817 protein-coding genes, 17 tRNA genes, 2 pseudogenes and 1 riboswitch (1 of these 837 only partly in view) are annotated in these 922,746 nt (G+C 34.4%); of the genes and pseudogenes, 477 read left to right on the forward strand and 359 right to left on the reverse strand.

Annotation, left to right across the window (positions count from 1 at the left end):
- From BC952_RS01505 to BC952_RS01515, 3 genes are all read right to left on the reverse strand, one after another.
- On the reverse strand, positions 1 to 52 hold the 5' portion of the coding sequence (locus tag BC952_RS01505; protein WP_121363951.1) for an aldo/keto reductase. 986 nt of this gene lie to the left of the window's left edge; 52 of the gene's 1,038 nt are visible here — the first part of the coding sequence; it begins with the start codon at positions 50 to 52; the stop codon falls past the left edge of the window.
- A gap of 185 nt (positions 53 to 237) precedes the next feature.
- Positions 238 to 1,179, reverse strand: coding sequence for an OmpA/MotB family protein (locus BC952_RS01510; RefSeq protein WP_121364903.1), 942 nt, complete (start codon positions 1,177 to 1,179; stop codon positions 238 to 240).
- A 165-nt stretch (positions 1,180 to 1,344) separates the two neighbouring features.
- Entirely contained in the window at positions 1,345 to 2,106 is a 762-nt protein-coding gene (locus tag BC952_RS01515) for an exodeoxyribonuclease III (protein ID WP_121363952.1), read from the reverse strand.
- Between the two features lie 115 nt (positions 2,107 to 2,221).
- On the opposite strand from BC952_RS01515, the gene BC952_RS01520 reads away from it, so the two are divergent.
- Positions 2,222 to 4,024 carry a GNAT family N-acyltransferase gene (locus tag BC952_RS01520; protein ID WP_121363953.1) on the forward strand — a complete coding sequence of 601 codons (1,803 nt, stop codon included), beginning with the start codon at positions 2,222 to 2,224 and terminating at the stop codon, positions 4,022 to 4,024.
- A 67-nt stretch (positions 4,025 to 4,091) separates the two neighbouring features.
- Here BC952_RS01520 and BC952_RS01525 read toward each other — a convergent pair whose 3' ends face one another.
- From BC952_RS01525 to BC952_RS01535, 4 genes and pseudogenes are all read right to left on the reverse strand, one after another.
- Positions 4,092 to 4,556 carry a DUF2752 domain-containing protein gene (locus BC952_RS01525; protein WP_121363954.1) on the reverse strand — a complete coding sequence of 155 codons (465 nt, stop codon included), beginning with the start codon at positions 4,554 to 4,556 and terminating at the stop codon, positions 4,092 to 4,094.
- Entirely contained in the window at positions 4,534 to 4,914 is a 381-nt protein-coding gene (locus BC952_RS01530; protein WP_121363955.1) for a DUF4234 domain-containing protein, read from the reverse strand. Before BC952_RS01530 ends, BC952_RS01525 begins: the two co-directional genes overlap by 23 nt.
- Positions 4,915 to 4,957: 43 nt before the next feature.
- Positions 4,958 to 5,395, reverse strand: a complete 438-nt coding sequence (locus BC952_RS15190; protein WP_425269343.1) for a VOC family protein — start codon at positions 5,393 to 5,395, stop codon at positions 4,958 to 4,960.
- A pseudogene (locus BC952_RS01535) lies at positions 5,369 to 6,307 on the reverse strand (2-hydroxyacid dehydrogenase); the annotation flags it as partial. The gene BC952_RS15190 and the pseudogene BC952_RS01535, both read right to left, overlap by 27 nt.
- A gap of 144 nt (positions 6,308 to 6,451) precedes the next feature.
- Between BC952_RS01535 and nhaA the strand changes: the two are divergent.
- Complete coding sequence (nhaA, locus tag BC952_RS01540; protein WP_121363956.1) at positions 6,452 to 7,606, forward strand: Na+/H+ antiporter NhaA; 1,155 nt, start codon at positions 6,452 to 6,454, stop codon at positions 7,604 to 7,606.
- A gap of 84 nt (positions 7,607 to 7,690) precedes the next feature.
- On the opposite strand, the gene BC952_RS01545 is transcribed toward nhaA, so the two are convergent.
- From BC952_RS01545 to BC952_RS01585, 10 genes are all read right to left on the reverse strand, one after another.
- The gene (locus BC952_RS01545; protein WP_121363957.1) at positions 7,691 to 8,107 is read right to left on the reverse strand and encodes a hypothetical protein; all 417 of its coding nucleotides are present in this window, start codon (positions 8,105 to 8,107) and stop codon (positions 7,691 to 7,693) included.
- A gap of 113 nt (positions 8,108 to 8,220) precedes the next feature.
- Positions 8,221 to 8,997 (reverse strand): pyrroline-5-carboxylate reductase, encoded by a 777-nt coding sequence (gene proC / locus BC952_RS01550; RefSeq protein WP_121363958.1) that lies wholly within the window; start codon positions 8,995 to 8,997, stop codon positions 8,221 to 8,223.
- A 139-nt stretch (positions 8,998 to 9,136) separates the two neighbouring features.
- On the reverse strand, positions 9,137 to 10,489 hold the full coding sequence (gene mgtE, locus BC952_RS01555) for a magnesium transporter (RefSeq protein ID WP_121363959.1): 1,353 nt from the start codon (positions 10,487 to 10,489) through the stop codon (positions 9,137 to 9,139).
- Positions 10,479 to 11,258: a 16S rRNA (adenine(1518)-N(6)/adenine(1519)-N(6))-dimethyltransferase RsmA gene (gene rsmA / locus BC952_RS01560; RefSeq protein WP_121363960.1), complete on the reverse strand. Its 780-nt coding sequence runs from the start codon at positions 11,256 to 11,258 to the stop codon at positions 10,479 to 10,481. Before rsmA ends, mgtE begins: the two co-directional genes overlap by 11 nt.
- A gap of 164 nt (positions 11,259 to 11,422) precedes the next feature.
- Positions 11,423 to 11,734 (reverse strand): DUF4286 family protein, encoded by a 312-nt coding sequence (locus BC952_RS01565; protein ID WP_121363961.1) that lies wholly within the window; start codon positions 11,732 to 11,734, stop codon positions 11,423 to 11,425.
- Positions 11,735 to 11,805: 71 nt separating this feature from the next.
- On the reverse strand, positions 11,806 to 13,581 hold the full coding sequence (locus tag BC952_RS01570; RefSeq protein WP_121363962.1) for a tetratricopeptide repeat protein: 1,776 nt from the start codon (positions 13,579 to 13,581) through the stop codon (positions 11,806 to 11,808).
- Positions 13,582 to 13,702: 121 nt separating this feature from the next.
- Positions 13,703 to 14,974, reverse strand: a complete 1,272-nt coding sequence (serS, locus tag BC952_RS01575; protein WP_121363963.1) for a serine--tRNA ligase — start codon at positions 14,972 to 14,974, stop codon at positions 13,703 to 13,705.
- A gap of 94 nt (positions 14,975 to 15,068) precedes the next feature.
- Positions 15,069 to 15,608, reverse strand: a complete 540-nt coding sequence (locus tag BC952_RS01580; RefSeq protein ID WP_121363964.1) for a DMP19 family protein — start codon at positions 15,606 to 15,608, stop codon at positions 15,069 to 15,071.
- Between the two features lie 113 nt (positions 15,609 to 15,721).
- Positions 15,722 to 15,892 (reverse strand): hypothetical protein, encoded by a 171-nt coding sequence (locus BC952_RS14795; protein WP_167445665.1) that lies wholly within the window; start codon positions 15,890 to 15,892, stop codon positions 15,722 to 15,724.
- 100 nt (positions 15,893 to 15,992) lie between these two features.
- The gene (locus BC952_RS01585; RefSeq protein ID WP_208639963.1) at positions 15,993 to 16,733 is read right to left on the reverse strand and encodes a DUF2971 domain-containing protein; all 741 of its coding nucleotides are present in this window, start codon (positions 16,731 to 16,733) and stop codon (positions 15,993 to 15,995) included.
- A 480-nt stretch (positions 16,734 to 17,213) separates the two neighbouring features.
- Here BC952_RS01585 and metG point away from each other — a divergent pair, with 480 nt between their 5' ends.
- From metG to BC952_RS01615, 6 genes are all read left to right on the forward strand, one after another.
- Positions 17,214 to 19,274 (forward strand): methionine--tRNA ligase, encoded by a 2,061-nt coding sequence (gene metG, locus BC952_RS01590; protein WP_121363966.1) that lies wholly within the window; start codon positions 17,214 to 17,216, stop codon positions 19,272 to 19,274.
- A 12-nt stretch (positions 19,275 to 19,286) separates the two neighbouring features.
- Entirely contained in the window at positions 19,287 to 20,183 is an 897-nt protein-coding gene (locus BC952_RS01595; protein WP_121363967.1) for a DMT family transporter, read from the forward strand.
- A 36-nt stretch (positions 20,184 to 20,219) separates the two neighbouring features.
- Positions 20,220 to 20,906, forward strand: a complete 687-nt coding sequence (locus BC952_RS01600) for an HAD family hydrolase (protein WP_121363968.1) — start codon at positions 20,220 to 20,222, stop codon at positions 20,904 to 20,906.
- A 232-nt stretch (positions 20,907 to 21,138) separates the two neighbouring features.
- Positions 21,139 to 22,395: an OmpA family protein gene (locus BC952_RS01605; protein ID WP_121363969.1), complete on the forward strand. Its 1,257-nt coding sequence runs from the start codon at positions 21,139 to 21,141 to the stop codon at positions 22,393 to 22,395.
- 141 nt (positions 22,396 to 22,536) lie between these two features.
- On the forward strand, positions 22,537 to 23,166 hold the full coding sequence (locus tag BC952_RS01610; protein ID WP_121363970.1) for a chloramphenicol acetyltransferase: 630 nt from the start codon (positions 22,537 to 22,539) through the stop codon (positions 23,164 to 23,166).
- Positions 23,167 to 23,205: 39 nt separating this feature from the next.
- Positions 23,206 to 23,712 carry a ferritin gene (locus BC952_RS01615; protein ID WP_121363971.1) on the forward strand — a complete coding sequence of 169 codons (507 nt, stop codon included), beginning with the start codon at positions 23,206 to 23,208 and terminating at the stop codon, positions 23,710 to 23,712.
- A 294-nt stretch (positions 23,713 to 24,006) separates the two neighbouring features.
- On the opposite strand, the gene BC952_RS01620 is transcribed toward BC952_RS01615, so the two are convergent.
- Positions 24,007 to 24,339, reverse strand: coding sequence for a single-stranded DNA-binding protein (locus BC952_RS01620; protein ID WP_121363972.1), 333 nt, complete (start codon positions 24,337 to 24,339; stop codon positions 24,007 to 24,009).
- Between the two features lie 186 nt (positions 24,340 to 24,525).
- Here BC952_RS01620 and BC952_RS01625 point away from each other — a divergent pair, with 186 nt between their 5' ends.
- The 6 genes from BC952_RS01625 (at position 24,526) to BC952_RS01650 (ending at position 31,298) form a co-directional block, all read left to right on the forward strand.
- On the forward strand, positions 24,526 to 26,055 hold the full coding sequence (locus BC952_RS01625) for a bifunctional GNAT family N-acetyltransferase/carbon-nitrogen hydrolase family protein (protein ID WP_121363973.1): 1,530 nt from the start codon (positions 24,526 to 24,528) through the stop codon (positions 26,053 to 26,055).
- Complete coding sequence (locus BC952_RS01630; protein WP_113635944.1) at positions 26,052 to 26,402, forward strand: hypothetical protein; 351 nt, start codon at positions 26,052 to 26,054, stop codon at positions 26,400 to 26,402. The genes BC952_RS01625 and BC952_RS01630 overlap by 4 nt, the downstream gene beginning before the upstream one ends.
- 104 nt (positions 26,403 to 26,506) lie before the next feature.
- Positions 26,507 to 28,825, forward strand: a complete 2,319-nt coding sequence (locus BC952_RS01635; RefSeq protein WP_121364904.1) for a M28 family peptidase — start codon at positions 26,507 to 26,509, stop codon at positions 28,823 to 28,825.
- Between the two features lie 11 nt (positions 28,826 to 28,836).
- Positions 28,837 to 29,640 carry a Rossmann-fold NAD(P)-binding domain-containing protein gene (locus BC952_RS01640; protein ID WP_121363974.1) on the forward strand — a complete coding sequence of 268 codons (804 nt, stop codon included), beginning with the start codon at positions 28,837 to 28,839 and terminating at the stop codon, positions 29,638 to 29,640.
- A 1-nt stretch (position 29,641) separates the two neighbouring features.
- Positions 29,642 to 30,565 carry a DMT family transporter gene (locus tag BC952_RS01645; protein WP_121363975.1) on the forward strand — a complete coding sequence of 308 codons (924 nt, stop codon included), beginning with the start codon at positions 29,642 to 29,644 and terminating at the stop codon, positions 30,563 to 30,565.
- A 76-nt stretch (positions 30,566 to 30,641) separates the two neighbouring features.
- The gene (locus tag BC952_RS01650) at positions 30,642 to 31,298 is read left to right on the forward strand and encodes a response regulator (protein ID WP_121363976.1); all 657 of its coding nucleotides are present in this window, start codon (positions 30,642 to 30,644) and stop codon (positions 31,296 to 31,298) included.
- Positions 31,299 to 31,392: 94 nt separating this feature from the next.
- Here the strand turns inward: BC952_RS01650 and BC952_RS01655 are convergent, their stop codons facing one another.
- Positions 31,393 to 33,456: a M13 family metallopeptidase gene (locus BC952_RS01655; protein ID WP_121363977.1), complete on the reverse strand. Its 2,064-nt coding sequence runs from the start codon at positions 33,454 to 33,456 to the stop codon at positions 31,393 to 31,395.
- Between the two features lie 172 nt (positions 33,457 to 33,628).
- Positions 33,629 to 35,692, reverse strand: coding sequence for a M13 family metallopeptidase (locus BC952_RS01660; RefSeq protein ID WP_121363978.1), 2,064 nt, complete (start codon positions 35,690 to 35,692; stop codon positions 33,629 to 33,631).
- 233 nt (positions 35,693 to 35,925) lie between these two features.
- Here BC952_RS01660 and BC952_RS01665 point away from each other — a divergent pair, with 233 nt between their 5' ends.
- From BC952_RS01665 to BC952_RS01685, 5 genes are all read left to right on the forward strand, one after another.
- Complete coding sequence (locus BC952_RS01665) at positions 35,926 to 36,591, forward strand: SCO family protein (RefSeq protein WP_121363979.1); 666 nt, start codon at positions 35,926 to 35,928, stop codon at positions 36,589 to 36,591.
- Between the two features lie 153 nt (positions 36,592 to 36,744).
- A complete protein-coding gene (locus tag BC952_RS01670) occupies positions 36,745 to 36,987 on the forward strand; it encodes a FeoA family protein (protein ID WP_121363980.1) in 243 nt (80 codons plus the stop codon).
- Entirely contained in the window at positions 36,981 to 39,083 is a 2,103-nt protein-coding gene (gene feoB, locus BC952_RS01675; protein ID WP_121363981.1) for a ferrous iron transport protein B, read from the forward strand. Before BC952_RS01670 ends, feoB begins: the two co-directional genes overlap by 7 nt.
- A gap of 111 nt (positions 39,084 to 39,194) precedes the next feature.
- Positions 39,195 to 41,423: a TonB-dependent receptor family protein gene (locus tag BC952_RS01680; RefSeq protein ID WP_121363982.1), complete on the forward strand. Its 2,229-nt coding sequence runs from the start codon at positions 39,195 to 39,197 to the stop codon at positions 41,421 to 41,423.
- A gap of 66 nt (positions 41,424 to 41,489) precedes the next feature.
- Entirely contained in the window at positions 41,490 to 41,618 is a 129-nt protein-coding gene (locus BC952_RS01685) for a FeoB-associated Cys-rich membrane protein (protein ID WP_121363983.1), read from the forward strand.
- Here BC952_RS01685 and BC952_RS01690 read toward each other — a convergent pair.
- Genes BC952_RS01690 through BC952_RS01700 form a run of 3 tightly spaced genes read right to left on the reverse strand, consistent with a single transcriptional unit; the run spans position 41,615 to position 43,553 of the window.
- Complete coding sequence (locus BC952_RS01690) at positions 41,615 to 42,037, reverse strand: hypothetical protein (RefSeq protein WP_147405258.1); 423 nt, start codon at positions 42,035 to 42,037, stop codon at positions 41,615 to 41,617. The two genes, BC952_RS01685 and BC952_RS01690, sit on opposite strands and share 4 nt — an antisense overlap.
- A gap of 47 nt (positions 42,038 to 42,084) precedes the next feature.
- On the reverse strand, positions 42,085 to 42,903 hold the full coding sequence (locus BC952_RS01695) for a ZIP family metal transporter (RefSeq protein WP_091172296.1): 819 nt from the start codon (positions 42,901 to 42,903) through the stop codon (positions 42,085 to 42,087).
- Positions 42,904 to 42,905: 2 nt separating this feature from the next.
- Positions 42,906 to 43,553 carry a metal-dependent transcriptional regulator gene (locus BC952_RS01700; RefSeq protein ID WP_121363985.1) on the reverse strand — a complete coding sequence of 216 codons (648 nt, stop codon included), beginning with the start codon at positions 43,551 to 43,553 and terminating at the stop codon, positions 42,906 to 42,908.
- A gap of 178 nt (positions 43,554 to 43,731) precedes the next feature.
- Here BC952_RS01700 and BC952_RS01705 point away from each other — a divergent pair, with 178 nt between their 5' ends.
- Both BC952_RS01705 and BC952_RS01710 read left to right on the forward strand, forming a co-directional pair.
- A complete protein-coding gene (locus BC952_RS01705; protein WP_121364905.1) occupies positions 43,732 to 45,975 on the forward strand; it encodes a TonB-dependent receptor in 2,244 nt (747 codons plus the stop codon).
- A complete protein-coding gene (locus BC952_RS01710) occupies positions 45,975 to 46,442 on the forward strand; it encodes a thioredoxin family protein (RefSeq protein ID WP_121363986.1) in 468 nt (155 codons plus the stop codon). Before BC952_RS01705 ends, BC952_RS01710 begins: the two co-directional genes overlap by 1 nt.
- Positions 46,443 to 46,492: 50 nt before the next feature.
- Here the strand turns inward: BC952_RS01710 and BC952_RS01715 are convergent, their stop codons facing one another.
- A complete protein-coding gene (locus BC952_RS01715) occupies positions 46,493 to 47,143 on the reverse strand; it encodes a hypothetical protein (RefSeq protein ID WP_121363987.1) in 651 nt (216 codons plus the stop codon).
- Between the two features lie 192 nt (positions 47,144 to 47,335).
- Here BC952_RS01715 and BC952_RS01720 point away from each other — a divergent pair, with 192 nt between their 5' ends.
- From BC952_RS01720 to BC952_RS01760, 9 genes are all read left to right on the forward strand, one after another.
- The gene (locus tag BC952_RS01720; protein ID WP_121363988.1) at positions 47,336 to 48,487 is read left to right on the forward strand and encodes a lycopene cyclase family protein; all 1,152 of its coding nucleotides are present in this window, start codon (positions 47,336 to 47,338) and stop codon (positions 48,485 to 48,487) included.
- 101 nt (positions 48,488 to 48,588) lie between these two features.
- A complete protein-coding gene (locus BC952_RS01725) occupies positions 48,589 to 48,999 on the forward strand; it encodes a BrxA/BrxB family bacilliredoxin (RefSeq protein ID WP_091172289.1) in 411 nt (136 codons plus the stop codon).
- Positions 49,000 to 49,199: 200 nt separating this feature from the next.
- Positions 49,200 to 50,555 carry an oxygen-dependent tRNA uridine(34) hydroxylase TrhO gene (gene trhO, locus BC952_RS01730; protein WP_121363989.1) on the forward strand — a complete coding sequence of 452 codons (1,356 nt, stop codon included), beginning with the start codon at positions 49,200 to 49,202 and terminating at the stop codon, positions 50,553 to 50,555.
- A 186-nt stretch (positions 50,556 to 50,741) separates the two neighbouring features.
- Positions 50,742 to 52,034, forward strand: a complete 1,293-nt coding sequence (locus BC952_RS01735; RefSeq protein WP_121363990.1) for a PSP1 domain-containing protein — start codon at positions 50,742 to 50,744, stop codon at positions 52,032 to 52,034.
- Positions 52,018 to 52,497, forward strand: a complete 480-nt coding sequence (locus BC952_RS01740) for a gliding motility lipoprotein GldH (protein WP_121363991.1) — start codon at positions 52,018 to 52,020, stop codon at positions 52,495 to 52,497. Before BC952_RS01735 ends, BC952_RS01740 begins: the two co-directional genes overlap by 17 nt.
- A gap of 9 nt (positions 52,498 to 52,506) precedes the next feature.
- Positions 52,507 to 54,816, forward strand: a complete 2,310-nt coding sequence (locus tag BC952_RS01745) for a penicillin-binding protein 1A (protein ID WP_121363992.1) — start codon at positions 52,507 to 52,509, stop codon at positions 54,814 to 54,816.
- A 188-nt stretch (positions 54,817 to 55,004) separates the two neighbouring features.
- A complete protein-coding gene (locus BC952_RS01750; RefSeq protein WP_121363993.1) occupies positions 55,005 to 55,706 on the forward strand; it encodes a CoA transferase subunit A in 702 nt (233 codons plus the stop codon).
- Positions 55,707 to 55,708: 2 nt separating this feature from the next.
- The gene (locus tag BC952_RS01755) at positions 55,709 to 56,368 is read left to right on the forward strand and encodes a CoA transferase subunit B (protein WP_121363994.1); all 660 of its coding nucleotides are present in this window, start codon (positions 55,709 to 55,711) and stop codon (positions 56,366 to 56,368) included.
- 192 nt (positions 56,369 to 56,560) lie between these two features.
- Positions 56,561 to 60,040 (forward strand): M4 family metallopeptidase, encoded by a 3,480-nt coding sequence (locus tag BC952_RS01760; RefSeq protein WP_121363995.1) that lies wholly within the window; start codon positions 56,561 to 56,563, stop codon positions 60,038 to 60,040.
- Positions 60,041 to 60,115: 75 nt separating this feature from the next.
- Here the strand turns inward: BC952_RS01760 and BC952_RS01765 are convergent, their stop codons facing one another.
- From BC952_RS01765 to hemA, 11 genes are all read right to left on the reverse strand, one after another.
- Positions 60,116 to 61,555, reverse strand: coding sequence for a nucleoside recognition domain-containing protein (locus tag BC952_RS01765; RefSeq protein ID WP_121363996.1), 1,440 nt, complete (start codon positions 61,553 to 61,555; stop codon positions 60,116 to 60,118).
- 61 nt (positions 61,556 to 61,616) lie between these two features.
- Entirely contained in the window at positions 61,617 to 62,330 is a 714-nt protein-coding gene (locus tag BC952_RS01770) for a 3'-5' exonuclease (protein WP_099713896.1), read from the reverse strand.
- Between the two features lie 81 nt (positions 62,331 to 62,411).
- Positions 62,412 to 62,882: a methylated-DNA--[protein]-cysteine S-methyltransferase gene (locus tag BC952_RS01775; protein ID WP_121363997.1), complete on the reverse strand. Its 471-nt coding sequence runs from the start codon at positions 62,880 to 62,882 to the stop codon at positions 62,412 to 62,414.
- A 249-nt stretch (positions 62,883 to 63,131) separates the two neighbouring features.
- The gene (locus BC952_RS01785) at positions 63,132 to 63,518 is read right to left on the reverse strand and encodes a c-type cytochrome (RefSeq protein WP_121363999.1); all 387 of its coding nucleotides are present in this window, start codon (positions 63,516 to 63,518) and stop codon (positions 63,132 to 63,134) included.
- A gap of 39 nt (positions 63,519 to 63,557) precedes the next feature.
- Positions 63,558 to 64,067, reverse strand: a complete 510-nt coding sequence (locus BC952_RS01790) for a DinB family protein (protein ID WP_121364000.1) — start codon at positions 64,065 to 64,067, stop codon at positions 63,558 to 63,560.
- A 2-nt stretch (positions 64,068 to 64,069) separates the two neighbouring features.
- Positions 64,070 to 65,062 (reverse strand): porphobilinogen synthase, encoded by a 993-nt coding sequence (gene hemB / locus BC952_RS01795; protein WP_121364001.1) that lies wholly within the window; start codon positions 65,060 to 65,062, stop codon positions 64,070 to 64,072.
- Positions 65,063 to 65,142: 80 nt separating this feature from the next.
- Entirely contained in the window at positions 65,143 to 66,045 is a 903-nt protein-coding gene (hemF, locus tag BC952_RS01800; protein ID WP_121364002.1) for an oxygen-dependent coproporphyrinogen oxidase, read from the reverse strand.
- Between the two features lie 68 nt (positions 66,046 to 66,113).
- A complete protein-coding gene (hemE, locus tag BC952_RS01805; RefSeq protein ID WP_121364003.1) occupies positions 66,114 to 67,139 on the reverse strand; it encodes a uroporphyrinogen decarboxylase in 1,026 nt (341 codons plus the stop codon).
- Positions 67,140 to 67,160: 21 nt separating this feature from the next.
- Positions 67,161 to 67,844, reverse strand: coding sequence for a uroporphyrinogen-III synthase (locus BC952_RS01810; RefSeq protein ID WP_121364004.1), 684 nt, complete (start codon positions 67,842 to 67,844; stop codon positions 67,161 to 67,163).
- Positions 67,844 to 68,761, reverse strand: coding sequence for a hydroxymethylbilane synthase (hemC, locus tag BC952_RS01815; protein ID WP_425269329.1), 918 nt, complete (start codon positions 68,759 to 68,761; stop codon positions 67,844 to 67,846). The genes BC952_RS01810 and hemC overlap by 1 nt, the downstream gene beginning before the upstream one ends.
- Positions 68,761 to 70,017, reverse strand: a complete 1,257-nt coding sequence (gene hemA / locus BC952_RS01820) for a glutamyl-tRNA reductase (protein ID WP_121364006.1) — start codon at positions 70,015 to 70,017, stop codon at positions 68,761 to 68,763. The genes hemC and hemA overlap by 1 nt, the downstream gene beginning before the upstream one ends.
- A 228-nt stretch (positions 70,018 to 70,245) precedes the next feature.
- Between hemA and BC952_RS01825 the strand changes: the two genes are divergently transcribed.
- The 7 genes from BC952_RS01825 to BC952_RS01855 all read left to right on the forward strand — a co-directional run bounded on the left by BC952_RS01825 (position 70,246) and on the right by BC952_RS01855 (position 76,988).
- Positions 70,246 to 71,121 (forward strand): helix-turn-helix domain-containing protein, encoded by an 876-nt coding sequence (locus BC952_RS01825; RefSeq protein WP_121364007.1) that lies wholly within the window; start codon positions 70,246 to 70,248, stop codon positions 71,119 to 71,121.
- A 100-nt stretch (positions 71,122 to 71,221) separates the two neighbouring features.
- Positions 71,222 to 72,277: a ferrochelatase gene (gene hemH, locus BC952_RS01830; RefSeq protein ID WP_121364008.1), complete on the forward strand. Its 1,056-nt coding sequence runs from the start codon at positions 71,222 to 71,224 to the stop codon at positions 72,275 to 72,277.
- The gene (locus BC952_RS01835; protein WP_121364009.1) at positions 72,278 to 73,633 is read left to right on the forward strand and encodes an MATE family efflux transporter; all 1,356 of its coding nucleotides are present in this window, start codon (positions 72,278 to 72,280) and stop codon (positions 73,631 to 73,633) included.
- Positions 73,620 to 74,174 (forward strand): CopD family protein, encoded by a 555-nt coding sequence (locus BC952_RS01840; RefSeq protein WP_121364010.1) that lies wholly within the window; start codon positions 73,620 to 73,622, stop codon positions 74,172 to 74,174. The genes BC952_RS01835 and BC952_RS01840 overlap by 14 nt, the downstream gene beginning before the upstream one ends.
- 2 nt (positions 74,175 to 74,176) lie before the next feature.
- Positions 74,177 to 75,649 (forward strand): ATP-binding protein, encoded by a 1,473-nt coding sequence (locus BC952_RS01845; RefSeq protein ID WP_425269330.1) that lies wholly within the window; start codon positions 74,177 to 74,179, stop codon positions 75,647 to 75,649.
- A gap of 10 nt (positions 75,650 to 75,659) precedes the next feature.
- Positions 75,660 to 76,442: an enoyl-CoA hydratase/isomerase family protein gene (locus tag BC952_RS01850; protein ID WP_121364011.1), complete on the forward strand. Its 783-nt coding sequence runs from the start codon at positions 75,660 to 75,662 to the stop codon at positions 76,440 to 76,442.
- Between the two features lie 147 nt (positions 76,443 to 76,589).
- Positions 76,590 to 76,988 carry a hypothetical protein gene (locus tag BC952_RS01855; RefSeq protein WP_121364012.1) on the forward strand — a complete coding sequence of 133 codons (399 nt, stop codon included), beginning with the start codon at positions 76,590 to 76,592 and terminating at the stop codon, positions 76,986 to 76,988.
- A gap of 136 nt (positions 76,989 to 77,124) precedes the next feature.
- On the opposite strand, the gene BC952_RS01860 is transcribed toward BC952_RS01855, so the two are convergent.
- The 3 genes from BC952_RS01860 to BC952_RS01870 all read right to left on the reverse strand — a co-directional run bounded on the left by BC952_RS01860 (position 77,125) and on the right by BC952_RS01870 (position 79,603).
- On the reverse strand, positions 77,125 to 77,778 hold the full coding sequence (locus tag BC952_RS01860) for an HD domain-containing protein (protein WP_121364013.1): 654 nt from the start codon (positions 77,776 to 77,778) through the stop codon (positions 77,125 to 77,127).
- A 90-nt stretch (positions 77,779 to 77,868) separates the two neighbouring features.
- Positions 77,869 to 78,858: an acyl-ACP desaturase gene (locus tag BC952_RS01865; protein ID WP_113635823.1), complete on the reverse strand. Its 990-nt coding sequence runs from the start codon at positions 78,856 to 78,858 to the stop codon at positions 77,869 to 77,871.
- A 10-nt stretch (positions 78,859 to 78,868) separates the two neighbouring features.
- Positions 78,869 to 79,603, reverse strand: a complete 735-nt coding sequence (locus tag BC952_RS01870) for a lysophospholipid acyltransferase family protein (RefSeq protein WP_113664671.1) — start codon at positions 79,601 to 79,603, stop codon at positions 78,869 to 78,871.
- Positions 79,604 to 79,728: 125 nt separating this feature from the next.
- On the opposite strand from BC952_RS01870, the gene rnpA reads away from it, so the two are divergent.
- Genes rnpA through BC952_RS01885 form a run of 3 tightly spaced genes read left to right on the forward strand, consistent with a single transcriptional unit; the run spans position 79,729 to position 82,627 of the window.
- Positions 79,729 to 80,109: a ribonuclease P protein component gene (gene rnpA / locus BC952_RS01875; protein WP_121364014.1), complete on the forward strand. Its 381-nt coding sequence runs from the start codon at positions 79,729 to 79,731 to the stop codon at positions 80,107 to 80,109.
- Between the two features lie 42 nt (positions 80,110 to 80,151).
- Complete coding sequence (locus BC952_RS01880) at positions 80,152 to 80,988, forward strand: DUF4349 domain-containing protein (RefSeq protein ID WP_121364908.1); 837 nt, start codon at positions 80,152 to 80,154, stop codon at positions 80,986 to 80,988.
- A gap of 4 nt (positions 80,989 to 80,992) precedes the next feature.
- Positions 80,993 to 82,627: a S41 family peptidase gene (locus BC952_RS01885; protein ID WP_121364907.1), complete on the forward strand. Its 1,635-nt coding sequence runs from the start codon at positions 80,993 to 80,995 to the stop codon at positions 82,625 to 82,627.
- Position 82,628: 1 nt separating this feature from the next.
- Here the strand turns inward: BC952_RS01885 and BC952_RS01890 are convergent, their stop codons facing one another.
- From BC952_RS01890 to BC952_RS01935, 9 genes are all read right to left on the reverse strand, one after another.
- Positions 82,629 to 83,075 (reverse strand): GNAT family N-acetyltransferase, encoded by a 447-nt coding sequence (locus BC952_RS01890; protein WP_121364015.1) that lies wholly within the window; start codon positions 83,073 to 83,075, stop codon positions 82,629 to 82,631.
- Positions 83,076 to 83,117: 42 nt separating this feature from the next.
- Positions 83,118 to 84,095: a DUF4837 family protein gene (locus BC952_RS01895; RefSeq protein ID WP_121364016.1), complete on the reverse strand. Its 978-nt coding sequence runs from the start codon at positions 84,093 to 84,095 to the stop codon at positions 83,118 to 83,120.
- Between the two features lie 347 nt (positions 84,096 to 84,442).
- Positions 84,443 to 85,630, reverse strand: coding sequence for a phosphoglycerate kinase (locus tag BC952_RS01905; protein WP_121364018.1), 1,188 nt, complete (start codon positions 85,628 to 85,630; stop codon positions 84,443 to 84,445).
- A gap of 346 nt (positions 85,631 to 85,976) precedes the next feature.
- Complete coding sequence (locus BC952_RS01910; protein ID WP_121364909.1) at positions 85,977 to 86,939, reverse strand: PorP/SprF family type IX secretion system membrane protein; 963 nt, start codon at positions 86,937 to 86,939, stop codon at positions 85,977 to 85,979.
- A 45-nt stretch (positions 86,940 to 86,984) separates the two neighbouring features.
- A complete protein-coding gene (locus tag BC952_RS01915) occupies positions 86,985 to 101,147 on the reverse strand; it encodes a T9SS type B sorting domain-containing protein (RefSeq protein WP_121364019.1) in 14,163 nt (4,720 codons plus the stop codon).
- 286 nt (positions 101,148 to 101,433) lie between these two features.
- Positions 101,434 to 104,586, reverse strand: coding sequence for a PorP/SprF family type IX secretion system membrane protein (locus BC952_RS01920; RefSeq protein ID WP_121364020.1), 3,153 nt, complete (start codon positions 104,584 to 104,586; stop codon positions 101,434 to 101,436).
- A gap of 1 nt (position 104,587) precedes the next feature.
- Positions 104,588 to 106,036 (reverse strand): T9SS type B sorting domain-containing protein, encoded by a 1,449-nt coding sequence (locus BC952_RS01925; RefSeq protein ID WP_121364021.1) that lies wholly within the window; start codon positions 106,034 to 106,036, stop codon positions 104,588 to 104,590.
- A 56-nt stretch (positions 106,037 to 106,092) separates the two neighbouring features.
- Entirely contained in the window at positions 106,093 to 107,376 is a 1,284-nt protein-coding gene (locus BC952_RS01930; protein ID WP_121364022.1) for a hypothetical protein, read from the reverse strand.
- A gap of 170 nt (positions 107,377 to 107,546) precedes the next feature.
- Positions 107,547 to 107,990: a hypothetical protein gene (locus tag BC952_RS01935; protein WP_121364023.1), complete on the reverse strand. Its 444-nt coding sequence runs from the start codon at positions 107,988 to 107,990 to the stop codon at positions 107,547 to 107,549.
- A 358-nt stretch (positions 107,991 to 108,348) separates the two neighbouring features.
- Between BC952_RS01935 and BC952_RS01940 the strand changes: the two genes are divergently transcribed.
- The 7 genes from BC952_RS01940 to BC952_RS01970 all read left to right on the forward strand — a co-directional run bounded on the left by BC952_RS01940 (position 108,349) and on the right by BC952_RS01970 (position 114,213).
- Positions 108,349 to 109,497, forward strand: a complete 1,149-nt coding sequence (locus BC952_RS01940) for a DNA polymerase III subunit (RefSeq protein ID WP_121364024.1) — start codon at positions 108,349 to 108,351, stop codon at positions 109,495 to 109,497.
- 4 nt (positions 109,498 to 109,501) lie between these two features.
- The gene (locus tag BC952_RS01945; RefSeq protein ID WP_113635803.1) at positions 109,502 to 109,885 is read left to right on the forward strand and encodes a DoxX family membrane protein; all 384 of its coding nucleotides are present in this window, start codon (positions 109,502 to 109,504) and stop codon (positions 109,883 to 109,885) included.
- Between the two features lie 49 nt (positions 109,886 to 109,934).
- On the forward strand, positions 109,935 to 110,444 hold the full coding sequence (locus BC952_RS01950; RefSeq protein ID WP_091166489.1) for an acyl-CoA thioesterase: 510 nt from the start codon (positions 109,935 to 109,937) through the stop codon (positions 110,442 to 110,444).
- A gap of 201 nt (positions 110,445 to 110,645) precedes the next feature.
- Positions 110,646 to 111,653 carry a recombinase RecA gene (gene recA / locus BC952_RS01955; protein ID WP_035674074.1) on the forward strand — a complete coding sequence of 336 codons (1,008 nt, stop codon included), beginning with the start codon at positions 110,646 to 110,648 and terminating at the stop codon, positions 111,651 to 111,653.
- A 144-nt stretch (positions 111,654 to 111,797) separates the two neighbouring features.
- The gene (locus tag BC952_RS01960) at positions 111,798 to 112,214 is read left to right on the forward strand and encodes a lipoprotein (RefSeq protein WP_121364025.1); all 417 of its coding nucleotides are present in this window, start codon (positions 111,798 to 111,800) and stop codon (positions 112,212 to 112,214) included.
- Between the two features lie 14 nt (positions 112,215 to 112,228).
- Positions 112,229 to 112,771, forward strand: coding sequence for an RNA polymerase sigma factor (locus tag BC952_RS01965; RefSeq protein ID WP_121364910.1), 543 nt, complete (start codon positions 112,229 to 112,231; stop codon positions 112,769 to 112,771).
- Positions 112,768 to 114,213 carry a hypothetical protein gene (locus tag BC952_RS01970; protein WP_121364026.1) on the forward strand — a complete coding sequence of 482 codons (1,446 nt, stop codon included), beginning with the start codon at positions 112,768 to 112,770 and terminating at the stop codon, positions 114,211 to 114,213. Before BC952_RS01965 ends, BC952_RS01970 begins: the two co-directional genes overlap by 4 nt.
- On the opposite strand, the gene BC952_RS01975 is transcribed toward BC952_RS01970, so the two are convergent.
- A complete protein-coding gene (locus BC952_RS01975; RefSeq protein ID WP_121364027.1) occupies positions 114,197 to 114,958 on the reverse strand; it encodes a lysophospholipid acyltransferase family protein in 762 nt (253 codons plus the stop codon). The genes BC952_RS01970 and BC952_RS01975 overlap by 17 nt on opposite strands.
- A 258-nt stretch (positions 114,959 to 115,216) precedes the next feature.
- Between BC952_RS01975 and trpS the strand changes: the two genes are divergently transcribed.
- On the forward strand, positions 115,217 to 116,191 hold the full coding sequence (trpS, locus tag BC952_RS01980) for a tryptophan--tRNA ligase (protein WP_121364028.1): 975 nt from the start codon (positions 115,217 to 115,219) through the stop codon (positions 116,189 to 116,191).
- 88 nt (positions 116,192 to 116,279) lie between these two features.
- Here the strand turns inward: trpS and dprA are convergent, their stop codons facing one another.
- Complete coding sequence (gene dprA, locus BC952_RS01985; RefSeq protein ID WP_121364029.1) at positions 116,280 to 117,380, reverse strand: DNA-processing protein DprA; 1,101 nt, start codon at positions 117,378 to 117,380, stop codon at positions 116,280 to 116,282.
- Between the two features lie 199 nt (positions 117,381 to 117,579).
- Here dprA and BC952_RS01990 point away from each other — a divergent pair, with 199 nt between their 5' ends.
- A complete protein-coding gene (locus BC952_RS01990; protein ID WP_121364030.1) occupies positions 117,580 to 118,527 on the forward strand; it encodes an HU domain-containing protein in 948 nt (315 codons plus the stop codon).
- A 56-nt stretch (positions 118,528 to 118,583) separates the two neighbouring features.
- On the opposite strand, the gene BC952_RS01995 is transcribed toward BC952_RS01990, so the two are convergent.
- The 6 genes from BC952_RS01995 to BC952_RS02020 all read right to left on the reverse strand — a co-directional run bounded on the left by BC952_RS01995 (position 118,584) and on the right by BC952_RS02020 (position 128,808).
- On the reverse strand, positions 118,584 to 120,851 hold the full coding sequence (locus tag BC952_RS01995; protein WP_121364031.1) for a helix-turn-helix domain-containing protein: 2,268 nt from the start codon (positions 120,849 to 120,851) through the stop codon (positions 118,584 to 118,586).
- A gap of 345 nt (positions 120,852 to 121,196) precedes the next feature.
- Positions 121,197 to 121,763 (reverse strand): OmpH/Skp family outer membrane protein, encoded by a 567-nt coding sequence (locus BC952_RS02000; protein ID WP_121364032.1) that lies wholly within the window; start codon positions 121,761 to 121,763, stop codon positions 121,197 to 121,199.
- Between the two features lie 244 nt (positions 121,764 to 122,007).
- Positions 122,008 to 122,856 carry a class I SAM-dependent methyltransferase gene (locus tag BC952_RS02005; protein ID WP_121364033.1) on the reverse strand — a complete coding sequence of 283 codons (849 nt, stop codon included), beginning with the start codon at positions 122,854 to 122,856 and terminating at the stop codon, positions 122,008 to 122,010.
- Between the two features lie 220 nt (positions 122,857 to 123,076).
- Entirely contained in the window at positions 123,077 to 124,948 is a 1,872-nt protein-coding gene (gene mnmG, locus BC952_RS02010; RefSeq protein WP_121364034.1) for a tRNA uridine-5-carboxymethylaminomethyl(34) synthesis enzyme MnmG, read from the reverse strand.
- Positions 124,949 to 125,089: 141 nt separating this feature from the next.
- Positions 125,090 to 125,509, reverse strand: a complete 420-nt coding sequence (gene ybeY, locus BC952_RS02015) for an rRNA maturation RNase YbeY (protein WP_121364035.1) — start codon at positions 125,507 to 125,509, stop codon at positions 125,090 to 125,092.
- Positions 125,506 to 128,808: a hypothetical protein gene (locus BC952_RS02020; RefSeq protein ID WP_121364036.1), complete on the reverse strand. Its 3,303-nt coding sequence runs from the start codon at positions 128,806 to 128,808 to the stop codon at positions 125,506 to 125,508. The genes ybeY and BC952_RS02020 overlap by 4 nt, the downstream gene beginning before the upstream one ends.
- Before the next feature lie 153 nt (positions 128,809 to 128,961).
- Between BC952_RS02020 and gltX the strand changes: the two genes are divergently transcribed.
- Together gltX and BC952_RS02030 are read left to right on the forward strand one after the other, a co-directional pair.
- Positions 128,962 to 130,467, forward strand: a complete 1,506-nt coding sequence (gene gltX / locus BC952_RS02025; RefSeq protein WP_121364037.1) for a glutamate--tRNA ligase — start codon at positions 128,962 to 128,964, stop codon at positions 130,465 to 130,467.
- A gap of 176 nt (positions 130,468 to 130,643) precedes the next feature.
- Entirely contained in the window at positions 130,644 to 131,624 is a 981-nt protein-coding gene (locus BC952_RS02030) for an SPFH domain-containing protein (RefSeq protein WP_121364038.1), read from the forward strand.
- 26 nt (positions 131,625 to 131,650) lie between these two features.
- On the opposite strand, the gene BC952_RS02035 is transcribed toward BC952_RS02030, so the two are convergent.
- The 4 genes from BC952_RS02035 to BC952_RS02050 form a co-directional block, all read right to left on the reverse strand.
- Positions 131,651 to 131,923, reverse strand: a complete 273-nt coding sequence (locus BC952_RS02035; RefSeq protein ID WP_113635775.1) for a DUF6327 family protein — start codon at positions 131,921 to 131,923, stop codon at positions 131,651 to 131,653.
- Between the two features lie 3 nt (positions 131,924 to 131,926).
- Positions 131,927 to 132,277, reverse strand: coding sequence for a phage holin family protein (locus tag BC952_RS02040; protein WP_121364039.1), 351 nt, complete (start codon positions 132,275 to 132,277; stop codon positions 131,927 to 131,929).
- Between the two features lie 36 nt (positions 132,278 to 132,313).
- Positions 132,314 to 132,643 carry a YtxH domain-containing protein gene (locus BC952_RS02045; protein WP_121364040.1) on the reverse strand — a complete coding sequence of 110 codons (330 nt, stop codon included), beginning with the start codon at positions 132,641 to 132,643 and terminating at the stop codon, positions 132,314 to 132,316.
- Between the two features lie 304 nt (positions 132,644 to 132,947).
- Positions 132,948 to 135,050: a glutamine--tRNA ligase/YqeY domain fusion protein gene (locus BC952_RS02050; RefSeq protein ID WP_121364041.1), complete on the reverse strand. Its 2,103-nt coding sequence runs from the start codon at positions 135,048 to 135,050 to the stop codon at positions 132,948 to 132,950.
- A gap of 124 nt (positions 135,051 to 135,174) precedes the next feature.
- Here BC952_RS02050 and folB point away from each other — a divergent pair, with 124 nt between their 5' ends.
- Positions 135,175 to 135,534 (forward strand): dihydroneopterin aldolase, encoded by a 360-nt coding sequence (gene folB, locus BC952_RS02055; RefSeq protein ID WP_121364042.1) that lies wholly within the window; start codon positions 135,175 to 135,177, stop codon positions 135,532 to 135,534.
- An 82-nt stretch (positions 135,535 to 135,616) separates the two neighbouring features.
- A tRNA-Cys gene (locus BC952_RS14800) sits at positions 135,617 to 135,687 on the forward strand.
- Between the two features lie 191 nt (positions 135,688 to 135,878).
- Here the strand turns inward: BC952_RS14800 and BC952_RS02060 are convergent.
- The 3 genes from BC952_RS02060 to rnr are packed head-to-tail and all read right to left on the reverse strand — an operon-like array spanning position 135,879 to position 139,461.
- A complete protein-coding gene (locus tag BC952_RS02060) occupies positions 135,879 to 136,556 on the reverse strand; it encodes a LysE family translocator (protein ID WP_113635764.1) in 678 nt (225 codons plus the stop codon).
- 41 nt (positions 136,557 to 136,597) lie between these two features.
- Positions 136,598 to 137,266, reverse strand: coding sequence for a head GIN domain-containing protein (locus tag BC952_RS02065; RefSeq protein WP_121364043.1), 669 nt, complete (start codon positions 137,264 to 137,266; stop codon positions 136,598 to 136,600).
- A 5-nt stretch (positions 137,267 to 137,271) separates the two neighbouring features.
- On the reverse strand, positions 137,272 to 139,461 hold the full coding sequence (gene rnr / locus BC952_RS02070; RefSeq protein ID WP_121364044.1) for a ribonuclease R: 2,190 nt from the start codon (positions 139,459 to 139,461) through the stop codon (positions 137,272 to 137,274).
- Positions 139,462 to 139,580: 119 nt separating this feature from the next.
- Here rnr and BC952_RS02075 point away from each other — a divergent pair, with 119 nt between their 5' ends.
- Positions 139,581 to 139,814 (forward strand): hypothetical protein, encoded by a 234-nt coding sequence (locus tag BC952_RS02075; protein WP_091166467.1) that lies wholly within the window; start codon positions 139,581 to 139,583, stop codon positions 139,812 to 139,814.
- Positions 139,815 to 140,555: 741 nt separating this feature from the next.
- Entirely contained in the window at positions 140,556 to 140,984 is a 429-nt protein-coding gene (gene rpiB / locus BC952_RS02080) for a ribose 5-phosphate isomerase B (RefSeq protein WP_121364045.1), read from the forward strand.
- Here the strand turns inward: rpiB and BC952_RS02085 are convergent.
- Positions 140,981 to 141,259: a DUF1294 domain-containing protein gene (locus BC952_RS02085; RefSeq protein WP_121364911.1), complete on the reverse strand. Its 279-nt coding sequence runs from the start codon at positions 141,257 to 141,259 to the stop codon at positions 140,981 to 140,983. The genes rpiB and BC952_RS02085 overlap by 4 nt on opposite strands.
- Before the next feature lie 231 nt (positions 141,260 to 141,490).
- Complete coding sequence (locus BC952_RS02090; protein WP_113635747.1) at positions 141,491 to 142,072, reverse strand: hypothetical protein; 582 nt, start codon at positions 142,070 to 142,072, stop codon at positions 141,491 to 141,493.
- Positions 142,073 to 142,277: 205 nt separating this feature from the next.
- Between BC952_RS02090 and BC952_RS02095 the strand changes: the two genes are divergently transcribed.
- Complete coding sequence (locus tag BC952_RS02095; RefSeq protein ID WP_121364046.1) at positions 142,278 to 144,401, forward strand: Tex family protein; 2,124 nt, start codon at positions 142,278 to 142,280, stop codon at positions 144,399 to 144,401.
- Positions 144,402 to 144,442: 41 nt separating this feature from the next.
- Here the strand turns inward: BC952_RS02095 and tatA are convergent, their stop codons facing one another.
- On the reverse strand, positions 144,443 to 144,616 hold the full coding sequence (tatA, locus tag BC952_RS02100) for a twin-arginine translocase TatA/TatE family subunit (RefSeq protein ID WP_066075957.1): 174 nt from the start codon (positions 144,614 to 144,616) through the stop codon (positions 144,443 to 144,445).
- A 212-nt stretch (positions 144,617 to 144,828) separates the two neighbouring features.
- Between tatA and BC952_RS02105 the strand changes: the two genes are divergently transcribed.
- The 9 genes from BC952_RS02105 to BC952_RS02145 all read left to right on the forward strand — a co-directional run bounded on the left by BC952_RS02105 (position 144,829) and on the right by BC952_RS02145 (position 154,622).
- On the forward strand, positions 144,829 to 145,299 hold the full coding sequence (locus tag BC952_RS02105) for a peptidase (RefSeq protein ID WP_121364047.1): 471 nt from the start codon (positions 144,829 to 144,831) through the stop codon (positions 145,297 to 145,299).
- Positions 145,300 to 145,369: 70 nt separating this feature from the next.
- On the forward strand, positions 145,370 to 145,603 hold the full coding sequence (locus BC952_RS15195) for an SdpI family protein (RefSeq protein ID WP_425269344.1): 234 nt from the start codon (positions 145,370 to 145,372) through the stop codon (positions 145,601 to 145,603).
- Positions 145,604 to 145,695: 92 nt separating this feature from the next.
- On the forward strand, positions 145,696 to 147,183 hold the full coding sequence (locus tag BC952_RS02115) for a GH3 auxin-responsive promoter family protein (RefSeq protein ID WP_121364049.1): 1,488 nt from the start codon (positions 145,696 to 145,698) through the stop codon (positions 147,181 to 147,183).
- Positions 147,184 to 147,219: 36 nt separating this feature from the next.
- Positions 147,220 to 148,899, forward strand: coding sequence for a DUF6909 family protein (locus BC952_RS02120; protein ID WP_121364050.1), 1,680 nt, complete (start codon positions 147,220 to 147,222; stop codon positions 148,897 to 148,899).
- Positions 148,900 to 148,908: 9 nt separating this feature from the next.
- Positions 148,909 to 149,895 (forward strand): hypothetical protein, encoded by a 987-nt coding sequence (locus tag BC952_RS02125; RefSeq protein WP_121364051.1) that lies wholly within the window; start codon positions 148,909 to 148,911, stop codon positions 149,893 to 149,895.
- A gap of 30 nt (positions 149,896 to 149,925) precedes the next feature.
- Positions 149,926 to 151,248, forward strand: a complete 1,323-nt coding sequence (locus BC952_RS02130; RefSeq protein WP_244200077.1) for an MATE family efflux transporter — start codon at positions 149,926 to 149,928, stop codon at positions 151,246 to 151,248.
- On the forward strand, positions 151,249 to 152,262 hold the full coding sequence (locus BC952_RS02135) for a glycosyltransferase family 2 protein (protein ID WP_121364053.1): 1,014 nt from the start codon (positions 151,249 to 151,251) through the stop codon (positions 152,260 to 152,262).
- Positions 152,263 to 152,284: 22 nt separating this feature from the next.
- Complete coding sequence (locus BC952_RS02140; protein ID WP_121364054.1) at positions 152,285 to 153,355, forward strand: hypothetical protein; 1,071 nt, start codon at positions 152,285 to 152,287, stop codon at positions 153,353 to 153,355.
- Between the two features lie 130 nt (positions 153,356 to 153,485).
- Entirely contained in the window at positions 153,486 to 154,622 is a 1,137-nt protein-coding gene (locus BC952_RS02145) for an O-antigen ligase family protein (protein WP_244200078.1), read from the forward strand.
- Positions 154,623 to 154,640: 18 nt separating this feature from the next.
- On the opposite strand, the gene BC952_RS02150 is transcribed toward BC952_RS02145, so the two are convergent.
- The gene (locus tag BC952_RS02150) at positions 154,641 to 155,027 is read right to left on the reverse strand and encodes a hypothetical protein (protein WP_121364056.1); all 387 of its coding nucleotides are present in this window, start codon (positions 155,025 to 155,027) and stop codon (positions 154,641 to 154,643) included.
- A gap of 228 nt (positions 155,028 to 155,255) precedes the next feature.
- On the opposite strand from BC952_RS02150, the gene BC952_RS02155 reads away from it, so the two are divergent.
- The 4 genes from BC952_RS02155 (at position 155,256) to BC952_RS02170 (ending at position 159,738) form a co-directional block, all read left to right on the forward strand.
- Positions 155,256 to 156,371 (forward strand): glycosyltransferase, encoded by a 1,116-nt coding sequence (locus tag BC952_RS02155; RefSeq protein ID WP_121364057.1) that lies wholly within the window; start codon positions 155,256 to 155,258, stop codon positions 156,369 to 156,371.
- A 16-nt stretch (positions 156,372 to 156,387) separates the two neighbouring features.
- The gene (locus tag BC952_RS02160) at positions 156,388 to 157,116 is read left to right on the forward strand and encodes a class I SAM-dependent methyltransferase (protein WP_121364058.1); all 729 of its coding nucleotides are present in this window, start codon (positions 156,388 to 156,390) and stop codon (positions 157,114 to 157,116) included.
- A 194-nt stretch (positions 157,117 to 157,310) separates the two neighbouring features.
- Positions 157,311 to 158,294, forward strand: a complete 984-nt coding sequence (locus BC952_RS02165; protein ID WP_121364059.1) for a UDP-glucuronic acid decarboxylase family protein — start codon at positions 157,311 to 157,313, stop codon at positions 158,292 to 158,294.
- A 76-nt stretch (positions 158,295 to 158,370) separates the two neighbouring features.
- The gene (locus BC952_RS02170; protein WP_121364060.1) at positions 158,371 to 159,738 is read left to right on the forward strand and encodes an undecaprenyl-phosphate glucose phosphotransferase; all 1,368 of its coding nucleotides are present in this window, start codon (positions 158,371 to 158,373) and stop codon (positions 159,736 to 159,738) included.
- Here BC952_RS02170 and BC952_RS02175 read toward each other — a convergent pair.
- Genes BC952_RS02175 through BC952_RS02185 form a run of 3 tightly spaced genes read right to left on the reverse strand, consistent with a single transcriptional unit; the run spans position 159,735 to position 163,325 of the window.
- On the reverse strand, positions 159,735 to 160,919 hold the full coding sequence (locus tag BC952_RS02175; RefSeq protein WP_121364061.1) for a glycosyltransferase family 4 protein: 1,185 nt from the start codon (positions 160,917 to 160,919) through the stop codon (positions 159,735 to 159,737). The genes BC952_RS02170 and BC952_RS02175 overlap by 4 nt on opposite strands.
- The gene (gene wecB, locus BC952_RS02180) at positions 160,919 to 162,007 is read right to left on the reverse strand and encodes a non-hydrolyzing UDP-N-acetylglucosamine 2-epimerase (RefSeq protein ID WP_121364062.1); all 1,089 of its coding nucleotides are present in this window, start codon (positions 162,005 to 162,007) and stop codon (positions 160,919 to 160,921) included. The genes BC952_RS02175 and wecB overlap by 1 nt, the downstream gene beginning before the upstream one ends.
- A gap of 4 nt (positions 162,008 to 162,011) precedes the next feature.
- Positions 162,012 to 163,325, reverse strand: a complete 1,314-nt coding sequence (locus BC952_RS02185) for a phenylacetate--CoA ligase family protein (RefSeq protein ID WP_121364063.1) — start codon at positions 163,323 to 163,325, stop codon at positions 162,012 to 162,014.
- 132 nt (positions 163,326 to 163,457) lie between these two features.
- On the opposite strand from BC952_RS02185, the gene purD reads away from it, so the two are divergent.
- Positions 163,458 to 164,732 (forward strand): phosphoribosylamine--glycine ligase, encoded by a 1,275-nt coding sequence (purD, locus tag BC952_RS02190; RefSeq protein WP_121364064.1) that lies wholly within the window; start codon positions 163,458 to 163,460, stop codon positions 164,730 to 164,732.
- 31 nt (positions 164,733 to 164,763) lie between these two features.
- On the opposite strand, the gene BC952_RS02195 is transcribed toward purD, so the two are convergent.
- Positions 164,764 to 164,994: a DUF6341 family protein gene (locus tag BC952_RS02195; protein ID WP_121364065.1), complete on the reverse strand. Its 231-nt coding sequence runs from the start codon at positions 164,992 to 164,994 to the stop codon at positions 164,764 to 164,766.
- Positions 164,995 to 165,126: 132 nt separating this feature from the next.
- On the opposite strand from BC952_RS02195, the gene BC952_RS02200 reads away from it, so the two are divergent.
- Positions 165,127 to 166,056 carry a DUF6427 family protein gene (locus tag BC952_RS02200; RefSeq protein WP_121364066.1) on the forward strand — a complete coding sequence of 310 codons (930 nt, stop codon included), beginning with the start codon at positions 165,127 to 165,129 and terminating at the stop codon, positions 166,054 to 166,056.
- On the opposite strand, the gene upp is transcribed toward BC952_RS02200, so the two are convergent.
- A complete protein-coding gene (upp, locus tag BC952_RS02205; RefSeq protein WP_121364067.1) occupies positions 166,051 to 166,704 on the reverse strand; it encodes a uracil phosphoribosyltransferase in 654 nt (217 codons plus the stop codon). The two genes, BC952_RS02200 and upp, sit on opposite strands and share 6 nt — an antisense overlap.
- An 86-nt stretch (positions 166,705 to 166,790) precedes the next feature.
- Between upp and BC952_RS02210 the strand changes: the two genes are divergently transcribed.
- The 4 genes from BC952_RS02210 (at position 166,791) to BC952_RS02230 (ending at position 172,538) form a co-directional block, all read left to right on the forward strand.
- Positions 166,791 to 167,396, forward strand: coding sequence for a DUF4254 domain-containing protein (locus BC952_RS02210; RefSeq protein WP_121364068.1), 606 nt, complete (start codon positions 166,791 to 166,793; stop codon positions 167,394 to 167,396).
- 231 nt (positions 167,397 to 167,627) lie between these two features.
- Complete coding sequence (locus BC952_RS02220) at positions 167,628 to 168,665, forward strand: glycosyltransferase family 9 protein (RefSeq protein ID WP_244200079.1); 1,038 nt, start codon at positions 167,628 to 167,630, stop codon at positions 168,663 to 168,665.
- A gap of 243 nt (positions 168,666 to 168,908) precedes the next feature.
- On the forward strand, positions 168,909 to 171,695 hold the full coding sequence (locus tag BC952_RS02225) for an outer membrane beta-barrel family protein (RefSeq protein ID WP_208639964.1): 2,787 nt from the start codon (positions 168,909 to 168,911) through the stop codon (positions 171,693 to 171,695).
- A gap of 81 nt (positions 171,696 to 171,776) precedes the next feature.
- On the forward strand, positions 171,777 to 172,538 hold the full coding sequence (locus tag BC952_RS02230) for a GLPGLI family protein (protein ID WP_121364071.1): 762 nt from the start codon (positions 171,777 to 171,779) through the stop codon (positions 172,536 to 172,538).
- A 91-nt stretch (positions 172,539 to 172,629) separates the two neighbouring features.
- On the opposite strand, the gene BC952_RS02235 is transcribed toward BC952_RS02230, so the two are convergent.
- Positions 172,630 to 173,682 (reverse strand): ferredoxin--NADP reductase, encoded by a 1,053-nt coding sequence (locus BC952_RS02235; RefSeq protein ID WP_121364072.1) that lies wholly within the window; start codon positions 173,680 to 173,682, stop codon positions 172,630 to 172,632.
- Positions 173,683 to 173,832: 150 nt separating this feature from the next.
- On the opposite strand from BC952_RS02235, the gene BC952_RS02240 reads away from it, so the two are divergent.
- The 24 genes from BC952_RS02240 (at position 173,833) to BC952_RS02355 (ending at position 195,355) form a co-directional block, all read left to right on the forward strand.
- On the forward strand, positions 173,833 to 174,174 hold the full coding sequence (locus BC952_RS02240; protein WP_121364912.1) for a PadR family transcriptional regulator: 342 nt from the start codon (positions 173,833 to 173,835) through the stop codon (positions 174,172 to 174,174).
- 10 nt (positions 174,175 to 174,184) lie between these two features.
- On the forward strand, positions 174,185 to 174,847 hold the full coding sequence (locus BC952_RS02245; protein ID WP_121364073.1) for a hypothetical protein: 663 nt from the start codon (positions 174,185 to 174,187) through the stop codon (positions 174,845 to 174,847).
- Positions 174,844 to 175,512 carry a hypothetical protein gene (locus BC952_RS02250; protein ID WP_121364074.1) on the forward strand — a complete coding sequence of 223 codons (669 nt, stop codon included), beginning with the start codon at positions 174,844 to 174,846 and terminating at the stop codon, positions 175,510 to 175,512. Before BC952_RS02245 ends, BC952_RS02250 begins: the two co-directional genes overlap by 4 nt.
- Positions 175,513 to 175,522: 10 nt before the next feature.
- Complete coding sequence (locus BC952_RS02255; protein ID WP_121364075.1) at positions 175,523 to 176,230, forward strand: hypothetical protein; 708 nt, start codon at positions 175,523 to 175,525, stop codon at positions 176,228 to 176,230.
- A gap of 47 nt (positions 176,231 to 176,277) precedes the next feature.
- Positions 176,278 to 177,747, forward strand: a complete 1,470-nt coding sequence (locus BC952_RS02260) for a DUF5687 family protein (RefSeq protein WP_121364076.1) — start codon at positions 176,278 to 176,280, stop codon at positions 177,745 to 177,747.
- A gap of 48 nt (positions 177,748 to 177,795) precedes the next feature.
- Entirely contained in the window at positions 177,796 to 178,491 is a 696-nt protein-coding gene (locus BC952_RS02265) for an ABC transporter ATP-binding protein (protein WP_121364077.1), read from the forward strand.
- A 326-nt stretch (positions 178,492 to 178,817) separates the two neighbouring features.
- Positions 178,818 to 181,445 carry a type IX secretion system periplasmic lipoprotein PorW/SprE gene (gene porW / locus BC952_RS02270; RefSeq protein ID WP_341866820.1) on the forward strand — a complete coding sequence of 876 codons (2,628 nt, stop codon included), beginning with the start codon at positions 178,818 to 178,820 and terminating at the stop codon, positions 181,443 to 181,445.
- A gap of 2 nt (positions 181,446 to 181,447) precedes the next feature.
- The gene (locus BC952_RS02275; RefSeq protein WP_121364079.1) at positions 181,448 to 181,846 is read left to right on the forward strand and encodes a bactofilin family protein; all 399 of its coding nucleotides are present in this window, start codon (positions 181,448 to 181,450) and stop codon (positions 181,844 to 181,846) included.
- Positions 181,824 to 182,060, forward strand: coding sequence for an AtpZ/AtpI family protein (locus tag BC952_RS02280; RefSeq protein ID WP_121364080.1), 237 nt, complete (start codon positions 181,824 to 181,826; stop codon positions 182,058 to 182,060). The genes BC952_RS02275 and BC952_RS02280 overlap by 23 nt, the downstream gene beginning before the upstream one ends.
- A complete protein-coding gene (locus BC952_RS02285) occupies positions 182,057 to 182,440 on the forward strand; it encodes a hypothetical protein (protein ID WP_121364081.1) in 384 nt (127 codons plus the stop codon). The genes BC952_RS02280 and BC952_RS02285 overlap by 4 nt, the downstream gene beginning before the upstream one ends.
- 131 nt (positions 182,441 to 182,571) lie before the next feature.
- Positions 182,572 to 183,723: a F0F1 ATP synthase subunit A gene (gene atpB / locus BC952_RS02290; RefSeq protein WP_121364082.1), complete on the forward strand. Its 1,152-nt coding sequence runs from the start codon at positions 182,572 to 182,574 to the stop codon at positions 183,721 to 183,723.
- A 41-nt stretch (positions 183,724 to 183,764) separates the two neighbouring features.
- Positions 183,765 to 183,965 carry an ATP synthase F0 subunit C gene (gene atpE / locus BC952_RS02295; RefSeq protein ID WP_031453874.1) on the forward strand — a complete coding sequence of 67 codons (201 nt, stop codon included), beginning with the start codon at positions 183,765 to 183,767 and terminating at the stop codon, positions 183,963 to 183,965.
- Between the two features lie 77 nt (positions 183,966 to 184,042).
- A complete protein-coding gene (locus BC952_RS02300) occupies positions 184,043 to 184,534 on the forward strand; it encodes a F0F1 ATP synthase subunit B (protein ID WP_091166431.1) in 492 nt (163 codons plus the stop codon).
- Positions 184,535 to 184,536: 2 nt separating this feature from the next.
- Complete coding sequence (gene atpH / locus BC952_RS02305; protein ID WP_121364083.1) at positions 184,537 to 185,070, forward strand: ATP synthase F1 subunit delta; 534 nt, start codon at positions 184,537 to 184,539, stop codon at positions 185,068 to 185,070.
- A gap of 38 nt (positions 185,071 to 185,108) precedes the next feature.
- The gene (gene atpA, locus BC952_RS02310) at positions 185,109 to 186,686 is read left to right on the forward strand and encodes a F0F1 ATP synthase subunit alpha (RefSeq protein ID WP_113636179.1); all 1,578 of its coding nucleotides are present in this window, start codon (positions 185,109 to 185,111) and stop codon (positions 186,684 to 186,686) included.
- 83 nt (positions 186,687 to 186,769) lie between these two features.
- A complete protein-coding gene (atpG, locus tag BC952_RS02315) occupies positions 186,770 to 187,630 on the forward strand; it encodes an ATP synthase F1 subunit gamma (RefSeq protein ID WP_121364084.1) in 861 nt (286 codons plus the stop codon).
- Between the two features lie 86 nt (positions 187,631 to 187,716).
- Positions 187,717 to 188,160 carry a GNAT family N-acetyltransferase gene (locus BC952_RS02320; RefSeq protein WP_121364085.1) on the forward strand — a complete coding sequence of 148 codons (444 nt, stop codon included), beginning with the start codon at positions 187,717 to 187,719 and terminating at the stop codon, positions 188,158 to 188,160.
- A 10-nt stretch (positions 188,161 to 188,170) separates the two neighbouring features.
- On the forward strand, positions 188,171 to 188,632 hold the full coding sequence (locus BC952_RS02325; protein ID WP_121364086.1) for a hypothetical protein: 462 nt from the start codon (positions 188,171 to 188,173) through the stop codon (positions 188,630 to 188,632).
- Positions 188,633 to 188,751: 119 nt separating this feature from the next.
- Positions 188,752 to 190,218 (forward strand): lipopolysaccharide biosynthesis protein, encoded by a 1,467-nt coding sequence (locus BC952_RS02330; RefSeq protein ID WP_121364087.1) that lies wholly within the window; start codon positions 188,752 to 188,754, stop codon positions 190,216 to 190,218.
- 154 nt (positions 190,219 to 190,372) lie between these two features.
- The gene (gene dut, locus BC952_RS02335; protein ID WP_091166424.1) at positions 190,373 to 190,807 is read left to right on the forward strand and encodes a dUTP diphosphatase; all 435 of its coding nucleotides are present in this window, start codon (positions 190,373 to 190,375) and stop codon (positions 190,805 to 190,807) included.
- A gap of 73 nt (positions 190,808 to 190,880) precedes the next feature.
- Positions 190,881 to 191,891: a sugar phosphate nucleotidyltransferase gene (locus tag BC952_RS02340; protein WP_121364088.1), complete on the forward strand. Its 1,011-nt coding sequence runs from the start codon at positions 190,881 to 190,883 to the stop codon at positions 191,889 to 191,891.
- Positions 191,892 to 191,943: 52 nt separating this feature from the next.
- The gene (locus BC952_RS02345; RefSeq protein WP_121364089.1) at positions 191,944 to 193,293 is read left to right on the forward strand and encodes a tetratricopeptide repeat protein; all 1,350 of its coding nucleotides are present in this window, start codon (positions 191,944 to 191,946) and stop codon (positions 193,291 to 193,293) included.
- Positions 193,293 to 194,078, forward strand: a complete 786-nt coding sequence (gene lolB1, locus BC952_RS02350) for a lipoprotein insertase outer membrane protein LolB1 (RefSeq protein ID WP_482788923.1) — start codon at positions 193,293 to 193,295, stop codon at positions 194,076 to 194,078. The genes BC952_RS02345 and lolB1 overlap by 1 nt, the downstream gene beginning before the upstream one ends.
- A 59-nt stretch (positions 194,079 to 194,137) precedes the next feature.
- Complete coding sequence (locus tag BC952_RS02355) at positions 194,138 to 195,355, forward strand: murein hydrolase activator EnvC family protein (RefSeq protein WP_244200080.1); 1,218 nt, start codon at positions 194,138 to 194,140, stop codon at positions 195,353 to 195,355.
- Positions 195,356 to 195,564: 209 nt separating this feature from the next.
- Here the strand turns inward: BC952_RS02355 and BC952_RS02360 are convergent, their stop codons facing one another.
- Positions 195,565 to 196,413, reverse strand: coding sequence for a polysaccharide deacetylase family protein (locus tag BC952_RS02360; protein ID WP_121364092.1), 849 nt, complete (start codon positions 196,411 to 196,413; stop codon positions 195,565 to 195,567).
- 15 nt (positions 196,414 to 196,428) lie between these two features.
- Positions 196,429 to 197,454, reverse strand: a complete 1,026-nt coding sequence (locus BC952_RS02365) for a hypothetical protein (protein ID WP_121364093.1) — start codon at positions 197,452 to 197,454, stop codon at positions 196,429 to 196,431.
- Between the two features lie 281 nt (positions 197,455 to 197,735).
- Here BC952_RS02365 and BC952_RS02370 point away from each other — a divergent pair, with 281 nt between their 5' ends.
- On the forward strand, positions 197,736 to 199,814 hold the full coding sequence (locus BC952_RS02370; protein ID WP_121364094.1) for a TonB-dependent receptor family protein: 2,079 nt from the start codon (positions 197,736 to 197,738) through the stop codon (positions 199,812 to 199,814).
- Positions 199,815 to 199,836: 22 nt separating this feature from the next.
- Here BC952_RS02370 and BC952_RS02375 read toward each other — a convergent pair whose 3' ends face one another.
- Both BC952_RS02375 and BC952_RS02380 read right to left on the reverse strand, forming a co-directional pair.
- Positions 199,837 to 200,283 (reverse strand): c-type cytochrome, encoded by a 447-nt coding sequence (locus BC952_RS02375; protein WP_244200081.1) that lies wholly within the window; start codon positions 200,281 to 200,283, stop codon positions 199,837 to 199,839.
- A complete protein-coding gene (locus BC952_RS02380) occupies positions 200,284 to 201,408 on the reverse strand; it encodes a PQQ-dependent sugar dehydrogenase (protein WP_121364914.1) in 1,125 nt (374 codons plus the stop codon).
- 414 nt (positions 201,409 to 201,822) lie between these two features.
- On the opposite strand from BC952_RS02380, the gene BC952_RS02385 reads away from it, so the two are divergent.
- From BC952_RS02385 to BC952_RS02395, 3 genes are all read left to right on the forward strand, one after another.
- Positions 201,823 to 202,242, forward strand: a complete 420-nt coding sequence (locus tag BC952_RS02385) for a DUF2452 domain-containing protein (protein WP_121364095.1) — start codon at positions 201,823 to 201,825, stop codon at positions 202,240 to 202,242.
- A gap of 111 nt (positions 202,243 to 202,353) precedes the next feature.
- Positions 202,354 to 202,917 carry a Crp/Fnr family transcriptional regulator gene (locus BC952_RS02390; RefSeq protein ID WP_121364096.1) on the forward strand — a complete coding sequence of 188 codons (564 nt, stop codon included), beginning with the start codon at positions 202,354 to 202,356 and terminating at the stop codon, positions 202,915 to 202,917.
- A 95-nt stretch (positions 202,918 to 203,012) separates the two neighbouring features.
- Positions 203,013 to 204,080: an SDR family oxidoreductase gene (locus BC952_RS02395; protein WP_121364097.1), complete on the forward strand. Its 1,068-nt coding sequence runs from the start codon at positions 203,013 to 203,015 to the stop codon at positions 204,078 to 204,080.
- A gap of 283 nt (positions 204,081 to 204,363) precedes the next feature.
- On the opposite strand, the gene BC952_RS02400 is transcribed toward BC952_RS02395, so the two are convergent.
- Both BC952_RS02400 and BC952_RS14990 read right to left on the reverse strand, forming a co-directional pair.
- Positions 204,364 to 205,272 carry a DUF5655 domain-containing protein gene (locus tag BC952_RS02400; RefSeq protein ID WP_121364098.1) on the reverse strand — a complete coding sequence of 303 codons (909 nt, stop codon included), beginning with the start codon at positions 205,270 to 205,272 and terminating at the stop codon, positions 204,364 to 204,366.
- A 524-nt stretch (positions 205,273 to 205,796) separates the two neighbouring features.
- Positions 205,797 to 206,453: pseudogene (locus BC952_RS14990) on the reverse strand (DNA-methyltransferase); the annotation flags it as partial.
- A gap of 56 nt (positions 206,454 to 206,509) precedes the next feature.
- On the opposite strand from BC952_RS14990, the gene BC952_RS02410 reads away from it, so the two are divergent.
- A complete protein-coding gene (locus BC952_RS02410; protein WP_121364100.1) occupies positions 206,510 to 206,992 on the forward strand; it encodes a DNA N-6-adenine-methyltransferase in 483 nt (160 codons plus the stop codon).
- On the opposite strand, the gene BC952_RS02415 is transcribed toward BC952_RS02410, so the two are convergent.
- The 5 genes from BC952_RS02415 to rseP all read right to left on the reverse strand — a co-directional run bounded on the left by BC952_RS02415 (position 206,987) and on the right by rseP (position 209,818).
- Positions 206,987 to 207,190 (reverse strand): hypothetical protein, encoded by a 204-nt coding sequence (locus BC952_RS02415; RefSeq protein ID WP_121364101.1) that lies wholly within the window; start codon positions 207,188 to 207,190, stop codon positions 206,987 to 206,989. The two genes, BC952_RS02410 and BC952_RS02415, sit on opposite strands and share 6 nt — an antisense overlap.
- Positions 207,187 to 207,393 (reverse strand): hypothetical protein, encoded by a 207-nt coding sequence (locus BC952_RS14995; RefSeq protein ID WP_341866834.1) that lies wholly within the window; start codon positions 207,391 to 207,393, stop codon positions 207,187 to 207,189. The genes BC952_RS02415 and BC952_RS14995 overlap by 4 nt, the downstream gene beginning before the upstream one ends.
- Positions 207,394 to 207,422: 29 nt before the next feature.
- Positions 207,423 to 207,953: a DpnI domain-containing protein gene (locus tag BC952_RS02420; RefSeq protein ID WP_244200082.1), complete on the reverse strand. Its 531-nt coding sequence runs from the start codon at positions 207,951 to 207,953 to the stop codon at positions 207,423 to 207,425.
- A gap of 310 nt (positions 207,954 to 208,263) precedes the next feature.
- Positions 208,264 to 208,337, reverse strand: a tRNA-Asn gene (locus tag BC952_RS02425).
- A gap of 137 nt (positions 208,338 to 208,474) precedes the next feature.
- Entirely contained in the window at positions 208,475 to 209,818 is a 1,344-nt protein-coding gene (rseP, locus tag BC952_RS02430; protein ID WP_121364102.1) for an RIP metalloprotease RseP, read from the reverse strand.
- Between the two features lie 224 nt (positions 209,819 to 210,042).
- Between rseP and BC952_RS02435 the strand changes: the two genes are divergently transcribed.
- The 7 genes from BC952_RS02435 (at position 210,043) to BC952_RS02465 (ending at position 220,209) form a co-directional block, all read left to right on the forward strand.
- Positions 210,043 to 211,110, forward strand: coding sequence for an NADH:flavin oxidoreductase/NADH oxidase (locus BC952_RS02435; RefSeq protein WP_121364915.1), 1,068 nt, complete (start codon positions 210,043 to 210,045; stop codon positions 211,108 to 211,110).
- 400 nt (positions 211,111 to 211,510) lie between these two features.
- Positions 211,511 to 212,551: a Gfo/Idh/MocA family oxidoreductase gene (locus BC952_RS02440; protein ID WP_121364103.1), complete on the forward strand. Its 1,041-nt coding sequence runs from the start codon at positions 211,511 to 211,513 to the stop codon at positions 212,549 to 212,551.
- 170 nt (positions 212,552 to 212,721) lie between these two features.
- Entirely contained in the window at positions 212,722 to 213,933 is a 1,212-nt protein-coding gene (locus tag BC952_RS02445) for an MFS transporter (RefSeq protein WP_121364104.1), read from the forward strand.
- A 447-nt stretch (positions 213,934 to 214,380) separates the two neighbouring features.
- On the forward strand, positions 214,381 to 217,218 hold the full coding sequence (locus tag BC952_RS02450; protein WP_121364105.1) for a carboxypeptidase-like regulatory domain-containing protein: 2,838 nt from the start codon (positions 214,381 to 214,383) through the stop codon (positions 217,216 to 217,218).
- 10 nt (positions 217,219 to 217,228) lie between these two features.
- On the forward strand, positions 217,229 to 218,584 hold the full coding sequence (locus BC952_RS02455; RefSeq protein ID WP_121364106.1) for a DUF5689 domain-containing protein: 1,356 nt from the start codon (positions 217,229 to 217,231) through the stop codon (positions 218,582 to 218,584).
- 90 nt (positions 218,585 to 218,674) lie between these two features.
- Entirely contained in the window at positions 218,675 to 219,124 is a 450-nt protein-coding gene (locus BC952_RS02460; RefSeq protein ID WP_121364107.1) for an FKBP-type peptidyl-prolyl cis-trans isomerase, read from the forward strand.
- A 215-nt stretch (positions 219,125 to 219,339) separates the two neighbouring features.
- Positions 219,340 to 220,209: a hypothetical protein gene (locus BC952_RS02465; RefSeq protein WP_121364108.1), complete on the forward strand. Its 870-nt coding sequence runs from the start codon at positions 219,340 to 219,342 to the stop codon at positions 220,207 to 220,209.
- Positions 220,210 to 220,320: 111 nt separating this feature from the next.
- On the opposite strand, the gene BC952_RS02470 is transcribed toward BC952_RS02465, so the two are convergent.
- On the reverse strand, positions 220,321 to 222,438 hold the full coding sequence (locus BC952_RS02470; RefSeq protein WP_121364109.1) for a glycoside hydrolase family 97 protein: 2,118 nt from the start codon (positions 222,436 to 222,438) through the stop codon (positions 220,321 to 220,323).
- 305 nt (positions 222,439 to 222,743) lie between these two features.
- A complete protein-coding gene (locus BC952_RS02475) occupies positions 222,744 to 224,390 on the reverse strand; it encodes a DUF6377 domain-containing protein (protein WP_121364110.1) in 1,647 nt (548 codons plus the stop codon).
- A gap of 240 nt (positions 224,391 to 224,630) precedes the next feature.
- Here BC952_RS02475 and hflX point away from each other — a divergent pair, with 240 nt between their 5' ends.
- From hflX to BC952_RS15005, 6 genes are all read left to right on the forward strand, one after another.
- Positions 224,631 to 225,881: a GTPase HflX gene (gene hflX / locus BC952_RS02480; RefSeq protein ID WP_121364111.1), complete on the forward strand. Its 1,251-nt coding sequence runs from the start codon at positions 224,631 to 224,633 to the stop codon at positions 225,879 to 225,881.
- A 391-nt stretch (positions 225,882 to 226,272) separates the two neighbouring features.
- The gene (locus BC952_RS02485; protein WP_167445670.1) at positions 226,273 to 226,866 is read left to right on the forward strand and encodes a transglycosylase domain-containing protein; all 594 of its coding nucleotides are present in this window, start codon (positions 226,273 to 226,275) and stop codon (positions 226,864 to 226,866) included.
- On the forward strand, positions 226,859 to 227,545 hold the full coding sequence (locus BC952_RS02490) for a hypothetical protein (protein WP_121364113.1): 687 nt from the start codon (positions 226,859 to 226,861) through the stop codon (positions 227,543 to 227,545). Before BC952_RS02485 ends, BC952_RS02490 begins: the two co-directional genes overlap by 8 nt.
- Before the next feature lie 164 nt (positions 227,546 to 227,709).
- Positions 227,710 to 228,594, forward strand: coding sequence for a TIR domain-containing protein (locus BC952_RS02495; RefSeq protein ID WP_208639965.1), 885 nt, complete (start codon positions 227,710 to 227,712; stop codon positions 228,592 to 228,594).
- A 255-nt stretch (positions 228,595 to 228,849) separates the two neighbouring features.
- Positions 228,850 to 229,152: a transposase gene (locus BC952_RS15000; protein WP_244200083.1), complete on the forward strand. Its 303-nt coding sequence runs from the start codon at positions 228,850 to 228,852 to the stop codon at positions 229,150 to 229,152.
- 96 nt (positions 229,153 to 229,248) lie between these two features.
- The gene (locus BC952_RS15005; RefSeq protein WP_244200084.1) at positions 229,249 to 229,404 is read left to right on the forward strand and encodes a hypothetical protein; all 156 of its coding nucleotides are present in this window, start codon (positions 229,249 to 229,251) and stop codon (positions 229,402 to 229,404) included.
- A gap of 157 nt (positions 229,405 to 229,561) precedes the next feature.
- Here BC952_RS15005 and BC952_RS02510 read toward each other — a convergent pair whose 3' ends face one another.
- From BC952_RS02510 to BC952_RS02545, 8 genes are all read right to left on the reverse strand, one after another.
- Positions 229,562 to 230,410 (reverse strand): DUF3078 domain-containing protein, encoded by an 849-nt coding sequence (locus tag BC952_RS02510; RefSeq protein WP_121364115.1) that lies wholly within the window; start codon positions 230,408 to 230,410, stop codon positions 229,562 to 229,564.
- A gap of 48 nt (positions 230,411 to 230,458) precedes the next feature.
- Complete coding sequence (locus BC952_RS02515) at positions 230,459 to 230,974, reverse strand: DUF2480 family protein (RefSeq protein ID WP_121364116.1); 516 nt, start codon at positions 230,972 to 230,974, stop codon at positions 230,459 to 230,461.
- A 9-nt stretch (positions 230,975 to 230,983) separates the two neighbouring features.
- A complete protein-coding gene (locus BC952_RS02520) occupies positions 230,984 to 232,816 on the reverse strand; it encodes an ABC transporter ATP-binding protein (protein WP_121364117.1) in 1,833 nt (610 codons plus the stop codon).
- A 1-nt stretch (position 232,817) separates the two neighbouring features.
- Positions 232,818 to 233,141: an SUF system Fe-S cluster assembly protein gene (locus tag BC952_RS02525; protein WP_113636249.1), complete on the reverse strand. Its 324-nt coding sequence runs from the start codon at positions 233,139 to 233,141 to the stop codon at positions 232,818 to 232,820.
- A gap of 189 nt (positions 233,142 to 233,330) precedes the next feature.
- Complete coding sequence (locus tag BC952_RS02530; RefSeq protein ID WP_207209793.1) at positions 233,331 to 233,750, reverse strand: GxxExxY protein; 420 nt, start codon at positions 233,748 to 233,750, stop codon at positions 233,331 to 233,333.
- A gap of 71 nt (positions 233,751 to 233,821) precedes the next feature.
- A complete protein-coding gene (locus BC952_RS02535; RefSeq protein ID WP_121364118.1) occupies positions 233,822 to 234,241 on the reverse strand; it encodes a SufE family protein in 420 nt (139 codons plus the stop codon).
- Between the two features lie 23 nt (positions 234,242 to 234,264).
- Positions 234,265 to 234,696, reverse strand: a complete 432-nt coding sequence (locus BC952_RS02540) for a hypothetical protein (RefSeq protein ID WP_121364119.1) — start codon at positions 234,694 to 234,696, stop codon at positions 234,265 to 234,267.
- Positions 234,697 to 234,710: 14 nt separating this feature from the next.
- Positions 234,711 to 235,925 carry an aminotransferase class V-fold PLP-dependent enzyme gene (locus tag BC952_RS02545; RefSeq protein ID WP_121364120.1) on the reverse strand — a complete coding sequence of 405 codons (1,215 nt, stop codon included), beginning with the start codon at positions 235,923 to 235,925 and terminating at the stop codon, positions 234,711 to 234,713.
- Positions 235,926 to 236,161: 236 nt separating this feature from the next.
- Here BC952_RS02545 and BC952_RS02550 point away from each other — a divergent pair, with 236 nt between their 5' ends.
- Positions 236,162 to 237,508, forward strand: coding sequence for a serine hydrolase domain-containing protein (locus BC952_RS02550; RefSeq protein WP_121364121.1), 1,347 nt, complete (start codon positions 236,162 to 236,164; stop codon positions 237,506 to 237,508).
- 88 nt (positions 237,509 to 237,596) lie between these two features.
- On the opposite strand, the gene sufD is transcribed toward BC952_RS02550, so the two are convergent.
- The 5 genes from sufD to BC952_RS02575 form a co-directional block, all read right to left on the reverse strand.
- Positions 237,597 to 238,913, reverse strand: coding sequence for a Fe-S cluster assembly protein SufD (gene sufD / locus BC952_RS02555; RefSeq protein WP_121364122.1), 1,317 nt, complete (start codon positions 238,911 to 238,913; stop codon positions 237,597 to 237,599).
- A gap of 81 nt (positions 238,914 to 238,994) precedes the next feature.
- A complete protein-coding gene (gene sufC, locus BC952_RS02560; protein ID WP_099714056.1) occupies positions 238,995 to 239,747 on the reverse strand; it encodes a Fe-S cluster assembly ATPase SufC in 753 nt (250 codons plus the stop codon).
- 40 nt (positions 239,748 to 239,787) lie between these two features.
- Positions 239,788 to 240,177, reverse strand: coding sequence for a four helix bundle protein (locus BC952_RS02565; RefSeq protein WP_121364123.1), 390 nt, complete (start codon positions 240,175 to 240,177; stop codon positions 239,788 to 239,790).
- 70 nt (positions 240,178 to 240,247) lie between these two features.
- Complete coding sequence (gene sufB, locus BC952_RS02570) at positions 240,248 to 241,696, reverse strand: Fe-S cluster assembly protein SufB (RefSeq protein ID WP_121364124.1); 1,449 nt, start codon at positions 241,694 to 241,696, stop codon at positions 240,248 to 240,250.
- 71 nt (positions 241,697 to 241,767) lie between these two features.
- Positions 241,768 to 242,097, reverse strand: a complete 330-nt coding sequence (locus BC952_RS02575; protein WP_113636269.1) for a HesB/IscA family protein — start codon at positions 242,095 to 242,097, stop codon at positions 241,768 to 241,770.
- A 168-nt stretch (positions 242,098 to 242,265) separates the two neighbouring features.
- On the opposite strand from BC952_RS02575, the gene BC952_RS02580 reads away from it, so the two are divergent.
- The 3 genes from BC952_RS02580 to BC952_RS02590 all read left to right on the forward strand — a co-directional run bounded on the left by BC952_RS02580 (position 242,266) and on the right by BC952_RS02590 (position 246,765).
- A complete protein-coding gene (locus BC952_RS02580; protein WP_091166385.1) occupies positions 242,266 to 243,126 on the forward strand; it encodes an MBL fold metallo-hydrolase in 861 nt (286 codons plus the stop codon).
- A gap of 74 nt (positions 243,127 to 243,200) precedes the next feature.
- Positions 243,201 to 244,829 carry a S8 family peptidase gene (locus BC952_RS02585; protein ID WP_121364125.1) on the forward strand — a complete coding sequence of 543 codons (1,629 nt, stop codon included), beginning with the start codon at positions 243,201 to 243,203 and terminating at the stop codon, positions 244,827 to 244,829.
- 61 nt (positions 244,830 to 244,890) lie between these two features.
- Positions 244,891 to 246,765, forward strand: coding sequence for a M1 family metallopeptidase (locus BC952_RS02590; protein ID WP_121364917.1), 1,875 nt, complete (start codon positions 244,891 to 244,893; stop codon positions 246,763 to 246,765).
- A 93-nt stretch (positions 246,766 to 246,858) separates the two neighbouring features.
- On the opposite strand, the gene BC952_RS02595 is transcribed toward BC952_RS02590, so the two are convergent.
- On the reverse strand, positions 246,859 to 248,064 hold the full coding sequence (locus tag BC952_RS02595; RefSeq protein WP_121364126.1) for an NAD(P)/FAD-dependent oxidoreductase: 1,206 nt from the start codon (positions 248,062 to 248,064) through the stop codon (positions 246,859 to 246,861).
- Positions 248,065 to 248,214: 150 nt separating this feature from the next.
- Positions 248,215 to 249,165: an L-threonine 3-dehydrogenase gene (locus BC952_RS02600; RefSeq protein ID WP_121364127.1), complete on the reverse strand. Its 951-nt coding sequence runs from the start codon at positions 249,163 to 249,165 to the stop codon at positions 248,215 to 248,217.
- A 224-nt stretch (positions 249,166 to 249,389) separates the two neighbouring features.
- On the opposite strand from BC952_RS02600, the gene BC952_RS02605 reads away from it, so the two are divergent.
- The 4 genes from BC952_RS02605 to BC952_RS02620 all read left to right on the forward strand — a co-directional run bounded on the left by BC952_RS02605 (position 249,390) and on the right by BC952_RS02620 (position 254,039).
- A complete protein-coding gene (locus tag BC952_RS02605; RefSeq protein ID WP_121364918.1) occupies positions 249,390 to 249,995 on the forward strand; it encodes a hypothetical protein in 606 nt (201 codons plus the stop codon).
- A complete protein-coding gene (mfd, locus tag BC952_RS02610; protein WP_121364128.1) occupies positions 249,988 to 253,356 on the forward strand; it encodes a transcription-repair coupling factor in 3,369 nt (1,122 codons plus the stop codon). Before BC952_RS02605 ends, mfd begins: the two co-directional genes overlap by 8 nt.
- A gap of 174 nt (positions 253,357 to 253,530) precedes the next feature.
- The gene (locus tag BC952_RS02615) at positions 253,531 to 253,755 is read left to right on the forward strand and encodes a hypothetical protein (RefSeq protein ID WP_121364129.1); all 225 of its coding nucleotides are present in this window, start codon (positions 253,531 to 253,533) and stop codon (positions 253,753 to 253,755) included.
- Positions 253,746 to 254,039 carry a type II toxin-antitoxin system RelE/ParE family toxin gene (locus tag BC952_RS02620; RefSeq protein WP_121364130.1) on the forward strand — a complete coding sequence of 98 codons (294 nt, stop codon included), beginning with the start codon at positions 253,746 to 253,748 and terminating at the stop codon, positions 254,037 to 254,039. Before BC952_RS02615 ends, BC952_RS02620 begins: the two co-directional genes overlap by 10 nt.
- 9 nt (positions 254,040 to 254,048) lie before the next feature.
- Here the strand turns inward: BC952_RS02620 and BC952_RS02625 are convergent, their stop codons facing one another.
- The 3 genes from BC952_RS02625 to BC952_RS02635 all read right to left on the reverse strand — a co-directional run bounded on the left by BC952_RS02625 (position 254,049) and on the right by BC952_RS02635 (position 256,147).
- A complete protein-coding gene (locus tag BC952_RS02625; protein ID WP_121364131.1) occupies positions 254,049 to 254,705 on the reverse strand; it encodes an aspartate kinase in 657 nt (218 codons plus the stop codon).
- A gap of 110 nt (positions 254,706 to 254,815) precedes the next feature.
- The gene (locus BC952_RS02630; protein WP_121364132.1) at positions 254,816 to 255,175 is read right to left on the reverse strand and encodes a YraN family protein; all 360 of its coding nucleotides are present in this window, start codon (positions 255,173 to 255,175) and stop codon (positions 254,816 to 254,818) included.
- 75 nt (positions 255,176 to 255,250) lie between these two features.
- Positions 255,251 to 256,147 (reverse strand): S66 peptidase family protein, encoded by an 897-nt coding sequence (locus BC952_RS02635; RefSeq protein WP_167445715.1) that lies wholly within the window; start codon positions 256,145 to 256,147, stop codon positions 255,251 to 255,253.
- A 268-nt stretch (positions 256,148 to 256,415) separates the two neighbouring features.
- Between BC952_RS02635 and BC952_RS02640 the strand changes: the two genes are divergently transcribed.
- The 3 genes from BC952_RS02640 to amaB all read left to right on the forward strand — a co-directional run bounded on the left by BC952_RS02640 (position 256,416) and on the right by amaB (position 259,840).
- Positions 256,416 to 257,525 (forward strand): endonuclease/exonuclease/phosphatase family protein, encoded by a 1,110-nt coding sequence (locus BC952_RS02640; protein WP_121364134.1) that lies wholly within the window; start codon positions 256,416 to 256,418, stop codon positions 257,523 to 257,525.
- A gap of 40 nt (positions 257,526 to 257,565) precedes the next feature.
- Positions 257,566 to 258,105, forward strand: a complete 540-nt coding sequence (locus BC952_RS02645; RefSeq protein ID WP_121364135.1) for a 3-hydroxyanthranilate 3,4-dioxygenase — start codon at positions 257,566 to 257,568, stop codon at positions 258,103 to 258,105.
- A gap of 181 nt (positions 258,106 to 258,286) precedes the next feature.
- Complete coding sequence (gene amaB / locus BC952_RS02650) at positions 258,287 to 259,840, forward strand: L-piperidine-6-carboxylate dehydrogenase (RefSeq protein WP_121364136.1); 1,554 nt, start codon at positions 258,287 to 258,289, stop codon at positions 259,838 to 259,840.
- 94 nt (positions 259,841 to 259,934) lie between these two features.
- On the opposite strand, the gene BC952_RS02655 is transcribed toward amaB, so the two are convergent.
- From BC952_RS02655 to BC952_RS02675, 5 genes are all read right to left on the reverse strand, one after another.
- Positions 259,935 to 260,432, reverse strand: coding sequence for a DUF6646 family protein (locus BC952_RS02655; RefSeq protein ID WP_121364919.1), 498 nt, complete (start codon positions 260,430 to 260,432; stop codon positions 259,935 to 259,937).
- Between the two features lie 132 nt (positions 260,433 to 260,564).
- The gene (locus BC952_RS02660) at positions 260,565 to 261,290 is read right to left on the reverse strand and encodes a metallophosphoesterase family protein (protein WP_121364137.1); all 726 of its coding nucleotides are present in this window, start codon (positions 261,288 to 261,290) and stop codon (positions 260,565 to 260,567) included.
- Between the two features lie 507 nt (positions 261,291 to 261,797).
- The gene (locus tag BC952_RS02665) at positions 261,798 to 262,937 is read right to left on the reverse strand and encodes an ATP-binding protein (RefSeq protein ID WP_121364138.1); all 1,140 of its coding nucleotides are present in this window, start codon (positions 262,935 to 262,937) and stop codon (positions 261,798 to 261,800) included.
- A gap of 77 nt (positions 262,938 to 263,014) precedes the next feature.
- Positions 263,015 to 263,770, reverse strand: a complete 756-nt coding sequence (locus tag BC952_RS02670) for an SDR family NAD(P)-dependent oxidoreductase (RefSeq protein WP_121364139.1) — start codon at positions 263,768 to 263,770, stop codon at positions 263,015 to 263,017.
- 48 nt (positions 263,771 to 263,818) lie between these two features.
- The gene (locus tag BC952_RS02675) at positions 263,819 to 264,691 is read right to left on the reverse strand and encodes an aldo/keto reductase (protein WP_121364140.1); all 873 of its coding nucleotides are present in this window, start codon (positions 264,689 to 264,691) and stop codon (positions 263,819 to 263,821) included.
- A gap of 212 nt (positions 264,692 to 264,903) precedes the next feature.
- Between BC952_RS02675 and BC952_RS02680 the strand changes: the two genes are divergently transcribed.
- The 8 genes from BC952_RS02680 to BC952_RS02715 all read left to right on the forward strand — a co-directional run bounded on the left by BC952_RS02680 (position 264,904) and on the right by BC952_RS02715 (position 273,977).
- Positions 264,904 to 265,908, forward strand: a complete 1,005-nt coding sequence (locus BC952_RS02680; RefSeq protein WP_091166367.1) for an AAA family ATPase — start codon at positions 264,904 to 264,906, stop codon at positions 265,906 to 265,908.
- An 80-nt stretch (positions 265,909 to 265,988) separates the two neighbouring features.
- A complete protein-coding gene (locus BC952_RS02685; RefSeq protein WP_121364141.1) occupies positions 265,989 to 266,852 on the forward strand; it encodes a DUF58 domain-containing protein in 864 nt (287 codons plus the stop codon).
- 17 nt (positions 266,853 to 266,869) lie between these two features.
- The gene (locus tag BC952_RS02690) at positions 266,870 to 268,501 is read left to right on the forward strand and encodes a hypothetical protein (protein ID WP_121364142.1); all 1,632 of its coding nucleotides are present in this window, start codon (positions 266,870 to 266,872) and stop codon (positions 268,499 to 268,501) included.
- A complete protein-coding gene (locus BC952_RS02695) occupies positions 268,501 to 269,502 on the forward strand; it encodes a vWA domain-containing protein (RefSeq protein ID WP_121364143.1) in 1,002 nt (333 codons plus the stop codon). Before BC952_RS02690 ends, BC952_RS02695 begins: the two co-directional genes overlap by 1 nt.
- Positions 269,503 to 269,555: 53 nt before the next feature.
- Complete coding sequence (locus BC952_RS02700) at positions 269,556 to 270,587, forward strand: VWA domain-containing protein (RefSeq protein WP_121364144.1); 1,032 nt, start codon at positions 269,556 to 269,558, stop codon at positions 270,585 to 270,587.
- Positions 270,588 to 270,634: 47 nt separating this feature from the next.
- Complete coding sequence (locus BC952_RS02705) at positions 270,635 to 271,402, forward strand: tetratricopeptide repeat protein (RefSeq protein ID WP_121364145.1); 768 nt, start codon at positions 270,635 to 270,637, stop codon at positions 271,400 to 271,402.
- Between the two features lie 20 nt (positions 271,403 to 271,422).
- Positions 271,423 to 273,168 (forward strand): BatD family protein, encoded by a 1,746-nt coding sequence (locus BC952_RS02710; RefSeq protein ID WP_121364146.1) that lies wholly within the window; start codon positions 271,423 to 271,425, stop codon positions 273,166 to 273,168.
- Positions 273,169 to 273,233: 65 nt separating this feature from the next.
- Positions 273,234 to 273,977, forward strand: coding sequence for a tetratricopeptide repeat protein (locus BC952_RS02715; RefSeq protein WP_121364147.1), 744 nt, complete (start codon positions 273,234 to 273,236; stop codon positions 273,975 to 273,977).
- A 22-nt stretch (positions 273,978 to 273,999) separates the two neighbouring features.
- Here BC952_RS02715 and BC952_RS02720 read toward each other — a convergent pair whose 3' ends face one another.
- Entirely contained in the window at positions 274,000 to 274,503 is a 504-nt protein-coding gene (locus BC952_RS02720) for a CvpA family protein (RefSeq protein WP_121364148.1), read from the reverse strand.
- 143 nt (positions 274,504 to 274,646) lie between these two features.
- Here BC952_RS02720 and BC952_RS02725 point away from each other — a divergent pair, with 143 nt between their 5' ends.
- The 3 genes from BC952_RS02725 to BC952_RS02735 all read left to right on the forward strand — a co-directional run bounded on the left by BC952_RS02725 (position 274,647) and on the right by BC952_RS02735 (position 276,641).
- Positions 274,647 to 275,003, forward strand: a complete 357-nt coding sequence (locus tag BC952_RS02725; protein WP_113636327.1) for a hypothetical protein — start codon at positions 274,647 to 274,649, stop codon at positions 275,001 to 275,003.
- A gap of 110 nt (positions 275,004 to 275,113) precedes the next feature.
- Complete coding sequence (gene pheS / locus BC952_RS02730; protein WP_121364149.1) at positions 275,114 to 276,145, forward strand: phenylalanine--tRNA ligase subunit alpha; 1,032 nt, start codon at positions 275,114 to 275,116, stop codon at positions 276,143 to 276,145.
- Positions 276,146 to 276,233: 88 nt separating this feature from the next.
- Positions 276,234 to 276,641: a hypothetical protein gene (locus BC952_RS02735; RefSeq protein WP_121364150.1), complete on the forward strand. Its 408-nt coding sequence runs from the start codon at positions 276,234 to 276,236 to the stop codon at positions 276,639 to 276,641.
- Between the two features lie 232 nt (positions 276,642 to 276,873).
- Here the strand turns inward: BC952_RS02735 and BC952_RS02740 are convergent, their stop codons facing one another.
- From BC952_RS02740 to BC952_RS02755, 4 genes are all read right to left on the reverse strand, one after another.
- Positions 276,874 to 277,089 carry a hypothetical protein gene (locus BC952_RS02740; RefSeq protein WP_121364151.1) on the reverse strand — a complete coding sequence of 72 codons (216 nt, stop codon included), beginning with the start codon at positions 277,087 to 277,089 and terminating at the stop codon, positions 276,874 to 276,876.
- 35 nt (positions 277,090 to 277,124) lie between these two features.
- Positions 277,125 to 278,120 (reverse strand): NAD(P)H-dependent glycerol-3-phosphate dehydrogenase, encoded by a 996-nt coding sequence (locus BC952_RS02745; protein WP_091166355.1) that lies wholly within the window; start codon positions 278,118 to 278,120, stop codon positions 277,125 to 277,127.
- 311 nt (positions 278,121 to 278,431) lie between these two features.
- Positions 278,432 to 279,595 (reverse strand): iron-containing alcohol dehydrogenase, encoded by a 1,164-nt coding sequence (locus BC952_RS02750; protein WP_121364152.1) that lies wholly within the window; start codon positions 279,593 to 279,595, stop codon positions 278,432 to 278,434.
- Between the two features lie 4 nt (positions 279,596 to 279,599).
- Complete coding sequence (locus BC952_RS02755) at positions 279,600 to 280,364, reverse strand: type 1 glutamine amidotransferase domain-containing protein (RefSeq protein WP_167445672.1); 765 nt, start codon at positions 280,362 to 280,364, stop codon at positions 279,600 to 279,602.
- Between the two features lie 86 nt (positions 280,365 to 280,450).
- Between BC952_RS02755 and BC952_RS02760 the strand changes: the two genes are divergently transcribed.
- Positions 280,451 to 281,347, forward strand: coding sequence for a LysR family transcriptional regulator (locus BC952_RS02760; protein ID WP_121364921.1), 897 nt, complete (start codon positions 280,451 to 280,453; stop codon positions 281,345 to 281,347).
- On the opposite strand, the gene nadD is transcribed toward BC952_RS02760, so the two are convergent.
- The 5 genes from nadD to BC952_RS02785 form a co-directional block, all read right to left on the reverse strand.
- Complete coding sequence (gene nadD / locus BC952_RS02765) at positions 281,348 to 281,971, reverse strand: nicotinate (nicotinamide) nucleotide adenylyltransferase (protein WP_121364153.1); 624 nt, start codon at positions 281,969 to 281,971, stop codon at positions 281,348 to 281,350.
- A 72-nt stretch (positions 281,972 to 282,043) separates the two neighbouring features.
- On the reverse strand, positions 282,044 to 282,619 hold the full coding sequence (gene gmk / locus BC952_RS02770; protein ID WP_121364154.1) for a guanylate kinase: 576 nt from the start codon (positions 282,617 to 282,619) through the stop codon (positions 282,044 to 282,046).
- Positions 282,620 to 282,736: 117 nt separating this feature from the next.
- Positions 282,737 to 283,597, reverse strand: coding sequence for a YicC/YloC family endoribonuclease (locus tag BC952_RS02775; RefSeq protein WP_121364155.1), 861 nt, complete (start codon positions 283,595 to 283,597; stop codon positions 282,737 to 282,739).
- Positions 283,598 to 283,736: 139 nt separating this feature from the next.
- The gene (locus tag BC952_RS02780; RefSeq protein WP_121364156.1) at positions 283,737 to 284,624 is read right to left on the reverse strand and encodes a DMT family transporter; all 888 of its coding nucleotides are present in this window, start codon (positions 284,622 to 284,624) and stop codon (positions 283,737 to 283,739) included.
- The gene (locus BC952_RS02785) at positions 284,624 to 284,974 is read right to left on the reverse strand and encodes an arsenate reductase family protein (protein WP_121364157.1); all 351 of its coding nucleotides are present in this window, start codon (positions 284,972 to 284,974) and stop codon (positions 284,624 to 284,626) included. The genes BC952_RS02780 and BC952_RS02785 overlap by 1 nt, the downstream gene beginning before the upstream one ends.
- Before the next feature lie 76 nt (positions 284,975 to 285,050).
- Here BC952_RS02785 and BC952_RS02790 point away from each other — a divergent pair, with 76 nt between their 5' ends.
- Positions 285,051 to 285,509 (forward strand): DinB family protein, encoded by a 459-nt coding sequence (locus BC952_RS02790; RefSeq protein WP_121364922.1) that lies wholly within the window; start codon positions 285,051 to 285,053, stop codon positions 285,507 to 285,509.
- 163 nt (positions 285,510 to 285,672) lie between these two features.
- On the opposite strand, the gene BC952_RS02795 is transcribed toward BC952_RS02790, so the two are convergent.
- Positions 285,673 to 286,416, reverse strand: a complete 744-nt coding sequence (locus tag BC952_RS02795) for a DUF3298 and DUF4163 domain-containing protein (RefSeq protein WP_121364158.1) — start codon at positions 286,414 to 286,416, stop codon at positions 285,673 to 285,675.
- A 93-nt stretch (positions 286,417 to 286,509) separates the two neighbouring features.
- On the opposite strand from BC952_RS02795, the gene BC952_RS02800 reads away from it, so the two are divergent.
- Entirely contained in the window at positions 286,510 to 287,664 is a 1,155-nt protein-coding gene (locus tag BC952_RS02800) for a cystathionine gamma-synthase (RefSeq protein ID WP_279629641.1), read from the forward strand.
- Positions 287,665 to 287,732: 68 nt separating this feature from the next.
- On the opposite strand, the gene BC952_RS02805 is transcribed toward BC952_RS02800, so the two are convergent.
- Positions 287,733 to 288,518 carry a THC0290_0291 family protein gene (locus tag BC952_RS02805; protein WP_121364923.1) on the reverse strand — a complete coding sequence of 262 codons (786 nt, stop codon included), beginning with the start codon at positions 288,516 to 288,518 and terminating at the stop codon, positions 287,733 to 287,735.
- A gap of 265 nt (positions 288,519 to 288,783) precedes the next feature.
- Between BC952_RS02805 and gdhA the strand changes: the two genes are divergently transcribed.
- The 6 genes from gdhA (at position 288,784) to BC952_RS02835 (ending at position 298,004) form a co-directional block, all read left to right on the forward strand.
- A complete protein-coding gene (gdhA, locus tag BC952_RS02810; RefSeq protein WP_121364159.1) occupies positions 288,784 to 290,127 on the forward strand; it encodes an NADP-specific glutamate dehydrogenase in 1,344 nt (447 codons plus the stop codon).
- A 125-nt stretch (positions 290,128 to 290,252) separates the two neighbouring features.
- Complete coding sequence (gene porZ / locus BC952_RS02815; protein ID WP_121364160.1) at positions 290,253 to 292,541, forward strand: type IX secretion system anionic LPS delivery protein PorZ; 2,289 nt, start codon at positions 290,253 to 290,255, stop codon at positions 292,539 to 292,541.
- Between the two features lie 88 nt (positions 292,542 to 292,629).
- The gene (recO, locus tag BC952_RS02820; RefSeq protein WP_121364161.1) at positions 292,630 to 293,343 is read left to right on the forward strand and encodes a DNA repair protein RecO; all 714 of its coding nucleotides are present in this window, start codon (positions 292,630 to 292,632) and stop codon (positions 293,341 to 293,343) included.
- A 129-nt stretch (positions 293,344 to 293,472) separates the two neighbouring features.
- On the forward strand, positions 293,473 to 296,931 hold the full coding sequence (gene ileS / locus BC952_RS02825; RefSeq protein WP_121364162.1) for an isoleucine--tRNA ligase: 3,459 nt from the start codon (positions 293,473 to 293,475) through the stop codon (positions 296,929 to 296,931).
- Between the two features lie 7 nt (positions 296,932 to 296,938).
- A complete protein-coding gene (locus BC952_RS02830; RefSeq protein WP_113634207.1) occupies positions 296,939 to 297,319 on the forward strand; it encodes a TraR/DksA family transcriptional regulator in 381 nt (126 codons plus the stop codon).
- An 85-nt stretch (positions 297,320 to 297,404) separates the two neighbouring features.
- A complete protein-coding gene (locus BC952_RS02835) occupies positions 297,405 to 298,004 on the forward strand; it encodes a lipoprotein signal peptidase (protein WP_121364163.1) in 600 nt (199 codons plus the stop codon).
- Positions 298,005 to 298,067: 63 nt separating this feature from the next.
- Here the strand turns inward: BC952_RS02835 and BC952_RS02840 are convergent, their stop codons facing one another.
- Genes BC952_RS02840 through BC952_RS02850 form a run of 3 tightly spaced genes read right to left on the reverse strand, consistent with a single transcriptional unit; the run spans position 298,068 to position 299,863 of the window.
- The gene (locus tag BC952_RS02840) at positions 298,068 to 298,265 is read right to left on the reverse strand and encodes a hypothetical protein (RefSeq protein ID WP_121364164.1); all 198 of its coding nucleotides are present in this window, start codon (positions 298,263 to 298,265) and stop codon (positions 298,068 to 298,070) included.
- A gap of 43 nt (positions 298,266 to 298,308) precedes the next feature.
- A complete protein-coding gene (locus BC952_RS02845) occupies positions 298,309 to 298,872 on the reverse strand; it encodes a 5-formyltetrahydrofolate cyclo-ligase (RefSeq protein WP_121364165.1) in 564 nt (187 codons plus the stop codon).
- 10 nt (positions 298,873 to 298,882) lie between these two features.
- Positions 298,883 to 299,863 (reverse strand): succinylglutamate desuccinylase/aspartoacylase family protein, encoded by a 981-nt coding sequence (locus tag BC952_RS02850; RefSeq protein WP_121364924.1) that lies wholly within the window; start codon positions 299,861 to 299,863, stop codon positions 298,883 to 298,885.
- Positions 299,864 to 299,993: 130 nt separating this feature from the next.
- Here BC952_RS02850 and uvrC point away from each other — a divergent pair, with 130 nt between their 5' ends.
- The 12 genes from uvrC (at position 299,994) to BC952_RS02910 (ending at position 317,774) form a co-directional block, all read left to right on the forward strand.
- Entirely contained in the window at positions 299,994 to 301,796 is a 1,803-nt protein-coding gene (gene uvrC / locus BC952_RS02855) for an excinuclease ABC subunit UvrC (protein ID WP_121364166.1), read from the forward strand.
- A 35-nt stretch (positions 301,797 to 301,831) separates the two neighbouring features.
- A complete protein-coding gene (locus tag BC952_RS02860; protein ID WP_121364167.1) occupies positions 301,832 to 304,030 on the forward strand; it encodes a patatin-like phospholipase family protein in 2,199 nt (732 codons plus the stop codon).
- 185 nt (positions 304,031 to 304,215) lie between these two features.
- Positions 304,216 to 305,373 carry a homogentisate 1,2-dioxygenase gene (locus tag BC952_RS02865; protein ID WP_091166334.1) on the forward strand — a complete coding sequence of 386 codons (1,158 nt, stop codon included), beginning with the start codon at positions 304,216 to 304,218 and terminating at the stop codon, positions 305,371 to 305,373.
- 204 nt (positions 305,374 to 305,577) lie between these two features.
- Positions 305,578 to 306,738: a 4-hydroxyphenylpyruvate dioxygenase gene (hppD, locus tag BC952_RS02870; protein WP_121364925.1), complete on the forward strand. Its 1,161-nt coding sequence runs from the start codon at positions 305,578 to 305,580 to the stop codon at positions 306,736 to 306,738.
- A gap of 294 nt (positions 306,739 to 307,032) precedes the next feature.
- Entirely contained in the window at positions 307,033 to 307,803 is a 771-nt protein-coding gene (locus BC952_RS02875) for a DUF3108 domain-containing protein (protein ID WP_121364168.1), read from the forward strand.
- Positions 307,803 to 308,738 (forward strand): tryptophan 2,3-dioxygenase family protein, encoded by a 936-nt coding sequence (locus BC952_RS02880; protein ID WP_121364169.1) that lies wholly within the window; start codon positions 307,803 to 307,805, stop codon positions 308,736 to 308,738. The genes BC952_RS02875 and BC952_RS02880 overlap by 1 nt, the downstream gene beginning before the upstream one ends.
- 20 nt (positions 308,739 to 308,758) lie before the next feature.
- The gene (locus BC952_RS02885) at positions 308,759 to 309,979 is read left to right on the forward strand and encodes a M23 family metallopeptidase (protein WP_121364170.1); all 1,221 of its coding nucleotides are present in this window, start codon (positions 308,759 to 308,761) and stop codon (positions 309,977 to 309,979) included.
- Between the two features lie 183 nt (positions 309,980 to 310,162).
- Positions 310,163 to 311,815 (forward strand): glucose-6-phosphate isomerase, encoded by a 1,653-nt coding sequence (pgi, locus tag BC952_RS02890; RefSeq protein ID WP_121364171.1) that lies wholly within the window; start codon positions 310,163 to 310,165, stop codon positions 311,813 to 311,815.
- 389 nt (positions 311,816 to 312,204) lie between these two features.
- A complete protein-coding gene (locus BC952_RS02895) occupies positions 312,205 to 315,561 on the forward strand; it encodes a TonB-dependent receptor (protein WP_121364926.1) in 3,357 nt (1,118 codons plus the stop codon).
- Positions 315,562 to 315,659: 98 nt separating this feature from the next.
- Positions 315,660 to 316,634, forward strand: a complete 975-nt coding sequence (locus BC952_RS02900; protein WP_167445674.1) for a fasciclin domain-containing protein — start codon at positions 315,660 to 315,662, stop codon at positions 316,632 to 316,634.
- 150 nt (positions 316,635 to 316,784) lie between these two features.
- Entirely contained in the window at positions 316,785 to 317,207 is a 423-nt protein-coding gene (locus BC952_RS02905) for a hypothetical protein (protein WP_121364927.1), read from the forward strand.
- An 81-nt stretch (positions 317,208 to 317,288) separates the two neighbouring features.
- Complete coding sequence (locus BC952_RS02910) at positions 317,289 to 317,774, forward strand: septal ring lytic transglycosylase RlpA family protein (RefSeq protein ID WP_121364928.1); 486 nt, start codon at positions 317,289 to 317,291, stop codon at positions 317,772 to 317,774.
- On the opposite strand, the gene BC952_RS02915 is transcribed toward BC952_RS02910, so the two are convergent.
- Positions 317,775 to 318,242, reverse strand: coding sequence for a CYTH domain-containing protein (locus tag BC952_RS02915; protein ID WP_121364929.1), 468 nt, complete (start codon positions 318,240 to 318,242; stop codon positions 317,775 to 317,777).
- 396 nt (positions 318,243 to 318,638) lie between these two features.
- Between BC952_RS02915 and BC952_RS02925 the strand changes: the two genes are divergently transcribed.
- From BC952_RS02925 to BC952_RS02935, 3 genes are all read left to right on the forward strand, one after another.
- Positions 318,639 to 320,720, forward strand: coding sequence for a recombinase (locus BC952_RS02925; protein WP_121364174.1), 2,082 nt, complete (start codon positions 318,639 to 318,641; stop codon positions 320,718 to 320,720).
- A gap of 52 nt (positions 320,721 to 320,772) precedes the next feature.
- The gene (gene dinB, locus BC952_RS02930; RefSeq protein ID WP_121364175.1) at positions 320,773 to 321,855 is read left to right on the forward strand and encodes a DNA polymerase IV; all 1,083 of its coding nucleotides are present in this window, start codon (positions 320,773 to 320,775) and stop codon (positions 321,853 to 321,855) included.
- A 96-nt stretch (positions 321,856 to 321,951) separates the two neighbouring features.
- Positions 321,952 to 322,467 (forward strand): PAS domain-containing protein, encoded by a 516-nt coding sequence (locus BC952_RS02935; RefSeq protein WP_121364176.1) that lies wholly within the window; start codon positions 321,952 to 321,954, stop codon positions 322,465 to 322,467.
- A gap of 55 nt (positions 322,468 to 322,522) precedes the next feature.
- Here the strand turns inward: BC952_RS02935 and BC952_RS02940 are convergent, their stop codons facing one another.
- The 6 genes from BC952_RS02940 to BC952_RS02965 all read right to left on the reverse strand — a co-directional run bounded on the left by BC952_RS02940 (position 322,523) and on the right by BC952_RS02965 (position 327,914).
- Positions 322,523 to 323,296 carry a Bax inhibitor-1/YccA family protein gene (locus BC952_RS02940; protein WP_121364177.1) on the reverse strand — a complete coding sequence of 258 codons (774 nt, stop codon included), beginning with the start codon at positions 323,294 to 323,296 and terminating at the stop codon, positions 322,523 to 322,525.
- Between the two features lie 167 nt (positions 323,297 to 323,463).
- Positions 323,464 to 324,894 (reverse strand): pyruvate kinase, encoded by a 1,431-nt coding sequence (gene pyk, locus BC952_RS02945; protein WP_091166321.1) that lies wholly within the window; start codon positions 324,892 to 324,894, stop codon positions 323,464 to 323,466.
- A gap of 5 nt (positions 324,895 to 324,899) precedes the next feature.
- Positions 324,900 to 325,388, reverse strand: a complete 489-nt coding sequence (locus BC952_RS02950; protein ID WP_121364178.1) for an IPExxxVDY family protein — start codon at positions 325,386 to 325,388, stop codon at positions 324,900 to 324,902.
- A gap of 113 nt (positions 325,389 to 325,501) precedes the next feature.
- Positions 325,502 to 326,242: a ribonuclease III family protein gene (locus tag BC952_RS02955; protein WP_121364179.1), complete on the reverse strand. Its 741-nt coding sequence runs from the start codon at positions 326,240 to 326,242 to the stop codon at positions 325,502 to 325,504.
- A 6-nt stretch (positions 326,243 to 326,248) separates the two neighbouring features.
- Entirely contained in the window at positions 326,249 to 327,502 is a 1,254-nt protein-coding gene (fabF, locus tag BC952_RS02960; protein WP_121364930.1) for a beta-ketoacyl-ACP synthase II, read from the reverse strand.
- Positions 327,503 to 327,677: 175 nt separating this feature from the next.
- The gene (locus BC952_RS02965; protein ID WP_007137004.1) at positions 327,678 to 327,914 is read right to left on the reverse strand and encodes an acyl carrier protein; all 237 of its coding nucleotides are present in this window, start codon (positions 327,912 to 327,914) and stop codon (positions 327,678 to 327,680) included.
- A gap of 176 nt (positions 327,915 to 328,090) precedes the next feature.
- Here BC952_RS02965 and purN point away from each other — a divergent pair, with 176 nt between their 5' ends.
- A complete protein-coding gene (gene purN / locus BC952_RS02970; RefSeq protein ID WP_121364180.1) occupies positions 328,091 to 328,654 on the forward strand; it encodes a phosphoribosylglycinamide formyltransferase in 564 nt (187 codons plus the stop codon).
- A gap of 128 nt (positions 328,655 to 328,782) precedes the next feature.
- Positions 328,783 to 329,265, forward strand: coding sequence for a ribonuclease HI (gene rnhA, locus BC952_RS02975; RefSeq protein WP_121364181.1), 483 nt, complete (start codon positions 328,783 to 328,785; stop codon positions 329,263 to 329,265).
- Between the two features lie 44 nt (positions 329,266 to 329,309).
- Here rnhA and BC952_RS02980 read toward each other — a convergent pair whose 3' ends face one another.
- Entirely contained in the window at positions 329,310 to 329,657 is a 348-nt protein-coding gene (locus tag BC952_RS02980) for a DUF6249 domain-containing protein (RefSeq protein ID WP_121364182.1), read from the reverse strand.
- A gap of 127 nt (positions 329,658 to 329,784) precedes the next feature.
- On the opposite strand from BC952_RS02980, the gene BC952_RS02985 reads away from it, so the two are divergent.
- From BC952_RS02985 to BC952_RS03000, 4 genes are all read left to right on the forward strand, one after another.
- The gene (locus BC952_RS02985) at positions 329,785 to 330,372 is read left to right on the forward strand and encodes an RNA polymerase sigma factor (protein WP_121364183.1); all 588 of its coding nucleotides are present in this window, start codon (positions 329,785 to 329,787) and stop codon (positions 330,370 to 330,372) included.
- The gene (locus BC952_RS02990; RefSeq protein ID WP_121364184.1) at positions 330,356 to 330,748 is read left to right on the forward strand and encodes a hypothetical protein; all 393 of its coding nucleotides are present in this window, start codon (positions 330,356 to 330,358) and stop codon (positions 330,746 to 330,748) included. Before BC952_RS02985 ends, BC952_RS02990 begins: the two co-directional genes overlap by 17 nt.
- A 206-nt stretch (positions 330,749 to 330,954) precedes the next feature.
- A complete protein-coding gene (locus BC952_RS02995) occupies positions 330,955 to 331,878 on the forward strand; it encodes a PfkB family carbohydrate kinase (protein ID WP_121364185.1) in 924 nt (307 codons plus the stop codon).
- 129 nt (positions 331,879 to 332,007) lie between these two features.
- Complete coding sequence (locus tag BC952_RS03000) at positions 332,008 to 333,906, forward strand: amidophosphoribosyltransferase (RefSeq protein WP_121364186.1); 1,899 nt, start codon at positions 332,008 to 332,010, stop codon at positions 333,904 to 333,906.
- A 289-nt stretch (positions 333,907 to 334,195) separates the two neighbouring features.
- Here the strand turns inward: BC952_RS03000 and BC952_RS03005 are convergent, their stop codons facing one another.
- Positions 334,196 to 334,804: a superoxide dismutase gene (locus BC952_RS03005; protein ID WP_121364187.1), complete on the reverse strand. Its 609-nt coding sequence runs from the start codon at positions 334,802 to 334,804 to the stop codon at positions 334,196 to 334,198.
- Positions 334,805 to 335,062: 258 nt separating this feature from the next.
- Entirely contained in the window at positions 335,063 to 335,746 is a 684-nt protein-coding gene (locus tag BC952_RS03010) for a ComF family protein (protein WP_121364188.1), read from the reverse strand.
- A gap of 97 nt (positions 335,747 to 335,843) precedes the next feature.
- Between BC952_RS03010 and BC952_RS03015 the strand changes: the two genes are divergently transcribed.
- From BC952_RS03015 to BC952_RS03035, 5 genes are all read left to right on the forward strand, one after another.
- Positions 335,844 to 337,385 (forward strand): glycine--tRNA ligase, encoded by a 1,542-nt coding sequence (locus BC952_RS03015; RefSeq protein ID WP_121364189.1) that lies wholly within the window; start codon positions 335,844 to 335,846, stop codon positions 337,383 to 337,385.
- Between the two features lie 224 nt (positions 337,386 to 337,609).
- On the forward strand, positions 337,610 to 338,422 hold the full coding sequence (locus BC952_RS03020; protein ID WP_121364190.1) for a LytR/AlgR family response regulator transcription factor: 813 nt from the start codon (positions 337,610 to 337,612) through the stop codon (positions 338,420 to 338,422).
- A gap of 176 nt (positions 338,423 to 338,598) precedes the next feature.
- Complete coding sequence (locus BC952_RS03025) at positions 338,599 to 338,784, forward strand: hypothetical protein (protein WP_121364191.1); 186 nt, start codon at positions 338,599 to 338,601, stop codon at positions 338,782 to 338,784.
- 104 nt (positions 338,785 to 338,888) lie between these two features.
- The gene (locus tag BC952_RS03030; RefSeq protein ID WP_244200085.1) at positions 338,889 to 340,913 is read left to right on the forward strand and encodes a tetratricopeptide repeat-containing sensor histidine kinase; all 2,025 of its coding nucleotides are present in this window, start codon (positions 338,889 to 338,891) and stop codon (positions 340,911 to 340,913) included.
- Positions 340,914 to 340,933: 20 nt separating this feature from the next.
- Entirely contained in the window at positions 340,934 to 341,629 is a 696-nt protein-coding gene (locus BC952_RS03035) for a response regulator (protein ID WP_121364192.1), read from the forward strand.
- A gap of 61 nt (positions 341,630 to 341,690) precedes the next feature.
- Here the strand turns inward: BC952_RS03035 and thiL are convergent, their stop codons facing one another.
- Positions 341,691 to 342,737, reverse strand: a complete 1,047-nt coding sequence (gene thiL, locus BC952_RS03040; protein ID WP_121364193.1) for a thiamine-phosphate kinase — start codon at positions 342,735 to 342,737, stop codon at positions 341,691 to 341,693.
- Positions 342,738 to 342,842: 105 nt separating this feature from the next.
- On the opposite strand from thiL, the gene BC952_RS03045 reads away from it, so the two are divergent.
- Positions 342,843 to 343,775 carry a 1-phosphofructokinase family hexose kinase gene (locus tag BC952_RS03045; RefSeq protein ID WP_121364194.1) on the forward strand — a complete coding sequence of 311 codons (933 nt, stop codon included), beginning with the start codon at positions 342,843 to 342,845 and terminating at the stop codon, positions 343,773 to 343,775.
- A 73-nt stretch (positions 343,776 to 343,848) separates the two neighbouring features.
- On the opposite strand, the gene lepA is transcribed toward BC952_RS03045, so the two are convergent.
- From lepA to BC952_RS03070, 6 genes are all read right to left on the reverse strand, one after another.
- Positions 343,849 to 345,645, reverse strand: coding sequence for a translation elongation factor 4 (gene lepA, locus BC952_RS03050; RefSeq protein ID WP_091166283.1), 1,797 nt, complete (start codon positions 345,643 to 345,645; stop codon positions 343,849 to 343,851).
- A 110-nt stretch (positions 345,646 to 345,755) separates the two neighbouring features.
- Complete coding sequence (locus tag BC952_RS03055) at positions 345,756 to 346,127, reverse strand: hypothetical protein (protein ID WP_121364195.1); 372 nt, start codon at positions 346,125 to 346,127, stop codon at positions 345,756 to 345,758.
- A gap of 8 nt (positions 346,128 to 346,135) precedes the next feature.
- Positions 346,136 to 346,612 (reverse strand): DoxX family protein, encoded by a 477-nt coding sequence (locus BC952_RS03060; RefSeq protein ID WP_121364196.1) that lies wholly within the window; start codon positions 346,610 to 346,612, stop codon positions 346,136 to 346,138.
- Positions 346,613 to 346,632: 20 nt separating this feature from the next.
- Positions 346,633 to 347,298, reverse strand: a complete 666-nt coding sequence (locus tag BC952_RS03065) for a GIN domain-containing protein (RefSeq protein WP_121364197.1) — start codon at positions 347,296 to 347,298, stop codon at positions 346,633 to 346,635.
- Positions 347,299 to 347,432: 134 nt separating this feature from the next.
- Positions 347,433 to 347,624: a helix-turn-helix domain-containing protein gene (locus BC952_RS14905; RefSeq protein WP_208639973.1), complete on the reverse strand. Its 192-nt coding sequence runs from the start codon at positions 347,622 to 347,624 to the stop codon at positions 347,433 to 347,435.
- 47 nt (positions 347,625 to 347,671) lie between these two features.
- Positions 347,672 to 348,637, reverse strand: a complete 966-nt coding sequence (locus tag BC952_RS03070) for an AraC family transcriptional regulator (protein WP_208639966.1) — start codon at positions 348,635 to 348,637, stop codon at positions 347,672 to 347,674.
- A 150-nt stretch (positions 348,638 to 348,787) separates the two neighbouring features.
- Between BC952_RS03070 and BC952_RS03075 the strand changes: the two genes are divergently transcribed.
- Genes BC952_RS03075 through dusB form a run of 3 tightly spaced genes read left to right on the forward strand, consistent with a single transcriptional unit; the run spans position 348,788 to position 351,844 of the window.
- Positions 348,788 to 350,068: a putative DNA modification/repair radical SAM protein gene (locus BC952_RS03075; protein ID WP_121364198.1), complete on the forward strand. Its 1,281-nt coding sequence runs from the start codon at positions 348,788 to 348,790 to the stop codon at positions 350,066 to 350,068.
- Positions 350,046 to 350,813 (forward strand): TIGR03915 family putative DNA repair protein, encoded by a 768-nt coding sequence (locus tag BC952_RS03080; RefSeq protein WP_121364199.1) that lies wholly within the window; start codon positions 350,046 to 350,048, stop codon positions 350,811 to 350,813. Before BC952_RS03075 ends, BC952_RS03080 begins: the two co-directional genes overlap by 23 nt.
- A gap of 38 nt (positions 350,814 to 350,851) precedes the next feature.
- Positions 350,852 to 351,844 carry a tRNA dihydrouridine synthase DusB gene (gene dusB, locus BC952_RS03085; protein WP_121364200.1) on the forward strand — a complete coding sequence of 331 codons (993 nt, stop codon included), beginning with the start codon at positions 350,852 to 350,854 and terminating at the stop codon, positions 351,842 to 351,844.
- A 36-nt stretch (positions 351,845 to 351,880) separates the two neighbouring features.
- Here the strand turns inward: dusB and BC952_RS03090 are convergent, their stop codons facing one another.
- From BC952_RS03090 to rbfA, 3 genes are all read right to left on the reverse strand, one after another.
- Positions 351,881 to 353,308 carry an MATE family efflux transporter gene (locus BC952_RS03090; protein ID WP_121364201.1) on the reverse strand — a complete coding sequence of 476 codons (1,428 nt, stop codon included), beginning with the start codon at positions 353,306 to 353,308 and terminating at the stop codon, positions 351,881 to 351,883.
- Positions 353,309 to 353,474: 166 nt separating this feature from the next.
- Complete coding sequence (locus tag BC952_RS03095; RefSeq protein WP_121364202.1) at positions 353,475 to 354,674, reverse strand: ABC transporter permease; 1,200 nt, start codon at positions 354,672 to 354,674, stop codon at positions 353,475 to 353,477.
- Positions 354,675 to 354,677: 3 nt separating this feature from the next.
- Complete coding sequence (gene rbfA / locus BC952_RS03100) at positions 354,678 to 355,070, reverse strand: 30S ribosome-binding factor RbfA (RefSeq protein WP_091166278.1); 393 nt, start codon at positions 355,068 to 355,070, stop codon at positions 354,678 to 354,680.
- 224 nt (positions 355,071 to 355,294) lie between these two features.
- Between rbfA and BC952_RS03105 the strand changes: the two genes are divergently transcribed.
- From BC952_RS03105 to BC952_RS03130, 6 genes are all read left to right on the forward strand, one after another.
- Positions 355,295 to 358,444: a UvrD-helicase domain-containing protein gene (locus BC952_RS03105; RefSeq protein WP_121364932.1), complete on the forward strand. Its 3,150-nt coding sequence runs from the start codon at positions 355,295 to 355,297 to the stop codon at positions 358,442 to 358,444.
- A 47-nt stretch (positions 358,445 to 358,491) separates the two neighbouring features.
- Positions 358,492 to 359,685, forward strand: coding sequence for a glycine C-acetyltransferase (kbl, locus tag BC952_RS03110; protein ID WP_121364203.1), 1,194 nt, complete (start codon positions 358,492 to 358,494; stop codon positions 359,683 to 359,685).
- Between the two features lie 112 nt (positions 359,686 to 359,797).
- Complete coding sequence (locus BC952_RS03115) at positions 359,798 to 361,231, forward strand: OmpA family protein (protein ID WP_121364204.1); 1,434 nt, start codon at positions 359,798 to 359,800, stop codon at positions 361,229 to 361,231.
- Between the two features lie 62 nt (positions 361,232 to 361,293).
- The gene (locus tag BC952_RS03120) at positions 361,294 to 364,059 is read left to right on the forward strand and encodes a PD-(D/E)XK nuclease family protein (protein WP_121364205.1); all 2,766 of its coding nucleotides are present in this window, start codon (positions 361,294 to 361,296) and stop codon (positions 364,057 to 364,059) included.
- A 66-nt stretch (positions 364,060 to 364,125) separates the two neighbouring features.
- Positions 364,126 to 364,365: a hypothetical protein gene (locus BC952_RS03125; RefSeq protein WP_121364206.1), complete on the forward strand. Its 240-nt coding sequence runs from the start codon at positions 364,126 to 364,128 to the stop codon at positions 364,363 to 364,365.
- Positions 364,362 to 365,033 carry an ATP-binding cassette domain-containing protein gene (locus BC952_RS03130; protein WP_121364207.1) on the forward strand — a complete coding sequence of 224 codons (672 nt, stop codon included), beginning with the start codon at positions 364,362 to 364,364 and terminating at the stop codon, positions 365,031 to 365,033. Before BC952_RS03125 ends, BC952_RS03130 begins: the two co-directional genes overlap by 4 nt.
- On the opposite strand, the gene BC952_RS03135 is transcribed toward BC952_RS03130, so the two are convergent.
- Positions 365,030 to 365,812, reverse strand: a complete 783-nt coding sequence (locus BC952_RS03135; RefSeq protein ID WP_121364208.1) for an alpha/beta fold hydrolase — start codon at positions 365,810 to 365,812, stop codon at positions 365,030 to 365,032. The genes BC952_RS03130 and BC952_RS03135 overlap by 4 nt on opposite strands.
- A 106-nt stretch (positions 365,813 to 365,918) precedes the next feature.
- Between BC952_RS03135 and BC952_RS03140 the strand changes: the two genes are divergently transcribed.
- Positions 365,919 to 367,139, forward strand: a complete 1,221-nt coding sequence (locus BC952_RS03140) for an AbiH family protein (protein ID WP_208639967.1) — start codon at positions 365,919 to 365,921, stop codon at positions 367,137 to 367,139.
- 48 nt (positions 367,140 to 367,187) lie between these two features.
- On the opposite strand, the gene BC952_RS03145 is transcribed toward BC952_RS03140, so the two are convergent.
- Together BC952_RS03145 and BC952_RS03150 are read right to left on the reverse strand one after the other, a co-directional pair.
- A complete protein-coding gene (locus tag BC952_RS03145) occupies positions 367,188 to 367,988 on the reverse strand; it encodes a TIGR00266 family protein (RefSeq protein WP_121364210.1) in 801 nt (266 codons plus the stop codon).
- A gap of 261 nt (positions 367,989 to 368,249) precedes the next feature.
- Positions 368,250 to 369,542 (reverse strand): aminopeptidase P family protein, encoded by a 1,293-nt coding sequence (locus tag BC952_RS03150; RefSeq protein WP_121364211.1) that lies wholly within the window; start codon positions 369,540 to 369,542, stop codon positions 368,250 to 368,252.
- A 202-nt stretch (positions 369,543 to 369,744) separates the two neighbouring features.
- Between BC952_RS03150 and BC952_RS03155 the strand changes: the two genes are divergently transcribed.
- A complete protein-coding gene (locus tag BC952_RS03155; RefSeq protein WP_121364212.1) occupies positions 369,745 to 372,582 on the forward strand; it encodes a WD40/YVTN/BNR-like repeat-containing protein in 2,838 nt (945 codons plus the stop codon).
- A 74-nt stretch (positions 372,583 to 372,656) separates the two neighbouring features.
- On the opposite strand, the gene aceA is transcribed toward BC952_RS03155, so the two are convergent.
- Positions 372,657 to 373,937: an isocitrate lyase gene (gene aceA / locus BC952_RS03160; protein ID WP_121364213.1), complete on the reverse strand. Its 1,281-nt coding sequence runs from the start codon at positions 373,935 to 373,937 to the stop codon at positions 372,657 to 372,659.
- 51 nt (positions 373,938 to 373,988) lie between these two features.
- The gene (aceB, locus tag BC952_RS03165) at positions 373,989 to 375,590 is read right to left on the reverse strand and encodes a malate synthase A (RefSeq protein ID WP_121364214.1); all 1,602 of its coding nucleotides are present in this window, start codon (positions 375,588 to 375,590) and stop codon (positions 373,989 to 373,991) included.
- 162 nt (positions 375,591 to 375,752) lie between these two features.
- Here aceB and BC952_RS03170 point away from each other — a divergent pair, with 162 nt between their 5' ends.
- From BC952_RS03170 to BC952_RS03185, 4 genes are all read left to right on the forward strand, one after another.
- Positions 375,753 to 377,234 (forward strand): helix-turn-helix domain-containing protein, encoded by a 1,482-nt coding sequence (locus BC952_RS03170; protein WP_121364215.1) that lies wholly within the window; start codon positions 375,753 to 375,755, stop codon positions 377,232 to 377,234.
- A 441-nt stretch (positions 377,235 to 377,675) separates the two neighbouring features.
- The gene (locus tag BC952_RS03175) at positions 377,676 to 378,341 is read left to right on the forward strand and encodes a succinate dehydrogenase cytochrome b subunit (protein ID WP_121364216.1); all 666 of its coding nucleotides are present in this window, start codon (positions 377,676 to 377,678) and stop codon (positions 378,339 to 378,341) included.
- Positions 378,342 to 378,354: 13 nt separating this feature from the next.
- Positions 378,355 to 380,355 (forward strand): fumarate reductase/succinate dehydrogenase flavoprotein subunit, encoded by a 2,001-nt coding sequence (locus tag BC952_RS03180; protein WP_121364217.1) that lies wholly within the window; start codon positions 378,355 to 378,357, stop codon positions 380,353 to 380,355.
- A gap of 53 nt (positions 380,356 to 380,408) precedes the next feature.
- A complete protein-coding gene (locus tag BC952_RS03185) occupies positions 380,409 to 381,155 on the forward strand; it encodes a succinate dehydrogenase/fumarate reductase iron-sulfur subunit (RefSeq protein ID WP_121364218.1) in 747 nt (248 codons plus the stop codon).
- Between the two features lie 80 nt (positions 381,156 to 381,235).
- On the opposite strand, the gene BC952_RS03190 is transcribed toward BC952_RS03185, so the two are convergent.
- On the reverse strand, positions 381,236 to 381,799 hold the full coding sequence (locus tag BC952_RS03190; RefSeq protein WP_121364219.1) for a hypothetical protein: 564 nt from the start codon (positions 381,797 to 381,799) through the stop codon (positions 381,236 to 381,238).
- Positions 381,800 to 381,870: 71 nt separating this feature from the next.
- Here BC952_RS03190 and BC952_RS03195 point away from each other — a divergent pair, with 71 nt between their 5' ends.
- The gene (locus BC952_RS03195; RefSeq protein ID WP_121364220.1) at positions 381,871 to 382,641 is read left to right on the forward strand and encodes an amidohydrolase; all 771 of its coding nucleotides are present in this window, start codon (positions 381,871 to 381,873) and stop codon (positions 382,639 to 382,641) included.
- Here the strand turns inward: BC952_RS03195 and BC952_RS03200 are convergent.
- Positions 382,638 to 384,296: an Ig-like domain-containing domain gene (locus BC952_RS03200; RefSeq protein ID WP_121364221.1), complete on the reverse strand. Its 1,659-nt coding sequence runs from the start codon at positions 384,294 to 384,296 to the stop codon at positions 382,638 to 382,640. The two genes, BC952_RS03195 and BC952_RS03200, sit on opposite strands and share 4 nt — an antisense overlap.
- 210 nt (positions 384,297 to 384,506) lie before the next feature.
- On the opposite strand from BC952_RS03200, the gene mce reads away from it, so the two are divergent.
- Both mce and BC952_RS03210 read left to right on the forward strand, forming a co-directional pair.
- A complete protein-coding gene (gene mce / locus BC952_RS03205; RefSeq protein WP_121364222.1) occupies positions 384,507 to 384,908 on the forward strand; it encodes a methylmalonyl-CoA epimerase in 402 nt (133 codons plus the stop codon).
- Positions 384,909 to 385,050: 142 nt separating this feature from the next.
- Positions 385,051 to 385,124 (forward strand) — tRNA-Ile (locus BC952_RS03210).
- A gap of 408 nt (positions 385,125 to 385,532) precedes the next feature.
- Here BC952_RS03210 and BC952_RS03220 read toward each other — a convergent pair.
- Positions 385,533 to 386,120 (reverse strand): riboflavin synthase, encoded by a 588-nt coding sequence (locus BC952_RS03220; protein ID WP_121364224.1) that lies wholly within the window; start codon positions 386,118 to 386,120, stop codon positions 385,533 to 385,535.
- A 58-nt stretch (positions 386,121 to 386,178) separates the two neighbouring features.
- On the opposite strand from BC952_RS03220, the gene pdxA reads away from it, so the two are divergent.
- The 9 genes from pdxA (at position 386,179) to BC952_RS03265 (ending at position 393,496) form a co-directional block, all read left to right on the forward strand.
- Positions 386,179 to 387,228 (forward strand): 4-hydroxythreonine-4-phosphate dehydrogenase PdxA, encoded by a 1,050-nt coding sequence (gene pdxA / locus BC952_RS03225; protein ID WP_121364225.1) that lies wholly within the window; start codon positions 386,179 to 386,181, stop codon positions 387,226 to 387,228.
- Between the two features lie 85 nt (positions 387,229 to 387,313).
- A complete protein-coding gene (locus BC952_RS03230; protein WP_121364226.1) occupies positions 387,314 to 387,856 on the forward strand; it encodes a YceD family protein in 543 nt (180 codons plus the stop codon).
- Positions 387,857 to 387,865: 9 nt separating this feature from the next.
- Positions 387,866 to 388,060: a 50S ribosomal protein L32 gene (gene rpmF, locus BC952_RS03235; RefSeq protein ID WP_007137315.1), complete on the forward strand. Its 195-nt coding sequence runs from the start codon at positions 387,866 to 387,868 to the stop codon at positions 388,058 to 388,060.
- Between the two features lie 173 nt (positions 388,061 to 388,233).
- Positions 388,234 to 389,232, forward strand: coding sequence for a beta-ketoacyl-ACP synthase III (locus tag BC952_RS03240; RefSeq protein WP_121364227.1), 999 nt, complete (start codon positions 388,234 to 388,236; stop codon positions 389,230 to 389,232).
- A 23-nt stretch (positions 389,233 to 389,255) separates the two neighbouring features.
- Complete coding sequence (accB, locus tag BC952_RS03245) at positions 389,256 to 389,735, forward strand: acetyl-CoA carboxylase biotin carboxyl carrier protein (protein ID WP_091166210.1); 480 nt, start codon at positions 389,256 to 389,258, stop codon at positions 389,733 to 389,735.
- Positions 389,736 to 389,819: 84 nt separating this feature from the next.
- Positions 389,820 to 391,166 carry an acetyl-CoA carboxylase biotin carboxylase subunit gene (gene accC / locus BC952_RS03250; protein ID WP_121364228.1) on the forward strand — a complete coding sequence of 449 codons (1,347 nt, stop codon included), beginning with the start codon at positions 389,820 to 389,822 and terminating at the stop codon, positions 391,164 to 391,166.
- A gap of 263 nt (positions 391,167 to 391,429) precedes the next feature.
- Positions 391,430 to 391,726, forward strand: coding sequence for a hypothetical protein (locus BC952_RS03255; RefSeq protein WP_121364933.1), 297 nt, complete (start codon positions 391,430 to 391,432; stop codon positions 391,724 to 391,726).
- Between the two features lie 21 nt (positions 391,727 to 391,747).
- Positions 391,748 to 392,044 carry a hypothetical protein gene (locus BC952_RS03260; protein ID WP_121364229.1) on the forward strand — a complete coding sequence of 99 codons (297 nt, stop codon included), beginning with the start codon at positions 391,748 to 391,750 and terminating at the stop codon, positions 392,042 to 392,044.
- A gap of 120 nt (positions 392,045 to 392,164) precedes the next feature.
- Positions 392,165 to 393,496, forward strand: a complete 1,332-nt coding sequence (locus tag BC952_RS03265; RefSeq protein ID WP_121364934.1) for a sigma-54-dependent transcriptional regulator — start codon at positions 392,165 to 392,167, stop codon at positions 393,494 to 393,496.
- Here BC952_RS03265 and BC952_RS03270 read toward each other — a convergent pair.
- Positions 393,493 to 395,925, reverse strand: coding sequence for an ATP-binding response regulator (locus BC952_RS03270; RefSeq protein ID WP_121364230.1), 2,433 nt, complete (start codon positions 395,923 to 395,925; stop codon positions 393,493 to 393,495). The genes BC952_RS03265 and BC952_RS03270 overlap by 4 nt on opposite strands.
- A 114-nt stretch (positions 395,926 to 396,039) precedes the next feature.
- Positions 396,040 to 397,941: a S9 family peptidase gene (locus BC952_RS03275; protein ID WP_121364231.1), complete on the reverse strand. Its 1,902-nt coding sequence runs from the start codon at positions 397,939 to 397,941 to the stop codon at positions 396,040 to 396,042.
- Positions 397,942 to 398,178: 237 nt separating this feature from the next.
- On the opposite strand from BC952_RS03275, the gene BC952_RS03280 reads away from it, so the two are divergent.
- Genes BC952_RS03280 through BC952_RS03290 form a run of 3 tightly spaced genes read left to right on the forward strand, consistent with a single transcriptional unit; the run spans position 398,179 to position 400,979 of the window.
- Positions 398,179 to 399,291 (forward strand): NAD(P)/FAD-dependent oxidoreductase, encoded by a 1,113-nt coding sequence (locus BC952_RS03280; RefSeq protein WP_121364232.1) that lies wholly within the window; start codon positions 398,179 to 398,181, stop codon positions 399,289 to 399,291.
- Positions 399,291 to 400,031: a monofunctional biosynthetic peptidoglycan transglycosylase gene (gene mtgA, locus BC952_RS03285; protein ID WP_121364233.1), complete on the forward strand. Its 741-nt coding sequence runs from the start codon at positions 399,291 to 399,293 to the stop codon at positions 400,029 to 400,031. The genes BC952_RS03280 and mtgA overlap by 1 nt, the downstream gene beginning before the upstream one ends.
- Positions 400,032 to 400,067: 36 nt before the next feature.
- Positions 400,068 to 400,979, forward strand: a complete 912-nt coding sequence (locus tag BC952_RS03290; RefSeq protein WP_341866835.1) for a lipid A deacylase LpxR family protein — start codon at positions 400,068 to 400,070, stop codon at positions 400,977 to 400,979.
- Positions 400,980 to 401,041: 62 nt separating this feature from the next.
- Here the strand turns inward: BC952_RS03290 and BC952_RS03295 are convergent.
- A tRNA-Ala gene (locus BC952_RS03295) sits at positions 401,042 to 401,115 on the reverse strand.
- A 126-nt stretch (positions 401,116 to 401,241) separates the two neighbouring features.
- On the opposite strand from BC952_RS03295, the gene BC952_RS03300 reads away from it, so the two are divergent.
- From BC952_RS03300 to BC952_RS03310, 3 genes are all read left to right on the forward strand, one after another.
- Positions 401,242 to 402,009 (forward strand): enoyl-CoA hydratase/isomerase family protein, encoded by a 768-nt coding sequence (locus BC952_RS03300; RefSeq protein ID WP_121364235.1) that lies wholly within the window; start codon positions 401,242 to 401,244, stop codon positions 402,007 to 402,009.
- Between the two features lie 201 nt (positions 402,010 to 402,210).
- Entirely contained in the window at positions 402,211 to 402,675 is a 465-nt protein-coding gene (locus BC952_RS03305; protein ID WP_121364236.1) for a 6-pyruvoyl trahydropterin synthase family protein, read from the forward strand.
- 4 nt (positions 402,676 to 402,679) lie between these two features.
- Positions 402,680 to 403,432, forward strand: a complete 753-nt coding sequence (locus BC952_RS03310; RefSeq protein ID WP_121364237.1) for a UDP-2,3-diacylglucosamine diphosphatase — start codon at positions 402,680 to 402,682, stop codon at positions 403,430 to 403,432.
- 3 nt (positions 403,433 to 403,435) lie between these two features.
- Here BC952_RS03310 and BC952_RS03315 read toward each other — a convergent pair whose 3' ends face one another.
- The 7 genes from BC952_RS03315 to BC952_RS03345 all read right to left on the reverse strand — a co-directional run bounded on the left by BC952_RS03315 (position 403,436) and on the right by BC952_RS03345 (position 410,287).
- Positions 403,436 to 403,792 (reverse strand): hypothetical protein, encoded by a 357-nt coding sequence (locus tag BC952_RS03315; RefSeq protein WP_121364238.1) that lies wholly within the window; start codon positions 403,790 to 403,792, stop codon positions 403,436 to 403,438.
- Positions 403,793 to 403,942: 150 nt separating this feature from the next.
- Positions 403,943 to 405,211 (reverse strand): MFS transporter, encoded by a 1,269-nt coding sequence (locus BC952_RS03320; RefSeq protein WP_121364935.1) that lies wholly within the window; start codon positions 405,209 to 405,211, stop codon positions 403,943 to 403,945.
- A 13-nt stretch (positions 405,212 to 405,224) separates the two neighbouring features.
- Positions 405,225 to 406,913: a single-stranded-DNA-specific exonuclease RecJ gene (recJ, locus tag BC952_RS03325; protein WP_121364239.1), complete on the reverse strand. Its 1,689-nt coding sequence runs from the start codon at positions 406,911 to 406,913 to the stop codon at positions 405,225 to 405,227.
- A 103-nt stretch (positions 406,914 to 407,016) separates the two neighbouring features.
- Positions 407,017 to 407,364: a HopJ type III effector protein gene (locus BC952_RS03330; RefSeq protein ID WP_121364936.1), complete on the reverse strand. Its 348-nt coding sequence runs from the start codon at positions 407,362 to 407,364 to the stop codon at positions 407,017 to 407,019.
- Between the two features lie 8 nt (positions 407,365 to 407,372).
- A complete protein-coding gene (locus tag BC952_RS03335; RefSeq protein WP_121364240.1) occupies positions 407,373 to 408,443 on the reverse strand; it encodes a flavin monoamine oxidase family protein in 1,071 nt (356 codons plus the stop codon).
- 2 nt (positions 408,444 to 408,445) lie between these two features.
- Complete coding sequence (gene rsmI, locus BC952_RS03340) at positions 408,446 to 409,159, reverse strand: 16S rRNA (cytidine(1402)-2'-O)-methyltransferase (protein WP_121364241.1); 714 nt, start codon at positions 409,157 to 409,159, stop codon at positions 408,446 to 408,448.
- 78 nt (positions 409,160 to 409,237) lie between these two features.
- Positions 409,238 to 410,287 carry a hypothetical protein gene (locus BC952_RS03345; RefSeq protein WP_121364242.1) on the reverse strand — a complete coding sequence of 350 codons (1,050 nt, stop codon included), beginning with the start codon at positions 410,285 to 410,287 and terminating at the stop codon, positions 409,238 to 409,240.
- A 246-nt stretch (positions 410,288 to 410,533) separates the two neighbouring features.
- On the opposite strand from BC952_RS03345, the gene BC952_RS03350 reads away from it, so the two are divergent.
- Complete coding sequence (locus BC952_RS03350) at positions 410,534 to 411,127, forward strand: thymidine kinase (RefSeq protein ID WP_121364243.1); 594 nt, start codon at positions 410,534 to 410,536, stop codon at positions 411,125 to 411,127.
- A 127-nt stretch (positions 411,128 to 411,254) separates the two neighbouring features.
- Here BC952_RS03350 and BC952_RS03355 read toward each other — a convergent pair whose 3' ends face one another.
- The 5 genes from BC952_RS03355 to BC952_RS03375 form a co-directional block, all read right to left on the reverse strand.
- Positions 411,255 to 411,545 (reverse strand): helix-turn-helix domain-containing protein, encoded by a 291-nt coding sequence (locus BC952_RS03355; RefSeq protein ID WP_121364937.1) that lies wholly within the window; start codon positions 411,543 to 411,545, stop codon positions 411,255 to 411,257.
- Positions 411,535 to 411,888 (reverse strand): type II toxin-antitoxin system RelE/ParE family toxin, encoded by a 354-nt coding sequence (locus BC952_RS03360; protein WP_121364244.1) that lies wholly within the window; start codon positions 411,886 to 411,888, stop codon positions 411,535 to 411,537. Before BC952_RS03360 ends, BC952_RS03355 begins: the two co-directional genes overlap by 11 nt.
- 241 nt (positions 411,889 to 412,129) lie before the next feature.
- Positions 412,130 to 413,596 (reverse strand): RNA polymerase factor sigma-54, encoded by a 1,467-nt coding sequence (gene rpoN, locus BC952_RS03365; protein WP_121364245.1) that lies wholly within the window; start codon positions 413,594 to 413,596, stop codon positions 412,130 to 412,132.
- An 83-nt stretch (positions 413,597 to 413,679) separates the two neighbouring features.
- A complete protein-coding gene (gene asnS / locus BC952_RS03370; RefSeq protein ID WP_121364246.1) occupies positions 413,680 to 415,116 on the reverse strand; it encodes an asparagine--tRNA ligase in 1,437 nt (478 codons plus the stop codon).
- Positions 415,117 to 415,389: 273 nt separating this feature from the next.
- Positions 415,390 to 419,217: a T9SS type B sorting domain-containing protein gene (locus BC952_RS03375; protein ID WP_121364247.1), complete on the reverse strand. Its 3,828-nt coding sequence runs from the start codon at positions 419,215 to 419,217 to the stop codon at positions 415,390 to 415,392.
- A 545-nt stretch (positions 419,218 to 419,762) separates the two neighbouring features.
- Here BC952_RS03375 and BC952_RS03380 point away from each other — a divergent pair.
- Entirely contained in the window at positions 419,763 to 420,221 is a 459-nt protein-coding gene (locus BC952_RS03380; protein WP_121364248.1) for an RNA methyltransferase, read from the forward strand.
- A gap of 81 nt (positions 420,222 to 420,302) precedes the next feature.
- Here the strand turns inward: BC952_RS03380 and BC952_RS03385 are convergent, their stop codons facing one another.
- On the reverse strand, positions 420,303 to 422,729 hold the full coding sequence (locus tag BC952_RS03385; RefSeq protein WP_121364249.1) for an efflux RND transporter permease subunit: 2,427 nt from the start codon (positions 422,727 to 422,729) through the stop codon (positions 420,303 to 420,305).
- 197 nt (positions 422,730 to 422,926) lie between these two features.
- On the opposite strand from BC952_RS03385, the gene BC952_RS03390 reads away from it, so the two are divergent.
- Positions 422,927 to 425,197, forward strand: a complete 2,271-nt coding sequence (locus BC952_RS03390) for a cation:proton antiporter (RefSeq protein ID WP_121364250.1) — start codon at positions 422,927 to 422,929, stop codon at positions 425,195 to 425,197.
- A 1-nt stretch (position 425,198) separates the two neighbouring features.
- The gene (locus BC952_RS03395) at positions 425,199 to 425,528 is read left to right on the forward strand and encodes a DMT family transporter (RefSeq protein ID WP_121364251.1); all 330 of its coding nucleotides are present in this window, start codon (positions 425,199 to 425,201) and stop codon (positions 425,526 to 425,528) included.
- On the opposite strand, the gene BC952_RS03400 is transcribed toward BC952_RS03395, so the two are convergent.
- The 9 genes from BC952_RS03400 to BC952_RS03440 all read right to left on the reverse strand — a co-directional run bounded on the left by BC952_RS03400 (position 425,525) and on the right by BC952_RS03440 (position 434,020).
- On the reverse strand, positions 425,525 to 428,023 hold the full coding sequence (locus tag BC952_RS03400; protein ID WP_121364252.1) for a DUF5686 family protein: 2,499 nt from the start codon (positions 428,021 to 428,023) through the stop codon (positions 425,525 to 425,527). The genes BC952_RS03395 and BC952_RS03400 overlap by 4 nt on opposite strands.
- 270 nt (positions 428,024 to 428,293) lie before the next feature.
- Positions 428,294 to 428,770 (reverse strand): hypothetical protein, encoded by a 477-nt coding sequence (locus BC952_RS03405; protein ID WP_121364253.1) that lies wholly within the window; start codon positions 428,768 to 428,770, stop codon positions 428,294 to 428,296.
- Between the two features lie 314 nt (positions 428,771 to 429,084).
- Positions 429,085 to 429,624 (reverse strand): hypothetical protein, encoded by a 540-nt coding sequence (locus BC952_RS03410; RefSeq protein ID WP_121364254.1) that lies wholly within the window; start codon positions 429,622 to 429,624, stop codon positions 429,085 to 429,087.
- 71 nt (positions 429,625 to 429,695) lie between these two features.
- A complete protein-coding gene (locus tag BC952_RS03415; RefSeq protein ID WP_121364255.1) occupies positions 429,696 to 430,799 on the reverse strand; it encodes a hypothetical protein in 1,104 nt (367 codons plus the stop codon).
- An 80-nt stretch (positions 430,800 to 430,879) separates the two neighbouring features.
- Positions 430,880 to 431,074 (reverse strand): hypothetical protein, encoded by a 195-nt coding sequence (locus tag BC952_RS03420; protein ID WP_121364256.1) that lies wholly within the window; start codon positions 431,072 to 431,074, stop codon positions 430,880 to 430,882.
- A 96-nt stretch (positions 431,075 to 431,170) separates the two neighbouring features.
- On the reverse strand, positions 431,171 to 431,614 hold the full coding sequence (locus tag BC952_RS03425; protein WP_121364257.1) for a hypothetical protein: 444 nt from the start codon (positions 431,612 to 431,614) through the stop codon (positions 431,171 to 431,173).
- A gap of 215 nt (positions 431,615 to 431,829) precedes the next feature.
- Positions 431,830 to 432,393: a ribosome recycling factor gene (gene frr / locus BC952_RS03430; RefSeq protein WP_121364938.1), complete on the reverse strand. Its 564-nt coding sequence runs from the start codon at positions 432,391 to 432,393 to the stop codon at positions 431,830 to 431,832.
- A 71-nt stretch (positions 432,394 to 432,464) separates the two neighbouring features.
- A complete protein-coding gene (gene pyrH / locus BC952_RS03435) occupies positions 432,465 to 433,172 on the reverse strand; it encodes a UMP kinase (RefSeq protein WP_091207021.1) in 708 nt (235 codons plus the stop codon).
- 68 nt (positions 433,173 to 433,240) lie between these two features.
- On the reverse strand, positions 433,241 to 434,020 hold the full coding sequence (locus tag BC952_RS03440) for a patatin-like phospholipase family protein (protein WP_121364258.1): 780 nt from the start codon (positions 434,018 to 434,020) through the stop codon (positions 433,241 to 433,243).
- 105 nt (positions 434,021 to 434,125) lie between these two features.
- Here BC952_RS03440 and BC952_RS03445 point away from each other — a divergent pair, with 105 nt between their 5' ends.
- Positions 434,126 to 434,725, forward strand: a complete 600-nt coding sequence (locus BC952_RS03445; protein WP_121364259.1) for a thioredoxin family protein — start codon at positions 434,126 to 434,128, stop codon at positions 434,723 to 434,725.
- A gap of 380 nt (positions 434,726 to 435,105) precedes the next feature.
- Here BC952_RS03445 and BC952_RS03450 read toward each other — a convergent pair whose 3' ends face one another.
- From BC952_RS03450 to BC952_RS03470, 5 genes are all read right to left on the reverse strand, one after another.
- Complete coding sequence (locus BC952_RS03450) at positions 435,106 to 435,648, reverse strand: hypothetical protein (RefSeq protein ID WP_121364260.1); 543 nt, start codon at positions 435,646 to 435,648, stop codon at positions 435,106 to 435,108.
- Positions 435,641 to 436,342, reverse strand: coding sequence for a tRNA pseudouridine(55) synthase TruB (gene truB, locus BC952_RS03455; RefSeq protein WP_121364261.1), 702 nt, complete (start codon positions 436,340 to 436,342; stop codon positions 435,641 to 435,643). Before truB ends, BC952_RS03450 begins: the two co-directional genes overlap by 8 nt.
- A 6-nt stretch (positions 436,343 to 436,348) precedes the next feature.
- On the reverse strand, positions 436,349 to 437,158 hold the full coding sequence (locus BC952_RS03460; protein WP_091166139.1) for an undecaprenyl-diphosphate phosphatase: 810 nt from the start codon (positions 437,156 to 437,158) through the stop codon (positions 436,349 to 436,351).
- Complete coding sequence (locus tag BC952_RS03465; protein ID WP_091166136.1) at positions 437,159 to 437,401, reverse strand: DUF3098 domain-containing protein; 243 nt, start codon at positions 437,399 to 437,401, stop codon at positions 437,159 to 437,161.
- 71 nt (positions 437,402 to 437,472) lie between these two features.
- Complete coding sequence (locus BC952_RS03470; RefSeq protein WP_121364262.1) at positions 437,473 to 438,348, reverse strand: cell division protein FtsX; 876 nt, start codon at positions 438,346 to 438,348, stop codon at positions 437,473 to 437,475.
- Positions 438,349 to 438,518: 170 nt separating this feature from the next.
- On the opposite strand from BC952_RS03470, the gene BC952_RS03475 reads away from it, so the two are divergent.
- From BC952_RS03475 to BC952_RS03495, 5 genes are all read left to right on the forward strand, one after another.
- On the forward strand, positions 438,519 to 441,590 hold the full coding sequence (locus tag BC952_RS03475; RefSeq protein ID WP_121364263.1) for a leucine--tRNA ligase: 3,072 nt from the start codon (positions 438,519 to 438,521) through the stop codon (positions 441,588 to 441,590).
- Positions 441,591 to 441,779: 189 nt separating this feature from the next.
- A complete protein-coding gene (locus BC952_RS03480) occupies positions 441,780 to 442,628 on the forward strand; it encodes an alpha/beta fold hydrolase (RefSeq protein ID WP_121364264.1) in 849 nt (282 codons plus the stop codon).
- 2 nt (positions 442,629 to 442,630) lie between these two features.
- Positions 442,631 to 443,101 carry an RNA polymerase sigma factor gene (locus BC952_RS03485; RefSeq protein WP_121364939.1) on the forward strand — a complete coding sequence of 157 codons (471 nt, stop codon included), beginning with the start codon at positions 442,631 to 442,633 and terminating at the stop codon, positions 443,099 to 443,101.
- Complete coding sequence (locus BC952_RS03490) at positions 443,091 to 443,687, forward strand: DUF485 domain-containing protein (protein ID WP_121364265.1); 597 nt, start codon at positions 443,091 to 443,093, stop codon at positions 443,685 to 443,687. The genes BC952_RS03485 and BC952_RS03490 overlap by 11 nt, the downstream gene beginning before the upstream one ends.
- 139 nt (positions 443,688 to 443,826) lie before the next feature.
- Positions 443,827 to 444,516, forward strand: coding sequence for a zinc metallopeptidase (locus BC952_RS03495; RefSeq protein WP_206531540.1), 690 nt, complete (start codon positions 443,827 to 443,829; stop codon positions 444,514 to 444,516).
- A gap of 88 nt (positions 444,517 to 444,604) precedes the next feature.
- Here BC952_RS03495 and BC952_RS03500 read toward each other — a convergent pair whose 3' ends face one another.
- The 3 genes from BC952_RS03500 to BC952_RS03510 all read right to left on the reverse strand — a co-directional run bounded on the left by BC952_RS03500 (position 444,605) and on the right by BC952_RS03510 (position 446,677).
- Positions 444,605 to 445,075 (reverse strand): Lrp/AsnC ligand binding domain-containing protein, encoded by a 471-nt coding sequence (locus BC952_RS03500; RefSeq protein ID WP_113634111.1) that lies wholly within the window; start codon positions 445,073 to 445,075, stop codon positions 444,605 to 444,607.
- Between the two features lie 167 nt (positions 445,076 to 445,242).
- On the reverse strand, positions 445,243 to 445,992 hold the full coding sequence (locus tag BC952_RS03505) for a uroporphyrinogen-III synthase (RefSeq protein ID WP_091166128.1): 750 nt from the start codon (positions 445,990 to 445,992) through the stop codon (positions 445,243 to 445,245).
- 13 nt (positions 445,993 to 446,005) lie between these two features.
- Positions 446,006 to 446,677 carry a DUF4271 domain-containing protein gene (locus BC952_RS03510; RefSeq protein ID WP_121364266.1) on the reverse strand — a complete coding sequence of 224 codons (672 nt, stop codon included), beginning with the start codon at positions 446,675 to 446,677 and terminating at the stop codon, positions 446,006 to 446,008.
- A 104-nt stretch (positions 446,678 to 446,781) separates the two neighbouring features.
- Here BC952_RS03510 and BC952_RS03515 point away from each other — a divergent pair, with 104 nt between their 5' ends.
- Genes BC952_RS03515 through BC952_RS03525 form a run of 3 tightly spaced genes read left to right on the forward strand, consistent with a single transcriptional unit; the run spans position 446,782 to position 449,296 of the window.
- Complete coding sequence (locus tag BC952_RS03515) at positions 446,782 to 447,507, forward strand: polyprenol monophosphomannose synthase (RefSeq protein ID WP_121364940.1); 726 nt, start codon at positions 446,782 to 446,784, stop codon at positions 447,505 to 447,507.
- A 12-nt stretch (positions 447,508 to 447,519) separates the two neighbouring features.
- Positions 447,520 to 448,860, forward strand: coding sequence for a dihydroorotase (locus BC952_RS03520; protein ID WP_121364267.1), 1,341 nt, complete (start codon positions 447,520 to 447,522; stop codon positions 448,858 to 448,860).
- Positions 448,861 to 448,870: 10 nt separating this feature from the next.
- The gene (locus BC952_RS03525; RefSeq protein ID WP_121364268.1) at positions 448,871 to 449,296 is read left to right on the forward strand and encodes a DUF4296 domain-containing protein; all 426 of its coding nucleotides are present in this window, start codon (positions 448,871 to 448,873) and stop codon (positions 449,294 to 449,296) included.
- Positions 449,297 to 449,307: 11 nt separating this feature from the next.
- On the opposite strand, the gene BC952_RS03530 is transcribed toward BC952_RS03525, so the two are convergent.
- Positions 449,308 to 450,309: an NAD-dependent epimerase/dehydratase family protein gene (locus BC952_RS03530; protein WP_121364269.1), complete on the reverse strand. Its 1,002-nt coding sequence runs from the start codon at positions 450,307 to 450,309 to the stop codon at positions 449,308 to 449,310.
- Between the two features lie 127 nt (positions 450,310 to 450,436).
- Between BC952_RS03530 and tyrS the strand changes: the two genes are divergently transcribed.
- The gene (gene tyrS, locus BC952_RS03535) at positions 450,437 to 451,729 is read left to right on the forward strand and encodes a tyrosine--tRNA ligase (protein WP_121364270.1); all 1,293 of its coding nucleotides are present in this window, start codon (positions 450,437 to 450,439) and stop codon (positions 451,727 to 451,729) included.
- Here the strand turns inward: tyrS and BC952_RS03540 are convergent.
- From BC952_RS03540 to BC952_RS03555, 4 genes are all read right to left on the reverse strand, one after another.
- On the reverse strand, positions 451,726 to 452,706 hold the full coding sequence (locus BC952_RS03540) for a LuxE/PaaK family acyltransferase (RefSeq protein ID WP_121364941.1): 981 nt from the start codon (positions 452,704 to 452,706) through the stop codon (positions 451,726 to 451,728). The genes tyrS and BC952_RS03540 overlap by 4 nt on opposite strands.
- A gap of 147 nt (positions 452,707 to 452,853) precedes the next feature.
- Entirely contained in the window at positions 452,854 to 453,192 is a 339-nt protein-coding gene (locus BC952_RS03545; protein ID WP_121364271.1) for a T9SS type A sorting domain-containing protein, read from the reverse strand.
- A gap of 106 nt (positions 453,193 to 453,298) precedes the next feature.
- Positions 453,299 to 454,507: a hypothetical protein gene (locus BC952_RS03550; RefSeq protein ID WP_121364272.1), complete on the reverse strand. Its 1,209-nt coding sequence runs from the start codon at positions 454,505 to 454,507 to the stop codon at positions 453,299 to 453,301.
- Positions 454,508 to 454,768: 261 nt separating this feature from the next.
- Positions 454,769 to 457,519 (reverse strand): TonB-dependent receptor, encoded by a 2,751-nt coding sequence (locus BC952_RS03555; RefSeq protein ID WP_121364273.1) that lies wholly within the window; start codon positions 457,517 to 457,519, stop codon positions 454,769 to 454,771.
- A 177-nt stretch (positions 457,520 to 457,696) separates the two neighbouring features.
- Here BC952_RS03555 and BC952_RS03560 point away from each other — a divergent pair, with 177 nt between their 5' ends.
- The 8 genes from BC952_RS03560 to phoU all read left to right on the forward strand — a co-directional run bounded on the left by BC952_RS03560 (position 457,697) and on the right by phoU (position 465,765).
- Positions 457,697 to 458,380, forward strand: a complete 684-nt coding sequence (locus BC952_RS03560; RefSeq protein WP_091166102.1) for a response regulator transcription factor — start codon at positions 457,697 to 457,699, stop codon at positions 458,378 to 458,380.
- The gene (locus BC952_RS03565) at positions 458,381 to 459,436 is read left to right on the forward strand and encodes a sensor histidine kinase (RefSeq protein ID WP_121364274.1); all 1,056 of its coding nucleotides are present in this window, start codon (positions 458,381 to 458,383) and stop codon (positions 459,434 to 459,436) included.
- Positions 459,437 to 459,716: 280 nt separating this feature from the next.
- A complete protein-coding gene (locus BC952_RS03570; RefSeq protein WP_425269345.1) occupies positions 459,717 to 460,973 on the forward strand; it encodes a porin in 1,257 nt (418 codons plus the stop codon).
- A 136-nt stretch (positions 460,974 to 461,109) separates the two neighbouring features.
- A complete protein-coding gene (locus tag BC952_RS03575) occupies positions 461,110 to 461,976 on the forward strand; it encodes a phosphate ABC transporter substrate-binding protein (RefSeq protein WP_121364275.1) in 867 nt (288 codons plus the stop codon).
- Between the two features lie 207 nt (positions 461,977 to 462,183).
- Positions 462,184 to 463,392: a phosphate ABC transporter permease subunit PstC gene (pstC, locus tag BC952_RS03580; protein WP_244200087.1), complete on the forward strand. Its 1,209-nt coding sequence runs from the start codon at positions 462,184 to 462,186 to the stop codon at positions 463,390 to 463,392.
- Positions 463,393 to 463,395: 3 nt separating this feature from the next.
- On the forward strand, positions 463,396 to 464,274 hold the full coding sequence (pstA, locus tag BC952_RS03585) for a phosphate ABC transporter permease PstA (protein WP_121364276.1): 879 nt from the start codon (positions 463,396 to 463,398) through the stop codon (positions 464,272 to 464,274).
- A 1-nt stretch (position 464,275) separates the two neighbouring features.
- Complete coding sequence (pstB, locus tag BC952_RS03590; protein WP_121364277.1) at positions 464,276 to 465,028, forward strand: phosphate ABC transporter ATP-binding protein PstB; 753 nt, start codon at positions 464,276 to 464,278, stop codon at positions 465,026 to 465,028.
- 59 nt (positions 465,029 to 465,087) lie between these two features.
- Entirely contained in the window at positions 465,088 to 465,765 is a 678-nt protein-coding gene (gene phoU / locus BC952_RS03595) for a phosphate signaling complex protein PhoU (RefSeq protein WP_091166532.1), read from the forward strand.
- Between the two features lie 150 nt (positions 465,766 to 465,915).
- Here phoU and BC952_RS03600 read toward each other — a convergent pair whose 3' ends face one another.
- The 4 genes from BC952_RS03600 to BC952_RS03615 all read right to left on the reverse strand — a co-directional run bounded on the left by BC952_RS03600 (position 465,916) and on the right by BC952_RS03615 (position 472,473).
- Entirely contained in the window at positions 465,916 to 466,989 is a 1,074-nt protein-coding gene (locus BC952_RS03600; RefSeq protein ID WP_121364278.1) for a glycosyltransferase, read from the reverse strand.
- 96 nt (positions 466,990 to 467,085) lie between these two features.
- Positions 467,086 to 470,517 (reverse strand): hypothetical protein, encoded by a 3,432-nt coding sequence (locus tag BC952_RS03605; RefSeq protein ID WP_121364279.1) that lies wholly within the window; start codon positions 470,515 to 470,517, stop codon positions 467,086 to 467,088.
- 193 nt (positions 470,518 to 470,710) lie between these two features.
- Complete coding sequence (locus tag BC952_RS03610; protein WP_121364280.1) at positions 470,711 to 471,967, reverse strand: aspartate kinase; 1,257 nt, start codon at positions 471,965 to 471,967, stop codon at positions 470,711 to 470,713.
- 26 nt (positions 471,968 to 471,993) lie between these two features.
- Positions 471,994 to 472,473, reverse strand: a complete 480-nt coding sequence (locus BC952_RS03615; protein ID WP_121364281.1) for a GNAT family N-acetyltransferase — start codon at positions 472,471 to 472,473, stop codon at positions 471,994 to 471,996.
- Between the two features lie 170 nt (positions 472,474 to 472,643).
- Here BC952_RS03615 and fbp point away from each other — a divergent pair, with 170 nt between their 5' ends.
- Positions 472,644 to 473,663, forward strand: coding sequence for a class 1 fructose-bisphosphatase (gene fbp, locus BC952_RS03620; protein WP_121364282.1), 1,020 nt, complete (start codon positions 472,644 to 472,646; stop codon positions 473,661 to 473,663).
- Positions 473,664 to 473,714: 51 nt separating this feature from the next.
- Here the strand turns inward: fbp and BC952_RS03625 are convergent, their stop codons facing one another.
- Positions 473,715 to 474,146, reverse strand: coding sequence for a tellurite resistance TerB family protein (locus tag BC952_RS03625; RefSeq protein WP_121364283.1), 432 nt, complete (start codon positions 474,144 to 474,146; stop codon positions 473,715 to 473,717).
- Positions 474,147 to 474,325: 179 nt separating this feature from the next.
- Between BC952_RS03625 and BC952_RS03630 the strand changes: the two genes are divergently transcribed.
- The 3 genes from BC952_RS03630 to BC952_RS03640 are packed head-to-tail and all read left to right on the forward strand — an operon-like array spanning position 474,326 to position 476,924.
- Complete coding sequence (locus BC952_RS03630; RefSeq protein ID WP_121364284.1) at positions 474,326 to 474,919, forward strand: HupE/UreJ family protein; 594 nt, start codon at positions 474,326 to 474,328, stop codon at positions 474,917 to 474,919.
- A gap of 1 nt (position 474,920) precedes the next feature.
- Entirely contained in the window at positions 474,921 to 475,352 is a 432-nt protein-coding gene (locus BC952_RS03635; protein WP_121364285.1) for a deoxycytidylate deaminase, read from the forward strand.
- Positions 475,353 to 476,924 (forward strand): S41 family peptidase, encoded by a 1,572-nt coding sequence (locus BC952_RS03640; RefSeq protein WP_121364286.1) that lies wholly within the window; start codon positions 475,353 to 475,355, stop codon positions 476,922 to 476,924.
- A 69-nt stretch (positions 476,925 to 476,993) separates the two neighbouring features.
- Here BC952_RS03640 and BC952_RS03645 read toward each other — a convergent pair whose 3' ends face one another.
- The 3 genes from BC952_RS03645 to BC952_RS03655 all read right to left on the reverse strand — a co-directional run bounded on the left by BC952_RS03645 (position 476,994) and on the right by BC952_RS03655 (position 478,504).
- Positions 476,994 to 477,599 carry an FAD-dependent oxidoreductase gene (locus tag BC952_RS03645; protein WP_121364287.1) on the reverse strand — a complete coding sequence of 202 codons (606 nt, stop codon included), beginning with the start codon at positions 477,597 to 477,599 and terminating at the stop codon, positions 476,994 to 476,996.
- Between the two features lie 2 nt (positions 477,600 to 477,601).
- Positions 477,602 to 477,805, reverse strand: a complete 204-nt coding sequence (locus BC952_RS03650) for a hypothetical protein (RefSeq protein WP_091166062.1) — start codon at positions 477,803 to 477,805, stop codon at positions 477,602 to 477,604.
- A 123-nt stretch (positions 477,806 to 477,928) separates the two neighbouring features.
- On the reverse strand, positions 477,929 to 478,504 hold the full coding sequence (locus tag BC952_RS03655; protein ID WP_396180358.1) for a MarC family protein: 576 nt from the start codon (positions 478,502 to 478,504) through the stop codon (positions 477,929 to 477,931).
- Positions 478,505 to 478,692: 188 nt separating this feature from the next.
- On the opposite strand from BC952_RS03655, the gene BC952_RS03660 reads away from it, so the two are divergent.
- The 9 genes from BC952_RS03660 (at position 478,693) to BC952_RS03695 (ending at position 490,618) form a co-directional block, all read left to right on the forward strand.
- The gene (locus BC952_RS03660) at positions 478,693 to 479,499 is read left to right on the forward strand and encodes a DUF4412 domain-containing protein (protein WP_147405259.1); all 807 of its coding nucleotides are present in this window, start codon (positions 478,693 to 478,695) and stop codon (positions 479,497 to 479,499) included.
- Between the two features lie 86 nt (positions 479,500 to 479,585).
- A complete protein-coding gene (locus BC952_RS03665; RefSeq protein WP_113634085.1) occupies positions 479,586 to 480,161 on the forward strand; it encodes a DUF3109 family protein in 576 nt (191 codons plus the stop codon).
- Positions 480,162 to 480,361: 200 nt separating this feature from the next.
- Positions 480,362 to 480,490, forward strand: a complete 129-nt coding sequence (locus BC952_RS15120) for a hypothetical protein (RefSeq protein ID WP_279629638.1) — start codon at positions 480,362 to 480,364, stop codon at positions 480,488 to 480,490.
- Between the two features lie 461 nt (positions 480,491 to 480,951).
- Positions 480,952 to 481,929 (forward strand): ribonucleotide-diphosphate reductase subunit beta, encoded by a 978-nt coding sequence (locus BC952_RS03670; RefSeq protein ID WP_091166051.1) that lies wholly within the window; start codon positions 480,952 to 480,954, stop codon positions 481,927 to 481,929.
- 176 nt (positions 481,930 to 482,105) lie between these two features.
- Positions 482,106 to 484,520: a ribonucleoside-diphosphate reductase subunit alpha gene (locus BC952_RS03675; protein ID WP_121364289.1), complete on the forward strand. Its 2,415-nt coding sequence runs from the start codon at positions 482,106 to 482,108 to the stop codon at positions 484,518 to 484,520.
- A gap of 317 nt (positions 484,521 to 484,837) precedes the next feature.
- A complete protein-coding gene (locus tag BC952_RS03680) occupies positions 484,838 to 485,776 on the forward strand; it encodes a hypothetical protein (RefSeq protein ID WP_121364290.1) in 939 nt (312 codons plus the stop codon).
- Between the two features lie 175 nt (positions 485,777 to 485,951).
- The gene (locus BC952_RS03685; RefSeq protein WP_121364291.1) at positions 485,952 to 486,428 is read left to right on the forward strand and encodes an RDD family protein; all 477 of its coding nucleotides are present in this window, start codon (positions 485,952 to 485,954) and stop codon (positions 486,426 to 486,428) included.
- Between the two features lie 104 nt (positions 486,429 to 486,532).
- A complete protein-coding gene (dgt, locus tag BC952_RS03690; protein ID WP_121364943.1) occupies positions 486,533 to 487,876 on the forward strand; it encodes a dGTP triphosphohydrolase in 1,344 nt (447 codons plus the stop codon).
- 81 nt (positions 487,877 to 487,957) lie between these two features.
- Positions 487,958 to 490,618: a T9SS-dependent M36 family metallopeptidase gene (locus tag BC952_RS03695; protein ID WP_121364292.1), complete on the forward strand. Its 2,661-nt coding sequence runs from the start codon at positions 487,958 to 487,960 to the stop codon at positions 490,616 to 490,618.
- A 59-nt stretch (positions 490,619 to 490,677) separates the two neighbouring features.
- Here BC952_RS03695 and BC952_RS03700 read toward each other — a convergent pair whose 3' ends face one another.
- Together BC952_RS03700 and BC952_RS03705 are read right to left on the reverse strand one after the other, a co-directional pair.
- Positions 490,678 to 491,712 (reverse strand): DUF3078 domain-containing protein, encoded by a 1,035-nt coding sequence (locus tag BC952_RS03700; RefSeq protein WP_121364293.1) that lies wholly within the window; start codon positions 491,710 to 491,712, stop codon positions 490,678 to 490,680.
- 38 nt (positions 491,713 to 491,750) lie between these two features.
- Positions 491,751 to 493,532, reverse strand: a complete 1,782-nt coding sequence (locus BC952_RS03705) for a 1-deoxy-D-xylulose-5-phosphate synthase (RefSeq protein ID WP_121364294.1) — start codon at positions 493,530 to 493,532, stop codon at positions 491,751 to 491,753.
- A 93-nt stretch (positions 493,533 to 493,625) separates the two neighbouring features.
- On the opposite strand from BC952_RS03705, the gene BC952_RS03710 reads away from it, so the two are divergent.
- A complete protein-coding gene (locus BC952_RS03710) occupies positions 493,626 to 494,069 on the forward strand; it encodes a nucleoside deaminase (RefSeq protein WP_121364295.1) in 444 nt (147 codons plus the stop codon).
- A 189-nt stretch (positions 494,070 to 494,258) separates the two neighbouring features.
- Here BC952_RS03710 and BC952_RS03715 read toward each other — a convergent pair whose 3' ends face one another.
- Entirely contained in the window at positions 494,259 to 495,803 is a 1,545-nt protein-coding gene (locus BC952_RS03715) for an Rne/Rng family ribonuclease (RefSeq protein ID WP_113634220.1), read from the reverse strand.
- A 324-nt stretch (positions 495,804 to 496,127) separates the two neighbouring features.
- Positions 496,128 to 496,418, reverse strand: a complete 291-nt coding sequence (locus BC952_RS03720; protein ID WP_066080765.1) for an HU family DNA-binding protein — start codon at positions 496,416 to 496,418, stop codon at positions 496,128 to 496,130.
- A gap of 132 nt (positions 496,419 to 496,550) precedes the next feature.
- On the opposite strand from BC952_RS03720, the gene mutY reads away from it, so the two are divergent.
- The 4 genes from mutY to gldD all read left to right on the forward strand — a co-directional run bounded on the left by mutY (position 496,551) and on the right by gldD (position 500,046).
- Positions 496,551 to 497,588 carry an A/G-specific adenine glycosylase gene (mutY, locus tag BC952_RS03725; RefSeq protein ID WP_121364296.1) on the forward strand — a complete coding sequence of 346 codons (1,038 nt, stop codon included), beginning with the start codon at positions 496,551 to 496,553 and terminating at the stop codon, positions 497,586 to 497,588.
- 44 nt (positions 497,589 to 497,632) lie between these two features.
- Entirely contained in the window at positions 497,633 to 498,073 is a 441-nt protein-coding gene (locus BC952_RS03730) for a single-stranded DNA-binding protein (RefSeq protein ID WP_121364297.1), read from the forward strand.
- A 23-nt stretch (positions 498,074 to 498,096) separates the two neighbouring features.
- A complete protein-coding gene (locus BC952_RS03735) occupies positions 498,097 to 499,392 on the forward strand; it encodes a gliding motility-associated protein GldE (RefSeq protein WP_121364298.1) in 1,296 nt (431 codons plus the stop codon).
- Between the two features lie 90 nt (positions 499,393 to 499,482).
- Positions 499,483 to 500,046 (forward strand): gliding motility lipoprotein GldD, encoded by a 564-nt coding sequence (gene gldD / locus BC952_RS03740; protein ID WP_121364299.1) that lies wholly within the window; start codon positions 499,483 to 499,485, stop codon positions 500,044 to 500,046.
- Positions 500,047 to 500,175: 129 nt separating this feature from the next.
- Here the strand turns inward: gldD and BC952_RS03745 are convergent, their stop codons facing one another.
- The gene (locus BC952_RS03745) at positions 500,176 to 500,553 is read right to left on the reverse strand and encodes a heavy-metal-associated domain-containing protein (RefSeq protein WP_121364300.1); all 378 of its coding nucleotides are present in this window, start codon (positions 500,551 to 500,553) and stop codon (positions 500,176 to 500,178) included.
- A 109-nt stretch (positions 500,554 to 500,662) separates the two neighbouring features.
- On the opposite strand from BC952_RS03745, the gene BC952_RS03750 reads away from it, so the two are divergent.
- Complete coding sequence (locus BC952_RS03750; protein WP_121364301.1) at positions 500,663 to 501,529, forward strand: DMT family transporter; 867 nt, start codon at positions 500,663 to 500,665, stop codon at positions 501,527 to 501,529.
- A 70-nt stretch (positions 501,530 to 501,599) separates the two neighbouring features.
- Here BC952_RS03750 and BC952_RS03755 read toward each other — a convergent pair whose 3' ends face one another.
- Positions 501,600 to 503,648 (reverse strand): insulinase family protein, encoded by a 2,049-nt coding sequence (locus BC952_RS03755; RefSeq protein ID WP_244200088.1) that lies wholly within the window; start codon positions 503,646 to 503,648, stop codon positions 501,600 to 501,602.
- Positions 503,649 to 503,659: 11 nt separating this feature from the next.
- Positions 503,660 to 504,985 carry a M16 family metallopeptidase gene (locus tag BC952_RS03760; protein ID WP_091165949.1) on the reverse strand — a complete coding sequence of 442 codons (1,326 nt, stop codon included), beginning with the start codon at positions 504,983 to 504,985 and terminating at the stop codon, positions 503,660 to 503,662.
- A gap of 237 nt (positions 504,986 to 505,222) precedes the next feature.
- Here BC952_RS03760 and rplU point away from each other — a divergent pair, with 237 nt between their 5' ends.
- Both rplU and rpmA read left to right on the forward strand, forming a co-directional pair.
- A complete protein-coding gene (rplU, locus tag BC952_RS03765) occupies positions 505,223 to 505,645 on the forward strand; it encodes a 50S ribosomal protein L21 (protein ID WP_121364303.1) in 423 nt (140 codons plus the stop codon).
- Positions 505,646 to 505,668: 23 nt separating this feature from the next.
- Positions 505,669 to 505,935: a 50S ribosomal protein L27 gene (gene rpmA, locus BC952_RS03770; protein ID WP_086453627.1), complete on the forward strand. Its 267-nt coding sequence runs from the start codon at positions 505,669 to 505,671 to the stop codon at positions 505,933 to 505,935.
- Positions 505,936 to 506,057: 122 nt separating this feature from the next.
- Here rpmA and BC952_RS03775 read toward each other — a convergent pair whose 3' ends face one another.
- The 3 genes from BC952_RS03775 to ahcY all read right to left on the reverse strand — a co-directional run bounded on the left by BC952_RS03775 (position 506,058) and on the right by ahcY (position 508,537).
- Complete coding sequence (locus BC952_RS03775; RefSeq protein ID WP_035669641.1) at positions 506,058 to 506,402, reverse strand: DoxX family protein; 345 nt, start codon at positions 506,400 to 506,402, stop codon at positions 506,058 to 506,060.
- 7 nt (positions 506,403 to 506,409) lie between these two features.
- Positions 506,410 to 506,748, reverse strand: coding sequence for a DoxX family protein (locus BC952_RS03780; protein WP_121364304.1), 339 nt, complete (start codon positions 506,746 to 506,748; stop codon positions 506,410 to 506,412).
- A 472-nt stretch (positions 506,749 to 507,220) separates the two neighbouring features.
- Complete coding sequence (gene ahcY / locus BC952_RS03785; protein WP_121364305.1) at positions 507,221 to 508,537, reverse strand: adenosylhomocysteinase; 1,317 nt, start codon at positions 508,535 to 508,537, stop codon at positions 507,221 to 507,223.
- 251 nt (positions 508,538 to 508,788) lie between these two features.
- Here ahcY and BC952_RS03790 point away from each other — a divergent pair, with 251 nt between their 5' ends.
- From BC952_RS03790 to BC952_RS03815, 6 genes are all read left to right on the forward strand, one after another.
- On the forward strand, positions 508,789 to 509,418 hold the full coding sequence (locus BC952_RS03790) for a 4'-phosphopantetheinyl transferase family protein (protein ID WP_121364306.1): 630 nt from the start codon (positions 508,789 to 508,791) through the stop codon (positions 509,416 to 509,418).
- Positions 509,419 to 509,445: 27 nt separating this feature from the next.
- Positions 509,446 to 510,162 carry a phosphoglycerol geranylgeranyltransferase gene (locus BC952_RS03795; protein ID WP_121364307.1) on the forward strand — a complete coding sequence of 239 codons (717 nt, stop codon included), beginning with the start codon at positions 509,446 to 509,448 and terminating at the stop codon, positions 510,160 to 510,162.
- A 4-nt stretch (positions 510,163 to 510,166) separates the two neighbouring features.
- On the forward strand, positions 510,167 to 510,796 hold the full coding sequence (gene pnuC, locus BC952_RS03800) for a nicotinamide riboside transporter PnuC (RefSeq protein ID WP_121364308.1): 630 nt from the start codon (positions 510,167 to 510,169) through the stop codon (positions 510,794 to 510,796).
- Positions 510,751 to 512,871 (forward strand): DUF4301 family protein, encoded by a 2,121-nt coding sequence (locus tag BC952_RS03805; protein WP_121364309.1) that lies wholly within the window; start codon positions 510,751 to 510,753, stop codon positions 512,869 to 512,871. The genes pnuC and BC952_RS03805 overlap by 46 nt, the downstream gene beginning before the upstream one ends.
- Positions 512,872 to 512,882: 11 nt before the next feature.
- Entirely contained in the window at positions 512,883 to 513,287 is a 405-nt protein-coding gene (gene arfB / locus BC952_RS03810) for an alternative ribosome rescue aminoacyl-tRNA hydrolase ArfB (RefSeq protein ID WP_121364310.1), read from the forward strand.
- Between the two features lie 243 nt (positions 513,288 to 513,530).
- The gene (locus tag BC952_RS03815; protein WP_121364311.1) at positions 513,531 to 515,681 is read left to right on the forward strand and encodes a TonB-dependent receptor; all 2,151 of its coding nucleotides are present in this window, start codon (positions 513,531 to 513,533) and stop codon (positions 515,679 to 515,681) included.
- Positions 515,682 to 515,740: 59 nt separating this feature from the next.
- Here BC952_RS03815 and BC952_RS03820 read toward each other — a convergent pair whose 3' ends face one another.
- On the reverse strand, positions 515,741 to 516,154 hold the full coding sequence (locus BC952_RS03820) for a Rieske (2Fe-2S) protein (RefSeq protein WP_121364312.1): 414 nt from the start codon (positions 516,152 to 516,154) through the stop codon (positions 515,741 to 515,743).
- A gap of 162 nt (positions 516,155 to 516,316) precedes the next feature.
- Between BC952_RS03820 and greA the strand changes: the two genes are divergently transcribed.
- The 3 genes from greA (at position 516,317) to BC952_RS03835 (ending at position 518,483) form a co-directional block, all read left to right on the forward strand.
- Positions 516,317 to 516,793, forward strand: coding sequence for a transcription elongation factor GreA (gene greA, locus BC952_RS03825; protein WP_121364313.1), 477 nt, complete (start codon positions 516,317 to 516,319; stop codon positions 516,791 to 516,793).
- A gap of 34 nt (positions 516,794 to 516,827) precedes the next feature.
- The gene (locus tag BC952_RS03830) at positions 516,828 to 517,217 is read left to right on the forward strand and encodes an HIT family protein (protein ID WP_113634058.1); all 390 of its coding nucleotides are present in this window, start codon (positions 516,828 to 516,830) and stop codon (positions 517,215 to 517,217) included.
- Between the two features lie 99 nt (positions 517,218 to 517,316).
- The gene (locus BC952_RS03835) at positions 517,317 to 518,483 is read left to right on the forward strand and encodes a transglutaminase domain-containing protein (RefSeq protein ID WP_167445678.1); all 1,167 of its coding nucleotides are present in this window, start codon (positions 517,317 to 517,319) and stop codon (positions 518,481 to 518,483) included.
- Here the strand turns inward: BC952_RS03835 and BC952_RS03840 are convergent.
- Both BC952_RS03840 and BC952_RS03845 read right to left on the reverse strand, forming a co-directional pair.
- A complete protein-coding gene (locus BC952_RS03840; protein WP_121364315.1) occupies positions 518,480 to 519,634 on the reverse strand; it encodes a sensor histidine kinase in 1,155 nt (384 codons plus the stop codon). The two genes, BC952_RS03835 and BC952_RS03840, sit on opposite strands and share 4 nt — an antisense overlap.
- Before the next feature lie 105 nt (positions 519,635 to 519,739).
- Entirely contained in the window at positions 519,740 to 520,570 is an 831-nt protein-coding gene (locus BC952_RS03845) for a CPBP family intramembrane glutamic endopeptidase (protein ID WP_121364316.1), read from the reverse strand.
- A gap of 272 nt (positions 520,571 to 520,842) precedes the next feature.
- Here BC952_RS03845 and BC952_RS03850 point away from each other — a divergent pair, with 272 nt between their 5' ends.
- The 3 genes from BC952_RS03850 to aat all read left to right on the forward strand — a co-directional run bounded on the left by BC952_RS03850 (position 520,843) and on the right by aat (position 522,870).
- Entirely contained in the window at positions 520,843 to 521,724 is an 882-nt protein-coding gene (locus BC952_RS03850) for a flavin reductase family protein (protein WP_121364317.1), read from the forward strand.
- A 24-nt stretch (positions 521,725 to 521,748) separates the two neighbouring features.
- Positions 521,749 to 522,129: a DUF3127 domain-containing protein gene (locus tag BC952_RS03855; RefSeq protein WP_113634053.1), complete on the forward strand. Its 381-nt coding sequence runs from the start codon at positions 521,749 to 521,751 to the stop codon at positions 522,127 to 522,129.
- A 102-nt stretch (positions 522,130 to 522,231) separates the two neighbouring features.
- The gene (aat, locus tag BC952_RS03860; protein ID WP_121364318.1) at positions 522,232 to 522,870 is read left to right on the forward strand and encodes a leucyl/phenylalanyl-tRNA--protein transferase; all 639 of its coding nucleotides are present in this window, start codon (positions 522,232 to 522,234) and stop codon (positions 522,868 to 522,870) included.
- A 3-nt stretch (positions 522,871 to 522,873) separates the two neighbouring features.
- Here the strand turns inward: aat and BC952_RS03865 are convergent, their stop codons facing one another.
- The 14 genes from BC952_RS03865 to rplM form a co-directional block, all read right to left on the reverse strand.
- Complete coding sequence (locus BC952_RS03865; protein WP_121364319.1) at positions 522,874 to 523,584, reverse strand: HesA/MoeB/ThiF family protein; 711 nt, start codon at positions 523,582 to 523,584, stop codon at positions 522,874 to 522,876.
- 19 nt (positions 523,585 to 523,603) lie between these two features.
- Entirely contained in the window at positions 523,604 to 524,725 is a 1,122-nt protein-coding gene (gene thiH, locus BC952_RS03870; protein ID WP_121364320.1) for a 2-iminoacetate synthase ThiH, read from the reverse strand.
- A gap of 82 nt (positions 524,726 to 524,807) precedes the next feature.
- Positions 524,808 to 525,578 carry a thiazole synthase gene (locus BC952_RS03875; protein WP_121364321.1) on the reverse strand — a complete coding sequence of 257 codons (771 nt, stop codon included), beginning with the start codon at positions 525,576 to 525,578 and terminating at the stop codon, positions 524,808 to 524,810.
- Positions 525,565 to 526,197 carry a thiamine phosphate synthase gene (locus BC952_RS03880; protein WP_121364322.1) on the reverse strand — a complete coding sequence of 211 codons (633 nt, stop codon included), beginning with the start codon at positions 526,195 to 526,197 and terminating at the stop codon, positions 525,565 to 525,567. The genes BC952_RS03875 and BC952_RS03880 overlap by 14 nt, the downstream gene beginning before the upstream one ends.
- Positions 526,190 to 526,945, reverse strand: a complete 756-nt coding sequence (locus tag BC952_RS03885; protein ID WP_121364323.1) for a hydroxymethylpyrimidine/phosphomethylpyrimidine kinase — start codon at positions 526,943 to 526,945, stop codon at positions 526,190 to 526,192. The genes BC952_RS03880 and BC952_RS03885 overlap by 8 nt, the downstream gene beginning before the upstream one ends.
- Positions 526,918 to 527,517, reverse strand: a complete 600-nt coding sequence (locus tag BC952_RS03890; protein WP_121364324.1) for a thiamine phosphate synthase — start codon at positions 527,515 to 527,517, stop codon at positions 526,918 to 526,920. The genes BC952_RS03885 and BC952_RS03890 overlap by 28 nt, the downstream gene beginning before the upstream one ends.
- A gap of 4 nt (positions 527,518 to 527,521) precedes the next feature.
- On the reverse strand, positions 527,522 to 529,345 hold the full coding sequence (thiC, locus tag BC952_RS03895) for a phosphomethylpyrimidine synthase ThiC (protein ID WP_121364325.1): 1,824 nt from the start codon (positions 529,343 to 529,345) through the stop codon (positions 527,522 to 527,524).
- Positions 529,346 to 529,449: 104 nt separating this feature from the next.
- A complete protein-coding gene (gene thiS / locus BC952_RS03900) occupies positions 529,450 to 529,656 on the reverse strand; it encodes a sulfur carrier protein ThiS (protein WP_121364326.1) in 207 nt (68 codons plus the stop codon).
- A gap of 63 nt (positions 529,657 to 529,719) precedes the next feature.
- Positions 529,720 to 529,816, reverse strand: a riboswitch (TPP riboswitch).
- An 83-nt stretch (positions 529,817 to 529,899) separates the two neighbouring features.
- Positions 529,900 to 530,460: a DNA-3-methyladenine glycosylase I gene (locus BC952_RS03905; RefSeq protein WP_121364327.1), complete on the reverse strand. Its 561-nt coding sequence runs from the start codon at positions 530,458 to 530,460 to the stop codon at positions 529,900 to 529,902.
- A gap of 3 nt (positions 530,461 to 530,463) precedes the next feature.
- Entirely contained in the window at positions 530,464 to 531,117 is a 654-nt protein-coding gene (locus BC952_RS03910; protein WP_121364328.1) for a queuosine precursor transporter, read from the reverse strand.
- A gap of 135 nt (positions 531,118 to 531,252) precedes the next feature.
- Positions 531,253 to 532,215 (reverse strand): translation elongation factor Ts, encoded by a 963-nt coding sequence (gene tsf, locus BC952_RS03915; protein WP_121364329.1) that lies wholly within the window; start codon positions 532,213 to 532,215, stop codon positions 531,253 to 531,255.
- A 111-nt stretch (positions 532,216 to 532,326) separates the two neighbouring features.
- Positions 532,327 to 533,124: a 30S ribosomal protein S2 gene (rpsB, locus tag BC952_RS03920; protein ID WP_121364330.1), complete on the reverse strand. Its 798-nt coding sequence runs from the start codon at positions 533,122 to 533,124 to the stop codon at positions 532,327 to 532,329.
- 174 nt (positions 533,125 to 533,298) lie between these two features.
- Positions 533,299 to 533,685 carry a 30S ribosomal protein S9 gene (gene rpsI / locus BC952_RS03925; protein WP_121364331.1) on the reverse strand — a complete coding sequence of 129 codons (387 nt, stop codon included), beginning with the start codon at positions 533,683 to 533,685 and terminating at the stop codon, positions 533,299 to 533,301.
- Positions 533,685 to 534,140, reverse strand: coding sequence for a 50S ribosomal protein L13 (rplM, locus tag BC952_RS03930; RefSeq protein WP_066080505.1), 456 nt, complete (start codon positions 534,138 to 534,140; stop codon positions 533,685 to 533,687). The genes rpsI and rplM overlap by 1 nt, the downstream gene beginning before the upstream one ends.
- 341 nt (positions 534,141 to 534,481) lie before the next feature.
- Between rplM and BC952_RS03935 the strand changes: the two genes are divergently transcribed.
- Entirely contained in the window at positions 534,482 to 535,504 is a 1,023-nt protein-coding gene (locus BC952_RS03935; RefSeq protein WP_121364332.1) for a LacI family DNA-binding transcriptional regulator, read from the forward strand.
- Between the two features lie 84 nt (positions 535,505 to 535,588).
- Here BC952_RS03935 and polA read toward each other — a convergent pair whose 3' ends face one another.
- Complete coding sequence (polA, locus tag BC952_RS03940; protein ID WP_121364333.1) at positions 535,589 to 538,432, reverse strand: DNA polymerase I; 2,844 nt, start codon at positions 538,430 to 538,432, stop codon at positions 535,589 to 535,591.
- 336 nt (positions 538,433 to 538,768) lie between these two features.
- On the opposite strand from polA, the gene BC952_RS03945 reads away from it, so the two are divergent.
- From BC952_RS03945 to BC952_RS03955, 3 genes are all read left to right on the forward strand, one after another.
- Entirely contained in the window at positions 538,769 to 540,265 is a 1,497-nt protein-coding gene (locus BC952_RS03945) for a hypothetical protein (RefSeq protein ID WP_121364334.1), read from the forward strand.
- A gap of 170 nt (positions 540,266 to 540,435) precedes the next feature.
- Positions 540,436 to 541,671 (forward strand): metallophosphoesterase, encoded by a 1,236-nt coding sequence (locus BC952_RS03950; protein ID WP_121364335.1) that lies wholly within the window; start codon positions 540,436 to 540,438, stop codon positions 541,669 to 541,671.
- A gap of 72 nt (positions 541,672 to 541,743) precedes the next feature.
- Entirely contained in the window at positions 541,744 to 542,040 is a 297-nt protein-coding gene (locus tag BC952_RS03955; protein WP_091165834.1) for a thioredoxin family protein, read from the forward strand.
- A 15-nt stretch (positions 542,041 to 542,055) separates the two neighbouring features.
- Here BC952_RS03955 and BC952_RS03960 read toward each other — a convergent pair whose 3' ends face one another.
- Together BC952_RS03960 and BC952_RS03965 are read right to left on the reverse strand one after the other, a co-directional pair.
- Positions 542,056 to 542,697 (reverse strand): polysaccharide deacetylase family protein, encoded by a 642-nt coding sequence (locus BC952_RS03960; RefSeq protein ID WP_121364336.1) that lies wholly within the window; start codon positions 542,695 to 542,697, stop codon positions 542,056 to 542,058.
- Between the two features lie 73 nt (positions 542,698 to 542,770).
- Positions 542,771 to 546,052: a glycosyltransferase family 117 protein gene (locus BC952_RS03965; protein WP_121364337.1), complete on the reverse strand. Its 3,282-nt coding sequence runs from the start codon at positions 546,050 to 546,052 to the stop codon at positions 542,771 to 542,773.
- A 255-nt stretch (positions 546,053 to 546,307) separates the two neighbouring features.
- On the opposite strand from BC952_RS03965, the gene BC952_RS03970 reads away from it, so the two are divergent.
- A tRNA-Gln gene (locus BC952_RS03970) sits at positions 546,308 to 546,378 on the forward strand.
- 140 nt (positions 546,379 to 546,518) lie between these two features.
- Here the strand turns inward: BC952_RS03970 and BC952_RS03975 are convergent.
- Positions 546,519 to 547,343, reverse strand: a complete 825-nt coding sequence (locus BC952_RS03975) for a universal stress protein (RefSeq protein WP_121364338.1) — start codon at positions 547,341 to 547,343, stop codon at positions 546,519 to 546,521.
- A 178-nt stretch (positions 547,344 to 547,521) separates the two neighbouring features.
- Here BC952_RS03975 and rimP point away from each other — a divergent pair, with 178 nt between their 5' ends.
- From rimP to infB, 3 genes are all read left to right on the forward strand, one after another.
- On the forward strand, positions 547,522 to 547,986 hold the full coding sequence (gene rimP / locus BC952_RS03980) for a ribosome assembly cofactor RimP (RefSeq protein WP_121364944.1): 465 nt from the start codon (positions 547,522 to 547,524) through the stop codon (positions 547,984 to 547,986).
- A gap of 13 nt (positions 547,987 to 547,999) precedes the next feature.
- A complete protein-coding gene (gene nusA, locus BC952_RS03985) occupies positions 548,000 to 549,253 on the forward strand; it encodes a transcription termination factor NusA (protein WP_039108733.1) in 1,254 nt (417 codons plus the stop codon).
- A 112-nt stretch (positions 549,254 to 549,365) separates the two neighbouring features.
- Entirely contained in the window at positions 549,366 to 552,263 is a 2,898-nt protein-coding gene (gene infB / locus BC952_RS03990) for a translation initiation factor IF-2 (protein WP_121364339.1), read from the forward strand.
- A gap of 698 nt (positions 552,264 to 552,961) precedes the next feature.
- On the opposite strand, the gene BC952_RS03995 is transcribed toward infB, so the two are convergent.
- Positions 552,962 to 553,351, reverse strand: a complete 390-nt coding sequence (locus BC952_RS03995) for an SPOR domain-containing protein (RefSeq protein ID WP_121364340.1) — start codon at positions 553,349 to 553,351, stop codon at positions 552,962 to 552,964.
- Between the two features lie 215 nt (positions 553,352 to 553,566).
- Here BC952_RS03995 and BC952_RS04000 point away from each other — a divergent pair, with 215 nt between their 5' ends.
- The 10 genes from BC952_RS04000 to queG all read left to right on the forward strand — a co-directional run bounded on the left by BC952_RS04000 (position 553,567) and on the right by queG (position 567,221).
- Positions 553,567 to 554,901, forward strand: coding sequence for a c-type cytochrome (locus BC952_RS04000; protein WP_121364341.1), 1,335 nt, complete (start codon positions 553,567 to 553,569; stop codon positions 554,899 to 554,901).
- Positions 554,902 to 554,930: 29 nt separating this feature from the next.
- Positions 554,931 to 557,987, forward strand: coding sequence for a TAT-variant-translocated molybdopterin oxidoreductase (locus tag BC952_RS04005; protein ID WP_121364342.1), 3,057 nt, complete (start codon positions 554,931 to 554,933; stop codon positions 557,985 to 557,987).
- A gap of 38 nt (positions 557,988 to 558,025) precedes the next feature.
- Positions 558,026 to 559,429 (forward strand): NrfD/PsrC family molybdoenzyme membrane anchor subunit, encoded by a 1,404-nt coding sequence (gene nrfD / locus BC952_RS04010; protein ID WP_121364343.1) that lies wholly within the window; start codon positions 558,026 to 558,028, stop codon positions 559,427 to 559,429.
- Entirely contained in the window at positions 559,422 to 559,946 is a 525-nt protein-coding gene (locus BC952_RS04015; RefSeq protein ID WP_091165797.1) for a DUF3341 domain-containing protein, read from the forward strand. Before nrfD ends, BC952_RS04015 begins: the two co-directional genes overlap by 8 nt.
- A gap of 8 nt (positions 559,947 to 559,954) precedes the next feature.
- Complete coding sequence (locus BC952_RS04020; RefSeq protein ID WP_121364344.1) at positions 559,955 to 560,500, forward strand: c-type cytochrome; 546 nt, start codon at positions 559,955 to 559,957, stop codon at positions 560,498 to 560,500.
- A 27-nt stretch (positions 560,501 to 560,527) separates the two neighbouring features.
- The gene (locus BC952_RS04025; protein ID WP_121364345.1) at positions 560,528 to 562,003 is read left to right on the forward strand and encodes a cation-translocating P-type ATPase; all 1,476 of its coding nucleotides are present in this window, start codon (positions 560,528 to 560,530) and stop codon (positions 562,001 to 562,003) included.
- Positions 562,004 to 562,022: 19 nt separating this feature from the next.
- Positions 562,023 to 563,180 (forward strand): cytochrome c oxidase subunit II, encoded by a 1,158-nt coding sequence (locus BC952_RS04030; protein WP_121364346.1) that lies wholly within the window; start codon positions 562,023 to 562,025, stop codon positions 563,178 to 563,180.
- A gap of 28 nt (positions 563,181 to 563,208) precedes the next feature.
- Positions 563,209 to 565,005 carry a cytochrome c oxidase subunit I gene (locus tag BC952_RS04035; protein ID WP_121364347.1) on the forward strand — a complete coding sequence of 599 codons (1,797 nt, stop codon included), beginning with the start codon at positions 563,209 to 563,211 and terminating at the stop codon, positions 565,003 to 565,005.
- A gap of 155 nt (positions 565,006 to 565,160) precedes the next feature.
- The gene (gene ruvB / locus BC952_RS04040) at positions 565,161 to 566,183 is read left to right on the forward strand and encodes a Holliday junction branch migration DNA helicase RuvB (RefSeq protein ID WP_121364945.1); all 1,023 of its coding nucleotides are present in this window, start codon (positions 565,161 to 565,163) and stop codon (positions 566,181 to 566,183) included.
- A gap of 117 nt (positions 566,184 to 566,300) precedes the next feature.
- Positions 566,301 to 567,221 carry a tRNA epoxyqueuosine(34) reductase QueG gene (gene queG / locus BC952_RS04045; protein ID WP_167445719.1) on the forward strand — a complete coding sequence of 307 codons (921 nt, stop codon included), beginning with the start codon at positions 566,301 to 566,303 and terminating at the stop codon, positions 567,219 to 567,221.
- A 3-nt stretch (positions 567,222 to 567,224) separates the two neighbouring features.
- On the opposite strand, the gene BC952_RS04050 is transcribed toward queG, so the two are convergent.
- Positions 567,225 to 568,253 carry a LacI family DNA-binding transcriptional regulator gene (locus tag BC952_RS04050; protein WP_121364349.1) on the reverse strand — a complete coding sequence of 343 codons (1,029 nt, stop codon included), beginning with the start codon at positions 568,251 to 568,253 and terminating at the stop codon, positions 567,225 to 567,227.
- A gap of 158 nt (positions 568,254 to 568,411) precedes the next feature.
- Between BC952_RS04050 and BC952_RS04055 the strand changes: the two genes are divergently transcribed.
- From BC952_RS04055 to BC952_RS04155, 20 genes are all read left to right on the forward strand, one after another.
- Complete coding sequence (locus BC952_RS04055; RefSeq protein WP_208639968.1) at positions 568,412 to 571,036, forward strand: TonB-dependent receptor domain-containing protein; 2,625 nt, start codon at positions 568,412 to 568,414, stop codon at positions 571,034 to 571,036.
- A 91-nt stretch (positions 571,037 to 571,127) separates the two neighbouring features.
- Positions 571,128 to 572,504 carry an MFS transporter gene (locus BC952_RS04060; protein WP_121364350.1) on the forward strand — a complete coding sequence of 459 codons (1,377 nt, stop codon included), beginning with the start codon at positions 571,128 to 571,130 and terminating at the stop codon, positions 572,502 to 572,504.
- Positions 572,501 to 573,679: a glycoside hydrolase 100 family protein gene (locus tag BC952_RS04065; protein WP_244200090.1), complete on the forward strand. Its 1,179-nt coding sequence runs from the start codon at positions 572,501 to 572,503 to the stop codon at positions 573,677 to 573,679. Before BC952_RS04060 ends, BC952_RS04065 begins: the two co-directional genes overlap by 4 nt.
- Before the next feature lie 5 nt (positions 573,680 to 573,684).
- Positions 573,685 to 574,611 carry a carbohydrate kinase family protein gene (locus tag BC952_RS04070; protein WP_121364351.1) on the forward strand — a complete coding sequence of 309 codons (927 nt, stop codon included), beginning with the start codon at positions 573,685 to 573,687 and terminating at the stop codon, positions 574,609 to 574,611.
- A 95-nt stretch (positions 574,612 to 574,706) separates the two neighbouring features.
- The gene (locus tag BC952_RS04075) at positions 574,707 to 575,132 is read left to right on the forward strand and encodes a CBS domain-containing protein (protein ID WP_121364352.1); all 426 of its coding nucleotides are present in this window, start codon (positions 574,707 to 574,709) and stop codon (positions 575,130 to 575,132) included.
- A gap of 159 nt (positions 575,133 to 575,291) precedes the next feature.
- Positions 575,292 to 577,574 (forward strand): NADP-dependent malic enzyme, encoded by a 2,283-nt coding sequence (locus BC952_RS04085; protein ID WP_121364354.1) that lies wholly within the window; start codon positions 575,292 to 575,294, stop codon positions 577,572 to 577,574.
- A 99-nt stretch (positions 577,575 to 577,673) separates the two neighbouring features.
- Positions 577,674 to 578,255 carry a Holliday junction branch migration protein RuvA gene (ruvA, locus tag BC952_RS04090; RefSeq protein ID WP_091165744.1) on the forward strand — a complete coding sequence of 194 codons (582 nt, stop codon included), beginning with the start codon at positions 577,674 to 577,676 and terminating at the stop codon, positions 578,253 to 578,255.
- 25 nt (positions 578,256 to 578,280) lie between these two features.
- The gene (gene sov, locus BC952_RS04095) at positions 578,281 to 585,429 is read left to right on the forward strand and encodes a T9SS outer membrane translocon Sov/SprA (protein ID WP_121364355.1); all 7,149 of its coding nucleotides are present in this window, start codon (positions 578,281 to 578,283) and stop codon (positions 585,427 to 585,429) included.
- Between the two features lie 94 nt (positions 585,430 to 585,523).
- Positions 585,524 to 585,904, forward strand: a complete 381-nt coding sequence (gene gcvH / locus BC952_RS04100; RefSeq protein WP_121364356.1) for a glycine cleavage system protein GcvH — start codon at positions 585,524 to 585,526, stop codon at positions 585,902 to 585,904.
- Positions 585,897 to 586,280: a VanZ family protein gene (locus BC952_RS04105; RefSeq protein ID WP_121364948.1), complete on the forward strand. Its 384-nt coding sequence runs from the start codon at positions 585,897 to 585,899 to the stop codon at positions 586,278 to 586,280. Before gcvH ends, BC952_RS04105 begins: the two co-directional genes overlap by 8 nt.
- A gap of 164 nt (positions 586,281 to 586,444) precedes the next feature.
- Complete coding sequence (gene deoC, locus BC952_RS04110; protein ID WP_121364357.1) at positions 586,445 to 587,188, forward strand: deoxyribose-phosphate aldolase; 744 nt, start codon at positions 586,445 to 586,447, stop codon at positions 587,186 to 587,188.
- 19 nt (positions 587,189 to 587,207) lie between these two features.
- Entirely contained in the window at positions 587,208 to 589,331 is a 2,124-nt protein-coding gene (locus tag BC952_RS04115; RefSeq protein ID WP_121364949.1) for a gliding motility protein RemB, read from the forward strand.
- A 104-nt stretch (positions 589,332 to 589,435) separates the two neighbouring features.
- Positions 589,436 to 590,338 carry a heme o synthase gene (cyoE, locus tag BC952_RS04120; RefSeq protein WP_121364358.1) on the forward strand — a complete coding sequence of 301 codons (903 nt, stop codon included), beginning with the start codon at positions 589,436 to 589,438 and terminating at the stop codon, positions 590,336 to 590,338.
- Positions 590,339 to 590,340: 2 nt separating this feature from the next.
- Complete coding sequence (locus tag BC952_RS04125; protein WP_121364359.1) at positions 590,341 to 590,928, forward strand: cytochrome c oxidase subunit 3; 588 nt, start codon at positions 590,341 to 590,343, stop codon at positions 590,926 to 590,928.
- A 42-nt stretch (positions 590,929 to 590,970) separates the two neighbouring features.
- The gene (locus tag BC952_RS04130) at positions 590,971 to 591,948 is read left to right on the forward strand and encodes a cytochrome c oxidase subunit 3 (RefSeq protein ID WP_121364360.1); all 978 of its coding nucleotides are present in this window, start codon (positions 590,971 to 590,973) and stop codon (positions 591,946 to 591,948) included.
- A gap of 20 nt (positions 591,949 to 591,968) precedes the next feature.
- Complete coding sequence (locus tag BC952_RS04135; RefSeq protein WP_121364361.1) at positions 591,969 to 592,319, forward strand: cytochrome C oxidase subunit IV family protein; 351 nt, start codon at positions 591,969 to 591,971, stop codon at positions 592,317 to 592,319.
- Between the two features lie 74 nt (positions 592,320 to 592,393).
- Positions 592,394 to 593,035, forward strand: coding sequence for a hypothetical protein (locus BC952_RS04140; protein WP_121364362.1), 642 nt, complete (start codon positions 592,394 to 592,396; stop codon positions 593,033 to 593,035).
- Positions 593,036 to 593,041: 6 nt separating this feature from the next.
- A complete protein-coding gene (locus BC952_RS04145) occupies positions 593,042 to 593,728 on the forward strand; it encodes an SCO family protein (protein ID WP_121364363.1) in 687 nt (228 codons plus the stop codon).
- A 2-nt stretch (positions 593,729 to 593,730) separates the two neighbouring features.
- Positions 593,731 to 594,273 carry a DUF420 domain-containing protein gene (locus tag BC952_RS04150; protein WP_113634001.1) on the forward strand — a complete coding sequence of 181 codons (543 nt, stop codon included), beginning with the start codon at positions 593,731 to 593,733 and terminating at the stop codon, positions 594,271 to 594,273.
- Positions 594,263 to 594,529 carry a hypothetical protein gene (locus BC952_RS04155; protein ID WP_121364364.1) on the forward strand — a complete coding sequence of 89 codons (267 nt, stop codon included), beginning with the start codon at positions 594,263 to 594,265 and terminating at the stop codon, positions 594,527 to 594,529. The genes BC952_RS04150 and BC952_RS04155 overlap by 11 nt, the downstream gene beginning before the upstream one ends.
- A 26-nt stretch (positions 594,530 to 594,555) precedes the next feature.
- Here the strand turns inward: BC952_RS04155 and BC952_RS04160 are convergent, their stop codons facing one another.
- Positions 594,556 to 595,956, reverse strand: a complete 1,401-nt coding sequence (locus BC952_RS04160; protein ID WP_121364365.1) for a DUF4403 family protein — start codon at positions 595,954 to 595,956, stop codon at positions 594,556 to 594,558.
- Between the two features lie 194 nt (positions 595,957 to 596,150).
- On the opposite strand from BC952_RS04160, the gene BC952_RS04165 reads away from it, so the two are divergent.
- The 3 genes from BC952_RS04165 to tsaB all read left to right on the forward strand — a co-directional run bounded on the left by BC952_RS04165 (position 596,151) and on the right by tsaB (position 599,649).
- Positions 596,151 to 597,587, forward strand: coding sequence for a TolC family protein (locus BC952_RS04165; RefSeq protein ID WP_121364366.1), 1,437 nt, complete (start codon positions 596,151 to 596,153; stop codon positions 597,585 to 597,587).
- A 6-nt stretch (positions 597,588 to 597,593) separates the two neighbouring features.
- Positions 597,594 to 598,898, forward strand: a complete 1,305-nt coding sequence (locus tag BC952_RS04170; protein ID WP_121364367.1) for an efflux RND transporter periplasmic adaptor subunit — start codon at positions 597,594 to 597,596, stop codon at positions 598,896 to 598,898.
- Positions 598,899 to 598,980: 82 nt separating this feature from the next.
- Positions 598,981 to 599,649 carry a tRNA (adenosine(37)-N6)-threonylcarbamoyltransferase complex dimerization subunit type 1 TsaB gene (gene tsaB / locus BC952_RS04175; RefSeq protein ID WP_121364368.1) on the forward strand — a complete coding sequence of 223 codons (669 nt, stop codon included), beginning with the start codon at positions 598,981 to 598,983 and terminating at the stop codon, positions 599,647 to 599,649.
- A 25-nt stretch (positions 599,650 to 599,674) separates the two neighbouring features.
- Here the strand turns inward: tsaB and BC952_RS04180 are convergent, their stop codons facing one another.
- The 4 genes from BC952_RS04180 to BC952_RS04200 all read right to left on the reverse strand — a co-directional run bounded on the left by BC952_RS04180 (position 599,675) and on the right by BC952_RS04200 (position 603,100).
- A complete protein-coding gene (locus tag BC952_RS04180) occupies positions 599,675 to 600,520 on the reverse strand; it encodes a mechanosensitive ion channel family protein (RefSeq protein WP_121364369.1) in 846 nt (281 codons plus the stop codon).
- 81 nt (positions 600,521 to 600,601) lie between these two features.
- Positions 600,602 to 601,120, reverse strand: a complete 519-nt coding sequence (locus tag BC952_RS14910; protein ID WP_208639969.1) for a YtxH domain-containing protein — start codon at positions 601,118 to 601,120, stop codon at positions 600,602 to 600,604.
- A 765-nt stretch (positions 601,121 to 601,885) separates the two neighbouring features.
- Positions 601,886 to 602,086 carry a dodecin family protein gene (locus BC952_RS04195; RefSeq protein WP_091165677.1) on the reverse strand — a complete coding sequence of 67 codons (201 nt, stop codon included), beginning with the start codon at positions 602,084 to 602,086 and terminating at the stop codon, positions 601,886 to 601,888.
- A gap of 114 nt (positions 602,087 to 602,200) precedes the next feature.
- Complete coding sequence (locus BC952_RS04200) at positions 602,201 to 603,100, reverse strand: NifU family protein (protein ID WP_113633994.1); 900 nt, start codon at positions 603,098 to 603,100, stop codon at positions 602,201 to 602,203.
- 162 nt (positions 603,101 to 603,262) lie between these two features.
- Between BC952_RS04200 and BC952_RS04205 the strand changes: the two genes are divergently transcribed.
- Together BC952_RS04205 and BC952_RS04210 are read left to right on the forward strand one after the other, a co-directional pair.
- Positions 603,263 to 604,261 carry a PorP/SprF family type IX secretion system membrane protein gene (locus BC952_RS04205; RefSeq protein ID WP_121364371.1) on the forward strand — a complete coding sequence of 333 codons (999 nt, stop codon included), beginning with the start codon at positions 603,263 to 603,265 and terminating at the stop codon, positions 604,259 to 604,261.
- A gap of 11 nt (positions 604,262 to 604,272) precedes the next feature.
- Complete coding sequence (locus BC952_RS04210; protein ID WP_121364372.1) at positions 604,273 to 604,788, forward strand: gamma carbonic anhydrase family protein; 516 nt, start codon at positions 604,273 to 604,275, stop codon at positions 604,786 to 604,788.
- A gap of 8 nt (positions 604,789 to 604,796) precedes the next feature.
- On the opposite strand, the gene murI is transcribed toward BC952_RS04210, so the two are convergent.
- From murI to BC952_RS04250, 8 genes are all read right to left on the reverse strand, one after another.
- A complete protein-coding gene (gene murI, locus BC952_RS04215; RefSeq protein ID WP_121364373.1) occupies positions 604,797 to 605,576 on the reverse strand; it encodes a glutamate racemase in 780 nt (259 codons plus the stop codon).
- 110 nt (positions 605,577 to 605,686) lie between these two features.
- Entirely contained in the window at positions 605,687 to 606,187 is a 501-nt protein-coding gene (locus BC952_RS04220) for an OmpH/Skp family outer membrane protein (protein WP_121364374.1), read from the reverse strand.
- A gap of 39 nt (positions 606,188 to 606,226) precedes the next feature.
- On the reverse strand, positions 606,227 to 607,231 hold the full coding sequence (locus BC952_RS04225) for an OmpH/Skp family outer membrane protein (RefSeq protein WP_121364375.1): 1,005 nt from the start codon (positions 607,229 to 607,231) through the stop codon (positions 606,227 to 606,229).
- A 36-nt stretch (positions 607,232 to 607,267) separates the two neighbouring features.
- Positions 607,268 to 609,997 (reverse strand): BamA/OMP85 family outer membrane protein, encoded by a 2,730-nt coding sequence (locus BC952_RS04230; protein ID WP_121364376.1) that lies wholly within the window; start codon positions 609,995 to 609,997, stop codon positions 607,268 to 607,270.
- A complete protein-coding gene (locus tag BC952_RS04235) occupies positions 609,930 to 610,670 on the reverse strand; it encodes an isoprenyl transferase (protein ID WP_091166525.1) in 741 nt (246 codons plus the stop codon). Before BC952_RS04235 ends, BC952_RS04230 begins: the two co-directional genes overlap by 68 nt.
- Before the next feature lie 4 nt (positions 610,671 to 610,674).
- A complete protein-coding gene (gene porG, locus BC952_RS04240; protein ID WP_121364377.1) occupies positions 610,675 to 611,358 on the reverse strand; it encodes a type IX secretion system protein PorG in 684 nt (227 codons plus the stop codon).
- Positions 611,359 to 611,527: 169 nt separating this feature from the next.
- On the reverse strand, positions 611,528 to 612,412 hold the full coding sequence (locus BC952_RS04245; RefSeq protein WP_091165642.1) for an NAD kinase: 885 nt from the start codon (positions 612,410 to 612,412) through the stop codon (positions 611,528 to 611,530).
- A 72-nt stretch (positions 612,413 to 612,484) separates the two neighbouring features.
- Complete coding sequence (locus tag BC952_RS04250; RefSeq protein WP_121364378.1) at positions 612,485 to 613,144, reverse strand: CBS domain-containing protein; 660 nt, start codon at positions 613,142 to 613,144, stop codon at positions 612,485 to 612,487.
- A gap of 113 nt (positions 613,145 to 613,257) precedes the next feature.
- Between BC952_RS04250 and BC952_RS04255 the strand changes: the two genes are divergently transcribed.
- The 14 genes from BC952_RS04255 to BC952_RS14805 all read left to right on the forward strand — a co-directional run bounded on the left by BC952_RS04255 (position 613,258) and on the right by BC952_RS14805 (position 626,238).
- Entirely contained in the window at positions 613,258 to 613,971 is a 714-nt protein-coding gene (locus BC952_RS04255) for a pyridoxine 5'-phosphate synthase (RefSeq protein WP_121364379.1), read from the forward strand.
- A gap of 105 nt (positions 613,972 to 614,076) precedes the next feature.
- On the forward strand, positions 614,077 to 614,835 hold the full coding sequence (locus BC952_RS04260) for an alpha/beta fold hydrolase (protein WP_121364380.1): 759 nt from the start codon (positions 614,077 to 614,079) through the stop codon (positions 614,833 to 614,835).
- 53 nt (positions 614,836 to 614,888) lie between these two features.
- Positions 614,889 to 615,233, forward strand: coding sequence for a phage holin family protein (locus tag BC952_RS04265; protein ID WP_091165627.1), 345 nt, complete (start codon positions 614,889 to 614,891; stop codon positions 615,231 to 615,233).
- An 86-nt stretch (positions 615,234 to 615,319) separates the two neighbouring features.
- A complete protein-coding gene (locus BC952_RS04270; protein ID WP_121364381.1) occupies positions 615,320 to 615,691 on the forward strand; it encodes a hypothetical protein in 372 nt (123 codons plus the stop codon).
- A gap of 154 nt (positions 615,692 to 615,845) precedes the next feature.
- Positions 615,846 to 616,721 (forward strand): DUF3347 domain-containing protein, encoded by an 876-nt coding sequence (locus tag BC952_RS04275; protein WP_121364382.1) that lies wholly within the window; start codon positions 615,846 to 615,848, stop codon positions 616,719 to 616,721.
- A gap of 20 nt (positions 616,722 to 616,741) precedes the next feature.
- Positions 616,742 to 617,212 carry a TlpA family protein disulfide reductase gene (locus BC952_RS04280; RefSeq protein WP_121364383.1) on the forward strand — a complete coding sequence of 157 codons (471 nt, stop codon included), beginning with the start codon at positions 616,742 to 616,744 and terminating at the stop codon, positions 617,210 to 617,212.
- Positions 617,213 to 617,218: 6 nt separating this feature from the next.
- On the forward strand, positions 617,219 to 617,749 hold the full coding sequence (locus BC952_RS04285) for a heavy-metal-associated domain-containing protein (RefSeq protein ID WP_121364384.1): 531 nt from the start codon (positions 617,219 to 617,221) through the stop codon (positions 617,747 to 617,749).
- Positions 617,749 to 618,558 (forward strand): hypothetical protein, encoded by an 810-nt coding sequence (locus tag BC952_RS04290; protein ID WP_121364385.1) that lies wholly within the window; start codon positions 617,749 to 617,751, stop codon positions 618,556 to 618,558. Before BC952_RS04285 ends, BC952_RS04290 begins: the two co-directional genes overlap by 1 nt.
- Positions 618,559 to 618,632: 74 nt before the next feature.
- Complete coding sequence (locus BC952_RS04295; protein ID WP_121364386.1) at positions 618,633 to 619,370, forward strand: DUF3347 domain-containing protein; 738 nt, start codon at positions 618,633 to 618,635, stop codon at positions 619,368 to 619,370.
- Positions 619,370 to 619,933 carry a helix-turn-helix domain-containing protein gene (locus BC952_RS04300; protein WP_121364387.1) on the forward strand — a complete coding sequence of 188 codons (564 nt, stop codon included), beginning with the start codon at positions 619,370 to 619,372 and terminating at the stop codon, positions 619,931 to 619,933. The genes BC952_RS04295 and BC952_RS04300 overlap by 1 nt, the downstream gene beginning before the upstream one ends.
- 80 nt (positions 619,934 to 620,013) lie before the next feature.
- The gene (locus BC952_RS04305) at positions 620,014 to 622,548 is read left to right on the forward strand and encodes a heavy metal translocating P-type ATPase (protein WP_121364388.1); all 2,535 of its coding nucleotides are present in this window, start codon (positions 620,014 to 620,016) and stop codon (positions 622,546 to 622,548) included.
- A 115-nt stretch (positions 622,549 to 622,663) separates the two neighbouring features.
- On the forward strand, positions 622,664 to 623,272 hold the full coding sequence (locus BC952_RS04310) for a membrane or secreted protein (RefSeq protein ID WP_121364389.1): 609 nt from the start codon (positions 622,664 to 622,666) through the stop codon (positions 623,270 to 623,272).
- Positions 623,273 to 623,342: 70 nt separating this feature from the next.
- Positions 623,343 to 625,916 (forward strand): multicopper oxidase domain-containing protein, encoded by a 2,574-nt coding sequence (locus BC952_RS04315; RefSeq protein WP_121364390.1) that lies wholly within the window; start codon positions 623,343 to 623,345, stop codon positions 625,914 to 625,916.
- A 148-nt stretch (positions 625,917 to 626,064) separates the two neighbouring features.
- Positions 626,065 to 626,238, forward strand: coding sequence for a hypothetical protein (locus BC952_RS14805; RefSeq protein WP_167445680.1), 174 nt, complete (start codon positions 626,065 to 626,067; stop codon positions 626,236 to 626,238).
- A 172-nt stretch (positions 626,239 to 626,410) separates the two neighbouring features.
- On the opposite strand, the gene BC952_RS04320 is transcribed toward BC952_RS14805, so the two are convergent.
- Entirely contained in the window at positions 626,411 to 626,593 is a 183-nt protein-coding gene (locus tag BC952_RS04320) for a hypothetical protein (protein ID WP_121364391.1), read from the reverse strand.
- 76 nt (positions 626,594 to 626,669) lie between these two features.
- Complete coding sequence (locus BC952_RS04325) at positions 626,670 to 627,041, reverse strand: hypothetical protein (RefSeq protein WP_121364392.1); 372 nt, start codon at positions 627,039 to 627,041, stop codon at positions 626,670 to 626,672.
- Between the two features lie 283 nt (positions 627,042 to 627,324).
- Between BC952_RS04325 and BC952_RS04330 the strand changes: the two genes are divergently transcribed.
- Positions 627,325 to 627,396 (forward strand) — tRNA-Glu (locus BC952_RS04330).
- 182 nt (positions 627,397 to 627,578) lie between these two features.
- On the opposite strand, the gene BC952_RS04335 is transcribed toward BC952_RS04330, so the two are convergent.
- Complete coding sequence (locus BC952_RS04335; protein WP_121364393.1) at positions 627,579 to 628,028, reverse strand: hypothetical protein; 450 nt, start codon at positions 628,026 to 628,028, stop codon at positions 627,579 to 627,581.
- Between the two features lie 244 nt (positions 628,029 to 628,272).
- On the opposite strand from BC952_RS04335, the gene BC952_RS15125 reads away from it, so the two are divergent.
- The 5 genes from BC952_RS15125 (at position 628,273) to serB (ending at position 633,624) form a co-directional block, all read left to right on the forward strand.
- A complete protein-coding gene (locus BC952_RS15125; protein WP_279629639.1) occupies positions 628,273 to 628,401 on the forward strand; it encodes a hypothetical protein in 129 nt (42 codons plus the stop codon).
- A gap of 105 nt (positions 628,402 to 628,506) precedes the next feature.
- The gene (locus BC952_RS04340) at positions 628,507 to 629,832 is read left to right on the forward strand and encodes a trigger factor (protein WP_121364394.1); all 1,326 of its coding nucleotides are present in this window, start codon (positions 628,507 to 628,509) and stop codon (positions 629,830 to 629,832) included.
- A gap of 397 nt (positions 629,833 to 630,229) precedes the next feature.
- Positions 630,230 to 630,904, forward strand: a complete 675-nt coding sequence (gene clpP, locus BC952_RS04345; protein WP_073351820.1) for an ATP-dependent Clp endopeptidase proteolytic subunit ClpP — start codon at positions 630,230 to 630,232, stop codon at positions 630,902 to 630,904.
- Between the two features lie 86 nt (positions 630,905 to 630,990).
- A complete protein-coding gene (gene clpX / locus BC952_RS04350; RefSeq protein WP_121364395.1) occupies positions 630,991 to 632,223 on the forward strand; it encodes an ATP-dependent Clp protease ATP-binding subunit ClpX in 1,233 nt (410 codons plus the stop codon).
- Between the two features lie 162 nt (positions 632,224 to 632,385).
- Entirely contained in the window at positions 632,386 to 633,624 is a 1,239-nt protein-coding gene (gene serB / locus BC952_RS04355) for a phosphoserine phosphatase SerB (RefSeq protein ID WP_121364396.1), read from the forward strand.
- Between the two features lie 59 nt (positions 633,625 to 633,683).
- On the opposite strand, the gene BC952_RS14815 is transcribed toward serB, so the two are convergent.
- Both BC952_RS14815 and BC952_RS04360 read right to left on the reverse strand, forming a co-directional pair.
- The gene (locus tag BC952_RS14815) at positions 633,684 to 633,833 is read right to left on the reverse strand and encodes a hypothetical protein (RefSeq protein WP_167445684.1); all 150 of its coding nucleotides are present in this window, start codon (positions 633,831 to 633,833) and stop codon (positions 633,684 to 633,686) included.
- Between the two features lie 14 nt (positions 633,834 to 633,847).
- A complete protein-coding gene (locus BC952_RS04360) occupies positions 633,848 to 635,371 on the reverse strand; it encodes a GH3 auxin-responsive promoter family protein (protein WP_121364397.1) in 1,524 nt (507 codons plus the stop codon).
- 95 nt (positions 635,372 to 635,466) lie between these two features.
- Between BC952_RS04360 and BC952_RS04365 the strand changes: the two genes are divergently transcribed.
- On the forward strand, positions 635,467 to 636,261 hold the full coding sequence (locus BC952_RS04365) for a DUF2797 domain-containing protein (RefSeq protein WP_121364398.1): 795 nt from the start codon (positions 635,467 to 635,469) through the stop codon (positions 636,259 to 636,261).
- Between the two features lie 79 nt (positions 636,262 to 636,340).
- Here BC952_RS04365 and BC952_RS04370 read toward each other — a convergent pair whose 3' ends face one another.
- The gene (locus BC952_RS04370; protein ID WP_121364399.1) at positions 636,341 to 638,956 is read right to left on the reverse strand and encodes an AsmA-like C-terminal region-containing protein; all 2,616 of its coding nucleotides are present in this window, start codon (positions 638,954 to 638,956) and stop codon (positions 636,341 to 636,343) included.
- Positions 638,957 to 639,145: 189 nt separating this feature from the next.
- Positions 639,146 to 640,906, reverse strand: a complete 1,761-nt coding sequence (sppA, locus tag BC952_RS04375) for a signal peptide peptidase SppA (protein WP_121364400.1) — start codon at positions 640,904 to 640,906, stop codon at positions 639,146 to 639,148.
- A gap of 138 nt (positions 640,907 to 641,044) precedes the next feature.
- Between sppA and folK the strand changes: the two genes are divergently transcribed.
- Positions 641,045 to 642,181 (forward strand): 2-amino-4-hydroxy-6-hydroxymethyldihydropteridine diphosphokinase, encoded by a 1,137-nt coding sequence (folK, locus tag BC952_RS04380; protein ID WP_121364401.1) that lies wholly within the window; start codon positions 641,045 to 641,047, stop codon positions 642,179 to 642,181.
- Positions 642,182 to 642,200: 19 nt separating this feature from the next.
- Here the strand turns inward: folK and BC952_RS04385 are convergent, their stop codons facing one another.
- A complete protein-coding gene (locus BC952_RS04385) occupies positions 642,201 to 642,731 on the reverse strand; it encodes an RNA methyltransferase (RefSeq protein ID WP_121364402.1) in 531 nt (176 codons plus the stop codon).
- 69 nt (positions 642,732 to 642,800) lie between these two features.
- On the reverse strand, positions 642,801 to 643,247 hold the full coding sequence (locus BC952_RS04390) for a DUF1573 domain-containing protein (RefSeq protein ID WP_121364403.1): 447 nt from the start codon (positions 643,245 to 643,247) through the stop codon (positions 642,801 to 642,803).
- A gap of 156 nt (positions 643,248 to 643,403) precedes the next feature.
- On the opposite strand from BC952_RS04390, the gene mutS reads away from it, so the two are divergent.
- From mutS to BC952_RS04410, 4 genes are all read left to right on the forward strand, one after another.
- Positions 643,404 to 646,010 (forward strand): DNA mismatch repair protein MutS, encoded by a 2,607-nt coding sequence (gene mutS, locus BC952_RS04395; protein WP_167445686.1) that lies wholly within the window; start codon positions 643,404 to 643,406, stop codon positions 646,008 to 646,010.
- A 146-nt stretch (positions 646,011 to 646,156) separates the two neighbouring features.
- Positions 646,157 to 646,232, forward strand: a tRNA-Gly gene (locus BC952_RS04400).
- Positions 646,233 to 646,244: 12 nt separating this feature from the next.
- A tRNA-Leu gene (locus BC952_RS04405) sits at positions 646,245 to 646,330 on the forward strand.
- A 519-nt stretch (positions 646,331 to 646,849) separates the two neighbouring features.
- Positions 646,850 to 647,197 (forward strand): DUF1508 domain-containing protein, encoded by a 348-nt coding sequence (locus tag BC952_RS04410; protein ID WP_121364404.1) that lies wholly within the window; start codon positions 646,850 to 646,852, stop codon positions 647,195 to 647,197.
- A 165-nt stretch (positions 647,198 to 647,362) separates the two neighbouring features.
- Here the strand turns inward: BC952_RS04410 and BC952_RS04415 are convergent, their stop codons facing one another.
- From BC952_RS04415 to BC952_RS04430, 4 genes are all read right to left on the reverse strand, one after another.
- Entirely contained in the window at positions 647,363 to 647,587 is a 225-nt protein-coding gene (locus BC952_RS04415) for a PG1828 family lipoprotein (protein ID WP_091165530.1), read from the reverse strand.
- 193 nt (positions 647,588 to 647,780) lie between these two features.
- A complete protein-coding gene (locus BC952_RS04420) occupies positions 647,781 to 649,955 on the reverse strand; it encodes a S46 family peptidase (protein WP_121364405.1) in 2,175 nt (724 codons plus the stop codon).
- Positions 649,956 to 649,978: 23 nt separating this feature from the next.
- Positions 649,979 to 650,425: a GNAT family N-acetyltransferase gene (locus BC952_RS04425; protein WP_121364406.1), complete on the reverse strand. Its 447-nt coding sequence runs from the start codon at positions 650,423 to 650,425 to the stop codon at positions 649,979 to 649,981.
- Positions 650,418 to 651,653: a 3-deoxy-D-manno-octulosonic acid transferase gene (locus tag BC952_RS04430; protein WP_121364407.1), complete on the reverse strand. Its 1,236-nt coding sequence runs from the start codon at positions 651,651 to 651,653 to the stop codon at positions 650,418 to 650,420. Before BC952_RS04430 ends, BC952_RS04425 begins: the two co-directional genes overlap by 8 nt.
- 228 nt (positions 651,654 to 651,881) lie before the next feature.
- Between BC952_RS04430 and BC952_RS04435 the strand changes: the two genes are divergently transcribed.
- Complete coding sequence (locus BC952_RS04435) at positions 651,882 to 653,012, forward strand: DegT/DnrJ/EryC1/StrS family aminotransferase (protein ID WP_121364408.1); 1,131 nt, start codon at positions 651,882 to 651,884, stop codon at positions 653,010 to 653,012.
- Between the two features lie 84 nt (positions 653,013 to 653,096).
- Positions 653,097 to 654,110: a UDP-glucose 4-epimerase GalE gene (galE, locus tag BC952_RS04440; RefSeq protein ID WP_121364409.1), complete on the forward strand. Its 1,014-nt coding sequence runs from the start codon at positions 653,097 to 653,099 to the stop codon at positions 654,108 to 654,110.
- A gap of 36 nt (positions 654,111 to 654,146) precedes the next feature.
- Here the strand turns inward: galE and BC952_RS04445 are convergent, their stop codons facing one another.
- The 6 genes from BC952_RS04445 to BC952_RS04470 all read right to left on the reverse strand — a co-directional run bounded on the left by BC952_RS04445 (position 654,147) and on the right by BC952_RS04470 (position 659,481).
- On the reverse strand, positions 654,147 to 654,398 hold the full coding sequence (locus BC952_RS04445; RefSeq protein WP_121364410.1) for a hypothetical protein: 252 nt from the start codon (positions 654,396 to 654,398) through the stop codon (positions 654,147 to 654,149).
- Positions 654,399 to 654,524: 126 nt separating this feature from the next.
- Entirely contained in the window at positions 654,525 to 655,400 is an 876-nt protein-coding gene (gene fabD, locus BC952_RS04450; protein WP_121364411.1) for an ACP S-malonyltransferase, read from the reverse strand.
- A gap of 237 nt (positions 655,401 to 655,637) precedes the next feature.
- The gene (locus BC952_RS04455) at positions 655,638 to 656,588 is read right to left on the reverse strand and encodes a bestrophin family protein (RefSeq protein WP_121364412.1); all 951 of its coding nucleotides are present in this window, start codon (positions 656,586 to 656,588) and stop codon (positions 655,638 to 655,640) included.
- Positions 656,589 to 656,627: 39 nt separating this feature from the next.
- Positions 656,628 to 657,335 (reverse strand): hypothetical protein, encoded by a 708-nt coding sequence (locus tag BC952_RS04460; protein ID WP_121364413.1) that lies wholly within the window; start codon positions 657,333 to 657,335, stop codon positions 656,628 to 656,630.
- Positions 657,336 to 657,415: 80 nt separating this feature from the next.
- A complete protein-coding gene (locus BC952_RS04465) occupies positions 657,416 to 658,690 on the reverse strand; it encodes a HAMP domain-containing sensor histidine kinase (protein WP_244200091.1) in 1,275 nt (424 codons plus the stop codon).
- A 116-nt stretch (positions 658,691 to 658,806) separates the two neighbouring features.
- Positions 658,807 to 659,481 (reverse strand): response regulator transcription factor, encoded by a 675-nt coding sequence (locus tag BC952_RS04470; RefSeq protein WP_121364415.1) that lies wholly within the window; start codon positions 659,479 to 659,481, stop codon positions 658,807 to 658,809.
- A 226-nt stretch (positions 659,482 to 659,707) separates the two neighbouring features.
- Here BC952_RS04470 and BC952_RS04475 point away from each other — a divergent pair, with 226 nt between their 5' ends.
- Positions 659,708 to 661,351, forward strand: a complete 1,644-nt coding sequence (locus BC952_RS04475) for a hypothetical protein (protein WP_121364416.1) — start codon at positions 659,708 to 659,710, stop codon at positions 661,349 to 661,351.
- A gap of 38 nt (positions 661,352 to 661,389) precedes the next feature.
- Here the strand turns inward: BC952_RS04475 and BC952_RS04480 are convergent, their stop codons facing one another.
- Together BC952_RS04480 and BC952_RS04485 are read right to left on the reverse strand one after the other, a co-directional pair.
- The gene (locus tag BC952_RS04480; protein ID WP_121364417.1) at positions 661,390 to 661,707 is read right to left on the reverse strand and encodes a DUF6370 family protein; all 318 of its coding nucleotides are present in this window, start codon (positions 661,705 to 661,707) and stop codon (positions 661,390 to 661,392) included.
- Positions 661,708 to 661,746: 39 nt separating this feature from the next.
- Positions 661,747 to 662,004 carry a DUF983 domain-containing protein gene (locus BC952_RS04485; protein WP_244200092.1) on the reverse strand — a complete coding sequence of 86 codons (258 nt, stop codon included), beginning with the start codon at positions 662,002 to 662,004 and terminating at the stop codon, positions 661,747 to 661,749.
- Between the two features lie 196 nt (positions 662,005 to 662,200).
- Here BC952_RS04485 and BC952_RS04490 point away from each other — a divergent pair, with 196 nt between their 5' ends.
- Positions 662,201 to 663,064: an AraC family transcriptional regulator gene (locus BC952_RS04490; RefSeq protein ID WP_121364419.1), complete on the forward strand. Its 864-nt coding sequence runs from the start codon at positions 662,201 to 662,203 to the stop codon at positions 663,062 to 663,064.
- A 106-nt stretch (positions 663,065 to 663,170) separates the two neighbouring features.
- Here the strand turns inward: BC952_RS04490 and purT are convergent, their stop codons facing one another.
- The 6 genes from purT to BC952_RS04520 form a co-directional block, all read right to left on the reverse strand.
- Positions 663,171 to 664,331: a formate-dependent phosphoribosylglycinamide formyltransferase gene (gene purT, locus BC952_RS04495; protein ID WP_121364420.1), complete on the reverse strand. Its 1,161-nt coding sequence runs from the start codon at positions 664,329 to 664,331 to the stop codon at positions 663,171 to 663,173.
- Positions 664,332 to 664,392: 61 nt separating this feature from the next.
- Positions 664,393 to 664,749: a bleomycin resistance protein gene (locus tag BC952_RS04500; RefSeq protein WP_121364421.1), complete on the reverse strand. Its 357-nt coding sequence runs from the start codon at positions 664,747 to 664,749 to the stop codon at positions 664,393 to 664,395.
- 115 nt (positions 664,750 to 664,864) lie between these two features.
- Positions 664,865 to 665,647: a DUF1828 domain-containing protein gene (locus BC952_RS04505; RefSeq protein WP_121364422.1), complete on the reverse strand. Its 783-nt coding sequence runs from the start codon at positions 665,645 to 665,647 to the stop codon at positions 664,865 to 664,867.
- Positions 665,644 to 666,144, reverse strand: coding sequence for a DUF6978 family protein (locus tag BC952_RS04510; RefSeq protein ID WP_091165453.1), 501 nt, complete (start codon positions 666,142 to 666,144; stop codon positions 665,644 to 665,646). Before BC952_RS04510 ends, BC952_RS04505 begins: the two co-directional genes overlap by 4 nt.
- A 345-nt stretch (positions 666,145 to 666,489) precedes the next feature.
- The gene (locus tag BC952_RS04515; protein WP_121364423.1) at positions 666,490 to 667,677 is read right to left on the reverse strand and encodes a pyridoxal phosphate-dependent aminotransferase; all 1,188 of its coding nucleotides are present in this window, start codon (positions 667,675 to 667,677) and stop codon (positions 666,490 to 666,492) included.
- Positions 667,678 to 667,746: 69 nt separating this feature from the next.
- Positions 667,747 to 668,841, reverse strand: a complete 1,095-nt coding sequence (locus BC952_RS04520) for a fatty acid desaturase family protein (RefSeq protein ID WP_121364424.1) — start codon at positions 668,839 to 668,841, stop codon at positions 667,747 to 667,749.
- A gap of 105 nt (positions 668,842 to 668,946) precedes the next feature.
- On the opposite strand from BC952_RS04520, the gene rsmG reads away from it, so the two are divergent.
- The gene (rsmG, locus tag BC952_RS04525) at positions 668,947 to 669,576 is read left to right on the forward strand and encodes a 16S rRNA (guanine(527)-N(7))-methyltransferase RsmG (RefSeq protein ID WP_121364425.1); all 630 of its coding nucleotides are present in this window, start codon (positions 668,947 to 668,949) and stop codon (positions 669,574 to 669,576) included.
- Positions 669,577 to 669,678: 102 nt separating this feature from the next.
- On the opposite strand, the gene pruA is transcribed toward rsmG, so the two are convergent.
- The 3 genes from pruA to BC952_RS04540 form a co-directional block, all read right to left on the reverse strand.
- A complete protein-coding gene (gene pruA / locus BC952_RS04530) occupies positions 669,679 to 671,304 on the reverse strand; it encodes an L-glutamate gamma-semialdehyde dehydrogenase (RefSeq protein ID WP_121364426.1) in 1,626 nt (541 codons plus the stop codon).
- Between the two features lie 107 nt (positions 671,305 to 671,411).
- Positions 671,412 to 671,798 carry a Co2+/Mg2+ efflux protein ApaG gene (apaG, locus tag BC952_RS04535; protein WP_121364427.1) on the reverse strand — a complete coding sequence of 129 codons (387 nt, stop codon included), beginning with the start codon at positions 671,796 to 671,798 and terminating at the stop codon, positions 671,412 to 671,414.
- 80 nt (positions 671,799 to 671,878) lie between these two features.
- Positions 671,879 to 673,144, reverse strand: a complete 1,266-nt coding sequence (locus BC952_RS04540; protein WP_121364428.1) for a type IX secretion system plug protein — start codon at positions 673,142 to 673,144, stop codon at positions 671,879 to 671,881.
- 162 nt (positions 673,145 to 673,306) lie between these two features.
- On the opposite strand from BC952_RS04540, the gene BC952_RS04545 reads away from it, so the two are divergent.
- A complete protein-coding gene (locus BC952_RS04545) occupies positions 673,307 to 676,117 on the forward strand; it encodes a M16 family metallopeptidase (RefSeq protein WP_121364429.1) in 2,811 nt (936 codons plus the stop codon).
- A gap of 78 nt (positions 676,118 to 676,195) precedes the next feature.
- Here BC952_RS04545 and BC952_RS04550 read toward each other — a convergent pair whose 3' ends face one another.
- From BC952_RS04550 to BC952_RS04590, 9 genes are all read right to left on the reverse strand, one after another.
- A complete protein-coding gene (locus tag BC952_RS04550; RefSeq protein ID WP_121364430.1) occupies positions 676,196 to 676,966 on the reverse strand; it encodes a class I SAM-dependent methyltransferase in 771 nt (256 codons plus the stop codon).
- Entirely contained in the window at positions 676,966 to 677,784 is an 819-nt protein-coding gene (gene map, locus BC952_RS04555) for a type I methionyl aminopeptidase (RefSeq protein WP_121364431.1), read from the reverse strand. The genes BC952_RS04550 and map overlap by 1 nt, the downstream gene beginning before the upstream one ends.
- 44 nt (positions 677,785 to 677,828) lie before the next feature.
- Complete coding sequence (locus BC952_RS04560; protein ID WP_121364432.1) at positions 677,829 to 679,217, reverse strand: TolC family protein; 1,389 nt, start codon at positions 679,215 to 679,217, stop codon at positions 677,829 to 677,831.
- Positions 679,217 to 680,563, reverse strand: coding sequence for an HlyD family secretion protein (locus tag BC952_RS04565; RefSeq protein WP_121364433.1), 1,347 nt, complete (start codon positions 680,561 to 680,563; stop codon positions 679,217 to 679,219). Before BC952_RS04565 ends, BC952_RS04560 begins: the two co-directional genes overlap by 1 nt.
- A 2-nt stretch (positions 680,564 to 680,565) precedes the next feature.
- The gene (locus BC952_RS04570; RefSeq protein ID WP_121364951.1) at positions 680,566 to 682,227 is read right to left on the reverse strand and encodes a peptidase domain-containing ABC transporter; all 1,662 of its coding nucleotides are present in this window, start codon (positions 682,225 to 682,227) and stop codon (positions 680,566 to 680,568) included.
- A 16-nt stretch (positions 682,228 to 682,243) separates the two neighbouring features.
- Positions 682,244 to 682,915, reverse strand: coding sequence for a TetR/AcrR family transcriptional regulator (locus tag BC952_RS04575; RefSeq protein ID WP_121364434.1), 672 nt, complete (start codon positions 682,913 to 682,915; stop codon positions 682,244 to 682,246).
- Positions 682,916 to 683,039: 124 nt separating this feature from the next.
- Positions 683,040 to 684,557 (reverse strand): 2,3-bisphosphoglycerate-independent phosphoglycerate mutase, encoded by a 1,518-nt coding sequence (gene gpmI, locus BC952_RS04580; protein WP_121364435.1) that lies wholly within the window; start codon positions 684,555 to 684,557, stop codon positions 683,040 to 683,042.
- Positions 684,558 to 684,698: 141 nt separating this feature from the next.
- Complete coding sequence (locus BC952_RS04585; RefSeq protein ID WP_121364436.1) at positions 684,699 to 687,104, reverse strand: DUF5916 domain-containing protein; 2,406 nt, start codon at positions 687,102 to 687,104, stop codon at positions 684,699 to 684,701.
- A 136-nt stretch (positions 687,105 to 687,240) separates the two neighbouring features.
- Positions 687,241 to 689,649 carry a DUF5916 domain-containing protein gene (locus BC952_RS04590; protein ID WP_121364437.1) on the reverse strand — a complete coding sequence of 803 codons (2,409 nt, stop codon included), beginning with the start codon at positions 689,647 to 689,649 and terminating at the stop codon, positions 687,241 to 687,243.
- A 188-nt stretch (positions 689,650 to 689,837) separates the two neighbouring features.
- Here BC952_RS04590 and BC952_RS04595 point away from each other — a divergent pair, with 188 nt between their 5' ends.
- Complete coding sequence (locus BC952_RS04595) at positions 689,838 to 690,560, forward strand: murein L,D-transpeptidase catalytic domain family protein (RefSeq protein ID WP_121364438.1); 723 nt, start codon at positions 689,838 to 689,840, stop codon at positions 690,558 to 690,560.
- On the opposite strand, the gene BC952_RS04600 is transcribed toward BC952_RS04595, so the two are convergent.
- A complete protein-coding gene (locus BC952_RS04600) occupies positions 690,549 to 692,135 on the reverse strand; it encodes a L,D-transpeptidase family protein (protein WP_121364439.1) in 1,587 nt (528 codons plus the stop codon). The genes BC952_RS04595 and BC952_RS04600 overlap by 12 nt on opposite strands.
- A gap of 505 nt (positions 692,136 to 692,640) precedes the next feature.
- Between BC952_RS04600 and BC952_RS04605 the strand changes: the two genes are divergently transcribed.
- Together BC952_RS04605 and BC952_RS04610 are read left to right on the forward strand one after the other, a co-directional pair.
- Positions 692,641 to 692,713: transfer RNA gene (locus tag BC952_RS04605), tRNA-Gly, on the forward strand.
- Between the two features lie 44 nt (positions 692,714 to 692,757).
- Positions 692,758 to 692,833 (forward strand) — tRNA-Gly (locus tag BC952_RS04610).
- Between the two features lie 53 nt (positions 692,834 to 692,886).
- On the opposite strand, the gene pepE is transcribed toward BC952_RS04610, so the two are convergent.
- Complete coding sequence (gene pepE, locus BC952_RS04615) at positions 692,887 to 693,594, reverse strand: dipeptidase PepE (protein WP_121364440.1); 708 nt, start codon at positions 693,592 to 693,594, stop codon at positions 692,887 to 692,889.
- A 131-nt stretch (positions 693,595 to 693,725) separates the two neighbouring features.
- Between pepE and BC952_RS04620 the strand changes: the two genes are divergently transcribed.
- The 8 genes from BC952_RS04620 to BC952_RS04655 all read left to right on the forward strand — a co-directional run bounded on the left by BC952_RS04620 (position 693,726) and on the right by BC952_RS04655 (position 700,637).
- Positions 693,726 to 694,496, forward strand: coding sequence for a hypothetical protein (locus BC952_RS04620; RefSeq protein ID WP_244200093.1), 771 nt, complete (start codon positions 693,726 to 693,728; stop codon positions 694,494 to 694,496).
- Positions 694,486 to 695,214: a carboxypeptidase-like regulatory domain-containing protein gene (locus tag BC952_RS04625; protein ID WP_244200094.1), complete on the forward strand. Its 729-nt coding sequence runs from the start codon at positions 694,486 to 694,488 to the stop codon at positions 695,212 to 695,214. Before BC952_RS04620 ends, BC952_RS04625 begins: the two co-directional genes overlap by 11 nt.
- Positions 695,201 to 695,956 (forward strand): hypothetical protein, encoded by a 756-nt coding sequence (locus BC952_RS04630; RefSeq protein ID WP_121364442.1) that lies wholly within the window; start codon positions 695,201 to 695,203, stop codon positions 695,954 to 695,956. The genes BC952_RS04625 and BC952_RS04630 overlap by 14 nt, the downstream gene beginning before the upstream one ends.
- A 41-nt stretch (positions 695,957 to 695,997) precedes the next feature.
- Positions 695,998 to 696,753, forward strand: a complete 756-nt coding sequence (gene bamP, locus BC952_RS04635) for a BamP family beta-barrel-assembly machinery protein (protein WP_244200095.1) — start codon at positions 695,998 to 696,000, stop codon at positions 696,751 to 696,753.
- On the forward strand, positions 696,750 to 697,253 hold the full coding sequence (locus BC952_RS04640) for a DUF6702 family protein (protein ID WP_121364443.1): 504 nt from the start codon (positions 696,750 to 696,752) through the stop codon (positions 697,251 to 697,253). Before bamP ends, BC952_RS04640 begins: the two co-directional genes overlap by 4 nt.
- 64 nt (positions 697,254 to 697,317) lie before the next feature.
- A complete protein-coding gene (locus BC952_RS04645) occupies positions 697,318 to 699,561 on the forward strand; it encodes a M1 family metallopeptidase (protein WP_121364444.1) in 2,244 nt (747 codons plus the stop codon).
- A 111-nt stretch (positions 699,562 to 699,672) separates the two neighbouring features.
- Positions 699,673 to 700,074, forward strand: coding sequence for a twin-arginine translocase TatA/TatE family subunit (locus BC952_RS04650; protein WP_121364445.1), 402 nt, complete (start codon positions 699,673 to 699,675; stop codon positions 700,072 to 700,074).
- Complete coding sequence (locus BC952_RS04655) at positions 700,074 to 700,637, forward strand: phosphatase PAP2 family protein (RefSeq protein ID WP_121364446.1); 564 nt, start codon at positions 700,074 to 700,076, stop codon at positions 700,635 to 700,637. The genes BC952_RS04650 and BC952_RS04655 overlap by 1 nt, the downstream gene beginning before the upstream one ends.
- 142 nt (positions 700,638 to 700,779) lie before the next feature.
- On the opposite strand, the gene BC952_RS04660 is transcribed toward BC952_RS04655, so the two are convergent.
- Positions 700,780 to 701,421, reverse strand: a complete 642-nt coding sequence (locus BC952_RS04660) for an O-methyltransferase (RefSeq protein WP_121364954.1) — start codon at positions 701,419 to 701,421, stop codon at positions 700,780 to 700,782.
- Between the two features lie 81 nt (positions 701,422 to 701,502).
- Between BC952_RS04660 and rlmN the strand changes: the two genes are divergently transcribed.
- Positions 701,503 to 702,546, forward strand: a complete 1,044-nt coding sequence (gene rlmN, locus BC952_RS04665; protein WP_121364447.1) for a dual-specificity RNA methyltransferase RlmN — start codon at positions 701,503 to 701,505, stop codon at positions 702,544 to 702,546.
- Between the two features lie 58 nt (positions 702,547 to 702,604).
- Here the strand turns inward: rlmN and BC952_RS04670 are convergent, their stop codons facing one another.
- Complete coding sequence (locus BC952_RS04670) at positions 702,605 to 703,471, reverse strand: hypothetical protein (protein WP_121364448.1); 867 nt, start codon at positions 703,469 to 703,471, stop codon at positions 702,605 to 702,607.
- A 311-nt stretch (positions 703,472 to 703,782) separates the two neighbouring features.
- Between BC952_RS04670 and BC952_RS04675 the strand changes: the two genes are divergently transcribed.
- The 5 genes from BC952_RS04675 to dnaG all read left to right on the forward strand — a co-directional run bounded on the left by BC952_RS04675 (position 703,783) and on the right by dnaG (position 709,337).
- Positions 703,783 to 704,760: a polyprenyl synthetase family protein gene (locus BC952_RS04675; RefSeq protein ID WP_121364449.1), complete on the forward strand. Its 978-nt coding sequence runs from the start codon at positions 703,783 to 703,785 to the stop codon at positions 704,758 to 704,760.
- Positions 704,761 to 704,910: 150 nt separating this feature from the next.
- Positions 704,911 to 705,471, forward strand: coding sequence for an RNA polymerase sigma factor (locus BC952_RS04680; protein ID WP_121364450.1), 561 nt, complete (start codon positions 704,911 to 704,913; stop codon positions 705,469 to 705,471).
- Positions 705,458 to 706,177 (forward strand): hypothetical protein, encoded by a 720-nt coding sequence (locus tag BC952_RS04685; RefSeq protein ID WP_121364451.1) that lies wholly within the window; start codon positions 705,458 to 705,460, stop codon positions 706,175 to 706,177. Before BC952_RS04680 ends, BC952_RS04685 begins: the two co-directional genes overlap by 14 nt.
- A gap of 32 nt (positions 706,178 to 706,209) precedes the next feature.
- Positions 706,210 to 707,250, forward strand: a complete 1,041-nt coding sequence (locus tag BC952_RS04690) for a hypothetical protein (RefSeq protein WP_121364452.1) — start codon at positions 706,210 to 706,212, stop codon at positions 707,248 to 707,250.
- Between the two features lie 113 nt (positions 707,251 to 707,363).
- Positions 707,364 to 709,337, forward strand: coding sequence for a DNA primase (dnaG, locus tag BC952_RS04695; RefSeq protein ID WP_121364453.1), 1,974 nt, complete (start codon positions 707,364 to 707,366; stop codon positions 709,335 to 709,337).
- Here the strand turns inward: dnaG and BC952_RS04700 are convergent.
- Positions 709,334 to 709,963 carry a response regulator transcription factor gene (locus tag BC952_RS04700; RefSeq protein WP_121364454.1) on the reverse strand — a complete coding sequence of 210 codons (630 nt, stop codon included), beginning with the start codon at positions 709,961 to 709,963 and terminating at the stop codon, positions 709,334 to 709,336. The genes dnaG and BC952_RS04700 overlap by 4 nt on opposite strands.
- Before the next feature lie 95 nt (positions 709,964 to 710,058).
- Entirely contained in the window at positions 710,059 to 710,859 is an 801-nt protein-coding gene (gene nadE / locus BC952_RS04705) for an NAD(+) synthase (RefSeq protein ID WP_121364455.1), read from the reverse strand.
- Positions 710,860 to 710,958: 99 nt separating this feature from the next.
- Here nadE and gldB point away from each other — a divergent pair, with 99 nt between their 5' ends.
- Both gldB and gldC read left to right on the forward strand, forming a co-directional pair.
- Complete coding sequence (gldB, locus tag BC952_RS04710; protein WP_121364456.1) at positions 710,959 to 711,915, forward strand: gliding motility lipoprotein GldB; 957 nt, start codon at positions 710,959 to 710,961, stop codon at positions 711,913 to 711,915.
- Complete coding sequence (gldC, locus tag BC952_RS04715; protein WP_091165314.1) at positions 711,915 to 712,250, forward strand: gliding motility protein GldC; 336 nt, start codon at positions 711,915 to 711,917, stop codon at positions 712,248 to 712,250. Before gldB ends, gldC begins: the two co-directional genes overlap by 1 nt.
- Before the next feature lie 75 nt (positions 712,251 to 712,325).
- On the opposite strand, the gene yihA is transcribed toward gldC, so the two are convergent.
- Positions 712,326 to 712,946 (reverse strand): ribosome biogenesis GTP-binding protein YihA/YsxC, encoded by a 621-nt coding sequence (yihA, locus tag BC952_RS04720; RefSeq protein ID WP_121364457.1) that lies wholly within the window; start codon positions 712,944 to 712,946, stop codon positions 712,326 to 712,328.
- 36 nt (positions 712,947 to 712,982) lie between these two features.
- Positions 712,983 to 713,747, reverse strand: a complete 765-nt coding sequence (locus BC952_RS04725; RefSeq protein WP_121364458.1) for an alpha/beta fold hydrolase — start codon at positions 713,745 to 713,747, stop codon at positions 712,983 to 712,985.
- 378 nt (positions 713,748 to 714,125) lie between these two features.
- Here BC952_RS04725 and mraZ point away from each other — a divergent pair, with 378 nt between their 5' ends.
- From mraZ to BC952_RS04805, 16 genes are all read left to right on the forward strand, one after another.
- Positions 714,126 to 714,599, forward strand: coding sequence for a division/cell wall cluster transcriptional repressor MraZ (gene mraZ / locus BC952_RS04730; protein WP_091165302.1), 474 nt, complete (start codon positions 714,126 to 714,128; stop codon positions 714,597 to 714,599).
- On the forward strand, positions 714,574 to 715,488 hold the full coding sequence (gene rsmH / locus BC952_RS04735; RefSeq protein WP_208639970.1) for a 16S rRNA (cytosine(1402)-N(4))-methyltransferase RsmH: 915 nt from the start codon (positions 714,574 to 714,576) through the stop codon (positions 715,486 to 715,488). Before mraZ ends, rsmH begins: the two co-directional genes overlap by 26 nt.
- 37 nt (positions 715,489 to 715,525) lie before the next feature.
- Positions 715,526 to 715,873, forward strand: coding sequence for an FtsL-like putative cell division protein (locus BC952_RS04740; RefSeq protein WP_121364459.1), 348 nt, complete (start codon positions 715,526 to 715,528; stop codon positions 715,871 to 715,873).
- Positions 715,864 to 717,867 carry a penicillin-binding protein gene (locus BC952_RS04745; RefSeq protein WP_121364460.1) on the forward strand — a complete coding sequence of 668 codons (2,004 nt, stop codon included), beginning with the start codon at positions 715,864 to 715,866 and terminating at the stop codon, positions 717,865 to 717,867. The genes BC952_RS04740 and BC952_RS04745 overlap by 10 nt, the downstream gene beginning before the upstream one ends.
- Positions 717,864 to 719,327 (forward strand): UDP-N-acetylmuramoyl-L-alanyl-D-glutamate--2,6-diaminopimelate ligase, encoded by a 1,464-nt coding sequence (locus BC952_RS04750; protein WP_121364461.1) that lies wholly within the window; start codon positions 717,864 to 717,866, stop codon positions 719,325 to 719,327. Before BC952_RS04745 ends, BC952_RS04750 begins: the two co-directional genes overlap by 4 nt.
- Before the next feature lie 6 nt (positions 719,328 to 719,333).
- Positions 719,334 to 720,563 carry a phospho-N-acetylmuramoyl-pentapeptide-transferase gene (gene mraY / locus BC952_RS04755; RefSeq protein ID WP_121364462.1) on the forward strand — a complete coding sequence of 410 codons (1,230 nt, stop codon included), beginning with the start codon at positions 719,334 to 719,336 and terminating at the stop codon, positions 720,561 to 720,563.
- Between the two features lies 1 nt (position 720,564).
- On the forward strand, positions 720,565 to 721,896 hold the full coding sequence (gene murD / locus BC952_RS04760) for a UDP-N-acetylmuramoyl-L-alanine--D-glutamate ligase (protein WP_121364463.1): 1,332 nt from the start codon (positions 720,565 to 720,567) through the stop codon (positions 721,894 to 721,896).
- Between the two features lie 62 nt (positions 721,897 to 721,958).
- The gene (locus BC952_RS04765) at positions 721,959 to 723,245 is read left to right on the forward strand and encodes an FtsW/RodA/SpoVE family cell cycle protein (protein WP_121364464.1); all 1,287 of its coding nucleotides are present in this window, start codon (positions 721,959 to 721,961) and stop codon (positions 723,243 to 723,245) included.
- A gap of 50 nt (positions 723,246 to 723,295) precedes the next feature.
- On the forward strand, positions 723,296 to 724,387 hold the full coding sequence (gene murG, locus BC952_RS04770; protein ID WP_121364465.1) for an undecaprenyldiphospho-muramoylpentapeptide beta-N-acetylglucosaminyltransferase: 1,092 nt from the start codon (positions 723,296 to 723,298) through the stop codon (positions 724,385 to 724,387).
- The gene (gene murC / locus BC952_RS04775) at positions 724,384 to 725,733 is read left to right on the forward strand and encodes a UDP-N-acetylmuramate--L-alanine ligase (RefSeq protein WP_121364466.1); all 1,350 of its coding nucleotides are present in this window, start codon (positions 724,384 to 724,386) and stop codon (positions 725,731 to 725,733) included. The genes murG and murC overlap by 4 nt, the downstream gene beginning before the upstream one ends.
- Positions 725,720 to 726,442 (forward strand): cell division protein FtsQ/DivIB, encoded by a 723-nt coding sequence (locus tag BC952_RS04780; protein WP_121364467.1) that lies wholly within the window; start codon positions 725,720 to 725,722, stop codon positions 726,440 to 726,442. Before murC ends, BC952_RS04780 begins: the two co-directional genes overlap by 14 nt.
- 6 nt (positions 726,443 to 726,448) lie before the next feature.
- Entirely contained in the window at positions 726,449 to 727,831 is a 1,383-nt protein-coding gene (ftsA, locus tag BC952_RS04785) for a cell division protein FtsA (RefSeq protein ID WP_121364468.1), read from the forward strand.
- Positions 727,832 to 727,878: 47 nt separating this feature from the next.
- Positions 727,879 to 729,819: a cell division protein FtsZ gene (gene ftsZ, locus BC952_RS04790; protein ID WP_121364469.1), complete on the forward strand. Its 1,941-nt coding sequence runs from the start codon at positions 727,879 to 727,881 to the stop codon at positions 729,817 to 729,819.
- 361 nt (positions 729,820 to 730,180) lie between these two features.
- Entirely contained in the window at positions 730,181 to 730,630 is a 450-nt protein-coding gene (locus BC952_RS04795) for a GatB/YqeY domain-containing protein (protein WP_121364470.1), read from the forward strand.
- Positions 730,631 to 730,696: 66 nt separating this feature from the next.
- Positions 730,697 to 730,770, forward strand: a tRNA-Arg gene (locus tag BC952_RS04800).
- Between the two features lie 84 nt (positions 730,771 to 730,854).
- A complete protein-coding gene (locus BC952_RS04805) occupies positions 730,855 to 731,655 on the forward strand; it encodes a zinc-dependent peptidase (protein ID WP_121364471.1) in 801 nt (266 codons plus the stop codon).
- 36 nt (positions 731,656 to 731,691) lie between these two features.
- On the opposite strand, the gene rpe is transcribed toward BC952_RS04805, so the two are convergent.
- From rpe to BC952_RS04830, 5 genes are all read right to left on the reverse strand, one after another.
- Entirely contained in the window at positions 731,692 to 732,354 is a 663-nt protein-coding gene (gene rpe, locus BC952_RS04810; RefSeq protein WP_121364472.1) for a ribulose-phosphate 3-epimerase, read from the reverse strand.
- 454 nt (positions 732,355 to 732,808) lie between these two features.
- Positions 732,809 to 733,672, reverse strand: a complete 864-nt coding sequence (locus tag BC952_RS04815; RefSeq protein ID WP_007137700.1) for a sigma-70 family RNA polymerase sigma factor — start codon at positions 733,670 to 733,672, stop codon at positions 732,809 to 732,811.
- A 163-nt stretch (positions 733,673 to 733,835) separates the two neighbouring features.
- Positions 733,836 to 735,977: a polyribonucleotide nucleotidyltransferase gene (locus BC952_RS04820; protein WP_121364473.1), complete on the reverse strand. Its 2,142-nt coding sequence runs from the start codon at positions 735,975 to 735,977 to the stop codon at positions 733,836 to 733,838.
- A gap of 237 nt (positions 735,978 to 736,214) precedes the next feature.
- Positions 736,215 to 736,481, reverse strand: coding sequence for a 30S ribosomal protein S15 (rpsO, locus tag BC952_RS04825; RefSeq protein ID WP_113634840.1), 267 nt, complete (start codon positions 736,479 to 736,481; stop codon positions 736,215 to 736,217).
- A 156-nt stretch (positions 736,482 to 736,637) separates the two neighbouring features.
- A complete protein-coding gene (locus BC952_RS04830) occupies positions 736,638 to 737,093 on the reverse strand; it encodes a GAF domain-containing protein (protein WP_121364474.1) in 456 nt (151 codons plus the stop codon).
- A 75-nt stretch (positions 737,094 to 737,168) separates the two neighbouring features.
- On the opposite strand from BC952_RS04830, the gene xrtF reads away from it, so the two are divergent.
- The 5 genes from xrtF to BC952_RS04855 all read left to right on the forward strand — a co-directional run bounded on the left by xrtF (position 737,169) and on the right by BC952_RS04855 (position 741,327).
- Positions 737,169 to 737,717, forward strand: a complete 549-nt coding sequence (gene xrtF / locus BC952_RS04835; protein ID WP_121364956.1) for an exosortase family protein XrtF — start codon at positions 737,169 to 737,171, stop codon at positions 737,715 to 737,717.
- The gene (locus BC952_RS04840; protein WP_121364475.1) at positions 737,695 to 738,138 is read left to right on the forward strand and encodes an exosortase F system-associated membrane protein; all 444 of its coding nucleotides are present in this window, start codon (positions 737,695 to 737,697) and stop codon (positions 738,136 to 738,138) included. The genes xrtF and BC952_RS04840 overlap by 23 nt, the downstream gene beginning before the upstream one ends.
- A gap of 58 nt (positions 738,139 to 738,196) precedes the next feature.
- Entirely contained in the window at positions 738,197 to 739,027 is an 831-nt protein-coding gene (locus BC952_RS04845) for an ATP cone domain-containing protein (protein WP_121364476.1), read from the forward strand.
- Between the two features lie 44 nt (positions 739,028 to 739,071).
- The gene (locus BC952_RS04850) at positions 739,072 to 740,427 is read left to right on the forward strand and encodes an MBL fold metallo-hydrolase RNA specificity domain-containing protein (protein WP_121364477.1); all 1,356 of its coding nucleotides are present in this window, start codon (positions 739,072 to 739,074) and stop codon (positions 740,425 to 740,427) included.
- Between the two features lie 219 nt (positions 740,428 to 740,646).
- A complete protein-coding gene (locus tag BC952_RS04855) occupies positions 740,647 to 741,327 on the forward strand; it encodes a DedA family protein (RefSeq protein ID WP_113634852.1) in 681 nt (226 codons plus the stop codon).
- A 74-nt stretch (positions 741,328 to 741,401) separates the two neighbouring features.
- Here the strand turns inward: BC952_RS04855 and groL are convergent, their stop codons facing one another.
- From groL to miaB, 7 genes are all read right to left on the reverse strand, one after another.
- Entirely contained in the window at positions 741,402 to 743,030 is a 1,629-nt protein-coding gene (groL, locus tag BC952_RS04860) for a chaperonin GroEL (protein WP_121364478.1), read from the reverse strand.
- Positions 743,031 to 743,110: 80 nt separating this feature from the next.
- Positions 743,111 to 743,386: a co-chaperone GroES gene (locus BC952_RS04865; protein WP_007137725.1), complete on the reverse strand. Its 276-nt coding sequence runs from the start codon at positions 743,384 to 743,386 to the stop codon at positions 743,111 to 743,113.
- A 136-nt stretch (positions 743,387 to 743,522) separates the two neighbouring features.
- Complete coding sequence (secG, locus tag BC952_RS04870; RefSeq protein WP_113634855.1) at positions 743,523 to 743,867, reverse strand: preprotein translocase subunit SecG; 345 nt, start codon at positions 743,865 to 743,867, stop codon at positions 743,523 to 743,525.
- A gap of 3 nt (positions 743,868 to 743,870) precedes the next feature.
- On the reverse strand, positions 743,871 to 744,722 hold the full coding sequence (locus BC952_RS04875) for a tetratricopeptide repeat protein (RefSeq protein WP_121364479.1): 852 nt from the start codon (positions 744,720 to 744,722) through the stop codon (positions 743,871 to 743,873).
- An 81-nt stretch (positions 744,723 to 744,803) separates the two neighbouring features.
- Positions 744,804 to 745,307, reverse strand: coding sequence for an LptE family protein (locus tag BC952_RS04880; RefSeq protein WP_121364480.1), 504 nt, complete (start codon positions 745,305 to 745,307; stop codon positions 744,804 to 744,806).
- 92 nt (positions 745,308 to 745,399) lie between these two features.
- Entirely contained in the window at positions 745,400 to 746,656 is a 1,257-nt protein-coding gene (locus tag BC952_RS04885) for a sigma-54 interaction domain-containing protein (protein WP_121364481.1), read from the reverse strand.
- 84 nt (positions 746,657 to 746,740) lie between these two features.
- Positions 746,741 to 748,186 (reverse strand): tRNA (N6-isopentenyl adenosine(37)-C2)-methylthiotransferase MiaB, encoded by a 1,446-nt coding sequence (gene miaB, locus BC952_RS04890; RefSeq protein WP_121364482.1) that lies wholly within the window; start codon positions 748,184 to 748,186, stop codon positions 746,741 to 746,743.
- A gap of 230 nt (positions 748,187 to 748,416) precedes the next feature.
- On the opposite strand from miaB, the gene topA reads away from it, so the two are divergent.
- The 7 genes from topA to BC952_RS04925 all read left to right on the forward strand — a co-directional run bounded on the left by topA (position 748,417) and on the right by BC952_RS04925 (position 757,986).
- A complete protein-coding gene (gene topA / locus BC952_RS04895) occupies positions 748,417 to 750,930 on the forward strand; it encodes a type I DNA topoisomerase (protein WP_121364483.1) in 2,514 nt (837 codons plus the stop codon).
- Between the two features lie 3 nt (positions 750,931 to 750,933).
- Positions 750,934 to 752,085 (forward strand): formimidoylglutamase, encoded by a 1,152-nt coding sequence (locus BC952_RS04900; RefSeq protein WP_121364484.1) that lies wholly within the window; start codon positions 750,934 to 750,936, stop codon positions 752,083 to 752,085.
- A gap of 131 nt (positions 752,086 to 752,216) precedes the next feature.
- Positions 752,217 to 753,623 (forward strand): T9SS ring complex lipoprotein PorK/GldK, encoded by a 1,407-nt coding sequence (gene porK / locus BC952_RS04905; RefSeq protein ID WP_091165173.1) that lies wholly within the window; start codon positions 752,217 to 752,219, stop codon positions 753,621 to 753,623.
- Positions 753,624 to 753,665: 42 nt separating this feature from the next.
- Positions 753,666 to 754,313, forward strand: coding sequence for a type IX secretion system motor protein PorL/GldL (gene porL / locus BC952_RS04910; protein ID WP_121364485.1), 648 nt, complete (start codon positions 753,666 to 753,668; stop codon positions 754,311 to 754,313).
- A gap of 44 nt (positions 754,314 to 754,357) precedes the next feature.
- On the forward strand, positions 754,358 to 755,899 hold the full coding sequence (gene porM, locus BC952_RS04915) for a type IX secretion system motor protein PorM/GldM (RefSeq protein ID WP_121364486.1): 1,542 nt from the start codon (positions 754,358 to 754,360) through the stop codon (positions 755,897 to 755,899).
- Between the two features lie 49 nt (positions 755,900 to 755,948).
- Positions 755,949 to 756,839, forward strand: coding sequence for a type IX secretion system ring subunit PorN/GldN (porN, locus tag BC952_RS04920; RefSeq protein ID WP_091166514.1), 891 nt, complete (start codon positions 755,949 to 755,951; stop codon positions 756,837 to 756,839).
- Between the two features lie 94 nt (positions 756,840 to 756,933).
- Complete coding sequence (locus BC952_RS04925) at positions 756,934 to 757,986, forward strand: NAD(P)/FAD-dependent oxidoreductase (RefSeq protein WP_121364487.1); 1,053 nt, start codon at positions 756,934 to 756,936, stop codon at positions 757,984 to 757,986.
- 2 nt (positions 757,987 to 757,988) lie between these two features.
- On the opposite strand, the gene BC952_RS04930 is transcribed toward BC952_RS04925, so the two are convergent.
- A complete protein-coding gene (locus BC952_RS04930) occupies positions 757,989 to 758,372 on the reverse strand; it encodes a DUF983 domain-containing protein (RefSeq protein ID WP_121364488.1) in 384 nt (127 codons plus the stop codon).
- Between the two features lie 73 nt (positions 758,373 to 758,445).
- Between BC952_RS04930 and BC952_RS04935 the strand changes: the two genes are divergently transcribed.
- Entirely contained in the window at positions 758,446 to 760,353 is a 1,908-nt protein-coding gene (locus BC952_RS04935) for an ABC transporter ATP-binding protein (protein ID WP_121364957.1), read from the forward strand.
- Between the two features lie 30 nt (positions 760,354 to 760,383).
- Here the strand turns inward: BC952_RS04935 and BC952_RS04940 are convergent, their stop codons facing one another.
- On the reverse strand, positions 760,384 to 761,352 hold the full coding sequence (locus BC952_RS04940) for an App1 family protein (RefSeq protein ID WP_121364489.1): 969 nt from the start codon (positions 761,350 to 761,352) through the stop codon (positions 760,384 to 760,386).
- A gap of 64 nt (positions 761,353 to 761,416) precedes the next feature.
- Here BC952_RS04940 and BC952_RS04945 point away from each other — a divergent pair, with 64 nt between their 5' ends.
- The gene (locus tag BC952_RS04945) at positions 761,417 to 762,307 is read left to right on the forward strand and encodes a diacylglycerol/lipid kinase family protein (RefSeq protein WP_121364490.1); all 891 of its coding nucleotides are present in this window, start codon (positions 761,417 to 761,419) and stop codon (positions 762,305 to 762,307) included.
- Here the strand turns inward: BC952_RS04945 and BC952_RS04950 are convergent.
- On the reverse strand, positions 762,300 to 763,448 hold the full coding sequence (locus tag BC952_RS04950) for a GNAT family N-acetyltransferase (protein WP_121364491.1): 1,149 nt from the start codon (positions 763,446 to 763,448) through the stop codon (positions 762,300 to 762,302). The two genes, BC952_RS04945 and BC952_RS04950, sit on opposite strands and share 8 nt — an antisense overlap.
- A gap of 99 nt (positions 763,449 to 763,547) precedes the next feature.
- Between BC952_RS04950 and BC952_RS04955 the strand changes: the two genes are divergently transcribed.
- On the forward strand, positions 763,548 to 763,826 hold the full coding sequence (locus BC952_RS04955; RefSeq protein ID WP_121364492.1) for a 4a-hydroxytetrahydrobiopterin dehydratase: 279 nt from the start codon (positions 763,548 to 763,550) through the stop codon (positions 763,824 to 763,826).
- A 59-nt stretch (positions 763,827 to 763,885) separates the two neighbouring features.
- Here the strand turns inward: BC952_RS04955 and BC952_RS04960 are convergent, their stop codons facing one another.
- Positions 763,886 to 764,368 carry a DUF1761 domain-containing protein gene (locus BC952_RS04960; protein ID WP_121364493.1) on the reverse strand — a complete coding sequence of 161 codons (483 nt, stop codon included), beginning with the start codon at positions 764,366 to 764,368 and terminating at the stop codon, positions 763,886 to 763,888.
- A 182-nt stretch (positions 764,369 to 764,550) separates the two neighbouring features.
- On the opposite strand from BC952_RS04960, the gene BC952_RS04965 reads away from it, so the two are divergent.
- Complete coding sequence (locus BC952_RS04965; RefSeq protein WP_121364494.1) at positions 764,551 to 765,405, forward strand: leucine-rich repeat domain-containing protein; 855 nt, start codon at positions 764,551 to 764,553, stop codon at positions 765,403 to 765,405.
- Positions 765,406 to 765,603: 198 nt separating this feature from the next.
- Here the strand turns inward: BC952_RS04965 and BC952_RS04970 are convergent, their stop codons facing one another.
- Together BC952_RS04970 and BC952_RS15200 are read right to left on the reverse strand one after the other, a co-directional pair.
- A complete protein-coding gene (locus tag BC952_RS04970; RefSeq protein WP_121364495.1) occupies positions 765,604 to 766,002 on the reverse strand; it encodes a hypothetical protein in 399 nt (132 codons plus the stop codon).
- A gap of 267 nt (positions 766,003 to 766,269) precedes the next feature.
- Complete coding sequence (locus tag BC952_RS15200; protein ID WP_121364496.1) at positions 766,270 to 766,452, reverse strand: hypothetical protein; 183 nt, start codon at positions 766,450 to 766,452, stop codon at positions 766,270 to 766,272.
- Positions 766,453 to 767,044: 592 nt separating this feature from the next.
- Here BC952_RS15200 and BC952_RS04980 point away from each other — a divergent pair.
- The 21 genes from BC952_RS04980 (at position 767,045) to BC952_RS05075 (ending at position 790,248) form a co-directional block, all read left to right on the forward strand.
- Positions 767,045 to 767,374 (forward strand): TOMM propeptide domain-containing protein, encoded by a 330-nt coding sequence (locus BC952_RS04980; RefSeq protein WP_147405260.1) that lies wholly within the window; start codon positions 767,045 to 767,047, stop codon positions 767,372 to 767,374.
- A gap of 92 nt (positions 767,375 to 767,466) precedes the next feature.
- The gene (locus BC952_RS04985; protein ID WP_121364498.1) at positions 767,467 to 769,431 is read left to right on the forward strand and encodes an adenylate/guanylate cyclase domain-containing protein; all 1,965 of its coding nucleotides are present in this window, start codon (positions 767,467 to 767,469) and stop codon (positions 769,429 to 769,431) included.
- A gap of 576 nt (positions 769,432 to 770,007) precedes the next feature.
- Positions 770,008 to 770,343 (forward strand): NHLP leader peptide family RiPP precursor, encoded by a 336-nt coding sequence (locus BC952_RS04990; RefSeq protein WP_121364499.1) that lies wholly within the window; start codon positions 770,008 to 770,010, stop codon positions 770,341 to 770,343.
- A gap of 28 nt (positions 770,344 to 770,371) precedes the next feature.
- Positions 770,372 to 770,689 (forward strand): NHLP leader peptide family RiPP precursor, encoded by a 318-nt coding sequence (locus BC952_RS04995; RefSeq protein ID WP_121364500.1) that lies wholly within the window; start codon positions 770,372 to 770,374, stop codon positions 770,687 to 770,689.
- Positions 770,690 to 770,714: 25 nt separating this feature from the next.
- On the forward strand, positions 770,715 to 771,074 hold the full coding sequence (locus BC952_RS05000; RefSeq protein ID WP_279629642.1) for an NHLP leader peptide family RiPP precursor: 360 nt from the start codon (positions 770,715 to 770,717) through the stop codon (positions 771,072 to 771,074).
- A gap of 29 nt (positions 771,075 to 771,103) precedes the next feature.
- Entirely contained in the window at positions 771,104 to 771,445 is a 342-nt protein-coding gene (locus BC952_RS05005) for an NHLP leader peptide family RiPP precursor (RefSeq protein ID WP_121364502.1), read from the forward strand.
- Positions 771,446 to 771,478: 33 nt separating this feature from the next.
- Positions 771,479 to 771,844: a TOMM propeptide domain-containing protein gene (locus BC952_RS05010; RefSeq protein ID WP_121364503.1), complete on the forward strand. Its 366-nt coding sequence runs from the start codon at positions 771,479 to 771,481 to the stop codon at positions 771,842 to 771,844.
- 11 nt (positions 771,845 to 771,855) lie between these two features.
- Positions 771,856 to 772,215 (forward strand): TOMM propeptide domain-containing protein, encoded by a 360-nt coding sequence (locus BC952_RS05015; protein ID WP_121364504.1) that lies wholly within the window; start codon positions 771,856 to 771,858, stop codon positions 772,213 to 772,215.
- An 8-nt stretch (positions 772,216 to 772,223) separates the two neighbouring features.
- Positions 772,224 to 772,409 carry a hypothetical protein gene (locus BC952_RS05020; protein WP_147405261.1) on the forward strand — a complete coding sequence of 62 codons (186 nt, stop codon included), beginning with the start codon at positions 772,224 to 772,226 and terminating at the stop codon, positions 772,407 to 772,409.
- Positions 772,410 to 772,657: 248 nt separating this feature from the next.
- Positions 772,658 to 773,872, forward strand: a complete 1,215-nt coding sequence (locus BC952_RS05025) for a cupin domain-containing protein (RefSeq protein WP_121364506.1) — start codon at positions 772,658 to 772,660, stop codon at positions 773,870 to 773,872.
- Positions 773,873 to 773,993: 121 nt separating this feature from the next.
- On the forward strand, positions 773,994 to 774,641 hold the full coding sequence (locus BC952_RS05030; protein ID WP_167445688.1) for a DUF3667 domain-containing protein: 648 nt from the start codon (positions 773,994 to 773,996) through the stop codon (positions 774,639 to 774,641).
- 1,102 nt (positions 774,642 to 775,743) lie between these two features.
- The gene (locus tag BC952_RS14820) at positions 775,744 to 775,908 is read left to right on the forward strand and encodes a hypothetical protein (RefSeq protein WP_167445690.1); all 165 of its coding nucleotides are present in this window, start codon (positions 775,744 to 775,746) and stop codon (positions 775,906 to 775,908) included.
- A gap of 111 nt (positions 775,909 to 776,019) precedes the next feature.
- Positions 776,020 to 778,074, forward strand: a complete 2,055-nt coding sequence (locus BC952_RS05035) for a tetratricopeptide repeat-containing sensor histidine kinase (protein WP_121364508.1) — start codon at positions 776,020 to 776,022, stop codon at positions 778,072 to 778,074.
- A gap of 6 nt (positions 778,075 to 778,080) precedes the next feature.
- Positions 778,081 to 778,743: a helix-turn-helix domain-containing protein gene (locus BC952_RS05040; protein WP_121364509.1), complete on the forward strand. Its 663-nt coding sequence runs from the start codon at positions 778,081 to 778,083 to the stop codon at positions 778,741 to 778,743.
- Between the two features lie 1,092 nt (positions 778,744 to 779,835).
- Complete coding sequence (locus BC952_RS05045; protein ID WP_121364510.1) at positions 779,836 to 780,489, forward strand: helix-turn-helix transcriptional regulator; 654 nt, start codon at positions 779,836 to 779,838, stop codon at positions 780,487 to 780,489.
- A 101-nt stretch (positions 780,490 to 780,590) separates the two neighbouring features.
- Positions 780,591 to 781,130 (forward strand): cyclic nucleotide-binding domain-containing protein, encoded by a 540-nt coding sequence (locus BC952_RS05050; RefSeq protein ID WP_121364511.1) that lies wholly within the window; start codon positions 780,591 to 780,593, stop codon positions 781,128 to 781,130.
- Between the two features lie 7 nt (positions 781,131 to 781,137).
- Positions 781,138 to 782,703, forward strand: a complete 1,566-nt coding sequence (locus BC952_RS05055) for a TolC family protein (RefSeq protein ID WP_121364512.1) — start codon at positions 781,138 to 781,140, stop codon at positions 782,701 to 782,703.
- A 13-nt stretch (positions 782,704 to 782,716) separates the two neighbouring features.
- Positions 782,717 to 783,979 (forward strand): NHLP bacteriocin system secretion protein, encoded by a 1,263-nt coding sequence (locus BC952_RS05060; protein ID WP_121364513.1) that lies wholly within the window; start codon positions 782,717 to 782,719, stop codon positions 783,977 to 783,979.
- Between the two features lie 9 nt (positions 783,980 to 783,988).
- On the forward strand, positions 783,989 to 786,187 hold the full coding sequence (locus BC952_RS05065; protein ID WP_121364514.1) for an NHLP family bacteriocin export ABC transporter peptidase/permease/ATPase subunit: 2,199 nt from the start codon (positions 783,989 to 783,991) through the stop codon (positions 786,185 to 786,187).
- A 10-nt stretch (positions 786,188 to 786,197) separates the two neighbouring features.
- Complete coding sequence (locus BC952_RS05070; protein ID WP_121364515.1) at positions 786,198 to 789,104, forward strand: NHLP bacteriocin export ABC transporter permease/ATPase subunit; 2,907 nt, start codon at positions 786,198 to 786,200, stop codon at positions 789,102 to 789,104.
- A 22-nt stretch (positions 789,105 to 789,126) separates the two neighbouring features.
- Positions 789,127 to 790,248: a DUF7005 family protein gene (locus BC952_RS05075; protein WP_121364516.1), complete on the forward strand. Its 1,122-nt coding sequence runs from the start codon at positions 789,127 to 789,129 to the stop codon at positions 790,246 to 790,248.
- 254 nt (positions 790,249 to 790,502) lie between these two features.
- Here BC952_RS05075 and BC952_RS05080 read toward each other — a convergent pair.
- Both BC952_RS05080 and BC952_RS05085 read right to left on the reverse strand, forming a co-directional pair.
- A tRNA-Met gene (locus BC952_RS05080) sits at positions 790,503 to 790,575 on the reverse strand.
- 35 nt (positions 790,576 to 790,610) lie between these two features.
- A tRNA-Met gene (locus BC952_RS05085) sits at positions 790,611 to 790,683 on the reverse strand.
- A 117-nt stretch (positions 790,684 to 790,800) separates the two neighbouring features.
- Here BC952_RS05085 and era point away from each other — a divergent pair.
- Positions 790,801 to 791,682, forward strand: coding sequence for a GTPase Era (gene era / locus BC952_RS05090; protein WP_113634912.1), 882 nt, complete (start codon positions 790,801 to 790,803; stop codon positions 791,680 to 791,682).
- Between the two features lie 159 nt (positions 791,683 to 791,841).
- Here the strand turns inward: era and BC952_RS05095 are convergent, their stop codons facing one another.
- The gene (locus BC952_RS05095) at positions 791,842 to 792,405 is read right to left on the reverse strand and encodes a hypothetical protein (RefSeq protein WP_121364517.1); all 564 of its coding nucleotides are present in this window, start codon (positions 792,403 to 792,405) and stop codon (positions 791,842 to 791,844) included.
- Between the two features lie 41 nt (positions 792,406 to 792,446).
- Here BC952_RS05095 and der point away from each other — a divergent pair, with 41 nt between their 5' ends.
- Positions 792,447 to 793,757, forward strand: a complete 1,311-nt coding sequence (der, locus tag BC952_RS05100; RefSeq protein ID WP_113635069.1) for a ribosome biogenesis GTPase Der — start codon at positions 792,447 to 792,449, stop codon at positions 793,755 to 793,757.
- Between the two features lie 79 nt (positions 793,758 to 793,836).
- A complete protein-coding gene (locus tag BC952_RS05105) occupies positions 793,837 to 794,628 on the forward strand; it encodes an SDR family oxidoreductase (RefSeq protein WP_121364958.1) in 792 nt (263 codons plus the stop codon).
- A 90-nt stretch (positions 794,629 to 794,718) separates the two neighbouring features.
- On the opposite strand, the gene BC952_RS05110 is transcribed toward BC952_RS05105, so the two are convergent.
- From BC952_RS05110 to BC952_RS05150, 9 genes are all read right to left on the reverse strand, one after another.
- Positions 794,719 to 794,958, reverse strand: a complete 240-nt coding sequence (locus BC952_RS05110) for a hypothetical protein (RefSeq protein ID WP_121364518.1) — start codon at positions 794,956 to 794,958, stop codon at positions 794,719 to 794,721.
- Positions 794,959 to 795,072: 114 nt separating this feature from the next.
- Positions 795,073 to 795,804, reverse strand: a complete 732-nt coding sequence (locus tag BC952_RS05115) for a DUF2490 domain-containing protein (protein WP_121364519.1) — start codon at positions 795,802 to 795,804, stop codon at positions 795,073 to 795,075.
- A 179-nt stretch (positions 795,805 to 795,983) separates the two neighbouring features.
- Positions 795,984 to 798,581 carry a TonB-dependent receptor gene (locus tag BC952_RS05120; RefSeq protein WP_244200096.1) on the reverse strand — a complete coding sequence of 866 codons (2,598 nt, stop codon included), beginning with the start codon at positions 798,579 to 798,581 and terminating at the stop codon, positions 795,984 to 795,986.
- A gap of 221 nt (positions 798,582 to 798,802) precedes the next feature.
- Positions 798,803 to 799,216 carry an RrF2 family transcriptional regulator gene (locus BC952_RS05125; protein WP_121364521.1) on the reverse strand — a complete coding sequence of 138 codons (414 nt, stop codon included), beginning with the start codon at positions 799,214 to 799,216 and terminating at the stop codon, positions 798,803 to 798,805.
- Between the two features lie 109 nt (positions 799,217 to 799,325).
- Positions 799,326 to 800,135: a TPM domain-containing protein gene (locus tag BC952_RS05130; protein ID WP_121364522.1), complete on the reverse strand. Its 810-nt coding sequence runs from the start codon at positions 800,133 to 800,135 to the stop codon at positions 799,326 to 799,328.
- Complete coding sequence (locus BC952_RS05135) at positions 800,135 to 800,572, reverse strand: TPM domain-containing protein (protein WP_121364523.1); 438 nt, start codon at positions 800,570 to 800,572, stop codon at positions 800,135 to 800,137. Before BC952_RS05135 ends, BC952_RS05130 begins: the two co-directional genes overlap by 1 nt.
- 150 nt (positions 800,573 to 800,722) lie before the next feature.
- Positions 800,723 to 801,310 (reverse strand): LemA family protein, encoded by a 588-nt coding sequence (locus tag BC952_RS05140; RefSeq protein WP_121364524.1) that lies wholly within the window; start codon positions 801,308 to 801,310, stop codon positions 800,723 to 800,725.
- Between the two features lie 65 nt (positions 801,311 to 801,375).
- The gene (locus tag BC952_RS05145; RefSeq protein WP_091165014.1) at positions 801,376 to 801,708 is read right to left on the reverse strand and encodes a MerR family transcriptional regulator; all 333 of its coding nucleotides are present in this window, start codon (positions 801,706 to 801,708) and stop codon (positions 801,376 to 801,378) included.
- 89 nt (positions 801,709 to 801,797) lie between these two features.
- Positions 801,798 to 802,775 carry a M23 family metallopeptidase gene (locus BC952_RS05150; protein ID WP_121364525.1) on the reverse strand — a complete coding sequence of 326 codons (978 nt, stop codon included), beginning with the start codon at positions 802,773 to 802,775 and terminating at the stop codon, positions 801,798 to 801,800.
- A gap of 320 nt (positions 802,776 to 803,095) precedes the next feature.
- On the opposite strand from BC952_RS05150, the gene alaS reads away from it, so the two are divergent.
- The 4 genes from alaS to BC952_RS05170 all read left to right on the forward strand — a co-directional run bounded on the left by alaS (position 803,096) and on the right by BC952_RS05170 (position 808,466).
- Positions 803,096 to 805,732, forward strand: coding sequence for an alanine--tRNA ligase (gene alaS, locus BC952_RS05155; protein ID WP_121364526.1), 2,637 nt, complete (start codon positions 803,096 to 803,098; stop codon positions 805,730 to 805,732).
- Positions 805,733 to 806,060: 328 nt separating this feature from the next.
- Positions 806,061 to 806,744, forward strand: a complete 684-nt coding sequence (locus BC952_RS05160; RefSeq protein ID WP_121364527.1) for a hypothetical protein — start codon at positions 806,061 to 806,063, stop codon at positions 806,742 to 806,744.
- Between the two features lie 148 nt (positions 806,745 to 806,892).
- Complete coding sequence (locus BC952_RS05165) at positions 806,893 to 807,843, forward strand: GSCFA domain-containing protein (RefSeq protein WP_121364528.1); 951 nt, start codon at positions 806,893 to 806,895, stop codon at positions 807,841 to 807,843.
- A 2-nt stretch (positions 807,844 to 807,845) separates the two neighbouring features.
- Positions 807,846 to 808,466: a DUF4230 domain-containing protein gene (locus BC952_RS05170; RefSeq protein ID WP_121364529.1), complete on the forward strand. Its 621-nt coding sequence runs from the start codon at positions 807,846 to 807,848 to the stop codon at positions 808,464 to 808,466.
- 70 nt (positions 808,467 to 808,536) lie between these two features.
- Here the strand turns inward: BC952_RS05170 and BC952_RS05175 are convergent, their stop codons facing one another.
- The 6 genes from BC952_RS05175 to BC952_RS14825 form a co-directional block, all read right to left on the reverse strand.
- A complete protein-coding gene (locus BC952_RS05175; RefSeq protein WP_121364530.1) occupies positions 808,537 to 810,294 on the reverse strand; it encodes an aromatic amino acid hydroxylase in 1,758 nt (585 codons plus the stop codon).
- A gap of 224 nt (positions 810,295 to 810,518) precedes the next feature.
- Positions 810,519 to 811,676, reverse strand: a complete 1,158-nt coding sequence (locus tag BC952_RS05180) for an esterase-like activity of phytase family protein (RefSeq protein ID WP_244200097.1) — start codon at positions 811,674 to 811,676, stop codon at positions 810,519 to 810,521.
- Between the two features lie 37 nt (positions 811,677 to 811,713).
- Positions 811,714 to 812,115 (reverse strand): group III truncated hemoglobin, encoded by a 402-nt coding sequence (locus BC952_RS05185; RefSeq protein ID WP_121364532.1) that lies wholly within the window; start codon positions 812,113 to 812,115, stop codon positions 811,714 to 811,716.
- A 60-nt stretch (positions 812,116 to 812,175) separates the two neighbouring features.
- The gene (locus tag BC952_RS05190) at positions 812,176 to 812,712 is read right to left on the reverse strand and encodes a DUF4136 domain-containing protein (protein WP_121364533.1); all 537 of its coding nucleotides are present in this window, start codon (positions 812,710 to 812,712) and stop codon (positions 812,176 to 812,178) included.
- A gap of 48 nt (positions 812,713 to 812,760) precedes the next feature.
- On the reverse strand, positions 812,761 to 814,743 hold the full coding sequence (locus BC952_RS05195) for a urocanate hydratase (RefSeq protein WP_121364534.1): 1,983 nt from the start codon (positions 814,741 to 814,743) through the stop codon (positions 812,761 to 812,763).
- Positions 814,744 to 814,820: 77 nt separating this feature from the next.
- Entirely contained in the window at positions 814,821 to 814,997 is a 177-nt protein-coding gene (locus tag BC952_RS14825; RefSeq protein ID WP_167400549.1) for a C1orf53 family protein, read from the reverse strand.
- A gap of 124 nt (positions 814,998 to 815,121) precedes the next feature.
- Here BC952_RS14825 and BC952_RS05200 point away from each other — a divergent pair, with 124 nt between their 5' ends.
- The 5 genes from BC952_RS05200 (at position 815,122) to hemL (ending at position 820,842) form a co-directional block, all read left to right on the forward strand.
- A complete protein-coding gene (locus tag BC952_RS05200; protein ID WP_121364535.1) occupies positions 815,122 to 815,460 on the forward strand; it encodes a hypothetical protein in 339 nt (112 codons plus the stop codon).
- Between the two features lie 308 nt (positions 815,461 to 815,768).
- Positions 815,769 to 817,625 (forward strand): T9SS type A sorting domain-containing protein, encoded by a 1,857-nt coding sequence (locus BC952_RS05205; protein ID WP_121364536.1) that lies wholly within the window; start codon positions 815,769 to 815,771, stop codon positions 817,623 to 817,625.
- 90 nt (positions 817,626 to 817,715) lie between these two features.
- The gene (locus BC952_RS05210; RefSeq protein ID WP_121364537.1) at positions 817,716 to 818,612 is read left to right on the forward strand and encodes a 1-aminocyclopropane-1-carboxylate deaminase/D-cysteine desulfhydrase; all 897 of its coding nucleotides are present in this window, start codon (positions 817,716 to 817,718) and stop codon (positions 818,610 to 818,612) included.
- Positions 818,605 to 819,525, forward strand: a complete 921-nt coding sequence (locus tag BC952_RS05215; protein WP_121364538.1) for a glucosaminidase domain-containing protein — start codon at positions 818,605 to 818,607, stop codon at positions 819,523 to 819,525. The genes BC952_RS05210 and BC952_RS05215 overlap by 8 nt, the downstream gene beginning before the upstream one ends.
- 30 nt (positions 819,526 to 819,555) lie before the next feature.
- Entirely contained in the window at positions 819,556 to 820,842 is a 1,287-nt protein-coding gene (gene hemL / locus BC952_RS05220) for a glutamate-1-semialdehyde 2,1-aminomutase (protein ID WP_121364539.1), read from the forward strand.
- A 65-nt stretch (positions 820,843 to 820,907) separates the two neighbouring features.
- Here hemL and BC952_RS05225 read toward each other — a convergent pair whose 3' ends face one another.
- Complete coding sequence (locus BC952_RS05225; protein WP_121364540.1) at positions 820,908 to 821,372, reverse strand: hypothetical protein; 465 nt, start codon at positions 821,370 to 821,372, stop codon at positions 820,908 to 820,910.
- Between the two features lie 232 nt (positions 821,373 to 821,604).
- Here BC952_RS05225 and BC952_RS05230 point away from each other — a divergent pair, with 232 nt between their 5' ends.
- The 6 genes from BC952_RS05230 (at position 821,605) to BC952_RS05255 (ending at position 828,755) form a co-directional block, all read left to right on the forward strand.
- A complete protein-coding gene (locus BC952_RS05230; protein WP_121364541.1) occupies positions 821,605 to 823,419 on the forward strand; it encodes a hypothetical protein in 1,815 nt (604 codons plus the stop codon).
- A 129-nt stretch (positions 823,420 to 823,548) separates the two neighbouring features.
- Positions 823,549 to 823,890 (forward strand): hypothetical protein, encoded by a 342-nt coding sequence (locus BC952_RS05235; protein WP_121364542.1) that lies wholly within the window; start codon positions 823,549 to 823,551, stop codon positions 823,888 to 823,890.
- Positions 823,891 to 824,023: 133 nt separating this feature from the next.
- On the forward strand, positions 824,024 to 824,806 hold the full coding sequence (locus tag BC952_RS05240) for an MbnP family protein (protein ID WP_121364543.1): 783 nt from the start codon (positions 824,024 to 824,026) through the stop codon (positions 824,804 to 824,806).
- 62 nt (positions 824,807 to 824,868) lie between these two features.
- Complete coding sequence (locus BC952_RS05245) at positions 824,869 to 825,909, forward strand: cytochrome-c peroxidase (protein WP_121364544.1); 1,041 nt, start codon at positions 824,869 to 824,871, stop codon at positions 825,907 to 825,909.
- Between the two features lie 160 nt (positions 825,910 to 826,069).
- Positions 826,070 to 827,029: a transporter family protein gene (locus BC952_RS05250; protein WP_121364545.1), complete on the forward strand. Its 960-nt coding sequence runs from the start codon at positions 826,070 to 826,072 to the stop codon at positions 827,027 to 827,029.
- A gap of 202 nt (positions 827,030 to 827,231) precedes the next feature.
- On the forward strand, positions 827,232 to 828,755 hold the full coding sequence (locus BC952_RS05255) for a DUF4394 domain-containing protein (protein WP_121364546.1): 1,524 nt from the start codon (positions 827,232 to 827,234) through the stop codon (positions 828,753 to 828,755).
- A 147-nt stretch (positions 828,756 to 828,902) separates the two neighbouring features.
- Here the strand turns inward: BC952_RS05255 and lysS are convergent, their stop codons facing one another.
- Positions 828,903 to 830,612 (reverse strand): lysine--tRNA ligase, encoded by a 1,710-nt coding sequence (lysS, locus tag BC952_RS05260; RefSeq protein WP_121364547.1) that lies wholly within the window; start codon positions 830,610 to 830,612, stop codon positions 828,903 to 828,905.
- 192 nt (positions 830,613 to 830,804) lie between these two features.
- Between lysS and BC952_RS05265 the strand changes: the two genes are divergently transcribed.
- Both BC952_RS05265 and lipB read left to right on the forward strand, forming a co-directional pair.
- On the forward strand, positions 830,805 to 831,587 hold the full coding sequence (locus BC952_RS05265) for a hypothetical protein (protein WP_244200098.1): 783 nt from the start codon (positions 830,805 to 830,807) through the stop codon (positions 831,585 to 831,587).
- Positions 831,588 to 831,669: 82 nt separating this feature from the next.
- Positions 831,670 to 832,389: a lipoyl(octanoyl) transferase LipB gene (lipB, locus tag BC952_RS05270; RefSeq protein WP_121364548.1), complete on the forward strand. Its 720-nt coding sequence runs from the start codon at positions 831,670 to 831,672 to the stop codon at positions 832,387 to 832,389.
- A 7-nt stretch (positions 832,390 to 832,396) separates the two neighbouring features.
- Here the strand turns inward: lipB and BC952_RS05275 are convergent, their stop codons facing one another.
- Entirely contained in the window at positions 832,397 to 833,056 is a 660-nt protein-coding gene (locus BC952_RS05275; protein WP_121364549.1) for a ribonuclease HII, read from the reverse strand.
- Positions 833,057 to 833,254: 198 nt separating this feature from the next.
- Here BC952_RS05275 and BC952_RS05280 point away from each other — a divergent pair, with 198 nt between their 5' ends.
- The 7 genes from BC952_RS05280 to BC952_RS05310 all read left to right on the forward strand — a co-directional run bounded on the left by BC952_RS05280 (position 833,255) and on the right by BC952_RS05310 (position 844,020).
- The gene (locus BC952_RS05280) at positions 833,255 to 836,323 is read left to right on the forward strand and encodes a SusC/RagA family TonB-linked outer membrane protein (RefSeq protein WP_121364550.1); all 3,069 of its coding nucleotides are present in this window, start codon (positions 833,255 to 833,257) and stop codon (positions 836,321 to 836,323) included.
- Positions 836,324 to 836,338: 15 nt separating this feature from the next.
- Positions 836,339 to 837,898 carry a RagB/SusD family nutrient uptake outer membrane protein gene (locus BC952_RS05285; protein ID WP_121364551.1) on the forward strand — a complete coding sequence of 520 codons (1,560 nt, stop codon included), beginning with the start codon at positions 836,339 to 836,341 and terminating at the stop codon, positions 837,896 to 837,898.
- A 221-nt stretch (positions 837,899 to 838,119) separates the two neighbouring features.
- Positions 838,120 to 840,072 carry a putative porin gene (locus BC952_RS05290; RefSeq protein ID WP_121364552.1) on the forward strand — a complete coding sequence of 651 codons (1,953 nt, stop codon included), beginning with the start codon at positions 838,120 to 838,122 and terminating at the stop codon, positions 840,070 to 840,072.
- A gap of 207 nt (positions 840,073 to 840,279) precedes the next feature.
- Entirely contained in the window at positions 840,280 to 841,641 is a 1,362-nt protein-coding gene (locus tag BC952_RS05295; RefSeq protein WP_121364553.1) for a pyridoxal-phosphate dependent enzyme, read from the forward strand.
- Positions 841,642 to 841,855: 214 nt separating this feature from the next.
- Positions 841,856 to 842,338 carry a 3'-5' exonuclease gene (locus tag BC952_RS05300; RefSeq protein WP_121364554.1) on the forward strand — a complete coding sequence of 161 codons (483 nt, stop codon included), beginning with the start codon at positions 841,856 to 841,858 and terminating at the stop codon, positions 842,336 to 842,338.
- 118 nt (positions 842,339 to 842,456) lie between these two features.
- A complete protein-coding gene (locus BC952_RS05305) occupies positions 842,457 to 843,737 on the forward strand; it encodes a DUF2851 family protein (RefSeq protein ID WP_121364960.1) in 1,281 nt (426 codons plus the stop codon).
- A 55-nt stretch (positions 843,738 to 843,792) separates the two neighbouring features.
- The gene (locus BC952_RS05310; protein WP_066082307.1) at positions 843,793 to 844,020 is read left to right on the forward strand and encodes a PspC family transcriptional regulator; all 228 of its coding nucleotides are present in this window, start codon (positions 843,793 to 843,795) and stop codon (positions 844,018 to 844,020) included.
- Positions 844,021 to 844,094: 74 nt separating this feature from the next.
- On the opposite strand, the gene BC952_RS05315 is transcribed toward BC952_RS05310, so the two are convergent.
- Positions 844,095 to 845,546 carry an amino acid permease gene (locus BC952_RS05315; RefSeq protein ID WP_121364555.1) on the reverse strand — a complete coding sequence of 484 codons (1,452 nt, stop codon included), beginning with the start codon at positions 845,544 to 845,546 and terminating at the stop codon, positions 844,095 to 844,097.
- A gap of 255 nt (positions 845,547 to 845,801) precedes the next feature.
- Here BC952_RS05315 and BC952_RS05320 point away from each other — a divergent pair, with 255 nt between their 5' ends.
- Both BC952_RS05320 and BC952_RS05325 read left to right on the forward strand, forming a co-directional pair.
- The gene (locus BC952_RS05320) at positions 845,802 to 846,698 is read left to right on the forward strand and encodes a ComEA family DNA-binding protein (RefSeq protein ID WP_121364556.1); all 897 of its coding nucleotides are present in this window, start codon (positions 845,802 to 845,804) and stop codon (positions 846,696 to 846,698) included.
- Positions 846,699 to 846,866: 168 nt separating this feature from the next.
- Positions 846,867 to 848,036 carry an acyl-CoA dehydrogenase family protein gene (locus BC952_RS05325; protein WP_121364557.1) on the forward strand — a complete coding sequence of 390 codons (1,170 nt, stop codon included), beginning with the start codon at positions 846,867 to 846,869 and terminating at the stop codon, positions 848,034 to 848,036.
- A gap of 156 nt (positions 848,037 to 848,192) precedes the next feature.
- Here BC952_RS05325 and BC952_RS05330 read toward each other — a convergent pair whose 3' ends face one another.
- Positions 848,193 to 849,260 carry an endonuclease/exonuclease/phosphatase family protein gene (locus tag BC952_RS05330; RefSeq protein WP_244200099.1) on the reverse strand — a complete coding sequence of 356 codons (1,068 nt, stop codon included), beginning with the start codon at positions 849,258 to 849,260 and terminating at the stop codon, positions 848,193 to 848,195.
- Between the two features lie 102 nt (positions 849,261 to 849,362).
- Here BC952_RS05330 and rpsU point away from each other — a divergent pair, with 102 nt between their 5' ends.
- From rpsU to BC952_RS05420, 18 genes are all read left to right on the forward strand, one after another.
- Positions 849,363 to 849,557 carry a 30S ribosomal protein S21 gene (rpsU, locus tag BC952_RS05335; RefSeq protein ID WP_035670421.1) on the forward strand — a complete coding sequence of 65 codons (195 nt, stop codon included), beginning with the start codon at positions 849,363 to 849,365 and terminating at the stop codon, positions 849,555 to 849,557.
- A gap of 67 nt (positions 849,558 to 849,624) precedes the next feature.
- Complete coding sequence (locus BC952_RS05340; RefSeq protein ID WP_121364558.1) at positions 849,625 to 850,521, forward strand: tyrosine-type recombinase/integrase; 897 nt, start codon at positions 849,625 to 849,627, stop codon at positions 850,519 to 850,521.
- Positions 850,522 to 850,551: 30 nt separating this feature from the next.
- Entirely contained in the window at positions 850,552 to 850,854 is a 303-nt protein-coding gene (hpf, locus tag BC952_RS05345; RefSeq protein ID WP_121364962.1) for a ribosome hibernation-promoting factor, HPF/YfiA family, read from the forward strand.
- A gap of 90 nt (positions 850,855 to 850,944) precedes the next feature.
- Positions 850,945 to 851,018, forward strand: a tRNA-Thr gene (locus BC952_RS05350).
- A gap of 33 nt (positions 851,019 to 851,051) precedes the next feature.
- A tRNA-Tyr gene (locus BC952_RS05355) sits at positions 851,052 to 851,132 on the forward strand.
- Between the two features lie 78 nt (positions 851,133 to 851,210).
- A tRNA-Thr gene (locus BC952_RS05360) sits at positions 851,211 to 851,282 on the forward strand.
- Between the two features lie 52 nt (positions 851,283 to 851,334).
- A complete protein-coding gene (gene tuf / locus BC952_RS05365) occupies positions 851,335 to 852,522 on the forward strand; it encodes an elongation factor Tu (RefSeq protein WP_113637849.1) in 1,188 nt (395 codons plus the stop codon).
- A 62-nt stretch (positions 852,523 to 852,584) separates the two neighbouring features.
- Positions 852,585 to 852,655, forward strand: a tRNA-Trp gene (locus BC952_RS05370).
- Positions 852,656 to 852,672: 17 nt separating this feature from the next.
- On the forward strand, positions 852,673 to 852,870 hold the full coding sequence (secE, locus tag BC952_RS05375; protein ID WP_066082297.1) for a preprotein translocase subunit SecE: 198 nt from the start codon (positions 852,673 to 852,675) through the stop codon (positions 852,868 to 852,870).
- Positions 852,871 to 852,880: 10 nt separating this feature from the next.
- The gene (nusG, locus tag BC952_RS05380; protein WP_121364559.1) at positions 852,881 to 853,432 is read left to right on the forward strand and encodes a transcription termination/antitermination protein NusG; all 552 of its coding nucleotides are present in this window, start codon (positions 852,881 to 852,883) and stop codon (positions 853,430 to 853,432) included.
- A 68-nt stretch (positions 853,433 to 853,500) separates the two neighbouring features.
- Positions 853,501 to 853,938 (forward strand): 50S ribosomal protein L11, encoded by a 438-nt coding sequence (gene rplK, locus BC952_RS05385; protein ID WP_035639405.1) that lies wholly within the window; start codon positions 853,501 to 853,503, stop codon positions 853,936 to 853,938.
- Between the two features lie 13 nt (positions 853,939 to 853,951).
- On the forward strand, positions 853,952 to 854,641 hold the full coding sequence (gene rplA / locus BC952_RS05390; protein WP_039109061.1) for a 50S ribosomal protein L1: 690 nt from the start codon (positions 853,952 to 853,954) through the stop codon (positions 854,639 to 854,641).
- 22 nt (positions 854,642 to 854,663) lie between these two features.
- Positions 854,664 to 855,176, forward strand: a complete 513-nt coding sequence (gene rplJ, locus BC952_RS05395) for a 50S ribosomal protein L10 (RefSeq protein ID WP_113637845.1) — start codon at positions 854,664 to 854,666, stop codon at positions 855,174 to 855,176.
- A gap of 90 nt (positions 855,177 to 855,266) precedes the next feature.
- The gene (gene rplL, locus BC952_RS05400) at positions 855,267 to 855,635 is read left to right on the forward strand and encodes a 50S ribosomal protein L7/L12 (RefSeq protein ID WP_091202326.1); all 369 of its coding nucleotides are present in this window, start codon (positions 855,267 to 855,269) and stop codon (positions 855,633 to 855,635) included.
- A 276-nt stretch (positions 855,636 to 855,911) separates the two neighbouring features.
- Positions 855,912 to 859,724 (forward strand): DNA-directed RNA polymerase subunit beta, encoded by a 3,813-nt coding sequence (rpoB, locus tag BC952_RS05405; RefSeq protein ID WP_121364560.1) that lies wholly within the window; start codon positions 855,912 to 855,914, stop codon positions 859,722 to 859,724.
- A 242-nt stretch (positions 859,725 to 859,966) separates the two neighbouring features.
- Positions 859,967 to 864,280 carry a DNA-directed RNA polymerase subunit beta' gene (gene rpoC / locus BC952_RS05410; protein ID WP_091164755.1) on the forward strand — a complete coding sequence of 1,438 codons (4,314 nt, stop codon included), beginning with the start codon at positions 859,967 to 859,969 and terminating at the stop codon, positions 864,278 to 864,280.
- Position 864,281: 1 nt separating this feature from the next.
- Complete coding sequence (locus BC952_RS05415; protein ID WP_073354716.1) at positions 864,282 to 864,593, forward strand: DUF3467 domain-containing protein; 312 nt, start codon at positions 864,282 to 864,284, stop codon at positions 864,591 to 864,593.
- Between the two features lie 450 nt (positions 864,594 to 865,043).
- Positions 865,044 to 865,403, forward strand: a complete 360-nt coding sequence (locus BC952_RS05420) for a hypothetical protein (RefSeq protein WP_121364561.1) — start codon at positions 865,044 to 865,046, stop codon at positions 865,401 to 865,403.
- Positions 865,404 to 865,517: 114 nt separating this feature from the next.
- Here BC952_RS05420 and BC952_RS05425 read toward each other — a convergent pair whose 3' ends face one another.
- Complete coding sequence (locus tag BC952_RS05425; RefSeq protein WP_121364562.1) at positions 865,518 to 867,107, reverse strand: peptide chain release factor 3; 1,590 nt, start codon at positions 867,105 to 867,107, stop codon at positions 865,518 to 865,520.
- A gap of 189 nt (positions 867,108 to 867,296) precedes the next feature.
- Complete coding sequence (locus tag BC952_RS05430; RefSeq protein WP_121364563.1) at positions 867,297 to 868,739, reverse strand: alpha-amylase; 1,443 nt, start codon at positions 868,737 to 868,739, stop codon at positions 867,297 to 867,299.
- A 766-nt stretch (positions 868,740 to 869,505) separates the two neighbouring features.
- Here BC952_RS05430 and BC952_RS05435 point away from each other — a divergent pair.
- The 4 genes from BC952_RS05435 to BC952_RS05450 all read left to right on the forward strand — a co-directional run bounded on the left by BC952_RS05435 (position 869,506) and on the right by BC952_RS05450 (position 877,565).
- Positions 869,506 to 870,933 (forward strand): peptidylprolyl isomerase, encoded by a 1,428-nt coding sequence (locus BC952_RS05435; RefSeq protein ID WP_121364564.1) that lies wholly within the window; start codon positions 869,506 to 869,508, stop codon positions 870,931 to 870,933.
- A gap of 118 nt (positions 870,934 to 871,051) precedes the next feature.
- A complete protein-coding gene (locus BC952_RS05440; RefSeq protein WP_121364565.1) occupies positions 871,052 to 872,005 on the forward strand; it encodes an AAA family ATPase in 954 nt (317 codons plus the stop codon).
- A 398-nt stretch (positions 872,006 to 872,403) separates the two neighbouring features.
- The gene (locus BC952_RS05445; protein WP_121364566.1) at positions 872,404 to 875,175 is read left to right on the forward strand and encodes a bifunctional aconitate hydratase 2/2-methylisocitrate dehydratase; all 2,772 of its coding nucleotides are present in this window, start codon (positions 872,404 to 872,406) and stop codon (positions 875,173 to 875,175) included.
- 122 nt (positions 875,176 to 875,297) lie between these two features.
- Positions 875,298 to 877,565, forward strand: a complete 2,268-nt coding sequence (locus tag BC952_RS05450) for an aconitate hydratase (protein ID WP_121364567.1) — start codon at positions 875,298 to 875,300, stop codon at positions 877,563 to 877,565.
- A gap of 59 nt (positions 877,566 to 877,624) precedes the next feature.
- Here the strand turns inward: BC952_RS05450 and BC952_RS14830 are convergent, their stop codons facing one another.
- Entirely contained in the window at positions 877,625 to 877,774 is a 150-nt protein-coding gene (locus BC952_RS14830) for a hypothetical protein (RefSeq protein WP_167445692.1), read from the reverse strand.
- Positions 877,775 to 878,290: 516 nt separating this feature from the next.
- Between BC952_RS14830 and BC952_RS05455 the strand changes: the two genes are divergently transcribed.
- Positions 878,291 to 879,784 (forward strand): C40 family peptidase, encoded by a 1,494-nt coding sequence (locus BC952_RS05455; protein WP_121364568.1) that lies wholly within the window; start codon positions 878,291 to 878,293, stop codon positions 879,782 to 879,784.
- A 62-nt stretch (positions 879,785 to 879,846) separates the two neighbouring features.
- Here BC952_RS05455 and BC952_RS05460 read toward each other — a convergent pair whose 3' ends face one another.
- The 3 genes from BC952_RS05460 to BC952_RS05470 all read right to left on the reverse strand — a co-directional run bounded on the left by BC952_RS05460 (position 879,847) and on the right by BC952_RS05470 (position 883,738).
- The gene (locus BC952_RS05460) at positions 879,847 to 880,356 is read right to left on the reverse strand and encodes a pyridoxamine 5'-phosphate oxidase family protein (protein WP_121364569.1); all 510 of its coding nucleotides are present in this window, start codon (positions 880,354 to 880,356) and stop codon (positions 879,847 to 879,849) included.
- A 736-nt stretch (positions 880,357 to 881,092) separates the two neighbouring features.
- Entirely contained in the window at positions 881,093 to 882,148 is a 1,056-nt protein-coding gene (locus BC952_RS05465) for a glycosyltransferase family 9 protein (RefSeq protein ID WP_121364570.1), read from the reverse strand.
- A 270-nt stretch (positions 882,149 to 882,418) separates the two neighbouring features.
- Complete coding sequence (locus BC952_RS05470; RefSeq protein ID WP_121364571.1) at positions 882,419 to 883,738, reverse strand: serine hydrolase domain-containing protein; 1,320 nt, start codon at positions 883,736 to 883,738, stop codon at positions 882,419 to 882,421.
- Positions 883,739 to 883,996: 258 nt separating this feature from the next.
- Between BC952_RS05470 and BC952_RS05475 the strand changes: the two genes are divergently transcribed.
- Positions 883,997 to 884,224, forward strand: coding sequence for a CDGSH iron-sulfur domain-containing protein (locus BC952_RS05475; RefSeq protein WP_121364572.1), 228 nt, complete (start codon positions 883,997 to 883,999; stop codon positions 884,222 to 884,224).
- 94 nt (positions 884,225 to 884,318) lie between these two features.
- On the opposite strand, the gene BC952_RS05480 is transcribed toward BC952_RS05475, so the two are convergent.
- The 6 genes from BC952_RS05480 to BC952_RS05505 form a co-directional block, all read right to left on the reverse strand.
- The gene (locus BC952_RS05480; protein WP_121364573.1) at positions 884,319 to 885,356 is read right to left on the reverse strand and encodes a S41 family peptidase; all 1,038 of its coding nucleotides are present in this window, start codon (positions 885,354 to 885,356) and stop codon (positions 884,319 to 884,321) included.
- A 727-nt stretch (positions 885,357 to 886,083) separates the two neighbouring features.
- Complete coding sequence (locus tag BC952_RS05485) at positions 886,084 to 886,944, reverse strand: NAD(P)-dependent oxidoreductase (RefSeq protein ID WP_121364574.1); 861 nt, start codon at positions 886,942 to 886,944, stop codon at positions 886,084 to 886,086.
- 71 nt (positions 886,945 to 887,015) lie between these two features.
- Complete coding sequence (locus BC952_RS05490; protein ID WP_121364575.1) at positions 887,016 to 887,441, reverse strand: hypothetical protein; 426 nt, start codon at positions 887,439 to 887,441, stop codon at positions 887,016 to 887,018.
- Between the two features lie 116 nt (positions 887,442 to 887,557).
- Entirely contained in the window at positions 887,558 to 887,908 is a 351-nt protein-coding gene (locus BC952_RS05495) for a hypothetical protein (protein ID WP_121364576.1), read from the reverse strand.
- A gap of 183 nt (positions 887,909 to 888,091) precedes the next feature.
- Complete coding sequence (locus tag BC952_RS05500) at positions 888,092 to 888,991, reverse strand: alpha/beta hydrolase family protein (protein ID WP_121364577.1); 900 nt, start codon at positions 888,989 to 888,991, stop codon at positions 888,092 to 888,094.
- A gap of 1,577 nt (positions 888,992 to 890,568) precedes the next feature.
- Positions 890,569 to 892,284, reverse strand: coding sequence for an AIPR family protein (locus tag BC952_RS05505; protein WP_121364578.1), 1,716 nt, complete (start codon positions 892,282 to 892,284; stop codon positions 890,569 to 890,571).
- Positions 892,285 to 892,760: 476 nt separating this feature from the next.
- On the opposite strand from BC952_RS05505, the gene BC952_RS05510 reads away from it, so the two are divergent.
- Entirely contained in the window at positions 892,761 to 894,167 is a 1,407-nt protein-coding gene (locus BC952_RS05510) for an APC family permease (protein WP_121364579.1), read from the forward strand.
- A 340-nt stretch (positions 894,168 to 894,507) separates the two neighbouring features.
- Here the strand turns inward: BC952_RS05510 and BC952_RS05515 are convergent, their stop codons facing one another.
- Together BC952_RS05515 and BC952_RS05520 are read right to left on the reverse strand one after the other, a co-directional pair.
- Positions 894,508 to 895,956, reverse strand: coding sequence for a glyceraldehyde-3-phosphate dehydrogenase (locus BC952_RS05515; protein WP_121364580.1), 1,449 nt, complete (start codon positions 895,954 to 895,956; stop codon positions 894,508 to 894,510).
- Between the two features lie 158 nt (positions 895,957 to 896,114).
- Positions 896,115 to 897,515 (reverse strand): S1C family serine protease, encoded by a 1,401-nt coding sequence (locus tag BC952_RS05520; RefSeq protein ID WP_121364581.1) that lies wholly within the window; start codon positions 897,513 to 897,515, stop codon positions 896,115 to 896,117.
- Between the two features lie 137 nt (positions 897,516 to 897,652).
- On the opposite strand from BC952_RS05520, the gene dapF reads away from it, so the two are divergent.
- The 5 genes from dapF (at position 897,653) to BC952_RS05545 (ending at position 902,003) form a co-directional block, all read left to right on the forward strand.
- Positions 897,653 to 898,456 (forward strand): diaminopimelate epimerase, encoded by an 804-nt coding sequence (gene dapF, locus BC952_RS05525; RefSeq protein ID WP_121364582.1) that lies wholly within the window; start codon positions 897,653 to 897,655, stop codon positions 898,454 to 898,456.
- Between the two features lie 225 nt (positions 898,457 to 898,681).
- On the forward strand, positions 898,682 to 899,215 hold the full coding sequence (locus tag BC952_RS05530) for a GNAT family N-acetyltransferase (protein ID WP_121364583.1): 534 nt from the start codon (positions 898,682 to 898,684) through the stop codon (positions 899,213 to 899,215).
- Positions 899,216 to 899,305: 90 nt separating this feature from the next.
- On the forward strand, positions 899,306 to 900,346 hold the full coding sequence (gene mltG / locus BC952_RS05535) for an endolytic transglycosylase MltG (RefSeq protein ID WP_121364584.1): 1,041 nt from the start codon (positions 899,306 to 899,308) through the stop codon (positions 900,344 to 900,346).
- Between the two features lie 2 nt (positions 900,347 to 900,348).
- Positions 900,349 to 901,263: a DUF2279 domain-containing protein gene (locus BC952_RS05540; RefSeq protein ID WP_121364585.1), complete on the forward strand. Its 915-nt coding sequence runs from the start codon at positions 900,349 to 900,351 to the stop codon at positions 901,261 to 901,263.
- 98 nt (positions 901,264 to 901,361) lie between these two features.
- Complete coding sequence (locus BC952_RS05545; protein ID WP_121364586.1) at positions 901,362 to 902,003, forward strand: lysozyme family protein; 642 nt, start codon at positions 901,362 to 901,364, stop codon at positions 902,001 to 902,003.
- Between the two features lie 77 nt (positions 902,004 to 902,080).
- On the opposite strand, the gene BC952_RS05550 is transcribed toward BC952_RS05545, so the two are convergent.
- The 5 genes from BC952_RS05550 to udk form a co-directional block, all read right to left on the reverse strand.
- On the reverse strand, positions 902,081 to 902,599 hold the full coding sequence (locus tag BC952_RS05550) for a hypothetical protein (protein ID WP_121364587.1): 519 nt from the start codon (positions 902,597 to 902,599) through the stop codon (positions 902,081 to 902,083).
- 328 nt (positions 902,600 to 902,927) lie between these two features.
- Positions 902,928 to 905,066, reverse strand: a complete 2,139-nt coding sequence (gene scpA, locus BC952_RS05555; protein WP_121364588.1) for a methylmalonyl-CoA mutase — start codon at positions 905,064 to 905,066, stop codon at positions 902,928 to 902,930.
- Positions 905,067 to 905,133: 67 nt separating this feature from the next.
- Positions 905,134 to 906,498, reverse strand: coding sequence for a methylmalonyl-CoA mutase subunit beta (locus tag BC952_RS05560; protein WP_121364589.1), 1,365 nt, complete (start codon positions 906,496 to 906,498; stop codon positions 905,134 to 905,136).
- 48 nt (positions 906,499 to 906,546) lie between these two features.
- On the reverse strand, positions 906,547 to 906,870 hold the full coding sequence (locus BC952_RS05565) for an FtsB family cell division protein (protein ID WP_121364590.1): 324 nt from the start codon (positions 906,868 to 906,870) through the stop codon (positions 906,547 to 906,549).
- 151 nt (positions 906,871 to 907,021) lie between these two features.
- Complete coding sequence (udk, locus tag BC952_RS05570) at positions 907,022 to 907,630, reverse strand: uridine kinase (RefSeq protein ID WP_121364591.1); 609 nt, start codon at positions 907,628 to 907,630, stop codon at positions 907,022 to 907,024.
- A gap of 149 nt (positions 907,631 to 907,779) precedes the next feature.
- Here udk and BC952_RS05575 point away from each other — a divergent pair, with 149 nt between their 5' ends.
- The 4 genes from BC952_RS05575 to BC952_RS05590 all read left to right on the forward strand — a co-directional run bounded on the left by BC952_RS05575 (position 907,780) and on the right by BC952_RS05590 (position 910,154).
- The gene (locus BC952_RS05575; protein WP_121364592.1) at positions 907,780 to 908,361 is read left to right on the forward strand and encodes a Crp/Fnr family transcriptional regulator; all 582 of its coding nucleotides are present in this window, start codon (positions 907,780 to 907,782) and stop codon (positions 908,359 to 908,361) included.
- Positions 908,362 to 908,450: 89 nt separating this feature from the next.
- A complete protein-coding gene (locus BC952_RS05580; RefSeq protein WP_121364593.1) occupies positions 908,451 to 909,203 on the forward strand; it encodes a pirin family protein in 753 nt (250 codons plus the stop codon).
- A 39-nt stretch (positions 909,204 to 909,242) separates the two neighbouring features.
- Entirely contained in the window at positions 909,243 to 909,773 is a 531-nt protein-coding gene (locus tag BC952_RS05585; protein ID WP_121364594.1) for a YceI family protein, read from the forward strand.
- 27 nt (positions 909,774 to 909,800) lie between these two features.
- Positions 909,801 to 910,154 (forward strand): response regulator, encoded by a 354-nt coding sequence (locus tag BC952_RS05590; protein WP_244200100.1) that lies wholly within the window; start codon positions 909,801 to 909,803, stop codon positions 910,152 to 910,154.
- A gap of 58 nt (positions 910,155 to 910,212) precedes the next feature.
- Here BC952_RS05590 and BC952_RS05595 read toward each other — a convergent pair whose 3' ends face one another.
- The 5 genes from BC952_RS05595 to dnaA all read right to left on the reverse strand — a co-directional run bounded on the left by BC952_RS05595 (position 910,213) and on the right by dnaA (position 915,208).
- On the reverse strand, positions 910,213 to 911,094 hold the full coding sequence (locus BC952_RS05595; protein WP_165151789.1) for an SDR family oxidoreductase: 882 nt from the start codon (positions 911,092 to 911,094) through the stop codon (positions 910,213 to 910,215).
- Positions 911,095 to 911,174: 80 nt separating this feature from the next.
- Entirely contained in the window at positions 911,175 to 912,302 is a 1,128-nt protein-coding gene (locus tag BC952_RS05600) for a methionine aminotransferase (protein WP_121364595.1), read from the reverse strand.
- 189 nt (positions 912,303 to 912,491) lie between these two features.
- On the reverse strand, positions 912,492 to 913,214 hold the full coding sequence (locus BC952_RS05605) for an SAM-dependent methyltransferase (RefSeq protein ID WP_121364596.1): 723 nt from the start codon (positions 913,212 to 913,214) through the stop codon (positions 912,492 to 912,494).
- A 91-nt stretch (positions 913,215 to 913,305) separates the two neighbouring features.
- Positions 913,306 to 913,773 carry a low molecular weight protein-tyrosine-phosphatase gene (locus tag BC952_RS05610; RefSeq protein ID WP_121364597.1) on the reverse strand — a complete coding sequence of 156 codons (468 nt, stop codon included), beginning with the start codon at positions 913,771 to 913,773 and terminating at the stop codon, positions 913,306 to 913,308.
- 7 nt (positions 913,774 to 913,780) lie between these two features.
- The gene (gene dnaA, locus BC952_RS05615; RefSeq protein ID WP_091164622.1) at positions 913,781 to 915,208 is read right to left on the reverse strand and encodes a chromosomal replication initiator protein DnaA; all 1,428 of its coding nucleotides are present in this window, start codon (positions 915,206 to 915,208) and stop codon (positions 913,781 to 913,783) included.
- A gap of 184 nt (positions 915,209 to 915,392) precedes the next feature.
- On the opposite strand from dnaA, the gene BC952_RS05620 reads away from it, so the two are divergent.
- Positions 915,393 to 915,797 carry an acyl-CoA thioesterase gene (locus tag BC952_RS05620; RefSeq protein WP_121364598.1) on the forward strand — a complete coding sequence of 135 codons (405 nt, stop codon included), beginning with the start codon at positions 915,393 to 915,395 and terminating at the stop codon, positions 915,795 to 915,797.
- 29 nt (positions 915,798 to 915,826) lie between these two features.
- On the opposite strand, the gene BC952_RS05625 is transcribed toward BC952_RS05620, so the two are convergent.
- The 3 genes from BC952_RS05625 to ribD are packed head-to-tail and all read right to left on the reverse strand — an operon-like array spanning position 915,827 to position 918,106.
- A complete protein-coding gene (locus BC952_RS05625) occupies positions 915,827 to 916,456 on the reverse strand; it encodes an IMPACT family protein (protein WP_121364599.1) in 630 nt (209 codons plus the stop codon).
- A gap of 11 nt (positions 916,457 to 916,467) precedes the next feature.
- Entirely contained in the window at positions 916,468 to 917,070 is a 603-nt protein-coding gene (locus tag BC952_RS05630) for an HAD family hydrolase (protein WP_121364600.1), read from the reverse strand.
- Complete coding sequence (gene ribD, locus BC952_RS05635; RefSeq protein ID WP_121364601.1) at positions 917,063 to 918,106, reverse strand: bifunctional diaminohydroxyphosphoribosylaminopyrimidine deaminase/5-amino-6-(5-phosphoribosylamino)uracil reductase RibD; 1,044 nt, start codon at positions 918,104 to 918,106, stop codon at positions 917,063 to 917,065. The genes BC952_RS05630 and ribD overlap by 8 nt, the downstream gene beginning before the upstream one ends.
- Positions 918,107 to 918,222: 116 nt before the next feature.
- On the opposite strand from ribD, the gene BC952_RS05640 reads away from it, so the two are divergent.
- A complete protein-coding gene (locus tag BC952_RS05640) occupies positions 918,223 to 918,708 on the forward strand; it encodes a GNAT family N-acetyltransferase (protein WP_121364602.1) in 486 nt (161 codons plus the stop codon).
- A gap of 94 nt (positions 918,709 to 918,802) precedes the next feature.
- Positions 918,803 to 919,663, forward strand: coding sequence for a peptide chain release factor N(5)-glutamine methyltransferase (prmC, locus tag BC952_RS05645; protein WP_121364603.1), 861 nt, complete (start codon positions 918,803 to 918,805; stop codon positions 919,661 to 919,663).
- A gap of 32 nt (positions 919,664 to 919,695) precedes the next feature.
- On the opposite strand, the gene BC952_RS05650 is transcribed toward prmC, so the two are convergent.
- The gene (locus tag BC952_RS05650) at positions 919,696 to 920,940 is read right to left on the reverse strand and encodes an ABC transporter permease (protein WP_167445721.1); all 1,245 of its coding nucleotides are present in this window, start codon (positions 920,938 to 920,940) and stop codon (positions 919,696 to 919,698) included.
- Positions 920,941 to 921,293: 353 nt separating this feature from the next.
- Here BC952_RS05650 and hisS point away from each other — a divergent pair, with 353 nt between their 5' ends.
- Positions 921,294 to 922,670, forward strand: a complete 1,377-nt coding sequence (gene hisS / locus BC952_RS05655; protein WP_121364965.1) for a histidine--tRNA ligase — start codon at positions 921,294 to 921,296, stop codon at positions 922,668 to 922,670.
- The last annotated feature ends 76 nt before the right edge of the window (positions 922,671 to 922,746 follow it).

A 922,746-nucleotide genomic window follows, 5' to 3' on the forward strand; every position in this document is an offset into this window, starting at 1 on the left:
GGCAAATTTTGCTGACTTTTACATCAGTATTTGGTAAAGTAGTGTATTTCATATCTAAGGAAATTGTATTTTATTTTCGAAAACAAAGATAAAATTAGTTTGTGGTTAGCATTTGCTGTTAACAGAAAATTGAGAAACGTTTACAGCATGTTAAAAAAAAAACGCGAATTAGCGGTAAAAGAAAAAGGTCCAAAGCATAAACTCTGAACCTTTGCATCTTTGAACCTTTGCTCCTTTTTAATTTATCTCATTCAACATTTCAGCGATTTCGTCTAATCTTGGTGTTAGAATAATTTCGATTCTACGATTTTTAGCTTTTCCTTCGGCTGTTGCATTGCTTGTTAACGGTGAAAACTCGCCTCGTCCTGCCGCAGTTAAGTTTTCCTTGTTGATTTTTTTGTTCTCGCTCAAAATAGCAACTATTGCAGTAGCTCTTTTAGTCGATAAATCCCAGTTATCTGCAATTGGTCCTGAAGCCGTGAAAGCATCATCATCCGTATGACCTTCAATAAGCACTGAGATATCCGGGTTATCACCCAAAACTTTACCTACTTCAATAACTGCTTTTTTTCCTTCGGAACCTACAGCCCAACTTCCGGAATTAAAAAGTAATTTGTTCTCCATAGAAACATACACTTTTCCATTTTTTTGTTCCACTGTCAACCCCTTTCCTTCAAAACTGTTCAAAGCTTTAGACAAGGTTTCTTTTAGTTTTTTCATGCTCGCTTCTTTGGCAGCAATCAAATCTTCCAGTTCTTGCAAACGTTGTGCATTTTTGCTCAATCGCTCTTGTTCTAATGCCAATGCTTTTCCTTTCTCTTCTAATTGCTCCAGTAAATCACGGTTTTTCTTCATGTTGCTTTGCAAAGCATCTCCGCTGTTTTTTTCTAAAGCGGCGTAGGAATCCTGCAGGACATTGAATTTATTTTGAGCCGCTGCATAATCTGCTTTCAATTTATCCAGCTCTGCTTTGGATTTACTCAAATCAGTTTTTAAGCCGTCACGGTCTAATTCTAATTGGTTTTTAGCTTTTAGCAAATCGGCATTTTCATCTGCTAAACTTCTGTTTTCTTTTTTTAAATCGGTGAACTTACTTTCTAAGTCATTGTATATTTTCTTAGATACACAAGAGGTTGAAAGCGCCAATACTAATAGTCCGATGGAAACTCTTTTAATCATTTTGTTGGTATTTATGTTGTTTCTAATGTTGTTTTGAATACAAAAATTCAAAATGTATTCGAATGAGCCCCAATATTGGTGAAAATCCTTTTCTCTAGTTTTTTAACGAGAGAAAAGATTGTAATCTCGTCTTTAGGACGAGACGGGAAATAGCTCCTGAAAATTTTACTCTAATTCCACTAAAATCGGGCAATGATCCGAATGCACGGCATCTGATAAAATAACGGCTCTTTTGAGTTTATGTTTTAAAGAATCGCTGACTAAATTGTAATCGATACGCCAACCCTTATTATTTCCTCTGGCTCCGGCGCGGTAACTCCACCAAGAATATTGGTGCGGTTCGTTATTGAAATGGCGAAAACTATCTACAAATCCAGACTTCATGAATCCATCAAGCCAAGCTCTTTCTTGTGGCAAAAATCCAGAAACATTTTTGTTTCTGATAGGATCATGAATATCGATTGCCTCGTGGCAAATGTTGTAATCCCCACAAATAATCAGGTTTGGCGTTTCTTTTTTGAGTTCGTTAATGTAGTTCTGAAAATCATCCATGAATGTGAATTTATGGTCCAATCGATCAATATTTGTCCCCGATGGCAGGTACAAACTCATCACTGAAAAGTCATCAAAATCAGCACGAAGGTTTCTTCCTTCGAAATCCATGTGATGAATTCCGGTTCCATGAACAACATTATTGGGTTTGATTTTAGAAAGAATAGCCACGCCGCTATATCCTTTTTTAGTCGCGGAATAGTAATATTGGTAAGGATAACCCGCTTTTGCAATATCCTCGACTGGGATTTGATCTTCGGTTGCCTTAATTTCCTGAAGACAAATAATATCCGGATTTGCGTGTTGCAACCAGTCAATAAAGCCTTTTGAAATGGCGGCTCTGATTCCGTTAACGTTGTATGAAATAATTCTCATTAATTTTTTTTTTAAATTTCAAATGTAACAAAAAAGTAGAAGTTTGATAGAGAAAAATAGAGAAAATGGAGTTTTTTGCTATCTTTGTTTCTTGCTCTAAAAAAACAAAAAATACATGGGTTTAGTAACCGCAAAAGAAGTTGCAAAAGCAATAAATGCAGACAAGTACGGAGTTCTGGGGACTTTTTCCGGCTGGATGCTGATGAAGGTGCTAAAAATATCGACGTTAAACAAAGTATACAACAGAAACAAACATTTGAAAGATGTTTCGTTTTTAAATGGAATATTGGATGATTTAAAAATAAAATTTGAAATTCCAGAGGAGGACTTAAAACGATTGCCAAAGGAAGGTGCTTATATCACTATTTCTAATCATCCGCTTGGAGGAATTGATGGTGTTTTATTATTGAAATTAATGCTTGAAAGGGAACCTAATTTCAAAATTATTGCCAATTTCCTTTTACATCGCATTGAACCACTTAAGAAATACATTATGCCAGTGAATCCTTTTGAAAATCATAAGGATGCTAAATCAAGCGTGGTGGGAATAAAAGAAACATTGCGTCATTTAAGTGATGGAAAACCATTAGGAATGTTTCCTGCCGGAGAAGTTTCCACGTATAAAGATGGAAAATTAATGGTGGACAAACCATGGGAAGAAGGGGCAATAAAAGTAATTAGAAAAGCACAAGTACCTGTTGTCCCTATTTATTTTCATGCTAAAAATAGTCGATTATTCTATTTGCTTTCTAAAATAAGCGGTACTTTCAGAACGGCAAAACTGCCTTCGGAAGTATTTAGCCAGAAACGTCGCGTGATCAAAGTGCGTATTGGAAAACCTATTTCAGTAAATGAGCAAAACGAACACACTACGATTGAGGAATACTCTGAGTTTTTGAGAAAGAAAACGTACATGCTTGCGAATCCTTTCGAAAAAGAAAGCAACTTTTTGCCGACACCTACTTTAAAAATTCCTAAAAGTCCAAAGACAATTGTTACTGCCGCAAATCAGGACAAAATGATCAAGGAAGTTGATGCGTTACGCAGCACCGATTACCGACTTTTACAAAGTAAAAACTATGAAGTATTTCTTGCAGGAGCAAAAAAAATACCTAATATTCTTCATGAAATAGGACGCCTTCGAGAAATTACTTTCAGGGAAGTAGGTGAAGGAACAAACGAATCCATTGATTTAGACAAGCACGATCAATATTACCATCACCTTTTTTTATGGGATAATGAAGCTAATAAAATTGCCGGTGCATACCGAATGGGATTGGGTTCCGAAATTTATCCGAAGTATGGAATAAATGGTTTCTACCTCAACGACTTGTTCCGATTTGAGCCTGAATTGCATGATATGATGCACAAATCCATAGAAATGGGCCGTGCTTTTATCATCAAAGAATACCAACAGAAACCGATGCCTCTTTTCTTACTTTGGAAAGGGATTATGCATACCACATTGCGTTACCCGGAACATAAATTTTTACTGGGTGGCGTAAGTATCAGCAATCAATTTTCAGATTTTTCGAAATCATTGATGATTGAATTCATGAAGTCCAATTATTATGATCCGTATATTGCGCAATACATTCACCCGAAGAAAGCGTATAAAGTAAAACTGAAAGATGCTGATAAGGATTTTATTTTTGATGAAGCCGAATCTGATTTGAATAAGTTTGATAAAATTATCGACGAACTGGAGCCAGGAAGTTTGCGTTTGCCGGTTTTGATTAAAAAATACATCAAACAAAATGCAAAAGTGGTAGCCTTTAATGTAGATCCGCTTTTTAACAATGCCGTTGACGGATTAATGTACATCCGAATTGCAGATATTCCGGAAAGCACCATGAAACCCGTAATGGAAGAGTTTCAGAAAGAACTGGAAAGAAAATTAGTAGATAAAGAAGATTAGTACCAGTGGATATAAAAAATCCCGTCTCGTCCTAAAAAGACGAGACGGGATTTTTTATGTTTTCTAATTACCTCCAAATTGATTCTTTCAAAATGGAATCTAAAGAATTGTTTTTTATAAAGAAAATCAACCTTATTATATGATATCCAACAAGGAAAAAACCTAAACTATACGCCAGTCTTTTATTATACATAACAGTATTAAAATACTCTTTTTTAGTACTTAGCTCCATGATCAGTACAACAATACTCACAACACTAAATGCAATTACAAAAGGACCCAATATATGATAGCTAATGCTCTTGTAAAAATCTCCATGATAAAAATAAACCAATGACTTTGTAATCCCACAACCCGGACATGGAAAACCAGTGAGCATTTTAAAAGGACACAAAGATTGATCGGTCTCAATATGATTGTCCCCATTAAAAAACATTAAAAAAAACGGAATCATCAGCGTTAGAACAGCGCCTATAATTCCGTAAATTTTACGTTTATCTTTAGTATTACTAATATAATTTATTGATTTCATTTTGAACTATCATTGCAGCAATCATTGGAAATAAAAGTCCTAAAATAAGCAACAAAACTGTATCGTCTTTTTGGACTGAACCAGATCTATGGTATACGTCCGGAAGTCCGTCTCTACCTGCTAAATAAAAGAAATAAATGTTTACAGGATAGCAACAACCTGCAAATATGGCTATGGGTTGTGAGATAACTTCTCGCTCAGAAACTGCATTAAAAACTTCTGCTACTTTAATGTTCCAATAGATTAAATACAATCCACAGGTTAAAAACCCAAAAATTAATACTAATACTGGATCTACTTTAAATACTGGAATAGGTTTCCTTGGAGTGTTCCAAGTTTCTTGTACGATTTCTTCCATTTTGGTTTGGTTTGGTTAAATTTAAGTTAGTGATTATTAAAAATTATTGAAATGCTTTATCGATTGGTTCCCAGAGTTCTATCTTATTTCCTTCGTTATCCAGAACCCATCCAAATTTTCCATACTCATAAGTCTGCACATCACCCACAATTGTTACACCTTCATCTGATAATTTTTGTAATAAAATTTCTAAATCATCAACTCTGAAGTTTTGCATGAATGGTTTCTGGCTTGGAGCAAAATAATTAGTATCATCAGAAAATGGCGACCACTGTGTGGAACAATCATTACCCTCTTTGTCTTTCCACCAAAAAGTGGAACCATAATCATCGGTTTTTAAACCCAAATGTTTCACGTACCAAGCCACCAGTTCTTTGGGATTTTTTGATTTAAAAAAGAAACCACCAATTCCCGTAACGCGTTTCTCTGGCTCTGCAACTTTGGCTTGACCAAAATACTTTGCTTTTATTTTATCAACGATTACTTGTGCCAATCGCTCATGGCTTTCGAAAGTCCAACCAGCAATATGCGGTGTCAAAATTACATTTCTTGCTTTCAACAAATATTGAAAAGCTTCCGGTGTGTGTTTGTCTTTAAACAGCGTTTCGAAAGATAATTTTTCATATTCCAGAACATCCAAGCCAGCGCCGAGAATTTTCCCGGATTGCATGGCCGCAACCAAATCAGCAGTGACAATATTCTTGCCGCGAGACGTATTGATAATCCAAAAGGGTTTGACAAATCCATTGATAAAATCACTGTCAACCATTTTATCGGTATCCGGAGTCCAAGGAATATGCAGGCTTACTACATCTACTTTTTGCTGAAATTTTGCTAATGAAACCTGCTTCGCATTGACATCGCCAACATTATCCTGAATATCATAACAAAGTACTTCCACATCAAAACCACGAAGTTTATTAGCAAATGATTTCCCCATGTTTCCGTAACCAATAATTCCTATTGTTTTTCCGTCGAGTTCATGGCCGCGGTTGCTTTCCCGGTTCCAATGTCCGGATCGTATCTCGCCATCAGCTTCATTCAATTTATTAAAAAGGGATAAAATCATTCCTAATGTATGTTCGGCAACGGCATTCCGATTTCCTTCGGGAGCAGCGATAAGGGTAATGTTTTTGGATATTGCGTAATCGCAATCAATACTTTCTAATCCGGCTCCAACACGCGCAATGAATTGCAAATTAGTGGCTTTGTCCAAAAATTCTTTATCAATCTTGAAACGGCTTCGAATAACAATTCCCTGATAGTCTTGAATTTTAGCTTCAATTTCTTCTTTTGACGAAGTGAAATCACTGTGATTTATAAATCCGGAATGCTGCAGCTGATCCCAAAGTAAGGAATGATTGCTGTCTATATGAAGGATTTTGATGTCCATAATAGTTCAATTTTTGATACTTCAAATTAACAAAAAAATTACGGTTTATTCTTTTAACAACCGAAATTAGAGTTGTAATTCGTAAATTAGCGATTAATAAATTTTGTTCTAAATTTTATTTTTAGAATAAATTAAAATCCAAAAATGAAATTGACAAAAACCTTCAAAGCTTTTTTTGAAAGCGAAAAATCAGGCGGACTCTTATTACTATTCGTTACCATAGTTTCCATGCTATTAGCTAATTCATCTTTTCAAACCGAATATATTGCTTTTTGGGGAACTGATATCGGTAGTCATTCCATAACACATTGGATCAATGATGGTTTAATGGCTATTTTCTTTCTTCTCATTGGTTTAGAATTAGAACGTGAAATGTATCAAGGCGAATTATCCAGTATAAAAAATGCAGCGTTACCTATTTTTGGAGCCTTAGGTGGCATGGTTATCCCAGCAGGAATCTTTTTACTGTTGAATTTTGGCACCATCACACAAAATGGAGCTGGAATCCCTATGGCTACAGATATTGCTTTTGCAATTGGAATTCTGTCACTTTTAGGAAATCGTGTTCCTACATCGCTCAAAGTATTTTTGACTGCACTTGCGGTGATTGATGATTTAGGTGCAATCATGGTAATTGCCATATTTTACACGGACACTATTGATTATATGAATTTGTTTATCGCTTTTGCCATTATGGGTGGATTGTTTATCCTGAACCGAAGAAAAGTACACAGTCTTATTCCTTACTTAATTGGTGGAGCGGCTATGTGGTATTTCATGCTAAATTCAGGTGTGCACGCGACGATAACCGGAGTATTATTAGCCTTTGTCATTCCCTTTGGAAATGGGGGCAAGAAGACATCTTCCTATCGATTACAGCATTTTTTACACTATCCGGTCGCGTTTTTTATCCTTCCCTTATTTGCCATAGCAAATACATGTATCGCCATCAACTCCGATTGGCATGAAGGATTAAATCATCCCAATACGATTGGAATTATGCTGGGTTTAGTGGTAGGAAAACCATTAGGGATCTGGTTGTTTTCATTCCTTGCTGTGAGTTTAGGAATTTGTACGCTGCCAAGAGATCTAAAATGGAACAGTATTCTAGGTGCAGGAATGCTGGGTGGAATAGGTTTTACAATGTCAATTTTCATAACATTACTTGCTTTTAAAAACGATGGAGAAGAAGTAATTACCTATTCAAAAATTGCGATTCTGGTTGCTTCTTTTATTGCGGGAACCATTGGTTTTTTATGGTTGAAATTTAATTTGAAACCCATTAGAGCAAAAAAATAGCACAACAGTATTTATTTACAATCAATTTAATCAAAAAGCCTCGTTTAAGTAATTAAACGAGGCTTTTTGATGTTAATATAAATTTTATTTTGAGTGACTTATTGCAAAACTATTAGAGAAATTTTTTTTTCTAATGAGTAAAAAAGAAAACAATGGAATTATCATTACAGGCGAAAATCTTTGAAGTACCGCAAATTGAATAATCAAACCAGTCACTACCATTCCTGTCATTATCCCTAATCCGAGATTGTACGTAAGACTGGGATTTATAGTCAGCACTTTAGTTTCTTCGGCTTTAAGGATAATTTGTTCTGTTTGAAAAAAAGTCCCATCAGTAATTTCAATACTATGCTTTCCTGGCAAAACACGATATTCTTTCCGGCTGTTGGTAAAGTTCATTTCACAATCAATTTCATCAGTAATTCGCACTACATAACGATTGGATTTATTATAAACTCCACTGCTTTTAGACATTCGAACTACAATTGTACTCTGATTCATACTATTCCTTTTTGTTATACTACAATGATTACGTAGCTGTTTTTTAGTTTCCGTTTCAAATCTAAAGGCTAGTGCGACCCTTATCCACTATAATTAACTCATCCTAATGCCGCTTATCCCTTGATTTGTTTCAATGACGTTTTGATTCCTCGTATTAAGGACGAACTGAATCCATGCATTTCCATTTCGTTCAATCCGGCAATCGTGCAGCCTTGTGGTGTGGTCACACGGTCAATTAATTGTTCCGGGTGTACTTTTTCTTCCAGTAGCATTTGAGCAGCACCTTTTACGGTTTGTGCAGAGATGGCTAAGGCGGTTTGCCAGTCAAATCCTATTTCGATTCCAGCTTGCATCGAAGCGCGAATGTAACGCAACGCAAAAGCAGTTCCGCTGGCCGCTAAAACGGTTGCTGCATCCATTAATTTTTCGTCAATTATTGGAGCGGTTCCCAAACTCTGAAAAAGGGAAACTATGTCTTCTGCTTTCTCTTTGTCTTTTTCATGGAACGCAATACAAGTGGCTGATGCGCCAAACTGTGCCGCAATATTGGGCATGATTCGGACAGCACTATTCGAACTACCAATTTTGTTTTGTAAATTTTCTATCGATAATCCACTCACCGCCGAAGCGATGATTTTATTAGAAATTACCGGAAGGATTTCGGCTAAAACAGTATCTACTTGGTATGGTTTGATAGTCAAAATAATGACATCGGCTTCCTGAATCTGATGGATATTATTTGTAGAAACTGTTGCGCCTAATTTTTCAAGATACAGAATGCTGGAGGTGTTTCTTCGGGTTATAGTGACTTGGTTTTCCGGAGAAAATTTTGATAGTCCTAATGCGATAGAAACACCTAGGTTTCCTCCGCCAATGATGTGTACTTTCATGCTAGTTGTGGTTTTCCTCTCCCCTCCCGAAGCTTCGGGAGCTCTCCAAAGGAAAATGAGCAGTTAGGGAAAAGTGTTTGTTGTATAGTTATAGTTGTATTAGTTGTTTTTGAATTCCCTCTTTTTGTTACCTTCCTTCTTAAAATCCTAAAATCATTTTTGCTATCGAAAAATAAATCAGAATTCCGCAAATATCATTGCTCGTTGTAATAAACGGTCCGGTTGCCAGCGCGGGGTCAATGCCAAATTTATCGAGCAATAATGGAATAAAAGTTCCAATAAGAGAGGCAATTATAATTACTGAAATTAACGCTATGGTGACAATCACACCAATGATGATTTCAACATTCAACAGAAGATGACTTCCTAAAAATAATATTGTCGCCAGAATCACTCCATTTAATAAACTCAGTGACACTTCTTTTACCAATCTATTAAATAAGGATCCGCTCAACGTATTGTTAGCCAAACCCTGCACAATAATTGCCGATGATTGCACCCCAACATTTCCTGCCATCGCGGCAATAAGTGGCGTGAAAAAGAATAAATTCCCATGTTCAAGCATCGCTCCTTCAAATAATCCGAGCACTTTCACGGAGATAAAACCACCCAAAAGAGCTAAAACTAGCCAAGGCAGTCGTGCTTTTGTATGTTCAAATATGCTGTCATCCGCTTCAACGTCCTGCGAGATACCTGCTGCCAACTGGTAATCCTCATCGGCTTCATCTTTGATTACATCCACAATGTCATCAATAGTGATTCGACCTACTAATCGTCCCATTTCATCTACGACAGGAATGGCTTCTAAATCGTATTTTTGCATGATTCGGGCCACCTCAACATCTTCGGTATCTACTTTTACGGAGTTCAATTTCCTGATGTAAACATCATTAATTGGTGTTCTGGAAGAAGTGGTCAATAAATCCTTGAGTGACAAACGTCCTTTCAGTCGGTCTTCATCATCTACCACATAAATCGAATGGACTCTGGAAATATTTTCGGCCTGAATGCGCATTTCTTTTACACAAGTAAGCACATTCCAATTTTCATTGACTTTGACTAATTCCTTGTGCATGATTCCACCTGCAGTATCTTCGTCATAACGCAATAAGTCAACAATATCTTTAGCATGCTCAACATCCTGAAGTTCTGATATTACTTCGGCTTTCAAATCTTTCGAAAGCTCCGCGATAATATCGGCGGCATCATTGGTTTCCAGCTCATCTAATTCTTCCGCGATCTCTTTTGCCGAAAGCCTGCTTAATATATTCTCCCGCAAATCATCTTCGAGTTCCAGAAGAATTTCGGCAGTTTTTTCACTGTCTAAAACTTTAAAAATATAGGTCGCTTCATTAAAATCAAGCTCATCGAGAATTTCAGCAATATCAGCATGGTGCATATCATTCAATAATACTTCCAGTTGCTGGTCGTTTTTATTTTGAATGAGTTGCTCTAATTCTTGTATTAATTCTTTGCTGATTTTAAACTCCATCGGCTTCTATTTTTTGGGTGAGTGCTATGAACTCTTCTACATTTAATTGTTCTGGTCGAAGGTTAAAGATTTCATCTTCTCTTAAACTATCGGACAAATTTAAGGTTTTCAAACTGTTTCGTAATGTTTTACGTCGTTGCTGAAAAGCAGTTTTCACTACCGTAAAAAACAATTTTTCGCCGCAAGGCAAACTGTAATCTTTCTTCCTGCGCAAACGTAAAACACCTGATTTTACCTTTGGTGGCGGAATAAATACATTTTCATCTACCGTGAATAAATATTCGGCATCATAAAAAGCCTGAACTAAAACCGATAGAATTCCATACGCTTTTGTCCCCTTTTTTTCACAAATACGTTGCGCCACTTCTTTCTGGAACATTCCTGCAAATTCCGGAATCTGATCGCGGTATTCCAAAGTTCTAAACACAATTTGAGTCGAAATATTATACGGGAAATTCCCAATTATAGCAAATTGTTTTCCTTCAAAAGTTTCATTAATATCATACCTCAAAAAATCTTTAGAAATGATTCTGTCTTTTAATTTTGGATAATTTTGGTCCAAATACGTCACTGATTCCGTATCGATTTCGATAACGTACGTGTTCACCGGCTTGTCCAACAAATATTTTGTCAAAACTCCCATTCCCGGACCTATCTCTAATACATCATCATATCCTTCTAAGTTCAACGTGTCGGCAATATCTTTTGCAATACTTTCGTCTTTCAAGAAGTGCTGTCCGAGGTGTTTTTTGGCTGTTACTTTTTCCATGTTATCATTGCGAGGCACGAAGCAATCTCGCTTTATTTTAAGTTTATTTTGGCACTAAGGCACAAAGTGTATTTTATTTCAAATTGGAGGTCGCAGATTGCGACTTCAAGATTGTGGTTCAAAACGACAATCTGAATGTGATTGGTTCGTTCCTTGCAATGACTCTAATAATCTGCAATCAATTCTAATTCCGTTCTAAAAGCCAGCATTTTATCTCCAAACAATTTCGCTCCTTCTTCGCGAAAACCAGGTGCGTCTTCCTGATAATATTTCTCCAAAGTTTCTTTGCTGTCCGTTGTGTATTGAACCGAATAGGTTACGCCGCCCATTTCCTCCTCAATTAAAACCCTCACCATTCTTGCGGAGGAGAATTTTCCCGTAGCCAAAATTTCAGGAATGTGCTTGTGTTGCATCCAAATCATCCATTGATCGTGAACGCTTTCGTGTATGTTTGTAGTGACGTTGTATAGTATCATTTTTATTTGATTGTTAGACTTTTAGATTACTAGACTTTTTCAAAAAAGTCAAGAATCTAAATAATCTGTTTTTATAAATTAGTATCTCCCCGCAATTGTCTAAATTTCTTTCTGGCTTCCACAAAATAAATACTGTCCTGATGATTGAACAACACCTTTTCATATAGTGGCTTCGCTTTTTCAGGCAACAATTGCTTATTATATATTTCTGCCGAAAAATACAACGCTTCATCTATGTAAATTCCGTCGCTGTGCTGGTCAATAATCGTCTGGTATTGGCTTAAAGCCAAAGCAAAATCACCTTTATTTTCATATATTTTTCCTAATCGCAACAAGGTCACAGCCTCTATTTCCTGTCCTTTATGGTTTTTCAAAATAGACTGAAACTGCGTTACCGCTTCCTGATTCCTGTTTTGATACAACAGATAATCTCCTTTTGCAAATTGTTTTAAAGCCGTTTGTGTCGAATCGGCTACTGTATTGTCATTTATTAACAGAAAATATTCCAAAGCATCATTTGCAATCAACTGCGTATTGGCTGATTTCAATTCCTTAAATTGTTTCAATGCCCAAGCAAAATCGGTTTTGAAATAACTCGTTTTGGCTGCTTTCAAACTCGCTTCATGCGCCATTACATCATTCTTCAAATCCAATTCTATCTGCGAATAATAGATCAAAGCCTGATTAAATTTTTCTTCGTACAGCAAAATATCTGCCAGTTCCATTTTGGCATTAGCCATTTCATAATCATTCAATTGCAATTCCAACGCTCTCTTGACAATTGCCTTTCCTTCCTCTGGTTTTTTTAAATTAAATGCCGTAAAATGTGCCTGAATCAGCTGCAAAGATAAGGTAAAAGGACTTATTTCAAATTGTTTCAACAAACCGTCTAATTCTGCACTGATGGCTACAAGGTCATTTTCGGATGCTTTTTCAATTCTCATGGCTATCAAATACGAATTCGCTTGAATAAGCAATTCTAAATCTTGTGTATTTTCCAATACAAATCCCAAAATTTCTTTAGCCCCTTCCTCATTTCCCTCGTCTATGGCCAATTGTCCTAAATTTACAATATTAGTAAGTGATTCCGGATTGCGTTTGTAAATAGCTTTTTCCTGAATAAATGCCTTTCCGAATTCTTTCTGCTGTACATAAAACCAACTCAAATAATGATTCCAAAAAAGATCTTGATTTTTCTGGGTTCTTATAATTAATGCCTTACGAAGCATTTCACTAAAGGCAGCATCGCCCTCGTCAACCATAAAACGAACCAGTTGATTTTGAATTAATATTGAATTTTGAGGATTCGCATACGCTTCGTCCAGAAAGGTGGAAATCATCATTTCCATATTAGATAATTGGCCGTAAAGTAATCCTATTTGATACTTGAAATTAAAATTCGGTTCCAATTCTGTAGCAGTTTGATAGGACTTTAGCGCATATTCCAATAGCACTTTCCTTTCAAAAGCGTTTGAAATACCATAGACATCATTTGGATTTTTTCTGATTCGGTCTAATGCCTGCTCGTAGTAAACCGTGGCTTTGGCATTATTCTTTTGCAACTGAAAATTATACCCCAATTCTACCAAAATATTCCCTTGATTGTATTTTTCAAGTCGTTGCTGAAGGGCTTTCTCGGCGCTATCAAATTGTTGCAATTGCTGGGAACAATCAATAGTTCTCAGAAAATATTGTGAGTTTTGAGGAATATCTTGCAGTAACTCTTCGTAGCTGATTTTTGCTTTTTCAAAATCACCTTTATCATAATAATACTGCGCTAACTGTTCGTTTTGAGAAAAACAAAGCAATGAAAAAAACAGGGTAATATGTAGAAAGAGTTTTTTCATTTTTAAGTGCAGTTTATTTCTTCAAACATCTATTTTTTTTAAACATATAAGTCATATAAGACTTGCATCGCTTTAAATTTAAAACTTTGCAAAAACTGACATGACTTATATGTTAAAATTTTTAGTTTATGATATCAAATCCGCAATACGGACGCAATACTTCTGGAATTACGATTCCTTCCGGAGTTTGATAATTTTCTAAAATTCCAGCCAAAACTCTTGGCAAAGCCAATGCACTTCCATTTAAAGTGTGTGCCAATTGGTTTTTTCCATCTTTGTCTTTGAAACGCAATTTCAAACGATTGGCTTGAAAAGTCTCAAAATTAGAAACCGAACTAATTTCTAACCAACGATCTTGCGCCGTAGAAAACACTTCGAAATCATACGTCAAAGCCGATGTGAAACCCATATCGCCACCACAAAGACGCAATATTCTGTATGGTAATTTCAATTCTTGTAAAATACTTTTCACGTGTTCCACCATTCCGTCCAAAGCTTCGTATGATTTATCAGGATGTTCTACACGAACGATTTCCACTTTGTCAAATTGATGCAAACGGTTCAATCCACGTACATGCGCACCATAAGAACCTGCTTCACGACGAAAACATGGTGTATAAGCCGTAGTTAAAATGGGCAATTCGCTCTCGTTAAGGATTACATCCCGAAACAAATTCGTCACAGGAACCTCAGCCGTTGGAATTAGGTATAAATCATCGGTTTTATCATGGTACATTTGTCCTTCTTTGTCTGGCAATTGTCCCGTTCCATAAGCCGATGCCTCGTTTACCATGTGCGGAACCTGAACTTCATTGTAACCGGCAGCCGTATTTTTGTCCAAGAAATAATTGATTAAGGCACGTTGTAATCGTGCTCCTTTTCCTTTATAAACCGGAAATCCTGCTCCCGTGATTTTTACTCCCAATTCAAAATCAATAATGTCGTATTTTTTCACCAATTCCCAATGCGGTTGCGCTCCTTCATGCAAAACTGGAATTTCTCCCTCTTCAAAAACGTTTAAGTTTTCCTCCGGCGTTTTTCCAACAGGAACAATATCAGCAGGAAGATTGGGTAATGTATATAATTTCTCTAAAAGTTCTGCGGCAAGTGCATCAGCCGTTTCCGCTAAAGCTTTACTTTTCTCTTTATTTAAAACGGTTTTTTCTTTTAGAATTGCGGCTTTTGATTTCTCACCCGATTTCATCAATTCGCCAATATCTTTGGATAATTTATTAGATTCTGATAAAATGCTGTCTAACTCCACTTGCGTAGCGCGACGTTTTTCATCCAGTTGGACCACTTCTTCAACAACACTTGTAGCATCGATATTTCTCTTTGCCAAAGCGGTGATTACTTTTTCTTGATTCTCTCTAATAAATGCGATTTGTAACATAGTTTGATTTTTATAACGCTAACTTATATATTAATGGTAGCAAATTTAAGGAAATGTTTGATAGAAATGAGGGAAAGTTTTGATGAAAAGTTATCTACTTTCTTTTAATCTCGTGCCCTACAAATTCTTCTAAGGCTGCAAACATATCGTCTACAGAAAGGACTTCGAAATCGGGGTGCGTTTTAAGAAAATTAGCATTCAAAGTAATCAGGTTTTCTTCTATTTCGAAAAAAGTGTCATTGTTGAGCAAATCTCGGATAGGATTTACGCCTTCCAACTTCCCTTTCAAGAATTTATTCAGCTTTACACTACTCATTAATTTTACTTTTTTGGATTGTTGTTGGAACAATTCCAAATGCTTTTCGGCGCCAATCAAAGCCAAACCTTCTTCTATTAATTCGTTTAACTCTTTATCCCAACCCGAATTGTATACAAATTGAGCAAAATTACCTTCAGTATATTGTGAAGTATAGTAATCTAAATAATAACTCATTATCGCATCTTCGTGAATCAAATCATCGTTTACGCCTTCCTCACGCATTAAGTTGATTACCGAAATATTTGAGTGAATTACATCTTGAAGGTTCTCACTGTTAAAGGCTGTTTCTGAAATAATTATTCTACCGAATTCCATTTGTTTTGTATTTGAATATGTGCTGCAAATTTCGGGTAAAATAGTGAAGAATCGAAAAGTTTTTTTTAGCCACGGATTGCACGGATTAACATAGATTGGATTTACGTTACCATTTAACTGACATCAGATTCATCACCTCTCTTTTTCTGATTCATTTTGGTAACCAAAGCTTTCAAACGTAAGGCTTTTTCTTTTTTTTCTTCTTGAAGTTTAGCCTTTTTCCGATTTAGCAATTTGGTGTGCAACGCCTTATTTTTGGTGTTTTTTTCGGGTCCTTTTGGCATGGTTTACAGTCTTCATTAATTACGGTTACAAAGATAAAAAAAGCATTTTTTTCCTGATGTGTTAAGTATAAAAAAAAACCTTTAATCCATTTTTATTAAATTATCGATAAGATGCTTTTGATCTTTTAATCTCAACATTTTTTATATTCAAGGTTTCTAAATAAACAGAAATTGCAGAAGATAAGACCGTATTTTTGGGACCTATTATCACTTCCTTTATGGGGAAATTTTTCTCTCCATTTGAAAAATCAATATCTAAATAAATTTTTGGAGCATTCTGAGACATTAAAAATTTAATTTCCTGTGGAGCAGAATCTTTTCCGAAAGCTGTCCCTCCTGGATCTACAATTTTGAGCGAATTGTTACTTTTTATAAAATTAACCAGATGTACTAATCTTACTTCTTTTTCTTCCGAAAAGGCAGGGTTTTTATAAGAAGTTAAGTCATATGCTATCTCAATACATGCATTCATGAAATATTCACCAAACGTTTCGTCTTCTGACTCTTCTGCTTCGTGAAGAGCTTTTACCATTGCCTTAATTTCTTTGATTTGTTTCTTTTCGTTATATTCTACTTTTAAACCTTTTACAGGTAATTTAAGTAAGTCTTTTGCACTAAAGCCTAGTACGTACCCATTACCATCATCTGAATATGCTCTCCATTGACTTAAAACATCTCCATCTAGTGAAAAACAAGAGGCAAGCACTAAAGCTTTAAGTCCAGAGATGTGGAAAATTCCATCAATTGCATCAAGAAAATCTTGTCCTAATTCAGGTAATAATTCTGATGCTGCTTTTTCCCATATTGAATATCCCCAATGCATTTCCATAAAATCGTTCATAGAAAAGACATCACAAAAACGTATAGTTTTATTTGTACAAATTGCGTGAAATGTATTTGCATCACAATAGTGGTAAATTAGTTCGTTCGATTTTGGTTTATATTGTCTTGGAATTAGCATCTTTTCTTTTTATATGGATTTTACGAAATGGTTCATAACTAATCATATGCGTTATAAAATCACACAAATCCACCCTATTTAATGAAAGTAAGTATGACAAATATCAAATTTAATTATTCTCTAAATATATAAAAATATCTTACAAAAAGATTGTTTTCCAAATCTTTCAGAAACCATTGAGGGTGGCTCTATAGCCCCGATAGCAGTAAAAATCCTTATTGTTTTTTCTTTAAAAACAATAAGATTGTAACGTATAGCGGGACATCGCAGATTCAGCGAAGCTAAATAGCTTCAAATAAAATTCTATTGCTTATTTTTGCAGCTCGTTCTGAATTAATTTCAGAATCTAAAAATAATTTTATGATACAGAATCCAAAAAGATATACGATTACAGCGGCATTGCCTTATACGAACGGACCGATTCACATTGGCCATTTGGCGGGTGTTTATGTGCCTTCGGACATATATTCCAGATATTTAAGATTGCAAGGAAGAGACGTTTTGTTTGTTTGCGGAAGTGATGAGCACGGCGTGGCGATTTCGATGAAAGCCAAAAAAGAAGGCATTACGCCACAGGAAGTAATCGATAAATATGATGGAATAATCCGTAAATCGTTCTCGGATTTTGGAATTTCGTTTGACAATTATTCCAGAACTTCGGCTAAAATTCATCATGATACGGCTTCGGAGTTTTTTAGAAAACTGTACGAACAAGGTGATTTTATCGAAGAAGTAACCGAGCAATTGTACGATGCAAAAGCAGATCAGTTCCTCGCAGATCGTTTTGTGGTGGGAACTTGCCCAAAATGCGGCAACGAAGAAGCTTACGGTGATCAATGTGAAAAATGTGGTTCAACGCTGAATGCTACGGATTTAATTAATCCAAAATCGACAATAACAGGAGAAACTCCCATTTTGAAATCGACGAAACACTGGTTTTTGCCTTTGGACCGTTATGAAGATTTCTTGAAAGAATGGATTCTCGTTGGACATAAAAATGACTGGAAACCGAATGTTTACGGGCAAGTAAAATCGTGGATTGATGGCGGATTAGAGCCTCGCGCGGTAACTCGTGACTTGGATTGGGGAATTGATGTTCCTGTTGAAGGTGCCGAAGGAAAAAAATTATACGTGTGGTTTGATGCGCCGATTGGCTATATTTCTTCCACCAAAGAATGGGCTTTGCGCGAAGGAAAAGATTGGGAACCATACTGGAAAGATCAGGACACGAAACTGGTTCACTTTATTGGGAAAGACAATATTGTTTTTCATTGCATCATTTTCCCAGCGATGTTGAAAGCCGAAGGAAGTTATATTTTACCGGACAATGTTCCTGCAAATGAGTTCTTGAACTTGGAAGGAAATAAATTATCTACGTCTAAAAACTGGGCAGTTTGGCTGCACGAATATTTAGAAGAATTCCCAAATCAACAAGATGTTTTGCGTTACGCTTTGACATCAAACGCTCCAGAAACCAAGGATAATGATTTTACCTGGAAAGATTTTCAGGCGAGAAACAATAATGAATTAGTAGCAATTTACGGGAATTTCATTAATCGCGTGGTGGTTTTAACCAATAAATATTACAATGGAATTGTTCCGCAACCAAATGAACTTTCGGAAGTGGATGAAGCGACTTTAACAGAATTGAAAGCGTATCCAGCTGTGATTTCGAGTTCTGTGGAACGTTATAGATTCCGTGAAGCGTTGAGTGAATTGATGAATGTGGCTCGTTTAGGAAATAAATATTTGGCTGACGAAGAGCCTTGGAAAGTCATCAAAGACAATCCGGAGCGCGTACAAACGCAAATGTATGTAGCGTTGCAAATTGCAGCTGCGTTGAGTTCACTTTGCGAACCGTTCCTACCATTTACAGCAAAAAAATTATCAAGAATTCTAAAAATAGAAAGTCCGTTGAACTGGAATACTATTGCTCAAAATTCTGATTTGATTCCGGCTGGACACCAAATTGGGGAAGCTGAATTGTTGTTTGCTAAAATTGAAGACGAAGAAATCCAAAAACAAATAGACAAACTGGAAGCGACTAAAACCGCTAATACTGCCGAAAACAAAAAAGCGGAACCACAGAAAGAAGCGATTCAATTTGAGGATTTTGCCAAAATGGATATTCGTGTGGGAACGATTCTGGAAGCCGAAAAAATGCCAAAAGCCAACAAACTTTTGATTTTGAAAGTAGACACCGGAATTGATGTTCGCACAATCGTTTCTGGAATTGCTGAGAGTTTTAAACCGGAAGACATTGTAGGGAAAAGAGTAACTGTTTTAGTGAACTTGGCTCCAAGAAACCTTCGTGGCGTAGAAAGTCAAGGAATGATTTTGATGACTACAAACGCTGAAGGAAAATTGGTTTTTGTGAATCCGGATACGGATGGCGTTGCTAATGGAGAGACAATCAATTAAGGAAATTATAAAATGAAAATAAAAAAGCCGCAATTAGCTTTAATTGTTGGGATACTCTGCATTTCGATTTTTCCAATATTAATAAAACTTCGGTTAACTCCCGGGCTAATTTCGGCTTTTTATAGAATGGCAATTGCAGCAACTTTGCTATTGCCTTATGTTATCCTCACAAAAAAATTCAAGCTTCCAACTTTCAAGGTATTAATTCCCGCTATAATTTGCGGAATTTTATTTGCCTCAGATGTTGCCGTTTGGAATATCGCCATACAAGAATCTAGCGCTACGCAGGCTTCACTGCTTACTAATTTATCACCGCTTTGGGTTGGGATTGGTTCGTTTTTATTTTTAAAAACAAAGCCCGCCACTAATTTCTGGATTGGAACTCTAGTCTCGTTATTCGGAATGATTATGCTGGTTGGTTTTCAGTTTTTTATCGAACTGAATTTTGATACCGCTTTTCTTTTAGCAGTATTATCGGGTATTTTATATGCTATTTACTTACTGGTCAGCAAAAAAGTGCTTTCTAAGGTGGATGTCCTTTCGTTTATGACCATAAGCCTAATTTCTTCAAGTATATATTTAGGAATTCTCTGTTTAATGTTAGACGAACCATTTTTCGGATTTTCTGATGCTGGCTGGCTGGTCTTGTTGATCCAAGCAGTAGTTTGCCAATTATTAGCATGGTTATCGCTCAGTTATGCCACACAACACATGCGGGCCACAAGAGTGTCTTTGAGTTTGCTCGGTCAAGCCGTTTTGACTTCTATTTTAGCCTGGTTGTTTTTAGATGAAATAATCACACTGCAAATGATTATCGGAGGAATTATTTTACTTTTGGGAATCCGAATTACCTTTTTTTCGAAAACAATTTCAATGAAGAAAGTCTTTTCCAAAGCAGGGGACAATTAAAAGGAAAACCTCAATTATTATCAAAATAAAATAAAAATGGAACTAAAAGTAATTGCTTTCGACGCCGATGATACCTTATGGATCAACGAAACGTATTTTGATGAAACCGAGAAGAAGTTCTGTGGTTTAATGGAAGATTATTTATCCCATCAAGGAATATCCAAAGAACTTTTTAAGGTCGAAATTGATAATTTAAAACTATACGGTTACGGAATCAAAGGCTACATTTTATCGATGATTGAGGCTGCGATGACTATTTCGAATAATACGCTTCCTATAGAAATAATCGAAAAAATCATCCAATATGGGAAAGAATTGCTGGAGAAACCAATTGTTTTATTGGAAGGTGTGGAAGAAACTTTAGACGCATTACACGGAAAATATAAATTGGTGGTTGCTACCAAAGGCGATTTATTAGACCAACGTCGAAAATTACACAATTCAGGCTTGGGTCATTATTTCCACCATATCGAAGTAATGTCAGACAAGCAAGAAATTGATTATTCTGATTTAATAAAACGATTAGAAATACAACCTTCCGAATTTTTTATGATTGGAAATTCTTTAAAATCGGATGTTTTACCCGTTTTAGCAATTGGCGGACATGCCGTACATATTCCGTTTCATACTACTTGGGCACACGAAAAAATCGATCATAAAGTGGAACATCAAAACTTCAGTTCTTTCGAAAAAATAGCAGAAGTTTTGAAAAAATTGGAGTAGAAAAGCCGGTTTCAAACCTTTTTAATCAATAATCGCAGTATTTTCAACAAAAAAAACCCACATTTAAAGTTAATATTTTTATTTAATCTAAAAAAAAAGTACAAAATATTGCCAAAAGTACCGTTCCATTCTTAGTTTATAGAATTAAAACTAATTCTTACATAATTAACTGTTTAAAATTTCTTATCCTTCATTATGTTGTACTTTTGCAGGGAATTTAAAAAAAACAATAATGAAAAAAATCGTTCTTACGTTAGTTTTTGCTTCTGCAATGACAACTTTAAGTGCTCAAACTGAGACTAAAAAAACTACAGAAAACGACTATAACAAATGGTCTATTGAATTAGCAGGTGGTGTTAACAAAACACAAAGACCTATGACTGCTGGTTACTTTACATCTACACCAAGTCCTTATGTTGCTGATTTAGGAGTTAGATATATGTTTAACAATAAATTCGGTTTGAAAGCGGATTTTGGATACAACAGTTTTGAAGGAAAAAATAATTCAGTTGATTTTGACACTAAATATTACAGAGCAGACATTCAAGCTGTGGCTAACTTAGGAAGAATCATGAATTTTGAAACTTGGACAAATACACTAGGTTTATTGGGTCATGCTGGTTTTGGTTTAGCTCAATTAGAAGATCAAAATTCTGCTTTGAAAGACAGAATGGGTAATTTCATGGCGGGTGTAACTGGTCAAATTAAATTATCAAACAGAATTGCTTTAACTGGAGATTTTACAACAATCTTAAATGCATCTCAAGATGCTGCTTTTGATGCTGCAAGTACTCCTGGTTCAAGAGGTTTTTCAGGAATTCTTTTTAATGGTACTGTAGGTTTAACAGTTTACTTAGGTAAAAACGAAAAACATGCTGACTGGGTAATTGATAATGGAAACGAAATCGATGCATTGAAAAAACAAATCGCTGATATCGAAACTTCAATGTTAGATACTGATAAAGATGGTGTTGCTGATTATTTAGATCAAGAACCAAACACTATTTCTGGTGTAATGGTTGACACTAAAGGAAAATCAATTGATTTAAATAACAATAATGTTCCTGACGAATTAGAAAGTTATTTATTGAAAACTTACGGAAGCAATACTGATAAATCAGCTGTTCTAAGTAACAATGAATTGATTAGAAACTTAATCAATGGTGGTTACGTAAGTACTTATTTTGATTTCAACAAATCAACTCCAACAAATGTATCTACAGAAGGTATTGATTTTATCTTAACGTATTTAAGAAATAATCCTACTGCTTCAGTTGAGATTATTGGTCATGCTGACGAATTAGGAAGATCAGAATACAATGATAAATTATCTACAGCTAGAGCAAACAGTGTTAAAAATGTATTAGTAAAAGCTAACATTGACGCTTCAAGATTAAATGTAGTTGCAGCAGGTGAAGATTCTTCAGTTGAAAAAGATTCAGATGCAGCAAGAAAATTAGTTAGAAGAGTTACTTTCAGAGTAAAATAATTCTTTCTCAATATTCTCTAAAAACCCTAAAGGAAATTTCTTTTAGGGTTTTTTTATGTCTTTTTTATTTCTGCATGAAAATTGAATTTACGATTTAAAAGATTAGTAGTACTTTTGAAAAATAATTAAAATTATACCACTTTGAGAACCCTTTTAAACATAGAGAACTGGTCCAGAAAAGAACATTTTCATTTTTTTAGACAATTCGAAGAACCTTTCTTTGGTGCCACTGTCGAGATTGATTGTACCAAAGCCTATGCTACTGCAAAAGCACTGAAAGCCACTTTTTTCAGTTACTATTTACACAAAACATTGGTAGCAGTAAATACGATTGAATCCTTTCGTTATCGAATTTCTGATGACCAAATATATATTTGTGACCAAATAAATGCTTCGGCTACTATTGGTCGTGAAGACGGCACGTTTGGATTCTCTTTGATTGAATACAATCCTGATTTTTCCGTTTTTAAAACAAACACTTCAAAAGAAATTGAGCGGATTCAAACCACAACCGGACTTTTTACCCGAGCATTTGACGATGATAATGTTATTCACTTTTCGGCTATTCCCTGGCTTGATTTCACCTCTTTATCGCATGCCAGAAGTTATACTTTTCCAGACAGTTGCCCGAAAATTTCCTTTGGGAAAATGAGGATTGCTGACAACGGCAAAAGTACCATGGCGATGTCAGTTCATGTCCATCACGGATTGATGGATGGTTTTCATGTGGGACAATTTGTAGATTGTTTCCAAGAGTTGATGAATCAGTAATCGATTATTTTTTTTTAACTTTACTAAAAACTCATTATTATGCTATCAAAAAATATTGAAATTGCCTTAAACAAACAGATTCGCATCGAAGCGGAATCTTCACAAACCTATCTTTCCATGGCTTGTTGGGCTGAAGTGAGCGGGCTGGAAGGAATTGCACAATTCATGTTTGCACAATCTGACGAAGAGCGCTTGCACATGCTCAAATTAATCAAATATGTAAATGAACGCGGCGGTCATGCACAAATTACAGATTTAAAAGCGCCAAAAACTACTTATGAAACCTTCAAAGGAATGTTTGAGGAACTTTATAAACATGAAATCTTTGTTTCGGATTCAATAAATGAATTGGTACACATCACTTTTTCAGAAAAGGATTATGCCACACACAACTTTTTACAATGGTATGTTGCCGAACAAATTGAAGAAGAAGCAACCGCAAAATCTATTTTAGACAAAATCAATTTGATTGGTGATGACAAAGGTGGTTTGTATTTATTTGACCGTGATTTACAACAAGTAGCATTAGTAAAACCTGCTATTTAAATGTTAAAATTTATTTAGAACAGATAAAAATAATATACATTTGCCTTAGTTTTTTATTCTTTAGAAAATTGGAAAAAAAAAAAAAGGAAAAGAAAAAGGATAAAAAAGAAATCCTTAAAACCATTAAGATTGCAGAAAACTGTAAATCTAAATGCTGTAAAAAATTTAAAAAAGGAGAAGATAAACGTTGCAAACGATGTCCTCTGTTTGATTTATTGAAAAAAACATCTTAATTCAAAATATAAATGCCCTCTATCTCAGAGGGCATTATTTTTATACTTTACTCCGGAATAATTATTTTCCTAAAAGCATTATTTCGTTTACCACAACTTCCGTAACATAGCGTTTTTCTCCGTTTTTATCATCATAACTTCTATGGGTCAATTTTCCTTCAACAGCAATTTCCTTGCCTTTGGTAACGTATTTTTCTATGATTTCAGCTGTTTTTCCCCAAGCTACTAATTTATGCCATTGGGTTTCTTCTACTTTTTCTCCTTTGTCGTTTTTATAGCTTTCATTTGTTGCTAATGTAAAATTGGCCAACTTTTTTCCTCCGTCAAATGATTTGATTTCCGGGTCATTCCCAACGTGTCCAATTAACTGTACTTTGTTTCTTAATGTGCTCATGGCGTGTAAAATTTAAATGTTAGTGTATATAAGTTATTTGTTGAATCGTTATTTGAAATCAACACTGCAAAGATGCGGTGACTGTCAAAAACTATTCGGTTACTAACTATTTACTTTCGGTTGTAACTATTTGTAAACGTTTGTAAATGGGAAAAATTCGCTATATTTGATAAAAATAAAATTTTTATGCAAACCAAAATAAACAAAGTAGAGTTACGAAATCTGAAATTTGATGACTACAAAGAGTTGAAAAACTCCATGGTAGAATCGTATCCGGAGATGGTAGGTTCCTACTGGAGAGAACATCATATTGAAAAATTATTAAGCCTTTTTCCTGAAGGTCAATTGGTAATTTTGGTAGATGGAAAAGTAGTTGGCTCTGCTTTGTCTCTAATTGTTGACGAAAGTTTAGTAGACAAAAACCATAATTACTCTGACATAACCGGAAAATACACCTTCTCTACCCACAACCCAAAAGGAGATGTTTTATACGGAATAGATGTATTTATTCATCCAAATTATAGAGGACTGCGCCTTGGAAGACGATTGTATGATGCCCGAAAAGAATTATGTGAACAATTAAATTTGAAAGCAATTGTGTTTGCCGGAAGAATTCCTAATTATGGACAACATGCAGCAACACTTACTCCAAAAATTTATATCGAGAAAGTAAAAAGAAAAGAATTACACGACTCCGTACTTTCATTCCAGTTGAGTAATGATTTTCACGTAATCCGAGTGATGAAAAACTACTTGGAAGGTGATACCGATTCAAAAGAATTTGCAGTTTTACTGGAATGGAACAATATTTATTACGACGAAAGTCCGAAATTAATAAACCTTAAGAAAAGCGTTATCCGCTTAGGACTTGTTCAATGGCAAATGCGTCAACTAAACAATCTGGAAGCTTTATTCGAACAATGCGAATTTTTTGTCGATGTCGTTTCAGGATACGGTAGTGATTTTGCGCTGTTTCCAGAACTATTCACAGCTCCTTTGATGGCGGATTACAATCATTTGTCAGAAGCCGATGCGATTAGGGAATTAGCAAAACATGCAGAACCTGTTCGCAAACGTTTCCAGGAATTGGCTATTTCTTACAATATCAACATCATTACAGGAAGCATGCCGTATTTAGAAAACGGCACATTATACAATGTGGGTTTTCTTTGCAAAAGAGATGGAACTTCTGAGATGTATGCCAAAATACATGTTACTCCAAACGAAGTGCAGCATTGGGGAATGACAGGCGGTTCACAAATTAAAACATTTGACACCGATTGTGGAAAAATTGGAATCGTGATATGTTACGATGTCGAATTTCCAGAACTTTCGAGATTACTGGCAGATGAGGGAATGAATATTTTATTTGTTCCGTTCTTGACAGATACTCAAAATGCGTATACCAGAGTCAAACACTGCGCACAAGCCAGAGCGATAGAAAACGAATGTTATGTGGCAATAGCCGGCTGCGTGGGTAATCTTCCAAAGGTAAACAACATGGACATTCAATATGCACAATCAGCAGTATTTACACCTTCTGATTTTGCTTTTCCAAGTAACGGAATAAAAGCCGAGGCAACTCCAAATACGGAAATGACACTGATAGTCGATGTAGATTTAGACTTACTGAAAGAACTTCACGAGCATGGAAGTGTTCGAATTCTAAAAGACCGCAGAACTGACTTATACGACATCAAAAAAATAAATCCATGAATAAAACCTGCTTAGAATGTGGAGAAAAAATTGTAGGCCGGGAAGACAAAAAGTTTTGTAGCGACGGTTGTCGTAATGCTTTCAACAATAAAATAAACAAGGACAGTACTAATTTTATGCGCAACATCAACAACAAGTTGCGCAAAAATTACCGCATTCTATCTGAGCTAAATACCGACGGAAAATCAAAAGCCACACGGGCAAAATTGTTAAGTAAAGGTTTTGATTTTGAATTTTTTACCAATATCCTCCAAACCAAAACAGGAAATACCTACTATTTCTTGTACGACCAAGGATACATGGTTTTAGAAAATGATTTTTATATGTTGGTCAAAAAAGACATTTAATACCGCAAATCCCCAAATCTACCTAACCTACCATGAAAAAAGACTATTTTTCAATTTTTGCCGGCTTATTTATCCTATTAATTCTAGGGTTAATTTACATTACAATGATGCCACAATGGACTTCGGATGATGAAGGTTCACTTGCTGAATTTTCAACCAAAAGAGCCTTAAATCAAGTAGAAGCCATTTCGAAACAACCACATTTTGTAGGTTCTGCAAATCATGAAGTAGTCGCAAATTATCTAATAAAAGAGCTGAATAAGTTAGGACTGGAAACTTCTATTCAGGAAGGATATACGCTCAGCGATTGGGGAAATCTGGTAAAGTCCAAAAACATCTTGGCCCGAATCAAAGGTTCCAATAGTTCCAAAGCATTGTTATTGCTTTCCCATTATGACAGCGCACCTCACTCCTACTCTCCTGGTGCCAGCGATGCGGGTTCTGGTGTAGCAACAATCCTGGAAAGTGTTCGTACTTTTTTGTACAATAAAACGCCGCATAAAAATGATATAATTATTCTGTTTTCAGATGCTGAGGAATTAGGACTGAATGGCGCTGCACTTTTTGTAACCCAACATCAATGGGCTAAAGAAGTCGGCTTAGTTTTAAATTTTGAAGCACGCGGCTCATCCGGTCCAAGCTATATGCTGATGGAAACTAACAAAGGAAATGCAGGATTAGTAAAAGAGTTTGCTGCCGCAAAAGCGACTTTTCCAGTTTCAAATTCCTTGATGTACAGCATCTATAAAATGTTACCCAATGATACTGATTTGACCGTTTTCAGGGAACAAGGCAACATTCAAGGTTATAATTTTGCTTTTATAGATGACCATTTTAACTATCACACCGCCCAAGATGACATCCATCATTTGAACAAAAACACATTAGCACATCAAGGTTCTTATTTGATGCCGCTATTAAATTATTTCTCAAACACAGATTTAAATACAACAAAAGCCAGCGAAGATTACGTCTATTTTACCATTCCTTATACATTTATAAGTTATCCTTTCAGTTGGGTTTTGCCTATGGTAATAATTGCATTGGCGCTGTTTATTTTTCTGCTGTTTTTAGGAAAAGCCAAACGCATTTTGTCGTTTAGGGAAATCGGTAAAGGATTTATACCGCTATTAGGTTCTTTATTTGCATCTGGATTAATCACTTTTTTCGGGTGGAAAGGCTTGTTAATGGCCTATCCGCAATACAATGATTTGCTGAACGGATTTACCTATAACGGACATGCTTATATTGCCGCTTTTGTGTTATTATCCTTAGCGATAAGTATGGTTTTTTATCATTTATTATCTGAGCGAAAAGTAACCATCAATCATTATGCAGCGCCATTATTTTTATGGATCATCATCAACGGAATTCTAGCTTTTGTTTTACCTGGAGCAGGATTTTTGATTATTCCGGTGTACTTTGGGCTATTGATTTTTGGGCTTTTTATCGTGACACAAAAATCGAACAAAACATTAAATCTCCTATTAAGCATTCCCGCTTTGCTAATAATAGCGCCTTTTATCCAAATGTTTCCGATAGGTTTAGGATTGAAAGTCCTGTTTGGAAGTGCCATCCTTACGGTGCTGACTTTTGGCTTATTGTTGCCAGTTTTTGGGGCTTTCGCCAAAAAGGGAATCTGGTCCATAATCCTTCTTTTGCTTTCCATTGGCTTTTTTGCGAAAGCGCATTCTGAATCCGGTTACGAAGCTGGTAAAGCAAAATCAAACAGTTTATTGTATGTGTACGATGCTGATACAGACCAAGCAAGTTGGGCAACATACGACAAAAATCTTGATTCTTGGACCAAAGGCTATTTGGGTGAAAACCCGAAAAACGCAACCAATTTGAACGAAATTCCTTTGTTCAGCAAATACAATTCTGGTTTTACATACGCGGCGAATGCGCCTAAAAAAGACCTTCAGAAACCAAGTATTGAATTTCTGGAAGACCGAATCGTAGGCAATCAAAGGTATTTGAGAATAAAAATTTCCCCGAATCGAAACGTTAATCGCTATGATATTTTTGCCAATGAAAAAATGGAAATTCATAATTTCAAAGCAAATGGCGTAACCACTTTAGGCCAAAAAAATTCACTTTATCAGCGAAAAGGCAAAAAGATATTGAGCTATTATGTGGTAGGAAATGCACCTTTAGAAATGCAGTTCAGCATGAATGTTTCAACAGTTTTAGATATGGAACTCTTAGAAAGTTCATTTGATTTGTTGTCAAACCCATTATTTGAAATCACAAAAAGAGAAAACTGGATGATGCCAACCCCGTTTGTTCTGAACGATGCAGTGGTCATTAGACAAAAAATAAAAGTGAGTCCGGTTGTTGTGAATACTTTGGATGCTGCTGTAACAAATCCTGTTGTAAAAGATAGTTTAACAGTTGCTAAAGACAGTTTGAAAGTCAATTAATTTTTCAAAAAATGACAAAAATTAGTATTCTAGGTTGCGGTTGGTTGGGTTTGCCTTTGGCGAAAGCCTTACTTACAAATGGGTTTTCAGTAAAAGGCTCAACAACTTCTGATGAGAAATTAGTAACATTAAAAAATGCAGGAATCGCTCCTTTCTTAATTGCGCTTTCAGAAAATAAAACCTCTGGAAACTTAACTGAATTTCTGGAAAATTCTGAAATTCTGATTATCGATGTTCCGCCGAAACTTCGCGGTTCAGGTACAGAAAATTTTGTATCCAAGATTAGAAATATAATTCCGTTTATAGAAAAATCATCTGTCGAAAAAGTGCTTTTCATTAGCTCAACATCGGTTTATAATGATGACGAGATTTTTGTTACTGAAGAAACAATCCCAAAACCAGACACTGAAAGCGGCAAACAATTACTAGAAACAGAACTGCTTTTGCAAAACAACAGCCATTTCAAGACAACAGTATTGCGTTTTGGTGGCTTAATTAGCGAAGACCGTCATCCTGTGAAGTTCCTGGCCGGTCGAGAAGATTTAGACAATCCTGACGCTCCGATTAATTTAATTCATCAGGAAGATTGTATTGGAATAATTCTAAAAATTATTGAAACGGATTCTTGGAATGAAACCTTCAATGCGGTGGCTCCATCTCATCCTTCCCGAGAAATGTACTATACTCAAAAGGCTATAGATTTGAATTTGGCTTTGCCAAAGTTTAATTCTGAACAAAATTCTGGTGGAAAAATAATTTTGAGCGCTCGCTTAGAAAAGGTTTTAAATTATACTTTTACGAAACCAAATTTGTAACGTGAGAACTAAAATTAAGAATGCTGTTTCGTCTAAAGTGAACACTATTGGGCTTCCTATTTTAGCTTTGTGCTGGGTCAGTTTTTTCTGGGGAACAACCTGGATTGCTTCCAAAGAAGGTGTAAAACACATGCCCGCCTTACAGCTTGTCGCCATCAGACAATTCTTAGGGGGTTTCCTTTATATTTCCTTTTTTTTGTTTAAAAAAGCACCTTGGCCAAAGGGAAAACAATGGAAAACAATTATCATTCTAAGCATTCTTAATTTTGTTCTAAGCAACGGATTAAGCACTTGGGGCGTAAAATACATCAGTAGCGGACTTGGCGCAATCATTGGGGCTATTGTACCTTTATGGATCGTTATTATTACTTTTTTTAGAGGAGAACGTTTGTCCAGATTATCGGTTATTGGTTTGATTATCAGCTTTAGTGGCGTTTGTGTTATTTTTTACGACCACCTGAGTGATTTCTTAATTCCAAATTTCAGATTCGGGATAATAATTTCCATAATTTCTACTTTAACCTGGGCTTTTGGGACTTTGTATACCAAGAAAAAAGCAGCGACTTTTAATCCATATTTTAGTTTGGGACTGCAAATGTTTATATCCAGTATTCTAATTTTTGCATACAATGGAGCAACTGGAACTTCCGTTAGTTTGAGTGCTATACCGGCGATTTCGTGGTGGTCGATTGCCTATTTAGTTATAGTGGGTTCTATTCTTACCTTCATTGCCTTTATTTATGCGCTTCAAAATCTTCCTGCAGAGATTAGTACTGTCTATTCATACATTAACCCCATTGTTGCTGTAATTTTAGGAGCGCTAATTTTTGGTGAAACCCTTAACGCTGCCATTGCAATAGGTGGAGGAGTTACATTAAGCGGATTGTATCTGGTCAATTATTCATTGAGAAAAACACGAAAATGAGACGATTCTCTCAGAACTGATAGCAATAAATAAAAAACTAAAATTCATTTTTATAAAGCCCCCTAAATCAAATTATATGTCTCTAGAAATTTTATTGGTAGATGACCACATTATGATTACTGACTGTTACAAAATGGCTTTAACAAATTTAGAAATAAGCACACGAATTACATCCGCTAATTCGTTAGAAAATGCCTATAAATTCATTTTTGATAATGGTCCAGATGTACGCATCGATTTAGTAATACTAGATTTAAGCATGCCAGAATACCCCGAAAAAAAAATAGAAAATGGAGAAGATTTAGCAAAATTAATTCGAGTAAGACACCCTAGAACTAAAATTATTTTTATCACAGGTTATTGCAACATTATAAGATTAAACAGTATTATACATGATATAAATCCAGAAGGTTTGATTGAAAAATCAGATCTTGATTTTAGTTCAATCAGTATTATTTGCAATAAAATTATTGCTGGAGAAATATATAAGAGTGAAAGAGTAAAAAAAACAATTGAAGATTTTTCAACCAAAGAAATGTTTTTAGATACTATTGACAGACAGATTATAATTCTGATCAGTCAAAATACCAAAACCGTAAATATGCCTGAGCTATTGAACTTGAGCTTGAGTGCTATTGAAAAAAGAAAAGCAAAAATAAAAATATATTTTGGTGTAGAAAAAGGAAGCGACGACGCTATTATTAAGAAAGCCAAAGAAATAGGATTTGTTTAAAGAATCTTTTTCCAAAACAATTTAGTCTTTAAATTGTAAAAAAAATATCCCATTCAACTGAACGAATGGGATATTTTTAGTTTTTTAAAACTGATTACCAGATTCTCACACGCTTTTCAGGTGCAATGTACATTCCGTCAGTTGCTTGAATATCGAAAGCTTTATAGAACGTATCTATATTTTGCAAAGGAACATAGGCACGGTACATTCCTGGAGAATGCGGGTCTGTTTTCACTTGATTTTTCAAGGCTTCATCACGCATTTTTGAACGCCAGATCGTCGACCAAGAAATAAAGAAACGTTGTTCTGGAGTGTATCCGTCAATTAATCCTGGGTTTCCGCTTTCTTTCAAATACAATTGTAAACCATCATAAGCGGCATTTACGCCTCCTAAATCTCCAATGTTCTCTCCCAATGTAAATTTACCATCTACGAAAGTTCCTGGAATTGGTTCCAAAGCGCTGTATTGAGCTGCAAGAGCTCCCGTTAAAGCAGAGAATTGTTTCAAATCTTCAGCCGTCCACCAGTCAACTAAATTTCCATCAGCGTTGTAACGGGAACCTGAATCATCAAAACCATGTGAGATTTCGTGTCCAATAACCCCACCGATTCCACCATAATTTACTGCTTCATCCGCTTGATAATTGTAAAAAGGCGGTTGCAAGATAGCTGCTGGGAATACAATTTCGTTATTTGAAGGATTGTAATAGGCATTTACCGTTTGTGGTGACATTCCCCATTTTTCTTTATCCACTGGTTTATTTAACTCGGCTAAGTTTTCCTCAAAACGCCATTTTGCCATGTTTTTTGAGTTTTCAAAATAAGTCCCACCTTCTTCCGGACTTTTAATCGTCAAGGCTGAATAGTCTTTCCATTTGTCAGGATAACCAATTTTAATTCTTGATTTATGCAATTTAGCAAGCGCGCTTACTTTTGTTTCTGCAGACATCCAAGATAAATTATTGATTCTGTTTTCGAAAGCCAAGAAGATGTTTTTAATCATTTTTTCCGCTTTTAATTTGGCTTCAGCCGGAAATTTTTTCTCAACATATAATTTCCCTAATGCTTCACCAACTGCTCCATTGATTGTTTGAAGTGCTCTTTCATCACGTGGTCTTTGGCTTACTGCACCAGTCAAAGTTTTTCCGTAAAACTCAAAGTTTGTATTTTCAATTTCAGTTGACAATTGGCTTGACGATCTGTTCAACAAACTCCAACGCATGTATGCTTTCCAGTCTTCCACTTTATTTTCTTTGAAAATAATTTCTAAAGCGGTCATGTATTTAGGTTGTGATACGATTACGGTATCTACTTTTGTCAATCCAATTTTTGTAAAATAATTATTCCAGTTGATAGATGGAGTCAATTTACTCAATTCAGCCAATGTCATTGGATTGTAAGACTTACGGCGGTCTCTACGCTCTACTCTGTCTAATCTTGGTTTAGACATGGCAATTTCAAGAGCCAGAATTTTATCAGCATTGGCTTTTGCAACAGCAGGCTTATCGCCCAAGTACTGTAACATTTTAGCAACGTGTAAAACATATTTCGCACGTTTCTCTTTAGAATCGGCATCTTCAGAAACATAATAATCTCTGTCTGGCAAACCTACGCCGCCTGGACCTAAGTTAATCACGTTTCTACTGCTGTTTTTCGCATCCGTTCCTACACCGGCACCCATGAATCCAATACCACCGATTGGTTCCATTTCAATCAATAAAGCCTCTAAATCTTTAGCATTTTTAACCGCATCAATTTTCTTCAAATACGGTTTCAAAGGAGCTATTCCTAACTTGTTTCTTCCTACAGTATCTAAAATAGATTTGTATAAATTAATCGCTTTTCCTTGATCCGTATTTGATTTATAGATCGGATTTGTCGTGGCTTCTTTTAAAATTGCCAAAGCATCCGCGTCAGTTCGTTGACGCAATTCGTCAAAACTACCCCAACGGGTTCTGTCAGCTGGAATCTCCGTATTGTTCAACCAAGTTCCATTCACATAGCGAAAGAAATCATTACTTGGCTTCACGTTTTTATCCATGTAATTCACATTAATTCCCGGTTCCTTAGCTGCAGGAGCGGTTTGTGCTTGACCCACCGCAAAACCCATGATTGCGGGAATCACAAAAAGCAATTGCTTATTGCTATTTTTTTTCATTTTTTTTAGTTTTTTAGTTATAATCACAAAGCTATTAATAAATTTTTAAATTTTCTGTTAAATTTTATTCTTCAAAAATACCCAAAGATGTTAACAAAAAAATCTCACTTGCTTAATCTAAAAGTATAGACTTTGGTCAAATGAGATTTTTAATTTATTTCTTTCGTTTAAACTACCAGATTTTCACTCTTTTTTCTGGTTGGATGTACATTCCATCGCCTGATTTAACTCCAAAAGCATCATAAAAAGCATCTACGTTTTGTACTGGAACATAAGCTCTGTACATTCCCGGAGAATGTGGATCTGTCTTTACCTGATTTTTAATTGCTTCATCACGCATTTTAGTACGCCAAACTGTAGCCCAAGAGATAAAAAAACGTTGCTCCGGAGTATATCCATCAATTAGTCCTGGTTTTCCATTGGCTTTTAAATACAGTTGTAAACCGTCATAAGCAGCGTTCACACCACCTAAATCACCAATGTTTTCTCCTAAAGTAAATTTCCCGTCAACGTGAATTCCCGGAAGTGGCTCCAAGGCGCTGTACTGGTCTGCCAAAGCAGTTCCTAAATCAGTAAATTGTTTTAAATCATTAGCGGTCCACCAGTCTACTAAGTTTCCATCAGCGTTGTAACGCGCTCCGGAATCATCGAATCCATGAGAAATTTCATGACCTATTACAGCTCCTATTCCACCATAATTCACGGCTTCATCAGCTTGGTAATTGTAAAAAGGAGGTTGCAAGATAGCTGCTGGAAACACAATTTCGTTATAAGAAGGATTGTAATAAGCGTTGACCGTTTGTGGTGACATTCCCCATTCCGTTTTATCTACTGGCTTGTATAATTTATCAACATCTTCATTAAATGACCAACGATTAAGATTTTTTACATTTTCAAAATAACTTCCACCTGCTTCTGTAGAGGAAATTTTCAATGCTGAATAATCCTTCCATTTATCTGGGTATCCAATTTTAATCGTAATCTTATTCAACTTTTCAATGGCTTTTACTTTGGTCTCAGCCGACATCCAAGTCAAATTATTAATTCTGTTTTGATAGGCCAGAACTACATTTTTAATCATTTTTTCGGCTTTTACTTTGGCTTCAGCCGGAAACATTTTCTCAACATATAACTTCCCTAATGCTTCGCCAATTGTTCCGTTAACGGTTTGCAGCGCTCTATCTTCTCTCGGTCTTTGCTTAATAGCACCAGTTAAAGTTTTACCGTAAAAATCAAAATTTGCAACCTCTATTTCCGATGATAATTGTCCCGAAGCGCTTCTGAGTATAGTCCATTTCATGTATGCTTTCCAATCCTCTATTTTATTTTGTGTCATAATAGCTTGTAATGCTTTCATATATCTTGGTTCAGTAACAATAACCGTTTCCAGTTTTGTAAAACCAAGGTCTGTAAAATAGTTTTGCCAATCTATTGCAGGAGTTATTTTTTGCAACTCTGCAACAGTCATTGGATTGTATTGCAATCGTCCGTCTCTTTGCTCAACTCTATCAAGTCTAGGTGCTGACATGACTGTTTCCAGCGCTACAATTTTCCTGGCACTCTCTTTAGCTTTAACAGGATTTTCACCAACGAATTGTAACATTCTTGCTACGTGCACCTCGTACTTTTCTCGTTTTTCTTTTGAATCCTTATCGGTTGCTGAATAATAATCTTTGTCCGGTAATCCTAAAGATCCCGTACCCACATAAAGGGAATTCTTACTGCTGTTCTTATCATCAGCGCTTACATAAAGCCCAAAAAAACCTATTCCTCCTATTGGTTCCATTTCAACTAACACTTTCTGTAAATCTTTAGTGTTTTTGATGGCATCAATTTTAACTAAATATGGCTTAAGTGGCGTAATTCCTTGCTTATCTCTCGCTACAGTATCTAAAATAGATTTAAAAAGATTGATTGCTTTTCCTTGATCAGTATCCGATTTATAGATTGGATTTCTTGAGGCTTCCTTCAAAATATCCATGGCATCTTTATCGGTTTTTTTCAATAATTCATTGAAACTCCCCCAAGAAGTTCTGTCGCTTGGAATTTCAGTTTTGTCCAGCCAAGTCCCATTTACATACCTGAAAAAGTCATCACTGGGTTTTACTTTCTTATCAATATTCATCACATTAATTCCAGGTTCTTTAGTTGCCGGAACATTCTGTGCTTGACCCACCGCAAAACCCATAATTGCGGGAATCACAAAAAGCAATTGCTTATTGCTGGTTTTTTTCATTTTTTTTAGTTTTTTAGTTATGTTAACAAAGCTATTGATAAATAATGTGATTTTTAGTTAAAATCTACTATTTACAAAAACATCACTATTTGACTTCAAACTTTCTAAAAGGTTTAATCAAAAAAGGTATTAATTTTAAATCCTTCATTTCCAAAGAATCTATCTAAAATAAGATTGTGTTAATTTGATTTAAAACAATTTCTCTTTTCGTATTTTTGCACCAAAATAGCACTATGTCTGAGTTTTTTAAAAAATACCGTCTCTTTTTTGGGGTTTTCATTGTTCTTTCGGCAATCATTTTAACCTTATTTTATTCGGCTTTAAAGCCAAAAAAAACACTTCCCATTTTTAATCCCGCAGATGTAAATCCGGAATTAGTAGACAGCACGGTTCAGTACAAAAGCAAATACCACACGATTGCTGATTTTTCATTCATCAACCAGAACGGAAAAACCATCACCCAAAAAGATTACGAAGGCAAAATATATGTGGCTGATTTTTTCTTTACCACTTGTGGCTCTATTTGTCCAAAAATGACCACCAACTTATCCGATATCCAAAAAGCTTTCGCCAATAATCCAAAGGTAAAATTGCTGTCACACACTGTTTTTCCCGAAACAGACAGCGTTCCCGTTTTGAAGGCTTACGCCAAAAAACATCATGTTGATAACAATAAATGGAACTTAGTTACCGGAGATAAAAAAGAAATCTATACCATGGCCAGAAAATCCTATTTGGCTGTGAAACTTGGAAAACCAAGTGAACTTTACGACATGGTTCACACCGAAAATTTTGTTTTGGTCGACACCAAAAAAAGAGTTCGTGGCTTTTATGACGGCACCAACAAAGAGGACATGAAACGATTAATTGAAGACATTACTTTTTTAGCTAATGAATAATAGGCATCCGAACGAACCCCAGTTTTTATAAAGATATTCGCTGTATTATCTGTTGGATTGATTTGTTTTAATTACCGTATAAATGTGATAATTATCATTTGTGTTTGTATTAAAATGTGTATTTTTGCAATCTTAATTCAATCTAAATAAGGTTTGCAAACAACGATACATTCTCTCAAAAAAGGCGAAAAAGCCATTATAAAAGACTTTGACATCGACACCGTTCCATTAAAATTATTGGAAATGGGTTGCTTACCCGGCAATATGGTTGAATTACTTCAAATTGCTCCTTTTGGAGATCCTTTATATTTGAATATTAATGGTTCACATGTTGCAATTCGGGTGGAAACTGCAAAAGAAATTGAGGTTGACATTATAAAAACCAACATATGGTAAGCAAACAAAACATCAATGTCGCTTTAATCGGGAATCCGAATGTGGGTAAAACTTCCGTTTTTAATCAACTTACGGGTTTGAATCAACAAGTGGGGAATTATCCCGGAATTACCGTTGAAAAAAAGATAGGCTTTTGTAAATTACCCAATAATATCAAGGCAAATATTCTGGATTTACCCGGAACATATAGCCTGAATGCCAGTTCCATTGATGAAAATGTGGTCATTGAATTATTACTGAACAAAAACGATAAATTATATCCTGATGTCGCGCTTGTCGTTACCGATGTGGAAAATTTAAAACGAAACTTACTTCTTTTTACCCAAATAAAAGACCTTGAAATTCCAACAATATTAGTCATCAACATGGCTGACAGAATGAAATTCAAAGGGATTACGCTGGATATTCCGTATCTTGAAGAGCACTTAAAAACTAAAATTGCATTAATCAGTTCCAGAAAAGGGTATGGAATTGACGAGTTAAAAAATTTGATTGTCAGTTACCGAACTATTTCAAGCGAACCTTGCCTGAATGCCTCAGTAATTGATCCGGATTATTTCAACAGTTTACGCAAAGCATTCCCCAATCAATTGCTTTATAAATTATGGTTGGTAATTACACAAGACGTAAATTTCCTTAATTTAGAACGAAATGAAATCCGAAGCTCGTTCACAAAATCGCACTCTGATTTAAAACGACTGCAACAAAAAGAAACTATAAAACGCTATCAATTCATCAATGATGTTTTGAAAGTGGGACTAAAAATTGATTCCTCAGTTGCACGAGATTACCGTAGCAAACTCGACCGCGTGCTGACACATAAAGTTTGGGGTTACGTCATTTTCTTTTTGATTTTATTTGTTATTTTCCAATCCATTTTCGAATGGTCTAAGATTCCTATGGACTTCATCGATGCTTCTTTTGCTTCGTTGAGCACGCTTGCTGCCGAAGAACTGCCAGCAGGAGTTTTAACCAATTTAATTTCGCAGGGAATCATCCCGGGAATTGGAGGGATTTTGATATTTATACCACAAATCGCCTTCTTATTTATGTTTATTTCTATACTAGAAGAAAGTGGTTATATGAGCCGTGTGGTTTTCCTGATGGATAAAATCATGCGTAAATTTGGTTTATCAGGCAAAAGCGTGGTACCGCTTATTTCTGGAACAGCTTGTGCGATTCCTGCGATTATGGCAACTAGAAATATAGAAAACTGGAAAGAAAGATTAATTACGATTCTGGTAACTCCATTCACAACTTGTTCTGCCAGATTACCTGTTTACGCTATCATTATTGCATTGGTAATTCCGGACAATCGTGTTTTTGGATTTCTGAACATGCAAGGAATGACTTTGATGTTGTTGTACCTTCTAGGTTTTGGAATGGCTATTTTCTCCGCTTACATTTTGAATAAAATCCTTAAAATTAAAGGAAAAACATACTTCGTGGTAGAAATGCCGAATTACAAATTACCTCTTTTCAAGAACGTGGGGATCAATGTAATCGAAAAAACAAAAGCTTTTATTTTTGGAGCCGGAAAAATCATTCTGGCGATTTCCATCGTATTGTGGTTTTTAGCTTCTTACGGTCCAGGAGAGAAATTTAACAACGCGAAAAAAATTGTTGTTGAAAACACGAAGCTGAATCCATTATCGGAAACCGAATTTGAAAATGCTGTGGCTTCTCAAAAACTGGAAAACTCCTATATTGGAATCATGGGAAAAGCCATTGAACCTGCCATTTCACCTTTGGGTTACGACTGGAAAATTGGAATTGCAATTATTAGTTCCTTTGCTGCCAGAGAAGTTTTTGTGGGAACATTAGCCACGATTTACAGCGTTGGCGGAAGCGACAATGAAGTTACCATAAAAAACAAAATGGCTGCCGAAATCAATCCCGTTACCGGAGAAAAAATCTTCAATTTTGCTTCTGGAATATCGCTGTTGTTGTTTTATGCTTTTGCCATGCAATGCGCCAGTACATTAGCGGTTACTAAAAAAGAAACCAATTCTTGGAAATGGCCAGCCGGACAATTGATCTTCATGTCTGGATTTGCTTATGTTGTGGCTTTAATTGCATACCAAATCTTGAAATAAAACCTCGCTTATTTAATCAACAAACGTTAAATTTTTTATTTTTATTATTTTTATCTTGTCTAAATAAGATTTGGGTTTTACCTTTGCAGCGTAGAATTAATCTAAATAAAAATGAGGAATAATATAATTGCAGCTTCACTATTAGTTACATCAGCTTTGTTTGCGCAAGAAAAGGAACTTTCGAAAACCCAAAAAGACAGTATTGAAAGTTTAAATGAAGTCATCATCACCACTGATGCAATCGTTGGAAGCAAATTTAAAGCTAAAAACAAAGCCGGTTCTACTTATTTTATTTCTCCAAAAGAATTAAAAACCTTCAACTACGACGATGTTTCTCGAATTCTGAGAACTGTTCCCGGAGTTACTATCCAGGAAGAAGACGGTTTTGGTTTACGTCCGAATATTGGAATGCGAGGAACCAGCCCAAATCGAAGTGAAAAAATCACCTTGATGGAAGATGGTATTCTTATTGCTCCGGCTCCTTACTCCGCTCCTGCCGCTTATTATTTCCCAACGGTAAACAGAATGCAATCTTTCGAGATATTGAAAGGCGGAAGCCAAATCCAGTACGGACCATACACAACTGGAGGCGCCATGAATATGGTTTCGACTCAAATACCAAATAAGTTTTCAGGTCGTATAATAGCTAGTATTGGAAGTTTTAACACCAAAAAAACATACGTGAATATTGGCGATGAACATAAAAATTTTGGTTATGTCTTAGAATACAACAACCGAAATTCTGATGGATTCAAAAAAATTGACAACAGCTCAAAAAACTCTGGTTTTCAAGGGAATGATTATGTGGCAAAATTCAGGATTAATACAAATGCTGATGCAAAAGTATATCAATCCTTAACCGCAAAAATCCAATATAGCGAAGATTTGGCAAACGAAACCTACCTTGGCTTGACCGATGCAGATTACGCTGAAAATCCGTACCGAAGATATGTGGGTTCCAATGAAGATTATATTGAAACGGAGCACAAACAAATTATGCTGACGCATTTGATAAAACCTTTTCAAAACTTCAGCATTACTACCAAAGCTTATAAAAATGAATTTGCCAGAAACTGGTACAAATTAGATGCCGTAAAAATCGGTGCATCAAGGGTAAGCATCAATAATATTTTGACAAATCCTGGCACTTACAATGTAGAATACCGAGCAATAACAGGTGTAGATAACACGATAAACAACGCTTTATTGGTGAAAGCGAACAACCGTATGTATGAAGCAAAAGGAATTCAAACCGTAGCGAACTACACTTTTGAAACCGGAAAAACAAAACACGATATTGATTTTGGCATCCGCTACCATGAAGATTTTGAAGATCGTTTCCAATGGGTTGACGGATATGCAATTCAAAACGGTGTGATGAACAGAACCAGCAACGGAACTCCCGGAACTGACGCCAACGCTATTGTAAAAGCCGAAGCCATTGCAGCGCATATTCTTTACAACCTGAATATAGATAAATTTACTTTCACACCGGGAATTCGTTACGAAGACATCAAACTGAATTCGTTGAATTATGGTACAAATGATGTGATTAGAGCGGGAACATCTTTGGCGAAAGCCAATAACAAAACAAATGTTTGGATTCCAGGAATGGGGATTTTGTATAAAATAAATGACGACTACAATATTTTTACAAGCGTTCACAAAGGGTTTTCACCTCCAGGTGTGAAAGCTGGCGAAGATGCGGAAAGCAGTTTGAACACCGAATTAGGTTTCCGTTTTCACAAAAATGCTTTGCAAGGGGAAATCATTGGATATTACAACAACTTTTCAAATCTTCAAGGCTCAGATTCGATGTCAGGCGGAGGAGCCGGGACTGGAGATTTATTCAATGCAGGAGAAGCTATCGTAAAAGGAATCGAATTACTGGCAACCTACGATGTTATCAATAACTCAGAAAAAGGGTTTAAAGTGCCGGTTACTGTTTCCTATACTTTGACAGATACTGAATTGAAAAATAATTTCAACAGCACGATTTGGGGAACTGTAGAAAGTGGAGATGAAATTCCATACATCGCCAAAAATCAGTTGGCTATCACAACAGCATTTGAAACAGAAAAATTCAATTTTGCCCTTAGCGGAAAATACGTAGATGCTTTCAGAACTGAAGCTGGTGTTGGAACTATTCCGGCGAATAACAGAGTCGCTTCGAATTTTATTATAGACTTCTCGGCTAAATACCACCTCAACCAACACATCAGTTTGATGGGAAATATTATTAATTTATTGGACAAAGAATACGCAGTTTCTAGAGTTCCTGCAGGTTTACGACCAGGTCAGCCTTTTGGAATTAACTTTGGAATCATGGCGCAGTTGTAAAAACTTTGTCATTAGTTTAACGCAAAAAAGCAACCTTTTCGGGTTGCTTTTTCTTATATTTACGATATGGATATTCAAGAAATTTTAGCTTTTTTAGCACTCGGAATAGCACTGGCTTTTTTGATTAAAAAATTCTTTTTCAAAAAGAAAAAATCCGATAAAGATTGCGGTAGCGGCGATTGTGGTTGTAGCTAATCTTGTTTTAAGTAACCAATTTTCAGATAATACTCTTCCGGATTAATCTTGCTTCCTTCTTTTGGATACGGCACCACACCAATGCTTTTTATCTTCTTTTGTTTTTCAGGCAGATATTTAGAGAACCACTTTTTATTGTCTTCTTCGTTTTTCATCGAAAACACCAAAGTCGTATCTTCTAACAATTTTGAATCTTTGTACACCGAAACAACAGCACTAACTTCTCCCGCCCAAATACAAGTCACACCTTCAGGGCAACGAGAATCAGAAACAATTGCTTTTAAAACCAACTGAAATCCTTTTTGATTGGGACAGACTTTTTGCTTTATAGTTGTGTATTTAACTTTTTGTGCTTTTGGGCTTTGCGCCAAAGCTACACTGCTGATCATCATAAAAAGGAATAGAATTGACTTTTTCATACGTTATGTTTAAAGGATTACTATATTCTTTTAAAACCACTAAATTTCTAACTTAAAGCCACATCCAAAACCATCATCACGATAAATCCTCCAACGAATCCAAGCGTGGCAATATCGGTATTTTTGTCCTGTTGTGTTTCCGGAATTACTTCCTCGACCACTACAAAAATCATCGCGCCTGCGGCAAAAGCCAAAGCGTACGGTAAAATTGGAGTAAAAAATGTAACAGCAAATGCACCTAAAACAGCGGCAACCGGCTCAACTAATGCTGAAGATTGTCCGTACATAAAACTTTTCCATCGGCTCATTCCCATTCTGCGCAACGGCATGGCAACAGCAATTCCTTCTGGAAAATTTTGAATTCCAATACCAATTGCTAACGTAACAGCACCCGCGATAGAAGCTTCTGGAATCCCGGCAGCAACACCACCAAAAAGAACTCCAACCGCCAATCCTTCCGGAATATTGTGCAGTGTAATTGCGGAAACCAACAATGTGGTACGTTGCCAAGGCGATTTGATTCCTTCGGTAACTTTAAAATTGATATGCAAATGCGGCAACACTTTATCAATTCCAAATATAAAAAGCGCACCAAGGAAAAAACCAAAAGCTGCAGGAATAACTTTCGCAAATCCTTCACCACCCGTCATTTCTATGGCTGGAGCCAATAAACTCCAAAAACTGGCTGCAACCATAACACCTCCCGTAAACCCGAGCATTCCGTCAAGAACAGTACGATTCATGGTTTTAAACATAAAAACAAACGAAGCTCCTAAAGCCGTTAGGAACCAAGTGAACAAACTCGCATACAAAGCGGCTAATATTGGATCGATACTCGTGAAATAATCTACTATAGATTGAAACATAATTATTTGATATATAAATTACTGGCTATTTTATTTGAAATGGTTATTTCTTTGCTTCCAACTCGAATTCGGAAAGAGGAATCGAAGCTTTCCTTTTCGATAATTTCAATTTGGGAACCCAAAGCAATTTCCTGTTTGTCTAAATATTTTAAAAAATCTGACGAAGTATCTTTAACACCCACACAAATCCCGATTTGGTTTTTCTCAAATTCAGAAAGCAGTTGTTTTTCTACTTTTATAATTCGTCCATTAGCATCCGGAATCGGGTCTCCATGTGGATCTTCGGTAGGATTTCCCAAAAAATCATCCAGTTTATTGATGAGCTTTTCGGATTTGATGTGTTCCAATTGCTCGGCGATATCGTGTACCTCATCCCAAGAAAAATCCAATTTCTCCACGAGAAAACATTCCCAAAGCCGATGTTTTCTAACGATCATTTTCGCCGCTAATTTTCCTTTATCCGTAAGGGAAACACCTTGGTACTTTACGTAGTTCACTAAGTCTTTTTCGGAGAGTTTTTTGAGCATATCAGTAACGGATGATGCTTTGGTTTCCATTTTTTCAGCAATGGCATTGGTACTGATATCAGTATCCGAAACGGAAGTAAGGTGGTAAATGGTCTTGAGATAATTTTCTTCTGAAAAGGTCATTTAATTTAAGATTGAAGATTAACGTTTTTTGATTTCATATTTCAGACTTCTCGCTAAATCAATTAAGTTATTGATACAAATGTAATTAAAAAATTTGTTTTGCAAAATATAATTTTTAGCTTTGCCTAAATTTAATTTAAGTACGGTGAAAAAAATATGTGCGTTATTTGTTTTTCTGATGTTTAACCTTGGCCATGCACAAGAAAAAACTAATCTTTCGGGATTTGTTTCATCAGAAAAAAAAGGAGTTTCGGAGGCTCGTGTTTTTTTAATAGGAACAAAATACGCCACTCAAACTGATAGTTTAGGAAAGTACAGCATCGAGAATATTGCTGAGGGAATTTATAAAATACAAATTGTAGCAGAAGGTTTTCAAACTTTAAAAAAGAATATAATTGTCAAAAGTAATGAAAACAACATTCAGGATTTTGAACTTTCTAGTACCGAAAACCAACTCAACGAAGTCGTGGTTTCGGGAACATTAAAAGCGGTAAAAAGATTAGAAAGCGCTGTTCCGGTCGAGGTTTATTCTCCAATATTTTTCAAGAAAAACCCAACGGCCAGTATTTATGAAGCCTTACAAAATGTAAATGGCGTAAGACCGCAGCTTAATTGTGGCGTTTGTAATACCGGTGATATTCATATTAATGGGCTGGAAGGTCCGTATACTTTGGTTTTAATCGACGGAATGCCTATTGTGAGTAGTTTATCTACGGTGTATGGATTATCCGGAATTCCAAATTCACTGGTGGAACGAATTGAAATCGTAAAAGGTCCCGCTTCGTCTTTATACGGCAGCGAAGCTGTGGGCGGTTTAATCAATATCATTACTAAAAACCCAACAAACGCTCCCCTATTTTCCGCTGATGTGTTTTCTACTTCTTGGTTGGAAACTAATGTTGATTTAGGAGTAAAACTCAATGTTGGTAAAAAAGCAACCGCACTTTTAGGATTAAATTATTTCAGCTACAATCAAAAAATTGACAACGATAACGACGGTTTTACTGATGTTTCCCTTTCGGACCGAATTTCCCTTTTTCAAAAATGGACTTTCGACAGAAAAGAAAATCGATTGTTTACCATTGCCGCGCGGGGAGTTTATGAAGACCGTTTTGGTGGCGATGTGCGTTGGGAGAAAAAACACCGTGGCGGTGACGAAATCTATGGCGAAAGCATTTATACCAAAAGAGCAGAATTAATAGGGAGTTACCAACTGCCTTTTCAGGAAAAACTGATGTTTTCGTTTTCAGGAAACGTACATTTTCAAGACAGTCGATACGGCACAACGAGTTATATTGCCAATCAAAAAATTGGTTTTTTACAATTGACTTGGGACAAAAAAATAGGAAATCATGACTTACTTACCGGAATCGCCACCCGATACAATTATTACGATGACAATACGCCGGCAACTTCAAAACTAGGAAATAACAATCCCGAGAAAACTTGGTTACCAGGGATTTTTATTCAAGACGAAATTACATTCACTGAAAAACACAAGCTATTACTGGGAATGCGTTACGATTACAATTCGTTTCACGGAAGTATCCTAACACCAAGAATCGCGTATAAATGGAAATTGAACGACAATAATATCATTCGTTTGAATGCTGGAACGGGTTTTAGAGTGGTGAATTTATTTACCGAAGATCATGCTGCTTTGACTGGTGCTCGTGAAATTATAATTGCCAATAACCTGAAGCCAGAACAATCCATAAATGCCAATTTGAATTATATCAAGAAGATAAATTTCGATAACGGAACTTTTATTGGTATCGAAACTTCGTTTTTTCATACGCGATTCAGCAATAAAATTGTGTCGGATTACGATACGAATCCAAACCAAATTATCTATGACAACATCAATGGCTATGCGATAAGCCAAGGAATCAGTACGAATATCGATTTCAATTTTCCAAATGGATTAAAGATTATCACTGGCGCTTCTTTGCTTGACAATAAAAACGTTCAAAATGGCCGAAAAGAAACGCCTTTTCTAACCGAAAAATTTACGGCAACCTGGAGTGTTTCGTATAAAATTCAAGCAATTGATTTGAATGTAGACTATACCGGAAATGTATACAGTCCGATGCAATTGCCTCTTTTAAGTGCTTTAGATCCTCGCGCTCCGGAATCACCTTGGTACAGTTTGCAAAACATTCAATTCACCTATTCTGGTTTGCAACACTTTGAATTCTATGCCGGAATTAAAAACCTATTGAACTTTTTACCCAAACAAAACAATCCATTTTTGATTGCCAGAACCAATGATCCGTTTGATAAAAATGTAACCTACGATACAAACGGACAAGTGCTGGCAACACCTGAAAATCCTTATGGATTAACGTTTGATACGACTTATGTCTATGGACCGAACCAAGGAATCAGAAGCTTTTTCGGACTTCGTTATACCTTAAAATAATGAAAAAGAATCTTTATTTACTGTTGTTATTATGCTGTGCGATTCCGGATGGATTTGCGCAGTTACATTCGGTTTCATTGGAACAAATAGACAGTTTACAACGTATCGAAAAGAGAAAAACGATTGTTTTTATTCAAACCTATTGGTGCCAATTTTGTCATGCGATGAAAAACACCACTTTCAAAAACGAGGAAATCATCAAGGAGCTTAACACTGCTTTTTATTTTGTTAATTTCAATGCCGAAGAAAAGCGAACGGTAGTCTTCAACAAAACCACTTTTCAATTCAAATCCACGGGAAATAACACTGGAACACATGAACTGGCCATCGCACTAGGAACAATAAATAAACAATTGAACTTTCCTGTATTGTGTGTTTTGAACAGTGAAAACGAGATTATTTTTCAGCACAGCGGGTACTTAAAACCAAAAGAATTAAAGCTGATTTTAGCCAAACTAAAAGAATAAAATTGCCTATTTTTGGGGAAATGTCAAACTTTACAATAAATTACTCTTTACTATAAACCTTCTTGCCTTGCTTTTAAATAATCTTTAAAATAATAATCTTTATATTTTGCTTGATAACGAATAAAGTTCTCTGTCCTATTATCTGAATTAGGAATCTGAAGGTCGTATTCAAAATCAAATTCAGAACTACAATTTATCAATACTTCTTTTATTATTGATAAATGAAAAAATGCATCTTCAAAATCTTTAGTCTGAAATCCCTTAATATTAAATGGAGAGTTTTTCTCGTGCGAATCTGAATGTGCAAATTTTTTATCTCTTAGAACTTTAATATGCTCAAAGAAAACAGTAGATTTTAGTCTAGTTAAATTCTCTTCATTTTCGATAAATTTTAATCGAAATGATTCGTCATCTTTTAAAATCGCTTCATTTAATCTGAATAAAGATGAAACATGCTCCTCTTTATTACTTCTTCCTCTTTCGAAAAGCTTAGTATATTCCATTATTAAGCAATATTGTAAAGTAACCTTATACAAACTGAAAGTATGGGAGTTTACAATTGAAAGTTCTTTTTCGCTATAATCATGATCTGAAATTATTTGTAACTCCGTTAAAGCGGAATTAAATAAGCAAATTGAACAATAAACATGATCAAATTTTTCTTTTAAATTTTTTGGGATTTTATTTGAAATGGGAGACATATTAAGTATCTATTACTTTTCAAATATAGCCAATTATATTTACCAATAAACGAATCGAAAAGCTGATGTTTTTATTACCAATTCATTATTTTTGGTAATAAAACATTCTTTCCTGAATACAAAAGCGCTTAATTGAATCCTTGAGAGAACAAAATAATTAGTTACTTTTGAAAAGAATTCCCTAACATCAAAATGAAACACTACGATTATATTTTTACCGGCGCAGGATTATCGGCTTTGATGACCGTATATAAAATGGTGCAATCCGGAAAATTTAAGAATACAAGTATTTTGTTATTGGATGAAAATACTAAAAAAACCAACGACAGAACGTGGTGTTTTTGGAAAACAAACAATTCACTTTGGGAACAATCAATCTCAAAGAAATGGGATTCGGCTTTGTTTGCCAATGAAAACTTTCGCAGGAATTTAGACTTGCAACCGTATCACTACAATATGGTAAAAGGGCTGGATTTTTATACCCAAGTATTTGATTTGCTTTCGAAACAAGAAAATATCACTTTTATACATGAAAAAGTCTTAGAAATCGAAGAATCCGAAACTATAATTCTGGTACAAACCGAAAGTGAATCCTTTTCGTGCTCAAAATTATTCAACAGTATTTACAACAGACAAAAAGCAGAAAGCCAGACGAAATATCCGGTTTTACAGCAGCATTTTATTGGTTGGTTTATCAAAAGCGAGCAGCCTGTTTTCAATCCGGAGCAAGCTACTTTCATGGATTTTTCGGTGGAACAAAGAGGGAATACCCGTTTCATGTACGTGTTGCCCACATCAAAAACTGAAGCTTTACTGGAATACACTTTGTTTTCGCACAAGCATTTAAAAAAGGAAGAATACGAAAACGAAATCCGGCAATACATCGAAAAACTTGGGATAACGAATTATGAAATTGTCGAAAAAGAGCAAGGCAGTATTCCTATGACGTGTTATCCTTTTTGGAAAGCAAATACTAAAAACGTACTAAACATAGGGACTTCCGGTGGTTGGACGAAAGCCAGTACGGGTTATACTTTTAAAAATTCTGATAAAAAATCAAGTGAATTAGTTGCCTTTCTTCAAAGGGAAACCGACTTCACGAAATTTCATAAAAAAACTAAATTCTGGTTTTATGATTTGCTTTTGCTAGATATTTTGGACCGAAAAAATGAATTGGGTTCCCACATCTTTTCTTCGATGTTTAAAAAAGGAAATCCAACCTTAATTTTCAAATTTCTGGACGAGGAAACTACTTTATACGAAGACATTCAGGTGATTTTAAAATGTCCAAAAATGCTATTTATAAAAGCTATTTTTCACGTGGCTTCCAAAGCAATAAAATAACAATCAAACTATAACAAAACTTTATAATTCAACTCCAATTCTTGATTGTAAACTTTGTAACTTTGCAACTCAAAATTAATATTGATTTAAAATAAAAAGATATGTATCCAGAAGAAATGGTAAAACCAATGCAAGCGGAATTAACAGCTGCAGGTTTTCAAGATTTACATAGTGCTGAAGCGGTAGAAAACGCAATGAAATTAGAAGGAACAACGCTTGTAGTTGTAAATTCGGTTTGTGGTTGTGCTGCTAGAAACGCACGTCCGGGAGCAAAAATGAGTTTAGATGGCGCTAAAAAACCAGACCATTTAATCACTGTTTTTGCAGGAGTTGACAAAGATGCAGTTGATGCTGCAAGACAACACATGTTCCCTTTTCCTCCATCATCGCCAAGTATGGCTTTGTTCAAAAACGGAGAATTAGTACACATGCTAGAGCGTCACCACATTGAAGGTCGCCCAGCGGAACTAATTGCTGAAAACTTAAAAGACGCTTTCAACGAGTATTGCTAGTTTTTTAAAAGGCACAAAGAAACAAAGGTGTTTAGGCACAAAGTTTACAAAAGCACTATTAATTTAGTGCTTTTTTATTTTTACCTCTAGCCTTTGCTTCTTCGTACTTTGCACCTTTGTACCTAAAGATTTTTGCTCCTCTGAACCTTTTTCCATACTTTTGCAAAAAATATATTTCTCAACTTAAAACTGTTTATAGCATGCAACTGTATAACACATTAAGCGCAGAGGAAAGAGCCATCATGATTGATGATGCAGGAAAACAACGTCTTACGCTGTCTTTCTATGCTTATGCGCAAATCTCAAATCCAACACAATTTCGTAACGAATTATTTCTGGCGTGGAACTCACTTGAAGTTTTGGGTCGAATTTATGTAGCCAGTGAGGGAATCAACGCCCAATTATCATTGCCTGCAGATAATTTCTACGCATTCAAAGATTCGATTGAGGTCTATGATTTCATGAAAGGAATCCGATTGAATATTGCCGTAGAACAAGACGATCACTCGTTCTTGAAACTGACGGTAAAAGTGCGCGACAAGATTGTAGCTGATGGTTTGGTTGATGAAACTTTTGATGTGACCAATATTGGGATTCACTTAAAAGCGGCGGAATTCAATGAACTTCTGGAAGATCCAAACACGATTGTGGTCGATATGCGAAATCATTACGAATCAGAAATTGGACATTTTACCAAAGCTATAAAACCTGATGTTGATACTTTTCGTGAAAGTTTACCAATCATCGAAGAACAACTTGCGGAACACAAACAAGACAAAAAACTATTGATGTATTGCACCGGAGGAATTCGTTGTGAGAAAGCCAGTGCTTATTTCAAACACAAAGGTTTTGAAAACGTATACCAACTAGAAGGCGGAATTATTGAATACACGCGCCAAGTAAAAGCTGAAGGTTTAGAAAGTAAATTCATTGGAAAAAACTTCGTGTTTGATCACCGCTTGGGCGAAAGAATAACGGACGATGTTGTTTCCCAATGCCATCAATGTGGCGAACCTTGTGATGTGCATACGAATTGCGTGAATGAAGGTTGTCATTTGCTTTTTATTCAATGTGATTCTTGCAAGGAAAAAATGGAAGGATGTTGTTCTGCTGAATGTGTAACTGTCATTCACATGCCGGAAGACGAACAAAAAGCCATCCGCAGAGGAATTAAAAACGGAAATAAGATTTTCAAAAAAGGAAAATCAGATGTTTTGACTTTCAAAAACAACGAAGAAACACATGGTGTTTTTGTTGCCGAAAAACCAAAAACAGTAGTCAAAAAAGAACCAAAAAGTAAGAAAGTCTATATTGGAAAAGGAACGCATTTTTTTCCAAAACCAAGTATTGGTCAATTTTTAATTGAAGAAAATGAAATCAAAATTGGCGATACTATTTTAATAAAAGGTGCCACAACAGGAGAACAAAAAGTAGTAATCGAAGAAATGCTTGTTAACGATTTGGCACAAGAAAAAGCAGTTTCTGGAGACACTTGCACGTTTAAACTACCATTCAGAATCCGATTATCTGATAAATTATATAAGATTTTAGATTAAATATTTAGGATAAAATCCTATGAAATTAACCCATTACAATCTGATTTGTAGTGGGTTTTTTTATTAAAAATTTATGATTTATTGGTGCTTTTATGCGTTGTTCCGTAAAATTAAAAAATACTATCTTTACACATTAAACGTTTTAAGAACTTAAGTTGTGCTCGTCGCAACACTACATATAAGATTATGGCATGTACAAGTTGTTCAACTTCTGATGGTGGCGCACCTAAGGGTTGTAAAAATAATGGGACTTGCGGCACCGATAGCTGCAATAAATTAACGGTTTTCGATTGGCTTTCTAATATGAGTTTGCCTAATGGCGACGCCCCTTTTGACTGTGTTGAAGTACGTTTCAAAAACGGAAGGAAAGAATTTTACCGCAATACCGAGAAACTAACGTTAAGCATGGGCGACATTGTTGCTACCGTAGCTTCGCCAGGTCATGATATTGGAATTGTAACTTTGACAGGAGAATTAGTTAAAATTCAAATGAAGAAAAAAGGAGCCAATCCTGCAAGCAATGAAATTCCGAAAATATATAGAAAAGCATCCCAAAAAGATATTGATATTTGGTCAGCAGCAAGAGATCGTGAAGAGCCTATGAAGGTTCGTGCACGTGAACTGGCGATTGCTCAAAAACTGGAAATGAAAATTTCGGATATTGAATTTCAAGGTGATGGATCAAAAGCTACGTTTTATTACACAGCAAATGACCGTATCGACTTTAGAGCTTTAATTAAGGATTTTGCTAAAGAATTCAGTACTCGTATCGAAATGAAACAAGTTGGTTTCCGTCAGGAAGCAGCTCGTTTAGGCGGAATTGGTTCTTGCGGAAGAGAATTGTGCTGTTCAACTTGGTTGACGGATTTTAGAAGTGTTAATACTTCTGCGGCACGTTACCAGCAATTGTCATTGAACCCGCAAAAACTGGCCGGACAATGCGGAAAGTTAAAATGCTGCTTGAACTATGAGTTAGATACGTACATGGATGCTTTGAAACATTTCCCTGATTTCGAAACAAAATTAGTTACCGAAAAAGGAGATGCTATTTGCCAGAAACAAGATATTTTCAAAGGTTTAATGTGGTTTGCTTATACCAATAACTTCGCAAATTGGCATGTATTGAAAATTGATCAGGTCAAAGAAATTGTTGCTGAAAACAAACTAAAAAACAAAGTTTCTTCGTTAGAAGATTATGCTATTGAGTTAATTGTTGAGCCAGAGAAAAATTTCAATAACGCGATGGGTCAGGAAAGTCTAACCCGTTTTGACCAACCAAAAACAAAGAAAAAACAGAATAAAAAACGTAAACCGGCTGGTGAAAATGCAATTGTAGCCAATAATAACAAGCCTGCAAGCAACAATAAAATTACAAACAACAACAAACCTGCAAACAATAACCGCCAAGCTCCTGCTGATAAAAAACCTGCAGAGCCGAGAAAACCAATAATTATTACCAAAAATGTGGATAAAAAATAGCGCTTTACTTCTTTTGATTGTAACCCTTTTTATTTCATGTGATGAAAAAAGGTTTTTTGATGAGTATAAATCTGTTGGAGACGCATGGCATAAAGACAGCATTGTAACGTTCAATTTACCGGAATTAGACTCTACAAAACGATATAATTTGTTTATCAATTTAAGAGACAACAATAAATATCAATACAACAATCTCTTTCTAATCGTTGCAATGGAATTGCCGAATGGTTTTACAAAGGTAGATACTCTTGAATACCAAATGGCAAATCCTGACGGGACATTGCTTGGTGATGGATTCTCGGATATAAAAGAAAGTAAATTATATTTTAAAGAAAACGTAAAATTCAGAGGAAAATACAAAGTACACATCAAACAAGCGGTTAGAGAAACTGGAAAGATTCCTGGCGTAGTCCTTTTAGATGGAATTACAGAAGTGGGCTTCAGAATAGAAAAAAAAGATTAAGAAAGTATTATGGCTATCAAAAAAAACAATAATCAGGCAAAGAACATTGATAAAGACATCAATTACTACAAAAATAAATTTTGGAAAATCTTCTTTATCGGCTTAGGTGGCATCGGTTTGTTTTTCTTATTTGCTTCATGGGGGCTTTTCGGCTCGATGCCTTCTTTTGAAGATTTAGAAAATCCTGATTCAAATTTAGCAACCGAAATTATTTCGGCTGACGGAGTAGTTTTGGGTAAATATTTTGAGAAAAACAGATCTCAATTAAAGTATTCTGACTTACCTAAAAATCTGATAGAAGCTTTAATCGCTACGGAAGACGCTCGTTTTTATGAGCATTCCGGTATTGATGGCAGAGGAACTTTGAGAGCGATTTCCAGTTTTGGAACCAGCGGTGGAGCGAGTACATTAACACAGCAATTAGCCAAACAATTGTTTCACGGGGAGGGTTCAAAATTTTTACCTTTTAGAATCGTTCAAAAAATCAAAGAATGGATTATCGCCATTCGATTAGAAAGACAATATACTAAAAATGAAATCATCGCCATGTATTGCAATGTATATGATTTTGGAAATAATTCTGTTGGGGTAAGTTCTGCAGCAAAAACCTATTTTTCTAAAGAACCGAAGGATTTAACCATCAGCGAATCGGCAATATTGGTTGGAATGTTCAAAAACTCTGGTTTATACAATCCTATAAGAAACCCTGAAGGAGTAACAAACCGCAGAAATGTTGTGCTTTCGCAAATGGAAAAAGGAAAAATTATTACAGAAGCTGAAAAGGAACGATTACAAAGTTTACCTATTAAGTTGAATTTCAAATTAGAAACTCATAAAGAAGGAACGGCTACTTATTTTAGAGAATATCTTCGAGATTACATGAAAAAATGGGCTGAAGAAAATAAAAAGCCGGATGGTTCTGATTACGATATTTACAAAGATGGTCTGAAAATTTACACCACAATCGATTCCAGAATGCAATTGCATGCCGAAGAAGCGGTTACGGCTCACATGGCAAACCTTCAAGAAGAGTTTTTTAATCAGTCCAAGGATAATAAAAACGCTCCTTTTGTAAATATTTCAACAGCAGAAACACAAAAAATATTGAATCAGGCCATGAAGTCATCTAACCGATGGGCTGTGATGAAATCCATGGATAAAAGCGATGAGGAAATTATAAAATCGTTCAGCAAAAAAACAGAAATGACCGTATTTTCTTGGAAAGGAGAAAAAGATACCATTATGACACCGTTAGATTCTATCCGGTATTACAAACACTTTTTACAATCCGGATTGATGGCAATGGAACCACAAACCGGTAATGTCAAAGCTTGGGTTGGCGGTATCAACTACAAATATTTCCAATACGATCACGTAGGACAAGGTGCAAGACAAGTCGGTTCAACTTTCAAACCTTTCGTTTACGCAACAGCTATCGAACAATTGAACATGTCTCCATGTGACTCGATTGTTGATGGACCATTTGTAATCAGAAAAGGACGCCATCATGTTACCGAAGATTGGGAACCTAGAAATTCAGACAACAAATACCGTGGAATGGTTACCTTAAAAAGAGGTTTGGCGAATTCCATAAATACGGTATCGGCAAAATTAATTGATAAAGTGGGCCCGGAAGCAGTAATTGATTTAACCCATAAATTAGGCGTAAAATCCGAAATTGTAAACCAACCTTCCATTGCGTTAGGAGCAGTTGAAATAACGGTTGAAGACATGGTTGCCGCATACAGTACTTTTGCCAATCAAGGTGTTTATATGAAACCTCAATTTATATCTAAAATTGAAGATAAAAGTGGTGTTATCATCTATGAACCAATCCCTGAATCACATGATGTTTTAAATAAAGACATCGCTTATGCAGTTATCAAATTACTGGAAGGTGTAACCGAAGGCGGTTCTGGAGACCGTTTGCGCACCACTGGCGGCGGTAACGGAGACAACCGCTGGACCGGTTATCCGTATTCGTTTAAAAATCCTATTGCAGGAAAAACAGGTACCACACAAAACCAATCCGATGGTTGGTTCATGGGAATGGTTCCTAATCTTGTAACTGGAGTTTGGGTAGGTTGTGAGGATCGTTCAGCACGTTTCAAAAGCATTACTTATGGCCAGGGAGCCACAGCCGCATTGCCGGTTTGGGGATATTTCATGAAATTGTGTTATGCTGATCCTGCCCTTAAAGTTTCTAAGGAAGCCTTTGAAAGACCCGCAAATCTCTCTATAAAAGTAGACTGCTACGTTCCTAAAAAGGTAATAGACACGACAGCCGTAGAGCAAGATACCGAAGAGTTTGAATTGTAAAATTTTCATCTGGAGCTAATCCAGCTAACCGCTATATCTTTCTGGTCCTGAAAAAAATCAAGAACAGAAAGGATGTCGCTTTTATCTAGGCTAGGCTTTGGTTCTCAAAATTAAATTCTGTTGTTCTTGTATTATAAACAGACTTACTTCTTCATTAAATAAAATTCGACAAATAGCAACTCATTTTTATGATTAACAAAAAAGTAAACAACGTTCAGGATGCCCTTCAAGGAATTGAAAACGGGATGACTATTATGCTAGGCGGTTTCGGATTATGTGGTATTCCAGAAAATTCCATCGCCGAATTAGTAAAAAAAGGAACTACGGATTTAACGTGTATTTCAAACAATGCAGGTGTTGATGATTTTGGTCTTGGATTGCTTTTGCAAAAGCGCCAAATCAAAAAAATGATTTCTTCTTATGTAGGCGAAAATGCCGAATTTGAACGCCAAATGCTTTCTGGAGAACTCGAAGTGGATCTTATTCCTCAAGGAACTTTAGCGGAGCGTTGTCGTGCAGCACAAGCCGGAATTCCCGCTTTTTTTACACCCGCCGGATATGGAACTGAAGTAGCCGAAGGTAAAGAAGTCCGCGAATTCAATGGAAAAATGCATGTTATGGAACACGCTTTCAAAGCTGATTTTGCCATCGTAAAAGCATGGAAAGGTGACGAAGCCGGAAATCTAGTTTTCAAAGGAACCGCAAGAAACTTCAACCCTTGCATGGCCGGAGCAGCAAAAATAACCATAGCCGAAGTAGAAGAATTATTGCCTGCAGGAAGTTTAGATCCAAACGAAATTCATATTCCTGGAATACTTGTAAATAGAATTTTTCAAGGTGTGAAATATGAGAAAAGAATTGAACAAAGAACCGTGAGAAAAATTTTCTAATTATGGCTTTAGATAAAAATCAAATTGCAAAACGCATTGCAAAAGAATTAAAACACAACTACTACGTGAATCTCGGAATCGGAATTCCAACATTAGTAGCTAATTATATTCCAGAAGGAATTGACGTTGAATTTCAAAGCGAAAACGGAATTCTTGGTATGGGTCCATTCCCTTTTGAAGGCGACGAAGACGCTGATTTAATCAACGCAGGAAAACAAACCATCACTACTTTGCCCGGAGCAAGTTTCTTTGACTCTGCATTCAGTTTTGGAATGATACGCGGACAACATGTTGACTTAACAATCCTTGGCGCTATGGAAGTGGCCGAAAATGGTGATATTGCCAACTGGAAAATCCCTGGTAAAATGGTCAAAGGAATGGGAGGCGCAATGGATTTAGTAGCTTCTGCAGAGAATATTATTGTTGCGATGATGCACGTTAATAAAGCCGGAGAATCTAAAATACTTAAAAGATGTACTTTACCATTGACTGGCGTGGGTTGCGTTAAAAAAGTAGTAACAGAATTAGCCGTATTAGAAATAACACCAAAAGGTTTCAAACTATTGGAACGCGCACCAGGTGTAACCGTAGAACATATCATCGCTTCTACTGAAGCTGATTTAATTATTGAAGGTGAAATTCCGGAGATGGTTATTGATTAAAAATCATGTATCAATAGTAAAGGCAACTCAAATGAGTTGCCTTTTTTTGTTTATTTTAATAATAAGAAAGAATATAGTAATCTATTTTAACAAAAAAAATAAACATTTTTAAAAAAAGTGTGGTAAAACCGTAAAATTAAACTCCAATAAATAAATAATTTTACAATCTGAAATTAACCAAAACTATACCACATGAAAACAAAATTACTCGGAAAGATTATGCTCTTCGCTTCCGTTTCTTTTCTCGCATTGGAAACAAATGCCCAAGAAACTGACAAAAATGTAAAGCAAAAAATCACAGATGAAAAAGGAGAACCTACTTTAATCCTTTTTAGCGAAAAGTCTATCTACAAGACTTCAGATTCTCAAAAAGTACTAAAAGAGCAATTAGGACTGAAAGAAAATTCAAATTTTTCAAAAGTTAAAACCGAAACAGATGACTTGGGTTTTCTGCATGAAAAATTTCAACTATTCCATAAAGGATTAAAAGTAGAATTTTCAACGTATTCATTGCATTCGAAAAAGTCAAAATTAGAATCGATGAATGGAGAATTTTACCAACTGGAAGACATTAACACCAATCCAGGTTTGACCTATGAACAAGCTCTTACTAAAGCAACTTCTCAAATTGGAGCAAAAGAATATCTTTGGGAAAAACCACTAGAAGCGGCTGCTATTGATTACACAAAACCTGCGGGTGAATTGGTTTTACTTCCAATGATGGATGACGACAAGTCTAGCAAAAAAAACAACGACATTCGATTAGTCTATAAATTTGATATTTATGCCACTAATCCGGTAAGTCGTGGCGATGTATATATTGACGCTTTAACTGGAGAAATAGTATTCTATAATGCAACCATTAAACACTTAGGCGAATACAGCCATGGAAAACATAACCTTGCTGAAAAATCACACGGAACAATAGAAAAGTCACTATTTGTTGCCGCAAATGCAGCAACTCGTTATAGTAGCACACAAACCATTCAAACGGTATTAAGCGGTTCGTCTTATATTCTATCTGACAATACGCGTGGTAACGGAATAAACACTTTCAACATGAAAAAAGGAACCAGCTACACAGCAGCGGTTAACTTTACAGATGCTGATAATAACTGGACTGCCGCTGAATTTAACAATACAAACAAAGACAATGGTGCTCTTGATGCGCATTGGGGTGCAGAAAAAACATACGACTACTTTTCTACCAAACATGCTAGAAACAGTTATGACAATGCAGGAGCCATCATAAAAAGTTATGTTCATTTTGATAATGCCTATGACAATGCATACTGGAATGGAAGTGTAATGACGTATGGCGACGGAAGCGGAACGTACTTTGACATTCTAACTTCTCTGGATGTCGCAGCCCATGAAATAGGACATGCAGTATGTGAAAAAACAGCAAATCTGGCTTATCAAAGAGAATCAGGAGCCATGAATGAAGGGTTTTCTGATATCTGGGGCGCTTGTGTTGAATATTTTGCAGCACCTACAAAATCTACCTGGTTAATTGGTGAAGATATTGAAAGAAGATCTGGTAAAACAGCTTTGCGTTCGATGAGTAATCCAAAATTAGAAGGACAACCTGACACCTATGGTGGAACAAACTGGAAAGTCATTAATTGTGGCACACCAACTCAAACAAATGATTATTGTGGTGTTCATACCAATAGCGGTGTTTTAAACCATTGGTTTTATATTTTATCTGTTGGGAAAACAGGAACAAATGACATTGGAAGTTCATACAATGTTACCGGAATTACTATCGATAAAGCAGCAAAAATTGCTTACAGACTAGAAAGCGTTTACCTATCGGCCAACTCCACTTTTGCGAATGCAAGAACATTTGGAATTCAATCAGCAGTAGAGCTATATGGAGCAGGTTCCGCCGAAGTAATTGCCACTACAAATGCATTTTATGCAGTAGGTGTTGGAGCCGCTTATTCTGGTTCCACCGATACAGTTGCACCAACAGCACCGGCTAGTTTAGCAGCTGCAGGAACAACCTCATCTTCTACAAATTTATCATGGACTGCTGCTACAGATAATGTTGCCGTTACTGGATATTCAATTTATAACGGAGCAACTTTGGTGACAACCGTAACAGGATTAACTTATTCTGTAGCAGGATTAACAGCCAGCACCGCTTATACTTTCACCGTAAAAGCAAAAGATGCTGCCGGAAATTTATCTGTTGCAAGTAATGCCGTTGCCGTAACTACCACTGCAGCTACAGCAACGTATTGTGCTTCAAAAGGGAATAGTGTGGCGGATGAATATATCAGCAGAGTACAATTGGGAACTATCAATAACGCTTCAACAGGAGGAACGGGCTATAGCGATTTCATAGCAATTACAACGAATCTAACTAAAGGAAGTGCTTCCACTATTACTATTACACCAACATGGACAGGAACCGCTTATGCAGAAGGATATGCCGTATGGATTGATTTAAACGGAGATAAAGATTTTGCAGATGCAGGCGAATTAGTTTGGAGCAAAACTGCTGCCACCACTACTCCAGCCACTGGTTCATTTACTGTTCCAACAACAGCTCTTACAGGTTCTACTAGAATGAGAGTTTCTATGAAATACAACGGAGTTCCTACTTCTTGTGAAGCGATATCTTATGGAGAAGTAGAAGATTACGCCGTTAATCTTATTACCGCAACTGCAGATACGCAAGCACCAACTGCGCCAACAAGCCTTGCTGCTTCTGGAACTTCATCTACAACAACGACTCTTTCTTGGACTGCTTCTACAGATAATGTAGGTGTAACAGGATACGATGTGTACCAAGGAGCTACATTAAAAGCATCTGTGACAGGGACGACTTACGCAGTTTCAGGATTAACAGCCAGTACAGCTTATACTTTTGCAGTAAAAGCGAAAGATGCAGCGGGAAACACCTCTGCTTCAAGTAATGTGGTAAATGTAAACACATCAGGAACTGCACTTACCTATTGCGCATCTAAAGGAAACAGCGTAGCTGATGAGTATATCGATTATGTTTCTATTGGAGGAATTGCAAATACAACAGCCGGGAATGCAGGATATGGCAACTTTACCTCACAAGTTGGCAATCTACCTTATGGATCGAATACAATCCTATTTAGTGCCGGATTCAGTGGTACCGCTTACACTGAATTCTGGAAAGTTTGGATTGATTACAACCAAAATGGTACTTTTGAAACTACTGAAGAAATGGTTTCTGGATCTTCTTCCAGCAGTACAAATCTATCGGGTACTTTTACAGTTCCAACATCAGCTTTGGCGGGACCAACTCGCATGAGAGTTTCAATGAAATACAATGCTGCACAAACAGCTTGTGAAACTTTCTCTTACGGTGAAGTAGAAGATTATACCGTGACTATTGGTGGAACAGCTATTACAAGTTTTACAACGACTAAAACTGCGAATGAATTAGGAAATGAAAATTCAATTTCTGATTTCTCAATGTATCCAAACCCTACCAACAATATTCTAAATGTTAGAATGGCTGACGGCAGAAATAGTTCTTATAAAGTGTATAACTTCCTTGGTCAGCAAGTTGATGCAGGTAAGCTTTCTGAAAACGGAATAAATGTTAGTCAATTAATATCAGGGGTTTATATTCTTGAAGTTAATGATGGTCAAAAAACTGAAGCGAAGAAATTCATTAAAAACTAATACGCTTCTAACCAAAATAAAAGCCTCACAACATTAAACATTGTGAGGCTTTTTCATATATCTTAATTCCTATTCCTAAAAGAACCAAGTCGCCACAAAAATTGCTGTAATCACACAAATTACATCTACAATAAGCATCGTTCCTAGTGCGTAACGTGTGTTTTTAATATTTACAGAACCAAAATAAACGGCTATCACATAAAAAGTACTTTCGGCACTACATTGAAAAATACTGCTCAATCTTGCCGTTAAAGAATCCGCTCCAAAAGTATTCATCGAATCAATCAAAAACCCTCTTGATCCTGCAGAACTAAAGGGACGAAGCAACGCAACCGGCAAAGCATCTGTGATTTCTTTACTAACTCCCATATTTGAAAAAATGAAAGCAATCCAATTGCTTATAATTTCAAATAAACCACTGTTTCTAAATAAAGAAATAGCAACTAACATTCCTAAAACATAAGGAAAAATAGTCACTCCGGTTTTCACACCATTATTGGCTCCCACTACAAAGCTTTCGAAAACGGTAGTTGATGCTTCTGTAAATTTTTTCTCATTTATAAAGGAAAAAATTAAAGTAAAAGCAATAATTCCAATTAATATTAAAGCGGAAAGATTAGAGGTAAAATAGTTTTTTCCAATTAAATCCAAATGATTTACATACATCAACAAACCAACAATAGCAGCTATTAAAACCATCAATACAATAACCAAAGAAGCACTTTTAAAATTGATTCTTTGTTTGATTCCAACAATTAAAAAGGCTGCAATAGTACCAATAAAAGAAGTGATAATACAAGGTAACATCACATCCGCAGGATTGCTAGCATTTGCCGCAGCACGATACCCTATAATAGATGTAGCGATTAAAGTAAGTCCCGAAGCATGCAAACACATAAACATAATTTGCGCATCACTGGCCTTGTCTTTCTCTGGATTTATTTCCTGTAAACTCTCCATGGCTTTTAGACCAAACGGAGTTGCAGCCGAATCCAATCCTAGAAAATTTGCAGCAAAGTTTAAGGTCATATAAGAAATAGAAGGATGATTTTCGGGTATACTTGGGAACACTTTTACAAATACAGGACTCAATGCTTTAGCTAACTTTCCAGAAGCTCCTGAAATGATTAAAAGCTCCATCAATCCGCAGAAAAAAGCCAAATAAGCCATTAAAGGAAGGATTAAATCCAATAAAGTACTTTTACATGTTGGCAATAATCCATCTGATTTTTGAACGCCACTGTAAATTTTTACCGTTTTGTTTTTAAAAACATAAGTCGTGTCCGCATTTAGCGTGTCCCGATTGATAATCATGGTTTGTTCTGGTGCTTTTTTGATGCTGTCTTTAATAAAAGCAGGAAGTTCTTCGGCAAATTTCTCCGAAACTAGAATCGGATCATCTTTCTTTCCGTTCAAAACGTGGTCAATGGTATAACTGTCTCCAGAAAACAAACTAAACACTACAAATACTATTGCTGAAATAAAAATGACCAACCAAAATCTACTCAATACCATAATCTATAATTTTTGTAAATGTAATAAATCAATATCAATTGCAATAACAATGATATAATGCTTACACATGAATAATCTCATCTTCAATCAACAATTCTTCCCTGCGTAATCTCAAGAAAATCTGTGCCACGGCGATGGTATCTTTCTCACAATAAGTAACAATGCGGTCAATGTCTTTGTCTACATAAAACACATGTCCTACTTGGCTTCCGTCGATATCGCCTTTTGGAGAAGGGATTCCAAGAACTTTACACATCAATTTTAAAGAAGTAAAATGTTTGTAATCGCCAAATTTCCATAATTCCAAAGTGTCTAAATGTGGGATTTCCCATGGTTTTTTTCCAAATAAATTCAGCTTGTTCGGAATGGCAATTTGGTTGATAATCATGCGTCGGGCAAGGAACGGAATATCAAATTCCTTAGCATTATGACCACACAAAACATGTTGAGGCTGATTGAAATGATTGTTCAGCAAATTATTAAAGTCCAACAATATTTTCTTTTCTTCTCCAAAGAAAGAAGTCACTCTAAAATTCCGAATATCGCCTTTGATAGTAAAATAACCCACCGAAATACAAACGATTTTCCCAAACTCGGCCCAAATTCCCGCACGGTCGTAAAAATCCTCCGGTGTGTATTCGTCTTTGCGCTGGTATTGGGTTTTATGCTCCCAAAGGTCTTTCATTTCAGCATCTAATGCATTGAAATCTTCGGCTTCCGGAACAGTTTCTATGTCGAGAAACAGAATGTTATTGAGGTTTATTTTTTCTATCATTTTATGGCACGCAGATGACGCGGATTTTAGATATTTGCACGGATTTTCTTAAACGAATATAGGGAATTTATTGACAAACAACTAAAAAAGAGTTTGTTGCGTTGTTGGGTTTTCATGTTCTAATAACCATTTCTTTCGCCATAATCCGCCTGCATATCCTGTTAATGAACCATCTGTCCCAATGACTCTGTGACAGGGAACGACAATCCAAAGCGGGTTTTTCCCGTTGGCATATGCAACGGCTCGAATGGCTTTGACATCACCCAGTTTTTTGGATAAATCCATATAGCTACAGGTTTTTCCAAATGGGATTTCCAGTAATCCTTTCCAGACTTTTTGTTGGAATTCAGTGCCTTTTGGATTCAGCGCAAAGTCAAAATCGGTTCGTTTTCCTTCAAAATAATCGTTGAGCTGATTCACCGCTTCTTGCAAAACAGCAGGAATTGCGTTAGAAATTTCACCTTCATCAGCAACTGAAATTACGGATATTCCGTTTTCATCACCGATTATTGTGGCAATTCCTAAAGGCGTTTTGATGTAGGCTGTTTCCATATTTTAAAGATAAAAAAATTAACCACATTGTTCCCAAAGAAGCAACAAAGTTCAGTAAAAAATAAAAATCAGAACGTTTTGAACATAAAAAAACCACTCGCAGGGACGAATGGTTCTTGTATTTTAGCCCTGATAGCAGCGGCATCTCCCGATTTAGAAAAACAAGGCTTTTTAGCCGTAGTTTTTATTTATCGGGAATACAGCGAATAGCAGGATTAGCTCCAGATACTGAAACAAGTTCAGTGTAAATTATTTCAAATGTGAGTAAACGTAAGCTTCTAATGCTTTTAATTCATCATCAGACATCGCTTTAGTAACCGCAAAGTTTGTTTTCATAACTTCGTACTGGCTTGGGTCAACAATAGGCTCGCCTTCCCCTTTAAGAAACACTACCATATCAGCATTTTTATCTTTGTAAATCTTAGCAATATCCTGCAGGCTTGGCCCTATCACTTTCTTATCAACTTGATGACAGGCCACGCAATTTCCTTTTCCTTTGAAAATTTCTTTCCCTAATTCCTCTGGAGTTTGGGCAACTTCTTCGGTAGTGGTTGGGTATAAAGATTCTTTTTTTACTTCTTCTTTTTTACAAGAAGCTAATGCTAAAACGGCAAATAAAAACAACGTCTTTCTCATGTTAATTTCTTTAATTATTGATGTCTAAAGCAGTAAAAATTACCAACCCACATATTTGGGTGGCTGAATTTGATTCAGGTTCAAATATACTAAAATTTGCGCTCTGTGATGAGTAACATGATCTTGCATCAAATTAAGTATCTGTAATTTTGATTTTGGACCTGCAAAAAAAGCTACTTTTTGGGACAGTTCAATATCATTGGTTTTTTGTACAAATGTCTTTGCTTTATCAAAAGAGGCTTTTATTTCTTGGATCATTTGCGCTTTCGAAAGTTCTTTTACAGCTTCTTTTTTCACATATTTCTCTTCCGAAAAATGCGTTGTACTCAACCAATTCATATTCTCTTGTATGTGAAATAACTGTTCTCTAAATGACATTTCACGGGCAGTTGGTTTGTAATCATATTTATCTTCCGGCATAGCTTCTGCAACGGCTACTAAATAATCTTTGGAATTATCCCATTTCTCGACAAAAGTGGAAACTACCTCAACTTGTGCAAAAATGCTATTGGAAAGCAATAAAACCGCTATTATTAAACATTTTTTCATGTTTATTTGTTTAAAAGTATTGCGGCTTCTTTGGCAAAATAAGTCGAAATCAAACTGGCTCCGGCGCGTTTGATACACATTAGTTGTTCCATCATAATTTTATCGTGGTCCAACCAACCTCTTTCGGCAGCGGCTTTAATCATAGCATATTCACCCGAAACGTGGTATACCGTTACCGGAACATTTACCGCGTTTTTAACTTCACGAACGATATCTAAATACGCAATTCCAGGTTTTACCATAACCATATCAGCGCCTTCTTCCACGTCCCACAACGCTTCTTTGATAGCTTCGATACGATTGGCATAATCCATTTGGTAAGTTTTTTTGTCTTTTGGAATTTCAGTGGCGTCAACAGGAGCGCTGTCTAATGCATCACGGAAAGGTCCGTAAAATGCAGAAGCATATTTAGCCGAATAACTCATGATTCCCACGTTATGAAAACCGGCAGCATCCAAACCTTCACGCAAGCGCAATACGCGTCCGTCCATCATGTCCGATGGCGCTACAAAATCAGCTCCGGCTTGCGCATGAGAAACAGCCATTTTAACTAATGCGGCGTTAGTGGCATCGTTGGCAACATCTCCTTTATCGATGATTCCGTCATGGCCATAAATAGAATAGGGATCCAAAGCTACGTCAGGCATTACAATCATTTCCGGACAAGCGGCTTTGATGGCACGAATGGCATTTTGCATTAATCCGTTTGGATTCCAAGCTTCATTTCCTTCGTTATCTTTTAAATTCTCACTTACTTTTACATAAATATTCACCGCACGAATTCCCAATGCAAATATTTCTTTGACTTCTTGTACCGTTAGATCTATAGAACGACGAAATATTCCTGGCATGGAGGAAATTTCTACTTGATAATTTTCTCCCTCAGCAATAAACATAGGAAACATAAAATCCGCTGGACTTAAACTGGTTTCACGAACTAAACTTCTAATGGATTCGTTCGTTCTTAATCTTCTGCCTCTGTGTAATGGGAACATATGTTTTTGTTTAAAGTTTCAGGTTTAAAAGTTTAAAGTTAAACCCATTTAAAATTTAAAATTCAGAATTTAAAATAAACCTAAAGCCAATCTCTTGGATTCTCTAATACGTTTACTAATTTTTCTTCTTCGCTTCCGGCTTCTGCATGATGGTCGTATACCCATTGCACATGTGGTGGTAAACTCATCAGAATACTTTCGATTCTTCCGTTAGTTTTTAGTCCAAATAAAGTGCCTTTGTCGTGCACCAAATTAAACTCCACATAACGACCACGACGGATTTCCTGCCACGTTCTTTGTTCTGGAGTATACGGTAAATTTTTTCTTTTTTCTACAATTGGAACGTAGGCTTCGAGGAAGCTATTGCCAACTTCGGTTACAAAGTTGAACCAATCTTGCATACTCATGTCATCTGTTGCTTTACAATAATCGAAAAACAATCCGCCAATTCCTCGCGCTTCATTTCGGTGCGCGTTCCAGAAATAGGCATCGCATTGTTTCTTGTATTTTGGATAAAACTCCGGATTATGTTTGTCGCAGGCCGTTTTACACGTTTGATGAAAATGGATTGCATCTTCTTCAAACAGATAATACGGTGTTAGATCTTGTCCGCCACCAAACCATTGCTGAATTACTTTTCCGTTTTCATCGTACATTTCGAAATAACGCCAGTTGGCATGAACAGTTGGAGTCATTGGGTTCTTTGGGTGCAAAACCAAACTCAGTCCACAGGCAAAAAAATCAGCTTCGCCTACATTGAACATCTTTTGCATGGCTTCCGGTAATTTCCCGTGAACTGCCGAAATATTAACTCCGCCTTTTTCGAAAACTGCTCCGTTTTCAATTACGCGGGTTCTTCCTCCTCCACCCTCCGGACGCTCCCAAAGGTCTTCACGGAATTTGGCTTGACCTTCAACCGTTTCCAATCCTTTACAGATTTGGTCTTGAAGGTTTTGTATGTAAGAATAAAATTGTTCTTTCATTATAAATTAGTTTTCAGTAATGGTTTTCAGCTACAAAAATGGAAACCAAAAACTGTGACTCTGACTGACTACTGATTGTATTCTTTCACTGCATCAATAAACGCTTTTGCGTGATCCACAGGAATATTTGGTAAAATTCCGTGACCTAAATTCACGATGTATTTGTCTTTTCCGAATTCATCAATCATTTCGTGCACCATTTTCTTGATAACCGGAATTGGAGACAACAATCTAGATGGATCAAAATTTCCTTGTAATGTGATGTTTCCACCTGACAAATATCTTGCATTTCTTGGAGAACAAGTCCAATCAACACCTAATGCTGATGCTCTACTTTTCCCCATTTCGCCTAATGCGAACCAACATCCTTTTCCAAAAACAATTACCGGTGCATCATCAGCCAATGCTTCAATGATTTGGTTAATGTATTTCCAGGAGAATTCCTGGTAATCTACTGGAGACAACATTCCGCCCCAAGAGTCAAAAATTTGAACGGCGTTTACTCCCGCTTTTACTTTTTCTTTCAAATATAAAATAGTGGTATCGGTTATTTTTTGCAATAAAACGTGCGCTGCTTCTGGATGTTGGAAACAAAATCCTTTAGCCATATCAAAACTTTTAGAACCTTTTCCTTCAACAGCGTAACACATAATTGTCCAAGGAGAACCTGCGAAACCAATTAACGGCACCTCATCATTCAACATTTCTTTGGTCAATTTGATAGCTTCAAAAACATACCCCAAAGTTTCGTGAACGTCTGGAACGATAACTTTTTCCACATCTTGAATTGTACGAATTGGATTTGGTAAATACGGACCAAAATTAGGTTTCATCTCCACTTCAATTCCCATTGCTTGTGGAATTACTAAAATGTCTGAGAACAAAATTGCAGCATCCGGAGCAATTCTTCTTATAGGTTGTACGGTGATTTCAGCAGCTAATTCTGGCGTTTGACAACGGGTAAAAAAATCATATTTATCACGCAAAGCGATGAATTCAGGCAAGTATCTTCCTGCTTGACGCATCATCCAAACCGGCGGACGTTGTACTGTTTCTCCTTTTAGTGCTCTTAAAAATAGGTCGTTCTTAATCATGTATTTAAATTTAGCAGATTGCTAGATGCTTTCCGTTTTATAATATTCAATAACTTCCTCAATCACATCTTCGATAGTTGGTGTTTCGGCAATTACAATGTTTTTAATTTTCTTTGTTTCTAATGCTGATGCTGTAGTTGTGCCTACGCAAAAGCAAACTTCATTCTTGATTTTATTGTTTGTCAAATAACTTTCAACCGCAGATGGACTAAAAAATAGAATCCCGTCAAACTTTTCCTGGTCTGATATTTTAAAAGGCGCAAGTTTTGTTTGATAAACTTCGATTTCGTTAAAAGTTATTCCTGCGCTTTTTAATGCTTCAGGCAACGTTTCTTTACGCAAATTTCCGCTTAAAAAAGTATAGCTTTCCTTATTGTAAATCAAAGTGATTATTTCGGCTAATTCAGAGGCGTAATCCAAATAAACATCAACTGTAAAGCCATGCGATTCAAGTAATTCCTTAGTTTTAATACCTACACAAAAAACAGGTTTGGTCTTTAAAACTTCCCAACCACTTTGTTCTATCAAACTTAAAACAGCATTTTGGCTGCTAAAAATCAAGTTGTTGTTGATTGTATTGAGGTCGAAAACATTGTTTTTAATTTCGATGAAATCTTGTTCCAAAAGATCAAAATTAGCATCAATAAATACTTGCCTTTGTTCTGCAGACAATGTTTTGGTGGATAAAATGCTTGTTTGGCTCATTATTTCTTCAAATTATTTTTAATTTCTGTCATCAATTCTGCTCCGCCATTTTCTAGAATTTCTTTGGCACAATAAAAACCTAATTTCTTCCATTCTTGCATCGGAACAGTTTTTTCGATTTCGATTTTTTGCTTTCCATCGATAGAAAATAAAACGCCTTTAAACAAAATATCATCTTCTACAAAAACTGCTAAAGCACCAATTGGTGCCGTACAACCGCCTTCGAGTGTTTTTAAAAACTGTCTTTCGATATGTGTACAAACTTCGGTATCAATATCATTGAGTTCGTTTAGCGCTTGTCTGCAAAATTCATCATTTGCCATTGCAACAACAACCATAGCACCTTGAGCCGGCGCCGGAATCATCCAATCCAAATCAATATAATTGGACGGTTTCAAGTTGATTCTCTCTAATCCTGCTGCCGCAAAAATGGCTCCGTTCCAATCGCTTTCCTGCAATTTCTGCATTCTGGTGTTCACGTTTCCACGCAAATCAACTACTTTATGATTCGGGTACTTGTTTAACCATTGTGCTTGACGGCGCAAACTTCCTGTGGCAATTATACCTTCTCCATTAAGAAAATCAAGGTTGCCTTTGTGTACCAAAATATCCAAAGTATTCGCTCTTTCCAGAACAGCGGCTTGAACAATTCCTATTGGCAAAGCCGTAGGAACATCTTTCATGGAATGCACCGCAATATCTACATGGCCATTTATCATAGCGATATCCAGTGTTTTAGTAAAAATTCCAGTGATTCCTAATTCGTAGAGTGGTTTGTCAAGGATGATATCTCCTTGTGATTTTACCGCTAAAATTTCGGTTTTATAACCTAAATCGTTTAGCTTTTTTTCGACGGTGTGGGCCTGCCAAAGTGCGAGTTCACTGTCGCGGGTTCCTATGCGTATAATTTTGCTCATTATTTTGTAGTCGCTCCTATTTTGAAAACTTTCTCAATCCATTCAATACTTTCGTCCACCATCGTGTCATCATCTTTCAAATGATTCGCGAAATGAGTCGTTATTTTTTGGATAATTCTGTTGCTGATTATTTCGGCTTGCTCTTCATTGAAATTTGAAATTTTCCTGCTTTGGAAATCCAATTCAGATATTTTTATCGCATTCAATTTGGCTTTCAAAGCATTAATTGTCGGTGCAAATTTTCTGCCTTTGGTCCACGTAATAAATTCTTCTTTTATTTCTTCAATAATCGCTTCAGCAGCAGGAATGTGTTTTTTTCTGTTTTCTAAAGTTTCGTCCGTCAGTTGTGACAAATAATCCATGTGAATCAGCGTCACATCAGCTAATTCCTCTACATTTTCATGCACGTTTTTCGGAATCGATAAATCCAAAATCAACATTGGTTTTTTCAAATTCAGAATTGCCTTATCAATTGTTGGATTTTGCGCTCCGGTAGCTACCACAACAACATCTGCTTTTTGTAGTTCCAAATGCAATTCAGAATAATCTTTTACAATTAGATTTAACTTTCCGGCTAATTTCTCTGCTTTTTCTTTGGTTCTATTAATTAAGGTAATATGTTCGTTTTTAGTATGTTTTACTAAATTTTCACACGTATTTCTACCAATTTTCCCTGTACCAAACAATAGAATGTTTTTGTTTCCAATGTCTTGCACATTGTTGATTATATAGCGAACTGCGGCAAAAGAAACCGAAGTGGCGCCCGAACTAATTTCTGTATCGGTTTTTATTTTTTTACTGGCTTGGATAACTGCATTCACCAATCTTTCCATAAAAGCATTGGCTAAACCCAACGATTTTGACTGTGAAAAACTAGATTTTATTTGAGCGATAATTTCAAAATCACCCAGAATCTGACTATCTAAACCTGTTCCTACACGAAACATGTGGCTGATGGCTTCTTGATTCTTATAAACAAAACCTACCTTTTGAAATGCTTCAACAGAGCCTTGACTATTCTCACAAATTAATTTGATTAATTGAAATGGATGTTCCGCGAAACCGTAAATTTCTGTACGATTGCAAGTTGAAGTGACTATCAAACTCTCAATTCCTTCCGTTTTAGCTTGTTCCAGCAAACGCGTTTTTGCAGCAGCATCCAAACTAAACTTACCTCTAATCTCCGCATCTGCTTTTTTATAACTCAACCCTACGGAGTAAAAATACTGATGCTTTGATGTGTTGTTGTTTTCCATATTTGCACTTTTCAAGAAAGTGGAACAAAATTATCACTATAGTATTTATAAAAGTAACGCTAGAAGTTCTTTTTGTATCGCTTAATGATTTTTTAATTCCAATTGCTTATTTAATTGTAAAAAACTCTATTTTTGTAGTGAAATCAAGTCGTTTGAAGTACTCTATTTAGAGTTGTTCTAAATAAAAAGGTTTCAGAAGTATGATTTTCATATTAAAAAAATATCGCTATGAGTTCTCAGGAAATTATAAAAATAGAAGATGATTTTACGCTTATCCGTTTTCAAAATGACGGTATCGACGCTTTCAATGCCCAACGGGAAGTCAGCAGCGGTCTGATTCAATTTCATTTTGGATTGAAAGGAAGCGCCAAATTTATCTTTAATCAAGGGAATTACGCTTTGGAACTGAAAGAGGAAAAATCACTCCTTTTATACAATCCGCAAAAGGAATTACCTTTGAATTTAGAATTAGCCCCAAATTCTTGGGTGATATCTGTGATTATTTCTATCAAAAAATTTCATGCTTTGTTTTCTACAGAAGCGGATTATATTACTTTTTTAAGCGCCGATAATAAAGACAAAAAATATTATAACGAAGGAAATATCAGTCCTTCGATGGCAATTGTTTTGTCGCAATTGTTTCATTACAGCTTACATCCTTCTATAAAAAACCTGTATTACAAAGGAAAAGGATATGAATTATTGAGTTTGTATTTCAATAGAACCGAAGACCCAAACGCAGAACAATGTCCTTTTTTGATAGACGAAGACAATGTAATAAAAATCAAAAAAGCCAAAGAAATCATCATTGCCAACATGGCTGAACCGCCCGGATTACAGGAATTAGCTGATGAAATAGGTTTGAATTTAAAGAAACTAAAAATGGGTTTCAAACAAATTTATGGCGATACGGTTTATGGTTTTCTATTTGACTACAAAATGGATTTTGCCCGAAAATTACTAGACAGCGGTTCCTATAATGTAAACGAAGTAGGACTGAAAATTGGGTACAGCACCGGAAGTCATTTTATAGCGGCCTTCAAAAAGAAATTTGCCACTACGCCCAAAAAATATTTGATGTCAATCAACCCAAATATGCCATAAACAATTGATTTCTTATATTAAACAATAAATAAAAAATAGTTAATCGCAATTTATAAAAAAGTAAGTTTTAATTACTTTTGTACCAACAAAAAAAGACAACATGAAAGGTGTATTATTAGTTAATTTAGGTTCTCCGGAAAGTCCAACTCCTAAAGATGTAAAACCATATTTAGATGAATTTTTAATGGATAAATACGTAATTGACGTTCCGTTTTTGTTGCGAGCATTATTAGTTCGTGGAATAATTTTACAAACAAGACCTAAAAAATCAGCTGCCGCTTACGCAAAAATATGGTGGGACGAAGGTTCTCCGCTTGTCGTGATTTCGAAAAGAATGCACGCCAAAGTAAAGCAATTAGTTGATGTTCCAGTTTCCTTAGCGATGCGTTATGGAAATCCATCTTTATTATCCGGTTTACAAGAATTGCATGATAAAGGTGTGAATGAAGTATTGCTTTTCCCTTTGTATCCGCAGCATGCTATGGCATCAACCACTACAATATTAGAATTAGCCGAAGAACACCGTAAAAAATATTTCCCAGAAATGAAATTTACGATTGTTCCTGCTTTTTATAACAAACCTGATTATTTACAAAACCTTGCTGATTCTATCAAAGGTCATTTAGAAGGTTTTGATTACGATCATTTATTATTCTCCTATCACGGAATTCCGGAGCGACACATTCGCAAGACAGATATCACCAAATCACATTGTAAAATTGATGGTTCTTGTTGTAACACGCCTTCACCGGCACATGAATTTTGCTACCGTCACCAGTGTTATGAAACCACCAAACAAGTGGTAAAATTACTGGGAATCCCAGAAGGAAAATACAGTCAGACTTTTCAATCGCGCTTAGCGGGAGACAAATGGCTGACTCCTTACACGGACGTCGAAGTGAACAAAATGCCTGAAAAAAGAATTAAAAAACTGGCCGTTGTAACACCAGCATTCGTTTCAGATTGTTTGGAAACTTTGGAAGAAATTGCCATGGAAGCCAATCATGAATTCAAAGTTCATGGTGGTGAGGAATTTTTAGCAATTCCGTGTTTGAATGACAGTGACGATTGGTGTAAAACCGTAAGCAATTGGATTACGAATTGGTCAAACGCCTCTTCAACTGTTAAAGTTGACTCTGAAAAAATAAACGCTTAAATGGCTGTTACCGCCGATGAGTTAGGAACACAGGACATCAAAAAACTCTTGATAAAACAAGCAGTTCCGTCTTCTATTGGGATTTTATTCATGTCGGTTAATATTTTAATTGACACGATTTTTGTCGGTCAATGGATTGGTTCTTTGGCCATTGCGGCGGTAACCGTAGTTTTGCCCATCACCTTTTTGATTTCTTCTTTGGGAATGGCAATTGGTGTGGGCGGAGGTTCTGTACTTTCCAGAGCATTGGGAGCGAATCACAAGGAAAAAGCATTGCAGACTTTTGGTAATCAAATCATGATGACTTTTTTATTGGCATCAGTATTTGTGCTATTTGGTCTTTTTTTTAGCGACGAAATGCTAATGCTTTTTGGTGCTAAAGGGGCTATAATGGAACCCGCCAAAGAGTTTTTTATTCCCATAATTATTAGTGTTCCATTTTTAGCACTTTGCATGATGGGCAATAATGTGATTCGTGCAGAGGGCAAGGCAAAATTTGCGATGGTCGCCATGATTATCCCTGCATTTGTAAACATTGCTTTGGACATTCTTTTTATCAAATACTTAGATTTAGGAATGTTTGGCGCTGCTTTGGCTACAGCCATATCCTATTTTACGTGTTTCTTGTTTGTGCTTTGGTTTTTTGTTTTCAAAAGCGAACTGCAATTAAAAACAAGACATTTCAAATTCAATATCCCTATTGTAAAAGAAATAACTGAATTGAGTTTTGTCACGTTTTCGAGACAAGGAGTTGTGAGTATTTTATCCATAATCCTGAATCACACTCTATATACTTACGGTGGCGAACATTCCGTTGCTATTTATGGGATTATAAGCCGAATGTTGATGTTTGCCTTGTTTCCAATTCTGGGAATTACACAAGGATTTCTGCCAATTGCCGGATTCAATTATGGCGCAGGAAATTATTCAAGAGTGAAAGAAAGTGTCCAACTTTCGATAAAATACGCTGCTATATTAGCCTCACTGATTTTTGTGGTTATTTTAATTTTTGCCAAACCTATTGTTGCTGTTTTTACGACTGATCCTATAGTAATTGACCAAACTCCGGAAGCGTTGCGCTGGGTTTTTGCGGCTTCGCCAATTATTGCTGTTCAACTCATTGGTGCAGCTTATTTTCAAGCAGCAGGAAAAGCAAAAAAAGCTTTGCTTTTGACGTTAAGCAAACAAGGATTTTTCCTAATTCCGTTAGTGCTGATTCTACCAAATTTTTTAGGTATTTTTGGAGTGTGGATTGCATTCCCAATCGCGGATGTTTTATCAACGATATTAACTGGCTATTTTCTAAAAAAAGAAATGAATACAAAACTGATTCAAACTAACGATGGAATATTATAATTACCTTAAATCCTTGCACCTCATCTTTGTAATCACATGGTTTGCAGGATTATTTTACATTGTGCGCTTATTCGTTTACCAAATTGAAGCGGCACAAAAACCATCTCCAGAAAAGGAAATTCTGCAAAAACAATATAAAATAATGACTTACCGTCTTTGGTACATTATCACTTGGCCTTCAGCAGTTTTAGCGAGTATTTTCGCATTTTGGATGCTGTTTTTCACAGATTTAGGACAAGCTTGGTTAAAAATGCCTTGGATGCACGTAAAACTTGGCTTTGTATTTGTGTTGTACTTATACCATGCAAAATGCCAGCAAATATTCAAGCAATTGCAAAATGACGAGGTGAAATACACAACAACTTTCATGCGTTTGTGGAATGAAGGCGCGACCATTATCCTTTTTGCAGTGGTTTTTTTAGTGGTTTTAAAAAATGCCGTTAACTGGATTTATGGCGTGATTGGGATTTTCTTATTTTCCATTTTGATAATGCTTGGTTTTAAATTTTACAAAAGAATTAGAGAAAGAAATCAATCATAAATATGTTCAAAAGTTTCAAAATAGCAATGCTTTCTTTACGAATCAGGATTTTCCTTTCGATGATTGTATTGATATTAATGGCTTCTGTAATACTAGCTTCCATTTCAATCATCCAATTCAAAAATGAAGCTAAGGAATATCATCAAGAGCGGTTAGAGCGCAATGAAAATGCAGTAAAACAACACATTAACTTTATCCTTTCAACAACCACCTATCCGTTGACTTCTGCGAATCTGGATTTAATTTTTAAAGATAAAATTCACGAATTAGCTCACATTCACAACATCGAAATCAATATTTACAGCTTAGACGGAAAGTTGTTGAAATCCTCTAAGGAATCCTTTTCTGTTGATAAAGTGGCCCCGCCAATTCCTAAATATATTTTAAAGTTGGTTCGTTCCTCTATCGAAAAAAGATACGTAGACATCAAAACTATTGATGGCAAAAAGAACCGTTCTGCTTTCAGCCAAATTAAAGATGACAAGTTTAAACCATTAGGAATCTTAAATCTGCCTTATGTAGAAGATGACGGCTATTATGAAAACGAACTCAAAAGTTTCTTGATACGTCTTGGACAAGTTTACACTTTCATGCTTCTGATAGCTTTTGCCCTTGCCTACTTCCTATCATCTTACATCACAAAATCATTAAAGACCATTTCGGATAAGCTGAGTGAAACAAGTTTGAACCAAAAAAACGAGAAAATTGTTTTAGAGGCCAGCAGTAAAGAGATTAATCTTTTGATAAAAGCATATAATGGAATGGTGGATGAACTCGAGAAAAGTGCCATTAAATTAGCGCAAAGCGAACGTGAAGAAGCTTGGCGCGAAATGGCGAAACAAGTGGCGCATGAGATCAAGAATCCGCTTACGCCAATGCGCTTAACAGTACAGAGTTTTCAGCGAAAATTTGACCCGACTGACCCCAATGTAAAACAGAAAATGAACGATTACTCAGAAACGTTGATTCAACAAATTGACACCATGAGTGCGGTGGCTTCGGCTTTTTCAAATTTTGCATCGATGCCAGCACAACAAAATGAAACTTTGAATGTGGTAGAAGTAGTTGAACTTGCAATGGATATTTTCAACGAAGAATACATTGAATTCCAAAGTGATTCTCCTGAGATTATTTCGAAAATTGACAGAACACAACTCATACGAATTATCACCAATTTAGCAAAGAATGCTATTCAATCGATACCTGAACAACAAGAGATTAAATCAGTCATTGTTCGCATCAAAAAGGAAGCAAACAATGTATTAATTACCGTTAACGATAACGGAATTGGAATTCAGCCTGAAGATATTGACCGCATATTTGAACCAAAATTCACCACCAAAAGCAGCGGAATGGGTCTTGGTCTTGGAATTATAAAAAACATTATCGAAAATTATAAAGGAACGATTACCTTTGAAACTGAATTTGGAAAAGGAACTACTTTCACGGTTTCACTTCCCATAATTAACTCTTAAAATTACAACTATGAATTACGAAAATATATTAATTGCAACAGAAAATAACATTGCAACGATTACCATTAATCGTCCTACAAAACTAAATGCGTTGAATGTTGCCACGATTTCTGATTTGAACAAAGCGTTTAAAAACTTAGGAAAAAATGCTGAAATTCGTGTTATTATTTTAACGGGAAGCGGTGAAAAAGCGTTTGTGGCCGGAGCCGATATTTCAGAATTTGCTCATTTCTCGATTGAAGAAGGAACGCAACTAGCCGCAGAAGGACAAGAAAAATTATTTGATTTCATAGAGAATTTAAAAACTCCGGTAATTGCAGCAGTCAATGGTTTTGCATTGGGTGGTGGATTAGAATTAGCGATGGCGTGTCATTTCAGAGTCGCTTCAGAAAATGCAAAAATGGGATTGCCAGAAGTTTCATTGGGCGTAATTCCAGGTTACGGAGGAACACAACGTTTGCCACAATTGATAGGAAAAGGACGCGCGATGGAAATGATTATGACCGCCGGTATGGTAACGGCACAAGACGCTTACAGGACTGGATTGGTAAATCACGTAGTTCCTGAAGCCGAACTTTTAGACTACTGTATGAGTGTTGCCAATAAAATAATCAAGAACTCTCCGTATGCTATTGGTAAAGCCATAAAAGCAGTCAATGCTAACTTCAAAGAAGGAAAAAATGGGTATGAAGCCGAAATAAAAGCCTTTGGAAAATGCTTTGGAACCGAAGATTTTAAAGAAGGAACAACGGCTTTCTTAGAGAAAAGAAAAGCAGTGTTTACTGGAAAATAATAACAAAAGAGAGCCTCATTGGTTCTCTTTTTAGTTACAAGTAGTATCCTTTAAAATAATCTTTCTTCAAAAACGGATTGTTTGATTTACAACACTTAATTTTGCAAACCCGTTTCGGAATATAACACATCATCTAAAAATCAACATATGTCCTTCCAACCTGTATTTGAACTTTTCTGGGAAAAGGTAAAAGAAAGTATCGAAAACCACACTTACGCCAAATTAACACTTGCCAAAACCATTGGTGATACCGAACTGAAAAACATCTATGTGCGTCCCGTTTTATTAGAAAATAACGTGTTTAGTCTTTCGGTTACGGCGCGCTACAAAACCGAAGAAATAGAAAGTTTTCATACACTTGATGAAGCTTTCATGATTTTAGCCCCTTTTATGAACAACCCCTTTCTGACCGCTTTGCTGTTTACAACAGAGAATGATATCACTTTTAAACTCAATAAAAAAAGAGTGGGAACCATTATCGAGCAAGTGCCAACTTTTAAAAACGCTTCGGATGTGATTTTGGAAATGAAAGAAAAAGGAATTTAAAATTAGTGGTCAGTAATTAGAATTTAGTGATCAGTTCATAGTTTATGTGTAAAACAAGACTGAAATCGATTTATTTGAATACAGCAGTTCTACTTAACTTCAATAAACTGTATACTAAAAACTGGACACTGTTAACTTATTTCTCCCCTTCCCATTCAGCATAAAACTGAGCAAGAAATCCTTCCATGTAACGATGTCTTTCTTGTGCAATTTGTTTTCCGGTCTGTGTATTCATCTTATCTTTCAAAAGCAATAACTTTTCGTAAAAATGATTAAGCGTTGGAGAATCGTTCTTCTTGTACTCCTCCTTGGTCATACTGGAATTTGGAGCAATTTTAGGGTCGTATAGCGCTCTATTTTTAAATCCGCCATAATTGAACGTTCTCGCGATTCCAATTGCGCCAATCGCGTCTAAACGATCCGCATCCTGAACCACATCTAATTCTATAGATGAGAATTTCTTTTCGAAATTACCGCCTTTGTATGAGATGTTTTCAATAATATTCACCACATGAGTGATTATCTCCTCATCAACATTTTCTGATTCTAAAAATTCACGGGCAATTCTTGGACCTACGGTTTCATCACCATCGTGAAATTTACTATCGGCAATATCATGAAGCAAAGAACCTAATTGAACTATAACAGGATTACAAACTTCATTTTTTGAAATCAGAACAGCATTTTTATAAACTCTTTCAATATGAAACCAGTCGTGGCCACCTTCGGCATTTTCTAATTTTTCTTTTACAAAAAGAATCGTTTTATCTATTAAATCAGGGTTTATCATTGTTTATTATATTTTAAAAAAAATGTTGAATTTCAAAGTTTTCCAACTTCAAAATCCAACATTTCAATTCTTTATTTAGAACTCAAAAATCTATCGTACTAAAGCTGGCTCAACCCATTTGAAGATATGTGATTCTTGTGGAATGACTAATCTTTCAGATATTTTCGCCATTCTTGCAGGTAGTTTCATCAAATAATCACGGGCTTTTTCTGCTTCATCTGTCAAACCGGAAATCTTGTCAATTTCCCATTTGTCAATTAATTTTTGCATAATATCCACATAATCTGCTGCGGTATAAACCCCAATTCGTTGTGCTGAATCAGAAAACTGTTCGAAAGCAGTGCTTATTTTTTCACCGGATTCTCTCAAGAAATGTGCCGGCATAACGATTTTTGCTTTCATCATATATTGGAAAGCAAGCATCATTTCACTTGGATCAACCTGAAAAATACGATTTACAAATTCGCTGTACGCATGATGATGACGCATCTCGTCACCAGCAATCATTTTGCACATTTTAGACAATTTGTTATCACCATATTTCTTAGCCATTTGCGCTACTCTATTATGAGAAACGTATGTTGCTAATTCTTGGAAACTAGTGTACACAAAGTTTTTGTAAGGATCTCTTCCGGTTCCAATATCAAAACCATCGTTGATAAGGTGTTGAGTTGTCATTTCTACTTCGCGCATGTTTACACGACCCGATAAATACAAATATTTGTTCAGTAAATCACCGTGACGATTTTCCTCACCAGTCCATTGTCTGATCCATTTAGACCAACCGTTTCTTTCTACATTATCAATTCCTTCTACGTCCATTAACCAGGATTCGTAAGTTGGCAAAGCTTCCTCGGTAATGGTATCCCCTACTAAAGTTACCCAGAAATCATACGGTAATTCTTTTGCAATTTCACGTAATTCTTTGACCTCATCAAAAAAAGTATCGCTTTGGGAATTAGGCAAAAAATCTGTTGGTTGCCATATTTTTTCCACTGGAATTAGATACTGATCGACAAAGCTGTCTACGTTTTTTTCCAAAAACTGCATTACTTCTAATCGAATGTTTTTTATTGACATTATATATAAATTAAATTTTTATTCCTTGAACTACTGCTGTTTCTGTTTTCTCCATTAAATCAGCAAAATCATAATCCTTAACCGCTAACGGTTTATGTACTACAAAGGTAAGGCGATTTCCTAAACCTAATGGGAAAAAACCGTATTTAACTATTTTCCAAGAATTGTTTATACTTACTGGAACCACATATGCCGAAGGTGCGTTCTTGCATAAAATTTTAAGACCAGTTTGCGAGAACTCTTTTGGTTTTCCCGTCTTGCTTCGTGTTCCTTCCGGAAAAATAACTGCCGAACGATTGTGTTTTTCAATATATTCTCCTAAACCTTTGATGGCCGGAATGGCTTGTTTGGGATCTTTTCGATCAATAAGAACAGAACCTCCATGACGTAAATTAAAAGACACACTTGGAATTCCTTTTCCTAATTCTATTTTACTTACAAATTTACAATGAAAACGGCGGAAAAACCAAATCATCGCAATAATATCATACATACTTTGATGATTTGACACAAAAATTAAAGGAACATTTTTTGGAATACTTTCTCTGTTTTCAAATTTGTATGTTGTCCCCAAAAGATTCGTGCATCTCAACAAGAAAAAATTCAAATAATCAACACTTATTTTATGGGCTTGATAGCCAAAAACATGGAAGCAAACCCATTGTATCGGGTGAAAAATAACCAAAGTAAGACCGAAACATAAATAATAAATTACGGAAATGGGATACGAAATCAGTTTTTGCATGCTTTAAAAATTTGCCGTAAAAGTAAGAAATATATTTTTAGCGGTATTTAAATCCGAAACAATATACAGGCTCAACGTTTAATCGTAACTTTGCCAGTCAAAATCTAAGAATTTTTTCTATTAAAATGAACTTCACTTACCCAAAAAACGAAAAGCTTAAAAGTAAAATCACCATTGGATTATTGTTTACCGAAGGGAAATCAGTATCTAAATATCCGTTGCGATTGGTTTATAAAGCCAGTTCTTTGAACGAAAGTGAAAAAATAAAAATGGGTGTTTCTGTTTCCAAAAAGAATTTTAAGAAAGCCGTCGACCGCAATTATTTCAAACGGGTACTGCGCGAAACCTATCGTCTAAACAAACACCTTTTGATTGACAATCTGGACCAACCATATTCCTTTATGTTTTTTTACCAAACTAAAGACCGCTTGACATACGAGGAAATTAACACTAAAACCATTCAGTTGTTTGAGAAGTTTTTACTCCAAATAAAAAAAGAAGAGTAGCAATTCTATTTTTTGTATTTTTAGCATTAAAATTTAATGTTTATGAAGTCAATAGCCTTGTTTTTTCTATTATTAGTTTTTTTTTCCGGTTGTAAAAAGGCCGAGGCTGATTTAGACATGAAAGTATCAGCTATCAAACTTCCTTCAAAAGAAGTTTCAGCCGGCAATGCACTTTATGGCAAAGGAGATCTAAATTCATCAACAAAGGGAACTCAACAAAACATTGAACAAAAAATCATCAAAGAAGGAAATCTTCGTTTTGAAACCAATGATTTATCGGCTACCTACACTCAAATACAAAATGCGGTAAAGAGCAATAATGCAATCATTCAAAATGATACTGAGGGCAAGGATTACGAATCTGTTTTTAGAAGATTAATCATCCGTGTTCCAAGCAAAAATTTCGATTCATTTTTAAAAGACATTTCAAAAGGAGTTGCTTATTTTGACAATAAAGAAATATCATCTCAGGATGTAACTGCAGAATATATTGATATTGATGCGCGATTAAAAGCTAAAAAAGTACTGGAAAATCGTTATCTCGAACTTTTGAAAAAAGCAAATAAGGTAACAGAAATGCTAGAAATCGAAAAACAGCTTTCGGCTATTCGAGAAGAAATCGAAGCAAAAGAAGGTCAGTTGAAATATATGCAAAACCAAGTTTCGTTCAGCACCGTTACTATAGAATTCTACAAATCTATCGCCGAAGAAAGTGGTGTAACTACCTCATACGGAATGAAAATATGGACCGCCATCAAATCAGGATTCAATAGCCTTTCTAGTTTAATTATAAATCTACTCAGCATTTGGCCGTTTATAATAATTCTGTTTGCTGCAGGTTACTTTATTAGAAAAAGATTTAAGTCAAAAAAAATATAAAACAATGTATTCTTTCTTCAAAAAAAAATTCATAATTCCCGTTGTCGCTTCGGCATTTCTCTTTGTTGGAACCAGTTTCAAAGATGATTTTTTCGAAATCGCCAAGCAAATCGAGATATTCACTACACTTTTCAAGGAATTGAACCGCAATTATGTTGATGAAACCAATCCTGGGGAACTAATGGACAAGGCCATCAAGGGAATGCTGGCTAATTTAGATCCCTATACCGTGTATTTCAACGAGCAGGATGTGGTGCGATTCAAGATAAACAACACTGGAGAATATACTGGAATAGGTGCTTTATTGACTCGAAAAGAAGACAAATTAATTGTCAAGGAACCATATAAAGATTTTCCTGCCGACAAAGCGGGTTTAAAGGCCGGAGACGAAATTATTCAGGTGGGCGATGTACTTTTATCTGATTTTAAAGATGAGGCTTCTCAGCTTTTCAAAGGCACCAAAAACACAAAGATTGACGTCAAATACATCCGTAAGGGAAAAGTAAATACAACACAGATTATTCTGGACGAAGTCGAAATCAAATCGGTTCCTTTTTTCGCAAAAATAGACGACAAAACGGGTTATATTGTATTGTCCCATTTTAACAAAAAAGCATCCTTGGAAACCAAAGAAGCTTTAGAACAACTCAAAAAAGAAGGTGCGGAACGCATTATTCTGGATGTACGAGATAATCCGGGCGGACTCTTGAATGAAGCAGTGAATATTTGTAATTTATTTGTTCCAAAAAACGAGATTATCGTTACTACAAAATCAAAAATAGAGAAACATAACAGCACCTACAAAACGACAAAAGATCCTGTAGATACTGAAATTCCTTTGATTATTCTTGTTAACGGCCGAAGTGCTTCGGCATCAGAAATTGTCGCTGGGGCACTTCAGGATTTAGATCGCGCTGTGGTGGTAGGAAGTCGCAGTTTTGGAAAAGGACTGGTACAAAGACCGGTAGATTTGACTTTTGGAACGCAGCTAAAAGTAACTATTTCCCGTTATTACACGCCATCCGGAAGATGCATTCAAGCTTTGGATTATTCTCGAAAAGACAAAAATGGAATGGCTATAAAAACAGAAGAGAAGAACTTCAATGCTTTTAAAACCAGAAAAGGAAGGACGGTTTATGATGGCGGTGGCATTCAGCCCGATGTGGAACTGGAAGAGGCAAAATCAAGTCCAATAACCGATGCTTTGATAAAAAATGATGGAATTTTTAATTACGTAACCAGTTATTATTATAAAAATCCCGATTTAGGAAACCGTATTCCTACCGTTACTGATGCAGATTATTCCGATTTTAAACAATTTTTGAAAGTGCAGAAATTCTCTTTCGATACAGAAACAGAATTGGCATTGAAAAACACTTTGGCTGTAGCCAAAAAAGAAAAACTGGATGAATCAATTCAGGCCGAATACCAACAATTGCTAGCCGCACTGCAGAAAAGTGAAAATGCATTATTGGATAAAAACCAAAAGGAAATTAAAAACCTGATGGTCGATGAAATCATAAAACGCTACCAATATCAGGAAGGATTGTATCAATATTACACCAAAAACAACTCAGAAATTAAGAGATCGGTAAGTATTTTTAACAACGCGGACTATAAAACAATTTTGAAAATGTAAACTAATTACGTTGCATTTCAATATGCGGAATATCATCTTCCAGATACATTTCGCTCGTTTGCACGAAACCATGACTTTCATAGAATTTCTTCAGATACAACTGTGCTCCGATAGTGATTTTGCTTTCGCCAAAATGATGCGCAATTCCGGCAATTGATTCCCGCATCAAGTCATGCCCCCATTTCCTGTCGCGGTAATTTGCATCAACCGTTACTCTGCCAATTGAGGCATTGTCAAAACTGATTCCCGGCTTGAAAAGTCTGGAATGCGCGACAATTTTACCTTCAAATTCTCCAATAAGATGCAAAGCCACTTTGTCCTTTCCATCAAGATCGAGGTAAACACAGTTTTGTTCGACCACGAAAATCTCGCTTCTCAAACGCAGTAAATCGTATAATTCGTGAACCGAAAGTGCGTCAAACGCCTTTATTTTCCATTGTATTCCCATGTTTTGAGTATTTTATAGAATGCAAATAAAAGAAAATAAAAATTATCTTTTTACAACAACAACAGATTTTATAATTGCTTCCAGTTCATGCATTAAATCCCGTTTATCTTTTGATGGAGCATAACAAAATCCTTCTAAAACCAAAATTCGATTATAATCCGCATCAATAATAGCATAATTGATAAAAGGTCCGGACATGAAATCATTATTTAGCTGCCATGTTCCCTTAGTTTCAAAGGTTTCTTTTCCATCCAGATTAATCTTAAAAAGGTACGGTGCATACGCCTCTTCAGTAATCATATTCGTCTCCGGTTCCTTACCGCTAATGTATAATTTCCCAATGGAATCCCGCATTTTTATGATATCAGTAATCAAATTGGCGCCTTTTTTGATGGTGTTTATAGGCACCTGATACAGTAAAATACTGGTATTCCCACCAATGATTTCCTTTTTTAGCCACAAAAAATTACTTTTTTGAAGTACATAGGCATAACCGGAAGGAATCTGTAATGAAACATGGAATTTATTTTCAATTACTTTTGGATTAATTAATGACTGGCTGTTGATTTTTTGACTCTCAGCGATTTCGGAATCTTTGATTATCTGAATCATTTTCGGAGCATTTTTCTCAATACAAGCTATAATATCAGCGGCAGTTTTGCCTGAAATATGAAATACGTTTTGAGGTGATGCGTATTGGTTCTTTTTGATTTCAAACCTGTTTTCTTCTGCTTTTTTGACCACTATGATTGCTCGGGTATCGGTCATAAATCCTTCTAAAAGCTTGACTGGATATTGATTGATGTTGAATAAAGGTTCTTCCTGTGGCAACCCAATTACTGGCGATGCAAACTTGCTTCGGATACTGTCTCCTATCTCCCCATTCCATAACTGGTCATCAATAATAACTGAAATCGTATTGATCTTACCGGTTGTCTTACGAGTTACATGATCATTCTCCTTTTTACAGGAAAACAACAGCAAAGAAACAAACAGAACTAAAAAATGGGCTTTATTCATTACTATTCAATTATAAAATGAAACCCAAATTTATAGAAGTTTATTGTATTATCCGTTTATTTTTAACTTCATTCCAGGTTTGATATGTTCACCGCGAATACCGTTCCATTTTTTCAAGTCCGAAATGGATACACCTAGATATTTTTTTGACAATGCTAAATAAAGAGTCTCCTTTTTTACATCATAATCGGCGCTTACATTTGTGATTGCTGAAGTAAAGTCTTGTTTTAAATAAAAAAACCTTGATTACAAAAAAATGTTACCAAGGTTTTACACTACAATAATTTATCACTTTCTTAAAAATAAATTTTTATAAAAAGTAACCTTCAATACACCCGCGCTTACATTTAATCTAAAATAGCTGCAATTCCAGGTAATATTCTGCCTTCAAGCATTTCCAACATAGCGCCACCGCCAGTAGAAACGTAACTCACTTTATCTTCTAATCCAAATTGTTTCACCGCAGCAACGGAATCACCTCCGCCTACAAGTGAAAATGCTCCGTTTGCAGTTGATGCAGCGATAGAATTTCCTAGAGTAATAGTTCCTTTTGCAAAATTTTCCATTTCAAAAACGCCTAATGGACCATTCCAAAGTATTGTTTTGGATTCCATGATTACTTTATGGAAGTTTTCCAATGATTTTGGACCTGCATCCAATCCTTGCCAACCGTCAGGAATTTTATTAACATCAACAATTTGAGTTTCAGCATCATTTGCAAAAGCATTTGCTGCCACAACATCAACCGGAATATGAATTTGAACTCCTTTTTCTTTAGCTAAACGCAAAATTTCCAATGCCAATTCTTGTTTATCATCTTCACAAATAGAATCCCCAATTTTACCTCCTAATGCTTTCACAAAAGTAAAAGTCATTCCGCCACCTATGATCATGTGGTCTACTTTATCCAAAATATTCTCGATAACGGTAATTTTAGAAGACACTTTAGATCCTCCAAGAACTGCTGTCACCGGTTTTTCACTATTTTTCAAAACCTTGTTTAAACTTTCAATTTCTTTAGCCAATAACAATCCAAAACATTTTTCAGCTGGGAAAAATTGTGCAATAATGGTAGTTGAAGCATGTGCTCTGTGTGCCGTTCCAAAAGCATCATTTACATAAACGTCTCCAAGTGACGCCAGTTCTTTTGCAAAAGCAAGATCTCCAGCCTCTTCTTCGCTATGAAAACGCAAGTTTTCTAACAATAAAACTTCCCCTGCTTGTAGCTTTTCAGCAGTATTTTTAGCTGTTAAACCAATACAATCTGTGGCGAACTGAACAGGAACTCCAAGAATAGCTGATGCCGTTTTCAAAATATGCTTCAAAGAATATTTTTCTTCTACTCCTTTTGGACGGCCCAAATGTGACATCAAAATTACGCTTCCACCTTGTGCTAAAATAGCATCAATAGTTGGTTTTGCTGCTTCTATACGTGTCGCATCTGTTACATTGAAATTCTCGTCCAAAGGAACATTAAAATCTACACGAATTAATGCTTTTTTATTTTTGAAATTAAAGTCTTTTAAGGTCTTCATTAGTTTATTGTTTTTAGAAAGAGTAACAAATATAGAACTTTTAAAGGAGTAACAAATTGGAAAAAAACCTATAAATTCATTTTTTACTAACGAAATCGTTGTAATCTAACAAAAAAGATGTCTAAAATTTTCTTAATATCTCCAATACGTTTCAACAGTCAAAAAACATTCCACAAACACTTTTAGATGCTTTGTAAGGAACCAAAAACGCAAAACAAAAGTAGTTTGAAGTTACACTTTCAATTTGGCTAAAATAACACCGAATATGCACTGAAAACGGTTTTAAATAACAAAACCGATACGCTGTAAAAACGTATCGGATTTGATGTTAAAAAAAAGAAGGTTCTTAGTCGTGAACCGGACTTTGTGTACAAGGGCAATTACTGATTCCCTGAAGGAAATCCAATCCTATTGTAACCACATGTGTTCCAGAATTGTATGCCGAAAGCTCGTTAAGAGTCACCTGATAGGAATACCCAAAATAAAAATTAGACTTCTTGAAACCAACCATTGGACCTAAATTTAATGGTTTTCCTATTTGATCATTCAAAAAACGATACGATATTCCACCCCAGTAGTAATCGTCATAGCGGTTGAATTTACGGTACTTGATGTTAATATCGGTACTGGAACGTCTGTCGCTGACAAACAATTGATAGTATACTGATGGTTCAATCTCTGCCCTGTTATTGCTGTTATTCTTAAAAACGTATCCGGAATACACTTGATAATTTCTCAAAAGACTGGGTTCTATCCCGCTAAAATTGTCAATGTCTTTATCCAGAATGTTACTGGCATTGAAACTCAAATAAAAACTTTTGTTTCTATAGAGTAATCCCACATCAAAGTTATTATTCGAAATAAACCTGTTGTTTGTAATTGCAGGGTCAAAATCAACAGGATCGAGTGCATTTGCATCAATCTTAAAGTTATTGATATTATATGAAATACCAAAAGACAAATACTGCTTGGAATAATAGTCTAAGATGATATGATGGGCAAATGAGGCCTTGGCACCCGTTTGTCTTGTATTTCCATTTTTATCATTATAAACTGACACACCCACCCCGGATCGATCTGCAATCCTAAAATCAGCATAAATAGATTGATTGTCTGGAGCGTCTTTGATACCTACCCATTGGGTCAATCCATTGGCTCTAATTCTAAGGTTATCTCCAATCCCGGCAAATGTGGGTGAAATAACAAAAGGATTGTCCGCTAAGTATTGTGTAAAAACGGGCAAATTTAGCTCCTGACTGTGGCTAGAAGCTACAGTCAAGAGAAAAAATGATACTATGATTTTTTTCATTTTATTAATTTTATTTTGAGATGACATAAGGCCTTGCCTTTACCATTATCTGTATAATGTGAAGTGTCCAACAAATTCACGTGCATCTTTTGCATCTCTGATTTTTATGACATACCAGTAATCCCCTGAAGGTAATTCGTTACCATTGTATTTACCATCCCAGAATTGACTTTCTCTATACGAACCTAATTTTCTACCGTATCTGTCATAGACATAGAATACTAAATCCTTATAGTTAATCGTATTGGTTGGTGCCCAAGTATCATTATTACCATCTCCGTTTGGCGTAAAGACATTTGGTATCTTGATGTCAATAAATTCAAAATATCGGGTAGCCGTTGCCGTACATCCATTTATATCAGTAACGGTAACCGTATAATCACCTGATTTGTAAATAATAAAATTACTTTGATTACCGTACGATTCACCGTCTAACGTGTATTGGTAATTTCCACCACCACCTGTGGCAGTAGCTACAATTTCGTTTAAGCCACCATCCGCAAGGGTCAATGTCAATGGATCTACTTGTAAAACATCAAATACAACTTGTTTGATACATCCATTAGAATGTCTTACGTCTATCGTGTGTCGTCCTGGCGTTAAATCAGTAAACACATTACTAGCTTGGAACACTGTTGAACCGTCTAATGCGTAATCCAAATCAGCTGGCATGTTGCTGGCATCTACCGTAACCGTTACGGAGTTGCTGGCACTATTACTTACACAATCGTAATTTAAAGTCGCCTGTGGGTTTAATGTCACCGCTTCTCCTAGAATTACGGTATGTTCCGTGGTACAATTATTAGCATCACGAACATAAACGATATGCTCACTTCCTGATAAACCAGTAAAATCAAATTGTGTTTGAACTAAAGTTCCCGGAGTATACGTTCCGTTTACATCATCAAGACTTACGCTGTAAGGAGCGTTTCCTCCTGTAACATTAATGCTGAATGCACCATCAGCATCACCAGCACATACTTCCGGAATCTCTGTACCCGGAATGGTAGTCACAAAAATAGAATTTGGCTCACTAATAATTACTCCAGTTGTGTATATAAAGCAACCGTTCTCATCCTGCACAATATAATCATACGTACCCGGTTTTAAATTATCAAAAACATTAGACTCAAAAAACTGGTTTAAATCCGGTGAAATGGCATATTTTATAATTCCTGTTCCACCAGAAGCCGTTATCACAATTTTTCCGTCGCCTTCACCTGCACATGTAATATTAGTCACTGCATTGCTTTCTGTTAGTGGGAAATCTGGTTCTGTAATGACCACTGGAACTACAGTTCGTGCCTCACAATCCATACTCACTACATTTACCAGATACGATCCTGCCGGAAGATTCGTAAAATTCCCTGGAGAAGTTTGCACCGGTGTAAATGACAATGCATTACCAGCCCCATCCAATAAAGTGTAAACATAGTTTCCTAAACCACCTTGTGCCGTAGCAACAATTACTCCTGAATCATCTCCTTTACAGTTGATGACTGCATTTTGAATATTTACATCAATCACTAAAGCAGGAACTGTATCAATCGTGATGTCATTAGATATAAAACTTTCGCATCCATTGATATCTCTAATGTAATAATTGTAAGTTCCTACCGGTACAGAGAATGTAGCAGTGTTACCTGTCATCGCTATAACCGTTCCAAACGTTGAAGTTGTACTGTACTCATATGGTGCAGTTCCTCCTGAAGCAGTTAACGTAAGTGTAGCATCAACATCACATGAAATGGCTGTGGCCAATGCTAAGCTTGCTGTTACTTTTGCAGGCTCAGTAATGAGAATAGCAGCTGATAATGCAGAACAAGTCCAAGAATCAGATACTTGTACCTGATAATTTCCTGCACCTAAATTTGTAAATGTATTAGACACTTGCGGGCCATCAGTAGTTACTGTACCGTTAGTGTAAGTAGTTACTAAACTATATAAATAATTGCCTGATCCACCTGTTGGCAATGTTGTAACGGTAATGCTTGCATTGGTATCACCAAAACAGCTTACCAATGTTGTACTAGGCGTTGCCGTGAAAACAATTGGAGCAGGATCTGCTAACGTAATCGTTACAAAATCCTCACAGCCTTTACTGTCTCTTACATTTATCGTGTAGGTTCCTGCTGTCAAACCTGTAAATTCTGTTTGAGCTGAATACGCAATATTTTGCGCAGGAGTTGGCCCCACTAACTCAAATTCATACGCACCTAGCCATCCGCCAGTAGCAGTTACCGAAATTGTTCCGTCATTATTACCGGTAACACATGTGATTTCAGTATGGGTTTCCGTAATATCCAGTGCCGCTGTAGGACCTGTAATGGTAAAGTTTTTAATTACTGGGCAAGAAGGCGATTGCGATAACGTTGCCGTAATCGTGTACGTTCCTGTAGCCAAACCTGAAATAGTGATTGGTCCAGCGTCCAGTGCTGTTCCTCCAGGTAATGTATTTCCTAAAGCATCTTGTAAAGTATACGTGAATGCTCCTGCATCATCTCCGTTAACCGGCGTAGTCGTAATCAAACGATCTACAAAAGTGACATTCACACTTCCATCAGTACCAGAGAAACAAGTCACATCCACAACGGTATCAATGGTTAGGTCGAAAGTGTTTGGCTCGTTTACATAGTGTACCCCTTGGATTTCACAATTCGTATCTAAGTTTTTCACCGTGATTAGATAATTTCCTACTGGCAATCCTGTGAATATTCCATTGTTATTAGGAATAGCAGGATAAATAGTACCTGTTGTAGACACCCCTGTAATTGGATCATAGATTACATCTACTAAAGTATATTCTAAATTGGGAGTTCCAACCCCTATAATAGTAGCTGAAACCGTAATATTCTCAAGGTTATTACACGTTATTGCTTGGTCTATCACCACATTTACTTTGTCTAAAGCAATATAAGGGTCAATTGTAATTGCAGCTGTAGTAGTACCAATACATCCTTTATCATCATACACATTCACAATATAAGAACCTCCGGTTAAGTCGGCTTCAGTGTACACATTGCTGGCACCAAATTGAACTTGTGTATTTGTTGTTGTTCCAACTTTGATAAACTCATAATTCATATATATATTTGAACCTCCTGTTACTAATGCTGGATCTACCGTAATAGTCGCTAAGTTACCAATGTTGTCTGTTGTACAACCGAATGGTACTATAGTTGGAGCTGGAACAAAAATTAGTCCAGGTTCAACTATTGTAATACTTGCGTTATCTGTACAACCTCTTTCAGAAGTGACTGTTACAGTATACGTTCCTGCCTCTAAACCGCTGAATAAAGGAGAGTCTTGTGGACCACGATTTACCGCTGTTGATGTAACTGTTGTTGTTCCACTCAATACATACGTATATATTGGATTATCATTTACACCATCTGCTGGCGTATCCATGCTAGCTGTAATAGTTCCATCAGTACCTCCGTTACAAGTAACCTCTGTTTTAGCTAATGCAAAACCAGTAATTGGAGTAGCTTCTTGCAAATCAATATCAACATAAACTTCACAACCCGTTGCGATATCTTGAACATAAACTCTATGAAGTCCAAATGCTAATCCAGCAAATGGAGTGGCCATAGGATACGTACCTGCATCAATTTTATATTGATAATTAGATAAACTATTTGACCCCCCAGTTGTACTTACGGTTATAATTCCATCGTTGTTTGCACAAGAAACTGGTGTGTCAACGATTGGGCTTAAAATAAGTGGTTCATAAATCGTTACTGCAACTCCAATAGAAGGACATCCATTAGCATCTTTTACCGTAATAGTATAGTTACCAGGTGCATTCACCGTGATAATATTTCCTGTTTGGTAATTGCTACCATCAGCACTGTATTGGAACGTTGTTGGACTAAATCCAGTTGCTGTAACCGTTATATCGTAAGTACCTGTAGAGCTCGGACACTGCGTAGCTACTGCAGATGCAATAGTAGGACTAGCATCTGTTTGAATGGTTACTGTTTCAACATCTACACAACCATTCGCATCCATAACATAAACATCCCAAACCATATCTAAACCGGAGCTGGTATCTACTGTCAACTGGTTGCTAGAAACATAAGTTGTAGGAGCTGTTGCCATATTAGCAACTACTGCATACTTATAATTTGATGTTCCACCTACTGGCGTCACAGTAATCGTTGCAGTGTCTACATTACAATTGATATTGGTAGCGACAGTTGTAAAATCAAGTGCTAATGTAGGTTCTGTAATTGTGAAACTTACATCATCTATACATCCTGTAGTACTATCCGTTACTTGTAAGGTGTAATTTCCTGGTGCTAATGAAATCAAACTTACTGTATTTCCAGCGATTACTGGTGTTCCACTTCCTAATGTAAGTATTGCAGTATAGCTTGTAAAATTAGTGACAGTAAAGGTTGCTGTTCCATTATTAGCAGCAAAACAAGTAACATCCGTGGTACCTGATGCTGCTACTGTAATATTGGTTACTGGATTTACGGTATACAATTCTTGATAGGTACAACCATTACTATCTGTTACTTCGAACATGTAATCACCTGGCGGTAAGCCTGTAAAACTAGCTGGAACTGTATTTCCTGCTGTAGTTTGTGAAGGATAAAGTATTGTAGGAGCGTTATTAAATTCAATAATTTCAAATACCAATGCTCCCACTCCATTTGTAGCCCTAACTTCTACCGTTTCTGAATTAGCTGGACAAGTTGGTAAAATTGTTGGGACAAAAGTTAAATTCGTTGGTGGAATCAGGGCTGGAGTTGTAACATCTGTCAAATTAACAATACAACCATTAGCATCTCTAACACTAATTGTTGTAGTTGTAGCTACTGGACCATTATTTACCGTAAAGGTATTGTCACTGGTATATCCTAAACCATTGAAGTTATAGGTGTAACCCGTTCCTACTCCTGTTTGAGTTCCTCCCGATGCAGTTACCGTAATTACAGTAGTGTTGCTACACGTGGTGTTAGGCGCTGCAGCTGCCGTAGCGGCAAGCAATGCTGGCTCTGAAACAGTTATTGGAACTGTTGTCTCCAAACAATCTCTATCATTACGAACAGTAACTGTATACGTTGTTCCTGCTGATAAGTTTGCAAAAGTATTAGCTGTTTGGAATGGAGTTGAAGTAACACCATCAAATAAGCTGTATTTATAAGGACCAACTCCTGAAGTTACGTTTATAGTAATTTCACCATCAGTACCAGCATTACAACTTACATTTTTAACAATTGGTGTGGCCAATACCGTTGCAGGAATTGGGTCTATTACAAATGTAGTACTAGCGGTACATGCGCCGTCATTTGTCTCAAAAATATAAGTACCTGCATCTAAACCAGTAAAAATACCAGAAGTAACTCCCGTAGTATTGACAACTGGACCAGACGTGATCATATAGGTATAACTACCAGCACCTGCACCACCAGTAGCGGTAACGGTAACTGTTGCATTTGGCGCAGGTAAATTACAATCCAAAACTTTGGTCAAAGCAGGTGTTAGCTGCAACTGAGGCAATACAATATAATCTACATCATCGGTACAACCATTTCCATCTTTTATCACTAGGTTGTAAGTTCCCGCTGCATTAAAAGTAAAGCTTGGCGAAGCTTGGAACGCACTTCCGTTTACGCTGTATGTAGCCGGTAAAATAGTAGCAGAAGCAGCAGCATCAGTAACTAGATTGATTGTAAATGGTGTACCATTATAACAAATAGTCGCAGGAAGTGCAATTGTTGGTGGCGCATCTTGTAGTAAGATAACATCATCGGATTGAATACAGCCATACGCATCTTTAGCATACACATAATACGTTATACCTGTTAATGAACCTGGTCTATTAAACGTGTTACCTAAAACCCAGTTAGTGTCTGCAGCTAATGGTGGAATAGCCGATGCAGTTACTTGATAGGTGTAAGGCCCTGTACCATTTTCAGCTAGTGCTGTAATAATACCATTATCTGTACAGTTAGAATTTTTTATAATTGTTCCAGTAACAGTAAGTATTACTGGTGACTCCAAAATATTAAAATTAATAGACGCTATACTACAACCTACATTTGGTCCTGCAGTTTCTCGAACCAAAATATAATAGCTACCAGCCGGAAGTAGTGAAACTCCAAAATTAGTGATTGGCAATGTTCCACCTGCAGGAATCGTTCCCGTACCATTAGCACCTGTAATTAATACGTTTGTAAAGGCTTCATATACTTGATACGATACAGTTACAGAAGAAGTGTAGGTATTGTTAATATTGAAATTTACACTACCGTTAGTATCACCTGTACATTTGATATTATTTCCTACAACATTATCAACGGTAAGTTGAGTATTAGTTGGAACAATTGTAGCAGCTGTTTCGTAGTAATAACATAAAGTAGCTTCATCATACACAATAAAAGTGTATGTTACTCCCGGAAGTAATCCTGTGAAAGTAGTTCCTTTGGAAGTTGGTGGTGCTTCACCTTGCCAACCATCAACACCATCAGCTGTCCAAATTTGTGGTGGGAATGCGCCTCTGTAAATATTAAAATGAAAAGGTCCTGAACTGGTTAGTGCACCCAATACTGCAACATTAGCTGTACCTCCAAGAGTACAATCCGCTGTTGTATTGATAACGATATCTAAATCATCTGGATCTGATGCGACTTTTACGTCATTTTCGATAACGGTACATCCATTTGCATCCACAACTCTTATCTGATAGAAACCAAAATCCACTACATCAAAAGATGTTGAAATATTTCCTGGATTAGTTTCAAATTGATTGTATCCATTTATTCCAGTAACATAATATGTATACGGTGCAGTACCACCAGAACCGCCAACTGTGCTCACACCATCTGTAATCATATCAATTATAATAGAACCTTTTGAAATACCAGAACCTGATACACATTGAATATCAATAACCCTGTAATCTATAACCATCGGGCGAGGTTCCGTAATAGTTATACCATCAGTATCAGTACAACCTTTGGCATCTCTAATCGTAATCGTGTAAGGTCCTGCAGAAAGTCCTGTAAACGTATTTGAACTTTGGTAATTAATGCCATCAATACTAAACTGGAATGGTGCTAAACCAAGTGAAACATCAAAATCAGCTCTAATAGCACCTGTATCGTCACCATTACAATTGATAAATGCTGTTTGCGTGATACCTGTAATATCAGGAATAATTGGTGCTGTAACTGTAATAGCTGTTGTTGTTGTATATGCACAACCTGTAGTATTATCGGTAACTGTAAAGGTATAATTACCAGCTGTGTTTGTTGTAAATATACCTGTAGTTGCACCTGTTACATTTGATGCTTCTGCTAATGGTGTTGTTATAGCATAGGTAAATGTTCCTGAACCACCTGTAGGTGTAACTGTGATTCTTGCAGGCTCGTCACCTACTACACACGTTATGTCTTTGTTTAAAACGGCGTTTAGCGTTAATTGTGGCGCAACGACTACTGATAATGCTGTTGCAATACAACCGTTTCCATCAATCATAGTAATGATGTATGTACCTGCTGTAGTCACAGTAAATACATTGCTTGTTTGGTAAGAAGCACCATTGTTAATACTGTAACGTATTGGAGTAATAATTCCAGCTAATGGTGTTGTAGTATTAGCAGCTGTAATGGTATATCCACCTGCAGTTCCTAAACATCCTGAACCAGTAGCGGTTACAGTTGGTATTGGGTCTGAAGTTATGGTAACTTGTACCATATCGGTACAACCATTTGCATCGCGTACGTATACATCCCAAACAGGCGTTGCTGGATTTAAGTTCCTTACAGGACTTGCTGTATAATCAGTTGCAGCAGGTATATTTCCAACAGGCACAAATGCATACGCATAAGCAGTAGTACCGCCTGAAGCAGCAACTGTAACTCTTGCAGTTGGTACATTACAATTTGCATTTATGTTTGAAACAAGAGTAATATCTAATGCTGCCGTAGGTTGATTAATAGTCACTATAGTAGTTGCAGTACAACTGGTAATATCATCTGTAAAGACAACCGTGTACGTTCCTGCAGGTCTGTTTGTCAAATCGAATGTTCCTAAAGTTTGTCCTGTTACTGGAGGTTCTGCATTAACAATATAGCTGTAGGTTCCTGTTCCAAAACCACTCACGCTATAACGAATAGAGCCTGTTGTGCCATTAAAACAGTTTACATCAGTCAATTTTGTTCCAGTAGCTACGATTGGGATTCCTGGCGCAATAGTATGCGACTCTGTATCGTAACAACCATTAGCATCCGTTGCTCTAAAAACATAGTTTCCAGCAGCTAATCCTGTGAATTCACCCGTTGAAGCACCGGAAATATTTGTTGTAGGTCCAGATACAATGGTGTAAGCCAATGGCGCCACTCCTGTTCCTGGCGTCATTGCAATTGTTGCTGTACTTGTTGTTGCCGATGGGGCACAATATATAAGAGTACTTGTAATTTTATCTATTACTGGTCGGTTTAATGGTGCTAAAACAATAGCTTGCATTGTTGACAAGCAACCGTTAGCGTCTTTTACAACAACATTAATAGTTTGTGTAAGTCCGTTATCATTAACTGTTAACGTAGCATTAGACCCGAAAGTAGCTCCGTTGTTATAACTATATGTATACGTTCCTGATCCACCTGTAGGCGCGACAGTTATTGTAGCTGACTGAGGTGCATTTGTAGGACTACAAGTAAAAGCAGTCGCTGTAGCGTTAGGAGCAATAGGTGTTGGGTTTGCAATAGTTACTGTAGTAGGTAGAGATGTACATCCTTTACTATCTGTTATACTTACCGTATAATCACCAGCTGGTAAATTTGTAAATTGATTAGTCGTTTGGGTTGTGGTAGGTATAGGCCCACTCAATACATAAGTGTACACACTTGTAAATCCTCCTGAGGCAGTTACCGTAATGGTTCCATTACTTAAACCATTACAGGTAATATCTGTTTTGACAGTACTATGTGAAGGCGTTGTTTTTGGTGTTACAGTTATTATGTTGCTAGTTGCAGGACAACCGCGACTGTCCGTTACGGTAAACACATAATTCCCAGCTTGTGTTGCAGTATACGGGAATGAAGTTACTGTAGCAGGTGTTCCTGAATTGTAAGATACGGTGTAGGTGTAGGAGCCACCATTGCCATTGGTCACAACTTCATTGCCAATTGAAGCGTCGTCAGAACACGTTAAATCATTAATTAAGGATACATTGAAGACGATTTGTGGCGCAATCACTATACTAGAAATGGTATCCGTACAATTATTGCTGTCGGTTACTACAATATCATGTGTTCCGGGTGCAACATTTGTAAATGAATATGAAGTCGATGCAGAACTAACGGCTGCATTACCATCCAGTTTATAAGTAAACGGTCCAGTCCCACCAGTAACGGTTACGCCTAAAGTTGCTGGATTGGCGGTCGTGTAGCAATAATCAGTTGTAGTAGCTAAAGAAGCTGTCAATGCCGGTGGAGCTGTTACATTTACCACAATTCCAACAGGATTTGTACAACCATTAGCATCACGAACAAAAACAGTATAACTTCCTGCCGGCACATTAGTGAAATTAGCATTATTATTGAAACCGGTAATTACTGTTGTTCCATCTGATTGATACAACGCATACTGATACGCAGGTGTTCCACCTCCGCCAACTGCGGTGATAGTAGCTCCGGTAGTACAAGTAGCAAGTGTTGTGATCGAGGCAGTAGCCGTTACTGCAGTAGGAGTTGAAATAGTAACATCAAATGGTTTAGAACAAGACGCCACTGAAGAACCTACAGGACGAACGATTACTTTATACAACGCTCCTGCCAAATTGGAGATCGTTACTGGTGACGTAAATAAGGCCACACTCCATGTAGTTCCGTTATCAATAGAATATTGAAATCCTTTCGTTGCATCAATATTAGTAGCGCTAATCGTGATTTCACCATTAGTTAAACCATTACATGTTACGTTTTTGGTGCCTGCAATTTGTGCAGTAAATGCTTTTCCCGTTGGAACTACTACCGTGAAATCTTTGGTTGTAATACATGATTTTGGAAGTTGAAAAACATTGATATCATCAATAACAACATCGTTTCCGCTAGTTGCAATACTTTTAGAACGTATAACAAAATTTAAATTGGTGTTATTTAATGGATTAAGTGTCAAAGAATAATTAATCCAGTCTGGATTTGTTTTTTTAACTGTTTTTGGAATCTTATTAGTAGACTGAGAAGCAATTACTACACCCGCTCCATTCACCAATTGAAAAAGCAATTCCGGATCTTCCTGACTATTCGCTAATTCTAATAAGTTCATAGCATAAACCGATACCGAAACGGGTTGGTTTTGTATAATATCTTTAATTGGTTTACTGTACAGTACACCATCGGCTCCTGCGAATCCACCAATATTAACCGCAAGAAATCTCCCTTTTGCAACAGTTGCATTTGAAGTATGATCTCTAGCAGCTACCCAAGGTCCAAAAGGAGATACAATTCGAGCTGTTACAGAATAATCCCCATCATTAATTTGTATACTTGACCTACATTGGGTAGCAGTAACTTGTCTTTCAAAACAATACGCACTATTCATTCCTGGAGAGGTTACATCCTCACCAATACCAAAATCCTCTTTTAATAAATTACTGAAAGTAGGTACAGTTCCCACCTTATATTCTACCCGGACTGCATGTGTACCAGGAGTAACGTTTATGAATACATTACTGGGTACATTCGTGTTTTTTACCCCGTCTAAGTAATAATCATACGTATAAGATGTGCCACCAGGATTGTTGATGGTCACTGTGCTGGTTGCAGTTCCATCGCAATTGAAATCTACAGGTGTATCTACATTTATAACTGGAGCAACTGGCTCTGGTTCAATTATAATATTTGGCATAGCGTAAATACATCCGTTGGCATCCCTGATATATAATGTATAGGTACCAGGAGCTTTGTAAGCATCATTGACATTGATCCAAGTCGCTTGATTATCAAAACTATATTCATACGGTGCAACTCCTCCTTGTGGGTTAGTAATACGTACTTTACCCTCACGAGCTGGTCCACAGCCGGCCAATTCCGAAACTCCCGCTGAAGCAGTCAATGCAGTTGCTGGTTGCGTGATGGTAATCACTTTCATGGTATCAAGACACTCTACACCATTCAAAGAATATTTTAATATAGTGTTGTACGTTCCCGCTGCAAGATTAGAAATAATTGCAGAAGATCCATACGTTGTTCCGTTATTGATACTATAGGCTAAAGTATACCCATTAGCATTAGTAACATTAAAATTGATAACTCCAGTGGAATCTCCATAACAATTTACGTTGGTACCGGTTGGGTTATAAACTGGTTTAGGGACTGCGGCAATTGTAATTGAAGTATTTGCTATACAACCATTATAATCCACAACTCTGATAGTATAATTACCCGCTGTTGGTGTATTAACTACAGCACTATACTGCGCAGTTGTCGAACCATTTACGTAGTACGCATAAGGAGCTGTTCCTCCGATAGGATACACTGTAATTTCGCCTGTTTCACAAGTTAGTGCTTTTGTTTGATTAACAGTAGCTTTTAAAACATCTGGTTCAATTAGTACTATTGTACCTGTTTTTAAACAACCATCATCTGTTTTTACTTCATAATCATAACTACCTGGAGACAAATTAGAAAATGTATGATCACTCGCTGCTATAGGCCCAACAGCATTTACTAATGAACCTGATTTGCTAATACTATAAAAATATTGCGCTCGTACATCGTTTGCTGCTAATTTTATTGATCCTTTGTCACCATTACACAAGGGCTGAGAAATGAATTCACTTACAGTAAAATTACGTTGTAGAATATCAATCCCGGGAACTGAAAATAAACAAGGATTGCTAACAATACCTTTTTGTCTAATGTAAACAGTATACGTACTAGCTGTAGTTATAGAAAAAACATTACTGTCCTGGAAAGGTCCTGAAGCACTCAAGCTAAATTCGTAACCGGATGTAGGAACGCCTCCTACAATGATTTCACCAGAAGTATTACAAATAATATCTCTGGAAGTAGCCGTTGGGTTTAATAAGTTTTTAAAAACATTAAAGTAGAAAATATTAAAACAACCACCAGCATAATTGAAAACCACTCTAAATTGTCCGGAAGTATTTGCCGTATAACTTGATCCAGTGGCTATGTTATCCCAAGTACAATCCACTTTTTCATTGGCACAATCATCCGTTCCTATGGCAGTACAACTGGCTTCATTCAGTTTTTGCCAAACAATAGAAATAGCATCTGTAACACCAGTATTTATTAATCTAGTCGCATTGGCACCGCATAAAAATATTTTAGGCAAGTCTTTTCCATTATTTGGACATTGCACCACTTGATCTGCAAATGGTATCACCGGATTTTGTACAGTAGTACCAGAGGGTGAAACCGTAACGACTTGTTTTATGGATCTACAAGGAGCATTCGCAATGTTATTAACATAATAGGTACCAGTTTGACTAACTGTTATTGATTGAGTAGTGCCAATAACAGGTGTACCTGTAGCACTTGTTGACCAAGAATACGAATTATATCCATTGGCAGCCGTCAAAACTACACTCGCACCACATAATTGGTAATCTTTAGTATAAATACAATTTTCAACTCCTACTAAAAAGTTGGTTGGAGATGCAGTACCTAAATAGCATTCTCCAAAAGTGGATAAACTAAGTTGATCATCTACCTTAATGTCACTAGTCACTCCTACATAAGTCGCAAAAGCCTGATTCTGGATTTTATCAGAGCAGGCATCACTAAGATCATTACATTCCGGAACAACCTGAACTTTGAATTTAATTATATAACGAGGGTCACTTTTTTCCACTAAATTACTAGGAATAGTAAATACAATAGTTCTTGTAGCAGCGTTGTACACATACGTAATCCCAGAACCATTTGGAACAATTATGTTATTAGGGTCAAAATTTATATTAATAGGTAATATATCTTTGATGGTAAAGTTTTCAGCATCATCATTTCCTATATTTTGAAAACCAATAGCATAAAATAATTCTTGACCTAAAGTTACATTAGCATTACCTATGTTAGTAGTTAAGGTAGCATCACTAAAAACTTGTTTTGTAAGTACGATTTTGGGTTCAATAATTTCTAAGGAAATCGCATTAAAATAATAAAAATAAACATCTTGATTGCTTCGTAAACCTATAACCGCACTTATGTCATTATTTTTAATGACAGCATTCCCATTGTTATTTATTTCTAAAATTCCGGCATCATACCCCAACGTATTTGTACTTGCTGGATTACGGTTGATAAAATTCTCTGTTTTACCGTTAGCCGGATCAATATAAGTAACAGAACTATTAAAGAAATTATTTGTCCCTCTAATTGTAGTTCCTGCATTATTTACGGCTGATAGTATAGAACCATTTATAGTCAAGTAATCTCCAGAAATTCCTTGGTCTCCTTCTAAGGCCGAAAAAGCAAATTTAGCTCTTACTGGTCCTGTAGGAATTGTTCTGAATCCAGTTACGGGAATATCTAAATTTACTGTAGAACTGATGGCACTAAAACCATCAAAGGAGGTAATTGATTTAGCCGCTAACTTTGGATCTTCATACACAATAAAAAGTGACCAACCTGCAGAAAGACCTGTTCCTCCATTTGTTCCCACTTTAGTAGACACATTAGCAACGGTATACGTTCCCTCTGGAGTTGGGTTTCCGGCTCCAGTTACTAAACTGGTTACATCAGCATAACAGGCATACGGATAACTTGTTCCTATCACATTAGTACCTGAATCATGAATTATTGTACCTACCACATCATTATACCCTCCAGTAGGCATTTTGAATTTAATATTGGTAATAGGAGTTGTACCCTTAGTCACTGCACCCCAATACAGAGCCGCATATAAAATTTTATAACATGGAGCTGCTGGAGCTGAAGCATTAGGAACGACTAGATTAGCACTACTAGAATTAAAAACACCTGCCGTAGCTCCATTATCGATATTGATAAACTGCATATCAAAATCAGAATTAAGCTTATTACCATTGTAAGCAGTATTAGGATCAGCTCTATTCAGAATGCTATTCCCAATCAATAACATATCTCCTTTAATATCCTTATCAAACCTTGGAGTAAAAGGTTTAAGAGTTTGTGAATAGGATATGAAACTTTGTAAAAAAATAAAAGCAAGTAGGATTACTTTTAAAAAAGTAGTTTTTTTCATGGTATTAGTTTATTTGGGTACTTGCTTGATCTTCATTCCAAAAACTGGAATTTATTCCAAGCAAATTATGTGGTATTTAAAAAATTTAGTATTGCTATTTAATTAAAAAATTAATTCCTTATTCCCTATTAAATTAGGAATAGTCGATGGCATCTTTAACGGGAAATACTATTCTAAAACAAGTTTAGAATAGGATCATCCCAATTCAAAATTTATGATAACCTATTGCATTTTTTGTTATTGTTTCTGTCTACTATATTCAATTTTCAGACGCACTATTTTGTTCTTAATTCTCTACGCGCACCATCACCATTTTTCCGTTATAGGGTTTATTGCCTCTAGATTCCAGCGTTCTTGTTGCTTCTTGCAGATTATCAAATTTCTCAGAATAAATGAAATAATTCGTTGATTTAACATCATAGAAAAAATTAATTTTTGACTCTCCCGCTGCTATCGTTTTAGTAACAAAAGAATCTCTTTTGGCAACATCAGCATGCACTGCAAGCACTAAATAATAACCTGTTTCCACGTTTTTAATATTCTTAATAATTTGCATATTCGATTGCTCATTACCATAATCAAAATCTTCCGGTTTGAGCTTTGTTGCGCTAAGTGTTGTTGTTGCTTTAATACGTTTCAACGTCTCTTGATCTTTCTGATACCTGCTATCCTCATTTTCAAAATTAGCCTTTTTTATCCTACGTTTTTTCTCTATTTCCGTTTCTATTTTAATTTTCTCTAATGAAGTAATTAAATTAGTATTGGATTGTTCCGCTTTTAATTGTTCCCCTTTCAACAAGTCTATCGTTTTCAAATAGCTTTGCGTAAGTGCATCATTTTTGTTTGGTACTTTTTTAATACGCTCTTCGTATAAATTTTTAAAAGTGCTTAGCAGCTGATTTTGGCTTTTGTTAACCTGATCTATTTCTGATTTTAAAGACTCCAAGGCGCTATTTTCTGCGGAAACACTCTTGAATTCTTTTGGAGCACTAGCAATTCCTTTATCACTTAAATCATTCTCTGTTTTTAAGTCTTTCAGTTCTTTTTCTTTTTGATTCACTTTTTCATTCAACTGATTCAATAACTGTAGCTGTGCTTTTCTGGCGTTATCTAATGTTTCAGCTATATTATCCATCGTTTTTGCATTCTCATCCTTCGGTTTTGCATTGGCTTTCGCTCTGGCATCGGCGTCAGCTTTGGCTTTAGCGTCAGCGGCCAATTTAGCAGCTTCTGCATCTAGTTTTGCTTTAGCATCGGCATTAGCTTTCACTTTAGCTTCAGCGGCCAATTTAGCAGTTTCTGCATCAAGTTTTGCTTTGGCATCGGCAGCTAATTTCGCATCGGCGTCAGCTTTGGCATCAGCGGCCAATTTAGCAGTTTCTGCATCTAGTTTTGCTTTAGCATCGGCAGCTAATTTCGCTCTGGCATCAGCGTCAGCTTTAGCTTTAGCGTCAGCGGCCAATTTAGCAGCTTCTGCATCTAGTTTTGCTTTAGCATCGGCAGCTAATTTCGCTCTGGCATCGGCGTCAGCTTTGGCTTTAGCGTCAGCGGCCAATTTAGCAGCTTCTGCATCTAGTTTCGCTTTAGCATCAGCGGCAAGTTTAGCAGCTTCTGCATCTAGTTTCGCTTTAGCATCGGCAGCTAATTTCGCTCTGGCATCGGCGTCTGCTTTGGCTTTAGCATCAGCGGCCAATTTAGCAGCTTCTGCATCTAGTTTCGCTCTGGCATCGGCGTCTGCTTTGGCTTTAGCGTCAGCGGCCAATTTAGCAGATTCTATATCTAATTTTGCTTTGGCATCGGCAGCTAATTTAGCATCGGCCTCAGCTTTGGTTTTAGCGTCAGCGGCCAATTTAGCAGTTTCTGCATCAAGTTTTGCTTTGGCATCGGCAGCTAATTTCGCATCGGCCTCAGCTTTGGCTTTAGCGTCAGCGGCCAATTTAGCAGTTTCTGCATCTAGTTTCGCCTTAGCATCGGAAGCTAATTTTGCTCTGGCATCGGAGTCAGCTTTGGCTTTAGCGTCAGCGGCCAATTTAGCAGCTTCTGCATCTAATTTTACTTTGGCATCGGAAGCTAATTTCGCTCTCGCATCGGCGTCTGCTTTGGCTTTAGCGTCAGCGGCTAATTTAGCAGCTTGTGCCTCTAGTTTTGCTTTGGCGTCAGCTTTGGCTTTAGCATCCGTTATGACCACTGGTTGTGTTTTTGGCACAATTGGTTTTGCGACTGTAGTTATTTTTGCATCAGCAATAGCTTTTGCTTTAGCGGCAGCATCGGCGGCGATTTTCTCTCTTTTTAATCGATTCGTTTCTAACAAGGCTTTTGCCCTAGCTGCACTCTCTAATCTGGTTTGTGCAATGGCATCGGAAGTAGCCTTTGCATCGGCAAGTACTTTTGCTTTAGCTGCATTGAGTTCATTTTCTTTTTGAATTTCAGCATCTGATTTAACTTTGGCTTGAACAACTGGTTTTGAAGTCGCGACTTTTCGAGATTCTAAAGCTGGTATAATAGCACCTTCTTCTTCGTCATCATCGCTATAACTTCCTTTAAATTTATAAGCCAAGACAATTTCATGGGAGGGTCCAAACTGTGTAAAACTCCCTAATGCTTTTTCATAATTATATTCTAGCGCTATTCTGGAAGTTAGATTGAGTCCTATTCCTGCGGAAACGCCATGAAAACTGTTATACCCAGCTTGTGCCCATATCCCTTTTGGAATGCTGAACATCATCAATCCGGAAACAATAGTCTGCTCTTTTTTACTTTCGGCTCTTACTAGTCCAGAAAATTTACTTTTGTCAAAAAAACCGTAGCTGTCTATAAAACCAGTATACATTATATGGGCTTGAATGCTTCGTTCTAGATCATCTTGTACCATTTCAGAACTTTGTAGATTATACAATACGGCATTCTTAACGGCTAAACCAAAATCAAAAAAAGCAGTCCCATAATTGATGCCCGGACTTAATGTGATCAAAGAATTTGAAGGTATTGTTTCTAAAGAAGGATCGGGATAGTTTGTTACCACCTTTCCAGTATTAATTCCACTTTTATAAAAACCTAAATTAACCCCAAAGGTCAAGTTACTGTCTTGGCCCAAATAAACATTTTGGGCAAAATTTGCTATTCCTCCAAATGTAGTCAACACACCATAATTTTGTTGGAATAGCCCAATTGAAATACCTTGATTTTCTCTAAATCGACCGGAATAGCTGATTAAATACGTTTGTGGGGCATCTTCAAATTGTACCCATTCGCGTTTGTTGAAAATACTGATATAAGAATTTTGTTCTCTGGCAAAACTAAAAGCTGGATTTATGATAAATTTGTTGAACTTAAGAGAATTCCTAACGGGAATATTAAACGAAGCCACTCCACCTTCTTGCGAATGGAGTACTTGTAGCAAACAGAAAAAAAACACAACGCTTAAAAAAATATTTTTCATGTTACTTGACTACCGTTATAGAACCTTTTTTAACTTTATTATCTTGCGTTGTAATTATGTAATAATAAATTGGATTAACTGATTTAAAATCTAGTGCATTCTCCGGCCAATTATTCTGATAATTATTGGTTTGTAAGGCTATTTCGCCTCTTGAATTTAATAAAAGTATTTCCGTATTTGTCCCACTTACATATTCTTGTGGTAATATCCAGGTATCATTGATTCCATCATTGTTAGGACTGATAAGATTTGGAATCTTAGTAACGTTTGGATCAACAAAAGGAAAGTTGATTACAAAAGGCAACTCTTTTTGGGATATGCATCCGGTGGTTTGTGTAATCGTAAGAGAATAAGTTCCTTCCGCTGTAACATCTAAGGTATTTGAAACTGCTGCTGCAATTAAGGTGTTATTAAAGTACCATTCAAACGTAGGATTATCAGCATCTGTTGTCGCAATGATAGTTTTAGTTTCTCCTTCATTAATTATTGTTGTACTCGATACATTTAAAGAACTAGTAAAGGGTACATCTTGTAAGTTTATGGAAGCAGTCGAAGCACAACCCCCAAAATCAACTTTTACAGAATATTTTCCTGCTATACTAGTTTGATATTGTTGACCTGTCGCCCCTGAAATTGCTACGTCATTATTGAACCACTGATACGAGTTACCAGCTTGTGTGCTAAGTGTTGTGGCTCCATCCGCAGGGCAAAAAGGGTTGCCTTTGCTAGAAGTTATTGTAGCAGACACACCTGATGCTTCTCCTACAGTTACTCTGTTTGAATAAGAATCTGACGTACAAGTACCATAATTAGTCTCTACATAATAGCGGCCTGGCTGGTTCACCGTTAAACTTGCTGTAGTAGCTATAGGAACTAAGCTTGGCTCTTTAAACCATTTATAGGTAAGTGAAGGATATTTCAAAGGAGAATCATTTGTCCCTGTTCCAGGATTGTCTATCGTTAATAAATACGAACCACCTGTACAGTAAGTAGCTGTGGCATTAAAATTATTAATAGAAAATTGTGAATCTTGAATTTTATAATACGCCGCAAAAACATTTGAAAAGGGACTAACCGATGCAGGTGAAGTACTCTTAACTCTTACTTTATAATTCTCTCCGCTAGTGCTGGTAGGAACTGAAAAAATCAAAGTCCTTGAAGTAGGTGTCGCTGTTAATGGTTTTTCAGTGGCACTAAGAGTAACTGGTGTAGCAAAATTACCTGCAGCATCCGAAAGTTCTAAAATAAACTGATTCGACGGATCTAAAACACCACTAAAAGAAAAGCTAACTTCAAATGCATTAAAGCCAGGATTAGCACATACTTGCGTAAAACCAAGGGATGGTTTATTAATAGCTACTTGTGCATATAAACAAGTAATTGCTGGTAAAACCAGCAATAAAAAAACAACAATATATTTATTAAAAATGGTAGTGGGGCTACATTTCATAATTAATTTTTAGTCTGTTTTCAGCTATTAAATTGCAGCATTTGTACATGTAATTTCTATTTAGAGGCTGTAATTTTTGATAATTGTAATCGGTAATCTGGTTTTTTATCGTTTGAAAAATCTATAAATGTCTCTGAGTTATTTCCTTTTGAATACACATTAAAAAACACACTTTGACCATACCAACTTTCTAAATCTTCGTTATTAGTGTTGTTTTCTGTAAAAATATTTCCGTTACAATTATTGAAATACATTGCTTCAAATTGCATTTTCTTCAAATTCTTATCATTAATTTCAATATTACTGTCTAATAAAACGGCTGGATTAAATCCTGAAATCACACTTCTCTTGAATAAAAGTGATGCATTCTCTCCGATATATACTGCTGATTTTATTAAACCAGCTTGTATATCCGCTCTTAAATTTTCACTGTCATTTACCATCGTTAAATTAGTAGCGGTAACGACTGTTAACTTTTTTGAAAAATCAGTCTCTTCTTTTCTTTCATAACCCAAAACCTCTACACATCTGGAATCAGAATCACTTGAAACATAGGATGATCTAATAGCTAATGAATTATCAATTCGGCATTGAGTACCTTGAGTAAACTTAAAATCATCTTTTTTAGATCGAAGAGAAACCATTTTATTTAAATTAAGTTCTCCACCAAAAATATCAAAAGAATTTCCTCCACAATAACTGACCATAACGTTTTCTACAATCGTTTTAGATCCTAAACCAGCTAATAACAATCCACTAAAATTATTATTTCCTTTAATTTTTTTACCGGCAAATTCTATTCGAACATATCTTATAATACCCGAAGAACTAACAGAATTAGTTCCCCCATAAGTATTAAAATTAGGGTCTAGTTCTAAATTTAATGAAGAGTAATTTCCAAATTTATTTATTGGAGCGTCGCCTAAAATAATAATTCCACCCCAATCTCCAGCTTTTTTTGTACTGGCATTTGAAGTAAAAACGATTGGATCCGTTTCTAAACCATCTGCAATCAATGAAGCTCCTTTTGTAATAATAAGTGCGCCTTTAGATTGAAAATCACCTATTATTTTTGTTCCGGGTTCAATTGTTAAAATAGCATTATTAGTAACATAAACATCTCCTTGGAGAACGTAGATATTTCTTTTCAATAACTTTGTGTTTACTGAAATGCTTCCGGCTAATATTTGATTGGCTTCGCCATAATCAACAATATTAGGTTTGAATTCTGTCCAGTTATTTAGCCAGTTACTTGAACCAATTATGCCTTTTTCTTGTTGTGCATTAACATCACAAACTATTAAAAGAACAATCCATATAATTTGGGTTATGTTTTTCATTGAAATAAGTTATAAATAATTCGTAACACATTGCTGTGTAACCAAATTAGGATTAAAAAACTAAATGGGTTTTAATTTTAAAATCATGTAGATTCAAATCTACATGATTTTAAAATTTGTTCCCTTAGAACTAAACATTGAAGAAATCAAGCTTTTTACAAACAAAAAAATTAAAGTTCATTAAATACATGAAGTTCTTTCAATGTATTTTGATAAAATAAAATTGAAGCTATTAAGTTATTTTTATCTGAATAAGGCATCATTTTCCTTTGAAAATCTACTGTCGTATTAAGAAAACTTGTTGTACTTTCAGATTGTAAATCTAGCGATTTTCTATGATCGGAATCATCCGGAATACCTAAATCAGCCATAGTTACTCCAGGTTTTGTAGCAAGTGCAACATAAGGCAAAATTTTAACTAAAACCTTGATACGCTCTATATACAACTCAAGCAACTCCCCTTTTCCCATTGATGTCAATTCTTTTTGATCATAATACTGCCTGATAGATGCGGTAGTACTAATGATACTTTTAGGTAAGTTTTTGTTTTGAGCAGATACAGTTCCCGCTACTAACAAAAAAAACAGACTGAAGAAAATAATTTTTCTTTTCATAGCTTTATTATAAAATTATTAATAAAACTCAAAAATATACAAATATTTTGAATTTACAACTTTTCAATACTATTTTTAAACTAAAAGCATTATAAAAAAAACATAAAAATTTATCCACAACAACTACTAACATTAAGAAATTAAGAAAAAAACGCTTTGAATATTTATTATTTATACCAAAGATGAATTCCTTTAACAGGACAAATAGTAGGGTTAAGGCATTTTTGTTCTTAGAAAAAAACCGAAACAAAAAACCGTAAACTCTAGACGACTACTTATTATTTCTATCAAATTCAGTTGAATATAAACTTTGCATCCTAAAATTTTAGACTAAACCATTTTCTGCTATCTTTGCTTTATGCAATTTTCAGAAATTTTAGGACAAGAACACATCAAAAGTCATTTGACAAAAAGTGCTGATTTGGGAAGAATTCCACATGCACAACTGTTTGTTGGTCCTGAAGGTAGCGGCACTTTACCCATGGCGATTGCTTATGCACAATACATCATTTGTAGCAATCAAAACGGAGAGAATTCCGGATCCAATGAAGCCTGCAACCTGAAATTCCAGAAAACCTCGCATCCGGATTTGCATTTTATTTACCCAACGGTCAGTACCGAAGATGTAAAAACCAAACCTAAAAGCATCGATTTTATTACGGAATGGAGTCAGTTTTTAGAGCTAAACCCGTACGGAAGTTTGTTTGATTGGTACCAAATGCTGGGTGTTAAAAACAAACAAGGCGAAATCAGGGTTGACGATGCGCAGGAAATCTTGAAATCGCTGGCTTTAAAATCCTACGAAGGCGGATACAAAGTGATGATTATTTGGATGGCCGATAAATTGAATATCGCCGCTTCCAACAAACTGCTGAAATTACTGGAAGAGCCTACAGACAAAACTGTTTTCATTCTGATTTCAGAAAATGAAGAAGATATCATTCAAACCATTCGTTCCCGATGCCAAGTGTTGCATTTTAATGGATTAAGCGAAAAAATAATCGCAGAAGCTTTAGTTTCAAAAGAAAATATAGAACCTAAAACTGCAATAAAAATAGCGCATCAGGCGCAAGGAAATTTCAATAAAGCATTACAATTACTGCAACCGGACAGCGAATCCGTTTTTTTTGAAAAGTGGTTTGTCGATTGGGTTCGGGCTGCTTTTAGAGCTAAAGGAAACGCAGCAGCCATTCAGGATTTGATTCAATGGAGCGAGCAAATTGCCGGTTTAGGAAGAGAAACTCAGAAGAAATTTTTACATTTTTGTATCGACATGTTCCGTCAGGCATTGCTGCTGAATTACCAAACACCAAGATTAGTTTACATGGAACCGCAAGTAGAAAAATTTAAATTGGAAAATTTTGCCCCTTTCGTAAATGGAAACAACATCAATGATATTTTCAAAGAACTTTCTGAAGCCATGTATCATATAGAACGCAACGGAAACGCCAAAATTATTCTCACCGATTTATCCATAAAACTAACCCGATTAATCCACAAAAAATAAAAACATGAACAACATTACTTCAATTTTAATTTTAATTTTCCTGGCAATCACTTTTCTTCAGTCCGGTTACGACAAACTGTTTTATTGGAAAGACAATGTGGACTGGTTGAAAGGCCATTTCGCTAAAACACCGTTAAAAAATCAAGTGCCGTTAGCATTACTGAACATTTTAATTTTAGAGTTAATCTCTGGTATTTTATGTGTGGTCGGTTGCATAGAATTATTCGTGAATAATGGTAGAATCTTCGGTTTTTACGGAGCCGTTTTCTCCTGCATCACGTTGTTGATGTTGCTTTTCGGACAACGATTGGCCAAAGATTATGATGGCGCCAGAACAATTGTCATCTATTTTATCCCTGCAATATTGGCCGTTTATTGGTTAAACTAGACTTTACAACTTATTAATTTTGAACAACAATTCCTTTTTACATAAAAAAATGACACCAAAACACCCTTCAGAATCCCTGACGATATTAACCGATTTGGTTTTGCCAAGCGAGACCAATCCTTTGAACAATCTTTTTGGTGGCGAATTATTAGCCCGTATGGATCGCGCAGCAAGTATCGCAGCACGAAGACATTCCCGTAGAATTGTAGTTACGGCTTCCGTCAATCATGTTGCTTTCAACAGAGCCATTCCGCTGGGAAGTGTTGTTACTGTGGAAGCTAAAGTTTCTCGCTCATTCAAAAGTTCGATGGAAATATACATTGACATATGGGTCGAAGACAGAGAATCTGGCAACAAAACCAAAGCCAATGAAGCCATTTATACTTTTGTGGCGGTTGACGATACGGGTAGACCAGTTGAAGTACCCCAAATTGTTCCGGAAACCGAACTGGAAAAACAACGTTTTGAAGCCGCATTACGACGCAAACAACTGAGTTTAGTTTTGGCTGGTAAAATGAATCCGCATGACGCAACCGAATTAAAAGCATTGTTCACTTAATACCCATAATTGACTTATAATTTTTTATTCAAAATAGATTTAAAATATTCTTGAAAGAGAAATTTTTAATTAAAAAAAGAAGTATTTTTACAAAACAAATGTTCAGTTTACAAATGAAATTTATAGGATAATTAGTCATCCTGTCAGTTTCTTACCGTTATAAAATAATACAAATAGATGAAAGAAAAGGTAAAAGAGAAGATGAGTACAGAGAAAGAATCAAAATTAAAAGCGCTGCAACTTACGCTTGACAAATTAGACAAAACCTACGGAAAAGGGACAGTAATGAAAATGGGTGACAAAGCCATTGAGGAAGTAGAAACCATTTCTTCAGGGTCTTTAGGAATCGATTTGGCATTAGGAGTTGGCGGATATCCAAGAGGTAGAATTATTGAAATATATGGTCCGGAATCGTCTGGAAAAACCACTTTGACGCTCCACGCTATTGCTGAAGCGCAAAAAGCAGGTGGAATTGCCGCTTTTATTGATGCAGAACACGCTTTCGATAGAAATTATGCTGAGAAATTGGGCGTAGATATCGAAAACTTAATCATATCACAACCGGACAATGGAGAACAAGCGTTAGAGATTGCTGAAAACTTGATTCGTTCTGGAGCAATTGACATTGTTGTAATTGACTCGGTTGCTGCCTTGACGCCAAAAAGTGAAATTGAAGGCGAAATGGGAGATTCTAAAATGGGATTACACGCTCGTTTGATGTCTCAAGCATTGCGTAAATTGACAGGGACGATCAGCAAAACACATTGTACGGTTTTCTTTATCAATCAATTGAGAGAGAAAATTGGAGTGATGTTTGGAAATCCAGAAACTACAACGGGTGGAAACGCATTAAAGTTTTACGCTTCGGTTCGTTTAGATATACGTCGTTCTACACAAATTAAAGATGGTGATAACGTACTTGGAAACAGAACCAAAGTAAAAGTGGTGAAAAACAAAGTGGCTCCACCATTTAAAATCGCTGAATTTGACATAATGTATGGTGAAGGAATTTCAAAAACAGGAGAGATTCTAGATCTTGCCGTTGAATTTGAAATCATCAAAAAAGCGGGATCTTGGTTCAGTTACGGTGAAACCAAACTAGGACAAGGTCGTGATGCTGTTAAGTCTTTAATCAAAGACAATCCGGAATTAGCAGATGAACTTGAAGAAAAAATAAAAGCTAGAATAAAAGAACTAGCAGAAGCATAAATACTAAAGCCCGTCTCGAACCTAAAAAACGAGACGGGTTTTTTTTTCTTTATAACGCAACCTTTTGTTGAAATTTTTATCTTTTAGAAAATAGCTTAAAATTCCATGAAGAAGCTGAATTCTATAAATTTAAAAAATTAAGAAATGAAAAAATTCGTCCTTTTTATTCTGTTCGTTACAACCCTCACTGGATGTACAATTGATAATGATAATCAAGAATCTTATAGCTTTGAAGTGCAGCCTGTAGATAGCTACACCTTACCAGAAAAATTTATTTTGGGAAACACCTATGAGATAAAATTAAAGTATACAAGACCTTCCGAATGTCATTTTTTCCAAGGGATATATTATGATAAAAATTTAAATGTAAGAACCATAGGAATTCAAACGGGAGTGAATACTAACCAAATTTGTACACAACAAATCCCAGCACCATCAGAGGTTTCTTTTAATTTTTATGTAACCAATACCGGTTCCTATATTTTCAAATTTTATAAAGGAAAAGATGCCGATGGCAAAAATATTTTTGAGGAAGTAGAAGTTCCAGTTACCACTAATTAATGCCTGATCATACTGTGGGATTAGATGAAATAATCAATCAATGTAAAAAAAACAACTCCAAAGCACAAGCACAGTTATATCAATTGTTTGCGAAAAAATTCTATGGGGTATGTTTAAAGTATTCTTCTAATTATGCAGATGCCGAGGACAATTTACAAGATGGGTTTTTGATTATTTTCGGAAAAATTGAACAGTATAATTTTAAAGGTTCTTTCGAAGGATGGGCAAAAAGAATCGTAATTAATAATGCGCTTCAAAAATTCAAAGGTGTTCGTTATATGGAGGTTATAAATGACAATATTCCTGATGAAGAAGTTGAAATTGATGTCGAGAATATTTCTATCGATTATTTAATGCAAATCATCCACGAGTTACCGGATCAATACCGGTTAGTATTCAGTCTCTATGTACTTGATGGCTATTCCCACAAAGAAGTTTCTGAAATGCTGAAAATTTCTACAGGAACCACAAAATCAAATCTTGCTAGAGCCAGAGCAATCTTAAAAGACAAAATTGATGCTTATTCAACAATTAAAATAAAGTCGTCTGCAAAATGAATGATAAAAAAAATATAGACCGATTTTTTCAAGAAAAATTCAAGGATTTTGAAATGAATCCGAATGAGCAAGTCTGGAAAAACATCCAAACTGCATTAGATGAAAAGAAGAAAAAAAGAAAAATAATTCCTTTCTGGATAAAATTTCCAGGAATTGCAGCGGCTTTTCTTTTGGGCATATTCGCATTGAATTCCATTTTTAAAACGGAAATAGAAATAAATAAAAGCATCGTTATAGAACCAAATGTTTTAAAAAATTCTTCTAAAAATAAGGACTCTGTGACACCTAAAACAGAAAACAACACCAATCTTTTAGAATTAAAAAAAGTTCCTCAAGTCGCTTTAAATAATACTTTTAAAACTGGGAAGACAAATGAAAAAAAATTCATACATGCTGATAAATCGAAAGTCTATTCTGAGAAAAAGAACAATCAAACTAATGCTCTTGTTAATTTACAAGAAAATTATACTGCGATAAAACAAGCCTCTCCGGATAACAATGTTGTAAAATCTGAGTACATCACTACAGAAAAAAATGGCATAACAACTGATAAAACGTTTGATGATTTTCAAAATAAAACATTGAAAAAAAGTGGTTTAGAAGAAGACGTGAACTCTAAAATTGCTGTAACAGATTCCAAAAAACAGTCATCGAGTAATACCGAAACGCCCAACGAATTAGAAGAAATCCTTAAAAAGAAAAAAGAAGAAGAAAAAGAAGTTGTAGTTCTTAATCAAAAAAACAGATGGCAAATTACGCCAAACATCGCGGCGGTGTATCTGAATTCGAATTCAGGCGGCTCTGCCATTGACCCTCAATTTTCAGAAAATCAAAAAACGGCCGATAACAGCTTAAGTTTTGGTATTGGGGTAAATTATGCTGTTTCTAAAAAAGTAGCCTTACGAAGCGGAATTAACAAGCTGTCGTTGGGATACAACACGGATAACGTATTCTACTCAACCGGTTTGGCTAACAATAATCTGGAAAATATAAATTATTCTTCAAATGCATTAATTGAGATCAAAAATGAAGCTGGCCTTAACACCCTATTGATTTTTGAAAAAGACTTGCAAAAAACAAATACGGGGGCTATCAATCAAAAAATGGGCTATTACGAAGTTCCTTTGGAAGTTTCCTATGCTGTTTTGGATAAAAAATTTGGAATCAACGTTATTGGAGGCATAAGTACTTTGTTTCTCAGCCAGAATAAAATATCGTTAGTTTCCTCTGAAACCAATGTAAAATTAGGAGAGGCAAAAAACCTGAATCAAGTCCATTTCAGTACTAATGTGGGTTTAGGATTTAAGTACCAGATTATAAAATCATTCCAAATTAATGTGGAACCAATGCTTAAATATCAATTGAATACATTTTCAAACAACTCGGGCAACTTTAAACCGCTATTTATCGGCTTGTATTCTGGTATTAGTTATAGCTTTTAATTGGTTCAGGATCGAAAGCTATCAGTTGATTGTATATTATTTCGCGCACTTCTTCACGTATTTCTTTGCGGTCAACGCCGGTTTTTCCTAAAGTCTCTACGTGTGAATGCATTTTTACACGCATAATTCCTGGGCTTCCGCTAAAAAAAGTATAGGAGAATCTCTTTTTGTTATCGGCAAAAGTAATGGGAACAATAGGAATCTCGTGTTCTATCGCCAAGCGAAAAGCACCGTCTTTGAAAGTATCTAACAAAACCGATTCGTCATCCGGAACTCCGCCTTCTGGAAAAATACAAATACTCAATCCTTGATTGATTCTTTTTTGAGCCCGATTAAAGACTTCCATTCTGCTTTTTGAAGAACTTCTGTCTACCAAAATACAGGTTCTTTTATAGAAAAATCCAAACAATGGAATTTTTGAAAGTTCTTTTTTACCTACAAAAACAAACGGATTTCTGGTCAGGGCAAGCATCAACATAATATCGGCCATAGAAGTATGATTGGCAACAATCATATAACTTTTTTGGTATTCCATTTCTTGACTTTTGTCTATTTTATAATAAAATCCCATCCCAAAAAGAATAAATTTTGCCCAAATACGAGCCATCTTAAAAAAATAATGATAGCCACCTTCCGTCAAAATAGATAATACCAGAAAAGGAAACATCACCAATATGGGAATGGTCATCAAAATATAAAACCAAATGCGCCACAATACCCAAAAAATAATTTTCAATCCTCTCATAGGTTCAAAAGTAAGAAATCAGATCTTATGATGCTCAAAAAATATTCGTGCGTTTTTTAACTTATATGTCATCAACGTTTTTATGTTACTGGTCAATTATAACTCGTTCTTTTAATCATCAACGTTTTACAGACTTAAATGAATTATATGGTTAAAAAAACTACTAACACCATTTAAAGTAAGTTGATTTTATAATTTGCGAATTTGAGGTAAAAAATAAAAAACTTTGCGAACTTTGCGCTTAAGAAAAAAGAAATAATGGCAAAAATACTTACAGGCGTTCAAAGTACCGGAACACCGCATTTAGGAAACTTACTTGGCGCAATCATTCCCGCAATAGCATTATCAAATAAACCTGAAAACGAATCCTTTCTTTTCATTGCCGATTTGCATTCGATAACTCAAATAAAAAACGGTGAAACCTTACGAACCAACACCTACAGTACCGCTGCAGCTTGGCTTGCCTGCGGTTTGAATGTGGACAAAGTTGTTTTCTACAGACAGTCAGATGTGCCTCAAACGGCGGAATTATCATGGTATTTGAGTTGTTTTTTTCCTTTTCAACGCTTGACATTAGCGCATTCTTTCAAAGACAAAGCTGATAGACTGGAAGATGTAAACGCTGGTTTGTTTACGTATCCAATGCTAATGGCTGCCGATATTTTATTATACGACGCAGAATTGGTTCCCGTAGGAAAAGACCAATTGCAACACGTTGAAATCACTCGCGATGTAGCATCCCGTTTCAACCACCAAATGGGAGAAACTTTCGTACTTCCCGAAGCCAAAATTCAGGAAGACAGCATGTTGATTCCGGGAACCAACGGTGGAAAAATGAGTAAATCAGCCAATAATATAATCAATATATTTTTGGATGATAAGTCCTTACGCAAACAAGTGATGAGTATTGAAACCGACAGCACGCCGCTGGAAGATCCTAAAAATCCAGATACGTGCAATGCTTTTGCTATTTATTCTTTACTGGCAAATGAAGAACAAATCGCGGCGATGAAAGCCAATTACCTTGGTGGAAATTATGGCTACGGCCACGCAAAACAAGCGTTGTTTGAATTGATTACAGAGACTTTCAAAACCGAAAGAGAAAAATACAATTACTACATCAATAATCTTAATGAAGTTGATGCTTTACTCAAAAAAGGAGCCGAAAAAGCTTCATCTGTTGCCAATGGAGTTCTGGCAAGAGTGAGAGAAAAACTAGGATTTGAGGTGTAAAATCCATTTTTAAAACATATAAGTCGTGTAAGTTTTTTTATAGTTTTATTACTATTTCACGAAAACTTACATGACTTATATTTTAAAATCAAATCGCCTCAAACAATTTCCCCGGCAGAGGTCGTATCACGCCTTTCAATTCCATATTCAATAGCATTCCAGAGATTTTATAAATAGGAAAATCACAGCGTAAAGCAATAATATCCATCAGTTCTTTACCTGTTTTAAGGAGGTAATCATATACTTTTTGCTCGTCATCGTCTAAGCTTACAAACAATTGTTTCTGTACGGGTTTGGATTCCTTCTGGATATCCCAATTTAAAATATAAATCAAATCTGCGGCACTGGTCAAGACATTTGCTTTTTGGGTTTTTATCAGGTTGTTGCAACCTTGGCTGTATTTATCCGTAACACGTCCCGGAACTGCAAAAACATCACGGTTGTAATCATTCGCCATATTTGCCGTAATCAATGAACCTCCCCTGTCTGCTGATTCAATTACGATGGTAGCTTCAGACATTCCTGCTACGATTCTGTTTCTTTTTACGAAATTTTCTTTATCAGGATTAGAGGAACTCCAAAACTCGGTCATAAAACCACCGTTTTGCTCGACTTTCGATACATATTTTTTATGGGTTTTCGGGTAAATTTGGTTTAAACCGTGCGCTACTACTCCTATCGTCTGTAAATTATATTCCATCGCTAATTGGTGTGCAACAATATCAACACCATAAGCAAAACCACTCACAATTATAGGATCTAGCGTAGCCAAATCTTCTATCAATTTTCGGCAAAATTCCGTTCCGTACGAGGTAATTTGGCGCGTTCCTACAATGCTGATTATTCTTCTGTTTTTTAAATTGATATTACCCGATGTGAATAATAAAAGTGGTCCGTCAATACAATGTTTCAACCGTTCCGGATAGTCTTCGTCCTGAAAATAAACCGCATTGATTTCATTCGTTTTTATAAACTCCAGTTCCTGAGTTGCTTTTTCGAAAACCGATTTGTCTCTTAAATTTTTCAGCAAAACAGAGCCTACTCCATCAATAGCAGCAAGTTGCGATGCCTTTGTATTAAAAACCGCTTCTGCAGTTCCAAAATGAGTAAGCAGTTTTTTGGCTATTATGTCGCCCACTCCTTCTATTCTTTGCAATGCCAATAAATAAAATAAATCCTGCTCTTTCATATGTAGATAATACTTGTTTTTTATTGGAATATGGAATACGCCAGTTTAAAAAAATCTTTATTTATGTTTGTATAACGATTAAACATGGCTATTTCATGCTAATTATTTGAGAGTGAAATGTATAAATTTTTATGCGGATTGTTAATAAAAATTGTGAATAAAATTTTGATAACTATTTTGGTTGTATAACTTTGTAAGTATGAAAATCGAACTATACCTCGCGCAGCTTTTATACCGTTATCAATGTGTTACCGTTCCCGGTTTCGGAGCTTTTTTAACCGAAATCCAATCGGCTAAACTAAACGAAAGTACAAATTCATTTTCTCCACCCAAAAAAATGATTGCTTTCAATGCAAATTTGAAAAATAATGATGGTTTATTAGCCAATCATATCGCTTTAGCAGAGAAAACGTCTTATGAATATGCCGTAAGCGCAATTCAATATGAGGTTTTTACTTGGAAAAAAGCATTAGAAGAAAACGAGCTTATTTCTATAAAAAATGTAGGTGATCTTCGTTTGAACGCAGATAAAAACATTGTTTTCACGCCTTACGATCAAACGAATTATTTAACCAGTTCTTTTGGGTTGGCTCCTTTTGTTTCACCACTTGTAAAAAGAGAAATCTTCGAAAAAGAAGTGGAAGCGATTGAAGAAAAAGCAACAATCACATTAATTCCTGAAGAAACTAGAACAGCGAATCCGTATTTAAAATACGCTGCTATTTTTGTGTTAGGATTAGGACTTGCAGGAAGTGTTGGTTATCCAATGTATCAAAACCAAATCGCCTCAGAAACGATTCTTGTTGAAACTGCCGTTCAAAAACAAGTTCAAAATAAAATTCAGCAAGCCACTTTCTTTATCGAAAGCCCAGTTCCAGCTGTTACACTATCCATAAAATCTGATAAGGAAATAAAAATGCCCTATCACATTATGGCCGGCGTGTACCGAGAAGAGAAAAATGCGAATAAAACATTGCGAATTTTGAGTCGTTTAGGATATGATGCGAAACGTATCGCTCCGAACAATAATGGTTATTTTCCAGTTTTATATGGCAGTTACGCCACTTTTGCCGAAGCAGAAAAAGCAAAAAAAGAAATCAATGAAAAGCACAATCCCGAAGCTTGGATATTAATTCAATCACTATAAAAACAAAAACCCTATTCTTATCGAATAGGGTTTTTTAGTTTTAGCGCTTTCTTGTTTTAATTCAAACTCGCTTTATACATTCTCGCTTCTTCCCAAGAGAATTTATGACCGTGTTTTTCCATCATAGTATTCAGTGATTCTTCTTTATATCCGGCAAAAGCAGTTGCTAAATCCTGCATTTTATCCTCCGGTAAAACTTCCGAAATAGATACCGCTTTGGTTTGTATCAACTTCACAAAATGGGAGTAAATCGTTTGTTTCGTCAACACTCTGATTGTAGCAATATCTTCAATTGATTTCTTTTCCACCCACAATTCGTAGGTTTCCTGAACTGTTGATTTTTTAGGCACTGCTGTTTTAGATTTCTTCGCAGTATAACGTTCCACGTCCCTATCGTCTTCAATCAGCGTAATATTTAATTCCTTGAACTGATTTTGTATGGCTTCCGTTTTACTGCTAATGTAATTTTTTATGTCTGAAGACGTCAATTTCTCTTTCGAAATGGTCTCTCCTGCAACAACTGTTTCAATCAATAATTTGGCCTTCATTAAGCGCAAAACGGCTTTGGTTTGCAACTCTTCCAGTACTATTAATTCATCATAAAATGCTTTTACTTTTTTTATGCGCTTAACTTCTTCAATTTTCCAAAGGACTTCAAAAACCAAATCGTCCATTGGTTTTAGGAAATAACTGAAAGCCGCTTGAATACGTTCCGAAACATGATTCAAATCGACAGTTTCCTGACCAAAAAGTTTATTCAATTGTGAAATGAATTTTTTGGATGGATCCAAAAGCTGTTCGATGACTTCCGTTTGTTTTTTGGCCCAAACCGCATGTTTGGATTTCTCCGATATTTCTGATTTTTCGTTATAACTGAATTTATGATTGCGCCATTCCTGAGCCAAATCATTCCAATCGAACGTGTTTATCAGATAGTTATGGATGAAATTTTTGGTTTCAAAATGCAAGGCATTCTCTAAAAACGAATCCGAAGCTTTGTTTAATGAATAATCCATCACATCCTGATCGTTTGAAATACCGTTCATGCGCAGCGGAGAAAGCAAAATAAGCCCTTCTAACGAGCGTAAACGCGACAATGCGACATAAGCCTGCCCAGGAAGAAAAACCTGCGAGACATCAAGCGCAGCTTTGTCAAATGTCAATCCCTGGCTTTTATGAACCGTAATTGCCCACGCTAATTTAATGGGATAATGCACAAAAGTTCCCAGAACTTCCTCCTCAATTTCCTTGGTGGTTTCGTCTACTTTGTAACGAATGTTTTGCCATTCGTATTTTTCGACTTCTATGGTTTTGTTTTCTTCGGCAAAATGAACCAGAATTTCCTGACTCGAAAGCGATTTGATAACACCCATTTTTCCATTGAAATAGTGCTTATCAAACGACAAATCATTTTTTACAAACATAATTTGCGCGCCCACTTTCAACTGCAGTTGTTGTTCCACGGGGAATATCTTGTCCGGAAAATCTCCTGTTATTTCGGGTTTGTAAACTACCAACTTTCCTTCCAGATCTTCCAAAGCCTGCGCATTCATCGTATCGGCTTTATTGTTGTGCGTGGTTAATGTGATGTATCCTTTGTTTGTTTTTAAATCAAAATCGGGTTTTACGTATTGGTTTAAAGTTTGAATGTCTTGCTGCGAAATCTGGTTGTTACGCAGGTTATTCAAAACCGAAATAAACGTATCATCGGTCTGGCGAAAAATCTTAGATAATTCAATGTATAAAGGCGGATGTTGCTGCACAACGTGCGAATGAAAAAAGAACTTTCCTTTGTAATAGGTTTTCAGCGTACGCCATTCTTCGTCCCGAATTACCGGTGGCAACTGCAATAAATCTCCAATATACAAGACTTGGACACCACCAAAAGCAGTGCTTTTCTTGCGTACCGTTTGCATCATATAATCCATAGCGTCCAATAAATCTGCTCGAAGCATACTCACTTCATCAATAATTAACAACTCCATATTGCGAATCACTGATTTCTTCAAACCGCTCATTTTGAAATGCCTGCGCAACGTAGCTTTGGTTTCAAATTTGGTGCTTTCGGAAAATTGAGGCGATGAATTATCCGGAATAAATCCTCCAAACGGCAACTGAAACATGGAATGAATGGTAACACCGCCAGCATTTAGCGCGGCAATTCCTGTTGGAGCCACAACCACTGTATTCTTGTGCGTGGTTTGGATAATTTCCCGTAAAAGGGTGGTTTTTCCCGTTCCTGCTTTCCCAGTAAGGAAAACGGATCGATGCGTTTGATTGATGAATCTTAAGGTATAAGCGGCGGCTTCTGAAATGGTTTGCATTAGGCGTGTATATATAAAGCTAAAGTATTGAAAATTAGGAATACTATTTTATTTTTTGGTAAACATTTTATGCTAATAATCCGAATATTTTTTAGCCCCGATAGTAGCGGAAATCCTCGAAATTTAGAAAGTGATTTTTTTTCTGGCCAGAAAAGAGCAACTAAAAGAAGCTCCTTTTATGGGTAAGAAAAAACACTTTCTAAACGAGAGATTACTTCACTATACTTTCATTTTAATTGGAGTTCAGTGAACTACGTTTACAGCGGATAGCGGGAAATAGCTTCAAAAAAAATGCCTTCAATCTAAAGCTAGACGAAGGCAATTTTTTGAATTAATATAAAAAAATTATTTTTTAGCTTCTGCTTTTTCTTCTGTTTTAACAGGTGCTTTGTATTTGTCGTTCAAGGCTTTGATAATTTCTTTTGTGATATCAAATTTATCTTCAGCATATAGAATTGAAGCCGCGTCACCTGTACCGTAGATGTACGCATATCCTTTTTCTTTACCGTATGCTTTGATGAATTTTTTCACGCCGCTTACTAAAGAATCCATTTCTTTTCCACTCTCCACTTGCAATTCCTGAGACAACGCTTGTTGTGCATAACTTAATTGTTGTTCTTTCTTTTGTAATTCAGCACCTTTTTGTTGTGCCCACGCTTGACCGTTTGCTTGTGCTTGAGTTTGAAAGCTCGCAGCTTCTTGCTTGAAACGATTAATTTCAGCTTCTAGTTGTCTTCCTTTTTCTTCTGCTTTTGTTTTATATTTTGCTTCAAGGTCTTTTGCCTCTGTATATTCTTTCATTAATTCAGAAGTGTCTACGTAAGCTGTTTTTACTTCTTTAGCTGCTTCGGCTGGTTTGTTACAAGCAACAATTGAAATTGATAACGCGATAATTAATAATGCTTTTTTCATTTTGATAAATTTCTAGTTTTGAGTATTGGTGACAAAAATATAAAAAAATAGATAGCATTGACATAAAGTTTAAAAAATGCTACTTTTTTATGATATAGTATTTTATTATTATGATTAATGAATGTATAATTTATGACTATTAAAAACGGGCTTCATATCTTTTAATTAAGAGAATTAGTTTTAAAATCCAACAACAACCCTCGATTTCATTAAAAACCACCCTTAAATGCGCTTAAAATGATTTTTAGTTGTTTTTTAGGATGTAAATGTGTGAAGAATACTCAAAATTCTTCTTCGCTTTCAAATTTGATTGCAATCCGACAAAAAAGGCTTTAACATAATTCATTTTACCGGTTTTGTATTTTTCAGAAAGTAAACTCACGTAAAAAGAATCAAATTTCATAGGAAGTACTTTTACCAATTTTATTTCTTCTTTTTCGAAAAGCATTTTTATTGCCGTTTTAGAGAAATGCCAAAAATGAATAGGCACATCATAAGCAGCCCAAAACTTACCGTAATGTTTTGCATCGAAAGATTTGAAATTTGGAACAGCAATAATTAAAGTTCCGTTCGGTTTTAATAATCGTTTCAATTCTTTGATTTGGTTTTCTAAATTTGGAACATGTTCCAAAACATGCCACATCGAAATCACATCAAAAGAATGATTATCTAATTCGCTGGTGTCCCCAACAAATGAAACACCTTTCTTTTTTGCAATCGCTTTTGCTTTTTCGCTTGGCTCTACTCCTATAGTATTCCAACCGTTTTCTTTGGCCACTGATAAAAAATCTCCTGTTCCGGCACCAATATCTAAAATGCTTCCTTTGTTTGGTTGCAATGAATTGATTAAATTCAATTTGTTTTTAAGTGCAATGTTTTTCACGAAATGATATGCTTTTTCAAACAAAGATCTTTTACTATCTGTGTGCGAAATATAATCAACGCTTTCGTAATACTTTCCTAAATTTTCTAAACTGGGTTGCGGAGTCGTAATCAGCATGTCCAATTTATCATCATGATACAAATCGAAAATTTCCTGAGAAACAGAATAATCTTTAACGGTTAAAAAAGGCTGTTGTTTTGAAATGTCCATTAATTAATAGTGCTTTTATATTTTAATTTTAAACTAAACCCTGAAAACACCAAAGGATGCTTTCAGGGTTGAAATATTTATTTTTGTGATTCTTCAATTACAGCAAGGCTTCACAGCGTAGTTTCACGTGGAACAAAATGATTGTAGATTTCAGATTAACGATTTTTGATTCCAGATTTAAATAAAAAAATCGTTAATCTGAAATCTGCAATCTTAAATCTTATCGTCCCATATAAATCAGCAACACCGAAACATCACTTGGCGAAACACCACTGATTCTTGATGCTTGCGAAATAGTTACCGGACGAATCTTGCTTAATTTTTGTTTTGCCTCAATCGACATTGATTTGATTTTTTCATAATCAAAATTCTCTGGGATTTTCACATCTTCTAGTCGAAGCAATTTATCAGCATTGTTTCTTTCCTTTTCTATGTAGCCAGAATACTTGACTTGGATTTCGGCTTGTTCCAAAATTTCTTGGTCTAAATCATTCTCTGCAACATAAGCTGCGACCTTTTCAAATTTCATGATATCTTCTAAATCAATTTGCGGACGAGAGAATACTTTGAACATTTTATCTCCTTGTGTTATCAACGCTGTATCTTTTGATTCTAAAATAGGATTTGCTTCCGCAACCGAAACGCTCGTTTCTTTGAAGAAAGCCACCATCTTTTCAGATTCGTTTAATTTATGTTCCATTCTGCGCAAACGCGCTTCTGATGCCAAACCTATTTCATGTGACATTGGCGTCAACCTGAAATCAGCATTATCCTGACGCAACAACGTTCTGTATTCTGCTCGAGACGTAAACATTCTATAAGGCTCCTCAGTTCCTTTCGTAATTAAATCATCAATCAAAACTCCGATGTACGCTTCGTCCCTTTTTAAAATTAACGGCGCTTTTTCATGTACTTTTAAATGCGCATTAATTCCTGCCATCAATCCTTGAGAAGCCGCTTCTTCATATCCTGTAGTTCCATTTATTTGTCCGGCAAAATACAAACCTTCTACAAGCTTTGTTTCCAAAGTATGTTTCAATTGTGTCGGTGGGAAATAATCATATTCGATTGCATAACCCGGTCGAAAAAATTTTACTTTTTCAAAACCTGCAACAGAACTTAATGCTTTAAATTGAATGTCTTCAGGAAGCGATGTCGAAAAACCATTAACATATACTTCACAAGTATTCCATCCTTCTGGTTCCACAAACAATTGGTGTCTTTCTTTATCGGCAAAACGATTAATTTTATCCTCAATAGACGGGCAATATCTTGGTCCAAGACTTTTTATTCTTCCGTTAAACATTGGCGAACGATCAAAACCTTCTCTCAAAATATCATGAACATCAAGAGACGTGTACGTCATATGACAAGACCTTTGATGAACCAACGGAGAAGTAACATCCGAATAGGAGAACTTATCCGGTTTAGCATCTCCTTTTTCTTCATTCATTTTCGAGTAATCTAACGAACGTCCATCTACTCTTGGAGGTGTTCCCGTTTTCATACGTCCCGATTCAAAACCTGCAGCAACTAAATCTTCGGTGATTCCATGCGCAGCGCTCTCGCCTGCTCTTCCTCCGCCAAATTGTTTTTCGCCAATATGAATCAAACCATTCAGAAAAGTACCATTAGTCAAGACAACCGATTTAGATCGAATTTCAACTCCAAGAGAAGTTCGGATTCCTTTTATTTTTCCATTTTCAATAATCAAACCTTTAACCATTTCTTGATAGAAATCAAGATTTGGAGTTCCTTCCAACATCATTCTCCACTCCTCAGCAAAACGCATACGGTCACTTTGAACACGCGGCGACCACATTGCAGGACCTTTGGATTTATTTAGCATCTTGAACTGGATTGCAGTTCTGTCCGAAACAATTCCCGAGTATCCTCCAAGCGCATCAATCTCACGCACAATTTGTCCTTTGGCTATGCCGCCCATCGCTGGGTTGCATGACATCTGGGCAATATTCTGCAAACTCATTGTTACCAATAAAGTTTTTGAACCCAAATTTGCAGCGGCGGCTGCAGCTTCTGAACCTGCATGCCCTGCACCCACAACGATAACATCATATTCATTTAGAAACATCTTCTTTTATAATTTAATCCTAGTTCAGGATTGTAATTTTGAAATCTATATTTTGTTCCACGTGAAACATTGCAAACCTATTTTCAAACCAACTCTATATGTTCCACGTGAAACACTTTTGATTTGAAAATTTGAAAGACACTATTGTTCCACGTGAAACATAGCGATTTTTTCATCTTCTTTAGAACGCATTAAAAGCTCTTCGGCTTCACCTTTGTCCTTATAACCGCAGTAGTGCAAAATTCCATGAACTAAAACGCGCTTTAATTCTTCTTCAAAAGAAACATTAAAATCAGTTGCATTATCTTTTACTCTTTCGACAGAAACAAAAATATCACCATGCAATTCATTACCCATAGAATAATCAAAGCTGATAATATCTGTTAATGTATCGTGATCAAGATACTCAACATTGATTTTATGTAAATACTCGTCGTCACAAAAGATATAATTTATCTCTCCTTCTTTCTTATTTTCCGAGGTAATAACATTTCCTAACCAAGCAGCTGTAGCTTCTTCGTTGTCTAAATTAAAGTCGGTTTCGTAATTAAAATTGATCATTTTTTATTAAAATATTCTTGAACCTTTTGATTAAAATTCGAGCGCAAAGGTAAGGATTGTCTATTTAATATTTCTATGCTATTTAAATAATCTAATAAAGCAGCTGGCAGCGCATTAGATTGATTATTAAACTCCTTTTTATTAGTTTCAGATTGGCGTTTATTTTCCTCTCCTTGTTGCTGAATGGCAGAATTCAATTTCAATAATTCCTGTTTTACATTAAGTATCTTTTGAAGTGTTTCGTTCTTGAAACCTTTATTCAACAATTGTTTTTCAATTTGCTTCATTTGTTCCAAAGTGCTTTGTCCATTGCCACCCAGTCCTTGTTTGTTCAATTCTTTTTGCAATGCTTCACGTAATTGTTTTTGCTCTTTATAAATTTCCATTATAGCTTGAGCGTCACTTTCGCCACCCTGACCCTCTTGACCTGATTCGCCAGGTTTAGCTTGCTTGCCGTTTTGTCCTTTTTGACCTTCGCCAGGCTTCTCGCCTTTCTTCATTCCGTCTTTCATTTTCTCGCCAAGACCTTCTTGCTTTTTAATAATATCCGGCAATTGCATTTCTTGTCCTTGACCCGGTTTAGGTTTACCAGACCCCATTCCTGACATTTGCATTTGCATATTGTTAAGCATATCACTTAGGAAATCTGCTAATTTGTTAGCCGCAGAAATGGTATATTGTTGATGCGACAAACCTTTTGAAACTTGAGCATCGATTAAACTGGACAAAGACTTATCTACGTTGTAAACTACATTGCCAATCTCTTTAGTAATATCCTCCGCAATTTTAGGATTGCGCAACGACATCCCAAACAAGCTATCATCAACATGCTTGAACTGTTGTTTTAAATCCTGTTGCACTTTGATGTTTTTATTGAACGCTGGAGATCCTGATTTATGCTTTTTAAATTGATTCATCAAGTCTTCTTGGGACAAAGAAAATGCTAATAGGTTGTCCAAGATTTGTCTTAACATGGCAACATCTTCTTGCAACTGTTCCATATCACCTTGCTCCAAAGTTTGTGCCATTTTTTGTGCCATCTCTTTCATCTTTTTGGACGCGCTTTTTTGATTAGGCTTTGCTTTATCCTTTTTGTCTTCCTTCAATTCCTCAGAAGCTTTCTTTAAATCCTCATCAATACTTTTTTCTTTAGCATCATCTTTAGGTAAATCCAAAGGTGATTTTAATTCCTTGTTTTCTTTATCCAAATCATTTAAATCTTCTTGGATTTTGTCAAACTCAGTATTAATATCTTCTTGCTTGTCTAGTTTGTTTTCCTTTTCATCATTAGATAACTTATCTTGTTTCTCAGAAAGCTTGTCCAATTTGTCTCCTAATTGTTCTGCTTTCTTTTCTACATAAAACCTCTTTGTCAACTCTACTAATTGTTCTAAATTCTTAGTTTGGTTTTTACTGTTTTGTTTAAATTTATCCAACTTAGTCAACAACTCTTCATTCTGAATTTTATCGTTTAGTTCTTTCAATTCATCTAAAAGTTTCTGGTTTTTTTCCAATTCCTTTTCCGCTTTGTCCATTCGTTTTTGAAGCTCTTCTTTCAATTCATCCTTTTTATCGGTTTTGAATTGCTCTAAATTATCGTTCATTTTTTTGGTAAATTCCTTCATCATCTCATCTTGTTTCATTTGACGCTTAATGAAATCATTTACTTTTTGCTGATCTTTGAAATCCAGATTTTCTTTTTCTTTTCCAGTTTTTTGCAACTTCTCCATTTCAGAGATTTGCTTATCCTGGTTTTTTAAAGACTTCTCTAAACTGTTAATGTTATCATTTTGCTGTTGCAAAATTTGATCTTCCTTTTCTTCATTTGTGGAAACACGATTCGAGAAAACGGAAGACTTTGTACTTTTGAAATTATGGATTGCATCGTTATCAAAAACTTCAAAGTAATAATCATAAGACACGCCTTGCTCTACAGGAAGATTACTTGGAAACGAAAATACGAATTGATCAAAAGCACTTTTCTTAATAGCAATTGTTCCACGTTTAGCAGTTTGTGGTTTCTCTCTTTCGTAATAAACAATCTGAAGTTTAGACAAACCATTATCATCTGAGATTTGACCTAAAACATAGTTCTTAGCCACCTTCAAACTGTCTGGTGCATTGTTCACATTGATTGTTGGGAACTGATCTTTGACAATTGTGAGCTGATAATTGAGTTTTTCGTAGTTTTTTACCTTCTCATTTGAAGTAAGAATTTGATAATCTGTGTTTTGAACTATATTTTTTGATAAAACAAAGGTGTTTTCTGTTTTTGAAAAAGTAGCTTTCGAGATTCCATCCATCCACACTACATTTTGTGTGGCTTGTGTGATCATTTTCCAAGTCACACGTGTTCCTTCCGGAATAACAGCATTTCCTGTTCCTTTGATAGTTTCTGATTTTTTATTCAAATACGAAGGAAAGTTCAACTGCATTTCAAAATTAGCAATCGATGGAACAGTTATCACTTTTAATTCATAATCCGGAGAAGAAATAGCATTTCCCTCCACGTGGAACAAAATATTTTCTGAAGGCTTTACCATCTTAAATTGAAACTCTCCCGCTTTAGTCGATTCCATAAAATAACTTTCATCATCAATAAAAATCATCGCATTCTCAGGAACTACTTTCCCTTCGGTTTTAATGCGAAGAATAAAATCCTTTCCTTGCTCCGTTTGTAAATTAGAATTAAGAACTACAAATTTAAATGGAGCAGGTGGCAAAAAAGTCGAATTGAAGTGCACTACTCTATTCAAACTTTGAGAAATCATATTGCTGTTTCCGGAGAAGTAAAAAAAAGCAAATAACAATATTGGAATCAAAGCCAAAGGGAAATATTTCCTGTTAACATTATAGTTTATAGCGTTACCAAAAGGAATTGGTTGCAACGCATTGGCTTTTTGTTCAATCGAAGCAGCTAATAATTCCGATTTTATTTGATGCTCGTTCGGATTTGATAATTGTAAAAAGTTAGTCAGCTTGTCACTCACTTCCGTAAAATGATTTCCAATAATTGACGAAGCCTGATTGTAATCGATTCCTTTTTGAAGTTTGAATAATTTAAAAATTGGAAACAAAATAAAACGGAACAACAGATACACTTCTACTCCAATGAAAGTCCAAAATAAAATGGTTCTTCCCACTGGCTTGAGCCAAAGAAAATATTCAACAAAAAGCGTAAATAGGAAATACAACAATCCTAAACCGATAAAGAAAATAGTTCCCCGAATCAATTCGTTAGTGTAAAACTTTCTGATGAAAGCTTCTAGTTTTTGATAAATAAATTGCTGAGTTTCCAAAATTTATGCTTTGTTTTTTGTAACCAATAAAAGTAACAATTTATATGAATAAAGAAATGTTAAAAATTATCAAACTCATTAATCTTACATTATCTCATTTTCAGATAATAACATGAGAAATCGAATTTGTATCTTCGCAAAAAATTTACAGCAATGTCTAAACAAGTTCGGGTGCGTTTTGCACCAAGTCCAACTGGACCTTTACATATTGGCGGCGTTCGTACCGCATTATTCAATTATTTGTTTGCCAAAAAAAACAATGGTGTTTTCTTCCTGAGAATTGAAGATACAGACCAAAACCGATTTGTTCCGGGTGCCGAAGAATATATCATGGAAGCACTGGAATGGTTAGGAATTGCACCAGATGAGACTATTGGTAAAAATGAAAAATTTGGTCCATACCGTCAAAGCGAAAGAAAAGATTTGTACCAACAATATGCTGCTGAATTAATCAATTCCGGAAATGCGTATTATGCTTTTGATACAGCAGAAGCTTTGGATGCAGCACGAAAATTAGAGGAAGAACAAGGAAAAACATTTATTTACAATCATACCAACAGAGAAAAACTGGACACTTCGTTAGTAATTCCTGCAAACGAAACTGCTAAAAGAATTGCTGCTGGCGAACATTATGTCATCCGTTTTAAAACTCCAGTGAATGAAACGTTGCATTTGCATGACATCATTCGTGGTGATGTGAAATTTGAAACGAATCTTTTAGACGATAAAGTATTGTTTAAAAGTGACGGAATGCCAACGTATCATTTGGCTAATATTGTGGATGATCATTTAATGGAAACATCTCACGTAATTCGTGGTGAAGAATGGTTGCCATCAATGCCTTTACACGTTTTATTGTACAGAGCATTTGGTTGGGAAGCACCGGAATTTGCACATTTACCATTGATTATGAAACCTGTTGGAAACGGAAAATTATCCAAACGTGACGGTGACAAAATGGGATTTCCTGTATTTCCATTGGATTGGAAAACCGCAGAAGGCGTTTCATCAGGTTACAGAGAAAAAGGATTTTTCCCGGAAGCCGTAATCAACTTTTTAGCATTATTAGGTTGGAACGACGGAACAGATAAAGAATTATTCTCGCTGGAAGAATTAGTGGAAGCATTTGACTTGAACAGAGTTCATAAATCCGGAGCTAAATTTGATCCGGAAAAAAACAAATGGTTTAATCACCAATATTTAATCAAGCAAGAAGATGCAACTTTGGCGAAAGCCTATGCTCCTATTTTGGCTGAAAAAGGGTTTTCTGTTGATGAAAGTGTCTTAACAAAAGTGGTTTCTTTAATCAAAGAACGCGCGCATTTTGTTTCGGAATTTTGGGAAATGAGTGATTTCTTTTTTGCGGCTCCCTCTTCGTATGATGAAAAAGCAAGCAAAAACTGGAAAGAAGAAACTCCCGCGTTAATGCAGGAATTAATTTCTGTAGTAGAAGAAATCACCGAATTCACTTCTATGAATATCGAAACGATTGTAAAAGACTGGATGACGAAAAATGAAATTGGAATGGGGAAAGTAATGCAACCATTTCGTTTGAGTTTGGTTGGTGCGCTGAAAGGTCCACACCTATTTGATATTGTTGAAGTAATTGGTAAAGAGGAAACGGTTAAGAGAATTCAAAAAGCAATAGCAAGTTTGTAAGCTAACAAAAATATTGTTTACCGGAAAGGCATCAAATTCATAAGTTCTAATTTATGAATTTGATGCCTTTCCTTTTACGTAAATTAGAATTTATCTATTAAAAAATAGTATTAGAAAGTAAATAAACATTTTAATTTGTAAATTGTGAGATAATTTTTAACTAAAATAAAAACATTATGAACATTGCTTTAATTATCCTACTGGTCTTTGGGTTTTTCATTTTACTTTCCTCCTTTTTTACTGTCAAACAACAAACAGCTGTTGTTGTAGAGCGATTCGGAAAATTTTTAAGTATCAGACAATCTGGCTTGCATTTGAAAATTCCTTTGATAGATAGAATTGCAGGACGTGTCAATCTAAAAATTCAACAATTAGACGTTATCATTGAAACAAAAACTAAAGACAACGTTTTTGTGAAGCTAAAAGTTTCGGTTCAGTTTATGGTTATCAAAGAAACCGTTTATGACGCATTTTACAAACTGGAATATCCACATGATCAAATCACTTCTTATGTATTTGATGTCGTTCGTGCCGAAGTTCCAAAACTAAAACTGGACGATGTATTTGAAAGAAAAGACGATATTGCCATTGCTGTAAAAAGAGAATTGAATGAAGCCATGACTACTTATGGATACACAATCATCAATACTTTAGTAACAGATATCGATCCGGATATTCAAGTTAAAAATGCCATGAACAGAATAAATGCTGCCGACAGAGAAAAAACGGTTGCTGAATTTGAAGCAGAAGCATCCAGAATTAGAATTGTAGCTAAAGCGGAAGCAGAAGCAGAAAGCAAGCGGTTACAAGGACAAGGTATTGCAAACCAACGAAGAGAAATTGCAAAAGGTTTAGTAGAAAGTGTTGATGTTTTGAACAGAGTTGGTATCAATTCTCAGGAAGCTTCAGCATTAATTGTAGTAACCCAACATTATGATACGTTGCAAGCTATTGGTGCTGATGCCAATTCAAATTTGATTTTATTACCAAATTCTCCACAAGCCGGAAGTGACATGCTTAATAACATGATTGCTTCGTTCAGCGCTTCCAATCAAGTAGGTGAATTAATGAAAAAGAGAAATGGAAAAGGGAATTCCAGAAGAGAAAATGCTATTGAATTACCTGAAGAACCAGAAACTCCCGAAACAGAAGAATAAACTACTTAAATCATAAAAAAAGAGGCTTAAACGCCTCTTTTTCTTTTTGCAAACCAATTTTTGATAAACGGTATTGCTTTATTAAGTATGAATGGTGCTGCCGTCGATACGATTGCTCCATAAGGAATAACGGAACTATACGAACCTATTAAGTCACTAACAATGTTTTGAGGTGTAAAGCTTTCTTTCGTTTTCTTTACACCAAAAACCAATTTTTGATAACTGAGTTCTTTTTCAATTTTTAAAATTTCTAGTTCTCTGTCAATTTGAGCATAAGAAGAATATTTTTTGGTTTCCATAATTTAGTCGTTAAAAAATATTTCTGAAAATTTCTCTAATATTGGTCCTTCTACAATTTTATCTTTTATTAAAAATAAAAGGCCCGTTATCAAAGTATACACTCCTCCTATTATTAAAAATCCCAACGGATAACTATCTAAATATTTACCAATTGCCATTGCTCCTGCAATTGAACAAAAAAGTAAAACCATACTGAAACACAAAAAAATCAATGTGAACTTAAGAATCATGGTCGTAGATTTCATTGCTACTTTAAAACCCCATAATTTATAATAAGCCACATTGCTCTGGATATACCCTTGTATTTGTTCCTGAATATCCTCCGTGTTTTCTTTTAATTCCTCAAAAGCCATAATTTTATTTTAAAATGTTTAGATAATCAAAAAAAATTATTTTTGAAATTTAGCGTTTTGTCTTTTTAACTCCGCTAATTTATCTTCTAAAAAAGAAATAACTTCTTCCGTTTTATGACTCATGTTTGAAATCAAATCTTCATAAGATTCTTCTAAGTCAAATTTAGCAGTTGTCAATTTATCATTTAACTGTGAAGATACCGTATCAAATTTATTTTGTAAATCATGTTTGGCATCATCAAAACCATCTTTGATTTTTCCTCTAGTTTTTGATCCTTTATCTGGTGCGTACAAAATTCCTATTCCAGCTCCAATAGCAACTCCTGTCAAAATAGCCAATAATGTATTTCCTGTTGAATTCGACATAATTTTAAATTTTAAAAGTTTGTTTTATAAAGATACGGATTTATTAACAACAAGCCGTTAACAACTCGTTAAAGTGCATTTTTACGGGGTAAAAAGCAAATATAAGTGAGCTGTTGCACGTTTATTTAAATTCTATATTCGTACTCAATTATTTTAAAAAACAGCCTTAAAATCAATTTATGAATGTTATTTTCGATTGAAAAAAAATATCAAAAAAAATATATTTATAAGAAATTACAATAATAAAAAAGCTCTCTAAGAAGAGAGCTTTTAATTGATAAAATCTATAATAAATATTTTAAAATTATATTTTAAGATCATTTAATAATTGTAACACTTTTTCGTTTTTCTCGTTTATTTTTAATTCTGAGAGCTGTGTTTCAAAAAGAGTAAAATTATTCAAATCATTTTGTAAATTTTCAATTGCCAAAATTCGAACGGCTGCCATTTGACTTTTCAATGACATCGTGTATAATTTAGTCAAAGCTTCTTCTTCGATATCTTTTACCTGTACTTTATCAGAATGATGTAAAATCAAATTAGAAAACAATAACGAGTTGTTATCATTCTTAATATTTTTGACAATAGTCTGAATAATTAAACTGTAATTATCGATACTTTTGATGTTTTCAACAATGCTGTTTAGAATCAAATTGGCATTATTCTCATCCTTTTCTTTTACATATTTATTGATTTCTTTTTGCGTATTCATCAATAAATTTTCTTCTTTTTTACCTTTTTCTTCCCAAGCATCTTTCAATCCAACGGTTTTATTAAAGACAATTTTACCTTCGATTGTATCGTTATCCACATTGAAATAACCCAAACGTTGAAATTGGAATTTTTCTCCAGATTGAACCGTTGCCAAGCTTGGTTCTACAAAACCTTTTACAATTTGCAATGAACTAGGATTCATAAATTCTAAGAAGTTTTTCTCTTTATGACTGTCTGGTGCTTCATCAATAAACAAGCGATCGTAGAGACGAACTTCTGTTTCTAAAGCATGTTGTATCGAAACCCAATGCAAGGTTCCGGCCACTTTCCTTTGACTGGCTTCGCTCCCACTTCCGCTTCTGCTATCTTCGTCATACGTTACATGAATCTCTGTAATATTTCCAGCAGCATCTTTTATAACACTTTCTCCTTTAACAATATAAGCATTTTTAAGACGTACTTCTCTTCCTAAACTCAATCGGAAAAACTTAGCCGGAGCATCTTCTAAAAAGTCTTCTCTTTCAATAAATAATTCTTTTGAAAAAGGAACTTTTCTAAATCCTGCGCTTTCGTCTTCCTGATTATTTTCGGCTTCTAACCATTCTTCTTTATCTTCCGGATAATTAGTGATTACCAATTTTATTGGATCTAAAACAGCCATAACTCTAGGAGCCGTTTTATTCAAATCTTCGCGTAAGCAAAATTCCAAAAGTGAAAAATCGATTATATTTTCTCTTTTGGCAACGCCAATAATATCACAAAACTTACGAATAGAATTCGCTGTATAACCTCTTCTTCTTAATCCTGAAATGGTAGGCATTCTTGGATCATCCCAACCATTTACTATATTTTCCTGTACTAATTGCAACAGTTTTCGCTTGCTCATTACGGTGTAATTCAAGTTCAAACGCGCAAATTCATATTGATGTGGTTTTACTTTTGAGTCATCATAAATTTGGTCCAAAAACCAGTTGTATAATTCTCTGTGCATTACAAATTCTAAAGTACAAATAGAATGTGAAATTTGCTCTATATAATCACTTTCTCCATGTGCAAAATCATACATGGGATATATTTTCCAATCGTTTCCAGTTCTGTGATGATGGCGGTGTAAAACACGATACATCAATGGATCACGCATCAACATATTAGTCGAAGTCATATCAATTTTGGCACGTAAAACATGGCTTCCTTCCTCAAAATCTCCATTTTTCATTCCTTCAAACAAGGTAAGGTTTTCTTCAATAGAACGGTTTCTATAAGGTCCATCAACTCCAGGTTGTGTTGGCGTACCTTTTTGCGCAGCCATATCTTCTGACGATTGACTGTCGATATAAGCCTTACCATTTTTAATCATTTTTACAGCCCAATCGTACAATTGTTGGAAGTAATCAGAAGCATATCGTTCTTCGGCCCAATTGAAACCCAACCATTGTAAATCTTCTTTTATAGCATCTACATATTCTTGCTCTTCTTTGGCAGGATTTGTATCGTCAAAACGCAAATTAACTGGCGCATTGTACTTTAAACCTAATCCAAAATTCAAGCAAATTGATTTGGCGTGGCCAATATGCAAATAACCATTAGGTTCTGGTGGAAAACGGAAACGTAATTTATCTTGAGGAAAACCGTTTGATAAACTGTCTTCAATGATTTGTTCTATAAAATGGAGTGATTTTTCTTCAGTTGACATTTTTTTGTTTTATTTTAGCAAAGGTAAAAAAGTTTAAGGTTTAATGTTTAATGTTTCCATAGAAACCTATGAAAAGTTAGCAATTCCAATTTAAACTTTACACTTTAAACAAAAAAATAAAAAAATGGGAATTATAAAACTTAAAAATATCAGAACCTACTCCTACCACGGTTGTTTAATCGAAGAAGGAAAAATTGGGTCTGACTATACCGTAAACTTAGAAGTGAAGACTGATTTGAGAAAATCCAGTATATCCGATGATTTGAAAGATACTGTGGATTATGTGCTTTTAAATCGCATTGTTGTCGAAGAAATGGCTATTCGTTCTGACTTATTAGAACATGTAGCACACCGTATTTTGACGAGAATATTTGAAGAAATTCCAGAAATATCCAGAATTATTGTAGCGGTTTCTAAACTAAATCCTCCTATTGGCGGTGATGTTGAAGCAGTTACTATTGAATTAGAAGAATACAGAAGTTAATTTAAAATATTTTTTAAAACTTTTAAACTTTAATCTTTTAAACATTAAACTTTTTAAGTACTTTTGCCATCCGTTTAACCATGGCGTCGTGGCCGAGCGGCTAGGCTGGGCTCTGCAAAAGCTCCTACTCCGGTTCGAATCCGGACGATGCCTCTAAAAGAGATACATAAATGTGTCTCTTTTTTTTGTTTTAATTTTTAAGAAAATTAAGTATCAAGTTTTAATGAAACTTAATTTCTTAATGGTTTAAAAAACTTATATGACTTATATGTTTAAATAAAAAAGCCCTGAATCTAAATCAATTAGAGTCAAGGCTTTTACTATTTTATAAAAATTATTATCTATTAATTATCGATTTTATCAAATGCTTTTTTAACCATTTCTTTTTCTTCCGGGAACCAACCTTGGGTGATTAAAACCATTCCGAAAACCATCATTACAATACTGATTCCTTTTTTAATTTTTAGAATATTTACTGGTGTTAGTTTTGTTTTTAATTGCTTCGCCAAAAGAATTTTGATACAATCAACAAACAAATAGGTTCCAATAACTGCAATAAAAAAAGTGATCATTCTGGGTGTTTGCATTTCTAGTTTTGGTCCAACAGAAATAATGATTGCCAGCCAAAAACCCAGTACACCAATATTGATAATATTCAACAAAAAACCTTTTATGAAAAGGCTTATATAATTTTTTTTTACAATTTCTTTGTCAATAATATCCGTATTGATTTTCTGTTCTTTTTTTAATTGTATGAAGGAAATTATACCATAAGCCAACATTAATACACCTCCAAAAATAAAAAGAGCCGGTTGATCTTTTAAACTTTGAATCAATCTGTAACTTCCTAAATATGCAATTCCAATAAAAACAATATCCCCTAAAATAACTCCTAAATCAAATACTAAAGCCGCTCTAAATCCTTTTATAATACTTGTTTCCAGTAAAATAAAAAAAACAGGACCAATCATAAAACTCAAGAAAATTCCCCAAGGAATACCAGCTAAAATGTCGTTTATCATTAAAAATTTAAATTTATTACGCTAAAATCTAAACCAAAGTACTAATTTTTTTCTAAAATCGTACCGCCAATGAATACTTCCTTGTTAATCTGTTTTGGTTTACCGTAGATAAATATAGAGCCACCAGCACGAACTTTTGCATCAACTAAGGTAGAAGCATGAATTTCTGATTTTCCGCCAGCAGCAACGCTTATTGTAGTTTGTGAAGTCTCTAAATCCTTAGCGTTTAAAATTCCGCCAGATGTAATTACAACATCTTGATTTTTCGCTTTTCCTGATAAAGTAACTATACCACCGGCATTCGCTTTGATGTTTACTTTATCAACATTTATATCTAAATTAATTTCTCCTCCAGATTTTGCATTCAAATCTAAGCTTGTTTGTTTGAAATCTTTTTCACTTGAAACATAACTTCCCTCACTAACTGCAATGCTTTCCAGGTTTTTAAAATATAATTTAACAATAATATCATCTCCGGATAATAATTGAGGAAATGGCATTCTGATTTTTAATTCTCCATTTTTATTCACCGTTTCCACTTCGTCAGCGCGTGCTCCGGTTACTACAATTTTGTTTTCTGAAGCTTCAATTAATTTAACATTGATTTTATCAAAAACTTTAACTTCATCAAAATCTCCTAAGTTTCTGGTTACTTGAGCGTTTGCAAATTGACTTAAAAATACAAAAGCAATAATTATTAATTTTTTCATTTTTTTTATTTTAACGGTTCTTCAATTCTTCTTAAAAAATTAAAATCCAGTTGTTTTTTAACTAAATCGGCATTTTTTACTTTAACGTAAATTTCGTCTCCTAATTGTAATAATTTTCCAGAAGTTGCGCCGGTTAGTGCATATTGTTTTTCGTCAAAGGTGTAATAATCATCTTTTATATCTCTGATTCTACACATTCCTTCACATTTATTCTCGATGATTTCAACATAAATTCCCCACTCTGTCACACCAGAAATTACTCCTAAAAATTCCTCATCCTGATGATCTTGCATGTATTTTACCTGCATGTATTTGATAGAATCACGTTCTGCATTGGTTGCCAAACCTTCCATTGTTGACGAATGCAAACATTTTGTTTCATATGTTTCTTCATCAACAGATTTTCCTCCGTCCAGATAATGTTGCAACAATCGATGCACCATTACATCGGGATAACGACGAATTGGTGAGGTAAAATGCGAATAATAATCAAAAGCTAAACCGTAATGTCCTATGTTATCCGTAGAATATTTGGCTTTACTCATACTTCTTATTGCAAGAGTATCAATTAAATTCTGCTCTTTCTTACCATTTACATCTTCCATTAATTTATTCAAAGCTTGTGAAATAGAACCTTGTTTAAAATCAATTTTATGTCCAAACTTGGCAATAACAGCTTGCATCGCAAAAAGTTTATCCTCATTTGGTTCATCGTGAATTCTATAAATGAACGTCTTTTTTTGTTTTCCAATATATTCTGCTACTTTTCTATTGGCCAAAAGCATGAACTCTTCAATCAGATGATTCGCATCTTTCGAAACTTTAAAATAAACGCCTTGAGGTTCGCCGGCTTCATCTAAATTGAACTTCACCTCTACTTTATCAAAAGAAATAGCTCCTTCAGCCATTCTTCTTTTTCTAAGAATTTTAGCTAATTCATCCATTTTTAGCGTTGCAGCAACAATTGCTGCTGAAACTTGATAGGAACTTCCTGTAATCGAAATTTCTTCCGGAATCACATCGTCCTTCGTTTCGATGATGTATTGCGCTTCCTCGTAAGCAAAACGCTGATCAGAATAAATTACTGTTCTTCCAAACCATTGATTCACTACTTGAGATGTTTCAGTGATTTCGAATATGGCCGAAAACGTATATTTTTCTTCATTTGGACGTAATGAACACGCAAAATTTGATAATACTTCGGGTAACATTGGCACTACTCTATCCACTAAGTAAACCGAAGTTGCTCTTTGATACGCTTCATCATCCAAGATTGTTCCTTCTTGAAGATAATGCGATACATCGGCAATGTGAATACCAATTTCGTAATTACCATTTTCTAGTTTCTTGAATGAAAGTGCATCATCAAAATCCTTCGCATCTTTTGGATCAATGGTAAAAGTCAGCGTATCACGCATATCGCGACGTTTGGCAATTTCACTTTCTTCTATCGAAGTATCAATTTTTTGTGCAAACGTTTCCACTTCAATAGGAAACTCTGACGGCAAACCGTATTCAGCAAGAATTGCATGGATTTCTGTATCGTGCTCTCCAGGTTTCCCTAAAACTTTTATTACAGAACCAAAAGGACTGTCCGCTCTGGCTGGCCAATCTTCGATGTGAACCAAAACTACATCTCCTTGCTCCGCCTCGCCTATTTTATCCTTTGGAATAAAAATATCAGTGTACATTTTTGGATTTGCTGTAGAAACAAAAGCAAAATTAGCTTGAATGTCAATAACACCTACAAAATCGGTTTTATGTCTTTCAAGGACTTCAATTACTTCACCTTCTGGTCTTTTTCCTTTTCTACGATTGTAAACATAGACTTTAACAATGTCTTTGTCTAAAGCGTGGTTTAAGTTATTTGTAGGAATAAAGACATCTTCTTCCATATCAGTACAAACAAAATAAGCTGTTTTACGTCCTGTCATGTCAATCTTACCTTCGTAATACTCTTTACTTTCAGCTTTCACTAAATATTTACCTGGTTCTGACTCTATAATTTTATTTTGCGAAGCCAGAATCTTCAAATCTTTGATAATTTGATTTCTGCTTTCGGTATCGTCAAGCTCTAGCTTTGCTCCTATTTGTTTGTAGTTGAATGCTTTATTAGCACTTTGCGATAATATTTTTATAATTTTTTCAGAGAAATCTTTCCCTTTTTTTATCGGCTTTCTTAATCTTTTACTCATAAATCTGTTCTTAAAAGTCTAAAATTACAAAATACTAAACTGTTATCAGTAAAGAGAGCACAGTTTTAAAGAAAATATAACTTTACAGAATAGTTGTATCTTTATAAAAAGTATCAAAAATGGAAGAATTTCAAACCATTGCAATTTTCAATTATTCCCATGAAATTGTAGTTATAAAGCATTTGCTGGAGCAGGAAGAGATTAACTATTTTTTTGAAAACGAAACGTTGGTTTCAATCGATCCGTTTGGAAGTTTCGCCTACGGCGGAATCAAACTCAAAATTCATTTCAACGATTTTGAAAAAGTTCAGGAACTGTTAGACAACTTGAACAACAATTTGAAAATCGTTTGAAACTGAAATCAATCTAAAATCAATTTTTTGACTTTGATTTTTTTGAAAGTTGTCAACATATATTTAAATAAACAAAAAGAAAATTTAAATTTAAAATCTTTCTTGGTTGTTATTATAGCTTGTTAATAGTGGCAATAAATTTATTTTAAAATGCATTGAAATCAAGTTTTAGGATGTTATTGGGAGTTATCAACATACTTATTTTAGGATAAAGTATTAGTTTTAAAGTGTTTTTAGATTTTAATTAACAATGGTTGATAACAGAAAAACTATTGGTTTTGTAAATAACTCACACAGCGGTTTTTTGTTGATAACCTACTTTTAAATATTGATAACTATTCTAAAAATTCCTCAAACTAAATTAGGATTTAAAAACTAGGTTTTGGATTACTTTTTTTTTCGATACAACCAAAAAATAGTTTTTATTTTCTATCCAAAGTTATTAACATAACATGTTAATTTAAAGTTAACTGAATATCAAGCAATTGCGTTTTGCTATTAACAATGCAATTTTTTAACATTTATAATATAAAGTTTTCATTGATTTACAGCTAATTATACATTTAAAAGAATTGTTGATAACTGTTAAATAAATCATAATCTGATAGTTACAAAACCAAATCTTGATTGTAGTTTTGATGCTGCATCTGAATTAAAATTATCAAATAAAGAAGCTTTAATTAATTCATTAGAATAGATTACTTTATTTAAATTTGCAGCACACACCTTAACACATATAATATGAAAATCTCCATAGGAAACGATCACGCAGGACCGGATTACAAAAAAGCAATTGTTGAAATGCTGCAAGCAAAAGGGCATGAAGTAACGAATTACGGAACCGATTCAGCAGAAAGTGTGGATTATCCTGATTTTGGACGTCCTGTTGCCACAGATGTTGCTGAAGGAAAAGCTGATTTTGGAATTATTATTTGCGGAAGCGGAAACGGAATTTCAATGACAGCTAATAAACAATCTAAAGTTCGTGCGGCTTTATGCTGGATGAAAGAAATTGCAGTTTTGGCGCGTCAGCATAATGATGCCAATATTATTAGTATTCCAGCTCGCTTTACCTCGATTCCACAAGCGGTAGAAATGGTAGAAGCTTTCTTAAACACCGAATTTGAAGGGGGAAGACACCAAAATAGAGTAGATAAAATTTCTTGTTAGTACTCTATTACTCCAGAATAAAAAAGTACAAAAAGGATTAAAATTTGGATTAATACAATTCCGTAAAACCTCAAAAGGAAGCTTTCTTTTGAGGTTTTATGTCTAAAGAAAAGCATGGCTAACCCGGAACCAATTGTTCCGCCCAGAATACTTGTAAACAATAAATTACGCTCTGAAATTCTCCATATTTGCTTTACGGCCAGCTGTTTGTCTATTCCTATTATTGAAAAAGCAACTAAATTAATAAGTGGAAAATACCAAAATAAAAAAGACATAAACAAAGGATTTTGACCCAAAGATAGTGCTTTAGCAACAATAAATGGGAACAAAATACAATGTTCTAAAATAGAATAATGTGCTTAAAAATATGAAGCATTGGGTGTAATTCAATTTTTTTAAAAGCATAAAAAAATAGTTTCATAAAACAGAAATTCCAATCTTAAAAACATAATTTTTAGAGATTGGAATTTCATTTTGTGACTAATCGGATTAAAAATTCAGAAGTACTATTCATCAAAATTTAAATTGGTAGGTTCTATAATTTTTTCTGATTTTTCAATTTTCTTTCCGGTTGTTTCCACGGAACTATCTACAATTTCGAAGCTCAAATTATCAAACCAGATTTTTCCTGTTCCTCGCACTAATGCACCGTATGAAATTTTTGAAGCAGTTGCAGGAACATCTACTACAATTTCATACTTTTTCCAGTCATTTGTGCCAATTATAGGGCGATCATTCATGTTATCAAACGAAAGTATTTGTTGGGAATTTGCTTTTTCAACTCGCAACCAAAAGCAAGCTTTACCGGCAACATCTTTTGTTTTTACATATCCTGAAAGTCGGATTCTTTTGCCTAGATATTTTTCGGCGGTAAAACTCTGCATAAGTGTACCAAATCCCGAAATATTAGGCATTATAGATTGAATTGTTGCGGCATTTTTCCCGTCGTAACCTGCTCCTTTTTCGACTCTCATGTCATAGCTGTTTGGATCACTTCCCGATTTAAACCAACCAGACGGTAATTCAAATGACAAAAATGTTAACGCTAATCCAATTAGCAAAAAACGTTTAATAGTAGTAGTTTCCATATTTGTGAGGTATTAATTGTTTACTTACTTTTCATAGTTAGTAGGATTTTAATATCTGTAAATCAAGGACTTATAAAATTAGTCAAAAATTTACGATTCACAACATTAAAATTTAATTATATTTTGAACAAGCTTAAAATTGGTTAAAAAACAATGTATTTTTGTTTTTTCATTAAAATCTATATCCGCCTAAATGGTCAGCATTATGACAAACATCGATTATATCAAAAAACATGTTGCTACAGCAGCTATAAACATTCAAAATACCGTTCAATTATTACAAGAGGATTGTACCATTCCATTTATTTCACGCTATCGGAAAGATAAAACCGGTAATTTGGACGAGGTTTTTATTGAGCAAATTGCCAAATTTCAGAAGGAATATGAAGTGATTGTAAAACGCAAAGAAGCGATTTTAAAATCGATTCAGGAACAAAATGCGCTTAGTCCAGAATTAGAGAAAAAAATCCAACAAAGTTTCGATTTACAGGAATTAGAAGATTTTTATCTGCCTTTTAAAAAGAAGAAAAAAACAAAAGCCGATACAGCCCGAGAAAATGGATTGGAGCCATTAGCCAAAATTATTATGGCGCAGGATAATGATGATGTCGATTTTATTTCGACAAAATATTTGAACGAAAATATCATCAATGAAGATGCGGCATTACAAGGCGCAAGAGATATTATAGCCGAATGGATTAATGAAAATATTTATGTTCGAAAGCAACTTCGAAGATTATACGAACGCAAAGCCACCATTACCACTAAAGTTGTAAAAACAAAAAAAGACGACGAAGCAGCACAGAAATTCAGTCAATATTTCGATTGGTCAGAACCGTTGACTAAAGCACCTTCGCACAGATTATTAGCCATGCTTCGTGCCGAAAATGAAGGTTTTATTAAGTTTAAAATAGAAGTTGATATCGATGAAGCCTATGATATTATTGATGCGTTAGTTTTAAAAGGCCAAAATAAAACTACGTCGCATGTTCAATTAGCAATCAAAGATTCGTATAAAAGATTACTGAATCCAGCCATTTCTAATGAAGCTTTGCAAGAAGCTAAATCCAAGGCTGATGCCAATTCGATTCAGGTTTTTGCGAATAATTTAGGGCAGTTATTGCTGGCTCCGCCTTTGGGTGAAAAAAGAATTCTGGCCATTGATCCAGGTTTTAGAAGTGGATGTAAAATTGTTTGCTTGGACGAAAAAGGAGATTTATTGTATAACGAAACCATTTATCCGCATGCGCCTCAAAAAGAGGAAGCGATGGCGATGAAAAAAATTCGTTCGATGGTGAATTCCTATAAAATTGATGCAATTTCAATAGGAAACGGAACGGCTTCACGCGAAACGGAATTCTTTATCAAGAAAATAGCTTTTGATAAGCCGGTTCAAGTCTTTATCGTTTCAGAAGCAGGAGCATCTGTGTATTCGGCTTCGAAAATTGCTAGAGACGAATTTCCTAATTATGATGTTACGGTTCGAGGTTCGGTTTCTATCGGAAGAAGATTATCAGATCCTTTGGCAGAGTTGGTAAAAATTGACCCGAAAGCCATTGGCGTAGGCCAATACCAACACGACGTAGATCAAAATAAATTAAAAGAAGAATTAGACAATACAGTAATTCGTTGCGTGAATTCAGTTGGGATAAACATTAATACTGCGAGTAAACATTTACTGAGTTATGTGAGTGGAATAGGAGAGAAGCTTGCTGAAAATATTGTGAATTATCGTTCAGAAAACGGTCCTTTTACTGATCGAAAACAACTTAAAAAAGTGCCTCGTTTGGGTGAAAAAGCGTATCAGCAAGGCGTGGCTTTTATCCGAATTTCGAATGCAAAAAATCCATTGGATAATTCAGCGGTTCATCCCGAAGCGTATGGAATTGTGGAAAAAATGGCAAAAGATTTGAAATTGACGGTGAATAATTTGATTGCCAATAAAGAAAAAACAGCTTTGATACAACCAGAAAATTACATTACACCAGAAATAGGTTTGTTGGGATTGAAAGACATTATCAAAGAACTCGAAAAACCTGGTTTAGATCCAAGAAAATCAGCTAAAGTATTTGAATTTGACCCGAATGTAAAAACGATTAAAGATGTAAAGACAGGAATGGTTTTATCCGGAATAGTTAATAATATTACCAATTTTGGTTGTTTTGTGGATATTGGAGTCAAGGAAAGTGGTTTGGTTCACATATCCCAACTCAAGGCAGGTTTTGTAAGCGATGTAAATGAAGTGGTAAAATTACACCAACATGTTCAGGTCAAAGTAACGGAAGTAGATGAGGATAGAAAGAGAATTCAGTTGACAATGGTTATTTAACCCATAAAAAAAGGCTTTTCAAATTATGAAAAGCCTTTTTTTTATTTTGTTTCTTCTTCTTTTTTATCAGCTGGCTGACCGTCTTTGGCTGCGTTTTTGAATTCTTTGATTCCGCTTCCTAAACCTTTCATAAGTTCCGGGATTTTTTTACCACCAAAAAGTAATAAAACAATCGCTAATATAACGAGGATTTCTGTAACACCTAATCTTCCCATGATAGAATAATTTATTGCCGAAGCAAATTTGTAATAAACCTAAAAGCAAAGGTATATAGAATTAGTTTACGGAAATTCATTTTGATGCATTTATTTGGTTTCAACTGCGTTAAAAATTTATTAAAACTTAATTTAGGTTTGTAATAATCAAGAAAAACAAGGAAATACAAGCAACGACAATAATTGTTATATTTGTTCAATAATCAATTTATATGTCCAAGAAAAGACAAAAACGAAAAAAAATTAAAGAAAAACTATTCAATAAACGACGTTTAATCATACTAAACGAAGATACATTTGAAGAAACTTTTTCATTGAAACTTACTTTAATGAACGTTTTTGTGGTAGCCTCTTTAGGAGCAATAATTATTACATTTGTTACCACTTTTATTATAGCTTTTACTCCTTTACGGGAATTTATACCAGGATATTCTTCGTCAAAATTAAAGAGAGATGCTATGGAACTGGCTTTAAAATCAGATTCTTTGTCAAAAGCCTTGAAAAGAAATGAAGCATATATCAAATCCATTCAGAAAGTGTTGACAGGAGAATTAGAATATGCAAAATTTAATAAAGACTCGATACTGGAAGCAGCAGATGAAATTAGTACACCGGTTGATTTATCTCCCTCCAAACAAGAAGTGGAATTGCGGGAACAAGTAGCAAAAGAAGAAAAAAAATAAAATTTAATTAATCGAATGAGGAGTCCAAATAATTTATAATCGTATGAATTGGGTTAATCAATTACTCGAAATGCCATTGCTTTGTGGAAGTATTTTTATAATAGTGGGCTTTATTTTATATGGCTATCCTCCCAAAAAAATCAATTATCTATATGGTTACAGGACATCAAGTTCTATGAAAAATAGTGAAGTTTGGACTTTTTCTCAAAAATACGCTTCCGTTAAAATGATACAATCCGGGTTTATATTGCTGGTAGTTAGTTTTGCTGGTCTGTTTTTGATTTTAATGAGAATCAAAATTTAATTTTGGGGATCTCTTCTTTACTTTTATGTACTATTTTTATTTTCTATTTCACCGAAAAGGCAATAAAAACTAAATTTCCAAATTTTTAAAAAATGTCAATAAAATCAATTGCAGCCAAAATATTTGCAAAAAAAATATACAAGAAAACACAACTTTGGGCCAATAATCCTATTGAAACGCAAAAGAAGGTTTTACAAAAATTAATCAAAGATGCAAAGCAAACACAATTTGGTATCGACCATCATTTTGACCAAATAAAAAACGAGAAAGATTTTGCTAAACAAGTTCCAGTTCGGGATTATGAAGCGTTAAAAACATATGTGGATAAGGTGGTTAAAGGGGAGAAAAACGTCCTTTGGAAAGGAAAACCGCTCTATTTTGCCAAGACTTCTGGAACGACTTCCGGGGCCAAATACATTCCGTTGACTAAGGAATCGATGCCGTATCATATTGAGGCTGCCCGGAATGCGATTCTACATTATATTCACGAAACAGGAAAAGCTGATTTTGTGGACGGAAAAATGATTTTTTTACAAGGAAGTCCCATTTTAGAAGAAAAAAATGGCGTTAAATTAGGTCGATTGTCTGGAATCGTGGCGCATTTTGTTCCAAAATACCTTCAAAAAAACAGAATTCCTTCTTGGGAAACCAATTGTATCGAAGATTGGGAAACCAAAGTAAATGCGATTGTCGAGGAAACATTCAACGAAAATATGGCTGTGATTTCCGGAATTCCTTCTTGGGTGCAAATGTATTTTGAGAAATTGTATCAAAAAGGAAGGAAGCCAGTGGGTGAAATCTTCAAAAATTTCAATTTGTTTATTTACGGCGGCGTAAATTATGAACCGTATCGTGCCAAATTTGAAAATCTTATTGGACGAAAAGTAGACAGTATTGAGTTGTTTCCGGCTTCGGAAGGGTTTTTTGCATATCAGGATTCACAAAAAGAAAAAGGAATGTTACTGCTTTTGAACTCCGGTATTTTTTATGAGTTTATAAAAAGTGACGAATTCTACACTGATAATCCAAAACGATATACGATTGGCGAAGTGGAATTGGGAGTGAATTATGTTTTGATAATTTCTACTAATGCGGGACTTTGGGGCTATAATATTGGTGATACGGTTCAGTTTACCAGTTTAAAACCGTACCGAATAATTGTCTCGGGAAGAATCAAACATTATATTTCGGCTTTTGGCGAACACGTGATTGGATTTGAAGTTGAGCAAGCTCTGAGTGAATCAATGGTTAATACCAATGTTAAAGTAAATGAATTTACGGTTGCCCCGCAGATTAATCCAAAAGAAGGCCTACCGTACCATGAATGGTTTATAGAATTTGAGAATGAACCTGAAAACCTAGAAGATTTTGCGCAACAATTGGACTATGAAATGCGAATACGTAATATATATTATGATGACTTAATAAAAGGAAGTGTTTTAAGAAGATTAGTTGTCACCAAAGTGGTTAAAAACGGTTTTCAGGACTATATGAAATCGATTGGTAAACTGGGAGGTCAAAATAAAATCCCCAGACTTTCGAATGATAGAAATATAGTGGATTTGTTAAAAAGTAAATAAATGTCTTACCTTTGAAGGTTAGAAAATAAGTAGAAAATGAAAGAGACAAAAAATATATCACGCTCCAGAGCGCAAGAATCATCGGCAGCAATTGAAAAAATGTACATCACGATGCGTCACCTTTTTAACAGGGGATTTTACAAACCTATGGGGATTTCAGGTGACACGTTGCGCGAAGCATTATTAGCATTGCGACCAGAAATTTATGGAAATATTGCTGAAGAAAAAGTAGAATTGAACGGACTTTTATATGTAATTGAACGTCTTCCGGTAGGAATTGAAGAATGTAGATTTATCAACTTAACTTCGGATGAAGGGTATTCTAAATCGCATTTTCAGGCGATTGTACCGCCAAAAAGACGTCGTAATTGTTACCGTATCGATGAGGAACAAATGAATGTGGAGATTACAAGAGGACGTTCGGATATTTATGATATTCTGACACATTTGACCTTTATTTTCATCGAATCACATAAAATTAGAAACAGGGTTTTACTGGATGATGCCGGTGAGGTTTCCCGCGACTGGTTTAAACTGGAACAAGCGGTTTCTCAAAAGAAAAAACTGATTTTGGTAGAAAAAGAGAAAGCTATTTCGCATGCTGCTAATATTCTGGGAAGAACATTTGAAGAAGTATTGGATATTTATGACGCTTTTGGTTCAGCTGCTGCACCAGATCGTTTCTTGCATGTTATCTTTTGGTTGGGGAAACTTGCCATTGAAGAAATTGTAGACGATAATAAGAGAACAATCACTTTCAGTCCTATTTTGAGAGAACGATTGGGACACCACATCCACGGTGAAATTTGGGCTACTAACATCAAGGAAGTTTTGAAAGAAAATCAACTTTTAGACCGTCCAATTCACGTAATCAGTGCCAACATGCACAGTGTGATGAACTCTATTTTTGCAACGGAAGTTTTGAAAACCAAGTTCAAAGACAAATCGGATTTCTTTATTTATGAGGAATTGAGTAAGTCCGGAGCTAATGCGGTTCGAAACCAAGTGGAAGAAGTTGCGTTGAAATGCGGAATGATTACGTTGCCGGATACTTCAGGAACAAATATCGATGTACAGATTTTTGATACCGCCAAAATTGATTGGGCAAAAACGTCTTTTCCTAAGGCGAATACTGGTGATAAAGAACCAGTATTGATTGTTATGGATTATGCGTTTGGAGAACAAGCGTATGAAACCATTGATGAGCTTTTGAAACCGTTTAAAAAAGATACTTTATTGAATGTGGAATCGGTTTCTATCATGGGAAAAGCTGGAATTTTGGAAGGTGGAAAAGGAGATATCATGATTCCGAATGCACACATTAATGAAGGAACGGCGGATAATTATTTTTTCGAAAATGAATTGACTGCTGATATGTTTGAAGGAAATGATATTGCTGTTTTTGCAGGTCCAATGGTTACCGTTTTGGGAACTTCATTGCAAAACCGAGATTTATTGAAGTTTTTCCATGAATCGACTTGGGGAATTATCGGATTGGAAATGGAAGGTTCTTATTACCAAAAAGCGATTCAATCTGCATCAAAAATCAGAAAAAGTGTTCCTCATGATGTGAAGGTGAGATATGCGTATTATGCCTCTGATAATCCTTTGGAAACTGGAAGCACATTAGCTTCAGGCGGATTGGGAACAACAGGAGTGAAGCCAACATATTTGATTACGATTAAGATATTGGAACAAATTTTCAACGTAAAATAAAAACATAGGATGAACAATAACCAACCCAATAACCAAGAGGATCAAGAAATTGATTTGTCACAAATTTTTCAAAAAATAGGAAAATTATTTGATTGGATTAATACTTTTTTATTTAAATGTATTCAGTTTTTTGTAAAAAATGCGATTCTAATTTTGATTTTGTTAGTAATTGGAGTTGGGTTAGGGTTTTATTTAGATGCGACAAAAAAAACCTATGATCATCAAATTATAGTTACTCCAAATTTTGAAAGCACCGATTATTTATATTCAAAAATTGGCTTGATTGAATCAAAAATTAAAGAGCGGGATACTATTTTTCTTAAAGAAATTGTAGGGATAAAAAAACCTAAAGAAATACTAAAAATTGCAATCAAATCCATAACAGACGTTTATAAATTCATTGAAGACAAGAAAGAGAACTTCGAATTAATCAAGTTGATGGCAGAAGGTGGAGACATAAAAAAAATCCTCGAAGATAATTTGACAAGTAAGAATTACACGTTACATACGATTACTTTTAAAACCAAAAAACAAACAAGCAATACCGAAATTGTAGAACCTATTTTAAATTATTTAAACGAAACAGATTACTATAAAAAAATCCAAAAAGAAACGGTAAATAATATCCAAGTAAAAATGATTCAAAATGACACTATTATTTCACAAATAAATGGTGTTTTGAATGGGTTTTCTAATATGGTAAATGGTGCTCAAAAAAGTGATAAATTGGTTTATTATAATGAGAACACGCAACTTAACGATATTATAAAAACAAAAGAAATTTTAATTAATGAACAAGGAGTTCATAGAGTAGAATTAGTTGGATTAGATAAAATTATAAAAGACAATAGTTCAACATTAAATATTGAAAATACGAACTCAGTCAATGGAAAGTTAAAATTGATTTTACCTATTTTATTTTTGCTTTCATTTATTTTAATTCGTTTATTTTTAGGGTATTATAAAAATCAAATGAGAAAATCAAAAATGATTTAATTAATTCTAAAAAAACAAATTCCTGAAATTTTGAAAAAAAAAATCAATATGGGTTTCAATAAAATAAAAAAAAATCCATTTGTTTTACAGAGTTTAAAAACGATGTTTTTAAGAATTATAGGTGTAGTTACTCTTTTTGGATTTTCATTGTTTTTAACGCATAATTACGACCCAAAAATCATTGGTCAATTTGACTTCATACAAAAAATCCTTTTGGTTTTAAGTAGTATATGTGTTTTGGGTACAGATCAGTCTATTTTATATTTTGCGGGTATTTTAAAAAGTACAAATGAAACGGAAAAATTAAAGGCAATTTATCAGAAAATTATTTCGCTTATTTTACTATTATCCTTGGTGGTATTTATTCTTTTTTTCTTTTTTGGAAAAAGTCTGATCCACTTTTTTTTTAATGATAATAACACTTACACATTAGTATTAAAAGCGGTTGTCATATTGTTCTTTTATTCCTTGACTCTACTTAATACAGAAACAATAAGGGCGTTAGGAAGAGATTATATGGCGGAATTGTTTAGAAACATCTTCAAGTATGTTACTGTCATTTTTGGCGCCATTGTTTTATTTTATTATCACCAGGAAGACTATTTGGTGGATACTTTTTTGATAGGATTTGTAGCACTTTCAATAATAACAACGATTATTATTTTTTGGCTTTTCAAAAAACAAAAAGGCGATTCAACATTGCCAAATGATACGAATCATTTTTCGTACTCCTTTATTGCCCATAAATCATACCCAATGGCTATAAGTAATGTAGCTATTTTTTTGATGATGACTTTAGATGTTGTTTTTTTAAAAAAATTCAAAGGAGACGAAATAGTTGCTTATTATTCAATTGCGATGAAGTTAGTCTCTATTTTATTTTTGATTAATAACGCTGTATTTATTTCTGTTTCTTTAAAAACTGCACAACAATTTACAGATAATAATAAGGTTGCTCTTTTGAACACAATGAAACAAAGTTCCAGACTAATTTTTGTTCTTACAGTGCCGATTGTAGCATTGGTTTGTTTTTATTCTGAAGGTATTCTGCATTTTTTTGGCCCTAATTATATACAAGCCAAACAAGCGCTTTTAATATTAATGGCAGGTCAGTTAGTAGCTTCCCTATTTGGAATTACCACCATCTATTTGAACATGACAGGAAGACAGCGTATTTTTCAAATGGTATTAATTTTGGCGGTATTTCTTAATTTCATTCTTAATTTTATATTAATTCCAAAATATTCTCTTACCGGAGCAGCAATTGCTTTTGTGTCTAGCTTACTTTTTTGGAATATTATCACTGCATTTATTATTTATAAAAAAGACAAACTATTAATTATTATGCATTAAATGGAAAAGGTAAATGGAAACATTCTTTTTAGCGTAATTGTACCCGTTTACAATGTTGAAGAGTATTTGAATCAATGTATAGATAGTATTTTAGAACAATCATTTTCTAATTTTGAATTAATTTTGGTTAATGACGGTTCGACGGATAGCTCATTGTCAATTTGTTCAGAATATAAAAACAGGGACGAGAGAGTTGTATTAATAAATAAAAAGAATGAAGGATTATCAGCTTCTCGAAATCAAGGGCTGTTAGAAGCCAAGGGCGAATATATAATATTTGTTGATAGCGATGATTTTTGGGTTGGACAAAATGCATTACAGGAGATTACGGACTTAATATACAAAACAAATGTTGATATTATTATTCATGAAGAAAGCAGGTATTTTTCTTCAAATAGAATAGAATGCAAATACAATCAAAACAAATTAAAGTATTTTTCTGGAAAATTTGAGGAGGATGCTTTAGATTTGGTTTATCATCATTTATATGCCGCTAGTGCTTGGAATAAAATAATTAAAAAAGCAATTCTAATAGATTACGATTTGTTTTTCACTTTAGATAAAATTGGTGAAGATATGGAATGGTGTGCTAAATTAATGAATCATCTGCAGACCTACTGTATTTATCCTAAATCATTTTATATGTATAGGCAATTAAGGCCAGGTTCGATAGTATTTAATATTAACGAAAAGGTAGTTTTGGATATTTTTATGTCAGTAAAAAAAGGAGTAATTGAAATTGAAAATAACAAAGAGATACTACAATTGGCTATAAAAAACTATTGGTCTTTTTATTATGTTGTAGTATTAATGCATTTTGATAAACTTTCCCCAACCAATAAAAAAGTTCTGATTAAGGATCTTGCTGCATGGAAAAATTTGATTTCTTCAGGAAGAAACCTCACGGTAAATAAAGTAAATAGATTTTATAAAATTTTACCATTTTCAGTGTTACCACAATTTATGAGTATATATGCGAAGGTTAATTTATTATATAAAAAAACAAAATTGTGATTAAAATTGACGTATCATTTACATGAAAACAAAAATAAAAAGAAATAAAGCAGTATTTATAGGATTATTTTTTTGCAATTTAATCATAGCCTTTTTGACGCCTTATATTTTACCAGAACGATATTTTAATGATACGATAACCATAATATTTGACAAAGGTCATGAAATAGGTTGGTTTGGCAGTTATCCGTTTGCCATTATGTTTTATAAAATTACTGGTATGCGACATTTCTCCTTTTTTGTTATTACCCTAATTCAATTTCCTATAGTAACCTACATCTTATATAAAATTGGAGTGCCTTCAAACTTCCATAAGTTAAATGTAAAGAATGGTTTGGTGTATGTTGCTCTTCTTCTCACGGGTATATACATGTCTATGCCAACTAAGGAATTTATAACTTTTGTAATGTTTTGCACCATTCCTTTTATATTTAAGTCTAATAAAAAACCAAGATTCAAAATTATTTTTTCATTGATTTTAATCGCTTGTTTTTCGTTTTTCAGACCTTATTACTTATTGATTCCAATATTTGCAATTGGGATGTATGTAATATCGTTTGTCAAATTTGAGAATAAAACATTTTCTACTATTTTTTATGGATTACTGATTGCCATTTTTTTATCGCTGAGTCATGGAGTTGTAAGAGGAGAGTATATTTCTAAACTAACAAGGGAAAATTATGTCATGAATAAGATTAATAAAAACAATATAAATACGGCTATTGTTTCGCCAATATCTCAAGATACTTGGTATGGTGAAGCGTTTGGTATTGTTTATGGTTTTATGGCGGTAAATGTACCTATAGTCGAAGCTATTAAGCATGTTTTATCTCCTCAAGTTCTAGCCTTTGTTGTATGGCAATTATTGATTTTTTATATTTTATTTGTAAGGTTTTCACGATGTTTAAAAAATAGAAAACAATATCAACTGGAGTTGTGGATATTACTAATTTTGTTCGCTTATTTTATAGTTCAAGGTATATTTGAACCCGATTTAGGTACTTCCATTAGACATAAAATAGGCCTTTTTCCTTTAATATATTTTGCATTGTATTATGAAAATTTCAGAAAAGAGATTCAACCAAGTATTTAATTTATTATTATTTTTAATTGCGATTACATTAATTTTCAGAAAACTATGTACAGTTTTCTTGATAGTTTTTGTAGTTTTCAATTTATTGTTTGTAAAAAAATTAAAGATTTCAAAAAGCCAACTACCAATTATGATAGTAATAGCAACTCCGTTTTTGATGGAAATGTTGTTTTTTGGAAATAATGATTCTTATGCTCTTGGTTTAAAATCACTCGAAAAAAGTCTTTCATTACTTTTTTTCCCAATATTTATAATTGGAAATTATCAACGGATCCAATTTCTTAAAATATTGAAAGCCTATTGTATTGGTACAACACTTATCATGATATTCTTTTTTGTGCGTTTTATAATGTTGTATCCGGAGCATTTCTTTAAATATCTTAATGGGATTCATCTTTGGGAAATGGGTTATGTATTTTCGGATAGTATTGGGATTCATGCACCGGCTCTTAATATGCACCTGGCTTTTGTAGCTTTTTCTAATCTTTATTTTTTGCTAGAAACTTCAAAAACAAATTATAATAAATGGTATAAAATAGGAGATTTAGTGCTTTTTATAACCTCTTTCTTTTTTGTTTTATATGTGAATACCAGAATGGCATTATTAGGTACTTTGTTCGGTTTTATGGTGGTGGGCTATTTCCAAATTTCCAAAAGGTATAGTTCTAAAATCATATTCAAAAGAGCAATTGTTATGTTGCTTTTGATTGGCTCCGTTTTATTTTTATTCATACAAAAGAATCCTTTCATGAAAGAGAAGTATTCTACCCAAATTTTTTCGAATATGGATAAAGTAGGGAAATTAGATGCCATAGATCATCCCGAAATAGCGGTTTACAGTTCTTTTGTAACCCGATTATCCATCTGGAAATCAGCATGGGAATTGTCCCTTAAAAACCTTCCTTTTGGAGTAGGAGCATCGGATGGAAAGATAGAATTAGTAAAGTATTTTAAAGAAACGAATCAAATATTTCTGGCAAAATATGAGTTCCCAACACACAATCAATTTTTAGATTATTTATTGAAATTTGGCATATTGGGACCAATTGTAGCCTTATTTTATATTGGATTTATTGCTTATTTGGGAATTAAGACAAAAAATGCAGTTGTACTTTCTTTCTTTTTTTTGTTTTTCATTTCAAACCTTACCGATGATTTCCTCCTTCGTTTTGATGGAATTGTTTTTAGCGGATTATGGATTTCTATATTTGCCAGTTATTGGCTTCAACAAAAAAGCAAGCGGGTTGCAGATAATATTTTTTTATAATAACACAAAAAAAACCGCTTATTTAGCGGTCTTAATTACATCTTTTTTAAATTCCAGTTTTGGAAGAATTTCTCCAACCTCAGGAAACTGTTTCAGTGTTTCTATTGGCACATTCTCCACTACATAGTCAGGACCTGGAGGCAGTGTTTTAAGATAGTCATCAGTCGCAGGAATTGAATTTGTTCTCCAACGTGCACCTTCTTTTATTAAATACCATTGCCCTGTTGAGGCGTGAACTATTTTCCCTTCATAACGGTCAAAGTCAGTTAGTTCAACTTTCACTTCATTAGACGCTTTTGGCGCAACCTCTTGAATGGAATCTTGCTGTGTCGTTTCCTCTTTCTTGTTTCCACAAGACAATGAAAATAAAGCAACTAGAGTCGCAATCATAAACGTTTTTTTCATTTGAATTTATTTTAAATGATAGAAATCAAAATTTCCGTAAATATCGTTATTTTTTTTAATCAAAGAAATTTAATAGAAGTTATATATAGTAGGAATATTTTTTAAAATAGATGCTAATGAGATAATTTACATCAATACTTTATAATTATTAAATTTGTGATACATTTGATTTATATTATTAAATGAGCCAAGAATAGCGAATCATTATTATTCTTTTACATCAAAAAAATGGCTAAAAAAAAGATAGTTCATTTATTGCATTCTATAGGAGGAGTCGATGTGTATTTAAGACTTGTTTTAGAAAATATGAATACTGATTCGTTTGAAAACATTGTTATTCATGGAACAAAAGACACGAAAAAACCTTTTTTTGATAAAAACGGGAATACAATAAAAGAATATAAAGTTTCTATTTTTAGAGATATTTCAATATTCTATGATATTAAATCATTATTTCAAACGTATAAAATTCTAAAAAAAGAAAAGCCAAATCTGATACACGCACACAGCGCTAAAGGTGGAATTGTAGGCCGAATTACAGGAAGATTATTAGGAATAAAAGTGATTTATACGCCACACGCTTTCTCTTATTTAAGCACGCAAAACAGTCTGAAAAGAAGCCTTTTTTTGAATATTGAAAAGCTTCTTGCCAATGAAAATAGTCTAATTCTTGCCACATCAGCATCCGAGAAAAAGCGTGCCATAGAAGAAGTTGGTTATAAACCAGGAAATGTGATAGTTTTCAATAATTGCATTGAACCTATAACTAAAATACAATCCTTAACCATTTCTAAAACGTGGCCTGAAGATTACATTTGTACCGTTGGTCGTCCATCATATCAAAAAAATATTGAACAAATGATACGGGTGATGCATGAAGTTAATAAAGAAGCTAAAATTCATTTAATAGTAATGGGAGTTGGTCCAGTATCAGGTCAGTTAGAATCCGTTAAAAAGTTGATTCAGGAGTTAGATATGGCCAATGACGTAACACTTTTAAATTGGACTGAAAGAACAGATGTTTTTCATATTATTAATCATTCTAAGTTTTATATTTCAACGTCCAGATATGAAGGAATGCCATATTCTATTATTGAAAGTTTAGCATTATCTAAAGCTTGTGTAGTTACTAATTGTGATGGAAATAAAGATTTGATTGTAAATAATTATAATGGATTTGTTGTTGATAATGAAGATATAAAGGGTTTTAAAAGTAAAATTTTGAAGTTATTGAGTGATAAAGAATTATTAGATAAGTTGTCAAAAAATGCGTTTAATTCGTATTCCGAAAACTATAATATTAAAGAAAATATTTCTGAACTGGAATCTATCTATTTAGAATAATATTGAAAAAAAGTTAATGTATAAAGAGCTCATCAAACAAAAGATTAAGAAAGAAAAATTTCATCCAGGGATTATTGGGTTTTTCATTAATTATAATTTTCTGATTCGGAAATCAATTCGAAGCGCCATAAAAAATAATGCTGATAAACTTAATGGTTCTTTGTTAGATTTTGGTTGTGGAACGAAGCCTTATAAAAAATTGTTTGTAAACGTGAAGGAATATATTGGTGTAGATTATAAAATTGAAGGAAGGGAACAAAATTACAATGAAGTAGATGAGTTTTATGATGGAAAAGTAATTCCATTTGAAAATGAACGGTTCGATTCTCTTTTGTGCACCGAAGTTTTAGAGCATGTTTTTAATATCGACGAATTATTAAAGGAATTTAATAGAGTTTTAAAGAAAAACGGAAAGGCTTTAATAACGACTCCTTTTATGTGGGAGGAACATGAAATGCCTTATGATTTTGCGAGGTATACAACACCTGCTTTAAAACATTTGTATCAAAAAAATGGTTTCAAAGTGATTGAAAACTTTAAAACAGGAAATTATATTGAAGTTATTTTTCAGTTCAATTTAAATTACATAAAGAATATACTCCCTGAAAATAAGTACTTAAGACAGGTTTTTCTAACTCCTTTTATCATCTTTTTTAATTTTCTTGGAGTGCTTTTCAGTTTAATATTGCCAATTGATAAAACAGCTTATTTCAATAATGTATTTGTTTTAGAAAAAATTGAATAATTTAAATTGCTTCACCAATAATTGAACATAAACGGTTATGAAATAAAAGATTTTGCTCATATTCCTTTCACAATCCTAACGATAAGTTTATTTTTGACAGAATCCTCTCTGTGAGGTTAAAGAGAGTGGTATTATAGAAGTAATTATTTGCTTTTAATAAATTACTTCTATGATATCCAAACTATAAAATCAATATGAAAAGAATACTCATCACCGGAGCCGCTGGATTTTTAGGATCACATCTTTGTGACCGTTTTATTAAAGAAGGTTATTTTGTTATTGGAATGGATAATCTCATTACGGGAGATTTAAAAAACATAGAGCATTTGTTCAAACTGGAGAATTTTGAATTTTATCATCATGATATCACCAAATTTGTTCATGTTCTGGGTCAACTAGATTATATTTTGCATTTTGCTTCGCCTGCAAGCCCAATAGATTATTTGAAAATTCCGATACAAACCTTAAAAGTGGGTTCTCTTGGAACGCATAATCTTTTAGGATTGGCACGTGTTAAAAAGGCGAGAATCCTTATTGCATCTACTTCTGAAGTCTACGGAGATCCATTGGTTCATCCACAAACGGAAGAATATTATGGAAATGTAAATACGATTGGACCACGAGGCGTTTATGATGAAGCAAAGCGTTTTCAGGAATCGATAACCATGGCGTATCATACGTTTCATGGTGTAGAAACTCGAATCGTTAGAATTTTCAATACTTATGGTCCAAGAATGCGTCTTAATGATGGCCGCGTAATTCCCGCTTTTATAGGTCAGGCAATTCGTGGAGAAGACTTAACTATTTTTGGGGACGGAATGCAAACCCGTTCGTTTTGTTATGTAGATGATCAGGTAGAAGGTATTTTTAGATTATTGCATTCTGATTATGTGTATCCGGTCAACATTGGAAATCCAGATGAAATCACCATCAAGGATTTTGCCGAAGAAATTATAAAACTCACGGGAACCAATCAAAAAGTAGTATATCATCCTTTACCTGTAAATGATCCTTTACAACGTCAGCCTGATATCACAAAGGCAAAAGAACTGCTTGGGTGGGAAGCCAAAATAGGTCGTGCCGAGGGAATGAAAATCACTTACGACTATTTCAAATCGTTGTCCAAAGAAGAACTTTCTAAAGAAGAACATAAAGATTTTTCAGGTTACATTAAATAGCAAAAGAATAACATAATTTTATATTCGTTTTTAAATCATTGGTAACGAGAGGAGTAATGGAATTCATTCATCAAATATGACGGCATCTCAAACAGGAAGATATTCAAAATACATTAGACCCATTAGTATTTCAGTAGACCTAATTGTTATTTTGACTCTTGGTTTTTTCTTTTTCAAAGACCTTAATTTTAACATTGAGCGCTTTCTTGTTTATCAGTTATTTGGGTGGATTACAGTTGCTTTTTTTATAAGGTTCTACGAGATATATCGCTTTACAACTCCACTTGAAATAATCTCAAAAATAGTCAAACAAGGTGTCATATTCCTTTTAATAACCATTGCTTTTTTCCCGTTTTCAAAACAAGTTGTTTTTAGCGGATTAATGGTTGCGATGTTTATATTCTCCGTCATGCTACTGATTACTATTTCAAAATTTTTATTGTTTTATTATTTAAAAAAATATCGAATATTAACAGGAAGTAATTATAGAAACGCTGTCATAATTGGTTATACTCCGGAGGCGATAGCATTAAAAAATCTTTTTGAAACAAGAAGTGATTATGGCTATCGTTTTTTAGGCTATTTTTCAGATAAGAAATCAAATCAAAATATTACAGGGAAATTGATAGATTTGAAACCTTTTGTTATTGAAAATTCTGTCGATGAAATTTATTGCTCTTTGAATGAAATTTCAAATGAAGATTTGAAAGATTTAATTGATTTTGCTGATGAAAATTATAAAAAGATAAAATTTATACCAGATACAAAAGAGATTTTTTCTAAAAATTTAAAAATTGACTATTACGAATTTTTCCCGGTACTATCGCTGAAAAAAACTATGCTCCATGAGCCTGCTACAATGATATTCAAAAGGGTTTTTGACATTATTTTTTCAATTACAATTATTATTGGTCTCTTGTCTTGGCTAATTCCTTTATTAGCGATTTTAATAAAATTAGAATCTAGAGGTCCGGTTTTTTTTAAACAAGGAAGACCAGGAATTGATGAAAATGAATTTTTATGTTATAAATTTCGTTCCATGAAAATCAATAAAACAACTGAAAAAGAAGCCTCTAAAAATGATCCTCGCGTTACTAAAATAGGAAGGTTTATGAGAAAAACAAGCTTAGATGAAATGCCTCAATTTCTAAATGTTTTATTGGGTGACATGTCAGTAGTAGGTCCAAGACCGCATCTTTGGGCTCAAAATAAAGTTTATGGAAATAAAGTTAAAAAATATATGGTGAGGCATTGTGTTAAACCAGGAATTACTGGATTAGCTCAGGTTAATGGTTTCCGTGGTGAAATTCAAACGGAAGACGATATGATTAATAGAATAAAATTCGATGTTTTCTATATTGAAAATTGGTCTTTAATTTTAGATTTAAAAATAATTTTCCAAACGGTTATCAATATTTTTAAAGGAGAAGAAAAAGCCTATTAGAAAATATTTTGTCGAATTAAATCTTCTATTTGTATATCAAGATTAAACGAAGTTTGAACATTATTAAAAATCTGTTTTTTCATTAAATCCAATTCTGGTTTTTGAATATTTGAAATGGTTTGCAGTTTCTCGTTCAAATCATCATAGTTTCCTACTTTGGCTACCCAGCCTAAATTATGCTTTTCAGTTATGGTTTCACCTTCACCACCACCAAAGTATAAAACTGGAAATCCCAATGCGCCATACTCAAAAATTTTTGAAGGAACAGAACCATAAATTCTGGTCTTCAAAGGAACTATTGTGACATCAAAAGATTTTAATTTTTCGTGTAAAGCTTTACGTTCTAACATTCCATAAAAGAAAATTTTATTATCTGCTCTGGACTGAATCAGCGCTTCTATTTGTTTTTTTTCAGCACCATCACCAAATAGGTGTAACTCGATATTTAAGTCTTCTAAATTGATTTTTTGACACATTTCTAAGACTCCCTGCGCCACACCAAAAAGACCGGCATAGAATATTTTAATAGGTTCGTTTTCTCGGGTTTCCAAATCCATTTCAACCGTTTTATGGTCTGGAAAATTGCGATATAAAAAACATTTTTTTTCAGGGGAAATGGATTGGATATGAATAATAATTTCGTTGGATTGGCCTAAAATTAAACTTGCTTTTTTGTAGATAAAACGTTCTAAAAATAAAGATACACGATGCGAAAATGAATTGGCTTTTAAAGCATTTAATTCAACGGCAGCCAATGGCCATAAATCAGAAACATTCAGGATAATTTTTTTTCGCTTCAGCGAAAGAACAAAAACTGAAATAAAAGAAAGCAATAACGGCGGTGATTGAACCACTACTTTTTGCGGTGTTTTTTGAAACAATAAGTAAAAAAATAAACCCAAAGAAAAGGATAAAACAGATAGTAGTCTTTTGATTATATTTTTGCTGTTGCTTGGATAAATCCAAAGACGTTTTACAATAATATTTTGTAGATTTTCAGTAACAAAAAATTTGCCTTTGTATTCCGGAAATAGTTCGCCTTTGGGATAATTACCCAAAGGACAAATTACAGAAACGGTATAATTATTTTGATGTAATTTTAAAGCCAGCTGCTCAATTCGATTCGCTGCCGCACCTTTCTCTGGTGGATAATAATTCGATATGATGAGGATTTGTTCCATTATTTTTTTGAAAGTAAAATATCAATTATTCGTTCAGAAGCGTTACCATCCCAAAGTTCAGGAATTCCTGTTTTTCGAGGACCATTTTTAAGAAATTCTCCAAACATTTTATTTAGATTCTCAATCGATGTGCCAACTAAAATATTCGTGCCTATGGTTTCTGTTTCAGGTCTTTCGGTATTGTTTCGCATGGTGAAACAAGGAATTCCTAAAACCGTTGTTTCTTCTGAAATTCCGCCAGAATCTGTAATGACAGCAAAACTGTTTTTAATTAAAAACATAAAATTCAAATAGCCTTGTGGTTCAACAAATACTATGTTTTTTAAGTTTAAATTAGTTTCACCTAAAATCGCTTTTGTTCTCGGATGGATAGGGAAAATTACTTTTTTATCACCAACCATTTTATCAATTCCTTGCAAAAGTTGAATCAATGATTGCTCTTCATCTACATTCGAAGGACGGTGTAAAGTCAAAATGATGTAATTCTTGGTTTCTAAATTGAATTCATTCCAAAAAATTGGAGCCGAAATTCGAGCTAGGTTTTGATATAAAGTGTCTATCATTACATTCCCAACAAAATGAATATTAGAAGAATCTGCCCCATATTTCAACAAATTTTCCCTTGCCCAAATTGAGGTTGTAAAAAAATAATCAGTTATACTATCCGTAACAATTCGATTGATTTCCTCCGGCATTGTCATATCACCTGAACGTATACCCGCCTCTACATGGGTTACTTTGATATTTAATTTTTTTGCAACAATCGCACAGGCCATAGTCGAGTTGACATCGCCAACCACCAAAACTAAATCACATGGATTTTGCAGTAATTCTTGTTCAAAAGCAACCATTATTGCGGCAGTTTGTACTGATTGTGAGCCACTTTTCACCTCTAAATTTACATTCGGCTCAGGAATATTTAATTCTTGAAAAAATGTATCGCTGAGGTTTTTATCATAATGTTGTCCAGTATGCACCAATCGATAGGAGATTTTCGCACCTTCGGCTTGTTTTTTCTCTATCGCTTTAATAATGGGGGCGATTTTTATAAAATTGGGTCTTGCACCTGCAACTATTGTGATTTTCATAATGTTATTTTACAAATGAAACAAATTGTTTTAATTTTCCGCTTTTGTTTCGTTCTAATTTTTCTTTTTTATTGAAGATGAACACCAAATCATTTTCTAAATAAAGTGCTATCGCTTTTTCAATTTTTTCAATTTGTGCCAAATTTAATTCGGTTTCGCTCACATATTCAATTTCAAATGTATCTATTTTGGTTTGTCTAATCACAAATTCTTTCACGTTTCCGTCATCTTCAATGATGCTTTTTGTCACATAATAAAAGGTAAGTCCAGGTGATTTTTTACCGCTGGGTAAAATGGCAACATCATTGGTTCGGCCTATTAATTTTTTGAGAATCGGTTTTTGTAAAGTGCTTTGTTCATCCAGAATTCCAATATCACCAATGTCATATCGTATGAACGGATGTGCTTTATTGAACAAAGAAGTTATGACGATACGACCAGAAGTACCATTAGGAACCGCTTTATTATTTTCGTCCAAAATTTCCACGAACAACGTTTCCGAATTGACTTGCCATTCGTCTTGAGGATTTTCAAAAGCAATCAAATCCAGTTCCGAAGCGCCGTATTCATTGACAATAGGAATACCAAATTGTTTTTCTAAAAGGATTTTGTCTTCTTCAAAAAGCATTTCAGAAGTTACCATACATACTTTCAAAGTGGGACAAATTGCGGTTAATACGATGTTTCTCTTTTGTAAAAATTTAGCAAATAAAACTATCGAACTCGTATATCCATTGATGTAATTGAATTTTTTAGTTCGAAAATGATTCAAAAATCCTTCTAAAACTTCATCCGATAAATCAAAAATGGAGAACCGAAACCGATGGCCCAAAAAATCCTTAAAGCGTTCTTTTTTGTTTCCAATAAAATCCATTAGAATACCATAAAAACGCGCTTGGTAGGAAGTATTAAAATCGATCCCATACCAACCAAAACGGTACATGTTTGAAGCCCAAGTCAACGCATGACAGTATTTATCTTTGGCAAAAATAAAGGGAGTTCCGCTGGAACCGGATGTTTTATTTATGTAACTGTTTTTTGTTGAATACTCTTTCGAGAGCCTATCCAATAATGGTTTTTGTAAGTTTTTCTTATTCAAAACGGGTAAATCTTCCCAGCTTGTAAAAGTTGTAGTACCGACTAAATCTTTGTAAAAAACATTGTTTTGCAAATGATAATCGACAATTTCCAATTTTTTATTTGCAACGAAAACTTCATGTTCTTTTTCAGAAAAGGCTACAATTTTCCGTAATTCGGCTTTAGCTTCCATCATTGGGAAGCCATTTATTTGTAGCGATAAGTCGAATAGTCGAAACATGTTAGAGGTATATTCCACCAAAAATAATATTTACCAACAACTAATAATGGAGAACCAACAACTTTTTGAGAATTAATTATTTTTTAAGTTCAAAAGCAATTATTTTTGCACGACAACTAAACACAACTACACATGACAATTTTACTACTGGGTTCGGGCGGAAGAGAGCATGCTTTTGCATGGAAAATGATTCAAAGTCCGCTTTGTGACACTCTTTTTGTAGCTCCGGGAAATGCGGGAACGGCTTCTATAGCTACTAATGTTGCCATCAGTCCAACTGATTTTGAAGCTATAAAAAAGTTTGTTATTCAGGAAAAAGTAGCAATGGTTGTGGTAGGACCAGAAGATCCTTTAGTAAAAGGGATTTATGATTTCTTTCTAAACGATGCTGCATTAACTCATATTCCGGTTATTGGTCCGTCAAAAATGGGTGCGCAACTGGAAGGAAGTAAAGAATTTGCCAAAGAATTTCTAATCAAACATAACATTCCAACTGCTGCTTACGATAGTTTTACTGCAGAAACAGTAGAAAAAGGATGTGAATTCTTGGAAACACTGCAACCGCCTTATGTTTTGAAAGCAGATGGTTTAGCTGCAGGAAAAGGAGTTTTGATTATTCAGGATTTGGCAGAAGCCAAAGAAGAATTAAGAAACATGTTGGTGCATCAAAAATTTGGTGACGCCAGTTCTAAAGTGGTTATCGAAGAATTCCTGGACGGAATAGAATTAAGCTGCTTCGTTCTTACCGATGGAAAAAATTACAAAATATTGCCAACAGCCAAAGATTACAAACGCATTGGCGAAGGCGATACAGGTTTAAATACAGGCGGAATGGGAGCGGTTTCTCCAGTTCCTTATGTTGATGCTGTTTTGATGGAAAAAATAGAAACACGCATTGTAAAACCTACGATTGACGGTTTCCAGAAAGATGGAATTCCGTACAAAGGATTTGTTTTCATTGGGTTAATCAATGTCAATAACGAACCAATCGTAATTGAATATAATGTGCGAATGGGTGATCCAGAAACCGAAGTGGTTATTCCAAGATTAAAAACGGATTTAGTAGAATTATTTTTGGCTGTTGCCAATGAAAAACTAGACGAAATTAATCTGGAAATTGATGAAAGAAGCGCCACTACAATTATGGTTGTTTCTGGAGGATATCCAGAGGAATTCGAAAAAGGAAAAGTAATTTCTGGAATAGATAACATTCAAGATTCCATTGTTTTTCACGCAGGAACAAAACTGGATAATGGAAACACAGTATCAAACGGAGGAAGAGTTTTAACCGTAACTTCTTATGGAAATAATTTTGAAGAGGCCATAAAAAAATCTTACCAAAACATAGATAAACTACATTTTGATAAGATGTATTTTAGAAAAGATATTGGAAACGACTTGAAATAGTTTCCAATTATTGTTCACTTTTTTTCAAATATTATTTTAAGAAAGAGTGAGCGGTAGTATCTTGCTTCTCAGTTCCGGCGTCTTCAAAAATTTTCAATTGTTTAATCCAGTATACCATTGCCAAAGCGCAAATAATCATGAAAATCCAATTGATTGTATTTGCCGCAAACCAAGATGACAGCTCTAATGAACGTAAAAAGTCTAGAGGAGCAAATAAAATATTTACAAATAAGTATTGTATTCCTTCGAAAAATGCTTTCATAATGTATAAAATTAATTTATTAATTGTCTTAAGGAACTTGGTATCTTAAAAAAGAGAATCTTTTTTGAACTTGGAGAGTTTCCTTTTTAAACAAGTACTATATTTACAACCACAAAAGTATAAAATATCCTTATGATAACAAGTGTTTTTAAAAAATCTACACCATTAAATTTTGCATTGGTCGTTATTTTAATGCTAGTTTTCTTTTTAATGTATCAAATTCAAGATTTATCTTGGGTAAGTTCTGGTTTTTTAATTTTTAAAAAAGCAACAACATTTATTATTTTGTTGGCATCAGTTTTCTTAATTGACTTTATTGCCCGCAGAAATGCACTTAGTAAAGACAGTAGTTATACGATTTTTTTCTACTTTTTATTTTTACTTTTTTTTCCTTCGGTACTGGATAATACAAATTTAATTATTTCTAATTTTTTTATTTTATTAGCGCTTCGCAGATTAATTTCGTTACAATCACTAAAAGAATCCAAAGAAAAAATATTTGATGCTTCCTTGTGGATTTTTATAGCCTCCATATTTCATTTTTGGAGTATTATCTTTATAGTGTTGGTTTTTATTTCTATAATTTTTCATGTTTCCAGAGATTATAGAAACTGGATATTGCCTTTTATTGCCTTTTTTACGGTTGGAATTTTCTATATGTTCGTAATCACGCTTTTTGATATAAACGGCTTTGAACAAATGTACTCCAACATTAAAATAAGTTTTGAACTCAACTATTTTACTAATAATTATCAAAATGGGGCCTTATCAATTTACTTGACTGTGGCTTTGTTTTTTATTATCGCAATGTTTATGTCTTTGTCTAATAGACCATTATTGTTGCATAGTTCATATAAAAAAATAATTGTATCATTTTTCATTGGCCTTTTAATTTTCATAATTTCTTCCAATAAAAGTAATGATTTACTGTTATTTACTTTTGCTCCATTAGCAGTTATGGCTACGGGTCACATTGAAATTCCTCAAGAAAAACTAAATCAGGAATTAGTTCTGTTTGTGTTAATCGCCTGCAGTTTATTTGCTTTTTTCAGCCAATTATAATTTTTCACCGTAGGCTAAATCACCCGCATCACCCAGTCCCGGAACAATATAACTGTGCTCGTTCAGCTTTTCATCTAAAGAAGCAACCCAAAGATGACAGTTTTCAGGCAAGTGTTCTTCTAAATGCGCAATGCCTTCCGGGGCAGCAATCACAACGGCAATATGTATTTCTTTTGGAGTTCCTCTTTCCATTAATTTATTGAATACGGCAACAATGGATTGACCAGTGGCAAGCATCGGATCAACTATGATTAGATTTTTCCCATTTATGTCAGCAATGGCTTGGTATTGCACTAAAATATCAAAGTAATCATCATTATTGGGATGGTGACGGTAAGCAGATACGAAACCATTTTCGGCGCTGTCAAAATAATTTAGAAAACCCAAATGCAATGGCAATCCGGCTCTCAGAATAGAACATAAAACCAATTGATCTTTGATTTCAGTCGTATTTTTAATGCCTAGCGGCGTTTGTATTTCAATGGGTGCGTAATGCAGTTCTTTACTTAGTTCATACGCCATTATTTCACCAATACGTTCAATATTTCTTCGGAAACGCATGCTGTCATTGTGAACATTCACATTCCGTATTTGTCCCAAAAAGTGATTTAGGACACTGTTCCCTTCCGATAAATAATGAATTTGCATGGTTGTATTTTTGTAATTAAACTTCTAGTTATTTTTTTATGGTATAAAAGTATAAAAAGTATCTTTGTCTTTTAATATATAAAGATATGTTTTCAAAACTAGCGTACTCCGTATTCGAACAAAGTATCAAAGATTATCATCAATTTGATAATGTTGATCAGCCTATAAACAATCCTTTTCCGAAGGATAAATTTGAACATTTGTTGTATCACAAAAACTGGATTGACACTGTTCAATGGCATTTTGAGGATATTATTCGTGATCCAAATATTAATCCAGTTGCTGCTTTGACTTTGAAAAGAAGAATTGATGCTTCTAATCAAGAACGTACCGATATGGTTGAATATATTGACAGTTATTTTCTTCAGAAATACAGTCATGTTGTGGTAAAAGACCACGCAAAAATCAATTCAGAAAGTCCTGCTTGGGCTTTTGACCGATTGTCAATTCTTGCTTTGAAAATTTATCACATGCAAGAAGAAGCTACTCGTGCTGAGGCTTCACAAGAGCATAGAGATAAATGTCAGGCGAAATTGAATATTTTGTTGGAACAAAGAACGGATTTGTCAACTGCTATTGATGATTTGTTGACCGATATTGCAAACGGAGATAAATTCATGAAAGTGTACAAACAAATGAAAATGTACAACGATGATGATTTGAATCCTGTTTTGTATCAAGCCAAAAAATAAGATGTTTAAAAAAACTTTTTTTGGATCAGAACCTTTGTTTTTTCAGCTGATATATAGCATAACTTTTTTAGGGTTTTTATATGTAATGTACGAAGTTATTTTTCTGGATTACATAGATCAAACGAAACACTTGAAAGGAGTAATTCTTATTCTCTTCGGAATTTTCTACTTTAGAATGTCTCGCAATCAAATAAAGAAGTAATAGGAAATAAAAATTATTCTGGTTAAAAAATGTCAAATACTATCAAGCATATAGCCGTCATGAGACTTTCCGCAATGGGAGATGTCGCCATGACGGTTCCTGTTTTACGGGCTTTTGTAAACCAGCATCCACAAGTTAAAATCACGGCAATTTCCAGACCGTTTTTCAAACCTTTTTTTGAAGAAATTCCTAATATTACTTTTTTTGCTTTCGATGAAAAAGAACGGCACAGAGGATTTCTGGGGTTGTTGCGTTTGTTCCAAGATTTAAAAGGTTTACAAATTGATGCTTTTGCCGACTTACACAACGTTCTTCGTTCTAAAATCATCCGAAATCTTTTTGCTGCAAGCGGAAAAAAAATAGCTTCGGTAGATAAGGGAAGAGCAGAGAAAAAAGCATTAATCCAACCCGAAAATAAAGTGTTCAAGCAACTCCCTACGATGTTTGAAAGACATGTCAAAGTATTTGAACAAATCGGTTTTAAGGTTGATTTATCCTCCCGAAGTGTCGGGACTTTATTTCCTAAAAAAGCAGTTTTGAGTCCGGAAATTTTAACGTTAATTGGAACAAATCATCAAAAACTAATTGGAATCGCTCCTTTTGCTCAATACGATTCTAAAGTGTATCCCTTCGATTTAATGCAACAAGTTATTGATCAATTGGCTTTGGACAAAACAAATACCATTTTACTTTTTGGCGGTGGAAAAAAGGAAATTGAAATCGTGGATTCGTTTTCTGCTAATAAAGAAAACGTCATCAATATGGCGGGCAAAATTAAATTCCAACAGGAATTGCAACTCATCGGTAATCTAGATGTTATGCTTTCGATGGATTCAGGGAATGCTCATATTGCGGCTATGTTGGGCGTTAAAGTCATTTCTCTTTGGGGTGCGACGCATCCGTATGCTGGATTTTCACCATTTAATCAACCAATGGAAAATGCATTAGTTTCTGATAGAAACCTATTTCCTAAACTACCAACTTCGGTGTATGGGAACAAAAAAGTCGCAGGTTATGAACATGCTATGCGAACGATTACCGTTGATGCAATTGTTAAGGCACTTTAACGGTAGATTATGCATTTAGAACTTATTATACATTTTTTATTTCTGATGTAATTTTCATATAATGAGAATTTTAACACATTTATAACATAAACCCATAATTGTGTAGTGAGAAAAATACTATTTTTGATTTTGATATGTTCAGCTTAAACCGTAAAGTAAAGACTAAATAAAAATGTTTATTTGTTGGTTCGACTTTTTGGAAATACGTTGAAATGTTCCACTAAAAAAAATATGAAACTACTTATGTCAAAAATTACGGTAACAATTGCAATTTTGTTGATTTTCTCCTTTTCTGCGTTTTCTCAAAAAAATAAACTTTCAGGTGTTTTGACCGCTGGAAGTGAAAAAACCCCCATTCACAATTCAGTTGTTGCTTTATTAACTCCGGTAGACTCCGTTTTATATCAATTTACGCGATCAGACAAAGCGGGTAAATTTATCCTTAATAATGTAAAACCCGGGAATTACATCGTAATGACATCTCACAGTCAATATGCCGATTATTTAGATGAAATAACCGTGAGTACAACTGATAAAGATTTAGGAGCCATTGCTTTGATGAGTAAAATGGAACTGTTGCGAGAGGTAGTGATAAAAACGGGATCAATCAAAATTAAAGGCGATACAACAAGTTATAGGGCCAGTGATTTTAAAGTTGATGCCAATGCCAATGTTGAAGAATTACTAAAAAAATTGCCGGGAATGCAAGTAGATAAAAATGGAACCATCAAAGCAATGGGAGAAACAGTAGAAAGGGTACTGGTTGATGGTGAAGAATTTTTTGGTGATGATCCTGGTATGGCTGTAAAAAACTTACGTGCCGATGCTATAAAGGAAGTACAGGTTTTTGATAAGAAAAGTGATCAAGCTGAGTTTACAGGAATAGATGATGGTGAAAGTAAAAAAACAATAAATCTGAGATTAAAGGAGGATAAAAAGAAAGGCTATTTTGGTAAAATTGATGGAGCAAACCAACCCGCTACCGACGCCGATTCCAGATACAATAGCAATATCATGGTGAGTAGTTTCAAAGGGAAAAGAAAGGTTTCGGCATTTTTATTAAATGGAAACACGGGTCAGGATGGATTAAGTTGGCAGGACAGTGACAAATTTGGAGGAGGAGACGGGAATGTGAGTATGAGCATGGATGATGATGGAAATGTAAATTACGAATGGACCGGCGGTAATAATGATGAAGAACCTTATGTTGATACTCAAAACGGTTTTATAAAAAACACCAATGCAGGATTGCAATACAGTAATAAATGGAACGACAAACATTCCTTAAATTTATCACCCAAATACAACAAACAAAGCTACCAAAACAATAGCAGCAGAAATACCCAAACGCAGGTAGGCGATACACAATTGAATGAAAATAGAGCAACTGCTAGTCATGTAAATAGAGATAATTTTAAGCTTAATGCGGTTTATGATGTAAAAATAGATTCAGTAAACACCCTTAAACTTACCGCTAAAACAAATTTTTACAATACTGAAAGTGATGAGTTTACGACCGGAAATACCACTGGAAGTGATGGATTATTAAGGAACAAACAGGAACGATTATTTACCACAAAATCAGATAAGCAATCCCTGTCAGCAAGTGCTTTGTTTAAACATAAATTTGTAAAGCCACGTAGAACCCTTTCTATCAACAGCAGTTGGAGTACATTGAATACGAATGCTAACAATTTTTTAAAATCGGCTAATGAGAGTTATGAAGGAGGCGATTTTGCTTTTAGTAATGAGGTAGATCAAAATAAAATTGGAGATAAAACCAATCAAAATCTTACTTTAAATGTGACCTATACAGAACCTATAGGAAAGAAATTTGCGGTGCAATTATCCCATCAAATTACGCATAATACGGGCAACAGTAACTTTGTGACTTATGATTTTTCAGATCTGACAGGAAAGTATGATGTTGTGGTCGATTCCCTTTCAAACCAATTCAAGCAAAACATAACAACAAATAAACCAGTTATTAAATTAAGTTATAATGCTAAAAAGATAAATTATAGTTTTGGTAGTGGTTTTGGTTTCACATCATTTAATTTACAAGATCAAACTTTAAATAAGGAATACAATCGCAGTTTTACAAATTTTTTTCCAACTGCAAATTTTTCTTACAAGTACAAAAGCAACAGCAATTTGCGAGTGAATTATCAAGGTGCTACAAAACAGCCTACTATTGACCAATTACAACCGCTACGAAACAATCAAGATTTTTTTAACCAAGTAGTAGGAAATCCAGATTTAAAGCAATCTTTTACAAACAGTATCAATGTTTCTAATAATAGTTACAGCATTTTGACCGAGACGAATTTTTATCAAAGCATTTCTTTTAGAACAACATCAAATTTGATTTCTTTCAATAGAGATATTGACCTAGAAAGCGCAAAAACAATTACAACACCTATAAATACTAATGGTAACTTTTCTGCCAATTTGTATATGGGTTACGGGTTTAAAGTCAAAAAAATAAACATGTACGTTAATCTTAGTCCTTCAATAAATTACAACAAATCGGTCAATAGCATCAATAAGCAAATCAATAATTCGAATATTTTAAGTTCTAATTTTTCTGTTTATTTGAATAAATCCAAAGAAAAGAAATACGATATCAATCTAAGTAATACTTTCTCAAACAGCCGTAACAGTACTTCTCAAAACAATGAAGTAAAATCATTTAACACCAATAACCTTGGTTTAGATCTTGCCGTTTATTTTAGAGAAAAATGGAAATTATCAACGGATTATAATTTATATTCTCGTCAAAAAACGGTTGATTTTCAAACCAATCTTACCAATCAATTATGGAATGCCAGGTTCCAACGGACCTTTAAGAACGATGAGTTTACGGCTTATGTAATGGTGCGCGACATTTTAAATCAAAACATAGGTATTAGCAGATTTGTTTATGAAAATACAATCGGGGAAGAGCGAAATGACAGACTCCGACGCTATGCTATGATAGGTTTTACATGGAATTTTAAAAATAAAAACGGCATTGAAAAAAATAAATAAGCCAGCAACCAATTATAATTTAACATCGAAAAATGTCAATATTTTTAAAATAAATAATCTCAATACTTTAAATACAAGCTCATGAAATCAATATATTTTTACCTCGCCATTTTATTATGTACGTCCAGCACTTTTGCCCAGCAATTTCTTGATAAGGCTGTAATTGAGTATGAAGTCAATACCAATCTCAAAAAAACAATGAGTAATGACAGTTGGGATGAAATGATGAAAGAGAACTTATCCGACTTAAAAATATCGTATTACACGTATACTTTTGAAGACAATAAAAGTGTGTATAAGTTCGATAGATGGAGTCCAAAAACTAGAATACCAAAACATGAGAAAGAAGCTGACGAAGAAAACACTTGGTTCTTTGATTTTACAGCGCAAAAAATGAACCTACAAAAACAAATTGTGGGTACTAATTTTGTTATTACAGATAGTATTCCCAACATTGAATGGAAAATCACAAACGAGCGCAGAGAAATAGCGGGCTACAATTGCCGAAAAGCGGTTGGAAAAATATTTGATGATGTTTATGTGTTTGCTTTTTATACAGACGACATAACCATTACTGGCGGTCCATGTAGTATAAATGGTTTACCAGGTATGATTTTAGGACTTTCAATACCTAGATTGTATACGTCATATATAGCAACTAAAATAGATTTAAAAATCAAAGATAGCACTGTAATTAAGCCTATTACAGCTAAAAAAACTTATGATTTTAAAGAACTAAAAACATTAATAGAAGAAAAAACAAAGGACTGGTATACGTACGGAGAGGACAAGGAAGAGAATAAAAGACAAAAAAATATGTTCTTGTGGAATGCTTTTTTGTAAATGAAATGACCGGATTTTAGAAATATTAAAAATCCCAAATTCCGACATTTAAGGCTGGGATTTGGAATTTTTAATATTGGATATTTATCTTTTAAACATCATCATAATCTACATAGATAGTTTCAGAGGTTGGATGTGCTTGACAGGTAAGAATAAGTCCATCGGCGATTTCTTTATCGGTAAGGATGGAGTTTTTAGTCATTTCGGCAGTTCCAGAGGTAACGCGAGCCAGACAGCTGCTGCAGATTCCACCTTGGCACGAATATGGAGCATCAATGCCTTGCTTTAAAGCGGCATCAAGAACGGTTTGTTTTTGTGACATTTCGAAAGTTGTTTCCTCGTCATCCACCATGATGGTAATTTTTGAATGGCCGCCTAACGATTTTTCTATTTTATTTTCTTTGGTTGAAGAAGCAAATAATTCGAATTTAATATTAGATTCTTTTACATTATGTTCTTTCAAAACTCCGGAGACGATATTGATCATTTCTTCTGGTCCACACAAATAGAACTTATCAAATTCCAATTCCTTGTGTTTGTTATTCAGAACAAAATTCACTGTCGATTTCTCAATTCGCCCAAACAAAGCAGGTTCCACTTTGGCTTGACTATAAACATAATGTACAAAAAGGCGTCCTACATATTGCAATTGCAAATCGTGCAATTCTTGGTGAAAAATGGTTTCTTCTGGCGTTTTGTTCCCGTAAACCAATACAAAAGAACTCTTCGGTTCGTTTTTCAATACTGATTTTAGGATAGACATCACAGGTGTGATTCCGCTTCCGGCAGCAAAAGCCGCGTAGTTTTTTTGTCGTTCCGTTTGTGGTTCAAAAGTGAATTTTCCTTCCGGTTTTCCCACTTCAAGAACATCGCCAGCTTTGAGTTTTGTATTAGCAAATTGAGAGAAAGCACCGTTTGCGACCGCTTTCACAGCAATGCGTAATTCCCCGCTGTCAGGAGCTGAGCATATAGAATACGCACGACGAATTTCTTCACCGTCCAAGGTTAATTTTAGATTGATATATTGACCGGCAATAAAAGTATAATTCGCTTTTAATTCCTCAGGTACGTTAAAAAGTATGGAAACAGCGTCTTTGGTTTCGCGTTTTACTTCTTTTATGATTAATTTCAAAAAGGATGACATGATATTTTTTTTGCAAATATAGTAAACAGAATAGGTTTTTTGAATTCAAAATATTTGAAAATTTTAATACCTAAAACTATTATGTATAAGAATCTTATGTATATTTGTTTTTCAAAATGAGACCGCTTCGTGTCTCGCAAGTACAAAAAAATGAAAAATTCACAATTATACAAAGGAAGTCTGAATACGATAATCATGAAATTGCTGGAGGAAAACGGCAAGATGTACGGCTATGAAATTACCCAAAAAGTAAAAGCGATTACCCAAGGTGAACTCAATATTACCGAAGGTGCTTTGTATCCGGCTTTGCACAAGCTTGAAGCCGAAGGATTACTGGATGTGGAAATTGAAAAAGTGGATAACCGCATGCGAAAATATTACAAGCTTACGGAAACCGGTCAGAAAGAAAACGTAAACCGACTCTCAGAACTCGAAGATTTCATTCGAAACATGCAGAGTTTAGTGAACCCAAGTCCAAAATTAGAATTTTAATTTTTTGAAGATGAAATTAACTAACCAACAAATAGCTCAAATAGAAGAAACCTTAGTTTTAAACGGTATAGTATACGATGACATTAAGCTGGAGGTTTTAGATCATATTGCCACGGAAGTACAAGTGTTGATGGATGAAAATACACTCTCTTTTAATGACAATTTTAAAATAGCAATAGATAAATGGTCACAAGAATTAAAACCTTCATATTCAATCTACACAGGACTAAACGTTAAATATCCCAAAATAGTTTTAGATAAGAAGGTAAGTGCAATAAAAAAACAATTGTTTATTAACTTTTCGATAAGTCTAATTTTTCTATCTACTTTTTTAGTTCTTTCAACATTTTATAATGCAAAGTTACTTACTTATTATTTTCAAGTTGGGGCTCGATTTGTATTCATTACAGGATATTTATTATTGATTATTAATACAATTAGAATTCGGAATTCAAAAATAAACACGTCTTTTTATTCTCAACATAAAAATAGAGTTGCTATATACATTTCTTGGATTTATCCCTTTTGTTTTATTAACACTCCAGCTGATTCAACAAACCAAATTATGTTAGTTTTTACGTGTTCTATAATGTTACTCCATCTTTTATTTAGCTCACGATTAGCGATGAAGCATTTTGAATTTGAAAAAAAATTATCATTTACCAAACCATGAAACTAACCACCGAACAAATAGAATATGTATCTAATTATGTCAAATCTTTTGATATCAAATGGTATGAATTACAAGTAGAATTGACGGATCACATGGTAAATAGTATGGAGGAAATTTGGGAGAAAGATCCGAAACTTACCTTTCATCAAGTGAAACAGTATGCTGAAAATCATTTTGGGCGGAATGGTTTTAAAGCTATTGAAAAAGAAAGAATGGCGATTCTTCGAAAAGAATACAATCGAAGTCAACGAAAAATGATAGCTGAGTATTTGAAGTTCCCTAAAATTTTTGGAAGCATTCTGTTGGGATTTCTAGCTTATCAAGTATCTTTTTACTTCGATAAGCCGCATGAATTTATTGTTCGGTTGAATATGTTACTTATGGCGTTATCTATTCCATTTATTTACAGTTGGATTAAAAATCAAAAAATAAATGGGAAACGTTTTTTAGCAATTAATGGTCAGAATTTTTATATCAGTGTGATAGTGTTTCCTCAATTTGGAACAAACTTGTCTGAAATATTTAAGGAGGAAATCCAACGGAATCACCTATTAGTGATACCATTTATTTGTTTTTGGGTTTTAGGCGTTTTATTCAGTATCACAGGTTTATATATTAACACTAAAATTGTAGCGAAGATCAAAAAACAATACCAATTGAATTAATTCTATGAAGATGAAACTAACCACCCGACAAATAGACCAACTCTACCTTTTTACCCGCCAGCATTATGTGGAATATTATGATTTGCAAACGGAACTAGTCGATCATTTGGCAAACGCCATTGAAACTGAATGGCAACAAAATCCTAAACTAACTTTTGACGAAGTTTTAAACAAAGAATTCAATAAATTTGGGGTTTTTGGTTTTATGGATGTGGTCGAAAGTCGTCAAGCTGCTTTAGGAAAAAAATACAATCGTATTGTATGGGAACATTTTAAAGATTTTTTTGGTATTCCTAAAATTGTCTTAACTCTAGCAGCCGCCCTTTTATTATTTATTATTTTAAAAGCAAGTACCTATCAAGAGTGGACTATAATTGGTTTATATCTTGCATTGTTTGGTTTTACGATTTATGAAATGATTAAATCTCAGAGGCAAAGAATTAATAAAAAGAAATTACAACAAAAAAGATGGTTGTTTGAAGACATCATCAATCAATATGGAGCTTTTTCTGGTGCTATACTTTTACCCTTTAATGTACTGTTACAAATATACAATCGTATTGATAGCTATGTAACTAATGATTATTTTTTACTAGCAATAAGTCTTGTTTTAGTATTATTATCTGTTATTCTTTTCATCATTTTTAAATTAATCCCATCTAAAACGCAAACCTATCTAAAACAAACCTACCCGGAATTTAAATTAGAAAATTTGTAACGTTTTCTTATTTTGACTACATATTACAAAACCAAAATAACCAAACTATGATTCAAAAATTCCTTTATCTCGAATGGAAAGCTTTTTTTAGGTCAGCTTCCTTCGCAACTAATTTGGCTTTGAAAATCCTGATGGGTTTTGTCGCCGTTTATTTCCTTTTAATTTTCTTAGCAGTAGGAGTCGGGGCCTTTTATATTCTAAAGAAAATGAATCTGGACCCAATTGTTACGGTGAATCAATTCATGATTTATTATGTATTGATGGATTTAATCATCCGATTACTGTTGCAAAAAATCCCGGTGATGAACATTCGTCCGATGTTGATTTTCCCCATAAAAAAATCGACAATTGTTCATTTCTCACTAGGAAAAACGGTTTTGTCCTTCTTTAATTTGGTACACGCTTTTTTCCTGATTCCGTTTTGTGTTGTTTTAATCATCGAAGGCTATGATGTGCTTTCCGTAGTGCTTTGGTACACTGCTATTTTTTCATTGCTATATCTCAACAATTTTCTCAATATTCTACTGAGTAATAAGGACAATTTATTTGCTATTTTCTTGGCAATAGCAGCTATTTTAGGAGGATTACACTACTACGGACTCTTTAATATCACGGAAATTACAGCGCCATTTTTCAATGCTATTTTCAATACGTATTGGGCTTTTGCCATTCCAGTTTTGGCACTAATCGCTTTATATTATGTCACGTTCCAGTATTTCAAAAAGAATTTATACCTCGATGCGGGATTGTCAAACAAACACGATGTTGCCAAAACAGAGGATTTGACTTGGTTGAACCAATTTGGAACCATCGGAACCTTCTTGAAAAACGACATTAAATTAATCAAAAGAAACAAACGTTCTAAAACCACTGTAGGATTGAGCGTCATGTTCCTTTTTTATGGTTTTCTTTTCTTTACCAATGCAATTGCAGTATACAACAATCCTACAATGCACATTTTTGCCGGGATTTTCGTTTCCGGTGGATTCCTTATCACTTTCGGGCAATTTGTGCCGAGTTGGGACAGCGCGTATTACCAGTTAATGATGACACAAAACATTCCGTACAAAGGCTATTTGAGTTCTAAATGGTGGCTTATGGTAATTGCTACAATTGTGACCACAACCATTGCATCATTCTATCTTTATTTTGGAGTTAATGTTTATTTAACCATAGTCGTGGGTGCGATTTATAATATCGGAGTCAATTCTCATTTGGTTTTATTGGGTGGTGCGTATACTAAAACACCAATCGATTTGAGTTCTGGGAAAGGTGCTTTTGGAGATAAAAAAGCATTCAATGTAAAAACGATGCTTATCTCAATTCCTCAATTAGGATTACCGGTTTTACTGTATTGGTTAGGCTCAAAATTTGGAAACCCAAATATAGGCTTAGCGCTTGTAGCAGGTACAGGAATAATTGGATTTGCCTTCAAAGAGAAAGCATTTTCCGTGATTGAAAAAATCTATAAATCAGAGAAATACGCGACCATTGCGGCGTACAAACAAAAAGGATAATCTAGCGATTAACGAAATCAACAAATAACCGAATAAACTTTTTCAAAAATGATACAAGTAAATAACCTTTCGAAAACATACAACGGAACAACCGTATTAAAAATAGATTCTTTAGAAATAAAAAAAGGCGAAAGCTTTGGATTAGTTGGAAATAATGGTGCTGGGAAAACCACTTTTTTCAGTCTTTTATTGGATTTAATCCAGCCCTCAACAGGAAATATTGTGAATAATGACATTCAGGTAAACACCAGTGAAAACTGGAAACCGTTCACTGCTTCTTTCTTGGACGAAAGTTTCTTAATTGGCTACTTAACGCCCGAAGAATATTTCTATTTCATTGGCGATTTACGCGGACAAAACAAAGCCGATGTCGATGCTTTATTGGCCACACACGAAGAATTTTTCAACGGAGAAATTCTTAAAAACAAGAAATATTTACGCGATTTATCTAAAGGGAATCAGAAAAAAGTGGGTATCATCGCCACTTTAATTGGGAATCCGGAGGTTATTATTCTGGATGAACCGTTTGCTAATTTAGACCCAACCACACAATTCCGATTAAAAAAAATCATCAAGGATTTAGCCGATAATCCGGAAGTAACCGTCCTGGTTTCCAGCCACGATTTGCTGCACACCGTTGAGGTGAGTGACAGAATTGTCGCGCTGCATAAAGGCGAAGTGGTCAAAGACATTCAAACTTCTCAAGAGACTTTACAGGAATTAGAACTGTTTTTTGCGGTTTAAAATTCACGCAACAGTCCTAGAAAAACCTTTTACCGCTAATTTGCGAATTGTATACTCCAATGCGTTTATATAATTTGTGAATTAGCGGTTTTCTTATGGCGTAACCCAAAGTCTCGTCCCAAAAGACGAGACTTTGGGTCGGGCTGTGCGCTGTATCTTTATTTTCTTAAAGAAAGAAAATAAAGGATGCCGCTTCCATCCCTTACGCAAGTACGTAATACCCAAATATAACGTCATAATTTTCACGATAGCAAAAAGAAATGTATTTTTACCAGTGCATATACTAAAAAGTATATTTAATAGTTAATTGATAAAAACGTTTTCCATTGAAAATCAATATATTTAAACCACTATCCTTCATGTTATTTTTTGCTTTTTTGGTAGCCTGTTCTACTAAAAAAGACACCTTTATGGCTAGGAATTCGCATGCCTTAAGCACCAAATATAATATTTTATACAACGGTCAAGTAGGATTGGATAAAGGAGTTATGGCGGTAAATGCCAGCAGAGATGATGATTTCTGGCAACTTCTGCCGGTAGAAAAAATGCAAATCGTAGAAGATGTCACTTCCACAACAAAACCTAAAAATACTGATTTTGAATTGGCAGAAACGAAAGCGACCAAAGCCATTCAAAAACATTCGATGAATATTGGTGGCAGAGAGAAAAACAGTCAAATTGATGAAGCGTATCTGATGCTTGGAAAAGCCAGATATTACGACCAACGATTTGTTCCTGCGCTAGATGCATTCAATTATATTCTATACAAATACCCAAACAGCAGCCGAATTTATGAAGCCAAAATTTGGCGAGAGAAAACCAACATGCGTTTGGGAAATGATGCTTTGGTCATAAAAAATATCAATAAATTATTAGAAGATCACGAAGTAAAAAAACAGGTTTTTGCAGATGCAAACGCACTTTTGGCCGCTTCTTTTTTAAACATGGAGGAGAAAGACAGCGCCGTTGCTAAGATAAAACTCGCCATCGAATTCACCAAAGTAAATCAGGAAAGAGCCCGATACCGTTTTGTTCTGGGACAATTGTATCAAGAATTGGGATACAAGGACAGTGCCGTTACTTCCTATCAAGCCGTGATTGACATGAACCGAAAAGCGGAGCGAAAATTTGTCATTCACGCACATGCCAAAAAAGCGGAGTTGTTTGATTATCAAACGGGAGATTCAGTTTCTTTTGTGAAAACATTCGATAAACTGATTAAAGATCGTGAAAACCGTCCGTACAAAGATTTGATTTTTCATCAAATGGCGGTGTTTCATGACAAGCAAAACAATCAGAAAACAGCATTGGATTTCTATAATGCATCGTTACGAACGAATTCAAAAGACACGTATTTAGTTGCTTCAAATTATAGAAATATAGGAAATATGTATTTTAGAAATGCGGAATATCCTGCGGCAGCAAAATACTATGACAGTACTTTGGTTAAACTGAATAACAAAACAAGAGAATTTGTAAAAATCCAAAAAATAAGAAGCAACCTCGATGAGGTGATTTTGTATGAAGCGCTGGCAAAGCGAAACGACAGTATTCTAAATGTTGTGGCAATGAACTCAACGGGTCGTATGGCTTATTTTGAAAAGTACATTGTTGCACTACAAGAAAAAGATGAAGTTAAGCGACTTTTAGAGGAGAAAAACAAAGCAAAACAGGAAAATATTGCGAGAAATAACACCGCTTCATCTGCAGCTCCCGCTTCTATTCAAGAATCCGGAAATCCGGCGCGAAAATCACCAATTACTCCACCTGCCATGACGAGTGTTTCTTCTCAACAAACGGTGAGTGCTTTTTATTTTTATAATCCTACAACTGTAGCTTTTGGGAAATTGGAATTCAAAAAAATATGGGGTGACAGGAATTTAAACGGGAATTGGAGGGTTACCGCAGGAAATGCAAACGTAACAACTATTGACTCTTTGGATGGGGATAAACAATCGTCTGAAAAGGAAGTGAACTCGAATAAAATAGTAGAGCAATACACCACGGATTATTACCTGAAACAACTTCCAACAGCGCAGATAGAATTGGACAGTATCCGTAAAGAACGGAATTTCGCATACTATCAACTGGGTATTATTTATAAGGAAAAATTCAAAGAAAACAATCTGGCAATCAATAAACTGGAACAATTATTACAGCAGGATCCTGAAGAAAAATTGATTCTTCCTGCAATGTATAATTTGTATAAATTATACCAGATAACTGATTTGAATAAAGCTGAGGCAATGCAAAAAAAGATCTCGGCTCAATTTCCGGATTCTCGTTATGCACAAATAATTAATAACACCAATCCAGATGCAATTTCTGAAAATGAAACACCGGAAAGTGTCTATAACAAATGGTATAAAGTATTCCAACAAGAACAATTTGTTATGGTTTTAGATAACGCAGACGTTTTGATTAATCAATTTTCGGGAGATGGAATTGTATCCAAATTTGAGTTGCTTAAAGCAAATACCATTGGTAAACTGAAAGGAGTAACGGCCTACAAAAACGCATTGCAATTTGTGGCGGATAATTATCCAAATAGCGAAGAAGGGAAAAACGCAGTGCAAATTTTGAGAGATCAAATTCCTTTTTTAGAGAAAATGGATTTTAATACAGTGGAGACCAATAATTGGAAAATTCTATATAAAGTAGGTAAAAAGGAAGATAATGATACAAAAGCTTTGGAAGAAAAAATAAAGAAGTTTTTCAAAGAAAACAACTTTCAGGAGTTATCGTACTCGTACGACTTTTATAATGAGAAAGAAAGTTTTATTACTATTCATGGTCTAAATTCAGCGGTCTTTGCAAATAATATTGTTGCAAAGATTCAAACAGATAAGTCTGCGGAAAGCAAACAGAGCTCAATAGTGGTATCTAATCAAAACTACAAAGTGATTCAGATCAAGAAAAACCTTGACGCATATTTAGCATTAAAAAGACAATAATTATGTTTGATAAAAAACAAAAATCATACACCGATCTTTTGGGGAAAACCAATAGAATCGTTGAAGGAACAATTATTAAAGGCGATATCATTTCACAAGCTGATTTCAGATTGGATGGGAATTTGATTGGAAATTTTCAGTCTGGCGGAAAAATTGTTATCGGACCTGCGGGAAGTGTCACCGGAGATATTATATGTAAGAATGCTGATATTGAAGGAAAGCTTGACGGTAAAATTCAAGTTGCAGAAGTCCTGAATGTAAAAGCAAAAGCTAGTATTCATGGGGAAGTTACTGTAGGAAAATTATCAGTGGAGCCAGGTGCTGATTTTAGCGCATCATGCATCATGAAGGCAAGTACAAAAAATCTAATGCTAAACGATGGACAACAAAAAACCAAATAAAAACAATTTCAATAAGTGGTTGGTATTTATGGGGATTCCTTTTCAAATGGGAATTGTCATTTTCGCATTTACTTATTTTGGGATGTGGCTGGATGAAAAATATTCTGATGAATCGTCATCACTTTACACCATTATTTTATCACTATTATCGGTTTTTATAGCACTCTATAACGTAATTCGCCAAGTTAAAAATATTAATAATAATAACGAATGATCAAAGTTTTATCGTTTCTGAAGTATTTAGTGCCCTTCACACTACTCTTATTTTTTGCTCAATATTATGGCACAGCGGCAATCAGTCAAGATCATGACTTCTTTTATGCTACTTGGAGTATTTATCTTTTCCTCTTTGTTTCCACACTTTTAATCTATTTGCTGTTGCTTTTTGTAAACTCAAATTTTCCGGATTTCACCGGTTTTGCTTTTCTGGGCACCACTTTTGTGAAAATGATGGCGGCTGTCGTTTTTTTGATTCCGTTGATACAATCAGAAGGTCGAGAAACTAATTTGGATATTGCAGCTTTTTTCATCCCTTATTTCCTATTTTTGCTTTTTGAAACAGTTTTTTCGATACGATTAATAAATAAAAGATAAGTTGCTTGAAAATAATGCAATACGATTGTAAAATTCATTTTTTAAAATCATCATTATAATTTTCAATTTTCAATTAAATATGTACCTTTGCAAAAAATTTTAAAAACGTAAAATCAGATACACAATTAATAATGGTAATTTCAAAAAAATCACTTCAATTCCTGTTAGTTACTTTTCTAGCGTGTATGCCGTTGGTTACTTTCGCAAATCCAACCGCGGATAGTCTTCAAAATCACACTGAAAACGCTGCTCCTGTTGCAGAAGCACACGGAGAAACAGGTCATTCTGCTGAAAAAGAATTCAATGCCACGGAATTGATTAATGATCACATTGGTGATTCTCATGAATTTCACATTGCGGATTATGATGGTCATCCTATAACTTTTTATCTTCCTGTAATTTTGTGGACGAACAATGGATTGGAAATTTTCTCTTCTGAAAAATTTCACCATGATAATGAAGGACACCATGTTGTTGATGTGAACGGTCAAAAATTAGTTCGTTTCAATGAAGTTATTTTTTATGCAGATAAATTTGAAAATTTAACTGAAGACCAAAGAGAAAACGGTGCTTTCGCGTTTGACGCCAGACCACTTGATTTTTCAATCACTAAGAATGTTTTTTCGATGTTGATGTCAGCTCTTGTATTGTTCTTTTTGTTCCTTGCAGTTGCACGTTCTTACAATAAAAATAAATTGGCGCCAAAAGGAATCGCTGGATTTCTAGAGCCGTTAGTGATTTTCGTTAGAGATGAAATCGCTATACCTAATATTGGAACAAAAAAATACGCGAAATACATGCCGTATTTATTGACTATATTTTTCTTTATCTGGATTAACAACCTTATTGGATTGATTCCTTTTTTCCCTTTCAGTTCAAACCTTACCGGAAATATCTTCTTTACATTTGTATTAGCATTGATTACTTTTATTGTAACTTCTTTCAGTGCTAACAAAGATTATTGGAAACATATTTTTATGCCTCCAGTTCCTAAAGCATTGTATCCTATTATGATTCCTGTAGAAATTATCGGAATGTTGACAAAACCTTTTGCATTAATGATTCGTTTATTCGCAAATATTACTGCAGGACATATTATCATCTTGAGTTTAGTCTCATTGATTTTTATATTCAAAACAGTAGCTGTGGCGCCTATTTCTGGAGCTTTCGTATTGTTCATGAGTGTACTTGAAATGTTGGTTGCGGCGTTGCAGGCTTATGTCTTCACGTTGTTGACAGCATTGTTTATTGGTCAGGCTGTAGCAGAGCATGATCATCATTAAAATGTGTTTTATTAATTATTAACTATATTAAATTTAGTATTATGGTATTAGCTGGAATCGGAGCTGGATTAGCTGTTATTGGTGCAGGTCTAGGTATTGGAAAAATTGGTGGTTCTGCAATGGACGCTATTGCTCGTCAACCTGAGGCTGCTGGAAAAATCCAGACTGCTATGATTATTGCTGCTGCACTTATTGAAGGTGTTGCACTTTTCGCAGTAGTTGTTGCGTTGATCGCAAAATAATTAAAGCTTAAAACTTCCTGATACGGTTGGTATCAGGGAGTTTTTATTTCTAAAACAAACTTTTTAAATATAAAAATATGAATTTAACAGCACCAGAGAGTTTAATTTTTTGGACCTCGATCATCTTTATAGTTTTCTTTATTCTTTTAAGAAAATTTGCTTGGAAACCAATTCTTGGCGCAGTAAAAGGTAGAGAAGATTCAATTAATGAAGCGTTATCTTCAGCAGAAACTGCTCGTAGAGAAATGCAAAATCTTACTGCAGAAAACGAACGTATTCTTCAAGAAGCAAGATTAGAACGTGACTCTTTATTGAAAGAAGCGCGTGAAATGAGAGAAAAAATGATCGCTGATTCTAAAGCTGATGCACAAGCAGAAGGCGCAAGAATGATTGAGCAAGCTAAAACAGCTATCTTAGCAGAAAAAAATGCGGCTATGGCTGAATTGAAATCACAAGTTTCTTCATTGTCATTAAGTATTGCTGAAAAAGTATTAAAAGATGAATTATCTAACAAAGAAGCTCAAACTAAATTGATTGAGAATATGTTAGGTGACGTTAAATTGAACTAATTATGGCAAGTACAAGAGCAGCAATTCGTTATGCAAAAGCAATTTTGGACTTAGCAAACTCAAAAAATGTTGCCGAAGCAGTAAGCAGTGATATGAAAACTATTGCTACCACTATTAATGGGAATTTAGAATTGAGTACTTTTATTCAGAACCCTACCATTAAAGTAGCGGTGAAAGAAAATGCATTGTTAGAAGTTTTTGCAGGTATCAATGGCGTAACTAAAGGGTTGTTTCATTTGTTATTTGAAAACAAAAGATTCGAAATATTAGGTGCAATTGCTACTGAATATGGTAAATTATCTGACTTAGAAAATGGTATTGAGTTGGCACAAGTGACTACTGCTATTCCTATGGATGCAGATTTAGAAGCACAAGTTTTAGCGAAAGTAGCAACACTTTCAGATAAGAAGATAACAATTGAGAACATAGTAGATCCTGCAATTATTGGAGGTTTTATTTTGAGAATAGGGGACAAGCAGTACAATGCTTCGGTTGCCAACAGATTACAAGTATTAAAAAGAGAGTTAAGTAATTAGTTTTATTGCACATTTAAGTGTTTAAATTATAAATTAAGATGGCGGAAATCAAACCTGCTGAAATTTCAGCAATATTAAGAAAGCAAGTAGAAGGTTTTGAATCTGGTGCTACACTAGAAGAAGTAGGAACCGTACTTCAAGTTGGAGATGGTATTGCTCGTATTTACGGGCTTTCTAATGTTCAATATGGAGAGTTAGTTGAATTTGACAATGGATTAGAAGCTATTGTTTTGAATCTTGAAGAAGACAATGTAGGTGTGGTACTTTTAGGACCATCTACAGGAATCAAAGAAGGTTCAACTGCAAAAAGAACACAACGTATTGCTTCTCTTAAAGTAGGAGAACAAATGGTAGGTCGTGTAGTAAACACACTTGGTTTTCCAATTGATGGAAAAGGACCAATCGGTGGAGATTTATACGAGATGCCTTTGGAAAGAAAAGCTCCTGGAGTTATCTTCCGTCAGCCCGTTACTGAGCCATTACAAACCGGTATCAAAGCAGTAGATGCAATGATTCCAGTAGGTCGTGGACAACGTGAGCTAGTTATTGGTGACCGTCAAACAGGTAAATCAACTGTTTGTATCGATACTATCTTAAATCAAAAAGAATTTTACGATGCTGGGAAACCAGTATTTTGTATCTACGTTGCTATTGGACAAAAAGCTTCTACTGTAGCAGGAATTGCTAAAATGTTAGAAGAAAAAGGTGCAATGGCGTATACTGTTATCGTTGCTGCAAACGCATCTGATCCAGCTCCTATGCAAGTATATGCTCCTTTCGCAGGTGCTGCAATTGGAGAATATTTTAGAGATTCAGGTCGTCCAGCTTTAATTGTTTATGATGATTTATCTAAGCAAGCTGTAGCATACCGTGAGGTTTCTCTTTTATTAAGAAGACCACCGGGACGTGAAGCATATCCTGGAGACGTTTTTTACTTACACAGCCGTTTATTAGAGCGTGCTTGTAAAGTAATTGCTGATGATGGAATTGCTAAAAACATGAATGACTTACCAGATTCATTGAAATCAATTGTTAAAGGTGGTGGTTCATTGACTGCTTTACCAATTATTGAAACTCAAGCTGGTGACGTTTCTGCATACATCCCAACAAACGTAATTTCGATTACTGATGGTCAAATTTTCTTGGATGGAGATTTGTTTAACTCTGGGGTTCGTCCTGCAATTAACGTAGGTATCTCGGTATCTCGTGTTGGAGGAAATGCACAAATTAAATCAATGAAAAAAGTAGCAGGTACATTAAAACTAGATCAAGCACAATTCCGTGAATTGGAAGCGTTTGCTAAATTTGGTTCTGATTTAGATGCAGTTACTTTAAACGTAATTGAAAAAGGAAAAAGAAACGTTGAAATCTTGAAACAAGGTTTGAACGATCCGTATACTGTTGAAGACCAAGTTGCAATTATCTATGCTGGTTCTAAAAACTTATTGAGAAATGTTCCTGTGAACAAAGTAAGAGAATTTGAGAAAGATTTCTTGGAATTCTTAAACAACAAACACAGAGCAACTCTTGATGCGTTGAAAGCAGGAAAATTAACAGACGAAATTACAGATGTAATCGAAACTGTAGCAAAAGAATTATCAGCAAAATATAACTAAAAAGTACTAAGTGATAAGTATTAAGTATCAAGATTTTCTGGGTACTTAATGCTTAATACTTAATTCTTCATACTTACAAAAAAATGGCAAATTTAAAGGAAATCCGTAATAGAATTACTTCCGTTTCATCGACGATGCAAATTACATCGGCAATGAAAATGGTTTCTGCAGCAAAGCTAAAGAAAGCACAAGATGCAATCACAGCAATGCGCCCTTATGCCGAAAAATTAACGGAATTATTGCAAAATCTTTCTGCTACACTGGAAGGTGACGCTGGCGGAGAGTTTACAACGCAACGCGAAATCAAGAAAGTATTACTTGTGGTAGTAACTTCGAACAGAGGTTTAGCAGGTGCTTTTAATACCAATGCAATCAAAGAAGCTAAAAGCCGTGCAGAATTTTACGCAGGGAAACAAGTTGATATTTTTGCTATTGGAAAAAAAGGAAATGATGTTTTAAGTAAAACATTACCGGTTGTAGACAATCAAAGTACTGTTTTTGATGATTTGACTTTTGATAATGTGGCTAAAATTGCTGATTCACTAATGGAGAAATTCGTTGCCGGTGAATACGATAAAATTGAGTTGATATACAACCAATTTAAAAATGCAGCTACACAAATAGTTCAAACAGAACAATTTTTGCCTTTAGCATCTTTAAAATCAGATCTTACGGTTACTCCGGGTGATTATATTTTTGAGCCATCTAAAGAGGAAATCGTGCTGACTTTGATTCCAAAATCATTGAAAACACAATTGTATAAAGGGATTCGTGATTCATTTGCTTCAGAGCACGGAGCGCGTATGACTGCAATGCACAAAGCAACGGATAATGCAACCGAATTGAGAAATCAATTGAAATTAACATACAACAAAGCACGTCAGGCTGCTATTACTAACGAAATCTTAGAGATTGTTGGTGGAGCAGAAGCGTTGAATGGATAATTTATTAATTCAAAATATTTAGAGAGCCACGCATAGCGTGGCTCTTTTTTTGTTTAATTTTATACTTTTAAACAATAGCATTAAGAATGAATTTACAACTTAGAGAACTCACCACAAAACAAGAAATGTTGGCTCAGTATGAAGTCATGCAACATTTATACACCAATTTCACTTTAGAAAAATACGATTCCTATCTTACGGAAATGATTCCGCATAATTACAAGCAAATCGCCGTTTTTGAAAATGAGCTTTGTGTTGGACTCTCAGGATTGTGGTCCGGTATCAAATTATGGTCTGGTAAATATCTGGAAATTGACAACTTTATTGTGCATCCGGAGCATCGCAAAAAAGGAATTGGTAAAATGATGACTGATTATGTTGATGCTAAAGCAAAAGAACTGGGCTGTACCATGATTGTATTAGATGCTTTTACCGGAAATTTCACCGCACATCGGTTTTATTATAACCAAGGTTATGTTCCTAAAGGATTTCATTTTCTTAAGATTTTAAACGAAGAAGGATTAAGCTAAATCGAGAATTATGAAAGGATATAAAATAATTAGTTTCTTATTGATTACGGCAATTAGCCTAACTTTTTGTGCTATGAAACAAGAATTTCAAACAGAATTTCCTCAAGAAATACAGTCGGTTTTTTATGAGAAAATGAAAAAAGGTACGGAAAGAAGCGTAATCAATTTTTATATCGAATTTAAAAATCCGCTGTCAGCAAATATAAAACTGGAAAAAATCTATTTTCACAATCAAGAATCTCCGGTTCAAGAAATTACTAAAAATGTATTTGTTGCGCATTTTTATCAAAGTAATAAAAAAGAAGATTTAATTCTGGATGTCAATCCTGCAAAAGAATATGGCAATAAAGCACCAGTCGTTTCAAAATCTAAATTCGATTTAAAACCTAACGAAGCAATTTTGGAATATTCGAAAGACAGTAAAACCCTTTTTTATAAAATATTGAATGTCCAAGAAAAGCCATTAAGATAGTTGCGCATTAGAAATGCTTTTGTAATTGATTTTTCTCTTTCAAAACAAACATTCACATCATCGGTTTAAACCAAAGAATTAGTTATTTTTGTTTCCTTAATTTTAATAAAGACTCCATTTTGGGATTATATAAAAATCTTTTTAAACAGACCGCCATTTACGGATTAGCAACGGTTGTGCCGAGAATGTTCAGTTTTTTATTGGTGCCATTATACACAGATTTACTTCCAAAAGCGGAATATGGGAAGCTTTCCATCATTTTTGCCGGAATGATTTTCTTCAATGTCATTCTTTCGTATGGAATGGAAACCGCTTTTTTTAGGTTTTATAACAAAGAAACCAATAAGAATTCAGTAGTTGAAACTACGTCCGTTTCTATTTTTTGGACTTCCATAGCGTTTTTATTCGTAGCCTTATTATTCCGAAATACGATATCGAGTTGGGCTAAAATAGACGAACAATACATAAGTTACACGATTTGGATTTTAGTACTCGATGCCTTGGTAATTGTTCCATTTTCTAAATTAAGAGTCAATCAGCAACCCGTAAAATATGCGATAATCAAAATAGGAAATGTAGCCGTTAATCTGTTTTTGAACCTTTTCTTTTTAAGTTATTTACCTGCGATAGCAGAATCAAATCCAGACAGTATTTTACGCTCTTTATACCTGGAAGATTTTCAGATTGGCTATATTTTTGTGTCCAATATTGTTGCCAGCTTACTTACATTTATAGTGTTGTCCCCCAATTATTTCAAACTTAAATGGCATTTTGATTATTCCCTTTGGAAAAGAATGATGCAATACGGCATGCCCATAATGGTTGCCGGAATTGCATTTGCCATCAACGAACAGTTCGACAAAATACTTTTAGGCTATTTATTGCCTCCTGATATTGCCGACGGAGAAGTAGGTATATATAACGCCTGTTATAAGCTTGGGTTGTTCATGGTTTTGTACCGTACGGCCTACACATTGGGAATCGAGCCTTTCTTTTTCAGTCACTCGGATAGTCAGGATGCACCACAAACGTATGCTACAATTACCAAATATTTTGTCATTTTTGGGTCTTTTATATTACTTTCAGTCATCGTTTTTGCGGATATTCTAAAACTTATTATGATTCGAGATGAGTCCTATTGGGAAGCCATGAAAGTAGTGCCCCTGATTATTCTGGCCAACTTCTTCTTAGGAATTTATACCAATCTTTCCGTATGGTACAAACTAATAGATAAAACCCATATTGGGGCCTATATTTCCATTGTGGGAGCAGTAATTACGCTTGTTTTAAACTTTTTACTAATACCTACAATGAGTTATTACGGTTCGGCAATTGCGACTATTGCGGCATATGGAAGCATGATGTCCATCTCTTATTATTTTGGAAATAAATATTATCCCATTCCGTATGATACCAATAAAATATTAATGTATCTATTGATTTCAGTAGGATTTTCGGCAGTATCATTTTACGGTTTCAGAGAAAATTATTACGTAGGAATCACGTTATTACTGGTGTTTATGTATTTTATATACCACAATGAAAAAGAATTATTAATCAAAATGTTGAACCGAAAAAAGAATTAGAATCTAGTTTTTAGGAGCTATTTCCTGCTATTCGTTGCAATCTTTTCCTTTTTAAAGAAAAAAGGAAAAGGATTTCCACTGCTATCAGGGCTATTACAAAAAAACAACAATATAAAAGGACAAGTGCAACTTGTCTTTTCTTAATAAAAAAACAATGACAATAAACATAATCAACAAATCACAACATGCTTTGCCCAACTATGAAACCATAGCCTCGGCAGGAATGGACTTACGAGCCAACTTATCTGAATCCATAACACTAAAACCACTGGAAAGAGCCATCGTAAAAACGGGTCTTTTTATAGAATTACCTATAGGTTACGAAGCACAAGTGCGTCCAAGGAGCGGTCTGGCTGCCAAAAACGGAATTACGGTCCTGAATGCTCCCGGAACAGTAGATGCGGATTATCGTGGTGAAATTGGAGTTATTTTAGTAAATTTATCCAATGAAGATTTCGTTATCCAAAACGGAGAACGCATTGCCCAGCTTATCATCGCAAAACATGAACGTGCGGAGTGGATCGAAGTTCAGGAATTGACAGAAACCTCCAGAGGAGAAGGTGGTTTTGGAAGTACTGGAGTGAAATAAATTTAATAATTCAAAGATTGAAAAATTCAAAAATTTTTAATTCTAATTTTTCAATCCTTTAATATAAAAGAACATGAAAATAATTGTGCCAATGGCCGGCCGTGGCTCACGCCTTCGCCCACATACATTAACTATTCCTAAACCTTTAATTCCTATCGCCGGTAAACCAATCGTGCATCGCTTGGTAGAGGATATTGCGGGTGTTTTGAATCAAGAAATTGAAGAAGTAGCTTTTATCATCCACGAAAGTTTTGGCAAAAAAGTAGAAGAAGAACTACTTGCTATTGCACAAAAACTAGGTGCCAAAGGAACAATTTATTACCAAAACGAAGCTTTAGGGACTGGTCACGCCATTATGTGTGCCAAAGATTCTTTGAGCGGACCCACAGTTATTGCTTACGCGGATACGTTGATTCGTGCTGATTTCGATTTAGACAAAAATGCAGATAGCGTAATTTGGGTAAAACAAGTAGACGAACCGGAAGCTTTTGGTGTTGTAAAACTGAATGAAGCGAATGAAATAGTTGAATTGGTAGAGAAACCAGCAACTTTTGTATCCGATCTTGCCGTAATTGGAATCTATTATTTTAAAGATGTTGCCGTGTTGAAAAACGAATTACAATTAGTATTAGACAATAATATTATTCACGGCGGCGAATACCAGATAAATGACGGTATCAAACAAATGATGGCCAAAGGCATGAAATTTGTTCCCGGTAAAGTAGACGAATGGATGGATTGCGGTAACAAAAATGTAACGGTGGAAACGAATTCCAGAATGTTAGGATTCTTGCATAACGATGGCGAACATTTAGTAGATTTTGATGTCAAATTAGAAAATTCGACGATTATTCCGCCTTGTTATATTGGTAAAGATGTGGTTCTTAAAAATGCAACTGTTGGTCCTAATGTATCTTTAGGCGATGGATGTCATGTTTCAAACAGTACGATACAAAACAGTTTGGTACAAACGCATTCTCATATCAAAAATGCGAATTTAGACAATGCAATGATCGGAAATCACGCGAGTTTCGATGGGAATTTCACCAGCATCAGTATCGGGGATTATTCGGTATTGGAATAAATAAAATACAATTCCTGCATCTTTTTTAAAATGGTGCAGGATTAAATTTGAAATGAAAAAAAGCGCTTTCATAATTTTATTTCTCGTTTTGCAATGCAATTCGGCTTTGCTGTGCGCACAAACGGAACCCGGAGAGATCAAGCTCGATACCGATCAGTTTCAGGAACTTTTTTATGAATCGTTGCTTCAAAAAGGGATTGAGAATTATGATAAAGCGATAGTAGCTTTGGATAAAGCCAATAAATTAAAACCTAATGATGCAGCCGTTTATTATGAATTAGGGAAGAATTATTTAGCATTAAAAGAGTATAAAAGTGCTTATAATTACTTTGAAAACGCGACCAAGATTGATCCTAAAAACAAATGGTTTTGGATAGGAATGTATGATGTGAGTTATGAAACTAAAAATTTCACTCAGGGAATTTCCGTTATCAATAAGTTGATTGAATTTGATCCAAAATACAAAGAAGATTTGACTTCATTGTATATGGGAACCAATCAGTATGAGAAAGCTTTGGCGCTGATTCAGGAACTTGATGAAGCCTATGGAAAAACAGATCGAAGGGAATTATACAAAAGCCAAATCTTGTCCGAAGGGAAGTTTCAAAACAATGAGATTTCGAATCTGGAAGGATTGATTGTGAAAAATCCGCAAGAAGAGTCTAATTATATCAGTTTAATCTTTTTGTATTCTAAAAATAATGAAGAGACAAAAGCTTTTGAAACAGTAAAAAAACTAGAAAAAGCAATCCCAAATTCGGAGTGGGCGCAAGTGAGTTTATTCAAGAATTATTTAGATTCAAATGACGCACCAAAAGCGATAAAAGCAATGAATATTGTTTTGGCTAGTGCCAAAATAGATTCGAAAATTAAACACCGGATTCTTAATGAGTTTCTGATTTTTACCGATAAGAATCCTCAATATTCGCCTGATTTAGAAAAAGCAGTTGGTTATTTCGAAAATGACAAATCTGTCGATGTTGCGAAAGAAATTGGAAAATTTTTTCACGCTAAAAAACAATGGGAAAAAGCCATTATGTATTATGAAAAATCGGTAAGCAATGCAGTAAGCGATGTTGTTGAGACGCATTTGCTTTTGCTTCAAGCGCATACAGAGCAGAAACAATTTGATGCAGTAGCCAATAAAGCTCTGGAGCTTGTAGAGACTTTTCCAACGCAGCCTCAGTTTTATTATTATGCTGGTTTGGCTAACAATGAGCTTCAGCAATTTAAAAAAGCGAAGGATTTTTTAGAAATGGGCATGGATTATGTAGTGGACAATAAGGAATTGGAAATAAATTTCAATATCCAACTTGGAGAAGCGTATAATGGTTTGGGAGATTTCAAGAAAAAAGACTTGTTTTTTGCTAAAGCCAATCAATTATTAAAAGAAAAAAAATGATCAAAAAAATTTCAATACTAGTACTACTTACCGTTTTTATGGTTTCGTGCAAATCCAAAGCTATTGCTATCGCAGCGGGTAATGAACCAGTCGCAGCGGCAGAAAAAATGTCGGCCAAAAAAATAATAGAAAATCATTATAACAATAAAAATGAATTTTCTACATTATATATTAAGTCAAGTGCCCGTTATGCCGATGATAAACAAACACAAAATGTTACAGCTGAAATCAAAATCAAGAAAGACGAACAAATTTTGGTAAGCATTCGTTTTCTGGGAATTACAATGGCAAAAGCATTGATCACTCCTAAAACAGTGAGCTATTACGAAAAGATAAATGGAAAATATTTTGAAGGTGATTTCAGTAGTTTAAGCCAATGGTTAGGAACGGATTTAGATTACAATAAAATCCAGAACATGTTGTTAGGTCAGGCCATTGATGATTTGACCAAAGGCAAATATTTAGAAACGTTATTGGAACAAACGTATCGATTGGATGATACATCGAATAAAAATACAAAAAAATCATTCTTTTTAGATGCGGATAAATTTTTAGTTCAGAAACAAGAAATCACGCAAACTGCTGAGGAACGAATGATCAAAGTGGCTTACGCTGACAACAAAGTATATAATGAGGCAATTTTGCCTACGAGCGTTTTAATCAATACGTTTCAGAAGAAAGGAAACACCGAAATTAATCTGGAATACAACTCGGTAACTTTCAATGAAGAACTTTCTTTTCCATATAGTGTTCCAAATGGGTACAAAAGAATTATAATTAAGTAAATTAGCAAAAATATTTTTTCGATATGCCAAAATTTCTCCTAAGCCTGATTTTTATCTGTATGACTTCATTACTGTGGAGTCAGGAATCACAACAAGAAAAATTAGAAGAACGTAAAGCTCAAATTCAAAAAGAAATTAGAGAAAATGAAAAGTTATTACAATCTGTAAAGAAAAAAGAAAAATCTGCTGTTAACGTAGTAATTATTCAAAGCACTAAAATAAAGCTTAAAGAAAAATTAATAAACACGACTGAAAAGCAAACCAAATTGCTGAGTAATGACATGTATATTAATCAAGTTCAGATTAATAAATTGAAGAAAGAATTGGCTGAACTTAAGGAGGATTATGCCGAAATGATTGTGAAATCCTATAAAAGTCGTTCAGCTGAAAGTAGAGCGATGTTTTTATTATCATCTGAAAATTTTTTACAGGCTTACAAAAGAGCCCAGTATATGAAGCAATACACGAGCTATAGAAAAATGCAGGGTGAAGAAATAAAAACAAAGTCGAATAAGCTTACGGATTTTAATCAAAAACTGAACGTACAAAAAACAGCAAAACAAAAACTGATTGCTGAAAATGAAAAAGAACGATTGTCACTCGAAAAAGAGAAAAAAGAGCAATTGAAGTTGGTAAGTGTTATAAAAAAGGACAAGAATAAGATTGCCCAAGAAATCAAAAAAAGACAGCAGGAATATAGAACGATTGACAGACAAATTAATAAATTGATTCGGGAAGCAATTGCTGCAGCCAACAGGAAAGCAGCCTTAGAAAAGGCAAAAGCCAATCCGAATGCTCCGGTTTCTAAAGTTGCGGTGTCATCATCCAAAATTGAACTGACTCCGGAAGCTAAAATTGTTGCAGATAATTTTAGAGCCAACAGAGGAAGATTACCTTATCCTGTTGAAAAAGGATATGTGTCATTAGGATATGGAAACCAAACGCATCCATTGTTTAATACGATAACCGTACACAATAGCGGTGTAGAAATCACCACTGACAAAGGTGCAAGTGCAAGAGCTGTTTTTGGAGGTGAAGTAACCAGCGTAATCGTTTTGTCACCAGTAAATAAAGCGGTAATGATACAACACGGAGATTACTTCACAGTGTATCAAAATTTGAGTTCAGTGAATGTGAGTAAAGGAGATAAAGTAAGTATCAAACAAAGTATTGGTAAGGTAAGAACCAATGGAGAAACAGGGAAAACAATCATTAAATTCCTAATCCTACAAAATACGACATATAACAATCCTGAAGGGTGGCTGTCACCAAGATAAGAAAGGGTTGTACACAAAAAAAAGCACTATCGTATTCCTTGGAATACGATAGTGCTTTTTTTATGAAAGGTATTTTAGCTAACAAACTCATTAGAACTAAAATCATCGAAGGTTTTATATAAACCTTTTCTTCGGTAGTATTGCTAATTAATAGTTCGTGCTATTGATTTAATTGGATAAAAAATCAAAATTAGAACCTTTTTAATGTGCTATTCTATTTTATTAAAAGAAGAGTTTATGGACTTCATCATCCCTTCAGTAGACCAAGTTCCAGAAACAATAATACGCCTAATGGTATATAATGGATCCACAGGATCTCTTTTGGTAGACAAGATATAAGCCATTTCATAACCACTTTTCTTAATTTCTGGAATTGCAGCTGTATTCCATAATCCAAAAGGATAAGCAAAATCCTTAACCGGTTTTCCTATGATTTCCTCCAGTTTTGCTTTTGGTTTCACTAATTGTGTATTCCAGTCGTCGCCAGTATATTTTGTAACCATATGATGATCCCAAGTATGTGCACCTACCACATGTTCGTCATCAGACAAGCTTTTGATTTGCTCTTTGCTCATATAACCGGGGCGGTTAATAGAAACTGTCATTATAAAAAACACCCCTTTGAAACCGTATTTTTTCATCTCGGCTGCGCCAATGCTAAATTGTTCTTCACGGGTGTCATCAAAGGTAATCATTACTGGATTTGAAGGCAACGGTACGTCATATACGAGATAGTCGTATAATTGATTGGGTAAAATACTATGATAACCGGCATCAGATAAGGCTTTCATTTGCTGTGCAAAATTTGCTGGTGAAACCGTATATGTTTTTGTCATTTCACCATCACCCGCTTTCAATTCTTTAATATTATGATAACATAAAATGGGAACTTCTTTTTTAGAAAGAATAGTCGCGGCATCAGCAGCTACTTTTTTTGGTGCTATAACCTTCGCGGGTGCAACAACAAGTGGAACTTCCGGAACTATTTTACGTGGTTCAGACTGACAGCTAACCATTAAAAATAGTCCAGCGAAAACGGAATAAAGAATATTTTTCATGAATTCAATGGTAAATTATTGGTACTGAATGTAAATCGGTTTCGGAGTAAATTTTACTAATTCTTCAGGACTATACATTTTCCAGTCGTTTTTATTGTCATTTTTATAAAATAATTTAAAACCGGCAAATTGTACAGGTTCTCTATAAATATAACTTACGTAAGAATCTTTTTTTAATACTTTACTTCCAAAACCATCCATATCCATAACGATTTGAACTTCGGGAACGGTTTTGATTTCTTTATAATTTTTTACCATTCCTTGTGTGAAACGGTGTATTACTAACACTTTTGGAGTCAGTTTGTTTTTGCGCACAATATTTGCTAATATGTCAATCGCATCGTTAATATCCGCTGCCGTAAAATGCCCAATTTTAGAACCTGGACGTTCTCCGTTTTTCATCGAAAATTCAGGGTCAATTCCAAGATGTACATTAGGCATGGAAAGATATTTTTCTAATTCCGCCACTTCAGCTTTCACCGTACTGTGACCTACCTGAATATCTAAAAACACTAATGCATTGATGGGTTTTGCCCAACTAATAACTGTGTCAATTTGTTTAAAAGGCATTCGCAAGCGGTGCATATTATTTTTCCCCGGAGCACCTTGAGCCGTAACAGCAATGTAATGCAAAGCAGGAATTGCTTTTACAGTAGAATCAGCTGCCTGCCATTTAGCTACTTCGCCTTGCAGTTTTGCTAACATTTCTTTTCTAGGGATTTCACCCAATATTCCCATTCGTGTAGAATATAAATTTCCGTAAAATGCAATAATTCTATTATACGGTAATAATGCGCCAGGCAAAGGATAAGGCGCTTTTACTGGCCATCTTCCAGTTGTGTCATTGTTGCTTAAAGCGATCATTCTTTTGTTAAAATCAACAGTGTCAATTGTCAGAGTTGGCGTTTTTTCTGTAGTATCCGTTTTTACAGTATCTGATTTTTCTGTAGCGGTTACACCATCTGACGCTTTTCCTTTTTCACAGGAAATGGTCATAAGCAGTAATGGAAGTGCAATTAATGCAATAGCTGATTTTTTCATATATTAATTCTAATTTTTTTATGTAAAGATAAAGTATTTTAGAAGCGAGAAATCATTTGTAATTGTGTTTCAACGCCTATTTATTACATAATTTACGGGTTATAGTTTAAAATTTCTTCTAATTCAATATTCAAACGAAATCTATTTCAGATAATTGTAAGGTTGTGATTATAATTAAGAAAAAACAGTTTGCATTGATCACAATCTCAGAATAGTTTTTAAGAATACAAAGAAAAAGGCTAACTTTATAAACGTTTTTACTCATCCAAATACGCAAACAATTGTTGAAAAATTCCGTTACTTTTCTTCTTTTTCTATGTTGTGCAACTGCTGTTTTTGGCCAAGTAAAAAAAGACACTATTGCCCTTTCAGAAGTCACGTTGAAAGGTTCACCGATCAAAAGTGCACTTCAAAATATTGCGGCATCTGTTTCAGTAATTACTACTTCCGACATTAATAAAAGTGACGGAATTATATTGACTCCGGTTCTAAACAAAATTCCCGGTGTGACCATGCAACAAGGTGCTTTGAACACCAATAGGATTACGATTCGTGGTATTGGTGCGCGATCTCAGTATGGAACCAATAAAATAAAAGCCTATTTTGACGGGATTCCGCTAACTTCTGGTGAAGGCGAAACTACGATTGATGACATTGATTTGGCAGCAATCGAAAAAATAGAAATCATAAAAGGACCAAATTCCACTAGTTTTGGATCCGGTTTAGGCGGTGTAATTCAGCTGTTTTCAAGAGAAACTCCATTATTTGAATCTTTTGGGAAGTCAACAGTCACTTTTGGGAGTTTTGGTTTGTTGCAAAACCGACTTTCGGCAGGATACAGCGATTCTAAAACGAATGTATTCACAAGTTATACGGATTTACAAAGCGATGGATTTAGAGCCAATAGTTCCTACAACAGAAAATCATTTAACCTGCACGGCAAACAAAAAATTAGTTCCAACGGAAGTTTGTCATTTTTAGGAACATTCACCCGATTGAAAGCTTTTATTCCGAGTTCTATAAATGAGACGGATTTAAAAAATAATCCGGAGAAAGCAGCCGCTACTTGGGCAGCCGCAGAAGGTTTTGAGTCGTATGATAAATTCATGTTCGGATTAGGATACAATCATCAATTTTCTGAAAAATGGTCCATTCAAACTAGTGTTTTTTCTAATTTTAAAGACGCTTACGAACCCAGACCGTTTGATATCTTGGATGAAAATATAAGTTCGGTGGGTTTTCGTTCCAATGTGAATTATAAAGACCAATTGTTTTCGTTGCCCTTTGAAATGAGTTTTGGCACCGAATTATTAACGGAAAAGTACGAGTATTCTCTTTTTGAAAATTTGTACCAATCGCAACCGGGAGAGGGAAGTATAAAAGGTGACGAATTTAGCGCCATCAAACAAAATCGAAAGTACACCAACTACTTTTTGCAAATGGAACTTTGGATTTCCGAAAAGCTGCATCTGGAAACTGGTATGGCATTAAACACAACTAAATATTCGTTAGAAGATATTTTTGAAAATAATTCTGAGGGCCAAAAAATGCCCTTTACTTTTGGAAATGTTTGGTCTCCAAGAGTTGGTTTGTCGTATAAAGTTAGCAAAGGAAAAAACATATTCGCATCAATCAGCAAAGGATTTTCGGTTCCTTCAGTTGTAGAAACATTGACTCCAGAAGGTCAAATAAACACCAATTTGAAACCAGAAAGAGGTTGGAATTATGAATTGGGTTTCAAAGGAAACTGGCTTAAAAATAAAGTATATACCGAAGTAACTTTTTATACCACACAAATTAAAAATTTATTAGTGGCACGACGCACCGCCAATGACCAATTTGTAGGGATTAATGCAGGCAGCAGCTCGCATACGGGATTGGAATTCTTGGTTAATTACAAACTTTTAAATTTTGCGCAACTTCAAATTACACCTTATTTTTCAGGTGCGGTGAATAACTTCAAATTCAAAGAATTCTTGGATGGTGATGCTGATTATTCGGGAAACCAATTGACTGGCGTTCCTGAAAAGCAATTTAATTTTGGAGTAGATTTAAACACAAAAAGCGGATTTAGTGTCAACACTTCTTTCCGGACGATGAGTGAAATCCCATTGAACGATTCCAATACAAAATACAGTGCACGGTATTCGTTGCTAGATATTAAAACCACCTATGTTTTTACGATTCTTAAAATCTTGAAAACAGAGCTGAATGCTGGAATTAATAACGCTTTGGATACCAAATATGCGGCTAATATTTTGCCTAACGCAGTTGGTTTTGGAACTGCAGCTCCGCGTTATTTTTATCCTGGAAATCCTGTCAATTATTATGGAGGTTTTTCATTAGCGTATGTTTTTTAGATAGAAATCATAAGTCCACATTTTATTTTTTAATAGCAGCGACTTCTTTCTCGGTTACAACTTTCGTTTGTTTATTGCTCCAAGAAGTCATAATGTAATTCATCACATCAGCCACTTCCTGATCCGTAAGTCCCATGGCAGGCATGCTGCTATTGTACTTTATTTTATTGACAACAATTTCGCCACTTTGTCCAAATTTCAAAGCAGCAATACTTTGATTTCTCTTGTTTTTCAACCAGTCAGAACCATCAAGAGGAGGGAAGTTCTTAGTGTCTCCTTTGCCATTTGCGCCATGACATTGCATGCAAAAATCAGCATATATTTCTTTTCCGGGTGACTGAAGTTTTGAAACAACGGCGGTTTCGGTATTCAATTTAATATAGTTGTCTTGGGAAAATGGGTTTTCGAAAGAGAAGCTTCCCAATACAAACACTCCAAATCCTAAAAATAATTTCGTTATCAACATCATTTAGTTTGGTATAATTTTTACGATTCCTTTTCCTTCAACGCCCATATAAATATAGCCATCCGGGCCTTGCACAACATTACGTACGCGACCAATATCAGTAGCAATTTTTTGTCTGCCAATAACTTCATTGCCTTTCAACTTTAACAATTCAAGGTATTGGAATTTTAAAGAACCTACCAGTAAATGTCCTTTCCAGTCTGGATATTTATCGCTGGTTACAAAAGTCATTCCGCTTGGTGCGATGGACGGCAACCAATAATAAATAGGTTTTTCAATGCCTAGTTTGTCGTTTTCTTTACTAATTGTTGTTCCGTCATAATCAATTCCATAGGTAACTACTGGCCATCCGTAATTTGCTCCTTTTTTTATGATATTGATTTCATCTCCGCCTTGAGGACCGTGTTCATGTGCCCAAATTTCCCCTGTTAATGGGTTTTTTGCAATTCCTTGCGGGTTGCGATTTCCATAGGTGTAAATGGCTTCCTTTGCACCGATTTGACCAATAAAAGGATTGTCTTTAGGAATTGTTCCATCATCATTTAATCGGTATATTTTCCCGCCATCGCGTTTAATATCTTGCGGATTTACAAAATGTTCGCCACGTTCTCCAACGGAGAAATACAAATAGCCGTCGTTGTCAAATACTATTCGAGAACCAAAATGCTGTCCTTTTGTAGTATTTGGAGTGGCTTTGTAAAGCGATTCAATTTGTGTCAGACTTCCGTCTAATAATTTTGCTCGAATGAGTTTTGTGTTGCCGCCGGTTCCTTCCCCTTCATCTGAAGCAAAAGTCATATAAATCCACCCATTTTTAGCATAATCAGGATGTAGAACGATATCTAACAATCCGCCTTGTCCTCGAGAATATACTTTAGGAACATTTTTGATTTCGGTTTTTGCTCCGTTTTTGACATGATATAAAACACCACTTTTTTCGGTAACTAACATGCTGCCGTCTGGTAACCAAGTCATACCCCAGGGAATAGTAATATCTGAAACTACAGTTTCGAGCGTGTAGTTTTTTACTTCGTCTTTAATAGGTATGTCATTGGATTTTACCTGCGCATCACAACTGAAAGAAAGAAAGGATATAATTGAAAATGAAACTAATGTGATTTTTTTCATGAGTTTGGTTTTTGAATCTTTGTAAGACATAAATCTTTTTTAAAGGTAGTAAAAGAGTAATAAAAAAGGTAATGAAACATTTTAAATTTGCTTAGAATTAACAGATTACAAATTCTGTCTCAGTGAATTGTTAGTGTAAAGCAGTTGAATTTACTTTTTTGAGATATTTTTAGATTACGGGTTAAAAATATTCAGACTGTCCTTTACTGGTTTAATTGTGATGGGATTTTTATATTTTTTGTTTAACTTTGCAATGAAATATTTAAACAAAAAAGCTGTTTTAAAATGTAGGTTTTAAATTTGTAAGCTGATTTTTTGCCGCTGATTAACATTTTAAACTCATTTTATAAACTATAAATGAAACTTTACTGATTGGTTTCTTGTAATTAATTGGAAAAAATAAATTAAAATTTGATGAAAAATAAAAAACCAGATAATGTTGTTTACACAGTCGAAGCAGGATATAATGCCAATATTTTGCCTTACGGAACAGGAGTTGGAGCACCGGTGATTAGAGTTGATGACGTGGTTTCCTGGAAAAGCAGAGGAATTGATAATGTGAATAAAGAGCTAGGGAATAAATTTAATGAACTGAAACTGCAATATGAAAAACTGATGCAGGAATACGAATGGAATGAATTAGTATATAGCGCTAAATTTTCATTTGAACCCGTTATTGGCGAAATCTATCATTTGTACAGAGATGCTGAAGGCGTACACTTTCTTTCGTTAATAGGTCCTAATGAATGGAATAAAGAACATATTGGCACCTTTAAATTAAATAGTGATAAAAAATGGATTCTCCTGAATTCACAAAATTCGGATCTCTACTAAAATAAAATAACCGAGATGATTTGGAGGTAAAGCGTTTTTTTGAATTTCCCGAACGAGTTTTAATTTTATAATTCAATCGTATTTTTATCCAAGTACTAACAAAAAGAACCTGTGGAAAATATTTTAAGACAACAAATTGAGAAAATTGTACCATTAACAGATAGTGAATTTCTATTCGTACTGTCTCACTTTTCGGTTGGTAACTATAAAAAACATCAATATATTGTTCAGCAGGAAAATCCTGTTCCATATGTTCATTTTGTTGTAAAAGGACTGTTGAAATCTTTCTACGTAGATAAATCGGGTAAGAGCCATATTCTGCAATTCGCTATGAAAGACTGGTGGATTACTGACAATCAAGGTTTCTATAATGAACAAAATGCTACGCTCAATATTGACTGCATAGAAGATGCACAAACCTATTACATTACTCTTGACAATAGAGAAAAATTGTGTGCCGAATTACAGAAAATGGAATTCTTCTTTTTGCAAAAAATGACCGCCGGTAATATTGCGCTTCAAAACCGAATTTTATCGCTGATGAGCAAAAATTCAGAGGAAAGATACATGCAATTTCTCCAATTATATCCGGATTTGATTCATCGCATTCCAAAAACCTTAATCGCATCGTATCTTGGTATTTCAAGAGAAACATTGAGTCGATTATCGCATTAACGTGATATATATCACAAATTATCGGTGACCTATGTCCTTTATAATCCATAAAATATTTTAGAATTTTGTATTTCATAAAATTTTAAAACAGAAACATGGAAAATATAGCACTTGTAGTTGGAGCGACCGGAATAACGGGTAGCAATCTCGCAGAAAAACTTATTGACAGAGGCTGGATTACTTATGGTTTAGCCAGAAACCCACGAAAAGACATAGAAAAACTTCAGCCAGTTGTTGCAGATCTTTTGGATTTGGAGAATTTAAAAACAGCTTTAAAAAACATTTCTCCCACACACATTTACATTACAACTTGGATGCGTCAAGATACTGAAGCCGAAAATATTCGGGTGAATAGCTTGATGATCAGGAACCTTCTCGAGGCATTATCTCCTAAAAAATCAGTGCAACACGTAGCGCTTGTTACCGGATTGAAACATTATCTTGGGCCGTTTGAGGCTTACGCCAAAGAAGGATTTTTGCCTGAAACACCACTTAGGGAAGAGCAACCGCGTCTTGATTTAGAAAATTTTTATTATGCCCAAGAAGATGAAGTTTATGCCGCTGCAGCGCGAGATGGTTTTACATGGAGCATCCACCGACCGCATACGGTTATAGGAAAAGCGGTAGGCAACTTAATGAATCTTGGTACAACACTCGCTGTATTCGCCAGCATTTGTAAAGAAACTGGAAAGCCATTTCAGTGGCCGGGTTCAGCAGCACAATGGAATGGACTTTCGGATGTTACAGATGCCAGAGTATTGGCAGAACATCTAATATGGGCTTCGACTACTAAAGCGGCTCGTAACGAAGCATTCAATGTGGTCAATGGAGATTTTTTTCGTTGGAAATGGCTTTGGAAAAAATTAGCGCAATCGTTTGGAATTGAAGCAATAGGTTTTGATGGTACGATTCATACTCTTGAAGAACAAATGAAAAATGAAGCTCCAGTTTGGAAAAACATTGCTACGCAATGTGATCTTGAAGAGTCTGATTTAAACAAGTTGGCTTCTCCGTGGCATACGGATCTTGACTTGGGACGCCCGATAGAAGTGATGACGGATATGTCTAAAAGTTGCAAACTCGGTTTCCCTGTTTTTCAAACAACGGAAGATTCCTTTTATGATCTTTTTGAACAGCTTCGCACGGACCGATTGATTCCTTAGTTTAAGTAGTCTGAAAGAAATAAGAAGAGGATTAAAACGTACTGTTTTGAATCCTCTTTTTTTATTTCTTGTAATCGGGAATGTGCAAAGTTGGTATTATGACTTCCTAACAATTATATTGCTTTCACTAACGCCTTAAAACAAAAAAGACCTTACATTGCTGTAAAGTCTTTTTAAAAAGCTCCCTCTCTTGAGCTTAAGGGAAGAATATATAAAGTTTACTTTTTTGTTTTAAATTTTATGCCTCAAGTAATATTTTATCGTGTTCAAAATATTTAAAAAACTATGCTATAGCTTGTTTAATTAAACTCATTATGTACTCCAAATTCATTGTGCTGTTTACAATGGTTTCATAATCGCCATTCCCCCAATGTCCAGTTTTTGATACATCTTTCATTAACTCTTTTGGGTCGTCCAATTGCCCTTTTTTTAGATTAATAAAAATCTTGAGCCTTTTTTTCAGGATAACAATATCGGCAATATTTTTATTTTTTTTAAAAGCGATATATAGTTTTTTGGGAACAATTTCAATATCATCGGATAAGTTTAAAATGGCATTTTTGTACCATTCATACAATTCTGCAACTTCCTCCAAAGAACCGTTTAAATGATCTTCTTCAGTATACACCTTGATTTCAGCTGTGACTGCTTGTATAAGACTATTTTGTTTAGTCAAGGGTTTGATACTCTCAGCTGATTTAGTTTTCTTGATTGGGTTGATGCTGATTAAATCATTTTCATATCGTTTTATTTCCCAAAGTTCAATGGCGATATCTTTAAAGTTTGTTGCTAGTCGTTGATTTTCAGTGAAACTTGGCGAGACAAATACGACTCTTGTTTGTGACCAGTCTACAGCTGAACTATGAATGGTTTTATGAAGTGTTTCGTTATATGACAAAACAAAATCAGCTTTATTTTCAAGCATTAAACTCAAATAGGTAAAACCTTGGTCAACAACACTTGCGTTTTTATCTCGTTTGTATTCAATAATTACAAAAGCTTTTGATTGCATGTCATAGCCCAAAGTGTCAATACGCTTGCCTTTGATAACAAATTCAGACTTTACCATTTCCAAGCCCATCAATTCTGGAAGATTATTTTCAACTAACTGTTGAATTTCTTTTTCTAGTTTAAAAGGTTTTTCTTTTATTAGATTAAGATTATTCGTTTTTGTGATTTGGAAAAGATTCATTTTTTTGAATTGAATTTATTTTTTAAAGTAAAGACTTATCATTCTTTTAAAAAAATATTTTCTAAAAAAGTTACTACCGGTAAATAATCAACTGATTTTAAATTGTATTCCTCACTATATTCCTTCATCCATTTTTTGAGATTAGATTTTACGTTTATAGTACTTTCTTCCTTAAAATTATCTTTTAATTTTATTTCAAAATAATAGTCAGTTTTAGAGTTTTCTTTTCCTTCAATTTTAGATTTGTGTTTGTGAGCAATGGATGCAATATCTCCACAAAAAGAGGTCAAATAAAATGCCTTTGTTCTACCGCCAGAGTAGATTACTAATTTTTTGGCATTGTGTAAATCATATGGAAATTCTAAAAAATTATTTTGCTTGTCAGTTGAGTGAAAATAAAAGGTGTTCATTTTAGTAAGAGTAGCTAAATCTTTACTTCTGGTATATCCTAAAACAACTTTCTCCTTAGGTTTAGGTTCAACTTGTAAGTAGGTTTGAAATTGTTTTTTATCTTCAAAGCCATTAATTTTTTTGCAGTATGTTTCTGCAATTTCGGGATTTTCAATTTCTAATTTACGGGCTTTACTAATTTCTAAAAATTCCGTTTCCATATCAATACCTAAATAACGTCGATTAGCTAGGTTGGCAGCAATTCCAGTTGTAGAGCTTCCTGCAAAAGGGTCAAGTATCCAAGCATTAGGTTGTGTGGAAGCCAGAATAATACGAGTCAAAACAGCAAGTGGTTTTTGAGTAGGGTGTTTGCCACATGATTTTTCCCAACCTGCAATGGCTGGCAATTTCCAAACATCTTTCATTTGTTTATTGCCGTTGAGTTTTTTCATTAACTCATAATTGTAATAATGTGGTACTTTCTCTTTTTTACGAGCCCAAATGATTAATTCGGCAGAATGAGTAAAAAAACGACACGAAAAATTAGGTGGTGGATTGTTCTTTTCCCAAGTAATAACATTAAGAATTTTAAAATCCAATTCTTGTAAGATTTGCCCAATAGAGAAAATGTTATGATAGGTGCCACTTATCCAAATAGTACCCTTGTCTTTTAGTTTTTCACGCACCTTAGTAAGCCAGTTGCGATTGAAGTCATTGATGAAATCAAAACCCTCTGATTTGTCCCAATTGCCTTTTTTATAGATTAGAAAAAAGATCAGAATCACACTTATTGTGGGTTGTGTAGCATTTTTTTAATCTATTTCTTTGAACAAATTAAATAAATGATATGGATACTTCTTTTGAACGCTCAGAAAACACTACTATAGAATGGTTGACACCGCCTGAATTAGTAATTAAATTAGGTAAATTTGATTTAGACCCTTGTAGTCCAATTAACGCTCCTTTTTTACATGCAAAAACAAATTATACTATTTCTGATGATGGTTTGTCAAAAGATTGGTTTGGTAGAGTTTATCTAAATCCACCCTATGGTAGAGGAATGGATTTATGGATGGAAAAATTAAAAAATCATGGAAATGGAATAGCATTAATATACGCAAGGACTGAAACCATATATTTCTTTGAGCATATTTGGAATGATGCGAATGCGATTTTATTTGTAAGGGGAAGAATCAGATTCTATGACATTTTTGGAATACAAAGTGGCAGACCAGTTGCTCCAAGTGTTTTCATTGCTTATGGAAGAGAGAATGCATTAGCTTTAAAAAATTCTGGTATTGAAGGGAGATTTTTGAATTTGAAATTATAAGATTTCATAAACTATAAATTCTGCAATATTGAATTCTGCATCAATTATCCATAAGTTTTCAATTAGAAGTTTTTTTAATGCTTCGTCTTCATTGGTAACATCTTCAACAATACCTATTACTTGCATATTGTTTACTTCGTATGAACTATTTGGAGCTTCAGTGGCGCCTTCGGGTGAAATAAATATAAATTTTTTCATATTTCAATTTTTTTATAATTTCCTCTTCCGTTAAATTCTATTAATCCTTTATCTCTTAAAAATTGTAGTTGTTGACGAATTTTATCCTTGATATGATTATTGTTTGGGTATTTGATTTTTAATTTATTTTCGAAAGTGTATAATTCATCTAATGTAAATGATTGCTTTTTAATTTGTTCAATACAATTTAAAATATCTAATATCCAACCTCTTGATTCTAAACTTTTAGATTTTAAAAATCAGTACTTTTTAATTTTAAATGTACTTTTTCTTGTTCAATAATTCTTGAATTTTCAACTATAAAAATTCTTCCATTTTCAGGAACTTTTGAAATATCAATGTTACAACCAACCCAACCAGCTCTTTTAGCAGTAATTGATAGTGGTTTTCGTTTAATAATAATTTCTGGAGTGAAAAATTGTTTTGGAATCACTAAAAAATTATTGACTTTATTGTTGTCATAAGTCAGAAAGAAGAAATTAGGATTTGTATCAGAAGTAATCCTTTTTATCATACTTTCATAAGCTCCATCATTAATTATGGTGCTTAATTTTCCGTTTTTACTTTTTAATTCAAATTCTTCCTTACATTCTAAACAATAAAAATCTGCAACTGGCATATTGTTTTCAAAATCGTTTAAGGGTAGTTGACCGCAGTTTGGACAATATGAATTTACTTTTACCCAATTTTCAGTTAACACTCTTGTAATCTGTGAATTGCTTTTATATCCTTCAGCTAGATCTAAATTAAAATTTAAGTTCATTAAAATGGAATTTGTTTTAAACAATAAGCCTTTGAAGTCAGAAAATGAGTTGGTTTATAATTCGGCTAATTTCAAAAAAAGTTTTGCTTTCATTTTTATTCGATTAGTCAAAAATACTGTTTTATTATAATTTATTTAGTTTTTCTTTTCGCTAGGGATATTGTTTTGCGCTGCAACTTTGTTTTGGAGTAATAGGAGATTGTGATAAGGGAATGCAACATCATTTTTTAGTTTTTATTTGCAAGCCTCGCTTTCACTACCGATTTAAAACAAAAAAGACCTTACATTGCTGTAAAGTCTTTTTAAAAAGCTCCCTCTCTTGGGCTCGAACCAAGGACCCTCTGATTAACAGTCAGATGCTCTAACCAACTGAGCTAAGAAGGAAACTGTATATTTTTATTCTGGTGTGAATGAACGTTTTTAATTGCTTTATTGTGATGTTTGTTTCAGTGGTAAAGCGGTGCAAAGATAGGCTATCATTTGGTTTGTGCAAATAAAAATCAAACTTTTTTTAATTTTTTTTACTTCCCTACAATTGCCTTGTAAATGTCATTTCCGTTAGCAAATAGTAACAGTGTTATAAGTAATACGAAACCAACCATTTGCGCATTCTCTAGGAATTTGTCACTAGGCTTTTTACCACTGATGATTTCATATAATAAAAACATTACGTGCCCACCATCAAGTGCAGGAATAGGTAATAAGTTCATTACACCAAGCATTATGGATAATAAAGCAGTGATGTTCCAGAAAACTTCCCAGCTCCATGTTTTAGGGAAAATGTCAAATATTGCTTTAAAACCACCTACTTGTTTGTATGCACCCGTACTTGGACTGAAAATCATTTTCAATTGTTTTCCGTATCCTACTAATTGATCTTTTCCTCTTGTAATCCCAACCGGAATAGATTCTAAGAAACCAAATTCCTGTTTGCTTACTTTGTAATAGCCCAGTTTTTCTAACGATTCCATTCCTAAACGACCGATACTAATTCCTAATTTTCCATCATTAGTGACCATAACTGGGACTTTTATTTCTTTCTCGTCTCTTAAAATAGTTGCCTCAATCGTTTTGTTTTTGTTGCTTTCCAGAACCGCTTTAGCTTGGTCAAAATATTTTGTTGGTTGCCCGTTAAGCGCTATTATAATGTCTTTTGGTTGCAAGGCAGTGTTTTTAGAGTCAGGGGCAACAGCTCCCACTACATATGGCATTCTGATATCCAGCAACACACTTTTTTCTTGTTGTGACAATTGATCCACAAAATCATTTGGCATTTTGATAGCTTGTTCTGTTCCATTTCTTACAATAAGCACTTCTTTTGCCATGATAACTTTCATCGTAAGATCATTGTCAAATTTGACGATTTTTTCACCATCAACTGAAACTATATGGTCTCCGGTTTGGAAACCCACTTTTTGCATAGCCTTGTTTTCTACTAGCAAGCCATCTTTCAAATCTTCATTAGCAATATAAGTATCGCCGTATGCAAATGCCATTCCGATATAAATGATAAAAGCCAAAATGAAATTCACCGTAACACCACCTAACATAATAATCAAACGTTGCCAAGCCGGTTTAGAACGAAATTCCCATGGTTGAGGTGGCAAAGCCATTTGTTCTTTGTCCATACTTTCGTCAATCATTCCGGAAATTTTCACATAACCGCCCAAAGGCAACCAACCGATACCGTATTCAGTTTCGCCAATTTTCTTTTTGATAAGGGAATATTTAACATCAAAAAATAAGTAGAATTTTTCGACTCTGGTTTTAAACAGTTTTGCAGGAATGAAATGTCCTAATTCGTGAAGTATAATCAGTAATGATAAGCTCAATAAAAATTGAGAAAGCTTGATAACTATGTCCATTTATTTGTCATTGCGAGGAACGAAGCAATCTAATCCTCTTATTAATTTAATTTTATAACTCACAAAAGTAAGGTTTTCTATTTGTTTATTTTACAATAATTGTTCCATACCATTTTAAAAGTTTGTTAATTAATAGAAATTGAATTCTTACTTTGGTCTGTGAATCTTAACTTTACTTTTTTGAAATGAGTATTTCTTGTTTCTTTCACTTTAAAAATAAAGATATGTCTTCAAAATTATTTTCTCCTCTCACAATAAAAAGCATCACGCTAAAAAATAGAATTGCTATTTCACCAATGTGCCAATATTCAGCCCAAGATGGCTTTGCCAATGATTGGCATCTCGTACATCTTGGAAGTCGTGCTAGTGGTGGTGCAGGATTAATCATTCAGGAAGCAACTTCAGTTTCTCCCGAAGGCCGAATTTCTCCCGAGGATTTGGGACTTTGGAAAGACGAGCAAATCGAAAAAATGCAGCAGATTAATCAATTTATTATTGGTCAGAAATCGGTTCCCGGAATCCAATTGGCTCATGCCGGAAGAAAAGCAAGTTCCGCATCACCTTGGAACGGAGGCCGAAAACTAAAAGCAACACAAGGAGGCTGGGATACCGTGGCGCCAAGTGCCGTTGCGTATCATCATACTGAAAATGCTCCTGTTGCATTAGACGAAGAGGGAATTCAAAAAGTAGTTTCCGACTTTAAATCAGCTACAAAAAGAGCCGTTCAAGCAGGTTTTCAGGTAATGGAAATTCATGCCGCACACGGGTATTTGTTGCATCAGTTTCTTTCGCCTTTGTCTAATTTTAGAACCGATGCTTATGGCGGAAGTTTTGAAAACCGAATCCGTTTAACACTCGATGTCGTGGATGCAGTTCAATCAGAATGGCCGGAAAACCTGCCTTTATTCGTTAGAATTTCCGCTACAGACTGGGCAGAAGGAGGATGGAATGCTGAAGAATCTGTACAGCTTTCGAAAATATTAAAAGAAAAAGGCGTGGATTTAATCGATGTTTCTTCGGGAGGATTAGTGTCACATCAACAAATTCCATTGGGTCCAAATTACCAAGTGCCTTTTGCGGAAAGAATAAAAAATGAAACCGGAATCCTGACAGGCGCCGTAGGTTTAATTACTGATGCCGCTCAAGCCGAGGAAATAGTGGCTTCAGGAAAAGCAGATTTAGTGTTGTTTGCCAGAGAATCCCTTAGAAATCCGAATCTGGGATTAACATTCGCTCATGATTTACAAGCGGATATCGAATGGCCAAAACAATACGAAAGAGCTAAAAAGTAAGTTTTTGATTTTGAAACATGTAAGTCATGTAAGTTTTTTTAAGATTTCTTACATGACTTATATGTTTAAATTTTGAAACATATAAGTCATGTAAGTTTTACTTTTAAAAATTATAAAACAACTATATAAAAACATTCCAATTCTTATATGAACTTATATGCCTTATATGTTAAAAAAATAGGTTTCAGTCTATATTTTAAAAGAAAAAGAAATCACAAGAACTTCGTTATTTATCTAAATTTCAAAAGCTTATATGGCTTATATGTTTAAAAAAACAAGTATGATTCTCTATTTTTGAAAGAAAATAAATGACAAAAACTTCACTACTTATTTAATTTTTAAAAACTTATGTGGCTTATATGTTTAAAAAACACACGCCAATAATTTGAAAAATAATACCATGCAAAAAATAAAAACAGCTTTACTTTCCTACGGAATGTCCGGAAAAGTATTTCATGCTCCTTTTTTAAACTTTCATCCGGGATTTGAACTGCTTGGTTCTTGGGAGCGAAGCAAAAAATTAATCCACCAGGATTTTCCTGCGGTGGAAAGTTACGCCACCATGGAAGAGTTGTTAGATGATGATGTAGATTTAGTTATCGTAAATACGCCGGTGGAAACGCATTATGAATATGCAAAAAAAGTGCTTCTTGCCGGAAAACATGCCATTGTCGAAAAAGCTTTTACCACAACGGTTGCCCAAGCGCAGGAATTAGCGGCTTTGGCCAAAGAAAAAGGATTGAAACTGGCCGTTTTCCAAAACAGAAGATGGGATAGTGATTTCAAAACTGTCCAAAAAATTATTTCGGAGAATAGTCTTGGTGAAATTGTGGAAGCCGAATTCCATTTTGACCGATACAATCCTATTTTAAGTCCGAAACAACACAAAGAAACCGTTAATTCCGGTGCTGGAATTCTGAAGGATTTGGGACCGCATTTAATAGATCAAGCCTTGTTTTTGTTTGGAATGCCACAATCCGTTTTTGCGGATATTCGCATCACACGGGAACATTCTTTGGTAGATGATTATATTGATGTTTTACTGTATTATTCCAATTTCCGTGTCCGACTCAAAGCTGGATTTTTTGTTCGGGAAGCAATTCCGGCGTACGTCATTCATGGGAAAAAAGGCTCATTCCTAAAACCACGCGGCGATGTTCAGGAAGACGAATTGAAATTAGGAAATAAACCAAATTTAGAAACGTGGGGAACGGAATCCATCGAAAGACGAGGACTGTTGCACACTGAAATTAATGGCGAAATTATTCAGGAAATTATTCCTACACTTCAAGGCAATTATTATGACTTTTTTGACGGAGTTTATCAATCGATTGTAAATGACACGACCGAACCGGTAACGGCACAAGAAGGTGTTCAGGTAATGCAAATTATTGAAGCTGCGATTCAAAGCAATGTGCAGAAAAAAGTAATTGACCTATAAAATCTATTATGAATTCGCAAATTTTAAAAAAAAATCTAAAAAATTAGCGAATTCGCGGTAACTACTTTTTATAAACAATAACGTTGTATTTTTTCCTAAAGGTGTTGTTTTGAAACAACCAATGAAAGCTTTTTGTAAATTTGACGCCTTAAATGCTAAAATAAATCACTTTGATAGATTTAAACTTTTTAGGAAGGTCAAAAACGAAAGCCAAATTCAAAAAAACTTACAAAGACGCAAAGGTTTCCTATTTAAACCGAATCCGTTGGGCAGTTTCGATGTTCTACTTTGGGATGGGATTGTGTTTTGCCACTTGGGCCAGCCGAATCCCAGATATCAAAACGGCATTGGATTTGAGTGAAGGTGATTTAGGAAGTATTTTATTCGCTTTGCCATTAGGACAACTAGTAGTAATGCCTTTTTCTGGAAAATTGGTCACTCGTTTTGGCAGCCACAGAATCTTGATATTCGCCCTTTCACTATATGTTTTTAGCATGACAAATTTAGGTTTGGCTGTTGCGGCTTGGCAATTGTCATTGGGATTATTCGTGTTTGGAATCTTTGGAAATCTATCTAATATAGCCGTAAACACACAAGGCGTTTACACCGAAGTGCTTTTCAAAAAAACTATCATGTCCTCCTTTCACGGGATGTGGAGTTTTGCCGGATTCATGGGAGCTTTAGTAGGATTAGGAATGCTGGCTTTTGAGTTAACACCGTACATTCACTTTCTCATTGTGGCCGGAATCGTATTTTTGATTATGGCATTCAACTATAAATTTTTAATAAAAGCCAAAGAAACTGTACAAATTGAAAAGAAAAAATTATTCTCAAAACCGGACAGTGTTCTGATTTGGTTGGGAATAATCGGGTTTTGTTGCATGGCCAGTGAAGGCGTCATGTTCGACTGGAGCGGCGTTTATTTCAAAGATGTCATTAAAGCACCTGGACCATTAGTGATTTTGGGATACACTTCTTTTATGATTATGATGGCCGGCGGACGTTTCTTGGGTGACGGTCTGATAGGTAAATTTGGTCGAAAAACCGTCTTGCAAATCAGTGGCATCATGATATCAGCCGGACTTTTCACAGCAGTATTCTTCCCATTTGTCATTTCCTCAACCATCGCATTTATGTTCGTAGGTTTGGGAGTTTCCACCATAGTTCCTACCGTTTACAGTGTGGCCGGAAAAACTCCAAATGTATCACCCAGCGTAGCGTTGACAACCGTTTCCAGCGTCAGTTTTCTGGGTTTTCTTATGGGTCCGCCAATCATTGGTTACATAGCGGAGCTGTCAAGTCTCAGATTTTCATTCGCATTCATCGGCGTTTTTGGGATTCTTATCGCCATAATGGTGTCCCGAATTAAGGCAATAGAATAACTATAAATTTTTAGGAGCACTACATTTCGTTTCCATAAAAACAAACTCTCCCGCTGTTCGCAGTATCCACGCCCAAAAGTGTGGGATACTTGCTGCCATCGGGGCTACTGAATTCGTTCCGATTATCTAAGAACTTCCCCCGAAAACAGATTTGGTAAAAATATTTTCATTGAAAATCAATATGTTAGTATTTTTTTTATACATTTAACATTATAATTCTTTCATAGATTATTTTCATTTGATACTGCATGCAAAATACCACTTAGTCAGGAGTATCGTATTTAAGGTTTATACCACTTTTTCCAAAATTCATTTTTAATTATTTAACGTTATCCCATTTCGGATAACGTTTTCAATTTTTGTAGTTCAACCGTTGCAATTCATTGTAGCGCTTGAACTTATTATTGCAATTCCCACTTTTATACTGTAACCTCATCATCTAAATTTATGAATAAATTTTACGTTGCGTTCTTTTTTATGGTTCATATTGGATGTAGTATTGCACAAAATAGTACGGGTTTTTTTGGAAAAATCGTGGACTCAAAAACCCAAAATCCATTAGGTTTTGTCGTCGTCAGTATTCAAAATACGACTTTAATGCAACTCACTAAAGAGGATGGTAATTTCAGTTTTGATTCCGTTCCCACAGGAAATATATTGCTTCTGGTACACAGTCAGGGTTTCAAAGATGGCTTATATCCGGTCGAAATTACCGAAGGACAAATGCTGGATTTAGGAACTATAACTTTAGAGGAAGATCAATCCACGGAACAGCAAAACAGCATCATCACACTTATCGAAAGCGATTTTGGCGAAGACAACAGCAGTTCCGAAAGTACTTCCGGACTCCTCCAATCCTCCAGAGATGCTTTCTTGCAAGCTGCTGCGTTCAACTGGGGACAAGCTCGTTTTAGAGTTCGCGGATTAGACAGCGAACATTCCACGATGATGATTAATGGCGTTTCCATGAACAAAATTTATGATGGAAGACCGCAATGGGGAGAATGGGGCGGATTGAATGATGCGCTCCGCAATCAGGAATTCACTCTTGGAACTGCTCCTTCGGATTATACCTTTGGCGGGATTTTAGGAACACAGGAAATTAACACGCGGGCTTCCATTTACAGACCCGGTTCCCGAATCTCCTTTTCATCAACCAATACCAATTACAGTTGGCGCACCATGGCAACGCATGCTTCCGGCATGAATTCCCGTGGCTGGGCTTTTGTAGTTTCGGCAGGAAAGCGTTGGGCGGAGGAAGGATATTTTGAAGGGACCAATTATGATGCGAATTCCTTTTTTATAAGCCTCGAAAAAAAATTAAGTGAGAAACATTCGTTAAATCTGACGGCATTGTACACGCCCAATTCCAGAGCCAAAAATTCACCAAACACTGCCGAAGTTACGCAGCTGACAAACGTAAAATATAATTCCTATTGGGGTTTTCAAGACGGTGAAAAGAGAAATGCCCGCATAAAAACCATTGAAGAACCCACGATAATACTGAATCATTATTTTAAAATCAACGATAAAATCAATTTGAATTCGAGTGTGATGTATCAATTTGGAACAATTGCCAACAGCAATATCGATTATCAAAATGCGAATAGTCCGGACCCAACGTATTACAGAAAAATGCCTAGTTATTACAGCTCGCTTTATGCACCGGATAACGGAGAATTTTCGGGAGCATTTACTCCAGATTATGAAAATGCGGAGAAAAGCAAAGCGGAATTTTTAGCCAATTCTCAAATTGATTGGACAGCCTTGTACCAAGCCAATCAAAATCCAGTTTTGGATGCTAATGGAACAATTACGGGCTACGAACCCACAAAAAGCAAGTATGTTTTATACGAAGATCAAGTTGAAGATGAAACGGCGGTGGCCACAACAAATTTGAGTGCGCAACTCTCAGAAAATATTTTTTTGAATGCTGGAGCATCTTTAAAAAAACTAAAATCGCATAACTCACAAAAATTGTTGGATTTGCTAGGCGGTTCTTATTTTGAGGATATTGATGCTTTTTATAGCGGAAATCAATCGCAATCTGATTTGAATAATCCAGACCGTCAAGTAGTCGTTGGCGATACATACGGATACAATTATAATTATTTTGCCAATACGGTAGAAGCATTTACCCAATTTAAATTCACTTATAGCAAAGTGGATTTCTATCTGGCACAAAATTTTTCCAGAGCAGATTATCAACGGGAGGGTTTGTACAAAAATGGGATTTATGAAACCAATTCCTTTGGGAAAAGTGAGAAAGTTGCGTTTGAAAACTTTGGCTTCAAAGCCGGATTCAATTTGAAAATCTCCGGCAAACAGTTGGTGACTTTTAATGCGGCACATTTGACAAAAGCGCCTTCTTTGAAAAATACTTTTGCAAATTCCCGTTTGAATAATGCAATTGTAGACGGAATCGAAAGTGAGAACATCAGCAGTTTGGATGCGAGTTATGTCTACCGTTCACCAAAACTGAAAGCCCGACTGACAGCTTATTATTCCCTGATTAAAAACGCAACTCAAATTTCCTTTTTTTATGCTGAAGGAATTTTTGATGATGGCGCAGGATATTTAAACACCGATGCTTTTGTGAGCCAAACATTAACGCAATTGAACAAGAAGAATTTGGGTGCAGAATTTAGTTTGGAATACCAATTAAGCCAAACTTTTAAAACGACTTTTTCAGCGGCTTTTGGTGAATATACGTATGACAGTAATCCACAGGTGACATTGACAAACGATGCCGAAGCAACTCCAGAGAATACCAGTCCGGTTTTTGATTTTGGAACGGCTTCCCTCAAAAATTACAAACAAGCGGGAATGCCACAACGCGCGTATTCCTTGGGAATTGAATATCGAGATCCAAAATATTGGTGGATTAGCGCCAATGTAAATTACCTCACGAATAGTTATATTGATATTTCACCCATTTCCAGAACCGAAATTTTTTATAGAAATCCCGCAAGCGGTTTCAATTTTCCAGAAGCGACGGAGGAAAGAGCCGCAGTATTATTAAAACAAGAAGAATTTGACCCTACGATGTTGCTCAATCTCGTGGGTGGAAAATCATGGCGCATTTATGGAAAGAATGTTGGCGTTTTTGCCAGCATCAATAATGTGCTTGATGTTACCTATAAAACGGGTGGTTACGAACAAGCCCGAAATGCGAATTTCAGACAAATTAATCAGGATGTTTCCAGCGGTACGCCTTCTTTTGGACCAAAATATTTCTACGGATACGGAAGAACGTATTTCGTAAACCTTTATATCAATCTATAAATTAAAGCATATGAAATCAACATTTTACAAATCGGTTCTATTTTTACTAATGACAATCACATTTGGTAGTTGCGTGACAGATGAAGTTGTGGCTCCAAAACTAGTTTGTACGCAGCCGGATTTAGTTATAAATAAAACAGTGAGCGAAGTTCATGCGGTTGCAAATGCGATTGTAACGCAATACAAATACGATGATGTCATCGAGGCATATGTGGTCTCCAGCGATGAATCGGGGAATTTTTTCAAGTCGATTTCCTTTCAGACTTTGGCAACAGGCACAACGCCAGCCATAGGATTTAGCGTTCCTGTGGATGCTACAAATTTGTATATTGACTATAGATTGGGTAATAAAGTATACATAAAGTTGAAAAACCAATACACGGATATTTCATTCGGTGGCATGCGTATTGGAAGCATTTTTGTGAATTCTTACAATGAAGGCGGAGTAGGGCGACTTTCGCAAAATGAGTATAAAAAAGTGTTAAATGCGTCGTGTAAGAATGTAAAAGAGGACGTTTTGGTTCGCTCGTTAACCATGTCGGAACTGTTGAATGATTCTAATTTGAATACGTTGGTCGAACTGTCTGATGTTCAGTTTTCAGCATTGGCAATTGGCCGTCATTATTTTGAAGAAACCAATAATGTGGGCGGTGCGACAAATTGGGGGTTGGTGGATAAATTAGGGAATCAAGTCTATTTTAGAACGAGTAGTTTTTCTGATTTTTCAAGTAAATTAGTTCCCGATGGAAGCGGAAAAGTAAGGGGAATTTTGACGAAATACGGAACAGATTACCAATTATTGCCCCGCTCCGAAAAAGACGTCGTTATGACTGGAACAAGAGCAGTTCCTTTCTTCTCTGAAGATTTTGAAAAAGTAGTGGATAACTCGAAATTGAGTCTTCCCAGTTGGTTAAATATGGTTCAATCGGGAACACTTTTCTGGAAAGGGACAGTGTATTCCGGAAATGGTTATGCCGAGTTTAGTATTTCAGGAACTAAAGTCGTATCCAATATTGCTTGGTTGATTTCGCCAAAAATAGATATGGATGTTTATACTAAAGAAGTCTTGACTTTTAGGACGGCTCAGCATCATTTAGATGTTGATTCACCATTGAATTCTTTGGAAGTTTATGTTTCCTCTGATTTTGACGGACTTAATGTGGCTTCCGCAACGTGGACTCCGTTAGTGGTAAATTTGCCTAAACAAGCTACAGCATGGTATCAATTTGTGGGAAGTGGCGCAGTAGATTTATCTTCTTATAAAGGTAAAATTAACATTGCTTTCAAATATATCGGCTCCGGGAAAAATCTGGCTTTGGATGGCGCTTTTCAGTTAGATGATGTTCAGGTTTTTGGGGACAAATGATTTTTATTCAAAAGAAAAGGAAGGGGTTAATTTTTAGCATCGCTACAGTCACATTTTCATTATATTTGCCTTCTTTAAATAAAATTTATTATGAAAAAAATCCTTTTTGTACTTACTTTAGTACTCAGTATGTCTTGTTCAAAAGACAAAGAAGTTGACTATGTTGCCCAAAATGAACAAGATATTATTGCATATATCGCAAAAAATAATTTAACAGCCCAAAGAAGCGATTCAGGTTTGTATTATATAGTTAATGAAGTGGGAACTGGCGCTCAACCAACAGCAACCTCTAATGTAACAGTGGCATACAAAGGCTATTTTACTAATGGAAATGTTTTTGATCAAAGTAAACCAGAAGGAATTTCATTTGGTTTAAACCAAGTAATAAAAGGCTGGACAGAAGGAATCCCTTATTTTAAAGAAGGCGGAAGCGGAATTCTTTTAGTTCCTGCTCACCTTGGATATGGGAATGACGATAGAGGTCCAATTCCCGGAGGTTCTGTACTTATTTTTGAGGTTAAATTGATTACAGTAAATTAATATTCATTGCTCAGATATTCTTAAAAACCGAAGAGTTATCATATAAAAAACAGGAGTTATCTATTTTTGGAGATAACTCCTGTTTTTTTGATAAAAACACAATAGATACACTTAAGTGGATGGCATTCAAGCTGAAAAATATAAATTTGGGATAAAAATTTTATACTTTGATTGGTTTTTGTATTTTGGTCATTCCAAATCAATATAAATACCTAATGAAAACCTACTTTATTGCCCTATTTATGGTGGCCTTCCCGTGTTTGATACAAAGCCAAATTCCAGAAAATTCAATCAAGTTAAAGCAAATTAATATTGTAAAGACTAATTTTCGTAATTTAAAAAGTGGTGAGATTATAAATAAAACCATCTTATTTAAGGACGGAAAATTACAGTCCATTAAAACGTCTGACGTCATTCAAAGTTTTTTTTATAATCCAAAAGAATTATTGGACATGACAGTCAAAGAACGACAAGGAAGTAACTGGAAAGAGGTTGTAAATTACACTTATAATAAAGAGGACCAATTGGTAAAGTTTGCCAAGAAATACGAAGAAGGTGGAGAGCTTGTTACTAAAACAGTTACTATTACTTACGAAGGATCAAGAGTAAAAGCAGTAACTAAAAAAAGTAACAGTCATCAAACCCTGATTGAAGATATTGAATATGTTGTTGAAAATGGCCTTGTAGCCAGACGTTCTTCCAGAGATCGAAATCAACAAATAGTTAATAAAATAGAGTATGTGTATTTCAAAGACAATATAATCAGACATAAAGGATTGATTGGTGACAAATCAATAAAGAACTATACTTTTGATGATAAAAATTCTGTTGATCTGTTAATAGTGAAAAATATTTTTGGTCAAAATTATAAAACGATTGTGCCATTAGTTTCTTTTCATGAAGATGAATTTGATTTTGAATCAATATCTAATAATAATGAGTTAAGTTTTGCCTCTACTGCAGTAAATGCTATTGGTAAAAGCAGAAAATACAAATACAATAATTTAAACTATCCAGTATCCTGTTCCCTTGTAGAAGAAAATGGGATAGTAAAAACGGAGTTTAATTATTTATACGAATACTAGAAAGTCAATGTATGATCCTGTTTTCTTTCTGTATTTTTTTATGATATAATGTAATTTCTGATTTTTTAGAAAATAAAACGGCTGTCTATTTAGACAGCCGTTTGTAGTTATTTACTTTTTGATTTCAACGATGCTTATCGCATAACCTCCACCCGGAGCACTGAGTTGTGACAGTTTCGATTGGTTCGTTACTTTCATTTTACGAATCGTATACGCTTGCGGATTGGTTTTATAATGCGCGTCTTTTGCATCAGCATAAATCGTTGCCTCATATTTTTTTCCTTTTTCCAAGAAATCAAATTTGATTGTTGAGGTACGAGAAGTATCGCCATTTACATTACCGATAAACCAATTGTTAGTCACTTTTGCTTTACGCGCAACGGTAACATATTGACCAGGTTCTGCTTCAAGGTATTTACTGTCCGACCAATCTACCGCTACATCTTTGATAAACTGAAAAGCATCTGGAAAGCGGTCATAATTTTCTGGAGTATCAGCTGCCATTTGCAGTGGGCTGTACATCGTTACATACAATGCCAGTTGATTTGCAATCGTACTGTTTACATGGGAATTGTTGTCCTTGTTCATTTTACTCAAATCCATTTCAAAAATTCCAGGAGTATAATCCATCGGTCCACCCACTAAACGTGTAAAAGGCAACACCGTCACGTGATTTGGTTTAGAACCTCCAAAAGATTGATATTCTGTTCCGCGTGCCGCTTCGTTACCTATTAAGTTAGGGTAGGTTCTTGCAATTCCTGTTGGACGAACTGCCTCGTGCGCATTCAACATGATTTTATAATCAGCAGCTTTTTCTATTGCGAATTGATAATGGTTATTCATAAACTGGTTGTAATGATTTCCACCGTTTTCAATGATTGAACCTACGTAACCACTTTTTACGGCATCATATCCATTGTCTTTCATAAACTGATACGCTTTATCCAAATGACGCTCGTAGTTACGTACCGAACCCGAAGTTTCATGGTGCATCATCATTTTAACGCCTTTTGATTTGGCATATTCATGTAATCCTTTGACATCAAAATCCGGGTAAGGAGTCAGAAAATCAAAAACATAATCTTTGGAATGACCAAACCAGTCTTCCCAACCTTCATTCCAACCTTCGACTAAAACCGCATCAAAACCATGTTTCGCTGCAAAATCAATGTATTTTTTCACATTGGCGTTATTAGCACCGTGTTTTCCATTTGGTTTTGCTTTTGAAAAATCAGTTACGCCAAGTTGTACCGTAGGAAATTCATCCGTATACGCCCAAGAGCTTTTTCCCGTGATCATTTCCCACCAAACACCTACGTATTTAACGGGTTTTATCCATGATGTATCTTCAATTTTGTTAGGGTCGTTCAAGTTCAACGTCATTTTTGAAGCCAAAATTTCTCTAGCATCGTCACTAACAATTATAGTACGCCAAGGTGAATGATTAGGCGCCTGCATGTATCCTTTGTCTCCTTTAGCATCTGGTGTCAACCAAGATTCGAAAACCATAGTTTTATCATCCAGATTCAAATGCATGCAAGAATAATCGATTAATGCTGCTTCGTGTAAATTGATATACAATCCATCCGCTGTTTTTAGCATTAGCGAAGTTTGAACTCCTGTCGTAGAAAAAGAAGTTTGTGAAACATTTTCAGTAGTGGCTTTCTCTGATAAACCTCTGATTTCAGATAATTTTGAGGTCGTGTAATCATATTCTTGTGTGTCATAATCGCCTGGAATCCAAAACGCGGTATGATCGCCTGTCATGGCAAACTGTGTTCTTTCTTCTTTGATTACAAAATAAGTAAGGTTTTTTTGCGAAGGGAATTCATAACGAAATCCAAGACCATCGTCAAACAAACGGAAACGAATAACGATTTGTCTATCGGTTTCTTTTTGGTTTAAAGTAACTGCCAATTCGTTATAATGATTGCGAATTGAGGCTACTTCTCCCCAAACTGGTTTCCAGTTTTCATCAAAAGTTGTTGCTTTTGTATCAACAACAGTAAAATCATTTAACAACGATTTTTTGTCGTTTTTCAACTCAAGACCCAATTTACTTGGTTTTACAACTGCTTTGCTTTTGTAATTTAAACTGTAACTTGGAGTTCCGTCATTTTGTAAGGAGAACTCCATTACAAATTTTCCATTTGGTGATTTTAACTGCTGCGATTGTGCAGGGCTAAAAAACGCGAGCCACATTAGGGCTGTGAAAAGAAATTGCTTCATTTTTTAAATAGAATTTGATAAATTAATTTTTCAGGTTTGGTAATAGATTCTGATTTTTACGAAATCGATTTATTGAAAAATTCAAAGTTTTCCATATTTCGAAAAGGTAAAAGTAAACGCTTTACACACTACATATTTTTGTCATCATAAAAAAGTAGATTGCGTTTCTCATTTTTAAATGCAAGATACTGAATAACTGTATATTATGTAAATTTAGTGTTTAAAAAAAGTGGAAGATTTATAATAAAAAAGTGGTTTTTGAGATTGTTTTAATCCCGAAGACCTTCTTGAAAAACAGCATTTTTCTATTTTAGATTGGTTCCAATCCGCATTACGTTAGCTTCAAAATCTTCTCGTGGACCCGCTGCTTTATTTTTGAGTTGTGAACGGTAATTGTAAATTGTGGATACCGAATACCGAAGAAAAGTCGAAATTTTTGCGCTGTCCTTGATACCCAAACGAATCAGTGCAAAAATCCGTAGTTCCGTATTCAACAGTTCGCCTTCTTTCAATTGTATGGCTTCTTCATCAATTAACAAAGCGCTGAATTCTGGAATGAAATTAGGAAAGAGTTGCAGGAATGTCTTGTCGAAATTCGTGAGAAATGCTGCGAGTTCATTTTCGATAAATTGTTTTGACTTTACGGCACTAATCAGGTCGTTCATTTTTCCAGTTGTTGCCATCACATTCAATTTTCGGCGGTATTCGTCTAATTTTCCGATGTAGTCAGAACACTGATCCATGTAACGGCCAATGTATATTTCTTTCAAAAGATTGGCTTCGGTCAGCGTATAATTGGTTTCATTCAATTTTTCATTGAAAGTATTTAGTTCGGTATTCAACTCCGAAAGCTTGCTGTTGGCCAAACTTAAATCCTGCTTTGCTTTGGACAATTTTTTCATTTGCTTGAAAAGTAAAAAAAGCACCGCCAACAAGAACACGGATAATATACTCACACTTATTAAAAACAGTACCAACTGAAATCGATTGGTTTCATTTTGTTTTTGATATGCCTCGTTGATGATAGGCAGCATCTTAGAGATTTCATAGGTTCGTAAACGCGCATTACAAAAAAGGGCGTCTTCAAGCGAGCGTTTTATGTATTTGTAAGCGCGGTCAATATCTTCGTTTTCATACATTAGAAAAGCCAACGAACGCAACGAAATGTATTCTTTCTTGGCCAATTGCAAATCGGAAATAGCCGAAATAGTCAACCATTTTTTCTCCTGCTCAGCATCTTTTTTTTGGCGATATGCCTGCGAAATAATGTAGGCAATAACTGCTCGATCATCACTGTTGTGAGCAATTTTCGGGAAATAGTTCAGTAACAAATCCAGTGTTTCTTTGTGTTTTCCGGCATCAAGAAGCGTACTGGATTTCGCCATAATATAGGCGCTTGATTGCGGTTTGTAATAATTTAGAGAAGAATCACGGTACTTTTTTGTTAAAACAATATACTTCTTTTTTTCCTGAAGAGAGGCCGCATAATCAGACATATAACCATAAACGACGCTATTTACGGTAAAATAATAGCCTTTTAATTCGGGTGAAGTAGTGATGTTCATTCGATTAAGAATATCGGTTGCTTCCTTGTACATTCCTAATGTTCCCATAATGGAAGCTAGATTTAATCGGGCATGATTTAGCTTTTCAATGTCATTTAGTTTTTCGGCTATTTGAAAACTCTTTCGAGCATAAATCAAAGCAGAATCCGATTGATACGATTTATATTCCGCATACAACTTTCCGTAAACATCATATTTTTGAATATCGGTAGTAGTAGAAAGCAGCAGTTCTTTGAGTTTGTTGATTTGAATCTCTTTTTTATCCGAATACAATTGGTAATCAGCAACTGTTCGATCCAATTCCTGCAATAATTGTTCAGAATTATTTTGGGCAAAAAGAAAAAGGGGAAACAAAAATGCAAGAAGTACTGTTAAAAAGCGATTCATTCAAATGGTATTAAATTGCTGTAAAAATAATTAAAAATCCAATGGAACTTCAAAAGTAAGGTTTGCAAAAGCAAGAGTTTTTAAAATAACCGCAAATTCGCTAATTTCTATTGGTGCTTCTTTGGTCTAATATGTCGTTCGACTAAAATACTATCATTATTCACACGTTATGATTTTTTTATAAACCCAGAACTCAATAAGTCCCTTACAAATCATTAAATTTGTAACTTATTCAAAAATATGTTAGAAAAAGAAGTAATAAATTTCGAAAAAACGGCTATAGTTGGTATTGTGACTCAAAACCAAAGTGAAGAGAAACTAAACGAATATCTTGACGAATTGGAGTTTTTGACTTTTACCGCAGGAGGCCAAGTGGTGAAACGTTTTTCGCAAAAAATGGAACGTCCTAATCCTAAGACTTTTGTAGGGACTGGAAAAATTGAAGAGATTCATCTTTTTGTAAAAGAAAATGATATATCTACTTTGGTATTTGATGATGAATTATCGCCTTCACAGCAAAAAAATATATCTAAAATCATAACAGAATGTAAAATTCTGGATAGAACGCACCTTATCCTTGATATTTTTGCGCAACGTGCTGAAACTTCGTATGCAAGAACGCAGGTAGAATTAGCACAATGCATCTATATGTTGCCGAGATTATCGGGATTGTGGACACACCTTGAACGTCAAAAAGGGGGAATTGGAATGCGTGGACCTGGAGAGACAGAGATTGAAACTGACAGACGTATTGTTCGTGACCGAATCGCTTTATTGAAAGATAAAATTAAAGCAATCGACAAACAAATGGGAACTCAAAGAGGCAATCGCGGTTCCATGGTACGCGTGGCTTTGGTTGGGTATACTAATGTGGGGAAATCGACTTTGATGAATGCCGTTGGGAAAAGTGACGTTTTTGTAGAGAACAAACTTTTTGCAACATTGGACACTACCGTTCGAAAAGTAGTCATCAAAAACCTGCCTTTCCTGCTTTCGGATACCGTAGGATTTATCAGGAAACTGCCAACGCAACTGGTTGATTCTTTCAAAAGTACGCTGGATGAGGTTCGCGAAGCTGATTTGTTATTGCACGTTGTTGATATTTCGCATCCGGAATTTGAAGATCATATTGCATCCGTAAACCAAACGTTATTGGACATCAAGGCAAATGATAAACCCGTTATTATGGTTTTCAACAAAATCGATGCGTATAAGCATTTGACTATTGATGAAGATGATTTAATGACCGAAAAAACGCCAAGACATTACACGCTGGAAGAATGGAAAGCAACTTGGATGAGTAGAGTAGGCGAGCAAAATGCCTTGTTTATTTCGGCTACCAACAAAGAAAATTTCGAGGAATTCAGAGAACGCGTTTACGAAGCCGTAAGACACATTCACATCACCCGTTTTCCGTACAATAAGTTTTTATATCCGGATTATAAAGACGCGGTGGAAAAAGAAGACAAAGACGAAGAAGAAAACGAATAATTTTCAATTTATAGAATACACAGCTGTCAGTTCGAGCGCAGTCCAGAACAGCGCTAGTGGAGCAACAGAATCCCTTTTGATATTTTCAAGAGGGATTTTTTTTGGGCATGTCCCAGCTTCCTCTGCGTTACAGCTGCGTCAGGCTGTACACTGCAATCTTTTATTTCGCTGCGCTGCATAAAAGGATTTCCGCTGCCATCCTTCATGCGGGCTTTAGTTTTATTAAGTACTATTCATGTTTTTTAGACTATTTGTAAGAAAAAATCAATATATTTGAAAATGAATGTTATGTGATAATTATTATACCGATCTACCCAATTTTGTGTGGTTTAGTATGATTTTGTCACATTTATAAACCAGTAGGGCAATATTATAAGAAATGAGTAAATTGATGCATTCATATAGAAAAGATTGGAATAAGTTAAAAGAGATTATATCTAATGAGACTATAAAAATCGAAATTATTAAGGATGATGTTTCAATAAATAAACTTATAGATTATTTAATATCAGCAGAGGACCATCGCTACAAATATCATGTTGGTTTTGACATAATAGCAATAATTAGAGCCTTTAGAAATCGAATTTTATATAAAAAACAGGAAGGTGCAAGCACTATAGAACAGCAACTTGTTAGAACTATTATAGGAAAGTATGAAAAATCACTATCCAGAAAATTAAGAGAGATTTGCCTTGCTTTTGCCTTAAAGTTGTTTATTAACAAAAAAACAACTGCTCTTATCTATTTAAACATAGCTTATTATGGTACAGACTTTAAAGGACTAGATAAAGTTTTAAAAAAATTCAATCTAAAAAAAGGTGATTATATAAATGATAATATTTGTGCTGAAATAGTATCACGCCTTAAATACCCAGAGTCTACGAAAAAGAGTACTAGGTTAAAACTGATTGAAAATAGAAAAAAGTATCTTTTAAAATTATATGAAAAACATTCAAATTATAAATTATTAAAAATCCATGGGTAATATCAGATCATATTTGCAACTTTCAGAGAAAGCACTAAAAATTGATGAAGTCTATTTGTCGCCAGATAGTTTTTTATCAACATATTTTGAACTTGAACCTTTAGAAAAAAAATCGTTTTTAAGTCATTTTATCATTAATAACAACCCATATATTTTTAAGAGTGTTCCTATATTGTATCAACAAATAATTCAATATCTGGCACAAGAACTTGAGCTAGAAAATGCAGATATAAAACTAATTGGAAGTGCAAAGACTGGTTTTTCAATAAGTCCCAACCCTGATTATGGAAAACCATTTTCTGGCAAAAGTGATTTAGATTTTACAATATTTAATGAAGCTCTATTTAATAAATTAAAAATTGAATTCAATTTGTGGGCTAATCAATATGAAAATCAAAATCTTGTCCCTAAAGAAAGTGAAAAAAAATATTGGAATGATAATCTAACAATTGTTCGAAAGAACTTGGATAGAGGATTTATTGACACATATAAGATACCCAATAGAAGCATATTCCCATTGACAATGAAAATTAATAATTGTCTTTTTTTAATTTCATTTAAGTTGAACGAAATTCATGGGATTAATAGCTCTAAAGCATCGTTGAGAGTTTACAAGAATGAACAATTATTTTTAAATCAATTAAAACTGAATACAGAATATATATTGAAAAGTCTATAAAGAACATTATCGCAACTGGGACTGGTCTACAATGAGTAAGTACCTACTTAAACGAAAACAAAAATTATTGCTCCACTCTAAATGAGACGTATATGCGTTATTTTGTAGCGTCTATATACAAGTTGGCGGTAATTATCCAGAAAAATCAGATTTAATAACAACATATGGCAACACCTCGAAAAAAAACTGAACCGACAAAACAACAGTTAGCAGATGCATTAATAATAGATAAAGCTAGTTTTAAAATGAAACTTGGTGAAATTCTAAAATCAGGAAAAGAATTATTAAATCGTTCAATAACAAATGTTGATGAGTTAGAAAGAAACCAAAAAGATTTCTATGGTTGGGAAGATTATAATTCTGAATATTTAAAGCAAGCTTTTAATAATGAAAATAATCAATATAAAAGAACATACGATGATACAAACAAGTTCTATGGACTATTTGGCAACAGCGATAATTCTCCTAATGAAAAACTAAAACAACTAAAAGAAAAAATATCAAATAAAGTAACATTTTTAGAAAGGTTATTTGACAAAGTTGACTTATTAAAATCTGATGTAGAGGAAGCTTTAATAGTTAAATCTACCAAAACAGTTCATAGTAGCAATAAAAATATTTTTATTGTACACGGACATAACATGGCAGTTCAACAAAGCGTTGCAAGAAATTTAGAAAAATTGGGGTTAAATCCAATAATTTTAAGTGAACAACCAAATGCTGGAAATACTGTAATTGAAAAATTTGAAGCTAACTCTGATGTCGGTTTTGCCGTAATTTTGTTAACTGATGATGATGAAGGTAAATCCAAAACTGAAATTGATTTAAAAAGTAGAGCACGTCAAAATGTTGTACTTGAACTTGGATATTTTATTGGTCGATTAGGCAGAAAACGAGTTTTACCTCTTTATACAGAAAATGTAGAATTGCCAAGTGATATACACGGTCTTTTATATATTCCAATTGATAAAGCTGATACCTGGAAATTTGCGCTAGTTAGAGAACTAAAGAAAGCTGGCTACGATGTGGATGCTAATTCAATATTATAACTGCCGCCAACACACGCTACAAGCAATTTGGGTATTAGGCTTAATGGAAAGTTGGTTTCGTATTTGGGATGATTTGGCAAAACCACTAGCGCTCGTTTGTCCTCGTTCTCTGGTGCTCGTTTGCAACGAGTACCTACTTAAATTAAGAAACAAATTATAGCGTTTGCAACGCGGATCGCTAAAACCGGAGTAGCTTTAAATAACTATACGACTGTTTTATAGTAGCGTTTCTTAAAATCAATATTTTCAAAAAACATGTCTGAGAAATATAAAGTTATCGATAGTACAGTGCCTACTTTTATTACAATAACAGTTGTAGACTGGGTAGATTTATTGGTACGACCTAATTATTGTAGTATTTTAGACGAATCCTTAAATTATTGTATCAAGGAAAAAGGATTGAGTGTGCATGCTTATGTATACATGACTAGTCATATTCATTTAATTGTAACAGCATTTGATGGAGAGTTGCAAAATGTTATTCGGGATTTTAAAAAATTCACCTCAAAAAAACTGGTACAAGCAATAAAAGAACACCCTGAAAGCAGGCGAGAATGACTGTTACGGAAATTTAGTTTCGAAGCTCAAAAATCAGGAAGAGCTAAAAATTATAAAGTATGGCAAGATGGTTTTCATCCCGTTATATTGGATACTTTGGAAAAAATAGAACAGTGTCTAAACTATATTCATTATAATCCTGTTGAAGCCGAAATTGTTTTTCATGAAAGAGATTATGTAAACAGTAGTTATAGAAATTATGAAGAAGACAATACTGTTTTTTGTAATGTAAATGTCGAACCTTTATGGTAATCTGTTTATATTAGCCGCGTTGCAAACGCTTTATTTAGTTCACACAAGTAAGTAGGTACTCGTTGCAAACGAGCACCAGAGTACAGAGACACTACAGAACATAAAAAAAGACCTTTAGAAATTTTCTAAAGGTCTTTTTTTATAAAAATGTATTTTCTTAAAAACCGTAATTAACGCCTAATCCAAATACTTCTCTAACCTGAACGGCTTGAATCGAATTGTCGTCATAAATGGCTTGTACCGCTACATTAGCCGACAAGTATTTATTGATTTTCATGATGACATTCATTTGGTAATCAACATCCACGTTTTGAGGATTATCTAAATAATTGGAATATAAATTCAGTCGGTTTTCTACAGATACATTCGTCATGATATTGAATTTATAGTATGCCGTAATACTGGCTCCAAACTCAAATCGAGTAGAGTCGCCTTGCAATACTCCAAAAGAAGGACCAAATTCAGTAAAATGAGGATGAACAACAATCAGTTTTGCTGTCGCCGGAGAAAAATTGACACTCAAATTATTACTTTTTTTCCAAAGCATTCCTGGTCCCAACTGGAAGTAAGCCGGAGAGAAAAAATGCGATATTTTATCATCATTTTTGTCTAATCCAGTGTCCATTTGAGTCTTGAAATTAAAAAACATCGAATAGTACCATTGTCCTTTGGCTTTCTTTCCCCAAAGAGAATTCAGTTCCAAACGATCGTCCGTTTTTGCGGTTTTTTCGTCTCCTTTTATTTTGGTTAAACCGTACGCTAAAATAAATTTGTTATCCCAAACGATATCTTCTTTTTTATAATTGAAGTCATAATTCAGTCCAAAATTCCCCGCAATATTCGAAGTTCCACCACCCAGCCATTGTTTATTATAAGCCGATTGATTAAAAAGCAGTGAGATGTTTCCTTTTTTGGTCCAATACTTTATCGTGTCTGTTGCCGTTTCTTGTGCAGCAGCAGAAAGCATTGCAAAAAGAAACACTACAGAAAAAGCTATTTTTTTCATGTTTTTTATTTTAAATACACTGTGTACGTATTCCTAAACGTAAATATATTATCCCTTTTTAGGTGCTTTGTATAATGGAACGGCAGAGCATGCTTCGCCATACATTATACTTCGTGCAAAAGGTTGCAAGTAATGCGCTGCTAATACATAAGCCCGCATCGGAACCGGTTTTTTGGAGCATCCTTTTATGATAACCGGCTTGTTTTCATAAACCGAATAATCAATTTTAGGCAACAATTCTTCATACAAAGAAGCATCTAAATCTTCCAAAGTTCCATTGATGATTTTCTTTGCAAATGGCGCTAATTGAATCGCCACCAAAATTGAAGCCCAAGCCGGAACAATAGCATCGGTGCTGCAATGAATGGCGACATATTGATCTTGGTATTGTGACCAATCGTGATTTTTCAACTCCTCTCTAAAGTCTTTTTCTTTCAATAAAAAACCTTCCAAAAGCCATTGCGAAATATCGATTTGCGCACGAATCCCCATTGGATAATAATCTTCGAGATCGAAAACTTCCAAAACACTATTCGCAACTTTATTTATAATTTCATCTTCCATACCATTTTTTTATAGATAGCCTTCAGCCTGCAGTGTGAACAGTTGGGCATATAATTTTTTATTTTCCATTAACTCATTATGCGTTCCTGATTCTAAGATCTTACCTTCTTGTAAGACTAAAATACGGTCTGCCTGTCTCACAGTGCTAAATCTATGAGAGATTATTACACTGGTTTTATCTTTTATTAATCCTATAAATCGTTCAAAAACTTCGCTTTCAGCTTTGGCATCTAGTGCCGATGTGGGCTCGTCTAGAATCATAACCTCAGCGTTTTTCATGTAAGCCCGCGCCAACGCAATTTTTTGCCATTGTCCTCCGGATAGTTCCTGACCTTTGGCAAATCGTTTTCCTAGTTGTTGATCATAGCCATACTTTAATTCAGAGACAACTTCGTTGGCCAAACTCAATTCAGCCGCTTTTTGTATTCGTTCGTAATCATTAATTTCATCAATTTTGCCAATGGCGATATTTTCTTTCACTGAAAATTCATACTTGAAAAAATCCTGAAAAAGGACTCCAAAATATTCCTGGTAATTGGCCTTATTATATCGATTTATGTTGATGCCATCAAGCAAAATTTCACCCGATGTTGGCTCGTAAAACCGAAGCAGTAATTTAGTAAGTGTTGTTTTTCCAGCACCATTCTGCCCAACGAATGCTATTTTTTCTCCAGCTTTTATAACAAAACTAATGTCTTTTACTATTTGATTATCAGATTCCGGATAAGCAAAATAGACGTTTTTAAATTCAAATCCAATTTTGATTTTTTCTGGCAACGGAACCTCCTTTTCATTTTTATATTCGGACGGAATGTCAAGAAAATCAAAATAATCTTTCAGATATAAAGAGCTTTCGGATATCCGAGTAAATTTCGAAAAAAAATCTCGCAGACTACTCATTAAGCGATTGAAACTCCCTGATAAAAAAGTTAATTCACCAAGCGTAATTCCGCCCGAAAGAACTCTGTAAATTATAAAAACATATGCTGCATAATAACTAATTGATCCTAAAACATTAAATAAAAACCCATAACTGGAACGTTTTACAACGAGCGATTTGTTTAATTTAAAATAGCGCGTTGCAAGGGTTTCAAATCTTTCGACCAGAAAGCTAGTTAATCCAAAAAGCTTAATTTCCTTTGCCGTTTTATCATTAGCGCCAATAAATCTAAGGTAATCCAATTCCCTTCTTTCGGAAGTCCAGCTTCTAGCCAGCGAATATTGTTGTTGACTGAAACGTACTTCGTTAATAAAAGATGGAAAAATGCTTAAAACTAATAAGACAATTAAATAAGGTTCAAAATAAATCAATCCTATTACAAGCGAAAAGATAGAAATAGTAGTTTGCGCCTGACCTAAAACATTCGACATTAAATCGACACGACCTGCCGTTTGCGTTCTTGCTCGGTCAAGCTTGTCGTAAAATTCAGAATTTTCCAGCAGACTAATATCGATTTCATTAGTCTTTTTGATAATTTTAATCGAACTATTGATATTGTACTGATCTCCAAGAATTCCATCGGTAAGTGAAATTGCCCGACCTACCAAATCAGATAACACGACGAGTATAAACTCTATTGCTACAGAATGCCATAGCGCAGAATAATCCTTTTCGCCGTGTGTTGTAATTTGGATGATGGCATCAAAAATGAGTTTTCCAACCCATAAAATTGCAACGGGCAACAAAGCCGCAACGATTCTGCAAAAAGCTGATGTCAAGAATAACGTTTTGTTAGTACGCCAAATTTCTTTGAAAAAGCGGGGTATAAAAAAAAGCGAATCAAAAGAAGATTTTAGTCCAATTTTTTGATCGTTTAAAGATTTGGGTTGAGTCCGCGCCATTTTAAAGCATACCCAATTCTAGTTTTGCTTCCTCGCTCATTAAATCTTTGCTCCAAGGCGGATCAAAAGTAATTTCTACTTCAGCATCTTTTACATTCTCTAATGATTTTACTTTTTCTTCTACTTCTCTTGGTAAACTTTCTGCAACTGGGCAGTTAGGAGAGGTAAGCGTCATCAGGATTTTTACTTCATAATCCGTATTAACCATCACGTCATAAATCAATCCTAATTCGTAAATATCTACAGGAATCTCCGGATCGTAAATAGTCTTTAATATTTTTACGATTGATTCTCCTAATTCAGTGGTGTCTATTTCTTGTGTCATAATTTTGTCTGTTTTTTAAACACATAAGTCATATAAGTTTCTCTTTTTAAAGAAGATATAAGTATGTGTAAGTTTTTATTTTAGTTTTTAATATTTTTAAAACATATAAGTCATGTAAGTTTCTTTGTTCAAAGTAAAACATTCATCTAATTTGCTTATATGCTTATATGCTTATATGTTTAATTTTTTTTAGTCTTCAAGCCGCCTATATAATTCATTCACCATTGTTTTTTGACCTTCGTAGAAAATATTTTTCACATTAAAATTAATCAATAAACCAATTGGCGCATTTAATAAATTCATATAAGTAAGTAATTGTGCTTCATAAATCGGGTTTATTTCACTTACCGATTTTAATTCAACAACAAGAGCATTTTCTATAAATAAATCACATCGCAATTTAGATTCTAACTCATGTCCTTTATATTTTAAAGGGACCAGTAATTCAGAAGAATAATTTATTTTCCGTAATTCTAATTCTTTTTTTAGGCATTGATGATAAACACATTCCAATAGACCCGGACCTATACTTTTATGAACTTCAATTGCTGCTCCATTAACCTGATACACTAAATCTTTGAGATAACTCCTCGTTATATTTATAGTCATCAGCTTACGTTGGTAAAGTTAGTGTATGTTAATTTGAATTAAAAAAACTGATATGACTTATATGTTTGAAATCAATTCTTTGCATTGAACGCCAAAGCATACATTTTAATATTTTTTATCATCGATACCAATCCATTGGCGCGCGTTGGCGATAAATGTTCTTTCAAGCCTATTTCGTCAATAAAATCCATGTCGGCTTCGAGAATATCAGACGCTTTTTGATTGGAAAAAGTCCGAATTAATATCGCAATAATTCCTTTGGTCAAAATGGCATCGCTATCGGCAGTGAAAACAATTTTGTCATCCGTTTGTTCTCCTTGCAACCACACTTTTGACTGGCAGCCTTTAATCAGATTGTTTTCGGTTTTGAATTCTTCTTTTATCAAAGGAAGTTTTTTTCCTAATTCGATGATGTATTCATAACGCTCCATCCAGTCGTCAAACATGGAGAACTCATCAACAATTTCCTCTTGTATCTCTTTAATTTTCATACTATGCTGAATTTATTTCAGTTTTATTCTTTAGCTAATGACGTTATGGTGTTCACTAATTTCTTAATTTCTTTTGGTGGAAAACCATGATCAAAACTATCCGTTTCATAGGTTTTATCTTTGAAGGTGATTTTCAAATTGGCAATAGCAGCACCGTCATAAAAACGTTTTTCGGTTGGCGCTTTTAATTTGGATAAACTATCCAATTCCACCTTTTTAAAACAATCCAATAATTCTTTCCAGTCGGCATCCGAAATTTTCGTTGGTACCGGTTTATCATTTCCGTCTCTGTCTTTTGAAACCGTCAGCATCTGATTTTTTACCGTGATTTTTTGATAAAAACCTCTCGTGTTGGCTGTGTATTCAATAACAGCGGTTTCAATATCTTGCGCTTTGGCGCTATCGCAACCGTTGCCCAGAAAAATAGTCAGAAATAATAAGGATAGAATTTTCATAATTTTAATTTTATTTAGGACAACATGAGTTGCGCTTTTTTAATAGCTTCAACCATAACATCAATTTCTTCTTTGGTATTATAAAAAGCAAATGATGCTCGTATAGTTCCCGGAATATTAAAGAAATTCATAATGGGTTGGGCGCAATGATGGCCTGTTCGTACTGCTATTCCTAATTTGTCAATTATGGTGCCAATGTCGTAGGGATGAATTCCTTCAATGTTAAACGAAATTACGGAAGTTTTTTCTTTGGCGGTGCCAAAAATCTTCAAACCTTCAATTTCCAATAATCGTTTCGTCCCGTATTCCAGCAATTCTTTTTCTTGTTGTTGAATGTTGTCAAAACCAACTTCATTCATATAATCAATGGCAGTTCCCAGAACAATTCCACCAGCAATATTTGGTGTTCCGGCTTCAAATTTATGAGGCAACTCCGCATAAGTAGTTTTCTCGAAAGTCACTTCCTTAATCATTTCGCCTCCACCTTGGTAGGGCGGCAATTTATTCAGCCAAGCTTCTTTTCCGTACAAAATACCGGTACCTGTTGGTCCACATATTTTATGTCCTGAAAAAACATAAAAATCACAATCCAATTCCTGAACATCTGGTTTCAAATGCGGAACCGCTTGCGCTCCGTCAATCAAAATCGCTGCGCCAACTTCATGCGCTTTGTCAATCATGTATTTAATTGGATTGACTGTTCCAAGAGCATTCGAAATGTGATTTACGGTAACAATCTTAGTTTTATCCGAAAGTAATTTGTCATACTCTGACATAATCAGTTCGCCATCAAGATTCATTGGAATCACGCGCAAAGTCGCTCCCGTTTTCTCGCACAACATTTGCCAAGGCACAATATTGCTGTGGTGTTCCAATGCCGAAACTAAAACTTCATCACCTGGTTTCAAAATAGAAGCAAATCCATTAGTAACTAAATTGATTCCATGCGTTGTTCCCGAAGTAAAAAGTACTTCATGAGCAAATTTTGCATTGATGTGATTTTGAAGTTTACCGCGTGAAATCTCGTAAGCATCAGTTGCTAATTGACTTAACGTGTGAACGCCGCGATGAATATTAGCGTTGATTTCCTGATAATATTTTGAAATCGCATCAATTACCACTTGTGGTTTTTGCGAAGTAGCTCCATTGTCAAAATAAACCAATGGTTTTCCGTTTACTTTTTGTGAAAGAATAGGGAAGTCGGCTCTAATTTTATTAATGTCTAACATTTTGTCTGCTTTTTTTTAATGTTTTATTGGTCTGAAATAAAGCCAATAGTAAACATTTTTTTAGAGAAACTAATTTGGAATTAGTCTTTCATTATTTAGAATTTTTCTAAATACAAAAGTAGTGAAATTGGAATTAATTTTTAGCAAACACTTGTTAATAAAACTTGATTTTCTCAATTTGGTATCCGTTCAAAAATGTGGTTCTTTTTTATTAAATTGCTTCAAATTAATTCTCTATGAAAAAATTCTTCAAGTTCGTTGGTTTTGCTTCTTTTATCGGAATCTTTTATTTGGGTTTCACAACCTATCCAAAATTGGATTTAATTTCTGGCTTTTCAGCTAAAAGTATCGCCTCGGGTCATTTTATTGATAATCGTTCGCAGGAAATGATTGAGAAAGGCGACAATGATATCGACATGATTGATTTGGCCAAAAACAAAATTGAAGATGCCGGAAAGTTTGCCGTGGCTTCGGTTTATGGTTTGAAAGAACGAAAAGCAATTTACCGAGAAGGTTTAGGAGTGACTTTAATCAACGATGATTTTGATGTATCAAAACCGTATTTGGTTCCCAAAAGAACAAAGTTGAACAACAATTTGCCTTTTCCGTATGGAAATAATGAACCTAAAGACACCATTTTTGCTAATGTTGATTATATTAAATTGAATGCGGCTGTCGCCAATGCTTTTGATGCGAAAGGAGAATTGAAAAAGAGAACGCGTTCTCTTTTAGTAATTTATAAAGACAAAATCATAGCCGAGAAATACGATACTGGATTTAATAAAAACAGCAAAATTTTGGGTTGGTCTATGACCAAAAGTGTCACGAGCGCTATGTTTGGAATTTTGGAAAAACAAAGAAAATTTGACATTGATGATCCTGCGCCAATTCCAGAATGGGCAAATGACAGCCGAAAATTGATCACAACAAGTGACTTGCTGCACATGAATTCCGGTTTACAATGGGTAGAGGATTACACTACTATTTCTGATGTTTCCAAAATGCTTTTTCAGGCCCCAGATATGACTCGCTCGCAATTAGAAAAACCGGCTGAATATAAACCTAATATGCGGTGGAATTATTCTTCGGGAACCACGAATTTACTTTCAGGGATTTTGCGCAAGCAGTTCAAAACGCATCAGGAATATCTAGATTTTTGGTACAGTGCTTTGATTGATAAAATAGGAATGAACTCTATGGTTATCGAAACCGATATGGCTGGAAATTATGTCGGTTCATCCTACGGTTGGGCTACAACGAGAGATTGGTCAAAATTTGGGTTGTTGTATTTACATAACGGTAATTGGAACGGTGAACAAATTTTCAATGAAGGTTGGGCGAAATATACCGCAACTCCTACCAATAGATCTGAGGGAAGATATGGCGGACATTTTTGGCTTAATGCCGGCGGATCATTCCGTGATGTCCCAAGAGATATGTACTATTGCAGCGGTTTTCAGGGGCAAATGGTGGCAATTATTCCGTCACTTGATTTAGTGATTGTTCGAATGGGTTTAAAAGAAGATCCTAATTTTGATTTTAATGGGATGTTGAAAGGAATAATTGAAAGTGTGAAGAAATAATCATATTAATAAAAAACCTTGTCATATTAAAAAACCCTGTCAGAGTTCAAAACTCTGACAGGGTTGCTATTTAACTTCTTGAATTGGATTACAAATCAAATCCCAATTTTACGCCTAATTTTGTGGCGATAATTTTGGTGATACGCTGTTTTAATTCTGGTATTTTGATGTTTTCGATAACGGCATTCGAGAATGCATACATCAATAACGCTTTGGCTTCTTTTTTAGGAATTCCACGTTGTTGCATATAGAACATTGCGGTTTCGTCTAATTGTCCAACGGTACAACCGTGAGAACATTTTACGTCATCGGCAAAAATCTCCAATTGCGGTTTTGCATTTATTGTCGCTTTGTCACTCAATAAAATATTGTTGCTTTTTTGGAACGCATTCGTTTTTTGAGCGTCTTTCTCTACGTACACTTTTCCGTTAAAAACTCCTGTAGAACGATCAGCATAGATTCCTTTATAATCTTGGAAACTTTCGCAATTTGGAGCCGAATGTTTCACTAGAGTATAATGATCTACGTGTTGTTTTTCACCAATAATCGTGATTCCGTTTAACGTACTTGTCAATCGTTCCCCAAAGTGATAAAAATTCAAGTTGTTTCTCGTTAAGTTTCCTCCAAAAGAGAATGTGTGAACAGAAACGTGGCTTTCTTTTTGTTGCGAAACGTAAGTATTATCAATTAGATTCGCTTCAAGCGTATCGTTTTGAATTTTGTAATAATCAACGATAGCACGTTTTTGAGCAAAAATCTCGGTAACAGAATTCGTTAAAACCGGATTTTCGTTTAAACTTTGATGACGCTCGATAATTTGAACATGTGAATTTTCACCTACAATCACTAAGTTTCTTGGCTGAACCAAAAGAGCCGCTTCATTTCCGGTAGAGAAATACATGATTTCAATAGGTTTATCAGCTACTTTACTTTTTGGAATGTTGATGTACGCTCCTTCAATAGCAAAAGCTGTATTCAACGAAGTCAGACTTTCGTCTTTGTTGGCAATTTGGTTAAAATAAGTATCAATAACCATTTTGTATTTTGGTTTCGTCAATGCCGATGACATCAAGCAAACATCAATTCCTTCGTGTGTTGTTGACGATAAATGCGAACTGAAGACACCATCAATAAACACTACTTTATAGGTGTCTATTTCGTGTAAAAAGTATTTTTTTACGTGGTTGAATTCAACTGCATTTTCTTGTTTTGGAAAAACGGTAAAGTCATTTTTTAAGATGGCATTTAGCGAAGTGTATTTCCAAGCTTCGTCTTTTTTGGTTGGGAAACCTTTATTTTCAAAGTTTTTTATGGCGGCAGTTCTTACGTCATGAAGTTCGGAGTGAACATCGACGCGCTCTTCAAAAGCCATAAAAGACGATAGTAATTTTTCTTTTAATTCCATTTTTATATTGTTTAAAGTTTAAGGTTTAAAAGTTTAAAGTTATCTCGAGGCAACTTTAAACTTTAAACTTCAAACAAAATTTTAAGCTTCTTGTTCTTGTTTAATCCAGTCGTATCCTTTTTCTTCCAGTTCGTGTGCTAGTTCTTTTCCACCGGATTTTACAATTTTTCCGTTGTATAATACGTGAACGAAATCAGGAACGATGTAGTCTAATAAACGTTGGTAGTGTGTGATTACTACGATGGCATTTTTGTCGCTTTTTAGTTTGTTAACACCATTGGCAACAATCCGCAAGGCATCAATATCAAGACCAGAATCGGTTTCATCAAGAATAGCCAATTTTGGTTCTAGCATTGCCATTTGGAAAATTTCGTTACGTTTTTTCTCTCCACCAGAAAAACCTTCGTTTAGAGAACGAGACAAAAATTTACGGTCGATTTCAAGTAATTCTGATTTTTCACGAATAACTTTTAGCATTTCATTTGCAGGCATTTCTTCCTGACCGTTTGCTTTACGTGTTTCGTTAATGGCAGTTCTCATGAAGTTGGTAACTGAAACTCCCGGAATTTCCACTGGATATTGGAACGAAAGAAAAACGCCTTTATGCGCTCTTTCTTCTGGTGCCAATTCGGATAGGTCTTCTCCATCTAAAGAAATTTCTCCTTCGGTTACTTCGTAGTTTTCGTTTCCTGCAATGATTGACGCAAGTGTACTTTTTCCAGCACCGTTTGGCCCCATTATCGCGTGAATTTCTCCCGCTTTTACTTCAAGGTTAATCCCTTTTAATATTTCTTTGTCACCTATCGAGGCGTGTAAATTTTTTATACTTAACATGTTTTCTTTGTTTAAAGTTTAAAGTTTAAAGTTCTCGTAGTTACTGAAACTTGGTGCCTTTAAAATCTTTCTTGTTTAAATATGATATAAAATTGTTTATTTTTCCACTTAAATTTTCGAAGTCAGTTTTTAAAATTTCAAACTTTTCTTCATTGATATATTTGTAATCTAAAATGCGGTATAATTGCGACCTTGTTTCTCCAGCGGATCCTTTTGCGATAGACAAAAACTGCCTAAATTCTAAATTTCCGTTTCTCTCAAAACCTTCAGCAATATTATCCATTACTGAGCCTGATGATGCTTTTATTTGATCTTTAAATCTGAAATCATTTTTTAAATCTGATTCTACAGAAATAATATGAATTTCTTTAGCCAGTCGTCTAGCCTCTTTCCAAATTTCTAAATCTTCAAACTTAGTTATTGTCGCCATTCATTTTTGTTTAAGGTTTAAAGTTAATCATAAGTTGCTCAACTTTAAACCTTAAACTTTAAACAAATTTTTATCCTACCGAACCTTCTAACGAAATTTCTAATAATTTTTGTGCTTCTACGGCGAATTCCATTGGTAACTTATTCAAAACATCTTTACTGAAACCGTTTACGATTAAGGCAATTGCTTTTTCAGTTGGAATTCCACGTTGATTGCAATAGAAAACTTGGTCTTCGCCAATTTTACTTGTCGTAGCTTCATGTTCTATTTTTGCCGATGGATTTTTACTTTCGATGTAAGGGAAAGTATGCGCGCCACAATTATTTCCCATTAATAGCGAGTCACATTGCGAAAAGTTTCTGGCGTTATCTGCGTTTGGTGAAATTCGGACCAAACCACGGTAACTATTTTGTGATTTTCCAGCAGAAATTCCTTTAGAAATAATAGTCGATTTAGTGTTTTTACCTAAATGAATCATTTTTGTTCCAGTATCGGCTTGTTGGAAATTATTGGTTACAGCAATCGAATAAAATTCTCCAGTTGAATTGTCTCCTTTTAAAATAACAGAAGGATATTTCCAAGTAATGGCAGAACCTGTTTCTACTTGTGTCCAAGAAATTTTTGCGTTTTTCTCGCAGATTCCTCTTTTAGTCACAAAATTGTAAACGCCACCTTTTCCTTCTTTGTTTCCAGGATACCAGTTTTGTACTGTCGAATATTTGATTTCGGCATCGTCCAAAGCGATTAGTTCCACTACAGCAGCGTGCAATTGATTTTCATCACGGCTTGGAGCGGTACAACCTTCAAGGTAAGAAACATAACTACCTTCATCAGCAACTAATAATGTTCTTTCGAATTGTCCTGTTCCCGCCTGATTGATTCTAAAATAAGTTGAAAGTTCCATTGGGCAACGAACGCCTTTTGGAATATAACAGAAAGATCCATCAGAGAAAACTGCTGAGTTTAGCGCCGCATAAAAGTTGTCTTTTTGCGGTACGACTGTTCCTAAATATTTACGAACTAATTCTGGATGCTCTTTGATGGCTTCAGAAATACTCATGAAGATAATTCCTTTTTCGCCTAATGTTTTTTTGAATGTAGTCGCTACTGAAACCGAATCCACAACGATATCCATAGCCACATTATTCATCATCTTTTGCTCATCGACAGAGATTCCTAACTTTTTGTACATTTCTAACAGTTCCGGATCTACATCGTCCAATGTTTTATTGGGGTCTACCGCTTTTGGAGCTGAATAATAGGAAATGGCCTGAAAATCAGGTTTGGTATAATGTACATTTGCCCATTCTGGCTCCGTCATTTGCTCCCAAGCACGAAAAGCCTCCAGACGCCAGTCGGTCATCCATTGTGGCTCTCCTTTTTTGTGTGAAATAGCGCGAACGATATCTTCATTTAAACCAATTGGAAACGTTTCTGATTCTAATTCGGTGTAAAATCCGTATTCGTATTCTTTAGTTTCGAGTTCGATTTTTAAATCGTCTTCTGTATATTTGCTCATTCTGATTTAAAGATTTAAAGATTTAAAAATTCAAAAATTGAATATTAAACTTTATTATTGATGTCTAAATATTAAAGAGAGAAACTCTCTCCACAACCACATGTTCTATTGGCATTAGGATTATTGAAAACAAACCCTTTCCCATTAATTCCTCCTGAGAATTCTAATATTGTCCCGGCTAAGTACAGAAAAGATTTTTTTTCAACAGCGATAGTGATATCGTTGTCTACAAAAATTTTATCGTCGTCGCTTTTTGTTTTATCAAATTTTAAATCATAAGACAATCCAGAACATCCGCCGCTTTTTACACCCACTCTTACGTAGTCGATTGCAGCGTCAAAACCATCATCTTGCATTAAATCGATGATTTTTTTTCTTGCTGTGTCAGAAACTTTTATCATAGCTTATATTGATTTTGTCTAAATTAAGGACAAAGATAGTGTATAAAATGCTTTTTCCATAATTGATAACATTTTTATAACCAATGTAAAAATAGAAAAAAGCTATTTGAAACATTAAAAAGCATTTGAATTCCCTAACTTTGAATCCTCTCAAAAAACAGAAAAACCATGAAACTATATCCCATAGAAACCGGAAATTTTAAACTCGATGGCGGCGCTATGTTCGGCGTGGTGCCAAAAACCATTTGGAATAAAACCAATCCAGCCGATGAAAATAACCTAATTGATATTGCGGCACGTTGTTTACTGATTGAAGACGGCAACCGATTGATTCTGATTGATACCGGAATGGGGAATAAGCAATCCGAGAAATTTTTTGGGTATTACTCGCTTTGGGGAACACATTCCATGGATAAATCGTTGGCTAAATACGGTTTTCATCGTGATGATGTTACCGATGTTTTTATGACACATTTGCATTTTGACCATTGTGGTGGAAGCGTGCAATGGAACGCTGACAAAACAGGTTACGAACCTGCGTTTAAAAATGCTAAATTCTGGTCTAATGAAAATCACTGGGAATGGGCAACAAAACCTAATGCGAGAGAGAAAGCATCTTTTTTATCCGAAAATATTTTGCCGATGCAGGAAAGCGGGCAACTGAATTTCATTCAAAGACCAGAAGGAGATTTTCTTTCAACATCAGAACTGGGTTTTGGCATCTTCTTTGCTGATGGACATACAGAAAAGCAAATGATTCCGCACATACAATATAAGGATAAGACTATCGTTTTTTGCGCTGATTTATTGGCAACAGCCGGACATATTCCTATTCCGTATGTTATGGGATATGATACCAGACCTTTATTGACAATGCCGGAAAAAGAAAAATTCATGAATGCGGCTGCTGATAACAATTATTATTTGTTTTTAGAACATGATGCACATAACGAGATTATCACCGTACAAAAAACCGAAAAGGGAGTTCGCTTAGCAGAAGTTTTTACTTGCGAACAAATCTTAACATAGTGTTAATCATAATGCCTTTTGTAACAAAAAAAATTATTTTAGACAAATATTTCAAAACTTAATAAAAATCCGAAATGAATACCATTAAACCTATTTACATTTCTGCTTTTGCACTTTTAGCATTAGTAGGATGTGGCGCTTCAAAACAAGTTTCAAATACTTCTACTACAGGGCTCGTTGCCATAAGCGCACCTTTAAACATTGCAAAAAAGGCACCAATAACTGAAAATGACTTGAAGCGTTGGAGTCATTTAGATATTGTGTCAGATACCATTCCTGGAATGAGTGTTGATAAGGCATATGCTGAATTATTGAAAGGTAAAAAAGGCGTGCCAGTTATAGTTGGAATTGTAGATTCTGGAGTGGATATCGAACACGAAGATTTAAAATCGGTACTTTGGACCAATACAAAAGAAATTGCCGGAAACGGAATTGACGATGACAAAAACGGATATATCGATGATATTCATGGATGGAATTTTCTTGGAGACAGTACCAAAGAGAATCTGGAATACGAAAGAATCATCAAAGATAAAACTTTAGTTGATGACGCTACATATCAAGCGGCGAAAGCATTAAATGATAAAAAAGTGGCTGATGCTGCCGCAGGAAAAACGCGTTCAGAGCAAATGCTAGAAACTATTGCTGCAGGTGATGCTGTTTTAGTAAAACATTTTGGCAAACCTGTTTATACAATCGAAGAGGTAAATGCAATTGTTTCGCAAGAGCCGACAACACAAAAAAGTAAAGCGGCTATGCAACAAATGCTTTCTTATGGATTGCCAGTAGCGGAACTAAAAGTTGCTGTTCAAAAACAATTAGACGATCAGGTTGCACTTATAAACGGAGACAATCTGAAAACAGATTACCGTAAAGTGGTAGGAGATAATCCAAATGATATTACCGATACTAAATACGGAAATAACAATGTGATGGGACCAGATAAGAACGAAATTCTTCATGGAACACACGTTGCCGGAATTGTTGCTCAAAGTAGAAACAACGTATTAGGTGGCGACGGTGTTGCTAATAATGTTCAAATTCTTACCGTTCGTGCAGTGCCAGACGGTGATGAGTATGATAAAGATATTGCACTTGGAATCCGTTACGCTGTTGATAATGGTGCCAAAGTTATCAACGGAAGTTTTGGAAAAAGTTTTTCTCCACACAAGCAATGGGTTTATGATGCTATAAAATATGCTGAGAAAAAAGATGTGCTAATTGTTCACGCAGCGGGTAATGATGCTAAGGATATTGATTATGCAGAGAATTTTCCTAACGATTCTGAAGATAAAGTAACCGAGTTTGCTGATAATTTAATCACAATTGGTGCTTTAAATTTTGAATACGGAAATAAAGTTGTGGCTCGTTTTTCTAATATTGGAAAAATTAATGTGGACGTTTTTGCTCCTGGAGTAAAAATTTACGCAACAACTCCAAACAATACTTATAAATATTTACAAGGAACTTCAATGGCTGCACCAAATGCTGCCGGAGTTGCCGCATTAATTCGTTCGTACTATCCAAAATTATCTGCTAAACAAGTGAAGCATATCTTGATGGATTCAGGAATTGCTATTTCAACAGATGTTATTGTGGGTGGAAAAGCAAATGATACGCGTTCTTTTACTACTCTGTCTAAATCAGGAAAAATAGTAAATGCCTACAATGCTTTGCTGATGGCAGAAAAAATGTCTAAATAATATTTAAACAATTCATTATATGGAAGGGCAATTTGTCCTTCCATTTTTATTTAAATCAAATATGAAAAAACTACTTTTATTCTCTTTTGTCACTTTGAGTTTCGGAACTGTTTTTGCCCAAAATAATGCGTATTGGCAGCAACACGTTGATTACAAAATGGATGTTTCCATGGATGTAAAAACATACCAATACAAAGGAAAACAAGAATTGGTTTATACCAATAATTCTCCTGATACTTTGAGAAAAGTATATTACCATTTATTCAATAATGCTTTTCAGCCCGGAAGCGAAATGGATGCAAGAATCCAAAGCATCAAAGATCCAGATGGCAGAATGGTCACCAAAGTAAAAGTTGGTGATAAAGAAGTCAAAGAAAGCCGCATTAAAAATTTGAAACCAAATGAAATTGGTTACCTACGAATTTCTAATTTCAAACAAGACGGAGCAGTTGCTAATGCAAAAGAGATTGGGACTATTCTTGAAGTAACTTTGGTTAAGCCAATATTACCCAAATCCAAAACTACATTTACATTAGATTTTGATGGTCAGGTTCCTATTCAGATTCGTCGTTCTGGAAGAAATAATGCCGAAGGCGTAGAATTATCAATGGCACAATGGTATCCAAAACTAGCCGAATTTGATTTTGAAGGTTGGCATGCTGATCCGTATATTGCCAGAGAATTTCATGGCGTTTGGGGGAATTTTGATGTGAATATTACTATTGATAAAGATTACGTTTTAGGTGGTACCGGTTATTTGCAAAACAAAAACGAAATAGGTCACGGGTATCAAGATTCAGGCGTTGTTGTGTCTGTTCCAAAAAAAGCAAAAACATTGACTTGGCATTTTAATGCACCAATGGTTCATGATTTTACTTGGGCTGCTGATAAGAATTACATTCATGATATTGCAAAAGGACCAAATGGGGTTGATATTCATTTCTTGTACAAAAACAATCCAAAATTTGTACAAAACTGGAAAGATTTACAGTCAAAAACAGTGCGGTTAATGGAGTTTTACAATAAAACCGTTGGCGATTATCCGTACAAACAATACTCTGTGATTCAGGGTGGCGATGGTGGAATGGAATATGCCATGTGTACGTTGATTTTAGGGCAAGGAAGTTTTGAAGGATTATTAGGAGTAACCGCTCACGAAATGGCGCACTCTTGGTTCCAGCATGTATTGGCTTCCAATGAATCAAAACACGGATGGATGGATGAAGGTTTTACTTCATTCCTAGAAGATTTGGGACTGAATGAAATTGCCGATAAAAAAGTAGAAAACCCATTTACTGGAGCGTATGCAGGTTATTTTTCGATGGTAAATTCAGGTAAAGAATTACCACAAGGAACGCATGCGGATCGTTTTGACGAAAATAGAGTGTACAGCATTTCTTCATATAGTAAAGGAGAACTTTTCCTGACACAATTGATGTATTTGATAGGCAAGGAAAATCTGATGAAAACTTTAAAAAAGTATTATAGCGATTTCAAATTCAAACATCCTACGCCAAATGATATCAAAAGATCTGCCGAGAGAATTACGGGAGCAAATCTGGATTGGTATTTGACAGATTGGACACAAACCACAAATACTATTGATTATGCAATCAATGATGTAAAAGAAAATACAGATAAAACAACCGTTACTTTAGGCAGAATAGGCAGAATGCCTATGCCAATTGATTTGTTAGTGGAATATACCGATGGAACAATGGAGAGTTTTTACATTCCATTGCGTATGATGAGTTTCGAAAAGGAAAATCCGAATCTTGCTATAAAAAGAACGGTTTTGGGTGATTGGGCTTGGGCTTATCCAACCTATGAATTCAATATTTCTAAATCAAAAGCTTCCATCAAGAAAATCACTATTGATCCAAGTGGATTAATGGCTGACATCAAGAAGGAAAACAATACCTACGAATTGAAGTAATAATTTAAAGCCCTGAAATGAAGATGCTCCAAAAAGTTAGACACTATTTGGGGCATTTTTTATGTAATTTAATGAAGTATTGGTGCTTAAAAATTACCTTCTGAATTTAAAATATTCTTCTAAAGTATGTTTCTTATTTTTCAACATTTCAGAAACAAGTTCCATTCCAATAACTGAAAATGTGATACCGTTTCCGCCAAAGCCCAAAACAAAATAAGCGCTTGGAAAATTGGGATGTTTGCCAATGTAAGGCAAGCCGTCTTTGGTCTCTCCAAAAGTACCTGCCCATACAAAATCCATTCTGAAATCATAATCAGGTAAAATTTTCTTAAGATATTTAGTCAATTTATCGGACTTTTCGTTGAGTAAGGAATCTCTTTTTGCAGCGTCTACAAAATCTTCATCCTCGCCGCCAATAAGCAATCGATTATCATCCGTGGTTCGCATATACATGTAAGGCTCCGCCGTATTCCAAAAAAGAGTGTCGTTAAGGTGCGATTGATCGTCTTCAAAACATTCGCCCACAATGGCATAAGTAGAAAGTAATTTTACAAACTTGTCTTTAATGATTTCGGTGCTTTCAAAACCGTTGCAGTAAATTATTTTTTTGGCAGTGATGGTAGTTCCATGTTCTGTTAGAACGGTGACGCCATTTTGTTTGTAAGTAACTTTTTTGATATCGGTTTTATCAAAAATCTGCAATCCTTTTTCGTGATTGTACGCTAGAATATCATGGGCTAATTGGAAAGCATCTATACTGCCGCCTTGTTCTGATAAGATTCCGCCATGCGAATGTTTGATGTGAAACTTTTCTTCAATTTCATCCGATTCGAGCCATTTTACAGGCATTCCAATTTTTTTTCGAGCTTCGAATTCTTTTTTTAACCATCCAACATCTTTCTTTAATGCGGCAAAATAAAGCGATTCTTTTTTCTTGAAACCACAATCAGATTTTACTTGTTGTACTATTTTTTTTAAATCATCAATTGATTTATAACACGCCCAATAACTGTCAACGGCAGCTTTTTCGCCAATCAAATCAATAAGTTGGTGCAAAGGCACGTCAATTTCATATTGTAACATGGATGTCGTAGCCGATGTACTTCCATGACCTATTTCTCTGCGATCGATCAGCATGGTTTTGTAACCATCCGCCATAGATTGATGCGCTATAAGACTGCCGGTTATTCCACCGCCTACAATTAGAATTTCTGTGTCCAGATTTTCTCTTAATGACGGATACGAGTTAATGATCCCGTTTTTTACTAACCAAAAAGGTTCACTTGATTTTAGTTTCATGTTGCTGCCGTTTTTATCAAATTTAGTTAAAATATTTTTTTTATATGATGCTAAAGAAAAATACAAAACACAATTAAAAAAAATCGGGTTTCAAAAAACAAGATTTTCACCCTAATTTTCTAAAACCCGAAATCTATATGAATAAAAGTATTATGCTTTCTCTGCACTCAAATTTTTCAACATATCCACTGTCATTGATTCTAAATCAAACTCATGTTTCCATCCCCAGTCCTTTCTAGCTTCAGCATCATCAATACTTGCTGGCCAACTGTCGGCTATTTTTTGACGGAAGTCCGGCTCATAAGTGATGGTAAATTCAGGAATGTGTTTCTTGATTTCGGCAGCAATCTCCGTTGGCGTAAAGCTCATTGCGGCTAGATTATACGAAGAATGAATTTTTATTTGGTCTGCCGGCGCTTGCATTATTTGGATGGTCGCAGCAATGGCATCGTCCATATACATCATTGGCATTTTAGTTTCCGAGGATAAAAAACATTCGTATGTTTTATCGGAAAGTGCTTTGTGAAAAATATCCACCGCATAATCCGTAGTTCCGCCACCAGGAGGCGATGACCAGCTGATTAAACCCGGATAACGGATGCTTCTTACATCTACACCAAAAATATTATGGTAGTATTCACACCATCTTTCGCCGGCTTGTTTGCTGATTCCGTACACCGTTGAAGGTTCCATAATCGTGTATTGTGGCGTGTTTTCTTTCGGAGTTGTTGGTCCAAAAACGGCAATACTCGAAGGCCAGAATATTTTTTTTATTTTTCCGGCTTTCGCCAAATTCAAAACGTGAAACAACGAATTCATGTTCAAATCCCAAGCAAATGCAGGGTTTTTTTCCGCTGTTGCCGATAATAATGCTGCCATCAAATACACTTCGTCAATTTGGTGTACTTCGACCAAATGTTCAATTTGATTAAAATCCAAAGCATTCACTACTTCAAATGGACCGGAATTCACCACATCAATATTTAACTTTCGGATATCCGAAGCAATTACATTTTCGGTTCCGTATATTTTTCGCAACTTTTGCGTAAGCTCCGTTCCTATTTGGCCGCACGCGCCAATAATCAATATTTTTGTACTCATTTTTGTCTGTTTTGAAAAACAAAGATAACGTTTTCGCAAATAACATAACTTTGATGAAAATGATTATAAAAATCTTAAAATATCTTTAATAAACATATTAAGTTTCTTAATTTATGATGTTTTTAAACATAAAAATTAGTGAAGCAATATTAGATTGTTATTCCAATACTGGAATTCATTATTGTAAATTTACTTTGTAACTTTGTACTTTAATGAAATTAAAAATGAAATACAATTTAGCCGTGTTCTTTTCGCTGATTTTCCTTTTGTTATCCTGTAAAAATGACAATGAAAAACGCATTGTGGAAAACAAAAAAGAGATTCAAAAAAGAGAAGTCATTTTCGCAAACATACAGAAAGGTTGGGTTTTGTACGATGAGCCAGTAACCGAAGCGGGTGAAAAAAGCATTGCGTCTTGGAACGAATGGCGTATGTTTTTGGCTGAATTAGCACAAAAGCCTAAAAAAAGTATTGGAGCTTTTCAGCAAAAATCAAAAGCGCTTTCGAAAAAAGCAATGGCTTTAAACGATAATATTCCTTACGAATACAACAAACCTCAAATAAAAAGCAGGATTTCCACGTTGATTACTAAAGTTAGATTGCTGGATTTATTCATTCATTTGGATAATATTCCTGATAAAAAAGTGACGTTGTTAGTTTCAGAAATCAACTTGGAATTAGTCTCGCTACAAAGACAAATGGATAAAATTGTGGAGAAAAGTAAAATTCCCATTGAAGAGGGAGAATCTGATTTATTGAAAATGATGGACACCACAAGAGCCATTCCTAACACACCAGTCATCGATCCAAATATACCACGCGTTGAGTAAAAAAATCTTATACAACACCTACGATAATTCGCCAAAAACCCAGCAAATAGTTGCGCGGTTATCAGAAAATAATCAAGTAAAAATGCAGCTTTCGGGACTTTTGGGTTCTGCAGTTTCGTTTGTAATTCGTTCTGTATTTAAACAATCGGAGCTTCCTTTTTTAGTTATTTTAAACAATAAAGAAGAAGCGGCGTATTACTTGAACGATTTGGAACAGATGATTGGGGAGCAAGATGTGCTATTTTATCCCGGTTCATTTCGTCGCCCGTACGAAATAGAAGATACGGATAACGCGAATGTTTTGCTTCGCGCCGAGGTGTTAAACCGAATCAATTCCCGCAAGAAACCCGCCGTTATTGTCACGTATCCAGAAGCGCTTTTCGAGAAAGTGGTGACTCGAAAAGAATTGGATAAAAACACGTTGAAAGTTGCTGTTGGGGATAAGATTTCCATCGACTTTATCAATGAAGTTTTGTTCGAATACGAATTTAAAAGAGTTGATTTCATTACAGAACCCGGAGAGTTTTCGGTTCGTGGAGGAATTGTCGATGTATTTTCATTTTCGAATGATAATCCGTACCGAATTGAGTTTTTTGGAGATGAAGTTGAGAGTATCCGTACGTTTGATGTAGCGACGCAATTGTCTATTGAAACGCAAAAAAAGATTACAATAATCCCAAATGTGGAAAACAAAGTTTTTCAGGAAAACCGAGAAAGTTTCTTGGATTATATCTCGGAGAAAACAGTAATTTTCATTCAGAATACTGAAGATTTTTTATTGCAATTGGATAAACAATTTGGCAAAGCCGAAGAAGCTTTCGCAAAATTGTCGCAGGAAATAAAGCGGTCTTCGCCAGAACAATTGTTTTTGAATCAAGCGGAATTTATAAAAAGAGCGTTGGATTTTTCGATTGTGGAATTGAGTTCAAAACCTATTTTTAGAACCACAAAAAAATTCGAATTTCACATTCAGCCACAACCGTCTTTCAACAAACAATTTGATTTGTTGCTGAATAATCTGAATGAAAATCATTTTAACGGCTACAAAAATTATTTGTTTTGTTCGAATGAAGCTCAGGCGAAACGATTTCATGATATTTTTGAAACCTTGGATGAAGCGAATTCTGAGAATATCCGCAAGCAATACAACACCATTGTTTTGCCTTTGTACCAAGGATTTATTGACGAGGAAAACCAAATAACCTGTTACACTGACCATCAGATTTTTGAACGCTATCATAAATTCAGCATCAAAAATGGCTATTCGAAAAAACAAAATATCACTTTAAAAGAACTCACAACACTTTCGGTTGGGGATTATGTGACGCACATTGATCACGGAATTGGACGTTTTGGAGGGTTACAAAAAATACAAGTCGAAGGCAAAACGCAAGAAGCCATCAAGCTCGGTTATGCCGATAATGATATTGTGTATGTGAGTATTCATTCGCTGCACAAAATTTCAAAATACAACGGAAAAGACGGTACGCCGCCCAAAATTTACAAATTGGGTTCGAATGCCTGGAAGATTTTAAAACAAAAAACTAAGGCACGCGTCAAACATATTGCATTCAATTTGATTCAATTGTATGCCAAAAGAAGACTCGAAAAAGGTTTTCAGTTTGCGCCCGACAGTTATTTGCAAAACGAACTGGAAAGCTCGTTTATTTATGAAGATACACCGGACCAAACCAAATCGACAGCAGAAGTTAAAGCCGATATGGAGAGCGACCGACCAATGGATCGCTTGGTTTGTGGAGATGTAGGTTTCGGTAAAACTGAAGTGGCTATTCGTGCGGCTTTCAAAGCTGTGGATAATAGTAAACAAGTGGCAATTTTGGTTCCTACGACGATTTTGGCCTACCAGCATTACAGAACTTTTACAGAACGATTGAAAGATATGCCGGTTTCTATTGGGTATTTGAACCGTTTTAGAACCGCCAAACAAAAAGCAGAAACGCTAAAACAATTAGCCGAAGGAAAGCTTGATATTGTGATTGGAACACACCAATTAGTCAACAAAAATGTCGTTTTTAAAGATTTGGGCTTGTTGATTGTAGATGAGGAACAAAAATTTGGAGTGAATGTAAAAGATAAACTCAAAACCATTGCGGCTAATGTGGATACGCTGACTTTGACCGCAACGCCAATACCTCGAACGTTGCAGTTTTCATTGATGGCCGCGCGTGATTTATCCGTAATTACAACGCCTCCGCCCAATCGTTATCCTATTGAAACGAATGTTGTTGGTTTTAGTGAAGAGGTGATTCGGGATGCGATTTCGTATGAAATTCAACGTAACGGTCAGGTTTTTTTCATTAATAATCGAATAGAAAATATCAAGGAAGTTGCCGGAATGATTCAGCGTTTGGTGCCCAATGCCAGAGTTGGAATTGGTCATGGGCAAATGGACGGAAAAAAACTTGAGGAATTGATGTTGGCTTTCATGAACGGCGAATTTGACGTTTTGGTAGCAACCACAATTATCGAAAGCGGATTAGACGTTCCCAATGCCAATACGATTTTTATCAATAACGCCAATAATTTCGGATTGTCTGATTTGCATCAAATGCGCGGTAGAGTAGGGCGTAGCAACAAGAAAGCGTTTTGTTATTTTATTTGTCCACCATATTCTGCGATGACCGATGATGCCAGAAAACGAATTCAGGCATTGGAACAGTTCAGCGAATTGGGAAGCGGATTTAATATTGCGATGAAGGATTTAGAGATTCGTGGTGCCGGAGATTTATTGGGTGGCGAGCAAAGTGGTTTCATCAACGAAATCGGTTTTGATACGTACCAAAAAATCATGAACGAAGCCATTGACGAATTGAAAGAAAACGAATTCAAGGATTTGTATCCAGAGGAAAATAATTTAGAAACCAAAGAATACGTCAAAGACTTACAAATCGATACTGATTTTGAGTTATTGTTTTCTGATGAATACATCAATAATGTTTCGGAGCGATTGAGTTTGTACAATGAATTAGGCGCAGTCAAAAACGAAGAAGAACTGATTGTTTTCCAAAATAAATTGATTGACCGTTTTGGTCCAATGCCGCCACGAGCCAAAGCATTAATGAACAGTATTCGTATCAAATGGATTGCGACTCGCATTGGAATCGAGAAATTAGTGATGAAACAAGGCAAGATGATTGGGTATTTTATTTCAGATCAACAATCAGATTATTATCAATCGAATCGTTTTCATAAGGTGTTACAATTTGTCCAAAAACATCCTAATTTATGCAAAATGAAAGAAAAGCAAACGCCGGCTGGATTACGATTGCTATTGACTTTTGATAATGTGAAAAATACCAGAACAGCATTGGAATTGATGGAAATGTTGGGTGGGGAATAAGAAATTTTTAAATGGGATTCTTTTTGCATTTAATTCAATTTTTTTTATCAAAAACGAAATATTTTTAAGATTAATTTTTTTAATATTTGAAAATGAATCACTTAGTTAAATTTTAGGATTTGTTTTTTTAACACAATCAAAAGAGATAACTTTGTTAAACTAAAATTTTAAGTTATGAATTTAGCCACCAGAAAATATAATTTTATTCAAGAGTTGACTACAATAGACGAAAGTTTATTGGAAAAACTTGAAATTATTTTAAAAACCAGCAAAAAAGATTGGTTTGCTGATTTGAATTCAGATGAAAAACTTGAAATTGAAAACGGTTTAAAGCAAGCAGAAAATGACGAATTTATTAGTCACGAAACTGTAATGAATAGATTTTCTAAATGGCGTTAAAGATCAAATGGACGCCACAAGCCGATAACGGTTTAGCAATTGTTATTGAATATTTAGAAGCAGAATGGACTTTTAGAGAAATTTTGCAATTGGAAGAAAATATCAACCAAGTTACCAATCAGATTAGTCTTTTCCCTAACTTATATCCAAAATCTGAAACCTATAAAAATCTTCACAAAGCAATAATAGATAAAAATAACTACTTGGTTTACCGAGTAAATTATAAAAAATCAAGTATTGAAATAATTAATTTTAGAGGAACTAAACAAAAACCGAAATATTAGAAAACTAATCTAATTCTTCAAATCTTTAATCACTTTAAAAGCCACATCTACTTGTTCTTCGCTCACTAAGATAGTAAATTCATTAGAAGTCGAAATTACTTCGTTTATGATAATTCCTTCCCAGGCCAAACGCTGAAAAATGAAATAGTAAATCCCAGGAACGACAATATTTTCTTTAGGTAATTTTACTGTAATTGAAGCCAGATTATCCAATTTTTGGATTAGTTTTTCAGTAGCAAAATGCTTGTCTACTAAGTGATTAATACTGTTACTAACCACAATATTCGTTTCATTCACTCCTCTGGATGAAGTGTAAAAAATATCCGGTAGTGTATTGATATCCGTAATTAAATCGGCTTGTTTATTTAAAATGGTGTCGGACGCAGCAAAAGTATAATCGGTCAAAGCCGAACGAACGGTGATTTCTCCGATATTTTTGATGACTTTGTTAATCTTATGGTTCAACCTGAAATCCAGTTCTTCTGTTAGTCTTTTTAAAGCCATAACAACTGCACCTTGTTTTACTTCCTTGCCAAATTCACTTTCTAATTCAGTCATTATGTTTCGTGATAATGAGGTCAGATTAATGATACCTAATGATAATGCATTTAGTAAAAAAGGCTTTGTTTTGATGTAGTTTTCTACAATGGAAGAAACAGTTTTCATGATGTAATTTTTTTTAGTTGGTTGTTATTATACGCGTAGTTAGTGTGTAAATATGACGCAAATATAAATAAAAAACAATTTGTTACAAATATAACATCAAGAAAAAACGTTTAAAAGTGATAAAAAGCATCGATAAGGTGCTCAATTACAAAAGATTTCCCTTCTTTATGGATGGCTATTATGTCAAAACGAACTTCAATATCTAAATCTCTTTCGTTGACAAAAGCGTCCACGGCCTTTACAAGAAGCTGGATTTTTTTGGGTTTTACAAAATCCTGAGGCAAGCCGAATTCTAATGAAGAACGTGTTTTGACTTCAATAACTGCAAGTATATTTTCTTTTTGGGCGAGAATGTCTATTTCGGCTTTTTGGAAGGTCCAGTTGGTTTCTAAAATAGTGTAACCGTCTTTTTGTAGAAATTCGACCGCCATTTCTTCTCCAAGTTTCCCGAGTTCGTTGTGTTCCGCCATTCAAAAATTTTGTTTTAAGTTTTCAAACTTCTGCATTCAAAAATTGATAATCAACAGTCTGAAATCAAATTGTCTTTATTCAAAAACCAGCGTACTGCATTTTATATTGACATCGATAGTCACATTATTCCCTAAAATCAATGCTCTATTGTCTTGAATATGTCCGGCAGGGAAATTGTAGAGGACAGGAATATTGTATTTTTTGGTAACATCTTCAATAATTTCTATGGCATTTTTCCCCCACGGAATGTCATTATCTTTCATTTTTGTCATGGAACCCACAACAATTCCTTTGATACTTTCCAAACAGCCATTTCGTTTCAAGTTCATCATCATGCGGTCAATATGATACAAATATTCGTCTAAATCTTCTATAAACAATATTTTATCAGTACAATCAATCGCGGATGGGGAACCGAACAAACTGTATAGAATCGATAAATTTCCGCCCACTAATTCTCCGGTAGCTTTTCCGGGTCTGTTCATCAGGAATGGATCTATTTCATAAGACAATTTTTCACCAAATAACGCAATTCGCAGTGTTTCTATCGCTTGAGGAGTTGCTTTAGGAGCGGTTATCGGCATGATTCCGTGAATGGATTTGTAACCCATTGTATTCAAATGATTGTGTAAAACAGTCACATCACTGAAACCAACAATCCATTTTGGATTTTTTTTGAAGGCAGTAAAATCCAGTAAATCAATCATTCGTACGGTTCCGTATCCACCTTTTACACACCAGATGGCTTTGATGTTTGGATTATCTAGTTGTTTCTGAAAATCGGCGGCGCGTTCTTCATCGGTTCCGGCTAATTGGTCGTTGTCTAAACCTATTGTGTTTCCAATGACTACTTCTAAACCCCAACTTTTCAATAAAGCAATAGCGGGTTTCAGGTTGTCATCAGTATTTTTTCTGGCTGTTGCCAAAATTGCTACGGTATCTCCTTTTTGTAAACTAGGCGGTGTAATCATGTTGTATTGGGCTTGACAGTTGAAAGATTGTAAAACAAAAATAAGCAATAGAAATTGATATAATATAGGACTTCGTGGTGTAAAAATTAATCGGTATTTGTTCATGCTTGAATGCTTTTCTGAAAAAATTCTGGTGGTAAAGTTTTAAATGATAAAAACAAAGATAGACAATTAGAAAATAATTCTAAGTTCAGGTTCAAATGACTATTTTTACAATAGCCAGATTCAAAAAAGGAATCTAATCAATAATTGGAAATAAATAAGACCTATGAGAATTACGCACTGGATCCCTATTCTTTTTTTATTTTTTCCAATAATAAAATCTACTGCACAACAGAAAAAATACGTCATTCATACTGTAGCGTTTTATAATTTCGAAAACCTTTTTGACACCATAAATGATCCTGATACTTTTGATGAAGAGTGGACGCCAATGGGTTTGCAGCGATGGACCTACGATAAATATGAAAAGAAATTAGGGAATTTAGCCCGCGTTTTATCTGAAATAGGTTCTGCGGAAAATACGGATTCACCTACATTTATTGGTGGATGCGAAATAGAAAACCGAGGCGTTTTGGAAGATTTGGTCAAACAACCCAAACTAATCGAGAAAGATTTCGGAATTATCCATTTTGATTCGCCGGACAAAAGAGGAATCGATGTGGCGCTGTTGTATCAAAAAAAGAAATTTCAGCCCACGAGTTATAGCAATATTCCGTTGTACATTTATAAAGAAAGCGGAAATACGAATGAAAATTCTAAACCCAGTTCTGAAGAAAAAACAGATGATGAATTGCAAATAAGCACCAAAAATTATCGGGTTTATACACGAGATCAACTTTTGGTAACGGGATTTCTCGATGGTGAGGAAATCAATATCATCGTCAATCACTGGCCGTCACGTTCAGGTGGTGAAAAAAAATCAAGTCCGTTTCGTGAAGCCGCCGGCGCATTAAACCGAAAAATAATAGACTCTTTACAAAGTATAAATCCAAACGCAAAAGTGATTACTTTGGGTGATTTGAATGATGGACCGTATAATAAAAGCGTCAGAATTGGGCTTGGCGCCAAAGCAAAAAAGGCAGATGTGCTTCCGTTTGGAATTTACAATCCATTCGAAGAAATGGCCAAAAAGGGATTTGGAACCATCGCATTTCGGGATGCATGGGATATTTTTGACCAAATAATGGTTTCGGAAACCTTACTACAAACGGATTATTCGAGCTTTCGATATTGGAAAGCAGGAATTTACAACAAGTCATTTTTGATACAAAATAGCGGACAATACAAAGGCTATCCGTTGCGGCATTCCACCACCGAAATAGGATTTAGCGACCATTTTCCTGTCTATATTTATTTGATTAAGGAAAAAAAATAACGTTTTAATATTTCATAACTTTACAATTAAAATAAAAATCATGGCAATAGCAAAACCTTTCAACCTTAATAAATGGATTGACGAAAACCGTCATCTGCTCAAACCGCCCGTTGGTAACAAGAACTTATATACAGAATCCGGAGATTACATAGTTATGATTGTTGCGGGTCCAAATGCCCGAAAAGACTACCATTACAACGAAACCGAAGAGTTATTTTACCAACTCGAAGGCTCGATAAAAGTGATTGTTCAGGAAGACGGCGAGCGGAAAGAAATGGAATTGCATCCGGGCGATATGTACCTTAATCCCTCTAAAATTCCGCATTCTCCAGTTCGTTCCGAAGGTTCTATTGGGCTTGTCATCGAACGAAAAAGAGCAGGACAAGGATTTACAGATGGCTTGCTTTGGTTTTGCGATACTTGTAATCATAAGCTTCACGAAGTCTATTTTGAACTGCATAATATCGAGAAAGATTTTTTGCCTCATTTCGAGCATTTCTATAATTCAGAACACTTGAGAACTTGCGAAAAATGCGGAACTGTAATGGAAACGGATCCTCGATTTGTTGCCAAAAAATAATTTTCAGGAGCTCATCCTGCTATACGCTGTATCTTTATAGGTCTCGTAAAAAACGAGACCTATAAAGGATGCCGCTTCTATCAGGGCTAAAAAATGAAAATATAAGTAGTAACGTTTACTATTTAACCTTAAATCAATATATTTGTAAAAAAATATAACAATTTTTAATAAAAAAGTTACAATGATAACAATAGCAGATCAATTCGGAATGAAGGAAGCATTGGCGCAATTGGGTGTAAAAGCCATAAATGAAGGAACGTCAACCGGGATAAACCATTTTTCAAACGGGGAAATTCTTGAAAGTTATTCACCAGTTGACGGTCAGCTAATAGGTACTGTAAAAACAACTACGGCTGCTGATTATGAAAAAGTAATGCAAACCGCTACCGAAGCTTTTAAAACTTTCAAAGTGATGCCTGCGCCACAACGTGGTGAAATCGTGCGTCAGTTTGGTGAAAAATTACGTAAAAATAAAGAAGCTTTAGGCAAGTTAGTTTCCTATGAAATGGGGAAATCATTGCAAGAAGGATATGGCGAAGTTCAAGAAATGATTGATATCTGTGATTTTGCAGTGGGATTGTCGCGTCAATTACACGGATTAACGATGCACTCCGAACGTCCAGGTCACAGAATGTATGAGCAATACCACCCAATGGGAGTTGTTGGAATCATTTCGGCTTTCAATTTTCCAGTTGCTGTTTGGGCTTGGAACACAGCATTAGCCTGGATTTGTGGCGATGTTTGTGTTTGGAAACCATCTGAAAAAACACCACTTTGCGGGATTGCCTGTCAAAATATTATTGCCGAAGTAATCAAGGAAAATAACCTTCCGGAAGGAATTTCCTGTTTGATAAATGGAGATTACAAAGTGGGTGAAATGATGACTAACGACAAGCGTGTGCCATTGATTTCTGCAACTGGTTCTACTCGTATGGGGAAAATTGTTGCGCAAGCAGTTGCAGGTCGTCTTGGAAAATCATTATTGGAATTAGGCGGAAACAACGCCATCATTGTAACTCCGGATGCTGATATCAAAATGACGGTTATTGGTGCTGTTTTTGGTGCGGTAGGAACGGCAGGACAACGTTGTACATCAACACGTCGTTTAATTATTCACGAAAGTATTTATGATAAAGTTAAAGATGCAATTGTATCGGCTTACAAACAATTACGTATTGGAAATCCTTTGGATGAAAACAACCATGTAGGTCCTGTAATTGATAAGCATGCAGTGGAAATGTACAATAAAGCATTAGAAAAAGTTGTTGCCGAAGGTGGGAAAATCCTAGTGGAAGGTGGCGTGCTTTCTGGTGAAGGATTTGAAAGTGGTTGCTACGTAAAACCAGCAATTGCAGAAGCAGAGAATTCTTTCGAAATCGTACAACATGAAACTTTTGCGCCTGTTTTATATTTATTGAAATATTCAGGAACTGTGGAGAATGCTATCGCAATTCAAAACGGAGTGGCGCAAGGATTATCATCCGCTATTATGACAAATAATTTGCGTGAAGCAGAACTTTTCCTATCCGTTGTAGGTTCTGATTGTGGAATTGCAAATGTAAACATAGGAACTTCCGGTGCAGAAATTGGAGGCGCTTTTGGTGGTGAAAAAGAAACTGGTGGCGGAAGAGAATCAGGTTCTGATGCTTGGAAAGTCTATATGAGAAGACAAACGAATACGATTAATTACACTACAAGTTTGCCATTGGCACAAGGAATCAAATTCGATTTGTAGCAACAAAATATAATAAACTAAAAAAGGCAATTTGAATAGTTCAAATTGCCTTTTTTTATTTCAAATTGCTTCGAGAATTGTTGTGAAAAGTATTCTACAAATTGAAAGAAGCACCAATATTAAACGTAAATTGGTTGTTCAATTTATCAAAACCTATTGGATTTGTTTTGTAACTGGCAATTGGAATTCCAGCTTCGGTAAATACACCAAAACCTTCTGTAAAGAAATAACGGAAACCTAAATGTGCACCAAAATTTCTTAAACCTAAATTTAATCCTGGATAAATATCCATTTTTGGATCTAATTCAAAAACATTTCCCAAGTTTGCATTGAAACGTGCCTTAACATCTACTCTGTCTCCAAAATCAGGTTTGTTTCCTAAATCATCTTTAGAAACAGACAACAAATAAGAGGTAACAAATCCGAATGACATGTTTTCTCCAACACCAAAATCAGAAGAAACACGAATTCCAGAACCTCCGTTTTGAAAGTTCGCTCCAACATCAAATTTAACGTCTCCATTTCCTTTGAAAGCTTGTGCATGCAGCAGTCCAACAGTCAATAACAATACTAATGTGGTAATTTTTTTCATATGAAGATAATATTTGTTTTTTATTGGAATATGGAATTCGCAGATCTTAATTGGTGTTTGTGACCAATTTTCGGTGATGCTCATTTCATACTCTTAATTTTTAAAGTGGGTGCAAAAGTAGTTCAATAAAATCTAATTTCTTCCTTTCTCGTCAAAATACAATTGGTCCAAAGGTTCGCTTTGCCAGAATTCTTTGGTGTCAACATCCATAATGGTCAATGGACCTTTGAATGCTGCTCCGGTATCTACGTTCCAAACATTAGCTTTTTGTACGGGAGTTGTTTCACTAATTCGGGTTACGGGCGTGTGACCAATATAAATTTCATTGTATAAAGTAAACCGTTTTGGATAAAACGGGTGATTGGATTTCATTGTTGTATCCAATGCCAATGCGGTTTCCCAAAGGGTTCTATCCCAATAGAAAAGTCCAGGAAAATATTCGAAATCAACACCGTTCATATTAGTAAAACCAGCATGAACAAACAGACGACGTTGCTCATCCAGATAAAAATTATCCAACGATTTTAGGAATTCAATATGTTTTTGTTTCGTTTCTGTGCTAACGGATTCGTAGGCCAAAACCGTCGCTTCCCCGCCATGTTTGTACCACAACAGATTGTCTTTGCTCTCGTCAAGCCATTCCAGTAATAAATCATCATGGTTACCGCGAATGCAAATGCAGTTTTGTTTCGTTTTTAAATAAATGATAAAATCAAGTACCTGAGGGGATTGGCTCCAGCCGTCAACGTAATCTCCCAAAAAAATCAGGGTATCGTTTTTAGTAACTTTGGCTCTTTCCATAATTTGGTGCAGCGCTCGCAAACCACCGTGGATGTCGCCTATAACAAGTGTTCTCATGTACTGGTTGTTCTTTTATGACTTGAAAAATAGCAGAAAATACAGGCTATTTTTCAAGTCATAAAATTAAGTAAAAGTGTGATGAAGTACTACTTTTTAACTTATTTTTTTAACTAAATTAAAAGGAGCTGTATTTTAAAAAAAAATCTAATTTTTATAGCAAATAACGGTACCAAATTCCTCAAATCTCATTTTAATATAAAGTTGAAATATCACTAATTTAGGTGATTGTTTTATTTATTTTTTCGGATTAGTTTTACAAAAAATTAAACTTTTTTCAAATGAGTACACTTGTTAAGTTATCGTTGCTGTTGGCTAAAATTATCTGTCAATTTTTAAAAGAAATATTGGCTTTTATTTAGGAGTTAAGAAAATTAAAAGAGTTTTATTGCTGCTGATTTTTAATTTGCATCCTGCAATTATTTTTTTCAATTGAAGTCTGATATTAATTTGACTAAATTATTAGAAAAAGATATTGGTTCAAATCCAATATAAAAATCCTAAGAATCACTGCACATCATATTTCATCTTTCTCAAAATCCGCAACGCCTCTTTGAACGATAAATACACTTGGTTGAAAGGTTTTAAAAGCACTTTTGCATCAATTAGTTTTTGCTTGGCATCTTCAAAACCGTTGAGGTAACAAATCATAAAAGTGGAAGGTAAATTCTCTAAATCTTTATGCTCTCTTTCGGTTAACGAAAGTCCTTTTTGGAGTTTTTTCAGCAAAGCAATATTGGCATTATAAATATGAAACAACATTTTCTTGTTGAATTCCGGTGGCTGAAACAGCATCTCTCTTTCAATTTTGTAATAGCCATTATCATGAAAATGAATCGTTTGCTTTTCTAAAGGATAATAGCTCGTTTTGTCGTTCAAGCCCAAAGGAACATATTCAATAATGGTAAAAGTATCTTCGTCAAAAGTAATTTCGACCACATCTTGAGCCGAATAAAACAGCTTAATTTGTTCATTGATCAATTCAATATCAACACGTGACAAATAAGTTTTCTCACGGGATTTTTTGGCTACACCTGCCCAGCAAATCACAAATAATTCTTTGAAAACTTTATATTTAGGCGCCATATCCTTATGGCGAAAATTCATGAAATCAATCACGCCATCGAGTGTGTTTTCAATGCTGTTTCTAGAATTGTTTTCGATACCGATTACGGTTTCCGTATTCTGATAATTTTTTTCAATTTCACCTTCGACTGGCATTGTGTTACTGCCTCGCCGTATGAAAATACTGTTGGCAGGAATCGTGTGAATTCCTTTTTTGAAATGGGAAGTTTTGCTTTTTGGCTTGACCGTTACCAGTCCGATAACTTTATCTTTTGGCAAATTTGGGAAAGGAACATTTTCATACTGAATTTTCGGAGGATTTTCCAAGTATGCATTCACTAAATTCTGAATCCGACTGTCGTCAAAAAAATCATCGCCCACAATAAGATTATCATGATCTTCCACACCTACCACAATATAGGAATTGTTTGTAGGATTCGAATTGGAGAGTGCGCAAATATGTTTTAAAAATTTAGCTTTTCCTTCCCGTGTATGCAAATTCAACTGTCGCTTTTTATCATAAAAACTACTCTCATCATTGTGAGCAAGGAGGTTCTTGATAAGAATGCGTTTGTTGATCATACAATTAGATTTTTTAGATTTCTTAGACCGTTGGATTCTTAGACTCTCTAAATAATCCAACAATCTAAAAATCAATTTTAAATATCTCTTTTTAAAATAGTAGCTGCAGCTTGCGCTGTTGGCAACACCATTAAATCGGCAATATTTACATGATACGGTCTGGAGACTACAAAGTGAATAATATCTGCGATATCTTCAGGATGTAATGGCTCAAAACCTTTGTAAACATTGGTAGCTCTGTCTGTATCACCTTTAAAACGCACTTCGCTAAATTCTGTTTCTACAGCACCGGGATGAATGGCACCGACGCGAATTCCATACGGATTCAAATCCATGCGCATGGCTTGGTTCAATGCGTCAACGGCATGTTTGGAGGCACAATAGACGTTTCCGTTTGGATAAACTTCTTTTCCTGCGATGGAACCAATGTTGATGATATGGCCTGATTTTCGTTCGATCATTTGTGGGATAATTGCTTTCGAAACATACAAAAGCCCTTTTACATTGATGTCAATCATGGCGTCCCAATCATCTAAATCCCCGTTTTGAATGGGATCTAAACCATGCGCATTTCCGGCATTATTAATCAAAACATCAATTTTAGAAAAAGCTTCCGGAATGGAATTGATACTCTCAAAAACCGCTTTTTTGTCCCGAACATCAAAGGACAAAGTATGCACTTCAGTAAATTCCGAAAGTTCTTTTTCAAGAGCCACTAATCGGTCTTCACGGCGTCCGCAAAGAATAATTTTATAGTTATTTTTAGCTAATATTTGTGCTGTTGCTTTACCAATTCCGCTGGTTGCTCCAGTCACTAAGGCTGTTTTAGTCATGATTTTTTTTCTGTTTTTGATTCTAAAGTTGCTGAACTGAACACTATTTTAGGCTACATCATCGCCCATGCTGGCGGTCCAGATGGCAAACCAATCTTCTTTGTCTAATGCTAGTTCGACGGCTTTCATCAGCGATTGAATTCGGGCGACATTTACGGTTCCTGCAATAGGAATTACTTGAGCCGGATGTTTTAAAATCCAAGAAAGTAAAATCGAATCTGATCCCAAATGGTATTTTGAAACTAAGGTTGCCAGTAACTTTTTTAATCGTCTGGTTTGTGGAATGTCTTCTCTAAAAACGGATCCCAGCGGATTCCATGACATAGGTCGAATGTTGTTGGCTTGCATATAATCAAAACTTCCGTCCACCATTGGCTCAAAATTCGTTGCAGAAAATTGCACTTGATTGTATAAAACTTCTGTTTTTTGACTGATTAATTCTGTTTGTGAAGATGTAAAATTAGAAAGTCCAAAATCGATGATTTTCCCGTCTGATTTTAGTTTTAAAACCGCCTCGGCAATTTCATCGGCCTGCATCAAAGGACTAGGTCTGTGGAGTAAAAGGACGTCTAAATAATCCGTCTGTAAATTTTTTAAAGAGTTCTCAACGGACCAGATAATATAATCTTTAGAATACTCGTAATGTTTAATGGTATTGTCTCGGTTTCCGGTTACCATTTGGATGCCACACTTCGAAATCAACTGTAATTTTTCTCGTGCAATTTTACTGGAAGCGAAGGCTTTTCCAAAGTCGGTTTCAGTGGTGTAATCTCCGTATATATCGGCATGGTCAAAAGTGCTGATTTTGTTTTCTAAGCACACATTAATCATGTTTTCCATTTCTTTGGTATTGAGATTTTTATCCCAAATCCCCCAATTCATTACACCCGCTACAATAGGTGATAATTTTGTTTTGCTCATGGTTTTTATTTTTTATTGAAATGTGTAAATCCTGTAATTCAAAGTATATTTTTCAAAGTTCTTAAAAATATAAAAATTGTATCACAATTAGTCCTTAAAATTAAGGCTTTTATTGAAGTTTTAACCATTTTTTAACATCTTACTTCTAAAAAAAAATTCAATTTGCACCTTCAAAACGAAGGCATTAAATTCAAGGTTTTAAAAATAATAAAATGGAAGAAAATACGGCGACTTTAGACATCAGAGCAATCAATGAAAAAATCGAAAGAGAGAGTGCATTTATAGACCTTCTCACAATGGAAATGAACAAGGTTATTGTGGGTCAAAAGCACATGGTGGAGCGTTTGTTAATTGGACTTTTGGGTCAAGGGCATATTTTATTGGAAGGTGTTCCCGGATTAGCAAAAACTTTAGCGATAAACACCCTTTCGCAAGCCGTTCAGGGATCTTTCAGCAGAATTCAATTTACACCGGATTTATTGCCAGCCGATGTTGTGGGAACAATGATTTACAACATTAAGGCTAATGAATTTTCGATAAAAAAAGGACCAATTTTCGCTAATTTCGTCCTTGCCGATGAGATTAACCGTGCGCCAGCCAAAGTGCAGTCGGCATTGCTAGAGGCGATGCAGGAAAAGCAAGTAACTATTGGTGACACTACTTTCAAACTGGACAGACCATTCTTGGTTTTGGCTACTCAAAATCCAATTGAACAAGAAGGAACGTATCAATTACCTGAAGCTCAGGTCGATCGTTTCATGTTGAAAACGGTTATTGATTATCCAAAAATGGAAGACGAACGTTTAGTAATTCGTCAAAACTTAAAAGGAAGTTACGAAAAAGTAAATGCTGTAGTTTCTGTGGAACAAATTTTACGCGCTCAGGAAGCGGTTCGTGAGGTTTACATGGATGAAAAAATAGAAAAATACATACTTGATATCATTTTTGCCACGCGTTACCCAGAGAAATATAAATTGGCTGATTTGAAACCATTAATCAGTTTTGGAGCATCGCCACGTGGAAGTATCAATTTGGCGACTGCCGCAAAATGCTACGCTTTTATCAAACGTCGCGGTTATGTAATTCCAGAGGATGTTCGTGCGGTTGTTCATGATGTGTTGCGTCACAGAATTGGAGTTACCTACGAAGCCGAAGCCGAAAATATTACTTCAGTAGACATCATCAACAAAATCGTAAACGAAGTAGAAGTACCTTAAAGTTTGTTTAATGTTTAGAGTTTTAAGTTGTTGGATTACGACTTGGAACGTTAAGCTTTTAAACTTTAAACAAATTAAAAATGGATACAAAAGACCTCTTAAAAAAAGTCCGAAAAATAGAAATCAAAACCCGAAGATTGAGCGATCACATCTTTTCGGGAGAGTATCATACTTCTTTCAAAGGACGAGGAATGACGTTCAGCGAAGTGCGTCAATACCAGTACGGAGATGATATTCGTGCGATTGATTGGAATGTAACCGCACGTTACAACGAAGCGCACGTAAAGGTTTTTGAGGAAGAGCGCGAATTGACCATGATGTTAATGGTTGATATTTCGGGTTCAGAAAGTTTTGGTTCGAAAAATCAATTTAAGAAAGACATTGTTACAGAAATTGCTGCAACGATGGCTTTTTCGGCAACTCAAAACAATGATAAAATAGGTTTGATTTTGTTTTCGGATGAAATCGAATTGTATATTCCTCCAAAAAAAGGAAGATCACACGTACTTCGAATCATTCGGGAATTAATAGAATTTCAGCCTAAAAGCCGTAAAACAGATATTGCTCAAGCCTTAAAATTTTTATCAGGAACTCAAAAAAAGAAAGCGATTGTGTTTGTGATTTCTGATTTCATGTCGGAAAATTACGAGCAAACTTTAAAAATTGCTGCAAAAAAACACGATATAACGGGGATTCGCGTATATGACATTCGAGAAGAAAAAATGCCGGATTTAGGTATGGTTTCTATGCTTGACGCTGAAACCGGAGCAGTCGAATTGATAAATACCGGTTCTAAAGCAGTGCGAATGAATTATGAAAAACAGTACCGCGACAAAGTCAATTATTTTAAAGAAACATTCAGTAAATCAGGTTCTGGTGTTGTAAACACTAGAGTTGATGAAAGTTATGTGACGAAATTATTAAGTTATTTCAAATCGAGATAAGGGTTCAATAATAAAAGATGAAAAAACAATTATACCTACTACTATTGCTGCTTTCGACTGCGGTTTTTGCACAACAAAAGCAAGTAGTCACAAGTATCGACACTACTAAAAATAAAATTGGTGCGGAATTTAAACTGTCCATAAAAACTACTGTTGATACTTCGTCTAAAGTCATTTTTCCAAAATTGAAAAACTTTGGCGCTTTAGAGGTGATTCAGTCGTATCCTATTGATACTGTCAAAATGGACGGCCGTTATGAATTAATCAAAAAATACGGTTTAACCCAATTTGATTCGGGTAGATACGTGGTTCCAAGTATTAGGATTTTTATCAACAGCAAACCGTTTCTTACGGATTCGCTTTTGGTAGAAGTGGCAAATGTTCAAGTGGATACTTTGAAACAAAAAATGTTCGACATCAAGGATATTGCTCCAGCGGATAACCCAATTGGAGACTGGTGGAAATACCTGTTGATTATTGCTTTGATTGTAGGTATTGGAGCGTTTATTTATTGGTTCATTAAAAAACGCCAAGAAAAGAAATTACAGGAAGAAATTTATAAAACTCCAATCGAGAAAGCGACTACTTTGCTGGATACTTTAGAGAAAAAGGAACTTTGGCAAAAAGGAGAAGTCAAAGCCTATTATAGTGAATTGACTGATATCGCAAGAAATTATATCGAAGAAGCAATTGAAATTCCGGCTATGGAAAGCACGACTTCGGAATTGATTCAGGGTCTTAGAGCAGCTTCTGTAAAAAAGAAAATGACGCTTTCGCAGGAAATAATTGAAAATTTGGAACGCGTTTTGAAACAAGCCGATTTAGTGAAATTTGCCAAGTCAAAACCACTGGATTTCGAAATCACAGAAGACCGAAATAAGATTCAAAAAGCAATTCTGACATTAGACAATTCAATTCCTGTGGAAATTCCGGTAGAGGAAGACATGTTGTTGAATGAAGCGCAAAGACAAAAACAAATCCAAATTCAATTGCGCAAACAAAGGAACAAACGCATCGTTACTGCGGTAGCTTCGGTTGTTTTTTTATTGGCAGCGACCACGACTTTTTTCATCGTTACTAAGGGGTTTGATTATGTAAAAGACAATATTATTGGTCATCCTACAAAAGAATTATTGGAAGGTGAATGGGTAAAAAGTGAGTACGGAAATCCTGGAATTATCATAGAAACACCAAAAGTGCTTAAGAGAGTAGATTTGACAAAAACACTCCCTAAAAACGGAATGGCTTTGATCAAAGAAATGCAGTCTTTTGCTTACGGAAGTGTTTTGGACCGTTTTTATGTGATGGTTTCTACACTAAAATTCAAAGCAGAAACTCAAATTGATTTGGCAAAATCTATGGATGGTGCGCTGCAATCACTTGAAGCGCAAGGAGCTCAAAACATGATTGTAAAACAGGAAGATTTTGAAACCAATGAAGGAGTAAAAGGATTGAAAGCCTATGGAACTTTCTCTCAAATTGATAGCGACAATAAGACTACTGCAAAAATGTATTATGAAGCAATATTGTTCACCCAAGAAGGCGGATTGCAACAGATTTTAATTTTTCATGAAGAAGGAGATAAGTATGGCAACGAAATATCAGAACGCGTTTTAAATGCTGTCGAATTAAAACAAGCAAGTAAATAATGGACAAAATAACATTTTTAAACCCAGAATTTTTTTGGTTGTTTCTGCTGATTCCAGTTGTAATTGTCTGGTTCATGCGAAAAAAGAACCATCAATCAGCCACGTTAAAAATAAGCTCGTTAGAAGGATTTAAAGGAACAGGATCGTATTTGACCAAGTTAAAACCGATGTTGAATGTGCTTCGGGTTTTGGCTTTATGCTCTTTAATTGTAGCTATGGCAAGGCCAAGGACGGTCGATGTGAGTAATAAGACTAAAACAACGAAAGGGATTGATATCGTCATGGCGATAGACGTTTCCGGGAGTATGCTGGCCAAAGATTTGAAACCGAACAGAATGGAAGCTCTGAAACGAGTAGCCGCTGATTTTGTTGAAGAACGACCGAATGACAGGATTGGACTTGTGGTTTATGCCTCTGAAGCGTACACAAAAACGCCGGTCACTAGTGATAAAGCCGTAATTCTGGATGCTATCAACAGTATTAAATATGATAATGTTTTGCAGGACGGAACCGGAATAGGAATGGGATTAGCGACCGCTGTGAATAGATTGAAAGATAGTCAGGCAAAAAGTAAGGTGATTATTCTTTTGACTGATGGGGTGAATAATGCTGGATTTATCGAGCCTGAAACAGCATCGGATATTGCCAAACAATACGGAATCAAAGTGTATACCGTCGGAATTGGAACTAATGGAATGGCCATGTTTCCTTATGCTATCGCGCCAAATGGAAAGTTTTTGTTCCAAATGATGAAAGTAGAAATTGACGAGCAGTTGATGAAAAATATTGCAAGAAAAACAGACGGTAAATATTTCAGAGCAACAAGCAACAGCAAATTAGCGGAGATTTATGCTTCCATCAATAAACTGGAAACCACTGAAATCGAAGAATTAAAATTCTATGATTACGATGAAAAATTCAGACCTTTTATATGGTTCGCCGGTTTTTTATTATTGCTGGAAGTAGGATTAAGGAATACGGTTTTTAAAAGCTTTATATAATGACAGTCGCAAACTGAAAACTGTAACTGAAAACTGCGACTAAAATTAAAAAAATGGAATTAGACGAAAAAAAATATTTATATCTTCTCTTTATACTGCCTTTGGTGGTGTTGGTTTTTCTGTTCAATTTATATTGGAAAAGAAAAAAACAACGCGAGTTTGGCGATTTAGAAATGGTGAAAAAACTGAGTCCGGAAAGTTCAGTTTTTAAACCCGTTTTGAAAGTATCAGTTTTGATTTTGGCTTTACTTGGACTCATTCTTGGTTTGGTAAATCCAAAGATTGGAACCAAAATGGAAACCGTAAAACGAGAAGGAATCGACATTGTTTTTGCTATTGATGTCTCCAAAAGTATGCTGGCCGAAGACGTAGCGCCAAACCGATTGGATAAAAGCAAGCAAATTGTTTCGCAAATTATCAATCAGTTAGGTAGTGACAGAATAGGAATTGTGGCCTATGCAGGAAGTGCTTTCCCAGTATTGCCGATTACTACGGATTATAGTGTTGCAAAAATGTTTCTGCAAAGCATGAATACTGATATGGTTTCCTCCGTAGGAACATCATTCAACGAGGCTATCAAATTATCGTCAACGTATTTTGATGATAAAAAAACGAGTAAGCTATTGATTATGATTTCGGATGGTGAAGACCATAATGAAGGTGCTGATGAAGCCGCCGAAGAAGCGAATAAACTTGGAATTAAAATTATTACAATTGGTGTTGGAACTGAAAAAGGAGGTACGATTCCATTAAAAAGAAATGGAATTATCGAAGGTTTCAAGAAAGACAATAACAACGAAGTAGTTATAACAAAATTGGTTCCAGAAAGTCTGACAGCCATTGCAAAAGCCACAAAAGGAGGTTATGTAAATGGTAATAACACCAAAGAAGTTTTGGAATATGTTAAGAATGCTTTGAATAATATTCAAAAAACAGAGTTTGAGGCTACCGAAATGGCAGATTTTCAATCGCAATTTCAATGGTTCTTGGGTTTTGCCTTTTTGCTATTATTTGTTGATGTATTTCTATTGGAAAGAAAAACGAGTTGGGTTAAAAAGTTGGATTTATTTAACGAGAATAAATAATTATTTCTAAAAGGTTTCAAAGCCTTCTGGATTTATAGATACAATAAATGAAAAGATTTAAAATTATCATAATTGCCTTTTTAATCGTTGCTTTCTCCGGGACAGCCGGATTGCATGCGCAACAAAAAGATCGAATTTTGCCCAAAGCAAACCAAGATTATGCAGACAACAAATTTGTAGATGCGGAGGCTAATTACCGAATTTCGGATTCGAAATTTCCTAATAAAGCAACTGCGCCTTTTAATCTTGGAAATAGTATTTACAAGCAAAAACAATCTTCCGAAGCGAAGTTTGCTTATGCAAAAGCGTTAAAAAATTCGAAAACAAGACCTCAGAAACACCGTGCTTTTCATAATCTTGGGAATGTATTCATGAATGAAAAAGATTACACACAAGCAGTAGAAGCGTATAAAAATGCCTTGCGTAATGATCCAACTGATGAAGAAACCCGTTATAATTATGCTTTGGCCAAAAAAATGCTGAAAGACAATCCGTCAAAGGACGATAAGAAAAAAGACGAGAAGAAAGATCAGGAAAAGAAAGACGATAAAAAGGACGACAAGAAAGACGGCGAAAAAGACAAAAAGGACGATAAAGAAAAAGATAAAAAAGACGATAAAGGCGATCAGGACAAACAAAACAAAGATCCAAAACCAAAAGACAAAGGAGAGCCAAAACCTGCTCCTGGAGGAATCTCTAAGGAACGATTAGAAAATCTTTTAGATGCCGTAAATAAAGAAGAAAAGAAGATTCAGGACAAAGTGAATGCCCAAAAAGTAAAAGGAAAACCAGTTAAAACGGAGAAGGATTGGTAATTCAATTAGAGAGTTTGAAAATGAAAAAATATATAGCGGCGATTGTTTTATTGGTATGCAGCACACTCAGCGCTCAGGTTCAGTTTGAGGCCAGAGTGAGCAAAACTACGCTGGGCTTGAATGAAAGACTGCGTATTGATTTTATGATGAATGTAGATGGCGATAATTTTGTTCAGCCGTCTTTTGATGGTTTCCGAATTATAGCCGGACCAAGTCAGCAAGTGAGTCAATCCTGGGTAAACGGAAGAAGTTCTTTTGAAAAAGCATATTCTTATTTTCTGACACCCAATCAAAAAGGGACATTCATAATCAAGCCGGCGGCTATTGAGTACAACGGTCAAATTTATAAAACGGCACCAATCAAGATTATTGTGACTGCCGCCACGGAACAGCCAAGAGACCCAAACGATACTCAAATGTCTGTGGATGAAAACCTATACCTGGTTGCTGATGTTTCTAAAACAAATCCATACATCAACGAACCCATTACAGTTGTTTATAAATTATATTTTGGTAACATTGGAATTTCAAACCTTGGAGAATCAAGTAAGCCTAAGTACAATGATTTTTGGAGCCAAAATATCGAGATCAAACAACCTGTGGCCGAAGAAGGAATTTTCAAGGGCCAGAATTTCAGGTTTATTGTACTTAAAAAAGTAGTGCTGTATCCGCAAAAATCGGGCAGACTTAAAATTGAGCCATTGTCATTATCGGTAGATGTGCAATTACCAACCAATCGTAGGGATATGTTTGGTCGTATGATGCTTACAGAAACCACTAAACGTGTTTCGGCTGGAGCCAAAACCATCAACGTTAAGCCATTACCCGAGGCAGGAAAACCAGATGATTTCAGCGGTGCGGTTGGAGATTTTGATTTTAAAGTTACTCCATCAAAGACTAATTTGAAACATGGAGAGAGCCTTGATTTGGTTGTAAGCGTATCCGGAAAAGGAAATTTGAAACTATTCAGTTTGCCAAAACCAGTAGTGCCAAATGCACTGGAAATGTACGATGCCGTTCACAGCGAAGATATCAGTACACCACTTTCTGGAATGGCTGGAAAATCGTCGGACAGTTATGCAATAATTCCGCAATACAGAGGAAATTATCCGGTCAAGCCAATGCAGTTTTCTTATTTTGATTTGAGTTCCGGAACCTATAAAACGTTGCGTTCTCCGCAGATTATGATTAATGTTTTGGATGGTCCTACACCAGCTGATTCAACAGCGACAGGCGGAAATAAGAATAAAATTGCAGCGGTAGAGGAATTTAAGAATATCAAGTCAAAAACCAATCTTGTTACCATTGACAAACAGGATTTCTTTGGGTCGAATTTGTTTATTGGATTGTTATTGCTTCCTTTTTTATTGGTACCAATAATTGTGTTATTCAAAAAGAAGAAAGAAGCTATGGATGGTGATATTTCCGGAAACAGAATCCGAATGAATAACAAATTGGCCAAGAAATATTTATCAGAAGCGAAGAAACAAATCAATAACAAAGAACTGTTTTACATTGCTCTGGAAAAAGCGATGCATAATTTCCTCAAAGCGAAATTACACATTGAAACTTCAGAAATGAGTAAGAATAATATTCAGGAATTATTGTTGTCCCGAAATGCAAAACCAGAAGCTGTAAATGATTTTATTGCGCTTACTGAAAATTGTGAAGTGGCTCGTTATGCACCTTCGTCAAGTGTTACGATACAACAGGATTTTGATAAAGCGGTATTTATAATCTCTGAATTAGAAAAACAAATTGCTTAATAAAATTAATTTTTGAGTAAATAGACTTTGCGCCTTTGTGACTTCATCGCAAAAAAAACATAATAATGAAAAACATACTATACATATTATTACTTTCAACTCAGATTTTCTTTGCCCAAAACGGTTTCGAAAAAGGGAATGCCTACTATGCAAAAGGAAAGTATACTGAAGCTGTGGCAGCTTATGAAAGTGTTTTAAAAGACAATAATCAGTCCTCGGAATTGTATTTTAATTTAGGAAATGCGTATTATAAATTGAATGAGGTAGCGCCTTCGATTTACTATTATGAAAAAGCATTGGTGCTAAATCCAAACGATAAGGAAAGCATAAACAACCTGAAATTCGCTCAAAAAAGAACTATTGATGAGATTAAAGTAATTCCAAAAGTAGGTTTTGGAAAGTTACTTCGGGATTTTACCGGAATTTATAATTACAATACTTGGGGATGGATTTCTGTAGGACTGGCGACATTTTTTTTATTGTTTTTTATCGGGTATTATTTTTCACAAAGAACACTTTCTAAACGTATTTTCTTCTTTGGAATGTTTGCAGTATTTATTTTGATGGTCATTACTTTATCTGCTGCAATGATGGAGAAAAGTCATTTTGATACTGAAAAACCAGCCATAATTTTTGCCGAAAGAACGAATATGAAGTCGGAACCCAGAGATAGTGGTAAGCCATTATTAGTATTGCATGAAGGAACAAAAGTGTTTGTTTTTGAAACCATTGGAAAATGGAAAAAAATACAACTGACTGATGGAACCGAAGGCTGGATTGAAACTAGTGCGATTAAGGAAGTGAAATAATAATATTCACTGTGAATATTGCTTACTTTTTCTTCAAACTACTGTACCATTCCTTTAGTGACGGATACATATATCCCGCTGTTTTTTGGATTGGATTGTAAAAAAGTGAATTGTCTAAAGTTTCTTTTTTGGCTAAAATATGATTGTAATTTATTTTTTCGAAAACCGCAAAGACAATACTGATAATCAAAATTGTTTTGAGCACTCGGAAAAAACCGCCGCCCAATTTATTCAACCAGCCTAAAAAAGCAAAATCGGCAATTCCTGTGAGGAACTTTCCTAAAATTGTGACTACCACAACCACAGCGATAAACGTCAGTATAAAGGCAACAACCTGGATTGTATTGGGATTCCACTTCACATATCCTACTAAAATATCCCGCATAAAGGAAGAAAATTTGACAGCAAAATAAATTCCAGCCAATAGCGAAACCAACGAAGCTAGTTCGACAAAAAGACCATTTCTGATTCCTTTATAAAAAGCGAAAGCGAGTAGTACACCCAAAATAATATCTAAAAACCCCATAACGCTTAATTAAGAAAATTATATCCGCAAATATAAAAGAATTGTTCTTTACCATTGTCAGTTTTCAAGTTCTTATCTTTGCCAAAATAATTTTATGAGCGCGGATTTCATAATTCATAATTCATAATTCATAATTCAAAAAAATGTCAAGAGACACACAACTTAAAGAACGCTGGGAACAGCTTGTCAATATACTTTCCAATCAATTTTCGCAAGGTGAAGATTTAGATTTAGACGCCATAATTTATTTAATTGGTGTTCAGGAACTCGGAAAAGTACACAGAGAGTTTAAAAAAGACGAAAAATTAAACCTGATGCACATCGCAATATGTCGTTTATTAGAACCGTATGGTTTTTATGAATTCGAATTTTTTGATGAAGACGGATGGCCACATTACAAAGTAAAAGAGGAATTACCACCGCTAAAAGCTGGAGAACAATCGGTTTTGATGAAAGAAGCCATTGTAAATTATTTCTTGGAAAGAGAAGTAATAGAATAGCTAATTTAAGTAACATCTTTAGTTTTAAATGTAATGCAACAAACTTGAAACTTTAAACTTGAAACTTGGAACAAATTTCTTAAATTTGCACTCTCAATTATGCAATGAAAATGATAGATAAGATAAAAGAATATATTGGCGAAGCACAGGCTTTTTCAACGCAAAATACAGCAGAATTAGAAACTTTTCGAATTAAATTTTTAGGAAGCAAAGGACTTTTGAAAGAGCTTTTCGCTGAATTTAAAAATGTTCCTAACGACCAAAAAAAGGAATTTGGACAGGTAATTAACCTGCTTAAAACTTCTGCCGAAGAAAAAGTAAAATCCATTCAGGAAGCTTTGGAAAGCAAAGAAGAAAGCAAAGAAGAAAGCAAAGGGTTTTATGGGGATTTGACCCGTTCACCTGAACCAGTTATTATTGGCTCTCGTCACCCTATTTCATTGGTTAAAAACCAAATTATAGACATCTTTTCAACCATAGGTTTTAACGTTTCCGAAGGTCCGGAAATTGAGGACGACTGGCATAATTTTACCGCATTGAACTTACCGGAATACCATCCAGCACGTGATATGCAAGACACGTTTTTTATTCAGACCAATCCTGATATTTTATTGCGTACGCACACTTCATCGGTGCAAGTGCGCTACATGGAAAATAATAAACCGCCCATTCGTACCATTTCTCCGGGAAGGGTTTTTCGTAATGAGGCTGTTTCGTCCCGTTCACACTGTATTTTCCACCAAGTAGAAGGATTATACATTGACAAAGACGTTTCATTTGCCGACTTAAAACAAACGCTTTTGTATTTCACCAAAGAGATGTTTGGAAAATCAAAAATCCGTTTGCGTCCGTCTTATTTCCCGTTTACAGAGCCAAGTGCTGAAATCGATATTTATTGGGGTTTGAAAACCGAAACCGATTATCGTATCACCAAAGGGACCGGTTGGTTAGAAATTGGTGGTTGTGGAATGGTAGATCCTAATGTATTAAAAAACTGTAACATCAGTCCGGAAGAATATACTGGTTTCGCGTTTGGAATGGGAATCGAAAGAATTGCCATGTTGTTGTATCAAATCGGAGACATCCGTATGTTTTACGAAAATGACGTTCGTTTCTTGGAGCAATTCAAATCAAGTATATAAAAATTAAAATTTTTGATCAGCGATTTTTGATTTTAGAAGTTTAAATCTACAATCAAAAATCGTTAATCATCAATCAACAATCAAATAAATGAAAGCCGACATCATCATTCCCGAAGTAGAAAATGTTTTCCTTGCAGCGGTCCAAGAATGGAGCGACGATTTTATGGAAAAAGTATGGTATGCTTACTTAATAAACGACAGTGATTTTCTAATCGAAAGCGTTATGGTTGTTTCCAAAGCATTTGGAACCATAGACGGTGAAATGAAAAAAACCTCACTTTTGCGTCATGCTTTTGTAGAAGTGCCTGCAGTTTCTGTGGTAAAAATTGAAATGATCGAAAAGAGTGTTTTGACACTTAACAATGAGTTCATGCTCACCTTTTTTATTGGGGACAAATTATACGATAAAAAGTTTACTTTCAAAGCAAATTTCATCAATGAAACGGAAGTCGAAGAAGTGCCTATCTTATTTGTTGACGGCGTTATCGTGAGATAGTTCAGCACTATCGTCATCACGTATGACTTTTTTCTTCCAATTCAAATAGCCCACTATAAATAACTCCGACTAAAACGAAATAAAGTGCTCGGAGTAGATTTTTTTTGGACAAAAAAACATCTTCAAAAGACATTTCGAACAGGTCAAAAACGGATAGACATAAGGCAAAAATAAATCCCCAAATCCCACCATTTTTAATCTAAAATTTCCAACTTTCGCTCATAGAAATGATTTAGCGGTTCTGTTGTTTAACTTTGGATTTCCAGGTAAAATAACCTAAAACAAATATCCCTACAGCGATATAGGCAGCTGCTCGAATATAAAAATTAGGCATAGCAACCTGTTCCGAAAAAGGGATTTCTTTAATGTCGAATAATACATTGAATACCGTCATAAATACACCCCAAATTCCGCCAGTTTTAATTTGATATTTCCATCTTTCGCTCATGAAGTAATTGTGTTTGGTTGTTATTTGAAGCTGAATTAATCGAGTTTGTCGGTCAGTTTTTTGAATACGGCTTTAGCATCCTGACCTTCGTATAATATACTGTACACTGCATCTATAATTGGTGTTTTGGCACCATAAGCCTGATTGAGTTTATACGCGCTTTTTACTGCGTAATATCCTTCAGCAACCATACTCATTTCCATCATTGCTGATTTAACGGTGTAGCCTTTACCAATCATATTCCCGAACATTCTGTTTCTGGAGAATATAGAATAACCGGTAACCAATAAATCGCCTAAATAAGCAGAGTCATTGATGTTTCGTTTCATCTTATGAACTTTCTTGATAAATTTTTTCATCTCGCGTATCCCATTACTCATCAATACCGACTGGAAATTATCGCCATAACCTAAACCATGAGCCATTCCTGCTGCAATTGCATAAATGTTCTTTAACATCGCTGCATATTCCGTTCCTATAATATCGTCTGTAATTTTGGTTTTGATGTAATTTCCAGATAAATTTTTTGCAACGACTTTGGCTTTATCAGGATCGCCGCAAGCAATCGTAAGATAGGAAAGACGCTCCATGGCAACTTCTTCAGCGTGACAAGGACCTGTAATTACACCAATGTTGTAATAAGGAATGTCATATTTTACATGAAAATGTTCTCCTACAATTAAACTTGTTTCAGGGACAATTCCTTTAATCGCCGAGAAAATGATTTTATCTTTTAGAGAAACGGTTAATTTTGCTAATTCACCATCCAAAAAAGCAGATGGAATAGCAAAAATTATGTAATCTGCATACGCTACAGCTTCATTGATGTCACTGGTTAGTTTCAGTTTTTTAGTATCAAATTCAACCGAACTTAAATAATTTGGATTATGTTTGTAGGTTTTAATATGCTCTATAGCAGCTTCATTGCGCATGTACCACGAAATCTCGGTAAGATTTACGCATAACATTTTTGCTATCGCTGTCGCCCAACTTCCACCACCTATTACTGCGAATTTTATATTTTCAGCCATTTTTTTATTGAATTTAATCAAAAGTACTTAAAAAAGGACTGATTATACAAATAAAATTAGAACAAGAAGGTTGATTTTTAAACGTGTTGGAAATACTGCAATTATTGAGAATGAAAAATAATTTCAATTTTTTTTAAATTTTAACACAATATAAGTATAGCTATTTCGTTCTTGTTATTTATTGTTTAATAATTTAACAGGATAATGAGAATTGAGTTAGTTAGTTATAATTTAGAATTTTAAAAGGCGTTCCCAAAAAATGAGAACGCCTTTTTATTTAAACCAAGGTAATTGGTATTAAGTTGTTTTAATTAATAACTCATTTCAACAATAGATTTAACCTTTTCTAAAGTGATATTTTGTTTTTCGCCTAATCCTAACCAACCTCTTTCTTTAAAACGATCCACTATAAAATCTGCCGTTTTATCAAAATCTTTTGTATAATCAGATAATTTAGTGTCCATTCCCATCGTGTGGAAAAATTCAACGGTTTTGTTGATGGCTTCGTTTGCGATTTCATCTTCAGTTCCCGTTAAATTGAAAATACGTTTTCCATATTGTGCCAATTTTCCTTTTTTAGTTTCAAACATTACTCGGTATAAATTTGGACCCACAACTGCCAATGTTCTGGCGTGATCTATTCCGTACAAAGCCGTTAATTCGTGCCCAATCATGTGCGTTGCCCAATCCGAAGGAACTCCTTTTTGGATTAATCCATTCAAAGCCATCGTACAACTCCACATAAAGTTGGAAGCCAAAGCATAATCTTTAGGATTTTCAACTACTTCTGGCCCCACTTGAATCAAAGTTTGTAAAATGCTTTCTGCAATTCTATCTTGAAGATATCCTTCGTGCGGATATGTTAAGTATTGTTCCAAGACATGGGTGTAGGCGTCAACAACTCCGTTTTGCAATTGTCTTTTTGGCAAAGATTCAATTACGGTTGGATCACATATAGAAAATTTTGGAAATAATGCAGAGCCACCAAAAGCTAATTTTTCCTGCGTAGCTTCAATAGTTACTACAGCTCCTGAATTCATCTCGCTTCCAGTTGCCGGTAAAGTCAATACAGTTCCAAAAGGAACCACTTTAGACAAATCTTTAATCAATAATCTCTTTTGAAGAATATCCATTGGATTTCCGTCAAAGTTCACAGCGGCCGAAATGAATTTTACGCCATCAATTACAGAACCTCCACCAACGGCAAGGATAAAATCTATGTTTTGTTCCTTGATAACGTCAACTGCTTTCATCAATGTTTCAAAATGTGGATTTGGTTCAATTCCTCCAAATTCTACGATTTCAAAACCCTTCAGATTGTTGATTACTTGCTCATGAATTCCATTTTTGAAAATACTTCCACCGCCATACGCCAAAAGTATTTTTGCTCCTTTTGGTACTAAAGTGGATAATTTTTCTATTTGTCCTTTTCCAAAAACTAAATTGGTAGGATTGTATAATTCGAAATTTAACATCTTCTTATTTTTTTGAATTCAATTGGTTCAATAATTTTTCTGCAACTAGTTTAGACGAAGCCGGGTTTTGACCTGTAATCAAAAGACCATCTTCTACAGCATAAGGCTGCCAATCTCCTATTTTTGAATAAGTAGCACCGTTAGCTTTCAAGGCATCTTCTAATAAAAATGGAACAACATTAGTTAATCCCACGGCTTCTTCTTCTGTATTTGAAAATCCAGTTACTTTTTTACCTTTAACTAAAAATTCTCCATTTACTTTTACGTTTTTCAACACTGCTGGTGAATGACATACAAAAGCAACAGGCTTGTTATTCGTGTAAAAAGATTCAATTAAAGCACTTGAATTTGCATCGGTTGCCAAATCCCATAATGGACCATGACCTCCAGGATAAAAAACAGCATCATAGTCAGCTTGTTTAACATCGGCTAGCTTGTGTGTTTTGCTTAGTTTAGCTTGTAGCTCAGTATCTTTGTCAAATCTTTTAGTGTCTTCAGTTGCCGAAGATGGATCTGAACTTTTTGGGTCAATTGGTGGCTGTCCTCCTAAGGGCGATGCAATATCAATAATCACTCCTTTATCTGCTAACTCATAATAAGGAGCAGCAAATTCTTCAATCCAAAATCCTGTTTTTTCTCCTGTGTTCCCTAATTCACTATGACTAGTTAGAACGAATAATACTTTTTTCATACCTTTTTTATTTTGTGCAGTTGCTGTAATACAACTTGCGGTTAATATTATAATGGCAAATAATGCGATTTTCTTCATCTTTAATTTTCTTTGTACAAATTTACGGCGAATATGCTATTAGTAAAAATAATTTAAATTATGTTTGTGATAAATATATTTATATCATGGTCAATCTAGAATGGTATCGAACGTTTAAATCCGTTTATAAAAACGGTAATTTTTCTTTGGCTGCCAAAGAATTATTTATTAGTCAACCTGCTGTTAGTCAGCAAATATCCATGTTGGAAGCGCATGTTGGATATAAACTTTTTAATCGAAAGTCTAAAGGCGTGGAACCAACGGAATACGCTAAGTTACTCAATAATTTAATCATTGAAGCACTGGATCGACTGGAAAATGTGGAGAATGGTTTTCGTGCCAAAGCGTTCAATGCCAATCGATTAATTTCTATTGGGATTTCAAAGCATTTGATGCGAAGTTTGGGAAGTGCTTTGGTTTCCAAATTCGAATTCATTGATTTTAGCTTCCATGAAAACGATGCGCTTTTTGAATTGGTCGATTCTAAAAAATTAGATTTTGCGGTTGTAACAAAACAATATGACACGTTTGATACCATTCAGAAAAAGGTTGGAGAAATTAAACAAGTGATTGTAGGTTCCAATACTATCGATGCTTCCGAGTTGAAATCTAGTATTAAAACAAAGGATTTTTCTGCAACGGAACAGTGGTTAAACGACCAAAAATGGTTCAGTCACAATGCGCAAATTCCGCATATCAAATTATTTTGGTTGCATGTTTTTAATAAAAAAAGACCTTCGATGATTCCTAATTATATCATTCCATCCGAATATGAAATGCTCGAAATCATTTCGAAAAATACCGGAATAGCGGTCGTATGGGATTGCAATGCGAGAAGTTTAATCGAAGAAAATAAAATCCAATTGTTGTGGAACAGCAAGCAAATGCCAAGTACAGAAGTGTTTGTATTATCCGGTAAAAACGATAATTTGAGTACGATTTTCGAAAATATTCAACAGGAATTGAAAAGGGTTTTGGGATAATTATTTCTTATAAAAATTGTTATGATCAATGTATTCCCAAACTTTTGCTGGTAATAAAGGCTGTACATTTTTCCCTTTCTTGATATTATCTCGAATAAATGTCGATGATATTTCAACAACCGGAGCGTCAATCATGTGAATTTTTGTACCGAATTTTTGTAAAATTTTTAAATCCAAATTTTCCACGTCGGCAGAAATTGCTTCTTCAACAGAACCTTTGGTCTCGAGTCTTGGATAAACATAAATATCATGGTTTTCGAGAATCACTTCGTAGTTTTTCCATTTGTGCAAAGATTTTAAATTGTCTTCGCCCATGATTAAGGAGAACTCGTAATTTGGATATTTTTCTTCTAAATGAACCAAAGTATTTACCGTATAATTAGGCTGTGACAATTTAAACTCAATATCCGAAGGTTTTATTTTAGGAAAATCCTCGGTGGCAAGATGTACCATTTGCAAGCGATGGTAATCATCGAGCAACGTGCTTTTTTTCTTCAAAGGATTGTGCGGCGTAACTACCATCCAAATTTGGTCTAAATCAGAATGTTCCGCCATGTGATTGGCGATGATGAGATGTCCAACATGAATGGGATTAAACGTTCCGAAATAAAGTCCTACTTTCATTAATTTAAAAATTAAATGATTTAAAGATTAGAAATAACTTTGAATTTTTCAATTCTTTAATTTTTTAATCTTCTAATCCTTAACAAAATTCTTTACCAATTGATATGCTTCTTCAAGAGCTATAGGCAAATCGTAGTTTTTTATAATCACATCAAATTGCGGCGCTGTTGCCAACTCAACAGATGCTTTGGCGATACGCATATTGATTTTGTCATCACTCTCGGTAGAGCGTTCTTTCAGTCTTCTTTTCAGTTCATCCACACTTGGAGGTTTCACAAAAACGGCTAAAGTTTCTTCTGGGAATTTATGTTTGATGCGCAATCCGCCGGATACGTCAATATCAAAAATCACATTTTTTCCTTTGGCCCAAATACGTTCTACTTCGCTTTTCAGAGTTCCGTAAAAATTATCGCGGTACACTTCTTCCCATTCCAGAAAGTCTTCGTTTTTGATGTGTTTTTTGAATTCTTCGGTAGACATGAAATAATAATCTTTTCCATTTACTTCTTCGCCTCTTGGTGCGCGGGAAGCTGCCGAAATCGAAAATTCAAGATTCAAATCTTCTTTGCTTAATAAATGTCTAACGATAGTAGTTTTTCCCGATCCTGATGGTGCCGAAAAAACGATTAATTTTCCTCCTGTGCTCATTTTATGCTGAATTTATTTCAGTATCTGTTTATGTTTTCCTGCAAGGTTTAATAAACCTTGTAGGTATCTTATAAAATTAATTAACCTGCAAGGTTATATAACTTTGCAGGTTAATAATTACAATACGTTTAATACTTGTTCCTTGATTTTTTCCAATTCGTCTTTCATCTGAACGACTAATTTTTGCATTTGTGCGTGATTGGATTTAGAGCCCATCGTGTTGATTTCACGTCCCATTTCCTGGGTAATAAAACCTAATTTTCTACCGTTAGCTTCGGTTCCGTTGATGGTTTCCAAGAAATAATCCAAGTGATTCGTTAAACGCACTTTTTCTTCGGTGATGTCTAATTTCTCTAAATAATAAATCAATTCCTGTTCGAAACGATTTTCATCTACATTCACTTTCAATTCTGAGATTGCAGTTTGCAAACGGTCTTTTATGGCTTGAACGCGCTCTGGATCAAGTGCTAAAGCTTCGGTCATGTATTGACGAATATTGCCAATTCGCAATTGAAATTCTTTTTCAAGAGACATTCCTTCATCTTTTCTAAAGTTCAGGATGTTTTGCAACGCTTCTTCGATAACGGTTTGGATTTGTACCCAGTCGTTTTCCTCGATTTCATCACGTTCTATTTTCATGGTGTCCGGCATGCGAACTGCCATTTTCATTAGTTCGGTTTCATCAGCATCAGCATAAACTTCTCTTAACTGATTGATATATGCTTTTACAATCGGCACGTTCACTTTCGTAGAAGTTTGTTCCGCGGTACTTTCGATAAAAATAGAAAAATCTACTTTTCCTCTTTCCAGTTTCAGTGCAATTTGGTTGCGTAAACCCAATTCCATTTCGCGGTACAGCGAAGGCATTCTCACATTCAAATCCAAACCTTTACTGTTTAAAGATTTTACTTCTACCGTGATTTTTTTGGTTGGTAATTGCAAAGTCGCTTTACCAAAACCCGTCATTGATTGTATCATATAATTTTCTAAAAGAGGTCAAAGATAATAAAAAAGTGGTCAGTGGTCCGTTTTTAGTATTCAGTGCTTTTTTATAAATAAGTTTAGACATGTAAATGGATTGAAATTAGAAGATTCTAAATCAACGTCAGAACACTGATTACTGAACACTCTTCTTCTGTGTAACCAAATAAACACCCACAAATATCAAAACTGCCGAACCAATTTTCACCAAACTCAATTCGTCTTTGCCCAAGCTTATCGCAAAAATAGTGGCGAATAGCGGTTGTAAATAAATAAAAACGGCAACCGTGGTTGGTTTTAATTCTTTCATCGAAAGCAAATTTAGTAAATATGTCAGGAAGGTAGAAAAAACAACTACAAACCCTATTTTCCAGCAAATATCCATTGGAACCAAATTCCAGTTCACAGTTTGAAATTGGCTCCAGCCAAAAGGCAAAACCATAATAAATCCAAACAAATAAATCCATTTTACAAACGTAAACGCATTGTATTTGTCCATTAATTTCTTGACGATAATCAGGTAAAATCCATAGGAAATGGCGTTGACCAAAACCAGAAAATTTCCCAAACCGGCGTTTGTGGCGCTGCCAATGGATTTTCCATACAGAATGAGAAAAGCAGTCCCGATTAATCCAAGGATAATCCCAGAAACCATTCGTTTTTGCATACGTTCCTTCATAATCAATGCCGAAAGCGTCAAAACAATCATTGGTGTTGAAACCATTATTACCGCAGCACTAATAGGCGAAGTAAGGCTTAATCCTTTGAAAAACGTAAGCATATTAAACGCCACGCCAAAGAAAGCTGCCGCAATAATTCGAGGGAAATCAGTGAGTGCAATTTTCTCCTTTGGCATTAAAAACCAAACCAGCCAAAACAATAGCACTGAACCGCCTACGCGCAACAAGATGAAACCATAGGCATCAATATACAACGGCATGACATCTTTGGCAATGGTAAACGTGACGCCGTAAATTATAGAGACAATTGTGGCGCCAATAAGTGCAAGATTTCTTTTGGACATTATACCAAAGCTTTCATTACCTGCAACATATTTTGTTGGGTATTGCCAATGTAAATTTTGTCTTTGATGATAAAAACAGGACGACTCAAAAACGTGTAATGTTCCAAAATGTACTTTTTGTAATCTTCTTCGGTCAATGATTTGTTCTTCAAATCCATCGATTTGTACAACTGTGCTTTTTTGCTGAAAAGCGCCTCGTAACTGCCGGAAAGCTCACGCATTTTTTCTAATTCGGCAACAGTAATTGGATCTTGTTTGATGTCGTGAAATTTAAAATCATGTTCTTTCGGTAATGATTTTATAATTTTTCTGCAGGTGTCGCAAGAAGCGAGGTAGTATATTATGTCCATGTAAATAGCGATTTCTTTGTGCAAAGAAAATTCATTTGACACGGAAAATGATTATTTTTATCAAAAAAATAAAAAAATGAATCAATTATTCGACGTCAGCACTACAAGCAGAAATATGGTTTCAAAATTTCTATCGGGATACAATCTTGACCAACTCAACACGATTCCGGAAGGATTCAGCAATAATTTGATTTGGAATATCGGTCACATTATCGTCTCACAACAACTTTTAGTATACAAGCTTTCTGGTTTGCCGATGATGGTTTCTGATGAATTAGTCGAGAAATACAAAAAGGGAACCAAGCCGGAACACATCGCAACCCAAGCCGAAGTAGACGAAATCAAATCGTTATTGTTTGAAACTATTCAGCAAACTAAAGTGGATTATGACAATAAAATTTTTAAAAACTATATGGAATATACCACTTCAACTGGCGATCACGTTCTAAGAAATGCCGAAGATGCCATGGCTTTCAGTAATTTCCATGAAGGGCTTCACATTGGGATTATGATGAGTATTAGAAAGTTTATTTAGGATTATTTCTAAGAATATTGGGAGCTTAATCCCGCTATTCGCTTATATCTTTTCCTTTTTAAAGAAAAAAGTAAAAGGATATCCGCTTCTATCGGGGCTAGCGAATCGTTAAAAAACACTATTTGGTCTTTAAAAAAACATTTCATTTTTTAAAGACCATTTATTATTTAACCGCCAAATAATCATTCACTTCAGTGTACGGCAATAATAATTCTTTTGGTCCGTCAGCATACGATGCGGCTTCGTAGGAATTGTAATAAAGCAACAATCCTTTATCGGTATAAAATATATTTTGTGGCAATTGGAATTTTTCTTTCTCAAACATCAATCCGGTTGCATTGATGGATTTGTTTGCAGGGATTTTATATTTTGCCCTGAATTTTTTTTCGGCGAAAGCCTTGAAAGCTGCTTTATCATTAAATAATTCCTCATTCGAGATTGATTTTCCGGTATTTGGGTCAAAAAGCAGGGAGCGCAAACCTTGGTATCCGTGAGCGCCACCAGTATAGGTGTAATGTTTGATTTCAATATTCAATACAGCATCGGATTGGTATTTTACATTTCCTTCAATATCAGCTTCCCACCCAAATTTATCATTGGGAAATTCTTTCTGAAGTTTCTCGTAGGAATCAATAAAAGAAGCCAATAAGCTATCATAATTAGTTGCTGAATAGGGCTTTTCTCCAAAATAAATAATCTCTTTCATTACTGAAAACACTTTTTTATTGATGCTGTCCGCAACAACTGGGACGGCATTTGCAACGGGTATTTTCACACTAATAGACGGACAGTTTTCTTTACAGGGCATCGTCGTTTTTTTCTGAAAAGATTCCTCTTCAAAAACCAATTCTTTAGAACATTGCGCAGCCGAAAAAAGCAGTAAAGTGTAAATAATAAAGTGTTTCATCTCAAAATTGTTAATTAAATACAAAGGTATCAACTTGTGGCTTGGTTAAAATAAATTAAAGGGTAAATTTGTGAAACATTTTTGCATCAAAAAATTCAACTTATGAAATTCAATACTAAAGTCATTCACGGTGGACAGCACCACGACCCAAGCACAGGAGCAGTTATGCCTCCAGTTTATCAAACATCAACTTTTGTACAAACGAGTCCGGGGCAACCTATAAATCCAGATTATGAGTACAGCAGGGCTGCAAATCCTACCAGAAGCGCGCTTGAAAACGCTTTGGCAAGTATCGAAAACGGAACTCGAGGATTGGCTTTTTCATCAGGGTTAGCAGCAACGGATTGTGTTTTACGTTCTTTTAAATCTGGGGATGAAATCATTGCAATGGACGATTTATATGGTGGTACGTACAGAATGTTTACTCGTATTTACAAAGATTCCGGTATAAAATTCCATTTTGTGGATATGAATGACATCGAGAAATTCAAGTCATTAATCAATGAAAATACAAAACTGGTTTGGGTAGAAACACCAACAAACCCTTTGATGAAACTAGCCGATATTCAGGAAATCGCAAAAATCACCAAGGAAAAGAAAATTCTTTTTGCGGTTGATAATACTTTTGCAACGCCTTATTTGCAAAAACCATTGGATTTAGGTGCTGATATTGTAATGCATTCGGCGACTAAATATTTGGGAGGCCATTCTGATGTTATTGCCGGCGCTTTAATTGTAAAAGACGAAGCACTTGGAGAACAATTGCATTTTCAACAATTTGCTACAGGAGCAACATTGGGGCCAATGGATAGTTTCTTAGTGCTTAGAGGAATTAAAACCTTGCATTTGCGTGTGGAAAGACATTGTGAAAATGGTGGAAAAGTAGTGGAGTTTTTAAACAATCATCCAAAAGTAAAAACAGTATATTATCCGGGATTACCGAGCCATCCGTATCATGAAATTGCCAAAAAACAAATGAGTGGTTTTGGTGGAATGGTATCGTTTACTTTTGTTTCGGGCAAAAAAGAAGATGCAATTGACTTTTTGGAAAAACTAAAAGTTTTCACACTGGCTGAATCTTTAGGCGGAGTAGAGTCATTAGCAAATCATCCGGCTTTAATGACGCATGCATCGATTCCGGAAGACAAACGTAAGGAAGTTGGAATTACTGATGATTTGGTTCGATTAAGCGTAGGTATTGAAGATGCTGAGGATTTAATCGAAGATTTGAAACAAGCATTAGCGTAACTAAATATCTTAAATAAAAAAGCTCCAATTCTAAAATTTAGAATTGGAGCTTTTTTTTACGACGTTGTTTATAGATAATAAATATACCCTAGATTCACCCAAACTAACCAGTCATTAGCTTTGTTTTCTTTATAGATTGCAGGATTTGGATTTAAGCCATCCACCCAATCAGAATTGAAATACTGAAATCTAAAATCGATAATTAAATCTTGTAAAGGGCTTAATTTGTATCGTGTTCCAATACTTGAAATGATAGAGAAAACAGCTTTACTTTCATTTGAAAACCCGAAAGGATGACCGTCTGAAGGAGTTAGGTATTTTGGAAAAGTAATTGATGGAATTCCCAATTCTCCAAGTGTAGAATTTGCTTTGGCTGAATAATAACTCAATTGGGCACCAATACTGGCGTAAGGTCCAAAACTGCCGATTGTTTTTTCAAAGTCATGAATTTTTATCGGAGAATATTCAAGTTGTGTTCCTAAATTGAAAATTCCTGAAGAACCTCGCATGGCCCTAAGTTGCTGGACTCCTGTGGAATTACTGTTTTTTTCGACATATTCCCCATAATGTTTGAATTCACTCTTATTATATGAAATATCAGAACGTACTTTAAAGTGTTCAGAAAAAAAAGTCTCATTATTGGTGTTGTATGAAAAATTCAAATAATGAACTAGTCCTATTCCAAATCCATTATTATTTATGTTTGTTCCTAAATCGTTGCGGGCACCATAGTCGGATTTAAACATAACCGGACCAAACACAACTCCTATTTCGTGGGCGATACCAATTTGAGCGTTTATTGCACCTGAAAATCCAAATAGAATAAATAAAACAATAATTTTATAATTAAGCATTTTCATTTCAAATTTCGAATCGTTGCAAATATATGTAAACATCAATTATTAAAAAAATTAAAAATAAGCAGACAAATTCTTATTTACTTACGAAAGTGGTAGTCATTTGGTTTAAATGGGCATATCTTAAACGTAATTGTTTGTGAATGTCTAATAAAAAGATAATTCTATTGATAAATTAAGAAAACAGAGTCTGAATATTTTTATAAAATGTATATTTGTAAATTACAACGAAATCGTTTTCATAATTAAAATATTATAGTCTATGTTACTAAAAATAAATGATTTTATGGCTCAAGTTGAAGCCAAAAATCCAAATGAACCTGAATTTATTCAAGCTGTTAGGGAATTTGCAGAAACTGTAATTCCATTTATTGCAGAGCAAAAAAAATACGATGGAAAAAATTTGCTTCTCAGAATGTCGGAGCCTGAGCGTTCAATTATATTTCGTGTCCCTTGGGTAGATGATAGTGGTGAAATTCAGGTAAACAGAGGTTTCAGAATTCAAATGAACTCTGCAATCGGGCCATACAAAGGTGGGATACGCTTTCATCATACTGTAAACTTATCCGTGCTTAAATTTTTAGCATTCGAACAAGTTTTTAAAAATAGCTTGACTACTTTGCCAATGGGTGGAGGAAAAGGAGGATCTGATTTTGATCCACAAGGAAAATCTGATGGTGAAGTAATGCGTTTCTGTCAGTCTTTCATGACTGAATTGTGCAGACACATAGGGCCACAATTAGACGTTCCTGCAGGAGATATTGGTGTTGGTGCAAGAGAAATTGGTTATTTGTTTGGTCAATACAAAAGAATCAAAAACGAATTTACTGGAGTCCTAACTGGAAAAGGATTGGCTTACGGAGGATCATTGATCAGACCAGAAGCTACGGGTTACGGAGTAGTTTATTTTGCGGAACAGATGTTGAAAACTATTGGTCAAAGCATTAATGGTAAAACAGTTTCTATTTCTGGATTTGGTAATGTTGCTTGGGGAGTTGCTTTGAAAGTAAATGATCTTGGTGGAAAAGTAGTTACTATTTCAGGTCCTGATGGTTATATTTATGACGAAGAAGGAATTTCTGGAGACAAAATTGACTTCATGCTTGAAATGAGAGCAAGAGGTGATAATAGAGCCGAAGCTTATTTAGAAAAATATCCAAAAGCTCAATTCCACAGAGGGAAAAGTGTTTGGGAAGTAAAAGTCGATGTGGCAATACCTTGTGCTACTCAAAATGAGTTGAACGAGGAGGATGCTAAAAAATTAATTGCAAACGGTGTTATTTGTGTAACAGAAGCAGCAAATATGCCATGTACTTTAGAAGCAATCAAACAATTCTTGAAAGCTAAAGTTCTTTTTGCGCCAGGAAAAGCAGCAAATGCTGGTGGTGTAGCAGCGTCAGGATTAGAGATGACTCAAAACTCTATTCGTTTAAACTGGACCAGTGAAGAAGTAGATACAAGACTTAAGGAGATTATGGTTGGAATTCATAATCAATGTAAAAAATATGGTACAGACGAGGAAGGTTATGTGAACTACGTAAAAGGAGCAAACATTGCCGGATTTGTTAAAGTTGCTGATGCTATGCTCGCTCAAGGAGTGGTGTAAATCAGGTTTAATTATAATTTAAAATGCCTTCTGCCGATGTTATTGGTCGAAGGTATTTTTTTTATGTAACAAAATGCTAAGACTTCCGTTTGTTCTATATTTGTAAACCAATAGTCATACAAATAATGAAAAAGAGCGTTTTATATTTTTTGCTTCTGCTTTGTGTACAAATGGGTTTTGCCCAAAGCGATTTGTCATGGCAGGGTTATTTCTCTTACAACGAAATTAAAGATGTATCAGAATCTGGAACGGCTGTTTTTGCTGCTTCCGAAAATGCTTTGTTTTCAAAAAATTTAGTGACAAACGTAATTAAAACAACCAATACCATAGACGGACTTTCCGGACAAACAATTTCGGCGCTATACTTCAGTGCAACATTCAATAAGACAATTGTAGGATACGAAAACGGACTGATATTGGTAATTAATCAGGCAGATGGAACCATATTGAATGTGGTCGATATCATCAATAAACAACTGCCCGCAAATTTAAAAAAAATCAATCACTTCATGGAATTTGAAGGAATTGCTTATATATCGTGTGATTTTGGGATTGTCCAATTTAATTTGACTACCATGCAGTTTGGGGATACTTATTTTATTGGAGATAATGGAGCTGAAATCAATGTGAATCAAACGGCATTGTTCAATGGATTTATTTATGCTGCTACAACTAGTGGAATAAGGAGGGCTGCTGTTTCCAATGAAAACTTAATCGATTTTAATCAATGGGAAACAATTGCTACTGGAAGCTGGTCCAGTGCAACAACTTTTGGGACTGATTTGTATGCTGTTGATACTTCTGGGAATGTTCAAAAATTTTCTGCCGCATCAAATTCTTTTACAGGATTTGTCCAGCTTTCTCAACCTTCATTAGATATGAGAGTATCTGCCGATTATTTAATAGTAACGACTTCAAGCAGTATTTATATTTACAACAGTCAAATGGCTTTAGTGCGCCAAATAAATACCAATCAAATCCCGGAAAGCAATATTCGTTTTGCCTGTGCTACTGTAATAGGGACAACTATTTTTATTGGAACAAAAGAAAATGGATTGTTTGCGACTGCCTTATCTTCATCGGTGAATTTTGAAAATATAACGCCAATAGGCCCTGCAAGAAATAATATATTCTCGCTTCATGTTACACCAAATGCACTCTGGACAGTTTATGGAGATTACTCCGCGGATTATAATCCGTATCCATTAGATAGTTACGGTGTAAGTAAGTTTACTGCAACAGGATGGTTGAACATTCCTTATGAACAAGTTTTAGGTGCACAATCGATGACCAGAATTACAGTTAATCCGAGCAATGAAAACGAAGTATATGCGAGTTCTTTTTTCTCGGGATTATTGAAAATTGAAAATGACGTACCTACAATTTTATACAATCAAACCAATAGTGGTTTGGAATCTTTGACCTTTGTGGGTCCTGATTATGTAGATATAAGGGTTAACGGAACGGCATTTGACAAATCAGGAAATCTTTGGGTTACCACCAGCCGGATAAAAAATGGATTGAAAGTGTTTAAATCTACTGGACAATGGCAAAGTTATGCTATGGATAATATCTTAGATTCGGCTATTGACAATAATTTTGGAACAATAGCCATCGATAAAAATGGAACCAAATGGCTTTCTACCAGTGAAGATGGAGTGATTGGTTTTAATGAGAGTTCCGGGAAATTTAAGAAAATAACAATAGGACCAGATACTGGGAATTTGCCTGTTTCAAATGTAAGAACAGTTGCAGTAGATACCAGAAACCAACTTTGGATAGGAACCACAAAAGGATTGCGGGTTTTGCCTAATGTAGGTAATTTTCAATCGGAGGAACAGATGACGGCGAATCCAATAATAATTGTAGAAGATAACTTGGCCCAGGAATTGTTGTTTGAACAATTCATTACGGACATTGCTGTGGATGGTGCGAATAATAAATGGATTGGAACGGCTGATTCCGGTTTGTTTTTGGTGTCGCCAAACGGTAAGGAAACCAAATATCACTTTACAATAAACAACTCACCGTTGCCTAGCAATGTTATAAATGATATTGGTATCAATAGCGTTTCAGGCGAAGTTTTTATCGCTACTGCCAAAGGGTTGGTTTCTTTCAAAGGAGTTTCGACTGCTGCCAATGATGATTTAAGTAATGCTTATGTGTATCCAAATCCCGTGCGTCCTGAATATCAAGGAACCGTTAAGATTGTCGGATTACTGGATAAAGCCACTATTAAAATCACCGATATTGAGGGAAATCTAGTTTATGAAACCACTTCTGAAGGCGGAACAATAGAATGGGATACCACCGCTTTTGGTAAATACAAAGTTGCTTCTGGTGTGTATATGATTTTTATTTCTGCACAAGACGGAGTAGAAACCAAAGTTAAAAAAGTAATGATAATCAGATAATTTGTTTTTGGTTTTGAGTTTGGTTTGTCTTTACAATCTGAAACTTTAAACTTTAAACTTTAAACTTTAAACTTTAAACAAAAAAATTGTGCAAGTCAAAACCAAAGCCATCGTCCTTTCGTCATTAAAGTTTCAGGAAAAAAGCTTGATTGTCAAATGCTTCACGTTGTCGCATGGTTTGAAATCGTACTTCGTTCGGGATGCTTTTTCAAGCCGAAAAGCGAATCAGAAAATCGCTTATTTTCAACCGTTGACGATTCTCGAAATTGAATCGGTTCATAAAAATAAAGGCACTTTAGAAAATTTCAAGGAAATAAAAATTGCAACTCCTTTTCATTCGATTCATTCAGATATTTATAAGAGTACGATTGTGATGTTTATTTCAGAAATGTTGCATCATTCCATTCACGAAGAAGAAACGAATGAGCATCTTTTTACCTTTCTGGAAACCGCTTTGCATTGGTTGGACAATCACGATGAAATTGCTAATTTTCACTTGATTTTATTATTGGAAACTACAAAATATTTGGGTTTTTATCCTGATACTTCCGACATGGATATGCCTTTTTTCGAAATGAACGAAGGTATTTTTACGCCTTTTCATGCCGTCAGCTCACTTACGGAACATGAAAGTAATTTGTTTAAAAAACTGATTGACTTGAGATTCGACAACAATCAAAAAACATTTCATGTCATTGAAAGACAAATCGTTTTGAGGATACTGATCGATTACTACAGTTTTCATTTGGACGGCTTTAAAAAACCAAAATCATTAGACGTTTTAAAAGAAGTCTTCTCATAGAAAGTTCTGTTGTCGGACTTATGATGAATTTTATCGAATTCTCTAATCAAATTTGTCTATTTTCTCTCATCTTTTCTTTCTTTTATTCAAAATTCCTTACTTTCGCACCTCGATTTAGAAAAGGATAAAATGAGTACAAAATTTACTGAATACAAAGGACTTGACTTACCAACTGTGGCGTCAGAAGTTCTGGATTTTTGGAAGAAAGAAAATATATTCGAGAAAAGCGTAACCACTCGTGAAGGAAACCCACCATTCGTGTTTTTTGAAGGGCCGCCTTCGGCAAATGGATTACCGGGAATTCACCACGTAATGGCGCGTGCTATTAAAGATATTTTTTGCAGATATAAAACTCAAAAAGGGTTCCAAGTAAAGCGTAAAGCAGGCTGGGACACCCATGGTTTGCCTGTGGAATTAGGTACCGAAAAAGAATTAGGAATCACCAAAGAAGATATTGGAAAAACCATTTCCATCGAAGAATACAACGAAGCGTGTAAAAAAACCGTGATGCGTTATACGGATGTATGGAATGATTTGACCGAAAAAATGGGCTATTGGGTTGATATGGAAGATCCCTATGTTACCTACAAATCCAAATATATGGAAACGGTTTGGTGGATTTTGAAACAAATCTACAACAAGGACTTGATGTACAAAGGCTACACCATTCAGCCGTATTCTCCAAAAGCAGGAACAGGATTATCTTCTCACGAAGTGAACCAACCTGGAAGTTATCGTGATGTAACGGATACTACAGTTGTAGCACAATTTAAAGTGATTGACGCGCACAAAGAGTTGTTATTCTCAAAGTTTTACGATTACATCAGTTCTAATAATTTACTGCATTATAAGTTAGAAGCGTTGGATTTAGACGAAATCTTTATTCTAGCTTGGACTACTACACCTTGGACATTGCCAAGTAATACCGCTTTGACTGTAGGTCCAAAAATTGAATATGCTTTAGTAAAAACATTCAATCAATATACGTTTCGTCCGGCAACATTGATTTTGGCTAAGAATTTAGTTGGAAAACAATTCGGAAAAGGATTCTTTGAAAGTAATGAACCTGCTGATTTTGAAAATTTCAAAGAAGGCGACAAGAAAATCCCATATCAGGTTTTGGCGGAATGCAAAGGAGCTGATTTAGTTGACATTCGTTACGAACAATTAATGCCTTTAGTACTTCCGTATCAAAATTCGGAAAATGCTTTTAGAGTAATTTCAGGGGATTTTGTAACTACCGAAGATGGTACCGGAATTGTACATACATCGCCTACTTTTGGTGCTGATGATGCAAAAGTAGCCAAAGAAGCTACGCCTGAAGTTCCGCCAATGTTAGTTCTTGACGAATATGGAACTCCGGTTCCGTTAGTAGATTTGCAAGGAAAATTCACTTCGCACGTGGGAGAATATGCCGGTAAATATGTAAAAAATGAATATTATAACGAAGGTGAAGCGCCGGAACGTTCGGTAGACGTTGAAATCGCCATCCGATTAAAAGAAGAAAACAGAGCATTTAAAGTAGAAAAATATGTCCACAGTTATCCACATTGTTGGAGAACGGATAAACCTATTTTATATTATCCTTTGGATTCTTGGTTTATAAAAATTTCTGAAGTTAAAGACAGAATGTTTGACTTGAACGAAACCATCAACTGGAAGCCAAAAGCAACCGGAGAAGGACGTTTTGGGAATTGGTTGAAAAATGCCAATGACTGGAATTTATCCCGTTCAAGATTCTGGGGAATTCCATTGCCAATTTGGAGAACCGAAGACAAACAAGAAGAAATCTTAATAGGTTCTGTTGAAGAATTATACAACGAAATCGAAAAATCTATCGCTGCCGGTTTCCAAAAAGAAAATCCTTTCAAAGGTTTCGAAATTGGAAATATGGCCGAATCCAATTACGATTTAGTTGATTTACATAAAAATGTAGTCGATGAAATCACCTTGGTTTCTGCTTCTGGCAAACCAATGACGCGTGAAGCAGACTTGATTGACGTTTGGTTTGATTCAGGTTCCATGCCGTATGCGCAATGGCATTATCCTTTTGAAAACAAAGATAAAATAGATGAAAACAAAGATTTTCCTGCTGATTTCATTGCAGAAGGAGTAGATCAAACACGTGGTTGGTTTTATACCTTGCACGCCATTGGAACATTAGTTTTTGACAAAGTAGCGTATAAAAATGTAGTTTCTAATGGATTGGTTTTAGACAAAAACGGACAAAAAATGTCCAAACGTTTAGGAAATGCCGCAGATCCATTTGAAACATTAAAAGAATACGGTCCAGATGCGACGCGTTGGTACATGATATCGAATGCGAATCCTTGGGACAACTTGAAATTTGACTTAGAAGGAATCGCTGAGGTACGCAGAAAATTCTTTGGAACTTTATACAATACGTATTCTTTCTTTAGTTTATATGCGAATATTGATGGTTTCAAATTCGAAGAAGCAGAGATTCCGTTAAACGAAAGACCGGAAATTGACCAATGGATCATGTCAGAACTGAACACTTTGATCAAAGAAGTGGACGGTTTTTATGCGGATTATGAACCAACGAAAGCAGCTCGTGCAATCTCTGAATTTGTACAGGAAAACTTAAGTAACTGGTACGTTCGTTTGTGCAGAAGACGCTTCTGGAAAGGGGAATATGCGCAGGATAAAATAGCGGCTTATCAAACCTTATATACCTGTTTGTTAACCATAAGTAAACTGGGAGCGCCAATCGCTCCGTTCTTTATGGACAAACTTTACAGAGACTTAACTCTAGCGACACAGTCGGAAAAGTATGACAGCGTACATTTGGCGGAGTTTCCAATTTCGGTTGAAAACTATGTTAATAAAATGTTAGAGAGCAAAATGCAGAAAGCACAGACCATTTCATCATTGGTATTATCACTCCGAAAGAAGGAAATGATAAAGGTACGTCAACCGTTGCAAAAGGTAATGATTCCAGTACTTGACGACAATCAAAGAGCTGAAATTGAAGCTGTTTCCGACCTTATAAAAGCAGAGGTAAACGTGAAAGAAATCGTACTTTTGGACGATGCTTCCGGTGTTTTGGTTAAACAAATTAAGCCTAATTTCAAGGCGCTTGGACCCCGTTTTGGAAAGGATATGGGATTGATTTCTAAAGAGATACAAGGATTTTCGAAAGAGCAGATTGCTCAATTAGACAAGGAAGGAAGTCTTGGTATTGTTATTGCAGGAAATAACGTAATTTTAACTCTAGAAGATGTAGAAATTACATCTCAAGATATTGAGGGTTGGTTAGTAGCGAACTCAAACGGAATAACGGTTGCGCTGGATATTACAATTTCACCAGCTTTAAAACAAGAAGGAATTGCAAGAGAATTAGTAAACAGAATCCAGAATATCCGTAAAGATTCCGGATTTGAAGTTACTGATAAAATTAAAGTTCAATTGAAGAGAAATGGACTTTTAGAAGAGGCAATTCTTGAAAATGAAGCGTATATAAAATCAGAAACATTAACTAGTGATTTGGTTTTTGTAGATGAATTAGAAAACGGGACAGAAATTGAATTTGACGATATAAAAACAATGATTTTAATTTCAAAATAATACAACAATGGTAGATGAAATTGCAAGATACTCTGACGCTGATTTAGCAGAGTTCAAAGAGATAATCCTTAACAAAATTCAAAAAGCACAAGCTGATTTAGATCTGATAAAAAGTGCATACATGAATGATTTGAATAATGGGACTGATGATACTTCGCCTACCTTTAAAGCCTTTGAAGAAGGAAGTGAAACGATGTCTAAAGAAGCGAATTCTCAACTGGCAATCCGTCAGGAAAAGTTTATTCGTGATTTGAAAAATGCACTTTTCCGTGTAGAAAATAAAACATACGGTGTGTGTAAAGTTACAGGTAAACTAATTGGGAAAGAAAGATTAAAAATCGTTCCTCATGCAACAATGAGTATTGAGGCAAAGAATTTGCAAAGATAAACTACTTGTTGTGTAATATTTAACGCTCCTAATGGAGCGTTTTTTTTGATTAAATTGTTATTTTTGCGCCATTAAAATTTATAAAATGTCATTACGAAAAGCGTATCTCCTTATTTTTATCTTATTGCTTGTTGATCAAGTTTCCAAAATATATATTAAAACTAATTTTATTTTAGGAGAAGAAGTTGAAGTATTCAAATGGTTCAAAATTCTTTTTATCGAAAATGAAGGAATGGCTTGGGGAACTGAAATTCCTGGTGAATACGGAAAATTATTCCTGACGCTTTTTAGATTGGTGGCTGTAGGTGGAATTGGGTATTGGTTGTGGGATTCTGTGGAAAGAAAACACAGTTCTAATTATTTAATTGTAGCTATATCATTGATTTTGGCCGGAGCTTTCGGAAATATTATTGATTCTGTTTTTTATGGGGTTATATTTGACGACAGTCAACAACAATTAGCTACTTTGTTTTCAGATCAACCCTATGGAACCTGGTTTCACGGAAAAGTAGTAGATATGTTTTACTTTCCTTTTTGGCATGGAAATCTACCGAGTTGGTTGCCAATTTGGGGAGGAAAAGAATTTACTTTTTTCAATGCAATTTTCAATATTGCCGATATGGCGATTTCTACCGGAGTTGGAATCTTGATTTTCTTTAATAAAAAAGCATTTCATCACAATTAGATTCAGCGTTTTTACCCTATACAAAAAGACCTGTTCATGATTTGAACAGGTCTTTTTGCTTAATTAGTTTTTGTTATGTCCGGGTGCGTAACGTTTCGCACTTTTTCCGCCATATATTTTTTTAGCTTGTCCAGGAGGAAGTTTTTTAGCTTTATAACTTGATCTGCTAGTTCCGGTTTGAATGCTGCAATTTGAAAATGAAACTGCGAATAAAATAACCATAACGCTTACTGCAAATCTTGAATTTTTGAATGTTTTCATAAATTATTTTTATTGTATCTGCTGCGAAAGTACGCATTCCAAATTAAAACGAGTGAATTGAATTTGGCGTCACGCAATAATTCAGTTGTATATCGCCTTCAAAAACATCTTCAATAATTTCTTCAGGTTCGAAGAAAGACAGTCCAATTTTGATCGAATCCGGTTTGCATTCCGATAAAAATTTATCATAAAACCCTTTGCCGTAACCTACACGATGCCCTTTTTTATCGAAAGCCAAGAGCGGAACAAAAACTACCTCAATTTTAGCCGAAGGAACTTCAATACCATCTGCAGGTTCTGGAATGTTATATTCGTTTTTCTTGATTTTAGTGTTATCCGTCAATAAGAAATGGGTCATATTTCGGGTAGCGAAATCAGCTTTGGATACGATAATCTCTTTATCTTTTCCGGATAATAAGTGTAAAATAAATTCGGTATTAACCTCTTTTTGTTCTGTTATGGGAAGGAAAATATGAAAATAGGTCTTTTCCCAAAGCGGGAGTGTCAGTATTTTATTGGCTACAGCCAAACTCATTTCTTCCACTTCATTTTCGGAAAGTGAATTTCGTAAGGCTTTGTATTTTTGTCGTAACTCTGTTTTGTTCATTTCAAATATTTTATTCGCCTTCTTCTCCAAGAGCATTCGACAAATGATAAATGGCATCGCCTTCATACACAATTGGGGAATGATTAGCATTGATGATGTAACCGTCGTTTGGAGCTTTTACTTTACGCTCAAATTTTCCGTACGGATCCGTTATGGTGGCAAGAATAGTTCCTTTTTTTACAAATTTCCCTATGGTATTAAAATCGTGTAATAATCCTGAGCACTTGGCACGTATCCAGCCAGATTTTTCAATATATATCGTATTGAAATTTTGTTGTACCGTTGTATGTTTTAAATCCAGCATATCAAGATGTTTGAGCAGGCGCTTTGCTCCATTTATACCTTCCTCGGCGATATCATTATTAATATCTAATGATTTTCCTCCTTCAAAAAGTAACATTTTGACGTCCATTCTTTCGCTGGAACTCCTAAAAGATCCCATTATATTTCTGGAATATAAGGTGAAAGGTGCATTAAAAACATCAGCAAGAATTTTTAAATCAGCATTATTATGTGCTATTCTAATTTGCGGCGCGTTGAAACGACTCGCACCACCGGCATGAAAATCGACAGCATATTGTACCAAAGGCATGATTTCAGCTAAAATATGAAACGCAAATCGACTGGCCAAAGAACCTGTTTTACTTCCGGGAAAAACGCGATTTAAATCCCGACCGTCTGGAAATTCTCTGGATTTATTGACAAATCCGTATACGTTTATTATTGGAATACAAATGATTGTACCTCTTTTTGGCTTGTTTATTTTTTTGTAAATGAGTTGGCGGACGATTTCGACTCCATTGATTTCGTCACCATGAATCCCTGCCGAGAAAAGAACTACGGGGCCTTCAAACTTGGAGCGTCGCACGATAATGGGAATGTTCAATTTTGTAGTAGTGTGAAGTCTGGCAATTTCGACATTGATAGTTTTGCTGTCGCCCGGATTTATGCTTTCGCCAAAAAGAACGATAGGTGTGGTATTAATTTTCATCATAGATTCTTGAAAGCATAAAAATAAGGATAATAACGAATTAGAAACTAAAATTTCGATAAAATTTTCCTCTGTAAGATTTCAAGAACATTGATTTGTATTTGGGGATTTTTGAGATTAACTTTGTTACATGAATCCAACAACTTTAGCCCTACAAATCCAAACCTTGCCTGATAATCCCGGCGTATACCAATATTACGACAAAGAAGGGAAAATTTTGTATGTGGGCAAAGCCAAAAATTTAAAAAAAAGAGTTTCTTCCTATTTTAATAAAATTCACGATACGGCCAAAACTAATGTGCTCGTAAAGAAAATTGTTACGATAAAACATATTGTGGTTCCTACGGAAACCGATGCGCTTTTGTTAGAAAATAATCTAATAAAAACCCTGCAGCCGCGTTATAATGTATTGTTGCGGGATGATAAAAGTTATCCGTGGTTGTGTATCAAGAAAGAGCCTTTTTCGCGCATTTTTGCAACCCGCAGAATGGTCAAAGATGGGTCGGAATATTTTGGTCCTTACACCAGTTTTAAGACCGTAAGTACTATTTTAGAGCTGATCAAAGAACTGTATCCGCTTCGAACGTGTAATTATGATTTGAGTAAAAGCAATATCGAAAGCGGAAAATTCAAGGTTTGTCTCGAATATCATATTGGTAATTGCATGGGTCCTTGTGAAGGCTATGAAACGTTAGAAAATTATCAAAAACAAGTCGATGCGATTCGGGAAATCCTGAAAGGAAATTTCAAAGAGAGCATGAAAGATTTCAAACGAGTTATGACCGGTTTGGCTGCTGACATGCATTTTGAAGAAGCGCAGAAAATAAAAGAAAAAATAGAAATTTTAGAGAATTACCAATCGCGTTCTACGATTGTAAATCCAAAAATCACCAATATCGACGTGTTCTCGATTGTTTCCGATGAAAGTGCGGCCTATGTGAATTTCCTGCAAATTTCTCACGGTTCGATTATTCGTTCGCACACGATGGAAATCAAAAAGAAACTTGACGAAACCGATGAAGAATTATTAGAATTGGCGATTGTTGAATTGAGAGAACGTTTTCATTTGTTGTCCAGAGAAGTTATCGTTCCGTTTCACGTTGACTTGGGTGAAAATATAAAAATTACCGTTCCACAATTGGGAGATAAAAAGCAGATTTTAGATTTGTCGATTAGAAACGCTAAGTTTTACCGAATCGAACAACTCAAACAATTGCAAATTGTAGATCCGGATCGCCATACGAAACGAATTATGGCGCAAATGCAAAAAGATTTGCGATTGCCGGTTGAGCCAAGACACATCGAATGTTTTGACAACTCGAATATTCAAGGAACGAATCCTGTGGCAGCTTGTGTAGTTTTTAAAGATGGAAAACCAAGCAAAAAGGACTACCGCCATTTTAATATAAAAACAGTAGAAGGACCGGATGATTTTGCTTCGATGACAGAAGTGGTTTATAGAAGATACAAACGATTGCTGGATGAAAATCAACCATTGCCCAATTTAATCATTATTGACGGTGGCAAAGGACAATTATCCTCGGCATTAAAGAGTATTGATGAATTAGGATTGCGAGGAAAAATAGCTATAATTGGTATTGCGAAAAGGCTGGAAGAATTGTTTTATCCGGGAGATTCTATTCCGCTGTATTTGGATAAAAAATCAGAGACACTGAAAATAATTCAACAATTGCGAAACGAAGCACACCGTTTTGGGATTACGCATCACCGTGATAAAAGGAGTAAAGCAGCACTGAATTCTTCGATAGAATCCATTCCCGGCATTGGAGAAAAAACAATGTTGGCTTTGATTCAACACTTTAAAAGTGTTAAAAGATTAAAATTAGCATCAGAAAAAGAAATTTCTGATGTTATAGGTGTATCAAAAGCCAAAAAAATTACCGAATTTTACAAGGCAACAAATGAAAGTTAATATTTCTCATTCTATCACGGAACAAATGGCTGCTTATGAAGAAAATCGCACTATTATTAATTGTTTTCACTAATCTGGCTGTGTTTTCGCAAGAACAAAAAAGACCCAAAATAGGTTTGGTTTTGAGTGGTGGTGGTGCAAAAGGATTTGCTCATATTGGAGTTTTGAAAGTGTTGGAAGAAGCAGGTGTCAAGATTGATTATATTGGCGGAACCAGTATGGGCGCGGTTATTGGCGGTCTTTATGCTTCTGGATATAATGCAAGCCAAATTGATTCTATTTTTCAGGCGACAGATTTCAATGAGTTAATCAACGATTTTATTCCCAGATCTTCCAAAAATTTTTACGAAAGAAGAAACGACGAATTGTATGCGCTCGTTTTGCCGTTTAATAAAATGAAGATTGGAATTCCGGAAGCTTTGTCTAAAGGAATGTATAATTATAATTTATTGAGCAGAATTACCAGAAACGTAAGGCACATTAAGGATTTTAACCAACTTCCCATTCCTTTTTTATGTATTGGTACCAATATTGAAACCGGAGAAGAAGTGCTATTAAACAAAGGAAATTTGGCGCAGGCCATGATTGCCAGTTCCGCATTTCCCTCTTTATTTTCTCCTGTGGAAATTGATGGGAAAATTTTGGTAGATGGTGGAGTTGTAAATAACTATCCGATTGAAGAAGTACGAAAATTAGGTGCTGATATCATTATTGGTGTTGATGTTCAAAATGATTTATTGGACCGGACACAGCTTAAAGATGCGACTAAAATTTTGGTACAAATCACCAATCTACAATCGATAGAGCGAATGAAGAAAAATGTAACCAACACGGATATTTATATTAAACCAGATATTACGCAATACGGAGTGATCTCTTTTGATAAAGGAAAAGAAATTATAAGAAAAGGGGAAGAAGCTGCTTTTGCAGTTTACGAACAAATAAAAAAAATTGTTGATGAATCCAGTCCTTACCGGAAACCAAAGTTAGAATTGAGTTCTGATAGTATACAAGTTAGAGCCATAAAAAGTAATGAATTAGATAATTATACGAAAGAATATGTCATTGGAAAATTAAGATTTAAGCCAGGTGCAAAAACATGTTATGATGATTTGCTGAAGGGGATTAATAATATCAATGCGACCAAAAACTTCAGTGCCATATCTTATTCTTTAGAGCCAAACAAAGAAGATGTTGACTTACATATTAGCTTGAAAGAAAATCCCACAAAGACCTATTTGAAATTCGGATTACATTATGATAATTTGTTCAAAAGTGGCGTGTTAGTGAATTTGACACGTAAAAAAACACTTTTTAAAAATGATATAGCATCGCTGGATATTATTTTAGGCGATAATATTAGATACAATTTAGATTATTACATTGAAAATGGATTTAATCTGAGTTTTGGTTTCAAATCCCATTACAACCAATTTAATCGAAATGTAGCCAAGGAAATAAGTAGTACAACTTTAAATAATCCAGATATAAATTCTATTAATGTTGATTTTACTGACATGACGAATCAAGCGTATTTCCAGTCTTTATTTGTTCAAAAATTTTTAATTGGAGGCGGAGTCGAACTCAAATATTTAAAGATAAAATCAGAAACACTCGCCAATGTAGATCCAATAATTGACAACAGTAATTATTTAAGTCTTTTTGGTTACTTGAAATTCGATTCTTTCGATAATAAATATTTCCCTAAAAAAGGATGGTATTTTTCAGGTGATATTCAATCGTATTTACTGTCGTCTAATTATACCGGTAATTTTCAGCCGTTTTCCATTGCTAAGGGTGATTTTGGTGTAGCGGCAACTTTGTTTAAAAACACCACGGTAAAATTCCAGACTGATGCGGGGTTTTCTTTTGGTCAGGAAAGCGTTGCCTTTTTTAATTTTATTTTAGGAGGTTATGGGTATAATCCGCTTAATAATTTCAAATATTTATATGGGTACGATTATTTGAGCGTAGCAGCCAATAGTTATATAAAATCAACTGCAACAGTAGATTATGAATTTTTGAAGAAGAACCATTTTAATTTCTCAGCAAATTTCGCTAATATTGGGGATCGCATTTTTGAAACGGTCGATTGGATTTCCATACCCAAATACTCTGGTTATGCCGTTGGATATGGATTAGAAACGGTCATTGGACCCATAGAAATAAAATATTCCTGGTCTCCGGAACAGCCAAAAGGATTTACGTGGTTCAGTATTGGGTTTTTGTTTTAATTGTAATTTATTTCAATAATAATTCCGATATTTGTTATAATGAAAACAAAATGGCTAGGTTTATTAGAGTATCTTCAATTCCTTATCAAGAGAAATCCTGAGTAAGTATTCTTTTTTTTGATTTATCATAGCACATTATAAAGTAATCTCAACTTTAATTTGTTACACTTTTAAACAAAAAAATCATGCCTTTATACCACAAATTGGGGAGTTTTCCTCAAAAAAGACACACACAATTCGAAAAACCAAATGGGGGTTTGTATTACGAACAACTCTTTGGAACAGAAGGTTTTCACGGTCATTCGTCATTATTATATCACGTTCACAGACCTACGCAAGTCAAGGAAATTCTAAAATCCTATTCAGTAGAGCCTAAAATTGCCATTGGAAAAAACATCAAATCATTATTGTTAAAAGGTTTCGAGCTAAAGCCTGAAGATGATTTTCTGGACAGTCGCAAAGCGATGCTAGTCAATAAAGATTGTACCATAGGATTAGCCGCACCAAGACAATCATTGCGCAACTATTTCTACAAAAATGCCGATGCCGATGAAATGATTTTCATCCATAAAGGAAAAGGAAAATTGCGAACTATGATGGGGAATATTCCTTTCGAATATGGCGATTACTTGATTATTCCTCGCGGAATGATTTACCAAATTGACTTTGAAACTTCGGAAAACAGACTTTTCTATGTCGAATCATTTGCGCCTTTTTACACGCCAAAACGCTATAAAAACGAATCAGGGCAACATTTAGAACATTCTCCTTTTTGCGAACGCGACTTTATTCTGCCAAACGAGTTAGAAACGCACGATGAAAAAGGTGATTTCCTAATCAAAATCAAGAAAGAAGGAATGATGCATGAAGTCGTTTATGCCACGCATCCCTTTGATGTTGTGGGTTGGGACGGTTATAATTTCCCTTACGGATTCAGCATTCATAATTTTGAACCTATAACGGGTCGCGTACATCAGCCGCCACCGGTCCATCAAACCTTCGAAACGGCAACATTCGTCGTTTGTTCGTTCTGTCCGCGACTGTACGATTACCACCCAAAAGCCATTCCAGCGCCTTACAATCATAGTAATATTGATAGTGATGAGGTTTTGTATTATGTAGATGGGGATTTCATGAGTCGTAATAATATTGAGCAAGGTCACATTACATTACACCCAAAAGGCATTCCACACGGACCCGCACCGGGAGCTATGGAACGCAGTATAGGTCATACAGAAACCCATGAATTGGCGGTAATGGTCGATACGTTTCGCCCGCTAATGGTCACTGAAGAAGCCATGGGATTAGATGATGGTCAGTACTATAAATCTTGGGTAGAGTAATAAGGAGCTATTTCCTGCTGTACGCTTTATCTTTTCCTGGTCTCGTTAAAAAAACGAGACCAGGAAAAGGATGCCTCTTCCATCAGGGCTAGGGCTTTAGAATAAATAACAACATAATTTTAAATTAATAAATCCGTGTACATCAGTTTTATCCGCGTTATCCGCGTTCCAAAACTAGAACTACCGAATCAAAAAATAAATACCATGTCAAAAGAAGTAAAATCAGTAGAATACGGACTAGAAAAAATATTCGAAGGAGCGCAAGATTTCCTTCCATTATTAGGAACCGATTATGTAGAATTCTACGTAGGAAATGCAAAACAATCTGCACATTATTACAAAACGGCTTTCGGTTACCAATCATTGGCGTATGCTGGACTAGAAACCGGAGTGCGAGACAGAACATCTTATGTGCTAAAGCAAGATAAAATTCGTATCGTATTGACCACGCCATTAACTCAGGATTCTCCAATTCATGAACATTTGAGAAAACATGGTGATGGGGTAAAAGTAGCTGCGCTTTGGGTTGAAGATGCAAAAAGTGCATACGAAGAAACAATGAAACGTGGCGCGCGTTCTTTTATGGAGCCAACCGTAGAGAAAGATGAATTTGGAGAAGTAATTCGTTCTGGAATATATACCTACGGGGAAACCGTTCACATTTTTGTAGAACGAAAAAATTACACTGGTGTTTTCCTTCCGGGTTATAAGGAATGGAAATCCGATTACAATCCAGAGCCAACAGGATTAAAATACATTGATCACATGGTGGGAAATGTGGGTTGGAACGAAATGAATACTTGGGTCAAATTTTATGAAGAAGTGATGGGATTTGTAAATTTCCTTTCTTTTGATGACAAACAAATCAATACGGAATACTCGGCGTTGATGAGTAAAGTAATGTCTAATGGAAACGGAAGAATCAAATTTCCAATCAACGAACCTGCCGAAGGAAAGAAAAAATCGCAAATCGAGGAATATTTAGATTTTTACGGTGGACCTGGAATTCAGCATATCGCCATTGCAACGGATGATATTATCAAAACGGTATCGCAATTGAAAGCTAGAGGAATCGAATTCTTATCCGCTCCTCCGCATACATATTATGAGGCCATTCCGGAACGATTGGGCGATCACATGAAAATGATGAAAGAAGATTTAAATGAAATCGAGAAATTAGCCATTATGGTCGATGCCGATGAAGAAGGGTATTTATTGCAAATTTTTACAAAACCGGTGCAAGACAGACCAACCTTGTTTTTTGAAATTATACAAAGAATGGGAGCTAAAGGTTTTGGAGCGGGGAACTTTAAAGCGCTATTTGAATCAATTGAGCGAGAACAGCAATTGCGAGGAACGTTGTAAAAAAGCGTTATTTTTATATATTGTGAAAAAATAACCGATTAGCAGCGTGTTTTTTTGTAAATGTTGTGTTAAACTTTATTTTTCACAAAAATAACTGAATTTGTTAGCTACCTTTGCACTCGCAAAAAGGGAAGGGGTGGTTTCCTTCCTAATTTCATATAAATTTCATAGTTTATAGTTTTTTGGTTAGTTAATAGCATAAAAACTCAGTCATTATTTGACTGAGTTTTTTTGTTTTGATATATTTGGAATAAAATTTGCTATTATTGAGAAATAAATAGAAAACATAACATCATGAAAAACATAATTCTACTCCTCGTACTCTTTGTAACGGTAAGTTTCGACGCTCCAAGAGAGGATGCTTATGATGTTGGGGAATGGTTCAAATTCAGAATACACTACGGCATAGTGAATGCAGGATATGCAACATTAGAAGTAAAAGATGCCACGATAAATAATAAAAAAACTTTTCATGTCGTTGGGAAAGGGTACACTACAGGAATGTCTCGTTTTTTCTTTAAAGTAGATGATTTATACGAAAGTTATATTGACAAAGAGACTGGAAATCCATACCAGTTTGTTCGAAAAATTGATGAAGGCGGGTATACTAAAAATCAAGAAGGTTTTTTTAATCAATCCACAAACAGAGTTCTTATTAAGGATTACAAACATAAGACCGAAAAAACACTTTACGTTCCTAAAAACACACAAGACATTTTATCTACGTTTTATTATTTAAGAAATTATCCCACAATTGATAAATTGAAAGTAGGAGAATCAGTGGCGATTGATATGTTTTTTGATGATGAAACTACTAAATTCAAGCTAAAGTTTATTGGGCGAGAAAGTATAACCACTAAATTTGGCGTTGTCCCAGCTATGATTTTTAGGCCTTTGGTACAATCAGGACGTGTTTTTAAAGAGCAGGAGAGTCTTACAGTTTGGATTTCGGATGATGATAATAAATTACCCCTTAGAATAAAAGCCAGTTTGGCCGTAGGTTCAATAAAGGCAGATATAGAAGCATATAAAGGTTTGAAAAATCCTTTTAAAACAAAAAAATAATGAGCAATAACGACAATTCAGAAGCTATTTTAAAAGAAATTGAGCTTAAATATGAAGCAATAAATCAAAAAACGGAGACGCAGCTAGAAGGGTTATTGTGGTCAAAACCGATCACGTATTGGGATTATATTCAAACAGATGCTTTATTGAATCTGCAAATTCAAAGAACCACGCTTCCTGACGAAATGGTTTTTATCATGTATCATCAGGTTAACGAATTGATATTTAAAATGATACTTTGGGAGATGAGACAAATTTCCTATTGTGAGAACATTGATACAGTATTTTTCACGGAGCGATTAATGCGAATCAGTCGTTATTTTGATATGTTGACTACCTCTTTCAGTATAATGGGAGATGGAATGGAAGTGGATCAATACATGAAATTTAGAAATACACTGACACCTGCCAGTGGTTTTCAAAGTGCGCAATACCGCCTGATAGAATTCGCTTCTACTGACCTAATAAATCTGATTCACCACCGTTATAGAGATACAATAGACAGAAATACACCATATGAATTTGCATTGGAACATCTATATTGGCAAGCAGCCGGGAAAGATTATCATACCGGAAAAAAATCTTTTTTACTGGAGGAATTTGAAAAAAAATACAAGAAGGAATTCCTAGCACACATGGAGGAATACAACACCATAAATATTTGGCAAAAATTTAAGCAACTGCCGGAATTAGATCAAAAAAATCCCGAATTAGTTCAAGCGATGCGTCATTACGACCATACGGTGAATATTACTTGGGTAATGCAACATTTAAATACAGCAAAAAAATACATTGATCAAAGCGGTAAAGGCGATGGCGAAGCTACTGGTGGAAGTGACTGGAAAAAATACATGCATCCTAAATACCAAAGAAGAATTTTCTTCCCGGAATTGTGGAGTAGCCATGAATTAGAAAATTGGGGAGTAGAAATGTAAGTTGAATTAAAAAACACGGTTTGAAAAAAATATTTATAGTTATAATAGCATTATTTTCTTTAGTATCATGTAAAAAAACGGAGGAAATAGTTCCGGAAAAAGTAGTAAAACTTGTTCCTAAAAAAAGTGAATTTGGATTTGTTCTCGCTGATTTTAATATAGTTAATGACACTATAGAAAGAGGAGATACTTTTGGGACTTTATTAGAAGAACAAAATATAGGAGATCGCGAAGTATATGATATTATTGCAAAAGTCAGAGATTCTTTTGATGTGAGAACTATTAGAATTAACAGACCTTTTACGTTGTTGAGATCCAAAGACAAAAAACATAACTTAGACGTTTTTATCTATCAGCCCGATAATTTAAGTTATTACGTAGTTGATTTTCGAGATACAGCTGTAACTGTTTTCAAAAAGACAAAACCCATTACAATTAAAAGACGCACTATTGGTGGCGTTTTAAAAGAATCATTATCAGAAACTTTGGGCAATGCTAAGATTGAAGGTGTTTTGGCTAGTAAAATATCTAAAATTTACGCCTATTCCATTGACTTTATGAAACTCAAAAAAGGAGATCGTTTTGCGATAACTTTTACTGAGCGTTTTATAAATGACTCAATTTATGATGGAGTAGAAGAACTCGAAGCTTCTTTTTTTGAGTACCGAGGAAAAATTATTTACGCATTTCCTTTTGCTCAAAATCCCAATTCGGATAAAGTAGAATACTACGATGAGCAAGGAAAAACACTTAAAAATTTCTTTCTAAAGTCGCCTATAAAATTCAGCAGAATATCTTCTCGGTTTTCATCAAGTCGTTTTCATCCGGTTCAACATAGATGGAAAGCGCATAAGGGAACGGATTATGCAGCGCCACGCGGAACGCCTATTACTGTTACCGCTGGAGGCGTTGTGGAGCAAAGTGGTTTTACGGCTGGAAACGGAAATTTTGTAAAGGTAAAGCACAACGGAACTTATTCTACACAATACCTGCACATGTCAAAAATATTGGTAAGACGAGGACAGCGCGTCAATCAAGGACAAGTTATTGGTTTGGTTGGGAGTACTGGTCTTGCAACAGGACCACACGTGTGTTATCGATTTTGGAAAAACGGGAAGCAAGTGGACGCTCTAAGGCTTAAATTGCCTACCGGTGAGCCTATGACCGGAAATAATAAAACCCGATTTCTTGCACAAATAACGCCTCTGAAATTTGAATTAGATAGTGTCGCTAATCTATAATTTAAAGGATGTAGATTGTCTACGGTTTTTTTAATGCAAAAGCAGAATCCCATGAAGTAAATTTAGAATTATGCTATTTAGCGGTTTTGTTGCTAAATTGTGATATAAATCAAAACCCATTTTCCATTAAAACAAATTTGAGTATTTTTGTCCCAATTTTAACAATACTACAAATCCTTTATAATGGCTTTAAATACTATAAACCCAACAGAAACAAATGCTTGGAAGAAACTTGAATTGCATTACAACGAAATGCAAAAAGCTTCGATGCAAGAATTATTTCAATTGGACTCTTCGAGAGCGAACACATTTAACTTACAGTGGAATGATTTTTTAATAGATTATTCTAAAAACATTATCAATTCGGAGACGATTCAGCTATTGTTAGAATTGGCTGATGAAGTTGGGCTTAAAAGTGCTATTGCTGATTATTTTGACGGTGCAATAATTAATCAAACAGAACATAGAGCGGTACTTCATACTGCCTTACGTGCCAATGAATCTGCAGTTGTAAAAGTGGATGGAATTGATGTAATTCCTGAAATTTATGAAGTAAAAAATAAAATAAAAGCATTCACGAACGAAGTTACTTCTGGGGAACGAACAGGTTTTAACGGCAAAGCATTTACGGATGTAGTTAATATTGGTATTGGAGGTTCTGATTTAGGTCCCGCGATGGCAGTTGAGGCGTTGCAATTCTATAAAAATCACATTAACGTTCATTTCGTTTCTAATGTTGATGGTGATCATGTTAATGAGATTATAAAAAAGCTAAATCCAGAAACGACGCTTTTTGTAATTGTTTCTAAAACCTTTACTACACAAGAAACACTGACTAATTCTGAAACAATCAGAAAATGGTTTTTATCAAAAGACTTTGGAACAACGCAAGAAGATGTTGCTAAACATTTTGTTGCGGTTTCGACTAATATTCAAAAAGTAACTGAATTTGGAATTAATCCAGACAATGTTTTTCCAATGTGGGATTGGGTTGGCGGAAGATTCTCTTTGTGGAGTGCTGTTGGACTTACGATAAGTTTAGCTGTTGGATACGATAATTTTGATGAATTGCTAAAAGGAGCTAGTGAAATGGATGAGCATTTCAAAACGGAAGATTTTGATAAAAATATGCCCGTTATATTAGCATTACTGAGCATCTGGTATAATAATTTTTTTGGTGCCGAAAGCGAAGCCTTGATTCCGTACACACAATATTTGCAAAAATTAGCTCCATACTTACAGCAAGGAACGATGGAAAGTAATGGAAAAAGTGTTGGACGAGATGGGAAGCCAGTAAATTATCAAACGGGAACTATTATTTGGGGAGAACCGGGAACGAATGCGCAACACGCTTTTTTCCAGTTAATTCATCAGGGTACAAAATTGATTCCTGCAGATTTTATAGGTTTTATAACTCCTTTATATGGAGACAATGATCATCATGATAAATTGATGTCTAATTTTTTTGCTCAGACAGAAGCGTTAATGCATGGAAAATCAGCAAAGCAAGTTCAAGTAGAATTTGATAAACAAGGTGTTTCAGAGGAAAAAGCTAAATTTCTTTTACCGTTTAAAGTTTTCTCAGGGAACAAGCCAACGAATACAATTTTAATTCAGAAGTTGTCGCCAAAAACGTTAGGTTCTTTGATTGCTTTGTACGAGCATAAGATTTTTGTACAAGGAATTATTTGGAATATTTTTAGTTTTGATCAGTGGGGAGTTGAGTTAGGAAAACAATTAGCAAACTCAATTTTAGAGGCAATTAATACAAAAACTGTCAAAAATCATGACAGTTCCACAACTTTTTTATTGAATCATTTTTTAAGGAGTAAGTAGTGTGAATAATGCGACTAATTTTTATAGTTTTATGAACTTTGCTATAATTTAGGTGTTTGCTTGGATTTTTAAGGATTAGATACTGGTTTAAAAGCCCTGATTTTAATTAAATCAGGGCTTTTTTATGGGTAAGTGACTCTGTTGTAGTGTTTTTTTTAAATTAACTTCATTTTTTTAAAACATTACTAATTAAAATATAGATGTGAATAATTTAAAAAAAAGCATTTTTTATTGTAAAAAATGCTTTTTTTTAATAAAAAAGCAAGAAGAACTATTTTAAGCTAAATTCTCTGCTTTAAAAAAATATTATTCTTAACGTTGTGTTAACTTTTTAAAACAAAAATGTTATATTTTTGCCAAATATTTTTAAACTAAACAAAAAAGCAAAAATGAAAAGAATTATTTTTATTTTGATTATTTTTTTATCAGTTTTAGGTCATTCGCAGGTCACTAATTCCGCGATGTCTGGTACTGTTAAATCTAACACTGGAGAAACTCTTCCGGGAGCTTCGGTTGAGGTCCGACACAACCCAACTGGTACTAAATATTTTTCAACTACAGATTACAATGGAGGATATGCTGTTCAGGGACTTAGACCAGGGGGGCCTTATACTGTAAAAGTAACTTACGTAGGTTACAAAACAACCGAAATTACAGAAATTAATGCTCCCTTAGGAAGTAATTTAACTGTTAATATTGTTATAGCAGAAGAATCAAATGCACTAGAAGAGGTAGTTGTTGTTTCAACGAAATCGAATGGTGCTTTCAATAAAGGAAAAACAGGTGCGTCGCAACAATTTTCTAATAGAGAACTTACAGCTATTCCTGTTACAGGATCAAGATCAATTAATTCAATCACAAAGTATAATGCTAATGCTGGTGGTGGAGGTTCTTTTGGAGGACAAGATTCAAGATTAAATAATTTTACAATTGACGGATCGGTTTTTAACAATGGTTTTGGACTTGGATCTGATGCTCAAGCAGGAGGAAGAACAGGGTCTACTGCAATTTCATTAGATGCAATTGAGCAGTTACAAGTAAGTATAGCTCCTTTTGACGTTCGTCAATCAGGCTTTACGGGTACTGGTATTAATGGTGTGACTAGAAGTGGTACCAATGAAATCGAAGGTTCTGTTTATGCTTCAACTAGAAGTAATAAAAAAGAATTTGTTGGAACAAAAGCAGGACAAATCAGAATTGTTCCAGCAACGTTTGAAGAAAACATATTAGGTGCTAGAATTGGTGCACCAATTATCAAAGATAAATTGTTTTTCTTTGGAAACTTTGAAACAGTTAATAACACTAGTCCAGCATCTAATTGGACTTCTACAGGTTCTCCTCAACCAGGAGCTCAGATATCTGCTCCTACATTTCAACAAATGCAAGATCTTTCTACTTTTATGAAAGATAAATTCAATTACACAACTGGACCTTGGGAAAATTTTGATTCAGAAAGAGTGTCTAAAAAGTTTCTTGCTAAAATTGATTGGAACATAAATGATAATAATAAATTTTCTGTGCGTTATGTGCATCATGATTCTTCTTCTGATGAATTAACATCTAATTCAAATTCATTAGGATTTGGTAACAGAAGAACGAATGTAAATTCAATGTCATTCAAAAATAGTGGTTACACAATTCTTGATAATACGAGATCTATCGTTGTGCAATTGGATAGTAAATTGTCGGAATCTTGGAGTAATAATTTCATAGGAGGTTATGACAAACAAATTGAAGACAGAGGATTGCAAGGTGGCGGTTTGTTTCCGACAATTGATATTAAAAATGGTGTGGCAAACACAGCCCCTTTGACAGGATTTACAACCGGTAATACGAATTTTATCTCTGTGGGATTAGATCCTTTTACACAAGGAAATAAGCTTAGTTATTCAACGCTACACTTCACAAATAATCTTACTAAAACAATAGGTAAGCATTCGTTGCTATTTGGAGCAAATTATGAGCATTTTAAATCAAGTAATTTATTTTTCTCTGGTTCTAATGGAGTTTTCATTTTTAATTCATTGGATGAGTTTTACAGCGCAGCAAATGAATCACTAGCGTTAAATGGAGCGCCATCAGTTAATAATTTACCTGTTAGGACTCAATTTAGATATTCTGCTTTACCTGGTGGTGTTGAGCCATTACAAATATTAAAATCTGATAAAATTGATCTTTATTTTCAAGATGATTTTAAAGTGAACGATCAATTAAAAGTTACTATTGGTTTGAGAGGAACTAGAGTTTCTTTTGTAGATACAGCTCTTGAAAATCCTGTAGTTAATGATCTAACATTTGCGAATGGTCAGAAATTCAATACTGGAGAAATGCCAAATTCACAGTATCTTTTTGAGCCTAGAGTTGGTTTCAATTTAGATGTTACTGGAAATGCTAAAACAGTAGTAAGAGGGGGTTCTGGGATATTTTCAGGAAGACCGCCATTGGTGTTTTTATCAAATGCAATTGGTAACAACGGAGTTCTTACTGGCTTAGTAGATGTCAGTGATGCTAATGTTGGTGCAGGAAATTATGGTTTTACAGCAAATCCAAGCCAATACTTTACGCCTTCTACTCCAACTTTGCCTTCATCAATTGATTTGGCTTTTACAGATAAAAAGTATAAATTTCCTCAAGTTTGGAAAACTACAATTGCAGTAGATCAGAAATTACCATTTGGTTTTGTAGGTACGATTGAAGGAATCTTCAGTAAAAATATTAATGAAACAGCTTATAGCAATGCCAATTTTGAAAATCCAGTAGGAACACTTAATGGTCCTGATAATAGGCCTTTGTTTGCTGGAAATGATAATGGTGTGCGTATTAATAACAACGTTATTAATGCTATCGTACTATCAAATACAGATAAAGGTTATTTTTATTCTACAACAGTGAAATTAGAGTATCCTTACCGTAAAGGTCTTTGGGGTTCATTTGCTTACACCCATTCAGAAGCTAATGATTTATTATCTCCTGGATCAACAGCATCAGGAAGTTGGAATGGTGTACGCTCAGTTAACGGAAATAATGATCAGGTTTTAGGATTGTCAAACAACAATACTCCACACAGAATGGTAGGTATTCTTGGGTATAAAATTGAATACGGTAACAAAACAGGAGCTGCAACGTCTATTAACTTAGGGTACATTGGTGAGCAGTCTAGTTCATTCACTTATTTATATAATGGTGATGTAAATGGTGATCGTATAAATGGTAATGATTTATTATTTGTACCTAATAAAGCAAGTGATCTTCGTTTCGTACCAATAACTCAAAATTTAGGAGGATCTTTAATGGTGTTGTATACTGTAGCTCAGCAAGAAGAGGCTTTTGATAAATTTATTGATCAAGACCCATATTTGTCTACTAAAAGAGGTCAATACGTAGATAGAAATGAGAACGTATTGCCGATGTTACACAGAGTTGATTTGTCAGTAACGCAAGACTTCTTTATTAAAATTGCAGGTAAAAAGAATAGCTTTCAGTTTAGAGCTGATATCTTAAACTTTACAAATTTAATAAATCGTGAATGGGGAGTTTCACAAAGATCTACTGTATCTAATGGAGCGATTTTAGCAGTTAATCAAGCAGCAACTGCTACAAACAATTATATTCCAGGATATACATTAGCTTTGCAAACAGATAACCAAGGTAAAAGATTCTTAGTAAAAGATACTTTCCAAAAAAATGCATCTATCTCTGATGTTTGGCAAGCTCAATTTACTTTAAGATATACTTTCGGAAATTAAAAAAATAATAAAATAATAGATCACATTAATAAAAAATAAAAACCATGAAAATAAAAAATCAAATCCTGTCTTTTGTAACAATCTTAGCTGTTGCTCTTATGACATTTTCTTGCACTAATGATGAACCAAAAGAGGTAACTCCTTTAAAATCTATTGTTGATATAGCAAAAGCGGACCCAGCAAATTTTAGTATTTTAATTGATGCATTGAAAAAAACAGGTTTAGAAGCTACTTTGGCTAATTCTGGATCTTACACAGTGTTTGCTCCAACTAATGCTGCATTTACAGCGGCAGGTGTAACAAGTGCAAGCATTAATGCTTTAACTGCACCAGCAGATGCTACTGCAATATCTAACTTAAGATTATTATTGCAAAACCACGTAATTACTTTAGGTACTAGAGCTGATGATTTATTAGCAGCTGGTTACACAAGAACATTTGCAGCTGTAAGAGTACCTGCTTCGGCATCTTCAAATGTTAACATCAATATATTTGTAAACAAAGTAGGTGATGACGTATTAATTAATGGAGGTGTTGCTAATGGTGGAGCAAAAGTTACTACTGCTAATATAGAAGCTAGTAATGGTATTTTGCATGTTGTTGACGGCGTTATTTTCTTGCCAACAATTGTTAACCATATTAAAGCAAATCCAAGTTTATCTTCTTTATTAAGTGTAGTTACTTCAGCTCCTCAAGCTTCAGTATTGACTACTCTTAACGGTGCAACTGCCGCAGCACCTTTAACTGTTTACGCTCCTGAAAATGCTGCATTTACTGCTGCAACTGCAACAAATGGTTATTTGGTTGGTAAGTCTGATGCACAAGTTACAAGTATCCTAAGATATCACTTAGAGAATGGAAATAGAGCGCCAAGTTCTACTAGTTCATATTCTACATCTGCTGACGTAGCAGTAACAACGCTTTTTACACCAAACAGATTTACAATTTTGCAAGGTACTGTTAAAATTAAAGATGTTGTAGGTACTACTAATGGTACTGTTAAAACTTTTAATATTCAAGGGACTAATGGTGTGGTTCAGGTAATTGACAAAGTATTACAACCATTTTTGTAAGATTATGATCTAAATTTTATAAACTGTTCACAATTTATTGTAAACAGTTTATTTTATAAAATCATTTTTAAAAACCACTTTAGCTTTTAGTTATAAGTGGTTTTTTTTATGCCTTTTTTTCTTATATTTGTTAAAACAAAAACAGTATTTATGTACGATTTCATTCAAAAATTTCATTCTGGTTGGGCTTATTTAGCACTTTTAGTATTAGTGGTAGCAGTGGTTAATTCCTTTATTGGGATGTTTTCAAAAAAAGAGTTTACTTCCAAAGACAGGAAAATTGCCTTGTTTGCCTTAATAGCAATTCACATACAATTATTAGTAGGTATCATTTTATATTTTGTATCTCCATTAGGATTCGATTCTTTTGGACAGATGTCGGATAGGGCGTTACGTCTTACTTCATTGGAGCACCCGTTAATAAATATAATTGCTATTATTTTAATCACAATAGGATGGTCAAAACATAAAAAATTAGTTGTAAGTGAATCAAAATTCAAAACATTTTCTATTTTTTATGGTCTAGGATTGCTTCTTATTTTGAGCAGAATTCCATGGAATATGTGGTTCTAAAAACCTAAAAAAGCTCTAGAAATAGGGCTTTTTTTATCTAGGTATGGTTTTTGTAAAATGGATTTAACTAATACAGTATATATGAAAAAATCAATTACATTATTCTTTTTGCTGACTATTATTAACGTAGTTAGTGGTCAAAGTTCAATTTTGAGTAAACAAAAATCTACAATACAAAAAGACTCTATCAAAAAGGGTAAAGCTGTAGCTGAAGTACAAGAAAGTAAATTAGATTCATTAATTACTACATTAAGTAAATTCAAAACCTATAAAGAGGAGGCACATGCATCGTATTATGCCGATAAATTCAACGGAAAAAAGACTGCAAGCGGAACAAGATTTGACAACAAGAGATATACCGCAGCGCACAAAAAACTTCCTTTCGGTACAAAAGTGAAAGTCACTAACGAAAAAAATGGAAAGTGGGTAATTGTTGAAATTACAGATAGAGGGCCATTTGTTAAATCCAGAGAGATTGATCTTTCAAAACGGGCATTTATGGATATTACATCAAATAAAGGCAGCGGAGGAATGCTAGTGACAATTGCAGTATTGGATAATCAATAATCACCAGTTTTTATAAGGATGGGTGCTTAAATACGAATTGTAGTATCGGTTGTTTCCGGTTACTTCGTTCCCCAGCCAAGTTGGTTTTTCAAAAGTTTCCGTTTCAGAGTTAATTTCAATTTCTGCAACAATTAATCCTTCATTTTCACCATAAAATTCATCCACTTCAAAGACATGATCGCCTTGTTTTATTTCAAAACGGGTTTTGTCAATGACGCCTTTTTCACATAAAAGTAGCAATGCTTCTGCTTCAGCAACAGGAATTTCCTTTTCCCATTCAAATCGGGATAATCCCGCTTCGTTTGAAGCGCCTTTTATAGTTAGAAATCCTTTGTCTCCTTTTATACGAACGCGAACCGTACGTTCTGGAACGGAACTCAAATAACCCTGTGCAATGTGGTTATTTGCAAAAGCAGCTGTCTTGAATGAATCATCTTTAACCAAAAATTTTCTTTCTATTTCAATCATTTTTGTTTTTTTTAAATAATGGGAGCTATTTCCAGTTATTCGTTCCAATTTCTCTCTCACAAAACTTTTTTCAATTTTTAAAAAAGGAGCTTCTTGGGTCGCTCTTTTTTAAAAGAAAAAATAATTTTATTCAGTCGAAGATTTTCACTTCTATCTGGACTATTCCAGCATTCAAAGGTATCAAAATTTTCCTCTAATGGATTTGTATCTTTTAAGTCCATTTTGAAATCTATTTTTTCACCTTGGTTTATTTGCATTTCGATAAGCGAAATAGACGATTGGAAAACCAGAATATGATGTAGTTATCATTTTTAGCTTTTGGATACCATAATTTAATGAATAAGTTATAGTAATTTGTTTTCCGATTTGTATTTTTACAAAAATTGAACGTAAATAATGAAGGCATTTTTTAAAGCAACCTCTAAGCCTACAATAGCTGGACTTTTAACTGAGTTTTTTGGTGAAGCGCAATCTTGGCGTGAAACAAATGATAACTTAGAGCCTTTAGTAGAATTAGTTAGGTTAATTCGACCTTTGAAAATCAAAAACGTAAAAACAGTAGATTTACAAGAAATCATTACTTTTTTAAAAGAAAACTATTCGTGTCGGAAACAATTTTCCATTTATCTAAAAGAAATTTTAAAAGAAAGGAAGTTCAATAAAATTCTTTCTGATGCAGCAATTTTGCAGGATGTAGATTTTATTTTTGAAGTCAAAAAAAGAATTTTCGCTAAGTTTTTACCCTATCAGCCTCAAAAAGACACTTTAGAATACATTCTCAATCAGGTTTTTTATCTGGCAAATGACGGGATTTGGATTAACAGAATTCCATTAAATCAACTGGCTGAATTATATGATCTTTTGAAATTTAAATCCATTTATGACAGTACGGAGCCTAATTCGGTCTTATCTGAATTACTAGTTGCCATGCATTTGATTACCCAACGGATCAGCGGTCGTGCCATGGAAACGGATGTAATCAAAATGGTCCCCGAATTTGACGATCTTGAAAGTCCCTTTTCAGCTTTTGAAAAGGAATTATTCTTAATTGAAGAACGCATTAGAAGTTCAGATAGGCATTATATCTCTTCAGACGATTTATCCTATGGGCAGTTGTTGGTTCTGCATAAACAATGCGTAGAATTTGTTGATAAAGCATTTCATAATAGTTCAAAATATGGAATTTCACTTCGGGTGAATCAAAATTTATTGAAAATTAGACAGCAATTAGAACGGTTGAAGTTTTTGATTTCGTTGCTTACAGTAGATAAGGAAAAATGCAAAAAAATAAATGGAATTGTATTGGCTTTGCGTTTAATAAAATTCAATTGTTATAAAAATAATGTTCGCAAATTTATTGGTGAAAGTACACAATTGATTTCGTATGAGATAACACAACACACAGCAAAAACAGGAGAACAATATATCACAGAAAGCCAAAAAGAATATTACAAAATGTTCAAAACGGCTATAGGCGGGGGCTTTATTGTAGGGATTTTGTGTGTTATAAAAGTGTTGCTCTCTAAAGTGGAAACTAGTTTTTTTGGACATGCTTTTTTGTATAGTATGAATTATGCATTTGGTTTTATTGCCATTTATCTTCTTGGATTCACTTTGGCAACAAAACAACCCGCAATGACAGCTTCTGCATTGATTAAAGCTTTAGAGGAAGGAGTTTTGAAAAAAGGCAAGGATACTGAAAAATATAAAGCTTTTGCCATTCTTTTTGCACGTGTTTTCCGCTCACAGTTTATTGCCTTTGTAGGGAATGTTATTATGGCTTTTCCGGTTTCACTACTTGGAATCTGGCTGATTGACCATTTTTTGCATTATAATATTGCTGCTACTAAATGGGAATCTTTACTGATTGATTTAAGTCCGATACACTCGTTGGCAATTTTTCATGCTGCTATTGCTGGAGTATTTCTGTTTTTATCAGGAATTATTTCAGGTAGTGTTGCGAACAGAGACAAACACAATCAGGTTTATTTTAGGATTACAGAACACCCTTTCCTGAAAAGGAATTTAGGAAAAATAAAAACGTTAAAACTGGCAAAACTATATGAAAAAAGATGGGCTGGTATTATTTCAAATTTTTGGTTTGGAATATTTATGGGTAGTACGGCATCTATTGGGCTGTTTTTAGGGTTAAACCTTGATATTCGACACATCACTTTTGGTAGTGGTAATCTAGCTTTGGCCTTATATGGGGCAAATTATGAAGTGAGTGATGCCATGTTATTTTGGGGCATTTTTGGAATAGGCATTATAGGATTAGTTAACTTTATGGTAAGTTTTAGTCTTTCAATGGGACTAGCCTTTCGATCAAGAGCAATTTCATTATTTGAATTGCGTTTTGTTACAGTTTCCATCTGGAATCATTTCAAATCAAGTCCTATAAGTTTCTTTTTTCCAACAGAAAAAAAAGGCAAATCTGTTGTGGTTGAAAATTATTTACACGTTGAGGATTCAAAATAATTGGAGGATAGTAAACCATTCAGAATAGGAACGGGCATTCAATTCTTATAACATGCAAGAATTAATTCCAAATAGGAAAATCATACACGTTGACATGGATGCTTTTTATGCATCTGTAGAGCAAATGGACAATCCATTGTTGCGTGGAAAGCCCATTGCGGTAGGTGGCTCAGAAAATCGAGGTGTAGTGGCAGCGGCAAGTTATGAGGCGAGGACATTTGGAGTGAGGAGTGCTATAAGCGGAGTTATGGCAAAAAAAAACTGCCCAGAACTTATTTTTGTCAAACCACGATTTGACCGCTATAAAGAAATTTCAAATAAAATTCAAAAAATTTTTCGGGAGTATACAGATTTGGTCGAGCCATTGTCACTTGACGAGGCCTATTTAGATGTAACCATAAATAAAAAAGGAAATCCAAGCGCTACAGTATTGGCTCAGGAAATAAGACAACGCATATTCAATGAAGTTGGTTTGACCGCTTCTGCAGGAATATCAGTCAATAAGTTTGTAGCCAAAATTGCAAGTGATTACAATAAACCCAACGGACAAAAAACGGTGAATCCAGATGAAGTTATTTCGTTTTTGGAAGAGCTTCCCATTCGGAAATTTCATGGTGTTGGTAAAGTAACTACTGAAAAAATGTACCAACTTGGAATTTTTACTGGTCTGGAATTAAAAAGCAAATCGTTGGAGTTTCTGGAGAAACATTTCGGAAAGTCAGGAAATTTTTATTATCATGTCGTCCGAGGTATTCATAATAGTGAAGTGAAATCTGATCGGATTACAAAATCAGTTGCTGCAGAACATACTTTTGATGTCAATCTTTCTTCTGAAATTTTTATGATAGAAAAATTGGAAATCATCGCGGCTGCATTGGAGAAAAGATTAAAAAGATATAATGTAGCGGGGAAAACAGTCACTTTAAAAATAAAATACAGTGATTTTTTACAGCAAACTCGCAGTAAAACATTGCCTTATTTTATATCTGATAAAGCTTTAATAATTGAAGTCGTAAAAGAACTATTGTATCAGGAACGAATGAAAGATTCCGTCCGATTGCTTGGAATTTCGTTAAGTAATTTAAACACGGAGGAAAAGAAGTTTGTTGTTGTACAGTTAAAATTCGATTTCTAATTGGTTCTTTAATGCATTCAACAATGGTTAAAGTCGGGGAATTGTTATTTTATTGTTATAAATAAAATTACATTTGGCTTTTTAAATCAAGAAATCATGAATAATTTTAGACAGTACGAGGATGCTATTGCATTGCATCACAATAGCTTAAGTGTGAAGACTGCTCCTGTTTTGTGCTGGGATTTTCACAATGAATTTTTGACTGCAGTAAAGAGCTTTTTTTTGGATTTGAAAAAATTAAATTCAATTGCTTACCAAAATAAATGGGTTCAGGACAACTGGGATTTAAAAAATAGTCTCAAAGAAGAAGTAGTAATTGTTACTGATTCTAAATTAAAGATTGTTTTTGCGTCACACAACATCGTAAAAATGAATGGGTATGTAGAAGCAGAGGTTTTGGGTAGAAGTCCAAAAATGTTTCAAGGAGAGGCCACTAATCTAATTACTTCAAATGAAATTCGTTGCGCAATTATTGCGCAGCAACCTTTTGAAAAAATAGTAATGAATTATAAAAAGAATGGAGAAGTTTATGCTTGTTTGATAAAAGGGTTTCCTGTCTTTAATATAAAAGGTGATTTAAGTCATTATATTGCTTTTGAAAAAGCCGCATAAAAGAGAAAACCTTTCCAGAATGGAAAGGTTTTCTCTTTTAGATGAAGTTATGGAATTAGTTTTTACTGTTTAATTTAGAAAGCAATCTTAAAAATTCAATATACAACCAAACCAGTGTAATCATCAATCCCATGGCGCCATACCATTCCATGTATTTTGGCATTTTTTGTTCGGCTCCTTTTTCAATGCGATCAAAATCTAAAAACAGATTTAAGGCTGCAATTACAATCACAAAAATGCTGATGCCTATGCTCATCATTGAGCTGCCATAATGTACAGGAACAAAACTGGTAAACATGGAGAATACCCAAGATAGAATATAATATGTTGCAATTGCCAATGTAGCAGCTACAACTACCGATTTAAATTGTTCGGTTACTTTTACAATTTTGTATTTATACAATCCTAGACAAACCATAAACGTTACAAAAGTTGCCCCTACCGCCTGCATTACGATTCCAGGATACATTGCTTCAAATATCGCCGAAATCCCACCAATAAATAATCCTTCAAACAGCGCATATCCAGGAGCCAGATAAGGAGAATATTGTGGTTTGAAAGCTGAGATGAGTACTAAAACTAATCCAACAATAGCACCGCCAATAGCAGGAACTAAAGGGTTCATTCCGTTAAAAGTCAACCACCAGATTACGGTTGCAGAGGCGGTAAGAAGTAAAAATAATATTAAACTTTTATTGATAGTGCCGGACAAAGTCATCTCGTCATTATAATCAATGAAGGTAGCTTGATGCACTTCCTCTTTTTTTGAAACTGCTGTTGACGAGAAAGTTTTATTATTTAAAAATGGATTTTTAGAATTTAAACTCATAGTTTATAGGGTTATTTGTTGTTCAAATATAAATTTAATTTTGTAAAGGCATGTTTAAATGCTCTTAATTTTTTTTGAGTAAATATAAATCATGTTCTTTAGAAACAAAAAAATCCGTCTCATTTTCTTAACGAGACGGATTTTTAATAGTTTTAAAATAGTTTTTATTATTCTATTTCGGAAACTCTCAAGGTGTTCACCATTCCTTTATCCTTAATTGGCATCGCTGCTAAATTGATAAGAAAATCACCTTTTTGTACAAAACCTTTTTGTTTTACGATTTCGTTGATGTCCGTTACCGTATCATCAGTACTTACTGTTTTTTCATAGAAGAAAGATTTTACACCCCATAATAAATTAAGTTGTGTAAGGATTCTTTTGTTTGAGGTAAATACCAAAATATGTGCATTTGGTCTCCAAGCAGATATTTGAAAAGCTGTATAGCCACTATTGGTCAATGTACAAATTGCTTTTGCTTTGATTACATTGGCCATGCTTGCTGCGTGGTGACAAATGGTTTTAGTGATAAAACGTTTAGTTTTTATCTGTGGGGTATTTTGCGGAACCTGAATCAGCGGAGAATCTTCTACCGCCTCAATGATTTGAGTCATTTTTTGAATTACCTGAACTGGATAATTACCAGTAGCAGTTTCTCCAGAAAGCATTACTGCATCAGCACCATCCATGACAGAGTTTGCTACGTCATTTACCTCAGCACGGGTTGGTGTAAGGCTTGTAATCATTGTTTCCATCATCTGAGTAGCAACAATTACAGGAATTCGAGCTGTTTTTGCTTTGCGAATCAATTCTTTTTGAACAAGCGGAACTTCATGTGCTGGAAGCTCTACTCCTAAGTCTCCTCGGGCAACCATTAATCCATCACAGTAGGCAACAATCTTGTCGATATTTTCTAATGCTTCCGGCATTTCTATTTTTGCAATAATTGGGATTTTATAATCCGAATGTTTTGCGATTAATTCCTGTAAGTCTTGTAAGTCTTGCGGTGTTTTTACAAATGACAATGCAATCCAGTCTACATTTTGGCTAATAGCAAATATAGCATCTGCAATATCTTTCTCGGTCATTGCAGGAAGCGATATCTTTGTATTTGGTAAATTAACCCCTTTTTTAGATTTTAATTCCCCACCTTGAATTACTCTTGCAATAACTTCTGTTTTCTTATCAGTCTCCACGATTTCGAAAATAAGCTTTCCATCATCAAGTAGAATTCTTTCTCCTGGATTAACGTCGTTCGGGAATTCTTTGTATTTCATGAATACTTTTTTAGCCGTTCCAAGAACTTCTTCAGCAGTAGTAAAGGTAATTAAATCTCCATCACGCACTACAACGCCTTCTTCCATTACTCCCACACGAAGTTTTGGGCCTTGTAAGTCACCAAGAATTGCAGTGGTATAGCCAAACTCTTCATTAAGACCTCGTATAAGGTTTATCTTTTCTTTTACATCATTGTAGTCAGCATGCGAAAAATTCACTCTAAACACATTTACACCTGCTTCAATCATATCTTTTATGATTTCTCTAGTACTGCAAGCTGGCCCAAGTGTGGCTACAATTTTAGTTTTTTTGTTTGTAAGCATTTGTATTAAAAAATTAAATTGTTTTTTGATTTTATTTTATTTGTATCCACTATATAAACAGTTGATACACTATCTATGGTATTTAATAGGATTTGTATTTTTGATACATTCATTGCATCGTCGTTATTTTCTATTTTCAGAAAATAATCTACTTTTTTAAATTCAGGAAGCAAAAAAACTTTTGTTGAAACTTCCATTGTTACATTTGAAAATAAATTTTGAGTATTTCCTTTTTTGTACTGTATTACTTCATTTTTATTTTGGATCAAATTCCAGGCAATAGCACTTTCTTCGTCATTGTAATAAAATCTGGAAAAATTTGTTTCTCCCTCTTTTATATTAATTTGAATTTCGCTCTTGCTTTTACTTAAATTTATAGGCAGTATTTGATTAATAAAAAATGCCAATCGATAGTCTTCTAATGAAGTATGAATAGCAATGAGATAATAATCTATTTCGTCAAATTCGCCAAGATCCAATTTATGAATAGCCATTTCATGAAAAAATAAGTTGTAAATATAGTACTTCTATTGAAGTATTTACCTCCTAAAATGGGATGTTTTTGTGAATTTATGAACGATAACGTTGTAGTTTTTTAAAATGGATATTATTTTCTATCCATTTTTTCTTGAAATGCAAAATAAGCGCGTTGGGATGCTTTTTCTTCTGCTTTCTTTTTAGAAGTTGCTCTGGCTTTTGCAATTACTTTATCATCAATGCTGAGTTTTACACCAAACAAACGTTGCCCGTCAATGGCATTGTCCTCAAAAATATCATAATTAAATATTTTCTTTTCTTTTTGACACCATTCAATGACCAAACTTTTGTAGCTGATTACTTTACCTTCTAGCCTTGCAATATCTACGTATGGAATTATTACTCTTTTTTGAATGAATTTTTCACAATAAACGTAACCTCGATCTAGGTAGATTGCTCCGACTAATGATTCAAAAATATTACCATGAATGTTTTCGCCAAAATGCTGAAGTGGCACTTTGCTTTCTATATATTGTACTAAATTTAGGTCTTTGCCTAATTCGTTCAAGTGTTCTCGGCTTACAATTTTGGACCGCATTTTAGTTAAATAACCCTCATCACCAGCTGGAGCTTTGTTGAATAAATGGGCAGCAATTACAGAGCTTAACATAGCGTCACCCAGAAATTCCAAACGTTCGTAATTGATCGGATTTCCTAAGATATCTAGGCGATTTGAGGAGCGATGGGTGAATGCTTTTTTATAAAAATCAAGATTTACGGGAGCAAACCCTAAAATTTTCTGAATAGAATCAAAAAAAATCCCGTCTTCTGGAGAACGGGATTTTGAAAATATTTTTCTGATTATACGCATATATAATTAGATTTCTAATTTTTTTACTAATACACAAGCATTGTGACCTCCAAAACCGAAAGTATTACTCATAACAACATTCATGTCTCTTTTCTGAGCTTTATTAAACGTAAAGTTCAGTTTAGAATCAATGTTTTCATCATCTGTAAAATGATTGATTGTAGGTGGTACTATTCCGTGTTTCAAGGAAAGAATCGAAGAAATTGTTTCAACTGCTCCAGCCGCTCCAAGTAAATGGCCGGTCATGGATTTAGTCGAATTTAAATTCATAGTATAAGCATGTTCACCGAAAACATGTAAAATTGCCTTAGATTCTGCCAAGTCACCAAGTGGTGTTGAAGTTCCGTGCATATTTACACCATCAACATCAGTTGCCTGTAAACCAGCATCTCTCAAACAATTTAACATTACATTTTTAGCGCCTAATCCTTCAGGATGTGGTGCGGTAATGTGATATGCATCAGCGGACATTCCGCCACCGCCTACTTCGCAATAAATTTTTGCTCCACGTGCTATAGCGTGTTCGTACTCTTCAAGTACTAATGCACCAGCTCCTTCGCCTAAAATAAAGCCATCTCGGTCTTTATCCATTGGTCTTGAAGCAGTTTTAGGGTCGTCATTTCTGGTTGATAAAGCATGCATAGCATTAAAACCTCCCATTCCGGCTATTGTTACAGCAGCTTCTGAGCCACCGGTTACCATGGCATCAGCATGACCTAATCTTATATAGTTAAAAGCATCAATAATAGCATTTGTAGAAGATGCACAAGCTGAAACAGTAGTGAAGTTTGGACCTCTGAATCCGTATTTTATAGAAATATGACCACCGGCAATATCCGAAATCATTTTTGGTATAAAGAAAGGATTAAATTTTGGAGTACCGTCACCAGCTGCATAGTTCAACATTTCGATTTGAAATGTTTCTAATCCGCCAATTCCTGAACCCCAAATAACACCCACTCTGTCTTTGTCTAATTTTTCGAAATTAAAACCAGCATCAAGTACCGCTTCATCAGATGAAACCATTGCATATTGTGCATAACGGTCCATTTTTCGAGCTTCTTTTCTGTCTAAGAAATCTTCAGCATTAAAATTTTTCAATTCGCAGGCAAATTGCGTTTTAAATTTTGAAGCGTCAAAATAGGTAATTGGAGCAGCACCACTAACGCCGTTAATAAGTCCGTTCCAATATTCTTCAATGTTATTTCCAATGGGTGTAAGAGCGCCTAAACCTGTTACAACAACTCGTCTTAATACCATAAATTCTTTATTTTTGTTATCTTTAAACAAATAAAACCCACGCTTTCTTTACTGTAGTATTACAAAAGAGCCATGGGTATTACAATAAATATATTTTGATTGAAATTCAATCTTGAATTTAATTTAAAAAAATAATAACACCCGTTTACAAGATTGCAAACGGGTGTGTACTTTATTATTTTTTAGCTTCCTCGATATAAGAGATTGCTTGACCTACAGTAGCGATGTTTTCTGCTTGATCGTCTGGAATTTGAATATCAAATTCTTTTTCGAATTCCATAATAAGCTCAACAGTGTCTAATGAGTCAGCTCCTAAATCATTAGTGAAGCTTGCTTCTGTTACAACTTCGTTTTCGTCAACACCTAATTTGTCTACGATAATCGCTTTTACTCTTGATGCAATGTCTGACATAATCTTTAATTTTAGAATTTAATTTGTTGGCAAAAATAAAAAACTTTATTTTAAAACAACTATTTAGTTAATAAATGTGAGAACGAATTTATAAAATATATTTGACAAAGGTTTATGAATGTTATTTAATTTCGTTTTTTATTCCTTTTTTTGTGCAATTAAAAATTGTTAGAATTATGAAAAAAATAGTGATTTTTGCTTCTGGATCGGGTACTAATGCTGAAAACATCATAAAGTATTTTGTGAAAACCAAAATTGGAACTGTTGCGGCGGTGTTTACAAACAACCCAAGTGCCAAGGTGATTGATAGAGCAAAAAACTATTATGTAGCAACAGAAATTTTCTCAAAAGCAGAGTTAATTGAAGGAGAAGTATTGCAAAAAATAAACAATATCCAACCTGATTGGATTGTTTTGGCCGGATTTTTATTGAAATTCCCCGAAAATATCATCGCTGCTTATCCAAATAAGATCATAAATATTCATCCTGCATTGTTGCCTAAGTATGGCGGAAAAGGAATGTATGGGATGAATATTCACAAAGCAATTGTAGGTAATAAAGAGAAAGAAACCGGAATTACCATTCATTATGTAAATGAAAATTACGATGAGGGAAACATTATTTTTCAACAAAGTGTTATTTTAACGGGTGATGAAACTCCGGAAGAAGTGGCTGCAAAAATACATGAATTAGAACAAAAATATTTTCCGGAAGTGATAGAGAAATTGTTGGCAAATTAATTTTTTAGACTTTTCTGTGGGACATAAAACTAAAACATGTTCAATCCTTAAAATTTGGGAAAGATCTAAATCAATTATAATTTATCTTTCTAACCAATCTATACATCCAAAAATCTAAGAAGTCTAAAATGGAACACGACGTACATATATATACTGATGGCGCAGCCAAGGGTAATCCCGGAAATGGCGGTTACGGAGTGGTCATGGAATGGGTAGGAAAGCCCTATAAAAAGGAGTTCTACGAGGGTTTTCGTCTTACTACTAATAATAGAATGGAATTATTAGCTGTAATTGTAGGTTTAGAAAAACTTAAAAATCCAAACACTAGAGTTTTAGTAGTTTCAGATTCTAAATATGTGGTGGATTCAGTAGAGAAAAAGTGGGTTTTGGGATGGGAAAAAAAGGGCTTTGTTGACAGGAAAAATTCTGATTTGTGGAAACGTTTTTTAATAGTCTACAGAAAACACAAAGTCGATTTCAAATGGATAAAAGGGCATAACAATCATGTTCAAAACGAAAGGTGCGATGAATTAGCTGTTATGGCTTCGATGCAAAAACAACTTTCAGTCGATACTTTTTATGAAGCAATTGAATCGAAACAAAAAAAATAATAACGTATCAAAATATTTTTTGATACGTTATAAAGAAGAATTATTTATTCTTTGTCTAATTCTTTAGCCTTGTTAAATCCAGCAAGTAAACCAATTCCTGCCATTGTGATAATAATTGATGGATAAACAGCACCATCATTCAACCTGGTGTAAGTTGTAATTAGCAAAGCAATAAAAATTCCAACTCCACTTCCTATTAATAAAAAAGCTAGATTTAGAATAAAAACTTTCCACATGGGAACGCCTTTGTCTTTTCCTTGCAAAAAAATACTGGCATCTATGCCTTTTTCAATAAGAGCTAAGCGCTCTCGGTTTCTTGTAGAATAAACAAGATAAACAATTCCAAAGATCATAAGGAAAAAACTCAAGGGGATTAAAATTTCTGGACCCATAATTTCATAATTTAAATGATTGATATTCCATATGACGAAACAGATTTGATTTAGGTTACAGATCTTTCAAATAAAATAAAATAAATTATTTGTAACCTTAATTAAGTTATCGTCGTCTTATTAGTATATGGATAAGCTAAGTGATCAACATTATATCAATCAAATTATACAAGGGAACACAAATGTGTTTGGCGTATTGGTTGATCGATATAAGGAAATGATTTTTACTTTGGCTTTAAAGATGATTAAAAACAGAGAAGAGGCCGAAGAGATTTCTCAAGATACGTTTATCAAAATTTACAATTCTTTGAATAAGTTTAAAGGGGATTCTAAATTTTCGACATGGATCTATAAAATTGCTTATAATACTTGTTTGGATCGTTTAAAAAAGAATAAAACGGAAGAGAACACTATTTCAATTGACGAGTTTTCGGATCATCTAGTTAAGACGCTTGATAACGCTTTGAGTGCTTTGGAAGATAAAGAGCGGAAGCAAACGATCCAAAATTGCCTGAATTTATTGTCAAGGGAAGAAAGTTTTTTATTAACGTTGTATTATTTTGACGATCAGAATTTAGATGAGATTGCAGAAATAATGGATATTAATTCCAATAACGCTAAAGTAAAGTTGTTTAGAAGCAGAAAAAAATTAGCAGTCATTTTAAAAAAGCAATTGGAACCGGAAATATTGGATTATTATGAAAGAGAGCGATAAAAACATTAAAAAACTTATAGGTGATATATTTGCGGAAAGCAATTTGGAGTCGCCGTCAATTGACTTTACTTCAAAAGTAATGTCTCAAATTTTAGTTGTCGAAAAAATTAAAATTCAACATTATACACCTTTGATTTCTAAAACTATTTGGATTGTTATTATAGGGAGTTTAATTTCTTTGATTCTCTATTTTGCCTTTTGGAATGAGTCAAATAATTCGGAAATAGGTTATTCTTATGTTGTAAATATTTCAAACATATTTTCAGAGTTCCATTTTTCAATAAACACAATTTATGCGATTTTAATTGTTCCTTTAATGATTTTGGTACAAATACCATTGTTGAAAAATTATTATGACAAGAAGTATCAATTGTAAATTTTTTTTTTTTCAATTTTTATGGAGAGTTTCTAATCGTTCGACGATAAAATGTTTTTGGGTCTATTCAAAGTAGCCAAAAGTCCAAAACACATACTTAATTACATGAAAATCAAATTAATAAATTGGCAAAACTTTACGCTTTAGACTCTTTGCAACTTTACAACTTATAAACTATCTTTGCGCCTTAATTCGAAACGTATATAATGAATAAATTATTGATTGTTGGAACAGTAGCTTTCGACGCAATTGAAACTCCATTTGGAAAAACGGATAAAATCTTAGGTGGCGCAGCAACTTATATCGGTTTATCCGCTTCTTTTTTTAATGTTCAATCGGCTATAGTTTCTGTAGTTGGGGATGATTTTCCTCAAGAATATTTAGATTTATTGACTTCAAGAAACATTGATATTTCTGGTCTTGAAGTGGTTAAAGGAGGGAAAACTTTCTTTTGGAGTGGTCGTTATCACAATGACTTGAATTCAAGAGATACACTGGATACTCAATTAAATGTTTTGGCTGATTTTCAACCAAAAGTTCCTCAAGACTATAAAAATGCTGACATAGTAATGTTAGGAAACTTACATCCATTAGTACAAAGCAGTGTTTTGGACCAAATGGAAACACAACCTAAATTGACAGTATTGGATACTATGAATTTTTGGATGGATTGTGCTTTGCCGGAATTATTGGACGTGATAAAACGTGTAGATGTAATTACTATCAATGATGAGGAAGCAAGACAACTTTCTGGAGAATATTCTTTAGTGAAAGCGGCTGCAAAAATTCACACCATGGGACCTAAATATGTAGTGATTAAAAAAGGAGAACACGGTGCACTTATCTTTCATAATAAAGAAGTTTTCTTCGCACCAGCTTTACCACTTGAAGAAGTTTTTGATCCAACTGGAGCAGGAGATACTTTTGCAGGAGGATTTGCAGGATATTTAACGCAGACCGAAAACATTTCATTCGAAAACATGAAAAATGGAATTATTCATGGATCTAATTTGGCTTCCTTTTGTGTGGAGAAATTTGGAACCGAAAGAATGGTTGATTTAGAGAAAGAGGAAGTTGTTTCAAGATTACAACAATTCAAATCACTGACACAATTCGACATAGAATTATAATGCACTGAAACCTCGGAAACGAGGTTTTTTTTGTTAAATAAAATTAGCAGGGAATTACATCTGATTTATCTTTTTTTAAATCAGTTTAATTTATTTTTAGAATAACACAACAACACAAACAACCTTACAATGAGCGATGCTTTAAAACACGAGTGTGGTATAGCCTTAATTAGACTACTCAAACCGCTTGAATTTTACAAAGAAAAATACGGAACGGCTTTTTACGGAATCCAGAAAATGTATCTTTTGATGGAAAAGCAGCACAATCGCGGACAAGATGGTGCTGGTTTTGCAAGTATAAAATTAGACGTGGAGCCAGGAGAGCGTTACATAAGTCGTGTTCGTTCCAATCATGCACAACCAATTCAGGATGTTTTTGCGCAGATCAATGACAGAATCAATGAGGAAATGGCTGCTCATCCGGAATATGCGGATAATGTTGCTTTACAAAAACAGAAGATTCCATATTTAGGAGAATTGTTTTTAGGACACGTTCGTTATGGAACTTTTGGTAAAAATAGCATTGAAAGTGTTCATCCTTTTTTGCGTCAGAACAATTGGATGCACAGAAACTTGATTTTGGCTGGAAATTTTAACATGACAAATGTTAAAGAACTTTTTCAAAGTTTAGTGGAACTGGGTCAGCATCCAAAAGAAATGGCCGATACGGTTACGGTAATGGAAAAAATAGGTCATTTTCTGGATGATGAAGTAACTGATTTGTACCAAGAATGTAAAAATAATGGCTTAACAAAAAGAGAAGCTTCGCCAGTAATTGCTGAGAAACTGGACGTTGCCAAGATTTTGGCCCGAGCTTCGAAAAACTTAGATGGGGGTTATGCGATGGCAGGACTTTTAGGTCATGGGGATTCATTTGTGTTTAGAGATCCGGCAGGAATTCGTCCCGCTTATTTTTATCAAGATGATGAAATCGTTGTTGTAGCTTCAGAAAGACCGGTAATCCAGACTGTTTTTAATGTTCCTTTTGAAAAAGTTCAAGAAATTGAACCAGGAAACGCATTAATCATCAAGAAAAACGGAACGGTTTCTATGCAGGAAATTCTTCCGCCAACGGTTAAAAAAGCGTGTTCTTTTGAACGAATTTATTTCTCCAGAGGAAGTGATGCCGAAATATATCAAGAAAGAAAAACATTGGGAAGACTTATTCTTCCGGCTGTTTTGAAATCAATTGATCAAGATACAGATAATACGGTTTTCTCTTATATTCCAAATACGGCTGAAACTTCTTTCTACGGATTGGTTGAAGCGGCACAGGATTTCTTGAATCAAAGAAAGAACAATTACATTCTTCAAAATAGAAATACCTTAACAAAGGAATCGTTACAAGAATTATTGGCAGTAAAAATACGTACCGAAAAAGTAGCCATCAAAGATGCTAAACTTAGAACCTTTATTACAGAGGATAGCAGTCGCGACGATTTAGTAGCACACGTTTATGATGTTACATATGGTGTCATAAAGCCAACGGATAATTTGGTAATAATAGATGATAGTATTGTTCGGGGAACTACCTTGAAAATGAGTATTATCAAAATGATGGATCGTTTGAATCCAAAGCGAATTGTTGTTGTGTCATCGGCACCACAAATACGCTACCCGGATTGTTACGGAATTGATATGGCTAAACTTGAAGGTTTAGTAGCGTTCAAAGCAGCTTTAGAACTGCTTAAAGAAAGAAACTTATACCATATCGTTGATGAAGTATATGTAAAATGTAAAGCGCAGGAAAATTATAAAGATCATGACGTGGTAAATTATGTAACGGCAATATATGCACCTTTTCAACCTCAAGAGGTTTCAGATAAAATTGCTGAAATGTTGAGTTCGCCAGAAATTAAAGCCGAAGTGAAAATTATTTTCCAAACCGTAGAAGATTTGCATATTGCTTGTCCAAAAAATTTAGGAGATTGGTATTTTACCGGAGACTATCCTACACCAGGAGGAAATCGTGTAGTAAACCGAGCATTCATGAACTTTTATGAAGGAAAAGATGCCAGAGCGTACTAATAATTGATTCTTTGAGTTTTTAATCGGTTTTCTAAGTTGTTCATCTAATTTATTTGGTGGCAACGAAGAACTATTATAAATTTGAATCACCATAACATTAGTAGGTTAAGTTTATGGTAGATTTGGGGCAAAAAAGGTGGAAGCAATTCCACCTTTTTTATTGGAATAAACTCAAGAAATGATAAAACAAAAAGCGCTGCTTTCAAATTTTGAAAGCAGCGCTTTTTGTTTTTAGAAACAAGAAAAAAGACAACAGTAATTTTTGAAATCTTTAATCTTGATGTTCTTTTTATTTCTCTAAAGCATATCTTCTAGCCACTTCCGTCCAGTTAATTACATTGAAAAAAGCTTCGATATAATCTGGTCTTCTGTTTTGATAATGCAAATAGTAAGCATGTTCCCAAACATCCATTCCTAAAATTGGAGTTCCGCCACAACCTACACCTGGCATTAATGGATTGTCTTGGTTTGGAGTACCGCAAACATCTACTTTTCCACCTTTATGAACACAAAGCCAAGCCCATCCAGAACCAAATTGTGTTGCTCCAGCTTTGCTGAAACTAGCTTTAAATTCTTCAAAAGTTCCAAAAGCAGCTTCAATCGCAGCCAATAAATCTCCAGTTGGAAGTCCGCCACCGTTTGGTGTCATTACAGTCCAGTACAAATTATGATTGTAAAACCCACCACCATTGTTACGAACTGGCATGTTTTTCATATCAAGATTAATCAAAATATTTTCAATAGTCTTACCTTCCATATCTGTACCTGCAATTGCAGCATTCACGTTGGTAATGTAAGCGTTGTGATGTTTCGTATGATGAATTTCCATCGTGCGCGCATCAATATAAGGTTCTAATGCGTCGTACGCATAAGGTAATTGTGGTAATTCAAAAGCCATAATATGATTGTTTAATGATTTATAAATATTTATTCAAATTTAAACATTAAACTTTGGAAACGGAAATTCTATTTCGTTATAATTTCATTAAATTAATTGATAGTGTGCTCTTTGGAGTTGTAACAGACTTATTTTCAGGAGCTATTTCCTGCTTTGCGCTACAATCTTTTAATTCGCCGAAAAGGCTCATAAAAGGATTTTCACTTCAATCAGGGCTAAAAAATGACTGTGCTGTTAAAATTACTATTCTGTTTTAAATTATGATTGCGCCATTGCCATACAAACAATACTGATTTTTGCGCCGGGAATTTTTAGTAACGCTCTGGAACAAGCTTCCAGTGTTGATCCTGTTGTAATTACATCATCAATTAAAAGGAAATGTTTGTCATGGTCTTTTTCAGTAAAAGCAACATCAAAAATATTTTCGATTCCTTCTGTTCTTCCTATTAAGTTTTTCTTGGATTGCGTTTTTGAGTACACATTTCGAACCAAAATAGAACCATTATAATCGATATTTAAACCCGATGAAAGCGCTTTGCCAAAAGCCGTTACTTGATTGTAACCTCTTTCTTTTAGTTTTCTTCGATGCAATGGAACCGGAATAATTTCATCCACAGATTGTAATAAATCGATAGATTTTAAATCTTCGGCGTACCATTCGCCAAGAATTGTACCTATTTCCTCGTGTCCTTTGTATTTTAAATTATGGATGAGTTCTTGAACAATTCCCTTTTTATGAAAATAAAATATTGCCGAAGTATGAATTACAGGAATTCGTCCATAAAACTTTTTGAAAGCATCATTCTCTGGATTCAAATGATGATTGGTTAGCGGAATATCGTGTCGGCAAACCGTGCAAATCACATTTTCATTAGACAATAAAAAAGAGCTGCAACCGGAACAGACTTTTGGAAAAAAGAGATTAATAATGCTTTCAAACATGTAATCAGGGATTTATTTATAAAAATAGACAAATCAAGGCTTCAATCTTTAACAATTTTCTTTTTTTTAAGTTCACTTTTTATATTTTTGCAGTATTATGGCAAAACAAGAAGATTTATTTAAGAATGTAGTTTCGCACGCAAAAGAATACGGATTTATTTTTCCGTCAAGCGAAATATACGATGGTTTAAGTGCGGTCTATGATTATGCACAAAACGGAGTAGAATTAAAGAAGAACATACGCGAATATTGGTGGAAAGCAATGGTTCAAATGAATGATAACATTGTAGGTCTTGACGCGGCAATTTTGATGCATCCAACGACTTGGAAAGCATCTGGTCACGTTGACGCTTTTAACGATCCATTGATTGACAACAAAGATTCAAAAAGAAGATATAGAGCAGATGTTTTGATTGAAGATTATGCTGAAAAGCTAAATCAAAAAGCAATCAAAGAAATCGAAAAAGCACGTGCTCGTTTTGGTGATGCTTTCAACGAACAGGAATTTGTGACTACAAATGCCCGTGTCATGGAGTACAAAGCTAAAGAAAGAGAAATTCTGGAAAGAATGGCGCGTTCTCTTGGTAACGAAGATTTGGAAGATGTAAAAGCATTAATCGAAGAATTAGAAATTGCTTGTCCGGAATCAGGCTCAAGAAACTGGACAGAAGTACGTCAATTCAACTTGATGTTTGGTACAAAACTTGGCGCTTCTGCGGATTCAGCTATGGATTTATATTTGCGTCCGGAAACGGCTCAAGGTATTTTTGTGAACTTCTTGAACGTACAAAAATCAGGAAGAATGAAAGTTCCTTTTGGAATTGCACAAACAGGAAAAGCATTTAGAAATGAAATCGTTGCAAGACAGTTCATTTTCCGTATGCGGGAGTTTGAACAAATGGAAATGCAATTTTTTGTTCGTCCAGGCGAAGAAATGAAGCATTATGAATTCTGGAAAGAAGCTCGATTAAAATGGCATTTATCACTTGGTTTAGGAAGAGAAAATTATCGTTTCCACGATCACGAAAAATTAGCGCATTATGCGAATGCTGCTGCTGATATTGAGTTTAATTTTCCTTTTGGATTCAAAGAATTAGAAGGAATTCACTCTCGTACGGATTTTGACTTGAAAGCGCACGAACAATTCTCCGGTAGAAAATTACAGTATTTTGATGCTGAATTGAACCAGAATTATGTTCCTTATGTAGTGGAAACTTCAGTAGGATTGGACAGAATGTTTTTAGCTGTTTTTGCAACTTCATTAAAAGAAGAAACATTAGAAGATGGTTCCACAAGAACAGTACTGAAATTACCTTCGGTTCTGGCTCCAACAAAAGCAGCCATTTTACCATTGGTAAAGAAAGACGGATTACCAGAAATCGCACACAAAATCATTGAAGATTTACGCTGGGATTTCAATGTTTCTTATGATGAAAAAGATGCGGTAGGAAGACGTTACAGAAGACAAGATGCTTTGGGAACTCCTTTCTGTATTACTGTTGATCATCAAACTATCGAAGATCAAACAGTTACGATTCGTCACAGAGATACAATGAAACAAGACCGTGTAGCTATCGCCGACTTGAAATCCATTATAGAAAATGAAGTTTCAATGAAAAACTGGTTGATGAAAATGTAATTATTTTTAGTCTATATTCAAAAAAGCTTCTCGATTGAGAAGCTTTTTTGGTTTAGATTCACAATAGTCTACTAACTTCTTAAATTGATTTATGGAATTTTTAATAGCAGTAGCGTCTAAATTGTTATTTAACTAATTGTAGTACATTTGTCTGAAATAATAGGTTAAGTTACTTATAAAACAGTTTCTTTTATGTAGTAATTAATCAAATATAAAGGTGATCGATGAATTATTCGTACGTTATTATTGACGATGATCAAGAAAGTATTTTGAAAACTAAAGCAATTGCAGATGGTTTTTCAGAACTTTCCTTTATTGGATCCGTACAAAATGCTGCGGATGGTTTAAACCTTATTTTAGAAAAAAAACCGGAAATAATTTTTCTCGAAATTGATCCAGTACATGTGGGTTCTAATTTATCACTTAGTTTTATTGATACTTTACACAAATATTTAACGATACTTCCTAAGATTATTGTGACTACGCAAGAAAAGAATTTGGCTTTTGATTCTTTTAAATATGAAGTGAAAGACTATTTATTGAAGCCGGTAACTCAATCGGATATTATAAAATTGTTGTTGAGGTTAAATAAATCAAAAAGGGAGGAAGAAATAGGGATTGTCGAACGAGCAAAACATACTGACAATTTTCCATTTTCATGGGAGCAAAAAATGCCAAATGAATTACATCCTTTACGATTGTGTATAAAATCCTATGGAGATCATAGGTATATTGATGCTAAAGACATTTGTTTCTTGCAAGCAGATAATAATTCTACAGATATCCATTTGAATAACGGTGAAATGATAACTGCTTTCAAAACGCTAAAATATTTTGAAGCGGTATTATCCTATCCTTTTATCAGGATTCATAAAAGTTATATTGTAAATCGCAATTATATTTCTCGAATCCACAATGGAAACTCAGTTTGCTATATAAAAAACACCAATTCAAGATTGCCTTTTTCTAAGTTATATAAAGGTAACGTTGATCGCGTTATTTCTGATTTTGCTAATGGAAATTACCTGGAAATTTAAAATAATGCAGTTTACCCTAATTTGATACCTGTACACTACCAATTGAATATGTTCTACCACTAACCCTTTTTCAGGTGTTGTTTTTTGGGATATGCGAAGTAGTTTTACATCATGATGCAGTGATAATCACCATCATAACAAATGTAAAAACAACAAAAACATAAAATCCCCAAATTATGAAAAAAGCAATAGTAACAATCGGATTATTTTCTTTAGTGATGGTATTAACTTCTTTTAATTCAAATGAAGAAATCACTTCAGTAACAAAAAAAGACAATAAAGCAGAGGTTTTTAAAATCGAAAATGTAAAATTTGAGCTTACAGGTAGTGGTTCAGCAGGTGGAAATAAAAAAAATGATTAAATAAAATAGATTTATTCTTATTTATAAAAGCTGCTAATTATTTAGTAGCTTTTTTTATACCAATAGTTTAATTTATTATTTTTGATGGAATAATATCAGAACTATTGAGACATCCTTTTTATTTAATTACTTTTTTTGTTTTTTTTGTGTTAAGTTGCACGCAAAAAAAAATAGTACCTAAAACAATTTCAAGTTCTCAAGACAGTTTACAGACCTATTTTTCCTTAGCAAATGATTTTGATTTGCCTTCTGGCGAGCGAGAAAAATACATCCTAAAAGCATTAGATGTCATTTCTTCGCAAGAAAATGATTCTATATATCGTGTAAATCTATTCAAGATTGCCAATCGCTACTTTAATTTAGAAAACTGGAAAGAATATAATAAAGTTGTACACCTGATATTAAAAAAATCAGAAATGAAACAGGATGCCTTCAGTACAGCAAAAGGGAATACGTATTTGGGAGATTATTATGATTCTCAATCGATGCCAGATAGTTCCTTTTTATACTATGATAATGCAGAAAAAAAATATATTGGGTTAAATGACAATTATAATTTAGCAAAAACAATTATTAAAAAAGCAATCTTACAATTTAATCAAAGCGACTTATTAGGCTCTGAAAAAGGTGTTTTTAAGGTTTTAAAAATTATAAGGGATACTGAAAACAATGATGTTTTTTATGATGCTTACAATCTTTTGGGATTAATCTATAATGAATTAGAGGATTATAACAATGCAATGGTTTATCATAACAAAGCTTTAGCAAGTATTGATGATGAGCTAATGGCTTCTTTCTCTCAGCCAAAAGCTACTTCTTACAATAATATTGGCTTAGTTTATCAAAACAAAAAAGACTTTAAGAAAGCAAAATCTTTTTTTCAAAAAGGATTAGAAGAAGAAAATGTAGCTAAAGACAAACCCTCATTGTATGCCATGCTGTTAGATAATTTAGGCCACGCTAAATTTAAGCTAAATGAAAAGGATAGTCTGCCAGATTTGTTTTTTCAATCATTAAAAATTAAAGATAGTTTACAACTCACAACGGGTATCATTGCAAGTAAACTTAATTTGTCAGAGTATTTTATGTCTGGGAGTGATACTATAAAAGCAACGCAGTTCGCGAAAGAAGCACTTGAATTATCACAAAAAACCAACAATTATCGGAATATTTTAATCTCATTAAAACAATTGTCTATCATTGAGCCTCAAAATGCTGCAGTTTATTCGAAAGAATACATTCTTGTCAATGAAAAACTCCAAAAATCAGACCGAAAAATAGGGAATAAATTCTCCCGTATTGAATTTGAAACAGAAGAGGTAAAGGAAAAAAACTCTAATTTGACGGCTAAAAACAGGAATCTGTTGTATGCTTTACTTTCTTTTGTAGTGTTTGGATTATTTCTTTATGTCGTAAAGACACAAAAAAATAAGAATAAAGTCCTTATTTATAAACAGAGGCAACAAAAAGCCAATGAAGATATTTATAATTTAATGATTTCCCAGCAAAGTACTATTGAAACCGGAAGAGTTAAAGAGAAAAAAAGAGTCGCCCAGGAATTGCATGACGGTGTTTTAGGCAGGATGTTTGGTTTGCGTATTAATTTGGACAGTCTAAATAAATTTGATGATACCATTGCCGTTGAAAAAAGAAATAATTACCTGCTGGAATTAAAGAATATTGAACAAGATATACGTGAGATTTCCCATGATTTGAGTAGGGAAAAATCAGAATTAATTAATAACTTTGTAGCCATTCTAAACGACTTATTTGAGGACCAAAAGAAAACCTTTGAATCTAAGTTGATTTTAAGTATTGATCCAGCTATTAAGTGGGATTTAATGAGTAACTCGACTAAAATTAATTTATATCGAATTATCCAGGAGTGTTTGCAAAATATTAATAAATATGCCAATGCAGATACCATTAACATAAAATTTAAGAAAGCCGAAAATAATCTTGTTCTGGAAATTATCGATGATGGAATAGGTTTTAATGTTAACAGATCAAAAAAAGGAATAGGTTTACAAAACATCCGTTCTAGAACCCATGAATGTAACGGAACCGTTGAGATAAATTCTAAAATGGGAGAAGGCACAATTATTGCAGTCAAAATTGCGTTAGAATAAATATAAATACTTACAAATAAATGACAATTGATTCAACTGCAGACATCATAATCAAAAATAACATATTGATTGTTGATGACCATCCTTTTATAATTGAAGGGTATAAAAATGCAATAACACGCTACCATCCAGAGCAATATCATTTTTATATTGATCAGGCTAAAGATTGTCAATCTGCATATAACATTATTACTAATCCGGATACTCCGGTATTTGATATCGCTTTTTTGGATATTAGTATGCCCCCGTATGCAGAAAAAAATATTTATTCTGGTGAGGATTTAGCAAAATTATTATCGCAATATATGCCGAATTGCAAAGTTATTCTGCTAACCATGTTCACGGAACTATTAAATATAAAAACCATTATAAATACTATAAATCCGAGTGGGCTGGTTATAAAAAATGATTTAACGTTTGATGAATTACTTTTTGCATTCGATAAAGTTTTAAAAAATAACAAATATTATAGTGAGTCGGTTTTGAAAATGCTGAATCAATCTGAAGAAAATACGATACAAATTGATCAATTTGATAAACAAATTTTATTTCATTTATCAAAAGGTACTAAGTTAAACGATATTACGCAATACATCCCGATTTCATTAGTCGCAATTGAAAGAAGAAAACTTAACCTAAAAGAGTTATTAAAGATAGAAGGCGGTAGCGATATCGACTTAGTCCGTGAGGCAAAAAATAAAGGATTGCTTTTCTAAATTTTCTTAAATAAAAAACGACACCTAGTAAGTGTCGTTTTTTGTGTTGTTTAATGAATTTTTATTCAGTTAGAGCATCCCAACCACGTGCTTTTAAAGCAATTTTGGTATTGGCACGAGTTACTAAATGAATGCCTTCGCTTTCTTGTGTCATGTGCCCAATAATAGTGAAATTTGGATTTGCTTTGATTTTTTCAAAATCTTCCATGGCAATGGTGAAAAGCAATTCATAATCCTCGCCTCCGTTTATGGCAACTGTTGTACTGTCGATATTGAATTCTTCACAAACATTAATAAATGTTGGATCGATAGGTAATTTGTCCTCATATAAATTACAACCCACTTTGGACTGTTTGCACAAATGCATGATTTCAGATGACAATCCATCCGATATGTCAATCATTGAAGTTGGTTTTATTTCTAAAGCATGCAATAAAGTACGGACATCTTTACGTGCTTCCGGTTTCAATTGACGTTCTATAAGATATGTATACGCATCTAAATCAGGTTGTGAATTTGGATTCACCTGAAAAACTTGCTTTTCTCTTTCTAAAACTTGCAATCCCATATACGCAGCACCAATATCACCGGTAACTACTAATAAATCAGTTTCTTTAGCACCGTTTCTATAAACAATCTCCTCTACATCTGCTTCGCCAATAGCAGTTATACTGATGATTAATCCTTTTTGTGATGAGGTTGTATCTCCCCCTATAACATCAACATTATATTCACGTGCTGCATGCGTAATTCCTGCAAATAATTCATCTAAAGCTTCCAAAGGAAAACGATTGGATACCGCAACAGAAACCGTAATTTGTGTTGGTTTGGCGTTCATCGCGCAAATGTCTGAAACATTGACTACAACTGCTTTATAGCCCAAATGTTTTAAGGGCATGTAAGCCAAGTCAAAATGTACTCCTTCAATCAGTAAATCCGTAGAGATAACGACCTTTTTATCTTTGAAATCCAAAACGGCAGCATCATCGCCAATCCCTTTTAGAGTAGAAGGCTGGTTGATTTCAAAGTTTTTTGTCAAATGGTCTATCAATCCAAATTCTCCTAATTGGGCAATACTTGTACGTTGTGGGCTTTTATCTTCGATCATTATTTTTATTGTTTTGAAGTTGCAAATATACAAAGAAATATTTGCCTCGAATTGCATCAATTTTCGCCATTTTTTCGCATCTTTAAGTAATTAAAATCATCAACAATGGAATCATTTGATATTGTTACTATAACAGTTAACTCGGCTTTAGATAAAAGCACCCATTTTAAAGGCTTAGTTCCAGAACAAAAAATACGTTGTGAGGAACCGCGGTTTGATGCTGGTGGAGGCGGAATCAACGTATCTAAGGCAATCTCCCGTTTGGGCGGAACTTCGTTGGCGGTTTTTACATCTGGCGGACCTACAGGTAAAATGCTGGAAGAATTGGTTAGTAAAGAATCGATAGCCTATGAAGCAGTTGCCGTGGAAAGTTGGACCAGAGAAAGTTTTGTAGCTGTGGATGATAATACGAATTCTCAATACCGTTTTGGATTTACCGGAGGAAAAATTTCCGAAGAAGAAAGCGAAAGAATTTTAGAAACCATAGCAGCTTTAAAATCAAAATTCCTAGTAGCCAGCGGTAGTTTGAATGAAGGTTTGTCAGCCGATTTTTATTCAAAAATCGCAGAAATTGCAAAAAAAACAAATGCTAAATTAATTGTGGATACTTCAGGCGAAGCATTAAAAAAAGCCTTAGAAGTGGGTGTTTATATGATCAAACCAAATGTTGGTGAACTTGCAAAACTAATTGGCGTAGAGCGATTGGAGCTAGAAGAAGTAAACGAAGCCGCAAAACAAATAATTGCTAAAGGTGGCGCTGAAATCGTAGTCGTTTCTCTAGGTCCACAAGGTGCAGTTTTGGTAACGAAAGATTCTTACGAATTTGTTCCAGCTCCCAATGTGGCTAAAAAAAGCACAGTAGGTGCCGGTGACAGTATGGTGGGTGGAATGGTTTGGGCGCTTTCGCAAAATAAAAGCCTGAAAGAAGTAATCCGTTGGGGAGTCGCTTGCGGTTCAGCAGCAACGATGAATGAAGGAAGCCAATTATTTAAATTCGAAGATGCAAAACGATTGTTTGAATGGTTAAAAGATAAATAAAAACAAAAAAACCTGACAATTTTAACATCGTCAGGTTTCCTCTATTCTCTTTATTCTTTCTTCTAAAAAAAATCTAATCATTCAGCTTCAAAACAGCCATAAATGCTTCTTGTGGAATTTCAACATTTCCAACCAGTCTCATACGTTTTTTACCTTTTTTCTGTTTTTCCAAAAGTTTACGTTTACGAGAAATATCTCCACCATAACATTTGGCAGTTACATCTTTACGTAATGCTTTTATCGTTTCACGCGAAATAACTTTCACACCAATTGCAGCTTGAACAGGAATGTCAAATTGCTGACGTGGAATTAATTCTTTTAGTTTCTCACACATTTTTTTACCAATAGAATATGCATTATCGGCATGCATCAAAGAGGATAAAGCATCAACAATGGTAGCGTTCAATAAGATATCTACTTTAACCAAATTAGAGGTTCGCATCCCAATTGGCGTGTAATCAAAAGAAGCATATCCTTTAGAAACTGTTTTCAAACGGTCATAAAAGTCAAATACAATCTCTGCCAAAGGCATGTCAAAAGTCAACTCGACACGTTCGGTAGTCAAATACGTCTGATTGGTAATCAACCCACGTTTTTCGATACACAAACTCATTACATTTCCAACATAATCGGATTTGGTAATGATAGTTGCTTTTATAAAAGGCTCTTCAACATGATCCAAACGAGAAGGCTCCGGCAAGTCCGAAGGATTATTTACGATAAGCGGTGTTGTAGGGTCTTTTTTTGTGTAAGCTAAATATGAAACGTTGGGAACGGTAGTAATCACAGTCATGTTAAACTCTCTCTCCAAACGCTCCTGAATAATTTCCATGTGCAACATTCCCAAAAATCCACAACGGAAACCAAACCCCAAAGCTGCTGAACTTTCCGGCAAAAATACCAACGAAGCATCATTCAACTGCAGTTTTTCCATAGAGTTTCTCAACTCTTCATAATCTTCAGTATCTACAGGATAAATTCCCGCAAAAACCATTGGTTTTACATCTTCAAAACCAGTAATTATATTGGTAGTCGGGTTTTTCGCATCTGTTAGCGTATCACCCACTTTTACTTCTTTTGCTTCTTTGATCCCAGAAATTAAATATCCAACATCACCTGCAGAAATTACTTGTTTCGGAACTTGGTTTAGTTTCAAGGTACCAATTTCGTCTGCAAAATATTCATTTCCAGTAGCCATGAATTTTATCTTTTGGCCTTTTTTTATTTGTCCGTTTTTCACACGGAAAATAACTTCGATTCCGCGAAACGGATTGTAATGTGAGTCAAAAATCAATGCTTGTAACGGCTCATCTACATTTCCTGATGGAGGCGGAATTTTTTCGATAATTGCTGCCAATATATTTTCTACACCAAAACCAGTTTTACCCGATGCGTGAATTATGTCTTCTAATTTACATCCAAGTAAATCAATAATATCATCGCTTACTTCCTCAGGATTGGCACTTGGTAAATCGACTTTATTCAAAACTGGAATTATTTCTAAATCATTTTCTAAAGCCAAATATAAATTCGAAATCGTTTGTGCTTGGATACTTTGCGCTGCATCTACAATCAAAAGTGCACCTTCGCAAGCTGCAATCGAACGAGAAACTTCATATGAAAAATCGACGTGTCCTGGAGTATCAATCAAATTCAGAATGTATTCTTGCCCTTTGTAGGTGTATTCCATCTGAATCGCATGACTTTTTATGGTAATACCACGTTCGCGCTCCAAGTCCATATTGTCTAGTAATTGCGCTTTTTCCTCACGAGCAGTAACGGTTTGTGTTGCGCCTAATAATCGGTCAGCAAGCGTACTTTTTCCGTGGTCAATATGTGCAATTATGCAAAAATTCCTTATGTGTTTCATTTTCTGTATCTGTCAATTTTACTGATGCTCTCGCATTTAATTTGCAAATATAAGGTAAAAGTTTGACAGTTGAATTCGATTTAATTATGTGGGGTTTGAAAAATTAAGAATTAAGGATTTGTTTGCTTGTAATTGAATTTTGCTTTGTAAAAAGTAGTGTCTGTTGTGGAGAAATTGACTCTTCGGTTGTCTTGGTTTTCAAATTCTAAACTCTCATTTACCATAAATTTTATTTCAGTAAACGTATAACCAGTTTCAAAAGTAATGGTTAACTGGTATAGACTGTCTTTTTTAATGGCCCTCATTTCACTGCTTTTGCTCCATGATAAGGGTTTGTCATTCCCTTTTATACCCACAGTTTTAATGTTTTTTATTTCGGATGCATCCAATGTAAAAACAACTATTTTGTGATACGTTTTTTGAACGCAACTTGTCAAAATTAAAGAAAGTAATAGTGTTATTATTGCTAGTTTAGTTTTCATAATACGCGTTATTTTTTAGATAATAAATAATCAATTCCAAATTTTCCTGAACCAAGGATTAAATAGAACATTGTTATCCAAAGAAATCCCATTGCGGCAAGACAATTCCATAGTCCGTTGTTGATTTGTTGCATGAAAATAGCAACCAGCATCGTGCAGATAATAAGGAATGATGTTACTCTTGTTTGCAGTCCCAGTAGTAAAAATATGCCGCCAACTGCTTCTGCAAAGGCACCCATCCAAGCAAAGAACGCTGGAGCAATAGCAAAAATTCCTCCATAACTAGCAACATCATTGGGGAACCAAAAAGCGACTTCAAATAATCCTAAATTATTGTCAATTGGTGACCAGGGCATTCCGAATTTTGCTGCTCCAAAATCGAAAGCGAGTAAATATCCACATACAATTCGCGGAATTGTTAAAAATAAATCTTGTGACCAATTTGGTAATAGTATAGGTTTTGTAATTCTAGTGAGTAGTTTCATATTTTTTAGATTTGAATTTGTTAGAGTTTAAGAATTAAATCTCCATTGCCTGATTTTTTTGAGCCCGAATCAAAATTTGCTTTGCCTGTATTTATGATATCGCCATTTCCGGTCAATCTAGCTGAAAGTGTTTCAGAAACATTTACAATTAAATCTCCGTTTCCAGTGCTTTTTAATTCCGCTTTTTTAACGTTAAGATTAGAAGCATCAACATCGCCATTTCCAATTTTAATAATGTCCAAAACATCAACTGTACCACTAATATTGCTATCACCATTTCCAGTATTTTCCAGTTTAAAGTAATGGCCTGAAATATTCTGAACACTCAAATTACTGTTTCCGGAATTTTTAATGACACTCGCTTCTGGCATTGTAATTTTGATTTTTGAATTGTTATTTTCAACATACATTTGATTGTCTTTGTTTCCTTTGAATTGAATTTTTAATTCATTCTCTGAAACATTTTCCGATAGATGTAAAAGACTTTCTAGGTTGTCATCAATTGTAATTAAAATACTCCAAGGTTTACCAATTTCGACTTCGATTTTTCCATCTAAATCTTCAAAATAGACTTTGTCAAAGTTTTTGTAATCGAAGGTTTTTGTAATTATTTTTCCGGAACCCTTTAGTTGCGCATTTGCAAACGACGTAATTGTTAGTACGATTGCGAAGAAGATTTTTTTCATAATTTATGCTTTAGGTTTTGATGCTGTTAGTAATTAACAACAGGGCAAAGTTGGAGCATAAAAAACTGTTGAGCGCTTCAAGTTATAATTTGATACTCATTTTTAAAGTGTGTAAATCGTTAAATAAGTGTATTTTATAGAAAATCTAGATATTCTTTGGGTGTTTTTCCGGTATTTTTTTTGAATGCGCGGTTAAAAGTTGCTTTGGAGTTAAATCCACAATCGAAAGCAATTCCTAGTAAGGTCGATTTTTTATGTTCGCCATTTGCAAAACTATTTTTTACAGCTTCAATTCGGTAAGTGTTGATGCAGTCGTTAAAGTTCATTTGAAAACCTTGATTGATGGTTTTAGAAATTATTGAAGCGTTGGTTTCTAATTTTTTGCTAAATCCGTAAGTGTTAATTCAGGATTTTGATATAGTTTTTGTTCTTGAATCAGCATTTCAATTTTAGATTTCCAATGCTCGATTTCCGGCGAAATAGTTTCTTCAAAAGTTTCATGCTGAATATCAATAATCGTTTCTGTTTCGTTGGGTTGATTTTCACCCAATAAAAGAACAGGTTTTTTATCAAATAATGACATTTTATACGGAATGGACGACAGCACAGGATTAGAATATCCCATGACAGCAATGTAATACATGACAATCGAAAAGAACAAATAAAACCACCAGCTACCTTTGTAAGATTTCATTTCTGGATAAATATATTCAATGATGTCAAAAATAATTGGCAAAACGAGCATTACCAAAAAGGCAATCAAGTACGTTTTTATCCATTTAAACAAAATGGAATCAGCGTAGCTTACCACCTGAAACATTAGTTTTTTGTAGACATTATAATATCGAATACTTAAAATAAAATAAAAAATCATCGAGGCTAAACCTAGTTTTTGATACAATGCATCAAAATCCTTGTCCATTCCGTCTTTATAAAAGTAGTAATCACCATAGATGAACTTATCGTAAATAAAAATGGAGATGATATAAATAAAATAGATACATCCAGGAAGCAAATGACCAATGTCTTTTTTTGAAAATTTAAAAGAAGGATTCAACAAACTTTGCGTGTAAAAAAAGATTACGGGTCCAATAAAAAAGAGATGCTGAAACGGTGTGTAAAACAAAATATCCCGGTACGGTTGATTGTCATACCAGCCACCAAAACCAAGTAGCCAAGGTGCAATGTAGAGACTACATAGAAAAATAAAAAGACTCAGCCAATAATTAGATTTGTTTTCGGTTTTAATAGCTTTAGCAAGTAATAGACAACTGTAAATAATGCCTTGGGTAAAAGAAATAAGTAAAACAGAACTGTAAAATCCAAAGTCAAAGTGCATCTGTGTGTTTTTGTAAAAATAGTATTAATTTATAATCGATTGTTATACTTGGTATTACTTTTTTTTGAGTGTTAATTAACTCAAAATAAAACTATAACAAGTATTTTTATAACTAACTTTGCCTTCCTTTAAAATTAAAAAATACTTCATTTGAACTTCGATAAAATTAAAGAAAAATTAGAAATTCTCGCAGATGCGGCTAAATATGATGTGTCATGTTCTTCTAGTGGCGGCAATCGAAAAAACACTAATAAAGGACTTGGTGATTCGTCAAGTTCGGGAATTTGTCATACTTATACAGAGGATGGGCGTTGTGTTTCGTTATTAAAAATTCTGTTGACAAATTTTTGTATTTACGATTGTGCCTATTGCGTTACTCGAAAAAGTAATGACATTCAGCGCGCTGCTTTTACCGTAGACGAAGTCGTTGATTTGACCATCAATTTTTACCGAAGAAATTATATCGAAGGACTTTTTTTAAGTTCGGGAATTTTCAAGAATGCCGATTATACCATGGAACGTTTGGTTCGTGTGGCCAAAAAATTACGTTTAGAACACAATTTTAACGGATACATTCACTTGAAAAGTATTCCTGGCGCTAGTGATGAATTAATGCGCGAAGCCGGATTATATGCAGATAGGTTGAGTATGAATCTCGAAATTCCCACTGAATCCGGATTGAAATTATTGGCTCCGGATAAAAACCATCAGGACATGATTAAGCCGATGCGTTTCGTGAAAAATGAGTTGATTCAATACAAAGAAGAAAAGAAAAAATTCAAAAGCACACCCAAGTTTGCTCCAGCTGGTCAAAGTACCCAAGTAATTATAGGCGCAACGCAGGAAAACGATTTTCAAATCATTCAGGTTGCGGACCATTTTTATAATAATTTTAATCTGAAACGAGTGTATTATTCCGGTTATGTTCCTGTTTCTAACGATGCTAGATTACCGGCAATTGGCGCTCAGGTGCCGTTGGTTCGCGAAAACAGACTCTATCAAGCCGATTGGCTCATGCGTTTTTATGGCTTTAAAGCCAATGAAATTTTAGAAAAAAACAATCCGTTTCTTGATTTAGAAGTGGATCCTAAGATGGGTTGGGCGTTGCGAAACATCACACAATTTCCGGTAATTATCCAGAATGCTCCACTAGAAATGATTTTGCGTGTTCCAGGAATCGGAGTAAAATCGGCACATAAAATTGTATATGCAAGACGATTCCAAAACTTGACAATGGAACATCTAAAAAAAATTGGCGTATCGGTAAACAGAGCCAAATATTTTATATCAGTAAGCAACGAGAATACCCATTTAAAATTCTTGAACGCCTTGAATTTAAAGGAAATTATTTTGGGTGATATGAAATCCAAGTTTGAGAAACCGTTTGATAATCAATTATCATTACTCAATGACACAACTTTCTTACGATAATACTTTTGAAGGCTTATTGACTGCGGTTTTCGAAATTTATGAATATAAATATCTAGAACCTAAAATCAGTAAAAAAGACGATCTTCAGCAGAATTTATTTGCCGAAAAAATAGAAATCGCTACTGATGTTTCTAAATCGGACAGGGTGATAAAAAAACTCAACGTACAAATTGGAAGTGATGGTGTTCGTTGCATTATTTGGGCTTTTCTCTCCGAAAAACCAGCTGTCGAAGATGTGATTTTCGATGTAATTAATTACGCGGTTCTAAATCCTACTATTAATGTCATGAAGGATTTTTCGAATGAAAGTGTCTTGCAAATTTCTCAACTTACTAAAAATGTTGGTCGTGAGAAGCATCGAATGGAAGCCTTTATTAGGTTCGAACAGTTGAAAGACGGTATTTATTTTGCTAAAATTGACCCTGATTTTGATGTGTTGACTTTGATAATTAGACATTTTAAAAATCGATACCAAGATCAAAAATGGATTATTTATGATTTACGGCGCAAATACGGTGTGTATTACGATTTGAATGATGCCGAAATTGTGATGATGGATTTAGACATCAAATCATTGGACGATAAAAACAATCAAGTTTTCTCAGATACTGAAATCAACTATCAAAAACTATGGTGGGAATATTTTGATCATACCAATATAAAAGAACGAAAAAACACCAAGTTGCACGTTCAACACGTTCCCAAACGCTACTGGAAATACCTAACCGAAAAGAAAATGTTTTAGACTTACAAACATTTACGTATTTTTGCAAAAAAATTCCCTTGATAAAAATAGGCAACATAGAATTACCAGATTTTCCTTTACTTCTTGCACCCATGGAAGATGTGAGTGATCCGCCGTTTCGTAGATTGTGCAAAATGCATGGTGCCGATATGATGTATTCTGAATTTATTTCATCCGAAGGTTTAATTCGTGACGCCATCAAAAGCCGAATGAAATTAGACATTTTTGATTATGAAAGACCCGTAGGAATCCAGATTTTTGGCGGAGACGAAGAAGCTATGGCGTTGTCTTCAAAAATTGTTTCCACGGTAAACCCAGATATAATCGATATTAATTTTGGATGTCCTGTCAAAAAAGTGGTTTGCAAAGGAGCCGGAGCCGGAGTTTTGAAAGATGTAGATTTAATGATTCGCTTAACACAAGCCGTTATTGATAGTACGCATTTGCCAGTTACGGTAAAAACCCGTTTGGGTTGGGATGATAATTCCATTAATATTGATGAGGTTGCGGAGCGTTTGCAAGACATTGGTGTTGCCGCTTTGAGCATACACGCCAGAACTCGTGCCCAAATGTACAAAGGTCATTCTGACTGGTCTCACATCGCCCGTGTAAAAAATAATCCTAGAATCACGATGCCTATTTTTGGTAACGGTGATATCGATTCTCCTGAAAAAGCATTACAGTATAAAAATGAATATGGCATCGACGGAATTATGATTGGTCGCGCTGCCATTGGTTATCCTTGGATTTTTGACGAAATCAAACATTTCTTTAAAACGGGAGAACATTTAGCAAAACCAACTGTTATAGACAGAGTAGAAGCTGTTAGGAATCACCTCACTTGGGCCATGGAATGGAAAGGGGAACGATTAGGAATTGTTGAAACGCGTCCTCATTATACGAATTATTTCAAAGGAATTCATTCTTTTAAAACCCACAAACAAAAATTAGTAACGCTAGATAGACCTGAAGAATTATTCGCTGCTTTAAATGAAATCGAAGAAGCGTATGTGGGATACGAGGTTGTTTAAAATAAAAAAGGCCTAACAATTGTTAAGCCTTTTTTATTATACTTTAATACGTTTCCATTTTCCTCTTTTATAAAGAACGATACTTGCCAAAGTAATTGCGGTTTCGGCTATAGGAATCGCCATAAAAACACCTGTTGGTCCCATTTTATAATATTTGGATAATAAATAAGCCAATGGAATTTGGAATAACCAGAATCCGAAAAAATTAACCATTGTTGGAGTCCAGGTATCGCCAGCTCCATTAAATGTATTAATTAACACCATCCCAATTCCGTAAAAAACATATCCTAAACAAATGGTTTGTAATGCTTCAACGGCAATCCTTTGAATAATAAGATCATCTGTAAAAAATGAAATTAAGGATCTGGAAAAAACTAGGGTAATAACCGTAATAATTGCCATAAAAATAACATTATATTTTGCGGTTGTAAAAACTGATTTTTCGGCACGTTCAATTTTTTTTGCGCCTAAGTTTTGACCTACCAAAGTTGCGGCTGCATTACTTAATCCCCAAGCTGGAAGAATAAAAAACATCATGATGCGCAATGCCGTTTGATATCCCGCTGAGCCATAATCTCCACCGGTTGTGGCCACTAATTGAGCCAGAAATATCCAACTGCAGGAAGCAATTACAAATTGTAATACTCCAGGAGCAGCGATTTTTATCAATGCTTTAATTTGTTCCAAATCTGGGTAAAAATAAGAAGGGATAATTTTTAGAATTCCTCGACCATTAAATAAATGATACAATTGGTAGAAAACACCAATACTTCTTCCGATAGTTGTTGCCATTGCAGCACCCATCAACCCAAAAGCGGTAATTGGGCCAAATCCATTAATTAATATGGGACATAAAATAATGTTACAAATATTAGCCAGCCATAGACTTTTCATGGCAATGGCAGCATTTCCAGCGCCACGGAATATTCCGTTAATAAGAAATAAAAGCATTATACATAAACTCCCGCCCATCATAATGCGAGTGAAGTCTACTCCGTATTCAGCAGCTTCGACGGAGGCTCCCATCAATAACAAAATATCTTTGGCATAAATAAAACCAAAAATGCTAATTATAGTATTAATAACAAAAGCAATGATGATGGCTTGCATTCCCGCTTTTGCAGCAGCAACAGGATCTTTTTCACCAATCCGACGAGCAACAACGGCAGTGGCGGCCATGCTAATTCCGATAGCAAGAGAATATACAATAGTGATTACTGATTCGGTCAAACCAACCGCTTGAATAGCATAACTGCTTTGTTCTAAATGACCGACAAAATATAAATCGACAAGAGCGAAAACCGATTCCATAAGCATTTCCAATACCATCGGAATGGCTAGAAGAATTACTCCTTTTTTGATGCTTCCAGAAGTGTAATCAAAAGATTCGTCTCCTTTGATAGCTTGTTTTAATGTTGTGAAAATTCGAGAAAATAAGTTTTTTTCTAATGTTGTTTCTGTCATGATAAATTAGGATTAATGAGAAAATCAGTCCAGACTTATTAGCTGAACTTAAAAGTAAATAAAGTGGTCCTAATTATTTTAAAATTAAAGAAGGACTAGACAGAAACTATCATAGCGTTTAGATTTTTTGAAAGGTAAATGTAAATATTCTTTTTAATAAAAAAAATTATTCCAACAACTTCTTACTCACGCGACTGCTTGCAATCAGCGAAGCGACAAAGCCAAGCGTAACAATCGTTCCCATGACAATTAGAACATTTTCGAGAGAGAAAATCACTGGATATGCAAGTGTAGGAGTAATCATAATCAGTTGAAAATGTTGTTGTAATAACACGATTATAATCCCTAAAACGAGTCCGATAATTCCGCCGAAAACGCTCAATAAAGTGCCTTGAAGCAGGAATATTTTTCGTAAATCTTTGATTTCGGTTCCTAGGTTAAAAAGGGTTTTAAGATTTCCTTTTTTATCTAAAATCATCATAATCAACGCGCCAATCAAATTAAAAAGCGCCACAACAATTACCAAAGTAAATATTAAATACACCGCAATATTTTCGGTATTCAACATTTTATAGAGCGATTCGTTAAGTTGTGCCCTGTTTTTTACGGTGATTTTATTGTTGAAAATGGTTTGAAGTTTGTTGATGATTGAATTTTCATCAGCACTAGGTTTTACTTTGATTTCAATTCCAGAAACCTGATTGGTTTTGTATTCTAATAATTCCTGCGCTAAACCTAAATCAGCAAAAACATATTTCGAATCTAAATCTTCACTTATGGCGTAAATGCCAACAGGGATAATGTCGGTTTTGTTAAACGCTTGTTCTTCATTCTCAATGCTGCCTTTTCCTGCCTTTGGAACCATTACTTCCAATTGGTTATTAAAATCGAGTAAACCCATCGAAAATTTCTGGGCAATTCCATAACCCACAACCACTTGATACGTATCAGGTTTCAACCATTGTCCGTTGAAAAGCTTTTTTTCGATTGCGTTAACCTTGCTGAAATTAGCATCAACACCTTTTAGATAGGTAACTTCCTGTTTTCCGTTAAAAGTGAATAAGACCCGCTCTTCAATTATTTTGGTATACGAAGCAAGACCGTCAATTTTCTTGATTTGGCTTTCCTGAACGGGAGAAATAAGAAATGATTTCCCTAAAGTGCTGCTTATTTTAAGGTCGGGATCAATGTCATTGGTAAACGAAAGACTAAAAACTTTCAGTCCGCTAAAAACAGACAAGACTACAAATAAAGCCATCGCGCCAACAATAATTCCCATACTGGCAATGCGATTGATGATATTTATAGCGTTGTTTTTACTGTTACTAAGAATATACCGTTTGGCTATATAAAGAGGGAAATTCAAATTTTATTGAAATCTGCGTTTGTCCAAAAGATCTCTGTTTTCAATAGGATTATCTCTATTTGCTAACGCATTGTCAATCTTTTCGATGTAATCCAAAGAGTCGTCTATAAAGAAAACCAAATTAGGAACTTTACGCAATTGCAAACGAACACGTTGTGATAAATCATGTTTTATGTTTTTAGCATTGGACTTAACCGCCTCTAAAATTTCTTTTGCTTTCTCCTGAGGGAAAACACTTAAATGCACTGTAGCTACTGATAAATCTGTAGTTACAGTAACCTTGGATACCGAAATGATTAAATTAGCCAATCCGTTTTTTCTCACTTCACCTTGCAGAATATCAACCAAATCTTTTTGGATAACCCCACCTATTTTTTTCTGTCTATTTGTTTCCATGCTGCAAAAATACTACTTTTAAGTTTTATCCCGAAGTTTCGGGACAATTTTTAAAAACAACCTAGCAATAGTTGTGTTTTTAGGAGCTATTTCCTGCTGTTTACTATATCTTTCCTGCCGAACACCGGCAAGAAAGGATGCCGTTTCCATCAGGGCTATGGGGAATTAGAATGCTAATTCTCAATCAGAAATCCAAAACCGTTAATCAGAAATCTAAAATCGTAATGCAAAGACCTTCCTTCTCCATATATGACGCATCGGCTGGTTCCGGAAAAACGTATGCTTTGGTCAAAGAGTATTTAAAAATTATTCTTGTTGCCAAAAAAAATGATGCCTATCGCAATATTCTGGCCATTACGTTTACCAACAAAGCGGTGCACGAAATGAAAAGCCGAATTGTAGGCAGTTTGTCTGAATTTGCCAAAGAAGATCCAAGTGGGAAAGCGCAAGATTTAATGCAGGACCTGGCCATAGATACGGAATTATCCATCATTCAAATCAAAACCAAATCGCAACAAATAATCAAGCATATCATTCACAATTATGCTGCTTTTGATATTTCGACCATAGATAAGTTCACGCATAAAGTGATTCGTGCTTTTGCACATGATTTGGGTTTGCCGATGACTTTTGAAGTGACTTTGGATACCGAAAATCTTCTCGTTGAAGCCGTCGATGCCATAATCGCACAGGCTGGTGAAGATGAAACACTTACGGAATTATTGATTAATTTCACGATAGAAAAAACCGACGATGATAAATCTTGGGATATTTCGCGAGAAATTCTCGATACCGGTCGTTTGGTTCTCAATGAAAATAACAGAAATGAAATCACGCATTTTCAAGATAAATCCATCGCTGAATTTGTTGAGATAAAAAAGAAACTAGCCGAAGCTTGTAGAGTTTTAGAAAAAGAAACTGTGGTTTTTGCAGAAGAAACATTGTCGTTAATAGACAAAAATGGAATTGACACTAAATCATTTTCAGCGGGACATTTTCCAAAACATTTGTTGAGTATTCAAGAAGGAAAATTCAATCCAAAAAACAAAACCTATCACGAATTTGATGATATAAAAATCAATAAAACGGCAAAAGACCGAGCGATTATTGAAAACATAATCCCAGATTTATTGCAGATTTTGGACCGGATTTATAAAACTTTCGAAAAAAGAGATTTCTACAAAGCTTTTCTTAAAAACATTACGCCTTTGTCATTGCTAAATACAGTCAGCAATGAATTAGCAAAAATTCAAAGTGAACAAAATATACTTTCCATTTCCGAATTTAATGCGATTATTCACAGGGAGATTCAAAACCAGCCGGCACCTTTTATCTACGAAAGGTTAGGAGAAAGATATCGACATTTTTTTATTGATGAATTTCAGGACACTTCCGAAATGCAATGGCAGAATTTAATTCCACTGATTGATAACGCGACTTCCAGCGAAATTGATGGCGAAAAAGGAACATTGATGATTGTGGGCGATCCAAAACAATCTATTTACAGATGGCGTGGCGGAAAAGCCGAGCAATTTATCGACTTGAGTAAAGAACAAAATCCATTTAATAATCCAGAGAAAGTTCTGGAACATTTAGATAAAAACTATAGAAGTTATTCGCAGGTAATTGAATTCAACAATGATTTTTTTCAATTAGTATCGAATGAATTTGAACATTTAGATTATAAAGATTTATATGAAAATCACAGTCATCAAAAGACAAATGATAAAACGGGCGGTTATGTAAATATTTCTTTTATTCCAAAAATAGAAGCTGCAGAAGACGATGAAGAAACTTTGGATAAAACCGAATTATATGTTTTAGCCACATTGAATACGATTCAAAAAGTGATTCGGGAAGGTTTTGAATACAAGGACATCGTGATTCTCACCAGAAAACGAAGTCAGGGAATTGCGATTGCCAATTATTTAACAGAACAAAAAATTCCGCTTTTGTCATCAGAAACCTTGATGATACAAAACGCTACTGAAGTTCGACTGATTATTCATCTGTTGAAATATTTGAAAAATAGTTCTGATTTAGAAGCCAAAGCTAATTTTCTTCAATATTTAGCTCAAAATAGCCAAGATCAATTACCAGTTCATGATTTTATTGCTAAAGGAATGTCTTTGTTTCAAGAAAGTGAATTTGAAAACTGGTTAATGAGTTTTGATGTTTCTCTTTCGTTTCAAAATATTCGAAAAAAATCATTGTATGAGGCTGTTGAGGTTATTATTTCAAAATTCCTAAATCCAAAAATAAGTAATGCTTATGTTCAATATTTCTTGGACATTGTTTTGGAACGAGACATTCGTAATCAAGCGGGAATTTCGGACTTTTTGAATTTTTGGGATAAAAATGCCGAGAAATTCAGCATTCCTTCTCCTGAAGGGAACAATGCAGTTAGGATTATGACCATTCACAAATCGAAAGGTTTGGAGTTTCCGGTTGTGATTTTTCCTTTCGCTGAAGAAGATTACAACAGAAAACCAAAAGATAAACTATGGCTTAACGCCGAAGAGGAAGCTATAGGTTTGCCTAAAGTTTTAATTGATAACAGTATTGCCGTGGAAGGTTTTGGAGAAGAAGCTTCAATGGTTTACAACCAAAAAAAGCAGGAAGAATTATTGGATAATATCAATGTTTTGTATGTGGCTTTAACGCGTGCTGAAGAACAATTGTATGTTATTTCCAATATGAATTTGTCAAGAAAGGGCGAAATTCCAAAAAATAACATGTGTGCTTTTTTTATTAATTATTTGATTAATAAAGGAGAATTTGATGAAGGTAAATTGGAATACGAATTTGGTAATTCAAGCAAATTATCTGAAGAAAAGAAACATGTAGATACTTCTAAAACAATTCCTTTGGTTACAGAAATTCTCAACCCAAAAAACATAAAAATTGCACAACGGGAAGCTCTTATGTGGGGAACGCACCAACAGGAAGCTATAGAATATGGAAATTTGGTTCACGAAATTTTATCTTTTGTAAAAACAAAAGCCGACGTGGATTTAGCGATTACAAAATCTATTGAAAGTGGATTGATAACTTTTGCTCAGAAAGAAATAGTTTTTAATACAATTCAGGAAATTGTCAATCACAGTGAATTAGAAATTTGTTTTGCCGAAGGAAATGAAGTTTTAAACGAACAAACCATAATCCAAAAGCAAGGAAAAACCATCAAGCCGGATAGAATGGCTATCAATAAAGATAAGGAGGTCTTTTTATTGGATTATAAAACTGGAACACACAATCCAAAATACCAATTACAATTGGAGAATTATCAACAGGCAATTGAATTAATGGGATATAAAGTGGTAAAAAAAGCACTTATTTACATCGGAAAAGAAATCGATGTAGTAAATTTGTAGCCTAAAAAGTGAATAATTCGCAAAATTGAACTTTAAAAACATAAAAAATGTACGGAAAAATAAAAGAACATCTTCAAGCAGAATTACAAACTATTGAGGATAACGGAATTTTCAAAAAAGAAAGAATTATAACTTCGCCTCAAGGAGCAGAAATCACTATTTCTACAGGAGAAACTGTTCTGAATTTTTGTGCCAATAATTATCTTGGATTATCATCGCACCCAGAAGTGATTCAGGCTGCTAAAGACGCTTTGGATACGCATGGTTTCGGAATGTCATCAGTTCGTTTTATATGCGGAACTCAGGATATTCACAAAACATTGGAAAGAAAAATTTCTGAATTTTATGGTACTGAAGACACCATTCTTTACGCTGCAGCTTTTGATGCTAATGGTGGAGTTTTCGAACCTTTATTAGGAGAAAACGATGCGATAATTTCAGACAGTTTGAATCATGCTTCTATTATAGACGGTGTTCGTTTGTGTAAGGCGGCTCGTTATCGTTATGAAAATAGCAATATGGAAGATTTGGAACAACAATTAATCAAAGCTACTGAGGCAGGAACTCGTTTCAAATTGATTGTTACCGATGGCGTTTTCTCAATGGATGGTGTTGTGGCTCCTTTGGATAAAATTTGTGATTTGGCCGATAAATATGATGCGATGGTTATGGTAGATGAATGTCATGCTGCCGGATTTATTGGAGCAACCGGAAAAGGGACGCTAGAGGCAAAAGGGGTAATGGGAAGAGTTGATATCATTACTGGTACATTAGGGAAAGCACTTGGAGGTGCAATGGGAGGTTATACTACGGCAAAAAAAGAAATTATTGAAATATTGCGTCAGCGTTCCAGACCTTATTTATTCTCTAATTCTCTTGCTCCTGCAATTGTTGGTGCGTCTATCAAAGTTTTTGAATTATTAGAAAAGGATACTACTTTAAGAGATAAACTGGAATGGAACACTAATTATTTCAAAGCAGGAATGAAAAAAGCTGGTTTTGATATTATTGATGGAGATTCAGCTATTGTTCCCGTAATGCTTTATGATGCAAAATTGTCACAAAAAATGGCAGATGAACTGTTAAAAAAAGGAATTTATGTTATTGGATTCTTTTTCCCAGTGGTGCCTAAAGACAAAGCAAGAATTAGAGTACAACTTTCTGCGGCTCACTCTATAGAGCACTTAGACAAGGCAATTAAAGCATTTATTGAGGTCGGAAAAATGTTAAATGTTGTATAATTCCCACTTTTAATCATGTTTGTAGGTTTTTTTTAACATATTATTTTGTATTTTAAAATTTACGTACTACTTTTGCTTATAATTAACTAAATTGTAATTAAAAAAATTAAGTATGAAACATCTTAACAAACTTTTTGTTGCTGTAATGATGGTGATGGGCTTAAGCTCTCACGCACAAGACAGTAATAATCCTTGGGCTATCTCTTTTGGAGTTAATGCCGTAGACACTAAAACTAGTGCTGGTGGAGGAAATAACTGGCTTGATCGTCATTTCTCTCAACCATTTGCAGTTAAAGACAATTGGAATATTCTTCCTTCAGTATCATACCTTAGTGTATCGAAATACGTAGGTGATAATTTCTCATTTGGACTTTCTGGTTCTGTGAACAAAATCGATAAATATGTGAAATTTGCTCCAACTGCACTTGGTCATGATTCTCGTGGATATGTTGTATCTGATCCAGGAGACTTAATGTACTACGGTATTGATGCAACTATCAAATATAGTATGATGAACTTGATCAATTCTAAAGTGATTGATCCGTCTTTATCTGTTGGTGGAGGTTATACATTTTTTGGTGATAGCAGCTACGGAACTTTAAATCCAGGTGCTGGCTTAACTTTTTGGTTTACTGAAAATGTTGGTTTAGAACTTGCTACAAAATATAAAAAATCTTTTGGTGATAGAGAAGATGCAGCTGGTGTTCCAGATGCTCCATCACATTTTCAACATTCAGCTGGTCTTATTTTCAAATTTGGAGGAAAAGATACAGATGGAGATGGAATATATGACAAAGATGATGCTTGTCCAGAAGTTGCTGGTTTGAAAGAATTCAACGGATGTCCTGACACTGACGGTGACGGTATTCAAGATAGTGCTGATGCATGTCCTGAGGTTGCTGGTTTAGCTGCATTGAATGGTTGTCCTGATACTGACGGAGACGGAATTGCTGATAAAGATGATGCTTGTCCAGAAGTTGCTGGTTTAGCTGCATTGAACGGTTGTCCTGATGCTGACGGAGATGGTGTTGCAGATAAAGATGACAAATGTCCTTCTGTTGCAGGTCCTAAAGAAAATGCAGGTTGTCCTTGGCCAGATACTGATGGAGACGGAGTATTAGACAAAGATGACAAATGTCCTGAAGTTAAAGGTACTGTTGCTAACCAAGGTTGTCCAGAAATTACTGAAGAAGCAATTAAACAATTAAACAATTATGGTAAAACTATCTTGTTTAATTCTGGTAAATCTACTTTTAAACCACAAACTTTCCCAGTTTTACAATCAATGGTTTCTATTCTAAAAGAATACCCATATTCTAAATTCATGGTTGAAGGTCACACAGACAGCGATGGAAGTAATGAATTAAACCAAACTTTATCTGAAAACAGAGCTGCAGCGGTTAAAAATTACTTAATTGAAAATGGTATCGCTACTGATAGATTAAGATCTACAGGTTTTGGTGAAACTAAACCAATTGATACTAATAAAACTGCTAAAGGAAAAGCTAACAACAGAAGAGTTGAAGTATCTTTAATTAAAGAATAATTTTTCCAAAATATTTTTAGAAAACGCCCCGATTTATCGGGGCGTTTTTTTATTTTTATAGAATGACAAATACTTCTTTTTTAGATAAAATAGCCACAATTTTAATTGAAAATTATTTAGGCAATCTTTCCAATACGATTGTAGTTTTACCAAACAAAAGAGCTAAAATATTCCTGATTGAAGCGTTAAAAAATCAAGTCACCACCAATATACTTTCTCCCGAGATAATAAGTATTGAAGATTTTGTGCAAAATATTGCTGGTATTCGTACCATAGATCCTATTGAGCTATTATTTGAATTCTACGAAGTTTACTTATCAATTACTGATAAAGCAAACCAACAATCCTTTGAGTTATTTGCCAATTGGGCGAAAACACTCCTGCAGGACTTCAATGAAATTGATCGATATTTATTAGAACCATCGCATGTTCTTTCGTATCTGAAAGATATTGAAGACATTAAAAAATGGGGAATTGAAGTCGAGAATAAAACGGCATTATTAGAGAAATATATTGATTTTTGGAAATTACTTCCCAATTACTATCAATCCCTTTATACACATTTACTAAACAAAGGAATCGGTTATCAAGGCTTGATTTATAGAGAAGCAGTAAATAACTTAAATCATTTTTCGAATTCGGTAAAAGAAAAACAATTTGTCTTTGCTGGTTTTAATGCGTTGAATGCCGCCGAAGAAAAAATAATCCAACACCTTATCGCTTCTGATCAGGCGAAAATTTATTGGGACGCAGACCAAACCTTTCTAAATGATCCGTATCACGATGCAGGACTCTTTGTAAGACGTTTCAAAGAAAGTTGGAAACATTATAAACAGCATCCGTTTGAATGGATTGTGAATGACTTTTCGAAGACAAAAAACATTCAGGTGATTGGAACACCAAAAACTATTGGTCAGGCCAAAATAGCCGGAAGTATTATCGAGAATGTCATCAATAAAAATTCTGAAGGCAAGTTGGATAAAGTGGCTGTGGTTTTGGGTGAGGAAAATCTTCTAGTCCCGCTTTTATATTCTTTACCGTCAAGCGTTGGTGCTTTGAATATTACAATGGGATATTCGAGTAAGAACAATCCAGCGCAGATTTTGATTGCCAAATTATTCAAAATGCACACGAATGCATTATCCAGAAATGCCAAAAGTTATGTGTTGTATTATAAAGATGTATTGGATATTTTGACGCATCCTTTGGTGGAACCGTATGCAAAAACCAGCTCGCTTGTACATACCATCAATCAAAACAATTATACTTTTATTACGCATCATAAATTGATGGAATTGAATGCAATTCCCAGTGAATTGTTTCTTCTATTATTCCAAAAATGGGAAAAGGGTTCGATTCCGGTATTAGAGACTATTTCTAAATTATTGCAAACCATAAAAGAAAATTTAAGTAACGATAGCGAGGAAGAAAAAATCACCAAGTCTTTTGTATTTGCCATTTTCAAAGTCATCAATAAACTGATTAATTATTATTCGAAACACGAACATATCGATAAAATAGAAACGCTTTATGCCATTTACAAACAAGTAATTGATTTAGCCGAAGTTTCTTTTGAAGGAGAACCGTTGAATGGTTTACAGATTATGGGAGTCTTAGAAAGCCGTGTTTTGGATTTTGACACCGTTATTGTCACTTCGATGAATGAAGGAAAATTTCCTGCGGGGAAATCACAAAATTCGTTTATTCCGTATGATGTGAAACGCGAATTAGGTTTGCCTACATTCAAAGAAAAAGATGCTATTTATACGTATCATTTTTATCATTTATTGCAACGCGCCAAAAATATTTACTTGCTTTATAATACCGAAAGTGAAGGTTTGGATGCGGGTGAAAAAAGTCGATTCATAACCCAACTGGAAGTCGAAAAGCAAAAAAATCATACGTTAACGCACGAAATTTATAATGCAGTTTTACCAGAAACAGCCTATCAACCGATGGTAATTCCTAAATCGGAAAGTGTGATGGTACGATTGAAAGAAATTGCCGAAAAAGGTTTTTCTCCATCGGCATTGACGAGTTATATTAGGAATCCGATTCAGTTTTATTTCCAGAAGATTTTACGCATTAGTGAAGTCGAAGAAGTCGAGGAAAATATTGCCTTGAATACGTTGGGAACTATTATCCACGAAACCCTAAAAGTTTTGTACGAGCCTTTCATTGGTAAATTTATTTCGGAAAGTGATATTCTAAATTGTTTCAAACAAATTGACGCTGAGGTTTTGAAACAGTTTAAATTGGTTTATAAAGAAGGCGAAATCAAAAAAGGCCGAAATTTATTGGCGTTTGAAGTTGCCAAACGAAATGTTTCGAATTTCCTGAAAGTGGAATTGGAAAGTATTAAGAACGGCGATGCAATAAAAATTCTGGCGTTAGAACAAACTTTCGAGCGACCATTAAATCATCCTAATTTGCCTTTTCCGGTATTGATAAAAGGAAATGTGGACCGAATTGAAGAACGCAACGGAATTATTCGAATCATTGATTATAAAACCGGAAAAGTAGAAAAAGCAAGCGTCACTTTGAAATCTTGGAAAGGATTAACCGAAGACATTAAAAGCGACAAAATCATTCAGGTGCTCGCGTATGCTTATATGTATGAACATGAGGCAAAAGGAAAGCCAATTGAAGCAGGAATTATCTCTTTTAAGAATTTAAAAGCAGGTTTTCTTCCATTTAATTTTAAAGAAGACAAAGAAATAAATTCAATTATAAATGAAGAAATTTTGAGTAATTATTTAGAACAAATGGTTCTTTTATTAAGCGAAATTTTAGACGAAAATATACCTTTCGAAGAGAAAATAATTTAAATAGAATTCACAATTAGAAAATTAACCAACATCTTCGAGTTTTACAAAAGTACATTGACGATAAACGTGTCAATAAGTGTTTTGGCATGGGTTTTTGGAGGGTTTGAAACCTTCAAATACGTGCTTATTATTTTTGGTTTCTTCATCAGTATTTTGATAAAAGAAGTAAATGCCAAAAATGAATACCTGTTTTATTACAACAACGGAATTTCAAAAATGCAATTGTTTGTGTATGGTTTTCTGATGAATTTTGTTTTTTCAATGGTGCTGATTTTATTCATTAATGTAGTACTGAAACTCGTATGACTAAAAATATTTTAGAAGTAGACAGTGTTCAAAAACAATATGATGGAAAAATCATAGTTTCCGATGTGTATTTGAAATGTGAAACCACAGATATCATTGGTGTTTTAGGAAGAAATGGTTCCGGAAAATCTACTTTGTTGAAAATCATTTTCGGAATTGTAACTGCCGACTTTAAATTTGTTCGGTTGGATGGTATCGTGAAATCAAAAAACAGCGAGTTGCTAAATGAAATTAGTTATTTGCCTCAAGATAATTTTATTCCAAATTCATTCTCGATAAAAAAGACCATTCAATTGTCTATAGCCAAAGATAAATTGCAGGAATTTTATGCTGATGAAATGATTCAATCAATGCTGAACAAAAAAATAAAACATTTATCCGGCGGAGAATTACGGTATTTAGAGATTAAATTAATTCTGAATAATGCGTCAAAATTTGTTTTGCTGGACGAGCCTTATAATGGTTTGTCGCCCATAATGATTGAAAAAATTAATGAATTAATTACAGAAATGTCCAGTGTAAAAGGTATTATTATCACGGATCATAATTATGAAAATGTGATTAAGGTTTCCACAAAACTGGCGTTGATGAAAGAAGGAAAAATGCACCACTTGAAAGACAAAAGCGAATTGGTTGAAAAAGGGTATTTGAAATCAGGAATGATTTAGATGCTTTTAAAAAATGCCAACAATACAATCAATAACTGGTCTTGGTTCTCAATATGACTCATGTGTCCGTCCGGAAAAGTCACTAATTTTACTGTTGTGTTTTCTATCTGTTCTTTGGTTTCTTCGTAATTTAAAACAGGATCTTTTTCGCCAAGAATTAATAATTTAGGATAGGGTGTAAGATGCAACAACACTTCCCGATCTTGTCGTATTTTCATTCCTTCCAGTGACGCAACGATTCCTTGAAGCGGGGTTTTTAAAGCTTCTTTTTTTACGCTTTCAATTTCGGATGAAAGTCGTTCTCTGTTGGCTTCGCTGAATAAGTTTGCAATAGAAAGTGAAACAAAATTCATAAAAGATTGTTTTACCGCTTTAATAGCTCGATCCCGATTTGTTTTTCGTTCCGCGCTGTCGGCTCTTGCGGTCGAGTTTAACAAAACCAATCCTTTTATGGTGTCAGGATATAATTCGGCGAAAGCCAAAGCGACATAACCACCCATAGAATGCCCGACAAAAATGGCTTTCCTAATTCGCAATTCCGATAAAACAGCGTGAACCGCATCAGCATTATCCTCCATTGTTTGTACGTAACTCAAACATTCCGTTTCGCCATGTCCCAATAAATCAATGGTAATGACGCGGTTCTTTTTAGCAAACTCCGGAATATAAAAATCCCACATGCCTTTGTTTTCCAAGAAACCATGAAGCAAGACAATAGCGGTTCCTTTCCCGGTATCGGAATAGGAGATGTTGGTATTTTTAAAGAGAATTTGTTTCAAAATGGAAATTTAGTCTACAAAAGTAACATTTTATTTTTTTAACCATTTAAGAAATATAAGAGCATGGAAGCAATTGATGGATGAGCTTGTATTAAAAATAGTATATTTGAGAAAAGGATTTTTATTTATGGGGAAGATTTTAATTACAGGAAACGGATTTGATTTATTTCATCATTTACCTACCAAATACGGACATTTTATGTCAATAATGAAAACTATTGAGGATAATAATTTTTCAAAAGATATTTCATTTGAAGATTTATTTGGACTCGAATTTAAAATAGATTCTAAATATGATTATAATGCGATTATAGATAATTATAATGTTGAAAACATTCTATTTAATCATGAAAAATTAAATGGAATAAAGGAAATGTTGAAAGATAATTTATGGTATAAATATTTCTCTAAAATTTTAGAGATTGATACTTGGATAGATTTTGAGGTTGAAGTTGAAAATGTTTTGAAGCAATTTGAAATATTCAATAAACATAAAGATAAGAGAATAATTAAAAAAAATGCATTTGATGATTATTTATTTGACTATACCGATTTTAAATTGTTTCAAATAATTAATGATAAAATGGTTGGTCAAATTCCCTTCACTTTAAATGAAAAATACATCAATAAAAGAAGTAATTCAATTGATATAAGGAAAATGTTGGATGATTTAGCAAAATCATTTGAAGATTTCATTAAGATTTTTAATCGTTATTTAATTGATGTAGTAAGTGTTTTTTATCCGGAAATAATCCAAAAACCTTTAATCCCATTTCAATTAATGGATGAGATTTATACATTTAATTATACACCTACTTTACAACAGATATATAAGGTGGATAAATCAAAAGTGGTTTATTTGCATGGAGAAATAAATGATGATTGTGATAAACAAAATATAGTTTTAGGAATTAGTGAAATGCCAAAAACAATTGAGACAAATAAAGTGATTGATTTTACTAAATATTATCAAAAAATAATAAAGAATTCTAATAAAAAATTCATTCAAATTCCTTCAAAAAATCAAGCATATTCTGAAGAAACCTTTTTTTATATTATTGGTCATTCTTTGGATAATTCAGATAAAGAGTATGTTTTAGATTTATTCGAATTTTTAAAACAGGATACTTTAAATAAATCTAGAATCTGTGTTTTCTATTATGATGATAAAGATCGTGATAGTAAAATTAGAAACTTATTAAATGTTGTTGAAGAGAAACTTATTTCGAAAATGAATAGAGAGGATCGGCTTTCTTTTGTTAAGTTAAATGAAACTAACCTTGAGTTGGAATTTAATAAAATATTGTATAAACATTACGTTTGGTGAATAATAAAACGGCTTCCATTTCTGAAAGCCGTTTGTAATTATTAAAATTTAAAATCGTCTATCCCCATCGAGCAAACTACCTAATCCACCTAATAAACTTCCTTCGTCACGACTGTTTCCGCCAGCTCTTGGAGCAGATGCTATGATTCTGTCCGCAAGTCGGCTGAAAGGCAAGGATTGTACATAAACTGTTCCCGGACCGCGAAGTGTGGCGTAAAACAGACCTTCACCACCAAAAATAGAATTCTTGATGCCGCCAATAAACTCAATGTCATAATCAACATCTTTTGTAAAGCCTACGATACAACCGGTGTCCACTTTTAGGATTTCGCCTGCGGCTAATTCTTTTTTGGCCAATGTTCCTCCGGTATGTACAAACGCCATTCCGTCGCCTTCTATTTTTTGCATGATGAAACCTTCGCCACCAAACAATCCACGACCGAGTTTTTTAGAGAATTCGATTCCCACAGAAACACCTTTGGCAGCGCAAAGGAAAGCGTCTTTCTGGCAAATGAATTTTCCGCCAAATTGTGTTAAGTCAATTGGGATAATTTTTCCTGGATAAGGCGATGCAAATGAAACTTTGCTTTTGGTATTGTTTTGATTGATAAATGCTGTCATAAAAAGACTTTCTCCAGTAAGTACTCGTTTTCCGGCGCTTAATAGTTTACCGAACAATCCGTTTTCCTGCCCAGAGCCGTCTCCAAAAATGGTTTCCATTTGGATATTATTGTCCATCATCATAAAACTTCCCGCTTCGGCAATTACAATTTCCTGTGGGTCCAGTTCTATTTCCACATATTGCATTTCCTCGCCGTAAATGTGGTAGTCTATTTCGTGTGCTTGCATGATTTCAGTGTTTTAAGTTTTTTAAATATGTCGGAAGGGTGATTATAAAGTTACAGCTTTAAGATGAATTTTGGAATTACAGATATTCTCGTTGAAGCGCAAGGGATAAAAGCGGAAAGCCCACAGTCTTGTCTTTTTAGACGAGACGAGGACTTATAGCGGATAGCCCGACGCAGCTGGAGTTTATGGAAGCTGGGTTGCGCCCAAAAAAAAATCGGTTCACATTGCTGTAAACCGATTTGATTGTATGTATTTAAGAAATTAACTATTCATTAATTCTTCTATTTCGTCCACTTCAATTGGGATGTTGCGCATCATATTGAAAGGTTCGCCGCTTTCCTGAACGATAATGTTGTCCTCCAGACGGATTCCGAAACCTTCAGCAGGAATGTAAATCCCTGGTTCTACGGTGAACACCATATTGGCTTGCATTGGCTCGGTCAGGATTCCGTAATCGTGCGTGTCCAATCCCATGTGGTGGGAAGTTCCGTGCATGAAATATTTTTTATAGGCAGGCCATTCTGGGTTTTCGTTTTGCACATCGGCTTTGTCAATAAGACCCAAACCTAGTAGTTCTGAAGTCATTAATTTCCCTACTTCGATATGGTATTGTTTCCAAAGTGTTCCTGTAGTCAGCATTTTTGTCGCTTCGTTTTTTACACGCAATACTGCATTGTAGACTTCTTTTTGTCTTTTGGTATATTTTCCTGAAACCGGAATGGTACGCGTCATATCACTGGAATAATTCGCATATTCAGCTGCAACATCCAGTAAAATCAAATCACCGGCTTTGCATTGTTGGTTGTTTTCGATGTAGTGCAACACATTGGCATTGTTTCCGGAAGCGATAATTGGCGTGTAAGCGAAACCTCTGGAACGGTTGCGAATGAATTCATGAATCAACTCGGCTTCGATTTCGTATTCGGTCACGTTTGGTTTCACGAAAGGCAATAATCGTCTAAAACCAAGTTCAGTAATATTACAGGCTTTTTGGATTAAATCCAATTCTTCGGTTTCCTTTACAGAACGAAGGCGTTGCAATATCGGGTTACTTTTTGCAACAGTATGTGCCGGATATTTCTCTTTCCACCATTTTACAAAACGGGCTTCGCGTGTTTCAGTTTCTACGGTAGCACGGTAATGCTCATTTGTATTGATGTAAATTGTTTCAGCATGCGTCATCATTTCGAACAAAACTTTCTCAAATTCCTGTAACCAATATACGGTTCTGATTCCTGTTACTTCAAAAGCACGCTCCTTTGTCAGTTTTTCACCTTCCCAAATTGCAATATGTTCGCTGGTTTCTTTCAAAAATACCATTTCTCTTTGGTGCTCATAAGGCGCATCCGGGAAAAGCAATAAAATGCTTTCTTCCTGATCTACTCCGCTTAAATAAAAGATATCGCGGTGTTGTGCAAACGGCAAAGTACTATCGGCGGAAACGGGGTAAATATCATTAGAGTTGAAAATGGCAACGCTTTTTGGCTTCATCTGAGCCATGAACTTTGCTCTATTTTTTATAAATAAATCTCGGTCAATTTGGTGGTATTTCATATGTTGATTTTTTTATTTAATTGTAGTAAAATGCAATCTTAATGGGCGTTTTTATGGATAAACATAAATAACATTATACAATTCTTATTTTTTATATTGATTATTCAAAAATACTAACTTTGAGAGAAACGGATGTTAATTACACTATAAAATTTTTAGATAACTATTTTTATGATTAATTTTCCAATTCAAATCAGATTTTATGAAAAAAATAGTACTCTTCTCTGCCTTCATAGTCCAAAGTGTCTCTTGGGGACAGGTTTCTGCTGAAGCGATTCAGCAATCATTGGAAGCCAAAAAAATAATGGAAAATCAATCGCTTTTTCAGCAGGTTACTTTCGAAAATGTTGGGCCAACGGTGATGAGCGGAAGAGTGGTGGATGTGGATGTAAATCCGGAAAATCCAACCGAATTTTATGTGGGGTACGCTTCAGGCGGACTTTGGTACACGAATAATAACGGAATGAGTTTTTCGCCGGTTATGGATGCGGCGCCTACGCAAAATGTGGGTGATATTGCGATAGACTGGAAACGAGGAACGATTTGGGTAGGAACTGGCGAAGTGAATTCGTCCCGATCGTCTTACGCCGGAATTGGAATTTTAAAATCCGAAGATAAAGGGAAGACTTGGCAAAATATGGGATTGCACGATAGCCATCATATTAGTAGAATCTTGATAAATCCATCTAATCCAGATGAAGTTGTTGTGGGCGCAGTGGGACATTTGTATTCGAAAAATGAAGAAAGAGGAATTTATAAAACGACTAATGGCGGAAAAACGTGGAATAAAACCCTTTATATCGACGATGAAACCGGGATTATTGACGTGGCTGTTTCGCCAAAAAACTTTAAGATTCAATTTGCGGCTTCTTGGAGCAAAGACAGAAAAGCATGGGATTTTATAGGAAGCGGAGCTACTTCAGGAATTTATAAAAGTGAAGATGCAGGAATGACATGGAAACTTTTTACGAATGCTGAAAGTGGGTTTCCTGTTGGAGAAGGCGTTGGGAGAATTGGTTTAGCGGTATATGACGATAATAACGTGTATGCTGTTTTGGATAATCAATTCAAAAGACCGTTGCAATCCAAAAAAAGCAATTCATTACCAATTGCATTTTCTATGCCGGGAGACGAATTCCTTAAATTACCCAATAAAAGCTTGAATTCTATTCTAAAGAATTACGGTTTAACTGAAAAATATAGAGCTGAAAACATCAAACACTGGGTTCAAAACGGGTATTTGCAACCTAACGAAGCGGCAAAAGTGGTTTTGGATGCGATAAATAGTTTGGCCGAAACAGAGGTTATTGGTGCCGAAGTGTATAAATCAAGTAACGGAGGAAAAAATTGGACGAAGACCCACCAAGATTTTATCGATGATTTCTTTTATTCGTACGGGTATTATTTTAGCGTGATTTCTGTTGATCCAAACGATGTAAATAAAATTTATTTATCAGGTGTACCCATTATAAAATCAAATGATGGCGGAAAAACATTCACTTCCATAAGCGAAGAAAATGTTCACGCAGATCATCATGTAGTTTGGGTGAACCCAAATAAATCCGGACATTTAATTAATGGAAATGACGGTGGTTTGAACATTTCGTATGATGATGGAGCGCATTGGGTAAAAAGTAATTCGTACTCCGTAAGTCAGTTTTATGCAGTGAATGTAGATGAGCAAGAACCATATAATATTTATGGCGGGATGCAGGATAATGGCGTTTGGGTTGGACCAAGTACGTATAAATATTCCTCAGAATGGTACCAAACCGGAAAATATCCTTATGAAAATTTGATGGGAGGCGATGGAATGCAAACTCAAATTGATAAAAGAAATCCAAATATTGTTTTTACGGGTTTTCAATTTGGAAATTATTATAGAATTGATCGTGCAACTAACAAGCGAGAGTATGTTTCGCCAAAGCCAAAAAAGGACGAAAAACCGTTCCGATTCAATTGGCAGACGCCTATTTTATTGTCTTCGCACAACCAAGATATTTTATACATGGGATCTAATTTCTTGCATCGCTCTATGAATCAAGGGCAAACTTGGACGGCTATTTCCCCTGATTTGACGCAAGGAGTGAAAGAAGGAAATGTAGCTTTTGGTACCATCGCTACGATCAGCGAAAGTACTTTACAGTTCGGATTACTTTACGCAGGAAGTGATGATGGATTGATTCATGTTTCGAAAGATGGCGGTGCAACTTGGAACAAAATTTCGGGAAATTTACCTCAGAATCGTTGGGTTTCCAGAGTCGTGGCTTCGGCGCATAAGAAAGAAAGAGTCTATGCAACTTTAAATGGATATCGAAATGATGATTTCACGAGTTATGTGTATGTGTCAGATGATTTTGGGCAAACCTGGAAAAATATCGCCAATAATTTGCCTGCAAATCCAGTGAATGTAGTTGTTGAGGATAATGTAAATGAGAATGTTTTATATCTGGGAACGGACAACGGACTGTACGTTTCGTTAAATAAAGGAACAACTTGGGATGATTTTTCGAACGGAATTCCGAACGTTGCGGTTCACGATTTAGTGATTCAAAAGGTAGCGAAAGATTTAGTGGTGGGAACTCATGGACGTTCGATTTATAAAGTTAACTTGGATCAAGTGCAACAACTGAATGATAAAGTGGTAGCGGAAAATCTTCATATTTTTGAGCTTAAAAAGATAAAAAAATCAAGAGAATGGGGTAACAGTTGGAGTTCTTGGGCTAAAGCTTCAGAGCCAAAAGCAGAGATTTGGTTTTATTCGAATGGGGATTCAGAAGTACTTTTGCAAATTGAAAACAGTTTTAAAGAAGTCGTTTATTCTCAGAAAGTGAAAGCGTCAAAAGGATTGAATAAACACGTTTACGATCTTTCAATGACTAAAACGGCAGCGGATAATTGGAAAAATAAAGACAAAAAACTAAAATTGGAGCAAGCTAAAAACGGCAACTATTATCTTCCAATTTCAGTGAATAAAATAAGCATTCAAAAAGGAAAAGACAAAGTGGTTACTGATATTGAGATTATTGAATCAAAATAGAAAGTCTTTTTATTTAAAAAACAAAAAACACGATTTCAGATGAAATCGTGTTTTTTTTATGATAACTATTTTGTTTAGAACTGCGCCGCTTCAGTTGAATCTTTCATTGCTGTTGTAGAAGATTTTCCAATTGTCACGGTGTTTTGTACCGCATCAAAATAGGAAGTTCCTACGAAACCTTGGTGTTTAACCGCTTTGAAACCGTGTTTTTGCAAAGCAAATTCTCTTTCCTGCAATTCAGAATAGCCTGCCATTCCTCTTTCTTTGTAAGCTTTAGACAATTCGAACATACTCGTATTCAAAGCGTGGAATCCTGCCAATGTGATGAATTGGAATTTGTATCCCATTGCAGCAAGATCTTCGCGGAATGTTTCCATTTCAGCAACGGATAATTTTGCAGCCCAGTTGAAAGAAGGCGAACAATTGTAAGCCAACATTTTTCCTGGGAATTTTGCGTGAATTCCTTCAGCAAATTGTCTTGCGTAATCAAGATCTGGATTACTGGTTTCCATCCAAATTAAATCAGCGTAAGGCGCATAACTCAATCCTCTGTCAATTCCTTGCTCCACACCACAATTTACATAGAAAAAACCTTCTCCAGTTTTTTCACCCGTAATAAATTTAGCATCTCTTGGGTCAATATCGCTAGTCAATAAGTTAGCTGCATCAGCATCTGTACGGGCAACAACAATTGTTGGTGTTCCCATAACGTCAGCTGCTAATCGAGCCGCAATCAATTTATTGATGGCTTCTTGCGTAGGAACCAATACTTTTCCACCTAAGTGGCCGCATTTTTTAGCAGAACTCAATTGATCTTCAAAGTGAACTCCCGCAGCTCCCGCTTCAATCATCGATTTCATTAATTCGAAAGCATTCAGGTTTCCACCAAAACCAGCTTCGGCGTCAGCAACAATAGGAACTAAGTATTCTTTTTTGTCAGCAGTTCCGTTTACTACTTGTATTTGGTCTGCTCTCAAAAGCGCATTATTGATTCGTTTTACCACTAACGGTACGCTGTTAGCAGGATATAAAGATTGGTCAGGATACATTTCTCCAGCTACATTTGCATCAGCAGCAACCTGCCACCCGCTCAAATAAATAGCATCTAATCCTGCCTCTACTTCTTGAATGGCTTGGTTTCCGGTAAGCGCGCCAAGTCCGGCTACAAAATCCTGAGCATTTAGTTTGTTCCATAAATTATTGGCTCCAATTCTGGCTACACTATGTTCTATTTGATAAGAACCTTGCAATTTCACCACTTCTTCAGCAGAGTATGGTCTCTCAATACCATTCCATCTTGGGTTAGTAATCCAGTCAGTAACTAATTCTTGAATTCTTGTTTCTGTAGTTTTCATTTTTTTTCTTTTTTTTGGGTTGTTTGTTAACTAGAAATTGTAGTTAGTTTTTTAAATGTATTTATATCCTGGAATAGTCAAAAATTCTATAAAATTGTCGTTGACCACCAGAATGTCTAATAATTGTTCGGCTAGTCTGTATTTTTGGTTTTCATGATTTTCGTCACCAACGAGCTTTCTAATTTTTTCAAATTCTTCCATGGCTAGTCGATGATAGTATTTTTCATTCAATACTTTTTGATTGTCCAAAATCACTTCGTTTTGTAGCCATTGCCACAATTGTGATCTCGAAATTTCAGCAGTAGCGGCATCTTCCATTAAATTGTGTAATGCGGCAGCGCCTTGTCCGTTGAGCCATGAAGCGATATATAAAACTGAAATACTGATGTTTTTTCGAACACCTTCCTCAGTAATTGTCCCTTTTGGAGTTTCCAATAAATCACTTTCGGTCACGTGTACGTCTTCTCTTTTTACATGAATCTGATTTTTAGTCGGCATGTATTTATCGAATACCGTCATGGCCAGTGAAACCAAATCCGGATGTGCCACCCAAGTTCCGTCATGTCCATTTTTTGCCTCACGTTCTTTGTCGGCAATTACTTTGTCGAAAGCTGTTTTATTAGCTTCTTCGTTATTTTTTATCGGAATTTGTGCTGCCATTCCACCTATTGCATGAATGTTTCGTTTGTGGCATCTTTGAATAACTAATTGGGAATATGCACTCATGAATGGTGCGGTCATAGTCACTTGATCTCTGTTTGGAACGATGAAAGCCGAGTTCTTTCTTAATTTTTTGATGTATGAAAAGATGTAATCCCATCTTCCGCAGTTAAGACCTACAATGTGATCTTTCAGTTCAAAAATGATTTCGTCCAATTGAAAACTGGCAGTTATCGTTTCGATTAAAACTGTTGCTTTAAATGTTCCGTTTTTTACGCCCAAATATTCCTGTGTGAATTCAAAAACTTCGTTCCACCACCTGGCTTCTAAATAATGTTCTAATTTTGGAATGTAAAAATATGGAGCAGTTCCATCTTCAATAAGTTGCTTGTAATTATGAAAAGCATACAAACCAAAGTCAACTAATGAACCAGAAGTTTGTTTACCATCTACCAAAAAATGTTTTTCCGGCAGATGTAATCCTCTTGGTCTAACAAGCAGAATGGCGGTTTTGTCGTTCAGACTGTATTTTTTATTTTTTATGGTGTCTTCAAGAGTAATGGTTTTATTGACCGCGTCTTTTAAGTTTTGTTGACCAGTTATCAAGTTGCTCCATGTTGGGGAAGTACTGTCTTCAAAATCAGCCATGAAGGTTTTTGCTCCTGAATTCAATGCGTTGATAACCATTTTTCGGTCTACTGGTCCAGTTATTTCGACTCTTCGGTCTAATAAATCTTCAGGAGTTTTAGCGGCTTCCCAATTACTTTCTCTGATGCTTTTTGTTTCAGTAGGAAAAGTGGGTAATGCGCCTTGATCAAATAAAACTTGTTGCTTTTTTCGTTCCTCTAAAAGCGCTAGTCTTCTTTCATTAAAATTTTCATGAAGTAAAGACAAAAAAGTCATTGCTTCGTCAGTTAAGATTTCCGGGTAATGCTCGGTGGTTTCTTCTGAAAAATTTAACAAATTTTTCGAATATACTTCTTTTAAATTCATTTTAAAACGTATTTAATTTAACAATAATGAAGTTTTGTTAATAATTTATGATTGTTTAACAGTGCAATGATACAAAAAGTTTTTTACAAAACAAGCGAACGTACGCTAAAAATGAAAAATATTTTTTTTGAAGGATTTATTTTTTAGCGTACCTTTGAATTTATGAATATAGAAAAGGATTATATCAAGTTGATTTTTGGGCTTAAACTAAAGCAGGTTAGGACTAGTAGGAATTTATCGTTATTTGGTTTGGCAAAGATTACGGACCTCTCAAAATCGTATTTGAACGAAATTGAAAAAGGGAAGAAATACCCCAAAACGGATAAAATTATTCTTCTGGCCGAAAAATTAGAAGTTTCCTATGACAGTATGGTTTCTTTAAAACTGGATAATAATTTAGCGCCTATTGGTGAAATTTTAAAATCAGGTATTTTAAAAGAAATTCCTTTGGAAATTTTCGGTATTCAGGAAAATGACCTTATTGATATTATTGCAAATGCGCCTGCAAAAGTGAATGCGTTCATAAGTACAATTATTGAAATTGCACAACATTATAACTTGACACGAGAAAGTTTTTTTCTGGCTGCATTGCGTTCGTATCAAGAAGCACACAATAATTATTTTGAAGACTTGGAGCAAAAGGTATTGGATTTCTCGAATGCATTTCATGTTAATATTAACACTAAGATTTCTGTCGAAGAATTAACGGCTATTCTTATTGAAGAATATGGCTATACAATCAATGAAATTGTTTTTTCGGAACACGAGCAATTGGGAGATTTAAGGTCCATATTTGTGCCTAAGAGTAAAACTTTATTGCTTTCACTAGATATTGATGAGCCTCAAAAAGCCTTTATTTTGGCAAAAGAAATCGCTTATAATTATTTAGAAATAAGCGAGAGATTGTATACTTTCAGTTGGATTAAATTCGATAATTTTGATCAGGTTTTAAATAATTTTTATGCCTCCTACTTTGCTGGAGCTTTGCTTATTCCAAGACAGTTATTGATCGATAAACTGAATGTATTTTTGTCGAAAACAAATCCTAAGGCTGAGGAAATGATTGAGCTCATGGGTAGATTCAATGTATCACCGGAATCTTTCTACCAGAGATTAACGAATATTTTGCCAAAGGATTTTCAATTGAAAAACCTATTTTTCCTTCGATTGTCTCATCAAATCGGTTCAGATACGTATCAAATTAAAAAGGAATTGCATATAACGAATCAGCAGGAGCCGCACGCAAACGAAATGAATGAGCATTATTGTAGAAGATGGGTTTCTATAAAAACCATTGTCGAGGCAATAAAGCAAAATAAAAGGCATTATTTCAGTGCTCAGATTTCTCGTTATGACAACAGCAGTAATGAATACCTTGTTTTTTCATCGGCTACACTGGATCCTTTCAAAAAAGATTGTTTGAGAAGTATTTCTGTAGGTATATTGATTACGCCTGGAATGAAAAAGAAATTTAAATTCATGGAAAATCAAACCATTCCCAAACAACTTGTTGGAGTTACCTGCGAAACCTGTGCGGTTAAAAACTGTCAGGAAAGAGCTTCGCCTCCAATACAATTAGAGCAGAAAACCCGTAACGAAAATACGGATTTAATTGTGCAGCAATACATGGCAAAATTCAGTTAGACTCAATTCAATTTCTTGATAAAATGAACTGAATTCTTTAGTTTTTGTCCTTTAGATTTTTATTAATTATAGCACTTGTTTTTATTTTTTGTTTTAAAGCATAAAAATTTGAAGAAGATTTGAATGTGCTTATTTTTGGGATGTAAAAAGGAAATTTTTGTTCTTTTTGATGATTTAGAAATAAATAACACTAAAAATTAGTGAATTGGTATTTTTTGACGGTTTTAAAGTTGGTTTTAATCATTTTCTTAGCCACATATTCTGTACTATTTTGTTTAACCGTTTTCTTCCTGTTTTTACATTTATGTTTGATATTTAAGGATTTCTTGATATTTTGTGTAAAACACTTTAAAATGATTATAAATAACAGCGAAAAGGTTGTAGTTACTGTCTAATTGCTCTATTTTTGTATAATTTTTTAAAACAAATTATATAAATCTTATGGCAAAATCTGCATTATTGAAATCGTCAATAGCAAAAAAAGTAGCTATGGCGCTTTCTGGACTTTTCTTAATTTTATTTTTAGCACAACATTTTTTTATAAACAGTACCTCAGTTTTTAGTCCTGATACTTTTAACTCTATTTCTCATTTTATGGGGAATAATCCATTGGTTCAGTTTGTAATTCAGCCAATTCTTATTATCGGTGTTGTTTTTCACTTTACAATGGGTATTGTTTTGGAAATCAAAAATAACAGTGCCAGACCAATTTCTTATGCAAAGAATAACGGAGCTGCTAATTCTTCTTGGGCTTCAAGAAATATGATAGTAAGCGGTTTAGTAGTTCTAGCATTTATTTTACTGCATTTTTACGATTTTTGGGTTCCTGAAATGGTTTATAAATACGTAGATGGAAGTCCGTTAAACGAAACAAGATACTTCGCTGAGTTGACGCACAAATTTGTAAGTCCGGTTCGTACCGCTATTTATTGTGTTTCATTTGTTTTGTTATCGCTTCACTTATGGCATGGTTTCAATTCTTCGTTCCAATCGGTAGGATTCAATAATAAATATTCAAGATCATTACATAAATTAGGATATGCTTTTGCAATTGTAGTTCCTTTTGGTTTCATTTTCATTGCATTATTTCATCATTTTAATCATTAATATTAAATTATAAATGGCATTAGATTCAAAAATTCCAGGAGGTTCAATTTCGGACAAATGGACAAATTATAAAGATCATATTAATTTAGTAAACCCTGCTAACAAACGTAATTTAGATGTAATTATAGTTGGTACAGGTTTAGCTGGAGGTTCTGCTGCTGCAACTTTAGCAGAATTAGGATATAACGTAAAAGCATTTTGTTTTCAAGATTCACCACGTCGTGCGCACTCTATTGCTGCACAAGGGGGAATTAACGCTGCAAAAAACTATCAAGGAGATGGAGATTCAACTTTCCGTTTGTTTTACGATACTGTAAAAGGAGGAGATTACCGCGCCCGTGAAGCAAACGTTCACCGTTTAGCTGAGGTTTCTACAAATATTATTGACCAGTGTGTGGCTCAAGGAGTTCCTTTTGCTCGTGAATATGGTGGATTATTAGACAACCGTTCTTTTGGAGGTACATTAGTTTCTAGAACTTTTTATGCTAAAGGACAAACAGGACAACAATTACTGTTAGGGGCTTATTCAGCAATGAATCGCCAGATAGGTCGTGGAAAAATAAAAATGCACAACCGTCACGAGATGCTGGATTTAGTTATCGTAAACGGAAAAGCAAGAGGGATTATCGCTCGTAACTTGGTTACAGGAGAAATCGAAAGACATTCTGCTCATGCCGTAGTTATTGCTTCAGGAGGATACGGAAACGTGTTTTTCCTTTCGACTAACGCGATGGGAAGCAATGTTACAGCAGCTTGGAAAATTCACAAAAGAGGAGCTTATTTTGCAAATCCTTGTTATACGCAAATTCACCCAACTTGTATTCCAGTATCCGGAGATCATCAGGCAAAATTGACATTAATGTCAGAATCATTGCGTAATGATGGACGTATTTGGGTTCCAGCAAAATTAGAAGATGCTAAGGCGATTAGAGAAGGCAAGTTAAAACCAACTCAAATTGCAGAAGCGGACAGAGATTATTATTTAGAAAGAAGATATCCTGCTTTCGGGAATTTAGTACCTAGAGATATTGCTTCTCGTGCTGCTAAAGAAAGATGTGATGCAGGTTTTGGTGTTAATAAAACTGGAGAAGCTGTTTACCTTGATTTTGCTGCGGCAATTGAAAGATATGGAGTGGATCAAGCGAGATTAAAGCATTTAGACGAGAATGATAAAGCTTTAGTCATTAAATTAGGAACTGAAGTTGTTGCTAATAAGTATGGTAACTTGTTCCAAATGTATGAGAAAATTGTGGATGAGAATCCATATTCAACTCCTATGATGATTTACCCAGCTGTACATTACACGATGGGAGGAACTTGGGTTGATTATAACTTACAGACTACAATTCCGGGTTGTTTCTCTATTGGAGAGTCTAACTTTTCAGATCACGGAGCAAATAGATTAGGAGCTTCTGCATTAATGCAAGGTTTAGCTGATGGATATTTCGTTCTTCCGTATACAATTGGAGATTATTTAGCGCCAGACATTAAAATGGGGACTATTTCTACTGATTTGCCGGAATTTGAGCAAGCAGAAAATAATGTTAAGCAACAGATTGAAGCTTTAATGAATAACGGTGGTTCTAAACCAGCAGATTACTTCCATAAGAAATTAGGAAAAATCATGTGGGACAAAGTTGGGATGGCTCGTAATGCTAAAGGTTTGACTGAGGCACAAAGTGAAATTGCCGCAATTAGAGAAGAATTTTATAAAGAGGTAAAAATTCCTGGAACAGCTAATAGTTTCAATACTGAACTGGCTAAAGCACTTCGTATTGCAGATTTCCTTGAATTGGGAGAGTTGTTTGCTAAAGATGCTTTACATAGAAATGAATCTTGTGGAGGTCACTTCCGTGAAGAGTATCAAACACCAGAAGGAGAAGCACAACGTGACGACGAAAACTTTGCATACGTTGCAGCATGGGAATACAAAGGTAATCCTAGCGATGCAGTGTTGCACAAAGAAGAGTTGAAATTCGAAAATGTTAAACTAGTTCAAAGAAGTTATAAATAGTATTTAGAAAAGTCTCGATACTTAATTCTTAATACTTAATACTTACAAAAAAAATGAAACTTACATTAAAAATATGGCGTCAGAAAAATGCCGCTGCAGAAGGAAAAATAGTTGAATATCCAATAGATGGAATTGAGCCAGATATGTCTTTTCTTGAAATGCTTGACATTTTGAACGATAAATTAATCGTGAAAGGCGAAGATACTGTTGCTTTTGACCATGATTGCCGCGAAGGAATTTGCGGAATGTGTTCTTTGTTTATTAATGGTGAAGCACATGGACCTGACCGTTTAGTTACTACTTGTCAATTACACATGCGTAAATTTAAAGATGGAGATACTATATTTATCGAGCCGTTTAGAGCGAAAGCTTTTCCGGTAATTAAAGATTTAGTAGTTGATAGAGGTGCATTCGACAGAATCCAGCAATCTGGTGGGTTTATTTCTGTAAACACATCTGGAAACACTATCGATGCCAATACAATTCCTATTCCTAAACACGATGCTGACAGAGCTTTTGATGCAGCTACATGCATTGGTTGTGGAGCTTGTGTAGCAAGTTGTAAAAACTCATCTGCTATGCTATTTGTCTCTGCAAAAGTGTCTCAGTTTGCTTTATTACCACAAGGTAAAATTGAAGCTGCTGACCGTGTAATGAATATGGTTGCTCAAATGGATGCAGAAGGTTTTGGTAACTGTACCAATACTGGAGCTTGTGAAGTAGAATGTCCAAAAGGAATTTCTCTTGAAAACATTGCCAGAATGAATAGAGAATATTTATCTGCAAGTTTAAAAGGATAAAAATTCAAAGTATATAATTAAAAAACGCATTCAATGTTAAAGTTGAATGCGTTTTTTTATGCAAAATAATCAGTCTTAAATTAATCTTTCCATCCCCAAGGTGCGGAAGGTGTTGCTACTGTTTTTGTTAAGTCAAACTTCACGGTAAACAGTCGGTCTGAACCGATGCGTCTTAAGTTGTAGGTAAAAGATGTTTCGTCTAAAGTAATCCACCATACATTTGCGGAAGCATTTGGAATCAAATCACAGGTTTGTTGATCTGCCGGAAAAAACTGAAGCGTCGATGAGCCAGAATTTGAGGCTATTCCGCCGTATTGGGTCACCTTATCTTCGGAACCGTCTTCGTGACGGTGATCGTGTTTCAATTGGATTCGGTCATTTTTATAGGTTAACACCCAAGTTCTTGATTTGTCCTCTCCTACAAAAAACGGAATCCGAATCGTATTTTCGTCACAGTTGCGAACGTGCATTACTAGTTTTTTATCTCGAAATGTGTCATTTGCAGCGCCTTCTTTGATTTCTCCTTCAAAGGATTTTCCGCATTGTTTTTGTAAGTTTTCCCAAAATTGTTTTGCCCCTGATTTTTCTTGTCCAAAAATTAAAATAGAGAATAACATGGTGCATGCAAGAAGTATCTTTTTCATAAAATTGTTTTTTGCTAATATAATGAACTTCTGGTATTGTGATATTTCTTATTTTTATAAAAAATAAAATCATGCAAGTCACCCTGATCCAAGCTCCTTTAATTTGGGAAAATCCAAAGTCAAATCGCAATTACTTTGAAGTAAGAATCAAATCAATTACTGAAAATGTTGATTTAATTGTTTTACCGGAAATGTTTACGAGCGGCTTTACAATGAATCCCGAACACGTGGCTGAAACTATGGATGGTAAAACAGTAACGTGGCTTAAAGTGTTGGCGAAAGCCAGAAACTGCGCTATCACGGGAAGTTTAGTTATTGCGGAAAATGGGAATTTATACAATCGATTAGTGTTTGTGTTTCCTTCCGGAGCAATTCAATTTTATGATAAAAGGCATTTGTTTACTTTGGCTGGAGAAGACAAAGTTTATACGAGTGGTGACCAAAAAATAGTGGTGGATTATTTGGGTTGGAAAATTTGTCCGTTGATTTGTTATGATTTGCGATTTCCTGCTTTTTCCAGAAATTCAGATGATTATGACTTGCTGATTTATGTGGCAAGTTGGCCAAAAATAAGAACCAATGCTTGGGATGCTTTATTAAAAGCTAGAGCAATAGAAAACATGTGTTATGCCATTGGCGTCAATAGAATCGGGACTGATGCAAATGGTTATGAATATATTGGGCACTCGCAAGCTGTCGATTTTTTGGGGAATTATGTATTGGAACCAGAAGAATCTGAAGGTTTTTTTACGGTAGAATTAGACCAAGAAAAAATGTTGGAAACGAGACAGAAATTAGGTTTTTTGAACGACAGAGATTTTTTTGAAATAAAAAATAGCTAGTTCTGATTTTTCTTATCGGTTTTCTCTTTAGGTTTAGGGATGTAGGGAAGACTCAAATCAAAAGCTATGGTAACGTCCCAATTTTCCCGAACAGGAATTTCTTCGGAAAAGTAAATCACTTCTTCTGCCTGACGCTTTTCTAAATAATTTCCTGGATCCCACTCCTTATTTTTGTTGGTGTCATAAATAGCGCGCAAGGTATAAATAGCTGGCTCGATTAAATTAAAGTCTATGGTGGTGTTCTTATCAGTGTATTCAGTTGCTAAAACATCGCCTTTTAGATTCGTGAGTTCAACTATAACAGGAAATTGTTTGACGTTTTCTAATGATACAGTAAGATTCCCGTACACATCAGTGCTATTAGTTTTTAATTTATACGTTAAAGTATCATTTGTTTGTTCAAAAAAATCAGTCAGCGCTCCGGGTAAGAGTTCAAAAGTGTAGTTTTCCGAAGGTTCATTTTTGAAGTCAAAATACAATTTTTGATTAAACTCATCGTATTCTGATGTAAAAACTACTGGAGCCTTTGCATTGTTGATTACGCTTATTTTCGAATTTTCAATGCGGATTAATGGAGTTGAACTTTCTAATGTAAAACGCTCACGGAATTTCAAATTGCCGGTTTGGATCGCTGAAATCTTTAAAGTATCTTTTTTCTGGTCTTTGATTTTAAAATTGAAGTTTGTTTCGTATTTGTCTTTGGCTACAGCCAAATTCAGCGAATCAACTTTGATGGGTTTGTACCAGACTTGTAGGGAATCCTTTTTTGGAAATTTAGTAATGATCGTAGACAAGATATCATTGTTGTTTTTTAGTACTATTTTTGGACTTGCAGCCGCAGAATTCACATTGCCTTCGTATCCTAGGAACAGTCTGTTTCCGGATGCTTGGGTTGGTTTAAAAGTTTTGAAAGGAAGCGTTTCCTTGAATAATTCTAACTCGTAAAGCGTATCATTCGGAATAGTAATAAAGTCTTTGCTAAACCCAATTTTGTCTGTTTTTGGATTGTATTTGTTATTGCTATTGTAGTCTTTCATGGCTACAAGCAGATATTTCCCGGCTTTTAAATTCTCAAAACGAAAAGTCTTAAGGCTGTCTAATGTGTTGGTCACATATCTTGGGGTCTCATTATAAACTACTGAATCTTTGAAAGTGTCATTCACGTCATAAAGCATAACCGAAACGAATGACTCAACTTCCTTGTCATAAGCGCTTTTTACTGTTCCGCCAAGGCTTAAAGAGTCAATATAATTGCCGGTAGAAAATACGTATTTGAATTGATTGAATGGATTTCCTTCATTATTATCAGCGATGCTTTGGCCAAAATTAAAGCTGTAAGTGGTGTTGGGTTGTAGCGTGTCTTTGATTTTTATTGTAATCGTTTTGCTTGCCGTTGTTGGTAAAATCAACGGTTCATTTTTCATTGGGGGTGAAATGATTAATTGTTTGTTCAAATTTTTCAATTTGATATTCTCGTCAAAGACCAACTTAATTTCATTTCCTTTGAAGTTGGTATTGAAATTTTCAGGGAAACTCATTTTCAAAACAGGGGCTATGGTGTCTTTTAAACCACCAGTGATGGAGCCTCTTTTAGCACAGCCAACAGTAATTAAAAGCAATAGAAAGAAGGTATATTTTAAATTGTTTTTCAACATATCAAATCATAATTAGAATCTACAAAATAACAATTATAATTCATGCAATCGAAATTTTTTATAGAATTATTATGAGCGGTCAAATTCAGATTACTTTTTAGAATGTAACTCTATTTTTTGTTTTTAATGTTTAATTTTACATCCATCAAGTTGTGAAGCATATGTATACTTCTTGAATTTAAAATGAATGTTGAATTGATAGTATAAGTGATGAGAAAAATAGAACATATAGGAATTGCTGTTAAAGATTTAAAAGTGTCGAATTTAGTTTTCGAAAAACTCTTTGGTGCTCCGGCTTATAAATTTGAAGATGTCGAAACCGAAGGTGTGACAACTTCTTTTTTTATGAATGGACCTAATAAAATTGAGCTTCTAGCTGCAACTAATCCAGACAGTCCTATTGCTAAATTCATAGAAAAAAAGGGAGAAGGAATTCATCATATCGCTTTTGATGTAGAAGATATTGTTTCGGAAATAGCACGTTTGAAAAACGAAGGGTTTATAGTCTTGAATGAAATCCCTAAAAAAGGTGCTGATAATAAAATTGTTGCGTTTTTGCATCCAAAAAGCACGAATGGTGTTTTGATTGAATTGTGTCAGGAAATAAAATAATTTCATTATTGTTGCATGGGTAGTATTCTAATATTCAGTTGGTTTCTGTTTGAACAAAACTAATAATGAAACTATATTTAAATCTAAGTCAAAAATATTTGGAGCAAATGAAAAATAGTGGTAATATTGCAAACTCTAAACCGGTCCTATAGCTCAGCTGGTTAGAGCACCTGACTCATAATCAGGTGGTCCCTGGTTCGAGCCCAGGTGGGACCACAGAAAACCTTGTTTTTTAGCAAGGTTTTTTTTATTTATAAAAGTTTTGTTTGAACAAGTTTGTCTTGCATTTTGTGAAAAAGATGTTTATTAGTTGGATTAGCATTGAAGAAGATTTGTTTTTAAACAATAGATTTTTATATTTGACATTATGAAAATAGTTCAGAAAAACGCATTATGTTTTGTTATCTTTTTTTTTAGCATTTTTAGTGTAATTGCTAAGGAAAGTCCTCCTTCGCCTACTTACAGAACGCCTCCGACTCCTCCTCTTTTGCCTATAGATGAGAATATATATATAGTAATGATAATAGGTTTTTTATTTGGAATTTATATCATTTACAGTAATAGGTTAAAAACAAAAACCACAATTTAATTGGGGTTTTTGTTTTTTAACGAAGAATATAGTTTTTATTTGTTTGCGTACAATCTGGAAATGTATTTACCGATCACATCAAATTCAAGATTTACTTTTGTCCCTACCACGAAATTTTTGAAATTAGTATGTTCATAAGTGTAAGGAATGATAGCTACGCTAAACTGATTTTTTTGGGAGTTTACTACCGTTAAGCTTACTCCATTTACGGTGATTGATCCTTTTTCGATAGTAATGTTGTTTAATTTTTCATCATATTCAAAAGTGTAAAGCCAGCTTCCGTCAGTTTGTTCGGCAATGATGCAGGTTCCGGTTTGGTCTACATGACCTTGAACAATATGGCCGTCAAGTCTGTCGCCAAGTTTCATTGCTCTTTCTAAGTTGACGCTGTTGCCAACTTTCCAATCGGCTAAATTTGTTTTTTTTATAGTTTCATCTATAGCGGTAACGGTATAAAAATCGTCTCCAATTGCAACAACGGTAAGGCATATTCCGTTATGGGCTACACTTTGGTCTATTTGAAGTTCGCCGGTGATAGATGCGTTTATTGTGACATGAATGTTGTTCATGTCTTTTTTTATTTCTTGGATGGTGCCAAGGGTTTCTATGATTCCTGTAAACATTTCTTGTTTTATTTTACTAAATTTGCACTTCAAAATTAGCAATAAATAACGTTAGATTATTATGAAAAAGGCAGAAAATATAATCGTCGGAATTTCTATAGGAGATTTAAACGGTATTGGAAGCGAGGTTATCTTAAAAACATTCGAGGATTCTCGTATGCTAGAGTTGTGTACTCCTGTTATCTTTGCTAATGTAAAGTTGCTTTCTTTTGTGAAAAAAGGTTTTCAATCGACTTCTTTATTGCATGGGATTGATAAGTTGGATCAAATTGTTCCGGGGAAGATTAATGTTTTAAATCTTTGGAAGGAAGGAGTGGATTTGAATTTTGGTGTAAGTGATTCGAAGGCCGGAGAGTATGCTATACGGTCATTTGTTGCGGCAACCAAGGCCTTGAAAGATGGTCTTGTAGATGTCCTGGTGACTGCGCCAATAAATAAATACAACATACAATCGGATGAATTTAAATTCCCCGGGCATACAGATTATTTAGATCAGGAATTAGCTGGAAATGCCTTAATGTTAATGGTTCAGGATAATTTAAGAGTTGGATTATTGACCGATCATATACCTTTAAACGAAGTGGCTGCTCATCTTACTGAGGAATTAATCAGGAAGAAGATTGAAACAGTGAAGCAATCATTGATTCAGGATTTTAGTATCAATAAGCCTAAAATTGCGGTTTTGGGATTGAATCCACATTGTGGCGACGGTGGGGTTATCGGGACTGAAGATGATTTAATAATAAAGCCAGCATTGAAAAAGATATTTGATAAAGGAACTTTAGTTTTTGGGCCTTTTGCTGCCGATGGTTTTTTTGGAAGTAACCAATATGAAAAATATGATGCGATTATAGCTACTTATCACGATCAGGGATTAATTCCTTTTAAAACACTTTCTTTTGGAAATGGCGTGAATTATACGGCTGGTCTGAATAAAATAAGAACGTCGCCGGATCATGGTACTGCTTATGATATTGCAGGAAAGGGGATAGCGGATTTCAACTCTTTTAAAGAGGCTGTTTATCTTGCAATTGACATTTATCATTCGAGAAATCAATATGCGGAAATCAGTGAGAAACCATTGAAAACAAAAGAAAAACAGTTGTGAACAAAAAAAAGTGAATAACATTATTAGATTTAGAATAATTTTATATCTTTGCACTCCCGAAGTTTAGGGGCAAATTGTTGTTGAAATGAAGAATAGAAAAGAATATTTAATTCCTTTCGTAGGATTAAAGCAAGGCAAACATCATTTTGAGTATCAAATAAGTAATGCGTTCTTTGAAATCTTTGATTATAATGAATATCAAGATTCAAATATCAAAGTAAATGTAGTTTTAGAGAAAAAAAGCACGCTGCTAGAGTTGAGTTTTAAGCATAAAGGTATTGTAAATGTGCCTTGTGATCTCACAAGTGAAGATTTTGATTTGCCTATTAAAGGTCAAATGAAGTTAATCGTTCGTTTTGGGGAGGAATTTAATAATGAAAATGAGGAATTGTTAATTTTACCTCATGGAGAGTTTGAAATAGATATTGCACAATACATCTATGAAATGATAGTGTTGTCAGTTCCTCTAAGACGAGTTCATCCAGGCGTGAAAGACGGAAGTTTAAAGACGGAAGCCTTAACTAAATTAAATGAACTCATAGTAAAGGAAGAAAAAGAAGAAATTAAAGAAGAAGAAAATATTGACCCGCGTTGGGACAAATTAAAGCAACTATTAACGGATAAATAATATAGTAAAATGGCACATCCTAAGAGAAAAATCTCCAAAACAAGAAGAGATAAAAGAAGAACACATTATAAAGCTACTGTAGCTCAAATCGCTACTTGTCCAATCACTGGAGAAGCGCATTTATACCATAGAGCGTATTGGCATGAAGGTAAAATGTACTACAGAGGGCAAGTTGTTATAGATAAATCTGTAGCGGTTGCTTAATACATTTTAGTAAATGATATTCGAACTCTCACATCGTGAGAGTTTTTTTGTTGTTTATCATTTTCGTTAAATAAGAAGCTCTTAATCAATGGAAATGAATTTTTTTTTTGTAATTTTCAAGTCTTTTAAAAAATTTTCAAATGGTACCATTTGACAAGAAATAATCGCATACAATGAATACAATTACAGCCGCAATAACCGCTGTTGGAGCTTATGTTCCGGACTTTGTACTAACGAACAAAGCTCTTGAAGCAATGGTTGATACCAATGATGAGTGGATAACTTCTCGTACAGGAATAAAAGAAAGAAGAATTCTTAAAGAAGAAGGCAAAGGGACTTCTTTTTTGGCCATTAAAGCTGCACAAAATTTATTAGCAAAAGCTAATATTGATCCTTTTGAAATAGATTTGTTGATAATGGCAACTGCTACTCCAGATATGCCTGTGGCTTCAACGGGTGTGTATGTTGCAACTGAAATAGGTGCTACTAATGCTTTTGCATATGATTTGCAAGCAGCTTGTTCCAGTTTCTTATTTGGAATGTCAACTGCCGCTGCTTACATAGAATCAGGAAGATATAAGAAAGTACTGTTGATCGGTGCTGATAAAATGTCTTCAATCGTGGATTATACAGACAGATCAACTTGTATTATTTTTGGAGATGGTGCTGGTGCAGTATTATTTGAACCTAATTACGAAGGATTGGGACTGCAGGATGAGTACTTGCGTAGTGATGGTATCGGTAGAGATTTTTTGAAAATTGATGCTGGTGGATCCATTAATCCTACATCTTTAGAAACCGTAAAAGAAAATAGACATAATATTATTCAAGACGGAAAAACAGTGTTTAAATATGCAGTGACCAACATGGCAGATTCAAGCGAATTAATTTTGAAAAGAAATAATTTGACGAATGAAGATGTAGATTGGTTGGTTCCTCATCAAGCCAATAAACGTATTATTGATGCTACTGCTAATAGAATGAATTTAGAAGATTCTAAAGTATTAATGAATATCGAAAAATACGGAAACACAACTTCTGCTACTTTACCATTAGTACTTAGTGATTTTGAACATTTATTCAAAAAAGGAGATACGATAATTTTGGCTGCTTTTGGAGGTGGATTCACTTGGGGATCTATTTATCTAAAATGGGCATACGATAAAAAATAAATTTAAACTAAAAACAAATAATTATGGATTTAAAAGAAATTCAAAATCTAATCAAGTTTGTAGCAAATTCAGGAGTTGCAGAAGTTAAATTAGAGATGGATGATGTGAAAATCACCATCAGAACAACACTGGAAGGGAATGTGACAGAAACCACGTATGTACAACAAATGCCTGCTCAAGGTGCACTTCAACAAGCAGTAGCTCCGCAACAAATTGCCCCGGCCGTAGTTGCTCCAGAAGTTCCAGCAGTAGAAAACGCTCATTATATCACTATAAAATCTCCAATTATTGGAACTTTTTATAGAAAACCATCTCCAGATAAACCGATGTTTGTTGAAGTAGGTAAAACAATTTCTAAGGGGGATGTTCTTTGTGTAATCGAAGCCATGAAATTATTTAATGAAATTGAATCTGAAGTTTCTGGTAAAATTGTGAAAGTACTGGTTGATGACATGTCACCAGTTGAATTTGACCAACCTTTATTCTTAGTAGATCCGTCATAATATTTTTGAGATTCCAATAGTCAAAATTCCAATTCCAAATTGAGTTTTGACTATTGGAATTTTAAATTTAAAATATAAAATAAGATGTTTAAAAAAATATTAATTGCAAATAGAGGGGAAATTGCGTTACGCGTAATTAGAACGTGCAAGGAAATGGGCATAAAAACAGTAGCTGTTTATTCTACTGCTGATGCCGAAAGTCTTCATGTAAAGTTTGCTGACGAAGCGGTTTGTATAGGACCTCCTCCAAGCAACTTATCCTATTTAAAAATGTCAAATATTATTGCCGCTGCCGAAATTACAAACGCAGATGCAATACATCCAGGATACGGATTCCTTTCTGAAAATTCTAAATTTTCAAAAATTTGTCAGGAACATGGAATCAAATTTATTGGAGCATCTCCAGAGATGATTGATAGAATGGGAGACAAAGCCTCTGCAAAATCAACCATGATTGAAGCAGGAGTTCCTTGTGTTCCGGGTTCAGTAGGTATCTTAGAATCATATGATCAAGCCTTGCAATTATCAAGAGATTTTGGTTATCCAGTAATGCTAAAAGCAACTGCTGGTGGTGGTGGAAAAGGGATGCGTGCCGTTTGGAAAGAAGATGAATTGTTAAAAGCATGGGAAGGTGCACGTCAGGAATCCGCAGCTGCTTTTGGGAATGACGGTATGTACTTGGAGAAATTAATTGAAGAGCCTCGTCATATTGAAATTCAGGTTATAGGCGATTCTTATGGAAAAGCGTGTCATCTTTCTGAAAGAGACTGCTCCGTACAAAGACGTCATCAAAAATTGACTGAAGAAACGCCTTCACCATTTATGACAGATGAATTGCGTACTAAAATGGGTGAAGCAGCTGTAAAAGCAGCTGAATATATTAAATATGAAGGTGCTGGAACTGTGGAATTTTTGGTGGATAAACACCGTAATTTCTATTTCATGGAAATGAATACTCGTATTCAAGTAGAGCATCCTATTACAGAACAAGTAATTGATTATGATTTAATTCGTGAGCAAATTCTTGTAGCCGCGGGGGTTGCTATTTCAGGGAAAAATTATTTACCTCAATTGCATGCTATTGAATGCCGTATTAATGCGGAAGATCCTTATAATGATTTCCGTCCGTCTCCAGGAAAAATCACAACATTGCATATGCCGGGTGGACATGGAGTTCGTTTAGATACTCATGTATATTCAGGGTACACTATTCCGCCAAATTATGATTCAATGATTGCAAAACTTATTACTACAGCTCAATCTCGCGAGGAAGCAATTAGTAAAATGAGAAGAGCCTTAGATGAATTTGTAATCGAAGGTATAAAAACAACTATTCCTTTCCATAGACAATTAATGGATGATCCTCGTTATATTGCGGGTGATTATACTACCGCATTCATGGATACTTTCAAAATGAACGATCCGGAATAAAAAATACTTTATTTAAGTAAAAACCTTGCAGCGATGCAAGGTTTTTTTGTTTATTCTAATTTTGATACTGGGGTAAAGTGTGTAAAAATTACCCGTTTTTCTCGAAATATTACCCACTTTTCCCATCTTAAAACAAAGTGATAAAAAACTAATACTCTATTTTTTAGTCTATTACAGGTCTTTTAGGTTCTCGTAAAAAACTGGTACAATTATTCCTTTATCTTAAACAACAATAACAAATGAATAATTTAAAAATAAATATTATGAAAAAGTTAATCTTATCAGCAGCAATCGTTTTAGGAAGTTTTTCAACATACGCAACTACCCTTCCTACAACTAACTCCGCTACCACATCACAATCTATTCAAGAAGAATATACAGAGGTGAAATTAGAAGAAGTACCAGAGGCTGTAAAAGCTGCGTTAAAAACAGCCTATCCAGATGCAATACTTGATAAAGCGTATATTAATGCTAACAAAGAGTATAAATTAGATATCACTGTTGGCGATAAAAAAGGAAATCTTTTTGCAGATGCAAATGGAAAATGGATTCAAAAATAATAATAAACTAAAGTAAATAAGATGAAAAAGTTAATGGTATCAGCGGCAATCGTTTTAGGAAGTTTATCAACTTATGCAACTATTATTCCGGTAAGCAATATAGTTACTCAATCTGTCTTAATGCAAGAAGAATATACCGAAGTCCAGGCAGAAGCAATTCCTGAAGCGGTGAAAGCAGCATTGAAAACCGCTAAACCGGACGCTATACTTGTAAAAGCCTCTGTTAATGCAAAGAAAGAATATAAATTAGAAATCACAGTTGGAGACCAGAAAGCTACTGTTTATGCAGATGCTGAAGGGAACTGGATAAATAAATAATTTAGGGAAATTTTTTATTTTTTAAAAGAGATTGTTTTTTAACAGTCTCTTTTTTTTGCAAAAAATTATGAGAATACAAATTTAATAACTTTATTTTAGCCCTAAAGTTAAACAATGTTAATGGCTAAGATTTTATTGATTGAAGACGATGTCGCTTTTTGTAGGTTATTAGAAAAATTTCTAATAAAAAAATCCTATGATGTAACGGCAACATTTTCAGCCGCAGAAGCAAAATCCAAGATTAAAAGTAACGAATTCGATTTAATTATCACGGATTTAAGGCTTCCCGATTCTGATGGGATTGTACTCATGTCAGAAATAAAATTAACTCACCCAAATGTTCCTGTAGTACTAATGACAGGATATTCGGATGTGAGTACAGCTGTAAAAGCTATAAAAAACGGTGCTGCGGATTACATTTCAAAACCATTTAATCCTGAGGAAGTTTTATTGGTTATTACGTGTGCACTACAAATATCTAACAAGATAGTTTCAACGTCTAAAAATAAAAAACAAGAAGTTAAAAAAACTACTGATGAATTCGTTAAAGGTATTTCTCAAGCGTCCCAAAAGCTTGCTGAATACATTCAATTAGTCAGCCCAACAAACATGTCTGTTTTAATTATTGGCGAAAGCGGAACTGGAAAAGAAGTCATTGCAAAAAGTATTCATGAAAACAGTTCCAGAAAAAACACTAATTTCATTGCAGTTGACTGTGGTTCCATTCCAAAAGAATTAGCAGCGAGTGAATTTTTTGGGCATCTAAAAGGATCTTTTACGGGAGCAATCCAAGATAAAATCGGTTTTTTTGAAGCGGCAAATGGTGGAACTATCTTTCTGGATGAAATAGGGAATCTTTCTTATGAAAATCAAATCCAGCTTTTACGTGCTTTACAAGAAAGAAAAATAAAACCCGTTGGCAGTAATAAAGAAATTGATGTTGATATAAGGATTATTACCGCAACAAATGAAGATTTGCGCGAAGCAGTAAAAAGAGGAGATTTCAGAGAAGATTTATACCACCGAATCAATGAGTTCTCCATTCATTCTCCTTCATTAGTAGAGCGAAATGAGGATTTAATGCTTTTTTCAGCTTTTTTTCTTGAAAAATCAAATCAAGAATTGAACAAAAATGTCATCGGATTTTCTTCTGAAGTTATGACTATTTTTCAAAACTACAGATGGCCGGGAAATCTCAGGGAACTTCAAAATTGTATCAAAAGAGCCACGCTTTTGTCACAAGGAGATTTTATTGAAAAAGCAACACTTCCAGTAGAATTTTTTCGAAATGAACCTACAACAACAAATGATTTTTCATTGTCTGAAAATGAAAAAGACACTATTCTTGAGGCTTTAAATAAAACGAATAATAATAAAACTGAAGCAGCAAAATTGCTTAAAATCAACAGAAAAACATTGTATAATAAATTAAAATTATACGATATCAATTAGTTTATTTCCTTTTCCAGAAGTGTAAAAAGAATCGCAATCTTGTTTTTTAAATCCGTAAAAATAATATTTATGTTTTGGATTATATGTTCTTCTAACTCTAATTGATCTAGAATTGTACTAATATGAGAAGCCTTGATTTGCTTAAACATTGGATTCATTTTGTGAGCACTATTTTTAATTTCAAGAAAGTTGTCCTCTAAGATTGCTTGTTCTAAAAATTGTAAACTCTCCTTTGTGCTTGTCATAAAGGTTAGTAAAACCTCTTTTAAAGCCTCATCTTCATCGGATAAAAATGATTTCAACGCTTTTAGCGAATATGGTTTGTTTGTTTGTTTAGAGTCAGTTTTCAAGTCTGATTCAACAGGGATTTCCGTATTATTCATAATTGCTTTGATGGTTTTAAGCAATCCTTTTGGAGAAAATGGTTTTCTGACCACCGTTGTGAAACCCGCTTTTTTGTAATTTTCTATATCTAAATCATTTCTTCCCGTTACTGCAATAATTGGCTCGTTTTTATAATTTATTTCTGTTGATTTTTTTAGTTTTTTTAAAAATAAGAAACCATCCACAACAGGCATTTGAATATCAGTAATTATGAAATCAAAATCAATATTTGGGAGTGCAGTAATCGCATCAGAGGCATTATTAAACGGAAAAACAGTATAATGATGCTGTTTTAAAACTTCGGTTGTTAACTTCAACAAACTCTCATCATCATCAATGATTACTGCTGTGAATTTCTCTTTTGAAGGATTGATAAAAATTTCTTTTTTGGATAGTGTATCGTCAAAAATTAACGGAATTTGGATTTCAAAAATGCTTCCTTTGCCTAATTCACTTTTTAAACTCAATTCACCGCCTAGAATAGCCGTCATTTTTTTAGAGATGGTAAGTCCTAAACCCGTTCCTCCATATTTTTTTTCAATATTTTCGTCGGCTTGTGTGAATTCTTCAAAAATTAAGTGCTGATTTTTTTCTGCAATTCCAATGCCAGAATCCTCAATACGGATGCATATTCTATCGGTTTCAGGATTAACCGTAACTTCAATTTTTATGAATCCTTTATCTGTAAATTTGAACGCATTTCCTATGATATTAGACAATATTTGTTTCAGCCTGAACGGGTCGCCTATGATTTTTTGTTTTAGATTAGGATCAATTTTGATGTCAAGTTGTATTGGTTTTTGAATATAAACCGATTGTATGCTGTTTCCTATTTCATGAATAATATCATATAAAGAAAAAGGGATTTTTTCAACAACTATTTTTCCAGCCTCAATTTGAGTAAAATCAAGTAAATCCTGAACTAATTTCGAGATATATTCTGAAGAATTTTTGATGTTTTTTGTGAAATGTTCTTGCTTTGGATTTAAGATTGAATTGCCCAAAAGTTCGGTGTAGCCTAAGATTGTACTTAAAGGGGTTTTTAAGTCGTGGCTTACTGTGGAAATAAGTTGCTCTCTATTTTTAAGAAGTGTTTTGGTTTTGGTGTTCGCTGCCTCAAGTTGTCTTTTATAGGATTGAGTTTTTGAAAAATCATTTAAAATTAACACTAAAAATAATAATGTCGACAATGATCCTATCGCCGCAGCTATAGTTACGATTCGGTTTGTTTTTTTTAATGAATTTTCTCGGTCTAGATTATTTTTGGTTGTATTTCTAATAATCTCACTTTCTACGATATTTAAGATTTTTCTTAATTGTTCCGATATGGAAATTTCATTTTTAAGCAATTTATTTTCTTCAAAATTCAATAATATTTTCTTTTTTTCGGTCTCTTTCTTCACTTCATTCAACAATGTTTTGGAAGCCATTAAAATTGAATCAGTAGCTTTTTTACTTAACGTATTAGTACTGTCATCAGGAATGTTTTGATTTAAGTAGGAGACGTATTTTTTAAGTACATTTCGTTGATATTCTCCCATTTCTGAGGGATATTTTACAAAATCTTCCAATTGGAGCTTTCGTAACGAAGATTCTATCTTTGTTAAATCCTCAATTGCATTTTTTACTGCAGCTTCATCATTGGTCTTGTTTTTTATGGCTTTAAGTTGCTTTATATTTTGAGTTTTTTTAGATAATAAAAACTTTACACTATCCAATAAAGTAATCTGATAGGGAGTTGTGACCAATAATTTTAAAGAATCAATATCTAATTTTAAGGAGTCTGTTTTAGAAATATAATTCTTGAAATCTTTTTCAGAATTAGACTGAACGGTTATTCGGGCTAAACTTTCTGTTTTATATATTTTAGAAAGTAAATTACTTACTTTTAAAATCTTGCTATTTTCTTTAACAGCCTTACTTTCAGTTTCTGAAAAAACGTTGCTTTCGGAGTATAAAAACCAGCCCACACTTGCAAAAAGTAAAGCTAGCACCAGATAACTAATGAAAACTTTTATCGGAATATAACTTTTTTTATTGTCCATTTTTCAAAGATAAAAATTAGATAAGGCTTTAAAGTTAAGATATTCAAAATATTTTGAAGGGAACAAAAAAACCTCACGGAAAAGTGAGGTTTAATTTCTTTTATAAGTTCAAATCTACAAGGTTTCTTTCAGCCATTTGAAAAATTCACCTTGCCAAACCTGAGCATTTTGTGGTTTCAACACCCAGTGGTTTTCTTCTGGAAAATACAAGAATCTGCTTTTTATGCCACGCAATTGAGCTGCTTGGAACGCTTCTTGACCTTGTCCTATTGGTACACGGAAATCTTTTCCGCCTTGAATAATTAAAATAGGTTTGTTCCATTTTTCCACTAAAGTCATTGGGTTGAATGTCGTGTACGTTTTTTGAGCTACAGCATTATCTTTCTCCCAATACGCACCACCAAAATCCCAGTTGCTGAAGAAAACTTCCTCAGTAGTTCCAAACATGCTTTGGGTATTAAAAACGCCATCGTGGGCAATGAACGTTTTGAATCGGTTGTTGTGTATTCCCGCTAAATAGAAAACGGAATATCCGCCGTAACTGGCGCCAACGCATCCTAAACGGCTTGTATCAACATATTTTTCCTTCGCCACATCATCAATCGCTGATAGGTAATCGTCAATCACTTGTCCGCCCCAGTCTTTGCTGATTTGCTCATTCCATTCTACACCGTGACCCGGCATTCCGCGACGGTTTGGAGCCACAACAATATAGCCGTTTGCAGCCATCAACTGCAAATTCCATCGGTAGGAATAAAATTGTGTCAATGCAGATTGTGGTCCGCCCTGGCAATATAATAGCGTTGGGTATTTTTTTGAAGCATCAAAATTAGGCGGCAGAACTACCCAAACTAACATTTTTTTGCCATCCGTTGTCGTTACATATCTTCTTTCGGTTTTGCTTAACGCCAAAGAATTATAGGTTGCCGAATTGACATTGGAAAGTTGTTTCCAAGTATTTTTGTTTAAATTATATGAAAAAATTTCCGCCGCATGATTCATGTCGGTTTTCGTTACGATGATGTTATCGCCTGAGAAACCAACTAAATCATTGACATCAAAATCGCCAGTTGTGATTTGGCGAACAGTGATCGCTATTTTGGTTAGACCCGGAAAATTAACTTCAAACAATTGTTTTGTTCCGTCTATCGGCGCCACAAAAAAGATTTTTTTCCCGTCAGGACTCCAAATGAAATGATCAACTGTTCCGTCCCAATTAGCCGTTAAGTTCATCTTCATTCCTTTGAAACTCACCATCAGGTCGTTTTTATCGGCTTCATAACCGTCACGTTTCATTTGCAACCAAGTCAAATTGCCTGTTGGAGAAAATTGTGGAGCAGTATCATATCCTAGGTTTTCCTCAGTTTTATTGATCGTTTTTCCTGTTTCCAGATTGTATTCGAAAATATTGGTGTTGGTAGAAATAGCATAATCGGTTCCTGCTTTTTTCTTACTAACGTACAAGATGCTTTTGCTGTCTGGCGACCAAATGTAATCTTCGTCTCCACCAAAAGGTTTTTGTGGACTGTCAAAATTTTCGCCTTTCATAATGTCAATTCCCGCTGCGCTTTCTTTGTTTTCTTTGTAAAAAACATGGTTGTATTTTCCTTCGTTCCAAGTGTCCCAATGGCGGTAATTCAAGCCATCATAGATTTGAGCGTCTGATTTTTCCAGTTCCGGATAAAAATCTTTTCCGTGAATTTTTTCGATTTTTACTTCCTCATTATAAACGATATATTTCCCATCCGGAGAAGTATTTTTGTCTTTTAATAAGTCTTTGGTATCTTTTACTTCAGTTGGATTTCCTCCATTTACAGGTAAAATGTAGAATTTAGAGTCCGATTTGTTTTCTTCCACCGAAGGAGTGGTCACTTTATAAACTATATTTTTTCCATCTTTGGAAATACCTAAAGGAGTTACTCTTCCTAGTTTCCAGAGCAGTTCCGGAGTCATTACATTTTGTGCCATAGCAGTTAAACTCATCATTAATAAGGGTATAAACAGTATTTTTTTCATTGTAATTATTGATTTTTTCGAATGCTAAAATTAGCCAATTTTAATTGATGTTTTTTCGTTTTTAACACTTGCTTTTTAGCCCCGATAAAAGTGGAAATCCTTTCTAATCCTGAACTTGTTTCAGGATTCTGAAACAAGTTCAGGATTAGAAAGATTGAAACGGATAGGGGGATTAGCTCCTGAAATAAATTGAGAATAAATCCAAAAAATTATTAATTTTATAAAAAATATTTGGACATGGATTTGAGCTATTGGGAGTTGAAAAACTGGTTTACTGATGTCCATTATACCATCGTAGGAAGTGGTATTGTGGGCTTGCATGCTGCATTGCGCATGCGCGAAAGGTTCCCGGAAAGCAAAATTCTGGTATTGGAAAAAGGAATGTTGCCGCAAGGCGCAAGTACTAAAAATGCCGGTTTTGCGTGTTTCGGAAGCCTTTCAGAAATCATAGACGATTTAAAATCCCACTCGGAAGAAGAAGTGATTCATCTAATCCAAAAACGTTGGAAAGGATTGCAATTGTTACGAAAAAGACTCGGTGATGACACGATAGATTTCAAACCGTATGGCGGATATGAGTTATTTTTAAAAGACGATGAGAGTTGTTACAGTGAGTGTGTCGGGAAATTACCGTTCATCAATGAAATCTTAAGACCACTTTTCAAAGCGGATGTTTTTGCCAAAGAAGTAGATCGTTTTGGATTTGGCGGGATACAGGAATATTTAGTTTTTAATCCATTTGAAGCACAGATTGATACCGGAAATATGATGCAGGCGTTATTGAAAGAAGCGGTTTCTAAAAATATTTTAATTTTAAACCAACAAACTGTTACCTCTTATTTCGACAAAGGTAATGGAGTGGAAGTGGCGCTTGGCGATTTCAGTTTCACGACTAAAAAAATATTGTTTGCGACGAACGGTTTTGCTAACGGAATTACTAATGGAGCTGTTAAGCCAGCCAGAGCACAGGTTTTAATCACGGAACCTATTAAAAATTTAGACATAAAAGGGACTTTTCACTTAGATCGAGGGTATTATTATTTCAGGAATATTGGCGACAGAATACTATTAGGCGGAGGAAGAAACCTGGATTTTGAGACGGAAAACACAACCGAATTTGGACAAACAGAAATCGTCCAAAAAAAATTGGAACAATTATTAAAAGAAGTAATTTTGCCGAATCAGGATTTCCAGGTTGCACACCGTTGGAGCGGGATTATGGGTATTGGCAATAGTAAGAATCCCATCGTTTCACAATTGTCCGATAATGTCTATTGTGGCGTACGATTGGGTGGAATGGGAGTGGCAATAGGAAGTTTAATTGGAACAGAATTAGCAGATTTAATATAATGGCAACGAAAATAACACCAAGAAAATCAAGACAACCCGTTAAAAAAGAACCGACCTCTTTTATGAGCAAACTAACCCGTTTTTTATTCAAAGTATTGTTATGGTTCTTCGGACTTTCTTTATTTTTTGTGGTGCTTTTTAAATTTGTTCCGGTACCGTTTACACCATTAATGGTGATTCGGGCGATTGAAAACAAAGCTGCTGGAAAAGAAGTTTTTTTTAGCCACGACTGGGAACCAATTGAGAATATCTCGATGAATCTTCAAAAAGCCGTAATTGCCAGTGAAGACGGAACGTTCCTGAAACACAACGGTTTTGATTTTGTCGCCATGCAAAAAGCGTATAAAAGCAATGAAAGAGGTCGAAGAATAAAAGGGGGAAGCACCATATCACAACAAACCGCCAAAAATGTTTTTCTTTGGCAAGGCCGAAGTTATTTGAGAAAAGGACTTGAAGCTTATTTTACGGTTCTGATTGAAATTATTTGGGGTAAGGAACGCATCATGGAAGTGTACTTGAATAGTATCGAAATGGGAAATGGTGTTTATGGGGCACAAGCGGCCGCAGAACATTGGTATCGAAAAGATGCATCGAGTCTTACACCGATGCAGGCAGCTGGAATTGCTGCGATATTACCCAATCCTAGAAAATATTCGGCAACAAGTTCTTCCTCGTATATCAACAGACGAAAAGCTAAAATTGTGCGCGTGATGCGAACTGTTGGAAAAATTAATTATTAGATGCTATTTAGGAAAATCCTTTGTAGTATTCTGATTATGTTCTTCGCTTTTGCTTTTGCTCAAAATAAAATGAATGAGATAGGTCTCATTACGGATAATGATCTATATACCTCTTCCAAGAATGACAAGTATTATACCAATGGGTTAGAGTTTTTTTATAGGTTTCTAGTAAAAAATGATAAGGAAGCAATAAATAAAAAAATATTGGAATTTCGAATTGGCCAATATATTTATAATCCCAGAACTATTAAAGCAAATGATGCAAGATTAAATGATCGGCCGTTTGCTGGTTATCTTTTTGTTGAAGCGGGGAGAACCAGTTTTTATCAAAATGAATCGGTATTGAAGGTTGCGGTTCAGCTCGGTTTCATTGGTGTTAATTCATTTGCTGAAGAAATGCAAAAGGAATTTCACGCAATTTTTAATTATAAATCAGTTCAGGGCTGGCAGTACCAAATTAAAAATGCGGTAGCCCTTCAAACTAATTTTTTATTTTCTAATAAGTTGTTTGTCAAACAAAACAAACAGAATATAGATTTTCATTTTCAATCAAAAGCAGATTTAGGAACTATTTTTACGGGAGTTTCTGCAGGGTTTTTGACTAGAATCAGTATAAAAAAAGTACTGCCTGTTTATGATTCTAATCTTTATGGAGGTTCTGTTCATGCTAATTCTCAGCAAAATGATAGTGAGTTGTATTTTTACATCGTTCCCGGTATAAATTATAAATTGTATGATGCTACAATACAGGGAAGTCTTTTTAATGATACCAGCCCGATAACGTATGATTTAATTCCATTTCGTTTTAATGCGGAATCAGGAATAAAATACCGAAAAAACAATCTTAATTTGTCGTATGCCTTTATTTACAGAGGAAAAGAGTTGAAGAATGATTTGGTCACAGGTTATTTTTATGGTTCAATAGCTATTGCTTATTTGTTTAAATAGAATTGTGAATAGCGTAATAAAAAAACCGTAAACTCTTACTTAAAAGATTTTACGGTTTTTTGTGGAGAATATCGGATTCGAACCGATCACCTCTTGCCTGCCAGGCAAGCACTCTAGCCAAATGAGCTAATCCCCCAAACTTAGTCGCAAATATAACATATAAATTTTCCAAAAAGCAAATTTCAAAAATACAAATTCATTCTATTTTAAAAAAGGTCAAATCCTCCTTTACTTTTTTTAACTTTACATCAAAATCACTACTATGCCATCAGAAAACCCAACAGGTTCGCTCGTTACAACTATCGATAATAAAATCGCAACCGTTATATTTGGTCACCCTTCAAGTAATTCTTTTCCCAGAGAATTATTAGACCGACTCACTACTGAATTCAATAATTTAAGTGCCAATCCAACTGTTTCGGTGATTGTTATACAAAGTGAAGGCTCAGGTGCTTTTTGTGCAGGTGCTTCATTTGATGAACTTTTGGCTGTTTCCAATGAATCAGAAGGAACCGAGTTTTTTTCTGGATTTGCTCATTTAATTAACGCCATGCGTTTGTGTTCCAAGCTTATCGTGGGTCGCATTCACGGAAAAGCAGTTGGTGGTGGCGTAGGAATTGCTTCCGCTTGTGATTACACCTTGGCTACAAAAAATGCTTCCATAAAATTGTCAGAATTAGCTATTGGAATTGGCCCCTTTGTAATAGAACCAGTCGTTTCAAAGAAAATTGGAAAAACGGCAATGGCCGAAATGACGCTCGCAGCCCACGAATGGAAAACTGCTGATTGGGCAGCAGCCAAAGGATTGTATGCCAATACATTTGAAACCGTCGAAGAATTGGATGCCGCAATAGCTGATTTCAGCGCTAAATTATCCAGTTATAATCCCGAAGCTTTAATGGAAATGAAAAAAGTTTTGTGGGAAGGAACACAACATTGGGACACATTATTGCTGGAACGCGCCGCGATTTCGGGTAAATTGGTGTTGTCTGATTTTACCAGAAAAGCATTATCTCAATTCAAAAAGTAATTTTTTTCAGGATTTATTCTGAATTTATTTCAGGAGCTATTTCCTGCTGTACACTATATCTTTTTATAAGGTGAAGAAAAATCACCTTATAAAAAGGATGCCGTTTCCATCAGGGCTAGACCTCAGTGGAATCCAAATACCAAGATTTACATCTCATTTCTCATATCAATTTGCTAAATTTGCATCAAAAATTAAACTCCGATGAGCAATATCAGAATTACAAAACAATTTAGTTTCGAAACCGGTCACGCCTTATACGGTTATGACGGGAAATGTAAAAATGTTCACGGACATAGTTATAAATTGTCAGTAACAGTAATTGGAACTCCAATTACAGATCGTTCCAATGTGAAATTTGGAATGGTGATTGACTTCACGGATTTAAAGAAAATTGTAAAAGAAGAAATTGTAGATCAGTTTGACCATGCGACTGTTTTCAACGGAACAACGCCGCATATCGAATTGGCAAACGAATTGATGAGCCGCGGACATCATGTTATATTGGTTGATTACCAACCAACAAGCGAAAATATGGTAGTTGATTTTTCTCAAAGAATCATCAATAGATTACCACAAGGAATCACTCTTTTCTCCTTAAAATTACAAGAAACCGAATCTTCTTTTGCAGAATGGTTTGCCAGTGATAATATGAAATCCATACTGTAACTTCATGCAATTACCCCATAACAAAAAAATATATTTCGCCTCCGATCAGCACTTTGGCGCACCAACACCTAAATTGAGTTTTCCGAGAGAACAAAAATTTGTAGCTTGGCTCGACGAAGTAAAAGGCGATGCAGAAGCTATTTTTCTGTTGGGTGATTTATTTGATTTTTGGTTCGAATACAAAACCGTAGTCCCAAAAGGATTCATTCGTGTTTTAGGCAAACTTGCCGAAATCAGAGATTCTGGAATCCCTATTTATTTCTTCGTGGGAAACCATGATTTATGGATGAAAGATTATTTCCAGATAGAACTCAATATTCCTGTGTTTCATGATAATCAAGAATATACTTTTGGAGATAAAACATTCCTTATTGGCCACGGCGACGGAAAAGGTCCGGGCGATTTAGGATACAAACGCATGAAAAAGATATTTACAAATCCGTTTTTCAAATGGCTTTTTAGATGGCTTCATCCGGATATTGGCGTGAAACTGGCGCAATATCTTTCCGTAAAAAATAAGCTGATTTCTGGTGATGAAGATGTAACTTTTCTTGGCGAAGACAACGAATGGCTAATTCTCTATTCCAAAAGAAAACTGGAAACCAAACACTACAATTACCTTATTTTTGGACACCGCCATTTGCCTATGAAAGTTACCGTAGGAGAAAATGCCGAGTATGTGAATCTAGGTGACTGGATTACGTATTTTACCTATGGTGTTTTTGATGGCGAGAATTTTGAGATTAAAAAGTATTAATCCCTAATTCATTCCCTCGCCATACAAATAATCATCCAAATTTATTTTAAACAAAGTGCCTTCCACCAAGTCTTTTACGGCATCTAATTCTTCTATGGAAACGGCCAAATCAATTTGGGAACAAGGCGTTTTTAGTAAAAATTTATGGCATTTGTTTTTCAGTTCACAATTGTCGCAACATTTGTTTTGGATATAGCTGTCTTCAATACAGCGCTTAAATAGTTGCAGTTCCTGTTGAGTAAAATAAAAACCCATTTCTCTAAAAACCAGTTGGACTTTGTCCAATACTACATCATTGTCTTTTCTCCAGTAAAAAGCAGTGCCTAAATGGTTATGATATATTTGTTTTATTTCTTGCATGTGTCATCAATTTGAAACAAATATAAGTATTATTTATATTTATTCTAAATAATAAAACATAAAAAAGACATAAAAAAAGTCGGTAAGTAATCTTGAGATTAATTTACCGAAAGATAATAAGAAGTGTTTTTTCTAAAAAGAATCTATTTATTACTCGCTCTTTTCGTGTTCCTCAACATCTTTTTGCAAGTCCAGTTTTCTAAAAGTAGGCGATACGGCTCCGGTAAGAAATACGGTAATCAATGTCATGCTTCCGCCAAAGACCACAGCACTAACGGTTCCCATCAGTTTTGCGGTTAATCCGCTTTCAAAAGCTCCTAATTCATTTGAGGAACCCACAAATATAGAATTCACAGCTGCAACTCGGCCTCGCATGTGATCGGGAGTTTTCAATTGCAAAATAGTTTGACGTATCACCACCGAAATCCCATCGAAAACACCGCTTAAAAATAAAGCCACGACAGACAACCAAAAAATAGAAGAAAGTCCAAAAACGATAATGCAAATCCCGAACGCAAAAATAGCCGACAACAATTTCATACCCGCATTTTTAGTAAAAGGAATATACGCTGAGATTATTAACATCAAAAAAGCGCCAACAGCCGGAGCGGCTCTCAAAACACCAAATCCCTGCGGACCTACTTTCAAAATATCCTGTGCAAAAATGGGCAACAGCGCAACGGCCCCACCGAAAAGAACGGCAATCATATCCAGCGATAAAGCGCCTAAAATAGTCTTATTATTGAAAACAAATTTTACACCTTCTTTCAAACTCTCCATAATAGGTTCACCAATTTTTGGATTTAAAATAGGCTTAGTTGCAATTTGGGTTAAAGCAATCAACGCTAAAATTGAACATCCTAAAACGATGGACATTGACCAGTGAACACCAATCCAATTAATAGAAAAACCAGCTACTGCAGGACCTAAAACCGAACTTATTTGCCAAACGGAACTGCTCCAGGTGGCAGCATTGGGATATAATTTTTTAGGAACAATTAACGCTAAAAGAGAAAATATCGTCGGGCCAAGAAAAGCACGTACCAATCCTCCTAAAAACACGAAAAAGTAAATGGAATATAAAATAGTTTGGGTAGAAAAATCTTTTATGAATGGTGGCCACGTAAATAAGAACAAGCCCAAACTAATGATTGAAAACCCTAAAATGCATTTGAAAAGCAATCCTTTTTTCTCCTTTTGATCAACAATGTGTCCGGCAAATAAAGCCATCGAAATCGCCGGAATAACTTCCATTAATCCTATGATTCCTAATGATAACGGATTTTTGGTCAAACTGTATACTTCCCATTCAATGACAATAAACTGCATTGACCAACCAAAAACCATGGCAAAACGTAATAATAAAAAAATATTGAATTCTTTATAACGCAGAGCTGAGTATGGGTCGTTTTTTTTCATAGTATCACAATCATTATTTAATATCTCGCAATCGCAATTGCAAACTGAATTTGCCTTTCCATTCGTTTTCATCAATGCAATACACAGCTTGAAAAGGTTTTTGATGCGTAGTCAGTTCGATTTTGTTTCCCAAATTAAATCCAATTGCAGCGATGCCTTCGGAGTTATTTTGTTTGACAAAAAGTTTTAGATGTTCCTCTTCTTGCCCCATAGGTTTTCCATAACCGGTGTCTTTAATATTTTTAGTCAGGAAAATTGGAGTCATATTTTGTGGTCCGTACGGTTCAAATTGTTTCAGGATTCGGATTAATTTTGGAGTAATATCTGCAAAATCGATTTCGGCATCAACGGCAATTTCTGGAGTCAACATATCGGGATGAATGGTTCTTCCGACTTCTTTTTCGAAAGCATCTTTGAAGATTTGATAATTTTCTTCCTTCAACGTCATTCCCGCAGCATACATGTGACCACCAAATTGTTCCAAATGTTCGGTACAGGCTTCGAGCGCATTATACACATCGAACCCTTTTACGGAACGTGCCGAAGCGGCATATTTATCGCCACTTTTGGTAAAAACAAGTGTCGGACGATAATAGGTTTCAATCAATCGGGAAGCGACAATTCCAATCACTCCTTTGTGCCAATCTTCTTGAAAAACTACGGAAGTAAAACGCTTTTTTTCATTGTTTTCCTCAATTTGTTGTAATGCTTCTTTGGTGATTAATTTGTCTAAATCTTTTCGCTCCGAATTATACGCCTCGATTTCAGAAGCAAATTGTTGGGCTTGCTCAAAATCAAATTCGGTTAATAATTCCACCGCATGATTCCCATGTTTGATGCGTCCGGCAGCGTTTATTCTGGGCGCGATGATGAAAACAACATCGGTAATATCTAAGGTTTGTTTTTTTATTTGGTGAATAATGGCTTTTATTCCTGGTCTTGGATTAGTATTGATGACTTGCAATCCAAAATAAGCCAGCACCCGATTTTCTCCGGTCATAGGGACAATATCAGCAGCAATCGCAGCTGAAACCAAATCCAAATACGGAATCAAATCATCGATTGTTTCATTTCGGTTTTGGCCCAAAGCCTGAATCAATTTGAAACCTATTCCGCAACCGCATAATTCATCGTAGGGATAGGAACAATCGTCTCTTTTTGGATCGAGAATGGCAACAGCTTCGGGTAAGAATTCTCCTGGTCTGTGGTGGTCACAAATGATAAAATCGATGTTTTTTGCTTTGGCGTATCCCACATGATCGATGGATTTTATACCACAATCCAAAGCAATTATAAGCGAAAACCCATTGTCATCAGCAAAGTCAATTCCTTTAAATGAAATTCCATAGCCTTCATCATAACGATCCGGAATATAGGTCGCCACGTTCGGATAATAGGTTTTTACATAGGAAGAAACGAGTGAAACTGCCGTGGTTCCATCGACATCATAATCACCAAAAACGAGAATATTTTCTTCACTTTCAATTGCTTTTTCAATTCGGGCAACTGCTTTTTCCATATCTTTCATCAAATATGGATCGTGCAAATCCTCTAAACTCGGACGAAAAAACCTTCTGGCATCTTCAAATGTTTCAATACCGCGTTGCACTAATAAAGTGGCCACAAAATCTTCTACATTCAACGCTTTCGCCAAATGTTGTACAGTCTCCTCGGAAGGTTTTGGTTTTAAGGTCCAACGCATAGTGATTTGGTATTATAGAATTTAGGAATTCGAAAAGGGAACCACCGCTAATTCGCTAATTATGTCTGTCGATTTATAATAGGAATTAGCATTTTAACAATTTTTATTTTTTCAACACTAAAGCACTTCCGTAAAAGGCAATTCCATCCCAACCGGTTTTCATGAAATTGCGGATGTTTTGATGATCAGTTCCGTTTGGATTTTGTAAAACATCTTCGTAATAATAGGCTCCAAAACAGGCTAATGTTTCTGCTTCTGATAAGTTTTGAATTTCGGCGAACGAAAATAATTTGCAAGATCCTGAATTTTCTCCTGCTGCATTGTGTTGCAAACCATTCTCGAATGCTGTAGGTGTAAAGTCGTAGTTTTCTTCGATAGTAGCAATGGTTTCCGAAAATACTATTGTTTCAGGTGTTTGTTTTAATTTCTCTAAGAAAGCGGCTATAGTCATATTGATTTTCATTGTTTAGAATTGTGAGGCAATTGTGAGGCAATTGTTTTCGCGGCAAAAATAGCGCCATCCATATAACCAGGGTTTTGAGTGGCAGTTTCTGCTCCGGAAACATATAATTTATCGTTTAGCAATGGTGTTTTGAAAAGGGAATGTCCGTTGTTTTGGTGCGCTAATACGAGTTGTTCATACGGCTGAAATGTAAGCGGTTCTTCCCTCCAAACGTTCTCGTAATAGGCTACATAATCCGAAGCTTCTGGTCCAAAGAAAGCCGTTAGTTGCGCTATTACTTTTTCTTTGCGCTCTTCAAAAGACAGGACTGCGGTTCCTCCGTTTAGGAAACCTTTTAATGCAAAACCGGAATTATTAGCAGTGCTGTGATCATACATTTCCTGAATAATACTGGCTTGGCTGAATAAGGTTCCAGAATAATTATTCTGTTTCCAAAAAGGAGTTTTATATTCCACAGCGAATTTTATAGATTCGCCCATCCAAGTATGCGTTTTCGTGGCTAGTTGTGTGAAATTATCGGGTAATTTGGGTTCAAAAATCACCGAGTTTACAAACAAATTGGGTGGGATAGTGCTGATTACTTTATCGGCTGAATAAGTGTTTCCGCTTGAATCCGTTACTATTAATTGATTATTTTGCTCTTTTATTGCGACTATTTTGGTTTGTGTTTTAATATTTTGCATCCCAATTTCAGAAGTTAATTTCTCAATTAGTGTTGCTGTTCCGCCCTCAATGCGAAAAGAAGGTTCTTCAGAATCTGATATTTCAAATTTCTGTGGCGGCACAAAAGACATCGTTTCAAATAATGAAATGCCTTTTGTATGTTGTCTAAAATAAGGGAGTTCTAAAGTTTGAAGTACCTCCAGAAGATGGCGGTGTTGGTTTCCAAACCAAGTCGCACCCATTTCCATCGTGACAGCTGTTGCCCCTGTTATGGTTTTTATGCGGCCTCCAATTCTGGTATTAGCCTCCAATATCAGAACTTCTATTCCTTTTTTTTGAAGTAAAAAAGCAGTGTAGAGTCCACAAAGTCCCGCACCGATTACAATAATTTTTTCCTTTTTCATGATTATTCTTCAGCTGCGAATTTAGATTTTTTAGGCTCTTTTGTTACCGGTTTTCCACCTACAACCACAACAATTTCTCCTCTTGGAGCTATTTTTTCAAAATGAGTCAAAACTTCTCGTACTGTTCCTCGAACATTTTCTTCATGTAGTTTGGATAATTCTCTACAAACACAAATCGGTCTGTCTTCACCAAAATAAGTAATGAATTCTGCTAAAGTTTTTAGTAATTTGTGCGGTGAAACATACAAAATCATTGTTCTTGTTTCTTCGGCTAAGGCCAAATAACGGGTTTGTTTTCCTTTTTTGTCAGGCAAAAAACCTTCGAATACAAATTTATCATTGGGCAAGCCACTGTTTACTAATGCAGGTACAAATGCTGTTGCTCCAGGCAAACATTCTACTTCAACTCCATTTTCAACACAAGCGCGGGTTAATAAAAAGCCTGGGTCCGAAATAGCAGGTGTCCCTGCATCCGAGATTAATGCGATATTTTCTCCAGCTTTTAAACGAGAAATTAAATTCTCAACGGTTTTGTGTTCGTTGTGCATGTGATGGCTGTACATGTGGGTGCCAATTTCGAAATGCTTTAACAATTTTCCACTCGTACGCGTATCTTCAGCGAGAATCAAATCGACTTCCTTAAGAATCCGAATGGCTCGAAAAGTCATGTCTTCAAGATTGCCAATAGGCGTAGGAACGATGTATAATTTTGACATAGATAAAATAATTAAATACAAATTTTATAGAAAATCTGTATTTGTTCAAATGTATATTCAGAAAAAGTTACAAGAAAGTTACAAGAATTTTTTCTCTATAATATCCATGAAACGTTCCTCATAATCTTGTTTTCCTTCCCAATTGTTGTAATCTGGTTTTACCATTTCCTGTACAAAATCGCGTGTTTCATAGAAGGTGTCAAACGTGATAAGTTGGCTTAAAACACGGTTGTAATCCTCGCTGCTGTTTCCAAAAAGATGTTTTATAAAGGCCAAACGATCATTCAAATCGATGTTGATTCCTTTGGCTAATTTATCGTTCAAAGAAACTGTTTTTGGCTCCGCTTTTTCAGCAGATTCTGCTGAAACATTATCTAATTTTGGCTCTTCAGCAGGTAACACTTCTTTTGGAGTTTCAATAACTATTGCAGTGGGAATATTATCGACTTGCTGTTTTTTTACAAAAAGTGTATCGTGGTAATTGCCACCTAATAAATCTTCAAAAGAGATTTGTACGGCTTCTGTTTTCTTTGGTATTTCCAGCTCGGCCTGCACTTCTTTTTCCTGTGATAATTCGAAAGCAGGTTCAAAAGGCGCTTCAGGCTCAACTGTTTCTTCTTCTATTTCCATTTCTGTGCTCGCAACTATTTCTCGTTCTACCACAGTTTCTTCCTCTTCCTCGCTCGCGTCAATTACCTCTTCTGTTTGTTCCAAAGGCATTTCACTTGCATCTTCATCTACAGATTCCTCAGTTGCCGTTTCTTCTTCATCGACAGCACTTTCTTCTTCTGTTGTAATAGCTTCTTCTTCCGGTGAAGCAGTTGTTTCTTCGGTTTTTTTCAAAGTCGTTTCAGTAACTTCTTCTACAACAGTTTCTTCAATTAAAGCTTCTGCTTCCTGTTGAGCCGACTCACTTGTATCAAAAATAGATTCTATTTCTTTGCTGATTTCCGTTATACCAATAGTTGGTTTTGCTTCACTAAAATGTTCGTCCACAAATCGTAAGACAGAAAGTTTTTCATATAACTTCTGCGTTTCCAGATATAATTGATTGATATCAGATTTATTTTTTAGCTGTAATATTCTGTGTGCAATGCTGATTAAATCGGCTTCCAGTTTTTTTTTCATGACTGTTGAAATTATAGGGTGTTAGGCGGGGCTTTTTTGATGCGTTTTTATCATATCTTTTTATCCTCCCCAGAAAAGGGATTCTTTGTATCGCGATTTTTATTTTTTTAAATAAGTGCTCGCGAATCTCCGATTTGATATAAATTTTATACTTTTGAAACGACGTAAAAGTATAAAATTTTTAAGTCGGTTTGTCTATTACAAAGTAATAAAAACTATTCATTTTTTAAGTCAGAAAAATACAAAATGTTTCTCGAAAATACAGTAAATCATAAAGAACAATTTGGTTGGATTGAAGTCATTTGTGGCTCCATGTTTTCGGGTAAAACCGAAGAATTGATCCGTCGTTTGAAAAGAGCGCAGTTTGCCAAGCAAAAAGTCGAAATTTTTAAACCGGCAATAGATACGCGCTATGATGATGAAATGGTGGTGTCACATGATGCTAACGAAATCCGTTCCACGCCTGTTCCTGCTGCCGCAAATATTGCTATTTTGGCGCAAGGTTGTGATGTTGTAGGCATTGACGAAGCACAGTTTTTTGATGACGAAATTGTCAAAATTTGTAATGATTTGGCGAATCAGGGAATTCGGGTAATTGTTGCCGGATTAGATATGGATTTCAAGGGAAATCCTTTTGGTCCCATGCCCGCATTAATGGCAACTGCCGAATATGTGACCAAAGTGCACGCTGTATGCACCCGCACCGGAAATCTTGCCAATTACAGTTTCCGAAAAACCGACAATGACAAACTCGTTATGTTAGGAGAAACAGAAGAATACGAACCGTTGAGTCGTGCCGCGTATTATCATGCGATGAAAAAAGATCAGGAGGGAAAATAAATCCTCTCCCTAAGCCCTCTCCAAAGGAGAGGGAGCCGGAACTGGATTGAAATACAAAGTTTTGAAAAAGAAAAACCCTTTCAGAGTTCTAAACTTCGAAAGGGTTTTTCTTTTTCTTTTGAAATGGTTATAGTTCAATCTGAATTTTTACTTTTCCACCGAATCCTTTTTCTACAATATCGTACAAGGTTTTTAGCGTGAGGTTACTTCCGTTATTCTCGATTTTTGAAATATATTCTCTTTTTTTATCCACAAGTTCTGCAAGTTCTGTTTGCGTTAAGTTTTTTTCTAAACGTGCTTTTTTTAATAGTAAACCAATTTTAAATCCTTCAAAGTCTCTTTCAAGTTCATCACGTCTTTCTGTTCCTTTTTCTCCGTAAACACTATCTTTAATTTCTTTCCAGCTTTTAGTTTCCATTTTCATTTGATTTTTCTTGATAATATTGTTTCATTAAACGCAGGGCTTTATCAATCTCAATTTTAGGCGTTTTCTGCGTTTTCTTTTGAAAGCCGTTTAGCAAAATAACAAGCCTTCCATTGTCAAAAAAACAAAAAACTCTCCAAATGTTTGAAGCCAATTGTATTCTTGCTTCATAAAGTCCATTTGTTCCTTCCATTGATTTTAAATAATTGGATGGAACTCTTTCAAGGGTTTCTATGGCTTCAATAATCTTAAAGATTTTATCCTGAACTTTTTTTGGTTGTTCAAGAAGAAAATCTTCAAAGTAATTTTTATACGCAATGACTTCCCGTAAATTCATTTCAAAGGTAATTTAAAAGTTACTAAAAACCAATTTTTTCAATGTGATTTAGTTAGTATAACGTTAATGACTTGTCTTTTTTCAAACTTCCAATCTGCAAGGTCAATCTATTTAACTCCTTATACAATACCCACATTTAGTGATATTTAATTTGATATAAGAATAAAATTTACTCCATAAAAAAAGGAGGAATTTGTTTCAAAACAAATTCCCCCTTTTTAATATTTCTAAATCAACAATCTTACATCTTCTTTCTCATTCTCGCTACCGGAATATCAAGTTGTTCCCTGTATTTTGCAATCGTTCTTCTGGCGATTGGATAGCCTTTTTCTTTAAGGATTTCGGCCAGTTGATCGTCCGGAAGTGGTTTTTTCTTGTCTTCTTCCTCAATGGTGTTCTGAAGGATTTTTTTAATTTCCAGTGTAGAAACATCTTCGCCTTGGTCATTTTTCATTGATTCCGAGAAGAATTCTTTAATCAGTTTCGTGCCATAAGGCGTTTCTACATACTTGCTGTTCGCAACACGTGAAATTGTAGAAATATCAAGACCTACCATATCAGCAATATCTTTCAGAATCATCGGTTTCAACTTGGTTTCATCACCGTCCAGAAAATATTCTTCTTGATAATGCATAATCGCATTCATAGTTACAAAAAGCGTTTCCTGACGTTGGCGTATCGCATCGATAAACCATTTAGCCGAATCTAATTTTTGTTTGATAAACTGCACTGCATCTTTTTGCTGCGCTGATTTATCACGAGAATCCTTATATGTTTGCATCATTTCCTGATAATCTTTGGAAACATGTAGGGAAGGAGCATTTCGTCCGTTTAAGGTCAATTCCAGTTCACCGTCCACAATTCTGATGGCGAAATCAGGAACCACATTTTCAGTTACTTTGTTGTTTCCAGTAAAAGATCCGCCTGGTTTTGGATTCAGTTTTTCTATTTCGTGAATGGCTTTTTTCAGTTGCTCATTCGAAACATTGTATTTTTGTAACAGTTTATCGTAATGTTTTTTGGTAAAAGCATCAAACTGATTTTCGATAATATCAGTAGCTAATTCCACATATTCTGTTGGTGTTTTGTGTTTCAATTGCAACAATAAACATTCCTGTAAATCACGTGCTCCTACACCGGATGGTTCGAGTTCATGAATCACGTGCAACATTTTCTCCACCATCTTTTCATCAGTGTAAATACCTTGTGTAAACGCCATGTCATCTACCATATCTGGAACGCTTCTTCGGATATAACCCATGTCATCAATACTTCCCACTAGAAATTCTGCAATTTCACGCTCCTCATCATTTAAAATAAAGGTGTTCAACTGATTTATTAAATCTTGGTGGAAACTTACTGGCGCTGCAAAAGGCGTTTCGCGATCATCGTCATCATCGCTGTAATTATTGGCCTGTGTTTTATAATCCGGTGTTTCGTCGTTGCTTAAATATTCGTCAATGTTGATGTCTTCTGCGTCAATGCGCTCCGATTCGGCATCGTCATAATCGTCATAATCTTCGTTTTCGAACTCGTCCTTTTCATACTCATCTTCTTCTTTTCCGGCTTCCAAAGCTGGATTTTCGTTCATTTCTTCCAATAAACGTTGTTCGAAAGCTTGCGTAGGCAATTGAATTAACTTCATCAGCTGAATTTGCTGTGGAGATAATTTCTGTGATAACTTTAAATTTAAGAATTGCTTTAGCATTTTTATTGTTTAAAAGTTTAAGGTTTAAAGTTTAAGGTTGCTGAACTTTCAACAACCTTAAACTTTAAACTTGAAACAAATTTTTAGAATTCCGCATTCATTGGCGTTCTTGGGAAAGGAATTACGTCACGAATGTTTGTCATTCCTGTTACAAATAATACCAATCTTTCGAATCCAAGTCCAAAACCAGAGTGAACAGCTGAACCGAATCTTCGGGTATCAAGATACCACCATAATTCCTCTTCATCGATTCCTAAGGCTTTCATTTTTTCAACCAAAACATCAAAACGTTCTTCTCTTTGAGAACCTCCCACGATTTCTCCAATTCCAGGGAAAAGGATATCCATCGCGCGAACTGTTTTTCCGTCTTCGTTCAAACGCATGTAAAATGCTTTAATATTTGCCGGGTAATCAAACAAGATTACCGGACATTTAAAGTGTTTTTCTACCAAGTAACGTTCGTGTTCCGATTGTAAATCAGCACCCCATTCGTTGATGATATAGTTGAATTTTTTCTTTTTATTTGGCGTACAATCTCTCAAAATGTCAATTGCTTCGGTGTATGAAACACGTTTGAAATTGTTTTCTAAAACAAAGTTTAATTTGTCAAGCAAAGCCATTTCGCTTCTTTCCGCAACTGGTTTTGATTTCTCTTCGTCCAATAATCGTGTTTCCAAGAATTTCAAATCCTCCGGACATTTGTCCATTGTATATTTGATTACATATTGAATAAAATCTTCAGCCAAGTCCATATTGTCATTCAAATCATTGAAAGCCACTTCTGGCTCAATCATCCAAAATTCTGCAAGGTGACGCGAAGTGTTCGAGTTTTCAGCTCTAAATGTTGGTCCAAAAGTATAAATTTGGCCCAAAGCCATCGCAAAAGTTTCTCCTTCTAATTGTCCCGAAACCGTTAAGTTCGTTTCTTTCCCGAAGAAATCTTCTTTGTAATTCACTTTTCCGTCTTCAGTTCTTGGTGTTCCGTCAAATGGCAAAGCGGTAACTTTAAACATTTCACCGGCACCTTCAGCATCCGATCCCGTAATGATTGGCGTATTTACATACACAAAACCTTTCTCTTGAAAATAGCTGTGAACGGCATACGACAATACCGAACGTACTCTCATAATAGCTCCAAACATATTGGTACGAACTCTTAAATGCGCATTTTCACGCAAGAAATCCAAGCTCGGTTTGTTTTTTGGTTGTATCGGAAATTTCTCTGCATCTGAATCTCCAAGGATTTCCAGTTTAGCCACCTGAATTTCAAATTTTTGTCCGGCACCTTTACTTTCCACCAAAGTCCCTGTTACAGATATTGCTGCTCCGGTAGTAATTCTCTTCAAAGTCTCGTCTGGCGTGTTCTCAAAATCGACAACACATTGTATATTATCAATGGTCGAACCATCATTTAAGGCAATAAATTGATTGTTTCTAAAAGTTCTCACCCATCCTTTTGCATTTACTTCATGAAGCGTTTTTGTGCTGTTTAGTAAGTCTTTAACTTTTGTATGTCTCATTTTATGTATATAATTGATATTAAAAATTGTCTCGTGACTGAACTGCAAATATAAATGATTTGTTTGAAAAGTCATTGTAAGAAATAGGGTAATCAGGAGCTATTTCCCGCTATTCGCTATATCTTTTACTTTTTAAAGAAAAAAGTAAAAGGATGCCGCTGTTATCAGGGCTATGTTATGGTGGAATTGAGAAATCTCTAATTAATTAAAAATTGGACTTACTAAAGGTAATGGAAATTAAAGTTTAATTTTTAGCCTATTGTGCTTGTTGTTTTATCTTTTCAAGGTAAAATGTCCTTTCAAAATTCTGCCATCCTCTAGTGCAATGGTATACCAATAGTCGTCAGAAGGCAAAGGTCGCCCGTTAAAGTTTCCATCCCAACCTTGATTTAAAGGATTTAACTTGCTTATTAATTTACCATATCGATCAAAAACATGAATAATTGTTTTAGCATTAAAGGCATTGTTGACACCTTTTATATTCCAATAATCATTAAACCCATCTTGATTTGGAGTAAAGAAATTAGGTATTCCAAGTATTGCTACTTCTTGTAAGCTAATACCACAGCCATTCAAGTCTTTTACATAAACCGTATGCATTCCAGCAGTAACATTAGTAAAAAGATTTTCTGATTGATAGCTGTTTTCGTCATCCAAGGCATAAACATAGTCACCTGTACCAGTTGCGGAAACCTGAATACTATTAGTAGAAGTAAGATCTTCAATTTTTATGTTTTCTATTTTAGCAATATTAGATGCAGAAACTGTAATTACTCTAGTTCTAGAACATCCCTCATCAGTAGTTACTTTTACTGTATAGGTTCCCGTTTTGTCAATTGTTAAGGTGTATTCTGTTTCGCCACTAATTAGATTTCCGTTATAAGTCCACTCATATGTGTAATTATCTATTAATAATTCATAAACAATGGCTGCATTGATTACTTTGGTAAAATTACTAATATTACTACAAAGTCGTTCCTTACCGGTCAAGGTTAGTGGTGGTAATGGATGAACTACGAATGGTATAGACATTATTGCTTTACAGTTAGCATTATTTGAATTAATTACCTCCACTCTTATATTTTGTGAGATGGTTATAAACGGGTTGGGCAATGGACTTGAAAGTAAATTGTTAGTAGCATCATAATACTTGACTATCATTCCGGTTTGACCTCCCAAGATGGTATTTTGAAAGGTAGAAGTGTCAAAAGCATATTTTCCATCTTGCTCAGTAGGATCGATTTCATCATCACAAACAATTAATAAATTGGACGGAATAGGAGAGGCTTCTGGTAAATCAGAAACCACGAATTCTAATGTTGTTTCATAGGAACAAGCAGTCATTGAAGTGTTGGTTGCCTCTACTTTTATTATTTGCGAACGAGTTACAAAAGGATTAGGCAGCGGACTTGATAAAGAATTATTATTTTCATCAAAATATTTCAAAGTGACGCTAGTTGAACCATTCAATAATCGTGTTTGAATTGTAGAGGTATCAAAAGCGAAAAATCCTTCGTGGTTGTCATCACATCGTATTTCCTTAATAGGTTGCATAACCGGTATTGATTCAACATTTAACTGAATAGGAGAACCTATTCCCAAACAATCATTGTTAAGTTTACTATCAATACGAACATAAATTTTTTGTGAATTTGGATACCCTATATTTCTATAATTTACAATATCTAAAATTGTATTTTTTTCTGTTAAAGCATCATTAAGATTGCGATAGTAGGTAATGTCTAATTGTTGTCCTGTGGGAAAAAGATCTTTTATTTCCTTGTTTATACTACTAAAATCAAAACTAGAAATACCGTCTGTATTGGTGCCCAAAACAGCATCATCGCAAACTGTGAAATTTCTAACGAAATTAATCGGAATTTGCGTTGTAGAAATTATTAGGTTTATTGTAGCAATTTTAAAACAGTCATTCGAGTTTGTAATTCTCGCATAAACAATATCGTTACTGATCATTTGATTGCTATAACTAGTGGGATTAGTTATTGGGTTACGATTATTTTGTGCATCAATTTGTGTAGTATAAAAAGTGATGCTTTCGTTTGTAGCATTAGCTGTTATTTTTGGGATTGCTTCCTCTAAGTTAAAAATAGTAAATCCATTAATATCATCGTCACATTGTTTTAGATCAACATTTTGATTTATTACGGATAAGGCACTCACTTGAATTTTGAACGATGTTGTTGCAAAACAAATGGGATTATCTTTGTTATACATTTTTACATAAATCGTTTCCGTTGTATTGGTATTTGCATAAGCTGATGGACTTGCAATATTTTGCGTCAAAGCGATGTCTTTGTAATAAGTAAGTAAAAACTGAGTCGCTGACTGTCCCTTTAAAATTGTTGAAGATTTTTGAGTTAAATCAAATAAAACACGACCATCAGTATCATTGCCAATGCTCGTATTATCGCAAATTAAGTAGTTTGGTATAGCAGTGGAAATTTCTGGAATAGGTCTTTCATTAACAGAAATTGAAAATGAAGTACTGATTTTACAAGACGAATTAGCTTTGTTTGCTACTGAAGCAATTATTGTTTGTGGTAAGTAGGCTGTCGTGTTTGTGTATGTAGTTGGGCTATTTATCGCTAAATTATCATTGTAGTCAGCAGAGCTAACATAATAGTCAACCTTATATAAAGTGGGATCTTGACCGTTAAGTATTGCAGCATTTTGAGATGTCAAATCAAAAGCATGAAAACCATCATTATTGTTATCACAAACTAGAATGTTTCGTGGCTGAGAGGCTGTAGGGACTTCGTAAATAATAATGCCTTTAGTTTCTGTTGTTGCACCTGTATTCGATATTGCTTTTACGGAAACTGTGTAATTTCCTGTTGAAGAATAAAAATGATTAGGAGTGAGATCAGTAGAAGAATTGCCATCACCAAAATCCCATTGCGCAGCAATAATTTCTCGATTGCTATCTAATGAAAAAGAAGTCATTTCTCCCAAACAGTTATTTTGTATTTTTATGGTGACTTGAAGATTAGATGGTGTAAATTGAGGTAGCCCCGCCAAAGATAGTCTTCCGTTAAGGCTAACAGTATTTAATTCAAAAGTACAGTCTAAACCCAGTACATTAGGTTTAGCTATGGCGCTTAAATAAGGTGTGATAAAATTGGCTATGTAGATCTTTCCATCAGGAGCTAACTGCAAGGTATATGACCTAGACATGTCATCGATTGTTGTTATTAAATTGATTTCAGAATCGGGGATATTAGTAGCTGTTAAATCATATTGATTCACTTCATATTTCTTAAGAATATTACTACCGGTTGTTAGATATGCAATTTTTCCAGATTGTGAAAATTCTACACCATAAGTAATTGGTTTATCCGTAATCAATAGAGGATTACTTACGACACCAGTTTCGTTATTAAAATTAAATAGTTCAGTTAAACTTGAGTTATTAGCACAAATTAATTTATCTCCTGTTGGAGCCACTTTCAGGTAACCAATGGCATCTTTAACCCCTCCTACTTCTACACCAGCACTGCTAATAACTGGGATAGAATTTACACCTGAGTTATCTACAAAAAATGAGTAGAAATTATTATTTCCATATCCATGAGTAATGACCCACACTCCCTCTCCTGTTCTATTTAAAGTGGCTGTTAATTTTTCAGCAGTTGGCGTAATTAATAAAATATTTTTAATGGATGTAACCGCTCCTAAACCTCCATCTAGAGATAAATCTACTTCAGAGTAGCATATTCCTTCGTTAGATCCTTCAACGTCAGAGGTAAAAATATAATAAATTGATGCGGAATTTGGTTTTTTTACTATAATAGCAGATTGTGAACTAGAGAAATGACCTTTGAGATTACTGCCGTTAATCATAATAGTATGATTTTTATTATAGACAGTTACACCATCAGTATAAAATAATAATTGTCCACTACTGTTTGATATTGTTGCACAGCCTTCGGTAGTACTTAATTTTCCATTAGTTAAAGCAACTGGAGAGCCACTGTTAAAGTCCAATCCTGCACGTTCACCAAAATACCAAATATTAGCCTCGCCCTGAGCATATATTGATAGAGAAAACGAGAATAGCAAAAATGTAAAAAATTTATTCATACCATAAACCTAAAAAAGTAATTAAAAGTACATTTAATTTATGAGTTAGTATAAAATTTGTAGGAATATTTACTTTTTAATTTGCAATAATGCTGAAATACGTATATCAGGTATTACTTTAAAATTAGTTTTTTTTATGTTTTAAGAGTTTAGGCTACTATTTTACTTTAAAGGATTTTCGCTGGTAAGGAATTATAGAGTACAGTTGTTCTATGAATACTTAAAGCATTGACCAGTTAATTTTTAAAATATAATTAAGTTAATCAGAAGTTATTTCCCGCTATCCACTCTATCTTTTATCTCGAAAAACATCGGTAAAAAAGTATGTCGCTTCTATCTGGGCTAGGTATTAGCTGCTAAAAGAATATTTTGCTCTAATTTTGTCTTTCTAAGGAATGATGGATCTTTGTTTATTGAGCAACGTCTGATGATTCTTCCTTTGTCAGAATGACAAATTGCGGTTGAAAAAAATTGTGCGATTGTATGTTTAACAGCGACGAAAATCAAAACTTGGCAAGCTATTTATTAGTTCGTACTTTTACACCATGAATGATAACTTTATTACAGAGTATTTTGGAATTGGGATTCAAAACGGTAAAACTCCTGAGAACTTGGGTGTGTTATGGCGCACAGCACAAAATCTTGGTGCAAGTTATATTTTTACAATTGGTAATCGCTACGCCAAGCAGGCTTGCGATACGCATAATGCTGTAAAGTCAATTCCTTATTTTCATTATGAAACTTTTGAAGATTTCTATAAAAATTTACCCAAAGGCGCTCGCCTAGTAGGTGTCGAATTAGATGAAAACGCAACTGATTTAGAAACTTTTGAACATCCAAGGCGTTGTGTATATTTATTAGGTGCTGAGGATAACGGACTATCAAAAGCTGCCATTTCAAAATGTCATTATCTCGTAAAATTTAAATCTGAAAAAAGTTTGAATGTTTCAGTTGCTGGAAGTATTGTTCTTTATGATCGAGGACTTAATAAACTCAGATCCTAAAAAAAACTTTTTTATTTTAAAGCTAATCCTGTCAGGGTACAAAAACCTGACAGGATTGGAAAGATTGCAGTATTATAGCGACTAATTATCCGATTTTTTCTTTTCTAAATCATCAATTTCGGCATCACTTGGTTCGATGATGTCAATTTTAGGTTCGATAAAATCCTGTTCGTTAGCCAATGTTTTATTCAAGGTCAGTACCAAAGCCGGCAACAACATTAAATTCGACAGCATTCCAAACAATAATGTCAGTGAAATCAATCCGCCAAGTGCAATTGTTCCTCCAAAACTGGACAACATAAATACCGAAAATCCAAAGAACAATACGATAGAAGTATAGAACATGCTCAAACCGGCATCCGTAAATGTGGCGTAAACAGATTTGCGGATTTTCCAGTTGTTTTTCTTTAATTCCTCGCGGTATTGAGACAAGAATCTCACAGTGTCATCCACCGAAAGTCCAAACGCAATTCCAAAAACTAATATCGTCGATGGTTTCAGAGGAATATCCAGAAATCCCATGATTCCTGCGGTTAACATTAACGGCAGTAAATTTGGAATAATAGAAACCAAAACCATTTTGAACGAACGAAACATAAAACCAATCAAAAGCGCAGTCAGGAAAAAAGCAAATGCCAGTGACGAAAGTAAATTGTCCAGCAAGTATCCAGTTCCTTTCTGGAAAACCAACGCTTTTCCGGTGATAGTGACTTTATATTGGTCTGGCGGGAAAATTTTGTCGGCTTTCTTGCGAATCTCAGCTTCAATTTTTGCAATATTATCGCCGTTTTCATCACGCATGAAAGTGGTGATTCGAGCAAATTGTCCCGTCGAATCTACGTAACTTTTCATCAGATTGTCTTTCGAGTTTTTCGTGGCATTTTTAGCGTACGACAAAATAAACGACTGTTCTTGTGAACTTGGCAAATCGTAATAATCGGGGTTCCCATTGTAATACGCTTGTTTGGAATATTTTACTAAATTCACAATGGAGATAGGTTTTGATAATTCCGGAATTTCGTCAATGGTTTTTTCCAACTCGTCCATTCGCCTCAGCGTAGACAATTTCATGACTCCTTTTTTGCGTTTGGTGTCAATCATAATTTCGAGTGGCATAACACCATCAAATTCTTTTTCGAAGAAAACAATGTCCTCAAAAAACGCTTCTTTTTTAGGCATGTCTTCAATCAAACTACCGGAAATACGCATTTCATAGATTCCTACAATGCTTATGACAAGCAAAACAATGGAAACGACATAAATTGAAAATCGATTGTATTTTACGTTTCTCAGAATCCAATCCATGAAAACCTTCACATAATTGCGGTCTAAATGCTCAATGTGACGCTCTTTTGGTGCCGGAATGTAACTGTGAAAAATAGGGATGACAATAATACACAAAAAGAAAAGTGCCATGATATTGATAGAAGTCACGACCCCAAATTCTAATAACAATTGGTTGTTTGAAGCGACAAATGTAGCAAAACCAATGGCTGTGGTTAGGTTTGTCATCAAGGTTGCCATTCCTACTTTGGTAGTGACACGCTGTAATGCTTTGGCTTTATTGTGGTGAATTTTGTACTCCTGGTGGTATTTATTGGTTAGGAAAATACAATTCGGAATTCCGATAACGATGATTAATGAAGGAACTAAAGCCGTTAAAACTGTGATTTCGTAATTCAATAAGCCTAAAAATCCAAAAGACCACATCACGCCAATAATAACAATTATCATTGATATTAACGTCGCCCTAAAGCTTCTAAAAAAGAAGAAGAAAAGGAGTGAAGTAACTAATAATGATGCTCCAATAAAGATGCTGATTTCATCGGTGATGGTTTTTGCATTCAGCGTTCGGATGTAAGGCATTCCTGAAACTCGCAGGTCGATTCCAGTTTCTTTTTCGAATGTTTCGACTGCGGGAACCAATTTATCAAGTACAAAATCTTTTCTGGCTGCCGTGTTTACAATTTTCTTATCCATGTAAACAGCAGAGCGAATGCTTCCAGATCTTTTGTTGAAAAGCAATCCTTCATAAAAAGGCAAATCATTGAAAAGTTCTTTTTTTATTTTTTGAAGATAAGCCGGGTCAACAGTTTTGCTTTGGTCCACAAAAGGAACCAATTCAAAGGTTTCCAGCGAATCATTTTTTTGTAATTTCTTTAAATCATTGAGAGAAACAACTAAATCAACAGCTTTGTCACCTTTCAGCGTATTCATCATTTTACTCCAGGAAGCGTATGCTTTTGGGGTAAATATGGCGTCGTCTTTTACACCGATAATAACCAGATTTCCTTCTTCACCAAATTTATTCAAAAAGGCGTTGTACTCAATATTTACAATATTATCATCCGGCAATAAATTAGCTTCAGTAAATGTAAAATGTATATTTTTCCATTGAAGAGCTAAAAGCGCTGTTATCACAACAATAATGGATAACATTAAAATTCTATTTCTAAGGACAATTCGGGCTATTAACTCCCAAAATCCTAAACTGAACCACTTGATCATATTTCCTATTTAACGGCGGTAAAGGTAGTTAAAACCGCTATAAATCATTTGTTTTAACGGAAACTTTTTAAATGTGAATGCCAATATTAACGCAACTTTATTTTATTTGCAATTAAATATTTTTTTGAGATATAATTGATACATTTGAATTCTCATCGTCATGGTTCACAGTTGAGAATGCTGACATAAAATAGTATATGAAGAATTATAAAAACACAGTTTTTTATTTGGTGATAACGGGCGGTTTTACTGCTTTGATGTATTGGATTATAACCAAAGGGAAACGTTTAGAAGTGGCAGAAACAATAGTGACACCTGAAAGTGGAAAGGGTTCTTGGTGCGATTTTCTAGCTTCGATGCAACATAATTTTCAGGATCCTTTGGCTATTCTTTTGGCACAAATTATAACGATTATTCTTGTCGCCCGTGTTTTTGGTTGGATTTTCAAGAAAATAGGACAGCCCTCCGTAATTGGGGAAATTATCGCGGGAATTGTACTTGGGCCGTCTTTATTGGGACTGTATTTTCCGGAATTTTCTCTAGCTTTATTTCCTGTTGAATCCTTGGGTAATTTGAAGTTTTTGAGTCAGATAGGATTAATCCTTTTTATGTTTGTCATCGGAATGGAACTCGATTTGAAAGTATTGAAAAATAAAGCCAATGAAGCGGTGGTCATCAGTCATGCCAGTATCGTTATTCCGTTTGCTCTTGGAATAGGATTAGCATATTTTGTGTACAATCGATTTGCTCCTGAAGGTGTTAAATTCCTTTCCTTTAGTTTGTTTATGGGAATTGCGTTGAGTATCACCGCTTTTCCGGTTTTGGCCAGAATCGTGCAGGAACGAGGAATTCATAAAACGAAATTGGGTGCCATAGTAATTACGTGTGCTGCTGCCGATGATATTACGGCTTGGTGTATTTTGGCGGTGGTAATTGCCATTGTCAAAGCGGGAACTTTTGTGAGTTCGCTATACATTATTATGTTGGCAGTACTTTATGTTGTAGCCATGATATATATTGTAAAGCCATTTCTAAAACGAATCGGAGATTTATATGGATCAAAAGATACTATTATCAAACCGGTTGTGGCCATCTTTTTTCTGGTGCTTATTATCTCGTCTTATGCTACTGAAGTGATTGGGATTCATGCCTTATTTGGAGCGTTTATGGCGGGAGCAATTATGCCTGATGTTCCAAAATTTAGAACCATATTCATAGAAAAAGTAGAGGATGTGGCGTTAATTCTTTTGCTGCCTTTGTTCTTTGTATTCACGGGTTTGAAAACAGAAATCGGTCTTCTTAATGATCCGTATCTATGGAAAGTTACCGGTTTTATTATTCTGGTGGCAGTAGTGGGGAAATTTTTAGGAAGTGCCTTGGCAGCCAAATTCGTAGGGCAGACATGGCGAGACAGTTTAACAATCGGCGCATTGATGAATACCAGAGGTTTAATGGAGTTGATTGTTTTAAATATCGGATTAGAGCTTAAAGTTCTGACTCCCGAAGTGTTTACCATGATGGTGATTATGGCGCTTGTTACTACTTTTATGACGGGACCGGCTTTGGATTTAATCAATTATATCTTTAAAACTAAAGACGGCGTTGAAATACTGGAACCAACAAACCACAATAAATACCGAATTCTAATTTCATTTGGAAACAATGAAAAAGGAAAATCGTTATTGAGACTGGCAAACAGTTTGATAAAAAAACAAAAAAGTACCTCGAGTATTACCGTGATGCATTTGTCTTTGAGTGATGAGGTGCATACTTTTAATTTGGAAGACAAAGAAAAAAATAGTTTTTATCCCATTGTTGAAGAATCCCAAGTGCTCAAACAAGATATTACCACCATTTTTAAAGCAACGATGGATATTGAAACCGAAATCGCTGATGTAGCTAATCAAGGCGATTATGATTTGCTGTTGATAGGTTTGGGGAAATCAATATTTGAAGGTACCATTCTTGGAAAAGTAATTGGTTTTACAACCAGAATAATCAATCCGGATCGTTTGATTGATAAGTTTACCGGGAAAGAAGGCCTGTTCGAAAATTCTCCTTTTGACGAAAGAACGAGACAAATTATTTCTAAAACCAAAATGCCAATCGGGATTTTGATTGATAAAGATTTGCAGCATGTAAACCATGTTTTTATTCCAATTTTCAGTCCCGAAGATTCGTTTGTGATTGATTATATTCAGAAATTAGTGTACAATAATAACGCTAAAATTGTTATTTTGGATGTGAACGGACATCTTACAACTAATTTTGTGATGAACAGTGCTATTGATTCTTTGGAACAAAAATACCCAAACAATATAAGTCTGATAACTGATAAAATAATCAAAGAGGAGTTTTTGGCGCAGCAGGATTTAATGCTGATTAGTCTCGAAAGTTGGAAAGCGCTCGTAGATTCAAGAAGTGATTGGTTGAGCGGCGTTCCTTCGGTATTAATTTTAAAACAATAAGATGAACTGGATATTATTGATTATCGGAGGCCTTTTTGAAGTGGGTTTTGCCACTTGTTTAGGCAAAGCCAAAGAAACTTCAGGAACGACATCAACATTATGGTTGGGCGGATTTTTAATTTGTTTGACAATAAGTATGGTGTTGCTTTACAAAGCCACTCAGACATTGCCTATAGGGACGGCTTATGCAGTTTGGACCGGAATTGGAGCAGTGGGAACTGTTCTTGTTGGGATTTTTGTTTTTAAAGAGCCGGCTGATTTTTGGCGAATCTTTTTCATCACCACATTAATCAGTTCTATTATTGGACTGAAAATTGTTTCTAGTCATTAAAGCCCTAGATTAAGAACGAAACTTATTTTTACCGCTATGTTATCTTGAAATTTACTCAACTGATTCGGACCATAACGGTAAAACCCGCCTAATCCTAATCCTTTGTAAATTTGGTTCAATTCTATTCCAGATTCGAAATAACCTTTGTCCAAGGTTTTGTAATCCAATCCAACATGTTGTTCTGGGTTTTGTAAATTCCCCCAAGCCATTCTTGAAACAAGAACTAAGGAAGGTTTTACTTTTTTGAATAGTGTTACGCGGCTAAAGCCATGTTTGAATTGAAAATAAGCATATTCACTGGAGAAAAATTCATTAAAAAACATGGTTTCAAAACTGTTTTTCCCTGCAAAAGTGATTCTCTGCATGATGGTTTCCTTGGTGATATTATTAGGAGACGTATTGTACAAATGTGTCAGCGGTACATCGCCAAGAGCATAACCGGCTTCAAAAAGCAGACTTGTTTTTTGACCGTTTAAATATTTTTTTTCATACTCTGTTTTAAAATCTAATTTGCTGAATTCAAAATCATTTTGCAGAACCTTAGGCAGGGACTGTGTGTATTGAAAAGTGAATTTCGGGAAACGTTTCTCTACTTCAATTCGTCCCGTAGGCGTTTGCATGTAATCACTGAATGGACTCCAGCGCAAAGAAACCATCGCGGTGGTCATAACATAACTTGTATATAATTTCTCGTTTAAGTTGTATATATAATTGAATTTAGGTTCTATTGCGGCACGGGAAAGTTCCCAGAAGCTTTCGGTTTTTGGAATAATTTTCGTTTCTATAAATGTTTTCCAACTTACATAATTGTAAAATGTACTGATGTTTATTGGTCTTGGATCATAGATTTTGAATGCTTTTTTCTCAATTGTAAACACGCTGCTTGCAATTTCCCGAACATCATCAGTATAGGAAACGCCAATCCAGGAATTCGAAAATTTACCTACACGAGTCGCCATTCCCAAATTGTATTTGAAATTGCCATCCTTTGTTCCATAAGCGGTGTAGCCTTCGATTCTGAATTTTTTTGAAAACCGTTCATTGGTCACTCCGCCAATTCCCAATCTAAATCCTTCGTAATTATTATAACTGAACAATTTGCGTAAGTCTAAATCAAATTTTCCTATTGGCAAATACCCGTTGATGATTTTTCGTCCAAAACGGATGCGACTTTCAATTCGTTTTTTGGAAGAAATACTGTCTAATGCCAAATACGTTTTTTGGTTTCGGCTGTCCAAGCTGTCTTTTCTGTAGGTGTTCCAAAAATTTTCCGGTTTGTTAATCGCATCGTCTTTGATTTCGATATAAATAGCCGATTTTTTAATTTGTATTGGAGTATTATACTGAATTTCAAAATTATTCGTGTGTGAAAGTAAATAGGTAAAATCTGAAGCGACTTTTTTTCTTTCTTTAAAATCTTGTTCTACATCGCCATCAAATTGAATCGTTCCGCCAAGGATTTTTATATCGTCATCATTCTTGCCTTTTACAATTTTAAAGGTTTTGTCTGTTGGGAACCATAATTTTTCATTGGGAATGTACTTAAAATCATGTATTCCACTAATGTCAAGAACGCCTTTTATGCGCATTACCGCTTTGGCGACAGCAAAATTATTTTGGTCAATATAGAGTACGCCTTCCAATCCTGACGCTCTTCTTTTTTTCTTGTTCTTGAAGTAAATCATGTAGGTATTTCTACCGTCAATGAGGAGTGAATCCAAGAGTTTGTAGTTGTAATCGTTTAGCGCATCATTGGCAATAGGACTGTTGTATTTGGTTTCAAAAAGCTCGTAGCTGGAATCGTAAATAGAGAAAGACTGCAAGTTAAAAGCAATAATTTCATAAACAGGTTGCTTGAAACCCGCCATTTTGGTACCTAATATTGTTTCTTTTAATCGAGCATTGGCAAATTGATATTGGGATACTTTTTCGGTTTGAAACAGATGTTGTTTACTAATGACGTCTTTAAATTTATAATCGGAGGAGTCAATTTTTGAGAATTGTTTTCCATTAGACTTTTGGACAAAAACAGAATCGATTCTTCCATCAATAGAATCAGGATTTGCAGTTACAATGAGTTTATTGTAGGATTTGAACTCAAAACTACGAAGTTTTTTTTGGGGATTATTATTGTTTTTATTTTCGATTACTTTCTTTATAATCGCCAAAGCCGGGTTTTCGCTTGGAACGACCACTTCATTCAAATCATCCGTTTTTTGGGAAAGAACGACAACATAATAATTTTTGTTTTTTTCGAGGGCAATTCTAGTTTTGGTGAAACCAATATAAGAAATGTCAAAAGCTGTAAAGGGAATTGCGGTTACAATGCTAAACTTTCCGTCGACATCAGAGATGGTATTTAGGCCATTATTTGTGGTAATCGTGGCAAACGGCAACGGTTTGTTGCTTGTAGATTCTTTCACAATTCCATTGACCTGAAATTGCGCCTGTAGCGTAAGCGTTAAAAAAAAGAATAACAAACACAATTGCTTCATAAATAGGGTTTACTGCAAAACGGGTATAATTTCATTTTGGTATCGCAAAAATAGCAATAAAAAAATCCGTCTCGTTGAACTGCCTCCAAATAGTGTCTAACTTTTTGGAGGCAGTTCAACGAGACGGATTTTAAATATATTTTGAAAGGTAATTACACTTTCATAATTTCAGCTTCTTTCACAACCAAAAGTTCATCTATTTTACGGATTAAAGCGTTGGTTAAGTTTTACATTAGATCTTTTGAGTCTATGCTAAATCCGTTATATGATTTATTTTATTTGACCTTTTGTATATTCTTTGTATGCTCTCTTTGCAATAGAATCTAGTTCTCTGCTCGCAAAATAGCATAAACACGTTTGTGAAATATGTTTTTTGTTTTTGGTAAGCTCATCATCATAATATTCAGCAGCTGGTAAGCCTTGTATTATTTTTTTACTATCTGATTTAATTTTAGACCACAATGTCATGGGAATATTATCTGCATTAATGAAAGAGTCTTCTTTCTGAATTAATTTGAAAATAGAATCATTTTTATAGCCTTGAAATAAACAATCAAAAAAGGCATTTTCTTTATATTCTATTACCCAACCGTTTTTAGGGCTCGGTTTATTTTTTGAATATCCTGGATAAAAAAAAGCGTCTCCATAATAAGTATTGAGGTCTGTGCTGCCTTTAATGCTTGAACAGGAAAATATGGTTAAAATAACCCCCGTTGCTAATGCTGTTTTTACTAGTCTAATATCCATATATCTATTCTTTGTATTGGTAAATTGAAAAAGCAGTAAAATGGACAATCACCGAAACCCTTACTATTTGTGAATAAAAGATCTGAATGACCTGATGCGCTAGTTTTATCATATTCTTCGGTTTTAAGCCCCTTCTGGCGAGAGCGTCCCGCTCGTGAACACAATTTATACTGCAACATACTTCAAAAGAAAGCTAATTACTAGCACAAACCTCAATACTATTATTCATTAAGAATTATCACGAGCGGGACGCTCATGCCAGCAGGGGAATTTAAGATTTTAAAGCGTCACAGTAAAAACATATTGAACTCACATTAATAAATAATATTAGGGTCATCGTAAATTTCTTTTATCCTCCAACTCCCCTCTTTGTTTTGCATTAATATGGCTTTTTGCATTGGATGGTTAGAATACTTACCTAAAGTAAATGTTTTAAAAAATATGAGTACAAATTCCTTATCTGACGTGATTATCGGCTTAGAGATCGCAATACCTTCATCTCCAAAGTATCTTTTGGAAAGATGACTTTTAAAGTTTTTGATGGCTCTTGCATTTGCTAATTTTAATTTCAATCCCTGAAAATTATTTTTCCTCCACAATTGACTTATGGTATCTTTTTTATGTTTTTCTTTTAATTTTGTGATTTCCAAGGAGTCAATAGGCCATGTAAAAGGAGGATTGGACTCTGGTCTAATTCTTATCATGTCACCTAAACGAATATTTTTATCTTGATACGCTTTTTCGTAATACTCTAATGATACCAATGTTTGTAAAGACTCCTTCATTACAACCTTAATATAAGGTAATTTAATAAGTTGATTCTTTAAAAGTTCGTTTACTACGTTTTTTTCCATTTTGGAAGTAGAGCAAGATATTAGTAATATGCTACAAATTAAACTTATTATAGTTTTCATAATTTATAATTTTAGTTACAAGGACTTCCTTTGGGAGTTGCTGCTCCTCTAGGAGCATTGGAGTCTTCTGCATTTCGATTATTTTCTATTCTATTTCTGTCTGGGGAATTTTTAGGATATTTGTCATTAAAATATTGTAGACCATACATCGTTGACATTGCAATGTCTTCATAAAATTGTAAAGACAAACCGGGTTTAAATTCTTGTAAAATTGCAGCTATTTTCGGAACATAATTGTCAAACATTTGTGCATGTTGTGCATCGATTGTGCCAATATATGTTTTTGTAACGTATTTTTCATATAAACAATCATAATTATCATACGCACAATTATTTCCATTATTGTGAAAATCATCAAATAAAGCGAAGAAATGAGCATGAATTAACTCATGTATTATGATTGCAGCTACTGCTATATCTGTAGGAGGTTTTTGATTGTTATCTGTGCCTTTTATATATGTTTCTCTAATAGTTATGAGATAATTATTTTTGCTTAGCCACTTAGTATCCGCAATTGCTGCTGAATTATTTGGTGTTCCCATTACCATTTGTATTTTATATGTTCCATTTTCAGGGATGCCAAATTTTTCAAAGATACTTGCAATGTCATTTTGATTTAATTTTTTTAATTTATCCAGAACTCCCTTCGTACAAGGATCAAGTTTACTATCATCAATTTCATCTTCTATTGCTTCGGCAATTAATTTATTTTTTGTGTTTTCAAATGTTGCACTAGGATTTTCATTCATAAAATTAACCGCATTATTGATTAGTTCAATTTTTTCCAAACTAGTTATTTCATCCAAAATACTTTTCTGTGTCAAAGGATCAAGTTTTGACAAAAATTCACCATGAAAAAGTAAAAATTGAAAACTACTGAACTTAAAATTATTAATTGCATCAGGTTCATAAGAAGTCCCATTATATTGGTTGAATAACAATGGTATGTTACTAAAAGCATACGTTAGCGCGATTTGATTAGATTGGGTTAAGCCTCCATTTGTTCCTATCCAATAATTTGTGTAAGCTAAAAGCCATTCAGTACCGTCTACGACTCCTTTAATCTCATTATTTGAAATGTATAGGCTACTAATGAATTGATTGATCTGCAACATGTTTTGTACTGCGGGATCACTTAAATCGCCACTCTCATAATAATTAGGTGCAAAAATATTTAAACCAGTACTTTCGCTAGTTACACCACCGCCAGTTGTTGCTCCTGTATTACCTGAATAAGAATCACTAGGCGCAGTATTGTATTGATTCCATTGAGATGCTTGAGGCGTAAAATCTGATACTCCACCGGTTGAGCAAGCACTATCAATAACTTTAAAAACCTTAATTGTGGCTCTTGTTCTACCGTCGCTTTCATAACAACTTGGTCTGCCATCTAGATTGTTTTGGCATACTTCAACATCATCGTAATACCCTATTTGTAAGCAACCACCATTAGTTGTCCTGTGTGTTTTTAATGGATCTTCTATTTTTATAATTGATGTACTTTTATGGCACGAATAAAATCATCACTATTGTTAATTTGGTTTACTTGTTTATTTAAATAATAGGTCACCAAATAACTTTGAGGTTTTTCATTTTCTTTACATTCAACTACAATGTTCTGTTGAAAGGTTGCAGTAGGAACTTGAAAAATACGAAAAGAGAACGTTTCGTCATTGTTTTTTCTTTTAATGTATCGAATACTTTTTAAATCTATATCGTAATTAGATGCTGAGTTTATATCTTTATTTTTAGAAGTTGCTATGACTTTTTTAAGCTTAGCGGACTCAATAAAAGCTTTATTATTTATCTTTTTTAAGTCTTGAAAAGTAATCTCTTCATAGCTATAATCCCTTACATTACGGTTTGAGTCACTTTCTATAAGGAGCTCTTCCGTACTGCAAGACTGCAAAACACACAAAATTAATCCCATAATAAGTACAGGGACGAGCCACTTTAAATTAAGAGTTTGTTTGTTTGTTTGTTTGTTTGTTTGTTTTCATATTTTTTGGTTAGTTAATATTCTATAAAAATAAGAAATATTTTATAAATTATAATACCCACTTTTAATGATATTTACAAAAAACAAAAAACCCATCCAATTATACTAACTGGACGGGTTTCAAATGGGTAGGATTTGAGATTGTTTTAGACTTTCATGATTTCAGCTTCTTTCACCACTAAAAGTTCATCTATTTTACGGATATAACTATTGGTTAAGTTTTGAACTTCTTCTTCGGCAGTTTTGCAAATGTCCTCGGATGTTCCGTCTTTTTCAAGTTTTTTAATTTCTGTATTGGCATCTTTCCTTGCATTTCGAATCCCAACTTTAGCATCTTCGGCTTCTACTTTGGCTTGTTTGGCAAGATCGCGTCTTCTTTCCTCCGTTAATGCGGGAACGCTAATGATGATTACATCGCCGTTATTCATTGGATTAAAACCAATATTAGCCACCATAATTGCTTTTTCAATTACTTGCAGCATATTTTTTTCAAAAGGTTGCAACGTAATTGTTCTGGCATCAGGTACACTAATTTTTGATACTTGAGAAAGTGGTGTTGCTGATCCGTAATAATCTACAAAAACACTTCCAAGCATTGCCGGAGATGCTTTTCCAGCACGAATATTCAAAAATTCTTTTTCTAAATGCGCAATAGAACCTGTCATAGATTCCTTGGTACTGTCTAATATAAATTCAATTTCTTCAGTCATTTTTTTAGGTTTTGGGTTTTGGTTTTTAGATGTTTGGAGCAATCCAAGCACCTAAAACCAAGAACCATTAACTATATATTTACTACGGTTCCTATATTTTCTCCTTCACATATTTTCAGTAGATTCCCTACTTTATTCATGTCAAAAACTACAATTGGTAATTTGTTTTCCTGACTTAATGTAAATGCGGTGGTATCCATTACATTCAATCCTTTTTTAAGAACATCGTCAAAGGAAATGAAATCGAATTTCACCGCCGATGCATTTTTTTCAGGATCACAATCATACACACCATCTACACGAGTTCCTTTCAGGATAACATTGGCATTTATTTCAATACCACGTAAAACTGCTGCAGTGTCAGTTGTGAAATATGGATTTCCGGTTCCGGCTCCAAAAATTACAATTCTTCCTTTTTCAAGGTGACGATCCGCTCTTCTTTTGATATAAGGTTCTGCTATGGATTCCATTTTTAATGCCGTTTGCAAGCGGGTTTTCATACCTTTTTCTTCCAGTGCGCCTTGCAAAGCCATTCCGTTGATCACCGTGGCTAACATTCCCATATAATCTCCTTGCACTCTGTCCATTCCTGCACTTGCGCCAGCAACTCCTCTAAAAATATTCCCACCACCTATTACAATAGCGATTTCTACTCCTTTATCATGAATTTGCTTGATTTCGTCAGCATATTCAGCAAGTCTTTTTGGGTCAATTCCGTATTGCAAGTCGCCCATTAAAGCTTCGCCACTTAGTTTTAGAAGAATTCTTTTGTATTTCATGTGTGTGTTGAGTTGATTGGTGCAAATATAGAATATTCTTTTTTTTTTAATATAATGTTGCTTAAATTTTATAAACTAAGTTTTTCGTACGATTTTTTTGCGGCTTCATAGCCAATGTTAAAAACCGCATTCATCTTTACTTTGCTAGTTTCAAAGGTGCTATAAAGACACAAATCCTTTGGTTCTATCACCCAGTCGCAAATATTAAATTTATGCATATTTGAATTTGCCGAAAGTATATCAAAAGCTCTCGTGGTCACCGCTTTGATAGAACGTAAATCTTTAGCTTCTATTTTCTGAATCGGACTCACATAAACTCCTATTACGGTATCACATTGTCCTTGTAAAATATCGGTAGGAAAATGGTTTAAAATCCCGCCATCACTGTATATACTTCCATCTATTTCATACGGCGACAAAATTCCTGGGAAGGCAGAAGAGGCTAAAATAGCATCAACGATTTTTATTTTGGGACCAAATACTTTTAATTTGCCCCGAACCATATCAGTTGCTGTAATTTGAATCGGAATTTTTAAATCGCTTAAAACAGCATCGCCAAAAATACTATGAAAATAAATGCGGAAAGATTCGGAATCAATTAGTCCTGCTTTTTTAAAAGTGAGGTGTTTCCAATGAAAAAGATATATGGATTTGAAAAATTCTAAAATCTCTTCGGGTGTTTTTCCCCAAGCATACAATGCGCCAACAATTGAACCGGCGCTTGTTCCCGCAATTTGACACGGTTTGATATCTAGTTCTTCCAGAAATTTGATGACGCCAGCATGTGCTAAACCCTTAGAGCCTCCTCCAGATAGCACTAATCCTATTGATTTTGTTTTTAAATCCATCTTAACTATTTGTTATAAAATTACTCTTTTTGCGGAATTGAAAGTGATAGATATCATATTAATGCTTCTTTTTTATGGTAACTTTGTGAAAACAAATTATTCATTATGAAAATTCCAGTAGCCAAAGCATTGTTTAATAGCCATTCGTATTCTGAATACAGAAAACTTATTACAGATTTATTACTTGAAAAAAAATCAACCGGTGAAGAACAATCAGAAGATTTAACACATTATAGTGAACTAAACGAAACCAGAATGCACCGTCTTGATAAAACGATTCAAATATCGGAAGACATTATTCAGAAATTAAAATCCTTGAAAAGTGAATATATTTGGTTAGTGATTTCTGAAGGTTGGTGTGGGGATGCCGCACAACTATTGCCAATTATCAATAAGATGGCACTAGAATCAGGTAAAATTGATTTGAGGATTGTGTTGCGCGATGAAAACGAAGAGTTGATGAAGTTGTTTTTGACCAATAAAAATAAAGCAATTCCAATATTGATAATAGTAGATAAAGAAACGGGAAGTGTCCTCGGAAAATGGGGTCCAAGGCCTAAAGGAGCGGCCGATTTGATCATTGATTATAAGAAAGAATTTGGAGTTATTGATGAGACAGCAAAAACCAACTTACAACTGTGGTATTTGCATGACAAAGGATTAAGTACTCAAGAAGAAATAATTAATTTGATGCAAAATCTTTAATAGATTAAGTATATTTAGCTATAAGTTTCTCTATATCAAATAATTAATTTTTTTTGTATTAAAAAAAATTGTAAATTAGTGACCTACAACCAAGTCTGCTATTTGATTTACTTTTTTTATTGGTGTTTAAATATATTGTTTCACAATTTAAATAACATCGCTATGAAAAAGCTATTTGAAAAGGTTTATGATTATTTGTCTAATTTACTTTTTGGAGGTAAGAACATACCTCATTATTAAATTAATTTGGCGTAGCCAAGTAGAAAAAAGAGTATGGATTAACAGTACTTTAATTTTAGAAAAAACACATAATAAATCCAATTTTGTATTTATCATGTGTTTTTGCTTTTTATTCGAATGGAGGATTTAGGAAGTATTCTTTAAAAAGTGATTAAACAAAGTCCTAAACTGATGCTTCCAGTATCTTTTTGATTATTAATAGGAATCGCGTAATGGCTTAGTTCAATAAATATAATCAGATCGTTAGGTGTTTGAATACCCAAACTTATTTTTTTATAATCTCCCATTAAATCCCCGCGACCTAGCGCCATTGCTTTTCCTAAACCTAGTTGTAATGCAATTCGAGTATCCTCACTAATTTTTGGACTTAATTTTAAATTTCCAAATATAGGAACGACAACTAGTTTGTCTGTCCATCTCCAGTCTACACCGGAATGAATTCCTAAACTAATCCATTTGTTATGATGAATTCCATATCCTATTTTGCTGCTCAATCCATCGGGTAAAAACCATAAATTGTTAGTGTTCCCATTTAGATCAGTTTCGCCTCGATCCGGATTTCCTTTAATAGGAATGGCTACATCAAATTGAATGTAGGTAAATTTTTTATTTTGGGAAAAAGCAGAAAAAGTAAAAAACAAGAAAATGACTAAAGTTCGAAAAAGTCTAAAAACACTAATCATTTGATGCTAAACTATCTTCGAAAGCGATAACATCTATACCGTCTTTTACATCGTAATCTCCAATTTTTGTTCGGCGCAAAGCCGTTAAATGCGAACCGGAATTCATTGCTTTTCCAAAATCAAAAGCCAGTGAACGAATGTAAGTTCCTTTGCTGCAAACGACTCTGAAATCAACTTCAGGAAGTGCTATTCTGGTAATTTCAAATTCGTGAATGGTTGTTTTTCTAGTGGCAATTTCAATGATTTCTCCTGCTCTGGCATGTTCGTATAAGCGAACACCATCTTTTTTTATAGCCGAATAAATAGGTGGTTTTTGGTCTATTTCGCCTAGAAATTGTTTGACAGTTTCATGGATTAAAGCTTCGTCAATATGTTCCGTTGGGAAATTTTGGTCAATTTCCGTTTCTAAATCATACGAAGGCGTTGTGGCTCCAATGTGAAAAGTTCCGGTGTATTCTTTGGCTTGACCCTGAAGTTCAGTGATTCTTTTGGTGAATTTTCCAGTACAAACTAATAACAATCCAGTTGCCAAAGGGTCCAAAGTTCCGGCGTGACCAATCTTGAATTTTTTTGGCAGATTGAGTTTGGTGATTAATGCCCATTTCAATTTATTCACCGCCTGAAATGAAGTCCAATTCAAGGGTTTGTCAATGAGTAAAATTTGTCCATTTAAGTAATCTTCGGCTGTCTTCAAAGAAATTTATTTAAAGTATGAAAAGTAAATCAATAAAAAAATTCCTACGATTATTCGGTACCAACCCCAAGGTTTAAAACCGTATTTTTTGATGATTTCAATGAAGAATTTAATTGCTATAATGGCAACGATGAAAGCAACAACATTTCCTATCAAGAATAATTGTATGTTTTCGTTTGACTTTAAAATCAATTCGTAACCCTTCATTTGTGAAGACTCATAGGTTTTCAAGAATACAGAATAACAGGTAACGGCCATCATGGTGGGGACTGCCAAGAAGAAAGAGAATTCCGCTGCGGCATGACGCGTTAATCCTTGTTGCATTCCTCCAATGATTGAGGCAGCAGAACGACTTGTTCCCGGCATCATCGCTAAACATTGCCAAAAACCAATAATCACGGCTTTCTTTACCGTAATATCTTCTTCTTTGATAACAGTTGGACTTTGAAAACGACTGTCGATAAAAAGCAAAATTACGCCACCTAAAATTAATACAATCGCAATGGGAATTGGATCCCCAAGAACTGCTTCAATTTTATCATCGAATAATTTTCCTAAAACCAATGCTGGAATTACGGCACAAATCAGTTTAATGTAAAAGTTGAATTTGGAGAAATCGAAAAATTTCTTCCAATATAAAGCGACAACCGCCAAAATGGCTCCAAATTGGATGGAAACCTGAAAAAGTTTCACGAAATCATCCTCTTGAATTCCGAAATAAGAACTTAGAAAAACCATGTGAGCAGTCGAGGAAACAGGAAGATATTCTGTTAATCCTTCTATAACAGCAATCAAAAATGCTTGTAATGTATTCATTTATGCGTTTTTGGGATTCTTAAGAATGGCATAAATGGTAATTCCAAAACCGATTAAAACAGTTGTTGGCGCCAATCTAATTCTTCTGAAATTGAAAATGTCTTCGCTAAATACATTTGGATCGTCACTTCCGCCGCCTGACATTAGAATAAATCCCAAGGCAATAACTCCAATCCCAATTAATAAGATTTTGTAATTTATTTTATCAAAAAGAAATTCTGGTTTCTGTTCGTTGTTTTTCATTTATGCTGAATTTAGTTCAGCATCTAAAAATGCCGAATGATAATGAGTTTATATTAATCAACTAATAAATATTAGTATAAATCGTCTGTTCTCAAGTTCAAGAAACGTTGTGTAGCAAAGTACGTGCTTAACCAAGTAATTAAAACGCCAATTCCTAAAACGGCCAATAATACCAAGCCAATCATAGCTTTATCTTCTAAAATACCAAGATTTGGAAAACTGGTTTCAACATAAATTAAAACACCAATTAATGCTAAAACTGCCAAAACTGCTCCAATCATTCCCAGTTTTATGCTTCGCATCACAAATGGTTTTCTGATAAAGGCTTTTGTAGCGCCTACCATTTGCATGGTTTTGATGATAAATCGGTTCGAATGTATCGATAAACGCAACGAGCTATTAATCAGTAATACGGCAATAACAGCAAGGAATCCGCTGATTATTAAAATCCACATACTTACTTTTTTGATGTTGTCGTTTACTAAATTCACTAATTGTTTGTCATAAACAATGTCTGAAATCATTGTGTTTTTGCGCAAGCCACTTTCAATTTTTGCAATACTGTCCTTAACAACGTAATCTCCTTTTAAGTGAATGTCGTAGGAGTTTTGCAAAGGGTTTTCACCAAGAAATTCCATAAAATCCTCGCCAATAATATCGGTATGTTCTTTAGCAGCAGCTTCTTTGGTGACGTAAGTATATGATTTTACGAATGGACTAGTTTTTATTTGGGTTCCAAAAGCTTTCACAATGCTGTCATTGGCTTCATTCTTGAAAAAAACCGTCATGGCAATATTTTCTTTGAAATCGTTGGCTAATTTTTTAGAATTTATAATAAAAAGTCCCAATATTCCCAATAGAAACAAAACTAAGAATACACTTAGCACTACTGAAAAATAAGAGGAAATTAACCGGCGTTTTTGAAAATTATCAAAGGAAGAACTCATAGTTTATTGAAATTATTGGGTAAAAATAATAAAGAATTTCTTTATTTAAAGTTAATAACGTTCAAAGTTTCAACTTTCGTACAATAAACGTAAATTTGGCACCTAAAAATAGTCATCGTGAGAAAGCTTTCGCAGCTTTGTCCCTTTGCAACTTTGCAACTTTTATAGAAATGAAATACAATCCGAACGAAATAGAGGCCAAATGGCAGAAATATTGGTTAGAAAACCAAACGTTTAAAGCCGAAAACAATTCAGAAAAACCTAAATATTACGTGCTTGACATGTTTCCTTATCCATCTGGAGCGGGATTACACGTAGGGCATCCACTGGGATATATCGCCTCTGATGTGTATTCCAGATACAAAAGACACCAAGGTTTTAATGTTTTGCACCCCATGGGCTACGACAGTTTTGGGTTGCCTGCGGAACAATATGCGATACAAACGGGACAACGTCCGGAAGATACGACTTCAGTAAATATTGACGGTGGAACGGATAAAGAAGGAAATAAAATTGCGGGATACAGAAAGCAATTGGACAAAATTGGATTTTCGTTCGATTGGAGCAGAGAAGTACGTACTTCAAATCCAGATTATTACAAGCATACACAATGGATTTTTATCCAATTATTCAATTCTTGGTACAATAAAAACAGTGATAAAGCCGAAGATATTTCGACTTTAGTTTCCATTTTTTCAACAGAAGGAAATGCGAATGTCAATGCGGTTTGCGATGAAAATATTGAGGTATTTTTAGCAAATGAATGGAACGCTTTTGCAAAAGAACAGCAGGAGAGAATTTTGTTGCAATACAGATTGACTTATTTAGCCGAGACTGAGGTGAACTGGTGTCCGGGATTAGGAACGGTTTTGGCGAATGACGAAATTGTTAATGGCGTTTCAGAACGTGGCGGTTTTACCGTTGTTCGAAAGAAAATGACACAATGGAGCATGCGAATTTCGGCTTATGCAGAACGTTTGTTACAAGGTTTAAATGATATCGATTGGAGTGAAAGCATCAAAGAAAGTCAAAGAAACTGGATTGGAAAATCCGTTGGAGCAACTGTAGAATTCAATGTTCAGAATTCAGAAGCTAAAATTGCGGTTTTCACGACAAGACCTGATACTATTTTTGGAGTTACGTTCATGACATTGGCTCCGGAACACGAATTAGTTTCTCAAATTACAACTGCAGAACAAAAAGCGGAAGTGGATGCCTATATAGAAAAAACCTCAAAACGTTCCGAAAGAGAACGTATGGCTGATGTGAAAACTATTTCTGGAGTATTTACAGGAGCGTATGCGGAACATCCGTTTACGAAAGAGCCTATTCCGGTTTGGATAGGCGATTATGTTTTGGCTGGTTACGGAACAGGCGCGGTTATGGCGGTTCCTTGTGGTGACGAAAGAGATTATGCTTTTGCGAATTTCTTCAAAGGTCAAAACGGAATGCAGGAAATCAAGAATATTTTTGATAAAGACATATCGGAAGCTGCTTTTGGAGCCAAAGAAGGTTTTCAATTAGTAGATTCTGATTTTCTAAATGGATTAGATTATAAGAAAGGAACTCAAAAAGTAATTGAAGAATTAGAAAAATTAAACCAAGGAAAAGGAAAAACGAATTACCGTTTGCGTGATGCTGTTTTCTCTCGCCAGCGTTATTGGGGAGAACCGTTTCCCGTATATTATGTAAATGGCTTGCCGCAAATGATTGATGCGCAACATTTGCCAATTATCTTGCCGGAAGTTGAGAAATATTTGCCAACCGAAGAAGGTTTACCACCTTTAGGAAATGCTACGGTTTGGGCTTGGAATACCGAAACGAATGAAGTAGTTAATACTGATTTAGTCGACAATAAAACGATATTTCCTTTAGAATTGAACACGATGCCAGGTTGGGCGGGAAGTTCTTGGTATTGGATGCGTTATATGGATGCGCACAATGAGAATGAATTTGCAAGCAAAGATGCTTTGGCATATTGGGAAAGTGTGGATTTATACATTGGCGGAAGCGAACACGCAACCGGACATTTATTGTATTCCCGTTTTTGGAACAAATTCTTAAAAGACAAAGGTTTTGCGCCAACGGAAGAACCATTCAAAAAACTGATCAATCAGGGAATGATTTTGGGAATGAGTGCGTTTGTTTATGGTGTTTGGGTGGAAATTATCCATTCTTATTCTGCAAAAGATACTTTTAATGATGAGATTGATCTTATTGATGTTGAATGCCCACGTCCTTTCTTTGTAGGTATTTCGAAAAATATTTTCGAATCAAGTCAGTTTAAAGCTGATGAATATGGTATTATAGATAACGCTGTTTTAAGTGATTTAATTAGGAATAAGTTTTCTGAACTGAAGTTTAGAGATTTGGAGGTAAATGCAGATGAGGAATTCTACGACTATAGATGTTCTTTAGTAAAACTACACACAGATGTTAATTTAATAAATTCTTCTGATGAATTAGATGTCGAAAAGTTTAAAGTTTGGAGAGAAGATTATGCAGATGCTGAATTTATTTACGAAGAAAACGGAAAATACATAGTAGGTCGCGAAATCGAAAAAATGTCGAAATCCAAATACAATGTAGTTACTCCTGATGATATTTGTAATGAATACGGTGCTGATACGTTGCGTTTATATGAAATGTTTTTAGGACCATTGGAACAAGCGAAACCTTGGAATACAGCTGGAATTTCTGGAGTTTTTGGATTCTTGAAAAAACTGTGTCGTTTGTATTTTGATGATAATGGTTTGATTGTGACCAACGACGAACCAACAAAAGACAACTTAAAATCATTGCACAAAACCATCAAGAAAGTGGCGGAAGATATTGAAGGCTTCTCTTTCAATACGTCAGTTTCTCAGTTTATGATTTGTGTGAATGAATTGTCCGCTCAAAACTGTCATTCTCGCGCAATTTTGGAACCATTAGCAATTGTGATTTCGCCTTATGCACCTCACATCGCGGAAGAATTATGGTCGTTATTAGGAAATACGGGTTCGATTGCAACCGTTGATTTCCCTGTTTTTGAAGCTAAATATTTAGTAGAGAGCGAAAAGGAATATCCAGTTTCTTTCAACGGAAAAATGCGTTTCACGATGGTTTTACCTTTGGATTTAACCAAGGAACAAATCGAAGAAATTGTTATGAAAGACGAAAGAACCATAAAACAATTAGAAGGCAGAACGCCAAATAAGGTGATTATTGTTCCGGGGAAAATCATCAATTTGGTGGGGTAATTTCTAGGATTTTATTATTTTTAAATTCCAAATTCCAATTTTACTATTGGGATTTGGAATTTTTTTTGCCCTATTTTATAAGCATTAAGGAGTTTAAATTTATTTTTTTTTGAAAACTTTTGTAACATTTTAATAGTTGCCGTATCCAAAGGACGGATCCGATTAATTAACAATTTAAAACTATTAAAAATGAAAAAGTATATTCTAATTATTGTTGCAATTGTGTTTTCTGTTATGTGTTCTAATGCATTTGGACAAAAAAAATCATATCCGTTTGAAGTCGTAAAATCAGGAAAAGGAGAACGATCCATTGTATTTATTCCTGGATTTGCAAGCTCAGGTGATGTTTGGAATGAAACAAAAGCGAATTTTGAAAAAGAGTTTACCTGTTATACTTTTACGATGGCTGGTTTTGCCGGAGTTCAACCACAACCAAATCCTTCATTTATAAATTGGGAAAAAGAAATTGTGAACTATATTCAAGAGAATAAAATCGAAAAATCAATTATCGTTGGTCATAGTATGGGCGGAGGACTTGCATTAGCTATCGCTTCTGATTATCCAGACTTAATTGCTAAAATTGTAGTTGTTGATGCGCTTCCTTGTTTGTCGGCTTTAAGAGACCCTTCTTTTAAGTCACAGGAAAACAATGATTGTACTTCAATGAATAATCAAATATCGGCTATGTCAGAAGACGAATTTTATCAAATGCAAAAAAGAAATATGGCGATGCTTGTGGCTGATGCCTCAAAGCAAGACAAAGCAATTAGCTGGAGCATGAAATCAGACAGAAAAACGTTTAGCGAAATGTATTGTGATTTTTCCAATACTGATTTGAGAGATAAAATAGTGGCAATAAAATGTCCTTCGTTAATATTATTAGAATATGGTTTTGCTAATTATAAAACGCCTATCGAAGCACAGTTTGTAAATTTAAAAACGGCCAGTTTTCAGTATGCTACTAAAGGTTTACATTTTATAATGTATGATGACAAAGAATGGTATCTGGCACAGCTTACCAATTTTATAAAATCGTAATGATGGAGTTCGAAAACATCTATAAAACCTATTGGAACAGAATATTCAGGCTTTGTATGGGTTTTGTCAACGATTATGATATTGCGCAGGACTTGGCTCAGGAAACGTTCATTATTGTCTGGCAAAAGCTAAATACCTTTAGAAACGAATCAGGCATTGGTACCTGGATTTTTAGAATTGCTTCTAATAATTGTTTGCGGCAGATTGAGAAAGAGAAACGATTCCTTAAATCAGAATTGCCTCTTCATATCACCGAAGAAAAACAGTATTCTATAGAACCTCAGATTCAGTTTTTGTATAAATGCATTGCAGAATTACCAGAAACGGAACGTATCATCATTTCACTGGAGCTGGAAGATGTTAAACAAGCAGAAATAGCTAAAATCGTCGGGCTTTCTGAAGCTAATGTTAGAGTAAAAATTCATAGAATAAAAGATAAACTGACTCAAAAATTTCAAGATCATGGAAAATAATATAGATTTTAAAGATTTATGGAAAAAACAGTCGATAAGTCAACCCAGTATTAATGAGTTACTTGCTAAGCTAAAACATTTTAAAAAAACAAGTTTGCGAAGATTAATACTTACAAATGCTATGCTGATTGCAACTTGCGTTTTAATACTTTTAATTTGGTATTACTACCAACCGCAATTTCTTTCAACCAAAATAGGAATTGTTTTGAACGTTGCCATAATGGCTATCTATCTATTGGTTTATAATAGATTATTTGATGCGTATAAAGAACTGGACAACACCGATAGTAATGCGGAATATTTACAAAAATTAATAGCAATTAAAACAAAACAAAAGTTCTTGCAGTCCAAAATGTTAAGTATTTACTTTGTAGTTCTCGGGCTGGGAACATGCTTGTACATGTATGAATACGCATCAATGATGTCTTTTTTGTGGGGATTTTTTGTGTACGCTGTTTTATTATTTTGGATGGGATTTGTTTGGTTTTACTTGCGTCCAAGACAAATAGTTAAGGAGAATTCGAAAATCGATACGCTAATTGATACCTTTCAAAGAATTAATAATCAATTAGAAGCAGATGTATAGCTCCACTGCCGAAAATTAATTTGTTGGCATTTGCTGCTAGGTTTTTTATTTAACAAATGCCAAATTGACATTGTGAAAATTTGGTTCAGATTTTGATGACTCTTTATTAACTTTAACAATACAATTAAAAAACAAAAATATGGGAATGGGTTATTTGATTCTTGCCGGAGCAATTATGCTTTTTAGCTGGTTAGTTAGTTCAAGACTAAAAAGCAAATTTGAACATTATTCTAAATTACAATTACAAAACGGAATGTCCGGCGCAGAAATTGCCGAAAAAATGCTTGCCGATAACGGAATTCGCGATGTTCGAGTAATCTCGACACCAGGACGTTTGACAGATCATTACAATCCAGCAGATAAAACCGTGAATCTAAGTGAGGCGGTTTACAACCAACGCAATGCGGCTGCGGCTGCTGTTGCGGCGCACGAATGTGGTCATGCCGTGCAACACGCTGTGGGATATCAATGGCTTACGATGCGTTCTAAATTAGTTCCTGTGGTGAATGTGGCATCAACGTATATGCAATGGATTTTGCTTGCTGGAATCTTAATGATGAAAACTTTTCCACAATTATTATTGGTAGGAATTATCATTTTTGCCGCAACCACTTTATTTTCGATTGTTACTTTGCCAGTCGAATATGACGCGAGTAATCGTGCCTTGGCTTGGTTAGAGAATAAAAGAATGCTGACGCAACAAGAACAAGCAGGAGCCAAAGATTCACTGAAATGGGCTGCCAGAACGTATGTAGTAGCTGCTTTGGGATCAATCGCAACGTTATTGTATTACGTTTCGATTTATATGGGAGGAAGTAGAAGAGATTAACATTTTTTGAAGGAAATATAAAATCCGTCTTGTGAAAACAAGGCGGATTTTTTTTATCAAATAACCAAATCAATGATTAACCAAAAGACTATAGTTGAATCTGTCTGTCGATTTGCTGGTCTAAGGAAATGAAGGTTTCTGTTCTGGAAACGCCTTCTATCGCTTGGATTTTGGTGTTGAGTAATTGCATCAAATGTTCATTATCCCGACAAATAATTTTTATCAAAATCGACCAGTTTCCTGTGGTGTAATGGCATTCCAATACTTCAGGAATTTTCTTTAAATCCCTTACGGCTTCTGGGTTTCGGGCGGCTTTGTCCAGATAAATCCCAACAAAAGCCATCGTATTGTAACCTAGAATTTTATTGTTTACGGTGAATTTTGATCCCGAAATAACGCCGGACTGCTCCAGTTTTCGCAACCGTTGATGAATTGCCGCTCCTGAAATTCCTATTTTATTGGCGATTTGAAGAATTGGTTTTCGGGCATCTTCCATCAGGTCGCGTAAAATTTCTTTATCGATGCCGTCAATTTCTACTACTAGGGAATTGATTTTCATGAGTTGTTATTTTAAACTAAAATATGGAATTTAGTTTGGATTGGAAATCAAATTTAAGTAAAAAACGATTAGTAAAAAGGGTATAGTGTTGTTTTTATGATTTGTCACATAAAAAAAGCCATTCGGATTGCGAATGGCTTTTGTAATTGTATCTGAAAAGTAATCTTTTATTTTCCTTTATTGGCTTCAATAATGTATTTTTCCAAAGCCATTGTCATAGAAGGCGTTGCTGGGGTTGGTGCAAGAATATCCACTCTTAAACCGTGGTCCAACGCTTCTTTTTGAGTAGTGCTCCCAAAAACTGCAATTCGAGTGTCGTTTTGTTCGAAATCCGGGAAATTCATAAACAATGATTTTATTCCGGTTGGGCTAAAGAAAGCCAAAACATCATAATATACATCGGCTAAATCGGATAAATCACTCATTACAGTTCTGTAAAAAACAGCTGGTGTCCAATCTACTTTTAGTGCGTTTAGCGTTATTGGCGCATCGGCATTCAATTGGTCTGAAGCAGGTAATAAGAATTTTTCGTCTTTGTATTTTTTTATCAGTGGAGATAAATCAGCAAAATCTTTCGGTCCAACATAGATTTTACGTTTTCTATACACAACGTATTTTTGCAAGTAAAAAGCAATGGCCTCTGATTGGCAGAAGTATTTTAATCCTTCCGGAACTTTATAACGCATTTCATCAGCCACTCTAAAAAAATGATCTACGGCATTTTTACTCGTTAAAATAATCGCGGTGTAATGATTAAGATCGATTTTTTGAAGTCTAATCTCTTTTGCATTAACTCCTTCTACGTGAATAAAAGGTCTGAAATCAATTTTTACTTTATGCTTTTGTTGAAGTTCAAAGTAAGGGGAATTTTCCACCTTAGGCTCGGGTTGTGACACCAAAATTGTTTTCACTTTCATATCTAAACGTTTTCTAAGCACTCCCTTTTGTAAACCAATAATACATAAAATAATAGGGTGCTATTTCAAGAGTGCAAAGATATAAAATAAAATAAAACAACTTACCGAATATTAAATTTTGATAATTTTTTATTGAAATAGAATAAGTTAATACATTGATTGCTAAAATTATAGCTATAATTAATGCTGGTATATTTCTTGAAATGGAGTCGTAATAGAACAAAATAATATTGATTGGCAGTATCAATAATCCAATATAGGTTCTGTAAGTGACTTTTTGAAGGTTAAACTGATCCATGAATTCTTCAATATTGAAGGATGTGGCAATTATCTTTTCTATTAGATATTTAGATAAAATAAAGAAAATAAGGAACGTAAATATTTGGATGTACAGCACCCAATCTGTTTTTGAGGCATGACCAAAATAACTCAGCGAAATCTGAATGAAAAAGGCAAGGGAAATAATCTGTACAAAAAATAAAGAGACGGTGAAACCGCTTTTTAAGTGGCTGTTATCTCTATAAACTTTAGTGTATTTGTTTGAAAAAATTAGATTAGCAAAATCACCAAATCGGTTTTCGAAAATCGATTTAGTAATGGCAATAATAGCAAACGACAGAACAAAAAGAGCGGTCGCCCAGTCTTTGTTCTCAGTTATTCGGGGATGAAGTATAGTTTCGATCATAACGCTGCAAAATTACTAATTTTTCCATGATTCTTTTTATTATAATTTTATTAAGGATGAAATGGCATAAAAAGTTTACTTTTGCGGTGAAATTAGTCGAAAATATGAATGATTGTATTGTTATAATTCCTACCTATAACGAAATTGAAAATATAGAAAGCATTATTCGATCGGTGCTTTCGCAACATAAACCTTTTCATGTTCTTATTATTGATGATAATTCACCCGATCACACTGCTGATAAGGTCGTTTTACTTCAGTCTGAATTTGAGGGTCGATTGTTTTTGGAAAAAAGGGATAAAAAATCAGGTTTAGGAACGGCTTATGTTCATGGATTCAGATGGGCATTGCGACATAAATATGATTTTATTTTTGAAATGGATGCTGATTTTTCCCATAACCCCAATGATTTAGAAAAATTATACAGCGCCTGTCATTTTGGTGATGCTGATTTAGCGATTGGATCCCGTTATGTCACTGGTGTAAATGTGGTAAACTGGCCATTGAGCCGCGTATTGATGTCGTATTTTGCATCCGTTTATGTCCGAATGATTACCGGAATGAAAATTCATGATGCCACAGCCGGTTTTGTTTGTTACAAAAGAAAAGTTTTAGAAGAGATAAATTTAGATAAGATAAAATTTGTTGGTTACGCCTTTCAAATTGAGATGAAATATAGAACGTACTGTAAAAAATTTCAAATTACGGAGGTGCCAATTATTTTTACTGACCGAACAAAAGGGCAATCCAAGATGAGTAATTCAATCATTATTGAAGCCGTTTTTGGAGTTATTGCACTTAGATTAAAAAGATTAGTCAACACATTATAAGAAAAAGATACGATGAACAGGGTTTTAATTAAGAATGCCAAAATAGTAAATGAAGGGGTAATTTTTGAGGGCGATGTATTAATTGAGAATGACTTAATTGTTGAAATTTCAGAAAGTATCAGTGCCAAATCCTCGGAATGTAAAATTATTGATGCCGAAGGAAATTATTTGATTCCGGGTGCAATTGATGATCAAGTGCATTTTAGAGAGCCGGGATTGACGCATAAAGGCGATATTGAATCCGAATCTAAAGCGGCGGTTGCAGGTGGAATTACTTCCTATATCGAACAGCCTAACACGATTCCGAATGCGGTTACCCAAGAAATATTAGAGCAAAAATACGAATTGGCTGCCCAAAAATCGTATGCGAATTATTCGTTTATGATGGGTGCAACCAATGATAATTTGGAAGAAGTTTTAAAAACAAATCCAAAGAATGTTGCCGGAATAAAAATATTCTTAGGTTCCTCAACCGGAAATATGTTGGTGGATAATGAAGCCACTTTAGAGAAAATTTTTTCCAGTACGCCCATGCTTATTGCGGTGCATTGTGAAGATGAAGCGACTATCAAAAATAATTTAGAGAAATACAAAGCAGAGTTTGGAGAGGATGTTCCCGTTACGGTGCATCACCTGATCCGAAGCGAGGAAGCGTGTTATATTTCGTCTTCTAAGGCGGTTGCTCTGGCTAAGAAAACAGGTGCTCGCTTGCATATTTTTCATCTTTCGACTGCTAAAGAAATGGATTTGTTTACAAACAAAATTCCTTTGGAAGAAAAGAAAATCACTGCCGAAGTTTGTGTGCATCATTTATGGTTTACCAATGATGATTATGCGACGAAAGGCAATCTAATCAAATGGAATCCTGCTGTAAAAACCGCTAATGACCGAAAAGTACTTTGGGAAGCATTATTAGATGACCGTATTGATGTCATTGCTACAGATCATGCGCCTCATACATTAGAAGAAAAAAAACAATCTTATTTGAATGCGCCTTCCGGTGGGCCACTGGTTCAACATGCTGTTGTAGCAATGTTTGAAGCGCACCATCAAGGAAAAATAAGCATTGAAAAAATTGTAGAAAAGATGTGCCACAATCCGGCTAAAATTTTCAAAATAGAGAAACGTGGTTTTATCAAAGAAGGCTATTATGCGGATTTGGTTATCGTGAATTCAGGTTTGCCTTGGAGTGTAAAAAAAGAAAATATTTTGGCAAAATGTGGTTGGTCTCCGTTTGAAGGTTTTACTTTTAAATCCAGAATTACCCATACTTTTGTCAACGGACAATTAGTCTATACCGCTTTTAAAGTAAAAGATATTCGTGCAGGAAAACGTTTATTATTCGAAAGATAAAATTTTATAAATGAGAAAAATCATAACACTTTTAACGATCATAACACTGTTTGTAAGCTGTAAAGAAGAAGTAGTGAATAAGCCGGAACGACTTATAGAGAAGGATGTTATGGTTGATATTATGTATGATTTGTCTATTTTGGAAGCGATTAAATATCAAAATCCAACTTCCTTGGATACCTTTAAAATAAATCCAAGAGAATATATTTTTAAAAAATATAAGATTGACAGTATTCAGTTTGCTAAAAGCAATGTGTATTATGCATCGGATTATGAGGACTACAAATTGATGTTTGAGCAAATTACAAAACGATTGGATACCAATAAAAAGAGTGTAGATTCTTTAATCAATTTGGAAAAAAAGAAAAAGAAACCAGCTCTTCAAAAAATAGAAAAAACAACTGCAATTGTGAATGATACCACAAAATTGAAATAGAAAATTGCAATTTAAAGTTTTGAAATGTCTTTTATGTATTGGTGGACATCAATAAAATCAGTTTTCAATCGGTCTTTAATCTTCTCATTGGAGTAGATATTTTTTGAATAGGAAGCTCTTGCAGTGGCTTGGGATAATTTTCTTTTTTGCTGAAAAATATTCGAAACAAACCAATCCAATCTCCAAAGTATTTCTATAAAAAAGGGTTTTGCATGAATTTCAGGTCGTTGCACACCTAATGAATAGGCCATAGTATTCAGAATGTCACGAAAAACACTATTTTCTGCAATCAAGGTGAAACGTTCATTCTTAATTTCGCTTTTCATTAATTGATGTGCGATTCTAGTAACATCAGTAACGGCAACAAATCCTGTTGAACCCAGCGTGTAAAATTTCAACCCGTTTTTTACTTTCATAAAAAGTTGTCCACTTCCTTGTTCTCTAAAACCTGGCCCAAGAATAACGCCCGGATTTACAATTATTACCTCTAATCCTTCTTGTTGTCCGCGCCAGATTTCCATTTCGGCACCATATTTAGAAATGGCATAATCATTATGGTACTTTTCCGGATTCCATTCGGTCTCTTCGGTAATGAATTTTTCATGTGGCAGTAAATCGCCCAAAGTGGCAATGGAACTTACAAAACACATTTTTTTTATACCATAAGCAATGCAAAAATTCACAATATTCGCTGTGCCTTCAATATTTGTTTTTCGCAATATATCTTCATCCTTTGGATCAAAAGAAATTAATGCGGCGCAATGATACACGGTATCAATATTTTGAAAGGCGATTTCTAATGAAGGAACTTCAGTAATGTCTGCTTGAATCCATTCGATTTGATCGAACAACGATTCTTTTTTATAAATGGAAAACAGCGATTTAGTTTTCTCCATCGAAGCGACACTTCGATAAATAGCACGAACTTTTTCTGTCCCGATACTTCGGGATTCAATTAAATGAAGCAATAAATGTGCGCCTACTAAACCGGTTCCTCCTGTGACTAAAATCATGCTACGAAAATACGAATAATTTTTTTCGAATAACCTATTAAACAAATAACCTAATCCGCAATAAATTTTATCTTTGTGCACACGAAGCCTAAAAGGCTGAATTGACGAAAGTAAATTGATTAAAAAGATGAAGAATTTTATTGAAGAAGTAACTTGGAGAGGAATGCTCCACGATGTTATGCCCGGCACAGAAGAACATTTGATGGAACAAATGCGTGTGGCGTATGTGGGAATTGACCCAACTGCCGATTCATTGCATATAGGACATTTAGTTGGAGTGATGTTATTGAAGCATTTTCAACTATCAGGACACAAGCCATTAGCGTTAGTGGGTGGTGCAACAGGAATGATTGGTGATCCATCCGGAAAATCGAATGAAAGAAATTTATTGGACGAAGCGACTTTGCGTCACAATCAAGAAGCTATAAAAGGTCAATTGGCTCGTTTCCTGGATTTTACTTCTAATTCGGCTAATGCAGCAGAATTAGTGAATAATTACGACTGGATGAAGAACTTTTCTTTTCTGGATTTTATTCGTGATGTAGGGAAGCATATCACGGTAAATTATATGATGGCGAAAGATTCTGTGAAGAAACGTTTGTCTTCTGAAGCTGCCGAAGGAATGTCATTCACGGAGTTCACCTACCAATTGGTTCAAGGATATGACTTTTTGCATTTGTACAGAGAAAAGAATTGTACGTTACAAATGGGTGGAAGTGACCAATGGGGAAATATCACAACAGGAACCGAATTAGTTCGTAGAATTGCGAGTGGAAAAGCGTATGCGTTGACTTGTCCGTTAATTACAAAAGCGGATGGAACCAAGTTTGGAAAATCTGAAGGTGGAAATATTTGGTTGGATTCGGCCAGAACTTCTCCGTATAAATTTTATCAATATTGGTTGAATACTTCGGATGTTGATGCGGAAAAATACATTAAGATTTTTACTTTTTTATCCAATGAAGAAATCGAAGTTTTAACTGAAAAACACAGAGAAGCACCACATTTACGCTTGTTACAAAAACGTTTGGCCGAAGAAATTACGGTGATGGTACATTCAGCAGAAGATTTAGAAAATGCGATAAAAGCATCGAATATTTTGTTCGGGAATTCTACTTCAGATGATTTGAAACAACTGGACGAAGCCACTTTCTTAGATGTTTTTGATGGAGTTCCTCAAGCGGAAATCAGCAGAAATGAAATTGAAACGGGAATCAATATTGTTGACGTTCTAAACGAGAAAACAGGATTTCTGAAATCGAATGGTGAAGCAAGACGCGCTTTGACAGCTAATTCTATTTCAGTAAATAGAGAAAAAGTTGCCGAAAATTTTGTGCTTTCGACCAAAGATTTAATCAACAGTCAATTTGTATTGTTGCAAAGTGGAAAGAAAAACTATTTTGTGGTGAGAGTGGTTTAAAGAACCATCAAATTACAACCTCGAATATCAGAATTATCAAAACGTCCCAATACCTCGAAAGAGTTGTTGGGATTTTTTTTACCCAAATCCTGCGTAGCAATAAACGAACAGGAATTGATGTTGGCTAAATCAATCACGTTGATTCCGCCTGTTTTTCCGTGTTGAATATAAGTTAAAGCATCTTCAGTGTCACGAACCAGTATTTGTATCCAAGAAGGGCATTCAAATACGCCGTTTCCTAAAGAATACGCTTGCGAAAGCAATTCGGTCATTCCGTATTCAGAATGTATGGCTGAAACGCCAAATCCTTTACACAATTGTTCGTGCAGTTCTTCCCGAATCATTTCTTTGCGTTTGCCTTTCATGCCGCCGGTTTCCATGATAATGGTATGCTGCAATTGAAACTGGTGTTTTTCAATTAAATCCAATAAAGCAAAAGTAACGCCAATCAAAATGACATTTTGACCGGCTTCATCTAAAGCGATAAGCTTGGCAATCAATTCGTCGTGATTGTGCAGGTAAAAACCACTTTCAGGATGATTAGTAAGTTCAATTAAGTCCTTGACCATGTAAATTAAGGAAGAACCTTCCCGTTCCAGATAGGATGGAAGCAAGGCCAATACAACATAATCTTCAATATTGCCATAAAATTCGGAAAACCCTTTGCGGTAACTTTCTTCGTATAAAGTAACATCGGTAACCAGATGTTTGCTGGTTATCATTCCGGTTGTTCCACTGCTGGTGAAGGTTTCCTGAATTGGATTGGTATTCGAAACCACTTCATGACTCTTAAAAAACTGAATCGGTAAAAATGGAATCTGCTGTAAAGACTTTACTTTGTGAGGATCTGTTTTTAAAAAATTGCAAAATTCCTGATAGACCAAGTTGTTTTCGTATTGGAAACGAAACACTTTTAAAGCAATTTTTTCAAATTGTTTTTGACTGGAGATAGCAAATATATCGGAGGATGTGATCAAGAATTTTTTTTGCAAAAGTAATCAAAAATTTAAAGGCAAACCAATAACGGAATTGGATTAACAGGTAGTTCTGGAATAGTTTTCATTAGAACAAGAAACAAAAAAAGCCCCAATTACAATTGGAGCTTTTATGATGTATTTTTGAAATTATCGGATGATTAATTTTCTGGTCGCTGATGCTTCTTTTTCATTAATTTTTATGATATAAACACCAGAAGATAGATTAGAAACGTTTAATTCTCTTGAGCTTATCGTGGTTTGAAGTACTTTTTTTCCTAAAACATCAAAGATAATTATTTCTTTATCAAGGTCATTTTTAGTAGAAATGTAAACTTTGCCATTATTCACGGGGTTCGGATACAAGCTTAAACCTTCTATTGTAGCGGTTTCTTGTGTTCTTGGTTGCGGTTTAGTTTCCTGAGCACTAACGCTCAAAGAAAATAAAAAAACCAATACAGTAATAATATAAAAGTAGTTTTTTGCCATCAGATTTGTTTGAATAGTAAATATACAAAAAATAATTCAAAAAGCATACCAAAAAAAAGCACCTCTCTTGAAAGAGAAGTGCTTTTTGTTTATATTAAGATGTTTATTAGAATCCTACTGACCATCCAGTAGCCCAAGATGGCATTGCAACGCCATTACCAGCGCCAGTTGCAGCACCTTCTGATGAAACAATTCCAGATACATCAGCACTTGCACCGCTAGTTGCAGGAGCTACAACATTTAAAGTACCTTTAGTTTTTGCCAATACATCAATGAAACTAATATTAACTGCTTTTAATGCAGTTGGAATAAATGCGATTGTTTCGTTGTTTTCAACATTAAAACCTGTTTTCCATCCGCTTAATACTAAATTTGTAAAAATCCCTTTTGTACCTCTTCTTAATTTCATCGCGTCATTTTCTAACCATGTACCACTTGTTGGAGCACTTCCAGGACCTACAAGAGTTAAGTTAGTAATAGTAGGGTTAGCGATGGGAGTATTAGCGTAACCTAATTCAAAGTTATCTGCCTCAATTCCTCTATTTCCTTTACCAAATCCTAGTTTCCCAAACCAATTTGTGTTTGTTCCAGACCATCCTTCCGTCCAGTCAAACTGATCGTCTTCGTTTCCAATAGAAATTAAGTTAGATGTATTTACAGTTCCTCCGAAGAATTCAATTCCATCGTCAGCACCATGGTAAAATTCTACGTAATCAATTTTAGTTCCAGAACCAACTCCAAATAATGAAAGTCCGTTAAACTCTTTTTCACTGTTAAAAGCAGCTCCAGCATATTCAATTCTTAAATAAGTAATTGAACCAGAATTGTCATCCGCTACAGTTCCACCGTAAGTTAAGTCAGCTACTTCTGATTGTGCAGATCCAGCACCTCCAGTTATGCGGTTAATAGGAGCTTTTCCACAAATAACCAATCCACCCCAATCACCAGCAAATTTGTTAGCTAGACCAGATGTCATTACTACTGGTTTGGCGGCAGTACCGTTTATATTTATTTTTCCTCCCTGAGCAACAGCAATGTAAGATGATGTGCCTGCTGTTCCTTGAATAACTGTTCCCGCTGGAATTGTTAATGTAGCGCCATTGTTGACTTGAATTTTACCTGTTAATTTATACGTTTTTGTTCCGTCCAGAGTAACTTCACCATCGTTTATAGTTCCTTGAAAATTGTTTGCATCTGCTGTAAATGTAGATGAAGGTGGAGTGGATGGAGTAGGATTGTCATCAGATGAACAGCTAGTAATTAAACCTACAGCTAATGTTAAAATCCCGAATAATTTTAAAGTTGATTTTTTCATGATTGTTAAATAAATTTTTTGTTATTTACTGTTACAAAGATGCAATAAGTACTTTTTCTTGATGTTATCTAAATATGAATGTTTGTTTAATAAAAAGCGACTTCAATATTAATTTAATGTAAATCAGATTAAGTTAATTAACTGTGGTTTATTCGATGTTATAGCTCTATTAAAATCTTATTTATACCTTTTTTTAATTAATAGAAATCAAAAAGAGCAGCTTAATAGCTGCTCTTTTATAACGATGTAAATGTTGTTATTTTAAAATTGGTAATTCAAATTCAAACTGATTGTTGATCCCTTTTTGTAAGAGAGGACGTTTACATCGCCAGTATTATTTGCTTGTACCCTATTAATTGATGGGTTGAGTAGGTTTTTTGTCACTAATCCCAATCCTAGTTTTTCAGTAAGTTTAGATTTTACAACAAAATCTAACGATCCAAAGGCTTTATCAATTAAATCTCCTTTACCACTTGTTCCAATGGCATTAACTCTATCTGAAAAATAAGAGTATGCTAAAGTTGTTGTTAAATTACTCTTTTTATTATTCCATTCGTTAAAGAATGTTAAATCAGTGTTTAATAATAGGTCAGAAGCCCCAGTGAATTGTCCTTTAGTATTTGTAAAATCAACTTGAAAATCGGTCTCTGTTTTTACTTTTTCTGAATTCAATTCTTGGTTGCTATATAGGTACGAAAGATTAATTCCAGCGGAAAGTTTCTTAGCGTTATTTGAATCGATATTAAAAAGTTCTTTTCTGTATTCAAGTTCAGCACCTGCAACATAACCATAATCTCCTGTGTTTATAAAAGAAATATCATTTGAAGACGATGATATTGTTACTTCATTCATTGGGTTCAAAATGTATTTACCAAAAGCTGTTACTGAAATTAGCTCGTTACTTTTTGGAAACATTTCCCATTTGATGTCGATATTGTAATCGTCAGATTCGTATAAATCTTTATTTCCTACTTTTACTTGCAATACTTCTTCATAAATAAAAGGGGCTCTTTCTTTAAATTGAGGTAAAGTATACGTTTTGCTCAACCCTAAACGTAAATTTTGCTTATCATTCAATTCATATTTTACAACTAAACTTGGTAAAAAAGCAGTCTTTTCTAATTGATCCTCACCAATTGATCCTAATTGGGTGTTCCACGCTACTTTTTGAGTAATTTGTTCTCCTCTAAGGCCAAGTAAGGCAGTTAATTTTTTGAATTTATATTCTGTGTTTGCAAATGCGGCATGAATCATTAAGTCACCGCCGTAAGTTTGTGGGAATAGGGCGTTAAACACTTGAGAATTTCCTCGAAAAGTAGCTATCCTAAAATTATCGTTACTAAAATTAGCTTGGTTATAGAATAAATCTAAATTATTTGGGTCAACAATTGTGTTTGTATTTCCCTCCGTAGCTTTTACATTAAATTGAGTAGCTTGAAAACCTCTTGATTTTATTCTTTCATTTAGACCAAAAGTAATTTTCCCTAGAAAATCACCGTCTTCATTTTTGTTGAATTTGTAATCATAAGATGCGTTTGCAGCAAGTTCATCTTCTTTTAATTTTTGAAAATATCTATGATTGTCTGGAGCTGAGATACTCGATAATTGATAACCTGTAGCTTCATTTCTAAAAATATTTTGAACTCTATCTGGCATGCTTCCATCAATAATATTGTATGAAATCCCCCAATTTAATTTAGAACGCTCTCCAATTTTATTTTCTCCTAATATCTGGTTTATCCACAAACTGTTCTTTTCATAGTTAAAACGGCGAATTAAACCATTTCCATCATTTGCAATATCTACAATATACCCGTAATATTCTTCTTTTGATTGTGTAGATGTATTGATGTAAAGGGAGTTGAAGCTTACTTTGGTGTTATTGTTTATTTTGTAGCCAATATTAGCCATCCCAGTAGTATTAGTTTCGTATTCTAATTCACTAAACCTATCAAAGATTTTATTGGCGACACCGTTGCCATTCACACTTGCCTTCGCTGTACCGTTGCTTTTTGCAGAAAAGTCATTCCCAAATGAAGCCGTTGCAAAAAAGCTAAGTTTTCCTTCTGAACCTATGTCAAATGATTTTCCTCCTGATATACCGAAAGAGGAAGCTATTGGTGCGTAGTCTTTCATTTGAAGCGAACTGTAATTGAATTCGGTAAGTGGGTTGTTTGGTATAGATTGTTTGGTGAAACCAAATAAGTCATAACCCTTACGCAATTTAAAATTATCTTCAGCAATTGCATTTGTGTTTACTTTTGATCCGATATCAATTTTTAAGAATCCTTTTCCTTTATAGTCTTTAGAGATAATGTCAACATTTCCTCCTGCGAAATCACCATAGATATTGCCGTTGTAAACTTTATCAATCGATATGTATTCAACAATATCTGTTGAAAAAATCTCAAGATTTAAGTTTTTCTTTTCTGGATCGTTTGACGGAATTGGCAAACCGTTCATGGTGGTAGAGTTGTATCGGTCTCCTAAACCTCTGACAAATATATTTCCAGAACCTTCTTGTTTAGTTATTCCAGTGGTTTTAGTTACTGCTGTTGCTACATCACTAACTCCTTTGCGGGATAGTTCTTGTGAGCCAATACTTTGTTTTATTGCTACTGCGTTTTTTTGATCAAGTAGTAATGCGGTTTCCTTTTCTCGACTTGGTGCAGTTGCTCTAATTACCACATCTTCTAGTTTGTAGCTTCCGGAACCTAACGTTTTGTTTATAGTTATAGTTTCATTTGCAACTACAGTTACAGGAACTTCTATAGATTCATATCCTACAAAACTAAACTGCAAAGTATAATTTCCAGGAAGTACCGTGATGGCATATTTACCATCAATATCAGTATTGGTTCCTATATTAGCTCCTTTAATAAGAACGTTAGCAAATGGTAAGGATTGATTATTAGCATCTTTGTCTGTTAACATTCCAGTAACTGTTCCTTTGTTCTGTGAAAAAGAAATGGCTGTTATTAATAACGTGAAAAATAGTAACTTGAATTTCATTTGTTTTTAATTTTTTTGCAAAGTAACGTCCAAAATGTAAAATGTAAGTTACTGACTTGTTACGGTTATGTTTTGTTTTAGGACTCAAAATGTACTTAATATTAAATTACGGTTAACAGCTTTTCAATACCCCTTTTATTATTACATTTACAATTCAAAAACAATTTTTGACGCTTTATGAAGAAAAAACACACGAAGATTTTATTAGTAGATGACGAACCAGATATCCTAGAAATTGTGGGGTATAACCTCTCTCAAGAGGGGTATCAAATCTTTACAGCTGCAAATGGAAAAGAAGCTATAGCCAAGGCTAAAAAAGAAATCCCAGACCTTATTATAATGGATGTTATGATGCCGGAAATGGACGGGATGGAAGCTTGCGAGAACATTAGAAAAATTCCAGAACTTAGTAATGTAATTATAACTTTCCTGACGGCCAGAAGCGAGGATTACTCTCAAGTTGCCGGTTTTGATGCAGGTGCGGATGATTATATTACAAAGCCCATCAAACCCAAATTATTAGTTAGCAAAGTAAAAGCCTTGCTGCGTAGACTAAATGAAAAAGAGCAAAACAGCGAGACTCTTAATGTAGGCGGTATTGAAATCAATCGGGAAGAGTACAAAATTGTTAAAGATAATATTGAAATTGCATTACCAAGAAAAGAGTTTGAATTGTTTTATCTTTTGGCTTCAAAACCAGGGAAAGTATTCAAACGCGATGAAATTCTAGATAAAGTTTGGGGTAATGAAGTGGTTGTTGGAGGCAGAACGATTGATGTGCATATCAGAAAATTACGAGAAAAAATTGGAGAAGAATTATTCAAAACAATAAAAGGAGTAGGGTATAAGTTTGAAGTATAAATGACAATAAATTTTAAAAAAACATATCGCTTTGCCGTAAAGTCGGCGCTTTATATTACCCTTTTTTCTACCGGATTAGTTGGTTTTCTGATCTACTTATTTTTTTCTTTTTCCTATCAGTTTTGCTTAATCTTTGCCTTTTCAATAGCTACCTTTTCATTTATAGTAATCCAGTATCGGGTTGAGCGTTTCATTTATAAAAAAGTAAAAAAAATATACGATGACGTTTCTTTATTAGAGTCAAGTACTTTCAGAAACCAGCCTATAACTACCGATATGGCTACACTTACCCGTGAAGTGAAGAAGTTTGCGACCGACAAAAAGTTAGAAATTGAAACCTTAAAAGTCCGGGAAGAATACCGGAGAGAGTTTCTTGGAAATGTCTCCCATGAACTTAAAACACCACTTTTTACGGTTCAAGGATATCTCTCCACCTTACTTGATGGAGCGATGAATGATAAAACAATCCGAAAAAAATATTTAGAACGTGCTGAAAAAGGTGTGGAAAGACTTATCTATATAGTACAGGATTTAGATATGATTTCCAAACTCGAAATTGGAGATCTAAATTTAGAGATTGCTGAATTTGACATCGTTAAGCTGGTACAAAATGTTTTTGATCTGCTAGAAATGAAAGCCTCTAAAAAAGATATTCTATTGATGTTTGATATGAAATACAATAGGCCTGTTATGGTGGTTGGGGATAAGGAAAAAATCCAACAAGTAGTAATGAATTTGATTGTGAACTCTATTAAATACGGAAAATTAAAAGGTTCTACAGAAGTTAGTATTGAAGATTTAACTGACGAAAAAGTCATTGTCCGAATTACGGATAATGGCGAAGGAATTGAGAAGAAAAATATTTCGAGACTTTTTGAACGTTTTTATAGAGTAGATAAAAGTGGTGCAAGAACTGAAGGTGGTTCTGGTTTGGGATTGTCTATTGTGAAGCATATTATCGAAGCACATGATGAGAAAATTTATGTAAATAGTAAATTCGGAATCGGGTCTGAATTTTCTTTTACACTTGAAAAGGGAAATAGAAGCAGTAAATAATATATAGATTCAAAATGTAATTTTAAAGTTACATATTTTAAAAATGTTATAAATGTTAAAGTTTGGAATAAAAAAAGTATCTTTGTAAATGCCTAATAAACAATTAGTTATAATTTATTTGTAACAATTTGTTAACATTAGGTTTTTATTTAACACTTGCGTAATGTTTAGTTAACATTACGCAATCATCTTTGGTGTACTAAACAAACAACATTTAATCGTGAAAAAAGCATTATTAATTATTGCAAGTATATTTGTAGTACATCAAGTATCTGCACAAATTACACCTGCTGTAGAAACTTCTACGAATAAACAGGAGCTTACTAAATCCATAATCCATGTTTTGGATTCTATCAAGAGAGTTAAAGAAGTCCAAGAAAAAACGAAGGAAAAAAAAGAACAATGGTATGACAAAATCGGCATAAGAGGATATGTACAAGTGCGATACAATGGGTTGTTTTCTTCTAACGACAAAGTGTCCTGTGATCAATGTGATAAGTCCTGGGGGACAACATCAACAGCAGTAGATGCAAAATCGAATAATGGCCTTTTTTTAAGACGAGCCCGAATTGTATTTTCGGGACAAATTCATCCTAATGTCTATTTTTATATTCAGCCAGATTTTGCAAGTTCTCCGTCATCTGGGGTTAATAATTTTGCTCAAATCAGAGATGCTTATTTTGATTTGTCATTTGATGTAAAGAAAGAGTATCGAATTAGAATTGGACAAAGTAAAATCCCTTTTGGATTCGAAAACTTGCAATCTAGTCAAAATCGATTGGTTTTGGATCGTAACGATGCTTTGAATAGTGCGGTGGTAAACGAAAGAGATTTAGGAGCATTTTTTTATTGGGCTCCAAGTAAAATTAGAGAGCGTTTTGCTATGCTGATCAAAGATGGGTATAAAGGTTCTGGAGATTATGGAGTATTTGGGTTTGGAGTATATAATGGACAAACAGCAAATAAGTCAGAAGCAAACAGGGACTTGCATGTTGTGACTAGAATAAGTTATCCTTTTGAAATTGGTAGTCAAATTATAGAGCCTGGCATACAAGCATATACCGGAAAATGGGCTTTTACCAATGAGCTTTCTACAGGAGTAACTACTCCAAATAAGCAATATACAACAGATCAAAGGATTGCGGCTTCTTTCGTGCTTTATCCTAAACCATTTGGAGTTCAAACAGAATACAATATCGGTAAGGGCCCCCGCTATAATAAAACTACCAATACAGTTGAGCTTTCTAATCTGGAGGGTGGTTATATTACTTTAAATTACAAATGGGATTTGCCTAAAAACCAATACATTTATCCTTTTGCCAAATTCCAGTATTATGATGGTGGTAAGAAATTTGAGAAAGATGCCAGAAGTTATGTTGTAAGAGATTATGAGTTGGGAGTAGAATGGCAGCCTATCAAGGCATTTGAGTTAGTGGCAGAATGGGTTATTGCTGATAGAACATTCGAAGATAGCGCCCTTCCAAATAACAGGCAACGAGGAAATTTATTGCGCTTACAAGCACAGTTCAACTTTTAATAAATTGTTATCATTCATTTTTGGCGGATTAAATAATTATTAAAATTAAGATAATAATAAAGATAGTATAATGCTGGCTTAACATACTGTTAATATTAGGTGTATACTTTTGTACAAATTTATAAATAAACAAAAAATGACTATAAAAACTAAATTATTCTTAATCTTACCTTTAATTGGTATGTTAAGTTGTGGTAAAGCAAAAAATGAAGAAAAAGGATCAGAAGATAAAGCATCGTCTGTGTCTGTTACAATAAAGGGAAGTGATACTGTTTTGCCATTAGCACAGAAAGAGGCTGAGGAAATGATGAAAACTAATCCAGATGTCAGTGTTACTATAGTAGGAGGAGGAACAGGAGTTGGTATCACTGCACTTTTAGATGGAACTACGGATATCGCAATGGCTTCAAGAGAGTTGAAAACAGAAGAAAAATTAAAATTTTCTGAAGCAAAAAAAGAAATTGAAACAGTAACTATTGCTTTTGACGCTTTAGCGGTAATTGTTAATCCTGCTAATAAAGTAGGACAATTAACACGTGAGCAATTAGAAAAAATATATACGGGACAAATCAAAAACTGGAAAGAAGTAGGTGGAGAAGATGCTAAAATTGTCGCCTATTCCAGAGAATCTTCCTCAGGAACCTATGAGTTCTTCAAAGAAGAAGTAATGGATAAGAAAAATTATGCATCTGATATCTTGAGTATGCCAGCTACTGGAGCTATTGTTCAGGCGGTAAGTCAAACAAAAGGAGCTATCGGATATGTTGGACTGGCTTATGAAACTAATGAAGTGAAACAACTTTCTGTTTCTTATGATCAAGGAAAGACTTTTGTTGCTCCAAGTGTAGCTTCTGCAAAAGATAAAAGCTATCCTATCTCCAGACCATTGTTCTATATTTTTGATAAAGCAAATGCTGCAAAAGTAAAAACAGTTGTTGATTATGCTTTGTCTCCTGAAGGTCAAAAGAATGTTTCTGAAGTAGGTTATGTACCGTTAAAATAATAACATTTATTCTTAAGTTAAAAAAGGCTGTCTGTTTAGGCAGCCTTTTTTATTTGCTTCATTTTGAATAATATAACCTTACTAAAGAATGATGAAAAATGATTTTCGTACTTTTATACTTAACTTTAAGTTAACGCAAGGTTAATGTATACAACACATTCGAAGCGTAACCCTAATGTACTTTTGTTGTTAAAATAAACTATAGCTTTGAGAACAAATTTTAAAAAAATAAAAGAGAAAATAATAGAAACTATATTAATGCTAAGCAGCGCCGCTACAAGTATTACTGTTGTTTTGATTGTTTTTTTTCTATTTATTGAAGGCGCCGGAGTTTTTTCTAAAAAGCCTATTGAAGAAGGTTTTTTGTTGGCAGTACACGCGTCTAATCCAATAAATAAATTAGAACCATCCCAAGTAAAAGATATTTTTGATCAAAAAATCACCAATTGGAAACAGTTGGGCGGAAAAAATGAACCCATCGTTTTATTTAGAACCGAGGATATTACCGAATTTTATTCGGAAGAGGAGTTAGGTGAAAATTTTGAATATTTCCCAGCGAAAATAGATGAGTATGTTTCTAAAACTCCTGGTGTTATTGCCTTTTTTTCAGATAAATACAAAGCAAAAGATTTTCATGGAAAAGAATTAGAAATTAATAAAATTAAAATCTTTGAATTTCTTTCCGGAGAAGAATGGTTTCCAACTGCTCAACCCATCGCACAAATGGGGGTTAAAGCATTAATTTATGGTACACTTTGGGTAAGTTTTGGCGCAATACTATTGGCATTACCCATTGGTTTGGCTGCAGCGATTTATTTGAGTGAAATAGCAAAAAAGCGAACACGTAATATTTTGAAACCACTAATCGAATTATTAGCAGGAATTCCATCTGTTGTTTACGGTTTTTTCGGATTAGTTGTCATTGTACCTTTAATCCAAAGCGTTTTCGGTTTACCTGTTGGAGAAACAGGTTTAGCGGGAAGTATTGTTTTGGCGATTATGGCTTTGCCAACGATTATCACGATTTCCGAAGATGCGATGCGTACCACGCCACGTGCAATGAAAGAAGCTAGTTTAGCTTTGGGCGCGAGCCATTGGCAAACGATTTATAAAGTTGTGATTCCTTATTCGGCATCCGGTATAACAGCTGGAGCCATACTTGGAATTGGGCGTGCGATTGGTGAAACGATGGCTGTTTTAATGGTAACGGGAAATGCTGCCATAATGCCACATACACTTTTAGCACCGCTAAGAACTATTCCTGCCACCATTGCGGCTGAATTGGGCGAAGCTGCAAATGGTGGGTTACATTATCAATCGTTGTTTGCTCTTGGATGTATTTTATTCCTGATTACGTTCTGCATCAATATGTTGGTTGAATTGGTTACCAACAGAGGATCTCATAAAAAACATTAAAAGATGACTAAAGAAATTCATTTAGCAAAACAAAAAAGAAGAAACCAAAAAATTGCTTTTGGACTGTTTCAATTCACCAGCTATGCCGTTGTGGGTCTTTTATTTGTAATTTTAGCTTTTATAGTAATAAAAGGAATTGGCGTTATCAGTTGGGAGTTTATTTCAGAAATGCCCAAAGAGGGAATGACAAAAGGAGGGATTTTCCCGGCAATAGTGGGGACTCTTTGTTTGGTTTTTGGAAGTATGATTTTTGCCTTTCCGGTAGGAGTTTTGGCAGCTATTTACATGAATGAATATGTAAAAGATGGCTGGATGAAGAAGATTATTAAACAAATGACAAATAACCTGGCCGGAGTTCCCTCGATCGTTTTTGGTCTTTTCGGGATGGCATTGTTTGTTAATAAACTGGAATTTGGAGATTCTCTTTTAGCAGGATCCTTAACCTTGGGATTATTAGTTTTGCCTGTGGTAATACGAACTACCGAAGAATCATTAAAATCAGTTGATGACACTTTTAGACAAGCCAGTTTAGGTCTGGGAGCCAGTAAATGGCAAACTACCAGCAAAGTGGTTTTTCCTATAGCTTTTCCAAATATTATTACGGGATTAATCCTTTCCATAGGAAGGGTTTCAGGAGAAACAGCACCCATTTTATTTACCGTTGCGGCTTATTTTTTGCCTAAATTACCTACCTCGATTTTTGATCAAGCCATGGCGTTGCCGTATCATTTATACGTAATTTCAACCAGTGGAACAAATATAGAGGCATCGCGGGAAATGGCTTACGGAACGGCACTTATTTTAATTATAATCGTATTAATTTCTAATTTATTGGCGAATGCGCTTCGTAAATATTTTGGAAAAAAAGTAAAAATGAATTAGTATGCAAAAGATAGAATCAAAAGGTATAAATTTTTATTATGGAGAAACTCAGGCATTGCATAATGTTTCGCTATCAATGAAAGAAAACTCAGTAACGGCTTTAATAGGACCCTCCGGTTGTGGAAAATCTACTTATTTGCGTTTACTGAATCGGATGAATGATTTGATTGATAACACAAAAATGACGGGTTCAATTTTGATTGACGGTCAGGATATTTATGAAAAAAATACCAATGTAGATGATTTACGCAAAAATGTTGGGATGGTATTTCAAAAACCAAATCCGTTTCCAAAATCTATTTTTGAGAATGTTGCTTATGGCTTAAAAGTAAACGGAATTACCGATAAAAAGACAATCGAAGAACGCGTGATTACTTCTATCGAGCAAGTGGCGCTTTGGGGAGAAGTGAAAGACAAATTAAAGAAATCGGCTTTTGAGCTTTCGGGAGGACAACAACAACGTTTGTGTATTGCGCGAGCCTTGGCAATCCAACCTTCTATATTGTTAATGGATGAACCGACTTCAGCTTTGGACCCCATTTCTACTTCCAAAATTGAAGAACTTATTTATGAATTGAAAAAACAATATACAATCGTTATAGTGACACATAATATGCAACAAGCTGGTCGTGTGAGTGATACAACTGCTTTTTTCTATATGGGAGAATTGATTGAATATGACAAAACAAAAACTATATTTACAAAACCGTCACAAAAACAAACGGAAGATTACATAACAGGAAGATTTGGATAATATTGATTTTGATTTGTATTCAGAATGGTTTAATTTTAAATCTTGAAATCTTGAAAAAAATGGCGTTACACATAGAAACAGAATTAGGGAAGCTTAAGAATATCATAATAAAAATAGGTGATTTAGCCGAAAACCAGGTGGCTGAGGCTGTCAAAGTATTACTTTCGGAGCCTGTTACAGAAGGTAAAGAAGTTAAAAAAACAGAAAATAAGATTGATAAATTGGATGTAAAAATTGATGAAATTTGTCAAAGCATTTTTGCATTACATCAACCTGTAGCTTCTGATCTACGATTTATTATGTCGGCAATGCAAATCAGCAACGAGATAGAAAGGATAGGTGATCTAGCGATAAGTATCATAAAAAAGTCTAAAAACATTAAAGACAAACATGATTTAATTGTTAAGTTTTCTATTGCTGATATTGCCAAACAAGTGGAGTCAATTACAATAAAAACAAACGAATGTTTTTTAACTCGTAATGAAAGTACGATTGGCGAAATTTTTATTTTGAATAATAGAATAAAAAATGAATGTGATGAAGCCATTCATAACATTATAAATGAGATGAAGTCTAATTCTAAGACGGTCGTTTCAGGAACAAACCTTGTAATTGTTTTAAAACATTTAGAACGTATTTCTGAACATTGTACAAATATTGCAGAGTATGTTTATTTTATGATTAATGCCAAAATTATCAAACACGAAAAATTTGGCAGTACAAAATTCGAAGATTAATTCAATACAGATAAGCTATAATTGCCCTGTATATTTTTATAAAAAACACTAATTTGATACTTTAAAGGGTATAATAATTAGTGTTTTTTATTGGAAAATAAATCTTAATCATAGCGACTGTTTGTTCTTAATAGGATAGGTCTGGAACAATCATAGATCCTTCTCAAAAACTTGAAATAATGCTTTCCAATCTACCGAGGTGTCTAATCGGGGTAATCCTTTGTAGTTTTTTATTTTTTCAATGTCTTTAATCCTGAAATCAACTTGCGATGCGTAAGGTACAAGACCTTCTTTTTCTAGTTTTTTAGCCAAATATTCCTGTTCGTACTGGCCTGGAGTCGGAATAAAAAATGCTTTTTTTCTCAATTGTGCAAGATCCATTATCGTAGTGTAACCGGAACGGCAAAGGACCATTTCACTTTCGTTAAAAGCCAGTTCTAGTTCTGTTGAATTCATGAAGTTGTAATAGGTAACATGTTCTTTTACAACAGTTTTCTGTTCAGATTCTATATTTCCTTCAATAAAAATCACATTTCCTTTGAATTGAACTATTTCTTTCTTCAAATGATGTTCCAATATTCCCCGTTGAGGTTCAGGACCGGAGAGAATGACCAATAAGTCATATTTTTTTGGGACTAATTTTTTCTCTAATCGGCTTATAGGGCCAATGTATTTGATTTTGATATTTGGATCATTTATATGCCCTAGTTTTCCCGTTAGATTTAGAGTTCCGGCGAGATCTGGAACCCAACATTCCGTATATTTCTTTATGATATATTGATGCACTTTAGTGGTTATCCAAGTGGTATTTCCAGTCATTACATTCAGTTGATGGGTGATGAAGACAGACGGCACTTTCTTGCTAATAACGCCTAATCTATTGTCTGAAATAATGCCGTCTATTGCATGTTTTTCAATCCAATTTTTGATTGTTTTTTTTTCTTCCAAAATAGCTCGAACCATTTTGGGACTATTTTGTATCAATTTCAATTTAAAATTGACACCATTTTTGGCATATTCTATTTGGTAAGAGGGAAGTTCGAGTGTTTGTATGTCAGGGAATTCTTTTTTTAGTAATGCCAATGCAATCCCATCGGATGCAATTATAGGAGTGTAATTGTTTTCTAATAACGCTTTAATGATTGGAATGCATCGGGTAGCGTGACCTAAGCCCCAATTTAATGGTGCAATTAATATAGTCTTTTGTTTCGATTTCAAATCCATGTGCGATAAATAGGTTTGTTGTTTTTAATTTGAAAGTTAGGCAATGAACCCGTTTTGTATATTTCTAAGGCATTACCAAACTATTAAATTATTTCATTAAAAATAAGCTCTCAATTGCACATTTCCGGTATGAATGGCTTGACTTGTTTCGCTTTTTCGACCTTGGTAATTAAAGTTTATGTCTAAAAATTGTGTAATGTTTTTTTGCAAAAGCAATCTCCAAGTCAAATTTTGACCCGTTTGCAAGCCTTCCAGCATTTGAAATCCTACCGAGGAAAATTCATTTCCATCAAATTTATTTTGGTAAAAAGAAACCTCCCCGTTCATCGTGAATTTTTTTGTACCCGAATAGGAGAAGGCAGTTCCAAAACGGTTTTGCAGTAGCGTTTCCGAAACTCCAATCTGGTTTTCTTTCTTTTGTAACTCATAAAAGAGATCCCAACTAGTATTCTTGGAAAATAAATAACTGATTTTTGGAGCTAGTTGATAACCGCTGATGTCGTAGTTTTTCTCCGGGAAATTCTCCGATTGAATGGCGGTTTGGATCGTTTTGGCAAAAAAACCAAACAGCCAGCTTTTCTGGTACAAATGGTTGTACTGCAATTGATGGGAACTGTTGGTAGCTTCCTGCGAACCAATGGATAATAAATTTTTGGTTTTATTTTCTAAATAAGAATACGTTGTAGAATGGTTTTGTTTTCCTCGATTGTAAAACAAACTGTTTCTTAAACTGGAATTCAATCCCAGCACATTTTCATTGGAATCGCTAAATGGATTTAATTCAAAATTGGCACCGTCACTTCTCGTTTTTCGGTCGATTATAAAAGCAGTTTGATTGTAGAAATAGGAAAGTAATTTCTTGATTCCTGTTTCATTTTGCCATTGATTTGGGTTTAAAGTGACGGATTGGGAAAACTTATTTTGATGTGTTTTGATGTAAATCCGATTGGGTAAAAACACCCTGATAAATTTCCCCTGATCGATAAACGGAGCGACCTCAAATTCCTGTAATTCTTGAATTCCATTGCTGTTGTAATCGTTCCAAGTGTAAACGCCTTGTCCGGCCGGTACTTCCAGATAGGTAAATTCCTGTTGCGGAATGGTTCCTGAATTCGTTTCGTAAACCGTTGTGCTTTGTATTAATTGATTGAAAAAACGATCCGTGTACACGATTCTGGAATTCAATGTAGGTTCTTTTTTTCGTGTAGCGTCCACAAATTCCAAGACTCTGTAATTGGCAAAAAGGGACAAATCACTTTTATTGGTTTGAATTAATTTCGATTTCAGCATAAAAGTCTGGGAGGAATTTACGCGCTGAATTAAGCCATTTTGTAAGCTGTCATTGGTTCTTTTAAGATAACCCAATTCCACAAAAACCTTCGTGCTGTCGCCTCTTCCGGTGAAAAAACCGTACTCTGTAAACTTTTGGCTCAAAGCCGAAAACTGATTGGTTGTTTTGTCTTTTTCCTGATTATCTTCTAATCGCAAGCTGGAACCAACCCAATTTTTATCGAAATGAAAACGTATTTGAGATTGGTTTCTTAAAAATTCGGAGGATAAAATAGTACCATCACTGTTTAAAAAACTGCCTTGGTTTTGGAAAGTCCAATTTTTTATTCGAAACAAACCATTTAAAACATGCCTGCTACCCGAAAAATTTTCGGTGAAATCTAGTTTTTCAAATTGATACAATACTAATCCTTTATTGGTGGATTTTGGTTTTGGATTTAAATCCAATTGCAATCCGGAAACTAATAAACTTTGATTTCCAATGCCTGCTGTTCCTAAATTCCAATCTCTATTAAATTCTATGTTGTAAAGCCGTTCCACAGATCTGAAATTGTTCTGAATAAATTGATAATTGGTGAAAGCATCCATTTGCCATCTTTTTGAAAATACACGCTGTTTGGCATTTATTTTTCCAGCTATACCTTTATTATTCGCGTCATCAATTGTCGAAAATAAATTTTTATCATTGTTGCTGATGCCAATTTCAAAATCGACTGCTGTTTTTTCATCGGGGTTGTATTTTCCTAAAAAGGTGGCTACTTGTACCTTCGTAGGCGCAATAAGTTGAATTATCGGATCATAATTCCCTTGCGGAATCCCGTTTACTGGAGTAATATATTGATAAACTCGGGTGATTGTGGCTGAATTTGTCACAATATAATTCCCGTTATTGGCTCCTACCAAAGTGAATCGAACATTGAATAATTCTTGCTGTGCGTCATTTGAATATTCGAAAATTTCAACAGCATTTAATATTGTTTTTCGATAAAGTACTTTGTTCTCGGAGTAGGAATCTGAATACGCAGAAGGCGCGGTCATTAAACTAGAATTGTCTCCCGCATTGACTAATATTTGGGCTTGTTCCTGTGAGAGGTTTTGTTGTAACGGCTGGTTTTTCAAGTCGTTTTCCGAATATAAATAACCACCAAAACTCCATTTTTTATTTTCATGCGTGGCTCCGGCGTAAGTTACAAAACGCGTGTAATTCCTGTCAGAATATTGGTATTCTATAGCAATTCGCATTTCGGAAGTTATGGTAAAAAGTGGCGTAAATACAATTTCACCTGCATTATAATCAATCGTGTAATCATTGTTTTCACCTCGTTTCAATAAAATTCCATTGACATAAACCCGCTCTGAACCGGAAACCACCAGAACATATAATTCACCATTTTGCCCTTTTAATTTGTACGGACCTTGGTTGCCCTCTTGTCCCACAATATTACTTTTGGCATATTGTCCGCGGACTAACGCCGCTGAAGCAAATACATTCGTTTTGTTTTCCTCGGTGCCAAAGTTGAAACTTGTGGCCAGTCCCTGTACCTTTTTATTGAAATTTAGGAATTGGGTATTCCTATTTTCCAGAAAAATATCACCCGCACGGATATTCCATTCATCGCTGAATAATTCCATGAAAACATTGTCAAACTGATCTAATTTTTGGGAATAACCACCATCCTGCAACGGAATATTACTGTCTTGAATGGAGGCTCTTAAACTTACTTTTTCGGATATTTTTCCTGTGATTTGCAAGTCTAAATTAGAGTTCAAAACGGCATTTTGATTGTTTCCTATAGTCACGCCACGCGTAATGCTTCCAGAAGTATTTAAACCGTCAAAAGGTACGCTTTTATTGGTGTTTTTATTTTCAATAGCATACAAATCGCCTTGTCCCGCTTCGTTGCTAACAACTTTTGATGCGTCATAAATGCGATATTCTTTGGTAAGAATTTCGGGAAATTTCAAGTATTCTATGGTCAGTGAATCGGAATTGAAAGTGCTGTTTTCTCTTAAAATTAAAGTTCCTTTTTCGAAATTTATTGCAAATAAAGTGCTGTCGATTTGTTTGCCATTGGCGTCAAGCAATTTGAAAAAACTGGAATTAAGGCTTTCTTTTTCAATGTAAATAGTATCGCGCGAAGGAAGAATTTTTTTGGTTTTGTACAGCGAATTTATTTGCTGTGCATGAAGCCCAGAAAAACAACAGATTAGAATCCAAAAAAGTAATTTTTTCAACATAAATACTATAACTCGAAAGTATCAAAAGTAGTATTTATAATTTGATAATCAGAACTTGCGCCACGCAGAAAATATCGGAAAAAATAAATAGTAATTGTGTCAATTCTAGTGTTCGTTTTTTACTTAAAATAATGAAAAATGGGAATCAAATTTAATTTCGATTCCCATTTTTTTAATACTTTATAAAAAGTGTTTACACTTCTTTTGTCACGACTTGCATGGTTTCGCGACTGACTTGTTTCAATAGAACTATTTTATTTTCTTCGACAGTTTGTGCTGCTTTGTCATCAAAATGTCTAATGGTATATAATGTCACATTTTCGTTAAATTCGACTTTGAATTTTTTCGACAAAATAGCATTTAACGCTTTAAAATTATCGAATTTGTCTTCCACACATACCGAAAAACTAATCGCTGAATTCTGAATTAAATTTACTTTTATTTTGAACTGGTGAAACAATGCGAAAATTTCGCTGATGTTTTCTTCCATGATAAAAGAGAAATCTATAGAGGAAAGCGAAATCAAAAGTTGGTTTCTTTTGACAATAAAACAAGGTAAATAAGGTTCTAAATCCACTCCTTTAGAAACGCTTGTTCCTTTTAATAATGGATTTATGAATGATTTCACATATAAGGGAATTTCCTTTTTCTGTAAAGGTTGCAGCGTTTTTGGGTGAATAACCGTTGCACCGTAAAATGCTAATTCAATCGCTTCGCGATACGAAATTTGGTTTAATAAACTGGCGTTTTCAAAATATCTTGGGTCGGCATTCATTACTCCTGGAACATCTTTCCAGATGGTTACGCTTTCGGCATTTAAACAATATGCAAAAATTGCAGCGGTATAATCCGAACCTTCACGGCCTAAAGTGGTAGTGAAATTGTTCTCATCTGAACCCAAGAAACCTTGTGTGATGTTTAGGATTTTTCGTTTTACGTTTTTGGCAATGTTTTTCTGTGTCAATTCCCAATCTACTTCCGCATCTCTATAATTGGCGTCTGTTTTTATGAAATTACGAACGTCCAGCCATTGTGTTTTTATTCCCATGAAATTCATGAAATGACTGAGAATTGTTGTCGAGATTAATTCACCATAACTTACAATCTGGTCGTAAACAAAATTATAATTTGGAGATTTATTGTGTGCCAAAAAATATTCTAAATCAGAAAATTGTGTATTTACAGCTGCAAAAACTTCATTTTTTTCATCCTCAAATAAATCCATCAAAATTTGATTGTGGTATTTTTTTACTTCTTGGACAGATGAATTTAACTCAGCCGATTTGTCGAAATAGTTTTTTATGACGAGTTCCAATGCATTCGTCGTTTTTCCCATTGCAGAAACGACCAGCAATACATCTTCGTAACCCACTTTTTGTAAAACGTCGTACACGTTTTTAATTCCTGCGGCATCTTTTACAGAAGCTCCTCCAAATTTGAATACTCTCATATTTTAAACAAAAATTGTTCTTTATTTTATTTCAATTTATTCTCCACAAAATTGGTGATTCCCAATTCGTCCATTTGTACTACATACCAGTCACGAAGGACTTTTGCGCCTGATTTTTCATAGAAATCTATTGCCGGAGTATTCCAGTCCAATACATTCCATTCCACTCTTCGAACCTGATCTTTTTTACCCTGTTTTATAATTTCAGAATACAAAGCATATCCAAGTCCGGTTCCACGCATTTTATCTTTTACCACTAAATCTTCCAGATGGATTGTTTTTCCTTTCCAAGTCGAATAACGGTAATAATATAAAGCGATACCCACAATTTCTGACTCCACTTCGGCAACAAAAACATGAAAGAGAGGAACAGGGCCAAAACCATCCCGAATTAAATCGTCAACAGTTACAAGAACTGCATTTGGCTCTTTTTCAAACTCAGCTAATTCTTTGATAAGCCCTAATACAGCTTTCATGTCTTCTGGATTTCCTCTTCTAATATTCATGATCTTTTATTTTAATGTTCTAAAAACACGATAAAACAGTATTTATACGTACAAAACCGGAGCTTTAATAAGCAAATATACAATACTGATAAACTAACTAAATATTATTGAAATCATTTTCACAAAAAAAACGATATTTGTGACTTCAAAATAACTACAACGATTTCTTAATGGAACAACGCAACAAAACACTAGGAGAATTTATCATTGAAAACCAAAATGCTTTTCAATATTCATCAGGCGAATTATCCCGAATCATTAACTCCATCCGATTGGCAGCCAAGGTGGTCAATTATAAAGTAAACAAAGCGGGGCTTGTAGATATTGTAGGTGCTGCGGGGGAGCAAAACATTCAGGGAGAAGATCAGCAAAAACTCGACGTGTATGCAAATGAAGTTTTTATTCAAACGCTAATCAATCGGGAAATTGTATGTGGAATCGCTTCTGAGGAAAACGATGAGTTTATTACAGTGGAAGGAAGCGACAAAAGCCACAACAATAAATATGTAGTTTTAATGGATCCTCTTGACGGTTCTTCTAATATTGATGTAAACGTTTCAGTAGGGACAATATTCTCTGTTTATAGAAGAATTACGCCAATAGGAACTCCAGTTACAATAGAAGATTTTTTGCAGCCGGGAATCAATCAGGTTGCTGCAGGTTATGTGATTTACGGTACGTCAACGATGCTAGTTTATACTACAGGACACGGCGTAAATGGATTTACATTAAATCCGGCTATTGGAACATTTTATTTGTCACATCCAAACATGCAGTTTTCCAAAGACGGACATATTTATTCAATCAATGAAGGGAACTATGTTCATTTTCCACAAGGGGTTAAAGATTATATTAAATACTGCCAGTCCGAAGAAGATGATAGACCGTACACGTCACGTTATATAGGAAGTTTGGTTTCGGATATTCACAGAAACATAATTAAAGGCGGAATTTATATTTATCCAATAAGTTCCAAAGCACCAAAAGGGAAATTACGTTTGTTATACGAATGTAATCCGATGGCATTTATTGTTGAACAAGCTGGTGGTAAAGCCTCAGATGGTTTTGGAAGTATTATGGAAATTATACCAACTGAATTGCATGAGCGGGTACCTTTTTTCTGCGGAAGCTACAATATGGTGGAAAAAGCAGAAGAATTTATGCATAAAGCAAAATTAAGCAAATACTAAAAATAAAAAAGCTTCCGCCATGGCGGAAGCTTTTTTTATATACTTATATGATTACTTGTTCATATTTTGCATCTCAAAAATGAAAGTGTCTAAATCAACCTCTTTATCTACTAATTTAAGCGCTTTATCTACAATGTAGTCTACGTTTTCAGCGTTAAAGCCTAAACCTACACCAATTTTTCTAAGCATTACTTCTTGTTTGTCACCTAAATGATGATCAACATGAACGATTCGGGCTAAATCATACAAACGCTCCATTCTTTGCTCGTACAAATAAGGCGGATTGATTGGGTATTTTAAAGGATTCTCTAGAATTTCCTCATATTCTGCAGCAGAAATTTCTAATCGAACTGCCAGTTTGTCTAAAAATGCTTTTTCTTCTGGAGAAAACTTCTCGTCAGTAAGCGCTACACGGACAATTGATGCAAAATGACCTTTATTTCGTTGCTTAAATTCGCTATCAAATAAATCTGAAAATGACATAATTATTGGTTTTATATCTTACAAAGATAAATCTATTTTTAAATTATTGATTTTAATTTTTTTATATTTTTTCTTTTAGTAAGTTCTGTTTTGAAATGTATTTATTTAAATATTCAAATGAATCATTTTCAAAATTAATCGTAAGTTTACAACCCCTTTATCAACTTAATAAATTACTGATGTCAGAATTTTGGATTTACTTTCAAATAGGATTAAAACACGTTTTGGATATTCATGCTTATGATCATGTTTTATTTTTAATCGCCCTAGCGGTTCCTTTCTCTTTCAAGGATTGGAAGCGAATTGTACTTTTGGTTACCCTTTTTACCATTGGTCACACGATGGCTTTAATGCTTTCTGTTTTTGGTATAATTGCCATAAAAGTGAATGTAGTCGAATTATTAATTCCAATAACGATTCTAATAACAGCATTGTTTAACCTTTTTACAGCTGGAAAATCAAGCAAGAAAGAAAGTATCAATTTGGTGTTTTTTATTACGCTTTTCTTTGGGATAATTCATGGATTGGGATTTTCAAATTATTTTAAATCGATTCTTGGAGGTGATGCTACTTCTAAAATATTGCCTTTGTCAGAATTTGCGTTAGGTATAGAAGCGGCTCAGATTGTTGTGGTTTTTGTCGTTTTGATTTTGTCGTATATAGTTCAAACCGTTTTTAGATTTTCGAAACGCGATTGGACATTAGTAATGTCGGCATTTATAATAGGAGTGGTTATACCAATGATTGTGGAAAGTGAAATCTGGATAAGATAAAATGAACGAAAAAAAATTAAATAAATACGATAAAGCGTATCTTAGAATTGCCAAAGAATGGAGTTTACTGTCGTATTGTAAACGCAAACAAGTTGGTGCGATTATTGTACGAGATCGAATGATAATCTCTGACGGATACAACGGAACGCCCTCGGGTTTTGAAAATTGCTGTGAAGACGAGGAAGGATTAACGCGTTGGGATGTTTTACATGCTGAGGCAAATGCGATTCTGAAAGTAGCCCGATCCACGCAATCCTGTGAAGGAGCCACATTGTATATTACGCTTTCGCCTTGCAAGGAATGCAGTAAATTGATTCATCAATCCGGAATAAAAAGAGTGGTGTATCACAATGGATATCGGGATGATTCAGGAATTCAGTTTCTGATAAAAGCCGGAGTAGAGGTGGAACAGATTTCAATTTTAGAAGAATAAATGAACTTTAATACTAAATATTTGCCCATTCTTATTTTTTCAACACTTGCTTTGGGTGTTGTCTTGGGTGGAATGTTAAATTTTCCTAACACAGCAGATTATCTTGTTAAAAACAATTCGAAAAGCAAGCTAAATAAACTCATTGATTTTATCGATAATGAATACGTGGATGATGTTAATACGGACTCTATTGTAAATCTTACGGTTGATAATATTTTGGCACAGCTCGATCCTCATTCCGTATATATTCCGCCAAGTGATCAGCAAGAAGTGATGGAAAGCATGAAGGGAAACTTCGTAGGAATAGGGGTGAATTTTTATATGTACAAAGATTCTGTTGCTGTAATAAAACCAGTAGAGAACGGCCCTTCGGCAAAAGCTGGAATAAAGGCAGGCGACCGTATTTTATATGCTGATAAAACAAAATTGTATGGGCGTAAATTACCGACTGACAGTTTGTTTTCTAAGTTAAAAGGAACTATTGGCTCCGATATTGAACTTACGATTTACAGAAAATCAGAACATAAAAAACTAAAACTAAAAATAAAGCGAGACGTTATTCCTTTGAAAAGTGTCGATGTGGTACTGCTTTTAGGTAATGCGACAGGATATATAAAAATAAATCGATTTGCGGAAACTACTTATAAAGAGTTTATGGCAGGTTTGTCTAAACTCAAACAGCAAGGAGCAAAATCACTTATTATTGACGTTCGGGATAATGGTGGCGGATATATGGAAGAAGCGATTGCCATTGCCGATGAATTGTTGCCGGATAAACAACTGATTGTTTTTACTAAAAATAAAAACGGAAATATTGATAAAACATTTGCAACTGCAAAAGGTAATTTTGAAAAAGGCAATGTTTTTATTTTAATCAATGAAAACAGTGCGTCAGCTAGTGAAATTCTTGCCGGTGCGATTCAGGATAATGATAGAGGAACCATTGTGGGGCGTCGTTCTTTTGGAAAAGGATTGGTACAGCGAGAAATGGATTTTGCCGATGGTTCAGCCGTTCGATTGACTATTGCCAGATATTACACTCCAACAGGACGTTCGATTCAAAAGCCATATTCAAAAGGAAATGAAGCCTATTTCAAAGAATCAGAAGCTCGTTTTGGGAATGGTGAATTGTATGACAAAGACAGTATAAAAGTTTCGGACACCATAAAATTCAAAACTAAAAAAGGTAAAATTGTATATGGCGGCGGCGGAATTGTCCCAGATGTTTTTGTTCCCCTTGAAGTGGAGCATGGAAATGAAAGTACCGCTTATTTATTGCAATCCGGAATTGTAGGTAATTTTGTTTTTGAGCAATTGGATAAAAACCGAAGTGCTTTTAAAGGATTGTCTTTCGATCAATTTCAAACTAAAATGAATGCCACAGAGATGTATTTTAATGGATTCCAAAAGTTTATTTTTGGAAACGGATTGGATCTGAATTTTGGAAAAAGCAAGGCTTTGGTAAAACGCTATCTTTCCGCTGAATTTGCCCGACAATTGTATGGCGAAAGCTATTATTATGAGATTGTGTTGAAAGAAGATGCGATGGTAAAAAAGGTTTTAAATCAGTAAGGCAATCTATTATTGAGATAATAAATAGTTTAGAGTTTAAGGATAATTAAAAGTTTAATTCAACTTTTTCTACCTAATACTGTCATGGGCATGCGTTTGAATCCCGTGATTCCATAACGTTAGGATGTCTGTTGCAACTGCGGCGCCACTTCCGGCAGCAATGGCCAGTTGACTTCTCCAGCCTGCTAAAGTTCCTATCACGTAAATACCTTCGGCAACTTTATGGTCGATGTTCTTGAGTTGTATTCTTTGTTTTTCAGGAAGCGATTTTTGATGTGGATCTACATATTCCATTAAGCCTTCGATGGCAAAAGTATTTGCCGAACCAATTCCTACGACAATTATGCGGGTTTTGTAGCTTGTTTTATTTGTAATGACTGTAAATTCAGGACAAATGCCTTCGATTTTCAGTACTTTTTCACTGGGAATTTGCAGAATGTGCGGATACGTTTCGGAAAGATGCGTGATGCTTTCGTGCAGTAAATCAGAGCCTAATTTTCCAGGTGGTATTCCGTAAGCGTTCTTGAATAACGCTTCTTGAAGGGAAGATGTTTTTTGATGGGTAAAAATGCCAATTTTTTTATCAGCGACAAAAGGTTTGTTTTTTGCCGAACCTAGTACAAGTGAACATGACATTCCTGAAACCCCACCGCCAATAATCAAAACATCAAACATAATTATAGATTGTCATTCGATTTTTCCTCTATTTTTTTAGACATTCTAAAAATGAGAAGGATCAACACGGCACAAAAAGAAGCTGCGATTCCAATAAAAGCAACTACGCTATCTCCTTGAAATGGATTTTTAAAGTCCAATAAAGTAACATTAAATAGGATTAGAGCTAATGCTAAAAATACCAATATGTTAGTGAAAATTTTCATAAGATGTTTTTGTTTTTTAATATAAAAGAAAGAAATATTTAGGGATGTTATTTAGAAAGTAGTTTTTCTAAAAATCTAGTTATTTATATAAAGTGTTAGGGGGTAAATTTATGAAAATTAAATTTAGACAAACAAACCTTTAACATTCGCAGCGAATAATTTAACAGCAATAGCGAGAAGAACTACTCCAAAAGTCTTTCTGATGACTCCAAGTCCATTCTCACCTAACATTTTTTCAATTTTAGAAGAGGATTTCAAAACGACGTATACCAAGATGATATTTAAAATTATGGCAATCACAATGTTAATTGTGTAAAACTGAGAACGCAAAGACAGTAAAGTTGTCATGGTCCCGGCTCCGGCAATCAAAGGAAATGCTAATGGTACAATGGAGGCGGAACTGGCTTCCTCATCACGATAAATCCTGATTCCTAAAATCATTTCTAGCGCCAAAAAGAATAAGACAAAAGATCCGGCAACTGCAAATGAATTGACGTCGATACCAATTAATTTTAAAAGCTCTTCACCTGCAAAAAGAAAAACAATCATAATGACACCGGCAACAATGGATGCTTTTTCAGATTCAATGTGTCCGTGTTTTGTTCTTAAATCAACAATAATTGGGATGGATCCCACAATATCAATTACGGCGAAAAGCACCATTCCAACTGTGATTATTTCTCTAATGTCTAATTCCATAATTCGGGTACTTATTTATCACAAAAGTATTGAATTTTGTTTGTTTATGGGCTACGTTAATTTTTAATTTATCAGGCTATTTTTCTCTTTTCTTTTAATAGATATTGCTCCTTCTTAATTTTATTTAATTAATCATAACTATCTGATAATCAATTTGTAAATTTGTATTTAATCTAAAATTTACTGTCATGAAAAAGATGTGTTGGGTTTTTAGTTTGGTGTTGTTGTTGGTTTTTAATAATGTTTTGGAAGCGCAAATTTTAAAAAAACTGCAAAAAAAAGTCCAAGATAAAATAGAACAGAAAGCCAGTGATAAAGAGGAAGAGGAAACGAAGAATTCTAAAGATAAGGCTTTGGATGCTAATGTGATGGCAATGGCATATGGAAAAAACAAAGTTGATCCTGCTTTGGTTCCAGATTCCTATTCGTTCAGCTGGAAATATTCTTTGGAAATTCAGAGTGAAAATGAAAAGGCGATGATTATGGATTATTTTTTAGAGCCTAATGCGGAATATTTTGGTTTCAAAATGGGAGAATCCGGTGAAATGTTTATGGTAATTGACAGCAGGAATAAGTTGATGATTACTGCTTTTGAACAAGAAAAAGAAAAGGTTGCCATGGCTTCTAAAATGCCTGATTACTCTGAAATGACATCAAAAGAGAATGAAAGTGACGGATTTTCATACAGGTCGCTTCCTAATAAAATAATTATGGGTTATAATTGTAAGGGAATTGAAGCCACAAGTAAGGACTTTGATATGGTATTTTATTATACAAATGAGGCCAAGGTGAGTTTTTCGGATATGTTTAGATCTCAGCAAAGACAGAAAACTCCGGATGTATTGAAACGTTATTTTAAAACGGGAGACCGACCTTTGATGATGACAATGAGTATGAAAGACTTGAAAGATAAAGGAAAAATCACCACCATGAAATGTGTTGTTTTAGAAAAAAATTCTCGTGAATTTCTAAAATCAGATTATAAATTCATGTGACTTATTCTTTATTTTCTTCTATTTTGTTTTCGAATTTTATGATTTGCTGAAGTGCTTTTTTGAATTTCTTTGAATACCTTTGCAGAATGTTTCAACTAGGAAAAACCATCGTCTCAGAAGACTTACTCGAAAAAGATTTTGTTTGCAATTTGACCGCTTGTAAAGGCGCTTGCTGTGTAGACGGCGACGCTGGAGCGCCATTAAGTTTGGAGGAAACTAAAATCCTCGAATCTATTTATCCAAAGGTCAAACCCTTTTTGCGTAAGCAGGGAATTGCTGCTATTGAAGCGCAAGGAACTTGGGTCAAAGGAACCGATGGTGATCTTGAAACACCATTAATCGATGATAAAGATTGCGCATACGTAATATTTGACGGTAAAACGGCTTTATGTGGTATCGAACAAGCGTACAACCAAGGAATAATCGACTGGAAAAAACCGGTTTCTTGCCATCTTTATCCAGTGCGGGTTAAAGATTTTACGGAATTTGCCGCTGTTAATTATGACAAATGGGATATTTGTGATCCGGCCTGTTCTTTAGGTCAAGAGTTAGAAGTTCCGGTTTATAAATTTGTCAAAGAAGCACTGGTTAGAAGGTTTGGTGAGGATTGGTATGCCGAGCTTGAGACAGTTGCCGAAGAGCATAAAAATAATTCAAAATAGAATAAAAAAATCTTGTTTTCTATTTTAAAAATCCTATATTTTACGGTACTTTACACTATTTTTTAGATTTTAATAAACTGATTTACAGTTTGTTATGTTTTTAATAAAAATCTATTTATTTTTTCTTTTGTTAAAAACTATGGCTTATTGTGGATAAGTTTGGCTTTTAGTTTCATCAATATTTGACAATCTTTGTAAAGATGAAAGTCAAAAAAAAAGAGCCTACAGACTCAGAAAGTCTTTGGCTCAAGTTTTGGAAACTCACTCCGTCAATTGTTGGTTTTGGACGACTCATTTTTGACGTAGTGAAATTATTTATCGAAAGATAGAATAATTTAAAAGCCGATATAATCGTAGTGATTGTATCGGTTTTTTAATGCATCAAAAATAGTGTATAAATATTTGAAACAAAGTTAAAGTGCACTTAAAATTATGAACAATTTAATTTTTTGTATTGATAAGTTTTTCAAGTGTATTTATTTTTAATTAATGATGTGTTTTGTTGGCTAAATTTAAAATATTTTTTTTAAAAATAAAATCAAATTTTCTTGTTTACTGTTTTTAAAATCCTATATTCTACGGTACTTTGTGCCCTTTTTTTTAGTTTTAAATATTTGATTTTTAAATATTTAAAATATTTGTGAGAAATGGTCTTCTATTGAGTGTTTGTTAAAAACTATAACCGATTGTGGATAAGTTTGGCTTTTAATTCCAGCAATATTTCACAATCTTTGTAACTCTTAAAGCGGAATTTATTCCGTTAAAAACTCAAAAAAACAAACTACTATAAATGGCACAACTTGAACCAATTTTACAAGAGAATAAAAATCGTTTCGTGATTTTTCCTATCAAACACCATGACATTTGGGAATTTTATAAAAGTATGGAAGCCAGTTTCTGGACGGCTGAAGAAATCGATTTGTCACAAGATTTAAATGACTGGAATAACAAGCTTTCGGACGATGAGCGTTATTTTGTTAAACACATTTTGGCATTTTTCGCAGCGTCAGATGGAATTGTAAATGAAAATTTGGCTGAAAATTTTGTGAACGAAGTGCAATATGCAGAAGCAAAATTCTTTTACGGGTTCCAAATCATGATGGAAAACATTCACAGCGAAACGTATTCGTTATTGATTGACACTTATGTAAAAGACGAAGCAGAGAAAGATGAATTGTTCAATGCATTAGAAGTTTTTCCTGCGATTAAGAAAAAAGCTGACTGGGCTTTGAAATGGATTGAATCAGATTCGTTTGCTGAAAGATTAATTGCTTTTGCAGCGGTGGAAGGAATTTTCTTTTCGGGAGCATTTTGTTCTATTTATTGGTTGAAAAAACGCGGATTAATGCCAGGATTGACATTTTCTAACGAATTGATTTCGCGTGATGAAGGCGTTCACTGTGATTTTGCGGTGCATTTACACAACCACCACTTGGTGAATAAAGTGCCAAAAGAAAGAATTAGAAGTATCATTGTAGATGCATTGAATATTGAAAGAGAATTTATTACCGAGTCGCTTCCAGTGAGTTTGATAGGAATGAATGCAGTTTTGATGACGCAATATTTAGAATTTGTTGCCGATAGATTATTGGTTGAATTAGGTTGCGAACGAGAATACAATACTACAAATCCGTTTGATTTTATGGATATGATTTCACTTCAAGGAAAAACAAACTTCTTTGAAAAGAAAGTGGCCGAATATCAAAAAGCCGGTGTTATGAATACCGATGAAGATGCTCAGAAAATATCTTTTGATGCTGATTTTTAGAAAATAGTTATTGTAGTATCGGGTTTTTTAGCCCCGATGAAAGGGAATATCCTTTTTGTTTTTTCTTTAAAAACAAAAAGATTGGAATGACAGCGGGATTAGCTTCCCAAAAAAAAATTAACAAATACCCAAAAAATAGAAAAGGGATTTTCTGTTTTTTAAAAACAATTTAGCTTATGTATGTAATTAAGAGAGATGGCCACAAAGAGCCGGTAATGTTCGACAAAATCACGGATAGAATTAAAAAACTATGCTATGGTTTGAATGATTTGGTTGATGCCGTAAAAGTGGCAATGCGCGTAATTGAAGGACTTTATGATGGTGTGTCGACATCGGAGTTGGATAATCTTGCTGCCGAAACTGCTGCGTCAATGACTATTGCGCATCCGGATTATGCACAGTTAGCTGCTCGTATTGCAATCTCAAATTTACATTCGAATACTAAAAAATCATTTTCGGAAACGATGAATGATATGTTCAATTATGTGAATCCAAGAAACGGTCAATATGCACCGTTACTTTCTGAGGAAGTGCATAAAGTGATAATGGATAACGCGGAATTTTTAGATTCCCATATTATATACAATAGAGATTTCAACTACGATTATTTTGGTTTTAAAACCTTAGAAAGATCGTATTTGCTAAAAATAAACGGTAAAATCGTGGAGCGTCCGCAACACATGTTGATGCGTGTTTCTGTTGGAATTCACTTAGACGATTTGAAATCGGTGATTGAAACCTACGACTTAATGTCGAAAAAGTTCTTTACGCATGCAACTCCTACATTGTTCAATGCAGGTACGCCAAAACCTCAAATGTCAAGCTGCTTCCTTTTGGCAATGCAAGACGATAGTATTGACGGGATTTATGATACGTTGAAACAAACGGCTAAAATCTCGCAATCAGCGGGTGGAATTGGGCTTTCTATTCACAATGTAAGAGCGACTGGTTCTTATATTCGTGGAACAAACGGAACGTCAAACGGAATTGTTCCGATGTTACGAGTTTTCAATGATACTGCAAGATATGTAGATCAAGGTGGAGGAAAACGTAAAGGAAGTTTTGCTATTTATATCGAAACTTGGCATGCGGATATCTTTGAATTTTTGGACTTGAAAAAGAATACCGGAAAAGAAGAAATGCGTGCGAGAGATTTGTTCTTCGCGATGTGGACTTCGGATTTATTCATGAAACGTGTGCAGGAAGACAGTTATTGGACCTTGATGTGCCCTAATGAATGCCCGGGATTGTATGATGTGTATGGTGACGATTTCGAAAAAATGTACACGGATTACGAAAAAGCAGGAAAAGGTAGAAAAACCATCAAAGCGCATGAATTGTGGGAAAAAATCCTAGAATCGCAAATTGAAACTGGAACACCTTACATGTTGTACAAAGATGCAGCCAACAGAAAATCAAACCAAAAAAATCTGGGTACCATTCGTTCTTCGAATTTGTGTACGGAGATTATGGAATTCACTTCTAAAGATGAAATTGCGGTTTGTAACTTGGCTTCACTTTCGTTACCAATGTTTGTGGAAAACAAAAAATTCAATCATGAATTGTTGTACACTGTTACCAAACGTGTAACCAGAAACTTAAATAAAGTAATTGACAGGAATTATTATCCGGTAATTGAAGGAGAGAATTCTAATAAACGCCACAGACCAATTGGTCTTGGAGTACAAGGATTAGCTGATGCTTTCATCATGTTGCGTTTGCCGTTTACGAGCGACGAAGCGAAAAAACTGAATCAGGAAATTTTTGAAACTTTATATTTTGCAGCCGTAACCGCATCGATGGAAATGGCCAAAGAAGAAGGTCCATATTCTAGTTTTGAAGGTTCGCCAATTTCACAAGGGGAATTTCAATATAACCTTTGGGGATTGAAAGATGAGGAATTATCAGGACGTTGGGACTGGACTTCATTGAGAAAAGAAGTAATGGAACACGGAGTGAGAAACTCGTTATTAGTGGCGCCAATGCCAACGGCTTCGACTTCTCAAATTTTGGGGAACAATGAAGCATTCGAACCATACACTTCTAATATTTACACGAGAAGAGTACTTTCGGGTGAATTTATTGTGGTAAACAAACACTTGTTGCACGATTTAGTGGAGCGTGGTTTGTGGAACGAGAACTTGAAACAAGAATTAATGCGTAATAACGGTTCAGTTCAAGCACTTAATATTCCACAAGACTTGAAAGAATTGTACAAAACCGTTTGGGAAATGTCAATGAAAGACATTATAGATATGTCACGTCAACGTGGTTATTTTGTGGATCAATCACAATCGTTGAATTTATTCATGCAAAATGCCAATTATTCTAAATTGACATCAATGCATTTCTATGCTTGGCAATCCGGATTGAAAACGGGAATGTATTATTTAAGAACAAAAGCTGCGGTGGATGCAATTAAATTTACATTGAATAATGATAAAAAAGCAGAGCCAATCGAAATTAAAGAGCAATCAATCGCTGTTCCTGCGGTTGCAGAAGCAGTAGAAATGACTGCGGATGAATACAGAGCGATGCTAGAATTGTCTAAAAATGCTGGTCCAGACGAATGTGAAATGTGTGGGAGTTAAAGATTTCAGAATGTAAAATAATAAAGGCCTCTTAATGGAGGCCTTTTATAAGAATGCTAACTTTAAATCGAGCGCTGAGGTAAAGAAAAAAACTAATACGCATAAAAAAAGGGACATCTGTGATATCCCTAACTTGTAAAACTTAATCATTTTGGTTCCGAGGCCTAAATATTAAATTAAGATATAAGACAATGAGATTACCTCATCCGCTTATTTTATATTTCAAAAGTATATAAATAGTACTGTCTTTCCAAGTTAAATATACACAGAATTTAATTTTTTATCTAAACTCCAATAAAACAAAGACTTGGAGTAAAATGAATTTTGAGAAAATTCTTAACAACAAAAAAGACAATATGATAAACTTATCAATTTACCGATTTACGCTTTTAAATAAAGCAAAAGAACAACAAGTTCTTAGTTTCTTCAATGAAGAAGAAGACTTGTTAGATACTATGAATGACTTCTGTAGTTACATCCATAAAAACACTAAATCTTATATAGATGTTCAGGGAAAGTATAGAACTTTTTCACTTTCAAATAATCAAATTAAAGATGTTGAAAAAAGGATTATCACAGGCTATTTTGATTCTGGATACACTGGGGAATATGGGCAAATAAAGGATGGAAGAACTTCTAATATCAAATATGACATTTTAAAAGGGGATTTATTTAGTAAAGATTTTTTCTATCTTATTCATGTTCCTAAAAATTCAAAATATGGTTTTTTTATTTTTCAGAAAAAAGAGAATCATGGTGTGAAAATGATATTTGAAAATGCTTTCAATTCTTTTATGAGGTTGAAAGGAGTTTCAAATTATTTACTACAATTAAAGCAAGCGCCCGCGAGATATCTGATTAATAATTTTTTAAAATTAGGAAAACTAAAAGAATTTAGGTTGATAGATGGTACAAGTCAATCTAACATAGAAACATTAGATTTAAATCTAGGCAGAGAGGAACGTGTAATAAAGTTGAATAGTTCAGCTAATAATCAAAGTGTGAAAAATATTTTGGTTGAATTGTTTGATAATTTTTCATCTCAAGATAAAATACCTTTTATGAATCAAGGTGCTTATGATGAAATAAGTTTTGTAATTGGCCATAATGGTATTTCGAAAACCTTTTACATTAAGGACAAAGAGAAAATTAGAACAAGCTTCAATGTTACTTCAATGGTTGAATTTGAGGATGGGGAAGCTACATTCGAATCATTAGTAAGGATTTCTTTAAAATTAATAAATTCAGCAGCATAACGTTGAGTGAATTTAAAATTAAAAGAGCATTTGAATTGTCAAATGCTCTTTTTTGTTTTTTATTAATTTATCTCGAAATAGAAGCTAACGTAAAACTTAAACAATGAATGTTTGAATTAAAACTACAAAAATAATTCACTATATTTGAGATAGTTATCACTGTAAAATTACTATCATGGAAAATAAAAAATTTACTGTTACGGATGATCTACTAGCTTCCAAAGGCCAACGTCTACTGAATTTCGTTATTGATTTATTTATAATTTATGTTATCGAAACCAGTATTGGTACAACCATAATTTTAATTGGAGATTTAACGAAAAGTGATACAGCATCAAATTGGGTTTCCTCATTAAGCGTAGTTGAAAGTTTCTTTTTTGGACTTGTTATCTTGTTTTTTTATTATTTAATAACTGAAATGTATTTTTCCAGAACCTTCGGGAAGTATTTCACGAAAACAATGGTTGTAAAGCATGAAGGTTCAAGACCCAATATGAAAAGTATAATTGTACGAACACTTTCTAGATTAATTCCTTTTGAGCCTTTTTCTTTTTTAACTGCTGAGCGAGGATGGCATGATACTTTATCAGTTACCTATGTGGTGAAAAAGCATGATTTTATAGCCAAAAAGAAATTGTTTTCTGAGCAATAAGAAAGTACAAAAGATAAAAATTGCAGTCATTTTAGGCTGCTTTTTTGTTTTTAAACACATCCTTTTCTTTATATTCGCTCCTTCTAAATACCAAAAATAAAATGATGAACTGGGAACAACTTTTATCACTAAAACGACAAGGCGACAAAGGCAAAAGATTACGTGTAGAACAAGACGATACCCGTTTGGGTTTTGAGGTGGATTATGACCGTATCATTTTCTCAGCCGCTTTTAGAAGTTTACAGGATAAAACACAAGTTATTCCGCTATCAAAAACAGATTTTGTGCACACCCGATTGACGCACAGTTTAGAAGTTTCGGTTGTGGGGCGTTCTTTGGGGCGATTGGTGGGTAAAAAAATCATCGAAAAATATCCGCATTTGAAAGAAGTTCATGGCTATCACATGAATGATTTTGGTGCTATTGTTGCGGCCGCATCTTTGGCTCATGATATTGGGAATCCTCCATTTGGACATTCCGGTGAAAAAGCGATTGGAGAATATTTTTCCATTGGAAAAGGGCAACAATATAAAGACCAGCTTAGCGCAAAAGAATGGCAGGATTTAACTGATTTTGAGGGAAATGCGAACGGTTTTTCGGTATTGACAGCTACTCGTCCCGGAATTGAAGGCGGACTTCGAATTTCGTATGCAACTTTGGGTGCTTTTATGAAGTATCCTAAAGAAAGCTTGCCGAAGAAACCAACCAAGGACATTGCCGACAAAAAATATGGTTTCTTTCAAACCGATAAAGCTTTTTTTCAAGATGTAGCTTTGGATATGGGTTTGATTCCAAATAAATCAGGCGAAAACATAGGTTTTGAAAGGCATCCTTTGGCATATTTAGTAGAAGCGGCGGATGATATTTGTTATACCATTATTGATTTTGAAGACGGAATCAATTTAGGATTGGTTTCTGAAGATTTTGCGTTGGAATATTTGATAAAATTGGTAAAAGACAGTATTGATACATCTAAATACAAGACTTTAGAAACCAAAGAAGACCGCATTAGTTATTTACGCGCTTTGGCAATTGGAAGTTTAATAAATGATGCCGTAAAAGTATTTGTTGAAAATGAAACGTTAATACTGAACGGAAAATTTCCTTTTGCCATAATGGACAAAAGCAAGTACAAAGCCCAAATGGATGATATTATCAAGATTAGTGTTAATAATATTTATCAAAGCCGTGAAGTGATTGAGAAGGAAATCGTAGGTTATCAGATTATTCAAACGTTATTGGATAAATTCATAACGGCTTTTAATAACAAATACAACGGTAATGCGTCTAATTACGATTCTTTAATTTTGAAAATGTTGCCTGAGAAACACCATTTGGAAAAAGAGAATCTTTATGGAAGATTACTGCATATTTGTCATTTTATCTCATTGCTGACGGATGGAAATGCTTTATTATTTTATAAAACGATTACTGCTGCTAAAAATTAACAATTGTACTGTTATAATTTGTTTGCTAAACCAAATAAATCAATTAGTTTTGCTTAATAATTTAATAATCATTTATTTTTTATGAAAAAAATTCTACTTTCTGTTATTTTTATAGTTCCATTACTGGTTTTTTCGCAGTCAAATAAACAAATAATTCAAAATTATTTGAATGGTTCTGAAGCCAGATCTAATAAGTTAAATCGTGAATTAAGCGATTGGGCTATTCAAAGTGAGGGTAGTCTTACCACTTCCGGTATAGAAAACTGCTACGTAATACAACGATATAATGGGATAGAGATTTTTAGAGCAGTTTCTAATTTTTCTATAAAAAATAAGCAGGTAATTGACGTAAAAAACAGCACTATCACTGATGCATTTAAGAAGGTTAATGCAACAAAATCGAGCCTATCTGTAGTAGATGCACTGGGAAAGGCTTACTTTCAATTAGGGATTACACCTAAGGAAAAATTTACTGTTTTAGAAACTGTTGAAATTAACAAATACAAAATAAGTAATGGTCTTGGAATTACGGAACCGGTTCTAGCAAATTTAGTATACCACCAAGAAAGTGGCAACAAATTAATTTTGGCTTGGGACTTTAACATTAATACTAGCGTACATGATCATTTATGGAGTGTTAGGATAGATGCTTTAAATGGTAAATTATTAGAAAAAAATGATTTAGTTATTTCTTGTAATTTTCATAAAGATAAAGTATTTGTAACTGAAAGTAATTTTGTCTTAAATAGCGCAGAGATGTTGCCAAAACAGCTGTATTCTCCTGTAATTTCTTCATCTTCAGGGGGCTCTTACCGTGTAATACCTTTTAACGTAGAGAGTCCAAGTCATGGAGCTTTTCAGTTGATATCAAATCCTTCAAATAGTAATGCATCACCATTTGGATGGCATGATACTGATGGTGCTATTGGTCCTGAGCATACTATTACAAGAGGAAATAATGTTTGGGCAAAAGATGATTTTTTTGCAAGTAATCAAGATGGTGGTTCAAGTCCTGACGGAGGATTATCCTTGTTGTTTGATTTCCCATATGGGGGCACAAGCGTTAACGCATCCACTTACATTGAAGCTGCGAACACTAATTTATTTTACATGAACAATATTATGCATGATGTATGGTATCAATATGGATTTGATGAGTTAAGTGGTAATTTTCAAGAGAATAATTATGACCGTGGAGGTACGGGAGGCGACTATGTTAATGCGGAAGCTCAAGATGGTTCATTAGCGACCCCAATGAGTTTAAATAATGCTAATTTCTCTACTCCTGTTGATGGAAATAGAGGTAGAATGCAAATGTTTGTGTGGAGTCGAGGTCCCGAAATTAAGCCATTGATTGTTACTTCTCCTGAGAGTCTGATAGGGAATTATGTAGCCACTCAAAATTCTTTTAGTCCAGGAAGGATTGACTTACCAGTTGAGCCTTCATTTCTGCAATCTGATTTAGTATTGTATTTAGATAGTTTTGGTAATGCTTCAGAAGGATGTTCAGCACCTACAAATGCCGCAGCAATGAATGGTAAAATTGTTATTGTTAGACGAGGGAGTTGTAATTTTACTGTAAAAGTAAAAGCAGCTCAAAATCAAGGGGCAATTGCTGTAATTGTAGTAAATAATGAAGAGAGAAGTATTCCAATGTCAGGTTCAGATGCGACTATTGCCATTCCAGCAATAAGTGTTTCGAGTTCTACAGGTGAGAATCTAATAGCGCAAATGGCAATTGGTCCAGTAAATGTGAAGATACAAACACAGTCACAACCTTTTTTGAATTCAGATGGTGATTTTGATAATGGGATAATCGCACACGAATATGGACACGGTATTTCAACGCGATTAGCTGGGGGTAGAAATAATTCAAGTTGTTTAACAAACAAAGATCAAATGGGCGAAGGTTGGTCTGATTGGTTTGCTTTGATGATGCAATTAAAACCTGGAGATGTTGGAGCGGCAAAAAGAGGAATTGGAACTTTTGTTTCTTCACAAGCTAATGATGGTTTGGGAATCAGAGATTATCAATATTCAACAGATAGGGAGGTAAATCCAATGACATATGCTTTCACTAATAATTTTCAATCGGTGGATGCTAATGGAGTTGAGCAAACTTCTGTACATGGTGTAGGTTCGGTATGGGCTACTATGTTATGGGATTTAACTTGGGCCTACATTAATAAGTATGGTTATGATGACAACAAGTATACCGGTAACGGAGGAAATAATAGGCTGATGCGCATTGTGTTAGATGGTATAAAGTTACAACCTTGTAGTCCAACTTTTGTAGATGCAAGAAATGCTATTATAGCTGCAGATCAGGCAATAACAGGTGGTAAGGATTACTGCTTAATTTGGGAAGTTTTTGCAGCTAGAGGCCTAGGGTTCAATGCATCAGCTGGAGATAGAAATATTGGAAATGATCAAGCGGAAGATTTTACTAGACCTGCTGCAGGAGCAAATTGTACACTAGGAACAGTAGACATTAATCAAGAAAATGTGATGCGTGTGTATCCAAATCCATCAAATGGGAATATAACGGTTCGAATTAACAACTATAACGGATTAGTAGCCGTAAAAGTGGTTGATCTTAATGGTAGAATAGTATATAGCGAAGATAAAGTAGCGTTTAGTAATGAAAAATCATTTGATTTAAGTCAACTTAGCGCTGGTATATATATGATTGATATTACGGGAGAAGGTTTGAAATATGTAGAGAAAATAATTATAAACTAAAATAATTAATTAACAAAAAAAGACCTGAAATATATAACAAATATTTCAGGTTTTTTTATTTAGAATATATACTCAATGCCAACTCCAATCGCTTGTCTTAATTGAGTTTTTGGACCTTCGGTTACCTGAATGCCCTCTATTTCTCTTTTGGATTTAATGTCATCATCATAGATAACGTGTGCTCCAATATTCGCTTTTACATATTGATTAACTACTAACTCTACTTGTAAGTCACAATCAATATCTATATTTCCAAAACGATTTACATAATCAGAATATAAGCTTAGTCGATTTTCTAAATTAATATTTTTGAATATTTCTTTTTTGTATTTGTTGGTAATCAGAAAACCAAGTTCCATTTTTGATCTTTCACCTTCTGTGAGTTGATTTCCGTCGAGATCGTAAGTAGCTTTTGGAACACCAAAAGCACCCTGATCAGCCAGTCTTTGGTCTAAAACTAAGGTTGTTTTAAATGTAAAAGGAGAGATGTAAAACGTTCTCTTTTTTTCTTTGTCGATATTTTCTGCTCCTATTCCCATAAAAATATAAGCTGGAGCAAATGGTTTTGAGATTGCTTTTTCAGTATTTGGATAGGCATAACCGTTTGTGAACTGCGTATTAAAATTAAATTTTGCAGAATGATACCAGTTAGAAAGTGTGTCTTTTCTGTAGCCAAAAGTAGAGTTTAATTGTATTGCATCTTCGGTTTTTCTAAGATCGATTCCGTCTTGTTTATTCAATCCATACTTAACGATTAATTCATTTGACCAGTTGTAATTACTACGGGCATAGACTCTGTGAAATTTTCCTTTAAATAATCCTGAAATCGAACTTGTTCCCCCGGCAGACCAGTTAACAAAGGCAACTTCGGAAATATCAAAGCCTAAACTGTTTTTTTTACTCCAATACGTTAAGGGAAGATAATGTGTTTTAGTTTGTATTTTTAGTGGTACATACAATGATTTCCCTGCAGTTGTTAGTCTGGTTATAGGTGTAAGTCCATCAAGAAGAGTGCTGTTTGTTGCTTGTTGGGAAAAACTATTAAGAGGGATTGTGAATGTAAGCAGTAATAATGTGTAGACTAAAAATTTCATTTTGGGGTAGTTATATTTAAGACGGCAAAATAATTATTTTAATAACTTGAAAAAAATATTTCAAGACTTTTAACGTCAATTTTGCAATATTGTTGCAATTCGGTTACCGTTCCATGTTCAATAAACTCATCTGGAATACCCAAAACAGTAATTTTTGACGCATAATTGTTCTCCGAGGCAAACTCGAGAATTGCACTTCCAAACCCGCCTTTTACAGTGCCATCCTCTATTGTAATGATGGTATTAAAGGTATTGAAAATGGTGTTTAATACCTTTTCGTCTAACGGTTTGACAAATGAAAAATCATAATGCGCAATATTTTGTGGATGTTTCATTTTGGCTATAGCCAAAGAGACATTGATGCCAATAGTTCCATTGGATAAAACGGCAACTTTCGAACCTTCTTTGATGCAAACACTTTCTCCAATTACTATTTTTTTATACTTCCTAAGATGTTGTGTTTGCCAATCTGCAATAACGCCGCGACCACGTGGATAGCGAATAGCGATAGGATGATTTAATCCTAATTGAGCAGTATATAAGATGTTTTGCAATGCTATTTCATTTATTGGGGCATGAATAATCATGTTAGGAATGCAACGCAAATAAGCCAAATCGAAAACACCGTGGTGTGTGGCTCCATCCTCTCCCACTAAACCTGCTCTGTCCAAACAAAAAATCACTGGAAGATTTTGTAGCGCCACATCGTGGATTATTTGGTCATATGCTCTTTGTAAAAATGTTGAGTAAATATTGCAATAAACTACCATGCCTTGTGTTGCCATTCCGGCAGCTAAAGTCACGGCATGCTGTTCGGCAATTCCCACGTCAAAAGCACGTTTTGGAAAGGCATCCATCATGAATTTTAACGAACTTCCGGATGGCATAGCAGGTGTAATTCCTATGATTTTGTCATTTTTTCTGGCTAGATCCAATACGGTCAAGCCAAAAACATCCTGATATTTTGGAGGTAATTTTTCTTCGGATTTAACGTGTATTTCTCCAGTTAAAGCGTCAAATTTTCCCGGAGCATGGTATTTTACCTGATCCTCTTCGGCTTGTTGAAGACCTTTCCCTTTTGTGGTAATGATATGAAGGAATTTAGGTCCTTTTATTTTTTGTAAACGTTTTAGTTCTTTAATCACGACAAAAATATCATGGCCGTCTATTGGACCCGAATAATCAAAATTCAATGATTTAATCATGTTGTTTTGCCTCGGATTTTTTCCTTCTTTTACGGCAGTGAGGTATTGTTTCAAAGCACCAACGCTTGGATCAATCCCGATAGCGTTATCATTAAGAATCACTAATAAATTAGCATCTGTAACTCCGGCGTGATTTAGGCCTTCAAAAGCCATTCCTGAAGCGATGGAAGCGTCTCCAATCACAGCAATGTGTTGTTTGTTGAAATCGCCCTTCAAATTAGAAGCAATTGCCATTCCTAACGCTGCCGAAATGGAAGTAGAGGAGTGGCCTACACCAAAAGCATCGTAAATACTCTCACTTCTTTTTGGGAAACCGGAAATACCGCCGAGTTGACGATTGGTATGAAAATTTTCTCTTCTTCCTGTGAGTATTTTATGTCCATAGGCTTGATGGCCTACGTCCCAAATCAATAAATCATTTGGAGTATCAAAAACATAATGCAACGCAATGGTCAATTCGATGACTCCCAGGCTTGCGCCAAGATGACCTTCTTTTACAGCCACAATGTCGATAATGAAATCGCGTAATTCTTGGGCAACTTGAGGAAGTTGGGCTTCGTCAAGCAAGCGTAAATCGGTTGGGTTGTTGATGTTTGAAAGTAAATTATCTGACATAAAGCAAAGGTACGATTTGAAATTGTATTTTTGCAGTTGATAAAAAAAGTTGTTTCACAAAGAATTTAAATTTGCGAATTTGCGATCTATACTATGATAAATCCTTTCACCGACGAATATTTTATGAAAAAGGCTGTGCAGGAAGCTGAAATGGCTTTTGAAAAAGGTGAAATTCCTGTTGGCGCCCTAATTGTCATTGATAATAAGGTCATTGCCAGAAGTCATAATTTAACCGAATTATTACATGATGTTACGGCTCACGCCGAAATGCAATCCATCACTGCCGCTGCGAATTATCTTGGCGGGAAATATTTAATAGGTTGTACACTATATGTCACACTGGAGCCTTGCCAGATGTGTGCCGGTGCTTTGTACTGGAGTCAGATTTCAAAAATTGTATATGGAGCCAGTGATGAACATCGTGGTTTTGTGAAAATGGGTACGCAATTGCATCCTAAAACTACAGTTGTTTCTGGAATTATGGCAAATGAAGCTTCGGAGTTGATGAAGCGATTTTTTGTTGAGAGAAGGAAGTGATACTATAAACGAATGCCATAGCCCAGATAGAAGCGGCATCCTTTTTCTGGCTTCTTTAGCCAGGAAAAGATATAGCGGATAGCTGGAAATAGCTCCTAAAAACAAATAAATTATAAATTACAGATTGCTTCGAAAAATCTCGCAATGACGCAAAAAAAAAACTCCCCAATTTCTTGAGGAGTTTGTAATTTATTCTATGACAGCATTTTCTTTTTTGTCGTAGAAATGATATTCTAAATACGTGTAAGCATCACGAGGTATAATTTTCACCCATTTTTTATGTTCAAGAAACCATTTTGAACGTAATGATGGAAAACCTTTGGTAAGGTATGCTGCCACAAAAGGGTGTACATTAAGCACAACATCTTTGTGGTTTTTTAATACTCTTTCCAGATCAAAAGCGATTTTATCAATGATTTGAATTGGCGCTTCAATTTCACCACTTTCATTGTTTGGATCTTCTTCTCTAGTTTTAATATTAACTTCTGGTCTTACTCTTTGTCTTGTAATTTGAACTAATCCAAATTTACTCGGAGGTAAGATCTTGTGTTTTGCTTTATCATCGCTCATTTCTTCTTTCAAGAAATCGAACAACACTTTGCGATTTTCAGGATTTGACATATCGATAAAATCGACTACGATGATTCCGCCCATATCACGAAGACGTAATTGTCTTGCGATTTCGGCAGCTGCAATCATATTGACTTCCATGGCTGTATCTTCCTGGTTGGTGGCTTTATTAGAACGGTTTCCGCTGTTTACGTCAATGACGTGCAAGGCTTCAGTGTGTTCGATAATAAGATACGCTCCTTTACTCATGGATACTGTTTTTCCAAAAGAAGTTTTGATTTGTCTCTCTATGTTGTATTTCTCAAAAATAGGTGTGTCTTTTGATTGATAAAACTTAACGATTGATTGTTTGGATGGTGCAATTTCTTGCAAATAATCCTTTGTTTGGTTGTACAACTCTTCGTCATCTATCTGAATACCGCTGAAGGTATCGTTGAATACATCTCTTAATATCGAAGAGGCTCTGTTGAGTTCTCCTAATACTTTTGACGGATGATGAGCAGTTGGTAATTTTTTACACATTGCAGTCCATCTGCTGAGCAGGTTCTGCAAATCTTTTTCTAATTCGGCTGTATTTTTGCCTTCGGCTACTGTGCGAACAATAACACCAAATCCTTTTGGTTTGATGGATTGCACTAATCGTTTCAAGCGTTCTTTTTCTTTTTTGTCTTCTATTTTTTGTGAAATAGAAACGCGGTCAGAAAACGGAACCAAAACTATAAATCTTCCGGCAAGAGAAAGCTCAGCGCTAATTCTTGGTCCTTTTGTAGATATAGGTTCTTTGACGACTTGTACTAAAACAGATTGATTGGAACTCAAAACATCAGTAATGGTGCCATCTTTGTCTATTTCTTTTTCAAACTGAAAGTTTTTTAGGGAGAAATCTTTTAATTTACCTGCGCTTACAAGTTTTATGAATTTCAGTTGGGAAGCTAAATTAGGTCCTAAATCATGATAATGTAAAAAGGCATCTTTTTCGAAGCCTACATTTACAAAAGCAGCGTTAAGTCCGGCAACTGGTTTCCTGATTTTGGCAATAAAAATATCACCAACTTGGAAGTTGCTTTTTTCTTCTTCTTTGTGTAATTCAATTAGTTTTCCATCTTTTAATAAGGCAAAATCTACGGCTTCAGAACTAGATCGGATGATTAATTCTTTATTCACGCTGTACATTTTTATCTATTCGCCAAGGCGAACAAATGGATTAAACAATATTTTAACAGGTATTGAACCCGGGGAGATTTTAGATTTATGAGTTTTGATTCTTGATTTTAGATTTTTCAAATCTGCAATCTTAAATCGGTAATCTACAATCTTAAATCTCAATTTCAATGAACGTTTAAAAAGAAAAAAGTAGTTTAAAACTACTTTTTCTTTTTGTGACGGTTAGCTCTCGCTCTTTTTTTACGTTTGTGAGTTGCTACCTTATGTCTCTTTCTTTTTTTACCACTTGGCATATCTTGTCGATTTTATGATTAATTAATATTATTATTTTGCTTCGTTATTTGTTTTTACTCCTTCTACAAAAACTTTTGCAGGTTTAAATGCAGGAATGTTGTGTGCAGGAATTTTTATTGTCGTATTTTTAGAAATATTTCTTCCTGTTTTCTCAGCTCTAGTTTTCACTATAAAACTTCCAAAACCTCTTAAATAAACATTGTCTCCAGTTTCCAATGAATTTTTTACTTCATTCATAAAAGTCTCTACAGTCGCCTGTACATCTCCTTTTTCAAGACCTAATTTCTCTGAAATTTTTGCTACGATATCTGCTTTCGTCATTTTCTTTCCTATTTATAATGTTGTACTATTTTTTTGAGGTTGCAAAGATATGAATTTAAAATACAATTATTCAAGCTAATTGATTAAAATTTAATTACATAAACTTTTACTTTTGTAGTCTAATATTTAAAGATGAATTTTTCTAACCTGCTGATAAAATGGTATTTACAAAATAAACGCGATTTACCATGGCGAAATACTACCAATCCATACCCTATTTGGCTCTCTGAAATCATGTTGCAACAGACGCGTGTTGCACAAGGAATGCCTTATTTTATGTCTTTTACAACCGCTTTTCCTACTGTTTTTGATTTGGCGGAAGCCAATGAAGAACAAGTTTTGAAACTCTGGCAGGGATTGGGATATTATTCCAGAGCCCGAAACCTACATAAAACAGCCCAACATATCGCACAGGAATTATCGGGAGTATTTCCAGACAATTATAATGACTTATTAAAATTAAAAGGAGTAGGGGAATATACGGCGGCAGCTATTGCTTCTTTCTCCTATAATGAAGCTGTTGCCGTTGTTGATGGGAATGTGTTTCGGGTTTTGTCCCGTTATTTTGATATGGATACGGATATTGCTCAGGCTTCCGCCAAAAAAGAATTCGCTGCTTTAGCTTTCGAGCTGATGCCAAAGGATAATCCTGCGACCTTCAATCAAGCCATTATGGAATTTGGCGCGTTGCAATGCGTTCCTAAAAGTCCGAATTGCGGTATTTGTGTTTTTAATGAAAGTTGCGCTGCTTTGCAAAAAAACAAAGTCGATCAGTTGCCTGTAAAGTCCAAAAAACTAAAAGTTAGGAACCGATACTTTAATTATTTGGTTCTTGAAGACGAAACGGGAAATACACTTATCCAGAAACGAACAGACAAAGGGATTTGGCACAACTTATATGAATTTCCTTTGATAGAAACAGAAAAAGAAGAAGATTTTGATACTATCACTGCTCTTATACAAAAGGATTTTAGCAACCAATATGAAATTATGAGTATGTTAGAATATAACGAAAAAAGTATCATTCATAAATTGTCACACCAGCATTTGCACATCAAGTTTTGGAAAGTGAAAATTGAAGGAACAATTGAAAACGGAATTGATAGGGAAACATTGAGAACTTTTCCGTTTCCAATTGTGATTCATAATTTTATTGAAAAGGATTTATAGAGTTTCTAAAAAAATGTATCTTTGATAAAATACTACATTCTAAAATGAACGGAACATTAAATAAGGTTATGCTAATTGGTTTTCTTGGCGATGATATTAAAATGCATTATTTTGACGGAGGCAACTGTATCGGAAGATTTCAGTTGGCAACAAACGAAGTATACATCAACAAAACTACCAATGAAAAAATCACTTCTACGGAGTGGCATAATTTGGTAGTGCGCAATAAAGCGGCAGAACTTTGTGAAAAATACCTTTCTAAAGGAGATAAAATTTACGTGGAAGGGCGCATTAAATCCCGTCAATGGCAGTCAGAGGATGGAAGTACAAAACATACCACTGAAATTCAGGTAACCGAATTCACTTTTCTTTCCACAAAAAAAGACAGTGAAAGTAACAAACAAATTCCTGCAGCTGATGTTGTGAAAAACACTAATTTTGACCCAGAAAATAATGTCTTGCCTATTAATGACTTGCCATTTTGATTGTTTAATTAATCTTAACTAATTTGGACCCAGAGCCCAGTTTATTTGTTACTTACGCTGTAGGTGCTAATGTAGCAGTTGGCATAACAGGAATAGTCGTTTTGCTGTTTTGTTCCGCTTTAATTTCAGGTGCTGAAGTAGCCTTGTTTTCGTTGTCACAAAAAGATGTCGAGGAAACGATACAGGAGCATAATTCTAAAGGGAAAATAATTTCGGAACTTTTAGAAAAGCCCAAAAAACTTCTGGCTACGCTTCTGGTAGCAAATAACTTTATTAACATAGCCATCGTAATATTATTTTCATTTGTTGGAAAAAGTATGTTTGCTGCGATAACATCAACACTTTTAAAATTCATTCTGGAAGTATTGGTCGTGACATTTTTGATTTTGTTATTTGGAGAGGTTCTGCCCAAAGTGTATGCCAGCAGAAATAACGTAAAATTCGCTAAATTGATAGCCTACCCAATTGCTTTTCTGGATAAGATGTTATCTCCAATAAGTTTACCCATGCGGGCCGCCACGATTTATTTGCATAACAAATTAGGAAAACAAAAAACAAATTTCTCTGTCAATCAATTATCACAAGCTTTAGAACTTACGGCTTCGGATGAGACATCTACCGAAGAGCAAAAAATTTTAGAAGGAATTGTAAGCTTTGGAAATACGGATACGAGACAAGTGATGAGTCCCCGAATTGACATTTTTGCTTTAGAAATAGAGGAATCTTTTTCCGTTATTTGTCCCAAAATTATAGAAAAAGGATATTCCAGAATTCCAGTGTATCGAGACAATATAGATCAGATAGAAGGCGTTTTGTATGTCAAAGATTTGTTGCCACATATTAATAAAAATGAATTTGATTGGAAATCGTTGTTGCGAGAGCCTTTCTTTGTTCCTGAAAATAAAAAATTGGATAATCTGTTAAAAGATTTTCAAAGCATGAAAAGTCATTTGGCTATCGTTGTTGATGAATATGGCGGAACATCAGGATTGGTTTCCCTTGAAGACGTCATTGAAGAAATTGTTGGAGATATCAGTGATGAATTTGATGATGATCATATAAATTTTTCCCAAATTGACGATAAAAATTACCTTTTTGAAGGAAAAATAAACCTTAAGGATTTTTATCGAATTATTGATGTTGATGAAGAGTTATTTGAAATCAAAAAAGGAGAAGCTGAAACGCTAGCTGGATTTATTTTGGAAATTCTAGGTAATTTTCCTAAAAAAGATCAAAAAATAACATTTGAAAACTGTCTGTTTACGGTAGAAGCAGTTGATAAAAAACGGGTGAAACAAATAAAAGTAACGATTGAATAATTCTCCCCTAACCGCTTCCGAAGGAAGGAGAATAATTGTGGAAGGTGTTTCTCTTGAAAAAATAAAAGATTAAATAAATTTAGAATAAAGATGTTTAAAAAAACAATCGCTTTTTGTACAATAATGGGAGTCTCATTGGTGAGTTTTAGTTGCAAAGACGATGTCTTGCCAAAACCATCAAGCTATTTGCGGTTGGATTATCCAGAAGCCAAATATGTGAATTTTGAAAATGAGTGCCCTTTTACTTTCGAAATGAATTCAGACGCCGTTATTAAAAAAGACAAGAATTGTGGTTTCACGATTACATACCCTAAAATGAAAGCGACAATTTATCTCACGTATAAACCAGTGTCGGAAAATGTCAATAAATTATTGCGTGATGCGCAAAAATTAACTTTTGAACACGTGATAAAAGCAGATGATATATTAGAACAGCCGTATTTGAATTCCGACCAAAAAGTTTATGGAATGTTTTATCAGGTAGAAGGAAATGCCGCTACAAATTCACAGTTTTATGCCACTGATAGTACCAAGCATTTTGTAACGGGTTCCGTTTATTTCTATGCAAGACCTAATTATGATTCTATTATGCCAGCGGCGAGTTATATCAAAAATGACATGCAGCGACTGATGGAAACCTTAAAATGGAAATAACAAAAAGTAATATTTTATCATTTAAGTATAAATAAGCGCGTGAATATTGGATTCAGAGCTTTCTTATATGGTTCAAAAAAAGCATTCCCGTTAAGAGAATGCTTTTTTTATAGAATGTAAAAGTCTGGATTACGACTTCATTTTCGAAACTTTATACGTTTTACCATCGGCAGCAGCTTCGACAACTGTTGTCAGTTTTTCTGGTGTTTGAACTGTTTTGTCAAAAGTTACTGTGGCTAGTTTTGTGTCAAAATCTACTGTTGCTTTTTGAACACCGTCCAGTGCGGTTAAATCTTCTTGGATAGTTTTTGCGCAACCTACAGCGCATGTCATTCCTTCTACAGAGAAACTCGCTGTTTGAAGATTAGCAGCAGCAATTTCTTTTTTAACTTTTGGAGTTTCTGTTGTTGCAGTTTCTTTTGAAACTTTATCTGTTGATTTTTCTTTACAGCCTACAAATAAAACACTGGTAAGTATTAGCGTTACGATTGATTTTTTGAAATTCATTATGTTGAAAATTTAAAAGATTAAAAGCATGTTTGTATCTCACAAAATTAATTAAAAAAAGAAGGACTAATTCATAAAATAATTACAATTTTGGGGCAAAATTATTTTTATGGAATCGAAGCAGTTGAAGTGGGTGTACTTGATGGTTCTTGCCTTAGTTTGGGGGAGTTCATTTATACTAATAAAAAAAGGATTAATTGGATTAACAGCTTTACAGTTGGGATCGTTGCGAATTATTTTTGCAGCTGTTTTTTTAATATTGATAGGGTTTAAAAGTTTGTCCAAAATTCCAGCATATAAATGGAAATATGTTGCCTTGACTTCTCTATTTGGGACATTTATTCCCGCTTATTTGTTTGCGATTGCCCAAACCGAAATTGATAGTTCCGTTAGTTCTATTTTGAATTCTCTGACTCCTTTGAATACATTGATTTTAGGAGCTTTGGTTTTTGGATTGCAATTCAAAAGAAATCAGATTTTTGGGATTCTAATTGGTTTGATAGGAAGCGCTTTGTTGATTTTGAATGGTGCAATCCATCATCCGGAACAAAATTATTATTATGCTATTTTGGTTTTGATAGCTTCAATATGTTATGCAGTCAATGTCAATTTAATCAAAAAATATTTGCACGATTTGAGTCCGCTAAGTATTACGACTGGGAATTTTATGGTGTTATTTTTTCCGGCATTCATCATCTTGTTTTGCTCCGGTTTCTTTGAAGTGGTGCATGATGTAAAAGTGCAGGAATCGGTTTTATTTATAATGGTTCTTGGGGTTGTAGGAACCGGAATTGCGAATATTCTATTTTTTAAATTGATCCAAATGTCTTCACCTGTTTTTGCTACTTCGGTAACTTATTTGATTCCTGTAGTTGCTTTTTGCTGGGGATTATTAGACAATGAAATGCTTACGCCGGTTCAGTTTTTTGGTGCTTTCATTATTTTAATAGGTGTTTATTTATCGGCTAAGAAATAGTTTAGATAATAGTATTAAACAACGAAGGCTGCCTAAAAAGACAGCCTTCGATTATTTATTCAAGATTTGATTATTGAAAATCAGCATCTGAAACACCTTCATTGATTTTTACATCAGACATTTTTATGTCTAATTCAAAACCTACATTTTGGATGATGTTAAAAGGAACCTTAACTCCTTTTACTTCTTTGTAATCTCCGTAATTAGTAGTTTGCGTTACGCTTTTTCCACCTTGTTCCATGACCTTTGAATCAGCTAATTTTAAACCGGAAACTACATCATAGTATAAAGTAGTTTTTCCGTTTTTAACAGCGTAAGCGTCTTTTCCATTAATGGACTCAATACTTTCTAAAGTTAATCCTTGTTTTTTAGAAAGAGACAATTCTTCAAATGGTGTTGCAGCTGCTCTCATGTCTGTTAGCATCGTTCCTTCGATGTTCTGACGTTGCCCTTGCTGCATTACATAAGCTTCTTTTTCATTTACAACTTGTTTCATCAGGCTCATAGTTCCCATGGCTAATTCAACCATAAGTTTTCCTTTGGCGTCAATTTTAGAAGTAAAATTTAATGGAGAAGGCGCTTGTGGAATTGTTGTAGTTCCGGTCATTGCGATTGTTTTTACTGCTAATGCTGCTTTTTCGCCACCAATAGCTTTGATGTAATTGTCGATAACGTTTTTGGCAGTAACTCCCGCTGGAACCGATTTTTTGAATTCAGGTTTAGCAGTTGGATTTCCGTACTTATCAAAGTATGATACCGGGAATTTCAATTTTTCTAAACTAGGAGCTACATCAGCTGCTTTTCCTACAATTACGATTCGGCTGTTGTCTGCCAAGAAGTATTTATTGGCTACTCTCAAAATGTCATCTGCAGTTACAGCACTGATATTTTTGATGTAGTTTTCATAGAAATCTGCCGGTAAGCTTTGTGTTTGAATTCTCAAAGCATATCCAGCTACCGTTTGAGGTTTTTCAATTTGCATTACAAAACGTCCAATATAACCTGCTTTTACACTGGCTAACATTTCGTCAGTTACTTTCTCTGTTCTGATTTTTTTGAATTCTTTAAAAATCTCAACAACCGTACTATCTGTTACGGCATTACGAACTTGTGTAGAAGCATTGAAAGTAGAAACGCGTTTGTCTCCGTAAATGCTAGTTCTAGCGCCATACGTCCATCCGTGTGCTTCACGCAAGTTCATATTAATATAACTGTTAAAGTCACCTCCAAGGATTTGATTAGCAACCAAAACTGCGAAGTAATCAGGATCAGTCATTTTAAGGTTCGAAATATTTACAACCGCAACTTCTGATTGAACAGCATTTGGCATGTCAATAAAGTTGATTTGTGAATACTGAACGTCTTTTGGGTCATTATAAGTTATCGATGGAGCGGTTGCCTTTTTCCATGAACCAAAGAATTTCTCTACCATTTTTTTTGTTTCGTTGAATTTTACATCACCAACAATAATTAGGTATGCATTACTTGGAACAAAATAAGTATTGTAGTTGGCTTTTACATCGGCAAGAGTTACATTTTTCAATGTAGCTTCACTTACATATTCACCGGCAGGATGGTTTTTTCCATAAGTCAAAACATCCACAACTCTAGCTGCAACTGCTGAAACGCTTTTCTCATTCGATTTTAATCCTTCAATAAGTTTTGTTTTTTCTTTATCAAATTCCTCCTGAGTGAAGTTTGGGTTCAATGCACCGTCAGCCATTAATTCTAAAACTCTTCCAGAATATTTAGATAATGCACTTGCTGAAGCTCCATTAGAACTAAAATTGATGTTAGCTCCCAGAAAATCAACCTCTTCATTGAAAGCTGTTTTCGAAATTTTAGTGGTGCCGCTTCCAATTAAAGTACTGGTCATGTCAGCAACTCCTTTTTTGTCGCCTTCAGTATACGGATCATTGTCTAAAGTAAGACTGAATGAAACTCTTGGTAATTTATGGTTTTCAACCACCATAACTTTTAAACCATTTTTTAATTCAAAGGTTATCGGTTTTCCAATTTTTATTGTTGGAGCTACTCCGGGCTTTGGCTGAGGGATGATTTGTCCTTGCATGATTACTGTTAAGAACAAGCTTGATAAAATTAATATTGATTTTTTCATAATTAGATATCTTAGTTTTGAGCTTTGTCTTTAGATGGAACGTAATCCAAAACTAATCTTTGGTTTGGATTTAAATATTTCTTGGCAATATCTCTGATTTCCTCACGAGTGATAGAATGGTAGATTTCGATTTCAGTGTTGATTAAGTTTACATCACCGTATAACAAATGATAGGAAGCCAAGTTGTCAGCAATACCATCAATAGTTGAGTTGCTGTTTACATATTGGTTTTCGAATTTGTTTTGTAATTTTTGTAAATCTTTTTCAGAAATCAATTCTGTTTGTAGTTTTACGATTTCCAAGTCAATTTCGGCAAGAATATTCTCAGCAGTGTTTGGAGCTTGTGGCAAACCGTAAATGATATAACTTCCATAATCTTCTTGACTATTGCTAAATGCACCAATTTGTAAGGCCATTTTCTTGTCATCAACTATTTTCTTGTATAATCTTGAGCTTTTTCCGTCGCTTAAAATAGAAGAAATCATGTCCAATACTCTTGCGTCTCTAGTTTTCATAGATGGCGTTCTGTACGCTGCTACAATTGCAGGGATTTGGATATTAGCATCTTCAAATTTAGCTTTTATGGTTTGAGTAATTGGTTCTTCAACAAATGTCTCTCTTTGGATAGCAGCTCCTTTTTTGATAGGTCCAAAATATTTTTGGATCCATTCTTTAGCTTGTTCATTTTTGAAATCACCGGCAACAATCAAAACAGCATTATTCGGAATGTAAAATTTCTTGTTGAAAGCTTGGAACTCTTCTAATGTAGCAGCGTCTAAATGGCTCATTGAACCAATAGTTGCCCAACGATACGGGTGTTTTGTGAAAATATTCTTTTTCACTTCCGCTAAAAAGTTTCCATAAGGCTGATTGTCAACACGAAGTCTTTTTTCTTCCTTTACCACTTCGTTTTGAGTATCAACACCAATTTGGTTAATTACTGGGTGTAACATTCTTTCTGCTTCCATCCATAAACCTAATTCTAAGTTGTTAGAAGGGAAAACTTCATAATAATAGGTTCTATCGTCAGTAGTGTTGGCATTATTTACACCACCGTTTCCAGTTACAATCTTAAACCACTCACCTCGTTTGATATTTTCGGTTCCTTCAAACAATAAATGTTCAAAAAAGTGAGCAAAACCAGTTCTCTCTGGATTTTCGTCCTTGGCACCCACATGGTACATCACAGATGTAATAACGGTAGGAGCAGATGGGTCGTTGTGCAAAATCACATGCAAGCCATTGTCTAATTTGTATTCCTCAAAAGCTACTTTCTGCGCAGAAGCGACTCCTCCTAGCATAAACAAAGCACCTAAAGCCATTAATGAATTTTTCATAAGGTTAATAATTTTGTTAATATGTACTGTTAGTAGTCCTTTTATATTTTTGTTACATCAAAACTACTTCGGTGTGGGAAATTTAACACTAGTTCATCATGTTCTTTCGTAAAGTTGGTTCAAAAGCCTAACAAATAAGGAATTCTGGCGTAAAAAATATTTTTTTTCTTCAACAAATTGCGAGTTAAATATTTAATTGTATATTTGCAACCTTAAAAATTATTAAAACAATTCAGTATGTATGCAATCGTAGAGATAGCAGGGCAACAATTCAAAGTAAGCAAAGACTTAAAGGTTTATGTTAACCGTTTGACTAATGAAGAGGGTTCAAAAGTTTCTTTTGACAAAGTTCTTTTATTAGATGATAACGGAACTATCACTTTAGGCGCCCCAGCTATAGAAGGTGCTTCAGTAGAAGCTAAAGTGTTACAACACTTAAAAGGAGATAAAGTTATCGTTTTCAAAAAGAAAAGAAGAAAAGGATACAAAAAGAGAAACGGTCACAGACAATATCTTACTCAAATTGTAATTGAAGGTATTACTGGTGTTGGTGCTAAAAAAGCGGCTCCTAAAAAAGCAGCAGCTGAAGCAACTACAGAAGAAGTTGAAGCTCCAAAGAAAAAGGTAGCTAAAGCTAAAAAAGAAGACACAAAAGAATAATAACAAAATAAAACTAATACGTCATGGCTCACAAGAAAGGTGTCGGTAGTTCTAAGAATGGTAGAGAATCAGAATCAAAACGTTTAGGTGTTAAGATTTTTGGTGGTCAAGCTGCTATTGCTGGGAACATCATCGTAAGACAAAGAGGTTCAAAACATAATCCAGGTGCAAATGTTTACATTAGTAAAGATCACACACTACACGCAAGAGTAGATGGAGTCGTTTTCTTCCAAAAGAAAAGAGATAACAAATCTTATGTTTCTATACTTCCATTCGAAGTTGAAGCATAATTGATTTTCTCAATTATTAAAAAACCCGTTTCGATTTTTATCGAGACGGGTTTTTTGTTTTAATTTGAAATCTGATTGAATAGTATTTTGGTGACAAATAAATAAAACCATTTCGAATAGATTTACATTAAAGTCCTATACAAAATGTAGGTATTAAGTACGAAATAAAAAAATGCTGGTAAAGATATTAATAAAGAATCTTTCATCTTGATGCGAACTCCAGTGCCAAGAAGCATCAACAAAGCCAGCCCTCCTGAGGCCAGAAGTAAGATAGTGTTGTTCTGAATGCCAATGCCAATAAACAAACCAATAGCTCCCGCCAATTCTAAAACAGCTGTTAATGGACCAAATTTTTCAAGTCCAAATCGCTTAAATTCATTTTTCATGTTCGTTGATACAAAATAAGCTATTCCGTAAATAAGAAAAGAAGTTGCTGAAAATAAAATAAGTATATCTAGGTAACTCATATTTTGATTATTTGGAAACGTATAGTGCCACAAAAAGAGATATTGCCAAAAGTAGTAAAGAAGGAAGGTGTTTGATCCATGGATTTTTTACTTTGAAATGAAAAAACTGTGCCGAAGCCATTAAAAAAGCCATTAAAAGAGCAGGGATAAAAACGAGTTCTGGATACCATATTCCAGTTACTAATAATGTTGCTAACACTATTTTTGAAGCGCCTACCATATTTCGTGTCAAATCAGAAAGTCCGTATTGTTTAAATTCTTTTACAATGTTATCAAATCTAAAAATCCAAACATAACCTACAGACAGTGCTATTGCAAGTTGGGCGATAGTGGTGTAAGTATTCATAATTTTATTTTTAAGGTTTTTGCAAGCTTTATATAGAGTTCTTCAAATAAAAAAATTCTTTTAAATTTTTAAGTAATCAAAGATACCATAAACTTAAATTAGAACTGGGTTGTGGTTTATGTTTCTTAGGAAATAATGTTTGTTCATTAATAGTTAGCTTCAGATCTAGCTGAGGTTACTAGAATTTACGTTTAGCATAAGGTAGACTTTCCCTATGAAAGTTTGTTTGTCATTGAGATGTGCACAGCGTTAATGTTAATAATATCGCATCTCAGTGTCTTTTTTGAATTATGGTAGTTAATATTAGTTTGTTGCTACTGTATTATTACTTTTTGGTTTAGAATATTTTACTTCAATTAACACAAAAGCGCTTTTATAATGCAATTTTTTAAAGAATAAAAACAAAAAACCCTCGCATCACTGCAAGGGTTTTAAATTTAAAATAATAAATCGCTAATCAGCAATCTAAAATCTAGTATCTGTAATATTCTGGTTTGAATGGACCTTCAACTGGAACACCAATATAATCCGCTTGATCAGTACGCAAAGTCTCTAATTCAACACCTAATTTAGCTAAGTGTAGCATTGCTACTTTCTCATCTAAGTGTTTTGGTAACATATACACGTCATTGTTGTATGCCGCGCTGTTTTTCCACAATTCGATTTGAGCTAAAGTTTGGTTTGTAAATGAGTTACTCATTACAAAACTTGGGTGACCTGTAGCACAACCAAGATTTACTAAACGACCTTCTGCCAAAACGATAATATCATTTCCAGCAATTGTATATTTGTCAACTTGTGGTTTGATCTCTACTTTTGATGCACCGTGGTTTGTATTCAACCAAGCCATATCAATTTCGTTATCAAAATGCCCGATGTTACAAACGATAGTTTTGTCTTTCATTTTTTCGAAATGAGAACCCAAAACGATATCTTTATTTCCAGTAGTCGTAATGATAATATCAGCAGTAGCAATAACCGTATCTAATTTTTTTACTTCAAAACCGTCCATTGCAGCTTGAAGCGCACAAATTGGGTCAATTTCCGTAACTGTAACAATAGAACCAGCACCCCTAAAAGAAGCTGCAGTTCCTTTACCTACGTCACCGTAACCACAAACGATTACTCTTTTTGCAGCAAGCATAATATCAGTTGCACGACGAACCGCATCAACTGCTGATTCTTTACAACCGTATTTGTTGTCAAATTTCGATTTAGTAACCGAGTCATTAACATTTATAGCTGGCATTGGTAATGTTCCAGCTTTAACTCTTTCGTACAATCTGTGAACACCAGTGGTAGTTTCTTCAGATAATCCTTTGATTCCAGCAACTAATTCTGGGTAACGGTCAATAACCATATTAGTCAAATCTCCACCGTCATCAAGAATCATGTTCAATGGTTTTCTGTCTTCACCAAAGAATAAAGTTTGCTCAATACACCAGTCAAAATCTTCTTCGTTCAAACCTTTCCAAGCATAAACTTGAATTCCTGCAGCAGCAATTGCAGCAGCAGCTTGATCTTGAGTAGAGAAAATGTTACAAGAAGACCAAGTAACTTCAGCCCCAAGAGCAATTAAAGTTTCAATCAAAACCGCAGTTTGGATTGTCATGTGCAAACATCCTGCAATACGAGCACCAGCAAGTGGTTGTTCATTTTTATATTCCGCACGAAGCGCCATTAAACCTGGCATTTCAGCTTCAGCTAGTTCAATTTCTTTTCTTCCCCAAGCCGCTAGAGAAATGTCTTTAACTTTGAAAGCCACAAAAGGCATAGTTGTAGTACTCATTTATAGTATATTTGTAATTGTAAAATTTTTGCAAATTTACGGAATAACTTTAGATTTTAACTATTTTCTAAAAGATTTATGAATTGTTTAATTCGCTAATCTTTTGAACATTAACTAAATAATTTCTTGAAGGTGAACTTGTTTCAGTATCAGGAGCCATTTCCCGTTATTCGCTATATCTTTTTACACGCAAAAAAGCGTGAAAAAAGGATGCCGCTACTACCGGGGCTAAAAAACGAAACCAGAATAAGATGCCGCTTTTCAAAACCATAAAATTCAATTCTACAACAAAAATCCTCGTTTGGAAAGTAACCGAATCCTATTCGGAATTATTAGAACAAGTGATTTTAAACGACAGCAATCGCATCCGACTAGAAGGAATGAAATCCGAAATGCATCAGCGCGCATTCCTCAGTGTTCGCATGTTATTACAGGAAACGGGTCACACGGATTTAGATTTGTATTACGATGAATTCGGCAAGCCACATCTTCAAGGAGAAAAGTACATTTCGATAACGCATTCCCATAATTTTTCGGCAATTATTATAAGTGATGAAACCGTAGGAATCGATATCGAATTGCAAAGAGATAAAATCACTCGAATTGCAGATAAATTCTGTGATTTTGAATTTCAATTCTTGGATCGGGATAGTGAAGAATACATCAAGAAATTAACGGTTATTTGGGGTGGTAAAGAAGCTATTTTCAAAATTAGAAACGAAAAAGGAATTAGTTTCAAAAACCATATAAGAGTCTGTGATTTTGATTTAGAAAGTAAACAGACCATCGCTGAACTTCATTTTGATAATTTAGTAAAAGATTTCAAAATTCATTTTGAAGAAATAGAAGAGTTTACTTTAGTTTATGCCTTTGAAAATTAAAACAAACTGCAATTTGCGCTAGAACTTATGGAGAACCTATACAGTCAAATAATACAAGCCAAAAGGAATAACCAAAAATTATTAGCTATTCTTCTTGATCCAGATAAAATTGATTTGAACACTGTAGCAATACTAATTTCAAAAATAGATCAATCGCCGGCAACGCATATTTTCATCGGCGGAAGCTATGTTACAACAAATATTCTAGATGAATTAATTGTAAAAATCAAGCAAAACTGTGATTTACCTATTGTTCTTTTTCCCGGAAATCCATCCCAGATTTCAGACAAAGCTGATGCTATTTTGTTTTTGTCATTAATCTCTGGTCGCAATCCGGATTATTTAATTGAACATCAGGTAAAAGCAGCTCCCATATTAAAGAAAACCAAACTAGAAGTCATTTCAACAGGATACATTTTAATTGAAAGCGGAACTGAGACCGCTGTAGAGAGAGTGAGTAAGACCAAACCTTTAAATAGAAATAATCTTGATTTAGCATTGGCTACGGCACAAGCAGGCGAAATGTTAGGCAATAAATTGATTTATCTGGAAGCGGGAAGTGGGGCAAAACAAGCCGTTCCGTTAGAAATGATTGAATTAGTGGCTCAAAATATTGAAGTTCCGTTACTTGTTGGTGGCGGAATTGTAGATTTGCAAGGAATTCAAAACGCTTATGATTCCGGAGCCGATTTAGTAATTATAGGAACCGCTTTTGAAAACGATAATAATTTTTTTAACGCATAATTAAATGATTGATTATTTTTTTTCGCAGTACAGCGAATACCCAACATTAGATATTATATTGGAAATTGTTGCTGTCATCTTTGGATTATTAAGCGTTTGGTACGCTAAAAAAGACAATATTTTAGTTTTTCCAACCGGATTAATAAGTACCTCCATATTTGTGTATTTGCTTTGGAAATGGACTTTATGGGGCGATATGATGATCAACGGTTATTATTTTGTGATGAGTATTTATGGCTGGTACCATTGGACTCGGAAAAAAGGAGATACGGAAGAATTCCCAATTTCAAAAATTTCGAGTTCTGAAAAAAGAATTGCGATAATTCTTTTTATATTTACCGTCGCCTTTGTGGTTTCGGTATATCATTATTTCGGAAAATTCACCACTTGGTATGCATATGTAGATACATTTATTACAGGAATTTTCTTTGTAGGAATGTGGCTCATGGCCAAAAGAAAAGTAGAGAATTGGATATTTTGGATTATTGGAGATGTAATTTCCATTCCGTTGTATTTTGCAAAAGGCTATACTTTTACCAGTTTTCAATATATAGTATTTACAGTAGTTGCCATTTTTGGCTATTTAGAATGGAAGAAAATCTCAGACAGCTCTCAAGCGGAGTTACAAAAATAATAAAAATAGCTTTATTTGGTCCCGAAAGCACTGGCAAAACTACTTTGGCAAGACAGCTTGCGGAATATTATAAAACGGAATGGGTTCCGGAGTTTGCACGCGATTATCTTCAGGAAAAGTGGAATTCAAGTCAGCAAATATGCACAATTGATGACATGCTGCCCATTGCTTGTGGTCAAACTAAATTAGAAAATGAGCGAACGCTGACTGCCAATAAATATCTTTTTTGCGATACTAATTTAATGGTAACCAAGGTTTTTTCTGAGGTGTATTATAACTATTGTGACCCTTTGTTGCATGAAGCGGCTTGCGAACATGAATATGATTTGTTTTTTCTGACCGATATTGATGTGCCTTGGGAAAGGGATGATTTGAGAGACAAAGCGGAGGGAAGAGAATCTGTTTTTGCGGTTTTTAAGCAATCTTTAATCGATAATCATAAACCATTTATAACACTTTCCGGAGACAAGGACTTGCGACTTAAGAAGGCAGTTGCTATCATTGATGATTTAACGTTAGCCAAAGAATTAGGATTTTCATCGGCTGATTTTTTGTATATTCAGGAATATGGAATCCCAATTACAACTATTCAAAAGCAATTGAGTTTTTTTAAAGAAGGAATACCAAAAGCGGATTTAGTCAGTCCGGCAACGTTGTCAAATGGTATTTTAAAATTATCTGAAAAAGATTTTCAAGAGAAAGCCAGTTTTTTTGATTCGAATAAATCAGGTCTCAAATTAAATAAATTTGTTCCTGCTTCTGGAGCAGCCAGCAGAATGTTTAAGTTTTTGACTGAATTTATCAATGAATTTGATATTGAAAACGAATCGATAAACGCCTACATTAATCGAAAAAAAGCAACTAAGCTTTCTATTTTTATAGTAGGAATGGAAAAATTTCCTTTTTTTGAAGCAGTTGACAAGCAACTAAGAGCTGAATTTACTGATTTTGATACTTTGGACCGAAGTTTGAAAAATTATTATTTCATAAAATTTCTGCTGTCAGCGGATCATTTTGATTTTGCTAATCAACCTAAAGGGATTCTTCCTTTTCATAAATATAAAACCCATATTGCAACTCCAGTCGAAGAACATTTGCGAGAATGTGCGCATTATTCGAGTTCTAATAATAGTTCCCATTTGCATTTTACAGTTTCAGAATCGCATCAAAAACTTTTTGAAAGTATCATTGACACTATTAAACCTAAAATTGAAAATGAGTCAGGTGTAACAATAAACCTTAGTTATTCCTATCAAAATAAAAGTACAGATACTCTTGCGGTTACTATGAAAAATAAGCCGTTCCGGGATGAAAATGGGCAATTGGTTTTCAGACCCGGAGGACACGGTGCTTTGATTGAGAATTTGAATAATTTGGATGCTGATATTGTGTTTATCAAAAATATTGATAATGTAATTCAAAACAATTTAGAGAAAATTTCTTTATATAAAAAAGGATTGGCTGGAATTTTATTGGCAATTCAGCAACAGGTTTTTAGCTATTTAAATACTTTGGATACTGGATCAATTGAAGCAGACTTGATAAATGAAATTATTCTTTTTTTGAAGGAAAAGTTAAATATTACAATGAAGGAAACTTTTCATAGGGACAGTTTGGAAAATAAAATCACGGAAGTAAAAGCTATTTTAAACAGACCAATACGTATTTGTGGGATGGTAAAAAATGAAGGCGAGCCAGGTGGAGGGCCATATTGGGTACGGAACAATCAAGGGGCAATTTCATTACAAATCGTAGAAAGTTCTCAAGTTAATTTGTCAAATGAGGATCAAAAGATAATTCTGAATGCTGCCACCCATTTCAATCCGGTTGATTTAGTTTGTGGCATTAAAAATTATAAAAAAGAGAAATTTGATCTGACTCAGTTTGTGGATAATAATAGTGGTTTTATTGTAGAGAAAAATGTAGCAGGTAAAAGTATCAAAGGATATGAGTTGCCAGGTTTATGGAACGGAGCAATGGCAAACTGGTTGACTGTGTTTGTTCAGGTGCCGTTAATTACTTTTAATCCGGTAAAAACTGTGAATGATTTGTTGAAACCGTCTCATCAATCTTAAAATAAATATTCATGGAAATTGATAAAATCATATCTGAATTAAGTTTTAAAGCCGTCCGTAGCAGTGGAGCCGGTGGTCAGAACGTAAATAAAGTTTCCTCGAAAGTGGTATTGAGTTTTGATTTGAAAAATTCTCAGGCTTTAACAGAAGAAGAGAAACTTTTGGTTGAAACTAAATTATCTTCCAGATTGACTACTGATGCCATTTTAATTTTGAATTGTGATGAAGACCGAAGTCAATTTAGAAATAAAGAAATTGTAATTAAACGATTTTTGGAACTGATAAAAAATGCATTGCTTGTTCCAAAGGAAAGAAAGCCCACCAGAATTCCTAAATCTGTCATTAGAAAGCGAATAAAGGATAAAAAAAATGTTTCTGAGGTCAAGAAAAACAGGAGAAGACCAAATTTAGAATAGGTTTTTTAATTTTATTTTCTAAAGTTTTAAATTACAAATAAAAAAACTACTTTTGCGCTGTCTCAAAGGGGTGCTCTAAATAACGAGCTGAGATTATACCCAAAGAACCTGGACAAGTAATGTTGTCAAGGGAAAAAATGACAAACAAATAGCGTGCACACTACTTTATTTGTCATAGGAAACAATCATTTTTTAATTTAACAAAAGAATAATTCCCCCTTTTATTCGTAATCTTATTTACGGATGAATACTTTTATTACAGTTACAAAGTCTCAAAATCTCAAAATCTCAAAGTCCAAGAATCTGACATATTATATGTCTTCTGTCTTTTTTCTTGCATCTTTTATCTCTTTTTCTCAAGTCAAAGACACGACGAAAGTAAACCAACTTGATGAAGTTTTGGTTTCTGCAGTACGTGTTACCACAAAAACGCCAGTAAGTTTCAGTAATTTAGACAAAAAGGAAATCAAATTCCGAAACTTAGGACAGGATATTCCTATTCTGATGAATTATTTACCGTCAGTTGTCACGACTTCTGATGCCGGAAATGGTGTGGGTTACACCGGAATTCGGGTTCGTGGTAGCGATGCAACGAGAGTGAACGTTACCATCAACGGAATTCCGTATAATGATTCCGAAAGTCATGGAACGTTCTGGGTGAATATGCCAGATTTTGCGTCTTCAGTGGAGAGTTTGCAATTACAACGCGGTGTAGGAACTTCTACTAATGGAGCAGGTGCTTTTGGTGCCAGTTTAAATATGTTAACTGATAATTTTGCCAAAGAAAGCTCGGGTGAAATTTCCAACTCTTTGGGGAGTTTTAATACCAGGAAACACACCGTAAAATTCAGTACGGGTTTAATGAACAATCATTTTGAAATTGCGGGACGTTTATCGGCCATCAAGTCTGATGGGTTTGTAGATCGTGGAGCATCTGATTTGAAATCGTATTTTCTTCAGGGAACGTATGTGGGCAAAACTACTTTGATAAAAGGATTGGTTTTTGGTGGTACCGAAAAAACGTACCAGTCTTGGAACGGAATAGATGGTGAAACCTTAAAAAATGATCGAACGTTTAATTCAGCAGGTGCTTTCACGGACGAACAAGGAAATGCTCGTTTTTATGACAATGAAACCGATAATTACCAGCAAGATCACTCACAATTGCTTTGGAACGAAAAAATATCAGAAAACTGGAGTATAAATTTTGCGTTGCATTACACAAAAGGAAAAGGGTTTTATGAAAATTATAAAGAAGATGCTGATTTTGCAGATTATGGATTACAGCCTATTGGCACTATTACAACAACGGATTTAGTGCGACAAAAATGGTTAGAGAATGATTTCTATGGAACTACATTTTCTGCTAATTATAAAGATGAAAAACTGGATGTGATTTTTGGTGGCGGTTGGAATAAGTATGAAGGCGACCATTTTGGAAAAGTCATTTGGGCACGAAATGCTTCTCAGAGTGAGTTAGAAGATCGCTATTATGATGACTATGCCAATAAAACGGATGGAAATATTTTTGCGAAAGCCAATTACCAAATCACGGAGCAATTAAGTTTATTTGGAGATTTGCAATATAGATCAGTGAATTACAAAGCAAACGGTGTCCAGCCAACAGTTGTGGATGATACTTTTAATTTCTTTAACCCTAAAACAGGATTAACCTATACGATCAATTCTGGAAATTCCGTTTATTTATCGTATGCCAGAGCCAATCGCGAACCCAATAGGAGTGATTATGAAGGCGGAAACGTAAAGCCGGAAAAGTTGAATGACTTTGAATTGGGTTGGCGATATGTTGCGGAGAAAGTACAATTCAATTCGAATGTGTATTATATGGCCTATAAAGATCAATTGATTTTAACGGGAGGTTTAGATGATGTTGGTGCACCAATACGTTCCAATAGCGAAAAAAGTTATCGTTTAGGACTGGAAGTTGATGCTACAATAGCGTTGACAGATCAATTGATTATTCGTCCTAATTTTACGTTGAGTGCTAATAAAAATACTGATTTAGCGGTAGAAGGTCAGAATTATGGGACTACAGATATTGCGTATTCACCATCAATTATTGCGGGAAATATTTTGGTTTATACACCTATTGAAAATCTTCATATTTCATGGTTGCAAAAATTTGTAGGAGAACAATACATGAATAACATCGAATTGCCTGCCGCTAAGTTGGCGGATTACTTTGTCAACGATTTAAATGTTGCCTACACTTTTAAGCCAAAAACTATCTTCAAAGAAATTGTGTTGACGGGTTTAGTGAATAATTTTTTAGATAAGAAATATGTTTCTAACGGATACATGTATGATGTATATCCGTATTATTATCCACAAGCGGGAATTAATTTTCTTGCTGGTTTGACACTAAAGTTTTAGAATCTTGTTTAGTTATAATGAGAAAAATCCTGATGGTTTACCTGTCAGGATTTTTTGGTTTAATTATAAACCCGTAGCGACGTTCCATTTACCTGAACCCGATATTGCTTCATAGGATATTGTAAAGTACCCTGTCCGGTAAACAAACTATATTCTTTGTTGTCACAGCCGCAAACGGCATTTATTCCATTTATGGTCATGGTAGAGCAGGAACTTATAGCTTGATTGGGACAAGCAGCATCAAAAGCATTGTAGCCGCTACCAGTATTAAAAACAATAATGCCCCGTGCGCCAATTCCAGGAACATAAACAGCATTACTAACGAATTTAAGATTAGAGTATTCAGGCAAGTTCATATTGATATCTACTGTGAAACTGTAATTAGGGACAAATGGATTTGTATTGTTGAAATCAGAATCACTACATGAAAAAAGTAAAGGAATAATGACGGAAAGCAGCAGGTATTTTTTCATTTTAAAATAGTGTCAAAGTATTAGTGAAACAAATTTAATTTATTTAACTTTGAATTATATATGATTAACATATATTTATAGACGAAAAAAAAATAATAGTATCTTTGTGGAAAGAAATCCCGTCCTGATGGGATTTTTTCTATTTATATAAATGAGGAATTTATGAGCACAGTATCGTATTACACAGCAGAAGGATTAAAAAAATTAAGAGAAGAATTGGATTATTTAAAGAGCGTAATGCGTCCAAAAGCATCTGCAGATATAGCCGAAGCAAGAGATAAAGGCGACCTTTCTGAGAATGCTGAATACGATGCTGCTAAAGAAGCACAAGGAATGCTTGAAATGCGTATTGCAAAACTGGAAGAAGTACATTCTAATGCCAGATTAATAGACGAAACACATCTTGATGTTTCTAAAGTATTGGTTTTATCCAATGTGAAAATCAAAAACCAAACCAATGGAATGGAAATGAAATACACGTTGGTAGCTGAAAGTGAAGCCGATTTGAAAACTGGAAAAATCTCAGTAACCTCACCTATCGGGAAAGGTTTATTAGGGAAATCAGTGGGTGAATTTGCTGAAATTACAGTTCCGAATGGTGTTTTGAAATTCGAAATTTTGGAAATTTCACGCGACTAACTAGTTAAAGGTTTAAACGATTAATTGATTCAAGATGTCAAGTATTTTTACCAAAATTATAAATGGAGAAATTCCGTGCTACAAAATTGCTGAAGATGAAAATTTCTTGGCTTTTTTGGATGTGAATCCAAATGCAAAAGGACACACACTTTGTATTCCAAAACAAGAAATCAATAAGATTTTTGAGATGGAAGATGATTTGTATCTAGGGTTAATGCAGTTTTCTAAAAAAATTGCGGTGGCTTTAGAGAAAACAGTTCCGTGCAAACGTATTGGGATGGCAGTTGTAGGACTTGAAGTTCCTCATGCGCACGTTCATTTGATTCCGTTGAATGAAATGGATGAAATGCGTTTTCAAAATAAAGTAACGTTATCCAAAGACGAATTTGAAGCATTGGCGGCAAGTATAAAAACCAATTTATAGTATTTTTTAAAATAGAATAATTTGGTATGGTTTTCGTTTAAAAGGGAATAGGTTTAAACCTGTTCCCTTTTCTACTTTATGAAGCCTATATTATATATTATGAAAAACATTTCTTTTTTGTTTTTTTTCTTTTTCTCCATGCTTAGTTTTGGGCAAGCAAATACCGGATATGTTGGGGTTGATGCTAAAATGGGCGCAATTCCTGCAAATGTAACTACTTCTACACAAGCAATTGCAAACTACATCAACGCTAATTTCAAAACAGAAACAGATAAAATCAGGGCGGTTTTTTATTGGACGGCATCAAATATCACTTACGATATTCCAGGAATGAATGCCGTAAATTTTAATGAAACAGTTCAGCAGAAAATTGCAAAGACGTTGAAGACTAAAAAAGGCGTCTGTATTCATTATGCTTCCGTTTTTAATGATCTCTCTCAAAAAATTGGAATTCAATCCTACATCATTGAAGGATATACCAAGCAAAACGGCAAAGTAAGTAACTTGGCTCATGCTTGGGTCGCTGCAAAAGTTGACAGGAAGTGGTATGTATTTGACCCAACTTGGGGTTCTGGTTATGTTAATAATGGTAAATTTTACAAAAGATTAGATAATGCTTATTTCAAAACTGAGCCAACTAAAATAATAACTTCCCACATTCCATTTGATTATTTATGGCAATTTTCTAATTATCCTATTACCAATAATGAGTTTTATGAAGGTAAAACCCAAATCAATAAAACTAAGAAATACTTTGATTTCGAGAAAGAAATTGCAAATCATAATAATTTGTCTGAAGCGAATCAATTGTTCGCTTCAGCACAACGAATAGAAAAAAATGGATTGATTAATAACATGATTATAGAACGTTATGAAGGAAAAAAGAAAAAATTGACCTATTTGCGACACAATACTAACATACAGCAATTAAATTCTATTGTAAATGAAATGAATGAGGCTGTTGTGTTGTTGAATGATTTTATCCATTATAGAAACAATAAGTTCAGCCCTATTTTTTCAGATGATGAAATTTATCGCATGATTGAAATGCCAAGAGAAAAACTGGCCAAATGTCAAAATGATCTTTACAAAGTTGGTTTTGTTGGGAATGAAAATGCAACTAATTTGGCTTCGATAAAAAAATCTATCAGCAGAGCTTTAGCGCAAGCTGAAGAGCATTACTCATTTGTACAAGACTATTTGAACACCTCTAAAACGGTCAGAAAAACGATGTTTTTCAAAGGGTATCGTTTAGGAGCTCGTTAAGCTAGATTACTTTTTTTTAAACTCACTTGCATCGTTGTACCTTTGCCAATTTCGGAATTCAAGACTTTGATAGTTCCTTTATGGTATTCCTCAACGATTCTTTTAGTCAATGAAAGTCCCAAGCCCCAACCTCTTTTTTTGGTAGTAAAGCCAGGTTCGAAAATACTTTTGAATTGTTTTTTCTGAATTCCACCACCGGTATCTGAAACGTTTATTTTTACATAATCGCCTTCTTGCTCAATTTCCAGTGCTAATTTTCCTTTGCCTTTCATCGCATCGATTGCGTTTTTTACCAAATTCTCAATGGTCCAACTGTGAAGTGTAGGATTCAGAGATACCATAATTGGGGATTTTGGTGCTTTGAACGAAAACTCAATTTGTTTAGAAAATCGGGATTGCAAATAATCGTAGGACTGAAGAGTTTCTGAGACAATATCTTTGTTTTCTAATTTGGGTTCCGATCCTATTTTAGAAAAACGATCGGTAATGGTTTGCAAACGCTCAATGTCTTTTTCAATTTCGAGAGTCGTGCTCTCATCCACATTTTCAGATTTCAATAGTTCCACCCAGCCAATCAAGGAAGAAAGCGGAGTTCCTATTTGGTGTGCAGTTTCTTTGGCCATTCCGGCCCAAAGTTTGTTTTGCGTTGCCATTTTGGTACTTCGGTAAAAATTGTAAACTAAAGCCCCAAAAAGCACAATAATTAGCACTAAAGCAACGGGATAATATTTTAATTTATTCAGTAAAGCCGAGTTTCCATAATAGAGTTTTTGAAATTTTCCTGGGACATATTCAATGACAATGGGCTCATTTTCACTTTTTAAATCATGCAAAAAAGCGACTGCCTTTTTATTGTTTTTTACAATAACCTCGTCAATATTTACGGTGTTTATGATGCTGTCATTTTCTGTAAGTATAATAGGAATCGAAGTATTATCACTGAAAATTTGTAGAGGAAGTTCAACATCCGTGTTTTCACCGGCGTTAATAAGTGTTTTTTGCGCTTGCGCCCAAAGATTCATTTTTAATCGTTCTTCATTTTTGAAGATTTGAAAAAAAGTGTAGGTGTTCCAGAGAATCAGTGAAATTATTAAAAAAGAGGCGAAAATTATGATCCAACGGGTTGTATTTCTTCTTTCAGAAAACTGCATAAATTAAATTTTGAATTATAAATATAACGAAATAAATGGCGTACTATTTTAGTTTTTGATAAAGAATTTTAATCAAAAAAATGATCGCTTTATTTTATTCTAGTGTTATGCGTAGCTATTTTTTTCCTTTTTCCGAAATTCTTTGTCAAGTAGATAAATAGAACTTATTGCTATGGTTATTGCTACAGTTAATATTACAATTAGGTTTGTCGTTCCTCCATATAATTCAGTAAATGAGTACTCGCTTATTGATTTAGTTAAATTCACATTTCTTGAATTAAAATAACTGACAAGTAAGGCTAGGAAATTATTAGTCATGTGTATTATAATGGGCAGAGTTATTTTGTTTGTTTTAAAATAAACCCAACCTGATAAAATTCCACCAATAGAAGCTCCTATAAACTGCCAAGGATTCAAATGAACTAGACCAAAAAGTAAACTTGAAATAATTATTGCCTTTAGTGGAGAGTAGCTTTTTAAAAGTCCATTTAGAATAAATCCTCTAAATATCAATTCTTCAAGAATAGGAGCAGCAATAACTATGGTAATAAATGAATACACACCCGTCGTACTTCCATCGTCGAGAAATATCTTTTGTATAAAGTCTGGCATTGGGATTTGGCTAATAATAGGGAATGTTATTCCTATTTGAATTGCAATTGTCGCAAAGCAAAGCAGTAAAGCAATCTTTATTGAACTAATTCCAAAATCATAATTACTTGTCTCTTGTCTATTTATCCTTATACGATGAATAATAACAAAAGTAATCCCCATTGTCAGAACATAATAAATTAAGAATGTGAGTTCTTTTCCTAAAGTTGTTTCAAATATCATTTTTATAGGGATGAATAAAATTGAAAATAATATTATTGTTCCTACCACTCTCCAACTTTCTCGAATATTGGGATAACTTTCTTCATTACTTATTTTTGCCATTTCTTGTTGTTTTATTTTTTTTATTCTGTATCTAACGATCGTGCATATTCTTTATGGAAAACTCCGTTCCAAAATCTCAAATAAAATTTCGAAACGATGCCCATTAAATTAGTGTGTCTAAATATAAAGAAATAAATGTTTTAGTATTTAGTTTTAATCGAAGAATTTTCTTTCAAAGAAATCACATTCTAATTTTATTCTAAATCTTTTGTCTTACTTCTTAAAACTTAATCCATTTGTCTACTTTTGTATCTCAGCAAAAACTAAAAAATATGATTACGATTGATCCTAAATGTATTGAAACGGCTAAATTACAAGGGTATTTACAAAGTTCTGTTGGGCCAAGACCCATTGCTTTTGCCAGTACCATGGATGCGGAAGGGAATCCTAATGTATCGCCTTTTAGTTTCTTTAATGTGTTCAGTGCAAATCCTCCAATTTTGATATTTTCACCGGCGAGACGCGTTCGTGACAATTCAATAAAACATACGTTAATCAATGCCGAAGCTACTAGGGAAGTCGTAATTAATGTCGTAAATTACGATATGGTACAACAGATTTCTCTGGCAAGTACGGAGTATGCTGATGGCGTGGATGAGTTTTTAAAATCAGGCTTGACGCCAATTGCTTCAGAAGTGGTAAAACCGTTTCGAGTGAAAGAATCGCCTGTTCAATTTGAATGCAAAGTGACTCAGATTATTCCACTGGGAACAGAAGGAGGAGCAGGAAATTTAGTGCTTTGCGAAGTTTTGCGAATACATATTGACGAATCTGTTTTAGATGAAAATGGAGCGATTGATCAATATAAAATGGACTTAGTTTCCAGATTAGGTGGCAATTGGTATTCGAGGTCAAACCAAGGGCTTTTTGAAGTGCCAAAACCGTTATCAACCTTAGGAATCGGAGTGGATGCAATTCCGAATTTTATAAAAGAAAGTCCAATTTTTGATGGAAATGATTTAGGAATGTTAGGGAATGTAGAAGCCTTGCCTACAACCGAAGAAGTTAGTATATTTGTACAGCAAAATTTTGCAGTAAAAGGAGTTTTAAGTTCCGATGATGCTGATAAAGTGCATCTTGAGGCCAAAAAATATTTGAATGCCAATGATGTTTCTTCCGCGTGGAAAGTGCTTTTGGCAGAGAAAAAAAGATAGAACAAAACAATTAAAATAGAGAAGATGGAAGTTACAGGAAAAATTAAAATGATCGATCAAACTAAAGAAGTTGGATCTGGAGGTTTCAAAAAAAGAGATGTAGTTGTTACAACTGATGAGCAGTATCCACAACATATTCTAGTTCAGTTTGTTCAAGATAAATGTGACTTATTGAACAGTTTTCAAGTAGGTGAGCCAGTTAAAATTGATATTAATCTTAGAGGTAGAGAATGGACAAATCCTCAAGGGGAAACAGTTTATTTCAATACTATTCAAGGATGGAGAATTGGAAAATTACAAGGCGAAGCTCCTTCTGCTGCGCAAATGCCACCTATGCCTGCTGCTGAAGCTTTTGCACCAGCAACAAACTTAAATGAAGAAGAAGCAGATGATTTGCCATTCTAAGACATAAAAAAGTTAAAAATTAGAAGTCAGAAGTTTGAGTTTTACTTGAATTTCTGACTTTTTTATTTTTTTGAAATTGCCGTTGATTTTTGAAATTGAAAAATGTATTATTTATCTCCAGAATTATTTTTTCCTCCTGTTGACCAAGCCAATCGCGATGGAATTTTAGCCGTTGGCGGTGATTTATCTCCGGAACGCTTACTACTTGCTTACAAAAGTGGTATTTTTCCTTGGTTTGAAAATGGTGAACCCATTATGTGGTGGTCACCAAACCCAAGAATGGTTTTGTTTCTGGATGAGTTGGTAGTTTCCAAAAGTATGCGTAATATCCTAAATCGGAATAGTTTTAAGGTTAATTTCAATCAGAATTTTAGAGACGTAATTTTTAATTGTCAAAACATAGAACGTGATGGTCAAAACGGAACTTGGATTACGAATGATATGATTGAAGCCTATTGTAAACTTCATGAATTAGGAATCGCTAAATCAGTTGAGGTTTGGCAAGATGAGGTTTTGGTTGGTGGTTTATATGGAATTGATTTAGGTCATGTTTTTTGTGGTGAAAGCATGTTTTCAAAAGTTTCGAATGCTTCCAAGGTGGCTTTTATAGCTTTGGTGAACCAATTAAAGGCAACCAATTATAAATTGCTGGATTGTCAGGTTTATAATCCGCACCTTGAAAGTTTGGGTTGCAGGGAAATTGACAGAATCGATTTTATGGAAATATTGAAAAGCAAATAACACTTAAAATCTTAATTTTTTAAAACTCCAATCTAGTGTGTTAAAAAGAATTAATTCATTTTGCAATGTTGGTAAATCCATAATTAGTTTCAAAGTTTCATGCGCCATCATTGTGCCAATTATCCCAGAGAGCGTGCCCAAAACGCCATTCAAATTACAATTGGGAATATCTTTTGGACTGGGTGGTTCAGGGAATACGTCACGAAGATTTTTACTTCCATTATGATTGAAAACCGCCATTTGCCCTTCAAATTTTAAGATACTGCCATAGACTACAGGTTTCACTAACATCACACAAGTATCATTTACTAAATAACGAGTAGCAAAATTATCGCTCCCATCAACAACTACATCAAAATTCAGGATGATTTGCGCCGCATTCTCAATAGTTAATTTTTCTTCAAAAGCAATAATATCAATCAATGTATTTAAAGTTTCCAAAACAGATTTTGCAATAATTGCTTTTGATTGACCAACGTGCTCTTCAGTATATAGGATTTGACGGTGTAGGTTGTGTAATTCTATTGTGTCAAAATCTACAATTCCTATGGTTCCAATTCCGGCCGTTGCTATATATTGCAAGATAGGACACCCTAATCCGCCAGCACCAATCACTAAAACTTTGGCATTCTTGAGTTTTTCCTGTCCGGAATCTCCTATTTCCGGTAACATCATTTGTCGGTTGTAGCGTAAAAAATCCTGTATAATACTCATCTTGCTGTAATATAAAATGTTAATCTATTTTTGTGTAGCTCCTGTCCCAATCTTTCCAAACGGGTTCATATCCTTTACTGGAAATGACTTGTGCAATCTCAGAAGCCGATCGTTCGTCACTGATTTCGAATTGTTCCAAGGATTGCGAATCAACGACATAGCCGCCAGGATTAGTTTTAGAACCGGCACTCATACTGGTAATGGCTATTGGGATAATATTGTCCCGGAATTTTTCATTTTCACGCGTCGACAGGGAGATTTCTAAATCTTCATTCCACAAGCGGTAGGCACAAATGAGTTGGGTTAAATCGGTGTCATCCATGATAAAGTTGGGGTCAATCACTCCTTCTGCCGGACGTAATCTGGGGAAAGAAACCGCATATTTAGTTTGCCAGTATGTTTTTTGTAAATAATCTAAATGTAATGCATTGAAAAAACTGTCTGTACGCCAATCTTCCAATCCTAATAAAACACCCAACCCAATTTTATGAATACCGGCAGTTCCCACTCGATCCGGTGTTTCTAAGCGAAAGTCAAAATTTGATTTTTTCCCTTTTGTATGATACTGTTTGTAAACATCACGATGATACGTTTCTTGGTATACTAAAATCGAATAGATTCCAGCGTTATGCAATTGCTCGTATTCTTCTGTTGACAAAGGTTGCACTTCGGCTGAAATAGTAGAAAAGTTATTTTTTATTTGAGCAATTGTCTTTAGAAAATAATGAATGTTTACGGTATGGTTTGCTTCGCCCGTTACTAACAAAACATGATCAAATCTCGCTTTTTTTAAGACCTCAATTTCCAATGTAATTTCATTTTCGGTAAGTGTTTTTCGCTTGATTTTGTTGTCTAAACTAAAACCACAATACGTACAAATGTTTTGGCATTCGTTGCTTAAATACAAAGGAGCATACATTTGAATCGTTTTGCCAAATCTTTTTTGGGTTAGTTCATGTGCTTGTTGCGCCATTTGTTCTAAATAGGGTTGCGCAGCGGGTGAAATGAAGACCAAAAAATCATCTAAATTTCGTTTGTTTTTAGCCAATGCCCGTTCTACATCTTTTGGTGTAGTTTGGTATATTTTGGATTGAATGGTATCCCAATCGTAATTATCAAAAACCGATTTAAATGTGTTCATCGTTTAAGTTGGTTATTTAGGAAGCGTCATTTTTATTATTCAGTTTTGGCTCCCTCTCCTTTGGAGAGGGTTGGGGAGAGGATTATTCATATAGAAATGCAGTCAAAGGACTTGAAGCCATTGCTCGATTATGTTGTTGCGCGATTTTTGCTTCAAATGCTTTTCGGCCTGCAATAACAGCTTCTCTAAAAGCCTTTGCCATCAGTATTGGGTTTCCTGCAACGGCAATCGCAGTATTTACTAAAACTGCATCAGCTCCAAGTTCCATTGCCTTAGCAGCATCAGAAGGTGACCCAATTCCGGCATCTATAATTACTGGAACTCTACTTTGTTCAATTATGATTTCTAAAAAATCGATAGTTTTCAATCCTTTATTACTCCCAATGGGCGAGCCCAAAGGCATCACCGCTGAAGTTCCGGCATCTTCCAAACGCTTGCACAAAACCGGATCCGCATGAATGTAAGGCAAAACAATAAAACCCATTTTAGCTAATGCTTCCGTAGCTTTTAAGGTTTCAATCGCATCAGGCATTAAGTATTTTGGATCAGGATGAATTTCTAGTTTTAGCCAATTGGTTTCTAATGCCTCACGGGCTAATTGTGCGGCAAAAATGGCTTCTTTGGCATTTCGTGCTCCGGAGGTATTGGGTAATAAATTAATTTTCGGGTGTTTCAGATGTGCTAAAATGGCATCTGTTTCAGTTTCTAAATCAATACGTTTTAAGGCTACGGTTACTAACTCGCTCCCGGATGCTAAAATGGCTTCTTCCATTTGTTTATTCGAACCAAATTTTCCTGTGCCTAAAAACAAGCGGGATTCAAAGGTTCTGTCTCCTATTTTAAATGGTAACATATAATTTGTGGTTAAGTTGATTGATAAGTTGCGATGCATTTTCGGTTTGTGTAATCAAACCGGAAACGGCTATGCCGTGAATTCCAGTTTTCATTAGACTTTCTACATTTTCAAGTGTGATTCCTCCAATGGCATAAATAGGGATTTGGATGTTTTTTGCCTTCATTCGACCGATAATCGACCGATAGCCTTCCAATCCTAAAATCGGACTTAGATTTTGTTTGGTCGTTGTAAATTGGAATGGACCCAGGCCAATATAATCACAATTTTCGGCTGTTCTTTGAAGCACATCTTCAAAAGTATTTGCGGTGCCTCCAATGATTTTTGTTTTTCCTAAAATGAGTCTTGCTTCTTCAACGCTCATGTCACTCAAACCTAAATGAACTCCATCCGCATCCAATTGTTTTGCTAAGTAGACGTTGTCATTGATGATAAAAGTGGCTGAATATTCTTTGCATAACATTTTTACGGTTTCCGCCAACGTGAAAGTATCATCTGAATAATTTTTTTTGAATCTCATTTGTATCCATTCGCAACCATTATCCAATGCTTTGTGGATGTTATATAATTGTTCTTCGACTGTATTTCCTTGCGAAATGTATTGTAATTGGTTATGCATAATGGTATCCTAATTTGGTTTGGTTAGATTGTAAATAGGTTTCTGTATATTTTTTGGCATTAGTACAGGCAGTTTTCAGGTCTTGTTCTAAAGCTATATTGGCTGTAATGCCTGATGATAATACGCAGCCGGAGCCATGTTTTTCGAAAACTGAAGCATTTTTTGCCGCAAGCCTGAAAATTTCATTTTCCAGATATAAATAATCAACGCCTATTTCGTCTGGATTATGACCGCCTTTTAGTAAAACGGCGCAATATTCCGAAAGGTTTTCTGCGATTGTTTCTGCATTAATTTCTTCCGAAGACAATTGTAAAATCTCATCGTAATTGGGCGTTATCAAATCAATTTCTTTCAATATTTCAATCAAAAAAGCTTGGTTTTTGATGCTTATAAAATCGAATTCGGTAGTGGATTTCAGAATGGTATCCCAAACAATTTTTGTTTTTGGCGAAAGCCTTTTCACGGTAAAAACAATTTCTTTTAAATAATCCAATGAAGGAACAATTCCAATTTTTACGGCTTTGATACTATATTTTTTGAATAACATTTCTAATGAACGCAAAACAAAATTCAAGTCTGTCCATTGCATTTCGAAGAACTCATTTTCGGTTTGAATGGTATTTCCAGTATTTACTGCAAAACCATAAACATGATGTTGCTCGAATGTTTTCGCATCGGCCAAAATCCCTGCGCCTCCGGAAGGGTCAAAGCCTGCAATTGTTAATACGAAAGAACGATTTGCTGACATAGTTTATAATTTTCTATTGGGTTATTGCTGTTCCAAATGGTACCTAAAAGCGCCACATCATCAAAATCATATTTCAATGCAATCTTGATTCTCTCGAATGTAATTCCTCCTACTGCAATCAGTGCAGTTTTGGTATTATTTCTTTGTTTTAATTCTTTTTCAAAATCAATATCCGAAATGTAATTTGTTTTGGAAATACTTTCGAAAACGGGCCCGAAAAACGCATAATCGAAAACATCAGATAATTTTTCAAAATCAGCCATTTTGTGAATGGAAGTACAGAGTGTGAATCTATTTTCTTTCCATTTTTTTAAACTTTCTTCAGACGTTTCATTTCGTTTTTTTTCTGTAAAGTGAATGCGACGTATTCCAAACTCTACGGCCAATTGATGATGACTGTGTAAAACCAAATTTTGTCTATAATCCGATTTTATTTCAAACAAGAAAGCTTTCATTTTTGCTACAGAAAAATCTGGTTTTCGAATATGAAATAAATCCATTCCATTTTCGAAAAGAAGATTTATAGTGCTGATTTCATTCTTTATAAGAGTGGGATTGGAAATAACGATCATTTATTTAGCTATAAATTTCTTTTCCGCTTTGTACAAATTCCTGTGATTTCGCTTGCATGCCTTTTTCGGCTTCGGCAACGTCACGAATTTCCTGTGAAATTTTCATAGAACAGAATTTGGGTCCGCACATAGAACAAAAATGGGCGACTTTTGCACCATCTGCCGGTAATGTTTCATCGTGGAATTCACGCGCCGTATCTGGATCTAAAGACAAGTTGAACTGGTCCTCCCAACGGAATTCAAAACGCGCTTTACTTAAGGCATTGTCACGGTATTGTGATCCCGGATGACCTTTGGCCAAATCAGCGGCATGAGCGGAAATCTTATAAGTGATTACACCGTCTTTCACGTCTTTTTTGTTGGGTAAACCAAGATGTTCTTTTGGAGTAACATAACACAACATTGCACAGCCATACCAGCCAATCATGGCAGCTCCAATGGCAGAAGTGATGTGGTCATAACCTGGAGCGATATCAGTTGTTAATGGGCCTAAAGTATAAAAAGGAGCTTCATCACAATGTTCTAATTGTTTGTCCATGTTTTCCTTAATCATGTGCATGGGCACGTGACCAGGACCTTCAATAAATACTTGAACGTCGTGTTTCCAAGCGACTTTTGTCAGTTCTCCAAGTGTTTCCAACTCGGCGAACTGCGCAGCATCATTTGCATCGGCAATAGAACCAGGTCGTAAACCATCTCCTAATGAGAAAGCTACGTCATACTGTTTCATGATTTCGCAAATATCCTCAAAATGAGTGTATAGAAAGTTTTCTTTGTGGTGAAACAAACACCATTTTGCCATGATAGAACCACCGCGTGAGACAATTCCGGTAACGCGGTCAGCCGTTAAATGGATGTAACGCAATAAAACGCCCGCATGAATAGTGAAGTAAGAAACACCTTGTTCCGCTTGTTCAATTAAAGTATCGCGGAATACTTCCCAAGTTAAATCTTCGGCAACGCCATTTACTTTTTCCAATGCTTGGTAAATAGGCACCGTTCCTATTGGTACAGGAGAATTTCGGATAATCCATTCTCTGGTTTCGTGAATATTTTTCCCTGTAGACAAATCCATAATTGTATCAGCTCCCCAACGGCAAGCCCAAACCGCTTTTTCTACTTCTTCTTCGATAGTTGAGGTTACGGCACTGTTTCCGATATTGGCATTAATTTTTACCAAGAAGTTACGACCTACAATCATTGGCTCGCTTTCGGGGTGGTTGATGTTATTTGGGATAATGGCACGACCTCTGGCTACTTCGCTACGGACAAATTCAGGTGTGATTTTAGATTTTGGCGTATTTGCTCCAAAACTGTTTCCGCCGTGTTGGCATTGCATGGCTTTGGTTTGTTCATTTAACAACTCCAAGCGTTGGTTTTCACGAATGGCAATGTATTCCATTTCTGGTGTGATGATTCCTTGTTTTGCATAATACAATTGGGAAACGTTAGCTCCTTTTTTGGCACGCATGGGTTTGTGTAAATATTCGAAACGTAAGTGATCTAGCTTTTGGTCATTCAAACGGGATTTTCCGTATTCGGATGAGATTTCAGATAATTCTTCCACATCATTACGGTCCAAAATCCATTGTTCGCGAATGCGTGGTAATCCTTTTCGAATGTCGATTTCAATATTTGGGTCGGTGAATGGGCCGGAAGTATCGTAAACGGTTACCGGTGGATTTTTTTCTATTCGTCCGTTGGATAATTTAGTGTCAGCCAAGGTAATTTCTCGCATTGCTACTTTTATGGGATGAATGGTTCCGTCTACGTAAATTTTTGTAGAGTTTCGGAAGGGAGTTCTTGAGATTTTTTCTTCGTTATTCATGTTTTTTAATTGAAAGATTTAAGAATTAAAAAATTGAAAGATTTAAGAGAGGTATTTGATGAATATTTTAATTCTTAAATCTTTCAATCTTTAAATTAAAATGTTTATCCTCCTTGAGTAGCAGAGATGATGAGGATGTCGTTATTTTCTTGTATAGGATGGGAATTCCAGTTGGATTTTGGAATCACGGTATTATTAATGGCTACAGCAATTCCGTTTTGTTTTTCGGGAATTTCCAAGTCAAGAAGTGCCTGAACAGTTAGACTGTCAGTTGCAAAATGTTTTGTTTGATTGTTGATTTTGAGCTCCATTCCTTTTGAATTTAGTATATAGTTATACTTTAGGAATGGCTACAATGACACATAAATGTGCGCGGAAGTCATCTTACTTTTCCCTACGCTAGTATGAACTAGATCAGGTTCAGAGGGTAATTCTCAGCCTACAATGTTGTAGACACCCCTAAAGTGTGAAGCAAATGTAATAGTTTTTTTGTTTAAAGTTTCAGATTTAAAGTTTTATTTGTTAATTTTTTAAAGATGAAAACGGATTGCTCATTACTCTTTCTTCCAGCAATTTGCTACGTGATCATCAACCATTCCGGTGGCTTGCATGTGCGCATAAACCACCGTAGAACCCACAAATTTGAATCCGCGTTTTTTTAAATCTTTGCTGATTTCATCCGAAAGTGGTGTGGTTGCAGGAACTTCTTTTAAGGATTTTCGGTTGTTTTGAATTGGTTTTCCCTCGGTAAATTTCCAGATGTAATTAGAAAAACTACCAAATTCGTCTTGGACTTTCATAAATGCAACGGCATTAGAAACAGCTGCGCGAACCTTCAATTGATTGCGGATAATTCCCGCGTCAAGGAGTAATTCTTGAATTTTATCTTCGGTATAAAGAGCGATTTTTTTATAATCAAAATCATCAAAAGCTAGTTTGAAGTTTTCTCTCTTTTTAAGGATTGTAATCCAACTTAGTCCCGCTTGGAAAGTTTCCAAGATTAAGAATTCAAATAATTTTTGGTCCTCATAAACTGGGACTCCCCATTCTTCATCATGGTATTTTTCGTAAATATCAATTCCAACGCACCATTTACATCTTGTTTTTTCTTCCATGTTTTATTCTTTTTCAGAGGCTAAATAGTTTTTTATAACATAATGACCCAAGTATATCAATGGCGTCAAGAGAATGGCAATTCCGAGTTTAAAAGTATAGCCTGTTAATGCAGATGTGATAAAAGTATCAAAGTTAATTTTACCGGGTAACCAAAAAGCGATTCCCAGTACAATAAAAGAATCAAATAATTGAGAAATTATAGTGGAACCTGTTGCTCTAAGCCAAATTTTATTATTTCCTGTACGGTTTTTGAAAAACCAAAAGATAGTTACATCAATCAATTGTGAAACTAGAAATGCGATGATACTTCCAACGATGATCCACATACTTTGCCCAAAAACTGCAAAAAATTGGTCGTCGTTTACCGGACTTATTCCTTTTGCTGCGGGAATACTTATGGCTAAAAACAAGAGGATAAAAGCATAAGCAATTAAACCGGCTGTGATTAAAGACAGTTTTTTTACTCCTTTTTCTCCAAAATATTCATTTATTAAATCGGTGGTTAGGAAAACGATAGGCCAGGGTAAAATACCGATACTCATTACAAATGGACCTATTTGTATCAGTTTTCCACCGATGAGTTCTGCGGTAACGGCGTTAGTAATGAAGATTCCTGCTAGAATAACAAAGACAAGTTCTTTTTTGGTTTTAAACATAAAAAAAAATTAGTATTCAAATTTAGGGTTTTATTTTTAAAAGAAAAATCCCATCTCATTTTTTCAAATAAGATGGGATTTTATATAAATTCGGATTGTGAAATTTACTAATGTGATTTCGTTCCTCGCAATAAATTATCCTAAAGTAACTCTTTTGAAACCTGTAATCTCAACGTTGAATCCTTTAACATAATCGCTAACTTTTTTACTGTCATCTTTGATGAAGTTTTGATCTAATAAGGCTTTCTCTTGATCTAAAGTAGTATTGTCAGAGATGAAACGTTGAACTTTTCCAGGGATAATTTTATCCCAAATTTGTTCTGGTTTACCTTCAGCTTTTAATTCAGCTTTAGCATCCTCTTCAGCTTGTTTTAAAACTTCTTCAGTTAATTGAGAGAAAGAAATGTATTTAGGAACATTTTTCAATGTTTTTCCTAAACGTTTTGCTTCTTCATTTTCTTTTTCGATGATAGCAATACGAGCAGCAAGTTCAGACTCAACAAAAGCAGGATCAAAATCCTTGTAAGATAATGTATCAGCTCCCATTGATGCTACTTGCATAGAGATGTCTTTAGTTATAACGTCACCATTAGCAATTGGTGCAGATATTGCAGTTAAAGCAGCAATTTTGTTAACGTGAACATAAGATCCAACGAAAGCACCTTCTAAAATTTCAAAACCACCGATTTCAATTTTTTCTCCAATTACTCCAGTTTGCTCGATTAGTTTTTCAGCAACAGTAATTCCGTTGAAATCTGAAGCTAAAAATTCCTCTTTAGAAGAGTAGTTAATCGCTCTTTCAACTAATTCTTTAGCTAAAGTTACGAAAGCTTCGTTTTTACCTACGAAATCTGTCTCACAGTTTAAAGTGATGATAGCTCCTTTAGTTTTGTCTGCATTAATAAAAGATACAGCAGCTCCTTCAGAAGATTCACGGTCAGAACGGTTAGCAGCTACTTTTTGTCCTTTTTCTCTAAGGTTTTGAATAGCTTTGTCAAAATCTCCATCAGCTTCAACTAAAGCCTTTTTACAGTCCATCATTCCGGCACCTGTAGTTTGTCTTAATTTATTTACGTCTGCAGCAGTAATTGTTGCCATAATTTTTTTATTTTAAAGATTAAAAGATTGAAAGATTTAAGGATCTTATTATTAATTCTGCAATCAATAATTTTTAATCTTTAAACCCTTCAATCTTTAAATTTATTTTATTTATTCTTCAGTTGCAGTAGGAGCAGCTGATTCAACAGCAGGAGCAACCTCAGCTACTTCAGCAGCAGGAGCAACAACTTCAGCAGTTGCTTCACCTTCTTTGTCAGAACCTCTATCAGAAAGTCCTTCAACAATTGCAGCTGTTACTAAAGATAAAATTTTATCAATTGATTTAGAAGCATCATCGTTAGATGGGATTACGAATTCAACCTCTCTTGGGTCAGAATTGGTATCCACCATTGCGAAAACTGGAATGTTTAATTTTTGAGCTTCTTTTATTGCGATATGTTCCGCTTTGATATCAACTACGAACAATGCAGCTGGTAGTCTAGACATGTCAGCGATTGAACCTAAATTTTTCTCTAATTTAGCACGAAGACGATCTACTTGTAAACGCTCTTTTTTAGAAAGGGTCATGAATGTACCATCTTTCTTCATTTTATCAATAGTAGCCATTTTTTTAACAGCTTTACGGATAGTTACGAAGTTAGTTAGCATTCCACCAGGCCATCTTTCAGTGATGTAAGGCATGTTTGCAGCTTTTGCTTTTTCAGCAACGATGTCTTTTGCTTGTTTTTTGGTAGCAACGAATAATATTTTTCTACCTGATGCCGCGATTTTTTTCAAAGCTTCATTAGCTTCTTCAATTTTTGCTGCAGTTTTATATAGATTGATAATGTGAATACCATTACGCTCCATATAAATGTAAGGAGCCATGTTTGGATCCCATTTTCTAGTCATGTGTCCGAAGTGAACACCTGCTTCTAGTAAGTCTTTTACTTCTACTTTGTTTGCCATTTTGTTCTAGTTTACGTTCTGTTGATTAGCAATGAATAAATGGCGGTTTCTCGGCTTTATACATTTAGATGCTAAACTATTTCCTACCTCAGTAGGAGAGCAACAACAACTTTGTTTTTTAAATTCAATAATAAATGAACGATGTCTTGTCCCATTTGAACAAGACAGGTAATATTAACGTTTAGAGAATTGGAATCTCTTACGAGCTTTCTTCTGACCGAATTTCTTACGTTCAACCATTCTTGGATCTCTTGTTAATAAACCTTGTGGTTTCAATATCCCTCTGTTTTCAGCATTTACTTCACACATAACGCGTGCCAATGCCATTCTTACAGCTTCTGCTTGACCAGTTGAACCACCACCGTAAACGTTAACTTTTACGTCAAAGTTGCTTACGTTTTCTGTCATAGACATAGGTTGTAATACTTTGTACTGTAAAGTTGCAGTTGGGAAGTACGTTTCGAATGCTTTTTTGTTTACAGTGATTACTCCTGTTCCTTCTGAAACATAAACACGTGCAACAGCGGTTTTTCTTCTACCGATTTTGTGAATAACTCCCATTACTTAAGATCGTTAAGGTTAACTGTTCTAGGTTTTTGAGCGCCTTGTTTGTGCTCTGATCCTACAACAACATTTAAATTTCTAAAAAGTTCAGCACCTAACTTGTTTTTAGGTAACATTCCTTTTATCGCTTTTTCAACTAGTAATGCAGGGTTTTTTGATTGCAATACTTCAGCAGTTAAAGTTCTTTGTCCTCCAGGGTAGCCAGTGTGACGGATGTAAGTTTTTTCTTTCATCTTGTTTCCTGTAAGGTTGATTTTTTCTGAGTTGATAACAATTACGTTATCTCCACAGTCAACGTGCGGTGTATAACTAGCTTTGTATTTACCTCTAAGGATCATTGCGATCTTCGAAGCCATACGACCTAAGTTATGCCCATCAGCGTCTACAACAATCCACTCTTTTGTAACGGTGGCTTTGCTTGCTGATTGTGTCTTGTAGCTTAATGCGTCCATAATATTATTTTAATTAAACATTCCATCCCCAATAAAGGGGTTGCAAAAGTACAATTAATTATTTTAAATACAAATACCTTAAAAGATTATTTTTTTTTGTTTTAGTGCTGATTATCAAATGTATATTTAAAATATTTTTTGATTACTAAATTTATTAATCAGCAGCTGTAGCTATGACAAGTTTTGATTTGATTTTTTTTATACATTTATTGAATATTCCTTATTTTTTACATGTAAATTTTATATTATATTGGCTATTTTTGTCCATTACCTAGTTAATAATCTAATTATTTCTATCTTGTGCCTATTTTTACCTTATCAATTACACTAAATATTTCTCCATGAAAGCCAAAGCTACATTAAAACAAATCGCAAAAGAACTTAATGTTTCTGTTTCAACAGTTTCAAAAGCGCTTAATGATAGTCCAGAGATTAGTGATTTAACTAAAATAAAAATCAAAGAATATGCAAAACTTAAAAATTACAAACCGAATGTAATTGGTCTGAATCTAAAAAACAGGAAGACAAAAACGATTGGGGTGATTATTCCAAATATTCTAAATTCCTTTTTTGCCAAAGTATTTAGTGGTATTGAGAAAATCGCTGATGAAAAAGGATACAATGTCATTATGTGTATCTCTAACGAATCTGCAGAAAAAGAAGCGCATACGCTGGAAATGTTAAGCAATGGAACCATTGATGGATTTATTGTTTCCGTTTCCGAAGAAGCGCAAAAAAATCAAGATTACGAGCATTTTTCTGCAATCATTAATGATGGAACTCCCATTGTTATGTTTGATCGAATTGCAGACGGAGTTGATTGTGATAAAGTAATTGTAGATGATTTTGATTCTGCTTTAAATTCTACACAACATTTAATAGACTTGGGCTGCAAAAATATCGCTTTGTTGTCTTCTATTGATAATTTAAGTGTTGGAAAACTTAGAGCTGATGGGTATCTTAAAGCATTGGAAAATAATAATATTCCTGTGAATTTGAATATAATTCTTAGAACAGATTCTGAAGAGGATTTAAAAGATAAAATCGAGAAAGTTTTTGAAAATAAAATTGACGGTATTTTTGCTTTGGATGAAAATGATTCAGTAGCAGCTTTGCGTATCGCGCTTAAAAAAGGATTTAAAGTTCCGGAAGATATTTCAATAATTGGTTTTGCCGATGGAATTCTCGCTTCTCGAAGACTCTCTCCAAGTTTAACGACTGTAAGTCAACACGGAATAGAAATAGGTGAAGTAGCCGCTAAATTACTTATTGACAGATTGGAATCTAAAGAAGAGCATGTTCCTTATGAAACTATTGTTATAAAAACAAAATTGAAAGAGAGAGAATCAACAAGAAAATTGTAGCAACTCATTTATAATAAACACAAAAAATCTCTAATCGTTTTTGAATGATTAGAGATTTTTTTTTGAATACAATAAAATATAATTTTAATGTGCTTCCAGCCAATCTTTTCCCGCACCTAGATCAACATCCAAAGGAACATCTAACTTGAAAGCATGTTCCATTTCGTATTTTATCATCGGTTTAATTTTTTCGAGTTCATCATTATGTACATCAAACACAAGCTCATCGTGAACCTGAAGTAGCATTTTACTTTTCCAGTTTTCAGACGTGAGTTTTTCATGAATATTAATCATCGCAATTTTGATAATATCTGCAGCGCTTCCTTGTATTGGTGCGTTTACCGCATTTCGTTCTGCACCACCGCGAACAATGGCGTTTTGTGAATTGATATCTTTCAAATAACGACGACGTCCTAATATTGTTTGCACATAACCATTCTCTCTTGCAAAATCTATTTGTTCCTGAATGTAGGACTTCAATCTTGGATAAGTTTGATAATATGCCTCAATTAAATCAGCGCTTTCTTTGCGGGATAAGTTAGTTTGATTACTCAATCCAAAAGCCGAAACCCCATATATAATTCCAAAATTTACCGTTTTGGCATGACTTCGTTGCTCGCGAGTCACTTCTTCAAGCGGTACATTAAATACTTTTGAAGCCGTAGATTTGTGAATGTCTTCATGATTTTGGAATGCTTTAATCATGTTTTCTTCCCCGCTCAATGCAGCAATTACACGCAACTCTATTTGAGAATAATCGGCAGAGACTAAAGTGTAGTTCTCATCTCGGGCAACGAATGCTTTTCTAATCTGTCTTCCACGTTCGGTACGAATCGGGATGTTTTGCAAGTTGGGATTATTCGAACTCAACCGACCTGTTGCCGCAACGGTTTGCATATAATCGGTATGAATTCGGTTTGTGATTTTGTCTACTTGATTGGGTAAAGCCTCGACATAAGTATTTTGTAATTTTACCAATTGTCTCCAATCAAGAATGTCTTTTACAATTGGGTTTTCGGCGGCTAAATAACTTAAGATTTCCTCTCCAGTTGCATATTGACCGGTTTTTGTTTTCTTTTGTTTTACGCCTCCAATTTTTAATTTATCAAATAAAACATCACCCAGTTGTTTCGGGGAAGCCAGATTGAATTTCTCTCCAGCAGTTTCGAATATGTTGGCTTCTAATATTTTGATGTCATCTCCTAATGTTTGGGACAGTGATTTTAAGAAATCTACATCTACACGGATTCCTTCTTTTTCCATATCTGCCAGAACTTTTACTAATGGAATTTCGATTTCCTCAAAAAGTTTTTTAGTTCCGGTTTTGTCTAATTCCAAAGTGAATATTTCCTTGAGTTGCAAAGTTACATCAGCATCTTCAACGGCATATTCTTTTATTTCTTCCAGTTCAACATCACGCATTGATTTTTGGTTTTTTCCTTTTTTACCAATTAACGTTTCAATGGATTGAGGCGAATATTTTAAATATGTTTCCGATAAAATATCCATATTATGACGCATATCCGGATTGATCAGATAATGGGCAATCATCGTATCGAATAGTTTTCCTTTTACGGTAACATTGTAATTAGAAAGAATCTTTAAATCGTATTTTAAATTCTGACCAATTTTCTCAATATTTTCATTTTCGAAAAAAGAAATAAACTTTTCTAGTAAAGTTTGTGCTTCCTCTTGATTTTCCGGAAAAGGAACATAGAATCCTTTTCCTTTTTCATACGAAAATGAGATTCCCACTAATTCGGCATGCAAAGCATCAAGTCCGGTTGTTTCTGTATCAAAACAAACAGAAGACTGTTTTTGTAAATTTTGCAACAGCAGTTTCAATCCTAAATCACCTTGAATTATCTGATAGGAATGTGCAGTATTTTCTAAATTATTATAATATTGATGGCGTGTTTCTTCTGAAGAATCATCTTGGATGGCACTTCCAAAAAGTTCGAACTGTTCTTCGTTTTTAGGTTGTGGTTTTTTATACAGTTTAGTTTCGTCAACCGGATTGCTGTTGGCGGTTGCACTTCCGCCTTTTTTGAATATGGCGTCAAATTGTTCTGCCATTCTACGGAATTCTAATTCATTGAATAGCGCATCTGTTTTTTCGACATCTGGAGTTGATAATTCATAATCGATTTCATCAAAAATAACAGGGCAATCTAAAAGAATGGTAGCCAGAGTTTTGGATAACAATCCTTTTTCCTTGTTGGCTTCAATGTTTTCTTTCATTTTTCCTTTGAGCTTGTCCGTATTTGCCAAAAGATTTTCCATGGTTCCAAATTCCTTCAGCAGTTTCTTGGCCGTTACTTCGCCTACGCCAGGAAGTCCAGGAATATTATCGGCTGCATCACCCATCATTCCAAGAAAGTCAATTACTTGATCCGGTCGTTCAATTTCAAACTTTGCCAAAACTTCTGGAATTCCCCAAATTTCTATCCCATTTCCCATTCTGGCAGGTTTGTACATGAAAATATTTTCAGAAACCAGTTGTGCAAAATCCTTATCTGGTGTAACCATGAAGACTTTGTAGTTCTGTTTTTCTGCTTGTTTGGCAATTGTACCAATTAAATCATCAGCTTCATATCCTTTTACTTCAATAATAGGAATATGCATGGCTTTCAGTAACTCTTGGATATAAGGAATAGCAATTTTTATGGCTTCTGGAGTAGCATCGCGGTGGGATTTATACTCAGGAAATATATCATTTCGTAACTGACTTCCGCCATTATCAAAAGCAACGGCTAAATGATCTGGTTTTTCTCTTTTGATTACATCCATTAAGGAATTCATAAATCCCATAATGGCTGATGTGTCCATTCCTTTTGAGTTGATTCTTGGGTTTTTTATGAAGGCATAATAGCCACGAAAGATTAAAGCGTAAGCATCTAGTAGGAAAAGGCGTTTTTGTTGTGACATGAATTATGGTTTTTGTAAAGTTTTCAAAAGTACAAAACTTGTTATATAAAGGAGTGCAGGATTGCAGGATTTGTTCCAATTTCAGTTGAAATTTACATATTCGTGCTAAGCAGCAATCTTGTGGCTTTTGTAAAAAGAACTCCTTTTAATAGAACTAGAGGTTAAATTAAATACGTATAAATAGCTAAAAAGAAAAGAGTATCACAATAAAAATAGTAAGTTTTTTAATATGATTAAGACACAAAAAGTGTATTTAATCGATTATATGTGTTTTTAATCGATTATTTAAATGATTTTTTTTATTTTTAAGTCTTATATTCACTCAATAAATTTGTTATGAAAAAAAATTACGCCGCTAAAAAGGTATTACAAGCCTGTTTGTTAATTTTTATGACAATAACAACAAATGTGTTCGCACAGGTAGGAATTGGAACTACTACTCCGAATGCAAGTTCTGTCTTAGATGTGTCTTCTACAACTCAAGGATTGTTAGTTCCGAGAATGACAACGGCACAGAAAATTGCAATTGCTTCTCCTGCTAATGGATTAATGGTTTATGATACTGATTTAAAACTTTTCTCTTATTATGATTTACCTGCAACTACTTGGATTAATAGTGCGCAAGGGAGATCGAAGTTTAAGAGAATTAAATCGACAGATGTCTTGGCAACGGTTTTAGCTGCAGAAAAAACTGCTGGTGGAAACACAAAATATCTCTTGGATTCTCAAACACTATATGAAATAAATGGAACTATTATGGTAGATTTACCTATTGAGTTGAATAATGCTTATGTGGTAGGTTTAGACTCTAATGATGATAAATTGATTAAATCATCTGGAGATCTTTTTGTAGGTACAACAGGAGGATCTATAAGGGTATTAACTTTGGTCGCTTCTGCTGGAAATGTTTTTAATATTGTTGGTACGGGTTCAATTGGTGCGGGAACACAAACTCAAAATCTTGTTTTTAGAGATTGCATTGTTGCAAGTTCAGCTAGTGTTGGTAAAATTGAAAATTTCGCATTAGTATTTGTTAGTATTGTACAGTATGCTGGAAATGCAACAGGGATTGTATATAAAGATATCAGTAAATTACTTTTGAGTAATATGGGTTGGTTTGGTACTAATTCGGGAACTTATGAAACGTTTCAAGGCACTTTTGGTTTGGTTGAAAAAACGGGAGGTTTTAGTGAAGTAGTAGGCACTAAAATTGGTATCGATGTGTCTTCTAATCCTACAATTACAGGTGATGCGCTTATGAGCGAAGTGGTTTTTACAGGAGCTTTAACTACAGGGCAATATGTAAAAGGATATACAAGTGGAAACTATTCGGGATATAATTTTAATAATAAATGGGAAGTTAACTGCCCAGGAATTCCTGTTGAAGATGACGACGTTGCAGTAGGGGATGCTAATTGCGATTTTGGATTAGGTGGTGGTGCCGGAACTACATTGAGTGGTACTCCAACCAAAGTGGTTGCTACTACGACATCAAATAATTTATTTAGGTTTTCCAGAGGAGGTGTTGATAATAGATTACAATATTTAGGGAATAAAAAAAGATTTTTTAAAATAAGTGGTGCTTCTTCTTTTCAAGCAACTGCAAACACAACATTATATATATTTTATGTTGCGAAAAATGGTGTAGTAATCAATCAGTCTAAAATTTATGTAAGTTCCAACTCAACGACTGACGTACTTGCGGTACCTTTTCAGACAATTGTGGACCTAGCACCAAATGATTATGTTGAAGTTTATGCTCAGCGATATGTTGGGGGAGGTTATGGATCAGGTAATATATTGACTGTGTCTATGAATCTTATTGTAAATTAAAGTACTTGGTTTAGTTTTTAGTCAGCAGGAAAGGTTAGTGTGATTGAACATACTAACCTTTTTTGTTTTCGTACTATTAAATCATGACTTTTTTATTTTTAGTTAAATTTTGATTAATATCAAGAGATGCTATGTTCTTAATTTGTTATTTTGTATAAAATTTGATTAAAATGATCTTTCGTATCGTATTCTTGTGCTTAATCCTTCTTGTTATTGAGCTTTATACTTTTCAAGTATTAAAAACTTTGATAAAATCAAAGCCAATTTTGTTCTCCATTCAGCTCATTAGCATCGTAGTCTTAGTATATATTGTTTATTCGATAATGCAATTTGACCGAAACGTTGGTCAAACCCAACACATGATGGTAATCATGGGTTTGCTGCTGATTGTTTACGTTCCAAAATTAATTTTGACTCTTGTGTTAATGGGAGAAGATATCTTTAGATTGGGTGCAGGAACCGTAAATTATTTTGTAGATTATGACAAGAGCACGGATTTCCTTAATTCCAGACGAAAATTTGTCAGTCAAATAGGGTTAGGATTAGCGGCGGTTCCTTTTCTATCTTTGATTTATGGTGTGACGGTTGGGAAATACAATTATAAGGTAATTAAACAACGCATTTTTTTTCCTGATTTGCCGGAAGCTTTTGATGGTTTTACAATTACTCAAATATCGGATGTTCACAGCGGAAGTTTTGACAATCCTGAAAAAATTAATTACGCGATTGATTTGGTTAATGAGCAAAATTCAGATTTAATTCTGTTTACGGGTGATATTGTAAATACTGATGCCAAGGAAATGCGTCCTTGGATAGAAACGTTCAATAGAATTAAAAAACACGAATATGGCAAATATTCCGTTTTGGGGAATCATGATTATGGCGAATATGTAACTTGGCCATCAGAAGCTGCAAAAGAGGATAATTTTAAAGCTATAAAGAGTTTATATGGAGAAATTGGTTTCAATTTATTACTGAATGAACATACCTTTATCGAAAAAGGAGATGCCAAAATAGCATTGGTTGGTGTCGAAAACTGGGGTCATAACTTCAAGCAGGCCGGAGATTTGAATAAAGCTGCGGGAACGTTAAAGAAAGAAGACTTCAAGATTTTGATGAGTCACGATCCTTCACACTGGGAGCACATTGTGCAACATGATGAGAAGCATTATCACCTCACGCTTTCGGGTCATACACATGGAATGCAGTTTGGTATCGAAATTCCGGGCTATTTCAAATGGAGTCTGGCACAGTATGTTTATAAACAATGGGCTGGTTTGTACGAAAATCTAGGGCGATACGTTTATGTAAACAGAGGATTTGGTTTTCATGCCTATCCTGGTAGAGTAGGAATTATGCCGGAAATAACGGTCATTGAACTAAAAAAGGGTACGAATGTGGCATAATACGTTAAAAATGCTACATTTGTAAAATAAATATCTCTTTTTAGTGAATTTAAAAATTAAATTTTTGGTTTTATGTCAAAATTTGGAGAACTTATAAATACTCAAGTACCTGTGTTAATTGATTTTTACACGGAATGGAATGAACCATCAGTTTCTATGCATCCTGTTATCAGAGATGTAGCAGCAGCTCTTGGCGATAAAGCAAAAGTGATTAAAATTGATGTGGATAAAAATCAAGAATTAGCGGATGCTTTACGTATCAAAGGTTTACCTACATTGATGATTTACAAACAAGGTCAAATGATCTGGAGACAATCTGGAGAATTAGATGCCAATACCCTTATTGGAATCGTTCAGGAGCAATTGTAAAATTGATTTTGGATGTCACAAAACAGCACAATTAAAATTATTTTCTTTTAAAAAATCCAATGTTTTTGGCAGAACGTATTCAAGATTTTTGAAGGCTTTTATACTGTCGTGAAACACAATAATACTTCCAGGTTTTATATTTGACAGCACATTATCCAAACATTTTTCTTTAGATATTGTTGTGTCAAAATCAGCGCTAAGTACATCCCACATAATTATTTTGTACCCTAATTTCCGTATGGCTTTTGATTGAGCCGTTTTTAATTTGCCATAAGGCGGACGAAATAGTCTGGATTTTAGATTTTGATTTGTGTTTTTGTCAATCGTTTCTTCGCATCGTGCAACATTTTCAATATAATCTTCAGTAGAAGTATTCCAGCCATTTAAATGATTAAAAGTATGATTTCCTATGGAATGACCTTCTTTGATTACTTTGTGGAATATTTCGGGATACTTGGAAATATTTTCTCCAATACAAAAAAAAGTAGCCTTCAAGTTGTATTTTTTTAATTCTTCCAAAACCCATGGTGTAATTTCTGGAATAGGTCCGTCATCGAATGTGAGATACACGGTGTTTCCTGTATTGGAAACATCCCAAGTATAATTAGAAAATATTTTTTTGATGATCCAATTTGTCTTGATCCAGTAGAATTTCATTTTTTAGTTTTAAAAGTAAAAAAAAATAGCGACATTTTTCAACGTCGCTACCTTTTCTAATTGCTATTCAAGATTACTCTTTTTCTCGTTCAAAACGTTCAAACATCTTAATGTATGTGTTGAATGTAATTTTATGTTTATTGTAAAAATCAGTATCTCCATTTCCTTTCATGACTTGCAAAAGGCTTCTGTAGCGCTCAATATCAGTGATTATAGGAATGGCAATACTGCTTTGTTCAGATGATTTAAGATTGCCATAATAGTTCAGGTTCTCTTGATATTTATTTACCAGTTTATTTAGTAATTGTTGCGCTTTCACTTTGTCACCAATTTTATAATAACCGTCAGCAAAAGGTTCTACTAATGAATAATAGCCAAAATATTCCAAAGGCATTTTTGTCATCGCTAAATCGATAATATTTTTTGCCTTGTCGTTTTTGCCTTCAACAATCAACTGATTCATTAGTCTTGAAAGGTTACTTCTGTACGTTATACTGTTTTTACGGGTTTCAGGGTCGTGATAAATTTTCGGACTTTCGCTATTGCCCCAATCCCATTTCATAACTTTAGCATACATTTTATCAGAGTCTATTTGTCCCATTTCAAGAGGACCGCCGTCTTTAGGGATAGTTGTTTTAATAGGGACTAATTTGTATACCATACCTTCCAGTTGAAGGTACTCTTTCATCCAGATATAATCTTCGTTATCAAATGCGCCTCCGCTGAAATAAATAGGTCGTTTCCAGTTATTATTGGCAACAATATCCAGCATCATTAATCTGTTTTTGTACAATGCATTTTTGCTGATATCCAAATCAATATAAGGCACAATAGAATCGTTGTATTTAGCAGAAACAACTTTATTTTGTATAATGATGTTCTTGTCAACTGGAATTCTTATTTTATTGGTTGGATAAAAATGAATAGTTTGACCGTTTTGCATATCAACCGTAGATTTAGGGTTTTTTATGAAACTAATGAAATCTTTTATATCCCAACGACTTTCAACTTTTGGAATGTGAGCTACATAATCCAGTTTATCTCCTACATACTGATCGTGAGTAAATGAAATAGGTAATGGATCTGACTCGTATGTTTTGGTTTTCATTTGATCGATATACCAATCTGTCATGAATAAACTAGTATTTACAATTTTGACATCCGTTCTTACTTTTTCAATTTCTTGGGCGTACCAAAGCGGGAACGTGTCGTTATCGCCAATGGTAAATAAAATAGCATTAGGATCACACGAAGTAAGGTAGGCTTTTGCCATGGCTACAGCAGTATATTTTCCTGAACGATCATGATCATCCCAGTTTTGAGCAGCCATAAGTACAGGTGCAGCCAGTAAACTGGCGCAGATAACTATTGGGCCGGCAATTTTTGGAGCTAAATATTTTTGGATACTTTCATATAAGGCATAAACTCCAAAACCAATCCAGATGGCAAACACGTAAAATGAGCCGACTAAAGCATAATCTCTTTCTCGTGGTTCAAAAGGTCTTTCGTTTAAGTATATTTTCAGTGCTATTCCGGTAAAAAGGAATAAAGCGAGTAATACGTAGAAACTTTTTAAATCCTTATTAGCATGATACATTAAACCAATTAAACCAAGAATAAATGGTAAAAAGAAATATACATTTCGACCTTTATTATTAACCACATCAGAAGGTAGGTTGTCTTGACTTCCTAAATGCAGTTCGTCTATAAAGGATATTCCGCTGAGCCAGTTTCCGTCCAGGTAATCGTATCTTCCTTGAACGTCATTTTGACGGCCAACAAAATTCCACATTAAATACCTCCAGTACATATAACCAAATTGGTATTCAACCATAAAACCTAGATTGTCAGCAGTTGAAGGTTTTTCAATCAATAAATAATCACCATAACTTTTTAGAAACTTTACGTAACCTTCATTGTCAATTTGATTTTGAGCATAAGCTTGTCTGAACTCATTTATGATTTTTTCAGTTTCATTTTTCAGTTGTGCAATTGCTTTATTATAATCTTCCTCGCTTAGCTGACTAGGGTCAATTCCGTACTTCGCAAGATCGTCTTCGTAAGGATAATTAGGATTTAACCTAAACTCTGGCGGATTCGTGAAATTCATATAATTTTCAATATGATCGCCACTCCACATTCTTGGTAAGATAGTTTTGTGATTGTCATCCGTATTTTGCTCCGCATTTTTGAAATTATTTACAATAACATATTTGCCTGTTTTGTAATCTCTTTCGTAATTGGGTGCTTTGTCCAGATAAGGATTATCTTCATCAAGGCCTGAAAAAGCTTCGGTGTATTGAGGTCCATAAAACAACGGATTTACACCGTATTGTTCTCTGTTGTAGTAGGCTAAAACTTCACGCGCATCAGAAGGTTTATTCTCATTAATTACGGTATTGGCGTTAGCACGTATAGGCAGCATGGTCCAAGTAGAAAATCCGATTAGGATAAAAAGAACACATAAAATTAAAGTGTTGTAAGTTGCCAAGCCTTTGTTATTGGTGTATTTTAAACCAAAATAAAACAAAGCTGCCAGTAAAACAGTAACAAATATAGTTCCGGAGTCAAACGGTAATCCTAAGCTATTCACCATAAATACTTCGGTTTTACCAAAGAATCCCATAGTTATAGGAAGGAGTAGTTTGAATATAAAAAGTAAAATAGCGATTACGATTACATTCGCTAGCAGAAAGCTTTTGATGGTAACAACTTTGTAGTTTTTGAAAAAGTACAAGAAACCAATTGCGGGAATGGTTAACAAAGCCATGAAGTGAACTCCAAACGAAAGTCCAACAACAAGCGAAATAATTAATAACCATTTGTTTCCTCTTGGCTTATTCATGTCCTGTTCCCAGCGTAATCCGAGCCAGAATAATAAAGCAATAAATAAGGAAGCCATAGCATAAACTTCGGCTTCAACTGCATTGTACCAAAAACTATCAGAGAAAGTGTATGCTAAAGCACCTACAAATGAACTCCCTAATATTACAATCTCATTATTTTTATTTGGTTCTGAAAATCGGGAAACTAATTTTTTCAAGACCATCGATGAAGACCAAAAAAGGAAAAGAATAGTAAATGCACTTGAAAATACAGACATCATATTCACCATCAAGGCAATTTTTGTTTCATCTCTAGCAAACATGGCGAAAAAAGCACCAATCATTTGGTATAATGGAGCTCCCGGCGGATGACCAACTTCTAATTTTGCTGCTGTGGCAATATATTCTCCACAATCCCAGAAACTCATAGTAGGCTCAACAGTCAAAGTGTAGGTTAATAATGCGATTCCAAATGTAAGCCAACCAATAATTGTATTCCATTTATTAAAATTGAATGCTGCTTTATCCATGTACTAAAATTTAATTTAATTGTAAGTTACAAAGAAAATGTTTTTTTGTTTAAACTTGATAGCATTAACAATATTTTCTGGAAAAGTAATGCAATTCAATAACGTTCTGACTATGAATCTTTTTCGTTTGTTTTTGAAATTAAATTCAATTTTAGAGAAAATTTTTTTGATAAAATTGATAAAAAAGTTTGTGCAAACTAAAAAATAGTATAAATTTGCACTCGCTAAGCAGGAATATTAGCTTAGTAATTGTGCTGGTCTATGGTGTAATGGTAACACAACTGTTTTTGGTGCAGTCTTTCAAGGTTCGAGTCCTTGTAGACCAACTAAAAAACCTCTCATTATTTGAGAGGTTTTTTTATGTCTTATTTTAAGGGAAATTATGCAATACAATTGTGTCTCTTTTTGAATTTCCAAGATTAACGGTAAGGTTTATCTATCTCATCACGGTTTAAATTCTTGTCAATTAGATTTTGAAAGTTATAACAGGTTTGATGGTGTGGTTTACTAAATCTTCACTAATGCTTCCATTAAAAAAATGGGACAATCCAGTTCTTCCATGTGTGCACAAACCAATTAAATCTGCGCCTACCGTGTTGGTGAAATTTAGAATTCCTTTTTCGATATTGGAATCATTATAGATGTGCATGGAGTAATTATTGACTTCGAAATCTGCAATAAAATTTTTCATGGTTTTTTCGCCAATTGCGGTTGTTTTAAAACTGTTGGGTGTGCAAATCATGACTAAAATTAAATTTGCATCAAATATTTTTGCAAACTCAATCATTTTTAGGAAAGGTTTTTTGATTTCTTTCGAAAAATCAGATGCGAATACAATATTTTTAATGTTAAATGTGTCTAAATCCTTTTTGATAACTAATACAGGTATATCTGAAAGGCGTACTACTTTTTCTGTGTTGGATCCAATAAGAATTTCTTCGATGCCTGAGGAGCCATGTGAGCCCATGACTATTAAGTCTATTTTGTTTTTTTTATTGAATGATAATATACCGTCAAAAGCTTTTTCAAATTGAACTGTGGTAGTAATGGTGATTCCTTGTAAGTGTGGCTCTTCCATGATTTTTTGAAGTTTTTCATTCGCTTTTTTTATAAAAAGCATGACCTCGGGAATACTGCTGCCATTTGTTACTGCATCATTCATTTGATTAGGCAGTTCTAGTAGATGAAGCAGATATATCTCTGCCCCATTTTTTTTAGCAATTTGCGCGGCTGCTTTCAGAGCGTCTTCAGCATGTTTGGAAAAATCAGTTGGAACTAAAATTCGTTTCATAATTTAGGAGGGTTTAAAATTATAAGAAAAAGGGTTCTTTAAAATGTCTAATAAAGATAAGAAATATTTTAACAGCAACTGATTATTTTAAATTATAAAAAAAAAGACTATCTTTGCACGGTTATTTATTAAAATCTAGATAATGAGGGGACTAAATGTCCCCTCTTTTTATAAAAATATGACATTTAAAGAAAAAGTACATACGTTATTGGCAGAAGGCCTTTTAGAGAAGCCGTCAATTTTTTTGATTGATCTTATCGTCACTGATGCTTTCAAGGTTATTGTTACTTTAGACGGTGATAATGGGGTAGCGCTTCAGGATTGTATTGATGTAAGTAGATACATAGATAGTAATTTGGATCGAGAGGAACAGGATTATTCTCTCGAAGTAGCTTCGGTAGGTGTTGGGTCTCCATTGAAATTAGTAAGACAGTATAAGAAAAATATAGGACGAACATTGATTGTAAAGACTGGATCAGAAATAATTGAAGCAGAATTAGTGGATGCTAATGATGATTTTGTAATTTTGTCTTGGAAAGAAAGAGAACCTAAAAAGATAGGAAAAGGGAAAGAAACAGTTCAAAAGGAACTTAAACTACCTTACGTAGATATAAAAGAAGCAATTGTTACAGTAACATTTTAATTAAAGAATTCGCATGGAAAATTTAGCATTAATCGATTCATTCTCAGAGTTTAAAGATGATAAACTTATTGATCGTGTAACGCTTATGGCAATTTTAGAAGATGTATTTAGAAATGCATTGAAGAAAAAATACGGTTCAGATGATAATTTTGATATCATTATAAATCCTGATAAAGGAGATATGGAGATATGGCAAAGAAGAGTAATCGTTGCGGATGAGGACTTAGATTTTGATCATCTTGAAATTACGTTGACTGAAGCTAGAAAAATTGAGCCTGATTTTGAAATTGGTGAAGAAGTTTCCGAAGAAGTAAAATTAATTGATTTAGGAAGAAGAGCAATTTTAGCGTTACGTCAGAATTTGATTTCTAAAATTCATGAACATGATAATACGAATCTTTACAAACAATTTAAAGATTTAATAGGCGATATCTATACTGCTGAAGTGCACCATGTGCGTCCAAGAGTTGTGATTTTAGTTGATGATGAAGGAAATGAAATTATTTTACCAAAAGAAAAACAAATACCTTCTGACTTTTTCCGTAAAGGGGATAATGTTAGAGGAATAATAGAAAGCGTTGAATTAAAAGGAAATAAACCTCAAATTATTATGTCTAGAACTTCTGAGAAGTTTTTAGAGAAATTATTTGAACAAGAAATTCCGGAAGTATTTGACGGTTTAATTATGGTTAAAAAAGTGGTAAGAATACCAGGTGAAAAAGCAAAAGTAGCCGTAGATTCTTATGACGACAGAATTGATCCTGTAGGAGCTTGTGTAGGTATGAAAGGGTCTCGTATTCACGGAATTGTTCGTGAATTAGGAAATGAAAATATTGATGTTATCAATTATACAAGTAACATACAGTTGTTTATCACAAGAGCTTTAAGTCCTGCAAAAGTGTCTTCTATTAAAATAAATGAAGAGACAAAAAGAGCGGAAGTTTTCTTGAAACTTGAAGAAGTTTCTAAAGCTATTGGTCGTGGTGGGCACAACATTAAATTAGCAGGTTTATTGACTGGTTATGAGCTAGACGTTATTCGTGAAGGAGATGTTGCAGGTGCTACAGCTGATGAGGATGATGTTGAATTGACTGAGTTTTCAGATGAAATTGAAGACTGGGTTATTGAAGAGTTTGCAAAAATTGGTTTGGATACGGCAAAAAGTATCTTGAAACAAGATGTAGAAGATTTAGTAAGAAGAACAGACCTGGAAGAGGAAACGATTCTAGATGTAATGAGAATATTGAAAGAAGAATTTGACAGTTAGTCAAAGTGTCTTCAACGATAAACATGCCACTTTACAATTAATTCTTGCTCGGTAGGTATCGAGTTGGAAGTAAAGTGAGGAATAACAAAAAAGGTAATAATAAAAAGGTTTTATGTCTGAAGAGAGAATTATTAGAATAAACAAAGTTTTAAGGGAATTGAATATTTCTTTAGAAAGAGCTGTGGATTATCTAAAAGATAAGGGGATTGCTATTGAAGCAAATCCAAACGCAAAAATTTCTGATGATATATACAATGTCTTGTGCGGTCAGTTTGCAGGTGACAAAGGGAATAAGGAGGCTTCTAAAGAAGTAGGGGAAGAGAAAAGAAAAGAAAAAGAAGCGTTGCGTTTAGAACGAGAGAAAGAAATCGAAGACAAACGTAAGATTGATGAAGAGCGTCTTAAACAGCAAGAGGTTATAAAAGCGAGAGCGGTTATAGCAGGACCTGTTCAAGTGGGTAAGATTGATCTTAATCCAAAAAAACCTTCCATTGTCCCTCCTGTGAAAGCTGTTGAAAAAGTGGAGACTCCAGTTGCTAAAGTACCTGAGGTAAAACCAGTACAAAAAGAAGTTTCAGCAGAAAAACCGTCGCCAGAAAAACCTTTGGAAGAAAAAGTTGTTTCAGACAAGAAAGAGGTAAAACCTGTTGTTGGGATAAAAGAGGTTAAAGTAGAGGCTCCGAAAGAAGTTCCTGCTGAGCCAAAAGTAGTTGAAAAAGTAGAAGCGGTTAAAGCTGATGAAGCGCCTGTTGATGAAACCATCACGACGCAATATCAAAAACTATCGGGGACTACTTTAACAGGTCAAATAATTGATTTATCTCAATTTAACAAACCGAAAAAGAAAAAAGAAGAACCAAAAATCACTCCGAATAAACCGGGTGCTCCAGGTTCAGCTGCTGCCAATGCAAATAAAAACAAGCGTAAAAGGATTGCTCCTAAACCAGGTGCTCCTAGACCGCCTGCAATACCGGGAGTTCCGGGTGCGCCAAATCCTAACAAGATTACACCTAATGTAGGTGGCGGAGGATTCAATGCTAACAGAAGTTCAAGACCTGGTTTTGTAAAAGGAAACAGACCTGCTATTGTTGCAAAAGTTGAGCCTACAGAAGAGGAAGTTAAAAATCAAATTAGAGAGACTTTAGAGAAACTACAAGGTAAAGGTGGTAAATCTAAAGCGGCTAAATATAGAAGAGATAAAAGAGATACGCACCGTCAGAAATCTGATGATGAGCAAAGAGCTATTGACGAAGGAAGTAAAACTATTAAAGTTACTGAGTTTGTTACTGTAGGGGAAATTGCAATCATGATGGATGTACCAATTACTAAAGTTATTGGTACGTGTATGTCACTTGGAATCATGGTTACCATGAACCAACGTCTTGACGCAGAAACTTTGACTATCGTTGCTGACGAATTTGGTTATGAAGTTGAATTTATCACGGTAGACATCGAAGAAGCAATTCAAGTTGTTGAAGACAGAGAAGAAGATTTAGTTTTCAGAGCGCCAATTGTAACAGTAATGGGTCACGTCGATCACGGTAAAACATCGTTACTGGATTACATTCGTAAAGAGAACGTAATTGCAGGTGAGTCTGGAGGAATTACGCAACATATTGGTGCCTACGGAGTAACTTTAGATAACGGACAAAAAATTGCATTCTTAGATACACCTGGTCACGAAGCGTTTACTGCGATGCGTGCACGTGGTGCTCAAGTTACCGATATTGCTATTATTGTGATTGCTGCGGATGATGACATCATGCCGCAAACCAAGGAAGCAATTAGCCATGCTCAAGCAGCTGGAGTTCCTATCATATTTGCTATCAATAAAATTGATAAGCCAAATGCTAATCCTGAAAAAGTAAAAGAAAGATTAGCGGGTATGAATTTACTTGTTGAAGATTGGGGTGGAAAAATTCAATCACATGATATTTCTGCGAAAGTAGGAACAGGAGTGAAAGAATTATTAGAGAAAGTATTGTTAGAAGCAGAACTTTTAGATTTGAAATCAAATCCAAATAAAGCAGCTTCTGGAACTGTTGTTGAAGCTTTCCTTGATAAAGGAAAAGGATATGTTTCTACGATATTAGTTCAAAACGGAACATTGAAAATTGGAGATTATATGTTAGCTGGTAAGCATCATGGTAAAATTAAAGCCATGCATGATGAACGTGGGAATATTGTTACTGTTGCAGGTCCTTCGACTCCAGTTTCTGTTCTTGGTTTAGATGGTGCAGCAACTGCAGGTGATAAGTTTAACATCTTTGAAGACGAAAAAGAAGCAAAACAAATTGCGTCTAAACGTTCTCAATTAATGCGTGAGCAATCAGTTCGTACACAACGTCATATTACTTTAGATGAAATTGGTCGTAGAATTGCATTGGGTCAATTTAAAGAATTGAACATTATCCTTAAAGGAGATGTGGACGGTTCTGTTGAAGCATTGTCTGATTCGTTCTCTAAATTATCTACTGAAGAAATTCAAATCAATATTATCCATAAAGGTGTTGGAGCGATTACGGAAACTGACGTTATGTTGGCTTCTGCATCAGATGCGATTATTATCGGATTTAATGTTCGTCCTGCTGGAAATGCAAGACAATTGGCAGACAAAGAGGAAATCGATATCCGTTACTACTCTATTATCTATGCAGCTATCGATGACTTGAAAGATGCAATGGAAGGAATGTTAGCACCTGAAATGAAAGAAGAAATTCTGGGTACAGCTGAGATTAGAGAGATATTCAAAATCTCTAAAGTAGGTTCGATTGCAGGTTGTATGGTAATGGATGGTAAAATTGCCAGAAATGCTAAAATGAGAATCATTAGAGAAGGAGTTGTTGTCTTTACAGGAGAATTGTTAGCGTTGAAACGTTTCAAAGATGATGTAAAAGAAGTGGCAAAAGGATATGATTGTGGTATTCAAGTAAAAGGATACAATGACATTGAAGAAAGAGATGTTATCGAATCATACCATGAGGTAGCAATCAAAAAGAAATTGAAATAGAATTTCAATATTTTTTAAAATTAAAATCCCGATTCGTCGGGATTTTTTGTTTTGTATATTTAACCAATTGTTATTTCTATAGCAATTAAATTCGTTTTATTTAGGAGTGTCGCCATCTAGGAAAAAGGGTCAGCAATATGCTGTTCATTGCACTTTTTTCAATATGCTACCGGTTTATCCGCGCTACGGGGTAGCTAGCTTCTATGCTTCACGCAAACAAGAGGGCTTTAGTGTAATAAAGTTGTTTTAGGAGGTGTAGTTTTATTTTAATCTTCAAACTACTATTTAGAGAAAATTATTTTAGTCAGGTATTTTTTTGTATGAGTTAAAAAAAAGTGATTTCCATACTATTGGAACTGCAAATATTTCATTTTGATACTATTTTATAAAGTTAATTGAGGGAAGGATTTTTTGCTTAATTGTAGACGATATAGCAATAACATTTTGCCAAAATGTATGCTGTTTTAGCGATAAATTTGATTTAAGTAGTGAAGAGCGTTTAATAGTTTATATAGACTTATATAATAGCTAATTCAATGAATATTATCATAAAAGTCTATTTGTCTGTAGTTGCTTACTGTTATTCCGATAGTTTGACAATGGAGTTTTTAGAATGAGATAAAAACAAGAAAGCCATTCGTTACGAATGGCTTTCTTGTTAAGAATATGTTATATTGAGAAAAAAACAGTAATTTTTATTATTTACTAGGTCTTATCAGATGCACATTGCTATAGCTTTTTCTAATCTCAATTAGATTGCGTTCCGCTTCAATTCGTGTTTTAAAATTTCCTACCCAAACTTTATAATTTGGAGTAAAAAATATAATGGTACCGTCTAAGTCGCTGAATTCTTGTCTGAATTGATTCAGTGTGTTTTTTGCTTTGTCGCTTTCGCCGCTAAAAATTTGAATTTTATATCGGTCATTTACAGCATTGGAAACATTTGTTTTTCTCTTTTCGTTTAGTAATTGTTCAAATTTGTAGTCCTGATTTACAGTAATTTTCCCATCTTGTGCAGTTGCGTTGAACGTGCAAATTAATAATGTTACAGGGATAAAAAAGGCTTTTCGAGTGGCTAAAATTCTCATAATGTGATTGTTTTTATGTAAAAGTAATATTTAATGATTGATACCAAATAGCAAATGTTATTTAGAATTGATATAAATTGAAATTAAGACTATTTTAAGGTTTTGAGAATAGTTCTTAAGTCGTATTTTTGTCCAAGTTTTAAAATAAAGGATCAGTTTTTATAATGCAATTAGAAAAAACTGTGCCAATTTTTAGTAGATAATCATTATACTATATGAAAAAGGTGGGTAACCATAATTCGATCTCAAGGAAATTATTTTTAGGCTTAGCCTTATCGTTAATTTTCTCTTTAACTTCATTTGCTCAAGAAGCTGCTGTTGCGGTGACTGATGCAGCTGCGGCTCCAGCTGCAGTCACGGGTGGAGATGCTGTAAAAGGTAAAGAATTGTTTAATGCAAATTGTGCTGCATGTCACAAACTTGATGCTAAAGCTACGGGTCCTGCTCTTAGGGGTGTAGCTGGTAAGTATGATATGCCGTGGCTTTACAAATGGATTAAAAATAGTTCTGATTTGATTAAGTCTGGAGATGCTCAGGCTGTGAAAGTATTTGAAGAAAATAATAAGGCAGTTATGTCGGCTTTTCCTCAATTATCGGAAGGTGATATTGATAATATCATTGCGTACACATCTGAACCGAAAGTTGAAGCTCCTGCCCCAGCAGCCGGTAGTGCTGAAGCGGTTCCTGGTACTGCGTCGTCCGAAAGTGGAGTTTCGAATAACATTATATTAGGTGCTTTAGCACTTGTTATGCTTATTTTGGTGGTGATGTTGTTTTTAGTAAATCAAGTTTTATCTAAGGTTGCGAAAGCAAATGGTATTGAAACTGCTCCGAAAACTCCAACAACTCCTATTTGGAAAGCATTTGCTAGAAATCAATTTTTAGTTTTAGTCACTGCGGTGTTTTTGCTTTTGGCTAGTGCTTATTTTGTTTATGGATTTTTGATGCAAGTGGGTGTTGATCAAGATTACGCTCCAATACAGCCAATTCATTATTCTCACAGAATACACGCTGGTGATAATGAAATCAACTGTAAATACTGTCACTCTGCTGCTAGAGTAAGTAAAAACGGTGGAATTCCTTCGCTGAATGTTTGTATGAACTGTCATAAAAATATAGCTGAAGTTGCAGAAACTACTGCTACACCAGAATACAGCAAAGCATTTTATGATGAGCAAATTCAAAAATTATATACTGCGGTGGGTTGGGATAAAACAACGCAAACTTATACTGGAAAAACTCAGCCTGTAAAATGGGTTCGTATTCATAATTTACCTGATTTTGTTTACTTTAATCACTCGCAACACGTAACTGTTGCTGGAATCGAATGTCAAACATGTCACGGTCCAGTTCAAGAGTATGAGATTCAAAAACAATTTGCTCCACTAACAATGGGTTGGTGTATCGATTGCCATAGAAAAACGGACGTTAAGATGGAAGGCAATGAGTATTACACTAAAATACATGATGAACTTTCTAAGAAATACGGTGTAGACAAATTGACTGCAGCGCAAATGGGAGGTTTAGAATGTGGTAAATGCCATTATTAATCAAATTATTAAGATTTTAATATTTATATATGTCATCAAACAAAAAATACTGGAAAAGTGTTGAGGAACTAGACAAAAATAGTTCTATTGTTGAGGCGCTTAGAAATAACGAATTTGTTGAAGAAATTCCTACTGATGAATTTTTAGGAAATAATGACGCTTTGTCATCTTCGTCAACATCACGTCGTGACTTTTTAAAGTACGTTGGTTTTAGTACTGCGGCAGCTACGCTTGCAGCTTGCGAAGGTCCTGTAAACAAATCAATACCTTACGTACTTCAGCCGGAGCAAATCATTCCTGGAGTTGCGGATTATTATGCAACTTCTGTTTTTGACGGTTTTGATTTTGCTAATCTTTTGGTAAAAACCCGTGAAGGGCGTCCTATTAAAATAGATAATAATACTATTGCTGGTGCTAAGTTTAGTGCTAATGCAAGAATTCATGCGTCTATTCTATCTTTATATGATAGTATGCGTTTGAAAGAGCCTAAAATTGAAGGTAAAAATTCAACTTGGTCAGCTGTAGATTCTAAGATTAAATCAAGTATAGCTGATGCTGCTACAAAAGGTGGTCAAGTGGTGCTTTTGACAAATACATTAGCCAGTCCGTCAACTGAGAAGTTGATTGCTGAGTTTATTGGTAAAAATCCAAATGCTAAACATGTTGTTTATGATGCTGTATCTGAATCTGAAGCATTAGATGCTTTTGAAACAGTTTATGGAGAAAGGGCTTTGGTTGATTATGATTTTTCTAAAGCTTCACTTATAGTTTCTATTGGAGCTGATTTCCTGGGAGATTGGCAAGGTGGTAGTTATGATTCAGGTTATGCAAAAGGAAGAATTCCTAAGGCAGGAAAGATGTCTCGTCACTTTCAGTTAGAAGCAAACATGACATTGTCTGGTGCTGCTGCTGATAAGCGTTTGCCTATGTCTACTGCCAATCAAAAACAAGCATTAGTTCATATATATAATATTGTAACTGGTTCTTCTGTTGCTGTAAGTTTAGAAGATAAATTTAAAGCAGAAGTTACAAAAGCGGCTCAACAATTGAAAGCTGCTGGTTCAAAAGGAGTGTTAGTTTCTGGTATTCAAGATAAAAATGCTCAATTGTTAGTTTTGGCTGTCAACCAAGCATTGGCAAGTGAAGCTTTCACTACTTCTGGAACAAGACAGATTAGAAAAGGTTCTAATGCAAAAGTTGCTCAATTGGTTAATGATATGAAAGCGGGAAGCGTTCATACATTAATAATGAGTGGTGTAAATCCAGTTTATACTTTATCTGATAGTACTTCTTTTGTTGAAGGACTTAAAAAGGTAAAAACATCAGTGGCGTTTTCTTTAAAAGAAGATGAGACTGCATTAGTGAGTACTGTTGCTGCAGCTGTTCCTCATTATTTAGAATCATGGAATGATGTAAGTATCACAAAAGGTACTTATGGAATTACTCAGCCTACAATTCGTCCTCTTTTTAATACGAAACAATTTCAAGATGTATTGTTGTCTTTAAATGGATCAACAGGTACTTTCTATGATTATATCAAAGCGACTTCATCAACAATAATAGCTGGTTCTACATGGAACAAAGTATTGCATGATGGTGTTTTTGTTGGAGTGATTCCTTCTGCCACTGGTGGTTCTGCTGATTTTAGTGCAGCTGCCAATGCTTTAGCACAATCAAAAGTTGCGCAAGGACTAGAACTTGTTTTATATACTAAAACAGGTATGGGAGATGGACAACAGGCTAATAATCCTTGGTTGCAAGAGTTTCCGGATCCAATTACAAGAGTATCGTGGGATAATTATGTTACTGTTTCGAATGCAGATGCTAAGAAATATGAACTTTCTAATGAAATCGTTGCAAATGGTGGATTAAACGGAAGTTATGCTACTATTATAACTGCAGATGGACTTAAATTAGAAAATGTACCGGTAATTGTTCAACCAGGTCAAGCTGTAGGAACTATTGGTTTAGCATTAGGTTATGGTCGTAAAGCGGCTTTGAAAGAAGAAATGATGGTAGGTTTAAACGCTTACTCTTTATACAAAGGTTTTAATAATGTACAGTCTGTAACATTGGCGAAAGCTGGAGGAGAACATGAGTTTGCTTGTGTTCAAGGTCAGAAAACATTAATGGGTAGAGGTGATATCATAAAAGAAACTTCTTTAGAAATTTTCAATACAAAAGATGCTCACGTTTGGAATGAACAACCAATGGTGTCTTTAGATCATAAAGAAGTTGAAGCAACTAAAGTAGATTTATGGGATTCATTTGATCGTTCAACGGGTCACCATTTTAATCTTTCGATTGACTTGAACGCTTGTACCGGTTGTGGTGCCTGTGTGATTGCTTGTCATGCTGAAAACAACGTTCCTGTTGTTGGGAAATCAGAAGTAAGAAGAAGTCGTGATATGCACTGGTTGCGTATTGACAGATATTATTCTTCTGAAAGTACTTTTGAAGGAGATAACGAAAGAAAAGAAAATATCGCAGGTTTGTCAAGTTCGTTGTCTACATTTAATGAAATGGAAAAAGCGGGTGACAATCCACAAGTATCTTTTCAACCTGTAATGTGTCAACATTGTAACCATGCACCTTGTGAAACAGTTTGTCCAGTTGCTGCAACTTCACACTCGCGTCAAGGTCAAAACCATATGGCTTACAACAGATGTGTTGGAACGCGTTACTGTGCTAACAACTGTCCGTATAAAGTACGTCGTTTTAACTGGTTCTTGTACAACAAAAACAGTGAATTCGATTATCATATGAATGACGATTTAGGACGTATGGTATTGAATCCAGATGTTAATGTTCGTTCTCGTGGAGTTATGGAGAAATGTTCAATGTGTATTCAAATGACACAAGCGACAATATTGAAAGCAAAAAGAGAAGGAAGAGCAATCGTTGATGGTGAATTCCAAACAGCATGTTCAAATGCTTGTTCTACTGGAGCAATGAAATTTGGTGATGTAAATGATTCAGAAGCAGAAATAACTAAATTAGCTGCTGACGAAAGAATGTATCATTTATTGGAGCATGTTGGAACAAAACCAAATGTGATTTACCACGTTAAAGTTAGAAATACCTAGTACAAAAAATAATTAATTAAGAATCAATATAAAGGATTATGTCGTCTCACTACGAAGCAACCATTAGAAAACCCTTAGTTATAGGTGATAAATCTTATCACGATGTAACTGTAGATGTAGCTGCGCCTGTTGAAGGTAAAGCAAACAAACATTGGTGGATTGTGTTTTCAATCGCATTAATAGCCTTCCTTTGGGGACTTGGCTGTATTATTTACACCGTATCTACAGGTATTGGAACATGGGGATTAAATAAAACTGTAGGATGGGCTTGGGATATCACGAACTTTGTTTGGTGGGTTGGTATTGGTCACGCAGGAACACTTATTTCGGCTGTATTATTACTTTTCCGTCAGCGTTGGAGAATGGCGATTAACCGTTCTGCAGAAGCAATGACAATATTCTCGGTTATTCAAGCAGGTTTATTTCCAATCATCCACATGGGACGTCCATGGTTAGCGTATTGGGTTTTACCAATCCCGAATCAATTTGGTTCTCTTTGGGTAAACTTTAACTCGCCATTACTTTGGGATGTATTTGCAATTTCAACGTATCTTTCGGTTTCATTAGTTTTCTGGTGGACTGGTTTATTACCTGATTTTGCTATGTTACGTGATAGAGCGATTACTCCTTTCAACAAAAGAGTTTATTCTATATTAAGTTTTGGATGGAGCGGTAGAGCAAAAGACTGGCAACGTTTTGAAGAAGTATCTTTAGTACTAGCAGGTTTAGCTACTCCACTTGTACTTTCGGTGCATACTATTGTATCGATGGACTTTGCTACCTCTGTTATTCCGGGATGGCATACTACAATTTTCCCTCCGTACTTTGTTGCTGGAGCGGTTTTCTCTGGATTTGCAATGGTAAATACTTTGCTTATCATTATGAGAAAAGTGTCTAATCTAGAAGCTTATATCACGGTTCAACACATTGAATTGATGAATATCGTTATCATGATTACGGGTTCTATTGTTGGGGTTGCCTATATAACTGAATTATTTGTTGCATGGTATTCTGGTGTAGAATACGAACAATATGCTTTTTTGAATAGAGCTACTGGACCTTACTGGTGGGCATATTGGTCAATGATGACATGTAATGTTTTTTCTCCACAATTCATGTGGTTCAAAAAATTAAGAACAAGTATCATGTTCTCCTTTATAATTTCGATAGTTGTAAATATTGGAATGTGGTTTGAGAGATTTGTAATTATCGTAACTTCGTTACATAGAGATTATTTACCATCTTCTTGGACAATGTTTTCACCTACATTTGTTGACATTGGAATTTTCATCGGAACAATAGGTTTCTTCTTTGTATTGTTCTTATTGTATTCAAGAACATTCCCTGTAATTGCACAGGCAGAGGTAAAAACAATTTTGAAAGGAACTGGAGATAATTACAAAAGAGAAAGAGAAGCAAATAAAGATTCACACCATGAGTAATAAAGTAATATACGCCATTTATAATGACGATGATATATTGATGGATGCGGTTAAAAAAACCAGAGCAGCTCATCATCATATTGAAGAGGTTTTTACTCCATTTCCGGTTCACGGTTTGGATAAAGCTATGGGTATCGCACCTACAAGATTAGCAATTTGTGCTTTTCTTTATGGATGTGTTGGAATTTCGGTAGCTACAGCTATGATGAATTACATAATGATTCAAGATTGGCCACAAGACATAGGTGGAAAGCCAAGTTTTAGTTATATTGAAAACATGCCGGCTTTCGTTCCAATTATGTTTGAACTTACGGTATTTTTTGCAGCTCACTTAATGGTTATTACTTTTTATATGAGGAGTAAATTATGGCCTTTTAAAGAAGCAGAGAATCCAGATGTAAGAACTACAGATGACCATTTTTTAATGGAAGTTGCTGTAAATGATAACGAAGAAGAATTGATTTCTTTTTTTCAAAGTACAGGCGCTGTAGAAGTTAAAGTAATAGATAAGCATTAATTATAGATATGAAAAGCGTATATAAAATAACACTTTTATTTGGTATAACTATTTTAGTTTCATCATGCCATAATAATGCGGCACCGAACTATCAATATTTTCCAAATATGTACGAATCAGTAGGGTATGAAACTTATGCTGAATCGAATGCATTTAAAAACGGTAAAGAAGGTCAACTTCCAGCTGAAGGAACTGTAAATAGAGGATTCGAACCTTTTGAATATGAAAATTCAACAGCGGGATATGAGTTAGCTAAAGCAAACCTTAAATCTCCTTTAGATTCTTTAAGTAGAAATCCTGAGAAAGGAAAAGAACTTTTTGAGATTTATTGTATCAGTTGCCATGGTGCTTCTGGAAACGGTAAAGGTAAACTGGTAGAGAGAGAAAAATTCTTGGGTGTTCCTAGTTATAAAGATAGAGTTATTACGGAAGGAAGTGTTTTTCATGTAATAACATATGGTTTGAATTCAATGGGTTCACATGCAAACCAATTGAGTGCCCAGGAACGTTGGTTAGTTACTGACTATGTTCTGAAACTAAAAAGCGAATTATAATTGTTGAACAAACTGATCGTAATAGATATGTATACATTTTCAAGTAAATTAAAAACTCTTTCTTTCATCTTAATGGCCGTAGGTATATTAGGAATTGGATATGGTTTTTGGAGTGCACCAAAGGATATTCAAGAAGTTGAAACTCTTCTTGCAGCCGAAAGTCATGGTGGACATGGCGAAGCAAAACACGAAGCTTCTGCTTCAGCTGAATCTTCGCATGAAGTTGCAGTTGGCCATGGAGAAGCTACCGAAGAGATAAAAATTGAGGAATCTCATGGAGCTCTTGCTCCAACAGATGATACTACTAAAGTTGCTGAAGCAGCACATGCTGAAACAGTTCAATCTAAAGTAGCCGTTAAAAAAGAAGGTCATGAGGTTAGTGAAGAGGCAGAACATACGGAACATTTAAATCATGTATTACATCAATTACAAAACAAACCTTGGTCTGCTTTGTATGTTGCTTGTATCTTCTTCATGCTTGTTTCTCTTGGGGTATTAGTTTTTTATGCAATCCAACAAGTAGCTCAAGCTGGATGGTCACCTGTTTTATTCAGAGTTATGCAAGGTATAACTGCTTATTTACCTGTAGGTTCAGTTATCTTTTTTGTGATTTTAATTTTATGTGGGTTACATTTGAACCACCTTTTTATATGGTTAGATCCTGAAGTTGTTGCCAATGATAAATTAATTGCAAACAAGGCGGGTTATTTAAATTTTCCTTTCTGGATTATTAGAGCTGCTATATTTTTGACGGGTTGGAGTTTATACCAATACTTCTCAAGAAAAAATTGTTTGGCACAAGATGATGCAAATGATGATCTTAACTACAAAAAGAACTTCAAGCTTTCAGCAATGTTTCTTGTGTTTTTTATTGTATCTGAATCTATAATGTCTTGGGACTGGATAATGTCTATTGATCCACACTGGTTTAGTACTTTGTTTGGTTGGTACGTTTTTGCTAGCTTCTTTGTTAGTGCAATAACAACGATTGCTTTAGTTACTTTATACTTAAAATCTAGGGGATTTTTAGAATATGTTAATACAAGTCATATTCATGATTTAGCCAAATTCATGTTCGGTTTTAGTGTTTTTTGGACTTATTTATGGTTTTCACAGTACATGTTGATATGGTATGCAAATATTCCTGAGGAGGTGACATATTTTATCACCAGAATAGAGTTGTACAATCTTCCATTCTTTGGAGCTGTAGTAATGAATTTTGTTTTCCCTTTATTGATCTTAATCAATACTGACTTCAAAAGGATTACTTGGGTATTAGTTATGGCAGGAGTTGTTATATTAGCAGGTCATTATATTGATTTCTTTAATATGATTATGCCGGGAACGGTAGGTGATAGATGGTTTATTGGAATTTCAGAAATAGCATCTGTTCTTTTCTTCCTTGGATTATTTATTTATGTTGTTTTTACAGCATTAACTAAATCACCTTTGTTGCCAAAAAGAAATCCTTTCATTGAAGAAAGTAAACATTTTCATTATTAATATTTAAAGAAAAAAACAGATGACAAGTTTGTTGGTAATTATAGTTTTAGTTTTATTAGCTGTTGCTTTATGGCAATTGACTAAAATATTCGACCTAACGCAAGTTGGATCCAATTCAGATAGTTCAGAAATAGCTACGGATAATGATAATAACGTTCAAGGTTATTTAATGTTTGGTTTTCTAGCTTTCATTTACATTTTTTCAATTTACGGATTGTTTAAATGGGGGCCGCTAGTTCTTCACACACCTGCTTCTGCTCATGGTGGAGAAGTGGATAATTTAATGAACATCACATGGGTGCTTATTTTTATTGTTCAAGCTATAACTCAAGTTTTATTGCATTATTTTGCCTTCAAATACAGAGGTAAAAAGGATCAAAAAGCACTTTACTTTGCTGATAATAATAAATTAGAGGCAATTTGGAGCGTTATCCCAGCGGTTGTTTTGGCAGGATTGATTTTATATGGTCTTTATGCATGGACAAATATTATGTTTGTTGATGAAGATGAAGATACCATTGTAATAGAATTGTATGCACAACAATTTAATTGGAAAGCAAGATACTCAGGTGAAGATAATGTGCTAGGAAAGGCTAATGTTAGGTTTATTGAAGGTGCCAATTCAGTTGGAGTTGATTTAGCGGATCCATATGCTCAAGATGACATTGTTGTAACGGAGTTGCATATCCCAAAAGGTAAAAAAATACTTTTTAAAATGCGTTCTCAAGATGTTTTGCATTCAGCTTATATGCCTCACTTTAGAGCTCAAATGAATTGTGTTCCAGGTATGGTTACTCAATTTGCATTTGAACCTATTTACACTACAGCAGAATATAGAGAATTACCTTTTATGGTAGAGAAAGTTGCTAACATTAATGCTTTAAGATCTAAAAAAAGCATTGGATTAGTAGCTAAGGGAGAAACTGCTCTAGATCCTTACACATTTGATTACTTATTGCTTTGTAACAAAATTTGTGGAGCATCACACTATAACATGCAAATGAAAATTATTGTAGATACACCTGAAGACTATAAAGCATGGTTGAAAGACAAGGCAACAATCGTAAATGAGGTAAAAGCTGCAATGGCTGAACCTGCTGCTGCTGATGGAGCATCTGGTACAGATTCTACAAAAACAAAAGATACTGCAGTGGTTTCCGTAATGGCAATGAAATAATTAATAAGAAAATTTAAAGTAAACATATATGTCAGCAGAAGGTCACGATCACGCAATGGATCACGAACACGAACATCATCATAAAGACACTTTTATTACTAAATATATTTTTAGTATTGATCACAAAATGATTGCTAAACAATACCTTATTACTGGTATTATTATGGGGATTATTGGTGTAGGAATGTCTATGCTTTTTAGAATGCAATTAGCTTGGCCAGAAGAGTCTTTTAAAATTTTTAATATTTTATTAGGTGATAAATTTGCTCCTAACGGAGTTATGGCTAATGATATTTATCTGGCTTTAGTCACGATACACGGAACAATTATGGTGTTCTTTGTGCTAACAGCCGCTTTAAGTGGTACATTTAGTAACTTGTTGATACCGCTTCAGATTGGTGCTCGAGATATGGCATCCGGTTTTATGAATATGATTTCATATTGGTTGTTTTTCTTGTCAAGTATTATTATGATAGGTTCTCTTTTTGTTGAAGCTGGACCAGCTTCCTCAGGTTGGACAATTTATCCTCCATTAAGTGCTTTACCACAAGCTATTCCTGGTTCTGGAATGGGAATGACTTTATGGTTGGTTTCTATGGCTATTTTTATCGCCTCCTCTTTAATGGGATCTTTGAATTATGTAGTTACGGTTATTAATTTGAGAACAAAAGGGATGTCTATGACAAGATTGCCACTTACAATTTGGGCTTTCTTTGTTACAGCTATTATTGGTATTGTATCTTTCCCGGTTTTATTATCTGCTGCTTTATTATTGATTTTTGATAGAAGTTTTGGTACCTCTTTCTTTTTGTCTGATATCTATATCGCTGGTGAAGTTTTACATTATCAAGGTGGTTCTCCAGTTTTATTTGAGCACTTATTTTGGTTCTTAGGGCATCCTGAAGTTTACATTGTTTTATTGCCTGCGTTAGGTATTACCTCTGAAGTAATAGCAACAAATTCACGTAAACCTATTTTTGGATACAGAGCGATGATTATGTCTATTATTGCTATAGCATTTTTGTCTACAATTGTTTGGGGTCACCATATGTTTATTTCAGGTATGAATCCTTTTTTAGGTTCCGTATTTACATTTACAACATTATTAATTGCTATTCCATCGGCTGTAAAAGCATTTAATTATATCACGACTCTTTGGAAAGGTAACTTACAGTTAAATCCAGCCATGTTGTTTTCAATTGGTTTAGTGTCTACATTTATTACAGGTGGTTTAACAGGAATTATTCTTGGAGATAGTACTTTGGATATTAATGTTCACGATACGTATTTTGTAGTTGCTCACTTTCACCTGGTAATGGGTATTTCTGCTCTATACGGTATGTTTGCGGGTATTTATCACTGGTTTCCAAAATTGTTTGGTAGAATGTTGAATAAAAACTTAGGTTATGTTCACTTTTGGGTAACAGCAGTATGTGCTTATGGTGTATTTTTTCCAATGCATTTTATAGGTTTAGCTGGTTTACCAAGACGTTATTATACCAACACGAATTTTCCATTATTTGACGATTTACAAAATGTAAATGTTCTTATTACAGTCTTTGCTTTAATTGGAGGTGCCTTTCAATTGGTCTTCTTATATAACTTCTTTAGTAGCATTTTCTACGGTAAAAAAGCAGTGCAAAATCCATGGAAATCTAATACACTAGAATGGACTACTCCGGTAGAACATATACATGGGAACTGGCCAGGAGAAATTCCAGAAGTACACCGTTGGCCTTATGACTACAGTAATCCTGCACATGATGTAGATTTTGTACCTCAAACGGTTCCAATGAAAGAAGGTGAGGAAGTATTACACCACTAAATTACAACAAAAGTCTCTACTAATGTAGAGACTTTTTTTTTGTGCTCTTATTTCTGCTTTTCAAAGAACTATTCTTTCACATGGCATCGTTTTTAATTTTTATTTCATTTAAATTTAAAAATTATATTTTGAAATTGCTTTGCTATCTTTGTTACATGAATGAAAATTTAGACCCAACATCAAACGGATACAATTCGGAAGAGCTTGATCTTGAAAAAAAATTAAGACCACTTTCTTTTGACGATTTTGCTGGACAAGATCAAATATTGGAAAACTTGAAAGTCTTTGTACAAGCTGCCAATCAAAGAAATGAAGCGCTTGATCATACCCTTTTTCATGGTCCTCCTGGTTTAGGGAAAACTACTTTGGCTAATATTCTTGCTAATGAACTTCAAGTCGGAATCAAGATTACTTCCGGTCCTGTATTGGATAAACCCGGAGATTTAGCAGGTTTATTGACTAATCTGGAGGAAAGAGATGTTTTGTTTATTGATGAAATCCATCGCTTGAGTCCCATTGTTGAAGAATATTTGTATTCTGCCATGGAGGATTTCAAAATTGATATCATGATTGAATCTGGACCAAATGCAAGAACTGTTCAGATTAACCTTAACCCTTTTACTTTAATTGGTGCAACTACACGTTCTGGGCTGTTAACTGCACCTATGAGAGCCCGTTTTGGTATATCATCCCGTTTGCAATATTATACAACGGAGTTATTAACAACGATAGTAGAGAGAAGTGCTGCCATTTTTAAAATGCCAATTACTATGGAAGCTGCTATCGAAATTGCAGGGCGAAGTAGGGGAACACCTCGTATCGCAAATGCTTTATTGCGCCGTGTTCGTGATTTTGCACAAATAAAAGGAAATGGTAAAATTGACATTGAAATTGCACGTTATGCGCTAAAAGCATTAAATGTCGATGCTCATGGATTGGATGAAATGGACAATAAAATACTTACCACAATTATTGAAAAATTCAAAGGAGGTCCAGTAGGTTTGTCAACTTTGGCTACAGCCGTGTCAGAAAGTAGTGAAACAATCGAGGAAGTCTATGAGCCGTTTCTTATACAAGAAGGATTTATCATGAGAACTCCTAGAGGACGTGAAGTTACAGACAAAGCCTATAAACATTTAGGGAAATTAAATACAAATATTCAAGGCGGATTGTTTTAATTTTTGGAGCTATTTCCTGCTGTACGCTTTATCTTTTCCGGCTTAAAGAAAGCCAGAAAAGGATGCCGCTTCCATCAGGGCTAGTTTGAATAAGCTATTAATTTTATTTTCCGGGTCATAATTCAAAAATCTAAATACACTGAGTTCATTAAATCTGAAGCTAAACGCCTCGGTTTTTTGTCATGTGGTATTTCCAAAGCAGAGTTTTTGGAGCAAGAAGCGCCACGATTAGAAAACTGGTTGAATGAAAATAGAAACGGCCAAATGGCTTACATGGAAAACCATTTTGACAAACGTTTAAATCCAACGTTACTAGTTGATGATGCCAGAAGTGTCGTCTCGCTTCTGTTGAATTATTATCCGGAACAACTTCAAAATTCAGATGCTTATAAAATCTCAAAATATGCTTACGGTGAAGATTACCATTTTGTGATTAAGGAAAAGTTGAAAGAATTTTTGTTTTCCATTCAGTCAACTATCGGGGAAGTTTCAGGACGTGCGTTTGTTGATTCTGCGCCGGTGCTCGATAAAGCTTGGGCTGCAAAAAGTGGTTTGGGCTGGATTGGGAAAAACAGTAATTTGTTGACTCAAAAGGTAGGTTCTTTTTACTTTATTGCGGAACTTATTATAGATTTAGATTTAGATTATGACAATGCTACTACGGATCATTGTGGTACTTGTACAGCTTGTATAGATGCTTGTCCAACGGAAGCAATTGTCGCACCTTATATTGTTGACGGTAGTAAATGCATTTCTTATTTTACTATAGAACTAAAAGAAAATATCCCACAGGAAATGAATGGGAAATTTGACGATTGGGCCTTTGGTTGTGATGTTTGTCAAGATGTGTGTCCCTGGAATAAGTTTTCGAAACCACACAATGAACCTCTCTTTAATTCAAATTCAGAATTGCTTTCAATGTCCAAAAAAGATTGGAGAGAAATCACAGAAGAGACTTTTAAAGAAGTGTTTAAAAATTCGCCTCTGAAAAGAGCCAAGTTTCAAGGAATCAAAAGGAACATTGATTTTTTACAATAGACGCTATTTTTTTTTAAAAGTAGATTCTCTTGCTATTACTTTTGTTTCGAGTTCTATAGTTCTAGGTGTAAAATGAATTTCTTTTTTGTGACAATTCATTTCTTCTAATAATAATTTAAAAGAAGTTACTCCCATTTCATGACTTGGTTGGTCAACTGTACTAAGTTTAGGAGTTAGTACTTGAGACATAAACCAATTACTAAAGCCTATTACGGCTACTTGTTCCGGAATTTTAATTCCTATATCATTAAAATAGGAAAGTACTCCTACAGCAACAAGATCTGTAATGGCAAATATTCCTTCAACATCAGAATGGTCAGCCATTATTTGTTTTGCAAAATCTATTCCCTCTTGAAAAGTTACTTTTTCACACGTATAGACTAGAGAAGCATCAAAGGGGATGTTATTCATTTCTAACGCTTTTTTATAACCAATAAAACGGTCAATGGCATTTTGAGGATTTAAGGGGCCTCTTATATGAGCAATTTTTCGGTAGCCGTTATCTATTAAATGCTGAACCGCATTTCTGGCGGCAATTTGATCGTTAATAACGACCTTAGAACTATGAATCAACTTTGCAATTTTGTCAAATTGCACAAACGGGATCTTACGTGCTATAATTTCCTTAAGATGGCTGTCATCATTAGATTCGTTAGAGAGAGAAATAATTATTCCATCTACTCTTTTATTAATTAGTAAAGCGACCTGTTTTTTTTCTAATTCTAACGATTCATTCGATTGTAGAATGATAACTAGGTAGCCGTTTTTTTCAGCTTCAGCAACAATCCCATTTATTACATTTGAAAAAAAATGATGTACGATTTCGGGAATAATTAAGCCGATAGTTTTTGATTCTTTTGTTCTTAGATTGACAGCAAAAGAATTAGGGCTGTAGTTGAGTTTTTTTGCTAATGAAATTACCGCGTCTTTAGTTTTTAAACTAACGTCTGGATAGTCTTTTAATGCTTTCGAAACTGTGGTAATTGATATGCCTAGTTTTTCTGCAATTTCTTTAAGAGTAGCTTCTTTCATGAGACAAATATGGTAAAATATTTTTTTATATCAAATCGAAAACGTTTTCGGTATTTCGAAAACGTTTTCGATTGTGTTATTCATTATTTTATTTCTTTATAATTATATATTTGATAATAAAACTAATAAAAATTTATTAACTAAATTATTTCAAAACCATGAAAAAACCTAATTTATTAATCAGGCAAATAGGCATGATTGTAGCTTTACTGCTATTTAATCTTTCTTTTGCACAAAATGCTACCGTAACAGGAGTGGTTTCGGATGTTAATGGAGCACCAATACCCGGTGTTAATATTTTGATTAAAGATTCGTCAAAGTCAGTTGTGACAGATATTGATGGAAAATATAATTTTTTAAATCTTCAAAATGGTACTTTTGACTTTATTGCTTCATACATTGGTTACAAAAATGTTGAGTTTAAAATTGATGTAAATGGAAATGTGATTAAAAATATTACATTAATCGAAGATACTAATGTGCTTGATGATGTTATAATTACTGGTGTAATTAATCCAAGAACAAAAATTAAATCGAGTGTTTCTATTACATCAATGAATACAAAGGAAATTGAGCAATCTGCACCAAGATCAACTGCTGAGATTTTTAGGACTATTCCAGGAATACGTTCAGAATCATCAGGAGGAGAAGGTAATTCCAATATTTCGGTCCGTGGGGTGCCAATATCATCTGGAGGTTCCAAATATTTACAAATTCAAGAAGATGGGCTTCCAGTTTTATTATTTGGAGATATTGCTTTTGCAACAGCCGATATCTTTACAAGGTTTGATGGGAACGTAGCCAGAATTGAAGCTATTCGTGGAGGCTCAGCTTCAACATTGTCTTCAAATTCTCCTGGAGGAATTATCAATTTTATTAGTAAAACAGGGAAAACTGAAGGAGGAACTTTGAGTACTACTTTTGGGCTAGATTATGAAAACTTCAGAACAGATTTAGATTATGGGACTAAAATAGGTGATGGATTGTATTTTCATGTAGGTGGTTTTTACAGATCAGGTGAAGGTGTTAGAAAAACAGGATTTAATAGCAATAATGGCGGTCAAGTAAAATTCAATGTTACAAAAGAATTCGAAAAAGGATTAGTAACAGTTTATGCTAAATTTTTAAATGATAGAGCAGTAGCATATATGCCAATGCCTGTTCAGGTTTCTGGAACTAATGCAAATCCAAATTGGACAAGTGTAGATGGCTATGATGCTACACGAGGTGCTATGCAATCTATTTATTTAAACCATAATGTAGGACTTGGGACAGAAGGAAATGTAAGAAGAGAAAAAGTTGCTAATGGAATGCATCCTATTTCAAAATCCATAGGCGCAAATGCTACTTTTGATTTAGATAATAACTGGAAAGTTTCAGATAATTTACGTTACTCTGCAAACAGTGGTGGCTTTATATCTCCTTTTCCTGCTGAATTGGGTACAGCTTCTGCTATCGCAAGTTCTTTTGGTGCGGGTGCAACGCTAAGTTATGCAAATGATGGGACTGCTTTTAATACCCCTAATGGTTTAGTTGCTAGAGTTCATATGTTTGATACACAACTGAATGATATGAGTAATTTTATGAATGATTTGAGATTAACAAAAAAAATAGATAATGTAGGAATCACTTTTGGGTTTTTCAAATCAATGCAAAATGTTTCAATGTCTTGGCTATGGAATTCTTACCTACAAGAAGTATCGGATACTAATCCTCGTTTAATTAATGTAACGGATGTTAATGGTAATCTCTTGTCAGAGAATGGCCTCTATGCTTATGGGACTCCTGCTTGGGGAAATTTAGCTAGAAATTACGACACGCAGTATAATGTATCTGCGCCTTACGTAAATGTTTCATTTGATGCTTCTGAAAACCTTTCTTTTGAAGGTGGGGTACGATATGATAATGGAAAAGCCACAGGTTCTTTTACCGGGGGGACAGCGACACAATATGACATCAATAATGATGGAGTATTATCTGCACCGGAAAACAATGTATTTGCTGTGAATACTGCTAATGAAACTCCGGTTAATTATACTTACGACTATTTCTCTTACACGTTAGGTGGAAACTATTTGTTAAATGCGAAACAATCGTTATTTGCTAGAGTTAGTAGAGGCGCTTCTGCGAAGGCTGATAGAATTTTATTTAGCGGATTGGATTATTTAGACGGAAATAAAATCAATGCTCTTGACTTTTTAACGCAGACAGAAATTGGCTATAAACAAAAATTCGATAAAGGGTACCTTTATGCCACTGCCTTTAGTTCTAAAACAGATGAGCAAGCGGGTTATGAGGCTGGAGCAAATGTAATTAGACAAAATAATTACAAATCTTTAGGATTAGAATTAGAGTCAGCGTATGATTTATCAGATAATTTGAACCTAAGAGGGTCTATGACGTATACGAAAGCAGAAATTACATCCGGCACTGATGAAGGAAATGAGCCAAGAAGACAGCCTAAATTAATGTATGGTGTAATGCCAACGTTTAAATTTATGGATAGAAAAAATACATTAGGATTAAGTTTTATTGGGCAGACTAAAGCCTTTGCTCAAGATTCAAATCAACTCGTAATGAATGGTTTTGTAATTGTAAATGGTTTTGTTGAAGTTGGTTTGACAAAAGGGTTATCAGTAAATCTTTCTGGTAATAACATATTCAATACATTAGCAATTACGGAGTCAGAAGAAGGAAGTATAACGGAGAATACGGTAAACTACGTAAGAGCAAGATCATTAACCGGAAGATCAATTTCTATGGCCTTGTCTTATAGATTTTAATAAAATGTTTCATGATTAGTTAATTGTTGGGCAATTCCTATATTTTTAAATATAGGAGTTGTTTTTTTAAAATTAAAAAAAGAATAGGAGCATGTTTAAAAAGGTAAAACTCAATTTTTGGCAAATATGGAATATGAATTTTGGGTTTTTCGGAATTCAATTCAGTTTCGGGTTGCAACAAAGTAACATGAGTGCGATTTATAAATATTTAGGAGCTGATGAAGGAAGTTTGCCTATGTTATGGCTTGCAGGACCTATTACAGGTTTAATAATTCAGCCTATTGTAGGAGCGATTAGTGATGGCACCTGGTCGCCAAAATTTGGTCGCCGAAAACCATTTTTCCTTATCGGAGCTTTAATATCAAGTTTTGCGTTGCTGGTCATGCCTTTTTCTAATTCTATTTTTATGGCTGCGAGTTTGCTATGGATTTTAGATGCTGCAAATAATTTAGCCATGGAGCCTTATCGTGCTTTTGTAGCTGACAAATTAGATGAAAAACAACAATCATTAGGTTTTTTAATGCAGAGTTTCTTTACAGGATTAGGTATTACATTGGCTAATTTTACACCTGCTATTTTAGTAGCATTAGGGGTTTTGGCAATTACGGATAAATTATCGAATGGGATTCCAACGTATACTTATTGGGCTTTTTTCATTGGAGCATTTGCTTCTATTGTATCAGTTCTGATTTCAGTTTTTACAACAAAAGAATATCCGCCTACTGACGAGGAGTTAGCATTGATTAATGAAAAGAAAAAGCAAAATATTTTTAATACCGTTTTAGTTGACATTGTAAAGGCTTTCCAAACAATGCCCTTAACAATGAAACAATTAATACCTGTTAAATTCTTTACTTGGTATGCTATGTTTTGTTATTGGCAATACATCACATCTACACTTTCAATATCTATTTACAATACCACAGATCAGGCATCACAAGGGTTTTCTGAAGCACAATTGTTGACAGGTAGCTTAAATGGGACCTATAATATAATTTGTTTTATGGTTGCTTTTTTACTGGTTCCTTTAGCACTTAAAATTGGGGCAAAAGGAGTTCATTTTTTTGCTTTATTATTAGGCGGAATAGGTTTATTGAGTATTCCGTTTTTAAACAATGTAGATGTTCTATTTGTAATGCACAATCCGTTTGGAGAAAACGTTGCAGTGACCACCATCTTTTTATACTCATTTGGTTTAGGGATTTCTTGGGCTTCAATGATGGCTATGCCTTATCAGCTTTTGGCTGGTTCTATTCCAAAAGATAAAACAGGCATTTATATGGGGATTTTTAATATGTTTATTGTAATACCAATGGCGATTCAAGTGTTGACAATGCAATATTTTGTGTATGATTTATTAGGAAGGAATCCATTGAATGTGATTAAATTAGCGGGTGTTTTTTTAATTTTTGGGGCAATTTTCACTCTTTTTATCACTGTTAAAAATAGAAAAGAAGCGATAGTATGATGAAAAATATAGATTATAAAAAAGCAATTGAATTATTGCAAAATGCTTCGTCTAAAGAAGGATTTTTAGCAAGCGCTCAAAACATTTCAAATTACAAAAGAGTTTGGGCTAGAGATGGAGTAATATGTGGTTTGGCAGCTTTAGCTTCAGCTGATGAAAAATTGATTGAGACCTTTGGGAACACATTAGAAACATTAGCAAAAAATCAGCATCATAATGGTACAATTCCCTCAAATGTAATGACAGATGGAGATGTTGTAGAAGTTAGTTATGGAGGTTTAGCTGGAAGGGTTGATGCAGTGACTTGGTTTATTATTGGTGCTTGTCAATACGCTTTTTATAAAAAGGACGAGGCATTTATTCAAAAATATGATAGTAACATTCAAAAGTGTTTGCAGCTTTTAGAAGCATGGGAATTTAATAATAAACATTTGCTTTATGTACCTCTTTCTGGAAATTGGGCGGATGAATACATAACGGATGGTTATGTATTATATGATCAATTATTGCGATTATGGGCTCTGAAAAGTTATAATTATTTTTGTAAAAGTGATTTGATTGCAAGTAAAATTGAACAAATAACAGAACAGTTAGTAATTAATTTTTGTCCTGATTCAGTAGGAGAGAAATACCATGAAAGGGCATACAAGGAAGCTAATATTCAAAATTTTATGCCTTGTTCGTTTTCGCCAGCGGGTTATAAAATGCAGTTTGATGCTTTTGCAAATTCCTTAGCGCTACTTTTAAATATAGGGACAACTGCGCTTCAAGAAAATATTTTGTCATATTCTTTAGGTTTAAAAAACAAAATGCCATTAAAGTTATTACCCGCTTTCTGGCCGGCAATAAAAGAAAATGATGTAGACTGGAACTTGCTTAAGAATAATTATAAATACGAATTCAGGAACTTTCCAAACGAATTTCATAATGGTGGAAGTTGGTCAATGGTTAATGGGTTTTATGGACTTGCGTTATTGAATTCAACAAAAAAAGAAGAAGCTATTGAAATACTGGAAGCTATAAATGCTATTAATAAAATTGAGAATTATAGTTTTTATGAAAATTTCAACAGTAAAACCCAATTGCCTAATGGGGTTTCATATTGCGCATGGAGCGCAGCTGCAACCGTAATGTTGCATCAAAGTATTTATAGTGATTTTAAATATTTAGTTTAAAAAAAATGAAAAAATCTATTGATATAATTTGTATTGGGGAAGTTTTAATTGATTTTATTGGTCATCAAATTGATACTTCAATAAATAGAACTAAAGATTTTCACCGATTTTTAGGTGGATCCCCTACAAATGTTGCTGTTAATGCAACAAGATTAGGCTTGAATTCAGTTTTAGTAGCCACTTGCGGTCAAGATGGATTAGGAGAATATATTGTTCGTAAATTGAAGGCGAATAATGTTATTACTTCTCATGTAAAAAAAATTGATCATATGCCAACTTCGGTAATATTTGTCTCTAAATCTACGGGAACTCCTGATTTTATTCCATTTAGAGAAGCTGACTCTCAAATTGACCCGAGTCAAATTACAGATGATTTACTAGAAAGTGCTAAAATTTTTCATACAACTTGTTTCGCATTAAGTAAAGATCCTGCTCGCACCACGATTCTTGAAAGTGCTAAAAGAGCGAAGCAATTGGGACTGAAAACAAGTATTGATATTAATTTTTCGGAACGAATTTGGAATGATAGAGACGAAGCTAAATTGGTATTAAAAGAGTATTTAGCAACGGATCCTTTAGTGAAACTAAGTGAAGACGACTGCTATAGGTTGTTTTCAGAATCAAAAACGGAAGATTTTATTTTTGAATATTTTCATAATTTGGGCGCTTCAACTATTTGCTTGACAAAAGGGAAAGAAGGAGTAGTTTTATCAGACAAAAAATTTGGGCTTTTTCATCAAAAAGCAATTCCAGTTCTTGAGATAAAAGATGCCACAGGTGCAGGTGATGCTTTTTGGACAGGTTTTTTGTATGCACAGCTTTTGAATAAAAATTTTAATGATACTATTACTATAGCGCAAAAACTTGCAGTGCTGAAATTACAAAACGTTGGTAGGCTTCCTGCTGATATTGACATTAGTTCTTTTATATAATTAGAGTAATAAACCTCCGAAAGTTATTCTTATTAGAATTTATTTCCTTTCTATGTTTTTTTTTTTAACTTTATAGTCAACTTAAATTTTCGGATATGACTGTAAATCAAATATTAAGCACAAAAGGGAAGGAAGTTTATTCCATACTTTCGACAAACACTGTTTACGAAGCATTGACAGTGATGAGCGAAAAAAACATTGGGGCAATTCTTATTATTGAAGATGCTATCCTGAAAGGAATTTTGTCTGAAAGAGATTATGCTCGAAAAATTGTTTTGAAAGCGAAAACTTCTAAGAAGGCCTTCGTTCATGAAATTATGGAAACTGATATAATCACTGTAAAACCATCAGATAATTTAGAATATTGCATGGAGTTAATGAGTACTAAAAGGGTAAGGCATTTGCCTGTTTTAGATAATGATATTGTAATTGGGATTATCTCTATAAGTGACGTGGTAAAAGCTATAATCGATATGCAAAAAGACACCATCCAACATTTAAATTCTTACATTACACAATAAAAAGAATTAAAAAAGTTGTAATCATAAAAAGCTATATTTACTGTAGCTTTTTTTTTTGGAATTAAAATAGGCTTGTTTTTATGCAAAAGAATGGGTGAAAAGTCCTCTTTTTTTAAATCAAGACTCTTATCTTTGTAAGCTAGAATAAAATCTAAAAAAATGAACAAAAATAGCAAAAGAAGAGAAGCATTATTATACCACGCAAAGCCTACTCCAGGTAAAATTCAAGTAGTTCCGACTAAGAAATATGCAACACAAAGAGATTTGTCTTTGGCTTATTCTCCTGGCGTAGCTGAGCCGTGTTTAGAAATTGCGAAAGACGTAAACAACGTTTATAAATATACCGCAAAAGGAAATTTAGTTGCTGTAATCACAAATGGAACTGCAGTTTTAGGATTGGGTGACATTGGTCCGGAAGCATCAAAACCGGTGATGGAAGGTAAAGGATTGTTGTTTAAAATTTTTGCTGATATTGATGTGTTTGATATCGAAATTGGAACAAAAGATATTGAAGAATTCATCCAGACGGTTAAAAATATAGCGCCTACTTTTGGTGGAATTAACTTAGAAGATATTAAAGCACCAGAGTCTTTTGAAATTGAAAGACGATTGGTGGAAGAATTGAATATTCCTGTAATGCACGATGATCAGCATGGTACAGCCATCATATTGTCTGCAGCATTATTGAATGCTTTAGAATTAGCAGATAAAAAAGCAGAAGATGTGAAGTTAGTAGTTTCAGGAGCCGGTTCTGCAGCTCTTGCCTGTGCAGATTTGTATGTTTTGTTGGGGGTAAAAATAGAAAATATATTAATGTTCAACAGTAAAGGAGTCTTGACTAAGGACAATGCCTCCTTGTCTGTTTTACAGCAAAAATATGCAAAAGACATAAAACCAATGAGTCTTGAAGAAGCATTAGTTAATGCTGATGTTTTCTTGGGATTGTCAACAGGAGATATTATGTCTCCGCAAATGCTATTGGGAATGGCTGATAATCCGATTGTTTTTGCCATGGCAAATCCTGATCCGGAAATAGACTATAATCTTGCAGTTGCAACTCGTAAAGATGTAATCATGGCTACCGGTCGTTCGGATTATCCTAATCAGGTAAATAACGTTCTTGGATTTCCTTATATTTTTAGAGGTGCATTAGATGTGCGTGCAACAAAAATTAATGAAGCCATGAAGATGGCCGCCGTGAGAGCATTGGCCTCATTGACTAAAGAATCTGTTCCGGAACAAGTAAATGTTGCTTATGGTGCGACAAAATTAAATTTTGGACGAGAATATATTATTCCTAAACCTTTTGACCCAAGATTAATAGCTATTGTTGCACCGGCTGTGGCCAAAGCAGCAATGGATTCCGGAGTTGCTTTGAATCCTATTATAGATTGGAAAAAGTACGAAGACGAACTTTTAGATCGTTTAGGAAATGATAATAAAATGGTTCGTTTGATTGCCAATAGAGCTAAGATGGATCCTAAAAGAATTGTTTTTGCAGAGGCGGATCATTTAGATGTTCTTAAAGCAGCACAAATTGTGTTCGAAGAAGGAATAGGTTTTCCAATTTTATTAGGGAACAAAGAAATTATTTTAGAATTAAAAGAAGAAATTGGTTTTGATGCCGATGTTCCAATCATTGATCCAAAAATTAAAGAAGAAGAGTCCAGAAGAAATAGATTTGCTACAACCTACTGGTCATCCAGACAAAGACGAGGGATATCCTTGTTAGATGCTCAAAAATTAATGCGTGAAAGAAACTATTTTGCGGCCATGATGGTCAATGAAGGAGAGGCAGACGCTTTAGTAACGGGGCATTCCAGAAGTTACCCATCTGTTGTGAAACCAATGTTGCAACTTATCGAAAAAGCGCCGGGAGCATCCATTGTTGCTACTGCAAATATTATGATGACGGCTCGTGGGCCAATGTTTTTGTCAGATACTGCCATAAACATTAATCCTTCAGCAGACGATTTAGCTAAAATTGCGATTATGACTGCAAAAACTGCAAAAATGTTTGGTGTTGAGCCCGTAATTGCAATGATATCATATTCTAATTTTGGTTCTTCAACAAATGATAGTGCTAGTAAAGTTAGAGAAGCGGTAACGTATTTGCATAAAAATTATCCAGAGATAGTTATTGATGGCGAACTTCAGGCTGATTTTGCACTGAACCCAGAAATGCTAAAAGAAAAATTTCCTTTTTCTAAATTAGCGGGAAAAAAAGTAAACACATTGATTTTTCCAAATCTTGAATCCGCAAATATTACTTATAAGCTTTTGAAAGAATTGAATAAGGTAGACTCAATAGGACCTATAATGTTAGGAATGGGAAAACCAGTTCATATATTTCAATTGGGTGCCAGTGTGGAGGAAATGGTTAATATGGCAGCTATTGCCGTGATAGATGCTCAAGAAAAAGACAAGAAAATAATAAAATAAATTTAGTTTAATATTCTGTACTCCAGAAGATAGTTAAATTGATGAAAATAATTAAAAGGTATGCTAATTTTGTTATATTTGGTGATATATTTATAATTCATGATAGCACACATACAAGGAAAATTAGTAGAAAAATCACCAACACATATAATAATTGATTGTGGAGGGGTTGGTTATCACGTAAATATTTCCTTACATACCTATTCTTTGCTTCCCAATACAGATTTTATAAAAGTGTATACGTATCTTCAAATAAAAGAAGATGCGCATACACTATTTGGTTTTGTAGAAAAATCAGAAAGAGAGATTTTTAAATTGTTATTATCCGTTTCCGGAATAGGAGCCAGTATAGCAAGAACAATGCTTTCTTCATTAGATCCAAAGCAAGTCACTAATGCGATTGCATCTGGAGATGTTGTAACAATACAATCTGCAAAAGGAATTGGCAGCAAAACGGCACAAAGAGTAATACTGGATTTAAAAGAAAAAGTATTAAAATTGTATGATTTAGATGAAGTTTCTATGTCGCAAAGCAATACAAATCGAGATGAGGCGTTATCAGCTTTAGAAGTTTTGGGATTTGTACGAAAATCTTCAGAAAAAATTATAGAAAAGATTGTGAAAGAAGATCCAGAAGCTTCAGTAGAATCAATCATTAAAAAAGCTTTAAAAAACCTATAAAGGGTATTCAAGTAACACGAGTTGTATGCATAAAATTTATATTTTTTTGCTTGTTTTATTTTGTGGATTTGTTTCGCAAGCTCAGGTAGGACAGCAGGCTCAGGATACCATTAAAAATAAATATTCGATTGGAAAAGTTCAATTGAAAGATTCTCAGAGCATTCTTTCGGCCTATACTTATGACCCAGTTACGGATCGTTACGTTTATACTAATTCTGTCGATGGATTTTCCATTAATTACCCTATTATTTTAACACCAAAAGAGTATGAAAGACTTGTCTTGAAAGAATCAATGCGTGATTATTTCAGGAAAAAAGGAGATGCTATTGACGGAAAAAAAGAAGGAAGCGAAGCTGCGAAAAAAGATTTATTGCCACGATATTACATAAAATCAGGGCTTTTTGAATCTGTTTTTGGAAGTAATACTATAGACGTAAAGCCAACCGGATCTATAGAAATGGATTTAGGAATGCGTTATACAAAACAAGACAATCCATCATTTTCTCCTCGAAACCGGTCTAATATTTCTTTTGATTTTGATCAGAGAATCAGTATGAGTTTGATGGGTAAAGTAGGAACTCGGCTCAGTGTAAATGCGAATTATGATACACAGTCTACTTTTGCTTTTCAAAACTTAATTAAGTTAGAGTATGCCCCGTCAGAAGATGATATTATTCAAAAAATTGAGGTAGGGAATGTAAGCATGCCTTTGAATAGTTCTTTAATCAGGGGAGCGCAAAGTTTATTTGGAGTAAAAACACAATTACAGTTTGGTAAAACTACAATTACAGGCGTTTTCTCAGAGCAGAAATCACAAACTAAAAGTATAGTTGCTCAAGGAGGAGGGAAAATTGAAGAATTTGAAATGTTTGCCTTGGATTATGATAGTGACAGGCATTTTTTCTTATCTCAATATTTTAGAAATAAATACGATAAATCATTAGTTAATTATCCTTTTATTGATAGTAGAGTTCAAATTTCTCGTATCGAAATTTGGGTTACTAATAAACAAAATCGCGTAACGACTACCAATAATAATTTAAGAAATATTATTGCGCTGCAGGATTTAGGAGAAGGTCAATTATCAGGTTTAGATGATAATGAAGTTGTTGTCTTAGATCCTTCTACCGGAATTTTTAATAATTCTTTAGATTCGCCTACTGATAATTCAAACAATGATTATGATCCTGCACAGATAAATACAGGAGGCGGTTTGTTGAATCCAAATATACGCGAAATTGTAACGGCAAATTCTGGATTTAATGTTACGGTAAGCGAAGGTCAGGATTACTCTAAATTGGAAAATGCCAGAAAACTGAATCCAAACGAATATACTTTTAATGCTCAATTAGGTTACATCTCATTGCAACAGCGATTAGCTAATGATGAAGTTCTGGCTGTGGCTTATCAATACACGATAGGTGATCAAGTGTATCAAGTTGGGGAATTTGGAAATGACGGAGTGGATGCAACTGTAGTGACGGGCAATAGTTCTTCAAACCAAGCTGTTATCTCGCAAAGTTTGATCTTGAAAATGTTGAAAAGTAATTTGACAAATGTTAAGAATCCGGTTTGGAATTTGATGATGAAAAATATCTATCAAATCCCTGGTGCTTATCAAGTGAAACAAGAAGATTTTAGATTTAATATTCTTTACACCGATCCATCTCCATTAAATTATATTACAGCAGTCGATGGAAGTCCTTTTCCCGTTAATTCGTTGCCTGAAAACAAAGTGGCCGAAACCCCATTGCTAAAAGTGTTTAATTTGGACAAACTAAACTACAACAATGATCCACAAACTGGTGGCGATGGTTTTTTTGATTTTATGCCAGGTTTAACAGTAGATGCTCAAAACGGAAGAATAATTTTTACGAACAAAGAACCTTTTGGAGAATTATTATTTTCTAAATTATCATATACAGGTTCTAGTGAAAATTATGAGGATGCTAATACCTATAATCCGAATCAAAAGAAATATGTGTTCCGTAATATGTACAGTAGTACACAATCAGGAGCCTTACAAGATAGCGATAAGAATAAATTTTTACTTCGAGGAAAATACAAATCGTCAAGCGGGGACGGAATACCTATTGGTGCTTTTAATGTACCCCAAGGATCTGTAGTGGTAACTGCAGCGGGTAGAGTTTTAGTAGAAGGAATTGACTACAGTGTAAATTACCAATTGGGAAGAGTGCAAATTTTAGATCCTTCACTTCAAGCTTCAAATACACCCATTGAAGTATCTCTGGAGAATAATTCTGTTTTTGGCCAACAAACAAGAAGGTTCATGGGAGTAAATGTAGAACATAAAATATTCGATAATTTCTTAGTTGGAGGTACTTTTTTAAAAATGACCGAAAGACCATTTACTCAGAAATCGAGTTTTGGTCAGGAATCCGTAAATAATACCATTTTTGGATTCAATACTAATTTTTCAACTGAAGTTCCTTTTTTAACTCGATTGGTAAATATGTTACCCAATTTGGATACTGATGTACCCTCTAATCTTTCCGTGCGAGGAGAAATTGCATTTTTAAAACCGGATTCCCCAAAAGCCGATCAATTTCAAGGAGAATCAACCATTTATGTAGATGATTTTGAAGGATCTCAATCTACTATAGATATGCGTTCCCCTTATGCTTGGAGTTTAGCATCAACACCGGATAGAAATACTTCAAGCACGTACGACTTCAATGCGAACGCTAACGATTTAAGTTATGGATTTAAGAGAGCCAAATTGGCTTGGTATGCCATTGATCCAATATTTTATGCTCAAAAACCATCAGGAATTTCAAACGAAGATTTATCATTTAACACTACAAGAAGAATTTACAGTGAAGAATTATATCCTTTGACTGATATTGCCCAAGGACAATCGCAAGTTGTAAATACATTAGATTTGAGTTATTATCCATCAGAAAGAGGGCCTTATAATAATAGTTCAACTATAGGTTCAAGTCCAAGAGACAATTTTGGGGGAATTATGCGGGCATTAAATTCCACTAATTTCGAACAAGGAAATGTTGAATATATTCAGTTTTGGGTGTTAGATCCTTATGTAGGAAATGGACAAGTACCGCAGTCGAATACAGGGAAGATCTATTTTAATTTAGGTGAAATATCCGAGGATGTGTTGAAGGACGGAAGAAAACAATATGAAAATGGACTTGGTCCTGATCAGATTTTGGTAAATCCACAGCCATTGTGGGGAGATGTTCCTGCTTCTCAATCGCTAATTTATGCTTTTGATACCAACGCTGATAATAGAAAAAATCAGGATATTGGTTTAGATGGTTTGGCTAGTGCCAATGAAGGAGCGGTCTACACAAATTTTGCTTCTGAACTGGATCCTGCAGCAGATGACTACAGATTTTATTTGAACGCATCGGGAGGTATCGTAGAACGATATAAAAATTATAATGGAACTGAAGCGAACTCACCCGTTGAGATTAACGATAACAATAGAGGGTCATCAACAGTGCCGGATGTAGAAGATATTAACAGGGACAATACAATGAATACGATTAATGCGTATTATGAATATAGTATTGCTGTTGAACCCAACATGAAAATTGGTCAAAATTACATTACGGATATCAGAAATACTCAGGTAACCCTTCCCGATGGGTCCAATACCGATGCGAGATGGATTCAGTTTAAAATTCCAGTTTCACAACCCGAGAACACGATAGGAAACATATCTGATTTTAGATCGATACGTTTCATGAGGATGTTTATGACGGGTTTTGAAGAACAAGTTACGGTTCGTTTTGGAGCGCTGGATTTGGTTCGCGGTGAATGGAGACGATACACGAATACACTAGATTTTAATGATACTAACATAGATGATGATAATACTAATTTAGATGTATTAGCGGTAAACGTACAAGAGAACAATGAGCGATGTCCTGTTAATTATGTTACACCTCCGGGAGTAGAACGCGAGCAGTTGTATAACAATAATACAGTGATCAATCAAAACGAACAGTCATTGGCATTGCGGGTTTCTGGAGATGGTTTAGAACCAGAAGATTCAAGAGCCGTTTTTAAAAATGTGAGTATTGATATGCGTCAATTCAAGAAATTGAAAATGTTTTTACACGCTGAATCTCTGCCAGGCGAAATTGCACTTCAAGACAATCAGATGGTTGGTTTTATTCGTTTTGGAAATGATTTTACTCAAAATTTTTACCAGATTGAAATTCCTTTAAAAGTTACGACTCCTTCGTCGGCATCGAATTCAGACTGTTCTCCATTGAGTGCTGAAGTGGTTTGGCCTGAAGAAAATGAAATTGATTTGTCATTGGCTTTATTGACCAAATTGAAAATTCTTGCAATGACTATCGATCAAAGTACGCTGCCTTTGGATGGTATTTATTATCCGGACAGTGATAATAGTAATCCAGACGGTGATGGTAATAGTAAATTAAGATTGGGAATAAAAGGAAATCCGAACTTTGGATTAGTGAGAACGCTTATGGTTGGGGTGAAAAACAGTGACCTCCGTAACGATATCAAAGGGGAAGTTTGGTTTAATGAACTCCGCTTGGCTGATATGGATAACCAAGGTGGAATGGCTGCTGTTTTGAATGTAGATTCAAATCTGGCTGATTTTGCAACCGTTTCAGCTTCAGGAAGAAAAAGCACTATTGGTTTTGGGGCATTGGAACAAGGACCTAATGAAAGAAATCGAGAGGATACACGACAATATAATATTGTAACCAATTTAAATCTTGGAAAATTATTGCCGCAAAAATGGGGAATTAATTTGCCGTTTAATTACGCTATTGGTGAGGAAATCATAACCCCGGAATACGACCCTTTTAATCAAGATATAAAATTAAAACAATTGCTTGACAATACTTCAGACGAAGCAAAAAAAGAAAACATTACCAATAGAGCAATTGATTACACCAAGCGAAAAAGTATCAACTTTATTGGAGTGAAAAAAGAGCGTAGTCCAGAGCAAAAACAACATGTATATGATCCGGAAAATTTTACTTTCTCTCAATCTTTTAACGAGGTCGAAAGACATGATTTTGAAATCGAAGATTATGTAGATCAGCAAGTGAACTCTTCGGTTGATTATGCCTATGCTTTTAAGTCTAAATCGGTGGAGCCATTCAAGAAGACTAAATTTATGAAAAAGAGTAATTACTGGAAATTATTAAGTGATTTCAATTTTAATTATTTACCTGCTAATATCTTTTTTAATACTAATATAAATAGACAATACAACCGTCAACAATTTAGACAGGTTGAGGTAGAAGGTATAGGGTTGGATCCTTTGTACCGAAGAAATTTTGCATTTAATTATCAATACGGATTTAATTATAACTTGACTAAATCGTTGAAGTTAAATTATACCGCATCATCGAGTAATATTGTAAAAAACTACTTGAATGAGGATAACGAACCTATTGAAAGTTTTACTATTTGGGATAATTATTGGGATATTGGCGATCCTAATCAACACATGCAACAATTAGTTTTGAATTATGAAATACCTATTAATAAGATACCATTATTTAGTTTTGTTAAAGCGAACTATTCCTACACAGGAGACTATAGTTGGCAGCGAACTTCGAATGCCTTATCTGAAATAGAAATTGAAGGGAATAAGTATAATCTAGGTAATACCATTCAAAACGCAAGCTCAAATAATCTGAATGCAACATTCAATATGGATACTTTATATAAATACTTAGGATTGACAAAAGCTCCAGTAAATAAATCTTCGAAACCTAAAGTTGCTGCGCCTAAACCGGGAGAGAAAATCGTGAATACGAATCCTGTTAATCCAGCAGAGAAGAATAACCCTTTTGTTGATGGGCTGATGGGTATTTTAACGAGCGTTAAAAATATTCAAATGAATTATACCTACAACAGTGGTACGGTTTTGCCAGGATATACACCAAGTATAGGATTTTTAGGGTCGTCAAGACCGTCGTTAGGTTTTATTTTTGGAAGTCAAGATGATGTGCGATATGAAGCTGCGAAAAACGGTTGGTTGACGAATTATCCTGATTTTAACCAAAATTTCTCACAGGTAACTAATAAATTATTTAAAGCTACAGCGAATGTCGACCTATTTCCGGATTTGAAAGTTGATTTGACATTAGACCGAGCATTTTCTGAGAATTTCTCAGAGCAATATGATGTCACAAATGGTGTTTATAATGCCAGATCACCTTATCATACTGGTATTTTCTCAATTTCAACGGTTTTAATAAAAACAGCATTCTCAGCGAGCGATGAAAATATGTCGGAAGCATTTGATGATTTTAGATCCAATAGACTTACCGTTGCCAATCGATTAGCAAGACAGCGGGGGATTGACATTAATAATCCTAATAATTTAGATCCAGAAGGATTTCCAATAGGATATGGAAAAAATAATCAAGCGGTATTGTTGCCGGCTTTTTTGGCGGCTTATTCTGGCGGAAATGCTTCAGATGTTTCCCTTGGAATTTTCAGAAGTTTTCCAATTCCAAATTGGGCAGTAAAATATAATGGGTTGATGCGTTATGAACTTTTCAAGAAGAATTTCAAACGATTCTCTTTGCAGCATAATTATCGTGCTTCTTACACGATAAATGCATTTAGATCTAATTTTGAATATGATAAAACGCCAAATGGAGTAGATGCGAGTGGTAATTTTTTCAACCAAACGATTATGTCAAATATTAACTTAGTTGAACAGTTTAGTCCGCTTATCAGAATGGATTTCGAATTGAAGAGCTCGTTAAAGGTGTTGGCTGAAATCAAAAAAGACAGAGCTTTATCGATGAGCTTTGATAATAATTTATTAACAGAAGTTAAAGGGATAGAATATGTGGTAGGATTGGGGTATCGTTTCAAAGATGTGATTTTCTCTTCCAGACTCGCTGATAATCCAACAGGAATAATTAAAAGTGACATCAATTTGAAAGCAGATTTATCGTATAGAAATAATCAGACTATTGTGAGGTATTTGGATTATAATAATAATCAATTAGCAGGAGGACAGAATCTGTGGTCATTAACCGTCAAAGCGGATTATTCCTTCAGTAAAAACCTAACCGCTATTTTCTATTATGATCACTCTTTTTCCAAAGCGGTAATATCAACTTCTTTTCCAATGACAAATATTCGTTCTGGCTTAACCTTGCGTTATAATTTTGGCAATTAATTTTTTTAAAATCTAAACTAGATTTGAATAGAGATTGTTACATTTGTGAGATAAAATTTCAATTATTAATTAATAATTATCAATTACAATTTATATGAACATACCAGCAAATTTAAAGTACACTAAAGATCACGAATGGGTTAGTATTGATGGCGATATCGCAACAGTAGGAATCACTGATTTTGCACAAAAGGAATTAGGCGACATTGTTTACGTGGAAGTAGAAACTTTAGACCAAACTTTAGAAAAAGACGAAGTTTTTGGGACTGTAGAAGCAGTGAAAACCGTTTCTGATTTGTTTCTTCCTTTGTCAGGAGAGATTGTTGCGTTTAATGATGCTCTTGAAGCTACTCCAGAAAGTGTAAACTCGGACCCTTACGGAGCGGGATGGATGATCAAAATAAAAATTGCAAAAATGGCAGAAGTTGATGGATTGCTTTCTAACGAATCATACAAAGAATTGATTGGTGCCTAAACAACTTTATTTTTGGGTTGCTTTATTATGGACCGGATTGATTGCTTTTTTTTGTTTGATGAAATCAAGTGCAGTTCCTGTTGTTCAAATTGCTAATCTAGATAAAATGGCTCATGCCTTTTTTCATTTTGTATTCACTTTACTTTGGTTTTTGTACTTCAAAAATCATTTTTTGGGAATGGATACTTTCAAAAAAGTAATTATTACGCTTTTGCTTTCCATTTTTTTTGGGTTACTTATAGAGCTTTTTCAAAATGTATTTACAACTAGTCGAGTGGCTGATGGATATGATGTTCTAGCAAATACGTTCGGAGCAATTTTTGCAGTTATTTTGATACTGCTGTATCAGAAATATCGTCAATCAAATGAAAATTAATATAGAGTTGAAATCCCACTTAAGTGGGATTTTTTTGTTTCATACTATAGAGGTAAGTACTAAAATTAAAAAATGAATTTGTAAAATTTTATAGCAAACACATAAGCATATAAAATGTATTTTTGTTTATTAGAATTTACTGTAATTAAGAAATCAATAACGCCATGAATATCAAGCAATATTTAGATTCAACCTATTTAAAAACTGCAGAGCAGGCAGGACTTAGTGAAGAAAAAAATGTTCTTGTAGCAAAAGGATTTATCCAAGAAGCCATTGAGGAAGGTTTTAAGCTCATAATGATTCGGCCTGATATGGTTTCTTTAGCAAAAAAAATGATTACTGAAGCAAATTCAACCTTGCAAATAGGAACTGTAATTGATTTTCCAGAAGGTAAATCTTCGTTAGAAGAAAAACTGAGTGAAGCCATTCAGGCGATTCATGATGGTGCCGACGATTTAGATTTTGTATGCAATTACGAAGCTTTCAAAAAGGGCCATATAGATTTAGTTAAAGAAGAAATTCTGAGATGCACGCAATTGGGTTTAGCCAGTAAAAAAGTCGTAAAGTGGATTATTGAAGTTGCGGCGCTCAATGATAAACAAATCATACAATTGTCCAGTTTGATAAAAAATGTAATTGTTTCTAATTTTGAACAAGAGCTGTTTCCAAAGGTTTTTGTAAAGTCCTCTACAGGGTTTTATAAGACGGAAGGTGATTTGCCAAATGGCGCTACTATTCCTGCTATAAAAATGATGCTTGAAAATGCTTCGCCTCTTCCGGTTAAGGCTGCGGGTGGAGTGCGAACGTATGAAGAAGCTCTTGCCATGATTCAGTTAGGCGTAAAACGAATTGGCACTTCAGGAGCCAAAATAATTGCAAATGGTCAAAATTCAACTAATGAATATTAAATTCAAAAAAGAAATAAGTATGAATAAAGGATTATTAACGTTGTTTTTATTGTTGTACTCCTTTTTTTCCTATTCTCAAGATTCAAACAACGGAGCCTTGCAGTCCAGTAGTTCTGCGGAACGATTTCCTATTTTTTCTAATTGTATAAATTTACAATCAAAAGCATTAGAAAATTGTTTTTACAATCAAGTGCAGGATTTTGTTTTTACAAATTTTGAAGTTCCAGAGAACTTAAAACAAAATAATTTTCAAGGAGAAATAAAAGTCCTTTTTGAGGTTGATAGCAACGGTGTTTTTAAAGTAATTTATGCAGATGCCGCAGATGAAAATTTAATAAATGAAACAAAAAGAGTTTTTGCAGAATTTCCAAAAATTCAACCGTCAACGTATAACGGAAGACCAACTTATTCTAAGTTTACGATTATAATTTCAATACCTTTAAAGAGCAGGGAGGAATTAGCAGAGAAGGCTTTGGCGCAAGCCAGAATTTTGCCTAATAACAACAAAAAATTAACCGAACTGGATAGCATCGTTTATAATAAATTCACGAATCCTGAGTTCGAAAGTCATCTGAATATTCCTTTTTCGCACAGTTATTATGCTCATTTTGATGCTTCTCTAAATCAAGTGGGCAGTAATAATCATACTGCTTCAAAACCATACACTTATACTGAAGTTTCAAAATATTATAATTTAAAAAGAGTCAACGAAAACTTGAAAAAAAATGTTTCGGGCTGGTGGGCTAAGAAATTATGGAATGAGAATACTGTAGAAATTCAAGGGGAAGGATATTGGTTTACACTGAATCCAATATTTGATTTGCAAGTTGGAAAAGCTTCTCAAACCGAAGCGTCTTATACTTACATTAATACACGCGGAATTAATTTTAGAGGAGGTTTGGGGAAACAGCTCAATTTTACTACAACTATTTTTGAAAGCCAGGGGCGTTTTGCTGATTATTACAATCGATATGCAGAACTCATTAAACCTGCTGGAGGAAATCCTGCAATTATTCCGGGAATAGGGATTGCTAAAGATTTCAAAACAGATTCTTATGATTTTCCTTTGGCAGAAGCTAATTTAACTTTTGCACCTAGTAAACACTTTGATTTGCAACTAGGTTATGGACGAAATTTTATTGGTGATGGATACCGTTCTCTGTTAGAAAGTGATGGTGCCAGTCCATATCCGTATTTTAAATTGAATACTAATTTTTGGAAAATAAAATATACTAATACATATATGTGGCTCAAAGATGTTCGTCCCGAGGTAACGCTCGAACGAACCTATGCTACAAAGTTCATGGCAAACCATTATTTGAGCTGGAATGTTTCCAACAGATTGAATTTGGGTTTCTTTGAATCGGTGATTTGGACCAATACAAACGACAGAGGGTTTGATATGAGTTTTGTTAATCCAATTATTTTTTATCGTGCGGTTGAATTTGCATCGTCATCTAGAACGGGAAATGCACTTTTAGGATTGACTTATAAATACAAATGGAATAATCAAATCAACTTATACGGGCAGTTTGTTTTGGATGAATTTTCTCTTGGAGATATCAAAGAAAGAGATAACAGTTGGAAAAACAAATACGGTTATCAATTAGGGATGAAGTATTATAATGCTTTCAAGGTTAATAATTTACTGTTGCAATTAGAATACAATCACGTACGTCCGTATGTGTATTCTCATAGTGTTCCAGTCACAAATTACGGGCATAATAACCAAAGTATAGGGCATCAATGGGGTGGGAATTTCAAGGAATTAATCGCTATTGCCCGCTATCATAAAAGAAGGTATTTTGCTGATGCAAAAATTACTATGGGAACACGAGGGCTAGATTTTGATACAACCGAAGATAATTTTAATTACGGGGGCAATATTTATAAAGATTACGACGAAAACAGACCCTTTGATAGTGGTGTAAAAGTGGGGCAGGGAAATAGAACGACAGTGTTTATTGTCGATTTTCAGGGCGGTTATTTAGTGAATCCTGCAACCAACCTGAAACTCTTTGGAAGCTATATCTACAGGAGTTTTGATCCAACAAAAAATACGGCAACTACTTTCAGTCAGAGCACAAATTGGTTAACTTTAGGATTAAGAGCGGATATCTTTAATTGGTATTTTGATTATTAATCTTTATTTTACTGATTAATAATCTTTTTATGAATTGTTTTTTGTCAAATCCCTTTTGATATCCTACTTTTGCAGAAGTTTTTAGAAACAAATAAATTCCAGCATTGAACGCAACACAAAGTACACTTTCATTAAAATCCATTTATATTGATTTCCGCGAGATTACTAAAGCGCGTCTTGCTGTAAGTGTTGTATTTTCTTCTATAGCAGGATTTATGCTTGGGATTTATGACTTTCATTCTTTGGATTGGATGGTATTACTGAAGTTAGCTGTTGGAGGTTATTGCATGGTGGGCGCTTCTAACGCCTTTAATCAGGTTATCGAAAAAGATTTAGACGCATTGATGGATAGAACGAAAAATCGTCCCGTTCCTGCTGGCAGAATGTCTAGAATTACAGCTTTGGTTATTGCAAGTCTTTTAACTGTTATTGGAATTGCATTGCTGTATACGATCAATCCGAAAACGGCTATGTTTGGCGCTATTTCGATATTTTTATACACAAGCGTTTATACTCCTTTGAAAACCATGACTTCATTGTCAGTTTTTGTAGGAGCTTTTCCAGGGGCAATCCCTTTTATGTTGGGGTGGGTTGCGGCAACTGGAGAATTTGGAATAGAAGCTGGAACTTTATTTTTGATTCAATTTTTTTGGCAATTCCCACATTTCTGGGCTATTGGATGGTTTTTATACGAAGATTACGAGAAAGCAGGTTTCTTCATGTTGCCTACAGGTAAGAAAGATAAAGGTACAGCCTTACAGGTTATTTTATATACAGTTTGGTTGATTTTAGCCTCACTTTTACCTGTTTTTGGTTATACGGGTCGTTTATATATTACGCCTATTGCAGCGGTTATCGTATTTTTGTTGGGACTATGGATGTTATTTTACGCAGTACGATTGTATAAATTGAGAACAGCAAAAGCAGCCCGTACCTTAATGTTGGTGAGTGTTTCTTATATTACGTTATTACAGTTAGTTTACATATTTGATAAATTTTTAAGATAGTTATGGAGATGATAATGACAGCAGCCGAACAAAAATCTAGAACGGCAAGGTCCTATAAATTGATTTTGTTATTTGCAATGGTGAGTATGACCATGATGTTTGCGGGGCTTACCAGCGCTTTTGTGGTAAGTAAATCCAGAGCCGATTGGTTGAAAGATTTTCAGTTACCACCGGCATTCTATTACAGTACTGTAGCGATTATCGCATGCAGTGTAACGTTTCATTTGGCGAAAAAGTCCATTCAAAAAAACGATCAAAGTAAAACAACACTTTTTCTTTTGAGTACATTAGTTCTAGGAATATTGTTTGTAATTTTACAGTTCTTAGGATTTGGACAAATAGTGGAAAACGGTTATTATTTTACAGGAAGTGGGAGCTCAATAACTACTACTTTTTTATACGTTGTGACCGTTGTGCACTTGATTCACCTTGCTGGTGGGGTGATTTCACTGCTAATTATAATTTATAATCATTTTAAACAAAAATACAATTCATCTCAAACCCTTGGAATAGAACTAGGTGCAATGTACTGGCACTTTCTTGACTTATTATGGGTTTATTTGTTTTTGTTTTTATATTTCTTTAAATAAGAAAAAAACGTAAATTTGGAAACTTTTTAACGAATAACTTTTATGGAAGCGACAGTTACTACTGCAAATAGTGAAGAAAAAACTTGGGGAGGCGGCAATGAGCCAATGGGAGCAAGTTATGGTAAATTGATGATGTGGTTTTTTATCGTATCGGATGCTTTAACGTTCTCTGGATTTCTGGCGGCGTATGGTTTTTCTAGATTTAAATTTATTGAGACATGGCCATTGGCCGATGAAGTGTTCACTCACTTTCCATTTATGCATGGGGTATCTGCTCCAATGTATTATGTAGCATTAATGACTTTTATTTTGATTTTTTCATCTGTAACAATGGTTTTGGCCGTTGATGCTGGTCATCAAATGAAAAAAAACAAAGTGATTCTTTACATGTTCTTAACCATTATCGGAGGTATGATATTCGTTGGATCTCAAGCTTGGGAATGGAAAAATTTCATCAAAGGAGAATATGGTGCTATTGAAACAAAAGGAGGTAGTTTACTTCAGTTTGTTGATAAAGATGGTAAACGTGTAGCCTTAGCTGACTTTGCGGCAACTTTACCGGAGGATAGAGAGCAACTGACAAGAAATAAAGCGAAATGGTTTATGAGTGAGCCAGCTTTGCCTTCTTACTCTGTTGCGGAAGTTCAAGCAGGCTTCAAAGCTCATCCTGAACTTTTAATTAGAACAGAGGTAATAACTGCAGCAAAGCAAAAAACAATTCTTTCGAGAGCGGAATCTGAAACAAGGTTGACTCAGGCACATTATGTGGTAGAAGGCGCCAATTTGGTAAGAAACGAGTATGGAAGTAAATTATTTGCTGATTTCTTTTTCTTTATCACAGGATTTCACGGATTTCACGTTCTTTCAGGAGTGATAATTAATATCATTATATTTTTCAATGTATTAATTGGAACATATGAAAAAAGAAGAAGCTATGAAATGGTAGAGAAAGTAGGTCTTTATTGGCACTTTGTAGATTTAGTTTGGGTGTTTGTATTCACCGTTTTCTATCTTGTTTAATTTTCAAAAAAAGTAATATCATGTCACACGTACACGTATCTAATACAGGTAGAATCTGGAAAGTTTTCGGAATATTGTCTGCCGTTACAATAATAGAAGTTTTTTTAGGGATTTTGAAACCCGAATTTCTTCACATGAACAATTTTTTAGGTATGAATTTACTTAATTGGATTTTTTATGCTCTTACGATTTACAAAGCCTATTATATTGTGTGGGCATTTATGCACATGGAAGGCGAGAAGAGTAGTTTAAGAAGTGCAGTTGTTTTTCCATTAATTTTTCTGATATTGTATATACTCTTTATTCTTTTGACCGAAGGGGATTATATTTATGAGGTTTTTAAAAATTCTACTATTAAATGGAATTTTTAACAAGATATTAATTCAAAAAGAGGGTACGCATTGCGTACCTTTTTTTATTTTTGTACTTCAATAATAATAGTGTAATGAAAAAAAATATTGTCCTCTTTGTTCTTTTTATTTTGCCCATAGTTGCATATCTCTTTTTTGCGTCCGGTGTAAACGGGTTTACTAAATTGCCTACTATAACTCCTAATACTGCTGATTTTGGAAATTGGCAATCTTTAGATGGTAAAAAAGTTAGTTTGAATGGAAAAGTAACGATTCTTGGTTTTTCCGGAACAGAACTTTTGAAAAACAGAGGGAATTTTTTTAATTTAAATCAAAAAATTTATCAACGGTATCATGAATTTAAAGATGTTCAATTTGTTGTGATTTGTCCAATTGGAACTGAAAATGATGCTAAGAAAGTAGTTGATGCTTTGTCTGCTTTTACAGATGTGGCACAATGGCGTTTTGTATTTGCATCGCCTGAAGATATAATTTCGTATTATTCACAATTGAAATTGGTAGATAAATTAGATGATAAATTAGGAACTCCTAAAGTGTATATCGTAGACAAAAAAAGAAATCTTCGCGGTAGAAAATTGGTGAAAGATGCTAAAGAAGGGTATAATACATTTCACCCAGCGGAGTTGAGTAACGAAATGCTAGATGACTTCAAAGTGATTCTTTATGAATATCGTGCAGCACTAAAAAAGAACAATAACGCCACCAGAAAAATATAGTAGTTTATGTTTAAAAATAAATCATACATAGGTATCTCTTTTATTATTTTGATTTTTGGAATTTATGCTATTCCTAAAATAGTCGAAAGAATTAAAAATGATAAGGTAGTTCAAGGCGACAGACTCGATAGTGTTAATCCAACAACTACAGAAGAAGGGGAATTAATTAAAATTGGCCCTGCTCCAAAATTTGAATTGATAAATCAAGACAATAAGAAGGTAACCAATGAAACATACAAGGGGAAAGTATATGTCTTGGAGTTTTTCTTTACTACCTGCCCTACTATTTGTCCGAAGATGAATGAAAGTATGCTTCTTATTGAGAAAAAGTTTTTTGGAAATCCTAATTTTGGAATCGTCTCCATCACTATTGATCCAGAGAATGATACTGCAAAAGTATTAAAAGAACATTCCAATCTTCTTGGAGTAAAATCCACTAATTGGAATTTCTTGACTGGCGACAAAGCCTACATATTTAATCTTGCTAATAAAGGGTTCAATCTTTACGCTGGTGAAAATAAAAAAGTTGCAGGTGGTTTTGAGCATTCAGGATTGTTTGCCTTGATTGATAAAAACGGAAATATTCGTTGCAGAAATGACGAATTTGGAAACCCTATTTTATATTATGACGGATTAGATAAAATGGGTGTGCGAAACTTACAACAAGATATTAATATTTTATTAGAAGAATAAAAATGGAAAACAATTCTCTTGAAAAAAAATTCAATAAATTTATAATAGCGGTCTCCATCATAATACCAGTTGCGGTTGCTATACTTTTTGGGGTCAAACTAAAAGATTTTGGATATAATGTAGAACCTCTGTCTTTTTTGCCTCCTATTTATGCTACTACTAACGGAATTACGGCTGTTTTATTAATAGCTGCCGTTATTGCAATTAAAAATGGTAAAAGAAAACTTCATGAAAGGTTGATGACAGGTGCAATTGCTTTGTCAGTAGCTTTTTTGGTGATGTATGTTGCGTATCACATGACTTCTGATTCTACAAAATTCGGAGGAGAAGGAGCTATCAAATACATTTATTTCTTTATTTTGTTTACCCATATAGTTTTGTCAGTGGCTATCATTCCTATGGTTTTAATCACCTATGTGAGAGCATTAGCAGGAAATTTTGATAGGCATAAAAAGATTGCGAAAATCACTTTCCCAATATGGCTGTATGTTGCCGTTACCGGAGTAGTTGTTTATTTAATGATATCACCATATTATGTATATTAAATCTAATAAAAGCTCGAAAGGGAATGTTGCATTCAAGAAGTTGAGTGTTTACATCTTTCTTCTTGTCTTAAGTTTCTCTTCTCTATCTGCAAATGCGCAATGTGCCATGTGTCGTGCTGCTTTGACTAGTGAAGGAAATTCTGCGAAAGCAGCAGCAGTAAATGACGGAATTGTTTACTTAATGGTAATTCCTTACATCCTCGTTGCAGGAATTGGTTATGCAATTTATCGAATGAAGAAGAATAAATCAAGTTAAGCATTTCTCCTCTTTATCAATCCGAATTATTTTAATCCGTTTACGGATACATTGACGTTTCCATTTACTTTTATGAAAGCAATAACAGCTTGATTGGTCAATTGAATTCTTTGAAATTGAATGTCTTCCATTTTTCCGTTTACAAATACACCTTGCATAGGAGAATAGTTTTTTAGATACGTCATCATGCTTTTTTGACCTTCTTCAAGATTTGCTTTTATGGAGTACCGACAACTTTGCTCTATTTTTCTTAAAATCAACCCTTGTGCTAACCAATTAGCTGTTCGCATCAATTTGTTTTTAGTGTCCAAAGCATAGTCTAACTGATCAAAATAGATTTCTTTGGTTTTGTCATTATATTGTGGGAAACCGGCTAAATAGATAGTTCCATTAACAGTGCCCAATACATCTAAAGCGATTATCATTTTTCCTTTTTTGTGCCAGATTGCCACATTTAGAACCCTTACTTTCTTAGATCCAGAACCAAATTCTTGCCCGGCAAAATTTCGGGTCATTATTTTTGAAGCTTCTTGATAGGTAGAAACTGCAACAATATTGGCAGTAATTTCTTGGGGTATTTTAGTAACTGATTTTAAAATAATTTTGCCTGCATTAAATTTAGAATCTGGTTGTTTTCCTATTAATGTCTCCATGTTGCATTTCATTCCCATGTCTAAAACAAATTTGTCATTTTTTAGTTTAGCAGTAGTAGAATAAATTTCAACAGGCACAATTCGAAGCCAACTTTCATAGGTGTCGTTCATTAGAAAAGGAGTGCAAATTTTCTCTAATGCAGCCAGAACATTTGGTTTAAAATCCATTGATTTTGCAATAGCCTCATCAATTTTCTTTTCAATTTTAGATTTGAAAAGTTTTACACCGGGATTAATTAAATAAGTAACTGGAACATTTTTTCCAAAAACCATCATTGTTGGACTTTCATTCCATTCCAAAGATTTTAGTTCTGTTTTTGTATTTAGTTTCCAATTTGTCAAAGAGACATCGCTGAGTAAAGTCACAATGCCATCCAAATTGAATTCGCGGATGTCGTACATTTCGATTCCCATTTTTTTGGTACCGATTCTATATTTTATAACTGCTTTTAAAGGTAAAATAGTTTTTATTTTTTCTCCTTTGTCAGTAACGACAGTGATTGGTGCTTGTTTCCAAACTTTCATTTCTATGTCATCGTCTTCAATGGTATTGTCTTCATAAATTAGTCCGTTTAGTACTGAATTGGTTTGGTTTTCAATATCTTTTAATTTGATACTAATAGGTAAATTTATATACGAAGGTGTGTTTTCGTAAACCAAAGGCGTTGCATCGTCCGGCTCAGGTTTTAATGTAGCGATCTTGTTAGTAGACGAACAGCCTGAAGCAAATATACCAAAGAGAATTCCAAGTAGGATTCGAAAAAAAATGTGCATTTTATTTTAGTTTAAAAAACAAAATTAACAAAAGAATTCTTTTTTTATGAATTTTTGTAACAAATGCTAATTTCTAATGTCTAATTGTTTTATAACTGATTTATGGGTGAAATATTTTAATTTTATTTCATAGATTTTTATTAGAAAAAGTTAAATTTGTTTTGCAGCTATACTGCGCTTTTATTCAAAAATATATGGAAAAAAGAAGTTTTTTTAGTTTAATTACCATGCTAATTTGTTGCGTAACAATTCAGGCACAATCTAAAAAATGGACCTTAGAGGAATGTGTGAAATACGCCATACAAAATAACATTTCCATTAAGCAATCCGAATTGGATTCAAAAACCGCATTAATTGATAAAAAAGGCGCCGTTGGAAATTTTCTTCCTTCTCTTAACGCCAGTGCATCCCATTCTTGGAATATTGGTTTGAACCAGGATATTACTACCGGGCTTTTACAAAATCAAACTACTCAGTTTACTTCTGCTGGAGCAAATGTTGGAATCGATATTTATAAGGGATTACAAAATCAGAACACCCTTCGTAAAGCCAATCTTTCAATAGTGGCTGCCAAGTATCAATTATTGAAAATGCAGGAGGATATAGCTTTGAATGTTGCCAACGCTTTCTTGCAAGTACTTTTCAATAAAGAGAACCTAAAAGTGCAAAAGCAACAGTTAGGGATTAATGAAAAACAATATGCACGCTCTGAAGAATTAGTAAAAGCAGGATCAATTCCCCGTGGAGATTTATTAGATGTGAAAGCCACTGTAGCATTGAACAATCAAAATGTTATTGCTGCTGACAATGCGTTATTAATTTCAAAATTAAGTTTGGCTCAATTGTTACAATTGAAAGACTTTGAAAATTTTGATGTTGTTGATGATACCGATGTTAAAGATGAAAATAATATTTTGGCACAAACACCAAATGCTATTTATGATAAAGCTTTGGAAGGAAGAACTGAATTGAAAATTGCCAGAACTAATTTAGAGATTGCACAGAAAAATGTAGCAATTGCCAAGGGTGCTTTTCAACCTACTTTACAAGGGTTTTATAGTTTTAGTTCGAGGGTTGGTTATAGTGATAGAGTTGTGGGATTTCAACCAAATACTTCAAATCCTACATCTGTAGTTGGTTATGTGGAAGGTACAAATCAAAATGTTTTGCAAAATAATTTTTCTCCCGTATTAGGAAAAGCACTGCCTTTCTTTGATCAATTTAGTGATAATAAAGGACATTCCTTTGGAGCACAATTGTCGATTCCTATCTTTAATGGATTTTCTGTGAGAAATAATTTAGAGCGTTCTAAAGTAAGTTTAGAACGATCAAAAATTGCATTAGAGCAACAAGACTTAGATTTGCAAAGAAACGTTTTTACAGCATTCGCCGATGCTAAAGGAGCACTAAATGCTTACGAATCATCAGTTGTGGCACTAGAAGCCAGACAAGGTGCATATGATTATGCCAAGGAAAAATACGCGGTGGGTTTAATGAATTCGTTTGACTTTAATCAATCGCAAACATTGCTTACTAATGCGCAGTCAGAAGTTCTCCGAACTAAATACGATTATATATTTAAAATTAAAATATTAGAATTCTATTTTGGGATTCCTCTTATCAAAAACTAATTTATCATGTCAAAGAAAACAATTTATATTTTAATAGGTGGTGCAGTAGTAATCATTGCAGGTCTTATCATACTTTCAAAATCTGGAGTCATCGGTAATAAAGATAAAGGAACTGAAGTTGAAACCGCTCAAGTTCTACCTTCGACTATTGTAGAAACGGTTTCAGCTACCGGAAAAATTCAACCGGAAATTGAAGTGAAAATTTCATCAGAAGTATCTGGAGAAATTATTTCTTTGAATGTAAAAGAAGGTCAAGTGGTAAAAAAAGGAGATTTATTGGTAAAAATAAATCCAGATTTATATACTTCGGGTTACAACCGTTCGGTTTCTAACTTATCAGGAACCAGAGCAAATTTAAGCCAAGCAGATGCTTCTTTCAGAGAATCAAAATCCAATTACGACAGAAACAAAACATTATTCGAAAAAGGAATTATTTCTAAATCGGATTGGGATAAAGCTGTTGCTTCTTTTGAGGTTGCTAAAGCGGCTAAACAAACGGCTTATTTTAATGTTCAAAGTGCTTCGGCAACGGTAAATGAAGCGAAAGATAACTTAGGAAGAACTACAATTTACGCACCTGCAGATGGAACTATTTCGATGTTAAACGTAGAATTAGGGGAGCGCGTTTTGGGTACCCAACAAATGACAGGTACGGAAATTTTGAGAGTGGCCAACTTGAATAACATGGAAGTTGAAGTCGATGTCAATGAAAATGATATTGTAAAAATTAAAGTGGGAGACGAAGCGAATGTGGAAGTGGATGCCTATTTGAAAAAACAATTCAAAGGGATTGTAACCAGTATTTCAAATTCGGCGAGTTCAGCTTTGACTGCGGATCAAGTAACTAATTTTAAAGTTAAGGTAAGAATTCTTAAAGAATCCTACCAAGATTTATTAGAAGGAAAACCAGACACGTATTCGCCTTTTAGACCTGGTATGACTGCGACTGTGGATATCATTACAGAAACAAAAAGTAATGTATTGTCTGTGCCAATCAGTTCTGTTGTAGTAAAATCAGATACTGCGGCAGTAAAAGAGATTAAAGTAATTGATCCAAATGAAGAACAAAAAGGAGCGGCGCCTAAAAGTGATAAGAAGTTTGAGTGTGTTTTTGTAAAAGTGGGTGATAAGGCTAAAATCAGAATCATTAAAACCGGTATTCAAGACGATACGAATATTGAAGTTTTGACGGGTCTTAAAAAAGGAGATGTTGTCATTACAGGACCTTATTCAACTGTTGCTAAGGATTTGAATTCAGGAGATAAGGTAGCATTAAAAACCGATAAAGAAAAAGGAGAAAGTAAAAAGTAACCTTTAACGTAATAATTTTGAAATCACAATCATAAAATCTAATTTTGTGGTTGTGATTTTTAATTTAAAATAAAATCTAAAATTGGGCTATATACTAAACATTGAAACTGCAACTAAGAACTGTTCTGTTGCTCTTGCAAAAGAAGGAAAAACGATAGTTTGTAAAGAAATTGCAGAAGAAGGATATTCTCATGCAGAACGACTTCATGTTTTTATTGAGGAGATTATAAAAGAAGCAGGAATTACGCTCAATAATTTATCTGCCATTGCAGTGAGTCAAGGTCCTGGTTCTTACACCGGATTGCGAATAGGAGTGTCTGCAGCAAAAGGACTCTGTTATGCATTAGATATTCCCTTGATTGCGGTGGATACTTTACAGGCTTTGGCAGCACAAGTGACTATTTCCAGCGGATTAATTATTCCTATGATTGATGCCCGAAGAATGGAAGTGTACAGTGCAATTTTCAGCCCGACTTTAGAAAAAAAACGAGAAGTTCTTGCCCAAATTATCGATGAAAATTCATTTGAAGATTTGCAGGAAACAGTTTATTTCGTTGGTGATTGTGCTGAAAAATGCCAATCGGTATTAAATAAAGATAACTATGTTTTCTTAGAAGATATAAAATATCCTTCGGCTAAGGAGATGAGCGCTTTGAGTTATGAGAAATTCAAAATAAACGACACTGTTGATGTCGCTTATTTTGAACCTTATTATTTGAAAGATTTCATGATTACCGCTCCAAAAAAGTAAATAGGAATTCTTACTTATGGAAGCTCTATAATTTCGGATCAGTTGGATTATTCTTTTTAGAAGACTCCTTTACAAATGGCTGAATAACAATTCCTGCCGTATCAAAAGCTTGTTTGCAATTTTGGAGTGTGTCTGCATAGACGCCCCAGAAATCTTCATTTTTTGCCCAAGGTCTTACCGCTAATTGGATAGCACTATCGGTGAGGTTTTTTACAGAAACTTCAGCAGCTGGTATTTCCAATACTTTTGGATTGTTTTTTAGAACGGCAGTAATAATGTCTTTGGCTTCTTTGATGTTCGTATCATAGGAGATAGCAATGGTCAAATCAGCTCTTCTAATTTTTTCCATTGAATAATTGATAATGTTTCCATTGGATAGCGAACCATTAGGGACAAAAATAGTTTGATTATTGGCTGTAATTAATTTGGTTACAAATATTTGTATTTCGCTAACAGTTCCAATCACTCCTTGCGCTTCGATGGTGTCATTTACTCGAAACGGTTTGAAGAGAATAATTAGCATTCCGCCAGCAAAATTAGATAAGGAACCTTGTAGTGATAAGCCTACGGCAAGTCCCATAGCTCCAAGAATGGCTACAAATGACGATGTTTCAATTCCCAGTTTGGAAATAAAAGATACAAATAAAATTACTCTTAGTACCCAAAGTAAAATATCGGCGAGAAATCGTGTCAGCGTAGGATCTAAATTCCTTTTTACCATTATTCTTCTTATAAACCTATTGATAAGTCTAATGATATAAAGTCCGGCAAAAAGAATAATAAATGCAGAAATCAATTTTGGGGAATAGTCAATTAATACTTTTAGAAAAGTATTGGCGTAATCAGTAAGTTGGTCTGGATTTAAATTCATTTTTTGTATAATAAAAAACCTTCTCAAAGGAGAAGGTTAAGTTTGAAAGGCAAAATTACGAATAAATTATTTTTTTATAAATTAATCAGCGTCTTCTTCTATTTTATTTATAGTTTCTTTAGCAATTTTTTTCGCTTCTTCATTGCTGTCTTCTGCAAATGAGCTTACTTTTTCAGCAGTTTCAGCAACTGTTGTTTTAGCTTCACTGGCTAAATCTTCTACTTTATCAACGGTTGTTTCTGCTTTTTCTTTTACGGTTTCTGCTGCATTTTCTAAAACATTTTCTGCTTTGTCTGAAGTATCTGCAACTGATTCTTTAGCATGACCGCTAAAATCTTCTATTTTATTTATAATTGGTGCAGCTGTTTCTTTTACTTTTTCTAATGTTTCTTCAGCAAAATTCTCTGCTTTTTCTAAATAGGGAGTAGCTGTTTCTTTTGCTTTCTCAAATGTTTCCTCAGCAAATGTTTCTGCTTTTTCAAGATATGGTGCTGCGGCTTCTTTTGCTTGTTCAAAAGTAGTTTCTGCTTTATCTGCTAATTCACCGGCTGTTTCTTTGGCTGAGCCAAATAGATTTTTAAAAAATGAAGATAGTCCCATGGTATTTTTATTTGATTAGTCCTACAATATTAAACATTTTTTTCTATGATTGCTTTATTAAATCATTAATAATTTGCTGAAAATCAGTAATTGGCATTAAACAGGTTTTGTTTTGCTACCGCTAAAACAGTGTTTCCTGGTTTTGGTAGCGGGAATTTAAAAAAGGCAATGTAGATTCTTTTTTTGTCCCGACCAATAGAACAATGGGAATATACTGGCTGTTTGTTTTTTACAAAGCACTAAAGCCTGTTCTCCATAAATGGCTCATTTTTTGTTTTTTCGGATAATTTAAAGTCAAATCCATCCAATTCTAGTATGTGGTTGGGTACTCGATTCCACATAGTTTGACCATCAGCATTTGATGGTTGACTTTTTCATAGTAAGAATTACTGAAATAGCACTAAGTTGAAATACGTTTTTTGCCATCATTGAATTAGAAGCTGGAATCATATTGTCTTTAGTTTCGTAATATGCGTTGGTAAAGGCTTCGTCTAGATTTGATGTAAAAACAAAAAAGGATTTTTTATTTTCATAAAAATGCTCCAAACTGTAATTAGTCAGTTTTTTGGCATTGTGAAGCCAATTAAATGTGGCTGGCTTCTGAATGTAATTCGTTCATGAGGTCGTTTTTAGCCCCGGTAGTAGTGGAAATCCTTTCTAGCTCTGAGCTTTTTCAGGGCTGGAAAGATTGCAACGGATGACGGGAAATAGCTTCTAAAAAAAAGCGTCTCGAATGAAACGCTTTGATTTGTTTTGTTAAGTTCTTTATTCGAGTTCGAAAGTCAATTTGAGATTCACTCGAAATTCTGTAATGGCGCCATCGCTTACTGTTGCACTTTGTTCATGAATATAGACAGAACGGATGTGTTTTACTGATTTTGACGCCTTAGCAACTCCTTTTCGAGCTGCATCTTCCCAACTAATTTCTGAGCTGGAAAGTATTTCAATTACTTTTAATATTGACATGATTTCTATTTGTTAAGTGAAACATAAATTTACCAATTTTTTTTAAATAGAACATTTAAAAAGATAAATATTTCACGTAACATGAAGATTTTCAAGTAAATAGTGTTCTGTGTTTTATGCGTTTATTGCTTCAACTTTGATGCTTTCATCATTCAGCATGCTTTTTAGCATGTTTTCGATACCGCTTTTTAATGTAAATGTAGAAGAAGGACAACCGCTGCAGGCACCTTGCAAGATCACTTTTACGGTTTTGTCATTTTCGTTATAAGAGTCAAATGCGATATTTCCACCATCGGCTTGTACGGCAGGTTTTACATATTCTTCTAAAATATTGATGATTTGTTGTGAGGTTACATCCAAATTATCAAATTCTTTTGCCTTAACAGTTTCTTCTGCGGTAACAGCAGCAACATAATTTTCATCTAAAACAGTTCCTCCGTTTTCAATATACTGTTTGATGAAACTTCTAAGTTCTAAAGTGATTTCTTGCCAATCATTGATTTCATATTTGGTTACCGAGATATAATTTTCATCAATAAAAATTTCTTTTACATAAGGAAATTTGAAAAGTTCTTTTGCTAATGGTGAAGCAGCAGTTTGATCAATATTTTTGAATTCAATCGCATTTTTAGTAAGCATTTTGCTCACTACAAATTTTAATGCTGAAGGGTTTGGAGTAGTTTCCCCATAAACTGTTACCGGCTGTTTCTTCGTTTTGTTTTCATCAACAGTGATGATTGTTCCGCCGTCGTTGACAAATTTTTCCATTTGTTCTGCAACGGCATCTTTTACATCGTCCCATTCTACAATACTATATTTTTCGATTGCGATAAAATTGCCGGATATGTAAACTGTTTTTACAAACGGTAAATAAAACAATTGTTGCGCTAATGGAGAAGTTTTTGCTTCATCAATATTTTTAAATTCAAAACTTTCATTTTGAGTGATAAAATCTTGAAATTCAAACTTTAATATCGTTGGGTTTTGTGTTTCTTTTATAGTAACTTTGTTCATGGCTTTTGAAATTTTCACAAATTTACTAAAGTTATTTTCTACGAATAACTATATTTGATTTTTTAATGAATAAATTAACTTTAGTTTAATTTTTAGATTAGTCATTTCCTCTTTTTTGATATTTTTTATTGATTTAGATTTTTTCATTTTTTATTACTCGTGATGTTTATAAAATTTAGATTTTTACTACTTTCTTTTTTTGTTTATCAGTATTCTTTTTCACAAGAAGGAATTGCGGTATATTCTGATTATCTTTCTGATAACTATTATCTGATTCATCCTTCAATGGCTGGAGCTGCTAATTGTGCTAAAGTCAGACTTACAGCCCGCAAGCAATGGTTTGATCAGTCAGATGCTCCTCAAATGCAAACCTTAAGTTTTAATGGTAGAGTAGGTGAAAAATCTGGTGCAGGAATAATTGTTTTCAATGATAAAAATGGATATCATTCTCAAAAAGGAGTGAAATTTAGTTTTGCTCATCACATTATGTTTTCTAGAGATGAGATTGATTTAAATCAATTGTCCTTTGGTGTCAGTGCGGGATTAATCCAAAGTCAATTAGATCAAACCGAGTTCTTACAGTCTGGTGATTATGACCCTATTGTTGACGGTTCTATTGTAGAAAAGGATTCTTATTTTAATGTCGATATTGGTGCATCGTATAATTTTTTGGATTTTTATGCACATGCAACGGTTAAAAATGCCATAGAAACAAGAAGAGAAATTTATACGGAATACGAAAGTGATAATTTAAGAAAATATTTGTTGAGTGCTGGCTATGTTTTTGGAAATAAAGAAAAAATATTATGGGAACCATCCGTTTTACTTCAATTAGTGGAAAAGACTAAAGAAAAATCTATTGATATTAACTTAAAGGCCTATAAAAATTTAGACTTTGGAACGCTTTGGGGCGGATTGTCCTATAGAAGAAGTTTTGATAGTGCTGAATATCTCAATGGTAATAGTGTAGCGAATCAAAAATTACAATATTTCACTCCAATTGTTGGGGTTAACTACAATAATTTCATGTTTGCATATACATATTCACAGGTAACTGGGGATGTTAAATTTGATAATGGGGGTTATCACCAAATTACGTTGGGAATTAATTTGTTTTGCAAACGAGAAAAATACGAGTGTAACTGCCCTGCAATCAATTAATTTACTTTATTATGCTAATTAAATCTGTCAACGGTAAATCACCTTCTATTCCTGAAGATTGTTACGTAGCCGAAAATGCCACTATTGTTGGTGAAGTTACTTTTGGAAAAAATTGCAGCGTTTGGTTTAATGCTGTAATACGGGGTGATGTAAATTTTATTAAAATTGGAAATAAAGTTAACATTCAAGATGGTGCCATTATTCATTGTACGTATAAAAAGCATCCTACAATTATCGGCAATAACGTTTCTATTGGTCATAATGCCATTGTGCATGGCTGTGTTATTCATGACAATGTTTTGATAGGAATGGGAGCAATTGTGATGGATAATTGTTTTATCGAAAGTAACTCTATTGTAGCGGCTGGAGCTGTTATTACTCAGAATACAATTGTGGGAGCTGGTACAATCTGGGCCGGTGTTCCTGCAAAGAAAGTTAAAGACATTGATCAATCAGACTTTGCTGGAGAAATCGAGCGTATTTCTAATAATTACGTGATGTATTCCAGTTGGTTTAAAGAAGAATAAATAGTGTTTTAGAATTCTTTTTCTTCAACCGTAAATTTATTTTCTAATATTTCAGTCAAAACTTTTGTATTTGTATTGGTATAGAAAATGGGTTGACTATTTTCTGCCGATGAAAAACCTACTTTTTCCCGTAATATTTTTTGAGTCTGTTTTGCTACAGCTTCACCGGAATCGATGATGTGAATATGTTCTGGAAGAATTTTTTTTATTTGAGGGATCAAATAGGGATAATGACTACATCCTAATACCAGGTAATCAATGTTGGCTTCAATCATTGGAGTCAGATAGGAGTGAAGCAGTTTAGTCATCTCTGCTGAATTGATATCTCCGTTTTCAATGAGCTGGACTAATCCGTGTCCTACTTGCTCAATTATTTTTGTGTCTTGGTACTTCTCTGTAGTCTTATTGAAAAGCTCACTGTTCAAGGTTCCTTGAGTAGCAAGAATCCCTATTGTTTGTGTTTTAGAATGAGTCACTGCTGGTTTTATAGCGGGTTCTATTCCTATGAAAGGAACGTTGTATTTAGCTCGTAACTCCTGAATTGCATTGGTAGTTGCAGTATTACAAGCAACTACAATTAACTTACAATTCATCTCAAGAAGAATATCAGTATTTTTCATGCTTAATGCAACGATCTCCTCTTTAGATTTTTGTCCGTAAGGCGCATTTTTACTGTCGGCAAGATATATTGTCTTTTCATTAGGCAGCAATTTATGAATTGCTTGCCAAATAGATGTTCCGCCAATTCCTGAGTCAAAAATTCCTATAGGTTGATTATTGCTATTCATGTAAACAAAGTTAAGCGCTAATGCTTAATTTTCCTAAAATTTATTTTAAACAAAAAAACTGCTCAAATCCAATTGGAGGTGAGCAGTTTTTTATGTGAATTGTGATTTTTTTAGAAACCTAAATCTTTTTTTACATCAGCAGTCAAGTTTGGACCATCTGCAAGTAAAAGTGTAGAACCATCTAACACATATTGAAATCCTTTAGCTTTTCCTACTTTTTGGATAGAAGCTCTAACTTTTTCCATTAATGGTTTCACGATATCAGATTCTTTTTGTTGCAATTGTTTTTGAGCATCATCTCTATAGTCAACAATTCTTTTTTGCATATCCTGCACTTCTTTAGAACGGTCTCCATTTACAGCTTCAGTAACAGTTGCAGCTTCTGCTTCGTATTTTTTTAATTTTCCTTGGTATTCTTCAACCATTTTTTTGTATTCACCATCATAGGTAGTACTCAATTTATCTAGTTGTTTTTGAGCATCTAACATTGCAGGCATTTTTGTCATAATTTCGCTTACATCAACATGCGCAGTTTTTGCTTGTGCATTCATAGTTTGGTTTGCTCCTAAGATAAATATTGCAGCAATTAATAAAGTTTTGATTTGTTTCATCGTTTTTAAAATATTAAGTAATTAATTATTGTTTGTGTTTTATTTTAATTTTTCTTCTTTAGCTTTTTTAATAGCTTCTCTTTCTTCCAGTATTTTTTTTCTTTTTTCCTCTAAAGCTTTTTTACGATCTTCAATAACTTTCTTGCGGTCTTCTAAAGTTTGCGCTTTTGCATCAGCTTGATTTTGTTTCAATTTTTCAATACTTTCTTTTGCGCTAGTATTGTTAAAATCGTTATCAGTTTTAGTCTTTGCGGTCTCTTCTATTTTAACATTTGCAGAAATCGTGCCATTTTTTTTGGCTTCCCTGTCTGCTTGAATTTGTTTCCTTTTGTCATCAAATTCTTTTTTCTTTTGTTCCTGAATTAATTTTCTGTCGGCCAGTATTTTTTCTCTGGATGTTTTTTTCTCATCCAAGGCTTTTTGTCTTTCCGCTAATATAGGATTGTCATCCAAAGCATCTTCTCTGTTTTGTTTAGATTCTTCTTCTTTTAATTGTTTTTTAGTCAACTGTTCTCGTTTTTCGGAACGGTTTAAAACACGAAGGACCTGATCACTAATGTCAAATCTTTTGTCAGCAAAAAGCATTGTTAAATCGGATGATTTATCAAAAACAAAATCATATTTTTTTGCTACAGCTATATCTTGAATTGCAGTAAAAACTTGGTCTTGAATTGGCATTGCCAAAATAGATTTTTGCTGAATTAAATCACCATTTGGTCCAAATCTTTTCTGTTGATACTCTAGCATTTCATTTTCCAAAAACTTTATTTCAGTTTCTCTTTCATCAATAAGCTCTTTTGTGAGTAATGCTTTCTCCGCTTTTAAAGCGTCTTTTATAGTATTAAGTTCAACTTTCTTGGTTTCAATTTCTTGTTTCCACTTTTGAGCCTTTTGCTCTAATTGAATTGTTGCTTCAGCATAATCGGGTACATTTTGTAATATGTATTCCATATCAATGTAACCTACTTTTGTTCCTCTGGTTTGCGCATTAATTGTTTGTACAATTACTAAGCTTAAAAATAGATATAAAAATTGTTTTCTCATAACGATACTGTATTAGAAAATCTAAAATCAATTTTTTTAGAATTGTTGTCCAATGATAAAATGGGTTTCCCATCCATTTGCTTTTGCTTGTCCTGGTAATGCATCAAAACCGTGACCAAAATCTATTCCTAATAAACCAAATGCAGGCATAAATACACGTAATCCAACTCCTGCAGAACGACTCAAAGCAAAAGGATTATAACTTTTGAAATCTTTATATGATGAACCTGCCTCCATAAATGCTAATGCATAAATTGATGCTGATGATTTTAATGTTATTGGATAACGCAACTCCATAGAGAATTTGTTGAAAACAGTAGCTCCAATTTGATCTCCTACGCTATTTATTGGTGTTAAGGAGTTGTTTGGATATCCTCTTAATTGAATCGTTTCTCGACCATCCATGGAGAAGTTGGCTAATCCATCGCCACCAAGGTAAAATCGTTCAAAAGGAACGGCTCCTCTATCTTGATTATAGGCTCCAAGAAATCCAAATTCAGTTAAAGCTCTGAGGACTAATTTACCATAAAGCTTAGTGTACCAATCTGCCTTGAATTTGATTTTGTAATATTCTAACCAATTAAATTTCTTTTGATCTACTTTAGCTGGATCTGCTGCTGCATCTTCAAATTTGAAGACTTTATTTCCTTGGGCATCTATATAATCACCTATTTGAACTGTATTTCCATTTGCATCAGCTTGGTTGGATCTGTCAACAGTGTTTTTTAATTTATACTCTTCTTTATCTCCTAATGTTGCGTAATCAACTCCATTAATCAAGGAATAAGGAGGTGTTAGTTTTGCCGAAATACTAAATTCGGAACCATACGTTGGAAATATTGGGTTAACTCCTTTATTGTTTCTAGTTAGTCCTATTGTGTACGCTAAGTTTCTAGATGCTCCGTCTCCAAATGTAAATAATCCGGTATTGTAATTATTTAAATCATAATGTTGGTAACTTACAGATTGTGACAGTACGAAGAAATCATCTGGTACGGTAAGTCTTTTTGCTAAACCTACGGATAATGTCAAGATGTTAAAACTTTTGGTTTTATCTGCTCTCTGAGTGACAAAATTATTTAAAAACTGCTTACTGTATGACAACGAAGTGCTAAAAGATACCGGTTTTTTACCCCCAAACCATGGTTCTGAAAACGATACACTATAGGTTTGAAAGAAGGTACTGGCTTGCAAACGCAAAGAGACTTTCTGACCGTCTCCCATAGGAAGGGGCTTATATGCTTCTTTGTTTAGTATATTTCTTGCCGAAAAGTTATTGAAAGATAGTCCAAGTGTACCAATGAAGCCGCCACCGCCATAACCTCCTTGAAGTTCGATTTGGCTGGATCCTTTCTCTACAAGATTGTATTCAATATCAACAGTTCCTGCTCCTGAATCAACATTCTTAAACTTTGGATCAATCGCTTCAGGATCAAAAAATCCTAATTGTCCTATTTCACGAATGGTTCTAACTAATTCTTCTTTACTGTATTTTTCTCCTGGTTTTGTTCTTAATTCACGGTAAATTACTCGGTCATTTGTTTTATCATTTCCTACAACGGTAATTTTGTTAAAATAAGCGATCGGTCCTTCCGTGATTCGTATCTCAAAATCAATAGTATCGTTTGCTGTTTTTACTTCAACGGCATTTATATTAGAAAATAAATACCCATTATTTTGGTATAAATTCGTGATGTCTTCTGCATCTGGTTTAGACTTGTCTGCAATTCTTTTTTCAAGAAGAACACCATTATAAGTTTCTCCTTTTTTAACACCTAAAACTCGGCTTAATCCTTGATCTGTGTATACTGTATTTCCTAAAAATTTAATGTTTCCAAAATAATATTTATTACCTTCCTCTACATTTATTTTTATAGACAATGCATTTTTAGCTTTGTCAAATGTGACAGAATCCGAAACTATACGAGCATCTCGATATCCTTTTTCTTTGTAGGATTCAATTACTTTTTCTAAATCGGTTTTGTATTTATCTTTTATGAATTTTGAAGCTTTCAAAATACGGGTAAATTTCTTTTGTTTGGTTTCTTTCATCGCTTTACGTAAAGCGTTGTCAGATATTTTTGTATTGCCTACAAAGTCAATTTTTTGGATTTTTACTTTATCACCCTTGTCAATTGTTACAAGCATGTTGACCTGATTTACTACAGCAGTGTCTTTGACAGTGTTTATGTTTACTTTTGTATTGTAGTACCCGTCTTTCTTGTATTTGTTTTCAATGTAGTTCTTTGTAGTTGTAATTAAGTTTTCATTAACTACTTTACCTTTATTAAGGCTATTATCTTTGATTAAACCTTCAGTTTTATTTTTCTTAACACCTACAAATTTTACTTGGTTCAATTTAGGCAGTTCAACAATATTTAAATCAAGATAAATACTGTCATTCTGTATTTTATTAACATAGAACGAAATTTCATCAAAAAGACCTAGTTTGCCAAGTTTTTTTATAGCAGCACTTATTTCTTCACCAGGAATAGTGATTTGTTGTCCTTTTTGTAAGCCTGAAAAGGTAACAACGGTCTGACTGTTGAAACTGATGTCTCCAACAACCGCCACATCTGCTAATATGTATTTTTTTCCTTGATCAAAAGGAACTCTTTCTTGGGCTTTAATTTGTGCAAAACTTCCAAAAATCAAAACGGAAAGGACTATTTTTATGCTTTTATTTAACACTAAAAAATTATTTAATTTGTTCACTTGTTTTTCCAAATCTACGTTCTCTTTTTTGATAACTAATGATAGCCTCATATAAATCTTGTTCTTTAAAGTCTGGCCACAATATATCAGTAAAATACAATTCTGCATAGGCAATTTGCCATAACAAAAAATTACTTATTCTATGTTCTCCACTTGTTCGTATTAATAAATCTACGTCTGGTAAATTTTGCGTGTAAAGATGCTCATTAATAATTGAATCGTCAATACTGTCTATTGAAATTATATTATTTTTAACTTTATTACAGATGTTTCTGACTGCACTTACAATTTCTTCTCTGGAACCATAGCTTAACGCCAGGGTCAAAGTCATTTGAGTGTTGTCTTTGGTTTTTTCAATTACGTCAAGCAGTTCTTTTTGGGCTGATTTTGGTAGTTTTTCCAAATTACCAATAGCGTTCAACTTGATGTTGTTTTTCTGTAGGGTTGTCAGTTCTTTTTTTAAAGAGTTGATGAGTACTTTCATCAAAGTTTCAACCTCTAGTTTTGGTCTGTTCCAATTTTCGGTTGAGAAAGCATATAGCGTAAGAAACTCAATACCTAGTTTGGCACTGGCTTCTATGATTACTTTTACTGACTTTGTACCGCTTTCATGGCCTAAAGCTCTTAGAAGTCCTTTTTGTTTTGCCCAACGCCCATTACCATCCATGATGATGGCTAAATGTTGAGGTAAATTTTTTGCGTCGATATTCTCTAGTAAGTTCATTTTTTTATTCTGCACAATAACAGGGTTTGTTTCCAAAAGTATACGTTAAAGTAACTCCTGAAAAAACATACCAATCATTGTTATTTATATTTCCAAACCGAAGGTATTCCAAATTTGTGTTTTTTGGATTACTTCCATCTATATTGTCAGTCAAAGTGTATCTTGCGCCAACTTCCGCAGCCAGTATTAAATTACGGGTGATGTTTGATTTTATTCCTAAATTCATGGGAATTGCAAATGAACCATCATTTTTATCCTTTTCAGTTTGTCCATTAAATACATATAACGCATCGTATCGAAAGTAGCTTAAGCCAGAGTATAGGTATGGCGTAATTTTTGTACTGGATTCATGAAGATTAAAGTCAAAAAAGTTGAATTCAAGACCTAGAGATACTTCTTTTATACTGTTGTCAAATCGATAGCCTCTTTGATTTCGACTCGCCTCTTTAGAATTTAAATCGTTTGAAGTTATTTTTGATTGTGTGTAGGAAAAGCGGTAGCTATGTCTTGGACTTTTATTCCATTTATATAGCAATCCAAAAGCAAGTTTGTTTGGTGAAACATAGGTTGTAGGACCTACATCTCCTATAAAATTACTTCCGCCAGCAAATACACCAATTTCATGTATTTGAGCTTGGGTGACCATTAAAGGGGAAAACAATAAAAATAAATAAAAAATCTTGTTCATTTAATCAAAAATTGCGTGCAAATATAATAATTATCAATACGATTCAATACCCAATTAGTTAAATGTGTGTTTTTTTGACTATTTGGTTAGTCAACTGACACTAAATGAGTATTTGTTTCACTTAAACGAGAAAAATTGATATAATCGTATAATGTTTAGCTAAAATGATTTAATTACGCTTGTCTTCTCCCCAAAGTAATTTATTGCGTAGTGTTTTCAAAAAGGTTTCCTCGGGGATTTCGACCATATTAATTTGAAATGGCGTTTTCTTTAAAGTCAGAATCGATTCGTTTTTCACAGAAGTAACTCTTGAATCTAAGGAAACTAGATAATTTTCTTCTCTTCCTGAAACTTTTAATCTGATTTCAGTTTCGTCCGGTACAACAAGTGGTCTGGCGGTGAGATTATGTGGTGCAATAGGAGTAATTACTAAACTTTTTACATCAGGGGTCAAAATTGGACCGCCACAACTCAACGAGTATCCTGTAGATCCTGTTGGTGTAGAAATGATTAAACCGTCAGCCCAATAGGAATTCAAAAATTCATCATTCAAGTAAGTATCAATCGTAATCATCGATGTCGTGTCTTTTCGACTGACCGTAATTTCATTCATCGCAAAATTTATTTCCTCTATTGATTCATTGGGTGGTGAACATGTTAAGCTTAATAAAGCTCTTTTAGAAATCGTATATTTTTTATCAATAACAAATTGCATAAATTCAGCAATATTTTCTTTTTGTACCGATGCTAAAAAACCGAGTCTCCCTGCATTTATACCTAATATAGGAATACCTGAATCTCTTACTAATGTTGCGGCTCTTAGGATTGTTCCGTCACCACCGATGCTTATCAGCATATCAAAACTGGAGTCGAGTTCCGTATGGGAGGTGAAAGTTTTGTATTTTTTTTCTACAATTTTCCTTTCGTTGAGCATCAACAAAAAATGAGCCTCGATAATCATCTCTACATTGTTTTTGTTAAAAAAAACAAAGATGTCGTTTATAATAGGTTCTGTACTGTTTTGATAATATTGACCGTAGATTGCTACTTTCATTGTGTTTTTTAATCTTTAATTTGATTATTTGAGATTGTGAATTACCGAATCAATAAATCTCCGAATAAGTGGTTATATGTTCAGATATTTGTCTAAATAATCAGAGCGTTCCTTTAAGTTATTAATGTAATTATCTTCTTGATGCTCTGAAATGATTTCGTAATTGTACCTTCTGAACGTCTGGATAATTTCGTTCATCGCTCCCAAAGTTATTTTCATGGTCACTTCCACACTGTCAACATCGGCTTCCGAAATGAATAAACCCAATAGCTTGCCGTTATTGCTTTCGACAATTTGAGTAATCTGACTCATGGAATAATCTAAAATTGGTTTTCTGACAACAATGATTCCGCCTGGTTCTTTTAAAAAGGGTGTTTCATGAAAAAACTTCATGATGTCTTCTATTTCATAATAACCTACGTAAGTATTGTTTTCGTCCAAAACGGGAACTAAATTAGTATGGTTTTTTGCGAAAACTTCTAAAACATCCAGCCAAATCGTATTTGTTCTGGCAAAAAATCCCTCGAGCGTAAAGCGGTAATCGGCTACTTCTTTGTCACTGTCAAAGGTTTCAATATCTTCCGATGCAATACTGCCAATGTAAATGCCCTCTTCTACAATTGGAAAATGGGAAAAGTGTAAGTCGCTAAAAAAGTCTTGAACGGCCGCAATAGAATCATGGCTGTCAATCGCTTTAAAATCATTGGTAATATATTCTGTAATTTCTGTCATAAATCAATCGGCAATATTTCATGCAAAATAATCAAAAATAAGCAAAATCTCCTAAGTTTTACTTTGTATTTTTGTCCTGACAAATACAAGTATCAAAATCAAAAAGTGTTCTAATGACAAAATTAAGTGTAAACATCAATAAAATAGCTACTTTGCGAAACGCTCGTGGCGGTAATGTTCCCGATTTATTAAAAGTGGCTGCCGACATTCAAAAGTTTGGAGCCGAAGGAATAACCATACATCCGCGTCCGGACGAGCGCCACATTCGCTATCAAGATGCCCGCGATTTAAAGGCTGTGGTTTACACCGAATATAATATTGAAGGAAATCCAGAGAAAACGTTTATCGATCTTGTTCTGGAAATAAAACCAACACAAGTGACATTGGTGCCAGATGCAATTGATGCCATAACTTCTAATGCGGGTTGGGATACTATAAAACACGCTTCATATTTAACTGAAATCGTTCAGGAATTTCAACGAAATGGAATCAGAACTTCGATTTTTGTGGATCCTGTTCTGGAAATGATTGAAGGCGCCAAGAAAATTGGAACTGAAAGAATCGAATTGTACACCGAAGCTTTTGCACATCAATACAGTTTAGGAAATCAAAACGGAATTTTGCCGTACACAGAATCTGCCATTTTAGCCAATGAACTTGGATTGGGAATCAATGCAGGTCATGATTTGAGTTTGGATAATATTCAGTTTTTTAAACAAAATATTCCGGGATTATTGGAAGTTTCTATTGGTCATGCTTTAATTTCCGAAGCTATTTATCTTGGATTGGATAATGTGGTGAATATATATTTGCAAAAATTAAAATAGTTTTTTTAACCATTAAGAAATTAAGATAGATTAAGTGTAAAGCTTAATAACCTTAATTTGTTAATGGTTTGTAATTTAAATTATAACGTTAAAATCTAAAATGATATGCTTTTTTCAAAAATAGAAGGCTCAGGGAAACCACTTTTAATTCTTCACGGATTTCTGGGAATGTCAGATAATTGGAAAACACTCGGAACGCAATTTGCGACTGATTTTCAAGTTCATATTCTCGATTTGCGCAACCACGGACGAAGTTTACATTCAGAAGAATTTAGTTATGAAATCATGGCGCAGGATGTTTACGAGTACTGCCAGGCTCATAATTTAGAAAACATCAACATCATTGGTCATTCGATGGGTGGAAAAGTGGCCATGCTTTTGGCAACGACACATGCGGAATTAGTGGATAAATTAATTGTGGCTGATATTGGACCAAAATTTTATCCGCAACACCATCAGGATATTTTGGCGGGATTGAACGCCGTCGATTTTTCAAAAAAGCCAAGCCGAGGTGATGTAGAAGCAATAATGGAAAAGTACGTTCCTGATTTTGGAACCCGACAATTCCTGCTGAAAAATTTATTTTGGCAAGAGCCCGGACAACTCGCCTTCCGATTTAATTTGGCAGTTTTTAACAGCAAAATGGATGAAATAGGAATTCCGTTACCCGAGAATGCAATTTTTGAAAAACCAACTTTATTTATTCGCGGCGGAAATTCCAGATATATTTTAGACAGTGATTTCGAAAACATAAAGCAGCATTTTCCGGATTCAAGCATTGAAACAATCCCGAATGCAGGACATTGGCTTCATGCCGAAAACCCAGCCGATTTCTATCAAAAAGTTATTTCCTTTTTAAAATAAATTAATCAGATTTAAATTTTTACTACATTTATTAAATATTAAAATATAAAATTATGAATTTACTGATCAAAATTCTTATTACTTCGGGCTTGGTCTTGCTTATTGCGAACTTTATGCCGGGAGTTCATGTGGCTGGATTTACTACAGCATTAATTGTAGCCATTGTTCTAGGGTTACTTAATATATTTATCAAGCCAATATTGGTGATACTAACTTTGCCGGTTACCATCATTACTTTAGGATTATTTTTATTAGTTATTAATGCGCTAATGATTTTGTTGTGTACAAAAATTGTGGGCGGATTTAGCGTTGACACGTTTTGGACGGCCTTATTCTTTAGTATTATATTATCAGTTTTGCAGTCTATAATGAATGGAATATTAGGAGAAGGAAAATAAAACGTTGTTTTTAACACGTATTTATGATTGAATTTCGGTTTTACTTGTGTTCAATTTATACCTTTGTACTTTATTTAAATAATATTATGTCTAAAAAGTTTTACATATTGTTATTGGTTATGCTTGGTTTCTTTATGATACCAAGCGTAGCTTTTGCATGTGGAACAAAAGCAGACAAGTCGTGTTGCAAAAAAGAATCTTCTTCAAAAAAGGAGCAGAAAGACTGTTGCAAGAAAGAAAAAAAATCGAATGAAAGTTCGCACGACGGCTGTAATGGTGCTTGTAAGAATGTTTCTTGCAGTAGTTCAGCCTTTCAATTGGGTTTAACTTCGGTGTTTTATACCGAATTAAATAAGCAAGTTTTTAGTTTTTCTACTGAAAAACAAAATTATTATTACTCGGAAATGTTTATTTCTTCCCATTTTCGTTCTATTTGGCTTCCACCTAAAATAAGCTAAATTCCTTCTGTGACAGCCTGAAAACTGTCTTTTTCAAAGCAAATTATGCTTTAACAATCATTAAATTTTAGTCGGATACGATTTGAAATGTAGCTAAATGTGCTATTTTTTTCAATATTTTTTGCGACTAATTCACCTCAAAAATATTCATACAATGAACTCAATAAAAAAAATATTGATGGCAATAATACTATTGCTTTCAGTTACAAGTGCAAACGCGCAAATTAAAAACAGCAAAACAGAAACTGTTAAAATATATGGAAACTGTGACATGTGTAAAAGCAAGATAGAAACTTCTGGAACCCTGAAAAAAACAGCGAAAGTCGAGTGGAATAAAGATTCCAAAATGGCAACACTTACCTATGATTCTACTAAAACGAGCCAAGACGAAATTTTGAAACGTATCGCTTTAGCCGGTTACGACAGCGATAAATTTCTTGCTCCGGATGCTACTTATGACGCATTACATGGATGTTGTCAATATGAAAGAGAAGCTAAACTTGCCGTTTCTACAGAGATGAAATCAGAAACTGCAACTACAGAAAATCATGTAAACCACGCCAATCATTCTGATACTTCAGCTGCAAAACAGCAAGTGGATACTAAACTAAAAGTTGTTTTTGATACCTATTTTCTTTTAAAAGATGCTTTGGTAAAAACAGACGGAAAAGCTGCTGCTACTGTAGCTAAAGAAGTTCTTACAGCATTAAATGCAGTAAAAATGGAAGAACTTGCTATGGATGTTCACATGATTTGGATGAAAGAAATGAAGAGTTTAATGGCTGGTGCCAAGAATATTTCGGAGACTCAAGACATCAAACGTCAAAGAGAAATTTTCATTCCACTTTCAAAATCGATGTATGAATTGATAAAAGTGGCTAAATATGAAACTCCGGTTTATCTTCAGTTTTGCCCAATGGCAAATGACGGTAAAGGTGCAAACTGGTTAAGCAAAGAAAATGAGGTTAAAAATCCTTATTATGGTTCCCAAATGATGACTTGCGGAAAAACGGTCGAGACGATTCAATAAGCATTTAAAAGGAATATAAAATGAAAAAAATAGTGCTGCTATTCAGTTTAATAATCAGTATTTCAACTGCGACTGCGCAAATGAAAATTGGAGACAGTTTGCCTGATTTTGAACTTAAAAATAATAAAGAGTCAACAATAAATTTGGCTTCGCTAAAAGGGAAAACCGTCTTAATTGATTTTTGGGCTTCTTGGTGCGCGCCATGTAGAATAGCCAATAAAAAGTTGGTGCCTTTTTACAATCAGCATAAAAATGACAACTTCGAAATTGTCGGGATATCTCTGGATACTGATAAAACGAAATGGATGAATGCCATTCAAAAAGATAAATTAGCGTACGAGCAATTAATCGATGCTAAAGGTTTTGATGCTAAAGCAGCGCTACTTTTTGGCGTAGAGCAGTTGCCAAGCGCTTATCTTTTTGATGTATCAGGAAAACTGGTAGCTATCAATCCTACTGAGGAAGAAATAATCATACTAATAAAAAAATAAAGTAGAATGAAAAGTATAAATTTAAAATTCATAGGTATCGCTTGTTTGGTTTTAATGACAAGTGTACAATCCTATTCTCAAATCTCAAAAGCTGAGATAATGGCGACAGGTTTAACGTGTTCGATGTGTTCCAATGCGATAAACAAACAATTGAAAGCAACCGTTGGTGTGGACAGCGTGAGTACTGACTTGAATACAAATACCTTCACCGTATATTTTAAAAAAGAAAGTAAAGTAATGCCAAGAGTACTAAAAGAAGGTGTTGAAAAAGCGGGTTTCTTTATCGGTTCACTAGTAATTACTGTACCTACAGAGAACTTAAAAATCGAAGTAAATAAAACCATTTCATTTCATGGTTCCACTTTCGTTTTATTGAATGAAGAACTTAAAAATAGTAATGGGGAAACAAAATTGAAAATTTATGACAAAGGATATGTCACTCAAAAAGAGCATAAAAAGTTGCTTAAAACGTTTTCAAAAACAGCGACATATTCTTTAGACAATGATGACGATTACCATATTAAAGCTGTACTATAATGAGAAATTTTTTAATTCTATTTACGCTTTTTGTTATTCAAGGAATATCGGCTCAGGAGCTTTTTGTGGTTACTGATCCGGCAAGTAATGTTCCTGCGGGTTCACTGGGAATTCGTTTGGGACAATCCATTTTTAAGGAGCAAATGCAATCACGATTTAATTACCATGTCATGCCCGAAGTTACTTTGGGAATCAATAAAAATTTGATGGTGAGAACATCCATGTTTGTCAGCAATAGAAGTAATCAATTGGTAACTGAAGGCGCCAGTTTTTATACAAAATATCGTTTCCTTTCCACGGATGACTTGCACAGTCATTTTAGGATGGCAGCATTTGGAAGATACAGTTTCAATAATGCCGATATTCATCAGGAACAGTTAGAAATTATGGGACAAAATACTGGTTTTGAAACTGGAATTGTTGCGACGCAGCTTATAAAAAAGGTAGCCATTAGTGCTTCTGTCAGTTTTGAAAAAGCATTCGATAATAAGCCGGATTACAAATTTCCCGCAGCGCAAAGTGATAACGCCACTAATTATACATTGTCGTTTGGAAGACTGATGTATCCAAAAAAATACACTAATTTTAAGCAAACAAATATCAATACAATGGTTGAGTTTGTTGGACAAACATTAAACGAAAATGGAAAATCGTATTTGGATATTGTTCCTTCCATTCAATTTATAATTAATAGTCAGGCACGAATTGATGTTGCATACAGGCACGAATTATACAGTTCTATGTTACGGTCTGCACCAAATGGATTTTATCTAAATTTAGAATACAACTTTTTTAATATCATAAAATAAATTTTAAGGCTTGAATTTAGGCAGTGAATAGCTGATTTAAATAGAAGTCAATATATAATCATAAAAAAAATACCATGAAAAAAATACTGTTTTTGTCTCTGATTGCGACTTTTATGACGGTTTCTTGTAACCAAAAAAATAAAGATGAAAAGACTTTAAATTCTGAGAAAACAGAAAAAACAGCTGAACTATACTCTTGTCCGATGCATCCTGAAGTTACTGGTGTTGCCGGAAGCGAATGCCCAGAATGCGGAATGGAGCTAACTGAAAAAGTTATTCCAACAACCTCAGCTGAAAAAGAAGAAACTCCTGTTACTATCTCTGATGAAGCGGAAGAGCCAAGCAACATAATTAAAATAACGAATGCTGACAAAGCAACTTTTCCAACTGATGCGATTGTTTCCAAGTATCTCAAAATTAAAAATGCACTGACCAAAGACGATTCAAAAGGTGCAGCTGCTGCAGCAAAAGAATTAATTGCAAGTTTGAATAGCACCAGTTCAACCTCTTTGGATACCAAATTAAAAAACACTTACAATGGTTTTGTGGCTGATGCCAAAGCGCATGTCAAACACATTGGCGATAATACAGGCAAAATGGACCACCAAAGAGAATATTTTTCGTTATTGAGCAAAGATATTTATGGTTTAATAAAGGCTTTTGGAACAAAAAAGACTGTATATCAGGATTATTGTCCAATGTATGGCGACGGAAAAACCGGGTATTGGATCAGTGAGACAAAAGAAGTTATCAATCCTTATTATGGTTCTGAGATGCTAAATTGTGGAAGAAGAATTGCAGTTGTAAAATAATGATGAAGCTTAGCATAAAAAATATGGTATGCAACCGATGCATTACGGCAGTGGAATTAGAGTTGGAAAAACTTGAACTTCATGCCGTTTCAATAACGCTGGGAGAAGTCGAATTAGAAACAGAATGTTCAGAAATCCAAAAAAATGATTTGCTCAAACGCTTACGTTCTTTGGGTTTTGATTTAATCGATGATAAAAAAAACATAACAATCGAAAGAATAAAAACAGTGCTAATTGATTTGGTTTACAACAAAAATAATGTGTTAAACAGCAATTTATCGGATTATTTAGCAAACGATTTGGCACAAGATTATAGTGCTTTGAGTAATTTATTTTCTGAGATAGAAGGGATTACAATTGAGCGGTATTTTATTGCTCAAAAAATAGAAAGAGTCAAGGAATTATTGACGTATGATGAGTTGACTTTAAGCGAAATCGCTATTCAGCTTCAGTATAGCAATGTGGCACATTTGAGCAATCAGTTCAAAAAAACAACTGGATTTACGCCTACTTATTTTAAGCAATTGAAAGTAAAAACGAGAAAGCAAATCGATGATTTGTAATGACGTAAACCTTTTCCAGAATTGTGTAATAAGGGAATGACGGTATAGTCGGAAATTCGTGGTATCAAAATTCAAACATTATGAAACATACCTATTCAATCACCGGAATGTCCTGCGACGGTTGTCGTTCTAAAGTGGGAAAAACATTGAATGCTGTCGATGGGATTCAAGCTGTAGTTACTTTAGTTCCGCCATTAGCGACAATAACAATGGATAAACACATTCCCACAGTTCAATTACAAGAGGCTTTAACTGGCGCAGGAAACTATACAATTACCATAAATAATACGACTGATTCTCACGGAATGGCTGAGAAACCAATAGAGAAATCATGTTGCAGTTCGAATAAACCACAAGAGAAATCAACAGTAACTTTGCCTCCTAATGCAAAAGGGAAATACTATTGTCCGATGCATTGCGAAGGAGAAAAAGTGTACGATAAACCAGGAGATTGTCCCGTTTGCGGAATGGATCTGGTTAAAGAAGCAGCGATAGTAAGCAGTAAAATAATGTATACCTGTCCTATGCATCCCGAAGTTATTCAGGAAGGTCCCGGTTCTTGTCCCATTTGTGGAATGGATTTAGTGCCAATGGAACCAACCGATAGCGAAGAAAATAAGGTTTATGATGACTTGGTGCGTAAAATGAAAATTGCTGTAGTTTTTACAGTTCCTATTTTCATTATTGCCATGTCGGATATGATTCCCAACAATCCATTAATGAAAATTATGGATGCGGAAAAGTGGAATTGGGTGCAACTAATTTTGTCGCTTCCAGTTGTTTTTTATGCGTGTTGGATGTTTTTTGAGCGTGCTTGGAAATCCATTATCACTTGGAATCTCAATATGTTTACGCTTATCGGAATTGGTTCTGGAGTAGCTTTCTTATTTAGTTTAGTTGGATTATTTTTTCCAGCTATTTTTCCAAATGAATTTAAAACGCATAACGGAACGGTTTCCCTCTATTTTGAAGCTACCACTGTAATATTAACTTTGGTCTTATTAGGACAATTGCTAGAAGCCAGAGCGCATAGTCGAACGAGTGGTGCGATAAAAGAATTATTGAAATTAGCACCAACCGAAGCCATTTTGGTAATCGATGGAGCAGATAAAGTAATCTCCATTCATGATATCAAAAAAGGAGATTTATTGCGTGTAAAACCAGGAGATAAAATTCCTGTTGATGGAAAAATTACAGATGGAGAAAGTACTATTGATGAATCGATGATTTCAGGAGAACCTATCCCCGTTGATAAAAAAACAGATGATTCCGTTATAGCGGGAACAATAAACGGAAATAAATCCTTTGTGATGATTGCGGAGAAAGTAGGTTCGGAAACTTTGCTTTCACAAATTGTGCAAATGGTAAATGACGCCAGTCGTTCTAGAGCACCAATCCAAAAATTAGCGGATAGAATTGCTAAATATTTTGTACCGATAGTGGTAATTGTTTCTGTAGTTACCTTTTTTGTTTGGTCACAATTTGGTCCTGAACCCGCAATGGTTTATGGATTTATCAATGCTATTGCGGTATTGATAATTGCCTGTCCTTGCGCTTTGGGATTAGCCACGCCCATGTCAGTAATGGTTGGTGTTGGGAAAGGAGCGCAATCGGGAGTTTTGATAAAAAATGCGGAAGCATTGGAAAATATGAATAAAGTAAATGTTCTGATAACGGATAAAACAGGAACAATCACCGAAGGGAAACCTTCTGTTGAAAAAGTATTTTCATTGAATAATGACGACGATTCATTGTTGCAAAGCATCGCATCTTTAAATCAGTACAGCGAACATCCTTTGGCGCAAGCCGTAGTCAATTTTGCGAAAGCGAAAGGAATTTCATTAATAGAAGTAAAGGATTTTGAAGCGATTTCCGGGAAAGGAGTTGTTGGAACGGTAACCAATAAAAAAGTGGCGCTGGGGAATAAAAAATTAATGGAGCAAGTGAAAGCCACTGTTTCGGAGGAATTAGAAAATCAAATTACAGCTGAACAAAAACTAGGAAAAACGGTTTCTTATATTTCAGTGGACGGAATTGCTGTAGGATTTGTGTCAATCACTGATGCGATAAAAGCAACAAGTGTCGAAGCAATCAAAGAATTAATTCGTCAAGGCGTTGAGGTCATCATGCTAACAGGCGATAATGAAAATACGGCAAAGGCAGTCGCTCAGGAATTACATTTAAGTTCTTATAAAGCGGGTTGTTTGCCCGAAGACAAGCTCAAGGAAATTAAACGATTGCAATCCGAAGGGAAAATTGTAGCGATGGCAGGCGATGGAATAAACGATGCTCCAGCTTTGGCTCAAGCCGACATAGGAATTGCCATGGGAACCGGTACTGATGTGGCTATTGAAAGTGCCAAAATAACTTTGGTAAAGGGTGACTTGCAAGGAATAGTAAAAGCCAAAAACTTAAGTCATGCGGTGATGCGAAATATCAAACAAAATTTATTCTTTGCCTTTTTCTATAATGTGTTGGGAATTCCAATTGCTGCGGGAGTTTTGTATCCGTTTTTTGGAGTTTTGCTTTCGCCAATGATAGCGGCTTTGGCCATGAGTTTTAGTTCGGTTTCTGTAATTGCCAATGCGTTGCGATTGCGAAATTTAAAATTGTAAAATAGTAGTAATGAAAGGTTAATGTTAGATTATGAAATAGTTTTTGTTTGAATAAGTTTGATTTTATGTTGAGAAAATAAATTCACTTTAAGTATAACAATTAAAATTTACAGTCATGAAAACACTAAAAAAAATTACGCTTGCACTGGCTTTAAGTACTTTGATTTATTCTTGTCAATCCAGTAAACAGGTTCTTTCACAGTCCGATAAAAGAACTGAAATCATGAACACAATCGCTGACAGTAAAAGCATGTCAAAAGAGATGATGGATGTTATGATGAAAAGTGAAAACGGTAAAATGATGATGGAGGAAATGATGAAAGAACATCATGATAAAATGATGGGAATGATGAAGAATAATCCGGAAATGAGGAAAAGTATGATGTCAGAAATGATGAAAGATAATCCGGAAATGATGAAAGAACACCATGCTAAAATGATGGCAATGATGAAAGATAACCCAGAAATGATGCATAATATGATGTCAGATATGATGAAAATGATGAAGGATAATCCTGAAATGATGAAAAGCATGATGTCAAAAATGATGGAATCATCAAAAGGCGATGACGCCATGATGTCGGGAATGTGTAAAGAGATGATGGGAAGTGAGAAAATGATGGAAATGATGGAGAAAATGAAAAAGGAAAAAATGGACAAGAGTAAAATGAAAGCAACGGATAAAAAGACGGAAAAGAAAGAAGATCATAAAGCCCATCATTAATAATCATGCAGTCCTTTTGCCTTGTTAGATTTAGAAAAAAATAATTAATTCAAAATTTAGAATATTAAAAATGAGAATAATAGTAATAGTGTTCCTTCTGTTTATTTGCCCTTTTGTGCAAGCAGAAAATAAGAATGACAGAAGTATTTCAAAAAAAACAGTTATTCAACAGGTAAAGCCTACAACATATACATGCCCAATGCATCCTGAAATTCATGCCACTAAACCGGGAAAATGTCCCAAATGTGGCATGGATTTGATTAAGGAAAAAGCAAAACCGGTAAAAAAATCTGTTCCAAAACAGCAATCATCAAAAGCAGTTGTAAAAAAAGCAGTGCCTGTAAAAGCTAAGATTATTGAGACTAAAGCAGCAAGTGATAATTTGCATCAAAATCATACAACTGCTCCTGCGGATGACACTAAACTCAAAGAGGAACCGGTAAAAAGAATTATTAAAAATGCGCCGCCAAGGACCGTTCGATATGATTTGTATGTTCGGGATACAATTGTCACTTTTGGCGATAAGCCAAAAAGAGCGATTGCTGTAAACGGACAAATTCCGATGCCAACACTCACCTTTACCGAAGGCGATATTGCCGAGATTTATGTGCATAATGAATTAAATGAAGATACTTCGCTGCATTGGCACGGATTATTTTTACCCAATAAAGAAGATGGTGTGCCTAATTTGACACAAATGCCAATCAAGCCGAAAACGACGCATAAATATACGTTCCCGATTATTCAACACGGAACGCATTGGTACCACAGTCATACGGGTTTGCAGGAGCAAATTGGGATGTACGGTTCCTTTGTCATGAATAAAAGAAACGAAGACCCCACTTTTAGAGCAGGAATTGATGATTTGCCAACCGTTCCAATTATTCTGAGTGAATGGACCGATTTGAAACCGGAAAATGTACATCGGATGCTGCACAATGCCACGGACTGGTTTGCGATTCAAAAAGGAACCACGCAAAGCTATTCTGAGGCTATAAAAGCAGGACATTTCAAGACAAAAGTCGCGAACGAATGGAAACGTATGAACGCCATGGACGTAAGTGATGTGTATTACAATAAATTTCTGATCAACGGAAAAAATGAAAGTCAACTTTCGCAATTCAAAACAGGCGATAAAGTACGATTGAGGATTTCCAATGGCGGTGCTTCTACTTATTTTTGGTTGAACTACGCTGGAGGAAAAATCACCGTTGTAGCCAGTGATGGAAATGATGTAGAACCTGTTGAAGTCGACCGATTAATAGTCGCTGTTTCTGAAACTTATGATGTTGTTGTAACGATTCCTGCAGAAAAAACAGCGTTTGAATTCTTGGTCACTTCTGAGGATCGCACAAAATCTGCTTCGTTGTATTTAGGCGACGGCATAAAGCAATTGATTTCCCCTTTGTCTAAATTGAAGTATTTTGAAGGGATGAAAATGATGAACAGCATGATGAAAATGAATGGTGATTTAGACGATATGGGCATGCAAATGTCACTCAACCAAATGGACATGAATGTGGTGATGTATCCTGAAATTACAGGAAACAATCAAAAGCAGAAAGTCGAAAGTCAAAAGGAAGCGGAACATGCCAATCACAATCAGTACGACTCCAATGCACTTTCAGAAATCACGACCCTGAATTATGCAATGCTGAAATCACCAACTAATACAACTTTGCCAAAGGACGCACCAGTAAAAGAATTGCGTTTTGAATTGTCAGGAAACATGAATCGCTATGTTTGGAGTCTAGACAATAAAGTAGTTTCGGAGACGGATAAAATTCTAATTAAAAAAGGAGAAAATGTTCGAATAGTACTCTTCAACGGTTCCATGATGCGCCACCCGATGCATTTACACGGACACGATTTTAGAGTGCTGAACGGAAAAGAAGAATATGCGCCGCTGAAAAATATCATTGACATTATGCCGATGGAAACCGACACGATTGAGTTTAATGCTAATGTTAAAGGCGATTGGTTTTTTCATTGTCACATTCTTTATCACATGATGGCGGGAATGGGTCGCGTTTTTAGTTATGAAAATCAAGAGCCAAATCCTTTGATTCCAAATCCAAAATTAGCACAACGCAAATTATTTGCTGATGACAGAGCCTTTCATGTGATGGCCGAAAATGATTTTGCCACCAATGGGAATGATGGAATGTTGATGATTCAAAACACACGTTGGAGTATTGGTACCGAATGGCGTTTGGGCTACACCAAACATCACGGGTATGAAACCGAAACGCACATTGGACGATACATCGGGAAAATGCAGTGGCTAATGCCGTTCATTGGTTTTGACTGGAGGTACCGAAAAATGGAAATGGGAGAAATGGAAGAGAATCTTTTTGGTCAAACCAATACCAAAGACAATCGTGCTGTTTTTAGTGCCGGAGTCGAATATACATTACCGATGCTCATTAAAGCACAAGCCGAAGTCTATACCGACGGGAATTTCAGATTGCAATTTGAACGCATGGATATTCCGGTTTCCAAAAGATTGCGCATGAATTTAATGTGGAATACAGATAACGAATACATGGCGGGTTTGCGGTATATCGTCAAAAGAAATTTTGGAATTACTACACATTACGACAGTGATATGGGAATGGGTTTTGGATTGAGTTTGAATTATTAGAAATAAACATGGAAGCGTATCTTATTTATTAAAAATATGTGAATTATGTAATTATTATCAAAAATTATATTGAATTTCTGCAAATTTATAAGATTATTTTTGTTTCTTCGGAGCAAATTAATTACGTAACTTACTTAAAATTATTTATATGAATAACCCTTCAGCACCAAAGAAAATTACCTGGATTATAGGATTGGCTTGTGGTATACTTGGAATCATCGGACATTTTGCACAAGTGCAGGTTTTAACGGAACATAGTTTCACACTATTACTTATTGGTTTCGTTGTTTTGGCATTAGGAACAACTGTAAAAGGAGTTTAAATAATTAGGGGTTATCCCTTAAAATTGCGTTTGCAAAACCGATTTCATAGTTCTTAGGGTTTGCTAATACTCAACACTTTGCGGAGCTTGTTGTTTTATAAGATGAAAAAAGCTAGGTTTTACTCCTAGCTTTTTTGATTTACTGTTGCGCAATATAGTTGCAAGAATCAAATCAATCTTTTTTATCTTGTAACTCTGTGTGATTTTGATTTCCGTTAATTGTACGATCTCCCACATTCATTCCGTTTGACATGCCAATCATGAAGGCGGTTATAATTAGCATAATTTTTCTTTTTGCCCAAAGAATAGGGCGTTTAGGTTGGTCTAAACGTGCTTTATTATTGTGTTTATACATGTTGTAAATGATAAATGATTAGACATTTGGTATCATCTTTATGCATGGAATTGCATAAATGCGTAGAAAAAAAATTCTAGGCTGTGTATAAACTTGTATAGGAAATTCGGGAAGTAATCATCTCGTTTATGAAGATGTGCTGCATTGCAAATAAGCTTACTTTTTGATAAAGCTGCGTCTGGAATTTTAGAATAACTGGAATTTGAAGACTGTAACTATCTTGAAATTGGAGATAATCTAACTGAAATAGGAATGAAGTTTTTTCAGCCGAATTTACCTGATGGAACACATATAATTTCGAGCCCTTAGAGTTTAATTCTCGTCTAAGAATTACGTTCGAGAATTGGTAATAATCTGCTGAATTGGATGGAGCATCTAAAGTACCATCATTCACCATCAGACCAAAAGCCAGAAAGAGTGAAAGGAGATATTTTAAATACTTTGTCATCTATTTAGATTGAATTGTAACTTCAAAAGTACAAAAGTAACGGTGAAGTAAGGATTGTTTTTTTATTCTTTATTTTCAAAAACGGCACCTTATCATTAGGTTTTAGATTTGTTCTTTGAAAAATTAACTTGTTGAAAAAACAATCGTATTATTGATAAGTGTTAGTTCTGAATTGATTACAATTACCGAATGAAATAGAGACTATTTTTATTTGAAGGTTTTTGGGTTTGGCTTTGTGCATTTCAAAAATAGTGTTATTTTTGCACCCGAAACATTGAAAAATGGCCCGTTCGTCTATCGGTTAGGACGCATGGTTTTCATCCATGTAAGAGCGGTTCGATTCCGCTACGGGCTACAACTCATAAACAATTATCTTAAAAGCCTCGAAAAGTAATTTTCGAGGCTTTTTTTATTGATTTTGGCTTTTGTTTTTATATTATTTGATCATTATTGTACGCGTAAAGTCAGAAACGTTTGCGCAGCATTAATGATAAATTTTTTCTTTGAATGAACACTTTGCGGAGCTGGGGTATTTGACTATTTGTTAAATTTTAGTTCTTCATCGCTAAAGGGTGTCCATGCTCTAAAGTTTTCTCCTTGATGAAGTTTTTTTTCGACTAACTTTAATTTTCCGGATTGAATCATGTATTTGGCAATTTCGTGGTCTATTATACCGTCTAAAAAAAAACATCCTTGAATCCCTTTGTCTGGATTTGTTTCATACAAAAAAGAAAGATAACCTTCATCATCTGCTTTTTCAGGTTTTTTATATTGATAGAAATCTTCATTTTTTTTTGATGTCCTGTTTGCTTTCTTTTTTTCTAATTTTATTTCATCTTCTGCTTTGATAGCTCTAATCATTATTTCTATCAGATATTCACCAGCTTCATTAGTACTTTTTTCGTCTGTTGCATTGACTTGGATTTTAACCCATTTGGAATAATCAAAATTTATTCTATCTAAAACTTTAGTTGATGGCTCAATCATATTTCTTATATTTTAATCATAAAAGTAGTATCTTCTTTTTGTTTTTTAATCTATCTAGTGCTTAATTTTTTTAAATGTTTGACTAAATTTTTTTATGCACTGTAATATCGAAATTTTCTCTACCGACTTAGATTGTTAATATAGGACTTTTGGATAATTTTATGTTTTTTAATACATTATCAAGTCAACTTTATTTTTTTTGAAAACCACGGTCCGCGTGAAGGATGGCAGTGAAAATCCTTTTATGAAGCGAAGCGCAATAAAAGATTATAACGAACAGCCTGACCCAAAGTTGCGAGGAGGAACGACTGCGCCATCTGGAGGGACACGCCCAAATTATTTTCCTTTTTCGGCCTGTGATTTTGTCAAATAACTGCCTAAAATTCAATCCCGAAGGTTCGGCACTAAAAAGCTTGTTTGGGTTGCAAAAATTTTATAATTTTGCAACCCAATTTTATTATGTAAATTAAAGAAGAAGATGGATATCAAAAGAGTAGCAATAGACGCTGTGAATGAAACAATTGTAATGACTGTTGTTCACATGGATTACAAAGGACAAGTTGCAAAAAGAATAAACGAAAAAATGCCTTTGGCAACAGTTAAGGGATTTAGAAAAGGAGCGGTGCCTAAAGATCTTGTTGAAAAACAATACGGTAAAGCAATAAAACAAGAAGAAGTTCAGAAAGTTGTTGATTTAGCTCTAGAGCGTTTCGTACAATCAGAAAGATTAAACCTTCTTGGAACGCCACTTCCTAAAGTAAACGAAGATTTTTCTTGGGATGCTGAAGAATTGGTTTTTGAATATGAAATTGGTTTAGTGCCAAACTTCACTTTAGACTTAGATGCTAAAAACGACATCGTAAAATATGTAGTTACTGCTGACGATAAATTAATCGACGGTCAAGTGGAAAGAATCCAAAAACAATTTGGAACTGCAATTCCTCAAGAGGTTGTTGCTGCAGATTCAGATGTGACTGGAACATTCACTAACGAAGAAAAAGGAATTAATAACGCTACTACTATTGCTGCTGATCTTTTCAAAGACAAAGCGACTTTTGACTTGTTCATAGGTAAAAAAGTAGGTGATGTAGTGACTGTAAATACTAAAGGTTTATTTGAAGACGACCACCAATTGATGGACGTTATGAAAGTAAGTCATGATGACGTTCACGGTTTAGATGTTGATGTAAACTTCACAATCGAAGCAATCAACACTGCTGAATTAGCAGAATTAAACCAAGAATTGTTTGATAAATTGTTTGGAGCTGGAACTGTTTCTTCACTTGAAGAATTGAAAGCTAAAATCAAAGAAGATGCTGAAACTCAATTTGCACAGCAAGCGGACCAAAAATTATTAGGTGATGTAACTGAGTTCTTAATCGAAAGCACAAAATTTGATTTACCAGCTGAATTCCTTAAAAAATGGTTGCAAACTGTTGGTGAGAAAAAATTATCTCCTGAGGAAGCTGAAGTAGAATATGCACGTTCTGAAAAAGGATTGCGCTTTCAATTGATCGAAGGTAGAGCAATGGCTCAATCTGACATCAAAATCACTTTTGAAGACTTGAAATCATTCACTACAAAAAATATCCGTCAACAAATGGCGCAATTCGGGCAAACAAATCCTACTGACGAAGAAGTTCAAGGAATTGTAGCTAGAGTTTTGTCTAACCAAGACGAAGTGAAAAGACTTTCTGACCAAGTTGTTGCTGAGAAATTATTGGAATTGTTCAAAGAGAAAGCAAATCCTACTACTAAAGAAGTGACTTACGAAGAATTTATTGCTGCTTCTTACGGAGAATAAATAAGAGTTTGTACTGTTGTAAAGTTGAAAGTCAAAAGCCCTAAGAGCTAGAGATTATTAAAATTTTATGATTTGATTACAGATACGAAACAATAAAAAATAGTTATATTTGAGCGTCAGAAAAAATATTTTTTGGCGCTCTTTTGTTTGAATTAATTTCAGGAGCTAATCCAGCTGTACGTTTCAAGTTTTTTCTTCCGTTTCTGTTTTTTAAATTCCTGCAAGAGCTTCTTTCAGTCGCTTTGCAAGAATAAAAAAACTAAAAAACGGAATTCAAAAAGCTTTTCTCTTCCATCTGGGCTAAAAAATAAGACATATTGACATCATTTATAAAGAGGTATGACCTTTGCATTAAATGGAATCACAAGATATAACGTAAAACTTAGAACAAAAAAATATGAACTACGGTAAAGAATTTAAAAAATTTGCTACAAAGGACCACGGTGTAAACTCGATGTATTACGATAAAATCGTAGGCGCAATGACTCCTAAAAACATGACTCCATATATCATTGAAGAACGTCAGTTGAATATTTCACAATTAGACGTTTTCTCCAGATTGATGATGGACAGAATTATATTCCTTGGAACAGGAATTGACGACCAAATCGCAAACATCGTTCAGGCACAGTTGTTGTTCCTTGAAAGCGCTGATGCTTCTAAGGATATTCAAATTTATTTGAACTCTCCAGGAGGAAGCGTTTACGCAGGATTAGGGATTTATGACACGATGCAATACATCAAACCAGATGTAGCAACAATTTGTACAGGAATGGCAGCTTCTATGGGAGCGGTGCTGTTATGTGCAGGAGCTGCAGGAAAACGTTCGGCTTTGCCACATTCTCGTGTAATGATTCACCAGCCATCAGGAGGAGCGCAAGGAGTTGCTACTGATATGGAAATCAACTTACGTGAAATGTTGAAACTGAAAGATGAATTATATAAAATTATCTCTCACCACTCTGGACAAACTTTTGATAAGGTTCATACTGATAGTGAACGTGATTATTGGATGATTGCTGAAGAAGCAAAAGCATACGGAATGATTGATGAGGTTTTAATAAGAGGATAAAAATAGTTACAAGTTTAAGGTTTAAAGTTTAAGGTTGCTACGGGAACTTTGAACTTTAAACTTTTTAAACTTTAAACAAAAAAAGAATGGCAAAAGTAGTATTAGAGTGTTCGTTTTGTGGAAGAAAGAAGCCAGAAACCCAATTGTTGATTGCTGGAATCAATGCACATATTTGTGATAAATGTATCGAACAAGCTCACGGAATTGTTTTAGAAGAATTAAAATCCAGCGGAAGTTCCAAACTGGTTGGAGATTTGATTTTGAAGAAACCAAAGGAAATCAGAGCGTTCTTGGATCAATATGTAATTGGACAGGACCAAACTAAAAAAGTAATGTCGGTTGCGGTTTACAATCACTACAAACGTTTGATGCAACAGCAATTAGACGATGAGGTAGAGATTGAAAAAAGTAACATCATCATGGTGGGACAAACAGGAACAGGAAAAACATTGGTAGCAAAAACCATTGCAAAAATGTTGGATGTGCCTTTAGCTATTGTTGATGCAACGGTTCTTACAGAAGCAGGTTATGTTGGGGAAGATGTTGAAAGTATTTTGACACGTCTGTTGCAAGCAGCTGATTATGATGTTGCCAAAGCCGAACGCGGAATTGTATTCATTGACGAAATAGATAAAATTGCACGTAAAAGTGACAATCCGTCTATTACACGTGACGTTTCTGGGGAAGGGGTGCAACAAGCATTACTAAAATTATTGGAAGGAACGGTTGTGAATGTGCCACCAAAAGGAGGACGCAAGCACCCAGACCAAAAATTTGTTGAGGTCAATACACAAAACATTTTGTTTATCGCCGGTGGTGCTTTTGATGGAATTGAAAGAATTATTTCGAAACGATTGAACCGTCAGGCCGTAGGTTATTCAACTTCAAAAAATGTGGATAATATTGATAAAGACAACTTGTTGCAATACATTATCCCAAAAGATATCAAAGATTTTGGATTGATTCCGGAGATTATAGGTCGTTTGCCAGTATTGACACACATGGATCCTTTAGACAGAGAAACTTTGCGTGCAATTTTGACACAACCTAAAAATGCATTAATCAAACAATACGAGAAGTTGTTTTTGATGGATGAAGTAACTTTTACCATTACAGATGAAGCCTTAGATTTTATTGTGGATAAAGCGTTAGAATACAAATTAGGTGCTCGTGGATTACGTTCTTTATGCGAAGCTATTTTAACGGATGCAATGTATGAATTACCAAGTTCTGAAGATAAAATCTTAGAAATTGATGTTGAATACGCTAAAGAAACGTTGAATAAAAATTTATTGAAACGTTTGGAGATAGCATCATAAAAAATGCATTTTTCTTAAAAATACAAACCTGTTCATTCATTTGGACAGGTTTTTTTATGGGGAAATTACACTATTTGTTATTGTTTGAAAAAAGGAGTAATATTTTTTTTTATCAACGTCAGATTGTCGATTTTTGTCCATTCTAAATCAAATATATACAAAATGCAAATAGAAGATGTAGAGGTAATTTTACTAAAAGTTTCAGGTCAGGATAAACCCGGAGTAACCGCTGGTTTGACATCCATCTTGGCGAATTATGATGCTATTATTTTAGATATTGGTCAAGCAGATATTCATGACACACTCTCTTTAGGTATTTTATTTGAAATAAAAGCGGGTTCTTCTTCCGCTCCCGTTCTAAAAGATTTATTGTTTAAAGCGTATGAATTGGGTGTGAAAGTTAAGTTCATACCAATTTCTATTGCAGATTATGAAATATGGGTCAAAGGACAACGCAAACAACGCTATACCATCAATGTTTTGGGAGAAACCTTAACGGCGGTACAATTGGCAGCGGTAACTAGGATTCTATCCAACCAAAATTTGAATATTGACGCCATCAAAAGATTAACCGGCAGAGTTTCTATTATTGAAAAAGAAGAATTTCCACGTTCTTGCATACAATTATCAGTTACGGGAACGATTGTAGATAAAACATTCATGACCGCCAGTTTTATGGAAATTTCCAGAACACTGGATGTAGATATTTCTTTTCAGGAAGATAATATGTATCGCAGAAACAGACGCTTGGTATGTTTTGATATGGATTCGACCTTGATACAAACCGAAGTAATTGATGAATTAGCAGAGTTGGCGGGTGTGGGTGAGCAAGTAAAAGCCATCACGGAAGCAGCGATGAATGGTGAAATTGATTTTAGCGAAAGTTTCAAGCAACGCATGGCTTTGCTAGAAGGTTTGAGCGAGGACGTGCTGCAAAACGTTGCTGAAAATTTACCGATAACGAAAGGAGCGCATCGCTTGATGAAGGCCTTGAAATATTACGGCTATAAAACGGCTATTTTGTCCGGAGGATTTACCTTTTTTGGAAAATACCTGCAAAAGGAATTAGGGATTGATTATGTTCACGCCAATGAATTGGAAATCAAAGACGGGAAATTGACAGGTAATTATCTCGGCGAAATTGTGGATGGTAAAAAGAAAGCAGAATACCTTCAAGCCATTGCCGATAAAGAAGGAATTCACATTAATCAAACTATTGCAGTGGGCGATGGAGCCAATGATTTGCCAATGTTAAATTTGGCAGGTTTAGGAATTGCTTTTCATGCCAAACCTACGGTAAAAGAAAAAGCAGAAAGTTCTATTTCCAGCTTAGGACTCGACGGTGTTTTATACCTGTTAGGATACCACGACAGACATATTGATATGATGGAGCAAGAGTAATTGTAATAATTATAAAAAATAAAAAGGGCTGTACCAGATTCGTTTTTGTACAGCCTTTTTTATGCTTTAACGGTAAACGCTTTTTCAGGTTTTTCTGTTGTTTGTTTTTCGGGAGATTTACAAATTCCTCTGGCACCACAACTCATTCTGTGCGGTCCGCAGGAACTCAATATAAAAAGTGCAATCAAGATGTAGAAAGTGTTTTTCATCTTTTTAATTATTTTTATACGCTTTGAAACTGCATGTTTTTCAGTTGTTCTAGATAATCTCTTTGGTTGGATAATCTTGGAATTTTATGTTGTCCTCCCAATTTATCTCGGTCTTTTAACCAATCGTAAAACAAATTTTTCCGCGCTACATTGATTACTAACGGATTTAAAGTCATGTTGTTGTAGCGTTTCGCTTCGTAATCGGAGTTTAAGGATTGTATAGATTCATCTAATGCTTTCTGGAATTGAGATACATCAGCCGGATTATCTTTGAATTCAATCATCCATTCGTGAGCACCTTTTTCTTTGCCTTCCATAAATATTGGAGCAACTGTGTAATCAACCACTTCGGTTTGGGTTAGTTTACACGCTTTGGCTATAGCCTGATCGGTATTTTCTACCATCAATTCTTCGCCAAAAACATTAATGTGATGCTTGGTTCTTCCCGTAACCCTAATTCGATATGGATTCAATGACGTAAAACGAACGGTGTCGCCTATCAAATAGCGCCACAAACCAGAATTGGTCGTAATCACTAAAGCGTAATTTTTAAACAATTCCACATCTACCAATCGAATAACTTTTTGTTCCGTTGTCCCAAAAGTATCCATTGAAATGAATTCATAGAAAATTCCGTAATCCAGCATCAACAATAAATCACTGGAATTATTTAAATCCTGAATGGCGAAAAAACCTTCGGAGGCATTGTATATTTCGTAATATTTAAAATCTTTTTTAGGGAGTATTTTTTTGTATTGTTCTCGGTATGGTTCAAAATTTACGCCTCCGTGAAAGTACACTTCCAAATTTGGCCAAAGTTCGAATAGATTTCCTTTTCCGGTTTCTTCCAGCATTTTATTCATTAAAACCAACATCCAGGAAGGAACTCCGGCGAAACTGGTTACATTTTCGTTTTTTGTTTCGTTTATGATAGCAGCAATTTTAGTTTCCCATTCGCTCATCAAGGAAATTTTGTTGCTCGGCGTACTGCTGAACTCCGCCCAAATAGGCATGTTTTCGATTAAAATTGCGGATAAATCACCAAAAAAAGTGTTGTTATTTTCATAGATTTGGGAACTTCCGCCAAGACGCAGACTTTTCCCCAAAAACAGTTCGGAATCCTCGTTATTATTCAAATACAAACACAATAAATCTTTACTTCCTTTGTAATGACAATCCTCTAAGGCTTCATTGCTTACCGGAATAAATTTACTTTTTGCATTGGTAGTTCCGCTTGATTTGGCAAACCATTTTATAGGTGTTTCCCAAAAAACATTTTGCTCTCCTTTACGGGTTCTTTCTATTAGCGGTTGCAATTCTTCATAAGTCGAAATGGGAACTCGCTCTGCAAAATTCGCATAGGATTTTATTGTAGCAAAATCATATTGCTTGCCTAAAACAGTATTTTTAGAAGACTGAATTAAATTCATAAGCAATTCTTCCTGAACTTCATTTGGATATTTCAAGAAAAGTTCGATCTGATGAATTCTTTGTTTGAGAACCCAAGAAGCAAACGAATTGATTATGGTTAGAGGCATTTTTAAATTATGAATTATGAATTGTGAGTTATAACTTTACCAAAAATAACAAAATTTGTTTAACTAGTAGTGTTAAACCTGAAACTTTAATCACAATGACCTACGAAGGCGTACTTACAAAAATGCAAACCGAATTTGGAAATCCAATTCAATATTATTTGGTTTTTGAGAATGGATTTTTAAATGTGAATCAGTTGCTGAATAAAGAAATTGAAATCAATTTTGTGGGATACCAATGTTTGAATTGTGGCAAGAAGAAAAAAATATTCCGTCAGGGATTTTGTTACGATTGTTTCTATTCCAGCGCTGCTGTTGGTGATTGGATTATGAAACCGGAGTTGAGTACCGCTCATCTTGGGATTCAGGATCGTGATTTGGCGTATGAAGAGAAAGTGCAATTGCAACCCCATATTGTTTATCTGGCTTTGTCCAGCGAAGTCAAAGTAGGAGTGACCAGAAAAACACAAATGCCAACCCGATGGATTGATCAAGGTGCGACACAAGCTATTTCAATTGTAGAAGTGCCTAATAGATACTTGGCCGGAATTACCGAGGTGGCGTTGAAAAATCATTATGCCGATAAAACCAATTGGAGAAAAATGCTGACGAATAATGTCGAACAAATTGACTTAATCGCAGAACGATTGAAAGTAGGAAATCTTATTCCAACGGAAGTTCAGGAATACTTTTATTTGCAAAAGAATGATTTGTATGAGATGCATTATCCCGTTTTACAGTATCCAAGCAAGGTAAACAGTTTGAGTTTAGATAAAACACCTCACTTTCAAGGAAAACTTATCGGAATAAAAGGTCAATATTTACTTTTTGAGAATGAAACAGTTTTTAATATTCGTGGTTCCGAAGGATATGTGGTAACGATTAATGTATAAAATTCCATAAAAAAGCAGGAAGCTCAATTTTAGAGATTCCTGCTTTTTTTATGTTGAAAAACTACTGTTTTTACTTAAATTATTCCTGTTGTACTTTAGGCTCTTCTGTTTTTTTCTTTTTATTAAACAATCCATTTAGTAATGCTGCGGCCTTAGCTTTTACTTCTTCCTTAGTTGCAGGCGTTGCGGGAGTAGCCGTTTTTGTAGTATCACTTGGTTTCTTGTTTTTATTGATATAATCCGTCAAAGCCGAAGTTCCTTGTTTTACCAGTCTGTCTTTTTGTTGATTTACAAGCTGTGTAGTCAATTTAGTCACCGCACTATTGATGTCAGTTGTGATTTTTGGATTTGTAAAATTACCCACTAATACGGCATTTATAGGAAAGCTTTCTAATTTAGCAGCATCGGCAGCAGATAATTTTGCTATTAACGCATTTGCCTCTGAACCCAAATATTTAGCTGGAACATCAAATTTCAGATTGTAATTCATGCTTTGGTCAAAACCATGCGTTCCTCCAATAGTTGCTTTGATGTCTTTGTACTTGATGTCAAATGGTTTTACATTTACTTTTCCATCTTTGAACGTGATTGCCGCTTTCAAATCATTCAAATTGATTTTGCTCACATCAATGAATTTCAAGTTTGAACCTAAAGCGGTCAATAAAGTCGAATTACTGGAGTTTACAGTCGTAGAAAGCAATTGTCCCAATAGATCTCCAGTTAGCGTTTTCAAGTCTGGAGTAAATTCTGTTGCATCAAGATTTCCGTTCAATTTGATGCTTGAATTTAATTTTCCGTTGATGATTCCTGCAATTGGTGCAATTTTTTTCAACATATCCAGTTGGGTAAACGACTGAGCAATATCAACTTGATTTAATTTTAAATCCATATTGAAGACTGGCGTTTTTCCTTTTGTGGAAACAGCTCCATTTACTCCAATTGTTCCACCAAAAATAGATGTTTTTACATTTTCTAAAGTTACTTTTTCGTCTTTCACGATTAGTTTTCCCGAAACATCTTTCAGAGTCAAATTATCATATAAAACCGTAGTCGCTTTTGCGGTAAGCGTACAATTTAAGAAAGCAGGAATCTTCATGGCTTCCGCTTTTTTTGTTGTGGTTTTAGTGGTTTCACTGGTTGTCATAAAATCATCAACAGCCAATTGTTTGGAATTCATGTTGAAATTTCCTTTCAATTCTTGGTTTTTAAATATAAATCCGTAAAAATTCTCTAAAACTCCCGTTACACTAATATCGCTTTTTCCTGTCGTTGCGTTCAGTTCTTTCAAATTGACTTGGCTAGGATTAAACTGAACCAAAGCATTGCTGATATTCATTGTTTTGCCGTTTTCATCCACATAGTTGAAACCAGATAAACTCATAGTTCCCGCATTATTGATGTTTTGATACTGACTTTTCTCAACTGATTGCATGTCGAATTTTGTAGTCACGTCAGCCTTTAAAATTCCGGATAGTGGTTTGTCCAGCTTTATAGGATACGCTTTCGAAAGATTGGCTAAATTGATAGTTCCTTTTAAAGCGGCATCAACGATTGCATTTTGAGTGATGTTCCTAATGTTGGCTTTCGCATTAAAAACATCTTGGTCAATTTTGAAAGAGAGCTTGTCCAGGTTGACATACGTGTCATTCAGAATCCCTGTTTCGTTGATGATTTTAGTGTCAATAACGATGTTTTGAACTGTTTTTGGTAAGTTAGGATATTTAAACGAAGCGTTATTGGAAGCGATTTCAATATTAAATTTTGGAACGCTCGTGTCAGAATACAAGCCTTTTGCAAAACCCACCACAGTAAAATCTCCGGTTGTTTTCACGTTGTCCAAACTCGATGCATACGCTGCGGGAATAATTCCCAAGAAATTTTTGAACGATGAAGTTGGGGTTTTAAATTTCAAATCGTACTGTTGACCCGCTTCCACCATTTGAATAAAACCATCAAATTCCAGCGGCAATTGATTGATTAATGCTTTATTTTCTTTGAAGGTATATTTGCTTTTTTCTAAATCAATTCCCAAAACGGCGTCCAGGGTCAAAGCAACATTATTCATGTAATTGACTTTGTCCATATCCAGTGATACTTTTGCAGTTGATTTGGTAACCAAATCCAATTTTTGCGCTGCAAAATCTCCTACACCTTCATGATTTATGCTGTCAATTACCATTTTGATTTTAGAACTTTCGTCAAAGTACCGAAACTTAAAATTCTCAATTTTATACTCTTGGATTTTTAAGGATAACGGACTGCTTTTCCCATCGGCTGCAGTTTTTTCCTCTTTCAGAGCAATGTCGTAATTCCCGATTCCGTCTTTATTGAATATGATATTGATTAATCCATTTTTCGATGTGATTCCGTCAATAGATAATGCTTCATTTTTACCTTTAAAAAGTTCTTTGATAGACATTTTTAAATTCAATTCGCCTAGTGAAATCAGAGTGTCACCTTCAAAAGGAGCTTTGTTTATAATGACTAATTTTTCTAATGTTACATTCGCATTTGGAAAATTTTTGAATAAGCTTAAATCCGCTTCTGCAAAAGAGACTCTGGCATCTACTTTGGCATTGATAGCTTCAGAAATTTTAGCTTTTATTTGATCTTTAAACAAATAAGGCGCGGCAAATAAAGTTATGACGAGCAGGATAAACAGTATTCCGATGATTTTTAAAACTTTCTTTAGCATAATTTGATTGTCTTTAGATTTATAAGTTTAGCAAAAATGGTGCCTTGTATTCTTTACAAAAATAGTATTTTTATGACAGCATATCTTTTGTGGGGTTTTTATAAATAATAATTTAACTTTAATGTATAAAAAAAAATCCGTTTAAGCATGTGCAAAAACGGATTTAGTATAAAAGCTTTTATTGTTTATTTAATGCATGTTGATTTCAAATGGCATTATGGCTTGTACCCCTTTTCTGGCTTGCAGTTTTTTTATTTCCTGCATGATACGGTAATTCTCTTCCCCAATTTCTTCTTTTATAAAGTCAGCTTTTGATTTTGCAAAAGGAAGATTAGCTAAAAGATCATCGAAATTTTTCTCGTATTCCGGATAATTTTGGGTGCTGTAACTTTTTGTTTTTGCCAAAGAAGCTGCTTTTGCAATAGCGTCATCAAGACCTCCAATTTTATCTACAAGTCCAATTTTCAAAGCCTCTGAACCTGTCCAAACTCTTCCTTGTGCGATAGCATCTACTTGTGCAAATGTCATTTTTCTTCCTTCGGCCACATGCGTTACAAAAGTTTTATAAATGTGTTCCACTCCTTCTAAGGTAACGGCTTTGAAGTTTTCATCTATTGGAACAAAAGGGCTATAATTAGCGGAATTTTCATGGGTTTTCACTTGTTCTGTATAGATTCCGATTTTAGTAGCTAATGGGGTAAAGTTTGGTAATATTCCAAAAACACCAATAGAACCCGTGATTGTATTTTCTTCGGCAAAGATAGTATTGGCATTACAAGCAATATAATAGCCTCCTGAAGCAGCGTAATTACCCATAGAAACGACTACTGGTTTTACTTTTTTAGTCAATTCAACTTCTCTCCAAATTAAATCTGAGGTCAAAGCACTTCCGCCCGGGCTGTCAATGCGGAGTACAATAGCTTTTACATTTTTGTTTTTTCGTGCTTCTTGTAACGAACGGCGCATAGAACCTTCTCCAATTACATTCACATCACCTTCGCCACCCATAATTTCTCCTTGCGCATAAATAATGGCGATTTCGTCTTTACTGTCAAAAGTTTGTGATGTTGTAGCTACTTTTTGAGCATAATCTACAACAGATACTTTATTGTAGTCTTCGTCATTGGTTACTTTAAGCGCTTTACGAATAGCATTGTGATACACATCTTCATATGCAATAATATCAATTAATTTTTGGGATTTTGCCATTTCTGGAGTTCGAGCAAGAAGTCCATTAGCAATTTCATTCAATTTAGCGACAGATATATTTCTGCTTTTTGAAATGTCAGCGGTTATGGAATTCCAAACTGAATTTAATAATGCGGTAGTTTGCTCTCTGTTGGCATCACTCATTTTATTTTCTAAAAATGGCTCTACAGCACTTTTATATTTTCCGTGACGGATGACTTCCATTTTTAATCCTGATTTTTCCTGAAAATTTTTAAAGAACATAATTTCAGATGACAATCCCTTGAAGTCCATTTCTCCTACTGGATTGATGTAAATTGGGCTGGCAACAGAATTTAGATAGTATTCTTTTTGTGAATACGAATTGGCATATGCCATGACGAATTTGCCTGATTTTTTAAAGCTTTCCAGGGCATCTCTCAGCGCTTTACTTTGTGCCATACCTAATGATGAAGCATTGTTTAGGATAGAAATACCTTTAATGTCGGTATCTGTTTTTGCTTCTTCGATAGCATTAATAATGTCTGATAAACCTACTTTTTTGTTTTCTGAAAAAATAGTCATCCAAGGATCTTTGTATTTTCCGGCATAATCGTTTCTGATGTCTTCCAGATTCAATTCAATCACAGAATTGTTTTTCACTGTAACGCCTTCAGATTCACCGCCAAAAATGGTTCCAATGAGGATGATCCCAAAAAAGAACAACATGAAAAAAACAAAAATACCTATAATGGTAGCCAATACATTTCCTAAAAATTTCATAATTATATTTTTTTAATAAGTCGCATAAAACATAGAAATGTTACAAACAATAGTTTAGAATTTCTATGTTTAAATATCAACAGAGGATACAAATATATTGCTTATTCTAAAATTCTTTTAGTTAATTTGCACCTAATTATGAAATCACAACATCAGGTCATTTTATCGATAGGAAGCAATCAAGGCAATCGTTTAGAAAATATTGAGCATTGCTTGGAATTGATACACCAGGAAATTGGTACGGTTCTCAAAGTTTCCAAATTATACGAAACTCCAGCTTGGGGTTTTGAAAGTGATGCTTTTTATAATTGTGCTTTGGTTTTGCATACTTTTTCCTCTGCTCATAAAATTTTGGCTCAGGTTTTAAAAATAGAAAAAAGATTGGGTCGCTTGCGCAATAAAACTCAAGAATACCAATCACGTACCATTGATATTGATTTGATTGCTTTTGATTCAGAAATTATTACTACGGAAAAACTCCAAATTCCACATCCCTTAATGCAAAATAGGAATTTTGTTTTGTTGCCCATTCAGGATTTGAATTTAGATTGGAAACATCCCATTCTTCAAAAAAACATTTCGGAATTATTAGCTTTGTCACCAGATGAAAGTGTTTGTACAGTAGTTCAGAATTTGGTTAATCCTTTGCAAAATATTCCGCTGGAACAATTTAATTATGTCGCCTTTGAAGGAAATATTGGCGCGGGAAAAACAACGTTGGCAACAAAAATTTCCGAGGATTTCAATGCGAAAACAGTATTGGAACGTTTTGCTGATAATCCTTTTTTACCCAAATTTTATAAAGATCAAAACCGCTACGCTTTTCCACTTGAAATGTCTTTTTTAGCAGACAGATACCAACAATTATCAGATGATTTAGCACAATTTGATTTGTTTAAAGATTTTCTGGTTGCCGATTATCATATTTTTAAATCCTTGATTTTTGCCAAAATAACATTGGCGGAAGATGAATATCGTTTGTACCGAAATCTCTTTGATATCATTTACAGAGAGATGCCAAAACCGGATTTGTACATTTATTTGTACCAAAATTCAGAAAGGCTTTTGCAAAATATTAAAAAACGCGGCAGAAGCTACGAACAAAAAATTCCTGCTGAATATTTGGATAAAATCAATAGCGGTTATCTGGATTATATCAAATCTCAAACTGATTTGAATGTGTTGATTATAGATGTTTCGGATCGTGATTTTGTAAAAAATCAAGAAGATTATTTGTATATTTTAGATGAAATACGGAATAAGATTAATCAATAACTTTCTACTATTTTAAAGATTAGTCGTTAAACTGCTTAAATAAATCCCAAACTACAATTCCTGCACTTACTGATATATTCAAAGAATGTTTGGTTCCTAATTGCGGAATTTCAATACAGCCATCACATAACGCAACTGCTTCTTGAGAAACGCCATGTACTTCGTTTCCAAAAACTAAAGCGTATTTTTTATTTTTTTCAACTTTAAAATTTTGAAGAAAAACCGCACTTTCTACTTGTTCAATGGCAAGAGTAATAATGCCTTCTGTTTTTAAATTTTCAATGACGTGAATAACACTTTCATGATGTTCCCAGGCTACAGTCTCAGTTGCGCCAAGCGCTGTTTTGTGGATTTCTTTGTTTGGAGGAGTAGCCGTGATGCCACATAAGTATATTTTTTCGATCAAAAAGGCATCGGCAGTTCTAAAGACAGAGCCAATATTGTGTAAACTGCGGATGTCATCCAGCACCAAAATAAGAGGTGTTTTTTCGGATTCTTTAAAGGTTTCAATGGATTTCCTGTCTAGTTCGCTGTTTTCTAGCTTTCTCATATTTTGTCAATTATTCAAAAAAAAAGCTTCCGAAGTTAATGGAAGCTTTTTTGTGTATTCGTTTAAAATTTAGCTTTTTGAAGATGATTCAGCAGCTAAAACATTTCCTTTTATCGTAAGTGTTTTGTTAGGAACAGTGGCGTTAGTTGTTAATGTTACTGTTTTAGTAAATGGTTGACCCCCTCTTGAAGTGTCGTATTTTACTCCAATAACTCCTTTTGCACCTGGAGCAATTGGCTCTTTTGGATACGTTGGGACAGTACAGCCACAAGAACCTTGAGCGTTAGTAATTATTAAAGGTTTGTTTCCGTTATTAGTGAAAATAAATTCACGTTTCCCATCAGAATTGTGTGCAACGGTTCCGTAGTCAATAGTTTCAGTTACAAAAACCATTCCTGCGCCATTCACTTTTGCAAGTTTCGCACTAGTAGCTTTTACTTTTTTTGATGTTTCTTGTGCATTAGAAGTAGTAACTCCTAAAACAACTAGCATAGCTAAAGCAATTATTTTTTTCATGTGTGTTTTAATTTAAAATATTCACAAATCTAAATAAAAAATAGAAATTATGACTTAAATCTTTCTTAAAATAGTTTAATTTTTTGAACTCCTTATTTATTTGTTTTAAAATCTATAAATTCGCTGATATTTTTTCATTTTTTAATACAAATACAATTGGCATCTAAAGATAAAGTAGTTAAGGAAACTCCGTTAATGAAGCAGTACAATGAAATAAAAAGAAAGTATCCTGATGCTTGTCTTTTGTTTCGCGTCGGGGATTTTTATGAGACATTTGGAGAAGACGCGGTTCGTGCTTCAAAAATATTAGGAATTGTCTTGACTAAACGCGGAGCGGGTTCTGAGACCGAGACGGCTTTGGCCGGTTTTCCGCATCATTCCTTGAATACCTATTTACCAAAATTAGTCAAAGCGGGACTTCGAGTAGCCATTTGTGATCAACTTGAAGATCCAAAAATGACCAAAACCATCGTAAAACGCGGTGTTACGGAACTGGTGACTCCTGGTGTTTCTATGAATGATGAGGTTTTGCAGTCTAAAACGAATAACTTTTTAGCTTCGGTTTACTTTGCCAATAAATCTATAGGAATTTCATTTTTGGATGTTTCCACCGGAGAGTTTTTAACAGCGCAAGGCAATGCAGAATATATCGACAAACTGTTGCAGAATTTTAATCCAAGTGAGGTTTTGATTCCAAAAAACAATAAAAATGATTTTCGGGAAATTTTCGGTGAGGACTATCATAGTTTTTACTTGGAAGATTGGATTTACAAAGAGGATTATGCATTTGAAACACTTACCAAGCATTTTCAAACGGTTTCCCTAAAAGGATTTGGAATCGAAGAATTGAAAGAGGGAATTATTGCTTCGGGAGCCATTTTGTATTATTTATCCGAAACGCAGCATAATAAAGTGCAGCATATAACAGCAATTCAACGTATTGCTGAAGATGCTTATGTCTGGATGGATCGTTTTACGATTCGAAATTTGGAATTGTATCATAGTTATAATCCAAATGCGGTGACACTTCTCGATGTGATTGATAAAACGCTTTCGCCAATGGGCGGACGATTGTTAAAAAGGTGGTTGGCATTGCCATTGAAAGACAGTGCTAAAATAAAAAGTCGTCATCAAGTGGTTTCGTATTTAAAAGAAAATCAGGAGGTGCTGAAAAATATTCAGAATCAAATCAAGCAAATTTCTGACTTGGAACGTTTGATTTCAAAAATTGCAGCCGGGAAAGTATCCCCTCGCGAAGTAGTTTATCTAAAAGAATCATTGGATGCCATTATTCCAATAAAAACTTTGGCGTTAGAAAGTCCGCAAGAAGCCGTAAAAGTAATTGGTGACAGTTTACACAGTTGCGAATTGTTGCGCGAAAAAATCAAAACCGTTTTAAATCAAGATGCGCCTGTGGCTATTGCCAAAGGAAACGCGATTGCCAAAGGAATCAATGCTGAATTAGATGAGTTGCGTGCAATATCAACTTCTGGAAAAGAATTCCTGGAAGGAATCGAAAAACGAGAATCACAACTGACAGGAATCTCTTCGTTGAAAATTTCTTTTAATAACGTTTTTGGATATTACATTGAAGTTAGGAACATGCACAAGGATAAAGTTCCTGCGGAATGGATTCGAAAACAAACTTTGGTAAATGCGGAACGTTACATTACGGAGGAATTAAAAGAATATGAAACTAAAATTCTTGGCGCCGAAGAGAAAATTCATAAAATAGAAGTAGAATTATTTGAACAATTAGTGAGCTGGATCGCTACGTATATTAAGCCAGTTCAAATGAATGCTAATTTGGTGGCGCAACTGGATTGTTTGTGCTCTTTTGCGCAATTGGCTATCGAGAATAAATATGTTTGTCCTGAACTAGACGAAACATTTGAACTGGAAATCAAAAATGGAAGACATCCTGTTATCGAAAAACAATTGCCTGTTGGTATGCCTTATATAGCCAATGATGTTTTCTTGGATAGAGAAACGCAGCAATTGATTATGATAACGGGGCCTAATATGTCTGGAAAGTCAGCTATTTTGCGTCAAACGGCTTTAATTGTGCTGTTATCTCAAATGGGGAGTTTTGTTCCGGCAGAAAGCGTGAGAATGGGAATTGTGGATAAAATATTCACCAGAGTAGGAGCGAGCGATAATATTTCGATGGGAGAATCTACTTTTATGGTCGAAATGAACGAAACTGCTTCTATCTTGAACAATATTTCTGATAGGAGTTTAGTGCTTTTAGATGAGATTGGAAGAGGAACGAGTACGTATGACGGGATTTCTATCGCATGGGCAATTGCAGAATTTTTACACGAACATCCTTCACAACCGAAGATATTGTTTGCAACGCATTACCACGAGTTGAATGAAATGAGTGAATCGTTGCCTAGAATTCAGAATTACAATGTGGCTGTCAAAGAATTGAAAGATACAGTACTTTTTATTCGAAAATTGGTAAAAGGAGGAAGCGCGCATAGTTTTGGAATACATGTGGCGAAGATGGCCGGAATGCCTCAGATTGTGATTTTGAAAGCGCAAAAGCTTTTAAAGAAATTAGAAAAAAATCATTCCAGCGATGCGTTGAACGGAATTAAAGCCGCTAAAGATGAGATGCAAATGAGTTTCTTTAATCTGGACGATCCTTTATTGGAAGAAATCAAGGAAGAGATTTTAAATTTAGATATAAATACCATAACTCCAATGGAGGCGTTGATGAAACTCAATGAAATTAAAAGAATGTTGACCAGAAAATAATTTATTTTTTTTAATCTATAGGTTATCAGAAGATTAACTTTTGCACATGATTTTTTTATATAAAAGGCTTGTGTAATTCAATAAATGTCTTAAATTTGCATCCGCAATACAGAACAAGTATTGCGGTTCTTTTAAGAATTGATAATGCGAAAATAGCTCAGTTGGTAGAGCGCGACCTTGCCAAGGTCGAGGTCGCGGGTTCGAGCCCCGTTTTTCGCTCCAACACCACATAATGCTCGGATGGTGAAATTGGTAGACACGCTGGACTTAAAATCCAGTGAACAGCAATGTTCGTGCGGGTTCAAGTCCCGCTCTGAGTACTAAAAAAGCTTCAAACTATGTTTGGAGCTTTTTTTATTAAAAATTTTTAAATGTATTTCATTTATATAATTTATTCTAAAAAATAGACAGATATTACGTAGGAACTACGGATGATGTCTTAAAAAGATTGTGTGAGCATAATTCTGGATTTTATAATGAATCATTTACTGTCAAGGGAATTCCTTGGGAGTTGAGTTTAAGTTTTTAATGTGAATCCAGTCAGAAAGCATATGGATTAGAGAAGTTTTTGAAAAGAATGAATCTAGAGTTTTTTTGGAGAAAGTAATAGTTGATCCAGATATCTTATTAGATATTCAAAATAAATCAGAACGATTTAACGGGTTTAACTCCGAAGCTTCGGAGCCGCTCTGAGTACTAAAAAAGCTTTAAACTATGTTTGGAGCTTTTTTTATTTATAGGAATTTGTAGCTGATAACAAAGAGGTTTTATAGAAGTGAATTTTAAGCTCCATTTTTAAATCTGAAATCTAAAATACGCAATCTAAAATCTAAAATTTCATGGGTGCTTTTGTAATTAGTAAAAGATATAACGATGAGTATAAATTTGTATTTACTTCCAGGAAGGGAAAAGTAGTTTTTACAAGTTTAAGTTATGAACTTAAGTTTGAGTGTGAGGAAGATATTGAGAAGTTTAAAGCAAGTATTGGATCAGCAGATTTTTTAAAGTTTAAGTCTTCCAGTGGGAAGTTTTTTTTTAAATTAATGATTGGAGGGAATCATTTTGCGACAAGTAGAAAATACACCACTTCATTGCGTTTGCAGAAAGGAATTGATGAAATTGTGCGTTATGGATCACAGTCGGAGACATTAGATTTCTCAGCGGGTGATTTGGTCTTTATTGATTGAGCTTTGTAGCGAATTAATGCATGAAAAAAGAGAGTTTAGGTAAATTTACCTAAACTCTCTTTTTTTATTTATGAAAATCTGTTTCTCGAAAGATTAGATTTTACAAATTAAAAAAGCCATCTCGCATAGCGGATGGCTTTAAAATTTTTAGAATTTGAGTTCTAATTATTTTTTTGCAGCTTCAGTAGCAACTTCAGCAGCTTCAGTAGCAACAGCAGCAGCAGAATCAACAACAACAGCAGCAGAATCAACTACAGCAGCAGCAGAATCAACTACAGCAGCAGCAGAATCAACAGTAGTTGCAGCATCCTCAGCAGGAGCGTCAGCTTTTTTACATGATACAACAGTCAATACAGCAACAGCAGCTAAACTTAAAAATACTTTTTTCATCTTAATTTAATATAAAAGGTTAATTATTAATTCGTGGCAAAGATATAAATTTTTTAATATGTAAAATATTTTTTTATTTTTTTTTTAAAAAATAATATTTTTTGTCAACGTCGGAGTAATTCGCAATTATTATGCCAGTTAGGGCAAGTGATTAATAAATGTTTAATAACGTTGCTTTGGCCTTGTTTTTAGGCTATTTTTGTTTTAAGCTTTTATTTTTCAGCGGTTTAATTTTCTTTGGGTGAACTAATTTTAATTCACTGATTAAGTTTTTTGCACCCGCATATTTATCCATAATGAACAAAACGTAACGGATATCCACCATGATATTTCTGCAAATACTCGGGTCGTAATAAATATCGCTCATAGTTCCTTCCCAAACCCTGTCAAAATTCAGTCCTATTAAGTTTCCATTAGCGTCAATTGCCGGGCTTCCTGAATTACCTCCTGTAGTGTGATTTGTACCAATAAAACAAACAGGCATTTTCCCATTTTCACTGTAAGGACCGTAATCCTTTGTTTTATATAAATCGATCAATTTAGCAGGAACATCAAATTCATAATCTCCCGGAATGTATTTTTCCATCACACCATCCAAATACGTTACTGGAGTGTACACAGTAGCATCTTTAGGCTCATATCCTTTTACTTTTCCGTACGTTACACGTAAAGTGCTGTTTGCATCCGGAAAAATACGGCTTTCCGTATTCAATTCTAATTGCGCTTTCATGTAAGTGCGCTGCAACGCAGTAATTGTTAAGTTCAATTCGTCGTATTTTGGCGCAACTTCTTTAGAATATTTGTCGGCTAATTCTTTTACAAGCAAGAACCCGGGGTCATTATTTAAATTTAGCAAAACAGTACGGGCATCACCAGATAGCAATTGTTTTAAACCGGCGTAATTTTTCAGTTGAGATTTGGTATATATTTCAGAAGCCAGATTTTTGGCATTCACATTCACCAAGCCTTTTGGTAAAAATTGTTTTGGAGATTTGGTAGCATACAATTCAATTAACTGCTCAAAAACTTTTTCATCAACAGTTGCATTGAAATTCTTGTAAAAATCAGCCAGTCCCGTTATTAAATTGTTTTTTCGGTCATTGAAAGACTGTTCTCCTTTACTTTTGTAAACTTCTTCCAATTGGTATAATTTGTATCCTGTACTCAGTAATTCAGTATTGCGCAGTACTACTTCTGTAAAATAGTCTCTTGCTACAGCATAAGGCGCAATTTCCATGTAGTTTCTGTTAAAGTCAGCCAAGAGTGTTCCGTATTCTTTTTCTTTACCTGCTTTCGCTATTTTTTGCTGAAATTCTTTTTCAGATTCTTTTTTTACGGTAACCGCATTTGATTTTTTTAATCCTTGCGTTTCGCCAATCCATTTTTTCCAATAATTGGCAATGCTTGCATATTTTGAAGCGTATTGAATTTTGATGGCATTGTCTTTTCGCATAAAACCATCGGCAACTTTCAAAGCTTTGTCTCTGATTTCGATTTTTGCTGGATTCAGTTCGTTTACAATTTGCTCAATCGCAACCGAAGGTAAATATTCGTTTGTTTTTCCTGGGTAACCAAAAACCAATGTAAAATCATCTTCGGTTACGCCATCTAGTGAAATAGGCAAGAAGTGTTTAGGTGTATAAGGTACGTTGTCTTTTGAATAGGCTGCCGGGCGATTATTTTTGTCAGCATAGATTCTAAATAATGAGAAATCTCCTGTATGACGCGGCCAGACCCAGTTGTCAGTATCAGAACCAAATTTCCCGATAGAGGAAGGCGGAGCACCAACTAAACGCACATCTGTAAAGGTTTCCGTTACAAAAAGAATGTATTGATTGCCTTCGAAAAAGGTACGAATTTTATTTTCCTGCCAATTTTCCTTTGGCAACGATTTAGACAAAGCCGTAATGTTTTCTTGAATTTTCTTTTGTTTTTCGGCTTCGCTGGTAAGAGTTGCAGTACCTTCGAGAACAGCTGTTGTTACATCTTCAATTTTCACCATAAAAGTAACTGTCAAACCTTCGTTTGGTAATTCTTCTTCCATTTTGTACGCCCAAAAACCATCCGTTAGGTAATCATGGTCAACGGTGGAATGCGATTGAATTTGTGAAAATCCACAATGATGATTGGTTAAAATTAGCCCTTTTGGGGAAATAACTTCTGAGGTACAACCTCCGTTAAAATGTGGAACCGCATCTTTCATGCTCGACTGATTTACATCATAAATGTCTTTTACAGACATTTTCATGCCCAGATTTTTCATTTCGGTTTCATTCATTCCTTTCAGCAGCGAAGGAATCCACATGCCGCCTTGCTGAGCTTGCGTCTGAATGACAAATAATAATAAGAATAATTTTAAAAATTTCATGGTATTAAATTTAGAGTGTAATTTTATTTGATTTTGTACTGCATCAATTGCCTTTTGTGCGATTCAAAACCGTTGGCAAGATACAATTTTTGTGCTTTTTTATTGTGCGGTTCTACTTCCAGATAAATCAGTTTTAAAGATAGCTTATGACTTTCGGTTTTAATAAATGTAACGGCTTTGTTGCCAATTCCTTTTCCACGAACTTTTTCGGTTACGTACAATTCATCTAAAAAAGCAATTCTTCCTTGGTATTCAAAACTAAAAACGAATGTTAAAATAATATAGCCTACAATTTCGTTGTCGGATACAATCAGCCAAGCTTTTCCCAGATTTTCATTGGAAATAAATTCTTGAAACAAAGCTTTAGACACATCAACGGAAATGGGATAATTATCGATGGCATAAAATTCTTCCATCTTGGAAACCACGGTTTCTATATCGGAAAGTTTTAAGGTTTTAAATTCAATCATTCAAAATATGTTTTAAAATGATGGCAGTGGCGCCTTTGTTCATTTGTACGAAAGTGCTGCACATGTGTCCTTTTTCATTTCGAATATCATCGTTGCATATTAAGTTTTCAAGAGCCTCGTTCAATTCTTTTTGATTGTTAACAGAAACACAGGCTTCCATATTGACTAGCGCAATTGCTTCTGCAAAATGCGAATAGTTGGGTCCAATAAGGATTGGAACGCCAAAAGTTGCCGGTTCTAATACATTGTGAACTCCGGGATTCCCGAAACCGCCGCCCACATAAGCAATATCTGCATAACTATAGATTTTTGTCAAAATGCCAATGGTGTCAATTATAAAAACATCGAAATCAGCCAATTGCTTTCCTTCTTTTTGAGAGAATAAAACAGTTTTTTTGGTAATGCTGTTTTTTAATTGTTGAATTTGTTCTTCCTTAATATTATGTGGCGCAATTATAAACTTAACATTGAAAGTATTCGAATTAATAAAATCCACTATTAAATCTTCATCTTTTGGCCATGAACTTCCCACTACAATAGTGAGTTTGTTGTCTTTAAAATCAGAAATAAAATCTAGTGAATTGTCTTTTTCTAAAATTGTGGCCACTCGATCAAATCGGGTGTCTCCAGAAACGGCAACATTAGTTTTTCCTAATTGCTGCAGTAGCTTTTTAGAAGTTTCATTTTGAACAAAAAAGTACGTGAACGCATCCAGCGCGTCTCTGTAAAAACCACCGTACCATTTGAAAAAGAGTTGATTTGGTCTAAGAATTCCTGAAACCAAATAGGTTTTAGTATTTGATTTTTTGAGTTCAAATAAATAATTGGGCCAGTATTCATATTTGATAAAGAAAACCAAATCCGGATGAACGAGTTCTAGAAATTGTTGTGCATTTTTCTTAGTATCTAAAAGCAAATAAACCGTGACATCAGCAACAGTATTGTTTTTACGAACTTCATAACCCGAAGGAGAGAAAAAAGTAACCACGATTTTGTGGAAAGGAAATTGCTCTTTTATCTTTTCAATCACGGGTAAACCCTGCTCGTATTCGCCCAAAGAAGCGGCATGAAACCAAATTGTTTTGTCAGTAGCTTTTATTTTTTGTTCCAAAACAGGAAAAACTACTTTCCTGCCATCCACAAAAAGTTTCATTTTTGGACTGAAAAGCGCCATGATTTTTAATAAAAAACCAGCAAATTGAACCATTAAATTATATAGAAAAAGCATCATTAAAATTTTAGTGCTAAAATACGTTTTCTTTATTTTAATTTCTTCCGCAACAATATTTAAATTTTGGGTATTAGGAACTCCCTTTTTATTTCATTGGATTATTATCTTTTTTCCTATTGGTTGCATTGGTTTCAATTCATAAATAACTATTTTTGTTCTTCGTTTTAAGAAAGTATTTACTGTATTAAGAATCGGTATTCTTTCGAACATTAAACAAAAATTACAATGAAAAAAATCCAAATGGTTGACTTAAAAAGTCAATATGAAAAAATAAAAGATACCGTTAACGTTTCTATTCAGGAAGTTTTAGACACTAATACCTATATTAATGGACCTCAAGTTCATCAATTTCAAAAATCATTAGAAGAATATCTGGATGTAAAACACGTAATTCCTTGTGCAAATGGAACCGATGCTTTGCAAATTGCCATGATGGGACTGGATTTGAAACCCGGTGATGAGGTAATCACTGCTGATTTTACTTTTGCTGCGACAGTGGAAGTTATTGCTTTATTACAATTGACACCAGTTTTAGTCGATGTGGATCTGTTCAACATGAATATTTCCATTGAAGGAATCAAAAAAGCAATTACGCCAAAAACAAAAGCAATTGTGCCGGTACATTTGTTTGGCCGTGCCGCCAATATGGAAGCAATTATGGCTATTGCCAAAAAATATAACTTGTATGTAATTGAAGATAATGCGCAAGCGATTGGTGCCAACTGTAAATTTTCGGATGGGACTAAAAAGAAAGCGGGAACGATTGGACACGTAGGAGCAACTTCGTTTTTCCCTTCCAAAAATCTTGGATGTTATGGAGACGGTGGTGCAATTTTCACGAATGATGATGTATTGGCACATAAACTTCGCGGAATTGTAAATCACGGAATGTACGAGCGATACCATCATGATGTTGTAGGTGTAAATTCTAGATTAGACAGCATTCAGGCAGCGGTTTTGAACGCTAAGTTGCCTTTATTAGATGAATATGGAAGAGCCAGACAAGACGCAGCCAGGAAATATTCTGCTGCTTTTGAAGGGCATAAAAATATCGTTGCGCCAAGTATTTGTGATATTTGCGACTGTCACGTTTTCCATCAATATACGTTGCGAATCATTGATGCTGACAGGAACGGTTTGATGCAGCATTTATTAGAAAAAGGAATTCCTTGTGCTATTTATTACCCAATTCCGTTGCATTCGCAAAAGGCATACGCTGATTCTCGTTACAAAGAAGAAGATTTTCCCGTTACCAATCAGTTGGTTAAGGAAGTACTTTCATTGCCAATGCACACCGAATTAGATGACGAGCAAATTAAGTTTATAACAGATTCTGTTTTAGAATTTTTGAAATAATGTAAAGACGCGATTTATCGCGTCTTTTTTTATAAAGAATATTAATAAGATGCTATTTTGCGTCTGAATCTAAAAAAGTGAACTATGAAAATACTAGTTACAGGAGGTTTGGGTTTTATAGGATCTCATACCGTAGTTGAATTGCAAAATGAAGGATATGAAGTTATTGTTGTAGATAATTTATCAAACACTTCATTAGATGTCTTAGACGGAATTCAGAATATTACGGGAAAAGTTCCGGCTTTCGAAAAGTTAGATTTGCGCGAAAAGGATAAAGTTCAAGATTTTTTCAAAAGACATCACGATATTTCAGGTGTCATTCATTTTGCAGCTTCGAAAGCAGTAGGTGAAAGCGTAGAAAATCCGTTGTTGTATTATGAAAATAATATAAATGCCTTAGTTTATGTTTTGCAGGAATTACAGCAAAAACCTGAGGCTAACTTTATTTTTAGTTCTTCTTGTACGGTTTATGGTCAGGCTGAAACCATGCCAATTACAGAGAATGCTTCGATTCAGACTGCGATGTCTCCTTATGGAAACACAAAACAAATAGGAGAGGAAATCATCACTGATACTGCCAAAGTTACTAATATCAACGCAATTTTACTGCGTTATTTTAATCCAATAGGGGCGCATCCATCCACTGAGATTGGAGAATTGCCTATTGGAGTTCCTCAAAATTTAGTGCCGTTTATTACGCAAACCGGTTTTGGATTGCGAAAAGAGCTTTCGGTTTATGGAGATGATTACCCTACTCCAGATGGTACAGCAATACGCGATTATATTCATGTAGTCGATTTGGCGAAAGCCCATGTAATCGCTTTGCAACGCTTACTGAATAAAAAAAACACTTCCAAAGTAGAAATTTTTAATCTGGGAACCGGAACAGGAAGCTCTGTTTTAGAAGTGATACATACTTTCGAAAAAGTGAGCGGTAAAAAACTGCCTTACAAAATTGTAGGACGAAGAGAAGGCGATATTACTTCGGCTTACGCCAATACCGATAAAGCTAACGATGTTTTGGGATGGAAAGCACAATCAACGCTTGAAGAAGCGATGGCCAGTGCCTGGAAATGGGAACAGAAGATTAGAAAATAAAAAAAGGGCTGTCAAACGATAGCCCTTTTTTATAAATTATTTTTTGTCTGCTTCTTTCAATTTTTCAGCAGCTTCATCCATTTTCTGAGCTCCTTTCTCAAGAACTTCTCCAGCTTTAACCTTTGTTGAATCAGCTGCAGCATCAACTTTAACCGCTGCTGTATCTATAGCTTCTTCCATTTCATTACCAACTGCTTCAGTAGCCTCTTTTACTTCATCTTTTGTTTCTTTTTTGCAAGAAGTCATCAAAGCTGCAATACATACTAATCCTAAAAGTGTTTTTTTCATTTTGTTTATTTTAAATAATTATTATCGACTTGTACTTGTTAGTATAAAGATAAAAAAAATCCTCATAAACTTTCATTTATGAGTACAGTATATTTATTGATTTTGTAAATTGTAAAATAGCGTTAATTAAGCATTTGCTGTCATCGCTTCTTTATCAATTTTTCCAATCAATCCTGCCAATACTTTTCCAGGACCTACTTCAGTAAATAAAGTAGCACCGTCAGCAATCATTTGTTGAACCGATTGCGTCCATTTTACAGGTGCTGTCAATTGGATAATTAAATTTTTCTTGATTTCACTTGGATCTGAAACAGCACTTGCTGTTACATTTTGGTAAACCGGACAAATAGGAGTAGAGAAAGTGGTTGCTTCAATAGCTGCCGCCAGTTCTTCACGAGCCGGCTCCATCATTGGTGAGTGAAAAGCACCACCAACAGGTAATAATAATGCACGTTTTGCACCAGCGGCTTTCATCGCTTCACACGCTTTTTCTACTGCTGATGTTTCTCCTGAAATTACTAATTGTCCCGGGCAGTTATAATTTGCAGCTACTACAATTCCGTCAATCGAAGCACAAACTTCCTCCACAATATTGTCGGCCAATCCTAAAACGGCTGCCATTGTAGATGGTTTTATTTCGCAAGCTTTTTGCATTGCCAAAGCTCTTTGTGAAACTAATTTTAATCCATCTTCAAAAGACAAAGCACCATTAGCTACTAAAGCTGAAAATTCACCCAATGAATGTCCCGCTACCATTTCTGGTTTGAAATCCTCACCTAATGTTTTTGCCAAAATCACCGAATGCAAGAAAACGGCTGGTTGCGTCACTTTGGTTTCTTTCAATTCCTCGGCTGTTCCCCCAAACATGATGTCTGTGATACGGAAATCTAAAATTTCATTGGCTTTTTCGAATAATTCTTTTGCAAGAGCAGAATTTTCATATAAGTCTTTACCCATTCCTGTGAATTGTGCGCCTTGACCTGGAAATACGTATGCTTTCATGTGTTTATTTTAAAGAGTGAAAAATGTAAAGATTGAAAAATGTAAAGATTGAAAAATGTAAAGATTGAAAAATGAATTTCAATCGGACTGCAAAAATACTATTTTTTGCGGTATTTGAAACTATCTGTTTGGCTTCCTTTTGCTATTGAAAGGATGATTCATTTATAAAATACTACATTCAATCCAAAAAAAATCCACCCCAATAAATAGAGTGGATTGGCACTAAAAATGAAAATTCTAAAGAACGAAATACGTGTTCTTTAACGGTTTAATCGGTTGATTTGCTGTTTGATATGAATAATATTCTTCCTCAAACTCATCTCGATATTCGTTGACCATTTGCATAAGGTTTTTTTCAATTGTATTCGAAATAGCGCTTACAGGAGTGTCTGTAGGTCTGTTTTCAAATGGATCCTGCAAATGAATGGCCATTTTTTCAATCAGAAAAAAAGCAACGGCAATGGTTGTCACCAATGGAATTTGAAGCCAACCAATGTTATTTATCAAGCCAAAAGGCAAGAGAATAATAAATAAACACAGCGCAAACCTGATATACATGCTGTAAGTTGTTGGGAAAATGGTGTTTTTTATACGCTCACATTTACCCATAGCATCACATAATCGCGATAATGTATTGTCGATTTCTACCTGTTGGTAAACATTAATTTTATTAGTATTAAGTGCTTTTTTTAAATCTTTGGCATGTAACAATAAAATTGCGTTGGGAACATGTTTGTGTTTTTTTACAAAACGTAATTCGTCTTCATCCAGTAAATCTTTTATTGGTTTTATAGGATCTTTTTCACGGAGTGATTGTCCAAGACTGTAGCACCACGCTGCTTGTCTTTTTGCAAATTTTTCTTTAAAATCGTTTGCCTGAACCGAAAAATCGGGATCATCATAAAAAATAATGATTTGGCGTAATAACGTTCTGGAATCGTTAACAATAGAACCCCAAATTATTCTTGCTTCCCACCAGCGGTCATACGCTTGGTTTGATTTGAATGCCAGTAATAATGAAATAATGGTTCCAATAATAGTAGGAATTGCAATAGGAATGTTGATTGCTATAGTCTCGAAGAAATAATGAAACATTTGAAAGGAAATACAAAACACAATGACTAATGTCAATTCGGTTTTTATTTTACCCAACACATATTTCATTGGAATTTTTTTATTTAGTAACATATACTTTGGATTAAAATTTTAAACAATCATTTGATTTTCCTAGTAAATCTCTTCGTACAATGAAAGAACTGGCAATCCCAGTAACTCGTTGAGTGCTGCTTTTTCTTTCTTTAATAGTTTTAATTTCTTTGGTTTCCTGGTTTCAATCAATAAGTTGATGTTATTTTTAGAAATTGTATCGCTCAAAAAAGGTTGGCTTTCGTTCGTTTCGCTTTCACTCACAATTTTCAAAGAAAAAAGTGTATTCACATAAGCTTGCAAATCTTCTGCATGAAGGTTAGAATCTGAATTTTTAATGTACAAAGCTTGGCTGAATAGTTCTTGGTCAAAGTTTGCGTTGGTGCGCAGAATAGGACATTTGCTGTTAGAAATAATTTGGATGCAAAAGGAATTGATTTTCTTTTTTGAAGATTTAAAAGAAGGAGTTATAATGGTTAAACCAATGTTGAAATGGCTTACTAAATTTTTAAAAATCGGTGAAGAAATTCCGTATTGATGGTGGATTTTTAAGCTGCAATTTTTATTTTCCGAGATGATTTGGCGACACACATCCAAAACATTTTCTTGGGTTGAGTTTAATCCTGTATTAATGTTTCGCAATAAACTGGCAGAGGAAAACGTGTCAGGAATATCTGCAAGTAACATTAATGTGATCTGACACTGGTTACCATTAGCAGAATTTATAGCCGTTTTTACAGCATTGATTGTGTCGTTTTGTAATGTCGATGGGATAAGAATATTTTTCATATGTAGCAGATTTGATTTCTTTATACATACAAAATAACAGTTCCCACTTTATAGCAACCTTAAATTAAAATTAGAATATTCTAAGAATTAACATTAGAATTTTTAATGTTAGCCGTATTAAAAGTAATATTTACAATTGTCCCTTTGTCAGGTTCCGATTGTATTTGAAGTTCTCCGTTGTGCATCCTGATTATTTTCATGGCAAGCGGAAGTCCCAAACCATATCCATTGTATTTTGATGCCTTTTTGCCTCGAAAGAAAGGCTCATAAAGATGTGGAATATCTTCCGCGGGAATACCAATTCCAATATCAGTAATAGAAATTTTAATGGTTGAATTATTTACGGATAAAGTAACAAAGACCGTTTCATTATCAGAATATTTGACTCCATTGGCAATAATATTATTCAACGAAAGTTCTAATAAAGATTTGTTACAAGGAATTTCCAATAAACCCGGGTCATTTGGAAATTTGATGAACTTTATAGTGACTCTGTTGTTGGGGTAAATTTTGTCAATATCTGATTTTACATCCATTAAAAGTTCATCAATCCTAACGATATCTAATAATTGTTTTTTGCCGTCATAACCGGTTTGTGTCAGTTTCAAAAGACTTTCTGTAAGATCGCCAAGTCGGGATGCCTGACTGTGAATGTTTTCTAAAGATACAATGTAATCCGCAACATTTCTTTCTTTCAAAAGCATGATTTCTGCTTCAGCAATGATGGTTGTTACAGGAGTTTTTAGTTCATGTGACGCATTATTGATAAAATTTGCCTGAATTTCAAATGAGGTTTCCAGTCGGTCCAGCATGTTGTTAAAAGTCTTTGTCAAATCGCCAATTTCATCCGAACTTTTAGTCTCAGGAAGTCGATTGTGAAGGTTTGATGCGCTAATTATTTTAACTTCATCTGTAATTCGCGCTACTGGATTGATCACTCTTCTGGCCAGAAATCTACCAAGAAAATACGCCAATAATATAAAAGCCAGTCCTCCAAAAAACAGAATTTGTATGATATAAATGCTGCTGACATTTCCCCTGCGGTCTATTGCAGTAATGATTACAATATATTTTTGATTGGATTCCGTAAAAGTTTGGGCATAAAAATAGCGGTTGCTGTTTTCTATCCAATTAGAACCATTGGCCATTACTTTTGTATAAAAATCAGCTGGTAAATCGAGATCGGTGTTGTATTCAAAGGTGTTTTTTCCACTGACTTTTAGGACATAATTGTTCTCATCAATCAGTTCTTCAAGTCCATTAGCTTTAAATTCTTTGAAATAACGGGTTTTTACAGGATCATTTTGATAGTGAATCGACGCTACAATTTTAGCCCGATCTTGTAATCTTTTCAAAAAATGATATTGGTTATTTTGTTTGAACAAGAAAAAAACCACCAAACTTAGTAAAAGTGTGCTGAGGGTAGAAAGCGCAATGTAGGTAAAGGTAATTTTTTTCTTAATCTGCATTTTTATAGTTTCAATACATAGCCTAAACCTTTCATGGTATGAATTAGTTTAGTTTCGTATGGTTTGTCAATTTTTTTTCTCAAATAGTTAATGTAAACATCAATCACATTGGTGTTCATCTCAAAATTAATATCCCAAACATTGTCTAAAAGTTGCTCACGGGATAAAATGGTCTCTGAGTTAATGGCCAGATAATATAAAAGTTTAAATTCTTTGGCCGTCAGTATAATGGTGTCTCCATTTCTGGATACGGATTTTGTTTTCGAATTAATTTGAAGATCAGCAATAGTGATAATTTCATTCGGTTTTTGTACTTGACCCGCTCGTCTCGAAAGTGCGTTGACTCTCGCGTCAAGTTCCAGGAATTTAAAGGGTTTTAATAGATAATCATCAGCTCCGGAATTCAATCCGTTTATTATATTTTCAGTGCTTCCCAAAGCGGTTAACAGCAAAATGGGGACAAAGTTTTTCGCGGCTCGCAAACGTCTGCAAATTTCAATTCCATTAATGTCAGGCAACATTACATCTAGAATCACCACATCAAAATTGTGATTCGAAAGTAAATCTAATGCTGTTGTACCATCAAGCGCAACACTTACTTCGTGATTTTTTTCTGAAAATCCTTTGCGGATAATTGACGAAAGATTTGGTTCATCTTCAACTATTAATAACTTCATTAACATAACGATTTCCACAAATCTAATGATTAAACTTTTATTTTTTTTCGAAAAAACCGCTGCTAAACTAATATTAACAAAATCTTATAAATAGTTGAAAGTTTTGTTTTTAGCTTTTTCTATCGAAATCAGAACATTCTTTTGTTCTTCAGTATTAATTTATTACGACTTTTTTCTGTAACATTTTTCATTTTGTGTAAACTAATGAAGTATAAAAAACAGCGTTATGAAAAAGATATTCTCAATTGTTTTCTTGTTCCTTTTTGGGTTTTTATTGTTTTATGGCAACCTTCCGGTAATCAATTATGGCTTTACGGGTTTTGCCTTTATTTTGTTGCTTTTAGTAATTCTTGGAATAGTTTTTTCTCTTGGATTGACAGTCTCGCAGCAAACAAAACAGGTCAAGTTTGTCTCTAAGCCTAACAAGATTTTATTTGTTTTGGCAGGAGTGCTTTTGGTGTATTGTATAGCGTTACCTTTTGTAACCAGTCTAAAAATGTTCCGAAGCGATTCGTATCAGAAATTAATAGGCGAGGTTAAAAACGGACAAAAAATAACCAATCACATTGCTCCAATTTCAATTGATAAAATCCGTGTGGTCGATGAGGAATTAGCGCATCTTTTGGGTGAGAAAATTTTAGGTTCGCAACCCGCCTTGGGAAGTCAGGTAGAATTAGGTGATTTTTGCATCCAAAAAGTAAACAACGATTTGTATTGGGTCGCACCTTTATTGCATTCGGGTTTTTTAAAATGGTTTAACAACCAAGAAGGAACTGCTGGATATGTTATGGTTTCTGCAACCAATGAACGCGATGTGAAATTAGTTCAGAATGTAGGAGGGAAGGATATAAAAATTAAGTACCAGCAAGGCGCCTATTTTCAAAGCGATATTCACCGACACGTTTATTTTAACGGAAATGCTACGGTTGGTCTGGCTGATTTTAGTTTTGAGATTGATGATGCTGGAAATCCGTTTTGGATTGTTACAAAATATGGTAAAAAAATTGGTTTTTCCGGAAAAGAAGCGACTGGAGTTATTGTGGTTGATGCGCAATCTGGAGTTATAAACGAATATTCAATTGCTAAAACGCCAAAGTGGGTGGACCGAATCCAGCCTTTGGATTTCATCGAAAATCAGTTGAATGATTGGGGCGAATACGTTCACGGGTACTGGAATTTTTCTAATCAGGATAAACTTCAAATTACGGAAGGAATGACATTGGTTTACGGAAAAGACAATAAATCCTACTGGTACACAGGGTTGACTTCAGTTGGGAAAGAGGAATCTGCCGTAGGTTTTGTTTTGGTGGACACTAGAACCAAAGAAACAACTTTTTATAAACAAGGTGGCGCAACAGAATTTGCTGCTCAAAGTTCGGCACAAGGGAAAGTTCAGGAAAAAGGATATAAGGCTTCATTGCCTATTCCGTACAATATTAATAACATTCCTACCTATGTGATGACGCTGAAAGATGATGGCGGATTGGTTAAAATGTTTGCGATGGTTGCTATTTCAGATTACACGATTGTTGGTGTCGGAAATACCATGCGAGAAACCTTGACTTCGTTTAAAAACGTCTATAATATGGCGGATAATAAGATAAATCCGAATAGTGTTTCCAATAAAAAATCACTGAAATCCGTAGTGACCCGAATCCAAAATGATGTAAAAAACGGGAATAGCTTCTATTATTTTAAAGTCAAAGATTATCCTAATATTTTTGTGGGCTCATCCCAAATATCGAATCAATTGCCGGTGACAATGGTAGGTGATAGTGTCACAATTTCTTTTGATGTAGACTTGGAAGAAGTGATTGATATTTCGAGTTTTGAGAATAGTAATCTCAAATTGAGTATGAAATCCAATTAATGACAAAGGGCTTAAAGAAAATTCTTTAAGCCCTTTTTTTATTTTTTTGGCAACAGTTTAAAAGAAGTAGCTTTGAACCGATTATTAACTACTTTGCCAGTAACTTCAGCTTTTCTTATTGCTGCACAAAAACCATCACTAGCATGTGCATCTCCGTGGGAATCAATAGAACTTCCATCAACAAAATAGGATTTTCCGTCAATGCGAACGGCTAATTCACAACCATGTCCTTCCATCTCAAACTGACATTGTCCGCACGAAGCTTCAACAATTTGAGGTTTTGGTTCTTCTTTTTTATCCTGAGCGCTAGCAAGTGTTGCAGAGAACAAAATAGCTAAGTACAGTATCTTTTTCATAAATGATTAAATTTTACTTTAGCTAAGATACAGGTTTTTTTACATCGAATAATTTTTAAACATGTAAATCCACAATAATCTGGAAAGACGAATATTGATAGAAGCCATTGCGATAATCACCACGGCAATGATTGGAATGATTCGTAAATCGAAAGTTTCTTTAAAGAAGAATTGAGCAATAACATAAGTTGCAATTCCTTGCGCTACTGTTAACCCATAATTTACATACATGGCTCCAAAAAAGTAACCGGGTTCTTTTTCGAATTTGTAATTGCAATGAGAACAATATTCGTTCATTTTAGGGAATCTAAAATTGAAAAAGATACTTTTTTCATTGAAAACTTTGCCTTTAAGACAATGAGGGCAATCATTATTCAAGATGTGTACAATAGAATTTGACATCGTAATTATTTTATCAAAGGTATTTCTTATTCATATCATAGATGTTTTCTATATTCGCTAATTATAGCACAATAAAGACATTTGGAGCAAAATGAAAAAATATCCTATTTATAACATTCAGCGTTTTAACTGCAATTCTGTGAATAGTGATTTGTATATTAATACCTTTAAAAATCACTTAATTGACCATAGTTTTGTTGAGGAACCGCACAGGCATAATTCGTATGTTTTGGTCTTTTTTACCAAAGGTTCAGGAACACATGAAATCGATTTTGATGTGTTTACGATTCAGGCGGGAAGTATGTTTTTTCTGCAACCCGGACAAATGCATCATTGGAATTTATCTGATGACGTGGAAGGGTTCGTAATTTTCTATTCGCAGGAAATGTATAATCTTTATTTTGGACAAAAAACAATCGCCGACTATCCATTTTATTCTTCGGTGGATAATAAACCGGAAATGGTTTTTGACGTATCCGAATCGAAAGCGATTTTTCCTTATTTTGAAAGTCTTATTGCAGAAACACAATCGAATCAGCTATTGAAGCAAGATAAAGTAATGAATTTGTTGGATATTATTCACATTGAAATTGCCAGAAAATATAGTGAAACACATTTGCACGAAGCACATTCGTATAATGTCAAGATTAAAAATTTTGAAGTGCTTTTGGAGCAAAACTTTAAAACAGAAAAGGCGCCTTTTTTCTACGCTTCACAACTCAATATTACTTTGAAACACTTGAACAGGATTTGCAATGAAATGTTGCAAAAAACCACAACCGAAGTAATTACAGCTAGAATTATCCTTGAAGCGAAACGCATGCTGATGGATAAAAAGTTTACCGTCAATGAAATTGCAACGGAATTAGGCTATGATGATTATTCGTATTTCACCCGATTGTTCAAGAAACATACGGGAATGACTCCGACAGATTTTCGTATTTCTAAAAAGTAATGGGTGATCAATCTCGTTTCCTTAAGACGTTTGTCAAGTCGAGCGCAGTCGAGACTAAGCGTTGAGTCTCGACTGCGCTCGACTTGACAATACTATCTATAGTAAATTACGAATGCACAGTAACAAGACTTGCTGCTTTCTTGGCTTTTTCTACCACCTCTTCAATTGGAGTTTCTAAAGTATCATTGACTAAAGCCACAGCCATTCTTCTATACGGTCTTGAAGTTGGTTTGCCAAAGATTCTGAAATCCGTTTTTGGTAAGGAAGCAATATTTTCTATTCCGGAATAGGTTGGATTGGTTGAGTTTTCCGAAGCTAAAATTACAGCACTCGCCCCCGCTTTTTCTAATGTAATTTCGAAAATAGGTAAACTCAAAATAGCTCGTAAGTGCAATTCGAATTCGTTGAAGTTTTGCGTTCCCGCCAAAGTTACCATTCCGGTATCATGAGGTCGAGGCGATAATTCCGAGAAATAAACACCATCATCAGCCAAGAAAAATTCGACTCCAAAAAGTCCTGCGCCACCCAAAGCTTCGGTTACTTTTTCGGCCATGTCTTGCGCTTCATACAAATCTTTGTCGGAAATTTTTGCCGGTTGCCAGCTTTCTTGATAATCTCCACGTTCTTGACGGTGACCAATTGGCGCACAGAAAAGCGTCGGATTATTATTTTGAACAACGGTTAATAAAGTTATCTCCGAATTGAATTTGACAAAAGCTTCCACAATTACTTCTACCACATCGCCACGGGAACCTTTCACGGCATAATTCCATGCTTTTTCGATATCCGCTTCGGTTTTTATGGTTGATTGTCCTTTTCCAGACGAAGACATTAAGGGTTTTACCACGCAGGGCATTCCAACGGCTTCAACTCCTTTTTGCAATTCCTCGGCAGTGGTGGCGTAGCGGTACTTGGCTGTTTTTAGTCCGAGTTCTTTGGATGCCAAATCCCGAATTGCTTTCCTATTCATCGTGAAGTTTGCCGCTTTCGCAGAAGGAACTACGGTGATTCCTTGTTTCTCGTAATCATAAAAACGCTCGGTGCGAATGGCTTCTATTTCAGGAACGATGAAATCTGGTTGGTGTTTGGCGACGATTTTGTCTAACGCATCTCCGTCCAGCATGTTGATGACTTCAAAATCATGGGCAACTTGCATTGCCGGAGCATTTTCGTAACTGTCCACAGCGATTACGATTTGTCCGATACGTTGTGCCGCGATTGTAAATTCCTTTCCTAATTCGCCTGAGCCTAGCAGTAGTATTTTCATTTTTTGAAGTCTTAATTAGAATGTAAAAATACTAAATTGCTTTTTTATGACTGCAGATTACCTACAAACTTTGCCCGAAAGTCAATAGATTATAATCCGGATCCAATATCGAAAATTCTTTTTGTCCCCAAGGTTTGATTTCCAGAGGACCATTGGGATGAATGGGAACACCGTTCTTTAAGAAGTTGTTATAAACGGTTTCGATATCTTGCACCCGAATGTAAACTCCTGAGTAATTTTCGACAGCATTAATGGTCGGAAACTCAAAAAAATGAATTTCAATGCTGTCTTTTTGTACCATCAAATACCCGTCAAAGTCTGCACTACCCCATTCTTGAAAACCCAATTGTTTGATGTAGAAATCCCTTGTAATTGCTTTGTTACGCATGGGTAACTTTGGGTTGATGGCTGTGAGCATGATGGTTTGGGTTTGATTAGTTCTATAAATCTAGTTTGGCTTATTTTTTTGTTACTGTTGTTTGTTGGCGCAGAAAGAATTTCTAGGCTATAGGGATCTAGAATGCGAAACCGGATTATGCAACAAGTAATTTTTTATTTTCAGCAGAATCTTTTTCAGACCAAAGAATGAAGTTAGCATTTTTAGATTTAAGGGCTTCTAAAAATTCGCTTTTAATTTCTTTGTCAATATCATTGATTATTGCAATAGCAGTTACATTTTTTTTTGTAATTTTTTCTCGAACAGGTTTAATGTCATCCCATGAAAATAAAAATGTAGGCAAGTTGGATTTGTTAATAGTGTTGAAAGATTTAATAACTATTTCTTTATCTCTTTGTGCAATTTGAAAATCAAAATTAAATTCTAACCCAGTTGAACCTTTCGAAATAAAATCAGGTGTAAATATAATATCTTGGGAATCTAAATAATTTCGAACATCTTCTTTAAATATTGATGCAACATTATGATTTGATAAAACATATAAGTCATTTATCTCAATTATTGCTGAAAGAAAATTATGTTTTGATTGTGAAAATTTATCAATATTAGTCTCAATTACCAATTCGTCATTATCAATTTTTACACCGTAATTAATTAATATTGAATCTAATAATGATTTTCTTCTTTTTGACCCTTGGATTTGTAATCCCTGAATTTCTAAATTGGATAGTGTTTCTCCATTGTCACTCAATTTTAATTGAGAACCATTTTTTTGAGCATAAATTTCAATTGTATCGTTAAATGCACCAATAAAAGGTGTATTTATTAAAAACCAATCCGTAGTAAGGTCTTTTTGGATAAAAGTTTTTTCTCTTAACCAATTATAATAATTGTCGACAGATGTGTTTACCCAATTCACAGTAGTGCGTGTTGTATATTTATTATGGATTTTAAATTTATCCTTCTAGCAAAGTTAAATATTAAATCCGACAAATCTGATGATTGATTAATTTCTTTAATTGGGAAATCAATTTCTGTCAATGGAATAGCCCAAGCTAGAGGTTTATAACCTTCGACGTAAATATGCATGTGTGGTTCGCTCGGTAGAAACCATTTATCAGCATATGGTTTTAAAAATTCTGGTAATGTATCTTTAATATTTTCAGGATTATGATGGCCTCCTTTAAAATCAATTCTAAGAAGACCAATATGTGAATTGCTTTCTAAATGATGAATTGAGGTTTTAAGGATTATTTTTTGATTTGTAGTTATTTCAATCCAAAAGGCGTAATCGGAATCTTGATTAGAAATTAATTCAATTCTATTCTTTTTGTTTTTTAAATCAATAGTTTGATAAGGGTTTACTAAAACTTTTTCTAGATTTAATAAATATTCAGCTTCTTGGTTTGTAAACATTTTTCAAAATATTATTTAGAATGATTCATTTCTAGAGCTAATATATAAAATTAATATTACAAATTTGTAAATTGTTGTTATTTTATCGATTGATTATAAATATTTTAGCAAATAATGAACATTCCGTACTGGATTAGAATAATTAGGATTTTGGCAGGGTTTGCGTGAGGGATAGGAGTGGAAATCCTTTATATTTTTTCTTTAAAAATATAAAGATTGCAGCGGAAAGCCCGACCCTTGTGGTCACGCCCAAAAACAACAAAACCCCAAGAATATCTTGAGGTTTTGTTAGTATATTATAAGTTGGATTTTTGACTTTCTAACTTTCGATTTTATGAGTTTTGACTATAGTGCCAAAGCATCTTTGATTCTTTTTAATGCTTCTTTCAAGATCTCGTCGCTGGTTGCGTAAGAGAAGCGAATACAGTCAGGATTTCCAAAAGCGTCACCTGTTACCGTTGCTACGTTAGCTTCGGCCAAAAGGTACATTGATAAATCCATTGCATTTTTGATTTCGGTTCCTTTCAATGTTTTTCCGAAGAATGAAGAAACGTCTGGGAATACGTAAAAAGCTCCTTCAGGAACGTTGATTTTTACGCCTGGAATTTCTTTCAATAATCCTACTACTAAATCTCTACGGCTATGGAAAGCATCAACCATGTGTTTTAACACAGATGGATCAGCATCTACAGCAGTTATGGTAGCGCGTTGTGCAATCGAATTTGCTCCTGAGGTTACTTGGCCTTGAATTTTTGTACATGCTTTAGCGATGAATTCTGGTGCGCCAATATATCCAATTCTCCATCCCGTCATAGCGAAAGCTTTAGCAACTCCATTTACAGTAATTGTTCTTTCTAACATTCCCGGGATAGATGCGATGCTGCAAAAAGTCCCTGAGAAATTGATGTGCTCATAGATTTCATCAGCTACAACGTATACATGCGGATATTTCTCCAACACTTTGGCTAATGCCGTTAATTCTTCTCTATTATAAACAGATCCACTTGGATTACAAGGAGAACTAAACCACATCATTTTTGTTTTTGGCGTGATGGCCGCTTCTAATTGTTCTGGTGTAATTTTGAAATCCGTATCTACAGAAGTTGGAACTTCTACAGGAACTCCACCAGATAATTTTACGATTTCGAAATATGAAACCCAGTAAGGTGCCGGTAAAATTACCTCGTCACCATCGTTTAGCATTACTTGTGCAATGTTGTATAAGGATTGTTTTGCTCCTGTTGAAACTACAATTTGAGATGGTTTGTACTCTAAATCATTGTCTCTTTTGAATTTTCTGCAGATGGCTTCTTTTAATTCAGCATATCCTTCTACTGGAGAATAAGTGCTGTAATTTTCATCAATCGCTTTTTTTGCTGCATCTTTGATGAAGTCAGGCGTATTAAAGTCAGGTTCGCCTAAGCTTAAGCTGATAATGTCTTTTCCTTGTGCTTTTAATTCTCTGGCCAAAGCAGCCATTGCTAGTGTTTGTGATGTTGCTAGATTGTTAATTCTATCGGATAATGGATTCATTGTAATAGGTTGTAGTTAGTTTATTAATTAGTAGAGATGCACCGCAGTGCATCTCTAGGTGTTATATGACTATGTAAGTTCCGGTTTCATTCCCAGTTCTTTCAAATGTTTGAAATGAGCAATAACGGCGCTTCGCATTGTTTTGTATTCGTAATAAGGCAAGTTGCATTCCTGAGCAGTTTCTTTTACGATACTGGCAATTTTACCATAATGTACGTGACTGATATTTGGAAAAATATGGTGCTCAATTTGGTGATTCAATCCGCCAGTGTACCAGTTGACGATAGCATTTTTTGGAGCAAAATTCGTAGTGGTAAACAATTGGTGTATCGCCCAAGTATTGTCCATTTCACCTAATTCATTTGGAGACGGATTGGTTGTTTCTTCCACAACGTGCGCCAATTGAAACACAACACTCAGAATTAAACCAGCTGTGTAATGCATCACGAAGAAACCAATAAGCACTTTCCACCATGTGATTCCAATAACGATTGGCAATACGATCCAGATAGAAACATAAATTACTTTTGTGATAATTAATGTTGTCCAAAGTATTTTTGGGCTTTTCGCTTCTCCGTACGATAATTTTCTTTTCAAATAGCTTCTCATCTGTTTGAAATCAGTTGTGATAGCCCAGTTGAACGTTAGTAATCCGTATAAGAATACAGAATAATATTGTTGAAAACGGTGAAAGTTATACCATTTTGCTTCTTTAGTAAAACGGATTACACGTCCAGCATCTAAATCCTCATCATGACCTGGAATGTTTGTGTAAGTGTGGTGTAAAACATTGTGTTGCACTTGCCAGTTGTATACATTTCCTGCCAAAACATAAATAGTTCCACCCATGAATTTGTTCACCCAGGTTTTGTTAGAATATGAACCGTGATTTCCATCGTGCATCACATTCATTCCTACTCCGGCCATTCCAATTCCCATAACGATGGTCAACAGAAGATGGGCCCAAAAAGGCATACCAAGTGTCAAAATTAAAAAGTAAGGAGCAAGAAAAACTGAAAAGAGAATTATGGTTTTCAAGTATAGTTTCCAATTCCCGGTCTTTTGGATATTGTTTTCTTTGAAGTAATTGTTAACCCGAGAGTTAAGCGTTCTAAAAAATTTCAAGCTGTCTTGCTTAGCAAATGTTGGAGCATTATTATTCATATATATTCAATAAAGGTCAAAGGTAATTATTATAAATTTTTGGATATACAAAATTGAGATAAATATTTTAACTCTAAAGTATTACTTTTGTTAAAAAATTAGAACATGGACGAGATTCTTAAGTATTTTCCTAATTTGACTGATATTCAGAAAGAACAGTTTCAAAAATTGGATTTTCTTTACCACGATTGGAACGAAAAAATAAATGTTATTTCAAGAAAAGATATTGATGCTTTGTATACCAAACATATATTGCATTCTTTGGGAATTGCCAAAATTATAAAATTTGAACCGGGCACTTATGTTTTGGATGTGGGCACTGGAGGAGGGTTTCCTGGTATTCCATTGGCGATTCTTTTTCCGGAAACGCGTTTTTATTTGATTGATGTCATTGCCAAAAAAATAAAAGTGGTTCAGGCTGTTGCCGAAGGATTGGAATTGAAGAATGTAAAAGCGGAGCAAATGCGTGCCGAAAATGTGAAAGGAGATTTCGACTTTATCGTGAGTCGTGCCGTTACAAATATGCCGGATTTTGTTTATTGGGTAAAAACCAAAATCAAAAAGAACAACAAACACGAATTGAAAAACGGAATTCTCTATTTAAAAGGAGGAGATTTAACTGAAGAATTGAAGGATTTTCCAAAAGCTACGGAATACAATTTAGCTGATTTCTTTGAAGATGAATTCTTTGAAACTAAGAAAGTAGTGCATTTGCCGTTGAAATTTCAATTATAGTCGAAAGGTAGAAGTGTATAGAAAAAATGTAAAAAAAAAAGCCGAATCTAAAATTTTTTAGATTCGGCTTTTTGTGTATTTGTTAAGTTCTTTAAGACTAGATTACCCTAAAAATGGATATCTGTAGTTCTCTGGAGTTACAAAAGTTTCTTTGATGGTTCTTGGCGAAACCCAACGCAATAAGTTCAATACTGAACCTGCTTTGTCATTAGTTCCTGATCCTCTTGCGCCACCAAATGGTTGTTGTCCTACAACTGCTCCAGTTGGTTTATCGTTGATGTAGAAATTACCTGCTGCATTTTCTAAAACTTTCATCGCATATTCAATGGCATAACGGTCTTGGCTCAAGACAGCTCCTGTCAATGCGTACTCAGAAGTTGAATCCACTAGAACAAGAGTTTCTTCCCATTTAGCATCTTCATAAACGTAAATTGTCAAAACTGGTCCGAATAATTCGGTTTCCATTGTAGTGTATTTTGGATTTGTAGTTACGATAACGGTTGGCTCTATAAAATAACCAACAGACTTGTCGTAATTTCCTCCTGCAATAATTTCGGCATCAGCATCTTTTTTAGCTTGGTCAATAAAACCGGCTAATTTGTCAAATGAACCTTCTGAAATTACGGATGAAACAAAATTATTGGTATCTCCTGGAGATCCCATTTTCATAGAAGCTAAATCAGCAACTAATAATTTTTTTACTTCTGGCCATATTGATTTTGGAACGTATGCTCTTGAAGCTGCTGAACATTTTTGTCCTTGGTATTCGAAAGCTCCTCTGGAAAGTGCTGTAGCAACTTGTGCCGGAATAGCGGATGAATGCGCTACAACAAAATCTTTACCTCCAGTTTCTCCTACGATTCTTGGATATGTTTTGTAGTTGCTGATGTTTTGTCCAATTTTTCCCCAAATGTCATTGAAAACACGGGTTGAACCGGTGAAGTGAATTCCTGCGAAATCACGACTTCCTAATAATGTTTCAGAAATCATCGCTGAGTCTCCATAAACCACATTGATTACACCGTCCGGTAAACCTGCTAGTTTGAATACTTCTACAATTACATTTGCAGAATAAATTTGTGTAGCACTTGGTTTCCAAACCACAACATTCCCCATTAATGCTGGAGCAGCAGGTAAATTACCGGCAATTGCTGTAAAGTTAAACGGAGTGATGGCATAAACAAATCCTTCCAATGGTCTGTGTTCTAATCGGTTCCAAACACCTTCGGATGAAGCAGGTTGTTCAGCATAAATTTGAGACATGAATTGCACATTGAAACGCAAAAAGTCTATAAATTCACAGGCTGCGTCAATTTCAGCTTGGTGTACTGTTTTTGCCTGAGCAATCATTGTTGCTGCATTTATTTTGGCACGGTAAGGTCCTGCAAGCAATTCAGCAGCTTTTAAAAATATTGATGCTCTGTGTTCCCAAGCTAAATTAGCCCATTTCTTTTTTGCTTCAAGCGCAGTTGAAATGGCTTTTTCTATATGTTCTTTGTCAGCCTCGTGGTATTGTCCCACAGTATGTTTGTGGTCGAAAGGAGGATTTATAGTTTTTATTTTTCCAGTGCGGATTTCTTCTCCTCCAATGTATAAAGGAACATCAACGGTTTCACTATACATTTTCTTGAAAGTGCTTAGAACTTCTTCTCTTTCCGGACTTCCTGGAGCGTAGGACTTAACGGTTTCGTTAAACGCTTTTGGGACGTTGTAAATTCCTTTTGGCATATTAAATAGATTTTAATTATAATCAAAAATTGAGTGGTAAAGGTAACAATAATTCATCAATCAGAGAATCTGATTGGAAGTTAAAATTCTAATAAAAGAGTTGTAGTTTAATTCAAAGCAAACGGAGCACTAAGCCTAAAAGCAGGTACTATCACTTTGAATTTTTTTGTTGAGGTAAAATTAATCATATTGAAATAGCCTTTCATGGCGCCATAAGGGGACGACAATAGGCAACCTGAGCTGTAGGTGTGAAATTCTCCAGGTTTTAAAACTGGTTTTTTACCAATTACGCCTTCGCCATCAACAATCTCGATATCATTTAGGGAATCAAAAATTTCCCAATGACGTGAAATCAATTGAACGGAATCCTTACTGTGGTTTTCAATTGTGATTACGTAACTAAAGGCAAAGTGAATCTTATAGTTTTTGAAGTAAGTACCCTCAAAACTAGTCAATACCGAAATCTTTATGCCTCTTGTTATTTGAGAAACCATGTTAAATGGATGAATGTGGGGTTATTATTGACAAATTTACAAAAAAATGGTGTCGTTTTACCAAATTTATCAAAAGTTTTTTAGTTAATAATATTTATCGAATTTGCCATTCCTTTACCCACAACTCTGTCGTATCGGTCAATGCTTTCTCTGTAATAAACTAAAATGGTATATTCATTTTCTGTTTGGTAGAAGTTTCCGTCAATTGTATTTTCATAGTCAATTGCTCCTTTTTCGTCAGCAACTTTATATTCAAAATTCGCAAATCCCTGCTTGATTAAAATTGCTTTTTCATAAATCGCTTTTTTGGGATTGTACTCCATTTTGTATTCTGGAGACAGCGTGTAATTGTTGAACATTCCAGTAACATAAATATTTTTATTCAATCGGAATGTAGGTGCCGAAAGACTGAAATAAACCCAGGCATAATCAGCCTCGATTTCGTTATTAGCTGAGTTTAAATTGTTGACAACAAAATTCCCATTGACATCTTGGGTAAAGGAATACGGGAAATTGGCTCTGGCGGCGCTGGTGTACAAATATGAACCGTAAATAGGTGTTTTAGAATCAATTCGAGCTACATTGTTGCTTGCCGAACGAATGTCTTTGTTTTCAAAAAATAAAAACTCATTTCCCGCCCAAAACTGAGTCTCCGAATCATATTTGTAAATCAAATCATTACCAATGGTATATTGTGGACTTATGTTTTTTATACCGCTATTCAATTGTCCGTTTTGAAGTAAAAGTACTTTGATGTTTTTTAACGGATTTTGAAAAGTAATTGTATTTGATTTAATGGTAAAATCTAAATTGTGTTTCATTTCAATGTTGTCTACTGTTCGTGCTCGCTTCACCTGCATTGGAACTGTAACAAGATCTTCACATAAAATGAATTTTCTGGAAAACACGACTTCTTTATTTTCGTCTAAAACTTTAATGATGTAATTCCCGCTGATTCGCAACTGCTGCGTAAATTGATTGGGAATTGATAATTTGTAGTGTGAATAGATTTGTAATGTATTGAAGGAATTAGTGTAATCTTGAATTCTTTGATTGTCAAAACCTTCTAAATATTCGTTTTTTGGAATTGCGGTAGGATTCCAGTTGTAATCGCAATGAATTATTTCGTAATAATAATTGGCTTCATTGGCAAAAAGGTCATCAAACTGCAATTGAAATCCTTCACCTAATTTAAAAATTGGAATCACATTTCGATCACTTTGTAAAAAAGAAATCGTTTTGATATTGTAAGGCGGAGCGATTTCTTTTTCTGTTTGTGCCAAAGAAATATAGGAACAAAACACCGTGAGAAGAAGAAAGGTTATAGTGAGAAAAGAGTTTTTCATTTTGTAGCACTTAAGATTTTGTAAATATAATGATTACGTTTTGCTTTTGGTTTATCTTGTTTTGTAAAGACTTTTTTTGTGAGTAATATCTGTTAATATTGTCTTAATTCGTTCTGTTTTTAAATGGTAACTGATTAGTTTTACTACAAATAAACCAACCTTATGAAAAAAATCAACAACTTAGTCTTTGGTGTTTTGTTATTTCCATTAGCTGTTTTTGCCCAGCAAATGGATTATTCGAAAGCCATTCCTTTTGATCCGAGCGTGAAAACTGGAAAACTTGAAAATGGGTTAACCTATTACATCAAGAAAAATGCCAAACCGGAAAACAAAGTAGATCTTCGATTAGTCGTCAATGCGGGATCCATTTTAGAAACGGATGATCAACAAGGTTTAGCTCATTTTATGGAGCACATGTGTTTTAATGGAACCAAGCGTTTTCCAAAAAACCAATTGGTTGATTATTTACAAAGTATTGGTGTAAAGTTTGGACAGCATTTGAATGCTTACACGAGTTTTGATGAAACCGTTTATTTTTTACCAATTCCATCAGATAGCCCTGAAAAATTGGAAAAAGGATTCCAAATTATTGAAGATTGGGCTTTCAATACGGTTTTGACTCCGGAAGAAATTGATAAAGAAAGAGGAGTTGTTCTGGAAGAATATAGATTAGGTTTAGGAGCCGGAAAAAGAATGCAGGGACGTTATATTTCTAAAATGATGCACGATTCCCATTATGCGGAACGATTGCCAATTGGACAAAAGGAAGTTTTAGAAAAATTCAAACATCAATCCTTAATTAATTTTTATAAAGATTGGTATCGTCCAAATTTGATGAGTGTAATTGTTGTGGGTGATATTGATGTTGCTGAAATGGAGAAGAAAATTATTTCACATTTTTCAAGCTATAAAAACCCAGCAAACGAAAAGTTGAGAAAGGTTTATGATGTTCCTAATCATAAGGAAACTTTTGTAGCTGTAGAAAGTGATAAAGAAGCCTCAAGTGCTCAAGTACAATTAATGTACAAAGATTACGGAACTCCAAAACCAGTGGTAAATGTTGGAGATTTCAAAAATTCTCTTGTTGAAGGATTATTTTCTACACTTTTAAACACACGATTGGATGAACTGACAAACTCAGCAACACCTCCGTTTACGTATGGATATTCGTATTATGGCGGCACTTTTGCCCGAAATAAAAAAGCGTATCAATCAGTAGCAATGTCTCAGGAAGACAAACAGTTGAATGCTTTGAAAGTTTTGGTCACTGAAAATGAGAGAGCAAAGAAATTTGGATTTACCCAAGGTGAATTAGATCGTTCCAAAGCCGAATTTCTTGCATCTATTGAAAAAGCATATAATGATAGAGACAAAACGAATTCAGTGAATTTTGTTGGTGAATACCAAGCTAATTTCTTAGAAAAAGAACCGGTTCCCGGAATCGAGTGGACGTATCAAATGATGAAGCAATTGATGCCTTTGATTGATTTAAAGGATGTGAATAGCTTGATTAAAGATTATGTAAAAGAAGATAACCGCGTAATTATTCTGACTGGACCTGAAAAAGAAGGTTTGAAAAAAGTAACGGAACAACAAGTTCTAGACGCATTAAAAGTTAACGCAGATGATCTTAAACCTTATGAAGATGCTGCTGTCGCTACAAGTTTAATGCGCAATGAGGTTAAACCGGGTACAATTGTTAGTCGTGAAAGCAATTCGAAAATTGGTACTAAGACATTAGTTTTATCCAACGGCGTGAAAGTGATTTATAAAAATACCGATTTCAAGAATGATGAGGTTCTTTTTGAAGCTGTGAGTTTTGGAGGAACTAATTTATACTCGAACGAGGAGATGAAAAAAGTTCAATTTGCCAATGGCGCTTTGGCGGAAGCCGGATTCTCAGGACTTAAATTGAATGATATCAATAAATTCATGACAGGTAAAATAGCGAGAGTGAATCCATATATTAGTTCTACTACAGAAGGTTTACGCGGAAATGCTACTCCTAAGGATTTAGAATATCTTTTCCAAATGACGTATGCTTACTTCACTGATTTGAACTATGATCCTGAAGCTTTTGAAGGCTTTAAACAAAAGCAATCAAGTTTCTTTAAGAATATGGCTTCGCAACCGCAAAACTATTTTCAACAAGAGTTTTATACGTATTTGAATAAAGAAAATCCAAGATTCAATGGAGTTATGCCAACGGATAAATCTTGGGCCGAAACAGATTACAAGTTAGCGTACAATAAATACAAAGAGCGTTTTGCGAATGCAGCTGATTTTGAGTTTTATTTTGTGGGAAACATCGATGATAAAACCATGGAAGAATATGCCGTTAAATATTTAGCGTCTTTGCCAGCTACCAATAAAAAAGAGAAAGCAGTTGATTTAGGCTACCGAATGTTAAAAGGAGATTTGAAAAAAGTCGTTAACAAAGGAACAGATCCAAAAAGTAATGTGACGATCATGTATTATGGCGATGCTACTTATTCCGCTAAAGATGCGATGACCATGCAGGCACTTGGTGAAGTTTTGACTATAAAATTAATCGAGCAATTGCGTGAAAACGAAAGTGGTGTTTATGGTGTTTCTGCAAGAGGAAGTTTGAGTAAAATTCCAAATGGAATGTACAGTTTCAATATTGGTTTTCCATGTGGACCGGATAATGCTGAAAAATTGACAGCTTCTGCTTTAAAAGAACTTCAAAATATTATCGATAACGGACCGGATGAAAAAGATGTGGCTAAATTCAAAGAAGGAGAATTAGCTGATTTTAGAAAAGACAGTAAAGAAAACAGATATTGGTTGTCTAATTTCACGAGATCTTATATTTATGGAAACAGTACCGAGGATGTCTTGAAATTTGAAGAAGCTGTAAATGCGGTGACTGCAAAAGATATTCAGAATATTGCTAAAAAATATCTTACCAAAGATAAAGTTATTGGAATGTTGATGCCTGAAAAGAAATAAACCGACTCACTAATTATCTAAAAACCTGCTAAAATTAACTTTAGCAGGTTTTTTTATGATGTGAATTTATGGGTTGAACTATTTAAAACAAACAGGAATAATTTCCCCTTTTGCCAAACAATATTTTTCTACTAATTCAGGTGCAATTTTATTGGTGTAATCTTCTTCAATTACTTTAAAACCGATACTTCGTAATTTATCAAAATAATCGCGACCGTAAATGCGTACGTGATCATATTGACCAAAGATTTTGGCGCGTTCTTTTTGGTCGGTAATGGAATCATCGGCAAAAGTGGTGGCTCTGGACAAATCCTGTGGAATTTGTAAAATAGCCATTCCACCCGGTTTCAAAACCCGATACAATTCTTGCATCGCTTTCGTATCATCTGGAATGTGTTCTAAAACGTGATTACACAGAATGACATCATATTGATTGTCTTCAAAAGGCAAATTACAAATGTCCGCTTTTACATCCGCCAAAGGCGAAAATAAATCGGTTGTCGTGTAGTCCAGATTTTTTTGGTTTCGAAACAATTTATAAAAAGCTTGCTCTGGTGCAAAATGCAGTACTTTCTTTTTTGCTGTCGAAGTAAAAAAATCTGTTTCGTTATTTAAATACAACCACAATAAACGATGCCTTTCTAATGAAAGTGTACTTGGCGAAAGCACATTATTTCGTTGTGTTTCGTATCCATAAGGCAACATCGATTTGAAGCTTTTTCCATCAATAGGGTCGGTGAAATTAGTTCCTTTTAATGAATAAGCGATAATAGGACGTGCCACATAACTTAAGCGAATAAGTATAGGACGCGGAATGGTATTGAGTATAAGTTTAAATAGTTTTTTCATTACAGCACTAAAGGTGTTTGTCTAAACTCATCTTCTTCAGTACTTACGATTTCTAACGCTTTGTAGATATAACCAAAAGTGGACAAAATCTCCGGTTTCCCATCAATAATGGCTACGTCGTGCTCAAAATGAGCACTTGGTTTTCCGTCAGCGGTTGTGATTGTCCAGCCGTCTTTGTGTTGTTTGATGTTTCGGGTTCCCATGTTAATCATCGGTTCAATGGCAACAACCATTCCTTCGACAAAAAGTTTTCCTCTTCCTTTTTTGCCATAATTAGGCATTTCAGGATCTTCGTGCATTTTTTGGCCCAAGCCGTGTCCTACTAATTCCCGTACTACACCATAACCATGTGATTCGGTATATTTTTGAATTGCATTTCCTACGTCTTCAACACGGTTTCCTAGTCTTAATTCGCGAATTCCTACGTATAATGATTCTTTGGTAACCTGTAATAATTTTTTAGTTTCAGGAGCAACTTCGCCTATTTCAAAAGAATATGCATGGTCACCATGGTATCCGTTTTTGAAAGCACCACAATCCACAGAGATTACATCACCGCTTTCCAATGGTTTATTATTTGGAATTCCATGCACCACTTGCGAGTTTGGACTCATACAAAGTGAATTTGGGAAACCGTATAATCCAAGGAAACTAGGTTCTGCACCATGATCACGAATGAATGTTTCGGCTAATTTGTCGAGGTATAAAGTGGTGACTCCTTCTTTGATTTCAGAAGCAATCATTCCTAATGTTTTTGATACGATCAACGCACTTTCGCGCATTAATTCTATTTCTTCACGAGATTTTACAATAATCATAATTTCGGATTTTCAATTTGCAAAAGTACAATTTTATAAATTATTTAATCCGGATTGGCCATTATTTTAAAAAGCTCTGAATTTGATATGTAAAAACGATTCTCTAAAGCGATTTTCGAAAGCTGAGCGCTAACTAAATTATTCTCTCGGGTATTGATTAGAAATAAGGAACTTTCACCAAAAGAAAATAATCTTTCCTCTGAGTTTAACATCGTCAGATTGTCTTGTACCAAACCTTTTATCAGCTCTTTTTGTCTCAGCAAGGACTCAATTTCCACTTTTTGTGCATTGATTTTATTGGTCAATTGCACTTTTTCAAGATCCAATGTAAATTCAGTTTCCTGAACTTTGAACTTCGCCAATTTCAAGCTTCCACGCTCTTTTCTCAGAAACAAAGGGAAGTAAAAATCCAATCCAATTTTATAATCCTCAAACTGATAATTATCAATATAGCTGGGTTCTGAAATATAGGAGTAACCGACATCAATTTTTGGTAAAAGCATGTTAGCTTTCAGTTTTCGTTCCACATTGAGCATGTCAATTTTGCTTTGCAGCGCATTAATTTTTGGATGATTGGTGATAGAGAAATCGGTGTTTAGTAAATCATTCGTTTTTAAACTTTCCTGAATAGTGAATTCCAATTGGGTTTCAGGAATCAACTCATCGGATAATTCCAGCGGAATATTGTTTTCTAACCAAAGAAAAGTTGCGAGTTCTAATTTGGCTTTAGCCAATTTCAGATTCGAATCTTCCAAGCTCAGTTTTCTGTTTTTCACAATAATTCCTGCCTCAATACTATCAATCGCTGGTTTGTCTCCTTGATTGATTAAAGATTGAATTCCTTTGAATCTAATTTGTGCATTTTCATTATATTCTTCATACAACTGCACTTCGTTAAAGTTTTTTTTCCAGTTAAAATACGCCAGTGAAGCATCATACAAAACCGCAATTGCCTGAAGTTTTCGTTCTGCCTGACTCAATTGTATTTGCATTTTTGCCTTTCGGACATCAGCCATTCTTTGGTTGATAAACAGTCCTTGTCCAAGTGGAACGGTCACTCCCAAGGAAGTTAATCCTTGATTGGGAAGGGTGTTTTGCGGATTCAGGTATACGCCATCACTATTGTCAAAACCCGCTTTAATCTCGATTCCGTACCATGTTGGGATTTTGAAGCTGCTGTTCAAAATCGAATAATACTCTTTGTCTTTGAATTGTTTTTCGGTGAAATCGACTTCAATTTTTGGGTCAAAACCACCGCGAGCCATCATCAAATTAGCTTGCGCTTTACTGATTTCCAAGTTGGCATTCTTCACCAGCGGATGGTATTTTTTTACATACCCCAAGAACTCCGTATAAGTGAATTCTTTTGAGTTGATATCTTGGGCTGTTGCAGTAAAACCCAAAAATAAAAATGCTAAAAATAGTTGTTTCATTATTTTTTCTCTGTTGTTGGTTTTACCCCTGGTTTGTAATAATTAGGAGGGAATCCGTTCAAGGATCTCCACAATTCAAACCAAACCGGCACATTATTTAGCAGTGCGATGGTTTGCGCTCCAGCTCCTATACTCAGTTGCTCAGGCCATTTATCATCACTATTATCAGGTGAAATTAATACGCGATATTTTCCATTGACACTAATGAAATTTTCAATGGCTACAATTTCACCTCCAAAGGTTCCATACGACATGTTTGGCCATCCAGAGAATACAATTGTAGGCCATCCATCAAACCAAACTCTGACTTTTTCTCCTTTGCGTAACAACGGAAGGTCAATTGGGTTTACAAAAGTTTCTACGGCAATATCATATTTTGATGGCATTATGGTTGCAATTGGCGTTCCTTCTTTAATGGTTTCTCCTATTCCGGATTGCAAAGCCCTATTGATATAGCCGTTTTGCGAGGCTTTGATGTAATACATTCGGTTTCTAATGCTGTAATTTGCATACTGATTTTCAAGTTTATTCACTTGCGCATCAGTATCGTACTGACTGCTAAGTGCTGTGAATTTGTCACTATTGGCTTTCGAAACTTTCTCTGCATACTCTGCGCTTATTCTGTTTATCTCAACTTTAGCATTAATAAACTCGTTTTTGCTGGTTAAGTATTTGTTTTCCTGAGTGATAATTTTCGCTTCTACTTCTTGTAATTTCAGTCTTTTTTCTTCAATATCAGTAAGCGGTTTCAGTCCTTCCTTATTCAGTTGAACCGAACGATTGTATTGTGTATTGGCTATCTTTAGTTGGGTTCTTACGGCAACTAAATCAATACTGTCACTCTTTATTTTCAAAACGGATTGTTTAATTTTATTTTGCGCTTGTTCTATTTTCAAAACTTTTTCTCTTTCAATGGCTTGTATCTGGCCAGTAAGCGTGCTTACTTTTGAACCATACGATTGTAAAGATTGTTTTTTTGCATCTATTTGATTTCGTGTATTTTGAACTAAATTTGGATCCATATAATCCTCTTTTATTTCTGATATAAATAGAATTGTATCGCCTTTCTTTACAAAATCGCCTTCCTGAACATACCATTTTTCAAGTCGACCAGAAATCACACTCTGAATGGACTGTGGTCTTTGGTCAGGTCTTAATGTGGTAACGCTTCCGCTGCCTGAAATGTTTTGCGTCCAAGGCAAAAAGAGTGCTATTACCCCTATAATTGAAACCCCTACAATAATTTTATTTAAAATTTTATAGTGTGGTCTGTTGACTAGGTTTTTCACCGTACTAAAACGATCTAATGACGGCAGTTTTGTTTTATTGTCAGATATATTTAGCATGACTAATTATTTTTTAAATCAAGTTGAATAGTTCCATTTTCCATAGTGATGATGCGACTGCATTTGGTTTTCCAGTATGGGTTTTTTGACGAAACTATTATTGTCCAGTTGTTCTTCTCGGATGTAAGGAAATCAATAATTTCATTAGCAATTTTAATATCCATCATGTCCGTAGGATCTTCGTAAAAAAGGATTTTTGGTTTGTGTATGATACTTCTAGCCAATAGTACTTTTTCAGCATCAGAAGATGATAATTGCTTACCTTCAGGAAAAATGCGTGTTTCGAGACCCTTCGGCAGCGTTTTTACAAAGCTGGAAAGTTGGACTCCTTCAATAGCCCATTTTAGATTTTCAGTTGTTATTGAGCTGTCATTGAACGTAATGTTTTCTAACAGCGTTCCTTCAAATGGTGTTTCACCGTGAATAATACCGCCAATTTGCGAACGATATTGCTTCAGGTTAATTTTTCTATACGTATCGTCATTAATGTAAAAAGTACCAGATGTAGGTTGCAATAAACCGGACAATATGCGAATTAGGGTTGTTTTCCCAGAACCATTAGGTCCTTCAATCGCTATTTTTTCTCCCTGTTCTATTTTAAGAGATAAATTACTTAATATTTCCTTGTTTGAATCCGGAAATTTAAACGTAAGATTTTCTATTTCCAATGAAATATTAGCATAGCAAGTATCGCTGTTAAATGCGGTATCGTCTTCTAATTCCATGTCAGTCACTTGACCAATTTTTTCAATTGAGGTCAGTACATCGTAGAATGTTTCAAGTCCAATGATAATTTTTTCGACAGAAGTTATAACTAATAAAATAATGATTTCTGCCGCTACGAATTGGCCAATATTCATTTGTTCTGAAAGTACCAAAAAACCTCCAATAGACAATAAGCCACCAGTTATTAAAATTTTAAAAATGATTAATTGGGTAAATTGTCTTTGGATAACATTGAAATGTTTTTCCCGATAATTCAAATAAGCAGCCGCTATATTGTTGTTTTTTTGGAGTCCAAAATTGTAGTGAAGATCATTTTTGAAACTGTAATTATTCCGAGCTAATTCTTGTAACCAGCCTGCTACTTTATATTTGAATTTTGATTCTTTCAAACTTGTTTCCAGACCGGATTTAAAAGAAAATCGGAAAATAAAATACAAAAGAAAAAATAGTAAGACTCCAAATATTATAAAGTACGGATGATACAAAGACAGTAAAATTACTCCGAAAGCAATTTGCAATAATGCTGCTGAGAAATCGGTTAGCAGCTTGGAAGTTCCTTTTTGGATAGTCATCGTGTCAAAAAATCGATTGGCTAATTCTGGTGGATAAGAATTGTACAATTGATCCATTTTTATTTTTGGCAAACGGGCTGCAAATTCAAATGAAGCGCGAACAAATATTTTCTGTTGTAAATTTTCAGTAATTCGCAATTGCATCAACGATAAAATCCCCACTAATGCGACACCAAAAATCACCAAAATGATTAAAACAATCCAAGAGGCGCTTACTCTTCCGGATTGTATAAAGTTGATGATGGCTTGAATACCCAGAGGTAAAGACAAACTGATTAATCCTGCAAAAATGGCATAAAAAAATATTTGATACACATCTTTTTTATCTAATTCAAGTAAATTGTAAAAACGTTTTAATGGCGTCATGGTGATTTTTTTTTGTTTATCGTAGGACATTTTTGGTAAGATTTAAATAAAATTGAGTAGTACTCACGTATTCATTACAATCTGTAATAGTTTTCAAATGTTCCGTCAGAAAATGTTGGTGTAAACTTCCAACTACGATTGTTGATGCTAGCGATTTAGAAAAAGGATATTCCGGATTGACTTCGTTTATAAAGCCTACAATTCGGTTTATTACCCTTTTATAAATTAGAAAAAAACCTTCTTTATTTTCTTGATCTACTTCTTTTGTCTGTAATGTTTTTGTAAATTCTGCAATGATAATTTTATTCAAAATAGATTCATTGATATGTTCTGTATTAACGTCATCAGTAACTTTTTCAGTTACAATTGTTATTGCTTTGTCCAGTTTTTCGGATGGATCCAAAATATTTGTAGTTGCAAAAACCAGCTTATATTCCATCCAGCTCCAATACCAAGAAGATAAATATACGAGCAATTTATGCTTGTTCTCAAAGTAACGATAAATAGAGCTTTCATTGGAACCAATTTTTTCTCCCAATTTTTTGAACGTAAAATTGTCAAAACCAATTTCGTCTATCAGAAGGATACTTTGTTGTATAATCTTCTTACCTAAAGGAGACGTTTCCGGATCCTTAACGTATATCTTCTCGTTGACTTGTATTTTTAAATTCGATAGTATAGAATTCATAAACGATAATATTTTATGCAAATATAATAGTATTACTATCAATATTGAGATTTTAACTTTTATTTATAAAAAAAGCTACTCATAAGAAAAGCAGCTTTTAGTTAAATATTAATTTTTAATTTTTTTAAAGTAAAGAATGACAAGTCATTACCTCCGGTTTTTCGACACCCATTAATTCCAAGATGGTTGGAGCAATATCGCCAAGAACTCCATCATGAATCACTCTTATATCTTTGTCCACTAAAATAATTGGAACTGGATTTGTAGTATGCGCCGTATTTGGACTTCCGTCAGGATTAATCATAGTTTCACAATTTCCGTGATCTGCAATTACGATGGTAGTATAATTATGGGCTAATGCTGCCGTGATTACTTTTTCCACACATTTATCAACCGCTTCACAGGCTTTTATTGCTGCACTCATAATTCCGGTATGTCCCACCATATCGCCGTTGGCAAAGTTAAGACAAACAAAATCTACTTCTTCTTTCTCTAATTCAGGAATCAAAGCATCGGTCAACTCAAAGGCGCTCATTTCCGGTTGCAAATCATAAGTGGCAACCTTAGGAGAATTTTTCAAGATGCGGCTTTCGCCAATAAAGGGCTGTTCTCTTCCACCTGAAAAGAAGAAAGTCACGTGAGGATATTTCTCCGTTTCGGCAATACGAATTTGCTTTTTGTGGGCTTTTTCTAAAACTTCTCCAAGAGTTTCCGTAATATTATCTTTGTTGTAAACGACTTTTACGTTTTTGTACGTTTCGTCATAATTAGTGAGCGTAACATAATACAAATTAAGTTTGTGCATGTTTTGTTCATGACAATCCATTTGAGTCAATACTTCTGTTAATTCTCTTCCTCTGTCCGTTCTGAAATTAAAGAAAATAACCACATCATCTTCTTCAATTGTTGCTAGAGGTTTGTCGTATTCATCCACAATAACCGTTGGATGAATAAATTCATCAGTTACATTGACTTCATAACTATCCTCGATAGAAGCAACTGCATTTGTTGAATGTGTTCCAATTCCGTTTACCAATAAATCGTAAGCAAGTTTTACTCTTTCCCAACGTCTGTCGCGGTCCATCGCATAATAACGTCCCACAACCGATGCCAGTTTTACGGTAGTATGAGCGATATAATCCTGTAAATCCTGAATGTAATGCTTTCCGGATTTTGGATCTACATCACGACCATCAGTAAAGGCGTGAACAAAAACTTTTTGTAATCCGTGTTGTTGTGTCGCATCAATCAAGCCGCGTAAATGAGATGTATGAGAGTGTACACCTCCATCTGAAACCAGACCTAAAAAGTGTACTTTTTTATTGTGTATTTTAGCATACGTGAAGGCGTCAACTAAAACTTGCTCCTTAGCTAAAGTGTCGTGTGCTACGGCAAGGTTTATTTTGGCTAAATCCTGATATACAATTCGGCCTGCGCCAAGATTCATGTGACCTACTTCACTGTTTCCCATTTGCCCTTCAGGAAGACCAACGTTTAATCCGTCAGTTCTAAGTTGAGCACTTGGATAATTTCTATAAAGACTATTAATAAATGGAACATTGGCATTATCGATAGCAGAAACTTTTGGGTCAGGAGATTTTCCCCAACCGTCCAAAATCATAAGAATTACTTTTTTATTCATTGCAAATTTATTTTAAGCAAAGATAAAGTATTTCTAAAAATCTTCAAGTGAATCAAAATCACTATTATAGATTCAGAGGCTAAGCATAACAAATAATGATTATTTTGTTGTGGAAAGTTACCTTTTTTAAGGTTTATGCATTTAGAATTTATTCTTCACTTCATTATAATCTATAAAATAGCGCACACTGATCGAGAAAACATGACTCAATGCGTCATTATTCAATAAATTGGTGAAGTTCTCTCTAAATTCTTTATTGATGTTTCTTTCAAAAGCACCCGCATTGTTTCGATACAAAACAGAAACCTGACTTCCTGACGCAAACCACCAAGTATAAGACAAATCAGCATTCCAGGAATAAAAACTAGAGTTTTTGTTCTCTGCGTATCCTGCAAAATCCATAAGTCTGCCGTTTTGTTCTAATGATAAAGTATTTTTATTCTCCGCATAAGACCAATAATGGCGTAACGAAATATTAAACGTCATCTGACTGTTCAGCGAATACTTTCCCGAAAGCGTATTCGAATAGGTAATTACATTTCTATTCGCGAAAACTATAGTATTTGGCGTAGCCAAATTTAGGTCTTCATTAATACTGTCAATGTAGCCTTTGTTATTGTTTTGCCTGAAAAAATTGAAATTATAATTCAACGATAATTTATCGCTAAAACGGTATCTCGGACCAAGAGAAAAGCCATACGAATTTCTTCCTGCCTCGTCAAAAACGGCGTAAGATGGATTAAAATCAATGGCGAAACTATTATTGTAATTGGTTGAAATATAAATAAATCCTCCAAGTTTACTAGGTCTTATAACGTATCTGTCAGCAACTCTTGGTTCATAATAATCATAAGTCTCTACCGGATTCGCATCGAAACCTATTCCGAAGTAATGATTTTTTTTGGTATTCGAATTAATCTGAAAGTTAATATTGCCCGTTTGTAATTTGCCTGTTTCTTTTTGAAATTGTGAATAAGCGTTTATTCTGGCATTGAAAGTGTTAAAATACTTCGTAGGATTAAGGATTCTATAACTGGTGTTACCATATAGACTGTAATAATTAGTCTCAAAATTGATTCCTAAATCATTATTATCAAAATCTTTTGTGGTGATATCAGCCCCAACTCCATAACGAAATTTACCACTGGTTTCAGAGAAATTCAATTGGGAATTAATACCTTTTTTGTCCTCAATACCATTGATGTAACTATACTTGAAATCACCGGCAAGGTTGTAGGTGTTTTTCTTAGTATTCAAATCCCAAACTAATGCCGTTACATTTCCATCACGAAAACTTCCGTTTCGGGTCACATTTGTATTCACAAACGCAACAGAGGAATTTTTGCGAAAGCGTTGGTCTAAAACTAATACATTATAATTTGCCAGTGGTTCTATTTCATTTCTGATTTTGCCGGTTTCACGGTTATAAATAGAGGTTGGTGTTTTTTCCGTAACAGCGTTCAGAATTCCTACTCCTAAACCATCTTTAGTTCTGCCCGAAATTTTAAAAGCATTGATAAGACTGACATTTGGAGTCTCTGCAAATGATTCATTTTCATTTAACTTATATGTTGGAACGCCCCCAATTCGTCTCGAATAAACTAAATTTCCTTTGCTGAATAAATCAGTTCCTTCCGTGAAAAAAGGTCTGTTTTCATTAAATTGTTGTTCGAATGGTCCTAAATTCAAAATTTGATCATCGTATTTTGTTTGTCCAAAATCAGGAACAAGAATCATATCCAGTGTGAAAGCATCGTTTATTCCATATTTTAAATCCAATCCACCTTTAAGAGTTCCGTATGTTTTTTGCCTTGCGTCCGCATTAACATAGAAAGAAGAGTACGGTAAAAGAAAAAGTCGGGTAGGAGGTTTTATGTTTTCAATTCCCTCTAAAACTCCGGTTTGTTGGGTAAATGTTCCAAGTTTTGAATCGATGAAGTTCCAAGTAAATTTTTGTCGGTCTCGTCTTATCTCTCTAAAAAAATTAAGTCCCCAAGTTTGTTTGTTTTCACCAGAAAAACGCAGTGCTGCGTATGGAATTCGCATTTCGACAATCCAACCTTTAGCTGTAATTACGGCTTTGCTTTTCCAAACGGCATCCCAGGAGTAATCCTCGCCATTGGTGTCAGTTGTGATACAATCGGCTTGACCGTCAGCAGCATTTACAAAAAATTGAAAATCTTGCTGCCCGTCATTAAAACCGTTAATAAAAACTCCAAAAATGTCAGAAGTACCAAAATTATCTCTTTGAGTGATTTCTCTTAAAATTTTATCTGGATTGTCGTCATACATAATGGCTCCAATGTATATGGCGTCGTTATCGTATAAGACTTTTACTTCTGTTCTTTTGTTCTCGGGAATTGCCTTACCATTATCAGGTTCAAACATGATGAAATCAGTTGCTACTGCAGCAGATTGCCAAATGGATTCATCTAAGTTTCCATCAATTTCAATTTTTTCGGAAATGAATTTTGTTTGTAATGTTTTTTTTTGGCTGTAGCCAAAGACACTTATGAAGAGGAAACAAAGCAATAAATGATTTTTCATGAAACTGTTGATTGATTGATTGATGCAAAATTAGAAAAACCAAAATAGTTTCAAAGGGACAAATCACCAATCCACACAGTAGTTTGGATTAATAGACTCCCTTTTCAATCGAATGTTACAGTTTGTTTTGAAAAAATTAAAATTTATTTTTTACCGAATTGTAATCGATAAAATAACGAATGCTTACAGAAAGCACGTTTGTAAGATCACTGTTGAAGATGTTATCAAGGTTTTTGGATACTCTTTTTTCAACAATGTCAGATCTTTGTAGACCATAATTACGGTACAAAATTGAGATTTCGCTTCCTGGCGCAAACCACCATGAATAGGATAAATCAAAGTTCCAGGAATTAAAATTCCGGTCCTTGTTTTGTGCGTAGCTACTATTTGGAGTTAAATAACCGCTATTTTGCAAGGTAAAGAATTCATGATTTTTAGAATACGACCAATAATAGCGAGCCGTTAAGTTAATGGTCATTTTATTGTTTAAGGAATATTTTCCAGTAAGATCGTTTTGAAGGATTTCTCGATTGCGTTCTGCAAATACAATTTCTGTATCATCAAAGGCAACCCATCCACGATCATTAATCATTTTAGTGTATTCAGATGCGAAGGCTAAAGAAAATTTATCATTGAATCGGTATTTTGAACCTAAATAAAAGCCATAATTATTTCTACCACTCTCATTGTATTTTGTAAATGTAGGTTGGATAATTAATGTAAAAGGATTGTTGTCGTTTGAGGTGAAATTTAGAATGGTAATCATTCTTTCTGGAAGAAATACATATCTTCCATATTCACGAGGCTCGTAAAAATCGAATGTTTTGAGGGGTGTTAATTCGAATAAAAGCTCTAAAGAATCATTTCCTAATGTTGTCGCCCTTATTTCTGTCCCAAAAGCACCAGTTTGTAATTTTCCGGAAGTATTGTCTATTTCAAAATTTACATATTCATTTAATCTGAAAGTATTAAAAATTTTGGTTGGATTTACTATTCTATAGCTTGCATGTCCGTAAGCATTGTGATAATTAGAATAAAAATTGATGCCTAAATCATTCACATCGTAGTTTTCAGAAAGATATTTTCCAGAAAAACCATATCTATATTGCCCGCTTGTTTTTTCAAATCCAATTTCTGTTTTAAATCCATCATAGTCTTCAATTGTATTGATAGAGCTGTATTTAAAGTCACCGTATAGATTATAGGTATTTGATTTTGTATTTAAATCAAACAGTAATGCCGAAACATTTGCATCTCTGAAACCACCGTTTCTGGTAGTATTTGCATTGACAAAAGTAACCGAAGAGTTTTGGTTGAAGCGTTGATCGAGAACCAACATATTGTAATTGGTCAAGGATTGTACGACCGTTTTTGATGCAGTTTTTGTGGTTGTGTCAAAAATGGTTGCGTATGTTTTTTCACTAACTGCATTCAAAAAACCAATTCCAAGTCCTTTAGCAGTGCGACCAGATATTTTTACAGCGTTAATCACATCCACAGTACTAGGAAAATCGGTTATTTCTTGATTTGGAGACAATTGGGCTTCAAGATTTTCTCTTTCAACAATTGGGCTTCCGCCAATTCTACGCGAATACAATAAACCACCTTTACTAAATAAGTCAGTTCCTTCAGTAAAAAAAGGTCTGTTTTCCTCAAATCTTTGTTCAAAAGGCAAGAGGTTTAAAATGGCGTTGTCAAATTTTGTTTGTCCAAAATCAGGCACTAAGATCGCATCTAATGTAAAAGAGTCGTTAATGCCGTATTTGATATCCAATCCAGCTTTGAAAGTTCTGTCAGAGCCAATGTCACTTTGCTGATAGTAAGCGGATGTATATGGAATCAGGAAAAGTCGGGTAGGAGTTTGAATGCTTTCTATTCCTTGAAGAATTCCTGCTTGTGGAATAACAGCACCTATTTTAGTGTCAATCCTGTTCCAGGTATATTTTTGTACATCACGCTTTATTTCACGCATGAAATTCAAGCCCCAAGTTTGTTTATCGGCTTTCGAAAAGCGCAAAGCGGCATAAGGAATTTTCATTTCTACAACCCAGCCAAATTCCGTAATTGTCACTTCGCTGTCCCAAATGGCATCCCACGTAAAATCTTCATAATCCTCAGTTGCTAAACAATCCATTTGAACTCCTGCCGCACTTACAAAAAACCTAAAATCTTGTTGACCATCATTGAAGCCATTGATGTAAACGGAGAAATGATCGGAAACCCCAAAAACATCTCTATTGGTGGTTTCTTTTTGAATTTTATTGGGTTCGTTATCATACAACATTGCCGATATATAAATAGCATCGTTGTCATAAAGCACTTTTACTTCTGTTTTTTTATCATTGCTTATCGGTTTTCCATTGTCAGGTTCAAACATTATAAAATCAGTTGCAACTGAAGCCGATTCCCAGATTTGTTCGTTGATCTTTCCGTCGATTGTTATGTTTTCTGTGATGGATTTTGCTTGGAGTGTCTTTTTTTGACCAAAGGTGTTAATACTGCAGATAATTAAAAAAAGTAATGATAAATAAATATGTTTTGCCATGAATTACTAATGTATGTGAACAAAAATAGCAAAAATAGTAGATAATGTATTTTTATTTTTGCACTGATAGACAATTTTTTATGAAATATTTTGTTATATTATAATTAAAGTTTTCATAATTTTTGTTTTCAAGGTCCGTTAATGCGTACGTTTGCAACCCGAATTAACTTATAACTTAAACACTACCAATGATTTATACGATACTTCCTACTGTTTTATTTATGCTTGCAACATTCTCTTCAAGTAAAACAACTTTTACTGAGCCAAATATTATTAAACCAGTAGTTTATGCCAAAACGGTAGCAATTAGTGATGAGACTAAAATTGAAATGGCCTACAATAATTTACATTCTGACAAATTTGCTTTACCTAAATTGGAAAGTTTTGCAGTTGCCTTAAAAGGATATTATTCGTTGAAAGAAAAAGGATTAATCAAAAAAGACATTTTAACGTTAATCGACTTTAGTTTATCTTCTAATACTAAAAGACTTTGGGTAATTGACTTAATCACTGGAGATGTATTGTATCATTCTCTTGTTGCCCACGGAAGAAATACCGGCGAAGAATATGCTTCTAATTTCTCAAACGCAGCGGAATCGTATAAAAGTAGCCTTGGATTTTATTCCACAGGTGAAATTTATAATGGCAAACACGGAATGTCACTTCGTTTAGATGGTTTAGAAAAAGGAGTTAATGATAACGCAAGAGCAAGAGGTGTAGTAATGCACGCGGCTGATTACGTTTCCAATTCATTTATAAAAAACAACCACAGATTAGGAAGAAGTCAAGGCTGTCCCGCTGTTCCTGCGGAATTATCTAAGGAAATAATCAGTACAATAAAAGGTAAATCTTGTTTCTTTATTTATCATCCTTCTAGAGCTCCTAAATTTGGAGCTAAATCAATTTCGTAATTTATCGTACAAATCAGCGTCAAGGTTATAAATATCATCCCTGAAAATCAATTTGTTGTTCTCGCTCCAAGCAGTCCAATATAGAAGATGGAAAGCTATTTCTTTTTTGATTTTTACAAATTTCGTTCTCTCATTCTGTAGTGTTTCTGTGATTTTTTCCAGATTCCAATTGACTCCGTCGTTCAATATGTATTCTGTTAATTCCAATGGATTGTCTACTCTAACGCAGCCGGAACTTAATGAACGATCAATTTTGTCAAAGTAATCTCTGTGATTTGTATCGTGTAAATAAACGGAAAAACGGTTTGGAAAAATGATTTTTACCATGCCTAATGAATTGAAAGTGCCCGGACTTTGTACATAACGATACGTTTTGGCCTGAGATAATTGCCACTCGTAAGGACTTACAATTCTTCCGTTACTATCATAAACCTTAATATTGGAATGTGTCAAATAGCTTCTGCTTTTTAAAATTGCAGGAATTACGTCCTCTCTCAATATGGTTGGCGGAACTGTCCAGGTTGGATTAAAAACGACTTGTGTTAATTTAGAACTCAGCACTGGTGTTTTTCTTTTAGCTCTTCCCACAATCACTCTGTGCGTTCTCAACGTATCATTATTGTTTACCAGTGACAACTTATAATCTGGAATATTGATGATAATATATTCTTTGCCCATTTGTTTTGGATACCATTTCCAGCGTTCCAGATTAGCTAGTATTTGTTGCGTGCGTTGGGTTTTAGAAAAATTAAGTGACGCTATGGTTCCAGCTCCAATTTTTGTATCGGCGGCTAAACCGTGCCGACTTTGGAATTTTTTTAAGGCACGAACCGTTTCTTCATCATAAATCGGCGTAAGGCTGTCTTTAGGTTGCAATTCTTTCCAATAAATTAATCGTTTCTTGATGTCGATGAGGGAAGGATTTGTGTCATTCGGCGTTATTATTTTTGAGAATTTTATGGATTTAAAGTTGTCTTTTGGAAAAGAATTAATTTGCTGTAATGCTTTTTTTAATCTTTTGTAAACAAGATGATTGGGTTTCAATTGTTCTATTTTATAAACTAAAGAATCAGTTTGAAGTAATTGGGCGACTGTTGTATTTAGGTTGATTTCGTTAGGTTTCAAATCCCAGTTTTTATATAATTTTCGAGGATTTAGTTTTCCGTTAGTGAGATGTGAAATGTATTTTTGCAAACTGGAAGTCAGTAAAATATCATATTTTGCCAAATCTACAGAATCCAGAGAAGCTGCTTTTTTTTCGAAATCAAATAAAGATTTTACGTTGTAATCCTCTGGGTTGAGTCCCTCTTCACCTGCTTTGTTAAGCTCGGCTAAAATTATTTTTCTCTTTTCTTGGGATTGCCAAACTGTCCTGTAATTTGTAGATGTGTAAAAATCTGTGAGCACTTTGTTGCGGAATGAAAGTACTAAAGTGGAGTCCATATTGGTTGGTTTTCCTTCCGGTTGCACATGAGGTTTTACAATCTCTTCTTTCAAGATTACCTCGCCCTTTAGTTCTTCTTTTTTACAACTAATAAAGGTAAACAGCAACACAATCAGAAATGAAATATTCATAATTTATATCTTTAAAAATTATACTTTATTCTCCGATTCTTATTGATTGAGTTTCTTTTTTTCTAAAGAAATAAAAACTTCCGTTTCGGGTGTTGAACCAAATTAGATTTGGTTTGTTGTTGCTGCACTCTTTTTCATGGGTGAATACACATTCTTTTCTTCAAATATGGGGACTATTCCCAAGAGATTTTCAGAGTTGTATCAGACAAAATGAACAGCTGTTACTGAAATATCGCCTCTAAAACGACAACTTTCTAGCGATTTTTCTATACGAAGTGTAGGAAGTCGTACCGGAAATGCATCCAAAGCAATTATTTATTAGATGTTTTGCATTATTTTTTCAAAGGTTTTTTTGTGTCCTATAAAGGTATAATATTTTCATATTAAATTCTTTATGATTTGAATCCTCTTTTTTAAAAAAAGTTGAAGCGGTAAGATTGAGACTTTTTAAGAAAAAAACTTGCATTAAAGCAAACTTATTAATTATATTTGCACTGTTGTTAATGCGAAAGTAGCTCAGTTGGTAGAGCTCCAGCCTTCCAAGCTGGTTGTCGCGAGTTCGAGCCTCGTCTTTCGCTCTAAGTTTCAAATTTACTTTGAAATCTTATTTTACTGTTATAATGCGAAAGTAGCTCAGTTGGTAGAGCTCCAGCCTTCCAAGCTGGTTGTCGCGAGTTCGAGCCTCGTCTTTCGCTCCAAAAACCTCAAACTTCTGTTTGAGGTTTTTTTTTACTCTGAACTCGTTGCAAAATCATTTTACAAAATTCAAATCAGTTCCAGGTTCTAATTCTTCAGGAATTTGATTTTGTCGAAACAATCGTGCGGTCAAATGACCTTTCAAAGTGATTGTATCTCCTTTTACATCCAGCCAACTGCCTTCTCTCAGTCCTAAAACCGGAACAGTATTAAATGCATGATATTCCTTAATTCGGGTTTCTCGTGTTTCGCCCATATGTTTGGAAGAAGTATCCGGATCTAAATAATGCGGATTCAAATTGAAGTGAATCAATCCAAGAGTTTTAAAACTTGGCGGATAAACTATTGGCATGTCGTTTGTCGTTTGCATCGTAAGTCCGCAAATGTTACTTCCCGCGCTTGTTCCTAAATACGGAGTCCCATTTTTTATAACTTCCGAAAGGATTTCCATAACATTATTCTTATATAATTGGGATACGAGAACAAAAGTGTTTCCGCCTCCTGTGAAAATTCCTTCTGCATTTTTTATAGCCTCAGCGGCATCTTCAAATTCGTGAATTCCAATCACTTTTTTATTTATTTTGGCGAAAGCCAAGCCAACCATCGTAGTGTATTCCTGATGTGAAATCCCACCAGGTCTGGCGTAAGGAACAAAAAGAATTGTATTGCAGTTTTGAAAATGCAATTGCAATTCAGGTAATAAATACTCCAGATAATTCTCGTTTGCAAGTGTTGAAGTGCTTGCGATTAGTATGTTTTTCATTTTCGGTGCATAATTTGTGCTAAAGGTATTAAATCAGTCTTTTTTATTTCAAATTTTTAATTAACATTTTTTTACCAAGTCTTTAGTACTTAATTTGGAATGCATTAAGATACTTTTACGAGGTGTCAATAATGGCTTTCAAAGAGATGATTAGAATTGTGTACTTATTTTTGGCTTTTGCTGCAACAAATGTTTGGTCACAAGATGCGTCCCGAATGCAGTTGAACGGAAAAGTGACTGCTGATGTTTCGGTTTTAGAAGGTATTTATGTTATAAATAAAAAAACTGAAAAGTCTTCAATTACGGATCGTGACGGTAATTTTTCTATTCAGGCAGCTGCTGGAGATACGTTACTATTTACCGCGACGCAATTCAAGGAAACTACATTACTTTTGACGCAAGATCATTTTGCTAAAGGAATTCTTTATGTGAAAGTGATACCTATTGTGAATCAATTGCGCGAGGTGATTGTTCGAAATGGGATTAACGCAACTTCACTGGGGATTATTCCTCGAGGTCAGAAAATTTATACTCCGGCAGAACGCAAATTATATACTGCCAGTGATCTGAATGCATCAGCAAATGCGGGTAGCATGATGGGAGGATCAGTTTCGGCGGATCCATTGTTAAATTGGATTTCGGGAAGAACTAAGATGTTGAAAAAAGAAGTGGAGATTGAAAAGAAAGAATCTTATTTACGACAGCTAGAAAATATGTTTACCGCGGATTATTTTGTGAGTAAATTGAAAATTCCTGCTGAATATGTCAAAGGATTTGAATATTACAGTATCGAAAATGAACGATTTGTGACGGTTCTGAAGTCTAAAAATGTAACAATGACTACTTTTTTGATAGGAGAATTAGCTACGAAATATAAAGAAATAATTGCCGGTGAAAATTAAAAATACACTACAGTTTATAATCCTTTTGTTGGTTCAAGTTGCCTTTGGGCAGACCACTAATACTAAGGAAATTCGAGGAAAAATAACCGTAGATTCTGTTGCAGTGGATCGCATTAATATTGTGAATATAACAACAGAAAAAGCTACAGTTTCTGATTCGAAAGGTTTTTTTACAATACCCGTAAAAGAAGGTGATGTTTTGGTATTTACAGCCGTTAATTTAGAAGGTCTTCGCCGGAAAATTACTAAAGAGGATTTGGTAGAGGAAGTTCTATCGGTGATAATGCTCCCAAAAAGTATTATTTTGAATGAAGTTATTGTAAATGAGTCTTCTATTACTGCGGAGAGTTTAGGCATTATTCCTTACGGTCAAAAGAAGTACACACCATCTGAAAGGAAATTATACACAGCAACTTCCGGTGGCGGAATTGACGGGCTTTTGAATACAATATCCGGTAGAAAAGCCATGTTGAAAAAGGAAATTATTGTAGAAAAGAAAGAACAGCTTTTGGCTAGAATTGATGTGCTTTTTGAAGATAAATATTACACGGAAACATTAAGTATTCCATTGGATTATATCAAGGGATTTCAGTATTATTGTGTTGATGATGTTGCCTTTGCAAATGCGTTGCGAGCAAAGAATAAAACATTGATTATGTATTTAATCGTGAAACTTGCTGAAAATTATAACGAAATAATAGTCCTTGAGAATCAATAGCATTTTATTGGGGATTTTATTTTTATTATGCCAAAATTCTTTTGGACAAATTCTTGATGAAAAGCTGTTGCAGGGAAAAATCAGAGTAGATTCTGTCGGTGTAAATGGAATAAATATCTTAAATTTAATAAACGGAAAGATAACGCAAACAAATAGTTCTGGAGATTTTTTTATTTTGGCGAAAGCCAATGATATATTGGTCTTTAGTGCTGTAAATCTTAAAACGTTTAAGAAAACAATCCGTTTTATTGATTTTGAACTTGGGATGTTGTCAATCAATATGGAGTCTAAGACGACAGAATTGAAAGAGGTGATTGTCATAAAGAATCAAATTAACGCACTTTCACTGGGTGTTGTAACTAAAGACCCGGTGAAATATAGTCCGGCAGAACGAAGGTTAAGAACTGCTAGAGATTTTAAACCGATACAATTATTGAACTTTTTAGGTGGGTCGATGCCACTCGATCCGCTGATCAACAAGATCAATGGAAGAACGAAACGGCTTAAGACGTTAGTTGTTTTGGAGAAAAAAGAAAACTATATCAAATTGATTTCTGAATTGTATATTAAAGAATACTTTACGGTTCAGTTGGGAATTGCAAGTGATTACGTAAATGGTTTTAAATATTTCATAGTAGAAAATGATAATTTTTTGAAAGTTTTAGAATCCAAAAATGAAGAAAGAACTTCATTTTTTATGGTAGCTTTGGCACAAGAATACAAAGACATACTAAAACAATGAGAATTGACTGGGATATAAAAGACAAAACTTAATAAATCGAGATGAAAACTACAATAAAAATTCTTAGCTTACTTTTCTTTTGCCAACTTTCTTTTGGGCAAAATGAAACCCGAAAGTCACTCCACGGACAATTTGTAAATGAAATCGCTTTGGTAGACAATGGCTATGTTTTTAATTTGAATTCGAAAACAAGGACCTTCATCAGCAATCAAGGTTTTTTTGATATTTTGGCCAAAGCCAAAGATACGTTGCTGGTTTCAAGTCCTTCTTTCAAGTCCAAAAAAATCGTTCTTCAGGAAAAAGATTTTTTAAAAACGTTGTTTGTAATCGATTTAGAGGCGCAAACTACACTTTTGAAAGAAGTAATTGTAAAAGGAAAATTGGACATAAAGCCAGCTATCGGCAGTACTCAGAAAATTGTAGATATGCAATTTACGGATGATGCAAAATCTTCGCCTATAAATAGAACGATGCCTTCGGACGGAACCATAGAAAACGGAATGGATTTTGTTAGAATATTTAAAATGGTTTCCAAAGTATTTAAAAAAGATTCGGATGAAAAAGCAGGATTGAATGCGCAAGCAGATTTTTCTGATACCGTTTCTAAAGGGTTGGATCGCTATTTTTTCACCAATACCTTGAAATTGAAATCGGAAGAAATTAGTCTTTTTCTGGATTACTGTGAAAGTGATCCGAAATCAAAAAATCTTTTGAAAGAAGAAGATGAGTTTTTACTAATTGATTTTTTAATCACCAAGAACGAAGAATTTAAAAGAATTACTACTTTACAAAAATGAAAAAGACAATCTTAATCACTTTTTTTGGAATACTATTTTTAACATTAACATCTTTTAGTGTTCATAAATTTTATGTTGCTTTGTATCAGGTAAATTACGCTCCTGAAAAGAAAATGCTTCAGATAACGACTCGCATATTTGTAGATGATTTGAACAGTGCAGTTGGAAAAAAGTATAGCAAGAAAATTAATTTAGGTGCAGAAAATGAATCTGTTGATGATATAAATTTTTTAAAAAAATACTTCAGCGAAAAATTTTATATCAAAGTAAACGGTCAGACCAAACCGATACATTTTTTGAGCAAAGAGATGGAAGGCGATGTGCTCATTTGTTACTTTAGCATGAAAGAAATCCAAAAAATAAATTCCTTGGAAATTTATAATGCTGTAATCACCGAAGGCAATGCAGAGCAACAAAACATCATGCATTTTAATGTTTCTGGAGTCAAAAACACATTGCTTTTTACGGAGTCTTCATCCAAGGGAATGTTAAAATATTAATTAATTTAGAAAAATCTACTTAAAATTATTATTTTCACCCATTGAAATAACCAGATTTCCACCTATGAAAAAATTATCTTTACTATTATTTTTTCCTGCATTATTGTTTGCACAGGAAAAAACGGCTCCAGTCGCGCCAAAACAAACCGGAAAGTACGACACCAATAAGTTTAGCCAAATGTATGATTTGTTAGCCACGCCTAACATGTTTCGTACCGCTTCAGGAGCTCCAGGTCCAGCTTATTACCAACAACAAGCGGATTATAAAATCAACATTGAGCTTGACGACAAAAATTCTAGATTAAGCGGTTCAGAAACCGTTACGTATTATAATAATTCCCCGGACACTTTAGAATATTTATGGGTACAGTTAGACCAAAATCAAGCTGCGAAAAACTCACAAACTCCTTTGGCGGAAAGCCAGAGAATGGAGCAGGTTTTTCCAGCGGGAGGTTTTGCTAATAAATTTTTGAAACAAGAACTAGACCGCGGATTCAATATTGAGTTCGTTAAAGATGCCAAAGGAAATTCATTGTCTTATACCATCAATCAAACCATGATGCGTATCAATTTGGCAACGCCGATGAAACCTGGAGAGAAATTTTCTTTTTCAATCAAATGGGCGTATAATATTAACAACTACAGAGCAGAAGGCGGTCGTTCAGGATATGAATTATTTGAAAAAGACGGAAACAAATTATATGTGATTGCTCAATTCTATCCTAGAATGGCGGTTTACAATGATGTTGAAGGATGGCAGAATATGCAGTTTTGGGGAACGGGAGAATTTACGTTGCCTTTTGGAAATTTTGATGTAAATATCACCGTGCCTGCGGATCATGTTATGGAAGCAACAGGCGAGCTAATGAACAGAAGCGAAGTGTTTACTCCAGAACAAGTGAAAAGATATGAACTTGCAATGAAATCATACGATAATCCAGTTGTTATTGTAACACAAGCGGAAGCAGAAGCAAATGAAAAAGGATTCTCTGACAAGAAGAAAACATGGAAATTCAGTGCTAAAAACGTAAGGGATTTTGGTATTGCCACTTCAAGAAAATTCATTTATGATGCAATGGCAGTTAAATTAAGTGAGAAAACGGTAATGGCAATTTCAGTTTATCCAAAAGAAAGTAATCCTTTATGGGGAGAAACTTCTACAAGAACTGTAGCGCATACTTTAAGAAGTTATTCTGCACATACGTTTGATTATCCTTATCCAAAAGCGGTTTCAGTATCTGCAGAAGATCAAGGTATGGAATACCCAATGATTTGCTGGAATTACGGTCGTCCTGACGAAAAAGGAGTGACTAGTGAACGTACTAAAAATGGTATGATTGGGGTAGTAGTGCATGAAGTAGGACACAATTTCTTTCCTATGATTGTAAACTCTGATGAACGTCAGTGGTCGTGGATGGATGAAGGTTTGAACACTTTTATGCAATACATGGCTGAGCAGGAAATGGGAACAAACTTCCCTTCCAGTCGAGGACCAGCAAGTAAAATTGTTCCTTACATGAGTGGTGATCAAAAATTCTTGGAGCCTATTATGTCTAACTCTGAAACAATAGTTCAGTTTGGTGCAAACGCTTATGGTAAGCCGGCAACAGGTTTGAATATACTTAGAGAAACGATTATGGGAAGAGAATTGTTTGACCATGCGTTTAAAGTATATGCAAACAGATGGAAATTCAAGCATCCTACTCCGGAAGACTTTTTTAGAACGATGGAAGATGCTTCGGCAGTAGATTTAGATTGGTTTTTCAGAGGATGGTTTTACTCTACTGATTTTGTAGATATCGGTGTGAAAGAAGTAAAACAATATTACGTTTCTGAAACTGCAACTAAAGAGCTAAAAGATGCAACCGTAAGAAGAGGACGTTTTGGACAGGAAAAAGGACCTTTCGTATATTTAGTTCCTGGAACTAGCGAAGAATTATCTGCAAAAGAAAAGAAAGCATTAGCAATTGCGGATGTAAATTTATTATCGGACTATGTTAATAAAAACTTTACAGCAGATGAAAAAACAAAATTAAAATCTCCAAAATATTTTTACGAAGTAGAGTTCAATAAACCTGGAGGAATGTTAATGCCACTTATCGTTGAGTTAACGTACGAAGATGATTCGAAAGAGTCATTCAAGTATCCAGCTCAAATTTGGAGAAAAAACAATGATACCGCTAAGAAAGTATATGCAACTGAAAAAGCAATCAAAAAAATCCAAGTGGATCCAAAATTAGAAACTGCCGATATTGATGTGACCAATAACACTTGGCCTAAGGAAGAAGTAAAATCTAAATTTGACTAAATAAAAATAAAATTTCTAAAAAAGACTCTGAAAAGAGTCTTTTTTTTATGAAAAAATTAAAAGTCAAAGATTCAAAATTTGATATCTTTGTAACAATCAAAAACAAAAAATATGTTTGGTATAGGTGGAGGCGAATTAATTTTTATCATGTTTATAGTGCTTATGCTTTTTGGTTCCGATAAAGTTCCTGAAATAGCCCGTACCATGGGTAAAGCAATGGCGCAATTGAAAAATGCAACGAATGACATTAAAAGTGAAATTCAAAAAGGAGCTGAGGCAAACGGATTCGATGCGAAAACATTGACCGATTTTAGGGGGAATATTACCTCTGAAATCAATAAAGCGAAGGATAATCTGTTAGGCGATACATCTCAATTTACTGATACAACCGGCAACATTACTTCTGAAATTAATAAAGCCAAAGACAGCTTGTTGGCAGATACAACCGCTCCAATTGAAACTACGAAAGAAGTAATAGAAGACATTACAGGACCAATAAAACGTCAGATGTAATGTTAGAAAAATTACTTTCCTTAGATACGGAATTGTTTGTGTTTTTAAATGGTTTAGGTTCTGAAACTTTTGATGGATTCTGGTTATTTATTACCAGACAAAGCAACTGGGTTCCGTTTTTTTTGCTTTTATTGTATTTAATTTTCAAAAAACTGGGAGCAAAACAAACACTCTATTTATTATTGTTTGTAGCTGTTTTAATTACCATTACGGATCAAACCACTAATCTCTTCAAAAATGGATTCCAGCGATTACGACCTTGTAATAATCCTGAAATCAATTCCTTTATTAGAGTAGTCCAGTCGAGAAGTTCGTTTAGTTTTTTCTCTGGGCACGCTGCAAATTCAATGGCAGTTGCGACATTTTTGTATTTTAATTTTAAGGATAAAATCAAATTTTTTGGATTCTTGTTCTTATGGCCTTTGATTTTTGCTTACAGTAGAATTTATCTGGGATTGCATTATCCATTAGACATCTTATCAGGCTATTTGTTCGGACTTACTTCTGGTTTTTTGATGTATAAAGTATACAAAATAGCACAACAAAAATATTTTCCTATATAATAATTTAATATTATTCAGGAGCTTTTTCCTGCTCTACGCTATATCTTTTTCTTGTGATTCTTCCTTAGGTCAGAATAACAAGAAAAAGGATGCCGCTTCCATCAGGGCTAGGGCATTTGTTTTTCAATAGAAATATCCTAAACTAAAAAACTCTACTCACTGTCAATCCATCACGAATAGGCAGTAAAACCGTTTCTACTCTTGGATCCGTTGCTAATAACTGATTGTATTCCAGTAATATTTTTGTGCTCAAATCTTTAGGATTCAGCGGTTCCAGTACTTTCCCGCTCCACAGCACATTATCTGACAATATTATGCCGCCTTTATTCATTTTTGGAAGAATCAATTCAAAATAGTTGAGGTAGTTTTCCTTGTCGGCATCAATGAAAACCAAATCAAATTTTATGTCCAGTGTTGGAATAATGTCAACTGCTTCTCCTAAATGCTGGAAAATTTGCTTTCCCCACGGAGATTTGTCAAAATGTTTTCTTTGAAAATCAACTAATTCTTCTTTAATGTCAATCGTGTGCAGCTGTCCGTTTTCCTGCATACCTTCGCACAAGCATAACGCTGAATATCCTGTATACGTTCCAATTTCCAGAATATTCACAGGCCGAATCAATTTTGACAACATACTCAAAACCCGACCTTGAAAATGCCCGCTCAACATTCGCGGCAACAGAATTTTTTGATAGGTTTCCTTATTCAGTGCGGCCAGTAAAGCAGGTTCTTTTTCGGAATGTTGCTCGATATAATCTTCTAATTCTTGGGAAATGAAATGCATTTTTTGAATTTTTTTCAATTGAGAGCAAAGTTATCAAATTATCAAATCAACAAATCAACAAATTGTCATTAAATTTGCACCATGGAAATCGATAAAAAAGACATACGATCCTTATCAAAAGAACAACTACGAGATTTTTTCGTTGCAAATGGCGATAAAGCCTTTCGTGGGAATCAAGTGTATGAATGGTTGTGGAGCAAAGGCGCACATAGTTTTGAAGATATGACTAATGTTTCTAAGGGAACACGTACTATGCTTGAAACGCATTTCGTAATCAATCACATCAAAGTAGATACGATGCAGCGCAGTGAAGACGGAACCGTGAAAAATGCCGTTCGTTTGCATGATGGCTTGGTGGTGGAATCGGTTTTGATCCCTACTAATACAAGAACTACAGCTTGTGTTTCTAGTCAAGTAGGCTGTAGTTTAGATTGCAATTTTTGCGCAACAGCGCGATTAAAAAGAATGCGAAATCTGGAACCGGCTGAAATCTATGATCAGGTAATTGCCATTGATAAAGAAAGTCGTTTGTATTACAATCATCCGTTGTCGAATATTGTTTTCATGGGAATGGGAGAGCCGCTTATGAATTATAACAATGTGTTGAAGGCAATCGAAATGATTACGTCGCCGGAAGGATTGGGAATGTCACCTAAACGTATTATGGTTTCGACTTCGGGAGTTCCTAAAATGATAAAAAAACTCGCTGATGACGACGTGAAATTCAAGCTTGCCGTTTCGTTACACTCAGCAATCGATGAAATTCGTTCTCGGATTATGCCGTTTAGTGCTAATTTCCCTTTGGCAGATTTACGCGAATCATTAGAATATTGGTACCGAAAAACCAAAAGTAAAATCTCCTATGAATATGTCGTTTGGAAAGACATCAATGATAATAAAGCTTCCATAGATGCTTTGGTTAAGTTCTGTAAATACGTTCCTTGCAAAGTGAATCTTATTGAATACAATCCAATTGATGATGGAGAATTTCAACAAGCTTCCGAAGAATCAATTAATGCATATATAAAAGCGCTGGAAGCCAGCGGTATTGTGGTAAAAGTCCGAAGAAGCCGCGGAAAAGATATTGATGCAGCTTGCGGACAACTCGCCAATAAAGAAGCATAAAAAAAGCATTAAGATATCCGAAAACGATCTTAATGCTTTTTGGTATAAAAAACAGTTGTTATTTTTGAAGAGTAATTTCGGTTGTAACGCCATTAATTGTCAGCGTTGCGAGGTTGTCACATGCTCCGGTTCCAAAATCTAATATTCCCTCAGAGTCATTTTTACTGATAGTAACAACTCCGCTCACCGGAAATGGTAAATTACAAGTCATTACGTACCGCAAAGCAGTGGTTATTGTTTTTACTATGATGGTCCCGTCAGGTAAAGTTGTTGTGCTGTTTCCAGTCACCAAAAAAACATTGTCATCCCAGATAAGTGGTGTTCCATTTCCCTCAACAGTTTCTTTAATTTTTGTGCCTGTTCTTGTGTAAATTCTGCCATCGTCAAAGGTAATTTTCATATCAACAGTAAAAGTCATTACGGGATGAACCTCAGCTAGTAAGGCCGTGCTTTTCAATTCGTAGGTGATTGTTTTGTTGCCTTGAAGAAGTTTATTGTTGTGATAAAAGTCAACAAAAGTATAGGAAATGGTTCTTATAGGACTGGTGAAATTAGTAGAAAAACTAATAATTATTTTTCCTTTCACTAGGTTTCCATTTGGAAGTAAGCAACCTTCCGTTCCAAAATCAATTGTTCTAGTCCAAATTCCGTCAGCTAATACTGTTGTAAAGGTTGCGCATGTGGGTAAAAATCCTTTTGAAGTGGCGCTGGATTTATTGGATGAATTTTGTTGAGCGGTATATTGGTCTTCGACAATGAATACCACATCATCAATAGCGACATCAATTTTTGATTCAATCGCAACATCCGCATTTGTTAGCACTGGAGACGGATTAGGATCATTATCATCATTATTAGAAGAATCACAACTGATAAAAAAACTCAGTAATATAAATGCCATACCTGATAAAATTTTTGTTTTCATGATACATAATTTTTAATTTATATTAATATTTAAATGTAATCCAATTGTATTATTTGATTTCATTATATGCTTAAAACAGCGGGGTGATCCTCTAATAATTTTAAAGGTTTTTAGAGTTAATAAAACGGTTTCTAACTAATTGGGGTATAAAGAGTATTCGTAGGGATTTAAAAAACAAAAATTGTCTGTAGGTAATACAATTTTTGTATGATCATTTGTATAAAATTAATCAAAAAAATCACTTGTTATTTTAAACTCTTAGTTAAAAAATATATAAACTATTTTATTAAAATAGTATCTTTGAATTCTAAATGAACATTACTTCACAAATAAAACAGCCCATTTTCAATGAAATGGAACTTTTTGAAAAAAAGTTCTATGAATCGATGACTTCGCAAGTGGCTTTGTTAAATAGAATCACGTATTATATCGTCAACAGAAAAGGAAAACAAATGCGTCCTATGTTCGTTTTTCTGACTTCCAAAATGGTTTCAGCCGGAATTGTAAACGAAAGAACCTATCGTGGCGCTTGTGTTATTGAACTGATACATACTGCGACATTAGTTCACGATGATGTAGTGGATGATAGTAATCGCAGAAGAGGTTTTTTCTCCCTTAATGCACTTTGGAAAAATAAAATTGCGGTACTTGTGGGTGATTATTTATTGTCCAAAGGATTGTTGCTTTCCATTGATAATGGAGATTTCGATTTGCTACGAATTATTTCTGTTGCTGTACGCGAAATGAGTGAAGGCGAATTACTTCAAATTGAAAAAGCCCGAAGACTTGACATCACGGAAGATATTTACTATGAAATCATTCGGAAAAAGACAGCGACACTTATTGCTGCTTGTTGTGCTTTGGGTGCAAAATCCGTTATCGAAGATGAAGTTCAGGTAGAAAACATGCGCAAGTTTGGAGAACTCATTGGGATGGCTTTTCAAATAAAAGATGATTTATTTGATTATACTGATGATGCCATTGGTAAGCCAACCGGAATTGACATCAAAGAACAAAAAATGACGCTGCCTCTTATTCATGTTTTGAATACGTGTACTTCAAAAGAGAAAACATGGCTTATCAATTCCATTAAAAACCATAATAAAGATAAAAAACGCGTCAAAGAAGTTATTGCTTTTGTAAAAAATAATAACGGATTACTTTATGCAGAACAAAAAATGATAGCATTCCAGCAAGAAGCACTTTTGCTTTTGGATAGTTATTCTGATTCGGAGTTTAAAGAAGCGCTGATTTTAATGGTAAATTATGTGATTGAAAGAAAAAAATAATTATTTTTTCAAATAATTTTCTCTCGTTACCTATTGAATTTATTGACTTTTTTTGATTTTAAATTTATAAAATCAAAAATTTTGCTATTTAAGATGCAACCTTTTTGCATTGTCAATCGTCTATATTTATAGAAACACTTTATAAAGATTTTGAAAGTAATCAACTTACATCAGGAGGAAAATGAATTAATCCAGTTAGCTGTCGAAAACAATCGGCAGGCACAACAGCAGATTTACACCAAGTTTTCTCCAAAAATGTTAAGCGTTTGCCGCCAATACATAAAAGATATCCATCAGGCCGAAGACGTTATGATTACTGCTTTTATGAAAGTGTTTATCAATCTGAAGAATTTTCAGCACAAAGGAAGTTTCGAAGGTTGGATTAGAAGAATCATGATCAATGAATGTATTTCTTTTATCCGAGTTGAAAAAAAGCTAAAATATAGTGAAGATGAAACCTATTTTGAAGAAAGTTTTAACAACATCGAAAGCCAATTTTCAATAGACGATATTCAATTTTTGATTGATAGTTTGCCGGATGGGTATAAAATGGTTTTCAATTTATATGCTATCGAAGGATTCAAACATCACGAAATTGCAGGTATGTTAGGGATTAAGGAAGGAACATCAAAATCGCAATTGTCACATGCCAGGAAAATGTTGCAAGGGCAGATTAATACGTTAAAAAATTACGAGTATGGAACCGAATAAATTAGAAACGGAGTTCAAAGAGCAGTTGAATTCTAGGGAGATCAAACCATCACAAATGGCTTGGAGTAAACTGGATGCGATGCTTACGGCGGCTGACCCGAGCAATAGCGAACAGGCGAAGCAAAAACCAAAAACAAAGTTTCCTTGGTTGTTTATGGCGGCAAGTTTTGTTGGATTTCTATTGGTAGGAACAGTTTATTTTGGTCAAAAACGAAATACAATTGAAAACCAGGAAAATGAAATTGTTATTCAGAATTCTATTGCTCCAAAAACTACTGTTGTTCCAGAGAATACTATAAAACTAATGGAGGAGGATGAGAAAGGCTTGGTCGCTAATGTTGTTTCAAAATCAACTTCGAGAACTAATAAAACTTCAATTTTAAAAGAAAAATTAATAATCGTTAAGAATAATTCAAATCAAAATCAAGTAACAGAAGTTTCGATCAATAATCAAAAAACAGAACAAAAATTAATCAAATCACAAATTAGCGATGTTACAGTTGACGAACTGTTAGCAGTTGCAGGAAATCCTTCGAAAAAAGAAAATCAATTGAATCCAAAATCTGTTGTGTATGTTAATGCAAGTAATTTACTCTCGCAGGTTGATGGAGAATTAGAGCTTTCCTTTCGAGAAAAAGTAATCAATAAAGTAAACAAGAATTACCAAACCGTAAAAGTTGCGTTGACCAATCGTAACTTAGAATAAAAATCATCAATCACCTTTAAAATCAAATCACCATGAGAAATTTTACCATTTACTTAGTAGTACTGTTATGTTTTTTTGCAAGTAAAATGCTTGGGCAGCAAACATTTGAAAAACGAGCAAAAACCATTGCTTCAAAAATTGAAACCATTACAAAAGAAGAAAAAGCTGCGTTGAAAATAGAAGTCGACGCGGTTAATAATCAATTAATCAACGGTACGATTACAAGAGAAGAAGCGGAGAGTAAAAAGAAATTATTGGCCGAAGCCAGAGCAATCAATATCGAATCAAAGGTGGCTGTGGAACAAGAGGCATTGAATGACTTGGTTCAGGAAAAAGTAGATGGAAAAATTAAAGAACATGATTCTATTCGAACCTATAGTTTTTCCTTCCATAGAAAGAACCATAAGCATGATCTTAAAGATACAATTCAGGGAGAAAGGAGAACAACGTCACAATTTGTTTTTGCGGCCGGGTTGAATAATTTAGCCACGGATAATAAGCTGGAAGATTCTGATTATAGATTTTTAGGTTCTCATTTTTATGAATTAGGCGTTTCTTATAACAGCAGAATTGCAAAAAATAACAATTTGCTTCATGCTAAATACGGCTTGTCCGTAATGTACAATAATCTTCGTCCGACTGATAATCGTAGTTTTGTAATCAATGGTAATCAAACTAATCTGGCTGTTAATCTTATTGATATCAGTGATTCTCGTTTCAGAAATGTATATTTAGTGGCGCCAGTTCATTTAGAGTTTGATTTTTCGGGTAAAAAAATGAAAGAGGATAAACCATTTTTCAGAACGCATGAAAGTGTTCGTTTTGGAATAGGTGGTTATGCAGGAATCAATTTGAAATCAAAGCAAATTATCAAATACGATGACAATGATTTAAAAGTTACTGAAAGAACCAAAGGGGATTTTAATGCCAGTAACTTTATCTATGGTTTGAGTTCTTATATTGGATATAAATCCACTAGTTTGTACTTGAAATACGACTTGAATCCTTTGTTTAAAGACAATGTAGTGAAACAAAACAATGTTTCTTTAGGGCTTCGTTTTGATTTCAATTAAAAATTGTTTGAGTTAGTTTTTAAGAACCCTTTCAGAGTTTCAAACCCTGAAAGGGTTTATATATTCAAAAACTTTGTAACTTTGACCCTTTATAACTTTGACCCCAAATAAAATTGATTTCAAAAGCCACTATTGATACTGTTTTCGAAACTGCCCGAGTAGAGGAGGTTATCGGTGATTTTGTAAACTTGAAACGTGCAGGAAGTAATTTCAAAGGGCTAAGTCCATTTTCTGAAGAACGTTCTCCATCGTTCATGGTTTCTCCTGCTAAAGGAATTTGGAAAGATTTTAGTTCTGGTAAAGGAGGGAATTCTGTAGCTTTCTTAATGGAACATGAAAAATTTACGTATCCGGAAGCCATTCGCTATTTAGCCAAAAAATACAATATTGAAATTGAGGAAACGGAACAATCAGATGAAGAGAAAGCCAATACAGATGTTCGGGAAAGTATGTATTTGGTTTCGGAATTTGCAAAAATCTATTTCCATGATACACTTTTAAACGCTGAAGAAGGCAAAGCTATTGGCTATTCTTATTTTAAAGAACGTGGTTTTACCAATGAAACCATAAAGAAATTTAGTTTAGGATATTCACCGGAAGCTTGGGATGCTTTTACCAAAGAAGCATTAGGCAAAGGATATAAATTAGAATTTTTGGAAAGTACAGGGCTCACAATTCCGCGTGATGACAGACCTTTTGACAGGTTCAAAGGACGTGTGATGTTTCCTATACAAAGTATGTCAGGAAGAGTGCTGGGTTTTGGAGGAAGGATTCTTACCAATGATAAAAAAGCGGCAAAATACCTGAATTCACCCGAGAGTGATATTTACCACAAAAGTAAAGTATTGTATGGTATTTTTCAAGCCAAACAATCCATTGCTAAGTTGAATAATTGTTATTTAGTCGAAGGATATACGGATGTAATTCAGTTCAATCAATCTGGAATTGAAAATGTTGTTGCTTCCTCAGGAACAGCTCTGACACCAGACCAAATCCGATTAATCAATAGACTAACAAAGAATATAACGGTACTTTTTGACGGAGATGCGGCCGGTTTACGGGCATCAGTTCGAGGAATAGATTTGATTCTTGAAGAAGGAATGAATGTGAAAGTATGTACATTTCCTGACGGAGAAGACCCGGATAGTTTTGCCAAGAAAACATCCTATGAAGATTTAGTTTTATACCTGGAAAATAATGCTAAAGATTTCATTCAGTTCAAAGCCTCGCTTTTGATGAATGAAGCCAAAAACGATCCGATAAAAAAAGCGGATTTGATTCGGGATATGGTAGTCAGCATTTCGAAAATTCCAGATAGAATTCAGCGAGAAATTTATATTCAGGAATGTTCCCGAATTATGGATATTTCGGAGCAAGTTTTGCAAAGTACTTTGGCGCAATTAGTTCAAAAAGATGTTGCTGAAGTTGGAAAAAAACAAAAACAGGAACAACAAGCTTTTGAAGTTGTAAAAAATGAAAATCCAATTGATGCAGAAAAAGTAGATATTTTATATCGTCTGGAAAGAAAAATCATTGAGATTCTTTTGCTGTATGGAAACAAAGATGAAGAGTTTGAAGATACCTTTTTGAGAACAAATGAAGAAGGAAAAATAGAAACTATAACTGAAAAGAAGGAATATAAAGTATATCAACGAATCTATCTCAGTTTACAAGAGGATGAGGTAGAATTGGCAAATCCATTGTTTAGAGATATATTCAATGACTTGATTAACTATTATCATCACAACGAAAGTTTTAGTTTAGAGCAGTATTTAATGCGCTTACAGGTTGATTTTGCACAAGAAGTGACTGATATTTTGATGGAGGATGAACGTGTGGTGTTGCACGATTGGGTAGGACAGAATATTTTTCCGAAATCAAAAAATGATACAATAGGACAAGATGTTTCGGAGACTATTTTGACTTTGCGTTGGTATTTGGTGGGCAAAATCATCGAAGAATTAAAAAGCTCTCTATCATCTGAAGCTGATTCAGATAATACAGAGCCTTTGTCTATGGTTATGGATTATAATGTATTAATCCATTCTTTTTCAAAAAAATTAGGGAGAGTTATGTCGCGGTATTAAACGATCTCTAAAGTTTTTGCTTTGTTTACTAAATCTACTAAATTAGTAACATTCAGTTTTGTTAGCAATCGTAATTTGTACGTACTAATAGTTTTTTCATTAAGTTTCAGGATATCAGCAATTTCGTGATTCTTTTTTCCATCACTTAAATAGCGTAAAACTTCAACTTCTCGATTGGAAAGTTTGCGGTATAAACGTTCGCTTTTGCTTTGTTTAGCAATTAAAGCTAAGTTTTTCTTCACGGTCTCATTCATGATTATTTTTCCTTGGTGGACTTTAATAATCGATTGACCTAAAGTTTCTAATTTCTCTGACTTATGCACATAGCCAAAAACTCCGGCTTTTATGGCATTTGGCGCATAAATTTGTTCAGAAAGACCACTGAAGATAATAATTTTAGTTTTTGGGAAATTTTTCAAGAGTGCTTTGACCTCAAAAATACTGGAAAGACCTTCCAGTTCCAAGTCTAATATTAATACATCAATTTCTTTTGTTTGAAGGATATCCCGTACCATCAAAAAATTACCAACATTGGCAACTATTGATATCTCTGCATTATCTTTAAAGTAAGATTTTACTCCAAAATGCACAACAGGATAATTATCGGCTATACATACTTTAATCATGATTTTAAATTTTTAGAATTATTTGTTATTTGGAATTGTAAAATTAATAAATAAATTCTGTAATTAATTGTAAATCAATATAAAATGTGATTTCTTTATTCTTTTGGGATAAAACAAACAGGAATTGCAATCATTTTATGCTGATTAATAGTATTTAACCGCTTATAAATATCAAAAACAACTTTTTCTCTTCCTGAGAAATCATTTCCGGATTTCCCCGCTTCATTTTCTAACATAGCCCACTCTAGTTCATCATAACTAGCTCCTAACTGATCCTCATCAGTTCTGTCATCACCAAATAAGCCATCTGTCGGTGATGCCTTCAATATGGACTCCGGTATTTTTAAATAACTACCTAAGAGATATACTTCGGATTTCATTAAATCAGCAATCGGACTCAAATCGACTCCGCCGTCACCATATTTAGTATAAAAACCTACCCCAAAATCTTCTACTTTATTGCCAGTTCCCGCAACTAAAAGACTGTGTAAGCCTGCGAAGTAATATAAAGTAGTCATTCTTAACCTAGCTCGAGTATTAGCCAGTGATAAATTTAGTTTATAAGTGTCTGAATCATCGGGTACTGCTTTTTTAAAAGTTTCAAAAACGGAGGTTAAATCAGCTTCGATACTGGTTACGTTTGGAAATCTGTTTTTTAATTGCTCAATATGTTCGCGTCCACGAGTTACGTGACTTTGCGCTTGATGGATGGGCATTTCAACGCATAAAACTTTTAATCCTGTTTGGGCGCATAGTGTTGAGGTAACTGCAGAATCGATTCCGCCAGAAATCCCAATAACAAATCCATTTACTTTTGCATTTTCGGCATACGTCTTCAACCAATTCACAATATGCGCATTTACTTTTTCAACCTGGATTGTTCTTTTTTTAATCATAATAGTTTACGTTTTAAAAAGCAGGAATGTATATTTGCAAAATCAATTATTGTACATTCGTTTCCTTTAATTCTTTGGAAACAAATTTAATTAATAAATATGAAAATATATCCATTTCTTGTAGTCTTTTGTCTCTTTTTTTTATCGTGCGATAAGAAAAATAAAACAAAAAATGCTGTCACGGCAATTCCTCTAGAGTTGAAGGTTGAACGTTTTGATAAAATATTTTTTGAAACTCCCCCAAAGGATTTAGAAAAAGTAAAAGCAGCTTTTCCGTTTTTTTTTCCTGCGGGAAATGATAATAGTATTTGGTTGAATAAAATGCAAGATCCAATCTGGAGGGAAGTTTATACAGAGGTCCAAAAAAAATATGCTGATTTTGAGCCTGTTAAATCGGAATTGGAATTGCTTTTTAAACATATAAAATATTATTTTCCTAAAACAAAAACGCCAAAAGTGATAACCATAATCTCTGAAATGGATTATACTAACAAGGCTATTTATGCGGATAGTCTGGTTATTATTTCGCTTGAATTGTATTTAGGAAAAAACCATAAATTTTATCAGTTTCCCAATTACATAAAACAGAATTTTGAGCAAAAACAGATTATGCCGGATATAGTTTCAAGTTTTTCATCACGGAAAATACCACCAGTTACTGACAAAGATTTTTTAAGTCAAATGATTTATCAGGGAAAACAATTGTATTTAAAAGATTTATTTTTGCCAAATTACAGTGATGCAGAAAAAATGGGGTATACTCCTGAGCAAATTACATGGTGTCAAGAAAATGAAAGTTACATGTGGCGTTACTTTATTGAAAAAGAGATGTTGTATAGTGATGATCAAAAACTAATAACACGATTTATAAATCCAGCTCCATTTTCTAAATTTTATTTAGAAATTGACAATGAATCTCCAGGACAAGTTGGTGCTTGGATTGGTTGGCAGATGGTGCGTTCTTACATGGAAAACAATGAGGTGCCTGTTCCTAATTTATTAAAAACAGATACAAAAGAAATATTTTTGAAATCAAAATACAAACCTAAAAAGTAATGTCAAATAAAAATACATCAGAAATTAAGTTTTTAATCGAATTAGATGAAAACCGTGTTCCAGAAAAATTAATGTGGTCTGCTAAAGACGGCGGAGTAGAGCAGGAGGAGGCAAAGGCTATCATGTTGTCTATTTGGGATAGCAAAGCAAAAGAAAGTATGCGAATTGATTTATGGACAAAAGATATGCCCGTTGATGAAATGAAAATTTTCTTTCACCAGACTTTGGTAGCTATGTCTGAAACCTTCAAGCGTGCTACAGATGATGAAAAAATGGCGGATACTATGAAAGATTTCTGTGATTATTTTGCAGAAAAACTAGAATTGACCAAATAGAGCAGGTTTTATTTTAAAAGCAAAATCCCAAAACTAGTTCAAGTTTTGGGATTTTTTATCTGGTAGATGTAGTTTTTAAAACTGATTGTTATTCTTGAAAACTTCTTGGTTCACTTCATCAATATAGCTTAGTAATTCTTCTTTTCCGGTAGATTCTGTTGCTGAGGTAACAAAATAGTGCGGCATTTCGGCCCAGTTATTAGCAAACATTTTCTTTTTGTATGCTGCAATATGAGAGTCAATTTTCACTTTACTGATTTTATCCGCTTTTGTGAAAACAATACAAAAAGGAATCTCGCTTTCGCCCATGTAGGACATGAATTCGATATCTATGGTTTGTGCCTCATGACGAATGTCAATCAAAACAAATGCACAAACTAATTGTTCTCTGGTTTCAAAATAATCAGTAATGAATTCTTGAAAAATAGATTTTGTTTTCTTAGATACTTTGGCATAACCATAACCGGGTAAATCTACAAGAAACCAATTATTATTAATCAAGAAATGATTAATTAACTGTGTTTTTCCAGGTCTTCCGGATGTTTTAGCTAACTTTTTATGATTCGTTAGCATGTTGATCAAAGAAGATTTCCCAACATTTGAGCGACCAATAAAAGCATATTCCGGCAAAAAATCTTTCGGACATTTGGTTACATCTGAGTTACTAATTATGAACTCGGCAGTATTTATTTTCATATTCTTACTATGTGAAAAAACCTTTTTTTAAAGGGTTTATAAATTAGTTTTTATCAACCATTCTTCTAGTAAACGATTAAATTCTTCAGGATGTTCCATCATGGCGGCATGACCACATTTGTCAATCCAATACAAGGTAGAATTAGGTAATAATTTATTAAACTCTTCCGCAACATCCGGCGGAGTAACTTTGTCATTTTTCCCCCAAATGATACAGGTTTGAACATGCATTTTTGGTAAGTCTTTTGCCATATTATGACGAATAGCACTTTTTGCAATCGTCAATGTTTTTATCAATTTGATTCTGTCATTTACAGATTCGTATACTTCGTCAATTAGTTCTTTGGTGGCTATCTTTGGATCATAAAAAACATCTTCAGCTTTTTTCTTGATGTATTCATAATCGCCTCTTTTGGGATAACTGTCGCCCATTGCACTTTCATAAAGTCCAGAACTGCCTGTTATTACTAGTCCAGCCACTTTTTCTGGGTACATTTTAGTATGGTATAAGGCAATATGGCCTCCCAATGAATTTCCTAAGAGTATAACCCTGTCTAATCCTTTGAAAGTGATGAAGTCTTTAACGTATTTTGCAAAACTTTTTACATTTGTTTTTAAAATGTTTTGAGTGTAAATAGGTAAATCTGGAATAATTATTTTATATCCTTTTGCAGAAAAGTAATTTGCAACCGCGTCAAAGTTGCTAAGTCCTCCCATAAGTCCATGTAAAATGACAATCGGAGTTCCCTCACCAGCTTCATAATAGCTGTATCTACCTTCTTTTTTATAGTGTTTTTCCATTTTTTTTGAATCCGGATTTCAATTTCGACAAATATAGGATTTAATAAATAAAAATGAATTTTTACAACAATTTTTAATTGTAAAATATACTGATTATTGTAAAAAATGAAATGGCTTTATTTTCATATTTGAGTTCTTATTTTGGATTTTCCCACTTTTATTCATAGCATTTTTAATCTATAATTCGTTATGTTTTCGTGTCTTTTTTTTATATAATTATCTTTCTTACAAAGAAATAAAAGAGAGCTAATGTTCTGATTGTCCAAAAATTAAGGGTTTTTGCTCAAAAGTGGTTAAACTTATTAACAAAGTGGTATATAGTGGTAAATAGTGGTAATATTTTTTATATTTTTGCTCTACACCATTTAATACTTTTTCTTGGATACAATTGTCGGAACATATGAATGTAAAGTCGATGCTAAAGGGAGGCTGCTTATGCCAGCGCCTTTAAAAAAGCAGTTGGCCACTTCTCTTCAAAACGGTTTTGTTTTGAAGCGTTCCGTTTTTCAGCCATGTTTGGAGTTGTATCCTATGCAGGAGTGGGATTTGATGATGCAAAAAATCAATAAATTAAATCGATTTGTTAAAAAAAACAATGACTTTATACGCAGATTTACCGCTGGGGTAAAAGTGGTCGAGATTGATGCATTAGGACGGTTATTAGTGCCTAAAGATTTAGTGGTTTTTGCAAGCATTGCTAAGGAAGTGGTATTCTCTTCAGCTGTTAATATTGTTGAGATTTGGGATAAAGATTTATACGAAAAATCAATAAGTGGTGAAGATATGGATTTTGCGGATTTAGCGGAAGAAGTTATGGGGAATTTAAATGACGACAACAATGGAATATCATAATCCGGTTTTGCTTCAGGCATCAGTAGATGGTTTAAATATTAAGCCTGACGGCATTTATGTAGATGTAACTTTCGGTGGAGGAGGTCATTCGAAAGAAATTTTAAAACGACTTGGGCCGAACGGAAAGTTGTTTGCTTTTGATCAGGATGAAGATGCTTTGGCGAATGCTTTGCCCGATGAAAGATTTGTTCTTATCAATGAAAACTTTAGGCATATAAAACGTTTTTTGCGTTTTTATGGAGTGAAAAGTGTTGATGGAATTTTAGCTGATTTAGGAGTTTCTTCTCATCAGTTTGATGTTGCCGAAAGAGGTTTTTCAACTCGTTTTGATGCTGGGTTGGATATGAGAATGAGTCAGAAAAATGATTTGAATGCCTACCGAGTTGTCAATGAATATGATGAAGCGAATTTAAGAAGAGTGTTCTTGGATTATGGTGAATTGAAAAATGCGCCTGCATTAGCAAGGACAATTATAGAGGCTAGAGAGGAGCAGTCAATCAAAACAACAGATGAATTGAAAGAAGTTTTGGCGCGATATTTACCTGAAAGAGTTCGAAATAAAATATTAGCTCAAATCTATCAGGCCATTCGAATTGAAGTGAATCAAGAAATGGATGTTTTGAAAGAATTTTTAGAACAGTCTTTAGAAATATTAAATCCAGGCGGAAGGTTAAGCGTGATATCGTACCATTCACTAGAAGATAGATTGGTAAAGAGATTTATGAAAAATGGAATGTTCGAAGGAGAACCTGAACGAGATTTTTTCGGAAATTTTTCAGTACCATTTAAAACAATTGGAAAATTAATTGTTCCAGATAAAGAAGAAATTAAACTAAACAATAGGGCACGAAGTGCAAAATTAAGAATTGCTGAAAAAATAGAATTGTAGAGTAATTTGTGTTTTTGATTTTTGTAAAGAGGAAAAAATGAAAAAGAGAGTATACAGTATATTAAAAGCGCGATTCCTTATTGACGATGATGCCATGAAGAATTGGCGTTTTATCGTTTTTGTTATTCTTTTGGCTATTGTTATGATTGCAAATACACAGCGTTTTGAGCAGAAGGTTTTTATGATCTCGGATTTAACGAATCAAGTAAAAGAATTGCGTTCAGAATTTGTAGACAGACGCTCTGAATTAATGAAGCTGAAAATGGAATCAACTGTTTCTCAGAAAATGGAAATAAAACAAATATTTCCGTCAACAGTTCCTCCAGCAAAAATAAAAGTATCAAAAGAAGAAGAAAAAAACTTTTTTAAAAAAATATGGCAGTAGAAGATAAATACATATCCTACAGAATTTATCTGGTCGCTTTTGCTATCTTTTTGATGGCAATCGCTATTGCTGTTAAGTTAACTAATCTTCAGTGGGTTGAAGGGGATTATTACAGAAAATTAGCTAAAGAAAGAACCGTTAGAAATTTTGTTATCCCTGCAAATAAAGGGAATATTTATTCCGCTGATGGAAGTCTTTTAGCTACATCAATTCCAAATTATGAAATTCGTTTTGATGCGGTTGCGCCTAAATCAGAAGCATTTGAAAAAAACATAAAAATATTGTCAGATTCATTGGCTCAACTTTTGGGAAAATCAACTAATTTTTTTGAAAATGAGTTAAGAAAAGCGAGAGCAAATAAGAATAGATATTATCTGGTAGCGCGAGACTTGAGTTATACAGAATATGTAAAAATTAAAGGCTTTCCTTTATTTAATCTTGGAGCTTACAAGGGAGGAATTATTGTTGAGCAAGAGACTATAAGGGAACATCCTATTGGTAAAATTGCTGAGCGAACTGTAGGTTATGAAAGGACTTCTAATGGTGAATCACTCGATGGAAAAGGAATCGAATGGGCTTTTAGAAAATATCTGAATGGAAAAGATGGTAAGATTTTAAAGCAAAAAATAGCAAAAGGACAGTGGAAGCCTATCCGTGATATTAATGAAGTAGATCCTCAAGACGGGTATGATGTCATATCTACAATTGACGTTTATATTCAGGATATTGCGCATCACGCTTTACTTAAACAATTAGAATTATATGAAGCAGATCATGGTTGTGTTGTTGTTATGGAAACAAAAACGGGGCATGTGAAAGCAATTTCTAATTTAGGAAGAGCTGGTGACGGAACCTATTATGAGACCACAAACTATGCCGTAGCGGAGTCGCATGAGCCAGGTTCTACCTATAAATTGGCGGATTTAATGGCACTCTTTGAAGATAAAAAAGCGGACACTAGTACTGTTTATGACAGTAAAGGTGGTGAAATAACTTATTTTGGAAAAAAAGTACGTGACTCTCATAAAGGTGGTTACGGAAAAATTTCTCTGGCGCGAGGCTTTGAACTTTCATCGAATACGGTTTTAGTTCAGGCAGTATATAATGCGTATAAAGATGAGCCTTCAAAATTTGTAAATCATCTCAATAATTTTGGATTGAATAAAACTTTAGGACTTTCCATCAAAGGGGAAGGAATACCTTATATTCCACAACCACGTGATAAAAACTGGTCCAATATTTCATTGCCTTGGATGGCTTTTGGATATGGAGTCCATATTACCCCATTGCAAACATTAGCTTTTTATAATGCAGTTGCTAATGATGGTGAAATGGTAAAGCCTCAATTTGTTTCTGAAATCAAAGAATGGAATAGAACCATTAAAAAATATGAGAAAGAAGTTTTGAATCCGATGATTTGTTCCCCACAAACTATTTCAAAAGTAAGAGCAGTTTTGGCAAATGTTGTAAAAAAAGGAACAGCTTCAAAATTATATTCTAAGGATTTTTCGATGGCAGGAAAAACAGGGACAGCTGCTGTGAATTACGGAAAGGCTGGAGGAGCTGGAAAATATTATGCTTCGTCTTTTGTTGGCTATTTCCCGGCAGACAAACCAATGTATTCTTGTATAGTTGTAGTGCATAAGCCAAGTACAGCACTGAATAATTATTATGGCGCTGATGTGGCAGGGCCAGTTTTCAAAAGGATTGCACAAAAGATTTTTACTGATGCTCCTTCAACAAATGAGATTAAAAATTTAAATAGAAAGATACCTAAACAAGAGAATAATTACGATTCATTCTATGTAAAATCTCAAAATAAACAAAAAACAATTCCAAATGTTAAAGGAATGTCAGGAATGGATGCGGTCGCATTATTGGGAAATTTAGGAATAAAAGTAAAAGCCGTGGGAGTAGGAAAAGTGAAAAAACAGTCCCTTCAGGCGGGTCAAAATATTCAGAAAAACACAACTATACTATTGGAATTATCATGAGTATACTAAAAGATATATTATATAAGGTAGCCATCGAAGCCGTAAAAGGTTCGACGGATATTACTGTTAATAAAATGGATTTCGATTCTAGAAAAATCGAGTCCAATGATGTTTTTATTGCTATTCGTGGTTCCATTTCGGATGGTCATGATTTTATTGAAAAAGCAATCCAGCAAGGGGCAGTTGCGATTATATGCGATACATTTCCAGAAATTATTGCCAATGGAATTACTTACGTTCAGGTAAAAGATACGAATTCAGCCCTAGCATTTATGGCTGCAAATTATTTTGGAAATCCATCTCAAAACTTGAAATTGGTTGGAATTACGGGAACTAATGGTAAAACGACCATTGCTTCTTTATTGTATCAATTATTTAAAAAAGCAGGTTTTAAAGTAGGATTGCTTTCGACAGTTAAAATATTGGTTGACGAAATAGAATACAAAGCGACACACACGACTCCAGATTCGATTACGATAAATCATTATTTGAATGAAATGGTTGAGAACGGGGTTGAATACTGTTTTATGGAGGTGAGTTCGCATGGAATTCATCAAAAAAGAACGGAAGCATTGCATTTTGTAGGTGGAATTTTTACCAATTTGTCTCACGACCATTTGGATTATCATCCAACTTTTGCAGAATACAGAGATGTAAAAAAATCATTTTTCGATAATTTGCCAAAAACGGCATTTGCATTATCCAATATTGATGATAAAAATGGGCAAGTGATGTTACAGAATACTGTGGCAAAAAAATTGACTTATGCCTTAAAATCGTATGCCGATTATAAAGCACAAATCCTGGAAAATCAATTGTCAGGTTTGTTGTTGAAAATAAACGGAAATGAAGTTTGGGTAAAACTAATCGGAACATTTAATGCTTATAATTTATTGGCAATATATGGAACTGCGATTGAACTTGGAATGGAAAGTTTGGAAGTACTTCGTTTACTGTCAGATTTAGAAAGTGTTTCTGGACGTTTCCAATTTATTGTTTCGGCCTCAAATATTACGGCAATTGTAGATTATGCGCATACACCGGACGCATTAGAAAATGTACTGAAAACTATTAATGATATTCGTACCAAAAACGAACAACTAATAACGGTCGTAGGTTGTGGTGGTAATAGAGATAAAACCAAGCGACCAATCATGGCTGGCATTGCGTCGGATTTGAGTGATAAAGCAATTTTTACTTCGGATAATCCAAGAAACGAAGATCCAGAAGTTATTATTGCTGAAATGGAACTAGGTGTTGCCCCTCAGAATTATAAAAAAATATTGACCATAACAGATAGAAAACAAGCTATAAAAACCGCATGTCAATTGGCTCAGCCGAATGATATTATTTTAATTGCTGGAAAAGGGCATGAAACATATCAGGAAATAAATGGCGTCCGTCATGATTTTGACGACATGAAAATAATTAAAGAAATATTAGATCAACTCCATAAATAGAAAAATATGCTGTATTATTTATTTGAATATTTAGACAAAATATTAGATGTTCCTGGAACAGGTGTTTTTCAGTACATCACTTTTAGATCGGCATTAGCATTGATGTTATCGTTGCTGTTGTCAACCATTTATGGGAAAAGAATTATCCGTTTTTTGCAAAGACAGCAAGTGGGAGAAACCGTTCGTGAACTTGGTTTAGCAGGTCAAAACGAAAAAGCAGGTACGCCAACAATGGGAGGCTTAATTATCATATTTGCCACTCTGGTTCCAGTTGTGCTTTTTGCAAAACTGCATAACATCTATATTGTTTTGTTGATTGTAACCACACTTTGGATGGGAACAATTGGTTTTATAGATGATTATATTAAAATTTTCAAGAAAGATAAAGAAGGTTTAAAAGGAATATTCAAAGTTGTAGGACAAGTAGGCTTGGGTTTAATTGTGGGTATAGTTCTTTATTTTCATGCAGGCGTGACGGTTCGTACGGATACCTCTACATCGGATGTTTTTAAAGTACCAACAGAAACAGTAATTATGCCTGCGCCAATGGAAGAAAAATCCACTGCGACTACAATCCCTTTCTTTAAAAATAATGAATTTGATTACGCTGAATTATTGGCATGGACAGGTGAAGGATATGAAAAATGGGCTTGGCTGATTTTTATTCCAGTGGTGATTTTTATCATTACAGCAGTTTCTAACGGCGCCAATTTAACCGATGGAATTGACGGCTTGGCAGCAGGAACTTCTGCTATTTCGGTCTTGGCTCTTGGGATTTTTACGTTTGTCTCAGGGAATATTATTTTTTCTAATTATCTGAATATAATGTACATCCCTAATTCTGGGGAAATGACAGTATTTATTGCCGCATTTGTGGGATCATTGATTGGATTTCTTTGGTATAACTCGTATCCGGCATCGGTATTTATGGGCGATACAGGAAGTTTGACTATTGGTGGAATCATTGCAGTTCTTGCAATTGCCGTTCGAAAAGAAATGCTGATTCCTTTATTATGCGGAATTTTTCTTGTCGAAAATTTATCTGTGGTTCTTCAAGTAAGTTATTTTAAATACACCAAGAAACGCTTTGGCGAAGGCCGAAGAATATTTCTAATGTCTCCTTTGCATCATCATTATCAGAAAAAAGGGTATCACGAAAGTAAAATTGTAACCCGTTTTTGGATTGTTGCCATCATGCTGGCCATATTGTCAATTGTTACTTTAAAATTGAGATAGTATGAGGCTAGTAATTTTAGGTGGAGGCGAAAGCGGTATTGGAACTGCTATTTTGGGTAAGAAAAAAGGATATGAAGTTTTTGTATCTGATTTTGGAAAGATAAAAGGCAATTACAAAGAAGTTCTTATCATTAATGGAATTGCTTGGGAAGAAGAGAGGCATACAGAAGATTTGATTTTTAATGCTGATGTAGTGATGAAAAGTCCGGGAATTCCAGATAAGTCTCCAATAGTTAAAAAACTTTTGGAAAAAGGAATTCCTGTAATTTCAGAAATCGAGTTTGCCGCACCTTTTACAGATGCAACCATAATAGGGATTACCGGTAGTAATGGAAAGACAACCACTACCATGCTCACACATCATTTGTTAAAATCAGCAGGGTTAAATGTAGGATTGGGTGGGAATATTGGAAAGAGTTTTGCGTGGCAAATTGCCGATAATAAATACGATTCTTATGTGCTGGAGTTGAGTAGTTTTCAACTGGACGGAATTATGAATTTCAAACCACATATTGCCATTATAACTAACATTAGTCCGGATCATTTAGATCGATACGATTACAAATATGAAAATTACATTGATGCAAAGTTTAGAATTACGATGAATCAAACGGAGGACGATTTCCTCATATACGATGCAGATGATGAAGCCATAAACGATTGGTTTAAAACGCACTCAACAAAAGCAAAATTAATTCCTTTTTCATTGATTAAAACTTTCAGCGAAGGGGCTTATATAAAAAACAATAAAATGGAAGTAAAGATCAATCAAGAAGAGTTTACAATGGACACAGAACACATTGCTTTAGAAGGAAAACATAATATGAAAAACGCAATGGCAGCAACCTCTGTGGCAAAATTAATGCAAATAAGAAAGGCTACAATTCGTGAGAGTCTTTCTAATTTTCAAGGAGTAGAACACCGTCTTGAGAAAGTTTTAAAAATCCACAACGTTCAATATATTAATGATTCAAAAGCAACGAATGTAAATGCTACTTTTTTTGCTTTAGATAGTATGAATACCCCTACAGTTTGGATTGTTGGGGGTGTTGATAAAGGAAATGATTACAATGAATTAATGTCATTAGTTCGTGAAAAAGTGAAAGCCATTATTTGCCTTGGTGTTGACAACAAAAAAATCATAGATGCTTTTGGAAATGTGGTCGATATGATGATTGAGGTTACGAATATGAATGATGCTGTAAAAATGGCTCAACGATTATCAGAAAAAGGAGATACGGTTTTATTGTCGCCAGCTTGTGCCAGTTTTGATTTGTTTGAAAACTATGAGGACAGAGGTATTCAATTTAAACAAGCGGTAAAGAGTCTATAAAAAGTTTTTTTTAGTTAAGTTGATTAACCTTTAACTAGTAAAATTTTAAACAAAAATGAAGAATGAAACAGTTAGTAAACAAATTAAAAGGGGATAGGGTAATATGGTCATTTGTGGCCTTATTAGCGTTGTTTTCGTTTATGCCTGTTTTTAGTGCTAGTAGTAATTTGGCTTATATTGGCCACGGAACTGGGAATACGTTGGGCTATTTGGTGAAACATTTGGCACATATTTGTATTGGTTTTGCAATAATATATTTTGTTCACAAAGTGCCTTATCATTATTTTAAAGCTATTTCAAAAGGAGCTTTATACGTTGTTTGGGTATTATTAGCATATACACTAATTAAAGGTACAGTAATTGCAGGTGCTAATGCCAGCAGATGGATTCAAGTACCGTTCATAGGAATCACATTTCAAACATCGACGCTAGCATCTATGGTTTTGTTTGTTTTCGTTGCGCGTTATTTGTCTAAAACAAGAGAAGTTCCTATTGATTTTAAGTCTTCGGTTTGGGAACTTTGGGTTCCGGTTTTCGTTACATTATTATTTATTTTACCAGCTAACTTTTCTACAACGGCATTGATTTTTTCGATGGTGTTGATGTTAGTTTTTATTGGTAAATATCCATTGCGTTACATTGGAATAGTTGTGGGTTCAGGAATAGTTTTTTTAGCTTTTTTCATTCTTATTGCTAAAGCATTTCCGGAAGCATTTCCTAACCGGGTTGATACTTGGATTAATCGTATTGATAATTTTACAAGTGATAAACCAGGCGAGGATGATTATCAAATAGAGAAAGCTAAAATTGCAATAGCTTCGGGTAAAATATATGGATTAGGTCCAGGCAAAAGTGTTCAAAAAAATTTTTTACCACAATCGTCCTCTGATTTTATTTTTGCTATAATTGTTGAGGAATATGGGCTTATAGGTGGTTTTGGCGTACTTACTTTATATCTGCTGTTGTTGTTTCGATTTGTTATTGCTTCGCACAAGGCTAATACGTTGTTTGGGAAATTAGTAGTCGTTGGTTTAGGTTTTCCAATGATTTTTCAAGCCATGATAAATATGGCAGTTGCAGTAGAGTTATTACCTGTCACGGGACAAACATTACCATTGATAAGTAGTGGAGGAAGTTCAATTTGGATGACCTGTTTTGCACTTGGAATTATTATTAGTGTCACTAAAAAAGACGAAGAAATTGCTCAAGAATTGATGAATACTGCTAAAAGAGAAGAAGCACTTCAAAAATTAATTGACCGGGAATTAGAGGAGGAAGATGTAGTTGCAGAAAATTTTTCTATTGAGGATAAAGCTGCAAATCCTATGCATGCAGTTTTGAATAAATAATTCATTTTGAGGTTTTTTTAAAGAAATAGGAAATTAGTAATTTAAAATAAATGAGACAGTATAAATTCATATTGAGTGGTGGTGGAACGGGAGGGCATATCTATCCGGCAATTGCTATTGCAAATGAATTAAAATCGCGTTTTCCGGATGCAGAATTTCTTTTTGTAGGCGCCAAAGATAAAATGGAAATGCAAAAAGTTCCTCAGGCAGGTTACAAAATCATAGGGCTTTGGATTGCAGGATTGCAAAGAAGACTGACATTTGATAATACACTTTTTCCAATCAAATTGATTAGCAGTTTGCTGAAATCAAGAACGATAATTAGTCAATTCAAACCGGATGTTGTGATTGGTACTGGAGGTTTTGCAAGTGGTCCATTGTTGCAAATAGCTGCTATTGCGGGTGTTCCAACAGTTATTCAAGAACAGAATTCCTATCCGGGTATTACAAATAAATTGCTGAGTAAAAATGTAGATAAAATTTGCGTAGCATACGAAAACTTGGAACGTTTTTTTCCAAAGAATAAAATGATTCTGACGGGAAATCCAGTACGACAGGATTTAATTGATATTGATAGTAAAAGAGACGAGGCGATTCGCCATTTTAATTTGGATTCTGAAAAAAAAACAGTATTAGTTCTTGGAGGAAGCCTTGGCGCAAGAAGAGTAAATCAGTTGATAGCTAAAGAGATTTTAGCTTTTTCCGCACAGAATATTCAAGTGATTTGGCAATGTGGAAAATTATATTTTGAGGATTATAAACGTTATGGTGATAACGAAAATATCCAAGTTTTTTCATTTATTGACAGGATGGATTTGGTATATGCGGCAGCAGACATTGTGATTTCACGAGCAGGTGCATCTTCGGTTTCCGAGTTGTGTATAGTGGGAAAACCAGTGATTTTTATTCCATCTCCAAACGTTGCGGAAGATCATCAGACTAAAAATGCTCAAGCTGTTGTTGATAAAAAGGGAGCGATTTTAATCAAAGAAAATGAATTGGATACAAAATTTAATACGGTATTTAATGATTTAGTATTAAATGAAATAGTGCAAAAAGAATTATCTGAAAACATAAAAAAATTAGCTAAAGTAAACGCTACAAAAGAGATTGTTGACGAAATCATAAAATTAATAAAATGAACCTAAACCAAATACATAATGTATATTTCATAGGCATCGGAGGTATTGGAATGAGCGCTTTAGCTCGTTATTTCAAGACCATTGGAAAGCAGGTTTCAGGTTATGATAAAATGCCTTCAGCCCTTACCAATGAATTAATAGAAAGCGGAATCTCAATTCATTTTGAAGACAATATTGATTTGATTCCAAAAGATTTTTTTATAGAAAACACTTTGGTGATAATCACTCCCGCAGTTCCTATGGTACATTCGGAGTGGAATTATTTCTTAGAAAGAGGGTACGTAATTAAAAAAAGAGCAGAAGTTTTAGGGATAATCACTAAAGATACGTTCAGTTTTGCTGTTGCAGGAACCCACGGAAAAACAACAACGTCAAGTATACTTGGACATATTTTATACGAAAGTGGTGTTGACGTTACTGCCTTTATTGGAGGAATTGTAGAGAATTATAATTCGAATTTAATAGGAAGCGGAAAAACAGTTACAGTTGTAGAAGCAGATGAGTTCGATCGTTCTTTCTTGCATTTATCTCCTAATATTGCTTGTATTACTTCTATGGATGCAGATCATTTGGATATTTACGGGACTAGTGAAGCAATTGAAGAATCTTTTGTTGAATTTGCCTCTAAAATAGAAGATAAAAGCAAACTCTTTATTACCAAAGAATTACCACTCGAAGGCGTTATATGTGCAGTAAACGATGAGGCTGCATTCAAAGCTTTGAATATTAGAATAGACAAAGGCAGTTATATTTTTGATGTGCAAACGCCTACTGAAATAATAAAGGATTTGCATTTTGGATTACCAGGAAAACATAATTTGATGAATGCTTTAATGGCTATAGCAATGTCAAAAACCTATGGTATAGAAAATAGCGATATTGCAAATGCTTTAGCTAGTTTCAAAGGAATTAAAAGAAGGTTTTCTTATCAGATTAAAACGGATGATTTAGTTTATATAGACGATTATGCACATCATCCAACAGAAATAAACGCAGTACATCAGGCAGTTCGGGAGTTATATCCAAACCAAAAAATTTTGGCTGTTTTTCAACCGCATTTGTTTAGCAGAACCAGAGATTTTGCAGATGATTTCGCCAAAAGTCTGTCGGCTTTTGATCAGATTATCTTATTAGATATTTATCCTGCGAGAGAGTTGCCAATGGAAGGTGTAACTACAAAATGGCTGATGGATAAAATGACAAATAAAAATTGTGTGTTAGTTTCTAAAAATGAATTGATTACTTCAATTTTAGGTAATGATGCCACAGTTATTGTTACTATCGGAGCTGGAGATATAGGAGAATTAGTACCGTCAATTAAAAAAGCAATAAATGAGACTCTTTAATTGGACAAATATTCGATTACTACTGATGTTTGTTTTAGTGATTTTTCTGTTTTCGTTCACATCAAACCGAAACGAAAACAGAAAATTGACTAAATCTAAGGTCATTTTTGTCGACGATAACGCCCCTTTTGTTAAACAAGAAATGGTTAATAAATTGTTGATAGAAAATAAAAGAGATGCATCAAGCATTCAAAAAGTTGATTTAGATTTGAATAAGCTGGAAAAAAGCATTAATTCACAAGAAATGATTGACAAATCAGATGTATTTGTGACCATTGATGGTGTTCTAAAAGCAGTAGTGAAACAAAAAACTCCTATAGCCAGATTTTTTAATGAGCAAGGTTCTTTTTATGTTGATTACAAAGGAAATAGAATGCCGTTGTCAGCAAATTTTACCGCAAGAGTTCCGCTAGTTTCAGGGGAGATGAGTATAAAAAATAGCGAAGATTTGGCTAGTTTATTTCGTGTAATTTATGATGATCCCTTTTTGAAAAAAAACATAATTGGAATTCAGATTATGCCTAATGGGAGCTTAAAAATGTTCAATAGAAATTTTGATTATCAAATAGATTTTGGTAGAATCATAAATGTAGAGCGTAAATTTAAAAATTATAAAGCTTTTTTTCAAAAAGCAGTTTTAGACAGTTCGTTGTATAAATATAGAAAAATTGATCTCCGATTTACGGAACAAGTAGTTTGCACTAAATAATAGATAATGGAAAAAGAGAATATTGCAGTAGGTCTAGATATTGGGACAACTAAAATAGTTGCCATGATAGGCAAGAAAAATGAATATGGTAAACTAGAAATTTTAGGTGTAGGAAAATCTAAAAGTTTGGGTGTGGCAAGAGGCGTTGTAAATAACATCACTCAAACCATACAATCAATACAGCAAGCAATACATGAAGCTGAAAATAATTCAGGTTATAAAATAAAAGATGTAGTAGTAGGAATTGCGGGTCAACACATCCGCAGTATTCAACATACAGATTATATCAGCAGACATAATCCCGAAGAAGTAATTGGTGGGGATGACATTCAGCTTTTGATTGATCAAGTGAATAAATTAGCAATGTTACCGGGTGAAGAAATTATACACGTTTTGCCACAGGAATTCAAAATTGACGGACAATCTGAAATTAAAGAGCCTATAGGAATGTATGGCGGACGATTAGAATCTAGTTTTCATGTTGTAGTCGGACAGGCTTCATCGATTCGTAATGTAGGCAGATGTATTCAAAGTTCCGGAATTGAATTATCTGGATTAACATTGGAACCATTGGCTTCGGCAGATGCCGTTTTGAGTCAGGAAGAAAAAGAAGCTGGTGTTGCATTGATTGATATCGGTGGTGGAACGACAGATTTAGCGATTTTCAAAGATGGTATTATTCGGCATACGGCGGTAATTCCTTTTGGAGGAAACGTTATTACGGATGATATTAAAGAAGGGTGTTCAATCATTGAAAAACAGGCAGAATTATTAAAGGTTAAATTTGGATCAGCTTGGCCAGGAGAAAATAAAGACAATGAAATTGTATCTATTCCAGGATTAAGAGGCAGAGAACCAAAGGAAATTTCTTTAAAAAATCTTTCTAAAATAATCCATGCTCGTGTTGTGGAGATTGTAGATCAGGTTTTTACGGAAGTAAAAGCGTATGGTCACGAAGATCCTCGTAAAAAATTAATTGCAGGAATAGTACTTACTGGAGGTGGTGCACAATTAAAACACATCAAGCAGTTAGTAGAATATATTACAGGAATGGATACTAGAATTGGATATCCTAATGAGCATTTGGCTGGAAATTCAGATGAAGAGATTTCAAGTCCCTTGTACGCTACGGCAGTAGGATTAGTAATGAAGAGCATTGAGAATAATTCACAAAGTGCAATACGACTCGATGCTGTTGTGGAACCAAAAGTGGTCGCTTATAGAGCGCCGGTTATTCAGAGTCCAGTGTATGAGATTCCGGAGAAAGTAGAAGAGGAAGAAGAACAAAATTCGAATGAAAAGCACAATTCTACTGTAAACAGAATTCAAAGAAATTTCTTTGACCGTTATGTTGATAAGATCAAAGATTTTTTAGATAACGCAGAATAAGACAAACACTCACAAGAATTAATAATAAATATCAAAAACCAAATAAAATGATGAGCAACTCAGAATTTGGAAGTATTTCATTTGATTTACCAAAAAACCAATCAAATGTAATCAAAGTTATTGGTGTAGGTGGAGGCGGAAGTAACGCTATAAATCACATGTTTAAACAAGGGATTAAAGGCGTAGATTTTATCGTATGTAATACGGATTCTCAAGCTTTACAGAGCAGTTCTGTACCTAATAAAATTCAGTTAGGAGTACATTTGACTGAAGGACTTGGTGCCGGAGCTAACCCCGATGTAGGACAGCAATCCGCTATTGAAAGTATTTCCGAAATTGAAAAAATGTTGGATCGAAATACTAAAATGGTATTCATCACTGCCGGTATGGGCGGAGGAACAGGAACTGGAGCTGCACCAGTAATTGCGCAATTAGCTAAAGAAAGAGATATTCTTACGGTTGGTATTGTGACATTGCCTTTCTTATTTGAAGGAAAAGTGCGTCAGGAGCAAGCGTTAATTGGTATTGAAAAATTGCGTAAACAAGTCGATTCTTTAATTGTTATCAACAATAATAAATTAAGAGAAGTGTATGGGAATCTTGGTTTCAAAGCTGGGTTTTCAAAAGCAGATGAAGTTTTGGCAACAGCCTCAAGAGGAATAGCCGAAGTGATTACGCATCACTATACTCAAAATATCGATTTAAGAGATGCCAAAACAGTATTGTATAATAGCGGAACGGCTATTATGGGATCTTCTGTTTCTTCAGGCGAAAATAGAGCTAAGGAAGCTATTATTGCTGCTTTAGATTCTCCGTTGTTAAATGATAATAAAATTACTGGTGCCAAAAACGTATTGTTGCTTATCGTTTCTGGAACTAATGAAATTACAATTGATGAAATTGGAGAAATCAATGATCATATTCAAGTTGAAGCAGGTCATAATGCAAATATTATCATGGGGGTTGGTGAAGACGAATCACTTGGAGATGCTATTGCAGTGACTATTATCGCTACCGGTTTTGATATTGAACAACAAAATGAAATCGTAAATACAGAACCAAAAAAAATTATACACACGCTAGAAGATGAGCAAAGAAGTGTTCATAATCTAACCAACAGAACTGTTGCTGCGTTTGATTTGAATACAGAATCGCCAGCTGATAATTCAAACGAAAGAATAGTTTTCGATTTGTTGGAAGATACGGTAGTTGCTCCAGAACCAGTAGTTACAGCACCTGCACCAACAATCAACAAGGAAGAATTGATGGTAATGTCTGAATTTATTAAAAATTTAGACGTGACTTTTGAAATTGTTTCTCCTATTACTGATATTGATTTTACCATTTCATCGCCAGTGGCAGAAGTAAAAGCAGTACAGCCTAAAGTTGTAGAGAGACAAGAACAAACTACTTTCTCTTTTGATTTGCCACTTTTCAAAGCTGAACCAGTAGCGCAAGTTGAAGAAAACAAAGTGATGTTTGAATTGACGAATGAAACTCGTGATATCAAAGTAAATGAAGCCGTTCAATTTGTTCCCGTAACAGAATTGACGGATAATGGAATCATCAAATATTCTCTAGAAGAATATATGGAAGAAGAGCCAGAATTTATGGCAAAGCCAGTTGCAAAAATGCCAGAAGTTGTTGTGCCGGCGGAATTGAACATCACCATGAAACAAGTGGAAACTTCGGTTAACACTACTGTAGATTTTGATGCAATATCTCCTATGGAAATGACTATCGAAGAATCATTGCGAATGAAAGCGGATGAAAGAAGAAAAAAATTAAAAGAATTCAATTATAAGTTTCATAACAATGTCTCTAAAATTGATGAGTATGAAAAAGAACCAGCTTACAAAAGATTAGGAATAGACATTTCAAATAGTCAGACGAATAATACAAATTCAAGAATTTCTGTAGGAACAGATAGTAATAATGATTTGCAGTTGCGTTCAAACAACTCCTATTTACACGATAACGTAGATTAACGAACGCAGACCAAAAGGAGTAGCCCGAAAATTATATTTAATTTTCGGGCTATTTTTTGCCATTGCAAGGAATTTCGGTAACTATCGACAAGACCAAGCAATCTGTTGTTGTAAATCCGAGTAAAATTCTTTAAATTTGTCGGGCCTTAATCCAGCTGTTGTTTCAAGCTTTTTCTCGAAAATGTGTTTTTTATAAGGCCTTAAAAGAGCTTCCTTTGGTCGCTTTTTAAGTCCAATAAAAAACACATTTTCTCCTAAAAAGGCTTTTTACTGCCATCTGGGGCAAAAAATCGTTTTCAAAAGTAGCATTTCAACAATCGATTAGTCAAATAATTGATTAACCAAATTAACAATAAAGAATATGAGTTTATCAGTACAAATCATGGACGAAATGAAAACCGCCATGAGAGCCAAAGATACCGTTGCATTAGAAGCTTTAAGAGCTATTAAATCTGAAATCCTATTAGCTCAGACAGCTACAGGTTCAAAAGAAGAAATAACAGAAGATGACGAGGTAAAATTGCTGCAAAGACTAGTAAAAACTCGTAAGGAAAGCGCTAGAATTTTTACGGAGCAAAACCGTTTGGATTTAGCTGAACCAGAATTGGCTCAAATAGCAGTAATTGAAAAATTCTTGCCGGTACAACTAAGCGAAGCAGAAGTAGAAGCAGTGATTGCAAAAATCATTGCAGAAACTGGAGCATCAGGAATTGCGTCAATGGGAAAAGTAATGGGATTAGCTGCTGCACAATTAGGCGGAACTGCCGAAGGAAAAACAATTTCTACAATAGTTAAAAAACTATTGACATAAATTAGATTTTAGATTATTTGATATTTGGACTCTTCCAACAATCTAAAAATCTAGTAATCTGAAATTGGCTGCGTAGTTCAACTGGATAGAATATCAGATTTCGACTCTGAGGGTTGCAGGTTCGAACCCTGTCGCGGCCACAAATACAAACAGAAATGCTTCAAAAAAATCAAGTTTCCTTGAAATTATTTTGAAGCATTTTTCATTTTAAAACGTTATAAAACATGTCTCTTCAACTTTTTATTTCGATACTTTTTGGGACATTATTTCTCCTGCTTTTAATTTTTAGAATAGTGGAGCCAGCTTATATTTTATTGTTTAATAAGCCGCTTTACATTCATTGGTATCCTTTTTCTAAGAAATTGAAACCCAGTCAACGTCAAATTTTAGTAAATGATTTTCCATTTTATAACAGGCTTTCTCCAAAAAGAAAAATGTATTTTGAACATCGGGTGAAGGAGTTTATTGCGAACTATCAGTTCGTAGGCAAGGATATTGTTATTACGGAACAAATGCAAATGCTTATTGCGGGAACCTATATAATGTTAACTTTCGGGATGCGTAATTATCTTGTCCGTTTGTTCAATAAAATAATAATTTATCCGTCTAGTTATTTTTCCACAGTGAATAAAGCGTATCACAAAGGAGAATTTAATCCTAAAATGAAAGCAATCGTTTTTTCATGGGAAGATTTTTTATTAGGACATGCGACTTCAAATGATAATGTTAATCTGGGTTTACATGAGTTTTCGCATGTGTTGCATTTCCATTGTTTAAAAAGTAATGATCCAAGCGCCATTGTATTTTTTGATGCGTTTAATGAAGTTATAAAATATTATAGCGATCCAGTTTTGAATAAGGAGTTAACTCGAACAGATTATTTTAGATTGTATGCGTATGAAAATCAATTCGAATTTTTATCGGTAATTCTGGAGCATTTCTTTGAGACGCCTCATGTTTTTAAAATTTTGCATCCTGAATTGTATGCCCACGTAGCGGCCATGATTAATTTCAAAGACGAATAATTGAATAAAAAATGACGCTTAAAGCGCCATTTTTTATTAGAAGTTTGTGAGTTTCTTTAAATCTTGTATCGTTTGTGTTGGATTTTCTGCTTTGAAAACAAAGCTTCCCGCCACCAGAACATCAGCTCCGGCTTCCACTAATTGTTTTGCGTTTTTATTGGTTACACCACCGTCAATTTCAATGATTGTAGTTGCTCCTTTTTTAATTATTAAAGCTTTTAACTTCTCAATTTTAGCATAGGTGTTTTCTATAAAAGATTGTCCTCCAAAACCTGGATTCACACTCATGATACACACTAAATCAATATCATTGATTACATCTTCCAGTAAATCAATATTTGTATGTGGATTAATGGCAACTCCAGCTTTCATTCCTTCGGCTTTGATGGCTTGAAGTGTTCTGTGAAGGTGTGTACAAGCTTCATAATGTACACTCAGTATATTTGCGCCTAACTCGGCAAAAGTTTTAATGTAACGGTCTGGATCGATAATCATCAAGTGAACATCAATTGTTTTTTTGGCATGGCGGTTAATGGCTTCCAAAACCGGCATTCCATAAGAAATGTTTGGAACAAAAACGCCATCCATGATGTCGATATGAAACCAGTCGGCTTCACTGTTGTTAATCATTTCGATGTCGCGTTGTAGATTACCAAAATCGGCAGCAAGCACTGATGGTGCAATAAGTGTATTCTTCATTGTGTAGTTGTTGTGTAGAGATGCACTGCGGTGTTTCTTTACAGATTGTGTTGTTTGTGCAAAAGTAGTTTTTTTGCAGCAATTGGAGAAAGTTTTTTATAGATTCAATTAGTGAATTATCCTGTGATTTGCGTAAAGGATAGAGGCGGTATCCTCGAAGTGTAACGGAGAGATAAAGCCGAAAGCCTGACCCGTAGTTTTTACGGAGGGTTACGCCCAAATGATTTTAAGCTGTGAAATAAATCAGAGAAATGTGAAATGATTAAAAAAGTGGGAGAATCTGAAATGAATTCAGATTAAAAAACAAAACTCCGGTAATCAGCCGGAGTTTCAATCATCAATCAAAAAACGAACAGTTAATCAGACCGTCGTTACTTATTAGTCGAAAGCCGAAAGTCAAAAATCATACTGTTGTTGGACGATATGATTTTTGACTTTGTAGCATTTGACTGTATTATCCTAAATAGGTTTTTAGTATTTTACTTCTAGAAGTGTGTTTTAATCTGCGGATTGCCTTTTCCTTGATTTGACGTACACGCTCACGAGTTAGGTCGAAAGTTTCCCCGATTTCCTCTAATGTCATTGGGTGTTGATCGCCAAGACCAAAGTATAAACGAACTACATCAGCTTCTCTTGGAGTTAATGTTTCCAATGAACGCTCGATTTCGGTACGCAATGATTCGTGGATTAATTCTCTGTCTGGATTTGGAGATTCGCCTGAACGTAAAACGTCATAAAGGTTAGAATCTTCTCCTTCAACAAGAGGTGCATCCATTGATAAGTGACGACCAGAGTTTTTCATACTCTCTTTAACGTCATTTACGGTCATGTCCAGTTCTTTTGCAATTTCCTCAGCAGATGGTGGACGCTCGTTAGATTGCTCCAATAAAGCGTACATTTTGTTGATTTTATTGATAGAACCAATTTTGTTCAAAGGCAAACGAACGATACGAGATTGTTCAGCCAAAGCTTGTAATATAGATTGACGAATCCACCAAACGGCATACGAGATGAATTTGAAACCACGTGTTTCATCAAAACGTTGTGCTGCTTTTATCAATCCTAAATTTCCTTCGTTAATCAAATCGGGAAGTGTTAACCCTTGATTTTGGTATTGTTTTGCCACCGAAACCACGAAACGTAAATTGGCTTTTGTCAATTTCTCTAATGCTTTCTGGTCACCAGCTTTAATCTTTTGTGCTAATTCTACTTCTTCGTCAGCGGTAATAAGGTCAACTTTTCCAATTTCTTGTAAATACTTGTCTAATGATGCAGTTTCACGATTTGTTACCTGCTTGGTGATTTTAAGTTGTCTCATGTTTTTGTCTCCTCAATTTTTAAGTGTACAAATGATTATACGTATGGAGTTTCAGAAAAGTTACAATTGTTTTTAAAATAAAGTAAATAAAAACAAAAATCCCGTTTCAAATTCATGAAACGGGATTTCCTATAAATAAACCTTTAGTAAACTTAAGATCTGATTACTCTTTTCTTTCCTCACGTGGAGGTCTTGGCATAAGTGCTTTTCTTGACACTTTTTCTTTTCTGGTTTTTGGATCCAATCCTAAGTATTTTACTTCGAATACATCACCCATTTTTACTACATCAGAAACATTTTCAGTACGTTCCCAAGCCAATTCAGATACGTGTAATAAAACTTCGTTTCCTGGAGCGGCAGTGTATTCTACAACTGCACCAAAATCTAGCATTTTGATTACTTTTACTTCATAAGACTCATTCATTTGAGGCTTGAAAGTGATTGATTTAATTTTAGCTAATACCGCTTCTATTCCAGCAGGATCTGTTCCTAAAATTTCAATAACTCCTTCTTCAGTAGTTGGATCTTCATTGATAACAATTGTAGTTCCTGTAGTTTTTTGTAATTCTTGAATCACTTTTCCACCAGGTCCGATCAATGCTCCAATAAACGAATTAGGAATTCTTCTTGTAATGATTTTTGGAGCATACGCTTTAACATCTGCTTTTGGCTCCGCTAAAGTTTCGATTAATTTTCCAAGAATATGCAAACGACCGTCACGAGCTTGCGCCAATGCTGCTTCCATAATCTCATATTTCAATCCGTCAATCTTGATATCCATTTGACAAGCTGTAATTCCTACAGAAGTTCCCGTTACTTTGAAATCCATATCTCCCAAGTGATCTTCATCACCAAGAATGTCAGACAATACAGCAAAACGTTCTCCATCAGTAATTAATCCCATTGCAATTCCAGAAACTGGACGAATCATTTGGATACCAGCATCCATAAGTGCTAATGTTCCAGCACAAACGGTAGCCATAGAAGATGAACCGTTAGATTCTAAAACTTCAGATACTACACGAATTGTATACGGACAATCAGCAGGAATCATGTTTTTCAACGCTCTTTGAGCTAAGTTTCCGTGACCTACTTCTCTTCTTGAAGTTCCTCTTAAAGGACGAGCTTCACCAGTTGAGAAAGGAGGGAAGTTATAATGTAAGTAGAATTTTTCTTCACCTTGTTCTGATGGAGAGTCAATTTGGTTTGCTTCTCTAGAGGTTCCTAAAGTTGCTGTTGCCAATGCTTGTGTTTCTCCACGTGTAAACAATGCTGATCCGTGAACCGATGGTAAATAATCTACTTCACTCCAGATTGGTCTGATTTCGGTAGTTTTTCTTCCGTCTAAACGTGTTCCTAAATCTAGGGTTACGTTACGAACTGCTTCTTTGTTAGTTTTGTAAAAATACTTAGAAACTAAATCGCCATTTGCGGCTAATTCTTCTTCTGTAAATAAAGCTTTTACTTCTTCTTTTACTTCTGCAAATGAAGCGGTACGTTCTTGTTTTGAAGAACCTTTGCTTGCAATAGCATAAATTTTATCGTAAGATGCGTCTTTTACTTTTGCATAAATAGTCTCATCTTCTCTTTCGCCTTCATAGGTACGAACTTCTTTTTTTCCAAAAGCAGCTTGCAAACGTAGTTGAGCAGCAATTTGATTTTTAATATGTTCGTGTGCAAATTTAATTGCTTCTAACATTTCTGCTTCTGAAATTTCTTTCATTTCACCTTCTACCATCGCGATAGAATCCATTGAAGCTCCAATCATCATATCGATATCAGATAAAGCTAATTGTGCGCGACTTGGATTGATGATGAATTTACCATCAATTCTTCCAACTCTAGCTTCAGAAATTAAAGTTTCGAAAGGAATGTCAGATAAAGCTAATGCTGCAGAAGCGGCTAAACCTGCTAACGCATCTGGCATTACATCTTCATCATAAGACATTAATTGAATCATAACTTGCACTTCTGCGTGATAATCATCTGGGAAAAGAGGGCGCAAAACGCGGTCAACTAATCTCATTGTTAGTACTTCGTTATCACTTGGACGCGCTTCTCTTTTGAAGAAACCACCAGGAAAACGTCCTGCTGCAGCAAATTTTTCACGATAATCTACCGTAAGTGGTAAAAAGTCGATACCTGGACTTGCTTTTCTTGAAGATACAACTGTTCCTAAAATAACAGTTTTACCTATTCTTACTACTACAGATCCATCCGCTTGTTTGGCTAAACGACCTGTCTCGATTGTGATGTTTCTGCCATCACCTAAATCGATACTTTCTACAAATAATTGTGGAATCATAAATTTAATTTATTAGTTAAACATGGGTTCTAGTTGTGTTGTAGTTGTTGTTTTGCGTAGTTAATGCCTAAAACCCAATGAAAAACCAAACTTTTTTTATTCATCCGTACTAATTTAGTACAGACTTTATGGTGTAGTCTTGATTCTAATCCTTTTTGTGTCAGGACCAAAATAGAACCTTTAGACTTTAAATTGTAAAATAAAAAAAGAGGCACTTTCGCACCTCTTTTATATTGATTATTTTCTGATATTCAATACTTTGATAATTTCACGGTATCTGTTGATTTCTGTTTTCTTCAAGTAATCCAACAAAGATCTTCTTTTACCTACAAGCAATACTAATGAACGCTCTGTATTATAATCATGACGATTTTTTTTCAAGTGCTCAGTCAAGTGGCTAATTCTGAAAGTGAATAAAGCAATCTGCGCTTCAGCTTTTCCTGTGTTTGTTTTTTCTCCGTGTTGAGCGAAGATTTCTTCTTTAATCTCTTTAGTTAAATACATTCCAATATTTGTTTAATGATTTTTATGTATGTCATATATCTATTATATGACGGGTGCAAAAGTAAAAAATAATTATGACAAGAACAAAATAAACCTTTCTTTATTTGTGAATTAGCGAAGCATTTATGAATTGCCAGTGATGCATTGTTTTAAATCTTAATATAACTTCGCAATTTCTTGATTCACAAACTCTAGGAATTTTTCATCCTCTTCAGTGAAAGGATCTATTACATGGCTGTCAATATCAATTTGACCTATGTTTTCTCCGTTTACAAAAAGCGGTACCACGATTTCTGATTTTACGGTAAAACTACAAGCGATGTAATTGTCTTGCGCCGAAACGTCTGGAACTACAAAATTTTCGTTAGAAACGGCTACTTGTCCGCAAATTCCTTTACCAAAAGGGATTACTGTGTGGTCTGTTTCTGCTCCTACATAAGGTCCTAAGTGCAATGTTTTAGATTCATGATTTGCAAAATAAAATCCAACCCAATTATAATATGAAATAGAATCGCTAAGCAATTGACAAATAGATAATAGCTTTTCGTCTCTAGATTTTGCCGTGTTTAAAGTGATTTCGGTTACTTTTGGTTGTAATTCTTGAAATGTCATATTTTTAATTTTTATTTATGCAAAAGTATTTAAAGCCAGTTTCAAAAATTACATAAATTTGTTAAAAAATTGATTTTGAAAAAATATTTTATTCTCTACAAGCCATTTTTGCTTTTTCTGGGCACTTTTTTTTTGACATATACAGTACTGACTTTTTTGTATCAGCACTATCTTAATGGATTTGAAGGAAATATAATAGATTCTATTACCAGAATGGTGAGTGATAATACACAATGGGTTATGCAATTATTTAATAACCAATCTTTCATTGAACAAAGTGCAACAGATGCTTATATGAAGTTGTATTACAATGGTAAATATGTTGCCCGAATTGTTGAAGGCTGTAATGCAGTTAGTGTGATTATTTTGTTCATTTCATTTGTGGTCGCTTTTTCAGGAAGGCTACAAACAACCTTGCTTTTTATCTTTGGCGGAAGCCTACTCATTTATGTGTTGAATGTTTTGAGAATTGCAGCTTTAAGTGCACTGATTTTTTATTTTCCAAAACAAGAGCCGTTTTTACACGGAGTCCTTTTTCCTTTGTATATTTATGGTGTGGTTTTTATTTTGTGGTTAATTTGGGTCCGTAATTTTTCTAGATATGCTTCAAAAGATACTAAATAACAAAATTCGAGTTCTGCAATTCCTTTTTTTGGTGGCATTGTTAGTGTTGGTTCGTGCTTTTGAAAATCAGTTGTTTTATGATCCTTTTTTGGATTTTTTTAAAAAAGATTTTGCAAAGCTACGATTGCCAAGTTTTAATTCGACCCAATTATTTTTAGGATTATTTTTTCGTTATACATTAAATACTGCTATCTCGTTGGGTATTATCTACGTCCTCTTCAAAGATGTGACAATGGTTAAATTTGCTTTTGCACTGTATTATTTTTTCTTCATGATTTTAATGGCTGCTTTTTTCTACATTGTCTATTACGCAAATGAAAATAATAATTGGATTCTATTTTATGTCCGTAGGTTTTTAATCCAACCTATTTTTGTGTTGCTATTTGTTCCGGGATTTTATTATCAAAAACAAAATAAGTAGTCTTTTTTCCGTATCTTTAGTGGTGATTTAAGAGTTTGTTTATCAAAACATTACGAATATGAAAATCATCAAACATTCTGGAGATATTGTAGAATTTAACTCTGATAAACTCAAAAAATCTCTTTTAAAATCGGGTGCAAGTACTGTTGTGGTTGATACCATACTTAATGCCATAAAAAAGCATATGTATGAAGGTATTTCTACGAAAGAAATCTATAAAATGGCTTTTTCGCTATTGAAAAAAAGTGCTAATTCCCATGCAGCACGTTATAATTTAAGAGAAGCAATTCGGCTTTTAGGTCCTGCAGGTTTCTTTTTTGAAAAATATATAGCCCGTCTTTTTGTTGCGGAAAACTATAAAACGATTACCAATTTGACTTTGCAAGGAAAATGTGTTTCGCATGAAATAGATGTTTTGGTCAAAAAAAATGAAACTATAGCCATGGTCGAATGTAAGTATCATGCGGGCAGAGATGTTGCTTCTGATGTGAAAGTTCCAATGTATATTTTGTCTCGTTTTAATGATTTAAAAGAAAGGAAGCATCCTATTTTTGACCAAAAAGATATGGTCTCTAAATGTTGGATTGTCACCAATAACCGTTTCACTGCAGATGCAATTACATTTTCTAAATGTTCCGAATTGAGTTTGCTGAGCTGGAACTATCCACCAGAAAATAATTTAAAAACTAAGAATGATAATAATTCTCTTTATCCCGTAACCTGTTTGACAACTTTGTCTCTCGCTGAAAAAGATAAGTTACTAATTTTAGATGTCATTTTAGTAAAGGAAATAATTAACAATTCAGATTGTCTCAATAGGATTGGATTAAGTGAAAATCGGATGAAAAATGTGCTGAAAGAGGCGTCAGAATTATGTAGGTATTTTTAAGTAGTAAGTTTGTACTGTCAGTTTAATTTTAAAAATCAAATCCCATGAAAGTAAGATTTATAGGTGGTGCGGGAACTGTAACCGGTTCTAAAACATTAATTGAAAGTAACGGAATTAGGATTTTGATTGATTGTGGATTGTTTCAAGGATTAAAGCCGTTGCGCGAACTTAACTGGGAACCTTTGCCTGTTTTGGCATCCACAATAGACTTTGTTTTGCTCACTCATGGACATTTAGATCATTGCGGCTGGTTGCCAAGATTAGTCAATCAAGGTTTTTCAGGGAAAATATACTGTACAAGGCCCACAAAAGATATTACCAAAATAATTCTTTTAGATAGTGCAAAGATTCAGGAAGAAGAGGCTAATAATGCCAATGAAGGGAAATATTCGAAACATGAAATTGCTGAACCTCTTTATACCGTTGAACAAGCCGAGAAAGTTTTTCCGCTATTTAGAGTAATTGAAACTAATGAGGCTATTGCTTTAGATGCCCAAATTGAAGCTGTTTATACCAATGCAGGACATATTCTGGGCGCTTGTAGTATTGCTTTAACTCTTGAGAATAAGACCTTAGTTTTCTCAGGTGACATTGGCCGTGATGATGATGTGTTGATGTTTCCGCCAACTAAACCTAAAAAAGCCGATTATGTTTTTCTGGAAAGTACGTATGGAAATCGTATTCATCCTAAAACGGACACTAAATTAGAACTGGAAATGTATATCAATAATACGGTCAATAAAGGCGGAACGATTATTATTCCGAGTTTTGCCGTTGAGCGTGCGCAAACCATCATGTATCTATTGTGGCAACTAAGAAAAGAAGATAAAATTCCTAATGTTCCGTATATTATTGATACGCCAATGGGAATTAATGCATTGAATATTTTTTCGAATAACCAAAAGTGGCACAAATTGTCCTTGGAAGAATGTGCCGAAATGAGTGAAATGTTTTCATTGGTTTCGGATTATCAGGAAACTATGGAGGTAATTTTTGATGAACAACCTAAAGTGGTGATAGCAGCCAGCGGAATGGTTACGGGAGGAAGGGTGTTGAGCTATCTCGAACATTATATTGGTCTTCCGGAAACTACCGTAATTATTGTAGGATATCAGGCGGAAGGAACGCGTGGAAGAAAGTTATTAGAAGGAGCAACAGAAATTAAAATTCATGGACAATATTATCCGGTAAAAGCAAATATTTTAGAAATACAAGGTTTATCAGCACATGGAGATCAAAAAGATTTGCTCAATTGGTTGTCAGAATTAGAAAATAAACCAAAAAAAGTGTTTTTAGTTCATGGTGAAAATGAGCCGATGGATGAACTACGAATAAAAATTCAGGAAAAATATGGTTTTGATTGTAAAGTGCCTCTTATTGGGCAAGAATTTGAGTTGTAGATTTTTTACTGAAATTCTACATCATTACTGCGATTAAGTCGGTGAGAAAATGAGGTAATTCTTGTGACGTTTTTTAAAAACTATGGTGACTAATTTATATTCAAAATTAAGTGATATACTGAACCGTTAATAAAACTTTAAAATAAAGCAATAAATTGTGGTTAAGATATATTATCCGTACTTTCACACACGAATAATTTTAGCATAAAAAACCTAAGAATGAACGATTTTGATTGGAAGAATTTAATTGACCCACTTTTTTATATTCATTTTGATGTTAATGGAATTAAATTGGGTATTTACATAGTTTTATTTATTGTATTTGCCGAAACAGGCCTCTTTGCTGGTTTCTTTTTACCAGGTGATAGTTTGTTATTTTTGGCGGGAATTTACAGCCGGGAATTAATAGAGAATATTTTATTTATTGATAACGATTTTATAAATGTTGTTCTTTTATCAACTCTTGTAGCATTATCAGGAATTTTAGGAAATGTAGTAGGATACTGGTTTGGGTCAAAAAGTGGATACTATTTGTACAACAAGGAAGATAGTTTTTGGTTTAAGAAAAAATACTTGGTTCAATCCAAAGACTTTTTTGAAAAATACGGTGGAAAAGCAATCATCTTTGCACGTTTTCTTCCCATATTCAGAACGTTTGCACCTATTGTAGCTGGAATTGTATCTATGGATAAACAAAAATTTATGTTCTATAATGTCCTGAGTTCATTTATCTGGTCATTTACATTAATTTTTGCCGGACATTATTTATATGGTTTCTTACTTGAAAATTATCAAATTGATTTAAAAGAACACATCGAATTAATTGTTTTGATTTTAGTTGGAATTACTGTTTTACCCGTAATTTACAAGTTCAGTAAAAAATCAAAAGTTCAAGAATAACAATAAATTACAACTCATAAAAAAACCGTCTCAATTATATCGAGACGGTTTTTTTATTTTAAGGAAGATGATTATTACATCATTCCTGGCATACCGCCACCCATTGGGTTTCCGCCACCATTATCTTCTTTGATATCTATCAAAGCACATTCAGTAGTTAATATCATTCCGGCAACCGAAGCTGCGTTTTCTAATGCTACACGTGTTACTTTTTTAGGATCAATAATACCTGCTTTAAGCATGTCAACATATTCGTCAGTTTTTGCGTTATATCCAAAATCACCTGTACCTTCAGCAACTTTTGCTACAACAACTGAACCTTCAAGACCTGCGTTTTCAACAATAGTTCTTAATGGAGATTCTACGGCACGAGATACAATTTGGATTCCTGTTGCTTCGTCAGCATTATCAGCTTTAATTGTGCTAAGTGCATTTTTAGCTCTCAATAAAGCAACACCACCACCAGCAACAATTCCTTCTTCAACAGCAGCGCGAGTTGCGTGAAGCGCATCGTCAACTCTGTCTTTTTTCTCTTTCATTTCTACTTCAGATGCAGCACCAACATAAAGTACGGCAACTCCACCAGCTAATTTAGCCAAACGTTCTTGCAGCTTTTCTTTGTCATAATCAGAAGTAGTAGCTTCCATTTGACCTTTGATTTGGTTGACACGATTTTTGATGATATCTGCGTCGCCAGCACCACTTACAATAGTTGTATTGTCTTTATCGATAGTCACTTTTTTAGCAGTTCCTAACATTTCGATAGTTGTGTTTTCTAAAGTGTATCCTCGTTCTTCGGAAATTACAGTTCCACCAGTTAAGATAGCGATATCCTCTAACATAGCTTTTCTTCTGTCACCAAAACCAGGTGCTTTTACAGCAGCGATTTTTAGGGCTCCACGTAATTTATTTACAACCAATGTAGATAATGCTTCACCATCAACATCTTCAGCAATAATCAATAATGGTTTTCCAGATTGAGCAACTGGCTCAAGAACTGGTAATAATTCTTTTAAAGAAGAAACTTTTTTATCGTACAAAAGGATATAAGGATTTTCCAATTCTACTTCCATTTTTTCTGAATTAGTCACAAAATATGGAGAAAGATATCCTCTATCAAATTGCATTCCTTCTACAACATCAACATACGTATCAGTTCCTTTAGCTTCTTCAACAGTTATTACGCCTTCTTTTCCAACTTTTGCGAAAGCAGTAGCGATTAACTCACCAATTACTTCGTCATTGTTAGCAGAAATTGAAGCAATTTGTTTGATTTTCTCAGAATCGCTTCCTACTACTTTTGCTTGTTTTGCTAAGTCAGCCACAATCGCTTCAACCGCTTTGTCAATACCGCGTTTCAAATCCATAGGATTAGCTCCTGCCGCAACGTTTTTCAAACCTTCTTTTACAATTGCTTGTGCCAAAACTGTTGCAGTTGTAGTTCCGTCTCCAGCTAAATCATTAGTTTTTGACGCTACTTCTTTTACCATTTGAGCACCCATGTTTTCCAATGGATCTTTCAATTCAATTTCTTTTGCAACGGTAACACCATCTTTAGTGACATTTGGTCCACCAAAAGCTTTTCCAATAATTACATTACGACCTTTTGGTCCAAGAGTTACTTTTACTGCATTTGCCAATGCATCAACACCGCGTTTTAATCCGTCACGTGCTTCTATATCAAATTTTATATCTTTTGCCATTTCTTTGCTTTTTGTTTAAAGTTTAATTTGTTTAAAGTTTCAAGTTGTCTTGATACTTAATTCTTAGGACTTAATACTATTTAGATAATTGCTAAAATATCGTCTTCACGCATGATCAAATAATCTTTTCCTTCTAGTTTTAATTCAGTTCCAGCGTATTTTCCGTAAAGAACAGAATCACCAATTTTTACAGTCATTGTATGTTCTTTCGTTCCGTTACCAACAGCAACAACAGTTCCTTTTTGTGGTTTTTCTTTTGCTGTATCTGGAATAAAAATCCCTGAAGCAGTTTTTGTTTCAGCTGCAACGGGTTCGATAAGAACTCTGTCTGAAAGTGGTTTAATGTTTAAAGCCATGATTTTATATTTTTAGATTATTTATTTTAACGTCTATAAAGATTTCAGAAATTATGCCATCCTAATCAAACTGACATAATTTCTTATAAAAAATGCCAGCTTTGACAGGCTGGCATTTAGAATATGTTGTAATAATTTATTGTGCTGGATTTGTTGCAGCAGGTGTGTTTTGAGCAGGAGCAACTGGAGTGTTTGCGGCTGGCGCTGTACTTCCTGTGTTTTCAATGATTTTTGAATCGGTATCACTTAATGTTCCTGTAAAGCTTAAGCTAGAAAGTAAAATAAGTGCAATTAGTATAGTTGCTAATGTCCAAGTACTTTTGTCTAAAAAATCAGTTGTTTTTTGTACGCCACCCAGCATTTGAGAACCACCTATTGTAGATGATAATCCGCCACCTTTAGGGTTTTGAACCATTATTACTACGATTAATAGAAAACAAACTATAGTTATTAAAACTAAAAAAATTGAAAATGTGCTCATTGTTTAATTATTATTATGTTGTAAAATCTTAATATCCGTTATGCGGTCTGCAAAGAAACTACTTTTTTCTGGATATTTCAAAATTAATATTTCATAAGCTTGAATCGCTTTTTGATATTTTTTTTGTTCCAAATAAACGCGGGCTAAAGTCTCTGTCATCAACGAAGAATTGTCCGCTGCATTTAGGTCGAAACTAACGGTAGAAGGTACGCCATGTTTTACTGGAGAAATCTTCGGACTCGTTTCAATAAATTTATCAATAAGTTCTATTTTTTTTCTTTTGTCGGCATCTATAATAGGAGTAGGCTCATTTCTTGGTTGCTCATTTTCTCTTATGATAGGTTCGGTACGCGAAAGCTGTAGCCATTCTTGGAAGGAATGTTGTTCCTTTTTGGAGAAATCTAACGGTGTTCCAATAGCTAGTTTTTCTTCAACTGTTATTGAATTGTCCTCTTTTTCAATTGGAGAGGCTTCTTTTATAGAAGTTAGAATCGATTGTTCTAATGTGTTTGTTTTAAGTTCAAACTTTTCTTCAGCAATAATAATCTCACTATCGATTACTTGTATGTCTAAAATTTCGAGTGCTTTTCTATCGTACAGACTTTGATGAATAGAAGTAAAAGTGTCCGATGTAATGAAATCAAATAAAACCGATCTGTCCCTTGAATATGCTGCTGTTATTTTTAAAGCCGCATTGTATTTAAAACTATTTTGATTGTAAAGTCCTTTTAACTGAATCGCTCTGGCGCTTTGAAAATAAGGAAACTCAAAGAGTACTTTTTCCAAAGCTTCCGTTTGCTTTTCATGGATAGCATCTGGTTTGTTAATCAAATAAGTATAATCGGTTACATTCATAAAGGTTATTCGTTTATTTGGTTATTCGTTTATTTGTTCTCCGATTAACCGAATCAACAAATTACCGAATCAACACTTCATTTACCATTTAGCTAATGACTCGTTGAAAATATCTTGTGTTATTCTTTCAAAAATATCTTTCAAAGCACTATTCAAAGTTGCGCCTGTTAATTGTTGTTCTGCAGGATAATCGTAGAAAAAAGTAAATGGTTTTTCGAAATCATCCGCTTCTTTTTTCTTATTGGTAAAACGAACATTCACACGAATTGTCAGACGGTTTTGAGCAGCTCGCTGATCTGCAGTTGCTGTCATTGGACTTATTCTGTAATCCACAATTTCTCCTTCGTATGACAAATCAGCACCGTTTTTAACTAAGTTTAGATTAGTTTGGTTCTGAATCAAATCTTGAAGTTCTAATGTAAATGTACGATCAATTCCGGGTTCGATTAACTCCGCATTATTCTGAAAAAAGCCCACTTGAAATGTTTCGGCGTCAATTTTACCGGTTCCTGTAAAGTTATAAACCGAGCAACTATTGATGCTCAATATTAGTATTGAAAAAAGAATAAGTTTAATGTGTTTCATTTTTTATTTTAAAAATTGCCTCGCTAATTTGCTAAAGTCAGGTTCAAATATATTCATTTTCAATCAAAGATATTTAGGTCTCGAAAGAAAAACTACAAATCAAATTGCTTTATTTTTCTATATAAAGTCCGTTCCGAAATACCTAATTCGTCTGCGGCAGCTTTTCGTTTTCCTTTATTTTTTTCTAATGATTTTTTAATCATTTCAATTTCTTTTTGTTCTAAACGTAAAGTTTCCTCTTCCTCAACGGTTTCTGCAAAAAGATAATTATCATCATGTTCCTGGTATAAATCCTCATTGTTTTGAGACGCTATTAAGGAAGCTCTAGGTTCTTCTTCAAAATCTATTTCACTGTCATTTTCTTTTGAACCGTATATTTTTTTTATCAAATGCTGATTCGTCTCTTGCACTTTTGAACTTCCGCTTTGAATCAGTTCCAGTGTTAATTTTTTCAAATCATTCAAATCACTTTTCATGTCAAAAAGGACTTTGTACAAAATTTCCCTTTCGGTACTGAAATCACTTTCGCTTTTTTTATCTTTTATAACAGAGGGTAAATTGCTTCCCTGAACTGGTAAATAAGATTGTAACGTCACTGCTGATATATCCCGATTAGTTTCTAAAACGGAGATTTGCTCGGCAACATTTCGCAATTGTCGAATGTTTCCGCTCCAACGAAATTTCTGCAACAATTGAATAGCATTTTCGTCTAGTTTCAAAGGAGGCATTTTATATTTATGGGCAAAATCAGCAACGAATTTCCGGAACAACAAATGAATGTCGTCTTTTCGATCGCGTAAAGGTGGTAAAGTAATATCTACCGTACTTAAACGATAATATAAATCCTCTCTGAATTTCCCTTTTTCGATAGCATCAAATAAATTCACATTGGTAGCTGCCACAATTCGTACGTCTGTTTTCTGTACTTGCGAAGAACCTACTTTTATGAATTCACCATTTTCGAGAACACGTAATAAACGCACTTGAGTAGTAAGAGGCAATTCACCAACTTCATCCAGAAAGATAGTTCCGCCATCAGCGACTTCAAAATAACCCTCACGAGTTCCTGTGGCTCCGGTAAAAGCACCTTTTTCATGTCCAAAAAGTTCACTGTCAATAGTTCCTTCTGGAATGGCTCCACAGTTTACGGCAATGTATTTTCCATGTTTTCTATGCGAAAGCGAATGGATAATTCTAGGAATATTCTCTTTTCCAACTCCGCTTTCTCCCGCTACTAATACCGTGATATCAGTAGGAGCAACCTGTATGGCTTTTTCTATCGCACGATTAAGCTTCGGGTCATTCCCGATAATCTCAAAACGTTGTTTTATAGCTTGAACTGATTCCATATTATTTTTGTTTAAAGTTTTCTTTGTTTCAGGTTTAAAGTTATCGAGACAACTTTAAACCTGAAACCTGAAACAAACTTTTTTTTAATTCATCTCACTCAACCCAACTGCTTCACCTTTCAAAGTTCCGCTTGTGCAAGAAGTGATTCTCACATTCACAAAATCTCCAATCTTGTAATTTTCTTTTGGAAAAACCACGGTAATACTTTGTGAATTTCTTCCTGAAAATTCTTCTGTCGATTTTTTGGAAACTTTCTCAACCAAAACTTCTACAGTTTGTCCAATGAATTCCTCAGAGCGGAACCAAGCGTGTTTTTGTTGTAAATCGACAATTTCCTGTAATCTTCGTGCTTTTGTTTCTTCTGGAACGTCGTCTTCCATTTTTCTTCCTGCCAATGTTCCCGGACGTTCGGAATAGGAGTACATATAACCAAAATTATATTTCACATATTCCATCAAGCTCATTGTGTCTTGATGATCTTCTTCGGTTTCTGTAGGGAAACCAGCAATCATATCCTGCGAAATGGAGCTGTTCGGAATAATGGTTCTGATTTTATCAATCAAAGTCATGTATTCTTCACGCGTATGCAAACGATTCATCTCTCTTAGGATTCTATTGCTTCCGGACTGCACTGGCAAGTGAATGTGTTTGCAAATATTAGGATGTTTTGCAATCACATGTAAAATACTTTCGTGCATGTCTTGCGGATTTGATGTCGAAAATCGGATTCTCATTTTAGGAAAGCCAACAGCCACCATTTCTAATAATTGGTCAAAGTCAACAGCAGTAGCTTTTTGCATTTCGGTAGCATTCTCAAAATCTTTTTTCAATCCGCCGCCGTACCAAAGGAAACTATCCACGTTTTGTCCCAAAAGCGTAATTTCTTTAAACCCTTTGTCCCATAAATCCTGAATTTCGGTCATGATACTTTGTGGTTCACGGCTGCGTTCGCGTCCGCGGGTAAAAGGTACCACGCAAAACGTACACATATTATCACAACCACGCGTGATAGAAACCAAAGCTGTAATTCCGTTGCTCATCAATCGAACCGGTGAAATATCACCATAGGTTTCGTCTTTCGACAAAATCACGTTAATCGCATCGCGACCTTCTTCGACTTCTTGCAAAAGGTTTGGTAAATCTTTATAGGCATCAGGACCCACAACAAGATCAACGATTTTTTCTTCTTCTAGGAATTGACTTTTTAGACGTTCGGCCATGCAACCCAAAACTCCAACTTTCATCTTTGGATTAATTCGTTTCACCGCATTGTATTTCTCCAAACGTTTACGAATGGTTTGCTCAGCCTTGTCCCGAATGGAACAAGTATTAACCAAAACTAAATCGGCTTCTTCCAGCACTTGCGTCGTATTATATCCGTTTCCAGATAATATGGAAGCTACAATTTCGCTGTCCGAAAAATTCATCGCGCAACCGTAACTTTCTATAAATAGCTTTTTTGTGTTCTCGGGTTTATTTTCTAAAACAAGACTCTCACCTTGTTTGCTTTCTTCAATAATCTTTTCCATCCTATGTTTTCAAAGTGCAAAGATAACGCAATTCAAATAAATATGACAAGATGTCAGATTAAGAATTAACACTATTTTAAGGCGTTCGAAGTAACGGATAAATTGATTCAAAATTTACTGAATTTAAATATGTTAAAACCCGCCATTGAACGATTAAATTGACTTTTAAAATTTAAAAAACTTAAAATTTAAAAAAATCATATACTTTTGCCGACATAAACAATCGGAATATGGCAAAGAATTTAGTTATAGTGGAATCACCTGCAAAGGCAAAAACAATCGAAAAATTTTTAGGGAGTGATTTTCAGGTAGAGTCCAGTTACGGACATATTGCCGACTTACCATCCAAAGAAATTGGAGTAGATGTGGAAAATGGTTTCAAACCTAAATATGAAGTTTCTGCTGATAAAAAAGCGTTGGTTACTAAATTAAAAGGACTAGCTAAAAAAGCTGAAATGGTTTGGTTAGCAAGTGATGAGGATCGCGAGGGTGAGGCTATTTCTTGGCATTTAGCCGAAGAATTAAAATTAGACAAAAGCAAAACAAAACGAATTGTATTTCACGAAATTACTAAAACTGCGATTCTAAAAGCAATTGATAATCCACGTGAAATTGATTATAATTTAGTTAATGCACAACAAGCACGTCGTGTATTAGATCGATTGGTTGGATATGAATTGTCTCCTGTACTTTGGAGAAAAATAAAAGGAGGACTTTCTGCCGGTCGTGTACAATCAGTTTCTGTTCGTTTGATTGTGGAACGTGAAAGAGAAATTCAAAATTTCAAAGCTGTTGCAACATATTCTGTTGTCGCTGAATTTACTAATGAATCAGGGAAAACATTCAAAGCCAAACTGCCTAAAAATTTCAATACTAAAAAAGAAGCCGAAGATTTTTTAAATAAAAATATAGGTTCTACATATAAGGTAGCCGATTTAGAAACGAAACCTACTAAAAAATCACCAACGGGTCCATTTACGACTTCAACTTTGCAACAAGAAGCCGCTCGTAAATTGTATTTGCCTGTTGGAATTACCATGCAACTTGCACAACGTTTGTACGAAGCCGGACTTATTACGTATATGAGAACGGATAGTGTGAACCTATCCAAAGATGCTATGGAAGCTGCTCAGGCTGAAATTATCAAATCTTACGGAAAAGAGTTCTCCAAACCACGAACATTTGTCAATAAAAGTAAAGGTGCACAGGAAGCACACGAGGCGATTCGTCCTACGGATATGTCGCGTCATACGGTTGATATCGACAGAGACCAAGCGCGTTTGTATGATTTGATTTGGAAAAGAACGTTGGCTTCTCAAATGAGTGATGCACAATTAGAACGTACTAACGTAAAAATTGAAGCAAACAATCACGGTGAAATATTCACGGCATCTGGAGAAGTGTTGCTTTTTGAAGGTTTTCTGAAAGTGTACTTGGAAGGTCATGATGACGATGAAGAAGAGCAAGAAGGAATGTTGCCAGCCATGAAAGTCAATGAAAAATTACAAAACAATTATATCTCAGCAACCGAAAGGTATTCTAGGCCGCCTGCACGATATACGGAAGCTTCTTTGGTAAAAAAATTAGAAGAATTGGGAATAGGTCGTCCTTCTACTTATGCGCCAACGATTTCTACAATCATCAACAGAAATTATGTCGAGAAAGGAAATCTTGATGGACAAGAACGTAATTATACGCAATTGACATTACAATCCGGAAAAGTAGGAGAGAAGTTGTTGAAAGAAAATACAGGTTCTGATAAAGGGAAATTAGTTCCTACAGATATTGGAACGATTGTTACGGATTTCTTAGTTAAGAATTTTGGAAACATTTTAGATTATAATTTCACTGCAAAAGTGGAACAGGATTTCGATGAAATTGCTGAAGGAAATATCGTTTGGACAAAAATGATGCAGGAGTTCTACGATAAATTTCACCCAACGGTGAAAGATGTCGAAGCCAATGCAGAAAGAGAAAGCGGAGAAAGAATTTTGGGAACAGATCCTAAAACAGGAAAACCGGTTTCGGTTCGTTTAGGAAAATTTGGACCAATGGCTCAAATTGGAGCTGCAGATGATGAGGATAAAAAGTTTGCGAGTTTGATGAACGATCAAAACATTGGAAACATCACTCTAGAAGAAACATTGAATTTATTTTTATTGCCAAAAAATTTAGGTGAATATAAAGGAGAAGAAGTTGAAGTAAGTAATGGTCGTTACGGTCCTTATATTCGTCATGGTGCGGCTTTTGTTTCCTTGCCAAAAGGAGAAAACCCGTTAGATGTAGATTTTGAAAGAGCGCAGGAATTAATTGATGAAAAAGCAATAGCCGATGCTCCAATTGCCGTTTATAAAGGCGAAGGCGTGCAAAAAGGAACAGGTCGTTTTGGTCCTTTCATCAAATGGGACGGGTTGTTTATCAATGTAAGTAAGAAATATAATTTTGATAATTTGTCTCAAGCAGATATTGAAGCGTTGATCGAAGATAAATTACAAAAGAATATTGATAAGGTTTTACATAATTGGGAGGACGAAGGGATTCTAGTCGAAAAAGCCCGTTGGGGACGCTCGGTTATTACTAAAGGGAAAATCAAAATTGAATTAAGCAAAGATGTTGATGCTACTAAATTGACATTGGCAGAAGTTCAGGAAATGATTGCCAAGAAAACGCCGGCCAAAAAAGTAGCTGCTAAAAAAGCACCTGCAAAGAAACTAGCAGTTAAGAAACCAGTAGCAAAAAAGTAAAAAATGGAATTTGATTTTCTGAAACCCGTCGATGATGAAATCCAGGAGTTCATAAACGGATTGACTTCGCAGCAACTAGGAAGTAAAATAGTTTTGCACACTAACGAGCAATTTCCTGATTTAAACAAGATTAAAATTGCAGTAATAGGCGTTTTAGAAAATCGAGGAGATAAAAAAGCGGTGTCGGATGTTGATTTAATACCGTTCAGAAAAGAGTTGTATGGATTGTTTCCGGGAAACTGGGACGCTTCTATTGCGGATTTAGGTGATATTGCTGCAGGGAATTCGGTTACGGACACTTATTTTGCAGTAAAAAAAGTGGTGGCAAGTTTGATTAAGAAAAAAATCACGCCAATAGTTATAGGAGGTTCTCAGGATATAACGTATGCGCTTTACAGAGCTTACGATGATTTGGAACAAATGGTCAACTTGGTTTCTATTGATAATAAATTTGATTTCGGAAAAGAAGATGAAGCAGTTTCTGCAACTTCTTATTTGACAAAAATAATTATAGACGAGCCTAATAATCTTTTTAACTATTGTAACATAGGGTATCAAACTTATTTTAATTCTCAGGAAGAAATAGATTTGATAGAAAAATTATTCTTTGATGGATATAGATTAGGAGAAGTTTCTAATAATATTGCTATTTCAGAGCCAGTTTTTAGGGATGCTGATTTGGTAAGTGTTGATTTGAATTCTTTGAAATCGTCTGATTCTGGAAATTTTATTTCATTTCAACCGAATGGATTTAATGGAAAAGAGATCTGTTCTTTGTCTCGATATGCGGGAATAAGTGATAAAGTATCTTCGTTTGGGATATTCAACCACAATAATTCAATACAAGAATCGGTACTAATTGCGCAGGTGATTTGGTATTTTATTGAAGGGTTTCATTATCGTTCGAATGAGTATCCTTTTGGGAGCAAAGAAAATTATTTAAAATACATTGTTCCATTGGAGGAAGAGGAGCTTGTTTTTTATAAAAGTGACAAAACGGATCGCTGGTGGATAGAAATTCCATTTGTTTCAAATGTTAATAATAAATTAAAAAGAAATACGTTATTACCATGTTCTTATGATGAATACTTGCAGGCTTGTAATCAAGAATTGCCTGAGAGATGGTGGAAAGCACAACGCAAAAACATTGTTTAAAATGTTTTTTATTTTTGTGTTAATGTTTTTATAAAAAAAAGTAATTTCTTTTGTTTAAAAAATTGTTTTTTATAAAAATAATAAATAGGTTTACACACTTAAAAATAATGAATAGTTAATCCAAAAATTATATGAAGAAGTTCATTGCATTTACGGCAATTTTGACCTTATTAATTGGCTGTGGAAAGTCAAGTGACAAAGGAGAATTAGTTGGTGTTAAAGGAGGAAAATGGCATCCTGAAAAGCCTTACGGTATGACTCTGGTTCCTGGTGGGTCGTTTATAATGGGTAAATCAGATGATGATATGGCTCATGTAGATGATGCTCCTACAAAAACAGTAACTGTTCGATCTTTCTACATGGACGAAACTGAAATAACAAACAGTGAATACCGTCAATTTGTGGAATGGGTAAAAGATTCTACAATGAGAGTGCGATTAGCTATATTAGCTGAAGAAAGTGGACTGAAAGCTGGAGGAGAAAATGCAAAAGGAAAAAATGCAGGAAGTATTGGTGACTATGCTTTTAATGATGCAGATCCTGAAAAAATGACCGCGTATGACAAGTACATGTATGACAACTACTATAGTGTAGGTACTGATGATGATCAATATGCAGGTAGAAAATTAAACAAAAAGGTAAAGCTAATAAAGGATACAAAATTGTATCCGGATGAGTATTATACTGAAGTTATGGATTCAATGTATTTGCCTTTAGAAGCATCCTACAATGGTTTGCGTACAATAGATGTTGATAAATTGAAGTTCCGTTACTCTTGGATGGACATTCAAGCAGCAGCTAAAGCAAAAGTGGGTAAAAGAAAAGATTTTATCAAAACTGAAGAGGTTCAAATATATCCTGATACCACAGTTTGGATTAAAGATTTCGCTTATTCCTACAATGAGCCTATGCATAATGATTATTTTTGGCACAAAGCGTATGGAGAATATCCAGTTGTGGGTGTCAAATGGACTCAAGCGAAAGCTTTTTGTGCTTGGAGAACATTAAATAAAAACACTTACATTAAATCAAAAAAGAAAGGTCAAGATTTAATAAATTCTTTTAGATTACCTACAGAAGCCGAATGGGAATATTCTGCAAGAGGAGGTTTAGAGTCAGCCACATATCCATGGGGAGGTCCTTATACAAAAAATGACAGAGGTTGTTTTCTTGCTAATTTCAAGCCGAATAGAGGTGATTATGCTGCTGATGAAGCATTGTATACGGTAGAAGCTAAATCGTATGAGCCTAACGGTTATAATCTTTATAACATGGCGGGTAATGTTTCTGAATGGACTGATTCTGCATATGATCCAAACGCATATGAATATGTATCGTCTATGAATCCAAATGTTATTGATGCTTCAAATAAGCGTAAAGTTGTTCGTGGAGGTTCTTGGAAAGACGTTGCTTATTTCCTACAGGTAAGCACAAGGGATTTCGAATATGCGGATTCAGCAAGAAGCTTTATTGGTTTTAGAACTGTCCAAGATTACATGGGATTGCAGACTACTGGAACTGGAAAAAAAAATAAATAGTACAAATAAACCAAATCTATAAAACAAAAAAAACAAATTATTATGGCATTGTTAAGTAAAAAAGTAATGAATTTCTCTTATGGTATGGGAGCAGCAGTTGTAATTATTGGAGCATTATTCAAAATCACACACATAGAGTTCGGATTTATAACTGGAAATTTAATGCTTACAATCGGTCTTGTGGTTGAAGCTGCTATTTTTGCACTTTCAGCATTCGAACCAGTTGATGATGAATTAGATTGGACTCTAGTTTACCCTGAATTAGCTAACGGTGTTAAAGGTGATGTGAAAAGCAAAGTTGTAGCAAAATCAGATGAGCAAGGTATGTTGTCTCAAAAATTAGATGCTATGTTAAAAGATGCTAAAATTGACGGTGAATTAATGTCAAGTTTAGGAAATAGCATTAAAAATTTCGAATCTGCAGCTAAAAATATTTCGCCAACAGTAGATTCTATTTCTGCAACTAAAAAATACAGTGAAGAATTATCCATGGCTGCGGCACAAATGGAATCATTGAATAGCTTGTATAAAGTTCAACTGGAAAGTGCTTCAAGAAATGCTGAAGCAAATAAAGAAATTGCTGAAAATGCTGGTAAATTAAAAGAACAGATGCAATCTATGACTGCAAATATTGCTTCCTTGAATAATGTTTATGGAGGTATGCTTTCTGCGATGAATAATAAAGGATAATTAGTTTCAAACTATAAATACAAATAAACTAATTATTAGAAAATATGGCAGGAGGAAAACTAACCCCTAGACAGAAGATGATTAACCTAATGTACTTGGTTTTTATCGCTATGTTAGCATTAAATATGTCCAAAGAAGTATTATCTGCTTTTGGATTGATGAATGAAAAATTTGAAGGAGCAAATTCTTCAGCACAATTATCTAACACTCAAATGTTAGCTGGTTTAGATGCTAAAGCGTCTGAAGCAGGTGGAGAATTTACTGCTGCGTCAGCTACTGCGCACAAAGTAGAAGTAATAACTAAAAATTTTTATGATTATATTGGAAAAATAAAATCTGAAGTTTTAGTAGGTACTGAAGTTGATCCGGAAACGGGTAAGTTACCTTATGAGGCAATGGATAAAGGTGATAATATAGATCATTTATGGTTTAGTCCTTCAGGTTATTCAGCTAAAGGCAAGGAAGTTGTTGCTACAATAGAAAAGTATAAATCAGATATGAAGTTAGCATTGGGTGATAATAAAAAATTATCTCCAATTTTATCTGAAGTTGATACTAAGTTTAATTTGGCTGATGTTAAAAATAAAGATGGTATCGCAGTTGATTATTTAGATTATCATTTTAAAGGTTTTCCAGCTGTAGCTTCTTTAGCAAAACTTTCTGCTTGGCAGAATGATGTTAAAAAAGCAGAAACAGATGTTTATAATACTTTATTAGGAAAAGCTGCAGTAGCTGCTGCCTCATATAGTAATTACCAAGCAATTGTAGTACTTGATAAAAGTGCTTATTTTCAAGGTGAAAAAGTAACTGGAAAAGTTGTATTGGGAAGATATGACGAAAATACTAAGCCTACTTCGTTTTCAGGTCCCGGAAAAATTGTAAACGGTCAGGCTGTTATTGCAATGACTGCTGGAAATGTTGGAGAGCAAACTATTAATGGTCAGTTTACTTTCTTAGAAGATGGTAAAAATATACCTCTTAAATTTCAAGGAAATTATGTAGTAGTGCCGAGACCGAATTCTGCAACTATTTCTGCTGACAAAATGAATGTAGTGTATAGAGGTGTTGTCAATCCTATGACTATTTCATTTGCAGGAGTTTCTGCTGATAAGGTAAGTGTTTCTGCTCCAGGATTAAGTTCTGCAGGAAATGGTAAATACAACATGAGTCCTGGTTCAGGAAGTGAAGTGTTGATTAACGTTACAGCTACTCTTAACGATGGTTCAAAAGTTTCAGATAAGAAAGCATTTAGAATAAAAGGAATACCTGGTCCAACTGGAACAATTAGAGGAGAAGTGGGTGTGGTAAAAGGACCTAAATCTAATTTAGAAATTGCAACAATTGGTGCTAAATTAGTAGATTTTGATTTTCAAGTTGGTTTAGATGTTGTTGGGTTTAATCTTAAAGTAACTGGGCAGCCTACAGTAGTTGTTCAAGGAAATAGATTAAATGCACAATGTAAATCGGTTCTTTCTAAAGCGGGAAGAGGAGATCAAGTTACTATCTCTGAAATTAAAACAAAACTGGTAGGTGCAGGTAGTTATTTATTGCCTAGAACTGCTCCAGTAATTTTTGAAATACAATAATAAGTAAGTTTATCGGATCCTTGCTTTAATATTATATAATGATACCATGATGAATGTTAGAAATCTTTTTTTAGCTATTGTTTCCTTACTAGGAAGTGTTGCTTCATTTGCACAATCAAATTTGCTGAATGCAAAAAGTCCAGATCAAATAGGACTTAAAACTGCAGCTCAACTTATTTCTGATAATGATAAACCTTTGGCTTATGGTTATGTGCACGACCGTGATGTTTTGATGGGTAAAACTACTTGGGAGATAATTGATTTGAGTGAAAGAATAAATTTTTCGTTATACTTTCCAATTGATACTGCCAATGTTGGTTCCGACAGACGTTCTTTATATGATGTTTTGACAAAAGCAATGAAGAATGGTAAAATCACTGAAGTTTACACAGACAGTTATTTCAATACTAAAAAATCTATTAAAGATATTGAAGCATCTCTTTCTCGTATTGATACAACAGATGCTGGAAGAGAGCAAATTAACGCAGGGCAATCAGTTTCACAAGAATATATCATGAGACAGGATCTTACTGCTCAAGATGTTACACAATATAAAATAAAGGGATATTGGTATTTTGATAAACGTCAAAGTGAATTAAAATATCGTTTGTTAGGGATTTGTCCCGTTACGCCTGATGTTTATACGATGAACAGTGATGAAAAAGATTATATCGAATTGTTTTGGATATTTTTTCCATCAGCTAGGGAAGTTTTACATGAAGCTAAAGCCTTTAATGATAAGAATTCTGCAATGCCTGTTTCTTTTGACCAAATATTGAACTCAAGACGTTTCAACAGTGTTATTTACAAAGAAGAAAATGTTTACGGTGACAGAACTATCGAAGATTACATGAAAGATAATGCGCAAAATCAGTTGTTAGAATCAGAAAGAGTGAAAGAGAAAATTCGCAATTTCGAACAAGATATGTGGAATTATTAATTTCAATTTTAATAAAATAAGGAACTCTTGCTGTAATGGTAAGAGTTTTTTTGTTTTAAAATGCTTTCTTTGTAGATAGTTTAAAAGAGTTTTAATGATTGATTATTTAATAGTAGGTTCTGGTTTAGCTGGTATTTCATTTGCAGAGGTGGCTTTGTTTAATGAAAAGTCCATTTTTGTTTTAGATAATAATTTCCAAAATTCCTCTAAAATTGCTGGTGGATTGTATAATCCGGTAATTCTAAAACGATTTAGTGAAGTATGGAATGCTCAGGAACAGTTGGAATTAATGAATGAGTTGTATGTTTCTTTGGAAATAAAATTAAAATGTAAAGTAGATTTTAGAATACCCATTTTAAGAAAATTTTTCTCTGTTGAAGAACAAAATAATTGGTTTGCTGCTTCTGATAAAGCAGCGCTTGCTCCTTTTTTATCCACTGAATTAATTTCTAAAAAGTATTTAGGAATAGATTCACCTTACGGATACGGCGAAGTTTTACAAACTGGCTATGTTGATACTGCTTTGTTATTAAACAAATACAAAGAGTTCCTTAAAGAAAATAGTCTGTTTGGAGAAGAATCATTTGATTATGATGCTCTGCAGATTGTGTCAGATGGCATTTGTTATAAAGACATTAAAGCAAAACATATTATTTTTGCTGAAGGTTTTGGAATGCATGCAAATCCATATTTTAAGCATTTACCATTAGACGGCACCAAAGGAGAGCTTTTTATTATAAGAGCACCTGAATTAGATTTAGATGTAATCGTCAATACCAGCGTATTTATTTTGCCTCTTGGGAATGATTTATTCAAAGTTGGTGCTACTTATAACTGGAAAGACAAAACGGAATTGCCTACAGAAGAAGGAAAGACAGAATTAATAGAAAGGATAAAAGAAATTATAAGTTGTGACTTTGAGGTTTTAGAGCATTTTGCTGGTGTACGGCCAACTGTAAAAGACAGAAGACCTTTAGTGGGAACTCATCAAAATTATGAAGCAATACATATCTTGAATGGTTTAGGAACAAGAGGGGTTATGTTAGGTCCCGCTATGGCAAAAGCATTATTTGACCATATAGAAAACCAAACTCCTTTAGATCCAGTAATTGATATTAAACGATTTAAATCCAAAGAAAAGAATTAATATTACTTGAGCTTATTCTCTGGGTCATACGAAACAAACATATTTATATATATATTTCTGGACCAGCGTAAAACAAACGGGAACGATAGTATCAAGGATGCGATTATAGCAACGAAAGCCACTTTAAGATTCGAGTCAAAAAAGACAAATGAGATTATAAAAGCTGCAATTCCTATAGCAACATTTAATCCATAACTGACATACATTGCACCGTAAAAAAAAGAAGGTTCAATTTGATATCTTAATCCGCAATGACTGCAATTTTCATGCATTTTTAATATTTTGTTGAAATGCAATGGATTTTTGTCCAAATACATACTCTCATTCTGACATTTAGGACAAGTTCCTGTTAAAATGCTATATAATTTGGATCCTTTTTTTAACATTTGCAAAAAATTTAATTTTTCCTTTTTTGGAGTTACAAATTTACGCATTCGAAAAGGAATAAAATCACAATACATGCTTAATATACACAATTTATCCGTTTCGTTTGGTGGTTCTTATTTATTTGAAGAAGTTACCTTTCGATTGGGTGCCGGAGACCGTGTGGGTCTTGTTGGGAAGAATGGAGCGGGGAAATCTACCATGCTTAAAATGTTGGCAAAAGATTTTGCTCCTGACTCAGGTGTTATTTCTCAAGAGAAGGATCTTCGAATGGGTTTTTTACGTCAGGATATCGATTTTGAACAAGGAAGAACAGTTCTTGAAGAAGCCTATGAAGCTTTCACGGAGATAAAAATTGTTGAGAAAAAGCTTGAAGAGATTAATCACTTGTTAGTTACAAGAACGGATTATGAAAGTGATGAGTACAGTCAAATCATTGAAGACCTATCTGATTATACACACCGTTTTGAATTATTGGGCGGTTATAATTATGTGGGTGATACAGAGAAAATTTTACTTGGTTTAGGATTTAAACGAGATGTTTTTGATAATCAAACCGAAACTTTTTCTGGTGGATGGAGAATGCGTATCGAATTAGCCAAATTATTATTACAGGCTAATGATGTTTTATTATTGGATGAGCCAACGAATCACTTGGATATAGAAAGTATCATTTGGTTAGAAAGTTTTCTTCGTAATTATCCAGGAGTTGTGGTGATTGTTTCGCACGATAAAATGTTTTTGGATAATGTAACAAACAGGACTATTGAAATTTCTCTTGGTAAAGCATATGATTTCAACAAACCCTATTCTCAATATTTAGAATTGCGTCATGAAATTCGCGAAAAGCAATTGGCTACACAAAAAAACCAAGCCAAAAAAATTGAAGAAACGGAGAAATTAATCGAAAAATTCCGTGCCAAAGCTTCTAAAGCTTCTATGGCGCAGTCGTTAATAAAAAAATTAGATAAAGTCGAACGCATTGAAGTTGATGAAGATGATAACTCAGTGATGAATATTACTTTTCCGGTTTCAAAAGAGCCAGGAAGAGTAGTTATTGAAGCTGAAAATGTTACTAAAAGTTACGGTGATAAAACTATTTTGAAAGATATCAACCTTTTGGTAGAACGTGGAAGTAAAATTGCTTTCGTTGGACAAAATGGTCAGGGGAAATCGACTTTCATTAAAGCTATTGTTGATGAATTCGAATATAAAGGAAATATCAAATTAGGGCATAATGTACAGTTGGGTTATTTTGCGCAAAATCAGGCGGAATATCTGGATGGTGAAATTACCTTGTTGCAAACAATGGAAGATGCTGCAGCAGATACAAACCGAATGAAAGTGCGTGATATGCTGGGTTCTTTCTTGTTTCGTGGCGATGATGTTGAGAAAAAGGTAAAAGTCCTTTCTGGAGGCGAAAGAAACCGTTTAGCGCTGTGTAAATTATTATTGCAGCCTATTAATGTTTTGTTGATGGATGAGCCTACGAATCACTTGGACATTAAGTCCAAGAATGTTTTAAAAGCCGCACTTCAAAAATTTGGGGGAACTTTATTGTTGGTTTCGCACGATAGGGATTTCTTGCAAGGCATGTCAAATTTGGTGTATGAATTTAAAGACCAAAAAATAAAAGAATATTTAGGCGACATCAACTATTTCCTAGAGCAACGCAATATGGAGAATATGCGTGAAGTGGAGAAAAAAGATGCTGAAAAAGCAATTGCACCTAAAGAAAGTAACAAAGCTTCCTACGAAGACCAAAAGAAAGGAAAAGCGTTGCAAAATAAATTGAGCAAAGTAGAAAGCCAAATCAAACAATTAGAAAAGGACATACAGCAAGATGATAAAATGTTGGCTTCTAATTATGATAAGCATATTGAAGATGCGAAGTTTTTCACTGCTTACAATAAGAAAAAAGCAGAGTTAGATAAACTGCTGCTGGAATGGGAAGTTGTTCAGGAAGAAATAGATAATTTATAAAAACGAGAGTTCCATTTTGGAACTCTTTTTTTATGCAATAATTCCAATAGATTTTGAGTGTGCGATTGCTTCACTGCTATTTTTGAAGTAACAAATAGAAACGTTTAAAGTTTCCAAATTTTTCATTACAGTGATTATTTTTTCTTTTTTAGTGGCGCCGGTCTGACGGATGTAAACCGCTTTTACAGTGACGGGAAAAATTTTGCAAATGGCTTCATATAAATAAGGATCATGTTGCGAATCATCGCCAAGAAGGACATATTCTAAGTTGGGATAAAATTCTAAAATGTGTTTTATTTTGTCAAACTTGTGATTGTGATTTCCTCTGCCGGTCATGAAGAAATCAGTGAGACTCGTCTTGATGTCCTTCAATAGTAACACCGCTTTTGGCAGCTCATGAAGTTCGGTAAATTTTGTGATGAAACGATACAAATTCCATTCGCTGCTGGAAACATAGAAAAAAGCATTAAGCTCTTCCTTTTTTTCTCTTCCTGCAGTACTTAAAGCTTGATAATGGGTTACAACATCATCATATATTTTTCTCTTATTTACGTTTTTAAATAACAAAACATATAATTTTTTTAATGGATTTAATGTGTGAGATACTAAAAAAGTATCATCAATGTCAGATATGATTCCCAGATTTCCTTTGTGTGGTCGAATGTAACTATCTTTTGTAGTGATAGTGACATTTTTGTAAACAATGCTTACTTCATAGTCAATCCAGCCGTATTTAGTGTCCTGGTCTAATGGGACGCAAAATTTAAAATAGCCATCCACTAATGTTTTGGTATGAATTTTGGAATTGTTGTGTTTCAAATAGACATCGGCATTTGCCTGCGTTTTTATTTGGAACATTTTAATAACAGAAGTTGCATTTTTTAGATTCTTTTTTTGAAAATTATACTCTTCCATCGATGTTGGTTTGAAGACGTGACCCATGACGATTAATTCCTGTTCATTTGCGTATCCTCGGTATAATTTTAAAATTGGTTTCATATATTGTATTACTTTTGATAAAAGTTCAATTTAGAGGTTTTTAATCAATAAAAGAAGAAAAAGTTTGAAAAATAATATTATCCTTATCGTTAATCCTATTTCCGGAGACGTCAATAAATCAGAGCTTATTGATGCTGCGACAGCTTTTGCCGAGAAAGAAAATTTGAATCTCGTGATTTACAACACTTCTGGAACTTCAGATAGTGAAAACATAAAAGTGCTTTATGAAACCTATATTCCAAAGCGAATTATTGTAGCCGGAGGTGATGGAACCATAAAGATGGTTGCTGAAGCCATGGAAATGCATGATGTTATTATTGGAATTTTGCCAGCTGGTTCTGCTAACGGTTTAGCAGTAGATTTGAATTTACCCACAACCATTGAAGAAAACTTAGAGATTGCTTTTCACAATGATTATATGGAAATAGATATGATTTCTATTAATGGAAAGAAAAGTATTCACTTGAGTGATTTGGGTGTAAATGCTGAAATGATCAAGAACTACGAAAATAGCAGTATCCGTGGCAAATGGGGATATGCTTTGCAAACAGTATCTACTTTGATTGATTTGGAAGATCCATTTATTGCGACCATTACAGGTGATTTTCCAACAATAGAATGTGAGGCAAGAATGATAGTTATAGCTAATTCCCAAAAATATGGTACAGGAGTTTCTATAAATCCAAACGGTGTGATGGATGATGGAAAGTTTGAATTGGTGATCCTGAAAAATATGGATTTAGTAGTCCTTGGCAAAATTATTACTGGAAATATGCCCATAGATGTCAATGATGTAGAAATTGTTTCTACGGATAAAGCTTTTGTTACAACCAATATTCCGGTGAGTTTTCAAATTGATGGGGAATATTGCGGCAAAGAAACGAAACTGAATATCGAAATTCTGTCAAAACAATTGAAAGTTGCAGTACCTAATCCAATTAATGAAATTATTTAAAAGGATTTCGTTCTTGCCAAGTAGTTTCGGGTTCTAAATATTTGAATATTTTTGGCATATATGGATTTACCATTTCATTATTATGTGCGATGATTCCATACATTTTTATCGGTTTTGCACCAACAGAACTTTTGATTTCTAATGCAGTTCTAGCAAAGACAATTTCCTTGAAACCTTTATTGATGGAGTAGGCAATCATATCATATAACATGTTCAAGTACAGCATTTTTTCACGTTGAATACTCTCGTCATATCCCAGGAAATAGGTATCCATTACTTCACCATTTTTAATTAAAGTGTTGAAACCTATCAGTTTTTCATCGATAAAATAGCCGTAAAAAAGGAACTTGTCTTTAAAGATTTCTTTAAAAACTCTAAAATGATTTTTTGGTAGAAAAAAAGTATTGAAAGGTGCGTTTTTGGCAACATGAAAATACAAATCATAAATCGTATCCTCTAAAGCGATTATATCTTCCAGATGTAGCTTTCTCTTCTCAATACCAGCCGCTTTTTTTCGAGCTCTTTTGTATTGATCTCTATATTTTTTTGAAAGAGAATCAATGTAATCCTGCTCCGTTTTCCAATTTTCATTAATCGAAAAAACCATGTTGGGTTGTGTCGAGAATTGATAATCATTTTTAAATTCCGGAACAGCAAAGTATCTAATTTCCTCTTCGCTAAAATCTTTATAAGTCGTAATATGAATCTTGACACCCTTATATTTAAATATCTTTTTTAATTCGGTTGCAGCAGTATGTAACGTTTGTATTGCTTTCTTTTTATCAATCTTGTCAGATAAAGCAAAGCAGTTTTGACCCGTCAGCATGTTATTGCCAATGACCAGTACATGAGAACCAAAGTTTCTGAAAACAATATTTCGTATAGCAGTTTTGATACATTTATCACGTTCTCCAAAAGATTCCAATGAATTCAAGTCTAAAAATTGAGAAATTGCAATACCAACCAAAGTCGGATTGTCAAAGATTCCAATAAAGTGACAAATCATGTTGTCAGGAGAGGATTTTTCTAAAACCTGCAGGTATTTTTTGGATAAAAAAATAGTTGAAACAGCTAAGTCATCCCATTTTTCAGGAAGTTCAACAGTTGAATTGTAAATTTTGAAAGAGTAAACTGGATTCAAATTGTGTAGAAATATTTTTTTTCAAAATTAGTTAATAAAGTTAAAGTATTACTGAATGTCTCGAAATTAACTAACTTTATATAAATAAAAAAGAAAATTATGAAAACCTATTCAGAGGAATCTATTCAAACCCAATTGAAAGACCTAAAAAATTGGAAATTTATCAATAATGGAATAGAGAAAAATTTTAAGTTCTTAGATTTTACTCAAGCTTTAGGTTTTATTGTGCAGGTAGGAGTGATGGCCGAGAAGAGTAATCACCATCCAGAATTATTCAATGTGTATAATAAAGTTACGATTCGCTTAACCACTCACGATGCAGATGGCGTTACGGATAAAGACATTGATTTGGCAAAAGCCATAGAAGAGATTCAATAAAAAATAAATTTCGTCTTGCAGAGTAGCAGACGAAATTTATTTTAAATTCAAAGCGATTTTTATTTCCAACCACAAATAATTCCACCCATAATTGTAAAGCACAGTATCCAAAATCCACCGGTTACAAGGGTGTATTTGAAACTTCTTCTTTCGTATAAGGCATTAGTTCCTATAATTGGTAACGCTAAAAACACACCGGCCATAAATCCGTGTAATGTTCCGTGTTTAAAGGTTCTAAATGCTAATCCATAATCTGCCATGAAAGCTTCGTAAGAAATTTTTGCGATACTTGGATCTCCGCCAACCATTCCTAGAGCGCCAAATTGATGTATTGTTAGCATTTGAAGTGAAAAGCTTATGAAAAAAGCGTACAGTAATGAGGTTCCAAATAGTAAAAGCATATTTCCTCCTTTCAGGTTTTCTTCTGTCAAGTCTGATTCTTTCATCCAAATAGTTCCAAAAATTTTTGGATGATACCAAACAAATCCAATTACAAGAGTTGATAAAGCCGCAACAAAAAGAGCTAAGAAATTGATTTCCATAAATTTTATTTTGAGGTTAGTACATCAAATTTAATCTTATTTTAGTTAACATTAAAATAAGATTAAATTGTAAGATATTATGACGTATAAAAAAATATACGATGTAGTTCGTCGATTTTATTTGCTCATGAGCAGTTTAGTGTATATCTTTAAATATATTTATAAAGAAAAATATCTTGACTATGAAAAAAATTACTATCCTGTGCTTAACTATTTTATTTTCATTTTCAATGTTAGCGAACATATCTTCATCTGAAAGAGAAATCTTGGTAAAGCTATACAAAGCGACGAATGGGAATGAATGGATTAACAAATGGGATTTATCATCATCAGTTACTACTTGGTATGGAGTGAAATTGCTAAATGATAAGGTAGTTTCTATAAATCTAAGTAATAATAATCTAATAGGAGAAATTCCATTAGAAATTGTAAAATTGAAAAGTCTTCAAGAATTAAATTTATATAAAAATAAAATTTCTGGAGTTATTCCTTCTGCCATTGGCGATTTAAATGAATTAAGAATTTTAAATTTATCGTTTAATAAATTATCTGGGAATATTCCTAATTCTATCTGTAAGATGGTAAATTTAAAAAGTATAGAACTATATATGAATAGGCTTTCAGGGGAATTACCTTCTCAAATAGGTAGTCTTAATCAGTTAGAAGTTTTATCATTGTATAATAACGAAATATATGGCGAAATACCTACGTCATTATATAGTTTAAAAGCGTTGAAGATATTACTTTTGAATAGTAATAAATTTTCAGGAAGATTAAATCCTCAAGTTGCAAGCTTGAGTAATTTAGAGAGTATTAGTTTGTTTGATAATAATTTAATGGGTCAGGTTCCATTTGAGTTGGAAAAATTAAAAAACTTGAAAGAAATGAATATTTCATTCAATATGTTTAGTGGATTAGTTTCTAAAGATTTGGTGCAATTAGATGCTATGAATATGAAAATGATAAATGATAAAGGAATTGCAGTATTGTTGAATGTAGCGATGGATAAAAATAAAGCAGTTGTGTCTGAGGACTAGTTAATATCAATTTTAGTATAGATTAATGCTGTATAAATAAGAATTAGTTGTTAAATAATTTAGTTCGTAAAAACCTGTGAGACCTGTTTCACAGGTTTTTTTGTGAGTTGAATTTTATAACTTATTTCTTGTTTTTGTGTATTAATCCATTAAATACAAGGAAGTTTTTTAACGTGTTTACTATTTCAGAATTTTTAGCTAAATTTGAAATGTTATCGAATTCAATATATCTTTTTTGTTGTGTTTTAAATAAATTTTAAATCGGTCAATACCTTTTCTTTCTTGATGTTTCCAATGACTAATGTCTTTCAAATTAATCGTTTGAGACTTAATCGAACTATAAATAGGTTTCTTTATCCAATCCATTTTTATTGTCTGATTTCGAAGTTCTAAAAGTAGCGTGCCGGAAAATAATCTAAATAAAATAATTGCATAAAACATAGTAATTGTAAATGCAAGAATATAGATCATAAGGCTATTTTGTACTCCAGTTTGTGCCAAAAGAATTCCTAATAGCGGTAAAGAGAATATATATATAATTCCGAAAGGTAGTATTGATATCGTTTTGTCTTTTAAATGTAGTACGTTTTCTTCCATTATTTAAGTTTAAAAGATTTTACAAATTCTAAAAAAAAACAAATTTATCAAAGGATTTAAATGAAAAAAGCTCCAGATTTCTCTTAAGCTTTTCTAGTAGCGGGTAATATTGAAAAATCTAACAAGTTTATAGATGATTTTTATAGTATTGCTAGTGTTAAGAGAATCTATAAAATAAATTTTAAATTAACACTCCCTATTAAGTGTATAAGTTAAGGCTTTGATTTTATAGTCGGAGAATTTCGTCAAACATAAAGGTAAATTGGGTTAAAACAATTCCTTAATTTCTAATAGGCATTGACCATTTTTTGCTTCTTTTCTAAGAGTCAAATATATCGATTTGAGCACCGAATTATGTGTCTGGAGTGACATTTTTTCAGTGTGTTTTCGGATATTACCCTTAAGATTTGCAATTAAATTTGTAGTGTAAATAATTTTTCGGATTTCAATTGGGAAGTCAAAAAATACTACTAGTTCTTCCTAGATTTCAGGCCAGGATTTGATAGCGTAAGAAAATTTGGCTTCCCATTTATCTGCAAAATAATTTTAGATTAGCTTTGCTGCTTCTTTTGTTGGAGCATCAGAGATATGTTTCTTATAGGCAATAAATCACTTGCTGTTTTAGATACAATAAATTTATATTTGATGTTAAATTTACTGAAATTAAATTATTTGTGTTTGTAGCTCATTGAAAAAACTTCTAATTATTAGAGTAAAGCCATTCAAATTTTCGGTAGCTATAATAAAAACATCTTCCACACCAAACGCTTATAAATCATTTAGAAAACTCATTCAATATCTACAATTTTAGTTCTTACCAAGAAACATACCAAAAACTTCCTTTTTGCATACTTTTAATAAACACTAAGTTTTATTTAAAAAACAAATTAATGAAACTATTTGAAAATTAAGTCTGAAATTATAGCATAAGCATTAATACTAAAGTAGCTAAGCAAGTTTTTGTCAGCATTTTTGGCATTTCTGTTCGTAAATAAGAAGTTAATTTCACAATTCTAAAAATGAATTAACAAAAATGACAAAAATGGAAATAACAAAAGACCAAAAAATTCTAGATGCAATTATTAAAAAGTCATGGCAGGATCCAACTTTTAAAAGTAATTTAATAGCTAGCCCCATCACAACTATAGAAAATTTTTTAGGGCACCCTTTTCATTTGCCTGAGGGTAAGAATATTGCATTTGTTGATCAAACAGATTTCTCAACAATTTTTATCAATATTCCAGCTGAGGTTAATATGGATGATGTAGAATTGAATGAAGAGCAACTTGATATAGTATCAGGTGGAGATGGAGATATAACGCCACCTATAATCATTAAGCCTAACAATTATTCAGGGGATATTTTCAAATAAAATTAACTTATTTACAATTTTAAATATTAAAAACGTACCTATTCTAAACTTGAATATGTACGTTTTCATATTTTATCATAACCAATATACTCATGAAAAGAGTCATACATATTGTTTTCTCTATTTTTCTATTATTTAATGGAATATCTTTTTTTGGGCAATCAAGGATTAAACAAAAAATTATTTTGACAAAAAAGGAAAACATTAAAATGGCTGATTCTATTCTAAATCTTGGTATGAAATATCAAGATGCAGGAGAGTATTCAAAATCATTACTTTTATTTGATAAAAGTTTAAAGATTTATAATCTTTTGGGTAAAAGTCAAAAAGTAGGTGATTGTTGCAGTTATAAAGCAGTAACCTATTATTATCAAGGAGATTATTCAAATGCTTTATTCTTTTTTAAGAAAAGTAACGAAGCATATAAAAAAACAAAGTATAAAAAAGGAATTTCCTCGATATTAAATAATATCGGAGGGGTTTATTATTATTTAGGGAACTATCTAGATGCTTTAAACTATTACAAACAAGCTATTGTTGTTCAAGAAGAACTAAACGATACGAAAATGACTGCAGCAACCTCTCAAAATATTGGTGCAATATATTCGCAGGTAGAAGATTATCCCAATGCACTTAAATACTTTCGTAAATCTTATTTGATTTATAAAAATAGTACTGATGTAAAAGCAATCTCCCAAAATTTAAATGCGTCTGGGATTGTTTATATAAAATTATCCAATTACCCAAAAGCACTAAAGAATTTAAACCAAGCATTAGAGAATGCAAACCAAATAAATGATAAACAATTAAAAATTGAAATTTTATCGAGTTTAGGCGAATTGTTTTTTAAACAATCAAATTTTGAACGAGCATTATATTACTACAATCTTTCGCTCAAATATGCTACCGAAATTAATAGTTTGCAATATATAAGTATAACAGAAGTTGCTCTTGGAAAAATATTAAATAATTTAGGTAAAAATAAGCAAGCAATTACAAAATGCTTAAAAGGATATACTACAGCCCGAAAAATAGGCGCTGTATCTGTAAAAAAAGAGGCATGCGATTGTCTTTATAAAGCTTATAAGTCTAATCAAAATGATAAGTTAGCTCTTCATTTTTATGAAAAATCAATTAATTTTAAAGACAGCTTAAAATCTGGCGAAACTTCTAATAAAATGATGAATATGGAGTTTCAACGTCTACAGTTATTAGATAGTATCTCTCATGTAAACAAGGAACATGCTGTTGAAATCAAACATAAAGAAGAGGTTCAAAAAAAGGAAACGCAACGCAATATTATCATTATCTCTTTATGCTTTATTGTTTTTGTAGCTTTAGGATTATGGAATAGATTGAACTATACTCGAAAATCTAAAATTGCTTTAAAAATAGAAAAAGACCTCTCTGAAGAGCTATTGCTAAATATTTTACCTGAAGAAATTGCACAAGAATTAAAAGAAAAGGGTTTTGTAAATGCCCGAGACTTTAATTTAGTTTCGATTCTTTTTTCAGATTTTAAATCCTTTACTCAAACTGCTGAGAAAATGTCTCCTCAAAATTTAGTAGAAGAAATAAATACCTGTTTTAAAGCTTTTGATTTAATCACTGAAAAACACAAAATTGAAAAAATTAAAACAATAGGTGATTCTTATATGGCAGCTGGTGGTATCCCCAAACCTGATAAAGAATCTTTAACAAATATTGTACTAGCAGGATTAGAAATGCAGGATTTTATGTCTAAAAGAAAAATTAATAACGAAGCGAATAATAATCCTGCCTTTGAGATGCGATTAGGAATTCATGCAGGACCCATTGTAGCTGGTATCGTAGGAATAAAAAAGTTTCAATATGATGTGTGGGGCGATACGGTTAATACGGCTAGCAGAATTGAAAGCAATGGAATTGTAGGTAAAGTAAATATAAGCGAATCACTATATGATTTAATCAAGGATGATGAATCTTTTGTTTTTCAATACCGCGGCAACATTCACGCAAAAGGGAAGGGAGAAATCAAAATGTATTTTGTTGAAAAGAATCCTATTATTTCCAACTAAATAACCGCTAGTAATAAAACCAATTTTCAAATTCAATTTTGTCAGTCTAATTGTCAGTTTTACAGGAATTAGATACTTTAAATTTACATTAATGAAAAAGCATAATCAAAAAGATCGGTAAGAAATGATCTTTTTGATTATGCTTTTTTAAATGATAAACTGTTCTTGAATTTATTGTGGTTAATGTCGGGTGTAAATTGTTGACAATGATTGAATTGTTGATTTTGTTGTACTGCAATTTGTCAGTTTATTTGGCAATTTCATCAGAATTTGACTCACTAATTTTACATTAATAAAATAGAACTGATTATGAAGTTAAAGCTAAATGAAGTTCACATTTTATAGTTTGTATAGATTACAACTAAGATGTTTTTTTGTCGGTTTATTTGGCAATTTCATCAGAAATAGACTTGCTAATTTTACATTAATAATGAGAATGATTTAAAGAGTAAAAGCAAAATCAGGTTTGTGATTTATGATTTAACAGGTTGCAACTAAGATGTTTTTTTGTCGGTTTATTTGGCAATTTTGTCGCAAACAGATCAGCTAATTTTACATTAATTAAGAAATTGAGTCATGGGGCAAAACAAAAATAAAGAACAAGTTTTACGATTAATAATTTCAAAAGCATGGGAAGATATTGATTTTAGAAAAAATTTAATAAGTGATCCAATAATAGCAATTGAGAATCTTACAGGAGCAAAAATCATATTGCCAGAAGGTAAAACACTAGTGGTAAATGATCAAACGGATAAGTCAAAGGTTTACATGAATATTCCAGTTGAACCCAGTATAGAAGATATAGAGCTTAATGAAGAGCAATTAGAAATTATTGCGGGAGGTGGACAAACGGTATGGGCTGATTTAGTAAATAATTTATTTCCAGAATTGAAAGATATTATTAAAATCTAACCTCTTTATAATCTAAAAATAAATAAATATGGAATTCACACAAGATCAAAAACTATACGCAGAAATTGTACAAAAAGCATGGGAAGATAAGAGTTTCAAAGATGAGTTAATGACTAACCCAATAGCTGCAATTGAAAGATTGACTGGAAAAAAAATCAACTTGCCACCTGGAAAGAAAATGGTTGTAAGAGATCAAACAGATGAGTCTACGGTTTATATTAATATACCTGCTAGGGTAGATTTTGACAACATGGAATTAAATGAAGAGCAGTTAGAAGCTGTTGCAGGTGGGAAGTCACCGATTAAAGACTTTCTACTATTTATATGTCCTACTATAAGCGTATAACAAGAAAACTATTAATAACTATAAAATTAATCAAATGGAATTCACACAAGAACAAAAATTGTACGCAGAGATTGTACAAAAAGCATGGGAAGATGCTTCATTTAAACAAGAATTAATAGCAAATCCTGTTGCTGCAATAGAAAAATTAACTGGAAAAAAAATGAACCTTCCAGAAGGCAAAACATTAATAGTAAGAGATCAAACGGATGAATCTACTGTTTATATCAATATACCTGCAGCATCAAAAAAAGTAGATGATGTTGAGTTGAATGAAGAGCAATTAGAGGCAGTTGCTGGTGGAATTGAGGGTCCTGGTGGCTGTACTCCAACTTTTCCTTTTCCAGGACCTTGGACCCCGCTGCCAATTTTACCAGAGCTATATTAAACCTAACTAATAATTATAAATTTTATAAAATGGAATTTACACAAGAACAAAAACTGTACGCAGAAATTGTACAAAAAGCATGGGAGGACACAGCATTTAAAAAAGAATTAATCGAAAACCCAATAGCTGCAATTGAAAAATTTACAGGTAAAAAGATGAATTTACCTGAGGGTAAAACATTAGTTGTGAGAGATCAAACAGATGAATCTACGGTATATATTAATATTCCAGCTAATTCACAAAATCCTGTAGATGTCGAGTTGAACGAAGAACAGCTTGAGGCTGTAGCAGGAGGAATGATGCCTTTACCAATCATAACAATACCTTGGGGTCCTATTATTTGTTTTCCTCCAGGAACGGTAGAATTCTAGTACATATATAATAATACTTTAAAATTTGAAGAAATGATATACACTAAAGAAAATCAAGATAAAGGAGCTGAGTTGATGAGAGCTCTAGTAGAAAAAGCATGGGAATCTGCTGAGTTTAAAGAGCAGCTGGTAAAAAATCCTTTAAGAACCATAAAGGAATTTACTAATAATAGTTTTACTATACCCGAAAATAAAAAACTTTTAGTAGAAGACCAAACTAATGAATCTATAATTTATTTGAATATTCCAGCAAAACTTAACTTGGATGAAATGGAGTTGACCGATGATCAATTAGAAATGGTTGCAGGTGGAGATATTATAGCAGCTTGCGCTATAGTAACAGTTATAGGAATGTTTGCTGGAGGCGGATATTTATTAGGGAAAGATTTAGCACAATAAAAAAAAATATTATGAATACTTATACAGAAAGTCAAACAGTTGGGTTAAAAGTTTTAAACAACTTATACCAGATGTCATGGGAAAGTCCAGAGTTCAAAGAAAGATTTATTAATAATCCTTCTATTATAATTGAAGAAATTGTTGGGCATAAAATATCTTCTGATTATCGTTATCATGTAGAAGATCAGTCAGATTCATCAATAATCTATTTAAACATTCCACCAAAAAATGAATTAGATTCATTAGAATTGTCAGATGAACAATTAGAATTAGTTGCTGGAGGAGATGTAATAGCAGCAACTCTTATTATTGGTGGAATTTGCCTAGTTGCAGGTGCTATTGGATGTGCAGTGGGATATTATACAAATTGAAAAATATTATGACACAAAAAGAAAAAAATGATGGAATTATTTTTTTTGTTATCATAGTTGGAATTGGGTTAGGATATTTTGGTTACCATTTAATTAATAATGACAATAAAAAAATCGGATATACTTTTATCGCATTAGGTCTAGTTATATTATTTATTAATGCGATTATTGCAATTTTAAAATTGAAAAAATAGGTTTTAAATCTTAAGTATAAAATGATTATTGTAGAAATAATAGTAAGTAAATTTTTGTATAATAAATTACATTTCATAAATATACTAAAAAACATTTTTTAATTGGTTGCCTGCCTTTTTTTAATAAAATAGTAGAAAAATTTAATTTTTCTACTATTTTATTATATGTAATTCCTAACACCTCTTCTATTTAGCTACATTTTCATTTGGCTTTTTAAAATAGAGCAAAAAACATATAAACAAATTTTATGATTACAAATATTGAAACTAATAAAAAACTAGAAAGTTTTGAAGATTTAATTAATCCCATTAGTGTTAGAGATTTTAAAATTAATTATTGGGAGAAACAAGTCTTACACATATCTCGAGATGATTCAGATTTTTTTTCAGCATTATTTTCTATTGATGATTTAGATAAACTTCTAGAGTATAGTCGTCCTAGAGGAATAAACCTAAAAGTTGTGAAAAGCCAGCAAACCTTGAATCCTACTGTATACGAAAACCAAGATGGGAGTTTAAATTTAAACCAGCTCTATGTTGCTTATGCAGATGGTCATACTATCGTAGTTAATGAAATTCAACGGTTTTGGGATCCTATTAAAGAATTTGTTCAAAACATGCGATTGCAACTGAATCATAATGTGGTTGCAAATTTGTATTTGACTCCCGAAAATGAAAAAGCTTTATCTCCGCATTATGATTCTCATGATGTTTTTGCATTGCAAATTTCGGGAGAAAAACATTGGGTAGTTTATGATGACACCAATTTTAAAACACCTCTGTTAAACAGTTTTCAACCTGTTTTTCAAAGAGAACATTTAACTGGGGCGAAAGAAATCACAATGAAAGCGGGAGATATAATGTATATTCCTAGGGGTGTGCCTCATGAAGCATATACTAAAGACACTTCTTCAATGCATATTACTATTGGGGTTCAACCTACACAATGGATAGATTTTATTACAAAATCTTTATTAAATTTAAGCCAAAGTAATGTAGAATTGAGAAAAGCACTTCCAATAGGTTTTTTAAAATCAGATTTGAATAGTTTGTTAACTCAAGAAGCTAAAGAAGACTTTATAAAGATCTTACAAGCAGCTTTCAATGAAGATAATATTAAAGGTTCTTTAGGTATTCTAGAAGAAGAATTTAGGCTTAAAGAACAACCAAAACCTGACGGACACTTTTTTCATTTGGATAATTTAAATAAAATTACTTTAGAAACTAAATTGACAAAAAGAGATTGTCTTACATCAAAAGTTGTAAATAATTTTAGTGGTGCTAGAATTTTGTTTCAAGGAAACACCATTAAAGGGCCTTCTCAAATTGTAAGTACCTTAGAATTTATTTCTGAGCAAAAAGGTATATTTAATGTTAAAGATATTCCATATGTGAATGATGACAACAAAGTGAAATTAGCAAAAAGACTTGTTAGAGGAGGCTTGTTAAAAATTGTTTATTAATATTTGTTATTTACTAGATGCATAAAAAGATATGACCAAAAAATGTCTCAGCTGTAATAGCGAAGTAGAAGATAATTTTTGCCCATTTTGTGGGCAAAAATCTTCTACAAAAAGATTTTCTATGAAACATTTTGTTATTCATGACTTTATTCATGGCGTGTTTCATTTAGACAAAGGTTTTTTATTTACTGTGAAGGAATTAGTAACTAGACCTGGACATAGTGTTCGAGAATATATACAAGGTAAAAGAGTTGATCATTTTAATTATTTCACAGGCTTTATTCTACTCCTTGCTGTAGGTCATTTCATTGGTAATTATTCACAAATTACCGGTGATCAATTATTTGAAGATGGTAAAATGTCGGGATTTCATAAAGTGGCAAAAGATTTCGCTAAATTTATTTTATTAGCCACTGTTCCTTTTTATGCTTTTGCTAGTTATTGCGTCTTTAAAAAAGCTAAATTAAATTACATAGAACATCTTGTAATGGCTATGTATTTAATGAATGGGATATTGATAATAGGTTTATTTTTTACAAGCTTAACAGTCTTTTACGGGAACATAAAAGTTTTGAGCGTATTAAATTTGTTTAATCCTTTGTTAGAATTCATTTATATGTGCTTTTTTTTCTATCAATTTTTTTCAAAATTCCAATACAAAAAAAGTACTCTTTTTATCTTGATTATACTTAATGCGTGTCTTTTACTTATTTTAAAAGGATTAGTGAATTTTACTGTTGATCAAATAGGAATGGCATACTTTAAGTAAGTTTATTGTATGGAGTGAATAAAATCGTGATTTGTAAATTAAACCGGAGTCATATTAATCAGCAATACCTAAGTAATCAATTTTAAATTTAAGTTCTTTAATAATTTTATAATTAAAGGCGGGCCTCCTTTTTTACTGTTGTTTTAAATTTTAATTTTAACAAATTCTTTTAGCTTTAATAGTATTTTTAAAAACTGTTTGTTCCTTTAAATGATCAGTTAAACCTTTATATGTTAAGCTTTAAGGTTAGTTTTTAAACACTTAAATAAGCTTCTAGCTAAAGATTTACCAGCAACCCTATTTAGCTATCATACATACTCCGAGTTATTTTTTATAGGTTTCAAGTGAATATACGAAGTTTTTGTTAGGATCTTAAATACCTGTGTCAGATTAAAAAATCGAGACTTCTTCTATATTTCGGTTTTAACTCCTATTTTACTTCGTTCTAAAGTAGTTTTACTTCATCTATTTGATGAAACATTAGTATTGATATTTTGCATGATAAAAGTTTTGTTTTAAAATAAAACTTGGGCTTTTTTAATCCTGTTCTGACTACAAAATAAATGAAATTTTACGCTTTTTCATGACACTTTTCGTAACAATCTTCCGATAATTCTTTGATTTTATATCGTAAATAAGCTCCTCTATTGTTTGAAGTAATTTTGGTGTTTTTTAATGTTCATGTTTTTTCCTTATCCAGGAGTTAATTTTAATTTTTTTTTAGAAAAATTCAAACTCCAAAAACCTCAAACACTTTTCTTAATTATATACCTGTGATGGTGTTATGTTTCATTGCTAAGTTTCAATGTCCATGCAGCTTTTATGTTGATAAATCATGTTAAAGCAACATTGTTTGCATAAAAAAAGTGTGAAATCAACTACGCCTAGATGTTAATTTGTTTTTAAAATAACAACATACTGAAATATAGGAATTTTAACATTTTTTACACTATTAGTCTAAAGCCAAACTTTAGAATCGATATAGATTTGTCATGTAATATTACAAGTACAAGGGATTCCTGAAAAGCATTTTTAATAACGTAACGGTTTTGAAAAAGCTGTTACCGAAACAAACATTTATTAAATAAAAAACATAAAGACCATGAAACATTTATTTTATATTATAGCCATTTTCGCACTAGTTGTAACTTTAAATTCTTGTACTGCAGACGAAATTGAAACAGAAAAACCTAAAGTTCAAGTACAATCTCAAGATGATGTTGATCCACGTAACAACGGTAGTGTTGTAATACCACCAAAGAAATAATCTAGCTATATTGTATAGCTATTAAGAGGTTATTATCTTAATTGATATCCCTTTTATCGTATAAAAAAGTATAAAAAATGTACTTTTACAATTATTTTTAACTCTTCAGCATTGAAACTATTTCACATAGCATTGATTTTTATTCTATTTTTTTTGGGGTGCCAGCGTAAAGATGAAAAATTTTACGCTTCGACCACTAATACTATAGATTCCTTAATTTCAAATTCCAGAGACAAAACTAAAACTAAATCGGAAAGACTAGAAAAAGCATTATTAGCATTTAAAATTATTGAAAATAATAATGCTTTAGTAATATCCGCAGACTATTATTTTGAATTGGTAGATTCGTTTTTACAGCTTGGAGAGACTGATAAATGTCTTTACTTATTACAAAAATTGTATCGCAAATCAATTTTATTAAAAGATAACGAAGGCATTCAAAATGCAAGCTACAGTATTGCAGGTTTGTACAATAATGAAACAAAATATGATTCTGCGTATTATTATTACACAAAATCAGAAAAAGTCATTTTAAAAGAAAAAAATGATAATTTATTAGGAAACGTTAAAATCCTAAAAGCAGAAATTTTATCATTTAGGAATGATTATATTGGAACCGAAAAACTAGCTATTGAGGCATTAAAAATTGGCATTGTTCAAGAAAATAATTTATTGATTTACAATTGTTATCTTACATTAGGTACTGCACTCATGGGCTTAAAGGATTATGATAAATCTTTAGAGTATTACAATAAAGCTATTGAAGCCTCTGAATATCTAAAATCAGAGCCAATGTATTTATCATATAAATGCCAACCCTATAATCATATTGCAAATATTTATGTAAAAAACCAAAAATATAGTAAGTCCATTGCATTTGCAAAACAGGGATTAGCTTTAGCTGATTTTAAAAAAATAGATCCTCCAATTTATTGTTATCTTATCAATAAATTGGCTTACTCTAAATTTAAACTAGGTGATAAATCATCATTTAAACAATTTGAAGAAACTTTAAGAATTGGCGACAGCATTGGAAGTACACCTATTCAGATAACTTCTAAAATTTATTTAGGCGAATATTATTTAAATCAAAAAAACTACTCAAAAGCGAATTACTTCTTAAAAGAAGCGCAATTTCAAGCACATAAAAATAACCTTTTTGAAGACGAGCTCACAATTCTTAAATTATTAGCTCTTGTTAATCCTCAAGAGGAATCCTTTTTTTCAAATAAATATATTCAGCTTACTGATAGTCTTCAAGATGTAGAGCGTACTTCTCGAGATAAATATGCCCGAATTGAGTTTGAGACTGACCAAATAGTCCAAGAAAAAAAAGTAGTTGAGGATAAAAAAAATGAAATCTCTAAACAGTTTTATTTATACGCTGCTTTAAGTGGATTTATATTGCTAATATTATTATTTGTTTTATCCATCAAAAACAAAAATATTAAACTTGAAAAATTGTTCCGTAAACAGGAACAAGCTCTTAATGATTCACAGATATACAATTTGATACTTTCAAATCAACAAAAAATTGAAGAAGGCAAGCTTATTGAAAAGCAACGAATTTCCAGGGATCTCCATGATGGAATAATTGGAAAATTGTCAGCAATACGAATGAATTTATATGAAATTAAATACAATCAATCTCAAGAATCCATAAAAAAGCATTTAGATCATATTGCGGGTATGAAAGATATTGAAGAGGAAATTAGGAACCTTACACACGATTTAAATACTACTGTTTTTTCAGGCTCAGATGATTTTGAAGCCATGATTAAAGCATTATTCACAGAGTTAAATCTAAATTCATTAGCTAAAATAAGCATAGAAGTTGATCCAAGAATAGTATGGTCTGTTATTGATAAAAATGTAAAAATGAATCTTTACAGAATTTTTCAAGAAGCTTTACAGAACATTAATAAATATGCAGACGCTAATTTAATAACGATTGCAATTACTAAAAATGAAACAAGTATAGGAGTTCAAATTGCTGATAATGGAAAAGGTTTTGAAATACAGCAAATTAAAAAAGGAATTGGTTTAAAAAATATGGAATATCGCACCATAGAGCTTAACGGACAATTCTCAATAGAGTCTAAACAAAATATAGGAACAAAAATAAATTTGTCAATCCCATTAGAATTCAATAAATTTGAGTTTTAAATATTTATGACAAAAAAAATATTAATAGTTGAAGATCATCCTTCAATGATTACTGCTTATCAGACTATTCTTTCGCATAATAGATTGGGCCATGATTTAGAGTTTTATTCAGCTAGCAATTGTGAATCCGCATACGAATGCATTTCAAATGAAATCAATACTATTTCTTTTGATTTGGTTATGCTAGATTATAGTTTGCCGCCTTTTCCTGATAAAAATATATTTAATGGTGGTGATTTAGCAGTTTTAGTTCATAAATATATTCCTTTAGCAAAAACACTAATTATTACCTCCCATTTTGAAAGTGTTATTTTGTACAATATATATCAAAAAACAAAAGTCAATGGAATTTTGGTAAAAACAGATTTTGACGATGAGGAACTGTTATTGGCCTACGATAAAATCATGGCTGGTGAAAACTATTTCAGTAAGACAGCTAAAAAAGCAAAAACTGATCGTTTATTAGCTGAAGGACATTTTGATACTATTGATCGTCAAATCATAACGTTAATATCTAATGGATGTCAAATAAAAACTATTGCCAGTACAATTAAAGTCTCTGAAGATACCGTTAAAAAGCGTAAAAGTAAAATTAAGGATATTTTAGGTATTGATAAAGGCAATGACGAAGACATTTTACGGGAGTGTAGGATATTAAGAATGATATAAATTTTGATATAAAAATCTCAAAAAAATAAAAAGAACTTCAAAAGAATAAGTTTTTTTAATAATCAGGAAACATAATACTGTATTTCATGTGTTTTTCAATTTATTATCTAACCTCATTCTAAACCAACAAAGCTGTATTTAAAATAGATTGTTATAATGTAGATTTTATTTTTAATTGTTTCATTTGTCATTTTTCCTCTAATTTAAGTTTTAATTATTGTTACAGTTTCTTAAATTTTTATAAGTATATCTTCTCCAAATACTTTTTACTCAAATTACATTTTCATAAATTTTTAAAAAATTTCATTTAATTTTTATTTTCTATTTCAATCTAATGTTGATGATATTTTTTTTGTTACCTCATTTACATTTTGGCAACTATAAATATCAATAGCAAAAGGAATTCCTATTACTTTATTTCTTAATAAAAAATTATAAAATAAGGCTAAGTTGCTATTAAACATTTATTTTTTATTTATAAACCTAATATTAAAATATCATATTAAATGAATTCATGGAACTATTTGACCAGCTACAAACAAGTAGTATATCTTATTTAAATGGGATATTAGTTAAAAGGAGTTGTATTTTTTTAATTTAAAATTTTACAGTTTGTTTTGTACCTTTTTAACAAACTAAAATAACAGAATAATCTACTTGCAAATTTTGCGGTTTGGTTATGACTGAATATTTATCTTTTTTTTAAGGAATCCAAAAGTCTTTAGTTGTAATTTCTAATGTGTTTTAATATTAGATTTTGTAGCAATTAATGCAATCAATTCTGAGTAAGTTATTTGTATACAGGGTTTTTTGATATTTAACTTTATTTACACTTTAAGTGTAAAACTTCACTAAACTTCAGTTGTAGTTTTGGCATATAGAATTTCTTAAGAATCATTTTTAGCTAACATTTTGAAGGGCATAAAATCAACAAAATAGAATGTTTACATAACAATATAGGTATCTCATTTTACCAATAGTTTTAGGTAATTAAAAATAATGAAGTCAATAGACTTTGAGTTTGCCCACGAACATGTTAGTATCCGAATTTTGAAATTTAGTAATCAATAGAATTAATTACCGCTACAATTTATGAATGCAACAGCCAAAAAAACTACGATAGATTGGTCTTCGCCGGATATTTTAAATCATTTATTCTTACATATAAAGAACCCGTTAGATACGATTATTACTGCTAGCAAGCCTAGCTCAGCTGAGAATAAGATAACAAATGAAATAATTTTTTCGAGTAGTAAGCAAATTAATGACCTTATAGAAGAAATATTAAATGAAATTAAATCTAAATCGGTAAGCTTAACAATACAAAGACGACCTGATATTTTTGATATTTATGAATCAAATAAGAATGTTCAGCTTTTATGCTCCAACAAGATTACTCCAGAAAAAGTAACAAAAAACGATCAAAATTGGTTAATCAACCTAGAAAAAGAAATATATAGTTCCATTTCTAATAGCGACCTTGATCTATATGAATTATCATGTAAAATGGCTGTCAGTGAAAGGCAACTTCATAGAAAAATTTCGAATTTAGTTTATTTGACTCCTAATAAATACATACGTGTTTTAAGGTTGCATAAAGCTAAGCAATTAATCGATAATTATATTCAAGATTCGATCTCTCAAGTTTCATATTCTGTTGGTTATAATGATTCCCACTATTTTTCTAAATTATTTAGTAATCAATACAATATATCACCTAAAGCATTAATAAACTCATTATCCTAAAAATGAGTTTGTTGAAAGAGTAGTGGCAAATCCAGTAATTAAAATAAAATCCATTTTAAATAAACCATAACTAAATAACCATAACCTTAAAAATATATACTATGAAACGAGTGCTTTTTTTCTTAGGCCAATTAAACGACAGAGATGTGGAATGGATGATCCACAATGGCCAAAAAATAGAACTGAAAACAGGAGATAAATTGATCCAAAAAGGGAACTATGTAGATAATTTGTACATTTTATTATCAGGTCAGCTGTCAATTTTTTCAGATGAGACTGAGGATGAAGAAATAGCCATCTTAGGAGCAGGTGAAATTGTAGGTGAAATGTCTTTCTTAGAATCTAGACCTCCATCAGTTTCTGTAATTTCAAAAAAAACAGCTGTTGTTTATAAAATATCTCGAAATGTAATAGAAGCACGACTTTCATCAAATCCAGATTTCAAAGCTAATTTTTATTACTCGTTAGCATTATTTCTTTCTAATAGGTTAAGAAAAACTACAGATCAGTTAGGATATGGAGTACCAGAGGAAGAGGATTTAATTGACACAAAAGTATTAGATGTGGTTTCACAAGCAGGTGCGCGTTTTGGTCAAATATTAAATAGATTTTCAGAAGTAAAGTTAAGTGTCAATTATTAAGTTCAATATGAGGAATTACTTTTTGTTTTGTATTTTATTTATTAGTTATAATCTTTTATATAGTCAGGCTAAAATCAAGTGTGATTTAATTGAGGTTTCAAGTATTGCATTTAATAAAAATCCAACCATTAGAAGTGCTAATTACTCCATTCAAAATGCCGAAGCTAATTTACAACTTCAAAAAAGTATTTTTGATTTTAACTTAAATTCTGATGTTACATTTCAAAATAGAAAATACAATCTTTTTGATGCAGATCCTAGAAATGATTTCGTCGATAAAACGCTTAGAAATAATTCATTTGATTTTTCAATTGGTTCACAAAAAAGACTTCGAACTGGACAATCAATTGATATAGTTTTAAAATATAATTATAATAATACAAATTTTCCGTACAATGCTTTCAATGAACTTGTTGGCAGTTTTTATGGTAATCATTCTAGTACGCTTAACCTTGTTTTAACTCAACCACTTTTAAGAGGAAGAGGAGCTAAGATAGTTACAGCTTCAGAAAAAGCATCTGCTTTTTATATCAATAAAAGTAAATATGATTATGAGTTTGCAAATTCTTTTGAAATAGAGCAAATAGGTATTGCTTATTGGGATTATTATACGGCATATAAAAGTCTGTCAATTTATACTCAAAATGAGAATAGAGTAAGAGAGGTATTAAATATGACTACAGAACTTGTAAAAGCTGATAAAAAACCGCTGAGTGATTTAGATCAAGTCAATGCAGATTTAAGGAATCAAGAAAGGCTAACTGTAGTTGCAAAACAAAATTTGTATAACTCAAGAATTAATTTAGGAAGAGTTATTGGTCTAATCGATGAAGAAAGTCAAAGACTAGATATTCCTATTAATGATTTCCCCACTGTTTTAGAATCTGGTTATAATGAGATTATTGATAAAAATGCACTAATTAAAATAGCTAAGAGTAAAAGAGGTGATGTTAAAGCAATTGGAGAGGAATATAAAGCATTAGAACTTCAATATTTAGTAGCAACAAATAATCTAAAGCCTCAATTAAACTTATCAGCATTTGGTTTTTATGGGAGTGCAAGCGTAGGAAACGGAGTTGATAAATCATGGTCTTCTCTTGTTAATAATCAAGGTCAAGAACTAGGAGGTGGAGCCAAACTTTCATTTTCTTTTCCGTTGAATAACAATTTGGCCAAAGGGAATTATTCGATACGTAAAATTGCTTTGCAAAATCAAACTATAATAAATGAAAACATTCATAGAAATATTGAATTGAATATTGACCTAGCAGTTAATAATCTTATGAATAGTGTTTTAATTCTTCAAAAATCAAAAGAGTCTTTTGATTTTTATCAAAATGCATTTAAAAATGAACAGATTAAGTTTCAATCCGGTTTAACTACTCTTTTGAATTTAATCTTATTTCAAGAAAGACTTACTGCTTCAGAATTAGAGAATTTAAACGCACAGCAACAATTCTCAAATGCAATCTTAATACTTAGGCACGAAACAGGTACGCTTATTTCTAAAGAAGATCTTGGGTTTAAAATTACTCAAAATGCATTTTATACTATTCCTAACACAGAAAATTAAAAATACATAAATTATGTCAGCACCTTTTTTTAGAAAATCGGCATTAGAAAAACTTTCAACTCCAGAAAAATTAGATCAATTAATTAAGGTCACTGGTACAAAAGCTTGGATAGCTTTAATTACAATTATAGTAGCAATTTTCACAGCGATAATATGGTCTTTTATGGGCACCGTAAAAACAAAATTAGATGTAATTGGTGTTGTACTGGGAGGGGACGTTCATGAAGTAGTTGCTACAGCACAAGGGCAATTAGTTGAGTTGAGAGTAGTAATAGGTAGTGCCGTTAAAAAGGGTGATATTATCGCTACAATTCGACAACCAGAACTATTTCAACAAATAGAAGATGCAAAAGCGGTTCTATCTGATAGAAAATTTGAAATGGAAAAGCTAATGTCTTATGGGAATCAAGGCACTCAACTACAAGGTGAAATAATTAGTCAATCCCGTGTAAGTATTAAAGGTGAAATCGAATCAGAAAAAAAGAAGATTATTTTTTTGAATAATCAATTGGAATCAGAGAATGTTTTATTGGATAAAAGTTTAATAACTAAATCGCAAGTTGCCAATACGAAACAACAAATTGAGGTAGCTAAAAATACTATTGAAAGATTAAAAGGACAAATAGCTCAAACCTCAAGTCAACAAAATGATTTAGGTTTTGATATGCAACAGAAAGTGATATTACAAAAGCAAAGAATTGCGGAAGCTGAAAGAAATCTTCAGTTTTTAACTGAAAGATATGATAATCAAAGAAATATAAAAAGTCCATATAGTGGAGAAGTAGTTGAGGTTTTAACTGATGCTGGAATTGTTGTTTCTATAGGGTCTCCATTATTTAAACTTAAAAATACAATCAAAACAAAGCAATCTCAATTAAGAGGTATTCTTTATATTCCTTCCAAAGATGGGAAAAAAATCAAAAAAGGAATGGAAGCTTTAATTGTACCTTCGACTGTACAGCCTGAAGAATATGGGTTTATAAAAGGCAAAGTTACTTATGTGTCTGATTTTCCGATAACCCAACAAGGAATGCTCACATCTGTTAAAAATGATCAACTTACAAAGCAACTTTTAGTAGGTGGTCCTTTGTTTGAAGTATATGTAGATTTTGAGAAAGACCCAGTATCGTATAGTGGTTATAAATGGACTTCAGCTAAAGGACCAGATATTTTTCTGAAAGAAGGAACATCATGTTTAGGTAAAATCACAATCAAACGAGAGCCTCCTGTAACATTAGTTGTTCCAGCGTTCAAGAAATTTTTTGACTTATATTGATCCATTAAAATGAAAAATATCATAAACTTACTTTTAAAAAAACAAAATAGACCTGTCAAAGTGCCTACTGTTCTTCAGATGGAAAGCGTTGAATGTGGTGCTGCTGCTTTAAGTATTATTTTAGGACATTTTGGAAAATTTGTTCCATTAGAAAAATTGAGAATAGCTTGTGGGGTATCACGAGATGGATTAAAGGCTACAAATATTCTAAAAGCGGCTAAAGAGTTTGGGTTAGAGGCAAAAGGATACGCTAAATCTATTGAAAAATTAATGCAAATAGAAGCTCCAGCCATTATTTTTTGGAATTTCAATCACTTTTTGGTACTTGAGGGTTTTACAAAAAACAGAGTTTACCTTAGTGACCCAGCTCAAGGTAGATATTACGTAACTCACAAAGAATTTGACGATTCTTACACAGGTGTCGTTTTAACCTTTAGCCCTTCAAAAGAATTTGAAAAAGGAAATGATAAAAAAGGATTAATAGCATCACTAATTTCAAGAATTACAAATTCTAAATTGAGTATAACCTATATTATTATTGCAAGCTTGTTTTTAGTAATTCCTGGTTTAGTAATTCCATCATTCCTTAAAATATTTATAGATAAATATCTAATTAATAATTTTTCAGGTTTTGTAATGCCGCTTTTATTAATTATGAGTGCCCTTCTTATTGTTAATGCATCTTTAGTCTATCTGCAGCAATACTTTTTACTTAAATTAGAAACAAAACTAGCATTAGTAACTTCTAGTAAATTTCTTTGGCATGTTTTTCACTTACCTATTGCTTTTTTTACTCAGAGATATAGTGGTGAAATAGGTAATAGAGTTTCATTAAATGACAAAGTAGCAAAACTATTAAGTGGTGATTTAGCGAATGCTGCATTAAATGTTATTGTTGTAATTTTTTATGCAATTTTAATGTTCTCTTATGATGTTACCCTGACTTTAATAGGTGTTTTTATGGCACTGTTAAATGTTGTTGCCTTAAAATATGTTTCGACAGCTAGAAAAGACGGAAGCCGAAGATTGAGTAATGAAACTGGAAAGTTATTAGGAACTACTACTTCTGGAATAAGTATGATTGAAACATTAAAATCTTCTGGTAGAGAAAATGATTTTTTCACGAATTGGATTGGTTATTTGGCTAAAGTAATGAATGCTCAACAAGAATTTGGGTGGTTGACCATAAGGCTTAATATACTTCCAAACCTAATTTCATCTTTAACAAATACTTTAATTTTAGGTTTAGGGGCTTTGAGGATAATGGAAGGAGAGATGACTTTAGGAGCTTTAGTTGCCTTTACCTATTTAATGAATAATTTTATTACGCCAGTAAATCAATTAGTATCAGTAGGAGCTATGTTGCACGAGACGGAAAGCGATATGGCGCGTATTGATGATGTAATGAACTATGAAATTGACAAACAATTTATTAATAACGAAGATAAAAATATCCAGCAGCCAAATAAGGATTGCGTAAATAACAAATTAATTGGATATTTTGAAATGAAAAATGTGACTTTTGGATATAGTCCTACAATGCCAGCGTTAATAGAGAATTTTAATTTAAAATTAAGACCCGGAAGTAGAGTAGCACTAGTCGGAGGTTCTGGAAGCGGAAAGTCTACTGTGGCAAGAATAGCCTCAGGACTTTATGATCCCTGGGAAGGTGAGGTATTGCTTGATAATAAAAACAGAAAAGATATTTCTAGACATATCATTACAGAATCATTAGCAGTAATTGATCAGGAAGTTTTAGTGTTTAATGGTACTATTAAAGAAAATATTTCCTTTTGGGACGCAATGATTCCTGAAAAAAATATTATAAATTCTGCAAAAGATGCTGATATTCATGATGTTATTGCGGCTAGAAATGAAGGTTACGATAGCTCAGTTTTAGAAGGCGGTTCAAATTTTAGCGGTGGACAACGTCAACGAATTGAAATTGCTAGAGCTTTAGTTTGCAACCCTACAATTTTAATTATGGATGAAGCTACTAGCGCCTTGGATTCAACCACAGAAAAAATTGTGATGGATAATATTAAGAAAAGAGGATGTACTTGTTTAATTGTTGCCCATAGATTGAGTACTATAATGGACTGTGATGAGATAATTGTAATGGATTTTGGTAAAATCGTAGAACGAGGCTCTCACAAAGAATTATTAAAACTAAATGGTGTTTATTCAAAATTGATTGAAACAAAATAAAAATTAAGATATGTCAACGCAAGAAAAAATATATATAGGAGTTGAAGAACCATTGATCCTTAATAGCACAGGTAAATTCTGGATGGTAGTCTCTGGTGAAGTAAATGTATTTTATGTAAGAGTTGATGAAAAAGGGGATTATTTATGTGCGTTAAAATATCTATACTCAGCAAAAAAAGGAGACTTATTATTTAGTTTACTTTCTGCTGACTCTAAGAATGATACCCGTTTAATTATTTTTTCAAACGAAGCTACTTTATTATCAATAGATAAACATAAACTTATTGCTATTGATCATTTTTTTCTAGCAGGTATGATTGATAAATGGATACTAAAAACTTCATTTAAAATTAATTCAATTAATACTCCGAAAACTTATAAAACGATTGACAGTTATAATTATTTTTATTTAAATCATGAAACGATTGCATACCCTTCTCATGGAATAAACTGGATAAATTTAATTGATGGTAAACTTTCTATTTTTTCAGATCATGAGATAATCAATTATAACGATGGTCTTAAATTTCCAATTCCTGTTTGTAATAAGTTATGGGTTAAGTCCTTGTCTGAATGTTCTGAGTTAAAATCAATGAGTACTAGAGAGGTTCTAGAAGATGAAATTAATTTTTTAATTTCTTTAGAAAAACTACAAGCTCATTTTTACAAACAACTTTGCAAAAATATTGAGATCAATAGTTTATCAGAAAGTGATATTCTTAATGATAAATTAATTTATCAAGAAGAGGAATTGAAAAATACTTTAGAAAAAATAAAATCTATAGTTACAGGTAGTAAAAAAGAATCAGATCACTTCAAGAATAATAAAGCAAAGAAACAAAATATACTTTATTGGACATGTCAATTCATTGGAGAACAAACAGGTTTTAAATTTGAAGAGCCAAAATACTTTGAGTCAGATAATCATAATACAAATAATTATCTATTTGCAATTGCTCAAAGTTCTAAAGTAAGAATACGAAAAATTATTTTGCGAGATGTATGGTGGAAAGATGAAAATGGACATTTGTTAGCATTTCTAAAAGAATCTAATGAGCCTGTGGCTCTCATCCAAAAAAATTCTACAACTTACTTAATTAAAAACCTTTCAAAAGGTACGGAAACTATAGTTAATAATGAAATAGCCGACTCTTTAGAACCTATTGGTTATATGTTTTTTACTGGATTTGATGTAAAAATGGATTCCATAAAAAAAGTATTAAGTTTCGCTATGCATGGTGTAAAAAAAGATGCCAGACTATTACTAGTTGCTTCCTTACTTGTTAGTTTAATAGGTTTATTAATTCCTATATTATCAGGAATGATATACGATGATGTAATACCTACGGCAGATAAATCTATACATTTAGAAATTTTCATGATTATGATAATTATCGGTTTCGTATCTGCTGGACTGCAACTTGCACAGGGAGTGTTACAAATGAGGCTAGAGTCAAAATCAAGTGTTAATCTACAAGTAGGTGTAATGGATTATATACTTCGTTTACCTGTAACTTTTTATAAAAAATATACAGCAGGTGATCTTACAAATAGAGTTTTGAGTATTAATTCAATTAGACAAATCTTATCTAATACATTGATGACTGTTGTACTTAGTGGGGCATTCTCATGTGTTAATTTATTACTTCTTTTTTATTATGATTCAAGCTTAGCATGGGTAGGAGTTGGGCTTGCTTTAATTGCTATTTCTTTTATGATTTTGATGGGCTGGTTAAAACTCAAGTACGATAGAGAGGTGTCAAAATATCAAGGAGATATTCAAGGTTTCCTTTTCGAATTTTTATCTGGAATTAGTAAAATAAGAATAACTGGAGGTGAAAAAAGAATTTTTTCTTTATGGGGTGAAAAGTTTTCAAAATTAAAAAAATTGGGCTTTAGTTCAGGTAGTTATCAAAATTTCGTTGAGGTTTTTAATAGTTCTTACCCTCTTTTTACAAGTATATTATTTTTTTCATTCATATATTATACGGTTTTAAATTCTAAAGATTCAGCAATGTTGTCTGTAGGCTCATTTATGGCTTTTATGATTTCCTTTAACAAATTTTTAAATGATAGTTTAAGATTGAGTATGGCATTTATTTCTTCACTTAGTGTTATCCCTCTTTACGAAAGGGTTAAGCCAATTCTAGAGGAAAAACCAGAATCAATAGAGGAGAGTATTGATCCAGGTGAATTAATGGGTGAAATTGAATTGAATTCTATATCTTTTAGGTATTATGAAGATCAGCCTTTAATTTTAAAAAATATTACATTTAAGATAAAACCTGGTGAAATGGTTGCTTTTGTAGGAGCTTCAGGCTCTGGAAAATCTACTATTATGAGACTCCTTTTAGGATTTGAACATGCCGAGTTAGGCTCAATATTCTATGATGGTAATACATTTGACGTAATGAATAAAGAACTGACAAGACGACAAATAGGTGTGGTGCTACAAAATGGAGCGCTTATGTCAGGTAGTATTTATCAAAATATTGTTGGCAATTCAGAATTAACACTAGATGATGCTTGGGCTGCCGCACGTATGGCTGGTATGGAAGATGATATAAAGAATATGCCAATGGAAATGCATACGTTTATTAGTGAAGGAGCAGGAACCTTTTCAGGAGGTCAAAGACAAAGATTAATGATTGCGAGAGCAATTGCTCATAAGCCAAGATTATTATTTATGGATGAGGCTACAAGTGCTCTTGATAATAAAACTCAAAATATTGTTGCAGAAAGTTTAGATAAACTTCAAGCCACACGTATAGTTATTGCACACAGGTTAAGTACTATAAAAAATGCTGACCGTATTTTTGTTTTAGAAAAAGGAGAAATAAAAGAATCAGGGAATTATGAAGAGTTAATTCAAAAGGATGGATTATTTACAGAACTTGCTAAACGTCAAATTGCTTAATAATGGTCATTATATCTGAGATATGTTAAAAGAACTTGACGATAATAGAAGTCTTTGTTTTTCTGAAGGACTTAAAAAGTACTTAGAGAATAAATTTTTGGTAACAAAAAACGTGACAACACCTTTGTTTGATGAAATGGATCTTGAATATTGGAGAGGGATTTCAACGCGAATTTCAAAAGGGAATACAGTTTTTAATGAATTAAAAAAATGTTATCCTCAATTGAATTTCCCAATACAATTAGGCATAGAAAAAACAGAATTTTATAAAGATATAGTGTTAAGAGGAAAAATAGTTGATATGAATTTTCCTTTTTTACTAAATTTAAATGATTTTAAAAATATTACATTTAAAATTCATAAAAGTATTTCTGGTTCAATATCTATAGTAACGGTTTCAAATATTGAAGACTTCACAACGATTATACAGTCACTTTTATATAAAAATAACCCTAAACATGTTCCGCAATCTATGGGCGCCGTTTTAATAAATGGCATCAATAATTGGGAGAGATTAACCATTTTAAAAAACAAATGGTTAGCAACGAATACTTTTGGAAATTGGGCAAAAGAGTTTACTTGTAATGTTTTGCCTAATAAGAACTTATATAAAGATAATTTGATTATATTGAGTACAAAACCCTATAGTAATGTAGCTGCAAAACAATTGGGTTTGGCTGAGAGTTTATGGTTATCCTATTCTATTTCGATAAGAGAAGAACATGAATGCACACATCTATATACTCTTAAAAAATTTGGGAGAGCATCAAATAATTTACACGATGAGTTAATTGCAGATTATATAGGAATTGTAAAAACAATTGGATACTACAATAAATCATGGATGTTGCTATTTATGGGGCTTGAGGAGTATCCTAAATACAGAAAAGGAGCAAGATTAGAAAATTATATTTTAGACAATGAATTATCTCAAGAAGACTTTAAACAATTAATCAAAGTAATTAAAAGTGCTATTGAAAATATTTCTATTTTTGATGAAACCTCTGGAAAATTACTCTCAACGATAGATCAAATGTGCAGGATAGATGCTCTTTGTGAAACAAGTTTGGAAGAATTATCATCTACAAATGGAGCAACTTTACTTATTTATAATTACTATAAAAGGTTCAAAAAAGAAATTTAATTTTAGTGTTTTTCTTAGACTCCCTTCTAGTAGATTATAACTATCCGAGGATTAATTACTTAATTGGGATGTGGAGGACAAAATAAGAATTCAAAATTTAGTATTTTCAGAAGGTTTGCTCATTAGGGCAGAAAATAGTGAATATCTAACCAAAAAAGTAAACAGTATTTTTGAGCTAATCTCAGTTTTTATAGGGGTTGAGGAAGGCAGTTAAAACGAAGAAACCCATCAAAATTTTGATGGGTTTTTCTAAGTAGCGGGAACAGGACTCGAACCTGTGACCTTCGGGTTATGAGCCCGACGAGCTGCCTACTGCTCTATCCCGCGATGTGCGTTTTGTAATCTCAATAAGGCTACCTTAGTAGCGGGAACAGGACTCGAACCTGTGACCTTCGGGTTATGAGCCCGACGAGCTGCCTACTGCTCTATCCCGCGTTGTTTCGGGTGCAAATGTACAACGAATTTCCGTATTTCCAATAAAAATTTTTAAAAATGTTTTATTTCGTCTATTGACTTGATATGTCTACCTTTGCACAATAAATTATAATAGAAATGTCACATAAAGCAGGTTTTGTAAACATCATCGGGAATCCAAATGTTGGGAAATCAACACTAATGAATGCCTTTGTTGGAGAACGATTATCAATTATTACTTCAAAAGCACAGACAACACGTCATAGAATTCTAGGAATTGTAAATGGGGAAGATTTTCAATTAATCTTATCGGATACGCCGGGAATCATCAAGCCAGCCTACGAAATGCAGGCGTCCATGATGAATTTCGTTAAGTCCGCTTTTGAAGATGCTGATATCCTTATTTATATGGTAGAAATTGGAGAGCAAGAATTGAAAGACGAAGCTTTTTTTAATAAAATCATTCACGCTACAATTCCAGTTTTGTTATTATTGAACAAAATAGATAATTCTAACCAAGAACAACTTGAAGAGCAAGTGGCTTTCTGGACTGCGAAAGTTCCTAATGCGGAAATTTTTCCAATATCAGCTTTGCAAAATTTTAATGTTCCCGAAGTTTTTGGAAGAATAATAGAATTGTTACCTGAATCTCCTGCGTATTATCCAAAAGATCAATTGACAGATAAACCGGAGCGTTTCTTTGTAAATGAAACGATCCGCGAGAAAATATTGTTGAATTACAGTAAAGAAATTCCATACGCAGTAGAAATTGTAACCGAAGAGTTTTTTGAAGATGAAAACATCATTAGAATCCGTTCTTTGATTATGGTGGAACGCGATACCCAAAAAGGAATCATCATCGGGCATAAAGGTGCCGCTTTGAAAAAAGTAGGAATGGATGCTCGTGCTGATTTAGAGAAATTCTTTGGCAAACAAATCCATATTGAGTTGTATGTGAAAGTGAATAAAAACTGGAGAAGCAACGCGAATATGCTGAAACGATTTGGTTATAACCAGTAATTTTTTCTGGTCCATATTTTCGAAAAATCAATATTTAGAATTCAATTTCTGGTATTGATTTTTTTTTAGCCCAGATAGCAGCGGCATCCTTTTGTGGTGTACCGAAACTTCGGGACACCACAAAAGATATAGCGGAGAGCTGGAATTGCTCCTAAGAAACTAAGATTCTATAATTTCCAAAAATAAATTTCCCAAATCATTCATTTGGTCGTGACCGTTACTTCGGATTTGTTTAGCTACAATATAGAGTAGAAACCAGGCGAAAATCATTAATCCCATTACGACTAAATCGAAAGTAATGGGGTTTTTAAGGATGTAATCAGTGTAAGCAATTCCGGAAAAAATCAGAAATATTCCCGCAATAATAAAATGGAAGAACATAAAAAGTGTCCATAAGGTTGGGTCAGGGCCAAATAATGCTCTGATATGAGTTTCGTTTTGGTCTATAGATTCCATTTCTATGTGCAAATGAGGCGACCAATAAGCTTTTTTTGTACCTTTTATGTTCAGCCAAATGTGATAACCACGAATTTTAACGAAGTAATCTTTGGACTTGATTTGGGTGTAATTGGCAAATTTAACTCTCAAAGCATCTATGTTTTGCGGAACATCTTTGTAAAATCGTAAGCGAAGCCTGAGCTCTTTATTGGCATCCATAGTAGTAAACTTGTAAGTATTAAAAGGATAAGGGTTTGCTAATATATCAAAAAAATAGATATTCATGGTTTTAAACACTACCTTTGCAAAATATTTGAATTTATATTATGAATAACATTGTTGCGATAGTAGGAAGACCTAATGTAGGGAAATCAACCCTTTTTAATAGGCTGATACAAAGAAGAGAAGCTATTGTAGATTCAGTATCCGGGGTGACCCGAGATAGAAACTATGGTAAAAGCGAGTGGAATGGAAAAGAGTTTTCCGTAATTGATACCGGCGGATATGTGCGTGGTTCTGATGATGTTTTTGAAGGAGAAATCCGTAAACAAGTCGAACTTGCTATTGATGAGGCTGATGTCATCATTTTTGTGGTTGATGTGGAAGAGGGAATTACACCTATGGATGATGTTGTTGCGCGTTTATTGCGTAAAGTGACTAAGCCAGTTCTTTTAGCGGTAAACAAGGTAGATAATGCCATGCGTGAGAAAGATGCTCTTGAGTTTTATAACTTGGGTTTAGGTGAATATTATACATTTGCGAGTATTTCAGGGAGTGGAACGGGTGATTTATTGGATGCATTGATTGATGCTTTTCCTGTGAAACCAGAACCAGTTCAAGAAGAAGTGGTTTTGCCTCGTTTTGCAGTTGTAGGACGTCCTAATGCAGGTAAATCAAGTTTTATCAATGCATTAATTGGTAAAGAACGTTTTATGGTAACGGATATCGCTGGTACAACCCGTGATGCAATTGATACAAAGTTTGACCGTTTTGGTTTTGAATTTAATTTAGTTGATACCGCAGGAATCCGTCGTAAAGCTAAGGTAAAAGAGGATTTAGAATTTTATTCTGTAATGCGTTCCGTTCGTGCGATTGAACATGCTGATATTTGTATCTTGATTATTGATGCTACTCGTGGTTTTGAAGGTCAGGATCAAAGTATATTTTGGTTAGCTGAGAAAAACCGTAAAGGAGTTGTAATTCTTGTTAATAAATGGGATTTGGTTGAAAAGGAAACCATGTCTACCAGAGATTATGAGGAGAAAATTAAAAAAGAATTAATGCCATTTACGGATGTGCCTATTCTTTTCGTTTCAGCATTAACAAAACAACGTTTGTTGAAAGCATTGGAAGCAACCGTAAAAGTGTATGAGAATAGACAACAACGCATTGCGACTTCAAAATTTAACGAATTTATGTTGAAAGTGATTGAAGCGTATCCGCCGCCAGCAACAAAAGGGAAGTATGTGAAAATTAAATATTGCATGCAATTGCCAACACAGACACCACAATTTGTGTTTTTTGCCAATATGCCACAATATGTAAAAGAACCGTACAAACGTTATTTGGAAAATAAAATTAGAGAAAAATGGGACTTTTCAGGAGTACCAATCGATATTTATATTAGAGAGAAATAATCTTTATTTCGATAATCACACTAGAAAGTTTATTGAGTTTGTAAAAGCTCGATAAACTTTTTTTATTTTTATGAAAAAAATGAATGCAATAAATGGCAAAATTGTGTGGATTACAGGAGCTTCAAGTGGGATAGGAGAAGCTTTGGCTTATGAATTAGCTAGCAAGAATTGTAAACTAATTCTTTCGGCTCGAAATGCGGAAGCTTTAGAAACTGTGAAATCGAAGTGTTCAACAGCAGAGGTTGTGATTTTGCCTTTTGATCTGTCTGATTTTGACAATGCTAAAAATCATGTAGAAAATGCCATTGCTGCCTTTGGGAAAATAGATATTCTAGTGAATAACGGAGGGGTTAGCCAACGCTCACTGATTGCTGACACCGATTTTGAAGTAGATAAAAAACTAATTGAAGTAGATTATCTTGGTACAGTTGCGCTGTCAAAAGCTTTGTTACCTCATTTTTTAAAAAATAAGAAAGGGCATTTTGTCACCGTTACTAGTCTAATGGGGAAGTTTGGGTCGCCATATCGTTCCGGCTATTGTGGTGCAAAACATGCTTTGCATGGTTTTTTTGATGTTTTGAGATTGGAACATCAAAAAGACAATATAAGTGTGACGCTTGTCTGTCCTGGATTTATTCAAACGAATGTGGCTAAAAATGCCTTGACTGCAGATGGGTCTAAACAAAATATAGATGATAAAGCAACTCAAAACGGAATGGCAACAAGTGTTTTTGCCAAAAAATTTGTGAAAGCAGTTGAGTCTGAAAAATTTGAAGTTTATATTGGCGGTAAAGAAGTACTAGGAGTTTATTTAAAACGATTTTTTCCTAAGTGGTTGCATCATTTTGTTTTAAAAAGTAAAGTGAGATAATCTGAATTTCAATAGTTCAAATTGATATTTATAAAATATAAAGAAATCCCGAGGAGTCGGGATTTTTTGTGTTAGAATGGATTCTAATGATTAGCTTTCTTCTTCTTTTTCCAAAGTTTCCATTGGATGGTCGCCGTACCAATCTTTAAAACTTTTTGTGGTTTTATAATCATCGGTTAGCACGGTGTAAACCATAAATAAGATTAATGGTATACCAACGCAATATAGGGTCATTATTACCGGTAAAGCAACATTAGTTTGACATAAACCGGCAAAAACAAAAACATAAATGGTAGTGAACCACACGAGTTTAATTGCAAAATTTTTCATGGCTATATCTTTTAAATAAAGTTACGGCACGAATTGTAAAAGTTTAGTTAATATGTTGATAATCAATATTTAAAATATTATCGATTGTGATTATAAATGCTCTTTATATCTTTTTTAGATTTTAATTTTATGAAAAATGCTAAATCGGATTATGTCTCTGTTGAAATAATCGATTCCATTGCTTCTTCTTTGGAAACTGTTTAGGTAACCGAGTTCAAATGCTAAATTGCTATTGAGTCCGTAGTGTAGGGCAGCATAAATTCTATTTTGATCAAACGTATTTTTAATTATTTTTTTCCCAAAATTGAACATTATTTCATCGGATACTAAGGCTTTTAATAACTGTTTTTCTTTTTTCCAAAAAATATAATCAGCTTGGAGTCGGTATCTGAATCTCCACGAAAATGTAGCACCACTCATTAATGATTCTTTATCGGCATTGCGAATAAATCGTTCTTCTAATTGAAAACGTTGCATCAGCGTTACTTTATTAACATTTAATTTCCAAGTAAGATCCTGCTGTCCTCTGTATTCAGGTGTATTGTAATCAGGATTAATTTCAGAGACTTGTGTGTCGACAGAGAAATAAGCAAAACCAGAACCGGTCTCTAAATGATCATTGATTTTATAGCGACCTTGAATTCGGACGACATATAAGTTTTCTTGCACTGGTTTTAGAAAAAGTCGGTTGTCAAATTCAGAATGCAAAGACCATTTTTCGTTTAGCAACAATTGATTGTAATAACGGGTCCAAAGAATACTTTGATGATCTATATTTTTTTCATCCGTTTGCGCTTGGCAAAGAACAGACAGCAGTAAGAATAAAATGACTCTAAATTTTTTCACGGAGCTTTATTTCAATTTTGGCAAATTTACATAAAGTCTATAAATCCTATAGGTATTGTTTTGTGTTTTTAAAAAGTATTTTACTATAACAGCTTTATAGTGTTTTAGGAAAAAAAAACAGCACCTTAAAACCTAAGTTTTATGAGTGCTGTTTCATATTTTAATTTTTTGAAAGTTTTTTAAAGTGAATATTTCAAGGTAATTCCGTATGTTCTTTGGTCGCCTAAAACGCCTGCATAATGTCCTGCATTTCCTCCAGCTGGTAGCAATTGCTCGAAGTAATCTTTGTTCAATAGGTTACGACCCCAAAAGTTTACAGATAATCCTTCGGTTGCTCTAAATCCAAAACGACCGTTAAAGATAGCGTAACCTTGTACCACCAAGTATTTTGAAGCTGATGGGCTAGATGAAAATTCAGAACGCGCATAAGAGTCAATTGCTACAAAGAATTTACCTAGGTTGCTAAAAAACTTAGCTGATTTGGTATATTCTCCGCCTAAACTTCCAGCCCATTTTGATACACCTGGTAAAGTACTTCCAGACACATCTTTGAAAGATACAGGAGCTCCCGTTTCTTCAAGAGGTAATGGAGCATTGGTGAATTTAACATATTTCCCATCCGTATAACTCAATGCACCGTTGAAGGCAAAATGTTCATTGATTACAAAACTAGCATCAACTTCGGCACCTCGTACACGTACTTTGTCCGCATTGGCTAGGTAACCACGATTTACCCCTAATTCAGCTGCTTGTACATTGGTTTGGAAATCTTTGATATCCGTATTGTACAAAGTCAGGTTTAAAATAGCTCTTTTAAACGGAGACGTTTTTACCCCAATTTCATAATGATTTACATCTTCAGGTCTAATGACAGCAAGATCAGCCAATGTTTGTCCTGCAGCAGGAGTAGGTAAACCGGCTACATTTACACCCACTGGTTTGTAACTTTTAGCATATGTAGCGTAGCCATTAATTTTATCAGTTGCTTTGTAATTCACCGTTATATTTCCTGAAAAGTCAAACTTGTCTTTGTTTGCAGAGAAGGTTTGGTTGGTGTACACCGCTCTTTTTATTGCTAATAATTGTGGATCGTTGGTTTGTAAACCACCATACGTTTGACGGTCGTAATTCGATTCTTTTTTGTCATAATTGTAGCGCAAGCCTGGAAGAATATGCAATCTATCAGTAATTTGCCAATCTAATTGACCAAACAAAGCCGCACTAACAGCATGAATATCAGCAATGGTGCGTATTCCGTAGCCCTCAAGTAATCCTGGTTCAGCCCATCTAGCAAGCGGTACAGGAGTTGTAACCCCATTATTGTTGTAGTTTACTGGCGATTGGGAAAAACGCCATTGTGCATTTCCAGATTCTTCTGTTCCTCTAATCTTAACCGTTTGATCGATAAAAAAGGCACCGACCACACCACTTAATTTGGATGTCACTTGTCCTGCATAACGAATTTCTTGTGTCAACTGCGTATGTCTGGCTGGGTTTTGTGATTTAGCCAAAACTTGAAGTCCTGTAAAATCTCTATCGTTTGAAGGATCCCAGTTCCAAAAACGCCATGCTGTTGTTGAGGTTAAGGTTCCTTTACCGATTTTAGTATCTACGTTAAGCGAGGCGCCACCTAAATCTTGTCCAGATCGCCATGGTGTATCGTGATCAATTTTACGGTCAAAAGCATTTCTGCTAGGGAGCTGATAATTTAAATCGGCAATGATGGCGTCAAATTGGCGGTAAGCAGCCCTTTTTGTTGGTGCTACACCAGCAATAACTTGTGCATATCCATCAGGACGCTGTGTGGTGATATCAGCTGCAAATAAAATGTTAGTATTTTCAGTAGCATTGTACAATAATTGTCCTCTAATTCCTTGATTGTTTAAGGTATTTGTTGCTCTTCCAGTCGCCACATTATCAATCAATCCATCTCTTTGTGTTCCCGAAAAAGAGATTCGTCCAGCCAGTTTTTTGCTCAACCCACCTGTAATGGATGTTTTAGCTTGAAGGAAACCGTAATTTCCGTAGCTTACTTCAAAATCAGCACCAGATGTAAAACTTGGTTTTCTGGTGGTAATGTTAAAAGCACCAGATGTCGTATTTTTACCAAAAAGAGATCCTTGTGGTCCACGCAATACTTCGATTCGATCAATATCTACAAAGTCTAAAGTGGTGGCTGCTGGACGCGAATAGTACACACCATCAACATAAAAACCAACTCCAGGATCAATACCATCATTAGTTAGTCCGTAAGGCGAACCAAGTCCTCTAATGTTGATACCTGTATTTCTGGGGTTTGAGGAATACAATTGTACAGAAGGGATTAATTCTTTCACTCGATTCACGTTGAAAGCGCCTGCTTGTTCAGCTTGTTTTCCAGTTACTACAGATACGGCAATTGGGATGTCCTGCGCTTTTTCTATTCTTCTGCGAGAAGTAACCACCACTTCAGAGAGTACTTTTTCTTCTCCGTATGAGATGATAATCTCCAGCGGTTTTACGTTGGTAGGCAATTCGGTAATTTTAATTTCTTTGGTATTGTAGCCCGCATATTGCACAATAAGCGTGAAGGGAAGTGACTTTGCTTCAATACTGAAGGATCCATCAGGTAGAGTTGTAGTAGTGTTTGTGGTGCCTTTTAGTACGATATTGACACCTACAATTGGAGTATCTTGTTCGTCTTTTACTTTTCCCTCAAGAATAACTTGAGCAAAAGATGTTGAGAAAACTAGTAAAAGTAATAAAGTGCTGCTTGTTTTTAGATAAATATTTTTCATTATAGTATGTATATGTAATTAGTAGAGTTTTTAATAAATTTTTTTATTTCTAACACATACACATCATACAAAGGATTGAACTGAATTCTAATTTGTTGAAATTTTGTAAAGAATTTTTTTCGTGCATCTTTCTCATGTTGCTTTAAATTAGGGTTACTATTGAAATCGGAGCAAATATATAATTAATTCTATAAAACTAGTAGAGTTTAAATTATATTTTTTTATTTTTTTACCAATGAAGCAATAGTAATACCTTGCATGGCCTTTAAAGTTTCCTCTCTAATGGTAATTAATCCGTGTCGTAGTAGGCATTCCGATTCATCGACGCAATCAGAACAGCGTTCGTAAAAATTCAATGATGCACAAGGAAGTAACGCAATTGCACCATCAAAAAGACGATGAATGTCGGCTAAAGTAATGTCGTTTTTAGATTTTAAAAGATAATAACCGCCAAATTTTCCTTGTTTACTTCCTACGAAATGGCCACGTTTTAAATCCAACAGAATCTGTTCCAAAAACTTTTTTGGAATAGAGGCCGCATCCGCAATTTCGATAGTTCGAGAAATATGGGTTTCTTCTTGTTGCGCTAAATATAGGAGGGCCTTTAGTGCGTATTTGGCTTTATGTGAAAGCATTTACTGGATTTGATTTATATTTTTTGAATAAATTAGACATGACAAATATTAAAAAGAGCTTTTGCTTTTTTGAATCTTGGTCCTTTTTTAGAAAGATGGAAACTGAATATTACCAGTCTCCACCAGATCCACCGCCAGAGAAACCTCCGCCTCCAAATCCACCGCCGAAACCGCCTCCGCCAAATCCACCACCAGATGAACCTCCGCCGAAACCACCTCCGCCACTGTTTCTTCCTAGGCTACTTAGAATAATTACATCCAATAAACTTGGACCTATTCCGCCACCTCTGTTACCGGAATTGCCGCCGTCTTTGTTTCGCGATATCAGCACCAGTATAATGATGACAATAATAATGATAGGCAAAATGGGGAATCCTTTATCTTTAGTTGCTTTAACTCGTTCGCCTTTGTATTTCCCTTTGAAAACATCAATAAGTGCATCTGTTCCTTTGTCAAGTCCTTTGTAATAACTTCCGGCTTTAAATTCAGGAATAATAATATTTCGGGTAATTTCTCCGCCTATACCGGCAGTCAATCGATCCTCAAGACCATAACCTGGTGAAATCCATATTTTTCTTTCGGCTTTTGCCAATAAAATAAGAACTCCATTATCTTCTTTAGCAGTTCCTCCAATTCCCCAAGTTTGTCCCCATTTTGGAGTAAGTATACCAATGTCTTCTCCTTTAAGGGTTTCTATCGTAACAATCACAATTTGGGTGGTTGTAGAATCAGAATATTTAATCAGTTTTTCTTCTAATTGTGCTTTTTCTGTTGCGCTTAAAACATTCGCATAATCATAAACAGAAGTCTGTAAAGTTGGTTTTTCAGGAATGGTAAATTGCGCAAAGCCAATTTGTGTGAATAACAAACAAACAAACAGCTTTAGGAAAATTGTAGTATTCTTTTTTTGTAATAGCATTATCCTCTAGATATTTCGTTTGATAATTCATTTGTATCGCCTTCCAGCCAAGGGAAATATTTCTGCAATTGTTCTCCGGCTCTGGTAATTCCATCGATAAGACCTTGCTTGAAATCTCCTTTTTTGAACTCAGTCACCATAATGTCTCGGGTACAATTCCAAAAATCATCCTGTACGACATCATTAATGCCTTTGTCACCACAAATTACAAAATGTCTGTCTTCTACAGCTAAGTAAATCAAAACACCATTTTTAAGCTCAGTTTCATCCATTTTTAGTTCATGAAAAACTTCCATGGCGCGATCATACGCATCCATGGAAGTTGTTTTTTCTATATGAACTCTAATCTCGCCAGAAGTATTTTTTTCAGCCATACGAATAGCTTCAACAATTTTTTGTTCTTCTTCTTTGCTTAAAAAATCTTCTACTTTTGACATTGAAATATTTTTGAGTTAAGATTAACGATTTTTGATTTCAGAATTATTAAATCCGTAATCAAAAACCGTTAATTTTTAAAGGTTGTTTCTTTAATTTAAATTTGATTTATTTTGACTTCTAAAAAATTTAAGAAGTCTAATAATCCAACTTTAGAATTTAACTTCAACTGGTTTATCTGCACCTTCAACTGCTGTAAAGTATGCTTTCTCTTTGAATCCGAATAATCCAGCAAATAAGCTGTTTGGGAACGTTTTGATATGAGAATTATAAGGTTTTACCGCTTCGTTAAAACGTGTTCTCGCCGTTAGAATTTGATTTTCAGTACTTGCCAATTCGTCTTGTAATTTCAAAAAGTTTTGGTTTGCTTTTAATTCAGGATACGCTTCAACAGTTACTAATAATCTTGATAATGCTGACGAAACGCCACTTTGTGCTTTGTTAAATTCCGCTAATTGTTCCGGAGTAATATTGGCAGGATCAACATTTACTGAAGTTGCTTTAGAACGCGCTTCAATAACTGCTGTCAAAGTTCCTTTTTCAAATTCAGCGGCACCTTTTACGGTATTTACTAAATTCCCAATAAGGTCATTTCTTCTTTGATATGCTGTTTGCACATCACCCCAAGATTGTTCTACATTTTGGTTTAACGTTACCGCAGTATTGTTAATTCCTTTAACCCAGCTGTAAATTACAAAAATTACAACTGCTCCGATAATCCAAGGCAAAAATCTTCTCATGTTTATTTAATTTAATGTTTATTATTTAATTGTTTAAAGTTTTAATTGGTAGGTAGTCATGCTGACTATAATTCGTTTTTAATATTTGTTAATTGTGTGCGTATCGTTTCTAATTTTCGAATTATTTCAAACTTATCTAATGTTTTCTTTTGTCCTTCTTTCAGATGGGTTTTGGCACCTTCCAGCGTAAAACCTCTTTCCTTTACTAAATGATAAATCAATTGTAAATTAGTGATATCCTCCGGAGTAAACATTCGATTGCCTTTCGCATTCTTTTTTGGTTTCAGAATATCAAATTCATTGTCCCAAAAACGAATCAGCGATGCATTCACGTCAAATGCTTTGGCTACTTCGCCAATACTATAATATCTTTTATCTTTAGAAAGCTCAATATGCATGTTTCTTTTATTTGACTTTTAATTCTGCAACCTGTAGACTTTTTTTCTATAACACCTGATCACTTAAAACTGATCACTTTTCTGGAGCATTAATCTAATGATTGATTCTCCTGGTTCGCCAATTGCGCGATTACAACATATTCCACTGCCGAAATATTTCCGTAATAAAAATTAAGCGGATTCACCACTTTTTTATCTTTTAAAACTTCATAATGTAAATGTGGAGCTTCAGATCTTCCCGTGCTTCCCACATAACCTATAACGTCACCTCGTTTTACGCGTTGTCCCGCTCGGGCTTTATATTTACTCAAATGTGCGTATAAAGTTTCGTATCCAAATCCATGCCGAATAACAATATGATTTCCATATCCGGAAGCAGTATTGTCTGCTTTTGCTACCACTCCGTCACCCGTAGCATAAATGGGCGTTCCTGTTTTTGCCGTAAAATCCATTCCTTCATGCATTTTCCTTGCTTTTGTAAAAGGATCCGTGCGATAACCAAAACCGGAGGCCATTTGTTTTAAATTTTCATTTCGTACTGGCTGAATGGCAGGAATGGCTGACAAAAAATCACTTTTGGCTTCTGCCAATTTCAAAATCACATCCAATGATTTGGACTGAACCGCTAATTCTTTACCAAGGACATCAATCCTTTTTGTGGTATTGATTACCAACTGTGAATTGTTATATCCTTCTAATAATTGATACCTGTTTTTGCCTGGTAATCCTGCTTTCCGAATAGAATCTGGAATTGCTGATTTGTTAAAATACACGCGATACAAATTATTATCCCTATCCTCAATAGCTTCAATAACACCATTTACCTGATCCATTTTTTTGTTCAGCAGCGCATAATTCAATTTCAAATTCTCAATTTCACGCGCTTGCAAACGGTCTTTTGGCGTTTCAAAATAAGGAGTATTTAATAAAACTACAAAACTCAAAAAACCAAACAACGCTGATGCCAATAAAAACAAGATAATAACACCAAATTTTATTCTTTTTCGTGTTTTTATTTTTCTATAGGCTAGATTTTCGGAATCGTAATAATATTTTACTTTCGACATATTTTAAAATACCCTATTTTTGCACACTGTAAAAAGGTTAGACGAACAAATTTAAGAAATGTTTCATTTGTTACACCCTTTTTTCAGGAATAAATAAAATAATGTGCCTATTCCAGCTATTCGTTACAAGTTCTCGTTTATAAATCTTTTTTTCTAATGAGCCAGCAGGAGCTTTCTCTAGGCGCTCTACCACCTCAAGAAAAAATAGATATATAAATCTCGAAGCTTTTCACTGCTATCTGGGGCAAAAAATGAATAGTAAAAGATGTAGTTTCAGGGATAATTAACTTTAAACCTTAAACTTTAAACTAAAATTAATAATGAGATCACAAGACGTACGTAAACAATTTCTGGATTTTTTCGCATCAAAAGGACACTTAATCGTTCCATCAGCACCTATAGTTCTTAAGGACGATCCAACATTGATGTTCAACAACTCAGGAATGGCGCAGTTCAAAGAATATTTTTTGGGGAACGGAACTCCAAAAAGCACCAGAATTGCCGATACACAAAAATGTCTTCGTGTTTCAGGAAAACATAATGATCTTGAAGATGTAGGTTTTGATACCTACCACCACACCATGTTTGAAATGTTGGGAAACTGGTCTTTTGGAGATTATTTCAAAAAAGAAGCGATCAACTGGGCTTGGCAACTTTTGACTGAAGTGTATAAAATCCCAAAAGAAAATTTATATGTTTCTGTATTTGAAGGAAATCCGGATGAAAATGTACCGTTCGATCAGGAAGCTTGGGATATATGGAAGGAATTAATTGACGAAGACCGCATCATTCTTGGAAACAAGAAAGACAACTTTTGGGAAATGGGCGACCAAGGACCTTGCGGACCGTGTTCAGAAATTCACGTTGACATTCGTTCTGCAGAGGAAAAAGCTTTAGTTTCAGGAAAAAGTTTAGTAAACAATGACCATCCGCAAGTTGTGGAAATTTGGAATAATGTATTTATGGAATTTAACCGTAAAGCTGATGGTTCTTTAGAAAAACTTCCTGCGAAACACGTTGATACCGGAATGGGTTTCGAACGTTTGTGTATGGCATTACAAGGGAAAACTTCGAATTATGATACCGATGTTTTTACGCCACTTATCGAAAAAGTAGAGCAAATTACAGGATTAAAATACACTTCAAACGAAGTTTTAAATATTAGCGAAGAGCAAAACAAAACCAATATTGCTATTCGTGTAGTGGTTGATCACGTTCGTGCGGTAGCTTTTGCTATTGCTGACGGGCAGTTACCATCAAACACAGGTGCTGGTTATGTAATTCGTAGAATTTTACGTCGTGCAATTCGTTACGGATTTACGTTCTTGAACACCAAAGAACCTTTCATCAATCAATTGGTTGCTGTTTTGGCCAATCAAATGGGGGAATTTTTCCCAGAAATCAAAGCGCAACAACAATTAGTTACCAATGTGATTCGTGAAGAAGAAGCTTCTTTCTTGAGAACACTAGACCAAGGATTACAATTATTAGAAAATGTAGTTGCCGAAACTAAAGGTTCAACCGTTTCTGGAACAAAAGCATTTGAATTGTACGATACTTTCGGATTTCCTATTGACTTAACGGCATTGATTCTGAGAGAAAAAGGATTCGAATTGGACGAAGCTGGTTTTAACGCTGCGATGCAAGAACAAAAAAATCGTTCCCGTGCTGCATCAGAGGTTTCAACTGAAGACTGGTCCGTTTTAATTCCTGGAAATTTAGAAACATTTGTGGGTTATGATCAATCAGAAAGTGACGTAAAAATCACCCGCATCCGTAAAGTTGACAGTAAAAAAGATGGTGTTTTATACCAAATCGTTTTAGATAACACGCCATTTTATCCAGAAGGTGGAGGACAAGTGGGTGACAAAGGAACGTTGGTTTCTGCAAATGAAACTATTGAAATCATCGACACTAAAAAAGAAAACAACCTGATTTTGCATTTTGCAAAAAAATTGCCAGAGAATGTTAACGCTGGTTTTGTGGCTAAAGTAAATCAGGATTTGAGAAGTTTATCTTCCAGAAATCACTCGGCTACACACTTGATGCACCAAGCCTTGAGAAGTATTTTGGGAACTCACGTAGAACAAAAAGGTTCGTTAGTAAATCCAAACTATTTGCGTTTTGACTTTTCGCATTTTGCTAAAATGACGGAAGCTGAATTGCAACAAGTCGAAGATTTTGTAAATGCAAGAATACAAGAGCAATTACCTCTTGTTGAAAGACGAAATATTCCTTTTGCGCAAGCAGTTCAAGAAGGAGCCATGGCACTTTTCGGAGAGAAATATGGCGATGAGGTTCGTGCGATTAAATTTGGCGAAAGCATGGAATTGTGCGGTGGAATCCACGTGAAAAACACAGCTGAAATCTGGCATTTCAAAATCGTTTCTGAAGGAGCGGTTGCTGCGGGAATTCGTCGTATCGAAGCGATTACAAGTGATGCGGTAAAAGCACATTTTGCTTCGTATGAAAATACATTGAATGAAGTGAAAGCTGCGTTGAAAAATCCTCAGGATATTTTGAAAGCTGTTCATTCGATGCAAGAAGAAAACGCCAAATTAGCGAAACAAATTGAGGCTTTGGTAAAAGATAAAGTCAAAAACTTGAAAGCGGGTTTAATTGCTGAAATTCAGGAAATAAACGGCGTTCAATTTTTGGCAAAACAAGTGGATTTGAATCCGGAAGGAGCAAAAGATTTAGCTTATGAATTAGGAAATTTAGGGAATAACTTATTTTTGGTTTTGGCTACAGCCGACCAAGATAAACCTATGTTAACCTGTTATGTTTCTAAAGAATTAGTTGCGGAGAAAAATCTAAATGCAGGACAAGTAGTTCGTGAATTGGGAAAATTTATTCAAGGTGGCGGTGGTGGACAGCCGTTTTTCGCTACAGCGGGAGGAAAGAATGTAGCTGGAATTCAACAAGCTTTGGAAAAAGCAATCGAGTTTGTAAGGTAGAAAAAAATTATTATGTGATAAAAACCCTTTTAGTACTGATGTTCTAAAAGGGTTCGTTTTTTTATTAAAACCCTTGTTTTCTATCTTTATCTGTACTGGAATTTGTTTTAAAAGGAGTAGTTCAACCGAAATATAAGGATTACAACGATGAATTTTGTAAAAGAAATTTCATTTGGCTAAATTTACATACCTCTATGCCAAAAAATAATATGGTAGAAGTGATTGATTTATTATGAAAAATAAAATAGTTCTACTTTTATTCTTGTCGTTTTTTGTGTTAACACTTACCTCGTGTACAAATGATTCTAACGAGAGTTTTAAATTACTTATGAAAGTTGTGGAAACAACTGATAAAGGCACTTCAAAAACTTTTTTATATGTGTATAATGGGAGCCAGATAGCGAGTATTGATGGAACTCAGGACCGCACAGACTTTACCTACACGGATGGTTTAATTTCTAAAATGGTAACCCTTAATAAAACAAATCAACTTGTTGAAACTACTGAGTACAGTTACCTTAATGGTAAATTAATGAGGGTTGTGTCTTTGGGGAACTATAAAATAAACTACATTCATAATTCAGACAAAACAGTTTCTTATGAGAAACTTACTTTAGGTTCAGGGAATGAGGAAATTAAAGGATATCACGGAATATTGTACTTCGACAATGAAAATTTGATTAAAGAGGAGAGAACTTATGACAATACGCCTGTTGGAGTTGACTCAAAATACAGCATTAGTTTTGATTATGACGCTAAGAAAAATCCATTATTTAATGTTTTGGGATTCAGAGAATTATTAAATCAAAATGATAAAATTTCGATAAATAATACCGTAATTAGTAGTGTAATTACAAGTGTTTCGAAAGATGACCAAATAACATCATCGGCTAATTTTTATACTAATTCTTTTAAATACGATTTAGATAATTACCCGATAGAACGAGTTTCCGAAAATACTGTTGCTACTAATGGAAATGGTGGTTATTTGAAAACAGAATACTTCTATTAATAAAAACATTTATGTTTGTAACAACCCTTTCAAAGTTTAAAACTCTGAAAGGGTTTTTTAATTTTAGATTTTTTAATACCAATGAAAAAAGATCTAAATCTCATTTAATTCGCTAAAATTATTCAAATTTGTAGTAAATAAAATAGCAATGCAATTCAGAACCCAAATCCCCATTTCTAAAAGTAATTATCCCATAGATTATAATGCTATAATTATGTCTTTAGGTTCTTGTTTTGCGGTAAATATGGCCGAGAAACTGGACTATTATAAATTTCAAAATAGTTGTAATCCATTTGGTATTTTATTCCATCCGTTGGCGATTGAAAAGCTAATTGATTTTGTTGTTTCTGGAAAGCAGTTTACAGAAAACGACATTTTTTTTCACAATGAACGCTGGCATAGTTCTGATGTTCATTCGGATTTGAGTAGTTCAGATAAAGAGGATTTATTAACATCCTTGAATGCCTTAATCAAATCAACTAATCAACAAATAACTGAATCAACGCATATCATTATCACGTATGGCACTTCGTGGGTATATCGAAATATAGAAAGCGATTCTATTGTGGCGAATTGCCATAAAGTGCTACAAAAGCAGTTTAAGAAAGAATTGCTTTCTATTGAAGAAATAAAAAAAAGTATAGTAAATACGCTGGAATTAATTCATGCTGTAAACCCTGATTGCACTATTATTTTTACGGTTTCACCGGTACGACACATCAAAGATGGTTTTGTCGAAAACCAATGGAGCAAGGCCAATATAATTAGTGCGCTTCATGGGACTTTTGACTTTCGACTTTCGACTATAAATTACTTTCCCAGCTACGAGATCATGATGGATGAACTTCGGGATTACCGTTTTTATGCCGAAGACATGTTGCATCCTAATCAAGTGGCAATCGATTATATTTGGAAGCGATTTAAAGAAACTTCCATTTCAGAAACCGTTTTTGCTGTGATGGATGAAGTAGAAAGTATTCAAAAAAGTCTTTCGCACAAACCTTTTAACCCAAATTCTGAAAGTCATTTGAAGTTTGAGTCGAAAGTCAGAGAAAAAATCACTAAATTGGAAAATCAATATTCATTCATGAAATTTTAATTATGCTTAAAAGAATACTTATTGGAATAGCAGTTATTGGCGGAATATTTTTGTTGTTTAAATATTGCGATTTTAAGAAAAACGATGATGAGGATATCACGTACAACACGAATATTATTCAACAACAAATTCTGAACGTAGGGAAATTGGTCGTTACAGAAGGACATTTCTCTGAAGTGATAACCTATAAAAATCAGCAAAAATACTTGATGGACATGCTTTCTTTCGAGAAAAAAGCTTTGGTTGTTGTCAATGCTGATGTAACTGTAGCGTATGATTTACACAAAATGAAATACGATATCGATGAGGTAAATAAAACCATAACGATTGTAAGTATTCCAAAAGAAGAAATAAAAATCAGTCCGGACATTCAATTTTATGATGTAGAGCAAAGTAAACTGAATCCTTTTACGGGAGATGATTACAATAAAATCAACAAATCGGTAAAAGCTAATCTGGCTAAGAAAATAGAAAAATCGTCCTTAAAAACGAATGCTCAAAACCGATTGATTAGCGAGTTGTCTAAACTATTAATCACAACGAGTCAGTTGGGTTGGACTTTAAAATACGAAGGTAAAATTATCGAAAGCGAGAAAGATTTCGGGCAAAAAATAAAATTATAATTAAAAAATGAACCGCAAATTCGTAAATTATTAGAGTTGTCTAAAATCTGCGAATTTGAGGTTCATTTTTTTAAGCTTTCTCTTTATCAAAAATCAAGTCTAAACCACCAGCAATCAAATGCGCTACTTCGGGTCTTTTTACTTTCAATTGATCCAGATAAACCATTATTTCCTGCAATAATTGAGGTTCGTTTCGGTCATTCAGTAGCTCGGTAATTTCAACAGCTAACAACCAATCGTTTGTATGATTGGTTCGTAATTTATCAAAAATTAGAGCCAAAGAAGTTTCAGTATCCTTCGTTTCTCTTATGTTTCGAACTGTTTGGTATAAAACCTCTAAATCGTCACGTTCAGCGGTATGTTTTGCCTTGATGGTTTTGCTTGTTGGTACATGCGAAATCAAATCAAAACTATTCACATCAGCGGGTCCTGAAAATGCTGAAATCACTTTTTTACCAACAGCCATATCATAAATTCCCCATTCTGGTTGGAACAGAATAGTTGCTCCATGAGTCACGGTACAATTCTTTAAACTGATTAAAATAATCTCTCCGTGCAAGTTTCTGGATCCAGTGATAATTTCCCCTTTTACAGTAATATCTCCTTCGAATTCTAAAGTTACAGTTTTACTTTCCGTGATAGAATAAGCGCTTAAATCTCTTGGACTCATGTCTTCAATCGCTAGATTTATACCTTTAAGTTTTCCAATAGGACTTCCAAAACCTTCGGTATGTTTAGTAGTTCCATGACCAACTAATTCTTTTTCACGGTATGACAATGCCGTTTTTCCAGTTGTTTGGATATAAACGGGTTTTCCTTCTTCTTCAATTACATTGGTGAAAACGCCCGAAATTTGGATTCCAGTACTCAATTCAATCGTTCCTAAAGCATTCGAATGAATCAATTTATTAATTCCTGATAATCCTCCAGTACGCAACGCCATTTTATTAGCAAACTCTTCCAAAACCAAGCTTAAATAAGCAAAATCGGGTGTTACATATAGTTGCGGTTGCAGTTTTGTAATGTCAAAACTCTGGTTCGCTGCTGATATATCGTAAGGTATTTTCTTCACATTATCCGTCATGCACCATGCACTTTCTCCAATCGATGAAAGCAGTCCGGCACCATAAATTTTTGGATTGTCAACAGTTCCTATCAAACCATATTCCACGGTCCACCAATGCAGGTTTCTGATTTGTGCCATTTCGGATAATTCACCCATGTTATTCTGCAAATCTTCCACTGCTTTTTCGGCAGCATCAATATCAGCTTGCGGCGTATCTTCGGCTTCTTTCAAGATAGAAAGCAGTCGGATGGCTTCATACATTTGGTAATCTTTGTGCGAAGAAATCGCTTTACAGCCTATTTCCCCAAAACGACGCAGGTATTCCGCATATTCCGGATTGGCAATAATGGGAGCATGACCGGCACCTTCATGAATAATATCCGGTGCAGGGGTGTATTCTATATGTTCAAGTTGGCGAATGTCAGAAGCAATTACCAGCACATTATAAGCCTGAAATTCCATAAAAGCATTCGGCGGAATAAATCCATCCACGGCAACAGCAGCCCAACCTATTTCGGTCAGAATACGGTTCATGCCGTACATGCTTGGAATGTTATCTACTTCGATTCCTGTTTTTTTCAATCCTTCCAAGTAAGAACTGTGAGCTACTTTTGATAAGTAATCTACATTTTTGCGCATCACATAACGCCAAACCGCTTGATTTATGGGCGTGTAATCGCTATAATCCTGAGGTTTAATGAATTGTTTTAAGTGCTTTGGCAATCGGTCTAATAACGGATTGCTTTCTATAGTTGAGTTCATATCGAAAACGTTGTAGTTCTGCTACAAAAGTACGAATTTCAGGAGCTATTTCCCGCTTTTCATTGCAAGTTTTTACAAACCCGTTTGTTTTTCTAAAGTTAATAAAAGAGCTTCCTTTGGTCGCTTTTTATAAACAAGAAAAATAAAAACGGCTTTCGCAAAAAGCTTTTCATTGCAATCGGGGCTAGGGGAGTTGGGGATTGAAAGATGCCCTTTGGAATTTACTACTTCACCAATTCAAACACCAAAACCTGCGTTTTCTGTTTGTCAGAAAAATTATTATCCGATACAAAAATGAGAGATGGATTGCCATTTGAGAGTTTTGGTCCAAAAGTAAGTCCTTCGATGTTATCAATAAAAATTCCCAAATCATCCATGTTTAGTATCAGTTTTTTAGAAGCCAATTCCAATTTTTGGTTTTGCAAGTAAGGGTGATTTTTAACGTTAGTTGCCTTTTTCAAATCACACAAAAATACTTTTACCGTGCAGGCTTGTGTTCCGGTCGAGTAGGAGCGTTCCACAACTAGCAATTGGTTTTTAGCATAATGCTGAATTGCCGAAATGCCATTTACAGCAAAAGCTCCTTTCGGATTGGGTTCACGAGCAATAGGTTCTAGTTGGTAGCCAAATTGAGCGATGTTCTTTTTTGTTTTGGCATCAAATTGATACAATCTGATTAAACCTCCTTTGCTGGTATTGGCTTGTTCGCCGTCTTCAAATAAAGGTTCTTCAATGTTGGTGTAGATATTTTTATACTTTTCGTCAAAAGTAATTCCTTCTAAAGTCCCGTTGTTTCTAGGGCCTTTTTCCAGTTGCTGCATTTTTAAATTTTCAGGCAGTGTAACATTGCCCAGAAAAGTAGCTTTTAAATCCATGAAATTAATAGAAGGATTTTGTAAAACTTCCTTATCTGCAGTAATCACTCGGGCACCTTCGCTACTCCAAATTAAAGAATTCGTTTTTGGGTTGTATCGCATATCTTCAGGATCTGCAGAAGTGGTTGGATTGGTATTCCAATTGCCATAACTTTTTCCGGTTTCATCTTTCAAATAAGTTACGTTTTGAAAAGCAAAACTTTTTATTTTGTCTTTGGACAAATTAATCTTTGCCGTATAAAATCTGGAATCGTTAAACACCGATCTATCATCACATATTAGGTAGTACAAATCGTTTTTTGCATCATAATCGATTCCGGATAATCCGCCCACTTTGGTATTCTGAAATGTTTCCTCAAAAGGAATTTCAATTGAACTGATTAGCTTCAAACTTGGCGTTGCTTTGTTTTCAGCGGTTTGTTTTAAATTTGAACAAGAAAATAAAAAAGCTGGAAATACTGCAAGAAATAATAATTTACGCATAAAGGAATGTGTTGCTGTTTGCAATATGGAACAGGTTTTGGATTAAAAAATACTTTAGAAACTATGAATTGTTCGTTTGGTTTTTTTCAAGATTGCGGAAATAGTCAATTTTGTAATGGAACATTTCAGCCATATTTTTAGCGCGAAGTTTTGCTTCTTCGGCTAATGTGCCTACAAATAAACTATCGGTAGTTTCTGTGAAAATTTGCATCCAGCGGTCAAAATGTTCTTTGGAGACTGGCAGTTGTTTATGAGGGGGAAATGGACTTCCGGAATAGGAATGCACTTCAAGTAAAATAGTTTGCCAAAAGCGGTACATTTTTTCCAGATGTTCGGGCCATCGATTTCCTATTTTCTCATTGAAAATGAGTCCAATAAATTCGTCTTTTTGAACTTTGGAATAAAAAGTATCAACCAGTAATTTGATATCGTCGAATGTAGTAATGTCGTTTTGTGGTGTCATGATTGGGTATAAAAAAAGCCTACGCAAAGGTAGACTTTTATGTTTGAATCTGATGGGAAACTATTTTGCTTTAGGTGGAAATTGCTCTAAAATTTTAGCAACAAATTCGTTGATTCGTTTTTCTTTTTCACTGCGGTTTTCAGTCAAATAACCAACGCCTTCTCCTTGCCAAATCAATTCTTTTTTCTTGGCATCTATTAAATCAATATACAACGTTCCTTCTGTTGAGGAAGAAACAAAAGTGCTGCGGCCTCCCCATAAATAAGGATTCCATCCCCATCCCCAACCGTAACCCCAACCGGCGTTGTATTGGTTTACGTCAATTCGTTCTCTTTCTTTGGTAAGTATATTGATTAGCAAATCTGGATTTTCACTTTTGGTCATGCCTTTTAAGCTTAATTCTCGGTCTATTGCATTGAGTATTCTTTTTTTATCCAATTCTGAAATCTCAACTTTATCGATTCCTTTTTTATGAAAAGCGTATGTTTTATATTGACTAAAATCTACCTTGTTATCATAATCGGAATATACTTTTACGGAACTGCAGGAGACAGCTAAGAAAAGTAAAAGTACTGGGAGGAGTTTAATTGCTTTCATGGCTTGATTATTAAATTACTAAATGTTATTAAAGATACGTTCAAATTTTTAAAAATCCAACAAATTGTCGGCTACTATGTTAGGGATGGTGACTTTCAACAAAGGTTGTGTTTCCATTGCTCGTTTGATGGCAAATAGTGCGCCTTCGTTTCTAGCCCAGCTTCTTCGGGAAATCCCGTTGTTGACATCCCAGAAAAGCATTGATGTTAAACGTTTTGAGGCTTCTTTTGAACCATCAAGAACCATACCAAATCCTCCGTTAATTACCTCGCCCCAGCCAACTCCTCCGCCATTATGAATAGAAACCCAAGTGGCACCGCGAAAACTGTCTCCAATGACGTTTTGAATTGCCATATCAGCCGTAAAACGGGAGCCGTCATAGATATTTGAAGTTTCTCTGTACGGCGAATCAGTGCCAGAAACATCGTGGTGATCGCGACCCAAAACGACAGTTCCTATTTCGCCTTTTGCAATAGCCTGATTAAAAGCTTCGGCAATTTTTACGCGACCTTCAGCATCAGCGTAAAGAATTCGCGCTTGAGAACCCACAACCAATTTATTTTCCTGAGCGCCTTTTATCCAGTGAATGTTATCCTGCATTTGTTGCTGAATTTCTTCGGGAGCCGTTTTTGCCATTTCTTCGAGAACTTGGCAAGCAATTATATCTGTTTTGGCTAAATCTTCCGTTTTTCCCGAAGCACAAACCCATCGAAAAGGGCCAAAACCATAATCAAAACACATAGGTCCCATGATATCCTGTACATAACTCGGATACCTGAAATCGATATGATTTTCTGCCATTACATCAGCACCGGCGCGGGAAGCTTCCAGTAAGAAAGCATTTCCGTAATCAAAGAAATACGTTCCTTTGGCGGTATGTTTATTGATAGCAGTCGTATGGCGGCGTAATGTTTCCTGTACTTTTATTTTGAATAAATCAGGTTTTTCAGCCATCATTATATTCGCTTCTTCAAAGGAAATATCAGCAGGATAATAACCGCCCGCCCAAGGATTGTGCAACGAAGTCTGATCAGAGCCTAAATCGATATGGATGTTTTCTTCGTCAAATTTTTCCCAAACATCAACCACGTTTCCAAGATATCCGATGGAAACAACTTCTTTATTGGCTTGCGCCAAAGCGACTCTTTTTACTAGTTCATCCACATCATCAATGACTTCATTGATCCATCCCTGACTGTGGCGAATGTTCGTTATTTTTGGGTTTACTTCGGCACAAACTGTGATGCAACCGGCAATATTTCCGGCCTTTGGTTGTGCGCCAGACATTCCGCCTAAACCGGAAGTGACGAATAAACCACCTTTTGGACTGCGTTTTATTTTTCGAAAACCATTCAAAACCGTAATGGTTGTTCCGTGTACAATACCTTGCGGACCAATGTACATGTAACTTCCTGCTGTCATTTGTCCGTATTGAGAAACGCCCAATGCATTCATTTTTTCCCAATCGTCCGGTTTAGAATAATTAGGAATTACCATTCCGTTTGTCACGACAACTCGCGGAGCTTCTTTGTGGGAAGGGAACAATCCCATTGGATGCCCGGAATACATTGTCAAGGTTTGCTCATCGGTCATTTCTGATAAGTATTGCATCGTCAATAAATACTGTGCCCAGTTTTGAAAAACGGCTCCATTTCCACCGTAAGTAATTAATTCATGCGGATGTTGTGCCACGGCATAATCCAAGTTGTTTTGAATCATCAGCATAATCGCTTTGGCCTGTTCGCTTTTTCCTGGATATTCAGTTATTGGTCTTGCATACATTTTATAATCCGGACGAAAGCGATACATATAAATGCGGCCGTAAGTTTCCAGTTCTTCTGAGAATTCTTTGATTAATTCAGCGTGATGTTGCGGTTCAAAATAGCGTAAAGCATTACAAAGGGCCAGTTTTTTCTCTTCTACCGAAAGAATTTCTTTTCGTTTTGGAGCATGATTTATGTCGGTTTCGTATGGTTTTGGTTTTGGTAAAACCGAAGGAATTCCCTGTTGTATTTGTTCTTGAAAAGTCATGTTTTAAATGTGTATTGTGTTGTTGTAAATGCGTATTTATCCAATTAATGATACTGAATAACACGACTTAACACTGCTTACTTTTTATTACTTCCTGTTTTTTTATCAAAACCATAAGGACAATGACGACAACCACTTTTACAGCAATATCCTCGCTTTAAATGGTGTTTTTCGGTAAAACATTTATATCCTTCCGGTGTGTAATAGAAATCTTCCCCTTCTATTAATTTATTTTCATTACTTTGGTCAATCATATTTGGGAATGTTCTATTGTAAAATTCATTTAGTTTTTATAATTCAGCAAGGTCAACTCAAACGATTGAGTATTTCATTAAATAGAACCATTTTATCATTACAAATTTATAAATTTTATAGCGAATGTTTCTGATTGTTGCTAAATATTTAATTCCAAAAGGATTTCGTGGATTCACACTATTTCCTTTTGTATTGGTAAAATATCCGGGAGACAAACAAAATATAATTTTAGTCAATCACGAAAAAATCCATCTTCGGCAACAGCTTGAATTATTAATACTTCCTTTTTTTATTTGGTATTTATTAGAATATCTTGTTCGCTTGGTTCAGTATCAAAATGCAAATTTGGCTTATAGAAATATCAGTTTCGAGCGTGAAGCGTATTCGAATGAAGCAAATTTAGACTACTTAAAAAACCGATCTATTTTTCAATTTTGTAACTACTTGTTTTTGAAAAAATAGTGTTTAATTCACAACAAATTTTTTGAAATAAGATTTTATGCTTCAATCTCAGACGGAATTCTATTTTCTTTTCGTTGCAAATTTTCATATTTTAGAGAAGTGTTTTATCTTCAACGATCAAGCTTTTTTTTGTTAAAATAGCTTTGCAATAATTTCTTTTTTCTGCTTTTTTAAATTTTATTACATAAGAAATTACATGTATAATATGTAAAAACGTGCATTTAAACGGATTTATATTCTTTTAATCGAGTGTTTTGTCTGGAAAAGTTATATTTTTATTGTGATTTTCAACAATAAATTTTATGCTTATGAACTCAAAAATACTTAAAAAAACACTGTTGATTGTTACTGGATTTTTAATTCAAAGCAATGTTAGTGCCCAGATGTATGTAAGTCCAAATAGTTACGTTTTTGCAAATAACGAAGTTGTTTATGTTAAACAAGATTTGGAATTAAATGACGCTAGCAGTAACTTTTATTTAAGAAAAGATGCACAGTTGTTGCAGGGTTCTCAATCTACAAGTACAAACAAAGGAATTGGTAGTTTATCTGTTTTTCAGGAAGGGTCTACTAATAATTTTCAATATAATTATTGGTGTTCTCCAGTTGGTGGAAATATTGCTGCCACAGGAAATTCTCCTTTTGGAATTACCCAACTTAAAGATATTGTCGATTTGACTTCTAGTGTTAGTTCAACGCCTTTAGCAATGAATAATTATAATGGCACCGCCAGTCCATTTGCGATAGCGCCTTATTGGATTAATAAATTAGTGACTTCTAATACTTATTCGAGTTGGATTTCCGTGGGTACAGCATCTACCATAAATGCAGGAGAAGGATTTACCATGAAAGGAACTTCGGGAACCAATGCGACAACAGTAAATGGCGTTATGAACAATGCAGGGAGTAAGCAACGATACGATTTTAGAGGAAAACCAAATGATGGAACTATTGCAATTAACGTTCTTAATCTTCAATATACATTAACTGGAAACCCATATCCATCCGCAATAGATTTAAAATTATTCTTGTTGGATGCGGCAAAAACAACTGGAATTGCCTATTTCTGGGAGCATGATAAAACTGCTAATTCGCATTATATTGATAATTTCAGAGGAGGATATGGCGCCTATTCTCCACTTGGAGGTGTAGTAAATGGTGCGAATGGAAATATGGGAGTATACACTCCTGCAAGATTTTACACGTATGATGGCAGCGGGAATCAAGTCACTGATTTAGGAAGTTCAGGAAATGTTTTTGAAAGACGATTTTGTCCTGTTGGACAGGGCTTCATGTTAGATGGTACTGCTGACGGAATAGTAGAAATGAAAAACAGCTATCGTGTGTTTGTAAAAGAGGATGTTCTAAACTTTTCTCAATTTGAAAGAATTACCAGTTCTAATAAAACTAAAAATAGCGATGAATTTTTGCCTGTAATTCAATCAGTATCCGGTTTTGATTATACCACAGTAAACACAAAGCCTGCCCCACAAATTAGATTAAATACATTATTAAACAATCAAGGAATTCGTCAATTGGTTTTGGCGCTTGTTCCTGATGCTACAGATGGAGTAGATCACGCGATGGATGCTATGTTAGCGGGTGATAGCGCTGGAGCCGATGTTTATTTTGCAATGAATGACTCAGAATATGTTATTGATGCAAGACCGTTTAATATAGATACAAAAATTCCAATTGGTTTTAAAAATACGGACCAAGCCAATTTTAAAATCACAGTGCAAGAAATTTTGAATTTCACGGAAGCTGAAAATATCTATTTGCATGATAAGATTACGGATGTTTATCACGATGTAAAAAATGATTTTTATGAATTAACGCTGCCCGGAGGTGTCAATAATACACAGTTTGAATTAACCTTTAGAAATAGAATTACTTTAGGATCGGAAGACTTAGCTGTTGAAAATTTTGTTGTTTTTCAAAATAATAATGCAAAAAACTTAACCATTAGCAATCCTTTTCAATTAGATATTGCTACTTGTAATTTGTATGATATTGTTGGGAAGTTAATTTTTAGTAAAAAAGATTTAGGCATGGATACTACTTATAATTTTTCCACATCCGGTTTAAGTGATGGAATTTATATTGTTAAAATTGCAACAGAGGATAAAATAGAACTTGGGAAAAAGATTATAATTAAAAATTAATTTTTGATTTTAGTACAAATAATAGAAATGCAATCTGTAGAGGTTGCATTTTTAGTATATATAAATTTACTTTGTAAAAAATAAAATAGTTTGAATCAAAAGTTACTAACATTATTTCCGAACTCTATTTCAGTGCAAATTAAAAGGGAAGATTTGATACATCCTTTTGTTTCGGGAAATAAATTTAGAAAGTTAAAGTATAATTTGCTTCAGGCAAAAGAAGAAAATCAGGAAACATTACTTACTTTTGGAGGTGCTTTTTCCAATCATATCGCAGCAGTAGCTTTTGCAGGAAAAGAAAAAGGATTCAAAACGATCGGGATTATTCGTGGGGATGAATTAGGGAGTAAAATCGCGGAGAATCCCACGTTGTCATTCGCTCAACATTGCGGCATGCAACTGGAATTTATTTCAAGAGAAGAATACCGTTTGAAAAGTGAGAGTTCATTTTTAGAAAATTTAAAAGCAAAATTTGGAAGTTTTTATCATATTCCAGAAGGTGGAACTAATGCGTTAGCCATCAAAGGATGTCAGGAAATTCTAACCGAAGATGATGCTAAATTTGATTATATTGGTTGCTCAATTGGAACTGGCGGAACCATTTCGGGAATCATTAACAGCGTTTTACCGCATCAAAAAGTTTTAGGTTTTCCCGCCTTAAAAGGTGATTTTTTAAAAGAGGAAATTCATAATTTCACCCAAAATGAGAATTGGGAGTTAATTACCGAGTATCATTTTGGTGGATACGGAAAAGTAAATGAAGCATTAATCGGATTCATCAATCAGTTTTATACCGAAAATCAAATTCCTTTGGATCCCATTTATACGGGAAAGATGGTTTTTGGCGTTATAGATTTAATCAAAAAAAACTATTTTCCGGCTAAATCAAAAATATTACTAATTCATACGGGTGGAATTCAGGGAATCCAAGGAATGAACATTAAATTAAAAAACAAACAATTACCAACAATAGATATCTATGTTTAAAAAAATCCTACTAGCTTTTACAATAATTTCTTTGATTGGTTGTAATGCCACAAAGCCGGTTATTGTAACTTCAAAAAAAGCGCCTTTAAAACAAAGAACAGAAATAGTTCAGACTACCAAAAAAACTGCTGCTATACGTTCTAACACAACGAAACAAATACTTTCAAAACCAGTAAAACAACAACAGCAACAACAGAGTAATCAAGAAACGGAGGTAATCGTTTCGACTTCAAAAACACTTGTTACGAATGATGTAATTAAAACTTATATTTATCAATTTAAGGATATTGCAATGGGAAACATGAAGAATTATGGAATTCCTGCAAGTATTATTTTAGCTCAAGGAATTCTTGAATCTGGCGCTGGAAGAGGTGATTTAGCTAAAAACTCCAACAATCATTTTGGAATAAAATGCCATGCTGGCTGGACAGGAGAAAGTGTGAAACACGATGATGATGCCGCACAGGAATGTTTTAGAAAATACGATAATCCATCAGAGTCGTACAAAGATCATGCGTTATTTTTAACCGGCAGAAGCAGATATGCTAAGCTTTTCGGATTTTCAAAAGGAGATTACAAAGCTTGGGCAAAGGGGCTTAGAGCTGCGGGATATGCTACAGATCCGAAATATCCAGACAAATTGATTTCTTATATTGAGCGGTATAATTTGCACGAGTATGACAATCAGGTTTTAGATGTGAATTACGTGTCGAATGAAAAACAAATGGTGGAGGAATTAAGAATAGAATCTAAAAATCCAATAGATCAAGGTTTAACTTCATATGTGGTTCAAAAAGGAGATACGCTGTATTCTATTTCGAAAAAATTTGAGTTAAGGGTTGAGGATTTAAAACAAAGAAATAATCTTTCGGACAATGCCCTTTCTATTGGACAAAAATTGGTAGTAAAATAATTTTAAATAACTATAATTCATAATTCATAAATGTTGTATAAAAGAAGCAGTCAGCTTTTTGCTGAAGCAGAAAAACTAATACCGGGAGGTGTAAATTCACCAGTAAGAGCATTTAAAGCAGTAGGAGGAACTCCAATTTTTGTCAAAAGTGCCAAAGGTGCTTATTTGTACGATGAAGATGGAAACCGTTTGATTGACTATATCAATTCTTGGGGACCAATGATTTTAGGACACGCTTACGAACCGGTAGTACAAGCCGTGATTGAGAAAGCGAAGTTAGGAACTTCATTTGGAATGCCAACAGAATTGGAAACTCAAATTGCTGCTTTAGCCGTTGCTATGGTTCCAAATATCGATAAAATTAGATTTGTAAATTCCGGTACCGAAGCTTGTATGAGCGCTGTACGATTGGCACGCGGATTTACCAAAAGAGACAAAATAATAAAATTTGCAGGTTGTTACCACGGTCACTCGGATTCGTTTTTAATCCAAGCGGGAAGTGGAGCCATTACTTTTGGTTCACCAAACAGCCCTGGAGTTACGGCAGGAACAGCCAAAGATACTTTGCTTGCAAAATACAATGATTTAGAAAATGTAGCCACTTTAATCGAAGCAAATAAAAATGAAATTGCAGCCATAATCGTAGAACCTGTTGCGGGGAACATGGGTTGTATTCCGCCTAATAAAGGCTTTTTAGAAGGCTTGCGCCAATTGTGTACCGATAATAATATTTTGTTGATTTTTGATGAGGTAATGACTGGTTTCAGGCTTGCTGCTGGTGGTGTTCAGGAATTGCTTAACATAACTGCTGATATTGTTTGTTTTGGGAAAGTAATTGGTGGAGGATTGCCTGTTGGTGCTTTTGCCGCCCGCGAAGAAATCATGAATTATCTTGCTCCGTTAGGTCCCGTTTATCAGGCAGGAACATTGTCTGGAAATCCATTGGCAATGGCAGCAGGATTAGCCATGTTACAGGCTTTACATAATGACCGTGCTATTTTTCAAAGATTAGAGGAGAAAACAGCGTATTTGGCTGCAGGAATTGATAAAGTGCTGAAAGCAAATAATGTTACCTTTACAATCAACAGCATTGGCTCGATGATTTCAGTTCATTTTGACGCAGCTCCGGTTGTTGATTTTAAAACCGCTGCAAATGGCGATAATGAAACGTTCAAAAAATTCTTCCACGGATTATTGCAGGAAGGAATATATATTGCGCCTTCCGCTTATGAAACGTGGTTTATTACTGATGCTTTAACCTATGAGGATTTGGATTTTACCATTCGAGCGATAGACAAAGTATCGAAAACATTTTAAATGAAAAAAAGCCCCAAATTTGGGGCTTTTTTATGAACTAAGATGAAATAGTTTAAGTAAATAGATTATTTTTTATCACCTATTTGTGCTGGTTTTCTATTCTGATGGTATGCCATTCTTTTTTTCATTCCATTGTGTCTTTTCCCTTTCATGTCATCCCATTTGTTATATTGATCAGCTGAAAGAATTTTTTTCATTTTCTCTTTCATCACAATTTGCTCCTCTAGCATTTGGCTTTTTTTAGCAAAAAGTTCATCAGAAGTAAGTTGTTTTTTAGCCGAATCTTTGTTTGCTTTTCTCTCTGCCATTCGGGCCTCTCTTTTAGTATTTTGTTCCGCAATGATTTTACTCATTTCTTTTTGTTGAGAAGCATTCAAATCTAATTCTAGAGTCATCTTTTTCAAGTGCAATTGGTTTCTTTGCTCTGGAGTCATTTGCTCCATTTTGGCTCTTTCCGGTCTTGCTTTTCTTTCTTGTGCAAAGCTTGTCATTCCGACAACTAATAATGCAACGATAAATAATTTTTTCATTTTTGTTTTTTTAAGTTTTATAGATATAAGACAGGAATAGAACTAAAAAGTTTAATCGTTAACAAAAGTTTATCGTTTTGGTTTTAGGATTAAATGTAAAGTTGAAGTTATTTTTTTTCTATAAAAAGACACAAAATAAGTGTTGTTTATAGATTTGAAAGCATGATATTTATCAGTTTTTATACGGTTTTGTTTCTCGATTTTTGTGGTTTATTTATTTAAATCATTTAACATGACAACACGTAAACCACTACATACTTTTCATATCCCGGTTATGGGACTTGCTTATACGATTGATAGTCCGATACGAGTGGCAAAGTATGGAATTTCGTCCGTGATTTCAATTATGGATGATGAACTTATCGAAAAAATGAATGCTTTTTATAGCAAGAAATTCGATTTACCGTATCAGGAAATTACCCAAAAAATACATGATTACCGCGCAGAACGCATTACTTCTTATTTGAATTTGGTAGACAAAATCGTTAAGGAAAAATTTGAAAACTTCAAGACGGAATTATCCGAAAGCAAATCAGCTTTGGAAAATTACATCGCGATGCTACCCAACAAATCAGAAATTAAAGCAGGCCTGCAAAACTTGATGGAAGACGGTTTCGCTTTCAAAGAAAACATCAAAAATTATCTGGAGAAAAATCTTTATCCGGGCGATATTGATGTCAATATTATGACCAAATTAGATAAGGATAATTTCATCAAAGACGAACAATTGCCAATTGCTTTTAATGATGCACATGCGGCGCTGCGTGGGTTTGTGAACAGTACATTAGAATCTTCAGTAGTTTTATCGGCTGGGATGAATCCAAGATTATACAGCTATTTTGAAAGTTTTTCGGCTTTCTTTCCGGATGCGAATAATGCATTGAAAAAGAAAATCACGCTGAAAGTAAGCGACTTTCGTTCGGCGATGATTCAAGGGAATTTTTTAGCTAAAAAAGGACTTTGGGTTTCTGAATATCGAATCGAATCCGGACTGAATTGCGGTGGACATGCTTTTGCAACCGAAGGCTATTTGTTGGGACCAATTCTTGAAGAATTCAAACAGAAAAAAGAGCAATTGATTCAATCCGCACATGAGTTGATGGTGAAAGCATTAGGACAAAAACAAATGCATGTTCCGGAACAGCCTTTGGATTTAAAAATCACGGTTCAGGGCGGTGTAGGAACTGCTGAAGAACACAATTTTCTATTGGATCATTATGATGTGGATTCTGTAGGTTGGGGTTCGCCTTTTTTATTGGTTCCAGAAGCAACATCGGTTGATAAGCACACCAGAGATTTATTGGCTGGAGCCAAAGAAGATGATCTTTATTTAAGTCATATTTCGCCGTTGGGAATTCCTTTCAATACGTTACGAGGAACAACGAATGAAAAATTGAAATTGAAACGAATTGAGGAAAGTAAAGCGGGAAGTTCATGTCCAAAACGATTTTTGGTGCTAAGCAAAGAATATGATGCTAAAGGAATTTGTACGTCTTCCAAGAAATACCAAGACTTAAAACTGGAAGAATTACTTCTCGAAAAAGATATTTTAACTGCTGAAATTTTCGAAAAAAAGAAAAACAGTATTACGGAGAAAGCCTGTCTTTGTGTGGGTTTAGCCAATGCTTCGTATCTTGAAAATGACATTAAGATAAAAGGGCAGGCGCAAGGCGTAATCATTTGTCCAGGGCCCAACATGGCATATTTTGATAAAGAAGTTTCACTTTCTAAAATGGTGCAACACATTTATGGAAATGCATCAGTATTGACGGTTACTAATCGACCAAATCTATTTGTGAAAGAGCTAAAAATGTATTTGGATTATCTGAAAAATGAAATCACTGCCGTTACGGAAGAAATAACTTTGGGACAAATTAAAAAATGGAATTCGTTCAAAAATAATTTGCTCTCAGGAATAGGATATTATGAGGATTTATTCACAGCAACTCCTTTTTTCGAAAGCACTAAAAAAGAGATTTTCAGTCAATTCGATTGCTATAAAACGGAATTAAACGAGATTGAAATCCCCGAATTAAAATTGGCGTAAAGCCTCCAAATATTTGTTTTTAAATAGAATGATTTTTACAGGATTATTCTATTTAAAAACATTTTTTTTTACTGTATGATGTTGTAAATTTGCACCGTGAAAAAAATCATATTTATAATTGTACTGATCATGCTTATAAAGCCCGTTCTTCCGGTTTTAGAGTATGTTGTTAATTATGAATACATTTCAAAAGTACTTTGTATCAATAAGGATAAACCTAAAATGCAATGTAATGGAAAATGTCATTTGATGAAAGAACTAGCCAAAGCTTCTGATGCTGAAAAGCCACTTTCTTCCGATAAAAAAGGAAATGCTCCTATACTTGATGTGATCATTTTTGAGGAAATCAAATCTTTCGAAATTGCAACAGTTTTTTTTGATACTAAAGAAAAAATAAACCCATACTATTCTAATTTATACTTTTATTTGAATAGTGCTTCTGTTTTTCACCCACCCACTTTTATTTCTTAAATTTTTAAGCACGTAGTGTGCTTTATTTCTTCTGTTTTAAACAACGGATGAAAATTTGTTTGCTTTTTTTGGAAATAATAATCCAAAAATCGCATGCGAAACAGTACTTAATTCAAAATAAAAACTTTAAGAAATGAAATTTCAATTAAAAAATATACTAGCTGTAATGGCTATCTCAGTTACCTTGTTTTCTTGCTCTAATGACAATGATAATGAAATGATTACCGGAAACGGAAATTTAAAATTAGAATTTGATAACGTGTACAAATCGGCTAATTTTGCTTTCAATACGAACTACACCAATTCGAATGCTGAGGTTGTAGCGGTTTCAAAAGTGAAGTACATTGTGAGTAATATTGTCTTGACAAAAGAAGATGGAACTACCTTTACGTACCCAAAAAGTCAAAGCTATTTTATTGTAGATGAAGCTACGCCTGCAACATTAGTATTAAATCTTTCAAACATTCCTGCTGGAAATTACACTAAAGTAAAATACGGAATTGGAGTCGATAAAACCCAGTGGGAAGCAGGAGCAACGGGCCAAGGAGATTTCTTGGCAACAGCCCAAACTGCCGGAATGATGTGGTCTTGGAGTGCAGGTTATAAGTTTGTGGCTTTCGAAGGTACTTTTACAGCTCCTACGGTTACAACGGCAAAAGAGTTTAAAGTACATACCGGACAAACTGGAACCGATTATAATTATGCTGAAGTTACTTTGAGTTTTCCTGAAAATGCTTTGGTACGAACTACAATTACGCCACAAGTACACATCATGACTGACTTGTCTCAAGTTATAGATGGAACTAATAAAATCAGTCTTACTGAAGCGGCAACCGTTATGGGTGGCGCTAAACTGGCTTTGGTTACTACTAACGTTTCTTCTATGTTCAAAATAGATCACGTTCACAACGATTAATTTTTTAATCAAAAAGCGGTTTGAAATTAAATCTCCGACCGCTTTTATAAAAAAAATATAAAATGAAAGCAAAATATATCATATTGCTCATTTTTCCGTTGCTGTGGTCTTGTTCTACTGATGAAAGCGAAGACTATCAGGACGTTCCTCTAAACTTTCAGGTTCCGGCAAATTTCCCGCCTTTGGCATACGATCTGGCGAATAATCCACCCACCGAAAAAGGATTTGAACTTGGGAAAAAACTTTTCTATGACGGCCGATTGGCCTCGGATGGGATTGTTTCCTGCGGATTTTGTCACATTCAGGAAGATGCATTTACGCATCACGGACATACCTTGAGTCACGGAGTAGATGATGCTATTGGAACCCGAAACACGCCACCAATCCAGAATTTAGCCTATCAAACCACTTTTATGTATGATGGAGCAGCATCACATTTAGACCTACAACCTATTATTCCGTTCACAAGTCCTATAGAAATGAATGGCGATTTTGCAAAAGCGATTGCTATGATGAAAGGAGATTCAGCCTATCAAAAGCTATTCAAAGTTGCTTTTACGGATGGACAGATCAATTCCGAAAACATGCTCAAAGCCTTGGGACAATTTATGGTTATGGTTACGTCCTCGAATTCCCGTTTTGACAAGTACCGACGCAATGAATCTGGCGGAACGCTCACGCAAGATGAGAAGGATGGATATGCTATTTTCAACCAAAAATGTTCCAGTTGCCATGCTACGGATTTGTTTACGGACAATTCTTTTAGAAACAATGGCTTGCTAATTGATCCCGCGTACAATGATATCGGGCGTTTTCGAGTGACGGAGTTGCCACAAGATAAGTACAAATTCAAAGTGCCAAGTCTTAGAAACATAGAAAAAACAGCGCCTTACATGCATGATGGACGCTTATTTACATTAGAAGCCGTCATGGATCATTACAATTCCGGTGTAGTCAATTCAGCTACTTTAGACCCAATTTTGAGTAAAAACGGATCACTCGGAATTCCTTTAACAGCGACAGAAAAATTAAAAATTATTGCTTTTCTAAAAACATTGACAGACACGCAATACCTAACGGACAAACGCTTTTCTGAATATTAATTTTAGAAGCTATTTCCTGCTGTACACTGCAAGTCCTCGCTACAAAAGCCATTTTTCTATGTCCTGAAAAGAGCTTCCTCCGGTCGCTTTTTTAGGACAAGAAAAACAAGCTTTTACCGCTCCGGGCTTTCCGTTTCCATCAGGGCTAAAAACAACAAACATGAAAATATACACATTGCTTTTAGTACTTCTTTTTCAATTGGCAAACGCCACCGAAAAAGACAGTTTAAATACCGTTAATCCATTTACAAAATACCATTCCTTCCTTGAAGAAGAGGATTTTTGCGATGCCTGCGGTTGCTCCGCCAGTGGCGGAAGCATGGGATTCGCCTCGATGTTGAACTCTAATTTCGTTGGGATTCGGTATTTCAATCAACAATACAAATCCATGGATGGCTTGTACAGCAATTCGCCTTGGTACAAAGAAAATTTCAACACCGTTCAGGTTTGGGGCCGAATTCCGGTTAGCCAAAAAGTTCAGGTTTCGGCATTATTACCCTTTCATTTTCATGAAAGAGAAACCGCCACCGGTAACAAAAGCATCAATGGAATTGGCGACATCACCGTTTTGGCGATGTATCGTTTGTATCAAACCCATAAAGACAGTACGTTTTTGGTACATACATTACAATTGGGAGGCGGAATCAAAGCGCCAACCGGAAAATTTAATGAAGCAAATTCCGGTAGTATAAATCCAAGTTTTCAAGTAGGAACAGGAAGTTGGGATTATCTTTTTGCTACCGAATATGTGGTTAAAAGAAAACAATTTGGTTTAAACTCGATGCTGAATTATGTAATAAAAACAGAAAACCAAAAGAGTTACCGTTTTGGAAATCAACTCAATTACGCCGGAACTTTTTTCTATTTATACGAAAAAAATAGTTTTTCTATTGTTCCGCAACTTGGTTTTGCTGGTGAAGTTTATGAAAGTAATTACCAGTACAATCAAAAATTAAGAAATACAAGTGGTGATATTTTGTTTGGGAAAGTAGGTTTTGAGGTAGGAAAGGATAGGTTTTCTTTTGGAGCTAATGTCATGTTGCCTATCAATCAAAATCTTACCGGTGGCAATGTAGAAGCGAATTATCGCTGGAGTGTAAATTTGAATTATAGTTTGTAAAATCATAAAAGTTTATTGAAGTTTTTTAGTTATTGGTATTATGTTCTCAAGGTGACTTGAGTCCGCTTATACCGGTCAAGTCGGAGGTGTTTTTTACTCTTGTTATACGTTACGATTTAGTAGTTATGTAAGTTTTTTTTAAAATTTTAAAACCATAATGAAGTATGTTTCGTATGTAAATACATAACTAAATAAACAAACGATGAAAAACAAACAACAAAAATTAGGTTTTGCTTCCATTATTGGATTGGTACTGTTATCTATTACTGCAATTTCATGTAATGATGATGATAGTAATGAAATGATGATGCCTGTATCGGCACCAGATGTAAATTTTACGGCATTAGCCAGTAACAATACCATTCTTACATTCAATGCACGAAATTTAGGAACTCCAACTTCAACCACTCCAATTGTTGGTTTACCAGCATCAGAGAGTATTGTAAGTATTGATTACAGACCTGCAACAGGGCAGTTATATGCCTTAGGTTCTTCTAGTCGTCTCTATTTTATTAATGAGAAAAGTGGAGCTGCAACTGCATTAGGCGCTGGATCGTTTTCTCCTATTGTTGCCGGAGCTAATGCTTCATTGGATTTTAATCCAACAGTAGATAGAATTCGCTTGGTAACAGAATCTGGTCAAAATTTAAGATTACACCCGGAATTGGGAACTGTTGTAGCAACTGATGGAGTTATTAATGGTGGTACAAATCCTAAAATTGGTGCGGTAGCCTACACAAATAGTATGGCAGGTGCAGCAACAACGATGTTGTTTGATATAGATTTCGAACAAGACAAACTATATGTTCAAACACCGCCAAATGATGGTGGACTTCAACTTGTTGGTGACTTAGGCGTGAACTTTCAAGGTGTAGGCGACATGGATATTTTAGCGGATAATTCTACTGCTTTGGCTGTAACTAATAATGCTAATGTATCCACATTATATACAATTGATTTAACTACCGGAAAAGCTGTTGATGTTGGGAAATTCACTGCTCCAGTGATAAGCATAGCATTCAAAACTAACCCAATTGCTTATGCTACAACTTCCGGAAATATGTTGGTTCGCTTTAATCCTACAAGCGGAAATAATAATTCTGTTGCATTAACTGGTTTGGCTACCAATGAAAGTATTGTAGGTTTAGATTTTAGACCTGCAAACGGAGGTTTATATGCTATTTCAAATCAAAGCAGATTGTTTTCTGTGAATACAGCTAGCGGAGCATTAACAGTAATTGGGTCTCCTTTGTTAACGGCATTGTCAGGTACTTCTTTTGGGTTTGATTTTAATCCAACAGTAGATAGAATCAGGTTGGTGAGTAATACAGGTCAAAACTTACGTTTACACCCAGATTTAGGAACAGTATTGTCAGTTGATGGTAATTTAAACCCTGGAACACCATTTGTGAATGGAGCTGCTTACACCAATAATATTGCTGGAGCTACAACAACTACTTTATTTGTAATTGACTCACAAACGGATATGATATATCGTCAAGATCCACCAAACAACGGGACATTAGTAGCTATTGGAAGTTTAGGGGTAAATGTTGATGCTGATAGCGGATTTGACATCGGTGGAAACAGTGCTGCTGCATTTGCTTTATTGAAAGTAAATAATGTTACATCAGTGTACAGTATTAACTTGGCAACTGGCGCAGCTACTAAAGTTTCCGATATAAATATTCAAGCTACAGCGATGGCTGTTGGCTTAGGGTTTTAAAATAGAATATAATTGAAATAAAAAGTCGGCTCTTTGATTAGAGCCGACTTTTTTGTTTGAACCGAAATAACATCAATATTGTTTTAGAAATAAAAAAAGGAGCTTCAATTGAAGCTCCTTTTTTATAAATATATTTCTCGAATAGACTTATTCTTTCAATCTACACGCTTTGGTATCTCCATCAACTACTACTTCAGTCAGTCCCAAAGCAGATAAGTTTTTCATGGCTTTGTCCCATTTTTTACCACTCAATCCAGAATTAATTTTAAGTAGACCAAATTCCATTTGGTTATTGTTAGTTTGCAATAGCACAACAATCAATTTTTCGTCTTCTTCCAATTCAATTTTCACTTGTTTTTTCTCTGGTCTCATTTGTGGAAACAATAATACTTCTTGAATAGATGAATTATTGGTTAAAAACATCATCAAACGGTCCATTCCAATTCCTAATCCAGATGTTGGTGGCATTCCGTATTCTAAGGCTCTCAAGAAATCTTCATCGATAATTCCGGTTGCTTCATCATCTCCTTTTTCAGACAAGCGCATTTGCTCTTCAAAACGCTCTCTTTGATCAATTGGGTCATTCAATTCAGAATAGGCATTCGCCACTTCTTTTCCGCAAACCATCAACTCAAAACGTTCTGTCAATTCCGGATTGTCTCGGTGTTGCTTGCAAAGCGGAGACATTTCCTTTGGATAATCCGTGATAAAAGTAGGCTGAATATAATTTCCTTCACATTTAGCTCCAAAAATCTCATCAATTAATTTTCCTTTACCCATGGTTTTATCCACGTCAATTCCCATTCCTCTTGCAGCGTCAAATAATTCTGCTTCATTTTTTCCTGAAATATCAAATCCAGTAAAATGCTTAATAGAATCAGTCATTGTAACACGAGCATAAGGCGCTTTGAAGTTCACAGTGTGTTCTCCAAAAGTCGCTTCGCTGGTCCCGTTTACGCCAATCGCGCAATGTTCTAAAAGGTTTTCGGTGAAATTCATCATCCAGTTGTAGTCTTTGTAGGCTACATATATTTCCATGGCAGTAAATTCTGGGTTATGCGTTCGGTCCATTCCTTCATTACGGAAATTTTTAGAAAACTCATAAACCCCATCAAAACCACCAACAATCAATCTTTTTAAGTACAACTCATTTGCAATACGCATGTACAATGGCATGTCAAGCGAGTTGTGGTGCGTGATAAAAGGACGGGCTGCAGCACCACCGGGAATCGGTTGCAAAACAGGAGTTTCTACCTCAAGATACCCTTTGTCATTAAAAAAGGAACGCATCGCATTAAACAATTTAGTTCTTTTGATAAACGTTTCTTTTACATGGTCGTTCACCGTTAAATCCACGTAACGACGACGGTATCTTTGTTCCGGATCAGCAAAAGCATCATGCGTTTTTCCATCAGCATCCGTTTTTACTACAGGAAGCGGTTTCAAGGCTTTTGCCAAGACTGTTAATCCATAAACATGAACTGAGATTTCACCCACTTGAGTTTTAAAAACCGTACCGCGAACCCCAATGAAATCACCAATATCCAATAGTTTTTTGAAAACTACATTGTACATTGTTTTTTCTTCATCAGTTGAAATATCATCTCTCGAAACATACACCTGAATACGTCCTTCAGCATCTTTCAATTCCGCAAATGACGCCTTTCCCATGATTCGCTTCCCCATCAAACGGCCTGCTAAAACAACTTCTTTTCCTTCGTACTTCTCGAAATCGGCTAGGATTTCGCTGGAATAGGCGGTTGTGATAAATTCGGCTGCCGGATAAGGCTCAATGTCTAAATTGCGTAATTCGGTAAGTGCTTCTCTGCGTAATATTTCTTGTTCGGATAATGCCATTTTATGCTGATTTTAAGAGCGCAAAGATACTATATAAGTTTTAAAATGTAAAGTTTAAAATGTACCGTTTTTTGGAGCATAATATTTCGTTTTTTCAAGGCGATTTGTCCCGCTATTCGCTGTATCCACGCCCAAAAGCGTGGGATGCCGCTGCTATCGGGGCTATCTTACGACTTTTATTCTCAAAACATCATGAAAAATAGTACAAATAATGTATATTTGAAATCAAATCATTTTGTAAACATCCCAATGAAAAAATATATTGCGTTATTTCTATTAGTATTTCTAAGCAGTTGCCAAGTAACAGAAACCATTCATTTGAACCAAGACGGAACCGGAAAAATTGAAATCAGTAAACTTCGGGAAGAACAAAGTTACATGCAGCTTATGGGTGAGGAATATTCTAAAGAAGAAATTTTTCGGGATACGACCTACGTTTTTCAGGATTTAATAGCAAAGCATTCCGAAACGTTTTCTAGATTGCCGGCATTTGAAAAAGCCATTTTTCAAAAATTTAACACGGTAAAAGTACACAATAAGAAAAGCTCATTCGAAAAAGAATTTCGCACAACAATAACTCAAAATTTTACTAGAATAGCAGAAGTAGCTGATTTATACAAAACCGAAGAATACGCGGATGATATCGAAAATAATTACGCATTGGTTGCCGAAGAGCACTATTATAGTGTCAACTTTACTTTTGACGGCAGTACTTTTAAACGACTTGTCAAAATTACTGATGCAGTAGAACTAAAAAAGCAACAAGAAGAAATTGAAAGATTAAAAATACGCTTCTCTAAGTTTAAAGTTGTTCAAAATTTTATTTTGAAATATCATTTTCCTCGAAAAATAAAATCAGTATCGAACGCAAACGCGAAAATAAGCGAAGACAAAAAATCACTTGAATTGCAATTTCTGATAACCGATTGTTTAGTAAATCCGGAGAGCACCAATCTGGAAGTGATTTTAGAGTAATTCATTCGAAGCTTTTCTTAGGTTTAACTTCTCTTAAAAACTTTGTACCTTTGTTCCTTAAAACCTTTGCGCCTCATTAAAAATGAACAAAACCATCCAACTTCAAGATTTAGGAACTAGAGATTATAAAGAAACTTGGGAATACCAAGAAGAATTGTTCAAAGGAATCGTAGACTTAAAAATTCGAAATCGCAGAGAAGAACTTGAATTAGAGACTCCAAATTATTTTCTTTTTGTGGAACATCCTCATGTGTATACATTAGGGAAAAGCGGTGATTTAACTAATTTACTTTTATCTGAAAAGCAATTGGAAGCGAAAGGAGCAACTTTCTACAAAATCAATCGTGGTGGAGATATTACGTATCACGGTCCTGGGCAAATTGTAGGATATCCTATTATAGATTTAGAAAATTTTTTTACTGATATTCATAAGTATTTGCGTTTTCTGGAAGAAGCCATTATTCTTACTCTTAATGAATATGGAATTTCTTGCGGGAGAAGCGAAGGTGAAACAGGAGTTTGGTTAGGCGCAGGAACTCCATTTGCCAGAAAAATTTGTGCTATGGGCGTTCGCGCTTCGCGTTGGGTAACCATGCACGGATTTGCTTTAAACGTAAATGCCGATTTGGGTTATTTTGATAATATCATTCCGTGTGGGATTCGCGGAAAAGCGGTAACTTCATTAAACGTTGAACTTGGAGTAAAAAAAGTTAATGAAGAAGAAGTCAAAGAAAAGATTCTGAAACATTTCTCCATTCTTTTTGAAGCGACTTTTGAGAAATCTGCAATCAAAAATCATTAATCTACAATCAAAAATCAAAAGAATACTGTTCCGGCAATAACCGAAATGTCATTCGGTGGTATTTTGTAACACCATAGATTCGTATTGCTTCTCGGTGCTCTTTGGTAGGGTAGCCTTTGTTTTTTTTCCAATTATACATTGGGAATTGCTCATGAATACGATTCATATATTCATCCCGATACGTTTTTGCCAATACAGAAGCGGCTGCAATACTCATGTATTTTGAATCTCCTTTAATAATACTCGCATTCGGAATTGAATTTAAGATTTCAATTTCAGCATCGGTAAATATCTTTCCTCCTCGATTTTTAATTCCGCTTTTAGGAATCAACGGACTATTTCCGTCTACTATAATATGCAGCGGTCTTGGATCTAACTTTAAAATACTTTCCTGCATTGCTTTTATGGAGGCATTCAGAATATTTATTTCGTCAATAACTAAAGGTTCTAGATGGGTTACTGCAAATGAAATACATTCTTGCTCTATAATAGGTCTTAAATTTTCTCTAGCTTTTTCCGATAATTGCTTACTGTCATTCAAAAGCTCGTTTTGAAAATTTTCTGGTAATAGTACAGCGGCAGCAGTAACAGGTCCGGCCAGACAACCACGACCGGCTTCATCTGTTCCTGTTTCTAAATGTGGTGTTAAAAAGAAGGGGCTTAACATTAAATTGATTTTGACAAAAATATAGTTTTATATCTAAATATGTACATATAATTAGGTTTGATACTTTCTACTATTGCGATATGTGTTTTGTTTAACTCAAAGTCTTGTTAAATTAATTATGTTAATTTTTGTAAAAATTTGTTTCTTTAAGAAATTATTATGATTTTTGTGAAATAACTAATTCAAAACAAATTTAATATGAGATCAAAATTCAAATGGATTTTTTCATTGCTAATGGCATTGTCCATGCAATTTGCGTTTGCACAAGAAAGAACTATCACGGGTACTGTTTCTGATGCGACGGGACCTGTTCCTGGTGTGAATGTTACTGTAAAAGGCACCAAGGTTGGGGTGCAAACTAATTTCGATGGTACTTATTCTATAAAAGCTAAAACGGGAGATGTTTTAGTATATTCTTTTGTAGGGATGACTGATACATCTAGATCAGTTGGTACAACTAATGTTGTTAATGTTTCAATGCAAGATTCAGCAAAAGTGCTTGCTGAAGTTGTTGTTCAAGGGTACAGAACAGGAACAAAGAAATCTGCTATTGCAGCCGTAGCAACGGTTGCTGCTGCAACTATCGAGAATCGACCAAATGCTAATGTGGTGAATACGTTGCAAGGTCAATTGGCCGGTGTTAATATTACATCTTCAACGGGTCAGCCTGGAGCCAAATCAACAGTAATAATTAGAGGGTATGGTACTATTAATGGTAATACTGACCCTTTGTATGTTATTGATGGATTTCCAACAAATGCTGATAATTTTAGATCTATTAACCCGAATGACATCGAGAGTCTTACAGTTTTGAAAGATGCTGCTGCAACTTCACAATACGGTAACAGAGGGTCTAATGGTGTTATTTTAATTACAACAAAAAGACCTGCGTTGGGTGAAGCAAAATCTTCATTTAGATATTCGTCTAATTTTGGTGTAATTTCTTTGCAAAATCCTAAGTATGATTATGCAAATGCAAATGAAACGTTAAGAATTGAAAGAAATTTTGGTAATGGTAGAGGTGCTGGTCTTACTGATGCTCAGATTAATGCCAATACAACTGATACGGATTGGGTGAATGTTTTCTTTAAACAAGCAACTTCAGTTACTCATAATTTGAGTTTTGAAACGTCTTCTGAAAACATGAGTTCATTCACTTCTTTTGGATATACTAATCAAGATGGTGTTCTAGAAACAACAGGATTACAAAGATTTAATCTTAGAAATAATACAGGTGGTAAATCAGCTAATGGAAAGTTTACTTATCAAGTTGCTACAGGTTTTGGATATTCAAAAAACAATGAGGCAACAAATTTAGGTGATGGTGCTATCAACAGGAATTATGTGCTTGGTGCTTTCTTGGGACTACCATATTACAGTCCTGATGAATATCAAGGTTCAGCATGGACATATGATTTGTACAACAACACACCTGGTCTAGAAGCTACACCATTTATGTTGATTGATAAATTGAAAACGTATGATCAAGAAACTTCAGAGACTCGTGTAGATGTAGCTACAGATTTTGCTTACAAAGTTTCTAAAGATTTTACTTTAAGAACTAGAGTAAATGGATTGTTTTTAGAAAACAGATTTTTCCAAGCTGAATTTCCAAACTCATTCAATGCCTTGCTTTTCTCATCTACTCCAGGAGTATCATCACTTGAAGGTGGAAATTTTAATGGAATTGAAGACATTAATAACAGAAGAGAATTTAATTTTAACAACTTGTATCAAGTTGCTTTCAATAAGGAAATTGGTAAACACACAATCAATGCTAGTGTAAATTACGAATACAATTTTGCTACTACTAATACAGATAACCAAAGACAAAGAGGGTTAGATCCTATTTTCTTTGTTCCGGATACTGGAGCAGGTTATGTAAATGATAATGCTGCTAATGATTTTTATGGTCCTACAGGTAATGCATCACGTTTAAGAAATGATCTTTTGTCTTATTTTGCTCTTGCTGATTATGACTTTAATAATAAATATGGTTTGTCAGGTACTTTTAGAAGAGATGGATCTTCAAGATTTGACAAGGATTACAGATGGGGTAACTTTTGGTCAATAGGTGGAAGATGGAATATAGATGAAGAAGCGTTTATGGATAATGCAACATTTATAAACCAATTAAAATTAAGAGCTTCTATTGGTACTACTGGTAACCAACGAATCGTAAATGGTACTGTTTTTGCTGGAGTAATTCCACCTGCGTTTACTAACTCATATAGTTTAACAAACAACACTTACAATGGTGGTCAAGGTTATGGTTTTAACTTTGGTTTTCCTGAAGCACAGTGGGAAGTTACGGAGCAATACAATATTGGTTTAGACTTTGATATGTTTAAACGACTAAGAGGTACTATAGATTTTTATAACAAAAAAACTATTGATCTATTCATTGATATTCCTACATCGGCTGCTTTCGGTGCAACTACTTTACGTGGAAATTCGGATGCTGACGTTACCAACAGAGGTCTTGAACTTAATCTTGCGTACGATTTAATTCAGAAAGAAGATGTTTTATTAACATTACGTTTTAATGGTTCTTACAACAAAAACACAGTGGGTGGTATAAAATCAAATAATGGACAGATCATCACTACAGACACCGCTGGTTACACTTTTATTACACAAAATGGTGGTTCTATTTTTGAGCCGTATGTTTATAAATACTTAGGTGTTAACCCTGATAATGGTAATTTATTGTTTGAGGATGCTAGCGGAAACCCTACTGAAACTCCTACTTCTTTTGATAGAAAGGCAACAGGTAAGAATTTTGTACCGGTTTACCAAGGTGGATTTGGTTTTGATTTTCAATATAAAGGTTTCTTTGCTGCAAGTACTTTTACTTATGTGCTTGATGCATATAGATTTGATACTGACGAAGAAAACTTATTTGATATAGGTAATATAGGTCAATTTAGAAATTCAAGACAGATGTTAAACGCTTGGACTTCAACAAATACAAATACAGACGTACCATCTCTTGATGCTACAAACCTACCATCTACTGGTGATTCTGATCGTTTTTTAAGAGATGCTTCTTATTTAAGATTAAGAAATGCACAAGTAGGTTATAGAGTGCCAGCAAAATTATTGAGAGGGACTTTTATAAATTCACTTGCATTTACTTTACAGGGAGAAAATTTATTTACTGTTACTAAATGGAAAGGTTTTGATGCTGAAAGTAACAGGACTTCTGATTTTTATCAGTACCCTACACCAAAAATCTATACTTTCGGAGTTGATATTAAATTTTAAAAAAAAAAAAGTATTATGAAAAAATTTATTTGTTATTTATTTATCGTTGCTATGTTTGTATCATGCAGCGAGGAAGTACTGGACCCTTTCTTACCCGGGGTTGCATTTGAAGAACAAGCGACAAGGACTGCTGCAGATTTAAATAGAATTTTAAATAATTCTCAAGCCATTATGACCAATAGGACTGAGTATAGTTTTACTTCTATTTTTACTGATGAAGCTGCTCCTGGATCTAACAATGGAGGTCAAGGTATTGCAGGTACAGATGCTTATTTTTTGTACTTTTTAGTTCCTACTTCTGCCGCTCCAGACGCGATTTGGCAAAGTAATTACAATGCTATGGCTAGAGTTAACTTAGTATTACAGAATGTTGAAAAAGTTACTACTAATTTTCCAGCCGATGCAAATTTGGTTAAGAGAATTACAGCTGAAGCAAAAATACTAAGAGCACTTGCTCATTTGAAAATACTTGCTTATTTCGCACCTGATTTAACAAATGATGCTTCTTTAGCTGGAATTTTGGCAAATAGAACGTTTGCGTACAATGAAACTCCGCCAAGAGCAACAGTTGGTGAATTTTACGAATTAATTCATCAGGATCTAGATGATGCTATCGCTTTGTATACTACTAATACTTTGCCACCTGTTACTAATAATAGTATTTACCCTACGCTTAATCTTGCCAGAGCATTAAAAGCGAGAGCTTATGCATACAAAAAAAATTATGTTAATGCAGAATTTTGGGCAGATCAAGTAATTAGTAGTTCTGGTATAACGTTAGCTACAGCAGCTCAGTTACCTGCGGTATTTCATACACATACTTCTACTGCTACTCAAGAAGTGATTTATAAGTTTGCTAGAACTGCTCAACAAAATGCTCAAGCTACTAATCTTCACAACGGATGGGTATCTGTAGCTAATGCTAGAAACGGTTCTCCTTTTTATGAAGTTTCAAGATCATTGTACAATGTTTTAAGGAATGCACCTGGTGTTGATGCTAGAAAAGATATAATCGTGAGACCTGAAGGTCCAACAACAGGTTCATTAGTTGATCCTGCTTACGCTACTTCTATTAATGTTAGAGCGACTGATATCCTAGTGCCATTCAAACATGGAGGTGCGGGTGCTAGAACAAGCGCTAGTACTTTTAATCCTGGTTTTATTCAAGTAAGGTTATCTGAGATGTTTCTTATAAAGGCAGAATGTAGAGCTGCTGCTTCGGATTTCACTGGTGTAGCTTTGGCTTTAAAATCTATCACAGATAGAAGGTTTACCACTCCTCCAGCTTTACTAGTTCTAACATCACCACAACAAGCTTGGAAAGCGATTCTTGATGAAAGAAGAGTAGAGCTTGCTTTTGAAGGCCATAGGTTTATTGATATAAAAAGATTGTATGCAGTTGCGGGTATTAATAACTTTGATCGTGACCCAGCGGATTATGCTGTTACAGGTTTAAACTTCCCTGGTGCTAACCCTGCAAACTTTAATTTTACAGGAAATTATAAATTTGCTTTACCAATTCCTCAATCTGAAATAAATGCTAATGCTTCTTTCGGTCAGAACGAAGGTTACTAGTTTATAATTCATTTATATAATTATTAGCTTACATGAAGCTGCGAGATTTTATTCTCGCAGCTTTTTTTATTTTGGTATTTTCTAATTCCACATTATTGTTAAAGTTATTTGAAAGTATAAGCTTTTTAGGTTGTGAGTTTTCATTTTTATTATTGTGAAATTAAACAGTAGTTATGTTTGATTAAATTTATCTTTGTATTTAAGTTATTACTCTTTATCAAATGAAAAATTTTATTTTATTTTATTTTATAGTGTTTCCATTATCTTTTTTTGCCCAAGTAAAAAATGAATCTATTGTACAGAAACCTAAATCAATTAGAATTGTTGATTCAATTAAAAACAAAAAAACAGCAACCATCGATCTCTACAAAGTAATCACCTTAGAAAACGATACGACTTACATCGATACTTCTCTTACCATTCAAAAAGAATACAGCCATAACTATTTGCGAAAAGATATTTTTGGGCTCTTGCCTTTTGCAAATGATGGACAAACCTACAATATGTTGCATTATAGCTTAACGGATTTTTCACCGTATCCAGAATTTGGTTTTAAGGCAAAACATTTTAATTTTTTAGAGGCAAATCAAATACGATATTATTCCGTAGCGACTCCGGTAACCGAATTATACTTTAAAACTACTGTAAAAAAGGGACAGTCTGTTGATGCTTTTATTACTTTAAACACTTCCGAAAATCTTAATTTTTCTATTGCATATAAAGGTTTGCGTTCAGAGGGTGAATATCTCAACCAATTATCAAGTACCGGTAATTTTAGATTTACTACCAATTACAACACTAAAAATAAACGCTATTTTGCAAAAGCCCATTATACCTTTCAAGATATCCTGAATGAGGAAAATGGAGGAATCACAACCATAGAGAATTTTGAAAGTGAAGACCCTAACTATAACAACCGACAACGATTTGAAGTGTATTTTAATGATGCTAAATCATTTCTAAAAGGGAAAAGAGTTTTTCTAGATCATAACTTCAGAATTAATTCTAAAAAAGGAGATAATAATCTATACCTGACACACCAATTTAATTACGAAAATAAGTTTTTCGAATACAGTCAGGCAACAGTTCCATCAACCGTTGGTTCTGAGACAGTATATCGTTTTGGAGATTCCTTTCTAGACAGCGGTATTAATGATCAAACCCGTTACAATAAAATGTACAATAGAGTTGGATTAATATATGAGAATACTACTTTGGGAACTTTTCAGTTTTTTGTAGATGATTTTAGATCAAATTATTATTACAACAAGATTCTTATTTTTGACAATCAAAATACGATACCAAGTTCCTTTAGCCAGGAAATCAACAGTGCTGGTGGGCAATATGAATATCGACGTAACAAATGGAACGGAAAATTTTTGTACTCAAGATCCGTAACGGCACAGTCGCTTTCTAATTTGGATGCCAAATTACAATATGATTTAAATGATGAAATTCAACTTGCATTTCAGTATCAAAATATAAATAAACTGCCAAACAATAATTACAATTTGCACCAAAGTAGTTTTGTACAATACAATTGGTCGAATAATTTCAAAAATGAAAAAATCAATACAATCAAAGCAAATGCAATTTCCCCTTGGATTGATGCGGAGCTGCAGTTATCTGTTCTAAATGATCATTTGTATTTTACTGATGCATCTACAGCACAACAAAAAACAGACAGAACACAAATTGTGGCACCAGCACAATATGATGGAACTCTAAATTATTTGTCCCTTAAAATCAACAGAGAATTTAAATTCGGAAAATTTGCTTTGGATAACACAATTCTATATCAAAAAACGGAACAACAAGATGCAGTGCTTAATGTTCCTGAAATTGTGACGCGAAATACGATTTACTACACAAATTATTTGTTCAAAAAAGCCTTGTTTCTGCAAACCGGAATCTCCTTGAATTATTTTTCTAACTATTATGCTAATGAATACAATCCTGTAATAGGAGAGTTTTTTGTGCAAAATGACAAACAAATTGGTAATCATCCAAACCTAGATTTTTTCATCAATGCAAAAGTGCAGCGAACAAGAATTTATTTTAAAGTAGAACATTTTAATTCGGCATTAACTGGTAACAATTTTTATGCTTCTCCAAACAATCCATCTCGTGATTTAACGATTCGATTTGGTTTAATCTGGAACTTCTTCAATTAATATTTTTTAGAATTTCAAATTTTCAAATATTTGTTATTAGGCGTTTTATCGTGCTATCCACTACAGCTTCCGCTTGCTTAAAGTAATTAAGGAAAGTATGTCGCTTTTATCACGAACGCAAAATCCCGTAAAGAAGAATATTTTATAACAAAATACTATCTTTGCAGCAATATTTACAACAAATTACAATCTTAAAATAAAACTATAATGCGCTACGCAGAAAATATATTAGGAACAATAGGCAATACACCATTAGTAAAACTCAATAAAGTAACTGCCGAAGTAGAGGCTTTGGTACTTGCAAAAGTCGAAACCTTCAATCCTGGAAATTCCGTAAAAGACAGAATGGCCGTAAAAATGATTGAAGATGCTGAGGCTGATGGACGTTTAAAGCCGGGTGGAACCATCATCGAAGGGACTTCGGGGAATACTGGGATGGGATTGGCATTAGTAGCCATTATAAAAGGGTACAAACTAATTTGTGTGATTTCAGACAAACAGTCTAAAGAGAAAATGGATATTCTTCGTGCCGTTGGAGCAAAAGTTGTCGTATGTCCTACGGATGTAGAGCCTACTGATCCGCGTTCCTATTATTCAGTTTCTAAAAGATTAGCTACTGAAACACCTAATTCATGGTATGTGAATCAATACGATAATCCTTCAAATGCGATAGCGCATTACGAACAAACTGGTCCTGAAATTTGGGAACAAACAGAAGGTAAAATCACTCATTTTGTTGTTGGTGTTGGAACTGGAGGAACAATCTCAGGAGTAGCTAAATATTTGAAACAGAAAAATCCAAACATTAAAATTTGGGGAATTGATACCTACGGTTCTGTCTTTAAAAAATACCACGAAACGGGAATTTTTGATGAAAATGAAATCTATTCGTACATCACGGAAGGAATAGGAGAAGATATTTTACCTAAGAATGTCGATTTTTCTCTAATTGATGGTTTCACAAAAGTAACCGACAAAGATGCAGCTGTTTATACTCGTAAAATTGCACTTGAAGAAGGGATTTTTGTAGGCAATTCAGCTGGAGCAGCAATAAAAGGATTGTTACAGCTTAAAGAACATTTTAAACCCGAAGACGTTGTTGTGGTACTTTTTCATGATTCAGGAAGCCGTTATGTTGGTAAAATGTTCAATGATGACTGGATGCGCGAACGTGGTTTTCTGGAAGAAGAAATCACAAAGGCCGAAGATGTCATAAAAGATCATATCGATAAACCATTGATTGTGGTTCGTACTGAAGAATTAGTTTCGCATGCTATAGAAAGAATGCGTAAATATAAAATTTCTCAAATTCCGGTTATTGATATCACTGGATTTGTAGGTTCTGTTGATGAAAGTGATTTGTTTCAAAGTTACGTCGCTGACAAAGATGTAGCCGATAAACCAATTAAAGATGTAATGGGGAAACCTTTTCCAATTGTGAAATACGGAACACCTATTGAAGAAGTGTCTAAATTATTCACTAAAGAAAATGAAGCTGTTTTAGTGGAATTAGAAAATGGAAACCACCATATTATTACTAAATATGATATTATTGGTTCCATAAAATAAGCTTAAACAAGAATCTATTTCTTAACTATATTCCTGCATGGTTTTTTTAATCTTGCAGGTTTTTTTGTTAATTATTTTAGGCTATGAAAGTTTTGGAACCAAAAATTTGCAACAAGAAATAAAAAGATAGTTATCGGATGCTTTGAACTTGTGTAATTGATATTACTTTTGTAAATATATTATCTAAACCGTTAACCCTTAATCCTGAATTAAATTGACTTTTACTGCTATAGATTTTGAAACTGCAATTGGATATCATCCTTGTTCGGTAGGTATCGTAACCGTAGAAAATGGAATAATTGTTGACGAGTTTGTTACCTTGATTAAACCGCCAAACAATTCATACTCGCCCTTTACGATTCAAGTGCATGGAATTTATCCTCGCGATACGGTCAATGCTAAATCATTTGCTCAAGTGTATCCTGAAATCCAAAAAAGACTCCAAAACAGAGTAGTAGTGGCGCACAATGAAAGTTTTGACAGGAATGTTTTGGCGAAATCAATGGCACTTTATAATTTGGATTACGCTGATTTGAATATCGCTTCTCGTTGGGAATGTACCGTGAAAATTTATAGAGCCAAAGGATTGCGACCAACCAAATTGAGCGACTGCTGTCGGGAAATGAACATTGCCTTAAATCACCACGAAGCTTTATCGGATGCTCGAGCTTGCGCCAAATTGTATCTGATGAAATAAAAACACTTATATTTTTCAATTACCATATTCTTTTTCTAGAAAAATTTCTGAATTTTTATTTTAGATAATTTACTGTTTCTTTTTTTACTACATTAGTCTTCAATCTAATATGTTCAATATGAAAGAAGATTTCCTTCATTATCTGTGGAAATTCAAGAAATTTGATACCTTGAATTTGAAAACCTTCAATGGAGAGGAAATTACAATCATTAATGTTGGACAATATTTAGAACTTGCCGGACCTGATTTTTTTAATGCCCAAATAACTATAGGTAATCAAAAATGGGCTGGGAATGTAGAGATTCATCTTAAATCAACGGACTGGTATGTGCATCATCATGAGCAAGATTCTGGATATGAAAATGTTATTTTACATGTGGTTTGGGAGCATGATACTGAGGTTTTTAGAAGTAATAATACCGAAATACCAGTCTTAGAACTCAAAAAATACGTGGAGAAAAGCACCGTGGAGAACTACCAATCCTTAATGGCTCCAAAATCTTGGATTTTCTGTGAAAAGCAAATCAAACATGTTGATGAATTTGTATTCAAAAATTGGCAGGAGCGCTTGTTTTTTGAACGGTTGGAAAGAAAATCAAACCCGATATTTGATTTATTGGAACAAACGAACCAAGATTGGGAAGCGGTGTTATTTTGTCTTTTGACCAAAAATTTCGGATTAAACACCAATGGTGAAATCTTTTTGAAAATCGCACAAAACATTCCTTTTTCTATTGTTAGAAAAGAAAGTTTCGAGGTTGAGAATCTGGAAGCTTTGATTTTTGGAACTGCTGGATTATTGGATTTTGACAAGGAAGATAATTATTTTAAAGATTTAAAATTCAGGTATTTCTATTTATTACATAAATATCAATTGGAAAAAATTTGCATTGAACCCGTTCAGTTTTTCAAGCATCGTCCAGACAATTTTCCAACTATTCGGCTTTCTCAATTAGCTAATTTATACCACAGTCAGCAGAATTTATTTTCGAAAATCAGCACCTTGAATTCTTTAAAAAGCACCTATGACCTGTTTCAAGTTTCCACTTCTGAGTATTGGTTGAATCATTATCAATTTGATAAAGAAAGTCCGAAGAAAAAGAAATCGCTTTCTAGATCATTTGTAGATTTGATTCTTATAAATACTATAATTCCGCTACAGTTTGCTTTCGCAAAAAGTCAAGGAAAAGAGTTATCGGAGGATTTAATTCGGTTGTTAAATGAAGTTTCGCCAGAAAAAAATGCAGTTATTGATAAGTTTTATTCTTTTGGAATCGTTTCTAAAAGTGCTTTTGATTCGCAATCGTTGCTTCAACTCAAGAATGAATATTGTAACAAAAGTAAATGTTTGGAGTGCAGCTTAGGAATAGAATTACTCAAAAAACAATTAGTGGTTTAACTAAGATGTCAATTGGATAATTTTGTAATTTTGCTTATCATTCAAAATTCATAAAATGTCAGCAATTATCAAGCTCAAGTTTTTTTTTGAGAAACACGGTTTTCATGTTTCCTCGCGTTTGGCGGATACTTTGGGAATGCGTGCCAGTAGTGTCCGACTTTTTTTTATTTATTTATCGTTTGTTACGGCTGGATTGTGGTTTGCCGTTTATTTAACGCTTGCATTCTGGATTCGATTAAAGGATTTGATAAGGGCCAAACGCACCTCTGTTTTTGATTTGTAAATGGTTTTAAATAGAAAAAGGGCTTATAAAGTAGTTGAATACTTTATAAGCCCTTTTTTAATTATGATAAAAATCTATTTATCCGGATTGTTCAATTTACTATTTTTCTTTCCATAGATAAAATAGATAGCAACTCCTAATGCCATCCATATAACAAGTCTTGCCCAGCTTTCATTTGGTAATGAATACATTAAAGCCAAACAAATTAATATTCCTGCGATTGGAACATAAGGGACGAATGGTGTTTTGAAAGATCTTGGAGCATCAGGCATTTTTTTACGCATAACCAAAACACCGATACATACTAATACGAAGGCTAATAAAGTTCCGATACTTACCATGTGTCCTAAATCACTTACTGGTACAAAACCAGCAAAAAGACTTACAAATACCATGAAGAAAAGATTTGTTTTCCATGGAGTTCTGAATTTTGAGTGAATGTCACTAAAGAATGATGGCAATAAACCATCTTTACTCATCGTGTAGAAAACACGACTTTGTCCCATTAACATCACCAACATTACAGAAGTATAACCAGCTAAAATAGCCACGATTAAACCAGTTTGTAAAAAAGTATATCCAGTTCTGGCAAATGCTGTTGCTGCTGGTTTAGCATCTCCTGCAAATTCACTGTAAGGTACAAGTCCAGTCATTACGTGTGCAAACAATACGTATAATATAGTACAGATTACTAATGATCCTAAAATACCAATTGGCATTCCTTTTTGTGGGTTTTTTGCTTCTTGTGCAGCTGTTGAAACAGCGTCAAAACCAATGAAAGCAAAGAAAACGGTTCCAGCTCCGGCAGCAATTCCTGACCATCCAAATTCTCCAAATACACCAGTGTTTTCAGGAATATATGGGGTATAATTTGCAGTGTCAATAAAGCTCCATCCTAAAACGATGAACATAATAACTACGATTACTTTAACTACAACTAAGAAGTTATTGATAGATGCAGATTCTTTTGTTCCTCTTATTAATAATAGAGACAACATCGAAACGATAAAAATAGCAGGAAGGTTAATCATACCGCCTTCTATAATGGTTCCATCGCTTAGTTTTAAGGTTTCCCAGGGTGAACATATTAAATCGTGGGGGAGGTGTATTCCGTATTTGTTTAATAATTCTAGTAAATAACGGGACCAACTCACTCCAACTGTTGCGGCTCCCAATGCATATTCAAGGACTAAATCCCATCCTATAATCCAAGCCATAAATTCTCCCATTGTAGCATAGGAGTAAGTATAAGCACTACCAGCAACTGGTATCATAGATGCGAATTCAGCATAGCAAAGTCCTGCAAATGCACATCCTACAGCGGCTAAAATGAATGAAAGTGTAACTGCCGGGCCAGCATGTTCTGCAGCAGCAATACCTGTTAACGAGAATAATCCTGCTCCAATAATTGCTCCAACTCCAAGTGCTACTAATGAACGTGAAGACAAAGTTCTTTTTAATCCTTTTTCAGATTCTGATGCTTCATTCAGCAATACCGAAAGCGGTTTAGTTTTCCAAATTGACATGGGTTATATGGTTTTGTTTGTTATTAAGCTCCAAATGTATTGTTTTTTATAAAAAATAAAAACAATAATTGAATTTTAAGTTGTAAAAAATTATGCATTGCCTTTTTTTATATTGATTTCGTATATATTTGTTGAAAAGGGCTTATTGAAAATATTGATTTTCACTTGAAATATTTTTATTTACAAAGTTATTTATCTTAATTTTATTTCTAATTTTAGACTCATTATTTCAACGTTCAAAACCATCAGTACAACATGAGTTTCAAAACGATTCAAACTTATTTTAAGTTCTCTAAGGAACAACGCACAGGTATTTTCTTTTTGTTTCTAATTATCGTCGTTTTGCAACTGGTTTATTTTTTCGTTGATTTTAGCTCTGTTAGTAAAGAATATCCTGAAAAACAAAAATGGCTTTCTTTGCAGTCTGAAATGGATTCTCTTAAAATGGATGTTAAAAATAGCAAGCCGAAAATATATCTTTTCAATCCGAATTTTATATCGGATTATAAAGGATATAAACTAGGAATGTCCGTTCAGGAAATTGATCGTTTGCTGGCTTTTAGAAAAGAGAACAAATATGTGAATTCAGCTAAGGAATTTCAAAATGTGACTAAAGTGTCAGATTCTTTATTAAATGTAATAGCTCCTTATTTTAAATTTCCGGATTGGGTAAATAATAAAAAACAGAATACTAAATTTAAAGAATATACATCGTATCAAAATCAGGCTTTCGCCAAAAAAGAAAAAATTATTTTTATTGATATAAATGATGCAACCAAAGAGGATTTAGTGAAAATTTATGGTATTGGCGATGCTATTTCTAGTCGTATTTTAAAACAAAAAGAACTTATGGGAGGATTTGTTTCGATGGAGCAAATGAAGGAGGTATGGGGATTATCTCCCGAAGTAATCGAAAATTTGAATACCCATTTCAAAGTTTTGGTTTTACCTCGATTTAAAAAAATAGAAATCAATAACGCTTCATTGAAGGAACTTTCGCAGTTTCATTATTTTAGATATTCGCTGGCTAAGGAAATAGTAACGTACCGGAGTATGAATGGAAATATTAAGAATATTGAGGATTTAACAAAAATTAAGGGATTTCCTGTTGATAAAGCAAATTTAATTGGCTTATATTTGGACTTTAATTAGAAGTGTCAAATTTTTGGCTATTGTCAGTAATATTCTAATGTATTTTAAAATAGATGCATAGCTTTTTCATTCACTAATTATTTTAACCGTTAAAAAAGATAAATCTGAAACATGACTGCATCATTATGTTTCAATTAATACTATTTGTTAAAAAAAAATATATAATATATGAATTCAATTTATTTCACTGAAGAACACCAAGCATTTAGAGAAAGTTTAAAAGATTTTTTGCGAAAAGAAGTTGTTCCGCATATTGAAAAATGGGAAAAAACAGGTACGATAGAGCGTTTTATTTGGGAAAAATTTGGCGAGATGGGGTACTTTGGTATTGCGTATCCAGAGGCTTATGGTGGTCTAAATCTCGATTTATTTTACACTGTTATTTTTCTCGAAGAATTACAAAAAATTAAGTCATCAGGTTTTGCTGCTGCAATGTGGGCTCATGGATATTTAGCAATGACCCATTTGAATGCAGAGGGTGACGAAAGAATAAAACAAGACTACTTAGTGCCAAGTATTGCTGGAAAGAAAATAGGTGCTTTATGTATTTCAGAGCCTTTTGGAGGTAGTGATGTTGCGGGAATGCGCACTAACGCCGTGAAAAAAGGAGACAAATATATTATCAATGGTTCTAAAACATTTATTACAAACGGTGTTTATGCAGACTATTATATTGTTGCGGCTAAAACTAATCCTGAACTCGGTAACAAAGGGATAAGTATCTTTTTGATGGATACTGGTTTAAAAGGTATATCTGCTGTAAAGCTAGATAAATTAGGTTGGAGAGCATCAGATACTGCTGAAATCGCCTTTGATAATGTAGAAATCCCTGTTGAAAACTTAATGGGCGAAGAGGGGAAAGGATTTCCTTATATCATGCAGCATTTTGCTTTGGAGCGTTTAATTATGGCGATAAACGCACATGCTAGAGCTGAATATGCGATAGATTATACCATAGATTACATGTCACATAGAGAAGCGTTCGGAAAAAAAATCAGCAAGTTTCAAGCATTGAGACATACACTTGTTGAGCATGCTACAGAGGTAGAACATTGTAAGGTGTTTAACTATGCCGCTGTCGCTCGTTTAGATAAAGGAGAATACGTTGTTAAGGAGGCAACCATGGCTAAGCTGAAATCCACAAAAGTTGCAGATGATACTATTTACAGCTGTTTACAAATGTTAGGTGGTTATGGTTATATGGAGGAGTATCCATTAGCACGTTTGTTTAGAGATAGTCGTTTAGGACCAATAGGCGGTGGAACTTCAGAAATTCTTAAAGAGATTTTAGGAAAAATGATTATCGATAATCAAAATTATGAGCCAGCTGTAAAATAATAGCTTACCGATAATTAATTTAGATAAAGAACTGCGAGTAATGAAGAATTTCTAAATTATTTCTTTTCGGAGAGGAATTACTGAAATTAAAAAAATAGTGATTTACACAAATTTGTTGGAAGCGCAAGCCTTTTAAAACAATAAAAAAAGCGACAATCAGTTACGATTGTCGCTTTTTTCATTTATGCCTTCTGTGATTATTTCTTGAACAATCTCGTGTTCTCCCTCTTCTAAATTTTCTGTTAAATGTTCTTGTTCTGATGTCTTCTTGTTGATGAAAAATTTTGCATATATCGGAAAATGATCAGATCCGAAATGTTCTAAACTTTTTAATTCATCAATAAATACATCTGACGTGTGAAACATCAAGTCAATAGGAAATCTTAAAAACCAGTATTTGGTATGAAAACTTGAAATAAATCCTCTGCCAATTCTTCCGTCTATTGTCTCGCTAGTTTTTCTAAATAAGATGGAGGATTTTGCCCAAGCCACATTGTTGAAATCCCCAACTATAACACAAGTATCAGCGTTTTTTTTTATTTTTTTTGCGATACTCAAAAGCTCTCCATCACGCTCTTTGGAATTTTCTTCCTCAGTAGGACTTGGAGGTGGTGGATGGACGGCAAAGAAAGTGAATTCAAAATTGTCAGCAGTCCTTATTTTTGCCTCAATACTGGGCAGATCATCCGCTACAAAATAATGAACACTTTGATTTGTTATTTTTAATTTAGAATATAAGTGCATGCCATACGTATTGTCTAAGGCTACTTTGACGTTGTATTTGTATTTGTGATCCAAAACTGAGAGTGCCTTTTCCCAATTTTTATCAGATTCCATGGTTAAAAAAATATCCGGATTGTATTTATTAATCAAAGCTATAAATTGTTCATATTGTTTGTTTTCTTGAAATACGTTTGCCGAAAGGACTGTAATTATTTCTGAAGAAATGTCACAAGGTTCTTTTTGTACTGACTTGTGAAATGAAGTGTACTTGTAAAGGGTTGCAAAATGGCCTATAATGCTTATTAAAGTTAATAACTGAAGAATACGTATCCTAACATCAGATTCATCTATTAAGATAAAGCTAAAGATTAAAGCTGTCATCTGTAAAATAAGTATTTGAATTTTCCCAAACTCAAAAAACCTGTAGAACCAGTGTGTCAGTGGCATGTAGGGTAAAATACTTGCAAAAAGGAGTAGAATAGAAATTACGATAAACCACATAAACTAGATTTTATTGGTAAAAATAAATAAAATTATGCAAATACTTGTTAGTTCACTTTATTATCCTACTTTTGCAGTCTAAAGAAAGGGGGTGTCTATATTATGTTAATTATACCAATTAAAGACGGAGAAAATATCGATAGAGCGTTAAAACGTTACAAAAGAAAATTTGATAAAACAGGAACTGTTCGTCAACTAAGAGCACGTACTGCTTTTATTAAGCCTTCAGTAACAAATAGAATCAAAATTCAAAAAGCGGCTTATATCCAAAATATGAGAGATAACTTAGAGAGTTAGTCAATTCCATTAAATAAAATACCGTTAGTCATCAAAATTTTATAACTTTGATGCTAACGGTTTTTTTATGTCCACAAATAAAGGTGCATTTCGAGATTATCTCTCTTTGGAGAAAAAATATTCTCCTCATACAATAACAGCTTATTGTAACGATATTAATTCTTTTGAGTCATTCAATAAAATTCATTTTGATCAGGATAATATCGAACAAGTGAATTATGGCCAAATTAGAAATTGGATAGTTTCATTAGTTGATGACTCAGTGTCTAATGTTTCGGTGAATAGAAAAATTGCATCCTTAAAAGCATTTTATAAATTTCTATTAAAAACAAAACAAATAGAAGTTAGTCCGCTTTTGAAGCACAAAGCGCTTAAAATTCCTAAAATAATACAGATTCCTTTTTCTGAAAAGGAAATGACGGCTGTTTTGGATCAAATGCAAAACACGGTCGGATTTGAAGAGGTTAGGAATAAGCTCATAATTGATTTGTTGTATACCACAGGAGTGCGAAGGGCGGAATTGATTCATCTAAAAATGGAAAATGTTGATTTGTCATCTAATACAATTAAGGTTTTAGGAAAACGAAATAAAGAGCGTATTCTTCCGGTACTTCCAATGATTTCAGATCAGTTTTCTTTATATGTAAAAGAAAGAACTTCGTTGTTGGCTATAGTTGATAATGATTATTTTTTTCTCACAAAAAAAGGGTTAAAATTAAATGAATCCTTTGTGTATCGTCTAATAAATTCTTACTTTAGTACTGTGTCGGAAAAAGTGAAAAAAAGTCCTCACATTTTACGACATACATTTGCTACACATTTATTAAATAATGGAGCAGATTTGAATTCCGTGAAAGAATTATTGGGACATTCCAGTTTGGCATCTACTCAAATATATACGCACAATAGTTTAGCGGAACTAAAAACTATATATAAAGATGCTCATCCGCGGGGAAAGAAATGATTTAGTGTTTAACAATTAAAAAAGATGATTATGAAGGTAAGTGTTCATGCAGTTAACTTTACTGTTGACAAAAAGCTAGTAGATTTTGTTCAAGAAAGATTGGACAAGTTGGAAAAGTATTATGACAAAGTCGTGTCAGCGGATGTTTTTTTGAAAGTTGAAAAGACAAGTGATAAAGAGAATAAAATTGCAGAGGTGAAAATTAACGTTCCCGGAGATGATTTTTTAGTAAAAAAACAGTGCAAGACTTTTGAAGAAGCTGTGGAACTTTCTGCAGAATCTCTAGAACGAATGTTGGTAAAAAGAAAAGAAAAGATAAGTTCTCATATTTAATATAAATTTTTTCGAAAAAATGTTTTGATTGAGAGATAAAATCTCTACATTTGCAGTCCGTTAGAAATAGCGGGCTTTTTTTATTGATTCGCCAGCGTAGCTCAGTTGGCTAGAGCAGCTGATTTGTAATCAGCAGGTCGTGGGTTCGAGTCCCTCCGCCGGCTCAAGACTGTAAAGGTTTGATAATATAAAAAGTAGGGGAGATACTCAAGCGGCCAACGAGGGCAGACTGTAAATCTGCTGTGTGAACTTCGCAGGTTCGAATCCTGCTCTCCCCACTAAGATTAATCTTAGGTTGCAATAGGTAGATTTAATAGTCTGAGCATTGTGGTTTAAGCTCTTTGATAAGGGGTTCTGCCGACTTAGCTCAGAGGTAGAGTGCTTCCTTGGTAAGGAAGAGGTCACGGGTTCAATTCCCGTAGTTGGCTCAAGTAAGTAGGAAATAAAAATTAATATATAACAAGATTAAAATTAAGTAAAATGGCAAAAGAAACCTTTAACCGTTCGAAACCACACTTAAATATTGGTACGATCGGACACGTAGATCACGGTAAAACTACTTTAACAGCAGCAATCACAAAAGTATTATCTGATGCTGGTTACTGTCAAGCAAAATCATTTGATCAAATTGATAATGCTCCTGAAGAAAAAGAAAGAGGTATTACAATTAATACATCTCACGTTGAGTATGAAACTGCTAATCGTCATTACGCTCACGTTGACTGTCCAGGTCACGCGGATTACGTAAAAAACATGGTTACAGGAGCTGCTCAAATGGATGGTGCTATTCTTGTGGTAGCTGCAACTGATGGACCAATGCCACAAACACGTGAGCATATCCTTTTAGGACGTCAGGTTGGTATTCCTAGAATGGTTGTATTCATGAATAAAGTGGATATGGTTGATGATGAGGAATTATTGGAACTTGTTGAAATGGAAATTAGAGACTTATTGTCTTTCTATGAATATGATGGTGATAATTGTCCAGTTGTTCAAGGTTCTGCTTTGGGTGGATTGAACAATGATCCAGTTTGGGTACCAAAAATTATTGAATTGATGGCTGCTGTAGATTCTTGGATCGAAGAGCCAATTCGTGATACTGAAAAACCATTCTTGATGCCGGTTGAAGATGTATTTACAATTACTGGTCGTGGAACTGTTGCTACAGGTCGTATCGAAACTGGTATTGCTAATACAGGAGATGCTGTTGAGATCATTGGTATGGGGGCTGAAAAATTAACTTCTACTATTACAGGAGTTGAGATGTTCCGTAAAATCCTTGATAGAGGTGAAGCAGGAGATAACGTAGGTTTATTGTTGCGTGGTGTTGATAAAGAATCTATCAAGAGAGGAATGGTTATCATTAAGCCAGGTTCAGTTAAACCACATGCTACTTTCAAAGCTGAGGTTTATATCTTGAAAAAAGAAGAAGGTGGTCGTCATACACCATTCCATAATAACTACCGTCCACAGTTTTACGTTCGTACAACTGACGTAACAGGAGTTATTACTTTGCCAGAAGGTGTAGAGATGGTAATGCCAGGAGACAACTTAACTATTAATGTTTCTTTGTTAAGCCCAATCGCAATGAGTGTTGGTTTACGTTTCGCTATCCGTGAAGGTGGTAGAACTGTAGGTGCTGGACAAGTAACTGAGATTGTAGGTTAATATCCTAAAAATTATATAAAGCCAGTTGATTTTCATAACTGAAAAATCGCTGGCTTTAACTAACGGGCGTAGTTCAAGGGTAGAATAGCGGTCTCCAAAACCGTTGATGGGGGTTCGAATCCCTCCGCCCGTGCAAAAAAATAAATCATAATGACAAAAGTTGTAAATTACATATCAGAAGCATTTGAGGAATTAAAGTCAAATGTAACTTGGCCAGCTTGGCCTGAGGTACAACGTCTAACGATTGTTGTTGCTGTTTTTTCAGTATTATTCGCCTTGGCAACTTGGGGAGTTGATGAAATTTTCGCAAAAGCTTTAGCTGGATTTTTTAACTGGATAAAAGCTTAATTTTTTTGTTATGGCAGATAGTAGTATTAAAAAATGGTATGTCGTTAGAGCGGTAAGCGGACAGGAAAACAAAGTTAAAGCATACATCGAAACTGAAATCGCAAGGTTAGGTATGGGTGATTATGTTTCGCAAGTTTTAGTTCCTACTGAAAAAGTCGTTACTGTGAAAGAAGGGAAAAAAATAATCAAAGACAAAGTTTATTTTCCTGGTTATGTTATGATTGAAGCGAATCTTATTGGTGAAATACCTCATATTATCAAGTCTATAACAAGTGTTATTGGTTTTTTAGGTGAAATAAAAGGTGGAGAGCCTGTTCCTTTGAGAATTTCAGAAGTAAACAGAATGTTAGGTAAAGTGGATGAGCTTGCTGTGAATACGGATACCCGTTCAATTCCTTTCAATATTGGAGAAACAATTAAGGTTATTGATGGACCTTTTAATGGTTTCAACGGTACTGTTGAAAAAATAAATGAAGAAAAGCGTAAACTTGAAGTAATGGTTAAGATTTTCGGAAGAAAAACACCGTTGGAGTTGAGTTTTATGCAAGTTGAAAAAGTATAATTTTTTGTTACATCTATAATATCCATTATAATCGCTTCCAATGATTGTAATGTTAAATTTTTTAAAAAATGGCTAAAGAAATTAGTAAGGTAGTTAAACTACAAGTTAAGGGAGGTGCTGCGAATCCGTCGCCACCGGTTGGACCTGCTTTAGGAGCTGCTGGGGTAAACATCATGGAATTCTGTAAGCAATTTAATGCTAGAACTCAAGATAAACCCGGCAAAATATGCCCAGTACAAATTACTGTGTATAAAGACAAATCATTTGATTTTGTTGTAAAAACTCCTCCAGCTGCTGTCCAGTTATTGGAAGCTGCAAAGCTAAAGTCAGGATCAGGTGAACCAAATCGTAAAAAAGTAGCAAGCGTTACTTGGGACGTTATCAAAGCAATCGCTGAAGATAAAATGGTAGATTTAAATGCATTCACAATCGAATCTGCTATGAGCATGATTGCTGGAACTGCTAGGTCTATGGGTATAACTGTATCAGGAGATTCTCCTTTTTAATTAAGAGAAAGACATGGCAAAATTGACAAAAAAGCAAAAAGAGGCTGCTTCAAAAATTGAAAAGAACAAACTATATTCTCTTAAAGATGCCGCGGCATTGATAAAAGTAGTTGCTTCTGCAAAATTTGATGAGTCTGTTGATATCGCAGTACGTTTGGGTGTAGATCCAAGAAAAGCGAATCAAATGGTTAGAGGTGTGGTAACATTGCCTCATGGAACTGGTAAAGACGTTAAAGTATTAGCATTAGTTACTCCAGATAAAGAAGCGGAAGCTTTAGCAGCTGGTGCAGATTATGTAGGTCTTGACGATTATTTACAAAAAATTAAAGACGGTTGGACAGATGTTGATGTTATCATCACTATGCCTTCTGTTATGGGTAAATTAGGTCCATTAGGTCGTATATTAGGACCTAGAGGTTTAATGCCAAACCCTAAAACAGGTACTGTAACTATGGATGTTGCAAAAGCTGTTCAAGAGGTTAAAGCTGGTAAAATTGACTTTAAAGTTGATAAAACTGGTATTGTGCATGCAGGAATTGGTAAAATTTCTTTTGGTAGCGAGCAAATCGTTGACAATGCGCACGAAATTATTCAAACATTAATCAAACTTAAGCCAACTGCTGCTAAAGGAACATACATCAAAAGTATTTACCTAACTAGCACTATGAGTCCTGCAATTGCATTGGACCCTAAAGCAGTATAATTGGTAGTTAAAAATTTTTAGTATGACTAGAGAAGAAAAATCAATCGCGATTGAAGTTTTAACTGCACAGTTAGCTGGTACAAACATTGTTTATGTATCTGATATTTCTGGAATGAATGCAGAAACAACTTCAAACTTGAGAAGAGCTTGCTTTAAAGCAGGTATAAAATTAGAAGTAGTTAAAAATACTTTGCTTGCAAAAGCAATGGAAGCTTCAGCTAATGATTATGGAGATTTACCTTCAGTTTTGACTGGTAATAGCGCTATATTCATTTCTGAAATAGCAAACGCTCCTGGTAAAATTATCAAAGATTTCAGAAAAAAATCAGCTAAACCTATTTTAAAGGGAGCTTATATTAACTCTGAAGTTTATATTGGAGACGATCAATTAGATGCACTAGCAACTATTAAATCTAAAGAAGAGCTTATCGGCGAACTTATTGGATTATTGCAGTCACCAGCACAAAGAGTTATTTCTGCTCTTCAAAACCAATTCGCAAAAAGCGAAGAGGCTACAGAAGAAGTGGAAGCATAATGAAAATAGGGTTTTACTCTAATTTTATTTAAAAAACGCGCACAATAAATAAATTATATTTTTACAAATCATTTTAAAACGATAGAAAAAATGGCAGATTTGAAACAATTCGCAGAACAATTAGTTAACCTAACAGTAAAAGAAGTTAACGAATTAGCAACAATATTAAAAGATGAGTACGGAATCGAACCAGCTGCTGCAGCTGTAGTAGTTTCAGGTGGTGGTGAAGCTGCTGCTGAAGAAGTTCAAACAGAATTTACAGTTGTATTAAAAGAAGCTGGTTCTTCTAAATTAGCAGTTGTAAAATTAGTTAAAGAACTTACAGGTTTAGGTTTGAAAGAAGCTAAAGATGTAGTTGATAGCGCACCAAGTAATGTAAAAGAAGGTGTTTCTAAAGAAGAGGCTGAAGGTCTTAAAAAATCTTTAGAAGAAGCTGGAGCTGTTGTTGAGCTTAAATAGTTAAACTCAGTTTAATGAATAAGGTTTAGGTCTTGGGTTTAGTCACCCAATGACCTAAACCATTTTTCGTATAACAAAAGTCTAGGTTGTGTAATTGCAGTATAGTCTTTTAAATCAAATTCATTTTACCCATTACGAGGAAAAAAAATTAACAGATAATAAGAAAGTAGTTATCTTAAATTGGTTTTTAAAGATGTAATGGTTGTAGAAGAAAAGTATAAATAAATCCTTATTTGTACAAAAAAATTACTTTTTTAATCAAAATTTTGTCCATTGATGATAACAAATCAGACTGAAAGATTGAATTTTGCCTCTACAAAAAACATTCCTGACTATCCAGATTTTCTAGATGTTCAGGTTAAATCGTTTAAAGATTTTTTTCAATTAGAAACTAAATCTGACGAAAGAGGCGACGAAGGGCTTTACAATACCTTCATGGAAAATTTCCCAATTACTGATACAAGAAATAACTTTGTATTGGAATTCCTTGATTACTTTGTTGATCCACCTCGTTATACAATTCAAGAATGTATAGAAAGAGGTCTAACCTATAGTGTGCCTTTAAAAGCAAGGTTAAAACTATATTGTACGGATCCAGAACATGAAGATTTTGAAACTATTGTTCAAGATGTTTATCTTGGTACAATTCCTTATATGACGCCGAGTGGTACCTTTGTTATTAATGGTGCTGAGCGTGTAGTTGTTTCTCAATTACACAGATCTCCTGGTGTTTTCTTTGGTCAATCATTCCATGCAAATGGTACAAAATTGTATTCTGCCAGAGTAATTCCTTTTAAAGGTTCTTGGATAGAATTCTCTACGGATATAAACAGTGTAATGTATGCTTATATCGACAGAAAGAAAAAATTACCTGTAACTACTTTATTCCGTGCTATTGGATTCGAAAGAGACAAGGATATTCTTGAGATTTTTGATCTTGCAGAGGAAATTAAAGTATCTAAAACAGGACTTAAAAAATATATCGGTAGAAAATTAGCTGCTCGTGTTTTGAATACATGGCACGAAGATTTCGTAGATGAAGACACTGGTGAAGTAGTTTCTATCGAACGTAACGAAATAATCCTTGATAGAGATACAATTATCGATAAAGATAATGTGGAAGAAATCATTGATTCTAACGTTAAATCTATTTTGCTTCATAAAGAAGATGCTAATCAAGGTGATTATGCTATCATCCATAATACGTTGCAAAAAGATCCAACAAACTCTGAAAAAGAGGCTGTTGAGCATATCTACAGACAATTACGTAACGCTGAACCGCCTGATGAAGAAACGGCGCGTGGTATTATAGATAAATTATTTTTCTCTGATCAACGTTACAACTTAGGTGAAGTAGGTCGTTATAGAATTAATAAAAAATTAGGGTTGGATACTCCAATGGAAAAGCAAGTCTTGACCAAAGAAGATATCATAACTATCGTGAAATATTTGATTGAATTAATCAACTCAAAAGCTGAGATTGACGATATTGATCACTTATCAAACCGTCGTGTAAGAACAGTTGGAGAACAATTGTCTCAACAATTCGGTGTTGGTTTAGCTCGTATGGCTAGAACTATTCGTGAGAGAATGAACGTTAGAGATAACGAGGTGTTTACACCAATAGATTTGATTAATGCTAAAACATTATCATCTGTAATCAACTCTTTCTTTGGTACAAACCAATTGTCTCAGTTTATGGATCAAACGAATCCACTTGCCGAGATTACGCACAAGAGAAGATTATCTGCACTAGGACCTGGTGGACTTTCAAGAGAAAGAGCAGGTTTTGAGGTACGTGACGTTCACTATACGCATTACGGACGTTTATGTCCAATTGAAACTCCAGAGGGACCAAACATTGGTTTGATTTCATCTCTTGGTGTTTATGCTAAAGTAAACGGAATGGGTTTCATTGAAACACCTTACCGTAAAGTAACTAATGGAGTTGTAGATTTAGAGTCTACTCCAGTTTACTTAAGTGCTGAAGAAGAAGAAGGAATGTTAATTGCTCAAGCAAACATTCAAATGGATGCTACTGGTAAAATTACTGCCGAAGACGTAATTGCACGTCAAGAAGGTGATTTCCCAGTAATTGAACCATCAAAAGTAGATTATACAGATGTTGCTCCTAACCAAATTGCTTCGATTTCTGCATCTTTAATTCCTTTCTTGGAACATGATGATGCGAATAGAGCCTTGATGGGATCTAACATGATGCGTCAGGCCGTACCATTAATTCGTCCTGAAGCTCCTATTGTTGGAACTGGTTTAGAGCGTCAAGTAGCTTCTGATTCTAGAGTATTGATTAATGCTGAAGGAGATGGAGTTATAGAATATGTTGATGCAAATATCATCACTATCAAATACGACCGTTCTGAAGAAGAAAGAATGGTAAGTTTTGAACCAGATGAAAAAACATACAATCTAATTAAATTTAGAAAAACCAATCAAGGTACAAGTATCAACCTTAAACCTATCGTAAGAAAAGGGGATAGAGTGGTTCCTGGACAAGTATTATCTGAAGGATATGCAACTCAAAATGGTGAATTGGCTTTAGGTAGAAACCTAAAAGTTGCCTTTATGCCATGGAAAGGTTACAACTTTGAGGATGCGATTGTAATTTCTGAAAAAGTAGTTCGTGACGATATTTTTACCTCTATTCACGTGGATGATTATTCATTAGAAGTTAGAGATACTAAATTGGGTAACGAAGAATTAACGAACGATATACCTAACGTTTCTGAAGAAGCTACTAAAGATTTAGATGAAAATGGTATGATTAGAATTGGAGCCGAGGTTAAACCTGGTGACATTCTTATCGGAAAAATTACTCCAAAAGGGGAATCAGATCCTACTCCTGAAGAGAAATTGCTTCGTGCAATCTTCGGAGACAAAGCAGGTGATGTAAAAGATGCTTCATTAAAAGCGTCTCCTTCTTTACATGGTGTTGTTTTAGACAAAAAATTGTTCGCAAGAGCAGTAAAAGATAAACGTAAACGTACTCAGGACAAGGATGCTTTAGGAGCTCTTGAAATGGAGTTTGAAGTTAAATTTGTTGAATTAAAAGACAAATTAGTTGAAAAACTTTTCTTGATCGTAAACGGAAAAACATCTCAAGGTGTAATGAATGATTTGGGTGAAGAAGTTTTACCAAAAGGTAAAAAATACACACAAAAAATGCTTTATGCTGTTGAAGATTTTGCTCACTTAAGTAAAGGTCAATGGGTTGCTGATGATGCAACTAATAAAATGGTTAATGATTTAATTCATAACTATAAAATTAAATTGAACGATTTACAAGGTGCATTACGTAGAGAGAAATTCACTATTACTGTTGGAGATGAATTGCCAGCAGGAATCTTGAAACTAGCTAAAGTATATATTGCCAAAAAACGTAAACTGAAAGTTGGGGATAAAATGGCGGGACGTCACGGTAACAAAGGTATTGTTGCTCGTATCGTTCGTCATGAAGATATGCCTTTCCTTGAAGATGGAACGCCAGTTGATATTGTATTGAACCCACTTGGTGTACCTTCACGTATGAACATTGGTCAAATTTATGAAACTGTTCTTGGTTGGGCTGGAATGAACTTGGGTAGAAAATTTGCTACACCAATTTTTGACGGAGCATCTCTTGATCAAATCAATGCATTGACTGATGAAGCTGGAGTACCACGTTTTGGACATACACATTTATATGATGGTGGTACAGGAGAGCGTTTCCATCAAGCTGCAACAGTTGGAGTAATCTATATGTTGAAACTTGGACACATGGTTGACGATAAAATGCACGCACGTTCTATAGGTCCATATTCGTTGATTACACAACAACCACTTGGAGGTAAAGCTCAATTTGGAGGTCAACGTTTTGGAGAGATGGAGGTTTGGGCACTTGAAGCTTATGGAGCATCAAGTACGCTTAGAGAAATCTTAACAGTGAAGTCTGATGATGTTATTGGTAGAGCTAAAACATACGAAGCAATCGTTAAGGGTGAATCTATGCCAGAACCAGGATTACCAGAATCATTCAATGTATTAATGCATGAATTGAAAGGTCTTGGACTAGACATTCGTTTAGAAGAATAAATAAAATTTTAGTAATCAGTCCCGATTTTTATTGGGGCTGATTACTCATTTATAGAAGTTTTTAGGATTTAGACCCGTAACCCGTTCCGATTTTTTATAAAATCTCAAAAGATTTTATAACTAGCACTTCAAAAATTGTTTGAAGTTTAGAGAAGTAACCCGAGGTAATATGTCGAGAAGTAGTTGATCTACATCTCCATAAAATCAATTTTTTAATTGCAAATAAATCAATAGTAAAAACTATGATGAATAATAGAAATAATAACAATAAAGATAAAAACCCTGTAAAAAGGTTTAATAAAATCTCAATAGGACTTGCTTCTCCTGAATCTATTTTGAAAGAATCAAGAGGTGAAGTATTGAAACCTGAAACTATCAACTACAGAACGCACAAACCTGAGCGTGATGGTCTTTTCTGCGAAAGAATTTTCGGACCAGTTAAAGATTTCGAATGTGCTTGTGGTAAATATAAAAGAATACGTTACAAAGGAATCATCTGTGACCGTTGTGGTGTTGAAGTTACAGAGAAAAAAGTACGTAGAGACAGAGTAGGTCACATCAATCTTGTTGTGCCAATTGCTCATATCTGGTATTTCCGTTCTCTTCCAAACAAAATTGGTTATATCCTTGGTCTTCCATCTAAGAAATTAGACATGATTATATACTACGAAAGATACGTAGTTATCCAGGCTGGTATTGCTAAAAATGCAGAAGGTGAATCTTTGCAAAGACTTGACTTTTTGACAGAAGAAGAATATTTAAATATTTTAGATACACTTCCTGCTGACAATCAATATCTTGATGATTTTGATCCTAATAAATTTGTTGCCAAAATGGGAGCAGAATGTATTATGGATTTATTAGCAAGAATTGATTTAGATCAATTGTCTTACCAATTAAGACATAATGCTAACAATGAAACGTCTAAACAACGTAAAACTGAAGCGTTAAAAAGATTACAAGTTGTTGAATCTTTCCGTGAGTCTAACTTGAACCGTGAGAATCGTCCTGAATGGATGATTATGAAAGTGGTACCAGTTATTCCACCTGAATTACGTCCGCTTGTGCCACTTGATGGAGGTCGTTTTGCAACTTCTGATTTAAATGATTTATACCGTCGTGTAATTATACGTAACAACCGTTTGAAAAGATTAATGGAGATTAAAGCTCCAGAAGTTATCTTAAGAAACGAAAAACGTATGTTGCAGGAATCTGTAGATTCACTTTTCGATAATACGCGTAAAGCATCTGCAGTAAAAACTGAATCAAACAGACCATTAAAATCATTATCTGATTCCCTTAAAGGTAAACAAGGACGTTTCCGTCAAAATTTACTTGGAAAACGTGTGGATTATTCTGCTCGTTCGGTAATTGTTGTTGGACCTGAATTGAAATTATCTGAATGTGGTATCCCAAAAGATATGGCAGCAGAATTATACAAACCTTTCGTTATCCGTAAATTGATAGAAAGAGGAATTGTAAAAACTGTAAAATCAGCTAAGAAAATAATAGACAAGAAAGAGCCTGTAGTTTGGGATATCCTTGAAAATGTAATCAAAGGTCACCCAATATTACTGAATCGTGCTCCTACTTTGCACAGATTAGGTATTCAAGCATTCCAACCAAAATTAATTGAAGGAAAAGCAATCCAATTGCACCCTTTAGTTTGTACTGCATTTAATGCGGATTTTGATGGGGATCAAATGGCAGTTCACTTGCCTTTAGGACCAGAAGCTATTTTGGAAGCGCAACTTTTAATGTTGGGTTCTCACAATATTCTGAATCCTGCAAATGGAGCTCCAATTACAGTACCTTCTCAGGATATGGTTTTGGGTCTATACTATATGACCAAAGAACGTTTATCAACTCCGGAACTTAAGATTTTAGGTGAAGGAATCACTTTCTATTCTGCTGAAGAAGTAAATATTGCTTTGAATGAAGGTAGAGTAGAATTGAATGCTCGTGTTCGAATTAGAGCTAAAGATTTTAATGAAGCTGGAGAATTAGTTTTTAAAATTATTCAAACAACTGCTGGTCGTGTATTATTTAATGAAGTAGTACCGGAAGCAGCTGGATATATCAATGATGTATTAACTAAGAAAAATCTTAGAGACATTATTGGGCACGTTTTAAGTTCTACTGATGTACCTACAACAGCTGCTTTCTTGGATAACATGAAAGACATGGGGTACAAATTTGCCTTCAAAGGTGGATTGTCATTCTCTCTTGGTGATATTAGAATTCCAGATCAAAAACCTAAATTAATTGCAGACGCCAGAGAACAAGTTCAAGGTATTTCTGCTAATTATAACATGGGTCTTATTACCAATAACGAACGTTACAACCAAGTTATTGATGTATGGACTTCAGCAAATGCTCAATTGACAGAGTTAGCAATGAAAAACATTAGAGAAGACCAACAAGGTTTCAACTCAGTGTATATGATGCTTGATTCTGGAGCAAGGGGTTCCAAAGAGCAAATTCGTCAGTTAACCGGTATGCGTGGTTTGATGGCTAAGCCAAAAAAATCTACTGCTGGTGGTGGTGAAATTATTGAAAACCCGATTCTTTCTAACTTTAAAGAAGGTCTTTCTATCCTTGAGTACTTTATTTCTACTCACGGTGCGCGTAAAGGTCTTGCGGATACGGCATTGAAAACTGCCGATGCAGGATATTTAACAAGAAGATTGCATGATGTATCTCAAGATGTTATTGTTAATATCGAAGATTGTGGTACTCTTAGAGGTGTTGAAGTTTCAGCATTGAAGAAAAATGAAGAAATTGTTGAATCATTAGGAGAAAGAATTTTAGGACGTGTTGTTTTGCAAGACCTTATTAATCCTTTGAACAATGAAGTTTTAATTCAATCTGGACAACAAATCACAGAAGCTATAATGAAAGCAATTGACGCTTCTCCAATTGAGAAAGTTGAAGTGCGTTCACCATTAACTTGTGAGGCGTTGAAAGGTATTTGTGCAAAATGTTACGGTAGAAATTTAGCTACTGGTAAAATGACACAAAGAGGTGAAGCAGTTGGTGTTATTGCAGCACAATCTATTGGAGAACCTGGAACACAATTAACATTACGTACATTCCACGTTGGTGGGGTTGCGGGTGGTATTTCTGAAGAATCAAGTATCATTACCAAATTTAATGGTAAACTTGAAATTGAAGATTTAAAAACTGTTAAAGGTGAAGATAGTGAAGGTAATGCAGTTGATATTGTTGTATCTCGTTCTACTGAATTGAAATTAATTGATGAAAGAACAGGTATCTTATTAAGTACAAATAATATCCCTTACGGTTCAAGTATCTTTGTAAAAGATGGTCAATCTGTTGCTAAAGGAGATGTGATTTGTAAATGGGATCCATATAATGGAGTTATCGTTTCTGAATTTACCGGTAAAATTGCTTACGAAGAATTAGAGCAAGGTCAATCATTCATGGTTGAAATTGATGAGCAAACTGGTTTCCAAGAAAAAGTAATTTCTGAATCTAGAGCTAAAAAATTAATTCCAACTTTATTGGTTTACGGTAAAGACAATGAATTGATTCGTTCTTATAACTTACCAGTTGGAGCCCACTTGATGGTTGAAAATGGTGAAAAAATTAAAGCAGGTAAGGTATTGGTAAAAATCCCGCGTCGTTCTTCTAAATCAGGAGATATTACAGGAGGTTTACCTAGAATTACGGAGTTATTAGAAGCTCGTAATCCTTCAAACCCAGCAGTTGTTTCTGAAATCGATGGTGTTGTTTCTTTCGGAAAAATCAAAAGAGGAAACCGTGAGGTGGTTATCGAATCTAAGTTCGGTGATATTAGAAAATACTTGGTTAAATTATCAAGCCAAATTCTAGTACAAGAAAATGACTTCGTAAGAGCAGGGGTGCCTTTATCTGATGGTGCAATTACTCCGGATGACATTTTAAGAATTCAAGGACCAGCTGCTGTTCAGCAGTATTTGGTTAATGAAATTCAAGAAGTATACCGTTTGCAAGGGGTAAAAATCAACGACAAACACTTTGAAGTAGTAATACGTCAAATGATGCGTAAAGTAAGAGTACAAGATCCAGGTGATACTTTATTCTTAGAAGATCAATTGATTCACACTAAAGATTTTATCGTTCAAAATGATAAATTATACGGTATGAAAGTGGTTGAAGATGCTGGAGATTCTAGTGCATTAAAAGAAGGTCAAATTATTACGCCTCGTGAGTTGCGTGATGAAAACTCTTTATTGAAACGTACGGATAAAAATCTTGTTGTGGCTCGTGATGTTGTTACTGCAACAGCAACACCAGTTTTACAAGGTATTACAAGAGCATCGTTGCAAACTAAATCGTTTATTTCTGCTGCATCTTTCCAAGAAACTACTAAAGTATTGAACGAAGCTGCTGTTGCAGGTAAAATCGATTACTTAGAAGGATTGAAAGAGAATGTAATTGTAGGACATAGAATTCCTGCCGGAACAGGTATGAGAGAATATGATAATACGATTGTAGGTTCGAAAGAAGATTACAATGATATGATGGCTAACAAAGAAGAATATATTTATTAAGATGAGTAATTCTAATCAACAACAAGAGCAGATTAATATTGAGTTAGACGAAAAAATTGCTGAAGGAATTTATTCCAATTTGGCAATAATAAATCACTCTTCATCAGAATTTGTTTTAGATTTTGTAAGTATCATGCCAGGAATTCCTAAAGCTAAGGTGAAATCAAGAATTGTCTTGACACCACAACATGCTAAAAGATTGTTGAAAGCTATTGGAGAAAATATTCACCGTTTTGAAGTCGCTCACGGCGAAATAAAAGACACTGAACAAGCACCAATTCCGCTTAATTTTGGTCCTGCGGGACAAGCATAATATTCTTAAAAGGCTCCAGAGATGGAGCCTTTTTATTTATAACAAATTCTTAAATGAAACCAACAACTCTAGTTCTCTTTATTTTTTAGAATAGAATGCACTAAGTCATTCTGAATAATATTTCAGCTTTTTACAAATTAAAGGCGAGTTTTTAAATTCTGTAAGTTCAATATTTGCTAATAAGTATTAATCAATTACGGTCCTATATTTCTTTAGGCTGTGCTTTTCATTGTTTGAACTCTAATAGTTTCTGATATCTTTGAGTTTGTATATTTATTCTGTAGAGGAATATTAACTCATCATTAAATCTTCACTGCAAACAACAAATTTGTGCTTTAAACGATTATTACAGCACTTCATCGGAAATATTTTTTACAAGAAAACAAAAGATATATTTTCGCTCTCGAAATAAAGGAGTGACTTTTATCCTCTGTAAAAAAGCAAATTACTATGAAATACTTTTCTTTAAAAGCAAACAATAAAGCGTTATTTAACCTTGTTATTTTGTTTGTTTTTATTTTATTATCAACTGTTTCTGTTTCTGCTCAGTCTACTAAAAATGTGGTTGATGTGAATTCTATAGAAATTAATGCTAATAAAAAAACAGAAAATGCTTCAATAAGTTCTTCTTCTAATAATATTAATTTTGTGTTGTGGTTTATGGGCTCAAAACAAGATCCTAATAGCACAATTTCTACAGAAGGAACAAATACAAAAAAACAAATTATTACTTCGGGCGTAGCTCCTAATCGTTTACTAATAAAATCATTTTTGAAAAAAGCAGTAAATTTAGATAGTATGCTTGCATAGTCTTAAATTAATTTTAAGTTATAAAAAAAACGCTAACTCTCAGAGTTAGCGTTTTTTTTATGCGGGTGTGTTAAAATTGATTTTCAATAAAACTTTTTTTCTCCAAGCAGAAATTTACTCAAATTCAGAAGTAAAAAATAACTTAACATTTGGATATTTATTTTGTGTCATCTGTATTGTAAAATCAGAATCAGCTAGGAATACTAATTGGCCATACTTGTCATGAGCCAAGAATTTTTGTTTGATTCTTCTAAATTCTTTAAACTCTTCGCTTTTTGGGTCGTTGGGTTTTACCCAGCATGCCTTGTGAACCGGGAAATTTTCATACGTACATTTTGCACCGTATTCATGTTCTAAACGATATTGGATAACCTCGTATTGAAGCGCTCCAACTGTTCCAATGATTTTTCGGTTGTTCATTTCTAAAGTAAATAGCTGCGCTACACCTTCATCCATTAACTGATCAATTCCTTTGTCCAATTGTTTGGCTTTCATTGGATCAGCATTGTTAATGTATCGAAAATGCTCTGGAGAGAAACTCGGAATTCCTTTGAAACTCATGATTTCTCCTTCGGTTAACGTATCTCCAATTTTGAAATTTCCAGTGTCGTGCAAGCCAACAATATCTCCAGGATACGAGATGTCTACGATTTCTTTCTTTTCTGCAAAAAAAGCATTTGGACTGGAGAATTTTAAGTTCTTCTTTTGGCGAACGTGATAATACGGTTTGTTTCTTTCGAAAGTTCCAGAAACAATTTTTATAAAGGCCAGACGGTCTCTGTGTTTTGGATCCATATTGGCATGGATTTTAAAAACAAATCCAGTCATTTTCTCTTCTTTTGGATCTACTAATCGTGTTTCTGAATCTTTTGGTCTTGGCGATGGAGCAATTTGAACAAAACAGTCCAATAATTCTCTTACACCAAAATTATTCAATGCCGAACCAAAAAATACAGGCTGCAGTTTTCCGTCTAAATAGTCCTGACGGTCAAATTTAGGATAAACTTCGTCTATCAGTTCCAGTTCTTCACGTAATCTATCAGCGGGTTTTTGACCGATGATCTTCTCTAATTCTGGATTTTGAAGATCAGAGAAAGCAATTGTTTCTTCAATATTTTTACGATTGTCTCCACTAAATAAGTTGATGTTTTGTTCCCATAGATTATAAATTCCTTGAAAGTCATAACCCATTCCTATCGGGAAGCTTAATGGTGTAACGGTTAAACCCAGTTTTTGTTCCACTTCATCCATCAAGTCAAAAGCATCTTTTCCTTCTCGGTCTAATTTATTGATGAATACGATAATTGGAATTTTTCGCATTCTACAAACAGCAACTAATTTCTCTGTTTGTTCCTCAACACCTTTGGCAACGTCAATTACAACAATAACGCTGTCAACAGCAGTTAAAGTTCTAAAAGTGTCCTCGGCAAAATCCTTGTGTCCCGGAGTATCGAGAATATTTATTTTTATGTCTTTGTAATTGAATGCTAAAACCGAAGTAGAAACCGAAATCCCTCTTTGGCGTTCAATTTCCATAAAGTCACTGGTAGCACCTTTTTTAATTTTATTATTCTTTACCGCACCTGCTTCTTGAATCGCACCACCAAAAAGGAGGAGTTTTTCAGTAAGTGTTGTTTTTCCGGCATCAGGATGTGAGATAATCCCGAAAGTTCTTCTGCGTTGTATTTCTTCTAAAAAGCCCATATTTGTATAAATAGTCTGCAAAAGTACTATTTATAAATGCCAATTAAAAAAATTGTATACTCTAAATCGAGTAGGTGGGTTTTGAAGTTGCAATTCATGCGATTTTAATTCAATATTAGAATTGTGAAGATTTAATAGCAGAAAAAAAAGAAGGCTGCCGATTTAGGCAGCCTTCATGGAATTTATGTATTACATATTGATTGACCAAATAGAATATCCATTTGGCGGACATTGAATTTTTACCCACTTGTCTGCTTGAGTTGTTGGCAACCAAGTAGAATTTCCAGTGAAATCTTTGATTTGTGCGTTTGTCCAATTCGTCTGAATCCATCTTTCTTGCCAAGTGGATGAATTATTAATGTAAACCACTAAACCAGGATTTCCGTTATAGCCGTTTCTGCGAGCGATATATTCATCAGTATCAGTGTATAAAATAGAAGTAGTTCCCGTTCCTTTATTATTGTGAATCCAAATAAGATTATTCAGTTTTGTTTTATTCAGCCACTCTTCATAATCTCTGTAAAAAATCGTTGGGTATCCTTCGTGAGTTAAAATATAGGCGTACGCTAATTCTTTTTTCCAAATTTCATCGGTGTCATGATTGGAGACGAAAGTAACTGCTTTGTATGGGTTTCTTTTCCACATCATGTCATCATTCAAAATGTTTAGATTATTTCCATCGAAGGCATCATTCATTTTGTAGTAACAGGCAAAATCAAAAACAGAACTATTGGCATTATTAGCCCACCATTCTAAAGTGTTTACATTTGCATCCCAGTATTCCCCAACAGAAAATCCACCTACGTTTGCATTCCAGTCTTTCACTACCCAAGGGCCGAACCCTTTCACGTAATCAAATCTCCAGCCATCAAATTTCATCGTATTTTTATAATATTTACCTACTCCGTCTGCTCTTTTCCAAAGCCAGTCTTGCACATTTGGTACCACGTGGGCTAAGTCAGGAAATCCTCCAAAAGCTCCTTCATCATTATTTCCATAAGAATTTTTATAAAAATCAGTGCTGGTCCTCTTGAATTTTCCAGAAGCGACACCGGTAAAATTAGTGTACGTTTGTGTTCCTGTGAAAGGATTGCTTTCTAATTGTCCACCGCTATTGTGATTTAATACCATGTCAGCATATACTTGCATGTTTTCGGCGTGTACTTTTGTAATCAGACTTTCTAATTCGGTACGGGAACCAAATCTTGTTTCTACAGTACCATTTTGATTGTAATTTCCAAAATCAAAATAATCTGTGGGATCGTAACCCATAGAAAACGGTCCGTTTTGTGCTTTTGAAACCGGAGGAAGCCAGATGGAACCAATACCAGCATTTGACCAAGCAGTTATTTTGGCGTTAACAGTATTCCACCAGTTTCCGCCAGCAGGTACATCCCAATAGAATGCTTGCATCATAACACCACCACCAGGATTTGCAACATATCTTCCAGTTGTGGAATTAGCTGATTTTCCGGTGTTGAATGGTTGTCCGTCGTGATGCGTAACGTTGATTACTTTGAATTGTGATGCTGCAGCAGCTGAATCGCTTACAAGTTCATCATTCGAATTGCACGAATACAGACCAACTAATAAAGCTGTTAGCAGATACGCTTTAAAATTTTGTTTTTTCATAAATGAATAAATTAGGTTAAGTAATAGATTTTGGAGTAATAATTGAAAAACAGAAAGCAATATGATTCCTATAAATTTTTTATTTAGTGTTTTTTAAGATTTGAAATAAAATATCGTTTTATTGGAATCAAAAAAATAAATTAAATAATTAGTATATATTTATTTTTATGTTTAATTTTTTGATAAAACAGCACTTTTTTAGCTAATTTATATAAATTCTTATACGATGAATACGGGAATTTTTTTTATTCTTTTCGAAAACGTTGTAGTGTTAACAACTTTTAAATTACAACTCTTAAAATGAGTGTTTTAAAGGTTGTATTTTAATTTTTGAACAATAAACTTGTAAAGAATTACAACTCTTTGTGTTACAACTAAAATAGTTCCTGAAAGGAAAAAGTTGTCGTTGATAGTAGAAAAAACAAAAAAGAAGTGAATTTATTTTTTCATAATTGCAGAAATATGGAATTATAATTTTAGTTTTTTAAACTATAAAGTCCAGTTTTCATATGTTTTAGGTGCTGAAAAAGAGAATAAATAAACCCGTTAATAAATTTTTGTTAATAGTAGGTAGGAAACTTGTATTATGTAATTGAATTGTTATTTTTGTTCGTTTTAAATTTTAAGAATGGTAAGAAATTGTATTGTAAATTCAGTTCGATTCTTGATTCTTAAAATGTATATTTGCCAAAATTATTACTGTCTTTGAAGAATAGCTTTAAACACAGAAAAAATCGATATTTTACAATAAACATAAATTATAAAAATGCCAATAAAAAAAATACAAATGAAATCCATTAATAAAATTGCACTTACTTTTTTTCTTTTGCTTTTTTCAAGTGTTATAATAAGTGCGCAAGAAATTATTAAGGATACTGTTATTGTTCCAGTAAAAAAAGTCCAATCAAATGGAAAACAAAAAATTGACGGTGTAATTGCTACTGTAGGAGATTATATTATATTAGATTCTGATATTGATAAGTCGTATCTTGAAATTGCAACTCAAGGAGGTTCTGTAAAAGATATTACAAGATGCCAGATGTTAGGGAAGTTATTGGAAGATAAATTATATGCGCATCAAGCCATTCAAGATAGTATCGTAGTGACGGATGCCGAAATAAAAGGCATGATGGAAGATCGATTGAACTATATGGTAGAACAAATTGGGTCTTTGGAAAAAGTAGTGCAATACTACAAGAAAGATTCTGAGGAAGAATTTAGAACTTATTTCTCTGATATTTTAAAAGAAGGGAAGTTAACATCTGAAATGCAAAAGAAAATTGTCGATGCTGTAGAAATTACTCCTGAAGAAGTTCGTAATTTTTTCAAAAAAATACCTACTTCAGATCTTCCTTTTTTTGGTGCAGAATTGGAAGTGTCCCAAATTATAATTACACCTAAAGTTTCAGCTGAGGATAAGCAAAAAGTCATTGATAAATTAAATGGGTTCAAAAAAGAAATTGAAGAAGGTTCAAGTTTTTCCACTAAAGCAGTTTTATATTCGCAAGATCCGGGATCAAGATCAAATGGTGGATTTTATAAAATGAATAGAAAAACACCGTTTGTAAAAGAATTTAAAGATGTTGCCTTTAGTTTAGCTGAGGGTGAAATTTCTGCTCCATTTGAAACAGATTTTGGGTATCACATTATTTATGTAGAAAAGATAAAAGGACAAGAAGTAGAATTACGTCACATTTTATTATCGCCAACGGTTACTGAATCAGCTCTGAATGAAGCGAAAGAAAAAATTACTTTGATTAAAAAAAGAATCGAAGACAAGGAGATTACTTTTGAGGAAGCTGCAAGAACGTTATCTGATGAGAAAGAAACTAGAGCAAATGGCGGTGCTTTGATTAATCCAAAAACACAAGATACACGTTTTGAATTGACAAAAATGGATCCTACTTTTTACAGTCAAGTGTCTAATTTGAAAGAAAATGAAGTTTCAGCTCCAATATTAGATCAAGGAGAAGAAGGAAAGAAGAAATTCAAATTAATTACGGTGACCAACAGAATCGATGAGCACACTGCGGATTATGCAAAGGATTATATTAAAATCAAAGATTTGGCATTGAAAGACAAACAAATTACTGCTATTGGAAAATGGTTTGATGAAAAAATAAAAGAAACGTACATCAAAATTATTGGAGAATATAGAGATTGTAGTTTTACAAATAATTGGCTTAAAAAATAGAATTTTCACCACTCTTTGGGCTTGAATAGAAATAAAAATTTTTTCGTTAAATAAATAAAAAGAGTTAGTTTTATGATTTCATAATGCTAACTCTTTTTAATTTTAAATACTTTTATAAATGTCAGACGTAGCAGCAATACATAACTTGGTTCAAAAAAGAAATGAGCTAAAAAACGAAATCGCAAAAATTATTGTAGGTCAGGATGCTGTGGTAGACCAAATTTTGCTTTGTATTTTTTCCGGTGGTCATGCCTTGTTGGTAGGTGTTCCCGGATTAGCCAAGACTTTGATGGTAAATACACTGGCACAGGCATTAGGGCTTGATTTCAAAAGAATTCAGTTCACGCCAGATTTAATGCCTTCTGATATCCTTGGAAGTGAAATATTGGATGAAAACCGTCAATTTAAATTTATAAAAGGACCTATTTTTTCCAATATTGTTTTGGCGGATGAAATAAATCGAACGCCGCCAAAAACGCAAGCTGCATTATTGGAAGCCATGCAGGAACGTTCTGTTACTATAGCAGGAGAGAATTATAAATTAGACTTGCCATATTTTGTTTTGGCGACACAAAATCCAATTGAACAGGAAGGAACGTATCCTTTGCCTGAAGCTCAATTAGATCGATTTATGTTCGCCATAAAATTAGAATATCCTTCTTTTGAAGAGGAAGTTCAAGTGGTGAAACGAACAACATCAGATGCTAAAAGTCGTATTAATCCATTGTTTACTGCTCAGGAAATTATTGATTTTCAACATTTGATTCGCAGAATTCCTGTAGCGGATAATGTAATTGAATATGCAGTGACATTGGTTAGTAAAACCCGTCCTGATAATCCATTGTCAAATGAGTTTGTTAAGAATTATCTGGATTGGGGAGCAGGGCCGAGAGCCTCTCAAAATTTAATTTTGGCGGCCAAAGCCAATGCGGCTTTTAATGGAAAATTTTCTCCAGATATTGAAGATGTAAAAGCTGTGGCAACCGGGATTTTGCGTCATCGAATTATTAAGAACTACAAAGCCGATGCCGAAGGAATTACCGAAGAAGCTATTATTCAGAAGCTGATGTAATAATTTTTAATATTGGGAAGAAAGCCAAACAGATTTTAGAAATCTGTTTGGCTTTTTTTGTTTTGACTTCATATTTTAGTTTGACCAAAAAGAGCAGTAAAAAATACAACTACAACGTTGTAAATGATAATTTATCAAAGGTTTTTAGCTGAAAACAGTGTAAAATCTCACTCGAGAAGTAATATTAAATTTCAACTTTCTCAAAGAAAAGATTTTAAATTACTGATAATTGATTATTTTAATTTAAAATTGAATTTTTGATAAAATAAAGCAGTAAAACTCTTTATTTTGTAATAATAATTTTTGAAAAAGCTACATCTATTATATTTTTTTAATTCTCGGCATTAATTCCTAAATTTGCGTACAAAAAATAAAAATACCAAGAAAAGACTTCTATTATGAATATTTATAAGAATTACATTCAAGAAATTGAAGACCGAAAAGGTCAGGGGCTTCATCCTAAACCAATTGATGGTGCTGAATTATTAAGTGAAATCATTGAACAAATTAAAGATTTAAATAACGAGTACAGAGCAGATTCTCTTAACTTCTTTATTTACAATGTTGTTCCAGGAACTACTCCTGCTGCGAATGTAAAAGCTAATTTTTTAAAAGAAATTGTTCTAGGTCAATCAGTTGTTGCTGAAATCACACCTGCTTTTGCTTTAGAGTTATTGTCACACATGAAAGGTGGAACTTCTATAGCCGTTTTACTTGATTTAGCTTTAGGAAATGATGTTGCCATTGCAAAAGACGCTGCGGAAGTTTTAAAGACTCAAGTTTTTCTTTATGAAGCAGATACTGATCGTTTAGAAGCTGCTTTCAAAAGCGGTAACGGAATAGCGAAAGAAATACTAGAGAGCTATGCTAAGGCTGAGTTCTTTACTAAATTACCAGAAATAGCAGAAGAAATTAAGGTAATTACTTTTATTGCTGGTGAAGGAGATATTTCAACTGATTTACTTTCTCCAGGAAATCAAGCGCACTCGCGTTCAGATCGCGAGCTTCATGGTAAATGTATGATTACACCTGAAGCACAAGCAGAAATTAAAGCATTACAAGCACAAAATCCGGACAAATCGGTAATGTTAATTGCTGAAAAAGGGACAATGGGAGTTGGTTCTTCAAGAATGTCAGGTGTAAATAACGTGGCACTTTGGACAGGTAAACAAGCAAGTCCTTACGTTCCGTTTGTAAACTTTGCGCCAATTGTTGCAGGAACAAACGGGATTTCTCCAATTTTCCTAACAACTGTTGATGTTACTGGTGGTATAGGTTTGGATCTTAAAAACTGGGTAAAAAAGACTGACGCTAATGGTGAAGTAGTTCGTAATGAAAGTGGTGATCCAGTTTTAGAAGAAGTATATTCCGTGGAAACAGGAACGGTTCTTACAATTAATACAAAATCAAAAAAATTATATAACGGAGACAAAGAATTAATTGACATCTCTAAAGCATTCACGCCGCAGAAAATTGAATTTATAAAAGCTGGTGGGTCTTATGCTATTGTATTTGGAAAAAAATTGCAAACATTTGCATCAAAGACTCTGGGTATTGATATTGTACCTGTATATGCTCCGTCAAAAGAGGTTTCTGTTGAAGGACAAGGCCTTACTGCTGTAGAAAAAATATTTAATAGAAACGCAGTTGGTTCAACTCCGGGTAAAGTTTTACACGCTGGTTCAGATGTTCGTGTTACTGTAAATATTGTTGGTTCACAAGATACAACTGGTTTGATGACTTCTCAGGAACTAGAGTCTATGGCTGCTACTGTGATTTCTCCAATCGTTGACGGTGCTTACCAATCAGGTTGTCACACCGCTTCTGTCTGGGATAATAAATCTAAAGCAAATATTCCAAGATTGATGAAATTCATGAACGACTTCGGTTTGATCACAGCACGTGACCCAAAAGGCGTTTATCATGCAATGACAGATGTAATTCACAAAGTACTTAACGATATTACTGTAAACGAGTGGGCTATCATAATTGGTGGTGACTCTCATACAAGAATGTCTAAAGGTGTTGCTTTTGGTGCTGACTCAGGAACAGTTGCTCTTGCATTGGCTACTGGAGAAGCTTCAATGCCAATTCCGGAATCTGTGAAAGTGACTTTCAAAGGAGAGATGAAAGGGTACATGGATTTCCGTGATGTAGTTCATGCTACGCAATCTCAAATGCTTAAAACATTTGGTGGAGAGAATGTATTCCAAGGAAGAATTATTGAGGTTCACTTAGGAACCCTTAATGCGGATCAAGCCTTTACGTTTACGGACTGGACTGCAGAAATGAAAGCAAAAGCTTCTATCTGTATTTCTGAGGATTACACTTTGATTGAGTCATTAGAGATGGCGAAAGGTAGAATTCAGATCATGATCGACAAGGGAATGGATAATAAAAATCAAGTGCTGAAAGGATTGATTGCTATTGCAGATAAGAGAATCGCTGAGATTATTTCAGGCGAGAAACCAGCACTAAGACCGGATGCAAATGCGAAGTATTATGCTGAAGTTGTTGTTGATTTGGATCAGATTGCTGAGCCAATGATTGCAGATCCAGATGTTAATAATGCAGATGTTTCTAAAAGATATACTCACGATACAATCAGACCACTTTCTTTTTATGGCGGTGTGAAAAAAGTAGATCTTGGATTTATTGGATCGTGCATGGTTCATAAAGGAGATATGAAAATCCTTGCTCAAATGCTTAAGAATATTGATGAGCAAAAAGGTAAAGTAGAGTTCAAAGCACCACTAGTTGTAGCTCCCCCTACTTATAATATTGTTGATGAATTAAAAGCAGAAGGTGACTGGGAAATTTTACAAAAATATTCTGGTTTCGAATTTGATGATAATGTTCCTAAAGCAGCAGCACGTACATCATATGAAAACATGTTGTACCTAGAGCGTCCGGGTTGTAATCTTTGTATGGGTAACCAAGAAAAAGCTGCTAAAGGAGATACTGTAATGGCAACATCGACTCGTCTTTTCCAAGGAAGAGTTGTAGAAGATACGGAAGGTAAAAAAGGAGAATCCTTGCTTTCTTCTACACCAGTTGTGGTTTTATCTACAATCCTTGGTAGAACGCCAACAATAGAAGAATATAAAACAGCAGTGGAAGGGATCAATCTGACTAAGTTTGCGCCTTCTCATAAGTTATTAGTTAAATAATTCACATAATTAGTTAATTATAGTTTAAAAGCCTGTGTCTAATGACTCAGGCTTTTTTTATACTCTATTTTTTTGTATCTTGTATGTCTAAAATAAAATAGTAACAATTATATATAAATCTTATGGCTTTTGATATTGAAATGATTAAAAAAGTGTACGCAAATATGACATCTCGTGTGGACAAAGCACGTGAGATAGTTGGTCGGCCACTTACTTTAACAGAGAAAATTTTATACAACCACCTTTGGGATGGAATGCCGTCAAAGGCTTTTGTAAGAGGTGCGGATTATGTTGATTTTGCTCCGGACAGAGTTGCTTGTCAAGATGCAACGGCTCAAATGGCATTGTTGCAATTCATGCATGCAGGTAAATCTAAAGTGGCTGTTCCTACAACAGTACACTGTGATCACTTGATTCAAGCTAAAGTTGATGCAGTAACCGATTTGGCCAGAGCAAAAACACAAAGTAATGAAGTGTTTGAATTTCTTTCTTCAGTATCTAATAAATACGGAATTGGTTTCTGGAAACCAGGAGCAGGAATTATTCACCAAGTAGTTTTGGAAAACTATGCTTTTCCAGGTGGAATGATGATTGGTACTGACTCTCATACTGTAAACGCAGGTGGTTTAGGAATGGTAGCCATTGGTGTTGGTGGTGCAGATGCCGTTGATGTTATGTCAGGAATGGCTTGGGAATTAAAATTTCCTAAATTAATTGGAGTAAAATTAACTGGAAAACTTTCCGGTTGGACAGCTCCAAAAGACGTTATCCTTAAAGTAGCAGGAATTCTTACCGTAAAAGGTGGAACAGGAGCTATCGTTGAATATTTTGGAGAAGGCGCAACTTCTATGTCTTGTACTGGAAAAGGAACAATCTGTAATATGGGTGCCGAAATTGGTGCTACAACTTCTACATTTGGTTATGATGATTCTATGAGCCGTTATTTACGTTCTACAAATAGAGCTGATGTTGCTGATGCAGCTGATAAAATTGCTCCATATTTAACAGGTGATGCGGAAGTTTATGCTAATCCAGAATTGTATTTTGATCAAGTAATCGAAATCAACTTAGACGAATTAGAGCCACATTTAAACGGACCTTACACACCGGATTTAGCAACTCCAATTTCTAAAATGAAAGAGGAAGCCATCAAAAATAACTGGCCTTTGAAAATTGAAGTAGGTTTGATTGGTTCATGTACCAATTCTTCTTACGAGGATATTGCTCGCGCAGCTTCAATAGCGAAACAAGTAACTGACAAAAAATTAAAATTAAAATCAAAATTCACGATCACTCCAGGTTCTGAGGTGGTTCGTTATACAATCGAGCGTGACGGTTTTATCGATACTTTCGATAAGATTGGTGCGACGGTATTTGCTAATGCGTGCGGACCATGTATCGGAATGTGGGACAGAGAAGGAGCAGAAAAAGAAGAACGCAACACAATCGTTCACTCTTTCAACCGTAACTTCTCCAAACGTGCCGATGGAAATCCAAACACTTTGGCTTTCGTAGGTTCACCGGAATTGGTAACGGCTTTGGCAATTGCCGGAGATTTAAGTTTCAATCCGTTGACGGATACTTTAATAAACGAAGATGGTGAAGAAGTAATGTTAGAAGTGCCAACAGGCGACGAATTGCCGAAGAACGGATTTGATGCTGAAGATCCAGGTTTTCAAGCACCGGCAGAAGATGGTTCAGGCGTTCAGGTTTCTGTGAGCGAAACTTCAGAAAGACTGCAATTATTGGCTCCGTTCTTACCTTGGGATGGAAAAAACATTACAGGTGCCAAATTATTGATTAAAGCTTTCGGAAAATGTACAACAGATCACATCTCTATGGCTGGACCATGGTTGCGTTTCCGTGGACATTTAGATAATATTTCTAATAATATGTTGATTGGTGCTATCAATGCATTCAACCAAAAACCAAATACAGTGAAAAATCAGTTGACTGATACTTACGATGCTGTTCCTGCTGTAGCGCGTGCATACAAAGCAGCCGGTGTTCCTTCAATTGTTGTGGGAGATCATAACTACGGAGAAGGATCTTCTCGTGAACATGCCGCTATGGAACCTCGTTTCTTAGGAGTGAAAGCCGTATTGGTAAAATCATTTGCTCGTATCCACGAAACTAACCTTAAAAAACAAGGTCTTTTAGGATTGACATTTGCAAATGAAGCTGATTATGAGAAAATTCAGGAAGATGACACTATCAACTTCACAGATTTAGTTGATTTTGCTCCAGGAAAACCATTAACGTTAGAATTCGTTCACGCTGATGGAACCAAAGATATTATTTTGGCAAATCACACGTATAATGAAGGACAAATTGGCTGGTTCGTTGCTGGTTCAGCATTAAACTTGATCGCTGCAGCTGGAAAAGCGTAAGCATTTCAAAAGTATATTTCTAAAACTCTCAAGGAAACTTGGAAGTTTTTTTGTTTCAATTACAATTTATTTCTGGAGCAATTTCCTGCTGTCCGTTTCAAGCTTTTTTGCACAATTACTTTTTTCCAAGATAAAAAAGGAGCTTCTTTTTGTCGCTCTTTTTTCTCAGCAAAAATAGGCAATTCTGCTCCAAAAGGCTTTTTACTCACATCATGGCTATTGAAGCAAAACCAAAATTATTGGCTGATGTAGAAACAACAATAAGAGTGAATAGTTTTTAAAAAAGCTTCAGATTTGTGGTAAAAATGTGTAGAAAAATCAAAAAAAAGATTCATTTGTATTTAAAATACGTTAAAATTAAAAAAAAGACTGTGTTTTTTGATTAAATCATTTATATTAGCTTTTCAGAAAATTTAGTTTTTAAAGAAGCCTTTTTTGATTGTTTTTAGAATCAACTTTCTTTATAATTTTTATTTTCAGCCCAACAATACAAAGTAGGATTGTACGGCATTACTATTTCAGCTGCTTTTGCAATTGAGATAAAAATCAACTAGAATTTAAAATGAACACATGCTGAACCTCTTTTTTTGAAAGGGATAAGGAATTTTTTTTTTACAATTTTTTGAATATAGCAGTAAAAAAGCAACCCATAGCGAGATTTAATAATTATATCCCGAAATCGCTGTGTAGAATAAAATGGGGTAATTAATTTGAAATAAATGAATATGAGTTTAAGATTAATTGTAACATTGTTTTTATTGAATAGTATCGTTCTTTTTTCTCAGGAAAATATCACGAAGCACACCATTGTAAAAGGAGAAACTATTTCTAGTATAGCTGAGAAATATGAAGTTAAACAAAGTGCTATTCTAAAATTAAATCCAAAAGCTAAGAATCTTTTAAAACTCAATTCTATTTTATTAATTCCTAGTTCATCTACAAAAAACACAAATTCTAAAATTGCCACAAATTATTCTGGAAAAGAGCATGAAGTACAGCCTAAAGAAACGCTTTACGGAATTGCAAAAATATACAGAATTAGTTTAAAAGAATTGAATCAAGCTAATCCGGCAATAGAATCATCTGGATTGAAAATTGGTCAAAAAATTGTTATACCTGGAAATGCATCTTCAACAACTGAGTCTTCATCAGTTTCTCCATCAAATCAAACTTCCCCGAAAAAGGAATTAGAAATTGTCCCTAAACCAAGTGAAGCTGTAAGCCCAACTACAGAAGAAATCAGGAGGAAAGTTTTGCCAAAGGAAACGAAATATTCTATTGCAAAACAATATGGAATTGCTGTCAAGGAATTAGACAGAGCAAATCCAACATTAGAAGGTAAAGCGCTTAGAGCAGGTCAGCAAATCACTATTCCTGCAAGTGCATCTGCAACCATCGAAATAAAAGACATCATTCAAGAAAGCAAAGTGTTTCCTAAAAAAGAAGAAATTGTAATTGCCTCCCAATCAAACACCATTTTACCAAATTTAGAGATTCCCCAAGTTTCTGAACAAAAAACTAATGTTGAAATCGCAGACAATACCATAATTTCTCAAACTAATACAGTCGAAAATGCTGTTGCCTCCGAGATTGTTCGCGAAGTATTGCCAAAAGAAACTAAATATGCCATTGCTAAGCAATATGGAATTTCCGTACAGGAATTAGAAAAACAAAATCCAGGTATTAAAAATAGACTTCCTGTAGGCTATAAATTGAATATTCGTGCGAATAATTTGCCTGTAGAAAAGAGCATTGCTATCAGCACAGATGCAAATAGTGGAATTATAACTAACAAAACTGAATTTAATAATTTTGCAAAACCAACTTTCAGTCATGATTTTTTAGATCAGTTGATAGAACGCGCTTCTGAAAATATTGGATCACGTTACCGTACTGGTGGAACCACAAAATCAGGGTTTGATTGCTCAGGGCTTATGTGTACTACTTTTGGCGCATTTGATATTAAATTACCAAGAACATCTCGTGAACAATCTAGCATTGGAACTAAAATTAATACAGAAGAAGCCCAAAAAGGCGATTTGATTTTCTTTAAGACTAACGGCAGAAGCCAGATCAACCACGTGGGTATGGTTGTTGAAGTTTGCGAAGGTGAAATTAAGTTTATTCACTCTTCGGTTAGTAATGGTGTAATTATATCTTCTACAAAAGAAAAATATTACGAAAAGAATTTTAGTCAAATAAATAGAGTTGTACAATAGTTTTTCTAAAAGATATCGATTTTGTTTCAAAACGCTTCAATATTTGGAGCGTTTTTGATTATTTAGATTTTTATTTTTCCTTCATTACCACTTATATAATTTGTTCCCGTTGCGACTGATGCAGCCATTCTTAGAAAATTAATCATCTGATTTCCTTCAGTGTCCCAAAAATAAGCACTTGTCGGTTTAACTTTAATCAGAGAAATGCTAGGGTCATTTTTACCTTCTTTAAACCATATATTTACAACAGGAGACCAAAGTTCTTCGATTTTTTCTTTATCGGTAACTATTGATGCTTCACCATTTACAACCATGTAACTTCCTTTTCCGGGATGTGCAAAAAATAATTGAACACTTGAATCTTGCTCAATTTCTTTGTTTTTATCACTATCTTTTTCACTGAAGAACCAAATGTTTCCTTTATCGCATACCTTTACAGCTCCCATAGGTCTGGTGGTTGCTCCATCATTGGTTTTGAGATTAGTACAAAAAAGACAAGTGTTGATTTCTTCAACCAGGCGTCTAAGTTTATCGATTCCTTCTACTGTGTGTTCATTTGCTGTATCGCTCATAATACTATTTTTTTATTTCAACGGAAATACATTGTAAATTCGTTTTACAAAGTTGGGAAACAAAGGAGTAAAATGTATTGCATAATTTAATTTAAAAGTTTCATTTTTTACAGATTTCTTGTTGAGTAACAGCTGTGACTGCGAATTTGAATCCTTGAAAATTGGAGGACAAAAGCGGTTATAATTTTGAAAGAATATTTTATTTCTTATCGCTATTGATCTCAAACCAGTATTCATAAGGATCCTGAATGTAGATTTTTTTGGTGTGTATCCCCGCGAACAGTGATTTTATCAAGTGTTCTTGCCCAGTTAGAATAGGTGATATTTTGCGATTAGAATGCCTTAATCAATGCATAAAAAGGAATGACTTTATAAAGTCAAATTAACCGCCTTATATGTCGTAACGGGTTCTCTAATATGAGTAAGATGAATTCTTTGTCTTCTCCTAAAGAAGCCATCGGATGCGTTACTTTTTGGTTAGATAGGTGATTTCTGAAAGTTTCAAAAAAAATTATAGAGATTAACTGATTTTTACAAGTCTTTTACCGAAAGCGCTATGTGATCTAATTTCAAAGTAAACTTCTCTTGGCTTTGCACCAAAGACTTCTTGTATAAATTAAGCAAAATAATATTGAAATTGAAATTTTGTTTTCAAATGGTTAATATAAAATTAAGCAGTTCTGTTTTTTACTTTTATACTAAATTTTTATAACAAAATTTTATTTTTGAGTAGTAATTAGATAGTAGCAAGTACGGTATTTATCGTTTTAATCCAGTCCTCTTTATCGCCAGCATTCGTGTCTATAGCGGTGCTATTATTGTTATACGGTTCGTATGTTTTTTTATTATCGCGTGAAAATAGTCCTACTGTTGCAGTTAAAGAAGCGCTGGCCAAATGCATAATTCCACTATCTGCACCGATAAAAATTTCGGTATTAGCAATTACAGCTGCAATTTCACGAATGTCTTTACTATAAAAGGTTGTGGCTTTAAATCCTATTTGTGAAATGTTTTCAACTGGTAAAACTTCAATAATGTTATAATTATTTGCGTATTCTAATTTTAATTTTTCATAAAATTCTTCCCACCAGGATTTTGAATAGCATTTATCACCAGTTGCATATGTAAATATAGAAATGGTTTTTTTGTCATTTTTGACTAGTTCTTTAACCTTTTTTTTACCTTCAGCAATTTCTATATCGCTTAATTTGAGATTCAATGATGGAACTGGATTTTCGTTTGCGTTAAATCCTAACTTGGTTAAAAAACTTTTAAATTCATATATCGGGTATTTTGCGATATGCTGATAATCGGCGTATTTTAATTCCATTTCTGTATCTGAACTACCGAAAAACTTATATTTTGCATCAGCAAATTTTGTAGACAAACGTCCAGATGAAGAGTTTTTGGAAACATTAAGAACAATATCATAACGTTGCTTTTTTATTTTTATCCAAACCTGAAAGTAACTGATTAAGTGATTAAAAGGTTTTTTAGGCAGCTCAATAATGGAATCAATGTTGTTGTAATTTTGAAATATAATTGGTGCTAAACCGCCTTTTACAAATAAATCAATTTTACAATCAGGAAATGTTTTTACAATCTCTTGAACCAAAGGGGTTATTAATAATAGATTTCCCAATCTATGATTTGGTCTGGAAATTAAAATTCTTTTGATATCAATTTTTTGACTCAAATCATAATTTTGCTTCTTATGTGAATTACCAATATTCTTGGTTAATCCATGCGTCACAATTCTTCGGTAGATATTTATTTTTTGTAAGATGCTCATGTTTTGAAATCTGGTATAGTTTTGAACCTATTTTTTAGTTAGAAATTAAAGTTGATTAGGGATTTTTTTAATTAGTCATGTTAAATCCAAAATGTGCTTTGTACTAGGCAAATGTACAATTTAGATCGAAATAATGCAGTTTCTTGTCTTCAATATAATAGGATCTTAAGTTGTGCTTAAAATATCGGAGTTTTATAAGTGCTGGTTATGAAATCCAGCAAAAAAGTATGCCGGAGGATTTTAATTAAGATTCGCTCTTATAGAATTATTTTATTTTTTTGTCAAAGTAAATTTTCCGCCGCCTTGTTTTAAAATCATCTGCTTTTCATTTGGTTTGAATTCTAATTTTATTCCTGCCATTTTAAATTCAAAATTGTTTTTTTCAGTGGGTTCCAGTGGAAAGGCAGATTGCCCGGTTGCCTGCGCAAAAAGTTTGGTGTTATCTTTTGTAATGGTGATTTTCATCGGAAATCCAGCATCTGAATATTCTCCTAAATAAGGATCTAAATCCTCGCTTTTTAGTGTAATAGTTTTAAAAGTTGGAATTGTAAACGGTTTGTTGTTATACGCACTCAAAGCGGCAATCATGATATCATTATTGTCATAAGTTCTCCCGTTAGAGGTTAATGCAACAGCTAATTTGTCTTCTGGGAAATACGCTAATGATGATCTGAATTCATCAATACCTCCGGTGTGACCAAAGCTTTTCTTTTCATAAAACGGATACTGGAAAATCCCCATTCCGTAGTTGTCTTGCAGAGTTGTCATTTGCTTCAGACTGGTTTCGGAGATTATGGCATTGGAGAAAAGCTTTTCAATAAATAGCACCAAATCCTGTGGATTAGAAACCACTGCGCCAGCTCCCATTGGGATTGACATATCCGTTTCCGGTTCTTTTTTCCATTTTTCAGAGAATGAATAGGAATTACTTTCGTTATTTTGAATGTTGATTTTGCTGCCAATATAGGTGTTTTTTAAGCCTAATGGTTTTACAATTTTATCGTTCAATATGGTTTTATATGGCTTTTTATAGGTTTTCTCAAGAATGTAACTCAATAAAACATAATTGGAATTGCTGTAATCGGCTTTGCTGTTGGGTTCAAAAATACTTTTTCCTTTGGCAATGATTTCAACCATTTCTTTTTCAGATTTTGGTTGGGTGTTGTAGGTCATGTATTCCGAAGCATTGGTAAAATTATAAATTCCACTTCGGTGGTTTAAGAGATTACCAATGGTTATTTTATTGGCATTTTCTATGGTTGGGAAAAAAGTTTCAATGGTTTGGTTCAATGATAATTTTTTCTCTTCAATCGCTTTAAATATTAATGCTGAAGTAAACATTTTTGATATCGATCCCACACGGTATTTGGATAAATTACTTGCTTTTTTATTGCTTTCTATGTCATCCATTCCAATAGATTTTGAATAAAGTAGCGTTCCATTTTGTGAAACGGCAATGCTTCCCATGAATTTATCTTTCGCTTCCAAAATCTGAAATAAACTGTCCAGTTTGGCGACGTTCATTTTTTGAGCGTAGCTTGTTCCAACGAGGAATCCAAAAAATAAGGTGATTGCGATTTTCTTTGTCATGAGAGTTTAATTAATTGGGTTGTTTTAAAGCAATAAAAATAGTCAATTATTTGCTTAGTAGATTGATTATTTGATGCTGAATGTTAGAATAGAAAGTAACGAACTTTCATGTAGTCAAGCCAAATCAAACTTCCTCGGTATCGTGTTACACAAAATAGAATTAATGTAAATTACGATTTGGAACCATAAAAAAGAGCAGCAATGCAAAAAGGTCCTGAAATATTTTGCAATCTTTGAACTCTAAAAAATTAAAGCATTATGAGCAAGACAAAACTAACAATCAATCGCAATGGTTCTATAAAAATAGAAGGCGATTTTGAAATAACAGACTGTGAAGGAAAAACATACGGATTAGAAGGAAGAACGGCTTTAGGTCTTTGCCGTTGCGGATTATCCGTAAACAAACCTTTTTGTGATGGTTCCCACCGCAACGGTTTTGAGCATGAATCAGCTGCATTTGACTTGCCTCCAATGAAAATGAAGTAATATCGTTTTCTGATTCGATTAAATAAGAAAAGCTACATTCCTAAAGATGTAGCTTTTTCTTGTTTTGTAATAAAATAAGATAACTGTGATTTTATTATTCAGAGCCTAGTTCAATAGCTTTTTCTAAAATTTCATCCCGACCTTGTCTCAAACCATTTATTGTAGGCCTAATTTCTATGTCAATTTTAATTCCTTTTCTATGTGTCTCAGTGTTATTAGGATACATTATACCATTCCCTGAAATTGCAGTTTTGTAACCTCCAATATATTCAAAAACAACTACGTCTCCATCTGCACCCGCCGTTTGATTTCCTATTGTAATTACATTGTCTGCCGTTTGAAGCGCCATGGCAGTGAACTCTGATCTGCTTATTGATTCTTCATTAACCAGAATAATAACTTTTCCTTTAAAATTTTTGTTGTTTTTGATTCCTGTTTGTAAGTTATCCTTCAAGCTAAACATTCCTGGATAGTTCATATTTGGACTATAAACTTTACTGAAATCTCTTTTTTCTGAATTTAAATGTTTTGATAATAGTTTGTAGATGAAAGCTGGATAATTTCTTAAGTCAATGATTATTGCTTTTTTATTTTCGAAAGATTTAAATATATTGGAAACATCAGCACCTTTTACACTTGCCATATTTATGTAACCAATTGTTTCGTTTATTGATTTGGTTTTAATCGTTGTCGGATTATCCCAATATTTAAAGTCGTCGAAATTATACCGATTGACTTTAATTTTTTCAATCTGATTATTTCTTTCGATAGTTAATGTTGTAGAACTATCCGTTCCAAGAAGAATTTCGTTATAAGTTTGTCGAATTTTAATATTTGCATTTGACCCTGCAATATATTTGGATTTTTTTTCTGTTTCTTTTTGAATGTCTACCTCGTCAATTTTCAACAGTATATCGCCTAATTTTAAATTGTTGATTTTGGCAAGAGAATCATTGTAGAAACCTGAAACTACAGCTTTATTGTCAATGTTTGAAATTTTGATAGGAAGGTATTTGACTTTCTCAGCATTGAAGCTGACCCAAGCGTGCGTATCGTCTAATTTAGCAACCAGTTCTTTTACGAAAGATTGATATTCGTCTTTATTGGATGCACTTCTAAATTTTGGAATCATTTCTGTTAATACAGAATCCCATTTTTGGTCTGCAAGATATTTGTATGGATAGAAATATTCGATGATATTCCAATATTTGAATAAGCCTAACAGTCTGTATTCTTCGCTTGGATATGAAAAATTTTGATAAATAGGTTCATTTGTAACTTTAATTTTTCCAACAGGTTCTGCAGTTATGTAGAAATTTTCTCCTTGAAATCTATTTTCTTCAATGTATTTTAATTTTGCTGTAAGTTCACTATTGAAAATCTCTGAATCTTGTGTCCAAGAAAGATTGAAATTTTTATCAAAATAAAGTTTGTCAGAACTACAATTTTTGCATTTTTCAATGTGCCCTAAACTGTCAATCCAATTACTGTAAATTTTTGATAATGATTCCGTATCGCTAGCTTCAAGTACTAGAGGAAGATATTTGATAAATTCTTTGTCCCAATCGTATTTTCCCTTTCCAACTTCTGGATGATAATATTTTAGGAAACCATAAATTTTGCCAATTGTAACTAATTTTTCGGTGTCTGAAATCTTTTGTTGAGCAATTAGAAAATTAAAATTGAAGCAGATTAAAATTAAAAGCAGATTTTTTTTTTCATAGTATCGCCAATGTATTTCTTTATAACTTCCCAGATGTATTGTAAATTTATTACTATTATAAATGATTAAATAATTGACGTTTTTGTTTTTCTGAGAAAATAAAGTGAAGGTTATTTATCAGAACAGCATTGTAATATCACTTATTTTTTAAACTGCTGATAATCGCCATCACATCCTGATCGCCTAATCCTTCTTGTTCAGCTGCGGCATAACTGTCATACAAAGGATGAATTAGCGGGGAATCGAGTCCGGCTTCTTTGGCCAGTCTTAAATCTTTAACTAAATGTTTCAACGCAAATGCTGCCGGATAAGAATCTTTCAGAATGGAAGGTGTTTTGATATTAGTGATTCCGTTGCCACAAGCACCTTGATTGATGATATTGAGCATGTCTTCTTTACTTACGCCGTTTTTCTCGGCAAATAAAACCGTTTCAGCTATTCCTTGAAGGTTCAATCCTAATAAGTAATTGATGGCTAATTTAGCTGAACTTGCCACGCCAGGTTCGCCAACATGAATCGCAATTTTACCCAAAACGTCAAATATGGGTTTGGCTAATTCGTAGTCTTCACTCGAAGCGCCCACAAGAATGACCAGCGTTCCGTCTTGTGCCGGTTTTACACTTCCAGAAACGGGAGCATCTATAAAATGTACGTTATGTTGGTTGCAAATGGTGTTTAAATAACGCGAAGTTTCGGGGGAAACCGTACTCATATTGATGATTGTTTTACCAGGATTAGTTTTAGACAATAATCCTATAGGTCCTTCAAAAACTTCCTTGACAGCTGCGTCATTGGACAGCATCGTCAAAACGACGTCACAAGTTTCCATTAGTTCTTGCAGACTGCTTGCTGATTTTGCTCCTGCAGCCAGTAATGGCGTTTCTTTATCTTTGGTACGATTGAAAACCGATACTTCAAAACCTGCTTTGAGTAGGTTCATAACCATTGGGTTTCCCATGTTGCCAAGACCTGTCCATCCTAATTTTAATGTATTCATAGTTTTTGTTATTTAGATTATCTGCTCATTGTGGCATATCACTGCGGTCGGGTTGGCCATAGTTTTATATGTTAATGATTATCTGTTTGATTTTTCTCAAGCTTACTTAAGTAAATAAAAACAAGTAAGTAAAAAACACAGAATAGCCAATCATTAAGTCCATAAATGGTATAATAAATCCCAGCCATTGTATCTGCTTTATAGACTGCAGAAAGGTCATTACTCATAATCCATTTAGACCAGGTAATCCCATAAATAAATTTTTCAATGACAAAAACTCCAATCACCCATTTAAGATGTTCCCATTTAGGAACAATAGCTAAAAATACAAGACCCCAAACTACTATCATTAGTAATCCAAAATTGGACATAGTGACTGGGTCAGCTTCATTAATAACTTTATTGGTGAAAAATCTGGAAAATACAAGTACGCCACCAATATTCATTATACCCGATAAATACAGCCCTTTTTTAATAAATTCTTTACTTGGTTTCATAATAATTATTTTTAAATTATGTACAACGAATAACTACTGTTAACTGCTGGTTTATTTCTGGGAAAGAAATAAAAATTAACAAGTGGAACAGATTGAGAATATCCAAGCGAAGGGGTTTATACATTCAGATATTCATAAAGTAAATTTAGAAGTTTATAGAATGCAATTCCTATAGTTACTCCAATTAACATCCAAAAAAATGTTTGTTTTTTGTCTATTTTTACAAATTGTTCCTTGAGTAATACCCCATTTTCCTTTAATTCAAGTTTGATTTCTTTTTTGTCGAATTGCTTGTATTTGGATTCCAATATTAAATCTCTGGCTTGTAGTTTTATTTCATGGGTAATTCCAGAAAAAGAAAACTTTTTAGAAATTCTTTTTCCATTCAGTAAAACACTTTCAATTCCAAAAATAGAGTTTAAGAATTCTATTTTATTCGAGTCAATATTAAATTCAGCGTATTTCATTATTGGTTTTATTTTTTTATAACGTTCTAGTACTACAACGTGTTTGGTACTAATTTAAGCCCTATTTTCGGATTTGCCAACCGAGCGATAGCGAACAGGCGAAGCAAATCTTCCAAATAGAAGACCAATTTCAAATTAAGCCTAATACTCAAATTGCATGTAGCGTGTGTTGTAGGCAGTTCTTTATTTTGATGCTTTAGACTTTTTTATGTTCAAAGCTTTCTGTTTTATCCATTGAATTGAAATGTCAACAGGAGCTGTAATATTGTCAGGAGCAATATTGTGTGCTAATGTTGAAAACAAAGCATACTCGAAAGGTTTGCCTTGAACTTTAAATGTATTTAATTGCTCAATGCACAATTTTACGGGAATTTGGATATCTTTCTCACCAAAAAGCCAAAGTCCTGGAATTGAAAGAGTATTCAAGTAATTTTTTGGGTCAGTAGTGGGAAATTGATACCGGTCTGGGTCATTTTTAGTATGTTCACGAGCATCTGATTCTGTATGGTTTTCCCAAAAGTTATTGTTTCCATTAGTATAAAACTGAAATCGTAGTTGTTCTAAAGTTGTAATTGTAGGGCAACTAAATAAAACCATAAATTCTATTTGTGGATTTTTGCTTGCAACAATAGGGATTATCCATCCTGCTTGACTGAAGCCAACCAATCCAATTGGTGTTTTTTTATCCTTCAAATAAGTTTGAAATGTATTTACTGCTGCACGTGCATCGTGAGATAATAAATTAAGATTTGCAGGGTCAATATTATTCGTGCCAACAGATGGTCCTGCATATACACCGCCTGATTCTCCAACTCCACGTTTATCATATGTCAATACAGCGATACCTTCTTTGGCAAGACGTGTAGCAAACTCCATTTCTCTTTTTACAGGATCAGACCCATGAACAATTACAACTGCTGCTAATGCTTTTTTAGGTGTTAAAATCGAGCCTGCAAGAGTGACGCCTTGACTTTCAAACTTTATATCTTGAATGGTAAAGTCGGCCGATTGAGAAAATACCATATCTGGTAAAGTGATTAATAATAACCAAAGAAATAAGTTAGAAAAAAATTTATTATTCATTTTGATTTAATATAAAAATTAAGGTAGATTCTCCATTCTGAGTTAGCATTGCCTACAATGTTAGGCTGTGAAAAAACTAAAATCAACCTCTTGAGAATCTCATATTTGAGATTTTTATTTGGTAGCCTCCAGATACTTTCTAAATTTGAAATATGTTTTTTCACAGCCTGACGTAGGATTATGGTCGATGTTGTGGGATTTGAAAAACGCCAGCATAGCACAAGTACTATAGTAAAATTGAATAACAAATGAACAGGCATTTCCGTCAGCCCACGATATTGGCAATAATATGTTGGCAGTAGTTTTTATTTTGCCCAGTCTCAATATCCTTAAATAGCTGCTAAATTCAGTGTCTTTTAAGTTTTTTACCACTACTTTTTAGTGACTTCAAAGGCCACTACCATACAGCCTACTTCCCTCGTAACACTTCCAATTCTTTCTCCGTCGGTTTGTTTGAACCTTATCCAACCTATAACTTCGTCCATTTTTCTTTAAGTATATGTCTTTCGTCAAGGTCTTCAACTGTGCCTAAACCATTAATTTTAAAAATGCTAAATTGCTTTTGTCAAGTTCTGCGTAACCTTATTTTAGTTTCTAATCAGCGGCTTTTGAAGAATCTTTCTAAAATTTAAAAAGAACTGACTTAACTTCTTTGTCTTTTCCGCAGTGTACAAGCACCGAGGTTTTAACTTGTATTTTATATCGTTTTGTCGTTATTATTATTATTATTATTAAATCTTTTCTTTGAGAGCAAAAGAAATATCATTATAACAACAAAGTGAATAATAGTTTTAAAATAGGTCTTTCCAGTCAAAAAGTAACCAGATAATGTAAGAATAATTGGCAACACAACAGATATAATCAAAAGTCCGTAGTACAAACTAGAGGTAGATTTTAACTGTTGGTCCGTTTTGTTCGAGTATTCTTCTTTTTGCATATTTTTAATTTTTTTGAAAATAGTTTTTTCACAGCCTGACGTCCTGTGGTTTGCCACAGTGGCGTACCTCTCACCGAACAATCATAAATATAAACCAAACTTTGAGTTATCACTGTGTTTTCTAAAGAATCACAGAATTAAGCCATTGTGGCAAACCGCTGTTGTTCGTTCGTATTTTTTGGTTTGATCCATCTTCTTTTGCTCTCAAAATATTATTTCCATATTTTGACTTTAGATTTAAACTTAATTTTATTGAGCAGTTCTATGTATGTCAAAAATTATTGCTAATAATGACATTCCAATCCCAATTCCAAAAAATAAACCTTTTGTCAAATCAGGTAGTTCTACAAAATGAGAAAAGATCTGTGAAACTACAATTATCAGCATTCCACTAGACATTAGAATTACTGATTTTCTATTTATTATTTTTTTTCATTTTCTTCTTTTTAAGAAATAATATTTAAAGGTTAGTAATTAGTATCAAATTTTATTAATTGTTACAAGTAGTTGTTGTATTCTCCATGGTCTTGCAGTATGATGCACAATGTTTTGCTGATTTGAGATGGCTGAAAGTTCGTAACTTTTCAATTTTCGGTTTAATGAAAACTTGATGCGAAACTGTAATGCCACTAAATCCCAGCTACCTCAAAATGGTTGTTGTAGTTAGTATTTGCTCATCTAGATAAGTCCTAAAGTTAAGTTGTATCAATTTACGAGCCTCAGATAAAGTTTTTCCAGACGAAGGTTTATATAATTTTATTATCTGTTCTAATTGGGTAATTATTTCAACAATTGACTTTTGGATAATTGTGGTCATGTAAAGTACATAAAATACTTTTTGTTCACTTGAAGTTACAGTTCCTTTTATTTTTTCATATTCTTTTTTTACTAGGAAGTAGCTTGTTATCATTTCAGGACATAACTCAAGTTTGAACGTTTCACTAAGGAATAATTCATCGTAATATTTATCAAAAATGAATTTTTTCTGATTAGTAGCTCTTTCAGGCATACCGCGAAACGACATTAAGATTTGTCCAAATCTTTCCATACTGATTTTATGTAAATATTTCTTGGTAATATCTAAACCTGTATCCCCAGTTTTTCTAGAATAAATGATGTTATGATCGTCAAGAAATTGTTCTATTTGTAGCTGTTCGCTACGCAATGATTTCAAATCAACATTGGAAATAGAATTTTGGCTGTTAGTATATTCAGCAATTTTATTATTCAAATTAGAGTCTTTTGAAGTTTTAAAAATCCTCACTAATACTTCACTTTTGGAAAGATAATCTTCTAAATGTTTAGGATCTTCCGAATTAAATTGATGAATTGTTCTTAATGACTGACCTCCATTCAGTACTTGAAGCGAATCTATTGTTAAGCGTATTTTTTTATTGGCATTAACTGGTTCCGCTTTAATGTCATTTGCAGTAAGTGTTAATCCATTATTATACATGAAAAATTTAGTAGGATCATTTTTCAAACTAAACGATATATTCTTGTTGTATTTGGATTTAACTACCAAACCACGGACATTGTCGAATAATACAGAATAGTCAATATTTACCTTTGTTAAGGGTTCGAGAACTTCAATTCCATAGTTCCTCCTTAAATCACTATCAGCACATGTTATTCTAATTATTTCTGTTAATGGCAATCTAATAATATAGGACTTTGATGATGAAATTGAACTTTCGGAAAAAGACATTATAGCATCATTATCAACAATTAATTCTGCATTCACAGGGTTTGGTCTTAATGAAACAAATTGGCTTATTTGCTCTAATCCAACAGGTATTACTTCTAGGCCATATACTCTCTCCATTTGTTCAAGATGATGATCTTTTGAAGTGATCTCGATATCCTCATTACTTACAACAAATAAAGAGATTTTCCATTCCTCATTACCATTCAATTTTTCAACGATCTCTTTTGCGCCTTTTTGGGTCTTACCCTCAAGTTGTGATAAATCTTCATTAACAATAGCGTTAATAAACTTACTTGATAAAATAGTTTCATTGAGGCTTTGTTTGCCAATATTAAATTTAGTTCTATACTTAAAATTGAACAATTGAATATGATGTTCTTCATCATCTATGATGATAGCATCGATTCCGCAATCATCAAATCTTTCATTGAACAGTATAGAATTAAAATCTGTATCTGTTACTAAATCAGCTATATCTAAAACTTCAGTTGTATTTGATAAATGTTCGATTATGAATAAATAAAATCCAAGTCTTTCAATTTGTTTGTCCTCTAATGATGAATAATCAAAGTCTAACTCTGTAGCTAATAACTCAAAGTATTTTTTACTTTTCTTACCAATTATTTTATAATCATTTATTCCAGCCATTTTTCTTGTTTACTATGACTAACATTATTGTTAATCACTATTTGTTAATTTTTTATAGTTTGCAGATTGTGGATAGCCACAAAGCATAACCGTTTTTCTCATGGTTGCTCTATTACCTATTGCTTGTATATAGACGAAACGAACCTTCGCATATGCACCCAAATATGGGTAGGTGGGCAAAAATTTTCTTTCGTTCTATATTCTTTCAAATATATTAAAATTTTCTTACAATTTTTCTTGAAAAGAATAAACGCTATAGTTATTGTGGTTTGCGTGAGGGAGGGAAGCGGCATCCTTTATTTTCTTTCTTTAAGAAAATAAAGATACAGCGTACCGCCCGACCCAAAGTGGCGAGGAGGAACGACAAAGCTGCTGCAGGGTCACGCCCAAAGGAACAATCTCACTTTTTCCATCCTTTTTATGAAATTTCCGAAAAAAGTATATCTTTAGCCAACTAAAAACCAAAAACCCAATATATGGAAGACCAAAAACCAGACGATTTTAAAAGAGAATTAGGATTACTCGACGGAACCATGCTTGTGGTGGGTTCTATGATAGGTTCCGGGATATTTATTGTAAGCTCGGATATGGTGCGCCAGTTGGGATCTGCCGGTTGGTTGATTGCTATGTGGGTGCTTACGGGCGCCATTACGGTGATTGCCGCCGTGAGTTATGGCGAGTTGAGCGCGATGTTTCCTAAAGCGGGTGGTCAATATGTGTACATCAAGGAAGCGTACGGCAAACTGGTGGGTTTCTTGTACGGTTGGAGCTTTTTTGCCGTGATTCAAACCGGGACGATTGCTGCCGTGGGTGTGGCTTTTGCTAAATTTGCCGCCTACTTGTACGCGCCTTTAAGTGATAAAAATATTTTATACGAGATTGGGGATTTCAAACTCAATGCGGCTCAGATTGTTTCTATTTTCACCATTATTCTGCTGAGTTACATCAACAGTCGCGGGGTGAAAAATTCTAAGATTTTACAAACGGTGCTTACGGTTATTAAAATTCTATCGCTGGCAGGTTTGATTATTTTTGGATTTATGGCTGCCAAAGCTGAGGTTTGGGATGCGAACTGGACGAATGCCTGGAAGTCACAAACACTAAATGTAGAAACGGGTTTGTGGTTGCCCATCAGCGGAACGGCTTTGATATCTGGAATTTCGGCAGCCTTAGTAGGTTCTATGTTCTCCAGTGTGGCTTGGGAAGGAGTAACTTTTATAGCTGGTGAAATAAAAAATCCAAAACGCAATGTGGGATTGAGTTTGTTCTTAGGAACCTTAATCGTGAGTGTGATTTATATTTTGGCTAATATTATGTATTTGGCAGTGGTGCCTTTGTATGATATTGCTACAGCCGAATCGGATCGTGTGGCTGTTGTGGCTTCACAAAGTATTTTTGGTTCTGTAGGAACATTAATTATCGCTGTGATGATTATGATTTCGACTTTTGCCTGCAACAATGGATTGATTATGGCGGGTGCGAGAGTGTATTATACGATGGCGCAAGACGGTGTTTTCTTTAAGAAAGCCGCTGAATTGAATCATGCCAGCGTTCCGGCTTGGTCTATATGGGCGCAGTGTATTTGGGCTTCGGCGTTATGTCTGACAGGAAAATATGGTGATTTATTGGATTTTGTGGTCATCATCGTTTTGATATTTTATATCCTTACAATCTTAGGAATATTTATTCTGCGCAAAAAAATGCCAAATGTGGAAAGACCCTATAAAGCTTTTGGATATCCATTTCTGCCTGCACTTTATCTAATTATCGCCACGGCAATTTGCATTGCTTTGTTGTATACTAAAACGAGTACCAGTGGTTGGGGAGTTTTGATAATGCTGATTGGTATTCCGGTGTATTATTTGACGAAAGCTAAGGAATAGTTTTTTTAATTATGAGTTATGAATTTAAATTAGTCCAGCTTAAATAAACTTATATTTCTTATATGTTAAAAAAAAACATCTAAATATTTATATTCATAATTAGTATTGCTTTCATGACTTTTAGTAATCAGAGAAAATCTACTTAATCCGCGTCATCTGCATTCTATTTTGTAAAACAATGGCAAATTAACACATAAAAAAATCCGTCTCGTTTTGATAACGCGACGGATTTTCTATTGAATTCAGGTTGGGTTGCGGTTGTCTTAAATTTAAAACTAAGGAGACTAAAAACTAAAACTAAAAAAAATACAACTGCAAGCCACAACCTGTAAACGGCAGGCTAGTAATACGTAAAACGTCTTACTTTGGCAATATATTTAGCCAATCTAATGACTTGGTGGCTGTAACCGTATTCATTATCATACCAAATGTACAACACGATATTCTTTCCGTCTTTTGAAACAATGGAGGCATTACTATCATAAATGGCAGGCTGTGATGTACCAACGATATCCGATGAAACCAACTCGTTATTCATCGAGTATTTTATTTGCTCCACTAATTCGCCTTCCAAAGCGTATTTTTTCATGATAGCATTGATTTCTTCAACCGAAGTTGTTCTTGAAACTTCCAGATTCAAAACGACTAATGAACCATTAGGAACTGGCACACGAATTGCATTTGAAGTTAATTTTCCTTCCAATGACGGCAATGCTTTTGCAACAGCACTTCCGGCACCCGTTTCGGTAATCACCATATTCAAGGCTGCAGCTCTTCCACGACGGTATTTTTTGTGCATATTATCGACAAGATTCTGGTCGTTGGTATACGCATGGATGGTCTCCAAATGTCCTTTGACAACCCCTAAAGTGTCTTCAACTGCTTTCAAGATTGGCGTGATGGCATTTGTAGTGCAGGATGCCGCTGAGAATATGTTGATTTCGTCAGGATTGTATTCGTTATGGTTTACACCGTGAACAATATTAGGAACTCCTTTTCCGGGAGCGGTAAGCAATACTTTATCGGTACCTTTAGAAACTAAATGTCTGCTTAAAGCTTCATGTGTGGTAAAAGCTCCTGTGTTGTCAATAACCAAAGCATTGTCAATTCCGTAATGTGTATAATCAATTTCTTCAGGACCGTTTGCCGTAATGACATGAACGGTGGTTCCGTTGATGATCAGAGCATTATTTTCAGGGTCAGCAGTTACGGATCCTTGAAAATCACCATGAATAGAATCGTATCGCAACAAGGAAGCTCTTTTTTCAAGAGAAGTAGCATCATTTTTATCGCGTGTTACGATAGCGCGCAATCGCAATTGACTTCCTTTCCCAGTTTTCGACATTAATTCTCTGGCTAATAAACGACCAATACGCCCAAAACCATACAGCACCACATCTTTTGGATGAATTTCCTCTGAGTTTTTGGCGTTTTTTAATTTGTCAATTACAAAATACTTTGCGTCAGGATATTTTTCATCTTCTAAACGGTATTCATACGTAAGTTTTCCAATATCTAATTTTGCAGGTGGCAAATTCAATTCTAAAATAGCTTTTGCAATTTTAACAGAATCAAAGATAGAAATAGGTTTGCCCACAAATTCTCCGGCATATTCATGCAGGTTGATGATGTCACTGACATTTCGGTCAATTAATTGATTGCGAAATAAGACCATCTCAATGGATTTATCGTACCATAAATCGCTGATGATTTTAATCAGTTTTACTCCCGCACGTCGCCTGTCGGCTTGAAAAGAAACTTCTTTTTCGTATAAAGTTGTGGTGTCCATGTTGAAAATTTAATGAAAATAAGTTAGTGTATTTTTTAAAATTTGGCGCAAAATTACCCATTTCAATCGATTTCGTAAGCTATTTTGTGATTTATTTATAAAATAAAAAAGCCATCTTGTTTTTTAAGATGGCTTTAGTTTTTGAAAAAAGGAATGCGTTAGAGAATTACACGCAGTATTTCACCGTTTTTATTAATCATTTCAATGCGTACGGTTTGGTTTTCCTCTTTTTTACTCAAAAGTTTAGAGACCGTTTCCACATCAATAGCTTTGATATTATCAATACTCAAAATAATATTTCCGACCAACTCATCTTCGTATTGTTTCAAATTTTGGCTGGTAATCGATTTGATCTTTACACCGTAATCAATTTTGAATTTTTTCTTGTCAGCAGCATCAATGTTTTCTAATTCGATACCTTTAAATTCTGCATTGAAAAATTCATTTTTGCTCAACACTACTGGAACCACTCTCGTTTTTCCATCTCTGATGTACGTAACCTGCACTTTGTCATTCGGTCTTTTTGTGTTGATATATCCGGAAAGATCCGCAAACGTAGCAACATTTTGTTCGTCTAATTTGATGATGACATCGCCTTTTTCTAATCCTGATTTTTCGGCACCGGAATTTTTAGTTACTTTATTAATGTAGAATCCCTGTGTTTGGGAAATTCCGTATTCTTTGGAACTAATGCTATTCAATTCGCCTCCTTCAACGCCAAGAATTCCACGCTGCACATTCCCAAATTCCATTAAATCTTCAATGATTTTTCGGGCAATATTCGAAGGAACCGCAAACGAATAACCTACGTAAGAACCCGTCATCGAGGAAATCATCGTGTTGATTCCTATCAGTTCACCACGCGTGTTGACTAAGGCGCCACCACTGTTTCCTGGGTTTACCGCAGCATCTGTTTGTATGAAAGATTGGATTCCGCTGGTGTCTAAATCTCTGGCTTTCGCCGAAACAATTCCGGCAGTTACCGTTGAAGTCAAATTATATGGATTTCCTACAGCCAAAACCCATTCGCCAATTTTAACCGAATCAGAATTGGCAAAAACAGTATATGGTAATTTCTCGTTGGTGTCAATTTTCAACAAGGCAATGTCCATTTTAGAATCGGTTCCAATAAGTTTTGCTTGATATGATTTTTTGTTGTTTAAGGTGATTTCAATTTCTGAGGCACCTTTAATCACGTGATTATTGGTTACAATATAACCGTCCTCAGAAATGATAACTCCAGAACCTGTTCCCACTTGTTCTTGGGATTGTCCTCCTTTATACCCATAAAAATATTCTAAAATGGGATTTGTAATCGTTCTGCGAGAAACGTTTTTTACGTGTACAACCGTATGGATGGTTTTTTCAGCAGCCTCAGTAAAATCAAGTACATCCGATGATAATCCCACTTTTTTACCATAAGAATTGGATGTCATGGTAACTGCTGAACTTTTGTCATTAGAAAAATATCCATTGGTGTCAAATAATAATTTGTAAGCTCCAAGAGTAACCGCTCCGCTTAACAACGAAACTAAAAATAGAGTTGAAAATTTTTTCATATTAAATTCGTTTTTTAAGATATTTACCCGTAAAAATAAAACTAAATTGCTTTTTTAAAATACAGTTTAACGCTCTTTAACAATGATTAACATTTCATTAATAGTTCGTACTTTTGTTGGACTCAATACAAATTAAAATGCAACTAGAATTTCATAAATACCAAGGGACAGGAAATGATTTTGTAATGGTTGATAACCGTTCGGAGTTTTTTCCAAAGGAGAATACACAATTAATCGCGCATTTATGTGATAGACGTTTTGGAATAGGAGGCGATGGGCTGATTTTATTGGAAAATGACACGATTGCTTCGAATCTCGCAACGGCCACTGATTTCAAAATGGTCTATTACAACTCAGATGGAAATCAAAGTTCTATGTGTGGCAACGGTGGACGCTGTTTAGTGGCTTTCGCCAAAAAGCTGAACGTAATAGAGAACGAAACTACTTTCATAGCGACAGATGGTTTGCATCATGCTACAATTGGCGATGACGGATTGGTTTCACTTCAAATGATTGATGTTGATGAGGTAAAAGTAAATGCAGATTACGTTTTTCTGAATACGGGTTCGCCGCATCATGTACAACTAGTAGACGATTTAGAAAATTACAATATCAAGGAAAATGGAGCGGCCATTCGATACGGAGATTTATACGGTAAAGCAGGAAGTAATATCAATTTTGTCAAACAAATTGACGACAACACTTTTTCGTTACGAACGTATGAAAGAGGCGTAGAAGATGAAACGCTTTCTTGCGGAACAGGAGCGACGGCAGTTGCAATTGCGATGAATGTGCTAGGAAAAACGAATGCTTCCTCTATTGATTTGAATGTTGAAGGCGGAAAATTAGTTGTTTCTTTTGATAAAAAAGATGGACATTTTACTAATGTTTTCCTGAAAGGACCAGCTGAATTTGTATTTAAAGGAACGATCGAGATTTAACTACAAATTAGGAATTATAAAAAATGCCAGATTTATCAATTTTAGTATTGTTATTATTTGTTTGTAGCTTTCTTTTTATTCTCAATTCAAAAAAGGTGGATTTTCAAAAATGAATTATTATTATAAATATCGTTCGATCATTGGTTTTATAATTATTCCTATCGTAATGATAATTTTACTGCTAGCTATTTTTAATAAATAGGTTTTTAATTCGTAATTATTTATATGAAAACATTAAAAGGCGATAATATCTATATTCGTGCATTAGAACCCAATGATTTGGAGTTTGTGTATGCCATAGAAAACGACCAGAGCATCTGGGAAGTCAGTAATACACATACGCCTTACAGTCGATTTTTAGTCAAACAATATTTAGAAAATGCCCATCAGGATATTTATGAAGCTAAGCAATTGCGATTGGCTATTTGTCAGGATCAGGATTTTCCCGCTTTGGGTTTAATCGATTTATTTGATTTTGATCCAAAGAATAATAGGGCAGGAGTGGGTATCGTAATCCAAAATAACGAAAACCGAAAACAGAATATTGGGTCCGAAGCTTTGGCATTATTAATAGAATATGCTTTTTATAATCTTAATTTACACCAATTATATGCAAATATTGGTACCGAAAATGAAGCAAGTAAAGCTCTTTTTACTAAATTTGGATTCGAAATAATAGGCGTAAAGAAAGACTGGACCTTCGTCAACGGTATTTATAAAGACGAGGCTATTTTTCAATTAATCAATACTAAATTTTAAAATTTTTAGTTTTGAACAAGTATCAATTAAAAATCAAATAAATAGGAGGAATAGTCGTATCATTATTCCAGAAAAAAAATAATACCACATATGAATATCAAGAAAATCATCACTATTACGTCTGTTGTTTTAATATCAATATTAATGATTTACGGATTGATTATTTTGCGTCAGATTTTTGCAGCTAATACAAAATTTGCAGATAAAGAAGTGTTTGTCTATGTTCCGACAGATTCTAATTATGAAGATGTCAAGAAAATAATCGCGCCATATGTAGAGAATATGGATCGTTTTGAAATGGTGGCCAGTAAAAGAGGTTATACTGATAATGTAATTCCGGGGCGTTTTCTATTCACAAAAGGAATGAACAGTTATGAGTTGGTAAAAACCTTGAGACTTAATTCGCCTGTAAAATTGGCTTTCAATAATCAGGAACGTGTAGAAAATTTAGCGGGACGTGTAGGTTCTCAAATAGAAGCCGACAGTTTATCATTATTGAATACCTTTAAAGATTCTATTTTCTTGAAAGAAAACGGGTTCAATGAAGAGAATATTTTAGTAATGTTTATTCCGAATACGTATGAGATTTATTGGAACACAACGGCTGAAAAGTTTCGCGATAAAATGATTAAAGAATACCGTAATTTTTGGAATAAGGAAAGAGTTGCCAAAGCGCAAAAACAAGGGTTAACTCCAATTGAAGCAACGATTCTGGCTTCAATAGTGCATAAAGAATCCGTAAAAAAAGACGAAAGACCAAGAATTGCAGGTGTGTATTTGAACCGTTTAAGAGCTGGAATGCCATTGCAGGCTGATCCAACCGTAATATTTGCAATGAAAAAGAAATCGAATGATTTTAATCAGGTAATCAAAAGAGTTTTTTACAATGATTTGACAATGTCTCATCCTTATAATACATATATTAATGTTGGTCTGCCTCCTGGACCTATTGCTATGCCTGACATCACAGCGTTAGAAGCCGTTTTAGATCCTGAGAAAAATAACTTTATTTATTTCTGTGCGAGTGTAGAGCGTTTTGGATATCATGAGTTTGCTGCTACTTTAGAAGAACACAATAAAAACGCCAAAAAATATTCGGATTGGATCAACAGTCAAGGTGTGAAAAGATAATTTTGAAATTTAAAGCACTCCTTGTATTTTTATTATTTATTGGATTTCAAATTGGTTTCTCACAAAATCGTGAGGAAAGTTTTTTTAAATCCTCCGATTCTTTAAATAAAAAAAGGCAAAATGCCGTTATCATTTCGGAAGCTGTTTTGGCCACGGGAACATTGATAGGCTTAAACCAACTCTGGTACGCCGAGTATCCCAAATCTGATTTTCATTTTATAAATGACAATTCCGAGTGGCTTCAAATGGATAAAGCCGGTCATGTATTTTCGTCGTATCATTTGGGTCGGTTTTGTGCCGAAATGCTACATTGGAGTGGGGCTACTAAAAAAAATCAATTGCTTTATGGTGCTGGCCTTGGCTTTGCATTTCTAACAGCCGTTGAGGTTTTAGACGGATATTCATCTGAATGGGGCGCTTCCTCCGGCGACATCATTGCAAACGCTACTGGAACTGCTTTGTACGTTTCCCAAGAATTAATGTGGCACGAACAACGGATTATACCAAAATTCTCTTTTCATACTACAAAATATGCAAGTGAACGACCGGAAGTATTGGGTAGTTCCTTCTCGGAGCAAATTTTAAAAGATTATAACGGACAAACGTATTGGCTTTCGGTCAATTTATATTCTTTTGCTAAAGGTTCTAAAATACCAAAATGGCTGAATTTAGCATTGGGTTATGGAGCAGAAGGAATGATCACTGGGAGAACTGAAAATACAACCGCTTTTATAGCTTCAAATCCACAGCGATTTAGACAATTTTACCTTAGTTTGGATGTCGATTTAACAAAAATTAAGACCAATTCTCATTTTCTAAAGACCGTTTTTTCTGTTTTTAATACCGTTAAAATTCCTGCACCAACCATCGAATTTGTGCGTTTCAACGATGTAAAATGCCACTTCATCTATTTTTAGAAAAAGTTTAACTTACTGATTATCAGCATTATTATTTTTGTTGTATCTTTGCGCATAGAAATTTCTTAACGGGACAGCGTTTTGAAGAAAAACAATTTATGATAAAGAAGTGGTATTTTTACACAAGTCTGACTGTTATTACAGTTTTTTTGAGCTCAGGTTTTAAACCTTTTAATTTAGAAACTAACCCTTGGTTTCTTATCAGTGAACAAGATGGAACACACTACTTATATCCATCGGAAGAACAAAGCGAGTACACCAATTTAAACATCCCTTTTACCGGAAATTTCTTTATTGGTTTTAAGGAAGCCATTGGCTACAGAGAATCGGAGAGTAAATACAAAACAGTTAATTCTCTTGGCTATTTAGGTAAATATCAGTTTGGTATAGAAACATTAAAGTCGGTTGGAATACATAATAGTTCCGCTTTTTTGAATAGTCCTGAATTGCAAGAAAAAGCATTTATTGCACTTCTGGCAAAAAATAAATGGGAGCTAAAAAAAGAAATTGAAAAATATGAGGGTACAATTATGAACGGCATTCGTATAACAGAATCCGGTATATTGGCCGCTGCACATCTTGGAGGAGCTGGGACTGTAAAAAAATATTTTAAAAATAAAGGCAAGCGTAATTTTAGAGATGCGTATGGAAGTTCTGTAAAAAGTTATATGAAAATGTTTGGAGGTTATGATACTTCATTTATTGTTGCAAATGTCAACGCAAACGTCAAGAATATTTAATTAGATAGAAGCTCTAAAAAAGAAAGAGGCTGCTAAAATTAATTTTTTGCAGCCTCTTTCTTTTACGTTAAATGGGATTATTTAGCTTTAATAATTTCCCCATTGGGACGTACCACTAGTTTAATAATTTCTTTATCTTTTTTAATTTTAACGTTATATTGTTTTTTTATAATATCTCCCTCTTCTTGTGTGTAAAGAAATTTATCATTTACAATTGTCCAGCCAGGATACGTTCTGTAAATAGAATAGATAACATCACTAGGAAGTCTTACGTTTTTAAATTCTTCTACAACACGTATTAATTTTCCGTTTTCATTATAAGTAGCAGACAAAGAACCGTTTTTTACTTCCATTACTACAAGATATTCTTCAGCTCCTTCAGCATCTTTCCCTAGATCATAAGCAATGAATTTTTCTTCTACTATTTTCACTCTTTGGTCCGGATTATTATCAGGGACATAAACTGAAAAATCAGTTCCAACTCTTTTAATTACTACTCCTGGTAGTTCTTCTATTTTGATTTTTCCTTTTTGAGTTTCTTGAGCATTTGATGCTATTGTGATGCTTAAAAAAAGTATAATAATAAGTGATTTCATAATATTTAGTTTTAAATTAATTTAATGAGTCATAATACTTGTAATACGCTAATGAATGTTAAGGCTTATCTTTTCTTCCCCTTTTTTTTAAATGTTTAATTATCTGTTTATCAATGATTTAAAATGTAGATTATCGTAAGTATATGTAAATTTACCTATTTTTTAAAGGCTTGACTGTTAACGTATTCCATAAACAATGTTAATAAAAGAATAGAATTTCATTTTTTTTTAATAGGATTTAAATTATTTACTTTCAGTGTTTTAACAAAAAAAAAACACCAATCTTTCGATTGATGCTTTGTATATAATAATTTTTTAGGAGGTGTTTTTACTCGAAACTCCCTATCAAAATTTCTAATATTTTAATGGCAGCTTCACTGATTTTTGTTCCAGGTCCAAATACCGCAACTGCACCGGCATCAAATAAAAATTGATAATCTTGTGCAGGAATTACTCCGCCTACGACCACCATAATATCTTCCCGACCGTATTTTTTAAGTTCTTCAATCACTTGTGGTACCAGCGTTTTGTGGCCGGCAGCCAGTGAAGATACCCCTAAAATATGGACATCATTTTCTACTGCTTGTTTAGCCGCTTCGGCTGGCGTTTGAAAAAGTGGGCCAATATCAACATCAAAACCAACATCAGCATAACCGGTAGCGACCACTTTGGCACCACGGTCGTGTCCGTCTTGTCCCATTTTAGCAATCATAATTCTTGGGCGACGTCCTTCTTTTTTAGCGAATTCATCTGCCAGTTGTTTTGCTTTTTCAAAACTTTTGTCGTCTTTTATTTCTTTGCTATACACACCGCTAAAGGATTTAATTTGTGCTTTGTATCTTCCAAAAACCGTTTCTAGTGCATCGCTGATTTCTCCTAAGGTTGTTCGGTTTCGGGCCGCTTCAACAGCTATTTCCAATAAATTACCTTCACCGGTTTGAGCACAATGGATTAATTTTTTCAGAGAATTCTGCACTTTTTCAGTATCTCTGGTGGCTTTGATTCGGTCTAATTGCTCCAGCTGTTGTTTGCGAACCATTTGGTTATCCACATCCAGAATCTGTAAAGGATCTTCTTTTTCTAATCGGTATTGATTGACACCTACAATAATATCCTGACCGCTGTCTATTCTTGCTTGTTTTCTGGCTGCAGCTTCCTCGATTCTAAGTTTTGGAATTCCGGATTCAATGGCTTTGGTCATTCCGCCTAGTTCTTCAACTTCTTCGATAAGTTTCCAAGCGTTTTCTGCAATCTCATTCGTTAAACTTTCTACGTAGTAACTGCCGGCCCAAGGATCGACTGTTTTGGTGATTTTAGTTTCTTCTTGTAAATAGAGTTGCGTGTTTCGGGCAATTCTAGCCGAGAAATCTGTTGGTAAAGCGATGGCTTCATCCAAAGCATTGGTATGCAAAGATTGTGTTCCTCCAAAAGCGGCTGCGGCTGCTTCAATACAGGTTCGAGCCACATTGTTAAAAGGATCTTGCTCTGTTAAACTCCAACCCGAAGTTTGACAATGGGTTCGCAGGGCTAATGATTTATCATCTTTTGGTTCAAATTGTTTGACCAGTTTCGCCCATATCATTCTTCCCGCACGCATTTTGGCAATTTCCATAAAATGGTTCATTCCAATCGCCCAGAAAAAAGACAGGCGTGGAGCAAATTCATCAATTTTCATTCCGGTCGCTAATCCTGTTCTGATGTATTCCAGTCCATCGGCCAAAGTGTAAGCCAATTCAATATCAGCAGTGGCTCCCGCTTCTTGCATATGGTATCCGGAAATTGAAATTGAGTTGAATTTCGGCATTTTTTTGCTGGTAAATTCAAAAATATCAGCAATGATTTTCATCGAAGGCGTTGGCGGATAAATATACGTGTTACGCACCATGAACTCTTTTAGAATGTCATTTTGTATCGTACCTGAGAGTAATTCGGGTTTTACGCCTTGTTCTTCGGCGGCGACAATATAGAAAGCCATAATAGGTAAAACAGCGCCATTCATCGTCATGGAAACGGACATTTCATCCAGCGGAATTTGGTCGAATAATACTTTCATATCTTCCACGGAATCAATTGCGACTCCCGCTTTTCCTACATCGCCCACTACGCGTTCGTGATCCGAATCATAACCGCGGTGTGTAGGCAAATCAAAAGCGATGGAAAGTCCTTTTTGACCCGCAGCCAAATTTCTTCTGTAAAAAGCATTACTTTCTTCAGCGGTCGAAAATCCTGCATATTGACGTACAGTCCATGGTCGGCGGACGTACATTGTGGCGTAAGGTCCGCGTAAATTTGGTGCAAAACCAGCTCCAAAATTAAGATGAGTAAGATGCTCAATATCTTGTTCTGAATACGTTGGTTTTAGTTCGATTCCCTCTGCGGTTAGAAAAGTATCAGTCAAAGAATTTTTATTCTCCACTTTCAACGGTGTGCTTTCTAATTTTATATGTTGTAAATCTTTTCTTTTCATTTGTTAAGTACCAAATTACACGAATGCTGATGAATTTTTAATTTTGATTAGTCTCAATCTCTGAATATTATTCAAGATCTAATCTTTCCTGTTCTATTTTCTCTGCCAGACGTTTTTCGATTATTGGTGTAATCAATGTTTTTCTTGGTTTGACTTTTACAAAAGGAAACAATTCTAAATCATGTTTCATTTTGTCCTGTTTATTAGGATGTTTGTTAGTGCCTAATAGAATTTCTTTCCCGGAATCAAATAGTTCCTGAGCTGTATCAGCACTTTCCTGAATTTTCCTTTTGATGATTCCGTCATTAAGTTGTTTTAGGAAACCGCCATTTGCCTCAATATCTTTAAATAATGCCAACGCTTTCTCGGCTAATTGATTGGTGAGATTTTCGATATAATAACTGCCGTCAGCCGGATTATTCACTTTGTCAAAATAACTTTCGTTTTTGAGAATCAACAATTGATTTCGCGCAATTCGGTCACCAAATTCATTGTCTTTGTGGTACAACGCATCGTACGGTAAATTTGCAATAGCATCTGCTCCGCCAATAATTGCACTCATACATTCAGTTGTGGTACGCAACATATTTACATTATAATCGTATAATGTTTTGTTTCGTTTGGTTGGCGAAACAATAATGTTACAATCCAAGTTGTGGCTGTATTCTTTGGCTATCAGATTAAAAAGTAATCGTAATGCACGCAGTTTTGCAATTTCAAAAAAGTAATTTGTCCCAACGGCTACTTCAAAAACTATAGGTTGGTTTATATTTTCAATTCGATTGAAATATTCATTGGCTTGTCCTAAACTATAAGCAATTTGCTGCACCATATTGGCACCTGCATTTTGATACAAAGCAGCATTTATACTGATTAATGACACTGATTTTGTTACTTTTGAAAGTAAATTCAGGGTGTCAAAATTGCTTTTTTCGTTAGTTACAAACCAGTTTCCATCTTTGGCTAATTGTCCAATTGCATCCAGATTGCAAAAAATAGCAGTATTATTTTTCTTTGCGAAAGCATCAATTTTTTTAACGAAATCGATTGAAATAAATCCAAGATTAAAATAAACGTTAACTTTTTCTAATGGTAATTGCTCCAAAAGATTAGTAATATCAATTGATTCGTTTTCTATTGTAAACCGAAGGCTATCTGCACCACGACTCAAGGTGTCTCGTGCTCTTTCTATTGATTTTTCAACATCGTAGACAAAAATGTTTTGGCAAATTTTGAATTCAGTTGCTTTAGTGGAAACAGGAAAAGCTTTAGTGAGTTCATCTTTGTGGTAAAAAGGTTTTACCTGAATGTCTTCCGGAGAATTCCAAACTAAGGTTTCATTATAATCCGCACCTTTGAGTTCAAATTGGATTTTTTGTTTCCATTGTTTGGAGGAAATGGGATTGAAATCATCGAAAAGGTTTTTAGCCATTTTGTAGTTGATTAAATTATGGTTTTGAATAATTAATAGTTTAATTATTTATTTTTTTTCAATCGTGTCACCTTCGAATTCGATGATATAAATATCTTCACTATCTTTTTTCATATAGTATTTTTCGCGGGCGTATTTTTCTATTTGTTCTGAATTTTTTAATTGCTTGATGTTTTCCTGATCCTTTTTTATTTCTTCTTTATAATAGGCTGCGTTATCTTCTAAATCTTCAATTTGCTGGTCTAGAATTCGGTGATCGAAATAGGAATAATTGTCCAGAAAAATCATCCATGTACAAAAAAACAACAAAACCCAGACATATTTGTTGCTTAAAAATTTAAACCAAGGTTTCTCTTTGTAGGGATTTTTCATTTTATTTTTTTTTAGCCCCGATTACAATGGAAATCCTTTTAGTAGGTGATTATGACGAATGAAGATTCACGTACTAAAACATTGCAATCTCGTCTTCAGGACGAGACGGGAAATAGCTCCTAATAATAATTCCACTAAAATTACAACTAAATTATAGAATTTTTTGATTTATTACCGCACGAACCACATCAATGGCTACGGTGTTGTATTTGTCGTTTGGTATTATGATGTCCGCAAATGCCTTAGTTGGTTCAATGAACTGCTCGTGCATTGGCTTCAAAGTAGTTTGATATCTGTTGATTACTTCATTCATATCTCGGCCACGTTCCGCGATATCACGTTTCATCCGTCGGATTAATCGCTCGTCAGAATCAGCATGAACATATATTTTTACATCAAATAATTCTCTTAATTCTGGATTTGCCAAGATTAAAATTCCTTCGACAATCATCACTTTTCGAGGATGTGTAAAAACAGTATCGTCTGTTCTATTGTGTGTTACAAAAGAATAAACGGGTTGATGGATGTTGTTTCCTTCTTTTAATTCCTTGAGATGAGCCACTAATAACGGGAAATCAATGGCACGAGGATGATCAAAATTAATTAATGCTCTTTCATCAAATGATAGCCCGTGATTTTCTTTGTAATATGAGTCTTGAGAAATAATACCAACTTCAGTTTGTGGTAATTCATTCATAATCTGATGTACAACGGTTGTTTTTCCGCTTCCTGTACCACCTGCAATTCCTATAATGAGCATAAATTTTTTGTTATGTTTTTATCGGAACAAAAATAGGAATTTAATCGGGAGCAGTTTTTCTTTTTTTAAGAAATATTGCTAAATTGCTATATTTATTTAGGGGTTATTAATTGACATTTTTCTATCTTTAGTTTCTAAAATTTAAAACATTGTATTCACAAATCAATAAAAACATAAGTCGGTATGTCACTTTTGAACCAAAAGAATTAGAAATTTTCAATTCTTTATTGGAACATAAAACGGTTTCTAAGAAAACGATTTTACTTCATGAAGGCGAAATGTGCAATTTTGAAGCTTTTGTCATCAAAGGATGTGTCCGAAAATATTACATTGACGCCAATGGTTTTGAAGTAATTCTGCAATTTGCGATTGAAAATGCTTGGGTAAGTGATATTTCTTTCAGTATTTACGAAGATAATCCTAGTAGAGTGTACATTGAAACTTTGGAAGATTGTGAATTTTTCCTTTTTAGTCCTGAAACAAAAGAGGAATTATTTTCGAAAGCCCCAAAGTTTGAACGTGCTTTCCGTATTCTGATGCAACGAAGTCTTGCCGTTACTCAGGATCGTTTATTTAATACGATTTCTAAATCAGCCACTGAGAAATATTTAGAGTTTCTCGAACATTATCCCACACTTTCACAGCGCGTTGCCCAGCATTATATTGCGTCTTATTTGGGAATTTCAGCCGAGTTTCTTAGTAAAATAAGAACTAAAATCGCTAAACTTTAAATTCTCGTTTTTTTCATTTCTTGTCCTAGTTCAATGCATGTGCTTTTTTTTTGACGCAACTTTGCATCATACTATTAAAGAACAGGACAATGGAAAATACAGATAAAATAATAGACGGTGCAATTACTAATTCAGTTTTGCATAAATCAAATACTCGCGGTCACGCTAATCATGGTTGGTTAGAATCCTATCATACCTTTAGTTTTGCCAATTATCAAAATCCAGAACGGATGAATTTTGGAGTCTTACGCGTTCTAAATGATGACAGAGTCAGCCAAGGAATGGGTTTTGGGAAACATCCACATGATAACATGGAAATTATTTCTATTCCGCTCGAAGGTGATTTAGAACACCAAGACAGTATGGGAAATACTACCGTAATCAAGGAAGGTGATATTCAGGCGATGAGCGCTGGTACCGGAATTTTTCATAGCGAGTACAATAAAAACAAAGATCAGTTGGTTAAATTTTTACAGATTTGGATTTATCCAAATAAAAAAAATGTAACGCCTCGTTATGACCAAATTACTTTAGATTTAAATGATCGTCACAATAAATTACAGCAAATTTTGTCACCTAATCCAGAAGACGAAGGGGTTTGGATTCATCAAGATGCTTGGTTTCATATTGGGAAGTTTGACAAGGATTTTTCTACTTCGTACGAATTGAAAAAACCGGGAAATGGAATTTATGCTTTTGTTTTAAAAGGTGATTTTACAATAGGAAACATCGCTTTAAATGAACGTGACGGATTAGGAATTTGGGATACGAATACAATAAAAATTACCGCTAATTCAGCAAATGCCGAAATTTTATTGATGGAAGTTCCAATGCAATTGTAATCCATTAAATAATAAAAATAACTAATAAATATCAAAACTATGTCAACAACAAAATGGGTAATTGACCCAACACATTCAGAAATTGGTTTTAAAGTGAAACACATGATGTTCACTAATGTTTCAGGTAAATTTTCGAAATTTGATGCAACAATTGAAGCAGAAGACAGCAATTTAGAAAACGCAAAAATTGAATTCACAGGAGCAATTGATTCGATAACAACAGGAAACGCAGATAGAGATGCTCATTTATTGAGTGCTGATTTTTTTGATGCTGCACAATTTCCAGAAATTAAATTTAGCGCTACTTCTGTCACTAAAATTAATGAAGGTGAATACGTATTAGTGGGAGATTTGACTTTACACGGCATTACAAAATCAGTGGAGTTAGCGGCAGAATACGGAGGATTAATGAAAGATCCTTGGGGAAATACTAAAATGGCACTTGCATTAGAAGGAAAAATTAACAGAAAAGATTGGGGATTAAACTGGAATTCCGCTCTTGAAACAGGAGGTGTTTTAGTAAGCGAAGAAGTTCGTTTAAACATCGAATTGCAATTTTTGCAACAATAATATAAAGTAATTAGACACAAATTTCAAATGAATTATGTCATTTCAGATTTGTGTTTTTTTAAAGATGAAATGATGGAAACCACAAATATTTTATACATAGGAAGACATCCGGAAATTCTAGAAACCGTCATCCGATTGATAAATGCAAACGAGAATTGGAATGGAGTAGGCGTTATGAATGATGAGGAAGCGAAGGAAATTTTTCTTAAAAAAGATTTTTCTATTGTATTGTTAGGTTCCGGAATTCAGGAAGAAAGTGAAGCTGAATTGTGTGCTTTTTTCAAAAATAAAAATCCAAATATTAGGATTGTTCAGCATTATGGAGGTGGCAGTGGTTTACTGAAAAGTGAAATTCTACTTGCCTTGGGAAATACTAAATAGTAGCAGAAACAAAAAGAGAGCCATTTGAATGACTCTCTTTTTATTTTATATAAAACTATTATTTATTCTTTTTTGCTTTGATCATCATTTCCAACTGATCCCAAAGTTCTTCTGGAATTGCTTCAAGTAAATTGAACTGTCCAGCGCCTTTAAGCCATTCACCACCATCAATTGTAATAACATCACCGTTGATATATGCTGAAAAATCAGAAACTAAATAAGCCGCTAGATTGGCTAATTCCTGATGATCTCCCACACGTTTTAACGGCACTTTTTTAGCCATATCAAATTTTTCGGCTAAATCTCCAGGTAACAATCGGTCCCACGCACCTTTAGTTGGGAACGGTCCAGGAGCAATTGCATTCGAACGAATTCCGTATTTTGCCCACTCTACCGCGAGACTTCGTGTCATAGCCAAAACTCCCGCTTTTGCAGTTGCGCTTGGCACCACATAAGCAGAGCCTGTCCAAGCGTAAGTCGTAACGATATTTAAGATAGTAGATGATTTTTGTTTGGTGTCAATCCAATGTTTTCCAAAAGCAAGTGTACAGTTTTTGGATCCTTTTAAAACGATATCAATTACAGTATCAAAAGCATTAGCAGATAATCTTTCGGTTGGAGAAATGAAATTTCCGGCAGCATTATTTAATAAAACATCAACTTTACCAAAAGCTTTCAACACTTCTTGCAGCATATTTTCTACTTCTTCATAATGACGTACATCACATTGAATAGGCAGACAAGTTCCGCCAGTTTCCGTTTCCAGTTCTGCAGCAGTATTTTTCAGTTTTTCTAAATCGCGTGAAGTAATGGCCACTTGCGCACCCAATTCCAAGAAATATTTAGTCATTGCTTTTCCTAAACCGCTTCCGCCTCCGGTTACGACAATCACTTTGCCTTTTAGGGCATCGTCACGTAACATTTTATCTGTATAGCTCATATTTTTGATATTTTTTTATTGTAAATATAATAAAATTAAATAGTATGCATGCATAATAAAAATAAATTTCAATACCGATTTTAGATGGCACACAATCTTTTAGCGGCTTCTTCAAGCGTAGCATTGTCTTTGGCGAAGCAAAATCGAATTAATTTCAGGTCTTTTCCATCGGCATAAAAAGAAGAGATAGGAATTGCAGCAACGCCATGTTCTATAATTAGGCGTTTGCAAAAATCAACATCATTCTCATTTGATATGTTTGCATAAGAAACCACCTGAAAATAAGTTCCTTCACACGGCATGAGTTTGAAGCGGCTGTCTTTTAATAATTGTCTAAAATAATCCCATTTTTCCTGATATAATTTCCCGATTTCAGAAACAGAAACAATATCTAAATACTCGCTAATAGCAACCTGACAAATGCTATTGACACTAAAAACTAAAAATTGATGTACTTTTTTGATTTCCTTCATCAAATATTCCGGTGCTATTAAGTAACCAATTTTCCATCCCGTAACATGGAATGATTTTCCAAAAGAAGAAGCCATCACACAACGATTCAATAGTTTCTCGCGTGTATGAGCTGAAATATGTTTCTCCTCGAAAGTGATGTATTCATAGACTTCATCAGAAAGAAGTACGATATCAGGGTATTTTTCGAGTAGCATTTCCAAGGCTTCAAAATCAGATTCCGTTAAAATTTTCCCCGTTGGATTGTGTGGATTATTGATGATAATCATTTTGGTTTTTGCGGTACACGCTTTTTTGATAATTTCCCAATTTGGATTGTAATCATCATTCAGTGCTACCCGAACCGGATTTGCGTTGCATAATAATACGGGCGCTTCATAGCAATCATAACTTGGATCTAAGATAATCACTTCGTCATTGTTTTTTACCAAAGCTGTTATGGTGGTAAAAATGGCTTGTGTCGCTCCAGCGGTTACCAGTAATTCCGTTTCAGGCTGAATAGTTCTTCCGTAGGAGTTTTTAATTAGTGTCGCTATTTTTGATAATAACGGTGGATAGCCAGACATTGGCGTGTATTGATGTACATTTTCTTTGGCCAGTTTTGCAACAATAGCTGTTAATCGTTCATCAACAGGAAAGTTTGGAAAACCTTGAGAAAGATTGATGGCATTATATTCAGCAGCCATTTTTGACATAACTGTAAAAATACTCGTGCTGATATTTGGAAGTTTACTCATAAAAAAATCATTAATTCTAATTATAAAAATAGTTTTTTATAATTAGAATTAATGACTAGAAGTATTGTTTTATCTTTTTTTAACTCTTTTGATTCAAAAAATTTAAAGTTTACTATTGTTATATCAAATTGTAAGTTCTAGAGTTTTTACTGATATCATTCTTTAATATTAATAAAAAACATTTTGAATTTACATCTTGTGAATAATAAAAATTGTAGGTCGTTTATGTAAATCTATTGTTTCTTTTTTCCAAGCCGCAATTTTTTTGGTTTTGATATATTCTGTAGGCAAGGTAATGTCCGTGGCGATACATAAATGTGTTTCAGGATGTAAAGTTTGGACTAAATCTTCCAGTAATTTATTATTGCGATATGGAGTTTCGATGAAAATTTGAGACTGGTTTTTTTCGAAAGAGACTCTTTCCAACGTTTTAAAACTGGCTTTCTTTTCGTCTTTTTCGATAGGTAAATAACCATGAAAAGTGAAACTTTGTCCATTCATTCCTGATGCCATCATTGCCAAAAGAATAGAAGAAGGACCAACCAAAGGAATAACTTGAATTCCTTTTTCATGGGCTAATTTTACAATTACAGCACCAGGATCAGCCACTCCAGGACATCCCGCTTCGCTCATTAAACCCATATTGTGACCTTCTAGTAACGGTTTTATGAACTCTAAATGTTCTTTGATTTCGGTGTGTTTGTTTAATACAAAAAGTTTTAACTCGGATTGTTTTTTCTCGGGATTAACACCTTTGATAGATTTACGAGCTGTTTTGTCGTTTTCAACAATATAATAATCAATGAGGTCAATACTTCTTTTTATGGTTTGTGGCAAAACATCCATAGGATCGCAATCGCCCATTGTGGTAGGGATTAAATAGAGTTTTCCTAAAACAGCGTTTGGTTTCATAGGTGTAATTTATGTTCCTAAAAGTGATGTGTTTGTATTATGGTGTGGTGAGGATTGTGTTATAAACCCAAAGTAATTTTTCTCAGAAAAATTATGCGTGCTTCGCTATTAGTTTTTTTGCAATTATCTCGCAAACTTCATCTAGCATGTTGTAGACGATTTCAAAACCGTTTGGTAAACCAAAATAGGGATCAGGAACATCTACTTTTTCATTTGGAAATAATTCATTCAGAATAAGTTGTACTTTTTCTTTTTGTTGTTGGTTTTTAGCAAGCTGAATTACATCCTCATAATTGGAATTATCCATCACGTAAATGTAATCAAAGGCATCAAAATCAGTTGTGCTGAATTGTCGTCCTTTTTGATTTGAAATACTGATTTTATTTTTTTTTGCAACAGCAATAGAACGATCATCAGGAGAATGTCCAATGTGCCACGATCCTGTTCCGGCAGAATCAACTGTGAATTTGCCTTTAGGAAGTTTGGCAGCCAAAATGCCTTCTGCCAATGGAGAACGGCAAATATTCCCTAAACAAACCATTAAGATTTTTATGGACATGATGCGTTTATAGCGTTAATTTTTTATTGATATCTTCCACGAATTTCTTGAACTGTTTGTCAGTAGCCACTAAATTGTCAACGGTTTTACAGGCGTGTAACACTGTTGCGTGATCGCGATCTCCAATTTGGGAACCAATATTTGCCAAAGAAGCTTTAGTGAATTTTTTTGCAAAAAACATTGCCAATTGTCTGGCTTGCACCACGTGTCTTTTTCTGGTTTTAGATTGCAAGGTTTCTAAATCTAACTGGAAGTAATCCGAAACAATTTTTTGAATGTAATCGATGGAAATTTCTCGTTTTACATTTTTTACAAATTTCTCAACAACACTTTTAGCAAGTTCTAATGTGACTTCTTTTTTATTGAATGAAGACTGTGCAATCAAGGAAATAATTGCCCCTTCCAATTCCCGTACATTTGATTTAATATTACGGGCAACATATTCAATAATTTCTTCTGGAATTTCTACACCGTCTCTATACAATATGTTTTTAAGGATAGAAATTCTGGTTTCATAATCCGGTTGGTGTATTTCTGCAGACAATCCCCATTTGAAACGAGATAACAAGCGTTGTTCGATATCCTGCATGTCAACTGGCGCCTTGTCAGATGTCAAGATTACCTGTTTTCCATTTTGATGTAAATAATTAAATATATGGAAAAATACATCCTGAGTTCCTGATTTTCCAGAAAGGAACTGCACATCATCAATAATTAAAACATCAATTAATTGATAAAAATGAATGAAATCATTACGGTTGTTCTTCTTTACAGAATCAATATATTGTTGTGTAAAAATTTCGGCAGAGATATACAATACCGTTTTTTCAGGATATTTGTCTTTTATTTCCACACCAATTGCATGTGCCAAATGTGTTTTTCCAAGACCAACTCCACCAAAAATTAACAAGGGGTTGAATGAAGTGCCGCCAGGTTTATTGGCTACGGCCATACCTGCAGAACGCGCTAATCTATTAGAATCTCCTTCTAGAAAATTGTCAAAACTGTAATTTGCATTCAGTTGTGATTCAATTTTCAAATTTCGAATTCCTGGAATTACAAAAGGATTTTTTAACTCTGGATTTAAGTTTTTAAATGGAGCATCAACTTCTTGGGGCTTCATAGGAACTCTATTGGCACTTGGCAATTGTTCCGTAAACGGTTGTTTGTTGCCATAAGTGTTTTCCATTCTGATTTTATAAAGTAACTTAGCGTTTTTTCCAAGTTCTTTGGTAAGGGCCACTTTTAATAATTTCACATAGTGTTCTTCTAACCATTCGTAGAAAAATTTACTTGGAACTTGAATATATAATGCGTTATCGGTAAGTTCAACTGATTTGATTGGTTCGAACCAAGTTTTGTACGCTTGGTCTTGGATGTTGTCTTTTATGAAAGACAAACAGTTTTCCCATACTGATTGAGCAGTTTTGTTCATATATTCTATAAAATTTTTTTTAATTGGTAATTGTTATCTTACTAAAAAAAAGATGTTTTGTTATTTATTATCGGGGTAACAAATATGTGAACAAATTTCTGTAAAAAAAAATATATAGGGTAATAATTTTACGAATTATTGTTGTAAGGTGCCGCTCAAAATTTAAATTTTTAATTCATAATTAATGAAAGATCATCAAATAGAAGTTAGGGTTCGATACTCCGAAACAGACCAAATGGGAGTTGTTTATCATGGAAATTATATTCCATATTTTGAAATAGGAAGGGTGGAATGGCTTAGAAACAAAGGGATTTCGTATAAGAGCATGGAGGAAAGCGGTATTGCGCTGCCTATAGTTTCCATGAATATAAATTATAAAAAATCAGCTCGCTATGATGAGTTGCTTACAGTTCACACCACTTTTAAAAGTCAGACTTCTGTTAAGATAGAATTTGATTGCGCTATTTATAATGAATCGGATGAGTTATTAACAACTGCCCAATTTATTTTGGTTTTTATATCCCTAAAAACGGGTCGCCCGACAGTTCCACCTGATTATATTTTAGATTTGTTAAAAACTATGGAATAAATTATAAAACAGGCAATTTTGTAACGATATTAAAGTCGATTTATTTCGATTTCAAACATCGAATTAAAAATGTCGAATACCATTTCGGCATTTTTTTTTCGTGTTTTTATCTCGATTTTACCCATGGGAAGTGAGGTAATTTCATTTATTTCCATTTCCTGGGATACAATTTCCAACTTCTTTTCCTTGATTACCCGCATCACTTTATTCATGTTTTGGTAATCAAATGAGATGGTGAAATGAATATCTATTGTTTTTTCGACAATTTCACAGGTCTCAAGAACCATTTGCGCAGTGGTTTTATAGGCAGAAATTAATCCGCCAACGCCTAGTTTTACTCCGCCAAAAATCCGAACCACTACAATGAGTATGTTTGTAACAGAAAACGACTGTATTTGCCCATAAATAGGCATTCCGGCACTATTGCTGGGTTCTCCATCATCATTTGCTCTGTAGGTTACGATGTCAGCACCTATTTGATATGCGTAACAAAAATGTCCTGCATTGGGGTGTTGTTTTCGTAAGGTTTCTATTAGCGGTTTTACTTCTTCTTCTGATTTAATTGGGTAAGCATAACCAAAGAATTTGCTATTTTTTTCTTTGAATAATAATTCTTCTGAGGCAAATTCAATAGTATTATAGGTGTCTTTAAATTCCAAAAGCTGCTTTTCTAAATTATTTTTTTGTCAAATAAATGCACGATATCTTCTTTTCCAACTTGTAAATTCCAGACTTTAAATCCTAATGCATGTGCCGCATCAGTGTTTTCTTTCTTGTCGTCAATAAATAAGGTGCGTTTTGGGTTTAAATCATGCTTTTTTATGAGACAATTGAAAATTCCTGCTTCAGGTTTTCGCATTCCTAACTCAAAGGAGAAATAAACTTTTTCAAAGCATTGATAAAAATCTCTGTAAAAAGTCATTCCGGCTTTATGTTGAAATTTATCAATGTGCATTGCATTTGTATTGCTTAGTAAAAATAGGCGGTATTTTCGTGAAAGCAATTGCAGGAATTCTAATCGGTATAAGGGGAAATCCAATAAAACTGCGTTCCAGGCATTTCTGATATCTTCTATCGAAGCATTTGGTAAATGTTTTTGAAAACCATTTATAAATTGAAGTTCGGAAACCTGTCCCTTTTCAAATTTTACATTTAGGTCTTTTAAATCGTCATGCCATTCATTTAAACCTAACTTTTTAAACTCAATAACCGGTGCTTCCTTATCTAAGTTGATAAAAACATCTCCAAAATCAAAAATTATAGTGTTAATCATAGTTTTTAGATAGTATTAATTCGTCATTACCAATAGATTGTTTTTTGAACTGGTTTTTAGCAATATTAGGAGCCTTAGTTCCTTCCTTAAATTCGACACTTCCAACAAATATTCGTGCTTCGTCCCAAAGATTGGCATCAATAAAAGTTTGTAAAGTATGCCTGCCGCCTTCAATAATTACGGATTGAATTTGATGTTGATATAGTATTTGCACAATTTGTTCTACTATGTTTTTTTCAAAATCAATTATTTCAAATATAGTGTTTTCTTTTTTAATACTGTTTCTTGATTTTGAAAACAGGATTGTTTTAGCTTGATTATCAAATATATGGTTGTGTTCAGGAATGCGATTGTTTTGGTCGATAACCAATCGAATCGGATTGTTTCCAGACCAATCGCGTGCATTCAGTTTTGGATTATCATCAATGGCAGTTTGAGTTCCCACTAGAATAGCTTGTTCCTCCGTTCTCCATTTATGGACTAATTGTCTCGAATATGGATTTGTAATCCAGACCGGTTTTTTTTCTAATTTTTCTTTTGGCGCGATAAAACCATCTTGACTTTCGGCCCATTTCAAAATAATATAGGGTCTTTTCTTTTCGTGAAATGTAAAAAACCTTTTATTAAGTTCATTGCATTCTTCTTCAAGAATTCCTACGGTAACATGTATTCCCGCTTCCATTAGTTTTTTGATTCCGTTTCCTGCCACTTTTATATTGGGGTCAACAGTTCCAATAACTACATTTGGAATTTTATTCTTTATAATCAAATCACAACAAGGTGGCGTTTTGCCAAAATGACTACACGGTTCTAAACTCACATAAATAGTAGCTTTTTTCAACAACGATTTGTCTTTTACAGAATTCACGGCATTTACCTCGGCGTGCGGTTCTCCTGATTTTTTATGCCAGCCTTCGCCAATGATTTTGTCTTCGTAAACAATAACACTGCCTACCAAAGGATTTGGATACGTTGTTCCCAAACCATTTTTGGCTAATTCGATGCATCGTCTGATATATTTTTCATGTATTTTCACAACACAAAAGTAGTTATTTTGGGTTTAGCCCCGAAACTTCGGGATTAGTTTTGAAACTTTCTAAAATAACACTAAACAATTTCTACTTTTGCATATAAAATTAGTTTTTGAAGAAAATGGAAAATTACAGCATTAGAAAAATAAAAAAAGAGGACAATCAAGCAGTTGCAGCATTGATAAGAGCCGTTTTTGACGAATTAAACATTCCAAAAGTAGGAACAGCTTATGAAGATCCGTATTTGGATTTAATGTTTGAGGAATACAACAAACCTAAATCGGTTTATTATGTTGTAGAAAAGGATGGAAAAATCATAGGTTCTGCCGGTGTTTCACCACTTGAAAATGAAGCGGAAACGATCTGCGAACTTCAAAAAATGTATTTTTTACCGGAAACCAGAGGACTTGGAATTGGAAGCCAAATGATGGCTCAATGTTTACAAAGTGCCAAAGATTTTGGTTTTGAAAAATGCTATTTGGAAACAATGCCTTTTATGCTTGATGCTCAAAAACTGTACAAGAAAGTAGGTTTTGAATACATTTGTTCTCCGATGGGAAGCACGGGTCATACCAGTTGTCCTGTTTGGATGTTGAAGGATTTGTAAGAAAGACCGAATTACAAAAACACTTGGAACTTTAATAAACAAAGAGGTTTAGAGAATAAAAGTAGTTTTTAAATAAGCATTTCAAATAAGAAAAATGAAAATTAAAGAATACAGAACCCAATTTATTCAAGAACTGACTCCAATTTATGATGCTGGAGAAGCAGAGAGTTTTTTCTATTTAATAGTAGAAGAAAAACATCAATTGAAAAGAATAGACTTGGCGTTGCATCCTGATTTGGTTTTTTCGGAAGCGGAAATTGTAGTTTGGAACTCGATTTTAGAACAATTGAAACAGGAAATTCCAGTACAATATCTTTTAGGAAAAACGAGTTTTTATGGGTTGGATTTTGAAGTCAATGAGAACGTTTTAATTCCAAGACCAGAAACCGAAGAATTAGTCGAATGGATTTTAGAAAGTCAAAAGTCGAGAATCGAAAGTCAAAATATCCGTATTTTGGATATTGGAACGGGAAGCGGTTGTATCGCCATTTCATTGGCAAAAAATCTTCCAAATACCACAGTTTTTGCCATTGATGTTTCTGAAAAAGCTTTGGCAACAGCCAAAAGAAATGCAGAAAATAATTCCGTAAACATTACTTTTATCAATCAAAACATTCTTGAAACAGTAGATTTAGAACAACAATTTGATATTATTGTTTCTAATCCGCCTTACGTCCGGAATTTAGAAAAGGAAGAAATCAAGAAAAATGTATTGGACAATGAACCGCATTTGGCACTTTTTGTAGAAGATAACGATCCGTTGATTTTTTACAAAAAAATAGCCAAATTGGCTCAGAAAAACCTGTCTGAAAACGGACAATTGTACTTTGAAATCAATCAATATTTAGGGAAAGAAATGATTGATTTACTCGAAAAAATGAATTTTGCTGCTATCGAGCTACTTAAGGATATTTACGGAAATGACAGGATGATCAGAGCGAGTATGAAAATTTAGCTTTATGTAGATTTTCAATTCACTCTTTTCAACTATTCATATCGCAGTGCCTCGATTGGATCAAGCGTAGCCGCTTTTATGGCGGGATACAAGCCGGAAACGATTGCAACAATAAAACTGGTTATGAATGCAGCCATAATTGCTCCCCAAGGAATTACAAAAACAAAGTCTACCGCAGTTGCAATACCAAAACCAATTAAGATACCAAAAATAACACCCACTAATCCGCCTAGTTGACCGATAAGTAAAGTTTCTATAAAAAACTGAAAGGCTATAGTTGTTTTTTTGGCTCCCAAGGCTTTTCGAACCCCTATTTCCCTGGTGCGTTCCGTAACTGAAACGATCATAATATTCATCAAAGCGATGGAGGACCCTAGCACGGTAATTATCCCAATAAGCCAAGAGGCAAATCCAAGATATTGTGTAATGCCTAAAATTCTGTTGATGAGGTCATCGCTTCTGACTACTCCAAAATTATTGTCTTTAATCGGGCTTAACTTGCGAACTCTACGCATGGTACTCGTAGCATTATCAATGGCTTGTTCTAATAATTCTTTCTTAGAAACCATGATGCTCATCGTGTAATTTATGTTTGGTGCTGTAAACAGGGAACGTGCCACTTGAATTGGAATTAAGACTCTCAAATCCTGACTGTTGCCAAAAGTGGAACCTTTTTCCTTTAGTACACCAATAACTTTAAACTTGGCTCCCCGGATAGAGATTGTTTTGTCAATTGGATTTACGTCTTTCAATAATCCTTTTTCAAAGTCAGATCCGACAACACAAACATAAGAATTGTTATCGATATCAAAACTTGTAAAGTTTCGTCCTAAACTAGTTTCTAAACCAGAATTAGTGATAAAATGTTGGTCAACACCTACGACCTTAATTTCAGGATCCGTTTTTGTAGATTCATATTTTACTTCGGCTGTTGATGTTGCCGTAAACGAAAGCGAGGTTTCGGTAAAAGGATAGTTGTATTTGTTTTGAAAAGCTACAGCTTCAGGATAAGAAATGATTGGATTTATGATTTCGCGCTCTTCTCCACCACGGTTTCGCGTGGTATTTTCATATTGATTGATGTTGAATGTATTGGCGCCCATGGAGGCGAAATCAGATGAAATAGTGTTTTCCAAAGCGGAAACAACGGTAAGAATACCTACTAATGCTGTAATTCCAATAGCAATAATCAACACGGTAAGTACGGTTCGCAACAATTGCGTTCTAATAGAACCTAATGCGATACGGATATTTTCTTTGAATAATTTTAACATCATGCTAGTTTGACACGAAAATACAATTTTTGTTACAAATTTTCTTCGGCTAAAAATTAATTTATTATAATCTCTTTTATTTGAAGCTATTTCCAGCTTTCCGTTATAATCCAGCAGCAAAAATAATTTGTTTTCAATTGCCCAAAAGGAGCTTCCTGCGGTCGCTCTTTCAGGCAAGAAAACAATAGTATTTTTTACTGATGTATTTCCGCTTTAATCTGGGCTAGGCATCGGGCAATAAAATGCTGAAATTTGTAAACAGAATAATTTTAAAAATAAGATATTTGCAAAGAATTAGAATTTGGAGTTTTTCAACACTTCTGAAATCTAAAAATTTAAAATCCAATACTCATACCATGGCATCAAAACCGAGCATTCCGAAAGGAACTAGAGATTTTTCACCAATTGAGGTGGCAAAACGTCAATATATCATCCAGATTATAAAAAGTAATTTCGAGAAATTCGGATTCCAACCCATAGAAACACCTTCATTTGAAAACTCCGAAACCCTAATGGGGAAATACGGAGAAGAAGGCGATCGTTTGATTTTTAAAATATTAAATTCCGGAGATTATTTGGCTAAAGCCAATGAAACGCATCTGGAAAATAAAGACAGTACGAAGCTGACGGCCAGTATTTCCGAGAAAGCCTTGCGGTATGATTTAACCGTTCCGTTTGCGCGTTATGTGGTGCAACACCAAAATGATATTGAATTTCCATTCAAAAGATACCAAATTCAGCCGGTTTGGCGTGCAGACCGTCCACAAAAAGGACGTTTTAGAGAGTTTTTTCAATGTGATGCGGATGTGGTAGGTTCTAAATCCTTGTGGCAAGAAGTGGAATTAGTACAATTATATGACACTGTTTTTACCGCTTTAGGTTTGGCAGGTGTGACCATCAAAATAAATAACAGAAAAATATTATCCGGAATTGCTGAAGTGATTGGTGCATCGGATAAATTGATTGATTTTACGGTAGCGTTGGATAAGTTGGACAAAATTGGTGAAGACGGTGTCAAAAAAGAAATGATGGAGAAAGGAATCTCCGATGAAGCGATTCTGAAAGTACAGCCGTTATTTAATTTTACAGGAACTATTTCGGAGAAAATAAACCAACTTTCGGTTTTGCTTGCTGATTCACAGGAAGGAATGAAAGGAGTTGAGGAACTTCGTTTTATTTGTGATAATGTTACTGAATTAGGTTTGTCAACCGCAATTTTAGACTTGGATGTAACCTTAGCCAGAGGATTGAATTATTATACAGGTGCCATTTTTGAAGTGGCTCCGCCAAAATCAGTTTCGATGGGGTCCATTGGTGGTGGTGGAAGATACGATGATTTGACTGGGATTTTTGGATTGAAAAATATGAGTGGCGTTGGAATTTCTTTTGGATTAGACCGAATCTATCTGGTGGTCGAAGAATTGAATTTATTTCCGGAAACTGTAACTGCAACTTCAAAAGCATTGTTTATCAATTATGGCGAAGCTGGAGCTTTCTATGCGATGAAAGCAATAAAAGAATTGAGAAATTCAAACATAAAAGTAGAGTTGTATCCGGATAATACTAAAGTCGCAAAGCAGTTTCAGCATGCGGACAAACGAGGAATTCCTTTTGCTGTAATTGTAGGAGAACAAGAAATGGCTTCAAATACGTTTTTACTCAAAAATCTAGTCACTGGCGAACAGCTTTCATTAGATTTTGAAAGTTTAAAGCAAAGCTTGTTAGAGTCTTGATTTAAAAACATGAAAAAAGCTTCGTTTTAGTAAACGAAGCTTTTTTAGTATAAAGTAAAGCTGAATTAATAATTAT

Source organism: Flavobacterium limicola, assembly GCF_003634755.1.
Classification (GTDB): Bacteria; Bacteroidota; Bacteroidia; order Flavobacteriales; family Flavobacteriaceae; genus Flavobacterium; species Flavobacterium limicola.

Excerpts from the sequence above, each read along its gene's own strand:
- BC952_RS01510 (WP_121364903.1), bottom strand. The coding sequence starts at position 1,179 with ATGATTAAAAGAGTTTCCATCGGACTATTAGTATTGGCGCTTTCAACC.
- BC952_RS01515 (WP_121363952.1), bottom strand. The coding sequence starts at position 2,106 with ATGAGAATTATTTCATACAACGTTAACGGAATCAGAGCCGCCATTTCA.
- BC952_RS01520 (WP_121363953.1), top strand. The coding sequence starts at position 2,222 with ATGGGTTTAGTAACCGCAAAAGAAGTTGCAAAAGCAATAAATGCAGAC.
- BC952_RS01525 (WP_121363954.1), bottom strand. The coding sequence starts at position 4,556 with ATGAAATCAATAAATTATATTAGTAATACTAAAGATAAACGTAAAATT.
- BC952_RS01530 (WP_121363955.1), bottom strand. The coding sequence starts at position 4,914 with ATGGAAGAAATCGTACAAGAAACTTGGAACACTCCAAGGAAACCTATT.
- nhaA (WP_121363956.1), top strand. The coding sequence starts at position 6,452 with ATGAAATTGACAAAAACCTTCAAAGCTTTTTTTGAAAGCGAAAAATCA.
- BC952_RS01545 (WP_121363957.1), bottom strand. The coding sequence starts at position 8,107 with ATGAATCAGAGTACAATTGTAGTTCGAATGTCTAAAAGCAGTGGAGTT.
- proC (WP_121363958.1), bottom strand. The coding sequence starts at position 8,997 with ATGAAAGTACACATCATTGGCGGAGGAAACCTAGGTGTTTCTATCGCA.
- mgtE (WP_121363959.1), bottom strand. The coding sequence starts at position 10,489 with ATGGAGTTTAAAATCAGCAAAGAATTAATACAAGAATTAGAGCAACTC.
- rsmA (WP_121363960.1), bottom strand. The coding sequence starts at position 11,258 with ATGGAAAAAGTAACAGCCAAAAAACACCTCGGACAGCACTTCTTGAAA.
- BC952_RS01565 (WP_121363961.1), bottom strand. The coding sequence starts at position 11,734 with ATGATACTATACAACGTCACTACAAACATACACGAAAGCGTTCACGAT.
- BC952_RS01570 (WP_121363962.1), bottom strand. The coding sequence starts at position 13,581 with ATGAAAAAACTCTTTCTACATATTACCCTGTTTTTTTCATTGCTTTGT.
- serS (WP_121363963.1), bottom strand. The coding sequence starts at position 14,974 with ATGTTACAAATCGCATTTATTAGAGAGAATCAAGAAAAAGTAATCACC.
- BC952_RS01580 (WP_121363964.1), bottom strand. The coding sequence starts at position 15,608 with ATGGAATTCGGTAGAATAATTATTTCAGAAACAGCCTTTAACAGTGAG.
- BC952_RS14795 (WP_167445665.1), bottom strand. The coding sequence starts at position 15,892 with ATGCCAAAAGGACCCGAAAAAAACACCAAAAATAAGGCGTTGCACACC.
- BC952_RS01585 (WP_208639963.1), bottom strand. The coding sequence starts at position 16,733 with ATGAACGATTTTATGGAAATGCATTGGGGATATTCAATATGGGAAAAA.
- metG (WP_121363966.1), top strand. The coding sequence starts at position 17,214 with ATGATACAGAATCCAAAAAGATATACGATTACAGCGGCATTGCCTTAT.
- BC952_RS01595 (WP_121363967.1), top strand. The coding sequence starts at position 19,287 with ATGAAAATAAAAAAGCCGCAATTAGCTTTAATTGTTGGGATACTCTGC.
- BC952_RS01600 (WP_121363968.1), top strand. The coding sequence starts at position 20,220 with ATGGAACTAAAAGTAATTGCTTTCGACGCCGATGATACCTTATGGATC.
- BC952_RS01605 (WP_121363969.1), top strand. The coding sequence starts at position 21,139 with ATGAAAAAAATCGTTCTTACGTTAGTTTTTGCTTCTGCAATGACAACT.
- BC952_RS01615 (WP_121363971.1), top strand. The coding sequence starts at position 23,206 with ATGCTATCAAAAAATATTGAAATTGCCTTAAACAAACAGATTCGCATC.
- BC952_RS01620 (WP_121363972.1), bottom strand. The coding sequence starts at position 24,339 with ATGAGCACATTAAGAAACAAAGTACAGTTAATTGGACACGTTGGGAAT.
- BC952_RS01625 (WP_121363973.1), top strand. The coding sequence starts at position 24,526 with ATGCAAACCAAAATAAACAAAGTAGAGTTACGAAATCTGAAATTTGAT.
- BC952_RS01630 (WP_113635944.1), top strand. The coding sequence starts at position 26,052 with ATGAATAAAACCTGCTTAGAATGTGGAGAAAAAATTGTAGGCCGGGAA.
- BC952_RS01635 (WP_121364904.1), top strand. The coding sequence starts at position 26,507 with ATGATGCCACAATGGACTTCGGATGATGAAGGTTCACTTGCTGAATTT.
- BC952_RS01640 (WP_121363974.1), top strand. The coding sequence starts at position 28,837 with ATGACAAAAATTAGTATTCTAGGTTGCGGTTGGTTGGGTTTGCCTTTG.
- BC952_RS01650 (WP_121363976.1), top strand. The coding sequence starts at position 30,642 with ATGTCTCTAGAAATTTTATTGGTAGATGACCACATTATGATTACTGAC.
- BC952_RS01655 (WP_121363977.1), bottom strand. The coding sequence starts at position 33,456 with ATGAAAAAAAATAGCAATAAGCAATTGCTTTTTGTGATTCCCGCAATC.
- BC952_RS01660 (WP_121363978.1), bottom strand. The coding sequence starts at position 35,692 with ATGAAAAAAACCAGCAATAAGCAATTGCTTTTTGTGATTCCCGCAATT.
- BC952_RS01665 (WP_121363979.1), top strand. The coding sequence starts at position 35,926 with ATGTCTGAGTTTTTTAAAAAATACCGTCTCTTTTTTGGGGTTTTCATT.
- feoB (WP_121363981.1), top strand. The coding sequence starts at position 36,981 with ATGGTAAGCAAACAAAACATCAATGTCGCTTTAATCGGGAATCCGAAT.
- BC952_RS01680 (WP_121363982.1), top strand. The coding sequence starts at position 39,195 with ATGAGGAATAATATAATTGCAGCTTCACTATTAGTTACATCAGCTTTG.
- BC952_RS01685 (WP_121363983.1), top strand. The coding sequence starts at position 41,490 with ATGGATATTCAAGAAATTTTAGCTTTTTTAGCACTCGGAATAGCACTG.
- BC952_RS01690 (WP_147405258.1), bottom strand. The coding sequence starts at position 42,037 with ATGAAAAAGTCAATTCTATTCCTTTTTATGATGATCAGCAGTGTAGCT.
- BC952_RS01695 (WP_091172296.1), bottom strand. The coding sequence starts at position 42,903 with ATGTTTCAATCTATAGTAGATTATTTCACGAGTATCGATCCAATATTA.
- BC952_RS01700 (WP_121363985.1), bottom strand. The coding sequence starts at position 43,553 with ATGACCTTTTCAGAAGAAAATTATCTCAAGACCATTTACCACCTTACT.
- BC952_RS01705 (WP_121364905.1), top strand. The coding sequence starts at position 43,732 with ATGTTTAACCTTGGCCATGCACAAGAAAAAACTAATCTTTCGGGATTT.
- BC952_RS01710 (WP_121363986.1), top strand. The coding sequence starts at position 45,975 with ATGAAAAAGAATCTTTATTTACTGTTGTTATTATGCTGTGCGATTCCG.
- BC952_RS01715 (WP_121363987.1), bottom strand. The coding sequence starts at position 47,143 with ATGTCTCCCATTTCAAATAAAATCCCAAAAAATTTAAAAGAAAAATTT.
- BC952_RS01720 (WP_121363988.1), top strand. The coding sequence starts at position 47,336 with ATGAAACACTACGATTATATTTTTACCGGCGCAGGATTATCGGCTTTG.
- BC952_RS01725 (WP_091172289.1), top strand. The coding sequence starts at position 48,589 with ATGTATCCAGAAGAAATGGTAAAACCAATGCAAGCGGAATTAACAGCT.
- trhO (WP_121363989.1), top strand. The coding sequence starts at position 49,200 with ATGCAACTGTATAACACATTAAGCGCAGAGGAAAGAGCCATCATGATT.
- BC952_RS01735 (WP_121363990.1), top strand. The coding sequence starts at position 50,742 with ATGGCATGTACAAGTTGTTCAACTTCTGATGGTGGCGCACCTAAGGGT.
- BC952_RS01740 (WP_121363991.1), top strand. The coding sequence starts at position 52,018 with ATGTGGATAAAAAATAGCGCTTTACTTCTTTTGATTGTAACCCTTTTT.
- BC952_RS01745 (WP_121363992.1), top strand. The coding sequence starts at position 52,507 with ATGGCTATCAAAAAAAACAATAATCAGGCAAAGAACATTGATAAAGAC.
- BC952_RS01750 (WP_121363993.1), top strand. The coding sequence starts at position 55,005 with ATGATTAACAAAAAAGTAAACAACGTTCAGGATGCCCTTCAAGGAATT.
- BC952_RS01755 (WP_121363994.1), top strand. The coding sequence starts at position 55,709 with ATGGCTTTAGATAAAAATCAAATTGCAAAACGCATTGCAAAAGAATTA.
- BC952_RS01760 (WP_121363995.1), top strand. The coding sequence starts at position 56,561 with ATGAAAACAAAATTACTCGGAAAGATTATGCTCTTCGCTTCCGTTTCT.
- BC952_RS01765 (WP_121363996.1), bottom strand. The coding sequence starts at position 61,555 with ATGGTATTGAGTAGATTTTGGTTGGTCATTTTTATTTCAGCAATAGTA.
- BC952_RS01770 (WP_099713896.1), bottom strand. The coding sequence starts at position 62,330 with ATGATAGAAAAAATAAACCTCAATAACATTCTGTTTCTCGACATAGAA.
- BC952_RS01775 (WP_121363997.1), bottom strand. The coding sequence starts at position 62,882 with ATGGAAACAGCCTACATCAAAACGCCTTTAGGAATTGCCACAATAATC.
- BC952_RS01785 (WP_121363999.1), bottom strand. The coding sequence starts at position 63,518 with ATGAGAAAGACGTTGTTTTTATTTGCCGTTTTAGCATTAGCTTCTTGT.
- BC952_RS01790 (WP_121364000.1), bottom strand. The coding sequence starts at position 64,067 with ATGAAAAAATGTTTAATAATAGCGGTTTTATTGCTTTCCAATAGCATT.
- hemB (WP_121364001.1), bottom strand. The coding sequence starts at position 65,062 with ATGTTCCCATTACACAGAGGCAGAAGATTAAGAACGAACGAATCCATT.
- hemF (WP_121364002.1), bottom strand. The coding sequence starts at position 66,045 with ATGAAAGAACAATTTTATTCTTACATACAAAACCTTCAAGACCAAATC.
- hemE (WP_121364003.1), bottom strand. The coding sequence starts at position 67,139 with ATGATTAAGAACGACCTATTTTTAAGAGCACTAAAAGGAGAAACAGTA.
- BC952_RS01810 (WP_121364004.1), bottom strand. The coding sequence starts at position 67,844 with ATGAGCCAAACAAGCATTTTATCCACCAAAACATTGTCTGCAGAACAA.
- hemC (WP_425269329.1), bottom strand. The coding sequence starts at position 68,761 with ATGAGCAAAATTATACGCATAGGAACCCGCGACAGTGAACTCGCACTT.
- hemA (WP_121364006.1), bottom strand. The coding sequence starts at position 70,017 with ATGGAAAACAACAACACATCAAAGCATCAGTATTTTTACTCCGTAGGG.
- BC952_RS01825 (WP_121364007.1), top strand. The coding sequence starts at position 70,246 with ATGAGTTCTCAGGAAATTATAAAAATAGAAGATGATTTTACGCTTATC.
- hemH (WP_121364008.1), top strand. The coding sequence starts at position 71,222 with ATGAAAGGTGTATTATTAGTTAATTTAGGTTCTCCGGAAAGTCCAACT.
- BC952_RS01835 (WP_121364009.1), top strand. The coding sequence starts at position 72,278 with ATGGCTGTTACCGCCGATGAGTTAGGAACACAGGACATCAAAAAACTC.
- BC952_RS01840 (WP_121364010.1), top strand. The coding sequence starts at position 73,620 with ATGGAATATTATAATTACCTTAAATCCTTGCACCTCATCTTTGTAATC.
- BC952_RS01845 (WP_425269330.1), top strand. The coding sequence starts at position 74,177 with ATGTTCAAAAGTTTCAAAATAGCAATGCTTTCTTTACGAATCAGGATT.
- BC952_RS01850 (WP_121364011.1), top strand. The coding sequence starts at position 75,660 with ATGAATTACGAAAATATATTAATTGCAACAGAAAATAACATTGCAACG.
- BC952_RS01855 (WP_121364012.1), top strand. The coding sequence starts at position 76,590 with ATGTCCTTCCAACCTGTATTTGAACTTTTCTGGGAAAAGGTAAAAGAA.
- BC952_RS01860 (WP_121364013.1), bottom strand. The coding sequence starts at position 77,778 with ATGATAAACCCTGATTTAATAGATAAAACGATTCTTTTTGTAAAAGAA.
- BC952_RS01865 (WP_113635823.1), bottom strand. The coding sequence starts at position 78,858 with ATGTCAATAAAAAACATTCGATTAGAAGTAATGCAGTTTTTGGAAAAA.
- BC952_RS01870 (WP_113664671.1), bottom strand. The coding sequence starts at position 79,603 with ATGCAAAAACTGATTTCGTATCCCATTTCCGTAATTTATTATTTATGT.
- rnpA (WP_121364014.1), top strand. The coding sequence starts at position 79,729 with ATGAACTTCACTTACCCAAAAAACGAAAAGCTTAAAAGTAAAATCACC.
- BC952_RS01880 (WP_121364908.1), top strand. The coding sequence starts at position 80,152 with ATGAAGTCAATAGCCTTGTTTTTTCTATTATTAGTTTTTTTTTCCGGT.
- BC952_RS01885 (WP_121364907.1), top strand. The coding sequence starts at position 80,993 with ATGTATTCTTTCTTCAAAAAAAAATTCATAATTCCCGTTGTCGCTTCG.
- BC952_RS01890 (WP_121364015.1), bottom strand. The coding sequence starts at position 83,075 with ATGGGAATACAATGGAAAATAAAGGCGTTTGACGCACTTTCGGTTCAC.
- BC952_RS01895 (WP_121364016.1), bottom strand. The coding sequence starts at position 84,095 with ATGAATAAAGCCCATTTTTTAGTTCTGTTTGTTTCTTTGCTGTTGTTT.
- BC952_RS01905 (WP_121364018.1), bottom strand. The coding sequence starts at position 85,630 with ATGAAGACCTTAAAAGACTTTAATTTCAAAAATAAAAAAGCATTAATT.
- BC952_RS01910 (WP_121364909.1), bottom strand. The coding sequence starts at position 86,939 with ATGAAAAAAATCATAGTATCATTTTTTCTCTTGACTGTAGCTTCTAGC.
- BC952_RS01915 (WP_121364019.1), bottom strand. The coding sequence starts at position 101,147 with ATGAAAAAAACTACTTTTTTAAAAGTAATCCTACTTGCTTTTATTTTT.
- BC952_RS01920 (WP_121364020.1), bottom strand. The coding sequence starts at position 104,586 with ATGAAAAATATTTTTTTAAGCGTTGTGTTTTTTTTCTGTTTGCTACAA.
- BC952_RS01925 (WP_121364021.1), bottom strand. The coding sequence starts at position 106,036 with ATGAAATGTAGCCCCACTACCATTTTTAATAAATATATTGTTGTTTTT.
- BC952_RS01930 (WP_121364022.1), bottom strand. The coding sequence starts at position 107,376 with ATGAAAAACATAACCCAAATTATATGGATTGTTCTTTTAATAGTTTGT.
- BC952_RS01935 (WP_121364023.1), bottom strand. The coding sequence starts at position 107,990 with ATGAAAAGAAAAATTATTTTCTTCAGTCTGTTTTTTTTGTTAGTAGCG.
- BC952_RS01940 (WP_121364024.1), top strand. The coding sequence starts at position 108,349 with ATGCAATTTTCAGAAATTTTAGGACAAGAACACATCAAAAGTCATTTG.
- BC952_RS01945 (WP_113635803.1), top strand. The coding sequence starts at position 109,502 with ATGAACAACATTACTTCAATTTTAATTTTAATTTTCCTGGCAATCACT.
- BC952_RS01950 (WP_091166489.1), top strand. The coding sequence starts at position 109,935 with ATGACACCAAAACACCCTTCAGAATCCCTGACGATATTAACCGATTTG.
- recA (WP_035674074.1), top strand. The coding sequence starts at position 110,646 with ATGAGTACAGAGAAAGAATCAAAATTAAAAGCGCTGCAACTTACGCTT.
- BC952_RS01960 (WP_121364025.1), top strand. The coding sequence starts at position 111,798 with ATGAAAAAATTCGTCCTTTTTATTCTGTTCGTTACAACCCTCACTGGA.
- BC952_RS01970 (WP_121364026.1), top strand. The coding sequence starts at position 112,768 with ATGAATGATAAAAAAAATATAGACCGATTTTTTCAAGAAAAATTCAAG.
- BC952_RS01975 (WP_121364027.1), bottom strand. The coding sequence starts at position 114,958 with ATGAGAGGATTGAAAATTATTTTTTGGGTATTGTGGCGCATTTGGTTT.
- trpS (WP_121364028.1), top strand. The coding sequence starts at position 115,217 with ATGGCAAAAATACTTACAGGCGTTCAAAGTACCGGAACACCGCATTTA.
- dprA (WP_121364029.1), bottom strand. The coding sequence starts at position 117,380 with ATGAAAGAGCAGGATTTATTTTATTTATTGGCATTGCAAAGAATAGAA.
- BC952_RS01990 (WP_121364030.1), top strand. The coding sequence starts at position 117,580 with ATGAAAATCGAACTATACCTCGCGCAGCTTTTATACCGTTATCAATGT.
- BC952_RS01995 (WP_121364031.1), bottom strand. The coding sequence starts at position 120,851 with ATGCAAACCATTTCAGAAGCCGCCGCTTATACCTTAAGATTCATCAAT.
- BC952_RS02000 (WP_121364032.1), bottom strand. The coding sequence starts at position 121,763 with ATGAAAAAAGCATTATTAATTATCGCGTTATCAATTTCAATTGTTGCT.
- BC952_RS02005 (WP_121364033.1), bottom strand. The coding sequence starts at position 122,856 with ATGGACATTTCAAAACAACAGCCTTTTTTAACCGTTAAAGATTATTCT.
- mnmG (WP_121364034.1), bottom strand. The coding sequence starts at position 124,948 with ATGTTTCTAAATGAATATGATGTTATCGTTGTGGGTGCAGGGCATGCA.
- ybeY (WP_121364035.1), bottom strand. The coding sequence starts at position 125,509 with ATGATCAATTTTAATTACGAAACCGACTTTAATTTAGACAACGAAGAA.
- gltX (WP_121364037.1), top strand. The coding sequence starts at position 128,962 with ATGTCTAAACAAGTTCGGGTGCGTTTTGCACCAAGTCCAACTGGACCT.
- BC952_RS02030 (WP_121364038.1), top strand. The coding sequence starts at position 130,644 with ATGAACATTGCTTTAATTATCCTACTGGTCTTTGGGTTTTTCATTTTA.
- BC952_RS02035 (WP_113635775.1), bottom strand. The coding sequence starts at position 131,923 with ATGGAAACCAAAAAATATTCTTCTTATGCTCAAATTGACAGAGAACTA.
- BC952_RS02040 (WP_121364039.1), bottom strand. The coding sequence starts at position 132,277 with ATGGCTTTTGAGGAATTAAAAGAAAACACGGAGGATATTCAGGAACAA.
- BC952_RS02045 (WP_121364040.1), bottom strand. The coding sequence starts at position 132,643 with ATGTCGAATTCAACAGGAAATACATTATTGGCTATTTTGACAGGAGTT.
- BC952_RS02050 (WP_121364041.1), bottom strand. The coding sequence starts at position 135,050 with ATGTCAACTGAAGAAAAATCACTCCATTTTATAGAACAAATCATTGAA.
- folB (WP_121364042.1), top strand. The coding sequence starts at position 135,175 with ATGGGAATTATAAAACTTAAAAATATCAGAACCTACTCCTACCACGGT.
- BC952_RS02060 (WP_113635764.1), bottom strand. The coding sequence starts at position 136,556 with ATGATAAACGACATTTTAGCTGGTATTCCTTGGGGAATTTTCTTGAGT.
- BC952_RS02065 (WP_121364043.1), bottom strand. The coding sequence starts at position 137,266 with ATGAAAAAATTAATAATTATTGCTTTTGTATTTTTAAGTCAATTTGCA.
- rnr (WP_121364044.1), bottom strand. The coding sequence starts at position 139,461 with ATGAGTAAAAGATTAAGAAAGCCGATAAAAAAAGGGAAAGATTTCTCT.
- BC952_RS02075 (WP_091166467.1), top strand. The coding sequence starts at position 139,581 with ATGGAAGAATTTCAAACCATTGCAATTTTCAATTATTCCCATGAAATT.
- rpiB (WP_121364045.1), top strand. The coding sequence starts at position 140,556 with ATGAAAATCTCCATAGGAAACGATCACGCAGGACCGGATTACAAAAAA.
- BC952_RS02085 (WP_121364911.1), bottom strand. The coding sequence starts at position 141,259 with ATGTCTTTTTTATTTTGGTATTTTCCACTTATTAATTTAGTTGCTTTT.
- BC952_RS02090 (WP_113635747.1), bottom strand. The coding sequence starts at position 142,072 with ATGGAAACTACTACTATTAAACGTTTTTTGCTAATTGGATTAGCGTTA.
- BC952_RS02095 (WP_121364046.1), top strand. The coding sequence starts at position 142,278 with ATGACAAACATCGATTATATCAAAAAACATGTTGCTACAGCAGCTATA.
- tatA (WP_066075957.1), bottom strand. The coding sequence starts at position 144,616 with ATGGGAAGATTAGGTGTTACAGAAATCCTCGTTATATTAGCGATTGTT.
- BC952_RS02105 (WP_121364047.1), top strand. The coding sequence starts at position 144,829 with ATGTCCAAGAAAAGACAAAAACGAAAAAAAATTAAAGAAAAACTATTC.
- BC952_RS15195 (WP_425269344.1), top strand. The coding sequence starts at position 145,370 with ATGCCATTGCTTTGTGGAAGTATTTTTATAATAGTGGGCTTTATTTTA.
- BC952_RS02115 (WP_121364049.1), top strand. The coding sequence starts at position 145,696 with ATGTCAATAAAATCAATTGCAGCCAAAATATTTGCAAAAAAAATATAC.
- BC952_RS02120 (WP_121364050.1), top strand. The coding sequence starts at position 147,220 with ATGAAAGAGACAAAAAATATATCACGCTCCAGAGCGCAAGAATCATCG.
- BC952_RS02125 (WP_121364051.1), top strand. The coding sequence starts at position 148,909 with ATGAACAATAACCAACCCAATAACCAAGAGGATCAAGAAATTGATTTG.
- BC952_RS02135 (WP_121364053.1), top strand. The coding sequence starts at position 151,249 with ATGGAAAAGGTAAATGGAAACATTCTTTTTAGCGTAATTGTACCCGTT.
- BC952_RS02140 (WP_121364054.1), top strand. The coding sequence starts at position 152,285 with ATGAAAACAAAAATAAAAAGAAATAAAGCAGTATTTATAGGATTATTT.
- BC952_RS02145 (WP_244200078.1), top strand. The coding sequence starts at position 153,486 with ATGATAGTAATAGCAACTCCGTTTTTGATGGAAATGTTGTTTTTTGGA.
- BC952_RS02150 (WP_121364056.1), bottom strand. The coding sequence starts at position 155,027 with ATGAAAAAAACGTTTATGATTGCGACTCTAGTTGCTTTATTTTCATTG.
- BC952_RS02155 (WP_121364057.1), top strand. The coding sequence starts at position 155,256 with ATGGCTAAAAAAAAGATAGTTCATTTATTGCATTCTATAGGAGGAGTC.
- BC952_RS02160 (WP_121364058.1), top strand. The coding sequence starts at position 156,388 with ATGTATAAAGAGCTCATCAAACAAAAGATTAAGAAAGAAAAATTTCAT.
- BC952_RS02165 (WP_121364059.1), top strand. The coding sequence starts at position 157,311 with ATGAAAAGAATACTCATCACCGGAGCCGCTGGATTTTTAGGATCACAT.
- BC952_RS02170 (WP_121364060.1), top strand. The coding sequence starts at position 158,371 with ATGACGGCATCTCAAACAGGAAGATATTCAAAATACATTAGACCCATT.
- BC952_RS02175 (WP_121364061.1), bottom strand. The coding sequence starts at position 160,919 with ATGGAACAAATCCTCATCATATCGAATTATTATCCACCAGAGAAAGGT.
- wecB (WP_121364062.1), bottom strand. The coding sequence starts at position 162,007 with ATGAAAATCACAATAGTTGCAGGTGCAAGACCCAATTTTATAAAAATC.
- BC952_RS02185 (WP_121364063.1), bottom strand. The coding sequence starts at position 163,325 with ATGTTTCGACTATTCGACTTATCGCTACAAATAAATGGCTTCCCAATG.
- purD (WP_121364064.1), top strand. The coding sequence starts at position 163,458 with ATGACAATTTTACTACTGGGTTCGGGCGGAAGAGAGCATGCTTTTGCA.
- BC952_RS02195 (WP_121364065.1), bottom strand. The coding sequence starts at position 164,994 with ATGAAAGCATTTTTCGAAGGAATACAATACTTATTTGTAAATATTTTA.
- BC952_RS02200 (WP_121364066.1), top strand. The coding sequence starts at position 165,127 with ATGATAACAAGTGTTTTTAAAAAATCTACACCATTAAATTTTGCATTG.
- upp (WP_121364067.1), bottom strand. The coding sequence starts at position 166,704 with ATGCAAATTCATTATTTATCGGAAGGGAACAGTGTCCTAAATCACTTT.
- BC952_RS02210 (WP_121364068.1), top strand. The coding sequence starts at position 166,791 with ATGTTTTCAAAACTAGCGTACTCCGTATTCGAACAAAGTATCAAAGAT.
- BC952_RS02220 (WP_244200079.1), top strand. The coding sequence starts at position 167,628 with ATGTCAAATACTATCAAGCATATAGCCGTCATGAGACTTTCCGCAATG.
- BC952_RS02225 (WP_208639964.1), top strand. The coding sequence starts at position 168,909 with ATGTCAAAAATTACGGTAACAATTGCAATTTTGTTGATTTTCTCCTTT.
- BC952_RS02230 (WP_121364071.1), top strand. The coding sequence starts at position 171,777 with ATGAAATCAATATATTTTTACCTCGCCATTTTATTATGTACGTCCAGC.
- BC952_RS02235 (WP_121364072.1), bottom strand. The coding sequence starts at position 173,682 with ATGTCATCCTTTTTGAAATTAATCATAAAAGAAGTAAAACGCGAAACC.
- BC952_RS02240 (WP_121364912.1), top strand. The coding sequence starts at position 173,833 with ATGAAAAATTCACAATTATACAAAGGAAGTCTGAATACGATAATCATG.
- BC952_RS02245 (WP_121364073.1), top strand. The coding sequence starts at position 174,185 with ATGAAATTAACTAACCAACAAATAGCTCAAATAGAAGAAACCTTAGTT.
- BC952_RS02250 (WP_121364074.1), top strand. The coding sequence starts at position 174,844 with ATGAAACTAACCACCGAACAAATAGAATATGTATCTAATTATGTCAAA.
- BC952_RS02255 (WP_121364075.1), top strand. The coding sequence starts at position 175,523 with ATGAAACTAACCACCCGACAAATAGACCAACTCTACCTTTTTACCCGC.
- BC952_RS02260 (WP_121364076.1), top strand. The coding sequence starts at position 176,278 with ATGATTCAAAAATTCCTTTATCTCGAATGGAAAGCTTTTTTTAGGTCA.
- BC952_RS02265 (WP_121364077.1), top strand. The coding sequence starts at position 177,796 with ATGATACAAGTAAATAACCTTTCGAAAACATACAACGGAACAACCGTA.
- BC952_RS02275 (WP_121364079.1), top strand. The coding sequence starts at position 181,448 with ATGTTTGATAAAAAACAAAAATCATACACCGATCTTTTGGGGAAAACC.
- BC952_RS02280 (WP_121364080.1), top strand. The coding sequence starts at position 181,824 with ATGGACAACAAAAAACCAAATAAAAACAATTTCAATAAGTGGTTGGTA.
- BC952_RS02285 (WP_121364081.1), top strand. The coding sequence starts at position 182,057 with ATGATCAAAGTTTTATCGTTTCTGAAGTATTTAGTGCCCTTCACACTA.
- atpB (WP_121364082.1), top strand. The coding sequence starts at position 182,572 with ATGGTAATTTCAAAAAAATCACTTCAATTCCTGTTAGTTACTTTTCTA.
- atpE (WP_031453874.1), top strand. The coding sequence starts at position 183,765 with ATGGTATTAGCTGGAATCGGAGCTGGATTAGCTGTTATTGGTGCAGGT.
- BC952_RS02300 (WP_091166431.1), top strand. The coding sequence starts at position 184,043 with ATGAATTTAACAGCACCAGAGAGTTTAATTTTTTGGACCTCGATCATC.
- atpH (WP_121364083.1), top strand. The coding sequence starts at position 184,537 with ATGGCAAGTACAAGAGCAGCAATTCGTTATGCAAAAGCAATTTTGGAC.
- atpA (WP_113636179.1), top strand. The coding sequence starts at position 185,109 with ATGGCGGAAATCAAACCTGCTGAAATTTCAGCAATATTAAGAAAGCAA.
- atpG (WP_121364084.1), top strand. The coding sequence starts at position 186,770 with ATGGCAAATTTAAAGGAAATCCGTAATAGAATTACTTCCGTTTCATCG.
- BC952_RS02320 (WP_121364085.1), top strand. The coding sequence starts at position 187,717 with ATGAATTTACAACTTAGAGAACTCACCACAAAACAAGAAATGTTGGCT.
- BC952_RS02325 (WP_121364086.1), top strand. The coding sequence starts at position 188,171 with ATGAAAGGATATAAAATAATTAGTTTCTTATTGATTACGGCAATTAGC.
- dut (WP_091166424.1), top strand. The coding sequence starts at position 190,373 with ATGACAATAAACATAATCAACAAATCACAACATGCTTTGCCCAACTAT.
- BC952_RS02340 (WP_121364088.1), top strand. The coding sequence starts at position 190,881 with ATGAAAATAATTGTGCCAATGGCCGGCCGTGGCTCACGCCTTCGCCCA.
- BC952_RS02345 (WP_121364089.1), top strand. The coding sequence starts at position 191,944 with ATGAAAAAAAGCGCTTTCATAATTTTATTTCTCGTTTTGCAATGCAAT.
- BC952_RS02355 (WP_244200080.1), top strand. The coding sequence starts at position 194,138 with ATGACTTCATTACTGTGGAGTCAGGAATCACAACAAGAAAAATTAGAA.
- BC952_RS02360 (WP_121364092.1), bottom strand. The coding sequence starts at position 196,413 with ATGAAAAATATTCTTTATTCCGTTTTCGCTGGACTATTTTTAATGGTT.
- BC952_RS02365 (WP_121364093.1), bottom strand. The coding sequence starts at position 197,454 with ATGAAAAAATCAGCTATTGCATTAATTGCACTTCCATTACTGCTTATG.
- BC952_RS02375 (WP_244200081.1), bottom strand. The coding sequence starts at position 200,283 with ATGATGTTGATAACGAAATTATTTTTAGGATTTGGAGTGTTTGTATTG.
- BC952_RS02380 (WP_121364914.1), bottom strand. The coding sequence starts at position 201,408 with ATGAAAAAAATCACATTAGTTTCATTTTCAATTATATCCTTTCTTTCT.
- BC952_RS02385 (WP_121364095.1), top strand. The coding sequence starts at position 201,823 with ATGAAAAATAAAAAACCAGATAATGTTGTTTACACAGTCGAAGCAGGA.
- BC952_RS02395 (WP_121364097.1), top strand. The coding sequence starts at position 203,013 with ATGGAAAATATAGCACTTGTAGTTGGAGCGACCGGAATAACGGGTAGC.
- BC952_RS02400 (WP_121364098.1), bottom strand. The coding sequence starts at position 205,272 with ATGAATCTTTTCCAAATCACAAAAACGAATAATCTTAATCTAATAAAA.
- BC952_RS02410 (WP_121364100.1), top strand. The coding sequence starts at position 206,510 with ATGGATACTTCTTTTGAACGCTCAGAAAACACTACTATAGAATGGTTG.
- BC952_RS02415 (WP_121364101.1), bottom strand. The coding sequence starts at position 207,190 with ATGAAAAAATTTATATTTATTTCACCCGAAGGCGCCACTGAAGCTCCA.
- BC952_RS02420 (WP_244200082.1), bottom strand. The coding sequence starts at position 207,953 with ATGAACTTAAATTTTAATTTAGATCTAGCTGAAGGATATAAAAGCAAT.
- rseP (WP_121364102.1), bottom strand. The coding sequence starts at position 209,818 with ATGGACATAGTTATCAAGCTTTCTCAATTTTTATTGAGCTTATCATTA.
- BC952_RS02435 (WP_121364915.1), top strand. The coding sequence starts at position 210,043 with ATGTCTTCAAAATTATTTTCTCCTCTCACAATAAAAAGCATCACGCTA.
- BC952_RS02440 (WP_121364103.1), top strand. The coding sequence starts at position 211,511 with ATGCAAAAAATAAAAACAGCTTTACTTTCCTACGGAATGTCCGGAAAA.
- BC952_RS02450 (WP_121364105.1), top strand. The coding sequence starts at position 214,381 with ATGAATAAATTTTACGTTGCGTTCTTTTTTATGGTTCATATTGGATGT.
- BC952_RS02455 (WP_121364106.1), top strand. The coding sequence starts at position 217,229 with ATGAAATCAACATTTTACAAATCGGTTCTATTTTTACTAATGACAATC.
- BC952_RS02460 (WP_121364107.1), top strand. The coding sequence starts at position 218,675 with ATGAAAAAAATCCTTTTTGTACTTACTTTAGTACTCAGTATGTCTTGT.
- BC952_RS02465 (WP_121364108.1), top strand. The coding sequence starts at position 219,340 with ATGAAAACCTACTTTATTGCCCTATTTATGGTGGCCTTCCCGTGTTTG.
- BC952_RS02470 (WP_121364109.1), bottom strand. The coding sequence starts at position 222,438 with ATGAAGCAATTTCTTTTCACAGCCCTAATGTGGCTCGCGTTTTTTAGC.
- BC952_RS02475 (WP_121364110.1), bottom strand. The coding sequence starts at position 224,390 with ATGAATCGCTTTTTAACAGTACTTCTTGCATTTTTGTTTCCCCTTTTT.
- hflX (WP_121364111.1), top strand. The coding sequence starts at position 224,631 with ATGTTAGAAAAAGAAGTAATAAATTTCGAAAAAACGGCTATAGTTGGT.
- BC952_RS02485 (WP_167445670.1), top strand. The coding sequence starts at position 226,273 with ATGCATTCATATAGAAAAGATTGGAATAAGTTAAAAGAGATTATATCT.
- BC952_RS02490 (WP_121364113.1), top strand. The coding sequence starts at position 226,859 with ATGGGTAATATCAGATCATATTTGCAACTTTCAGAGAAAGCACTAAAA.
- BC952_RS02495 (WP_208639965.1), top strand. The coding sequence starts at position 227,710 with ATGGCAACACCTCGAAAAAAAACTGAACCGACAAAACAACAGTTAGCA.
- BC952_RS15000 (WP_244200083.1), top strand. The coding sequence starts at position 228,850 with ATGTCTGAGAAATATAAAGTTATCGATAGTACAGTGCCTACTTTTATT.
- BC952_RS02510 (WP_121364115.1), bottom strand. The coding sequence starts at position 230,410 with ATGAAAAAAATAGCTTTTTCTGTAGTGTTTCTTTTTGCAATGCTTTCT.
- BC952_RS02515 (WP_121364116.1), bottom strand. The coding sequence starts at position 230,974 with ATGGAAGATGAAATTATAAATAAAGTTGCGAATAGTGTTTTGGAAGTT.
- BC952_RS02520 (WP_121364117.1), bottom strand. The coding sequence starts at position 232,816 with ATGGCGCGGACTCAACCCAAATCTTTAAACGATCAAAAAATTGGACTA.
- BC952_RS02525 (WP_113636249.1), bottom strand. The coding sequence starts at position 233,141 with ATGACACAAGAAATAGACACCACTGAATTAGGAGAATCAATCGTAAAA.
- BC952_RS02530 (WP_207209793.1), bottom strand. The coding sequence starts at position 233,750 with ATGACTATAAATATAACGAGGAGTTATCTCAAAGATTTAGTGTATCAG.
- BC952_RS02535 (WP_121364118.1), bottom strand. The coding sequence starts at position 234,241 with ATGAAAATTAAAGAGATACAAGAGGAAATTGTTGATGAGTTCTCCATG.
- BC952_RS02540 (WP_121364119.1), bottom strand. The coding sequence starts at position 234,696 with ATGAAAATTCTATCCTTATTATTTCTGACTATTTTTCTGGGCAACGGT.
- BC952_RS02545 (WP_121364120.1), bottom strand. The coding sequence starts at position 235,925 with ATGTTAGACATTAATAAAATTAGAGCCGACTTCCCTATTCTTTCACAA.
- BC952_RS02550 (WP_121364121.1), top strand. The coding sequence starts at position 236,162 with ATGAAAAAATTCTTCAAGTTCGTTGGTTTTGCTTCTTTTATCGGAATC.
- sufD (WP_121364122.1), bottom strand. The coding sequence starts at position 238,913 with ATGGAATTAAAAGAAAAATTACTATCGTCTTTTATGGCTTTTGAAGAG.
- sufC (WP_099714056.1), bottom strand. The coding sequence starts at position 239,747 with ATGTTAAGTATAAAAAATTTACACGCCTCGATAGGTGACAAAGAAATA.
- BC952_RS02565 (WP_121364123.1), bottom strand. The coding sequence starts at position 240,177 with ATGGCGACAATAACTAAGTTTGAAGATTTAGAAATTTGGAAAGAGGCT.
- sufB (WP_121364124.1), bottom strand. The coding sequence starts at position 241,696 with ATGAGCAAATATACAGAAGACGATTTAAAAATCGAACTCGAAACTAAA.
- BC952_RS02575 (WP_113636269.1), bottom strand. The coding sequence starts at position 242,097 with ATGATAAAAGTTTCTGACACAGCAAGAAAAAAAATCATCGATTTAATG.
- BC952_RS02580 (WP_091166385.1), top strand. The coding sequence starts at position 242,266 with ATGAAACTATATCCCATAGAAACCGGAAATTTTAAACTCGATGGCGGC.
- BC952_RS02585 (WP_121364125.1), top strand. The coding sequence starts at position 243,201 with ATGAATACCATTAAACCTATTTACATTTCTGCTTTTGCACTTTTAGCA.
- BC952_RS02590 (WP_121364917.1), top strand. The coding sequence starts at position 244,891 with ATGAAAAAACTACTTTTATTCTCTTTTGTCACTTTGAGTTTCGGAACT.
- BC952_RS02595 (WP_121364126.1), bottom strand. The coding sequence starts at position 248,064 with ATGAAACTAAAATCAAGTGAACCTTTTTGGTTAGTAAAAAACGGGATC.
- BC952_RS02600 (WP_121364127.1), bottom strand. The coding sequence starts at position 249,165 with ATGAGTACAAAAATATTGATTATTGGCGCGTGCGGCCAAATAGGAACG.
- BC952_RS02605 (WP_121364918.1), top strand. The coding sequence starts at position 249,390 with ATGAAATACAATTTAGCCGTGTTCTTTTCGCTGATTTTCCTTTTGTTA.
- BC952_RS02615 (WP_121364129.1), top strand. The coding sequence starts at position 253,531 with ATGAATTTAGCCACCAGAAAATATAATTTTATTCAAGAGTTGACTACA.
- BC952_RS02620 (WP_121364130.1), top strand. The coding sequence starts at position 253,746 with ATGGCGTTAAAGATCAAATGGACGCCACAAGCCGATAACGGTTTAGCA.
- BC952_RS02625 (WP_121364131.1), bottom strand. The coding sequence starts at position 254,705 with ATGAAAACTGTTTCTTCCATTGTAGAAAACTACATCAAAACAAAGCCT.
- BC952_RS02630 (WP_121364132.1), bottom strand. The coding sequence starts at position 255,175 with ATGGCGGAACACAACGAACTCGGGAAACTTGGAGAAGAAATGGCGGTC.
- BC952_RS02635 (WP_167445715.1), bottom strand. The coding sequence starts at position 256,147 with ATGATTACACCGCCTAGTTTACAAAAAGGAGATACCGTAGCAATTTTG.
- BC952_RS02640 (WP_121364134.1), top strand. The coding sequence starts at position 256,416 with ATGAGAATTACGCACTGGATCCCTATTCTTTTTTTATTTTTTCCAATA.
- BC952_RS02645 (WP_121364135.1), top strand. The coding sequence starts at position 257,566 with ATGGCAATAGCAAAACCTTTCAACCTTAATAAATGGATTGACGAAAAC.
- amaB (WP_121364136.1), top strand. The coding sequence starts at position 258,287 with ATGATAACAATAGCAGATCAATTCGGAATGAAGGAAGCATTGGCGCAA.
- BC952_RS02655 (WP_121364919.1), bottom strand. The coding sequence starts at position 260,432 with ATGAAAAAAATTACCACATTAGTATTGTTATTGACTGTTGGACTGCTG.
- BC952_RS02660 (WP_121364137.1), bottom strand. The coding sequence starts at position 261,290 with ATGAGAACACTTGTTATAGGCGACATCCACGGTGGTTTGCGAGCGCTG.
- BC952_RS02665 (WP_121364138.1), bottom strand. The coding sequence starts at position 262,937 with ATGATCAACAAACGCATTCTTATCAAGAACCTCCTTGCTCACAATGAT.
- BC952_RS02670 (WP_121364139.1), bottom strand. The coding sequence starts at position 263,770 with ATGACTAAAACAGCCTTAGTGACTGGAGCAACCAGCGGAATTGGTAAA.
- BC952_RS02675 (WP_121364140.1), bottom strand. The coding sequence starts at position 264,691 with ATGAGCAAAACAAAATTATCACCTATTGTAGCGGGTGTAATGAATTGG.
- BC952_RS02680 (WP_091166367.1), top strand. The coding sequence starts at position 264,904 with ATGGAAGAAAATACGGCGACTTTAGACATCAGAGCAATCAATGAAAAA.
- BC952_RS02685 (WP_121364141.1), top strand. The coding sequence starts at position 265,989 with ATGGATACAAAAGACCTCTTAAAAAAAGTCCGAAAAATAGAAATCAAA.
- BC952_RS02690 (WP_121364142.1), top strand. The coding sequence starts at position 266,870 with ATGAAAAAACAATTATACCTACTACTATTGCTGCTTTCGACTGCGGTT.
- BC952_RS02695 (WP_121364143.1), top strand. The coding sequence starts at position 268,501 with ATGGACAAAATAACATTTTTAAACCCAGAATTTTTTTGGTTGTTTCTG.
- BC952_RS02700 (WP_121364144.1), top strand. The coding sequence starts at position 269,556 with ATGGAATTAGACGAAAAAAAATATTTATATCTTCTCTTTATACTGCCT.
- BC952_RS02705 (WP_121364145.1), top strand. The coding sequence starts at position 270,635 with ATGAAAAGATTTAAAATTATCATAATTGCCTTTTTAATCGTTGCTTTC.
- BC952_RS02710 (WP_121364146.1), top strand. The coding sequence starts at position 271,423 with ATGAAAAAATATATAGCGGCGATTGTTTTATTGGTATGCAGCACACTC.
- BC952_RS02715 (WP_121364147.1), top strand. The coding sequence starts at position 273,234 with ATGAAAAACATACTATACATATTATTACTTTCAACTCAGATTTTCTTT.
- BC952_RS02720 (WP_121364148.1), bottom strand. The coding sequence starts at position 274,503 with ATGGGGTTTTTAGATATTATTTTGGGTGTACTACTCGCTTTCGCTTTT.
- BC952_RS02725 (WP_113636327.1), top strand. The coding sequence starts at position 274,647 with ATGTCAAGAGACACACAACTTAAAGAACGCTGGGAACAGCTTGTCAAT.
- pheS (WP_121364149.1), top strand. The coding sequence starts at position 275,114 with ATGATAGATAAGATAAAAGAATATATTGGCGAAGCACAGGCTTTTTCA.
- BC952_RS02735 (WP_121364150.1), top strand. The coding sequence starts at position 276,234 with ATGAAAGCCGACATCATCATTCCCGAAGTAGAAAATGTTTTCCTTGCA.
- BC952_RS02740 (WP_121364151.1), bottom strand. The coding sequence starts at position 277,089 with ATGAGCGAAAGATGGAAATATCAAATTAAAACTGGCGGAATTTGGGGT.
- BC952_RS02745 (WP_091166355.1), bottom strand. The coding sequence starts at position 278,120 with ATGGCTGAAAATATAAAATTCGCAGTAATAGGTGGTGGAAGTTGGGCG.
- BC952_RS02750 (WP_121364152.1), bottom strand. The coding sequence starts at position 279,595 with ATGTTAAATTTCGAATTATACAATCCTACCAATTTAGTTTTTGGAAAA.
- BC952_RS02755 (WP_167445672.1), bottom strand. The coding sequence starts at position 280,364 with ATGAAGAAAATCGCATTATTTGCCATTATAATATTAACCGCAAGTTGT.
- BC952_RS02760 (WP_121364921.1), top strand. The coding sequence starts at position 280,451 with ATGGTCAATCTAGAATGGTATCGAACGTTTAAATCCGTTTATAAAAAC.
- nadD (WP_121364153.1), bottom strand. The coding sequence starts at position 281,971 with ATGAAAGTAGGACTTTATTTCGGAACGTTTAATCCCATTCATGTTGGA.
- gmk (WP_121364154.1), bottom strand. The coding sequence starts at position 282,619 with ATGAGCACAGGAGGAAAATTAATCGTTTTTTCGGCACCATCAGGATCG.
- BC952_RS02775 (WP_121364155.1), bottom strand. The coding sequence starts at position 283,597 with ATGATACAATCAATGACGGGTTTTGGTAAAGCGACTTTGCAATTACCA.
- BC952_RS02780 (WP_121364156.1), bottom strand. The coding sequence starts at position 284,624 with ATGTCCAAAAGAAATCTTGCACTTATTGGCGCCACAATTGTCTCTATA.
- BC952_RS02785 (WP_121364157.1), bottom strand. The coding sequence starts at position 284,974 with ATGGACATAATATACTACCTCGCTTCTTGCGACACCTGCAGAAAAATT.
- BC952_RS02790 (WP_121364922.1), top strand. The coding sequence starts at position 285,051 with ATGAATCAATTATTCGACGTCAGCACTACAAGCAGAAATATGGTTTCA.
- BC952_RS02795 (WP_121364158.1), bottom strand. The coding sequence starts at position 286,416 with ATGAAACACTTTATTATTTACACTTTACTGCTTTTTTCGGCTGCGCAA.
- BC952_RS02805 (WP_121364923.1), bottom strand. The coding sequence starts at position 288,518 with ATGCTTAATTATAAAATTATTGTTTTATTTATTCTATTTGGATTTTCA.
- gdhA (WP_121364159.1), top strand. The coding sequence starts at position 288,784 with ATGTTACTAAAAATAAATGATTTTATGGCTCAAGTTGAAGCCAAAAAT.
- porZ (WP_121364160.1), top strand. The coding sequence starts at position 290,253 with ATGAAAAAGAGCGTTTTATATTTTTTGCTTCTGCTTTGTGTACAAATG.
- ileS (WP_121364162.1), top strand. The coding sequence starts at position 293,473 with ATGAGTACAAAATTTACTGAATACAAAGGACTTGACTTACCAACTGTG.
- BC952_RS02830 (WP_113634207.1), top strand. The coding sequence starts at position 296,939 with ATGGTAGATGAAATTGCAAGATACTCTGACGCTGATTTAGCAGAGTTC.
- BC952_RS02835 (WP_121364163.1), top strand. The coding sequence starts at position 297,405 with ATGTCATTACGAAAAGCGTATCTCCTTATTTTTATCTTATTGCTTGTT.
- BC952_RS02840 (WP_121364164.1), bottom strand. The coding sequence starts at position 298,265 with ATGAAAACATTCAAAAATTCAAGATTTGCAGTAAGCGTTATGGTTATT.
- BC952_RS02845 (WP_121364165.1), bottom strand. The coding sequence starts at position 298,872 with ATGAACAAAACAGAGTTACGACAAAAATACAAAGCCTTACGAAATTCA.
- BC952_RS02850 (WP_121364924.1), bottom strand. The coding sequence starts at position 299,863 with ATGAAAATTAATACCACACCTATCGTTCTTTTTGGCGAAAGCATAAAT.
- uvrC (WP_121364166.1), top strand. The coding sequence starts at position 299,994 with ATGAATCCAACAACTTTAGCCCTACAAATCCAAACCTTGCCTGATAAT.
- BC952_RS02860 (WP_121364167.1), top strand. The coding sequence starts at position 301,832 with ATGAAGAAAATCGCACTATTATTAATTGTTTTCACTAATCTGGCTGTG.
- BC952_RS02865 (WP_091166334.1), top strand. The coding sequence starts at position 304,216 with ATGCCTTTATACCACAAATTGGGGAGTTTTCCTCAAAAAAGACACACA.
- hppD (WP_121364925.1), top strand. The coding sequence starts at position 305,578 with ATGTCAAAAGAAGTAAAATCAGTAGAATACGGACTAGAAAAAATATTC.
- BC952_RS02875 (WP_121364168.1), top strand. The coding sequence starts at position 307,033 with ATGAAAAACATAATTCTACTCCTCGTACTCTTTGTAACGGTAAGTTTC.
- BC952_RS02880 (WP_121364169.1), top strand. The coding sequence starts at position 307,803 with ATGAGCAATAACGACAATTCAGAAGCTATTTTAAAAGAAATTGAGCTT.
- pgi (WP_121364171.1), top strand. The coding sequence starts at position 310,163 with ATGGCTTTAAATACTATAAACCCAACAGAAACAAATGCTTGGAAGAAA.
- BC952_RS02895 (WP_121364926.1), top strand. The coding sequence starts at position 312,205 with ATGAAAAGAATTATTTTTATTTTGATTATTTTTTTATCAGTTTTAGGT.
- BC952_RS02900 (WP_167445674.1), top strand. The coding sequence starts at position 315,660 with ATGACATTTTCTTGCACTAATGATGAACCAAAAGAGGTAACTCCTTTA.
- BC952_RS02905 (WP_121364927.1), top strand. The coding sequence starts at position 316,785 with ATGTACGATTTCATTCAAAAATTTCATTCTGGTTGGGCTTATTTAGCA.
- BC952_RS02910 (WP_121364928.1), top strand. The coding sequence starts at position 317,289 with ATGAAAAAATCAATTACATTATTCTTTTTGCTGACTATTATTAACGTA.
- BC952_RS02915 (WP_121364929.1), bottom strand. The coding sequence starts at position 318,242 with ATGATTGAAATAGAAAGAAAATTTTTGGTTAAAGATGATTCATTCAAG.
- BC952_RS02925 (WP_121364174.1), top strand. The coding sequence starts at position 318,639 with ATGAAGGCATTTTTTAAAGCAACCTCTAAGCCTACAATAGCTGGACTT.
- dinB (WP_121364175.1), top strand. The coding sequence starts at position 320,773 with ATGCAAGAATTAATTCCAAATAGGAAAATCATACACGTTGACATGGAT.
- BC952_RS02935 (WP_121364176.1), top strand. The coding sequence starts at position 321,952 with ATGAATAATTTTAGACAGTACGAGGATGCTATTGCATTGCATCACAAT.
- BC952_RS02940 (WP_121364177.1), bottom strand. The coding sequence starts at position 323,296 with ATGAGTTTAAATTCTAAAAATCCATTTTTAAATAATAAAACTTTCTCG.
- pyk (WP_091166321.1), bottom strand. The coding sequence starts at position 324,894 with ATGCTTACAAACAAAAAAACTAAAATTGTAGCCACACTTGGGCCAGCT.
- BC952_RS02950 (WP_121364178.1), bottom strand. The coding sequence starts at position 325,388 with ATGGCTATTCATAAATTGGATCTTGGCGAATTTGACGAAATAGATTAT.
- BC952_RS02955 (WP_121364179.1), bottom strand. The coding sequence starts at position 326,242 with ATGCGTATAATCAGAAAAATATTTTCAAAATCCCGTTCTCCAGAAGAC.
- fabF (WP_121364930.1), bottom strand. The coding sequence starts at position 327,502 with ATGGTATTAAGACGAGTTGTTGTAACAGGTTTAGGCGCTCTTACACCC.
- BC952_RS02965 (WP_007137004.1), bottom strand. The coding sequence starts at position 327,914 with ATGTCAGACATTGCATCAAGAGTAAAAGCGATTATCGTAGACAAATTA.
- purN (WP_121364180.1), top strand. The coding sequence starts at position 328,091 with ATGAAAAAAATAGTGATTTTTGCTTCTGGATCGGGTACTAATGCTGAA.
- rnhA (WP_121364181.1), top strand. The coding sequence starts at position 328,783 with ATGGAACACGACGTACATATATATACTGATGGCGCAGCCAAGGGTAAT.
- BC952_RS02980 (WP_121364182.1), bottom strand. The coding sequence starts at position 329,657 with ATGGGTCCAGAAATTTTAATCCCCTTGAGTTTTTTCCTTATGATCTTT.
- BC952_RS02985 (WP_121364183.1), top strand. The coding sequence starts at position 329,785 with ATGGATAAGCTAAGTGATCAACATTATATCAATCAAATTATACAAGGG.
- BC952_RS02990 (WP_121364184.1), top strand. The coding sequence starts at position 330,356 with ATGAAAGAGAGCGATAAAAACATTAAAAAACTTATAGGTGATATATTT.
- BC952_RS02995 (WP_121364185.1), top strand. The coding sequence starts at position 330,955 with ATGAATAAATTATTGATTGTTGGAACAGTAGCTTTCGACGCAATTGAA.
- BC952_RS03000 (WP_121364186.1), top strand. The coding sequence starts at position 332,008 with ATGAGCGATGCTTTAAAACACGAGTGTGGTATAGCCTTAATTAGACTA.
- BC952_RS03005 (WP_121364187.1), bottom strand. The coding sequence starts at position 334,804 with ATGGCTTTTGAATTACCACAATTACCTTATGCGTACGACGCATTAGAA.
- BC952_RS03010 (WP_121364188.1), bottom strand. The coding sequence starts at position 335,746 with ATGTTTGAAAGCATTATTAATCTCTTTTTTCCAAAAGTCTGTTCCGGT.
- BC952_RS03015 (WP_121364189.1), top strand. The coding sequence starts at position 335,844 with ATGGCAAAACAAGAAGATTTATTTAAGAATGTAGTTTCGCACGCAAAA.
- BC952_RS03020 (WP_121364190.1), top strand. The coding sequence starts at position 337,610 with ATGAATTATTCGTACGTTATTATTGACGATGATCAAGAAAGTATTTTG.
- BC952_RS03025 (WP_121364191.1), top strand. The coding sequence starts at position 338,599 with ATGAAAAAAGCAATAGTAACAATCGGATTATTTTCTTTAGTGATGGTA.
- BC952_RS03035 (WP_121364192.1), top strand. The coding sequence starts at position 340,934 with ATGACAATTGATTCAACTGCAGACATCATAATCAAAAATAACATATTG.
- thiL (WP_121364193.1), bottom strand. The coding sequence starts at position 342,737 with ATGATCGAAGATAAAAGCCCACAACGTACAAGTATTGCCCAATTAGGA.
- BC952_RS03045 (WP_121364194.1), top strand. The coding sequence starts at position 342,843 with ATGGAATCATTTGATATTGTTACTATAACAGTTAACTCGGCTTTAGAT.
- lepA (WP_091166283.1), bottom strand. The coding sequence starts at position 345,645 with ATGAAACACATAAGGAATTTTTGCATAATTGCACATATTGACCACGGA.
- BC952_RS03055 (WP_121364195.1), bottom strand. The coding sequence starts at position 346,127 with ATGAAAACTAAACTAGCAATAATAACACTATTACTTTCTTTAATTTTG.
- BC952_RS03060 (WP_121364196.1), bottom strand. The coding sequence starts at position 346,612 with ATGAAACTACTCACTAGAATTACAAAACCTATACTATTACCAAATTGG.
- BC952_RS03065 (WP_121364197.1), bottom strand. The coding sequence starts at position 347,298 with ATGAAAAAAATCTTCTTCGCAATCGTACTAACAATTACGTCGTTTGCA.
- BC952_RS14905 (WP_208639973.1), bottom strand. The coding sequence starts at position 347,624 with ATGAACTTTAACGACTGCATCAACACTTACCGAATTGAAGCTGTAAAA.
- BC952_RS03070 (WP_208639966.1), bottom strand. The coding sequence starts at position 348,637 with ATGCACTTTGACTTTGGATTTTACAGTTCTGTTTTACTTATTTCTTTT.
- BC952_RS03080 (WP_121364199.1), top strand. The coding sequence starts at position 350,046 with ATGACACAACTTTCTTACGATAATACTTTTGAAGGCTTATTGACTGCG.
- BC952_RS03090 (WP_121364201.1), bottom strand. The coding sequence starts at position 353,308 with ATGACAGAAACAACATTAGAAAAAAACTTATTTTCTCGAATTTTCACA.
- rbfA (WP_091166278.1), bottom strand. The coding sequence starts at position 355,070 with ATGGAAACAAATAGACAGAAAAAAATAGGTGGGGTTATCCAAAAAGAT.
- BC952_RS03105 (WP_121364932.1), top strand. The coding sequence starts at position 355,295 with ATGCAAAGACCTTCCTTCTCCATATATGACGCATCGGCTGGTTCCGGA.
- kbl (WP_121364203.1), top strand. The coding sequence starts at position 358,492 with ATGTACGGAAAAATAAAAGAACATCTTCAAGCAGAATTACAAACTATT.
- BC952_RS03115 (WP_121364204.1), top strand. The coding sequence starts at position 359,798 with ATGAAACATCTTAACAAACTTTTTGTTGCTGTAATGATGGTGATGGGC.
- BC952_RS03120 (WP_121364205.1), top strand. The coding sequence starts at position 361,294 with ATGACAAATACTTCTTTTTTAGATAAAATAGCCACAATTTTAATTGAA.
- BC952_RS03130 (WP_121364207.1), top strand. The coding sequence starts at position 364,362 with ATGACTAAAAATATTTTAGAAGTAGACAGTGTTCAAAAACAATATGAT.
- BC952_RS03145 (WP_121364210.1), bottom strand. The coding sequence starts at position 367,988 with ATGCAAGCACACGAAATAGACTACCACATTTACGGCGAGGAAATGCAA.
- BC952_RS03150 (WP_121364211.1), bottom strand. The coding sequence starts at position 369,542 with ATGAAATACCACCAAATTGACCGAGATTTATTTATAAAAAATAGAGCA.
- BC952_RS03155 (WP_121364212.1), top strand. The coding sequence starts at position 369,745 with ATGAAAAAAATAGTACTCTTCTCTGCCTTCATAGTCCAAAGTGTCTCT.
- aceA (WP_121364213.1), bottom strand. The coding sequence starts at position 373,937 with ATGAAAACTACAGAAACAAGAATTCAAGAATTAGTTACTGACTGGATT.
- aceB (WP_121364214.1), bottom strand. The coding sequence starts at position 375,590 with ATGAATTTAAAAGAAGTATATTCGAAAAATTTGTTAAATTTTTCAGAA.
- BC952_RS03170 (WP_121364215.1), top strand. The coding sequence starts at position 375,753 with ATGAATATAGAAAAGGATTATATCAAGTTGATTTTTGGGCTTAAACTA.
- BC952_RS03175 (WP_121364216.1), top strand. The coding sequence starts at position 377,676 with ATGGCAAAATCTGCATTATTGAAATCGTCAATAGCAAAAAAAGTAGCT.
- BC952_RS03180 (WP_121364217.1), top strand. The coding sequence starts at position 378,355 with ATGGCATTAGATTCAAAAATTCCAGGAGGTTCAATTTCGGACAAATGG.
- BC952_RS03185 (WP_121364218.1), top strand. The coding sequence starts at position 380,409 with ATGAAACTTACATTAAAAATATGGCGTCAGAAAAATGCCGCTGCAGAA.
- BC952_RS03190 (WP_121364219.1), bottom strand. The coding sequence starts at position 381,799 with ATGAAAAAGATACTTCTTGCATGCACCATGTTATTCTCTATTTTAATT.
- BC952_RS03195 (WP_121364220.1), top strand. The coding sequence starts at position 381,871 with ATGCAAGTCACCCTGATCCAAGCTCCTTTAATTTGGGAAAATCCAAAG.
- BC952_RS03200 (WP_121364221.1), bottom strand. The coding sequence starts at position 384,296 with ATGTTGAAAAACAATTTAAAATATACCTTCTTTCTATTGCTTTTAATT.
- mce (WP_121364222.1), top strand. The coding sequence starts at position 384,507 with ATGAGAAAAATAGAACATATAGGAATTGCTGTTAAAGATTTAAAAGTG.
- BC952_RS03220 (WP_121364224.1), bottom strand. The coding sequence starts at position 386,120 with ATGTTTACAGGAATCATAGAAACCCTTGGCACCATCCAAGAAATAAAA.
- BC952_RS03230 (WP_121364226.1), top strand. The coding sequence starts at position 387,314 with ATGAAGAATAGAAAAGAATATTTAATTCCTTTCGTAGGATTAAAGCAA.
- rpmF (WP_007137315.1), top strand. The coding sequence starts at position 387,866 with ATGGCACATCCTAAGAGAAAAATCTCCAAAACAAGAAGAGATAAAAGA.
- BC952_RS03240 (WP_121364227.1), top strand. The coding sequence starts at position 388,234 with ATGAATACAATTACAGCCGCAATAACCGCTGTTGGAGCTTATGTTCCG.
- accB (WP_091166210.1), top strand. The coding sequence starts at position 389,256 with ATGGATTTAAAAGAAATTCAAAATCTAATCAAGTTTGTAGCAAATTCA.
- accC (WP_121364228.1), top strand. The coding sequence starts at position 389,820 with ATGTTTAAAAAAATATTAATTGCAAATAGAGGGGAAATTGCGTTACGC.
- BC952_RS03255 (WP_121364933.1), top strand. The coding sequence starts at position 391,430 with ATGAAAAAGTTAATCTTATCAGCAGCAATCGTTTTAGGAAGTTTTTCA.
- BC952_RS03260 (WP_121364229.1), top strand. The coding sequence starts at position 391,748 with ATGAAAAAGTTAATGGTATCAGCGGCAATCGTTTTAGGAAGTTTATCA.
- BC952_RS03265 (WP_121364934.1), top strand. The coding sequence starts at position 392,165 with ATGGCTAAGATTTTATTGATTGAAGACGATGTCGCTTTTTGTAGGTTA.
- BC952_RS03270 (WP_121364230.1), bottom strand. The coding sequence starts at position 395,925 with ATGGACAATAAAAAAAGTTATATTCCGATAAAAGTTTTCATTAGTTAT.
- BC952_RS03275 (WP_121364231.1), bottom strand. The coding sequence starts at position 397,941 with ATGAAAAAAATACTGTTTATACCCTTATTAATGATGAGTTTAACTGCT.
- BC952_RS03280 (WP_121364232.1), top strand. The coding sequence starts at position 398,179 with ATGGATTTGAGCTATTGGGAGTTGAAAAACTGGTTTACTGATGTCCAT.
- mtgA (WP_121364233.1), top strand. The coding sequence starts at position 399,291 with ATGGCAACGAAAATAACACCAAGAAAATCAAGACAACCCGTTAAAAAA.
- BC952_RS03290 (WP_341866835.1), top strand. The coding sequence starts at position 400,068 with ATGTTCTTCGCTTTTGCTTTTGCTCAAAATAAAATGAATGAGATAGGT.
- BC952_RS03300 (WP_121364235.1), top strand. The coding sequence starts at position 401,242 with ATGCCATCAGAAAACCCAACAGGTTCGCTCGTTACAACTATCGATAAT.
- BC952_RS03305 (WP_121364236.1), top strand. The coding sequence starts at position 402,211 with ATGAGCAATATCAGAATTACAAAACAATTTAGTTTCGAAACCGGTCAC.
- BC952_RS03310 (WP_121364237.1), top strand. The coding sequence starts at position 402,680 with ATGCAATTACCCCATAACAAAAAAATATATTTCGCCTCCGATCAGCAC.
- BC952_RS03315 (WP_121364238.1), bottom strand. The coding sequence starts at position 403,792 with ATGCAAGAAATAAAACAAATATATCATAACCATTTAGGCACTGCTTTT.
- BC952_RS03320 (WP_121364935.1), bottom strand. The coding sequence starts at position 405,211 with ATGAAAAAAAACGACCCATACTCAGCTCTGCGTTATAAAGAATTCAAT.
- recJ (WP_121364239.1), bottom strand. The coding sequence starts at position 406,913 with ATGCGTTGGACCTTAAAACCAAAACCTTCCGAGGAGACTGTACAACAT.
- BC952_RS03330 (WP_121364936.1), bottom strand. The coding sequence starts at position 407,364 with ATGACTATAGCCGCTTTCTTAGAGAAATTAAAACAAACACCTGAAACA.
- BC952_RS03335 (WP_121364240.1), bottom strand. The coding sequence starts at position 408,443 with ATGAAAAAGGAAAAAATTATTGTAATCGGTGCGGGACTTTGTGGACTC.
- rsmI (WP_121364241.1), bottom strand. The coding sequence starts at position 409,159 with ATGTCAAAATTATACATCGTTCCTACGCCTATTGGCAATCTTGAAGAC.
- BC952_RS03345 (WP_121364242.1), bottom strand. The coding sequence starts at position 410,287 with ATGAAAAAAAAACTGGAAGCCGATTTAATCAGCATTGCACACAGAATA.
- BC952_RS03350 (WP_121364243.1), top strand. The coding sequence starts at position 410,534 with ATGTTTCTCGAAAATACAGTAAATCATAAAGAACAATTTGGTTGGATT.
- BC952_RS03355 (WP_121364937.1), bottom strand. The coding sequence starts at position 411,545 with ATGGAAACTAAAAGCTGGAAAGAAATTAAAGATAGTGTTTACGGAGAA.
- BC952_RS03360 (WP_121364244.1), bottom strand. The coding sequence starts at position 411,888 with ATGAATTTACGGGAAGTCATTGCGTATAAAAATTACTTTGAAGATTTT.
- rpoN (WP_121364245.1), bottom strand. The coding sequence starts at position 413,596 with ATGCTAAAGCAATTCTTAAATTTAAAGTTATCACAGAAATTATCTCCA.
- asnS (WP_121364246.1), bottom strand. The coding sequence starts at position 415,116 with ATGAGACATACAAAAGTTAAAGACTTACTAAACAGCACAAAAACGCTT.
- BC952_RS03375 (WP_121364247.1), bottom strand. The coding sequence starts at position 419,217 with ATGAATAAATTTTTTACATTTTTGCTATTCTCGTTTTCTCTATCAATA.
- BC952_RS03380 (WP_121364248.1), top strand. The coding sequence starts at position 419,763 with ATGAATGATAACTTTATTACAGAGTATTTTGGAATTGGGATTCAAAAC.
- BC952_RS03385 (WP_121364249.1), bottom strand. The coding sequence starts at position 422,729 with ATGATCAAGTGGTTCAGTTTAGGATTTTGGGAGTTAATAGCCCGAATT.
- BC952_RS03390 (WP_121364250.1), top strand. The coding sequence starts at position 422,927 with ATGAAGAATTATAAAAACACAGTTTTTTATTTGGTGATAACGGGCGGT.
- BC952_RS03395 (WP_121364251.1), top strand. The coding sequence starts at position 425,199 with ATGAACTGGATATTATTGATTATCGGAGGCCTTTTTGAAGTGGGTTTT.
- BC952_RS03400 (WP_121364252.1), bottom strand. The coding sequence starts at position 428,023 with ATGAAGCAATTGTGTTTGTTATTCTTTTTTTTAACGCTTACGCTACAG.
- BC952_RS03405 (WP_121364253.1), bottom strand. The coding sequence starts at position 428,770 with ATGGATATTAGACTAGTAAAAACAGCATTAGCAACGGGGGTTATTTTA.
- BC952_RS03410 (WP_121364254.1), bottom strand. The coding sequence starts at position 429,624 with ATGGAAAAAAACGTAGTAAACGAACTTTTAAAGAATCAACTTATTAAA.
- BC952_RS03415 (WP_121364255.1), bottom strand. The coding sequence starts at position 430,799 with ATGTTGCAGATCAATCAATTCATTAGTAGCCTATACATTTCAAATAAT.
- BC952_RS03420 (WP_121364256.1), bottom strand. The coding sequence starts at position 431,074 with ATGGCAGACCAAGTTGTTATGAAAGCGACGGTAGAACAAGAGCCACAA.
- BC952_RS03425 (WP_121364257.1), bottom strand. The coding sequence starts at position 431,614 with ATGGGATTAATTTTGTGTGTTTTGCAGTCTTGCAGTACGGAAGAGCTC.
- frr (WP_121364938.1), bottom strand. The coding sequence starts at position 432,393 with ATGACTGAAGAAATTGAATTTATATTAGACAGTACCAAGGAATCTATG.
- pyrH (WP_091207021.1), bottom strand. The coding sequence starts at position 433,172 with ATGAAATACAAAAGAATTCTTCTAAAACTAAGTGGCGAAGCTTTAATG.
- BC952_RS03440 (WP_121364258.1), bottom strand. The coding sequence starts at position 434,020 with ATGGATTTAAAAACAAAATCAATAGGATTAGTGCTATCTGGAGGAGGC.
- BC952_RS03445 (WP_121364259.1), top strand. The coding sequence starts at position 434,126 with ATGAAAATTCCAGTAGCCAAAGCATTGTTTAATAGCCATTCGTATTCT.
- BC952_RS03450 (WP_121364260.1), bottom strand. The coding sequence starts at position 435,648 with ATGATTAGTGTTTTTAGACTTTTTCGAACTTTAGTCATTTTCTTGTTT.
- BC952_RS03460 (WP_091166139.1), bottom strand. The coding sequence starts at position 437,158 with ATGAATACATTACAAGCATTTTTGATTGCTGTTATAGAAGGATTAACA.
- BC952_RS03465 (WP_091166136.1), bottom strand. The coding sequence starts at position 437,401 with ATGAAAAACAACGAACAGAAACCAGAATTTCTTTTTGATAAAATAAAT.
- BC952_RS03470 (WP_121364262.1), bottom strand. The coding sequence starts at position 438,348 with ATGAGTTCTTCCTTTGATAATTTTCAAAAACGCCGGTTAATTTCCTCT.
- BC952_RS03475 (WP_121364263.1), top strand. The coding sequence starts at position 438,519 with ATGAAATACAATCCGAACGAAATAGAGGCCAAATGGCAGAAATATTGG.
- BC952_RS03480 (WP_121364264.1), top strand. The coding sequence starts at position 441,780 with ATGAAAAAGTATATTCTAATTATTGTTGCAATTGTGTTTTCTGTTATG.
- BC952_RS03485 (WP_121364939.1), top strand. The coding sequence starts at position 442,631 with ATGGAGTTCGAAAACATCTATAAAACCTATTGGAACAGAATATTCAGG.
- BC952_RS03490 (WP_121364265.1), top strand. The coding sequence starts at position 443,091 with ATGGAAAATAATATAGATTTTAAAGATTTATGGAAAAAACAGTCGATA.
- BC952_RS03495 (WP_206531540.1), top strand. The coding sequence starts at position 443,827 with ATGGGAATGGGTTATTTGATTCTTGCCGGAGCAATTATGCTTTTTAGC.
- BC952_RS03500 (WP_113634111.1), bottom strand. The coding sequence starts at position 445,075 with ATGAAAATCAATTCCCTAGTAGTAGAAATTGACGGCATCGATAAAGAA.
- BC952_RS03505 (WP_091166128.1), bottom strand. The coding sequence starts at position 445,992 with ATGAAAGTGAAAACAATTTTGGTGTCACAACCCGAGCCTAAGGTGGAA.
- BC952_RS03510 (WP_121364266.1), bottom strand. The coding sequence starts at position 446,677 with ATGATCGAAACTATACTTCATCCCCGAATAACTGAGAACAAAGACTGG.
- BC952_RS03515 (WP_121364940.1), top strand. The coding sequence starts at position 446,782 with ATGAATGATTGTATTGTTATAATTCCTACCTATAACGAAATTGAAAAT.
- BC952_RS03520 (WP_121364267.1), top strand. The coding sequence starts at position 447,520 with ATGAACAGGGTTTTAATTAAGAATGCCAAAATAGTAAATGAAGGGGTA.
- BC952_RS03525 (WP_121364268.1), top strand. The coding sequence starts at position 448,871 with ATGAGAAAAATCATAACACTTTTAACGATCATAACACTGTTTGTAAGC.
- BC952_RS03530 (WP_121364269.1), bottom strand. The coding sequence starts at position 450,309 with ATGATTTTAGTCACAGGAGGAACCGGTTTAGTAGGCGCACATTTATTG.
- tyrS (WP_121364270.1), top strand. The coding sequence starts at position 450,437 with ATGAAGAATTTTATTGAAGAAGTAACTTGGAGAGGAATGCTCCACGAT.
- BC952_RS03545 (WP_121364271.1), bottom strand. The coding sequence starts at position 453,192 with ATGGCAAAAAACTACTTTTATATTATTACTGTATTGGTTTTTTTATTT.
- BC952_RS03550 (WP_121364272.1), bottom strand. The coding sequence starts at position 454,507 with ATGAAAAAATCAACTTTAAAATTATTCGGGATTTTAACATTAGCTGTA.
- BC952_RS03555 (WP_121364273.1), bottom strand. The coding sequence starts at position 457,519 with ATGAAATTCAAGTTACTATTTTTCACGTTATTAATAACAGCCATTTCT.
- BC952_RS03560 (WP_091166102.1), top strand. The coding sequence starts at position 457,697 with ATGAAGAAAAAACACACGAAGATTTTATTAGTAGATGACGAACCAGAT.
- BC952_RS03565 (WP_121364274.1), top strand. The coding sequence starts at position 458,381 with ATGACAATAAATTTTAAAAAAACATATCGCTTTGCCGTAAAGTCGGCG.
- BC952_RS03575 (WP_121364275.1), top strand. The coding sequence starts at position 461,110 with ATGACTATAAAAACTAAATTATTCTTAATCTTACCTTTAATTGGTATG.
- pstA (WP_121364276.1), top strand. The coding sequence starts at position 463,396 with ATGACTAAAGAAATTCATTTAGCAAAACAAAAAAGAAGAAACCAAAAA.
- pstB (WP_121364277.1), top strand. The coding sequence starts at position 464,276 with ATGCAAAAGATAGAATCAAAAGGTATAAATTTTTATTATGGAGAAACT.
- phoU (WP_091166532.1), top strand. The coding sequence starts at position 465,088 with ATGGCGTTACACATAGAAACAGAATTAGGGAAGCTTAAGAATATCATA.
- BC952_RS03600 (WP_121364278.1), bottom strand. The coding sequence starts at position 466,989 with ATGGATTTGAAATCGAAACAAAAGACTATATTAATTGCACCATTAAAT.
- BC952_RS03605 (WP_121364279.1), bottom strand. The coding sequence starts at position 470,517 with ATGTTGAAAAAATTACTTTTTTGGATTCTAATCTGTTGTTTTTCTGGG.
- BC952_RS03610 (WP_121364280.1), bottom strand. The coding sequence starts at position 471,967 with ATGAGAGTATTCAAATTTGGAGGAGCTTCTGTAAAAGATGCCGCAGGA.
- BC952_RS03615 (WP_121364281.1), bottom strand. The coding sequence starts at position 472,473 with ATGAATATTAGAAGAGGAAATCCAGAAGACATGAAAGCTGTATTAGGG.
- fbp (WP_121364282.1), top strand. The coding sequence starts at position 472,644 with ATGGAACAACGCAACAAAACACTAGGAGAATTTATCATTGAAAACCAA.
- BC952_RS03625 (WP_121364283.1), bottom strand. The coding sequence starts at position 474,146 with ATGTCATTTTCAGATTTATTTGATAGCGAATTTAAGCAACGAAATAAA.
- BC952_RS03630 (WP_121364284.1), top strand. The coding sequence starts at position 474,326 with ATGTCAGAATTTTGGATTTACTTTCAAATAGGATTAAAACACGTTTTG.
- BC952_RS03635 (WP_121364285.1), top strand. The coding sequence starts at position 474,921 with ATGAACGAAAAAAAATTAAATAAATACGATAAAGCGTATCTTAGAATT.
- BC952_RS03640 (WP_121364286.1), top strand. The coding sequence starts at position 475,353 with ATGAACTTTAATACTAAATATTTGCCCATTCTTATTTTTTCAACACTT.
- BC952_RS03645 (WP_121364287.1), bottom strand. The coding sequence starts at position 477,599 with ATGTTTGATGTTTTGATTATTGGCGGTGGGGTTTCAGGAATGTCATGT.
- BC952_RS03650 (WP_091166062.1), bottom strand. The coding sequence starts at position 477,805 with ATGAAAATTTTCACTAACATATTGGTATTTTTAGCATTAGCTCTAATC.
- BC952_RS03655 (WP_396180358.1), bottom strand. The coding sequence starts at position 478,504 with ATGGAATTAGACATTAGAGAAATAATCACAGTTGGAATGGTGCTTTTC.
- BC952_RS03660 (WP_147405259.1), top strand. The coding sequence starts at position 478,693 with ATGAAAAAGATGTGTTGGGTTTTTAGTTTGGTGTTGTTGTTGGTTTTT.
- BC952_RS03665 (WP_113634085.1), top strand. The coding sequence starts at position 479,586 with ATGTTTCAACTAGGAAAAACCATCGTCTCAGAAGACTTACTCGAAAAA.
- BC952_RS15120 (WP_279629638.1), top strand. The coding sequence starts at position 480,362 with ATGAAAGTCAAAAAAAAAGAGCCTACAGACTCAGAAAGTCTTTGGCTC.
- BC952_RS03670 (WP_091166051.1), top strand. The coding sequence starts at position 480,952 with ATGGCACAACTTGAACCAATTTTACAAGAGAATAAAAATCGTTTCGTG.
- BC952_RS03675 (WP_121364289.1), top strand. The coding sequence starts at position 482,106 with ATGTATGTAATTAAGAGAGATGGCCACAAAGAGCCGGTAATGTTCGAC.
- BC952_RS03680 (WP_121364290.1), top strand. The coding sequence starts at position 484,838 with ATGAATTTTGAGAAAATTCTTAACAACAAAAAAGACAATATGATAAAC.
- BC952_RS03685 (WP_121364291.1), top strand. The coding sequence starts at position 485,952 with ATGGAAAATAAAAAATTTACTGTTACGGATGATCTACTAGCTTCCAAA.
- dgt (WP_121364943.1), top strand. The coding sequence starts at position 486,533 with ATGAACTGGGAACAACTTTTATCACTAAAACGACAAGGCGACAAAGGC.
- BC952_RS03695 (WP_121364292.1), top strand. The coding sequence starts at position 487,958 with ATGAAAAAAATTCTACTTTCTGTTATTTTTATAGTTCCATTACTGGTT.
- BC952_RS03700 (WP_121364293.1), bottom strand. The coding sequence starts at position 491,712 with ATGAAATTTTTAGTCTACACATTATTACTGCTTACATTCACAATCCCT.
- BC952_RS03705 (WP_121364294.1), bottom strand. The coding sequence starts at position 493,532 with ATGTCAGATAATTTACTTTCAAACATCAACAACCCAACCGATTTACGC.
- BC952_RS03710 (WP_121364295.1), top strand. The coding sequence starts at position 493,626 with ATGATAAATCCTTTCACCGACGAATATTTTATGAAAAAGGCTGTGCAG.
- BC952_RS03720 (WP_066080765.1), bottom strand. The coding sequence starts at position 496,418 with ATGACGAAAGCAGATATCGTAGCAAAAATTTCAGAGAAATTAGGTCTT.
- mutY (WP_121364296.1), top strand. The coding sequence starts at position 496,551 with ATGAATTTTTCTAACCTGCTGATAAAATGGTATTTACAAAATAAACGC.
- BC952_RS03730 (WP_121364297.1), top strand. The coding sequence starts at position 497,633 with ATGAACGGAACATTAAATAAGGTTATGCTAATTGGTTTTCTTGGCGAT.
- gldD (WP_121364299.1), top strand. The coding sequence starts at position 499,483 with ATGTTTAAAAAAACAATCGCTTTTTGTACAATAATGGGAGTCTCATTG.
- BC952_RS03745 (WP_121364300.1), bottom strand. The coding sequence starts at position 500,553 with ATGAATTTCAAAAAATCAATCGTAACGCTAATACTTACCAGTGTTTTA.
- BC952_RS03750 (WP_121364301.1), top strand. The coding sequence starts at position 500,663 with ATGGAATCGAAGCAGTTGAAGTGGGTGTACTTGATGGTTCTTGCCTTA.
- BC952_RS03755 (WP_244200088.1), bottom strand. The coding sequence starts at position 503,648 with ATGAAAAAATCAATATTAATTTTATCAAGCTTGTTCTTAACAGTAATC.
- BC952_RS03760 (WP_091165949.1), bottom strand. The coding sequence starts at position 504,985 with ATGAAAAATTCATTAATGGCTTTAGGTGCTTTGTTTATGCTAGGAGGA.
- rplU (WP_121364303.1), top strand. The coding sequence starts at position 505,223 with ATGTATGCAATCGTAGAGATAGCAGGGCAACAATTCAAAGTAAGCAAA.
- rpmA (WP_086453627.1), top strand. The coding sequence starts at position 505,669 with ATGGCTCACAAGAAAGGTGTCGGTAGTTCTAAGAATGGTAGAGAATCA.
- BC952_RS03775 (WP_035669641.1), bottom strand. The coding sequence starts at position 506,402 with ATGAGTTACCTAGATATACTTATTTTATTTTCAGCAACTTCTTTTCTT.
- BC952_RS03780 (WP_121364304.1), bottom strand. The coding sequence starts at position 506,748 with ATGAATACTTACACCACTATCGCCCAACTTGCAATAGCACTGTCTGTA.
- ahcY (WP_121364305.1), bottom strand. The coding sequence starts at position 508,537 with ATGAGTACTACAACTATGCCTTTTGTGGCTTTCAAAGTTAAAGACATT.
- BC952_RS03790 (WP_121364306.1), top strand. The coding sequence starts at position 508,789 with ATGCCGCTTTTCAAAACCATAAAATTCAATTCTACAACAAAAATCCTC.
- BC952_RS03795 (WP_121364307.1), top strand. The coding sequence starts at position 509,446 with ATGGAGAACCTATACAGTCAAATAATACAAGCCAAAAGGAATAACCAA.
- pnuC (WP_121364308.1), top strand. The coding sequence starts at position 510,167 with ATGATTGATTATTTTTTTTCGCAGTACAGCGAATACCCAACATTAGAT.
- BC952_RS03805 (WP_121364309.1), top strand. The coding sequence starts at position 510,751 with ATGGAAGAAAATCTCAGACAGCTCTCAAGCGGAGTTACAAAAATAATA.
- arfB (WP_121364310.1), top strand. The coding sequence starts at position 512,883 with ATGGAAATTGATAAAATCATATCTGAATTAAGTTTTAAAGCCGTCCGT.
- BC952_RS03815 (WP_121364311.1), top strand. The coding sequence starts at position 513,531 with ATGAATACTTTTATTACAGTTACAAAGTCTCAAAATCTCAAAATCTCA.
- BC952_RS03820 (WP_121364312.1), bottom strand. The coding sequence starts at position 516,154 with ATGAAAAAATACCTGCTGCTTTCCGTCATTATTCCTTTACTTTTTTCA.
- greA (WP_121364313.1), top strand. The coding sequence starts at position 516,317 with ATGAGCACAGTATCGTATTACACAGCAGAAGGATTAAAAAAATTAAGA.
- BC952_RS03830 (WP_113634058.1), top strand. The coding sequence starts at position 516,828 with ATGTCAAGTATTTTTACCAAAATTATAAATGGAGAAATTCCGTGCTAC.
- BC952_RS03835 (WP_167445678.1), top strand. The coding sequence starts at position 517,317 with ATGAAAAACATTTCTTTTTTGTTTTTTTTCTTTTTCTCCATGCTTAGT.
- BC952_RS03840 (WP_121364315.1), bottom strand. The coding sequence starts at position 519,634 with ATGCAGTTTTCTGAAAGAAGAAATACAACCCGTTGGATCATAATTTTC.
- BC952_RS03845 (WP_121364316.1), bottom strand. The coding sequence starts at position 520,570 with ATGGCAAAAATAAGTAATGAAGAAAGTTATCCCAATATTCGAGAAAGT.
- BC952_RS03850 (WP_121364317.1), top strand. The coding sequence starts at position 520,843 with ATGATTACGATTGATCCTAAATGTATTGAAACGGCTAAATTACAAGGG.
- BC952_RS03855 (WP_113634053.1), top strand. The coding sequence starts at position 521,749 with ATGGAAGTTACAGGAAAAATTAAAATGATCGATCAAACTAAAGAAGTT.
- aat (WP_121364318.1), top strand. The coding sequence starts at position 522,232 with ATGTATTATTTATCTCCAGAATTATTTTTTCCTCCTGTTGACCAAGCC.
- BC952_RS03865 (WP_121364319.1), bottom strand. The coding sequence starts at position 523,584 with ATGAGTATTATACAGGATTTTTTACGCTACAACCGACAAATGATGTTA.
- thiH (WP_121364320.1), bottom strand. The coding sequence starts at position 524,725 with ATGAACACATTTAAATCGGTTTTTGATAATTACGATTGGGATACCATT.
- BC952_RS03875 (WP_121364321.1), bottom strand. The coding sequence starts at position 525,578 with ATGTTACCATTTAAAATAGGAGACAGAACCTTTGAATCCCGCTTGTTT.
- BC952_RS03880 (WP_121364322.1), bottom strand. The coding sequence starts at position 526,197 with ATGCATAACCAATTACAATACATTTCGCAAGGAAATACAGTCGAAGAA.
- BC952_RS03885 (WP_121364323.1), bottom strand. The coding sequence starts at position 526,945 with ATGTCAGCAAATCGTTCTTTCGTATTAACAATTGCAGGCTTTGACCCT.
- BC952_RS03890 (WP_121364324.1), bottom strand. The coding sequence starts at position 527,517 with ATGATCGTTATTTCCAATCCCACTCTTATAAAGAATGAAATCAGCACT.
- thiC (WP_121364325.1), bottom strand. The coding sequence starts at position 529,345 with ATGAATAACGAAGAAAAAATCTCAAGAACTCCCTTCCGAAACTCTACA.
- thiS (WP_121364326.1), bottom strand. The coding sequence starts at position 529,656 with ATGGAGCTCAAAATCAACAATCAAACAAAACATTTTGCAACTGACAGT.
- BC952_RS03905 (WP_121364327.1), bottom strand. The coding sequence starts at position 530,460 with ATGGAAGAAAAAACAAGATGTAAATGGTGCGTTGGAATTGATATTTAC.
- BC952_RS03910 (WP_121364328.1), bottom strand. The coding sequence starts at position 531,117 with ATGTTTAAAACCAAAAAAGAACTTGTCTTTGTTATTCTAGCAGGAATC.
- tsf (WP_121364329.1), bottom strand. The coding sequence starts at position 532,215 with ATGGCAACAATTACTGCTGCAGACGTAAATAAATTAAGACAAACTACA.
- rpsB (WP_121364330.1), bottom strand. The coding sequence starts at position 533,124 with ATGGCAAACAAAGTAGAAGTAAAAGACTTACTAGAAGCAGGTGTTCAC.
- rpsI (WP_121364331.1), bottom strand. The coding sequence starts at position 533,685 with ATGGGAGTTATTCACAAAATCGGTAGAAGAAAAACCGCTGTTGCACGT.
- rplM (WP_066080505.1), bottom strand. The coding sequence starts at position 534,140 with ATGGACGCATTAAGCTACAAGACACAATCAGCAAGCAAAGCCACCGTT.
- BC952_RS03935 (WP_121364332.1), top strand. The coding sequence starts at position 534,482 with ATGAAAGCCAAAGCTACATTAAAACAAATCGCAAAAGAACTTAATGTT.
- polA (WP_121364333.1), bottom strand. The coding sequence starts at position 538,432 with ATGTCACAACAAAAACGCCTTTTCCTACTAGATGCTTACGCTTTAATC.
- BC952_RS03945 (WP_121364334.1), top strand. The coding sequence starts at position 538,769 with ATGAAAAAAAATTACGCCGCTAAAAAGGTATTACAAGCCTGTTTGTTA.
- BC952_RS03950 (WP_121364335.1), top strand. The coding sequence starts at position 540,436 with ATGATCTTTCGTATCGTATTCTTGTGCTTAATCCTTCTTGTTATTGAG.
- BC952_RS03955 (WP_091165834.1), top strand. The coding sequence starts at position 541,744 with ATGTCAAAATTTGGAGAACTTATAAATACTCAAGTACCTGTGTTAATT.
- BC952_RS03960 (WP_121364336.1), bottom strand. The coding sequence starts at position 542,697 with ATGAAATTCTACTGGATCAAGACAAATTGGATCATCAAAAAAATATTT.
- BC952_RS03965 (WP_121364337.1), bottom strand. The coding sequence starts at position 546,052 with ATGGATAAAGCAGCATTCAATTTTAATAAATGGAATACAATTATTGGT.
- BC952_RS03975 (WP_121364338.1), bottom strand. The coding sequence starts at position 547,343 with ATGAAACGAATTTTAGTTCCAACTGATTTTTCCAAACATGCTGAAGAC.
- rimP (WP_121364944.1), top strand. The coding sequence starts at position 547,522 with ATGACATTTAAAGAAAAAGTACATACGTTATTGGCAGAAGGCCTTTTA.
- nusA (WP_039108733.1), top strand. The coding sequence starts at position 548,000 with ATGGAAAATTTAGCATTAATCGATTCATTCTCAGAGTTTAAAGATGAT.
- infB (WP_121364339.1), top strand. The coding sequence starts at position 549,366 with ATGTCTGAAGAGAGAATTATTAGAATAAACAAAGTTTTAAGGGAATTG.
- BC952_RS03995 (WP_121364340.1), bottom strand. The coding sequence starts at position 553,351 with ATGAGAATTTTAGCCACTCGAAAAGCCTTTTTTATCCCTGTAACATTA.
- BC952_RS04000 (WP_121364341.1), top strand. The coding sequence starts at position 553,567 with ATGAAAAAGGTGGGTAACCATAATTCGATCTCAAGGAAATTATTTTTA.
- BC952_RS04005 (WP_121364342.1), top strand. The coding sequence starts at position 554,931 with ATGTCATCAAACAAAAAATACTGGAAAAGTGTTGAGGAACTAGACAAA.
- nrfD (WP_121364343.1), top strand. The coding sequence starts at position 558,026 with ATGTCGTCTCACTACGAAGCAACCATTAGAAAACCCTTAGTTATAGGT.
- BC952_RS04015 (WP_091165797.1), top strand. The coding sequence starts at position 559,422 with ATGAGTAATAAAGTAATATACGCCATTTATAATGACGATGATATATTG.
- BC952_RS04020 (WP_121364344.1), top strand. The coding sequence starts at position 559,955 with ATGAAAAGCGTATATAAAATAACACTTTTATTTGGTATAACTATTTTA.
- BC952_RS04025 (WP_121364345.1), top strand. The coding sequence starts at position 560,528 with ATGTATACATTTTCAAGTAAATTAAAAACTCTTTCTTTCATCTTAATG.
- BC952_RS04030 (WP_121364346.1), top strand. The coding sequence starts at position 562,023 with ATGACAAGTTTGTTGGTAATTATAGTTTTAGTTTTATTAGCTGTTGCT.
- BC952_RS04035 (WP_121364347.1), top strand. The coding sequence starts at position 563,209 with ATGTCAGCAGAAGGTCACGATCACGCAATGGATCACGAACACGAACAT.
- ruvB (WP_121364945.1), top strand. The coding sequence starts at position 565,161 with ATGAATGAAAATTTAGACCCAACATCAAACGGATACAATTCGGAAGAG.
- BC952_RS04050 (WP_121364349.1), bottom strand. The coding sequence starts at position 568,253 with ATGAAAGAAGCTACTCTTAAAGAAATTGCAGAAAAACTAGGCATATCA.
- BC952_RS04055 (WP_208639968.1), top strand. The coding sequence starts at position 568,412 with ATGAAAAAACCTAATTTATTAATCAGGCAAATAGGCATGATTGTAGCT.
- BC952_RS04060 (WP_121364350.1), top strand. The coding sequence starts at position 571,128 with ATGTTTAAAAAGGTAAAACTCAATTTTTGGCAAATATGGAATATGAAT.
- BC952_RS04065 (WP_244200090.1), top strand. The coding sequence starts at position 572,501 with ATGATGAAAAATATAGATTATAAAAAAGCAATTGAATTATTGCAAAAT.
- BC952_RS04070 (WP_121364351.1), top strand. The coding sequence starts at position 573,685 with ATGAAAAAATCTATTGATATAATTTGTATTGGGGAAGTTTTAATTGAT.
- BC952_RS04075 (WP_121364352.1), top strand. The coding sequence starts at position 574,707 with ATGACTGTAAATCAAATATTAAGCACAAAAGGGAAGGAAGTTTATTCC.
- BC952_RS04085 (WP_121364354.1), top strand. The coding sequence starts at position 575,292 with ATGAACAAAAATAGCAAAAGAAGAGAAGCATTATTATACCACGCAAAG.
- ruvA (WP_091165744.1), top strand. The coding sequence starts at position 577,674 with ATGATAGCACACATACAAGGAAAATTAGTAGAAAAATCACCAACACAT.
- sov (WP_121364355.1), top strand. The coding sequence starts at position 578,281 with ATGCATAAAATTTATATTTTTTTGCTTGTTTTATTTTGTGGATTTGTT.
- gcvH (WP_121364356.1), top strand. The coding sequence starts at position 585,524 with ATGAACATACCAGCAAATTTAAAGTACACTAAAGATCACGAATGGGTT.
- deoC (WP_121364357.1), top strand. The coding sequence starts at position 586,445 with ATGAATATCAAGCAATATTTAGATTCAACCTATTTAAAAACTGCAGAG.
- BC952_RS04115 (WP_121364949.1), top strand. The coding sequence starts at position 587,208 with ATGAATAAAGGATTATTAACGTTGTTTTTATTGTTGTACTCCTTTTTT.
- BC952_RS04125 (WP_121364359.1), top strand. The coding sequence starts at position 590,341 with ATGGAGATGATAATGACAGCAGCCGAACAAAAATCTAGAACGGCAAGG.
- BC952_RS04130 (WP_121364360.1), top strand. The coding sequence starts at position 590,971 with ATGGAAGCGACAGTTACTACTGCAAATAGTGAAGAAAAAACTTGGGGA.
- BC952_RS04135 (WP_121364361.1), top strand. The coding sequence starts at position 591,969 with ATGTCACACGTACACGTATCTAATACAGGTAGAATCTGGAAAGTTTTC.
- BC952_RS04140 (WP_121364362.1), top strand. The coding sequence starts at position 592,394 with ATGAAAAAAAATATTGTCCTCTTTGTTCTTTTTATTTTGCCCATAGTT.
- BC952_RS04145 (WP_121364363.1), top strand. The coding sequence starts at position 593,042 with ATGTTTAAAAATAAATCATACATAGGTATCTCTTTTATTATTTTGATT.
- BC952_RS04150 (WP_113634001.1), top strand. The coding sequence starts at position 593,731 with ATGGAAAACAATTCTCTTGAAAAAAAATTCAATAAATTTATAATAGCG.
- BC952_RS04155 (WP_121364364.1), top strand. The coding sequence starts at position 594,263 with ATGTATATTAAATCTAATAAAAGCTCGAAAGGGAATGTTGCATTCAAG.
- BC952_RS04160 (WP_121364365.1), bottom strand. The coding sequence starts at position 595,956 with ATGCACATTTTTTTTCGAATCCTACTTGGAATTCTCTTTGGTATATTT.
- BC952_RS04165 (WP_121364366.1), top strand. The coding sequence starts at position 596,151 with ATGGAAAAAAGAAGTTTTTTTAGTTTAATTACCATGCTAATTTGTTGC.
- BC952_RS04170 (WP_121364367.1), top strand. The coding sequence starts at position 597,594 with ATGTCAAAGAAAACAATTTATATTTTAATAGGTGGTGCAGTAGTAATC.
- BC952_RS04180 (WP_121364369.1), bottom strand. The coding sequence starts at position 600,520 with ATGAATTTAAATCCAGACCAACTTACTGATTACGCCAATACTTTTCTA.
- BC952_RS14910 (WP_208639969.1), bottom strand. The coding sequence starts at position 601,120 with ATGGGACTATCTTCATTTTTTAAAAATCTATTTGGCTCAGCCAAAGAA.
- BC952_RS04195 (WP_091165677.1), bottom strand. The coding sequence starts at position 602,086 with ATGTCAATATTAAAAGTAATTGAAATACTTTCCAGCTCAGAAATTAGT.
- BC952_RS04200 (WP_113633994.1), bottom strand. The coding sequence starts at position 603,100 with ATGAACAAAGTTACTATAAAAGAAACACAAAACCCAACGATATTAAAG.
- BC952_RS04205 (WP_121364371.1), top strand. The coding sequence starts at position 603,263 with ATGTTTATAAAATTTAGATTTTTACTACTTTCTTTTTTTGTTTATCAG.
- BC952_RS04210 (WP_121364372.1), top strand. The coding sequence starts at position 604,273 with ATGCTAATTAAATCTGTCAACGGTAAATCACCTTCTATTCCTGAAGAT.
- murI (WP_121364373.1), bottom strand. The coding sequence starts at position 605,576 with ATGAATAGCAATAATCAACCTATAGGAATTTTTGACTCAGGAATTGGC.
- BC952_RS04220 (WP_121364374.1), bottom strand. The coding sequence starts at position 606,187 with ATGAAACAAATCAAAACTTTATTAATTGCTGCAATATTTATCTTAGGA.
- BC952_RS04225 (WP_121364375.1), bottom strand. The coding sequence starts at position 607,231 with ATGAGAAAACAATTTTTATATCTATTTTTAAGCTTAGTAATTGTACAA.
- BC952_RS04230 (WP_121364376.1), bottom strand. The coding sequence starts at position 609,997 with ATGAGGCTATCATTAGTTATCAAAAAAGAGAACGTAGATTTGGAAAAA.
- BC952_RS04235 (WP_091166525.1), bottom strand. The coding sequence starts at position 610,670 with ATGAACTTACTAGAGAATATCGACGCAAAAAATTTACCTCAACATTTA.
- porG (WP_121364377.1), bottom strand. The coding sequence starts at position 611,358 with ATGAACAAGATTTTTTATTTATTTTTATTGTTTTCCCCTTTAATGGTC.
- BC952_RS04245 (WP_091165642.1), bottom strand. The coding sequence starts at position 612,412 with ATGAAAGTAGCAATCTACGGTCAATATTATCAAAACAGTACAGAACCT.
- BC952_RS04250 (WP_121364378.1), bottom strand. The coding sequence starts at position 613,144 with ATGACAGAAATTACAGAATATATTACCAATGATTTTAAAGCGATTGAC.
- BC952_RS04255 (WP_121364379.1), top strand. The coding sequence starts at position 613,258 with ATGACAAAATTAAGTGTAAACATCAATAAAATAGCTACTTTGCGAAAC.
- BC952_RS04260 (WP_121364380.1), top strand. The coding sequence starts at position 614,077 with ATGCTTTTTTCAAAAATAGAAGGCTCAGGGAAACCACTTTTAATTCTT.
- BC952_RS04265 (WP_091165627.1), top strand. The coding sequence starts at position 614,889 with ATGAATTTACTGATCAAAATTCTTATTACTTCGGGCTTGGTCTTGCTT.
- BC952_RS04270 (WP_121364381.1), top strand. The coding sequence starts at position 615,320 with ATGTCTAAAAAGTTTTACATATTGTTATTGGTTATGCTTGGTTTCTTT.
- BC952_RS04275 (WP_121364382.1), top strand. The coding sequence starts at position 615,846 with ATGAACTCAATAAAAAAAATATTGATGGCAATAATACTATTGCTTTCA.
- BC952_RS04280 (WP_121364383.1), top strand. The coding sequence starts at position 616,742 with ATGAAAAAAATAGTGCTGCTATTCAGTTTAATAATCAGTATTTCAACT.
- BC952_RS04285 (WP_121364384.1), top strand. The coding sequence starts at position 617,219 with ATGAAAAGTATAAATTTAAAATTCATAGGTATCGCTTGTTTGGTTTTA.
- BC952_RS04290 (WP_121364385.1), top strand. The coding sequence starts at position 617,749 with ATGAGAAATTTTTTAATTCTATTTACGCTTTTTGTTATTCAAGGAATA.
- BC952_RS04295 (WP_121364386.1), top strand. The coding sequence starts at position 618,633 with ATGAAAAAAATACTGTTTTTGTCTCTGATTGCGACTTTTATGACGGTT.
- BC952_RS04300 (WP_121364387.1), top strand. The coding sequence starts at position 619,370 with ATGATGAAGCTTAGCATAAAAAATATGGTATGCAACCGATGCATTACG.
- BC952_RS04305 (WP_121364388.1), top strand. The coding sequence starts at position 620,014 with ATGAAACATACCTATTCAATCACCGGAATGTCCTGCGACGGTTGTCGT.
- BC952_RS04310 (WP_121364389.1), top strand. The coding sequence starts at position 622,664 with ATGAAAACACTAAAAAAAATTACGCTTGCACTGGCTTTAAGTACTTTG.
- BC952_RS04315 (WP_121364390.1), top strand. The coding sequence starts at position 623,343 with ATGAGAATAATAGTAATAGTGTTCCTTCTGTTTATTTGCCCTTTTGTG.
- BC952_RS14805 (WP_167445680.1), top strand. The coding sequence starts at position 626,065 with ATGAATAACCCTTCAGCACCAAAGAAAATTACCTGGATTATAGGATTG.
- BC952_RS04320 (WP_121364391.1), bottom strand. The coding sequence starts at position 626,593 with ATGTATAAACACAATAATAAAGCACGTTTAGACCAACCTAAACGCCCT.
- BC952_RS04325 (WP_121364392.1), bottom strand. The coding sequence starts at position 627,041 with ATGACAAAGTATTTAAAATATCTCCTTTCACTCTTTCTGGCTTTTGGT.
- BC952_RS04335 (WP_121364393.1), bottom strand. The coding sequence starts at position 628,028 with ATGATTGAGCCATCAACTAAAGTTTTAGATAGAATAAATTTTGATTAT.
- BC952_RS15125 (WP_279629639.1), top strand. The coding sequence starts at position 628,273 with ATGAAGCGAAGCGCAATAAAAGATTATAACGAACAGCCTGACCCAAAG.
- BC952_RS04340 (WP_121364394.1), top strand. The coding sequence starts at position 628,507 with ATGGATATCAAAAGAGTAGCAATAGACGCTGTGAATGAAACAATTGTA.
- clpP (WP_073351820.1), top strand. The coding sequence starts at position 630,230 with ATGAACTACGGTAAAGAATTTAAAAAATTTGCTACAAAGGACCACGGT.
- clpX (WP_121364395.1), top strand. The coding sequence starts at position 630,991 with ATGGCAAAAGTAGTATTAGAGTGTTCGTTTTGTGGAAGAAAGAAGCCA.
- serB (WP_121364396.1), top strand. The coding sequence starts at position 632,386 with ATGCAAATAGAAGATGTAGAGGTAATTTTACTAAAAGTTTCAGGTCAG.
- BC952_RS14815 (WP_167445684.1), bottom strand. The coding sequence starts at position 633,833 with ATGAAAAACACTTTCTACATCTTGATTGCACTTTTTATATTGAGTTCC.
- BC952_RS04360 (WP_121364397.1), bottom strand. The coding sequence starts at position 635,371 with ATGCCTCTAACCATAATCAATTCGTTTGCTTCTTGGGTTCTCAAACAA.
- BC952_RS04365 (WP_121364398.1), top strand. The coding sequence starts at position 635,467 with ATGACCTACGAAGGCGTACTTACAAAAATGCAAACCGAATTTGGAAAT.
- BC952_RS04370 (WP_121364399.1), bottom strand. The coding sequence starts at position 638,956 with ATGCTAAAGAAAGTTTTAAAAATCATCGGAATACTGTTTATCCTGCTC.
- sppA (WP_121364400.1), bottom strand. The coding sequence starts at position 640,906 with ATGAAATTTTTAGGAAATGTATTGGCTACCATTATAGGTATTTTTGTT.
- folK (WP_121364401.1), top strand. The coding sequence starts at position 641,045 with ATGAAATCACAACATCAGGTCATTTTATCGATAGGAAGCAATCAAGGC.
- BC952_RS04385 (WP_121364402.1), bottom strand. The coding sequence starts at position 642,731 with ATGAGAAAGCTAGAAAACAGCGAACTAGACAGGAAATCCATTGAAACC.
- BC952_RS04390 (WP_121364403.1), bottom strand. The coding sequence starts at position 643,247 with ATGAAAAAAATAATTGCTTTAGCTATGCTAGTTGTTTTAGGAGTTACT.
- BC952_RS04410 (WP_121364404.1), top strand. The coding sequence starts at position 646,850 with ATGGGTGCTTTTGTAATTAGTAAAAGATATAACGATGAGTATAAATTT.
- BC952_RS04415 (WP_091165530.1), bottom strand. The coding sequence starts at position 647,587 with ATGAAAAAAGTATTTTTAAGTTTAGCTGCTGTTGCTGTATTGACTGTT.
- BC952_RS04420 (WP_121364405.1), bottom strand. The coding sequence starts at position 649,955 with ATGAAATTTTTAAAATTATTCTTATTATTATTTGTCATTCAGACGCAA.
- BC952_RS04425 (WP_121364406.1), bottom strand. The coding sequence starts at position 650,425 with ATGATTGAATTTAAAACCTTAAAACTTTCCGATATAGAAACCGTGGTT.
- BC952_RS04430 (WP_121364407.1), bottom strand. The coding sequence starts at position 651,653 with ATGCTTTTTCTATATAATTTAATGGTTCAATTTGCTGGTTTTTTATTA.
- BC952_RS04435 (WP_121364408.1), top strand. The coding sequence starts at position 651,882 with ATGAAAAAAATCCAAATGGTTGACTTAAAAAGTCAATATGAAAAAATA.
- galE (WP_121364409.1), top strand. The coding sequence starts at position 653,097 with ATGAAAATACTAGTTACAGGAGGTTTGGGTTTTATAGGATCTCATACC.
- BC952_RS04445 (WP_121364410.1), bottom strand. The coding sequence starts at position 654,398 with ATGAAAAAAACACTTTTAGGATTAGTATGTATTGCAGCTTTGATGACT.
- fabD (WP_121364411.1), bottom strand. The coding sequence starts at position 655,400 with ATGAAAGCATACGTATTTCCAGGTCAAGGCGCACAATTCACAGGAATG.
- BC952_RS04455 (WP_121364412.1), bottom strand. The coding sequence starts at position 656,588 with ATGTTACTAAATAAAAAAATTCCAATGAAATATGTGTTGGGTAAAATA.
- BC952_RS04460 (WP_121364413.1), bottom strand. The coding sequence starts at position 657,335 with ATGAAAAATATTCTTATCCCATCGACATTACAAAACGACACAATCAAT.
- BC952_RS04470 (WP_121364415.1), bottom strand. The coding sequence starts at position 659,481 with ATGAAGTTATTAATAGTTGAAGATGAACCAAATCTTTCGTCAATTATC.
- BC952_RS04475 (WP_121364416.1), top strand. The coding sequence starts at position 659,708 with ATGAAAAAGATATTCTCAATTGTTTTCTTGTTCCTTTTTGGGTTTTTA.
- BC952_RS04480 (WP_121364417.1), bottom strand. The coding sequence starts at position 661,707 with ATGAAAAAGATACTGTACTTAGCTATTTTGTTCTCTGCAACACTTGCT.
- BC952_RS04485 (WP_244200092.1), bottom strand. The coding sequence starts at position 662,004 with ATGAACGAATATTGTTCTCATTGCAATTACAAATTCGAAAAAGAACCC.
- BC952_RS04490 (WP_121364419.1), top strand. The coding sequence starts at position 662,201 with ATGAAAAAATATCCTATTTATAACATTCAGCGTTTTAACTGCAATTCT.
- purT (WP_121364420.1), bottom strand. The coding sequence starts at position 664,331 with ATGAAAATACTACTGCTAGGCTCAGGCGAATTAGGAAAGGAATTTACA.
- BC952_RS04500 (WP_121364421.1), bottom strand. The coding sequence starts at position 664,749 with ATGCTCACAGCCATCAACCCAAAGTTACCCATGCGTAACAAAGCAATT.
- BC952_RS04510 (WP_091165453.1), bottom strand. The coding sequence starts at position 666,144 with ATGTTTACAAACCAAGAAGCTGAATATTTATTAAATCTAGAAAAAGTT.
- BC952_RS04515 (WP_121364423.1), bottom strand. The coding sequence starts at position 667,677 with ATGAATCCATTATCCGATAGAATTAACAATCTAGCAACATCACAAACA.
- BC952_RS04520 (WP_121364424.1), bottom strand. The coding sequence starts at position 668,841 with ATGAATAATAATGCTCCAACATTTGCTAAGCAAGACAGCTTGAAATTT.
- rsmG (WP_121364425.1), top strand. The coding sequence starts at position 668,947 with ATGGACGAGATTCTTAAGTATTTTCCTAATTTGACTGATATTCAGAAA.
- pruA (WP_121364426.1), bottom strand. The coding sequence starts at position 671,304 with ATGCCAAAAGGAATTTACAACGTCCCAAAAGCGTTTAACGAAACCGTT.
- apaG (WP_121364427.1), bottom strand. The coding sequence starts at position 671,798 with ATGGTTTCTCAAATAACAAGAGGCATAAAGATTTCGGTATTGACTAGT.
- BC952_RS04540 (WP_121364428.1), bottom strand. The coding sequence starts at position 673,144 with ATGAAAAACTCTTTTCTCACTATAACCTTTCTTCTTCTCACGGTGTTT.
- BC952_RS04545 (WP_121364429.1), top strand. The coding sequence starts at position 673,307 with ATGAAAAAAATCAACAACTTAGTCTTTGGTGTTTTGTTATTTCCATTA.
- BC952_RS04550 (WP_121364430.1), bottom strand. The coding sequence starts at position 676,966 with ATGAAAAAACTATTTAAACTTATACTCAATACCATTCCGCGTCCTATA.
- map (WP_121364431.1), bottom strand. The coding sequence starts at position 677,784 with ATGATTATTGTAAAATCTCGTGAAGAAATAGAATTAATGCGCGAAAGT.
- BC952_RS04560 (WP_121364432.1), bottom strand. The coding sequence starts at position 679,217 with ATGAAACAACTATTTTTAGCATTTTTATTTTTGGGTTTTACTGCAACA.
- BC952_RS04565 (WP_121364433.1), bottom strand. The coding sequence starts at position 680,563 with ATGCTAAATATATCTGACAATAAAACAAAACTGCCGTCATTAGATCGT.
- BC952_RS04570 (WP_121364951.1), bottom strand. The coding sequence starts at position 682,227 with ATGACGCCATTAAAACGTTTTTACAATTTACTTGAATTAGATAAAAAA.
- BC952_RS04575 (WP_121364434.1), bottom strand. The coding sequence starts at position 682,915 with ATGAATTCTATACTATCGAATTTAAAAATACAAGTCAACGAGAAGATA.
- gpmI (WP_121364435.1), bottom strand. The coding sequence starts at position 684,557 with ATGAATAAAAAAGTAATTCTTATGATTTTGGACGGTTGGGGAAAATCT.
- BC952_RS04585 (WP_121364436.1), bottom strand. The coding sequence starts at position 687,104 with ATGAAAAATCATTTATTGCTTTGTTTCCTCTTCATAAGTGTCTTTGGC.
- BC952_RS04590 (WP_121364437.1), bottom strand. The coding sequence starts at position 689,649 with ATGGCAAAACATATTTATTTATCATTACTTTTTTTAATTATCTGCAGT.
- BC952_RS04595 (WP_121364438.1), top strand. The coding sequence starts at position 689,838 with ATGATTTATACGATACTTCCTACTGTTTTATTTATGCTTGCAACATTC.
- BC952_RS04600 (WP_121364439.1), bottom strand. The coding sequence starts at position 692,135 with ATGAATATTTCATTTCTGATTGTGTTGCTGTTTACCTTTATTAGTTGT.
- pepE (WP_121364440.1), bottom strand. The coding sequence starts at position 693,594 with ATGAAAAACATACTAATCGCAAGCACTTCAACACTTGCAAACGAGAAT.
- BC952_RS04620 (WP_244200093.1), top strand. The coding sequence starts at position 693,726 with ATGGCTTTCAAAGAGATGATTAGAATTGTGTACTTATTTTTGGCTTTT.
- bamP (WP_244200095.1), top strand. The coding sequence starts at position 695,998 with ATGAAAACTACAATAAAAATTCTTAGCTTACTTTTCTTTTGCCAACTT.
- BC952_RS04640 (WP_121364443.1), top strand. The coding sequence starts at position 696,750 with ATGAAAAAGACAATCTTAATCACTTTTTTTGGAATACTATTTTTAACA.
- BC952_RS04645 (WP_121364444.1), top strand. The coding sequence starts at position 697,318 with ATGAAAAAATTATCTTTACTATTATTTTTTCCTGCATTATTGTTTGCA.
- BC952_RS04650 (WP_121364445.1), top strand. The coding sequence starts at position 699,673 with ATGTTTGGTATAGGTGGAGGCGAATTAATTTTTATCATGTTTATAGTG.
- BC952_RS04655 (WP_121364446.1), top strand. The coding sequence starts at position 700,074 with ATGTTAGAAAAATTACTTTCCTTAGATACGGAATTGTTTGTGTTTTTA.
- BC952_RS04660 (WP_121364954.1), bottom strand. The coding sequence starts at position 701,421 with ATGCATTTCATTTCCCAAGAATTAGAAGATTATATCGAGCAACATTCC.
- rlmN (WP_121364447.1), top strand. The coding sequence starts at position 701,503 with ATGGAAATCGATAAAAAAGACATACGATCCTTATCAAAAGAACAACTA.
- BC952_RS04670 (WP_121364448.1), bottom strand. The coding sequence starts at position 703,471 with ATGAAAACAAAAATTTTATCAGGTATGGCATTTATATTACTGAGTTTT.
- BC952_RS04675 (WP_121364449.1), top strand. The coding sequence starts at position 703,783 with ATGAACATTACTTCACAAATAAAACAGCCCATTTTCAATGAAATGGAA.
- BC952_RS04685 (WP_121364451.1), top strand. The coding sequence starts at position 705,458 with ATGGAACCGAATAAATTAGAAACGGAGTTCAAAGAGCAGTTGAATTCT.
- BC952_RS04690 (WP_121364452.1), top strand. The coding sequence starts at position 706,210 with ATGAGAAATTTTACCATTTACTTAGTAGTACTGTTATGTTTTTTTGCA.
- BC952_RS04700 (WP_121364454.1), bottom strand. The coding sequence starts at position 709,963 with ATGATTAAAGTATGTATAGCCGATAATTATCCTGTTGTGCATTTTGGA.
- nadE (WP_121364455.1), bottom strand. The coding sequence starts at position 710,859 with ATGATTAAAAAAAGAACAATCCAGGTTGAAAAAGTAAATGCGCATATT.
- gldB (WP_121364456.1), top strand. The coding sequence starts at position 710,959 with ATGAAAATATATCCATTTCTTGTAGTCTTTTGTCTCTTTTTTTTATCG.
- gldC (WP_091165314.1), top strand. The coding sequence starts at position 711,915 with ATGTCAAATAAAAATACATCAGAAATTAAGTTTTTAATCGAATTAGAT.
- yihA (WP_121364457.1), bottom strand. The coding sequence starts at position 712,946 with ATGAAAATAAATACTGCCGAGTTCATAATTAGTAACTCAGATGTAACC.
- BC952_RS04725 (WP_121364458.1), bottom strand. The coding sequence starts at position 713,747 with ATGGAAAAACACTATAAAAAAGAAGGTAGATACAGCTATTATGAAGCT.
- rsmH (WP_208639970.1), top strand. The coding sequence starts at position 714,574 with ATGACGACAACAATGGAATATCATAATCCGGTTTTGCTTCAGGCATCA.
- BC952_RS04740 (WP_121364459.1), top strand. The coding sequence starts at position 715,526 with ATGAAAAAGAGAGTATACAGTATATTAAAAGCGCGATTCCTTATTGAC.
- BC952_RS04745 (WP_121364460.1), top strand. The coding sequence starts at position 715,864 with ATGGCAGTAGAAGATAAATACATATCCTACAGAATTTATCTGGTCGCT.
- BC952_RS04750 (WP_121364461.1), top strand. The coding sequence starts at position 717,864 with ATGAGTATACTAAAAGATATATTATATAAGGTAGCCATCGAAGCCGTA.
- mraY (WP_121364462.1), top strand. The coding sequence starts at position 719,334 with ATGCTGTATTATTTATTTGAATATTTAGACAAAATATTAGATGTTCCT.
- murD (WP_121364463.1), top strand. The coding sequence starts at position 720,565 with ATGAGGCTAGTAATTTTAGGTGGAGGCGAAAGCGGTATTGGAACTGCT.
- BC952_RS04765 (WP_121364464.1), top strand. The coding sequence starts at position 721,959 with ATGAAACAGTTAGTAAACAAATTAAAAGGGGATAGGGTAATATGGTCA.
- murG (WP_121364465.1), top strand. The coding sequence starts at position 723,296 with ATGAGACAGTATAAATTCATATTGAGTGGTGGTGGAACGGGAGGGCAT.
- murC (WP_121364466.1), top strand. The coding sequence starts at position 724,384 with ATGAACCTAAACCAAATACATAATGTATATTTCATAGGCATCGGAGGT.
- BC952_RS04780 (WP_121364467.1), top strand. The coding sequence starts at position 725,720 with ATGAGACTCTTTAATTGGACAAATATTCGATTACTACTGATGTTTGTT.
- ftsA (WP_121364468.1), top strand. The coding sequence starts at position 726,449 with ATGGAAAAAGAGAATATTGCAGTAGGTCTAGATATTGGGACAACTAAA.
- ftsZ (WP_121364469.1), top strand. The coding sequence starts at position 727,879 with ATGATGAGCAACTCAGAATTTGGAAGTATTTCATTTGATTTACCAAAA.
- BC952_RS04795 (WP_121364470.1), top strand. The coding sequence starts at position 730,181 with ATGAGTTTATCAGTACAAATCATGGACGAAATGAAAACCGCCATGAGA.
- BC952_RS04805 (WP_121364471.1), top strand. The coding sequence starts at position 730,855 with ATGTCTCTTCAACTTTTTATTTCGATACTTTTTGGGACATTATTTCTC.
- rpe (WP_121364472.1), bottom strand. The coding sequence starts at position 732,354 with ATGAAGAATACACTTATTGCACCATCAGTGCTTGCTGCCGATTTTGGT.
- BC952_RS04815 (WP_007137700.1), bottom strand. The coding sequence starts at position 733,672 with ATGAGACAACTTAAAATCACCAAGCAGGTAACAAATCGTGAAACTGCA.
- BC952_RS04820 (WP_121364473.1), bottom strand. The coding sequence starts at position 735,977 with ATGATTCCACAATTATTTGTAGAAAGTATCGATTTAGGTGATGGCAGA.
- rpsO (WP_113634840.1), bottom strand. The coding sequence starts at position 736,481 with ATGTATTTAACTAAAGAGATTAAAGAAGAAATCTTCGCTCAACACGGA.
- BC952_RS04830 (WP_121364474.1), bottom strand. The coding sequence starts at position 737,093 with ATGACATTTCAAGAATTACAACCAAAAGTAACCGAAATCACTTTAAAC.
- BC952_RS04840 (WP_121364475.1), top strand. The coding sequence starts at position 737,695 with ATGCTTCAAAAGATACTAAATAACAAAATTCGAGTTCTGCAATTCCTT.
- BC952_RS04845 (WP_121364476.1), top strand. The coding sequence starts at position 738,197 with ATGAAAATCATCAAACATTCTGGAGATATTGTAGAATTTAACTCTGAT.
- BC952_RS04850 (WP_121364477.1), top strand. The coding sequence starts at position 739,072 with ATGAAAGTAAGATTTATAGGTGGTGCGGGAACTGTAACCGGTTCTAAA.
- BC952_RS04855 (WP_113634852.1), top strand. The coding sequence starts at position 740,647 with ATGAACGATTTTGATTGGAAGAATTTAATTGACCCACTTTTTTATATT.
- groL (WP_121364478.1), bottom strand. The coding sequence starts at position 743,030 with ATGGCAAAAGATATAAAATTTGATATAGAAGCACGTGACGGATTAAAA.
- BC952_RS04865 (WP_007137725.1), bottom strand. The coding sequence starts at position 743,386 with ATGGCTTTAAACATTAAACCACTTTCAGACAGAGTTCTTATCGAACCC.
- secG (WP_113634855.1), bottom strand. The coding sequence starts at position 743,867 with ATGAGCACATTTTCAATTTTTTTAGTTTTAATAACTATAGTTTGTTTT.
- BC952_RS04875 (WP_121364479.1), bottom strand. The coding sequence starts at position 744,722 with ATGAATGTAACCGATTATACTTATTTGATTAACAAACCAGATGCTATC.
- BC952_RS04880 (WP_121364480.1), bottom strand. The coding sequence starts at position 745,307 with ATGAAACACATTAAACTTATTCTTTTTTCAATACTAATATTGAGCATC.
- BC952_RS04885 (WP_121364481.1), bottom strand. The coding sequence starts at position 746,656 with ATGGAATCAGTTCAAGCTATAAAACAACGTTTTGAGATTATCGGGAAT.
- miaB (WP_121364482.1), bottom strand. The coding sequence starts at position 748,186 with ATGGAAAAGATTATTGAAGAAAGCAAACAAGGTGAGAGTCTTGTTTTA.
- topA (WP_121364483.1), top strand. The coding sequence starts at position 748,417 with ATGGCAAAGAATTTAGTTATAGTGGAATCACCTGCAAAGGCAAAAACA.
- BC952_RS04900 (WP_121364484.1), top strand. The coding sequence starts at position 750,934 with ATGGAATTTGATTTTCTGAAACCCGTCGATGATGAAATCCAGGAGTTC.
- porK (WP_091165173.1), top strand. The coding sequence starts at position 752,217 with ATGAAGAAGTTCATTGCATTTACGGCAATTTTGACCTTATTAATTGGC.
- porL (WP_121364485.1), top strand. The coding sequence starts at position 753,666 with ATGGCATTGTTAAGTAAAAAAGTAATGAATTTCTCTTATGGTATGGGA.
- porM (WP_121364486.1), top strand. The coding sequence starts at position 754,358 with ATGGCAGGAGGAAAACTAACCCCTAGACAGAAGATGATTAACCTAATG.
- porN (WP_091166514.1), top strand. The coding sequence starts at position 755,949 with ATGAATGTTAGAAATCTTTTTTTAGCTATTGTTTCCTTACTAGGAAGT.
- BC952_RS04925 (WP_121364487.1), top strand. The coding sequence starts at position 756,934 with ATGATTGATTATTTAATAGTAGGTTCTGGTTTAGCTGGTATTTCATTT.
- BC952_RS04930 (WP_121364488.1), bottom strand. The coding sequence starts at position 758,372 with ATGTTAAAAAAAGGATCCAAATTATATAGCATTTTAACAGGAACTTGT.
- BC952_RS04935 (WP_121364957.1), top strand. The coding sequence starts at position 758,446 with ATGCTTAATATACACAATTTATCCGTTTCGTTTGGTGGTTCTTATTTA.
- BC952_RS04940 (WP_121364489.1), bottom strand. The coding sequence starts at position 761,352 with ATGAAACCAATTTTAAAATTATACCGAGGATACGCAAATGAACAGGAA.
- BC952_RS04955 (WP_121364492.1), top strand. The coding sequence starts at position 763,548 with ATGAAAACCTATTCAGAGGAATCTATTCAAACCCAATTGAAAGACCTA.
- BC952_RS04960 (WP_121364493.1), bottom strand. The coding sequence starts at position 764,368 with ATGGAAATCAATTTCTTAGCTCTTTTTGTTGCGGCTTTATCAACTCTT.
- BC952_RS04965 (WP_121364494.1), top strand. The coding sequence starts at position 764,551 with ATGAAAAAAATTACTATCCTGTGCTTAACTATTTTATTTTCATTTTCA.
- BC952_RS04970 (WP_121364495.1), bottom strand. The coding sequence starts at position 766,002 with ATGGAAGAAAACGTACTACATTTAAAAGACAAAACGATATCAATACTA.
- BC952_RS04980 (WP_147405260.1), top strand. The coding sequence starts at position 767,045 with ATGGAAATAACAAAAGACCAAAAAATTCTAGATGCAATTATTAAAAAG.
- BC952_RS04985 (WP_121364498.1), top strand. The coding sequence starts at position 767,467 with ATGAAAAGAGTCATACATATTGTTTTCTCTATTTTTCTATTATTTAAT.
- BC952_RS04990 (WP_121364499.1), top strand. The coding sequence starts at position 770,008 with ATGGGGCAAAACAAAAATAAAGAACAAGTTTTACGATTAATAATTTCA.
- BC952_RS04995 (WP_121364500.1), top strand. The coding sequence starts at position 770,372 with ATGGAATTCACACAAGATCAAAAACTATACGCAGAAATTGTACAAAAA.
- BC952_RS05005 (WP_121364502.1), top strand. The coding sequence starts at position 771,104 with ATGGAATTTACACAAGAACAAAAACTGTACGCAGAAATTGTACAAAAA.
- BC952_RS05010 (WP_121364503.1), top strand. The coding sequence starts at position 771,479 with ATGATATACACTAAAGAAAATCAAGATAAAGGAGCTGAGTTGATGAGA.
- BC952_RS05015 (WP_121364504.1), top strand. The coding sequence starts at position 771,856 with ATGAATACTTATACAGAAAGTCAAACAGTTGGGTTAAAAGTTTTAAAC.
- BC952_RS05020 (WP_147405261.1), top strand. The coding sequence starts at position 772,224 with ATGACACAAAAAGAAAAAAATGATGGAATTATTTTTTTTGTTATCATA.
- BC952_RS05025 (WP_121364506.1), top strand. The coding sequence starts at position 772,658 with ATGATTACAAATATTGAAACTAATAAAAAACTAGAAAGTTTTGAAGAT.
- BC952_RS05030 (WP_167445688.1), top strand. The coding sequence starts at position 773,994 with ATGAAACATTTTGTTATTCATGACTTTATTCATGGCGTGTTTCATTTA.
- BC952_RS14820 (WP_167445690.1), top strand. The coding sequence starts at position 775,744 with ATGAAACATTTATTTTATATTATAGCCATTTTCGCACTAGTTGTAACT.
- BC952_RS05040 (WP_121364509.1), top strand. The coding sequence starts at position 778,081 with ATGACAAAAAAAATATTAATAGTTGAAGATCATCCTTCAATGATTACT.
- BC952_RS05045 (WP_121364510.1), top strand. The coding sequence starts at position 779,836 with ATGAATGCAACAGCCAAAAAAACTACGATAGATTGGTCTTCGCCGGAT.
- BC952_RS05050 (WP_121364511.1), top strand. The coding sequence starts at position 780,591 with ATGAAACGAGTGCTTTTTTTCTTAGGCCAATTAAACGACAGAGATGTG.
- BC952_RS05055 (WP_121364512.1), top strand. The coding sequence starts at position 781,138 with ATGAGGAATTACTTTTTGTTTTGTATTTTATTTATTAGTTATAATCTT.
- BC952_RS05060 (WP_121364513.1), top strand. The coding sequence starts at position 782,717 with ATGTCAGCACCTTTTTTTAGAAAATCGGCATTAGAAAAACTTTCAACT.
- BC952_RS05065 (WP_121364514.1), top strand. The coding sequence starts at position 783,989 with ATGAAAAATATCATAAACTTACTTTTAAAAAAACAAAATAGACCTGTC.
- BC952_RS05070 (WP_121364515.1), top strand. The coding sequence starts at position 786,198 with ATGTCAACGCAAGAAAAAATATATATAGGAGTTGAAGAACCATTGATC.
- BC952_RS05075 (WP_121364516.1), top strand. The coding sequence starts at position 789,127 with ATGTTAAAAGAACTTGACGATAATAGAAGTCTTTGTTTTTCTGAAGGA.
- era (WP_113634912.1), top strand. The coding sequence starts at position 790,801 with ATGTCACATAAAGCAGGTTTTGTAAACATCATCGGGAATCCAAATGTT.
- BC952_RS05095 (WP_121364517.1), bottom strand. The coding sequence starts at position 792,405 with ATGAATATCTATTTTTTTGATATATTAGCAAACCCTTATCCTTTTAAT.
- der (WP_113635069.1), top strand. The coding sequence starts at position 792,447 with ATGAATAACATTGTTGCGATAGTAGGAAGACCTAATGTAGGGAAATCA.
- BC952_RS05105 (WP_121364958.1), top strand. The coding sequence starts at position 793,837 with ATGAATGCAATAAATGGCAAAATTGTGTGGATTACAGGAGCTTCAAGT.
- BC952_RS05110 (WP_121364518.1), bottom strand. The coding sequence starts at position 794,958 with ATGAAAAATTTTGCAATTAAACTCGTGTGGTTCACTACCATTTATGTT.
- BC952_RS05120 (WP_244200096.1), bottom strand. The coding sequence starts at position 798,581 with ATGAAAAATATTTATCTAAAAACAAGCAGCACTTTATTACTTTTACTA.
- BC952_RS05125 (WP_121364521.1), bottom strand. The coding sequence starts at position 799,216 with ATGCTTTCACATAAAGCCAAATACGCACTAAAGGCCCTCCTATATTTA.
- BC952_RS05130 (WP_121364522.1), bottom strand. The coding sequence starts at position 800,135 with ATGCTATTACAAAAAAAGAATACTACAATTTTCCTAAAGCTGTTTGTT.
- BC952_RS05135 (WP_121364523.1), bottom strand. The coding sequence starts at position 800,572 with ATGTCAAAAGTAGAAGATTTTTTAAGCAAAGAAGAAGAACAAAAAATT.
- BC952_RS05140 (WP_121364524.1), bottom strand. The coding sequence starts at position 801,310 with ATGAGAAGATTTTTGCCTTGGATTATCGGAGCAGTTGTAATTTTTGTA.
- BC952_RS05145 (WP_091165014.1), bottom strand. The coding sequence starts at position 801,708 with ATGCATATTGAGCTTTCTAAAGATAAAAGATATTATAGTATTGGCGAA.
- BC952_RS05150 (WP_121364525.1), bottom strand. The coding sequence starts at position 802,775 with ATGTCGAAAGTAAAATATTATTACGATTCCGAAAATCTAGCCTATAGA.
- alaS (WP_121364526.1), top strand. The coding sequence starts at position 803,096 with ATGAGATCACAAGACGTACGTAAACAATTTCTGGATTTTTTCGCATCA.
- BC952_RS05160 (WP_121364527.1), top strand. The coding sequence starts at position 806,061 with ATGAAAGTTGTGGAAACAACTGATAAAGGCACTTCAAAAACTTTTTTA.
- BC952_RS05165 (WP_121364528.1), top strand. The coding sequence starts at position 806,893 with ATGCAATTCAGAACCCAAATCCCCATTTCTAAAAGTAATTATCCCATA.
- BC952_RS05170 (WP_121364529.1), top strand. The coding sequence starts at position 807,846 with ATGCTTAAAAGAATACTTATTGGAATAGCAGTTATTGGCGGAATATTT.
- BC952_RS05175 (WP_121364530.1), bottom strand. The coding sequence starts at position 810,294 with ATGAACTCAACTATAGAAAGCAATCCGTTATTAGACCGATTGCCAAAG.
- BC952_RS05185 (WP_121364532.1), bottom strand. The coding sequence starts at position 812,115 with ATGACACCACAAAACGACATTACTACATTCGACGATATCAAATTACTG.
- BC952_RS05190 (WP_121364533.1), bottom strand. The coding sequence starts at position 812,712 with ATGAAAGCAATTAAACTCCTCCCAGTACTTTTACTTTTCTTAGCTGTC.
- BC952_RS05195 (WP_121364534.1), bottom strand. The coding sequence starts at position 814,743 with ATGACTTTTCAAGAACAAATACAACAGGGAATTCCTTCGGTTTTACCA.
- BC952_RS14825 (WP_167400549.1), bottom strand. The coding sequence starts at position 814,997 with ATGATTGACCAAAGTAATGAAAATAAATTAATAGAAGGGGAAGATTTC.
- BC952_RS05200 (WP_121364535.1), top strand. The coding sequence starts at position 815,122 with ATGTTTCTGATTGTTGCTAAATATTTAATTCCAAAAGGATTTCGTGGA.
- BC952_RS05205 (WP_121364536.1), top strand. The coding sequence starts at position 815,769 with ATGAACTCAAAAATACTTAAAAAAACACTGTTGATTGTTACTGGATTT.
- BC952_RS05215 (WP_121364538.1), top strand. The coding sequence starts at position 818,605 with ATGTTTAAAAAAATCCTACTAGCTTTTACAATAATTTCTTTGATTGGT.
- hemL (WP_121364539.1), top strand. The coding sequence starts at position 819,556 with ATGTTGTATAAAAGAAGCAGTCAGCTTTTTGCTGAAGCAGAAAAACTA.
- BC952_RS05225 (WP_121364540.1), bottom strand. The coding sequence starts at position 821,372 with ATGAAAAAATTATTTATCGTTGCATTATTAGTTGTCGGAATGACAAGC.
- BC952_RS05230 (WP_121364541.1), top strand. The coding sequence starts at position 821,605 with ATGACAACACGTAAACCACTACATACTTTTCATATCCCGGTTATGGGA.
- BC952_RS05235 (WP_121364542.1), top strand. The coding sequence starts at position 823,549 with ATGCTTATAAAGCCCGTTCTTCCGGTTTTAGAGTATGTTGTTAATTAT.
- BC952_RS05240 (WP_121364543.1), top strand. The coding sequence starts at position 824,024 with ATGAAATTTCAATTAAAAAATATACTAGCTGTAATGGCTATCTCAGTT.
- BC952_RS05245 (WP_121364544.1), top strand. The coding sequence starts at position 824,869 with ATGAAAGCAAAATATATCATATTGCTCATTTTTCCGTTGCTGTGGTCT.
- BC952_RS05250 (WP_121364545.1), top strand. The coding sequence starts at position 826,070 with ATGAAAATATACACATTGCTTTTAGTACTTCTTTTTCAATTGGCAAAC.
- BC952_RS05255 (WP_121364546.1), top strand. The coding sequence starts at position 827,232 with ATGAAAAACAAACAACAAAAATTAGGTTTTGCTTCCATTATTGGATTG.
- lysS (WP_121364547.1), bottom strand. The coding sequence starts at position 830,612 with ATGGCATTATCCGAACAAGAAATATTACGCAGAGAAGCACTTACCGAA.
- BC952_RS05265 (WP_244200098.1), top strand. The coding sequence starts at position 830,805 with ATGAAAAATAGTACAAATAATGTATATTTGAAATCAAATCATTTTGTA.
- lipB (WP_121364548.1), top strand. The coding sequence starts at position 831,670 with ATGAACAAAACCATCCAACTTCAAGATTTAGGAACTAGAGATTATAAA.
- BC952_RS05275 (WP_121364549.1), bottom strand. The coding sequence starts at position 833,056 with ATGTTAAGCCCCTTCTTTTTAACACCACATTTAGAAACAGGAACAGAT.
- BC952_RS05280 (WP_121364550.1), top strand. The coding sequence starts at position 833,255 with ATGAGATCAAAATTCAAATGGATTTTTTCATTGCTAATGGCATTGTCC.
- BC952_RS05285 (WP_121364551.1), top strand. The coding sequence starts at position 836,339 with ATGAAAAAATTTATTTGTTATTTATTTATCGTTGCTATGTTTGTATCA.
- BC952_RS05290 (WP_121364552.1), top strand. The coding sequence starts at position 838,120 with ATGAAAAATTTTATTTTATTTTATTTTATAGTGTTTCCATTATCTTTT.
- BC952_RS05295 (WP_121364553.1), top strand. The coding sequence starts at position 840,280 with ATGCGCTACGCAGAAAATATATTAGGAACAATAGGCAATACACCATTA.
- BC952_RS05305 (WP_121364960.1), top strand. The coding sequence starts at position 842,457 with ATGAAAGAAGATTTCCTTCATTATCTGTGGAAATTCAAGAAATTTGAT.
- BC952_RS05310 (WP_066082307.1), top strand. The coding sequence starts at position 843,793 with ATGTCAGCAATTATCAAGCTCAAGTTTTTTTTTGAGAAACACGGTTTT.
- BC952_RS05315 (WP_121364555.1), bottom strand. The coding sequence starts at position 845,546 with ATGTCAATTTGGAAAACTAAACCGCTTTCGGTATTGCTGAATGAAGCA.
- BC952_RS05320 (WP_121364556.1), top strand. The coding sequence starts at position 845,802 with ATGAGTTTCAAAACGATTCAAACTTATTTTAAGTTCTCTAAGGAACAA.
- BC952_RS05325 (WP_121364557.1), top strand. The coding sequence starts at position 846,867 with ATGAATTCAATTTATTTCACTGAAGAACACCAAGCATTTAGAGAAAGT.
- BC952_RS05330 (WP_244200099.1), bottom strand. The coding sequence starts at position 849,260 with ATGTGGTTTATCGTAATTTCTATTCTACTCCTTTTTGCAAGTATTTTA.
- rpsU (WP_035670421.1), top strand. The coding sequence starts at position 849,363 with ATGTTAATTATACCAATTAAAGACGGAGAAAATATCGATAGAGCGTTA.
- BC952_RS05340 (WP_121364558.1), top strand. The coding sequence starts at position 849,625 with ATGTCCACAAATAAAGGTGCATTTCGAGATTATCTCTCTTTGGAGAAA.
- hpf (WP_121364962.1), top strand. The coding sequence starts at position 850,552 with ATGAAGGTAAGTGTTCATGCAGTTAACTTTACTGTTGACAAAAAGCTA.
- tuf (WP_113637849.1), top strand. The coding sequence starts at position 851,335 with ATGGCAAAAGAAACCTTTAACCGTTCGAAACCACACTTAAATATTGGT.
- secE (WP_066082297.1), top strand. The coding sequence starts at position 852,673 with ATGACAAAAGTTGTAAATTACATATCAGAAGCATTTGAGGAATTAAAG.
- nusG (WP_121364559.1), top strand. The coding sequence starts at position 852,881 with ATGGCAGATAGTAGTATTAAAAAATGGTATGTCGTTAGAGCGGTAAGC.
- rplK (WP_035639405.1), top strand. The coding sequence starts at position 853,501 with ATGGCTAAAGAAATTAGTAAGGTAGTTAAACTACAAGTTAAGGGAGGT.
- rplA (WP_039109061.1), top strand. The coding sequence starts at position 853,952 with ATGGCAAAATTGACAAAAAAGCAAAAAGAGGCTGCTTCAAAAATTGAA.
- rplJ (WP_113637845.1), top strand. The coding sequence starts at position 854,664 with ATGACTAGAGAAGAAAAATCAATCGCGATTGAAGTTTTAACTGCACAG.
- rplL (WP_091202326.1), top strand. The coding sequence starts at position 855,267 with ATGGCAGATTTGAAACAATTCGCAGAACAATTAGTTAACCTAACAGTA.
- rpoB (WP_121364560.1), top strand. The coding sequence starts at position 855,912 with ATGATAACAAATCAGACTGAAAGATTGAATTTTGCCTCTACAAAAAAC.
- rpoC (WP_091164755.1), top strand. The coding sequence starts at position 859,967 with ATGATGAATAATAGAAATAATAACAATAAAGATAAAAACCCTGTAAAA.
- BC952_RS05415 (WP_073354716.1), top strand. The coding sequence starts at position 864,282 with ATGAGTAATTCTAATCAACAACAAGAGCAGATTAATATTGAGTTAGAC.
- BC952_RS05420 (WP_121364561.1), top strand. The coding sequence starts at position 865,044 with ATGAAATACTTTTCTTTAAAAGCAAACAATAAAGCGTTATTTAACCTT.
- BC952_RS05425 (WP_121364562.1), bottom strand. The coding sequence starts at position 867,107 with ATGGGCTTTTTAGAAGAAATACAACGCAGAAGAACTTTCGGGATTATC.
- BC952_RS05430 (WP_121364563.1), bottom strand. The coding sequence starts at position 868,739 with ATGAAAAAACAAAATTTTAAAGCGTATCTGCTAACAGCTTTATTAGTT.
- BC952_RS05435 (WP_121364564.1), top strand. The coding sequence starts at position 869,506 with ATGCCAATAAAAAAAATACAAATGAAATCCATTAATAAAATTGCACTT.
- BC952_RS05440 (WP_121364565.1), top strand. The coding sequence starts at position 871,052 with ATGTCAGACGTAGCAGCAATACATAACTTGGTTCAAAAAAGAAATGAG.
- BC952_RS05445 (WP_121364566.1), top strand. The coding sequence starts at position 872,404 with ATGAATATTTATAAGAATTACATTCAAGAAATTGAAGACCGAAAAGGT.
- BC952_RS05450 (WP_121364567.1), top strand. The coding sequence starts at position 875,298 with ATGGCTTTTGATATTGAAATGATTAAAAAAGTGTACGCAAATATGACA.
- BC952_RS05455 (WP_121364568.1), top strand. The coding sequence starts at position 878,291 with ATGAGTTTAAGATTAATTGTAACATTGTTTTTATTGAATAGTATCGTT.
- BC952_RS05460 (WP_121364569.1), bottom strand. The coding sequence starts at position 880,356 with ATGAGCGATACAGCAAATGAACACACAGTAGAAGGAATCGATAAACTT.
- BC952_RS05465 (WP_121364570.1), bottom strand. The coding sequence starts at position 882,148 with ATGAGCATCTTACAAAAAATAAATATCTACCGAAGAATTGTGACGCAT.
- BC952_RS05470 (WP_121364571.1), bottom strand. The coding sequence starts at position 883,738 with ATGACAAAGAAAATCGCAATCACCTTATTTTTTGGATTCCTCGTTGGA.
- BC952_RS05475 (WP_121364572.1), top strand. The coding sequence starts at position 883,997 with ATGAGCAAGACAAAACTAACAATCAATCGCAATGGTTCTATAAAAATA.
- BC952_RS05480 (WP_121364573.1), bottom strand. The coding sequence starts at position 885,356 with ATGATTCCAAAATTTAGAAGTGCATCCAATAAAGACGAATATCAATCT.
- BC952_RS05485 (WP_121364574.1), bottom strand. The coding sequence starts at position 886,944 with ATGAATACATTAAAATTAGGATGGACAGGTCTTGGCAACATGGGAAAC.
- BC952_RS05490 (WP_121364575.1), bottom strand. The coding sequence starts at position 887,441 with ATGAAACCAAGTAAAGAATTTATTAAAAAAGGGCTGTATTTATCGGGT.
- BC952_RS05495 (WP_121364576.1), bottom strand. The coding sequence starts at position 887,908 with ATGAAATACGCTGAATTTAATATTGACTCGAATAAAATAGAATTCTTA.
- BC952_RS05500 (WP_121364577.1), bottom strand. The coding sequence starts at position 888,991 with ATGAATAATAAATTTTTTTCTAACTTATTTCTTTGGTTATTATTAATC.
- BC952_RS05505 (WP_121364578.1), bottom strand. The coding sequence starts at position 892,284 with ATGGCTGGAATAAATGATTATAAAATAATTGGTAAGAAAAGTAAAAAA.
- BC952_RS05510 (WP_121364579.1), top strand. The coding sequence starts at position 892,761 with ATGGAAGACCAAAAACCAGACGATTTTAAAAGAGAATTAGGATTACTC.
- BC952_RS05515 (WP_121364580.1), bottom strand. The coding sequence starts at position 895,956 with ATGGACACCACAACTTTATACGAAAAAGAAGTTTCTTTTCAAGCCGAC.
- BC952_RS05520 (WP_121364581.1), bottom strand. The coding sequence starts at position 897,515 with ATGAAAAAATTTTCAACTCTATTTTTAGTTTCGTTGTTAAGCGGAGCG.
- dapF (WP_121364582.1), top strand. The coding sequence starts at position 897,653 with ATGCAACTAGAATTTCATAAATACCAAGGGACAGGAAATGATTTTGTA.
- BC952_RS05530 (WP_121364583.1), top strand. The coding sequence starts at position 898,682 with ATGAAAACATTAAAAGGCGATAATATCTATATTCGTGCATTAGAACCC.
- mltG (WP_121364584.1), top strand. The coding sequence starts at position 899,306 with ATGAATATCAAGAAAATCATCACTATTACGTCTGTTGTTTTAATATCA.
- BC952_RS05545 (WP_121364586.1), top strand. The coding sequence starts at position 901,362 with ATGATAAAGAAGTGGTATTTTTACACAAGTCTGACTGTTATTACAGTT.
- BC952_RS05550 (WP_121364587.1), bottom strand. The coding sequence starts at position 902,599 with ATGAAATCACTTATTATTATACTTTTTTTAAGCATCACAATAGCATCA.
- scpA (WP_121364588.1), bottom strand. The coding sequence starts at position 905,066 with ATGAAAAGAAAAGATTTACAACATATAAAATTAGAAAGCACACCGTTG.
- BC952_RS05560 (WP_121364589.1), bottom strand. The coding sequence starts at position 906,498 with ATGGCTAAAAACCTTTTCGATGATTTCAATCCCATTTCCTCCAAACAA.
- BC952_RS05565 (WP_121364590.1), bottom strand. The coding sequence starts at position 906,870 with ATGAAAAATCCCTACAAAGAGAAACCTTGGTTTAAATTTTTAAGCAAC.
- udk (WP_121364591.1), bottom strand. The coding sequence starts at position 907,630 with ATGCTCATTATAGGAATTGCAGGTGGTACAGGAAGCGGAAAAACAACC.
- BC952_RS05580 (WP_121364593.1), top strand. The coding sequence starts at position 908,451 with ATGGAAAATACAGATAAAATAATAGACGGTGCAATTACTAATTCAGTT.
- BC952_RS05585 (WP_121364594.1), top strand. The coding sequence starts at position 909,243 with ATGTCAACAACAAAATGGGTAATTGACCCAACACATTCAGAAATTGGT.
- BC952_RS05590 (WP_244200100.1), top strand. The coding sequence starts at position 909,801 with ATGAATTATGTCATTTCAGATTTGTGTTTTTTTAAAGATGAAATGATG.
- BC952_RS05595 (WP_165151789.1), bottom strand. The coding sequence starts at position 911,094 with ATGAGCTATACAGATAAAATGTTACGTGACGATGCCCTAAAAGGCAAA.
- BC952_RS05600 (WP_121364595.1), bottom strand. The coding sequence starts at position 912,302 with ATGAGTAAACTTCCAAATATCAGCACGAGTATTTTTACAGTTATGTCA.
- BC952_RS05605 (WP_121364596.1), bottom strand. The coding sequence starts at position 913,214 with ATGAAACCAAACGCTGTTTTAGGAAAACTCTATTTAATCCCTACCACA.
- BC952_RS05610 (WP_121364597.1), bottom strand. The coding sequence starts at position 913,773 with ATGTCCATAAAAATCTTAATGGTTTGTTTAGGGAATATTTGCCGTTCT.
- dnaA (WP_091164622.1), bottom strand. The coding sequence starts at position 915,208 with ATGAACAAAACTGCTCAATCAGTATGGGAAAACTGTTTGTCTTTCATA.
- BC952_RS05620 (WP_121364598.1), top strand. The coding sequence starts at position 915,393 with ATGAAAGATCATCAAATAGAAGTTAGGGTTCGATACTCCGAAACAGAC.
- BC952_RS05630 (WP_121364600.1), bottom strand. The coding sequence starts at position 917,070 with ATGATTAACACTATAATTTTTGATTTTGGAGATGTTTTTATCAACTTA.
- BC952_RS05640 (WP_121364602.1), top strand. The coding sequence starts at position 918,223 with ATGGAAAATTACAGCATTAGAAAAATAAAAAAAGAGGACAATCAAGCA.
- prmC (WP_121364603.1), top strand. The coding sequence starts at position 918,803 with ATGAAAATTAAAGAATACAGAACCCAATTTATTCAAGAACTGACTCCA.
- BC952_RS05650 (WP_167445721.1), bottom strand. The coding sequence starts at position 920,940 with ATGATGTTAAAATTATTCAAAGAAAATATCCGTATCGCATTAGGTTCT.
- hisS (WP_121364965.1), top strand. The coding sequence starts at position 921,294 with ATGGCATCAAAACCGAGCATTCCGAAAGGAACTAGAGATTTTTCACCA.